This window comes from Rhodanobacter sp. FDAARGOS 1247 (assembly GCF_016889805.1).
GTDB lineage: Bacteria > Pseudomonadota > Gammaproteobacteria > Xanthomonadales > Rhodanobacteraceae > Rhodanobacter.
Map to the genome: position 1 here is coordinate 1,362,356 of NZ_CP069535.1, position 899,844 is coordinate 2,262,199.

The window sequence follows — 899,844 nt, forward strand, 5'->3', positions numbered from 1 at the left end:
GCGCACGCTGATCGAATCGAGCTTCGGCCGAGCCCTGGTGCCGGATTACTTCGAACGCACCAAGCCGCTTCGCATCTACGTCAGCGAGAACTACCGCGCCGCGATGATCCTCACCGAAGAGGACGGCTTGCCGTACCTGGACAAGTTCGCCGTGCTCGATGACGCCCAGGGCGAAGGCCTGGGCCGGGCGGTGTGGCAGGTGATGCGCGAGGAAAATCCGCGCTTGTTCTGGCGTTCGCGCCACGGCAACCAGGTCAACATCTTCTACTACGCCGAGTCGGACGGCTGCATCAAGCAGCCGCGCTGGAAGGTGTTCTGGTACGGCATCGAGGACCTCGACACGATTTTCCGCTGCGTGGCGCATTGCGCGCAGCGCCAGCCGACACTGGTGGACTGAGCAAGACCAACTCCCTCCCCTGCATGCAGGGGAGGGCTGGGGTGGGGTCGCTCTTGATCTTGCTGTGAAGATCAAAAGCCTCACCCCCTCCCGACCTCCCCCTGCCATGCAGGGGGAGGAGAAAGAAGCATCGCAGGAGTGGATCGGTGACACACGACAAGAAAACCATTGGCATCGTCGGCGCGCGGGGCCACACCGGCACCGAGCTGATCCGCCTGATCGCGGCGCACCCGGCGCTGGAGCTGAGCTTTGTCTCCTCGCGCGAGCTGGACGGCCAGCGCGTCGACGCCCACGTGCCCGAGTATCGCGGCGAACTGCGTTACAGCGCGCCGGCACACGAGGACCTGCCGAAGCTCGGTGCCGACGTGGTGATCCTGGCCCTGCCCAACGGCAAGGCGGCGGCCTGCGTGGAGGCGTTCGACCAGGCTGGTGTCGATCCGATCATCCTCGACCTCTCCGCCGACTATCGCTTCGACAAGCGCTGGTATTACGGCCTGCCCGAACTCGCCCGCGACCAGTGGCGGGGCGAGCGGCGCATCAGCAACCCCGGTTGCTACGCCACCGCGATGCAGCTTTCCATCGCGCCACTGAAGGATCTGCTGGCAGCCCCGCCGGTATGCTTCGGCGTGTCCGGCTACTCCGGCGCGGGCACCACGCCGTCGGACAAGAACGATCCGGAAAAGCTGCGCGACAACCTGATGCCGTATGCACTTACCGGCCACATGCACGAGAAGGAGGCTTCCTTTCAGCTCGGCGTGCCGGTCGAATTCATGCCGCACGTGGCGCCGCACTTCCGCGGCCTCACCGTCACCAGCAATCTGTACCTCAGCCGTCAGCTGAAGCGCGAGGAAGTGCTGCAGCGCTTTCATGCTGCCTACGCGGGCGAGAGGCTGGTCACCGTCCTGGACGATGCGCCGTGGGTCAGCCGCATCGCCCACCAGCACCACGCCGAGATCGGCGGCTTCGCGATGTCGACCGACGGCAAGCGGGTAGTCGTGGTGGCCACGCTGGACAACCTGCTGAAAGGCGCCGCCACGCAAGCCATGCAGAACATCAACCGCGCGATCGGTGTGGACGAATACACCGCGATACCGGTGGGGAGGAGTGAGTGGAGAGGAGCCAAGAAGTGAGGAGTGAGAAATAGCTCGCATCTCCCCCCGCCTCGCTCCCATCCTGCTCTTGCTCTTCTCTCACTTCTCACTCCTCTCAACTCACTCCTCTCAACTCGCTACTGCCTCCCCATGACCCAGCCCCTCTGGCAAAAATCCAATATCCGCATCGACGCGAAGATCATGAAGTTCCTCGCTGGCGACGACGTGATCCTCGACCGCGAGTTCTTCCTGCACGACATCACCGCCAGCAAGGCGCACGTCGAAGGCCTGGCCAACATCGGCGTGGTCAGCGCCGACGAGGCCGCGGCGCTGAAGTGCGAGCTGGATGCGCTGGCTGCGGATTTCAGCGGCGGCGCCTTCGTGCTGGACGAGCGTTACGAAGACGGCCATTCGGCGATCGAGGCACGCCTCACCGAGCGCCTGGGCGACGCCGGTCGCCGCGTGCACACCGGCCGCAGCCGCAACGACCAGATCCTGGTCGCCACGCGGCTGTGGCTGAAGGACAAGCTGGTCGCGCTGGAAAACCATTGCCGCGCCATCGCTGAGGTCTGCCTCGATCGCGCCGCGCAACCGGCCGTGCCGTTGCCGGGTTACACCCACCTGCAGCGCGCGGTGGTGTCGTCCACCGCGATGTGGTTTGCCGGCTTCGCCGAAGGCTTCATCGACAATGCCCTGCGCGCCCGGCAGACACTGGCGCTGATCGATGCCAACCCGCTGGGTACCGCCGCGGGTTACGGCGTGAACCTGAAGCTCGACCGTGAACACACCACGCAGGCGCTGGGCTTCGCCCGCATGCAGGTCAGCCCGATCTACACCCAGTTGTCGCGCGGCAAGTTCGAGATGGCGGTGCTGGAGGCGATCGGCGGCGCGCTGCTCGATCTGCGCCGGCTGGCCTGGGACCTGTCGCTGTTCACCACCGCCGAATTCAACTTCGTGCAGCTGCCGTCCGAGTACACCACCGGCAGCTCGATCATGCCGAACAAGCGCAACCCCGACGTGATCGAGCTGCTGCGCGCCAGCTACGCCAGCGTGGCTGCCGCGCGCACCGAGATCGAGCAGCTGCTGTCGCTGCCCTCCGGCTACCAGCGCGACCTGCAGTTCTCCAAGGGTTCGATTTTCCACGGCGTGCGCCACGGCCTGATGGCGCTGGAACTGGTGCCTGACTTGCTGGCGCGATTCGCCTGGAACGAAGCGGCCATGCGCGCGGCGATCGAACCGGCGATGTACGCCACCGACGTGGCGATCGAGCAGGCCGCCGCCGGCGTGCCGTTCCGCGACGCGTATCGCGCCGCGGCGGAGTCGGCTGTATCAGCCGGCGAAGGACGTACACCGGAAAGCAGCCTGGCGCAGCGCGTGTCACCTGGTGCGGCCGCCGATCTTCGGCTGGACGAACTGGCCGCGCGACTCGCCGCGATTGCGCGCGTGGCAGACTGAGGCGACACTCGATCCATGTCACGTCAGCACCCATCCAACAACTTCGACGCGGTGCGGTTGGTGGCTGCATCCACGGTGCTCTGTGCGCATCAGGCCGCATTGAGCGGGCGTCCGGAACCTCAGCCGTTTGGACTGCTGACGCTGGGCACCATGGGCGTCCTCGTGTTTTTCGCGGTCAGTGGCTACCTGGTGGCGCAAAGCTGGGACCGGGACCCGCATGTCCTGCGTTTCGCCGCCAAGCGTTTCCTGAGGGTATGGCCGGGGTTGGCCGTGGTCACGGTCGTCGCGGCACTGGTGCTGGGACCTTTGGTCACGCAGACCCCTCTGGGTGACTACTTTCGCTCACCGGTCACCTGGGACTATTTTTCCCAGCTGTATTTTGGCATTCGCCTGTTCTTGCCTGGAGTATTCGAGCACGTATCGTTTCCGGGGGTGAATGGCTCGCTGTGGACCATTCCGATCGAAGTGCGCTGGTACGGCATTCTCATGCTGGCCGGACTGTGCGGTCTGCTGCGTCCCCGTTTTCGCTACCTGCTGCTGTTGCTGATCATCGGATATGCGGCTTACATCTTCTTGGTCTTCGACGTCCAGCACAATCCCCAGGCACGGTTCCTTCGGCCGGATTTTGGCTGCGAGTACGGCAGTTACTTCTGCTACGGCGTGCTGCTCTACCACTTCCGCGACATTTGGCGCAAACGCGGCCCGTGGATGACTGGCGCGCTCGTGGTGGCTGCCGCCGGAGCGGTGGCGCTGGACCACGGCTATACCGCGCTGTTCCTGCTTTTACCCTGGCTGGTCATCCGCCTTGGCACATTTTCCACCCCGGTGATACGCCGTTTCGGCCGTTTTGGAGACTTCTCCTACGGCATCTACATCTACGCGTACATGCTGCAGCAGCTGACCTTGTCGCTGATGGGCATCCATCACCCGTACTGGTTGGGTCTGCTGGTGTCGGCCGTCTGTGTCATGGTTTGCGCGGTGCTTTCATGGCACTTCGTCGAACGGCCGGCACTGGATCTCAAGCGCTATCTGCCCGGTGCGCTGCGCCCGGCAGGTGAAGAGACCAAGCCGGATGCAACGCCATCGTTGCAGGGCATCCCGGGTACAGGTGCTTCGGTTATTGCATTGCCTGCCTCCGGCGATCGCGCGCCATGAAGACGTCGCGGGAAATCACCAGTCAGTCTCTGCCGCCGTGGCGCCGCGCCGTGCTGAAGGTGGGCAGCAACCTGCTTGCCGCCGATGGTGGCGGCCTCACGCCGCGCTACGCCGAAGCGCTGGCGGGTTTCATCGCGGCCAGTCATGCCGATCGCCGTGAAGTGGTGCTGGTGTCTTCCGGTGCGGTGGCGGCGGGACGGGCGTTGTTGCGGCAGCATGCGAGCGAAAGCGACGGGTTGGTCGCGCGGCAGGCGCTGGCGGCGCTGGGGCAGGCGCCGATGATCGCGCTGTGGCAGTCGTTGTCCGCGCGGCCGGTGGCGCAGGTGCTGCTGACCCATGACGACCTGCGCAACCGCCGTCGTTACCTCAACGCACGCGCCACGCTGCGCGAGCTGCTGCAGCTTGGCGTGCTGCCGGTGATCAACGAGAACGATACCGTGTCGGTGGACGAGCTGAAGCTTGGCGACAACGACAACCTCGCCGCGATCGTGGCGGCGCTGGTCGACGCCGATCTGTTGCTGATCGCCTCCGACGTCGATGCGCTGTACAGCGCCGACCCGCGCCGCGACCCGGCCGCCACGCCGATCACGCATGTGGCCGCGCTGACGCCGCAGATCCTGGCGATGGCCGGCGACAGCGGCAGCGTGGCCGGCACCGGCGGCATGCGCACGAAACTGGAAGCCGCGACCAAGGCTGCGGCCGCTGGCATTGCCACCGTGCTGTTCAGCGGTCGCGAGGCGGCCACCGTGCAGGCGCTGCGCGACGGCCAGCTGCGCGGCACCCTGATCGCCGCGTCGTCGAGCCGGATGCAGGCACGCAAATACTGGTTGCGCCATGCCTCGGCGGCCAGCGGACGGGTTCGCGTCCACGCGGGCGCGGCGCGCGCACTGGCCGGCGGTCGCGTCTCGCTGTTGCCCGGCGGCGTGCTGGATGCGCAGGGCGAGTTCCATCGCGGCGACCTGGTCGAGATCGTCGATGCCGACGGCCGCGCCATCGCACGCGGCATCAGCCAGTACGGCGCCGCCGAGGTGCGTCGACTGGCCGGCCGGCACAGCCGCGAGATCGACGGGGTGCTCGGCTACAGCTACGGCGACGAAGTGGTGCATCGCGACGACCTCATCACCATGGACAGCCCGGTCGCGCCGGGCCAGGAGATCAGCGCATGAGCACGATCAGGGAGCAGGCGCTGGCCTGTCGCGATGCCGCCCAGGTCGTCGCCGCGCTGGGCAGTGATGCGAAGCGGGCCCTGCTGCGCGACATGGCCGACGCACTGGAAGCGCGCTCCGCCGACGTGCTGCGGGCCAATGCGTGCGACATGCAGGCTGCCGCCGACAAGGGCGTGCAGGGCGCGATGCTCGATCGCCTGCGGCTGGACGAGACGCGGGTGGCCGGCATCGCCAGCGCACTGCGCGAGGTGGCCGAGCTGCCCGATCCGGTCGGCGTGACGACCCGCCGCGAGACGCGGCCGAACGGCCTGTCGATCGAGCGCGTACGCATCCCGCTCGGCGTGATCGCGATGATCTACGAGGCGCGCCCCAACGTCACCGCCGACGCCGCTGCGCTGTGCCTGATGGCGGGCAACGCGGTGATCCTGCGCGGTGGTTCCGAGGCGATCCATTCCAACACCGCGATCGCCGGCGCGTTGAAGTCCGCCCTGGAAGCGCACGGCGTGCCTGCTGCCGCCCTGACCCTGGTCGAGGATCTGCGTCGCGAGACGATGGTGGAATTGCTGCAGCTGGTCGACATCGTCGACCTCGCGATTCCGCGCGGCGGCGAAGGCCTGATCCGCTTCGTGGCCGAGCACGCGCGCGTGCCGGTGATCAAGCACTACAAGGGCGTCTGCCATCTGTACGTGGATCGCGCCGCCGATCCCGAGCTCGCCTTGAACCTGCTGATCGACGGCAAGACCTCACGTCCCGGCGTGTGCAACGCGCTGGAAACCTTGCTGGTTCATCGGGATGTCGCCGCCAGCTTCCTGCCGCGCGCGGCGCAGGCCTTGCGCCAACGGGGCGTGGAACTGCGCGGCGACGACGCCAGTCGCGCCCTGCTACCCGACATCCAGCCCGCGACTGACGACGACTACGCCGCCGAATTCCTCGACCTGATCCTCGCCGTGCGCGTGGTCGACGATCTCGATGCAGCGATCGCCCACATCCGTCGCTACGGCTCCGACCACACCGAAGTCATCGCCACCGCCGATGAAGCCGTCGCGCAACGCTTCGTGCAGGCGATCCGCTCTGCCGTGGTGATGGTCAACGCCTCCTCCCGCTTCAGCGACGGTGGCGAACTGGGCCTCGGCGCCGAGATCGGCATTTCCACCACCCGCCTGCATGCCTACGGCCCGATGGGCGCCGAGGCGCTCACGGTGGAGCGCTTCGTGGTGCGCGGGGAAGGGCAGGTGCGCCATCCGCAGAGCCGGGTATAGAGCTATTCGCCCTTCAGGGCCCGACACGCCGGGGGGTGGCTTCCGCCAGCACGACACTGAAGAGTTGCTGCGCGTCGGTCCATTCCGCGACCGGTGTCCAGCCGCCGGCGCGCAACAGGACGCGGACGTCGCGCGTGCCGTACTTGATGCTGTTCTCGGTATGGATCGTTTCCCCTGCACGCATGCGGAACAGGTGGTCCGCGACTTCGAAGCCCAGGTCGCGCGTTGCCAGCAGATGCATCTCGATGCGCGCCTCGTCGTCATTCCAGATCGCGCGATGGCGAAACGCGCCGACCGGAATCGTTCCGCTCAGCTCGCGGTTGATCCGGTCGAGCAGATTCAGGTTGAACTGCGCCGTCACGCCGGCGGCATCGTCATACGCGGGAACGAGGACCTGCGGGTCCTTTATCCGATCCACGCCGATCAGCAGCTGCGCGGCATCTCCGAGCGTGGTGGCCATTGTCCGCAGCAGATCCACCGCCTCGGGAGCCACGAAGTTGCCGATGGTCGAGCCGGGGAAGAATCCCAGCCGCGGCGAGTGTCCCAGCCGGGGAAGCTGCATCGGCTTGGTGAAGTCGCCGACGACGGGATGTATCGGCAGGCCCGGGAACGAGCGCGAGAGTACCTGCAGGGATTCGTGGAGAAATTCCCCGGAGACGTCGATCGGTACATACGCTTCCGGCTCGATGGCCGAGAGCAGCAAGGGCGTCTTCGTCGAAGAACCCGAACCGAATTCGATCACCACCCGGCCACGGCCCACCCTTTCGGCAATGTCCTTCGCGTGCCGTTCCAGGATGGAATGTTCCGTCCGCGTCGGGTGGTACTCCGGCAACGTCGTGATGGCTTCGAAAAGCTCGGAGCCCCGATGGTCGTAGAGCCATCGCGCCGGCACGACTTTCTGCCGGGCGGACAGGCCGGCGAGCACTTCGGCGAGAAAGGCCGGGTCGGCCTTGGTGGCCGTGTTCAATGCCGGATCGCGTGTGGCGCAAACAAGATTCATGTCAGTCTCAAGGTCGACGCTGGTCGACCGTCGGTAGTCAGCGAGGAGGCGGATGTCTTTCCTGCCCGGGTGATGAAGCGCAAAAAAAGCGGGCTATGGCAGCCATCCGAGCCTGCGGAAACGCCAGTAGAGCCACACACAAATCGAGCCCATGACGCCCAGGACGACGAGATAGCCCCAGCCGGTGTGCGTCCCGGGCAGGTTGGCGAAATTCATCCCGTAGACGCCCGCGATCGCGGTGGGAACGCCGAGAATGCCCGCCCAGGCGGCGAGCTGCCGGGTGATGGCCGACTGCCGTTGCTGCTCGAGCAGGCTGCTGGCTTCCAGCGCCGTGCGGATGACATCGATGAGCCCCGTCGTCATGGCCTCGATGCGCACGAGGTTGTCCAGGACATCCCGGAAATACGGCTTGGAGGCGCTGGAAATACAAGGCACGTCGAGCGTCGACAGCTTGTTGCATACCTCCATCATCCGGGTGATGGCATGCTGGAAGTGGATCGCCTCGCGCCTGAGCTGGAAAATGCGCGCGATCTCCGTACTGCCGAGCGAGTCGCACAGAAGCCGCTTTTCCATAAGCAGGATTTCGTCGGCGATCATCTGCACCACGGGGAAGTAGTCGTCCACGATGAGATCGAGCACCTCGTGCACCACGAACTCCGGCTCCTTCACGTTGCGCTGCGTGATCCGGTGAATGCCTTCCCGCAGCTGGTGGCCGAACGTGCTTTCCATCCGGCAGACCGTGATGACCCGCTGTTCGGCCAGGAAAATGCCCACGTCGGCATACTGGATTTCGCTGGCGCCCAGCTCGGCCGCCTTCGCGATGATGAAGACGTGATCCGCGTACAGGTCGAGCTTGGCGACCTGCGCGTCGCTCATCGAATCCTCGACGGCGAGCTCATGCAGGCCGAACACGCGCTGGAGCGCCGCGATTTCCTCGCCGCACGCATCGACCACGTCGATCCAGGCAAAAGCGCGCCCGGGCAGGCAAGGCGCCGTGCCATCCCACGGACTCCAGGCTGGCGCGTCCTGCCCGCCATGAATAGACGCGACGATGCTCATGCTCGATGTTCCTTCAGGCCCATGTGCCTCCTTCGGTTACGTGCGATCCGAAAGTCCGGAACGGGACGAACGCGCACCGAAGCGCCGGCTAGGCCTTCGCCTCCGCACGGCGAGGCAGTACCCAGTCCGGCCTCACGAAATGGCAGGTATAGCCGTGCGGGATCCGCTCGAGGTAGTCCTGATGCTCGGGCTCCGCTTCCCAGAAATCGCCGGCCGGCGCGATTTCGGTCACCACCTTTCCGGGCCACAGGCCCGAAGCCTCGACGTCGGCGATCGTGTCCAAGGCGACAGCCTTCTGTTCGTCGCTGGTGAAAAAAATGGCCGAGCGATAGCTGCTGCCGCGGTCGTTTCCCTGGCGGTCGAGCGTGGTCGGATCGTGGATCTGGAAAAAGAACTCGAGCAGGCGGCGGTAGGTGGTCTGCGCAGGATCGAAGTTGATCTCGATGGCCTCGGCGTGGCTGCCGTGGTGGCGATAGGTGGCGTGCGGCACGTTGCCACCGGTGTAGCCGACGCGGGTCGACACGACCCCGGGGAGCTTGCGGATCAGGTCCTGCATGCCCCAGAAGCAGCCGCCGGCGAGTACAGCGCGTTCGGTAGTCACTGGATGTCCTCCACTTGATCGAGATAGGCGCCATAGCCTTGTGCTTCCATCTCGGCACGGGGCACGAAACGCAGCGAGGCCGAATTGATGCAGTAGCGCAAGCCGCCCCTGTCGCGCGGACCGTCCGGAAAGACATGGCCGAGATGGCTGTCGCCGTGCGCCGAACGCACTTCGGTCCGGATCATGCCGTAGGTGGTATCGCGCAGTTCGTTGACGTGTGCGGGTTCGATCGGCTTGGTGAAGCTCGGCCAGCCGCAGCCGGACTCGAACTTGTCGGACGACGCGAACAGCGGCTCGCCGGACACCACGTCCACGTAGATGCCTGGTTCCTTGTTGTCGAGATACGCGCCGGTTCCCGGGCGCTCCGTCGCGCTCTCCTGGGTGACACGGAATTGCTCGGGCGTCAGCTTGGCGATCGCCTCGGGGTTCTTGTGGTAGTCCATCAGTCCTCCTTCGATCCTGGCTGGATCATCATCGAGTTCACCAGATAATTCGTTTCGTCAGCACTGTTCGTTACGTTGTCGGGTCGACGACCGGGACGATTGCGGCCTGTCTGTCAGACCCGTTCAAGCAAGGTCACCGTTCCCTGTCCGCCGTCGGCACAGACGCTGACGATGGCGCGCGAACCCACGGGATGCGACCACAGTTCCTTCACCGCCTGGCTCAGGTCGCGTGCACCGGTCGCCCCGAACGGATGGCCGATCGCGACCGACCCGCCATTGGGATTCACGCGCTCCCACGGAAAGGTCCCGAACTCGGCCTGCACGCCGGTCTTGGTGCGCACCCAGTCGGGTCGCTCGATCGCCGCGACGTTCGCCAGCACCTGGGCCGCGAACGCCTCGTGGATTTCCCACAGGTCGATGTCCGCATAGCGCAGACCATTGCGCGCAAGCAGCCGCGGGATCGCGTAGGACGGCGCCATCAGCAGGCCTTCCGTATGGTGGTCGACCGCCGCCACTTCGTAGTCGACCAGGCGCAAATGCGGGGTGCCGTCCGGCAGCCGAGCGAGTCCTGCCTCGTTCGCGATCCAGCAGCCGGCGGCGCCGTCGGTGATCGGCGAGGAGTTGCCGGCAGTCAGGCTGCCCTGGCCGCTCGTCCGGTCGAACGCGGGTTTGAGCGCCGCGAGCTTTTCGGCCGAGGTATCGGCGCGCGGATTCGAATCGCGTTCGAGTTCCGGGAGCTTGATGACCAGGTCGTCGAAGAAGCCGCTGTTCCAGCCCGCCACCGCACGCTGATGGCTCAGCAACGCCCAGTCGTCCTGCGCCTGGCGGCTGATCTGCCACGCCTTGGCGGTCTCCTCCATGTGGTCACCCATGGTGCGCCCGGTAATGCGGTTGGCCCAGCCCTTGGTCGGCAGCACATAGTCCTGCGGTGTCAGCGCCTGCAGGGCGGCCAGCGCCGCGGAGGGATCGCTGCCGAACAGGTCGGTCAGGCGTTTCGATGCTTCGGCCGTCAGTGCGATCGGCGGGCGGCTCATGACTTCGCCGCCACCGACCATGGCCAGGTCGATGCCCCCGCCGAGCATCCCTGCCGCCGCGAACGCGGCGGTCATGCTGGTCGAGCAGGCCAGCACGACGGAGAAGGCGGGGACGTTGGGATTGAGTCCCGCATCGAGCCAGATTTCCCGCGCGATGTTGCTCCAGCCGAGGTTCGGGATCACCGACCCCCAAACGACCAGGTCCGGCTCGGCGCGCGCCGCCATCGCTTTCACGACCGGCACCGACAGGCTGATCGCGTCGTAATTGGCGAGCGCACCGCCGCCACGCCCGAAGGGCGTGCGGAGTCCGGCGGCGACGAAAACGGGTTGCGGGAAATGCTGCATGGGGAATTCCTGATGGTCGAATTTCGCGGGTTTCAGGCTACCCGTTCGACATGGTGATTCATTGTCGTTTTCTCCAGTGCCTCGACGGGCTGGCCGTGCGCGAATTCTTCGGCGCGCGGAGAGAAACGGATTGCAGGTAGGTGATGATCGATCGGCGTACGTCGGGATCGTCCAGTTCGATATACATCTTGCTGCCGGGCGCCATGTTCTGCGTGCCGCTCAGCCACTGGTCGAGTCTGGCCGGTGTCCAGATGCCGCCGAGTTTCTTCAAGGCGGGCGAGTAGTCGTATCCCTGGACGCTGGCCACCGCCCTTCCGACGACGTTGCGGTGGCGCGGGCCGATGCGATCCGTATCCACCGAGTGGCATCCACCACAGGTGTTCAGGTAGAGCGTCTGCCCGGCGGCAACATCATCCGGCGCTTTTCCAGCCCAGGCGGCCATGCTCAGCAAGCCGGCAAACAGCAGGCTGCCCGATCGGATCGATGTGCGAAACAGCGATACCCTCATGTCCCGACTGCTCAACCGAATACGTAAGCCGTCGCCGGAATCGGCGTCCCCGCCGCGTTGTTGAGCGTGGTCCAATGGATGGCCTCGTCGGCGGAAATCGACGCGAACAATTTCGCGAGTTTGGGATCCTTGAGCGCCCTGATCTGGCCGATATACGCACTGGCGGCGCCGCGCTCGAGCATGGTCGCCAGCGCGACGACATCGGCCTCGTACTTGAGCGAACCAAGCTTGAGCTCGGCGATGTACTGGGTGTCCGTCCTTGGCTCGACGGGCTTGCCGCCGGCCGTTGCGACGAGTTTCGCCAACGAATCGCGATGCGCCTGATGGTGCCCCATGAAGACGAGCGCGAGCTTGAGCGTTGCAGGCGAAAGCAGTCCGCTCTTGCCCGCGAGGCGGTAGGCGGCGATGCCTTCGTGTTCGAGGGCAAGCGCGGTCTGGATGATGCCGACGTCGTTCGGACGAATCGTCGTGGTCGACATCGCTCTGCCGGCGAACAGGCTCGCGGCACCGACGCTGAGTGTCGCAACGCCCGCTCGCGCGAGGAACTTCCGCCGATCACCCTTTGGCTCATTCATGGCCTTTCTCCTCATCGAGTCTCTGACATGGGAACCTGCCGTGGGCGGCGCTCATCGGAGCGCGTGCGTGCTGGCGAAGAACACCCACAGTGTGGTTGGCATGATGGCCTGTTGCCAGCGACCTTCGGTGTCTCGCACGCAACTTTGGACGAGGGCGCACGGTCATTGGACGAAGCCGCACGCGCGTGCGATCGCGTCGGGTTGCCTGGCGGCCGACGCCACGCGAGACTACCCATGTCGAATATCTTCGCCTGCCTGCTCGATGACTTTCAGGTCTGCGCCATATATGCGCAGCACTTCGTTTCGAGCGCGCTCCCTTCGGTTCCTGCATCGCGGATACAACGGTCGCTCCTTGAGGCTGGTTGCCGAGGGAGACGTCCGTCTTGATGGTGCGGTATCGCGCTTGGGGGCATCCTCTTTCCGAACGCGGCGGAAGGCTATTCGGTCAGCCTCATGTGGGTGTCGAGCTGTCCGGTTTCCGAATCAGACGTCAGGTTTTCCACCCCTCAACGTTTCCATCAAAGAGACAAATGACCGAGGAGGCATCCAATGAAAGCGATCGTGGTGGTGGACCAGGCGGCGGGAACGGCCGGGATGAAACTGGTGGATCGGCCCGAGCCGCAGGCAGCGATCAACGACGTCGTCGTCGAGATCCATGCATCGGGTTTCGTCGGGACCGAGTTGACCTGGCCCTCGACCTGGACCGATCGCCGCGACCATGACCGGACGCCATCGATCCCCGGCCACGAGCTGGCCGGCGTGGTCACCGCCCTCGGCTATGGCACGACGGGTCTGTCGGTGGGACAACGGGTGTTCGGCCTCGCGGACTGGTATCGCGACGGCACCCTGGCGGAGTACGTGGCCATGGAGGCGCGCAACCTCGCACCGCTGCCGGGCGACGTCGATTTCTCGGTGGGCGCGAGCCTGCCGATCTCGGGCCTGACCGCGTGGCAGGGACTGTTCGAGCACGGTCGCCTTCGGGCAGGGCAGAGCGTCATCGCGCACGGCGCGGCCGGTGCGGTCGGGTCGATGGTGACGCAGCTCGCACGAGAGGCCGGCGCCTACGTCATCGGCACCGGACGCGCGGCCGACCGTCAGAAGGCGCTCGACTTCGGCGCGAACGAATTCGTCGACCTCGAAAACGACACCCTGGAAGACATCGGCGGGGTCGATCTGGTGTTCGATGTCATCGGCGGCGACATCCAGAAACGGTCCGCACGCCTGATCCGGGCCGGAGGGGTGCTGGTGACCGTCGTCGGGCCGCCCGAAGCACGCCCGGCCGATGGTCTGGCAGTCGACTTCGTGGTCGAGTCCGATCGTGTCCAGCTTGGTGAGATCGTCCAGCGGGTGCGAGACGGGCGGTTGCGGACGAACATCGGCAAAATCTCAACCCTCGACAACGCCGTTGCGACCTTCAACGCGACCGAGCGGCTCCATGGGAAGACGATCATCCGCGTCCGCCCGTGAGAACTCGGCCTCCATGTCGAAGGAGACATCTGCGGCGAGGGTGTGGTTGTACGCCTTGGAGCACCCTCTTCCCTGGCGCGGCAAGGGCGCCGCGTCGTGCCCTGGTTGGCGGCAGCCCGATGGAACTCGATGAAACCCACGACATGATGGCACTCCCATGAGAAGCTCCGATTTCGACCAATTGTTCAGGCGGGACTCGACCGCGTCGGCATCGTCCTGCCCACCAGCGGCGCTGGCGGAACGGATCCTCGATTCCATGGACGTCCGCGCCGAGGCGTTCGCGATATGCCGGATCGCCCGGGATGCGGCACTCGTCATTCCGGCCATTTCCGACCTGAAGATCATGTACGTGCTCAAGGGCACGTTGCATCTGCGCGTCGACGGCAACGAGCCGCTGGTGTCGCCGGCCGGCAGTGTCGTCCTGCTGCCCAAGAACCTGGCGCGTACGCTGACGGGCCAGGAAACCGTCAACCGGACGTACAACGCCCAGGACGTCATCCACATGGGGATACACAACCTCATGTACGTCGACGCGTTCGAGGGCGATGAACACGATATCCGCGTATTGTGCGGGCGGATCCAGATCGGCTTTGCGAACGATTTCGACGCGTTCGACGGCCTGGTGCAGCCGATAAGCGCCAGACCCGAGAACGATGCGTTTGTCCGAAGCGCATTTGAAACCATGCTCGACGAAAGCCGGTTCCGCACGGCCGGCTCCCAGACTCTCGCCAACACCCTGATGAAGGCCTGTCTGGTCGAACTGCTGCGCCACGATCTCGATCAATTGCACAACCCCGGCGGTTCGCCGTCGATCCTGCTGAAGCCCGGCGTGGGCCGGTCGGTCATCGCCATCCTCTCGCAGCCGTCGGCGATGCATACCGTGGCCTCGTTGGCCAAAGCTGCCTGCATGAGCCGGTCCGCCTTCGCGAAGGCCTTCGTGGAAACCACGGGCGCGACACCGATCGAATTCGTGGCGCGTGCGCGCCTGGCCAAGGCGCGTGACCTGATTGCAGCGACCGAGACTTCCATTGCATCGATCGCGACGGCCGTGGGTTTCGCCAGCCGCAGCCATTTCAGTTCGCGATTCCGCCAGCGCTACGGCGAGGATCCGACGGCGTATCGCAGGCGAGCCCGGCAAGAAGCGGACCCGACTTCCGGCGGCTCTTCGACAACGCTCGTTGGCGACTATCCAGCATGACTTCCCCAGGCCAATCGAGGTCGTTTGCATGACCAGACATCCAGTGATCATCGAAGATACGGGGCTCGGACTGTTCCAGGTGGAAGTGCGCGCCCAGGGAACGTCGTTTCTTTCCGACGAACCGATCGCTTCGGGCGGCCTGGCTTCCGGCCCGGGGCCGTTCGATCTGCTCAGTGCCGCGCTCGGCGCATGCACGGTCATGACCGTGAAGCTCTATGCCCGGCGCAAGTCGATCGCCGTGTCCCACGTGCAGGTCGTGATCACGCACCAGCGCGATCCCGGATCGCGACGCGACGTGTTCGAACGCTCGATTTTCATCGATGCAGCGGTCACCGAAGACGAGATGAAACAGTTGCTCGCCGCGGCGGACCGCTGCCCGGTGAGCCGGACATTGGGCGCAGGCGCGGACATCGTCTCGACCCATAGTCAGACGGCCATCGCCACCGGTCGACGCGCCGGGGACGAGACTTACATGCGCGCCATGGAACAGGCCTGCGACGAAGTCGCCACCGTCTGACCCATGCTCGTCGTTCATCATCTCAGCCATTCGAGATCCCAGCGCATCCTCTGGCTTCTGGAAGAACTGGATGTGCCCTACGAGATCAGGTTATACGAGCGCGAAGGCAGGAGTCATCTGGCTCCGGAGGCATTGAAGGCGATCCATCCACTGGGGAAGTCCCCGGTGATCACCGACGACGGCCGCACCGTGGCCGAGTCGGGCGCGATCGTCGATTACATCGTCCGCCGCCACGGCGAAGGCAGGCTCGCGCCGTCGCCGGACAGCTGGCTCTACGACCAGTATGTGCAGTGGCTCCACTACGCCGAAGCGTCGGCAGCACTACCCTTGATCATGAAGGGACTGGTCTCGCACTTGGGCAACATGTGGCGCCCGCTCAAGCAGCACGTCGACATCGAGCTGGACACTCATTTGCGCTACATCGACCAGAGCCTGGAGGAGCGCGACTACCTCGTGGGAAACGCGTTCTCCGCGGCGGACGTGCAGATGAGCTTCATCGGTGAACTGGCGGCGATCCGGACCGACACGAGCCGGTTCCCGAATCTCGAAGCATGGGTCCGCCGATTCCAGCGCCGGCCGGCGTACCAGGCCGCCATCCGGCGCGGAGGCCCGTATGACCTTGGAAGCGGATGATCGACATGCAGCGCCTCCGTTTCCCCTGAACAGCAACTCATGCCGCCATGGCCGACAACCGGGCGTTCCGGCCTTTCGCCTTGATGTTTTCCAACACTCTCGCCGCCGGCTTCAAAGGGATGGAACCCGCGATACATGGCCCGTCGCCACCTGCAACGGAAGAATCAGGTTCGGGCCACTCACGACCATGCCAATCGGAAGCAACCATGAAACAGCCTATTGATGAAAACCTCGATGAAACCTTCATTGCGCGCCAGCGCGGGCGGCTGCTCAAACTGCGGGCGCAGCTCATTGCCGGTGGAGACGCAGCCGGTGCCGAGGAAGACACCTTGCAGATGGCCGCCGGTGACGAGCCCCAGGATGCCGTTGACGATGGCAACCGCCTCGAACAGCAGGCCAATGACGAGGCGCTGTTGGCGCACGACCTGGATCGGATCGCGGCCGTCGACCGCGCGCTGGAGAAAATGCGGGAGCATACGTATGGCCTGTCTGACGGCAATGGAGAACCCATCGGTCGTGCGCATCTGGAAGCCGTTCCCGAGGCGATCTTCACCGTGGATGAGCTCAATGCAAAGGCGCGCCAAAGGTGAAGGGCCGACATGAGCATTCCGGGGTGACTCCGGCTGCCGTTGCCGAGGCGGCAGACATGCTGCTCGTCGCTGGCGAACGCCCGAGCCCCGACCGTGTACGGGCGTTGGTCGGCACGGGCTCGCATGACGTCATCGCCGGATTTCTGGACGTCTGGTGGGAGGACCTGGGGCGGCGCATCATCGCCCCAGCGGCCGATCCCTGGACGCCACCGCCGGAGGTCCAGCAAATCGCCGCGATGCTTTGGATACGGGCCACAGCGCACGCACGCGCCATGCTGGCTACTTCCCATGAGGAAGAACGCGAACGTTTGCTCGAAACGATTGCCCGGCTCGAAGCGAGGTTGCAGGATGCGTCTTCCGGCAACTAGCGATGAACCATCCGTCGAGACCTGCAGCATGGCCAGGAAACGCGTGGCAGTGACAGCCGATATAGCCGATCCGATCATTCGGCTCCACAAAGGGCCGGAGGTGATTTTCGATGAAGATTTCTCGGATCACCTCGAAGGCATGCCTCCGCATCAGCGCAAGAAGTGGCTCGCAGACCGATCGGTTTTGCTGCTGGATGAATACGACGATGGCGCGTTTGATACCAACGGTGAACTCGATCCCTGGGAGCCCGACTAGGGAGATGTGCCAGTGCGCCCAAACGCACGACGCAGCGCGTCACCAAAATGCCTGTTTGATCCGAACAACATAGCTGTCCGCTGAAAGTAGCCTGCGCGGGTGTCCGGCCATGCAGAAAGCCGCAGCGCTCACAGTCCGCGGAAGATTTGCGTCCCTGGCATGACGAGGCCGCCATCGCTCGGGAGTCACCCTTGCCTCACTCTCGATAACGAGCCCTGATCGCCCGGCCCCATGTCCGCTTCGGGTGGAAAGCGAGCATGGGCGATGAATGTGTCAGATCGGTCAGCCTTGACTCCACGCCCGCACTGCCTCCGCAAACGCCAGGCAATCCGCAAACCGGTTGTACAGCGGCGCGGGGGAGATGCGGATGACGTCGGGTTCGCGCCAGTCGCCGATGATGCCGTTGGCCATCAGGTATTCGAACAGGGCGCGGCCGCGCTCGCGGCCGCCGATCACGCGGATCGACAGTTGGGCGCCGCGGCGGGCGGGAGCGGCGGGCGTCACCACCTGCAGCACGTTACCGAGCCGGGTCTGCACCAGCCATTCGAGATAACCGGTGAGCTGCAGGGATTTCTCGCGCAGCATGCCGATGCCGGCGCGGCGGAAGATCTGCAGCGACACGCGCAGCGGGGCCAGCGCGAGGATCGGCGGGTTGGAGAGCTGCCAGCCATCGGCGCCGGCGGTGGGCTGGAACTCGGGGCCCATCTGGAAACGAGTGGTCTTGTCGTGACCCCACCAGCCGGCGAAGCGCGGCAGCACGGCGGTGGCGTGGCGTTCATGCACGAAGGCGCCGCCGACGGCGCCGGGGCCGCTGTTGAGATATTTGTAACTGCACCAGATCGCGAAGTCGGCGCCGCTGTCGTGCAACTGCAGCGGCAGGTTGCCGACGGCGTGGGCGAGGTCGAAGCCGACGACGCAACCATGCTTGTGCCCCAGTGCAGTGATCACCTCGATGTCGAACGCCTGGCCGGTGCGGTATTGCACGCCGGGCAGCATCACCAGGGCGATGCGCGAGCCGTGTTCGGCCAGCGCGCGTTCGATCGCGGCGAGCGAGGTGGTGCCGTTGGCTTCGTCGGGCTGCAGCTCGATCAGCGCGGTGGCCGGGTCGAAGCCGTGGAAGCGGATCTGCGATTCCACCGCGTAACGGTCGGTGGGAAACGCGCCGCCCTCGATCAGGATCGCCGGGCGCGCGGCGGTGGGGCGGTAGAAGCTGACCATCATCAGGTGCAGGTTCACGCCCAGGGTGTTCATCGCCACCACTTCGACGGGTAGCGCGCCGACCACGGCAGCGAGGTCGTCGCGCACGAACTCGTGGTAGTCCATCCACGGCAGGCGGCCCTTGAAGTGGCCTTCGACACCGAGTTCGCCCCAGTAGTCCAGTTCCGCGTTGACCGCTTCGCGCACCGCGCGCGGCTGCAGGCCCAGCGAGTTGCCGCAGAAGTACACGCTTTCGTGGCCTTCGTGCGGCGGGATCAGGAACTCGTCGCGGAACGCGCGCAGAGGATCGGCGGCGTCGCGGGCGTTGGCCCAGTCGTGGGTGGCTTCGAACGTGACGGACATCGGGATTCTCTTGGAGTCGGAGCCTCCGGCTGCTTTCAGGGGAGGTCGGGTGAGGCGAGGAGCCAGAGCGACCCCACCCCAACCCTCCCCTGCGTTGCAGGGGAGGGAGCGGTACGAGTTACTTCAATTGCGCGGCGAGGGCGGCGCAGCCCTTGTCGAAATCGGCTTTCCAGGCGGCGCCGGCCTGGGTTTCGCTGGGGCGCATGCAGCGCAGCTGGATGGCGTGGCCGTTCTTGAACCAGTAGTGCTCGGTGTAGCTGAAGGCGGTGCCGTTTTCCTGCGCGGTGTAGATGTTGCTGTTGGGACCGGGCGGCGTGTCGGCGACCTTGTAACCGGGCAGCGCCATCGCCTTGGCGGTGGCTTCGCTGCGGTACTGGTTGAAGCTGTTGACGTCGGTGACCTGCTTCACCGTGACGGTGACGCGGGCGAGGCTGATCTTGCCGGTGGGCGAGGGGTCGGGCACCTGGAACACGTGGGCTTCGGGGTCGCCCTGGGTTTCCATGATGCCCAGCCAGCTGTCGGGCGTGCTGAAGGTGACGGTGCCGTCGGCCATGCTGACGTCGGTGGCGTGCACGCCCGTGGCAAGCAGGGTGGCGGCGAACGCGATGGCGAGGGTGGTGCTGCGCAGGAGGTTCATGCGGATGCCTTCGAAAGGGAATCGGGAGCGAAGCGATGGAGAGGCAGGCCCAGCCATTCCAGCGCGGTGCCGTGGAACAGCCGCGCGCGGTCGGTGTCGTCCAGGCCCAGCGCCTCGATGCCGCTGCCGGGTTCCTGCTCCCCCAGCGGGAAAGGATAGTCGGTGCCCAGCATCACCTGGTGTGCACCGGTCACATCCAGCAGATAGCGCAGCGCCTGATCGTCGTGCACGCAGGAGTCGAAATAGAAACGTTTGAGGTATTCGCGGGGGTTGCGCGGATTGTCGGTGGCGACCAGGTCCGGGCGCATCTTGAAGCCGTGCTCGATGCGGCCGATGGTCGAAGGGAAACTGCCGCCGCCGTGGGCCAGCATCACGCGCAGTTTCGGCAGGCGTTCCAGCACGCCGCCGAAGGCCAGGCAGCAGGCGGCGCGCGATTGCTCGGCCGGCATGCCGACCAGCCACGGCATCCAGTATTTCGGCATGCTGGCCATGCCCATCATGTCCCACGGATGCACCAGGATCGCCGCGCCGAGGTCGGCGGCGGCCTCGAAGAAGGGGAACAGCTCGGGCGCGTCCAGGTTCCAGTCGCCACAGTGCGAGCCGATCTGCACGCCCTGCAGGCCCAGCTCGTCGATGCAGCGCTCCAGTTCGCGGATGGCCAGGTCCGGGGCCTGCAGCGGCACCGTGCCGATGCCGGCGTAATGGCGCGGGTAGTCGCGGCACAGCCCGGCCATGTGGTTGTTCAGATGGCGATGCAGTTCCAGCGCCTGGTGGCCCGGTGCCCAGTACGAAAACAGCACCGGCACGGTGGAGATCACCTGCACGTCGACGCCGAAGCGGGCGTAGTCGTCGATGCGGGTCTGCGGGTCGAAGGCCGAATCCCACACTTCGCGGAAGAAGCGGCTGTCCTTGTAGATGCGGTGTCGCCCGTCGGTATGGGTCATCACCGGAAAGCGGTCGTCGCCGTACTTGGCGGCCAGGTTCGGCCAGTCGCGGGGCAGGATGTGCGCGTGGGTATCGATCTTGAGCATCCGCGCAGTGTAAAACCTCCGCGCCGCGGCGTCGCGCCGCAGTGCGGAGGCGTGCGGCGGGATGGTTTACGGAGCCGGCACGCTGTCGGAGCGGCTGCGGTTCATCACGTGGGCCAGGGTGTTGATGTTGTCCACCAGGCGGTCGCTGATCCGCGCCAGCAGGTCGGCGGCGACGCGGTCGTCGCTTTCCCGTACCGAACCGACCAGGGCGCGCTGCATGGCGCGCAGGTCGGGCAGGGCATCGGCCGCACGCTGTTCGCGCAGTGCGCTGGCGAGAATTTGCAGGCTTCCGGCCGCCTGTTCGACGAAGCGGCCCAGGGCCGCCTGGTCCAGGGGGGGGAGATCGTCGAGGGTGGCCTCCAGCGTCATCGCGGTGCGCGCCAGCCGGTTGCCGTTGGCGAACAGCGCGCGAGCCAGTGCCAGCAGTTCGGGCGGCGTGGCCGGTTCGGTGCGCATGCGGTCGATCGAGGCCTGCGCGTTGGTGCGGGCGGTGCGCGCCGCGGTGCGCGTGTCGCGATGGGCGGCAGTCTGCGCGGGTTGCGCCAACGCGTGCAGGTAGCTGGCATAGGCATCCAGCATCACCGCCAGCGCAGCACGGGCGCGACCGCGCTCCCAGGTCGGCCACGCCACGTAGGCGAGCAAGGCCATGCCGCAACCCAGGGCAGTGTTGATCACCCGGTCCGACACCGCCAGGCCGGGATTGACTCCCTCGAACGACAGCAGGATCACCACGGTGCCGGTCAGCGTCGCCACCGCGATGCCGTAGTGGGCGCCGGCGAGATAGCGGAAGGCCATGCACAGCACCGCCATCAGGGCCAGGTGCGCCCACGGTTCGTCGGGCGTGATGTGCAGCAGCACCGTGGTCAGCACCAGGCCCAGCACGGTGCCGAGCACGCGCAGCAGGCCGAAATTGAAGGTGGCGGCGAAGTCGGGCCGCAGCACGATCGCCGCGGTCATCGGCAGCCAGTAGCCGTGCGGCAGCTGCAGCAGGCGCGAGACCCACAAGGCGACGCTGAGGCAGACCGCCATGCGCACGGCATGCCGGAACGCCACCGAACGCGGGGTGAGGCTGGCGCGCAAGGTGGCCAGGGCGGAGCTGCTGCGCAGGGCCTTCGGCAGGCGGGTTTCCGCCGCGCTGGCACGCAGCTCGCCGCGGCTGCCGGCCCAGTCGGCGTTGCGCACGGCGGCGGCCAGCTGGCCGGCCAGCGCATGGATGTGTGCGGCCAGTCCGTCGAGCGTGCCGCCGCCGTCGAGCAGCGCGTGCTCGCTGGCGCGCAAGGTCTGCAGCGCACGAGCGGCCTGCTCGGGCGACTCGCCCTGTTCCAGCGCGCTGGCAATGGCCGCCAGCACCCGCGCGGCGTCGTCGCGGAACAGGCCGTGGATCGCCGGGTTGGCATGCAACTCGATCATCGCGGTGAGTTCCAGCCGGATCCGCTCGGCCAGTTCCAGCAGCACGCCGAAGGCCTCCATCGCCCGGCCATGCGCGCGGTGGCGACCCAGCAGGGTCTGCTGCAGCGTGGTCATCGCCTCGGTCAGCGCCGGCACCTCGGCATCGTCGTGGTTCTGTTGCCGGGCCAGCGCGGCAAGTCCGCTGTAGACATTGGCCAGTGCCAGACGCTCCGGCCAGTAGCGCTGCAGCGGCCATGCGGCCAGCGAAAACGAGGTCAGCAGCAGGCCACCGGCGAAGATCAGGGCGGCGCCGCCAAAGGCGTGCTCCAGCGAGGTCGGCGTGGAGGCGGTGATCACCAGCAGGATCATGCTGGTCATGCCGACCCGCGCGGTATCGGTGCCGAACACCACCAGCAACCCGCCAAAAAAGCCGCAGGCGGCCGTGGCGATCAGGATGGGCAGCAGCTGGCCACCGATCAGGAAGCCGACCAGCGCGGCGAGCCCGGCCGCCAGCGACGCCAGCAGCAGCTGGCGCATGCGCTGGCGATACGGCCCCGGCTGGTCGGAGAACATCGTGTCCAGCGCACCGGCGGCCACGCCCAGGCCGATCTGCGGATAGCCGGTGGCCATGCCCACGGCCAGCGGCAGCACCACCGCCGCGGTATTGCGCACCACCACCCGCCACGGCACGTCCGGCCGCTTGATGACGGTCAGGCTTTCGATCGCGTGGGCGCGTAGCGAATAACCGCTGGAGGGCATGGATATCGGGTCGCGGTGACGTCGGAAGGTTGATTCTGCACTACGCGGGCGCAGGTCGTGGCGGGCAGCCGCTCAGTCGTCCGTGCCGGCGTCCGCTGGCATGCCGTCTTCGTCGAAGGCGCCCAGCCGCTCGCTGACGCGTGGATCGTTGCGGTAGCGCTTGCGCAGTGTCTTGAGCTCGTGCGGCAATGCGTTGCAGCGCAGCTCGTCCATCCGGCGATTGACCTCGACATCGCGCGCGGAGCCATCACCGCCGAACTCGCCTGCGAAATGCAGGCAGCTTTCGCTGCGTTCGATGAACTTCGTCACCGGCCGGGGCCAGTCCGCGTCGCCCGCACTGGCGGGCAACGCGGAAACCGCCTGGATGACCAGCGCGGCGAACAGCAGGGCAAGCCTGCTGCCTGGCCCGCGCCGGTTCGTCGGCATCAGGGGATTCAGGCGCGCCCGGCGAACTCGCCGGTGAGCGTGTTCACCCACACCTTCTCGTCGTTGCTGATGTACTCCGGCACCTGCACTTCGATGCCGGTGTTGAGCTTCGCCGGCTTGTTGCGCTTGGTGGCGCTGGAGCCCTTCATTTCCGGGGCCGTGTCGACCACGGTCAGCACGATGCTGGTGGGCACCTGCAGGCCGACCGGCGAGTCGTCGATCACCTGCACGTAATAGCCTTCGGTGTCCTCGACGATGTAGCCGGCGTTGTCGCCGACCAGTTCGGGCGAGAGCAGGTACTGGGTGTAATCCTCCGCATCCATGAAGACGAACGCGTCGCCATCCATGTACGAGAAGTTTGCCGCGCGGCGAACCAGGTCCATCTCGCGCAACTCGTCATCGGCACGCAGGCTGAGATCGAACTTGCGTGCGCCGGGGATCGAATACAGGGTGAAGCGGAAGGTGACGTTGCCGCCACGCGCGCTGGGCGAGCTGCGCTCGATGTCACGCACCTGGTAGACGGTGCCGTCGTGCTCGACCACGTTGCCTTTCTTGACGTCGGAAGCTTTCATAAGTCAGGAGTGAGTTCAGAGGAGTGAGAAGTGAGAGAAGAGCAAAGGCGTGTGGTGAAGCGGCATGAGGCGAGTTCTCTCTCACTCCTCTCCACTCACTCCTCGCTTATTTGGGTTGCAGCCGCACCGCGCCATCCAGCCGGATCGTCTCGCCATTGATATAGCGATTGCCCAGGATGAAGGCGACGGTGCTGGCGTATTCGTTGGGCTGGCCCAGGCGCGACGGGAACGGGATCGAGGCGGACAGCGACTGCCGCACGGACTCGGGCATGCCGTCGACCATCGGGGTCCAGAAGATGCCCGGGGCGATGGTCGCCACGCGGATGCCGAAGCGGGCCAGTTCGCGCGCCATCGGCAGGGTCATGCCGACCACGCCGCCTTTAGATGCCGAGTAGGCGGCCTGGCCGATCTGGCCTTCGTAGGCGGCGACGGAAGCGGTGTTGATGATCACGCCGCGCTCGCCGTCCTCGCCCGCCTCGTTGTTCTGCATCAGCGCGGCGCCGGCTTTGGCCACGTTGAAGCTGCCGACCAGATTCACCATCACGGTGCCGGAGAAGGTGGCCAGCGGCATCGCGCCTTCCTTGCCCAGCACGCGCCCCGCGCCCAGGATGCCGGCGCAGTTGATCACCACGTTGAGCCCGCCCATCGCGTGGTGCGCGGCGGCGACGTTGGTGGCCACGCCGTCCTCGGAGGTGACGTCGGTGCGGAAGAAGCAGGCGGCGTCACCCAGTTCCTTCGCGGCGGCGTGGCCCTTGTCCTCGTTGACGTCGAACAGCGCGACCTGGCCGCCGTGGGCGACGAAATGCTGCGCTACCGCATGGCCGAGGCCGGAAGCCCCGCCGGTGATGATTGCCTTGACCTGATCGAGCTGCATGGGAAATCCTTGCTACCAGTGCCGAAAAACCGCCATGGTAGCCGACCGGCGCCTGCGACTGCAGGCTGAACATCAAAGCCTGTCGCGACAGGGGATTCACGCGGCGTTGGGGTGACTCCGGCCATGTTGGCGTCGAACCGCCAGGCAGGTCTTTCCGTAGTCGTCACGACGGTTCTTTCCAACCAACGCAAGGGCGCAACCATGAACATGAAAAAGCTGCTGAGTCTTTCTGTGGCATGTGGCGTGGGGCTGATGCTGGCCAGCGGCTCCGTGCTGGCACAGGATCACGGCCGGGGTCACGGCCATGGCCACGATCGCGACCGACATGGCTACAACGATCGCGACCGACATGGCTACAACGACCATCGCGGCCATGATCACGGTCATTACTCGAACTGGCGCGACCGCGGCCGCCACGAAGGCTGGTACCGACGCGGTGGCTACCTGCCGGTGGAATACCGCACCCGTTACGTGGTGACCGACTGGCGTCACGACCGTCTGCGTCCGCCGCCCCGCGGCTACCACTGGGTGCGCAGCGACAACGGTGACTTCCTGCTGGTGGCGATCGCCACCGGAGCGATTGTTGATTTGCTGCTCAACCAGTAAGCCGGTTCGTTCGTGATGCATGAAGGCGTGCCCGCTATCGCGGGCACGCCTTTTTTTATGGCGGTACCGCTCCTAAGCGCTTCGGCCCTGGTCTTCCAGCAGCGAATGCAATGGCGCCGACGGAAGCCGGGGAAACGGCGTGACGGCGATGGGCGGATTCGCCGCAGGCTGCAGCTCCTTCTGCCATACGCCCACATCCCACCATTGCCCCAGCTTGTAACCGCACTGGCGCCACACGCCGGCGGCAGTGAAACCCATCGACTCGTGCATCGCCACGCTGGCCGTGCCGGGCAGGGTGATCACGCCGACGGCCTGGGTGATGCCCTGCAGGCGCATCACGTCCAGCAGCACGCCATAGAGCTTGCGGGCGATGCCGCGGCGGTGTGCGTCGGCGCGCACGTAGATCGAGGTCTCGGCGATCCAGTCGTAGGCGGCGCGTTCGCGGAAGCGGCCGGCGTAGGCGTAAGCCAGTACGTCGCCGGCTTCTTCCCAGACCAGCCACGGGTAGTGCTTGAGGCGTGCACGAAGGCGTTCGCGCATGGCGTCCACGCCGGGCAGTTCGGTTTCGAAGGTGGCCACGCCGTCGCTGATCGACGGCGCGTAGATCGCGTGGATGGTGGCGGCGTCGTCGTCGTGGGCGGTGCGGATCATGAGATTGGCGCCTTCAGCAGTTCTCGTATTTCCAGTGGCGTTTCTTGCCTTCGGCCAGCCACTCCAGCGTGGTGGCGAGGCGTTTCTGGCGGGTGGCGTCGGTCTTCGCCTCGGTTATCCACTCGACGTATTCGCGCTGCGCGCCGGGGCCGAAGCCTTCGTACGTCTTGCGGGCCGCCGCGTGCTTCTTTTGCGCAAGCAGGGTGGCCAGGTCCTCCGGCAGGGTTGGCGCGGGTTTCGCAGCGGCCTTCGGGCGTGACTTCTTCACGCCCGCTTCGTTCAACGCCATCGCCTTTTTCAAGAAGGTGGCGAGCTGCCTGTCCGTGGGCAGATCCTTCAGCGAAGCGAGCTTGCCGAACTGCCCCATGCCGTCCTCGTCGCTGCCACCGGTGACTTCCTTCGACAGCCAGAAACCGAAGCTGCAGTGCTGCTTGAACGCGGCCATCATGCACATCGGTGCGGCCTTGTAACTGAAGAACGGCATGCCCCACTTGATGCCTTCCTCCACCTCCGGACAGGCGGTGTGCACGCGCTCGCGCAGGTGTTCGAGGATCGGCCGGGCGAACTCGGCGGACTTCGCGAAATAGGCATCGATGCGCGGATCATGGTTCGCCATGGCTCACCTCACAGGTCGCGGATGAAGAAGCGGTCGCAACTGAAATGCCCGGTGCCGCCCATCGGGGCGCACAACGCGGTGAAGCCGCTGCGCTTGTACAGCGCCTGCGCCGCGTCCATGCCGGTCAGCGTTTCCAGGTAGCAACGGCGAAAGCCGTGCGCGCGGGCCGCGTCGAGGCAGCGCTGCATCATCGCCGTGCCGGCGCCGATGCCGCGCGCGGCGGGCAGGAAGTACATCTTGCGCAGCTCGCACACGTCCGGCTCCGCGTTCTGCAAGGGCGCGACGCCACCGCCGCCGATCACCGTGCCGTCGCGCTCGACCACGAAATAGCTGCTGCGCGGTTGTGCGTAGGACTGGTACATCGTGTCCACCTCGGCGTCGTGGATCGCGAAGCCGGGGCCGTCGGCGCCGAACTCGGGCATCACGGCGCGGATGATCGCGGCCATGGCTGCGTTGTCGCTGGATTCGATGGGGCGGATCAGGAACGTGTCGGTCATGGGGTGGCTGCGGGAGTCAGATAGGGGAGGCCGGCCTTCATCACGAAGACCGGGTGTTGCAGGGCGTCGATCTGCGTACTCGGATCGCCGCGGAACGCGGCAAGGTCGGCCGCCAGGCCGGGCGCGATGCGACCGAAGCGCTGCGACTGGCGCAGGATCTTCGCCGCCACGTTGGTGGCCGCGTGCAGTGCCTGGACCGGAGTCATGCCGTCGGCCACCATCGCCGCCGGCTCGCGCCAGTTGTCGCCGTGGCGGAACACGCCGACGTCGCTGCCGTTGCCGATCGTGACCCCCAGTTTCAAGGCGGTGCGGAAGGCGTGTTCGGCTTCGCGCATGCGCTCTGTCGGTTCACTCTTGCCGGGCACGTAATGCTGGAAATATTCGGCGGTGGCCTCGACCGCGGTGAGCGTGGGCTCGTAGGCGGTGCCATGTTGCTTCATCAGCTTGAAGGTGGCCTCGCTGGCGCCGTAGCCGTGTTCCACGCTGTCCACGCCGGCTTCCACCGCCATGCGCACGCCGGCGTCGCTGGCCGCGTGCACGGCCACCGGGCGGCCGATCTGGTGCGCGGTGTCGATCAGCGCCTTCAGTTCGGCGGGAGTGAAGGTGGGTGCGGTGGCGCCGTCCGGGCCGACGCGGTAGTCGCCGTAGATCTTGATCCAGTCGGCGCCGCGCGCGGCCTGTTCGCGCACGGCCGCCATCGCCTGGTCGACGCCGCTGACTTCCTGCGCGCCGCCGGGCAGGGTGATGTCCGGACGGAAGCCACGCGGGCCGGGACCGTAGCTGGCGGTGGCGACGATCGCGCGGGTGGCCACGAACAATCGCGGGCCGGGGATCAGGCCTTCCTCGATCGCGCGCTTCACCGAGACATCGGCAAAGCCGGCGCCTTCGGTGCCCAGGTCGCGCAGCGTGGTGAAGCCGGCGAGCAAGGTGTCGCGCGCGTGTCTTGCCGCCAGCAGCGTGCGGTAGTCCTGCGGCTCGGTCAGCACCTGGTCGTTCCACAGCGTCTCGTTGTACGGATGCAGGAACAGATGCGAGTGCAGGTCGATCAGCCCGGGCGTGAGCGTGGCGCCGGGCAGTTCGACGCGGCGGGCGTCGGTGGGCGCGTCGATCGACTTGGACGGGCCGACCGCGGCGATGATGCCGTCATGCACCAGCACGGCCCAGCCTGCATGCGCGGCATCGCCGTCGGCGGTCCAGACACGTTCGGGCAGCAGCAACCAGTCGCCCTTCGGCGTGGCGGCACCGGCGGACAGGCTGCAAAACAGGATCAGCAGTGCCGCCGCCGTTCGCCACCAGGTCATCAGGCTCGTGCGCATCGCTTCATCTCGTCGACCGAAAGCCGATGATAGTGATCGCGATAGGGATTTCGCGAGTGGCTCAGGTCACGGCCGTCCGTGCGCGGGTGACCCGGCTGGCGGTTTCCTTGTGCAGCTGTGCGGCGAGCCAGGCGCCGGTGGCGACCAGCAGGTCGAGGTCGATGCCGGTTTCCAGCCCTAAGCCGTGCAGCATGTAGACCACGTCCTCGCTGGCCACGTTGCCGGTGGCGCCCTTCGCGTACGGGCAGCCGCCGGTGCCGGAAACGGCGCTGTCGACCACGCGCACGCCTTCTTCCAGGCAGGCCAGGATGTTCGCCAGCGCCTGACCGTAGGTGTCGTGGAAATGGACGGCCAGCGCCGCCATCGGCACCTCCTGCGCCACCGCGTGCAGCATCGCGCGCGCCTTGGCCGGCGTGCCCACGCCGATGGTGTCGCCCAGCGAGATTTCATGGCAGCCCAGTTCGTGCAGGCGACGCGCCACGCGTACCACGTCGCTGACCGGCACCTCGCCCTGGTACGGGCAGCCGAGCACGGTGGAGACGTAGCCGCGCACCTGCACGCCGTCGGCGCGTGCCTGTTCCATCACAGGGATGAAACGTTCGATGGATTCGTCGATCGAGGCGTTGATGTTCTTGCGGTTGAACGCTTCGGAGGCAGCGGTGAACACGGCGATCTCGGTGGCGCCGACTTCGCGCGCACGCGCGTAGCCCTGCAGGTTCGGCACCAGCACCGGATAGCTCACGCCCGGCAGCTTGCGGATGCGGGTGAACACCTCGGCGGCGTCGGCCAGTTGCGGCACCCATTTAGGGCTGACGAAACTGGTCGCCTCGATGGTCTTGAGGCCAGTGGCAGAGAGCCGGTCGATCAGCGCGATCTTCACCTCGGCCGGCAGCAGGGTCTTCTCGTTCTGCAGGCCGTCGCGGGCGCCGACTTCGACGATGCGGACGTGGTTGGAGGTGTTCATGAAAAAGCTCCGGAGGACATCATTTCCCTTCTCCCCCTGGGAGAAGGTGCCCCGAAGGGGCGGATGAGGGTGCGGGGCCGAAATGGACTCTCTGACCTGCCCGAACCCTCACCCCAACCCCTCTCCCATTGGGAGAGGGGCTTAAAAAGCTCACTCGGCGAAGCGCACCAGCACGGCATCCGCCTCGACAAACTCGCCTTGCATGGCGTTGATGCTTTCGATGGTGCCGGCGCGCGGCGCCTTCAAGGCCAGTTCCATCTTCATCGCTTCCATCACCAGCAGTTCCTGGCCCTGTTCGACCACCTCGCCGGCCTTGGCCTTCACCAGCACGATGCGGCCCGGCATGGGCGCGATGATCTGGTTGCCGCCGGCGGCGTCGGTCGCTTCCCACGCGAAGGCGGCGGTGCGGCTGAAGCTGTAGCGCTGGCCATCGGCGTCGTGCAGCAGCACGTGGGCGGCATCGACGTGCAACGGCACGCGTTGCGACTCGTCGTCGAAGCGGGCGCTGAGGCAGTCGTCCAGCAGGCGTGCGCCGCGCACTTCGCAGGCGGCTTCGCCGCGGCGCAGCTGGTAGTCGCCGGCGTGGCCGTGGGCTTCGATGTCGTAGCGTTGTTCGCGCCAGGTCAGTGCGACGATGCGCTTGCCGGCGTGACCGATGCGCCAGGCGTCGGCGCGGGCCCAGGGCGAATGGGGATCGGACGCAGCGCCGCGGATGCTGGCCTCGTCGTGGAGCAGGGCGGCAGTGGCGGCGGCGAACAGCACGGTGTCGCCCGGCACCACGTCGCCGACCAGGAACTCTTCGAGATGGCGATCGAGATAACCGGTGTCGATGCGGCCTTCGATCACGGCGGGATGGCGCACCAGCCGTTCGAGGAAACCGATGTTGGATTTCGGGCCGATGATCTCGCTGGCGGCCAGCGCCTCGCGCATGCGCTGCAGCGCCTTCGGGCGATCCTCGTCCCACACGATCAGCTTGGCGATCATCGGATCGTAGAAGATCGTCACCGTGTCGCCTTCGATCACGCCGCCGTCGAGGCGCACGTGCTGCGAAGGACTCGGCAGGCGCAGCGTCTGCAGCTTGCCGGAGCCGGGCAGGAAGTTCTGGTCCGGGTCTTCCGCGTAGAGGCGTACCTCGATCGCGTGGCCGCGCGAAACCACGTCTTGCTGGGCCAGCGGCAGCGGTTCGCCATCGGCGATGCGCAACTGCCACTCCACCAGGTCCACGCCGTGGGTCAGCTCGGTGACCGGGTGCTCGACCTGCAGGCGGGTGTTCATTTCCATGAAGTGGAAATCGCCGGCAGGGCCGACGATGAACTCCACCGTGCCGGCGCCCACGTAGTTCACCGCGCGCGCGGCGGCCACGGCGGCCTCGCCCATGGCGGCGCGCTTTTCCGGGGTGAGGAAGGGCGAGGGCGTTTCCTCCAGCACCTTCTGGTAGCGGCGCTGCGCGGAGCATTCGCGCTCGCCCAGGTGGATGATGTTGCCGTGGCGGTCGCCAAAGATCTGGAATTCGATGTGGCGCGGATGCTCCACGTAGCGCTCCAGCAGCATCGAGGCGTCGCCGAAGGCGGCCTGCGCCACGCGCTGGGCGGTGGCAAGCGCCTCGGGGAATTCGGCGTCCGAGCGCACGATCTGCATGCCCTTGCCACCGCCGCCGGCCGAGGGCTTGATGATCAGCGGGTAACCAACCTGGTGCGCCTGTTCGGCGAGAAAGGCATTGTCCTGCTGGTCGCCGCTGTAGCCGGGCACCAGCGGCACGGCATGTTTGGCCATCAGCTGCTTGGCGGCGGCTTTCGAACCCATCGCGTCGATGCTTTCGGGATCGGGGCCGATGAACACGATGCCGGCGTCCTTGCAGGCGCGCGAGAACGCGGTGTTCTCCGACAGGAAGCCGTAGCCGGGGTGGATCGCCTGCGCGCCGCTCTTTTTCGCGGCGTCGAGGATCGCGTCGATGCGCAGGTAGGAATCAGCCGGCAACGGACCGCCGATCGGCCAGGCCTCGTCGGCCAGCCGCACGTGCTGCGCGTCCTTGTCCGCCTCCGAATACACCGCGACGGTGTGGATGCCCAGCCGCCGGCAGGTGCGGATCACGCGGCAGGCGATCTCGCCACGGTTGGCGATCAGTACGCGTTCGAACATGTGGACTCCTTGGCTGGGGCAAAGCCCCGGAAACTTAGCAGATGCGCGGTGCGGCAAGGGCGCTATTCGCCTTCCCAGTAGTCGTGCGCGTCGCCGGGCACGCCGATGTGGCGGAAAGCCCGGGGCTCGCCGGCGACGAAGGCGCCGAACTTGCCCGAGTCGGGGTATTCGCATATCTCCAGCGGTTCCATCGTGCTCACCGCCAGGTAGCGCAGCTCGGTGGTGCCGGTGTTGATGATCTGGTGCGCGGTTTCCGGTCCGCCCGGCGGGCAGGCCACCACGTCACCCGCGCGCAGCGGGTAGCGCGCGTCGCCGTGGCGCAGTTCACCGCTGCCCTCGAGGATGAAGAACATCTCCTCGTCGTTGCGGTGGCTGTGGAACGGGCAGGCGCGCTTGCCGGGCGCCACCACGGTGAGCCGGTAACCCAACTTCCGGGCGCCGATGTGGCGGGCGATTTCGCCCTTGCGCAAGTCGTAGCGCGTGGCGATGTCGCCCTGCAGCGCGACGGCCTGGACGACGACTTCATCGATGTTGAGCACGGGTCTGGTCATGTGGATTCCTGGCGGGGCGTCGGCGAGTCAGCCGATGGTCCAAGCCGGTGCGCGCTTGTCGAGGAAGGCGCCGAGTCCGTGCTGGCCTTCGGGCGAGACGCGCAGGCGGGCGATCAGCGCGGCGTTTTCGGTATCGATGCGTTCGGCTTCGGCCGGATCGGCGCCGCCGATGCGCAGGGCCAGCCGCTTGGCCTCGCGCTGGGCCAGCGGACCAGCCTTGGCCAGGAAATGCAGCTGGCGTTCGATCGCCTCGTCCAGTTCGCTGCCGGTCGACACCGCATGCAGCAGGCCGATCCGGTGCGCCTCGGCGGCGTCGAAGACCTCGCCGCTGACGAACAGCCGGCGTGCCTCGCGCAGGCCGATCGCGGCGATCACGTAGGGCGAGATCACCGCCGGCACCAGGCCCAGCTTCACTTCGGACAGCGCGAACTTGGCGGTGTCCACGCCGATCGCGATGTCGCAGCAGGCGACCAGGCCCACGCCGCCGCCATACGCGGCGCCGTTGACCCGCGCGATGGTCGGCTTGGACAGGAACTGCAGGTTGCGCATCAGCCGCGCCAGGCGCAGCGAATCTTCGCGGTTTTCCTGTTCGCTGGCGCCGGCCATGCCGCGCATCCAGTTCAGGTCGGCGCCGGCGGAGAAGCAGCTGCCGTTGCCGGTCAGCACCACCGCGCGCACGGCCGGATCGGCATCGGCCTGGGCCAGCGCCTCGGTTAGCGCGGCGATCAGGGCGTCGTCGAACGCGTTGTGGATCTGCGGGCGGTTCAGCGTGAGCCAGGCGACCGCGCCGCGGCGTTCGCTGAGGATGGAATCGGTCATCAGGTCGTCCCCGCAAATAACGCGATGATAAACGTTGTCGCAGGGGTGGCCCGGGGTGCTGCAGCCATATCGACAAAAGGACTACAATGCGAATTGTTCTTATTTGAGATTTTCGCCCGTGCGTCTGTCCGAATTGCCCAAGGGTGCCCCCGCCGTGGTCGACCGCGTGCACGATGCGCATGCGGCCGATCCGATCGCGCAGCGCTTGCGCGACCTTGGCTTTGTCGACGGCGAGCCGGTGCGGGTGGTGGCGGTGGGGCCGATGGGCGGCGATCCGGTGCTGATCCAGATCGGCTTCACCCGCTTCGCGCTGCGCAAGGCCGAGGCCAGCCGGGTCAGCGTGCGCAGCGAGGCGGCGGCATGAGCGCGTCGACCCTGCGCATTGCCCTGGTCGGCAATCCCAACTGCGGCAAGACGGCCTTGTTCAACCTGCTCACCGGTGGCCGGCAGAAGGTGGCGAACTATGCCGGCGTCACCGTGGAGCGCAAGGAAGGCCGCTTCGCCGCGCCGTCCGGCCGGGTGCTGCAGATCCTGGATCTGCCGGGCACCTACAGCCTGGACGCGAACAGCCCGGACGAAATGATCACCCGCGATGTCTGCGCCGGCAATTATCCGGGCGAGGCGGTGCCGGACCTGATCGTCTGCGTGGCCGACGCCACCAACCTGCGCCTGCACCTGCGCTTCGTGCTGGAGGTGAAGCGCCTCGGCCGGCCGGTGGTGCTGGCGCTGAACATGATGGACACCGCCCGCCAGCGCGGCATCGTGATCGACGTGCCCGAATTGCAGCGTCGGCTGGGCCTGCCAGTGGTCGAAACGGTCGCGGTGAAGCGCGGCGGCGCGCAGGCGCTGATCGAGCGTGTCGATGGCGAGGTTCCCGCGGCCGCGCCGGTGCAGCCCGATGACGCGGCCAGCCGCGCCGACCTGCATGCGCAGGTGCGCGAACTGCTGGCGGCCACGGTGACCATGCCGCGCGCTACCGCCGCGATCGACGACACGCTGGACCGCTGGGCGCTGCATCCGGTGTTCGGCCTGGCGATCCTCGCGGTGGTGATGTTCCTGGTGTTCCAGGCGGTGTACTCGATCGGCAAGCCGATGACCGACGCGATCGCCGACGGCTTCGACTGGATGGGCGGACACGCCGCCACCCTGATGCCGGCCGGGCCGCTGCAAAGCCTGGTCACCGACGGCCTGTTCGGCGGCCTGGGCACGGTGCTGGGTTTCCTGCCAGAAATCCTGGTGCTGTTCCTGTTCATCATCGTGCTGGAGGAGTCGGGCTACCTGCCGCGGGCCGCGTTCCTGCTGGATCGGCTGATGCTGTCGGTGGGGCTGACCGGACGCTCGTTCATCCCGCTGCTATCCAGCTTCGCCTGCGCGATCCCCGGCATCATGGGCACGCGCAGCATCACCGATCCGCGCGACCGGCTCACCACCATCCTGATCGCGCCGTTGATGACGTGTTCGGCGCGGCTGCCGGTGTATGCGCTGCTGATCGGCGCGTTCATCCCGATCCGCTACGTGTTCGGCGTGTTCAACCTGCAGGGCGTGGTGCTGTTCGCGTTGTACCTGGCCGGCATCCTTGGCGCGATGCTGGTCGGCTGGGTGATGAAGCACATCCGCCGCGACAAGAGCGAGCACGCGCTGATGATGGAGCTGCCCTCGTACCGCGTGCCCAAGCTGCGCGACGTGGCGATCGGCCTGTACGAGCGCGGCATGATCTTCCTGAAGCGGCTGACCGGCGTGATCCTTGGCCTGACCGTGCTGATGTGGTTCCTGTCGACCTTCCCCGGTGCGCCCGAAGGCGCCACCCGGCCGGCGATCGAATACAGCTTCGCCGGTTACATCGGGCGCGGCCTGCAGTACATCTTCGCGCCGATCGGCTTCAACTGGCAGATCAGCCTGGCGCTGATCCCGGCGTTCGCCGCCCGCGAGACGGCGGTGGCGGCGCTGGCCACGGTCTATCTGGTCGGCGGCGAAGCGGCCGGCGGGCTGGGTCATGCGCTGGCCGGGCAGATCTCGCTGGCCAGCGCGCTGTCGCTGCTGGTGTGGTTCGCGTACGCGCCGCAATGCATGTCCACGCTGGCGATCATCAAGCGCGAGACCGATTCCTGGCGCAACGTGGCGATCTCGTTCGGCTACATGTTCGTGATGGCCTACGCCGCGTCGTTCATCGTCTACCAGGTGGCGAGGGTGCTCGCATGAGCACGAGTTTGCTGCTGCAGTACATGGTGATCGGCCTGGCCGTGCTGGCCAGTGTGTGGATCGTGCTGCGCAAGCTGGCCCGGAAGACGACCAACCGCTGGATGGCCGCCGCGTCGATCCACTTCAGCCAGCCCGGCCGCAGCGCCCTGGCACGGGCGTTCGGCCGCCGCCTGCAGCCAACCGAAGCCACCGGCGATTGCAGCGATGGTTGTAGCACCTGCGGCGCCTGCGGGCCGAAACCGCCGGCCGCGGCGCGTCCCGGCGAGCCGATGCCGCTGGAGTTTCGTCCGCGGCAGTGACGCGTTTGGCGTCTTGCTCCCTCCCCTGCGAGCAGGGGAAGGTCGGGGTGGGGTCGCTCTTCGCCAAAGTCAAAAGCGCCCCCCTCCCAACCTCCCCCTGCGCGCAGGGGGAGGAGCCAACACTCGGGACCGGGCACGAAAAAGCCGGCTTGCGCCGGCTTCTCGTGCAACGTGGATCGCGCCCCGGCTTACGCCAGTTCGCGGATCTTCGCGTTGAGGCGGCTCTTGTGGCGGGCGGCCTTGTTCTTGTGGATCAGGCCGCGGGCGGCGTAGCGATCCATCACCGGCTGGGCGGCGGTGAAGGCGGCAACGGCGGCTGCCTTGTCCTTGGCCTCGATGGCCTTGACGACCTTCTTCAGGGCGGTGCGGACCATGGAACGTGCGCTGATGTTGCGCAGGCGGCGCTGTTCGGACTGGCGCGCGCGCTTCTTCGCGGACTTGATGTTGGCCAAGGTAGAACTCCGGAATGCAGGGTTGAGGTTGGAAAAAGACGCCAATTATGCGGGCGATTCGCCGATGCGTCAATCATTTACGCCGCCGGAATGGGCCGGCGGGGGCGTGTCGCCATCGGGGTGTCGCCATTCTGCCATATCCGGGCTGTCATCCGGCCCGCACGGGCTGTCAGACTGTGCGCCCTGCGCGATCGGCGCCCCAGGCAGAAACCAGGCACTCATGAAGTCACCCAGCATGCTCCGCGGACTGCTCTCGTTCAGCAGCATGACGATGATTTCGCGGGTACTGGGCCTGATGCGCGACATCTCGATGAGCCACGTGTTCGGCGCCACGGTCGCCACCGACGCGTTCGTGGTGGCGTTCCGCATCCCCAACTTCATGCGCCGGCTGTTCGCCGAAGGGTCGTTCTCCACCGCCTTCGTGCCGGTCTTCACCGAGGTGAAGGAAACCGGCAGTCACGATGACCTGAAGCGACTGATGGCGACCGTGGCCGGCACCCTGGGCGGCGTGCTGCTGGTGGTGACGGCGCTGGGGCTGATCTTCGCGCCGCAGCTTGCCACCGCCTTCATCCCCGGCGCGCTGGACCAGCCGCACAAGTTCGACCTGACCACCGAGCTGGTGCGCTGGATGTTCCCGTTCCTGCTGTTCGTGTCGCTGACCGCACTGGCCGGCGGTGCGCTGAACAGCTTCCATCGCTTCGCGATGCCGGCGCTGGCGCCGGTCATCCTCAATGTCTGCATGATCGTGGCGGCGCTGTGGATCGCGCCGCACCTGCATGTGCCGATCCTGGCGATGGGCTGGGCGGTGCTGCTGGCCGGCGTGCTGCAGTTGCTGTTCCTGCTGCCGGCCCTGCGCCAGCTGGACCTGCTGGTGCTGCCGCGCTGGGGCTGGCGCCATCCGCAGGTCAGGAAAATCATGCGGCTGATGGTGCCCACGCTGTTCGGCTCGTCGGTGGCCCAGATCAACCTGCTGCTGGACACCATCGTGGTGTCGCTGCTGGTGACCGGGTCGCAGACCTGGCTGTGGCAGTCGACGCGCTTCCTCGAACTGCCGCTGGGCGTGTTCGGCGTCGCGCTGGGCACGGTGATCCTGCCGTCGCTGTCGCGTCACCACGTGGGCACCGATCGGGCCGGATTTTCGAAGGCGCTGGACTGGGGGCTGCGCATCACGCTGCTGATCGCGGTGCCGGCGGCGATCGCGCTGGCGCTGCTGGCCGAACCGCTGGTGGCCACGCTGTTCCAGAACGGCCAGTACACCGCCTTCGACACCCGCATGACCGCCGCCGCCGTGCTGGCGCTCAGCTGCGGTCTGCCGGCCTATGCGCTGGTCAAGGTGGTGCTGCCGGCGTTCTATGCGCGCCAGGACACCCGCACGCCGGTGAAGGCGGGCGTGGCCTCGCTGGTGATCAACATGATCTTCAACGGCTTGCTGATCGCGTTGTTCTTCGAGCTGTGGGCACCGGCATCGGTGAAGCAGGGCAGCTGGCTGGACGGCATCGCCCAGGTGCCCGGCCTGCACGTGGGCCTGGCGCTGGCCAGTGCGCTGGCCAGCTACGTGAACTTCATGCTGCTGTGGCGCTGGCTCAAGCGCGCCGGCGTGTACCAGCGGCAGCCCGGCTGGGCGCGGCACTGGCTGCGGTTGGGCTCGTCCTGCCTGGCGATGGCTGCCGTGCTGCTGCTGGGCCGCTGGCTGTGGCCGGAATGGGTGCACGGCGTTTCGGTGGCCACCCGGCTGTGGCGCCTGGCCGTGCTGGTGGTCGCGGGGGCGGGCACTTATGTCGCGGTGCTGTTTGCCGGCGGCTTCCGCCTGCGCGATCTGCGCGGGGCGTGAGCCGCGCCTGCGCGATTATCGGCGGGCGTCCGGCCGTTATACTCAGGCGATGATGAAACTTTCCAGGGATGTCGCGGGCCCTTGCCTGACGCCGCGCGGCAGTGTGATGGTGGTCGGCGCATTCGATGGCCTGCACCGTGGCCACCAGGCCTTGCTGGCGCAGGTGCGCGAACGTGCCCAGGCGCTTGGCTGCAGCCCCGTGGTGGTGAGCTTCGAGCCGCTGCCCCGGGCGTTCTTCTCGCCCGAACCGGTGCCGCGGCTGTCCAGCGTGCGCGAAAAACTGCGCGGCTTTGCCGCCGCCGGCCTGGAACAGGCCCTGCTGCTGCGCTTCAACCGGGCGCTGACCGCGATGTCGGCCGAGGATTTCGTGCGGCGGGTGCTGGTCGAGCGCCTGGCTGCGCGCGAGGTCTGGGTGGGTGGCGACTTCCGCTTCGGCCACAAGCGCGGCGGCGACGTGGCCTTGCTGGAGCGCATGGGCGCCGAACTGGGCTTCAGCGCCTGCACCATGCCGGTGATCCAACTGGAGGGCGAACGGGTTTCGGCCAGCCGCGTGCGCGCCCTGCTGGCCGCGGGCGATTTCACCGGCGCCGAGCCACTGCTGGGCCGTCCGTTCGTGATCGACGGCAAGGTCGAATACGGCAACCAGCTTGGCCGCACGCTGGGCTATCCCACCGCCAACATCCACCTGCAACAGCGGGTCAGCCCGATCCAGGGCATCTTCGCGGTGCGCGTGGGTCTGGGCGAGAGCGAGTGCAGCTGGCCCGGCGTGGCCAGCCTCGGCGTGCGCCCCACGGTGAACCAGGTCAGCCAGCCGCTGCTGGAAGTGCACCTGTTCGACTTCGACGGCGACCTGTACGGCCAGCGCATGGCGGTGGAGTTCGTGGCCAAACTGCGCGACGAGCAGAAGTTCGACGGGCTGGAACCGCTGAAGGCGCAGATGGCGCTGGACTCACGGCGGGCGCGCGAGCTGCTGGGCATGAACCCGCGGCTGGTCGATGCGTGAGACGGCTTCCGGCAGGCGCAGGTATCGTTTAACTTTGAACTCTTTGTCCGCGCTGGCGGACGGCAACGCTTCCATTACGGCACCCAGGCAATGACCCACGATTACAAGAGCACGATCAACCTGCCGCAGACGGACTTTCCGATGCGCGGCGATTTGCCGAAACGCGAGCCGGGCTGGCTGGCGGAGTGGGAGCGGGTGGGGCGCTATGCGCAGATCCAGCAGAAGACCGCGCACCGCGACAGCGTGTTCGTGCTGCATGACGGCCCGCCGTACGCGAACGGCCCGATCCACATCGGCCATGCGGTGAACAAGATCCTCAAGGACATCGTGGTCAAGTCCAAGCTGCTGGCCGGCCAGCGCGCGCCTTACGTGCCGGGCTGGGACTGCCACGGCCTGCCGATCGAGATCGCGGTGGAGAAGAAGTTCGGCAAGCCGGGCGACAAGCTCGACGCGGCGGCGTTCCGGCAGAAGTGCCGCGAATACGCCGCCGAGCAGGTCGACACCCAGCGCAACGACTTCAAGCGCCTGGGCGTGCTGGGCGACTGGGACCACCCGTACCGCTCGATGGATTTTCGCTTCGAGGCCGACATGCTGCGCGCGCTGGCGCGGATCGTTTCCAACGGCCACGTGCTGCGCGGCGCCAAGCCGGTGTACTGGTGCTTCGACTGCGCCTCGGCGCTGGCCGAGGCGGAGATCGAATACGCCGACAAGGTCTCGCCCGCCGTCGACGTCGCCTATGACGCGCTGGATGCGAAGGCGCTGGCGAAGAAGTTCGGCGTGGATGCGGGCGACGCCATCGTGGCCATCCCGATCTGGACCACCACGCCGTGGACGCTGCCGGAAAGCCAGGCGGTGTCGCTGGGCGCCGGGCTGGAATACGCGCTGATCGAGGGCCCGCAACGCGATGGCCGGCGCGTGCTGCTGGTGGTCGCCAGTGCGCTGGCCGACAAGGCCGCGCAGCGCTACAACATCTCCCTTCCCCCGCAGGCGGGGGAAGGTGCCCGAAGGGCGGATGGGGGCGCTCTTCATGTACTGGGCCATGCCGAAGGCAAGGCGCTGGAAGGCTTCAAGCTGCAACACCCGTTCTACCCGCGCGAAGTGCCGGTGATCCTGGGCGACCACGTGTCGGCCGACGACGGCACCGGCGCCGTGCACACCTCGCCCGATCACGGCGTGGAGGATTTCGTGGTGGCCCGCGAGTACGGCATCGGCCTGCTCAACTACATCGAACCGCGCGGCACCTATCGCATCGACACACCGCAAGCGGACAGCCTCGCGCTGGGCGGCATGCACATCTGGAAGGCCAACGAGGCGCTGGTCGACCTGCTGCGCCAGCGTGGCGTGTTGCTGGCGTTCTCGAAGATCGAGCACAGCTACCCGCACTGCTGGCGGCACAAGACGCCGGTGATCTACCGCACCACGCCGCAGTGGTTCATCTCGATGGAGCAGCAGGACCTGCGCCAGACGGCGCTCACCTCGATCAAGTCCGTGCGCTGGGTGCCGGGCTGGGGCGAGGAGCGCATCGCCGGCATGGTCGCCGGGCGGCCGGACTGGTGCATCTCGCGCCAGCGCACCTGGGGCGTGCCGATCGCGCTGTTCGTGCACAAGGCGACGCAGGAAGCGCATCCGCATTCGGTCGAATTGCTGGAGCAGGTCGCGCAGAAGGTGGAGCAGGGCGGCATCGATGCCTGGTTCACCCTGGATGCGGCCGAGCTGCTTGGCGACGACGCGCAGGATTACGAGAAAGTCACCGACGTGCTCGATGTCTGGTTCGACTCCGGCGTCACCCACTACACCGTGATCGACCAGCGTCCCGAACTGCAGCAGGGCGCGGCCACGCATTACAAGGTGATGTACCTGGAAGGTTCCGACCAGCATCGCGGCTGGTTCCAGTCGTCGCTGCTGACCTCGGCGGCGATCCACGGCCGCGCGCCCTACAACGAAGTGCTGACCCATGGCTTCGCGGTCGACGCGAACGGCCGCAAGATGTCCAAGTCGCTGGGCAACGTGGTGGCACCGCAGAAGGTGATGGACACGCTGGGCGCCGACGTGCTGCGCCTGTGGGTGGCCTCGGCCGATTACCGCAACGAGATGACCGTCTCCGACGAGATCCTGAAGCGCGTGTCGGACAGCTACCGGCGCATCCGCAACACCGCGCGTTTCCTGCTCGGCAACCTCGACGGTTTCGATCCGGCCACGCACCTGCTGCCGGTGGCGGACAGCCTGCTGCTCGACCAGTGGGCCGTGCAGCAGGCGCATGACGTGCAGCAGGCGGTGACCGCCGCGTACGAGCGCAACGACTATCCAGACGTCATCGCGCGCATCCAGAACTTCTGCACCAACGAACTGGGCGCGCTGTACCTGGACATCACCAAGGACCGGCTCTACACCATGCCCACCGACAGCCGCGGTCGGCGCAGCGCGCAAGGCGCGATGTACCGCATCGCCGAGGCGCTGGTGCGCTGGCTGGCACCGGTGCTGAGCTTCACCGCCGAGGAAATCTGGCAGCAGTTGCCGGGCGAGCGCGGTGACAGCGTGCTGTTCGAAACCTGGTACGACGGCCTGAGCGCGGCCCAGGCTTCGCCGGAACAGCGGCGCTGGTGGACCGACCTGCTTGCGATCCGCGATGCGTCCTCGCGCGTGCTCGAAGGCATGCGCAAGGCCGAGCGGATCGGCGCGGCGCTGGAGGCGAAGCTGGTGGTCCACGCCGACGGGGCGCTTTCGACCCGCTACGCCGAGGCCGCCGACGAGCTGCGCTTCTTCTTCATCACCTCCGACTTCACCCTGGCCCCGCTCGCCCCGCGTGCGGACGACGCGGTGAAGGTGGAGCTGGATGGCGCCGAAGCCTGGGTTTCCGCCAGCGTCAGCGGCGCAGCCAAATGCGTACGCTGCTGGCACCGCCGCGACGACGTGGGTAGCCACGCCGCGCATCCCGAATTGTGCGACCGCTGCATCAGCAACATCGAAGGGCCGGGCGAGGATCGCCGCTGGTTCTGATTTGCGCTGTGCCCCCTCCCCTGCGCAGCAGGGGAGGGCCGGGGTGGGGTCGCTCTTGATCTGAATCTCGCAAGATCAAAAGCACCCCCTTCCAACCTCCCCCTGCGTTGCAGGGGGAGGAGCCATTCCCAATCGAGTTTCCGTTCATGATCAGCCAACGCAACGCACTTCCCTGGCTCTGGCTCTCCGCGCTTGTCATCGCGCTCGACCAGCTCAGCAAATGGTGGGCGCTGCACGCGCTGCAGCCGATGGGCGTGCCGCACCCGGTGATTCCCGGTTTCCTCAACTGGACGCTGGCCTTCAACAAGGGCGCCGCCTTCAGCTTCCTGGCCAGCGGTGCGGGCTGGCAGCGCTGGTTCTTCGTGGCGCTGGCGCTGGTGATCAGCGCGGTGCTGGTGACCTGGCTGGCGCGCACGCCGCGCCGCGACTGGCGCACCAGCCTGCCGCTGGCGCTGATCGTGGGCGGTGCGATCGGCAACCTGATCGACCGGCTGCATGCCGCGCAGGTCACCGACTTCATCCACGTGTACTTCCGCCAGTGGGATTACCCGGTGTTCAACCTGGCCGATTGCGGCATCACGGTCGGCGCGGTGATGCTGGTCGTGTTCGGCCTGTTCGCCGGCAAGCCGGCGGACGGCGTGCGATAATTCGCCGCTGCAGCCTTTCGCATCTGCGAAGCGCACTCCTCCATCTCCCCATGCTGCGCAGGGGGAGGGACAAGGTCACGAGTTCCCATGGATATCCTGCTTGCCAACCCCCGCGGCTTCTGCGCCGGCGTCGATCGCGCCATTGCCATCGTCGAGCGCGCGCTGGAATCGTACGGTGCGCCGATCTATGTCCGGCATGAAGTGGTGCACAACCGTTACGTGGTCGACAAGCTGCATGCCGACGGCGCGGTGTTCGTCGAGGAGCTGCACGAAGTGCCCGATGGCGCCACGGTGATCTTCAGCGCGCACGGCGTGTCGCAGGCGGTGCGCGAGGAGGCCGATCAGCGGCACCTGAAAGTGTTCGACGCCACCTGTCCGCTGGTCACCAAGGTGCACATGGAAGTGGCGCGGCTGGGTCGCATCGGTCGCAGCGTGGTGCTGATCGGCCACGCCGGGCATCCGGAAGTGGAAGGGACGATGGGGCAGTGGAATCCGGCCAACAGCGGCGAGATCCTGCTGGTCGAGTCGCTGGAAGACGTCGCCACGCTGGCGCCCGCGTTCCCACAGCTGTTGTCCTACGTCACCCAGACCACGCTGTCGGTGGACGACACCAAGGCGATCATCGAAGCCCTGCGGCTGAAGTTTCCCGACATCGAAGGGCCGCGCAAGGACGACATCTGCTACGCCACGCAGAACCGCCAGGACGCCGTGCGTCGGCTGGCCGACGCGGTCGACCTGATGCTGGTGGTCGGCTCGGTCAACAGCTCCAACTCCAACCGCTTGCGCGAGCTGGCCGAGAAGCAGGGCGTTCGTTCGTTCCTGATCGACGGCGCCGAACACATCGAGCGCAGCTGGCTGGATGGCGTGAGCCGCATCGGCCTCACCGCCGGCGCCTCCGCGCCAGAGAAGCTGGTGCGCGACGTGATTGCCCGCCTGCAGTCGTGGGGCGCCGGCGCGGTGCGCGAGCTGGACGGCGAACCGGAAAACATCACCTTCGCCCTGCCCAAGGAACTGCGCGTGGTCGGCGACAACAGCTCCAGCCTCTGACTGGCGGCGCGTGCGGCCCGTAGGGCGCTCACCGCCTGCCGCTTGCGCCACCCCGCCGCGACAACGTAAAATCCGCGGCTCTTTGCCGGAATAGCTCAGTTGGTAGAGCGGCGCATTCGTAATGCGTAGGTCGCAGGTTCGACTCCTGTTTCCGGCACCAGAACTCCAAAGGCCCGCGCAAGCGGGCCTTTGCTTTTCCGGAGCGGGCCCCGCCGCCCGTGATCCCCGTCACCCTTTCCGGCGCGCCGGCGGCCGCTTGTCGGCCAATCCCTACCGCTGGTCGGCTGGGGGCTGGCTGGCGCGGGCGGCATGGGTACAGTGCGCTCAGGGGTATCAGGGAGAATTCCATGCAAGTCTTGTCGTGTCAGCGAGCCGTCTCGCTGGTCGCATCGCCCGGGTCGGCGCGCCGCACACAGCGCGGCTTCACGCTGGTCGAGCTGATGATCACGCTCACCATCGCCGTGGTGCTGCTGATGATCGCGGTGCCGAGCTTCAAGAATCTGACCTTGTCGAACAAGCTCACCACGAGCGCCAACGACATCGTCCACGCAATCAGCGTGGCGCGCATGGAGGCGATCAAGCGCAACTCCAGCACGCAGCTTTGCAGCGATTCGTCCAGCGCGAACTCGAGCACTGACCTGGGCAAGGCATGTGGCACTGAGACCGGCGCGGTGTGGGCAATGAGTGGTACCGGGGTCAGCCAGGTACTGGCGGGTGCTCCGGGCCTGGTCGCGCCGCTTCAGCTGAAGGGCAACGCGACGGCTTTGAGCTTCACCGCGCAAGGGCTGGCGCGCAAGGTCGGCACCACCACCCTCTATGAAGGCACCGTGGCGGATATCTGCACCAGCCAGATGACCAGCAGCAATCATCGGGTGATCACGATGACGGCCGGTTCGATTCTCGCCACCACCACTACCTCGGGAACTTGCCCCTAGTGATGAACATGACGACTGATTTCATGCCCAACCGTCCGGCGCGGAAGTCCGCGGCCGGCAAGCGCTCCCTGCAATCCGGTGTCGGCCTGATCGAGGTGCTGGTCGCCGTGCTGGTGCTCTCCATCGCCTTCCTCGGCATCGCCGCCCTGCAGGCGATGTCGCTGTCCACCAACAACAGCGCCATGGCGCGCTCCATGGCGACGATCTCCAGCTATTCGATCCTCGATGCCATGCGGGCGGACATGGCGGCAGCTCAAAGTGGCAGCTACAACCGCACCGGTACGTCAGCGGTGAAGGCCAGTGCCTGTCCCGCAGGGACGGGTTCGCTGGCCAACTACCAGATCAGCCAGTGGTGCGGTCAGCTGGGCAAGGCCTTGGGCACGGCTGACACGACCAAGGGCGACATCAGTTGCACTGCGGTGGACAAGAGCGCGAACTGCACCGTCACCATCAGTTTCGACGACAGCCGCGCCGGAGTCGGTGGCAGCAACGTGCAGCAAGTCATCACCAGGGCCATGCTATGAGCCGCAACCCCATGTTCAAACGCGACTACGGCCGGTCCCTTCGATCGTCACAGGGTTTCACCCTGATCGAACTGATGGTGGCCATGCTGCTGGGCCTGATCGTGATCGGCGGCGTGGTCAGCGTGTTCATCGCCAACCAGCGCACCTATCGCACCAATCAGGCGCTCGGTGACGTGCAGGATGGTTCGCGCACGGCGTTCGAGATGATGGCGCGCGACATCCGCGATGCCGGGCTCAACGGCTGCAACAACAATGGTCGCGTGGCCAATGTTCTCAACGCTCGTCCTGGTGGTACTGCAACGGCGCAATGGTGGGCGAACTGGGACAACGCGCTGATCGGTTACGACCACAGCCAGACCGACGCAGCCGTGGCCAACGGCACGGCGGAGAAGGCGAGGGTGAACGGCACCGATTCGCTGATGCTGCTAAGGGCGGAAGGCTCCGGCGTCACCGTGAAGCTCAATACCGAACCGGCGGCCACGTTCACCATCAACGAATCCAGTTCGGATTTGCAGGCGGGTGACGTGATCATGGTGTGCGACCCGGATCATGCCGCCTTGGTGCAGATCACTTCCCTGGCCAGCGGCACCATCACCCACGCTGCCAGCGGATCGCCGGGCAACTGCAACACCGACTTGAGCTTCCCCACGGTGTGCTCCAGCACCAGCAGCTATGTGTTCACTCCCAACGCGCAGATCAGCAAGCTGGCTGCAGTCGACTGGTATGTCGGCGTGAATCCGTTGGGTGGCAGTTCCTTGTACCGCATCGGACTGGAGAACGTTGCCGGCGTCCCCACCCCGAAAGCCCAGGAAATGGTTCGTGACGTCACCGGCATGACGCTCGCTTATCACCAGTCCGGCAACGCCACTTTCGTCCCCGCTTCCACGGCCGGCATCAACTGGGCCCTGGTCGACGCCGTGCGGGTAACCCTCACCCTGGAAAGCGTCGACAAGAAATCCGGTACCGACGCCAAGCCGATCTCGCGAACCTTCACCGCCACCACCACCGTACGCAACCGGGTGATCTGACATGAAACCTGCCCGTTTTTCCGGCCTTTCTGTTTCTGCCCGGCACCAGCACGGCGTGGCCCTGGTGGTGGCACTGCTGCTGCTGATCGTGATCACCCTGGTCGGCCTGGCCGCGGTGCGCGGCACGATCATGCAGCAGCGCATGGCGTCCAACCAGTTCGATCGGCAGATCGCCTTCCAGAGCGCGGAGGCAGCGATGCGTGCCGCGCAGGCATTGGTAGCTACCAATCCGGGCGACATTGCGCGCAACTGCCAGGCCGGTGGCGTGTATTGCCAGGGCAACCCGTTCGATGATCCGAACCTGGATCAGACCAAGATCATCACCGTCCCTTCGGGTACGGCCGCCGGCCAGTTCGCCAAGAGCAGCCTGGCGGTCAGCCAGCCGCAATACGTGATCGAGAACATGGGCAACTGGTACGACCCCAGTACCAGCACCGGGTACGGGCAGAGCGCCAATGCGCACAACTATGGCGCCCAGGGAACGTCCACCACCTCGGTGTACTACCGCGTGACCGCGCGCAGCGGCAATCCCGCGACGGTTGGTGATCGTGCCGTGGTGACCTTGCAGTCCATGATCAAGCGGGGCTGACCTGCCGTTTCACCTTGACCCGGCGCATGGGCCTTTCCATGACGCATCCTTCGAGAGCGCTATCGTCATGAACACATCCTTCCGTCCACGCAGCAAGTCCGCCGGCTTTTTCAGCCGCCTGCTGTATACCGGCCTGTCGATCTGGATGCTGGGTGCGGTGTATACGCCGGCCCTGGCGGCCGTCACCGTGGACCAGTCACCACTGATCATCCAGCGCTCGCTGCCACCGAACGTCACGCTGATGCTGGACGATTCGGGGTCGATGGATTGGGACTTCATGCCGGACTGGGATTATCTGGATACGAATCTCGATCCTCTGCGCAACGCGGCGAAGAACGGCGTCTATTACAACCCCGACATCACCTACGCACCGCCTCTCAAGGCGGATGGTACGTCCTATCCGAATTCCCCAAGTCTGACTGGGGCCTACAAGGACGGTTTTCGCGATACCAGCACGACTGACGTGACGCAGTATGCCAGTCCGTCTGTGAGCAACAGCTATTTCAAGTATTACACGCAGTTCACCTTCACCAGTACCAGTACCTATACGACGAGCACGCTGGGCTGTGATGACGGCGACTCTCTGCGGACTTCGACTCCCAATAAGGGAAAGTGCGAGCACTACAGCAGGAGGAATGGTTACAGCTACTACAACCCTTACTATGTCTGCAACCAAGGGGACAGCGGGCCGGATAGCAGCAACGTCTGCACGACCACGACCTATAGCTACAAGTACTACTTTACCTACACCACTGGTGCGAGCGATACGAAACATTATGTGGGTGCGTCGGGAGACTGTGCTGTGTTGCCCACGGCCAGCAAGGCCGTCTGCGATGATTCTGCGACGGTACAGCAGAATGTGGCCAATTGGTTCTCTTATTACCGCACTCGCATGCTGATGGCCAAGAGCGGCCTGATGAGCGCGTTCTCGACCATGGACACCACCTTCCGCGTCGGCTTTGGTTCCATCAATGGCAATAACAATGACGGCTTGCCGTCCGATTCTGCTACGTACAACTCCAGGGAAATCGCGCAGGTTGCTCCTTTCGGCAACGATTATTCCGCCAAACAGAAGAACAAGTTCTGGAGCTGGTTGAACGACATCAGTCCGGGCAGCGGCACGCCCCTGCGCCTTTCGCTGGATGCCGTGGGCCAATACTACCAATCAGCCCAGCCCTGGAAGGGTATGGAGTCCGATCCCGACTATACGACTGCCGCTGCCAGTGCACAGCTTGCATGTCGTCAGTCGTATACCATTCTGACAACCGACGGTTTCTGGAATGGTGGCACTCCGAGTGGCATTGGCGATACGGATGGAACTGATGGCCCTACCGTTACTGGTCCAAATGACCAGACCCTGACTTATGCGTCGGTATTGCCGTTTGCTGATGGAATCGGGACGACTGCGGTCGACACTCAGCCCGCTACCTGCGATGACTACAGGTACGTTCTGACACCACCCGATGGGAGCCACTCGAAGTACTACTGCTATCGTGCCAGCAGAGGCAGCGAGACAACCCCTGTATGTGGTAGCCGTGGTTACTCGCTCAGTAGCGACCGTGGTACCTGCAGCAAGACCACTACCACCGGCAAGCACTACGCCGACACACTTGCCGATGTGGCGATGAAATACTGGAAGGCCGATCTACAACCGGATATCTCCAACGAAGTGCCGACCAATGCCGAGGACAAGGCGTTCTGGCAACACATGGCGACCTTCACGCTGGGACTGGGTTTCTCGCCGGTGGACAGCAAAGATACTGACGGAACCAGCGACGACACGGCTCTGGACATTCCGCGCATAGCTGCATGGGCCAATGGTGACGCCACCAAGGCCATCACTGACTTCTCATGGCCCCAGCCGTCCAGTGACAGCCTGAACAACATCGCCGACCTGGCTCACGCGGCGGTCAACGGCCACGGCGGTTTCTACTCGGCCAAGAGCCCGGAAGAATTTGCCAACGGCCTGAAGGACGCGCTGAAGCGTGCCTCGGAGCGCGTGGGCACCGGCGCCAGCCTGGCGGCGAATTCCACCCAGTTGCAGACCGGTACGGTCGCCTACCAGGCCAACTACTGGACGGCCAAATGGAAGGGTGACCTGAAGGCGCTGGCGGTGAGCTCGGACGGCACCATCGCGGGTACGCCGGACTGGAACGCCGCCACCAAGTTGCCGGCAACTTCCAGCCGGAACATCAAGACCTACAACCCGACCGCGGCCGCAGGTAGCCAGTTCGTGGCTTTCGAGGTCGCCTCGGATGGCACGCTGCCTGCGCTTTCCACGGCGCAGAACACCGCGCTGAGCGCGGTGGCTGGTACGGCGACCAACGAGAGCAACCTGATCAACTATCTGCGAGGCGACTCGGCGAACGAGCAGACCAACGGCGGCAGCTACCGCAACCGGGACAGCGCCATCGGCGACATCGTCAATTCGCAGCCGGTCTACGTGGGTGCCCCCAATCCCAACCAGTTCTACACGGAGTCATTTACCGGTTCGAACGTGTTCTCGACCTATGCGAGCAACAACGCCAGCCGCGCGGGCGCAATCTATGTGGCGTCGAATGACGGCATGCTGCATTCATTCAATGCGAGCACGGGCGCGGAGAATTTCGCCTACCTGCCCGGCGCGGTGATCACTTCCGGCGTCAGCGCCTTGGCCAGCGTCGATTACGGTGGTTCGGTGGCGCATGGCTTCTTCAACGATGGCGAGTTGACCGTAGGCGATGCCTATATCGGCAGCACGCCGGGCTGGAAGACCGTGCTGGTGGGTACCACCGGTCGCGGCGTGGCCAAGACGGTCTATGCGCTGGATGTCACCGACCCGGCCGACGTGAAGTTCCTGTGGGAGCGTTCGGCAGCCGATGGCAAGACCGACAGCAACTACATTGGCCAGATGACCGGCAAGCCGGTGATCGCGCAGAGCGCCAACGGCACTTGGGCGGTATTGATCGGCAACGGCTACAACAGTGCTGCGGGAAAATCGGCGCTGCTGCAGTTCGATCTGGCTGACGGCACCTTGCACGTGCACGCCACCACCGATACCAGTGGCCTCGCCGCTCCGGCTGTATGGATGGATCCCTCCGGCAATGGCGTCAGCACGGTGGCCTACGCGGGCGACGCCAACGGCAACCTGTGGTCGTTCGCGATCAATACCAGCGCCGGCACCAGCAGCACCGCCACGCCTACCAGCGCTGGCGTCAAGCTGTTCACCGCGGTGGATGACGATGGCAATGCCCAGCCGATCACCGGCGGCATGCTGGCAGGCAAGGACCCGGCCACCGGCAACACCTGGGTGTTCTTCGGCACGGGTCGATACCTGACCACGACTGACCTGGCCGATACCAGTACGCAGAGCTGGTACGGACTGATCGTACAGTCGGGCACCGACGGTCTGGCGGTCACCTCCGACATGACCCGTGCGGACGATCTGGCGAAGCGCAGCATCACCGCCGAGGTCGATGATGGGCGCACCGAGACGACACTTGCCCAGGCTACGGCCGCCGGCACGTCGATCGAAGGGAAGTCTGGCTGGTACATGGACCTGACTTCGCCGGTCAACGGCGCCGAGGGCGAACGCATGGTCACGCCCAACCAGTTCCAGGGCAACCTGTTGCTGGGTACCACGCGCATCCCGAAGGCCAGCGATCCCTGCAACCCGTCCGGCCAGGGCTGGATCATGTCGATCGATCCTTTCACCGGCACCAATCCGGATGGTCCGTTCTTCGATGCCAATAACGACGGCAAGGTGGATTCGTCCGACTCGATCAACGGCACGCCAGTGGCGGGCATCGGCTACAGTTCGCTGCCGAACAACCCGATCTTTGTCGGCAGCACCATGTTGGTCAGTTTCGACAACGGCACCACCAGCAGCAAGAAGACGTCGAGCTCGACCGGACAAATCCAGCGCGTCTCCTGGCGAGAGCTGATCGCCCAGTAAAGGACTGAATGATGAAATCGCTCTCGAATCAAGGCAGTTGTTTCTCGAACCTCGGGTCGCCGACGACCCGGGGTCACGGTGGATCGCGTCGCATTGGCGGCTTCACCCTGATGGAGCTGATGATCACGGTGGTGATCATCGCGATCCTCGCGGCGATCGCGTGGCCGATCTACAGCAAGTACGTGGTCAAGACCAGGCGGGTGGCTGCGGAGGGTTGCCTGTCGGAGTACGCGAACTACATGGAGCGGTATTACACCACCCACCTGCGCTACAACAACGATGGTGCTACGCCCCCGGTTGCCAACACCAAGGATCTGGCCAGTCTGAGTTGTGCCGGCAATTCGCAGACCGGTCGCTTCTATACCTACGACCTGCCGGCGACATCACTGACTGTGTCTGCTTACGTACTGACGGCTACGCCGCAGGGCGTGCAGGCCACAGGCGACACGAAATGCGGCAAGCTGTCGCTGGATCAGACCGGTGCGCGCAGTGCCGACGGCACCGACCCGGGCTCATGCTGGTGACGAGGAACGCGACGCGCGCATGACGGTGCGTTGCACGGTTAGATAGCGCTTCGACCACCGGCCTTCCGCTGCAACAGCGGAGGGCCGGTTTCTTTATGGGCTGTCGCCAGCCGCTTTCCTCGAGCTGCCAAGCCGGACACGAACCGTCGCGATGCGGAGGCGGTGGACGGTGGTCCGCCCTGCGGGGTGTCGTGGGTTTGCGTGAATCCGGCATTGTTCGCCATGCGAGCGCGGCGGGATGTGTTGCGCTGGCGCCGTGGCAATGCTTTGATCGACGGTCATGAGCCAGACTGATACCCATCGCGCCATCGATACCGTGTGGCGAAGCGAATCCGCGCGGTTGATCGCGGGGCTGACCCGCATGTTGCGTGACGTGGGGCTGGCCGAGGAGCTGGCGCAGGATGCCCTGGTGACGGCGCTGGAGCAGTGGCCGCGCAGCGGTGTGCCGGAAAACCCCGGCGCCTGGCTGATGACCACGGCCAAACACCGCGCGATCGACCGACTGCGTCGCAGCAAGCTGCTGGAGCGCAAGCATGCGCAGCTGGTGCATGAGCTGGAGCATGAGCAGGAGCACGCCCACGCGGCGGCGGAGGCGGCGCTGGATGATCCGTTCGGCGACGACCTGCTGCGGCTGATCTTCGTCGCCTGCCATCCGCTGCTGTCGATGGAGGCCCGCGTGGCGCTGACCCTGCGCCTGCTCGGCGGCCTCAGCACCGAGGAAATCGCGCGCGCCTTCCTGATTCCCGAGCCCACCATCGCGCAGCGCATCGTGCGGGCCAAGCGCAGCCTGGCCAAGGCCGAGGTGGCCTACGAGGTACCAAGGGGCGACGAGCTGCACGAACGCCTTTCCGCCGTGCTCGGGGTGATCTACCTGATCTTCAACGAAGGCTATTCGGCCACTACCGGCGATGACTGGATGCGACCTGCGTTGTGCGATGACGCGCTGCGGCTGGGGCGCGTGCTGACCGGTCTGATGCCGCGCGAAGCCGAGGTGCACGGGTTGCTCGCACTGATGGAAATCCAGGCCTCGCGTTCCGCCGCCCGCGTGGATGCGCAGGGCGAACCGATCCTGCTGCTGGAACAGGACCGCAACCTGTGGGATCACCTGCGTATCCGCCGGGGACTGGCTGCGCTGGAGCAGGCGGGCAGGCTGGGTGGCGCCGAGGGTCCGTATGCGCTGCAGGCGGCGATTGCCGCGTGTCACGCGCGCGCCTCGACCAGCGAGCAGACGGACTGGGATGGCATCGCCGGCCTGTACGCGACGCTGGCCGAAGTGGCGCCTTCGCCCATCGTCGAGCTCAACCGGGCGGTGGCGGTGGGCATGGCGGCGGGCGCCGCCGCCGGGTTGGCGCTGGCGGATGGGCTGGTCGACGAGCCGAGCCTGCAGAAGTACCACCTGCTGCAGGCCGTGCGCGGCGACCTGCTCGAACGGCTCGGCCGTCGTGGCGAGGCGAAGGAGGCGTTCGAACAGGCGGCCGCGCTGACCATGAACCGGCGCGAACGCGAGTTGATGCTCGGTCGCGCCCGCCTCTGCGCAGGCGACCCGCCACCGGCGTGAGCCGGCGACACCGCCCATCCTGCCGCGCGCCTGCACGCCGTGATGGATTCCTGCCGGCGGCCGTGCTGAAGTAGGCCGGAAGGGGAGTCCTCGTCCACGCGTACGGGACACTGGCGGACGAATGAACAATCAGGAACAGGCCCGCGCCGAACTCAGGGAACGCTTCTACCGGAGCGTGGCGGAAACCCTCGCGCTGTTGCATGCCAAGCCCGATCGCGATCGCGAAGGAGTCATGCAGACCATCGCCGGCATCCTGGCGTCGACCATGGATCTGCCGCTGGTCTGGATTGGCCGGCGCGAGTCGGCCAGCGATGCGGTCCAGGTGCTGACCGCGGCCGGCCCGGCGGCGGCTTACGCGACGGCGCTCAAGCTCAGCGCGGATGCCTCCCACCCTGGTGGCCGTGGCCCGGTGGGCATCGTGTTGCGGCAGGAGCAGGCTCGCGCCACCTCGGTCGATGCGCCGGAGTTCCGGCCGTGGCGCGAGGCGGCACAACCCTGGGGTTTCGGCTCCTGCATCGCGGCTGCGGCGAGGACGCGCGATCATGGCCAACTGGTGCTGGTGGCCTATTCCGGTGACGGTGGCCCGAGCCTGAGCGCGGAACTGCTCGACTGGGAGCAACGGCTGGTCGATGAACTGGCCCGCTTCTGGGACCATCACATGCTGCTCCAGCGCAGCCTGCGGATGAGCCGCTACCGCGATGCGCAGCGCACGATCCAGCGCGCGCTGCTGGAACAGCCCGATCCCGAGGCGGTCTACCGCACGCTGGCGCAGGCACTGGCCGGGATCGCCGGCGCGGCCGCGGTCGACGTGTTCGCCGCCGATGGCGAGGACGGCCTGTTGCGCCGGGTGGCCCTGGTCGGCCCGCTCGCCGAGGTCATGCTGGCCTTGCCGCTGCCGCCGCTGCGCATGGACGCCGGCGCGGTGCCGGCACCCACGCTGGCCTTCATGCAGGGCGCGCCGGTGATCCGGCGGCTGGGCGCGTCGCCGGCCGATGCCGATGTCTGCGGCGACTTGCCCGCGCACGCAGGGGCGCTGGGTTGCTGGCCGCTGTTTTCCGCGCCGAACGACACTGCCGCGATGCGGGTGCCGGCCGGCGTATTTGCCGTGGCCACCGTCGAGCCGGATGCGTTCGACGACGAGATGTGCCGCCTGCTGGACGAGATCGCCGACGCCGCCGGGCTGGCCCTGAAGCAGCATGCCCAGCGCGACGCCCTGCTGCAGGAGCAGCAGCGGCAGACCTACCTGGCCCTGCATGACGACCTCACCGGGCTGCCCAACCGGCGCGCGCTGGATCAATACCTCGACAAGGTGCTGGCGCAGGCGCGCCGGCACTCCCGCCAGGTCGCCGTGGGCCTGCTCGACCTGGACGACCTGAAGCCGATCAACGATCTTTGCGGCCACGCGGTGGGCGATCGCATCCTGATCGAGGTGGCGAGCCGTTTTCAGCAGGTGTTGCGCGCCAACGATTACGTGGCGCGCCTGGGCGGCGACGAGTTCGTGCTGGTGTTCGGCGATCTGGAGGACGAGTCCGACCTGGACGAGCTGCTCGGGCGCGTCGACGCTGTACTGCGCCGGGCGATACGTATCGACGATGCGGTGTTTTCGGTCGCTGCCAGCCTGGGCATCGCGATGTATTCCAGCCAGACGATCGCCACCGGCGAACAATTGCTGCGGCGCGCCGACCAGGCGATGTACCAGGTCAAGGCGCGCAAGCGCAGCCGTTCGCGCTGGTGGGGCATGGCCTTGCCCGAAGGCCAGCGGGATCACACGGTCGAGCTCGACGTGGTCGCCACCCCTTATGGCGATCATGCCGGCGACCTGCTGCAGGCCTGCCGGGAAATCTGGGAGCGCCAGCTGCCGGCGGTGGTGGAGCAGTTCCACGCCGGGTTGCGCCTGCACGAAGGCATTGCCCGGCTGCTCGACGTGCTGCCGGCGGCCGACCTGGAAACCTTGAAGCTCCGCATCCTGCAGCACCTGCAGTTCCTGTTGCGGCCGGACCTGGATGTGGACACCCATCGCAAGCGGGCCAGCCGGACCGGCCTGTTCCACGCCGGTTGCGGACTGGAGGAGGTGTGGTTGCTGGAGGCGATCGAGCAGTTGCGCGACATCCTGGCGATGCAGCTGGGCGGCAGCGGCCCGAACGATCGCCGCGCACTGGCGATCCTGTTGCAGCGTCTTGGCATGGAGCGCCAATGGCAGCTGGAGAGCATGCGCGAGCTGCAGCGTCGCCGGGTCGCCCTGCTGGCCCGGGTGAATGCGCTGGCGTGGTCGGCCGAAGGCTATCTCGAACTGATCCAGGGCGTGGTCGATGCGCTGGTGTCGCATCGGGAAATCGCCGCCTGCGCGGTGGGCCGCCCCGACGCGTCGGGCGAGTTGACTTACGAGGCGGTGGCCGGTGTCGCCTTCGCCGAATACCTGCATGCACTGGGCACCGGCAAGGCCATGCCGATTCGGGTGCAGGCCGGCAGCCCGGACGGCGAGGGGCCGAGCGGGCGGGCCTGGCGCAGCGCGACCATCCAGCGCTGCACGCACTATGGCAGCGATCCGTCGATGCTCGGCTGGCGCGACATCGCGCTGAGCCTGGGCGTGGTTTCCAACGTGGCGATTCCGCTGTCGCCGGTGCCGGCGACGCCGGCCGTGCTGCTTACCCTGTACAGCCCGTATGCCGGCGGTTTCCAGGGCGAGGATCAACAAGCCTTCGTCGGCCAGATCAAGAGCGTGCTCGATCTTGCGCTGGCCCGCCTGGCGCCGCCGCGGCAGGGCACCGAGCTGCTGCCGTTCTTCGTGCGCGAGCGCTGGCGTGCGCTGGTCGCGACCGACGCGCTGCAGATGCACTACCAGCCGCTGATCCGCCTGGCCGACGGCTCGGTCGGCGAGTTCGAGGCGCTGGCGCGCCTGCGCGACGACGACGGCGAGCTGCTGTCGCCGGCGCGCTTTCTTCCCGCGCTGGGCGCCGACGATCTGCTGGCGCTGTTCGGCCAGGGCGTGCGGCAGGCGCTGGCCTGCCGCGAGGCGCTGCTGCAGGCCGGCCACCCGCTGGACATGTCGGTGAATGTGCCCGCGGCGGCGCTGGAGGACGTGCGCTACGCCGGGATGCTGTCCGGCCTGCTGGCCGGCAGCGGCTGCCCGCCGCCGTCACTGCTGCTGGAAATACTCGAGTCGCCGATCGGCACCGAACACGACGTGGTGTTGCATGGCCCCGGCATGCAGTCGCTGCGGGCGCTGGGCATACGCCTGGTCGAGGACGATCTGGGCGCCGGCTACAGTTCGCTGATCCGCCTGCGCCAGTGGCCGTTCGACCGCATCAAGATCGATCAGGCCATCGTGCTGCAGGCGCGACAGGACCCGCTGGGCACCTTGCGCTTCATCCGCCAGCTGATCCGCATCGGGCACGACCTGCAACTGGAGGTGGTGGTCGAGGGGCTGGAGTCCGCCGAGCTGTTCGAGGCCGCCGCCATCCTGGGCGCGGACTTCGGCCAGGGTTATGCGCTGGCGCGTCCGATGCCGGCCGATGCGCTGGCGAGCTGGCTGGTCGGCCATCGGCATCCGCCGCGCCGGGGTGGGCCGCGAACCGGGCTCGGTGCGCTGGCCGGCGAGTTGCGCTGGGAAGAACAGTTCGTGGCGCTGCCGCCGGAGCCGGCGTTCTGGGCAAGGCATGCCGGGGGCGACTGCGATCCGGGCGAGTACCTGCACGGCGCGAACCTGGGCGCGGCGCTGAACGCGAGTCATCAGGCGATGCACGAGGCAGCCCTGGCCGGTCCGCTGGACCCGGTCTATCGCCGTCGACGCGAGGCTTTCCTCGCCCTGCTGGTCGAACACGTGCTGGATCGGGAAGCCGGCTGAGCGGGGCTTGCGCCGGCGCGCGTCATTCCGCTTGGGCGCGCTTGTTGCGGACGCGCTTCCTGCTGCCGGTGACGCGCGCGTTTTCCGGCGCTCTGATCGCTCCGGCGTCTTTCATCTGCTCCATCCACGACAAGGCGTCGAGGTAGGCCAGGAAGTGCTGGAGATAGCCGGGCGAGAGTTCGCGCATCAGGGTGAGCGAGCGATGCACCAGGCTGCCGGAATTGAGCGGGCCGGCGTTGGCCGGCACCTGCTCCAGCGATTGCCGCAGCTGGCCGCGGGCACGCACGCGCGTCCACAGGTTCCTGAATTCGCCCAGTGACTCCAGCACGGGCAGGGCCGTTAGCGCCGGCACGTTGCCGGTGGCGGCGGAGTCGGCGCGAACCGCGGCGATTTCCTCGACCAGCCGGCCCAGCGCGCCAGGCCTGGATGGCTGGGCGAATGCCGTGGCGCCGTCGGGTGCGCCTGTCGAGTGCTCGACTTCGTTCGCATAGGCATCGACCAGGCTGGCCAGCCGTTCGTCCAGCATGCGGCGCGCCGTGCCCTGCTGATTTGCCGCGTGCCGCTCCAGCGCGTCGATGAGCTGGAAGCGGACGGGGTCCAGCCGATCGGCCTGCCGCTCGCGCCACGCGTCGAGCATCGCCCGGGTTCGCGAGCAGGTATCAGTCACGGGGCGTGGCCGGCTGCTTCGGGATCGGCGACATCTCCACGCGCCGATTGCGCGCGCGTCCGTCCTCGTCGACATTCGGACTCACCGGCTGCTGCGCGCCGAACGCGGCGGCAAACACCGCGGAAGCGGGCAGGCCATCGGCGATCAGGGCGCGCGTCACGGTCAGGGCACGCTGAGCGGACAGCTCCCAGTTGTCGGCGAACTGGCGATTGCCGCCGCTGATCGGCCGGTCGTCGGTGAAGCCGCTGACCATCAGGATTTCATGGCGCGAAGCGAGATACGCGGCGAGCGGCGCGGCCAGGCTTTTCAGCAGTTCGCGGCCCGCGGGTTGCAGCTGGTCGGAGTTCAGCGCGAACAGCACGCTGCCGCGGATGCCGATGCGTCCGTTGACCAGGGTGACCCGACCGGCGGCCAGCGGCACGGCCAGCGCCTGCTCCAGCGTGATGCGGCGCTGCGCCTCGATCTGGCGCTGGCGCACTTCCTCCTGCAACTTGCTGGACAGCTGCAGCTGCATGCCGATCACGCCCACCAGGATCAGCACGAACACGCCGAGCAACACCGACATCAGGTCGCCGAAGGCGGCCCAGATCGGCGCGCCCGTTTCCTCGACGCCATCGGTCTCCCCGCTCATGCGGTTTCGGCTCCGGCGCTGGCGGCAAGCTGCTGCATCTCGCCGATGATCTGCTTCTGCGACAGCATGCTGAGGTCGATGACTTCCCTGGCCTGCGCCACGTAATAGGCCAGCTGTTCGTCACTGCGCGCCAGCGACTTGTCCAGCGCCGCCTGGATGCCGAGCAGGCGATCCAACAGCATGTCGTTGGCGGTGCCGAAGCTGTGCACCGCACCGGCGAACATTTCGCCCAGGCTGGCCACCTCGGTCGCACTGCTGCTGACCTGGGCGGCCACCGCGCCGAGCTTGCCAGTTTCGTTTTCCACGTGCTCGGTGAAGCGGCCGCTGACCCGTTCCAGCAGGTCCGCCGAGGTGGCCACCAGTGCATCGACGGCGGTCCGCTGTTCGGTGGAAGCGTGGTTCACGGCGTCGAGCAAGGTGTCCAGCGTGGCCAGCAGGCGGCTGCGTTCCTCCAGCATGGCGTTGTCGCGGACCATGCTGTCGGACAGCTTCTGGCGCAGCTCGGCGACCACTTCGGCCGCGGCGCGAGGCGCCTCGGAGGCCGCCTGCACCAGCCGGGAAATCTCGGCGATGGTGTCGCTGGCGTGGGCGCGGGTCTGCGCCGAGATGTCCTGCGCGGTGCTGGCCAGGGTGTCGCAGATCTGCTGCTGGCGGCTGGCGGTCTGCTCGCCTGCAAGCTCCCATTGCCGGCCCAGGGCGGCGGTCATCGCCGCGAGCTGCTCGGCCCACTGCGCCAGGCGTGCGCTGTCCCGCTGTTCCAGGGCCGTCTGCAGGTCGGCGTGCGACTGCTGCACGATGCGCACCAGCGACGTCGCGTGTTCCTCGAAGCTCGCAGCCGCACCGCTGATGGCCTGCTGGTTGCGTGCGACCAGGTTCTCGTTGGTGGCCTGCTGCGTCGACAGCGCCGTGCTCCACGCTGCCGCCGTGCTGTCCGCGGTGGCGTCCAGTCGCGCAGAGACGCTTTCGACCAGGCTGGCCGAGCGCTGCTCGAAGGTCTCGGCGAAGCGCTCCAGCGTGCGATGCAGCTCCGCGTTCAGCGCTCCGTTTGACTGGCGCTGCGCGTCCAGCGCATCGCGCCAGCGTTCCGCCAGCTCTTGGGTGCTCGCAGCGAGCCCGCTCGACACGCCGTCCAGCTGCTGCTGCACGGCCCGGCTCACGCTGTCGTGCAGCGCGGCCGTTTCGCGCGCCAGGCCCGCCATCGTGGCTTCCATCGCCGGCTGCAGCGCGGCGCCGACGGCCCTCGCGTTCGCCGCCACGCTGTCCTGCATGGCGGCCTCGATGGCAAGGGCCAGGCGCGCGTGCGTCGCCTCGGCGGCGGCGTTGAAGCTTTGCTGGCTGGCCAGTTGGCGCTCGCTGGCGGCAAGTCCCTGTTGCTCGATGGCCGTCATCATCGCCTGCAGGCGATCGACCAGCGCCGGCATCAGTTCGGTCTGTTGCTGCAGCAACTGGAACGAGGCTTCGCGCTGGTGGCTCTGCGAATGGACACGCAGGGTCGTGGCGATCTTCGTGTCCAGCGCTTGCACCGCCTGCAGGCGTTCGCGCCGGCACAGCGCGGAAAGCAGGCCCAGCATCGCCGAACTCGCCACGCCCGCGATCGAGGTGCCGAACGCGAAACCCAGGCCCTTGACCGGCGCGGCCAGCGACTCGCGGATGGCCTGCAGGTCGGTGGCGCTTTCCAGCGCCATGCCGGTGCCGCGCAGCGTCGCCATCATGCCCAGCAAGGTGCCCAGCATGCCCAGCAACACCAGCAGGCCCACCAGGTACGGCGTCAGCACCGGCACCGGCAGGGCCACGCGGCCACCCTCGATGCGCAGGCGCGTGGCGTTGCGCAGGCTCGGGTGCAGCTCCGCGAGCCAGTCAGCCAGGTGGTCCGGCGTGGCGGACAGCCCGCTGACGGCGTGCGTCAGGGTCGAGCTGGCCTGCCGATAACGATGCAATTCCAGGGCGCCGGCCAGGTAGCACGCGGCAATCAGCGCCGCGACCGCAGCGCCCGCCGGATTGGAACCGAGATAGCCGGCGCCGATCCAGCAGACCACGGCGAGGCCTGCGCAGAACACGGCGAGGTGGAGAAAATTTCTGAACATGACTTCCCGGTTAGCAGGTGCGAAGGGCTGCAAGCAGACCTTCGACGGGTTGAAAACGAACATCCAGTTCGGCGAGCAGCACGCTCTGCCGGTCCTGGCGAAAGACCTCCAGCCAGGCGCCAGGCGAGGTCGGGGTGGCCTGCGCCGAGGCAGCCTGGTGCAGGCGCTCGAAGTGTTCCCCGAGCAGGGCAGGCACGTGGGCCAGCAGCGACTGCTCGCGCGGGCTCAGCGCCGCTTCCATGGCGGCGTCCACGGCCGCCAGTCGCGCCATCGCGACCGACTTCCCGGCCAGCGTGTCGCGCAGGCGGCCGCGCAGCTCGCCGGTGGCAGCCTGCATCGACCGCTGCAGGGACAGATGGCGCTGACGGAACATCGGGTAGTCGACGGCTTCCGATGCATCGGCTTCCCCCGCCTCGCCGCCGGCGCGCCGCGGCGGGCCGGCCGGCACGCGGTCGCCGACGATGGTGCCGGCCAGCGAGCGGCGTATCCGGGTGCATTCGCGCTCCTCGCTGCCTGAGTCGTGTGCGCCGGAGTCGGTCGCGGCAGGCTTCCCGTCGAGCGCGGTGGACAGGGCAATCGCGTGGCTCCAGTCCAGCCACCGGCCCAGGTGGTCGGCGAGCGATGGCGGGGAGGGCGGAACGTCGGCGTCCACCAGGTTCGCCAGCAGGCGAATGAACGTCGGGCCATGGATCGGGGGCCGTTGAGGAGCTTGCACCATGCGTTTCGCTTGAGAAAACCGCCAGTTTACATGCTGCCGGGGCCGCGGCTGTCGCCGCGATCCGTGCTGCGGTGATGGGCCCGGTGGATGTCTCGTGCGCAAGCGAAAGAAGCCATCGCTGCAGATGGCTTCAGATGAATCAGGAGGTGGCGGGCGAGGCGGGGACCGTTGTGCGACACCTGCCGTATGAAGTGCCCGTTGCTACGCGCACGCTGCGCTTTTTATGGCACCCACTTTCGAGGTGCCCAAACGACGAAACCGGCCACGGGGCCGGTTTCCTGTAACGATGGTGGGCGATGCAAGGATCGAACTTGCGACACCTGCCGTGTGAAGGCAGTGCTCTACCGCTGAGCTAATCGCCCGCCGAGAACGCGCAATTTTAGGGATAGTCGCGGGGCGGGTCAATGCCTTTTGCAGCGACGGCCGTCGCGACGGTCACGGGGCCTTGGGGTGGCCTTGCTAGACTTGCGCCCCTGTCTTCCGCCCAGGCGCGCCGCCGTGCTTCTTTTCAGCCCCCATTTCGATCACATCCTCCACGCGCTGCAGCAGTTCGAGCTGACGCCGTGGAAGATGGTCGGTTTCGCCGGCACCCTGCTGTTCACCAGCCGCTGGTTCGTGCAGCTCTACTACACGCGCAAGTACAAGCGCGTGGTGATGCCGCTGGCGTTCTGGTGGCTTTCGGTATGCGGCAGCGTGCTGCTGCTGACGTACTTCACCCTGGGCAAGAACGACTCGGTGGGCATCATCTCGAATTTCTTCCCGGTCTTCGTGTCGGTCTACAACCTCATCGTGCACCTGCGCCACCGCAAGCACAGCATGACCGGCGACGCGACCGCGTAGATCACTCCGGGTCGTAGTCGAGGTTGGAGGCGAGCCAGCGCTCGGCCTCGGCCAGTGTCCAGCCCTTGCGCTTCGCGTAATCCTCGACCTGCTCCTTGCCGAGCCGGCCGACCACGAAGTACTGGCTGTCCGGGTGCGAGTAGTACCAGCCGGAGACTGCGGCGGCCGGATACATCGAGAAGCCTTCGGTGAGTTCGATGCCGGTGTTCCTGGTGACGTCTAGCAGCTTGAACAGCGTGGTTTTCTCGGTGTGGTCGGGGCAGGCGGGATAGCCGGGCGCGGGGCGGATGCCGCGGTATTTCTCGGCGATCAGCGCGTCGTTGTCGAGTGCTTCGTCCGCCACGAAACCCCAGAATTCCTTGCGCACGCGCTCGTGCATGTGCTCGGCGAACGCCTCGGCGAGGCGGTCGGCCAGGGCCTTGAGGATGATCGAGGAATAGTCGTCGTAGTCGGCCAGGAAGCGGTTGAGGTGTTCCTCGATGCCGATGCCGGCGGTGACCGCGAAGCCGCCGATCCAGTCGGGCTTGCCGAATTCCTTCGGGGCGATGAAGTCGGCGAGGCAGAGGTTGGGGCGCTCGCGGGGTTTGTCGGCCTGCTGGCGCAGGCTGTGGAGGGTGGCCAGGGGCGTGCCCCCATCCGCCCTTCGGGCACCTTCCCCCGCTTGCGGGGGAAGGGAAGTCGAGGTGTGCCCCGCTTGCGGGGGAAGGGAGGTCGGGGCATACACCTCGACGTCGTCGCCGACGTTGGCGGCGGGCCACAGGCCGATCACGGCGCGGGCGGTCAGCCATTGCTCGGCGATGATCTTGTCCAGCATGGCTTGGGCGTCGCGGAACAGTTCGCTGGCCTGGGGGCCGACGATGTCGTCGGTGAGGATGGCCGGGTAGTGGCCGGCCAGTTCCCAGGCCTGGAAGAACGGGGTCCAGTCGATGTACTGGCGGATCACCGACAGGTCGTAGTCGTCGAAGACGGTGATGCCGGGTTTGGCCGGCTGCGGCGGATCGTAGTTGGCCCAGTCGCAACGGAAGCGCTGTGCGCGGGCTTTTTCCAGCGACACCAGTTTCTTGCCGGGGCCGCGGTTGCGATGGCGTTCGCGCACGTCGGCGTAGTCGGCGCGCACCTTGGCCAGGAAGTCGTCGACCAGTTCCTTGCTGACCAGCGACTGCGCCACGCCGACCGCGCGCGAGGCATCCTTCACCCATACCGTGCCGGCCTTGTAGTGCGGTTCGATCTTCAGCGCGGTGTGTGCGCGCGAGGTGGTGGCGCCGCCGATCAGCAGGGGGATGTGGAAGTCCCGCCGCTGCATCTCGCGGGCGACCTGGCTCATCTCCTCCAGCGAGGGCGTGATCAGGCCGGACAGGCCGATCATGTCGGCGTGCTCGGCGATCGCGGTTTCGAGGATCTTCTGCGCGGGCACCATCACGCCCAGGTCGATCACCTCGAAGTTGTTGCAGCGGAGCACCACGCCGACGATGTTCTTGCCGATGTCGTGCACGTCGCCCTTGACCGTGGCCATCACGATCTTGCCGTTGTTCTTGCCGGTGTCGCCGGTGCGTTCCTTTTCGGCCTCGATGTAGGGCAGCAGATAGGCCACCGCCTTCTTCATCACGCGGGCGGATTTCACCACCTGGGGCAGGAACATCTTGCCGGCGCCGAACAGGTCGCCGACTACGTTCATGCCGTCCATCAGCGGGCCCTCGATCACGTCGAGCGGGCGCGTGGACAGCTGGCGCGCCTCCTCGGTGTCCTCGACCACGTACTGGTCGATGCCGTGCACCAGGGCGTGGCTGAGCCGGGCGCGCACATCGTTCTCGCGCCAGGCCAGCGTCTCGACCTCGGCGGCGCCGCGCTTGCCCTTGTAGTTGTCGGCGATCTCCAGCAGGCGCTCGGTGGCATCCTCGCGGCGGTTCAGCACCACATCCTCGACGCGCTCGCGCAGCGGCGGATCGATGTCGTCCATGATGGTCAGCGCGCCGGCGTTGACGATGCCCATGTCCATGCCGGCCCGGATCGCGTGGTACAGGAACACCGAGTGGATCGCCTCGCGCACGATGTTGTTGCCGCGGAACGAGAACGACACGTTGGAGACGCCACCGGACACGTGGCAGTCGGGGAAGCGCTTCTTCAGCTCGCGGGTGGCCTCGATGAAATCCACCGCGTAGTTGTTGTGTTCCTCGATGCCGGTGGCGATGGCGAAGATGTTGGGGTCGAAGATGATGTCTTCGGGCGGGAAATCGAGTTCCCTGGTGAGCAGCTCGTGGGCGCGCGAACAGATCTCCACCTTGCGCTCGATGGTGTCGGCCTGGCCCTGTTCGTCGAACGCCATCACCACCGCGGCGGCGCCGTACTGGCGCACCTTGCGCGCCTGTTCGAGGAACGCCGCCTCGCCTTCCTTCATCGAGATCGAGTTGACGATGCCCTTGCCCTGCAGGCAGCGCAGGCCGGCCTCGATCACCGTCCACTTCGACGAGTCGATCATGAACGGCACGCGGGCGATGTCGGGCTCCGACGAGATCAGGTTGACGAAGCGGGTCATCGCCGCTTCCGAATCAATCAGGCCCTCGTCCATGTTGATGTCGATCACCTGGGCGCCGTTGGCGACCTGCTGGCGGGCGACTTCGACGGCCTCGTCGTAGCGGTCTTCCTTGATCAGTTTCTTGAACTGCGCCGAGCCGGTGACGTTGGTGCGCTCGCCCACGTTGATGAACAGCAGGTCGGGGGTGACGACCAGCGGTTCGAGGCCGGAGAGGCGGGTGTGGCGGATACTCATGTGCGACGACACCATGCTGTTGCTCCCTCCCCTGCGTGCAGGGGAGGGTTGGGGAGGGGTAAGGCTTTTGATCTGGTTTTTGAGACGGAAGTCAAAAGCGTGACCCCCACCCAACCTCCCCCTGCAAGCAGGGGGAGGAGCGACGGTGCGTTCATGCGGCCTCCGCGTCACGCGCAGGCAACGTCCTTGGCGCGCAATCGCGCACAGCTTCGGCGATCGCCTTGATGTGCGCCGGCGTCGTCCCGCAACAGCCACCGACCAGGTTCAGCAAACCATCGCGGGCGAAGCTGCCGATCACGCCGGCCATGTGTTCGGGTGTTTCGTCGTATTCGCCGAAGGCATTGGGCAGGCCGGCATTCGGGTGCGTGCTGACGTAGCTTTCGGCGAGGTTGGCCAGGGTCTGCACATGCGGGCGCAGGTCCTCGGCGCCCAGTGCGCAGTTGAAGCCCACCGACAGCGGGCGCGCATGGCGCACCGAGTAGTAGAACGCTTCCGCAGTCTGACCCGAGAGCGTGCGACCGGAGCGGTCGGTGATGGTGCCGGAGATCATCACCGGCAGGCGCGCCCCGCGCTGGTGGAACAGTTCGGCGAGGGCGAACAGCGCGGCTTTCGCATTCAGCGTGTCGAAGATCGTCTCGACCATGATCACGTCGGCGCCGCCGTCGATCAGGCCATTGGCGGACTCGGTGTAGTTCGCCGCCAGTTCCTCGAAGGTGACGTTGCGGAAGCCGGGATCGTTGACGTCGGGCGACAGCGAGGCGGTGCGGCTGGTCGGGCCGAGTACGCCGATCACGAAGCGCGGCTTGTCCGGGGTCTTCGCGGTCATCGCATCGCAGGCGGCGCGGGCCAGCTTGGCGCCTTCGAGATTCAATTCGCGCGCCAGGTGCTGCAGGTGATAGTCGGCCTGGCTGATCCGGGTGGAGTTGAAGGTGTTGGTTTCGATCAGGTCGGCGCCGGCTTCGAGATAAGCGTCGTGCACGCCGCGGATGATGTCCGGCCGGGTCAGCGTGAGCAGGTCGTTGTTGCCCTTGAGGTCGCAACTGCCGGCGTGGTCGTGCGCGTGGCCATCGTGTCCGTGTTCGAAGCGTTCGCCGCGGAAGCCGCTTTCGTCCAGCTCGTGTGCCTGCAGCATGGTGCCCATGCCGCCGTCGAGGATCAGGATGCGCTGGCGCAGTGCGTGCTCCAGCAAGGCGACGCGTTCGGGGTGGAGCCAGGGGAGGGTGCTCATCGAACTTCCTTGCAGGTTCAGGCCGGCTTGCGCGCCAGCAGGCTGATCACTTCGAAATGCGGCGCCTTGCGCTCGCGGCTGAGCCGGTTGCAGCTCAGCACGTCGAGCCTGGCGGCCCGGGCGTAGCCGTCCAGTTGATCGCTGCTGAAGCCGAGGTTGCGATGGTCGAACGGTTCGACCGCCTTGCCGTGGTCGTGCTTGCCCAGGGTGACGGCGAGCAGGCGGCCGCCCGGGCGCAGCAGGCGCGCGGCTTCCGCCACCGCCTTGGCGGGGTGTTCGGCATAGGTCAGCGCGTGCAGCATCAGCACCAGGTCGAAGCGCTGGTCGCCCAGCTCCAGCGCGTGCATGTCGCCCTGGATCACGCGCACGTTGGTGAAGGCCTGCAGGCGTTTCGCGGCGGCCTCGACCACGCGCTCGCTGGAATCCACGCAGACGATGGAGTGCGCGTGGGGCGCCAGCAATTCCGCGGTGATGCCGTCGCCGGAGGCGATGTCCAGCACGTCGCCGGTGCCCAGCAATTGCAGCAGCGAGCGGGCCAGGGTTTCCCAGGTGCGGCCGGGCGAGTAGTGGCGCTCCATGTCGCCGGCCACGGTGTCGGCCCAGCCTTCCTCGCGGGCTCGGTTGGCCAGCACGCCGGGCAGCCGGGCGGCATCCTCGCGCAGCAGGGCGTCGTCGATGCTGGCGCGCAGCGAGGCGAGCAGGTCATGCTGCGCCCCGTCGCCTTCGTTGTTGGCGCGGTAATAGGCGGAGACGCCGGCGCGACGATCGCGCACCAGCCCGGCTTCCTTCAGCTTGGCCAGGTGGGTCGATACGCGCGGCTGGGCCAGGTGCAGCACGGCAGCCAGTTCGGCCACGGTGAGTTCCTCGTGTTCAAGCAGGGCCAGCAGGCGGACCCGGGTGGGGTCGGCCAGCAGGCGCAGCACGCTCGAAGCGGTCGCCAGATCCATAATCATCCCTGTATCGCGATACAAAGATGTGTAGGCTAGGCCCCGTTGAGGCAAGCGTCAAGCGCCCACGCGCCAAGTGGTTGCCGCGTCGCGCGCCCCGCCACCGGCCATCCCGGCTAAAATGTCCGGCTTTCCCCGTTGCCGGAGCTTTCCCATGGATTTCAGCTTTACCGAAGACCAGTTGTCGATCCAGTCGATCGCCCGTGATTTTGCGCAGAAGCGCATCGCACCGGTGGCCGCCGAGCTCGACGCGAAGGGCGAGTTTCCGCTGGAGAACATCCGCGAGATGGGTCAGCTCGGCCTGATGGGCATCGAGGTGCCCGAGGAGTACGGCGGCGCCGGCATGGACCCGGTGGCCTACGTGCTGGCGATGATCGAGATCGCCGCGGCCGACGCGGCCACCGCGACCATCATGTCGGTGAACAACTCGCTGTTCTGCAACGGCATCCTCAAGCACGGCAACGAGGAGCAGAAGCAGAAGTACGTGCGCGCGATCGCCACCGGCGAGGCGATCGGCGCCTACGCGCTGACCGAGCCGCAGTCCGGTTCGGACGCCTCGGCGATGCACACGCGCGCCGCGAAGAACGCCAACGGCGACTGGGTGATCAACGGCAAGAAGAGCTGGATCACCTCCGGCCCGGTGGCGCGTTACATCGTGCTGTTCGCGATCAGCACGCCCGGCATCGGCGCCAAGGGCGTGTCGGCCTTCATCGTCGACACGCAGCTGCCGGGTTTCCACGCCGGCAAGAGCGAGCCCAAGCTCGGCATCCGCGCCTCGGCCACCTGCGAGATCGAATTCACCGATTACGTGTTGCCCAAGGAGAACCTGCTCGGCGAGGAGGGCAAGGGCTTCTCGATGGCGATGGGCGTACTCGACGCCGGCCGCATCGGCATCGCCTCGCAGGCGGTGGGCATCTGCCGTGCGGCGTATGAGGCCACCTTGCAGTGGTCGCGCGACCGCAAGGCTTTCGGCGCGCCGATCGGCACGTTCCAGATGACCCAGTCCAAGATCGCCGACATGAAGTGCAAGCTCGACGCGGCCACGCTGCTGACCCTGCGCGCGGCCTGGGCCAAGGGCGAGGCGGAGAAGAACGGCGGACGCTTCGGCACCGAGGCCGCGGTGGCCAAGCTGGTCGCCTCGGAGGCGGCGATGTGGATCAGCCACCAGGCGGTGCAGATCCATGGCGGCATGGGTTACTCGAAGGAGATGCCGCTGGAGCGCTACTTCCGCGATGCGAAGATCACCGAGATCTACGAAGGCACCAGCGAGATCCAGCGGATGGTGATCGCGCGGGCGGAGACGGGCCTGCGCTGAGCCTGGCCCTCGCCCCAGCACGCCGCCGCCGGCGGCGTTCGCTGGAACGCTCAACCGCGATGCGAAGATCACCGAGATCTACGAAGGTACCAGCGAAATCCAGCGGATGGTGATCGCGCGGGCGGAGACGGGCCTGCGCTGAGCCTGGCCCTCGCCCCAGCACGCCGCCGGCGGCGGCGTTCGCTGGAACGCTCAACCGCGATGCGAAGATCACCGAGATCTACGAGGGCACCAGCGAGATCCAGCGGATGGTGATCACGGGTCGAGCGAAACCACGCAATCGATGCCCGCCCGAGCCATCTTCACATAGGGACAGATGCGTTCGGTGTTGCGCACCAGCTCCTCGGCAATCGCCCGATCGACGTTCGGCAGGCAGATACGAATGTTCGCGGCAAGCATGAACAGGCCATCGACGGGGTCCCTGCCGAAGGTGACTTGGGCGACGATTTCGGCGTCCGGAATCGCCACGTTTGCCCGCGTGGCGAGCAGGCTCAATGCGCCATGGAAGCAGGCGGCGAAACCGGCTGCGAACAATTGCTCCGGGTTGGCGCCGCCGCCTGGTCCGCCCAGTTCCGCGGGCATCCGCAGCCGCACGTCGAGGTTTCCGTCGTCGGAGCGAGCCACGCCCGATGCACGACCGTGCCGGGATTCACCGCCGTTGACTCGTACGGTCGCCGTGTACAGCGGAAGGAAATCCTGCCCGTAATGCTTGTCGAGCAGGGAAACAGATGGTGGTCGCAGTTTGGTCATGGCTGGACTCGTAGTGCTTCGGTGAATGAAAGCATGGGTCTGCTTCGGCAAGGGCGCCCTCTTCGGCATGGATCGCAGCCTGCACGCCGGGGTCCGCCTCCATGCGACGGGCAAAACGCATCAGGCGGTTCAGGCCATACAAACCGATATCCTTGCCGGCGGCCCAGCGCAGCAGCACGAGCAGATAAGGATCGGCGACCGAGCAGGTCCCCGCCAGCCAGTCGTGGCCGGCCAGCTGCGCGTCAATCTGCTCGAGGCAAGTGCGTATCTGCTGACGGGCGTTGACCGCCATCACGTCGGCTAGGCTTTCCTGCCGGAGAAAAAGCGGTGCCGCGAAGAGCGGCGTGAACGCCTCGCGCACATCGGAGTCGAGGAAGCCCAGCCAGCGCATGACTTCGGCACGCCCGCGCGGCGTACCATCACCAAGCAACCCCGCTTCCGGATGGATATCGGCAAGGTAGCCGAGCATTGCGACGTTTCCGGTCAACCTGAAGTCGCCGTGTTCCAGCATGGGCAAAGTGTCCGCGGCATCGCGGGCCAGGCATGCCGGCGACTTCATGCCGTGCTGGCTCATCCTCACGGTCTGGTAGGGTGAGCCGATCCATTCGAGCACGATGTGCGCGGCCAGCGAACAGTCCCCTGGCAGGTAGTGGAGTTTCACCTCGCCACTCCGCGGCGGGCGAATGCCGAGCGACCGAACCAGGTCTGGAAGTCCTGCGCGCCCAACCGCGCGTCGGCGCCCGGCAGCAAGGTATCCGGCTCCAGCACCGCGCCGAAGTAGGGGGCCTTCGGGTCCGCGACGACCTTGCGCGGATCTCCGGTGGCCTTGAGGAAACGCTGGACCAGTTCCGCCAGTGGGGCCTTCTCGGGCCCGGCGATTTCCACCGTGCCGTTGACTGCCGCGCCGAGCGCGTAATCGGTGACGGCATCGGCGACGTCGTCCGAGGCGATCGGCTGCATCAGCCCGCTCGAGAGATGGATATCCTGCTTCTGGCCACCATCGCCGGCGATGCCGTCGAGGAACTCGAAGAACTGGGTGGAGTGGACGATGGTGTACGGAATGCCGGCGGCACGTATCAGTTTCTCCTGGGCCATTTTGGCGCGGATGTAGCCGCTCGCCGCAAAAGCCGGACGACCGGTGCCCACGACCGACAGGGCCAGGTGATGCTTCACGCCGGCCTTCTTCTCCGCGGCGGCGAGATTGCGTCCTGACCTCTCGAAGAAGTCCAGCACGGCCTGATCCTCGAACGAGGGCGAGTTGGCCAGGTCGATCACGATGTCGGCGCCGGTCATGGCCTCGTCCAGGCCTTCGCCGGTGAGGGTGTTGACGCCCATGGATGGCGCGGCGGCAAGCACTTCGTGGCCGTGCTGGCGCAGGCGGTCGACGACCTTGCTGCCTATGAGCCCGGTGCCGCCGATGACGACGATTTTCATGAGGGATCTCCTGCTCTGGATGGGTGCGTGGCACGTCGTGAGTTCATGCTAGGCATGGCCATCGGCGCCGGGTAGGCCCGTTGGCGTGCTCGCGGTGTTGCCCGTGACGCACCAATCGATGTCGTCGCAGGTGGGGCGGTGGTGTCAGACGATGTCCGCCACGGATGCCTTCATCGCTTCGCCCCTGATCGCGGACGGGATCGGAATCAGGCCGGTCGCGCACTCCAGGTCCAGCGCGCGCACCGCCGTGGTCATGTGGTCGATGAAGACGCGAATCCGCACCGGCAGTTGCTGCCGGCTCAGGTAACACAGGTAATGCCCCCGATCGTCGGGCGCGTATTGCGCCAGGCACGCCACCAGACGGCGGGCCCGCAGGTGTTCGCTGATCTGGTAACCCGCCATCTGCGCGACGCCCTGGCCGTCGAGTACGGCCTGCAGGACCAACTCTTCGTCGTTGAACGTGCAGGTGGATGACGGCAGGAATTTCTGGATCCGGCCGCCGACCTTGAACTCCCATTCGAAGATCCTTCCCGACGCCATGCGGAAGTTGATGCAGGCGTGTCCGGCCAGATCCTCCACGTGGCGTGGCGACCCGTGCTCGCGCAGATACGCTGGCGACGCACAGACCAGCATCGGCATCGGGATCAGCTGCTTCGCGATGACCTGGCTGTCTTCCATGCGCCCGTCGCGAAAGGCCACGTCCACCCGGTCCGCGCTGAAATCCAGCGTGCGATCATCGAGCAACAGCTCGATGGCGATCTCCGGATAACGCGCGCGAAAGCCGTTGAGCAGAGGCGCCACGATGCGGTGCCCGAAGCCCACCGTCGCACTGATCCGCAGCTGCCCGCGCGGCGGCCCTTCGCGCAGGTCGCGCATGTCCTCCAGCGCCTGGACGATCCGTTCCACGCCCGGATGGCAGTTTTGGTAGAACAGTTCCCCCTCGCGGGTCAGCGACGTGCTGCGGGTGGTGCGCAGGAACAGCCGCGTGCCCAGCTGGGCCTCAAGCTTCTGCACGCTGCGGCTGACTGCCGAGCGATTGATGCCGAGGCGGTCGCCGGCGCGGGCGAAACTGCCCTCGGTGGCTACCGCGATGAACGCCACGACGCCGGCGTAACTTGCGGAAAAACTTGCGGCGAGAGCGTCGCTGCTCTCGCAATGGGGGCGCTCGGGGTTGTCGATGGTCATCTGTCGGGTAACGGAAGTGGCGGCTTCGCGTGTCATGGCGAAGCGATGCGAACGCCGGCGTCAGCCGGCCCATGCCTGATAGACGTTTCAGCAACGACGTTTGTGACACCGGGGCGCATTGGTGCGTGCAGGGCAACACGGTGGGCACGGCGGCGCGTCTACCGGAGGTGCCATGTCAAACCTACGCTGTGGCCCGTCACGCCATTGAGCGCGTTCGGGTACCTCAGCCGCTCTGAGGCATGGCCACACGCCTACGGAGGATTCCCACCATGACCCAGCGAATCGACTATCAGAAGCAGGCGCCCGAGCTCTTCAACAAGCTCGCCGCCCTCAACATGGCGATAAACAAATCCAGCATCGAGGAGACCATCAACCACCTCGTCGAGATCCGCGCGTCGCAGATGAACGGATGCACCTTCTGCCTGGACATGCACATCAAGCAGGCCACGATCGGTGGCGAGCGTCCGCTGCGCATCCATCACCTGGCGGCATGGCGCGAATCCACGCTGTTCTCCCCCCGCGAGCGTGCCGCACTGGCGTGGACCGAGGCGCTGACCCGGTTGCCGCCGCACGGCGTTTCCGACGAGGTCTACGAGCAAGTGCGCAACGAGTTCTCGGAGAAGGAAATCACCGACCTCACCTACGCGGTGATGGCGATCAACGCCTGGAACCGCATCAACATCGCCTTCCGGGCCACCCCCGGTACGGCCGACAAGGCGTACGGACTGGACAAGGCCGGGCTCGCCTGAATCCTGACGGCGCGGCTACGCCGCGCCCGCCGCTTCTTCGACGCCCGGCCCTCGTGGCGCGGGCTATCCATGAGGAAATACCCATGCGCAAGTTCACCACCTTCGGACTGCTGCTCCTGCTCGCCTGCGGTACGGCCGGCGCCCAGACGGCCGGGAAGGTTGCTCCCGCATCCACCCCGCCGATGGCCAAGGTCAGCGAGTTGATGACCAAGGCCCTCAAGGATTATCCCGGCAAGGAGGCCATGATGATCACCGTCGTCTATCCGCCGGGCTCCGTCGATCCGGTTCATCGCCACCATGCCCATGCGTTCGTCTACGTGCTCGAAGGCTCCATCGTGATGGGCCTGAATGGCGGCAAGACCGTCACGCTGGGGCCTGGACAGACCTTCTACGAAGGGCCGGACGACGTGCATACGGTTGGTCGCAACGCCAGCAAGACCAAACCGGCCAAGTTCCTGGTGTTCCTGTTGAAGGACCGGGATGCCCCGGTGTTGATCCCGGTTCACTGAGTTTCCCGCTTCACCGCTTCCGGCCCGTCACCGCGGAGATGGCCTGTTCCGGGCGCTCTTCGTGGTGGCGGGCCGGACAGCGGCCTGCGGCGCAGGCATGGGTGCGTCGTGGCCAGGCCGGTCGGCGTAGACTGTCGTGACCACACCGGCACAAACGGCTTCCCATGGATGCTGCCACCGCCACTTTCCACGATCTGCGCCCGAAACTGCAACGCATCGCCTGCCGCATGCTCGGCTCCGCATCCGAGTCCGAGGACATCGTGCAGGACGTCTGGCTGCGCTGGCACGAGGTCGACAGGGAAAGCATCCACAACGCCGAGGCGTGGCTGGTGGCGACCACCACCCGGGTGTCGATCGATCGCCTGCGCTCGACCAGGGCTCGGCGAGAGTTGTACGTAGGCATCTGGCCGCCCGAGCCGATGCTCGCCGAGTGGCCCGCCACGCCCGAGGACATCGAGGAGCTCTCCAGCGAGGTCTCCATCGCCTTCCATACCGTGCTCGAATGCCTGGCCCCGGAAGTTCGCGCCACCTTTCTGCTGCGCGAAGTTTTTGACGTGGACTACGGTGAGGTCGCGGAGATGATCGGCAAGAGCGAAGCCGCCTGTCGCCAGATCGTGCACCGGGCCAAGACGCAGTTGCGCCAGAAGCGACCGCTACGCACGGTATCCAGCGAAGCCTGCCAGAAGCTGACGCGGCGGTTCACCGAGGCCCTCGCACAAGGCGACTTTGCCGGGTGAGGTGGATACCGGTCGGCATCTGCAGAACCATGGACGGTGGCGGTCATGTCGCGAGCTCCACCAAGTCGATGGTCGGTGCCTGCATCTTGCCCATCGTCTTCGCCGCCAGTCGGCGTTGCAAAGTGGGTTCGAGCGTCATGCAACAACTGTCGTTTGATGCCTGGCGGTCATGAAAAACCCCGGCAGTTGCCTGCCGGGGTTGGTTGAGCTCTGGTCGGCTCGGATCACACGCCGCGGCGGGGATCCGAATCGAACGATTGCATGCCATTGCCGCTGCGCACGGCGGCTGGGGTGTCGCCGTCCAGCTTGTCGCCGAGCAGGCGGCGCACCACCACGTAGAACACCGGGATCAGCAAGACGCCGAGGAAGGTGGCGAACAGCATGCCGCCGATCACGCCGGTGCCGATCGCATGGCGTGCATTGGCGCCGGCGCCGCTGGAGATGAACAGCGGGAACACGCCCAGGATGAAGGCCAGCGAGGTCATCAGGATCGGCCGCAGGCGCAGGCGGGCCGCGTCGACGGTGGCCTCGCGCAGGGTGCGTCCGGCTTTCTGCTCGGCCACCGCGAACTCCACGATCAGGATCGCGTTCTTGGCCGCCAGGCCGATCACCGTGATCAGGCCGATCTTGAAGTAGATGTCGTCGGGCAGTCCGCGCAGCAGCGAGAACACCACCGCGCCGAGCAGGCCCAGCGGCACCACCAGCATCACCGACACCGGGATCGACCAGCTTTCGTACAACGCCGCCAGGGCCAGGAACACGATCACGATCGACAGCAGCATCAGCAGGGTGGCCGCGTTGCCGGACAGGATTTCCTGGTAGGACTGGCCGGTCCAGTCGAAGCCGAAGCCCTTGGGCAGATCGTTGTTGACGATCCGCTCCATCTCGCTCATGGCTTCGCCCGAGGCGTGTCCGGGCGCCGGGGAGCCGACGATCTCCACCGCCGAATAGCCGTTGTAGCGGGTCAGCGAGGGCGAAGACACCTGCCACTGGCTGCGCACCACGGTGGACAGCGGGATCATCTCCGGCGCGGCGCCGGCGGCACCCAGGGTGCTGGGGGTGAAGATGTGCTGCAGTGCCTCCGGACCCATGCGATAGGGCGCGTCGGCCTGCATGATCACCCGCTTGATGCGGCCGCCATAGGTGAAGTCGTTGACGTAGACCGGCGCCAGCATCAGGCCGATCGCGTTGTAGATGTCACCGACCTGCAGGCCCATCGATTGCGCCTGCACGCGGTCCACGTCCAGGTGCAGCTGTGGCGAGTCTTCCAGTGCATTGGGGCGCACGCCGACCAGCGACTTGTCCTGGCTGGCCTTGCCCAGCAGCATGTTGCGGGCCTGGGTCAGCGCCTCGCGACCGGCGCCGCCGCGGTCCTGCAGGTACATGTCGAAACCGCCGAACTGGCCCAGTCCCTGCACCGTCGGAATGTTGGCCACGAAGATCCGCGCGTCGTGGATCTGCTGCATGGAGCCATTGGCACGCTGGATGAACTCGGCCGCCGTGTCGTCGCGCTTGGCCCAGTCCTTGAGCTTGATGAAGGCCATGCCGGCGTTCTCGCCCGAACCGATGAAGCTGAAGCCGGTGACCTGCAGCACGCCTTCGACGGCCGGGTCCTTGTTCAGGATCTCGCGCATCTGCGTCATCACCGCCGAGGTGCGCTGCTTGGTGGCGCCCGGTGGCAGCTGGATCACCGACAGCGCGTAGCCCTGGTCCTCCTCGGGCAGAAAGCTGCCGGGCAGGCGCGTGTACAGGAAGCCGCCCAGCACGGCCAGCAGCACGAACACCAGCATCCAGCGTGGCGCGTGGCGCACGGCGCCGCCGATGTGGCCGGTATAGGTGTGCGTGGTCCAGTCGAACAGCTCGTTGAACTTGCGGAAGACGAGGTTCTTCTTCTTGTGGTGCTCCGGCTGCAGGAAGCTGGCGCACAGCGCCGGCGTGAACGACAGCGCCAGGAAGGCCGAGAAGCCCATCGACACCGCGATGGTCAGCGCGAACTGCTTGTAGATGATGCCCGAGGCGCCCGGCTGCAGCGACGAGGGCACGAACACGGCAGCCAGCACCACGGTGATCGCCACCACCGCGCCGGTGATCTGGCCCATCGCCTTGCGCGTCGCGTCCTTCGGCGACAGACCTTCCTCGGTCATGATGCGCTCGACGTTCTCGATCACCACGATCGCGTCGTCGACCACGATGCCGATCGCCAGCACCATGCCGAACAGGGTCAGCTGGTTGATGCTGAAGCCGAGCACCAGCATGCCCAGGAAGGTGCCCAGCAGGGCCACCGGGATCACCAGGGTCGGGATGATGGTGGCGCGGATGTTCTGCAGGAACAGCAGCATCACCAGGAACACCAGGATGATCGCCTCGATCAGCGTATGCACCACCTCGTTGATCGAGATGGTGACGAAGGCGGTGCTGTCGTACGGGCTGAACCAGGTCACGCCCTGCGGGAAGCTCGGCGCCAGCTCGTCCATCTTGCCGCGCACCGCGGTGGCCACGTTGAGCGCATTGGCGCCGGGCAGCAGCTGGATCGCGAACGCACCGATCGGCTTGCCCTGGTACTGCGTGTCGAAACCGTAGCCGCCGGGACCGAAGCTGATCCGCGCCACGTCGCCCAGCTTGACGGTGGTGCCGTCGGGATCGGCACGCAGGATGATGTCGGCGAACTGTTCGGGCGTAGTGAAGCGCCCCTCGGTGGACACCGTGGCAGTGAAGCCGTGGCCGGGCAGGGCCGGGTCCGCGCCCAGCGAACCGGCCGCGAACTGCACGTTCTGCGCCTTGATCGCCGCCAGCACCTGGGTGGCCGACAGGCTGTAACCGTGCAGCTTGTCGGGGTTCAGCCAGATCCGCATGGCGTATTCGGAACCGAACTGCTGGGTGCTGCCGACGCCGGGCACGCGCGAGATCTGGTCGAGCACCTGCGAACCGACGATGTCGTTGAGACGGTCGCGGTCGATGTTCTTGTTGTCCGAGGTCAGCGCGACGACCATCAGGAAGCCGGCGTTGGCCTTGGCCACCACCACGCCCTGCTGGGTCACTTCGGACGGCAGTCGCGGCGTGGCCAGCGCCACCTTGTTCTGTACCTGCACCTGGGCGATGTCCGGGTCGGTGCCGGACTCGAAGGTCAGCGTGATGCTGGCGCGGCCGCTGGCGCTGGACGAGGAGTTGAAGTACAGCAGGTGGTCGATGCCGGTCAGTTGCTGCTCGATCACCTGGGTGACGGTTTTCTCGGTGGTTTCGGCGCTGGCGCCGGGGTAGGTCGCGCTGACCGTCACCGAGGGCGGCGCGATCGTCGGATATGACTCCACGCCCAGGTTGAGGATGGCCAGCACGCCACCCAGGGAAATCAGGATCGCCACCACCCAGGCGAAGATCGGGCGGTCAATGAAGAAACTCGGCATCGTCCGGCTCCGTTACTTGCCGCTGTGCGCGGCTGGCGGCTGGCTCGATGACGAGCTGGCGGGTTTCCACGGGCTGGCCTTGGCCGGCGCACCGGCCTTCACGTTCTGGATGCCCGACACCACCACCTGGTCGCCGGCGGCGAGGCCGTCGTTGATGACCCACTTGCCGTCGACCATGTCGGCGGTGCTGACGTCCTTGCGCACGACCTTGCCGTCGGCACCGACGGTCATCACGTAGGCGCCCACGGTGTCGCGTTGCACGGCCTGTTGCGGCACCAGGAACACCTTGTGCTGCTGGCCGAGGTTCGCTTTCAGCGTCACGTACATGCCGGGCAGCAGGCTGCGTTTCGGGTTGGCCACCTTGGCACGCAGGTTGACCGAACCGGTGGACGGGTTGACCGTGGTGTCGGAGAAATCCAGCACGCCCGGCTCGGAATAGTCGCTGCCGTCAGGCAGGGTGATCTGCACGCTGGCCTTGTTCGGATCGGCCAGGGTGACGTTGCCGCTGCTCTGCGCGCGGCGCATCTGTTCCAGCGAGTCGACGCCCATGGTGAAGTTCACGTACAGCGGGTCCATCTGGTCGACGGTGGTGAGCAGGGTGGCCTCGCCGTTGCCGACCAGGGCGCCTTCGGTGACCTGCTGCTGGCCGGCGCGACCATCGATCGGCGAGGTCACGTTGGCGTAGCCCAGGTTGATGCGGGCGGTCTCGACGTTGGCGCGGGCTGCCTGCACCGCGGCGGCGGCGCTGCGTTCGGCGGCCAGCGCATTGTCCAGGTCGGACTTCGACACATAGCCCTTCGGCGCCAGCTCGCGCACCCGCTGCGCGGTGACCTTGTTGTTGGTCCAGGTGGCCTGGGCCTGGGCCAGCGACGCCTGGGCCGCGCTCAACGAGGCCTTCAGCGGCGCCGGGTCGATCTGGAACAGCAGCTGTCCCTGCTTGACGTTGGTGCCTTCCTCATAGGTGCGCTTGAGCAGCACGCCGGCCACGCGGGCGCGGACATCGGCACTGCGATAGGCGGACAGGCGCCCGACCAGATCGCGGGTCAGTGGCGAGGTCTGCGGCTGGACCTTGATCACGCCCACGTCGGGGGGCGGCATCTGCGGCGGACCCTGTTCCTTGCCCTTGCCACAGGCGGTCAACGCCAGCAGGCCCAGGCACAACAATGGCGTGCGCAACAACGAGGAATTCATGGAAGCTCCAGAACTGGCTTGTACGGGGAGGGGGTGCCGACGCGCTCTGCGATGTCGTCAGAAACGGAATACCGCATCTTGCGTCACATGTCCTGTGTCAAAGGTTGCGGACGTGTCGGCCCGCATTTCAAACCCGCCGACACGGCGAGAAGCGCCATGCGAAGCGCTTTGCCTACAAGACTATACCGGCGAGTTTACATTTTATCCGGGTCGCGAATCCAGTCATTGACAGTCGTTTCAAACCGTGGACAGCGCCAGCGCTGTTCCGCGCGGCGTCCATTCAAGAACGAGGACGGTCTGCGGCAGCGGCTGCGACGTGGCGAGCGACAGGTGCATCGCGTGCATCGACAGGTGCGTTGCACCGGCGTGCCGCGCCAGCTGTACCAGGGCTGACGACGAGCCCCGAACATGCGCCGCAGCATGGTCGGGCGGGCGCTGCGTGGGTGGATTCGCCCGGGTGCGCGGCGTATCCTTTCAAGGCTTTTTACCCGTGTTACCCACCATCGTCTCCACTGAACAGTAGATGCCATGAATGCGACCCATGCGGCGAACGATCCTTCCCTTCCGTCAGTAGTGCTTGCAGAGCTGAAAATGGGCGGTTTCTCGCCCGAGCGCCTCGGTGAGGCGCAGGTTTTCTGCGAGGCTTTCTTTGCACGAGTGGGGGGCGGCGACGCGCATCTGCACACGCCCGTTCAATGGGCCGCACTGGTCGGCAGCCTGCTGGAGTTCATGCAGCAGCGGCAACGCGGCAGCGCCAGCGTGCGCGTGCTCAATCCCGTGGACGCGAATTCGGGCCGCAGCATGTTGCAGATCGTCACCGACGACATGCCGTTCCTGGTCGACACGGTCAGCATGATCGTGTCGGCGAAGTTGCAGATCCACGCCGTGATCCATCCCGTGCTGAAGGTGACCCGCGATGCCTCGGGCAAGCTGCTGTCGCTGGGCGACGCGGCCGGCGAGGGCGAGTCGCTGATGCATTTCGAGATCGACCGGGTCGCCGATGCCGCCGAACAGGAGCAGCTGACCGCCCACGTCGAGGCCGCCCTGGATGACGTGCGCGCCGCGGTCAGCGACTGGTCGGCGATGCGCGACAAGGCGCTGGCGATCGCCAACGAGCTGCCGCAGCGCAAGCTGCCGATCGATGCCGCCTCGGTGCAGGAGGCCAGCGAGTTCATGAACTGGATCGCGGCCGACAACTTCACCTTCCTGGGTTACCGCGAATACGAAGTGGCCGACGCCGAAGGCGATCGCGTGCTGCGTGCCATCGATGCGTCCGGCCTGGGCATCCTGCGCGCCAACGAGCGCTCGATGGCGCCCCGCTCGCTGCGCACGCTGGCGGCCAGTGAGTTGCCGCAGTCCGGTTCCACCGATGCGATCATCCTGACCAAGACCAATGCCCGTTCGCACGTGCATCGCGCCGGCTACATGGATTACATCGGCGTGCTGCAGTTTGGTGCCGACGGTCGCGCCGTGGCCGAGCAGCGCTTCCTGGGCCTGTTCTCCTCCAATGCCTACATGGCCCGCCCGCAGGACGTGCCACTGGTGCGGCACAAGGTCGAGGCGGTGCTGGCGCGTTCGGGCCTCAAGCGCGATTCGTACTCGGGCAAGTCGCTGCGCCACATCCTCGAAACGCTGCCGCGCGAGGAACTGCTGCAGGGCACCGAGGACGAGCTGTTCGCCACTGCGATGGGCATCCTGGAGCTGCGCCAGCGCGCGCATACGCGCCTGTTCATGCGTCGCGACCGCTACGGCCGCTTCTTCACCTGCATGGTGTTCGTGCCGCGTGACCGCTTCAACACTTCGGTGCGCGAACGCATCGAGGCGCTGCTGGGTTCGGCGCTGCACGCCGAGCAGATCGATTCGTCGGTGCTGATGGGCGAGGCTGCCCTGGCGCGCCTGCACATCGTGCTGCGGCCGAAGATCGGCGACCAGCCGAACTACGATCTCGCCGAGCTGGAAAACGGCGTCGCCGGGATCGTGCGCAACTGGCACGACGAGGTGCGCGATGCGCTGGTGGCCCAGCGCGGCGAACACGAGGGCGTGGTGCTGGCCAACCGCTACGCGCGCTCGCTGCCCGCCGGTTACGTCGAGGACGTGAGCCCGGCCGTGGCCGCAGCGGACGTGCACCAGCTGTCCCTGCTGCAGGGCGACAACGCGTTGCGCATGTCGTTCTACCACCCGCCCGAGGAACCCGAGACGCTGCGCTTCAAGGTCTACCGCTCCGGTGGCGACATCGCGCTTTCCGAAGTGCTGCCGCAGCTGGAGAACCTTGGCCTGCGCGTGTTGACCGAGCACGTCTACGACATCACCGGGGAGGCTTCGCTGTCGATCCAGGACTTCGAAGTGCAGCCGGTCGGCAAGCTCACCTTCGGGGTGGAGCAGGTCGGTGTGCTGTTCGAGGAAGCCTTCGAGCAGATCTGGCGCGGCCACGCCGAGAACGACGGTTTCAACCGGCTGGTGCTGGGCGCCAAGCTGAGCTGGCGACAGGTGGCGATGCTGCGCGGCTACTGCAAGTACCTGTTGCAGACGGGCGCCACGTTCTCGCAGTCGTACATGGAGGAAACCCTCAACCGCTATCCGGCGATCGCCGGCCTGCTGGTCGAGCTGTTCCTGGCCAAGTTCGATCCGCGCCGCGAGGCGCTGAGCGCCGACGAACTGAAGGCCGCCGGTGCGACACTGGCCGCCGAGATGCACGCGCTGATTCCGGCCAACGTGCAGACCGCCCAGCCGGGCCTGATCGACGGCCTGGGCGCGGTGCTGTCGAAGCCGCGCGCCGACCAGGTGGCGATGGTGGAAAGCGCCATCCACGTGCTGCTGGAGAACGTCGCTAGCCTCGACGAAGACCGCATCCTGCGCAGCTTCGTCAACCTGATCCGTGCCACCTTGCGCACTAGCTTCTTCCAGCAATGGGAGGGCGCTTACCGCGACTACATCAGCTACAAGATTGATTCGCACAAGGTGCCCGAGCTGCCCAAGCCCGTGCCTTATCGCGAGATCTGGGTGTGCGCGCCGCGCGTCGAGGGCATCCACCTGCGCTTCGGCGCGGTGGCCCGCGGCGGCCTGCGCTGGTCGGATCGTCGCGAGGATTTCCGCACCGAGGTGCTGGGCCTGGTCAAGGCGCAGATGGTGAAGAACACGGTGATCGTGCCGGTCGGTTCCAAGGGCGGCTTCTTCGTCAAGAAGGCACCGGTGGGCGGCGACCGCGACGCGCAGCTGGCCGAGGGCATTGCCTGCTACAAGCTGTTCATCAACGGCCTGCTCGACATCACCGACAACCTGATCGAAGGCAAGGTGGTCAATCCGCATGACGTGGTGCGCCACGACGCGGACGACCCCTACCTGGTGGTGGCCGCCGACAAGGGCACGGCGACCTTCTCCGACATCGCCAACGCGATCTCGATCGAGCACGACTACTGGCTGGGCGACGCGTTCGCCTCCGGCGGTTCGCACGGTTACGACCACAAGGGCATGGGCATCACCGCCAAGGGCGCGTGGGAATCGGTCAAGCGCCACTTCCGCTCGCTCGGCCGCGACAGCCAGACGCAGGACTTCACCTGCGTCGGCATCGGCGACATGTCCGGCGACGTGTTCGGCAACGGCATGCTGCTGTCCGAGCACATCCGCCTGCTGGCCGCGTTCGACCATCGCCACGTGTTCCTCGACCCGAACCCGGACGCGGCGCGCACCTTCGTCGAGCGCCAGCGCCTGTTCAAGGTGCCGCGCTCGAGCTGGGACGACTACGACAAGTCGCTGATCTCCGCCGGTGGCGGCGTGTATCCGCGCAGCGCCAAGTCGATCCCGATCTCGCCCGAAGTGCGCACGGCGCTGGGCCTGAAGCCCGACGTCGAGCAGATGGCGCCCAGCGACCTGCTCAGCGCGATCCTGAAGGCGCCGGTCGACCTGCTGTGGAACGGCGGCATCGGCACCTACGTGAAGTCATCCGCCGAGACGCATGCCGACGTGGGCGATCGCGCCAACAACGCGCTGCGCGTCAACGGTGGCGACCTGCGCTGCAGGATCGTGGGCGAGGGCGGCAACCTCGGCTTCACCCAGAAGGGCCGCATCGAGGCGGCACAGAAGGGCGTGCTGCTGAACACCGACTTCATCGACAACTCGGCCGGCGTGGACACCTCCGACCACGAGGTGAACATCAAGATCCTGCTGAACGATGCGGTGCAGCGTGGCGAACTGAGCTTCGATGCGCGCAACACCCAGCTCGCCGCGATGACCGACGAGGTGGGCGAGCTGGTGCTGTGGGACAACTACCGGCAGAACCAGGCGATCACCCTGATGGAACACCAGTCGGTGGGCCGCATCGGTTCGATGGCGCACTTCATCCGCACGCTGGAAGCCGAAGGCACGCTGGATCGCCAGGTCGAGAACCTGCCCTCCGAAGCCGAGCTGACCGAGCGCAAGAGCCGCGGCATCGGCATGACCCGGCCGGAACTGGCGGTCCTGCTGTCGTACGACAAGCTGCGCCTGTTCCAGCAGCTGCTCGACTCCGACGTGCCGGAAGATCCGTACCTGTCCAAGGAGCTGGTGCGCTACTTCCCGCTGCCGCTGCACGACAAGTATGCCGAGCACATGCAGCGCCACCGCCTGAAGCGCGAGATCATCGCCACCTCGGTGACCAACTCGACGATCAACCGCATGGGCGCCACCTTCATGATGCGCATGCAGGAAGACACCGGCCAGGGTCCGGCGGCCATCGCCAAGGCATACACCGCCGCGCGCGAGATTCTCGACGCGCGCGCGTTGTGGGCGCAGATCGAGGCGCTCGACACCAAGGTGGCCGAAGACACCCAGATCGACGCGATCAAGCAGATCTGGTCGCTGCTGCGGCACATGACGCGCTGGCTGCTCAACCGCCCGGGTGGTTCGCTGGACATCGCGGCCAACGTGGAGCGCTACCAGGCGGTGGTGTCGAACCTGCGCAATGCCTTGCCGCAGGTGCTGACGCCGACCGGCCAGGGTGACTTCGCCTGCAATCGCGAAAAATGGGAAGGCCTGGGCCTGCCCGCCGACCTGGCGCTGCGCCTGGCCCGCATGCCGGTGCTGCGTGCCGCGCTGGACATGGTCGAGGTGGCCCAGCAGAGCGGCCAGCCGGTGGACAAGGTGGCCGGCGTGTTCTACGAGCTGGGTCAGGCGCTGGATCTGGAGTGGTTGCGCGACCAGATCGAGGCCTTGCCGGTGGAAGGTCACTGGCATGCCCAGGCGCGTGGCTCGCTGCTGGACGAACTCAACCACCAGCACCGGGCGCTGGCCTTGCAGGTGTTGAACCTCAGCGGCGCCAGCAAGGACGTTTCGCCGGTGCAGGCATGGCTGCAGCGCGACGACGCCACCCTGAAGTACACCCGCAGCATGCTGGCGGAAATCCTCACCCAGAACGCGGACTACCCGATCGCCTCGGTGGCGGTGCGGCGGTTGGCGCAGCTGGCGCAGGTGCCGGTTTGAGCTGCCCGCACTGAGGGTTCGGCGCGGCGTGGACCCCACCCCTTCCCTCCCCTGCCAGCAGGGGAGGGTGTCCCGGCACGATCCAGCTTCGCCTCTGTTTGGCTTTGCCCCCCCTGCTTGCCCCAAAGGGACTTCCTTCGGTCGCAGGGGGAGGTTGGGAGGGGGTGCTCTTTGCGGAGAGTCACGAACTAGCCGCTCTGTCGTACTCTTGGGCTCTTTCCGCCACCTCGGGGTTTTCATGCGCCTAGCTTTCGTTGCCAGTGATGCCGGCGTCGCGCAGCAGGCGCGGCGCAAGCTGGTGGAGCGTTATGGCGACGTGCCGCCGGAACAGGCCGAGCTGATCGTGGCGCTGGGTGGCGACGGTTTCATGCTGCGCACGCTGCATGACTGGCGCGAACTTGAAGTGCCGGTGTACGGCATGAAGCTGGGTCGGGTCGGTTTCCTGATGAACAAGCACAAGCTCGATGGCCTGCCCGAGCGGATCGCCCGTGCCCACACGGCGTCGCTGTTCCCGCTGCAGATGCAGGTCACCGACGGCGCCGGCAACGAACACGCGGCGCTTGCTTTCAATGAAGTCTCGCTGCTGCGCCAGAGCAATCAGGCGGCACACCTGGAAGTGCAGCTCAACGACATCGTCAAGCTGCCGAACCTGATCTGCGACGGCATCATGGTGGCCACGCCGGCCGGTTCCACCGCCTACAACCTCTCGGCGCACGGCCCGATCCTGCCGCTGGATGCCAACGTGCTGGCGCTCACCCCGATCAGTCCGTTCCGCCCGCGTCGCTGGCGCGGCGCTATCCTTCCTCACCGCACCGCGGTCGTTCTGCGCGTGCTCGATCCGGGCAAGCGACCCGTCAGCGCCACCGCGGACTTCCACGAAGTGCGCGACGTGCGCACCGTTTCCATCCGCCAGTCGGGTGACCAGGGCGTACGACTGCTGTTCGACCCGGAACACAACCTGGAACAACGCATCCTCGATGAGCAGTTTGCGGCGGAGTGAAGCTCTTGCTCCACCCCCAACCAGCCCACCTTTGCTAGATTCAATGCCATCTTCTGACCAGCTGCGGAACGCATGATCACTCCCCCCGCCGATGCGCACGACCCGGCCGCCGTTGGCGACAACCGGCTCGTCGTGGCCATTTCCTCGCGCGCGCTGTTCGACCTCGGCGACAGCCATGCGCTGTTCGAGCGTGATGGCCTGGACGCCTATCGCGCATTCCAGATCGATCACGAGAACGAGATCCTGCAGCCCGGCGTGGCGTTTCCGCTGGTGCAGAAGCTGCTCGGCCTCAACAAGCTTGCCGGCGACGTGCCGCCGGTCGAGGTGATCCTGCTGTCGCGCAACTCCGGCGACACCGGTTTGCGCATCTTCAACGCGATCCAGCACTACGGCCTGGAAATCAGCCGTGCCGCGTTCACCAGTGGCGCGCCCACCTCCGATTACATCGCGCCGTTCAAGGCCGATCTGTTCCTTTCCGCCAACGCCGAAGACGTCGGCCGCGCGCTCGCCGCCGGGGTGGCTGCGGCCACGATCCTGCCCAGCACCGCGCCGCCGCGCGCCAGCGAACAACTGCGCATCGCGTTCGATGGCGATGCCGTGCTGTTCGGCGACGAGGGCGAGCGGGTGTCACGCGAGGAAGGGCTGGAAGCCTTCCATCGCAGCGAGACCGAACACGCCGCCGAGCCGCTGTCGGTGGGCCCGTTCCGCGGTTTCCTCACCGCGCTGCATCGCCTGCAGGTCGCGTTTCCGGCCGAGAACTCGCCGATCCGCACCGCCCTGGTCACCGCGCGCTCCGCGCCCGCGCACAAGCGGGTGATCCTCACACTGCGGCGCTGGGGTGTGCGCATCGACGAGGCGCTGTTCCTCGGCGGCCGCGACAAGGGGCCGTTCCTCGATGCATTCGGCGCCGACATCTTCTTCGACGACTCGCCGGCCAACGTGGAATCCGCGCGCCGACATGTGGCGACGGGACACGTACCGCACGGCGTGAGCAATCGCTGATCGGGTTCGGTACGGAAAGGCTTCCGTCGGCACGAAGCGTCTCGTTTCAATGAACGTAATTGATCGCGATGGCCGGCGTGATCGTGGTCGTCGTGCGATGGCCGGTAATCACCCGCGTGCCGAACAGCACGCCCAGGTTGGCGCTCCAGCTGTACTCGATCGCCGGCGCAAAGCCGAACGCTTCGCTGGTCCCCGAGTGTCGATGGATGCGCGCATCGCCGTAGCCGGGCAGCATCACGCCGTTCACGCTGCTGCCGTGACTGCGGCGATAGGTGACGTCCAGTGCCAACACCCAGCGTTGGCTCAGGCTGTATTCCCAGGCGGCGTTGACGAAGAACGAGTTGCCAGGCCGGGCATTGCCGCGAAAGCCCTGGGCCGTGCCATAGACGCTTGCGTCCTCGACGTGTGCATGGCCGGAAACGGACTGCGCAATGTTGAGACGCATGCGCAGGATGCGGCCGTTCGCAAGCCAGAAGTAAGTTTGCGTGTTGAGCTGCAAGGTCGTGGTATCGGCTCCGCTGCCGAGGCCATCGCCAGGCCGGTCGCCCAGCCGGTCATGCTTTCCGCTCGGCAGCGTCTGTTGCAATTGCAGCGAGATCGTCGGCAGGGAACTGCCTTCGTGGAATTCGGTGAGCCGGTATTGCGCCTGTACGCTCACGTCGCCCATTCGGACGCCCGAACTGTCGCCCGGGCCATCCAGCCGGGTGTAGCCCAGCACGGGAACCAGGCCCACCGTCAGCCGATCGGTGAGCCCATAGAGCATGTACGTCAGCGAGCCGAAACCATCCGAGTGGGGCGAGGACACGTCGTAGACATAGGGCTCGATCAGGTAATGGCCACGCGGCAACGTCGCGGCCGAGTTCGCCAGCATCGGACCGGTCCACCACGCGTCGTCCAGCGACTGTCGCGCAGGGGGCGAGGGCTGGGCTTCGGAGAGCGCCGCCGGATTTGCCGCGGCCTGGCCCCACGCGGCCGGCGACAGCATGATGCCGACGAGCATGCGGGACAGGGTGAAACATCGTCGTCGCGGCGATGGGGTTCTTGCCGACTTCATCTTCAAGGTGCTCCGCTCTGCTGGTCGGGCCGTACGATCCGTTGTCTGTCTCGTCACCGCCATCCGTTTCTTGCTCAGATCCGCTGCCAGCCTTCGAATCCGGTCAGCATCGCCGCGGCAATCAGCAGGCCGCCCACGCAGCGGTTCGCCAGCATGCCGGCTGCCGGCCGGCCTTGCAGCCACCGTCGTGCCCGGTCGGCCATCACGGTCACGCCGCCGTAGATGAAGAACTGGTTGATCGCGATGATCAGCCACATCAGCGTCGCCTGCAGCCAGATCAGGCCGTATTCGGGCCGCAGGAACTGCGGGAACACGGCGAGCATGAACAGGTAAGCCTTGGGGTTGAGCAGGCTGGTCAGCACGCCCTGGCGAAACGTCGCTGCGCGCGAACGCAGCGGGACGTCCGTGTGCAGGCCGAGGGAGGCCTCGCTGCGCAGCAGCGAGATGCCGATCCAGGCGATGTACAGCGCACCGGCCAGCAGCAGCGCGTTGAACGCGCCCGGAACCAGCTTGATCAGCACGCTGATGCCCAGCGCCGTCATCAGCACATGGCAGACCCCGCCGGCGATGATGCCGGCCACCGCGGCGAAACCGCGGCTGCGCCCGCCGGCCAGGGTGCTGCCCATGACGAAGGCCATGTCCAGGCCCGGCAACACGATGATGCCGAAGACCAGGGCGAAGAACAGCCACAGTTGTTCGTAGTGGTTCATGGCGCGCTCCCCGCGTTCGCATCGGGCAACCAGCGCAGGCGCGAGCGCGGGGTCGGGTCCATCACCACGCGTTCCGGCGTGCCGCTCAGCAGGCCGCTGGCGGCGAGCGACTGTTCAGCGGCCGCCAGCCGTGGCATCAGTTGCTTGTCCAGCGTGGCGTTGTCGCGGACCACGCCCAGCCACACCAGGAACGGCCCGTCGCTGCGTATCGGCAGCTGCGGAAAGTTGTTCGGCACGTCCAGCGACACCAGCACGCCGGCCGGGTGCACGCCGTCGACACGGTAGGCGTCGAACGCCGCCTCGGCCTGTTTCGCGAAGGCTTCCTCGCTGCCTTTCTTCACCGCGAAGATCTGCGCGACCACGACACCCTGCGCGCCGCGTTCTTCGGTCACCGGGTCCACCGCGGGCAGCACGCTGACGCCCTGATCCGCATGCAGCGGGCGCAACAGCATCACGTTGTCGCTGTCCGGCAGGATCGCGTTGACCTTGACGCGATGTTCCTTCCACAGCGGGCCGTAGTAGAACGCGGCGTTGACGATCGGCCGCGCGTTGATGTCGTGGAAGCCACGCAGCCAGGTGAAGCGGTTCGGATGCCCGCGCTCGGCGAACTGACCGAACACCATCGCGCCGAGTTGCTCGAACGCTTCCGGGAAGTACGCATCGAAGTACTTGACGAAGTGCGCCAGCTCGCCGTCGCTGGTGACGTAACGACGGAACTCGACGACCTGGTAATCCTGCAGATGCTGCACGCTTTCCATCGTGGGGGCCTCGTTCGTGGCGTGTGCCGACAGGGCGGTACCGAGCGCGATGGCCGCGACGGTGCCGGACAACAGTCGTTGGACGTGGTTCATGGGGATTCCTGGCTGTGCGCCGAGTCGCGCGAGACCTACGCTAAGGCACATACAGGGCAATAATCGCCCTGATTTGCCGTTACCATGGCGGCCATGGCCAAACCCACCACCCGCGTGCTGGCGGTGCTCGACCTGCTGCAGAGCCACGGCCGCATGAGCGGGCCGGAACTGGCGCGCCGGGTCGGCGTCGACGTGCGCACGCTGCGGCGCTACATCGTGGCGCTGGAAGACCTCGGCATCCCGCTCACCACCGAGCGCGGCCGCGCCGGTGCCTACATGCTGGTCGCCGGCTTCAAGTTGCCGCCGATGATGTTCACCAACGACGAGGCGGTGGCGCTGTCGGTCGGCCTGGTGGCGGCGCGGGGGCTGGGCCTGGCCGAAGCGTCACCGGCGGTGGAAAGCGTGCAGGCCAAGCTGGCGCGGGTGATGCCCGACAAGTTGAAGCGCCACGCGAATGCGATTGCAGACACGGTGAAGGTGGACTTGTTGCCGGCCTCGGGCACGCCGGGCAGCAACGCGGCGCTGATCGCGCTGGCGGGTGCGGCGCAGGCGCAGCGGCGCGTGCGGATGCATTACGAATCGGCCGCGGGCGTGCGCACCGAGCGCGAGTTCGATCCCTACGGCCTGGCCTGGCGGGCCGGTGCCTGGTACGCGCTGGGCATGTGCCACCTGCGTCATGGCCTGCGTTCGTTCCGGCTCGATCGCGTGGGCGAGGTGAGCCTGCTCGAACCGTCGTTCCGGCGACCGCCGGGTTTCGATGCGCTGGATCAGCTGCTGCAATCCATCGGCGCGATCGCTTACGCCCACCCGATCGAGGTGTTGCTGCACACGGACCTGCAGACGGCGCGCCGGGTGTTCTCGCTTGCCTTCGGCGTGCTTGAGCCGGTCGAAGGCGGCGTGCTCCTGCGCACCAGCGCCGATGATCTCGACTGGTTCGCCCGCCAGCTGGCCGGGCTGGCGTTCGACTTCGAGATCCGCACGCCCGCGAAGCTCCGTGTCGAACTGGCCCGTTGCGCGGCACGGCTGCAGCGTCTGGCCACGACAGCTGCCGGTTGAGCTGCAGCGACCCTCACACCACCCGCGTGCGCTTCCACCAGCGCGTGACCTTGTCCTCGCGCACGAAGGTGAACAGGCCCGCGCCCAGGATGATCGCGATGCCGATCGCCATCGGCCAGTCCAGCGCGTCGTGGAACAGCACGTAGCCCAGCAGCACCGCCCACAGCATCTGGCTGTACTGGGTCGGCGCGACATGGTTGGCCGGCGCGCGCTGGGTGGCCAGCATCAGCAGCACCGAGGCCAGCGCGGCGAGCAGGCCGTAGCCGAGCAGGAACAGCCACTGCACCAGCCCGGGCCAGCGGAAGTCGGCCAGCATCATCAGCCCGGCGAACAGCAGCGAGCCGATCATGCCGGCGCCGTACAGGGTGATGCGTTTCTCGTGGGGGCCGGCCATGCGCAGCGCGATCATCGAGATCGCGCCCGAAAGCCCGCAGATGATCGCGGCCAGGTGGCCGATGCCGAGCACCCGGAAGCCCGGTCGCAGCACCACCAGCACGCCGATGAAGCCGGCCACCACCGCCGACCAGCGGCGCCAGCCCACGTGCTCCTTCAGCACCAGCACCGACAGGATGGTGACGAAGATCGGCAGCAGGAAGATCAGCGCGAACGCCTCGGCCATCGGCAGCGCGGTGAACGCGACCACGGCGGAAATGCTGCCGATCGCGCTGGCCACCGCGCGCACCAGCCACAGGCCCTGGCGCTGCGCCCGCACCACGTCGCGCCAGCGATCGCCGCGACCCTTGATGAAGGGCAGGGCGGTCAGCCCCAGCACCGCGCCGAAGAACACCGCCTCGTAGGGCGGCAGCGAGCCGCGCAGCAGCTTCACGAAGGCATCGCTGAGGGCGAACGCGGCGAAGGCCATGAAGCCGAGCAAGACGCCTTTGAACATGGGATTCCGGAGCGGCGGGGTGACCGGCGGGAATTGTACGCGCCGCAAGCCCGCTTTCGGCCTGCGGGGCAGGTCCGCCCGCGCTACAATGCCCGCTTTACGTGCCCTTGCCGGAGCTTCCATGGCTGTCAGTCTGAATCCGCTCGATCTGTACGATGTCCGCTCGCTGCTCACCGACGAGGAGCGCATGGTGCAGGACTCCGTCGGCCGTTTCGTCGACGAGCGCGTGTTGCCGATCATCGGCGACTGCTTCGACCAGGGCCGCTTCCCGAAGGAGCTGATCCCCGAGATCGCCGGCCTCGGCCTGCTCGGCGCCACCATCCCCGAGGAATACGGCGGCGCCGGCATGAACGGCGTCAGCTACGGCCTGATCTGCCAGGAGCTGGAGCGCGGCGATTCGGGCCTGCGCAGCTTCGCCTCGGTGCAGAGCTCGCTGTGCATGTACCCGATCTTCGCCTACGGCAGCGAGGAGCAGAAGAAGCACTACCTGCCGCAGATGTCGGCCGGCGAGGTGATCGGCTGCTTCGGCCTGACCGAACCGCACGGCGGCTCCGACCCGGCCAACATGAAGACCAACGCCAGGAAGGACGGCGGCGACTGGGTCATCAACGGCGCCAAGATGTGGATCACCAACGGCAACCTGGCGCATATCGCGATCGTGTGGGCGCAGACGGACGACGGCATCCAGGGCTTCGTGGTGCCGACCGACACGGCCGGCTTCAAGGCGCAGGAAATCCACAAGAAGATGAGCCTGCGCGCCTCGGTCACCAGCGCGCTGTTCTTCGACAACGTGCGCGTGCCGGACAGCGCGCGCCTGCCCAACGTGAAAGGCCTGAAGGGCCCGCTGGGCTGCCTGACCCAGGCGCGCTACGGCATCACCTGGGGCCCGATCGGCGCGGCGCAGGCCTGCCTCAAGGAAGTGCTCGACTACACGGCCGAGCGCATCCTGTTCGGCAAGCCGCTGGCCTCCAACCAGGCGGTGCAGCTGAAGATGGCCGACATGGCCAGGCGCATCACCACCGCCCAGCTGCTGTCGCTGCAGCTCGGTCGCCTGAAGGACGCGGGCAAGATGCAGCCGACCCAGGTCTCGCTGGCGAAGTGGAACAACTGCCGCATGGCCATCGACATCGCGCGCCAGTGCCGCGACATCCTCGGCGGCGCCGGCATCACCACCGAGCACGGCGCGATCCGCCATGCGCTGAACCTGGAATCGGTGATCACCTATGAAGGCACCGAGACCGTGCACGAGCTGGTGGTCGGCCGCGAACTGACCGGCATCAACGCGTTCTGAAAGGGGTTTGCCGCGCATGGATTTCGATTCGCTGCGCATCGACACCGAACGCCTGATCCTGCGTCCGCCGCGGGCAGAGGATTTCGACGCCTATGCCGTCAACATGGCCGATGCCGAAGCGGCCCGCTTCATCGGCGGGCAGCAGGCGCGTGCGGCCGCGTGGCGAGGTTTCCTGTCGCTGGCTGGTGCATGGATGATCCAGGGTTTCTCGATGTTTTCGGTGATCGAGAAAAGCAGCGGCCAGTGGATCGGCCGGCTCGGCCCCTGGCATCCGGAAGGCTGGCCCGGCACCGAGGTGGGCTGGGGCCTGGCCCGCAGCGCCTGGGGCAAGGGCTACGCGCTGGAAGGCTGCACCGCCGCGATTGACTGGACCTTCGACCAGCTTGGCTGGGACGAGATGATCCATTCCATCCACCCCGACAACCACGCCTCGCAGGCGCTGGCGCAGCGGCTGGGTTCGACCTGCCGCGGCCCCGGCAAGCTGCCCGCGCCGTATGAGGATTCGCCCACCGACATCTGGGCGCAGACGCGCGAGCAGTGGCGCCGGCGTCGCCGATGAGCCACCTGTCGCCCGCGCTGTACGCCACCCTGGCCGAGATCGCGCCGGACCTGCACGTGCAGTGCGTCGATCCGTGGTGCGTGATCGGCAGCACCGCGGCGCTGCTGCTGGGCGCGCAGACCAGCGCGGCGGATGTGGATGTGTTGACCTCGCGGGCGGACGCGGAGCGTCTGATGGCGCACTGGGCAGCGCGCCGCGAGTCCGCGTTTGCGCCGCCCGACGACGATCGCTTCCGCTCGCATTTCGCCCGTTTCCGTTTTCCCGGCGCGCCGGTCGATGTGATGGGCGCGCTTGAACTCCATGTCGACGAATACTGGCAACCCGTGCTGCCGGGAAAGCTGGTGCTGGCCGGCGTGAATGGCCTGGCCGTGCCGGTGCCGTCGGTCGACGACCAGATCCGGCTGCTTGAAAGCTTCGGTCGCGAAAAAGATGCGCCCCGCGTTGCCGCCTTGCGCGCCCTGGCCGCCCCGGCCTTCAGCGTGCCGGTCGTATCCCTCCATTGATGCCGCGTTGCGGCTGCCTGTCCACCCACACGAATTCGCCATGACCGCCATTCCGTTTGCCATCAGCGCTCGCCACAAGGGTTTCAACCGTGCCGAGGTCGTCGACCAGAACTTCACCGAGTTCGTGCAGCTGTGGAACGGCGAGGTGCGCGCCGCGCCGCGCGATGACGCCGCCGTGCTGCCGGGCAGTGCGCTGGACGCGCGCGGTTTCCGCGAGCTGCTGGAGTCCCAATTGATCTCGCGTCACCTCGACCTGATGGCGCGCGTGCTGCGGGTGCAGAACAAGGTGTTCTACACGATCGGTTCGTCCGGCCACGAAGGCAATGCAATGGTGGCGCGGCTGACCCGCCACACCGATCCGGCCTTCCTGCATTACCGCTCCGGCGGCTTCATGGCCGAGCGCTTCCGCAAGATTCCGGGCATGGATCCGGTGATGGATTCGGCGCTCAGCTTCGCCGCCAGCAAGGACGACCCGGCCTCCGGCGGCCGTCACAAGGTATGGGGCAGCAAGCCGTTGTGGGTGCTGCCGCAGACCTCGACGATCGCCTCGCACCTGCCCAAGGCGCTGGGCACCGCGGTGGCGATCGAGCAGGCGCGGCGGATCGGCCATCAGCTGCCGATTCCCGACGACAGCATCACGATCTGCTCGTTCGGCGACGCCTCCAGCAACCACGCCACTGCGCAGACCGCATTCAACACCGCGGCGTGGACGGCCTACCAGAAGCTGCCCGCGCCGGTGCTGTTCGTGTGCGAGGACAACGGCATCGGCATCTCGGTGAAGACGCCGTCGGGCTGGGTCGCCAACAACTACCAGCATCGCGCCAACCTCGACTATTTCTTCGCCGACGGCCTCGACGTGGCCGAAGGCTACGCCCAGGTACAGCGCGCGGTGGAGCATTGCCGCACGACGCGCCGGCCGACCTTCCTGCACCTGAAGACCACCCGCGTGATGGGTCACGCCGGCACCGATTTCGAGATCGAGTGGCGCAGCATCGAGGAGCTGTTTGCGGTCGAATGCTCCGACCCGCTGCTGCGCTCGGCCGGCATCGCGCTGGAATCCGGCCTGTATTCGAAGGACGCACTGCTGAACCTGTACGAGGCCACCCGCAAGCGTTGCTTCGCTGCCGCCGAGGATGCGGACTCGCGTCATCGGCTGACCTCGCTGGACGACGTGATGGCCCCGTTGGCGCCATACACGCCGGCCGCGGTGAAGGCCGAGGCCACGCGCGCCGACTATGCCGACAAGCGCCTGGCGGTGTTCGGCGGCGAGGCGAAGCTGCCGGAGAAACTGCCGCCACGGCACCTGGCGATCCAGATCGGCCAGGCCCTGCACGACCTGCTGGCGAAGTATCCCGAAGCGCTGTTGTTTGGCGAGGACGTGGCGCAGAAGGGTGGCGTCTACACGGTCACCAAGGGCCTCAACAAGACCTTCAAGGGCAGCCGCGTGTTCAACACGCTGCTGGACGAAACCATGATCCTGGGCCTGGCCCAGGGCTACGCCAACATGGGCATGCTGCCCATGCCGGAGATCCAGTACCTGGCGTACTTCCACAACGCCTGCGACCAGATCCGCGGCGAGGCGGCCTCGCTGCAGTTCTTCTCCAACAACCAGTACCGCAACCCGATGGTGATGCGCGTGGCCTCGCTGGGTTACCAGAAGGGTTTCGGCGGCCACTTCCACAACGACAACTCGATCACCGCGCTGCGCGACATCCCCGGCCTGGTGGTCGGTTGCCCCAGCCGCGGCGACGACGCGGCGATGATGCTGCGCACGCTGATGGCGCTGGCGAAAGTTGATGGTCGCGTCTGCGCCTTCCTCGAACCGATCGCGCTGTACATGACCAAGGACCTTTACGAAGCCGGCGACGGCCAGTGGCAGTTCGACTATCCCGCGCCCGATCAGGCGATGACGCTGGGCGAGGGCCGCGTATACAACGAGGCCGCGAACGATCTGGTGGTGTTCACCTTCGGCAACGGCGTGCCGATGGCGTTGCGCGCCGCGCGCACGATCGAAGCGGAACTCAAGTGGCAGGTGCGCGTGGTCGACCTGCGCTGGCTGGCGCCGCTCAACGATGCCTTCATCGCGGCGCAGGCGAAGAGCGCCAAACGCATCCTGGTGCTGGATGAAGGCCGCAAGAGCGCGGGCGTGGGCGAGGGCGTGATCACCGCGATCGTCGAAGGCGGCTGCGGCGCCACGCCACTGCATCGCGTGGTCGGCGCCGATACGTTCACGCCGCTGGCCGGTGCGGCGCTGCTGGTGTTGCCGGGCGAGGCCGACGTGGTGGCCGCGGCGAAGGAGCTGGCGGCAAGGTCCTGACGAACGGCGCGGCGGGTTGGCCTACTTGTCAGATTCGCGCCGTTCCACGATATGCAGGCGCCGGCCCGGAGACGGGTTGGCGCCGCGCAGCTCGCCATCGTCCTGGCGATACATGCAGACCCGGTTGCGTCCCTTGAGCTTGGCGTCATACATCGCCTGATCGGCACGTTCGACCAGCGATTCCACGTCGTCGTCGTGGTGGCGGATGGTGACGCCGATGCTGATGCTGAGCAGCGCCTCGGCATTCACCGGAATTTCCAGGCGATGGACGCGGCGGCACAGGCGGGTCGCCACGTGGATGGCCTGTTCCGGCCGGGTGTTGTCGAGCAGGGCGACGAATTCCTCGCCACCGTAGCGGCCGAACAGGTCGCCGGGCCGCAGCTCGGCGGTCAGCGCATTGGCCACCGCGACCAGGGCGCGGTCACCGGTGTTGTGGCCCTGGCGGTCATTCAGCAGCTTGAAATGATCGAGGTCCAGGAACAGCAGGGCCATCGGTTGCGTCGTGCCGGCCGACAACAGCGTGTTGACCCGTTCGGTCCAGCCGCGGCGGTTGAGCACGTTGGTCAGCGCGTCGCGGTCGGCCAGCACGCGCACCACGTCGCGGTCGTGGCGCAGGCGCAGCGCACGGTCGGCCAGTCCCAGCGACAACACCACCGCCTCGAACGCGCCGCCGGCCACGCTGGCGTCATTGAGCCAGTCCAGTTGCGGCAGGGCGCCGTTGACCTGGGCGCTGCTCAGTGCGGTGAGCAGCAGCAGCGGCGTCCACCCGACCAGGAAGAACCACGCCTGCCGCGAACCGCGGGCGGCCGCCACGATGGCGGCTATCAGCAACAGCGCCGCGCCGATCATCAGCAGGGGGTTCAGCAGGATCTGCGCCACGTGCACCAGCAGCGGGACCTGGCTGCTGCGCATCAGCACCAGCTGGATCATGCCCACCGCCAGTGCGGTGATCGGCACCCGCAGCAAGGGCGCGTAACGCTGCAGCTCGCAGAATCGCGTCATGAACAGCGAGGCGAATGCCACCGACAGCGCGACCGCGGCAGAGCCGACCATCACCGCCATGCCCGACAGCCACTCCCATTCCAGCGGATGGAACACGAAGCCGGTCTGGATGCCCTGGATCAGGCAGTAGCAGAGGATGTAGCCGGCGTACCAGGCATAGGTGACGTCGCGCAGCATGCCGGCAAAGCACAGGGCCATCAGCACCATCGCCAGCATCACCGCGAAGCAGGCGCTGGCGAACACCAGCCATCGCGCGTCCTGCTGCACGTAGTCGCGCATGGGCTCGATCTGGAAGCGCACCGGGGCCACCAGGGTTGCCGAGGGCTCGAAGCGCAGCAGGATCGGCGTGGACGCCGCCATGCCGGCGGGAGCCTGCCATGCCAGCCGGCCATGACCGTGGAAGGGCGCACTGAAGTCGTCCAGCGCCAGCGTCGTCGGCGCACTCCCCGCGAACACGGTGACATTGGCCAGGGTAGGCGGATAGATCGTCAGTACGCGACCGCTGTTGTCCCAGGGCGGTTGCGGCGCGATGACCACCCAGCTGCCGGCACCGTCATGGGGAAAGCGCTGCAGCAGCGAGGGATCGAAACTCTTCAGCGCACCCTCGTGGTATTCCGCCATCACCGCGGCCGGCGTGTCGCCGGCGCGCACCTGGCGCCAGGCGCCATTCAACGGCGTGGCGGCGTGGGCGACCCCCAGGGTGAGCCAGAACAGGGCCGACAGCAGGGCGCGCCATGCAAGTGGCGGACGCCGTGGTGTCAGAAGTGTGAGCAGCCTCTCCATCTGCCTCTCTCCGCCCTGCCGAATTCCTGCGGGATTGCACGTGCTGGATCGTGTTGCCGGAAACATGGGCGAATGGGCACCGGCGCATCCCATGCGCCGGCTGACGGGGCCCCGACCCGCCGTGCAGCATGCCCCCGGCGGGTTGACTATCCAACCTGCCGACCTTTGAGGCCAGTGTCAAGCATGCCCCGTGCCAGCGAATCGACGGCCAGCGCAAACCTCGGCCTGGCGGGGCCGGGGGCGCCCTGGCCCGATGGCACCCAGTACGACACGGGCGCTGGGGCGGGTCCAGTCCGGCCCCTGGGCGTCAGCGATGTGGCGCCATCAGCCCGGTCGGCGCGCGCCCAGCAGCACCAGCACTTCCTGCGCGCTGCGGATGCGCTCGCTGGCGCCGGGCAGGTCGAGGACCACCTTCAGCTTGTCCTGGCCGTCCAGCTTGTACACGCGGGGCAGTTGCTGGATCAGCTTGATGATCGCCATCGGGTCGATCTCGGGTTTCTCGCGGAAGGTGATGCGACCGCCGTTGGTACCGAAATCCAGCTTGCGGATACCCAGCGGAGTGGCCATCAGCTTCAGGCTGGCCACCGCGAACAATTGCTTGGTGGCATCGGGCAGCAGGCCGAAGCGGTCGATCATCTCCACCTGCAGGTCGCGCAGGTCGTCCTCGCTGCGGGCGCTGGCGATGCGCTTGTACAGGGTCAGGCGGTGATGCACGTCGCCCAGGTAATCGTCGGGGATCAGCGCAGGCAGGTGCAGCTCGACTTCGGTCTCGTGCTCGGAGCTCAGGTCGAAATCCGGCACCTTGCCGGACTTCAGCGCGCGTACCGCCCGATCGAGCAGCTCGGTGTAGAGGCCGAAGCCGATCTCCTGGATCTGGCCGGACTGCTCGTCGCCGAGCAGTTCGCCGGCGCCGCGGATTTCCAGGTCGTGGGTGGCCAGGGTGAAACCGGCGCCGAGTTCCTCCAGCGAGGCGAGTGCTTCCAGCCGCTTCTGCGCATCGGCGGTGATCGACTTGCGGTCGGGCACCACCAGGTACGCATATGCGCGGTGATGCGAGCGACCCACGCGACCGCGCAGCTGATGCAGCTGGGCCAGGCCGAAGTGGTCGGCGCGGTTGATGATGATGGTGTTGGCGCTGGGGATGTCGATGCCGGTTTCGATGATCGTGGTGCACACCAGCACGTTGAAGCGCTGGCGGTGGAAATCCGCCATCACGCCTTCCAGTTCGCGCTCGGGCATCTGGCCGTGGGCGATGCGGATGCGCGCCTCGGGCACCAGTTCCTCCAGTTCGCGCACGATCCGCTCGATGCTCTGCACCTCGTTGTGCAGGAAGTACACCTGGCCGCCGCGCGACAGCTCGCGCTGCAGCGCCTCGCGGATCGTCGCCGGGTCCCACGCCGAGATGAAGGTGCGCACGGCGCTGCGATGCGCCGGTGGCGTGGCGATCAATGAAAGATCGCGCAGGCCGGCCATCGCCATGTTCAAGGTGCGTGGGATCGGCGTGGCGGTCATCGTCAGCAGGTCGACCTCGGCACGCAGCTTCTTCAGCTGCTCCTTCTGGCGCACGCCGAAACGCTGTTCTTCGTCGACGATCACCAGGCCCAGGTTCTTGAACCGAATGTCCGGCTGCAGCAGCTTGTGGGTGCCCACGATCACGTCGATCTGGCCGTCGGCGAGGCGCTTCAGCGCCTCGTTCACTTCCTTGGTCGACTTGAAGCGCGACAGCACGTCGACCCGCACCGGCCAGTCGGCGAAGCGGTCGGCGAAGTTGCGATAGTGCTGCTGGGCGAGCAGGGTGGTCGGCACCAGCACGGCGACCTGCTTGCCCGCGGTGGCGGTGGCGAACGCGGCGCGCAGGGCGACCTCGGTCTTGCCGAAACCCACGTCGCCGCAGATCACCCGGTCCATCGCGCGGGGCGCGGCCAGATCCTCCAGCACCGCCTCGATCGCGGTTTCCTGGTCGGGGGTTTCCTCGAACGGAAAGGTGCTGCCGAACTGTTCGACCATCTGCCGGTCGATCGGCATCGACTCGCCGCCACGGGCCTGGCGCTGGGCGTAGATCGCCAGCAGTTCGGCGGCCACGTCGCGCACTTTTTCCGCGGCCTTCCGGCGCGCGCGTTCCCACGCATCGCCGCCCAGCGAATGCAGCGGCGCCAGTTCCGGCGCGGTGCCGGAGTAGCGGCTGACCAGGCCCAGCTGTGCGACGGGCACATAGAGCTTGTCGCCCTTGGCGTATTCGACGGTGAGGAACTCGCCATCCATGCCGCCCACGTCCATCGAGGCCAGGCCCTGGTAGCGGCCCACGCCGTGATCCACGTGCACGATCGGTGCGCCGATGGTGAGCTCGGTGAGGTCGCGGATGATGCTTTCCGGATCGCGCGCGGTGCCACGGCGGCGCTTGCGGTCGCGCTCGCTGCGCACCCGCTCGCCGTAGAGTTCGCGCTCGGTGAGCACGGCGAGCGCGGGCCTGGTCAGCGCAAAGCCCTGTTCCAGCGGCGCGATGGTGATCGCGAACTTGACTCCCTCCCCTGCTTGCAGGGGAGGGTTGGGGAGGAGAAAAGCGCCCCAGCCCTCGATGACTTCGGGCTTCAATCCCGCTGCTGCCAGCGTCTCGATCAGCGCCTCGCGTCGCCCCGCCGAATCCGCGGCGATCAGCACGCGGCCTGGATAGCTGGACAGGAAATGCCGCAGCGACGTGCCGGGTTCCTCACCCTTGCGATTGAGCGGCAGCTCCGGCGCCGGCTGGGTGCCGGTGTCGACGGCGTGCTCGTGGCTGGCTTCGACCACTTCCACCCGCAGCCGCCTGTTGAGCTGTTCGCGCAGTTTCTCCGGCGGCAGGTAGAGCTCGGCCGGCGGCAGCACCGGGCGCTCGATGTCGTGCGCGCGCTGGTCGTAGCGTTCGGCGGTCTGCGTCCAGAACTGCTCGGCCGCTTCGCCGGCGCCTTCGCCCAGCACGAACAGCGCGTCGTCGGCGAGGTAGTCGAACAGCGTGGCGGTTTGTTTGAAGAATAAAGGCAGGTAGTACTCGATGCCGCCGGGCGTGACGCCTTCCTTCATGTCCTGGTACAGCGGGCAGCGACGCACGTCGATCGGGAAGCGTTCGCGCAGGTTGCCCCGGAATTCCTTCGCCGCTTCGTCGGTCAGCGGAAATTCGCGCGCCGGCAGCAGCTCGACCTTGTCCACCTGCTGCTGCGAGCGCTGGGTTTCCGGATCGAAGCTGCGGATCGAATCCACCTCATCGTCGAACAGCTCGATGCGATACGGCTCGGCCGTGCCCATCGGGAAAACGTCGAGCAGGGCGCCGCGCACGGCGAAGTCACCGGGCTCGGCCACCTGGGGCACGTGACGGTAACCGGAGGCCTCAAGTCGGCGCTGTTCGGCGGCCAGGTCGAACTTCTGGCCCCTGGACAGCACCAGCCCGGAACCGGTGATGTGTGAGCGCGGCGCGATCCGCTGCATCAGCGTGGCGATCGGCACCACCAGCACGCCGCGCTTCACGCCGGGCAACTGGTACAAGGTGGCGATGCGCTGCGAGACGATCTCCGGATGCGGGCTGAACACGTCGTAGGGCAGTGTTTCCCAGTCCGGGAAATGCAGCACCGGCAGGCCGCCGGCGAAGATCTTCAGCTCCGATTCGAGCGCCTGGGCGCGCTGGGTGTCGCGGGTCACCGCCACCAGCAGGCCTTCGTGCGAACGCGCCGCTTCGGCAATCAGCAGCGCCCGGCCGGAGCCGTGGGGCGGCGTCCAGTAGCGGCGTTGCTTCGGGGTGGTCGGCAGGGGCGGGTGTTTGATCGGGCTGGTCATGGGGACGCGTGTGCAGGGCGCCGCCAGAAGTGCCGCGCCGGGGAAAGCGGGCAAGTGTAACGCGATGTGTCCGAGCGTCCGTGGAGCGGCGCTGATGTCTTGCTCCCTCCCATGCAAGCAGGGGAGGGCCGGTGGGGTAGAGCCTTTCAGAGCTTCAGGGTGATCTGCGCCGTGCCCGGTTCGTCCGGCATCATCCGCTGGGTGAAGCCCAGCTCCCGGCACAGTTGCAGCATCGGCCGGTTCTCCAGCAGCACGTAGCCCCACAGCTCGGCGAGGCCGCGGCGGCGGCAGTCGTCGACCAGCCGCTGCATCAGCAGGGCGCCCAGGCCACGGCGGCTCCAGTCCTGCTCCACCAGCACCGAGAACTCGGCGCTGTCGGTGGCCTCGTCGACATAGATCCGGCCCACGCCACGCATCTCGGCCGGTTGCTCGGACTCGTCCATCAGCACGCAGGCGGTTTCGAGCGCGGGGTCGATGCGGCACAGGCGCTGGGCCATCGGTGCGGGCAGCTCGGACATCGCATGCAGGAAGCGGCGGCGGATGTCTTCCGGCGACAGTCGGGTGAAGCAGCGCTGCATCGCGGCCACGTCGCCGGCCTCGATCGGGCGCAGTACCAGCTCCCGTCCATCCTGGGTATGCACCTGCTCGCCCCGTGGGGACGGCGCCACGCGGGGACGGGCGAAGCGTTCGCTGCTGCGCGGCGGCAGTGCGGCGTAGCGGGTGGGGGCGGCGAAGTCGATGGCAGGGATCATGGCAGCTCCATACTTTTGCGTATTGTGTGCACCGCAGCATGAATTTGCAATGACGGGCGCTGCGGTGGGCTGTCACATGGCTCCGCGCCATGGCATCGACCGGCCTGCGGATGGTGCAGCACGGGAGATACAGACAGAAACGCCGTGGCCCCGCACAATGCGGGTCGGAATTCCCCGGAGCGATGGCATGGCCCGCAAACCCGTCCGCGGCCTCACGGCGGCCCAGCTGCAAGCGCTCTGCGGCCAGTGGCCGGGGGTCACCCGTGATACCAAATGGGGTGTCGACATGGTGTTCAGCGTGGGTGGCAAGATGTTTGCGGTGATGCCGTCCGATGGCAGCGGGGGCGGGCGGCTGTCGTTCAAGGTGGGCGACGATCGTTTCCTCGCGCTCACCGATCAACCCGGCATCATTCCGGCGCCGTACCTGGCGCGGGCGCACTGGATATCGATCACCGAACCGCAGCGCTTCGCCACCGCCGAGCTGGCGGCGTACATCCTCGACGCGTACACCCTGGTCCGCGCGAAACTCACCAAAAAATTGCAGGCGGAGCTGGGGCCGCTGCCGACACTCAAGGCGGAAAAGGCATGAAACAGCATCTGGGCGCCCTGGCGCTGCTGGTCGCCGATTACGACGAAGCAATTGCCTGGTACACCCGCGCGCTGGGCTTCGAGCTGATCGAGGACACCGACATGGGCGGCGGCAAGCGCTGGGTATTGCTGGCGCCGCCGGGCTCGCACGAAACGCGCCTGCTGCTGGCGAAAGCGAACGGCGACGAACAGGTCTCGCGCATCGGCAACCAGACCGGTGGCCGCGTCTTCCTGCTGCTGCACACCGACGACTTCCAGCGCGACTGGCAGCGCATGCGCGCCCAAGGCGTGCACTTCCGCGAGGAGCCGCGGCACGAGAGCTACGGCACGGTGGCGGTGTTCGAGGATCTGTACGGCAACGGCTGGGATCTGCTGCAGCTGGCATGATCATGCTGCCGGCAGGCAGGGAGTGGCGGCGCGGGTTTCCATCGGAGGGAAGGGGATGAGGTCTTGGGTGTTCTGGCCGGCGATCATCGCCGCATGCTTCGTGTCGATCAGCCTGAGCCAGGCCGAGCCGCACAACGTGGCCCAGGTGGCGGGCGCAGCCCTGGCCTGGATCGTTACCGTGAGCCTCGGCTGGACACGCTGGGTCGGCAGGCCCGCGACATGGCTTGGACAACTGGCTGCCGCGGCCGGGGCGATCATCCTGGTCGCGCTCATCCATGACTGGCTGCCCAGGACCGACGTGTTCGTGATCTACCGGAGGAACTGCCCACCCCGGATGGGTTCGTTCTGGCCACTGTGCTTCGCCTGGGTCGGCGGGGCCGGACTGAAGACGTTTGCCCTGTGGGGCAGGCGGCTGCCCCTGAGGGGCACGGGAACCGCGCCGAGGTTGCGCGCCGTGGCGTGGTGGTCGCTGATGATCGCCTGGACGCTTGCCTGTGCCCTGGTGTTTGTACGCAACATCAATGCGGTGGCGCTCGGCGTGTCATTGCGCGGTGCTGCGGAGGTGCTGGGAATACTGTTGGGCGCGGGCGGCATTCTTGCCGGCCTCCTGTGGCTTTCGACGCGCTCCGAAAGCAAGGCGCGAAGGAAAGCCCTGGCCGACTACCAAGCGATCGGCGCGGCGACGCGAGCGGCACTGCTGACCTTGATCGACAGCCACGCCCGCCGGGGCACGTTCCGGCTGCTGTATCGCATCGCCAGCGAAAAGGGCGATGCTCATTCGCTTGCCCGCGTAGGTGGCGAACCCCTGGCGGGGCCAGACGAGATGTGGCCCCTCGACGACGAGGGACAGCTCGGCAAATTCCTGCTCCAGTTGCCGCTTGCGGGCGTGGCGCACCCGGCCTGGAACGACCGATGGTTGACGATTTATCTGGGGCAGCACGAGTTGCTCGTCAGAAGTTACCCCGGTGCGGTGGACCTGGTTGTCACCGCTGCTCCCGACGGCGTGACGAAACTCGCCGCCCGGGCACTGGAACCGCTGGCCATGCCGATCATGGAATCCCTCGGTGACGACGATGAGCGGGAGCACGGCGCGCTGGATGGCGCATGGTTGCTGGAGACCGTTCCGGGGCTCGGGAAAAGGCTGTCCGCGCTGACCGCACAGCCGCTGCGCGTGCTGTCGATGCTGCTGGACGGGGACGACGCCATAGCCGACTTCGCGGTGGAAAACACCATCCTAGTGGGCGGCGAGCCCGAGTTGATCCAGGGGCCACACGAACCGCATTGCGAACTTTGCCAGGCGCCGATGCGGTTTCTTCTGCAGTTCTGCGACGTCACGGACAACGACGAGCTCGGTGACTGCGGCGTCGGCTACGTCTATGGCTGCGATGCCCACCCGGAGCATTGCCGGGCGTTCGTGGATTGCTACTGAGAAAGCCGCGGTGCCGATGGCGACAGCAGCGCTACCAGATCAGGTCGTCCGGCACTTCGAACTGCTTGTAATACTCGTCGTCGGTGTCGTTGCCGGCCGTCGTCTCCGTGCGGCCGTGGTCGAGCACGATCATCGCCGCGTCGCGTTCGCGGACCTTGTCGGCGGCCACGCGGGGCAGCAATTCGTAGCCCTCGCCGTGGCGCACGATCACCAGCGTGCCGGCGGCCAGCTGCGCGCGCAGCGGTTCGTTCACCAGCACGTCCCTGATCCGGTCGCCGTCGGTGAAGCGGTAGGCGATCTCGCCTTCGCGTTTCACCTTGTGCGCCTCGACGATCTGGCGCACCTGGGCGCGTGCCTCGTTGAGGCGCAGCTGCGCATTGCGCTCGGCGGCGATGGCCCGGTCGCGCTCGGCCTTTTCCGCCTGCAGGCGCTGCGCCTCGAGCTGTTCGGCGCTGGCGGCTGCGGGCGCCTTGCCCTTGTGCTTCTTTGCCTGTTCGCGCACGACCTGCGCGGCCTTGGCCTTGTTGACCAGGCCGGCCTTGAGCAGTTGTTCCTGCAGCGGATTGCGCATGTTCGGGAGATCCCGGCTGTGCTGGGCCGGCCATTGTAGACCGCGCGGACTGCCGCGCGGCCTGGCCGGATTCGGCGGCTGGCCGCGGACGGCGCCGGAGCCTGCTCGTCGCCACGCCATCCGGCGCCTCGCCGCGCGTCCCGGATGCACGTTGGCGGACGGCCGTTGCCGACGGTCGGAAGGGAGGCTTTACAGCGCGATATCCGGTGTGCATACTGTGTATATGAAGTATACACAGATCGACCCCGAACTGCTTCTGTCGACCAGCGACAGCACGCCGATGTACCAGCAGATCGTCAACCAGATCACCACCAAGGTGATGGCCGGCGACTGGCCGGCGGGCCAGCCGTTGCCGTCGATCCGCGAGTTGGCCAGCGCCAGCCGGGTCAGCGTGATCACGGTCAAGCGCGCCTACGCGGAACTGGGTCAGGCCGGGGTGATCGTGACGCGGCACGGCATGGGTTCGTTCGTGGCCGAGTCGCCGAACCTTTCCAACAGCCTGTTGCACGCCGAGTTCACCCAGCACTTCGAGGCCATGCTGGCCTGCGCGCGACGGCTGGGCCTGTCGGCCGAAGACATCCGCCAATTGCTTGACGACGAACAGGCCGACTGGCCTGCCGAACCCACCAGGGGATCAACACCATGAGCACCGCCTTCGCCCTGTCCGGGGTGACCAAACGCTACGAAAACTTTGCGCTGCGGGACATCGACCTCAGCATGCCCGAGGGGCAGGTGATGGGGCTGGTGGGCGTCAATGGCGCCGGCAAGACCACCTTGCTGCGCATCCTCGGCGGCCTTGCGCTGGCCGACGCGGGCACGGTTGAAGTGCTTGGCCACGACATGCCGACGCAGCAGGTGGCCGCGAAGGCGGACCTGGGATTCGCCACGGAAGACATGCGCCTGTTCAGGACCCGCACGCTGCGCTGGCACATGGATTTCGTGCGTTCGATCTATCCGGGCTGGGACGAGGTCTACGCGGCCGAGTTGCTGCGCCGTTTCGACCTGCGCGCGGAGCAGAGGCTGGCCGGCTTCTCGCACGGGCAGCGGGTCAAGGCGCTGCTGATGCTCAATTTCGCCCGCCGACCAAAACTGCTGCTGCTCGACGAGCCCACCACGGGCCTGGACCCGGTCGCCCGCGACGAGGTGCTGGAAGCGCTTGCCGACGTATTGCGCGACGAGGCGCGCAGCGTGCTGTTCTCCTCGCACAACACCAAGGACATCGAGCAGATGGCCGACACCATCACCTTCGTTCACAACGGCACGCTGCTCGCCTCGCGGGACAAGGAATCCTTCCTCGACGACTGGCGCCGTGTCATCTGCCACGGGTCGTGGGTGCCGGACAAGGCCGCGTGGCCGGAGATCGCCGCGGTGCGCCAGAACGGATCGATCGTGGAACTGAAGGTGCGCCAGTTCAGCGAGGGCCTGCTGCAGCGCATGCAGACGCAAGGCGCGGACATCCGCAGCGCCGATCCGATGAATCTCGAAGACATCTTCGTTACCACCGTACGCGCTGGAGGTGCGGCATGAATCGTTCCCGACTCAACTGGCCGGTGATCAGGCTGCTGGTGGCGAAGGACTGGCAACTGTTCCAGAAGCAGCTGGCTGCGTGCGTGCTCGGCGGCATCGTGGCGTTGTGCCTGATCGGCATGGCCACCGGCTGGAGTTTCTACCTGGGCTCGCTGCTGCTGATCATCATGCTGGTGTGCACCTCGTGCTTCTCGATTTCGAATTCGTTGCTGGTCGAGCGCAAGGAGCACACGCTGGCCTTCGTGATGAGCCTGCCGGTGACGCCGCTGGATTACTACCTGTCGAAGCTGGTCGGCAACCTGGTCACCTTCCTCGTGCCGTTCCTGGCGATGCTGGCCGGAACCGTGCTGGTGATCCTGTACACGCCGCTGCCGGACGGGTTGGTCGTGCTGTCCTTGCTGATCTTCGGACACGTGTTGCTGGCTTATGCCGTGTCCCTGAGCGTGGCCATGGCGGTGGAGTCCGAGGGCTGGAACATCTTCGCGATGATCGGCAGCATGCTGCTGATCAATCCCCTGATCATGCTGTTGGGGCAGATCCCGGCGATCAATGATCACGTCAAGGCCGACACGATTTATTTCGCTCCCGTCGCGGTGGCGATCCTGCTGGCCCAGGCGACGCTGAGCGTGGTTGTGCTGGCGGCAACCGGCTGGGTGCACTGCCGGAAGAAATCCTTCTACTGAGCTGATCCACCGTTCCCGCTGAGCGCAGCCCGCGCAGCGGGCGGAGTCGAAGCGCCTTCGCGTCCCTGGCCTTCCTGGAATCCGGCCAGGGAAAAGGCGGGGCGCAGGGCAAGAACCCACTCGTCAGTCCGACAGATCCGTTCGGGGGTTTCGCCATGCACGACACCGTGCGTTTTCACTACATGGACAACCTGCGCGCGCTGGCGATGCTGGCCGGGGTGGTCTTCCACGCCGCGCTGGCCTACAGCCCGCTGCTGCACCCGTATTTCCCCACGGCCGATCGCGCGCAGTCGCCGGCCGTCGACCTGGTCATCTGGTTGCTGCACCTGTTCCGCATGCCGCTGTTCTTCGTGGTCGCCGGCTTCTTCGCCGCGATGCTGCTGAACAAGCGCGGGATGGGTGGCCTGATTCTCAATCGGCTCAGGCGCATCGGGTTGCCGCTGGTGATCTTCTGCCCGCTGGTGATCGCCGCGATGAGCTACAGCACGCTGCAAGCCGCGGCGTACGTGCAGAACCCGTCGCCGGTCCTGCTGATGATCCGGCAGTTCTCGCAGATGGCGAACCCGCCAGCGCCGCCACCGGGCACCGGGCATCTGTGGTTCCTCTACTACCTGCTGTTCTTCTACGTGCTGACCTGGGTGGCCCGAAGCCTGGAGCTGGGCAAGCCGGGCAACTTCGTGCGCGGCTTGAATCCCGCGTGGCAACTGCTGCTGTTTCCGGTGCTGCTGGTGCCGGCGCTGGCTTCGGTGAGCGCGCCGCATCCGGCACCGGAAAGCCTGTTTCCCCAGTTCTGGGCATTCGGCTTCTACGGGCCGTTCTTCGTTTTCGGCTACCTGCTGTCTGGCCACGAAGCTTTGATCGACCGGTTCCGTCGTTTCGCGCCGTGGCTGCTGCTGGCCAGCGTCGCGCTTTACGGTGCGTTCCTGTATCTGCTCAAGCGCCACGTGCCCACCGCCGCGGATCCGTCCGCCAGCGTGCCCATCGCGGTGATCGAGGCGTGCATCAGCGTCTGGATGACCTGCGTGTGCCTGGTCGCCGGCCGCTCACTGCTGAACCGCAGCAACCGCCTGTTGCGCTACCTGTCCGACGCATCGTACTGGGTCTACATCGTCCATCTGCCGATCCTGTTCGTGATCCAGTATCGGCTGATGGACATGGCGTGGGGGTGGGGTGCGAAGTTCGCGATCTCCGTCGTTGCGACCTTCGCGATCTGCCTGCTCAGCTACCACCTGCTGGTGCGCAAGACCGTGGTCGGCCGACTGCTCGGTGCCCGACTGCCGGTGGCGGGAAGGGCCGCGGGGGCGTGATTGGCGTCGACGCCGTTCGGGCGCAACCGGTCAATCCGCGTTGTCCGGCTCGAAGAAGCTCCAGCGTATGTCGGTGAATTCCGCCTTCATCGCGGCCTCGACGGTGTTGATCGCGGCGATCAGTTCGGGGTTGCCGGCGGTGGGCTGCATCCGCGCCTTCACCGCGACCATCACGTCGGGGCCCATCTGCAGGGTGATCAGGTTCAGCACGTCGGCGACTTCGGGGCGGTTTTTCAGGAAGCCCATCAGCTCGTCGCGACGGCGGGGTTCCACGCCCTGGCCGATCAGCAGGGCCTTCACCTCGATCGCCACCAGCACCGCCACCACGATCAGCAGCAGGCCGATCGCGATGGTGCCGGCGGCGTCGAACATCAGGTTGCCGGTGAGCATGGTGGCGCCGACGGCGACGGCGGCCAGGCACAGGCCGACCAAGGCGGCCAAGTCCTCGCCGAAGATCACCAGCAGTTCGCTGGAACGGGTCTGGCGGAACCATGTCCACAGGTCCTGCCCGCCGCGGGCCTTGTTCACTTCCTCAAGGCAGCCGCGCATCGAGATGCCTTCGACGACGATGCCGAACACCAGCACGCCCAGCGCCAGCCACGGCCACTTCAGCGGTTCCGGATGGGTGAGCTTGTGCACGCCCTCGTAGATCGAGAACATGCCGCCCACGCTGAACAGCAGGATCGCGACCAGGAACGACCAGAAATACAGGGCGCGGCCCCAGCCCAGCGGGAATTCGTCCGACGGCGGTCGTTTGGTCTGGCGGATGCCGAGCAGCAGCAGGCCCTGGTTGCCGCAGTCGGCCAGCGAGTGCACGGCTTCGGCCATCATCGCGCCGGAACCAGTGACGATGGCGGCGACGAGCTTGGCCACGAAGATGGCGAAGTTGGCACCCAGTGCGAGCAGGATGGCCTTGATCGGGTTGGCGTGGCCGGAAGACATGCAGCTTCAATCCATGGAATGAGGCTGCCCAGTTTACCGGTGGCGCAGAATTTTGCGCAGGGAGATCAGTGGATGCCCACGCCCACGCCCAGGCCGAAGCGGATGTTGTTGCGGCCCTTGTTCATTTCCTCGGCGGTCCACACGTGCGAGTGCATCACGCTGACCAGCGGGAACACGTAATCCGCTTCGCCGACCTTGCCGGCACGACTGCCGTCGAGCTTGCCGTCGACCGTCATCATCGCGCCGGCGGGATAGTCCAGCGGCTCCACGTAGCCCGGTATCACCGCGACGAAGCGGCCACTGCCGCTGTCGTTCGCCTTCGGCCGCTGCGAGGAGTCGAGCGGGTAGGCCAGCAGCTCGATCTCGCTGTGGTCGGCGAACACCTTGACCTGCACGATGCGGCCCCCCCAGACCACCTCGTTGCCGCTGAACTTCTCGGGCGTCTGGGCCACTTCGAACGGCGCGGCGGTGACGGTGCCGGCGCTGGTCTTGTAGATCGGTGCCGGCGCGCAGGCGGCCAGCATCAGCAGGGCGGCGGGCATGGCGAGGCGGGTCAGCAGGGAAGCAGGACGGATGCGCATGGACGTGCTCCTGGAGGAAGCCGGATGGGTGGATGCACCGAGCTTAGCGGCGGCCCGGCGGCCGCGGTAGTCGCGAGGCGGGCAGCGGGCTGGGGACGTTCAGCTGGCTGCCGGCTTCGTCCAGCAGCCAGTCGAGTTTCACTTCGGCCGGACGCTCCTGCGACAGCAGGCTGGCCAGCACGCGCAGCGGTTCGCGCAAGCTGTCGTCGAGGTTCCACGGCGCGTTGAGGATGACCATGCCCGAGCCGTTGAGGCGCAGCGGCGAATCGTCCGGGTGCACCAGCAATTCGGCGCGCAGGATGCGCTTGACGCCGCTGTGCTGCAGCTTGCGCAGGAACGGCTGCACCTGGCTGCGCAGCTTGATCGGATACCACACCGCATACACGCCGGTGGGCCAGCGCAGCAGGGCGGTCTTCAACGCCTGCTCGATCAGCTTGTATTCGGCTTCCTGCGCCTCGTAGGGCGGATCGATCAGCACCAGGCCGCGCTTCTCCTTCGGCGGCAGCAGCGCCTTCAGCGCCTCGTAGCCGTCGCGCTGGTGCACGTGCACCTGGGGATTGCCGCGGAACAGGTCGCGCAGCTTGGACGCTTCCTCGGTGTGCAGTTCGCACAACTGGGCGCTGTCGTCCGGGCGCAGCAGGCGGGCGACCTGCAGCGGCGAACCGGGGTACTGCTTCAGTCCCTGCTCGTTGCCCTCGCCACCCAGGATGCTGGCCCGCCAGCGCTGCAGCAGCGCCGGCACCTTCTCGGCCGGATGCAGGCGGGAGATGCCGTCCTTGTGCTCGCCGGTCTTCTTCGCCTCGAAACCGTCCAGCGGATAGTTGCCGCTGCCGGCGTGGGTGTCGATGTAGCAGAACGGCGCGGGCTTGGCCTGCATCGCCTCGATCAGGGCGAGCAGCACGGTGTGTTTCAGGACATCGGCGAAATTGCCGGCGTGATAGGCGTGGCGGTAATTCATGGCGGTCACGGCGGGCGGGGTGGCCGAGTATAGAGCGCCCGGCGCGATGTTCCCCGTGATCGACGGGCAGCCCGGGCGGAGCCTGCTCCAGAGTTGAGCTCGTCCGCAGCAGTCCGTAAGCTGCCGTGATGAGTTTTCCCCGGCGCCAGCTGTCGCATTCCCGGCCCTGCCTTGCACTGGCCTGGCTGGCCTGGCTGCTCCTGCTGGCCAGCCCGCTGCAGGCTGCACCGATGGCCATGGCTGCCGGTGTTGCGCATGGTGGCCATGCGGCGATGGCGCAGCATGGCGAGCTTGCCGCCGATGCCGGGATGGCGGACGACTGCTGTGCGGCGCAACCGCTTCCGGCGGGTGATGTCGCGCAGCACGCCTGTCACTGCGCCGCATGGTGCGGCAGCGCCCTGCCGGCATGGGCGCTGCCGATGCCCGATCGCGTCGCCATGCAGACGCCGCGGGCGACGCCGCGAAGCTCGTTCATGCCACACGGCGTGCACATGCGATTGCTGCGGCCACCCGCCGCCTGACTTTCCTGCGTGTCCCCGACCCCGGTGACGACTCGAGCTGTCGAGGCGAGCGTGCCGGGCAACCGTGACCGGCGTCGCGCGTCGACGTCGTGCTGGAGAGTTCCATGAAACCTCTTTCTTCCCGCCCCGATCTGTCGCGGCGGCGTTTCGTGCAGGGCGTCGCGCTGGGCAGCGTGGCTGCCGGCGCGGGACTGCTGCGGCCTTCCGACGCCTGGGCGCTGAACAGTCCCGGGCAACCGGTGGTGTTGAGCGGCACCGACTTCGCGCTGGACATCGTCGAGCGCAGCGTCAACTTCACCGGCGCGGCGCGGCCGGCGATCACCGTCAACGGCGGCGTGCCCGGTCCCCTGCTGCGCATGCGCGAAGGCAGCACGGTGAGCCTGCGCGTGAGCAACCGCCTGCGCGTGCCCACCTCGATCCACTGGCACGGCATCGTGCTGCCGTTCCGGATGGATGGCGTGCCCGGCCTCAGTTTCGACGGCATCGCGCCGGGCGAAACTTTCCTCTACCGCTTCCAGCTCCGTCAGAGCGGCACCTACTGGTATCACTCGCACTCGGGTTTCCAGGAACAGAACGCGCTGTACGGCCCGCTGGTGATCGAGCCGGCCGGCCCCGAGCGCCATCCGATCGACCGCGACTACGTGGTGATGCTCAACGACTGGACCGACGAGGACCCCGAGCGCATCTACGCCAGGCTCAAGAAGCAGAGCGACTACTACAACTTCGCCCAGCCGACCGCGGCGGATTTTTTCCGCGACATGCGCGAGAAGGGATTGTCCCGCGCGCTGTCGATGCGCCGGATGTGGAACGAGATGCGCATGAACCCGACCGACCTCGGCGACGTCTCCGGTCACACCTACACCTACCTGATGAACGGAGCGGCCCCCGCGCAGAACTGGACCGGCCTGTTCCGGCCAGGCGAGAAGCTGCGCCTGCGCTTCATCAACGGCTCGGCGTCCACGTTCTTCGACGTGCGCATACCCGGACTGAAGATGACCGTGATCGCCGCCGACGGGCAGGACGTCGAACCGGTGCCGGTCGACGAGTTCCGCATCGCGGTGGCCGAAACCTATGACGTGATTGTCGAGCCGCAGGAGGAGCGCGCATACACGGTGTTTGCCCAGTCGATCGATCGCGGCGGTTACGCGCGCGGAACGCTGGCGCCGCGTGCAGGGATGACGGCGGAGGTGCCGCCGGTGGACCGGCGCGTGTGGCTGGACATGCGCGACATGATGGGCGCCATGCCGCACGCCGGGCACGACGGTGGCCATGCCGCGATGCCCGGCATGGATCATGGCCGCATGGATCACGGCAGCATGGCCGCCGCACCGGCCGTGCACCACGCTCGCAGCGAATACGGTCCCGGCGTGGACATGCGCGTCGACACGCCGCGCAGCAACCTCGACGACCCGGGCGTCGGCCTGCGCGACAACGGTCGCCGCGTGTTGACCTATGCGTATCTGCACACGGTCGGCGGTCCGCTCGACGCGCGCGAGCCAGGCCGCGAGATCGAGCTTCACCTGACCGGCAACATGGAGCGCTTCATGTGGTCGTTCGACGGCATCCAGTACCCCGACGCCACGCCCATCCATTTCAACACCGGCGAGCGCCTGCGCATCGTGCTGGTCAACGACACCATGATGAACCACCCGATCCACCTGCACGGCATGTGGAGCGAGCTGGAAAATCCGGATGGCCGGTTCCAGGTGCGCAAGCACACGGTCAACGTGCAGCCGGCGCAGCGGATCAGCTACGCGGTGACCGCCGACGCGCCGGGCCGCTGGGCCTGGCACTGCCATCTGCTGTACCACATGGAGGCGGGGATGATGCGCGAGGTGGTGGTGTCATGACCATCCATCGTCGCGAACACTGGCTCATTCCATCGCGCTCGGCATGGCTGATCGCGCTGTTGCTGGCGCTGCCGCCGGCGGTCGAGGCGCAGAGCGCACCCGCTGCGTCGAGCAGCACGGCGCCCATGGCCATGCCGGCGATGCCCGGGATGGATCACGGCGAGATGCCGGGGATGGATCACCCTGCGGCGCCCATCGCTCCGACGGCACCCGACATGCCGGCGCTGGAGCCGCCGCCGACGTCGGGCATGCCCATGGCGCCGATGCAGGGCGGCCGCCCGCCTGCGGACGCACGCAGCGGCGATTACTCCGACGGCATCGCCGCCAGCCCGATGCACGCGATGCCCGTGCACGGACGCGCAGCGTCCGGCCTGCTGCGGATCGATCAGCTGGAGGCCTTCCATGGCGACGAAGACAACGGCCAGCGCTGGGATATCCGGGGCTGGTACGGCAACGACAGCGACAAGCTGTGGCTGCGCAGCGAAGGCGTACGCAGCGGCGGCAAGCTCGAGGACGGCGAACTGGAGCTGCTCTGGAACCACGCCACCAGCAGCTACTGGAGCCGCCAGCTGGGTGTCCGCCACGATATCGGCAACGGTCCGGCACGCAGTTGGATCGCCGTTGGCGTGCAGGGGCTCGCGCCGTACTGGTTCGAGCTGGAGGCGACCGCTTACGCCGGGGCCGGCGGACGGACAGCCGCGCGCCTGCGCGTGGACTACGAGTTGCTGTTGACCCAGCGGCTGGTGCTGCAGCCGGAGCTGGAGGTGAACCTGTACGGCCGGCGCGATCCGCAGCGCCGCTTGGGTGAGGGCGTATCCGACATCCAGTTCGGCCTGCGTTTGCGCTACGAGATCCGGCGGGAGTTTGCGCCCTATGTCGGAGTGGACTGGACACGTCGGGTCGGCGCGACCGCCGATTATGCACGGGACGATCAGCGGGCGGTGCGGGAGCGGCAATGGCTGGCCGGGGTACGGTTCTGGTTCTGAGATCGCGTATCGTCAGGGTGAGTCGACCCTTGTGGGCCGGTTGACGTATAACGGCATGGCACGCGTGGCGTGCCCTCGACGAACCCAACGGCAGGCGAGCTTGCAACTGATGCGACGGAGACGGACCTCACCGGGGTGGAGCCAACGCTGCGTGCTGCTGCTGGTGGCCGCGCTGCTGTCGCTGTTCGGCCTGTCCGCGTCGGCCCAGCAGTATTCGCTGACCACCTACGACCGCAAGTCGGGCCTGGAAAGCCAGGCGATCAACGTGTTGCTGCAGGACCAGCGCGGCTTCGTCTGGGCCGGCACCGAGATGGGCCTGTACCGCTTCGACGGCGGCAGCTTCGAGCGCATGGGTGCGGCGCAGGGCTTTGCCCGGGGCGAGTACGTCACCGCGATGGTGCAGAACCCGCGCATCGGCCAGCTGTGGGTGGCCACCCAGTCCGGCCTGCGCGTCGGCGACGGCCTGCACTTCAGCAAGGTGGAGCCGGCGGGACAACCGCTGGTGGTCGACGTGGGCCGGCAGATGGTCGCGCTGGATGACGGACGGCTGCTGCTGGTGAAGAACGACCGGCTGATGGTGCTTTCCGGCGGACATGGCGGGCAGGGCTGGCAGCTGCGGCCGATGTTCGACGAGGCGCAACTCGCCGCCGTGCCGCAGCTGCGCCGGATCACCGTGATCCACGCCACGCCCGGTCGCCTGTGGATCGGCTGCGATGGCTCGCTGTGCAGCGTCGATGACGCGGGCAAGGTGACGGTGCACGGAGAGGCCGAGGGCGTGCCTCGCGACAGCTGGACCGGCCTGCTGCTGGACAGCCACGGCAGCCTGTGGCTGCGCGGGGTGCATCACCTGCGCGAGCTGCCGGCCGGCGCCACCCGCTTCGTTCCGCGCGACCTGCCGGCAGGCGACATGGGCGTGGTGAGCGACAACGAAATCCTGGTGGAGGATGCGCAAGGCCGCGTGCTGACGCCGACCAATCGCGGCCTGGCGCGCTGGGAGGGCGCGGGCTGGACCTTGATGGACAGTACCAACGGCCTGCCCGACATCGAGATCACCGCCTTGCTGTTCGACAGCCATGGCACGCTGTGGCTGGGAACCTACGGTCGCGGCATCTCGCGCTGGAACGGTTACGGACTGGTCCAGGGCTGGGGCCGCGGGCAGGGTTTCGAGAGCGTGCCGAACTGGTCGATCCTGCGCTTCGATGCGCAGCACATCTGGTTCGCCAATGAGCTCGGCGGCAGCGTGCTGGCCGACGGCCAGACTCGCCTGCAGCCGTGGCCGATCCGCTTCGATCCGGCGCCGCGACAGATCCTCAGCCTTGCCCGCGCCAACGACGGCGCGATCTGGGCCGGCCTGTACGACCGCCGCGTGCTGCGCTACGACCCGGCCAGCCAGCGCACCACGCTGGCGGCCGAACTGCCCGCGTTCGTGAAGTTCCTGCATTTCGATCGGCAGGGTCGGCTGTGGATAGCCACCGTCAACGGCATCTACCGCATCGATCACGTCGACGCGCCTGCCGTGCGCATTCCGGCGACGCAGACCACCGACCAGCAGTGCTCGGACATCGCCGAGACCGCTGACGGAACCTTGTGGTTTGCCTGCAACGCCGGACTGCTACGCTTTGCCGGCGGGCAGTGGACGCGCATGGACACCGGCAGCACGAGCATCGCCTCGGGCTTCAGCGCGGTGGCGGTGGGCACCGATGGCAGCCTGTGGCTGGGCGCGAACGAGCCCGGGTTGTTCCACGCCGCGGTGAGCGGCAACCGGCTGTCGCTCACGCGCATCGTCGACACCTGGCTGGACAACACGCTGGTGTACTTCGTGCGCCGCGACCATCGGGGCTGGATCTGGGTGGGCGGCAGCGGCGGCGTGGATGTGTACGACGGCGCACGCTGGACCCACTTGTCGCAAGCCGATGGCCTGCTGTGGGACGAGACCAGCCAGAACGGATTCTTCGAGGATCGCGATGGCTCGATCTGGATCGCCACGGCGATCGGCGCCAGCCACATCCTGCAGCCGCAGGCCATGCTGGCCTATCAGCCCGGCAAGGTCCTGATCACCTCGGTGATGCAGGGATCGGCGCCGGTGAAGTCCGGTGACAGCATCCGTCTCGGCGGCCGGCACGCCGCGTTGACCGTGCATTACGCGCTGCTGGGGAAATCCTCGGGCGGACAGCCGCGCTACCGGTATCGACTGCAGGATTCGGAGTGGATCGAAACCGGCGCGAACGTGATCAATCTCGCCGGCCTGCCGTCCGGCGACTACCGCCTCGAGATCGAGGCGATCGACGACGACCACCGGACCGTCTCGCCGCCGGCCCAATTCGATTTCGGCGTGCCGCCGCCGTGGTGGCTGAGCTGGTGGGTCGGCCTGCTGGCGGTCTCGCTGCTGGCCTTGCTGATGGCGCTCAGCTGGCGCTGGCGTTCGCGCCGCCTGCGTCGGCACAACCGCCGACTGGAAGCGATGGTCGCCGATCGCACCGTCGAGCTCACCGAGGAGAAGCGTGAGCTGGAACGGGCCCGGGCCGAGCTGTACCACCAGGCCACCCATGACAGCCTCACCGGCATGCACAACCGGCGGGCGATTCTCGACCAGCTGGCGGCGCTGCTGGAACCGGGCCAGCGTCCGCTGCCCGGGCTCGCCGTGGGGCTGATCGATGCGGATCACTTCAAGCGCATCAACGATACCCTGGGCCACCAGGCCGGCGACGCCGCGTTGCTGGCGATCGCCCGTCACCTGCAGCTGCACGTGCGCGACGGCGACCGGTTGGGACGCTACGGTGGCGAGGAGATCCTGCTGCTGTTGCCCGGCATCGATCGCCCGCATGCCGAGCAGCGCATGCGCGACATCCAGACGGCGGTGAGCGCGGTGCCGCACCACTGGAACGGGCATGCGTTTGCGGTGACGCTCAGCATCGGCATGGTCTGGATCGGTGCCGAGGCGACTTCGGTCGAGGACCTGATCCGGCGCGCCGATGCGGCGCTGTACCAGGCCAAGAGCGGCGGTCGCGATCGCGTCGTGGTCGAGGCAGCGGGCGCCGACTGACGGTCAGTCGATGATGTTGTGGCTTTCGGTGGTGCCCAACAGCTCGGCCTGTTCCGGCATGCGCCGGCGCCGATGCAGCAGCGGGTGCATGAACACCGCAGCCAGGATCACCGCCACGCCCGCGTAAAACCACTGATCCAGCTCGTGCTGCTCGCCCAGCAGCACGATCGCCAGCACGATCGCGTAGACCGGTTCCAGGTTGGTCACCATCTGCGTGCCGAACGCGCTCATGTGGCGCAGCGCCACCAGCGCCAGCGCGAACGGCAGCAGGGTGCAGCCGAACGACAGCGCCAGCAACAGCAGCGCGTCGTGCGGGCCCGGCAGCACGAAGGCGGCCCCGACGTGCGGCAGCAGGGGCGCCAGCAGGGCGAGGAACACGGTGCCGGTGCCCAGCTCGATGAAGGTCACCGTGAGCGGATCGCCGTGTTCGACCAGGCGCTTGTTGAGCGAACCGAAGAACGCCACGAACAGCGCCGACAGCACGCCCACCGCGATGCCCAGACGCATGTCGTGGGGCACGCCGCCCACCACCATCACCACGCCCGGCACCACCGCCACGCCGATCAGCAGTTCGCGGGCGTCGAACCTGCGCCGGGCGACCCATGGCTCGATGAAGGCCAGGAACACCGGACCCAGCGCGATGCAGGTGGCGCCGACCGAGGCGTTCGACAGCTTGATCGCCGCGTAGAAACTGAGCCAGTGCAGCGACACCAGCACGCCGATGCCGGCATACGCCCAGATCAGCCGCGCAGGCATCGCACGCAAGCCGCGCCAGACCCGCGGCACCAGCAGCAGCGCCAGCGTGACCAGGGCCATCCGCCACAACACCAGCGGCAGGGCCGGCAAGGTGATCAGCTTGCCCAGGATCGCGGTGAAGCCCCACAGCAACACGCAGAAATGAATCTGCAGACGGGCCTGGTTGACGGCTTGCATGGGTATTCGCAGGGAAGGGCGGTGCGACATTCTAGCGTCCGCATCGGGGCAGGCGGATTCTTACAAGGCGTGTGCAATGGCCGGTTTGGCCGGGCCTGTCGCTGCATCGTGGTTTGAGTTTGCCTGCGGCTGTGGCAGATTGCCCGGACTGTCCTGCGCCGGGGAATCGCATGTCACGTAACCGTTGTGCCTGGATGGCGCTGTTGCTGCTGGGAGTGCTGCAGCTTCTCGCCGGATGCTCGAAGAAGCAGGAAGTCTCGCCGGCACCGATCAGCGGGGAAAGGTCGAAGGCCGGCGCGATGCTGGCCTACGAACATGTGCTGCGGATCAGGTTGCCCGGCGCCGAGATCGCCGGTCGCCTGGCGGCGGCCCGGCAGGCCTGTGAGACGGCCCGCTTCGGCGCCTGCAATGTGTTGCGCATCGAGCAGGCCGAACACGATGCCGAACTTGTCGTGCGGATCGTTCCGGACGGCGTCGAGCCGATGGCGAAGCTGGCCGCACAGGGCGGCGCGGTCGGATTCCGGCAGACCACGGCGGAGGATCTCGCTGATGCCGTCAACGACAACCAGCGTCAGCGCGAACTGCTCGAGAAGCATGGACAGCACCTGGCGGAACTGGCGGCACGCAAGGACATCGCCGTTGCCGATCTGATTGCGCTCAGCCACGAGCAGGCTTCGGTGGAGAGCCAGCTGCAATCGCTGCAGGCGGTGGCCGCCAACCAGCAACGCCGGCTGGATACCAATCGGCTCGAACTGCATTTCCGCGATGCCGGCACCTACTCGCGCAGCGGTCGTATGGGCGATGGTTTTTCCAGCCTGCTCGACGAAGCCACCGAGGGCGTGACCGATGCCCTGGGCTTGCTGGGCTATGGCCTGCCATTCCTGCTGCTGGCCTTCCCGCTGGCGCTGCTGTGGCGTCGGTTGTGGCGACGGTTTACCCGCCGCGGATCAACGCAGGAGCGTTGACGAGGCGTCGCCTGACCATTGGCGCCGGGCCGACGCAGCGCTTACTTCTTGGCCGCCGACTTGCCCGCCGGCATCATCTTGCCCGAGCTGCGCAACTGCTGCAGCACGGTGCGGCAGGTGTTCTCGCCGTCGTCGTCATGGCTGGGCGCGACCAGGGCGAGCAGGGCGGCGGCCGGCGCCGCGACCACGCTCAACGCCACCGCGCCGGCGCCGCGGGCGATCAGCGGGCCGGGATGCACGCCGACGTTGGGGTTCTTCAGCGTGCCGTTGACGTACAGCGGCGAGCGCAGCGAGAACACGCGGAAGCCCTTGGTGTGGGGCGTCAGGTCCAGGTCGAGTTTCTCGCTGGCCAGGTTCACCGTGCCGGTCACGTTGATCACCGCGTCGTCGGTGTCGAACACGAACAGGCGCATGTCGAACAGTCCGTCGCTGGCAGCCATGTCGGTGGCGGCGCAGTTGATCTCCACGGTCTTGTCGCCGAACAGCTTGCCGATGACTATGTTGCCCACGTTGAGGCCGGCGGTTTCCAGCAGGGTCTTGCTGATCGCGCCGTCGTTCATCAGCAGCTTCAGTTCGCCGTCCGCGCTGCCGAGCAGGGCGGCGATGGAATTGCCCTGGGCGCTGAGGTCGGCGTCGCCGTTGATCTCGCCGAAGCTGGTGTGCATCGGCTCGAAGGTGGGGAACAACTGCTTGAGCTTGAGGTGGCGCGCGTTGAGTTTCAGCAGGCCGCGCATCGGCGTGCGGCTGCCGTCCAGCGTGATGTTGCTGCGCACCTTGCCGCCGGCCACGCCGAAGCTGAGCGGGTCCAGGTAGAGCGCGCCGTTGTTCATCACCAGGTGGGTGGCCAGCGAGTCGATCGGCAGCGCCTCGCCATGCACGATGCGCTCGCTGCTGAAGCTCACGTCGGCGTCCATCGCCTGCCAGCGTTCGGTGCGGAACGGTGCGACCGGCAGCAGTTTGTCGGCCGGCTGGGCGGGGCGATCATCGGCGGGCGCGGCCTTCGAGCTGCCGCCGATCAGCGGCGCGAGGTCGGCGAACTGCAGCAGCTTCGAATGCAGCTTGCCGGTGAGTTTGGGGCGCTTGCCGCCGGTGACGAACAACAGGTCGCCGGACAGGTCGCTGCCGCCGACCCGGCCGCGGAAATCCTGGTAGTGATAGCGGCTGCCGTTGCGGCGCAGCTCGGCGCTGAGATGGCCTTCGGTCGCGTACGGCGGGGTGTCCGGCAGGGTGACGCCGGTGAGCGGATACAGCTTGGCCATGCTGGAGCCGGAGAACCACAGCTGCACGTCCAGCGCGCCCAGGTGCAGCGGATCGGTCAGGGTGCCGACCAGCGCGATGTGCGTGTCGCCCAGGTTCACGTCGGCCTGCAGGGGGAACGGCCGACGGGCGTCCTGCAGGGCGAGCATGGCGCCGGTCTTGCCGTGGCCCTTCAGCGGATTGCCCTGGTAGCTGCCCTCGGCGGTCCAGCCGAACTGGTAGGTGATCGCATTGTCCGGCCGATGCTGCCTGTCGGCGGCTGCGTTGTTTGCGCTGTCCGGCAAAGCCTTGTTCGTGCTCTCGGGCAAAGCCTTGCCCACGGCCTTGCTGGCCTGCTCGCGGGCGTCGGCGGTCTGCTGCGCCACGATCTGGTCGTAGGGAATCGCTCCCTGCAGCGGTTCGATGGTGGCCTTGAGCCGGGTGCGGCTCGGCGCGTCGTCAAGGCTCAGCTGGCCCCGGTCGAAGCCGACCATGCCCACGTCCAGCGTCCAGCTCGACGGTGGCTCGTTCCGGGGGAAACTGAAATCCCAGCTGGCGCGGCCCTGCTTGTCGCGCTCCAGGTCCACGCTGGGCTGCACCAGTTGCAGCGACGGCACCTCGATGCGATGGGCGATCAGCGGCAGCGGCGAAAGCCGGAAGCGCAGCGCCTGCAGTCGGGCGAACTGCGGTTGCTGCGCCCACGGGGGATTGGCGATGCTGATGTCGCGTGCGGTGAACTCGGGCCACGGCAGCAGCGAGGCCAGCCAGCTGCCATTGCGGTCGCGCCGCCAGTCGACGGTAAGGTCGCCGTTGATCGCGAATGGCCGTCCGATCGCCTTGCTCACCTTGTCGCTGATGAACGGGCGCATCCGGTTCCAGTCGAAGGTGGCGATCACCACGACCAGGATCAGCAGCACCGCCAGCATGACTCCCACGATCCATGCGAGGACTTTGCGGCTGCGCTTCATGCTGGTCTCCTGTCACGGGGTCGCGAAGTCCATGCATAGCCCCCCGCGTGACAAGATTTCGTGGTGAAGTCCCTGCTGGCGTCAGCGGGGATTCATCCCCGCAGCGGCCGCGGGTGCGCCCGCCCGGCTTCAGTGCACCGGTTTGGCGTCGCGCACCGGCGCGCTGAGGCTGCACAGGCCGACCTTGCCGACCGGCTCGGGATAGAACGCGTTGTGGCCGTGGCGGCTGGCGTCGATCAGGGCGGCGAAGCTGGCGCTGTCGGTGCGCAGCACCTCGATCGCCGGACGCTCCTGCGCCGGCATGTCGGCGGCCAGGCGCACCGACTCGATGCGGGTGCGGCGGGCGGGATCGGCATAGAAGCCCATCGGCTCGGGTCCGCGCGGCAGGCCGGACAGCAGGGGCATGCCTTCCAGCACGCGGCCGGCGACGGCGAGGTTGTGATCCAGTTTCCGCGCCTGGCCGATCACCGCGTACAGCGAGCTGCCGCTGCCGCTGTCCGGCGCCACGTCGCGCGCCACGCCGACCGTGCCATAGCAGTGCGCCACCCACTCCTGGCCGCTGGCCGGATCGCGGCCCACCGGGAAGCCCCCGCTGAAACCGACTTCGGGTGCGTAGACGTCGCCATCCGGCAGTGGCGTCCACGGCTGCTTCGCAGCGATCGCGCGGCTGAACTCCGGCGGCAGGGTCTTGCTGGCCTTGCCCAGCGAACGGATCTTGTCCTTGTCGCCGTTCTCGTCGTCGTTCGGATCGCCCCACTGGGTGACGAAGTTGTCCTGCACGCGGATGATCGCCAGCCCGTCGAAGTAGTGCTGGCGCACCAGGGTGCGAATGTTCGCCGCATGCAGCGGGGTGAAATCCTGGGCCAGCTCGATCACCACGCGCCCCGTCGGCAGCTGCATCACCAGCAGGTTCTGCGGATCGGGCCTGCGCCATTCGGCGGGCGCGGATTTCGCCAGGATTTCCTTCGTCGTCGGCGTGGGCTTGCCCTGCTCGGCAGCGAGGGCCGGCAACGCGGTCAGACTGCTGGCCAGCGCGAGACCGGCGATGAGATGGCGACGACGCATGGCATTCCCCTTGGGTGACCGATAGGCGAGGGCTGCAACTTAGCAGAGTGCCGCGGCCAGTTGATCGCAGGCATGACTTCAGGCCCATGTACTAGTGTCAAGTTAATACTATGATTCACCTCAGTCTAAGCGGCAGTGCGGGTGAGCGGGATGGACGACAGCGTCAGCCAGTTGAAGAAGTTCCAGAAGGAGCTTTCCAGCGGCACCGTGTCGCTGGTGCTGCTGGCGGTGTTGGGGCAGTCGCGCCAGCCGATGTACGGCTACCAGATCGCCAAGCGGCTGGAAGAGGTGGGCGAGGGCGTGCTGGCCGGCAAGCAGAGCGCGCTGTATCCGGTGTTGCGCAATCTCGAAGCCGCCGGCCTGCTGGGCAGCGAAGTCGAGCCGTCCGTCAGCGGGCCGCCGCGCCGCTATTACCGCATCACCAAGCCGGGGCGCGAAGTCCTGCGCGAGTGGATCGCCGCGTGGAACGCCACCCGCGATTCCGTCGATAACGTCTTGCAAGGAGGGGTGTCATGAACGCGCCACGCAGCATCGCCGAGTATCTTGAACAACTGCGCGCCGCCCTGCGTGGCGCGGACCCCGCCCTGATCCAGGATGCGTTGTACGACGCCGAGGAACACCTGCGTTCGGAACTGGCCGAGCAGCCCGAACGCGGCGAAGCGGCGATGCTGGAGCACGTGGTGGGCAGCTACGGCGCGCCGGACGAGGTGGCCGAGATCTATCGTGATCAGGAAATCCGCATCCAGCGCGCACTGCGCCCGCCGCCGCTGCCGAAGCGGCGTTCGCTGGCGGGGCGCTTCTTCGGCGTGGCGGCCGATCCGCGCACCTACGGCGCGCTGTTCTACATGCTGCTGTCGCTGGCCACGGGCATCTTCTACTTCACCTGGGCCGTCACCGGACTGTCGCTGTCGGCAGGTCTGTCGGTGCTGATCATCGGCCTGCCGTTCATCGTGCTGTTCTTCGGCAGCGTGCGCGTGCTGTCGCTGGTCGAGGGGCGCATCGTGGAGGCGATGCTGGGCATGCGCATGCCGCGGCGGCCGGTGTATCCCACCCAGGGCATGAGTCTGATGCGGCGCATCGGTCGCATGTTCACCGACGTGCACACCTGGACCACACTCTGCTACATGTGGCTGATGCTGCCGCTGGGTATCGTGTACTTCACGCTCGCGGTGACCTTGCTCAGCGTATCCGTCGCCTTCATCGGCGCGCCATTGGCGATGATGTTCCACAACGACTGGATGACCGGGCTGTACGTGAACCACCAGGTTCTGGTGGACTGGGGCTTCGGCGCGCACGCGCCGGGTTGGGGCGACGCGATCGCGATGTGCGTGATCGGCATCGTGCTGCTGTTCGCCACCCTGCATCTGGCGCGCGGCCTGGGCCGGCTGCACGGCTACATCGCCAAGCACATGCTGGTGCCGCGCACGGCCGACTGAACGCGCGAACTTCGCTCAGACCAGTTGCAGGTCGCGCGGCCGTGCCTGCGGGAAGACGCTCTGCAACTGCTTGTTCGACAGCTCCCAGGTTCGCGCCAGCAAGCCTCCCAGGACGTCGCGGTAGTTGTTGAGCACCGGGTAGTCGCGGTTCTGCAGCAGGCCGGCGGCGTTCACCACCGCCTGTTCGCCGGCGATGCGGCCGCCGTTGACCTTGCCGCCCAGCACCCAGTGCACGGTGCCGTGGCCATGGTCGGTGCCCTTGTCGCCATTCTCGCGGAAGGTGCGGCCGAACTCGGACAGCACCACCACGGTGGTGTTGTTCCATTCGTCGCCCAGCGCCTCGGCATAGGCGGCCAGGCCTTCGCCCAGGTTGCGCAGGTTGTTGGCCAGGCCGCCGCTGACGCTGCCCTGGTTGACGTGGGTGTCCCAGCCGCCGACGTCGACGAAACCCAGGCGGTACTGGTCGCGCATCAGGGTGGCGATGCGCCGTGTCTCGCTGGCGAAACTGCGGGCGCTGGGCGCGCCGCCGCTGGCCTTGACCATCTCGTTGCGCAAGTCCTCGGAGATCGATGCCGGCAGCGCGAGCCCGTCGGCGGTGGCGGCGGCCAGCGGCGTGCCCTTGTACATGTCGCCGAGGATCGCCGACTGCCGCGCATTGAAGCGGGCCTTCGGATCGGCCTTCATCGAGATGTTGGGGATGTCCTTGCCGGCGCCCTGGAAACTCAGCGGCAGGTTTTTGGTGAAGGCGATCGCGGGCACGCCGCTGAGCTGGCCGGACAATCGCGCCAGGAAGCCCGAACGGAAACTGCCCCGGTGCGCGGTGGGCTGGCCCGATTCGATATTGTTCTGGGTCTCGAAGTGGCTGCGCGACAGGTCGTCGGTGCCGGCGAACGGCACGAAGGCGAGCTGCTTGCGCTGCCACAGCGGCAGCAGCGATTCGCGCAAGACCGGATTCAGTCCCCACTGCGCATCCAGCGCGATCGCGCTGGCGGGATTGGCAGGATCGGGCCTGGCGATCGCCAGGGTGGGGCGTGATTCGTAATAGAAATCGCTGGCGTACGGCACCAGCAGGTTGTTGCAGTCGTAGCCGCCGCGCAGGAACACCAGCAGGAAGCGCGGCGAGCTGGCTGGCGCGGCGAACAGGCTGCCGCTGAAGGACAGGGCGGGCAGGGCCGCCGCGGCGGAGGCGGCGGCCAGCAGGAATTGGCGACGGTTCATCATGGCTTTGCGGAAACCTCAGCGGTAATTGAAATCCGGCGACGACAGCAGGTAGGTATTCCATTCCGCTGCCGAAGTCGCCTTGCCCAGGGCCGTCCGGGTGGCTTGCGACAGGCGCGGTTCGACCACGGCGCGGTAGAGCGGCGAGTCCAGCGCGGGCACGGCCGGGCGTGCCCGCGGCGTGGCCTGGTTCCGCTCGTCGGTGTCGGTCATGAACAGCTTGTTGCGGCCACTGCCGATCGCGCGGGCCACTTCGAATCGGGTCGCCATCTGGCCCGAGCCCGACCAGCTGGCGCTGTCCAGCGGCCAGCCGTCGGGCGTGACCCGGCCGAACACCGGCTCGCCCATCTGGTTGAGCCAGTTGACCAGCGGCTGCGCGTTGCTGATCGGCTGGCCGTCGTAGGCAAGCTTCATCGCGGAAACCAGGAAACGGGTGGGGTCCTTGAACTTCTTCGCCTCGCCGCCGGTCAGCTCCGGCGAATCGAACATCGTGCGCAGTACCGCGGCGATGTCGCCGTCGCTGCGCTGGAAGGTTTTCGCCATCGCTTCGATCAGGGCCGGTGGCGGCTGGTCGGCCACGAAATACTCGGCCAGCTGGCGCGAGACGAAACGGGCGCAGGCCGGCTGCCGGGTGATCAGGTCCACCGCCTGCTCGATCTCGCGATAGCCGCTGCCGTGGAGGCGCTGGCCGAGCAGGGTCTTGTCGCTGAAGTCGTGCCGGTCCGGATTGAACACGAACAGGCCGTCGCGCACGAAGCCCGGCCGTGTGCGGCCGAAGCGACCGGTGCGGGCTCGCCTGGCCGGCTTGGGCGACGCGATGCCCGCGCCGGTAAGGATCAGCGCCAGCTGCTGCACGTCCTGCTGGGTGTAGCCGGAGCCGACGCCCAGGGCGTGCAGCTCCATCAGTTCGCGGGCGTAGTTCTCGTTAGTCTTGCCCTTCACGTTCTTCGCGTTGTCGAGGTATTCCAGCATCGCCGGGCTTTTCAGCGTGGCCAGCAGCAGGTCACGGAACTTGCCCAATGCATGGGGCCGGATCGCGTGTTCCTCATAGTCGGCCGCGAACAGGCGCACGCGGCCCTTGGCGCCGTACACGCTGAAGTGGTTGAGCCAGAACCATACGACCTGCTCCTTCAACGGGTTGCTGCCGTAGATTGCACGCAGCAGTTCGGCCTGTTGCGCCTGCTGGGCCAGTTCGCGAGCCTGTTTTTGCAGGTTCTTCTTCGCGGCGACCTTGGCGTCGCCCTCAGGCATCGACTTCAGCTGGCGCCGCGCTTCGGCGGCCTGGGCCAGCAGTTCCTGCGGCGGCGTGCTGATTGCGGGGTAGCTGGCGATCAGGTTGGCGATGGCCGGCGGCAGCCTGTCGTTGCGGCCGGCCAGCTGGACATCGAGCCAGCGCCGGCGGCCGAGCTGGCGGTAGCTGGCCAGGCTGGCCGAGTCGATGCCGAAAGTTGCCCGCTGCAGCCATTGCACGTCGGACGGAGCCAGCGGTCGGCCCGCGGAGTCCGGCGCATGCGCCGAGGCGGCGACAGACAGCAGCAAGGCCGCGGTGAACGGGAGCAGGCGGCGATGGAGCCTGCCGTGCCGAGCTTCAAACCGGGCGGTAGAGGGTTGCATGGCGGAACCTTGGCTGGGAGGCGCTGTGCGTCGCGGCACCACACAAGGCTTCAACGCCGTGTCCGCCCAACGGATGACATGGGCGTGGTTCCCGCCGTTCAGAACTCGTCCACGAACTCGATGCCGGCAGCCGCTTCGCCGGCCGCCTCCTCGGCGCGGGCGCGCACGTCGTCCGCGACGTCGTCGTCGGGCGTGTCCACTTCGATGCGGTAGACGTGGCCCTCGCTGTCGCTCACCGAGTCGCTGGAGCTGGAGTCGTCGCGCATCCCGGAGACCAGGTCGTCGATTTCCTCGACGTGCTCTATGCGATCGAGGCCGTGCAGGGTCGCGATGACGGCATCGGCGTCGGCGCGGCTGCCGATCAGGCGGAAGCGGACCATGGGCATGGGATTCTCCTCGGGGCGGCGATGGAAGCTGGCGGCGATGCTGGCATCGGCAGCGCATGCAGAAAGTGATGCCGCATCCGGATCGGCGGGTCGGGCGGGATACCATGGACGCTGCCCACGTTTGCCCGGACCTCCGCATGACCAAGACCTACGACCGCGCCTATTTCGACAAGTGGTACCGCGATCCGCGACATTCCGTGGCGTCGGCGGCCGAACTGCGGCGCAAGGTGGCGATGGTGGTGGCGCAGGCCGAGTATTACCTGGGGCGTCCGATCCGCAACGTGCTCGACGTGGGCTGCGGCGAGGCGACCTGGCGCGCGCCGCTGCGCGCGTTGCGGCCGGGGATCACCTACCGCGGCCTGGACGCCAGCGAGTACGTGGTGGCGCGCTACGGCCGCAGCCGCAACATCGGCCTGGCCCGCTTCGGCCAGTTGGAATACCTGCGCTTCGACGAGCGTTTCGACCTGGTCGTGTGCACCGACGTGCTGCATTACCTGAAGCCGGCGGAAATCCGCGCCGGCCTGCAAGGCATCGGCGAGATGCTCGAGGGCGTGGCCTTCCTCGAAGTGTTCACCAGTCGCGACGACGTGGCCGGCGACCACCAGGGTTTCGTCTCGCGCGCGCCGGCCTGGTACTTGCGCGAGTTCGGCGAAGTCGGCCTGCTGCCATGCGGCTCGCACTGCTATCTGGGGCCGCGGCTGGAACGGCACATCGCGGCGCTGGAGCGGGCGCAGTTGGCGGGGTGACTAGCGAAGAACGGGGTTCTTTCCTCACTCCACCGTCTTGTCCCTGTACCGGCACAAGTCGCGGATCACGCAGTGCGGGCAATCGGGCTTGCGCGCCTTGCACACGTAGCGGCCATGCAGGATCAGCCAGTGATGGGCGTCCTGCTTGAACTCGGCCGGCACCACTTTCTCCAGCTTGTCCTCGACCGCGCGCACGTCCTTGCCCGGCGCCAGGCCGGTCCGGTTGGAGACGCGGAAGATGTGCGTGTCCACCGCGATGGTCGGCACGCCGAAGGCGGTGTTGAGCACTACGTTGGCGGTCTTGCGGCCCACGCCGGGCAGCGCTTCCAGCGCCTCGCGGGTGCGCGGCACCTCGCCGTCATGCTGCTCGATCAGCAGGCGGCACAGCGCGATCACGTTCTTCGCCTTGGCGTTGAACAGGCCGATGGTGCTGATGTAGCGCTTCAGCCCTTCCTCGCCCAGGGCCAGGATGGCCTGCGGCGTGTTCGCCACGGGGTAGAGTTTGCGGGTGGCCTTGTTGACGCCGACGTCGGTGGCCTGCGCCGACAGCACCACCGCCACCAACAGTTCGAACGGCGTGGTGTACGCCAGTTCGGTGGTGGGATGCGGGTCCAGTTCGCGCAGCCGCGAGAACAGCTCGATCACCTCGGCGCGCTTCACGGTTTCGACTCCTGCTGCTTCGCCCTGGCGCGGGCCAGCGCGGCCTGCACCGGGTTGACCGGTCCGGCCGCCGCTTCCACGGCAAGCTTGCGCGCCGCCAGTTCGGCCTCGCGTTCGGCGCGCTGGCGTTCGAGGCGCGATTCACGGCGCTGGAAGTGTTCGCGCGCCGCATCGGCATGGGCGACATCGATCTGCGCGGGCGGCATCGGTTCGAGCACGATGCAGTCGACCGGGCAGGCCGGCACGCACAGTTCGCAACCGGTGCAGTCGTCCGCCACCACGGTGTGCATCAGCTTCGAGGCGCCGATGATGGCGTCGACCGGGCAAGCCTGGATGCATTTGGTGCAGCCGATGCAGTCGGCCTCGACGATGCGCGCCAGCATGCGCGGATGTTCGATGCCGCAGTCGGGATCGAGTGGCAGTGCGGGGCGATCGAGCAGGGTGGCCAGTTTTTCGATGCCGGCGGTACCGCCTGGCGGGCACCGGTTGATCGGCGCCTGGTTGCGGGCGATCGCCTCCGCATACGGCCGGCAGCCGTGATAGCCGCATTGCTCGCATTGGGTCTGCGGCAGCACGGCGTCGATGCGGTCGGCGAGAAGGGTGACGGGATCACTCATGCGCGATGGCGGGGCGGGCGATAATCGGCGCCCATTGTCCCGCAATTGCCGCCGGTTGGAGTGTTGCCATGAAATCGTCGTTTCTCGCCTCGTTGTTGCTTACCGCCGTGCTGGGTGCCGGTGGTGCGATCGTGCTGACCCATGCCACCCCCGCGCAGGCGTCGTCGTCCGAAGTCCCGGGCGACACGGTGACCGTGTTCGTCGATGCCACCCTGGGTTTCCGCAAGAAGCACATGGCGAACCAGCTCACCAAGTCGCACGCCGACTACGCCGCGCGTGGCTACCGCTACGTGGACATGGCGCCGTACAACGAGAACGGCGACCTGGTCGGATTCTTCGTGACTTACACGAAGCAGTAGTGCGTCGCGGGCGGGATGGCCCGCGGCGAAAGCCGGGGGCCATCCCGCTTCGCCTGACCGATTCAGCGGACGGTGGCGCCGGGCTTCGCGCCCTGGTCGGCGTCGAGCAGGAACAGGTCGCTGCCGCCGTCACCGGCGGACAGGATCATCCCTTCGGACAGCCCGAAGCGCATCTTGCGCGGCGCCAGGTTGGCGATGAACACCACGTTGCGGCCGACCAGCTTTTCCGGCTCGGCGTAGGCCGCGCGGATGCCGGAGAAGATCTGCCGCGTGCCCAGCGGGCCGGCGTCCAGTTCGAAGCGCAGCAGCTTGTCCGAGCCCTCGACGAATTCGCACGCGCTGACCTTGCCGATGCGCAGGTCGAGCCTGGCGAAGTCGTCGATGCCGATGATGCCGGCGTCCGCGTTCTGCGGCGCCGGATTCGATGCGGCAGACTTGGTGTCTTCGGTCATGGGTTTCTTCTTCGGGGTTTTGGGGGCTTCGGCAGGGGCGCCGAGTGAATCCTTCGACGATTCGATCATCGCCTCGATGAGCCTGGGATCGATGCGGCCCATCAGCGTCTCGAATGTCTCGATGGTGTGATTGTGCAGGCTGCTGCGGGCGTCGTCGAAGTCGACGATGGGTGCGGCCAGGAATTTCTCGGCAGCACCGACCGTGGCCGGCAGGATCGGCTTCAGCATGCCGGCCAGCAGCCGGAACGCGCCCAGTGCAAACGAACAGACATGGTGCAGTGCTTCGCGCCGGGTTTCATCCTTGGCCATCGCCCATGGCGCCTTGGCGGCGATGTGGCCGTTGACGATGTCGGCCATCAGCACGAAGCGGCGGGTGACTTCGGCGAATTCGCCGCTGTCGTAGAGTTCGGCGACGCCGTCGTAGTGCTCCAGCAGGCTGTTCCACAGGGCCGCTTCCTCGGCGCCGAACTGCGTGGCCAGGCGGCCGTCGAAGAACTTGTGGACGAAGCCGGCGGTGCGGCTGGCGATATTCACCCACTTGCCGACCAGGTGCGAATTGACCCGCTCTTCGAAGGCCTTCAGGTCGAGGTCCACGTCGACCGGCGTCTCGTTGAGCATACTGGCGAAGTAGTAGCGCAGGAACTCCGGATGCAGGCCCGAATCGAGATAGGTGCGCGCCTGGATGAAGGTGCCGCGCGACTTGGACATCTTCGCGCCGTTCACCGTCAGGTAGCCGTTCACGTGCAGCGCCGTGGGCGTGCGGAAGTTCGCGCCGTGCAGCATCGCGGGCCAGAACAGGCCGTGGAAGTTGATGATGTCCTTGCCGATGAAGTGATGCATTTCGGCGTTGCTGTCGGCGGCGAGGAAGTCGTCGAACTGCAGGTCGGTCCGGTCGCACAGCGCCTTGAAGCTGGCCAGGTAGCCGACCGGCGCATCCAGCCACACGTAGAAGAACTTGCCCGGCGCGTCGGGGATCGGAAAACCGAAATACGGCGCGTCGCGCGAGATGTCCCAGTCCTTCAGGCCGCCGTCCAGCCATTCGCGCAGCTTCGCGGCCACGCCGCTGTTGGCCACCGGCTTGCCACCGGTGAACGCGCCGGCGAACCAGTCGCGCAGCAGGCCCTCGAACTTGCCCAGCTCGAAGAAGTAGTGCTCCGAGTCGCGCAGCACCGGGGTGGCGCCGGACATCACCGAATAGGGATTGATCAGGTCGGTCGGTGCGTAGGTGGCGCCGCAGTTCTCGCAGTTGTCGCCGTACTGGTCGGGTGTCTTGCAGACCGGGCAGGTGCCCTTGATGTAGCGGTCCGGCAGGAACATCTGCTTTTCCGGGTCGAACAGCTGCTGGATGCTGCGCCTGGCGATGCTGCCGGCGTCGCGCAGGCGCGTGTAGATCAGCGTCGCCAGTTCGCGGTTCTCGTCCGAATGGGTGGTGTGGTAGTGGTCGAACGCCACGCCGAAGGCGGCGAAGTCCGCCTCGTGGCCCTGGCGGATGCCTTCGATGTAGTTCTCCGGCGTCATGCCGGCCTTTTCTGCCGCCAGCATGATCGGCGTGCCGTGGGCGTCGTCGGCGCAGACATAGGCCACTTCGTTGCCGCTCATTCGCTGCGCGCGCACCCAGATGTCGGCCTGGATGTAGCCCAGCAGATGGCCCATGTGCAGCGGGCCATTGGCATAGGGCAGGGCGTTGGTGACGAGCAGGCGACGACTCATGGTGGGCGGGCACTCCGGGATGACTGCGCATTATGCCATGCAGGTCCATCCCGATCGTGCGCCGACGCACGGGTCGCGGCGGGCCCGCCGTGCTCAGGGCGATGCCGGCGCGCGCCATCCGGTCGCCGGGACACGCATCGGCTGGTTTGCATGTTTTATCCTGTTTTTATACATTTGTGCCCGTTTTGAACGCACTGGAAACCATCAGCGTGCCGAGAGAGTCCCTGCAGGCCGGGCAGCAGCGTCTGCCCGGCGCCATCCGCGCCACGCGCCTGATCTTCCTGGTGTCCGGTATCGGCATGGCCAGCTGGGCGCCGATGGTGCCCTACGTGAAGGCGCGGCTGGGGCTGGACGACGCGGCTCTGGGCCTGGTGCTGCTGGCTTTCGGTGGTGGCTCGATGCTGTCGATGCCGCTGGTCGGCGTGCTGACCCATCGTTACGGCAACCGCCGGGTGATCAGCGTGGCCGGGTTGCTGCTGTGCGTGGCGATTCCCGTGCTCGCGATCGTGCCGGATGTGCTGACGCTGGCCGTGACGCTGCTGTACTTCGGCGCGATGCTTGGCGCGGTGGATGTGGCGATGAATGCGCATGCGGTCGAGGTGGAGCGGCGCGACGGCCGCGCGTTGATGTCGGGCTTTCATGGGCTTTTCAGCGTCGGCGGTCTGGTCGGCGCCGCGCTGATGAGCGCCTTGCTGGCGCTCGGCCTGCCGCTGCTGGTCGGTGCCCTGGCGATCGCGCTGTTGTTGATGCTGATCGTGCTCGGCCAACGCCGCAGCCTGCTTGTCCGCGTGGGCGATGTGGCCAGGCAGACGGTGAAGTTCCGGCTGCCGCGCGGACTGGTGCTGCTGCTTGGCGTGTTGTGCTTCGTCAGTTTCCTGGCCGAGGGCGCCATGCTCGACTGGAGCGCGGTGCTGCTGCGTGACTTCCACGGCTTCTCCGCGGCGTCCGCCGGCATCGGCTACGCGTGTTTCTCGGTGGCCATGGCCGGCGGCCGGCTGGTGGGGGACCGGGCCATCGTGCGGCTGGGGACGGTGTGGACGGTGCGCGTCGGCGCCGGTGTGGCGGCGTTCGGGTTTCTTCTGGCTTCGATGGCGAACTGGCCGCCGGCTTCGTTGACCGGCTTCGTGCTGATCGGCCTGGGCGCCTCCAATATCGTGCCGCTGATGTTCAGTGCGGCGGGTCGCCTGCCGGGCCAGCCGCCGGCGATTTCGATCGCCACGGTGACTGCGCTGGGTTACGCCGGCCTGCTCAGCGGCCCGGCCTTGATCGGCTTCATGGCCCATGCCAGCAGTTTGCCGGCCGCGCTGGCCGTGGTCGCCGGCATGTTGCTGCTGGTCGCCGCTTCGGCGCGGATCGTGCGGCGTTGAATGACAGCTACGCGAGAATGACGACATGAGCGAGCGCACGACCCGACGTGCCGTGCCGGACACGGTGATCTTCGATCTCGGCGGCGTCCTGATCGACTGGAACCCGCGTTATCTCTATCGCCACCTGTTCGATGACGAATCATCGATGGAGCAATTCCTGGCCGAGGTTTGCGATGGTCAGTGGAACGAACAGCAGGATGCAGGGCGCAGCTGGGACGAAGCCATCCGGCTGCGCAGTGCGGAGTTTCCCGAACATGCGGCCCTGATCGCCGCCTACCGCACGCGCTGGGACGAGATGCTGCGAGGCCCGATGCACGACAGCGTGGCGATTCTCGAGGAACTGCGCGCGCGTGGCGTGCGCCTGTACGCCTTGACCAACTGGTCGCAGGAGACCTTTCCGCTGGCCTTCGAACGCTACCCGTTCCTGCGGGCATTCGAGGGCATCGTGGTGTCCGGGCAGGAGCGGATGATCAAGCCCGATCCGGCGATCTTCCAGCTGCTGCTGAACCGTTACGGGATCGATCCGGGCCGTGCCGTGTATGTCGACGATGCCCCGCGCAATGTGGATGCGGCGGCGAAACTCGGCATGCATGCGCTGCAGTTCCGTGATGCCGCGGTGCTGCGTGGGGAACTGCTCGCGCTGGGACTGCTCGATGGCACAGCACCGGAGGTGCGCCAGCATGGCTAAGGTGAATCCCGGCGAGATGCTGCCGCAGGAACGCCAGCAATGGATACTCGATCGACTGCGCCAGCGCGGTCGCGTGGTGGCAGTGGAGTTGGCGACGGAATTCGCGGTGTCCGAGGATTCGGTCAGGCGCGACCTGCGCGAGCTGGCGGCGCTGGGTCTGTGCAAGCGCGTCTACGGTGGTGCGTTGCCCATTTCCGCCACCGTCGCGCCGCTCAAGCAGCGACGACAGGAACACGCCGGCCGCAAGCTGGCGCTCGCCCGCAAGGCGGTTGCCCTGGTGCGGCAGGGACAGGTGCTGCTGATCGACGCCGGTTCGACCAACGCGGCGATTGCCGCCGCGCTGCCGCCGGACCTGGGGTTGACCGTGGTGACCAACGCACCGGATATCGCGCAGATCCTGCTCGAGCGTGAAGGCTTCGAGATCCTGCTGATCGGCGGTCGGGTCGATGCACGGATCGGTGCCGCCGTCGGCGCGCAGGCGGTGCAGGAAGTTCAGCGCGTGCGCGCCGACCTGTGCTTTCCGGGCGCCTGCGCGATAGATGCGAGCGGTGGACTGTGGGGTTTCGACAGCGAGGAAACGTTGCTGAAGCGGGCGATGGTCGAGGCCAGTGGCGAGGTCGTCGTCGTCGCCACCAGTGACAAGCTCGGCACGGTGGCGACGCATCGGGTGGCAGCCATCGACGAAGTGCAGCATCTGGTGGTCGAACACGAGGTCGGTCGTGCGCTGCGTGCCAGCTTCACTGCCCGTGGCCTGACCGTGCATCGGGCCGACGCGCCCCCGTGAAGCAGGCTTGCTCGCGCAAAAGGAAAAGCCTCATGCCAGGACCGCTGGCATGAGGCTTGACGCAGGGCGGAGCGATTGAACTGCGTCAGTTCTGGCGTTCCCAGGTCTGGGTGCGGCCGACCCAGGAAAAGCCGATGTAACCGCGCACGTTGAGCTTCTGCCCGCCGTCGAGCATCGACAACTTCACCTTGTAGACCTTGCCGGATTTCGGGTCGAGGATCTTGCCGCCATCCCAGACGTCGTCGTTGCGGTGCACGCCCCACATGATGTTCATGCCTTCGACCGGCTTGTCCTTGCGTTCGCCGTCGCACTTGCGGCACATCGCCACGGCGCCGTCGCGGGCGATGTCTTCCGGGCTGCGGTTGAGCAGCTTGACGATGTGCGCCTGCAGTTCGCCGTTGTTGTCGGTGATCTCGACGATCGACTTGGCCTGGCCGGATTCGTCGTCGATGGTCTTCCAGGTACCGACCGGTGTGTCATTGGCTGCCATTACAGTACCGGCGCCAAACAGCAGGCTGGCGGCGATGACCCAACGAAATGCGTGCTTCATGGTGTTCCTCCCGTACGAAAGCGTATGGATGGAGACTGGCGAGGATGGGGAAGGCCGTCAAGTTGCATTGCGCAAATGCTTGCGGCGCCCCGCGGCGCGCCAGCCACGGCCGGTTCGCGCTGATCTGGGTCAGCCGACCGATGCCGGCGGGCTGGCATAATGGCGGCCCCGCATTCCCCCGAGCAGACATGACACAGGCGAACGAAGCCCTGGTCCGCCAGATCCTTGGCGGCCTTATCGATACCCACACCGGCGCGTCGCTGGGCGAAGCCGTGCGCGCGGTGGGCGTGGACGGCGGCAAGGTCTCGGTTGACCTGCAACTGGGCTATCCGGCGGCCGGCGCCATCGACGTCATCGTCAGCCGGGTGCGCCAGGCGCTGGAGGCCGATCCGGCGATCGAATCGGCCACCGTGTCGGTCACCAGCCGCGTCCACGTGCACAAGGTGCAAGGCACGCTGGGGCCGCTGCCGAACGTGAAGAACATCATCGTGGTCGCCTCGGGCAAGGGCGGAGTGGGCAAGTCGACGGTATCGGCCAACCTGGCGCTGGCGCTGCAGGCCGAGGGCGCCAGGGTCGGCGTGATGGACGCGGACATCTACGGCCCGAGCCAGCCGACCATGCTCGGCGTGCACGGCAAGCCGGCCTCGCCCGACGGCAAGAGCATCCTGCCGATGCAGGCGCATGGCATGCCGGTGATGTCGATCGGCTTCCTGGTGGAAGAGGACACGCCGATGATCTGGCGTGGTCCGATGGTCACCCAGGCGATGATGCAACTGCTCACCGATACGCGCTGGGAGCAGCTCGACTACCTGATCGTCGACCTGCCGCCGGGCACCGGCGACATCCAGCTCACGCTGTCGCAGAAGGTGCCGGTGGCCGGCGCGGTGATCGTCACCACGCCGCAGGACATCGCCCTGCTCGACGCGCGCAAGGCGCTCAAGATGTTCGAGAAGGTCGAGGTGCCGGTGCTCGGCGTGGTGGAGAACATGGCCACCCACGTCTGCTCGCATTGCGGCCACGAGGAAAATATCTTCGGCGAAGGCGGCGGCGAGCGCATGGCCAGCCAGTACGGCGCGGCCTATCTCGGTTCGCTGCCGCTGGACATCCGCATCCGCGAGCAGGCCGACAGCGGCAATCCCACGGTGGCGGCCATGCCCGATTCCGACCTCGCCATGCGCTATCGCGAAATCGCCCGCAACGCGGCGGGCCGCTTGTCGCGCCAGCCGCGCAACAAGTCGCTGGGTCTGGGCAAGATCGTGGTGCAGGGCGCACCCGCCGCATGAGGGTGGCGGCGCAGGTGTTGTGTCTTTCCGGCAGCCTGCGCCGCGTGTCGTCGAACACGGCGGCGCTTGAAGCGGCGTATCGATTGGCGCCATCGACGCTGGGGCTGCTGCTCTACAAGGGGCTCGGCGAACTGCCGCTGTTCAATCCCGATGCGGAGACCGATCCGCTGCCGTCCGCGGTCGCCGAATTGCGCGAAGCGGTGGACTCGGCCGATGCCTTGCTGATCGCCTGTCCCGAGTACGCCCACGGCGTGCCCGGTGCGTTCAAGAACCTGCTGGACTGGCTGGTCGGCAGCCCGGACTTCCCCGGCAAGCCGGTGTTGCTGCTGAACACTGCGGCGCGTGGTTCGTATCACGCGCAGGAGGCGCTGGCCGAGATCCTCACCACCATGTCCGCGCAACTGCTGGCGGCCCAGCCGGTGATGGTGGCCTTGCCTGGCGCCGGCTGCTCGGTGACGCAGGTGCTGGAAAGTGCCGATCGCTGCGCCGAATTGCAGGTGGCGCTGCGGCTGTTGGTGGAAGCGTTGGCGGCGCATTGACGGGCCTCGGCTGGCGCCGCGATGCCCTGACCGTGTATTTTTGCCGACTGCGCCCCGGCCGTTCCGGGCTGCCAAGCCAACCAGCGGAGACAGCGTGAGCATCAAACCCGACAAGTGGATCCGCCGCATGGCCGAGAGTCACGGCATGATCGAGCCGTTCGAGCCGGGCCAGGTGAAGCTGCGCGACGGCAGCAAGCTGATTTCCTACGGCACGTCGAGCTACGGCTACGACGTGCGCTGCGCCCGCGAGTTCAAGATCTTCACCAACATCAACTCCACCATCGTCGACCCGAAGTCGTTCGATCCGACCAGCTTCGTCGACGTCGAGGCGGACGTGTGCATCATCCCGCCGAATTCGTTCGCGCTGGCGCGCACGGTGGAATACTTCCGCATCCCGCGCAAGGTGCTGACGATCTGCCTGGGCAAGAGCACGTATGCGCGCTGCGGCATCATCGTCAACGTGACGCCGCTGGAGCCGGAGTGGGAGGGCCACGTGACGCTGGAGTTCTCCAACACCACGCCGCTGCCCGCAAAAATCTACGCCAACGAAGGCGTGGCGCAGATGCTGTTCCTCGAATCCGACGAGGAATGCGAAACCAGCTACAAGGACCGCGGCGGCAAGTACCAGGGCCAGCAGGGCGTGACCTTGCCGCGTACCTGAATGCCGTGACCGGACGGGCCCCCTGGGCACGTCAGTCGTCGCAGTCCGCGCTACACTTCCATCGATCCCGTCGTTCGATGGCTTCCATGTCCGATTGCTTCCAGGAGACCCGCATGATCCGTTTTTCCACGATGCTTAAGCGAGCCGCGGCCGCGCTCATGCTGGGCGGCGTGCTGGTGCTCGCCGGTTGCCACTCCGGCAGCACCAAAAGCGACGTCAGCACCGCTTCGATGAATGGGCAGTTCGACGCCACCATCGAGTCCTACAAGGATGGCCAGTTCCTGCTGGATGGCGCCGTGCTATCCGCACTCGACATGGGCAGCCACTTTGCCTATCTGAAGGATCAGGGGAAGCTGCCAAAAACCGTTCTGCTGCTGCCCAGCGACGATGCGAAGATCCGCAAGCGGCACCTGGAATACATGGCGCGGATGCAGATGGACTACGGCTTCACCGTGTTCTACGACAACAAGGGCACGCTGACCAAGATCAATCCGGTCGATACCAAGGCTCGTGAGCTGGAAGACCATCATGCACCGTCGGCTCTGCCCGACGAGCAGAAAGGCAAGTCGGCCAGCAGCGGCGGCTTCGATCCGGAGAATCAGCACTGATCGCATGCTGGTCGCCCGTGGTGGACGCGCAGTTGCATTGACGACGGCGAAGTTCGATCTGCGGCATGAACTCCATGAAGAAGGGCCGCAGCGCGCTGCGGCCCTTTCTTTTGACAGGCCGGGTCAGTTGGCGAGTGCGCCCTGCAGCGCGGCAATCAGCTGCTCGCGTTGCGCGGACGCGTAGGCCATCGCGCTGCCGTTTCCCCACACCGGCCCCGGCCAGGCGGCGTCACCATCGCGACGCCCGACCACGTGCACATGCAGTTGCCGCACGATATTGCCCAGGGCGCCCAGGTTGAGCTTGTCGAACGGTGCCACGGCACGAAGCGCAGCGCCAGCGCGGCCCACCTCCTGCCACAGCAGGGTCTGCTCGTGGCTGCCGAGGTCGCTGACCTCGACCAGGCCGGTTCGACGCGGCACCAGGATCAGCCACGGATAGCGCGCGTCATTCATCAGCAAAACGTCGCACAAGGACAGTGAGGCCACCGGGCAGGTATCGGCTGCCAGTCGCGGGTCGAGGATGAAGCCCGCCTCGCTCATGCTGCGCCGGCCAGATGCTGGTCGAAGAAGGCCAGCGTGCGCTGCAGTGCGAGCCGGGCGCTGGCCTCGTGGTAGCTCGGGCTGCCATCGCGGTTGAACGCGTGATCGGCGGGATAGGTGAAGGTGTCCATTTGCGGCAACGCCTCGCGATGTTTCGCCACCGCTTCGGGCGTGATGCTGTGGTCTTTCTCGCCGAAGTGGAACATCACCGGCGCCTTCGGTGTTTCGTGCAGGAACGGCAGGTTGCGCGCGCCGTAATAGCTCACGGACGGCAGCCCCAGACGCAGTGCGGCGAGCAGCGCGACGGTGCCGCCCCAGCAATAGCCGACCGTGCCGATCCTGCCGGCCGAGCTGATCGATTCGGCGGCGCTGGCCACGTCCTCGAGCGCGCGCTCGAGCCCCAGTTCCGCCACCAGCTGTTTGCCGCGATTCGCGCCGACCATGTCATAGGGCAATTCCACGCCGCTTTCCAGCCGGTCGAAGAACGCGGGTGCGATCGCGGTATAGCCGTGGTCGGCGAAGCGGTCGGCAAGGTCACGGATGTGCGCGGTGACGCCGAAGATTTCCTGGATCACCACGATGCCGCCCTTCGGCGTGCCCGCCGGTTGGGCCAGGTAGGCGCCGATGCACTGCGTGCCGGAGGTGGGGATGTTGATGGACTGGCCCATGGTGCGGCTCCTGCGGGGGAGTGACGATTCTAGGCATTGTGGCGAGCAGGGAACAGGGAACAGGGAACAACAGCGAACGCGAACGCGGCGATGCTCTGGCCGTTCCCCGTTCCCCGTTCCCCGTTCCCCGTTCCCCGTTCCCCATTCCCCATTCCCCATTCCCCATTCCCCATTCCCCATTCCCCATTCCCCATTCCCCATTCCCCATTCCCCATTCCCCCGTTCCCGTATAATCGCCTGTTACCCCACAGCTTTTCACGGTAACCCGGCCATGTCCCAGGCTTCGCACAAGATCGGTTTCGTCAGCCTCGGCTGCCCCAAGGCGCTGGTCGATTCCGAGCGCATCCTTACCCAGTTGAAGGTCGAGGGTTACCAGATCGTGCCCAGCTACAACGAGGCCGACGCGGTGGTGGTGAATACCTGCGGCTTCATCGACGCGGCGGTGCAGGAGTCGCTGGATTCGATCGGCACGGCGCTCAACGAGAACGGCAAGGTCATCGTCACCGGTTGCCTGGGCAAGCGCGAGGCGCTGATCCGCGAGGCGTATCCGGACGTGCTGTCGGTCAGCGGCCCGCAGGACTACGCCAGTGTGATGACGGCGGTGCACAAGGCGCTGCCGCCGGTGCGCAACAAGTTCATCGACATCGTGCCGGACACGGGCGTGAAGCTGACCCCGAAGCACTATGCCTACCTGAAGATTTCCGAAGGCTGCAATCACCGCTGCAGCTTCTGCATCATTCCCTCGATGCGCGGCAACCTGGTCTCGCGCCCGGTCGACGAGGTGCTGCTGGAGGCCGAGCGCCTGGTCAAGGGCGGCGTGAAGGAGTTGCTGGTGATCTCGCAGGACACCAGCGCCTACGGCGTGGACCTGAAATACGCCGAGCGCGAGTGGCGCGGCAAGGCGTATCGCACGCGCATGACCGAGCTGTGCGAAGGCCTGTCGGAACTTGGCGTGTGGGCACGCCTGCACTACGTCTATCCGTATCCGCACGTGGACGAGGTGATGCCGCTGATGGCAGCCGGCAAGCTGCTGCCATACCTGGACATCCCGTTCCAGCACGCCAGCCCACGCATCCTGAAACTGATGAAGCGCCCGGGCAACATCGACCGGACGCTGGAGCGCATCCAGAACTGGCGCAGGCAGGTACCGGACCTGACCATCCGCAGCACCTTCATCGTCGGCTTCCCCGGCGAGACCGAGGCGGAGTTCGGGGAATTGCTGGATTTCCTGCGCGAGGCAGAGCTCGATCGCGTGGGGGCGTTCGCCTATTCGCCGGTCGATGGCGCGAAGGCGAACGAGCTGCCCGACCCGGTCTCCGAGGAGCTGAAGGAAGACCGGCTGGAACAGTTCATGGCGGTGCAGGCGGAAATCTCCGCCGCGAAACTGCAGCGCAAGATCGGCCGCACGATCAAGGTGCTGGTCGACGAGGCCGGCGCCGGTGGTGCGGTGGCGCGTTCGGCCGCCGATGCGCCGGAGATCGACGGCAGCGTGCTGATCGCCGACGGCCAGGGGCTGCGTCCGGGCCAGTTCGTCGAGGTGGTGGTGGAGTCGGCCAGCGAGCACGACCTGCACGCACGGCTGGCCCATCCGCAGCTCAAGGTCGTCTAGTACCCGCCATGCGCTACGTCGCGCCGGCCCGCGACTGCGTCGATCCGGCGGTGTTCGCGCGGATGCCACTGGCGGCCTGGCGCGAATGGGCCGATCTGCTCGAAGGCGCGCGCTGGCCAACGATCGACGCGTTGAACCGACACTGGCCGCACGACAGCCGCCCGCGATTCGTGGCGCAAACCCCCGCCTTGCTGGACGACGGCCTGCATTACGAACAGCGCATCGCCGAGCGTGGCCAGATCGCCACCCGTGAAGGCAACTGGCACGACCTTCTCAACGCGCTGGTCTGGCTTCGTCATGCCGGCCTGAAACAGGCGCTCAACGATCGCCAGGTTGTCGAGATCGCACGGATGGGGCCCAAGCGTCGTTCGCGCGCCCAATATGCGTTGACCCACTTCGACGAGGGCGGCGTCATGGTCGGCACCAGCGATCGCTCGCTGCTGGAGCTGTGGGATGCCCATGACTGGCACGGCCTGTTCTGGCGCAGGCGGCAGGCCTGGCTGGACGGAACGATCCGGTTGGAGCTGTTCGGTCATGCCCTGCTGGAGCTGGCGTTGAACCCGGGCAAGCTGCTGGTGGCCAAGGCGCTGGTGTTTCATGCCGACGCCGGGAGCGATCTGGCGGCGCCGTGCGCCACGGCCATCCGCTCTGGTCAGCTGTTGAATGATCCGCTCGAACTGCGGCCGCTGCCATTGTCCGGACTGCCGGGCTGGGGTGAGCACAACGCCGATGAGGCCTTCCACCTGACCACGCCCTGCTATCAGCCGCGTCGCGCGGGGCGCAATTATCCGCCGCCCTTCGTGGCGGGCCAGGCCTGAGCCCACGCCTTGCCCCGCCGGCCGATCACGACTATATACAGTGCATCGGGACACGGCTCGGGGAGTGCACGGCATTGGCCATCGCAAGCGCTTGGTGGGGCCATCGGCGGGGCAGACGCTGGTTCATGTCACTGGTCGTGGCGCTGTGCATGGCGCTGTTCGGCATCGGCCCTGCGGCGGCGGCGAAGGTGCCTGCTCCCGCGGAGACACCGATCCGTTTCGGCATCCTGCCGATCGGCAGCGCCGCCGAGTCCCTCGAGCAATGGCGTCCCCTGCTGGATGACGTCAGCAGGCGACTGCACCGCGAGGTGGTCACGGTCTCGGTGGGCAGTTATGCCAGCCTGTCCAGTGCGATCGCCGGACAGCGGGTCGACGTCGCGTTCCTGTCCGGCCGGCTGGCCGTCGAGGCGGTGACCCGGCAGAACATGCAGGTGTTCGCGCAGTTCCAGCGCAGCGACGGTGCGCGAGGCAACGTGGCCACCCTGGTGGTGCGCGACGACAGCCCGATCCGCAACCTCGACGACCTGCTTGCCACGCCCGGTCAGGGCTGGCGTTACGCCCGCAGCGAGCACCTGTCGGTGACCGGCTACATCGCGCCCGAGGCCTATGTCTTCGCGCCGAAGGGACTCAACTCGGACACCTTTTTCGCCAGCGTGCGGGTGGGCGATCACCAGAGCAACTTGCTGGCCGTGGTCAACCGCGAGGCGGACGTGACCAGCAGCAACAACCCCGACATGGATCTGTTTCGCCGCAACTTTCCCCGCGAAGCGGCCCAGCTCAGGGTGATCTGGCGTTCGCAGCTGATTCCCTCCGGCGTGCTGGTGATCCGCGACGGCATGTCCCGGCGGTTGCGCCAGAAACTGACCGCGATCCTGCTCGACTACGGCAAGTCGCGCGGCGAGGCGGGCGAGCGGGAGCGCGCCGCGCTGGCGCGCATTCCGGATCTCGGCGGCTTCGTGGCGGTGGACAGTCGTGTGCTGACGCCGTTTGTCGACATGCAGTACACGCTGTTGCGGCAACAGGCCAGCCACGGTCAATGGGTCAGCCCGCAAGCCCTGCAGAATCGACTGGCGAAGATCGAGCAGGAACATCGGCAGGCCTTGCGGCTGCTGTCGCCGCATGGGGATGCAGACGGCAAATAGGCAGGCGGGCCATCCGGATTGCCGTTCAGGCTCCGTCGTCGGCGTAACTCACGGCGACGATCGCGAACTCCGTGGGGCCACCGGGAAGCTCCGCCACGAATTCGTCCTCGACGCGCCGTTTCAGCACCGCCCGCGCCAGCGGCGAATCAATGCTGATGAAGCCACGCCGTGCATCGGTCTCGTCCGGGCCGACGATGCGGTAGCGGACGATCTCGCCGGTGTCGGTGTTCTCAAGCTCGATGTGCGCGCCAAAGAACACCGCGCGGCGATCGGCCGGTGCGCCTTCGGCCACCTTCAGCGCGGGAATGCGCTTGCTGAGATAGCGCGCCCGGCGATCGATTTCGCCGAGCTGCTTCTTGCGATAGGTGTACTCGGCATTCTCCGAGCGGTCACCCTCGGCCGCCGCCGCGGCCAGCGCCTTGACCACCTCCGGACGGCGCACGTGCCACAGATGATCGAGTTCGGCCTTGAGCTGCTCGAAGCCCTCGCGGGTGATGATCGCGGTGGAGCCGGGTGAGGGTGGTCGCCAGCGGCTCACGCAGCAACGCGCCTCAACGCTTGCCGCCGAAAATGCCGCCCAGCACGCCGCGCAGGATCTGCCGGCCGAGCTGGCTGCCCGCGGTGCGCACCATCTGCTTGCCCATCGTCTCGATCATGCCCTGGCGGCGCTTGGTGCCGAACAGGGCGTCGTGCACCGCGCCGCCCCAGCCGCTTTCCGCTTCCTTCGCGGCGCCCTTGGCCGGCGCATCGGCCGCCACGGTGGCGGCATCGGCGGCCTTTTCCTCGGCGCGCCTGGCCAGCATCTCGGCGGCCGATTCGCGATTGACGGCAGTGTCGTATTTCGCGCCCACCGGCGAGCGCTGGCGGATGGTGCCGCGCTCGGCGTCGGTGATCGCGCCGATGCGGCAGCACGGCGTGGTCACCAGCACCTGTTCCACCGGCGTCGGCACGCCGCCATTGGCCAGAGTGGAAGCCAGCGCCTCGCCCACGGCCAGCTTGGTGATGGCCTCGGTGACGTCGAGCTTCGGGTTGACGACGAAGGTTTCCGCCGCCGCCTTGACCGCCTTCTGGTCGCGCGGGGTGAACGCGCGCAGGGCGTGCTGGATGCGGTTGCCGAGCTGGCCCAGGATCACGCCGGGCACATCGTCGGGATTCTGCGAGCAGAAGTACACGCCCACGCCCTTGGAGCGGATCAGCCGCACCACCTGTTCGACCCGTTGCAGCAACGCCGGCGAGGCGTCGTCGAACAACAGATGTGCCTCGTCGAAGAAGAACACCATCTTCGGCTGGTCGAGGTCGCCCACTTCGGGCAGCTGCTCGAACAGCTCGGACAGCAGCCACAGCAGGAAGGTGGAGTACAGCCGCGGCTTCATGATCAGCTGGTCGGCGGCCAGCACGTTGATGATGCCGCGGCCGCTCATGTCCTGGCGCATCAGGTCGGCCAGTTCCAGCGCCGGTTCGCCGAAGAACTGGTCGGCGCCGTCGCTTTCGAGTTTCAGCAGCGCGCGCTGGATCGCCGCGATGCTCTGCGTGCTGATCAGGCCGTACTGGGTGGACAGCGCCTTGGCGTTCTCGGCGGCGTAGGTGAGCAGGGCGCGCAGGTCGGCCAGGTCCAGCAGCAGCCAGCCCTGGTCGTCGGCGGCCTTGAACACCACTTCGAGCACGCCTTCCTGGGTGTCGTTCAATTCCAGCACGCGGCCGAGCAGGGTGGGGCCCATCTCGCTGACGGTGGCGCGCACCGGATGGCCGAGTTTGCCGTAGATGTCCCAGAACACCACCGGGTTCGCCTGCGCTTTCCAGTCGGTGAGCTTGAGCCTGGCCAGCCGCGCCTTGAGCTTGTCGCCCGGCTCACCGGCGGCCATCGCCAGGCCGGCCAGGTCACCCTTGGCGTCGGCCAGGAAACACGGCACGCCGAGGCGCGAGAAGCCCTCGGCCAGCACCATCAGCGAGACGGATTTTCCGGTGCCGGTGGCGCCGGCGATCATGCCGTGGCGGTTGCCGTAGTGCGGGTCCAGGTTGACGCTGGTGCTGTCGTTGCGGCCGATCAGGATCTCGGTCATGGCGTTCCATCCGGTGGTGTTTGCGTGATTGTAGCCAGAGCGTCGCGTGGCGGCGTGCGTTGAGTCGAGTCCCCGCGCCCGCTATGGTGGGCGTTTTCCGGGGGTGATGTTTCTGATGTTGTCGTGTTCGGTGATGCGTTCCATCCGCCTGGCGTCGATCGCCGTGGCGGCCAGTCTTCTTGGTGCCTGTGCCAGCGGCCCGGCGAAACCTTCGGCCCAGGTCGGTGCGCTGTACGGCGAACTCGACGTCGCCAGCAAGGGATACGAAACCGCCTTGCAGCAATCGCGCGAGGGCGACCTGCAGGCCTCGCAGGCGACCCTGACCCGGTCGCTGGATCGCCTGAAGGATGCATCGGCGCGCTGCGGGAATACGGCAGGCTGTGATCCGCAGCGCTTCTTCTCGACCTTTGATCACCTGCTGCGCCTGAAAGACGGTGATTTCGGCGGCGCGCAGGACCTGGACAGCGACGTCGATCCCGCGCAGGCGGCGCAGGCCATTGCCGGCAAGACCGGCGCGGCCAGCCTGCCGCAGGCCCAGCGCAGCGTGACCTTGCTGCATGGCCAGAAGCTTTCGCAGCTGATCGCGATGAACGGCCCGGTCAAGGCCGCGCTGGAGATGTGGCTGACCCAGTGGCGACCGCAATTGATGGACGCGTACGTCAACTATCAATACATGCGCTACCAGATGTGGCCAGCCTACGAGAAGGCGGACCTGCCCGAGGCGCTGCTGTTCGGCATCATGGCCAAGGAATCCGGCGGCAAGGTCCACGCGGTCTCGCGTTCGGGTGCGGCAGGCCCGTTGCAGTTCATGTACGCCACCGGCATGCGCTTCGGCCTGGTCAGCGACGACGGCTTCGACACCCGCTTCGATCCGGCGGCCTCGGCGCGTGCCAATGCCGAGTACATGAACGAGCAGCTGCGGATCTTCAACGACAACCTCGAACTGACCATCGCCGCCTACAACGGCGGCGAAGGCCGCATCCGGCGGCTGGTCGGCGACGACACCTCGGTGAGTTTCTACGATCCGCGGATCTACAACGACCTGTCGCAGGAGACCCGCGATTACGTGCCCGCGGTGCTGGCCGCGGCCTGGCTGTTCCAGCATCCGGACAGCTACAACCTGCGCTTCCCCCGGCTCGACGTCGTGCCCGGCACGATCACCCTGAAGCGGCCTGCGTCGCTGTCGGAGCTGACCGTCTGCCTCGGTTCGGCGGGTGGCATGAGCGACGGCTGGTTCCGCACGCTGCGCAACCTCAATCCCCGGCTCGATCCTCAGGTGAGCCAGCCGGCCGGCACCGTGTTGCAGTTGCCGAAAGTCCTGGAGCAGGCCTACGCCTCGCGTTGCGTCGAAGGTCCGTGGCCGATCCTGGCCAGCGACCTGCACAAGGCGGTCATCCCGGTGGTCGCCACACCGGTAGCGAAGGCGCCGGCGAAGAGCCGGGGCACGAAGAACTATCGGGTGCGCCGCGGCGATACGCTGATCAGCATCGTGCGCAAGCTGCAGTGTTCGAGCGTGCAGGAGATTGCCGAGATGAATGGCATCCGCCACCAGCATCTGCGCATCGGTCAGCAGCTGAAGTTGCCGGTCTGTCGCTGAGGGGTTGTGATTTTTTCAACCTCGAAGCCCGGCAAGGGATGGCCGGACGCGGATCGGGCACGCAAGTGCCTGATTCGCGTGAGCGAGTCCGGGCGTGTACCGGACTCGCGATAGAAGAAAACCACAGGATCGTGGTTTTCTTCACAGGCATTGAGCGGCGCGACCGGCAGCCGTTCAGGCGACGGCGGTCTGCTGCATCCAGCTGTCGACCGTGTTGCCCTGGCTCTGCGCTTCCTTCAGTTCGCGCAGCAGCTGCATCAGCTGGCGGTACTGCGGCTGCAGGCTCGCGTGGGGCGAGTTCTTGGTCTCGTGGTAGGCCACGGCCAGCCACAGCGCGATGCCGCGCATCGCCACTTCGGCATTGCCCGAACGGGCGCGCTCGTAGCCGGCTTCGGTGCCCTGGCCCCAGGGCAGGTAGCGCGCTTCGGGGGCGGTGCCGTGCAGGTGCGGGAAATCGCTGCGTGACGCCTGGCCGATTTCGCGCAGGGTGAGGGTGCTGAGGCGCTCATGGCTGCGCTTGGGCAGCGCCCGGACAATGCGTTCGATGTCGCGGAATTGGCGGCCAAGCTGGCGCGCGCGCATCATCACAAGGAATGGCGTCAATATTTGCATGAGATCCCCTCGGCGCTTGAATTCAACCGTGCCCCCTGCGCACGACTCCGACGCGGAGTGTAGCGGGTCAAACCGGTCAATTGCGCGCAGGACGTCACATACTGACGTGTCGCGTCAGGTCGGCCGGCCGCGCCGGCGACTTTCCGGCGGGGTCGACCCTCCGCCAGCGGGGCTGCTTCAGCCCGGGCGGTGACCCAGCCGCTGGCCCACCTGCACGGCCTGCTGCGGCGCGAGCGGATCCAGCTCGGCCATGCCTTCGGGCAACAGCATGATCACGGTGGAACCCATGTTGAAGCGCGCCATCTCGGCGAAACGCTCCAGGGTGATGTTCTGGCCGGCGAAGGACTTGCGCCTGATCGACGAGGCGTAGGGCGGAATCACCAGGCCGTCCCACACGGTGGCCACCGACGAGACCAGGATCGCGCCCACCATCACCACCACGAACGGCCCGTGCTCGCCATCGAAGTGGCAGACCAGCCGCTCGTTGCGGGCGAACAGGCGGGGGATTGCGGCCACCGCGAACGGCGCCACGCTGAAGATCCGGCCAGGCACATGCACGGTTTCGCGCAGCGTGCCCTGCAGCGGCATGTGCACCCGGTGGTAGTCGCGGGGCGACAGGTAGACGGTGACGAAGCGGCCGTTGTGGAAGGGGGCTGCCGCGGCCTCGTCGCCGCCGAGCAGTTCGGCGGCGGTGTATTCCTGCCCCTTGGCCTGGAAGATGCGCCCCTCGACGATGGCGCCGGACTGGCTGATGCGGCCGTCGGCAGGCGAGACCAGGGCGGCCGGATCGGCGTCGGCACGGCGTGCGTCCGGGCGCAGCTTGCGGGTGAAGAACGCATTGAAGTGCTGGTAGGCCAGCGGGTCGGGCTGCGCCGCCTCGGCCATGTTCACCTGGTAATTGCGCACGATGGTGGTGATCAGCCAGTTCTTCCACGGCGCGAAGGTCCAGCGCGTGGCCCAGTAGACCAGGCGCGACAGGAAGCGGTGGGGCAGGGCGTACTGAAGGAATACTTTGAAAGTCATCCGCCCAGTATAGAGGGATACCGGCGCCGTTCACCCCGGGCGCAGGTTTGCAGGTGGAACGACCGGCCACTCGTGGTGATGCCCCTCGACTCCGCTGCGCCACGCCCGGGGCGAACGGTTGAGGTTACTGCCGAACCGAGGGCCAGCCGGCCCCGCTCCTGGCCGTATAATGCCCGGCCCCTCGCCGCACCCATGGATCGCCGTGACCGCCGAACTTGCCACCATCATCGACTTCATCCGTTATGGCGCCAGTCGCTTTTCGGCCGCCGGGCTGACCTTCGGCCACAGCCACGACAACCCGATCGACGAGGCCACCCACCTGGTGCTGGCCAGCCTGCACCTGCCGCCGGACATCCCGCCTGCCTACGGCGCGGGTCGGCTCACGGCCGAGGAGCGGGCGAACGTGCTGGCGCTGATCGAGCGTCGCGTGGGCGAGCGCCTGCCGGTGGCCTACCTGGTCGGCGAAACCTGGTTCGCCGGGCTGAAGTTCAAGAGCGACCGCCGCGCCCTGGTGCCGCGTTCGCCGATCGCCGAACTGATCGAGTCGGGCTTCGCGCCATGGCTGGACGAGCGCCACATCGAGCGGGCCCTGGACCTGTGCACCGGCTCGGGCTGCATCGGCATCGCGATGGCCGAGTACAACCCTGAGTGGCAGGTCGACATCGTCGACATCAGCGACGAGGCGCTGTCGCTGGCGCGCGAGAACATCGTGTTCCAGCACGTCGAGGGCCGGGTCGAGGCGATCCGCTCCGACCTGTTCGCCGGCGTGGCGGGGCGCCAATACGACCTGATCGTGTCCAATCCGCCTTATGTCACCGAGGATGAGTACGCCGCGCTGCCGGGCGAATACGCGCACGAGCCGAAGCTGGGCCTCACCTCCGGCATCGACGGCCTGGACCTGTGCCTGCGCATGCTGGACGAGGCGGCCGACTACCTCACCGAGGACGGCCTGCTGATCGTCGAGGTGGGCGAGAGCGAGCACGCGCTGGCCGCGCTGCTGCCCGAAGTGCCGTTCATCTGGATCGAGTTCAAGGTCGGCCAGATGGGCGTGTTCGCGCTGGAGCGGCGCGATCTCGTCGAGCATGCCGATGCCATCAAGGCCGCGGCTGCCGCGCGCCGCCCGGGCTGAACGATGGAGCTGGTCACCGCGCGACTGCGGATCGACGCGCTGCGACCAGCCGACGCGCAAGCCCTGTTTGCCTGCCGCGCCGATCCGCGGGTGGCGCTCTATCAGGGCTGGTGCCCGGCCGATCTCGCCGCGGCCGGCGAGTTCATCGCGGCGCAGCCGGCGTCGCCTGCGCATGGCTGGTTCCAGCGCGCGATCCGCTTGCGCGAAGACGGCGCCCTGGTCGGCGACCTGGGTGTGTGCCTGCCCGAGGATCCGCGGGATTCGGTCGAGTTCGGCGTCAGCCTTGCCCCGGCCTGCCAGGGGCTGGGCTACGCCAGCGAGGCCGTGCGGGCGCTGCTGGCCTTCGTCTTCGGCGAACTTGGCCGCCATCGCGTCCATGCCTCGGTCGATCCGCGCAATCTGGCCAGCATGGCCATGCTGCGGGCGCTGGGCATGCGCCAGGAGGCGCATCATCGCGAAAGCCTCTGGTTCAGGGGCGAATGGGTCGATGACGTGATTTTCGCCATGCTCGACCACGAGTGGCGCGCGCGGCAGGCAGGCGAGGCCCATCACGGTTAAGCTGTGCCGGTTTCCCTGTGGACGTCCAAACCCCGTGTCCAGCAACGCGTTCGGCAAACTGTTAACCGTCACCACCTTCGGCGAGAGCCACGGGCCGGCGATCGGCTGCGTGATCGACGGCTGCCCGCCGGGGCTGGCGATCGGCGCTGACGAATTCCGCACCGACCTCGATCGCCGCGCCACCGGCCGCAGCCGCTACACCTCGCAGCGGCACGAGGCGGACGAGGTGGAGATTCTTTCCGGCGTGTACCAGGGCAAGACCACCGGCACGCCGATCGCGCTGCTGATTCGCAACACCGACCAGCGCAGCAAGGACTACGGCGAGATCGAACAGACCTTCCGCCCCGGCCATGCCGACTACACCTACTGGCAAAAATACGGCATCCGCGACCCGCGCGGCGGCGGGCGTTCATCTGCACGCGAAACCACCATGCGGGTGGCCGCCGCGGTGATCGCCAAGAAGTGGCTGGCCGAGCGTCATGGCGTGCGCGTGCGCGGCCACCTGGCGCAGATCGGCGAGATCCGGCCCGCCGCTTTCGACTGGGATGCGGTGGAGCAGAACCCGTTCTTCTGGCCGGATGCGGCCCAGGTGCCGGCGCTGGAGGACTACATCAACGCGCTGCGCAAGTCCGGCGATTCGGTGGGTGCCCGCGTCAACGTGGTCGCCGATGGCGTGCCGCCGGGCTGGGGCGAACCGATCTACGGCAAGCTCGACGGCGACCTGGCCAGTGCGCTGATGTCGATCAACGCGGTCAAGGGCGTGGAGATCGGCGACGGTTTCGCCGCCGTCGCCCAGCGCGGCAGCGAGCATCGCGACGAGATGCATTTGGACGGCTTTACGTCCAATCATGCCGGCGGTATTCTCGGTGGCATCAGCAGCGGTCAGCCGGTCACCGCCTCGATCGTGCTGAAACCCACCTCCAGCATCCTGATTCCCGGCCACAGCCTGAACCTGGCCGGCGAACCGGTGGACGTGGTCACCAAGGGGCGACACGATCCCTGCGTCGGCATCCGCGCCACGCCCATCGCCGAGGCGATGATGGCGCTGGTGCTGATGGACCACGCGTTGCGCCACCGGGCGCAATGCGGCGACGTGGGTGCGGTCGCGCCGCGCATCGCCTGACCTTCAACCGCAGCATCCGGAATCACGCCGATGACCGACAAGCCGCGCGTCTGGGTTTCCCGGCCCACCTTTCCGGGGGTCATTGCCCGGCTGGAGCCGCATTTCCAGGTGACCGTCGAGGCGGAGGAGCGCAAGTTCAGCCAGTCGGAACTTGCGGCTCGGCTGGCCGGCCAGGACGCGGTGATCGTCGGACTCAAGGATCGCATCGGCGCGGCGGAGATCGGCGCGGCGGAGCGCCTGCGCATCGTGGCCAACTTGGGCGTGGGCTACGACAACATCGACCTGGACGCGATGAGCGCCGCCGGCATCGCGGTGTCGAACACCGCCGACGTGCTCAACGAAAGCGTGGCCGACTACACCTGGGCCCTGTTGCTCGGTGCCGCGCGCCGGATGGGCGCCGCCGAGCGCTGGCTGCGCGCCGGACACTGGCAGGCCACCGAATTCAAGGCCTGGCTTGGCAGCGACGTGCGCGGGCGCACGCTGGGCATCCTGGGCATGGGTCGCATCGGGCAGGCGATCGCGCGGCGCGCACTCGGGTTCGGCATGCCGGTGATCTACCACAACCGCACGCCCCTGCCCGAGGCGGACGAGCGGGGCTGCAACGCGCGTCATGTCGACAAGCAGCAACTGCTGCGTGAATCCGACTTCCTGGTGCTGGCGCTGCCGCTGACCACGCAGACCCGCCATGCCGTGGGCGCCGCCGAACTGGCGCAGATGAAGCCGACCGCGATGCTGATCAATATCGCCCGCGGCGGCATCGTCGACGACGCGGCGCTGGCCACGGCGTTGCGCGAACGCCGCCTGGCCGGTGCGGCGCTGGATGTTTTCGAGGGCGAGCCGAAGGTTCATCCGGGCCTGCTCACGCTCGACAACGTGGTGCTCAGCCCGCATATCGCCAGCGCCACCACCGAAACCCGCCGCGCGATGACCTCGGTGGCGGTGGACAATGTGCTGGCGATGTTCGGCCACGGTCCGCAGGCCGGGCGTCCGCCCAATATCCTCAACCCGAACGTGCTGTGAGCGGCACGGTCTTCCTATTCCGAGAGCAAGCCACCCCATGAGTCAGAAGAGCAGTTACAAGGTCGCCATGGTCGGCGCCACCGGTGCGGTCGGCGAGACCGTGCTGGCGATCCTCGCCGAGCGCGATTTCCCGGTCAGCGAGCTGGTGCCGCTGGCCAGCGAGCGTTCGGCTGGCGGCAAGGTCAGCTTCGCGGGCCGGGACATCACCGTGCAGTTGCTGGACACCTATGATTTCGAAGGCGTCGACATCGCGTTCTTCTCCGCGGGCGGCTCGGTCAGCCGCGAACACGCGCCGCGGGCGGCGGCAGCCGGTGCGGTGGTGATCGACAACACCTCCGAGTTCCGCTACCAGGACGACATCCCGCTGGTGATCAGCGAGGTCAACCCGCATGCGATCGCCCAGTACACCAGTCGCGGCATCATCGCCAACCCGAACTGCTCGACCATGCAGATGCTGGTGGCGCTGGCGCCGATCCATCGGGCGGCGCAGATCGAGCGGATCAACGTGGCCACCTACCAGTCGGTTTCCGGCGCCGGCCGCAGCGGGATGGAGGAGCTGGGGCGGGAAACCGCGGCCCTGCTGAACTTCCAAAGCGTGGAGCCGGGCAAGAAATTCCCGGCCCAGATCGCGTTCAATGTCATCCCGCAGATCGACGACTTCCAGCCCAACGGCTACACCAAGGAGGAAATGAAGCTGGTGTGGGAGACCCGCAAGATCCTGGAGGACGAGTCGATCCAGGTGAATCCGACCGCGGTGCGGGTACCGGTGTTCTATGGCCATTCCGAGGCCGTGCACATCGAGACCAGCGAAAAGATCACCGCCGAGCAGGCCCGCGAACTGCTGCGCCAGGCGCCGGGTGTGGTGCTGGTGGACGAGCGCAAGCCGGGTGGCTATCCGACCCCGGTGGGCGAGGCGGCCGGCGCGGACGGGGTCTTCGTGGGACGGGTGCGCGAAGACATCTCGCACGACCGCGGGCTGGACCTGTGGATCGTGTCGGACAATATCCGCAAGGGCGCGGCGCTCAATGCGGTGCAGATCGCCGAGTTGTTGATCGAGGACTATCTCTGAAATGCGTTTGATCCAGGTATTTGCATTGGCTTGTTTTGTGTCGGCAGGGGCAGCCTGGGCGACAGCCCCGGTGCAGGTGCAGCCGGGGGCCACTGCGGCCGCCCGGGACGGGGCCAGCGCGCAGCGGAAGGTGGCGCGCAGCGAGGCCGAGGTCAAGCGCCTGAAACGCGACGTGCAGCGGCGGGAATCGGACAGCAAACGGGCTGGCGAGCGCCTGCAGGAGCAGGACAAGACGATCGCCGAGCTGCAGAAGCAACTGCAGGAATTGCAATCCGGCCAGTCCGGCGGGCAGCATTGAAAGGCGATGCCGGGGTGAGAACACACCGCAGCAATGTATCGCAAGTATTCGTCGCGCCTATTGTTGATTGGCCTTCATGTAACTAAAGTGGCACCTCGATTGGGGTCGTGGTCGTCAATCGCGGCAACGCCAACCTAGAGAGTTGCGTCAGGATCGTTCGGGGGAACACGCATGAATCGTTCGTTGAAATTGTCGGTGCTGATCGCGCTGGCGCTGGGCACCAGCCAGGTGATGGCCATGGATCTGGGTCAGATCCAGGTCAAGTCGGCGCTGGGCCAACCGCTGCTGGCCGAGATCCCGCTGCATTCGGACAATCCGGCGGAGCTGCAGAATCTCAGTGTCCAGCTGGCTTCCAGCGAGGAATTCGCACGCGCCGGCATCGTGGGTGGACGCACCTCGATCCCGTTGCACTTCAGCGTGGCCAACGCCGGCGGCGCCCATCCGGTGATCCGCATCACCAGCAGCACGCCGGTGGATGACCCCTTCCTCGACCTGCTGCTTGAGGTGAACGGCAAGGCGGGCAAGAGCGTGCGCGAGTACGCGATCCTGCTCGACCCGCCGAATGCCGCCGCGAAGGCCCCGGTGGCGGCGACTCCCGCGCCCGTCCGCCCTGCGTCGCACCCGAAGGCAGCTGCCGCACCCGTCGCCGCAGCGCCGAAGGCGACCGCGCCGGCCCCCGTGGCAAGGCCGGCCGCACCGGTGGCCGGCAACGGCCAGCTCGGTCCGGTCGAACGCGGCCAGACCCTGTCCGGCATCGCGCGCAACGTGGCTCCGTCCGGGGTCGACGTGCAGCAGATGATGCTGGCGCTCAAGCAGGCCAACCCTGACGCGTTCTACCGCGACAACATCAATGCATTGAAGAGTGGCGTGGTGCTGCGCGTGCCGACCTCGGCCGAGGCGCAGGCGATGTCCATCGCCGCCGCTGCCGCCGAAGTCCGTCGCCAGAACAGCGACTGGCGCGCCGGCGTGCCGGGCAAGCCCACCATCGTGGCCGATGCCGCCACCAGCGGGTCGACTTCCAGTGCCTCCAGCGGCGCTGCCGGCAACGGCGACCGGCTCGCACTGGTGCCGGCCAGGCAGGGCAGTGGTGCCGGAACCCAGGGCGCGGGCTCGAGCGACAAGTCCACCGCCAGCCTCCGCCAGGATCTGCTGCGGAGCCAGGAAAGCTTGGCCAGCCTGCAGCAGCAGAGTTCGGACCTGAAGACCCGGCTGAAGGACCTCAGCGACATCAACAGCAAGAACGAACGACTGCTGTCGCTGAAGGACAACGAGATCGCCGAGCTGCAGGCCAAGCTGGCCGCCGCGAGGAAGAGCGCCGGCATGCCGGCGGTTGCCGCCAGTGCGGCCAGGGTGACGGCTGCCCCGGCACCCGCCATGCCCGCGCCGGTTGCGAAGACCGAGCTTGAAGCGGCCCATGCCAGCACGGCCATGACGCCGGCTGCAGCAAACACGCCCGCGCTGGCATCCACCGCGCCCAGTGCCCCGGTTTCCTCCGCCACCACGGTGACCACGCCGCTGGCGGACTCGGCTGCAGTCAAGCCGGTCGAACCGGTCAAGCCGGCAGTGACCAAGCCGGTCGCGCCGGCTCCCGCTCCGGTCGAGGAGCAGCCGTGGTACATGCAGACCTGGGCGTGGGCTGCCGGTGCGGGCGCGATCGTGCTGCTGATCCTGCTGGCGATGCTGGGCCGTCGACGCAAGCCGGCTGCCGCGGCAGCCAAGTCTTCCACGTCACTGGCCGACCGTTTCGGATCCGTGCCCGGCGCTGCCGACCAGGATCTGCTGGGCGACGACGTCGACCAGGAAGAGTTGCTCGACCAGTTGGCCGAGCATCCGGATGACATCGGCCTGCACCTGGAGCTGGTCACGCTGTATTACTCGCGCCGCGACGTCGATCATTTCGAGGCCGCCGCCGAGGCGATGCACGCCCACATCACCGACCCGCAGCAGGACGAGTGGCAGGACGTGCTGCACATGGGCGAGGACCTGGTGCCCGGTCATCCGCTGTTCGACCACCACGAAGCGTCCGCCGCGCACGACGATGCCGACGCCCATGGCGAGTTCAACATCGATGACTATGCCGATGCGAGCGACGCGCCCACGGTGGTGTCCTCGATGCCGCCGCTGCCCGGCGCCGGCCCGAAGAAGGTCAGCGAGTACAACTTCAACTTCGATCTGACCCATCCCGCCGCAGCGCCGCCGGCGCGCCCGGAAGCGGCGGCGGAAGACGTCACGGTGGTGGCGCCCCGCACTCCCGCGGCACCGGCGGAGCCGGCATCGGACTGGAATTTCGAGGAGGCCGAGCGTGCCCCGGCGAGCCACGACGATGGCCAGGATCTCGGCGAATTCAACGACGATCCGGTGGACACCAAGCTCGACCTGGCGCGTGCCTATGTCGACATGGGCGACGCCGAGGGCGCCCGCGCCATGCTGGGCGAGGTGATGAAGGAAGGCAGCCAGATGCAGCGTGACGTGGCCAAGCGGCTGCTGGACAGCCTGCACTGAGTTTCCTGCTTCGCTTGTGTGGCATCGGGCCGGCCTAGCCGGCCCGATGCCGTTTTGGCCTGCTAATCTTCGACGTTTCCCCCTCAGGTTCTGCACGATCCATGCGTATCGCTCTGGGTATCGAGTACGACGGCACCGACTTCTGCGGCTGGCAGCGGCTGAAGCAGGATGTCAGCGTGCAGGGCGCGCTGGAGCGGGCGCTGTCGACGGTGGCCGCGCATCCGGTCGAGGTCAGCTGCGCCGGTCGCACCGATGCGGGCGTGCATGGCCGCTGCCAGGTCGTGCATTTCGATACCGACGCCAGCCGCGACATGCGTGGCTGGGTGCTGGGCAGCTGCTCCAACCTGCCGAACAGCGTGGCCGTGCTGTGGGCGCAGCCGGTGCCGGACAGTTTCCACGCGCGTTACGCCGCACGCAGCCGGCGCTACCGCTATCACCTGCTGAACCGGCCGGTGCGTGCGGCGCTGGATGCGCGCTATGTCACCTGGGAGCGCCTGCCGCTGGACGCCGGGCGCATGCACGTTGCCGCCCAGGCCCTGCTGGGCGAGCATGATTTCAGCGCATTCCGCGCCTTGTCCTGCCAGGCGGCGCACCCGCGGCGAAGCGTGCTGGCGGTGAGCGTGCGGCGCGAGGGCGAGCAGCTGTTCGTGGAGATCGAGGCGAATGCCTTCCTGCATCACATGGTGCGCAACATCGTCGGCTCGCTGCTGCCGATCGGCCGTGGCGAACAGCCGATCGAGTGGATGGGTGAACTGCTGGCCGGTCGTGACCGCCAGGTGGCCGGCCCCACCGCACCGGCTTCGGGCTTGACCTTCATCGGTCCACGCTACGAGCGCCACTGGCATCTGCCGGAAGAGGTCAGCCAGCCATGACCCGGATCAAGTGCTGCGGCATGACCCGGGTCGACGACGCCGTGCTCGCCGCACGGCTGGGCGCCGATGCGATCGGGCTGGTGTTCACCGCGCGCAGCCGACGCCAGGTTGGCCTGCGCCAGGCCCGCGACATCGTCGAGTCGCTGCCGCCTTTCGTGGCGACCGTGGCCTTGTTCATGGACGACGAGGCGAGCCTGGTGGAACGGGTGCTGGAGCAGGTGCGGCCCGCGCTGCTGCAGTTCCACGGCGAGGAAACCGACCCCTGGTGCGCGCAGTTTGGCCATCCATTCCTGAAGGCGCTGGCGATGGGCGAGGGCGCTGCCGGTCTGTCGCGCCGGCACGACTACCCGCATGCCGCCGGCCTGCTGCTGGATGGCCATGCCCGTGGCGAGGCCGGTGGCAGCGGCAAGACGTTCGACTGGTCGCTGTTGGCGGAAGTGCGCGAGAAGCCGCTGATCGTTGCTGGCGGGCTGGAGTCGGGCAACGTGGCGGACGCCGTGCGCATGGCGCGACCGTGGGCGGTGGACGTGGCCAGTGGCGTGGAATCCGCGCCCGGCATCAAGGACCCGGCGCGGCTGGAAGCCTTCGTTCGCGCGGTGCGCGCGGTCGACGCGGAGTAGAGGGCCAGTCGCGGAGATCGCGGCGGGCCTGCCGGCTCAGCCGCCGGCCAGCTCCTGGCGCAGCCACTGGGCCAGTGCGACGGCGCGACGATCGCCGGAGCGCTGCGGCGTGGCCAGGATCCAGTGGCCCGTGGTGGGCTGGAATCCCCACGGCGCCAGCAGGCGCCCGGTCGCCAGGTCGTCGGCCACCAACGGCGCCGGCGCGATCGCCACGCCCAGCCCGGCGATGGCCGCTTCCAGCAGATGGTAGAGGTGCGGAAAACCCGCGCCGCCGGGCGGGCGCGAGGGCGGCAGATCCATGCCACGCAGCCAGTCTGGCCAGGCCTGCGGACGCGAAGTGGTGTGCAATACCGGCTCGTCGAGCAGGCAGCCGGGCAGCTGCCCCTGCAGTCGCGGCCAGCCGCCGTAGCGCGGGCTGACCACCGGGCCGATCCGTTCCGGCGCCAGCGTGTCGACCTGCCAGCCCGCGGGCCAGGGCGGCGCCGACAACAGCAGCAGGGCGTCCAGCCTGCCCGGTTCCGCGGTCGGCGATGACTCCTGTGCCGACAGATGCAGGCGCAACCCGGGCAGGTCGTGCGCCAGCCGATCCAGCCGCGGGATCAGCCAGCGCGCCAGCAGGCTGCTGGCGCAACCGAGCACGAACGGCGCCTGCGCGTTGTGCTCGCGCAGGGCGGCCCAGCTGTCGCGCAATTGCTCGAAGGCGAGGCCGGCCCCGGCGTGCAGTTGTTCGCCCGCAGCGGTCAGCACCAGTCCACGGCCCTGGCGTGAAAACAGCGGTCGGCCCAGCGCTTCGTCGAGCAGGCGCAGTTGCCGGCTGACCGCGCCATGGGTGACGTGCAGTTCCGCCGCGGCCCGGCCCACGCTGTGCAGTCGCGCCACCGCCTCGAAGGCGCGCAAGGCATTCAACGGTGGCAGTTCGCGCCCTGACATGATTGAGTTTTCCTGAGGTATGGAGGCGATCTTATCGCTTTTCCGCGCGGTCACGACTGCGATAATCTGCAGGACATTCCCGATCCGATGAGCGGGGATCTTCAGTTTTTCGCACAGGAATCCCGCCATGCCCCCGATCCAGGACTATCACCGCTGGCCCGACGAGCACGGTCGCTTCGGCGACTACGGTGGCAGCTATGTCGCCGAGACGCTGATGGCGCCGCTGGCCGAGCTGGCCGAGGCCTACGAGCGCCTGCGCCAGGATGCGGGCTTCCTCGCCGAACTGGACCGCGACCTGCAGCACTACGTGGGGCGGCCCAGTCCGGTCTATCACGCCCAGCGGCTGTCGCAGCATGTCGGGGGAGCACGCATCCTGCTCAAGCGCGAGGACCTGAACCACACCGGCGCGCACAAGATCAACAACACCGTCGGCCAGGCGCTGGTGGCCCGGCACATGGGCAAGCGGCGGATCATCGCCGAGACCGGGGCCGGCCAGCATGGCGTGGCCAGCGCCACCGTGGCCGCGCGCCTGGGCATGCAGTGCGTGGTCTACATGGGCGCGGTGGACATCGAGCGGCAGAAGATCAACGTCTACCGGATGAAGCTGCTGGGCGCCGAGGTGGTGCCGGTGACGTCCGGTTCGAAGACGCTGAAGGATGCGCTGAACGAGGCGATGCGCGACTGGGTCACCAACGTGGCCGACACTTTCTACATCATCGGCACGGTGGCTGGCCCGCATCCGTACCCGAAGATGGTGCGCGACTTCAACGCCATCGTGGGGCGCGAGGCGCGGGCCCAGGTGCTGGCGCAGTACGGCCGCCTGCCCGACGTGCTCACCGCCTGCGTGGGCGGCGGCTCGAATGCGATCGGCCTGTTCCACGCCTTCCTCAACGACGCCGGCGTGCGCATCGTCGGCGCCGAGGCGGCAGGCGAGGGCATCGCCACCGGTCACCACGCCGCTTCGCTGGCTGCGGGTCGCCCCGGCGTGCTGCATGGCAACCGCACCTATGTGCTGTGCGACGACAACGGCCAGATCACCGAGACGCATTCGATCTCGGCCGGACTCGACTATCCGGGCGTTGGCCCGGAGCACGCGTTCCTGAAGGACGCCGGGCGCGCCGAGTATGTCGGCGTGACGGACGACGAAGCGATGGAGGCATTCCACCTGCTGGCCCGCACCGAAGGCATCCTGGCCGCGCTGGAATCCAGCCATGCGGTCGCCCAGGCGATGAAGCTGGCGCGCGAGCTGCCGAAGGACGGCATCGTGCTGTGCAACCTCTCCGGTCGTGGCGACAAGGACGTGCACACGATCGCCGCGCGCGAAGGAGTCGAGGTATGAGCCGCATCGATCGCCGCTTCGCCAAACTCAAGGCCGCCGGCCGCACCGGGCTGATCCCGTTCGTCACCGCCGGTGATCCCGTGCCCGGGCACATGGTTGCCCTGATGCATGCGCTGGTCGATGCCGGCGCCGACCTGATCGAACTGGGCGTGCCGTTTTCCGATCCGATGGCCGACGGTCCGGTGATCCAGCACGCCAGCGAGCGGGCGATCGCCCAAGGGGTCGGACTGAAGGAAGTGCTGGGCTGGGTCGGCGAGTTTCGCCGCCGCGATGCCGACACGCCGATCGTGCTGATGGGCTATCTGAATCCGGTCGAGATCCATGGCTACGCGCGCTTCGCGCAGGAGGCCGTGGCGGCCGGCGTCGATGGCGTGCTGCTGGTCGATTGCCCACTGGAGGAATCGGCCGTGCTGCAGCCGCTGCGCGATGCCGGGTTGCAGCAGATCCTGCTTGCCGCGCCCACCACCGCACCCTCGCGTATGGCGCAGCTGTGCGGTTCGGCCGAGGGTTTCCTGTACTATGTCTCGTTCGCCGGCATCACCGGTGCGGCACACTTGAGCACCGGCGATATCGCCGCACGCGTGGCGGACATCCGCACCCGGGCGAAGGCGCCGGTGGCGGTGGGCTTCGGCATCCGCGATGCGGCAAGCGCGAAGGCGATTGCCGGTTTCGCCGATGCGGTGGTGATCGGCAGTGCGCTGGTCGAGCGGTTGTCGGGTGCCACCGACGCGGCGGAAATCACCGCCCGTGCGCAAGGTTTCCTGCAGCCGATCCGTGCGGCGCTGGATGCACACTGAAACGGTCGCCTGGCCGTTTCGGGTCAGGAACGTTTGAGGTGTTGCGATGAATTGGCTGCAGAAGATCATGAACCCGCGGACCCGTCCGCAGGGAACCAACGGCGGCAAGGGTTCGGTGCCCGAGGGTGTGTGGGAGAAGTGCGGTGGTTGCGGCACCGTGCTGTACAAGCCGGAACTGGAGCGCAACCTGATGGTGTGCCCCAAGTGCGGCCATCACCATTACATCAGCGCGCGGATGCGGCTGGACGCGCTGCTCGACGACGGCTCGGCGCAGGAACTGTGGGCCAGCCTCGAGCCCACCGATCCGCTGAAATTCCGCGACTCCAAGAAGTACCGCGACCGCATCACCTCGACCCAGAAAAAGACCGGCGAGAAGGATGCGATGGTCGCCATGAGCGGCAAGCTCAAGGGCCGGCCGCTGATGGCGGTGGCCTTCGAGTTCGCCTACATGGGTGGCTCGATGGGTTCGGTGGTCGGCGAAAAATTCGCCCGCGCCGCCGAGCGCGCGCTGGCCGACAAGAGCGCCCTGGTGTGCTTCTCCGCCACCGGCGGCGCGCGCATGCAGGAAGCGCTGTTCTCGCTGATGCAGATGGCCAAGACCTCGGCGGCGCTGGCGCGCCTGCGCGATGCCGGCGTGCCCTACATCAGCGTGCTGACCAACCCGACCACCGGCGGCGTCTCCGCCAGCCTGGCGATGCTCGGCGACATCAACATCGGCGAGCCGAAGGCGCTGATCGGTTTCGCCGGTCCGCGGGTGATCGAGCAGACCGTGCGCGAGACCCTGCCGGAAGGTTTCCAGCGTTCGGAGTTCCTGCTCGACCACGGCGCGATCGACATGATCGTCGACCGCCGCGAGATGCGCGACAAGCTGGCCGACCTGCTCGGCATCCTGACCCGGGCCGATCGCGCGGCCTGAGTCGAGGCATTCGATTGCTCATGAGCGATGCCGCCTGCGGGCGGCATCGTCGTATCCGCCGCAGGGTTTTCCACAGCGGCTGTGGAAGTGTTGCGGCAAACCCTGTGGACAAGCGCGATTCCCCACTTGCCGATCAGTGACTTGCTACGCGCTGGTCACGAACTGTCCAGATCGCGGTGACCGGTTTCGCGCGTTCGCCGCATGCGTGCGGCGCCAAGTTTTCCACAGCTGGTGTGGGTGTCTTCTGTACAAGCCTGTGGACAAGCGTCGTTCGCCTTTTGCCGGCAGACACTTGGCTCACTTTGTCGATTTCTTGAGCGGTCGCGCGAAGTTCTCCACAGCGATTGTGGAGCGTGCCGGGTAAAGCCTGTGGACAAGTAGGCTATCTGTCTGAGCGCAAAGGAACTCGCTACGGCGTGCGCAAAGCCTGCGCAGCGAGCTGGCTCAGATCGTCATCGACCACGGCCGGATCGATGCGTCGTTTGTCCCGGTGATGGGCGCCACGCAGATGCGGTGTGCCTGCGCGACGCCGTGGCTCTCGGGTGGACTAGGTTTCGCTGACAATCCCGATGCGCATGACCATGTCCGTGCCGGTTTGCCGCAGCATCGCGGCGTGGCGTTGCGACGGCATGGCGGACGCATGACGTGGCGCTTACACTGAAGCCTGTTTTCTTCCGCTGGAGACCGACGATGAAACGCATCCTGCTTGCCCTGGCGCTGACGGGACTGACCGCCACCGCGATCGCCGCCGATGCTCCCGGCCTGCCCACCACGGCCGCGCCAGCCGGTGCCGAGGTCTACATCATCTCGCCCAGCGATGGCGCCACCGTGGGTCAGGAAGTCACCGTGCGTTTCGGCCTGAAGGGCATGGGCGTGGCACCGGCCGGCATCGGCAAGGAGCACACCGGCCACCACCATCTGCTGGTCGACGTGAAGGATCTGCCCGCCGCGGGCCAGCCGATCCCGGCCGACGCGAACCACATCCACTTCGGTGGCGGCCAGACCCAGACTACGCTGAAGCTCGCGCCGGGAACGCATACGCTGCAACTGGAGCTGGGCGACCAGCATCACGTGCCGTTCGAGCCGGCGCTGGTGTCGAAAAGGATCACGGTTCACGTGAAATGACCGGTTCTGCCCTCATCGTTCCGTTCGGAGGCCGCCATGAAACAACTTTTGTTCGTTTTCGCCTTGAGTGCGCCGTGCCTTTCGATGGCTGCGGGTGTTCCGGCACAGACGCCCCCGGCGCAATCCGGGGTCGTCGCCCAGCCGGCCAAGTCGCCCAGCCACCGGCCCTTGATCGACGTGAAATTCGTGCTGGTACGAGCCCCGCCGGAAGAGAACGACGCTCCGCAGCTTGATTTCGGCAACGGCAAACCCGCCATCGTGCCCTTGCCGTCGTCACGCTGGGACACCGTACCTCTAGGTGCGGATCCCACCAATCCCAATGCTTACTGGTGCCGCAACTGGGGGTGCCGCTCGCATTGAATGCATGGGTGTGGCAGCCGACGCCATCAGGCGTTGTGGTCGTTCACGATAGCCGCAGGATGAATCATGTACGGGTCCTGGCCGCGGACGACGGGTAGCGTGAAAGCGGCCATCGGCTTGTCCGCATTGATCGGCTAAAATCTGTCGTTCCGCGCCTTCCGAAGATATCCATGACCGTACGCACCCGCTTCGCCCCCAGCCCCACCGGTTTCCTGCACATCGGCGGTGCGCGCACTGCGCTGTATTGCTGGCTCGAATCGCGCCGTCGCGGCGGTGAATTCATCCTGCGCATCGAGGATACCGATCGCGAGCGGTCCACCGACGAGGCGGTGCAGGCGATTCTCGACGCCATGCACTGGCTGGATCTGGACGCCGACGAGGGCCCGTTCTACCAGACCCGGCGGCTGCAGCGTTACAAGGAAGTTGCCGACCAACTGCTCGCCGCCGGTCACGCCTACTACGCTTACGAGAGCAAGGCCGAGATCGAGGCGATGCGCGAGGCCGCGATGGCGGCGGGCGAGAAGCCCCGCTACAACGGTCACTATCGCGACCGCAACGAGCCTTTCCGAGAAGATCCCAACCGGGTGATCCGCTTCCGCAATCCGCACGAGGGTTCGGTGGTGTTCGAGGACAAGGTGAAGGGCCGCATCGAGTGGGCCAACACCGAGCTGGACGACCTGGTGATCTTTCGCTCCGACGGCTGGCCGACCTACAACTTCGCCGTGGTGGTCGACGACATCGACATGGGCATCACCGAGGTGATCCGCGGCGACGACCACGTCAACAACACGCCCCGCCAGATCAACATCTACAAGGCGCTGGGCGCGCCGGTGCCGGAGTTCGCGCACCTGCCGATGATCCTGGACAAGGAAGGCAAGAAGCTGTCCAAGCGCACCAGCGCGGTCAGCGTGATGGACTATCGCGCCGACGGCTTCCTGCCGCACGCGATCCTCAACTACCTGGTGCGGCTGGGCTGGTCGCATGGCGACCAGGAAATCTTCTCGCGCGAGGAGATGATTGCGCTGTTCGACATCGGCGACTGCAACAAGGCCGCCTCGCGTTTCGACACCGAGAAACTGGCCTGGCTCAACCAGCATTATCTGAAGACCGACCAGCCGCAGTCGCTGGCAGCCGAGTTCGAATGGCACCTGCAGCGTGCCGGCATCGATTTCGGCCAGGGTCCCGCGCCGGTCGACGTCATCGTGGCCTTGCGCGATCGGGTGCACACGCTGAAGGAAATGACCGAGCGCGCGGCGATCTGGTATGGCCCGATCACCGAGTGGGACGACAAGGCCGTCGCCAAGCACCTGAAGAACGACAGCGCGCCGGCCGTGCTGGAAGCGGCGAAGTCGCTGCTGGCCGGATGCGAATGGCAGCCCGGGTCGATCCATCAGGTGATCGAGCAGGTGGCGGCGCAGCTGGAACTGGGCATGGGCAAGATCGCCCAGCCGTTGCGGGTGGCGATCACCGGCACCCAGGTATCGCCGTCGATCGATCAGACCCTGTATCTGGCGGGCCGCGCCGAGGCACTCAGGCGCATCGACGCCGCCATCGCAATGGCCCGCGGCTGATGCGGCTTCCGTCGATGGCGCACTGAGCGCGGCATGGACGAATGGCTGGCCAGGGCCACCCAGGGCGTCGATCCCGACGCACCGGGCGCGTTCTGGCACGTCTTCTTCAACCTGTTGAATATGCTGCCGTGGGCAGCCATGTTCTGGTGGAACCTGCTGTTTGTCGCAGTGGGAGCCTTGCTGGGCTGGTGGCGCGGGCGCTTGCTGGAAAGCATCGTCTGGGCCTGGGTGCTGGGGCCGATCGGCTGGATCGTGATCCTGCGCAAGCCCTGCCGGCTGCCACCGGCCAAGCCACCACCGCTGCCACAGAACCGCCGTCCGGTACCGCGCAGGTAGCGGTGTATGATCCCCACGAGGTGACATCTTGAGCCACGACGCCGCCAGCAACCCGCATCCGCGCCACGCGCATCAACACGACGACGCGAAGGGTTTCGTGCGCGCCGTGGAGCATGCCAGCGAGGAGCGCGGCCTGCGCCTCACCCCGCTGCGCAAGGAAGTGCTGGAGCTGATCGCCGCCGCGCACAAGCCGGTGAAGGCCTACGACCTGCTCGACCAGTTGCGCGAGAAGCACGGCAATGCGGCGCCGCCCACCGTCTATCGCGCGCTCGACTTCCTGCTCGAGAACGGCTTCATCCACAAGCTGGAATCGATCAACGCCTTCGTTTCCTGCCATCACCCGGCCGAGGCGCACCAGGTGCCGTTCCTGATCTGCGACGTCTGCTCCAGCGCCCAGGAAGTCTGCGACGAGCGCGTCGCGGAACTGATCGAGGCGCAGGCGAAGGCGCTGGGCTTCCGGCCGCAGGCGCAGACCCTGGAAGTGCACGGCACCTGCCGGAACTGCCGCAAGGGCTGAGGTGCTTCCGCGGGGCTGGCGAATCGAAGTGTTATAAAGTAACATGTGGTCACCGGACATGGAGTCGCCCCGTCGGGCGGCGCCGGGTCAATCGATGAATCCCGAGCAGTCGAACAAATCCCGCTGGTGGCACCTGGCCGATCGCGTTGGCGCGATGGCTTCGTTCCTGTGCGCGATCCACTGTGCCTTGCTGCCGTTCGTGCTGGCCCTGCTGCCGCTGATCGGCCTGGAATTCCTGGCTGACCATCGTTTCGAGCGCATCTTCGTGTTGTGCGCCTGCGTGCTGGCATCGCTGGTGCTGGTGCGCGGTTTTCGTCGGCACCGGCGCAGCCTGCCGCTGCGCCTGGCCGTGCCGGGACTGTCGCTGCTGCTGCTCGGCATCGCCTTCATCGACCTGGGCTCGCCGATTCTGCACAGCGTGCTGGTGACTTGCGGCGGCATGCTGCTGGCGGCGGCGCACTTTGCCAACCTGCGGCTGGACAGCCATCGTGATGGCGTCCACGTGCACGGTCCGCAGTGCGCGCATTGAGCCGCGGTGATTGTGTAACGGCCATGCCGATTCCTAGCATGCGCGCATGAACACGCCGCACCATCACCATCAGCCTCACGGCTGCGACCATGCCGCGGGGCAGGCGCATGCCGGCGCCCACGAGCACGTGGCGGGTGGAAGCAGCCGCAAGTTGCTGCTGGCGCTGGTTCTGACCGGCATCATGATGATCGTCGAGGTGGTCGGCGGCCTGTGGTCCGGTTCGCTGGCCTTGCTGGCCGATGCGGCACACATGATGGTCGACACGCTGGCCCTGTTGCTGGCCGTGGTCGGTGCGTGGATGGCCACCCGCCCGGCCGATGCCAGGCGCAGCTACGGTTATGGCCGGATGGAAGTGCTGGCGGGTTTCGTCAATGCGCTGAGCCAGTTCGTGCTGGTGGCGTGGATCGCGTGGGAGGCGGTGATGCGCCTGCGCCATCCGGGCCTGATCCTTTCCGGTGTGATGCTGGTGGTCGCCGTCGCCGGTCTGCTGGTCAATGCGCTGGTGCTGCGCACCCTGCACGGGCATGCGCATGACGACGTCAACCTCGCCGGCGCCAGCCTGCATGTGCTTGGCGACCTGCTGGGTTCGCTGGCGGCGGTGCTGGCGGCGCTGGCGATCCGCTGGTTCGGCTGGCTGTGGGCCGATCCGCTGCTGTCGCTGCTGGTCTCGCTGCTGATCCTGAACAGTGCGTGGCGCTTGCTGCGGAAGTCCGCGCACATCCTGCTGGAAGGCGTGCCCGACGGCCTGGACACGACCGAAATGGAAAGCTCGCTGCGCACGGCGGCGCCGGGCATCCGCGACATCCATCACCTGCACGTGTGGCAGCTTGCCTCGGGGTCACGCATGGCGACCGTGCATGCCGAACTGGACGAGCAGGCGGACGACGCCCTGGTGCTGCAGTCGATCAAGCGCCTGCTGCTGGAGCGTTTCGAGGTCCGCCACGTGACCGTGCAGATCGATCCCGGGGCGTGTCCCGACCCGTCCGGGGACTGTGCGGGACATGCTCATCGCTGACTATCCCGTCATGCCGGGACGCTGCTATGATGGCAGGCCGTTCATCCAATAAATCAAGGAGTTCCCATGGGTAAGGGCGATCGCAAGACCCGTCGCGGCAAGACCTACCGCGGCAGCTACGGCAATACCCGTGCACACGGCGCGCTGCCGGCCGTGGTCGGTGCCAAGCCGACCGTGACCAAGCCGGCTGCGGCCAAGAAGGCGGCGCCGAAGAAGAAGTCGGCCTGAGCCAGCTTCGCCCGGCATTGCTGCAAGAAAACCCCCGCCCCGGCGGGGGTTTTTGCATTTGGGGAATCGGGAATCGGGAATCGGTGTGAGACCGGCTGCTGGCTGAACCGCCAGGGCAGGGGTTCGACGAGGGTTTGCCGCATGGCCACCTGCCATGTATGATGCGCTCCACTGTGTTAACGCGTTAGTACATTATGAAGCGTCGATCGCTCGATCCCGAATCCCCGCCCGGCTCCGCCGAGCAGAGTCTCTGCGAGGCCTTGCTGTCCCTGCGCAACAGCGAGGAGATGGGCGCCTTTCTCAGCGACCTGTGCACGCCGGCGGAACTTGAAGTGCTGGTCGATCGCTGGCGGGTAGTGCCGTACCTGCTCGAAGGCGTGCCGTATCGCGAGATCCACGAGCGCACCGCGGTCAGCATCACCACCATCGGCCGGGTCGCGCGCTACCTCAACCAGGGCAGCGGCGGCTACCTGGCCGCGGCGGCCCGGGCGGCAAGGAAGCAGGCCCAGGCGGCAAGGAAGAAGGCATGAAGCCGCGCGATCGCCTGCGCATCGCGATGCAGAAATCCGGCCGGCTGACCGAACCGGCGTTGGACCTGCTGACCCGTTGCGGACTGACCTTCCGGCAAAGCCGCGACAAGCTGTTCTGCTTCGGCGAAGGCGAGCCGGTGGATCTGCTGCTGGTGCGCGATGACGATATCCCGGGGCTGATCGCCCAGGGCGTGTGCGACCTGGGCATCGTCGGGCGCAACGTGCTGGGCGAGTTCCAGCTCACCGCCGGGCGTGACGGCGAGCCGCTCGACGAATTGCGGCCGCTCGGTTTCGGCCGCTGCCGCCTGTCGATCGCGGTACCCCAGGACATGGCTTACGGGGAGCCGAAGGATCTGGCCGGCACCCGCATCGCCACCTCGTACCCCGGTCTGCTCGGCGAATGGCTGCGCAGCCGCGGCATTGTTGCGGGCGTGGTGACCCTGGCCGGTTCGGTCGAGATCGCCCCCAAGCTGGGCACCGCCGACGCGATCTGCGACTTGGTGCAGAGCGGCGGCACCCTGGTGGCGAACCAGTTGCGCGAAACCGACGTGCTGCTGGAAAGCGAAGCGGTGCTGGCCGGCCCGCTGACCCTGCCGGTGGACGAACGCGGCGACATGCTGGAGCTGCTGCTGAAGCGGCTGGACGGCGTGATCCAGGTGCGCGAATCGCGCCTGTTGCTGCTGCAGACCTCGCGCCACACGTTGGACGCGGTGACCCGGCTGTTGCCCGGTGGCCCGCAGCCGACCCTGCTGCCGGTGGCGGGCCAGCCCGACCAGCTGATGCTGCAGGCGCTGTGCGCCGGCGAGGTGAGCTGGCGGCAACTGGAAGAAATCAAGAAGGCCGGCGCGCGCGAGATGTTCGTGTTGCCGGTGGAGAAAATGCTGGCATGAAGAGCAGATTCGCATGAAGCGTCTGGACTGGAACGCACTGGATGAAGCCTCCCGTGGCGAGGCGCTGGCGCGACCGGCGCAGTCGCGGGCGGAAGCCTTGCGTCACGGCGTCGGGCAGATCATCGCTGCCGTGCGCGCGCGTGGCGATGCCGCGTTGCGCGAGTTCAGCGCGCAATACGATCGCTGCGCGCTGGAAGCGATCGCCGTGGACGAGGCTGAGTTCGCCGTCGCCGAGGCCGTGCTCGATCCCGCGTTGAAGGCGGCGATTCGCGAGGCGGCCGAACGCATCGAGCTGTTCCATCGCGCCAGCGCACTCCAGCCGGTGGCCGTCGACACCGCGCCGGGCGTGCGGGTGGAACGGATACTGCGCCCGGTCGGCCGGGTCGGCCTGTACGTACCGGCCGGCAGCGCGCCGTTGCCGTCGACCGCGCTGATGCTGGGCGTGCCGGCGCAGATCGCCGGCTGTCGCGAGGTGGTGCTGTGTTCGCCGGCACGCCCCGATGGCCGTTGCGACGAGGCGGTGCTGTACGCGGCCCGGCTCACCGGCGTGCACAAGGTATTCAAGCTCGGCGGCGCCCAGGCGATCGCTGCGATGGCCTACGGTACCGACAGCGTGCCCCGGTGCGACAAGCTGTTCGGGCCGGGCAATGCGTGGGTGACGGAGGCGAAGTTGCAGGTGTCGACCGATCCCGACGGCGCGGCGATCGACATGCCGGCCGGTCCGTCCGAGGTGCTGGTGATTGCCGACGCGGCGGCCAACCCGGCGTTCGTCGCCGCCGACCTGTTGTCGCAGGCTGAGCACGGGCCGGATTCGCAGGTGATCCTGCTCAGCCCGTCCACCGATCTGCTGGCCAGGGCGGCGGCGGAAGTCGAGCGGCAATGCGCCGACTTGCCGCGCGCCGACATCGCACGACAGGCGCTGGCGCAGAGCCGGCTGGTCCTGGTCGAATCGCTGGCGCAGGCGGTCGAGGTCAGCAACCGCTACGCTCCCGAACACCTGATCCTGCAGGTCGCCGAGCCGCGCACGCTGCTCGAGCGCATCGACAGCGCCGGCTCGATCTTCCTCGGCCAGTGGACGCCCGAGTCCGTCGGCGATTACTGCAGCGGCAGCAATCACGTGCTGCCCACGTACGGCCACGCGCGCAGCTACAGCGGCGTATCGGTGGCCAGTTTCCAGAAGCAGATCAGCGTGCAGGAAGTGTCTGCCGACGGCCTGCGCCAGATCGGCCCGTGCACCGCGACGCTGGCGGCGGCCGAGCAACTGGAGGCGCACCGCCGCGCCGTGACCCTGCGACTGGAGGCCCTGGCATGAGCGTGCTCGAGCTGGCCCGGCCGGAGATCCGCGCGATGCAGCCGTATTCCTCGGCGCGCATGGAGGCCAGTGGCGGACAGGTTTTCCTCAACGCGAATGAATCGGCCTGGCCGCCGCCGGGCGACGATGGCCTGGGCTGCAATCGCTACCCGGAACCGCAGCCGGCGGCGCTGGTCGCGACCCTGGCCGCGCTGTACGGCGTGCGCCACGAGCAACTGCTGGTCGGCCGCGGCAGCGACGAAGCCATCGACCTGCTGATTCGCGGGTTCTGCCGCGCGGGCGAGGACGCGATCCTGATCCAGCCGCCCACCTTCGGCATGTACGGCGTCTGCGCTCGCATCCAGAACGCGGCAGTGATCGAGGTGGCGCTGGCGGATGACTTCACGCTGGACGTGGATGCGGTGCTCGCTGCCGTCACGCCCGCGGTGAAGCTGGTTTTCGTCTGCACGCCGAACAATCCCAGTGGCCAGTGCGTGCCACGCGAAGATGTCGAGCGTCTGCTGCAGCAGCTCGACGGGCGCGCCTTGCTGGTGGTGGACGAGGCGTACATCGAATTTGCCTTCGAGCGCAGCGTGGCCGATCTCATCGATCGTTACGAAGGCCTCGCCGTGCTGCGCACCTTGTCCAAGGCCTGGGCGCTGGCCGGTGCACGCATCGGCTGCCTGCTGGCCAATCCCGAAGTGATCGCGCTGCTGCGCCGGATCATGCCGCCATACCCGCTGCCGCTGCCGTGCGTGGCCGCCGCGATGGCTGCGCTTTCCGAAGCGGGGCAGGCGCAGGCGCGCGAACACCTGGCCGTGCTGCGCAACGAACACGAACGGGTACGCGGCACGCTGGCCGCGCTGCCCTGCGTGCGCGACGTGCTGCCGTCACAGGCGAACTTCCTCGCCGTGCGCTTCGACGACGCCGGCGCGATCTACCAGCGCCTGCTAGCCGCCGGTGTGGTGGTGCGCGACGTGCGGCGCTATCCGAAGCTGGGTGACGCCTTGCGCATCACCATCGGCACGCCAACCGAGAACGATCAGATGCTTGCTGTTCTGAAGAGTCCGGCCAGGGAAGACCGGGGTTTTGCCGGGGGATCGGCATGAAGCAGACAAAGCTCCTCTTCGTCGACCGCGACGGCTGCCTGATCGAGGAGCCGGCCGACGAGCAGATCGACAGCTACGCGAAGCTGGCCTTGCTGCCGGGCGTGATCGCCGCGCTGCAGCGTTTCGTGGCGGCCGGCTATGAATTGGTGATGATCACCAACCAGGACGGCTTGGGTACCGACAGTTTCCCCGAAGCCGATTTCAACGGGCCGCATGACTTGCTGTTGGGCATCCTCGCCTCGCAAGGCATCCGCTTCCGCGAGGTGCTGATCGACCGCAGTTTCCCGCATGAGGGTCTCGACACGCGCAAGCCCGGCATCGGCCTGGCACGCCATTACCTGGCCGATGACAGCTGGAGCCGGGCCGCCTCGGCGATGGTCGGCGATCGCGAGACCGACCTGCAGTTCGCCGCCAATCTCGGTGTGCGCGGCTGTCGCGTCGGTTCGCGCGGAGTGAGCTGGGAAGCGCTGGCCCACGAACTGCTCGACGCGCCGCGTACCGCCACGGTGGTGCGCAACACGAAGGAAACCCGCATCACGGTCAGCGTGGATCTCGATCGCGTGGCCGAACCGAAGGCACATACCGGCCTGGGCTTCTTCGACCACATGCTGGAACAGATCGGCAAGCACGGCGGCTTCGCGCTGCAGCTGGCCTGCGCTGGCGACACCCACATCGACGAACATCACACCATCGAGGACTGCGCACTGGCGCTGGGCCAGGCGCTGAAACAGGCGCTGGGCGACAAGCGCGGCATCGGCCGTTACGGCTTCACCTTGCCGATGGACGAGGCGCAAGCCAGCGCGGCGCTGGATCTGTCCGGCCGTCCCTATTTCGTGTTTGATGGCAGTTTCCCCCGCGAGCGCGTGGGCGAGGTGCCGACCGAACTGGTGCCGCATTTCTTCCGCTCGCTGTGCGAAGCGCTGGGCGCAAACCTGCACCTGAGCGTGCGCGGCGACAACGCGCATCACATGGTCGAGGCCTGCTTCAAGGTGGTGGCGCGCAGCTTGCGCCAGGCGCTGCGGCGCGAAGGCAGCGAGCTGCCCAGCACCAAGGGTGCGCTGTAATGAGCGTGGTGCTGGTCGATGCGGGCGGCACCAATATCGGCTCGGTGCGCTATGCGTTGCAGCGGCTCGGCGTGGACGCCGCGCTGACTTCCGACGCGACAACGATCCGCGCCGCCGACAAGGTGATCCTGCCCGGCGTCGGCGCGGCTGGCCCCGGCATGGCGCGGTTGCGCGAGCTGGGCCTGGTCGAGGTTTTGCGCGGGTTGACCCAGCCGGTGCTCGGCGTGTGCCTGGGCATGCAGTTGCTGTGCACGCATTCGGAGGAGGGCGATACCGCATGCCTCGGCGTGATTCCCGCGCCGGTTCGCCGCTTCGTCGAAGCGCCCGGCCTGCGCGTGCCGCACATGGGCTGGAACGCGTTGTCGATCCTGCGGAAACATCCGCTGCTGGCCGGGCTCGACGACGGCGAGCAGGCCTACTTCGTGCACAGCTACGCCGTGCCGACGGGCGACTGGACGCTGGCCGACAGCGATTACGGCGAGCCGTTCTCCGCGGTGATCGCCCGCGACAATTTCCACGGCATGCAATTCCACCCCGAGCGCTCCGCCGCCGTCGGCGCGAGGCTCCTGCAGAATTTCCTCGACCTATGAGTTTCGACATCATCCCCGCCATCGACCTGCGCGGTGGCCAGGTGGTGCGCCTGAAGCAGGGCGACTACGCGCAGCAGACGACTTACGCGGCCGATCCGCGCGAGCTGGCAAAGCGCTACGCGCAGGCCGGCGCAGCATGGCTGCACCTGGTCGACCTGGACGGCGCGCGCTCGGGCCGGCTCGACAATCTCGCGGTGATCTCGTCGATCGCTGCCGACGGCATGGCGATCCAGGCCGGCGGCGGCGTGCGCGAGGAGGCCGATCTGCAGCGACTGTTCGATGCCGGCGTGCAGCGCGTGGTGCTGGGCAGCGTGGCGATCCGCGATCCCGAACGCGTCGCCGGATGGCTGGCCAAGTACGGCGCGGAACGCCTGACCCTCGCGCTGGACACGCGCCATGTCGACGGACGCTGGGCGCTGCCCAGCGCGGGCTGGACCGAAGTCGAGGCGCGCACGCTGGACGAACTGGCGCCGTGGTATGCCGCCCGCGGTGCGCGCCACCTGCTGTGCACCGACATCGACCGCGACGGCATGCTGGCCGGCTTCAACCTCGATCTCTATCGCCATCTTGCCGAGGCCGTTCCGTCGCTGGCGGTGCAGGCTTCCGGCGGCGTGCGTTCGCTGGACGACATCCGCGCGGCGCGCGAAGCTGGTGCGTGCGGCGTGATTCTCGGCCGCGCGCTGCTGGAAGGACGCTTCACGGTCGAGGAAGCACTCGCATGCTGAGCCGCCGCATCATCCCCTGCCTCGACGTGCGCGATGGCCAGGTGGTCAAGGGCGTGCGCTTCCGCGATCACGTGGTGATGGGCGAGATCGTCGATCTCGCGCTGCGCTATCGCGACGAGGGCGCCGACGAACTGGTGTTCTACGACATCACCGCCAGTCCCGAAGGGCGCAGCGTGGATCGCGGCTGGGTGGAGAAGGTCGCCCGCGTGATCGACATTCCGTTCTGCGTCGCCGGCGGCATCCGCTCGGTCGACGAGGCTCGCGCCGTGCTGCACGCGGGCGCCGACAAGATCTCGGTGAATTCGCCCGCGCTGGAACGCCCCCAACTGATTGACGAACTGGCCGCGGCGTTCGGCGTGCAGTGCGTGGTGGTCGGCATCGACTCGCTGCGCGACGCCGATGGTGAATGGCGTGTGCGCCAGTACACCGGTGACCCCACGAAAACCCAGGCGCTGGCACGCCGCACGCTGGACTGGATGGTCGAGGCACAGCAGCGCGGTGCGGGCGAGATCGTGCTGAACTGCATGGGCAGCGACGGCGTGCGCGCGGGCTACGATCTCGAACAACTTTCCGTCGCTCGGGCAATCTGCCACGTGCCGCTGATCGCCTCCGGTGGCGCCGGTGCGCCGGAACATTTTCGCGATGCCTTCGTTGATGCCGACGTCGACGGCGCGCTGGCCGCCAGCGTGTTCCACTCCGGCGCCATCGCGATCCCCGCACTCAAGCACTACCTGCACGAATGTGGCGTAGTGGTGCGCCTGTGAGGAAGCAATGATGAGCGACAATACCGATACCCGCCGCCTCGACTGGGCCAAGGGCGATGGCCTGTTGCCGGCAATCGTGCAGCACTGGCTCACCGGCGAAGTGCTGATGCTGGGCTACATGACGGCCGCGGCGCTGGCCGAAACGCAGCGCAGCGGCCACGTCACTTTTTACAGCCGCAGCAAGCAGCGGCTGTGGACCAAGGGCGAAAGCTCGGGTCACGTGCTCGTGCTGAAATCGCTCCGCATCGACTGCGACGCCGACACCTTGCTGATCTTGGCCGATCCGCATGGCCCCACCTGCCACACCGGCACCTCCAGCTGCTTTGGCGACCGCGCCGACGTGCGCCCGCCGCTGGGCTTTCTCGCCGAACTCGATGCACTGGTGGCGCAGCGGCACGCCGAGCGTCCCGATGGCAGCTACACCACCAGGCTGTTCGACGGTGGCATTCGCCGCATCGCGCAGAAGGTGGGTGAGGAGGGTGTCGAGACGGCGCTGGCGGCCGTGGCGCAGGGAGATGACGAGTTGCTGGGCGAAGCGGCGGACCTGCTGTTTCACCTCATCGTGGCGTTGCGGGCACGGGGGTTGTCATTGGCGGATGCAGTGAACGTGCTGGCTGACCGGCACCGTGACGGGTAGGGATGCGGACGCATCGTCGTGTTGCCGTTCTCAATCGGCCAACCGCGCAACCACCAGGTCCAGCAGCGCCCTCAGCCGCGCCAGCCGGCGCATGTCGCGGTGATAGCCGATCCAGGTTTCGCGCGCCGGTGGCTCTTCGCCCAGGTCGATGCGCCGCAAACTGTCGAGCGCATCGCCCAATGGACGCGGCAGGACCGCAACGCCCGAACCCTGCATGCACATCCTTGCCTGCACGGCGCGCGCGTTGCTGCGAAACGCCACGCGGGCATTCGGGAGCACGCGCTGCAACCAGGCGACGTCGGGCATGTTGCCGAAGGCGCTGTCCATGGTGATCAGCCCGGCACCTTCACCATCGCCGGCGCGGGGCGGGGGATAATCGGCAGCCATGTACACGCCGTACGGCATGTGCAGCAGCTTGCGCGAGACGATGTCGGGTTCGTCGAAGGGCCTGATGCGGAACGCCAGGTCGGCTTCGCGGCGTGACAGGCTGAGGAAACGCGTGTCGGTCAGCAGTTCGACGGTGACGTGCGGATAGGCCCGAGCGAATTCCGCGATGACCGGTGTCAGCACGTGTTCGGCGAACCAGTCCGAGGCGGTGATCCGCAGCAGGCCGTCGAGCTGCCGTTCCTGGCCGGCCAGCTGGCGCTGGAACGCGAGTGCTTCGTCCTCGATGCGTTCGGCGTGGTTGAGTACCGCCGCTCCCTCGTCGGTGAGCACGAAACCCTCCGAGGTGCGCTGGAACAGCTTGTGCCCCACGGCGTTTTCCAGCGCCTGCAACCGGCGGCCCATGGTGGGCTGGGTTTGTCCCAGCTTGCGCGCGGCGGCACCGAGCGTGCCCTCGCGTGCGATGGCCAGGAAGACACGCAGATCGCTCCATTCCATCGCGGCACCTCGTTGGAAAGCCAGGTCGGCAGCCATGCAATTATGCATGAATAAAATGCAAAATATTGGATTTTCAAACGAAATTGACGGGCGTAGCGTGGAGACCACTTCCTCCCACGCCGAGTACGCCATGACTATCGCTTCCTCCATGCAAGCCGCCGTTCTTGAAAACCACGGCGCCCCATTCCGCCTGACCAGCATCGCCCGCCCCGTGCCGCAGGCGGGCCAGGTGCTGGTGTGCATCATGGCCAGTGGCGTCAATCCGCTGGACCTGAAGATCCGCAGCGGTGCCGCCGAACACGCCCGTCATCCGCTGCCGGCGATCCTGGGCATCGACATGGCCGGCGTCGTCGTCGCGCTGGGTGCGGGCGTCACCGGCTTTCGGGTGGGTGACGAGGTCTATGGCATGACGGGTGGTGTCGGTGGCGTGCAGGGTTCGCTGGCCGAATATGCCGCCGTGGATGCCAGCCTGCTGGCGCTCAAGCCCGCGCACTTCAGCATGCGCGAGGCGGCCTCGCTGCCGCTGGTCTTCATCACCGCGTGGGAAGGTCTGGTGGATCGTGCCCACGTAGGCGCCGGCCAGACCGTGCTGGTGCAAGGCGGCGCGGGCGGCGTGGGCAGCATGGCGATCCAGATTGCCCGTGCTTTCGGCGCGACCGTTTTCGCCACGGACACCGCGGCGCGCGGCAGCATCAGCCAGCAACTGGGCGCGACACCGATCGACCACGAGCAGATGCCGGTCGAAGAACAGATAGCCGTCCATACGGCCGGTCGCGGTTTCGACGTGGTGTATGACACCGCCGGCGGCGCGAGCCTGGATGCGTCGTTCAGGGCCGTGGCGCGTTTCGGTCACGTGGTCAGCTCGCTGGGTTGGGGTACGCACGCGCTGGCGCCCCTCTCGTTCCGGGCCGCCACCTATTCCGGCGTGTTCACCTTGCTGCCCCTGCTGACCGGCGAAGGCAAGCCGCATCACGGCGAGATCCTGCGCGAAGCCACGCGCCTGGCCGAGGCAGGGATGATCAGGCCGCTGCTGGACGCGCGCCAGTTCGAGCTGGCCACGGTCGGTGAAGCCCATGCCTTGATCGAGCAGCGACAGGCGCGCGGCAAGGTGGTGGTCAGCATCCAGGGATGAAGCATCGCGGCGGATGGCCTGGCCGGAACGCCTGACTATCCGTCGCGCCGGTGCTTGTCAGTTGTTTCGATGAGATCGTGAAGCGCAGATGTCGTCGATGCGGGGCTGGCGCACCCCGCGATCGTCAGAGAAACATGCCGCCCGAAGCCTCCACGCGCTGCGCGTTGATCCAGCCGCTGCCCGGGGCGAGCAGTGCCGCCACGGCACCGCCGATGTCGTCGGGCAAGCCGGCGCGGCCCAGCGCCGTGTTGCCGGCGATCAAGGTGTTGAGTGCCGCATTGTCACGCACCGCGCCGCCGCCGAAATCGGTTTCGATCGCACCCGGGGCCAGCGTATTGACCCGGATGCCGCGTGCGCCCAGTTCCTTGGCCAGGTAACGGGTGAGCACCTCCACGCCGCCTTTCATGCTGGCGTAGGCCGCGTAGCCGGGCAGCGCGAAGCGGGTCAGGCCGGAGGAGACGTTGATGATGCGGCCGCCATCGGCGATCAGCGGCAGCAAGGCCTGGGTCAGGAAGAAGGGGCCCTTCAGATGGACGGCCATCATCGTGTCGAACTGCTCCGGCGTGGTGTCGGCGATGGGGGCGACCAGGCCCATGCCGGCGTTGTTGAGCAGGAAGTCGAAGTGCTCGCGTTGCCAGTGATCGGCGAGGACCTTGCGTACCGCGCCGGCGAACCCGGGAAACCCGCTCGCGTCCGACACATCCAGCTGCAGGCTTGCCGCGCGGCGACCGAGCGCCTCGATCTCGGCCACGACCGAGCGCGCGTCGTCGATGCCGCTGCGGAAGGTAATGATCACGTCCGTGCCCTGGCGGGCCAGGGCGATGGCGGCGTTGCGACCGAGGCCGCGGCTGCCGCCGGTGATCAGGGCGATGGGAGTCGGGATAGTCATGGCAGGTCCTTGGTGTTGGCCGGAACGGTCCGGCGTGGTTGGTTGGGTGCCAGACTATTGGTAGTCATGTTCGCAATAAATAACCAGTATATGATTTGAATGTTCATATCCGGATAACAATGCGCATGCACGACATCGAGGCCATGAAAATCTTCGTCCGCGTGGCCGAGCGCGGCAGCTTCACCCAGGCTGCTGCCGACCTGGGTTTGCCCAAGGCCAGCGCATCGAATGCCGTACAGCGGCTGGAGTCGCTGCTGGGAACGCGCCTGCTGCATCGAACCACGCGCCGGGTCGAGCCGAGCCAGGACGGCCTGGCATTCCTGGAGCGCTGCCGCGACGCGCTGGACGCGTTCGATGAACTGCAGTCGATGTTCCGCGACGACGACCGCCAGCTGCGTGGGCGGCTGCGCGTGGACATGCCGACCACCGCGGCCCGCGCCTTCGTGCTGCCGCGCCTGCCGGAGTTTCTGGCCGCGCATCCCGGCATCGAGCTGGAGCTGAGCTGCGCGGACCGACGCGTCGACCTGGTTCGCGAAGGTTTCGATTGCGTGCTGCGGGTAGGCGTTCTGGAGGATGTCGACAACCTGGTGGCGCGGCCGCTGGGCAGTTACGACATCGGCACATTCGCCAGTCCCGCCTACCTGGCGGCGCATGGCGAGCCGCGCACTCCGGCCGAGCTGGACGGCCATCGGATGGTGCATTACGCGCAGAACTTCGGCGGCACTCCCGACGGCTTCGAGTACGTCGACGAAGCGGGTTTGCACGTGCTGCCGCTTGCCGGTGCAGTCACCGTCAACAACACCGACAGCTACCAGGCCGCGTGCGTGGCCGGCTTGGGCCTGATCCAGGCGCCGGTGGCGGGCATGCGGCATCTGGTCGATGCCGGGCTGGTGAAGGAATTACTGGTGGACCATCGCGCCGAACCGATGCCGGTGAGTTTGCTGTATGCCAGTCGCCGGCACTTGCCACGGCGCGTGCGCGTGTTCATGGATTGGCTGGCCGAATGCGGGGAGTGGAACGCGGGATCGTGAGCCAGGGCGCGGGTGAGTTCCAGTCCTCACGGGAATGCGCAGTGGACGCCGCGGGCTGATGCGATGCTTTCGCCGGGCTTGAGCTTGGCGAGCCAGGCGTCGTGCATGCCCTTGCTCCACCATTGCCAGTGATCGTCCACGTAGCGCGCGCCGCTGGCGGAAACGGCGATGTGCAAATGGTGGGTCCGGCCGTCGAAGGTGAGTGTCGCGGTATCGGTGTCGGGATAGACGGCTTGCACGGTGCGTCCGTCATCGCAGGCATAAGCCATCGGCTTGGCCGTAGTGGACACGGGCGCCGCGACGGGCGTGAACGGGCTCAACGCGTAAGTGGACGGTTGGCCACCGGCGCCGCACAGGCGGCCGGTGAACGCGGTGGAAATCCGCTGCTGGTCGAGCGCGAGCGTGAGCCGCGCCGGTGCTTCGCAATGGCCGTTGTCGTAGACGTCGCCCGACACCCAGCGCATGTCGCTGGTGACGACCGCGCCCGGCGCGAGCGCGATCGGGGAATGCGAGGCGGCATCCGGCCCGGTCGGAGTTTGCGCCACGATGTTCAGCGTCTGCCCGCCTGAATCCGCGAAGCTCGGTAGCGGGCGCGCAGGGATCGTGCAGGCGGCCGCGCCGGTATTGCGCAGGACCAGCATCGTGCCCGAATGCGACATGCCGTTGAAACGCCCGCCAGCGGAATCGAGGGTGAGGGCGAGTTGCGAGGGCGCACAGGCAATGATCCGCGCATTGGCCGCCCCTGGCGGGGCCGCGTCGGCCCGGGTGGCGTCGGTCTGCGGCGGCTGCGAAGTACAGGCCATCAGCGTCAGCGCCAGGGCGGCGATCGGGAACGTACGCAACATCGCCCAGGCCGGAGCGGCTCCCGGCAGACGACGGCCTGCCGCGGCAGGAATCCTGTTTGCAGTGGGTCTTTTCATTGCCGGGTTCCCTGGAAGACGGTCGACGACGTTAACACCCGGATCGCGAAGCTCTTGTCAGAGCCTGGCGATCACCGCGTTACTTCCGGCACTCAAAGGACGATCTCGCAGCATCGACACTGCCGGGAGGACGCCGCAAGGCGGGGTGATGGATCGCGGGGGTTTCACATGACGGACGAAAACCGGCTGGCCCGCTGTGCGGGGCTGGTCTATCTGGTGGTGGTCGTGACCGGCTTCTTCAGCCTGGGCTATGTGCCGGGCAGGCTTGCTGCGCCAGGCGATCCGCCGGCCATGCTGGCCAATATCGTGGCGCACGAAACCTTGTTCCGCGCGGGCATCGTCTCCTTCATGATCGAACAGGTGGCCTTCCTGCTGCTGCCGCTGTTGCTGTTTCGCCTGCTTCATCGCGTTCACCAGCGCGCGGCCGTCGCGATGGTCGCGCTGGCGATCACGGCCGTGCCGATCGCCCTGATCGGGGTGATGCATCGACTCGATGCACTGTGGCTGTTGACCGATGGCCATGGCTTGCCGATGGAGACGATGACGCCGCTGGCATTGCTTGCCCTGAAGTCGTATGGCCACGCCATTTTCGTGGCCAGCCTGTTCTGGGGGCTGTGGCTGTTGCCGTTCGGCTATCTCGTGTTCACCAGCGGCATGCTGCCACGCCTGGCTGGCTTGCTGCTGATGCTGGGCGGTATCGGCTACCTGGTGGACGTGTTTGCCGACTTGTTGCTGCCGGGATATGCAGACACGGCGTTTTCCAACTACGTCCACCTGCCGGCAGCCCTGGGCGAGATCGGCACCTGCCTGTGGCTGCTGCTGATGGGCGTGCGGGCAGGTGATGCACAAGCTCAACCGAGGAGTGCGACATGAGCGCCACATCCCTGGTCGACATCAAGTTGCACGTGCGCTTCAAGCTGTCGGCGCTGTGGACGGCGCTGATGTTCTGCTACATCTACGGCGACTACTTCGGCCTCTACGTGCCGGGCAAGTTGCAGGGCATGCTGGGCGGAAAAGGGCCGGTCGGTCCGGTGAGCGAGGCGACCCTGGTCGGCACCGCCCTGCTGCTGGCCGTGCCGGGGCTGATGGTGTTCCTGTCGCTGCTGCTGCTGCCCCGGCTGTGCCGCTGGCTGAACATCGGGCTGGGCCTGTTCTATACCGCGATCATGCTGCTGACGATGCCGGGCGCGTGGTGGTTCTACATCGTGCTGGGCGTGATCGAGGTGGCGTTGTCGCTGCTGATCGCTGCCATGGCGTGGCGCTGGCCGCGGAGCTGACGCGGCGGGCTAGGGCGTCGGGCGGCTGCCGGCCGCCGTCGGTGCCGCGGGTTCGAACGGTACCGCCGGCCCGGGCGTGATGCCCTTGCGCCACCGCGCCAGCTGGTCGCGGATGCCGCTGCCGATATCGATCTGCGGTTCGGATGGGGTGAGGTTGTCCTGTTTTTCCCACGCGGCGATATCGTTGCGGGCCCGGGTGAATGCATCGGCGAAGTTGTCGCTGTGGTTCAGCGCATCGACCAGCCAGGCCTTGCCGAAATAGGTGATGTCCGAATCGCTGCCGCAGCCGAACGAGCTGCGATCGCTGCGCGCGGCGGTGAGCACCATCGTGCCGGGGCCGCGCAGTGGCGGCAGGAAGCCGCCGGAATAGCAGGCGTTGATCACCACGACCTTCCATTTGAACGGATGCAGGGCGAGGATGCCGGCGAGGTCGGTGGCGCCGATCGGGTCCAGCGGCAGCGGGTCCATGTCGATCAGCAACTCATGATCCTCGCTGCCGTGGCTGGTCACGTAGAGCAGCAGGATGTCGTCGGGCTGCATCGCCTTGCCCAGTCCGTCGAGCGCCATTTCCAGATTGCTCCAGCTGGCCAGCGGACGGGTGGACAAGGTGGCCGGGTTGTTCTCCAGCACCAGGCTGTGCGTGGCGGGGCCGAAGCGCCGGGTGAACAGCCGGGCGGCGTATTCGGCTTCGTTGCGGAACACGTCCTCGCCGCCGTCGCCGGCGAAGGTCAGCAGGTACAGGTTCGGCCTGCCGGGCGTGCGCGGGCCGAGTTCGGCCAGCGCCTGGCGCATCATCCGTGGTTGCGCGTAGAGCACCTGCTCCGGTGTCGGCGCCTGGTCGGGCCAGCGCTCGCCATCGTCGACCGTCATGTCCGGGTCCGCCATGTCCTGCGGCAGGATGGCCGAAGTGGCGGCTGCGGGAGTGGCGGCTGCATGCGGCGAGACGGCGGGCCGGCCTGACCACCACGCGTTCAGCAGCACGCCGGCGGCGAGTGCGAGCAGAATGGTCAGGGCGTTGCGCATGGCGGACGTGCGTGCCCGGTCAGACGGCGATCGTGCCGAAATCGCGATGGACCGGGTGGCGCGGCGTGGCCGGCAATGCCTGCGGTTCGCGCACCAGCCATGCGGTCTGGAAACCTGCCTCGCGGGCGGCGTCGAGTTCCTCGACGATGTCGGACAGGAACAGCAGGTGCTGCGGCTGTTCGCCGACCGCCTCGGCGATGCGCCGGTACGACCCGGCTTCGCGCTTCGGTCCGGTTTCGGTATCGAAGTAGCCGGCGAACAGCGGGCCCAGGTCACCTGCCTCGCTGTACCTGAAGAACAGCTGTTGCGCGGGCACCGAGCCGGAGGAGTAGACGTACAGGCGCAGGCCGTCGGCGCGCCACTGGCGCAGGCGGGCGGCGACTTCCGGGTACATGTGGGCGCGGTAGTCGCCGGCCTCGTAGCCGTCCTTCCAGATCATGCCCTGCAGCGCCTTCAGCGCGGTGGACTTGCGGTCCTGGTCGATCCAGCCCAGCAGCAATTCGATGATGTCCTGGCGACTGGCCTCGATCAGCCCGGCTTCGCGGGCCGCCTCGTGCAGCCAGTGCTGCACTTCGGGCCGGTCGCCGTGGGTTTCGACGAAAGCCGGCAGGCGTTTGCGCGCGTACGGGAACAGCACGTCGCGGACGAAGTCGATCGAGCTGGTGGTGCCCTCGATGTCGGTGACGATGGCGCGGATTTCGGTCATGGATTCGGGATTCGGGATACGCGGGAGCGGGGCGTCGTCTGCGTGCGGGCTGGTTACTGCTTCGCCTGCATGCGGGGGAAGCCGGCGGCGATGTCGTCGCCGGTGAAGTTCGCCACCCAGCCTTCCTTGTTGGTGAACAGCCGGATTGCCACGAAGTACGGCGACTCGCTCATGTCGAACCAGTGGCGGGTGCCGTCGGGCACGCCGATCAGATCGCCCTGTTCGCACAGGATGTCGTAGACCTTGCCGTCGACGTGCAGGGTGAACTGGCCGGAGCCGGCCACGAAAAACCGCACTTCGTCCTCGCTGTGGGTGTGTTCGCTGAGGAATTTCTGGCGCAGCGTGGCGCGGTCGGGGTGGTCGGGGGTGAGGCTGATCACGTCGACCGCCTGGTAGCCCTTCTCGCCCATCAGGCGGTCGATGTCGCCGCGGTAGGCGGCGATCACCTCGTCCTGGCTGGCGCCGGGCACGATCGGCTGGGTGGCGGCCCACTGTTCGAAGCGCACGCCGATCCTGCCCAGTTCGGCGGCGATGGCGGCATGGTCGTCCAGCACCGCCAGCGGGGATTGCGGGTGGCTTTCGTCGAAGATGCGCAGTCGGCTCATGATGCCCTCAGCTGTTTCAGGTCCAGTTCGCAGGCCAGCAGGAACTCCAGCGCTTCCAGGTGGCGCCGGGTTTCGGCCATGTCGCGGCCCCAGGTGTAGATGCCGTGGCCGTCGATCAGGTAGGCATGCAGGGGCTTGCCCGCATCGAGCCAGGCATCGACCCGGACGACCAGTTCGGGCATGTGCTGGGTGTTGGGGAACACCGGGATTTCCAGCACGCTGTCATGGCTGTGATAGCCGCTGATGGCCTTCTGCAGCTCCCAGCCCTGCAGGCGGATCACGCCGTCATCGGCGTACAGGCGCGAGGCGACGCTCTGCGTGCGCGAATGCGTGTGCAGCACGGCCTGCATCTGCGGCCAGCGCCGGTAGATCTGGGTATGCAGCGCCGTTTCCGCACTGGGACGCGCATCGGTGCCCACGGCGTCGCCGGCCAGGTCGATCAGCATGATGTCGGCGCGACCGAGCCGGCCCTTGTGCTTGCCCGACACCGTGATCGCCGCGTGTGCTTCATCGACGCGCATCGAGAAATTGCTGCTGGTCGCGGGCGTCCAGCCGAGCTCCGACAGTTCGCGCGCGGCTTCGACGATGGCGTCGGCACGCTGCTCGAACAGGCTGGCAGGTATCGTGGCCGGAAGTGTCTGGATCATGCGTTTTGGACGTCCAAATGGAGGCCGACTATACCACGCGGCCATTCTCGCCCTGGCTGTAATGAGAGCCATTCTCGCAAGTCAGGAAAAATTTGCCCGCGGCGCGTAACATCGGCGCGAGTCCGGGGCAGGGTGCGCCGGATAGTTACGACGGAGGCTTGCCCATGTCGAAAGAACAAGATATCGAATCGCGTCGCCGATTCCTCAAGGTTGCCGCCGGAACCGCCGCTGCGGCCGTGGTTGTCGGCGGCCTGCCGCGCCTTGCGCGTGCGGCCGACCTGCCGCCGGTGACCGAGGCGGACCCGACCGCCAAGGCGCTGGGCTATGTCGAGGATGCCAGCAAGTCGACGAACGCGAAGTACAAGGCCGGTGACGACTGCGCCAATTGCCAGTTCTATACCGGTGGCGCGACCGGCCGTGGTCCGTGCCAGCTGTTCCCGGGCAAGTCGGTGAATGCCAAGGGCTGGTGTGTGTCGCACACGCCGAAGAAGGCCTGATCGCGCACATCAGCGGTCGCATCATCGCTCATGAAAAAAAGCCGGCTCTCGCCGGCTTTTTTCATGAGCGCCCGCATGGAGCGAAAGCGCGAAGCGGATTCCGGACAAAAGTGCGGCTCGGACACGTCAGGCTGAGGAGCTACCCACCTGACAAGCCGAGCCGCGATCCGGGGCCCACTGCCAAGTGATCAACCCGCGGACTGGCGATGATACTCCCGACTTCGCCGAATGGGCGGCCAGCCCCTCGATTTCTCTTGAAAAGTTATCGTTAAATAAAGCAAAAACAGTGAGTTGCCGCTCAACTTCTCAGAAAATTTGTGAGACAGGCCTCGTGAAAGCCAATTTTCCTGTAGTCGTCATTTCGACGCAATTGATCGAAATTTGGCGACATTTGGCGCCAATCGCCGACGTCAGCTCTCCGTGCCGGCCGCCGCTGCCGCCAGCCGCAAGGCGCTGTGCCGGCGGCTGTACAGGAAGTAGATGGCGAAGCCGAGCAGGGTCCAGATCCCCAGGATGGCCCAGTTGAACCAGTCCAGGCTGAACAGCAGGGCGAAGCAGCTGGCCACGCCGGCCAGGCAGGTGAACCAGACCCACGGCACGCGGAACGTGCGCGGCAGATCGGGCAAGGTGTGACGCAGGATCAGCACGCCGGCGCACACCGCGGAGAAGGCGATCAGCGTACCCATCGAGGTGAGGTTGGCCAGCAGGTCCAGCGGGAACACCGCGGCGAGCAGGGCGATCATGGCGCCGGTGATCAGGGTGTTGATGTGCGGCGTGCGGTAGCGCGGATGCACCTTGGCGAACACCTTCGGCAACATGCCGTCGCGGGCCATGATCATGAAGATGCGCGGCTGCGCGATGATCATCACCAGGATCACCGAGGACAGGCCGATCATCGCGCCGATCTCCACCACCAGACGCAGCCAGCCCAGCTGCGGGATGGCGGCCACTGCGGTGACCACCGGCTCGGAGGTATCGAGCAGGGAGTAGGGCACCAGTCCGGTCAACACCGCGGCCATGGCCAGGTACAACACGGTGCAGATCACCAGCGAGACCAGGATGCCGAAGGGCAGGTCGCGCTGCGGATTCTTGCATTCCTGGGCCGCGGTCGAGGTTGCCTCGAAACCGATATAGGCGAAGAACACCATGGCTGCGCCGCGCATGATGCCGGACCAGCCGTACTTGCCGTCGCCCTGCGGTTCCGGAATGAACGGATGCCAGTTCTCCGGGTTCACGTAGCGGTAGCCGGCCACCACGACGATGACGATCAGGCCCACCTTGACCAGCACCATCAGCGCGTTGAGGCCCGACGACTCGCGGATGCCGATGTAGCACAGCCAGGTGAGCGCCATCACGATGGCGACCGCGGGCAGGTTGAACAGGTGGCCGGTGACCACCAGGCGCCCGTCGGTGAACGCCAGCGGCGCCTCGGTGAGCGCCACCGGCAGGTGCAGGCCCATGTGATCGAGCAGGCTGGTGAAATAGCCGGTCCAGCTGGCCGCCACGGCCGAGGCGGAGATGCCGTACTCGGCCACCATGTTCCAGCCGATGAACCACGCAGCCAGCTCGCCCAGCGAAGCGTAGGCATACGAATAGGAGCTGCCGGAGATCGGGATCACCGTGGCGAATTCGGCGTAGCACAGCGCGCTGAAGCCGCTGCAGATCGCCGCGATGATGAAGGAGATCAGCACCGCCGGACCGGCATGTTCCGCCGCCGCCGTGCCGGTGACCACGAAGATGCCGGTGCCGATGACGGCGCCGATGCCCAGCGCGGTGATGCCCCACGGACCGAGGGTGCGGCGCAGTCCCGGGCCGTGACCGTGGTCGTCATTGCTGAAATCGGTCTTGCGGGCGAGCAACTGCTTGAGCATGGGATTCGTCTTCGAAGGCGGACATCAGGCTCCGTCGACGGAACCCCTCAAACGCAGCGGCCGGCGTGGTGGGCGCCGGCCGCCGGGTGTCACTGCGCGCTCTGGCGCAATTTGCTGTTGCGGTAGCCGTAGAAGGCGTAGACCAGGAAGCCGATGACGATCCAGCCCACCAGCAGCGGCCAGCGCACCTGGAAGGCCTGCCAGAACAGGAACAGGCAGGCGAAGGCGCCCAGCGGGCAGACCAGCCACGGCAGCGGCACGCGGAACGCGCGCGGCAGTTCCGGACGGGTACGACGCAGCACCAGCACGCCGATGCACACGGTGGCGAAGGCGAGCAGGGTGCCCATCGACACCAGGTCGCCGAGCACGTCCACCGGGAACAGGCCGGCCAGGAGGCAGGCGATCACACCCACCAGGATGGTGCCGATATACGGGGTGCGGTGCTTCGAATGCAGCTTGCCCAGCGCCTTGGGCAGCAGTCCGTCGCGCGACATCGAATAGAAGATGCGCGGCTGGCCCATCAGCATCACCAGGATCACCGAGCTCAGGCCGGCCAGTGCGGCGAACACCACCAGGACCTTCAGCGAGCCCAGCAGGTAGCTGGAGGCGGAGCCGGGGGCGACATTGCCGAGCACATAGTTGATCGCGGTAGCGACCGGCTCGGGCGTGTTGAGCATGCGGAACGGCGTGGTGCCGGTCATGACCGCGGCCATAGCGATGTACAGCACGGTGCAGATCAACAACGAGCCGAGGATGCCGATCGGCATGTCGCGCTGGGGGTTCTTCGCTTCGCCGGCGGCGGTGGAAACCGCGTCGAAGCCGATGTAGGCAAAGAACACCAAGGTGGCGCCGCGATAGATGCCGCTCCAGCCGAACTTCGAGCCGCCCTCGTTCGCCGGGATGAAGGGATGCCACAGATCGGCATTGATGTAGTTGAACATCACGATCAGGAACAGCACGATCACGGTGACCTTGATCGCCACGATGATCGCGTTGACCGTGGCCGACTGGGTGATGCCCATGTAGCACAGCCAGCTGATCGCGCCGACGATGAGGATCGCCGGAAGGTTGATCAGCGCACCGGTGAAGACCAGCTTGTGACCGCCTTCGGCGAAGGTCAGCGGCGCCGACGAGAGCGCTGCGGGCAGGGTGAAGTTCACGCCCGTCATCGAGCTGAGCATTCGCAGCATCTCGCCGAAATAACCCGACCAGGCGACCGCCACGGTCGATGCAGCGAACAGGTATTCGAGCACCAGCGCCCAGCCGATGAACCAGGCCACCACTTCGCCGAGGGTCGCGTAGGAGTAGGAGTAGGCACTGCCGGACACCGGCAGCATCGCGGCGAACTCCGCGTAGCACATGCCGGCCAGACCGCAGGCAAACGCTGCGATCAGAAAGCTGAAAATGAGTGCGGGGCCGGCGAACTGCGCCGCCGCCGTGCCGGTGATGGCGAAGATGCCGGCGCCGATCACCGCGCCGATACCGAGCATCACCAGATGCCGAGCCGTCAGTACGCGCTTGAGAGTGACTTCGCCCTCGGCGCCGCCTTCGACGGGTTCGCCAGCGTCCACGTGAGGCATTGCCTCGATCGTGTGAGTGGCAAATAGACCTTTTATCATCAACTTCCCCTCAGGTGATTTTGCCCGCGTCCGCTCTGCGGCGGATGGATGAAACGGGTGGGCAATGGCGGGCCAACATAGCCCATGCGGCAAAGGTTGTACAAGCTCCACTCATGTTGCGGCGAAACATGCCGCGACCGGCTTTCAGGCAGTCGTTCGACTCATCGCGGGACATCCATGCAGCAACCGATCATCATCATGTTCGAAGCTTTCCAGCGCTACCGTGACCAATGGCAGGGGGAGTCCACGGTCGTCGCGCAGTTCGAAAGTTTTCTGCATGCGCACGCGCATGGATTCGAGCGGAGCAACGTCGCCGGCCACTTCACCGGCTCGGCCTGGCTGGTCAGCGGCGACGGCAGGCGCGTGTTGCTGATGCATCACCGCAAGCTGGATCGCTGGTTGCAGCCGGGCGGTCATGCCGATGGCGACACGGATCTTGCCCGGGTCGCCCTGCGCGAGGCGGAAGAGGAAACCGGCCTGACCGGCCTTCGCGTCGAAGGCGACATCTTCGACATTGATCGACATCGCATCCCCGCTCGCGCGAACGAGTCCGAGCACTGGCACTACGACGTGCGCTACGTGGTGCGGGCGGGAGCGGACGAGTCGTTCGTGGTCAATGCCGAGTCGCATGCGCTGGCCTGGCGACCGGTGGGCGAGGTGGCGAACGATGAGACACTCGATGCGTCGTTGCGACGAATGGCGCGCAAGTGGCTGGCAACGGGCTGACCGGCCTTACGCGTATTTCTCCGGTGCGGGATGGACGTGGCCGCATTCGCTGCAGGTGCGCGCGTCGATCGAGCGATAGAAGCGTTCGAACACCGGCGGAAAATCGCTCTCGATGCTGTCGAGGGTGAAATACTCCTCGTACAGCTTGTGGTTGCACTGTTCGCAGAACCACATCAGGCCATCCTTCTCGCCCGCGATGCGGCGGCGTTCGATCACCAGGCCGATCGAGCCGGCGGCACGGTTTGGCGAGTGCGGCACGCGTGGCGGCAGGTAGAACATTTCGCCGGCGCGTAGCGGGATGTCGCGGGCCACGCCGTCGTCCTGCACCTTCAGCGTGATCTCGCCTTCGAGCTGGTAGAAGAACTCGGGGCCTTCGTCGTAGTGATAGTCGGTGCGCGCGTTGGGCCCGCCCACGATCATGATGATGAAGTCGCCGTCGACGATGCACTTGTTGCCCACCGGCGGCTTGAGCAGGTGACGGTGCTCGTCGATCCAGCGCTGCAGGTTGATGGGCGGGGTCAGGGCCATGGCGTTTCTCGCTTGCGATGCGTGCATCTTAGCGCCGTCATGCGGTTCACACCTCGAGCGTGGCCAGGTCGCCCTTCTCCTCCAGCCACGACTTGCGATCGCCGGCGCGTTTCTTGGCCAGCAACATGTCCATCAGTTTCGACGTGCCGTCGTCGTCGCCGATGGTCAGCTGCACCAGCCGGCGCGTGTCCGGATGGATGGTCGATTCGCGCAACTGCGGCGGATTCATCTCGCCCAGGCCCTTGAAGCGGGTGGTGCTGACCGCGCCCTTCATCTTCTCGCGCTCGATCCGCTGCAGCATCGCTTCCTTCTCGCCCTCGTCGAGGCAGTAGAACACCTGCTTGCCCACGTCGACGCGGAACAGCGGCGGCATCGCCACGAACACGTGGCCTTCGCTGACCAGCCTCGGGAAGTGCCGCAGGAACAGCGCCGAAAGCAGGGTGGCGATGTGCAGGCCATCGGAGTCCGCATCGGCCAGGATCACCACCTTGCCGTAGCGCAGGCCGGACAGGTCATCCTTGCCCGGATCGCAGCCGATCGCCACGGCGAGGTTGTGCACTTCCTCGGACGCCAGCACCGAGGTCGATTCGACTTCCCAGGTGTTGAGGATCTTGCCGCGCAGCGGCAGGATCGCCTGGAACTCCTTGTCGCGCGCCTGCTTGGCGCTGCCGCCGGCCGAGTCGCCCTCGACCAGGAACAGCTCGGTGCGGGTGAGATCGGTGGCGGTGCAGTCGGCCAGCTTGCCGGGCAGTTGCGGGCCCTGGGTGATCTTCTTGCGCACGATCTGCTTGGCGGCTTTCAGTCGTGCGCTGGCGCGCTCGATCGCCAGCTGGGCGATGCGTTCGCCGGTGCCCACGTTCTGGTTCAGCCACAGGCTGAAGGCGTCGTGGATGACGTTCTCGATCATCCCGGCGGCCTGGCGCGAGGACAGCCGCTCCTTGGTCTGGCCGGCGAACTGCGGGTCCTGCAGGCGGGCGGACAGCACGAAGGCGATGCGCTCCCACACGTCTTCCGGCGCCAGCTTCACGCCGCGCGGCAGCAGGTTGCGGATGTCGCAGAACTCGCGGATCGCGGTGGTCAGGCCGGTGCGCAGGCCATTGACGTGGGTGCCGCCCTGGGCAGTGGGAATCAGGTTGACGTAGCTTTCCTGCACCAGCTCGCCTTCGGGCAGCCAGGCCAGGGCGACTTCCATGCCTTCGGCATCGCGCGCCATCTGGTGCACGAACAAGTCGTTGGGCAGGGCTTCATTGCCTTCGAGCTCGCCGCGCAGGTAGTCGCGCAGGCCGTCCTCGTAATGCCACTCGATGACCTCGCCGCTGGCTTCGTCGGTGAGCTTCATGTTGAGGCCGGCGCACAGCACGGCCTTGGCCCGCAACAGGTGCTTGAGCTTGCCCAGCGACACCTTGGGCGAGTCGAAGTATTTCGCCTCGGGCCAGAAGTGCAGGGTGGTGCCAGTACGCTTCTTGCCGACCGTGCCGATCACTTCCAGCGGGCTGACCTTGTCGCCGTGCTCGAACGCCATCGCGTACTCGGAACCGTCGCGCCGGATGGTGACTTCCACCCGATCGGACAACGCGTTGACCACCGACACGCCCACGCCGTGCAGGCCGCCGGAAAAGCTGTAGTTCTTGCCGCTGAACTTACCGCCCGCGTGCAGCCGGGTCATGATCAGCTCGACGCCCGACACGCCCTCCTCGGGATGGATGTCCACCGGCATGCCGCGGCCGTCGTCGCTTACCGACACCGAGCCATCGGCGTGCAGCACCACCTCGATCGCACTGGCGTGGCCGGCCAGCGCCTCGTCCACCGAGTTGTCCACCACCTCCTGCACCAGGTGGTTTGGCCGGGTCGTGTCGGTATACATGCCCGGTCGGCGTTTCACCGGGTCCAGGCCGGACAGGACTTCGATGTCGGCGGCGTTGTAGCGACTGCTCATGCGTGTGTTTCGATGGAGAAAAGACGGCAAAGCATGGGGTGCGCAGGTGGCGACGGTCAAGCCGCGCAGACTCGGCCCGGCGGCATGGAAGGCATCAGGACCGCCCCGCTGGCGGTGCCAGGCCGAACAATGTCCAGATCCGCGCATCGAGTTCGCGAGCCAGCCGTTCGACGTCGTCGCCGGGCAGCCGCTCGTGAATCTGCCGCGCCAGCGCCGCCGCCTCGGCGGACTCATGGCGGGCCGGATCGGGCAGCGGAAACTGTTCCACGTACTGGGTGATGAAGCGTCGGCGGCCAGCGTAGAGCTTGTTGTTGAAGCGGTGGTCGTAGAACGCCTCGATGAAGCCCGAGTTGGCCACGGCCAGCGCAAGCCACAGCAGATCCTCCTCGTGCTGGCGCTCGCAATGCAGCCAGTAGCACTCGCCGTTGACCACGCCGCCTTCCGTATCCATCCAGAACACGGGCTTTTCCGAGATGTCCGGAAAGACCAGTTTCGGGGCGCTCCATGCAGCCGGGTCCTGCGGAACCCACAGTTCGTACCAGCGACGCCCGGCTGCAATGAGGTAGCTGCGTGCCTCCAGCGTGTCGCGATGACGTTCCAGATAGGCGCGCGCGTTCGGGCAAAGACCAAGGTCGGCAGCTTCGCGTCGGCCGTTCACGACCACATGGGGATACAGGATTTCCCGGCGCCGCGATGGTGCCGGCGACATGTCGGCCTTGAACCGGCGCGCGGCGTGGCGCGTGATCAGGGGGCGCAGCAGTTCCGGCCGCCCATCGGGCAGGCCATCCCAGTCATCGCGGATGAAGACCTTGTCGGCGGTGGATTTTACGCCCACGCGGATCTTGCCGATATGGCGGAACGTGGCCCAGGTGTGTGCGGCGACCGTGGCCAGCCAGTGCTCGCCAGCCACGCTGGCCAGGCGCCAGACACCCTCCGTCGTATCGCCATGATCGAGCACGCCATGTCGGACGCGGAAGCGGCGACCGTCGGCGAGGCCCGCCACCTCGTCATCGCCGGCCGCCAGCGCGGACAGCGCATCCGCGGCTTCGGTCGTGGCGGGCTCGCGCGTTTCGTAGAGCGAGGAAAAGCCGATCGCGGCATCGGCAGTACCGTGCGGATTTGCGCCGCGCGCCAGCAGGACGGCCGGCAATACCGCGGCGCCGAACGGCTTGCTGTCGCCCATGTCCCATACCTGCGTTAAACGGAAGCGCGACAACAGCTCGCGCCGCACCGCCTGGCCAGAGCGGGTGCTCATGAAGCGGTTGGAGGTGATCACGCCCGCCACGCCGTCCTCGCTGAGTACCCGCGAGATGCCCAGCAGAAACGGGTAATACAGATCCACCCGGCCGGTCAGGCCGAACTGTCGCGCCAGTTGTTGCGCCTGTTGCGCGCCCATGATCTGCGTGCGCACGTAGGGCGGGTTGGCGATGACCAGGTCGAAACGCTTTGTCGTCGTGTTGTCGGACGGGCGGCTGACCACGTCGAGAAAGTCGGCTTGCTCAAGCAGGATGTCCACGTCGGGATGATCGCGACGAAGGCGCTCGTTCGCCCGCGCCAGCGCTGCCTGGTCGATGTCGTGGCCGCGCACCTGCAGCCGTTTGTGCAGCGTTGGCGGCAGTGCCGTGAGCAAGGCGTCGAGCAGGGCGCCGTCTCCCGCAGCCGGGTCAAGCACGCGTATGCTTCCGCGCCGGGGGAGCGTGGCGATGCGCAGCATCTGTCGCGCGACAAAGTCGGCGAGGGACGCCGGCGTGTAGGTGGCGCCCGCGGATTTGCGGGTTTCCACAGCGGCGTAGCGCGGGCGTTGCATGAGCTGCTCGTCAGCCTCGTCCATATTGCGCGTGTCCATCGGCAATGCCTGTGTGTCGTGATGCGCCGTGGCGCGCAAGTCTGCCTGCGACGTCCCGGTTCGCCGTGCGCGGCGTCACACAAGGATGACGCATGTCACGCCGGCAGGCATGAGTGCCCGTTATCCTCTGGCCTCGATGGAGATTTGTCGACCGGGGATCAGGGAAGATGACGGGACTGCAGGGCGCATGGATCGAGCTGGAACGCTGGGCTGCTCGCCGCGTTTCTGCGGTAAGGGGTGATGCCATCCTGATCGCGGCGCGCAGCTTCTGCCTCAGGGAGGCATTGACGCAATCGGCTCATCAGGCTGCCGAACAGATCGAACACGACTTTCATGATCTGGATGTCGCCGCGATCGCCCGGGAGATCGCCCGCTTGCTGGCCGAATGCCTGGCGATCATGGTCGCAACCACCGGCATCGGCGCGCTGCTCGGTGGCGTCGCGGGATTTTTCGGCGGTTTCGGAGCCGGCGCCGCACCGGGTGCGGTGGCGGGTGCGGCGCTGGGCGCGGAAGCCGGCGAATGGATACTCGCCGTGCTGGGCCTGAAGGCGTTGGCCGAATTCGTCGTGGAAGGCCTGCCAGCCATCGGGCGCACCTATTGGAGCGGTATTCGCGAAGCGTGGCTGGCCGCTGCTCCGCCACCGTTGCCCCAGGGGCAACCGCACATCAATGCCTTCGCCATCCGGCATGCGGCCAGCCTGCTTGCCCGCGGTCACGTGGCAATGTTCGTCCTGTTGTTGATGGCGATTGTCGCTTACGTCAGCAAGGGGCGCGGCAGCATGCGGGAACTCGCCGAAAAGGCCAGCAATGGTCGTTTGGGGCGCAAGTTCGGCGAATGGTTGTTGCGAAATGAGTCGAAGCTCAGGGCAGACCCGCGGTTGCGGCCTGTCCGTCAGGAGTCGACGACAGCAAGGCCTGCGAGAGAGCAATCGTCCGATGATTTCGCGCGCGTTCGGCGAAACGCTCCACCAAGGAATACAAGAGAGGCGCCAAAGCCGGAAACAAGGACGGAGAAAAGCGTATGGGACATGCCTCCCGGGGAGCGCGGAATCGCGATTGAATCCCGATTGGCGAAATCCGAATACAGTCCGGCCAATGGCTGGTATCGCGTGGGCGCTGAGCGGGGAGGCTACTTTCCGCTGGTGGACTTTCAGCAAGGAGATACGCTGGTCAGCCTGAAAACGGTGGACACCACAGGTGCCTCATGGCTGGGACGGCTGGAAAGCCACATCGATGATCTCGCCACCAACGGTGCCACGGTTGACGGCCAACCGGCGAACATGGTGCTCGATCTGCGGGTTCAGCCCGGCGGTGCGCAAGCGGCATCCGGGCTTATCGATTACGGTCAGCGCCAAGGCGTCACGGTCATAGTCAAGGAATTCAATTGATGAACAAAAACGCTGAGCAAGTCGAGCTGATCTTTGCGATGGATTCGCTCGCTGCCGACGATGCAGCCAACCGACTCATCGGTGCCCTGCATCTGCGAGACAAGTCGGTCACGCTTTACGAAGAGCCGATGCCAGCCCAGGCTGCCATCGGCAGGATTGCGATGGAGGGAAAGCCGTCCTTCAAGATCGGGGCGGACGCTGTATCGATTCACTTTTCGACCATGCGTGCGTTTCAACTGCAGTCAGTGACGGTCAGCATGGGTGAACCTTGCCCGCTTGCCGCCTGGCAGGAAGTCGTGGGCTCCTTGCTTGGCTGCGAAGGGTTTGTTCAGGCGTGCCTCGTAAACAGTGACTATTCGTTCTGGCAGAACGCGGCAGATCCGCTTCAGTATCAGGTTGCAGGCAGGAGTATGGCGGGCTTGCCGATGATTTCGAACGGATTGCCTGCGCCGCTGCAAAAGCTGGTCGTCGATACGTCCGGCAACCCTGGACGAAGAAGCCTCAAAGGCGGTTACGTCGAAATGGTCGGTCATGTCATGTGGTTTGGTCCCCGTTTCTGGGCACTCAGGGGTACGTTTCGACGGGACAAATTGCTCGCGTGCTCCGACTTTCGAACCAGCGAGATGCGTCATGGCGTACTGCGTATGGTTGCCGCGGAAACGCCTTTCAATGACGAAAGCAGCGGGCCAACCCAGGATCGTTTGCGAAAATTGTTGTTCGAGTGATGCCGGATACCGATTTGGCGTTGCGGGAGGCAGGCATCCGATGGAATGCGTGATCGCTTTGCACAAGGGCGTGGATCGTCTTCTCTTCGGAATGTCCGCGTCGCAAGTCAGGGCCCTGCTGCATGCCAGGTTCAACTCGTTCAAGCGCAGCCCGGATGCCGCGCATCCCATTGACCACTTCGTCGAAGTGGGATTGTTCGCCCATTACGACAGGGCCGGACATCTCGAGGCGATCGAACTTGCCTCGCCGGCAGCGGCTGGACTCTACGGCATCAACTTGTTGGGCATGGGTTTCGACGAGGCCGTGAAGTACCTGAAGTCCAGGGACCCTCAGCTGCAGCATGAGGTCGACGGCGCGATCTCCCTGGCGCTGGGGCTAGGCCTTTACGCGCCGCATGCGGAAGGCGACCCGAAAGCCCCGGCGGAAAGCGTGCTCGTGGTTGCGCGAGGCTACTACGACTGAGTGGTTGCCACGGTCGTCACGACCTCACCGATACCCTTGCGCCTGCAGCGAGAACAGGTGCGCGTAATGCCCGTCCTCGGCCATCAGCTGCTCGTGGTTGCCGCGTTCGATGATGCGGCCGTCCTGGATCACGATGATCTGGTCGGCCATGCGCACGGTGGAGAAGCGGTGCGAGATCAGGATCGCGATGCGGTTGCCTGCGAGTTCGCGGAAGTGTTCGAAGATGGTGGCTTCGGCTTGCGCGTCCATCGCGGCGGTGGGTTCGTCCAGCACCAGGATGTCGGCGCGTGAGCGCATGAAGGCGCGGGCCAGGGCGATCTTCTGCCACTGGCCGCCGGAAAGTTCCCGCCCGTCGTTGAACCACTTGCCGAGCTGCGTATCGAAGCCGGCCGGCAGGCTGTCGATGAAATCGCTGGCCATGCCCTTGTCGCTGGCCTCGCGCCAGCGCACCTCGTCGTCGAAGTGGGTGACGTCGCCGGCGCCGACGTTCTCGCCCACGCGCATCTGGTAGCGCGCGAAGTCCTGGAAGATCACCCCGATGCGCTGCAGCAGCACGCCCTCGTCCCACTCGCGCAGGTCGGTGCCGTCGAGCAGGATGCGGCCGCGGTCGGGCGTGTACAGGCGCGTGAGCAGCTTGATCAGGGTGGTCTTGCCCGAGCCGTTCTGGCCGACCAGGGCCAGCGATTCGCCGGGGCGGATGTGCAGGTCGATGTCGCGCAGCGCCGGCTCGCCGGCGCCGGGGTAGGTGAAGCTGACCTGCTCGAAGCGGATGCCGTCCTCGGGCTTCGCGCCGCGCTGCGCCATGCCGGCCGCCGGCGGCACCGGGGTTTCCAGGTATTCGTACAACGTGGAGAGGTAGAGGTTGTCCTCGTACATGCCGCCGATCGCCGACAGCATCGCCGACACCGCCGACTGGCCTTGGCGGAACAGTGCCAGGTACATCGTCATCTGGCCCAGGGTGATGCGCGCCATCACCGTGCTGGCGGCGATCCACGCATAGGCGCCGTACAGCGCCAGCGTGCCCAGCAGGCCCAGCACGAAACCCCAGCTGTCGCGGCGCACGGCGAGGTCGCGATCGGCGCGGTACAGGGTGTGGAAGATGTCGCGATAGCGTTGCAGCAGCAGCGGGCCCAGGCCGAACAGCTTCACTTCCTTGGCGTGGTCCTCGCGCGCCAGCACGGTTTCCAGATACAGCTGCATGCGCGTTTCCGGCGAGCGCCAGCGGAACAGCCGGAACGCGTCGCCGGAGAATTTCGTCTCGGCGAAGAACGAGGGCAGGCCGGCCAGCAGCAGCACCGCCACCGCCCACGGCGAGAACTGGAACAGCAGGCTGCCGTAGCTGAGCAGCGAGATCGCGTTCTGGCCCAGCCCGAACGTGCGCGTCACCAGCGACAGCGGCCGGCTCGATGCCTCGCGTCGGGCGCGGGTGAGTTTGTCGTAGAACTCCGAGTCCTCGAAGTGCGCCAGCTCCAGGGTCAGCGCCTTCTCCAGGATCATTACGTTGACGCGCTGGCCCAGCTGCGCCCGCAGCAGCGACTGGCACAGCGACAAACCGCGCTGCGCGCCGGCCAGCGCCGCCACCAGCAGGCCTTCCAGCGCCACCCATTCGAAGACCGGGCGCAGCGGTGCGTGGCCGTCTGCGATCCAGAGGCGACTGGCGGTCACCACCGCATCGACGATGTGCGCACCGACCCAGGCGATGCCGGCCGGCAGCAGGCCGGCGATCAGGGTGAGCGCGGCCAGCGCGATGGTCAGCGCGTGGCTGGTGCTCCACACCAGCTCCAGCGCGCGACCGCTGTAGCGGAACACGCCCAGGAAGCTGCGGGCGAGTTCCTTCGGTGGAGCAGGAGGGGCGGCATGAGGCGGCACGTGGGGAGGATATCGGAAGCGCGCGATGACGCGCGAAGCTTCCGAGATGGGGGCCGTGCCGCCTCATGCAACCCGAGGCGGGAAGACATCGGCAATGCAGCGCCAGATCGCTTCAGTGCAGCTGGACTTCCACCAGATGTTGCGGAGTCTGGTAGAGCTCGGGAAACAGCTGCCGCAGGTGGGCGACCTTGGGCGCATCGTTGAACACGATGTACGGGTTGTTCGGATGCAGGTCGTAATAGTGCTGGTGGTAAGCCTCGGCCGGATAGAAGGCCTTGAGCGGCACCACCCGGGTGACGATCGGTGCGCCGAACGCGTTGATGGAGGTCAGCTGGGCGATGTAGCCGGTGGCGATCTTCCGCTGCTCGTCGTTGGCGTAGAACACCACCGAGCGATACTGCGCCCCGCTGTCGGGGCCTTGCCGATTGAGCTCGGTGGGGTTGAGCGCGACGGAGAAGAACACCTGCAGCAACTGGCCGTAGCTGACCCGGGATGGATCGAATTCCACCTTCACCGATTCGGCGTGGCCGGTGTCGCCGTTGCCGACCTCTTCGTAGTGCGCGGTATCGGCGTCGCCACCGGAATAGCCGGCGGTGACCCGCTGCACGCCCTTGATGCGTTCGAACACCGCCTCGATGCCCCAGAAGCAGCCGCCGGCGAACACGGCGACTTCGTTGTGCGCGGTCGAATGGGCGGCATCGACGGCGGGAGCGGGCAGTCGTGCCAGCTCGCCGGCAACCGCCGTGGGCTGGCAGGCGGCGAGGCCGGTAAGCAGGATGGCGCCGAGAAGCGGGAACAGGCGAAACGCACGATGGCGGAACATGGGCAACCTCGCGGACGAAAGGCATGCACAGGCACGGCATGCATGGAGGGGTACGCACAACGGACGGCAACGGATGCCTGTCGTTTCTGCGCGCTCACCTGGTGATTCGCCCACCGCTCATCCGCGGTTACATGCAGGCGCGCGGCGCGCTGGCTACCATGGGCGTCGACCTGACCGGAGAGCGGCGTGCCTGAAGCCATCGACCTGAACGCCTATCTGCACCGCGTGGGCTGGACCGGACCGATTGCGGTCGACCTGGCCACGCTGGGCGGGCTGGCCATCGCGCACGTGGCCTCGATTCCGTTCGCCAATCTCGACCCGCTGATGGGCCGGCCGGTGGAGCTGGGCCTGGCGGCGCTGCAGCGCAAGCTGGTGGACGAAGGCCGCGGCGGCTACTGCTTCGAGCAGAACCTGCTGTTCGAGGCCGTGCTGCGCGAAATCGGCTTCGAGGTCAGCGGCCTGATCGCCCGCGTGCTGTGGGGGCATCCGGAAGACTTGGAAACCCCGCAGACCCACATGCTGCTGCACGTCGTGCTGGCTGGCGAGAGCTGGCTGGTCGACGTGGGCTTCGGTGGCCACGTGCTCACCGGCGCGCTGCGCCTGCTTCCTGATGTCGAGCAGGCCACCGGCCACGAGCCGTTCCGCCTGCTGCAGCACGACGCCGAGTGGCGCATGCAGTCGCTGTCCCGTGGCGAGTGGCGAACGTTGTACCGCTTCGACCTGCACCCGGTGCCGATGGTCGATTACGTGGTGGCCAACCACTACGTGTCGACGCATGCCGCTTCGCGCTTCGTGGGCAACCTGCTGCTCGGGCGCACCACGGCGGAGCGGCGGCTGGGCCTGCTCAATTACGACTACACCGAGCGTCGCATCGGCCAGGAACCGGTGCGCCGCCGCCTGCATGACGTGGCCGAGTTGCGCGCGGTGATGGAAGGTGAATTCCTGCTGCGGCTTCCCGTCGACGCGGACTTCGATCGCCGGCTGGACGAACTGCCGCGCGGCTGATTCAACCGGGGCGGCGGGCCTGCGGGCGGCCGTCGTCGTAGCCTTCCGGGTCGGCCAGCACGTGGATCTCCACGTCGTCGATGGTGGCCACCTGGCCTGCGTGGATCTTGCAGGTCTTGCGCAGCTCGACCTTGCCGTCCACCGATACCGCGCCGGTGGCCACGATCGCCTTGCCGGCGCCGCCGCTGTCGCACAGGCCGACCAGCTTCAACAGCATGTTGAGCTCGACGTAGTCGCCTTCCAGTTCGAATTCGATGGTTTGCATGGGTTTGCCGTGGATGGATGATCCGCGCTCAGGCGGGAGGGTGGGCGGGCTCGAACGCGCTGTCGGGCAGCGCCAGGAACGCGAACCAGGGACGATCGTGTTCTTCGCCGAAGGTGGCGGCATCGTCGAGCATGCCCAGCAGGATGTCGTAGTCGGCGCCGGCCGCTTCGCGCAATTCGTCGACGTGCTCGAACAGCAGCACGTAGCCCCACGACGGCATCCAGCCCAGGTCGCGCAGGCAGTCGGCCAGTGCGTCCCAGTTGTAGCCGAAGCTGGCGGGCAGCTGCAGCGACACGGCCAGCCGGCGCAGCAGTTCGTCCTTGTCGCGACAGCCGGCCAGGTCGGTGCGGCACACGCACAGGTCGTCGCGGGTGGCGGCGCGATCGAGCCGGTCGATGTCGTCGGCGCCGACGAAGTACACCCCGCTCTGGCTGGGCCGGGTCAGGTCCAGGTCGAAACGCTGCGCACTCATCGCGCCACCTCGAAGCGGCGGAAGCTGCGGTAGTGGTCGTCGGTGTAGTACCACTCCGCCGGCGGCGTGCCGCCGGTGACGATGCGGCGCGCACCGCGGGTGCGTGCGCCCGGTGTCTCCACCGTGTATTCGTGGTAATAGCCGCGCGGCTGTTTCGGCAGCAGGCCTTCGTAATTGCCGAACACGGCGCCGTCCTGGCTGTGCTCGAACGGACCGCCGCGGTTGATCCGCTGCACCATCTCGCGCGCCTGCGCCGGCAGCGAGGCGTCGCCCGAGGTGTCGCCCGCCTCGGCGCCTTGCGGCGCGCGCGTGGCAGCCTCGCCGCCCGCATGGGTCGGGGTGGGTGCGATCGTGCGCGGCGTGCCGGCGTGGCGGTTCCACATCGTCACTGCAAGAATGACGATCGCCAGCAGGAGCAATGGTTTGAGTCGGCGCATGGGCTCGCGGAGCAGCAGAAGGCGCGGCGAGCTTAGCAGGCGCCGGAGCGTCGGCGGACTAGCCGGCTTCCTTCATCGCAGGAAATTACGCACACTCGGGCTTCCCTGGACGCAGCCTTCGCGCCGTCCGCCCGAATCCTGGAGTCTGGATGAGCACTTCCCCCGACCACGCCACGGGCCGTTTGCCGCGGCAGATTGGCTACATCATCGGCAACGAAGGCTGCGAGCGCTTCTCGTTCTACGGGATGCGCAACATCCTCACGCCGTTCCTGATCACCACCTTGCTGCTGTACATGCCCGAGGGGCAGCGCATCCTGGCGGCGAAGGACATCTTCCACACCTTCGTGATCGGCGTGTACTTCTTCCCGTTGCTGGGCGGCTGGCTCAGCGACCGCTTCTTCGGCAAGTACAACACCGTGCTGTGGATGAGCCTGGTCTACTGCGCGGGCCACGCCTGCCTGGCGATCTTCGAGCACAACCGGCTGGGCTTCTTCACCGGGCTGGCGCTGATCGCGCTGGGCGCGGGCGGCATCAAGCCGCTGGTGGCGTCGTTCGTGGGCGACCAGTTCGACCAGTCGAACAAGCACCTGGCGAAGATGGTGTTCGACGCGTTCTACTGGATCATCAACTTCGGCTCGTTCTTCGCGTCCTTGCTGATGCCGCTGTTCCTGCGCCACTACGGTGCGGCGGTCGCGTTCGGCATTCCCGGTGGCCTGATGTTCATCGCCACCGTGGTGTTCTGGCTGGGCCGCAGGCAGTACGTGATGGTGCCGCCGGGGCCGCCCGACCGGGACGCATTCTCGCGGGTGGTCCGCACCGCCTTGCTGGCGCAGCGGCCCGGCCAGGCGCGGCCCGGCTTGTGGGTCGCGGCGGTGGCCGTGGCTCTGGCGCTGGCTTCGTTCGCGCTGGTGCCGTCGCTGGGTTTCGTGATCTGCGCATGCATCGCGCTGGTGCTGCTGATCGGCGGCGTGGGCGGCGGCGCGTGGCTGCAGATGGATCGCGCGCGCGGCCTGCATCCGGATCACGCCGTCGATGGCGCACGCAACGTGCTGCGGGTGCTGGTGATCTTCGCGCTGACCACGCCGTTCTTCTCGCTGTTCGACCAGAAAGCCTCGACCTGGGTGGTGCAGGGTGGCGAGATGACCATGCCTTCATGGTTCGTGCCCGCGCAAATGCAGGCGCTGAATCCGCTGCTGGTGATGCTGCTGATCCCGTTCAACAACTTCGTGCTGTATCCGCTGTTGCGCCGGCTCGGCTACGAGCCCACCGCGCTGCGCCGGATGACGGCGGGCATCGCCTTCAGCGGCCTGGCCTGGATCGTGGTGGGCGGGTTGCAGATGGTGATCGACGGCGGTGATCCGCTCTCCATCGTGTGGCAGGTGCTGCCGTATGCGCTGCTGACCTTCGGCGAGGTGCTGGTGTCGGCGACCGGGCTGGAGTTTGCCTACAGCCAGGCGCCTACCTCGATGAAGGGCGTGGTGATGAGCTTCTGGAACCTCACCACCACAGTCGGCAACCTGTGGGTGCTGCTGGCCAACGCGGCGGTGCGCAACGACACGGTAACCGGGTCGATCGCCACCAGCGGGCTCAGCATCACCGCCTTCCAGATGTTCTTCTTCGCGGCGTTCGCGCTGCTCGCCGCGCTGGCGTTCGGCCTGTATGCGCGGCGTTACCGCGAGGTGGATTACTACCGGCCGGCCTGACCTGCGGATTACGCCGCGGCATCGACGCGCTTTTGCAGCGCCATCGCGGCGGCCGGGTTGCGGTGCTTGGCGGCGCTGATGAAGAACACGAACACGTCGCGCGGCGAGGCCTTTTTCTGCAACGCCGCGACGTGCGGCAGTTCGGCGACGTCATTGCCGGCGGCCCAGTCGCGTGCATGCCCGGCCCAGCGATCCAGCTCGGCCGGAGCGTAACCGGCGGGGTGGTCGTCTTCGCTGCGCATCAGCCGGGCGTAGCTGAAATCGCCGGTGAGGTCGGCCAGCGACGGGTACTTCGGCGAATCGGTGAACACGGTAGGGATGCGGTGGCTGCGCGCCAGTTCCACGTACGCGGCGTCGAGGAAGCTGGGGTGGCGCACTTCCAGCACGTGGCGCAGCGGCTGGCCGTCCAGTTCGCGGGGCAGGGTATCGAGGAAGGCGTCCAGGTCGTCGGCGTCGAACGGCCGCGACGGCGACAACTGCCACAGGATCGGCCCCAGCCGGTCGCCCATTTCCGCCAGGCCGCCATGGATGAAACCGCTGGCGCCCCTGGTCGCGTCGGCCAGGCGCCGGCTTTCCACCACGTAGCGCGGCGCCTTCAGCGAGAACACGAAACCTTCCGGCGTTTCCTTCGCCCACTTCGCGTAGGTGGCGGGCTTCTGCGCGCCGTAGAAGGTGCCGTTGATCTCGATCGCGCGCAGCTGGCGGCTGGCGTATTCCAGCTCGCGCCGCTGCACCAGCTTCGGCGGATAGAAGTTGTCGCGCCACGGCGCGTAGGTCCAGCCGCCGATGCCCACGCGGACGGTCGGGCCGTGCTGGGGCCGGGTGGCAAACAGGTCGTTCATGGTGATGTCTCCGGCAGCGGTTGGCGCAGGGTTTCGGCGACCACGATGCACACCACCAGCCACGCCGCGCCCGCGGCATAACCGGCCATCACGTCGCTGAAGTAATGCACCTGCAACAGGATGCGGCTGATCCCGATCATCCCGATCAGCAGCACGGCGGCGGCGATGATGGCGCGGTGGAAACGCGGCGTCAGCCGCAACAGCACATAGGCCAGCATGCCGTAGAACACCATCGCGCCGAACGCGTGGCCGCTGGGGAAGCTCCAGCCCGGCTCGACGATGAAGCCGTGGTCATGCAGCGGCCGCACCCGCTGGAACAGCGCCTTGAGCCCGCCGTTGATCGGCAGGATGCCGAACAGCGCGATGATCCACGCGCCAGCCAGTCGCCGATGTCTGCGCCACAGCAAGAACACGGCGATCACGGCGGACAGCGGCGCCACCCACAGCAGGTCGCCCAGGTGGGTGAGCATGGCGATCGCGCGCAGTACCGGCGTCGGCAACTGCGCGCGCAGTTGTTCGGCCAGCCCGGTGTCGAAACCCGGCAGCCTGCCGCCTTGCTGCGCGTTGACCGCGAAGGCAATGGCGGTGAAGGCCAGGGCCAGCACCAGCGCCAGCAGCAGGCCGACGTGCCGGCGCAGCACCACCGCCGGCTCGCCCCGATGGCGTGCGCGGTGCTGCCAGCGCGCGTTGTGCTGCCAGGCCAGGTCGCCGGCCAGCAGGGCCAGCAGCAACAGCAGCGCCCACAGCAGCAGCGCGTGCGCCGCGATCCATTCCGGCATGGCGTCCATCGTATGTGCGTTTCCGTGTCCGCTTTCGATCGCCCATGATCGGCGGTCGCCGGCGCGGCGTCGAGCCGGGCGGACCCGACATGACTTCCAGCGCTGGCCTTGCGCCGGATTTGCCGCGATAGTTGGGCGATCACCACCGGCGGAGTCTTCGATGTCCCAGCGACCCCTTTCCCTGCGTCTGGCGCTTTGCTGCGCGCTGCTCGTTTCCGCCACGGCTGCCTCGGCGCAGTCGCCCGCCGCGCAGTCGCCGCCGCCGGTATCCACCGGCGACCGCGCGCGGCCGATGCTGCCGGCGCAGTTGCAGGATTTCGGCGCCTACGTGGACAGCGCGCGCAAGACCTTCGACGTGCCCGGCATCGCGGTGGCCATCGTCAAGGACGGCAAGGTGGTGATGGAACAGGGCTTCGGCCTGCGCCAAATCGGCAAGCCGGACAAGGTCGACGCGCGCACGCTGTTCGCGATCGCTTCCAACACCAAGGCGTTCACCGCCGCCGCGCTGCAGCAGCTGGCCGACGCGGGCAAGTTGAAGATGGACGACCGGGTGATCGACCACCTGCCGTGGTTCCGCATGTCCGATGCCTACGTGACGCACGAAATGCGCATCCGCGACCTGCTGGCGCATCGCAGCGGATTGAGCCTGGGCGCCGGCGACCTGTTGTACTGGCCGCCGACTTCGTACTCGACCAAGGAAGTCGTGCAGCGACTGGCCCACGTGCCGATCAAGAACGGCTTCCGCAGCGGCTATGCCTACGACAACATCCTGTTCGCGGTAGCGACCCTGGTGATCGAGCAGGCCTCCGGCCAGAGCTACGCCGACTACGTGCGCGAACACCTGTTCCAGCCGGTCGGCATGGACGAGTCGCTGGTCGACATGACCTACCTGAAGCCGGGCATGGACGTGGCGATGGGGCATGCCAAGGCCGACTTCAAGGATATGCAGCCGGTGCCGCCGATGGCGTGGCTCAACGATCCGGGCGCCGGCGGCATCTATTCCAGCGTGCACGACCTGGCCAAGTGGATGAACGTGCAGCTGGCCGGCGGCGTGTTGCCGGGTACCGGCAGCGACGGCAAGCCGCAGCGCCTGTTCTCCGACAAGGCGCACCAGGAAATGTGGAGCATGCTCACCCCGATCCGGGTGGGCAAGCCGTCGGTTCCCGCCATGGCGGCGCTGACGCCGAACTTCTCCGGTTACGGTGAAAGCTGGTTCCTGTCCGACTACCGGGGCCAGAAACTGGTCTGGCACACCGGCGGCTGGCCGGGCATGGTGTCGCGGGTGACCCTGGTGCCGGGACAGAACCTGGGCGTGGTGGTGCTGACCAATGCCGAGTCCGGCGCCGCGTTCAACGCCGTGACTTATCGGGTGCTGGATGCGTATCTGAATCCGGACCAGAAGACCGACTGGGTGGCCGTGTACGACAGTGCGGTGAAGAAATCCGAGGCGAAGGCCGACGACAGCCTGGCCAAGCATGAGGCGGCGCGCGACCGGCACAGCAAGCCGTCGCTGGCGCTGGCGAAGTACGCCGGCACCTATCGTGATCAGTGGTATGGCGACGTCATCGTCAGTCGCGAAAACGGCAAGCTGCGACTGCGCTTCTCCAAGACCGCGCAACTGGTCGGCACCATGACGCCGTGGCAGCACGACACCTTCACCGTGCGCTGGGACGATCGCACGCTGAACGCCGACGCCTTCGTCAATTTCGACCTGGATGTGGACGGCCATATCACCGAAATGCGCATGCAGCCGATCTCGCCGCTGACCGATTTCAGCTTCGACTTCCAGGACCTGCGCATGGTGCCGGTCGACGCGAAGCCGGACGCCGACTGACGATGCTCTGCGGCCGGGGCAATCGCGCCCCGGCTGATGCTTGCCAACCCCGGGGGACGTGGAGATGCGTGATTTGCGTGTTGCGGCGATCGTGTTGGGCTGCGGCCTGTTCGCCAGCGTGGCGGTGGCGCGCACCGAGGCGCCGGTGGCGCACAGCCCGTTCCATGTCGAATTGGGTCAAGCCTTGACCCAGCCAACATCGGGACGGTTGCTGTTGTTTGCGGTGGACGCCAAGGCTGCCACGGCAGCGGCCAAGGACGGCAAGGTCGAGCAAGTCGACGCCAGCCCGTTCGGTGCCACCCAGGCATCGGTGGCCGCGCGCGAGGTCAGCCGGCTGGTGCCGGGGCAGGGCGTGGACATCGACGCGGACGCACTGGCCTTTCCGGCCGGCTGGTCGCAGCTGCCACCGGGCGACTATCTGGTCCAGGCCGTGCTGGACGTGAACCACGACTACAACTACGGCGGACGTGGCGCGGGCGACCTGGTCAGCGACGTGGTGCGCATGCATCTTCCGGCCAGCACCACGCCGACCCTGCAACTGGCCCGCGCGCTGCCGGCGGACGCGCCGTGGACGCTGTCGCCGTCCACGCCCGAAGAAGTACGCAAGGCGTTGCCCGACGCGCGCAGCCATTCCCGCCCGATCGATTTCATCAGCCCTGCGTTGAGCGCGTTCTGGGGGCGGCCGATCCACATGCGCGGCTGGGTGGTGCTGCCGCCCGGCTACGACACGAACGCGGCGTCGGGTTATCCGGTGGTCTACAGCACGCACGGTTTCGGCGGCAATGCCGATCGTTTCACCGGCAGCATCGCCCGCGTGTGGCAGAGCATGAGCAGCGGACAGATGCCGCCGATGATCTGGGTGTTCCTGGACGAGTCCAGCGCCACCGGCACCCACGAGTTTGCCGACTCGGTCAACAACGGCCCGTGGGGCCAGGCGCTGACCACCGAGCTGATTCCGCAGCTGGAGTCCCGCTACCGGATGGACGGCAAGGCGAACGGCCGTTTCCTCAACGGCCACTCCTCCGGTGGCTGGGCCACCTTGTGGCTGCAGACCCGCTACCCGAAGGTGTTCGGCGGCACCTGGTCGACCTCGCCGGACTCCAGCGACTTCCATGACTTCACCGGCGTGGATCTGTACGCGCCCCATGCCAACGTCTATCGCCGCGCTGACGGCACGGCGTATCCGCTGGTGCGCGACAAGGGCAAGGTGCTGGCCAGCTTCGAGGACTTCGCCAGGCTCGAACGCGTGCTGGGCGAATACGGCGGCCAGATGGCCTCGTTCGACTGGGTGTTCTCCCCGCGCGGAGCGGATGGCCGGCCGATGCCGATGTTCGATCGCGACACCGGCGCGGTCGATCCGGCGGTGGTCGCCTACTGGCGCGACCACTACGACATCGCTCACCTTGTCCAGCTCAACTGGCCGCAGCTGAAGGCCGATCTCGATGGCAAGATCCATCTCTACGTGGGCACCGCCGACACGTTCTACCTCGACGGCGCCGCGCACCGCCTGAAGGCGGTGCTGGACGGTTTGCACGCCAGCTCGGATTTCCATTTCCTGCCTGAGCGCACCCACTTCGACCTGTACGTCGTGGGCAAGGACCGCATGGGACTGCTCAAGCAGATCAGCTGGGAAATGTATGCGATCGCACGACCGGATTCGAAACTGAAACCCGTCGCCGCACCCTGACCGGTGCCGTTGCAGCAGTGAGTGCAGGCCGGCCAAGCGCCGGCCTGCGGCTACCAGGCGCCGGGCGTCAACCCGGTGCGGGCTGCCACGGATCGTAGCTGCCGAAATACCACAGATGGCCTTCCGGATCGTGGCAGCTGTAGCCGGCGCCGCCGTAGTCCATTTCGGCGTAGTCGTCGACGATCACCGCGCCGGCGGCCCTGGCCTGCAGGTAGTGCGCCTTGCAGTCGGTCACGATCACGCAGGCGCACTGGGTCTCGCGACCGCCGATCTCGTCCGGTTGGGCGATGTGCCGGCCGAACGCGTTGTCGCGTACCTCGCCGAGCATGACCATGCCGTTGCCGTAGGTGAGCTGGGCGTGCTCCACGCCGCCCTGGTCGTTTTCGTACACGGCGTTTTTCGTGAAGCCGAACGCCTTGCACAGCCAGTCGATGGCCGCGTGCGCGTCGCGATAGCGCAGGCAGGGAATGATGGTGCTGCCCGAAACAGGGGTCGAGATCATGCTGCTGACTCCGTTGCGAAGAGTGCGCTCAGGCTAGCGCGATCGAACAGTCCGCGCTTCCGTCGGCTGTCGTTCCCCGTTCCGTTCGGGCTGGGCGTAGTGCCGCAGGCGCGAAGTCGAAGCGGCCAGCCGCTCACCCCTGGCCGTCGATGCTCTCGTCCAGCGGCGGCAGCGTGCGGACCAGCATGCTTTGCGGACTGCTCATCGGCAGTTTCTCGCTGCGCAGGCGCTCGAGGATCTCGAACAGCAGATCGCTTTTCACGCCGCCGACCTCGCGCGGGCTGCCCACGTAGGCCACGCAGTTGAAGGTCATCGCGCCGGCGGTGACGTTTTCCAGCTGCACGTACGGCGCCGGCGTGGCCAGCGTGCCGTGGTGGGCGCGCAGGATACCCAGCACCAGTTCGCGCACCTTGCCCGCATTGGTGTCCAGCGGCATCGGCAGCTTGATCTGCACGCGGCCCAGGGCGTTGGCCTGGGTGACGTTGCGCACGTTCTGGGTGATCAGCTGCGAGTTCGGCACGATCACGGTGGAGCGGTCCCACATCTGGATTTCGGTGGCGCGCACGTTGATGCGGCGGATGTCGCCCTCGACGTCGCTGGACAGGCTGACCCAGTCGCCAACCTTCACCGGCCGCTCGACCAGCAGGATCAGGCCGGAGATGAAGTTCTGCACGATCGCCTGCAGGCCGAAGCCGATGCCCACCGACAGCGCGCTGACGATCCACGCAATGCTCTTGAGGTCCACCTGCAGCGCGGCCAGGGTCAGCACCACCACCAGCAGCCCGCCGAGATAGCCGAGCAGGGTGATGATGGATTCCTGCATGCCCCGATCCATCGCGGACTTGGGCAGCAACTGTTCGCGCAGCCAGCGCTTGAGCACGCGCAGCACCAGCACGCCGGCCAGCAGCACCAGCACGGCGGTGATGATGCTGGCCGGGTTGATCGGCAGCTCGCCCAGCTTCAGGTTGCCCAGGGTCTGCCGGGCGCTCACCAGCAGATCGCCCGGGCCGGCGCCGAACGGGGTGAGCACGGTGGCCAGCGCCACCAGCACCAGGCCCACGCGCACGATGCCCACCAGCAGCACGTTGGCCTGTTCCAGCTTGTGCGACGGCAGGGTCAGGCTGGCCTGCAACCGCTGGCCGCCCCGCCCGCGTGGCGACAGCAAGGTGTTGATCAGGTCGGTCAGCAAATGGACCAGCAGGTAGGTGGTGGCGAAGATCAGGCCGACCCAGAGCATCTGCCTGGCCAGGAAGAAGGCCATCGCGATGAAGCCGGTGGCCACGCACAGCCAGCTGACCACCACGCCGAGCGAGGCCGCCGCAACCAGCAGGCTGACCCACACGGGTCGCTGCACGGGCTCGCCGCCGTCCCGGGCCAGTTCGCTGCGGCTGCGGCGCAGGCGCCACAACGCCGCGCCGATCAGCCCGCTGATGACCAGGGCGAACAGTCCGCGGGTGGCAACGGTGGCGGGCAGGCTGGTGCCGATCGTGCGGGTGGTGCGCTCGACCATCCCGGCCAACAGCGCTGCGGCGGCAAGCAGCCACGGAAACGGCTGCAGCCATTGCGCGGTGAGGTCCGACAGCGCGGGCAAACGCCAGGAAGGACGCCGTACCGACAGCAGGGCGCGACCCAGCCCGGTGATGAAGGCGGCCAGGCAGACCAGCCGCACCAGGGACGTCATCAGATTTTGCGTGTCGTCGTCGAGAACGTCGTTCCAGTTCAGTCCCGTGTAGGCCAGTTGGGCGGCGAGCCCGGTCGTCAGCACGGCAGTCAGCGCCACCGCGGTGGCCATCGCGCTGCGCCGCAGGTGTCCGTCCGGCACATGGCGGGCGGCCAGCGCCAGCAGCAGGCGCTCCAGCAGCCAGCGGCCGCCGGCCAGCAGCAGCACGGCCGCGGCCAGGCACCACAGCAGCGGCTGCCGGTTCGGCGGTTGCCAGGCATCGTTGACTGCCGCGGTGAAACGCGAGCCCAGGCGCTTCAGGCGCACCAGGTCATCGGGAAAGGTGCGCACGGGGCCGGCCCAGAACGCACGGCTGAATGGCGTGGGCGTGCGCGAGGCCAGCCGCGCCTGGAACTGGTCGTTGCGCAGGCCAGTGATCTGCGCGGCCAGTTGCATCGCGTTCTGGTTGAGCAGTTGCGACTGCTTGATCTGCGCGTCGAGGTCGGCCTGCGCCTTGTCCAGCTTCCGGCGTTGCGCCGCCACTTCCGGCGCTTCGGCCGGTGCTCCCTTCGCCGGCGCCGGACCCAGCACGGCCAGTTGGGCCTGCAAGGCGGTCATCTGCGGCGCGAGACTGGCGGTGAGCTGGCGCGACTGATCCTGCACGGCCAGCGCGGTGCTGCGCAGGTCGGCCAGCGGCGCATCGGGTGTGGAGTTCTTCAGTGCAAGCTTCACTTCGTCGAGCTGGCTGCCCAGCTGGTCCAGCGCCTGTGCCGGCGACACCGCCGCGGTATCGGCTGCGGCACTGTCCTGCGCATGCAGGGTGGCGGCACCGAAGATCAGCAGGAGGGAGAAGGCGAGGCGAGGCAGTCTGGACATCCGCGCATGATCGGAGCGCGTCCGCGGGTGGTCAATCGCGGCGTGCCGGCAAGCGCTCGCCGGCGTGGCTGGCGTTCAGATTGGGCCTGCGTCGACCAGCTTCGATATTGCCCGCCCGTGAGCATGCCGCCGACTTGCCGCACAATACACGCCCGTCAACATCCGGGTTCTCCATGATTTTCCGCTGGTTCGAGTCCCTCATCGACGCGTTCAAGGAACCCGTCGACGGCATGCCGCCGCAGTCGGTGTGGCGCTTCTACGCGTTCTACCTGCGCCAGGTGTGGCCGGTGTTCGCCGTGGCGATCGTGCTGGGTTTCGTGGTGGCGATCATCGAGGTGTCGCTGTTCGGCTTCATCGGCAGCATCGTGGACATGGCCAGGGGCGCGCCGCCGGCGGATTTCTTCCGGCAGCACGGCAACGAACTGCTGTGGATGGGTTTCGTGGCGCTGATCGCGCGGCCGCTGGCGATCGGTACGCACGACCTGCTGGTGAACCAGGCCATCGTGCCCAGCCTGACCAACCGCATCCGCTGGCAGAACCATCGCTACGTGATCCGCCAGAGCCTGGGCTTCTTCCAGAACGATTTCGCCGGCCGCATCGCCAACCGCATCATGCAGACCGGCGGTGCGCTGCGCGAATCGGCGGTGCAGATCGTCGATGCGATCTGGTACGTCAGCATCTACACCGGCAGCGCCATCGTGCTGTTCGCCCAGGCGGATTTCTGGCTGGCCGCGCCGCTGTTCGCCTGGGTGTTCGCCTACGTGGGCCTGCTGGCGTTCTTCGTGCCGCGGCTGAAGCAGCGCTCGTGGAAGGCCTCGGAGGCGCGCTCGAAACTGATGGGCCGGATCGTGGACGGCTACAGCAACGTGCTCACGCTGAAGCTGTTCGCGCATACGCGCCGCGAGGAAGCCTACGTGGCCGAGGCGATGATGGATCAGACCGACAAGCTGCGCCGGATGACCCGCATCACCACCGCGCTGGACGCCAGCATCACCACCCTCAACGGCTTCCTGATCGTGGGCACCTCGGCGCTGGCGTTGTGGCTGTGGAGCGAGGGTCGGGTGACGGTGGGCGCGATCGCGCTGTCGACCGGGCTGGTGATCCGCATCAACAACATGTCCGGCTGGATCATGTGGGTGGTCAACGGCATCTTCGAGGATGTGGGCACGGTGCAGGACGGCATCACCACCATCGCCCAGCCGCGCGCGGTGCAGGATCGCGACGACGCGGTGCCGCTGGCGGTGACCGACGGCGCGGTGCGCTTCGAGCAGATCCATTTCCACTACGGCAAGCAGGGCGGGGTGATCGCTGGACTCGACCTGGCCGTGCGCGCGGGCGAGAAGATCGGCGTGGTCGGGCCGTCCGGCGCGGGCAAGTCCACCCTGGTCAACGTGCTGCTGCGGCTGTACGACCTCGAGGCCGGGCGCATCCTGATCGACGGCCAGGACATCGCCCGCGTCACCCAGGAAAGCCTGCGTTCGCAGATCGGCGTGGTCACCCAGGACACCTCGCTGCTGCATCGCTCGATCCGCGACAACCTGTTGTATGGACGTCCGGACGCCAGCGAGGCGCAGGTTGCCGAAGCGGTACGCAAGGCCCGCGCCGACGAGTTCATTCCCGCCTTGAGCGATGGCGGAGGCCGCCGCGGCTACGACGCCCTGGTCGGCGAGCGCGGCGTGAAGCTTTCGGGCGGCCAGCGCCAGCGCATCGCGATCGCCCGCGTGCTGCTGAAGGATGCGCCGATCCTGGTGCTGGACGAGGCCACCAGCGCACTCGACTCCGAGGCGGAAGCGGCGATCCAGGAAAGTCTCGACCTGCTGATGCAGGGCAAGACGGTGATCGCCATCGCCCATCGCCTGTCCACCATCGCCCGGATGGACCGACTGGTGGTGCTGGACAAGGGACAGGTCGTCGAGACCGGCACGCACGCCGAACTGATCGCGCGCGAGGGTTTGTACGCGCGGCTGTGGAAACGGCAGACCGGCGGCTTCGTGGCGGCGGAGGATGCGCCGGCCTAGTTGGCGGTTGCGGCGGGCGTGAGTTGCGGGCTCAACATGTTCCGCTGCTGCAGCAAGCGGGTTTGCCCGCCGTCGCCGCGCTTTCCAGTACCTCGGCCGCGGCCGCCAGTGCACGCGCCGCGGCGGCGCCCTTGCGTTCGCTGTAGCGGCTGACCAGGTAGTCGCTGCGCCCGCGCACCAGCAGGGTGAACTTGAACAGCTCCTCCATCACGTCCACCACGCGGTCGTAGAACGGTGACGGCTTCATGCGGCCGTCGGCGTCGAACTCCTGCCAGGCCTTGGCCACCGAGGACTGGTTGGGGATGGTCACCATGCGCATCCAGCGGCCCAGCACGCGCAGCGCATTGACCACGTTGAACGACTGCGAGCCGCCGCTGACCTGCATCACCGCGAGCGTGCGCCCCTGCGTGGGCCGCACGCTGCCGTCTTCCAGCGGCAGCCAGTCGATCTGGTTCTTGAACACACCGGTGATCGTGCCGTGCCGCTCGGGGCTGACCCATACCTGGCCTTCGGACCACAGCGACAGCGCGCGCAATTCCTGCACCTTGGGATGGCTGGCCGGCACGCTGTCCAGCATTGGCAATTCGTGCGGGTCGAACACCCGCGTCTCGGCGCCGAACTGGCGCAGGATGCGCTCGGCTTCCAGCGCCAGCTTGCGGCTGAACGATTGCGGGCGCAGCGAGCCGTACAGGATCAGGATGCGCGGCGGGTGGTCGGCGTCGGCCGGCAAGGCCAGCTTGGCCAGGCTGGGCGTGTCCAGCGCTTCGGCGGCGATATGGGGCAGATCCTGGATCGGCACGGTGCGGTTCCTGTTGCCTTGGTTTGATGATTCTATCATTATGGAAATATGGAAACCAATCCGGAATCGCCGCCATGCATCCGTGTCGCGTCCTGTTCATCTGCACCGGCAACTCGGCCCGCAGCATCCTTTCCGAGGCCACCCTCAATCACCTGGGCAAGGGTCGCTTCGCGGCGTTCAGCGCCGGCAGCCGGCCGACCGGGCGCGTCCATCCCCGGGCGATCGAAGAACTGAAGGCCCATGGCATCGCCACCGAAGGGCTCGCCAGCAAGTCGTGGGACCGCTTCACCGAGGCGGGCGCGCCGCCGTTGGACATCGTGATCACGGTTTGCGACAACGCCGCGAACGAGAGCTGCCCGGTGCTGTTCGGCGACTTCGTGCAGAGCCATTGGGGCCTGCCCGATCCGGCCGCGGCCCAGGGTGCGGACGCCGCGGCGGCGTTCCGGCATGCCCGCGCGCTGATCGTGCGGCGGATCACGGCGTTGCTGCAGCTGCCGGTGGAAACGATGGGGCGCGAGGAGCTGAAACAGGCGCTTGACCGCATCGGCAGCAGCATCGGCGAAGAAGCAGACGCATGAATCAGGCAATCGCGACCCGCGCGGTTCCCTCGGACGGCGCCCGCATCGGCTTCTTCGAGCGCTGGCTCACGCTATGGGTCTTGCTGTGCATCGTCGCCGGCACGCTGCTGGGCCAGCTGCTGCCCGGCGGCTTTGCGGCGCTGGGCGGCATGCAGGTGGCCCGGGTGAACCTGCCGGTCGCGGGGCTGATCTGGCTGATGATCATCCCGATGCTGCTGAAGATCGACTTCGGCGCGCTGGGCGGCGTGCGCCGGCAGTGGAAGGGCATCGGCGTCACGCTGTTCGTCAACTGGGCGGTAAAACCCTTTTCGATGGCGCTGCTGGGCTGGATCTTCATCCGCCACCTGTTCGCCGGCCAGTTGCCGGCGGCGCAGCTCGACTCCTATATCGCCGGCCTGATCCTGCTGGCCGCCGCGCCGTGCACGGCGATGGTGTTCGTGTGGAGCAACCTGTGCCGTGGCGAGCCGACGTTCACGCTGAGCCAGGTGGCGCTGAACGACGCCATCATGGTGGTGGCGTTCGCGCCGATCGTGGCGCTGCTGCTGGGCATCTCCTCGATCACGGTGCCGTGGAATACGTTGCTGTTGTCGGTGCTGCTGTACATCGTGGTGCCGGTGGCACTCAGCATGCTGCTGCGGCGTCGGCTGCTGGCGCACGGCGGCGAGACGCGGTTGCAGCAGCTGCTGCAGCGGCTGGGCCCGGTGTCGCTGGGTGCGCTGCTGGCCACCCTGGTGCTGCTGTTCGGTTTCCAGGGCCGGCAGATCCTCGCGCAGCCAGCGATCATCGCGCTGCTGGCGGTGCCGATCCTGATCCAGGTGTATTTCAACGCCGGCCTGGCGTACTGGCTCAATCGCCGCTTCGGCGTGCCGCATTGCGTGGCCGGTCCCTCGGCGCTGATCGGCGCCAGCAACTTCTTCGAGCTGGCCGTGGCCACCGCGGTGGGCCTGTTCGGCGTGCATTCCGGCGCGGCGTTGGCGACCGTGGTGGGCGTGCTGATCGAGGTGCCGGTGATGCTGTCGGTGGTGCGCATCGTCAATCGCAGCAAACGCTGGTATGAATCGGCATAGACAGCTGGAGCAGCACCATGCAGAACAAGCAGGCCATCACCATCCTCGCCGCGCTCGCCCAGGAGTCGCGCCTCGCGGTCTACCGACTGCTGATCGAGCACGCGCCGGAGGGACTGGCGGCCAGCGCGATCGCGGAAAAGCTGGGCCTGCCCAACGCCACGCTGTCCTTCCATCTCAAGGAGCTGTCGCATGCCGGCCTGGTGAGCAGCCGGCAGAGCGGGCGCTACATTTATTACGCGCCGGTGATCGAGGTGATGAACGACCTGATCGGCTATCTCACGGATCACTGCTGCAGCCAGTCCGGCGGCAGCTGCGCGCCGGCCAAGCGCGTCGCCGGCGGCGGCAAGCGGCGGCCGGCTTCGGCTTGATGCAGGGGGCGATCGATGACCTGGCAACGCTCCGGCGTACTCAACCCGGGATGGCGGCCGGGTCCATCCAGAACGCTTCCCACACATGGCCGTCCGGATCGGCCAGGTCGCGGCCGTACATGAAGCCGTGTTCCTGCACGGGATTGATGTCGGCCGTGCCGCCGTTCGCCGCGGCCGTGTCGTTCATGGCATCGACTGCGGCACGGTCATCGAGGGAGAGCGCCAGCATCACCTCGCTGGCGCCGGCGTCCGGTATCGGCCGCTCGGTGAAGGTGCGCCACTTGGCGTGGGTGAGCAGCATGACGTGGATGGTCTCGCTCCACACCATGCACGCGGCGGTGTCGTCGGTGAAGTGGGGGTTGTTGACGAAGCCGATGGCGGCATAGAAGTCCATCGACTTCCTGAGGTCGGCGACCGGCAGGTTCACGAAGATCATCTTGGGCATGGGGGTTTTCCGGTGGTGGCGGCGGGGAGCGACGGTGCTCTTCATCCGGACGACGATCGGCGCGCGGCGATTTCGACACGGCGGGGAAGCCTGCTGTCGCCGCCGTGGCTGCGTTCAACGATCGCGGAGGTCCGGCGTCGCCACGCCCAGTGAACGGCAATGGCGTTCGTACTCCGCCCATTGGCTGCTGGCCGATGCACGTCCGGTCACCACGCCGCCGGGGCCGAGGAACTCGACCGTGCCCATCACGATCACCAGCGCCAGCATCGGCTCGTCGCCGACGATTTTCCACCAGTCGGTGTTGCCCGGCGGTTCGTAGACGTAATCGCCGGGACCGATCAGCTCGCCGGTGCACAGCTTGCGGGTGCCGCTGAGGTTGTAGGCGTGGATCTCGCCGGTGTGGCGATGCAGCGGCATCACCGTGCCCGGTTCCATGCGCAGCAGTTCGACGAAGCCGCGGTCGTCGGCGAAGAAGCGCAGCGGGCTGGACGACTTGCCGGGGCTGGAGGAGGGCACCCAGTGCCGCGCGGCGGCGGTGCTGAAGCGGGCGGGCAGGTAGTCGTGCAGGCGGGTGGATGGCGTGGTCATGGGCGTGGCTCAGGCGGCGATGGCGGAAAGGTAGATGTCGAACGAGGCATCCACCGCTGCGCGGCCGCCGCCGATGATGTTGCGGCCCCAGGTGAAGCCGTAGACGTCCTCGAACGCGTAGCCGGCCAGGCGCGTCTGCATGCCGCGCACGGCCTCGGGCGGCATCGGCGTGAAGTTCGGATAGCTGTGCATGAACGAGACGTGGCGGCGGTTGCTCACCACGTGCGGCGCGTCGCCGGAGAACAGCGCGCCGCCGGGCCGCGGTCCGTCCTTCCAGTGCAGCACCGTGCTGCCGGGGAAATGGCCGCCGCTGCGGATCAGCGTCACCGCATCGGACAGGCGGTACGCGTCGCCGCGCCAGAACTGCACGTTGGGCGAGGGCCGGCGTACCCAGTCACGGTCCGCCTCGTGCAGCAGGATCGGCACGTTGCCGAGCGCCTCGCTCCACTCCAGCATCGAGGCGTAGAAATGCGGATGCGAGATCGCGATCAGGTCCACCCCGCCGCGCGCCTGCAACGCGGCGACGGCTTCGTCGGTAACCAGGCTCAGCGATTCCCACAGGATGTTGCCCGCGTCGGTGGGCAGGTACAGCGCGCGCTGGTTGATCGCGAAATCCGGCGCCAGGCCGATGCCGAGCACGCCGGCTTCGTCCTGCATGCGCAGTGTGTGGGTGGCTTTCAGCGCCTGGTGGGTCGTCCACGTCTGGCCGTGCGCGCCGACGTACTGGCGCTCGTCCTCGCAGACGGCGCAATGCCCAGGAGTGTTCGGGTATTGGGTGCCGCAGGTTTCGCAGATGGCTTTCGTCATGGTCTGGTCTCGCTTGGGGCGGGCGGTGCCCGTACGGTGCAGACTCTAGGCATAATCTGGACCCTTGGTTGATCCATTCGTGAGAGATTCGATGGAACCAGTTTTCCCGTTCCCGGTGCTGCTGCCGCGCGGCGCCGGCTCGCTTACACAGGCGCTGCACCAGCAGTTGCGCGCGGCGATCCTCGATGGCCGCCTGCCGCCGCACGCTGCGCTGCCCGCCACGCGCAAGGTGGCCGAGGCGCTGGGCGTGGCGCGCAATACGGTGGTCGCCGCCTACGACCTGCTGATCGCCGAGGGCTATGTGGTGCCGCGCCAGGGCGCCCGGCCGCAGGTCGCCGAATTCGCGCGGCGCCGGTCGAGGCCAGCGCGCGCCGGCGTGGACGAATCGCGTCTTGCGCCGGCGTGGCGCACGCCGTTCCTGCAGCCGTCGCCCGCGCGCAGCCTGCCCGAGCGCAATTTTCGCCTGGGCATTCCGGATCACCGGCATTTCCCGCACGAGGTCTGGCGTCGGCTGATGGCGCAGACGCTGCGCAGGAGCGCGCGCGAACCGTTCGCCTATGCGCCGTCGCAAGGCATCCCCGCCTTGCGCGAGGCGATCGCGCAGCACGTGGCGTTCGCCCGCGCGGTGGCCTGCAGCGCCGACGACGTGATCGTCACCTCCGGCGCGCAGCAGGCGTTCGACCTGATCGCCCGCCTGCTGGTCACGCCGGGGCAGACGAAGGTGGCGGTGGAGGAGCCGGGTTACCCGCCGGTGCGCGCCGCGTTCGCCGCAGCCGGCGCTCAGCTGGTGCCGTTGCCGGTGGATGACGAAGGCCTGTGCGTCGAGCGCCTGCCCGAGGACGTGCGCATCATCAGCGTCACCCCGTCGCACCAGTCGCCCACCGGCGTGGCGATGTCGCTGCGCCGTCGCGCGGCCTTGCTCGACTTCGCGCGCCGCCATCACGCCGTCATCGTCGAAGACGACTACGACGGCGAGTTCCGTTTCGGCGGCCGCCCGCTGGATGCCCTGCAGACGCTGGATCGCGACGCCCTGGTGTTCTACGTCGGCACCTTCTCCAAGAGCATGTTCCCCTCGCTGCGCAAGGGCTTCGTGGTGGCGCCGGCGTGGGCGCGCAGCGGGCTGGTCACGGTCAAACACTGCGTCGACTCGCATTGCGACGGCATCACCCAGGCCGCGCTGGCCGCCTTCATCCGCGACGGCCATCTGGCGCGGCATGTGCGCCACATGCGGCCGATCTACGCCGCGCGGCGCGAGGCTTTGCTCGACGGTCTGCAGCGCGGGCTCGGTGAATGGCTGCAGCCGATCCCGTCCGAAGCCGGTCTGCATCTGGCCGCGCGCCTGCGCGACTCGGCGCGGGCGTCGAAGCTCATGCCAGTGGTGTTGCGTGCCGCCGCCGGGGCGGAAGCCACCGCCGACTACGCGATGACACGCGATGTCGAGCCGGCGGTGACCTTCGGCTACGGCGTGATCGACGCGGCGGATATTTCGGCGGCGCTGGCCGGCCTGCGCCGGTCGTTGCGAAAACTCTAGGGGGTCACGCGGTCACGCCCGGATCGGCGTGGCGCCAGCGTCGTCGTCATGCGGACGCCGCGGTCCTTCATCCTCCGGCGAAGGGCTGTGCTGCGCGGGCGGCATGGCAGGATCGGGAAGGTCCGGAGCCTGCCCGCCGCGACTGAGTTCGCCGCGCCAGCGCGGCAACGCGTCGGGATAGTGGGCCTGGATGAAGGCGATCAGGCCTTCGCGCACCAGGCAGCGAAGGTCCCAGCCACGACCGGAATCCGAGGTGCTGACCAGGGCGCGCAGCTGCGTCAGTTCCTCGCGCAGCGGCGCCAGCGGTGTGCGGTAGTTGATATGGACCATGCCGATCAGCTACGCGCTCTGCCGGGTTCAGTTGAGGTAGGGCCCCGCGCGTCTTTTCTTCCTGGCCAGCAGGCGGTTACGCATCTCGTGCGGGTCGGCATCGCTGTTTGGATCGACGATCAGGTTGGCTGCCAGCGTGAGGTCGAGCAGCCGGTCTTGCGTCATGGGCGCCAAGGCGCCCGTCGTCTTACAGCCTTGGCCTGGGCGGTGCACATTCGATACCGCTCAGTCCGGCCGAGGCGACCAGCTCATCGATGAGAGCCTTGCCCGCGTCATTGACATAGATGCGGGACTTCGCTGTCGCGGGGTCTTTGAAAACGGCCGCCTCGACCGGCACGTTCGTGGTGTCAAACACTTCCAGCCGTATGTGTCCGAGGTCGTTTCGCGCCGAACGCTCGAGATCCACGCACGGCACCAGGTGGGTGACGTTGTAGAAATATCGCGTACCGGGTTCTGCTTCGTTATAGAACTCACGCGGGTCGAGGCCGGTTTCGGTGCGGAGCTCCAGCAGCTGCCCGAATCTTGAGAGGAACGGGCCAAGTACCGCGTAGGCGCGACCGTTCAATACGAGAGCACCTGGCACCATGACACTGACGTCGGCAGGCGGGCGTTTATGTTTTTTGCGCGAGCTATCGGCAAAGCCGACGTGGGGCACCCTTTTCCAGTTGAGCGGCTCGCCGTTGACATCAAACAAGTAGGCGCGCATGTCACTCTTATCGAGCGGAACCGTCATCGCGTAATCGTTGATGGAAGCGCAACGCAATTCCCAGATTTTCATCAAAATATCCATGTCAAAGTGGGAGCAGGCCTGACAATATATCCGCCCTGAGAGATTTCAACGTCGCGCGGCATTGATGGGTATCTCCTGGCTCTACGTCCCGTAGTTTGTCGTACACCGCAAAATGGTATTCAGGATGGTGATGCGGATCGTGGCGTGGTGCGTTGGGATAGTCGGGCAGCTTGTTGGCGAAGCGGGGCAGGAAGACCCCATTGTCGGCATCGTTGATGCCAATGCCGCAGCCGAAGAGCCGTATGCGCGAAAGATCTGCTGCCGAATCGCGCCAAGCGACAATGTGATGAGCACACACGTCCACTTGGCGCGGCTGTTTGGTTCCGTGGACGATGTTCCGGGACAAGGTTCGCCGATGGTTGTAGCCCCGATCTTCGGCATTGGCACTTAACACCTCCGCCGAAGTCGGCAGTGTCATGCCGTTGAGGTAACGCACGCGCGCCTTTTCCTTCCTGGTCAGCAGGCGGTTGCGCATCTCGTACGGGTTGGCACCGCTTTTTGGATCGACGATCAGGTTGGCTGCCAGCGTGAGGTCGAGCAGCCGGTCTTGCGTCATGGGTGCCAATGCACCCGTCGCCGGGAGATCGCTCGGTTTCTTCGTCATGGCCTGTCCTTGGCTGTTCGTGAATGCGTGATTGTTCCTGGCGTGGTGCCAGTATGCCACGGCAGAGGACGCCAGCGTCCTCATGCAATAGGGGGCGGGCAATACAACATGACTGACAGGCTCTGTGCCGTCGTCTTACAGCCTTGGCCTGGGAGGAGCACATTCGATTCCGGTCAGTCCAGCCGAGGCAACCAGCTCATCGATGAGAGCCTTGCCGGCGTCATTTACATAGATGCGGGACTTCGCTGTCGCGGGGTCTTTGAAAACGGTCGCCTCTATCGGCACGTTCGTGGTGTCGAACACTTCCAGCCGTATGTGTCCGAGGTCGTTTCGCGCCGAATGCTCGAGATCCACGCACGGGAGCAGGTGGGTGACATTGTAGAAATACCGCGTACCGGGTTCCGCTTCGTTATAGAACTCACGCGGGTCGAGGCCGGTTTCGGTCTTAAGCTCCAGCAGTTGCCCGAATCTCGAGAGGAACGGGCCAAGTACATCGTAGGCATGTGCGTTCAACACGAGCGCACCCGGCACCATGGCACTGACGTCGGCGGGCGGGCGTTTAAGCTTTTTGCGCGAGTGGTCTTCAAGGCCGATGCGCGGCACCTTGTCCCAGTGCAGTGGCTGGCCGGTGATGCGAAACAACTTGGCGTGTATGTCGGCGTTGTCGAGTGCAACCACGATCGCATGATCGTTGACGGGGGTGTAACGCAATTCTCAGATCGTCATTTGGTAGTGTCCACGTCAGAGCGGAAGCAGGCCGGACAAGATATCCGTCTTCAGCGATTTCAACGTGGCGCGGCATGTCCGGGCATCATTTGGCTCATCGTCCTGCAGTCTGTCGTATACGGCCAAATGGTATTCCCTGTGGTGGTGCGGGTTGTGGCGTGGCGCGTCGGGATCGCCGGGCAGCTTGTGGTCGAAGCGGGGCAGGAAACCCCCATCGTCGACATCGTTGATGCCAATGCCGCAATCGACAAGCAAGTCGCGAGAAGGCTTCGCTGCTGAAGCATGCAACGCGACAATATGATGCGCGCACGCGTCCGCCGGCCGCGCCTGCTTCGTTCCTCGGACGATGTTCCGGGACAAGGTTCGTCGGTGGTTATAACTCCGGTCTTCGGCGTTGGCGCGAAGCACCTTCGCCGAAGTCGGCAACGTCATGCCATTGAGGTGCCGCAGGCGTGCCTTTTCTTCCCTGGTCAGCGGGCGGTTGCGCATCTCGTACGGGTTGGCACCGCTGTTTGGATCGACGATCAGGTTGGCTGCCAGCGTAAGGTCGAACAGCCGGTCTTGCGTGATGCGGCGGACATCTCGGTGGCGCTGGCCGGCCTGCGCCGGTCGTTGCGAACACTGTAGGGCGTCACGCGGTCACGCCCGGATCGGCGTGGCGCCAGCGTCGTCGTCATGCGGACGCCGTGGTCCTTCATCCTCGGGCGAAGGGCTGTGCTGCGCGGGCGGCACGGCAGGATCGGGAAGGTCCGGAGCCTGCCCGCCGCGACTGAGTTCGCCGCGCCAGCGCGGCAATGCGTCGGGATAGTGGGCCTGGATGAAGGCGATCAGGCCTTCGCGCACCAGGCAGCGAAGGTCCCAGCCACGGCCGGAATCCGAGGTGCTGACCAGGGCGCGCAGCTGCATGGCGTGTTCGTCGGTGTCGGTCACCTGCAGGATGCAGACGCGGCGATCCCACAGTTCCGACTGGTCGCACAGCCGCGTCAGCTCCTCGCGCAGCGGCGCCAGCGGCGTGCGGTAGTCGAGCTTGAGATACACCGTGCCGATCAGTTGCGCGCTCTGCCGGGTCCAGTTCTGGAACGGGTTTTCGATGAACCAGTTCAGCGGCACCACCAGCCGTCGTTCGTCCCAGATGCGCACCACCACGTAGGTGCCGGTGATCTCCTCGATGCGGCCCCATTCGCCTTCGATGATCACCACGTCGTCGAGCCGGATCGGCTGGGTCAGGGCAATCTGCAGGCCGGCGATCAGGTTGCTCAGCACGGGTTTGGCGGCCAGTCCGATCGCCAGGCCCGCCACGCCGGCCGAGGCGAGCAGGCTGGTGCCGAGCTGGCGCACGCCGGGAATGGTCATCAGGATGATCGCGGCGCCCAGGATGATCACGATGACGTCGGCGGTGCGCCCGAGTACGCGCACCTGGGTCACCACGCGGCGCGCACGCAGGTTGTCGGCCACGTCCATCGGATGGTTGCGGATCGCGGCGTCCTCGAACGCGCCGATGCAGCGCACCACCAGCCACGTACACGCGCCCAGCAACGCGATCAGCGAGAGATGCTGCAGCAGGGTGAACAGCGGCGAGACGCTGGCGGGCCAGGTGCGCAGGCAGATCGCCAGCGCCAGCAGTGGCAGCACCCACTCCATCGGACCGCTGGCGCGGCGCAGGAGATCCGAAAGCACTGGTTGCCGCGCCGCCACGCGGTCCAGCGCGGCGTAGGCCGCGACGCGCACGAGCAGGGCAAGCATCAGGCCGGCCACCAGCGCCAGGCCAAGGCGTGCCCACGGATCAGCGGCCAAGGTCGAGAGGAAATCGCTCAGCATGATGTCCAGCCTGCCGCTTTCGATGTGGAAGAAATGTCGGCTGGCGGACGGGCGTGGGCGCATGCGCGCGAAGAAGGGCACCCTTCGGTGCCCTTCGTTCGTTGCCGAATCGCAAGTCGGTCAGCTGGCACGATCAGCTGGCGTGGAACGCCTGCTTGATGTCGCGCATCTGGTCATGGCCGTTGCGCACCGAGGTGTAGACATCGGCGATCACCGACAGCGTATGGGGCGAGATCTCATCGTCCTTCATCGCGTCCTCGAATTTCGACTTGATGTGATCCTCGCCGCGTTCGACCTCGTCGACCACGGCCTTGTTGTCGGCCTTGGTGAGGCTGGTGCGCAGGTTGACGAACATCCGGTGCGCCGAGGCCAGCACGGTGCCGTCGTCCTCGGGTTTGCCGCCCAGCGAGCGCACGCAGTTCTGCAGGGCCGACGCCGCGGTGCGGCGCTCGCCGGAGCGCGCGCGGAACAGCGAGACCAGCGGTTCGCTTTTCGCATCCTTGGCCGCTTCGGCGTAACCGTCGGCGCTGTCCAGGGTGGTTTCGATCAGGCTGTTGAGGGTCTTGATGTCGTGTTCGTTGTTCATGAGTTCTCCTTGCGGATTCCGATGTGGACCGTGGTGGCAGGGGAATCGCCGTGGACAAGTACACGGGAGGGCAGGTGACGGAAGCGCCACGGCTTTGTTCAGACCCGTGGCTTGCGTTCATCTTGATGGCGCGTTGTTGCGCGGGTGGGCGCGCGTTGGAGAAGGGCGCGCATCGACTGCTTGACTCTTGACCTTGATCAATGGTCTAGACTTGTCCGCATGGATACCCAAGCTCCCTCCCTGACCATCGGTGCCGTCGCCAGGCGCGTCGGCGTGGCGATCGACACGATCCGTTATTACGAGCGCGAAGGCCTGCTGCCCGAACCCGAACGGCGCGCTTCCGGCTATCGCAGTTACGGCGAGGCCACGGTGGCGCAGCTGCGCTTCATCCGCCGTGCCAAGGATCTCGGCTTCACGCTGGAGGAGATCCGCGAATTGCTGGCGCTGTCGGCGGATCGCCAGCGCGGGGTGAAGGCGGTGAAGCGGCGGGCGGAAAAGCGGCTGGCGGCCATCGAGCAGCGCATCGCCGAACTGCAGCGCGTGCGCGATGGACTGGCGCAACTGGTGGCCTCGTGCCCCGGACACGGCAAGCCGGAGCAGTGTCCGATCCTGCGCGCGCTGAGCGACGACAAGGTGGCGGCATGAACGCGCAGGCGTGCTGGCACGACAGCGATAACACGCCTTCGACGGCGACCGACCCGGTCTGCGGCATGACGGTTGATCCGGGCACGTCGAGGCATCAGTCCGTGCACGACGGGCAGACCTTCCATTTCTGCTGCGGTGGCTGCAAGGCGAAGTTCGAGGCGGAGCCGGCGCGCTATCTGGTCGCGACTGCCACGCACGAGCATGACCACGCCGCGCACGGTGATGCGCATGGCGCACACCTGGTGAAGGACCCGGTCTGCGGCATGAGCGTGGACCCGCACACCGCGCAGCACCGCGCCGAACACGACGGTCATCCGTACCACTTCTGCTCCGCGCGCTGCCGCGAGAAGTTCGTGGCCGATCCGGCCGCGTACCTGGGCGAACGCCAGCCCGCGCCGGCCGCGCCAGCCGGCACGGTCTACACCTGCCCGATGCATCCGGAAGTGCAGCAGGTCGGCCCCGGCCATTGCTCGAAATGCGGCATGGCGCTGGAGCCGATGATGCCCTCGCTGGACGAGGACGATGGCGGCGAACTGCGGGCGATGACGCGGCGTTTCTGGTGGCTGGTGGCGCTGACCTTGCCGGTGTTTGCGCTGGCGATGGGGCCGCATCTGTTCGGCTGGCATCTGCCCGCGCCGTGGGATGGCGTGGCCGCGTGGGGCGAGGCGGTGCTGGCCAGCGTGGTGGTGCTGTGGGGCGGCGCGCCGTTCTTCGTGCGCGGCTGGCGCTCGCTGAAGCCGTGGTCGCCGAACATGTACACGCTGATCGCGCTGGGTACCGGCGTGGCGTGGTTGTACAGCGCGGTGGCGTTCGCGCTGCTGGGAATCTTCCCCGACGGCTTCCGCGACATGCATGGCCGCGTCGCGGTGTACTTCGAATCGGCGGCGGTGATCGTTACCCTGGTCACGCTGGGCGATTTCCTGGAACTGCGCGCGCGGCGGCGCACCGGGGCGGCGCTCAAGGCGTTGCTGGGGCTGGCGCCGAAGACCGCGCGGCGGATCGCCGCCGATGGCAGCGAGGCCGATGTGCCGCTGGAGCAAGTGCAGGCCGGCGACGTGCTGCGCGTTCGCCCCGGCGAGAAGGTGCCGGTCGATGGTGTGGTGATCGACGGCCAGAGCCACGTCGACGAATCGATGCTCACCGGCGAACCGATGCCGGTGGTCAAGGCGAAGGATGATGCGGTCACCGGCGGCACCGTGAACCAGGATGGCGTGCTGACCATGCGCGCGCAGAAAGTCGGCGGCGAAACCCTGCTGGCGCAGATCGTGGCGCTGGTGGCGGCCGCCCAGCGCAGCCGCGCGCCGTTGCAGCGCGTGGCCGACAAGGTCGCCGCGTGGTTCGTGCCGGCGGTGGTCGTGGCGGCCGTGCTGGCCTTCGCCGTGTGGGCGATGACGGGGCCGGAACCGCGCCTGGCGCATGCGCTGATCGCCGCGGTGTCGGTGCTGATCATCGCCTGTCCGTGCGCGCTGGGCCTGGCCACGCCGATCTCGATCATGGTCGCCAGCGGGCGTGGCGCGCAGCACGGCGTGCTGTTCAAGGACGCCGGCGCGATCGAATCCCTGCGCGACATCGACACCCTGGTGGTGGACAAGACCGGCACGCTGACCGAGGGCAAGCCGGCACTGACCGAACTGGTGGTCCTCGGCAACCAGCCACGCGAACACTTGCTGGCGTTGGCCGCCGCGCTGGAGCGGCCGAGCGAGCATCCGCTGGCCCGCGCGATCGCCACTGCCGCCGATGCCGAAGGTGTGGCGGTACTGGCGGCCACGGAATTCCGCTCGCTGACCGGCATGGGCGTCAGCGCGATGGTGGATGGCAGCACGGTGGCGCTGGGCAATGCCAGGCTGATGGCCGAGTCGCGTGCCGCCATCAGCGACGCTGCCAACGCTCGCGCGGGGCAACTGCGTCAACACGGCGCCACGGTAATGTTCCTCGCCGTCGACGGCACCCTCGCCGCGCTGCTGGCGGTGGCCGACCGCATCAAGCCTGACACCCCCGCGGCCATCCAGGCACTGCACGCGGCCGGCCTGCGCATCGTGATGCTCACCGGCGACAACGCCACCACCGCGCAGTCGGTGGCGCGCACGCTGGGCATCGATGAGGTGCATGCGGACGTCTCGCCGGCCGACAAGGCCGCCGTGGTGAACCGGCTCAAGGCCGAAGGCCGCCGCGTGGCGATGGCCGGCGACGGCATCAACGACGCGCTGGCGCTGGCCGCTTCCGATGTCGGCATCGCGATGGGCGGCGGCACCGACGTGGCGATGGAGAGCGCTTCGGTGACCCTGGTGAGGGGTGAGCTGGGCGCGATCGTGCGGGCGCGCAAGCTGTCGCAGGCCACCGTGGGCAACATCCACCAGAACCTGTTCTTCGCCTTCGTTTACAACGCGGTGGGCGTGCCGCTGGCTGCCGGCGTGCTGTATCCGTGGTTGGGTATCACGCTGTCGCCGATGATCGCGGCGCTGGCGATGAGCCTCAGCTCGGTGTCGGTGGTCAGCAATGCCTTGCGGCTGCGGCGCGCACCGCTGTGAGGCCTGCGTCGTGACGATTGTCACCGGCGATGCTTGACGGTGGCGACTGTGGCCGGTGGCGTGTCCGTTCGATCATGCTCCCGCACCACGGTGGTGCCGGAGAGCATCCATGAACGTCATACCCGAAACCCGCGGCACGCTCGACAGATACCTGCCCCTGCTGCTCGGCCTGATGGCTGCGCTGTTTGTGGGCAGGGCGCTGAGGAAGACCTTGTGGAGCGCGTTCGCCCTGTACATGGCCTTGCACTACAGCGGCATTCGTCCGTTTGGCTGAGCGTTGCCCTAGACTTCGTGCCTACCGTTCGCGCACCGGCGCGGACGCAGCCACTCCCCAGCACAAAGTCACCGCATGAGCCGCACACTCGCCGAATGGCTGGCGTACCAGGAACGCGTCAACGTCCACAGCATCGAGCTGGGCCTCGAACGGGTCCGCGAGGTGTGGCAGCGGATGGGCGCACCGGCGCCGGCGCGACAGGTGATCACCGTCGCCGGCACCAATGGCAAGGGTTCCACGGTGGCCTTGCTGGAGGCGATGCTTCGCGCCGCGGGCCGCCGCGTGGGGGCATTCACCTCGCCACACCTGCTTGCTTACAACGAGCGCGTGCGCATCGACGGGGCGGATGCCGATGATGCGGTGCTGATCGCCTCGTTCGAGCGCATCGAGGCGGCGCGGGGCAGCATCCCGCTGACCTATTTCGAGTTCGGCACGCTGGCCGCGCTGGACCTGTTCGCGCGGGCCGGGCTCGACGTGGCCGTGCTGGAAGTGGGGCTGGGCGGACGGCTGGATGCGGTCAACATCATCGACGCCGACGCGGCGATCATCACCACGATCGACCTGGACCACATGGACTGGCTCGGCCCGGATCGCGACAGCATCGGCCGCGAGAAGGCCGGCATCGCGCGGGCCGGGCGCCCGGCGATCGTGGGCGAGCTGGACCCGCCAGCGGGTCTGCTCGCCGCACTGGAAGCCTGCGGCGCCCGGGTCGAGCGGGCCGGCATCGATTTCAGCGTCGAGCGCCATGCGGACGGCTGGCGCTGGCGCCACCGCGACGGCAGTGCGATGGAACTGCCCGATCCGGCCCTATCCGCACCGGTGCAGTACGCGAACGCGGCGGCGGCGATTGCCGCGCTGCACGCGCTGGGCGACGAGAGGCTGACGCCCAGCGCGTTCTTTGCCGCGATCAGCGTGGGCCTGCACGAGGTGCGGGTGCCGGCGCGACTGCAGCTGATCAGCGGCGAGGTTCCGATCATGGTGGATGTCGGGCACAACCCGCAGGCCGCCCGCGCCCTGGCCGAATGGCTGGACGCGCGACCGTCGAGCACAGTGCGTGCCGTCTACGGCGCGCTCGCCGACAAGGATGCCGCGGGGGTGATCGCGGCGCTCGGCGACCGTGTCGATCACTGGCACCTGGCCGGACTGGACCAGGACAGTGCGCGCGGCATGAGCGTCGACGCGCTGGGCACCATCCTGCGACAGACCCTGCCGCAGGCCTCGTGCACGACGCACCCCAACGTGGCGGCGGCGTTGCAGGCGGCGCGTGCCGCCGCGAAAGCGGGCGACTGCATTCTCGCGTTCGGCTCGTTTTTCGTGGCCACTGCGGTGCTGGCTGAACACGCGGCCATGGCGGGCGGCGTCGACGCCGGATGACCGTTGCCCGCGGCAGGTATAATCGCCGTGTTGTGCACTGCCTTTGCCGTCCTGGAGCGATAACTTGAAAACACGCCTGCTGGGAGCCGCCGTCCTGATTGCCTTGGCGGTTCTGTTCGTGCCGATGTTCTTTTCCAGTACGCCGCCAGCCCCCGGTGGCGACCAAGCCGTCAACCTGGCGATTCCGCCGGCACCCGATCGCGACCTGCAGACCCGCACCATGAGCCTTGCGCCCGACGCCGCCAGTGCCTCGGGCACGGTGGCGCCACCGGCCGAAACCGTCACGCCCGGATCGGGTGACCGGCTGGCCACGGTGAACATCGGCTCCAGCCGTCCGCGCGACGTGGAGACCGATCCGCAGGCCGGTCAGGCGCCGCCGCCGACCACGGTGACCATCGGCTCGGGCGCGTCGCCCAGCCAGCCGGTGATTCCGCAGCGGGACAAGCCGACGGCGACGACCCCGCCGGTGGCGAGCAAGCCGCCCGCTTCCGTCGAACCGGCCAAGCCGGTGGCGGTCAGCCCGAAGCCCGCGCCGACACCTGTCGCGGTCGGTCGTGGCAACTACACGCTCAACCTCAGTGCCTATGCCAGCGCCGCCGGCGCGGCCAGCCTCGAACGTCGCGTGCGCGCCCTGGGCTATCCGGTCAGCGGCCAGACGATCACCCAGGCGGGCAAGCCGCGCACCCTGGTCACCGCCGGCCCGTTCGAAACGCGTGCCGCGGCCGAGGCGGCCCGGCTGAAGATCACCCAGTCGATTCCCGGCGTGCCGGCGCGGCTGGAACAGGACGCCAGCCGCGACAGCGCGCCGGCCAGCGCACCCGTGGCCCACGAGTCCGCCAGGGCCGGTGGCTGGGCGGTCCAGCTGGCGGCGATCAGCGCCCAGGCCGACGCGATCGCGCTGCGCGACAAGCTGCGCGCGAACGGTTTCGACAGCTTCGTCGATTCGGTGCAGGCCAGCGGCAAGCAGTTGTGGCGCGTGCGGGCCGGCCCGCAGACCCAGCGCAGCGACGCGCAGCGCGTGCACGACCAGATCAAGGCGAAGCTGGGCATCGACGGCAACGTCGTCCCGGTGCCCTGAGTTCAGCGGCAAGCTGGCGAACCCATGAACTGGACCGACTACATCATCCTTGGCGTGCTGGCCCTGTCCGTCCTGGTCGGGCTGTGGCGCGGGCTGGTTTCCGAGGTGCTGGCGCTGGTGATCTGGATCGCCGCGTTCTGGGTGGCGTGGAGCTTCGGCCCGGCGGTGGCCCGACATTTCGAGCACGTGATCGAGCTGCCCTCGGCGCGGATCATCGTGGGTTACGGCCTGTGCTTCGTCGCCGTGCTGATTCTGGGTGCGCTGCTGCGCTTCGTGATCAGCCGGTTGGTCGAAAGCACCGGCCTGTCCGGTACCGACCGTCTGCTCGGCATGCTGTTCGGCCTGGTGCGGGGCGTGCTGCTGGTGACCCTGCTGGTATTCCTGATCGGCTTCACCGCGTTCACCCGCGATCCATGGTGGCAGCAGTCCGTGCTGCTGCCCCAGTTCCAGCACGTGGCCGCATGGCTGGGCCAGCAGGTGCCGCCCGGCGTGCGCGATTACATCCACCCGCCGGCCGTGCTCGATCGCCTGTCCGGCTTGCCCGCGACCCTGCCTGCCTCCATATCCGGCGCGTCACCCGCGCCAGCGGCGACCTCCATCCATCCGGCATCGCCGGCCGCAGCCAGCTCGGCTGCGCCGCCCCGGAATTTCTGAACACATCTCCCGAAGCAGGCAACAATCATGTGCGGAATCATCGGCATTGTCGGTACCACCGAAGTGGCATCGGCGCTTTATGACGGACTGACGGTGCTGCAGCACCGCGGCCAGGACGCCGCCGGCATCGCCACCGTGGACGGCTCGCGGCTGCGCCTGCACAAGGGCAACGGCCTGGTCCGCGACGTGTTCGGCCAGAGCGCGATGGCGGGCCTGCGCGGGCGCATCGGCATCGGTCACTGCCGTTACCCCACCGCCGGCTCCGAAGGTTCGGCCGAGGCGCAGCCGTTCTACGTGAATTCGCCCTACGGCATCGCGTTTGCCCACAACGGCAACCTGGTCAACACCGACGCACTGCGCCGCGAGATGTTCGAGGGCGATCGCCGCCACATCAACACCGAATCCGACTCCGAGGTGCTGCTGAACGTGCTGGCGCACGAGCTGCAGATCCAGGACCGCATGGCGTTGACCCCGGACCACATCTTCAAGGCGGTGGCCGGCGTGCATGCGCGGGCCCGCGGCGGCTATGCCTGCATCGCGCTGCTGCTGGGCTACGGCCTGATCGCGTTCCGCGACCCCAACGGCATCCGCCCGCTGGTGCTGGGCGAGCGGATCACCGGCGAAGGCCGTGAATACGCGGTGGCCTCGGAGTCGGTGGCGCTGGACATCCTGGGCTTCAAGCGCATCCGCGACGTGGCGCCGGGCGAGGCGGTGATCATCACCGACGACGGCCAGTTGCACAGTCGCCGCTGCGCCGAGGGCGCGACGCATACGCCGTGCATCTTCGAATACGTGTACCTGGCGCGGCCCGACTCGATGATCGAGGACGTCTCGGTGTACAAGGCGCGCCTGCGCATGGGCGAGAAGCTGGCCGAGAAGATCCTGCGCCTGCGCCCGGACCACGGCATCGACGCGGTGATCCCGATTCCCGACACCGCGCGCACCGCGGCCAGCGCGCTGGCCGGCGCGCTGGGCGTGCCGTTCCGCGAGGGCTTCGTCAAGAACCGCTACATCGGCCGCACCTTCATCATGCCGGGGCAGGGCGAGCGGGTGAAATCGGTGCGCCGCAAGCTCAACGCGATCGACCTGGAGTTCCGCAAGAAGAACGTACTGCTGGTGGACGACTCGATCGTGCGCGGCACCACCTCGAAGCAGATCATCCAGATGGCCCGCGACGCCGGCGCCAAAAACGTCTACTTCGCCTCCGCCGCGCCGCCGGTGCGTTACCCGAACGTCTACGGCATCGACATGCCGTCCACCTCGGAGCTGGTCGCCGCCGGGCATACCGAGCAGGAAGTGGAGCACGTGCTGGGCGCCGACTGGCTGATCTACCAGGACCTGAAGGACCTGATCTGGGCGGTGCAGGACGGCAACGAGAACCTGCAGCAGTTCGACACCTCCTGCTTCTCGGGCGAGTACATCACCGGACTCGACCAGCGTTACCTGGAGCAGATCGAAATGCTGCGCTCGGACGACGCCAAGGCGGCACGGCGCGTCGTCTGAATCCGTGCCTCGTGACTGATCTCCATGCTGCTGCCAGGCGCTGCCTCGACGCCACCGACCCGGCCGAGAAGCTGCGCCTGACCCACGAGACCTGGCAGGCCTTTCTCGCCGGCGAGTTGCGCGCCGATCCCGACTCGCCGCCACCCGAGCCGATCGGCGCGCCCGGCCGCCCGGCGAAGCCGCGACTGGTCAATGCGCGCCAGGTGCCGCAGCGCGGGCTGGGCAGCGCCGAGGGGCGGGCCGCGCTGGTGCATGCGGTGGCGCACATCGAGTTCAACGCGATCAACCTGGCCTGGGACGCGGTCTACCGGTATCGCGACAAGCCGGCCGACTATTACCGCGACTGGGCCAGTTGCGCCCACGACGAGGCCCGGCACTTCGCCATGCTGTCGGCACGGCTGGCCGAGCTGGGCCATGCCTACGGCGACTTCGACGCGCACGACGGCCTGTGGGCGATGGCCGAGAAGACCGCCGCGCACGACACCGCCCGGATGGCGCTGGTGCCCCGCGTGCTGGAGGCGCGCGGACTGGATGTCACGCCGGGCATGATCGAGCGCCTGCGCAAGCTGGGCGACCAGCGCACGGTGGCGATCCTCGAGGTGATCCTGCGCGAGGAAGTGGCCCACGTCGCCGCCGGCACCCGCTGGTACCGGCACTGCTGCGAGCGCGACGGCGTCGATCCGATCGACACCTTCTTCGTCCTGCTGCGCGACTACATGGGCGCGACCCTGCGCGGCCCGTTCAACCGGCCGGCGCGACTGGAGGCGGGCTTCCTGGAAGAGGAACTGGACCGCCTGGCGGCGCTGTCGCCGATGCCGGGCTGAGCGGGCCGGCGGCGAGGCCAAATAGAAAAACCAGCCTGGGGCCGGCGGCGAGACCAAATAAAAAAGCCGGCCTGAGGCCGGCTTTTTCATCGAATTTTGGTCGGGGTGACAGGATTCGAACCTGCGACTTCTACGTCCCGAACGTAGCGCTCTACCAGGCTGAGCTACACCCCGTGGGAAGCCGCGTATCTTAATCGCGGATCGGGAGCTTGGCAACAGGTTTGCGCGATCGGCCTGGCGACGATGCTGGGGAAGGCTGCCGGCGTTCTGTTAATCTTGACGGCTGCCGTCGCGCGCCTTCGCGCGGCGGAATGTCCACCCCGTCAGTAGAGGATTCCATGGCGCTTACCCCGGCCCGCACCATGCCCGGCGTGCTCGAGCTGCTGCCGCTCGACCAGATCGCATTCCAGCGCATGCTCGACGTGATCCGCCGCAACTACGAGCGTTTCGGTTTCCTGGCCATCGAAACGCCGGTCATCGAGTTCTCCGACGTGCTGCTGACCAAGACCGGCGGCGAGACCGAGCGCCAGGTCTATTTCGTGCAGTCCACCGGCGCGCTCAACGCGGCCGGCAAGGTCGACGAAGGCATGCCGGAACTGGCGCTGCGCTTCGACCTCACCGTGCCGTTGGCGCGTTACGTGGCCGAGCACGAGCGTGACCTGAGCTTCCCGTTCCGTCGCTACCAGATGCAGAAGGTGTACCGCGGCGAGCGCGCCCAGCGCGGTCGCTTCCGCGAGTTCTACCAGTGCGACATCGACGTGATCGGCAAGGACTCGCTGTCGGTGCGCTACGACGCCGAGATTCCCGCGGTGATCCACAGCGTGTTCCGCGAGCTGGACATCGGTCCGTTCACCATCCACATGAACAACCGCAAGCTGATGCGTGGCTACTTCGAAAGCCTGGGCGTGCTCGACGCCGAGCAGCAGATGCTGGTGCTGCGCGAGGTGGACAAGCTGGACAAGCGCGGCGCCGACTACGTGCGCGACACGCTGACCGGCGCAGCCTTCGGCCTCGACCCCGAGGTGACGGCGAAGATCCTCGCCTTCGTGCAGGTGCGCTCCACCTCGCTGCAGGACGCGCTGGACAAGCTCGATGCGCTGGGCCCTGGCCCGGAGGCGATGGAGCAGGGCCGCGCCGAGCTGAAGGAGGTGCTGAACCTGATCCACGCGTTCGGCGTGCCCGAAAGCGCGTACGCGCTGAACCTGTCGATCGCCCGCGGCCTCGACTATTACACCGGCACGGTCTACGAAACGACATTGAACGACCACCCGCAGATCGGCTCGATCTGTTCCGGCGGTCGCTACGAGAACCTGGCCGGCCAGTACACCAAGTCGCACCTGCCCGGCGTGGGCATCTCGATCGGCCTGACCCGGCTGTACTGGCAGCTGCGCGACGCCGGCCTGATCGACACGGCCAAAAGCACGGTCGACGTGCTGGTGACCCAGATGGACGAGGCGCAGCTGCCCGCCTACCTGGCGCTGGCCGGCGAACTGCGCGGCGCCGGCATCGCCACCGAGGTGGTGCTGGAAGGCGGCAAGCTGGGCAAGCAGTTCAAGTACGCCGACCGCGCCGGCATCCGCTTCGTGATCGTGCTGGGCGAGGACGAAATCGCCAAGGGCATGGTCACGGTCAAGGACCTGCGCCGCGAGGACCAGTTCGAAGTGGCGCGCAGCGAGCTGATCAAGACGCTGCGCGTGGAGCTGGAGCAGGCCGCGGCGATGGGTTGATGGTGTTGCGGGTTGACGCAAAGCATCATCTTCCACAGCCGTCATTCCCGCGAAAGCGGGAATCCACCTTGGTGTTGCGACAAAGTCAAAATGGATTCCCGCTTTCGCGGGAATGAAGGCGAGAAAACGAACTTCACGGAGACATGGATGACTCCCAGGCAACCGGCCGTCTACATCATGGCCAGCGGCGAACGCGGCACGCTCTACATCGGCGTGACGGGAAACCTCAGGCTGCGTGTGTGGGAACACCGGGACGGTGTGGTTGAAGGTTTCACCAGGCGTTACGGCGTGAAGCAGCTGGGGTGGTTTGAGTTCCATCCCGACTTTCCGTCGGCGATCACGCGCGAGACGCAGCTCAAGCGGTGGAATCGCGCGTGGAAGCTGGAGTTGGTTGAAGCAGGCAATCCGCAGTGGCGGGATCTCTGGGAAGATTTGCTGTAGCACGGGCGCTCATCGTTATGAGTGTCCGGTAACGGAAAGTATGGATTTCCGCCTTCGCGGGAATGACGCAACAGATGCGGAGCATTTTTCAGTGAGCAAAACGATTCTTCTCGACGGCAGCAGCCTGACGCGTGCGCAGCTGGTGGCGGTGGCGCGGCAGGGGGCCTCGGTGGCGCTGGATCAGGCGCAGCTCGCACGCGTGCAGCGCGCCGCGGATTTCCTCGCCGAAAAGGTCAGCTGCGGGGAGCCGACCTACGGCGTCACCACCGGCTTCGGCAGCAACGCCGACAAGCTGCTGGGCGCGCACCGCGTGCGCGACGAGCTGCCGGCCAGCCACGCCGGCGCGCCCGAGGGCACGCTGATGGAGGAACTGCAGCACAACCTGATCATCACCCACGCGGTATGCGTGGGTAAGCCCTTTGGCGAGGACGTGGTGCGGGCGATGTTGCTGATCCGCATCAACACCTTGATGCGCGGGCATTCGGGCATCCGCGTCAGCACGCTCGAAGCGTTGACCGCGATGCTCAATGCCGGCGTGGTGCCGGTGGTGCCGGAGAAGGGTTCGGTGGGCGCCAGCGGCGACCTGGCGCCGTTGTCGCATCTGGCGATCGTGCTGCTGGGCGGCGGCGAGGCGTTCCATCGCGGCGAGCGGATGAGCGGTGGCGAGGCGCTGAAGCGCGCCGGACTCCAGCCGATCCGCCTGTCGTTCAAGGAAGGCCTGGCGCTGAACAACGGCACCGCGCAGATGCTGGCCACCGGCGCGCTGGCGCTGGACACGCTGGAGGCCTTGCTGGACACGGCCGACGTGGCGGCGGCGATGACCCTCGACGCGTTCGCCGGCCGCAGCGGCGCGCTGCGCCCGGAAGTGCACGCCTTGCGCCCGCATCCGGGCCAGGTGGACGTGGCGGCGCGCGTGCGCGAGCGGCTGGCCGGCTCGACCCTGCTCGACATTCCGTATCACCTGGTGCCGCGCTTCAAGTCGTGGACCGCCGAGGCGTGGAGCGAACCGGACGACCAGGCGCTCAGCTTCGACATCGGCTGGGATTGGGTGCCGGCCAACCAGCGCCACGGTCGCGAGGCGTTCTACAGCCGCTTCCTGCCGTTCAAGGGCGGCAAGAAGCACCAGCCGCAGGATGCCTACAGCCTGCGCTGCATGCCGCAGGTGCATGGCGCGGTGCGCGATGCGTGGGCGCAGGCGTGCCGGGTGTTCGACATCGAACTGAACGCGGTCACCGACAATCCGCTGATCTTCCCCGACAGCGACGACGCGCAGTTCATCGAGGAGCAGGTGATCTCGGCCGGCCATTTCCACGGCATGCCGCTGGCGCTGGCGATGAGCTACGTGAAGGCGGCGATCCCGGTGCTGGCGTCGATCTCCGAGCGCCGGCTCAACAAGCTGGTCGACCCGGCCACGAATGATGGTTTGCCGGCCTTTCTCACCGGCAACGAGGATGGCACCGATTCCGGTTTCATGATCGTGCAGTACACCGCGGCGGCGCTGGTCAACGACCTGGCCACCCGGGCGCATCCGGCCAGCGTGTATTCGGTGCCGACCAGCGCGAATGCCGAGGATCACGTCTCGATGGGCGCCAACGAGGCGCGCCACGTGCTGGAGATGATGGAGGACCTCGGCCACGTGCTGGCGCTGGAGCTGTACACCGCGGCGCAGGCGCTGGACTACCGCCAGGAGATGCTCAACGCGGCCCGCCGGCTGGCCACGCGCGGTGGCTGGCAGGCGCTGGCGGCGAAGATCGCCAACGCGCCGCGCGAAGACCAGCCGCACCACCCGCAGTTCGTCGCCGAGGTGCAGCAACTGGCCGCGGCACTGGCCGGCGCGGGCGACTTCCACGCCGGCGTCAGCGTGCGCGAAGCCCACGCGGTGCTGCGCGGGCAGATCGGTTTCATGCATCGCGACCGCGCGATGGACGGCGACATCCGCGCGGTCTGCGCACTCGTGCGGGATGGCGCGTTTCGCGCCGGCCACTGATTCGACTTTCCAGGGAATACATCTCATGAGCCTGATCCAGACCCCGGTGTCCTACGGCGAACTGATCGACAAGATCACCATCCTCGAAATCAAGTCGCGCCGCATCGCCGACGAGGCGAAACTGGCCAACGTGCGCAACGAGCTGGACCTGCTCAACGCCACCTGGGCCAACGATGCAGCCTCGCAAACCGACATCTCGGACGAGCGCGCCCGCCTGCTGGCGGTGAACGAGCTGCTGTGGGACATCGAGGACCAGATCCGCCTGAAGGAGCGCGCCCAGGCGTTCGACCAGGAGTTCATCGAACTGGCCCGCGCGGTGTATTTCCGCAACGACGAGCGGGCCGCGTTCAAGCGCGAGATCAACCTCAAGCTCGGCTCGCAGCTGGTCGAGGAAAAGTCGTACCAGGATTACCGCGCGGTCTGAGTCGCCGGCGTTTCAGCCGAGGCCGAGTTCCCGTGCCGCGGCCTCGTAGCGTTCGACCACGTCGCCGACGCTGATCAGGTCCATCACGCCGGGCTTCTCGATCTTGCTGCCCCAGGGAAGATCGCCGCCCGGCTTGCCCAGGTACTTGCGCGCCGCCTCGTCGTATTTGTTCACGCACCAGCGGCGATCGGAGTACGGCCCGGAGCGATCCGGATTGCTCGCGGCATGCAGGCCCAGCACCTTCGTGCCCACCGCGTTGGCCATGTGCATCGGGCCGGAGTCGGGAGTCAGCAGCAGCTGCGCCCGGCCCAGCATGGCCAGCAGCTTCTTCAGCGTGTCCTTGCCGGTGAGGTCGAGCGGCTGGCGCTGGCAGGCCGCCAGCACCGCATCGGCCATCGCCCGTTCGCCGGCGGAAGGCCCGCCGATCAGCGCCACGCGCCAGCCCCGCGTGGCGGCATGATCCATGACCGCCGCGTAGCGTTCCGGCCGCCAGTTGCGCAGCGCATGGCTGGAGGTGGGACTGACCAGCAGGGTGGGCACGTCGCCGGGCAGCTGTTCGGCGGCCCATGCATGCGCCTCGTCCGGAATCGGGATATCCCAGCGCACCCGGGTCTGCTTCAGGCCGAGCGGCTCGCAAAAGCTGCCGATCGCATCAAGCACGTGTTCGCCACTGCGCGCCGGGATGCGTTCGTTGATGACCAGCCCGTGCAGATCCTTCGAACGCGCGCGGTCATAGCCGACGCGGCGATCGGCGCTGATGCCCAGGCTCAGCAGGTTCGAGCGCATCGCCACCTGCATCTGCAGCAGGGCATCGAAGCGCTGTCCGCGCAGCGCCGCGTGCACCGCACGCATGCCGGCCCAGCCGGCGGCCTTGTCGAAGGTGACGAACTCCACGCCGGGCAGGTCGCCGACCAGCTTGCGTTCGAGCTTGCCCACGATCCACGTCAGCGACGTGTCCGGCCATGCCTGCTGCAGGGTGCGCAGCAGCGGCACCACGTGGGTGACGTCGCCGATGGCGGAGGTGCGCAGCAGGCAGATCGAGGCGGGTGTCGGGTTCGGGGTCATGGGGCCTGGGTTAGAATCGTGGGCATTCACCGGGCATGATGATGCAGGAACGAACCCACAACGATGCCGAAGGCGCGATTCTGTTCGACGCGACGGTGTCGTCACAAGTCGGGCATGAATGGTTCGCCGCGGATTACTGGGGCGAACGCGGTGCGTTGCGGACGCAGTCGGGTGGCCGCGGCGGCGTCGCGATCATCACCACGCCGATCGGCGAATGCGTGCTGCGGCATTATCGCCGCGGTGGCCTGGTGGCGGCACTGATGGGTGATCGCTATCTGTGGACGGGCGCCGTGCGCAGCCGTCCGTTTGCGGAATTCCGCCTGCTGGCCGAGATCGCCCGGCTGGAGTTGCCCGGCCCGGTCGTGGTGGCCGCGCGCTATCGCCGGCATGGCCTGTTCTACAGCGCCGACCTGATCACCCGCCGCATCGCCGACGCGCAGACCCTGGCCGAATGCCTGGCAAGCGGGCGGATGGACGGCGAACTGGCCGAAGAGGTCGGTGCGCTGGTGGCACGCTTTCACCGCGTCGGCGTCTGGCACGCCGATCTCAATGCGCACAATGTGCTGGTGACGCCGGAGCAGCTGTACCTGATCGACTTCGATCGCGGACGCATGCGCATTCCCGCCGAAAGCTGGCGAAAAGCCAACCTGCAACGCCTGCGCCGCTCGCTGCTCAAGCTTGGCGCTGCCGCCGCGGGCGAAGCGGCGTTCGAGGAAACCCTGTGGCAACCCCTGCTGTACCGCTATGGGCGTACGCTCAATCCATGAACTGGCATCTGAACTTTCTCGGCGTCGGCGCGGCGCACGCGGCGGAGCTCGGCTCCTCCGCGGCGGTGCTCGAGCGCGATGGCGTGCCGCTGCTGCTGGTCGATTGCGGCCCCGATACGCTGGACCGCTACATGGCGACCTACGACGCGCTGCCGTCGGCCATCTTCATCACGCACACCCACATGGACCATGTCGCCGGACTGGAGCGGCTGTTCATCAAGCTGTGGTTCGACGGGCACCTGCGCGGTACCACCCGCGTCTTCCTGCATGCCGGCCTGATGCCCTGGTTGCAGGCGCGCGTGGCGGACTACCCCGGCGTGCTGGCCGAAGGGGGCGTGAACTTCTGGGAAGCGTTCCGGCTGATCCCGTGCACGCGCGGCTTCTGGCTGGACGGCTTGTGGTTCGACGTGTTCGCCACCCGCCACCACGTGCCGGGAACCTCGTACGGACTCGCCCTGGACGGCTGCTTCGCCTATACCGGCGACACCCGGCCGATCCCCGAGGTGCTGGCGCGCCATGCCGGGGGCACGGGGCTGATCGCCCACGACTGCAGTCTGGTCGGCAACCCCTCGCACACCGGCATCGACGACATCGAACGCGAATACCCCGCAGCGCTGCGTCGGCAGATGATCCTCTATCACTACGGCAGCGCTGCCGATGGTGAAGCGCTGGCCGCCCGTGGTTATCGTGTGGCTGCCACGGGCGAGCGTGTTGCGCTGGCGCCACCTTCTGCGCCTCGCGCTGATGCTGGCTGAGCGACCTGGTCGCTTGCCTGTATCCGAGCCTGCGGCTATCCTTCCGCTTCTTTGTCGGGCAACGCATGCTTGGCAGAGGCGGTTTCACCCATGCGGAGAGGTGTCCGAGTGGTTGAAGGAGCACGCCTGGAAAGTGTGTATAGGGTAAAACCTATCGCGGGTTCGAATCCCGCTCTCTCCGCCAGTGAGTGAAACCGTACGACGCAGGCTGAGGTTCGACAAATTCGTCTGGAACGAATTTGGACAACCGCAGGCTGGCCCCTCGCGGAGCGAGGGGTGAGGTCCAGGATGGTCCGAGCAATCCCGCTCTCTCCGCCGGAATTCGAGTAGTGCGACAGCCTTGACGGGCTGGCGCAACAGCAAAACAACCAAGCGATATCGCTTGACGTCCATGGTGGCCCCGTCGGTCCCCCCGCGACGATAGTTCGCAAACTCCGCCAGGTCCGGAAGGAAGCAACGGTAGCGAATGATTCGGGTGCCGGGGTGTGGCTGGCGGGGCCGCCGCCATTTCGGGCGTGCCGTTACTGACTTGGCCGCCCCGACTTGGCACAATCGGTCTTTGCCCCAACGTTGGTAGCCATGTCCTATCAAGTACTCGCCCGCAAGTGGCGTCCGCGCAAGTTCGCCGAACTGGTCGGGCAGGAACACGTGGTGCGTGCGCTGACCAACGCGCTTGATACCGGCCGCATGCACCACGCCTACCTGTTCACCGGCACCCGCGGCGTCGGCAAGACCACCATCGCGCGCATCTTCGCCAAGTCGCTGAATTGCGAGCGCGGCCAGTCGGCTGATCCCTGCGGCGAGTGCTCGGTGTGCGTGGCGGTGGACGAGGGGCGCTTCGTCGACCTGCTGGAGATCGATGCGGCCAGCAACACCGGCGTGGACGACGTGCGCGAGGTGATCGAGAACGCCCAGTACGCACCGTCGCGCGGCCGCTTCAAGGTGTACCTGGTCGACGAGGTGCACATGCTGTCGAAGAACGCGTTCAACGCGTTGCTGAAGACGCTGGAAGAACCACCGCCGCACGTGAAGTTCCTGCTTGCCACCACCGACCCGCAGAAGCTGCCGGTGACGGTGCTGTCGCGCTGCCTGAAGTTCAACCTGAAGCGGCTGCTGCCGGAACAGATCTCCGGCCAGATGCGACACATCCTGGGCGCCGAGAACATCAGCTACGACGACAGCGCGATCGGCGAGCTGGCACGCGCCGCCGACGGTTCGCTGCGCGATGGCCTGTCGTTGCTGGATCAGGCGATCGCCTACGGCGGCGGTGCGTTGCATGCCGACGACGTGCGCACGATGCTGGGCAGCGTGGCGCGGGGGCAGGTACTGGGCGTGCTCGATGCGCTGGCCGCCGGCGACGGCGAGCGGCTGCTGGCCGAGTGCCGGCAGATCGCGTCGTATTCGCCGGATTTCGGCGGCGTGCTGGACGATATCGCCAGCGTGCTGCACCGCCTGCAGCTGATCCAGCTGATTCCCGGCTATCGCCCCGACGAAGCCAGCGAGGACGACGGCGAGCTGTCGTCGCTGGCCGAACGGATCACGCCCGAAGACGTGCAGCTGTACTACCAGATCGCCACCTCGGGCCGGCGTGATCTCGCATTGGCACCGGATGCGCGCACCGGTTTCGAGATGGCCCTGCTGCGCATGCTGGCGTTCCGTCCCGGCGACGGCGCGCCGTCGGCGCGCGTCGAGCGACCGGCGAGCAATCAAGCTGCCGCACCGCGTCCGCCCGCGCCCGCGCCCGCGCGTGCTTCCGCGGCGCCGGCACGTGCAGTGGAAGTTTCGGCTCCTCCGATGGCCGCTGCGCCAGCGCCAGCGCCCGCGCCGGCTGTTCCCGTGACGCGCGACGCCGATGGCCTGCCCGATTGGGAATCGCTGATCGAGCGCGCCGGCCTGCGTGGCCCGTTCAGCGTGCTGGCGCAGAACGCCATCCTGCGTGAACGCGACGGCCAGACCCTGGTGCTGGCCCTGCAACCGGCGCACATGAGCATGGCGGTCGAGCCGATGGTCAGCCAGATGGAGGAGCGCATCGGCAACGCGCTGGGCGAGCGCATCAAGCTGCGTTTCGTGAGCCAGAACCAGGCCGCCGCCGCGCAGACCCCCGCGGCTCGCGCCGCGCAGGCACGCAGCAGCGCACAGGCCGCTGCCGAGCAGGCGATCGAGGACGATCCGCTGGTGCAGACGCTGAAGCGCGATTTCGGCGCACGCGTGGTGCCGCAATCCATCAAGCCCTTTGACAACGAATCCGGAGCCAGGTGATGAGAGGACAGATCGGTCAGCTGATGCAGCAGGCCCAGCGCATGCAGGAAGACATGAAGCGCGCGCAGGAGGAAATCGCCAAACTGGAAGTCACCGGCAGCGCCGGCGGCGGCCTGGTCAGCGTGGTGATGACCGGCGCCCACGAAGTCCGCCGCGTGCAGATCGACCGGCAGACCTTCGCCGACGATCCCGAAATGGCCGAAGACCTGGTCGCCGCCGCGATCAACGACGCGGTGAACAAGGTGGCCCAGGTCAGCAAGGACCGGCTCGGCGGCGTCACCGCCGGCATGAACCTGCCGGCTGGCTTCAAGATGCCGTTTTGAGGCTGGGAATGGGGAATCGGGAATGGGGAATCGGAACGTCAAGAGCATGAAACGCCTCGCTCCGCTTCTGCCATTCCCGATTTCCGATTCCCCATTCCCGGATATTGCATGAGCGGCTCCCCACTTCTCGCCGAACTGATCGAAGCGCTTCGCTGCCTGCCCGGGGTAGGCGGCAAGAGCGCGCAGCGGATGGCCTTCCATCTGCTGGAGCGTGAGCGCGATCGCGGCCTGAAACTCGCGGCGGTGATGGAGCAGGCGATGCAGCGCATCGGTCATTGCGAGCGTTGCCGAAATTTCAGCGAAGAGCCGTTGTGCGCGCTATGCGCCAGCGCCACTCGTGACCGCCAGGTACTGTGCGTGGTGGAGTCGCCGACCGATCTGGCGGCGATCGAGCAGGCCACCGGTTTTCGCGGCCAGTATTTCGTGCTGATGGGTCGCCTGTCGCCGCTCGATGGCCTGGGGCCGGAAGAGCTGGGCCTGCTGCAGCTGAGCCAGCGCCTGGGCGAGGGCGAGGTCGAGGAACTGATCATCGCCACCAACCCCACCGTGGAAGGCGAGGCCACGGCGCATTACCTGGCCCAGCTGGCGCGCGCCGGCGGCGTGCGGCCGACCCGGCTGGCGCATGGCGTGCCGCTGGGCGGCGAACTGGAATACGTCGACCGCAGCACGCTGGCACACGCCTTCGGCGGCCGCCAGCTGCTGGACTGAAGCCTTGATCCGAGGGAGCCCGACATGAGCGACACGATTTTCAGCAAGATCATCCGGCGCGAGATACCGGCGGACATCGTCTACGAGGATGACGAGGTGCTGGCCTTCCGCGACCTCAATCCGCAGGCTGCGGTGCACGTGCTGTTCATTCCGAAGAAGCCGCTGGCCACGCTCAACGATGCGGTGGCGGGCGATGCGGAACTGCTCGGCAAGCTGCTGCTGGCGGCGGCGAGCTACGCCAAGTCGGAGGGTTTTGCCGAGCAGGGCTATCGCACCGTGATCAATTGCAACGAGGATGGCGGCCAGACCGTTTTCCACCTGCACGTGCATCTGCTCGCCGGCCGCCGGCTGCACTGGCCGCCGGGCTGAGATGGGAGCAAAAAAACGCCGGCTGCGAGCCGGCGTTTTTCTGGATGCTTATTTCTTCGGCGGCGGGGGCGGGCGCACCACGATCACCCGGCGCGGATAGAAACCGCCGTACGGATAACCGCCCCAATACGGACCGAAGCCGGGACCCCAGAACGGGTCATAGAAGCCCGGCGGATAGTTCACCACCACCGGCCGCTTCGGCCACAGGTAGACCACGTCGGCCTCCACCCGCGGGTAGGCGTAGTCGAACTCGCCGACCTTCTGCGACACCGTGCCGTGCAGGGTGCCGGTGACGGTCAGCTCGCGGCCGCGAACGAACACTTCCGGATCGTAGAAGCCATTGCGGCAGGCCACGAAGCGGCCGAGATTCTCGCCGTTGCTGCCGGCCGTGGGGCGCGCCTGGCTGTCGAGCGGACGGGACAGCAGGTAGAAGCAGGTCTGCTGGGGACCCGGCTCGGTCTTGATGATTTCGCCGCCCCAGCGCACGTGCGTGCCGCCGGCGCCGCCTTGCTGTGCGCTTGCGGTGGACACGTCGGCATAGGTGCCTTCCAGCGGTTTCGGAATCGTCGCGCAGCCTGCCAGCAAGGCCAGGGCTGCGGCGAGCGTCAATGGGCGGTACAGGGACATGGGGATATCTCCAAACGGGGGCAGCGATGACGGCCGTCGATTCGACGGCTATTTGACCACGCGGGCGATACGGAAATCCCGTACCGACCGGATGAAGCGGCGCAATGGTTCAGTTGGCGGTTCGGCATGGGCGTAGCGCAACTCAAGATAACTCCTCATCAGCTCGGCCAGTTCCTCGCGTCGATCAGGCAATGCATCGGCAGCGCGGCGCAGGTAATCCTGCGGGCCTTCGCCGCGCCGGCGCACGATGCCCTTGCGCGCCAGCTTGCGTTCCAGCTCGCGCATGGCCCCGCGCAACGGGTCACGCGGCTGTCGCCGGCGCAGGGCCCAGACCAGGCCGATCGCGACAAACAGCGTGTTGCTGATCGCCAGCAGCCAGCCCAGTGTCGCGGTATCGACATCGCGAATGCCGAACGGCTGCAACAGGCCGCGCTGGCGCAAGGCGTCGAACCCGATAACGCCCTGATCCCACCAGCGGTTGACAATGTCCCAGCGGTTGCGCAAACCCTGCAGCCAGTCGGTGCGGTACCAGGCCAACTGGTCGCCGGCCGCGGCGGCTGCACCTTGCGACACGCGTTCCGGGCGCACGGCGGCGGTGGGGTCGACGCGCACCCAGCCGCGACCGGGCAGCCACACTTCGCTCCAGGCGTGGGCGTCGGAGTTGCGCACCAGCAGGTAATTGGCGGCCTTGTTCCAGTATCCGCCCTGATAGCCGGTGACCACCCGGGCTGGAATGCCGGCGGCCCGCATCAGCACGGTGAAGGACGAGGCGTAGTGTTCGCAGAAACCTTCGCGGGTGCCGAACAGGAAGTCGTCCATGGCGTTGCGCCCCAGCGGTGCCGGAGCCAGCGTGTAGCGAAAGCCGCCGTCGTGGAACAGCGCGAGCGCGGCGCGCACGATGGCGCCGTCGTCGCCGCCGTGACTCTGTCGCCACTCCCGTCCCAGCGCCAGCGCCCGCGGGTTGAATCCGTCGGGCAATTGCAGCCAGCGACGCCGATGTGGGCCCAGCTTCGGTTCCAGTCGATAACGCGTGGCCGAACCCAGGCTGTAGCGGAGCGTGTCGTTGACCGGCTTGTCGGCGACCACCACCCGGTCGGCCCGCATGCGGGCACCATCCGGCGGGTCGATCGGCACGTCCAGGGTGGGCAGCACGTTCTGGTGGCTGGCGACGAGGCTGACGTGATAGCTCGTGGCGCCGGCGACTTCCAGCTTCGACGGCGCCAGCGCGGCGAGGTCGCGGAACGTCCAGGTGAAGCCGTCGTAGCGGGCCATGACGTAGGCGCGGAAATAGCGCTGGGCGCGGGCCGGCGGATCGCCATCGAAAGTCACCCGCATGGCTGGGCTGTCGTCCATCATCAGCTCGGCAAACTTGCCCGGCGACATGCTGTCGGCCAGGCCGGTGCTGGCCTGGTCGGGCGTGGGTGCGCCCCACAGCGGCGAGTCGAGTCGGGGAACCAGCAGGAAGGCCAGCAGCGCCAGCGGCAATGCCGCGCCGATCAACCCCAGGCCGGGCAGCAGCGAGCGCGGCAGGCTGTCCGTCGCCTGTGCGGGTTCCAGTGCCCGCAAGGTCGCCAGCGCAGGCAGCAGGCCGAGAGCGACGGCGACGGTGGCGACCATGCCCTGACCCGACAACAGCGCCGCCATCAGGGCGAAGCAGGCGAAGCTGATGCCGACCCGGGCGTCGCGGATGGTCTCGGTCTCCAGCAGCTTCAGCACCAGCAGGCCCACCGCCAGCGCGGTGCCGGGTTCCCGGCCGAAAACATTGCCGTACTGCAGGACCACCGCCAGTGTCAGCAAGGCCAGCATCGGTAGCTTCAGCCAGCGCGGCACGCGACCGGCGCGTTGTCGTCGTTGCCACCAGCGCCAGCCGAGCACCACGGCCAGCACCGCCACGAGCCACCACGGCATGTGCAGGGCATGCAGGCCGAGCACCATTGCCAGGGTCAGGCTGAGCAGGTCGAAGGCGCGGGCGTCGACGGGATGGACGGGCGTGGCGGCACGCAGGCGGCTCATGGCAATTGCGCCAGCGCGTTCATGCAGCGCGCGTAGTGCAGCGGCCCGTTGCTGCTGGCGATCTCGTCGCCAGGCAGCCACAGGCTGTAGCTGCAGCGCTGCGCCTCTGCCTCGTCCACCCAGCGGGCGAGGCGGGCGATGCGCGCCTCGTTCTCCATGCCGCCAAGCTGGCGCCAGTCGAGCTGCCATTGCGGGCGGCTTTGCGGCTGCTCGAAATCCTTGACCAGCAGATTTTCGTGGCGCGCACTGCTTTTCCAGGCGATGTGGCGGCGCGGGTCGCCGACCCGGTAGTCACGCAAGGCGGCCAGTTCGTCGCCACGGTACAGCCGCATGTGGCGGGCATCACCCGCCGGGGCGCGGGGCGGCGGGCCGGCATCCTCCGCGCGCGGCCACACCAGCACGGCCTGCTCCGGTCGCAGCCAGCTCCATGCGCGGAACATGCCCAGCGGCCAGCTGCTCCATACCCGCATGCGCGGCATCGCCTGCCAGCCACGCTTTTCGGTGGCCAGGGAAAGTTGCACCGCGGTGCCGCTGCGACCATCGAGCGCAAAGGCGATGGTGCCGTCGGCGAGCTCCACGCGAATCGACTGGCGCGGACGGGCGGAGTCGAATTCCAGGGTGAGCGTGAGCGGGTCGCCGGCCACCGCGTGGCCGGGGCTGACATGTGCCAGGCGCAGGCCGTCGAGGTTGCGGAATGCCACCAGCATGCTCGCCGCACTGGCGGCGCCGAGCAGACAGGTCAGCAGCAGGGCGGCGTTGTTGCTGTAGTTCAGCGCGCCGGCGAGCATCACCAGCAGCAGCACGGAGAAGCCCAGGCCGAAACCGGTCGGCACGATGTAGATGCGGCGCCGGTGCAGTTCGATCGGCAGGCTTTCCGGGCGGCGATAGCGGGTGAGTGCGGGCAGCCGGCCTTCGGCCCAGCGTTGCAGGCGTTGCATCACGCTGCGCATCAATCCACCGCGACCTCGGCCAGCAACTGCCGCGCCAGCGTGTCGCCATGGGCGCCACGTGCCGGCAGCAGGCGGTGGGCGGCCAGCGGGACGAACAGCGCCTGCAGGTCTTCCGGCAGCACATGGTTGCGATGGTGGAGCAGGGCCCATGCCCGTGCCGCGCCCAGCAGGGCGAGGCCGGCGCGTGGCGACAGCCCCACCCGAATGTCGGCATGGCGGCGGCTGGCGCTCAGCAGGGCCTGCAGATAGTCGAGCAGGGCATTGCTGGCGGTGATCGACTGCGACTGCCGATGCAGCTCGATCAGCGCCGCCGCATCCAGCTTCGGGCGCAACTGCGCCAGCAGGTCGCGCCGGTCGCTGCCGCCGAGCAGGGCCCGTTCGGCGGCAGCGTCGGGGTAGTCCAGCGACAAGCGCAGCATGAAGCGGTCGAGCTGGGAGTCGGGCAACGGGAAGGTGCCGTTCAGATCCAGCGGGTTCTGCGTGGCAACCACGAAGAACGGCTGCGCCAGCGCGTGGGTCTGGCCGTCCACGGTGACCTGGCCTTCGGCCATCGCCTCCAGCAGGGCGCTTTGCGTTTTCGGACTGGCGCGGTTGATCTCGTCGGCCAGCAGCAGGCCGGTGAAAATCGGGCCGGGGTGGAAGCGGAACTGCGCCGTCTCGCGTTCGTAGACGCTGACCCCGAGGATGTCCGAAGGCAGCAGGTCGCTGGTGAACTGCACGCGCTGGAAGTCCAGCGCGAAGGTGGCGGCCAGTGCGTGCGCCAGGGTGGTCTTGCCCACGCCGGGCACGTCTTCCAGCAGCAGGTGGCCGCCGGCGATCAGGCAGGCGAAGGCCAGTTTCACCTGCCGCGGCTTGCCGAGCAGCACCAGGTTGACCTGGGCCATCGCGGCATCCAGTCGTTGCTGCAGGGATTCTTCGTGGGGCTGGGTCATGGCGGACATCGTGGCAGGGTTCTTCGCTGGCGTGACGGGTGCCAGTGTAGCCGCCCCGCAGGGATGTTCCGGGCCGGCCTCAGGGCAGGGCGACGCCGGCTTCGCGCAGCAGGCGCGCCAGTGCGATCAGGGGCAGGCCGATCAGTGCGCTGGGGTCGTGGTTGTCGATGGTTTCGAACAGGCTGATGCCGAGGCCTTCGCACTTGAAGCTGCCGGCACAATCCAGGGGTTGTTCGCGTTCCACGTAACGAAGGATTTCGTCGGCCTGCAGCGGGCGGAAGCGCACGCGGGTCAGGTCGACATGGGTGTGCTGCCGATGCTGGCGGGTGTCGATCACGCACAGCGCGGTATGGAACACCACCTCGCGCCCCGAGCTGGCGGCGAGCTGCGCGCAGGCATTCTGCGGGCTGCCCGGCTTGTCCAGCAGCCGGTCGTCCAGCGCGGCTACCTGGTCCGAACCGATCACCAGCGAGTCCGGATGGAGCGCAGCCACGGCCTCGGCCTTGGCGATGGCCAGGCGCAAGGCGCGTGCCCCGGGCGCTTCGCCGGGCTGTGCCACCTCGTCGGTTCCCGGCGCGGCCTGTTCGAACTGCGGCAGCAGCCGGCGCAGCAGTTCGGCGCGGTAGCGTGAGGTCGAGGCCAATACGATGCGGGGTGAGGGGCCGGCCTGGATCATGGGTCCGATTCGCGCCGGATATGCTCGCGCATGGCGCTGTCGAGATCGGTCTGCGCCTGGTCGAGTGCCTTCAGCAGCGGTTGCAGGCGGCTGCGTGTATCGCGCATCGAGGTGGCGGCCTCATCCAGTTCCTGCTGGCTGGCATGCGGCGAGCGATCCCTGATCCACAGGCGCTGCTGCAGCAGGGCGCGCAGGCCGGCGTCGACCGCATGTCGGGCCTCCTGCTCGCTGGCGGCGGGCAGGTCCGGGTTCAGCGACATCACCGCATGCGCCTGTTGCAGGCCGGCGCGGCAGGTCTTCAGGTCGGCTTCCAGGCGATCGGCCAGGTCGAGCAGGTTGTTCAGGCTGCTGCCGCGCAAATTCTGGCGCCGTCGCAGCAGCAGCGCGCTGGCGGCAAGGCCGACCAGCAGCACCAGCAGCGCGACGAGGCCCAGGGTGAGGTAGGAGTTCAAGGGCAGCGGCTCGGGCGACAGGGAGAGCAAGTCTGCCGCATCGGGGGCAAATCAGGCAAAATGCGCCGCCGGCCACCCATTTCGGGGGTCCGGGCGCCGCACCAGTTGACTTCAGGCGGTCTGGAACCTAACATTTCGCGATTATGTCCGTGACACTGCCAGAGTCCGTGGACGCTTGGCGCATGGTCTCGGCGCGGCGTTCGTTCGAGGGAACGCTTCCTGTGGCGTCCATGCCACGCCTGTGCGAGGCGTTGGCCGATACCGTTGGATCGGTGCATTTCGAGCTGGATTTCGGGCGCGACGAGCTGGGCATCAGCTATGTCGACGTCCGCGCCACCGGATCGCTGAGCGTGACATGCCAGCGCACGCTGGAGCCGTTCGACTTGCCGGTGACGGTGGACACGCGGCTCGGCCTGATCAGACAGGAGCGCGAAGAGGCGGGATTGCCGCCCGATTGCGAGCCGCTGCTGGTGGCCGAGGATGGCCGGTTGAATCCGGTGGATGTGATAGAAGACGAATTGTTGTTGGCGCTGCCGCTGATTCCGATCAATCCGGACAGCAGCCTGCCCGACGAAGCGATCAGCCAGGAACCGGAGACCTCCGGCGAAGGGCAGTCGGAAAATCCGTTCGCGGTGTTGCGCGAACTGAAGAAGTAAACGCCGACCCGAGTCATCGGGTCATCAAGTCACAGATCATCAAGTTTCCGTTGGAGAACTACCATGGCAGTTGCCAAGAGCCGCCGTACCCCGTCCACCCGCGGCATGCGCCGCTCGCACGATTCGCTGAAGACCGTGCAGCTGTCGACCGATCCGACCAGTGGCGAGGTGCATCTGCGCCATCACGTCACCAAGGATGGTTACTACCGCGGCAAGAAGGTGATCGAGACCAAGGGTGCGGTGTCGGTCGAGGATTGATCTGCTTCGGGAGCCCCTCGGGGTTTCCGGACCTGATCGGCAAAACGGCGCGGTGACGCGCCGTTTTGCGTTGTTGGACAGCCGGATGCCGGGCGCGGCGGTTGCACTGGTGCCGCCCAAGGCGTTCAATCCCAAGTTTACGTTGATGGACAGCTGAATGGCCCAGATCTACTCCCGCATCATTGCCACCGGCAGCGCGCTGCCGGAGCGCGTGGTAACCAACGCCGACCTGGAAAAGATCGTCGAGACGAGTGACGAGTGGATCCGCAGCCGCACCGGCATCCGCCAGCGTCATATTGCTGCCGACGGCGAGACCACCGGCGACCTGGCCTTCCGTGCCGCGCAGCAGGCGCTGGAGGCAGCCGGCGTCAAGGCGTCCGAGCTTGACCTGATCATCTTGGGCACCACCACGCCGGACATCATCTTCCCGTCCACCGCCTGCCTGGTGCAGCATCGCCTGGGCGCCAACGGCTGCGCCGCGTTCGACGTCAATGCCGCGTGCTCGGGCTTCGTCTACGCGCTGGGCATCGCCGACAAGTTCATCAAGAGCGGACAGTCGAAGAAGGTCCTGGTGATCGGCGCGGAAACGCTGACCCGCATGGTCGACTGGACCGAGCGCGAGACCTGCGTGCTGTTCGGCGACGGCGCCGGCGCGGTGGTGCTGGAGGCGTCGAGCGAGCCGGGCATCCATGCCACCTGCCTGCATGCCGATGGCGGCCACAAGGAGCTGCTGTACAACCCGGTGGGCGTCTCCGTCGGTTTCAGGGACGAGCCCAACCACGGCGTGCGCATCCGCATGGCCGGTCGCGAAGTGTTCAAGGTCGCGGTGAAGACGCTGGACTCGCTGGTCGAGGAAACCCTCGCCGCCGCCGGCATGAACGAGTCGCAGATCGACTGGCTGATTCCGCACCAGGCCAACCTGCGCATCATCGAGGCGACCGCCAAGCGCCTCAACATGTCGATGGAGCGCGTCATCGTCACGGTCGACAAGCACGCGAACACGTCGTCGGGCTCGGTGCCGCTGGCGCTGGATTACGCCGTGCGCTCGGGCAAGGTACAGCGTGGCCAGAACCTGCTTCTGGAAGCCTTCGGCGGCGGTTTCACCTGGGCGTCCGCGCTGCTGCGCTACTGATACGGCAAGCGTTTCCATGCCGGTCACGATGCCGCCCTCGGGCGGCATCGCATTTTGCGATGCCGGCGGATTCGCGAAATACAGCTGCGTATGGCGGCCCATGCATGGCACCATGTTCGCTTTCGTCGACGGGATTCGCCCATCCATGAGTTCAACCGCTTCCTCGCTCGCTTTCGTCTTTCCCGGCCAGGGTTCGCAGTCGGTCGGCATGCTGGCCGAACTGGCCGCCGCACACGGTGAAGTCCGGGCCGCCTTCGACGAAGCTTCGCAAGGCGCCGGTATCGATCTGTGGAGCCTGAGCGCCCAGGGTCCGGAAGATCAGCTCAACCGTACCGAGAACACCCAGCCCGCGCTGCTCGCGGCCAGCGTCGCGGTGTGGCGGGTGTGGCAGAAGTTGGGCGGCGCGCAGCCGGCCCGCCTGTCCGGTCACAGCCTGGGCGAGTACAGCGCGCTGGTCTGCGCCGGAGCGATCTCCCTGCATGACGCGGCCGCGCTGGTGGCCGAACGCGGCCGGCTGATGCAGGCCGCGGTACCGGCGGGCGTCGGCGCGATGGCGGCGATCCTCGGCGGCGACGACGCGCAGATCGCGGCGGTGTGCGACGAGGTGGCGCAGGGCCAGGTGGTGGCGCCGGCGAATTTCAATTCGCCCGGCCAGCTGGTGATCGCCGGCAACGCCGAGGCGGTCGATCGCACGCTGGCGCGACTGGCCGAGCTGGGCGTGAAGAAGGCGATCAAGCTGGCGGTGTCGGTGCCGTCGCATTGCGCACTGATGCGCGGAGCGGCCGACAAGCTGGGCGAGCGGATGGCGACGGTCGACTGGAAGCTGCCCTCGGTGCCGGTCATCCAGAATGCCGAGGCGTGCAGCTACGGCAGCATCGAGGAGATTCGCGGGGCGTTGCAGCGCCAGCTGTACATGCCCGTGCGCTGGACCGAATGCGTGCAGGCGCTGGCCGCCGGTGGCGCCACGCGCGTCGCCGAATGCGGCCCGGGCAAGGTGCTGGCCGGCCTGATCAAGCGCATCGACAAGAGCATCGAGGCGCGCGCGATCGGCGCGCCGGCGGATCTCGATGCCGCACTCGCCGAGTGGGCCTGACGGCCCCTCGATCATCGAATTTCCGAAGGAACGTTGTTCATGAGCAAACCACTGCAAGGTGAAATCGCGCTGGTCACCGGCGCCAGTCGCGGCATCGGCGCGGCGATCGCGGACGAACTGGCGGCGATGGGCGCCACCGTCATCGGCACGGCCACCAGCGACGGCGGTGCCACCGCCATCGGCGAGCGCATGGCCGCCCATGGCGGTCACGGCCGCAAGCTGGACGTCACCGACGGCGCGGCCGTCGAGGGCCTGGTCGAGGCGATCGCGAAGGAGTTCGGCACGGTCTCGATCCTGGTCAACAACGCGGGCATCACCCGCGACCAGTTGTTGATGCGCATGAAGGAAGAGGACTGGCAGGCGATCATCGACACCAACCTCACCTCGGTCTATCGCACCTCGAAGGCGGTGATGCGCGGCATGATGAAGGCGAAGAAGGGTCGCATCATCTCGATCGCCTCGGTGATCGGCCTCACCGGCAATCCGGGCCAGGCCAATTATGCGGCGGCCAAGGCGGGCATCATCGCGTTCTCCAAGTCGCTGGCCCGCGAGATCGGCAGCCGCGGCATCACCGTCAACGTGGTGGCGCCGGGCTTCATCGATACCGACATGACCCGGGCACTGCCCGAGGACGCCAAACAGGCGATGCTGGGGCAGATCGCGCTGGGGCGGCTGGGCGAGGCGAAGGACATCGCCAGCGCGGTGGGCTTCCTGGCCTCGCCGGCGGCCGCCTACATCACCGGAGAAACACTGCACGTCAACGGCGGCATGTACATGCCGTAGCGTGGGTTGACGCAGTTGTCGCCAGCAGCTTCGTTTTAGGCGACAATTGCGCTTTCGTGCCGGTCAGCGGGGGTCTGACCCCCGTGATGCCGGCCCATCGTGGCAGCCTTGCGGTTTAGCCACTACAATGCGCCGGCCTTTTGCAGGCTTTGAGCCGGCACAGACAAATCAATTACTCCTTGAGAGGTATGGGCAACATGAGCACCATCGAAGAGCGCGTCAAGAAAATCGTCATCGAGCAGTTGGGCGTGAAGGAAGATGAAGTCACGGCGAACGCTTCGTTCGTTGACGACCTGGGCGCAGATTCGCTGGACACGGTGGAACTGGTGATGGCACTCGAAGAAGAATTCGAGACCGAGATTCCGGATGAAGATGCCGAGAAGATCACCACCGTGCAGCAGGCCGTCGATTACATCAAGGCCCACTCCAAGGATTGATCGGCAGTGAATTGACCGCCGTTGAGCGGATGGGCTCGCCTGGTGCGGGCCGGTTCGTTCACACGGCGGTACCGAAGGCTGCGCCATCTTGGCGCAGTTTTCGTTTCTGCATTTTGTAACGTCCGATCCCGTATGGTCGCCGGGGAGTCCGGCGGCCCGGATGAATCGCGGATCGGACGAGTCATGGCTTTACCTGCGCTGTCGGCAGCGGCAGATCCGCGCAATCACGTAAGGAAATCAGCATGAGCAAGCGACGTGTGGTAGTGACCGGCATGGGCATCATCTCGCCGGTCGGCAACGACATCGCCAGCGCCTGGGATCGCGTCGTCCAGGGCGTCAGCGGGATCGGCCCGGTCACGCATTTCGACACCTCCGCTTATTCCACGCGCATTGCCGGCCAGGTCAGCGGCTTCGATCCGGCTGACTGGATGGCGGCGAAAGACGTCAAGAAGATGGACCCGTTCATCCACTATGGCGTGGCTGCCGGCACCCAGGCCTTGCGCGACTCCGGGCTGGAAGTGACCGAGGCGAATGCGCCGCGCATCGGCGTGGCGGTGGGCGCCGGCATCGGCGGCCTGTACACGATCGAGGCGACCGCACTGGAGCTGGCCGCCAAGGGCCCGCGCCGCGTCTCGCCGTTCTACGTGCCCAGCTCGATCATCAACATGGTCTCGGGCCAGCTGTCGATCATGTTCGGCCTGAAAGGCCCGAACATCGCCTGCGTGACGGCGTGCACCACCGGCACCCACAACATCGGCCTGGCCGCGCGGATGATCCAGTACGGCGATGCCGACGCGATGATCGCCGGCGGCGCCGAGTTCGCCACCACCGGTACCGCGATGGCCGGCTTCTGCTCGGCCAAGGCCATGTCCACCCGCAACGACGAGCCGACCAGGGCCAGCCGTCCGTGGGACAAGGACCGCGACGGCTTCGTGCTGTCCGACGGTTCCGGCGTGCTGATGCTGGAAGAGTACGAACACGCCAAGGCCCGCGGTGCCCGCATCTACGCCGAGCTGGTCGGTTTCGGCATGAGTGGCGACGCGTACCACATGACCGCACCCAGCGAGGGCGGCGAAGGCGCGGCGCGCTGCATGCAGACGGCGCTGGACGATGCACGCCTGAACCCGGCCGAGGTGCAGTACGTCAATGCGCATGGCACGTCCACGCCGCTGGGCGACCTGGGCGAGGTGATGGCGGCGAAGAAGGTGTTCGGCGACCACGCCCACAAGCTGGCGATGAGCTCGACCAAGTCGACCACCGGCCACCTGCTGGGTGCGGCCGGCGGCGTCGAGGCGATCTTCACCATCCTGGCGCTGCGCGACCAGGTGCTGCCGCCAACGATCAACCTGGACAATCCCGGCGAAGGTTGCGATCTCGACTTCGTGCCGAACACCGCGCGCGAGGCGAAGTTCGACGTGGCGATCTCCAACTCGTTCGGCTTTGGCGGCACCAACGGCACGCTGGCCTTCCGTCGCGTCTGACGCGCCACGCGTGACCTGCCATCGCCGCATCCTGGCCGGCCGGCGCGACCTGCTCGCGCCGGCCGCTTCATTTCCCGCGCGCTATCCCTGCCTGCTGGAAAGCGTGGTGCATGGCACCGCGCAGTCGCGCTACGACATCCTGTTCGGATTTCCCGAAGACTCGCTGAGCCTGCACGCGGACGGGAGCCTGCGCGACCACGACGGACGGCAGCGGGAAGGGCGCTTCCTCGACGCGCTGGATGAGGCTTGGCGCGCCGCCCGCCTGCCGCCCGCGGACGACGACCTGCCGTTCCATGGCGGCTGGGTGCTGCTGCTGGCCTATGAACTGGCCGGCGAAATCGAGCCGGGGCTGCGCCTGCGCCCACCCGCCGAGCTACCCCTGGCGCTGGCGCTGCGCTGCCCGGCGGCGGTGATCGTCGACCATGCACGTGACTGCACGATCCTGGTCGCCGAGGCGGGGCGGGAGGATCTTCTCGACCGGCTCGAAGCGGATCTTGGCGCGGAATCCTCGATTCCGCTGCTGGCCGGGCCGTGCGGTTGGGACGAGGACGCGCCGGAACATTTCCTCGATGGCGTGGCGCGTATCCACGAGCATCTCCATGCCGGCGACATCTTCCAGGTGAACCTGTCGCGCGCGTGGCGCGCCCGTTATGTGCCGGCGCCCACCGCGGCCTCGCTCTACGCGGTATTGCGCCGTGCCAACCCGGCGCCGTTTGCTGGCCTGCTGCAGCAGCCTGGCTGGGCGGTGGTCAGCTCGTCGCCGGAACGGCTGGTCGAAGTGCGCGGCGGCGTGGCGCAGACCCGGCCGATCGCCGGCACCCGCCCGCGCGTGCCCGGTGACGACGATGCGGCGCGCATCCGCGAGCTCAGCGCGCATCCGAAGGAGCGCGCCGAACACGTGATGCTGATCGACCTGGAGCGCAACGACCTGGGTCGGGTCTGCGTGCCGGGCACGGTCGCGGTCGACGAGCTGATGGTGGTGGAGAGTTACGCCCACGTTCACCACATCGTCTCCAATGTACGCGGGCGACTGCGCAGCGAGGTGACGCCCGGCGAGGTGATTGCCGCCACTTTCCCGGGCGGCACCATCACCGGTTGTCCCAAGGTGCGCTGCATGGAAATCATCGCGGCGCTGGAAGACGCGCCACGCGGCGCCTATACCGGCGCGCTGGGTTATCTCGATCGCAACGGTGAGCTCGACTTGAACATCCTGATCCGCACGCTGACCCTGCTGGGCAACGAAGTGAGCCTGCGCGCCGGCGCCGGCATCGTGGCCGATTCGGTGGCGGCCAGCGAGCTGGCGGAAACCCGTGCCAAGGCGCGCGGGCTGCTGCGCGCGCTGGGAGTGCCGGACTGATGCCTGCGCGCATCCTGGTCGACGGCGAAGCGGCGCAGCAGGTTTCGGTGCTGGATCGTGGCCTGGCCTACGGTGACGGCTTGTTCGAAAGCATTCGCCTGGTCGGCGGCGTCGCGCCCCTGTGGTCGCGTCACATGCAACGACTGGCCGATGGCTGCGCGCGCCTGCGGATTCCCGCGGCCGACCCGCAGCAACTTTGGCGCGAGGCGTTGCAGGTCAGCGCCGGCATGCCGCAGTCGGTGGTCCGCATCACGCTCAGCCGCGGCCAGGGTGAGCGCGGCTACGCGCTGCCGGTCCACGTGCAACCCACCCGCGTGGTGGCTGCATTCGCACCACCGCAAGTGGATCGGGACGTGTATGCGGAAGGCGTGCGCATGCGCGTCTGCGCCATCCGCCTGGCGGAACAGCCCCTGCTGGCCGGCATCAAGCATCTGAACCGGCTGGAGCAGGTCATGGCGCGGGCCGAGTGGGATGATCCGGCGATCGCCGAAGGCGTCCTGCTGGATAGCCACGAGCGGGTGATTTCGGCGACCATGGCCAATCTGTTTGCGGTGATCGATGGTCAGTTGCTGACGCCATCGCTGGACCGTTGCGGCGTGGCCGGGGTGGCGCGAGCCGAGGTGCTGGCGTGCTGTCCCGCGGCGCGAGTGGGTGACATGACGCTGGCGATGCTGCACGCGGCGGACGAGTTGTTCCTCAGTTCGAGCGTGCGCGGCATCGCGCCGGTGCGTTCGCTCGATGGGCGCGACCATCGGCCCGGTGCACTCACGCGCCGGTTGCAGCAGCATTGGCAGGATCTGGGTTTCACGATGGAGCAGGCTGGATGAGTGACAAACGGGTGCGCGGCCGCGCATGGCTCAAGCTGCTGGTGCTCCTGTTGCTGGCGGCGGCCGGCGCCGTGTTCTATCTCGGCAACGCCTATACGCGGTTCAATTCGACGCCGCTGACCGTGGCGGCCGGCGGTGGCAGCATCGAGGTGGCCCGGGGCAGCAGCTTCAGGGACATCGTCGCCGACCTGCGCCGGCAGGGCCTGAGCACGGCCAACCCGCTGTACTGGCGGGCGCTGGCGGCGCAGATGCGGGTGGCCGGCAAGCTGCATGCCGGCGAGTACGCGCTCGAGCCGGGCATCACGCCGCGCCAGCTGCTGGCCAACATGGCGGCAGGTCGGGTGCTGCAGCGCAATTTCACCATCGTCGACGGCTGGACCTTTGCCGAGCTGCGCCAGGCGCTGGCCAGGGCGGAGAAGCTGCAGCACGACAGCGCCAACCTGGATGACGCCGCCGTGATGCAGAAGATCGGTGCGGGCGGCGAGGCGCCGGAAGGGCGTTTCCTGCCCGAGACCTATGCCTATGTGAAGGGCGACAGCGATCTGGACATCCTGCGCCGTGCGCACGCCGCGATGGTGAAGACGCTGGATGAATTGTGGCCGGGCCGCGCGCCGGACCTGCCGCTGGCCACGCCGTACGAGGCGCTGATCCTGGCCTCGATCGTGGAAAAGGAAACCGGCCTTCCCGTCGAGCGGGCGCAGATCGCCGGGGTGTTCGTGCGGCGGCTGCAGAACCACATGCTGCTGCAGACCGACCCCAGCGTGATCTACGGCATGGGTGCGAACTACGCCGGCAATATCCGCAAGAGCGACCTGACCACCGACACGCCGTTCAACACCTATACCCGGGCCGGCTTGCCGCCGACGCCGATCGCCTTGCCCGGCAGGCCCGCGCTGGTCGCGGCCCTGCATCCGGCCGCCGGCGATGCGCTGTATTTCGTGGCGCGTGGCGATGGCGGCCATGTGTTTGCGCGCTCGCTGGAAGAACACAATCGCAATGTCGACTGTTACCAGCGGAAGCGTTGCCGATGATCGCGCGAGGGAAGTTCATCAGCCTCGAAGGCGGCGAGGGCGCGGGCAAGAGCACCTTGCTGGCCGGCCTGCGCGAACACATCGAACGAAACGGCGTGTCGCTGGTGCAGACGCGCGAGCCCGGTGGAACCACCGTGGGCGAGGCCGTGCGTGCCATCGTGCTCGATCCGGCCCAGCGCGGCATGGCCGCGGAAACCGAACTGCTGCTGATGTTCGCCGCGCGTGCGCAACTAGTGCGCGAGGTGATCGAGCCGGCCCTGGCGGCGGGGCGCTGGGTGCTGTGTGACCGCTACGCCGATGCCAGCCATGCCTACCAGGGTGGCGGTCGCGGCCAGCCGACCGAACGCATCGCGGAGCTGGAACGCTGGGCCTGCATGGGCGTGCAGCCGGACCTGACCCTGCTGCTCGACCTGCCGGTGGCCACCGGGCGGGCGCGCGCCGCCGGACGCGGCGACGCCGACCGCATCGAGGTCGAGGCGGATGCCTTTTTCGAGCGCGTGCGTGCCCGTTATCGCGAGCGTGCCGCGGCCGAACCCGAACGGTTCCGGACGCTCGACGCCGGTCAGTCGCCGGCCCAGGTGCTGGCTGCCGCCACGATGGCAGTGGAAGACCTGCTGGCCGGGGCGCAGGCATGAGCGTGCTGCCCTGGCAGGTTCCGCACTGGGCGCGGCTGCAGGCGAGTCGCCAGCGCGGGGCACTGGCGCACGCCCTGCTGGTCTGCGGCGCCGCCGGCCTGGGCAAGCGCGCGTTCGTCCAGCATTTCATGCAGGGGCTGCTGTGCAGTGAGCCGGTGGACGGCGAGCCCTGCGGCCATTGCCGCAGCTGCCTGCTGATCGCCGCCGGTTCCCATCCGGACCTGGTCACCTTGAGTTTCGGGCTGCGCAAGGATGGCGTGCAGCGCAGCGAGATCGTGGTCGACCAGATCCGCGATCTGTCCGCGCGGCTGGCGATGAACAGCCAGTTCGGCGGCTGGCAGGTGGCGGTCATCGACCCTGCCGACGCGATGAACGCGGCTGCCGCCAATGCGCTGCTGAAGACGCTGGAGGAGCCGGCCGCGCAGACCATGCTGATACTGCTGGCCGATGCGCCCTGGCGCCTGCCGCAGACGATTCGCAGTCGCTGCCAGCGGGTCGAATTCCAGCTTCCGGCCGAAGCCGATGCGCTGGCCTGGCTGCAGGACGAAGGCGTGCGCCATCCGGCGGAGGCGCTGGCGGCGGCTGCCGGCAATCCCGGCCTGGCCCGGGCCTGGGCCGGCGAGGGCGCGCTGGAGCGCCGGCAGGAAGTGCGCAAGGACCTGGCGGCGCTGGCCGCCGGCCGAGGACAGCCCATCGAGGTCGTCAAGCGCTGGCTGGACAACGAGCCGGCGCAGCGGCTGTGGTTCGCCGCCCAGGCCACCGCGGACGAGATCCGCGCGCGTTCATCAGCCAGTGCCGCTCCGTTGGCCAGCGCCATGGACGTCGAGGCGCTGGCGCACTGGTATGACGCGGTCAATCGTACCCGCGAGGCCTTGCGCGGGCCGCTCCGTGGCGACCTGTTGCTGCTCGAACTCCTCGCGCAGTGGCGATGACCCCGGCTGGCGGCATCTCGCTGACGTCGGCGGCGATGGATGGCCTGCCAGAGTTTTCCGGGCAGACCCGGTTGCTGGTGGTCGCGCCGCATCCGGATGACGAAACCATCGCCACCGGCCTGCTGATCCAGCGGGTGCGTGCGGCAGGCGGCGAGGTGCGCATCCTGCTGCTCACGGCCGGCGACAACAATCCCTGGCCGCAGCGCTGGCTGGAGCGGCGCATCCGCATCGGCGCCGACGATCGCAGGCGCTGGGGCCAGCGCCGTCGTGGCGAGATGTTGCAGGCGCTGCAGCAGCTTGGCCTGGCTGATTCGAGCCTGCAGTCGCTGGGCTGGCCGGACATGGGACTGACCGAGCTGCTGTTGCAGTCGCCCGAGGCCTCCGTGGCGACGCTGGCGGCGGCCATCGATGCGTTTCGCCCCAGCCTGGTGCTGGCGCCGGCGCTGTCCGACCATCATCCGGATCATGGCTCGGCGCACGTGCTGGTGCGCCTGGCCCTGGCCGGGCAGGCCGACCCGGCGCCCTTGCTGGGCTACCTGGTGCACGGGGAGCGTGGCGACGAGTCCTTCGAAGTGGCCGGCAGCACCTTGCAGCTCGCCCGCAAGCTCGCTGCGCTGGAGGCGCATCGCAGCCAGATGGCACTCAGCGGCACGCGCATGCGGCATCTGGCCGGCCGACCGGAGTGCTGGGCCTGGCCAGCCCCGCCACTGGCGGCCTTGCCCTGGCGGCCGCCAGCCTGGTTGAACCCGTGGCTGCGGCTCAGCGTGGTCAGTGCCGCGGGGGTGGAACGCTGGCGCTGGGCACAGGCGCCGCTGCAACGCGACGGTGCCGGAAGCTGGCGCCTGTTGCCCTCCGCCGTGGCGCGGCAGGCGCCGGTCTTCGCGCGCCTGACCCTGGCCTTGCCCACGCCGTGGATTTTCGATCACTGGGGCTGGTGCGAACTTTCCTGAGCGGCTGCCCGTGCAGGACGGCTCTTGCGCGCCCCGGTTGACCGGGCTAGCTTGAGGCAGGGGGAAGATGACGGTGGCCTGGCCCGTCATCACGTCCGGTCACGCAATCCGGTGACGGCAATTCCAGTGGTTCCAGCAGCTGCCTGGAAGGGCAGACGTCATCGCAGCCGGTCCATCCGGCGGACATCCGAATGCACATATCGGAGCAGGACTCGACGCAGGTGGCAGCCGATGCTGCGTCAGGCGAGAGTTTCCATGCCGCGTTGTCCGAGATCGGGCAGCTGCTGGTGCGTGCGCTGGAGCCGGCAGTCCTGTACGAGGCGGTGATCGAGGTCCTGCAGCGCCGGATCGGCGCGCGGCTGGTGATGGTGGGCGAACTGGACCACCGCAGCGGCTGGCTGCAGCGCATCGCGCCCGCCGACGTGGCTGCCGGGATGGCCGACATCTACCCCGAACGCATCCCGTTTTCGGCGGCGCAGCCCGCGTTCTGGCGCGGCGAGCCGCAACTTGAAGCCGACATCCGCCACAGCGAGGCCCTGCAGATGTTCCGGCCCGCCTACGCAAGGCACGAGGTGGGTGCCGCGCTGGCCGTGCCGGTGCTGAAGTTTGGCGAAGTCTGCGCAGCGCTGATGATACGGGCCGCGCACGCCGACTATTTCTCGCCGCGGATGATCGAGCTGCTGCAGCAGGCGGCGATCAGCATCGGGTTTGGTCTCGAAGCGCACGAGCAGCGCACGCGCCTGCTGCTTTCGGTGCAGGACGAGGCGCGCCAGCGGCGTGCGCTGCGCCTGCTCAGCGAGATGATCAAGCTGGTCACCCACAGCGAGAGCGAGCCGTCGCTGTTGTCCGGCGCCTGTCGCGTGCTGCGTGCCACCGGTGGTTACAGCGCTGCCTGGATCGGCCTGCTCGAAACCGGTGATCCGGGTCGTCTGTTGCAGCAGGCGCACGAAGGACTGGACGCCGGCCTGCTGCAGGACCTCCAGTCGAGCCCGCTCGATCGGACGCCTGCGGGCGCCATGGTGGCCAGGGCGCTTGCACTGGGTCAGCCCCAGTCGAGCCATCCGGGCATGGCGCAGTCCGGATTTGCAGACGTGCAGTCGCTGCTGGCCTTGCCGCTGCGGGTGGCCGGGGCGATTGCCGGTTGCCTGGTCGTCGGCGCGGCCACGGTGGATGCCTTCGGCGACATCGAGATCCAGGCCTTCGCCGAGATGGCGGTGGAGCTGGGGCTGGGTATCCAGGTGCAGCGCGCCCAGGCGGCCCGGCTGGCGGCGGAACAGGAACTGCGCTTCAGCCTGCAGTATTTCCGCACGGTGCTGTCCAACCAGCACGCCGGCATCCTGGTGGTGTCCGAGGACGACCGCGTGGGCTTTGCCAACGAGGCCTTCTGCACCCTGTTCGGCCTGCCCGAATCGCCTGCCGAGCTGGAGGGCAGGGCGGCGGACTGGCTCTACGCACGACTGCTTTCAACGTATGCCGATCCGGCATCCGCCGAACGGCGAATCGGCCAGATCCTGCAGCAGGACCTGCCCGTCAAGGGCGATGAAGTGACCATGGGCGACGGGCGCATCTTCCTGCGCGACTTCACCCCGGTGCGGGTCGGCGAGGTTGCCAGTGGACGCCTCTGGCATCACCGCGACATCACCCGGCAGAAGATGCACGAGGCACGCGTCGAGCGGCTGGCCTTCTACGACGTGGTGACCGGTTTGCCGAACCGTCGCCTGCTGTTCGAGCTGCTGGAACAGGCTCGTACCCGCGCCAGCACGCAAGGCAGCCTGCTGGCCGTGGGCGTGCTGGACCTGGATCGCTTCAAGAGCGTCAACGACACGATCGGCCATGGTGGCGGCGACCATGTGCTGGCGGAGGCCTCGGCGCGGGTCGTGGGCATGTTGCGCGAGGCGGACGTGCTGGCCCGCTTCGGCGGCGACGAGTTCGCCCTGGTCATCCCGGGGCTGGACAGCCGCGAGCAGCTCGACGTGATCAGCCGCTGCATCCTCCAGGTCCTGCGCGCGCCGTTCAACCTGATGGGCGAGCAACTGTACCTGTCGGCCAGCATCGGCTGGACCCTGTTCCCGCTGGACGAATCGGATGCCGAGGGCCTGGTGCGGCATGCCGACCTGGCGATGTACCAGGCCAAGGACGAGGGCAAGGATCGCGGCATGTTGTACGAGCCGGCGATGGAGCTCGAGCAGGTCCGCCTGCAGGCGATGCGCGAGCGGATCGCGCAGGCCCTGCAGCAGGGTCAGCTGCTGCTGCTGTTCCAGCCGATCGTCTACATCGACGGCCTGCCGGGCTTGCACGGCGTGGCCGGCATGGAAGCCCTGCTGCGACTGAGCGACAGCGATCCGCTGGTCGAGCCGGGCAATTTCATGCACGTGCTGGACGACCCGCAACTGGCCCGCCCGATCGGCCGCTACGTGCTGGAAGAGGCGCTGCGCTGCTGCCAGTCGTGGATCCGCGCGGGCGTTTCGATCCCGGTGTCGGTCAACATCAGTACCCGCCACCTGCTGCATCCGGCCTTCTTCACCGACATCGACGCCGTGCTGGAGAACTATCCTGACGTGATGGACGTGGGCTTCGGCATCGAGGTGACCGAGACCGGACCGAGCATGGACCACACCCGCGCCAAGGAAGTGATCGAGGAATGCCGCCGCCGCGGCATCCGCGTGGGCCTGGACGACTTCGGCACCGGCAGCGCCTCGCTGAGCCACATCCAGAAGCTCGACATCGAACACATCAAGCTGGACCAGAGCTTCGTGCGCGACATCATCAGCGACGACCGGAACATGGCGATCGCCGCGGGGGTGATCACCACGGCGCGCATGCTGGCCAAGGCGGTGATCGCCGAGGGCGTGGAAACGTCCGACCAGGGCGACCTGCTGGCCTCGCTCGGCTGCCATCAGTTGCAGGGCTTCTGGATATCCCGGCCGATGCCGGCCGCGCAGGTGCCGGGCTGGGTCGCCGGCTGGGTTCCGCCGGGTTCCTGGGGCAGCCTGGTGAACGAGCGCCAGTCGCTGCTGGCGAGCCAGCAGGGCATTGCGTGACGACGCCCGGTGGTATGCGTCGCTGACAGCCTCTAAGATCCGTCCCATCGACCGGGCGTGTCACATGTCCGGCAGGAGCCAAGCATGAAACCCATGGGCGCCCGGCAGGGCATCATCTCGCTGAAAATCAAGGATGCGGCGTCGCTGTACAACGCGTACATGCCCTTCCTCAAGCACGGCGGCCTGTTTGCGGCCACCGCGCAGTCCTATTCGCTGGGCGACGAGGTGGTCCTGCTGGTGACCCTGGCGGAGGAAACCGAGCGCATCTCGGTGGTCGGCAAGGTGGTCTGGGTCAGTCCGGTCGGCGCCCAGGGCAATCGGACTGCCGGCATCGGCATCCACTTCAACGAGTCGGGCGATGCGGAAGCCGCCCGCAGCCGGATCGAGAACATCCTGGCCGGCACCCTCAACTCCGAGCGCCCCACGCACACGATGTGATGCGTGGGCTTCGCCGCGTCCGTATTTCGTGACGGGGATGTGTGGTGCGGTTAGTCGGCACGCAATCAGCCGTCAAGGCTTGTTGTACCCCCTCGCACTGATACAATGGCGGGATTCGCGAATTCTTTTCGCGAGACGTCGGACGTCCATGGCAGCAACGCCTGCGGACGGGGCTGGAAAGCCCGGGGCCCCAGCGGCCTGCCGAATCGAAATCGCCGGACCGTGAGTTGCCCGATCACACCCACGGTCACTGATGCGCCCAGCGGCGCGGAGGTAAGTTGCATCGTGCTTGCCGAATACTGGCCTGTCCTGTTGTTCATCGGCGTCGCTGCCGGCCTTGGCGTGGTGCTGCTGGCCATTGGCCTGCTGGCAGGCCCGCGTCGTCCCGAGGCGGAGAAGCTGGCGCCGTACGAGTGCGGCTTCGAGGCGTTCGAGGACGCCCGCATGCGCTTCGACGTGCGCTACTACCTGCTTGCCATCCTGTTCATCATCTTCGATCTGGAAATCGCCTTCCTGTTTCCGTGGGCGGTGGTCTTCCAGCAGCTCGGCGTGATCGCGCTGATCGAGATGGGCCTGTTCCTGCTGTTGCTGGTCATCGGTTTCGCCTACGTGTGGAAGAAGGGAGCACTCGAATGGGAGTGATGGATTCCGTCAGCCGGGTGATGCACAACCCGGAGCCGTTGAACCTGGTCGACGACATCCTGCTGCCCGCCGGCGACAATCCGGTGGTGCAGCGTGGCTTCGCCACCACCAGCATCGACGCGCTGATGAACTGGGCACGCACCGGCTCGATGTGGCCGATGACGTTCGGCCTGGCCTGCTGCGCGGTGGAGATGATGCATGCCGGCATGTCGCGACTGGACCTGGACCGCTACGGCGTGATCTTCCGTCCCAGCCCGCGCCAGTCCGACGTGATGATCGTGGCCGGCACCCTGGTCAACAAGATGGCCCCGGCGCTGCGCAAGGTCTACGACCAGATGCCCGAGCCGAAGTGGGTGATCTCGATGGGCAGCTGCGCCAACGGCGGCGGCTATTACCACTACTCCTATTCCGTGGTGCGTGGTTGCGACCGCATCGTGCCGGTGGACATCTACGTGCCAGGCTGCCCGCCCACGGCCGAAGCGCTGATCCACGGCATCCTGCAGTTGCAGAAGAAGATCCGCCGCACCAGCACCATCGCGCGCTCTTGAGCGGCACATCCGAAGGCGCAGCCATGACCGATACCCCCAAGACCTCGCTGGCCACCCAGCTGATCGCGCGATTCGGCGACACGCTGAGCATCAGCACGGTTCGCAATGAAACCGTCGCCGAACTCGCAGCGGCCGATCTGATCGCCGTGGCCACCGCGCTGCGCGACGAGCCGGCGTTCCGCTTCAGCGAACTGATCGACCTGTGCGGCATCGACTATCTAGGCTACGGCCAGACCGAGTGGGATACCGATACCGTCTCCGGCACCGGCTTTTCCCGCGGCGTGGAAGGCGAAGCCCAGGGTCGCTTCGACTGGGCCGGACGTCCCCGCGGCGGAAGCCAGCCGCGCCGGTTTGCCGCGGTGATCCAGTTGCTCTCGCTCGAACACAACCGGCGCCTGCGACTGCGCGTGTTCTGCGCCGACGACAGCCTGCCGGTGGTGCCTTCGCTGACCCTGGTGTGGCCGGGCGTGAACTGGTTCGAGCGCGAGGCGTTCGACCTGTACGGCATCATCTTCGATGGCCATCCCGACCTGCGCCGCATCCTCACCGACTATGGCTTCGTCGGCCATCCGTTCCGCAAGGACTTCCCGCTGATCGGCAACGTCGAAGTGCGCTACGACCCGCTGCAGAAGCGGGTGATCTACGAGCCGGTGTCGATCGAACCGCGCGTGCTGGTTCCACGCACCATTCGCGACGATGCCGACCTGATGCAGGCCAAGGCCGAAGCCGCCGATCACTGGCGGGAGAATTGAGCATGCAAGAGATCCGCAACTACACGATGAATTTCGGCCCGCAGCATCCGGCCGCCCATGGCGTGCTGCGCCTGATCATGGAGATGGACGGCGAGACCATCGTCCGCGCCGATCCCCACGTGGGCCTGCTGCATCGCGGTACCGAGAAGCTGGCCGAGTCCAAGCCTTTCAACCAGTCGATCGGCTACATGGACCGGCTCGACTACGTGTCGATGATGTGCAACGAGCACGCCTACGTGCGCTCGATCGAGACCCTGCTGGGGATCGCGGCGCCGGAACGTGCGCAGTACATCCGCACCATGTTCGACGAGATCACCCGCATCCTGAACCACCTGATGTGGATCGGCTCGAACGCGCTCGACCTGGGCGCGATGGCGGTGATCCTGTACGCGTTCCGCGAACGCGAGGAACTGATGGACGTCTACGAGGCGGTGTCGGGCGCGCGCATGCACGCCACGTACTACCGCCCCGGCGGCGTCTACCGCGACCTGCCCGAGCAGATGTCGAAGTACCGCGAGTCGCCGTGGCACAAGGGCGCCGACCTGAAGCGCATCAACAGCTGGCGCGAAGGTTCGATGCTCGACTACCTCGAGGCGTTCACCGCCGACTTCCCGTCCAAGGTGGACGAGTACGAGGAACTGCTCACCACCAACCGCATCTGGAAGCAGCGCACCGTCGGCATCGGCGTGATCAGCCCGGAACTGGCCCAGCAATGGGGCATGACCGGCGCGATGCTGCGCGGCTCGGGCGTCGAGTGGGACCTGCGCAAGAAGCAGCCGTACGCGAAGTACGCCGAGATGGACTTCGACATCCCGGTCGGCGTCAACGGCGACTGCTACGACCGTTACCTGGTGCGCGTGGAAGAGATGCGCCAGTCGAACCGGATCATCCGGCAGTGCGTGCAGTGGCTGAAGGCCAACCCCGGCCCAGTGATGGTGAAGAACTTCAAGGTCGCCCCGCCGTCGCGGGTCGAGATGAAGGAGGACATGGAAGCCATGATCCATCACTTCAAGCTGTTCACCGAAGGCTATTGCGTGCCGGCCGGCGAAACCTATTGCGCGGTCGAGGCGCCCAAGGGCGAGTTCGGCTGCTACCTGGTTTCCGACGGCGCCAACAAGCCGTTCCGCGTGCACCTACGCGCACCGGGCTTCGCCCACCTGTCATCCATGGACACCATCGTGCGCGGCCACATGCTCGCCGACGTGGTGGCCATGATCGGTACCTATGACCTCGTGTTCGGCGAAGTGGATCGCTGAGCCGGCACGACGGAGAAACCCATGAAAGCCACCGGACATTTCGAGCAGGTCAGGAACGTCGACCCGTTCGCCGTACTCACCGAACACACCCGCCGGCACATCGATGCCTGGGCGGCCAAGTTCCCGCCGGACCGCAAGCGCTCGGCGCTGATCCAGGCGCTGTTTGGCGCGCAGGAGCAGAACCATGGCTACCTCACCGACGAGCTGATCACCGCGGTGGCCAAGTATCTCGAGCTGCCGGCGATCTGGGCGTACGAGGTGGCCAGCTTCTACTCGATGCTGGAAACCAGGCCGGTCGGCCGCAACAACGTGGCGATCTGCACCAACATCTCGTGCTGGCTCAACGGCGCGGAAGACCTGCTGCGCCACTGCGAGACCAAGCTCGGCATCAAGGCGGGCGAAAGCACGCCCGATGGCCGGATCTATCTGAAACTGGAAGAAGAATGCATCGCGGCGTGCGTGTACGCGCCGGCGATGACGGTGAACGGTCATTACCATGAGCGCCTGACCGTCGAGAAGATCGACGCGATCCTCGATGGCCTGAGCATGGATGGCCCTGCGCACGGCCACGACGCCGAGGGGAACCACTGATGGCTGTCGGACCCGCACCCCAGGACCACCAGGTCGTCTACACCACGCTGCATTTCGACAAGCCGTGGTCGATGGAAAGCTACGAGAAGGTCGATGGCTACAAGGCGTGGAAGAAGATCCTCGCCGAGAAGCCCGATCCGGCCTCGCTGGTCGACGAGATCAAGAAGAGCAGCCTGCGCGGCCGTGGCGGCGCGGGCTTCCCGACCGGCCTGAAGTGGTCCTTCATGCCCAAGGGCGACATGCAGAAGTACATCCTGTGCAACTCGGACGAGTCCGAGCCGGGCACGGCGAAGGACCGCGACATCCTGCGCTACAACCCGCATGCGGTGATCGAGGGCCTGGCCATCGCCTGCTATTGCACCGGTTCCACCGTGGCCTACAACTACCTGCGCGGCGAATTCCATCACGAGCCCTACGAGCACATCGAGGAGGCGCTGAAGGAAGCCTACGCCACCGGCCTGCTCGGCAAGAACGTGCAGGGCAGTGGCATCGACGTGGACATCTACAACGCGCTCGGCGCGGGCGCCTACATCTGCGGCGAAGAAACCGCGCTGATGGAATCGCTGGAAGGCAAGAAGGGCCAGCCGCGCTTCAAGCCGCCGTTCCCGGCCGGTTTCGGCCTGTATGGCAAGCCGACCACGATCAACAACACCGAGACCTACGCCTCGGTGCCGGCGATCCTGCGCAACGGCGCCGACTGGTTCCTCAATATCGGCAAGCCGAACAATGGCGGCCCGAAGATCTTTTCCGTCTCCGGCCACGTCAACAACCCCGGCAATTTCGAGATCCGCCTGGGCACGCCGTTCTCCGAGCTGCTGGCGATGGCCGGCGGCGTGCGCAACGGCCACAAGCTCAAGGCGGTGATCCCCGGCGGCTCGTCGATGAAGGTGCTGCCGGCCGAGATCATGCTCGACAGCACGATGGACTACGACTGTCTGCAGAAGGCCGGTTCGGGCCTGGGTTCCGGCGCGGTGATCGTGATGGACGAGACCACCTGCATGGTCAGGGTCTGCCACCGCATCTCGCGTTTCTACAAGGCCGAGTCGTGTGGCCAGTGCACGCCGTGCCGCGAGGGCACCGGCTGGATGCACCGGGTGCTGACCCGCATCGTCGAGGGCAGGGGCACCGAGGAAGACCTGCATCGGCTGAAGGCGATCGCCGGCCAGATCGAGGGCCACACCATCTGCGCATTCGGCGAAGCCGCCGCGTGGCCGGTGCAGGGCTTCCTGGCCCGCTTCTGGGATGAATTCGAATACTTCGTGCAGCACGGTCGCTCGATGGTCGAGGACAAGCTTGCACAAGCCAACTCTGGAGTTGCTGCATGAGTGCGCAGCTGACCGGCACCGCGCCGGACCTGATCAACATCGAGGTCGACGGCAAGCCGACACAGATCCGCAAGGGCGCGATGATCATCGAGGCGGCCGACGCGATCGGCGTTTCGATCCCGCGTTTCTGCTATCACCGCAAGCTGCCGATCGCCGCCAATTGCCGCATGTGCCTGGTCGACGTGGAGATGGGCGGCAAGCTGATGCCCAAGCCGCAGCCGGCGTGCGCCACCCCGGTGGCCGAAGGCATGAAGGTGATGACGCGCTCGGACAAGGCGCTGAAATTCCAGAAAGACGTGATGGAATTCCTGCTGATCAACCATCCGCTGGACTGCCCGGTCTGCGACCAGGGCGGCGAGTGCGAATTGCAGGACGTGGCGCTGGGCTATGGCCGCAGCGTGTCGCGCTACACCGAGCGCAAGCGCGCCGTGGCCGACGAGAACATCGGGCCGCTGGTCGCCACCGAGATGACCCGCTGCATTCACTGCACCCGCTGCGTGCGTTTCACCAGCGAGATTGCCGGTACGTACGAGCTGGGCGGCATGAATCGCAGCGAAGACCTGCAGATCGGCACCTATATCGGCAAGACGATCGAGACCGAACTGTCCGGCAACATCATCGATGTCTGCCCGGTTGGCGCGCTGACCAACAAGCCGTTCCAGTTCAAGGCGCGTGCCTGGGAGCTGGTCGCCAAGCCGTCCGTCGGCTACCACGATGCGCTGGGTTCCAACCTGTGGCTGCACGTGCGCCGTGGCGAGGTGCTGCGCACCGTGCCGCGCGACAACGAGGCGGTCAACGAATGCTGGTTGTCTGATCGTGATCGCTACAGCCACCAGGGCATGTATGCCGGCGACCGCATCGGCAAGCCGGAGATCAAGCGCAACGGCCAGTGGCAGGTGGTTGGCTGGGAAGAGGCGCTGGAATTTGCCGGCGAGGCACTGAAGAAGGCGCCGGGCAGCGAGCTGGGCATGCTGGTTCATCCGGCCAGCTCGAACGAGGAAGGCGATCTGCTGATGCGGCTGGCCCGCGGCCTGGGCAGCGCCCACGTCGATCATCGCCTGCGTCAGCTCGATTTCGCCGACAACGCCGTGGCGCGCCCGTTCGGCTTGCCGGTGGCGGAAGTTGGCCAGATCCGCGCAGCGTTGCTGGTCGGTTCGGACCTGCGCCACGAGATGCCGCTGCTGAACCACCGCGTGCACCAGGCGAGCAAGAAGGGCGCCAGGATCTACGCGATCAACCCGGCGCGTTTCGATTTCAATTACAAGCTGGCCGGTGAGGCGATCGTTGCCCCGTCAGCCCTGGTCGACGCCCTGCTGACGCTGGCCAGGGCGGCAGTCGCCGCGGGCGCTTCGGCGCCGGCGGCGCTGGCCGACGCCATTGCTGCGGCAGCGGGCGATGACGCCGGCAACGACACGATCGCGGCGCTGAAGTCGGGCCCGGCGGTGGTGATCCTGGGTGAAGCGGCAGTAACCCATCCGCAGGCGTCCTGGTTGCGTGCCATCGCCCGTTTCATTGCCGACGCCACGGGTGCCGGCTACGACGAGTTGCCGGTGGGCGCCAATGCAGTGGGCCTGGCCCAGCTCGGCGTGGTGCCGGGCAATGGCGGGCTGGACGCGCAGGCGATGCTGGCGCAGCCGCGCAAGAGCTATGTGTTGTACGGCGTCGAGCCGCCGCACGATTTCGCCGATGGCGCGGCGGCCCTGAACGCCTTGCGCGCGGCCGAGCAGGTGGTGGCGTTCAGCGCCTACGCCAGCCCGGCGCTGCGCGAGGTGGCCGACGTGATCCTGCCGATCGCCTTGCTGCCGGAAAGCGAGGCCACCCTGGTCAACGTCGACGGCCTGGCCCAGGGTGTGGCTGCCGGCGCGAAGGCACCGGGAGAGGCCCGGCCGGGCTGGAAGGTGCTGCGTGCGCTGGGCGGCGCGCTGCAACTGGCCGGCTTCGAATTCGACGATCTTGCCGGTCTGCGCGAAGGTATCGCCGGACGGGTGGTTTCCGGACGCCAGGGTCTGGCGGCGCGCGCCACGACGAGCGGCCTGAGCCGTCTGGCGACCTGGCCGATCTACCGCATGGATGCCGTGCTGCGTCGTGCCACGGCGCTGAATGCGCATCCGCTCAATCGTGCCCCGGCGGCGCGCATGAATGCCGCCGAGGCGACCCGCCAGGGCCTTGCCGCTGGCGACACCGTACGTGTGGCCGAGGCCTCGTTGCCGCTGGTGATCGATGCCGCCGTGCCCGATGGCGCGGTCTGGATCGAGGCTGCGCATGACCTCACCGCCACGCTGCCGCCGTATGGCGCGTCCATCACCCTGAGCAAGGCTTAAGCAGATGCTTGATCAACTCATCCATCAGCTCGTCGTGCCGATCCTGTACATCCTGGCGATCGTGTTGCCGCTGGTGCTCGCGGTGGCGATGTTCGTCTACTGGGAGCGCAAGGTTCTCGGCTGGATGCACGTGCGCATGGGACCGAACAAGATCGGCCCGTTCGGCGTGCTGCAGGCCTTCGCCGACGTGGTGAAACTGCTGATCAAGGAAGTGATCCTGCCGACCAAGGCGAACCGCTTCCTCTACTACATGGCGCCGATGATCGCGCTGGTGCCCGCGCTGGCGGTGTGGGCGGTGGTGCCGTTCAGCAGCTCGATGGTGCTGTCCAACGCGAACGCCGGCGTGCTGTACCTGCTGGCGATGACCTCGATGGGCGTGTACGGCATCATCATCGCCGGCTGGGCGTCCAACTCACGCTATGCGCTGCTCGGCGCGATGCGTTCGGCCGCGCAGGTGATCTCCTATGAGCTGGCGATGGGCCTGTGCCTGGTCTGCGTGCTGGTGCTGGCCGGTTCGCTGAACCTCACCGAGATCGTCAACGCGCAGGCCGGCAGCAAGGGCATCCTCGACTGGTTCTGGCTGCCGCTGCTGCCGGTGTTCGTGATCTATTTCATCTCCGGCGTGGCCGAGACCAATCGCGCCCCGTTCGACGTGGCCGAGGGCGAGTCGGAGATCGTGGCTGGCTTCCACGTGGAGTACTCCGGCTCGGCGTTCGCGCTGTTCTTCCTGGCCGAATACGCCAGCATGATCCTGGTCAGCTTCCTCGCCGCGATCCTGTTCATGGGCGGCTGGCTGTCGCCGTTCCCGGCCTCGTGGGGTTTCATCGGGCAGGGCGGGTTCCCGTGGCTGCTGCTCAAGGCCTTCCTGTTCTCCTTCATGTTCCTGTGGTTCCGCGCCACCTTCCCGCGCTATCGCTATGACCAGATCATGCGGCTGGGCTGGAAGGTGTTCATTCCCATCGCCATCGCGTGGGTTTTCGTGGCGGGCCTGATGAAGTACTACGGCCTGGTCAGCATCGGCACGGGGGCCTGAGGATCCAATGAATCGCATTTCCGCCTATTTCAAGAGCCTGCTGCTGATCGAGCTGCTGCAGGGCATGGCGCTGACCATGCGCTACATGTTCAAGCCCAAGTACACGATGCGCTACCCGATGGAGCACATCCCCAAGTCGAACCGCTTCCGCGGCCTGCACGCGCTGCGCCGCTACGCGAACGGCGAGGAGCGCTGCATTGCCTGCAAGCTGTGCGAGGCGGTGTGCCCGGCGCTGGCGATCACGATCGACTCGGCGCCCCGCGAGAGCGACGGCCAGCGTCGCACCACCCGCTACGAGATCGACCTGTTCAAGTGCATCTTCTGCGGCTTCTGCGAGGAAAGCTGCCCGGTGGACTCGATCGTCGAGACCTCGATCCACGAGTACCACTTCGAGAACCGCGGCGAGAACGTGGTGGACAAGCAGAAGCTGCTTGCCATCGGCGACCGCTTCGAACAGCAGATCGCCGCCGACCGCGCACAAGACGCGGCGTACCGCTGAGGCCCCCGATGAATCCCCAACTGCTTCAACTCATCTGCTTCTACGCCTTCGGCTTCGTCACCGTGGCCGCCGCGCTGTCGGTGATCACGCTGAAGAATTCGGTGCACGCGGTGCTGGCGCTGGTGCTGACCTTCTTCAGCGCCGCCTGCCTGTGGCTGCTGCTGGAGGCCGAGTTCCTTGCCCTGGCGCTGATCGTGGTCTACGTCGGCGCCGTGATGGTGCTGTTCCTGTTCGTGGTGATGATGCTCGACATCGACCAGGAGAAAATGCGCGAGGGCTTCGTGAAGTTCCTGCCGATCGGCCTGTTCGTGGCCGCGATCATGCTGGCGGAAATGCTGGGCCTGATCGGCGTGCGCGCGATGCAGGCGCACGTGATGGGCGCCGATCCGGCGGTGGCCGCCGGCGTGTCCAACACCGCCTGGCTGGGCCGCGCGCTGTACACGAGCTTCCTGCTGCCGTTCGAGATTGCGGCGCTGATCCTCACCGTGGGTATCATGGCCGCCGTGGCGCTGACTCTGCGCGAGCGTCGCGACGCCCGCTACGAGTCGGCCAGCCAGCAGGTCAGGGCGGACCCGAACCGTCGCGTGCGCATCGTGAAGATGGCCGCTGTCCGTCCCGACGAATCGACCGAATCACAGGAGCCGCAGCCATGATCACGCTTGCGCACTACATCGTGCTGGGCGCGGTGCTGTTCTGCATCGCCGTCGCCGGCCTGTTCATCAACCGCAAGAACGTGATCGTGCTGCTGATGTCGATCGAGTTGATGCTGCTTGCCGTGAACATGAACTTCGTGGCGTTCTCGCGCTTCCTCGGCGACGTGTCGGGGCAGGTGTTCGTGTTCTTCATCCTCACCGTGGCCGCGGCAGAAGCTGCCATCGGCCTGGCGATCCTGGTGCTGCTGTTCCGTACGCGCAGCACGATCAATATCGCCGACATCGACAGCATGAAGGGTTGATCCGATGCAGCTTTCAACATCCATCCTGCTGACGATTGCGCTGGCGCCGCTGGTCGGCTGCCTGCTGGCCGGCTTCTTCGCCCGCTTCATCGGCCGCGCCGGTTCGCACAGCGTGACCATCCTGGGTCTGCTGGTGTCCTGCGCGCTGTCGTTCTACGTCCTGTACCAGCTCACCCTGGGCGGCGCGGCCGAGTACAACCAGAACCTCTACACCTGGTTCCAGATCGGTCCGTTCAATGCCAGCGTCGGCTTCATGGTCGACCGCCTTACCGCGATGATGCTGGTGGTGGTGAGCTTCGTGTCGCTGCTGGTGCATGTCTACACCATCGGCTACATGCGCGACGATCCGGGCTATACCCGCTTCTTCAGCTACATCTCGCTGTTCACCTTCTCGATGTTCATGCTGGTCATGAGCAACAACTTCATGCAGCTGTTCTTCGGCTGGGAAGCGGTGGGCCTGGTGTCGTACCTGCTGATCGGCTTCTGGTACAAGCGGCCGACCGCGATCTTCGCCAACCTCAAGGCGTTCCTGGTCAACCGCGTGGGCGATTTCGGCTTCCTGCTGGGCATCGCCGCGGTGCTGTATTTCCTGGGCACGCTGGATTACGCCACCGCGTTCAACGCGGCGCCGGGGCTGGTCGGCAAGACCCTGCAGATCACCGCGCACACGCAGTGGGATGCGGCCACGGTGATCTGCATCTGCCTGTTCGTCGGCGCGATGGGCAAGTCGGCCCAGGTGCCGCTGCACGTGTGGCTGCCCGACTCGATGGAGGGCCCGACCCCGATCTCCGCGCTGATCCATGCGGCGACCATGGTCACCGCCGGCATCTTCATGGTGGCGCGCATGTCGCCGCTGTTCGAGCTGTCGTCGACGGCGCTGAGCTTCGTGCTGGTGATGGGCGCGACCACGGCGCTGTTCACCGGCTTGATCGGCATCGTGCAGAACGACATCAAGCGGGTGATCGCGTATTCCACGCTGTCGCAGCTGGGCTACATGACGGTGGCGCTGGGCGTGTCGATGTATTCGGGCGCGGTGTTCCACCTGATGACCCACGCGTTCTTCAAGGCGCTGCTGTTCCTGGGCGCCGGCTCGGTGATCATCGCGATGCACCACGAGCAGGACATGCGCTACATGGGCGGCCTGCGCAAGTACATGCCAATCACCTGGATCACCATGTGGATCGGTTCGCTGGCGCTGGTGGCGATTCCGTTCACCTCGGGCTTCTACTCCAAGGACGCGATCATCGAGGCGGTCGGCGAGTCGCATCGCTGGGGCGCGCATTACGCCTACTTCTGCGTGATGGCCGGTGCACTGGTGACGGGGCTGTACACGTTCCGCCAGATGTACCTGACCTTCCACGGCAAGGAGCGCTTCACCGTGGCCGACCATCACGGTCATGGCCACGACGGGCATGACGATCATGGCCATCACGAGCCGGGCGTGCTGGCGCATGCGCCGAAGGAGTCGCCGTGGGTGGTGACCCTGCCGCTGGTGCTGCTGGCCATTCCGTCGCTGCTGGTGGGCTTCTTCACGGTCGGCCCGATGCTGTTCGGCAACTGGTTCGGCAACGCGATCCACGTGGAAGAGGCCAACAACGTGCTGGCCGAACTCGGTCACGAGTTCCACGGTGCGGCGGCGATGGCCCTGCATGGCTTCACCCAGCTGCCGTTCCTGCTGGTGGTGATCGCGTTCGTGACGTGCACCTACATCTACCTGTTCAATCCCGCGCTGGCCGGCCGGATCAAGTCCGCGCTGAAGCCGCTGTGGACGGTGCTTGACCGCAAGTACTGGGTCGACAACGTGTACTTCGCGCTGTTCGCCCGCGGTGGCGTGATGCTGGGCCGGGTGTTCTGGAAGGCCGGCGAGACGGCGGTGATCGATGGCGCGATGGTCAATGGTTCGGTGGGCCTGGTGCACCGTATCGCTGCCACGGCGCGCCGGCTGCAGTCGGGTTACCTCTATCACTACGCGTTCGCGATGATTCTCGGCCTGATCCTGCTGCTTGGCGGGTACTGGTTCATCGGCTCCGTGCCGGTCGGGCAATAAGGGAAACAGATCCATGTTCAATCATTTGCTCAGCCTGTTGATCTGGCTTCCCGTCATCGGCGCCATCCCTGTGCTGCTTGCCGGCTCGGCCCGTCCGAACCTGGCCCGCTGGCTGTCGCTGCTGGTGGCGGTGCTGACCTTCGTGGTCAGCCTGTTCCTGCTGGTGCAGTACGACCCTGCCGGCAATGCCATGCAGCTGGTCGAAAGCCATCTGTGGATCGCCTCGTGGGGCGTCCATTACGGACTGGCGGTCGACGGCATCTCGGTGGCGCTGATCGTGATGACCACCTTCGTCGGCATCCTGGTGATCGTGGGCGCCTGGGAAGTCATCCAGGACAAGCCGCACCAGTACATGGCAGCGATGCTGATGCTGGAAGGCCTGCTGATCGGCGTGTTCTGCGCCACCGACGCGCTGCTGTTCTATGCGCTGTTCGAGGCCATCCTGATCCCGATGTTCATCCTGATCGGCATCTGGGGCGGTCCGCGCCGCGTGTACGCCACGCTGAAGTTCTTCATCTACACGTTCTTCGGCTCGGTCTTCATGCTGATCGCGCTGCTGTACCTGTACCAGAAGGCGCACACGTTCGACCTGGCCACGCTGGCGGCGTTGCCGCTGACGTTCAAGGAGCAGGCCTGGATCTTCTTCGCGTTCCTGATCGCGTTCGCGATCAAGGTGCCGATGGTGCCGGTGCACACCTGGCTGCCGGACGCCCACGTCGAGGCGCCGACCGGCGGCTCGGTGGTGCTGGCGGCGGTGATGCTGAAGGTCGGCACGTACGGCATGCTGCGCTTCATCCTGCCGATCGTACCGGACGCGGGCGCGCATTTCGCGTGGATCATCATCGTGCTGAGCCTGGTCGCGGTGGTCTACATCGGCTATGTCGCGCTGGTGCAGGAAGACATGAAGAAGCTGGTGGCGTATTCGTCCGTGGCGCACATGGGCTTCGTCACGCTGGGCATCTTCATCGCGTTCGCGCTGGTGCGCCAGCAGGGCAACACCGACATGGCGCTGCTCGGCATGCAGGGCGCGATGATCCAGATGATTTCGCACGGCTTCGTCTCCGGCGCGATGTTCACCTGCATCGGCGTGATGTATGACCGCCTGCATACCCGGGCGATCAAGGATTACGGCGGCGTGATCAACGTGATGCCGTGGTTCGGCTTCTTCTACGTGCTGTTTGCCATGGCCAACTGCGGCCTGCCGGGCACCAGCGGTTTCGTCGGCGAGTTCATGGTGATCCTGGCCAGCTTCAGCGCCAATCCGTGGATCGCGCTGTTTGCCGCCTTCACCCTGATCATCGGCGCGGGCTACACGCTGTGGCTGGTCAAGCGCGTGCTGTGGGGCGAGATCACCAACCCGCACGTGGCCGAGATGAAGGAAATCAACGGCCGCGAAACCTTCGTGCTGGCGTCCTTCGCCGCCGCCGTGCTGGCGCTGGGCATCTGGCCGCAGCCGCTGGTCCACCTGATGGATGGCTCGGTGGCGCAGCTGGTGCAGCAACTCGCCATTCACAAGATTTGATCGGGACCGAACATGCCAACACTGAATGACATCCTGATCCTGCTGCCGGAGTTCTACCTGGTCGCAGCGGCGTGCCTGCTGTTGCTGCTGGACGCCTTCATGAAGCCCGCGCAGCGCCCGCTGCTGCACTGGCTGTCGATCGCCGTGCTGCTGGTGGCGATCTACCTGGTGATCGCCGGCCAACCCACGGAAGCGAGAAGCGCCTTCGGCGGCATGTTCCTGCGCGACGATGTGGCCGAGATACTCAAGGTGTTCGCGCTGGCCACCACCGCGCTGGTCTTCGTCTACGCCCGCCCGTACCTGATCGACCGCAAGCTGCTGGGCGGCGAGTTCTACACGCTGATGCTTTTCGCGGTGATCGGCATCATGCTGCTGGTTTCGGCCGGCAACCTGGTCACGATCTATCTGGGACTGGAGCTGCTGTCGCTGTCGTCCTACGCGCTGGTAGCGCTGAACCGTGATGCGAAACTGCCGCCGGAGGCGGCGATCAAGTACTTCGTGTTGGGCGCACTGGCCTCGGGCATGCTGTTGTACGGCATGTCGATGGTCTACGGCGCTTCCGGCATGGGCGGCACGCCGACGCTGGACCTGGCCCAGCTGCACAACGTGATGAGCTACACCACGGCACCGACGCTGCTGCTGTTCGGCCTGATCTTCATGATCGTCGGCATCGGCTTCAAGCTGGGTGCGGCGCCGTTCCACATGTGGATTCCGGACGTCTACCAGGGCGCGCCCACGCCGGTCACCACCTTCATCGCCTCGGGTTCGAAGCTGGCCGCATTCGGCATGGCCTGGCGCCTGCTCGATGGCGGCATGGGCGACCTGTCGCAGCACTGGCAGCTGATGCTGGCGGTGCTGGCGGTGTTGTCGCTGGCGATCGGCAATCTGGTCGCCATCGTGCAGACCAACCTCAAGCGCATGCTGGCGTATTCGACCATCTCGCACATGGGCTACCTGCTGCTGGGCCTGGCGGCTGCCGGCCCGGAAGGCTATGCGGCGGCGATGTTCTACGCGATCTGCTATGCGCTGATGGGCGTGGCCGCGTTCGGCGTGATGCTGGCGATGAGCCGGGCAGGGTTCGAGTGCGAGGAAATCGCCGACCTGAAGGGCCTCAACCAGAAGTCGCCGTGGATGGCCTTCCTGATGCTGCTGGCGATGTTCTCGCTGGCCGGCGTGCCGCCGCTGTTCGGCTTCTGGGCCAAGGTGCTGGTGCTGGAAGCGGCGATCCACGCGGACATGCTGTGGCTGGCGATCGTCGGCATCGTGTTCGCGATCATCGGCCTCTACTACTACCTGCACGTGGTCAAGGTGATGTACTTCGACAAGCCGGCCGAAGGCAGCCAGTTGCAGGCGCAGGCGGACAAGCCGCTGCGCGTGGTGCTGTCGATCAATGCGCTGTCGTTGCTGGCGCTGGGCCTGTACTGGGGCCCGCTGCTGGGATGGTGCCGTCGCGCATTCGGTCTCTGAATCGTCGATGGATGCCGTTGCCGAACGATTGAGGCTTGCAAGAAACCGGCCACCCCGGTAAACTCTTCGGACTCTGATGCGGGGTGGAGCAGTCTGGCAGCTCGTCGGGCTCATAACCCGAAGGTCGCAGGTTCGAATCCTGCCCCCGCTACCAGATCTTTCTTGATGCAAGAAAGCCTCCTCGTGAGGCTTTTTTGTTGGGCGCACGGATGCGTCGTGCCTGGCGGCTCCGGCTGTCGAGCGCACCGGAAAGAGCTGCACGAGGAGGACATCGGCGTGATAAGGAAATGGGCCGTTGGAGCCCATTTTTTGTTTCTGCCGTTCTGACGGCAGTGAGTCGGGAAGACGATCATGGATACACAGGCACTGGCACAACGCTTCACCGAGGTACTGGCCGATCTGGGCCTGGAATGCCTTGGCGTGGAGTTCAATCCGTCGCATGGGCAGAGTACCCTTCGCGTCTACCTGGACCTGCTGGACAAGACGACCGGCGACGGCGAACGCCGCGAGGTGGGTATCGAGGATTGCGAATCCGCCAGCCGTGAATTGTCCGCCATGCTCGACGTGGAAGATCCGATTCCGGGCCACTACGTGCTGGAGGTTTCCTCGCCGGGTCTGGATCGTCCGCTGTTCACCGCGGAACAGTTTGCGCGGGTCGACGGACAGGAAGTGAAGTTGCTGCTGAAGGCGCCGCTGGAAGGGCGTCGCCGCTTGCGCGGCAAGCTGGTTTCGGTGGAAGGCGAGCACATCGTGCTGGAAGCCGAAGGCAAGACATTCGAATTCGATCACGCGCTGGTGGAAAGTGCGCGTGTGGTGCCGGACTGGGTGGCGCTCGGTTATGCGCCGCAGCCCAAGCGCGGCGGCAAGAAGCCGGCCGGTTGAGGCCAGTCGGAAACAAATTGAGAGTGCGGCCATGGACGGCCGCTTTTTGATCCTGGCGTTCAGGGATGAACGCAAAAGTTAACCTTCGGGTGCCGTCGGCATCTATGGAGCAGCTGCAATGAGCAAAGAACTTTTGCTGGTCGTCGACGCGGTCGCCAATGAAAAGGGCGTGCCGGAAGAAGTGATTTTCGAGGCGATGGAGGCCGCGCTGGCCTCGGCCGCGAAGAAGCGCTATCCCGACGAGGAGCCTGATGTTCGGGTGTCGATCAATCACGACACCGGCGAGTACGAGACCTTTCGTCGCTGGGAAGTGATTGCCGACGATGGCGAGATGGAATCGCCGTCCTACCAGCTGCGCCTGATGGATGCGCTGGACGAGCGCGCCGATGCCCAGGTGGGTGAATACATCGAGCAGCAGGTCGAGAACGCCGAATTCGGCCGCATCGCGGCGCAGGCCGCCAAGCAGGTGATCGTGCAGCGCGTGCGCGAGGCCGAGCGCCAGCAGGTGGTCGATGCCTTCGCCGATCGCGTCGGCGAGCTGGTCACCGGCATCGTCAAGCGCGTCGAGCGCGGCAACATCTACCTCGACCTGGGCAGCAACGCCGAGGCGTTCATCCCGCGCGACAAGACGATTCCCCGTGAATCGGCCCGCGTCGGCGATCGCGTGCGCGGCTACCTTTACGAAGTGAAGTCCGAAGCCCGCGGCCCGCAGCTGTTCGTGTCGCGCGCGGCACCGGAATTCATGATCGAGCTGTTCAAGCTGGAAGTGCCGGAAGTCGGCCAGGGCCTGGTGGAGATCAAGGGCTGCGCCCGCGATCCGGGTGACCGCGCCAAGATCGCCGTGCTGGCCCACGACAGCCGCACCGATCCGATCGGCGCCTGCATCGGCATGCGCGGTTCGCGCGTGCAGGCGGTGTCGAACGACCTCAACGGCGAGCGCGTCGACATCATCCTGTGGCACGAGAACCAGGCGCAGTTCGTCATCAACGCGATGGCGCCGGCCGAAGTGCAGTCCATCATCATGGACGAGGAAAAGCACTCGATGGACATCGCGGTGGCCGAGGACAAGCTGTCCCAGGCGATCGGCCGTGGCGGCCAGAACGTGCGCCTGGCCAGCAAGCTGACCGGCTGGCAGCTCAACGTGATGACCCAGGACCAGGTCACCGCCAAGAGCGAATCCGAGCAGGAGGCTGCACGCACCCTGTTCATGGACAAGCTCGAAGTCGACCAGGAGATCGCGGTCATCCTGGTGCAGGAAGGTTTTTCCAGCATCGAGGAAATCGCCTACGTGCCCAGCGCCGAGCTGCTGGCGGTCGAGGGCTTCGACGAGGACATCGTCGAGGAACTGCGCGCCCGCGCCCGCGATGCGCTGCTGACCGAGGCACTGGCGGTGGAGGAGGGCGTGGAAGAGCATCAGCCTTCCGACGAGCTGCTGGCGCTCGACGGCATGGACGAGGCCACCGCTTATGCGCTGGCCGCGCGTGAAGTGGCCACGGTCGACGACCTGGCCGACCTGGCGGTGGATGACCTGATCGATATCGAAGGCATGGACGAGGATCGCGCGGCAGCGCTGATCATGGCTGCCCGGGCACCCATGATTGCGCGACTGGAGAAAGGCGGCTAACCGCGGACGGCAACACCCCGGATGGGTGTGCCGCGAAAGGCTTCTCGCAAGCCTTTCACCACGGATGGAGGTGGCGGTGGCGACAATGCCGCACAGACGATAAGCGCGGGAACGGCGGAGCAAAGAACACGATGTCGGACGTCACGATCAAACAACTCGCCCAGGTACTGGGCATGCCGGTCGACAAGCTGCTGACGCAGCTTGGCGAGGCGGGCATGAAATTCTCCGACCAGGAGCAGGTCATCAGCAGCACCGAGAAGGTGAAGCTGCTTGGCTTCCTGCGCCGCACGCATGGCAAGAGCGAGGCGGTGGCCGAGGTCGACGACAGCGCTCCTCGCCAGATCACCCTCAAGCGACGCACGGTCGGCGAGCTCAAGGTCGCCACGCCCGGCGGGCGCGGCGCCGCCGCCACGGCCAAGACGGTCAACGTCGAAGTGCGCGCCAAGCGCACCTACGTCAAGCGCAGCGTGATCGCCGAGGAAGCCAGCGCCGAGCCCGAGCGCGAGGATGCCGTGCGCAAGCTGCAGGAATCGCAGCAGCAGCGCGAGCAGGAAGAGCGCGAGCGCATCGAGGCCGAACAGCGTCGCCAGGCGGAAGCGCAGCAGCGCGCCCTGGACGACCAGCAGCGCAAGGCCGAACAGGAGCAGCGCGAGGCGGAAGCCGCTGCTCCCGAGGTCGAGCCTGTCACGTCCGGGAAGGTCGAGGCGGCAGCCGAGCCGGAAGTCGTCCCCGAGGCGCCGTCCGCGGTGGCTGCGGCCGACGATGCATCGGCCGTGCAGCGCATCGATCAGCGCGAGCTGGGCATGATCCTGCCGCGTATCCACGAGCCGCGCAAACGCGAAAAACTGGTCAAGCCTGCCGCGGCCCCTGCCGCGCCGGCCGCTGCCGCGGCAACGCCAGCGCGTGCCGCGACGGCAGCAACGCCGGCGACGGCGGGCAGCGATGCCGCCCGCGGCAAGCCCAAGCATTCGCGCGAGCGCGCCGAGCTGCCGGGCAACAAGGAAGATCGCGAGGCGGGCAAGCGTTTTGCCGGTGGCCAGATGCATCTGAGCGAAGCCGATCGTGCCCGCCGTTCTTCCTCCAGCGGCAAGCGCGGCAAGCCTGGCCGCAGCGGCGGCCGCGAGATGTCGCGCAGCAGCGCGCCGAGCGGTCCGCACGGGTTCTCGCGTCCCACCGCACCGGTGGTGCGCGAAGTGGTCATCAGTGACAGCAACGTCGTCGCCGACCTGGCCCAGAAGATGGCCGTCAAGGGTTCCGAGGTGGTCAAGGCGCTGTTCAAGATGGGCGTGATGGCGACCATCAACCAGACCGTCGACCACGACACCGCCGTGCTGGTGGTCGAGGAACTCGGCCACACGCCGGTTGCCGACAACCAGAACAACGCCGAGGAAACGCTGGCGGCGCACACCCAGAACGTCGAGCTGGAAGGCGAGAAGATCACGCGCCCGCCGGTGGTCACGATCATGGGCCACGTCGACCACGGCAAGACCTCGCTGCTCGATTACATCCGTCGCACCAAGGTCGCCTCCGGCGAAGCCGGCGGCATCACCCAGCACATCGGCGCGTACCACGTGGAAACGTCGAAGGGCGTGATCACCTTCCTGGACACCCCCGGCCACGCGGCGTTCACCTCGATGCGTGCCCGTGGCGCGCAGTCGACCGACATCGTGATCCTGGTGGTGGCGGCCGATGACGGCGTGATGCCGCAGACCGTGGAAGCGGTGAAGCATGCGCGCGCCGCCAAGGTGCCGCTGATCGTCGCGGTCAACAAGATGGACAAGGACGGCGCCAACCCCGACAACGTCAAGCAGGGCCTGGTGCAGTACGAAGTGGTGCCGGAAGACTGGGGCGGCGACGTCCAGTTCATCCCGGTATCGGCCAAGACCGGTGCCGGCGTCGAGGACCTGCTCGATGCGATCTCGGTGCAGGCCGAGGTGATGGAATTGAAGGCCGTTGCCGATGGCCGCGCCTCCGGCGTGGTGATCGAGTCCAGCCTGGACCGCGGTCGTGGTCCGGTGGCCACCGTGCTGGTGCAGCAGGGCACGTTGCGCAAGGGCGACTTCGTGGTCTGCGGCGTCGAATACGGCCGCATGCGCGCGCTGATCGACGAAACCGGCAAGCAGGTGACCGAAGCCGGTCCGTCGATTCCGGTGCAGGTGCTGGGTCTGTCCGGCGTGCCGGAGACCGGTGACGACTTCGTCGCCGTCGAGGACGAGCGGCTGGCCCGCGAGGTCGCCGAGGAGCGCCAGCAGAAGCGCCGCGAGACGCGCATGGTCAGCAAGAGCAACCGGCTCGAGGACATCATCGCCAAGATGGGCCAGGGCGTCGAGCAGCAGACGCTCAACATCCTGGTCAAGGGCGACGTGCAGGGCTCGGTCGAGGCCTTGCGCGAGTCGCTGACCCAGATCGGCAACGATCGGGTGCGGGTCAACGTGGTGGCCTCCGGCGTGGGCGGCATCACCGAGTCCGACGCCACCCTGGCGGCCGCGTCCAAGGCATTGATCATTGGCTTCAACGTCCGTGCCGACGCGTCGGCGCGCAAGGTGATCGAGACCAGCGGCCTGGACGTGCGCTACTTCTCGATCATCTACGACGTGATCGACCAGGTGACCCAGGCAGCCACCGGCCTGCTCGGCATGGAAGTGCGCGAGGACATCATCGGCACCGCCGAAGTCCGCGACGTGTTCCGCAGCTCCAAGTTCGGCGCCGTGGCCGGTTGCATGGTCACCGAAGGCACGGTCAAGCGCAGCAAGCCGATCCGCGTGCTGCGCGACAACGTGGTGATCTTCGAGGGCGAGCTGGAATCGCTGCGCCGCTTCAAGGAACTGGTCGACGAAGTGCGCAACGGCATGGAGTGCGGCATCGCCGTCAAGCAGTACAACGACGTCAAGCCGGGCGACCAGATCGAGTGCTTCGAGCGCACCGAGGTGGCACGCACGCTTTGACCTTGAGCCCCTCTCCCCTCGGGAGAGGGCTGGGGTGAGGGTCCACGACCTGCGTGAAGTTTCATACAGAGTCGTGAACCCTCATCCGCCCCTCGCGGGGTACCTTCTCCCAAGGGGAGAAGGGATATCGTCCTTCGGAGTTTTCTTATGCCCTCCCGCGACTTCAAACGTACTGACCGCATCGGCGCCGAATTGCGTCGCGAGCTGGGCTTGCTGGTGCACGCGGCCGTGCGCGATCACGGCTTGCCGTCGGTCAGCGTGTCGGACGTGGAGATCACCCGCGACCTGGACTGGGCGACGGTATGGGTCACCGCGATGCTGCCCGAGCAGGGTCTGCCCGCGGTGAAGGCGCTCAATGCCATCAGCCATGAGATCCGTCATTCGCTGGCACACAGCGGCATGCGCATGCGCCGGGTGCCGGAGCTGAAGTTCAAGTACGACGATTCGGTCGACAAGGGCGAGCGGATCGAGTCGCTGCTGCGCGAGCAGGCCCGCACCATCGCGCCGCCGGACAGCGACGCCGAGGACTGAGCGGTTGCAAGGATCGTCGCTGAATCCATGAGTCGCCAGTCCCGCATCCAGTTCCGTGACCTGCACGGGATCGTCCTGCTCGACAAGCCGCTGGGCCTGAGCTCCAACCAGGCGCTGCAGGCCGTGCGTCGCCTGCTGCGTGCGTCCAAGGGCGGCCACACCGGCGCGCTTGATCCGCTGGCCACCGGACTGTTGCCGCTGTGTTTCGGCGAGGCCACCAAGCTGGCCGGGAGCCTGCTCGGCGCGCGCAAGGCGTATCTGGCCGAATGCCGGCTGGGCATCACCACCGATACGGCTGACAGCGAAGGCGAGATCGTTCGCCAGTTGCCGGTGCCACCGCTCGACGCTGCGGCGATCGAGACGGCGCTGGCCAGGCTTCGCGGCCGCATCCTGCAGGTGCCGCCGATGTATTCGGCGCTGAAGCACGATGGCGAGCGGCTTTACGCCAAGGCGCGCCGGGGCGAGGTGGTCGACGTGCCCGCGCGCGAAGTGGACGTGCACCGGCTGGAATTGCTCGAGCGTGACGGGGAAACCCTGCGCCTGCTGGTGGAATGCGGTTCGGGCACCTATGTCCGCTCGCTGGCGGTCGATCTGGGCGAGGATCTCGGCTGCGGCGCCCACCTGACCGCATTGCGGCGGATCTGGGTCGAGCCGTTCCGCGAGCCGCAGATGGTGACCCTGGCGCAGCTCGAGCAGGCCGCGGAGCAGGGTGACGAAGCGCTGCTGGCATGGCTGCTGCCGGTATCGGCGGGCCTGTCGGATCTGCCGGTCCTGCACCTGGACGAGGCGCAGAGCATGGCGATTTCACGTGGTCAGCAGATCAGCCTGCCGGGGTTGCCGGAAGCCGGCGGCTGCGCGGCCTACGCCAGCGACGGTGCGCTGCTGGCGCTGCTGGAAAGCGATGCGGAAGGACGTGCCCGCGTCATTCGCGGCTTCAACCTGCCGCCGGACTGACCGATTTGCCCGCAAAACGCCTTGCGCACTTGTTGTAACAGCACTCCCATCAGTAGAATAGACAAGTTATTTCAACGCTTTCACTCAACTAGGCGAAGCTTGCGCTTGCGTCATCGCCGATGATGCAAGCGCAAGCTTCGCATCGCCTTATCAAGGAAACGTACTCCATGTCCCTTACCGCAGAACAGACCGGCAAGATCATCGCTGATTTCGGCCGCGTGCCGAACGACACCGGTTCGACCGAAGTCCAGGTGGCGCTGTTGTCCGCCCGCATCGACCACCTCACCGGCCACTTCAAGGAACACAAGCAGGATCACCACTCCCGCCGTGGCCTGCTGAAGCTGGTCAATCAGCGCAAGCGCCTGCTCAGCTATCTGAAGGATCGCGATCTTGCGCGCTATCAGACCCTGATCGAACGCCTCGGCCTTCGCCGGTAATTTCGTGCGTTCATCCGTGAACGCAAAGATCAAGAGGCGCCCATCCGTGGGCGCACTTCTCAATCAGATCAGGAATTAAGCACGTGGCAAAAGTAACCAAGTCATTCCAGTACGGTAATCACGAAGTCACACTGGAGACGGGCGAAATTGCCCGCCAGGCGTCCGGTGCGGTCATGGCCAGCATGGGCGGCACCGTGGTGCTGGTCACCGCTGTCGCCGCGACCAAGCAGAAGGAAGGCCAGGATTTCTTCCCGCTCACCGTCGACTACGTCGAGAAGTTCTACTCCGCCGGCCGCATCCCCGGCGGCTTCTTCAAGCGCGAAGGCCGTCCGACCGAGAAGGAGACGCTGACCTCGCGCCTGATCGATCGCCCGGTGCGCCCGCTGTTCCCGGAAGACTTCAAGAACGAAGTGCAGGTCATCGCCCAGGTCGTCTCGCTGAACCCGGAGGTGGACGGTGACATCGTGGCCCTGCTCGGCGCCTCCGCCGCGCTGAGCCTGGCCGGCATCCCGTTCAAGGGCCCGATCGGCGCCGCCCGCGTCGGTTATGCCAACGGCAAGTACCTGCTGAACCCGTCGCAGACCGAACTGAAGACCTCCCAGCTGGACCTGGTCGTCGCCGGTACCGCCGGCGCCGTGCTGATGGTGGAATCCGAAGCGCAGCTGCTGTCCGAGGACGTGATGCTCGGCGCGGTGATGTTCGGTCACCAGCAGATGCAGACCGCGATCCGCGCGATCGCCGAACTGGCCACCGAGGCCGGCAAGCCGTCGTGGGACTGGAAGGCTCCGGCCCGCAACGAGTCGCTGGTGGCTGCCGTCAAGGGCGCGGTCGGCGAGCAGCTGACCGCCGCGTTCCAGGTGCGCGACAAGCTGGAGCGTCGCGACGCGATCTCCGCGATCAAGTCCGACGTACTGGCCGGCCTCAAGGCGCAGGCCGAAGAGAACGGCTGGTCCACCGCCGCGCTGGCCAAGGAATTCGAGGAACTCGAATACCACACCATGCGCGACAGCGTGCTGAAGACCAAGGTGCGTATCGACGGCCGCCAGCTGGACGACGTGCGTGCGATCACCGCCCGCGTCGGCGTGCTGCCCCGCACCCACGGTTCGGCGCTGTTCACCCGCGGCGAGACCCAAGCGCTGGTCGTCATCACGCTGGGCACCACGCGTGATGCGCAGATCATCGACGCGCCCGGCGGCGAGTCGAAGGACCCGTTCCTGTTCCACTACAACTTCCCTCCGTTCTCGGTGGGTGAAGCCGGTCGTTTCGGCGCGCCGAAGCGTCGCGAGATCGGCCACGGCCGCCTCGCCAAGCGTGGCGTGCAGGCGGTCAAGCCGAGCATCGAGGAATTCCCGTACGTGGTGCGCGTGGTCTCGGAAATCACCGAGTCCAACGGTTCCTCGTCGATGGCCTCGGTGTGCGGTTCCTCGCTGGCGATGATGGATGCCGGCGTGCCGCTGAAGGCGCCGGTCGCCGGCATCGCCATGGGCCTGGTCAAGGAAGGCAACGACTTCGTCGTGCTGTCCGACATCCTGGGCGACGAGGATCACCTCGGCGACATGGACTTCAAGGTGGCCGGCAGTGCCGAAGGCATCTCCGCGCTGCAGATGGACATCAAGATCGACGGCATCACCGAAGAGATCATGAAGGTGGCGCTGGCCCAGGCCAAGCAGGGTCGCCTGCACATCCTCGGCGAAATGGGCAAGGCGCTGACCACCGCCCGCACCGAGATGAGCGAGTTCGCCCCGCGCCTGATCACCATCAAGATCCACCCGGACAAGATCCGCGAAGTGATCGGCAAGGGCGGCGCCACGATCCGCTCGATCACCGAAGAGACCGGCACCACGATCGACATCAGCGACGACGGCACCATCATCGTCGGCTCGGTCAATCGCGAGGCGGGCGAAGCGGCGAAGAAGCGCATCGAGCAGATCACCTCCGACGTCGAGCCGGGCCGCATCTACGAGGGCAAGGTCGCCAAGCTGATGGACTTCGGCGCGTTCGTGACGATCATGCCGGGCAAGGATGGTCTGGTCCACGTGTCGCAGATCTCCGACGAGCGCGTGGAGAAGGTCTCCGACAAGCTGAAGGAAGGCGACATCGTCAAGGTCAAGGTGCTGGAAGTCGACAAGCAGGGCCGCATCCGCCTGTCGATGAAGGCCGTGACGGAAGACGAGCACGCGGCAAGCGTCTGAGTTTTCGCTTCGTCAGCAGCAACATGAAGAAGGCCCGGCTCACGCCGGGCCTTCTTCGTTGCGGGCCGATGATCCGCTGTCATGACCTTTTGCTAGGATGGCGAGAACCGTTGACGAGGACGCACCGATGGCCGATCCGGCGAATGATTTCATGAAGGACTATCAGGCGCTGGCGCAGCAGTCATGGGATTCCTGGACGCGGCAATTCCAGCAGCCATCCGCGGCCAACCCGTTTGCGCCCCCACCGTCGCAGGCGACGGGCACCGATACGCTGGAACGCACCCTGTCCGGCCTGAAAGGCTATTTCGACTGGATGCAGAATGCTGCCAGCGGAGGCGTGACTCAGCGGCCATCCACTGACTGGCAGCAGCAATTGCAACAGATGTTCGGGACCGGCAACCCGCCCTTTGCGCAGGCCTTCGGTGGCATCGACAGTGCCGGTGCCGAGAGCTTTGCGCGGCAGTGGCAGTCCTGGTCGCAGGCGGCCCAACGCATGGGCCTGGGCGACATGCCGGGTGCGCATGGTCCGACGCCGGCATTCGGCCTCAATCGCGAACAGCAGATGCAGCAGCAGGAACTGGGCATGGCCTTGCTGGCGTCCTTGCAGGCGTCCGCCAGATACCAGGAGCTGATCCAGAAGGCCAACACGCAAGGCATGCAGCGCCTGCAGGAAAAGCTGGCCGCACACGCCGCGCCGGGACGCCAGGTCGATTCATTGAAAGGCCTGTACGACTTGTGGGTGGACGCTTCCGAGGAGGCCTACGCCGACATCGCGCTTTCCGTGGAATTCCGCGACGCTTATGGCGAAATGGTCAACACGCAGATGCGCGTGCGCCAGTTGCAGCAGCGACAGACCGAGCAGATGTGCCAGCAGCTCGGCGTGCCGACTCGCGGCGAGGTGTCGAGCCTGGGCCAGCGATTGCAGGCCTTGCGCCGCGAGTTCCGTGCCAGCCAGGCCGGTGCTTCCGGCGGTCATGCCGACGAGCTCGTCGCCTTGCGCCGCGAAGTGGCTGCGTTGAAGCGTCAGCTGGGCGATCGCCCGGCGACGAAGCCCGCGGCGGGAAAGACGGCTGCGGCGAAACCGTCGGCCGCCGCGAAGAAATCTGCAGCGACGAAGAAGCCAGCGGCAAAGGGCACGCGCAAGCCTGCCACCACGTCCACGGCCAGCGCGCGCAAGCGCAAGTAAGGGAGCGTTGTCATGCAGAGTCCATTGCACATCGATCCGACCAAGGCATTGGCCGACATGTCGGCGTTCCAGCGCAAGCTGGCGGCCGGCATGGCCAACCTGCGCCACATGCGCGAACCCGAATACGCGAACACGCCGCGCGAGCTGGTCTACAGCGAGGACAAGCTCAAGGTCTGGCATTTCACCGGCCACGGCAAGGCCACCTCGAAGACACCACTGCTGATCGTCTACGCACTGGTCAACACGGTGTGGATGACCGACCTGCAGGCTGACCGCTCGATGGTGCGCAACCTGCTGGAGCAGGGCGAGGACGTCTACCTGATCGACTGGGGCTACCCCGACGGCGCCGACCGCTGGCTGACCCTGGACGACTACATCAACGGCTACCTCGATCGTTGCGTCGACGCGGTGCGTGCGCACCACGATCTGGACGCGATCAACCTGCTCGGCATCTGCCAGGGCGGCGCGTTTTCGCTGTGCTACACCGCGCTGCACCCGGACAAGGTGAAGAACCTGATCACCATGGTCACCCCGGTGGACTTCCACACGCCGGACAACATGCTGTCCAGCTGGTGCCGCAGCATGGACGTGGACCTGTTCGTCGACACCATGGGCAACATCCCTGCGGGCCTGATGAACTACGTCTACCTCACCCTGAAGCCGGTGCGGCTGAACCAGCAGAAGTACATCGGCATGGTCGACATCCTCGACAACCCGACCGAGCTGGAGAACTTCCTGCGCATGGAACGCTGGATCTTCGATTCGCCGGACCAGGCCGGGGAAGCATTCCGCCAGTTCATCAAGGATTTCTACCAGGGCAACAAGCTGGTCAGGGGCACGCTGGAGATCGGCGGCAAGCCGGTCGATCTCGGCATGGTGACGCAGCCGGTGCTGAACATCTTCGCCGAGCAGGATCACCTGGTGCCACCGGATGCCTCGCGTGCATTGGGCAGGCATGTCGGCACCACCGACTACACCCAGCTCGCCTTCAAGGGTGGCCACATCGGCATCTACGTTTCCGGCCGTGCCCAGCGCGAGGTGCCGCCGGCGATCCACCACTGGCTGGCGGAACGCTCGCGCTGAATTCAGTACGATAGAGATGGAGGCAGTTTGCCGTTCGTCGCGGGATGGCATGCAGCACCGATCTCATGGGCGATGGCCAGTTCCGCGTTGAGGAGCGATTGCTGTCTTCGCAGGAATCACAAAACCAAGGAACTGGCACAGCTGCCCATCACTCCGCCATCGTCATTCCTGCGAAGGCAGGAACCGCATTTCCGTACGAGGCATCGCCATCGACGGGCGACCCATGGTCGGGCACGCCGGCGGCCATGCTTCGGCACCATTCGGCTGCCAGACATAGAACTCGCCGGAGCGCGGCCCCTTGGTATCGCGCGCGAACAGCAGGGATTTTCCGCTCGGCGAAAATGCCGCACCGATCTCGCTGCCATTGACGTTCACCGCCGGGCCGAGGCTGCGGCGCTCGCTCCAGCCATCCTCCTGGCGCTCGCTCTGGTACAGACCGCCATCGGCCATCACGATCAGCCGCCGGCCGTCCGGTGAAGGCAGCGGTTCGTACTCATCGCCCGGCGTATTGATCGCCTTGCCCAGGTTCTCCACCTGCCAGTGGCCCGAGCTGTCTTCGCGGGCACGCCAGATGTCGGTCTTGCCAAAACCGCCCGGGCGATCGGAACCGAAATACAACCAGCCGTCTGGCGCCGGGCGCGGGAACCACTCCTGCCCGCGCGAATTGACCGGCGGTGGCAATCGTCGAGGCTCGCCCCAGCCACCCCCATCGCGGCGGTCGACCTCCCAGATGTCGAGGTCCTGGTGTTTCTGGCCGTCCGTCGAACGAGTGGAGATGAAGTACAGGTGCTTCCCGTCCGAGCTGATGAAGGGATCGGCCTCCACGCCGTCGCCTGCGAAGCTGGCATCGGCAGGCGTGCCCCAGCCGTCGGCGTTGCAGTGGCTGACCATGATTCGCCAGCCGCGGAAACTCGGCGAGCTGCGCACGAAATAGAAGTCGCCATGTCCCGGATCGAAGGCGCCGTGCGACTCGAACAACTCCGACGAGATGCGTGGTAGCGCCCACGGTGCGGTGGCCGGTGCCGCGTCCGCACACAGGATCGTGCTCGCGCCGATCAGGCCAAGGGCGAGCGAAAGATGCCAGCCGGCTGCGCGCTTCGGGTGGCGATTGCCGTTCGTCATGCGCGTACTCCCTCGTGTCGTCGGGACGACTATAAGACGGCGGCGGATCGGCCGGGCCCGCCCGGGCGCATGCTACGCTTTCCTTTTCCTTGCATGCGGTCCGAGAGCAATGACGATTTCGCCGACGCCAACCCGCGAACACGATTCCATCCGTGCCGTGCAGTGGCAGGGCGATCATTTGCGCCTGCTCGATCAGCGCCTGCTGCCGGCCGAAGAGCACTGGATCGATTGCCGCGATGCGGAGCAGGTCACCCAGGCGATCCGCGATCTGGTGGTGCGCGGAGCGCCGGCCATCGGCATTGCTGCGGCCTGGGGCGTGGCGATGGCTGCGCAGCAGGGCGCGACGCTGGAGCCGGTATTGGCAACCCTGCGTGCCGCCCGCCCCACGGCGGTGAACCTGATGTGGGCACTGGATCGGATGAAGAAGCGCATCGCCGCCGGTGCCGATGCCGACGCACTGGTGCGCGAGGCACAGGCGATCCAGGATGAAGACCTGGCCGCCAATCGGCACATGGGCGAGCTGGGGGCATCGCTGATCACGGCCGGTTCGGGGGTGTTGACACATTGCAACACCGGCTCGCTGGCCACCGCCGGTTACGGCACGGCGCTGGGCGTGATTCGCGCCGGCGTCGCGGCGGGGCGGATCGCGCGGGTCTATGCCGGCGAAACCCGGCCATGGCAGCAAGGTGCCAGGTTGACCATGTGGGAACTGATGCGCGACGGCGTCCCGGCCCAGCTGATCGCCGATTCCGCCGCGGCCCACCTGATGAAATCCGGTGCGGTGCAATGGGTGATCGTGGGTGCCGACCGGATCGCCGCCAACGGCGACACCGCGAACAAGATCGGTACCTACCAGCTGGCCATCGCCGCGAAATACCACGGCGTGAAGTTCATGGTGGTGGCGCCGTCCTCCACGGTCGACATGGCCACGGGCACGGGCGAGGAAATCGAGATCGAACTGCGTGATGCGGCCGAGTTGCTGAGCACCGCCGGCCGCCGCACGGTGGTCGAGGGCGCACAGGCGTGGAACCCGGTATTCGATGTGGCGCCCGCCGAACTCATCGATGCGATCGTCACCGAGCGCGGCGTGATCGAGCGGCCGAACAGCCTCGCCATGCAGGCGATGTTCGGCTGAAAAGTGCCTGGCCGGGTACTTTCCGGGAGGCCTCTGGCCACCTTCGGCCGGACCCGCGTGGCCGCTTGCGCGCACCTGTCGCAGCGGCTTCGGCGGCCTTGCTGCTGATCAATATGTGAGCAGTCTGCGGAGCGCTTTGCACAAGCTGTGAAGCTCCACTGCAAGCTATTGATTTTAAAAGACTAAATCCTGTCGTTTTGAGGCCGCTTGTGCTAAAATCGACGGGTTGATTTCGGGTCGCTTGCGCATGCGCCGGAGGCGCGGCACCAGCGTCCTTTTTTTGTCATCAAGGAAGCCGATTCATGGCAGAACTCGCCAAAGAAATCATTCGCGTCAACATCGAAGACGAGATGCGCCAGAGCTACCTCGATTACGCCATGAGCGTGATCGTGGGGCGCGCTCTTCCCGATGTGCGCGATGGTCTGAAACCCGTGCATCGCCGCGTGCTGTTCGCGATGAGCGAGCTGGGCAACGTGTGGAACAAGCCGTACAAGAAATCGGCGCGCGTGGTCGGTGACGTAATCGGTAAATACCATCCGCACGGCGACCAGTCGGTCTACGACGCGATCGTGCGCATGGCGCAACCGTTCTCGCTGCGCTACATGCTGGTCGACGGCCAGGGCAACTTCGGCTCGGTCGACGGCGACAACGCCGCGGCGATGCGATACACCGAAGTGCGCATGTCGCGGCTCACCCACGAGCTGCTGGCCGACATCGACAAGGACACCGTCGACTTCGGGCCGAACTACGACGAGAGCGAGCACGAGCCGCTGGTGCTGCCGTCGCGCGTGCCGACCCTGCTGGTGAACGGTTCGGCCGGCATCGCGGTCGGCATGGCCACCAACATCCCGCCGCACAATCTCAACGAAGTCATTGCCGCGACGATCGCGCTGATCGATGAGCCGGCGCTGTCGATCGACCAGCTGATGCATTACGTGCCGGGTCCGGACTTTCCGACCAGCGGCATCATCAACGGCTCGTCCGGCATCATCGAGGCCTACCGCACCGGCCGCGGCCGCATCCTGGTGCGGGCCAGGGCGGAGATCGAAACCGAGGCCAACGGCCGCGAGACGATCATCATCCACGAGCTGCCCTACCAGGTGAACAAGGCGCGGCTGATCGAGAAGATCGCCGAGCTGGTCAAGGAAAAGAAGCTCGAAGGCATCAGCGAGCTGCGCGACGAGTCCGACAAGGACGGCATGCGCGTCGTCATCGAGATCCGCAAGGACGCGATGGGTGACGTGGTGCTGAACAACCTGTTCCAGCAGACCCAGCTGCAGGTCACCTTCGGCATCAACATGGTGGCCCTGCTGGACGGCCAGCCGAAGCTGCTGAACCTCAAGGACATCCTCGAGGCGTTCATCCGCCACCGTCGCGAAGTGGTCACCCGCCGCACCATTTTCGAGCTGCGCAAGGCACGCGCCCGCGCGCACATCCTCGAAGGCCTTACCGTGGCGCTGGCCAACATCGACGAGATGATCGAACTGATCAAGACCTCGTCGTCGCCGGCCGAAGCACGCGAGCGCATGCTGGCACGCAAGTGGCAGCCGGGCATGGTCGGCGCCTTGCTCTCCGCCGCCGGCGCCGATGCGTCGCGACCGGAGGACATGGACCCGCGCGAAGGCCTGAAGGCCGACGGTTACCAGCTGTCCGAGATCCAGGCCCAGGAAATCCTGGCGATGCGCCTGCATCGCCTGACCGGGCTGGAGCAGGAAAAGCTTTCCGACGAGTACCGTCAGATCCTCGAGGCGATCCGCGCCCTGATCGAGATCCTGGAAAACCCCGATCGCCTGCTCGAGGTGATCCGCGAGGAACTCGAGGCGATCAAGGCCGAGTTCGGCGATGCCCGTCGCACCGAGATCCAGCATTCGCAGGAAGATCTCAACGTGCTCGACCTGATCGCGCCGGAAGACGTCGTGGTCACGCTGTCGCATACCGGCTACATCAAGCGCCAGCCGGCCAGCACCTACCGCGCGCAGAAGCGCGGCGGCAAGGGGCGTTCGGCTTCCGCGCTGAAGGACGAGGATTTCGTCGAGCAGCTGTGGGTGGTCAACACGCACGACACCTTGCTGGCCTTCACCAGCACCGGTCGGGTCTATTGGCAGAAGGTCTACCAGATTCCCGAGTCGGGCCCGGGTGCGCGCGGCAAGCCGATCATCAACCTGCTGCCGCTGGGCGAGGGCGAGAAGGTGCAGGCAGTGCTGCCGATCCGCGAGTATGCGGAAGATCGTTTCGTGTTCTTCGCCACCAGGCACGGCACGGTGAAGAAGACTCCGCTGTCCGAGTTCGCCTTCCAGCTGCAGAAGGGCAAGCTGGCGATCAAGCTGCATGACGACGACGCCCTGGTCAACGTGGAACTGACCGACGGCAACAGCGACATCCTGCTGTTCGCCTCCAACGGCAAGGTCAATCGTTTCGACGAGAACACCGTGCGCTCGATGGGCCGCACCGCTTCCGGCGTGCGTGGCATGAAGCTGGTCGGCGGCGCCGAGGTGGTGTCGCTGATCGTGGCGGCCGAAGGCGACATCCTCACCGCCACCGCGCGCGGCTACGGCAAGCGCACCGAACTGGCCGAGTTCACCAAGAAGGGCCGCGGCACCCAGGGCGTGATCGGCATCCAGTGCTCCGAGCGCAACGGTGCGCTGGTGGGCGCGGTGCAGGTCACCGAGGCGCACGAGTTGATGCTGATCTCCGACCAGGGCACGCTGGTGCGTACCCGCGTGGCGGAAGTTTCGCAGCTCGGTCGCAATACCCAGGGCGTCACCCTGATCAAGCTGCCGGCCGACGAAACCCTGGTCAGCGTGATGCGGCTGGATGCGGAAGAGGACAACGGCGAGGATGCCGAAGTCGTCGGCGCAGACGTGCCCGGTGGTGGCGACGATGCGGCGACCGAGCCGGCGGCCGGCGAAGAGTAGGCCGCCCTCCTGGCGAAACGAAAAACCCCGGCATCGCCGGGGTTTTTTTTGAATCCGTGGCGGGCGTGGCGGATTCAGCGCAGGCTGTCGACCGCCGCCAGCATCGCCTCGGCGCTGGAAACGCGCAGTTCACCGGGTGCCTCCACCTGCACCAGGCGCGCCACCCCATCCTCTGCATACAGCGCAAAACGACGCGTGCGCAGGCCCATGCCGAAGGCGCTGCCGTCCAGCTCCAGCCCCAGGGCGCGGGTGAAACTGGCGTTGCCGTCGGCGAGCATCAACAGGCCGGCCGGAACCTGCTGCGAGGCGGCCCAGGCCTGCATCACGTAGCCGTCGTTCACCGCCAGGCACATCACGTCGATGCCACGCTGCCGGAACTCGGCGAAATGCGCCGAGTAGCCAGGCAGGTGCCGGTTCGAGCAGGTCGGGGTGAACGCGCCGGGTACGCCGAACAGCAGCACCTTGCGTCCGGCGAACAGGGCGGCGGTCTGCGCTGGCTGGATGTCGCCGTCGATGCACTGGACGGCAGTGTCGGGAATCGTGTCGCCGGGCTGGATGCTCATGCGGGTCTCGGGTCGGGGAGGGTATCGCGCCATGCTAAACGTGCGGCGGCGGGCTGTCGCCTTGAATCGTTCGCGGCCGCACCTATTTTCTGTTCCAGGCGGTAATCGACCGCAAGCCAATGCAAGGAGACAAACAATGAATCTGGGTCGTCATGGCATCTGGAACGCGGGCAACGGCCTGCCCGAAGAGATCCGTCAGGCGTTCGACCGCTTCCTGCAACCGGAAGACGGCGATGCCTCCAACGTGGTCACCAGCCAGTGGGCGCCGCGTGTCGACATTCGCGAGGACGAGCAGCGCTTCGTGATCCTGGCCGACATCCCCGGCGTGGACCCGGCACAGATCGAGGTGAGCATGGACAAGGGCATCCTCACCATCAAGGGCGAGCGTGATGCCGTTGCCGCGGAAAAGGACGGCAAGTTCACCCGGGTCGAACGTGCGCGTGGCGCCTTCCATCGCCGCTTCGCCCTGCCGGACAGCGCCGATGCCGAGGGCGTGACGGCGACAGGCAAGTTCGGCGTGCTGGAGATCGTGATACCGAAGAAGGCGCAGGCGACGCCGCGGCGCATTACCATCAACGTGAACCACTGAGGATCGGGTGGCTGATCCCGCGGCGGCGTCGACCCGCCGCGGGTTTTGCGTGAGTCGGGGAGCGGTGAGTGGAATTCAAAGACTATTACGAGATCCTGGGTGTGAAACCCGATGCCAGCGAGGCCGAGATCAAGTCGGCCTATCGCAAGCTCGCGCGCAAGTACCACCCGGACAAGAACAAGGAAGCCGGCGCCGAAGAGAAGTTCAAGGCGGTCAATGAAGCCAACGAGGTACTCAAGGACGCCGAGAAGCGGCGTTCCTACGACCAGTTGCGCGCCGGCGGCTACCGCCAGGGCGAGCAGTTCAGGCCGCCGCCCGGCTGGCAGGGCCAGCACGGCTTCGGTGGCGGTGACGATAGTGACTTCAGCGACTTCTTCGAGAGCCTGTTCGGGCGCGGCGGTGCCGCAGGCGGTGCCCATCGCGGCCAGCAGCGCCCGCGTCGCGGCCAGGATGTGCAGGCCTCGGTGCAGATCGACCTGCAGACGGCGTTCGATGGCGGTCGCACGCGGCTGGCGATGCACGATCCGGCCGGCGGAGAGCGCGTGCTGGAAGTGAAGATTCCGGCGGGCATCCAGCCCGGCCAGGTGATCCGCCTGTCCGGCCAGGGCCAGTCCGGCATGGCTGGTGGTCCGAACGGCGACCTGCTGCTGGAGGTGGGCATCCGTGACGACGCGCGTTTCCGCCTGGACGGCCGCAACGTGGTGCACGTGCTGCCGATCACGCCGTGGGAGGCGGCACTGGGCGCGGCCGTGCCGGTGCCGACCCTGGCCGGAACGGTCGACCTGCGCATCCCGGCGGGTTCGCAATCGGGGCGCAAGCTGCGGCTGAAGGGCCGTGGCATGCCGGGTGCTCATCCCGGCGACCAGCTGGTGGAGCTGTCCATCCGCACGCCACCGGCGGACACCGACGAGCAGCGTGCCGCCTACGATGCGCTGCAGGCGGCGTTCGGCGACTTCACCCCGCGGTAACGTTTGACAGGTGCGCAGACAGAAAAACGGCGCCCCGAGGGCGCCGTTTCTCGTTGTTTCCGGTGGTTGTTCAGCCCGGCAGGAATTCTTCCAAGGCCTTGACCAGCTCTTCCTCGCGGATCGGCTTGGTCACATAGGCCTTGGCACCCTGGCGCATGCCCCAGACCTTGTCGGTTTCCTGATCCTTGGTGGTGACCAGGATGATCGGGATGTGTGCCGTGTCGGCGTTCTTGCTGATCGTGCGGGTCGCCTGGAAGCCGTTGAGGTTGGGCATGACCACGTCCATCAGGATCAGGTCCGGCTTTTCGGCCTTGGCCACTTCCACGCCGGCGGCACCGTCTTCGGCGGAAAGGGTTTCATGCCCGAGTTTTTCGACGATGCGCTTGATGCCAAGCAGCTGTGAAGGGGAGTCGTCGACGATCAGGATGCGTGCCATAGAAAAATAATCCCCTGCGAGTTTCGTTGATTCTAAGCCGTGGTGATGGTACTTCCAAGCGCAGTTTCTTCAAACCGTGCTGTCGATGCGCACCAGGGTACGTCCGAAGGATTCGCCTGCGAGCATACGCGCAAACACGCCCGGCAGCTCGTCCAGCCGTGCTTCGAGGGTGACGATGCGTTCCAGCTGCCGGGGTTTCCAGTCGCTGGCCAGATGCTGCCAGACGCTGTCGCGCAGGTCGCGGGCGGTGCCCGCCGAGGCGATCCCGAGCAGGCTGGCGCCGCGGATGATGAACGGCATGACGGTGCTGTCGAAGGCGATGCCGCCGGCGTTGCCGCAGATCGCCACGTTGCCGTACGGGCTGATCAGGGGCAACAGGCCGCCCAGCATCGCGCCGCCGACGTTGTCCAGCGCGCCGCCGAAGCGGGCGGAGTCCATCGGCTTGCCGCTGAAGGCGAGCTGGTGGCGATCGACGCATTCGCGGGCACCGAGCGCACGCAGCGCATCGAAGTGTTCCGCCTTGCCGCTGATGGCGTGCACTTCGTAGCCGGCACGGCTGAAGATATCGATCGCCAACTGGCCCACGCCGCCGCTGGCACCGGTCACCGCGATCGGGCCCAGGGCCGGCGTCTGCCGATTGTCCTGCATGCGCAGCAGCGCGAGCGCCGCGGTGAAACCGGCGGTGCCGATGATCATGCTTTCGCGCAGGCTCAGCCCGGCAGGCAGCGGAATCGTCCAGCGCGCGTCGAGCCGGGCGTATTCGCCATAACCGCCGTCGCGTGTCTCGGACAGGCCGCTGCCGGTGCACAACACGGCGTCGCCCTCCCTGAACGCGGGGTCGGTGGAGGCCACCACCCGACCGGCCACGTCGATCCCGCCGTTCAGGGGGTAGCTGCGCAGGATGCGACCCCTGCCGGTGCCGGCCAGGGCGTCCTTGTAGTTCACCGACGAGTAGGCGACCTTGATCAGGACTTCGCCCGGGGACAGCGCGTCGGGGGTCATGTGCTCGATGCCGGCACGATGGCCGGCGTCGTCGTGGTGGATGCGGAAAGCGCGGAAACTGTTCATGGCGGTGTCCCCGGTCAGGCGTCGACGCTGCGGGTGTCGATCCACTTCGGCACGTAGCTGCCCTGGTAAGCGGCCATCCAGTCGAACAGCTCCGCCATGCTGTCGCCGAACCAGATGCCATCGCGCTGTTCGGCCCGCACGAAGTTTTCCTGGACCATGTGCTGCATCATCTGGCGCAGGTCGCGATAGTAGCCGCGCACGTCGAGGAAGGCGCAGGGATAGCGATGCAGGCCGAGCTGGGCCCAGGTCAGCATCTCGAACATCTCGTCCATGGTGCCGAAGCCCCCGGGCAGGGCGACGAAGGCATCGGACAACTCGTACATGCGCGTCTTGCGCTGATGCATGGTCTCGACCACCACCAGCTCGCTCAGGCCCGGGTGCGCCACTTCCAGCTCCACCAGCTGGCGCGGAATCACCCCGATCACCTTGCCGCCACCGGCGAGCACGGCATCGGCCACCACGCCCATCAGGCCGACCTTGCCGCCGCCATAGACCAGCGCGATGCCGCGCCGCGCCATTTCCGTGCCGAAGGCATGGGCCTGTTCGGCGTATTCGGGATGGCGGCCGGAGCTGGAGCCGCAGTAGACGCAGAGGGCGGTGGGTTGGGTCATGTAGAGGGACTCGTCTTCTTTCTCGTCATTCCGGCGCTGAAGGTTCCGGAAATTCAAACGACGCAGCCCGCCCATGTCGCCACGAGCGGGCCGCTTTGTCGTCGTGCCGGGCGATCAATTGCCCTTGTGGATGGCGCGCTTGTCGACCGACAGGGCGGCTTCGTGCACGGCTTCGGACAAGGTCGGATGCGCGTGGACGATGCGCGCCAGATCCTCGGACGAACCCTTGAACTCCATCGCCACCACGCACTCGGCGATCAGCTCGGAGACGCCCGGGCCGACCATGTGCACGCCCAGGATGCGGTCGGTTTCGGCGTGGGCGATCATCTTCACCTGGCCGATGGCCTCGTTCATCGCCACGGCGCGGCCGATGGCGGCGAACGGGAAGCTGCCGACCTTGTACGGCACGCCGGCGTCCTTCAGTTCCTTCTCGGTCTTGCCGGCCCAGGCCACTTCCGGCTCGGTGTAGATCACGAACGGGATGGTGTCGTAGTTGACGTGGCCGGCCTTGCCGGCGATCCACTCGGCCACCGCCACGCCTTCCTCGGAACCCTTGTGCGCCAGCATCGGGCCGCGCACCGCGTCGCCGATCGCCCACACGCCGTCCACGCCGGTGTGGCAGTGTTCGTCGACAAGAATGCGGCCGCGCTCATCCAGTTTCACGCCGGCGTCGTCGGCCAGCAGGTTCTGCGTGTAGGCGCGGCGGCCGACGGCCACCAGCAGCTTGTCGACGATAAGCTGCTGCTCGCCGCTCTTGTCGGTGTAGGTGAGATGCACGCCGTCCTTCTTCACCTCGGCCTTGTTGAGCTTGGCGTCGAGCTTGATGTCCAGGCCCTGCTTGGCGAACTCCTTGGCGGCAACCTTGGCGATGTCGGCGTCGGCCACCGAAAGGAAATCGGGCAGCGCTTCGATGATGGTCACTTCCGCGCCCATGCGGCGCCACACGCTGCCCAGCTCCAGGCCGATCACGCCTGCGCCGATCACGCCCAGGCGCTTCGGCACCTCGGTGAAGTCCAGCGCACCGGCGTTGTCGACGATCGCCTTGCCGTCGAACTTGGCGAACGGCAGCTCGATCGGAATGGAACCGGAGGCCAGGATCACGTTGGTCGCGCTGATCGTCTGCTTGCTGCCGTCGGCGGCCGTGATCTCGACCGAGTTGCCCTTCAACAGCTTGCCGGTACCGAAGAACGGGGTGACCTTGTTCGCCTTGAACAGCTGGGCGATGCCACCGGTGAACTGCTTGACGATCTTGTCCTTGCGGCCGATGAACGTGCCCATGTCGACCTTGGCATCGCCCACGCTGATGCCGTGCACCGGCAGGTTGTGCGCGATGTTCCAGAACTGGCGCGAGGAGTCGAGCAGCGCCTTGGACGGGATGCAGCCCACGTTGAGGCAGGTGCCGCCCAGGGCGGGCTTGCCGTCCTTGCCGGTGAACGCGTCGACGCAGGCCGTCTTCAGGCCCAGCTGCGCGGCGCGGATCGCGGCCACGTAGCCGGCCGGGCCGGCGCCAATGACGATGACATCGAATTTTTCGCTCATTTTATTCACTCAGGGGAATAGGGAATCGGGAATCGGGAATCGTTGGAGCAGGGCGGGCTTCGCTTTGACGATTCCCGATTCTCCATTCCCGATTCCCGGCCTTGGATCGCATCGCGATCAAAGGCCCAGCAACATCCTTTGCGGATTCTCCAGCTGGTTCTTGATGTCGACCAGGAACAGCACCGCGTCCTTGCCGTCGATGATGCGGTGGTCGTAGGACAGCGCGATGTACATCATCGGGGCGGCGATGATCTGGCCGTTCTCGACGATGGCGCGCTCCTTGATCGTGTGCATGCCCAGGATCGCGCTCTGCGGCGGGTTGACGATCGGGGTGGACAGCAGCGAGCCGAAGGTGCCGCCATTGGTGATGGTGAACGTGCCGCCCTGCAGGTCGTCCAGCGACAGCTTGTTGGCGCGCGCCTTGGTGGCGTAGTCGGCGATGCCCTTTTCGACGTCGGCGAAGCTCATGTCCTGCACGTCGCGCAGCACCGGCGTGACCAGGCCCTTGTCGGTGGACACCGCGATCGAGATGTCCTGGTAGCCGTGATAGATCACGTCGTTGCCGTCGACCGAGGCGTTGACGAACGGGTAGCGCTTCAGCGCCTCGGCGGCGGCCTTGACGAAGAAGCTCATGAAGCCGAGCTTGATGCCGTGTTCCTTCTGGAACGCCTCGCCCAGCGTCTTGCGCATCTTCGTCACTTCGCTCAGGTTCACCTCGTTGAACGAGGTGAGCATGGCGATCGAGTTCTTCGACTGCATCAGGCGCTCGGCGATGCGCGCGCGCATGCGGGTCATCGGCACGCGTTCTTCCGGACGCGAACCCGGAGTCGGCTTCGCCGCCGGCGCGGCGGGAGCCGCGGCAGGACGCGAGCCGGCGTTGACCACGTCTTCCTTGATGATGCGGCCGTCGCGGCCGGTGCCGGCGATGGCGGAGGTGTCGACCTTGTTCTCGGTGGCGACGCGCTGCGCGGCGGGCGAAAGCTCGGCGGCGGCCTTCGACGAGGCGGGGGCGGGTGCCGCGGCGGCGGGCGCCGGAGCGGCAGCAGCCGGAGCGGCGGCAGCCGGAGCGGCGGCAGCCGGAGCCGGAGCGGCGGCAGCGGCACCTTCCTCGATGATCGCGATGATCTGCTCGCTGTTCACCGTGTCGCCGATGTCGTGGCGGATTTCCTTCAGCACGCCGTCAACCGGCGAGGGCACTTCCAGCACCACCTTGTCGGTTTCGAGGTCGACCAGGTTCTCGTCGCGCTTCACCGCGTCGCCGGCTTTCTTGTGCCAGGTGGCAATGGTGGCGTCGGAGACCGACTCGGGCAGGACGGGGACTTTGAGTTCGATGGACATGTGAATCCTTGAGTTAGTGCGCTCATCCATGATCGCGAAGATCAAGAAGCGGCCATCCTGGCCGCACTGTTCGGAAAAGCCGCTTATTCTGCAGAGTGATCGGTGCCGACCGGCGCGACCAGCGCCTGTTCGACGAGTGCCGCCTGTTCGGCGACGTGGGTGTTGTGGTGGCCAGCCGCCGGTGCCGGCGAACGGGCGCGACCGGCGTACGACAGGCTGTGCTTGACGCCGGTGCAGGCCTGCAGGTGATGGCGGATCTGGAACCACGCGCCCTGGTTCATCGGCTCTTCCTGGCACCAGATCACTTCCTTGGCGGAAGGGTACTTGTCCAGTTCGGTGGTGACCTCGACGCGCGGGAACGGATACAGCTGCTCGACGCGCACGATCGCCACGTCCTTCAGTCCGCGCTTCTCGGCTTCTTCCAGCAGGTCGTAGTAGACCTTGCCCGAGCACAGCACCACGCGCTTGACCTTCTTCGCGGCCAGCTCGCGATGCTCGCCGATCACCAGCTGGAAGCTGCCGTTGGCCAGCTCGTCCAGGGTGGACACCGCCAGCTTGTGGCGCAACAGCGATTTCGGCGTCATCACGATCAGCGGCTTGCGCACCGGGCGCAGCATCTGCCGGCGGATCATGTGGAAATCCTGCGCCGGCGTGGTCGGCACGCAGACCTGCATGTTGTCGAACGCGCACAGCTGCAGGAAGCGTTCCAGACGCGCGGAGGAATGTTCCGGGCCCTGGCCTTCATAGCCGTGCGGCAGGAACAGCGCCAGGCCGCACAGGCGGTTCCACTTCGCTTCGCCGGAGCTGATGAACTGGTCGATCACCACCTGGGCGCCGTTGGCGAAATCGCCGAACTGGCCTTCCCAGATGTTCAGCGTGTCCGGGTCGGTGGTGGAGTGGCCGTACTCGAACGCCATCACCGCTTCTTCGCTGAGCAGCGAGTCGATCACCTCGACGTCGGCGCTGGCGCGCACGTTGGCCAGCGGCATGTAGGTGTGGCCGTCCTTCTGGTCATGCAGCACCGCATGGCGGTGGAAGAAGGTGCCGCGGCCGGAATCCTGGCCGACCAGGCGCATGTCGTAGCCGGCATCGACCAGGGTGGCGTAGGCGAGATTTTCGGCGAAGCCCCAGTCGGCCGGCTGCTCGCCGGCGGCCATCTTGCGGCGGTCGTCGTAGATCTTCGCCACGCGCGCCTGCAGGGTGAGGTCGGCGGGCAGGGTGAGGATCTTGCTGGAGAGCTCCTGCAGCTTCTGCCGGGGCACGCCGGTGTCGACCGGGGTCGACAGCTTGCCGCCGATGAACTTCGCCCAGTCGACGTGGCCGTCGCGCACCGGCGACGGGTCGAGGTCGGTCATCGGCGCGCCCGCTTCCAGCCGTGCGCGATAGGCTTCGAACTGCTTCTGAGCTTCGCCGTCGGCCAGCACGCCCTGATTGACCAGCTGCTGCTGGTAAAGGTCGCGCGTGGTCGGGCGCTTGCGGATGATCTGGTACATCACCGGCTGCGTCGCGGCCGGTTCATCGGCCTCGTTGTGGCCGTGGCGACGGTAGCAGACCAGGTCGATCACCACGTCGCGGCGGAACTGCTTGCGGAAATCGTAGGCGATCCGGGTCACCAGGATCACCGCTTCGGGGTCGTCGCCGTTCACGTGCAGCACCGGCGCGTTGACCATCTTGGCCAGGTCGGTGCAGTACATGGTGGAGCGCGCGTCCTGCGGATTGGAGGTGGTGAAGCCGACCTGGTTGTTGATCACGATGTGCAGGCTGCCGCCGATGCGGAAACCGCGGGCCTGCGACATGTTCAGCAGTTCCATGTTCACGCCCTGGCCGGCGAACGCGGCGTCGCCGTGGATCAGCACGGCCATCGACTGCGTGTGCGCGGTGTCGCGGCGGCGGGTCTGGCGTGCGTGCACCGAACCGGTCACCACCGGGTTGACGATCTCCAGGTGCGACGGGTTGAACGCCAGCGCCACGTGCACGCCGCCCTTGGGCGTCTTGACGTCGGCGGAGAAGCCCATGTGGTACTTCACGTCGCCCGAGTGGGCCGGATCGTCGGGGTGGTCGAACTTGCCCTCGAACTCGTCGAACAGGGTCTTCGGCGGCTTGCCGAGGATGTTGACCAGCACGTTGAGGCGGCCGCGATGGGCCATGCCGATGACCAGTTCCTTGATGCCGTTGTCGCCGGCTTCGCGCACCACGTCGTCGAGCATCGGGATCAGGCTGTCGCCGCCTTCCAGCGAGAAGCGCTTCTGGCCCACGTACTTGGTGTGGAGGTAGCGCTCCAGGCCCTCGGCGGCGGTGAGGCCATCCAGCACGCGCTGCTGGCCGGCCTTGTCCAGGCCGCTCTGGCCGGCAGCCTGTTCCAGCCGGCTGTAGATCCAGTTGCGCTGCTCGTGGTTGCTGATGTGCATGAACTCGGCGCCGATCGTGCTGGCGTAGGTCTTCTGCAGGCGGGCCAGCAGGTCGCGCAGCTTCAGGCGCAGGCCGCCGCCGGCGTAGTTGCCGGTGTCGAATTCGGTGTCGAGGTCGGCATCGGACAGGCCGTGGAAGGCCAGGCCCAGGTCGGGTGCCGTCATCTTCTCGGTCAGGCCGAGCGGATCGAGGTCGGCGGCAAGATGGCCGCGCGAGCGGTAGGCGGTGAGCAGGCGCAGCACGCCGGCCTGCTTGCGTGCGTGTTCATCGCTGACCGGCGCGGCCGTGGCGCCGTTGTGGCGCTGCTTCTGCGCCGCTTCGATGCGGGCGATGGCCGCGGTGTGGGAGACGTCGCCGGACTCGCGACCCTTGAACGATGAGAAATACGTGGCCCATTCGGCGGGAACCGACGAGGCGTCGGCCAGCCAGGCGTCATACAGCGATTCGACGTAATCGGCGTTGCCGCCTGCGAGTTGGGAAGATTCGAAGAACTCGCTGATCAGGTTTGTAGTCACGTCACCACCGGCAGGAAGGGATGCTTGAGCTCATCCGTGTCACGTTGAAGTCGCGGTTACCGGTCGGTTTTCAAGCCCGACAGGCCGCTGATACGGATGACTGGGGAGAATCCCCATGATTATAGCCTTTGGGTGCTGCGACGCGGCAAGCTGCGAACGGCCTGGAACGGCCCGTGCGGGGGCTTCTCAGACCAAGGTCGTAGCCCGGTTCCGGCGCGGCCAGCGGTTTCATGCGGTTTGCGTCGCGTCGCGGCTGGCCAGGCAGGGCGATCCCAGGCCAGCTGCGGTTCAGTCCGTCTGGCCCAGTCCGATTGAGTCAGTCCGATTGAGCCAGTCCGCTCAGATATTCAGCGACTGCAGCTCGCTGGCCCGTTCGGCACGCTCCCACACTTCGTCGAAGTGCTGCTGCAGCGGCGCCTGGCTGGCGCGGTCGTGGCGGGCGGCGCGGCCCTGGGGGCGCGCGGCCTCGGGCAGGAACAGATAGCCGCCGGCGTCGTTGAGCAGATAGGCCGCGAGGTAGGCCAGGTCGACCTCATCGACCGGCGTGCGGATCTGGATCGCGCTGGGCAGGCGTTGCGCCAGGGCGATCAGTCGATGGTCACCGCGCAGCGCGGCGGCCGGATCGTGCAGCAGGATGCGGATCTGCGCCCCGCGGCCGGAGATCGCGATGCGTCGCAGCTCGGCCAGTTCGTCCGGGCTGGCGTAGGCATCGCTGCCCAGCAGGGGCAGGTGGATGTCCAGCCGATGGCGGGCATCGGCCAGCAGTTGCAGGCGCGCCGCCGCGGTCTCGCCGCGCGTGCCGGCAGCGAGCGTGCCGATGTCGGGCAGTGCTGCCGGCACGTGGTCCGCTGCGGGCAGGGCCAGGCGCATCGCCTGATGGGGCAGGCCGGCGTCCTCGAAGGTCTCGCCGAAAGCCGCGAAGCCTTCACGCTCGTAGAAACCCTGGGCGCTGACCTGGGCATCCAGCTTCACCTCCGGCCAGCCCTGGCTGCGGGCCCGGGAAATCATCTCGCGCAGCAGCGCCTGGCCGACGCCGCGACCGCGCCAGTCGCGCAGCACGGCCATGCGCCCGATCTTGTGCTGCGGGGTGAGCCGGCCGCAGCCGATCGGCTGGCCATGCTCGTCGCGCGCCAGCAGGTGCCAGCAGTCCACATCGAGTCCGTCGCGCTCGCGCTGCTCGGGCACGCCCTGTTCGTGGATGAACACGGTTTCGCGCAGGTCGAGCAGGGCGGCTTGCTGGTCGGGGTTCGACCAGTCGGCGATCTCGATGTGGAAGTCCTGCAGTTTCATCGGTGCGTGCTCAGCGACGTTGGCGGGATTTGCGCACGATCAGGTGACCATCGTTGACCAGCGCCAGCAGCAGCTTGCGTTCGGCGGCGCTGATCTTCCTGGCGGGGGTATGGCTGCGCTGCTCGCACAATGTCTGCGCCAGCGCCGGCGTGGCCGGGTAGGCGGCGCCGCTGACATACAGCGTGCAGGTCGACTTGTCGCGGTGCCAGGCCAGCCGCGACCACGGGTGACGCAGCAGTTGCGCGCCGCCTTCGAGTTGCTTGAGGAAGGCCTCGACGCTCAATGGCTTGTCCAGCGGCGCCGGGATCTGCGCGTTGCGGTAGCGCGTGATGAAACGGCCGAACCAGTCGTGCAGCAGGTCGTCGCGCAGGGCCGCGGCGAACGGCAGCGTGCTCTTCAGGCGCTCCAGCGCGGCGCGGTCGATCTCGCCGGTGGCCCTGGCCGGTTTCAGGTCCGGGTCGGCGTAGCGCAGCTCGTCCGGCAACTGTTCGGCGATGTAGTCGGCCAGGTCGCCGGTCAGCTCCGCCTGCGACGGCGCGCGCATGCCCACCGAAAATGTCATGCACGGACCGCCGAATGCCACGCCGTCGTGCGGCACGCCCGGCGGCAGGTACAGGATGTCGCCGGCGTCGAGCAGCCATTCGTGGGTCGGTTCGAACTGCGCCAGCTGCTTCAGTTCCACGTCGGGGCGGAAGGCCTTCGGTGCCAGCGGATCATCGCTGATCGCCCAGTGGCGCTGGCCCAGGCCCTGGATCAGGAACACGTCGTACTGGTCGACGTGCGCGCCGACGCCGCCGCCGGGCTCGGCGTAGGACACCATCACGTCGTCCATCCGCCAGCTGGGCAGGAAGCTGAAGTGCTGCAGCAGGCCGGCCACGTCCGCGTCCCACTTGTCGACATCCTGCACCAGCAACGTCCAGTTGCTGTCGGGAGTATTCGCGAAATCCGCCTCGCCGAGCGGACCGGGATGGACGTGCCATTGGTCGCGCTTTTCGTCATGCACGATCAACCGGGCCAAGGCGGCAGGCTCGCAGGCCAGGCCGGCCAGATCGTCCGGCTGCAGCGGCGGCTGGAAATCGGGAAACGCCTGGCGGATCAGCAGCGGACGCTTCTGCCAGTAGTCGCGGAGGAAGCGGGCGGGCGACATGCCCAGTGGCTGCCGGGCCGAGCCGCGGACTTCGATGGGGAAAACGGTGGGCTTGGTCATGCCGCCATTGTAGCCGCGGGCGAGGGTGGATCAGCGCAGGGCCTGGGCCACGCCATGCAGTCCCAGTCCCAGCACGGCGGTCGCCGCCAGCAGGGTCGCCGCCCGTGGCGGCAGACGCCGGGTGAGCACGGCGCCCAGCGGCGCGGCGGCGACGCCGCCCACGATCAGCCCGAGCACCGCGACGCCATGGCTGGCGCCGACATGCCACAGGAAGCTGACGCTGGCCGCGGCGCTGACCGCGCACTTGGCCAGGTGCACCGTGCCGATCACCATGCGCGGGGTGGCGCCCCGGGCGACCAGGGCGGTCACCGTGATCGCGCTCCAGCCGCCGCCGGCGACGGCGTCGGCAAAGCCTGCGACCAGGCCCAGCGGCCGCGTCGCCGACGGGATGCGGTCATCGTGCTCGCCCGGTGCTCGCCTGCCGCGCAGCAACAGGCACAGGCCCATGCCGAGCAGGTACGGCGTCAGCGCCATCCGCATCCATGCTGCCGGCACGTGGCTGAGCACCAGCGCGCCGATCACCGCGCCAGCCACGCCCGGTAGCGCCAGGGCCCAGAACAGCCTTCGTCGCACGTTGCCCGCAGCCAGATGGCTGAGGCCGGAGGCGCCACAGGTGAAGGTCTCCGCGTAATGCACGCTGGCGCTGGCCACCACGGGCGGCAGGCCGAGGCCCAGCAGCATGCTTGCCGCCGTGATGCCGTAGGCCATGCCCAGGGCGCCGTCGATCAGCTGGGCCAGCGCGCCCACGGCGGCAAAGGTGATGAATTCGGAGAATGCTGGCATGTGTCCGGGGCGCCTGGCGGTTCGGCGAAGTATTGGCGGCGGCCGTCGGGCGCGGAAATAAGCCGTCGGCATATGTACATGGCAAGGCATCCTTTCACGGTTATGCAATGTGGCAATACTTTGGATGTCCAGACGTATGGACGTCCAAACGAGATTGTCGTGAATTCAGTCGTCGCCAGAAACATTGCCGATGCCGAGCTGCCCGCGGACAGGCTTGACCTGCTGGCCAGGGGCCTGGACGGACTGGGCGCGGCCCAGCTGTACTGGGTGGCCGCCTGGGCGGCCGCGCAGGCGGGACAGCTCCAGCGCCACGGCGCGGCGGCGCCCGTCCCGGCGACGCAGGCGGGCGAGCGGCTGACCATCCTCTACGGCAGCCAGACCGGCAACGCCCGCCGCATCGCCACCGCGCTGGCCAGTCGCAGCGAGGCGCTGGGCCTGCCGGTGCGACTGCTGCGCGCCGACGCCTACCCGCAGCGCGAACTGGCGCAGGAGCGTCACCTGCTGGTGGTGGTCAGCACCCAGGGCGACGGCGAGCCGCCGGATGATACGCGTGGCCTGTTCGAGTTCATCACCGGCAAGCGGGCGCCGAAATTGCCGGTGCTGCAGTTCGCCGTGCTGGGGCTGGGCGACTCCAGCTATCCGCAGTTCTGCACGATCGGGCGTCAGCTGGACGAACGGCTGGCGGCGCTGGGCGCCAGCCGCCTGCATCCCTTCGGCGAAGCCGACCTGGAGTTCGAACTGGTCGCCGAACCCTGGTCGGAACAGGTGGTGGAGCGCGCCCGTGATGTGCTCAAGCAGGTCACGGCACCCGGGCGGGTGACGCCGTTGCATGTGGTGCCGCCAGCCAGCGCGCATTCCCGCGAACAACCGTTCAGCGCGGTGGTGCTGGCCAACCAGCGCATCGTCAGCCGGGACAGCACCCGCGACATCCGCCATCTGGAGCTGTCGCTGGAAGGTTCCGGCCTGCGCTACCAGCCGGGTGATGCGCTGGGCGTGTGGCCGCGCAATCCGCCGGCGCTGGCGGCGCAATGGCTCGACCTCCTGCAGCTCGATGGCGCGGGCGAAGTGAGCTGGAAGCATCGCCGTCAGCCGTTGCGGCAATGGCTGGAGCGCGATTGCGAACTCACCCGCCTGCATCGCGGCTTCATCACGGCGCTGGCCGCGGCCGGCGGGCACGCCGAACTGGCCGGGCTGCTGCAGCCGGAAAACGCGGCCCGGCTGGCCGCGGTGCTGGCCGACGACCAGCCCATCGACCTGCTGCGCCGCCATCCCGCGACCTGGCAACCCGAAGCCCTGCTGGCGGCGTTGCGGCCGCTGGCGCCGCGGCTGTACTCGATCGCCTCCAGCCCGGCGGCCGTGGGCGAGGAGGTGCACCTGACCGTGGCCGTGGTCGATTACGAAGCCGATGGCCATGCCCACTGGGGCGCAGCCTCCAGCCTGCTGGCCGCCAGCGGCGAGGACGCCCGGCTGGAGGTCTTCATCGAGCCGAACGAGCGCTTCCGGCTGCCGGCCGACGACGCGCGCGACATCATCATGATCGGCCCCGGTACCGGCGTGGCCCCGTTCCGCGCCTTCGTGCAGGAACGCCGCGAGCGCGGGGGCAGTGGCCGCAACTGGCTGTTCTTCGGCAACCGTCATTTTGCCAGCGACTTCCTCTATCAGGTCGAATGGCAGCAGGCGTTGACGGATGGCGCGCTGCACCGGCTCGACCTGGCGTTCTCGCGGGATGACGCTCTTTCTGAAAGTCCGCACAAGAATGTACGGGGTGTTGCGAGGGATTCGCAAAAAACTTACGTGCAGGATCGTCTGCGCCAGCGTGGCGCCGATCTGTACGCCTGGCTCGATGGCGGCGCACATCTCTATGTCTGTGGCGACGCGAAACACATGGCGCGCGACGTGCACGCCGCCCTGATCGAGGTGGCCGTGGCCCACGGCGGTCATTCCGCCGAATCCGCCGAGGCCTGGCTGGGCGAGCTGCTGCAGCAGGGCCGCTACGCCCGTGACGTCTATTAGTTGATGCGCTCGCCCCTGGAAGCTTGAGCCAGGAAACGGCCGGCCATGGCCGCACCCTTCAGATAAAGAATGTTCCGATGCTTTCCCATCTCGAAAAAATCAAGGCTGAAAGCCGCTTCCTGCGGGGCGGCATCGCCGAGGGCCTGGCCGATCCGGTCACCGGCGCGATCAGCGACGACGACACCAAGCTGCTGAAATTCCACGGCAGCTATCAGCAGGACGACCGCGACCTGCGCGAGGAGCGTCGCCGGCAGAAGCTGGAGCCGGCCTACGCCTTCATGCTGCGTGCGCGCCTGCCCAGCGGCGTGGTGACGCCGGCGCAGTGGCTGGTGTTCGATCGCATCGCCCGCGAATACGCCAGCGGCTCGCTGCGCATCACCACGCGGCAGACCTTCCAGTGGCACGGCATCATCAAGCGCCAGCTGAAGCCGACCATCGCCGCGATCCACGCGGCGCTGGCCAGCACCATCGCCGCCTGCGGCGACGTGGTGCGCAACGTGGTCAGCACGGCCAACCCGGTCGAGTCCGCCGCGCACGCCGAGGCGTACGCCTGGGCCACGCGGCTGTCCGCCGAGCTGGCGCCGAAGACGCGGGCGTATCACGAGATCTGGCTGGACGGCGAGCAGCTGGCAGGCGCGCCGGAGGTCGAGCCGCTGTACGGCGCGACCTATCTGCCGCGCAAATTCAAGATCGGCCTGGCGATCCCGCCGCTCAACGACATCGACGTGTTCGCCCAGGATCTGGGCCTGATCGCGATCATCGAGCAGGGCGTGTTGCGCGGCTTCAACATCGCCATCGGCGGCGGCATGGGCGCCACCCACGGCGACGCCAGCACCTATCCGCGGCTGGCCAGCGTGATCGGCTTCGTCGCGCCGGAGCAGTTGTTCGAGGTCGCCGAGACGGTGATCGGCGTGCAGCGTGACTGGGGCGACCGCGCCGAGCGCAAGCATGCGCGACTGAAATACACGCTGGACCGGCACGGCCTGGACACGTTCACGGCGGAACTGGCATCGCGGCTGGGCTATGCGCTGGCTCCGCCGCGCGAGCACCGCTTCGAGCACAACGGCGACCGCTATGGCTGGGTCGAGGGACACGATGGCCGCTGGCATCTCACCTTGCACATCGAGTCCGGCCGGCTTGCCGACACCGGCGACCGGCGCTGGCTCAGCGGCCTGCGCGAACTGGCGAAGGTGCACGCGGGCGACTTCCGCCTGACCTGCAACCAGAACGTGATCATCGCCAACGTGCCGGCCGCCGAGCGTTCGCGCATCGATGCGATCGTGCACGCGCATGGCCTTGGCGAATACCGGGCGCAGGGCGGCATCCGCCGTCATGCGATCGCCTGCGTGGCCTTGCCCACCTGCGGCCTGGCGATGGCCGAAAGCGAACGCTACCTGCCGGCGCTGCTGCCGAAGCTGGAATTGCTGCTGGCCCGCCACGGCCTGGCTGACGCGCCGATCCTGCTGCGCCTGTCCGGCTGCCCCAACGGTTGCTCGCGCCCGTACCTGGGCGAGATCGCCCTGGTCGGGCGCGGGCCGGGTCGCTACGACCTGCGGCTGGCTGCCGACTTCAGCGGCCAGCGCCTGAACCAGGTGTATCGGGAGAACATCGACGAGGCGACGATCCTCGACGCGCTTGATCCGCTGTTTGCGCGCTACGCGAATGAACGCGGCGAGGGCGAGGGTTTCGGCGATTTCCTGCTGCGCGCCGGCATCGTGGCGGCGGTGAAGCCACGGCATATTCCGCTGGCGGTGCTGTCATGAGCGCGGTGCTGGCCGCGGCCGTCTCGCCCGAACCGCAGGCATTGGCGGAACTGAATGCGCGGTTCGCCACGCTCGACGCCGAGCAGCGCGTGGCGTGGGTGTTCGAACACATTCCGGGCGAACACGTGCTGTCGTCCAGCTTCGGCGCACAGGCGGCGGTGTCGCTGCACCTGCTGACCCGCCAGCGCGCCCGCCTGCCGGTGGTGCTGATCGACACCGGCTACCTGTTTCCCGAAACCTACCGCTTCGTCGACGAGTTGACCGAACGGCTCGCGCTGAACCTCAAGGTCTATCGCGCGCCGCTCAGCCCGGCCTGGATGGAGGCACGCCACGGACGGCTGTGGGAGCAGGGCGTGCCCGGGCTGGACCAGTACAACCGCTTGCGCAAGGTCGAGCCGATGCAGCGGGCGCTGGCCGAACTGGGCGCGACCGGCTGGTTTGCCGGCCTGCGCCGGGGACAGTCGCGCAGCCGCCAGGCGATCGACTTCGTCGAGCATCGTCAGGGCCGCTGGAAGTTCCACCCGCTGGCGGACTGGAGCGACCGCGACATCGGCCAGTACCTGGCGCGCCACCAGCTGCCCTACCACCCGTTGTGGCAGCGCGGCTACGTCTCCATAGGCGACACCCACACCAGCCATCGCTGGGAGCCCGGCATGGACGCCGAGGACACCCGCTTCTTCGGACTCAAGCGCGAATGCGGACTGCACGGCATCGGGTAAGCCAGCCGACGTCGCCTTGCACCGGTCCGTCCGGCGCGGGCCGGTCGACCATCGCCGAGGCGCATGGCGACTTCATCGGGATCCAGTTCGCCACCGCGCTGGAGTTGCTGTCTTGCGCGGCGGGCACCGGCCGCCGGCCAGGCTCAGGCGGCTAGCGCGGCCTGCCGGCGCTCCCGCCAGTGCGGCACCCCGGTCCATTCGCCGGCGGCGGTGTCGCCGGCCAGCACCCGCGCCACGTCGCGGCGGTCGAGATGCGGCGCGAACTGCGTGACGAACTCCAGCACGTACTCGCGCAGCACGCTCTCGCGACGCAGCACGATCCAGGTCGTGCATTGCGGAAACAGGTGATCGGCCGGCAGCACGGCCAGGTCGGTGTCGGCCGGCAGCATCGCCATCTCGGCCAGCACGCCGATGCCGAGCCCGGTGCGCACGTAGGTCTTGATCAGGTCGGCATCGCCGGCGGTCATCGCGACATGCGGCTGCAGCTGGCGCGCCTCGAACGCGCGGCGCAGCGAGGAGTCGGCCTTGACGGAAGAGTCGTAGCTGACCAGCGGGAGTTTCGCCAGGGCGTCCAGCGAAGGCGGCTGGCCGCTGGTGGCCAGCGGATGCTCCCGCGGCGCAAGGATCACCCGATGCCAGCGATAGGCCGGCAGCGCGATGCCGCTGCCGGGCGGCGCGCCGGCCGTGCTGATCACCGCCAGATCGACCCGGCCTGCTTCCAGTTGCGCCAGCACCTCGCTGTCGCGGCCCGGCTGCAGGTGCACGCTGACTCGCGGATAGCTCTGGCTGAGCATTCCGATCGCGGCGGGCAGGGCGAAGCGGGCCTGGGTGTGGGTGGTGGCGATGCGCAGCTCGCCGTGCGCCTCGTTGCGCAGGTTGGCGGCGATCGAGCGGATGTTGGCCGCTTCGGCCAGGATCGTGCGCGCCCGCTCCAGCACCTGCCGGCCGGCATGGGTCACCGTGTCCAGGCTCTTGCCCTTGCGCACGAACAGCTGGAAACCCAGCTCGTCCTCAAGCTGCCGCAGCTGCTTGCTCAGGCCGGGCTGGGTGGCGTGCACGCGTTCCGCGGCCAGAGTGATGTTCAGGCCGGAGTCGGCGATGGCTACCAGGTAGCGCAGTTGGGTCAGGGTCATGGCGAAGTTCTCGTGTACGGTCGGGATCGTGGAGGCGAGGCGCGAACGAAACACGGATACATCGCGTGGCAGCCGGCGTGGTCAGGGTGGGCACAAGGCCGCGGGCCGCCACCGGGGGCAGGGCTTCAGGGGATGCGTGGCCTGGACGTGATTTCATGATCAGACGTCTATACGTCCATTTGATGGATTGGTCAAGTTTTCGGCAACATGCCGTGGCGGCATATGCGCGGTGGCGCAAATCATTTGTCGCCGCCGCTGGCGCGCGGATAGCGTGGTCGCATCGCCATACCTGCACCGGACGCATCGCATGAAGTTGTATCCCCTGTTCGCCGATCTGTCCCGCCGCGCCGTGCTGGTGGTCGGTGGTGGCCCGGTGGCCGAACGCAAGGTGGCGGCGCTGCTCGGCGCGCAGGCGCAGGTCACGGTGAACGCGCCCACGCTGACGCCGCAGCTGCGGCGGTGGGTGGCCGATGGCCGCGTGGCCCACCGCCACGAATCGTTCCGCGAAAGCTGGCTGGATCGGGTCTGGCTGGTGGTGGCGGCGACCTCGGACGTCGAGCTGAACCGCCTGATCGCGACCTTTGCCGAGCTGCGGCGGATCTTCGTCAACGTGGTGGACGACGCAGCCCTGTCGAGTTTTCACGTGCCGGCCGTGGTCGACCGGTCGCCGCTGACCATCGCCATCTCCAGCGGCGGCGAGGCGCCGATGCTGGCCCGACTGGTGCGCGAGCGGCTGGAGGGCTTGCTGGATCACTCGCTGGGCGCGCTGGCCACGCTGGCGGCCGGCCTGCGCAAGCGCATCCGGGCACGGCATCCGGACATGGCTGCGCGCCGGCGCTTCTACGAGAACCTGTTCACCGGTCCGGTGGCGGGCCTGCTGCGGCAGGGCCGGCCGGAAGCCGCCCGCCAGGCGATGGAAGCGACGCTGCTGGCGCTGCCGGAGGCGCCGACCGGTTCGGTGGTGCTGGTGGGCGCCGGTCCCGGCGATCCGGGCCTGCTGACCTTGCGGGCGCTGCGCGCGCTGAACGAGGCGGACGTGATCCTGCACGACCGGCTGGTCAGCGCCGAGGTGCTGGAACTGGCCCGGCGCGACGCCGAACGGATCGAGGTCGGCAAGCAGGCAGGCCGTCATCACACCAGCCAGGAAGCCATCCACGACCTGCTGCTGCGGCACGCGCGGGCGGGGCGGCGGGTGGTGCGGCTGAAGGGCGGCGATCCCTTCGTGTTCGGTCGCGGCGGCGAGGAGCTGGAATTCCTGCGCGCTCACGCCATTCCCTGTGAAGTCGTGCCCGGCATCACCGCCGCCGTGGCCTGCGCGGCTTACGCGGGCGTGCCGCTGACCCACCGCCATCACGCGCAGTCGGTGCGCCTGGTCACCGCGCATGGCCAGTCGCCGGACCAGTCGCCGGACTGGGCGCTGCTGGCCCAGGAACGGCAGACCTTGGCGGTGTACATGGGCGTGGCCGAACTGGGCGCGCTGCAGGCGGGCCTGCTCGCCCACGGCCGGGCGCCGACCACGCCGTTCGCGCTGATCGAGAATGGCTCGCGCCCGGAGCAGCGCGTGGTCACCGGCACCCTGGCCAACCTGGTCGAGCGTGCGACGTTCCATGCGGTGCGCTCGCCGGCCTTGCTGATCGTGGGCGAAGTGGCTGCGCTGGCGCCTTCGCTGGCCTGGTTCGGCCAGCCGCCACTGGGAGCCACGGTGCATGCCCTCCGCACGCAGGAGCGCGCGCCGGCGGCACCCGACGTGCTGGCCGCGCTGCATCGCGCCGGATGAACATTTTTGCCGCGACGGGCGCATGATGCCCGTCGACTTTCCTGCCTTTAGGAGTCTTGCCATGATCCACAACAGCATCCTCGACACCATCGGCAACACGCCGATCGTCCGCCTCCACCGACTGGCGCCAAAACACGTCGAACTCTATGTGAAGGTGGAGGCCTTCAATCCGGCCGGTTCGGTCAAGGATCGACTGGCGCTGGCGATCATCCTGGACGCCGAACAGCGCGGCGTGCTGAAGCCGGGGCAGACCGTGGTCGAGGCCACTTCGGGCAACACCGGCGTGGCACTCGCCGCGATCTGCGCGGCCCGTGGCTATCCGTTCGTGGCGGTGATGGCCGAGACGTTCTCGATCGAGCGGCGCAAGCTGATTCGTGCCTACGGCGGCAAGGTCGTGCTGACGCCTGCGGCTGCACGGGGCACCGGCATGGTCGACAAGGCGCTGGAGCTGGCACGGAAGCATGGCTGGTTCTTCACCAACCAGTTCGAGAACCCGGCCAACCCGGCCTACCACCGGCAGACCACGGCGCCGGAAATCCTGCGTGACTTCGCCGGGCGCCGGCTGGATTACTTCGTCAGCGGCTGGGGTACCGGAGGCACGCTGACCGGCGTGGGCGAGGTGCTGAAAGTGGCGCGACCGAACGTGCAGGTGGTCGCCACCGAGCCGACCGTGGCTGCCCTGCTGTCAGGCAAGGAATGGCAGCCGCACAAGATCCAGGGCTGGACCCCGGACTTCGTGCCGGCGGTGCTGAATCCGAAGGTGGTGGATCGCATCGTGCTGATCGACGACGTGCTGGCCCGTGATACTTCGCGTGCACTGGCCCAGCGCGAAGGCATCTTTGCCGGCATTTCCTCGGGTGCCACGCTGGCCGCTGCGCTGGAAGTGGCGAAGGATGCGCCGGAAGGTTCGGTGCTGCTGGCGATGCTGCCCGATACCGGCGAACGCTATCTGTCGACCTTCCTGTTCGAAGGCGTCAACGAGGGTTCGGACGAGTTCGAGTGATCGGCGGCCGAATCACCCGGGCAGCAGGTTCCATGGCGCGGTGATGCCGCGTGCGGGGCTGGCCGGCGGTGACGTCGTATCCAGTGGTAACCATGGCGACTAACATGGAGGTTCGTCGCGCGCCCGCTACCCGTGCTGCGCGACGCCCCTCGTGTCCCCCATGGAGAAACCGGATGAAGCTGTATTACATGCCTGGCGCCTGCTCGCTCTCGCCGCACATCGTGGCGCTGGAAGCCGGCCTGCCATTGCAGCTGGTCAGGGTCGACGGCAAGACCAAGCGTACCGAGAGCGGCGACGACTTCCTGCAGGTCAACCCGAAAGGCTACGTGCCCACACTGCAGCTGGACGGCGGCGAAGTGCTGACCGAAGGTCCGGCGATCGTGCAGTATCTGGCCGACCAGAACCCGGCCAGCGGGCTGGCGCCGGCCAACGGCACGCTGCCGCGCTACCACCTGCAGGAGATGCTCGGCTACATCAACTCCGAGCTGCACAAGACCTACAGCCCGCTGTTCAACCCGGCCACGCCGGAGCCGACGCGGCAGGAACGCAAGGAGTATCTGCGCAAACGTTACGCAACGCTCGATGCCCTGCTGGCGAAGCAGGAGTGGCTGCTGGGCGGGCAATTCACCGCCGCCGACGCCTATCTGTTCACCGTCACCAACTGGGCGAAGCACGTGGACCTGGACCTGTCGGAATTCAGGTCGCTGACCGCGTTCCAGCAACGCGTGGCGGCGCGGCCGATGGTGCAGGCGGCGATGGAGGCCGAGGGTCTGCTCAAGAAGTCGGCGTAACCGGACAACATCCGCAAGGGCCGGCGCCGCGAGGTGCCGGCCTTTTGCATGCGGCAGGTGTCCATGCGCGACGAATCCGGCAATCGCCGGGCGCTTGCCGGCGGGTAGCGCCAATTGCCGGCGATGGCTTGTGCTACCGCACGGCGCAACCGTAAAATGGTCCGCTTTCGTATAAGGTAATCATCGACTTAGGCGATCACGCCGGTTGATCTGGGGGCGACGGCGGGCCGCGCAGGCGGCTCGCATTGGCTTTGCATATCAGTTGGTTAGGGTCGTTTGACGAGGGTGGCAAGGCGAGAGTGGCGGAATTGGTAGACGCACCAGATTTAGGTTCTGGCGGTTAACCCCGTGGGGGTTCGAGTCCCCCCTTTCGCACCATGCCCCGTTGATTTCCCTTGATTTCCGGGCGACACAGCCGCCATGGCGCCGGTGCGGGCCCACAACATTCAGGTAGTACCAGGAGACGTCATGCAGGTTTCGGTTGAGAACATCGGCTCGCTCGAGCGCAAGCTCACGGTGAAATTTCCGGCGGAGCGGTTTGAGACGCAGGTCAGCGCACGCATCGCGGAAATGGGTCGCACGGTTCGCCTGAAGGGCTTCCGTCCGGGCAAGGTGCCCACCACGGTGATCAAGCAGCGTTTCGGCGACCAGGTTCGCGGCGAGGTTCTGTCCGACCTGATCGGCAGCACGCTGCGTGAAGCCGTGCAGCAGGAAAAGCTGCAGCCGATCGCGAACCCGTCGATCGACACCACGGGCAAGCCGGAAAACGGCGAGATCGCCTACACCGCCACCTTCGAGATCATGCCGGAGTTCCCCCAGGTCGACGTGGCCGCGCTCGAGATCAAGCGCCCCGTGGCCGAGGTCAGCGACGCGGACATCGACAAGATGCTGGAGACGCTGCGCCAGCAGCGTCGCAGCTTCGACGAAGTCGAGCGCGCCTCGGCCGATGGCGACTTCGTGATGTTCGAGTATTCCGCCAGCGCGGACGACTACCGTTTCCCCGCCGAAGGCCAGGAACGCGCCGGCAGCGTGCTCGGTTCGGGCACCCTGTTCAAGGCGCTGGACGAAGCGCTGACCGGCCGCAAGAGCGGTGAAAGCTTCGAGACCGACGTGCTGTTCCCGGAGGATTTCCGCAACGATCAGCTGGCCGGGAAGAATGCGAAGGTCAGCTTCAACATCATCAAGGTGCAGGAACCGAAGCTGCCCGAGATCGACGCCGAATTCGCCAAGCTGTTCGGCATTGCCGACGGCGATCTGGAAACCTTCCGCAAGGAAGTGCGGGCCAACCTGGAGCGCGAACTGAAGGCCGCGTTGATGGGCCGCCTGAAATCCGAAGTGGCCGAGAAGCTGGCGGTGACCCACGCCGAGCTGGATGTGCCGAAGCTGATGGTGCAGTCCGAGGCGCGCAACATGGCCGCCGGCAGCGTGCCCCAGGGCCAGCAGCCGCCGCCGCAGCTGATCGAGGCCGCCATGCCGGTGGCTCGCCAGCGGGTGATCGCCGGTCTGCTGATGGGCGAAATCGCCCGCAAGCAGGAGATCAAGATCGATCGCAAGCGCGTGGCCGAGCAGCTGGCCGCGATTGCCTCGACCTATGAAGAACCGGAAAAGGTCATTGAACTGTACAACGGCGACCCCCAGTTGATGTCCGGGCTGCAGAATCGCGTGATGGAAGATCAGGTGGCGGAGTGGGTGGCGGAACACGCCACGACCACCCAGCTGGATCTCACGTTCGACGAGGTGATGCGTCCAGTCAGCGCCTGAGCAACCAGGCTGGAAAACCGGCCCGGGCAACCACCCGGGCTCATCAACGGAGAGCTGCAGACATGGCCATGGATACTATCCAGAACCTCAATTTGGTCCCGATGGTCGTCGAGCAGACCGCTCGCGGCGAGCGCTCCTACGACATCTATTCGCGCCTGCTGAAAGAGCGCGTGATCTTCCTGGTGGGCGAGGTCAACGACCAGGTCGCGAACCTGATCGTGGCGCAGATGCTGTTCCTGGAGTCGGAAAATCCGGACAAGGACATCAATTTCTACATCAACAGCCCGGGCGGTGCCGTCACCGCCGGTCTGGCGATCTACGACACCATGCAGTTCATCAAGCCGAACGTCAGCACGATGTGCATCGGCCAGGCCTGCAGCATGGGCTCGTTCCTGCTGATGGCCGGCGCCAAGGGCAAGCGTTTCGCGCTGCCGAACTCGCGCATCATGATCCATCAGCCCTCCGGCGGCGCGCAGGGCCAGGCCACCGACATCGAGATCCAGGCCCGCGAGATCCTTTACATCCGCGAGCGCCTGAACAAGTTGTACGTCGAACACACCGGCCAGCCGCTCGAGAAGATCGAGCTGGACATGGAGCGCGATCGCTTCATGAACGCGGTGGACGCGAAGGCGTATGGCCTGATCGACGAGGTGCTCGACAAGCGCGCTGGCGAAACGGTGAAATCGGCCTGAGTTCCGGTTTCCACACCACGGTCACGAGAGGGGCTCCGCGTCTGCAGGCAGACGCGGAGCCCTGTGTTATTCTCGCGGCGCATCCAGATTTACCAGCGGGACCGAGAGTATGAGTGACGACCGTCAGGGGCGATCCAGCGACAGCGGCAAGATTCTCTATTGCTCTTTCTGTGGCAAGAGCCAGCATGAAGTGCGCAAGCTGATCGCGGGCCCGTCCGTGTTCATCTGCGACGAATGCGTCGAGCTCTGCAACGACATCATCCGCGAGGAACTGGAAGAGAAGGCCGCTTCGGGCCGGACCCAGTTGCCGAAGCCGCGCGAGATCCGCGAATCGCTGGATCAGTACGTGGTCGGCCAGAGCCGCGCCAAGAAGGCGCTCGCCGTCGCGGTGTACAACCATTACAAGCGGATCGAGTCGCGCCAGAAGAGCGACGACATCGAACTGGGCAAGTCCAACATCCTGCTGATCGGGCCGACCGGTTCGGGCAAGACGCTGCTGGCCGAAACGCTGGCGCGCCTGCTCAACGTGCCGTTCACGATCGCCGACGCGACCACGCTGACCGAAGCCGGCTACGTGGGCGAGGATGTCGAGAACATCATCCAGAAGCTGTTGCAGAAGTGCGACTACGACGTCGAGAAGGCGCAGTCGGGCATCGTCTACATCGACGAGATCGACAAGATTTCGCGCAAGAGCGAGAACCCGTCGATCACCCGCGACGTTTCCGGCGAAGGCGTGCAGCAGGCATTGCTGAAGCTGATCGAGGGCACCCTGGCCTCGGTGCCGCCGCAGGGCGGTCGCAAGCATCCGCAGCAGGAATTCCTGCAGGTCGACACCAAGAACATCCTGTTCATCTGCGGTGGCGCGTTCTCCGGCCTGGACAAGGTCATCCAGCAGCGCTCCGAGACCACCGGCATCGGTTTTTCCGCCGAAGTGCGCTCCAAGGAGCGCACCGAGAACCTCGGCAAGGTGCTGGCCGAAGTCGAGCCGGCCGATCTGGTGCGCTTCGGCCTGATTCCGGAGTTCGTCGGACGCCTGCCCGTGGTGGCCACGCTGGACGAGCTGGACGAAGCGGCGCTGGTGAAGATCCTCACCGAGCCGAAGAACGCGGTGACCAAGCAGTTCAGGAAGCTGTTCGAGATGGAAGAGGTGGAGCTCGAGTTCCGCCCCGAAGCATTGCAGGCCATTGCCCGCAAGGCGCTCAAGCGCAAGACCGGCGCCCGCGGCCTGCGCACCATCCTGGAGCAGGTGTTGCTGGACACGATGTACGAGCTGCCCTCGCTGGAACACGTCAGCAAGGTGGTGGTGGACGACGCCGTGATCGAAGGGCAGGCCGAGCCTTACCTGATCTACCGCGGCAACCTGCAGCAGCGCGTGGCGGGCGAGGGCGGCGACGCCGCCTGATTCTTCGCGCCCCTGCATCGACGACGGCTCCGGTGGATCTTCCCGGAGCCGTTTCTTTTTCGGCCGACCGCCGACCTTGACTCGGTTGGCCGTCGCCTCCACTTGACGAGTTGGGATGCCCGGCGCAGTGTCGGGTTGAACGCACAATCGACCGAGGGACCCCTCTTTCATGGCCAAGAACGCCCCCCTTCCTGCTGCGCTGGACGCTCTGCCGGTATTGCCGTTGCGTGATGTCGTGGTTTACCCGCACATGGTGATCCCGCTGTTTGTCGGTCGCGACAAATCCATGCGTGCGCTGGAGCGCGCCATGGAGGGCGAGCGGCAGATCCTGCTGGTTGCGCAGAAGAGCCCGGACATCGACGATCCGGAAATTTCCGACCTGCACCAGATCGGTACGCTGGCCGGCGTGCTGCAACTGCTGAAGCTGCCCGATGGCACGGTGAAGGTGCTGGTCGAAGGCCAGTCGCGCGTGTCGGTCGAGGACTTCAAGGAACGGGACGGCATGCTGACCGCGCGTTCGCGCGTGATCGAGCCGGTCTACAACGCGAAGGAGCGCGAGCTCGACGTGGTTTCGCGCACGCTGATCTCGCTGTTCGAGCAACTGGTCAAGCAAAGCCGCAAGCTGCCGCCGGAAGTGCTGGCCAGCCTGTCCGGCGTCGACGATCCCTCGCGGGTCGCCGATTCCATCGCCGCGCATCTGTCCGTGCGCATGGCGGACAAGCAGAAGGTGCTGGAGACCGCGGACGTCGGTCAGCGGCTGGAGCTGCTGATCGGCCTGGTCGACGGCGAGATGGACCTGCAGCAGGTGGAGAAGCGCATCCGCGGCCGCGTGAAGTCGCAGATGGAGAAGAGCCAGCGCGAGTATTACCTCAACGAGCAGATGAAGGCGATCCAGAAGGAGCTGGGCGACAGCGAGGATGGCCCCAACGAAGTCGAGGAGCTGCAGAAGAAGATCGAGGGCTCGGGCATGCCCAAGCCGGTGCTGGCCAAGGCGCGGCAGGAGTTCAACAAGCTCAAGCAGATGTCGCCGATGTCGGCCGAGGCCACCGTGGTGCGCAACTACCTCGACTGGCTGGTCGGCGTGCCGTGGAAGAAGCGCAGCAAGGTGCGCAAGGACCTGCAGCTGGCCCAGGAAGTGCTGGATGCCGATCACTTCGGCCTGGAGAAGGTCAAGGAACGGATCCTCGAGTATCTCGCCGTGCAGCAGCGCGTGTCGGTCATGAAGGGGCCGATCCTGTGCCTGGTCGGACCGCCGGGCGTGGGCAAGACGTCGCTGGGCCAGTCGATCGCCAAGGCCACCAACCGGAAGTTCGTCCGCATGAGCCTGGGCGGCGTGCGTGACGAGGCCGAGATCCGCGGGCACCGGCGCACCTATATCGGCTCGATGCCCGGCCGCATCGTGCAGAACATCAACAAGGTCGGCGCGAAGAACCCGCTGTTCGTGCTGGACGAGATCGACAAGATGTCGATGGATTTCCGTGGCGATCCGTCCTCGGCGCTGCTTGAGGTGCTCGACCCGGAACAGAACCACGCGTTCAACGACCACTATCTCGAAGTGGACCTGGACCTGTCCGAGGTGATGTGGATCGCCACCGCCAATTCGCTGAACATTCCCGGCCCATTGCTCGATCGCATGGAGGTCATTCGCATCCCCGGCTATACCGAGGACGAGAAGCTCGGCATCGCGCAGAAGTACCTGCTGGCCAAGCAGTTGAAGGCGAACGGCCTGAAGCCCGAGGAACTCAGCGTCACCGAGGAAGCGCTGCGCGACATCGTGCGCTACTACACGCGCGAGTCGGGCGTGCGCAACCTGGAGCGCGAGGTTTCCAAGATCTGCCGCAAGGTGGTCAAGGAACTGACGCTGGGGCAGGTCAGGAAAACCAAGGCCAAGCCAGCGGCCAGGACCGCCAAGGGCAAGGCGAAGGCTGCTCCGGACAAGGTCAAGGTGACATCGGAAAACCTCGACCACTACCTGGGCGTGCGCCGGTTCGATTTCGGTCGCAAGGAATTGCAGAACGAAGTGGGGCTGGTCACCGGCCTGGCCTGGACCCAGGTCGGTGGCGAGCTGCTCAGCATCGAAGCCTCGGTGGTGGCGGGCAAGGGCCGGCTGGTGCACACCGGCCAGCTCGGCGACGTCATGAAGGAGTCGATCCAGGCCGCCTTGTCCGTGGTGCGCGCCCGCGCCGACCAGCTCGGCATCGACCCGGAGTTCCACCAGAAGCTCGACGTGCACATCCATGTGCCGGAAGGCGCCACGCCGAAGGACGGTCCCAGTGCGGGCATCGCGATGTGCACGGCGCTGGTGTCGGTGTTGACCCGGGTGCCGGTGCGCTCTGAAGTCGCGATGACCGGCGAAATCACCTTGCGTGGCCGGGTGCTGCCGATCGGCGGGCTGAAGGAGAAGCTGCTCGCGGCGCACCGTGGCGGCATCACCACGGTGATCATCCCCGAGGACAACAAGAAGGATCTTGCCGACATGCCGGCCAACATCACCTCGTCCATGCAGATCCATCCGGTGCGCTGGATCGACGAGGTGCTGGACATCGCGCTGGAGCGCCCGTTGCAGCCAAGCACGGCAAAGGCTGATGCTCCCGCAGCCGTTTCCGGCGATTCGACGGAAGCCCATTCGCTGACGCATTAGGTTTCTGCGTCGGCCAGATGGAGGAACGCCACGCTCGCGCGTGGCGTTCTTTTGCGTGTTCGCCACCGTTCGGCGAAGTTCGCCCTAGTCGTTCGGTACTTGTTTTGCAAGCAGATCGACAACGGCCAGATCTGGCGAAAACGTTGCTGTGGCTTGTGTTGCGCCTTCCTGCAACGCACTGGTATAAAGGCGCTACCGCAGTCCCGGCGTTGTTCATCAGCGCAGCGATGCGGGGTTGCGTCATGGCATCCTGCGAGCCAACCATCCATGCCGGCGCTGTCGGGTTCTCTGGAACGACCGCGCCGACGAAATCCGAACGAGGGAGTTTTCTCAATGAATAAAACCGATCTGATCAATGCCATTGCCGAGAAGGCCGAGTTGACCAAGGCCGACGCTGGCCGCGCTCTGGAAGCCTTTTTCGAGACCGTGCAAAAGTCGTTGAAGAAGGGTGAGGACGTTTCGGTTGTCGGCTTTGGCACGTTCACCGTGCGCAAGCGCGCTGCCCGCACCGGCCGCAACCCGCGGACCAACGAAGCGATCAAGATCAAGGCGTCGAAAGTGCCCGCGTTCAAGGCTGGCAAGACGTTGAAGGATGCCCTAAACTAAGCGGCTGACGCTTGGTTTCGGGTGCTTAGCTCAGCGGTAGAGCGTCGCCCTTACAAGGCGGTGGTCGTAGGTTCGATCCCTACAGCACCCACCAGAAAAAATGCGGAGTGGTAGTTCAGTTGGTTAGAATGCTGGCCTGTCACGCCGGAGGTCGCGGGTTCGAGTCCCGTCCACTCCGCCACAGTTCGCAAGGGCGCCCGTGTGGCGCCCTTGTCATTTGAGCGGTTCGTTCGCGTCCGGCAACACCGGGCGGCGCGGGCCGGTTTGCTGACCTGAGCCATGCGCGTCATGCGCTTTCACCATCTTGCGGGAAGATTTCGATGCTGCAGGCAATGCGTAACAAGATGCATGGATGGCCGTCCATCATCCTTCTGGGGGTTTGCGTCTTTGCGATGTCGCTGTTCGGCATGGAGAGTTACTTCATATCGCACGACGAAGCCTACGTGGCCAAGGTCGGCAAGCACGAGATCGACCAGCGCGCGTTCCAGGACCGCGTGAACCAGGTGCGTCAGCAGCAGGTCGCCCAGCAGGGCGAGCAATTCGATTCCAGCTCGTTCGAGAAGCCCGAGACCAAGTTGCGCATCCTCGACGGCATGGTCGACGAACAGCTGTTGCAGCAGGCCAATGAGGATTGGGGGCTGCGGGTATCCGACCTGGCGATGCGCGACTACATCGCTTCCATTCCCGCGTTCCAGGTCAACGGCAAGTTCGACGGAACCAGCTATCAGGCCTGGCTGACCAGCCAGTACAAGACGCCGGAAATGTTCGAGCGGGAAATTCGTTCGTCGCTGGCGATCCAGTTGCTGCCCTCGGCGATCAACGCCAGCACCATCGTCAGCGATGCCCGCCTCGACCAGTTCCTGAAACTGCAGGCCCAGCGACGTGACCTGCGTTACTTCGTGTTGCAGCGCCCGACGCTGGAAAACAGCACGGTGAGCGACGCCGAGATCGAGGCCTGGTACAGGTCGCATCAGGCCGATTACATGAAGCCCGAGACGGTCTCGGTGAAGTACATCGAAGTGGTCGGTGCCGACCTGCCTCTGATCGCCGAGCCCAGCGATGAGGATCTGCGCAAGCGCTATGCCAGCGAGAAGCAGCGTTTCGTGCAGCCGGAACAGCGCCTGGTTTCCCATATCCTGATCAACGTGCCGGCCAACGCCACGCCGGAGCAGCAGAAGGAAGCGCTGGCCAAGGCCGACAAGATCGCCGCGGAGGCGACCCCCGCCGATTTTGCCAAGCTGGCCCAGCAGGATTCGCAGGACCTGGGTTCGCGCCGTCTGGGTGGCGATCTGGGCTGGCTCGAGAAGGGCGTCACCAACGAAGCCTTCGATTCGGCGTTGTTCGCATTGCAGAAGGGGCAGATTTCCAAGCCGGTGCTGTCGACCGACGGTTACCACATCATCTGGTTGCGCGATGTGCGCAGCGGCCAGTCGAAGCCGTTCGAGGAAGTGCGCGACCAGCTGGTCAAGGAAGCGACGGCGGCCGATCGCGACCGCAACTACAACGATGTCGCGGGCAAGATGTCCGACAACACCTACCAGAATCCCTCTTCGCTGGAGCCTGCCTCGGTGGCGCTGAAGCTGCCGATCAAGACCACGGCGCTGTTTTCGCGCCAGGGCGGCGAAGGCGTGACGGCGAATCCGAAGGTGATCGCTGCGGCCTTCAGTGACGACGTGCTGGTGCAGGGAAACAATTCGGCCCTGATCGATCTGGGCAACAACCATTCCCTGGTGTTGCATGTCGACCAGCACGTTGCGGCTGCGGCCAAGCCGCTGGCCGAAGTGCGCGCCGACGTGCAGCAGAAGATTCTCGATGAGCGCATGGCTGCCGTCGAGAAGAAGCAGGCCGACGAGGCCCTGGCGCGCCTGCACAAGGGCGAGGCGATGGATGCGGTGGCCAAGTCGCTTGGCGCGACCGTCACGACGGTGAGTGAGGCGGTTCGGCATGCCCAGGTGCCCGCGCCCCTGCTGACCCGGGCCTTCCTGATGCCGCATCCGGTGGACAACAAGCCGCAGTTTGCCGCGGTCGACATGCTGGATGGCAACTATGCCCTGCTGGCGGTGGACAAGGTGCAGGACGGCGATCTGACCAAGCTGCTGCCGGAGCAGCGCGAGTCGCTGCGCCAGCAGATGGCGCAGGCTTATGGTTACGAGGCTGCCCGCGAACTGATCGACCACCTCAAGGCGAAAACCGAGATCAAGATCAACAAGCAGAGGCTGTAGGCACCGGCGGTCCTGCATCGCTTGAAAGAAAAGGACGACCTCGGTCGTCCTTTTCTTGTTCCGGCCGAGTCGGTCCCTGCCCGGGCAGGCCGGTCCGCGATGGCGTCAGTTCGGTGCGCTGATCTGCAGTGTCTGACCGGGCTTCAGCGAGTGCTTGCCGAGATGGTTCCAGCGCTTGAGCTGATCCACGCTGACCGCGTAGGTGCGGGCGATCTGCCACAGGCTGTCGCCGCGCTTGACGGTATGTATCCGGCGCTTGCTTTCGTCGCTGGTGGAGCTGGTCGCCGGGGTATCGGCTGCCGTCGCCTGCAGCAGGCCGTTGTCGTCGTTGCTGTCGGCAAGCTCAGGCAGGGCGTCGTTGAACCGGCGGGCGTGTGCCGCGGGCATCATGAGATAGGAGGCGGCTGCGGTGTCGATCGTGTTGCTGCCAAACGCCCCGTTCAGTCGCTTCAGTGCGTCCAGCGTCATGCCGGCGCGATCGGCGGCCTGCGCCATCGACATCGCGTGCGGCACATCGGCCTGTACCAGATGCTGCTCGCCGGGCAAGGTCGGCAAGCTGACGTTGAAACGGTCCGGCTCGCGCACGACACAGGCGATCGCCAGCAATTTGGTCAGGTGTTCGCGGGTCACCTTGCGCACGGGCAGCGTGGGAATGGTCGGCTGGTCGGGTGGCGCGCCATGCAGCCTGATGGCCTTGCGGATGGCGAACTCGCCCGCGTTGTACGCATAGTCGACCGTTCGCCAGTCACCGAACTGCTTGTGATACTGCTCCAGCAGTTTCATCACGGCATTGGCCGAGGCCGGCACGTCGAGGCGGCCGTCGTAGTGGCGGTCCACGCGCAGCCCCAGTGATCCGGCGGTGACCGGCATCAGCTGCCACATGCCGGCGGGCCGGTGCTTGCGCGCGGCGATCGGCCGGAAATGGCTTTCCACCCATGGCAGCAACACGAACTCGCCGGCCACGTCATAGTCTTCGGCGACTTTCTGCACGTAGACCAGGCGTGGCAACACCGCTTGCAACTGGCTCTCGAATTGTTTCGGGTGGCGCGTGTATCGCCTGGCCCATCCCAGCACGGCCGGGTCGGCGTCGCAGCCCGGCATCGCAAAACTCCCGCGCAGTCGCGTCCAGACATCGGTGCCTGCCGTCTGTGCAGCGGGTGATTCGATGTCCGGTACCGGTGCCACTGGTGCAGGCACGGGGGAGGGGATTTCGACGGGACCGGCAGCTGGCCGCAATGGTGCGTTGGCACATGCCGCCAACAGTGCGCAGAGGGCCGCCGGCAGGATTCGGATGGCCAGCTTCATGCGCGAAAATCGTCCTTGGCGCGACGCAGGGCGGCGAAACGCGCCACGCGATCTTCGCCGCTGCCTTGCTGCCGTGCCCAGTCAACGACACCGGCGGTGTCGACGCGCAGAAAGGGGTTGCAGGCCAGTTCGTTGCGAAGCGGAACCGGCAGGGTGGGACGGGAGCTTTCGCGCAGACTGGCCACGTCCCGCAGTCGCCTGGCCAGGTCCGCGTTGGCGGGCTCGACGGTCGACGCGAATCGCCCGTTCGCCGCGGTGTATTCGTGCCCGGCACAGACCAGCGTGTCGGCGGGCAGTTGCGCCAGGCGATCCAGCGAGGCAAGCATCTGCGCCGGCGTGCCTTCGAACAGGCGGCCGCAGCCCATGCTGAACAGGGTGTCGCCGCAAAACAGCAGGCCGGCTCCCACGAAGGCGATATGGCTGAGGGTATGCCCCGGAACCGCGATGACGTCGAAATGGATGGATGGCGCGGCCAGTTCGATGCGATCGCCATCGACCGCCGGCTGGAAAGGCTGCCCGATATCCGGGTGGACCGGGGCGTGGACAGGCACCTCGTGACGTGCACGCAGGGCGGACATCCCGCCGATGTGGTCGGGGTGATGATGGGTGAGCAAGATGGCGCGCAGCCGCAGCCCTCGCGTCCTCAGCGCCTGTTCCACGACGGCTGCGTCGCCCGGGTCGACGACGACGGCGTTCCCGTCGTCGTCATGCAACAGCCAGATGTAGTTGTCGGCCAGGGCCGGTAACGGAAGGAGATGCACGAAGGGGATCCGCTGCGTTGGGAAAGCCCCCAGGGCGCGGGGACTTGCTGTGGAACGACAGACGCGGCCATCCCGGGCGCGCTTGAGGCGGTCGACTATAAATTGACGCTACGGCGAACTCGTTAGGCTGGCGTTAAATGCCCGGTCGACCGTTCAGCTGTGTGCGGCAGTTCCGCTCGATGAGTGACCTGCTGAGTCATGGCAGCAACCGTTACACTGTGAAGAGCAATAGATGCCGGACCGGTTTGCATGCAGCATCGCGATGACGAGGTCTACTCCAGCCCACCCATGCTTCGTTTGCTGGACGAGCAAAGCCAGGCACTGAAGCCCGGGCTGCGGCGTTGTGTCGGCACGCATGGCCTGCTGCTGGATGCATCCCCACGGTATCCCCGACCGGCCTTGCCGTTGCTGGGTTGCTGGACCTCGCTGGCTGTGAGCGACGGTGGCTACGACGGTGATCTGCGTGCCAGGGCGGACGAACCGCTGCCTTTCGTCGACGATGCATTCGAGCTGGTGCTGGTGCGGCAGGCGCTGGAACTGGCATCGCATCCCGCCGCGTTGCTCGATGAACTCATTCGGGTGCTGGCGCCCGGCGGCACGCTGGCGTTGACCGGCGTGCATCCGCTGGGTTGCTGGTCGGCATGGCTGCATTGGCGCGCCCGCGGCAGGTCGCTGGCGCTGCAAATGCCGTGGCGCCTGCGCCACCGCCTTGAGCGCGAAGGTCTGCTGGTCGAGCGGGTGCTGCGGATCGGCAGCGTCTGGCCGGGCGCCGCCGTGGCGCGGCGCAGCCCTGCCAGCGTGTTCGGCGGAGGTTACCTGCTGCTGGCGCGAAAGCATCGGCGAGCGGTCACGCTGCTGCGCTCGCGCCCGCAACAGGTGCGGGTGCCGGCCAGCGGCCAGCTTTCCCCGGCGGCGCGCCGTGGCGCGTCGCTCCAGATTTTTTCAGGAACTGCAAAAGACGATGAGTGAAGTGGAAGCCTTTACCGATGGTGCTTGTCTGGGCAACCCCGGACCCGGCGGCTGGGCCGCCCTGCTGCGTGCCAAGGGCAGCGAGCGCATGGTCGCCGGCGGCGAGCCGGCCACCACCAACAACCGGATGGAATTGATGGCGGCGATTGGCGCGCTGGAGACCCTGACCCGGCCCTGCCAGGTCGTCCTGACCACCGATTCCCGTTACGTGATGCAGGGCATCGAACAATGGATGCCGAAGTGGCGTGCCAATGGCTGGCGCACCGCGGACAGGAAGCCGGTGAAGAACCAGGACCTGTGGCAACGCCTGTCCGATGCCGTCGGCGCCCATCAGGTGCGCTGGAAATGGGTGAAGGGCCACAACGGCCACGCCGAGAACGAACGGGTCGACCAGGCCGCGCGCGAGCAGGCCGAGTCGATGAAGGGCCGCGCATGAGGCAGATCGTCCTCGACACCGAAACGACCGGCCTCGAAGTCCGCCAGGGACACCGGCTGGTGGAAATCGCCTGTGTGGAAATGGTCGAGCGCCGGCTCACCGGTCGGCACTACCAGACCTACCTCAACCCGGACCGGGCCATCGACGAAGGCGCCCGCCTGGTCACCGGCATCGAGGACGAATTCCTGCTCGACAAGCCGCGTTTCCCCGAAGTGGTGGAGGAGTTCCTGGCCTTCATCGATGGCGCCGAACTGATCATCCACAACGCCAGTTTCGACATCGGCTTTCTCGATGCCGAGCTTGCCCGGCTGGACAACGGCGTCGGCAGGATCGGCGACCGCTGCACGGTGCTGGATACGCTGGCGATGGCCCGCGAGCGCTACCCCGGCCAGCGCAACAGCCTCGATGCGTTGTGCAAGCGCCTGGGCGTCGACAACTCCCGCCGCGACCTCCACGGCGGCCTGATCGACGCCCAGTTGCTGGCCGACGTCTATCTGGCGATGACGTCCGGGCAGGTGGCGTTCGACCTGGGTTTCGAAGGCGCCGCCGAGCAGCATGACGTGATGGTTGTGGCGCCGGTGGTGCTGCATGCGCGGCCACGGGTCCTGCACGCATCGCCGGAAGAACTGGTCCTGCACGAGCAGAGGCTGGATGCGCTGGACAAGAGTGCGGGTGGGGTGAGTGTTTGGCGGACGGTTTGATTGTCGAGCTTGATGGATTGGCTCTCGCGTTGCCGTTGTTGCTAACGCCTGCAGAGAATGGAATGCGGCGAGGCACTGGTGGGATTGTTCGGCCCATCCTTGGGCCGAACCCCTTCGCGCTGCGCGCTACGGGGCCAGCCTGCGGCTGTCCAACAAGCTCCTGGCAAATTTGTCGACGACGAAGGCAGGATGCCGTAGTCGAACATCGGCGTAGCCGATGGCCCGCAGGGCGAGGCGCAGGATGCGCCGAGTAACCCGGTGGGTTCTCACCCAGCCGTCACCATCAGAAAAGCAAAACGCCCCACGAGGGGGCGTTTTGCTTTTCTGGCGGAGAGGGTGGGATTCGAACCCACGGTACGCTTACACGTACGCCTGATTTCGAGTCAGGTACATTCGACCACTCTGCCACCTCTCCGGTGCGTTGCATGGTGGCTCATGCGAGCCGGGAATCATACGCGAGCGAACTTGCCGTGACAACAACCTTGTCTTCCGGCATGCTGCTACGGCTCGCCTCCATTGAATACCCATGATCGAATTCGGACACGGAACGCACGTCGGCCTGCGTCGTACGCGCAATGAAGACACTTATTACGCCGATGCGTCGCTGGGCCTGTTCCTGGTGGCCGATGGCATGGGTGGGCATCAGCACGGTGAAGTGGCTTCGGCGCTGGTGCGTGATCAGGTCGTGCAGCAGGTCAGGGAGGGAAGCAGCCTGCTGGAGGCTGTGCGTGGCGCGGCCGGGAGCCTGCTCGAGTGCGCCCGCGACAGCTTCGACATCCTGCCCATGGGCACCACCATTGCCGCACTTCGTGTGGAGGGCGACAGCCACGAAGTGGCCTGGGTCGGCGACAGCCGGATCTACCAGTGGAAGCAGGGCTTGCGGCAGGTCAGCCATGATCATTCCCTGGTTCAGGCGCTGGTCGAGGCGGGACAGCTGGACCCGGCGCAGGCGGCGGAACATCCGCAGCGCAACGTGCTCACCCAGGCGCTGGGTGTCACTGCCATGGAACAGCTGCACATCGGCATGGCGCGGGGCAAGCTTGAACCCGGCATGAGCTTCCTGCTGTGCAGTGACGGCCTGACCGAGGGCGTCAGCGACACCACCATCGCACAGAAGATGGCCCGCGCCGACCTCTCGGCGCAGGAGTGCGTCGACCAGCTGCTGCTGTGCGCCCTGGACAGTGGCGGCGACGACAACGTCACGATCCTGATCGTGCGTTCGCGCTGAAGCGCGGACCGGTTGCTGCATAAAAAAGGGGCCGCTTTCGCGGCCCTCACTATTTCAGCGAGTAAAAATTTGATCGGAACCTGTACGCGTTACACCTCACTAATGCCGAGAAGCCCCAGCATCCGGGGAGCTTTCAACAGTGGTGCGCAATCACGGTCTGCGTAATTTATTGCGATTTATTGCACGCTTGACACACTCCCTCAGATTGGTCGATGCTCAACAATAAGCTGCGCCGTGTAGCGGTCGGGGGCTAGCATGAAGCTATTAAATGCGTCGAGCGAGGCGGAACCTTTGGCGGCGCCTAAAATGCATCGTTCCACACTTGCAGCACCAAGCTTTCGCTATAAAAATGACGATCGCAAACCCCAGCTCAGATGGCGCTTCTATACCGTTCTCTGCAGTTAATTTCGAAAGGACTTGGAATGATGACCTGCGAACTGGCGACAAAAAAGTTTTCATTTACAGATACGCAAAAAGAAAAGCCAAGAAGGCTGTTTAGAGCGAAAACCGCTGCTTTATGCGCAGCTATTGTCGTCTCGGTCGGCGTCAGCAATTTCATTGCATTGCCCGCCAGAGCGGTAGCCGCAGCCAACGGATCCAGTAATAACTGCACCGCCGACAGCGATGGTTCCAGCGACTGCAGTGGTAGTGGTAGTGGTAGTGGTAGTGGCGGTGGTGGCAGTGGTACCCAAACGACCGACTATCCACCGGTGACTGTTACAGCTACCGAACCTGACGAAGTTACAGTTACCGCACCTGACGAACCCAACTGGAATTTCAACAATATCTTCGGCAGCGAAGAGTCGACAGGTCTTATTTCTCCTCCGGTGATAGGCCCTCAAGGGGGTGGCGGATTGCACACGCCAATGAGCGACAAGCCAACCGCCAAAAAGAAGCAAAATAGAAATCCCTGCCCGAACGCGGCGGGCGACCCCATCATGGTCAACGCAGGTAACAAGGCAATATCGGTTGCCGATTTTGCCGAGCCGGGCGAGATGGGGCTCAGGTTCGAGCGGTATTACAACTCGAAATTTGAAAGTATCAATGGCAACGTTAATAGCAGTATAGGTGCGTGGACTACCAACATTGATTTTACGTTATTCAATGTGAAATGCGTTTCAAACGCCGGTTCTTCCGGGCCCGCCAACCTATGTGCTCCGGTTAGGCTATACCGCCCGGATGGATCCTATCTCGATTTTAGCCTCGTACATCCCATCTATTCAAATCCTAGTGGAGCCCCATTTCAGATGGTTGGCCCTTTCACGCCCGTGGGGACGGCTACGCTTAATTATAATACCAATGGCACCTATACTCTTCATGACGAGGATGCCAAGGTTTTTACCTACAGTTCAAATGGTTTGCTGCTGTCAATAATGGATCCGTCGAATGTGGGATGGATAATTACCCATCCTGATTCGAACACTACTATTGTTACTCATACAAATGGGCAGTCGATAAAAATCTCGCTGATTAGTGGGACAAATACGCTTGGATCGTCTCGGCAGGTTAACGTTACGGATCCTTCCGGTAACGTGTACAAATTTAGCTCGACGTACTCCATCGGGTCGGCCATTCTAACTCAAACGAGTCATATTGGAACGATTGATTCGGTTACGATGCCAGGCCTTCCGGGCACCACAATCAGCTACAAATACCTGCCGGCAACATACTCCCCAATAATTACCGACTCGCTGCTTAGTGAAGTTGATTACAATGGCGTACCGCATGATGTGACGACGTACGACAGTAGTGGCAACGCCAACATGACAAGTATGGCGGATGGAAGCCAAAAGATTTCCATAGTATATAGTTCAAATAGCACTGGTCGAGTTGCTACGTTGACCAATGCGCTGAACCATAGCCTTGTCTATCAGTACGACAACAGTGGCTTGCTCCTATCCATCAAGGGTAACGCGTCTGCAAACTGCGACGCTTCGTATGCGAGCAATACCTACGACGCCAAAGGAAATATGGCGTCGTCAACAGACAACAACGGCAATATTACGGTCTACTCTTATGATGCCAATGGTCTTTTGCTAAAGACCGTTGAGGCCTTCGGGACGGCGTCTGCGCGTACTACAGATTATGTATGGGATCCGACGCCTGGTACCAATCGCCTTCTATCAATCAAGGTCGAGGGTTATGTTGAGAAGTCATACGCTTATAACGCGCAGAACCGGATGGCTTCGGTTAAAGTTACAGATTTGACTGGAATTGGAAATACGCCTCCTCAAGTCACCACGTATTCCTATGTGCTGAGTCCCAACCACATGGTGACATCTATGGTAGTCACCAACCCTTCACTCAGCAACGGCAACACGGTGACCAGTAGCTATAACGCTCAAGGCTTCCTTACCACGACGACAAATGGCTTGGGGCAGTCGACAACTTACGGTGCTTTTACCGCGCTTGGACGCCCTGGAACCATCACCAATGCAAATGGTGACATCACCTATTATGTGTATGACACACTCGGTCGATTGGTCACCAAATCTCATGCGCATTCGGGTGTGACAAATACCGGCCACGTCAGCTACGACGCAATTTCCGGACGGCCTTCGTTGATTGTTAATTACGATAATGAGCAAACGAGGAACGTCTACGATGTCGACTTTAAATTAGTCTCGTCGACATGGACTGGCCCCAGTGGCGCCAGTATTAAAACGGCATACACATATGACGCTCTGGGCGATGTCACGAGCGCAACGCGTACATTAATAGGCAGCAACACACCTGCGATCGGCGAGTACCGCGATTACGACCAGCTTGGTCGCGAGATTGCCGTACGTGGAAACCATGGCCAGAAAGTCAAGACCACCTATGACTTGGATGGCAATATTTCCCTTAGAGTGGATGCGTTGAATAGAAGTACGTCGACTCAGTACGACAGTCTGAACCGTCCAGTGGCGGTTACCGATGCAAATGGAGGGGTCACCAAGTACCAATATGATCTTGGTGGTCACGTTATTCGGGTCACTGATCCCCGTAACCTCGTCACGTCATATGCATATGACGGTTTCGGCCAACGTTGGACCGTAGCCAGCCCAGATACTGGCGCCACTCACTACGCATATGACGTCTACGGCCGGCTGTCTTCGATCACAAGAAACAGTGGAGCAATCGTCACGTACGCCTATGACGTTCTAAATCGCGTCATCTCTGAAAGTGCCGGTGGCCAGACTCATGCATTCACCTATGATTCGTGCGCCAACGGCGAGGGGCGCTTGTGCGGCTTTTCCGATGGTTCTACGAGCTACACTTTTACCTACGGAGTCGAGGGTTGGATGAGCGGCAGGAGTGCCACTAGTTGGTTGGGCACAAGCATCGACGGTTATGCCTACGACGGCATGGGGCGGCTGATCCAGCAGATTAATGGCCCTTACGTCACTACGTACACCTGGACTGACGACCAGGTAAGCAAAGTCAATTTCCAGTACGGCGGGCGTAGTGTCGACGTTGCAAGCAATATCACCTATGACGCCTCGCGACACCCGACTAGCTGGACGTATGGCAACGGGATGCAACGCACTCAGACCTATGATAGCGACGGACGCATCACGGGGCTTTCGTCGTTGGCTGGAGCGGCAGTCCAACAAAAACAGACGTACGCTTGGGACGATGTGAACCGGATCACCAGCATCACGAACAACGCCTACACTTCCGTGTCGCAGAATTTCGGTTATGACAAACTTGACCGGATGACTTCGCAGTCCGGTCCGGCGGCCTTGGCTCTGACCTACGACGCGAATGGCAACCGCACGCAGCAAAATGGGCTGACGAACGAATCAGTCGCCGTCAGCCCAGCCAGCAACCGCATCAACCAGCGTGGCGGACACGCGTACACGTACGATGCCGATGGTAATCGTGCCTCGGACGTCTACGGAAGCTCGGTACTCACTTACGGCTACGACGCTTTCAACCGATTGAATACTGCGTCCCGAAGTGCCGCGGTGAGCTATTGCGAGACCACACGCAATTGCCCTGTGTATCCGGCTGGTACAACGACCTATGTGGTGAACGCGATTGGCCAGCGGATACAGAAGAGCAACCCACAAGAAACCGCGCTCTATGCCTATGACCAAGATGGTCGGCTATCGGGGGAGCTGTCTTCGGTTAATGGCTACAACTACTACATTTATCTTAACGGTCAGCCGATCGCACTGATCCATAATCCGGTGTGGACGAGCAACGTTGATACGCTGTATTACTTGCACGATGATCAGTCGGGACGTCCCGAGGTCATCACGGATGGCGCAGCGCAAAAGGTATGGCAGGCGCTGAACTACGGGTTTGACCGGTCGATTCTGCTGGGGGGTGTCTCCGGCGTGGACATCGGTTTCCCTGGACAGATTTACGATGCTGAAACCGGTAACTGGAACAATGGGTTCAGAGACTATGACTCGAGTGATGGGCGTTACTTGGAGTCAGATCCGACCGGATTGACTGGCGGGTTAAATACATATGCTTACGTCGGCGGTAATCCCTTGGGCTATACCGATCCCTATGGGCTCGATTGGCAACTATCGTGGACTATTTCAAGTGGATCAGTAGCCGTTCCGGGCGCCGGCGCAAGTGCGAACGCGGCTGTGGGTGTCAACTTTCCGTCATTTAATCCTTCAACTTGGTCCCTATATGGAACAACGCAAGGGGCTGGCGGTGTTGGTGGAGGAGTTTTTGCAGGCTTTGGAGAAGGCCTCAACATCAGTCATGGTGACGCACCAGTCACGGGTACGAGTTCTTCGAATTATGCAGAGATAAATGCCGGATGGGAGATTGCTGGCGGCTTAAGTACTGCATGGGATAACTGCGGTAAAACAACGGGCGTACAGGGTGCTGTAGGAGTGTGGTCTGGCGGCGGCTGGGGCGTTGGTGGATTTATTGGCAAAGCTTGGTCTGCGACTTATGCATTGCCGAGCTTTGGAAATTGGTGATTAGGGTCGGAAATTATTTCTCATGAATATGAGTAATTCCCTTAGAGGAGTGAGGTTCAAGAGAAAGTTAATTTGGCTTTGGTTTCCGGCAGGTGCTCTTTTTTTCTTCTCGTTCGTGTATTTACATACACAAATTATTGGATCGGTACCTAGCTGGCTGATTGCATTATTGAATATTGCGTGGGGGGCGATTTATGTTGTGTTGCGGATATGGGCCTCGAGAATTAGATGTATAAGGTGTGGCTGCGTGGCTGTCCTTCCGTATTGGCCGGCAAGAACGAAGTGCAAAAATTGCGGGGCTCAATACATGAATACTGACTAACAACGGCCTTGGCTGGCCGTCATGTGCTGTGCTGCAAATCGGATGAGGATTGCAGAGGGTTGCACTGAAAATTCGATATGGCGATCGATCACTTGCAACGAGTTATTCAGTTGGGCTGCATGGCATCGTGTTTTTCCAACGTCTCTCACTTTGAGTGGCGCTGTTGTTCGGATTGGGGCAAGAATAAGGGCCGCTTGTGCGGCCCTTATTTCTATGGATGAGCGGATGCTTAAAAACGATATGTACCCGTCAAGCTAACCACATCGCCGTGGTCATCAAACGTGCCGTCCATCGTACCGGCACCGAGCAAGTCGGGATTGGTCAGATGAACCCGCGTCTTGCCGACGAACTGGTGCTGATAGCCCAGGTCGAAAGCGAAGTTCTTGCTGGCTTGGTAGCCCACACCAAGGCCGAGCAGGCGTCGGGCGCCGTCTGGAATGCGCGGGTCGCGGCTGATGATGTTGCTCGGGGTCTGGTCGTAACCGACGCCGGCGCGCAGCGTCCACTGGTCGTTGACTTTGTAGTCACCGCCGATCGCATACAGCCAGCTATCCTTGTATGCCTGCGGCAGGTTGACGATCGATTCGCCGCCGGATTTGAGTTCCAGATTCTCGAAACTGGACCAGTTCGTCCACTTCGCTGTTGCCGCGATGCTGAAGCGGTCATTGACCACATGTAGCCAGTCGAGGCTGGCGAAGGCAGGGGTGTCAAGCTTGGCACTGGCGGAGCCGCCTGCAGGATCCAGCGTCGGGCCGCCAAACAACGGCGCAAGACCAAGCAGGCTGATGCCGGTCGCGCTGCCGTAAAGGTTATAGGTACCAGTCAGCGTCTGCTTCACCTTGGAGTGGTAGCTGAAGCCGATACTGTCCTGAGCGGTTGGCTTCCACTCCATGCCAGCAAAATAACCGAAGGCAAATTTCTTCTTCACGTTGACATTGAGCTGCACGTCCGCGCTTTGCGGCACAAATGGAAAGCCGGAGAGTTTGGACGCCGCACCTGCTGCGTCAATCATGGAATTGAGCTGCGCCTTGGTACGTTGGCCGAGCACGCCCACGCCGATCGAGAACTCGTCGTTGATTTTGAAGCCAGCCGAAAAGCTCACGGCAATCGACTGGAGACTGGTCTTGGTACCGAAATAACGGCCCTGCCATGTCGGGTTATATTCGCTGACGAGACCGTACGGGACGGTGATGCTGCCACCCAGGGTAACGTTGTCGCTGACCGGCGCGGCAAAAGCCATGTTCGGAAATGGAATGAACTTGCCGAACCCATTCGGATTGTTTCCGGTGGTCGGATTGCCTTGCATGTCCTTGAACTCGCCTTCAAATTTGGCGCTGGGACGAATGCCGGTGCCGGTCACCTGAATCACCGGACCATTAAAGAACGCCATGGCGGCCGGATTGTTGTAGACCGCCGTCGGATCGTTCGCGAACAGCGAGCCGCCCGCATTGGCGCGCGCCCAGCCAGCGGCGTTGTCGGTGGGCAGCTGGAAGGAACCGGCCTGCGCGCCCAGCGGCATGGCGAGTGCACCGGCAACGGCCAGGGCGAGGCTGGCCTTGGTGCCGAGACGGGAGAGGTTTTGCAAGGTTTGACGGTCCACGTGGGTTCTCCTGTGACAAAAAGGTCCGGGATGGGGTGCATCCGCGGCGATGGTTTCTGGTTTTGTGTGGTGACGATGGGGCAGCACGTATCGGGAAGGTGGCACGGTATCGCTTGGTCAGGACGCAGGCCTCCCGTCCTGAATCCAGAGAGTGGATGGGGGAATGCCCTGGCGCCGTGAATCCGTATCGGCGGCCGGCGGTGTCGTGCGGGTGGCTTCGGCGGTCACCTGATCCTGTTGCAACACCTGTTCGATCAATTTGACTTGCTCCGTGTTTCCAGACGGGGCGGTGAGAATGGGGGACACCAGCGAGATCAGGCGCGCCAGCAATTCGGTGTCGTTGATGGCCTCGCCCTTGCTGATGCTGGCGATCAGTTGCTGCATGTCTTCCCCGGCCAGCATGCCGGACAGGGCCTTGAGGGCGAAATGCAGGCGCAGTCCGAGCTCGCCCCGGGGCAGCGAGGGCAGGGCGCGCGCGAACGCCTCGAAGAAACGTCCGGAAATCGATCGGTAATGCTGTTGCAGAAAATCCTGGATGAACGGCGAGGGGTCGCTGTAGACCCGACCCAGCAGGCGCATGAAGGCCGGCCCCGAGGCGCTGCCGTGGCTGAGCCGGAAAGCCGGCACGAACAGCATGGCCAGCACGGCACGGGCGTCCAGCCCCTCCGGTCGCTGGCGCTCGCACGCACTCAGCAATTGCAGCCGCTCGCGGTTGAGTCGATCCAGTCGTTGCGACAACAGCTCCTGGACCAGCGCCTCCTTGCTGCCGAAGTGGTAGTTCACCGCGGCCAGGTTCGCGCCAGCCCTGGCGGTGATGTGGCGCAGCGACATCGCTTCGTAGCCGCCCTCGATGAACAGCCACTCGGTGGCCTCAAGCAGCCGCTTGCGGGTGTCACTGGGATTGGTTCGCTGCGTCGGACTCAAGAAGCTTGCCCCGTGATGGCCCAGCCAGGTAGCTGACACCTGCTTCAAATCAAGGATTGAAACACGTGTATGGAAGCTACCGGTGGGCCGCAGGGCGGGCAAGCTGCAGTGCACGATGACAAAGAGACGGCTGCGGGAAGAGGGCGCTGAGGCAGGCGATCCCTGCGGGCCATGCACGGGCTTGATCCGGCGTAGCAAATCGGGAGCGCCAGACAGCAAAAGGGCCGGATGAATCCGACCCTTTTGCTGCACTGCATGGCAAATCACGTCAGCGGCTGGCCGACATCGTCCTCAGTCTGCCTTCTTCTTGGCCAGGCGCAGCCAGGTGTCGACGACCGTGTCCGGATTCAGCGACAACGATTCGATGCCCTGTTCCATCAGCCATTCGGCCAGGTCCGGGTGGTCGGACGGGCCCTGACCGCAGATGCCGATGTACTTGCCCTTGGCCCGCGCGGTCTTGATCGCCATCGCCAGCAGCTTCTTCACCGCCGGGTCGCGTTCGTCGAACAGGCTGGCGACGATGGACGAATCGCGGTCCAGGCCCAGGGTTAGCTGGGTGAGGTCGTTGGAGCCGATCGAGAAGCCGTCGAAAATGTCGAGGAACTCGTCGGCGAGCAGGGCGTTGGACGGCACTTCGCACATCATGATCACTTTCAGATCGTGCTCGCCCTGCTTGAGGCCGTTCTTCGCCAGCACGTCGATGACCTTGCGGCCTTCGCCGAGCGTGCGCACGAACGGGATCATCACCCACACGTTGGCAAGGCCCATCACTTCGCGCACGCGTTTGACCGCCTTGCACTCCAGTCCGAACGCCTCGGAGAAGCTCGGGTCGACGTAGCGGCTGGCGCCACGGAAGCCGATCATCGGATTCTCTTCGTGCGGCTCGTAGCGTGAGCCGCCGAGCAGGCCGGCGTATTCGTTCGACTTGAAGTCCGACAGTCGCACGATCACCGGCTTCGGATAGACCGAGGCGGCGATGGTGGCGATGCCCTCGGCCAGGCGGTCGACGTAGAACTCGACCGGACCGGCATAACCGGCGATGCGCTCGTCGATCTTCGCTTTGGTCTCGGCGTCCTGCTTGGCGTATTCCAGCAGCGCCTTCGGATGCACGCCGATGTGGCTGGCGATGATCATTTCCAGGCGGGCCAGGCCAATGCCGGCGTTCGGCAACTGGCCGAAGTCGAACGCGCGCTCGGGGTTGGCCACGTTCATCATGATCTTCAGCGGCGCCTCGGGCATGTCGCCCAGGTCGGCGGTGATCCGCTCGAACTTCAGGATGCCTTCGTAGATCGTGCCGGTGTCGCCTTCGGCGCAGGACACGGTGACGTCGGCGCCATCGGGGATCAACTCCAGCGCATTGCCGGTGCCGACCACGGCGGGCACGCCCAGCTCGCGGGCGATGATCGCCGCGTGGCAGGTACGGCCGCCGCGGTTGGTCACGATGGCCGAGGCGCGCTTCATCACCGGCTCCCAGTCGGGGTCGGTCATGTCGGCGATCAGCACGTCGCCAGCCTGCACCTTGTTCATGTCGGACAGCGAACGGATCACCCGCGCCTTGCCCGCGCCGATCTTCTGGCCGATCGAGCGGCCTTCGGCCAGCACCTTGCCCTTCTCGCTGAGATGGAAGCGCTCGAGCTGGGTGGCGTGCGAACGGGACTTCACCGTCTCCGGGCGTGCCTGCACGATGTAGATCTTGCCGGTGTGGCCGTCCTTCGCCCACTCGATGTCCATCGGCCGGTCGTAATGCTTCTCGATGATCAGCGACTGGCGGGCCAGCTCCTGCACGTCCTCGTCGCTGATGCAGAACTTGTTGCGCAGGTCGGTCGGCGTGTCTTCGGTCTTGACCCGTTCGCCCGGGGCGCTGGAGTAGACCATGCGCAACTGCTTCGCACCGAGGTTGCGACGCAGCACCGCCGGCTTGCCTTCGCGCAGCGTGGGCTTGAACACGTAGAACTCGTCGGGATTGACTGCGCCCTGCACGACCATCTCGCCGAGGCCATACGAACCCGTGACGAACACCACGTCGCGGAAACCGGACTCGGTGTCCAGCGTGAACAACACGCCGGAGGCACCCACGTCCGAGCGCACCATCAGCTGCACACCGGCAGAGAGGAACACGTCCTCGTGCTTGAAGCCCTGGTGCACCCGATAGGCGATCGCGCGATCGTTGTACAGCGAGGCGAAGACTTCCTTCACCTTGTGCAGCACGTCGTCGATGCCGACCACGTTGAGGAAGGTTTCCTGCTGGCCGGCGAACGAGGCGTCGGGCAGATCCTCGGCAGTGGCCGATGAGCGTACGGCAACAGCAATATCGTCGGCGCCGGCATCCTTGCACAGCTTGATGTAGGCCGCGCGGATCGCCTGTTCGAGCTCGGCGGGCAGGGCGGTGTCGACGATCCAGCCGCGGATTTCCCTGCCCGCCGCGACCAGGGTGTCGACGTCGTCGACGTCGAGCGACGCGAGCCGTTCCTGGATGCGCTTGGCCAGGCCGCTCTTTTCCAGGTACTGCTGGAACGCGTCGGCGGTGGTGGCGAAACCACCCGGCACGGAGACACCCAGTTTGGCCAGGTTGCCGATCATCTCGCCCAGCGAGGCGTTCTTGCCGCCAACCTTGCCCAGGTCAGTCATGCGCAGTTGGTCGAGCCAAAGCACCAGATCGTTCAAGGGTGTCTCCTTCTGAGGAAGCGTTGCAAAGAGTGGAATGGACGCGACATGCAGGCCCGAAGCGGGTTGCAAAGAACTGGTATTGTCCGCTGCGGATGGTGCGCAGCACAAGAAGACCATTGCGCGCAGATGCCATTCCAACCCGATACCAGTCAGCTGGCGGTAGATTTTGGCGGCCGGGTCGGCGACTGCGATCGGGCCGATGCCGTGCCGATTCGCCGGGTTGCCGACGCGTCAGAATGCACGCCACAACCTGCTAAGGTGCGGCCAGACGCCATCCGCCATCTGCCATCAGGGCCACGCATGCATCGAACCGTATTCTTCATTTCGGACTCCACCGGGATTACCGCGGAGACCATCGGCAACAGCATCCTGGCGCAGTTCGAAGGCGTGCAGTTCGACAAGCACCGCTTGCCCTTCACCGACAACGCGCACAAGGCGGAGGCTGCCGCGCTGCGCATCAAGACCAATTATGCGCAGACCGGCCAGCGCCCGATCGTGGTCAACACCATGGCCGAACGCGCCCTGTGCGAGATCGTCGCCGCCAGCGGTGCGCTGATGCTGGACGTGTTTGCACCGTTCATCGGCCCGCTCGAGGAAGAGTTGTCCACCAAGCGCTCGGGTGCGGTCAACCGGTCGCATGGCATGGTCGATTTCGACAAGTACGAGGCGCGCATCAACGCGACCAACTACGCGCTGTCGCACGACGACGGCATCGACGTGAACTATGCCGAGGCGGACCTGATCCTGGTCGGCGTGTCGCGCTCGGGCAAGACGCCGACCTGTCTCTACATGGCCTTGCATTACGGGGTCAGCGCCGCCAACTATCCGCTGACCGACGACGACCTCGAGAAGCTCGAATTGCCGGCGCGTCTGCGTCCGTACAAGGATCGGCTGTATGGCCTCACCATCGATCCGGTGCGCCTGGCGCAGATCCGCGAACAGCGCCGAGCCGGCAGCCGCTACGCCACCTTGCAGCAATGCCGCTGGGAGCTGGAGCAGGCCGATCGCCTGATGCGCCAGGCCGGCATTCCCAGCCTCAACACCACCCATGTGTCGATCGAGGAGATCGCCAGCAAGATCTTCGATCGCTTCGGCATCGAGCGAACCATGTTCTGAAAACCCTGGCCCGCCCACTGGAGTTCGTACATCCCCGATGAGTGCCGTACTGGACAACCGCCGCAGCCTGCTACCGGGACGATTCGAGTTCCTGATGGGGCTGTACGCCGAGAATTACCATCGCCTGACGCGACTGTTCCAGCCACAGCAGCTGGCGCCGGGGCGTTACGTGTCGAACGTGGACGACGGTCTCGACGTCCACCTGTCCGTGCAGGAGCGTCATCCGTACACCCTGGAACTGGAGCTCACCTACGATTTCGTCGACATCGATACCGGCAGGCGTGCGCCGTCGGCACAGTTGCGCATGTATACCGACGCGCATGTGGCCGAGGCGCTGCATTGCCATCCCGGGCGGCACCTGTGGCAGGTGCTGGGTCCGTTTCCGCCGGCGCATTCGGTGTTTCAGCACCGCTTGCGGATGAACGGATTCCTGTCGCGCTGGCTGGAATACCTCGTCGAACAAGGCCATTCCGTCGGCACGCTGGAGCCGCAGCCGGAGTCGAGCGAGGGCAGTCGGAAATAGGGCTTCATAAACGTGTGCCGCTTCCCGGTTCCTGCACACACGGAGCAGTGCGCAAAATCACCACGCAGCAAAAAGCCCGCGCAAGGCGGGCTTCTTGTTTGAATAGTGGCGGAGTGGACGGGACTCGAACCCGCGACCTCCGGCGTGACAGGCCAGCATTCTAACCAACTGAACTACCACTCCGCATTGTGTTGCTTCTTCCAGCTGTGCGAGCCAACTTGGCGTCCCCACGGGGATTCGAACCCCGGTGTCCACCGTGAAAGGGTGGTGTCCTAGGCCTCTAGACGATGGGGACAATTCAAGTTGGTGGAGCCAGGCGGGATCGAACCGCCGACCTCCTGCATGCCATGCAGGCGCTCTCCCAGCTGAGCTATGGCCCCGCCGCTGGAAGCCGAGAAGAATAGGTGCGCTCCGGAATTCCGTCAAGCTTTTTTTCACACTTTCGATCACGAAGTGCCGGCGTGTCGACGACGCACTCGTGCGCGCAGGCGAGTGCCGCCTTTCCTTCGTTTAAGCTGGAGCGATCCCTCGGGTTCCAGAGAGTTGATGAATGCACGAAATCGGCTTCATTCGTGATCTTGCCATCGTGATGATCGTGGCGGGCGCCACCACGATCGTGTTCCAGCGGATGCGGCAACCGGTGCTGCTGGGCTACATCCTGGCTGGCGTGCTGATCGGGCCGCATACGCCGGGCGTGCTGGTGGGCGATGCGCGCGCCATCGACGACATTTCCAATCTCGGCGTGGTCCTGCTGATGTTCACCCTGGGCCTGGAATTCAGCGTGCGCAAGTTGCGCGAGGTCGGCATCGGCGTGCTGGCCGTGGCGGTCGCGGAAGTGGGGCTGATGTTGTGGATCGGCTATGGCATCGGCGGTCTGTTCGGCTGGTCCGGCACGGACGCGTTGTTTCTCGGTGCGATCATTTCGTTGTCCTCGACGATGGTGGCCACCCGCACGCTGGCCGAGTCGGGGCAGCGCCAGCAGAAGTTCGCGCAACTGGTGACGGGCCTGCTGGTGGCCGAGGACATGCTGACCATCGTGATGCTGACCCTGCTCACGGCGGTGGCGATCGGTGGCTCGGTGCAGGCCGACACGGCGCTGGCCCTGGTGGGCCATCTGGGCCTGTTCGTGATCGTGGGGATGATCCTGGGCCTGCTGCTGCTGCCTCGCCTGGTGGATTACGTGGCGAGCTTCGATCGCGACGAGACCTTGCTGGTCAGCGTGCTCGGCATCTGCTTCGGCGCCAGCCTGTTCGCGGTGTGGATGGGCTTCAGTGTCGCGCTGGGTGCCTTCCTGGCCGGCGCGGTGGTGGCCGAGTCGCGCAGCGTGGGGCGGGTGCTGCATCTGGTGGAGCCGTTGCGCGACATGTTCGCGGCGCTGTTCTTCGTGGCGATCGGCTTGAAGATCGATCCCTCGATGCTGCTGCAGTACGCCTTGCCGGCCCTGCTCATCGCGGCCGTGGTGATCGTCGGCAAGACCCTGGCCTGCAGCCTGGGCATCTTCATCGTGGGCCACGATCCGCGCACGGCGCTGCGCTCGGGCCTGGGCATGGCGCAGATCGGCGAATTCTCGTTCGTCATCGCCACGCTCGGTCTGTCGCTGGGCGTGGTCAGCGATTTCATCTATCCGATCGCGGTGGCCGTGTCGGTGCTGTGCATGGCCGCGTCGCCGTACCTGAACCGGTCCGCGGAGAGCCTGGCCAATGGCTTGCGGCGGGTGACGCCGCGCTCGCTGATCCTGCTGGCCAGCAGCTACAACGGCTGGCTGGAGAACCTCAAGCCAGTCAACGAGAACGCGGCCATCGCGGCCATCTTCCGGCGCCTGCTCTGGCACATCGGCATCAACGTATTGCTGGTGGTGGCGTTGTTCATCGTCGGCGCCTACGTCAATGCGCACAACTGGAGCTGGTTCTCGATGCTCGGCATCGATCGGGAACTGCGCCACACCCTGATATGGGCCTGCGCGCTGTTCCTGTCGCTGCCCATGCTGATCGCCGTGTACCGCAAGGCGGAGGCGCTGGGCATGGTGCTGGCGGAAATCGGCATCCGCGAGCGGTTTGCGGGTTCGTACACGCAGGCGATCCGCAACGTGCTGGCGCGGGTCATTCCGCTGGTCACCCTGCTGGCGCTGGCGCTGCTGGTCAGCGGGCTCAGTTCGGCGATCCTGCCGCCGCGCGGGATCGCCTTGTCGCTGGTGGTGCTGGTGGTGGTGGTGGCGGTGGTGCTGTGGCGAGGTCTGGTGAGAATGCATGCGCGGCTGCAGGCCGCCCTGAAGGAAACCCTCGAAAAGCCCGGCCCGTGAGGGCGCGGCAGCTTCCCGCCGGGCCTGGCGAGGGTCCCCGAGCGGGGTGCCGTAATGAACCTTTATCGCGAATGACGGTCTGATCGCCCGATCGTTGCCAAGATCTGACAAGCACCGCACAATGCGAGGCCTGCCTCCATCGGGGGGGCCCGGCCGGCAGTGTCGGCACATCCATACATGAGGGAGTTACGAATGAAGCACTTTCTGCGTCCCACGCTGACGGCGGCCGCGATGGCCGTTGCGCTGGGCATGACGGCCTCCGTTGCCGCCCAGACGACTGGCGCTGCCGGCACCGTCGACAAGGCCAAGGCCAGCTACGTTGTGGGTTGGGAAATTGCTTCCCAGGTTCCGCCGATCATGCGCGACGAACTGGATCCGACCGCCGTGGCCAACGCGGTGAAGGCGGCGCTGTCCGGCCAGAAGCCGACCATGAGCGATACCGAAGCCAAGCAGGTGCACGACGCCTTCATGGCCAAGATCCAGGCCAAGTACCAGGCCGAGATGACCAAGCTGGCGGCCAAGAACAAGGCCGAGGGCGACGCCTTCCTGGCCAAGAACAAGAGCGCGCCGGGCGTGAAGACGACCGCGTCGGGCCTGCAGTACCAGGTGATCAGCCAGGGCACGGGCGCCCGCCCGGGTCCGAACGACACGGTCGAGATCAACTACACCGGCACCTTCGTCAACGGCCAGGTGTTCGATGCGTCCGCCAAGCATCCGGGTGGTGGCGCAGCCAAGATTCCGCTGGCTGGCGTGATCCCGGGCTTCCGCGAGGGCCTGCAGCTGATGCAGGTCGGCGGTCATTACAAGCTGTTCATCCCGTCCTCGCTGGCTTACGGCGCCGAGCCGCAGCCGCCGATGCCGCCGAACGCCACGCTGATCTTCGACGTGACCCTGGTCAAGACGGGTCCGACGCCGGCAGGCGCCGCTCCGGGCGGCAAGTAAGCATCACCAAGCAGTTGCCGGAGGCGACTCCGGCGCAAGTTTCACGAAGGGGCGCGAAGCGATTCGCGCCCCTTCGCGTTTGCGGGAATCGCGGTGACCGGATCGAAGCGGTCGCGGCGGCGGTTAGAATGGACGTCCAACTTTTGCGGGAATCGTCACCACGATGATGAATGTCACTATCTTCGGTACCGGCTATGTCGGCCTGGTCACCGGTGCCTGCCTGGCGGAAATGGGCAACAAGGTGGTTTGCGTGGATATCGATGCGGGCAAGGTCGAGCGCCTGAAGCACGGCGAGATCCCGATCTTCGAACCCGGACTCGAGGCGATCGTCCGCCGCAACCATGCCGGCGGCCGGCTCGATTTCACCACCGACGCGGCGCCGGCGATCGCGCATGCCGAATTGATCTTCATTGCCGTGGGCACGCCGCCGGACGAGGATGGCAGCGCCGACCTGCAATACGTGCAGGCCGTGGCCCGCACCATCGGCCGCCACCTGGATCACTACGCCGTGGTGGTGAACAAGTCGACCGTGCCGGTCGGCACCGCCGATCGGGTGCGCGAGGCGGTGGCTGGTGAATTGAAGGCGCGCAACGCGACGGTGGAATTCGACGTGGTCTCCAACCCGGAGTTCCTCAAGGAAGGCGCTGCGGTGGAAGACTGCCTGCGCCCGGACCGCATCGTGGTGGGCACGTCCAGTGCACGGGCGGTGGCGGTGTTGCGCAAGCTGTACGCGCCGTTCAATCGCAACCACGATCGCATGGTGGTGATGGACGAGCGTTCGGCCGAGCTGACCAAGTACGCCGCCAACGCGATGCTGGCCACCAAGATCAGTTTCATGAACGAGATCGCGAACATCGCCGAGCGGGTGGGCGCCGACGTGGAACTGGTGCGCCAGGGCATCGGTTCGGACCCGCGCATCGGTTACAGCTTCATCTACCCGGGCGCCGGCTACGGCGGTTCGTGTTTTCCCAAGGACGTGCAGGCGCTGGAGCGCACCGCCCATGCCTACGGCTATGACGCCCGGCTGCTGGGCGCGGTCGAGGCGGTCAACCGGCAGCAGAAGGGCAAGCTGTTCGAGCTGATCTCGCGCCACTTCGACGGCCAGTTGGCCGGTCGCACGATCGCGCTGTGGGGCCTGGCGTTCAAGCCCAACACCGACGACATGCGCGAGGCTTCCAGCCGGCGGCTGATGGAGCTGCTGTGGGAAGCGGGTGCCAGCGTACGTGCGTTCGATCCGGAAGCGCGCGCGGAAACGCAGCGCCTGTATGGCGATCGCGCGGACCTGGTGTTGTGCGATGACGCCATGGAAGCCGTGCAGGGTGCCGACGTGCTGGCCGTGGTCACCGAGTGGAAGGCATTCCGCAGCCCGGACTTCGCCGCCGTCCGCGGGGCGCTGGCCGAACCGGCGATCTTCGACGGCCGCAATCTGTACGATCCGGCGGTGGTGGAAGAGGCCGGGCTGGCCTACTACGGCATCGGGCGCGGGCGCAGCCTGCAGTCATCGCCATGAACGACCAGCGCGCGATGTTCGAGCAGCGGCTGGACGAGATGGAGGTCAAGCTGACCTTCATCGACGAAGCCGTCCAGGCATTGACCACGGCGGACGCCGACCAGTCGCAGCGGATCGCTGCGCTGGAGCGCGCGTTGCGCGATCTGCGCGGCGAAATGGCATCGATGCGGGTCGCCCAGGGCAGCGACGCGCACGACGAACCACCGCCGCCGCATTACTGACCGAAAACTTGTATCCAACGATCACGGAATAACCGCATGGCCGATTCCCTGCGCGATCAGCTGCTCAAGAGCGGCATCGTCAAACAGGTTCAACCCGAACGCCCCCGCGAGCCGAAGCGGGCGCCGTCGCCCGGCAAGCCGGCGCGCCACGGCGGCAAGCCCGGTGGCAAGCCTGGCGCCAAGCCCGGTGCCAAGCCGCAGCCTGCGGCCGGCCGCAGCCAGCAGGACATCGACCTGGCCAGGGCTTATGCGTTGCGCGCGCAAACCGAGACGCGGGAGCGCAAGCAGATCGAGCAGGAGGCGGCCGAACAGGCCCGGCTGCGCCGCGAGCGCAAGCAGAAGATCCAGCAGTTGCTGGATGGCAAGGTGCTGAACAAGGCCGATGCCGACCAGCCGCGCAATTTCGAGTACGGCGGCAAGATCCGCCGGGTGCATGTGGATGCCCCGCAGCTTGCCGCGCTGAATGCCGGCGAGCTGGGCGTGGTCCAGCACGGTGGTCGTTATCTGCTGGTGGCGCGCGAGATTGCCGAGCAGGTCCGCGCCATCGACGCGCACCAGCTGGCCTTGCTGGTCGACCCGGCGGCGTCCGGCATCGGTGACGATGGCGTACCGGACGACCTGATGTGGTGATGGCGGCATGAGCTCATGACAGAGAGCCCGGCACGCCGGGCTCTCTGCTGAACGTGACGCGGTATCTCAGGTTCAGTGGCTGGGGGAAGCCGGCAGCTCGAAGCCGCCTTGCGCCAGCGTCGGATCGTCCCAGCCTTTCTTCGGCTTGAAGCGGTCGCCATGGCGCTGCGCCAGCTCCTCTAGCCTTGCCTTGAGCTTGTCGGCGCCTTCGCTGCGCGTGTACTGGATCGGGCCGCCCCGGAACGGCGCGAAGCCGGTGCCGAAGATCACGCCGGCATCCAGCAGGTCGGCATCATCCACCACGCCATCGGCAAGGCAGGCGATCGCCTCGTTGACCATCGGCAGGATCATCCGGTCGGCCAGGTCGGGTGGGGTCACGTAATCCTGGGGTACTTCGGGTTTCTGCGGCTTGCCGTCCTGCCAGACATACAGGCCCTGGCCATCCTTCTTGCCGCGCTTGCCGGCCTCCAGCTTGTCGTCCAGCCCCGGTGGCAACTCCAGCCCGAGGAACGGGGCCAGTTCGCGGCCGACCGATGCGCAGACGTCCAGGCCGACGGTGTCGGCCAGTTCGATCGGCCCCATCGGCATGCCGAACTTCTTCGCCACGCGGTCCAGCACCGGGCCGGGCACGCCTTCGCTGTACAGGCGCAGCGCTTCCAGCAGGTAGGGCATCAGGATGCGGTTGACCAGGAACCCCGGCGTGCCCTTGACCGCCACCGGCAACTTGCCGATGGCCTTGCAGAATGCCAGCGCGCGTTTCTCGATCAGCGGATCGAGCCGATCATGCCGCACCACTTCCACCAGCGGCATCTGCGCCACCGGATTGAAGAAGTGCAGGCCCAGGAAGCGCTGCGGCGCGGCCAGGTTCTTGCGCAGCTCGTCCAGCGGGATGCTGGAGGTGTTGCTGGCGAGAATCTCGTCCGCCTGGAACTGGGGCTCGATGGTGGCGTACAACGCCTCCTTGGCCTCGGCGTTCTCGTAGATCGCCTCGATGGCCAGGTCGGCCGCCGCCACGCCGCTGCCGTCGACATCGGCGCGCAGGCGCTGCATCGCCGCCTCGACCTTGTCGGCGGACTTCAGCTTCTTCTCGTACAGGGTGCGGGCACGATCCAGCGCCGGCTGGATGAACTTCATCTCGCGATCCTGCAGGGTCACCTCGAAGCCCTTGAAGGCAGCCCAGGCGGCAATGTCGCCGCCCATCACGCCGGCACCGACCACGTGCACGTGCCTGATCTGCGCGTCGGCGCCGGCGCCCTGGCCCTTCAGGCGTTCCTGCAGGAAGAAGATCCGGATCAGGTTCTGCGCCGTCGGTGTGGTCGCCAGCTTCGCCACCGAGCGTGCCTCGAGTTTCAGCCGCTGGCTGATGCCGGAACCGCCACGCTTCCACACCTCGATCATCGCGAACGGCGCGGGGTAGTGCTCCTTGCGCACCTTGGCCGCGGTCTGCTTCAGCACGATCGGCGCCAGGATCTGCCGGGCCAGCCAGGTATTGGTGGCCCAGGCCCTGGCGCGGCGGGCGAACGGCCGAGTCGCGGGGCGGCGCAGCAGCAGGCGCGCCTCGCTCAGCAGCTCGTCCGGGCGTGCCAGCCGGTCGACCACGCCCAGGCCCAGGGCGCGCTTTGCCGACAGGGCCTTGCCGGTCAGCATCACCGGCAGCGCCTCGGTGGCGCCGATCAGGCGCGGCAGGCGCGCGGTGCCGCCCCAGCCCGGGTGGATGCCCAGCATCACTTCGGGCAGGGCGATCCGCGTTTTCTCGTCGTCGACGGCGATGCGCTGGCGGCAGGCCAGGATCAGCTCGGTGCCGCCGCCCATGCAGGCACCGTGCACGGCAGCCACGGTGGGACAGGGCAGGCGGGCCAGCGCCTCGTAGACGCGCTGGCCGTGCTCGATGTTCTCCAGCACCGTGTCGTGTTTCGCGTACTCGACGAATTCCTTGATGTCGGCGCCCACGGCAAACCCCGAGGCCTTGGCCGAGTGGATCACCACACCGGCCGGCTTCTCGATGGCCAGGCGCTCGACGATCTGCTCCAGTTCGTCCAGCACCGCGCGGGAAATCGCGTTGACGCTGCTGTTGGCGCGATCCAGGGTCAGCGTGACGATGCCATCCTCGCTTTCGCTGGTCTTCCAGTGGTTGAAGCGCAGTCCTTCGAACATGGGTCGATACGGTGTGGTGGAGGAGGCCTGAACCATACCGTCCCGACGCCATGATTGCGAGATGTGACACATCTGCTTGACCGTGCGCCGGTGCCGGTGTGAAATCGGCCATCATCCGTTGGCACCGAGGTTGCTACGGGCTACGGCGGTGCAGGTCACGGGACGACCGGCGAATGGGCAGGGACAGGGATGATCCGACGCACTCCGGTCAACGTGGCAACCAGCGGGCTCGTTCCCATCATTCATCCAGGCAGTCGCGGGTTGGCTGACTCCATGGCTTCACCGCCGCCGCACGGGGACGCAATGAATTCGACAATCGCCTCCGTTCCCGTGCAAGCCGGCAACGAGATCTTCGAACGCATCCTGGCCGCACCCAGCGGCCTGGTGGTGCTGGACAGCCAGGACGTGCACGCCCTGATCGATCAGTTTCGCGCGATCGCGCGGCATACCGGCCAGGCCGTCTACCTGTGGCAGCCCGATACCGGACTGGGCAGCCTGCGCGACGCCCACGTGCGCGTGCCGGATTGCCAGCGGCTGGGCAATGCGCTGCGTTACATGCAGCAGAGCATGCATTTCGGCGTGTACTTCCTGCTCGGACTCGAGCTACCGCTGTCGGCGATGGACGGCACCCTGCTGCGCCAGCTGGCGCGCGCGCCCAAGGGGCATCTGCGCCGGGTGGTCCTGATCGACGCGCCCGCCGCGCTGACCGAGCACCTGGGCGACCTGGCGACGCACATCGGCAGCCAGGATAGCCAGCCCCGGCGCCTGCGCCTGCGTGACGGCCGCTGGCTGGTCTGAGGCGAGGACACGATGAACTCCGGCATCCTGGTGGTCGCAGCGCAGCGCGAACTGCGGCGCAACCTGTTCGACGCACTCGACCAGGCGGGTTACCCGCAGATCTACAGTGCGCGCGATGTCCCGCACGCGGCGATCCTGCTCGAGGGGCGGCCGCCGTTGCCGCCCCTGCAGTTGCTGGTGATCGTGCTGGCCGGCGACGCGCAGCAGGCACGCCATGCCTGCGAACAACTGCGACACCTGCCCGGTGCGGCCGAAACGCCGTTGATCGTGGTGCTGGCGGACGAGGCGACCTTCGGGCCGGCGGACCTTCCGCCCGGCATCGCCGACTGGCTTTCCGCCTGGAACATCTCCGACGAACTCATTCCCCGCTGGCGGCGTTCGCTGGCGCCGGAAGGCATGCGTGCGCGAGTGCTGCCGCCTGTGCCCGAAGCGATGGTCGAGCCCGATGGCTACCGTTTCACCTTCGAGGAAGGCGAAGGCGAATGGCTGATCGTCGACGCGCAGAGCGGCCGCCTGCTTGAAGTCAGTCCCACCGTGGGCAGGCACAGCCGCATCCACGTCGACCAGTGGCAGGGCCTGCCGCTGGCCCAGGTGTTGCGCTTCGAAGGCATCGCGATCAGCCAGGTGCTGACCGAGGCCAACCGCAACTGGTACCCGTGCCAGCGCAAGTCGGCGCAAGGCGCGGACACCGGCCAGGCCAGCGTGCGGCGCATCCGGCATGCCGGGCGTGACGCGCTGGCGCTGATGTTCCGCAGCGATCGCGCCGACCTCCGGGCCGAGGCGGCGCTGTCATTGCTGTCGCGCATTTTTGCCTCGACCAGCGGCGTCGACGCCCAGAGCGCTGCCGGACGCCTGCTGTTCGACGAGCTGGGACTGGACTACCTGGCTGTCTGGTCGGCCCGGCACGAAGGGGCGGAAGCGCCCAACCAGATGCTGCAGTTGTGGAGCGGCGAGGATGTGGCCTGGCCGCCGGCGCAATTGCAGAGTTCGCTGCAACTGGTGCTGGCCGGCAAGTCGATCCTGTACCGCACCGATGCCAAGCGCCTGGCGCCGATCGACCCGCTGCTGCAACAGCTCGAACTGGCCGGCTTCGCCGGGCTGCCGCTGTACGACGAAAGGCATACCGTGCTGGGCGCGATGCTCGCGGGCACGCGCCGCGGCTTCGGCGAGATGAGCATCATCGAACCGGTGTTGCGCTGCGCGGTCGCGCGCTTCGCCCAGATGCTGGAGCTGGGCCGCACCCGCGAGCAGGGCCGCGCCGAAGGCCTCGTCGACGCCCTGACCGGGCTGCCCAACCGCCTGCTGTTCAACGATCGACTGGAAACGATCATCCGCGAGGCCACCCGCAACGGCGAATGCTTCGCCGTGCTGTTCGTCGACCTCGACCGCTTCAAGGCGATCAACGACACCTACGGCCACGCGGCCGGCGACCAGGTATTGCGCACGGTCACCCAGCGCCTGTGCGGCAGCATCCGCGCCTCCGATACGGTGGCGCGCTACGCCGGCGACGAGTTCACCATCGTGCTGCGGCACATCGTCAAGAACGACGACGTGATGCGGGTGGCCGAGAAGATCGTGCAGGTGATGGAGACGCCGCTGTACCTGGAGGACGGCACCGAGCTGCAAGTGACCGCGTCGATGGGGCTGAGCTTCTTCCCGGACGACGCCGGCGACGCGGCGACCCTGCTCAAGCACGCGGACGAGGCGATGTACGCGGCCAAGCACCAGGGTCGCAACACCTTCCAGATCTACGAGATCAGCCCGGAATATGCCCAGCAGCATGGCATGGCGCTGAAGACCCGCCTGCGCCACGCCGAGGGCAATGGCGAACTGCGCGTGGTCTACCAGCCGCAGGTCAATACCGAGACCGAGGACATCGTGGGGATGGAAGCGCTGGTGCGCTGGGAACATCCCGAACTGGGCATGATCAGCCCGGCGGTGTTCATCCCGCTGGCCGAGGAGACCGGCCTGATCGTCTCGATCGGCGAATGGGTGATGCGCACGGCCTGCCGCCAGGCGAAAGAGTGGGAGCAGCGTTACGGCCTGCGCCTGCGCCTGGGGGTGAACCTGTCGGCGGTGCAGTTGATGGAGCCGCACCTGCTGGACACGGTCGCGGCCGTGCTGCGCGATACCGGGCTGGACCCGACCCTGCTGGAAATGGAAGTCACCGAAAGCATCAGCATCAAGGAGGCGCCCAACCTGGTCGAGAACCTCAACGCGCTGCACCGGCTGGGCTGCCATATCGCGATCGACGATTTCGGCACCGGCGCCGCGTCGCTGGATTACCTGCGCCGGCTGCCCGCCGACCGCATCAAGATCGACCAGAGCTTCGTGCGCAACATCGGGGTGGACCCGGATGACGAGGCGATCGTGCGGGCCACCATCGAGATGGCGCATCGGCTGAACCGGGCAGTGGTGGCCGAGGGCGTGGAGATCGAGCAGCACCTGCAGTTCCTGCGCACGAACGGCTGCGACGAGCTGCAGGGTTACCTGTTCTGCCGCCCGCTGCCGCCGATCAGCTTCGACAAGCTGCTGGCCGAGCGGCAGCGCCTGCTGGAAGGGCGCGCGGCCGAGCTGGCTTGAGTGGACTGCCAGCGCCCCCATTACTGACCGATACCCGTCACGGGTCGGGGTGGCGCATCCGGCATGACAACCAGCCAACGGGCTGTGCGTTAAGGTGGGGCCTGCTACTTCATGTTCCAGGTGAACTAGGGCGCCGGGCCGTGGTCTGAGCGCCGCGTTCAGTTCAAAACAAGCTCCCGCAGCGGATGACGGCATTGACGACGGATACGGCCCGGATGGGCGAAAACGAACTGGATCGCGCGCTGGTCGAGCGTGTCCAGCAGGGAGACAGGCGGGCCTTCGACCTGCTGGTGCGCAAGTACCAGCACAAGGTGATCGGGCTGGTCTCGCGCTACGTGCGAAGCCATGCCGAATGCGAGGACATCGCCCAGGAGTCCTTCATCCGCGCCTGGCGGGCCATCGGCTCGTTCCGGGGCGACAGCGCCTTCTACACCTGGCTGTACAAGATCGCGGTGAACACCGCCAAGAATCACCTGGTGGCGATGGGACGTCGGCCGCCTTCGGGCGACATCGACGCCGACGACGCCGAGTTCATGGCCGGCGCCGAGCGCATGCACGACAGCGCCACGCCCGAGCGCGAGCTGATGCGCCAGGAAATTGAACAATCCGTGTTTTCCACTGTCCAAGCGTTGCCCGAAGAACTGCGGACCGCCATCACGCTGCGCGAAGTGGATGGTCTCAGCTACGATGAAATCGCCGAAGCAATGGGCTGCCCGATCGGTACGGTGCGTTCGCGCATCTTTCGGGCACGCGAGGCGATCGACGAAAAACTGCGGCCACTTTTGTCGGACCGCGAGGATCAGACATGAATCAGGCAGGCATGAATCAGGACACCCGGGAAAGTCTTTCCGCGGGCATCGATGGCGAGTTGTCGAAGGAGCAGCTGCGGTTCCTGCTGCGCCGTCTCGACCACGATGCCTCCCTGCAGGCCGCCTGGTCTCCCTACCACGTGGCGCGCGACAGCCTGCGCCGGGAATTCCCGGCCGTGGCCAGCGCCGACTTTGCCGACCGCGTGATGCGCGCGATCGAGCAGGAAGCGGCCGCGGTCACCGCGACTCCCTCCCGGCGCCATCACTGGTTGCGCTGGTCCGCGGGTGGCGCGATCGCCGCCAGCGTGGCCGCCGCCGCGTTGATGGTCGGCCAGCCGCGCTCGAGCAGTGAGCTGGAACAGGTCACCGCCTCGGCCAATACCAGTCAGACCAGCACCGTCACCAGCCTGGCCGCGGCTGCCAAGCCGACCGCGCCCGCGGCCGTGCCGCCGTGGCTCAGCGGCAATTCGGCTGGCTTGCTCAGCCAGCAGGCCTCGGCCACGCTGGGCTCGCCGTTCGGGCAGAGCCCGTCGAACTATGCACGGCGGCTGTCGGGCTACCCGTCGATGCCGCGTTACCGCACGCTGGAAAACAACGACGGCAGCTACCTGTTGCTGCTCGATCCGGAGCAGCAGCGGATCTCCGCGCCGGACGACGCGTCGCGCAGGGCATCCGCCGTCGCGCAATAGCTCGGGTCCGCGTGTCGTTCCCGCGGCCCGTTTTCGATGCACGCCACCACCCGGGTTCCGCAAGGGCCGGCCGCTGCCGTGCGCGGAATGGCCTGCGGAATGCGCGGGCCTCGGCAGCTTGCCGGGAATCATTTCGGAACCATCCAGTCCATTTCAGGCCGGTCCGGCTTGAGTCAACCTGAGGAGGAGCCATGAATCATTCCATCCTGCGCAGCCTGGCGTGCTGCGCCTTGCTGGGCGTCGCCAGTGTCGGCGTGGTGCAGGCGCAGGCACCGGGCGGCGCGGCGGCCTTGCCGGATTTCACCGGCATCGTGCAGAAGAACGCGCCGGCCGTCGTCCACGTGGAAGCGAAGTACACCGGCGAACAACCCGACAGCTATGGCGCGCGCGGTCCGCGGATGATGCCCGGCCAGGGCGGGCCCGATGATCCGCAAGCCGAGATCCTGCGCCGCTTCTTCGGCATGCCGATGATGCCCTCGCCGCAGCAGCAGAAGCACACCTCGCTGGGTTCGGGCTTCATCATTTCCCATGACGGCTACATCCTCACCAACAACCACGTGGTCGATCACGCGGACAAGGTCACCGTGCGCCTGCAGGACCGGCGCACGCTGACCGCGAAAGTGATCGGCACCGACCCGACCTACGACATCGCCCTGCTCAAGGTCGATGCCGGTGGCGACCTGCCGGCGGTGGAACTGGGCGATTCGCGCAGCCTGAAGCCGGGCCAGTGGGTGCTGGCGATCGGTTCGCCGTTCGGCTTCGACTATACGGTGACCCAGGGCATCGTCAGCGCCGTGGGGCGCAACCTGGGCCAGCGTGACCAGCCGTATACCTCGTTCATCCAGACCGACGTGCCGATCAACCGGGGCAATTCCGGCGGTCCGCTGTTCGATCTGCAGGGCCGCGTGGTGGGCGTCAACTCGCAGATCTATTCCAACACCGGTGACTATCTCGGCGTGTCGTTCTCGATTCCCATCGATGTGGCGATGAGCGCCGTGCAGCAGCTCAAGTCCAAGGGTTACGTCTCGCGCGGCATGCTGGGCGTGACCATGCAGCCGGTCAATGACGACATCATCAAGGCGTTCAAGCTCGACAATGGCGCGGGTGCCGCGGTGGTCGACGTCAGCCCGGACAGTGGCGCGGCCAAGGCAGGCATCCAGCCTGGCGACATCATCCTGAGCTACAACGGCCAGCCACTGCAGCAGGCCTCGGACCTGCCGCCGCTGGTCGGCATGACCAAGCCGGGCAGCAAGGTGCCGGTGGAAATCCTGCGCAACGGCAAGAAGCAGACGCTCGACGTGACCATCAGCGAGGCCAAGCGTGATCGCAACGCGGTCAACAACCTGGCTTCGGCGCCGTCGTCCAGCCAGGCCGGTTCGGCCGCGCTGGGTCTGACCGTGCAGTCGATCGACAGCGACACGCGTAGCCAGCTGGGCCTGAAGGCGGGGCAGGGCGTGGTGATCGACGACATCACCGGCCCCGTGGCGGCGCAGGCCGGCCTGCGTGCCGGCGACGTGATCACCATGGTCAACCAGCAGAAGGTCGGCAGCGTGGCCGAGTTCGAGGCCGCCACGAAGAGCGTGAAGGCGGGCAGCACGGTGCTGTTGCTGGTGCGCCGGGGCGAGCAGAGCAACTTCGTGGGGCTCACGGTGCCGGCGGATCGCTGATGTGCCGCTGGCCGGCCCGCGGCGCACGGGCCGGCCAGCATCGAGCGGCGCCATCCCGTGGCGGGATGGCGCCGCTTGCCCGATCGCCTGATGGCGGCGATCCCATGCGATAATGCCGGGTTAGCGTTGCCTCGCGGCAGCGCCGCCACGCCGTCGCGTGGTGCCCAGCCCCAGCTCGACCACAGGCCGCCAGCGCTCCATGGAATTGATCCGCAACTTCTCCATCATTGCCCATATCGATCACGGCAAGTCCACCCTGGCCGATCGCATCATCCAGATCTGTGGCGGCCTGGCCGACCGCGAGATGGAAGCGCAGGTGCTGGACAACAATCCGATCGAGCGCGAGCGCGGCATCACGATCAAGGCGCAGTCGGTGTCGCTGCCGTACAAGGCGCGCGACGGCAAGACCTATCAGCTGAATTTCATCGACACCCCCGGGCACGTGGACTTCTCCTACGAGGTCAGCCGTTCGCTGGCGGCGTGCGAAGGCGCGCTGCTGGTGGTGGACGCCGCCCAGGGTGTCGAGGCGCAGTCGGTGGCCAATTGCTACACCGCGGTGGAGATGGGCCTGGAAGTGGTGCCGGTGCTGAACAAGATCGACCTGCCGACCGCCGACGTCGAAAAAGTGAAGCTGGAGATCGAGGCGGTGATCGGCGTGGACGCCACCGATGCGGTGGCGATCAGCGCCAAGACCGGGCTGAACGTGGTCGAGGTGCTGGAGGCGATCGTCGCCCGCATCCCGCCGCCGCAGCCGCGCGACACCGACAGGCTGCAGGCGCTGATCATCGACTCCTGGTTCGACAACTACCTGGGCGTGGTGTCGCTGGTGCGCGTGATGCAGGGCGAGATCAAGTCCGGCGACAAGCTGCTGGTGATGTCCACCGGGCGCACCCACGAAGTGGGCGACGTCGGCGTGTTCACCCCCAAGCGCAAGAAGCTGGACAAGCTCGGCGCGGGCGAGGTGGGTTGGATCAACGCCTCGATCAAGGACGTGCACGGCGCGCCGGTCGGCGACACGCTGACCCATGCCGGCAAGCCGGCCGACAAGGCGCTGCCCGGCTTCCAGCACATGCAGCCGCGGGTGTTCGCCGGCCTGTTCCCGGTGTCGTCGGACGACTATCCGGCGATGCGTGAGGCGCTGGACAAGCTGCGCCTCAACGATGCCGCGCTGTTCTTCGAGCCGGAGTCGTCCGAGGCGATGGGCTTCGGCTTCCGCTGCGGTTTCCTCGGCATGCTGCACATGGAGATCGTGCAGGAGCGGCTGGAGCGCGAATACGACCTCGACCTGATCACCACCGCGCCCACCGTGGTCTACGAGATCCTGAAAAGCGACGGCACCACCATGTTGCTGGACAACCCGGCCAAACTGCCGACCAACACCAGCCTGGTGGCGGAGATCCGCGAGCCGATCATCATCGCCAACATCCTCACGCCGCCGGACTACATCGGCAACGTGATCACCTTGTGCGAGGAAAAGCGGGGCGTGCAGCGCTCGATCCAGTACCTGGCCAGCCAGGTGCAGATCAGCTACGAGATGCCGCTGGCCGAGGTGGTGATGGACTTCTTCGACCGCCTGAAATCCGTCTCGCGCGGCTACGCCTCGATGGACTACCACTTCGATCGCTTCGAGGCCGGCCCGTTCGTGCGCACCGACGTGCTGATCAACGGCGATCGCGTCGACGCGCTGAGCCTGATCGTGCATCGCAGCCATGCCGACCGCCGCGGCCGCGACCTGGTCGAGCGGATGAAGGACCTGATCCCGCGCCAGCAGTTCGACGTGGCCATCCAGGCCGCGATCGGCGCGCAGATCATCGCCCGTTCCACCGTCAAGGCGTTGCGCAAGAACGTCCTGGCCAAGTGCTACGGTGGCGACGTCAGCCGCAAGAAGAAGTTGCTGGAGAAGCAGAAGGAAGGCAAGAAGCGCATGAAACAGGTGGGCCGGGTGGAAATCCCCCAGGAAGCCTTCCTCGCCGTACTCAGAGTGGACAAATGATTTCGGCCGGGAATCGGGAATTCCCGGCTCCATAGGAGCCCCACATGGATTTTGATTTTTCGGCGATTCTGCTTGGCCTGACCGTGCTGTTCGGCGTGGTCTGGGGGCTGGACCGCCTGTTCCTGTACAAGAAGCGCAAGGCGCATCTGGACGCGGCGGGCGAGGAGTACCACGAGCCGGCGGTGGTGGACTGGTCGCGCTCGCTGTTCCCGGTGGTGCTGGTGGTGCTGGTGCTGCGCTCGTTCGTGGCCGAGCCGTTCCGGATTCCGTCCGGCTCGATGATGCCGACCCTGGACGTGGGCGACTTCATCCTGGTCAACAAGTTCGCCTACGGCCTGCGCATGCCGGCGTTCAACGACAAGTTCGTGAGCCTGGGCGAGCCGAAGCGGGGCGACGTGGTGGTGTTCCGCTTTCCGGGCTACCTGTGCCGGGATGGCGGCAAGCTGGTGCGCAGCGGTGACATGAGCTGCGCCGATCCGCATGCCAAGGTGCCGTCGCAGAACTGGATCAAGCGCGTCATCGGCCTGCCCGGCGACAGCATCGAGGTGCATGGCGACGAGCTGCTGGTGAACGGCCAGCGCGTCACGGCGGACGAGATCGGCCCCTACGTGGGCAATCCCCAGCGCACCGTCGACGAGACCATGCTGAACATGGGCGCCACGGTGTGGACCGAACACCTGGGCAAGCTCAACCACATGATCGCGCGCATGCCCGCCTACAACACACCCAATTCCATCCCCAACGACCGCGTGCCATCCAAGGTGCCGGCCGGCTGCTACCTGGTGATGGGCGACAACCGCAACGACAGCCTGGACAGCCGCTGGTGGGGCTGCATGCCGGAGCAGAACCTGGCCGGCAAGGCGTTCCTGATCTGGATGAGCTGGAAGGGCTGGGGCACCGGCGGGGTGGATTTCTCGCGGATCGGCACGGTCATCCATTGATGCGACCGGCCGGCGCAGTCCGGCCGGCCAAAGCGTGACCGGATCGAAGCCCTGCACACGCCATCGTCACCGGCACGCGAATCTGCAGGCATAATCGGCACGCCGGCGCGGGGCGACCGGACTTCCATCCAGCTCATCACCATCCATTGCAAGGCAAGCCGTTCGAAGCGGCGTAGCGAGGGGACTATGAAATCGAAGCAGACCGGCGTCACCCTGATCGGATTCCTGTTCATTCTGGCCGTGTTCGGTTTCCTGGCCTACATGGCGATGAAACTGGTGCCGTCGTATTCCGAGTACGGTGGCGTGGTCAAGGCGATGGAGCAGGTCGCCAGCGAAGGAACCAACGGCAAGTCGCTGGACGAGATCCGTCGCGACCTGCTGCGCAAGATGGATTTCCAGTACGTCGACGATGCCGTGGTGCGCCCGGAAGACATCACCATCAAGAAGGACGCCGGTGGCGCCAGCCAGCTGCGGGTCGCCTACGACAAGGAGATCCCGTTCATGTACAACATCTCCTTCCTGCTGCACTTCGACAAGAGCCTTGCGCTGCAGGGCAATGTGGGCGAGTAACTTTTGGAACTGAACTACCGTTTCCGTGATCCGGCGCTGGCGCGGCTGGCGCTGACCCACCGCAGCATCGGCAAACCGAACAACGAGCGGCTGGAATTTCTCGGCGATGCGCTGCTCGGCGCGATCATCGCCGAGATGCTGTACGAGGCGCACCCCAAGGCCAGCGAGGGCGAGCTGTCGCGTCTTCGCGCCCAGCTGGTCAATGGCCAGGCGCTGGCCGTGGTGGCCCGTGAGCTGGAGCTGGGCGAAGGCCTGCAACTGGGCCCGGGCGAGCTGAAGAGCGGTGGTTTCCGCCGCGAATCGATCCTCGCCGATGCGTTCGAGGCGACCATCGCCGCGGTCTACCTCGATGGCGGTTTCGACGCCTGCCGCGACGCCGTGCGTGGCCTGTTCGCCGAACGCATCGCCGCGCTGCGGCGTTCATCGAAAGACGCCAAGACGCGGCTGCAGGAATGGCTGCAGGCCAAGGGCCTGCCGTTGCCGCACTACGAGCTGGTGGCCAGCCACGGCGAGGACCACGCCAAGACCTTCGACGTCAGCTGCGCGATCACCGAGCCGATGGCCTTCGTCGCCGAAGCGCATGGCGGCAATCGCCGCGCCGCCGAACAGGACGCGGCCGAACTGGTGCTGAGCCAGTTGCTGGAGCAGCAGCGCTCCTCCTGAATCCGACGCTTCCGCGGTGCCGGGAACCGGGCACCGCCAGAGTGACCGCCCGGCCTGCGCCAGTCGCCACGTGCCGGTGGCGGCGAAGCACTACACTTGCCATCCGACTCGCCGAGTACCTCAGTCATGAAACTCCCACTGGACCCCACCGACGGCAGCCTGCCGCACGACGACTTCCGCTGCGGCACGGTGGCGCTGGCCGGACGTCCCAACGTGGGCAAGTCGACCCTGCTCAACGCAATGATCGGCTTTCGCCTGTCGATCATCAGCCCGCGCCCGCAGACCACCCGCCATCGCATCCTGGGCATCAACACCAGCGAGGCCGGGCAGATCATGTACGTCGACACGCCGGGCCTGCATCGCGGCGCCAAGCGGGCGATGAACCGCAGCCTCAACCGCGCCGCGCGCTCGGCGATCAGCGACGTCGACCTGGTGGTGCAGGTGATCGAGGCCGGCCGCTTCACCGACGAGGACGAGGCGCTCTACGCCGCGCTGGTCGAGCAGTCCTCGCCGCGCCTGCTGGTGATCAACAAGGTCGACCTCAACAAGGACAAGACGGTGATGCTGCCGTTCGTGTCCGAACTGGTGGCCACCCACAGCTACGACGAGATCCACTACATCAGTGCGCTGAAGAAGCAGGGGCTGAAGGAACTGGAGCAGGCGATCCTCAAGCGCCTGCCGGTGCAGCCACCGGTGTTCGGCGAAGACGAAATCACCGACCGCAGCGAACGCTTCCTGGCCGCCGAAATGGTCCGCGAGCAGCTGATGCTGCGGCTGGACCAGGAGCTGCCCTACGCCACCACGGTGGAGATCGAGCAATTCAGCGACCGTCCCGACGGCATCGCCGAGATCCACGCCATCATCTGGGTCGAGCGCGATGGCCAGAAGGCGATCGTGATCGGCAACGGCGGCGTCCAGCTCAAGGCGATCGGCAGCGCGGCCCGCCGCCACATGGAGCGCATGTTCGAGCGCAAGGTGTTCCTCAAGCTGTGGGTGAAGGTGCGCGAGGGCTGGGTCGATGACGAGAACATGCTGAAGAAATTCGGGTATACCGACTAGGGCGAGGAGTGAGAAACGAGGAGTGAGAAGTGAGAGAAAGCGGGAAGCGAGTGGCAGTTGCTGCCTCTCTCACTTCTCACTTCTCTCCTCTCACTCCTGATTTTCCCATGCGCATCGAACAGCAACCCGCTTACGTCCTGCATGCGCGGCCTTACCGCGAGACGTCGCTGTTGCTGGAGTGCCTGAGCCGCGAGCATGGCCGGCTGGGCGTGGTGGCGCGCGGGGTGCGCGGCGAGCGTGCGCGGTTGCGCCGGGCCCAGCTGGAACCGTTCCAGGCGTTGCGCATGGATCTGCTGCTGCGGGGCGAGATGGCCACGCTGACGGCGGTCGAGACGGTGGGCACGCCGACGCGGCTGGGCGGCGATGCCGGGCTGGCCGGGCTGTATCTCAACGAACTGGTGGTGCGCCTCACCGGGCGGCAGGACCCTTCGCCGCCGCTGTTCGACGCCTATGCGCTGACCCTGCAGCGACTGGCCGCCGAGCCGTCGCTGGCGTGGATATTGCGCCGGTTCGAGCGCGACCTGCTGGAAGCGACCGGCTACGGCCTGCAGCTGGCGCACGATGCGGATACGGGTGAGTTTCTGGAGCCCCAGGCGAGCTATCGCTACGAGGTCGAGCAGGGCGCCGTGCGGTGCGCAGCCAGCAGCCCGCACGCCATCCTCGGCCGCGACCTGCTGGCCCTGGAACAGGACCGCATGCCCGACGCCGCCGGCCTCAAGGCATTGCGCGACATGATCCGCCGGGTGATCCGCTTCCATCTGGGTGGCGCCGAATTGCGCGCCTGGCGGGTGCTGGCGATGGCGGTGTCGCGAAACCGGCCGGATTCCGCCGCGCCTCCTGCCGAACGGCTCGACTAGCCGAGCGCCTGCAGGGTCGCCAGCAAGGTGCGGCGGAAGCGGGTCAGCGCGGCTGCACTGACGCCCCGGCGCGGCAGCTGTTGCTGCAGCAGCATGGTCTGCCGGGACAGGGCACTGGCACCGCAGAATCCGCACGAAGAGCGCAATCGATGCAGGCGATCGCTGAAGTTGTCGCGGTCGAGGCTCAGCGCGTCCAGTTCCCGCGACAGCAGCGCCAGCTCGTCGCGCAGCAGCAGGCGCAGGGCGTGCATGGTGGTGGCGTCGCCGGTGGTGCTCAGCGCAGCCTGGTCGTCCAGCACGCTGGCGCTGCGGTCGTCCATCGGCATCAGCGCCAGCACCTGGCGCAGTTCGGTCAGCCCGCAGGGTTTCAGCAGCACCTCGCTGAAACCGGCGTCCAGCAGCGACTGGCGATCACCGGGCGCCAGCTCGGCGCTGGTGGCCACCGCGATGCTGTCGGCCGAGCGTGCCTGCACGTCGTCGCGCAGCGTCTGCAGGATCTGCAGTGCGCCGGCGCCGGGCATGCGGCAGTCCAGCAGCAGCAGGTCGAACGACTCGGCAGCGGCCCGCGCCAGCGCTGCCTGGCCATCCATGCAGGCTTCCGCATCGGCGCCCATCGAGGCCAGTCCATCGCAGAGGAAGCGGCAACTGCCGGGATCGTCATCGGCCACCAGCACGCGCGGACGGGGCAGCGGGCGGGACAGATTGACGGGTTCGCAAACGGTGTCGGCAAGGCGGCTGGGCATGACGAATTCCATATCGTTCATCTTGATTTGGCAGAATGGCCCGACATGCGTCCGACTTCAAGCCATCTGCTGATCTGTTGCTGCCTGCTGCTGGGACTCGGCTGGGCCTTGCCTGCGCAGGCCGACGTGCTGCTGAGCGCGAAGTCGATCACCGCCCCGGGCATCCACCTGCAGGCAGTGACGCTGCGCATCGGCGAGGACGCCGACGGCGGCCTGCATCTGCAGCTGGACGCGGCCCAGGCCGACATTCCCGCGATGGGCTGGCGCCGGCTGGGCCTGAGCGTGGACGGCAACCTGCAACGCGACGTCCGCCTGCGCTGGACGCTGGACGGCAAGCTGCGCCTGGCCGGCGCCCCCGGCGGGGCGCTCGGCGACGCACAGTTCAACGTGCAGCTCAGCGAGGCGGCCAACACCTTGCTGGTCGACATCCAGCAGGGCAAGGCGAATGCCAGCGCATGGCTGCCGCTGGACCAGCCCACCCATGCCCAGATCAGCGTGGACAACCTGCCCACCGGCTGGTTGCAGGGTCTGCTCGGCACGGTGTGGTCGGGGCAGACCACCGCCGGTCGCCTCAAGGCGGAGCTGGCGCTGGACCTGCGCGGCCAGGGCCTGCAGTCGTCCGGCCAGTTCACCCTCACCGACACGGGTTTCGACACCCCCGCCGGCACGCTGGCCGGGCAGGGGCTCAATGGCAGCGGCCGCTTCAGCCTGGACACCACCAACGGTCCGGCCAGCATCGATCTGGACGCCAGCCTGCGCGGCGGCGAGCTGCTGCTGGGACCGCTCTATGCGAAGCTGCCGGATCATCCGGTGCAGTTGGGTCTGCACGCGGACGCCCAGCGCGGCGGGTTCGAACTGAGCCGGTTGCGGGTGAACGATGCCGATGCGCTGCAGCTCGACGGCGCGCTGGCCTTCGACGCCAGGGGCGAGTTGAAGAGCTTGTGGCTGGATCGCCTGCACGCGAATTTCCCGGCCGCCTACCAGCGTTATGGCCAGGCCTGGCTCGGCACGCTGGGCCTGCGTGACATGCGCATCGACGGGCAGCTGAATGCCAGCCTCGATCTGCGGGCGGACGGCCCGCAGGCGTTTGCCTTCAGCACCGACGGCATCAGCCTTGCCGATGCGGATGGCCGCCTGGCGGTCGATGGCCTGCAGGGCGGGTTGGACTGGGCGCGCGATGGCGAACGCCCGGCCACCACGCTGGCCTGGCGCAGCCTGCAGTTCTACCAGGTGGCCAACGGCGCCGCCCGTTCGCGCTGGCAGAGCAGCGGCGGCACGCTCGCCCTGCAGCAACCGCTGCAGATCCCGGTGTTCCACGGGCAGTGGCAGATCGGCCAGCTGGACTGGCGTCCGGCCGCGGCGCAGGGCCAGCGTCTGGCCGCGTCGATGACGGTGACCGGCGTCGACATGGCCGCCTTCAGCCAGGCGATGGGCTGGCCGGCGTTCCCCGGCACGCTGGCCGGCGCGATTCCCTCGCTGCGCTGGGTCGACGACCGTTTCGAGCTGGGGGGCGGCCTGTCGGCCAGCCTGTTCGGCGGCTTCGTCGACGTCACCCGCCTGTCGTTGCAGCAACCGTTCGGCACCACGCCCGTACTGACCGGCGACATCGCGCTGAAGCAACTGGACCTGGCCGCGATCACCAGCGTGTTCGACTTCGGCAGCATCACCGGCCCGCTGGATGGCTCGATCAACGACCTGCGCCTGGTCAACTGGAGCCCGGTGGCCTTCAACGCCAGCCTGCTGGCCGGCGAAGGCGGCCGGATCAGCCAGCGTGCGGTGAACAACCTCACCTCCGTCGGCGGCGGTGGCATCGCCGCCGGCCTGCAGGGGGCCATGCTGAAACTGTTCAAGACCTTCGGCTACAAGCGCATCGGCCTCAATTGCACGTTGCAGGGCACGGTCTGCCGGATGAGCGGGCTGGAAGCCAACGACGGCGGCTACACTATCGTCGAAGGCAGCGGCCTGCCGCGGCTGCAGGTGATCGGCCACCAGACCCAGGTCGACTGGCCAACCCTGGTGCAGCGGCTGCACGACGCGGTCCACGGGGAAACCCCGCAAATCCGCTGAGCGACGTGCTCCGCCGCCTCATCCATCCATCTCACTGCGGGAGTTCCCCATGCGCAAGCGCCTCTACGTCATCCTGACCGCCCTGGCCGTGACGCTGGTCGGCTGCGTCACGATCAACGTCTACTTCCCCGAAGCGGCCGCGCAGAAGGCCGCCGACCAGTTCATCGGCAACGTGCTGGACCAAGCGGCGCCCGCGGCGCCCGCGCCGAAGACGCCCAAGCCCGCAGCCGATGGCGCCCAGCCGTCGGCGATGCTGCTGGACCTGCTGATCCCGGCCGCGCAGGCCGCGGACGTGCCCGACATCCGCATCCAGACCAGCGCCACCGAGGCGATCCGCGCCCGCATGCATGCGCGCTTCCAGGGCACCCTGGGTTCGCTGCTCGACAGCGGCGCGGTGGGCTTCACCCGCGACGGCATGGTCGCCATGCGCGATGCCGCCAAGGTGCCGCTGAGCGCCCGCGCCCAGGCCAACGCCACGGTGGCCGACGAGAACCGCGACCGCGCCGCGCTGTACCGCGAAATCGCCAACGCCAACAATCACCCGGAGTGGGAGTCGCAGATCCGCGCCACCTTCGCCAGAAGCTGGATCGAGAAGGCGCGTGCCGGCTGGTATTACCAGGACGCTGCCGGCGCCTGGCAGAAAAAATGATTCGGGCAGGGCGCCGCGGGGCGTGAGGCTGGCCGATCTGGGATAATCGCCGGTCAGCCATCAGCCATGCGATCCCATGTCCCGATCCAACTCCGTTTCGCCCAAACCTTTCGAAGCCCAGATCACCGACCTCGGCCATGACGGCCGGGGCGTGGCGCGGATCGACGGCAAGACGGTCTTCGTCAGTGGCGGCCTGCTTGGCGAAACGGTGATCGCGAAGCTGCGCAAGCGTCATCGGCATTTCGACGAAGCCGAAGTGGTCGAGGTGATCACCGCCTCGCCACACCGGGTCGAGCCGCGCTGCCAGCACTTCGCGCTGTGCAGCGGCTGTTCGCTGCAGCACCTCGATGCGTCCTCGCAGATCGCCGCCAAGCAGCGCGTGCTGGCCGAGAATTTCGAGCGCATCGGCAAGGTCACGCCGCAGTCGTGGCTGCCGCCGCTGACCGCCGAGCCCTGGGCCTATCGGCGCAAGGGCCGGTTGTCGGTGCGCAACGTGGCCAAGAAGGGCAGCGTGCTGGTCGGCTTCCGCGAAGAGCAGAACCCGCGCTTCGTGACCCCGATCCAGCGCTGCGAAGTGATGCATCCGTCGCTGGGGCCCAAGGTGGGGCTGCTGCCCGAACTGCTGGGCACGATGGACGCCGTCGACACCATCGCGCAGATCGAGTTCGCCGCTGGCGACGACCTGATGGCGCTGGTGTTCCGTCACCTGCAGCCGCTCAGCGAGCGCGATCAGGCGGCGCTCACCGCCTTCGGCCAGCAGCACGGCTTTGCGATCTACCTGCAGCCCGGCGGCGTCAGCAGCGTGCATCCGCTGTGGCCGGAAAATCCGCGGCTGGCCTTCCGCATCGCCAGCGACGATCCGCGTTTCGCCGACGTGGAGCTGGAATTCCAGCCGCTGGATTTCGTGCAGGTCAACGCCGGCATGAACCAGCTGATGATGGCCCGCGCGATGGAGCTGCTCGATCCGCAGCCGACTGATCGCGTGCTCGACCTGTTCTGTGGCCTGGGCAATTTCACTCTGCCGATCGCGCGCCGGGTGGCCGAGGTGGTGGGCGTGGAAGGCGAGCACGGCCTGGTCGAACGCGCCGCGCAGAACGCCGCGCGCAACGGCATCGACAACGCGAAGTTCCACGTGGCCAACCTGTTCGAAGACCAGCGCCACGCCGACTGGGCGAAGCAGCCGTGGGACAAGCTGCTGCTCGATCCGCCCCGCGCTGGCGCCGACAAGGTGCTGGAGTACCTGCCGCACAAGCAGACAAATCGCATCGTCTACGTCTCCTGCCATCCCGCTTCGCTGGCGCGCGATGCGGGCATCCTTGTCAACCAGCACGGTTTCCGGCTGACCTCGGCCGGCGTGATGGACATGTTCCCGCATACCGCGCATGTGGAATCCATCGCCTTGTTTGAGCGGTCTTCCTGACCGCGAAAGTCAAACGGGCGGCCATCCATGGCCGCACTCCTCAATAAAAGCCGTTTCATTGCAGGCGTTGTCGCTGGTTGAAATACGGATTCCATGGCTATCGAGATCGAACGCAAATTCATGTTGGCCAACGACAGCTGGCGCGAAGGCATCGAGCGCAGCGAGCCGATGGCCCAAGGCTATCTGGTCGGGGCGCAGGCGCTGCGCGAGGGTCATGCCCGCGCCTCGGTGCGTGCCCGCCTCGCTGGCGACACGGCCTGGCTCAACATCAAGGCGGCCACGCCCGGCATCGCGCGGGCCGAGTTCGAGTACCCGATACCGATGGACGATGCGCGCGCGCTGCTGGCCAGCCTGTGCGACGGCGTGCTGGAGAAGGTTCGCCACCATGTCCGCGTCGATGGCGTACTGTTCGAGATCGATGAATTCCATGGCGACAACGAGGGCCTGGTCGTGGCCGAAGTCGAGCTGCCCGCGGTCGATGCACCGTTCCCGCGGCCGTCGTGGCTGGGGCGCGAGGTCAGCGCGCTGACGCGCTACTACAACGTCAACCTGATCGCGCACCCGTACCGGCAATGGTCGCCGGCCGAGCGCGCTGCCGAGGATGCTGCATGTTGATGATCGGCGTGGCCGCGCTGGAACTGGCCGAACACGAAAAGCCCTGGTTGCGCGCGCCGTGCGTCGCCGGCGTGCTGCTGTTTGCGCGCAACTACCAGTCGCGCGAACAGCTGATCGCCTTGTGCGAATCGATCCGCGAAATCGGTGGCGATCACCTGCTGATCGCGGTCGACCAGGAAGGCGGCCCGGTGCAGCGCTTCCGCGACGGATTCACCCGCCTGCCGCCGCTGGCGGCGATCGGCGCGGTGTACGAACAGGATGCCGACGAGGCGATCCGGCTGGCCGAGGAACACGCCTGGGTGATGGCCAGCGAGCTGCGCGCCAGCGGCGTGGACTTCAGCTTCGCGCCGGTGGTCGACCTGGCCCGCGGCAACGCGGCGATCGGCCTGCGTGCGTTCCACGCCGATCCGGCGATTGCCGGCGAACTGGGCCAGGCCTACGTGCGCGGCATGCATCTGGGCGGCATGGCGGCGGTGCTCAAGCATTTCCCGGGGCACGGTTCGGTCACCGGCGACACCCACAAGGTGGCGGCGATCGATCCGCGCAGCCTGGATCAGATCCGCCACGACGACCTGCGCCCGTTCGCCGAATGCATCGAGGCGCGCGTCGAGGCGGTGATGATGGCCCACGTCACCTACCCGGAAGTGGACAGCCAGCCGGCCGGCTATTCGAAAACCTGGATCGGGCAGATCCTGCGCGGCGAATTGAGTTTCGCCGGCGCGGTGATCAGCGACGACATCAGCATGGCCGCCGCCGGTGCGGCCGGCAGCGTCGGCGAGCGGGTGAGGGCGCACCTCGATGCCGGCTGCGACCTGGTGCTGGCCTGCTTCCCCGACGTGGTCGATGAGGCGATCGCCGCGATGCCCGTACACACCGACGCCATGCCCTCGACACTGGCCGCCCTGCGCGGCGCCATCGGGCCGACCTGGGCCGGCCTCACCGACAATCCGCAGCGCGACCGCTTCGTGGCGCGCATCACGGCACTCCATGCCGATCAAGGAACCGCATGAACACTCCCACTCCCGCCCTGGCCGACGCGCTGGCCAACGCCGACCTCCTGTTCGCCGGTGAGGCACTCGCGCCGGTGATCACCGACATGGGCCGTCGCATCGACGCCGCGCTGGACGGCGAGCGCGCGGTGTTCCTCACCGTGATGAACGGCGCGCTGATCTTCGCCGGCCAGCTGGCGCTGGCGATCCGCACCGACGTGGAATTCGATTACGTGCACGCCACCCGTTACCGCGGCGCCACCTCGGGCAAGGAACTGCACTGGCTGCGCGAGCCGATGGTGTCGCTGCAAGGCCGCGTGGTGCTGCTGGTCGACGACATCCTCGACGAAGGCCACACGCTGAAGGAAGTGCGCGACGACTGCTACCGGCGCGGCGCGAAGAAGGTCTACATCGCCAGCCTCTGCACCAAGCGCCACAACCGCCTGGTCGAAGGCATCAGCTCCGACTTCAACGGCGTCGAACTGCCCGACCGCTACGTGTTCGGCTACGGCATGGACTACTACGAACAAGGCCGCAACCTGCCGGGCATCTACGCGCTGAAAGAGGGGAACGGGGAATAGGGAACAGGGAACAAAGGCGCGACGCGCCCGCTCCTGTTCTTGTCTGCCGTTCTCTGTTCCCCGTTCCCCGTTCCCCGTTCCCCGTTCCCACCGGCCCCGCCCATGACTCTGACCCCCACCCCCATCCACCTCGCCGTCATCGGCGGCAGCGGCCTGTACAACTTCGCCGGCCTGGAAAACGCCACGCGTCATAGCGTGGACACGCCCTACGGCCCGGCCTCCGGCGACGTGGTGATTGGCGACTTCGCCGGCCGGCGCATCGCCTTCCTGGCCCGTCACGGCGAGAGCCACACGCTGCCGCCGCACCGGGTGAATTACCGGGCGAACCTGTGGGCGCTGCACAGCCTCGGCGCGCGTCGGGTGATCGGGGTGAACGCGGTCGGCGGTATTCGCGGCGACATGGGGCCGCGGGTGATCGTGGTGCCCGACCAGATCATCGACTACACCCACGGCCGCAGCACCAGCTACTGCGACGTCGAAGGCGCCGAGGTGAAGCACATCGACTTCAGCGAGCCGTACACCGAATCGCTGCGCCTGCAATTGCTGGCGGCGGCGCGCGCGGCCAATGTCGAGGTGATCGGCGGCGGCTGCTACGGCGCCACCCAGGGTCCGCGGCTGGAAACCCGCGCCGAGATCGCCCGCATGAAGCGCGACGGCTGCGACCTGGTCGGCATGACCGGCATGCCCGAGGCGGCGCTGGCGCGCGAACTGGAACTGGAATACGCCTGCCTGGCGCTGGTGGCGAACTTCGCCGCCGGTTGCGGCGACGAAGCGGAAATCAGCATCGAGGAAATCTTCGCCCACCTCGCCGCGGCCACCGCCGAGGTGCCGCGCATCCTGGAAAAAATGCTGCAGGCCTGAATTTGCCGGCGGAGTTTGTGCACCGGCAGGACATATTCGTATTGCAATGGGCCTTCACATCTTGCTATTTTCCTCGCGGTCAGGGCGGCGAACCGGGGGGATGAGTCGCGCGCAACCTGGCGTACTCACTCCATGTATCCAGAGGTTCTCGCAATGAGTTTCGGTACGGTCAAATGGTTCAACGATGCCAAGGGGTTCGGGTTCATCGCACCCGAGGATGGCAGTGCGGATGTGTTCGTCCATTTTTCGGCGATCAATACCAAGGGCTTCCGCAGCCTGCAGGAAGGTCAGCGCGTTCAGTTCGAAGTGACCCAGGGCCCCAAGGGTGCCCAGGCGTCGGCGGTTGAAGCTGCCTGATCTGTCCGGTAAACGTTGCATGGCAAGAATGAAACCCCGCATCCTGTGCGGGGTTTTTGCTTTGGTGAGCCGGAGAAAGTCATGACCGATCGCAGGCGTTTCCTCAAGGGCTCCCTGCTGGGAGTTTCCGCGTCGATGCTGGGATGGGGCGGCAAGCTCGCGGCCGGGCCGATGCCGCACGGTACCGCCGATGCCAGCCATGCAGCGAAAGCGTCCGCCGCACGCGTCGTCTCGACCTGGGACTTCGGCGTCGCCGCGAACCAGGCTGCGTGGGCCATCCTCGGCAAGGGCGGCCATGCACTGGACGCGGTGGAAGCCGGCGCGCAGGTGCCGGAGTCCGACCTCAGGAATCACAGCGTGGGCAAGGGCGGCTATCCCGATCGCGACGGCCACGTCACGCTGGACGCCAGCATCATGGATGCCGACGGCAGCTGTGGCGCAGTCGCCGCGCTCGAACACATCGAGCATCCCATCTCCGTGGCGCGACGGGTGATGGAACGCACGCCGCACGTGCTGCTGGTGGGCGAGGGCGCGCTGCAGTTCGCGCTGGAGCAGGGCTTCAGGAAACAGGACCTGCTCACCCCGGAGGCCGAACAGGCCTGGCATGAATGGCTGAAGACGGCGAAGTACCAGCCCTCGATCAACAGCGAAGTGCACGACTACGGCCGCACCGGCCTGCCCGGCGGCGCCCACAACCACGACACCATCGGCATGCTGGCGATCGACGCGCACGGTCGCATGTCCGGCGCCTGCACCACCAGCGGCATGGCCTGGAAAATGCGCGGCCGCGTGGGCGACAGCCCGATCATCGGCGCCGGCCTGTACGTCGACGGCGAAGTCGGCGGCGCCACTTCCACCGGCGTGGGTGAGGAAGTGATCCGCAACGCCGGCAGCTTCCTCGTCGTCGAACTGATGCGCCAGGGCCGCTCGCCCCACGAGGCCTGCAAGGAAGCGGTGATGCGCATCGTCAAGAAGCGCCGCGAGGCATCGAGGACCCTGCAGGTCGGCTTCCTGGCGATGAACCGCAACGGTGAAGTCGGCGCCTACGCGATCCAGCACGGCTTCACCTACGCCGTGTGCGATGCGCAGAAGCAGGACGCGCTGATTCCGTCGCAAAGCGTCTACACCACGAGCTACTCGTGATGCCGGCGACTCATGATGCTTGAAATCGCCGCCAACTCGGTCGCCTCCGCACTCGCCGCGCAGGACGGCGGAGCAGGGCGGGTCGAACTGTGCAGCGCGCTGGAACTGGGCGGCCTCACCCCGTCGCACGCACAGATCGCGCTGGCCCGCGAGCACCTGCGCATCCCGCTGTACGTGCTGATCCGCCCGCGCGCCGGAGACTTCCTCTACAGCGACCTCGAAGCCGAGACGATGCAGCGCGACGTCGAAGCCTGCGTGGCGCTCGGTTGCGACGGCGTGGTGCTCGGCATGCTCGACGCCGACGGCCAGGTGGACATGCCCCGCTGCCGCAGCCTGATCACCGCCGCCGGCACGCTGGGCACCACCTTCCACCGCGCCTTCGACCTCAGCCGCGACCCTTCGCGCGCGCTGGAAGACATCATCACCCTCGGCTGCGAACGCGTGCTGACTTCCGGCGCCCAACCCAGCGCCGTCGAAGGCGCCGCCCTGATCCGAACCCTGGTCATCCAGGCGAACGGCCGTCTCGCCGTGATGCCCGGCGCCGGCATCACCGCCCACAACATCGCCGCCCTGGCCGCTGCCACTGGCGCCCGTGAATTCCACGCCTCGGCGAAACACCAGCTGCCCTCGGGCATGCAGCATCGACCACCACGGCTGGCCGACATGCAAGGCGGCGAACTGCGCAGCGATGTTGAGCAGGTACGCGCACTAGCGCTGGCTCTTGCTCCTCCCCCTGCTTCGCAGGGGGAGGTCGGGAGGGGGTAAAGCTCTTGATCTCACCCCAAGAGCGACCCCACCCCAACCCTCCCCTGCTTGCAGGGGAGGGAGCATATCCGGCGACACGAACGCACTCCCCGCAGCCAGCCCCCAACCCGTTCCCCCTGAGCGTGGCCGCGCAGCGGCGGAGTCGAAGGGCCGCCACAAGGCTTCGACTTCACACCTTCGGCGCCACCCTCAGCCCGAGCAAAATCCTGATAGCCCCCGCACTGCACTCCCTACGGCAGCGCACGGCCGCCCCACTTGGTTAAGATGCCGGTTTATGCATTTGCCAGCAGGAGCCGTCGCGTGATCATCAAGCCCAAAGTCCGTGGATTCATCTGTGTCACCGCCCACCCGGTCGGCTGCGAACGCAACGTGCTCGACCAGATCGCGATCACCGAAGCCGCCGGCCACAGCAAGGGCATCGGTCCCAAGCGCGTGCTGGTGATCGGCGCCTCCACCGGCTACGGCCTGGCCTCGCGCATCACCGCTGCCTTCGGCTACGGCGCCGCCACGCTGGGCGTGTTCTTCGAGAAGCCCAGCAGCGAAGACAAGACCGGCACCGCGGGCTGGTACAACTCCGCCGCCTTCGACAAGGCCGCCAAGCAGGCCGGCCTGTACAGCAAGTCGATCAACGGCGACGCGTTCGCCCACGAAACCCGCGCCAAGGCCATCGAGATCATCAAGAACGAGATGGGCGGCCCGATCGACCTGGTCGTCTACTCGCTGGCCTCGCCCGTGCGCAAGATGCCGGATACCGGCGAAGTCGTGCGCTCGGCGCTGAAGACCATCGGCGAGCCGTTCCACAACACCTCGGTCGACACCAACAAGGACATGGTGATCGAAGCCACCGTCGAACCGGCCACCGAGCAGGAGATCAAGGACACCGTCACCGTCATGGGCGGCGAGGACTGGGCGCTGTGGATCGACGCGCTGAGCGCCGCCGGCGTGCTCGCCGACCACGCCAAGACCATCGCCTACAGCTACATCGGCACCGAGATCACCTGGCCGATGTACTGGCACGGCACCCTGGGCCAGGCCAAGCAGCACCTCGACAACACGGCGAAGCAACTGCGCAGCCGCCACCCCGGCCTCGAAGCCTACGTGGGCGTGATGAAGTCCGTCGTCACCCAGGCCAGCGCCGCCATTCCGGTGATCCCGCTATACGTGTCCATCGCCTTCAAGATCATGAAGGAGCAGGGCATCCACGAAAACCCGATCGAACAAGCCAACCGCCTGTTCCACGACCGCCTCTACCGCGCCGACGGCGCCGCCCCCGCCACCGACGACGAAGGCCGCGTGCGCCTGGACGACTGGGAGCTGCGCGATGAAGTGCAGGACGCCTGCAAGACCCTCTGGCCCACCGTCACCACCGAAAACCTGCGCGAGATCACCGACTACGCGGGGTACAAGCATGAGTTCTTGAAGTTGTTCGGGTTTGATCGGGATGACGTGAACTATGACGCAGAGGTGGAGGCGGATCGGCGGTTTGATTGTTTGGAGGGGTGAGGAGGTGGGGAGTGTTCATCTCTTTTTTGAGATGAACTGGCTGCATCACACGGGCATACTTCCAACGGCTCCCGGCTAGGGAGCCGTTTTGCCGGGGGCAGTATGAAATTCTGGTTGGGCGTTACTGATAACCGATGGTATGAATTCGTCTGCCGTCAAGCGTTTGATGAAGTCAACTTCTGGCAGCCCTCGGCGCGTGCGCCGTTTACCAATCTTCCTCCAGGTACTCCATTCTTCTTCAAGTTGAAACGCCCGAACAACCACATTGTTGGCGGAGGGTTTTTCTCGCACTTCACGACGCTGCCGCTCTCCCAGGCGTGGGATTTTTTTGGTGAAGAGAACGGGGCTTCTTCGTTTCGCCACTTCGCCGAACTGATCGCATCCAATGCGCATGTAGCAGCAAGTCCGGAACGTCAGATAGGATGCACGGTCGTTTCGAACGTTTTCTATTTGCCAAGGGAAGCGTGGATTCCCGTCGAAGGCTTGTTCCCCAAACCCATAATGGTTGGTAAACAATACGACTCGTCCGAGGAGTTGGGTGCTGCCCTTTGGCAACGGATTCAGTCAGTTTTGCCCTTGGCTGCGTCTGCACAACAGGTTGGGGAGGATGCGCCGCGTTACGGTACTGAATTTCTTCAGAGAGCGAGGCTTGGCCAAGGAGCGTTCAGGACGCTTGTGCTGGATGCATATGAACGTCGCTGCGCATTGACGGGCGAATCTACACTGCCCGTGTTGGAGGCTGCGCATATCCGACCGTATGCCGATCAAGGGCGGCATTTGATCTCCAACGGACTACTTTTGCGCTCGGATTTTCACAAGCTGTTTGACCTTGGCTTGGTCACGGTCCAACCGGACTATCGCATTCGTATCAGCTCAAGGATTCGCGACCAATACTTCAATGGCAAGGCGTACTACCGTCTGGACGGGCAGGAACTTGCTCGGCTGCCAGAGCGGCCCATTGACCAGCCGGATCCGGAGGCTTTGCGTTGGCACAACGAGAACAGGTTCATGCCATGAGTATTTTGAATGACGCTTCACTGAGGCAGTCCGTGTTGGATTTCAGATCCGCTCGTGATTGGGAGCAATTCCATACTCTGCGAACGCTCTCTACTGCATTGGCAGTAGAAGCTGCTGAACTCGCGGAGATTACCCAGTGGACTCCAGATTCTGATCTGGCCAAGCGAGCAATCGAAGCCCGCGACAAGATCGAGGAGGAGGTTGCCGACCTCTGCATTCTTTTGACCTATCTTATCCACGATATGGCGATCGATGTGGAGGACGTTGTTCGACGAAAACTGGCGATAAATGGCGCGAAATACCCGGTAGATCGCTTCAAGGGCTCATCTCGCAAATACAACGAATGACAACCAAAGGTGACAACCAAAGGTGACAACCAAAGGGAATAATTGAGCCCAACCCTCGTTTTCTACCACGGCCTTTCTCAAGGCTGCAGTCCCGCTTAACGCATACGATAGGTAGCGTAAAACATGCTAGGTCTTGACTTGCCACCGTCGCTGCTGGCTTTATGGGAAAGCCTCGTCGGCTTCCTAAACTCCACATTTATTAGCGCATTCTTATCAGCGCTTGCTGGTGCCGGATTCGGCGCATGGGGAGCTCAGAGAATTACCGAGCGATCTGCTCGCGCTAAAGATTTGCTCGAAGCGCTTAGACAGGCAAATGCAATTGTTGTCTTAGCCTCAACTATTGCCAATCAGGCGCTTTCGTTAAAGAAGCAGCATGTAAAACCCCTGTCAGATAGATACTTTAGTGATCGCGAAATTGCAAAGGTAACAAACGATAACCTGCTTAACGGCGCTCCGGCGCAGACTGTTACCTTACAAGCGGAGCTCAGGAAGATGACTCCGCTGACACTTCCAATCGAAGCGTTGAAGAGTCTCACGTTCTCTGCGCAACTTATGCCGGGCAGGGCACTCGCATTGGTCTCTATGATTGAACAGTCGGCCGCAGAGCTTACGCGCGCAGTTGAGGCCAGATCGGAGATGATCGACAATTTTCACGACGCTAACCTGCCTCCCCACATTTTCTGCCAAGATTACTATGGCCTCGAACGCAAGGACGGTAATGTAAATGCTATGTATCACGACACAATGATTGCTGTTGCTCAATACACTAATGACATAGCTTTTTTCTCTGCGGAATTGGCAGAAGAGTTGCAAGCGCATGGGGCCCGCGTGAGGGAAAAACTGCTTAAGCTACGGAGTGATGTACCGAAAGCAAGCACAGTGGACTTTTCTGGACCAATCGCATCAGGGTTGCTGCCTGCAAGAGAGGACTATGTCTCTTGGCTTTCTGGGTTTGGGTCGCGGCATTAGCGGTAAAAAGTTGTCAGGTTCACTTACATCCGCTTGAACGTTTGATATAGCGTCGAGGGTCAGCAACTGGGTTGGTGGACACCTATGTCATGTACCGGTTCTTGCCTCTGAAGACACCTTACACTTACTCAAGTCGAAGCCGCTTAGCGGCGCGGTTCAACTCAGGCATCAGGTGCTGATGGAAGCTTCAATGGCAACCGAGATATCGATCCGGCTAGCGAAAGTCGGAGATGAAGATGCGCCGGCCCTGGTGGGGCAGGCGACCTTTCTTGAAACGTTCTCCGGCGTGCTGGATGGTACCGCCATCGTCGAGCACTGCCGCGCGGCCCACTCTTCTGCCCAGTACCGGCAGTGGCTCGAGGATCCGCGTTACACGGTCTGGGTGGCGGAGGTCATTCCTGGCAACGCCCCCGTGGGTTATCTGGTTCTCGCCCCACCCGACCTTCCTCTGGCCGATCCATCTCGCGACCTCGAGCTGAAACGCATCTACCTGCTTGGTCGCTACCACGGAGGCGGGACCGGCAAGCGTTTGCTTGCGCAGGCCGTGGAGCAGGCTCGCTCCATGGGCGCGGCTCGCCTTCTGCTTGGCGTCTATGCGGGTAATGACGCTGCCATCGGGTTCTATCGCCGCCAGGGCTTTGGCAACCTCACGGAACGCAAATTCAATGTGGGTGGACGAGTCTACGATGACCACGTGTTGAGCCTGTCGCTCAGCACCTGACAGTTCTTTCGGGCCGAAGCCGCTTCGCAGCTCCGAAACAATGGTCAGAGTGCACTTGAATCGCGCGAAGTTAGTAGAAAGCCGGCTCCGAACTCGCGTTCCGCCGATTTCCTTATGGGACGAGTGTGTATGAAATTTTATGGCGTAATGGGCGGCATTCTCTTTCTCGACCTGTTGTTTTTTTGGGTGCTGACCAGATTTTATGTGCCAATGCCCGGGACCCACGCGATGGTGGTCATGAGAAGGGCGTTCTTTTCCCCAATTTTTGTCGTTAGTGTGTTGCAACTAATAAAACTCATTTTGAATGTCTCGAAAGGGTATGTTGTCTCAATTCGAGGCATCAGGTTCGTCAAGTCAGTGGCTGCTGAAGAGCCATTCGGATTTGTCTTCGGTCTACTTTTGGAGCTGGGCATATGGAGCCTTTTGGGCATCGTGATGCTCAACGTGCTTATGCGTACATAAGGGCGTGACAGGGATCGGAACGGAAAGGACGGGTCGGATTCACGTGCGGCCGTTGAAGTTGCAGTAGACCGTCGAAGCAGTCGCGCCGCTTAAGGTCCAACGATAGGCCCGGGAATCCCGGTACCGGTCAAATCCATCGAGAACTTCCATGACCGACCGCCAAGCCACCTGCCGCTGCGGAAACCTCGTCGTCCACGCGCGCGGCGAGCCGGTCCGCGTCTCCATCTGCCATTGCCTGGCCTGCCAGAAGCGCACGGGCAGCGCGTTCGGGGTGCAGGCGCGGTTTCCGCTGGATGCGGTGACGATTGAGGGGCCGAGCAGGGAGTACGCCCAGGCCGGCGACAGCGGCAGCGTCGCCCGGTTCCGGTTTTGCGGCAACTGCGGCGCCACCGTGTGCTGGGAGGCCGATGGGGTGCCGGGATTTGTCACCGTGGCGGTCGGCGCCTTTGCCGATCCACATTTTCCCCAGCCGCAGGTGTCGGTGTACGAGGAGCGTCAGCACGCCTGGCTGCGTCTGCCGGAGGACATGGAGCATTTCGATTGAGGCGTGCGTGGATGGTCGACGGCGTTCGCCTCCTTGTCGGCCCGGCGGGGTTGATCGTGGAATCATCATGGCACTGACATCGATGATAGGCGCCCATCGCGTCTGCATAATCAAGGAAGGTTCACATGTTCAGGGCGATCGCGCCGCAATGGCTGACCAACGATCTTGGCATCGAAGTATCGAGCAGGGATCGCGACACCATGCAGTACAGGGATGGTGACCACATGTTGCTCCTGCATTGCGACACCATTGCGGACGGAGACGGACGTTTCGGAGCCGCCATTCTCTTGCCGCACGATGTCCGCTGGCAGCCACCGTTCGAAGATGAGCGGATCGACAGCTTCGTCCGGACGAAGATTGCAAGGAATCTGCTGGATGCCTGGGGCGCGGTCGACTATTGGGTGACCATCGAGAGCTGATCTCATGACCTTCCCATGGAGCTGGCGCCCGCTTCGGTCTGCTCCACTCGCGAAACCCGCTGTCATCGGCCCCGATTGTATTCGCCCGCCATTGGGTCTAGCGTTCCGCGTCGCAGTGCCTTTGTTCGGGGGAGCAAATGATGAGCGCCATCACGTCCGGATACTTTCCCGCGCGACCGCGTGTGGATCGGCAAGGGTTTCTCCTGTTCACCGCCTTGATCTGGCTGGGTGTCGTTTCCGGCTTCGGCACCGACAGCTTCCGCCACCTGCGCAAGTTCGGGCTGGACTATCCCTGGATCGTCCACGTTCACGCGGTCGCCTTCGTGGGCTATCTGGTGCTGTTCACCACGCAGGTGGCACTGATCCGCAACGACCGGCCGGACATCCACCGCAAGCTCGGCATGGCTGGCGCGGCTCTCGCGGCGGTGATGCTGGTGCTGGGCCCTGCTGCGGCGATCGTCGTCCACAGCATCCGCTACGCGGCCACCGGCGATACGCCGGAATTCCTGGCCGTCCAGCTGACCGACATGCTGGGCTTCGCCGGGTTGACGGGAGCAGGGCTGCTGCTGCGCAAGACCTCATCGGCACACAAGCGCCTGATGCTGATGGGGCTGATCTACATCAGCGACGCCGGTTTCGGGCGTTTCCTCAACGGCTTCGCCGCCGCACCCCTCGGCGACGGTCTGGTGGGCACGGCGGTTGCGGTGTATCTGGGCAGCGACCTGCTGATGCTGGGCCTGGGCGCCTACGACTTGCTGACGCGTGGCCGCCTGCATCCGGCGTACATCGCGGGTCTGGCCTGGGTGCTGCTGCTGCAGGTCACCGCGCTGACCCTGCTGCCCAACGCCGCCTGGAAAGCGCTGTCGCTGCACCTGATCGGTCATTGAGTATTCGAGTCCGGGCCTGGTGTTTGCCTTGAGTGCCAGCCATGCCTGATGCTGCGGCAGATGCAGCGTGGGCTGCCGGGGGATTTCGATGATCGGCCATGTCGCGGAGGCCGCAGGCCTCGATCCGCCGGCAGCGCGCATGTTGCCCCGGCGGCATGTGGTCGCGGTGGTGGCAGGCCTGGTGGCGGTCACCCAGGTGCCGGAGACGGCGCCGGTAAAGCGTGCGTGGATTGAAACCCGGATCAGGTTGCACTTTCCCGAGCCAGTCGAAAAAGACGATGTCAGGGGCAATGCGTGGAGCGTCGTTTCTGACCGGGGCGTTGAATCGGAAAGCAGCGCAGACCAGATCCGACCTTGGAGGAAAGGCGATGTGTGAGCACGAGCAGGACGGGGAAGACGACCGCAAGTTTGGCATGGCTCTCGATGACGACGGCAACATCGTTTTCGTCGGAAGGCCGGACTGGGCGACCAAGGCCAAGGCGATCAAGGTCAACCAGAATGCAAAGAAGGGGCCGGTGGAAGACCGCCGCCACATGTTGCACTGGGACGAGCAACTCAAGCCGATCCTTGCCTCCGTCATGAGTGCGATGTTCAAGGAGTACGGCAAGACCGGAGCGAAGCTGAAAGATGCGCTGCTCAAACCGCTCAAGGGGCGCTTGCAGCGCGTTACCGGCGACGAGACGGCGATTGCCGAGCGCGTGGCCAAGGAGATCAATGGCGCGGTGATCAACCTGGTGCCCGATCGCGCCGACATCAACAAGGCGATCGAGATCGTGCGCGAGCGTGTGCGCAAGCTCATTCGCAAACTTACGGACGACGCCGAGCTCACCACCAAAGTGGGCAAGGCCATGCGCCAGCCTTCGCCCAACGACGCGATCATGGACGTCTATCTCGACGAGGCGTCGCAAGAATTGCTGGGCGGAACCAGCAGCGACACGGCGATCAAGTCGCAGATCCAGGACATCTGCTTCCAGATTGTCGGCCTGGTGCAGGCCTGCCGCGCTCCATGCGATTTCGTGATGATGCTGCAGCAGGTTTCCGACTCGGTCACCTTCGACCTGTCGCAGAAGGCGCAGCGCGAGCAGACCCAGCGTACGCTGGCGTGGCTGCGGAAGATGGAGTCCAACGTGCGCGATCCCGCGGACAAACGCTACGAGGCGATGCTGACCTTGCTGGACTGATCCGGGAAGCTTCGAGAAAACGCGACAGAGCGTTTTCCGACGGGTCTGCCCGATCGGCTTCCCGTACTGTTCCAGCACCGACAGGTCTCGGGACGGATCGCTTCCGACATGCCCGCATCATCAAGGACGGCTCACATGTTCAGGGCAACCGCACCGCAATGCTTGACCAACGATCTTGGCGTCGAGGTATCCCGGAAGGATCGTTTCACCATGGAGTATCGGGATGGCGATCATGTCCTGTCGTTGTACTGTGATCCGATTGCATCGGGGGACGGACGCTCCGGGGCAGCCATTCTTCTGCCGCACGATGCCCACTGGCAGCCACCGTTCGAACAGGAGCGGATCGACAGCTTCGCTAGGGCAAGGATTGAAAAGGACCTGCTGGATGCCTGGGGTGCCGTCGATTACCGGGTATCCATCGAGAGCTGACCCCACGCCAAGTGGAGGCGTGGGTCATGCCCGTCCCGGGCACGGTGTCACCGTCTTGCAGGGCAAGGAAGTCGAGGGGCAGGCCGCATTTCATTCAGCCGCTGCGCTCCAGTAGCCGGTGGCCCGGATCCACTCCTTCGGCACCTGCCGGTGTTCGTCCAGCCACTGGCGGATGGCGCGTGCGCGGCGGGACTCGGTGGCGATCCAGTAGAAGCTGTCTCCGGCCGGAATGGCCATCTGTTGCAGTGCCTGCTCCAGCAGCTGGCTGCTCGCGCCGGGGCGACCGTTGCGTTCCAGCCAGCGGACATTCGGCGAGGCCAGCGGTTGGCGATCGGCGGCTTCGGGGATTTCGATCAGTGCGTGGACGCGCGCCGACGCGGGCATCTCTTCCAGCCATCGGCCGATCGCGGGGAGCGCGGTTTCGTCACCGATCAATACGTAGTGCTCGAAGTCATCGGCGACCACGAACGAACCGCGAGGGCCGCCCGCGCCGAGCTGCTGACCCGCGACCGCTTGTTCCGCCCAGGCGGAGGCGGGGCCGTCGCCATGCAGCACGAAGTCGACGGTCAGTTCGTTGCGCGCGGCGTCGAACCGGCGCGGGGTGTAGTCGCGCATTGGCGAGTATTCGCGGCCGGGCGGATAGCTGGGGCCATTGGGACCCATGACCGGCGGCACGATGTCGCCCTGGCTGTTGGGGAAGAACAGTTTCACGTGGTCGTCGGGCGCGGCGCTGACGAAGCCGCGCAGTTCGTCGCCGCCGAACGTCACGCGCTGCATGTGCGGGCTCAGTCGCTGCACCCGGGTCACCTGCAGCATGCGTTTGACCAGGTCGTGTCGCAACTTGCGATGGGTATGGGATGACATCGTGGCTGTCTCCGTGGCATCGGTTGGGCGCTGGCGATGGCTGACGCGGGGAGGGGGCATCAGCCGGGTCGTTGGCCGGGTACCAGGCGAGCGCCCGCGGCATCTCGTGACGGGTCGATGGATTGTCGCGGCGCGAGTGACCCGGCGCCGAGCCCGATCACTCGCGGCGAGCGCCGGCGGCGATTTCGCGGGCCGCCCGCTCGAGCACGTCCGCGACTCGCTGCGCTTCGGCCTTGTCCCACTCGCTGCGCATCAGCAGCGCGTGCTTCAGGGCGTGCATGGCCTTGCGCACCGCCATGGGCGCCGACATTTTTGCCGCCATGCGGGCACTGTGGCGGGTGCGTTCGGTCATCGCCTCGACCGCTTCGCGGTTCTCGTCGAGGAATTCGCGGCCGGCTTCGGTGATGGAGTAGAGCTTGCGATTGCCCTGTTCGAGCGCGACTTCCGCGTGGCCCATGTCCTCGAGCATGTTGAGGGTGGGATAGACGGCGCCGGGACTGGGCGTGTAGTGACCGTGGAACATGTCCTCGATCATGCGGATCATTTCGTAGCCGTGGCGCGGCTGTTGCTCGATCAGCGCCAGCAGCAACAGCTTCAGGTCGCCATGGCCGAACATGCGGCCACCGCCGCCGCCACGTCGCCCGCCGCCGCGCAGGCCTTCCCAGCCGCCGGGGAAATCCGCGTCGTGGCGTCCGCCGAAGCCGCCACGGCCTGCATGCCATTCGTGCGCATGTTCCCCGTGTGCGACCCCGCATGGATCGAAATGATGATGGTGGTGATGACGCTCCCGCAGGGCGTCCAGCAGTCGATGATGCAGGCGCATGGGCAGATTCCGATATATCGAAAGAGTGTCTTACGATACATCTTTAGATATATCTAAATCAATACTTGAGCAAGCGTGCTGGCGGAACCCGGCCATCGACCGGGTCGGATCAGGTACGCGCGTTACATGTCGGGGCGAATGACCAGGCGGCCTGCGGCCAATCCTCAATAGCTCTTGCCGCGCGCCGACACCGGCCAGACCACCTCGACCTTGCCGTGGCGTACGCCGACGTACCAGTCGTGCAGGTTGCAGGTCGGGTCGCAATGACCGGGAACGAGCCTCAGCTTGTCGTTGATGCGCAGGACATTGTTCACGTCCGCGATCACGCCGTGTTCGTCCGAGGCGCCGAGGTAGCGCACGTCGTCGCGGCCGTGGATGACGGGCAGGCCGCTGTCCAGCGACATCGACTTGAGGCCGGCATCGCACACGGCCTGGCCGGGCTTGGCGTGGCTCATCACCGAAGTCAGGACGAACAGCGCGTTCTCCCATTCGCCCTGGTCGATGCGCCTGCCGTCCTCGTCGCGGATGCGTCCGTAGTCCGCGTCCATGAAGGCGTAGCTGCCGCACTGGAGTTCGTTGTAGACGCCCGATCCGGACTCGAAAGGATACGACCCCGTGCCGCCGCCGGTAACGAGTCGCGGGGGCAACCCGGCCGCCTTCAGGCCATCGACGATGATCCTCACCATGGCGATGGCCTCGTCGAGCCTGGCCTTGCGGTCCGCGTAGTTTTCCAGATGCTGCATGGCGCCCTGGTAGGCCTGGATGCCGCCGAAAGCCAGGGCCGGCGCTGCGTCGATGGCCCTGGCGATCGCGATCGCCTCGCCAGTGGTGGCCACCCCGCAGCGGCCTGCGCCGCAGTCGATTTCGACCAGGCATTCGAGAGTGCTGCCGTGTGTTTGCGCGGCGGCGGAAAGCTCGGCCACGTTGGCTTCGTCGTCGACGCAGACGATGATGCGTGCGCCGTGATGCGGCAGGCGGGCGAGCCGATCGATCTTGGCCGGGTCGCGCACCTGGTTCGACACCAGGATGTCGCGAATGCCGCCACGGGCGAAGGCCTCGGCTTCGGACACCTTCTGGCAGCACACGCCCACCGCGCCACCCAGGCGTTCCTGCAGCTTCTGCACGTCGACCGACTTGTGCATCTTGCCGTGGCTGCGGTGGTGCATGCCGTGCGCTTTCGCGTAGTCGCCCATCTTCACGATGTTGCGCTCCAGCGCGTCGAGATCGAGCACCAGGCAAGGCGTCTGGATGTCCGCCTCGTCCATGCCGGGCAGGGCGGGGATGTCATAACCGACATCGCCATGGCTGGAATCTGTCCTCGCGTGCACGTGGCTCTCCGCAGCTTTCGGTTGGTGGTGGGGATGGTCATGCGTCCGCAATGACGATCGACTCGGCCGGCACATGTCGTCCCCGTTCGCGCTGAGCGTAGCCCGCGCGGCGGACGGAGTCGAAGCGCCGCCAGGCAGGGATCTCAGCCCGGCAGGATGTCCCGGATCCTGCGCCGCAACACGTCCAGTGAAAACGGTTTGGTCAACACGTGCATGTCCGGTTCGAGGTTGCCGTTGCCGACGATGGAATTCTCGGCGTAGCCGGTCATGAACAGGATCTTCAGTTGCGGGCGGGTGCTGCGTGCGGTGTCGGCCATCTGGCGACCGTTCATGGCGCCGGGCAGGCCCACGTCGGTGATCAGCAGGTCGATCGCGGTGCCGGTCTGCAGGATGCGCAGGCCGGCGCTGCCGTCGCCGGCCTGCAGGACGGTGTAGCCGGCGTCGGCCAGGACTTCGCAGACCAGTTCGCGGATCGAGGGTTCGTCCTCGACCACCAGGATCGTCTCGCTTTGCGGCGGCGCTTCGGCCAGGCGCGCCGGTTGCGTGGTTTCGGGGTCGACGGCGGGCTCGTGATGGCGGGGCAGGTAGATGCACAGGGTGGAGCCGGTGCCCGGTTCGGAATAGATGCGCACCTGGCCGCCCGACTGGCGGGCGAAGCCGTAGACCATCGACAGGCCCAGGCCGGTGCCCTGGCCGATCGCCTTGGTGGTGAAGAACGGGTCGAAGGCGCGGGCGATGACCTCGGGGGTCATGCCGCTGCCGTTGTCGGTGACGCTGAGCGAGACGTACTGGCCCGGTTCGAGTTCGCAGGCCGTCGCCGCGTATTCGTCCAGCGAGCGGTTGGCCGTCTCGATGGTGAGGCAGCCGCCGTCCGGCATCGCGTCGCGCGCATTGATGCACAGGTTGAGCAGGGCGCTTTCCAGCTGCGGCGGATCGACCAGGCTGGGCCACAGGCCGCCGGCGCCGACCACTTCCAGCTGGATCGCCGGGCCGATGGTGCGGCGGATCAGCTCTTCCATGCCGGCCACCAGCCGGTTGATGTCGGTGGAGCGCGGATCGAGGGTCTGCTGGCGGGAAAAGGCCAGCAGGCGCTGGGTCAGCGAGGCGGCGCGGCGCACTGCCGTTTCGCTGAGGGCCAGGTAGCGCGGCACGTCCTCGATCTTGCCTTGGTCAAGCTTTGCCCGCGCCGCTTCCATCGCGCCCATGATGCCGCCGAGCAGGTTGTTGAAGTCGTGCGCCAGGCCGCCGGTGAGCTTGCCCACGGCTTCCATCTTCTGCGACTGGCGCAAGGCGGCCTCGGTGCGCGCCAGCGATTCGGCGGCTTCCTTGTCGGCGGTGATGTCGCGCGCGCTGCAGTAGACCTTGTCGTCCTCGGGAATGGCCACCCACGACAGCCAGCGGTAGCCGCCATCGGCGTGGCGGTAGCGATTCTCGAAGCACAGTGCCGGTTCGCCCAGTTCGATGGCGCGGGCGAACGCCAGCCGATTGCGGGTCAGGTCGTCGGGATGCAGGAAGTCGAAGAACGGGGTGCGCGCTATGGTCTCTTCCGGCCAGCCCAGCACCGATTGCCAGGCGGGGTTGGACAGCTCGAAGATGCCCTCGGCGTTGAGTACGCCCATGAGGTCGGTGCTCAGCTGCCAGGTGCGCGCGCGACCGTGCATGCGTCGGGCGACCTGCAGCTCCAGGTCGGCATTGAGCGCAAGCAGGCGTGCCTCGCTGGAACGCAGCGCGTTTTCCGCAAGAGCGCGTTCGGTGACGTCGGTGCCTTCGACGAAGATGCCGGTGACTTCGCCCAGCGCATTCCTGATCGGCTGGTAGACGAAGTCCAGGTAGCGCTGGCTGATCGGCGCACCGGGGGCCGGCTGCATCGCGAACGGCGTCGCCGCTGCCACGTAGGGCTCGCCACTGTCGTAGACCGTATCGAGCAGGCCCACAAAACCCTGCGCGGCCGCGTCGGGCAGGGCCTCGGCCACCGAACGGCCGAGCACGTTGCGCTCGCCGATCAGGCGGACGTAGCTGGGGTTGGTCAGCTCGAAAATGTGTTCGGGTCCGCGCAGCAAGGCCATGAACGATGGCGCCTGCTCGAACAGTTCGGCCAGGCGCTGGCGCTCCTCCACTGCGCGGCGGGACACCAGCACCTGCTCGGTGGTCTCGGTGCATACCACCAGCACGCCGCCCACGCCGCCGGGCGCGGACTCGTCGTCGATGGGGCTGTAGCTGTAGGTCCAGTAGGTGTCCTCGTCGCGACCGTTGCGCTGCAGGACCAGATGCTGGTTCTCGTGCCAGGTAGCGCTGCCGCCGGCCATCACCTGGCTGACCTGGGCGCCGATGTCCGCCCAGATCTCCGGCCAGACCTGGCGGCCGGGCAGGCCAAGCGAGCAGGGATGGCGCTCGACGGTAAGCGTCTGCGCGTAGGCGTCGTTGTAGAACCAGATCGCCTCGCTGCCCCAGAACATGCCCATCTGGTGGCGCGAATTGAGCATCAGCCGGATGGCGGTACGCAGTGCCTGGGGCCACAGTTCCGGTTTGCCCAGCGGATGCGATGCCCAGTCGTGGGCACGCATCAACGCACCCATTTCGTCGCCGCCCGCCAGAAATGAAGCATCCGCCATGAAGTCAGGCCATCCGGGTCAGAAAAGCTGCTGCAGGTCGCAGCCGTTGCGGCAGGCTACCATCGCTGCGGCATGGCCGTGAATGCAATGGGGTTGAGTGGCCCAGGGCTGGTGGGTACTTCACGACACAAAAAACCGGCGCGTCGTCACGCGCCGGGACCGGGCCATCTCGACGCTAGGCATCAGTCGCGCGATTTGGCCACCACGCTGCCGTCATCCGGATCGACCAGCAGATCGACGTCGTGGCCGTGCGAGGTTTCCGCATCGACGCTCCACAGGCCGTGTTCGTATTCCACGTCGTGGATCTTCTGGTAGCCGGCGGCGGCCAGCTTGGCGCTGATTTCGTCCTTGTCCAGCTTCGAGGGCGCGTCATCGACATAGACTTTGCCGTTGACCGGCCCCACCGCCAGCTTCACCCACTGCTTGTTGCCGCCGCGGGCCTTGCCGTGCCACACGCCATCCTTGAATTTCAGCCCCTTCACTTCCTTGTAGCCGGCGTCGGCGACCGCGGTCTTGATCGCGTCCTCGCTCAACGCGCCGCTGGGTGGCTGCGTGGTCCAGGTGGAAACCGTGGTGGTGGTCTGGGTGGTCGTGGTCGCCGACTGGCTGGTGGCGGGCATTTCCTGCGCGAAGGCCGCACCGCAAACCGACAATCCGATCAACAGGGGAAGCAGGCGCTTGATCATGGTGAACTCCTTGGGCTGTTGAGTACGAACGGTGTCGTCGGCGCAGTGGGCGGGGGCAAGACGTGCACGTCAGGTACCGATTCGCCGGCCGACTCGACGCGCACGATGGAAGCACCGCGGTCAGGACGGTGGCGTGAAAAGTGACGTGATTTCCGGGTCAATGCAGGTTGCGGTTCACCTTGGGGTTATCCCGCATGCCGCGCCGCCTGCTGCGCCATGCACGACGGCATGGCGCAGCAGGCGCCGCGATCGACTCAGCCTTCGCCCATGCCCTCGGCCGGTTCCGCTGCGCTGCCGGCGCGCACCTTGTCCTCGATCTGCTGGCCGACCGCGGCGTCCACGCTTTTCCAGTACGCAAAGGCGCGTTCCAGCACCGGGCTGCGCACGCCGCCGAGCAGGCTGCCGGCGACCTGGTCGACGAACTGGGCACGCTGGGCATCATTCCAGACCTCGCGCACCAGGGTTCCCGCCTGGCCGAAGTCGTCGTCCTGCGCGTGCAGGGTGTACGCGCTGCGCACCATGTCGCCGTCGGCTTCCCAGCCGTTATCGACCGGGCCGGTGTCGTCCGACCACGGGCGGCCGCCGCTGTTCGGTGCGTGCACCGGTGCGTTGCCGCTGTGGTGGTAAGCCATCTGGCCGTCGAACATGTACGTGTTCACCGGCACCTTGGGCTGGTTCACCGGCAACTGGTGGAAGTTGGTGCCGATGCGGTTGCGTTGGGCGTCGGCATAGGCGAACGCGCGACCCAGCAGCATCTTGTCCGGCGACAGGCCGATGCCCGGCACGGTGTTGCCCGGCGAGAACGCGGCCTGCTCGATCTGCGCGAAGAAGTTCTCCGGGTTGCGCTTCAAGGTCATCGTGCCGACCTTGATCAGCGGGTAGTCCTTGTGCGGCCAGACCTTGGTCAGGTCGAACGGATTGAAGCGATAATTTTTCGCTTCCGCATACGGCATCACCTGCACCGACAGATCCCACACCGGGAACTCGCCGCGTTTGATCGCGTTGAACAGGTCGGCGCGGTGGAAGTCCGCGTTCTCGCCCGCCATCGCCGCGGCTTCGGCGTTGTTGAAGAAGGCCATGCCCTGGCGGGTGTGGAAGTGGTACTTCACCCAGAACTTCTCGCCGGCGGCATTGATCCACATGTAGGTGTGCGAGCCGTAGCCATTCATGTGCCGCCAGGTGCGCGGCAGGCCGCGCTCGCCCATCACGTAGGTGACCTGGTGAGCGGTTTCCGGATTGGACGTCCAGAAGTCCCATTGCATGTGGTTGTCGCGCAGGCCGGAGTCGGGCAGGCGCTTCTGGCTGCGGATGAAGTGCGGGAACTTGATCGGGTCGCGCAGGAAGAAGATCGGCGTGTTGTTGCCGACCAGGTCGTAGTTGCCTTCGTCGGTGTAGAACTTCAGCGAGAAGCCACGCACGTCGCGCCAGGTATCCGGGCTGCCCGATTCGCCGGCCACGGTGGAGAAACGCGCCAGCATGTCGGTCTTCGCGCCCTTCCGGAACAGCGCGGCCTTCGTGTAGCGGGACACATCCTCGCTGATTTCGAGTACGCCGAACGCGCCGGCGCCCTTGGCGTGCGGCTGGCGCTCGGGCACCTTCTCGCGGTTGAAGTGCGCCATCTGTTCGAGGAAGTGCACGTCGTGCAGCAGGATCGGGCCGTTCGGGCCGATGGTCAGCGAATTGCGGTCGCTGATGGCGGGCGCGCCGAAGCCGGTGGTGGAGCCGCCGCCGGGCTTGTTCGGGTCATGGGACATGGGGATTGCCTCCTTCGATGATGGCCAGCCGGGGTAACCCGATCGAGTCTGCCCTCATGCACCCAAACAAACCATTCGGTTTTTCCGATCGGGACGATAGGCAGTATCATCCCGGTCCGCGACCCGGCACCGGCTTTCACGGCCGCTGGCCGGATGGATGGAGAAGATGGGCGATCAGGAATATCGTGTAGGGCTGGTCGCCTGATTCTCCTGTTCCCCCACGATTCCCCAACCCAAGGAAATGCCATGACCACCAAAGCCTACGGCGCCCATGCTGCCGACAAGCCGTTGCAGTCCCTGGACATCGAGCGCCGCGCGCCCGGTCCGCAGGACGTGCAGATCGAGATCGCCTACTGCGGCGTCTGCCATTCCGACCTGCATACCGTGCGCTCGGAGTGGGGCGGCACGCTCTATCCCTGCGTGCCCGGTCACGAGATCGTCGGCCACGTCAGCGCCGTGGGCCATGAAGTCACTGGTTTCAAGCTCGGCGACATCGTGGGCGTGGGCTGCCTGGTCGGCAGCTGCCAGCATTGCGCGGCCTGCGACGAGGGGCTGGAGCAGTATTGCGAGAACGGTTTCGTCGGCACCTACAACGGCCCCACGCCGGACGCCCCGGGACACACCCTGGGCGGCTATTCGCAGCGCATCGTGGTGGACAGGAAGTTCGTGCTGAAGATCCGTCATCCGGAAGAGCAGCTGGCGGCGGTCGCGCCGCTGCTGTGCGCCGGCATCACCACCTATTCGCCCCTGCGGCACTGGAAGGTCGGTCCCGGCAGCAAGGTCGGCGTGGTCGGCATCGGCGGGCTGGGCCACATGGGCGTGAAGCTCGCCCACGCGATGGGCGCGCACGTGGTGGCGTTCACCACTTCGGACAGCAAGCGCCAGGCGGCGCTGGACCTGGGCGCGAACGAGGTGGTGGTGTCGCGCAATGCCGACGAGATGAAGGCGCACGCCAACAGCTTCGACTTCATCCTCAACACCGTGGCCGCCAGCCATTCGCTGGATGCCTTCACCAGCTTGCTCAAACGCGACGGCACCATGGTGCTGGTCGGCGTGCCGGAGCATCCGCATCCGTCACCGAACATCGCCAACCTGATCTTCAAGCGCCGCGCGATCGCCGGCTCGCTGATCGGCGGCATCGCCGAAACCCAGGAGATGCTGGATTTCTGCGCCGACAAGGGCATCGTCTCCGACATCGAGATGATCCGCGCCCAGCAGATCGACGAGGCCTACGACCGCATGGTCAAGGGCGACGTGAAATACCGCTTCGTGATCGACAACAGCTCGCTGGCCGGCTGATCCGCACTGCTCCCTCCCCTGCGAGCAGGGGAGGGCCGGGGTGGGGTCGCTCTTGCCACCAGGAGGAAGGTCTTCTCTCGAAAGGCTTCCGGCATCCCATCCGGGGATCCGGGTTCCGCCTGCGGGTTACGATGCAAGTTTTTCCGGACATCCCCTGGCGTTGTAGCATCCGCTTTCCGTCCGTGACTACGTCACAAGGAAAGACATGCCCATCGTTTTCCTGTTGTCGATTGCCCTGCAGGCGGCCTGTGCCATTCATGTGGTACGTAGCGGCCGTCCGTTGTACTGGATCTGGTTGATCCTGGTCGGCTCCTATCTTGGCGTGCTCATCTACGCGCTGGTCGCGATCCTTCCGGACTGGCGGCACGATCCTCGCGGCCGCAACGTGGCCAGCAAGACGCTCAAGATCATTGATCCGCAGCGGCGGCGACGTGAGCTGGAACGCCAGCTCGAACTCAGCAACACGGTGGACAACCGGCGCCATCTTGCCGAGGAAAGTCTGGCGCTGGGTGACTATGCCAATGCGCAGGAACTCTTTCAGAGCCTGCTTACGGGAATGTACGTCACCGAACCATACTTCATGCTCGGGCTTGCTCAGGCACAGTTCGGCAACGGCAACTATGCCGATACACGCCAGACCCTGGAGGCGCTGATCGAGGCCAATCCTGGTTTCAAATCCCCGGAAGGACACCTGCTTTATGCACGCTGCCTGGAAGAACTGGGCCAAACCGAGGCGGCGCTCGACGAGTACCGCGTCCTTGCCGACAGTTATCCAGGCGAAGAGGGTCGTTTCCGTTATGGTCGTCTGCTTGCAAGAAGCCAGCGCCGTGGCGAGGCACGCGAAGTTCTGCAAACCCAGATTCGCCGCGCCAGATTGATGCCTGGTTACTATCGGCGCAAGGAACAGTCCTGGCTGAAAGCGGCCAAGATGGAGCTGGCCCAGCTGGGCGACGCCTGATCGGCGTTCTGCCTTCGGCAACGCTCCCCCGGCGGCAGCCTGACCTTGCGGGACTGCCTGTCCAGCACGGCTGCCGCCGCTGCGGGCTCAACCTGTCCCCCGCGCCCGAATCGAATCATTGCGCTTAACCGCGCCAGTTCGCATGCCGCTCCCAGAACGCCACCGCCTGCCGATACGCCGCGCGGTCCAGCGGCACGCCCGAGCCGCCTTCCTCCACGCCCAGCGCATTGCGCAGCATGGTGATCGGCACCATCGGAATCTCTTCCGGTTCGGCGGTGTAGAGGCAGCCCACCACGCCCCAGTCCGCGTCGATCGGCGCGCCTTCCTTCGCCAGCTGCTCGCGGCTGTAGAGGATCGGCAGCAGATAGTTCGCGACCGGCGGATCGATGCCTTCGAACCAGCGCACCAGCACCGGCAGTTCGTCGGTGCTGCGCGCCTCGTAGGCCGAACGCAGCAGGTGGCGATTGGCCTCGGTGATCGGCGTGGCGGTGCAGCGTGTGGACGTCCAGTTGCGGTGCACGTGCAGCTTGCAGAACGGGGCGTAGCCGTCGAGTACGTGCAGCGGTGCTTCGGTGTTGAGGCGCCGCTCGAACGCCTCGGCGCTGCAATCCTGGATCGCGCTGGGTCGCTGGTCGCGCGGGAACAGGCGGGTGCGCGCGAATCGCGTCAGGACGATGGACATGGGGTGTTCCGGCCAGCCCGTTCAGACGCGGCCGGTCACCGGGATCAGCGCACCGGTGATCGCGGAGGACTGTTCCGACAGCAGGAACACGATCACGTCGGCGAGTTGCTCCGGCCTGACCCAGCGGGAAAAGTCGGCCTTGGGCATGTCGGCGCGATTGGGAGGCGTGTCGATGATGCTGGGCAGCAGCGCGTTGACGGTGATGTCGCGTTCCTTCAGCTCCTCGGCCAGCGCTTCGGTGAAGCGCATCACGCCGGACTTGGAGGCGGTGTAGGCGCCGACGCCGGCGCCGGCCTTCACGGCGGACGCCGCGCCGATGTTGATGATGCGGCCACCGGCCTGCAGGTGTTCCAGCGCGGCCTGGCTTGCCGCCACGGCGGTGCGCAGATTGACCCGATACAGCAGGTCCCAGGTATCCACGCTGCCGTCGGCGACGTTTTCGTAGCGGAAGGTGCCCGCGATATTGACCAGCGCGTCGAGGCCGCCGAGCGCATCGGCCGCCGCGGCCAACGCCTGTTTCGCCGACTGCGGATCAGCCAGGTCGACGCCACCGAGGCAGGTTGCCTGGGCAATGCCGCCGGCCGGCGGATCGGCCCGATCGATGGCCACCACCTTGGCACCCGCGTCGAGCGCCGCGCGCACCGCCGCCAGGCCGAGTGTGCCGAAACCGCCGGTGATGGCGATGCGTCGCTGCTTCAATTGCATGGTGCTCTCCAGGAATGCCCACCCGACAGGATAGCCGCCCCGCCAGAAGCCTGAAAGCGGCGCGGCACCGAGGCATGCATGCCTTGCGTCAGGCCACGAACTGCAACCGCGCCAGCTCCGCATACAACCCGCCTTCGGCCAGCAGGCTTTCGTGCGTGCCTTGCGCCACGATGCGGCCACCGTCGAGCACCACGATGCGGTCGGCGCGTTGCACGGTGGCCAGGCGATGTGCGATCACCAGGGTGGTGCGGCCTTTCTCCAGACGCTCCAGCGCCTGCTGGATGGCCGCTTCGGATTGCGCGTCCAGCGCCGAGGTGGCCTCGTCGAGCAGCAGCAGCGGCGCATCGCGCAGGATCGCGCGGGCGATCGCGATGCGCTGGCGCTGGCCGCCGGAGAGGCGTACGCCGCGTTCGCCCATCTCGGCCTGGTAGCCGTCCTTGAGCGCGCTGATGAAGTCGTGCGCCTCGGCGGCGCGGGCGGCCTCGTGCACTTCCTCGTCGCTGGCGCCGTCACGGCCGAAGCGGATGTTGTCGGCGGCGCTGCCGCTGAAGATCACGGTCTCCTGCGGCACCAGCGCGATCGCGCCGCGCAGGTCGTCCAGCGTCACCGCGCGCAGGTCGACGCCGTCGAGGCTGATGCGGCCGGACTGCGGATCGTAGAAACGCAGCAGCAGCGAGAACACCGTGCTCTTGCCGGCGCCGGAGGGGCCGACCAGGGCGACGGTCTCGCCGGGGCGCACGTCCAGGGTGAAGTCGTGCAGCGCGGCGGTGTCGGGGCGGGTCGGGTAGTGGAAGCTGACCTGCTCGAAACGCAGCGCGCCGCTGACCGGCCGGGGCAGGGCCAGCGGTTGCGCGGGCGCCACGATTTCGGGACGCTCGTCGAGCAGTTCGCCCAGCCGTTCCATCGCGCCGGCCGCACGCAGCACGTCGCCCCACACCTCGGACAGGCCGGCGACCGAGCCCGCGGCGAATACCGCGTACAGCACGAACTGGCCCAGCACGCCGGCATCCAGCGTGCCGGCCAGCACGTGGCGCGCGCCGGCCCACAGCACCAGGGTGATCGCGCCGAACACCAGCACGATCACCGCCATGGTCAGCAGTGCGCGCATGCCGATGCGCCGGCGCGCGGTGGCCAGCGCGCGCAGGATCGCGTTGCTGTAGCGGGTGCTTTCGATGTTCTCGCGGGCGTACGCCTTCACCGCGGTGGAGGCGTTCAGCGTTTCGTTGGCGATCGCCGCGGCATCGGCGAGGCGGTCCTGGCTGGCGCGCGAGAGCTTCTGCACGCGGCGGCCGAACACGAGGATCGGCAGCATCACCGCGGGAATCACCAGCGCGGTGAGGCCGGCCAGCGACGGCGCGGTCCATACCATCATGGCGCTGGCGCCGACCAGCATCACCACGCTGCGCAGCGCCACCGATACGCCCGAGCCGATCAGCGCCTGCACCACCTCGGTGTCGGCGCTGAGCCGCGACAGCAGTTCGCCGACGCGGCTGCGCTCGAAGAAACCCACGTCGAGCCGGATCACCTGCGCGTACAGCGTCTGCCGCAGCGAGGCCAGCGCCCGCTCGCTGAGCAGGGTGATGCAGAAATAGCGGGCGGCGGTGGCGAAGGCGAGCACCAGCGCCACGCCGAACAGCGCGATGAAGGTCTCGTTGATGACTGCGTTGCTGGAGTGGCCGAAACCCTGGTCGATGATGTGGCGGAACGCCAGCGGCAGCACCAGCGACGCGCCCGAGGACAGGCCGAGGAACAGCAGCCAGCCCAGCGCCAGCACCCGATGGGGTTTCAGGAACGGCCACAGTCCGCGCAGGGCACCGATGCGACGGGAAGGGCGGGGCGTATCGGTGGTGGCGTCGCTCATGGGTACTCGCAGATGGGGGCGGGAATGACGCGGGCAATGCCATTCAAGGTGGGGCGTGGCACGGTCGATTCAATCGTCGTGCTGCCGATTGCCCGGACCGTTGCCGGCTGCGACAGTCAATCCAGGCGTTTCGCGCTGCTGCGGCCGCGGCTGATGTCGCTGATGCGCAGGCAGGCCTCGGCGACGTGGCTGTCCGGCAGGCGCAATTCCAGTTCGACGCCGTCGGCGCCGAACGACTCGTGTTCTACCTCGGCCTGCAACTCCTTCAGGCGCGCCTTGAGCAGGGCGAGTTCGGCGAAGTCGCAACGCAGGGCCAGCCGTGCCATCGCCACGATCGGGGCGCGCTCGGCGCGGCGCAGGCATTCGGCGGCGGTGCCGCCATAGGCCCGCACCAGCCCGCCGGCGCCGAGCTTGATGCCGCCGTACCAGCGCGCCACCACCACGACCACGCCATCCATCTGCTGGCCCTCGATCGCCTGCAGGATCGGCCGGCCGGCGGTGCCGCCGGGCTCGCCGTCGTCGTTGAAGCGATAGTCCTGGCCGATGCGGTAAGCCCAGCAGTTGTGCGTGGCGGCGGGGTCGGCGACTTCGCGCAGGAAGTCCAGCGCCTGCCCCGGCGTCGTCACCGGGGCGGCGTTGGCGAGGAAACGGCTTTTGCGGATTTCTTCCTGATGAGCGCAGCGCTGGACCAGGGTCGACAGCGGCTCGCTCATGGTTCCTGCAGTTGCGCCTGCAGCTCGGCTGGCAAGGGCCACTGCGGATGCGCCTGGCGGAATGCGCGCAGCCGCTGCAGCGCCTCGTCATGCTGACCTTGCGCGAACAGTTGGCGGATCTTGTCCAGTTCCTGCGCCGGCGTATCGCCGGGCCGGGCGGCGGTGGCCTGGTCGCTGGCTGCAGCGCTGGGTGCAACCGGTTGCGCCGACTTGTCGAGCGTGCCGCTGGCTGCCGCATTGGCGGACGCTTCCTGCAGCGGTGCGGGCGGCGGCGGTGCCGGTGGTGCGGGCGGTGCGTACTGCACCTGCGGCGCGGGTGCGGCCACTTCGGCGAGCGGTAGGGGCGCAGCCATCGGTTTGGCCGCGGCCGCGCGTCGGGCCGACTGGAGTCGAGCCGACTGGACCGCGCTGTCCTGCTTCATCTTCTTCGCCGCGGACGCCTGCAGCGCGGCGCGCTGATCGGCGAGTCGGGGTGCCGGCGGTGCGGCGGGCGCGACCGTGCCCGCCAGCGGCGCGGTCGCTTCCTGCCTGGCCATGTCGGAGACGGTGGGCGCGGTCGCCTCCCGGGCGGCGACCGGTGCCGACGGCGGCAGGCTGGATTCGCGCAGTTGCCAGGCCAGGCCGGCCACCAGCACCAGGCTGGCGGCGCTACCCAGGGCGATCAGCCACGGTGGTGCGCGCCGGCGCCGCGAGGTGCCGTCGATCGAAGGAATCGCCTTTGCCGTGACGGCCGAAACCGGCTTCGGATGAACCCAGTCGCCGGGCTCGCGGGGACCCTTGCGCCGCTCGGTAACGGTGGGGTCGCCGGATGGGGCGAGGGCCGCGGCGGCCGCACGCAACACCGCCGCATCCAGCGCGGGCGAAGGCTCGCTGCGCGGCAGCTCGCGATACAGCGCGGCCAGCTCGGCTTCGCCGGGCAGCGGCTCGTCGGCTGAGGGCGGATCGTTCGGGGGCAGGGGCGTGGTCATTCGGACAGCACTTCGCGTAATCGATTCATGGCATAGCGCAGGCGCGACTTCACCGTTTCGCGCCCGGCACCGGTGACCACGGCAATTTCCTCCAGGCTCAGCTCCTGCTCCAGCCGCAGCAGCACGGCGGTGCGCTGTTCGTCCGGCAACTGCTCGATCGCCAGCTGCAGGTTGCGTCGGCGTTCGAAGGCGGACAGCGCGTGGTCGGGCTGCTCGCGTTCGGGCGTGGCCAGGTTGGCCAGTGCCAGTTCGGCTTCGTCGCCATCGGCCATCGGGCGCTGGCGGCGGGTGCCGTCGATCATCAGGTTGTGGGCGATCTGCAGCAGCCAGGTACTGAACTTCGCCTGCGGCTGGTAGCGCTCGCGGGCGCCGATCACCCGGCTCCAGGTTTCCTGGAACAGCTCGTCGGTGCGATGCGGATCGCGCACGCTGCGCAGCAGGAAGCGGTACAGCATGCCGCGATGGCGCGCATACAGCGCCTCGAACGCGGCGAGGTCGCCACGGGCGTAGGCCAGCATCAGCAGGGCATCGGGATCGACCGCGGCATCCATGGAGTGCGAGGGTAAGGCAAATCGCCGGGGAGCGGGGAGATCGTGATGTTTCCCCCGAAAAGCGTCACCCCCTCCCAACCTTCCCCTGCATGCAGGGGGAGGAGAAAGGGCTGGTGGTGCCGCGCTCATCCTGTCCGACAGATTTCGACGGCGCGGCAAGGCTGCCCCCTCCCCTGCACGCAGGGGAGGGTTGGGGTGGGGTGCTCTTGCCGGTTCCAGTCCCGCTGCGCGGTGGTGGCCGGGGAAGGGCAGCGGGGAGAGCCTGCCCATGACCGCCACCGCCGCAGCGGGGCCGGAAACCTCAGCGCGCCGCGGTGTCGCTGGCGCCGTCATGACCGCGCGTGACCAGCCCGTTGGCCAGTTTCACCAGTTGCACGAAGCCGGCGCGGTAGCCGTCGGCATCGTCGCCGCGGGCGTCGTTGGCCAGTTTCGCGATCTGGGTGTAGCCGTAGCCGTCCAGGTATTTGCCGCCGCGCAGGGCGTCGGCGAAGGCGGCCACCGCGGCGGCGTAGCGCAGGCGTTCGCTGGCCTGTGCCTCGGCGTGCGCGGCGATCGGCTGTTCGATCAGCTTGCTGTCCGCTTGCCCCGGCAATTTGTAGCGCAGGCGCAGGAAGGCCAGTTCGTTGCCGCTTTCATCCGTGGCCACGTGTTTGCCGTAGCGCAGCGGATCGATGCGCGCGGCGTTCGAGCCTTTCGGGGTGATCTCGTAGATCGCGGTGACGTTGGCGCCTGCACCGATCTCGCCGGCGTCGACCTTGTCGTTGTTGAAGTCCTCGCGCTTGAGCATGCGCTTCTCGTAGCCGATCAGGCGATATTCCTGCACCTGCGCGGGATTGAACTCGACCTGGATCTTCACGTCCCTGGCGATCGTCAGCAAGGTGGCGGACATCTCGTCGACCAGCACGCGACGGCCTTCCTGCAGGCTGTCGATGTAGTGGTGGCTGCCGTTGCCCACATCGGCCAGCATCACCGCCATCGCATCGTTGTAGTTGCCTTCGCCGAAGCCCAGCGTGGTCAGCGCCACGCCGCTCTTGCGGTGGTCCTCGATGGTGGTCTTCAGCGCTTCCTGGTTCACCGTGCCCACGTTGAAATCGCCGTCGGTGGCCAGGATCACCCGGTTCACGCCGCCCTTGATGAAGCCCTGTTCGGCCTGCGCATAGGCCAGCTCGATGCCGGCGCCGCCGTTGGTGGAGCCGCCCGCCGACAGCCGGTCGATCGCCGCGTCGATGGTGGCGTGCTGGTCGCCCGCGGTGGAGGGCAGCACCACGCCGGCGTAGCCCGCATAGCTGACGATGGCCACGCGGTCCTGCCTGCGCAGCTGGCGCACCAGCTGTTTCAGCGAGGCCTGCAGCAGCGGCAGCTTGTCCGCCTCGTCCATCGAGCCGGAGGTGTCGATTAGGAACACCAGGTTCGAGGCGGGGATCTGCGCGGCCTGCACGCGGTAGCCCTGGATGCCGACCAGCAGCAGTTGCCGCTTCGCGTTCCATGGCGCGGGCGCCAGCTCGGTGGTGACGCTGAACGGCTGCTCGCGACTCGCCGGCGGTGTGTAGCCGTAGTCGAAGTAGTTGATGAATTCCTCCGCCCGCACCGCGTCGGCCGGCGGCAACTGCCCCGCACTCAGCATGCGGCGCACGTTGGTGTACGAGCCGGTGTCGACGTCGATGCTGAAGGTGGACACCGGCTGCTCCCTGACCAGCTGCACCGGGTTGGTGTCGCGATGGGTGTAGTTCTCGGTGTTGATGTCGCCCGGCAGTGGCTGCATCAAGGTCGGCGACGGCATGTAGGCCATGCGTTTCGCGCTTTGCGCGTTGTAGGACATCGCGGCAACCTCGGCCAGCGCCGGTGGCGCCGGTGGTGCCACGGGCATGGGGACAACCTGGCCGGCGGCGGATGAAGAGCGATCGGCGGGACTGTCGCTCGGACTGTTGCCTTGGAGCTTGGCTTGCGCCGTAGCCTGGGGGCTGATTGGCGCGGGCTCTGCCACTGGTTCCACCACCGGCCCGGCCGGTGGCGTGGGTGCGCTGTCGTTCTTGCGCGCGGGGGTGTCGTTGGCGGGCCGCGACACGCTGCAACCGGTGAGTATCACCAGCAAGGCCAGCAGCAGGCTGTGCAACAGGGCTTTCAGTTTCATCGGGCGGTTCTCCTCTCCAGGTGGTGAAAGGTGAAACGCCGTGAACGGGGAAACGGGGTCAAACCGGGTGCGGCGCGGTAGCATGGCGCCCCTGCGCGCCATCCACCGGACCGACATGATCAACAACGACGTACTGCGTTCCATCCGCTACATGCTCGACCTCAGCGACGGCAAGGTGGTCGAGCTGATCCACCTGGCCGATGCCGATGCCCCGGTCACGAAGGAAGACGTGCAGGGCTTCCTGAAGAAGGACAACGAGCCGGGTTATCTGGAATGCGGCAACCAGACACTGGCGCTGTTCCTGGACGGCCTGGTGTTCCACCGCCGCGGCAAGGACGACAGCCGCCCGGCGCGGCCGCCGGAGAAGCGCGTCACCAACAACGTGGTGTTGAAGAAGTTGCGCGTGGCCTTCGAGCTGAAGGACGTCGACATGCACGACATCCTCGAAGCCGCCGGCCTGCCGATCTCCAAGCCCGAACTCAGCGCGCTGTTCCGCCAGAGCGACCACAAGAACTTCAAGCTGTGCGGCGACCAACTGCTGCGGAACTTCCTGAAGGGGCTGACCATGCGGGTGCGCGGCAACGGCTGAGCGGGAACCCGTTCGGTGTCCTGCTCACCGATTACAGCGACACTGCCGGATAGTGTTCGACATAGGACTCGCCGTTGCAGCCGTAATAGGTCACCTGCCGTTCGAGCAGGTCGACCTCATAGCGCACCACGCCCGCGTTCCAGCTGGCCAGCAGGAAGTCCGGAAAGCTGCTTTCCCCGGCCTGGTCGGTGCGCAGCGCGCGGACCAGCGCGGGCTGATCGAAGCCGGGCACATCAGCCATGCCGGACACCAGCGGCGTGCCTTGTTGCAGCACCGCGCCGCGCTCGGTCAGGTACAGACTCTGGCAGGCGGGCAGCTGCCACACATTCCGTGTCACGCCCGCGCGCCTCAGCGTTTCGGCGAGGTACGGAAAGCCGCCCACGCGGGGACGAACGGCCATGGCTTGCGCTTGCGCGGCTTGAAGGTGGGCCATCGCCTCACTCATGGGGTTTCTCCTGGTTCGTGCATGGAAGGTTGAGGTCAGGGTGTCGACGCGTGCTGCCTAATCGACAGGTGCCGCGCTGAACGGGTGGGCATCGGCAAGTTTCTGCAGAAGCCTGCGCAGCTCGCTCCGCTCGCTGACGGCCAGGACGGAGAAGAAGTGGTTGTCGTTGCCGTTGGCGATGTCGGTGAGCGCAGGCAGCAGGCGCTTTCCGGACCGGGTCAGTGCCAGCAACTGCGCGCGGCTGTCCTGCGGGCTCGGGGTGCGCAGCAACAAGTTCTTGGTCAGCAGCTTGTCCAGCACCTTGGAAACGGCGCCGCGGGTCATGCCCATCGCGTCGGCGAGCGACGCGGCGGTGATGTCGGGATGCATTTCGACATGGTTGAGTGCGACCCATTCGGCGACGGAGAGCTGCCGTTCCTGCAGGGCGCTGGCGAAAGAGCCGGACACCTGGTTGGAGACCAGTCGCAGCCAGTAACCCAGGTGGGCATGCAGCGGATTGGGCGGGACTTGTTGCTTCGATGCGTTCGGCACGTCCGGTTCACCAGAAAGGTTCCATGGAACGCATATTGTTTCCATGGAACCTTTATGTCAAGTGCCACGCCCGGGCGCCGGTTGCCTCAGGACGCCATCGTCTCGTCGGTTGTCACCGTGGCCTTGCGCTCCTGCTTGCCCCAGCCCACCGACGGGCCCTTGATGGCCGTCCAGACGGAACGCACCACCACGTAGTACATCAGCTGGCGGTAGCCGAAGCGTTGCAGCACCAGCCACCACAGAAGGCTCCACTTTTCCTTCTTCTCCATCGCGAAGGCGAGTGCGCAGGCGGCCAGGTCGATGGCCATGAAGGCGGCGTAGAACACCAGCATGCGGAGCAGGTTGGTGTCGTCGAACTGGCCGCGGTGTTGCAGGTAGTCCAGGCCGGTGCTGACGATCTGCCAGACCAGCACCAGGTCGACCAGCGGCGAGACCACCGAGAACAGGATCTGGAACAGCCACACCTGCGGCAATGCAATGGTGCCCAGCGAACCGTAGCGGGGATTGAAGGTGGCGTTGCGGTGCTTCCACAGGCATTGCAAGGTGCCGTAAGCCCAGCGGAAGCGTTGGCGGGCGAGGCCGCGGGCGCTGTCGGGGGCCTCGGTCCAGGCAATCGCCTCGGCATCGAACAGGGTCTTGAAGCCGGCCTTCTGCACGGCGATGGTCAGGTCCTGGTCTTCGGCCAGCGTGTCGGCGGGGAAGCCGCCGAGCTGTTCCAGGGCTTCGCGGCGCCATGCACCCACCGCGCCAGGCACCACGGTGATCGCGCCCAGCGCGGCCAGCGCGCGGCGCTCGAGATTTTGCGCGGTGATGTATTCCAGCGCCTGCCACAAGGTGATCAGGTTGATCCGGTTGCCGACCTTGGCGTTGCCGGCGACGGCGCCGACCTTGGGATCGGCGAACCAGCGCACCAGGCGCGGGATGGTGTCCGGCTCGAACTGGGTGTCGGCGTCAAGCGCCACCACCACCGCGCCGTGGGCTTCGCGCAAGGCGGTGTTGACGGCATGCGCCTTGCCGCCGTTGGGGATGGTGAGCAGGCGCACCCGCGGCTCGTCGGCGTAGTGCTGGCGCACCACGGCCGAGGTGGCATCGACCGAACCGTCGTCGACCACGATAACTTCGAGGTTCGCGTAGCGGCTCTTGAGGATCTGGCGGATCGAGCTGGCGATCACCTTTTCCTCGTTGTAGGCAGGAATCAGCACCGAGACCAGGGGCGGCTGTTCGCCCAGCACGGGTGCCACGCGCCGCTTCTCGCGGGCGCGGTTGAGCAGGGCCAGGCCGCCCAGCAGGATCAGTCGCGCCACGCCCAGCGCGATCGCCGTGGTCAGCAGCCAGCGGATGAAGTGGCCGAAGAAGCCCAGCGCCAGGAACACCACGCGGTCGGTCCATTGCGACAGCGAGCCGGGCGCGATCGGCGGCATGGTCTGCGCGCGGGTGAGTCCGGCCAGCTCCGATACGGTGACGAACTGGTAGCCCTGCGCCCGCAGGCTGTCGATGATTCGTGGCAACGCGGCGATCGTCTGCGAGCGCTCGCCGCCGCCGTCGTGCAGCAGCACCACCTGGCCTTTGCGCTCCACGTTTTTGGTGTTGATGGCGTTCAGCACGTTGTCGACGATGGCGTCGACGCCGGGGCGCTGCCAGTCTTCGGCGTCCACGTGCAGGCCGACCGACAGGTAGCCCATCTTCTGCGCGATCTCGATCGGCACCAGTTCGTCGGCGGTGGTCGGTTCGGCGTCGCCGAAATAGGGCGCGCGGAACAGCCGCATCGAGTGGCCGGTCAGCGCCTCGAACAGCCGCTGGGTCGCGTTGAGTTCCAGCGAGACGATGCCTGGCGGACTGTCACCCAGATTGGGGTGGGTGAAGGTGTGGTTGCCCACGTCATGGCCTTCGGCGACTTCGCGTTGCACCAGTTTCGGCGACATCTCGGCGTTCTCGCCGATGATGAAGAAGGTGGCCGGAACGTGCTTCGCCTTGAGGATGTCGAGGATCTGCGGCGTCCATTCGGGGTCGGGGCCGTCGTCGAAGGTCAGCGCGATCTTGTGCGGCAGGGTGCCCGCACGCTGGATCACGTAGGAGCTGGGCAGGGCGGTGTAGCTTTCGTCATCGATGCTGGCGTCGTCCTTGTCCACCTCGATGCTGCGTGCGCCGGCGGAAGGCTGCGAGGCGATTTCCAGCACCTCGCCCTGGCCTTCGATGTCGATGTCCTCACCGGCGCCGATGGTGCGCAACGGGTCGGGCGCGGACGCGCCATACGGACGGCCAAACACCGACCACACCGACGGATCTTCCGAGCCCAGCCGCCACAGGGCGTAGCCGTAGGGCTTGTACTCGTCGGCGGCGTGGATCTGGTTGTACGCGGTGACGCCGTCGAGGAACCAGACCTGGTGGGTGCTGCCGTCGTCCTCGTCGTAGGAAAAATGCGGATTCTGCGTGTCAGGGTCGAAGGCGATGTCGGCCTGGGCGTCGCTGGCGCGGTCCAACGCGTCCTGGAAGGTCAGCGCCTCGGCATTGTTGCCGTGCGACCAGTCGTAGCCATAGCTGCCGATCGCCACGATGGTCTGCTCCGGGTCCAGCTCCTTCATGCGCTTTTCGAGTGTCTGCTCGAACCATTGCTGGCCGGCGATGCTGCCCGGCGTCTTGCCGGCCCAGTGTTCGTCGTAGGCCATCAGCACCACGAAGTCGACGATGTCCGCGTAGCCGGCATAGTCCCAGCTGGCGTCGTCGAACGGCACCGACAGCACGATGCCCCAGCCATGCGGGTCGAACGCGTCGTTGAGTTCGCCGAGGAAGGCTTTCAGGTCGGGTTGCGCGGACTCGGGAAGGTCCTCGAAGTCGATCGTCACGCCCTGGAAGTGGTTGGCCGCCACGAACGCCACGATCTCCCCGATGCGCGCCTGCCGCCGCGCCGGATCGGCCAGCAGGCGCGCCAGGCCGGGGCCGTCCCAGTTCGCGTCCACCGCGTTCTGCAGCAGGGGCAGGATCGGCGTGGAGGGCTTCTGCTTGCGGATCAGGTTGATCGCCTTCGCATCGACGCTGGTGTGCAGCGCCATGTCCTTGCCGCTCAGGCTCATCCACGACGGAATCACCCAGTCCAGCTGGGGCAGGCTGCGCTTCAGCGAGGAATAGCTGCTGTCGTCCCAGTTGACGTAGAAGCCGATCGCCAGCGGCCGGCCGGCCGGCTTGTCCAGCGAAGGCGGCGGCACGTGGCTGGCGGCCGCCTTGCTCGCATGCGTTTTCGGGGCGTGCAACAGCTTCTGCCGCGCACGCACTTCGGCGGCCAGCTTCGCGGCGGGCTTCAGCAGTTCCGGGGCAGCCGCCTTCACGGTGGCCAGGGCATGTCGCGTGCGGGCGTGTTCGCCGATGTGCAGGCCGTCCATGGTCGGGCCCACGAACAGGCTGATCGCGCAGGCCACCACGAACAGGGTGCTGACCACCCCGGCCAGCAGGGCCAGCCGCGAGACATGGCTGGCGCGCCGGCCGGAGGGGTCGAAGAAGATCGGTTTCTTTTGCATGCCAGGGCCGGATCGACAAATACCGCAAGGCGCCAATCCGGTCGGGCCCCGACACGGATCGGGAGCGCGGATGTCGCGAGTGCGCAGTATCGCCGATCCATCATGCGCCGCATCGCATCGGGGCCCGGGTCAGTCAGCCAGTGTTGCCCTCGCGCCGAGTAGTCGTGGACACGGCCGTGCCATCAGCTGATCACGGCGCCGGGCACCGGCCGGCGGAAGTCCTCGGGGCGCAGATCCTGGGTCAACCGGAACACGCCTTCGCGCACCTTGCGCGGCAGCACCACGTCGAGCACGGTGGTCTGGTGTGGCCCGAGGATGGCGAACAGGTCGTCGCGCCGGTCGCTTTGCGCCAGCGCGTGATGGACCAGGCCGGCCAGGTCCACCGGTTGCACGCTGGCGCCGTACGGACGATGGCTGGCGACGGCGGGGCGCAGGGTCTTGCGGCTGTTGCGCGGGTCGGCCACGCGGGCGTCGCCGGCGAGCAGGCTGTAGTCGAGGAACAGCGAGATCGTGGTGCGCTGTTTCGAATTGGCCTGGCGATCGAGCAGGAAGCCTTCCGGTAGCAGGTCGGCGCTGGCCGGCACGCCGGCGGTGAGCAGGAAGCCGGCGCCGGTCAGTGGTTCGCCGGCCTCGTCGGTGAGCCGCACGATCAGCAGGCTGCGCGGGTCGTGGATGTGCACGCGCGGCGCGAACGGGCCGGCCGGTTCCAGCTCCACCTTGTCGGCGTCGCGGGCGGCGTTCTCGCGGTCGAACGCGTCGCACAGCGTTTCGTAGTCATCCGCGCTGCGCACCTGCAGGCAGCGCAGGATCGCCGCCACGGTGTCGGGCGCCGCGGCGGCCATGATGCCCAGGCGGTCGCCGGAGTGCGCGGTGCCGGCGATCAGCTTGAACGCGCAGCGCGGGCCGCGGCTGAGGTTGAGCGCCAGCGTGTCGATGTCGCCATCGCGGCTGCCTTGCGGCGACAGCACGGCGTGGTGGGCGTTGAGGTTGGCCGCGGCGATGCGCACCACGCCGTCGGAGCCGTCTTCGCCGGTGTAGCTGTTGAGGTGGTCGTACAGCGTGCGGTCGGGGCGGTCGCCGGTCAGCACGAACGCGAACTGGCCGCGTTTCACCGGATCGTCGCCGTGGATGTAGTCGAGGTTGAGCGACAGCGACTGCGCGCTGCCCAGCTCCAGCCAGTCGAGTATCCGCTGGCCCGGCTCCACCCCGTCGAACCACGACTTGAGCCGGCCCAGCAGGCTCTTGCCCAGTTGCGCCAGGGCGGAACCGAAGTTCGCCGGCGCCAGCATCACCAGGTGGCTGAGCCGGATCGTGCTGTGCGTGGCGGGCCGGTCGCGCTGGGCGCGCAGCCACTCGCGGATCACCGGGCCGCCGGTCGAGTGCGTGATGCAGGCGAAGCTGGCGTCGAGCAGGTGCAGGTCGCGCAAGGCGTGGTCGAAACCGCGCACCAGGTCGGCCACGGTCACCGCGTCGTCGAAACTCACGTACTCGGAAAGCCAGATGTCGGCGAAGCTCAGCGCGACGCCGGCCGCGACCGCGTGCCGCTGCAACTGTTGCGGCAACTGGCCATAGGTGGAGGTGTCGGTGACGCTCCAGCCGTGCACGAAGACGAGGGTGGTCATGCGCAGACTCCGATGCGTTGATCCATGCCGGGCGGATTCCCCGTCGCCATGCCTCCGGCATGGCCTGCGATCGCGTCGGCGCGGGGCACCGGCATAATGACATCAGCACCCGCCATCATCCACCGACCTGTCCGGAATCACCGATCCATGACCATGAACGCGTTGCTGATCCTGATCGTGCTGGCCAGCGTCCTGGCATGGCTGCGCTGGCGGCGCAGCAGCCGGGTGCTGTTCGGCCTGGCCGTGCTGCTGTTGCTGGCGACCGGCTGCGGGCCGCTGCCGAGCTGGCTGCTGGCGCATCTGCAAGCGGAAGTCGTGGCCGACGTGCCGATCGTCTGGGGCCAGCGCAACGCGATCGTGTTGCTGGGCGCCGGCACGGTGCGCGCAGGCGATGCAGGTTCGGTCGAGGCCAGCCTGTTTGCCTACGGCAGGATCAGCAAGGCGGCGATGCTGTACCGCGCCTGCCGGCAGGCGCCACGCGAGTGCAAGGTCGAGGTCAGCGGCGGCGATGCGCGTGGACTGGGCCAGCCGGAGGCGGCGATCTATGCGCTGGACCTGCAGCGGCTCGGCGTCGATCCCGCCGACCTGCTGCTGGAACCGCGCAGCATGAACACCTGGCAGAACGCCCAGTTCAGCGGCCCGTTGCTGAAGGCGTATGGCGCCGATCGCGTGTTGCTGGTTTCGTCCGGCTTCCACCTGCGTCGGGGCATGCTGTACTTCAACCACTTCGGCATCCATGCCACGCCGGTACGTGCCGACTACGTCAGCGGCGTCGCCTCATGGAAGCCCTTGTCGTACAACTTCGCGATGGCCGACATGGCGCTGCACGAATACGCCGGCATAGCACGTTACCGCTGGTACAACGCGATGGGCTGGAACGTGGAGGCGACCAGGCCCGGCGCGTTGTAGGAGCGCGCTGCTACGCAGACTCGCGCATCACCATCAGGCGGAGTTCGGTCATGTCCTCGATCGCGTAGCGGATGCCTTCGCGGCCCAGGCCGGAAAGCTTGATGCCGCCGTACGGCATGTTGTCCACCCGGAAGCTGGGGATGTCGTTGACCACCACGCCACCCTGTTCCAGTTCGTTCCACGCGCGCATCGCGTGGTCCAGGCTGTCGGTGAAGATGCCGGCCTGCATGCCGTAGTCGGAGTCGTTGACCATCGCGATCGCCTCGTCGAATTTCCGGTACGGGACGAGCAGGGCGAACGGGCCGAACGCTTCCTGGCGACTGGCCTTGGCATCGCTCGGTACGCCTTCCATCAGGGTGGCGTCGAGCATGTTGCCGTTGCGCTTGCCGCCGCAGAGGATTTTTCCGCCGGTCCGTTTCGCCTCCATGATCCAGCCGTGCAGGCGCTCGGCAGCAGCCTCGTCGATCATCGGGCCGAGGAACACGTTCTTGTCCTTCGGGTCGCCGGCCTTGAGTTTCCTGGTGGCGGCGACCAGCTTGCGCTTCAGCGCATCGTAGATGTCGGCGTGGGCGTAGATGCGCTGCACGCCGATGCAGCTCTGGCCGGACTGGTAGAACGCGCCGAACACCAGGCGCTCGACCACCTTGTCCAGCTTCGGGCCCTGGTCGGCGTCGACGATGCACGCGGCATTGCCGCCCAGTTCCAGCACCACCTTCTTGCGCCCGGCGCGGGCCTTGAGGTCCCAGCCGATCTGGCCGCCGGTGAACGAGAGCAGCTTGAAGCGTTCGTCCTCGACCAGCGGCGCGGCGTGCGCGCCATCCAGGGTCAGGATCGAGAACGCGCCCTTCGGCAAGTCGGTCTCGGCCAGCACCTCGCCGATGATCAGCGCGCCGATCGGGGTCTTCTCCGCCGGCTTGAGCACGAACGGACAGCCGGCGGCGATCGCCGGCGCTACCTTGTGCGCCACCAGGTTGAGCGGGAAGTTGAACGGCGTGATGAACGACACCGGCCCCAGCGGCACCCGCCTGGTGTAGCCGTGATAGCCGTCCAGACGGCTGGCCAGTTCCAGGTTGATGGTCTCGCCGTTGATCCGCACGGCTTCCTCGGCGGCGATCCGGAACGTCTCGATCAGCCGGGTGACTTCGCCGGCGGCATCCCTGATCGGCTTGCCCGCCTCGATGCACAGGGCCTCGGCCAGTTCGTCGCGGCGTTCGCTGAAGCGCGCGACGCAGTGCTGCAACACCGCCTGCCGCGCCCACGGCTTGAACTCGCGCATCGGTCTGGCCGCCTTCACCGCGGCCGCGATCGCCTTCTCGATGGCCTTCGCATCCGGCACCGCGACGCGAGTGGCCAGCTTGCCGCTGTACTTGTCGCGCACGTCCAGCATCGTCTTCGATGTCTGCGGCCGGTTGGCGAGGTAGTAGGGGTAGGTCTTGTTCAACATGGCGTTGGCCTGCGCTGGCGATCCGTCAAGCATAGGACGTCGCGGTGTTCAGAGGCTGTGAGGCGGCCTGCGTGGATGCGCCATGTCGCGGCATCGGCAGCACCATGTCCGTGGCCGGATGCTATGCTCCCGCACCACGGGCATGCCGGATTGATGATCGTTGATCATGCGGTTCGTTGAGCGCGTGGTTCGAACGTGGGCACGTGGATGCCTGGTGGATACATGTCATGGAGGACCGATGATTATTTCGTTGAACAAGCGATCGATGCGGACGATTGTCCCGTTTCTGATCTTGATGGCGGCGCCGGCCATCGGCATGGCCACGGCGTCATGCACGGATAACCTGCATGTAGTCACGGTGAGCGATGGCGCGCGCTTTTTCACGGTGACGTCCACTCGTGCCGGGCTAAGCGTGAAACAGGCGTTCGACGATGTGCGGAAGATCGCCACCGCCGACGGCTACGTGATCGCCACCGAGCCGGACTACGGCAGCCCGAATCCCAGCATGGGGATCGGCAAGCCGCCGTCTCCCGTTCCGACGCTGATCCAGGTTCAGCAACCCTCCGGGATTTCATTCACCTCGATTGTGTCCCCCGGCAACGAGAGCAAAGGCGTGCCGGAGCGGCTGTGCGCGATGGTCGGCAAGTTCGAGGCCGGTCGGCCCGCCTTGCCGGATCAGGTCGAACCTGCCCGGACGGCGGCGGAAACTCTGGAGCAGTCGCGTACCACGATTCCGGTGACCAGGCCTGTCGTGAATATCCTCAAGCCGAACGTGCCGTTTGATCTGGCTGCCGCCAAGGCCGCGCTGGAGCCGGGGCACTCGATCATCAGGGGACAAGTGTGCGGGAGCTGGCGGGGCAATCTCGTACTGGGAAGCCAGCCGGTGCTGCTGTATCCAGCGACGCCCTACCTGCAGCAGATCCTGGCGCTCGGCAAGAAGGCAAAGCCCGGCAGGGACCAGGTGCTGACGGACCCGGACCTGGTCGTCGCCCGGATGGAAGCCAAGCCCAACGAGAACGGCGAGTTCCAGTTCTCCCGGATGAAACTTGGCAGGTATTACCTGGTAACCAGCATTTCGGCGGTGCTCGGTGGCTCTCGCGACGTCTATGCCGGACATGTGGATACGGACTACGGTTCGGGAAACGTGTACACCAGCCAGAACTTCAGTTACGGGTCGGATGCCGGAATCGAGCGGATCGTGGATGTGAAAAAGGATGGCGATACCGTCAAGGTCACCATGCAACCGCACATCAGCCCGTTCAATCATTCCGGGTTGGGCGGATCGATTCTCGGCTGCAGCAAGTTCGGCATGAAGGTGTCCCACGGCATGTAGTGGCGCGGTCGCCAGGCGCCATCCCGGCATGGCCGCTGAACAGCAGGGAGGGATTCGAGTGACGGCCGAACGATCCCGTCCTCGCCTGCCTGTCCTCGCCTGCCTGTCCTTGCTAGGTCGAGCCAGATCGTCCCGATCAGGGCATGCGCCGCTGCGCCGCTGCGCTGCTCAGTCCTCACGCACCCGTAGCCCCAGCTCCCCATCCGCCAGTCGCGCGCGCAGCGGGGTGCCGGGCGCGACATTCTTCGCCGAGCGCAGCACGTTGCCGTCGGCGTCGAACACGATCGCGTAGCCGCGTTCCAGCGTGGCCAGCGGGCTGATCGCGTGCAGGGCGTGGCCGGCGTGGCGCAGGGCGGTTTGCCGTCGTTCGAGGATTTGCGCGATGGCGCCGCGCAGGCGCTGATCGTGTTCGGCGATGCGCCGTGCCAGCAGCGGCAGCCGGGCGCCGGGATGTCGTGCCAGCAGTCGGGCCTGCAATCGTTCCAGCCGGGTGCCGCGTTGCTGGCCCTGTTCGCGCAGCACCACCAGCAGGCGGTGGCGCAGGTGGTGCAGGCGTTCCCGGTCGCGCGCCAGGCGCGCTTGCGGGCGCTGGGCCTGCAGCCGCGCGAACAGGTGATCGACGCGTTGCGAATGTGCCTGCAGCCGGCGTTGCTGCAGGGTGGCCAGGCGCTGCCGCAGCTGCCGCAGGTGGCGGCCGACCGCCACCGCGTCGGGCACCAGCAATTCGGCGGCTGCCGAGGGCGTGGGTGCGCGCAGGTCGGCGACGAAGTCGGCGATGCTGAAATCGATCTCGTGGCCCACGGCGCTCACCACCGGCACCGCGCTGGCGTGGATCGCCCGCGCCACCGCCTCGTCGTTGAACGCCCACAGGTCTTCCAGCGAGCCGCCGCCGCGGGTCAGCAGCAGCACGTCGTGGCGTGCGCCGTTTGATGCCTTGCGCAGCATGTTGACGATCGCCGGCGGCGCCTCGCGACCCTGTACCGGCACCGGCAGGATCTCCACATCGGCCAGCGGCCAGCGCCGCGCCAGCACGCTGAGCACGTCGCGGATCGCCGCGCCGGTGGCCGAGGTGATCACGCCGATGCGTCGCGCGTAGGCGGGCAGGGCGCGCTTGCGTGCCGGGTCGAACAGACCCTCGGCGTCGAGCCGTGCCTTCAGTTGCTCGAACTCGCGCTGCAACGCGCCTTCGCCGGCCGGCTCCATGTATTCGGCGACCAGCTGGAACTCGCCGCGCGGCTCGTACAGGCCGACCCTGGCGCGCAGCAGCACCTGCATGCCGTCGACCGGACGGAAGCGCAGGGCGCCGGCCTTCATCTTGAACATCGCGCAGCGTACCTGGGCGCCGCTGTCTTTCAGGGTGAAGTACAGGTGCCCGGACGCAGGCTTGGCCACGTTGGACAGTTCACCCTCGATCCACACCTGCGGCAGGGCATCGCCCAGCAGGTCGCGCACCAGCCGGTTGAGCGAGCTGGGGGTGAGGATGTGGCGTGTTTCGGTGCGGTCGTACGGCGCTGACATAAGGGCGCGAGCCTAGCACGACGCACGGTATCAAGTTGTTGGAAAACATCTGCTTGACGCGGTAAGCGCAGGAACAGCATCAAGACTGCCCGCCGCTTCAGTCGTCGTCGCCCGCATCGCGCAGTTCGCGCCAGCGGCGCTTGCGTACGCGCCAGCTGCGGATGCCCAGGTTCAAGGCGAACCAGACCGCGATGACGCCGAGCGGCCAGCCGATCCAGGCCGGCCACAGGAAGGCCACCACCGCCAACGCCAGCAGCACCCCCGCGCCGATCATCAGCGGGCTGCTGCTGGTGTCGCCCAGCACGCGGCGGTTGGTCAGCGCCGCGCCGACACTGTTGGCGATGCGCAAGGCGCCCGCTGCCGCGCGACCCGAGCTGCCGCCGCCGTGGCGTACCCGTGGCCGTCGCGCCTCGCTGCTGCACACCCGTTCGCTCTCGCCGTTGCCGCCACGGCGCCGGCGCGAGGCCAGCACGATCTCGGTGGCGTTGCCCAGGTCCTTTTCGTATTGCGCGGCCAGCTGGCCGGCGAAGCCGTCATCCTCCACCGCCACGTCGATCTCGTGGTTGCCCAGCCAGCTGGCGATGTTGAGGTTGGACGAACCGACCCGGGCCCACTGGCCATCGGCCACCGCGGTCTTGGCGTGCAGCATCGAACCGTTCCACTCGAACACCCGGATGCCGGCCTTCAGCAACGGCCGGTAACCCGAGCGCGACATGCCCGCCACCACCGGGATGTCGCTGCTGCCGGGTACCAGCAGGCGCACGTCCACGCCATCGCGGGCGGCGGCGATCAGCGCCTGCACGTAGGGGGCGACGCCCACGAAATAGGCGTCGGTCAGCCACAACGTCTTGCGCGCCATCGAGGCGATCAGCTGGTCCAGCCGGTACATGCCGGCGGTGGACGGCTGGGTGGCGATCACCCGCAGCGACACCTCGCCGACCGGGCTTTCCGCCACCGGCGCCGCCGGCAGCGGGCGCAGCGCGGCGCCGGTCTCGCCCCAGCTTTGCGCAAAGGCGGCCTCCAGCTCGGCCACGGCCGGCCCCTGCAGGGCCATGCCGGTGTCGCGCCACGGCGGCACGTTGCGCCGCTCGTCACCCAACCACTTCGCGCTGATGCACACGCCGGACAGGAAACCCTGGACGCCGTCCACCACCAGCAGCTTGCGATGGTCGCGACTGATCCAGCCCAGTGGCTGGCCCAGCCGGGGCGGATTGAACACGCGCACTTCGCCACCGGCCGCGTGCAGCGGCGCCCAGAACGAACGGCGCGACTGGCCCAGGCAGCCGACCCAGTCGGTGACCACGGCGACGAACACGCCGGAGCGGGCGCGCTCGACCAGGGCGTCGCGGAACGCGCGGCCGACCTCGTCGTCGCGCACGATGTAGTTTTCCAGCAGCACCCGATGTTGCGCGCCGCGGATCGCCGCCAGCCAGGCGTCGTAATGGGCGGCCGCATCGATCAGCAGCTGCGCCGCATTGCCGCTGAGCAGGGGCGCGCCGGCCGCACGGCTCAAGGCCTGTTCGGCCAGCAGGCGGCTCGGGGTGGAGGGGATCAGGGGTGTGGGCATGGGCCGAGTGTAGGCGATGGCCTGTCGACGCGGCGCCTTCATCGGCCTTCTGGCATCATCGCGCGCATGCCGATCGAGCAACGCTACGCCGACACCGATGCCTGCGCACGCTACCTGATGGACGTGCTGGGGCCGGACCTGCGCATCGCTGCACCGCTGGGCCTGGGCAAGCCGCACGAACTGCTCAATGCGATCTACCGGGCGATCAGCGCCGACGCCACGCGCTCGATGCGTTTGTATACCGCGCTGTCGCTGACCCGGCCGCAGGCATCGCCGGGGCTGGAGCAGCGCTTCCTGCAACCGTTCCTGGAACGCCACTTCGGCGCCGATGCGGTCGATCCGCAGTACGCGCTGGACCAGGCGCGCGACGCGTTGCCGGCCAACGTCGAGGTGCACGAGTTCTACCTGCAGTCGGGCGCGATGCTGCATTCGGGCAGCGCGCAACGCAGCTACATCAGCCAGAACTACACCCACGTCGCGCGCGACCTGGTGGTGCAGGACATCAACCTGCTGGTGCAGCTGGTGGCCCGTCGCGAGGGACCCGACGGGGTGCACTACAGCCTGTCGTGCAACCCGGACCTGACCCTGGATTTCCTGCGGCTGACCCAGCTGGCCGGCAAGCCGCGGCCGATGTGCGTGGCGGTGGTGCATCCGGACCTGCCGTACCTCGGCGGGGACGCCGAGGTGGCCGAAACCTATTTCGACGTGGAGCTGCGGCCACCGCATTCGCCGCCGCTGTTCGCGCTGCCCCGCGCGCCGGTGGGCCTGGCCGAGTATGCGCTGGGCCTGCATGCCAGCGCGCTGGTGAAGGATGGCGGCTGCCTGCAGATCGGCATCGGCGCACTGTCCGATGCGCTGGTGAAGGCCTTGCTGCTGCGCCAGCAGAACAACATCCAGTGGCGTCGCGCCTTGGTGGCGCTGGACCCGGCCGGCGTCACCCACGCACTGGCCGGCTGGCAGGGCGGGCTGGCCCCGTTCGAGGCCGGCCTGTACGGCGCCAGCGAGATGGTGATGGACGGCTTCATGCACCTGCAGCGGGGCGGCATCCTCAAGCGGCGCAGCTGGGACAACCTGGCGCTGGAACGCGCCGCGGCGGCGGGCCGGCTCAGTCCGGAAACGCCGGGCGGGCACTACCTGCGCGGCGCGTTCTTCCTGGGCTCGCGCGAGTTGTATGCCTGGCTCGACGCCACCGAGGCGGCCGACCCGGACGCGATCGACATGTGCGCGGTGTCCAACGTCAACCAGCTCTACGGCACGCACCAGTCGCTGGCCATGCTGCAGCGGCGCGGCGCCCGCTTCTTCAACACCTGCATGATGGCCACCGCGCTGGGCGCGGTGGTTTCGGACACGCTGGAGGATGGCGGCGTGGTCAGCGGGGTCGGCGGCCAGTACAACTTCGTGGCGATGGCGCACGAACTGCCCGATGCGCGCTCGGTGCTGCTGCTGCGCGCCACCCGCAGCAGCAAGGGCGGCATCGAGAGCAACATCCGCTGGAGCTACGGCCAGACCACCATCCCGCGCCACCTGCGCGACATCATCATCACCGAGTACGGCATTGCCGACCTGCGTGGCAAGAGCGATAGCGAGTGCATCGAGGCGATGCTGGCGATCACCGACGCGCGTTTCCTCGACGCGCTGTGCGCCGAGGCCAAGGCGCACGGCAAGCTGGCCGCGGACTTCGTGATACCCGACAGCTGGCGTCTGCATCGCCCGCTCCACCTGCGCAAGACGCTGGCGCCGTTCCGGCAGCACGGCGTGCTGCCCGAGTTTCCGTTCGGCAGCGATTTCAGCGAAGTCGAGCAACGCCTGTTGCCGGCGCTGGAGTGGCTGAAACACGCTGGCGCCAGCTGGCGCGGCAAGCTCGGCCTGCTGCTGGCCGCGTGTCGACCGGGCGAAGTGGCGCCGGGTGAGGCCGAGGCCCTGGCGCGGATGGGCCTGGTCGATCCGCTTACGCTGGCCGATCGCCTGCAGCGTCGCCTGTTGCAGGTGGCCCTGCGTCGGCTGGTGCCGACCGATCGGCCGACGCCTCCGCCGGTGGATCAACCGGCAACTCAGCGGGCGTCGGGTCCGTAGCCGGCTCGTCCAGCAGTGGCAGGACCGCCGGGCTGTCCAGGTCGTCGAACTGCTGGTGGTTGACCGCCCAGAAGAACAGCCGCACGGCCACGACCACGATCACCAGGGTCACCGGAATCAGCACCAGCAAAATGTTCATGCGGGCAACTCGCGTGCGCCGGTGGCCGGGTCGGCGCGGTCATCGGCCGTGGCCTCCGGCCGTCCCACGCGCAGCGCGTTCAGCACCACCACCAGCGAGCTGAGCGACATGCCGATGCCGGCCAGCCACGGCGGCACCATGCCGAACGCGGCGAACGGCACCGCGCAGAGGTTGTAGGCCAGCGCCCAGCGGCGGCTCTGCGCGGTGACCTGCTGCAGCTGACGGGCGATCGCGCGCGCGTCGATGAGTCCGTTCAGACGTCCATCCATCAGCAGCAGGTCGGCATGGGCCTGGGCCAGTTCGGTGCCGGAGGCCAGCGCCGCGGAGACGTCGGCACCGGCCAGCAGCGGCGCGTCGTTGCTGCCGTCGCCCACTGCCAGCGTGGTGTGGCCCTCGGCATGAGCTGCCTGCAGGCGTTCGAGCTTGTCGGCCGGCGACTGCCGGGCGTGCCAGTCGGCGATGCCCAGGCGGGCGGCCATCGTGGCCACGCGGCTGCTCGCGTCGCCGCTGGCCATGCTGGTGGTGATGCCGTCCCCGCGCAGCCGTTCGAGCACGTGTTGCGCATCGGTGCGCGGTTGTTCGTCGAGATGGAAGGCCGCGATGACGCCGTCCGCGTCGGTCAGCAGCAAGGCATCCGCGACACCGGCGGGAGCCGGCTGGCCGCTGGGCGCCAGCGCGTAGTCGGCGCGTCCCAGCCACAGTGCGCGACCGGCCACCTCGCCCGAAATGCCGGCGCCGGCCACCACCTGCACCGATTGCGCCTGCAGCGGCAAGGCCTGTTGGCGCGCGGTATCGGCCAGGGCGCGGGCCAGCGGATGCGAGCTTTCATGCGCCAGCGCGGCGGCCAGCTGCAGCACCCGCTCGACGCTGTCGCCGCGCAGGGGTTCGACCGCGCGGTGCTGCAGTTGCGGCACGGTCAGCGTGCCGGTCTTGTCGAACAGCGCGTAGTCGACCTCGGCCAGCCGGCCCAGCGCATCGCCGCTGGTCACCAGCACGCCGCGCCCGGCCAGCACGCCGAGCGCCCGGGTCAGCGTGGTCGGGCGGGTCAACGCGAAGGCGCAGGGGCAGGCGACTACCAGTACCGCCACCGCCGCCTCGAACGCACGCGCCGGATCGACCAGCAGCCAGCCGAGGGCGGTGAGCGCGGTCAGGCCCAGCACCCGCGCCACGAAGCGGCCGACCACGCGATCGCTGGCCGCGATCGTCGAGCGCGCCTGCCGCGCACGGGTGGCCAGTTCGCCCAGTCGCGCCACTGTGGTGGTGTCGCCACTGTGCTCCACGAGCAATTCGGCGGGGCCGGACAACAGCACGCTGCCGGCAATCAGGGGTTCGCCGCGCACGCGCCGCACCGGTCGCGATTCGCCCGACAGCAGCGCTTCGTCCAGCTCGACGTGGGCGCTCTGCAACACGCCGTCGGCGGGCACGCGAGTGCCTTCGGCGATGTGCACGCGGTCGCCGGGCAGCAGGGTCATCGCAGGCACGGTTTCCAGCTCGCCGTCGGCACGGCGGCGCTGCGCCAGCAAGGGTGCGCCGTCGATCGCCGCGTCACCCATCGCGCCGCTGCGATGGCGCGAGCGCAGTTCCAGGTAGCGTCCGCCCAGCAGCAGGAACACGAACATGGTCACCGAATCGAAATAGATCTCGCCGCTGCCGCGCAACGTGTTGAACATGCTGGCCAGGAACACCAGGGCCACCGCCAGCGCCACCGGCAGGTTGATGCCGAGCCGGCGTTCGCGCAGTTCCTGCGCCGCGCCGCGGAAGAACGGCAGCGCCGAATAGAACACCACCGGCACGCTGGTCAGCAGGCCGAGCCAGCGGAACAGGTTGCGCGTGCTGAAGTCGACGAAATCGACCACGCCGATGTAGATGACGAAGGCGTACGTCATCACCTGCATCGAGCACATGCCGGCCACCAGCAGGCGCTTCAGCGCATCGTGCTGCTCCTGCGAGCGGAGGTCGTCGATGCTGGCGTGCTGCAGCGGCTGCGCCGGGCAGCCGGCCGCGGCGAAATTCGCCAGCAGGGTGGGCAGCGGCGTGCGGCCGGCATCCAGCACCACGCGCACCCTGCGCGCCGGGCGATCGATGGCGACGCGTTTTACGCCGGGCAGCGAGCGGATCAGCTGTTCCAGCCGCAAAACCTGCCGCGCATCCGTCATGGATTCGACCGACAGGGCGACCTCGCTGCTGCCGTCGCGACGGAGGCGCAGCACCTGCGCGGCGAGTTGCGGATGGGCCCACGCCGCGTAGCTGTTCATCGCGGCGGGTCGGTGGCTGGTGGCGGCGGCGCGGCGCTATGCGCGCTGACCGGTACGCCGAACACGGTGTGCGAGGTGTCCAGCGGCGTGTCGGCGTAGCGGGTGCCCACCACGATCAGCCACACGCAACCGGCGATCGATGCCACGAAGACGAACGCTCCCAGCCACACGATCGGTTGTCGATACCACGCCGATCCGCGGGCCGATCCGTGCCGGGCGGCGGGGTCATTGCCGTTGTTCATCGACCGGGTGCGACAGCTGGTAGACGTAGGCGGCGACCACGCGGATCTGGTCGTCGGACAGGCGCGGGCTCCATGCCGGCATGTGGCCCTGGCGTCCTTCGCCGATGGTCTTCTCGATGTCGGCCACGCTGCCGCCATGCAGCCACACCTGGTCGGTGAGGTTGGGTGCACCCAGCGCCGGGTTGCCCTTGCCATCGGCGCCATGGCAGGCCGCGCAAGTGGCGAACATCGGCTGGCCGGCGGCGGCCTTCGCCGCGTCGTGCGGTGCGCCGGACAGGCTCAGCACGTACTGCGCCAGGTTCTTGACGTTGTCCGCGCCCAGGCTGGCCCACGGCGGCATCACGCCGCTGCGGCCGTCGTGGATCGAGGTGGCGATGTCGCTGCCGCTGCCACCGTACAGCCAGTCGCCGTCGGCGAGGTTCGGCGCGCCCAGCGCCACGTTGCCCTTCGCGCTGCGCTGGTGGCAGGCGGCGCAGTTGTCCTCGAACAGCACCTTGCCCATGGCCAGCGCATTCGGGTCGCCGGCCAGCTTTTCCACCGGATACAGGCGGAAGCGCTCCATCAGCGGCGCCAGTTTGGCGTCATTGGCGGCCACTTCCTGTTGCAACTGGCCGTGGGAGGTCCAGCCCAGCGAACCCTCGTGGTTGCCGAAGCCCGGATACAGGTAAAGGTAGAGAAAGGCGAGCGCGAACATGCTGCCGGAAAATACGATCCACCAGCGCGGCAACGCTTTCAGCCCTTCCAGGATGGTGCCGTGCGCCCACACGTGTCCGGTGGTGCCATCGGGGCGGGTGGGAATCTTCGCCCGCGGCGCCCACAGGAACAGCGCGAAGGTGATGCCCATGTTGAGCACCACCAGGAACATCACCCACAACGACCAGCCATTGCTCATGGATGATTCTCCCCGTTACGGACATCGGTTTCCGGCTCATCTTCCATCGGCAGGTGAGCCATGCGGTTGAAGGTCGGCTTGTGGTACTTGCGCCAGGCCCAGATCCAGATGCCGATGAAACTGACCATCATCAGCGCGATGAGCACTCCGGTGATGTGACCCCAGATCGGATTGATGGTCACGGCGTGCCTCCATCGCTGGCCGCGGCATTGGCCGCCGCGGTCGATGCGGGTTCGTTGCGGATGCCCAGCCCCTGCAGGTAGGCGATCAGCGCGTCCAGTTCGGTCTTGCCTTCCACGGCGGCAGGGGCGCCGGCGATCTCGGCATCGGAATACGGATCACCCAGCCGGCGCAAGGCGCGCATGCGTGCCTGCACGTCGGCGGCATCGATCTTGTTGTGCGCCAGCCACGGATAGGCGGGCATGTTCGACTGCGGCACGACCTGGCGCGGGTTCATCAGATGCATGCGCTGCCAGTCGTCGGAATACTTGCCGCCCACCCGCGCCAGATCCGGGCCGGTGCGCTTGGAGCCCCACTGGAACGGGCGGTCATAGACCGATTCGGCCGCGATGGAGTAATGGCCATAGCGCTCGGTCTCGAAACGCAGGGCGCGGATCATCTGCGAATGGCACAGATAGCAGCCCTCCCGCACGTAGACGTCCTTGCCGATCAGCCGCAGCGGGTCGTATGGCTTCACGCCCGGCGGCGCCTTCACCGAATGCGCTTCCATGAACAGCGGGGTGATCTCGGCCAGACCGCCCAGCGAGACCATGATCGCGATCAGCACGCCGAGCAGGCCGACGTGTTTTTCAATTGCTTCGAAATGCTTGTAGGCCATGTCGATATCTTCCTCAGCCGGCCGCGGGCAATGGCGCGGGCACCTGATGCGGCACCGGCTCGGGGATGGGTACGGGAATCGGCTTGATCAGCCGTGCACGGGCGTCGGCGGCGGTGTGCCAGAGGTTCCACGCCATCACCCACATGCCCGACAGGATGCACACGCCGCCCAGCCAGCGGATGACGTACATCGGCTTGATCGCGATCAGGCTGTCCAGGAAACCGTAGGTGAGCGCGCCATCCGGGTTGGTGGCGCGCCACATCAGCGCCTCGGTGACGCCGGCTGTCCACATCGAGCCGACGTACAGCAGGGTGCCGATGATGTGCAGCCAGAAATGGAGTTCCATGCTCTTGCGCGAATGCATCTCCGGGCGGCCCAGCGCACGGGGCGCCATCGCGTACAGCGAGCCGATGGTGATCATCGCCACCCAGCCCAGCGAACCCGAATGCACGTGGGCGATGGTCCAGTCGGTGTAGTGCGACAGCGAGTTCACCGACTTGATCGCCATCATCGAGCCTTCGAACGTGGCGGCGCCGTAGAACACCAGCGACATCACCATGAACTTGGCTGCCGGATCGGTTTTCAGCTTGTGCCACGAACCGTTGAAAGTGAGCAGGCCATTGGCTGCCGAACCCAGGCTGGGCATCAGCAGCACCAGCGAGAACGCCATGCCCACCGACTGCACCCAGTCGGGCAGGGCGGTGTACATCAGGTGATGCGCGCCGGCCCACATGTAGACCGAGATCAGCGCCCAGAAATTGACGATCGAGAAGCGGTAGCTCCACAGCGGCTGCTGCGCCTGCCGCGGCACGAAGTAGTACATCATTCCCAGGAAGCCGGCGGTGAGGAAGAACGCCACCGCATTGTGGCCGTACCACCACTGCACCATCGCATCGACCACGCCGGAGTAGATCGAATACGACTTCGTCAGCGAGACCGGGATGACCAGGTTGTTGATGATGTGCAGCAGGCCCACGGCGATGATGAAGGCGCCGTAGTACCAGTTCGCCACGTAGATGTGCTTGATGCGCCGGCGCGCCAGCGAGCCGAAGAACACCACGCCGAAACTTACCCAGACCACCGCGATCAGGATGTCGATGAACCATTCCGGCTCGGCGTATTCCTTGCTCTGGGTCAGCCCCAGCGGCATGGTGGTCATCGCCAGCACGCAGACCAGTTGCCAGCCCCAGAAGGTGAACCCGGCCAGCTTGGTGAACGCCAGGCGGGCATGGCCGGTGCGCTGCACCACGTAGTAGCAGGTACCCATCAGCGCCGAGCCGCCGAAGGCGAAGATCACGCCGAAGGTGTGGTCGGGCCGGATGCGGCTGAAGGTCAGCCACGGGATCTCGAAGTTCAGCGCCGGCCACATCAGTTCGGCGGCGGCGTAGACGCCGACGGACATGCCGGTGATGCCCCATACGGCGGCGGCCAGCAGGAACTGGCGCACGACCCTGTCGTTGTAATACTCGGTGTTCGGCATGGGGTTTCCCGGCTGGATAACTGCGCAATTTTAGAAGAAGCATGAGGCGCCGTATTGACCCCGATCAAGCCGCTGCGGCAATTCGTCCATGGGACGAGCCTGCAAAAAAGTCCGGGAGTCGGTTCGTGCTGGTTCAGCCTGCGCCGATTTGCCACGGAAGGGCAACCCCGATCGGGTATTCTTGCCGACATCGCCGCGAACCATCGCGACCTGTTATCCGGTTGAATCCATGAGTGAGATGGCTGTACAGAAAGCGCACCCGGCCGAGCCGGCGCAACGCCGGCCCAGCGTGGCCGTGCATGTGGGCAAGGTGAAGGTGGGCGGCGGTGCGCCGATCGTGGTGCAGTCGATGACCAACACCGACACCGAAGATCCGGCCAGCACCGCGAAACAGATCGCCGAGCTCGCCCGCGCCGGCTCCGAGATGGTGCGCATCACGGTCAACACGCCGGCCGCGGCCGCCGCGGTGCCGCGCATCGCCGAGCGGCTGGCGATGATGGGCGTGGACGTGCCGATCGTGGGCGACTTCCACTACAACGGCCACCTGCTGCTGGAGCGCGAGCCGGCCTGCGCCGAGGCGCTGGCCAAGTACCGGATCAATCCCGGCAACGTGGGCTTCGGCAAGAAGCACGAAAGCCAGTTCGCCTCGATCATCGAAAAGGCGCTGCGCTACGACAAGCCGGTGCGCATCGGCGCCAACTGGGGCTCGCTGGACCAGGGCATGGTCGCCGCGCTGATGGACGAGAACGCGAAGCGCGCCGATCCGTGGGATGCCTCGCACGTGGCGCGCGAGGCGCTGATTCGTTCGGCGCTGGACTCGGCGGCGCTGGCCGAGAAGCTTGGCCTGGCGCGCGACCGCATCATCCTGTCGTGCAAGGTCTCCGGCGTGCAGGAGCTGATCGCGGTGTATCGCGATCTGGCCATCCGCTGCGATTACGCGCTGCACCTTGGCCTGACCGAGGCCGGCATGGGTTCCAAGGGCATCACTGCCTCGGCCGCGGCGCTGGCCGTGCTGCTGCAGGAAGGCATCGGCGACACCATCCGCATCTCGCTCACGCCCGAACCCGGCGCCTCGCGCACCGGCGAGGTGATCGTGGCGCAGGAGCTGCTGCAGACCATGGGCCTGCGCTCGTTCACCCCGCTGGTCACCGCCTGCCCGGGTTGCGGCCGCACCACCAGCGAGTTCTTCCAGGAGCTGGCCAAGACCGTGCAGGAACACGTGCGCGAGCAGATGCCGCTGTGGCGGGTGAAGTACGACGGCGTGGAAAACCTCACCCTGGCGGTGATGGGCTGCATCGTCAACGGCCCGGGCGAATCCAAGCACGCCAACATCGGCATCTCGCTGCCAGGCAACGGCGAGGCGCCGGCGGCGCCGGTGTTCATCGACGGCGAGAAGGCGATGACCTTGCGTGGCGACAATATCGCCAACGAATTCGTGGGCATCCTCGACGACTACGTGGCGCGCAAGTACACCGCCCGGGCCGGTTGATCGCGGCTGGAGCGGGTTGGCCGGTCAATCGTCCGTGTGGCTTGCCATGCAGGGCTGGAGCAGTTCGGGCGTCAGATCCGCCCAGCTGCCGATCCGTCCGGGCAACCGGCCCAGTCGCGCCACTTGTTGCAGGTAGGTCGTGCGGGGAATCTCGACGGCGCCCAGGCCCAGCGTATGCGGGTTGCTGACCTGGGTGTCGAGCAGGGGAAAGCCCATCGCGTGAAGCAGCCGAGCGAGGGCGACCAGCGCCAGCTTCGAGCCGCCGCTTTTGGCGCTGAACATCGACTCGCCGCAGAACAGCCGGCCGATCGCCACGCCGTAGATGCCGCCGACCAGGTGCTCGCCGTCCCACACTTCAATGCTGTGCGCATGGCCCAGCCGATGCAGTTGCACATAGGCGTCGATCATCGCCGGCACCAGCCAGGTGCCCGAGTCGTCGCGGCGCGGCTGTGCGCAGGCGCGGATCACCTGTTCGAACGCGTGGTCGACGGTGAGGCGCCAGTGCCGTCCGCGGAGTTGCCGCCGCAGGCTGCGGTTGAGGTGGACGCTGGCGGTGTCGAAGGTGCAGCGCGGGTCGGGCGACCACCACAGGATCGGCTCGCCCTCGCTGAACCACGGAAAGATGCCCTGGCTGTACGCGGCCAGCAGGCGCTCCGGACCCAGGTCGCCGCCGAAGGCCAACAGGCCGTTGGGTTCGGTCAGCGCCTCGCCGGGGTCGGGAAAGCGGTCCCATTGGTGGGCGTCCAGCAGGGGCAGGCGGATCATCGGGGTGCCGCCTCGCGCCGGGCATAGGGACTGTGCGCGGCCAGTTCGGCCGCGTAATCATCGACCGCCGCAGCCTCGTCGGCGAGCGCGTTCGCCACGGCGGCGCGAAAGTCCCGGTTGACCAGGTAATGGCGGGAATGCGTTCGCGCGGGCAGGAATCCCCGCGCCAGTTTGTGTTCGCCTTGCGCGCCCGGTTCGAAACGCTGCAGGCCCTGCGCGATGGCGTAGTCGATGCCGCGGTAGTAGCACAGCTCGAAATGCAGCCCCGGCACGTCCACGCTGGCGCCCCAGTAGCGGCCGTACAGCACGTTGCCGCCCTGGACGAACAGCGCCATCGCCACGATGTGGCCGTCGTCGCGTGCCAGCGCCAGCTGGATCGCCGGCCCCAGTTCGCCCAGCCGAGCGAAGAATGCAGAGGTCAGCGCAGCGTGGTTGCCCTTCATGTCGAACGTCGCCTCGTACAGCTGGTGAACGCGCGACCATTCCTCATCGCCCAGGCTGTCGCCGGAGCGCCATTCCACGGCCAGCCCGCTGAGCGCGACCTGGCGGCGTTCGTGCACGATGTTCTTGCGCTTCTTGTGGTTCAGCGCGGCCAGGAACTCGGCGAAATCGCGATAGCCCCGGTTGTGCCAGTGGAACTGCACGTCCGAACGCGCCAGCCAGTCTGCCCCGAACGCGGCCAGCTCCTGCGCGGGCAGGAAGTTGGCGTGGAGTGATGACAGGCCCAGCCGCTCGGCTTCGTGCCGCATCGCCTGGACCAGTTCGAGCTGCAGTGCAGGCGCACGTTCGTCGCAACCGGCGAGCAAGCGCGGTCCGGGCACCGGCGAGTAGGGCACGCCGTTGAGCAGCTTGGGGTAATACTGGCCGCCGGCGCGCTCCCACGCGCTGGCCCAGCTCCAGTCGAACACGAACTCGCCGTGCGAGTTGCCCTTCAGGTACAGCGGCGCGGCCGCGACCAGCCGTTCGCCTTCGTGCAGGCTGAGGTGGTGCGCCTGCCAGCCCCAGTCGGGGCGAATGCAGCCGCTGCTTTCCAGAGCCTGCAGGAAAGCGTGCGACACGAACGGATTCGGTTCCGGAAGCAGTGCGTCCCACGCCGCGGCAGGCAGCTCGGCGATCGCGGCGTGGAAGCGGATGTCGTGCATGGGGTGGGTGTGGGTACCTTGATGCCGGGGATTCGGGAATACGGGGATATGGGTGCGATGCCAGGCCGCTCTTTTGGCGTCATTCCCGCGAAAGCGGGAATCCATGTGGCTGTTTCGCCAAGACAGAATGGATTCCCGCTTTCGCGGGAATGACGGCTGTTCAGAAGAGTGCGCTGAACGCGATGCTCTTGCGATTCCCGATTCCCGATTCCCGGCCCTCAGACCACCGGCGTCTGCTGGTCGAGCCAGCGCTCGGCGTCCAGCGCGGCCATGCAGCCGAAGCCGGCCGAGGTCACGGCCTGGCGGTACACGTGGTCGGCCACGTCGCCGGCGGCGAACACGCCCGGGACCGATGTCATCGTGGCCATGCCGCCTTGGCCGCTGTGGATACTGATGTAGCCGTCGTGCATGTCGAGCTGGCCTTCGAAGATGCCGGTGTTCGGCGTGTGGCCGATCGCCACGAAGAAGCCGGTGGCCTCGATGTCGCGGGTGACGCCGGAGTTGACGTCCTTCACGCGCACGCCGGTGACGCCGCTGTCGTCGCCCAGCACCTCGTCGATGGTGTGGTTCCAGACCAGCTCGATCTTGCCGGCGGCGGCCTTCTCGAACAGCTTGTCCTGCATGATCTTCTCGGCGCGCAGCTTGTCGCGGCGATGCACCAGGTAGACCTTGCGGCCGATGTTGGCCAGGTACAGCGCTTCCTCGACCGCGGTGTTGCCGCCGCCGATCACCACCACGTCCTGGTCGCGGAAGAAGAAGCCGTCGCAGGTGGCGCAGGCGGACACCCCCTTGCCCTTGAACTTCTCTTCGCTGGCGATGCCCAGGTACTTGGCGGTGGCGCCGGTGGTGACGATCAGCGCGTCACAGGTGTATTCGCCCGAGTCGCCCTTGAGCCGGAAGGGCTTCTGCTTCAGGTCGACCGTGTGGATGTGGTCGAAGATCATCTCGGTGTGGAAGCGCTCGGCGTGCTCGGCCATGCGCTGCATCAGTGCCGGGCCCTGCAGGCCCTCGACATCACCCGGCCAGTTGTCCACGTCGGTGGTGGTCATCAGCTGGCCACCCTGCTGCAGGCCGGTGATCATGGTCGGCTTCAGGTTGGCGCGCGCCGCATACACCGCTGCGGTGTAGCCGGCGGGGCCGGAGCCGAGGATCAGCAGGCGGCTGTGCTTGGGGGTGCTCATGGTTATAATCCTTGGGTTTGCTGGTGACTTGAGTGGCTATTCGCTCCAGCCCAAGCGGCGGTTTCATCGCCATGCGCGGGCTGACGACGACAAAGCGCACGAACCCCGGAAGGATGGGGAATACGCAGCACCGATTCAAGGTGCCGGCAGATCAACGACACCACCGCGGCGGTTGCGCGATGGATTTACAACGTGCTCCCACAGGATTCTTTCTCCATGCGTATCGGTATCCCCTCCGAAACCAAGACCCTTGAAGGTCGTGTTGCCCTCGTTCCCGCCGCCGCCGCCGACCTGGTGCGTCGTGGCCATGAAGTGTTCATCCAGTCCGGCGCCGGACTGAAGAGCGGCTTTGCCGACGAGGCCTATGTCAAGGAAGGCATCAAGATCGTGCCGGACGCCGCGGCCCTGTATGAAGCGGGCGAGCTGATCGTCAAGGTGAAGGAGCCGATCGCCGGCGACCTGGCCCTGCTGAAGAAGCATCACCTGCTGTTCTGCTACCTGCACCTGGCCGCCGAACCGGCGCTGACCAAAAGCCTGCTCGACATCGGCCTGACCGGCGTGGCGTTCGAGTCGGTGGAAGAGAACGGCGGCCTGCCGCTGCTGCTGCCGATGTCGGTGATCGCCGGCCGCATCGCCACGCAGATCGGCACCACGTTGCTGCATCGTCCGCAGGGTGGCAAGGGCAAGCTGCTGGGCGGCATGGCCTCGACCTCGCGCGGCAAGGTGGTGGTGCTGGGCGGTGGTGCCGCAGGCAAGGCCGCGGCCTCGCTGGCGGCGGCTGCCGGTGCGCGCGTGGTGGTGTTCGACAAGCGCCAGGATCGCCTGGCCGAAATGATGGAACTGGCCCCCAACGTCACCGCGCTGTACGCCTACGAGTCGTCGGTGGCCGAGGAAGTGCGCGATGCCGACATCGTGGTCGGTGCCGTGCTGGTGCCCAGCGCCAAGGCGCCGCGGGTGGTCACCGAAGAAATGGTCAAGACGATGGAGCCGGGCAGCGTGCTGGTGGACATCGCGATCGACCAGGGCGGCTGCTTCGAGACCTCCAGGCCGACCACCTGGAAGGAGCCGACCTACGACGTGCATGGCGTCACCCACTTCTGCGTGACCAACATGCCCGGCGCCGTGCCGCAGACCTCGTCGCTGGCGATCTCCGCCGCGATCCTGCCTTATGTGCAGCGCCTGGCCGCTGGCAATGAGTGGCGCGAGTTCGAGCCGCTGAAGGTCGGCATCAACGTCGACGGCGGCAAGCTGGTGCATCCGGCGCTGCAAGGTATGCTCTGACCCTTGGCAGTCAGGAAGGGGGCACCCAAGGTGGCGCGAAGCGCAAACGTGAAGCAAAAACCGAGGGAAGGCCTCAGCGAGGAGCTGAAGCGCCGGCTGCGTGAAGCCGGCGCCCTGCTGCTGCTGCCGCTGGCGGTATACCTGCTGGTATGCCTGTTCAGCTACAACCCGCATGACCCCAGCTGGACCAATGCGGGCCAGCTGGAGCATGCGCACAATTTCGGCGGCACCGTCGGCGCGTACATCGCCGACCTGCTGCGCTGGATCTTCGGCCTGGTGGCCTACTGCTTCCCGCTGCTGCTGCTGTTGCTGGGCGTGCAGGTACTGCGCCAGCGCGCCGACGAACGGGTGGTGCATCCGTGGGAACCGGCGCTGCGGCTGATCGGCTTCGTGTTCTTTTTCATCACCGGGCCGGCGCTGCTCTATCTGAATTTCCATGACGAACCGGTGCTGCCCCAGGGCGTGGGCGGCATCATCGGCGTGTGGGTCGGCGATGCGCTGCTCAGCGCGTTCGGCGACAAGGGCGCGCCGCTGCTGTTGCTGGCGCTGTTCCTGATCGCCGTGACCCTGGCCACCGGGCTGTCCTGGTTCCGCGTGATGGACTGGACCGGGCAGGGCGTGCTGAGGCTGGCCGGCTGGCTGCGCGGCAAGCTGCGCGAGGCGCCGCAGGCGATGGCCGCGCGGCAGGCGCGCACCGAACGCGAAGTGGTGAAGAAGGCCGACGCGGTGCGCCAGGCCAGGCGCGAGCCGGTGCGCATCGAGGCGCCCCCCGCGCCGGTGACGCGCAGCGAACGGGCCCGGCTGGAAACGCAGATCCCGCTGTTCGTCGGCGCCGCCACGCCGGGCGAGTTGCCGCCGCTGTCGCTGCTGGACGAGGCGCCGCCCCAAGGGCCAGGTTATTCCGAGGAAACCCTCGAGGTGCTCTCGCGCCAGGTCGAGTTCAAGCTGAAGGACTTCCGGATCGACGTGAAGGTGGTCGGCGCCTATCCCGGCCCGGTGATCACCCGTTTCGAGATGGAGCCGGCGCCCGGCATCCGCGGCTCGCAGGTGTCGAGCCTGGACAAGGACATCGCCCGCGGGCTGTCCGTGGTCAGCGTGCGCGTGGTCGACGTGATCCCCGGCAAGAACGTGATCGGCCTGGAGATCCCCAACACGCACAAGCAGATCGTCTACCTCTCCGAGATCCTGCGTTCGGACAAGTACGACCAGCTGAAGTCGCCGCTGGCACTGGCGCTGGGCAAGGACATCGGCGGGAAACCCATCGTGGTCGACCTGGGCAAGATGCCGCATCTGCTGGTGGCCGGCACCACCGGTTCCGGCAAGTCGGTGGCGGTCAACGCGATGGTGCTGAGCCTGCTGTACAAGGCCAGCCCCAAGGACGTGCGGATGATCATGATCGACCCGAAGATGCTGGAGCTCTCGGTGTACGAGGGCATCCCGCACCTGCTGGCGCCGGTGGTCACCGACATGAAGGAAGCGGCCAACGCGTTGCGCTGGTGCGTGGCCGAGATGGAACGCCGCTACAAGCTGATGGCCGCCGTGGGCGTGCGCAACCTAGCCGGCTTCAACAAGAAGGTGAAGGACGCCGAGAACGCCGGCCAGCCGCTGCTGGACCCCTTGTTCCGGCCCAACCCGGAAATGCCGAACCTGGCGGCCGAGCCGCTGGAGCCGCTGCCGTACATCGTGATCATCATCGACGAGTTCGCCGACATGATGATGATCGTCGGCAAGAAGGTGGAGGAGCTGATCGCCCGCCTGGCGCAGAAGGCGCGCGCCGCCGGTGTGCACCTGATCCTGGCCACCCAGCGTCCGTCGGTGGACGTGATCACCGGCCTGATCAAGGCCAACATCCCCACCCGCATCGCGTTCCAGGTGTCGAGCAAGATCGACTCGCGCACCATCCTCGACCAGTCCGGCGCCGAAGCGCTGCTCGGTCACGGCGACATGCTCTACCTGCCGCCGGGCACCGCCACGCCCGAGCGCGTGCACGGCGCCTTCGTCGACGACCACGAGGTGCATGGCGTGGTCAACTGGTTGCGCTCGCAGGGCGCGCCGAACTACATCGAGGGCGTGCTGGAAGAAGTGCAGGCCACCAGCGACGGCAAGTTCATCAACGACTCCGGCCTGCCGCAGGAAGGCGAGGAAGGCGGCGATGCCGACACCCAGCTGTACGACAAGGCGGTGGCCGTGGTCACGCAGACGCGGCGCGCCTCGATCTCCGGCGTGCAGCGGCATCTGCGCATCGGCTACAACCGGGCCGCGCGACTGGTCGAGCAGATGGAGCAGGACGGCGTGGTCAGTGCGCCGCAGCACAATGGCAACCGCGAAGTGCTGGCGCCGCCACCGCCGAAGAACTGACGTAGGGCGGGCATCGCCCGCCGGTTTCTGCTTTCTTTTTCGACGCGGCAAAAGCGGCGGGCAGTGCCCGCCCTACGGATCGGTTAAGCCGGGACTGTCCACAATTCATTCCATCGCCATTCTCGGGGAATCCGATGAAACGCTTCATGCTCGTCCTGTCCGCTGCCGCGTTGTTGCTGAGTGCCGCGGCGCAGGCCGCCACCGGCCCGGCGCGGGCACGGCTGGATGCCTTTGCCACCGGCCTGCATTCGCTGACCGGCAATTTCAGCCAGACCCTGACCGACATCAACGGCAGCGCCAGCAAGAACAGCTCTGGCACGCTGGCCTTGCAGGCGCCGCGGCAGTTCCGCTGGGACACGGTCAAGCCGTACCAGCAGACCATCGTCGCCGATGGCAGCCGGGTATGGCTGTACGACCCGGAGCTGGAGCAGGTGACCGTGCGCATCCAGAGCAGCGAGGAGTCGCACAGCCCGCTCACCGTGCTGACCGACCTCAAGCAGATGGACAAGGACTTCAAGGTCGTCGAGCAGGGCGAGCATGATGGCCTGGTCTGGCTGCGGCTCAGCTCCACCGCGAAGGACCCGCAGTTCGACTACGCCGATCTCGGCTTCGACGCCAATGGCCTGGCCCGCATGACGTTCCGCGACCAGCTCGGTTCCACCACCGACATCCGCTTTTCCAACTGGCAGCGCAACGCACCGATCCCCCCGGCCACCTTCAACTTCGTGCCGCCGAAGGGCGCCGACGTGATCGGCGACCTGCCGGTGATCACCACCCAGCCGCTGAAAGACTGATCCGCCGATGCCCGTCCTGCGCCAGTTGCCGGGTTGGGCCTGGGTGGGCGGCGGCGTGCTGGCCTTCATTGCCGGCATCGTCAATGCGGCCGGCTACCTCGGCTTCCGCCACCAGGCGATCACCAACCTGACCGGATCGACGACCCTGCTGGGCGCATCGCTGGGCACCGCCGATGGACCCGAAATCGTGCACTGGGGATTGTCGGTCGCGGCCTTCGTTTTCGGTGCCGTGCTCAGCGGGATCATCGTGCAGCAGCACACGCTCAAGCTCGGCCGGCGCTACGGACTGGCGCTGGTACTGGAGTCGCTGCTGCTGTTTGCCGCCGTGCCCCTGATGACCCGCGGCAATCCGGCGGGAATCTACCTGGCATCGATCGCCATCGGCCTGCAGAACGGCATGGCCAGCACGTATAGCGGCATGGTGTTCCGTACCACCCACGTGTCGGGCATGTTCACCGACCTGGGCATCTACATCGGGCAACGCCTGCGCGGCCTGCAGGTCGATACCTTGCGCATCCGCGTCTGCGTGCTGGTGGTCACCGCCTTCACCCTCGGCGGCGCGGCCGGCGCGCTGCTGTTCAAGCTGATGCAGGAGCGCACCTTGCTGGTGCCGGCGGCGCTGACCGGCCTGTGCGGCCTGGGCTACAGCATCTACCGCCAGTACCGGATCAGCATGGAACGGCGCGCCGGCGTCGGCTGATCGAGGCCGGCTTTCAACTGGGCAGTTGCTAATCCTGGTCCGCTTTCAGTCGGGTGGTCGCTGATCCTGGCCAGCTTTCAGCTGGCCAGGGCGCAGCAGTTGCGGCCGTTGCGCTTGGCCTGGTACAGCGCCTTGTCGGTGCGCGACAACCACGATTCGAAGGCTTCATGCGGCTGCCGCTGGGCGATGCCGATGCTGGCCGTCACCATCACCGGCGAGCCGTCGTGGACCAGGATCATGCCGGCCAGTTCGACGCGGATGCGTTCGATGATCTCGTGCGCCTGCTGCAGGTGGGTATCGGGCAGGCACAGCACGAATTCCTCGCCGCCGTAGCGTCCGATCAGGTCGGTGTGTCGGCAATGCCGCCTGATCACCTCGACCGCCTGGCAGATCACCGTGTCGCCGGCCTGGTGACCGTGCGTGTCGTTGATCAGCTTGAAGCGATCCAGGTCGAACAGGGCCATGCAGGCGACGCCGTCGGGTGATTTCTCGCTGAGCGTGCGCACCAGTTCCAGGAAGCGCCGGCGGTTGAAGACGCCGGTCAGCCCGTCGGTGCTGGCCAGTTCGTCGAGTCGTCGATTGGCGGCCAGCAGCGCCTGCGTATGTTCGTCGATCTCGCGCTGCAGCCGGCGCGCCTGATGCCGCAGGTAGAGCGTGCGCAGGTGCACCAGCAGCACGATCAGCCCCAAAAGCAGGATGGCGGCGGCGATCCGGGTACGCGTGGTCTCGTACCAGTACGGGCTGACCAGCACCGTCAGTTGCGTTTCGGCCGTTCGTGGCTGCAGGCCCTGGGTGGTCGCCACCAGGCGCAGTCGGTAACTGCCGTGGGGCAGGTTGGTGTAGTTGGCGCTGGGCGCGCTGCCCTTGGGGATGTCGGTCCAGCTCTGGTCGAAACCTTCCAGGCGGTAGCGATACGTCGTCTCCATCGCGGCCTGGTAGTCGAGCAGGGCGAAGTTCAGGCGCAGGTTGTGGGTGTCGCCGTCGAGCCGAATGCTGCCGCCATCGCCGGGCAGCTTGCCGAACGGCACCAGCACACCGTTGACCTCGGCGCGGGTGATCGCCAGCGGAGCCAGCGCGCTGGCCGGCGGCTGCCAGTGCGGGCGGATCACGGTGAGTCCGGCCTGGCCGCCGAACAGCAGTTCGCCGGTGGGTGCGCGGGCGGCGGCGATGCTGACGTAGCTGGCGATGTGCAGGCCGTCGCGGGCGCCGAGGTTGGCCACCGCCAGGGTCTGGCTGTCGACCCGCGCCACGCCGTTGGAAAGACTGGCCCAGATCTGTCCGCCGTCATCGGCCAGCACGGTGTTGACGTTGTCGCTGGACAGGCCATCGCCGGTGCCGATGGTCCGCGCGCTCCAGGTGCCGTCGTCCTGCTGGTGCAGCACGCTGAGTCCGCCCAGCGTGCTGGCCCACACGCGTCCGTCCGCAGCGGACATCAGCGAGCTGATGTAGTCCTGCGGCAGGCTGGTGGGGTCGCCGCGACGGTGCAGCAGATTGGTGAAGCTGGTGGGCAGGCTGTTGCCGCGGGCGATGCTGATGCCGCGACTGGTGGCGTACCACCACTCGCTGCCCGTGCGCACGATCTCGCGCACCGTGTTGCTGGCCAGGCTGGCCGGATCGCCGGCATGGTGGCCGAGATGTTCCAGCGCATGCGTGCGCGGGTCGTAGCGATAGATGCCGTCGTAGGTGCCGATCACCACCTTCTCGCCGTCCGGCTTCAGGCCCAGTACGGGCTTGTCGTGCAGCTCCGGCACGATCGAGTTCTCGATCGCCAGCGTATCGGGATCAATCCTCGCCAGGCCTTGCGTGCCGACCAGGATCGAGCCGTCGGCAGCCTCGGTGATGCTGTGCACGCCGCGCTGGAGCTGGCTGCCAGCCAGGCGCAGGTGATTCATGCGGCCGGCTTTCAGGTCGATGATGTCGATGTGCCCGGCGCCGAGCCCCAGCCAGATGCGGCCGCGGCTGTCGACGAAGATCGCGCGCACGTTGGAGGTGCTCAGCGCGTTCGGGTCCAGCGGCGAGGGCAGCAGCGAGAACGCGGTATGGATGCCCCGGTGCGTACGCGCCACGCCCAGGTCGGTGGCGGCCCACAGGTTGCCGGCACGATCGAGCAGCAGCGACCGCACCGAGTCGCCCGGCAGCGATGAATGCACTGCCGGATCGTGGGCGATCGCGTGGGTGGCGGGATTGCCGGGCGTGTATTCGATGACGCCGTTGCCGTCGGTGGCGATCCACACCTTGTCGTCGGCCACCTCCAGCATGTCGCGCACGGTGGGGTGGCGTGCACCGTTGGCGTAGCCGCTGAATCCGGGCACGCCGTGCCAGTGGCCGTCAGCGTCGCGCCAGGCTGCGCCGGCCTGCACGCTGCCCACCCACAATCGCCCGGCGCGATCCTGCAGGATGCTCCATATCTGGTCGCCCAGCACGGTGCCGGCGTCCTGGTCGGTGGAGGCCTCGCGAACGAAGGTGTCGCTACCGGCACGGCGCACGAACAGGCCGTTGTTGTTGCCCAGCCAGACGTTGCCGTCGCGATCCTGCAGCACGCTGAAATTGCGCGCCGCCGTCGCCTTGCCGGTGTCGACGCGGCGAATGGCGCCGCTGGCCAGGTCCAGGTGGTCAAGCCCGCCCTCGGTGGCGACCCAGACGCCACCGGCGCGATCGCTGCTGATCGCGTAGACCTTGTGATCGGACAGCCCCTGCGGACCGACCGGATACACCTTGAAGCTGTTGTCGCTGGGGTCGAACCGGACCAGGCCGCCCGCGTTGGTGCCGATCAGCAGGCCGCCGTCGGGCAACGCGTACAGCGAACGCACATAGTTGTCGGGCAGGCCGGGGCTGTTGTTGCTGCGGGTGCCCAGCACCTCGATGCGGTACCCGTCGTAGCGGACCAGCCCGCCGATGGTGCCGATCCAGATCAGTCCGCTGCGATCCTGCACCACGGCCGTGGTGGTGGAGTGCGGAATGCCTTCGGCGATGTCCAGCGTGCTGAACCATGGCGCATCGAACGGCGACCAGGGGTCGGTGCCGCTGGCCCGGGCCGGGGCGAATGCCATCAACAGGCACAGCAGCAGCCCGGCCAGGCTTGCCGCGACGCGCCACTGGCTGGCCAATCGCATCACGGATCAAACAGATTGCATGGCAGGCAGGCGCCGCTTGCGCCGACCCGCCAGATTGCCCGTTCGCACGACGCCCCTGTACCCGACTTCATCCCGCCCCCCGGCTCGTCCGTGCGGACACGAGCCGCAAGGTGCCGCCATTCTAGCGGTATTTTGCGAGGTTCCCGGCATCGGGGCGGTGGCGGGGCGATGCCTTATCATGACCCGATGCCACGTCCCCATCCCCCCGCCAGCCCCGGCCTGTTCGCCGAACCCGACGCGCTCAAGCCGCTGGCCGAGCGCATGCGCCCCACCAGCATCGACGAAATCGTGGGCCAGCAGCGCCTGGTCGGCCCGGACAAGGCGCTGCGCCGCGCGCTGGAGGCCGGCAAGATCCACTCGATGGTGCTGTGGGGGCCGCCCGGCTGCGGCAAGACCACGCTGGCGCTGCTGGTGGCGCGCTACGCCGATGCGGATTTCCGCGCGATCTCGGCCGTGCTCTCGGGCCTGCCGGACGTGCGCAAGGCGCTGGCCGAGGCCGAGGTGAACTTCGCCCAGGGGCGGCGCACCGTGCTGTTCGTCGACGAGGTGCACCGCTTCAACAAGACCCAGCAGGATGCGTTCCTGCCGCACATCGAACGCGGCGTGATCATCTTCATCGGCGCCACCACCGAGAATCCCTCGTTCGAACTGAACTCCGCGCTGCTGTCGCGCTGCCGCGTGCACGTGCTGGAGCCGGTCTCCACCGCCGACATCATCGCCGCGCTGAAACGCGCGCTGGCCGACAGCGAGCGCGGCCTCGGCGAGCTGCAGTTGCAGGTGTCCGACACCTCGCTGGAGTCGATCGCCCAGGCCGCCGACGGCGACGTGCGCCGCGCGCTGACCCTGCTGGAAATCGCCGCCGAGCTCGCCCACGAGCGCACCATCGACGAAGCCACGCTGAGCCAGGTGCTGGCCGACCGCACCCGCCGCTTCGACAAGCAGGGCGAGCAGTTCTACGACCAGATCTCGGCGCTGCACAAATCCGTGCGCTCGTCCGACCCCGACGCCGCCGTGTACTGGCTGTGCCGCATGCTCGACGGTGGCGTCGACCCGCTGTACCTCGCGCGCCGGATGACCCGCATGGCGGTCGAAGACGTGGGCCTGGCCGAACCGCGGGCCTGGCGCATGGCGCTGGACGCGTGGGATACCTACGAACGCCTGGGCAGCCCCGAAGGCGAGCTGGGCCTGGCCCAGCTGGCGATCTGGCTGGCCATCTCGCCCAAGAGCAACGCGGCCTACATGGCCTACAACAAGGCTCGCGACGCGGTGCGCCAGGGTGGCACGCTGGAAGTGCCAATGCACCTCCGCAACGCGCCGACGAAACTGATGAAGGGCATGGGTTACGGCAAGGGCTACCAGTACGACCACGACGCCGAAGGCGGCATCGCACTGGACCAGCAATGCCTGCCCGACGAGCTGGTCGGCAGCGTGTTCTACGAACCGGTCGAACGTGGCCTGGAACTGCAACTGCGCGAAAAACTGCTGGCCCTGCGCGCCGCCCGCGAAAAAGCCCGCGGCGGCTGATTCCGCTGCTGCACGCTCCCTTGCCGTTGCCGCGATGCCCGGCATAGATTCGACCCGTCAACCGGGGAGGGGTGAACCATGCGCGTACTCGTGGCGGGTCTGATCGGTGGCATCGTGATCTTCGTATGGGGCGTGCTGGCGCACATGGCGCTGGGGCTGGGCAACGTCGGCATCCAGTTGCCGGCCAACGAGAACGTGGTGTTGAACAGCCTGCACGAAGGGCTGGGCAACCAGCCCGGCGTCTACATCCTGCCGTCGCTGGACCCGAAGCAGATGGGCGACGAGGCGGTGATCAAGGCCTACTCGGCCAAGGCCGCAACCTCGCCGTATGCGTGGGTGGTCTACCTGCCGCAAGGCGACGACATGATGCAGATGGGCCCGCAAATCGGACGGCAATGGGCATCCGACACGCTCGCCGCGCTGGCGCTGGCCTGCATCCTCGGACTGGCCGGACTGGGCTTTCGCCGGCGCATCGGCGTGGCGGCCACCGCCGCCGTGTTCGCCTGGCTGAGCACGATGCTGCCGTACTGGAACTGGTACCGCTTCCCGCTCGACTTCACCCTGGCCGCCCTGGTCGAACAACTCGTCGGCTGGCTGCTCGCCGGCGCCGCGATGGCCTGGTGGCTGGGCCGCAGCGAACGCAAGCTGGCCAGCTAAAAAGCCGCCTGCATCTCAGTCGCGGAGCCGGTATTCCCCCTCCCCTGCGTGCAGCAGGGGAGGGCCGGGGAGGGGTGAAGCCCCCACGAAATCAAGCAGCCGCCCAACGCACGCTTGAGGCCCCAAGCCAAAAACCTGAGCTCCGCACCCGCGCAAAACCCCCACGCCAACCCGCGCTACATTGCAGCCACCACCACCCCCCAGCGATAATTCCCGGTTCAAGCCTTCACCCGGACTTCGCTCATGCTGGATCCCTCCCTGCTGCGTTCGCGCCTCGCCGAAACCGCCGCACGCCTCGCCGAAACCCGTGGCTACACACTGGACGTCACCGCGGTCGAGGCGCTGGAGAACAGCCGCAAGCAGCTGGCGATGGAAACGCAGGAACTGCAGAACCTGCGCAACACCCGCTCCAAGGCGATCGGCCAGGCAAAAAGCAAGGGCGAAGATGTGGCGCCGCTGATGGCGGAAGTCGCCGGCATCGGCGACAAGCTCAAGGCCAACGAACAGGCGCTGGCCGAGGTGCAGGCGAAACTCGCCGACATCGCGCTGGGCATCCCGAACATCCCGCATGAGTCGGTGCCGATCGGCAAGGACGAACACGGCAACGTCGAAACCAGCCGCTGGGGCACGCCGCGCACGTTCGACTTCGCGGTGAAAGACCACGTCGAGCTGGGCGAAACCCATGGCTGGCTCGACGGCGATGCCGGTGCCAAGTTGTCCGGCGCGCGCTTCACCGTGCTGCGCGGCCAGCTGGCGCACCTGCACCGCGCGCTCGGTCAGTTCATGCTCGATCTGCACACCGGCGAGCACGGCTACCTCGAATGCAACGTGCCGGTGATCGTCAACGCCGACAGCATGCAGGGCACCGGCCAGCTGCCGAAGTTCGAGGAAGACCTGTTCGCCACCGAAGTGGGCGAGACCAGGCGCTACCTGATCCCCACCGCCGAAGTCTCGCTGACCAACCTGGTGCGCGACACCATCCAGGACGCCGACGCGCTGCCGCTGCGGATGACCGCGCACACCCTGTGCTTCCGTGCCGAGGCCGGCAGCTACGGCCGCGACACCCGCGGCATGATCCGCCAGCACCAGTTCGAAAAAGTCGAGATGGTGCACATCGCCCGCGCCGACCAGTCGCACGCGCAGCTCGAAGAGATGGTCGGCCACGCCGAAACCGTGCTGCAGAAACTCGGCCTGCCGTACCGCAAGATGCTGTTGTGCAGCGGCGACATGGGCTTCACCGCGGTCAAGACCTACGACCTCGAAGTGTGGCTGCCCAGCCAGCAGACCTACCGCGAAATCTCCAGCTGCTCCAACTGCGAAGACTTCCAGGCCCGCCGCTTGCAGGCCCGCGTGCGCAACGCGGAAACCGGCAAGCCCGAACTCGTGCACACCTTGAACGGCTCCGGCCTCGCCATCGGCCGCACCCTGATCGCCGTGATGGAAAACAACCAGAACGCCGACGGCTCGATCACCGTGCCCGAAGTGCTGCGCCCGTACATGGCCGGGCTGGATCGCATCGCGTGAACACCGTGGTCGCATCGGCTGGCAAGTGGGACAAGGTCGAGTTCTACACCAGCTACTTCCTGATGCTGGTGCTGCTCTCGGTCCTCGGCATGCGCCTCGGTTTCGATGGCGTATGGCAGATGCCGAAGATCGACCTGGCACTGTCGATCATCGCGCTGCTGCTGGTCATCGGCAGCTTCTGGTTCGCCCGCCACAACCGCCGCCTGCGCCTGTGCATCATCGCCTTCGCCAGCGCCACCCAACTGGTGCCGATGGTCATTCGCGAACCGGTGCTGCTGTTCCCGCTGCTGGGGGCGCTGATTCCGGTGGCGATCCTGGTGGGGTGCTTGATGGCGCTGTCGAAAAAGGGCCGTAGCGGTGGTCCGCCGCTGGGTTCCTGATAAGCTTGCACGCTTGCCGGCAGAGCAACCTGCTGGTGACAGATTTATGGAGAGATGGCCGAGCGGTTTAAGACAGCAGTCTTGACGCGGAGGCAGGAAGCCGAAGCGAACAGCGGCAAAGCCGCTGGCCCCGAAGGGGTGGAGGGCAGGATGCCCGTAGCAAAACTGCCGTAGTGGCGCGCAACGCGCGCCTCGTCAGTACAACGAGTTCTGGAGAGATGGCCGAGTGGTTTAAGGCAGCAGTCTTGACGCGGAGGCAGGAAGCCGAAGCGGACAGCGGCGGAGCTGCTGGCCCCGAAGGGGGGGAGGGCAGGATGCCCGGAACAAAACTGCCGTAGTGGCGCGCGGAGCGCGCCTTGCGCAGGACAACGAGTTCTGGAGAGATGGCCGAGTGGTTTAAGGCAGCAGTCTTGACGCGGAGGCAGGAAGCCGAAGCGAACAGCGGCGCAGCCGCTGGCCCCGAAGGGGTGGAGGGCAGGATGCCCGGAACAAAACTGCCGTAGTGGCGCGCAACGCGCGCCTTGCAGCAGACAACAAGTTTATGGAGAGATGGCCGAGTGGTTTAAGGCAGCAGTCTTGAAAACTGCCGTAGGTGCAAGCCTACCGTGGGTTCGAATCCCACTCTCTCCGCCAGTTATCCAATAGGTAGTGGCTCCGGCCAAGCAGTTCCGGAACTACCCTACTAAAAGACCTACTACGCCTGATGTGCTGGGCTGTGTGGGCGAGAAGGCCACCCTTGAGGCGGCCTTTTGCTTCATGGCCCACGGGCCATTTGGTCTTGAAGCTTCTTCGCTTCGCGTAGCCTTTCGGCGTGGGGCGCTGTCCTTTGCAAGACCCGCTGCGTTGCCTCGGGATTGAGCCAGCGCGGACCTGCGACGTCGCGGGTGTGCCCGACCCTCAACAAAAGTGCTTCGTACTGTTTTTGAGTCACGCTGGCAGTGCCGTAGTAGATTTTCGCGGCTTCGGCGACAAGCTCCTCAAACGGGCTGGAGTGTCCGCCCACCGAATAGATATCCTCCCGTTCCAGCTTGTCGATTTCTAGGACAGCTTCGCTTTGGCTGTCTCCGTAGCAGCCCGCACCCTTCGCATAATTAGCAATAACGGACTTGTTCCGTTCCATCGCATCACGGAAAGCGTGGTCTTGGTACAACTCGCGCAGGTTGACGATCACGCTACCGGCGGGCGGCTTGATGGAGAAAATGACGCCCTGATAGCCCTGTCCCTCAGGGGGTACGCCGCCTTTGAAGCCTTTGGCGATTTCGAGGTCCGTTGTCCACGAGGAAATTTTCTCGGGCAGGCGGTTTTCGCCCAACAAATCCCATACGCCACCCTTCACAAGCGCAATCTGTCTATGGCACACCAAGACGCTTTCGCGGAACTGCGAAGGCAGGTTCTGACAAGCTGCTTTTAACTCCGCCCCGCGGCGTCGATTCTGCTTCGCGCCACCACCGCGCTGCCAATCGCTTACGGCTTGAAGCAGGGGAAGATCAAATGTAAATCCATGAGCTGCATTCATGTACGACCTACCTGAGAACGTTGCCCCGCGTATCGGCGAAGGCTGCAAATTAGAACTCGGCACCCATGAGGGTGCCGAGCTGCTACGACTATCGAACCATCCGCTTGTCGGGTGGATCAGACTCGCGGCGTTGCCGCCACGTCTGCGAACTCCGACTCCAGACCACGTCGTCAGGCGTCAGCTTGCGGAACTCCTCAAGGATTCCCTTGTTGATTGCCCAGTTTCGCTGGCGGTTCTTGTAGACGTGATGTTCGCCGAAGGTCATGCGGATGCCGCGCGCAGCAGAGGACTGCACCAAGCGGTTCTGCCGCCGGTACTGATCAAGCATCCACCGCGCCACGGCCTTCTCATCTTCCGAAGGGGTCATATATCACCTCCGATGACCTGTAAGAGGTGTCCTCGCTCAAGAGAGACGGGAGGGCGCACCGAGGGCGCCTCCCGGGTGCTGCGCTTAGCCCGGAAGGCTGCGCCAATGCTGACAGACGTACTCCAGACGGCCCCTACGGACCCGGGTATACGCGCACACATGCACCGCCTTGGCGTGGGACATAAGTCCTCCTGCAAGCCGGGTTTGTGAGGGCGATATCGGAATTCCGGGTCCCAGGGGGTATACTCCCTGTGTTGTACGGGCCGCGGAATCGGCAGAGGGACACCCTCAACTGCCATGCCGTGATGCCGGTACGGAGATTCGGAACGCCGTTGTGGGCACCCTTGCCGGGGTGTTTCCAACTCCGAACCAGCCGCACCAGCGTTTCTGCCTACCTAGCGCCTCAACTCAAGCCTGTTTCGCGACGGGGAACTTGAGTTGGGGCGTTGCTTTGTCTTGGCCACCCACGGCGGTAGTCAGCGGGCGGCCACGGTCTAATGTCATGACGGTTCCTCCGCGGCGTCCGCCGCCCCCGCTTCCTCGGCCATCGTTTCCCTGTAGTTGTTGATGATGAACTCGATCATCTTCACCACGGAGATCCACTGACGGTCCGTCATGCCCTTCGGCAAGATGATCGCCCCGTCCTTCCCGGCAATCGGGATCGGAATGCTGATCATCGAGTCGTCATACGGCTTCTGGTGATGTTTCGGCGTGCCATGGACGGGTTCCTGCTGGGCAAGCGCGGCCGGGGGCGTGATGCTAGGCTTCGCTTTGCGCTTTGCAGTCGGGGAAACCGTCGGCGCCTTGACGTGCGGGCTGACTTGAATCCCCGCGTCCCGAGTGGCAGCCAAAAAGAAGCTGATGCACTTGCTCAGCGTTGAGCCCGAGATTTCGTACTCGCGGAATTTGTCGGTCATCTGCTGGGTCGTGGCCGACTTCAGATTGAACGTGCCGTCAGTCACCGCGGAGTAGCTTTGCTCGATCATCGTCTTGAGCATGGCCTTAGCCACGGCCTCATCGGCAGCAAGATACTTATCGAGTCGCTCAGTGCGCGCGCCGTCGTTGTCGATCAGCTTGAACCACTTCAGGGCCGCGATGAGCGCCGCCTGCTCCGACCCGGATCGCTTCCGAAGCAATCCCAGACTACGGTCGATCACGTCCGGGAGCACCTCGTGGGAACGCAGCTCCCCGATGAGCGTCTCGAAGCTCTTGTAGGAGGTGTAAGGGGGCTTGATTGCCTTGTCGTTCACGAGCGCCTCCGCAGGTGCGGGTGGATTTTGGCGCAGAGTATACCTTTCTGATGTGGCGTGCAACGCCTGTTTCGTAATTTGGTCTAGACCAACTTATGCTGAAATTAATTGTAATTACTACATCATAACTATTTGATTCATAAAGATAGCATAGACTTATGCACAGGTTGATGCATTGTTTTGTCTCAAATATTGAGTCTTGAACTACGTCAGGAAAATGCTTCTTCAAGCTCCTGCTTGCTGATCCTTTCCCCGGAAGTGGTGGTTTCGTTGTCTATGCCGCGTTTCATGCGAGGCTATATGCGATGCCAGTATGCGCTCTGCTACGTCCCTGCAACTCGTATGCGTTACGGAAATGCGTGCCGCGGCGCTTCGCCCAGCAGTGACCGCGGCGCGAGTCGCCAACCCAAGGAGGTCTGGATGTGCCCGGTCACGAGGCTGCCAGCGAATCAGGCCGTAGGCCCTGCTTCTCGCGCATTTCAGCCTTGATTCGGCAGACGATCCACCCGGAGGCGACGTGCTGCCAGCGGAGCGAGAAACGGGACGGAGGAAATTAAGTCGCCCTGACTCTCCGCTGTTCCCCTTGTCTCTGTTGACCCGCTGGGGCAAGGACGTGATAACCCCACTCGTCGCCGCTTCCGGAATTTGACACTTGCACAAAGTGTAACTACATTCCGTAACCACACATCAAGAAGCCAACGGACATGGACTTCGAGTGGGACGACGCCAAGGCGGCACTCAATCTGCGCAAGCACGGCATCGCGTTCGAGGATGCTGCGTACGTTTTTCTCGATCCTGGACGAATCGACATGGTCGATGATCGTGACGACTACGGCGAGGAGCGTTGGCTGAGTATCGGTTGGGTGAGTCCGGTGTTGTTGGTGGTGGCCCATACCGAGCGCGGCATCCACGGCGAAGTCATCCGCATCATCTCGGCCCGCAAGGCCAATGCCCAGGAACGAGCCTTCTATCATGAAGCACAAACTTGATCCCAAGCGCCCGACACAACCGACCACCGCGCAGCGCAAGCGTCTGCAGGCCGTGGCGGACAAGCCCGATGTCGATATCGATTACAGCGACATTCCCGCCCTGTCGCCGGAATTCTGGGCAACGCATCGCCCCGTGCGCAGCGAGCCCAAGGCGCAGGTGACCTTGCGCATTGACCGGGAAGTGCTGGACTACTTCAAGAGCGGCGGCACGGGCTACCAGACGCGGATCAACGATGTGCTGCGCAGCTTCGTGGCGGCGCACAGTGACGCGCACCGCTGATCCATTTCGAACTTGAAAGCGTTATCGGCGGCATGTTCAGGGGAGCATCCTGCATGACCGTCCGGGAAATCACGAACAAATGGGCGAACGACGTCGCGGGCGTGACCCATGCGCGTGACCCATGTGGATGAGATCGAGTTTGATCCCGAGAAACGGTACGGAGGAAATCAAGCCTCCCTGCCTCTCCCCCCGTTCCCCTTGTTCCCTGTTGAGCCCCGCCAGCGTGGCCTTCTTTTTGAGAAGTTCATCCCGCACCGGCGTGTACGCACTCGCGGACTCGGCCAACTCACTGCCTGCCACGCAGTCGATCCGGGCCTTCGCGGAGACTGGCGATCTGGCCTCATGCGTCACCGCGGTGCGGTGACGAGTTCACCCGGCGGCAAGGTTGTCGCCACAAAAGTGATCCCGCGCACGTACTGCCAATGGCGGCCTTTTTCGGCGCCAGGGGGCGGAGTAGTTTGCGTCGAGGGGGAGTGCAGGGGGCCATCCGGAGGGAGACAACATGCATATCCATGCAGGGATCAACGTGGTTCTTTTGCGCGCCATTCGCGCGGCGCTTGCCGCCGCGGCGCTGGTCGCGTGCTCGGTGCAGGCGCAGGATGCAGGCGCGTCGGACAGTGGACAGGCCCAGGCTGGCCAGGCGACCGCGGTACAGGGAAGCAACCATGCGGCGAAGGCCAAGTCGACCACCACCCTGCAGGAAGTGGTGGTGACCGGCACGCACCGGGCCGGCCTGTCGCCGACCTCCTCGATTTCGCCGATCGACGCGTTCAGCGGCAGCCAGATCGCGAAGCAGTCGTCGGCTGACCTTACCGACGCGCTGACCAATGTCGTGCCGTCGCTGACCACCCAGCGCTTTCCCATCGCCGACGGCACGTCGTTCGTGCGACCGGTATCGCTGCGCAACCTGTCGCCCGACCAGACCCTGGTTCTGGTCGACGGCGTGCGCTTCCATCGTTCGGCGCTGGTCAACCTGCAGATCGACCCGCTCGGTACTTTCAACCAGGGCGCGCAGGCGGTCGATTTCTCGGTGTTTCCGTCCAACGCGATCGAGCGCGTCGAGGTGCTGCGCGATGGCGCTTCGGTGCTGTACGGATCGGATGCGATCGCCGGCGTGGTCAACGTCATCCTCAAGAAGTCTTCCTCGGGCGTGACGGTCAGCGCGCAGACGGGCCAGTATGGCAAGGGCGATGGCAACCTGCGGCGCTACGACGCCGATGCGGGATTCCCGCTCGGCGCCGATGGCTTCGTGCACGTGAGTGCCGAGCGCGAAACCACCGACCCCACCTCGCGCGGGATGCCGCAAGCGGACGCGGCGGCGGTCGCGGCCGTGGTCGGTGCGGACCAGGTGCCGTACGACGGCTTCGGCCAGCGCTGGGGCGACCCACAGACCAAGACCAACAAGCTGTTCGTCAACGCCGGCCTGCCGCTGGCCGGCGACGCGCAGCTCTACGCCACGGGCAGCTTCATGGGCAAGAAGGTCCTGTCCAGCTTCTTCTATCGCAACCCGGTCTTGCCGGCCCAGGACGGCATCAGCGGCCGCTCCACCCTGGTCAGCTACGCCGATGGCACGCTGAACCCGGCGAACGCGCCCCAGTCGCTGGTGGACAGCATCGTGGCCGGTGGTGGCGACCCGGCGAACTACCTGACGGCCAACGCGGCGAGCCCGAGTGGCTGGGTGCTGCTGAACCCGATCTACACGCAGTTCCCGGGCGGCTACAGCCCGCTGTTCGGTGCGGACATCAGCGATCACCAGCTGGTCGGCGGCGTGCGCGGCGGCGGGCAGGGCAACCTGCAGTGGGATCTGCACTACCGCACCGGCAGCAACGAGGTCGACTACCAGCTGAAGGGTTCGATCAACCCGAGCCTGGGCAGCCTGTCGCCCACCAACTTCCACCCCGGCAAGCTGACCCAGCGCGAGCAGGGCGCCGGTGCGGATTTCGTCCGTTCGTTCGACGACTCGCCGCTCACGCTCGCCTTCGGCGCGAACTGGCGCCAGGAGACCTACATCATCCACCAGGGCGATGCCGGGTCGATCGAGGTGGGGCCGACCGCGTCGGTGTTCGGGGTGGGCTCGGATGCCTTCCAGGGCTTCCCGGCCAACGCGGCCGGACGCTTCACGCAGAACAGCGAGGCCGCCTACGTCGACGCCGAGACGAACTTCACCGACCAGTGGTCGGGCGCGGCGGCCGTGCGCTACGAGCGCGCGGACAACTACGGCTCCAAGATCGTGTACAAGCTTTCCAGCCGTTACGCGTTCACCGACGCGTTCGCGCTGCGCGGTACGTACAACACCGGCTTCCGTACACCGACCCCGGGCCAGGCGAACACGCTGAATGTCACCACCACGGCGAACGCCCAGGGCGGCCTGATTCCCAGTGGCACCTATCCGGTCGACAACCCGGTGGCGCGCGCGCTCGGTTCCAGGCCGCTGAAGACCGAAACCTCCAGGAGCCTGTCCGTCGGCGCCGTGTGGACGCCGCTCGACAACGTCACGACGACGCTGGACTACTACCGGATCAGGATCGACGACCGCATCGGCCTGGTCAGCAACAGCGTGACCCAGGCCACCGTCGACCAGCTCGCCGCCGGCGGCTATCCGAACGCGCAGCTGCTGCTCGGCAGCGATGCCAGCTATTTCGGCAATGCGTTCGGGTCCGACATCCGCGGCATCGACTTCGTGGTCGATACGCGGCATCAGCTGGGCAATGGCCGGCTCAACATCGACTTCCGCTACAACCAGAACAAGCAGAACGTGGTCAAGGTGCAGCCGGACACGCTCAACGATGATTTCGTGTACGACCTCGAACACCAGGTGCCCAGGAGCCGGTCGGTGCTCAGCTTCGACTACAACCTGCACCGGTTCGACGCCATCGCGCGGGTCAACCGTTACGGCAGCTGGAGCACGACGGTCGGCCTGTTCGGCAGCAACAACCCGCCGGACGACGTGAATCACTACAGCGGCAAGACGCTGCTCGATCTGGAGGCCAGCTACAAGTTCAACGACACCTTCACGGTGACCATCGGTGGCAACAACGTCTTCGACACCTACCCCGGCAAGGAGCAGAACGCCACGCTGCAGTTCCTTGGCGTCAAGTACGCGCTCACCTCGCCGTTCGGCTTCAACGGCGCGTTCTGGTACGCGCGCGTGACGGCCAGCTTCTGACCGGTCGTCGCCATGCTGGCCATCTCCCCGGGTGTGCCCGGGGAGATGGCCGCTTCAGGGGCGGGCCATCCACGGCGCGAGTGGCTTGAGAACGAAGGGGAAGAAACCCGTGACAGGACCACGCCGGACACTGCAGACTTGGCACATCCGAAAGGATCGGACATCCACAATTACCGGCCCGTCCACCATGTCACGCATGGCGGGTGCCACGCCATCGACCCTGTCCCGACACCATGAATCGTCTTGCCGCTGTCTTGCGCTGGTTGCCGGTTTTCATCCTGCTCGATCTCTACGTCAACCTGGTGCCGCGGGTGGCGGGTTTCGCGCTGCCGGTCTGGCTGACCTACGTGGCGGGCTTCTTCCTGCTGGCGTACGTGCTTTGCCGCTTCGGGCTGGGCATCACCAGGATGCAGACGGTGGGGCTGGGCCGTTCACCGGGCTGGCTGTCCTCGCTGGGACTGGGCTTTGCCATCGGCTTTGGAGTCTGGGCGCTGAAGAACCTGCTGTACTTCGGCATGGGCAAGTTCGACGTGGTGGGCTGGCGTGACTGGAGTTTCGTCCTGCCGATGCTGGGCCAGGCGCTGGTCGGGATGTTGCTGGCCTCGGCGATCAACGACCTGATGATCCGTGGCTATGGGCTGGCGTTCTGCCGCCGCTTCAACCTGATGGCTTGGTACCTGCTGATCACCACCGCGGTGTATGCGCTGGACGACAGCTGGAACGAGGGCATCGACCCCATCAACCTGCTGTTCTCTGCCGTTCTCGGCGTGTCCCTGGCGTATACCGTGCTCAGGACGGGCGCGATCTGGATGAGCATCGGCATCCATTGGGGCGGCAACATGTGTTATCGCGTCATGGCCGGTTTCGACGGGCAGGGCGTGGTTCGCCTTGAGCACGTGATCGAAGGTGCGCGCTTCGAATATGCGGGCCTGGCCGTTACCGCCTTGATGTTTCCGCTGCTGGTGCTGGTGCTGCGGTGGTTCGTGGATCAAAAGAGTCCGGTGCCGAATTCCGCAGCCGACTGAAGCGGATTCTTCCAGCAGTCCCATCGGGAACCATCGATCACTTCGAAACGAGGCGCGGACGAATGCAATGTCCGCGCTCGCATCGTCCATCCCGGTCGTCTTGCACTCCACCCGACCACACGATAATCTCCAAACCCCTTCCACCAACCGAGCCTGGAGGTCGCTGACCATGATTGTTCATTCCACGATTTCCGCCGGGTTGGCGCTGCGCTGATACACGCGCCCCGGATCGCCGTTCGTCGGCCGATCCACCTTTCTTCCTGATACGCGTCGAACCCGGCGTTCCGTTCAACCACCTGCATGGGTGGTTGCTGCGTTCTGTCTTTATCCGGGGTTCCACGCATGTATTCCCAGACTTTTACGCTGTTCCAGCTCGGCTGGCGGTTGAGCTATTCGCACGATCTGACCCTGCAGGATTTCGAGGCCGGTTATCCGGCCCGGGTCGTGGGAGTGCATCGCAACGCGTTGTCGGTGCTGTCTGCACGTGGTGCGGCCAGCGTCACCCTGTCGGCGGCGGTCGAACCCGCGATCACGGTGGGCGACTGGCTGCTGCTTGAAATGGAGGCGCCGCGAGTGTTGCGGTTACTCGAGCGGCAATCCCTGATCGCCCGCATCGCGGCAGGTTCGGAGCATCGGCTGCAGGCGATCGCCGCCAACCTCGACACGCTCTTCATCGTCACCTCGTGCAACGACGACTTCAACCTGTCGCGGCTGGAGCGCTACCTGGCGGTCGCTTTCGAGGCGGGCGTCGAACCGGTCATCGTGTTGACCAAGGCGGATCTGTGCGATGGTGTCGGAAGCTACCTCGACGCGGTGCGCACGATCGCACCCGCCGTCGCCAGCGTGCCGATCGACGCGACCTCGGCGGCTTGTGCCGAACCGCTGGCAGGCTGGCTGGGCGGTGGGCAGACGGTGGCCTTTGTCGGTTCGTCCGGCGTCGGCAAGTCGACGCTGGCCAATACCCTCATGGGCGGCGCGGCCCAGGCCACCGGAGGGATTCGCGAGGACGATGCCCGCGGCCGTCACACCACCACGGCGCGCGAGATGTTTGCGTTGCCGTCGGGCGCGTGGGTCATCGACACGCCGGGCATGCGCGAGCTGCGTGTCGGCGCTGTCGAAACGGGCATGAATGCCGCGTTCGATGACATCGAACGGCTCGCTGCGCAGTGCCGCTTTCACGACTGCCGCCACCAGGGCGACCGTGGATGCGCGGTGGAGCATGCCGTCGCCGCCGGCACGCTGGACGGCCGCCGGCTCGCGAACTACCGCAAGCTGCAGCGCGAGGCCGCCCAGGCGGCGCGTTCGACGAAGGAACGTCGCGAGCACGATCGCCACTACGGCGTGTTGAACCGCAATGCGCAACGGCTGCAGCGCGAGAAGAAGGGACGCGACTACTGAGCGTGCGGGGCGAGGCTTTGTCCGAGCCCCTCATGTACGCGCAGGATGGAAACGGGGAACACGTGCCGGGGAGGGCACCTGCTGGAGCATGGTCATTTCCGCGATGTTCGACGGCCAGCTTGCCGGTGGCATCGGCATTTCCGGCGGCACGGCTGCGCAGGATCATGAAGCGGCTGAAGCGGCTGAAGCGGCGCTCAGGGCGCTGGGGTTGCCGGCCTGAGCCGTCTGCGGCATGGGCTGCGCCAGCGAAATACCGACGCCTTGCAGGTACGCGTGCAGAGCGTCGATGCCGTCGCCCGCGATGAAGGCTCCGACATAGCTGTCCGGACGCACCAGCACCCAGCTGTTCGGCGCTAGCCCGTACGCGTCGTGGAAATGGCCGTGGGTGTCGACCACGTCGCCGCGGTTGCCGAACACATGAGTGCGCAGGTGCGGATGCGGCGCGATGCGGTCGCGGTCGGCGTCCTGGCCCAGCAGTGTCCAGTGCGGCCCCTGCAGCAGGTCGAAGACGCGGGAGGGCAGGCCCGTGGCGTGGCGGATCGGTGCGTCGGGCGCGCGATCTCCCGGCTGCAGGCGATGCGATCCCGACGTTGATTCCAGGCTCAGTGACGAGGCGCGATAGCCGAGATCGAGCTGGCGCACTTCGCGGCCGCGACGGCTGTCGCCGCGTTTGGCGGCATCGAGCAACTGGGTCGAGAGTCCGAGCACGCTTTCGGCGACGGGGCGACGTTCTTCCTCGTAACTGTCGAGCAGGATGTCCGGCGCGCCAGCCAGGACCGCGGCCAGTTTCCAGCCGAGGTTGTACGCGTCCTGCACGCTGGTGTTCAGGCCCTGGCCGCCGGTGGGCGGATGGATGTGGGCGGCATCGCCGACCAGGAAGATACGGTCGATGCGATAGCGGTCCGCGAGCCGTGCGTTCATGTGATAGGCGGACGCCCAGGCCACCGCGCTGACCTGGATGTCGGTGCGTCCGGTGCGCTCGGCCACCATGGCAGCGATGCCGGCAGCGGAGAGGTCGATGTCGCCTTCGAGCGGGATCGGCGCCTGGATCTGGAACAGCTCGGTACCCGCGAGCGAACAAATGGCAATCTGCTGCTGCATGTCGGATTCGTTGAAACGATGCCACGCATCCCGTTCCAGGCCATGCAGGGTGACGTCGGCCACCATGGCGCGCACGCCGAGCGTCTTGCCGGGAAAGCCGATGTCCAGCGCCTGACGCACGAAGCTGCGCCCGCCATCGGCGCCGACCAGGTAGCGGGCACACACGCTTTCGGGCCCATGCAGGCCGTCGAGCGTAGCCGTCACGCCGTGCGCGTCCTGCTCCACAGCCACCAGCTCGCAGCCGAATTCCACCCGGTGGCCGAGTTCGGCGAGGCGCTCGCGCATGATCCGCTCTGTCAGGAATTGCGGCAGCATCCACGGCAGGGCGTGCGGTTCGGCCGGCGTGGCTTCGATCTCCCCGCCCAGGGTGGTATCGCTGTGGCTGCCGTCCGCGTGGTGTTCGCGCAGCAGCGGATAGGGACCACCGCTGGCGTGGATGCGGTCGACGATGCCAAGATCCTCGAAGACTTCAAGAGTCCTGGGCTGGAGACCCTTGCCGCGTGAACCGTGGAACGGGGCATTCTTCTTCTCGATCAGGCGAAAGCCGACGCCTCGGCGCGCGAGATCGATGGCCAGGCTCAAGCCTGCGGCGCCGGCGCCGCAGATCAATACATCGGTGTTCGACGTGTTCATCGTGAATCCCATATATGTGCAAAATGCACATTTGTAGAGAATCGTATGGCTTCCAAAAAAAATGTGCAAGTTACACATATATCGCCCCGCACGCGTGCGCTGCACATGGCGCTGATCAGCGTGGTCAGCGTGTTGAACAGGCCGGACGTGGACGAACGCCTGGTGCACGAAGCCGGCATCGCGCTGGATCGCGCGCTGTTTCCGTTGCTGGTGATGATCGAGAGGCTGGGGTCGATCGGCATCGTCGACCTGGCCGGTCGGGCCGGGCGCGACTACACCACGGTGAGCCGCCAGGTCGCCCGGCTGGAAACCCTGGGGCTGGTGCAGCGGCGGGCAAGTGAAACCGATGCGCGCGTGCGGGCCGTCACCGTAACGCCGAAGGGCAAGTCGATGACCGATGCCCTGGACGCCGCGCGCGAGCGCATGGCGCGCAAGCTCTTCGCCGAGTGGAGCGACGCGGAGGTCGACACGCTGGTGAGCCTTCTGCAGCGGTTTGCCACGGATATCGAGGCGCAGGCGTCCGGGAAGGGGCGGGCATGACTGGCAAGCAGAGCGGAACCGACAAGCACTTCCGATGACCGCGTCGTGCCCGGTGCTTGATCCGGTCGATCACCCCACCCATTGCACCCGGTTCTTCCCGCTTCCCTTGGCCACATACAAGGCCTCGTCCGCGGCATTCAGGAATTTTTCGCTGTTGGCGTAACGGGCCGTCGCCGTCGAGGCGAGTCCGGCGCTGATGGTCACCACGTCCAGGGCGCTGCGCGCGTGGCGGATCTGCATCGCTTCCACCCGCCGGCGCAATCGTTCGAGGATGTCCTCCGACGCGGCGGGCGCGTAGCCGACCAGCAGGGCCACGAATTCCTCGCCGCCGTAACGGGCGACCATCACGTCCGGTTGCAGGCTCGCCTCGCGATGCAATGCGTGCGCCACGGCGACCAGGCAGTCGTCGCCGGCGAGGTGGCCGTAGGTGTCGTTGAACGCCTTGAAGCTGTCGATGTCGATCATCGCCACGCTGAGCGCGCGCCCCGTTTTCAGGGCGTCTTCCCATTCACGCCTCATCAGCCGATAGAAACCGCGGCGATTGGGCAGGGCGGTGAGGTCGTCGCGCACGACGGCCTGCTGCAGGCCGCGCTTTAGTTTGCGCAGGTCGTCCTCGAAGGCCAGGTGTTGTCCGAGCACGATGGCGTTGCGCGCCGCGTAGGACGCGATGGCGAGGATCAGCGTGCTCGTGGCGAGCACGGGGTTCTTGTCCAGTTGGGCGAACGCCAGGCAGCACAAGGCCAGGCTCATCACGAACGGGCTGACGCTTTCGGCAAGGTGGCGAATCCGGCGGCTGGGTCGATAGCTGCGCAACCAGACCTTCCGCCGCCGGCCCAGCAGAAAACCCAGCACCACGAAGGGCAGGCCGAGCAGCAGCTCGGGCAGGTAGGACTCGCTGTGGAGGATGAAACGGTTGTGGATGCCGGGCACGATCAGTTCGAGCCAGGCGAAAACGCTCAGCACGAAAAAGAAGCGCCGCTCGTCGGAGCGCTTGGTGGAAACCAGGCGCAGCGTGGCGAACACCGCCACGAACAGGCCCATCGCATCGAACATCCACATCACGAACGTCGCTGGCGGCGGTGTCGGCGATGGTGCGTTCAGCACATGGTGCAGGGTGAAATAGAACAGTGCCGCGATGGCGCACGCCAGCACCGCATCGACGACGCCCGCCCAGCGATACAGCGTGGCGACCGGGTTGTAGGCCGCGGCGATGGTCAGCAGCAGGCTGCTCAGACAGAAGTAGAAGGTCGGGTCGAAGGCGACCAGGGTGCCCAGCGGATTGGACAGCGAATCGGTGAACAGCAGGCCGAACGCGCCGAGCTGCGCGACCAGCGCCAGCAACAGCAGGCTCCACAGCGGACGATTGTGCGGAACGCTCAGGCGAAGCCGCCGCCAGGCTTGCGCCACCGTCAGCATCAGCATCGCCAGCACGGCGGCGTAGCTCCAGGAAAGTAGGTGCGCCGGCGCCCACGCGATCACGCCCAGCTGCGCCAGCAGCAGCGGCACATAGATGCGGGACATTCCGGCGTACATTTTCATCTCGCGATGTCCCGGCGCTGAGGGAGTGGCACGTCGACGCCGACAGGCGTTCCCGGCGCTCTTGCCAAGCCTGCCATAAAGCGTCGCCTCGCACAGGCAGTGGCGTCTCAACGCGCGCCGCGCAAAGCTGCCTGCGAAGCCGAGTCTGTCCGGGCAAGGCCGGCAGGGCTGACCAATGGGCCATTCGCGTGACCGACCCGCGCCCTACCATCGCCGGATCGTCGTTTGCTCAGGGAAGAACAGGATGAAGATGTGGATCGTGATGTGCGCTGCGTTGCTGGTCACCTTGTGCGGTTGTTCCCGACATGCCGGTGCCCCGGCCGTGGCGGCCAGGCAGATCACCGACCCAGCCCCGTTCCTGCGCGCAGGTGATTGCTTCGCGCGTTGGCCGAGTTACGACGCGTGGGTGGACCAGGTCAAGGCGCGGAATGCATGGTGGAATCCCAAGGTGCTGTTGCTGAAGCAGCAGTTTCCCCGCGCGGATTTCGAGCGCGCCCAGCAACAACTGGAATGCAGTTCGATCGCCTACGAGAGCGACGGCCTGAGCATCTCCGGCTGGATGCTGGTTCCCAAGGGCAAGCCGGACCGCAAGCTTCCCGTGCTGATCTACAACCGCGGCGGCAACGGCAGTTTCGGTGCGGTCACTTTTCCCATGCTGATGCGCAATGCATTCCCCTATGCCGAGCGCGGTTTCCTGGTGCTGGTCAGCCAGTATCGCGGCGTTCCGGAGGACGATCCGAAACGGTCGGGCACCGATCAGTTCGGCGGCGACGATGTCCGTGACGTGAGCCGCCTCATCGAGCTGGCCAAGCGCCTGCCGAACGCCGACCCGCACAACATCTTCATGCTCGGGGTCAGCCGCGGCGGGATGGAGAGTTTCATGGCAGCGCGGCGGAGCCACGACATCAAGGCCATGGCGGTCATCTCCGGCGTGTCCGATCTTCAAACCGAGCTGAAATTCCGTCCCGAGATGGAGCAGGTCTACCTGGCGCGCATCCCCGGTTACCGCACCGACAAGCAGCGTCTGCTGGCCGAGCGCTCGGTGATGGCGTGGGCGGAGGACCTGCCGAAGGACATGCCGGTGCTGCTGCTGCACGGTGACAAGGACGAACGGGTCAGCGTCGCCAACGGAATACGCCTGCATCAGCGGCTTGATCAACTGCAACACCCGAACCGGCTGATCGTCTACCCCGGCGACGACCATTTCCTCAGCCGGCACAGGGACGAGGCCATCGATGCGGTGGTTGGCTGGTTTCGTGCGGCCATGACCGCTACCCCCGACGCAGCGGTTTCCGCAGCGGTATCCGCGAAACGTTGAAACATTCCGCGTCCTCGCGAGAGAGCGCCTGCCGGCACGCCGGCAGGCGCTCTGCGGATTAGTTGGACGCCGCCGTTGCCGGCGCATTCGCTGGCTGGTCGGTCGTCCACAGCTTCGCCTCCACCGGCCCACCCAGCATCTGCTGCCGCACCAGCGGAATCGGCGGGCCGCCGTAGCTCAGGAACTGGTCATGGAACGCCTTCAGCGCGTTCGGGCCGGGATGGGCGGCGATCCAGTCCCGGCGCAGCTGCATGATCATCAGCTTGCCCAGGGTGTAGTTGAGGTAGGCCGGATCGTAGGTGCCGCGGGCGGCCTGCTGGCGGGCGTTGCCCGGGTCCTGGAAGGCCTGCTCGCGGAACATCTGCTCGGACTGGGCGATGCTCATGCCGCCGGTGTGCAGGCCGATGGCGGAGAGGAAGCGCACGTCGCGGAGCAGGGCATTGGTGAGCTGGCCGACGTGGGTTTCCGGCGTGCCGCCACCGACGCCGGCATCGAACATCATCTCCTCGGCGTAATGCGCCCAGCCTTCGGCGAAGGCATAACCCACGAACAGCTGGCCGAACTTCCAGTGCGCGCGGTTGGCATGCAGGAACTGCAGGAAGTGGCCGGGCCAGACTTCGTGGGCGGAGACGAACAGCAGCGAGGCCTTGCCCGGCACATAGGCGGCCTGGTCGGCCTTGCTCCAGGTCGGGTCCGGCGGGGCGATGTAATAGACCGAGGGCAGGTTGTTCTCGTACGGGCCGGGGATTTCGATATAGGCGAAGTTCCAGCGGTTGAACGGCGGCGCCTCCTCGGCCCTGGCCTGCTCGGTGCCGGGAATCGTCGCCAGGTCCTTGTCGACGATGAACTGGCGCAGGCTGGCAAGCTGGGCGCGGGCGCCTTCGACGGCGCCGCCGGTGGGTTTGTCGGCGCTTTCCTTCGCCACGCAATCGGTGAGCGACTTGCCCGGCGCGAACTGCGCACAGGCGCTCTTCAGCGCGGCGAGGTTGCGAGCGAGGTCGGATTCACCGATCGCCTTGAGCTGCTCCAGCGGCAGGTCGACCCGCTCGGTGGCATGGAGCATCTTCGAGAATTTTTCCGCGCCCAGGGCGAAATCCTGGGTGGCGTGCGGCTTCTGCGACTTCAGCCAGTCGGCCAGGTCCTGCGAGGCCTTGATCGCGGCGGCGTTGCTGGCCCTGAAGCGTGCCTGCAGCGCGTCGTCCTTCACCTCGGCGAAGATGCCGGGCACGTCGGTCTTGAAGAAGCTGGCGAAGCCGGCGAACGAATTGACGCCCACGTCGATGTACGACGCCGGCAGCGGCAGCCTGAGGTTGGCCTTGATCTGGGCCAGCGCCCTGGGCAGCGCCTCCTGGTAGGTGACGAAGGCGGCCATGCGCTGGGCCAGCGGCGCATACGGCCGGGTCAGGTACATGCTGGGCGACAGGTCGCCGGTGTAGAAGGTCGGGTTCTTGTACGGCGCGCCGGAATCTTCGAGCCAGAACAGCTGGCCGTCGAGCACCGCCAGCACGTAGTCGCGCTGGAAGCGGCCCTGGGCATCGAGCTGGTCGTCGGGGAACGCGGCGAACTTGTCGCGTTGCGCGTGCAGCCAGGCGGCGTTGGCCTGCAATCCTTCCGCACTGAAGTCGGGCAGCTTGCCGTCGAACTCGTGCTTGCCCGCGCCGGCGGCAAACACCGGGTAGTGCTCGAAATAGCCGGTGAGGAAAGTGTCGACGGCCGAGGCCAGCGCAGCCTGTCCGTCGGGACGGGCGGCATGCACGCTGGAAGCGGCGGGCGGTGACGCGGCCTGGTCCGTTGACGACGAGGTGCCGGACGAGCAGCCGGCGAGCAGGGTGGCGGCAACGACGGCAGACAGCGTGAGTACGCGCAATGGACGCATGATCGACTTCCCCGGTGTGATCGCAAGCGCCGAGCCTAGGCGCTCCGTTGTCCGGGTGCAATCGTCCGCCGTCACGCGCCAGACGATCAGCCGGCGATGGCCGTCTTCACCGCTGGCGTCGCCACGTCCATTGCGGCTGCCGGCCTGCCCAGCAGGTAGCCCTGACCCAGCGGGCATCCCATCTCGGCCAGGGCGTTGCACTGCTCGATGGTTTCGATGCCCTCGGCGATGACCTGGATGTCCATCGAACGGGCCAGCGCAATGACCGCGGCGATGATGCAGGCGCTGCCGCGGGTGGCCGGCTTGCCCAGCCCGTTCACGAAGGTGCGGTCGACCTTCAGCATGCGCAACGGCAGGCGCTGCAGGTATTGCAGCGAGGAATAGCCGGTGCCGAAATCATCCAGCGCCGCGCCCACGCCCGCGGCGCGCAGCCGCAGCAGCATCGCCTGCACGTGGTCGGGGTCTTCCAACAGGACGTCCTCGGTGACTTCCGCGATCACCCGCGAGGCGGGCAGCTTCACGCTGGCCAGCAGGTCGAGCAGGCGCCGGTCGAAATCGTCCGAGCCGAGATGCGCAGCCGACACGTTGAAGGTGAGGAAGGCATCGGCGGGGCCGTGCTGGGCGAACGTGCGGAAGCTGCGCTCGAACATCTGCCAGTCGATCGCCTCCAGCAACCGGCAGCTGTGCGCGACCTTGAGGAAGTCGGCCGGCTCGACCAGGCCGCGGCCGGGCCGGTGCCAGCGGATCAGTGCTTCGTAGCCGGCGATGCCGTTGTCGTGCAGCCGGCGGATCGGCTGGAACCAGGGTTCGAAGCGGTGCTCGCGCAACGCTTCGCGCAGGTCGGTTTCCAGTGCCAGCCGCTCCACGACCTCGCCGGCCATCGCCGGCTCGAACATCGCGATGCGCGGAATGTCGATGGACGCGGCGCGATGAAGGGCGATGTCCGCGTCGCGCAGTACGTGTTCGAGCGTGCGGTAGCCGGCGTCGCACAGCAGCACGCCGAGGCGGGCGGACAGGTGCAGCTCGCGGCCGGCCACGGCGATCGGCTGTCCGATGCAGTCGATCATCCGATGGGCGATGCGCATGGCCTGGCGTGTGCCGGCCATCTGCGGGATCAGCACGGCAAATTCGTCACCGGCCAGGCGGGCGACCAGGCCGGGCCGGTTGCCCAGGCATTCGGTGAGGCGCGTGGCGACCTGTTGCAGTACCTCATCGCCGGTGAAATGGCCGAGACCCTCGTTGATGCCGGCGAAGCGATCCAGGTTCAACTGCAGCAGCACGGCGGGGCTGGTCGGATCGCGCTGCATCGCGTGGAGCAATCGTTCGATGTGCTCATGCAGGCAGCGCGGATTGGCCAAGCCGGTGAGGGCGTCGTGGGTCTGCTCGTGGACAAGCTGCTGCTGCACCCGCGCACGCTCGCCGACTTCCTTGTGCAGGGCACGGCTGCGTTGCGCCACGCGGTCCTGCAGCGCCCGGTTGGCCTCGGCCAGCGTCCGCGTTTGCCGTTGTTCGTCGAGGTTCTGTTCGGCCTCGCGATGCCGCTCGATCACGCAGCGGATATGGGTGGCCACGAACTCCAGCAGCACCAGGTCTTCGTTGGAGTAGCTGCTGTCCGGCTGCCGGCTGCGCACCATCACGGCACCGTGGATTTCGCCCTGGTGCAGCATCGGCACGCCCATCCACTGGGCGTCATCGAGTTCCACCACCAGCGGCCCGGAGACCTGCTTGCCCAGTTGTGCCGGCGTGCCCAGCAGCGCCTTGCCATCGTGGAGCAGATACCACAGCGGCGAGCCGCCGATCGACGCCAGCGACACCTCATGGCCGGATGCCGCCAGCGGCGGCAGGCTGCGCGGGTCGGAGGTATAGACGAAGCGGAGCAGTTCGCGCTGCGGCTGGTGATCCACCACGCAGAAATGTTCGGCGCGGAGCAGGGAGCCCAGCACCGCGTGGATCTCGCGCAGGATGGCGCGGATGTCGCGGCCGCAACCGGCCAGGTCGGCGATGGTGAACAGGGCGCGGTGCAGCCGCTCGGAATACTCCAGCGGAGGCGGCGCGCTGTGCTGCTCGATCCAGCCCAGCAGGATGCCCAGTCGACGCCCCGCCAGTTGCAGCAGGGGCTCCAGTTCGGTGATCAGGGCGGTGGCGTCGGCGCCACCGTGCAGGTTGAGCAGGAGCAGGATCGGCCGCGGTCGCTCGCACAGTCGGAAGGCCAGTGCGCCGATGGCCGGCACGCGTTGCGGAATGCCCGATGCGGCCACGCCACGCAGCCAGCCCGCGGGTCCGCCGCGGGCATGATCGAAGCCGCTGCCCAGTTCCCACAGCACGCGGGCGCTGGCGCATTCGGCATAGGCTTCGGCCAGCTCGACAATCATGGCGGCGATGTCCACCGGCCGCGTGGCGGTATCGAGCTGATCCAGCCAGCGTGCCTGCGGCGATTCATTTGCCAGGGTGCAGTTCATCGGACTTTCCATGGTCTGAGAAACACGCTTGAACTCGATGGCGGTCGCGGCGGCGGCAATGTCGTCGCGACGTGAAAAAACGCCGCGTCCCGGCGCGCCGTACGGCCGCCTGCCGCTCCCGGCCGGTCTGGCCCGCATGCCACGGGCACGCGTCATTTCATCTCGCACTGTCATTTCATGTCGCCGGCAAGGTCAGAAACTGCTCAGTTGCGACAGTTGCCCTGGCGCCTGGGTCAGCTCATCGGGCGGTCTCGCGCGGAACCATTCATTCGCCCTGCGCGGGGAGATGGCACGGTATTCAGGTGGCGATCCGCTCCTTCGGATGTTTGCCGATTTCGTCTGGACGTCCACATGAAGACGCCATGGATGCCGCTGTCGCGCGCCAGGATCGATCCGGCGCGTGGCAGAAGAGGGCGAAGGCCTGCTTCGCCGTCAGGGTTCGTGCCGACGCATCGCCCGGGATGCGTCGCCGGCCGGATGGACAGAGTCGGTGCACAGCGCACCGCATCCGGCCGGGGACGCAGACTTGAACGACCGGGATTCCCCGAGGTGCGCAACGCCATCGCGCATCGCCACAGCGGATTCCCACATCTGCATTCTAGGCAGGGCGATATCGATGCACGCGACGTTTCATTCGCGCGCTCGCGACGTTTCGTCTCCAGCTGGCGGCTTTACCTGTCGACCCACTGGACACGTTCCGGCGCCGATGGCATCCATGGCGACGGTGAGGAGGACTTCGCAGGAAGACCGTCTCGCGTGATGGACGCCGTCGCCGTCGGCAGGCATCGCCGCACGACGACGGCGCCCATGCGAAGCGCGCTGGCATGGTCTGTGCGTGGCTTCAAGACTTCCCGCAGGGGAGGACTCGACCTCAGGAGGAGTTCGATGGATACGCCCGTTCCAGCGAAGGGCCGGCAAGCCACGCTGCCATGCAGGACCTTCAGCACCGCACTGATCGAGCCGCGCCTGCGCTCGCGGGCGTACGCGCGCTGGATCGCCCCGCTGGCCGAGGTGCAGCCCGGTGACGACGAACCGATGGATGCCTCGGTCGTCGTGTTCGAGCTGGGCTCGCTGCGGGTGGCGCAGTCGAGCGCGAGCCCGGCAAGGTACCGGCGCGATGCCGCGCTGATCGCCCGCAGTCCGCTGAGCCAGTGCGTGCTGCTGCGCCTGCTGCTGAGCGGTTCGGCGCGGGGCAGCTTCGGCAAGCGCGGCACGGTCGAGTTGCGCATGGGCGACATCTACCTGAACGACCTGGCGCAGCCAGCCGAACTGTGGGAAGCCGGTTGCGCGCACCTCAACCTGCTGCTCAGGCACAAGGCGATCGACCAGGCGCACTCGCCACTGCACGGCCGGGTGCTGCGCAAGGACCACCTGCCGTGCCGGATGCTGACCCAGCACCTGCTGCATCTGCTGGGGACGCTGCCCGGGATCGAGACCAGTCACGCCGGCAAGGCCGCCAGCGCGACCCTGGCGGTGGTGCGCGGCTGCCTGCGCGCCGAATCGCGCCAGCGCGACCGCCCGCAATGGGCGGAGACGCTGCACGTGCGCATCCGCGAACACATCGAGGCCCAGCTGGGCGACCACGAACTGAGCGCGGCCGTGCTGCAGCGTCGGTTCCACGTGTCACGGGCGCAGCTGTACCGGATGTTCGCCGACAGCGGTGGCGTGCAGCATTACATCCGCGACCGGCGGGTGGAGGCGGTGCACCGGGATCTTCGCGAGCAGCCGGAACGGAACATCTCCGATCTCGCCTTCAGCCACGGCTTCTCCAGCGAGCGGCAGTTCCAGCGCGCCTTCCGCGCCCGCTATGGCCGGACGGCCAGCGAGGTGCGCGAACGCCTGCAGCTGTTCTGAGCAGTCCGCTGCCCGCCGACGGGCACGACCTGCTTCAGCGCCGCCGGACTTTGCCCAGCGCCAGGCCGATCGCCGCCAGCAGCTCGGCCGCGCCGAACGGCTTGCGCAGGAACACTCCGCGATCGGGAATGTCGTGCACGTGGACTTCGGTGTCGGCGGTGATCACCACGATGGCCACCTCGTCGTTGTGCCTGATCGCCTCGTGGCAGATGTCGATGCCGGAGACGCTGCCGGCGAGAATCACGTCGGCGACGACCACGTCGACGTGCGCCTGCCGAAGGTGGCTCATCGCGCCGGCAGAACCCAGTGCGCGGATGCTCTGCAGGCCATCGGCGGCCGACAGCAACAGGTCGATGGATTCCAGCACCATGTTGTCGTCGTCGACGATGAGGACGGTCTTGTTCGTATCCACGCGGTGCTACCCCCGTTTGCTGCCGGCAGGGCCCAGCATAGGCCGACTCCGCTTGCCGTGGGTGGATTGTCCTGGCGGGCCGAGGGTCACCCGGCTGCTTCGCCGGCGTCGCCGCGGCGGAGCAGCCAGGCCAGCAGCGGCGGCGTGACCATCGCGGTGAGCAGGGACATCGCCACGATGACGGCGTAGATGCGGTCGCTGAACACGCCCGCGGCCAGGCCCAGGCTGGCGATCACCACACCCACCTCGCCGCGCGGCACCATGCCGAAGCCGATGATGGTGGCGCTGCGCCGGCCCAGCGACAGCGAGCCAAGGAAACCGCCCAGCAACTTCGACACGATCGCGATCGCGGTGGCGACCAGCAGCATCAGCAGCGCATCCACGCTGGCCAGTTCGGCCAGGTTGACCTTGGCGCCGGTGACCACGAAGAAGAACGGCGTGAGGAAGGACAGCAGCGGCAGGGTCTGGTGCTCCAGTTCCTTCCGCTGGCGGGTTTCCGAGGCGATCATGCCGGCCAGGAACGCGCCGATGATCGCGGCCAGGCCGAAGCGCGTGGACAGCCATGCCAGGCCCAGGCAGATCGCCAGCACCACGCTCAATGCCGAGTGCGGACTGATCGGCACCTCCAGCCAGCCCGAGCGACGCCGCATCACCTGCGAGCCACCCCAGCCGATGATCGCCACGAACCCGATCGCGCCGGCCAGGGTCAGCAGCAGCGAATGCAGGTCCAGCGAGCCGCCGCCCTGCAGCGAGGACACCACGCCGAGCAGCAGCATGGCCAGGATGTCGTCGATCACCGCTGCGCCCAGGATCACCCGGCTCTCGATGCGCTGGAGCACGCCCAGTTGCTGCAGCACCCGCGCCGTGATGCCGGCCGAAGTGGCGACGAAGGCGGCTGCCACGAACATCGACTTGATCCATTCGAAACCTTCGCCATGCGCCCACAGCGCGCCGGCCACGAAGGGAATGATCACGCCGAGCACGCCGACCAGCAGGGCGCTCTTGCCGACCTTTTTCAGATCATCCAGCCGTGTTTCCAGGCCTACCGAAAACAGCAGCAGCACCACGCCGATCTCGGCCAGCACGTCCAGCGGCGTGCCGGGCAGGATCTGCTCCGGGCTCAGCCAGCCCAGCAGCGACGGTCCGATCACGCAGCCGGCGGCGATCTCGCCGACCACGCCGGGCAGCTTTATCCGCTGGGCGATTTCCGCGCCGATCTGCGCGGCGACGAAGATGACGAACAGGGTCAGCAGGATGTCGGCGGCGTGGTGCATGGATCGTCTTTTCCGTCGGGCAAGCGCTCAATGGTACAGGGCCACCGCCGGCGATGTTTTGCACGACGCGCGCTTCGATCAGCCGAACACGAACCGGGTCAGCCACAGGTGCAGGGCGATGCTGGCGGCGTAGCCCAGCGCGATCGCCCAGCTCCAGCGCAGGTGGCTCATGAAGGTGTACTGGCCGCGCGCGGCGCCCATCAGCGCCACGCCGGCCGCCGAGCCGACCGACAGCAGGCTGCCGCCCACACCGGCGGTCAGCGTGATCAGCAACCATTGCGAGGCGTCCATCGGCGGATTCATCTTGATCACTGCGAACATGATCGGGATGTTGTCGACCACCGACGAGAGCACGCCCATCGCGGCGTTCGCCGTGGTCGGTCCGAGGTTGCCATAGAGCCGGGTCGAGGCCAGTTCCAGATAGCCCAGCGCAGCCAGCCCCCCGACGCAGGCGAACACGCCGTAGAAGAACAGCAGCGTGTCCCACTCGGCGTTGGCGATGATGCGGAAGATCGAATAGCCCTGTTCTTCGGCGCCGTGCGCCAGCGCGTAGCGGCGCTGGCGATAGTCGATGCGGCTGGCCAGCAGGTTCAGCAGGGCCAGGCCGGTGAGCATGCCGTAGGCGGCGGGCATGCCCAGCCACTGGCGGCCGACCACGGTGATCGCGATGGTCAACGCGAACGTGAGGCAGATGCTGATGCCGCCATGCTTGATCCGGCTGTGACTTTCGGTGCTCGCCGGCCGGCCTTTCGGCAGCGCGACAAACATGATCAGCGCCGGCACCAGCCAGTTCACCACGGCCGGGAAGAACAGCCGGAAGAAGTCGAAAAATTGTGCCTTGTTGGCCTGCCACACCATCAGCGTGGTGATGTCGCCGAACGCGCTCCAGGCGCCGCCGGCATTCGCCGCCACCACCAGGTTGATCATCGCCAGCGTGATGAAACGCGTGTTGCCGGCGCCCACGGCCAGAATCACCGCCGACATCACCAGCGCGGTGGTCAGGTTGTCCAGCACCGGCGAGATCAGGAAGGCGAGCAGGCCGGTGATCCAGAACAGGCTGCGATAGCTGAAGCCGTAGCGGATCAGCTGCGAGCGCAAGGCCTCAAACACGCCGCGCTCGCCCATCGCGGTCACGTAGGTCATCGCCACGACCAGGAAGAAGAAGATCTCCGCGTACTCGAGGAACATCGCCTCGAACGCTTCGCGAGTGAGGCTGGCGTCGGTGCCGGTGCCGCCGTTCTGCCAGGCGATCATGCCCCAGATCAGCGCAGCGGCCAGCATCACCGGCTTGGACTTGGCGATGTGGATGCGCTCTTCGAGGATCACCGCCATGTAGGCCAGCACGAACAGCGCCAGCGCCACCCAGCCGATCGGGTGCGCCACCAGGTGGAAGTTCACCCCGGCGCCGGTTTCGGCCGCCATCAGCGGCGTGCTGGCGGACAGGAGCGCCAGGGCGGCAAACCATCGCATGGAAGATCCTTGGGGCAAGAGCGTGACGTCGGTTGGCAGGAAGGGTAGCAGCCGCTGGCCGGGGCCGGCACAACCCGTCGAGGTCAGTCCGAAGGCGCGGCGAGGTCGGGCCGCCGCTCCGGGCGCAGCCGGCTGAACACCCGGCTTGCTCCCGCGGTGACCAGGGCCAGCAGCAGCACGGTCCAGCGGAACGCCATCACGTAGTTTTCGTGCGCGTGTCCGGTGAGCATGAATTCCATCAGCAGCGTGGCCAGCGCAATGCCGAAACTCATCGCCAGGTACTGCACGGTGGAGGCCATCGAGGAGGCCATCGACGCGTGTCGGATGTCCAGGTCGACATAGATCAGCGTGTTCATCGTGGTGTACTGCAGGCCGGCGAATGCGCCGTAAGCGAAGGTCAGCACGGCGATCAGCCACACCGGCGTGGCGGGGCCGAGCAGCGCGAACGTCGCCAGCAGGGCCGCCACGATCAGCGTGTTGCCGATCAGCAGGCGACGATAGCCGTAGTGCACCAGCGCCCGATTGACCGCCCACTTCGCCATGATCGAACCCAGTGCCTGCGGCACCATCATCAGGCCAGCCGCCAGTGGTGACCAGCCGCAGCCGACCTGCAGGAACAACACCAGCAGCAGGAACATGCCCGAAATGCCCAGCCGGGTGAACAGCCCGCCGGCGAGCGCCACCGACACGCTGCGCACGCGCAGCAGGGCCAGATCGGCCACCGGATGCTCGGTGCGCCGGCTGTGCCACAGATAGATCGAGCCCAGCAGCAGGGCGGCCAGCGTGCACAGGCCCATGCGCGACCACGGCACCGGGGTCGAGCCGGCCAGCTCGGAGGCGGTCAGCAGCAACGCCGAGGCCGCGCCGAACAGCAGGAAGCCGACCAGGTCGAAGCGGTTGGCGTGATCGAGCCGGTACTCCGGCATGTCGCGCCGGTTCATCCACACGCCGGCGATCGCCACCGGCACGTTGATCAGGAAGATCAGCCGCCACGAGGTGAACTCCACCAGCGCGCCGCCCAGCAGCGGACCGAGCACCGAGCCGAGCAGGCCGAAGGTGGCCACCGTGCTCATCGCCCGCACGAACTCGCCCCGGTCGATGCTGCGCACCAGCACATAACGCCCCACCGGCATCAGCGAGGCGCCACCCACGCCTTGCAGCACGCGGGCGGCCACCAGCTGCGGCAGCGTTTGCGCGATACCGCACAGCAAGGAGCCCAGGCCGAACACGACGATCGCCGCACCAAACACGCGGCGGGTGCCGAAGCGGTCGCACAGCCACGGGCTGGCGGGAATCAGGATGGCCAGGGTCAGCACATAGCTGGTCAGCGCCGTGCGCATGCCCAGCGGCGTGACCTTGAGTGCCTCGGCCATCGCCGGCACCGCGGTGTTGACCACGGTGGAATCGAGCGCCTGCATGAAGAAGGCTGCGGCAACCAGCCACAGCAGGCCACGGTAGCGTTCGCGCGAGGTCGGCTCGTCGGCCTCGACGGCGCCGGCCAGGGGATCGGGCGCGGAAAGCGCTGCAACGTCAGGGACCACGGGGCTTCGAACAGGCATGGCCGGCCATGATAGCGGCCACGGCGGCTTGATTTCTGCTGCCACTCTCATCACAGTGAACCTTGTTTCATCTGCCGGTCATGCCCATACAGGTATCACGGCCTTATCAACCACACGCGCCGGGGCGGCTTCGTTCCGGCGTGTGCTTTTGCGCGGCAGGAGCCGCGAGCATCAGGAAAAGCCATGAGCAAGCCACCGATCACTGTTTCCCGCATCGACATGGAACGCATCGAAGCGCTGCTGGAGCGTCTGCCGACGGCGGAAGCCGACAAGCTGGACGCGCTGCGCGCGGAGCTGGATCGTGCCGAGGTGGTCGAGCCGTCGGCGATGCCCGACCACGTCGTGACGATGAACTCGACCGTCACCTTCGAGGACGAAAGCAACGGCGAGCAGCTGACCCTGACCCTGGTCTACCCCGCGTCGGCCGGCACGGCCGGCACCGTGTCGATCCTGGCTCCCGTGGGCAGCGCCCTGCTTGGACTGGCGCGCGACCAGCAGATCGACTGGCCCACCCCGGACGGCCGCAAGCGTCGCCTGAAAGTGCTGGAGATCACCTACCAGCCCGAGGCCGCGGGACACTTCCACCGCTGAGGCCGCATCGCGTGCCGGTGTCGTTAAACTGCGGGGTGATCCGAAGGAGACCCGCATGACCGAACGCCCGGTTCCCGCCGACATCGTTGCCCGCAGCGTCGCGCTGCGGGCGCAGATCGAGCAGGCCAACTACCGCTACCACGTGCTCGACGACGCGGACATCACCGACGCCGAGTACGACCGCCGGATGCGCGAACTGGAAGCGCTGGAGGCGGAATGGCCCGAGCTGGCCACCGCCGATTCGCCGACCCGCAAGGTGGGCGCGCGGGCCAGCGGCGGCTTTGCCGAGGTGCGGCATGCCTTGCCGATGCTTTCGCTGGGCAATGCGTTCGAGCAGGAAGGCGAGAACGAGCGCGAGCGTTTCCGCGAGATCGCCGACTTCGAACGACGCATCGAGCACACGCTCGAACGCAGGACTCCGGTGTTCTCGGTGGAGCCGAAGCTCGACGGCCTGGCGATCAGCCTGCGCTACGAGGACGGCGTGTTCGTGCAGGGCGCCACCCGCGGCGACGGCGAGACCGGCGAGGATGTCACCGCGAACCTGCGCACCGTGCGTGCGATCCCGCTGAAGCTGCGCGGTTCCGGCTGGCCGGCCGTGCTGGAAGTGCGCGGCGAAGTGATCATGCTGCGCAAGGATTTCGAGGTGTTCAACGAATACGCCCGCAAGCACGACGAAAAGCCGCTGGCCAATCCGCGCAACGGCGCGGCCGGTTCGCTGCGCCAGCTCGATCCGGCGATCACCGCGAAGCGGCGCCTCAGCTTCTTCGCCTACGCGATCGGCGTGGTCGAGGGCGGCGAATTGCCGCCGACCCATTCGGCCACCCTGCAGCAACTGCGCGAGTGGGGCTTTCCGGTCTCGCCGGAAGTGGATGTGGCGCGCGGCTTCGATGGCCTGATCGCCTATTTCCGCCGCATCGGCGCGAAGCGCGACAGCCTGCCGTACGACATCGACGGCGTGGTCTACAAGCTGGACGACTATGCCGGCCAGCGCGAGATGGGCTTCCTCTCGCGCGCACCGCGCTGGGCCATCGCGCACAAGTTTCCGGCGCAGGAACAGACCACCCGCCTGCTCGACATCGAGATCCAGATCGGCCGCACCGGCGCCGCCACCCCGCGCGCGCGGATGGAGCCGGTGCAGGTGGGCGGCGTCACCGTGACCTACGCCACCCTGCACAACGCCGACCAGGTGGCACGCCTGGATGCCCGCGTGGGCGACACCGTGATCGTGCGCCGCGCCGGCGACGTGATTCCCGAAGTGGTGCGCGTGGTGGAGGACCTGCGGCCGCAAGGCACGCAGCCCTGGACCATGCCCACGCGCTGCCCGATCTGCGATTCCGCGCTGATCCGCGAGGAGGGCGCGGCGGCCTGGCGCTGTTCCGGCGGACTGATCTGCGCCGCGCAACGCAAGGAGGCGCTGATCCATTTCGCCTCGCGTCGCGCGATGGACATCGAAGGCCTGGGCGAGCGCTTTGCCGAGGCGCTGGTGGAGCTCGACCTGGTGCACACGCCAGCCGACCTGTACGGCATGGGCGTGGACGATTTCGTCGACATGAAACGGCGCATCGACGAGCGCAAGCCTGCCCCAGCGGAAGCTGGGGGCACCACCCCGGAAACGGTGAAGGCCGGCAAGGTGGCGACGAAGTGGGCGGAGAACCTGGTCGCCGGCATCGAGGCCAGCAAGCACACCACGCTGGCCCGCTTCCTCTACGCGCTGGGCATCATGCACATCGGCGAAAGCACGGCCAAGACCCTGGCCGCGTGGCTGGGTCGGCTCGATTTCGTGCGCAGCACGCCGGCACCGCTGCTGCGCGTACTGCCGGACATCGGCGAAGAAGTGGCCCGGTCGATCGCCGGCTTCTTCGCGCAGGACGGCAACCAACAGGTGGTCGACCAGTTGCTGGCCGCCGGCATCAGCTTCAGCGACGAAGCCGCGCCATCGCCGCTGCTGCGCGAGCGGTTGAATCTTGGTGTGTTGCTGGACATGGCGAAGATCAGCAAGCTCGGCCCCAAGAGCAGCAAGCTGCTCGCCGAACACTTTCCCACCTTGCAGAAACTGCAGGCGGGCGGGGCGGCGCACTGGATCACCGCCGGCGTGCCCCAGGTGGCGGCGAGCGGGCTGGAAGCCTTCCTGGCCGATCCGGCGGCCCATGCCGAACTGCAGGGCGCCGAGGCGGCGATGCAGCGTCTGCTGGAGGCGATGCCCGCCGCCGCCGAAGTGACCCAGGCACCGCTGGCCGGGCAGACCTTCGTGCTCACCGGCAGCCTGGCGTCGCTCAGTCGCGATCAGGCGAAGGACCGGCTCGAAGCGCTCGGTGCCAAGGTGTCCGGTTCGGTGTCGAAGAAGACCAGCGTGGTCGTCGCCGGCGAGGAAGCGGGCTCCAAACTAGACAAGGCGAAGGAGCTGGGCGTGTCGGTGTGGGACGAAGTGCAGTTGCTTGCCCTGCTCGACGAGCACGAGCGCGCCTGATGACGATGTCCCCACGCGCCACGCTGGAACTGCGCGCACGGCTGTACACCTTGTTGCGCGCGTTCTTCGCCGAGCGCAACGTGCTGGAGGTGGAAACCCCGATGCTGTCCGCCGCGGGCAATACCGACCCCAACATCGAGAGCTTCGGCAGCATCTTCAGCGGTCATGTCGATGCGGGCGCGCGCGAGCGCTGGCTGCGCACGTCGCCGGAGTATCCATTGAAGCGCTTGCTGGCCGCGGGCATCGGCGATTGCTACGAGCTGGGCCGGGTGTTCCGCAATGGCGAGGCGGGTGGTCGGCACAATCCCGAGTTCACCATGCTGGAGTGGTATCGGGGCGGCTGGGATCACCGGCGGCTGATGAGCGAGACGATCGCGCTGGTGGAAGCGGCGCTGGCGATGCGCGGTCGGCGTGCCGAGGTGGTGGTGACCAGTTACCGGCAGCTGTTCCTCGACGGCCTGGGCATCGATCCCGTCCACGCCTCGATCGACGAACTGCGCGCGCCGCTGGCGGAATTCGGCATCGGCCCGGAGGGGCTGGGGCATGACGACTGGCTCGACTTGCTGATCACCCACAAGCTGCAACCGATGTTTCCCCGCGATCGCATCACGGTGATCCACGATTACCCGGCGAGCCAGTGCGCGCTGGCGAAGATCCGCCCGGGCGAGCCGCCGCTGGCCGAGCGCTTCGAGCTCTACCTAGGCCGCTACGAACTGGCCAACGGCTATCACGAACTGAACGATGCGGCCGAACAGCGCGCGCGTTTCGAGCGCGACAACACCGTGCGTCGCGAACGCGGCCTGCGCGAGATTCCGCTGGATGAAAACCTGCTGGGCGTGCTGGATGCGATGCCTGACTGCGCCGGCGTGGCTTTGGGCGTGGAACGGCTGCTGATGTGCCTGGCCGACACGGACGCGATCGCCGACGTGCTGGCGTTTCCGTTTGCCCGGGCGTGAAGCAGGGCGCGCGACCTTGCTGGCCGCGCGCCGTGCCGCTCAGGCGGCGTCGCCCTTGATCGCCGGCTGCTCCGCTCGGTCGCTCCACAGGTAGCGATAGATCACGCCGCCGACGATGCCGCCGATGATCGGCATGACCCAGAAGAACCACAGTTGATCCAGCGCCCAGCCGCCCTGGAAAACCGCCACGCCGGTCGAACGCGCCGGGTTCACCGAGGTGTTGGTGACCGGGATGCTGATCAGGTGGATCAGGGTCAGCGCCAGGCCGATCGCGATGCCGGCGAAACCCACCGGCGCACTCTTGTGCGTGGCGCCCATGATGATGAAGATGAAGAAGCCGGTCATCACCATCTCGCACAGCGCCGCGGCGCCCATCGAATAGCCGCCCGGCGAATGCGCGCCGTAGCCGTTGGAGGCGAAGCCGCTTGCGGCGGCGTCGAAGCCGGGCTTGCCTGAGGCGATCGTGTACAGCACCAGCCCGGCGAGCAGCCCGCCGAGCACCTGCGCGACGATGTACGGAATCACGTCTTTCAGCGGGAAGCGACCGCCGGCGGCAAGACCGCAGGTGACCGCCGGATTGATGTGGCAGCCGGAAATGTGGCCAATCGCGTAGCACATGGTCAGCAGGGTGAGGCCGAACGCGAATGCCACCCCGGCAAAACCGATACCCAGTTGCGGAAAGCCGGCAGCCAGCACGGCGCTGCCGCATCCACCCAGAACCAGCCAGAACGTGCCGAAGAACTCGGCAGCCAGACGCTTGCTCATGTTCATCACGTTTACTCCTGCTGCAAGGGAAAGGAGATGGCCGGCGCGCCCATGTGGATGTCGTGGCAGCTCGCGGGCGCACCAGCTCAAGCATATTCGCGCACCGTCCGCCGTGCCGTTTCCGTCGCCGTCCCTGGCGACGGAACGGGTCAGTCAGGGCGTGTCGAAGCGCATCGCCACGGCGCGGCGTTCGAGCAATCCGACCGCCGGCTGATCCTGCAAGCGCAGGTCGTGCAGTTCGTACGGTGCGCCGATGCCCTGCAGGCTGTGCGGGTCGTAGTGCAGGGTCAGCTGGCCCTTGCCGGCCGGCAGCCAGTTGGCCGACTGGGCGAACGCCGCCGGCACCATCCGGCCGTCGGCACCGCGCCCGTACAGCACTGCCGAGACGGCATAGCGGCTGGCCGAGACGGCATCGACGCCCAGGCTGATGTCGAGGCCGCGATCGGCGGCGACCGCAGTGCTGGCCAGGCCGCTGAGGCGGGCATCGGGCTGGGCGGCGGCGAACACCGTGGTGGTGTCGCGACGGATCTCGTGCCCGGCGCTGTCGGTGCCTTGCGTGAAGCTGTGCACCTCCCACAGGCCCGGCGTGGTCGGGATGCTGTGCGGACGGACATCGACGGTGAAGCTGCCATCGGCCTGGCGACGGAAGCTGAGCGGCGTGGTGCTGCCATCGGGTGCGCGCAACAGGCCGCCCACCGAGCTCAGCGGCAAGGCGCGATCGGCGTCACGCAGGACCACCCGCACCTTGACCGCCTCGCCCAGCAGCAGGTCGTCACGGTTGCCCTGGGCGGTGACGGCGAACGGGCTCTGCGGCTCGAACACATGCACCACGTAGCGGCCGCGGGCGGAGGCGACCTGCAAGGTGGCCACGCCGCTGCCCAGCTCGGGCTTCAGCCGCATCACCATCGAGGCCGCCGGGACGTCCATGCCGGCGGCGTGCAGCTGGGCGGTGTCGGCGACCTGGCTGCTGGCCGCCGCGGCGCTCAGCGATTGCCGGCCCAGTTGCAGCCGCACGCTGGCCGGGTCCAGCTTGCCGACCGCCTGGTCGCCCGGACTCAGGCGGATGATCGCGCCCGGTGCGGTCAGCGGCAGCTTCAGGCCCTGCTGGAGTTCCGTGGCCGACACGTCGCGCCAGTATTCGCGGCTGCTGCGCGAAAACGCTTGCGGCACCGCCTGCAGCGTCGCGTCCTGCGCCAGCGGCCAGCTCACGCTGACCGGCCGGCGCTCGACATGCATGCGCGTCGCGGCGGCGGATGTGGCAGTCAAGCGGGTGCCGGCGCTGCGTGCCTGCAGGCTGGGCGGAACCATGTCATCAGCTTGCGCCGGCAGCAGCGCGTGGGTGCCGGCCATGGCCGGCGCGGCGGCGAAGATCACCAGCAATGCGCTTGCGAGTATCCCTTTCTTCATGGTGATCATCCCCTGATGTCGTTGGCGAGAATGGACGGCAGGCCGAAGCAGGCGCGCCGGCTCTGGTTGTGGTTCAGCACGGAGCCACCTGTGCGCTGGGTGTCGCGGAACCACACGGTGCCGGCCGCCGACGCGCTGGAACATTCGATGAAGCCGTCCGAGCAACTGCTCAACCAGTTCTGGGTGATCTCCAGCCCCACGCTCTGCGTGTAGCCGCCGCAGTAGGCCTGGCTGCTGAACAGACCCGACGCCACGTCCGTGCCCACCACGTCGCGGAACGGCACCGGCAGACCCGGCCGGCCGGACGTGCCCAGCAGGTATTGCTGGTTGTAGGTGGCCATCCAGCCGGTCTGCTGCTGGCGCACGGCGTCGGTCTTGTAGCCGAGCAGCCAGCCCAGCGCCGACTCGAACACGTTGCCGGCCATCACCGCATTGGCCAGCGGCGTGCCGGCGCTTGAGGGCGCGATCGCGTCGACCTTGACGATGCGGCTGATGATCGCGGGGTAACGCGCGTCCCAGGTCGGGTTGGACAGGATCCAGCGCATCACGTTGCCGCCGTTGGAGTGGGTGATCACCACCAGCCGATCGATGTGGCGGTTCTGGATGAAGCTGGTGAGCTGGGTGGCCAGGCAGCCGGCGGCGCGGTCGTCCCACATGTACTGGTTGAAGTCGCAGTTGACCACCAGCAGGTTGCTGCGGTCGGTCAGGCCGTTGCGCACGCCTTCGACCATGTCGGACTGCCAGTAGTCGTTGTATGCATCGGTCTGGTTGCCGGTGCCGTGGACCAGGGCCACGCCGGTGGTGGCTGCCTGCGCCGTGGCGCAGCTCAGGGCCAGTGCCAACATCAAGGTTGTACGTCGCACGTTGATCTCTCCCCATCAAGGCGGCGGAATGCCGCGGCGGAGCCGACCGGGTGCAGCCACAGGTACGCCAAACCCCCTGTGTTGCAGGCAGGCCGACTACAGGTGATGTCCAGGACATCGTCAGGACGTGTCGCCAGATCCCCCCAGACCGTGCGGCACGGTATGGACTCTAGCAGCGCCATACGTGCGCGTCTTGACGCAAGTGCACAACTGCCGCAGCGCCGGTGTGCGCTAAGGTTGCGCGCTTTACGCTTGGGGATGCCTGCGTGGTCGAGATGCCTGCCGTTGCCGCCTTGCCCGATCGCGACCGCCTCGACCGGCGCGACGTGAAGACCCTGCTGCTGGCCGCCCTGGGCGGTGCGCTGGAGTTCTACGACTTCGTGGTGTTCGTGTTCTTCGCGATCCCGCTGAGCCAGTTGTTCTTTCCCCACGACACGGCGCCGTGGCTGGCCCAGTTGCAGGTGTTCGGCATCTTTGCCGCGGGTTATCTGGCGCGGCCGCTGGGCGGCATCGTGATGGCGCATTACGGCGACAAGCTGGGGCGCAAGCGCATGTTCACGCTCAGCGTGTTCCTGATGGCGGTGCCCACGCTGGGCATCGGCCTGCTGCCGACCCATGCGCAGATCGGCATGCTGGCGCCACTGCTGTTGCTGCTGCTGCGCGTGGTGCAAGGCATCGCGGTGGGCGGCGAGGTGCCGGGAGCCTGGGTTTTCGTGGCCGAGCACGTGCCTGCGCGACGGGTGGGCTTCGCCTGCGCCAGCCTCACCTCGGGCCTGACCGTCGGCATCCTGATCGGCTCGTTGGTGGCGGCGACGATCAACAGCCGGCTGACGCCCGCGGCGGTGCTGGACTGGGGCTGGCGCCTGCCGTTCCTGGTCGGCGGCGTATTCGGCTTCTGCGCGGTGTGGCTGCGCCGCTGGCTCAGCGAGACGCCGGTATTCCAGGCGATGCATGCGCGCAGGGAACTGGCCAGCGGCCTGCCGCTGCGGCTCGTGTTCGAACGACATCTGCCCAGTGTGTTGCTGTCGATGCTGGTGACGTGGATGCTTACCGCGGCGATCCTGGTGATCATCCTGATGACGCCGTCGATCGTGCAGTCGGCTTTTCATGTCGCCCCGGCGCGAGCGTTCCTGGGCAACAACCTGGCCTCGTTCGCGCTGGCGCTGGGCTGTCTCGGATACGGCTGGCTGGCCGACCGGATCGGTTACGCGCGGACGCTGCTGCTCGGCGCGATCGGCCTGCTGCTGTGCAGCTATGCGCTCTACCTCGACCTGCAGGCCGGCGCCGGGCATTTTCTCGCGCTCTACGCGTTGACCGGACTGGCGGTTGGCGTGGTGGGTGTCGTTCCCGCGCTGATGGTGGCGGCGTTTCCGCCGGCGGTGCGCTTTTCCGGCCTGTCGTTCTCGTACAACATCGCCTATGCGCTGTTCGGCGGCATCACCCCGCCGCTGATCGGCTGGCTGGTGAAGCAGTTCGGCGTGCTGGCGCCGGCGCACTACGTGGCGTTTGCCGCGCTCATCGGGGTCGCCGTCGCGCTGCGCCTGCGGGGACGCGACGTGGCTGACGGCTAGAACTCCAGCTCCTGCGCCGCACACAGATAGTCGACCAGCGGCGCGACGCGCTTGAACGCGGCCACGGTCCACGGCAGCAGTTCGTCGGAGCAGGCCAGCTCTTCGCCAAGCGGCATGGTGGCGACGAAGTCCTTGCGCTTGAGATCGTCGATCAGCTCGTGCGTGGGGTCGTAGCCGCGCGGCGGGCGAACCAGCGATTCGCCGCCCAGTTGCAGGTGTTCGCGGAATGCCTTGCTCTGCGTGGCACGTTTCCATGCCGCCGGGTTGTCGACCAGGAATTCGCGGATGTGCTTCAACGCGTCCGGTTCCGGATGCCACAGGCCGCCGCCGGCGAAACAGTCGCCCGGCTCGATGTGCAGGTAGAAGCCCGGCGCCTGGATCTCGTGGCGTCGTTCATGGGTGAAGCGCGAGCCCTGCCACGATTTGTACGGCAGCTTGTTGTTCGAGTAGCGGGTGTCGCGGTAGATGCGGTAGAGCGAGCCGCCGCTCTTGCGCGGATCGGCGCGGTAGTGGCTGCTGATCTTCGCCAGCGGCGCCTGCAGGTCGGTGATCAGTTGCAGGAACGGCTCGCGCACGTGGCGCTCGTAGTCATCCTTGTGCGCGTGGAACCATTCGCGGTTGTTGTTGTTTCCAAGCGAGCGCAGGAAACGGAATGTGGCGGGGGTGAAATAGCTTCTGGACATGGGGATTCGTCGAGAGGGAACAGGGCGGGCACTGCCCGCCATCGTGCTGCGGTCAAGGTGTGCGTCTCAGGTATCGCCGAGGCTGTCGGCCAGCTGTTCGCCCCAGGCCTGCAACTGGTCGAGCAGACCCAGCTTGTCCTGCGCCTGCGGATCGCCGCGCAGCTCGGCGATGCGGGCGAAGTAGTCGTCCAGGGTCAGTCCGGTCAGCGGCGTGTGCCGGGTCAGTCGGGCCTGGCGGAAGCGCTCCCAGCGGAGGCGCTCGTCGGCATCCAGCGTTTCCGGCCAGTTGCGTGCGCGGTAGCGAAACAGCAGTTCCGGGTAACGCGCGTCGCGAAAAGGAAACGGACGGCTGCCCAGTTCCTCCGGCGGCGTGGCGCGCACCTGGGCGAGCAGGCGCTTGTCCGCATCGGGCAGGAAGCCGCCGCCGTACAGCGCCAGCTCGGGATCTTCGGGTGGCGGCAGTTCGGCCGCGCGCTGGAACACCCGGCGCAGCTTTTCGGGCAGGCCGGCGGCGGCGTGCAGCATGTCGCGATGGGCCTGGCAGCGGGGAAGATCCAGTTGCAGCCGCGCCAGGTCCACGCCCTGCAGCACGGACAATGGCGCCAGCGCCGGCGCGTGGTTCGCGCGCACGGTGCGCAGCGGAATCCGCTCGACGCCCTCGGGCAGGTCGGCGCGCGGGGTGAAGATGCGGTCGGCGATCTCGTCCTCGTCCAGCGCCAGCCACGCGGCCGGATCGGTCGCCAGGTCGTACACGATCACCTCGCCGGCACGGCCGGGGTGGGCGGCCAGCGGCGCGACCACGGTGAGGCAGTGACGGCTGGCCGGATAGCGCGAGGACACGTGCACCAGCGGCGTCATGTTCACCACGTCGAGCAGTTCGAACACCTTCTGCTTGCGCCGCAGCGCGTAGTGCCAGTCCCACAGTCGCGGCTGGCGCACCCGGATCAGCCGGGCCAGGTCGATCAGCGCGTAGACGTCGGACAGCGCGTCATGGGCACGTTCCTGGTTCAGTCCGTTGGCGCGCGCCAGGTGCTCCAGTTTGAAGCTGGGCGAACCGTCCTCCCGCGTTGGCCACACGATGCCCTCGGGGCGCAGCGCCTGGCACATGCGCACCAGGTCGATCAGGTCCCAGCGCGAATTGCCGTTCTCCCACTCGCGGCCGTACGGCTCGTGGAAGTTGCGGTAGAGCATCTGGCGGGTGAACTCGTCGTCGAAACGCAGCGAGTTGTAGCCCACGCCACAGGTGCCCGGCCGGGCCAGTTCCTCATGCACGCGAGCCGCGAAGTCGGCCTCGTTGACGCCGTCCAGTTCGGCCTGTTGCGGCGTGATGCCGGTGATCATGCAGGCGTCGGGGTGCGGCGGCATCTCTCGTGGCGGCTTGCCATAGAACATCACCGGGTCGCCGATGATCTCCAGCGCCATGCTGGTGCGGATGCCGGCGAACTGCAGCGGCCGGTCCCGGCGCGGGTCGGCGCCGGAGGTTTCGTAGTCATGCCAGAAGAAGGTCTGCATCCGGCGATGATCGCATGGCGCCGTGCCTTGCCGGCATGGCGGGGTCGGCAAGGCTGATAAACTCCCCCGCACAAGGAGAACCCATGAGCCAAGCCCACGAAGAAAACCTGATCTGGATCGATCTGGAGATGACCGGCCTCGACACCGACAACGACTCGATTCTGGAGATCGCCACGGTGGTTACCGACAAGGAACTGAACGTGCTGGCCGACGGGCCGGTGTTCGCGATCCGCCACGAGATCGATCAGCTGGAATCGATGGACAGCTGGAATACCAACCAGCACCACAAGTCCGGCCTGTGGCGGCAGGTGCTGATCTCGGAAACCGACCATGCGATGGCCGAGCAGGCCACCGTGGAATTCCTGCGCGCCTGGGTGCCGCCGGGCAAGTCGCCGATGTGCGGCAACTCGATCTGCCAGGATCGCCGTTTCATGCACCGGCAGATGCCGCGGCTGGAGCGCTACTTCCATTACCGCAACCTGGACGTGTCCACGCTGAAGGAACTGGCGCGGCGCTGGGCGCCGGAGATCGCCAAGGGCGTGGGCAAGGAGTCGGCGCATACGGCGCTGTCCGACATCCGCGACTCCATCGCCGAACTGCGCCATTACCGCCGTTTCATGGGCGAGCTGGGCGGCAAGGTCGGTGCCTGAGTGGCGCACCGCTGGTTGCATCTGACGAGGCCATGAGCATGTCGAACGACTTGTTTGCCACGGTGCTGGACTGTGCCGGACGTCCGCTGCGGCTGGATCGCGCCCGGGTGGTCGGCATCCTCAACGTCACCCCCGATTCGTTCTCCGACGGCGGCCTGCATGACAGCGTGGAGGCTGCCGTGGCGCATGGCGTGCACATGGCGGAGGAGGGCGCCGACATGCTGGACGTCGGCGGCCAGTCGACCCGGCCGGGCGCAGCCGAGGTTTCGCTGGAAGAGGAACTGCAACGCGTGGTGCCGGTCGTCGAACAGCTGGTGGCGCGCACCTCGCTGCCGATCGCCGTCGACACCTCGCGGCCCGAGGTGATGCGTGCCGCGGTCGCCGCCGGCGCCGGCATGATCAACGACGTCTACGCGCTGCGCCGCGATGGCGCAATGGACGCGGTTGCCGAACTGGGCGTGCCGGTGTGCCTGATGCACATGCAGGGCGAGCCGCGCAGCATGCAGGACGAGCCGCATTACGACGACGTGGTCGGCGAGGTGCATCGCTTCCTCACCGACCGGCTGTTCGCCTGCGAGCTGGCCGGCATCGATCGCCGCAAGGTGCTGGTCGATCCCGGCTTCGGCTTCGGCAAGACGCTGGAGCACAACCTGGCCCTGCTGTCGGCGCTGGAACAGTTCGCCAGCCTGGGCAGTGGCGTCTACGCCGGCTTGTCGCGCAAGTCGATGATCGGCACGCTGACCGGTCGCAGCGTGCCGGGCGAGCGCCAGGCGGGCTCCGTGGCGGCCGCGCTGATCGCCGTTCAGCGCGGAGCACGCATGGTTCGCGTACATGACGTGGCGGCGACCGTGGACGCGCTGGCGGTATGGCGGGGCGTGCATGCGGTGGACGCCGTGCCCCGGCGCAGTGCGCCGCCGGCGGCGCCGCGCTGGCCCGACGACGATTGAATGACGCGCCGGCGAGCCGGCTGCGTTCCCGCAAGACACCCGAGATCCCCACAACGATGAATCAACGCAAATACTTCGGCACCGATGGCATTCGTGGCCTGGTCGGACAATGGCCGATCAGCGCCGACTTCATGCTGCAGCTGGGCCGCGCCGTCGGCAGCGTGCTGGCGCGTGAGCGGAAGGATCGTCCCAAGGTGCTGATCGGCAAGGACACCCGCATCTCGGGCTACATGTTCGAATCGGCGCTGGAAGCCGGACTGGTGGCGGCTGGTGCCGACGTGGGCCTGCTCGGCCCGATGCCGACGCCGGCGGTGGCCTACCTGACCCGCTCGATGCGTGCCCAGGCCGGCATCGTGATCAGCGCCTCGCACAACCCGCACCACGACAACGGCATCAAGTTCTTTTCGGCCAATGGCGAGAAGCTGTCCGACGAAGTCGAGCTGGCGATCGAGCAGGAAGTCGATGCGGCGTTCGTCACGGTGGCCTCCGAACGGCTCGGCAAGGCCCGCCGCATCGACGACGCGGTGTCCCGCTACGCCGAATACTGCAAGACCACGGTGGCGGAGGACTTCAGCCTGCACGGGCTGAAGCTGGTGCTCGACTGCGCCCATGGCGCGACCTACCAGGTGGCGCCCAAGGTGTTCGCCGAACTGGGCGCCGAGGTGATCGCCATCGGCGACAAGCCGGACGGCTTCAACATCAATCGTGATGTCGGTTCGACCCATCCGCAGGCCTTGCAGCAGGCGGTGCTGGCTCATGGCGCCGATCTCGGCATCGCCTTCGATGGCGACGGCGACCGGGTGCAGCTGGTCGACCGCCACGGCGCACTCGCCGATGGCGACGACATCCTCTACGTGCTGGCGCGCAGCTGGCACGCGCATGGTGCGCTGAACGGCCCGGTGGTCGGCACCCTGATGAGCAACTACGGCCTGCAGCTGGCGCTGGCAGAACTCGACGTGCCGCTGATTCGGGCCAACGTCGGCGATCGCTACGTGATGCAGCAGTTGCGCCAGCACGAAGGCGTGCTTGGCGGCGAGACCTCGGGCCACATCCTGTGCCTGGATCGGGCCACCACCGGCGACGGCATCGTCGCCGCGCTGGCCGTGCTGGAGGCGCTGGCGCGTTCGGGCGAGGACTTCGCCGTGGCGCGGCAGGGGCTGCAGAAAATGCCCCAGGTGATGCTGAACGTGCGCGCCGTGGGCGCCCGTCGTTCGCTCGCCAGCGACGAGGTCAAGCAGGCTCTGGCCGAAGTGGAGCGGGTGCTGCAGGGTCGCGGTCGCGTAGTGCTGCGCGCCTCGGGCACCGAGCCGCTGGTGCGGGTCACCGTGGAAGGCGCCGACGCAGCGGAAGTGCAACAGCTGGCAGAGAAGCTCGCGGCAACGGTAAAATCCGCAGCCGAACGCTCGTGAACCTGTAGCAGCACCGGGTCGCCATGGATTGGCCCGACGTGCCCCGCCCCTGCGGTGGCGGATCATCCGACCGCACGCCCAACCTGGTGACTACAGCCATGAAGAATGTTCCAACCCTCGACATCCGCCGTTACGACACGGAGCGCGATGCCTTCGTCGCCGAGCTCGGCGCGGCCTATCGCGAATTCGGTTTCTGCTGCATCAGCGGCCACGGCATTCCGCGCGAACTGATCGACGGCTCGTACGACGTGTTCCAGCGCTTCTTCGCGCTGCCCACCGAAACCAAGATGAAGTACCACCTCGCCGGCAGCGGCGGCGCGCGCGGCTACACGCCGTTCAAGGTGGAGACGGCCAAGGACAGCCAGTACGCCGACCTCAAGGAGTTCTGGCATGTCGGCCGCGAGATTCCGCGCGACTCGAAATTCGCCGACGTGATGCCGCCCAACGTGTGGCCCAGCGAAGTGCCGGACTTCAAGCAATACGGCTATGGCCTGTACGAGGCGCTGGACCAGCTGGGCACGCGCGTGCTGCGTGCGCTGGCCCTGCACATCGGCGAGGCGGAAAACTTCTTCGAGGACAAGACTGACGTCGGCAACTCGATCCTGCGGCCGATCCACTATCCACCGATCACCCAGGACAACATTCCCAACGTGCGCGCCGGTGCGCACGAGGACATCAACTTCATCACCCTGCTGGTCGGCGCCAGCGCCGAGGGCCTGGAAGTGCTGAGCCACGGCGAGTGGCTGCCGATCACCACCGAGGGCGACGCGATCGTGGTGAACATCGGCGACATGCTGCAGCGCCTGAGCAACCACGTGTATCCGTCGACCTCGCACCGGGTGGTCAACCCGCAGAACGAGAATGCGCGCAAGCCGCGCTACTCGGTGCCGTTCTTCCTGCACCCGAACCCGGACGTGGTGCTGGACCCGCTGGACTCCTGCATTACGCCGGACAACCCGCGCCGCTACGACACCTCCATCACCTCGCACGAATACCTGCTGCAGCGGCTGCGCGAAATCAAGCTGATCTGATCAGCTTGTTTCCTCCCGCGCGAACGCGGGCTCCCGGTTTCCTTCCCCCGCCCGCGGGGGAAGGTGGCCGCAGGCCGGATGGGGGTGCTGCTCCTCACGCCATCCAGAAGAACACTGCCGTCATCCGCTTGGCCGCCAGCTCCTGCCCCCAGTACGCACTCGCGCTGTGGATCAGGTTGGCCTTGTAGACCAGCAGCCGGTTGCAGCGGTGATCCACCCGAACGTCCTCGACAAAGGCGTTCGGCTGGACGAAGCGATTGCCCAGGGCCTCGGCCAGATTCCGATGCGGCGGCATCACGATGTTCCCGCCCAGCTGGCCCCCGGACATGCGCTGACGAAAGAAGCTCGTGCCGCAGTGTGCCGGTACGTCGGGATTCAGATAGAGCACCGCCGCGTAGCGGCACAGATTCGTCGAGTCGGTGTGCGGCTTGACCGAGCCCTCGACCGAGCCGACCACCTGCACGCAGTTGTGGTTGAGCCGCAGGCCGGCCTCGGTCTGCTCGACCCAGAGTTTCTTCGCTCCGGTCAGCTCGCATACCCGCTTGTCCAGCGCGGCCAGTTCGTCGTCCAGCAAGGCGGGAATCGCCCGCATTCCCGGCCATACCTCGCCGGTGTACGGATAGCCCATTTCCCAATCGGTCTTGGCCAGGCAGCGTGCGCGCACCTCGTCGGCATTCGGCAGCACGTCGTCGACCACCCAGTAATCGCGGCCTTCGACGGGCTTGCGGTAGGGCAACGGTCGCATCTGGGTGGGAAACAGTGACATGGTGAGAAGCCGGTGGCGAGCGTGGGTTCAACAATAAGGGACGGCGCGGAGCGTGCCTGCGTACCGGTCTACACCTGGGTATTCCGGTAACGCTTCGACTCCCGTGCCGAGAGCCACATGGCCAGTCGGTCCGGCATCAGCTGGACGACCCGCTTGATCGTCCGGTTGACCCGACCGGGGATGTACACGGCATCACCGCGCTCGACGGCGGCGATGCCCTGGCGCACCACTTCCCCCGCGGTGAGCCACATGAAGCCGGGCAGCTTGTTCATCTTGTCGCGAGTGCCGGTGACGTCGTGGAATTCGGACCAGGTGAAGCCGGGGCACAAGGCGCTGACGTGCACGCCGGCGGCCTGGTTCTCCAGGCAAAGCGATTGCGAGAACTTGATCAGATAGGCCTTGCTGGCCGCGTACAAGGTGTGTCCCGCCGGACCCGGAACATGGCCGGCCAGGGAGGCGACGTTGATGATGCGGCCGTGGCCGCGCTCGCGCATGCCGGGCAGCACCCGCCAGGCCAGTTCGGTGGGCGCGGTCATCAGCACCTGAAGAAAGTCGGCATGGGTCTTCCAGTCGTTGGCAACGAAGGTGCCCGGCACGCCGTAGCCGGCATTGTTGATCAGCCAGTCCACCTGCAGGCCGCGTTGTTCCAGCGCTTCGCACAACCGCTGCGGCGCCGATGGATCGGCAAGGTCGAAGGGCAGCACGGTGATGTCGACGGCGTGGGCTGCGCGCAGTTCGACGGCGAGGACTTCCATCCGTTCGGTGCGGCGGGCGGTGAGCACCAGGTCGTGCCCCAGGGCCGCGAGCTGGCGGGCGAACTCGGCGCCAATGCCGGAAGAAGCGCCGGTGATCAGGCTGAGCGGGCGACGGGTCATCGTGCGTGGTTCCTGCGGATGGATCTTCATTCTTGACTGCACGGGTCGGGCGACGCCAGTGGCAGGTGTGTTTGCCGTTCCTCCGACCCCTCGGTAAGCTTGCGGTTTGATCGCAGCAGAAGCAGACCATGCGCAAGAAATTCGTCGCCGGCAACTGGAAGATGCACGGCAGTCGCTCGATGGCCAAGGCTCTCGTGGCGGACATCGCCGCCGACATGCCGGGCGATATCGATGTCGCCGTGTTTCCGCCGTTCCCGTACGTGGCCGAGCTGGCCACGCAGCAGGCCGACTCCGGCTTGCGGGTGGGTGCGCAGGACGTCAGCGCACACGAGGGGCAGGGCGCGTATACCGGCGAAGTGTCGGCCGCGATGCTGGCCGACATCGGCGCGCGATGGGTACTGGTCGGCCATTCGGAACGTCGCCAGTACCACCATGAAAGCGACGAGCTGGTGGCGCAGAAATTTGCCGCGGCCCGTGCCGGCGGCCTGACCCCGATCCTCTGTGTGGGTGAAACACTGGAACAGCGCGAAGCAGGCGAGACCGAGGCGGTGATCGCACGCCAGCTGCATGCGGTGCTCGCGATCAATGGCGTGGCCAGTTTCGACACCGCGGTCATCGCCTATGAACCGGTCTGGGCGATCGGCACCGGCCGGACCGCGAGCCCGGAGCAGGCGCAGCAGGTGCACGCCTTCATCCGTAGCCAACTGGAAAAAGAAGATGTTATGATTGCCCGTCTGACCCGACTGCTTTACGGCGGCAGCGTCAAGGCGGCCAACGCCGCTGAATTGTTCGCGCAGGCGGACGTGGATGGGGGTCTGATCGGTGGGGCCTCCCTGACTGCATCCGACTTCCTTGGAATCTGCGCCGCGGCGCATCAGGCGTCACAGGCTCAATAGAAACCTTATGTTCGTCATTTTCAGCGTGTTCTACATTCTGATCGCAGCGGCGATGATCGTGCTGATCCTGCTGCAGAACGGAGCGGGCGCCGACGCCGGTTCCGGTTTCGGCGGCGGTGCCTCGGCCACGGTTTTCGGCGCGCGCGGTTCGTCCACGTTCCTGACCCGTGCCACGGGCGTGCTTGCAGGCCTGTTCTTCCTGCTCAGCCTGGCCATGGGCGTGTATCTGAATGACAACGGCGCACCCAAGGCCAAGGCACAGGATCTTGGCGTGATGTCGTCGCTGTCCGAGCAGCCGGCAGCCACCAACGCGGCCCCGGCCAAGCCTGCCGCGGGCTCGGAAGTTCCGGCAGCCGTACCTGCTTCAACCAGCAACGCCGTACCGGCAGCTCCGCCGGCGGCAACCCCCGCTCCGACCCAGGGTCAGGGCGAGGTGCCGGCAGCCACCGAGCCGCCGGTCAAGCACTAAGCAACACACCTGCCCAGGTGGCGGAACTGGTAGACGCACTACCTTGAGGTGGTAGCGACGCAAGTCGTAGGGGTTCGAGTCCCCTCTTGGGCACCAATTGAATGGTTTCGACAAACCTGTCGAAACGGCAAACGGAAAAGCCGCCCTTTGGGCGGCTTTTCCGTTTGCGTGCGCACTTCACCAGTCGATGGTGCAATTCGAAGAAGCTGCTGCGGCGTTTTGCGCACACTCATCGTGGGCGTCGGCTGACATCATCTGGCGCGTCGCCATGTCACATTCCTTTCCAGTCGGGCACGGCATTCGCTGGCCGGTCAGCGGCACGTTTTCGGGCCTCACTGGAAGGGGAGTGATTGTGATGGTGACGATCCTGCTGAAGCCATTGGCAAACGGGGGCTGGAGCATCTGCCGCCATCACATCACCTTGTTCAGCGATCTGCAGCTGGGCGCTGCGATCAAGCTTGCACGCGAAATGGCACGGGACGAGTTTCAGCGCCTTGGCCGGGAAATTCGCGTAGAGATGCCCGGACCGATCTCCACCCTCGTCCTGGCGAGTTACACCCATGGCGCGGCTACGCTCGCGCAGGGGACCACCGGTCAGGGCCGGGGCGTGCTGGCCGCCTGAGCCTGTTGACGGATTCGGACACGCCGACTGCAACGCGCGGAGGGGGAGCGCGCGGCTGGACTGGCCGGGCGCAAGGATCGCGCCGGCGGTTCATGGGCCATGAGGCCACTTGCATTGGCGTACCATGCAGCCTAATTTCAAGCAGCCCTACCAAGGAGGGAGTCAAGTGATCAATGTGGTCCTGGTGGACGATCACGAGCTGGTGCGCACCGGCTTTCGAATGATCCTGCAACAGCAGTCGGACATCCACGTTGCCGGCGAGGCGGGCACCGCCGAGGAAGGGCTGCGGCTGATCCGCACCCTGAGTCCGGACATCGCCCTGGTCGACGTGCACATGCCGGGCATGAGCGGGATCGAGCTCACCGAACGCGTGTGCCGGTCGAAACTGTCCACGCATATCGTGATCGTGACCGTCGTGGACGATGCGCGTTTTCCCAAGCGCCTGCTTGACGCCGGGGCGCTGGGCTACCTGACGAAGGGATGCAGTGCGGACGAACTGGTTTCGGCGGTACGCCAGGTTGCCGGCGGCAGACGCTATCTCGCCCCCGCCGTTGCCCAGCAACTGGCCCTGGCCACCCTTGATGGCAGCGCTTCGCCCTTCGATACGCTGTCCAGCCGCGAGCTGGAGGTGGCGATGATGCTGGTTCGGGGCAAGCCGCTGACGATGATCGGCGAGCAGCTCAATTTGAGTCCCAAGACCGTTTCCACCTACAAGCAGCGACTGATGGAAAAGCTCCACGTGGACCACGTGCTGAGCCTCGCCCATCTGATGACGGTGCATGGCTTGATCGATACGCCGAATCACCACGTAGGCAACTGAGGCCCCCGGCAACGGAAGCCCCGATGCGAGGAAAAAAAACCGGACTTTCGTCCGGTTTTTTTATTGCTGCAATCAGCCTTGCGCGTCGCTCTTGTCGTGCGGGACTGGCGCAGGTTCTTCCCTGTCTTCGATGGCCTTGTCCGTCACCGTGACGTGACGGGGAGGCATGCCCAGCAGGTCACCTTGCTTGGGCATCGGAAGGGGAGCGGACACAGCCTCGGTGGCGGTCGCCGGCCCGGTCTGCTCCGCCGCCACCGGTGATGCGGGCGTGCTGGATGCCGCCGCCGGCTTGGGGTTGGTCGAATCAGTGTTCGGGAAACCGGAGGCCACTGGCGCAGCCGACGTGGGCTTCTCGACCGGAGTCGCCGTCATCGTGGGGGCAGGAGCTGTCACCGCCGCAACCGCAACCTCGGCGGTGGTTTCCTCGGCAGGCTGTGCCGCCGGTGCGAGGATGGCGTCACTTGAAGCACCCGCGTGCGTGGACGGCTGGCTGACGGCTGGCGTCACCGCTGGTGCTTCAACAGCCACGAACCTTGCTTCGGGCGAAGCTTCGGTGTCAACGGTTCCCGTCAACGTCTTTTCCTGGTCAGGCTTGGCTGCCAGCGTGCTGGATGGGGCCGTTGCGGGCCTGGTTTCGGCCACTTCAACCTTGACGGCATGCTGATCGGTACCGCTGTTTGCCGGAGCCGGTTCGTCCTGGAGCGGAATCGGCGGCAGCGCGGGCAGGTTGAAGGCAGTTACTGCGCTGATCACAGCCGCAGGTGTCTCCAGCTTCGAATGGCCTTCTGTCACACCAGACACAGGGCTTTCATGGGTCGGGCGAGCCGGTGCCTTGGCCTGACCCGCGGCGCCAGTCCCGACGTTGGCGGCATCCGTGGACACGCGTTCGGCAACGCCTGCCTGAGTCGCGACGGGCGTGGGCGCCAGGGCGCTTTCTTCGCGGTCCTCGTCGTCCAGCGCCTCGGCCTGCTCGCTGCTGATATCGGTTCCATTGGCACCGGCTTCATCATGACGACGGCGACGACGGCCACCGCGCCGACCGCGCCGACGCCGCGACTGGGCACCTTCGGTATCCGCCGCGCCTTCTTCGGACGAGGGCACTGCTGCCTCGGCAACGGGCGTCACCAGCAACTCGGCTTCCTTGGCCACCTCGTCCATCGGGGCCGCAACAGGACGCTGGTTTTCCACGACGCGCGGCTGGCGCTCAACCTTCGGCTGCTGTTGCGGATTGGGCTTGCGCTCGGCACGGGGCGGAGCGTTCTCGGCCGGCCCCTTGGGCTGGCGTTCCGCCCTGACAGACTGGGTTTGGGCCTGCGGTGCCGGTCGTGACTGGGATTCGTTGTTGCGCTGGCGATTGCTGCGCGCCTGCTGCTGAGCTGCCGACTTCGGCGAGCCTTGCGGCGGTGTCGTTTCGCGTCGTGGCTGGCGGGCCGGCGTGGCATTGGCGCCGTTGCCGTTGCGGTTGCCGCGTTCGTCGCGACGACTGCGGTTGCCGCTCTCGTTGCCGCTGTCGCTGCGCGCCGGAGCAGGGGAGGTCGCCGCCGGCGCCTCCGGACCGCGGAACCAGCCCAGCAAACGGGCAATGACGCCGCCGGCGGGCGCACTGCGCGTTGCCGTGGGTTCTGCCGGGCCGCGACGGGGCGCGGTCGGCCGGCTGGGCGCCGGGGCGGCCGCGACTTCCTCGCGCACCGGGGCAGGGCTTGCCGGAAGCACGCCGCTGACTGCCGGCTGCTCACCGCTGCCAAGGGCCTGGCCCATCTTCGGCAATTCGGCGGTTTCCACCACGGTCAGCATTTCGTAACTGGGCTTGCTGTGCTCGCCCATGTCCGCTTCGCGGATGCGCTGGATCTCGATGTGCGGGGTCTGCAGCTTTTCGTCGGCGATGATCATCACGTGCACCTTGTGGCGCAGTTCGATCTCCACCACGCTGGCACGCTTCTCGTTGAGCAGGAAGTTGACCACGCTGGAAGGCGCCTGCACCAGCACCTGGCCGGTGTTGTCCTTCATCGCGTGTTCTTCGATCAGGCGCAGGGTCGACAGCGACAGCGATTCCACGCCGCGGATATGGCCGTGGCCTTCGCAACGCGGACACGTGATCTGGGTCGCTTCGCCGAGGCTGGGGCGCAGGCGCTGGCGTGACATCTCGAGCAGGCCGAAGCGGGAGATGCGGCCGATCTGCACGCGGGCACGGTCAAGCTTCAGCGCTTCCTTCAGGCGGTCTTCCACCTCGCGCTGGTGGCGCGGGCTGTCCATGTCGATGAAGTCGATCACGATCAGGCCGCCGGCGTCGCGGATGCGCGCCTGGCGGGCGATTTCCACCGCGGCCTCGCAGTTCGTGTTGAACGCGGTTTCCTCGATGTCGCTGCCCTTGGTCGCCTTCGACGAATTCACGTCGATCGCGGTCAGCGCCTCGGTCTGGTCGATCACGATCGAGCCGCCCGACGGCAGGCGCACCTGGCGGTCGAACGCGCTCTCGATCTGGGTTTCGATCTGGTAACGGGTGAACAGCGGGGTGTCGTCGCGGTAGAGCTTGAGCTTGCGCAGGGCGTTCGGCATCACCTGCTGCATGAAGTCGCGAGCGTCGTTGTAGAGCGACTCGTCGTCGATCAGGATCTCGCCGATGTCGCTGCGCAGGTAGTCGCGCAGGGCACGGATGAACAGCTTCGATTCCTGGTAGATCAGGAACGGCGCCTTCTGCTTGCCGGCCGCCTCGGAGATCGATTTCCACAGCTGCAACAGGTAATCGAGATCCCACTGCAGCTCTTCGGCATCGCGACCCAGGCCGGCGGTGCGCACGATCAGGCCGACATCGTCCGGCACGGTGACGTGGTCCAGCGCTTCCTTCAGGGCCTGCCGGTCTTCACCCTCGATCCGGCGGGACACGCCGCCGGCCTTCGGGTTGTTCGGCATCAGCACCATGTAGCGGCCGGCCAGGCTGATGAAGGTGGTCAGGGCGGCGCCCTTGTTGCCACGCTCTTCCTTTTCCACCTGCACGACGACTTCCTGACCTTCCTTGATCAGTTCGCGGATGTTCGCCTTGTGCGGGTCCAGGCCGTTGGTGAAGTATTCGCGGGAGATTTCCTTGAGCGGCAGGAAACCGTGGCGTTCGGCGCCATATTCAACGAAGCAGGCTTCCAGCGAAGCCTCGACACGGGTGATTCGACCCTTGTAAATATTGGACTTTTTCTGTTCCCGCGAAGGGATTTCGATGTCCAGGTCGTACAGGTTCTGGCCATCGACAATGGCCACGCGCAACTCTTCACGCTGAGTCGCGTTGATCAACATACGTTTCATGGTGGTAATCCTCGGCTTGGCCGCGCGTCGCGTGCCGCGGTGGCGCCACAGTGGCGGCCTGCCGGGGATCGCGCCGCTGCAGTTAAGCGGCAAAAAAAACGGCACCGTTTCCGGCGTCGGGATGATTCGGTCAGCTGCGCCTGCCGCCCCGATGCCGCAATGGCATCGGACAAACGACGGCCCAACCGTTACGATGAAAGGGAGTCGCGACCGGCCGCCAGAAGGCAACCGGGGCAATCCTCGCCGACGTTACGGGCGGGCACTCGACCCGATCCAGACTTCGATGGGCAGAATGTAGCGCCCGCCGAGTATCCTATTTCAGCAGGTTTTTTTCAATGCAGACGGCAACTTCCCATGACGCACCTCACGGTGTACGTCAAGTCGAGATCGGTCCCGAACGGGACGGTCAACGCATCGACAACGCGCTGGTGACCCTGCTCAAGGGCGTCCCCAAGAGCATGATCTATCGGCTTTTGCGTACGGGTCAGGTGCGCGTCAACGGCAAGCGGGCCAAGCCCGATACCCGTCTCGCAGAGGGTGATACGCTGCGCATCCCGCCGGTTCGAGTGGCCGAGAGGCCGGAAGGACATGCCCCCGCCGGAGGGCTGGTTGCCGCGGTCGCCGATGCGGTGATCTTCGAGGACAAGCATTTCCTGGTGATCGACAAGCCCTCGGGCGTGGCCAGTCACGGTGGCAGCGGGGTCAGCCACGGCGCCATCGAACTGCTTCGCGCGGCCAGGCCGCAGGAGCATCTGGAACTGGTTCATCGGCTGGATCGCGATACCAGCGGTGTGCTGGTCTTCGCCCGGACTCGCGCCGGGCTGACCGGTCTGCAGGCGGCGATCCGCGCCGGCGAAGTCACCAAGCAGTACCTGTGCCTGATGCTCGGCCATCCGTCCAAGGCAAAGTTCGACGTGAACGCGCCGCTGTTGAAGTCGGTGCTGCAGGGTGGTGAACGCATGGTGCGGGTGGCCGACAGCGGCAAACCGTCGCTGACGTTCTTCCGCGAGATGGAGCAGTACCCCAGCGCGCGCCTGATGCAGGCCACCCTGGGCACCGGCCGCACGCACCAGATCCGGGTGCATGCGGCACATGTCGGCCACCCGCTGGCCGGTGATCCGAAGTACGGCGACCGCGAAATGAACAAGCGCTACCGCGAGATGGGGCTGGAACGGCTGTTCCTGCACGCCTCGCACATGAGTTTCGACCTGGATGGACGGGCCTACAGCTTTTCCGCGCCGCTGCCCGATGACCTGAAAAACTTTCTCGACGTCCTTGCCGTCAAGGGCAAGCGGCTGGTCTATACCCGCGACAAGTCGCGCACCGACTACTGATCAGCGCGCCAGCAGCGCCTCGACCCGCGCGGCACAGATGAAATCGTTGAGGGACAGCCCGCCCACGTCATGGGTCGACCACAGGATCCGGCAATGGCCGTAGCCCGCCTCCAGATCCGGGTGATGGTCTTCATGGTTGGCCATGTAGCCGACCGCGTTGATGAAACCCAGGGTGTGGTGAAAATCCTTGAACGTGAAGTCCTTCACGATGGCCCGGCCGTCGTCGGCCAGGCTCCAGCCGGGCAGTTGTAGCAGCAGGTCGGCGATCTCGGGCGCCTGCAGTGCGTGTTCCTTGCCCTTGCGGGGCTGGCAATGTCTGGTCGAGAGCTCGTTGGCGTTCATGCAGTCTCCATCGGTGTTCGGAATAGCGGAGGCGAAGCGTCGAAGTTGTGCGCGCAAAAGTCAAAGCGCGCATGAAACCTGAAACAGGACTAAAATGGTGCTGTTTCGTCGGCACCGTTTGGCCGGCATCGACATGGGCGGTTCTGGAGCAGGCATGATTGATATTTCCGAGCGTGCGCAGCAGCACTTTCTGCGCCTTCTCTCACAACAGGGCATCGAAGGGCTGGGCATCCGCCTGCGGGTGACTTCGCCGGGTACGCCCGCGGCAAACTGCGAGCTGGAGTTCTGCGAGCCCATCGACCTGGCGGGTGGGGAATGGACGATCGAGTGCGCCGGTTTCGATTTTCATGTGGATGGCGAAAGCGCCAGCTGGCTTGATGGCGCCAGCATCGACTTCGAGCCGAATGCGACTGGTGGCCAGCTCAATATCCGGGCACCGAAGATCAAGGGTGACATCCCAGGCGCGGAGGCGGGACTGATCGAGCGTGTGCGCTACGTGCTGGAGGCCGAGATCAATCCCAAGCTCGCGTCGCACGGTGGCCGGGTCAGCCTGCTGGAGATCGACGCCAATGGCGTGGTGCTGCTCCAGTTCGGTGGTGGCTGCCATGGCTGCGGGATGGTCGACGTGACCCTGAAGCAGGGGGTCGAAAAGACCCTGCGCGAGCGGGTGCCGGAAATCACCGCGGTACGTGACGCTACCGATCACGCCGGCGGCGAGAAGCCCTATTACAGCAAGGCCGAGGGCAAATCCGCGATTGCCTGAACCGGTCGGTGTGTCATGACGGAAAAGGCCCGCTTGCGCGGGCCTTTTTCGGACTGGAGAGGGAATCGACTTACTTGTCGCCGCCGATGTGGCCCTGCAGGGTGTCGAGCTTGCTCGGCAGTCCCGAAAAATACGCGGACACGTCTTCGATGTCCTGGTCGGAAAGCGTGGCAACCATGCCCTTCATGATCGGGTTGTCGCGATCGCCATTCTTGTATTCGTGCAGCACGCGCTGGAGATACAGGTTGTACTGTCCTGCCAGGCGAGGGTACTGGGGGTCGATCGAGTTGCCATCGGTACCGTGGCAGGCGAAGCAGGTTGCAGCCTTCTGCTTTCCGTTCTCGGCATTGCCATTGGCCAGCAACTGGGTGGACGCGAACGCCAGCACGGCGCCGACGGAAAGCAGGGTAAGCACACGGTTCATGCGTGAAATCCTTGGCGACTACTTGGCGAGACTGGAAAGATAGGCGGCGATGTTCCGGATGTCCGCATCGGACAGGCTCTGGGCCTGCGCATCCATGGTGGGATGCTTGCGGTCGCCAGCCTTGTAACCATTCAGCGCGTTGACGATGTACTGCTCGTTCTGGCCGGCGATCTTCGGCACCGGATACTGCGGATAGGCATTGGTGTAACCGGGCACGCCATGGCAGCCGGCGCAGGTATAAACCAGCTTGCGGCCGGCGGCCTTGTCGCCTTCGGCGTGGGCGCTCGCGGTGGCGAACAGGGCAGAGGCCACAACCAGGCCCAGCAAATGCAATCGAGTCATCGAGGTCTTTCCCACGAGTGCGACGGATACGGGATCTTGCAAGCCACCAAGTATAGACGTTGCGTTAACGACCTAACAACACTCCGCTTGACGATGGTCAAGGATTGCACGGCTCGCATGCGGTACATCGGCCGGGCATTGGTGTTGCGTGCCCCGTCCCCATATACTTGGCGTGTCAGATCGTTTTCCCCGGGGGTGTCCTGGCTTCGACGGGGGTAGTGAGATGACTTGGTGCATGCCGAGGGGGCAGCTTTCCTCGTTAATCCAGCAGCAAACTCATAGTTGCCAACGACGACAACTACGCTCTCGCCGCTTAAGGCGTAAGCCCCGAACCCACTTGTGCTCATGCTCGTCGGTGTAGGGTCATTATCATGAGATCGCCGAACGCTGCCGCCTGGCGGTTCTAGGCTAAATCAATCAGGCTGGTTCCGCGGTGCGTTTTGCCCACCGTACTTGTCGCGGAACGAGATCGAACGGCGAGCTAAGCATGTAGATCCGGGCATTTAACGCCTTCGGACGCGGGTTCGACTCCCGCCACCTCCACCAACAAGAAAACCCCCGAGCGATCGGGGGTTTTTTCTTTGGTGCCTTGCCGAAGTTTCAGGCTGCGCGGTTGTGCGATCGCATAGTGCGCTGCTTTTCGATTTGCCAGTCGCGCTGCTTCTCGGTATCGCGCTTGTCGTGTTCCTGCTTGCCGCGGGCCAGGCCGATCTCGACCTTCACCTTGTTGCCTTTCCAGTACATCGCAGTCGGCACCAGGGTGTAGCCCTTGCGTTCGACGGCGCCGACCAGTTGATCGATCTCCTTGCGATGAAGGAGCAATTTGCGCGTGCGCCGGTCCTCGGCGATGACATGGGTGGAGGCACTGATCAGCGGGGGGATCGAGGTGCCGACCAGGAATATCTCGTTCTTCAGCACCACCGCATAGCTGTCGCCGAAATTGATGCGGCCCGCACGCAGTGCCTTCAGTTCCCAGCCCTGCAATGCGACGCCAGCTTCGAAGCGCTGATCGATGTGGTACTCGAAGCGGGCGCGCTTGTTCAGCGCGATGGTCCCGCCGCCCTTGTTGTCCTTGTCCTTGCTCTTGGCCATGTCCGCTAAACTTCGGGCCTCTGGGCGGCCGCATTGCCCGTCGTTCCCATCGGAGCGACGCTTTGTTGAGATTGCGTCCAGGCAGGACGCTCACTTGATCTTTCGCATTCACGGATGAATGCACAAGCCGAAGAGGTTGTCGTGATCGAAATCCGCCGCAGCGCGCTGGTGAAATATTCGCCAGCGCAGATGTTCGACCTGGTCAATGAAGTCGAAGCATACCCAAAGCGCTTCTCCTGGTGTGCCGGTGCAGAAATTCTGGAGCGCTCGGAGCATGTGCTGGTGGCGCGACTCGATCTCAAGTTCGCGGGGTTCCAGCAGAGCTTCACCACGCGAAACACGGTCGACCCGCCACGGCGTCTGCAGATGGATCTGGTAAATGGGCCGTTTCGCAGCCTCGAAGGCGTATGGGACTTCATCGCGCTGGGCGAGGCGGGATGCAAGGTCGCATTTGCGCTGGATTTCGATTACGCCGGCCGGCTCGGCGGCAGTGCCCTGAAGCTCGGTTTCCAGGGGCTGGCCGGGCGCATGGTGGATGACTTTTGTCGGGAGGCAGGGCGCGTTTATGGGTGAGGCCACGATCCGGGTCGAAGTCATTTGCGCGGGGCCGGAGCGTGCCCTGCGGCGCCGGATCGATCTTGCCCAAGGTGCCACGGTGGCTCAGGCCATTGCCGCTTCGGGGATGGCCGAGGCACTCCCCGGGGGCACGATCAGTTCCGAACGCCTCGGCCTGTTTTCCCGCAAGGTGGCGCCGGATCACGTACTGCGTGACGGCGACAGGGTCGAAATATATCGCCCCTTGCTGCTCGATCCGATGGAGGCACGTCGGCGACGCGCCCGTTGAGCCATGTGCAGCCAGGCCGTCGGCTGATCAGTGGCCGTCGTTGCTGCCCTGTCCGAAACCGCCGTTGTCCTTCTTGTCATCCGGCGAGGTGTTCTTGTCACCTTGGGTTTCGTTGGCCGGATAGCCGGCGTTGTATTTCTTGCTGTCCTTGACCAGTTGCTGGGCGTCCTGCGCAAAGAAGTCGCCTTCGGTGCGCACCAGGGTGTCGTTGTTGAAGGTCAGCGTGAACGTGCGCACCTTCATCGGGGCGCCACGACGCGAAAACGTCGAAACGTAGTCCCACCGGCTCTGGTCGAACGGGCTGTTTACCGACGGTGTTCCCATCAACACCAGCACCTGATGCTTGGTCATTCCCGGCTTGAGCTGATCCACCGTTTTCTTGTCCAGCAGATTGCCTTGCTGCACGTCGGGCTTGTAGACGATGTGGCAGCCGGCGACAGAGAGCGCCAGCATGGTGAAAACCAGCAGGGTAATCAGCTTTTGCATGCGTGTTGCGTCCGGATCGTGAAGGTGTCGGATGATACACTACCGGCTCGAAAAGGCCGTGTGCGAGGGTGGGGCATGGAACAGGAAACCAGAGAGCTGCGCAGGGTGGGCCTCAAGGTCACGCATCCGCGCATGCGCATCCTGCAGATTTTCGACGAAGAAGGCGTGCAGCATCTCAGTGCCGAGGACGTCTACAAGAAACTGCTTGCCCACCAGGAAGACATCGGACTGGCCACCGTTTACCGGGTGCTGACCCAGTTCGAGGCGGCCGGCATCATCGTCAAGCACAATTTTGAAGGTGGCCAGGCGGTCTACGAACTTGACCGCGGCAAGCACCACGATCACATGATTGATGTGGACAGCGGAAAGGTCATCGAGTTCGTCAGCGAGGAGATCGAACGTCTCCAGCATGAAATTGCGGCCAAGCACGGCTACGTGATCGAGGATCACAACCTGGTCCTCTATGTAAGGCCCAAGCACCGTCCCCGCAAAGGCTGAGCAGTTGCCACGGCGCCCACCGCCGGCGCCATTCCCCCGAAAAGGCAACATTCCCCCGAAAGGGCAAACGGCAGGCATAAAAAAGCCGCGAGGAGGACTCCTGTCCGCCCGCGGCTGCTCCTCTACCTGTCGATCGGCAAGCGAATGGCTCGCTGTTGCCTCATGACTCTCGCCAGGTAGCGGCGAAACGGCATCCTGCCGTTTTTTCAGAGCCGCCGTCCCCACGGCTGCCCTGATCCGTCATCTTGCGATGACGGCTCCCCCACATCGATGGATTGATCGTAACGAGAGCTTCACTTTTGCGGTATCAGAAAAATTCCTAGGTCACTCGCTGCTCTTCCATCGCGCCTGTGCTGCTTCGCAGCAAGATGCGAAGGTGGACTCCGGTCGCGGCAGGACGCAGCCGGAACTGTCCACCCAGCGACGTGACGCGGTCACGCATGCCTTGCAATCCACGACCGCCACGCGGCAGTCGGCTGGGCAGGCCCGCGCCATCGTCACGGACGTCCAGCAGGGCCACGGCGATGCCCTGGCGTTCGCCGATGCGCAGGCGCAGCCGGAATTCGCTGGCCCTGGCGTGCTTGACGGCATTGGTGGCGCTCTCCTGCACCAGCCGGTAAATGGCGGTGCGGGTATCGTCGTCCAGCAGGCGCGGGTCGCCATGCAACTGGGTGTGATACGTCATCCCGGCGGCATTCAGCAGATCGCGAATCGGTCCCTCGTCGAGCGCGCGCAGCAACCCGAACTCGTCCAGCACGGCCGGGCGCAGGTCGTCGAGCAGCCGATGCAGGGCTCGCCGCATGTGCGCGAGGATGGTGTTGATCGAGGTACTGATGTCCTCCATCCCGGCCTGGTGCAGGCGTGCCTGGGCCAGCTTCACGTGGGTCTGGATCGCGGTGATGTTCTGGCCGAGCTCGTCGTGCAGTTCGGCGGCCAGATGGCGGCGCTGGTTTTCGTCGGCCTGCAGGTTGCCGCGCGCGGCGTCCCGCAATTGGTGGGCCAGCTGGTCGAGGCGGCGGTTGACGGCGCCAAGGTAGACGTTCTGCTCGGCCACCCGTGCGCTGCTGCGGCGCAGGGCGTCCGTGGCCGAACCGAGCATCAGTGCGCCGGTGCCTGCCACGGCCAGGAACAGGTAGGCCGCGGCCGTCGTGGGCGCGTGGCCCAGGTGCTGATCCACCAGGGTCATGCCCAGGCTGGTGGTCAGCATGGCCAGGCTGGCCCCTCGCCAGCCGTGACGGAAAGCGAAGAACAGTACCGGCGCCAGCGAAAGTACCCGGGCGAACTGTGGTTGCGGCGCGGCCTGTTCCGACAGCACCAGCAGGATGGTCATCGACGGCAGCATGACCAGCAGGCCATCCATGACCAGGCTGGCCAGGGCGCGCTGCTCGATTCGCGTGCGCAGGACCATGATCATCAACGGCACGATCAGGAGGATGCCCAGATACTGGCTGAGCAACTCCTCGCCAAGCATGCGGGCCAGCAATTCGGGGGAGCTCGGGGTGCTGACCATCGCCAGCAGCGCGGCGTCGACGGCGGTCGTCGCGGAAACCACCAGAACCACCGACAGCATCAGTCGGGTCACTTCCTGCGGGCTTTGCAGGCTGGCATGCAGGTTGAACCGGCGCAGCAGCCACAGGCCGCCGGCCATCACCAGCGGCTCCGGCAACTCGCCGATGGCCAAACCCAGCCAACCCAGCGGCATGCCATGGGCGAGTGCGATACCGGTGGTCGCGGCCAGCTCGGCGCCCAGCAGCCAGCCCCAATAGCGCACCGGGGTCAGCAGCAGGGTGCCGAAACGCAGGCCGTAAGGCAGCATCCAGTAGGGTTGGACGGTCGACCACAGCAGCAGCCAGAGCAGCAGATAGCCCGCGGCGATGATGGGCCCGGAGTCGGGCAGGTGCAGGAGTTTCGATCGCATGGACGAATGTTACATGCGCGCCCGTTGCGGATGTTCAGGGGAGCGAGCGGCCGGGAATGTACAGATGGGCTCCCGCTCTGTGTAAAGTAGGCGGATGTACAGCATCGTTCTGGTTGATGACCATGCCATCGTTCGCGAGGGCTTCAAGCGGCTGATCGAGATGGAGTCCGATCTCGATGTGGTGGCCGAATGCCGCAGCGCCGACGATGCCGTCGAAGCCGTGGGGCATTGGCGTCCCGATCTGGTGGCCCTGGACCTGTCCCTGCCGGATGGCAGCGGCCTGCCGCTGATCGAGCATCTTCGCAGCGTGCATCCGCAGGCCCGCATCGTGGTGCTGAGCATGCATGACGGCGAGCCCTATGTATCCGAAGCGCTTCGTCGCGGCGCCAGTGGTTACGTCACCAAGGGTGTCGCTCCCGAAGAACTGGTGGCGGGCCTGCGCGCGGTGATGCAGGGCGAGTGCTTCCTGAGCTCGGACCTGCGCCAGCGTCGGGCGGAGCGGCCGAATGAGGCGCTGGACCCGGTCAACCGGCTCACCACCCGGGAGCGCGAAGTGTTCCTGCTGCTGGCTGGCGGCCTGACCCCGAAGCAGGTGGCGGCGGAGCTGGGCATCGGCCAGAAGACCGTCTACATCCACCGGGCCAGCCTGATGGGCAAGCTGGGGGCGGGGTCGGAACTCGATCTCTACCGCATGGCCAGCGAACGAGGGTTGCTGTCACCGGCGGGCTGACGGGTCACTCGCGCCGGCATCAGCTCAGTCCGTCTGTGCGCGGTCCAGCATCTGCCTGGCGTGGGCCCTGGTTTCCCGGGTGATCTCCAGACCACCCAGCATGCGCGCCAGCTCGTCGCGGCGGCCGGCGGCATCGAGCTTCTCGATACGGGTGCGGGTGGAGTCGTCATCGCTGTGCTTGCTGACCCGCAGATGGGCGTGCCCCTGCGCGGCAACCTGCGGCAGATGGGTGACACACAGAACCTGTCGCTGCGCACCCAACGCCCGGAGTTTCTGCCCGACCACCTCGGCGATCGCCCCACCGATGCCGGTATCGACCTCGTCGAAGATCATGCTGCCGACCGTGTCCTTGCCCAGCGTGGCGACTTCGATGGCCAGGCTGATGCGGGCCAGTTCGCCACCGGAGGCGACCTTGCGCAGTGCGCGCGGTGGTTGACCGGGATTGGCACTGACCAGGAACTCGCAGCGTTCGCGACCCTGCGGGTCGGGCTCGCCGGCGGCAGCGGGTTCCAGTTCGACCTGCAACTGGCCGCCGGCCATGCCCAGTTCGTTCATCAGGGCGCTGACTTCCTCACCGAGCCGACTGGCAGCCAGCGAGCGGGCCTCGCTCAGCCTGGCGGCGGCGTCGGCATGGGCCAGCTCCAGCCGCCGGCTTTGCGTGGCCAGCGCTTCAAGCGCATCGCCGGCGCCTTCCAGTTCATCGTGTTCGGCGCGCAGGGCGGCCAGCTTGTCATGCAGTTCCGCAGCCGGCAGCCGGTGCCGCCGCGACAGTTCGTGCAGCCGGGCCAGGTGGTTGTCCACTTCGCTGAAACGTTCCGGATCAAGGTCGACGTCCTGCGCGTATCGTCCCAGACCATCGGCCGCCTCAGCCAGCTGGATGCCGGCGTTGTCCAGCAGATCGAGCAGGGGGGCGAGCTTGTCGTCGAGTGCGGCAAGCTTGGACAGCTCCGCGTGGGTGCGACCCAGCGCGCGGCGCAGCGCGAATTCGCTGTCGCCATCGAGCAGTTCCAGCACGCTGGTGCTGCCTTCAGCCAGCCGTCCGGCATTGGCCAGCCGCTTGTGACTCGATTCCAGCTCGGCCAGTTCGGCGGGCGGCAGGGACCATTTTTCTAGCGATTCGATTTCGTGGCGAAGCAGTTCGAGGCGCTGGTCCCGGTCGTCGCCGCCGCTGAGCTTGCGCATGCGCGCCGCGAGCTCGCGCCACTGCATGGCGCTTTCGCGCACCTGCACCAGCAGGTCGTCATGGCCGGCATAAGCGTCGAGCAGGGCCAGCTGATGAGGACGGGACAGCAGTGCCTGATGCTCGTGCTGGCCATGGATCTCGACCAGCAGGGCGGCCAGTTCGCCGAGCTGGCGCGCGTTGGCCGGGCGGCCGTTGATCCAGGCCCGGGAACTGCCCTCGGCACGGATCACCCGGCGCAACTGGCAGCCACCATCCTCGTCCAGTTCCTCGCGGGACAGCCACGCCCGCGCCTCGGCCAGATCGGTGAGGTCGAACTCGGCAGCCAGTTCGGCGCGGTCGCTGCCGGCGCGGACCATGCCGCTGTCGGCGCGGGCCCCGGCCAGCAGCATCAGGGCGTCGACCAGCAATGACTTGCCGGCACCGGTTTCGCCGCTGACCACGGTCAGGCCGGGGCCGAAGGACACTTCGGCGGCTTCCACAACGGCAAAATGGCGGACGTAGAGCGAAGTAAGCATGGCTGGCTTGATCGGGGAGTGACGGGATTGTAGCGGGAGCCGCCGAGCTGCTGGATACGTTTCACTTGCAAGGCGCGCGCGCAGACCTTATTTCTGTGTGGTCTCACGGACTGCAACACTCAGCATGACGAACCGGCACGGCCACGACCTCGATGCACGCGCGCGCAACCTGTTGCGCACGCTGATTGCGCAATACCTGATCGACGGCGAGCCGGTCGGCTCTCGCACGCTGTCGCGTTCGTCCGGCCTGGATGTCAGTGCTGCCACCATCCGCAACATCATGGCGGATCTGGAAGACGCCGGCCTGGTCGCTTCGCCGCACACCTCGGCAGGGAGGGTGCCGACGCCGCGCGGGCTGCGCCTGTTCGTCGACAGCCTGATCGAACTGCAGCCGCTGCCGCAGGCCGAGATGGCCCGCCTGCAGCGCGAATTGCCGCCGGGGCCGACCACCACGCGCGACCTGCTGGGCAATGTTTCCACCTTGCTGTCGGCGATGACCCGGTTTGCCGGTGTGGTCACCGTGCCGCGCCAGGCCGATTTCCCGCTGCGGCATATCGATTTCGTGTCGTTGCCGGACGCGCGGGTGCTGGTGATCCTGGTATTCAGCGACAACCAGGTGCAGAACCGCATCGTGCAACTGGCCAAGCCGCTGGATGCCAGCGAGCTCGAGCGCGCGGCCAATTACCTCAATACGCACTTTGCCGGTTTCCGGATCCACGACATCCGTGCCCACCTGCTGGCCGAGGTGCGCAAGGCCGGCAGTGAATTGAACCGGTTGCTGGCCAGTACGGTCGAGCTGGCCACCGCCTCGTTCGGCCCCGACGGTCCGACCGGGCCGGACATGCTGGTCAGTGGCCAGACCAATCTGATGGGTTATGCCGAGCTGGCCGACATGCAGCGCATGCGCGAGCTGTTCGAGGCATTCCAGCAAAAGAACGAACTGCTGCAGCTGATGGAAGTCTGCGCCCGGGCCCCCGGGATGCGCCTGTTCATCGGTGAGGAATCGGGCTTTACCGCGCTCGATGGTTGCAGCGTGGTGACCGCCAGCTATGGCGCGCAGGGTCGGGTGCTGGGCGCGGTGGGCGTCATCGGGCCGACCCGGATGGCCTACGAGCGGGTGATCCCGGTGGTGCAGGCCACCGCCGGATTGCTCAGCGACGCCTTGAATCGGGCGGCCACGACCCTATAACCGCTGCGGGAGACGGGGTTTCTCGCAAGAATCATGGGCGGTCGGCATTCGTGCCGGCCATGACAACCGTTTGGAGTGAACATGCAGAACAACGATCCGCATTCGTCGGGCGACACGCCAGCCGAGGACCATACCGCCGACGCGGCCAATCCCGAGCTGGAGGCCCTGCAGGCACGTGTGGCCGAGCTGGAGGCCAGCAACGCCGAGCTGCGCGAGACCGTCTTGCGCGAGCACGCCGAGCTCGACAACCAGCGTCGCCGGCTGCACCGCGACCTGGAGCAGGCTCGCCGTTTCGCCAACGAGAAACTGCTCGGCGAGTTGCTGCCGGTGTACGACGGACTGGAAAGTGGCCTGGCAGTCGAGGCGGCCGACGTCGCCTCGATGCGCGAAGGCCTTGGCCTGACCCTGAAGGCCCTGCTGAAGGTCGCCGAGAACCATGGCATGTCGCAGATCGATCCGCTGGGTCAGCCGCTCGACCCGGAACGGCACCACGCCGTGAGCATGGTCGACGCTGCCGGCCAGGCGCCGGGCACGGTGGTCAATGTGCTGCAGAAGGGTTACGTACTGAATGACCGCTTGTTGCGTCCCGCCCTGGTGGCGGTGGCCAGGGACTGAATGGTCACCACGCTGGCGCCCGCCTGAATGGCGCGCCGGCGGGAACGCTGGAACACGTCTTCGGGGCATTGCCGGCATTGAATCGCCAGAGCAGACCCCCATCTGAAAACCATCGCGGCCGCGGGGGCCGCAAAGAAAATCTGGAGAGATTGAACATGGGCAAGATCATCGGCATCGACCTGGGCACCACCAACTCCTGCGTGTCCGTGATGGACGGCACGACGACCAAGGTCATCGAGAACTCGGAAGGCGATCGCACCACGCCGTCCATCGTCGCCTTCAACAAGGACGGCGAAGTGCTGGTGGGCGCCTCGGCCAAGCGCCAGGGCGTGACCAACCCGAAGAACACCTTCTACGCGGTGAAGCGCCTGATCGGCCGCAAGTTCACCGACGCCGAAGTGCAAAAGGACCTGCACATCGTGCCCTACGGCATCGTGGCGCACGACAACGGTGACGCCTGGGTGCAGACCTCCGACGGCAAGAAGATGGCGCCGCAGGAGATCGCCGCCAAGGTGCTGATGAAGATGAAGAAGACCGCCGAGGACTATCTCGGCGAGACGATCACCGAGGCGGTGATCACCGTCCCGGCATACTTCAACGACAGCCAGCGCCAGGCGACCAAGGACGCCGGCAAGATCGCCGGCCTCGACGTCAAGCGCATCATCAACGAGCCGACCGCGGCTGCCCTGGCTTACGGCCTCGACAAGAAGGGCGGTGATCGCAAGATCGCGGTGTACGACCTGGGCGGCGGCACCTTCGACGTATCGATCATCGAGATCGCCGAAGTCGACGGCGAGAAGCAGTTCGAGGTACTGGCCACCAACGGCGACACCTTCCTGGGTGGCGAAGACTTCGACATGCGCGTCATCGACTATCTGGTCGAGGAATTCCAGAAGGAGCAGGGCATCGACCTGCGCAAGGACCCGCTGGCCCTGCAGCGCCTGAAGGACGCCGCCGAACGCGCCAAGATCGAGCTGTCCTCGAACCACCAGACCGACGTGAACCTGCCGTACGTGACGGCCGACGCCTCGGGCCCGAAGCACCTCAACATCAAGCTGACCCGGGCCAAGCTCGAGGCGCTGGTCGAGGATCTGGTCAAGCGCACCATCGAGCCGTGCCGCACCGCGTTGAATGATGCCGGCCTGCGCGTGTCCGACATCGACGACGTGATCCTGGTCGGCGGTCAGACCCGCATGCCCAAGGTGCAGGAAGCGGTGAAGGACTTCTTCGGCAAGGAACCGCGCAAGGACGTCAATCCGGACGAGGCCGTCGCCGTGGGCGCGGCGATCCAGGGCGGCGTGCTGGGTGGTTCGGTCAAGGACGTGCTGCTGCTCGACGTCACCCCGCTGTCGCTGGGCATCGAGACGATGGGCGGCGTGATGACCAAGCTGATCGAGAAGAACACCACGGTGCCGACCAAGGCCTCGCAGACGTTCTCGACTGCCGACGACAACCAGACCGCGGTGACCGTGCACGTGCTGCAGGGCGAGCGCGAGCGTGCCAGCGCGAACAAGTCGCTGGGCAAGTTCGACCTGCAGGGCATCGATCCGGCGCCGCGTGGCATGCCGCAGATCGAGGTTACCTTCGACATCGACGCGAACGGCATCCTGCACGTGTCGGCCAAGGACAAGAAGACCGGCAAGGAACAGAAGATCGAGATCAAGGCCGGCTCGGGCCTGTCCGAGGAAGAGATCGCCCGGATGGTCGCCGACGCCGAGGCGAACAAGGAAGAGGACAAGAAGTTCCATGAACTGGTGGCCACCCGCAACAAGGCCGACCAGCTTGTCCACGCCACCCGCAGCGCGCTGAAGGAGCACGGCGACAAGGTGCCGGCTGATCAGCTGAGCAGTATCGAGGGTGCGTTGTCCGACCTGGAGAAGGTCAAGGACGGCGACGACAAGGCGGCGATCGAATCCAAGGTCGAGAAGCTGGAACAGGTGGCGCAGGCGCTGTACGCGGCGGCGCAGGGTGGCGCCCAGGCTGACGCCGGTGCACAGTCGGCACCGGGCGGCGGTTCGGCCCAGCCCGATGACGTGGTGGATGCCGAGTTCACCGAAGTGAAAGACGACAAGTAATCTTCGGCATCGTCATCGGCGTTGCCGATGGGCCAGCCCGCGCCGGGAATTCTCCGGGCGTGGGCTGTTTGCTGAATGCGGGACAGGGGCGCGACAGGCAGTGTGGATGCATCAATGAGCAAACGTGATTACTACGAAGTGCTGGGCGTGGAGCGCAGCGTCAGCGAAGTCGAGCTGAAGAAATCCTTTCGCCGACTGGCGATGAAATACCACCCGGATCGCTGCCCGGACGATCCCGCGGCGCAGGACAAGTTCAAGGAGGCCAAGGAGGCCTACGAGGTGCTGTCCGACACCCAGAAACGCGCAATGTACGACCAGCACGGTCATGCCGCGTTCGAGCACGGCATGGGCGGCCGAGGCGGCGCGGGTTTCGGCGACGTGGGCGACATCTTCGGCGACATCTTCGGCGACATCTTCGGTCGTGCCGGCGGCGGGCGCGGGCGTCCGCGTCGCGGTGCCGACCTGCGCTACATCATGGAACTGGACCTGGAAGAGGCCGTGTTCGGCGTCAGCCGGCAAATCGAGATACCCAGCCAGGTCAACTGCCACCACTGCAACGGCAGCGGCTCGGAAGATGGCAAGGTCAGCAAGTGCAAGACCTGCCACGGCCACGGCCAGGTGCGCATGCAGAACGGCATTTTCTCGATCCAGCAGGCGTGCCCGCATTGCGGTGGCAGCGGCCAGACCATCGAGAAACCCTGCAAGAAATGCCATGGCGAAGGCCGCATCGAGGAGACCCGCACGCTATCGGTGCAGATTCCCGAGGGCGTCGACAACGGCGATCGCATCCGCCTGACCGGGCAGGGCGAGGCCGGCCCGTCCGGTACACCGGCCGGCGATCTGTACGTGGAAGTGCAGGTGCGCGAACACGCGATTTTCCAGCGCGAGGGCAACGACCTTTATTGCGAGCTGCCGATCCGCTTCTCGCAGGCGGCCCTGGGCGCCGAACTTCCCGTGCCGACCCTGGATGGCGAGGTGCCGATCAGCATCCCGTCGGAAACCCAGACCGGAACGCAATTCCGCCTGCGCGGTCGCGGCGTCAAGTCGGTGCGCAGCAGCCGGCATGGCGACCTGATCTGCCGGGTCGTGGTGGAGACGCCGGTGCGCCTGACCAAGCAGCAGCGCGAGTTGCTGGAATCGCTGGAGGCCACCTTCGACGGCAGCGAGGCCAGCAAGCACACGCCGCGCGCCAACGGTTGGGTCGACGGCGTGAAGAAATTCTGGTCGAAAGTCACCGCGTGATCCTGGCTGGCCGCGGGCTAGCATCCAACAATCGAGCCACTGGAGTGCGTCGCTGATGACCCGACCCGTCCGTCTTGCCATCAACGGCGCCTCCGGCCGCATGGGTCGTGCCCTGCTGGATCTTGTCGGCAAGGATCCCCGCTTCGCGCTCGTCCACGCAGTGGTGGCCCCGGGTTCTCCGCACGATGGCCAGCTGGTGGCGCCGCTCACCGACAGCGTCCTGCGCCATGCGCACGACTGGGCGCAGGCGCCGGCGATCGATGCGGTCATCGACTTCAGCAGCCCGGCGGCCCTGTCATCGGCGCTCGAGCACTGCCTGACGCGCGGTATCGCGCTGGTCAGCGGCACCACCGGCCTCGACGCCGCGCTGGAAGCACGCCTCGCCGATGCCGGCCAGCACATTGCCCTCCTGCGCGCGGCCAATTTCAGCCTGGGCGTGGCGGTGCTGACGCGACTGCTGCGCGAAGCCGCTGCCGCGTTGCCGTTGTGGGACCTGGAAATCGTCGAAGCACATCATGGCCGCAAGCAGGATGCCCCGTCGGGCACCGCCCTGGCGCTCGGCCACGCCGCCGCCGCCGCGCGCCGGACCACGCTGGAGGCGACGGCGGTGTACAGCCGCGAGGGCCAGACCGGTGCACGGGGCGAGGGCAGCATCGGCTTTGCCGTGGTGCGCGGCGGCGATATCGTCGGTGAGCATTCCGCGATGCTGATCGGGCAGGGCGAGCGGCTGGAACTGGTTCACCGTGCCACCGATCGTTCGATCTTTGCGCGCGGTGCCTTGCAGGCGGCGCACTGGCTGGTCGGCCGTAGCGCCGGGCACTGGCAGCTCGAGGATGTCATCGCGACGCAGCGGTGAGTCGTGTCGGCGGCCGGATCGGCTGGTGACAGCTCAGTGATAGGCGCTGATCAGGCCGAAGCAGGCGGCGACCAGCAGAAACGCGACGGCGACGATCGACAGCAGGCCGAGCAGCATGCCCTTGCCGGTGCGTGGCTTGCTGCCGTTGAGCAGGACGACCCCCCACACGACGATAGCCAGCGGCGGAAGCAGGAAGCCGCCCAGGATCGCGCCGAAGCTGTCGGTCATCAGTATCAGCGTCATCAACAGCACTTCGCCAACGATCATGACCAGCCAGGCCAGGCCGACCCCGGCCGCCAGCGAGCCGCCGGAAGTGTCCGGTTCGTGGGGCATGGGTGGGGGCGTTGATGGCGCGGAGGTCGGCGGTTCCAGACGCATCTCACTCATGGGGTGTTTCCTCGATGGCGCGGCCCTGTTCGATCTCGCGGCGCAACTTCGTCAACGTGGCAGCCTTGTCGTCGCGATAGAACAGGTTGAAAGTATCGAACGGAATGATCTTTCCATCGGGCTGGGCGATGTGCACGCAGGATTTCTTCACCGCGCGCAGGTCGAAGCCGTGGGCGTCGATGAACTGCATGATCAGCACGCGGAACACGTTGCGGTAGCCGAGGTCGGACGGCGCCTGCACCTGCGGCAGGCAGCACAGCAGGTCGGCCAGCGAGCAGGCCTGCGATTCGGGTGAATGGTTGGTGGCGAACAGCTCGAACACGTGGGCGCGCAGTTCCTCGTCACGCTCCACCACGATCGTGTTGCGGCCCTTGCTGACCAGGGTTTCCGGCGAGACGAAGCGGGTCAGCGGCACGACCTGGCCACCCATCTTCAGTGCATAGGCCATCGCCAGGCAGTCCGGGTTGCATGGCACCGGAATCAGGTCGTCGGGCTGGAACAGCGGACTTTGTTCGAGGATGCGCCGGCGCACTTCGCTCAGGGTCAGCCGGTTGTGTTCGGGATCGTAGCCTTCCAGACGGCCGGCGGCCTGGATCGGCTGGAACGTTACGCCGCGCACGCACGGCTGGGTCAGCGCGAAGTCGATGATCTCGCCCAGCTCGCCATCGTTGAGGCCCTTCTTCACGGTGACGACAAGCGTGGTCGAAATGTCGTGCCGGTTCAGGTGCTCCAGCGCCTTCAGCCGCACGTCGCGCAGCTTCGCGCCGCGCAACTCCTTGTGCACCTCGTCCCGCAGGGAATCGAACTGCAGGTACAGCTCGAAGCCGGGCTGGTATTCGGCCAGCCGCGCGGCGAACTCCGGTTCCTTCGCGATGCGCAGGCCGTTGGTGTTGACCATCAGATGCCGGATCGGACGCGCCCTGGCGGCATCGAGGATCGCGAAGAAATCCGGATGCAGGGTCGGTTCGCCGCCGGATATCTGCACCACGTCGGGCTCGCCCTCGTTGGCCACCACCGCATCGAGCATGCGTTCCACCGTGGCCAGACCGCGGAAGCCGGGGCGGTGCGGGCCGCTGTCGGCGTAGCAGATCGGGCAGCGCAGGTTGCAGTGGTCGGTGATCTCGACCAGGGTCAGGCAGGAGTGCTGCATGTGCTCCGGGCACAGGCCGCAGTCGTACGGGCAGCCGTAGTGCTGGGGCGTGTTGAAGCGCTGCGGTAGCTCCGGCGGCTTGATGTACAGCTCGCGGCACTGGCGGTAGTACGCCGCGTCGTCGGCGATCAGCACGCGCTCGCGGCCGTGGTGCGGACACCATTTTTCCAGGTAGACGCGTTCATCCTTGATCAGGATCTTCGCCTCGACCCGGCGCAGGCAGGTCGTGCAGATCGACACCGCGCTGTCGTAGAAGAGATATGGCCTTACCTTGGCTCCCATGCACCGCTTCCCCTGGCGAACAACGCCCGCAGGATACGTGGAATGTCGCGGGCGTAGTAAACCAGCCCGGCCACGCACAGCCATTGCAGCCCGGACAGCCCCCCGGGATAGGTGTAGAACACCGGCTTGATGAACTCGACCAGCAGGCGGAACAGCAGGTAGCCGATCATGAAGGCACGGAAGCGGTCACCCGGCCGGGTCAGAGCCTCTCGACGCCAGTGCAGCAGCACGTACTGGACCAGCAGGAAGGCGATCTCGTAGAGCTGGGTGGGATGGCGTGGCAGGCCATCACCGAAGTCCACGCCCCACGGCAACGCAGTCGGTAAGCCATACGTGTGGTCGCCGAGGCCAGCCAGGAAGCAGCCGATCCGGCCGATGCACATGCCCAGGGTCAGCGGCAGCACGAAGGCGTCACCGGTGGAGTTGTCGACTCCAGCGATGTTCTTGGCCAGCTCCACGCCGACAAGGCCGCCGAGCAGGGCGCCGATGATCGACTTGCCTTCCAGCAGGTGGTGCAACTCGGGGAAGTCGGCGAACGCGGTCAGCGGGTCGTCCAGCCAGAACGACAGCTTGGCGCCCAGCGCGGCGCCGACGATCGCACCCACCGCCACCCAGACCATGTGGTCCTCATGCCGGAATGCCGTGGGCGCCAGTCGACGCCGCGTCCACAGGAAGGTGCGAAAGCCGATCGCGTAAGCCAGTGCCTCGAACATCGTGTGCAGCGCGACGGGCGACATGGCAGGGCGAACTCAGTCGCGATGCGAGGCGTTGCGATCCCGGCCCGCGCCGAGCTTCCTGTCCAGGCTGCCGAAGATCTTCTTGAAGGTGCGCGAGAACTTGCCACGCCTGGTCTTGCGCAGTTTCTCCTCCTCGCTGGTCAGCCACGCGACCTGGATCACGCGTCGTTCGCCTTCATAGGGCAGGTGCCCGTGGAAGGAGTTGTCGCAGCGCTTGAAGACGGCGAACTCGCCATAGAGCGGCGTCAGCTCCGGAGCGATCACGCTGTCGATGTCATCGATGCGATGCAGGAAGCGCAGGCAGCCTTCGCTGGTGTCGGGCCACTGGGGGTTGAGGTAGATCAGCGCGGTGGCGATCTTGGACCGGCTGTCGGTATGGATGGTGCCGTGGCGCTTGTTGAGCAGCCGGCACAAGGTGACCAGCGTGGGATAACGCCCGAGATCATCGATGCCCAGGCGCCGGCCGATGGCGCTGGCGAAGTCCGGTGCGGTCATGTCCCGGATCAGGGCGTTGACGCTCGGTCCGCAGTCGGCCGGGTCGTAAGGGAAAAAGCCGGCGCTGGCGTATTTGGGGAAATCGCGGTCCAGGTCGCTGCGCACTTCGTCCGGCAACTGGCCGTGCGCCACCATGAACGGAAAGGGATCGTGCTGCACCGTGGTATCCGGGCGATCGAGACGAGCGGGATCGAGCAGGACGGCAGCACTCATGGGACATCATTCTCCGGCAAAATGTGGCCTAGTGTAGCGCTGGCCGACTGACTGGAAAGCTCCGGGCATGAGCGCAATGCCTGTCCTGCGAGGTGGACAGAAACGGCGTCGCCACTTATCATTTCCACCCGCCCAGATCCTTTCCCTCACAAGCTCCACAAGCCAGCAATCGTGCGGCTTGCGGACTTTGCTGCATCAAAAAGGCGGTTATCGTATGCCTATTCCTGCCCTGCTGGCCCTCGAAGACGGCAGCGTGTTCCATGGCCACGCTGTCGGAGCAACCGGCGAAACCGTTGGCGAAGTGGTTTTCAACACCGCCATGACCGGTTACCAGGAGATCCTCACCGATCCCTCGTACTCCCGCCAGATCGTCACGCTGACCTATCCCCACATCGGCAATACCGGCATCAATGCCGAAGACGTGGAATCCACCGCGGTGCACGCCGCCGGCCTGATCGTGCGCGACGTGCCGCGCCGGGCCAGCAGCTGGCGCAGCACCGAAAGCCTGCCCGATTACCTGAAGCGCCATGGCACGGTCGCCATCGCCGGCATCGATACCCGCCGGCTGACCCGCATCCTGCGCGACAAGGGCGCGCTGGCCGGTTGCATCATGGCGGGCGAGCAGGTCGACGCCGATGCAGCGCTGGCCAGGGCGCGCGCATTCCCCGGCCTGAACGGCATGGATCTGGCCAAGGTGGTCAGCACCGCCAAGGCGTATGTGTGGAATCAGGGCGTGTACGACCTCGATCGCGCTGCGTTCAACCAGCCAGCGGCGCGCTTCAAGGTGGTCGCTTACGACTTTGGCAGCAAGCTCAACATCCTGCGCCTGCTCGCCGAACAGGGCTGCGAGGTCACCGTGGTGCCGGCGCAGACGCCTGCCGCCGAGGTGCTGGCGATGAAGCCCGATGGCGTGTTCCTGTCCAACGGCCCCGGCGATCCGGCGGCCTGCGATTACGCCATCGTGGCAACCCGCGCCTTGCTCGATGCAAAGATCCCGCTGTTCGGCATCTGCCTCGGTCATCAGCTGATGGGCCTGGCGCTGGGCGGCAGGACGGTGAAGATGAAGTTCGGGCACCACGGTGCCAACCACCCGGTCAAGGATCACGACGACGGCCGCGTGCTGATCACCTCGCAGAACCACGGTTTCGCGGTCGATCCGGCCACGCTGCCGGCCAATGTGCGGGTCACCCATACCTCGCTGTTCGACGGTTCGCTGCAGGGCTTCGCGCTGACCGACCGTCCCGCGTTCTGCTTCCAGGGTCATCCCGAAGCGAGTCCCGGGCCGCTCGATGTCGGCTATCTGTTCCAACGTTTCGCCACCCTGATGCAGGAGGCCCGCACGCATGCCTAAGCGCACCGATATCAAGAGCGTCCTCATCATCGGTGCCGGTCCGATCGTGATCGGCCAGGCCTGCGAGTTCGACTATTCCGGCGCGCAGGCATGCAAGGCGCTGAAGGAAGAGGGCTACCGGGTGATCCTGGTGAACTCCAATCCCGCCACGATCATGACCGACCCGGAAACCGCCGACGCGGTCTACATCGAACCGATCAACTGGCAGACGGTGGAGCGCATCATCGCCAAGGAGCGCCCGGATGCGGTGCTGCCCACGATGGGCGGGCAGACCGGCCTGAACTGCGCGCTCGACCTGGCCGACAACGGCGTGCTGGAGAAGTACAACGTCGAACTGATCGGTGCGAAGCGCGAAGCGATCCGCATGGCCGAGGACCGCGAGCTGTTCCGCGTGGCCATGGCGGAGATCGGGCTGGAATGCCCGAAGGCCGAGATCGCGCGCACCTTCGAGCAGGCGCTGGAAACCCAGGCCAAGGTCGGTTTCCCCACCGTGATCCGGCCCAGCTTCACCTTGGGCGGCTCCGGCGGCGGCATCGCGTACAACCGCGAGGAGTTCGAGGAAATCGTCAAGCGCGGCCTGGAGCTTTCGCCGACCAGCGAAGTGCTGGTCGAGGAATCCGTGCTGGGCTGGAAGGAATTCGAGATGGAAGTGGTCCGCGACACCGCGGACAACTGCATCATCGTCTGCTCGATCGAGAACCTGGACCCGATGGGCGTGCACACCGGCGACTCGATCACCGTGGCACCGGCGCAGACGCTCACCGACAAGGAATACCAGCGCCTGCGCGACGCCTCGATCGCCGTGCTGCGCAAGATCGGCGTGGACACCGGCGGTTCCAACGTGCAGTTCGGCATCAATGCCGAGGACGGCCGCGTGGTGGTCATCGAGATGAACCCGCGGGTGTCGCGATCGTCCGCGCTGGCGTCGAAAGCCACCGGCTTTCCGATCGCCAAGGTCGCCGCGAAGCTCGCCATCGGCTACACCCTGGACGAGTTGAAGAACGACATCACCGGCGGCCTGACCCCGGCCTCGTTCGAGCCGTCGATCGACTACGTGGTCACCAAGATCCCGCGTTTCGCCTTCGAGAAATTCCCGGCCGCCGACGCGCGCCTGACCACCCAGATGAAGTCGGTGGGCGAGGTGATGGCGATCGGCCGCAGCTTCCACGAATCGCTGCAGAAGGCCTTGCGCGGACTGGAGATCGGCAAGACCGGCCTCAATCCGACCGGCCTCGACATCGGTACCGAGGACGGCCTGGCCGTGCTCAAGCGCGAGCTGCGCGAGCCGCGCCCCGACCGCGTATTCCATCTGGCCGACGCGTTCCGTGCCGGCCTGTCGCTGGAGGAAGTGTTCAACCTCAGCCGGGTCGACCCGTGGTTCCTCGCCGCGTTCGAGGACATCGTGCTGACCGAAGCCGAAGTCATTGCGCAGGGCATCACCGCACTCGATGAACCGCGTCTGCGCGAGCTCAAGCGGCTGGGCTTTGCCGATGCACGCATCGCCGAACTGCTGAACACCGACGAAGCCGCCGTGCGCCACCTGCGCCATACGCTGGGCGTGCGCCCGGTCTACAAGCGGGTGGATTCCTGCGCGGCCGAGTTCGCCACCAGCACCGCGTACATGTATTCCACCTACGAGGAAGAATGCGAAGCCGAGCCGACCAGCCGCGACAAGATCATCGTGCTGGGCGGCGGCCCGAACCGGATCGGGCAGGGCATCGAGTTCGACTACTGCTGCGTGCATGCCTCGCTGGCGCTGCGCGAGGATGGCTATGAAACCATCATGGTCAACTGCAACCCGGAAACCGTGTCGACCGACTACGACACGTCCGACCGGTTGTACTTCGAGCCGCTGACGCTGGAAGACGTGCTGGAAATCGTCCATGTCGAGAAGCCGAAGGGCGTGATCGTGCAGTACGGCGGGCAGACCCCGCTGAAACTGGCGCGTGCGCTGGAAGCCGCTGGCGTGCCGATCATCGGCACCAGCCCGGATTCGATCGACCTGGCCGAGGATCGCGAGCGCTTCCAGCAGATGATCGAGAAGATCGGCCTGAAGCAGCCGCCGAACCGCACCGCCCGCAACGCCGACGAAGCGTTGGCGCTGGCCCGCGAGATCGGCTATCCGCTGGTGGTGCGTCCCAGTTACGTGCTCGGCGGTCGCGCCATGGAAGTGGTGCACGACGACGCCGACCTGTCGCGCTACATCCGCGACGCGGTGAAGGTGTCGAACGATTCGCCGGTGCTGCTGGACCGCTTCCTCGACCATGCGGTGGAAGTCGACGTGGACGTGATCGCGGACGCCGAGGGCACCGTGCTGATCGGCGGCATCATGGAGCACATCGAGGAGGCCGGCGTGCATTCGGGCGACTCGTCCTGCTCGCTGCCGCCGTACTCGCTGAGTACCGAGATCCAGGACGAAATGCGCCGCCAGGTCAGCGCGATGGCGAAGGAGCTCAAGGTCATCGGCCTGATGAACACCCAGTTCGCGATCCAGGGCGACACGGTCTACATCCTGGAAGTGAACCCGCGTGCCTCGCGCACCGTGCCCTTCGTGTCCAAGGCCACCGGCGTGCCGCTGGCCAAGGTCGCCGCGCGGGTGATGGCGGGTCGTTCGCTGGTGAGCCTCGGCGCCACGCGCGAGGTGATTCCGTCGTACTACTCGGTGAAGGAGGCGATCTTCCCGTTCCTGAAATTCCAGAACGTGGATCCGATCCTGGGTCCGGAGATGCGCTCCACCGGCGAGGTCATGGGCGTGGGGCGCAGCTTTGGTGCCGCGTTCGCCCGTGGCCATGAGGCGGCGGGAATCCGGACGCTTACCGTGGGCAAGGCGTTTCTGTCGGTGCGCGACAGCGACAAGGATCGCCTGCTGACCGTGGCGAAGGAAATCATCGGGCGCGGTTTCACCCTGGTGGCGACGTCGGGTACGGCCAGCTACCTGGCCGAGCATGGCGTGGCCTGCGAACGGGTCAACAAGGTGCTCGAAGGGCGGCCGCACATCGTCGACCTGATCAAGAACGGCGAGATCGCGTACATCGTCAACACTACCGAGGGCAAGCAGGCGATCGCCGACTCGTTCTCGATCCGGCGCGAGGCCCTGCAGCATCGCGTCACCTATTCCACGACCGTGGCAGGCGCCCGTGCGCTGGTCCATTCGCTTGATTTCCACAGCGATGGCGAGGTGCACAGCCTGCAGGAACTGCACAAGGAGCTCGGCGCATGAGTCGTCCCCCCATCACCAAGAGCGGTTCGGAACGTCTGCGTGGCGAACTTGACCGGCTGAAGTCGGTCGATCGCCCGCGCATCATCGCGGCGATTGCCGAGGCCCGCGCGCATGGCGATCTGAAGGAAAACGCCGAGTATCACGCGGCGCGCGAGCTGCAGAGCTTCACCGAGGGGCGCATCGCCCAGCTGGAAGCCCTGTTGTCGAACGCCGAAGTGATCGACGTGGCGAAGTTGAACCCCGGCAAGCGGGTCGTCTTCGGCGCGATCGTGGATCTCGAGGACGAAGACAGCGGCGTGGCGGTGACCTACCAGATCGTGGGTGACCTGGAAGCCGACATCAAGCAGAGCCTGATTGCCGTGTCATCGCCGATCGCGCGGGCATTGATCGGCAAGCATGAAGGCGACAGCTTCGAATTCACCGCGCCGAACGGCGTCAAGCATTACGAAATCACCGGCGTGCGGTACGAATAGCCGGCGGGCGGCCTCGGTGGACACGATCTGCCGAAGCCGCCACGCTGTTTGCAGACACGAAAAAGGCCGCTTGCGCGGCCTTCTTCGTGTCGCCTTGCGCGATGACTCAGCGCTGACGAGCCTTGAAACGGGGGTTGCTCTTGCAGATCACGAACACCTTGCCGCGACGGCGAACAACCTTGCAGTCGCGATGCCGCGCCTTGGCGGACTTCAAAGAGTTAAGCACCTTCACGGCCAGCTCCTGACACAAAAGAATAAAGTAAGCTGGCAATTGTAACCAGTTGAAAGCCTTGTTACAAGCCCGGGGCAATGACCATTTCCGTGACCGTGGCCAGGAACTGCTGCAGCACGGGCGAGGTGTCGTCGACGCGGGAAGCCAGGGCCAGCAACAGGTAGGCATCGGCGTCTTCCAGCGGCACATAACTGACGCCTGCCAGCCGCACGGCCCGCATGCTGGCCGGGACCAGGGCCAGCCCCAGGCCGCCGGCAACCAGGGCCAGCAAGCCGTTGACCTGCTGGGCGTGCTGGATGATCGTGGGCTGGAAACCTGCCCGGGTGGCCAGTTTCACCAGCCGATCGTAGAGCGTGGCGACCAGTTGGCGCGGCTGCGAGACGAACGCATCGCCGGCGACTTCGGCCAGATGCAGGCTGCTGCGCCCGGCCAGCGGATGTCCGGTGGGGAGCGCCAGCAGGAGCGGTTCACGGTCGATCACGTTCAGTCGCAGGCTGCGTGCCGTCTGGGGATTGGTCGGTTCATCCCGCACGAAGCCGACGTCGATCTGGCCGGCAAGCAGGGCGGCAAATTGCGGTTCGGTATACATCTCGCTCAACTGCAGCGCGACCTTGGGGGCGATCTGGCCGTAACGGAGCAGGGTCTGGGGCAGGGCGGGATGGAACGAGACAGACACGCTATAGGCCAGTCGCAACTGGCCGCTGTAGCCGGCCGCAGCGGCGGTGACCTGGCTGCGTGCCTCATCGGCCTTGGCGAGAATCTGTCGAGCCTGTTCGAGGAACACGCGGCCCGGTTCGGTCAGGGCCACATGGCGCTTGTTGCGCTCGAGCAGGCGCACATCGAGATCCTCCTCGAGGGCGCGGATCTGCTGGGATAGCGGCGGTTGGGACAGGTGCAGGCGCAAGGCAGCCCGGGTGAAGCTCAGCTCCTCGGCGACGGCGACGAAATAGCGCAACTGGCGAAGATCGAACATATAGAGATATCGAATTAATGATGCGCTAAATATATATTAGATACTTTATTGAGGCGATCATAAAATGACGACGTCCCGCCACCTCCCCTCCCCCCGGTGGCGGTGACCCTCGCCCCGCAGCGATGCTAAATACGACGTCTGGTTCAACTCCCCCCCTGAACCCACGTTGATGCGTCTCCCCTGCGGGGCGCTTTCTTTTTCCGGCTTGCACGACACCGCTGTCATCCGACAGCGGTGTCGTCGCCATGGGCGGTCGCATGACTCCGGGCCCCGAGCGCCCCGGAATCCTCACTCCACGCTGGCGGTGGTCGGCCTGACAGGATTCGGCGCGCCGAAAACCCCGCCGTGCGGATGGGCAAGACTAGATCCTGCTGGCGAGTCGAGTGCCCTGGTCGATGGCCCGTTTCGCATCGAGTTCCGCCGCCACGTCGGCGCCGCCGATCACGTGTACCGTGATGCCGGCAGCGATGAGTTCATCGGCAAGTCGACGGTTGGGCTCCTGGCCGGCGCATATCACCACGTTGTCGACGGGCAGGATCTGTGCCTTGCCATCGACCGTGACGTGCAAGCCCTGGTCGTCGAAACGTTCATAACCGACCTTGCCGAGCATGCTGACCTGCTTTGCCTTCAGCGTTGCACGATGCACCCAGCCGGTGGTCTTGTTGAGTCGCGCGCCAGGGCGGCCCTCGCTGCGCTGGAGCAGCCACACTTGCCGCGCTGGCGGCTCCGGCTGCGGCGCCTGCAGGCCGCTGCGCTGCCTGAGTTCCATGTCCACGCCCCATTCCCGGGTCCACCGAGCCACGTCCGTGGTGGGCGAGGGCAGGTGTTCGACCAGGAATTCGGCCACGTCGAAACCGATGCCGCCGGCACCGATGATGGCCACCCGCGCACCGACCGGCTGGTGCCGGGCCAGCACGTCGAGATAACCCAGCACGCGCGGATCATCACTGCCGGGAAAACTCACCTGGCGCGGCGTGATGCCGGTGGCGATGACCACCTCGTCATAGCCGCCTTCGCGCAACGTCGTGGCATCCGCCGACTGGCCGAGTCGTACCTCGACCCCGACGTCCTGCAGCCGGTGGCGGAAATAGCGCAAGGTCTCGTGGAACTCTTCCTTGCCCGGAATCTGCTTGGCGACGTTGAACTGGCCACCGATTTCCCTGGCCTGGTCGATCAGGGTCACCGCATGCCCCCGTTCGCCCAGGGTGCTGGCGCAGGCCATCCCGGCGGGACCGGCACCGATCACGGCGATGCGCTTGCGGATGTTCGCCGGCTCGATCTTCAGTTCGGTCTCGTGGCAGGCGCGCGGGTTGACCAGGCAGCTGGCGCGCCGGTTCTGGAACACGTGGTCGAGGCAGGCCTGGTTGCAGGCGATGCAGGTGTTGATGCGTTCACTGCGCCCGGCCCTGGCCTTGTTCGCCCAGGCCGGATCGGCCAGCAGCGGCCGCGCCATCGACACCATGTCGGCTTCGCCGCCGGCCAGGATGTGTTCGGCCACGTCGGGCATGTTGATCCGGTTGGTGGCGACCAGCGGGATCGCTACCTCACCCTTCAGCTTTTGCGTGACCCAGGCGAAGCCGGCGCGCGGCACGCTGGTGACGATGGTGGGAATGCGTGCCTCATGCCAGCCGATGCCGGTGTTGATGATGCTGGCGCCGGCCGCCTCGATGCCCCTGGCCAGCGTGGCGATTTCACCCCAGTCCTGGCCGCCCTCGACCAGGTCGAGCATCGACAGCCGATAGATGATGATGAAATCCCGGCCCACCGCTTCGCGCGTGCGGCGCACGATCTCGATCGGAAAGCGCATGCGCCGGTCGGCGTCGCCACCCCAGCGGTCGTGGCGCCGGTTGGTGCGCGCGGCGATGAATTCGTTGATCAGATAGCCCTCGGAGCCCATCACCTCGACACCGTCGTAGCCGGCGTCGCGGGCGAGTTTCGCGCAATGCACGAAATCGTCGATGGTGCGCTCCACGCCGCGGGCGGACAGCGCGCGCGGCGTGAACGGGGTGATCGGCGACTTGATCCTCGATGGCGCCACCGACAACGGGTGATAGCCGTAGCGCCCCGCGTGCAGGATCTGCATGCAGATGTGCCCGCCCTCGGCGTGGACGGCGTCCGTGAGCTTGCGATGGCGGGGCTTGTGCCAGGGCATCGTCAGGCGGCCGCCGAACGGTTTCAGCCAGCCTTCGATGCTGGGCGAAATGCCGCCGGTGACCATCAGCCCCACGCCGCCGCGGGCGCGCTCGGCGAAATACGCGGCCAGCTTGTCGTAATCGCTGGCCTTGTCCTCCAGCCCGGTGTGCATCGAGCCCATCAGGATGCGGTTGGGCAGGGTGACGTGGCCCAGATCGAGCGGGGCAAACAGGTTGGGGTAGTTCATGCGATCCACGGCCGACTCAAACGATCGTATGAATGTGCCGGTGTTCGCTATCCGAAAGCAAGCACCGTCTGCGGACGGAGCCGGTACTCAGGCCAGCAGTTGCTGCACCAGTGCGATGTAGCGGCGCATGGCCTCGTCTTGCGGAACACCGCTCAATTGCGCCCAGGCCTCGTGTTTGGCCGTGCCGACAAAGTCGAAGAAACCGGGCTGGGTGCGCTTCAAATCGCCTTCCGAGCCCTGCTTGTACAGGGCATACAGCTTCAGCAAGGTGTCGTTGTCGGGGCGCATTCCCAGTCGCTGGATGTCTGCGGCAGCCTGTTCGAACTCGCGGCGAAGATCAGTCATAAGGCAGTTCGACAACGCAGACAGGCAAGGTGGGATCGGCTAGATAGCACGCGTCCGGGAGCGGGTCAACGCGTTAAACTGCGCGCTTTGCCGTTCAGCCAGGATCACGCCATGAGCCATGCCCCAGCCCCCGTACTCACCATCGACGGACCGTCGGGATCGGGCAAGGGCACCATCAGCGCGCTGGTGGCCGAGCGGCTGGGCTGGCGCCTGCTGGACTCGGGGGCGCTGTATCGCGCCGTGGGTTACGCCGCAGGGATGGCCGGGCTCGACCTTTCGGACGTGGAGGCGGTGACCCGCTGCGCGCAGGGGACGAAGATCCAGTTCCGGGCTGCGGCCGATGGCGGCGAGACCCGGGTGATCGTCAACGGCCACGATGCCACCGACGAATTGCGTACCGAAACCGCCGGTGCGGCTGCTTCGGCGATCGCCTCGATGCCCTCGGTGCGTGAAGCGCTGGTGGCGCTGCAACTGGGCTTCCGCAGGCTGCCGGGCCTGGTGGCGGACGGGCGCGACATGGGCACGGTGATCTTCCCCGATGCCCAGTACAAGGTTTTCCTCACCGCGAGCGCCGTGGAACGGGCGAAAAGGCGCTATAAGCAGTTGAAGGAAAAGGGACTCAGCGTTACACTTGCTGGCCTTCAGCGCGAAATTGAGGCGCGTGACAGTCGCGATGCTTCGCGTGCCGTGGCGCCGCTCAAGCCTGCCGCTGATGCCTTGCTGGTGGATACCACCGGCATGGGCATCGACGAGGTCGTTGCGAAAGTATTTGCCGTCGTGCAGCCCTAACGGGTTGCGCGGCGGCTTTTGTGCCCCTGCCAAGGCAGGGGGTTTTGGCCAACGGTGATGACGGTCGGTTCCCCGGGAACCCCTCATGCACCCTCAACCGGTGGATCGGAAGTTCGCGCACCAACCATTCCAGCGCAATGAACCACGATCCTTTCCCACTATGGAATCAACATGACTGAAAGTTTTGCCGAACTGTTTGAACAGAGCCAGCAGGCCATCTCCAAGCTGAAGCCCGGCGCCATCGTCACCGGCATCGTTGTGGAAATCCGCAATGACGTCGTCGTGATCAACGCTGGCCTGAAGAGCGAAGGCATCGTCCCCATCGAGCAGTTCAAGAGCGAAGAGGGCGTGCTGGAGGTGCAGGTAGGCGACGAGGTGAAGGTAGCCCTCGAAGCTTTGGAAGACGGTTTCGGCGAGACCAAGCTGTCGCGCGAGAAAGCCAAGCGCTCGATGGTGTGGGACGACCTGGAGCAGGCGTTCGACAAGGAAGAGACCATCAAGGGCATGATCTCGGGCAAGGTCAAGGGCGGTTTCACCGTCGACATCAAGGACGTTCGCGCGTTCCTGCCCGGTTCGCTGGTCGACGTGCGCCCGGTGCGCGAGCCGACCTACCTCGAGGGCAAGGAACTCGAGTTCAAGATCATCAAGCTCGACCGCAAGCGCAACAACGTGGTGGTCAGCCGCCGTGCCGTCGTCGAGACCGAGTTCTCCGCCGAGCGCGAACAGCTGCTTGAGCGCCTGACCGAGGGTGCCGTCGTCAAGGGTGTGGTGAAGAACCTCACCGACTACGGCGCGTTCGTGGACCTGGGCGGCATCGACGGCCTGCTGCACATCACCGACATGGCGTGGAAGCGCGTGCGTCATCCGTCCGAAGTGGTCAACGTCGGCGACGAGCTGGACGTGCGCGTGCTGAAGTACGACAAGGAGCGCAACCGCGTTTCGCTGGGCCTGAAGCAACTGGGCGACGACCCGTGGGTCGCCATCGCCCGCCGTTACCCGGTCGGCAGCCGCCTGTTCGGCAAGGTCTCCAACGTCACCGATTACGGCTGCTTCGTCGAGATCGAGCCGGGCGTGGAAGGCCTGGTGCACGTGTCCGAGATGGACTGGACCAACAAGAACGTCAACCCGGCCAAGGTGGTTCAGGTCGGTGACGAGACCGAAGTCACCGTGCTGGACGTGGACGAGGAGCGTCGCCGCATCTCGCTGGGCATCAAGCAGACCCGCTCGAACCCGTGGGAAGCCTTCGCAGCGATGCACAAGAAGGGCGACAAGGTGTCCGGCCAGATCAAGTCGATCACCGACTTCGGCGTGTTCATCGGCCTGGACGGCGGCATCGACGGCCTGGTGCACCTGTCCGACATCTCCTGGCAGATGTCCGGCGAAGATCTGGTCCGCAACTTCAAGAAGGGCGACGAGATCGAGGCCGTGGTGCTGGCGGTGGATCCGGAGCGCGAGCGCATCTCGCTCGGCATCAAGCAGATGGAGCAGGACCCGTTCGGCCAGTTCATGGCGGCGAATCCGCGCGGCACCATCGTCAACGGCACCGTCAAGGAAGTCGATGCGAAGGGTGCGGTGATCGATCTGGGCGAGGGCGTCGAGGGTTACCTGCGCGCCAACGACATCGCCAAGGAGCGCATCGACGATGCCACACTGCATCTGAAGGTGGGTGACAAGGTCGAGGCCAAGTTCACCGGCATGGATCGCAAGGGTCGCCAGCTGGCGCTCTCGATTCGCGCCAAGGACGAGGAAGACGCACCGGATACGTCGGTCGACTATTCGTCTGCCGCCAGCGGCACGACCAAGCTTGGTGCGCTGCTCAAGGAGCAGTTCAACAAGGCTGACTGATCGCGTTGCACACGTCTGACACGGGGCGGCTTCTGCCGCCCCGTTGTTTCACGTCACGGACATTGGGGCCCATGACTAAATCCGAATTGATCGAGGCGCTGGCCAGGCGTCAGACCCACCTTGCGTTTGCCGATGTCGAGATGGCCGTCAAGAGCGTCATCGAACAGATGAGCCATGCCCTGGCTCATGGCGAGCGTATCGAGGTGCGTGGTTTCGGCAGCTTCGCGCTGCATTACCGACCACCACGCATGGGGCGCAACCCCAAGACCGGCGAAGCCGTGGCACTGCCCGGCAAGCACGTTCCGCACTTCAAGCCCGGCAAGGAGCTGCGTGAACGGGTCAACCAGGATCTCGAGACAGGCACGGCCTGATCGGAAGGTCATGCAACAGACATGGAAAGAAGGCAGGCGACGCGAGTCGGCCTGCTTTTTTTTTTTCCTTTCCCGCGGGCAGGCGCACGCGCATGAATCATCGCCGCACGGAATCCCGGCGGCGCCTGTGCCAGTCAGCATCAATCGGGTAAAGTCGCCCCATGCGACTGCTCGCCATCATTCTCTTGCTGATCTTCATCGCCGCCGGCATCGTCTTCGGTGCGCTCAACGCCGACCTCGTCGGCTATGACCTGGGCTTTGCCCAGCTCCGGCTGCCCAAGGGTGCAGCCCTGCTTGGTGCGGTCGTGATCGGATGGCTGCTCGGTGGACTGACCGCCTGGCTGGGCGTGAGCATGCGGCAGGGGCGCCAGCAGCGTCGGCAGTTGCGCGCGGACAAGAAGTCGCCGGTCAAGCCATGAATGTCGTGCTCGTGCTGGTTTCCCTGGTGCCGATCGCTTTCGTGCTGGGCTGGTGGACTTCGCGCCAGTTTGGCGCACGCCGCTCCGGCGCCGAAGTCAGCGCGCTGTCGTCGGACTACTTCCGTGGCCTGAACTACCTGCTCAACGAGGAGCAGGACAAGGCGATCGAGGTGTTCCTCAAGCTGGCCGAATACAACCGCGATACGGTCGAGACGCATCTGGCCCTGGGCAACCTGTTCCGCCGTCGTGGCGAGGTCGATCGGGCGATCCGCCTGCACCAGCACCTGGTTTCGCGCCCCGGGCTCACCGATGCGATGAAGACGGTGGCGCTGCTGGAACTGGGCGAAGACTACATGCGGGCGGGCCTGCTCGATCGCGCCGAGGCGCTGTTCTGCGACCTGGTGGCGATGAACGCGCACGCGCCCTCCGCACTGCGGCACCTGATTGCCATCTACCAGCACGAGCGCGACTGGCACAAGGCGATCGAACATGCGCGCCGCCTCGAGGTGATGACCGGCGAGGACGAGGCGCCGATGATCGCCCAGTTCTATTGCGAGCTGGCCGATCGCTCGCGCCAGCACGGGGCGAGAGCCGAAGCACGCGACTACCTCAGGCAGGCCTTCGAATGCCAGCCGGGTTGTGTGCGGGCATTCATGCTGACCGGAAGGTTGCTGTCCGAGGATGGCCAGCACGCCGACGCCGTGACGGCGTATGAGTCGGCGATCCAGACCGACATCGCCTTCACTCCGGAAATCCTGCCGCCGCTGCTCAACAGTTACGCCAGGTCGCAGCAGATGGAACGTGCGGAAAGTTTCTTGCGCGAAATGATCGGGCGCTACCACGGTGTTTCGCCGGTGCTGGCGCTGGCCCATCTCTACAAGGAGCGCGACGGCGAGCGCGCGGCGATCGATTTCCTCACCACCCAACTGCGCCAGAGGCCCTCGGTGCGTGGCCTGATGGCGCTGATCGACGCCACCATGGACAAGATCGAGGGAGAGGCACGCGAGAACTTCCTGATCCTGCGCGACCTTACCCGCAAGCTGCTTGAAGGGCAGGCGATGTACCGCTGCAGCCGATGCGGTTTCGGCGCCAAGGCCCATCACTGGCAGTGTCCCAGCTGCAAGAGCTGGAGCACGATCAGGCCCATCCATGGTGTAGCCAGCGAGTGAACAGCGGATGTCCGTGACCATCGGATGGTTGTCGTGCAGTTTTCTGATCACCGTGCTCGTGGTGCGGGCTTCGATCAGCTATGCCCGCCGACGCGGCATGCTGGACCTGCCCGGGCAGCGTCGGTCCCATAGCGTGGCCACGCCGCGCGGCGGTGGGATCGGCGTGGTCGTGGCCATGCTCGTGTGTCTTCCGGGCGTGTTGTGCGCGCCGCCGGCGGGTTGGCCGCTCAGCGTGACGGCGGGGTTGCTCGCCGGATTCCTGCTCGTCGCCGTGGCCGGATGGTGGGACGACCATCGTTCGCTGCCGGTATTGCCACGGCTGTTCGCCCAGTTGCTTGGCACCGGCCTGTTTTCGGCAGGCTTGCTGGCCACCGGTACGCCGGCGTGGTGGTTGCCCCTGCTGCTGGTTGGCGGCGTCTGGAGCATCAACCTGCACAATTTCATGGACGGCATCGATGGTTTGCTGGCGCAACAGGCGATCTTCGTCGGCGCGGGACTGACCCTGTTGGCATGGCAGGCAGCGCAGCCCGCCCTGGCGCTGGCGACGGCGGTGATGGCGGTGTCACTGGCGGGATTCTGGTGGTTCAATCGCCCGCCCGCGAAGATCTTCATGGGCGACGTGGGCAGCGGCAGCATCGGCCTGCTGATCTTCGCCTTTACCGCCATGCTGTGGCGCGTCGAGCCGGCACTGCTCTGGCCCGCGCTGATCCTGTCCTCGGCATTCGCGGTGGACGCCAGCCTGACCCTGTTGACGCGCATGTGGCGGGGACGGCGCTGGTACACTGCCCACCGCGAACATCTCTACCAGTGGACGGTACGCCGCGGTGCCAGCCACGCCCGGGCCGATCTGGCCTACCTGGGCTGGAACCTGCTTGTCGCCGCACCCATGGCCTGGTTGGCCTGGAGTCATCTGCGCGTGGCGCTGCCGATTACCATGGCGGTTTATGCAGTGGCGTCGGCCGGGTGGCTGGCGCTGAAACGTCGTTGTCTGCGGCGCAACTTGAACAGGACACCTCATGTCGCTGCGTAAGCTTGTCGGCTTCATCCATCCCCGCATCGCCGTCGTTCTGCACGACTTGATGATGGCCGCGCTTGCGTGGTGGATTGCCAAGCTGTTCCGCTATGCCTTGAAGCCCGATGAAGTGGTCAGCTTCCAGTTGCTGGAATTTCCCATCGTGCTGCTGGTCCAGGGTCTGATTTTCCGCTGGACCGGGCTGTACAGGAGCGTATGGCGCTTCGCCAGCCTGCCTGATCTCTGGAACATCGTGCGCGCGGCGCTGGCGGGCACGATCTCCATCGGCGTGACGCTGTTCCTCTACGAGCGGCTGGAGGGTGTGCCGCGCTCCGTGCTGGTGCTCTATCCGCTGCTGTTGTCGATACTGCTTGGCGTACCCCGACTGGCTTATCGCTACTGGAAGGACAGCCGCAACGACCTGCTGCAGAACCAGAGCGTCAAGCGGGTGCTGATCGTGGGGGCGGATCGCGCCGGCGAGGTGCTTTCGCGCGACCTCCATCGCGACAGGCGCTACGCGGTGGTCGGTTTTGTCGACGACAAGTCCAGCCTGCGTGGCGCCAGCATCAACGGACATCCGATCCTGGGGCGACTGGAGCAGTTGCCCGAGGTGGCGCGCGAGGCGGCGGTCGACATGCTGCTGATCGCGCTGCCGGGTGCTTCCACGATCGAGATGCGCCGGGTGGTCGCGTTGTGCGATGCCACCGACCTGCCATATCGCACGGTGCCCCGGCTGGAGGACGTGGTCGCCGGTCGGGCCCAGTTCAACCAGATCAAGGAAGTGGCGATCGAGGACCTGCTTGGCCGCGACGCGGTCGAACTGGACTGGACGGCCATTCGCGAGACGCTCAGCGGCCGTCGCGTGCTGATCACCGGTGGCGGTGGCTCGATCGGTTCGGAACTGTGCCGACAGGTGGCGCGGCTGGGGGCGCAGTCGCTGACCGTGGTGGAGCAGAGCGAGTACAACCTGTACCGGATTGGCCAGGAGCTGCGCGCCGAGTTCCCCGAGCTGATCTTCGACGGCATCCTGGCCCGCTGTGGCGACCGGGTGGCCATGCGCAAGGCCTTTGCCGACCTGCAGCCCCAGGTGGTGTTCCACGCCGCAGCGTACAAGCACGTGCCGATGTTGCAGGGGCAGCTTCGCGCAGGCTTCAACAACAACGTGCTGGGAACCTGCGTGGTGGCCGATGCCGCATGCGAGACGGGCGTCGAGTGCTTCGTGCTGATCTCCACCGACAAGGCGGTCAACCCGACCAGCGTCATGGGCGCATGCAAGCGCGTGGCCGAAATCTATTGCCAGAACCTCAATGCGCAGACCGACACCCGTTTCATGACGGTGCGCTTCGGCAACGTGCTGGACTCGGCCGGATCGGTGGTGCCGCTGTTCCGGCGGCAGATCCGGGCAGGTGGCCCGGTTACCGTGACCCACCCTGAGGTATCGCGCTATTTCATGACGATTCCCGAGGCCTGCCAGTTGATCCTGCAGACCGCGAGCATCGGCACGGGCGGCGAGATCTATGCGCTGGACATGGGCGAGCCGGTGAAGATCCGCGACCTCGCCGAGCAGATGATCCGGCTGGCCGGCAAGAAGCCCGGCAGCGAGATCCCGATCGTGTACACGGGGTTGCGTTCGGGCGAGAAGCTGTTCGAGGAATTGTTCCATCCGCTGGAAAACTACTGCGCCACCACCCACGCCAAGATCTTCCTGGCCCAGCACCGTGAAGTGTCGTGGGAGCTGCTGCAATCCCTGCTGAAGAAGGCCGCTGAAGCGGTGAATGCCTTCGATGAGGAAGAACTTCGACGCTGCGTGTCCAGCCTGCTGCCGTCGTTCCGCTGGAGCGAGTCGGCGCAGCCGGACAACGTGGTGTCCATCCGTCGTGCCAATCCGGAGATCAATGAGTGAGCAAGCCCCTGCGCAAAGTGGTGTTCCCCGTCGCCGGCCTCGGCACGCGCTTTCTGCCGGCGACCAAGGTCGTCGCCAAGGAAATGCTGCCGGTCCTGGACAAGCCTCTGATCCAGTACGCCGTCGACGAGGCCGTGGATGCGGGTGCGGACACGCTGATTTTCGTCACCAATCGCTACAAGCACGCGATCGCCGACTACTTCGACAAGGCCTACGAGCTGGAGTCGAAATTGCAGGAGAAGGGCAAGGACGAGTTGCTGGCACTGGTGCAGGGCACCCTGCCGCGCAACGTCCGGGCGATTTTCGTGACGCAGCCCGAAGCGCTGGGCCTGGGCCATGCCGTGCTGTGCGCCAAACCCGTTGTCGGTGACGAACCGTTCGGCGTGGTGTTGCCCGATGACCTGATCTGGAACAGCCCCGGCAAGGGCGCGCTGCGGCAGATGGCCGAACTGGCCGACGCGCAGCAGGCCGGCGTGATCGCGGTCGAGGAAGTGCCGCACGACGAGACGGACAAGTACGGTATCGTCGACGCGACCCCGATCGATGAACGCAGCGCGCTGATCCGCAGCATGGTCGAGAAGCCCAAGCCGGCCGATGCCCCGTCGAACCTGGCCGTGGTCGGTCGCTACGTGCTGCCTGGCCGGATCTTCCAGTTGCTGGAGCAGACCACGCCGGGGGCGGGTGGCGAGATCCAGCTCACCGACGCGATCGATGCCTTGCTCAGGGAGCAGGGCAAGGTGCTGGCGCATCGTTTCGAAGGCATCCGCTTCGACTGCGGCAACAAGGCCGGGCTGGTCCGCGCCACCATGCACATGGCGATGCAGGATCCGAAGCTCGCACCGACGGTCCGCGCGTTCCTCGAACAGCTTTGAGCGGTAGCGCGCCCGCGCCTGTCAGGTCAGCAGCGCGGGCATGGGCCACGGCGTCGGCATGAATCAGGTTTCCTTCCCTTCGTACTACCGCGCCACGGCGACGCCTTACCCGGCATACGCCGCGTTGCAGGGCAGCGGACGCGCCCGGGTGGCGATCGTCGGTGGCGGTTTTGCCGGACTGAACACGGCACTGGGGCTGGCCGAGCGTGGTGTCGGCGAGGTGGTGCTGCTGGAGCGCGAACAGATCGGTTTCGGCGCCTCCGGCCGCAACGGCGGTTTCGTGTTTGCCGGCTATTCGCTGGGTGAGCAATCGCTGCTCGATCAGCTGGGCGAGCAGCGCGCGCAGGCCATTTTCAGGCTCACCACCGAAGCGGTGCAGCGCATTCGCCGGCGCATCGCCGATTACGCCATTCCCTGCGATGCCGTCGACGAGGGCGTGATCTGGGCCAACTGGTTCCGCGATCCCGCCGTGTTGCGCCAGCGCCAGCAGTTGCTGGCCGGGCACTACGGCGTGCAATGGCAATGGCTGGCCGAGGCGGAACTGCGCCAGCGTATCCACAGCGAGCGTTATCACGACGGCCTGTACGAGCGTGACGCGCTGCACCTGCATCCGCTCAACTATGCGATCGGGCTTGCCGCGGCAGCGTCCGGAAAAGGCGTGCGCATCCACGAGAACAGCGGTGTCCGCAGCCTCGAACGCGAAGGCCTGCAATGGCGTTTGCGCACCGCGCAGGGCGACCTGCTGGTCGACCAGGTGGTGCTGGCCTGCGGCGGTTACCTGGCGGGCCTGCAGAAGCCGATCGACCGGGCGATCCTGCCGATCGCCACCTACGTGATGGTCACCGAACCGCTGGGGCCACGGATGGACGACTGCCTGGCCACCCGCGCCGCGGTCTACGACAGCCGCTTTGCATTCGATTACTACCGCGCGCTGCCGGACACCCGGTTGCTGTGGGGTGGTCGCATCTCGATCCGCAACCGCTCGCCCCAGGCGGTGCAGCGGCTGCTGACAAGAGACCTGCTGCGGGTGTTTCCCCAATTGCACGGCGTGAAAATCGATTACGCGTGGTCGGGCCTGATGAGCTATGCGCGCCACCAGATGCCGCAAATCGGCGGCAGTGACAACGGGCTCTGGTGGGCACAGGCGTTTGGCGGCCATGGCCTGGCGCCGGCCTGCGCGGCCGGCGAACTGCTGGCGGCGGCGATCGCCGATGGCGACCAGGGCTGGAAACAGTTTGCCGACTACGGCCTGGGCAGCACGCACCGGCCGTTCGGTTATCTTGGTGCGCAGGCGACCTACTGGTGGCAGCAGGGCCGCGACTGGTTGAAGACGAGGCTGGAAGGATGAGCGAAGCAGGGCAGGGTGAAATCAGCTGGGCCGATTTCGAGAAGGTGCGGATCGTCGCCGGTACGGTGACACGGGTGGAAGCGTTCCCCGAGGCGCGCAAGCCGGCCTGGAAAGTGTGGGTGGATTTCGGCGCGTACGGCGAGAAGAAGACCAGCGCGCAGATCGCCGCGCTGTACAGCGCCGAGCAACTCGTGGGCCGGCAGATCGTCGGCGTGATCAACTTTCCCGAAAAGCAGATCGGCCCGTTTCGTTCGCAGTTCCTGCTGACCGGGTTTCACACCGACGACGGGGTGGTGTTGACCGCCGTCGAGCGGCCGGTGCCGAACGGTACGCGCCTGGCCTGAGTCGTCAGCGGTCCAGCCAGACCTCCAGCCCCTGCGCATTCAGCTCGATGTCCATGCCCAGCAGTTGGCGCAAGGTGCTGCGCCCGAAGTTCCAGCCGTGCGCTTCGGCGCGGGTGGCGTAGAGCTCGGTGAGCGACTCCATCAACACGGCGTGTCGGTCGGGTTGGCCGTGCGCGGCGCGGGCCAGCGCGACCATCGCGTCGATCTGCGTGTGCAGGTCGGTGGCCAGCCGTTCCACCGCTTCCACCCGGCCGTAGTGGGTGAGGTACATCGCCTCGGGCCGCAGCGCGATCAAGCGTTCGATCGAGGCATGCAGCGCTTCCGGGTCGAACTGCACCGGCGAGGTGGTGGGCAGGATGAACGGGCCCTGCGCCGTGTCGAAATCGCGATACGACAGGCCGAACACGTCGCCGGTGAAACAGACGTTGGCACGCTCGTCGTAGACGGTGAGGTGGTGCTTCGCATGGCCCGGGGTATCGATGCACGACAGCGGCCGCCCGACCAGGTCCACCACGTGCCCGTCCGCCGCCTCGATCACCCGCTCGGCCGGAATGGGCCGCAGCCGGCCGTAGGTCTGTTCCATCACCGCCTCGCCGTAGACGGCGCTGGCGCCGGCCCACAACACCGACGGGTCGATCATGTGGCGTGCCCCGCGCGGATGCACCACCAGCTTCGCGTTTGGCAGCTGCGCGATCAGCTCGCCGGCGCCGCCGGCATGGTCCAGATGCACGTGGGTGAGGATCAGCCAGTCGACATCGGCCGGCGTGATGCCGGCGTGGCCCAGTGCATCCAGCATGCGCGGCACCGCGAAGTTGGTGCCGCAGTCGATGAACGCGCCGCGGCCGTTCTCGACGACCAGGTAGGCCGCGTCGAACTGTGGCCGCACGAAGCCGGTATCGATGGTGTGGATGCCGTGTGCTGCCATGCCTGCCTCGCGATCGGTGGATTCCGCGAGGGTAGCAAGTTGCCGGGGCCACGGCACGGCCGCCCGGGTTGATTCCGGTGAATCCGGCCAGCAGGCAAACTGCGGTAGGCTAGCTGCCAATGAGGGGATCGGGGGACTCCGTCAATGCGCTGCCTGCTCGTGGTTGCGTCACTGCTGCTGGGAAATGCATGGCCGCTGCTGGCGGCGGAGGTCACCGTCCACCTCGACGATGGCCGCGGCCATGCGGTGAGCGACGCGGTGGTCATGCTGATCCCGGATGCGGCTCCGGCTGTGGCATCGGCGCCACCGGCACCGGCCACCCACGTCGTCGACCAGCGGGACGAGACCTTCGTTCCCTACGTGCAACTGCTCCGCCCCGGCGACGAGGTGGTGTTCCGCAACAGCGACAGCACCCGCCATCACGTCTATTCGTTCGCCGCGATCAGGACTTTCGAATTCGTGCTGCGGCCGGGGGAAAGCTCGCCGGCCCTGGTGATGGACAAGAGCGGCATCGCCGCGGTGGGCTGCAACATCCACGACCACATGATCACCTATCTGTTCGTATCCGCGGTGCCGGCGATCGCGCTGTCCGGTGGTGACGGCAACGCCACCATCGGTCATCTGGCGCCGGGTCGCTACACCGCGCACGTCTGGCACCCGCAGCTGCATCCCGGTCATCCGCAACCGAGCCAAAGCGTGACCATCGGGGGTGATGCCGACATCGGGCATCTGGATTTCACGCTGTCGCTGATGCCCGATCCGCGCATGTTCATGGATCGCGAGCACCTGGACTACTGAGCCGACCATGCGCACCATGGGTTTCCGCCTTCGCCTCGCGCTGTTCTTCGTCGCCACCCTGGTGACGGTGCAACTGCTGACCGCCGGCCTCGTCTACGAGGTGACCCGGCGCGCCCTGGTGACCGAAGGCGAGCGCCAGCTGACCGCCAACGCGCAGGCATTCGTGGCGCAGATGGACGACATCTCGGCGCGGATCGGCGGCAATGTCGAAGTGCTGTCGCTCGATTACGCGCTGCGCTCGGCCATCGCCGAACGCGATCGTGGCACCGTGTTGTCGGTGCTGCGCAACCACGGCCGGCGGGTGGGCGCCTCGCGCATGCTGCTGATCGGCCTGGACGGAACGGTCGAGGCCGATACCGCCGCCACCACGAGTACGCCGCAGCGCTTTCCGTTTCCCGACCTGATCGATGACGCCTATGACCGGCGCACCGCCGCGGTGGTCGCGCTGGACGGCAAGGCGTCGTGGATGGTGGTGGTGCCGATCTACGCGCCGCAGCCGGTGGGCCTGGTGGTGGTCAACGTGCCGCTGGATGACGTGCTGCTGGCGCACATGCAGCGGCTTTCCGCCTTGCCCCGCGACATCGAGCTGGCCACGCAGACCGCCCCGGATCGCTGGGACGTGGTGGCACGGGGCGATCGCCACACCGGGCTGGTCGACAGCCTCGCCAGCGCACATCGCGGGCTGCCGTGGAAACCGCTGCTGACCGAGGTCGGCGGCAAGGAATACATGGTGCTGGCGCAGCGCCTGAAGCAGCCGAAGCAGGGCGCGCCGGTGGTGGCGGTGCTGGGCTATTCGCTGGACGACGCGCTGAGTCCGTTCCGCTCGATCGCGATCGCGTGGGCGACCCTGCTGGCGTTGGGCCTGGGCGTGGGCCTGCTCGGCGCATGGGTCACCGCGCGCAGCGTGTCGCGCCCGGTCGAGGCGCTGGCCGCCGCGGTGCGACGCATCGGGGCGGGTGATTACCGCACCCCCGCCAGCACCCGGCGACATGACGAAATCGGCCAGTTGGCCGGCGCCTTCGACGCCATGACCGAAGCGGTGCGCCAGCGCGAGCTGCGTATCCGCCACCAGGCCATGCACGACAGCGTCACCGACCTGCCCAACCGGCTGGCCGCCGAAGCCAGCATCGACGAAAGCCTGGCAAGCCATGCGGGCGAGGGCGCCCTGCTGATGGTCGGCCTGACGCGGGCGCCCGAAATCATCAAGACGATGGGACACGCCCTGTGCGACCGGCTGATGCGCGACGCCAGCGAACGCATCCGCCGGGTCGCGATGGATGCCTTCCTCGCCCGCACCAGCGACACGCAGTTCATGCTGTGGCTGCCGCGGGCCGGGCAGGACGCCGCGATCGCGGCCGGGCTGCGCGTGCTCGACGCGCTCAACGAGCCGTACCAGGAAACCGACGTCAGCATCGACCGGCTGCCGTCCGTGGGCATCGCGATGGCGCCGGCCGATGGCCGGCAAGCCGACATGCTGTTGCGCCATGCCGAGGTCGCCCAGTTCGCCGCCGCCGGGTCGGCCAGCGCGCTGAGTTTCTATGATGCGACCACCGACCCGCATCGGCCCGAACGGCTGTCGCTGATGGGCGACCTGCGCGAGGCGCTCGATCGCGACGGCCTGCTGCTGCACTACCAACCCAAGTTCGACCTCGCCAGCCAGCGCACCGACGGTGCCGAGGCGCTGCTGCGCTGGAGCCATCCGCGACGCGGCTGGGTGGCGCCGGACACGTTCATCGGCATGGCCGAGGACACCGGCAACATCCATCGTGTCAGCCGCTGGGTGCTGGCCAGCGCGCTGGCGCAGGTTCAGCGCTGGATCGAACGTGGCCTGGCGCTGCACATCGCGGTGAATCTGTCGACCCGCGACCTGGAGGATGCCGAGTTGCCGGCGTGGATCGCCGCGCTGCTGTCGATCCATCGGGTGCCGGCATCCTGCCTGACCGTGGAAGTGACCGAGCGGGCCGTGATCGGCGAACCGGACACGGCGATCCGCATCCTGCGTGGGCTCGCCGAGCAGGGCATCGGCATCGCGATCGACGATTTCGGCGTGGGCCAGGCGACCTTCGCCTACCTGCGCCACCTGCCGGTCAGCGAACTGAAGATCGACCAGATGTTCGTCCGGCACCTGGCCACCGATGCGAACGACCGGATCATCGTGCGTTCCATCGTCGAGCTGAGTCATCAGCTGGGCTATCGCGTCACCGCCGAAGGCGTGGAGGACCAGGGCGCGCTGGATTACCTGGCCGCGGTCGGCTGCGATCATGCGCAGGGCTTCTTCATCGCCCGGCCGATGCCGGCCGAGGCTTTCGCGACCTTCGTCGGCGGGCAGGCCGGGCTGGCCGCCGCGGGGCCGCGCCGATGATGCGCCGGGCCTGCCTGTGCTGCCTGCTGGTCCTGTACGTGCCGGCAGGTCTCGCCCAGGAGTTCAAGTTGCATGCATGGCTGGACGGGCGCCTGGTCGCCGCGCCCGGCGAAACCAGCTGGATCCGCGGCGGCCTGGGCAAGACGCGTTTCGGCGGTGGCGGCGTCGATGCCCGCTTCGGCGGTGCGGGCGTGGTCGGCACCGCCCAGTTCACGCCCGCGCTGATGGCGCTGGCCTCCGTCCAGTGGCAGGACACCGACTACGCCACGCTGGACACGATCGAAGCCTACCTGCGCTACCGCCCGGTGTCGCTGTCGCGCTGGCGCTGGTCAGTGCAGGCCGGCGCTTTCCTGCCGCCGATCTCGCTGGAGAACAATGCGATCGGCTGGACCAGCTCGTGGACGCTCACGCCCTCGGCGATCAACAGCTGGGTCGGTGAGGAACTGCGCGCGACGGGCGCGGAGGGCCGGCTCGAATGGCGTGGCGACGACGCCAGCTGGGAACTGCGCAGCGCGCTGTTCCAGCGCAACGATCCGGCCGGCAACCTGCTGGCCGTGCGTGGCTGGTCGCTCAGCGACCTCACCTACGGGCTGGGCAGCCGCCCGCACGAGCCCGACGCGGTGGTGCGCCGAAACGGCGGCCAGCCGCCGGGACGCTACGATCCGTTCCAGAACATCGGCCATCGCAGCGGCTGGTACGCGAACCTGGACTGGCGCACGTCTGCCGGCGACAGGCTGAGCCTGATGCGTTACGACAACCGCGCCGATCCGGCCGCGCACAGCGACAGCGGCGTATTCGCCTGGCACACCTGGTTCTGGAGCCTGGGCGCCTCGGCCGACACCGGCCCGATCCGCTGGATCGCCCAGGCGATGGACGGCGCCACCGTGATCGAGCCGGTGGACGGATTGCAGTTCGAAACGCGCTTCCGCTCGGCCTTCCTGCTGGCGGGATGGAACCGAGGGGCGTGGCGCCCGGCATTGCGCATCGAGCACTTCAGCACCCGCGAACTCGCCGCCGCCGTGGGCACCGGCCAGGGCGAGCACGGCAACGCCGTCACCGCGGCGCTCAACTGGCGCCCGCGCGACTGGCTGCGATTGAGCGCCGAGGTGCTGCGCATCGACAGCGTGCGCACGCAGCGCGTCGACGCGGGGCTGGCGCCGGGGTCAGCGGTCACCCAGGTGCAGCTGGGCGTGCGGCTGATCTATTGAACAGTTTCCGCGAGATGTTCGCCCGGCATGCGGGAACCTCCTGCGCACGATTGCATCCGATCCCTGACGATCCACTTCATCCATGCCATGCCACGAGGGGAGAACGACATGTTGCTCTATGCAGTCCTGATTTTTGCGGTGGCCGCCATCGGCGGCCTGGTGCTGGCTTCCAGCGTGCTGCGCGGCAAGCTGGCGCCGTGGGCAATCTCGGCATTGCACGCCTTGCTGGGCGCCAGCGGCCTGGTGCTGCTGATCCTGGTCGTGCTGCAGGGCGCGGCGCCGGGACGGCTCACTGCGGCGCTGGCCTTGCTGGTGCTGGCGGCGCTGGGCGGCTTCTTCCTCGCTTCGTTCCACATGCGCAAACAGGTGGCGCCCAAAGCCGTGGTGCTCGTGCATGCCGGCGTCGCGGTGGTCGGCTTCCTGACCCTGCTCAGCCTGCTGCTGGGCTGAGCGGCCATGCGCCATCCGCTGCACCCCGCACTGGTCCATTTCCCGATCGCCTGCTGGTCGCTGGCCACGGCGGCGGATCTGGCCAGCCTGGTCTGGGGTGAGCCGGCGTGGCATCTTGCCGGCGTGTTGCTGGTGGCGGGGATCGGCTTCGCGATACCCGCCATGCTGGCCGGTTTCCTGGAGCTGGCGAAAGTCGCCGCGGACCACCCGGCGATCCGCGACCTCCACCGGCACATGATCGCGGTGATGAGCGCACTGTCCTGCTATGCGGCCAGCCTGTTCCTGCGCCTGCAGGGCGCCCGGCTGACCGAACCGGGCGTGCCGGCGATCGCGCTGAGCGTGCTGGGTTTCGTCGCGCTGGGCGTTGCCGGCTGGCTCGGCGGCAAGCTGGTGTATGGACACCGGCTCGGCGTCACTCCACCGTCGGCGTAGTGGCCCGCTTTGCCTTCACCGGTCGGGGGACGCGCCACAGATACCACGCCGCAGCCGTGCGATGCGGGCTCCACGCCTGGCCGATCAGCGCCATCGCCTTCGGCGTCGGCGCCGCGTCGAGCGACTTCAGCAGCCGGTAGCCTTCGCGCACGCCGAAATCGTCAGCCGGCAGGATATCGGGCCGGGCCAGGCTGTAGATCAGGAACATCTCCACCGTCCACCGACCGATACCCTTCAGCGCGCTCAGGCGGGCGATGAGCTCGTCGTCGGCGAGCGACTGCGCGGTGGCGAGGTCGGGCACCAAGCCTTCCAGCGTGGCTGCGACGATGCCCCGGATCGTCTCGATCTTGCGCGCCGAGAAACCACAGGCGCGCATCGCGTCGAAGCTGGCGTCGAGCAGTTGCCGCGGCGACGGAAACGCCGACCGTGGATGCAGGGCGAGCAGACGGGCGACGATCGCATCACCGGCCTTGACGTGCAGTTGCTGGTAGGCGACCGCGCGCACCAGCGCCTCGTACGGCTCGCGGGCGGGTTTCGGCTCGTGTCCGCAAGGACCGAGTTGCGCCACCAGCTGCGCCCAGTCGGCGTCGATTGATGCGAGATGTTTCGATGCATCGACGGATGCCGGCTTGCGGCCTTTCATCGGGCGAACTCCCTGGCTAGCCGGCGCGGCGAAACGTGAGGTTGATGCGGCATTCGCCCAGCGCTTCGTGATGGTTCGGCTTCAGTGGCAGCACGCCGTGATGGCGCAACCGCGCCGGGCCGCCCCACACGACCACGTCGCCATGAGCCAGCGGCACCCGCATCGCGGGATCGCTGCGTTGTTCGCCACCGAACAGGAACACGGCGGGAATGCCCAGCGACACGGAAACGATCGGCTGGCCGAAGTCGCGCTCGTCGCGATCCTGGTGCAGGCTCAGCCGGGTGCCCGGCTCGTAGCGGTTGATCAGGCAGGCATCCGGCGCGAAACCGGCAAAGCCGGCCTGGGCGGCCGCGCTGGCGGCGAGCTGGCGGAACACGTCGGGCAGCGGCGGCCAGCACTTGCCGCTGTCCGGATCGACCGGATCGTAGCGATAGCCGCGCCGGTCGCTGACCCAGCCCAGCGATCCGGCATTGGTCATCGCCACCGACATGCGCAAGCCGCCGGGGGTGATCAGGTGGCGGAACGGCGCCTGCGCCACGACCGCATCGATCGCCTGCAGCAGCGGCGCCTCGTCGCCCAGCGCAAAGCCGCGCAACACCACCGCGCCTGCGCACAAGGACTCGTCGCGCCGCGGCGCCTGAATGCCGGCGAACAGGTCGGTGGTGATCATGTGGCGTCGTGGAAGATGATGCCCAGCGTGTGGCGATGGCCGCTGCGCAGGCGGCTGACCCCGTGACGCAGGTTCACCCGGTAGCTGCCCCGCGTGCCCTGTACCGGGCGCTGGTGCACGGCGAACACCACCGCGTCGCCCTGGCGCAGCGGCACCACGTCGGCGCGCGACTGCATGCGCGGGCGCTGCTCGGTCAGCACGAATTCGCCGCCGCTGAAATCCCGTCCCGGCTCGGACAGCAGGATCGCCACCTGCAACGGGAACACGTGCTCGCCGTAGAGATCCTGGTGCAGGCAGTTGTAGTCACCGGCGCCGTACTGCAACAGCAGCGGCGTGGGCCGCCGCTGGCCGGCGCCGTGGCAGCGCGCGAGAAACGCCGCGTGGGAGTCGGGATAGCGCACGTCGATTCCCATCGCCGCATTCCAGCGATTGGCGACCGGCGCCAGTCGCGGATAGATCGCGCCGCGCAGGCTGGCCACGGTGTCCGGCAGCGGGTAGGCAAAATACTGGTACTCGCCGCGCCCGAAACCGTGCCGCCCCATCACGACACAGCTGCGGAAGATCGCCTCGTCGGCGTAGAGATCGGCGAGGTCACGGCACTCCCGCGGCGACAGCAGGGCTTCGAGCATCGCAAAGCCCTGCGCGTCGAGGTCGTCCGCGACGTCGGCCCAGTCGAAAACCTGCAGTCGCGCAGCGGCGTCATTCGTCATCGCGTCGGGCATCGCGTTCATGCCTTGGCCTCGCGGGCGAGCAGGGCGCGCTTGCGTTCCACGCCCCAGCGATAGCCGGACAGGCCGCCGTCGTTGCGCACCACGCGATGGCAGGGGATCGCCACCGCCAGCATGTTCGCCGCGCAGGCGCCGGCCACCGCCCGCACCGCCTTGGGCGAACCGATGCGCTGGGCGATCTCGCTGTAACTGACGGTCGCGCCGGCCGGAATGTCGCGCAGCGCCCGCCAGACCCGCTGCTGGAACGCGGTGCCGCGCACGTCCAGTGGCAGGTCGAGGCCGAGCGCCGGCGCCTCGACGAAACCGACCACCGTCGCCACCAGCTGCTCGAAGGCGCGATCGCCACCGATCAGGTTCGCCCTGGGGAAGCGGTCCTGCAGGTCGCGGGCCAGGGTGTCCGGGTCGTCGCCGAACAGGATCGCGCAGACCCCGCGCTGGCTCTGCGCGACCAGGATGGCGCCCAGCGAACACTCGCCGATCGCGAAGCGGATGTCGTGGTCGACGCCGCCGGCGCGGTAGCTGGACGGCGTCATGCCGAGCAGCTGGTTCGAGCTTTCGTAGAAACGGCTGCTGGCGTTGTAGCCGGCGTCGAAGATCGCCTCGGTCACGCTGCTGCCGCGACCGAGTTCGCTGCGCACCCTGCTGGCGCGGTGTGCCGCGGCATATTGCTTCGGGGTCACCCCGGCGATGGCCTTGAAGATGCGGTGGAAATGGAACGGGCTCAGGCCGGTCGGTTTCGCCAGTTGCTCCAGCGTGGGCGCGGTCTCCGCGTTCTCGATCAGGCGGCAGGCCGCGGTGACCATGGCTGCGTGCTGCTCCTGCAGCGACAACTGGTCCGGCTTGCAGCGCTTGCACGGGCGAAAGCCGGCACGCTCCGCCGCCGCGGCCGAATCGTGGAACGCCACGTTCTCGGGCCGGGCCGGGCGGGCTGCGCAGGAAGGACGGCAGTACACGCCGGTGGTCCTGACCGAATAGAAGAAGCTGCCGTCGGCGCCCGCATCGCGCGCCTGCAGCGCGGCCCAGCGGGGGTCGCTCAGGGTGGCGGCGGCCTGTTCGGCGATTTTGTCGGCGGTTTTCATGGGTGTGCTCCCGAAGATTATCTCGTGCAGCCAATCTACGGGGCGGTGGCCGTGGCGGCACTCCGGGTCTTGCGGTCGAATTCGTGCCGTTCATCGTGATGGGCATGCAAGACACTGGCGCCTGCATGGGAGATATCAAGTGCCGATGGCTGCGCGTGTGCGGGAAGTCGCGATTTACCGGCAGCGCGATCGCGTATACCTTCACCGGGCGCCGCCGTGGCAGATCGCCAGCGGCGCCACTGTTCATCGCCAGAGGCCTGCGCATGACGAAACAGAGGACGCGACCGGGCAGGGATGTCCCGCCAACCACGGCGTTCCCGAGACGATGCGCGTGTGTAGCCGTTCTGATCGTGTCGCTATGGGCCGGCGGCGCGGCCGCGGCAACGCAGACGCTCGCCAGCGGCTGGCGCTTCCGCCTCGATCCGCATTCGCCCGCCACGCAGACCCACCCGGAAGCGGCGGGCTGGCGCGCTGCTCGTGTGCCGGGCAGCGTGCAGACCGACCTGCTGGCGGCGGGCGTGATCGCCGATCCGTTCCAGCGCGACAACGAGGCGGCGTTGCAGTGGATCGGCCTGGCCGACTGGCAGTACCGGTTGCCACTGGCGATCGATGCGGCGACCTTGCGGCATGGCCACGTCGATCTGGTCTTCGACGGCCTGGACACGTTCGCCGACGTCTCGCTCAACGGCCAGCCGCTGCTGGCCGCGGACAACATGTTCCGGCGCTGGCGCGTGCCGGTGAAGGACGTGCTGCACGCGGGCAGCAATACGCTGCAGGTCACGTTGCATTCGCCGATCGCCCGGATGCAGCCCTGGCTGCTGAAACAGCCCCACGCCTTGCCGGGCGAATTCGATTCCGCGTTCGGCGACGAGCCGAAAGGCCGGCAGACATCCAACTACGTGCGCAAGGCGAACTACCAGTACGGCTGGGACTGGGGTCCACGCTACGTCACCGAGGGCATCTGGCAGCCGGTGCACCTGGAAAGCTGGGACGAACCGCGGCTGGCGGATTTCCATATCGCCCAGCAGCACGTCGATGCGCAGGTCGCGCAATTGCTGGCGCAGTTCGATCTTCGTGCCGACCATGCCGGCAAGGCCGGGCTGCGGGTGACGTGGACGGCGCCGGACGGCAGCCAGCGCAGCACGACCCTGGAGACCTCGCTGACTGTCGGCGACAACCATGTCGAGCTGCCGTTGCGCATCGAACATCCGCAGCGCTGGTGGCCGGTCGGCTACGGCGAGCCGAACCTGTATCGCTTCCATGCCGAAGTGGTGGTGGCCGGCAAGGTCATCGCCAGCGCCGAGCGCGATACCGGGCTGCGCAGCGTGGAGCTGCGGCGGCAGCGCGATCGCTGGGGTCGCAGCTTCGCCTTCGTGATCAATGGCGTGCCGATCTTCGCCAAGGGCGCCAACCTGATCCCGCTGGACAGCTTCCCCGAACGCGTCACCGGGGCGCGCCTGCAACAGACCCTGCAGTCCGCCCGCGACGCCAACATGAACATGCTGCGCGTGTGGGGCGGTGGCTATTACCAGAGCGATGCGTTCTACGCGCTGGCGGACCGGCTCGGCCTGATGATCTGGCAGGACTTCATGTTCGGCGGCGCGATCCCGCCGTACGACGCGGCGTTCCGCGAGAACACGAGGATCGAGGCCACCGAACAGGTCATCCGCCTGCGCGATCACCCGAGCATCGTGCTGTGGTGCGGCAACAACGAGGTGCAGACCGGTTGGGAGTCCTGGCCCGACCGCAAGAAGTTCGCCGAGGCCATCGGACCGGCCGAGCGGGCGCGCGTCGAGCAAGGCATGCGCACCCTGTTCGGTGAAACCCTGCGCGACGTGGTGCAGCGCCATGCGCCGGACGTGCCGTACTGGGCCAGCTCGCCGAGCACGGATTTCGACGGGCCGGCCAACGTGCCGGACGACGGCGACATGCACGTGTGGGATGTCTGGGCGGGCTCCGCCCCGATCGAGGACTACCTGAAGACCACGCCGCGATTCCAGTCCGAATACGGCCTGCAATCGTTCCCTGCGCTGGCCACCCTGCGCAGCTTCGCCGCCCCGTCCGACCTGTCGCCGGAGTCGCCGGTGATGCGCGCGCACCAGAAATTCGACGGCGGCAACGGCAACCGGCGCCTGCTGTTCTACATCCGCAAGTATTACGGCGAGCCGAAGGATTTCGCGTCCTTCGTCTACCTCAGCCAGGTGATGCAGGCCGAGGGCATCGAGCTGGCCGCCGACCATCTGCGCAGCGCGCGGCCGCAAAGCATGGGTTCGCTGTACTGGCAGCTCAACGACGTGTGGCCCGGCGCCTCGTGGTCCAGCGTCGACTATTTCGGACGCTGGAAGGCGCTGCAGTTCCACGCCCGCCGTTTCTACGCGCCGTTGCGGGTGGTGCCGATCCGTCGCGGCGGACGTACCGAGGTGTTCCTGGTGTCCGACCGCACCGCGCCGCTGGACGCCCGGCTGCGCCTGCGCGTGATGGACATGGATGGGCAGCTGCTGCACGAGCGCCTCGACCAGGTGCATGTGCCTGCGCTGGCCAGTACCCGCCTCGCCGAGTTGGCCGATGCGGCGCTGCTGCAAGGTGCCGATCCGCATCGCAGCTTCGCCGTGTTCGAGCTGATCGTGCAGGGCAGGGCGGTGTCGCGACATCTGCTGTATTTCGATCGCGCGTCGACCCTGCAATTGCCGCCCCCGGAGTTGCAGGCGGAGCTCCGCGACAGCGGCCATGGCGTGGTATTGAAGCTGCACGCGAAACATCTGGCGCGCGCCGTATGGATCGACTTCGGCGACCTGGATGCCCGGGTATCGGACAACGCCCTCGACCTGCTGCCCGGCGAAAGCATCGAGCTGCAGGTCAGCAGCCCGGACGGTCTCGCCTCGTTGCAAGCGGCGTTGCAGGTGCGCTCACTGGTCGAGGCCACCGTGGGTCAAGGCGTGGCCCGCGACGGAGGCTGCGGCGTTTCTCCGGGGAAATGCGTTAATCCCGCGCAAGCCGGGATTCGTGTAAGGCTTGCGAAACCGCAACCTGGATTTCCACCTTCGCGGGAATGACGGGCAAGCGGGTCATTCGAGGGCCTTCATCGAATCATGAATACATCTCGCCGTTCCCTGTTGAAGTTGATGGCCGGCGCTGCCGGTGGCGCCATGCTCGGCGGCATCCCGCTGGTACACGCCGCATCGCGCTTTCCCAGCCATCGCCCGCCCCCGGGCAAGCGCAAGTTCACCAGCGCAGCCGTCGAAGCGCTGATCGCCCGCACCCGGGCGAAGATCGGCGATCCCGAACTCGCCTGGCTGTTCGAGAACTGCTACCCGAACACGCTGGATACCACGGTGCAGCTGGGCAGCCTGGGTGGCAAGCCCGATACCTTCATCGTCACCGGCGACATCGATGCGATGTGGCTGCGCGATTCCTCGGCGCAGGTGTGGCCGTACGTGTCGCTGGCTGCGCACGACGAAGCGCTGCGCCGGCTGTTCCGCGGCCTGATCCACCGCCACGCGCGGTGCATCTCGATCGACCCGTACGCCAACGCGTTCCTGCCCGATCCGCGGGCGAATGCGCCACTGTCGTGGGCGCAGCAGGACCTTACCGACATGCGCCCGGGCGTGGCCGAGCGCAAATGGGAGATCGATTCGCTGTGCTATCCGATCCGCCTGGCGCATGCGTACTGGCAGGCTACCGGCGATCGCCAGCCGTTCGACGACGACTGGCGCACCGCGATGCATGCCGTGCTGGCGACGTTCCGCCAACAGCAGCGCAGGCACGGCCCCGGTCCGTACCATTTCCAGCGGCCATCGGCCAACCCGACCGATACCCAGTTCCTCGGCGGCTACGGCCAGCCGACCCGTGCGGTCGGGCTGATCCATGCGATGTTCCGGCCATCGGACGACGCCTGCGTGTATCCGCTGTTCATCCCCGGCAACCTGTTCGCGGTGAGTTCGCTGCGCCAACTGGCGCAGCTGTCCATCGCGCTGCACGACGACCGCGCCTTTGCCGGCGAATGCACCGCGCTGGCCGATGAGGTGGAACAGGCGCTGCAGAAGTTCGGCGTGATGCGCGATGGGCAAGGCAACGAGATCTGGGCGTACGAAGTCGACGGCTACGGCAACCAGCTGTTCATGGACGATGCCAATGCACCGGGGCTGTCGAGCCTGGCCTACCTCGGCTGCTGCCCCGGCGACGACGCGCGCTACCGGCGCAGTCGCGCACTGGCCTGGAGCCCGCGCAATCCGTATTTTTTCCAGGGCCGCGCGGCGCAGGGCATCGGCGGTCCGCACCAGGGCTTGCGCATGATCTGGCCGATGTCGATCATCATGCGGGGCCTGAGCAGCGACGACGACGGCGAGATCCGCCAGTGCCTGCGCTGGCTGAAAACCACCCACGCCGGCACCGGCTTCATGCACGAGGCCTTCGATCAGGATGATCCGGCACATTTCACCCGCGCGTGGTTCGCCTGGGCCAACACCCTGTTCGGCGAACTGATCGTGCAAGTGGCGGCGCAGCGACCCGAATTGCTGCGGCACGCATGAACCCCGAACACGCAACGGAGAACGCATCATGGTGACACGCAGACGTTTCCTGCAGGGCGCAGCCGCCCTGGGCCTGCTCGGCAGCCGGCTCGAACCGCTGGCGGCGTTCGCGGCACCGCGCAACGGCCAGGCGATGTCGCCCGCGCCCGAGCCCGACGGTTTCGCCCGCCACGTGAATGTCTTCATCGGCACCGGCGGCCACGGCCACGTCTATCCCGGCGCCACCTTGCCGTTCGGCATGGTGCAGTTGAGCCCGGACACCAACGACGCCGGCTGGGATGCCTGCTCGGGCTACCACCAGGGCGACGGTTCGATCATGGGTTTCTCGCACACGCACCTGAGCGGCACCGGCGCCAGCGACATGCTCGACGTGCTGGTGATGCCGGCACAGGGACCGGTGCTGCTGCAACCGGGCGGGCGTGGATTGCCGGACCTGAACTACCGTTCGCGCCACGACGGCGCCGATGTCGGCGAGCGTATTTCGCCCGATGCGATGGCGCAGCCCGGCCCGGGCTACCGCTCGACGTACGATCAGGAACAGGCGCAGCCGGGCTACTACCGGGTGCACCTGAAGAACCACGACGTCCTCGCCGAGCTCACGGCGACCCTGCGCACCGGACTGCATCGCTACACCTTCCACGGCGACGGCAGCGGCCACCTGCTGGTCGATCTCGCGCACGGCTACCACGACGATGCCGCGGTACCGAGCAAGGTCAGCGATGCGCGGCTGAAGCTGGTCGGCAACGACACCCTGGTCGGCGAGCGCCGCGTGCATCAGTGGGCCGGCGGCCGGCACATCTATTTCGCGATGAAGCTGTCGCGCCCGATCACGCAGGCCACGTTGTACAACGAAGATGCCGCCCTGCCGGCCGGCGCCGGCGAAACGCAGGGTCGACACCTGAAGGCGGCGCTGCACTTCGACAACATCGCCAGCGCGCCGCTGCTGGTCAAGGTCGGCATCTCCGGCGTCGACGTGGCCGGCGCGCTGCGCAACCTCGACGCGGAAGTGCCCGGCTGGGACTTCGAACAGGTCCGCAGGACAGCGGCTGCAACGTGGGAGCGCGAGCTGGGCCGCATCCGCATCGACACGGTGTCCGAAGACACGCGCAGCATCTTCTACACCTCGCTGTACCACACCATGCTGGCGCCAACCCTGTTCAGCGATGTCGATGGCCGCTACCGGGGCATGGACCTGGCTGTGCACCAGCTGCCGCCGGGCGCGAACAACTACAGCACCTATTCGCTGTGGGACACCTACCGGGCGCAGCATCCGCTGCTGACGCTGTACCAGCCCGATCGCGTGCCCGACCTGGTCAACGGCCTGGTGCGGATGGCCGGCGAAAGCCCTGACGGCCCGCCGGTGTGGCCGCTGCAGGGCGTGGAAACCGGTTGCATGATCGGCTACCACTCCGCCGCGGTGGTGGCCGAGGCGCATGCGAAAGGCTTCACCGGCATCGACTACGCCGCGGCCTGGCCGCTGTTTCGCCGGCGAGCGATGGACGACGACTACCGCGGCCTGCCGTACTACCGCAAGCTCGGCTACATCCCCAGTGACAAGGAAGGCGAGGCGGTCAGCAAGACGCTCGAATACGCCTACGACGACTGGGCCGTGGCCCGGCTGGCCGATGCCGCCGGCGCGCATGACGAAGCCACCCGGCTGCGCGAACGCTCGCGCAACTACCGGCACGTGTTCGACCGCCAGTCGGGTTTCGTGCGGCCACGCGCGAAGGATGGCCACTGGCTGGAACCGTTCGATCCGCGCGGCATGGGCCACTCGAGGAAATGGCGTGACTTCACCGAATCGAACGCGTGGCAGGCGACCTTCCTCAACCAGCACGACCTGTACGAATACATGAAACTGTTCGGCGGCGAGCAGGCGTTCGAACGCAAGCTGGATGAACTGTTCAACACCAGTTCGGCGCTGCCGGCCGATGCGCCGCCGGACATCGCCGGCATGGTCGGCCAGTACGCGCACGGCAATGAACCCAGCCATCACGTGGCCTACCTGTACGCGTACACCGGTGCGCACCACAAGACCCAGGCACGCGTGCGCAAGCTGCTGGAAAGCATGTACGAGGCGCAGCCCGACGGCCTCGCCGGCAACGAGGACTGCGGCCAGACCAGCGCCTGGTACGTGCTCGGCGCGCTGGGTCTGTACGCGGTCGATCCGGTCAGCGCCAACTACGTGTTCGGCAGCCCGCTGGTCGATCGCGCGGAGATCGAGCTGGCCGACCGGCGCAGGCTGATGGTGCTGGCCCCGGGCAACGGACCGGACAGTCCGTACATCCAGTCGGTCAGCTGGAACGGCCAGCCATGGAGCCGCAGCTGGATCAGCCACGCCGAGCTGGCCGCTGGCGGCACGCTGGAATTCCGGATGGGCAGTACGCCGAACCCGGAGTTCGGCGCGGCGCCGGCGGACCGGCCGCCGTCATTCGGCGAGGCCGCCGGCAGGAAGGCCTGACGACGACGGCGAGGGCTCACCAGTCCGTGGGGCGGTAATCCTTGAGGAACTGCCCCCACACGTGCTCGCCGGTGTTGATGCCGTGGATGATCGGATCGACGATGCGGGCGGCGCCGTCGACGATGTCCAGCGGTGGATGGAAGCGTTCCTCCGCCACCTTCCTCGCGGCCAGCTCGGCCGGGTCCTCGTCGGTCACCCAGCCGGTGTCCACGCTGTTCATGTGAATGCCGTCGTTGTGGTAATCCGTCGCCGAGGTGCGCGTCATCATGTTGAGCGCGGCCTTGGCCATGTTGGTGTGCGGGTGCCGGGTGGTCTTGAAGTTGCGGTAGAACTGGCCTTCCATCGCCGACACGTTGACGATGTGCTTGTCGCGATCGGCCGTGCGCAGCATCAGCGGCTTCAATCGCGCGTTGATGATGAACGGGGCGATCGCGTTCACCAGCTGCACCTCCAGCAACTCCACCGACGGCACCTCGGCCATCAGCAGGCGCCATGAATTGCGCTGGCGCAGGTCGACCTGCTGCAGGTCCTGGTCGAGCCGGCCTTCGGGGAACAGGTGACTCTGCGCCAGCAGTTCCTCCGGCAGCAGCGCCACCTGCGACAGCTCGGCGGCGCGGGTCAGGCCGGGAACGGACGAATCGTGGCGGGCCGGCGCATCGCCTTGCGGCAGGATGTTCGAGCTGCGCAAGCCCTCGTAGTGGCCGACCAGCTGGCGCACATGCTCGGGCATGTCGTGCAGCGCCGCGGTCTCGCCTTCCATCATGTGGGCGTAGAAGTCCGGCGGTCGGCGCACGGTCTGGCAGGCGTTGTTGATGATGAAGTCCAGCCGCGGGCGGGTGGCCACCAGTTCCTGGCAGAACGCTTCCACGCTGGGCGTGTGGCGCAGGTCCAGGCCGTAGACCTGCAGCCGTTGACCCCATTCGGCGAAGTCCGGTTCAGCCGCGTAGCGCGCCGCCGAGTCGCGCGGGAAGCGCGTGGTGACGATCAACTCGGCGCCGGCGCGCAGCAGTTTCAGGCCGGCCTGGTAGCCGATCTTCACCCGGCCACCGGTGAGCAGGGCCACGCGTCCGCTGAGGTCGGCCAGTTCGTCGCGCTTGGCGTAGTTGAACGCGGCGCAGTCGGGGCACATCTGGTCGTAGAAGAAGTGCAGGGTGGAATACTTCTTCTTGCAGACGTAGCAGTGCCGGGGTTCGATGGCTTCGCGCGGCTGCGCGGCATCGGCTTGCGGCGGGATGTCGTGTGGCTGGAATCCCTGGGGCGGGAACAGGTTGGCCGTGGTGAACACGGGGCGGCGGCGCAGCGTGCGGATGCCGGTCTGGTTGAGTACCGATTCCTCCGCCTCGACCTTGCTGGCGTAGCGGGCCTTTTCAGCCGCCTTCAGCTTGATCCGGCGCGCCACCGGGTCGGGGTGATAGACCTGCGCCACGGCCTGGTGCAGGCGCTGGCGATCGTCGGCCGGCAGCCGGTCCAGCAGCTCGCGGTCCGCCGCCACCGACTCCAGCAGTTCAGCCGCGGCGCGCAGACGCTCCAGCAGGCAGGCATCGGCGTCTTCGGGCGGGGAGGCGGGGGGCATGTTCAAGGCGGTCATTCGTCGTCGGTCATCGGCAAGAAGGGGCGGACACCCGGGATGGCATGCCGCAACCGCCTATTTTGCCCGTTTTTCCGCGCCAACCGGGAAAATCCGGCCGGCCGCGGCGCGCGATGCCCCCTGAACCGCCCCGCACGGACTTCCAGCGATGCGATCCAGCGCACACTTTGTTGGCGCGGTCGATGCAAGAGTGAAACCGTAGTTGTCCAGGCTGGACGGCAGGTATCCGGGTGACGGGGCGCTGGCAGAGTCGAGAGCCGTGGTCGCCCAAGCAGGCAGGGTTGTTTTGTGAGTTTGTCGATTTCTGCAAGTGCGCCAGTGCAAGAGGCCGCCATGGCCGATCCGTCCGCCGTATTGCCCACCATCAAGAGCGTGCTCGACAGCTTGCCGACCGCGCATCGCGCCCTGCCGATCGGGCGCCGGATCATCGGCCAGGGCTGTCACGGGGCCGTCCGCAGCGACGAAGCCACGCCGCGCATCCGCTTCGTCTACTTCACCGCCGGCGCCGACCATGATCGTCACGCCGCCTACCATCGCCACCTGATCACCGCCGAAATCCTGCTCGACCGCGTACTGGCTGCCCACGCCGCCGGGCTGCGCTCGATGGCGCCGTCGCTGGATTACGCCGCCGAGGCGCGGGCCACGGTGCCGCCACCGGCAGGCCTGTTTCATCGCGCCACGCTGGAACATCGGCGCTGGTATCGTGCCGACGGCAGCGTCCGCGCGCTGCCGCTGACCCAGGAGGCACTGTCCCTGCGGATGGCGGCCACCGACGAATTGTCCATGCGGGAAGCCAGGGCCCGCACCGCGCAGCGTTCGCACGCGCTGCCGGCCCGCGACCAGGCCTGGCTGGTTGCCCGTCGCGCCATCCCGCTGGGCCAGCGTCCGCTGAACCAGCCGGAGTGCCGCAGGCTGGCCGCTGCCCTCGACGGGATCTGGCAGGCATCCACAGGCAACTCGCACGTGGAACGGGCCAACCGGCGGATCGCCCTGAGCGTGGTGGCCGTGCTGGGCAATCTGCTGGACGAATACGCGGCCTCGCCCTTCCAGTGCGCCCCCTTGAGCGAGGCGTTCAACACCAGCCACCTGGCCCATCTGCGCCAGACCATCGCGGACTCGCGCCAGACCGAGTCGGCGTCGGACAGCTTGCTGGCCGGTCCGAAGGCCTGGTTTGCCGCCAAGGCCGTCCGCATGCGCGCCGAACACCAGCTCGGCCTGTCGATGTCGCCAGCGGCGTCCGCCAGCATCCGCCTGTCCGGCCGTGCCGTGGTGACCATGATCGGCGGTCGCCTTTACACCTTCATCGACGGTCGGCGATCGGGCTCGCGCCGGTTGCCGCCCCTGCTGGCGGCTGACGCGCTGTCGGCCTGAGCTGATTCCCCGCGGCGGCGACCGAGCGGACGCCCCGGCGGCTGTCGGCGCCGAACGGGGTACGGATTCCCAGCAAAGGCGTACCATGCGGCGCTAAGGATGGCGGCTGCAGGGAGGTGCTCGTCATGTCCGATTCCCGACCTCTGGCCAGCGACGGTTCCACCGACGCGCTGTTCGTCGTGGTGTACGCGCGGCTCAAGGCGATGGCCGCCCGACAGTTGTCGAATCGTCGCCAGGCCACCCTGGACACCACCGAACTGGTGCACGAGCTGTACCTGCGCATGGGCCAGCGCGAGGCGTTGCATTTCGACCATCCCGCCCAGTTCTTTGCCTACGCCGCGCGCGCCATGCGCCACCTGCTGATCAACCGCGCCCGCGATCGCCTGCGCCTGTGCGCGGGCGGGCAGTGGCTGCGGGTCACCCTTGACGACCAGGATCTGAAACTGGCGCTCGACACCGCTGAGCAGACGCTGGCGCTGGACGCCGCGCTGGACGCGCTGGAACAGTCCGACGCCCGTGCCGCCCAGGTGGTGGAACTGCGTTACTTCGCCGGGCTCAGTCTGGAACAGGTCGCCGACACGCTCGGCGTGGCCCGGCGCACCATCGACCGCGACTGGCGCTTTGCCCGCGCATTCATCAAGGCCCGCATGGGTTGAGGGTGTCGGGCGCAGCATGCCGTCGGGGTGGCGGCGGAGCGCGACCGGGGGCGAGGTCGCAAACGGGGCATGTTCGGGGTTAACCGTGGCAAGGCATACCGTGGGGAGTTCGTCGTGGAACCCGCAACGACAATGCGCGACGTGTTCGAAGCGGCACTCGGGCTGCCCGCGGCGGAGCGTGCGCGTCTGCTGGACGAGCGCTGCCCCGATCCGCTCCGGCGCGCGGAGATCGAACGCCTGCTCGCCGCCGACGCCACCGAAGGCGAGCTGCTGTCGACCGGCGATGCCGCCTGTGCCGCGCGGGCCATCGGCGATACCAGCGTCGCCCAGGCGCTGCCGGCCGGCAGCCGCATCGGTCCGTTCGAGCTGGTCGAGGTACTGGGCGAGGGCGGTTCGTCGACGGTGTTCCGGGCCTTTCGCCAGGTCGATGGCGTGCGCCAGGAAGTGGCGATCAAGCTGCTGGCGCGCGGCCTCTACACCGCCGATGCGCAGCGCCAGTTCCGCCGCGAGCGCGAGGCGCTGGCGCGCCTGCGCCATCCCGGCATCGCCCGCCTGATCGAGGGCGGCATCACCGAGGCCGGTCTGGCCTATATCGCGCTGGAGCTGGTCGACGGCGTGCCGATCACCCGCTACGCCAGCCAGCACCGGCTGGACCTGCGCCAGCGGCTGGTGCTGTTCCTGATGGTCTGCCGTGCGGTGGAGACGGCGCATCGGGCACTGATCGTGCACCGTGACCTGAAGCCGTCCAACGTGCTGGTCACCGCCGACGGCCACGTCAAGCTGCTCGACTTTGGCATCGCCATGCTGCTCGACGAGGACGCCGCCGAGCAGATCCATACCCAGCATCGCGCCTTGACGCCTGCCTACGCGGCGCCCGAACAGTTCGCCCAGGAGCCGGTCACCGCGGCGACCGACGTGTATGCGCTGGGCGTATTGCTGGACGAACTGATCACCGGGCAACGGCGCGCCAGCGTGGATGCAGGCACCCCGTCGTCACGGCTCAGCCAAGACACCGTCACCACGGCTTACGGCACCGTGCCGGCCAGCGTGTCGAGGCTGCGGCACAAGCTGCGCGGCGATCTCGACAACATCGTGCTGAAGGCCATCGCCACCGAGGCGGAGCGTCGTTACGCCTCGGCCGGCGCGCTGGCCGAGGACATCGAGCGCCACCTGGACCGCCAGCCGGTGCTGGCCCATCCGCCGTCGCGCTGGTATCGCACCAGCAAGTTCGTGGCCCGCCATCGCGGTGGCGTGGTGCTCACCGCGTTGTTCGTGGCGGCCGTGCTCACCTCGCTGTCGATTGCCCTGTGGCAGGCGCAGGTGGCCCGCCAGCAGGCCGCACGCGCGAACATGGTGCGGGATTTCGTCGAGAGCCTGTTCGCGCCGGTGCGCTACGGTGCCGCCACATCGGAACAACCGAGCCTGGACGAACTGCTGGCCCATGGCGTCGCAAAACTCGACAACGCGCCATCGATGGATGACGGCAGCCGCGTGGACCTGCTGGCGATGTTCTCGCGCCTGTACGAGGACCTCGGCGATGTCGCGCAGGCGCGCCAGCTGGCGAACCGGGCCGTCGCCTTGTCGGAACGGACGCTGGCGCCGTCCGCCATCGAATCGATCCGCGCGCTGACCGCCCGGGGCTACGCCGCAGTGCGCATGGAGGACTATGCCGACGGCGGCACCGACCTGCGGCTTGCCCACCAGCGCATGCTGGCACAGGGCATCCGCGGCGAAGCACTGATCGACCTGCTCGGTCCGCTGGGCGCGGTCGAGAACAGCGAAGGCCATGGCGAAGCCGCGCTGGATCTCGCCCGCGAGGCACTGGCCGAACGGATCGCCAGCTGGGGGCCGGACGATCCGCGGGTCGGCATCGGCTACAACGACGTCGCCTCCGCGCTGGAAGGCCTGGAGCGCTACGACGAGGCGATCCCGATGTGGCGGAAAACGTGGCAGTTTGAGCTCGCGCATTTCGGCCCGTCCAGCAATCAGACGACGCTGGCGCTGGCCGGCCTGGCCTCGTCCACCTATCGCGCCGGCCACTGGACGCAGGCACATGCACTGTTCGCGCAGGCCCTGGCGATGTACGCCCGCAACGGCAACGCGCCCCAGCTCACCCAGGTGTATGCCGCGCAGAAAGCATGCGTGCTGGAGGGGCTGCGCGCCGATCACGCCAGCGCGCAGGCGCGTTGCGGGCAGGCGCAGGCCTGGTCGGCCAGCGGCTTCGGCGCGGATACCGCCCTGCATGGCGACTCGCTGGAGGCCACGGCCTTCGGCGAGGTGGAGGCGGGTGATCTCGTTGCGGCGCGCAAGCTGTTCGACGCGGCCCGCAAGCTGTACGGCAACGATCCGGCCAACCGCATGCGGATCGGCCGCGTGGACAGCGAACTGGCCGGCATCGCCCTGCTCGAAGGCCAGCCTGCCGTGGCGCGCAAGCTGCTGCCGGAAGCCATCGTCGGCCTGCGCACGCGCAAGTACCGGATGCCACCGCTGATCGCCGAGGCGCGCCTGCTGCTGGCCTGCGCCCAGACCCCCGCCACGCCGTGTCCAGCCGACCTGCAGGCGACGGTCGAGCGCGACCTTGCCGCAGTGGCGCCCCGCAACGACCCACAACTGCTGTGGGTACACACGCTGCTGGCGCAGGTCGAGCTGGCGCACGACCAGGCCGGCGAGGCAAAGGCCCGGCTGACGGCGGCGATTCCCCGTGCCGCCGGCGAGTTGCCACCGGTGCATCCGCGTCGACTCGCGGCGCAGCTGTGGCTTGCCGTGGCCACGGCAAGCAGTGGCGACTGCACCGATGCCGAAGCGCAGGCCCGCGCCGCCAGCGCGACCATCCAGGCCGGCGCTCTCGCTGCACATCCCGAGCTGGCCATTGCCAGCACGCTGCTGCGCCATCCCCTGGCTTCCTGCGGCCTGTTGCTGAACTGACCGGCGCTTCAACGTCCCACTGATCGCCCCGGCTGGCCTGCGTGGACCGGGCGGTGGGCGCATGTCGCAACTTGTCGCCCTTCGGTGTTCTCCGTCTTGCCACGACCACGCGGTCGGGCGGGGCAGGGGCTGCATCAACGACAAGCCAAGGGGGCACACCGTCATGTTCCATCAGCGCACTTTCGTATCCGTCGCAGCGGGGCTGGTCCTGCTGGCGACGGTCGTCGGCACACCGGCGCAGGATCGCCGTCACCAGCCATCACCGGCTGCCAACACGCTGGTCACCGCCAACCCTTCGGGCTGGCTGCAGACCAGCACGCCCAGCGGCAGCATCGACACCGCCAATCCGTTCTTCCAGAGCTTTGGCCCCAACGGCCGCTCTTGCGATTCCTGCCATCGACAGGCCCAGGGCTGGTCGATCACCCCGGACGAACTGCGCCAGCGCTTTGCCAGCACCAACGGCAACGATCCGATCTTCCGCCTGGTCGACGGCGCCGTGTCGCCACGGGCCGATGTGTCCAGCCTCTACGCGCGGCGCATCGCCTACTCCATGCTGCTCAAGCGGGGCCTGATCCGCGTGGGCATGCCGATGCCGGCGAATGCCGAGTTTCGCCTGACCCGCGTCGATGACCCCTACGGTTACGCCAGCGCGAGCGACCTGTCGCTGTTTCGGCGCCCGCTGCCGTCGACCAACCTGATCTGGCTTACCGCGGTCATGTGGGACGGGCGTGAGACCGTCGCGCCATTCAAGCCGCCGATGGATGCCGGCATCAATCACGAGGACATCATCGAGAGCCTGGCTTCGCAGGCGCGCGACGCCATCCTCGGTCACGAACAGGCCGCGGTCGCCCCCGACGCGAGCGTGATCGACCGGATCGTGGACTTCGAACTGCACCTGTTCACCGCCCAGCTGGTCGACCAGGACGCCGGCAAGCTCAACGCCGAGGACGGCATGGGTGGCGCCAGCATCCTGGCGCAGCAGCGCTTCTGGATCGGCATCAACGACACCCTGGGCGGCGATCCCACCGGCGATGCCTTCGACGAGAAGGCGATGCGCCTGTTCGACGAGTGGAACGTCCCCGGCGCGCAGTTCAGCCACGATCGCGGCGAGCGTGCGCGGGCCGCCATCGCCCGCGGCGAGCAGCTCTTCAACACGTTGCCGATCGCGATCAGCGGCGTGGCCGGGCTCAACGACGTGACCGGCCTGCCCGTCATCCACGGCAGCTGCAGCAGCTGCCACAACGCGCCGAACATCGGCAACCACTCGGTGGCGCTGCCGGTGGACATCGGCATTGCCGACGCAAGCCGACGCACGCCGGACATGCCGCTGTACACGCTGACCAACAACGCCACGGGCAGGAGCGTGCAGACCACCGACCCCGGCCTGGCATTGCGTACCGGCAAGTGGGCCGACATCGGCAAGTTCAAGGGACCGATCCTGCGCGGGCTCGCCGCCCGCGCGCCGTACTTCCACAACGGCTCGGCGGCGACGCTGATGGACGTGGTCGACTTCTACGACACCCGCTTCAATGTACACATGAGCGGGCAGCAGAAAGGCGACCTGGTGGCGTTCCTGTCGGCGCTTTGAACGGCCTTGCCCGGGCCTGCTATCCCGGGGTGGCCGGGCAACGGGCCATGTGCAGCAGCACGCCGGCCAGGCTCTTCAGGTCCTGCGCGTTGTGTGCCGCCACCCGTCGCAGGTTCCGGGCAGAGCCGCCGCGCAGATAGGTGAGCCAGGCCGCCGGCGCCTCGGCGCCGGGCAGGTCGTCCTCGCGCACCACGCCCAGCAACTGGCGTTCGGCCGTGGCCAGGCGGCAGTTGGGCCACTGCCGCTTCCAGTGCCGTCGCACCGGATGCAGCAGGTCCAGATGAGCCAGGCCGGCCAGCGGATTGGGCAGGCGCGCCAGGCGATAGCGGGTGGCCAGCAGCGGCGCGTCGTAGCACTTGCCGTTGTAGCTGACGAGCACGGTGTCCCCGCTCAGCCACTCGGCGAACGTGTGCAGCATGGCGGTTTCGGCGGCCATCGTGGTGAGGGTGAGCTGGCGGATGCGGAAGCGGCCATCGAGCCAGTCGGCGGCGCCGATCATGAAGGCGCGGGTGCCGGTGCCGCCAGCCAGGCCGGTGGTTTCGGTATCGAAGTGCAGCAGGCGGTAGTGATGGACCGGCGCCATCCGGGCAAAGCCGGTTTCGACGATCGCCGGCGGATCGAGCCAGTCGACCAGGACTTCGGTGTAGCGCAGGCCCGGCGCGATCTCGATGCCGGGCACCTCGCGGTCGCTGGACGCGATCGTGGCGGGATTGCGCTTCATTTGCGCGTGACGCTGGAGCAGACGGCGCAGCTCGGGCGAGAGGGCGCGATCGGCTGTCGCAAGGCCTGCAACAGGGGAGGGAGGCGGCCGTTGCGCGGCCGCCGTCGAAGCCACAGAACCCGTCTGGCTGGCTGGCAAGTCCACGTTCGGCGCACGGGTACCGACCTTGCCGGCCTCCGCCCGCAGCTTGCGCATCCGCGCGGCCAGCGCGCTCACAGCGCCACCAGCAAGGCCAGTACGCGCAGCGCCAGCGCCTTCACCGTGCTGGCTGCCTCTTCGTCCGCGGCCAATACCGGGCCGACACAGGCGGGGCAGCCGGCGCGGCAGTCGCAGCGTTCGATCAGGCTGATCGATTGCGCCACCAGATCCTCGCGACGCTGGAACAGCGGCTCGCTCTGGCCGATGCCGCCGGGGAAGGCGTCGTACAGGTAGACGGTGGGCGTGAACGGCGCACCTGGCGCCAGCATGGCGGGCTGGCCGTCGTTGCCGCGGATCTGGCCGCGGCCACTGAGGTCGGCGCTGACGAACCACGCGCCATCGCCCGAGCCCACGGACTTCTGCAGGTCGCGCGCCTCAGCCATCACCGCCACGGTGGCCACGATGTGCAGCGCATAAGCCGCGCCGAGGAAGCCGTCCAGCGCCTGCTGGCGCTGTTCGAACGCAGCATCCAGCACCGCCTGCGGCAGTTGCCACCACACCGCGGTGGTGTGCAGTTCCTGGTCGGGCAGGTTGACCGGGCCGTAGCCGATGTTCTCGTGCGAGTAGAAGCGGATCTTCTTGTAGCCCGGCACGCGGCGCACCACGTGCACCTCGCCGTGATGCGCCTGGCCGCAGCCCGCGTGCGAGCTGTCGAAGCAGTCCAGCACTTTCAATTTGGTGTAGTCGATGGCGTCGGTGTAGTAGTCGACCTGGGTGCGCGTGACATACGCCTTGCGGCCTTCCCAGTCCAGCTTCTCGACCTGGTAGGGCAGCGACTGGATCATGTGGATGGCGCCTTCGTACAGCGTCACCGCGGCGGCGGAGTAGTCGACCTCGGCGATGATGGTCTGGCGACCGTCGGTGCGATCGACCACCACGAAATTGCCGTCGGCGACCGAGCGCAGCGAGACCGCGATGGCCGGGTAACTGTCGGCAATCCATTCCCAGCGATCGCCCTCGCGATGCAGCACGCCTTCCTCGCCCAGCAAGTCCAGCCACGGCGTGGTCACTTCAGTGCCGAACATCTCGTCACCGACGAACGGCAACTCGAACGCGGCGCAGCGGATGTGGTCGAGCAGGATCAGCGGCTGATCCGGCTGGATGCGGGCATGCTCGGGCGTGGCGTCCTGGAAGAATTCCGGATGCCGCACCAGGTACTGGTCCAGCGGATCGGAGCTGGCCACCAGCACGCCCAGCGCGGATTGCTGGCGCCGGCCGGCGCGGCCGAAGCGCTGCCAGGTGGCGGCGACCGAGCCGGGGTAGCCGTTCAGCACCACCACGTCGAGGCTGCCGATATCCACGCCCAGCTCCAGCGCGGACGTGCTCACGATGCCGTCGATGCTGCCCGCGCGCATTTCGCGTTCCGCCGCGCGGCGTTCCTTCGGCAGGTAGCCGCCGCGATACGCGCGGATGCGTGGCGGCTTGCGCGGGTCATGGTCGAACACGTCCTTGAGGTATTTGGTGAGCACCTCGACCATGCTGCGCGACTGGGCGAACACCAGCGTCTTCATGCCCGACTTGATCGCCAGCCGCGCGATGCGGTTGGTCTGCGAACGGGCCGAGGCGCGCAGGCCGAGGTCGGGATTGACCACCGGCGGATTCCACAACAACACATGCTTGTCGCCGGTGGGCGCGCCGCTTTCGGTGATCGCGGTGACCGCGTCTTCGATCAGCGCCTCGGCGTGCTCCTGCGGATTGCCGATGGTGGCCGAGCACAGGATGAATTGCGGGGTGGCGCCGTAGAACGCGCAGACGCGTTTCAGCCGGCGGATCACGTTGGCTACGTGCGAGCCGAACACGCCACGGTAGGTGTGCACCTCGTCGATCACCACGTAGCGCAGGTTCTCGAAAAACTGCGCCCACTTGGTGTGGTGCGGCAGGATCGCCTGGTGCAGCATGTCCGGGTTGCTGACCACGATGTCGCCATGCAGGCGGATCGCCTGCCGCGCATCGCCGGGCGTATCGCCATCGAAGGTGAAGGCTTTCACGCCCAGCTCGCCGGCGTTGTTCAACTCCAGCAGTTCGGCCACCTGGTCCTGCGCCAACGCCTTGGTCGGGAACAGGTACAGCGCCTTGGCCTTGTCCTGCATCGCCGCGCTGATCACCGGCAGCGTGTAGCACAGTGACTTGCCCGAGGCGGTGGGCGTGACGATGGCGACGTGCGCGCCGGACTGCGTGGCCTTCCACGCCTCGGCCTGATGGCTGTAGAGCTGCTCGATGCCCCGCGTGCGCAGGGCTTGCGCCACGGCCGGCGGAAGATCCGCGGGCAACGGCGCGAAGCTGCCCTCGCGACCGGGCACCACGAAGGCGCCGGTGATCCGCGCCGCGTAGCGCTTCGACAGGCGCTGGGCCAGCGTGCGGCCATCGCCGGGGTCGCGCAGTACCAGGTCATCGGTGGCGTAACGGTCGGGCAAGGCGCTCATGGTCGGCATCCGCGAAAGTCTTCGCGGATTAGGCCGGCGTGGTGTCTCACCGGGTGAGATGGGCGTTCCGCGAGCGTGCACGAATGACGCTCTTCCTGCCTGCTCAGCGCGACAGTCTGTCCAGGGCCACCTTCATCGCGTGCGCACCAGCATCCATCGCTGCCTCGATCGCGCCACCGATATCGTCGGGCAGGAAATCCGCCAGCCAGACGACACGAGTGGCGCCCGGTTCGGCCACCACCTGGGCGGAGGCGTTGTAGTGCGTGGCACCCACGCCTTCGGCCGACCACACCAGTCGACGGCTGCACTCGCCCAGGGTGATGATCGGCTCGCGCACGCACTGGCCATTGGCAAAGGTGACCCGCCGCGCACCGGGTTCGAGACAGGTGTCGATGACGAAGCCGGGCACCAGGCGCGTATGCAGCGCACCGATGTCGCGGATCGCATCCCATGCATCGTCGGGATGGGCTGTGGTGATGATGTCCTTGCGTACGGTTGCCAAGGGGTTCTCCTCGTTGGACTGGATGATGCCGTCCGGCTGCAGTCAGTCACGCAGAGCTGCCGCAATAAGCCTCGATGCGGTAGCCGTCAGGGTCGCTCACGAACGCGGCGTAATAATTCGCGCTGTAATCCGTCCGAAGCGCAGGTCCCCCGTTGTCGCGCCCGCCATGAGCGAGCGCAGCGGCATGGAAGGCATCAACGCTGGTGCGGCTGGGAGCCAGCAGGCAGATGTGCAACCCCGAGGCGTCGTTGGCCGGAACCGGTGCCTCGCTGCGCAGCACCCAGAACGCCACCGAAGTCGCGCCGTAGCCGAGCGAGGTTGCATCCGCACTGAGACAGCGATAGCCCAGCGGCTGCAATGCGGCGTCGTAGAAGGCCCTGGCACGCGTGATGTCACGGACGCCGATGGACAAGTGGTCGATCATGGGTGACTCCGATGATGGTCGGTGGCAGCATCATCGACGTGACTGCAACTGGCGGCTTGGGAAAAATTGCTGTTCGACGGAAAGGCCTGTTCCCCGGTGACGATAGAGGCAACAACATTGGCCAGCGGCAATGGCTGGAGCGTGCAGGAGGTGATCTGCAGCGCCGGGCCGCGCGATCGTGCGTTCGAGGAGCGCCATGAGACGGTCTCCGTCGCGGCGGTCCTCGCCGGGACCTTCCTGTATCGCAGCGGTCAGGGTGATACTCTGCTGGCGCCCGGGTCGTTGCTGCTCGGCAACCATGGCCAGTGTTTTGAATGCGGACACGAACACGGCACCGGCGATCACTGTCTGTCCTTCCATTTCACCCCGGCCTGCTGGGAAAACCTGGTAGCCGCCATGCCCGGCGTACGTAAGGCCACATTCGGCCACTCGCATGTGCCGCCTGCGGCGTCGCTGACGCGGCTCCTGGCCCGACTGGAATCTGCCCGACAGGAAGCTGTCCGACAGGGAAATGCCGCCGCGCTGGAGGAAATCGCCATCGATCTGGCGGGCATCGCGCTGCATGTGGATGCCGGGCTGCGCCCACGATCGGGCCGCCTTGGCCGTCACGACGCCCAGCGCGTATCGGATGCCGTACGCCGTATCGAAGCCAGTGCGCAACTGGCTGACGACAGCCTGACGCTGGGCGAGCTTTCCCGCGAAGCCGGTCTCAGTCCCTGGCATTTCCTTCGGGTGTTCCGCCGCGTGGTGGGCATGACCCCGCATCAATACGTGTTGCGCACACGCATGCACCGCGCTGCCGTGCAGTTGCGCGACTCCACCACATCCATTTCGGGCATTGCCTTCGAGGCCGGATTCAGCGATCTGTCCACATTCAATCACCGCTTCCGCGCCGTGATGGGCATGAACCCGGGTTCGTATCGCGCCCGGCCGAAATGCTGAGCTGACCTGGTGGGCCAGCCACGATCGTTCCGTGGCGGGCGTTGTCATCCTGTTCGTCAGATGTGTTGACCTATGACCTCTGGCCCTTCGGCAAGCGCGCCTTGCCGTCGTAGGCTTGCGCAGCCATCCGGCAAGTGACATCCGTCCTTCAACCGATGGCAGCAGACGACGAGTGAAACCCGGCTTGCACCCGACAGTCCGTCGCGTGCCGGACAGGTAATGCGCGGACGTCCAGAACTCCCCCACGAGCGGGCTGCCTGATTTCTGGCGGCGTTCGTGCCCCAAGGCTCTAATCAAGCATCAGGAAAAATCCCATGAACAACAGCAATGCCCTTTCGAACAAGCATTCGCAGCGTCGCTCATCTTTCGCACGCAGCCTGGTCATTTCCGCCGCCGTCGCCCTGTGCGGTGCGGCAGGATCGCTGGCGGTCCATGCACAGTCCACGGCCGGCACCGTTTTCGGCGTCGCACCGGCGGGCGACAGCATCGTGGTTCATAGCGACGCCAATGGTCTGCAGCGTCGGGTTCACGCCGATTCCAAGGGCCGCTACAAGGTCAAGATGGTTCCGACCGGTGTCTACGTCGTGACACTCGAAGAGAACGGACAAGCCGTGGTCAAGCACACCAATGTGACCGTTCGTGCCGGCGGCGGCATCAAGGTCGATTTCGATTGCGCCAAGGGCGAATGCGGCAAGCCCGCAGACAAGTCCTGATGCACCGTCCGGGGTAAATGCCGATGGTCTCGTCCGCGTGCTTCGATCGTGATGCGTGCGGCCGGCCATGCGGTCATTCCCGGCAAGTCCGGCGTCGGAAGACGCCGGATTTGCGTTGCGGAACATTCCACCCCAAAGGTGAGCGCGTGACCTTCCGGCACGCTAGAGCAGGCTTTCCAGCGGCAGCAGCTTGAGCATCTTTACCTCGACCCGGCGGCTGGCGGTAACGCCGGGGTCGTGGTCGTAGGTCACCGGCTTGCCGTGTTCGGTGGCCTGCCATTGGATGGCACCGTGCGCCGATCCGTCGGCTTTCAGCGACACCCTGTAGGCGTACTCGGGCAAGGTGGCGGTGTCGAAGAACTCGGTCACCGCGGCGGCCAGCGGCGGGCAGTCGACGATGATGCCCATCTCGGTGTTGAGCAGTTTCGAGCGCGCGTCCATGTTCATCGAGCCGATGAACACCTTGTGCCGATCCACCACGATGGCCTTGGCGTGCAGGCTGACGCCGGACGAGGTGCCGCCGGAGGTGGCCGCTTGCGACGCGCCCGTGGCCGGTTGCAGTTCGAACAGTTGCACGCCGCTTTCCAGCAGCGAGCGGCGATAGCGCGAGTAGCCCGAGTACACGATCGGCTCGTCGTTGGAGGCGAGCGAATTGGTCAGTACCTTGACCGTCACGCCGCGCCTGGCCAGCGCGTCCAGATACGCCGAGCCACGCTCGCCGGGAATGAAGTAGGGCGAGATCAGCAGCAGTTCGTGCTGCGTGGCATCGGTCATCGCCTTGATGTCCGGACCGATGCGCAACTGCGGCTGGTCGGGCCCGGCCTCGATCTTGGACGGCTGGTCGGCCACCAGCGTGGCCGGCCCCCAGAACCAGCTGCCCGGACGATCGGCGGATGCGCCATGGGGCAGGGCGTCCAGCGTCGCCTGCGCATAGTCCGATTGCGCGAACACGCGCGCATCGTGGGCCAGCTCCACCCGCAGCTTCGCCAGGTCGAAATGGTCGGCGTGCTTGCCGTGGAACGCCTTCACCGGATAGGCCGCGTCGCAGTTCCAGTACTCGTCGAACGCGTGCGAGGCCTGGTTCACCACCGGTCCGATCGCGATCAGGTCGAGGTCGCGGAAGTTGGTGTTCTCGCCCGCATCGAAGTACGCATTACCGATATTGCGTCCGCCCACGATCGCCACGTTGCCATCGGCGATGAACGACTTGTTGTGCATGCGGCGGTTGAGCCGGTGCGTATCAAGCAGGAACTGGGTGGCCCTGGACAGCAGCGATGGACTCTTCGTGGCAAACGGGTTGAACAGGCGCACCTCGATGTCCGGATGGGTGTCCAGCGCGTCGAACAGGTCGATCGCCTGGCTGGCGTTGATGTCGTCCACCAGCAGGCGCACGCGCACGCCGCGATCGGCCGCGGCCAGCAGCCGCTGCGCCATCAGCCGTCCGGTCGCGTCGTTGTCGAAGATGTAGTACTGCAGGTCAAGCGAGTGCTGCGCATGGTCGGCCAGCGCCACGCGGCTCATCAGTGCATTGGTGCTGCGCATCAGCAGACGAAAACCGGATTGCTCCTGGTGCTTGTCCGCCTCGGCGTGCACGTAGCGCGCCGCCGGCGTGCTCACGGTGGGCGGCAACGCCTTCGACACCGGCTTGACCACCGGCGCCGGCGGCGAGCAGGCCGCCAGCGCCAGGCCGAGCAAGGCCGATCCGACCGCCTTGATGAGATACCGCATGTGCACCTGCCTTTGCGCTACGCGCCGACCCCGGCTTCGCAGCCGTCGTTCGTGACCGTCGGCGTACTGTGCGAAGCGGGCCGTGAATTCCACGCGACTGGCGCGTTGCGCTGCTGCTGGTCATTTGGATCAGCAGGCAAGAGGGCGTACGGAACGACACGGCTACCCGCGTCGTTCCGTACGTTCCCCGAGGCGCTTACAGGTCGAAGCCGAAGCCGGCGCCGGCGCTGGACTCACCGCGACTGAAGCTGGCACCCAGCGAGAACGAGCCGTGGTCGCCGACACGCTTGCCATAGCCGATCGATACCGCGCCCTGGCCTCCTTGCGCGCCCATGCCGATCGCGATGCGTCCATTCGGGCCACTGCCATTGGATGCGTTGACCGCCATCTGGGTCATCGCGGTGCCCATCGCGCCGACCTGGCTGATGCGCTTGTCGGTCTGCGCAAAACGCCTGCCGACCTGCTGCTGATACTGGGTGAAACTGTCGTTCCAGGTCGCGAACCTGCTGTCGGTGTACGACTTCGAGGAGTTCAGCGTCTGGGCAGCGGTGGCGGCATCGCCGGCATCCATCTGCCGCTTGTTCACCGCGTCCATCGGGTCGGCGCCGTCGGTCACGTTCTTCACCTGGGTGCCATCCGTCCCGCCCAGCGTCGCCGTCGCCTTGCCGGCGTCGTCGTACTCCACCGCCAGCGCGCTGCCACTGCCCGTGCCGTCCAGTCCCGGTTCCCCCTGCGGACCGGCGGGCCCCTGTGGCCCCTGTGGCCCCTGCGGACCGGCGGGCCCCTGCGAACCGGAGCCGACCTCGATGTTGTCGATCTGGTCGTGCAGGCCGGTGAGCTGCGTGTCCACCGCCGCGAACGCCGAGGCCACATCGCTGAAGCTGCTGCCCTGAACGACGAAGGTCGGTGCAGTGAACACGCCATCGGTGAACGAGGCGCCGCCGCCGAACCAGTCCACGACCGAACGCATCTGCCGCACGTTGACCGCATCGGTGTCCGCGGTGCCATCGCCCATGTTGGTGATTTGCTGCTCATAGCCGGCGCTGCCGACCGAAATGGTGCGCTCGCGATCAGCCACTGCGCCGTAGCCGATGGCGGTGCTTTGCGCGGCATTGGCCGTGGCGTTGATGCCGATCGCGGCGCTGGCCGTGGCATTTGCGTTGTTGACCAATCCGAAGGCGACGCTGTTTTCGCCGACCGCGTTGTTGAAGCGACCGAATGCGCTGGCGTAGTCGCCGGCGGTATTCATGTCGCCGAAGGCCATGCCCGACGTGCCGCTGACAACGTTGTTGATACCGAATGCCTGGGCGTACATGCCGGTAGCCATGTTGTTGTTGCCAACGGCCGAACTGAAGTCCGCCGAAGCGGTATTCCTGGTGCCCAATGCGCTGCTCTGGCTGCCACTGGCGGCATCGTTCACGCCCACCGCCATCGCATCCGTGCCGGTCGCGCCGTCATTGTTGTAATTGCCGGCGCTGCTGTCGGTAGAGTTGACGCTGAAGAAATGCACCGGCGTGCCGTCGCCGCTGAGACCGGCAATGGCTGTGTTCAGCTGTCCCAGATTGACCGCGTCGGTCGCCTCGGTGCCGGCGGCGACGTGGATGATCTGGTGTTCCACGCCGATCTGGCCCACGCTGACCGCGTAGTCGCGATCGGCGACGGCCTGGTAACCGATGGCGGTGCTGCCGATGTTCCGTGCCTCGGACCCGAAGCCGAACGCGCTGGCGTAATCGGCGCCGGCGATATTGCCATTGCCGAACGCGCTGCTGTAGTCACCATCCGCACGCACGCCCGCACCCACCGCGACGGCACTTTCCCCGACGGCGATCGCGCCCCGGCTGTAGGCGTCGCTGGTGCCATCGCCATCGGTGTCGACGTCGGGCGTGGGCGTGCCTTCGGCGACGAAGAACGTCGACAAGGCCAGGCTGCCCCGGCCGGTGGCCGTGCCGTGCGAGCCCAGCGCCGTGCTGCTTGCGCCCATGGCCGTATTGGCCTGGCCCATCGCCACGCTCTTGTCGCCGCGCGCCCACACCGCGCCGCCCACGGCGACCGACCATGCTCCCCCGGCAACGGCGCCCTCGGTGCTGGCCACACAGTCGACGGTGGGACAGCCCGGGTTGCCGGCGGCGTCCAGATCCAGATCCATTTCGCCATTGCCATTGAGGTCAAGCCAGCTCGATACCGACAGGCTGCCAACACCGAAGGCGGTGCCGCCATAACCGAAAGCCGTGCTGTCCGCAGACCACGTGGTATTGCGATAACCGATCGCGCTGCTACGCGGGGCACCGGCGTTGTTGCCATATCCGAATGCACCGCTGGACGCGCCGCCGGCGAAGTTGCCGTTGCCGAACGCGCTGCTGTCGGCGCCGTAGGCCTTGTTGTTGTAACCGTAGCCGTTGGCCCTGTCCCCCTGGACTTCGTTGACGATGCCGAAGGCGTTGGCGTTGGTGCCCTCGACATTGCTGTTGAGGCCGAAGACGTTGTTGCCGAGCCCTTCGACATGGTTGCCGCCGCCGAAGGCATAGTTGCTGGAACCGAAGACCGCATTGCCGAAGCCAAAGGCGCTGCTGTTCGGTTCCACGCTGTTGCTGACGCCATAGGCAAGGGCGCCGACACCGGCGACGTTGTGGCTGCCGATGGCCATGCTGTTCTGTCCCTCGGCGCTGTTGTCCACGCCGATGGCGACGCTGTAATTTCCCTTCGCCGCCACGCCGGCGCCCAGCGCGACCGCGCTGGTACCGGTGGTGTAGGCCGTTTCGCTGGACGACTCGTTGATGCCGTCCTGGTCCAGGTCCAGATCGATGTCTTCGGCGCCATTGTTGTTGGCGTCGTACCACCCCGCCAGGGCCGTGCTGCCAGTGCCCACCGTGGTGGCGCGGAAGCCCAGCGCGCTGCTGGCATTGGCCGTGGCCAAGTTTCGATAGCCCAGGGCGCTGCCATATTCGCCCTTGGCCCGGTTGTTGAAGCCGAACGCGCTGCTGTCCAGCGCGGTGGCCTGGTTGAAACCGCCGAACGCACTGCTCCATTGCCCCGGGGCGAAATTCCCCACGCCAAAGGCGCTGCCTTCGTATCCGGACGCCACGTTGTAACTGCCGAACGTGCTGCTATCGATCCCGCTGGCCACGTTCGAATGGCCGAAGGCACTCGTGGCGGAGGCGCAGGTTGCGTTGTCGGTGCCGCCTTCGTTGCCCTGGTCGGTCGAGGCTCCGGTCGGATTGCCGGCAGTGTCGACACAGGCCGGATCGGCGGCGAAGGCAGGAGTGGACAGCGCTGCCAACAGGGCCAGCGACAGGATGGAAGCCGCCGGCAGGCGGCGATGTGCAATGTGGCGGTGCATGGTTTTCCCCTCTGGTGTCCCGGCGGACTGCCGGCATGATTGATCTATGCGAAACTCCGCCTCGAAAGCGGACACGCTTGGGGAAAAAACACCATGCAGGCGACATCACAGCAGCCCGAGGTCACTGTGTTGCTCACCCGTGCCCGCGCGGGGGATAGCGCTGCGTTGGGCCAGGCCTACTCGGCGGTCTACGACGAACTCAAGCGCGCGGCGCGGTCGCAGCTTCGGCGCATGCGCGACGACTTCCAGACCACCGCGCTGGTGCACGAGGCCTACCTCAAGCTGGGCGGCGCGCAGATGGCGGCGGTGGACCGCAACCACCTGCTGGCGCTGTCCGCACGGGCGATGCGGCAGGTGCTGGTGGACAACGCACGCGCGCGCAAGGCGGACAAGCGCGGCGGCGGACTGGACGCCCTGACCCTGAGCGCCGCCCTGGGCAAGGGCGAGCAGGCCGCGGTCGAGGTGCTGGCGCTGGACGAGCTGCTGTCGTCCCTGTCCAGGCTCGACGAACGCGCCGCACAAATCGTCGAATTGCGTTACTTCGGCGGCTATTCCGAGGTCGAGGTTGCGGCGATGCTGGACATCAGCGACCGCACCCTGCGCCGCGACTGGCGCCGGGCGCGCGCCTTCCTGCTGGCGGAGATACAGGCGTGAGCGAGACGCAGCGGCGCCAGCGTGCGCTGGCCATCTTCGATGAAGTGGCTGACCTTGCCGGGGCAGGGCGCGAGGCCCGCCTGTCCGAATTGTGCGGCGACGACGAGGCCCTGCGGATGCAGGTGCTGGCATTGCTCCATGCCGATGCCGCGACAGGCGAACCTTTCGGCGGCGACGTGGCGGCGTGGGGCCATGCGCTTGCCCATGACGCCGGCGACCCGCAGCACGACCCGGCCATCGGGCGCAGCATCGGCGCCTGGCGCATCGTCGAGGTGATCGGCCACGGCGGCATGGGCGCGGTGTATGCCGTGCAGCGCGACGACGGCGCCTATGCGCAGCAGGCTGCGCTCAAGCTGATCCGCGCCAGCGCCGATTCGGCAGTGGCGCGCGAACGCTTCCTGCGCGAGCGCCAGATCCTGGCCGGTCTGCGGCATTCGAACATCGCCACCTTGCTGGACGGCGGCATCAGCGCGGGGGGCGAACCGTACTTCGTGATGGAGCGCATCGACGGCGCGCCGATCAACCGCTGGTGCGACGCGCGCCACCTTGGCTTGCGCGAACGCGTGGTGCTGTTCCTGCAGGTCCTCGATGCGGTGGGTTATGCGCACCGCAACCTCGTCGTGCATCGCGACCTGAAGCCATCCAACCTGCTGGTGGATGCCGACGGAAGGGTCAAGTTGCTGGATTTCGGCATCGCCAAGCAGCTCGAAGGCGCCGACGCGACCGCGACCCTCGACCGCGCGCTCACCTTCGAATACGCCTCGCCCGAACAGCTGCATGACGCGCCGATCACCACGGTCACCGACCTGTGGCAGCTGGGCGTGGTGCTGCATCGCCTGCTGGCCGGCACGCACCCGTTCGGGCTGACCCGCGATACCCCGGTGGCCAGCCAGTTGCGCCAACTGGCGCGTGAGCCCGAACCGCTCACGCGGGCGGCAGCGAATGCTTCCGCCGAACAGGCGGCGTTGCGCGGCGGGCTTACTCCCAGCTCGTTGTCGCGTGCGCTGCGCGGCAGCCTGGCCGACATCGTGCAGGCCTGCCTGCGCCGTGATCCGGAAGCCCGTTACGCCTCGGCCGATGCCTTGGGGAGCGACCTCCGGGCCTGGCTGGACAACCGCCCGATCGCCGCCGTGCGCTTGTCCCGCGGCGAACGCGCGAGGCTGTGGCTGCGCCGCAATCGCCTGCTGGCCGCGTCGATCGCGGCGGTGGCCCTTGCCCTGATCGCCGGAAGCGGCGTCGCCTTGTGGCAGGCCAACGAAGCGCGCGCGCAGGCACAGCTTGCCGAACAACAGGCCGCGCGGGCGAACGGCGCGATGGAGTTCCTGGAAGAGGCGCTCACCGGGGCGACGCCACAGCACATGCTCGACAGCAAGTTCTCGCTGAAGGATCTGCTTGCCTATGCACGCAAGCTGCTGGACGAGGAAAGGAATCTCGATCCGCAAGTGCGCAAGGCGGTGCAGCGCAGCCTGGCCATCCTGTATGCCACGAGCGGCGACTACGCGGATTCGGAGGCGATGTACACGCCAGGCATGCAGGACGTGCAGCCGTACAACCGCAAGGACGCACTGGATCTGGCCGTCCACTTCAGCAACTACGCGGGCGTGCTGGCAGCGGTGGGCAGGCCGAAGGAAGCGGTGACCGCGGCGGATCATGCGCTGCAACTGCGCAAGCGTTACGCACCAGACGACACTTTTCAGCAGGCAGCATCGCAGAAGAATCTGGCTGATGTGCAGGGCATGGTCGGTGATTTGGCCGCATCCGCCAGCAATTACGAACAAAGCCTGACGCTGCTGACCGGGCTGGCTGCGCCGGACGAGCAGGCCCGCAGCACCACGATCGGCGCCTACACCGGCTTGTGCAAGGTGCTGATCATGCAGAATCTGCACCTGCGCGCACTGCAGTTTGCGCGCCAGGGTCTGGCCTATGCCACGAAGCAGGGTGATCCCTCGCTGGATCAGGATCGGGTCAACCTGCTGCTTGATAAATCCATCGCGCAACGGGCACTCGGTCAGTTTGACGGCGTCGAAGCCGACATGCGCCAGGCCATCGCGATCAACGAAAAGCTGGTTGGTGCGGACAGTCCGGAAGTCGGAACGAATTATTGGCAACTGGGTGAGGCATTGAATGACCTGGGGCAGCATGCCGATGCGCTGGACGCCTTTTCCCACTCGGAAACCATTCTGACCAGCAGCAAGCCGGTGCCGGGACAACTGGCGACTGTGTACAAGGGCATGGGCATTGCCTGGCAGAAACAGGGCGACAAGGCGAAAGCCGCCAATTTTTATCAGCGCGCCTTGGCCAGCCTGGGCAAGGCCGACACACCACGCCTGCAGAAGATGCGGCAAGACATCCAGGCGTTGCTGGCTGGCGTGCAAGGCGTTCCGCTTTAGGATCGCTCAAGAACTGGCGAAACGCCTGGCGATATGACGGTGCGTGATGCCAGCGACTTCAGCGTGCACGCTGGAATACCTGGAATGACAGGTCGCGATTCCACGGCAACCATGCCGTGATCCATGGGCTGTTGATGATGAAGGCCTGGCCTTCGGCGTAGCTGTCGCCGAGCGGGCCTGTCCACAGCATGCAATTGCCGCCGCTGGCCTCGACCGTAAAGGCGTAATCGCCGGACAACATCAACCGTGGCTGTTCGAACTCGACCATGCGCATGCTCTGCATGCCGTTGGCCGATGCCCACGAATCCAGCGCATAGCCGGGGACGTCCTGCGACATCAGTACCCGGCCGGACGGCAGGCCGTTGCGCAGGCTCTGGATCGTCACGCGGACCACGATGACCTCCGGCGCCGACGTGCAATTGAGCGGCAGCATCATGTGGGTCACGACACCGGTCTCGTGCAGGTGGAAGCCCTGGGCGAATTTCTGTTCCGCGATCCCCAGCCGTCCGATGGGGAAGCCACTGGCATTGGCGTCCTGCGCCACTTGCTCGGCCGCCAGCTCCGGCGGCGTTTGCGACAGGGCGGGTCCAGCGGCAGTGACAAGCAACAGGATGGCGAGTGAATGGCAGTATTTGCGCATCGGTTTCTCCGTGTTCGAAATGAAGGATCGTGGCTGGCTTCTTCCTGTCTAACGGGAAATCGTCCCGAAAGCGGACACGGCACAGCCATGTCGAGGCGATGCGCAAGGACATGGCGCGGCCATGCGCCTGGCCGATCCGTCGCGCCTGATCGACCCGCTGCAGTAGCCAGCGCCGCCGCGTGTCCGCGGCAGGACTTGCGAGCCGTCGTGCGGACCGATCGGGGCAACCCGCTGGTGACAGTGGGCCGGCCACGCCGGAAGGCGCGGGTCCGCTGTGCGGGATGATCCGTTGTGCCGGGGCGCCGACGATGCCGTGGCTGTAGCGGCGGGCGGAAGTGCCTTGCTTCGTAAGTGAGGCGCGTGTTCCAGGCGCGGCGTCGGCCCCTGTCTAGCCCCAGCTCGACGCCGGTATGGCACCGGGGGCGAACATGCCGTGCGGCCCGAAGTGGAACATGCGCGAGCGGTCGCGTGCGTAGTCGAGGCCCTTGTCTGCCAGCACGGACCGGTTCAGGTCTTCATACCATCGCTGCACCGTCGTGGCGTCGGTCAACAGCAGGATTCTCCAATCCGGGAACGCGACCGTGATCGGCTCGTCGCCGTGCCAGGCGAACTGCGCCTCCGCGCCATGCTGCACCATGTCGGTGCCGATCAGCTGGTTCAGCGAGACGCGGATGCGTTCGAACTCCATGTTCGTGAGCAGCGGGGTGAAGTTCTTGACGCCGTGGAGCTGGCCTTCGTGGCGCCGGTTGTCGGTCTCGTTGCCGCGGACGATCACGTCCTTGAGGTCGTAGTCGCCGTGGATGTAGACCCAGCCCTTGCCGGCATGGTTCAACTGCAGGCAGCCGTAGTGCCGGGAGGCGGGATCAACGTCGACGCGCCAGCGCCACTCGGCCGAACAGGCAGCGACGCGGCCCACGCCCCAGGCGGTCCAGCTTTCCGGACGCTGTGGATCCCCCATGGCCGGCATGTCGGCCGCCAGGTAATGCATGCCGTCGTGCCAGGCGTCCGTCGCCTTCTGCAACTTGGCCGGCTTGTACGCCCCCGGATGCATGCCCGGATGCACCACCAGTCCGGCGATGACGTACTCCTGCCTCACCATGCGGCCACCGACCGAACGCACGACGGCCGGCGGGTTGAGGTCGGCGGTCTTGGCCTTGATCAGGGCTGGCTTGGGGTAGTAGCCGGGCACGCAGACGTAGCGCAGCGAATCCTCGTTGGTGTGGCGCACCAGCAGGATGACGTTGCGATCCCGCGCCACCATCAGGAACTTCCGCAGGTCAGTGCCCCGCATGCCGATGCCGATACCCATGTCCGCCGCTCCTGTGCCGTATGGATGTCCAAAAGTGTACGTATTTCGAGACGTCGTGGTTCCGGCAATGCCGGGGCAGGTCGATGCTTGCTGGCGCCCTTATCCGGAGCCGCCTGGCACCCGCTGCACGCGCTTGCGGTAGGCGTGCACGTTGTCGCCGCGGATGCGCGAGTCGCGCGTGCCCTTCACCTCGTCGATCTTCTGTTCCGAGCCGGTCACCGGTTTGGCCACCACAGCCGTCTCGTGTTCGAAGTCGTGTGACTTGTCGGTATTGCGGTAATACCGGTACAGGGTCCAGTACAGGCCCGCTGCCCCGGCCGGCCCCAATGTCAGCAGCCACAGTCCACTGTCGTCGCTCATGACGAATGTCCCAGGATGAAGAGTGCGATGGCTTCGAGAAAGGTGCCGACGGTGAGCGCGGCCGTGAGCAGCTTCCACTGCTGCACCGGTACGCTGCCCATGGTTTCGCCGGTGCGGCCGTTCACCGCGATGTAGTGCAGCATGCCGCCGTTGGGGCCTGGCTGGTGATAAGAGTACAGCCACACCGGCAGGTACATCGACACCCAGCGCGTGCCATGCACGCTGAGCTGTTCCTGTTCCCAGCGCACGCCGCGATCGTAGCGGGCCACGGACATTTCGACCTGGGCGCGGGCGATCGACAGCAGCTCGTCTTCCAGCTGCGGGCGCAGCTTTTCCACGTCCAGGTCGCGCTTTTCCGAGGTGATGCCGGTCAGGTAGGACGCGTTCCACTTCACCGCGTTCTTGGTGTCGAACGGCAGGATCGTGTTGATGATGTTGTTGGTGTTGATGCGCGTGTCCAGGTTGCCGCGCCGGGCGGAGGATTCCAGCGGCAAGTCGTCCACGGTGAAGTCCACGTGCCGGTCCAGCCTGTAGACATCGGCGTCGTAGTAGGTCTTCTTGTCGCTGGTGTATTCGCGCGTCTTGATCTCGCCCTGGCCGGCGACGCTGGCGCTGACGTTGCCGTCCACGATCATGTAGGGCAGGTAGACGGCGACGACGTTCTCCGGGGTGAACTCTTCCTTGAACGCCTTCAGCGCGAACAGCCGCCGCTTGTCGACGAACTGGCGGATGCGCGCGACCGCGTCGTCCTTCCTGATGTGGAAGGGCAGCACCGCATCGGGCACTGCGCCATTCGACACCTGCTCGTTGACGCCGAACACGTGGCGGCACCAGTGGCATCGCGCGGTCATCGCGTTGGCGGTATTGACCGTGACCTCGGCGCCACAACCGGGACACTTGAAGGTCATCAGGCTGGCCGTGTCGGCCTTGATGTCCTGCGCGCCCGAAGCGATCACCGTGCCCTGCAACTGATCGATGCCCTCGCCCAGGCCGAAGGCCTCCTCGACGCCCTCGCCATGCCATTCGTGACGGCAGTACATGCAGATCAGCAGGTCGGTGCCGGGCCGTTGCCGGATCTCGGTCGAACCGCATTTCGGGCAACGGTTGAGGCCGTCCTTGAGCTCGTCGGCGGCCGTGTCGATGGCGGTCGGGTCCGGCGCCTGCAACTCGTCGCGGATCGGTGGGGGCAGGGTGGCCGGATCGATCGGAAAGCTGCCGTGTGGCGGCGGCACATCCTGCGGCGAGCCGGGGCCGGTGGGCGGCGGCCCCGGTGGCAGCGGGGGAATGGTGGTGTTCATGGTGTGAGCGCCGTTCGCCGCTTACAGGCCGAGGGCCTTGGCCTTTGCCGCGTCGTAATCGGCCTGGGAGATCAGGCCGAGGTCGAGCATCTCCTTGGCCTTCTTCAGCTTGGCGATCGGGTCGTCGGCCGCCGGTGCGGCTGGCGCCACCGGCTGCTGCAAACCACCGATGCCACCCATCATGCCCGACGCCATGCCGATGCCCATCATGCCCGCCGCGCCGCCGTTCTCGCCGGCCGCCTGCATGCCGGCGGCGACGCTGGCCTGCAAGTTGGAATTGCCGCGGGCGCCGGAAAGCGCGTCGGCGCGCTGCACCGTCTTCAGCAGTTCGCGGGTGTTCGCGTCGTACTCGATGGAGACGATGGCGGTCTTGACGATGGCCAGGCCGCGATCGGACTTCCACTGGTAGGCGCTTTCCACCGCATCGGACAGGCTCTTGGCGAAGCCCAGCGAATCCTGCTGCAGCTTGGTGATGCGGTGTTCCTTGTTGCCGTCGTTCGAATACAGGCTGAAAGCCGGGGCGAGCGAACCCACCACCTCGTTGAAGAGCTGGCTGGCCGCGGCGTTGTCGATGTCGGTGAAATCGAACACCTTGCCCGGCTGCAGATACGAGGCCGGCACGAAGTTCTTCACGAACAGGATCGGGTCGACGATCTTCAGCGTGTACGAGCCGCGCGTCACCGCGCCGACCTGGGTGTTGAGGAAGGCGTCGTCCCAGTAGATCTCCGACTGCGTGCCGAAGCGATTGTCCGGCAGCTCCTTCAGCGAGACGAAGAACGCCGCCTGCTGCGAACCCGGCTGGCCGCCGAACTTGAAGCGCTCCCAGCTCTGCTTGACCAGTGCATCGACGAAGCCGCCGCCAGTGAAGATCGAGGTCGAGTTGAGGTCGTCCGATTTCCACTCGTAGCCGCCCGGCTCGGCGGCGAAGCCGGTGATCTTGCCGTCCTGGAACAGCAGCAGGCCGTAGCCCTCGGGAACGACGATCTTCGAACCGTTGGTGATGATGTTCGACGAGCCGTGCGTGTTCGAACCGCGCCCGGCATTGCTGCCCTGAGGCACCGCCGCAAACAGCGCCGCCGTCGACGGCAGGCCGTCCGGAATCGTGTAGAAATCCTTCCACTGATCGGCCAGCGTGCCGCCGATCGATCCCGCCACTGCCTGAAAGAGACCCATGACTTTTCCCCTTGGATTCGTGGCCGGGCAAGACACCCGCCATGCCCGTCGAACTATACCCCGCAAGGAGGGGCACGCGAACCGTCAGACGCGAGGCCGGTTTGCCGGCCGTCCCGATTTTTTTGCGCTATCCTCGACCGGATTCCGGGGGGAATGGATGACCATGGAACGCGGGCCGATCGTTGCCACCATCATCTGCGATGCCGTCACGACGGCAGCAGGACAGATGCTGGAGTGCCATCACGTGCTTGTCGACCGCGACAGGCCTGCCCTGCGAATCCGTACGCCATCGCTGGCCGTTTCGCTGGCATCTAGGCCGCGGATCTTGCAGCTTCATCACCTTTCATTTCGATCCCCTCGCACGGGGCGTGAACGAACACGGCGATTGCAGGTGACAGGTGCGCCGATTCCAGGTTCCGTGCCGCGTAGTGCTGCGGGAACGGGAAGGCATTCGCCTTTACGCAAGTGACAGAAGCATCCGACTCGGGCCCGGTTTCTCCGGTTCCTCTTTCGATCGACCACCAAGGGAGCTGATGGGCATGCCTTCACAACCGGTTATCGACACACTGCTTGCTGCTTATGGCTGGACGGGCAAACCTGCCGCCCACATCGTCAACATGCCCGGCTACCCTTTGGCCGACATCGCCAACAAGACCACCCTTTGGCACAACTTGAACGCCAATCTGTGGCGTTATGCGCGAGCCAACAACTGGGTCTGGATAGATACGGCCGGAAACAACGGCTCGACCTCGCATAGCGGGCCCATCGCCCCGGGCAAGCCCCCGGCGATACCCGGAGCCGGCACCGGCGGCATACCGTTGCTGGACGGTACGAACCTGGCGAAGTCCTGCAATTGCGGAATCTTCAACACCGTGGCGCGGCAGCTCGCCTGGCATATCCTGGGATTCAAGGACAACGAGGTGTTGAACGCCTCCACTGACAAGACCTTCGTCACGCTTCCCGGATCATCCACGTTCGACGCGGCCTGGACGGGCAATGTCCGCACGGTGACGCAGGACTTCGCCGCGATCCAGGCACTGAAATTCACCAATCACTCCTTCAGCAAGGGGCCCGATGGCAATTTCACCGACGCCACCTGCAACGTCCCCAGCTTCGCCAACAAGACCGACATCATGTGGTTCGACCTCAAGCGGGCCAAGAGCACGCTGCTGGTCGACAACTCCGGCCAAGCCGGCTGGCTGGTGGTTGACACGGTCTATAGCCATCATGGTCAACTGCCGGCCGGAGGTCCGCCTTACTACCTGATTGCCTCCGCGCAGCTGAAGGCAAAGAAAGGATTGTTCCCGCTGGGAGGCCCCGGACTGACACAGGCGGCGATCAACGCCGTGCCCGACCAATGCGCCACCTGCGTCGCATGGCCGAACTGGTGGCTGCTGAGCGCCAACGATCTCCCCGTCGAATTCAAGAACTGGGCGCGCTACTTCCTGCCGATACCGGGATACAGCTCGGGGTATTAGGGGCGACATCGTTGACAATGTTGCCCGCCTTGCGGTGCCATTGCAGGGCGTGGGCAAGGGGCTGGCGAGGCCGCACGCGAAGTGGAGATCGAGCCCCTTTGTTCACATGCGATAGGTCCGTGCTCCGTCGGTAATCAGGGGAAATGGATGACCATGGAGCATTGGTCGATCACCGCCGCCGTGACCTGTGCTGTGGCTACCGGACACGGTGAAGCGCCAGGCGAAAGACGGCGGCAACCACGCCTCGCTGGAAAGGAGTGAGGCGATCAAGGAAAGAAATTCATTTGCTTTTGTACGTAACCCGCGCGCTGCCGGGTGAGGGGTGTGATTACTAGAGAGCTGATGCAGTAACAAACCTTACAGTGACACAAACAGGGGAAAACCAATGCAATTGATACGATGGAGTTTGGCAATGTTGTTGCTGGCTGGCCTGACCGGCTGCCAGTCGTCGTTGATGGTGAAGTCGGGAGGGGCGGAACCCAAGCCCGAGCCGGGCAAGGCTTTGGTAGTGTTCATGCGGCCGTCATCGCTTGGGGGCGCGATCCAGTCGTCGGTGTATGACACGCAGGAGAAGGGGGACAAGTTCATCGGCATCGTGTCGAGCAAGACCAAGATCGCGTACCAGGCCGATCCCGGCGACCACCTGTTCATGGTGATCGCGGAGAACGCGGACTTCATGGTCGCGCATCTGGATGCCGGCAAGACCTACTACACGCTGGTCAGCCCGCGCATGGGTGTATGGAAGGCGCGCTTCTCGCTGCTGCCGATCCACAACCAGGCGGGTGCGAAGTACAGCACGCAGTCGTCCGACTTCCGCGAATGGATGGCCAAAACCGCCTGGGTCAGTGTCACGCCCGCCGCCGAAGCGTGGTATCGCGACCATGCGGCGGACATCACCGAAAAGAAGCTCGACTACATGCGCCGATGGAACACGGCCGATGCCGAGCAGCGGGCCGAGCTGACGTTGCCGGCCTCGGACGGTATCTGAATCCAGCGGCTTCGCTGATTCGGAAAGGCAAGGGAACGGCGCCGTATCACTACGGCGCCGTTCCTGTTTTCAGGACGTGGCACGGCCCGCTCGCACTACTCGGTGGCGTGGCCGGATCCGTCCGCTCATGGTCCGGCGCGGTGCTCGTTGACGGTCGGCCGGCTGCCTAAAGTGACGACTTCCCAACGAAGGAGTCGCCCCATGTCCGATACCCCCGCCTTGCTGGTCATCGATGTGCAGCAGTCGTTCCTGCAGGCGCCGTACTGGCGCGAGGACGATGTGCCGGTGTTCCGCGAGAAGTTGTTGAAACTGATCGACGCGGCGACCGCGCGCGGATGGCCAGTCGTGCGCATCCTGCACGAGGAGAGCGCCGGCCATTTCGCCCCGGCATCGGGGCTGGTGACGCCGATGGCGTGGGTGCCGGACGCGCACGACGTGGTGTTTCGCAAGCAGGTGCACAACGCGTTTACCGGCACCAGCCTGGAGGCGTGGCTGCGCGAGCGCGGCATCGGGTGGGTGATCGTCAGCGGCATCCGCACCGAGCAGTGTTGCGAGACCACCGCGCGGGTGGCCTCGGATCTCGGCTTTGCGGTGGACTATGTGACCGAGGCGACGCTGACGTTTCCGATGATCCACGCCGGCAGCGGGAGCCACTACGATGCGCAGGACATCAAGCAGCGCACGGAACTGGTTCTGGATGGACGCTTTGCCCGCATCCGCACCGTCGATGACGTCCTCGCCGATCACTGAGGTGTGCTTCGTGCTGCCGCCGGCGCTGATCCTGCTGGATCTCGCCGGCGCGGCTGACGCGTTCCGCATCGCCGCCTCGATGGGTTTGCCGGTGCGCCTGCGCCTGCTGGCACCGATCGCGGAAGGCGAAGCTGCCACGACGGCGCTGGGTGTGGGACTCGCCGGCATCGAGCCGCTGCCGGCGCAATTGGATGATCACGCGATGATCGTGGTGTGCGGCGCCACCGGCAGTGGTGAGCAGGTGTTGTCCTCGCCCGCCAGCAAGGCCCTGGTCGTGTGGCTGCAGCGGCATGGCGGCCAAGGCCGGCGGCTCGCCTGCGTATGCTCGGGCGCGTTGCTGGCCGCCGCCGCGGGGTTGCTGGACGGCCGCCGCTGCACCACGCATCACAGCCTGCTCGACACGCTGCGCGAACTCGCGCCGACGGCCGAGGTGCTGGACAGCCGCGTGTTCGTCGAGGATGGCGAGGTGTACACCAGCGCCGGCATCACCGCGGGCATCGACCTGGCGCTGCATCTCATCGCCGGCCTGGGCTCGTCGCGGCTGGCTGCCGCGGTGGCACGCGAAATGGCCGTCTACGTGCGGCGTGCGTCGGGCGATCCCGCGCTGTCGCCGTGGCTGGAAGGGCGCAACCACATGAACACGGCGATCCACCACGTGCAGGACGCGCTGGCCAGAGCGCCGGCCCAGGAATGGCCGCTGGCGCGGCTGGCCGACATCGGCCACCTGAGCGTGCGCAGCCTGACGCGCCATTTCCGCGAAGCCAGCGGCATGTCGATCAACACCTACCACGCCCGCCTGCGCCTCGCACTCGCCCGTCAGGCGCTGGCCACCGGGGACAGCGTGGAACGCGCCGCCGAACGCGCCGGGCTGGGTTCGGCACGCCAGCTGCGCCGGCTGTGGTCGACCCACGCGAGCGACAGCCCGGCGTCGGCGCGACGGCGGCGCTGAGGGCGCCTGCGGTTTTCCGCTGACCCGCCTTGGCTGGAAACGGAAACGGAAACGGCGCCGTATCGCTACGGCGCCGTTCGTTTTTCGGTCAGACGATTACAGCGCTTCGAAAATCCCTGCCGCGCCCATGCCGGTGCCGATGCACATCGTCACCATGCCGTACTTCTGCTTGCGCCGACGCATGCCGTGTACCAGCGTGGCGATGCGCACCGCGCCGGTGGCGCCGAGCGGATGACCGAGCGCGATCGCGCCGCCCAGCGGGTTGACCTTGCTGGGGTCCAGCTTGAGGTCGCCCATCACGGCCAGCGCCTGGGCGGCAAACGCTTCGTTGAGCTCGATCCAGTCGAGCTGATCCTGGCTGATGCCGGTTTGCGCGAGCGCCTTCGGGATCGCTTCCTTGGGGCCGATGCCCATGACTTCGGGCGGGACGCCGGCGACGGAGAAACCGACGAAGCGGGCCAGCGGCTGCAGGCTGTATTCCTTGATGGCCTTTTCGCTGGCGAGCATCACGGCGCCGGCGCCGTCGGACATCTGGCTGGAGTTGCCGGCGGTGACGGTGCCGCCGAACTGGCCGTTGCGGAACACGGTCTTCAGCTTGCCCAGCACTTCCATCGTGGTGCCGGCGCGCGGGCCTTCGTCGGCGCTGATGGTGCGGCTGTCGGTGACGATCTGGCGGGTGGCGAGGTTGGGGTAGTGGTCGTCCAGCGCGAAGGGGCTGATCTCGTCGTCGAATTCGCCGGCGGCCTGGGCGGCCAGGGCGCGGCGGTGGCTTTCGACCGCGAACGCATCCTGCTGCTCGCGGCTGACCTTCCACTGCTTGGCCACGTTTTCGGCGGTGATGCCCATGCCGTAGGCGATGCCGATGTTCTCGTCCTGGAAGATCGCGGGGTTCATCGCGATCTTGTGGCCCATCATCGGCACCATGCTCATGCTTTCGGTGCCGCCGGCAAGCATCAGGTCGTCCAGGCCCAGGCGGATGCGGTCGGCGGCCATCGCCACGGCCTGCAGGCCGGAGGAACAGAAGCGGTTGATGGTGACGCCGGGCACCGTGTGGGGCAGGCCAGCCAGCAGCACGCCGATGCGTGCCACGTTCATGCCTTGCTCGGCCTCGGGCATGGCGCAGCCGATGATGGCGTCGCCGATGCGGTGCGGGTCGATGCCCGGGTACTGCGCCATCACGCTGCGGATCACGTGGGCGAGCATGTCGTCCGGGCGGGTGTGGCGGAATACGCCGCGCGGCGCCTTGCCGACCGGGGTACGGGTGGCGGCGACGATGTAGGCGTCTTGCACTTGCTTGGTCATTTTATTCTCCGTTGCCCTTCGCGCGGTGCGCGGGTTTGGGCGAAGTGGGTCGTAACTGTGGGGGACAACCATCCCCACCCCGGCCCTCCCCTTGAAGGGGAGGGAGATGGGGCATGCATCAGTTCCTGAGCGGCTTGCCGGTGGACATGGTGTGGGCGATGCGGGCCTGGGTCTTTTCGGTCTTGGCCAGCTCCACGAAGTGCTTGCGCTCCAGCGCCAGCAGCCATTCCTCGTCGACGGTCGAGCCGCGTTCGATCACGCCGCCGCACAAGGTGTCGGCGATGCGCGTGGCGATGTCGATGTCGTGCGGCGAGGCGAAGTAACCGGCCTGCAGGTTGGCCAGCGAGGCCTTGAACGTGGCGGTGCCGACATCACCGGCGACCGGGATGGCGTTGGCAGGCAGGGGCGGGCGGTAGCCGGATTCGGCCAGCGCGTTGGCCACCTGCTTGGCCACATAGAGCAGCTCGTAGGCGTTGAACACGACCACGTCGCTGTCGCGCAGCAGGCCCAGGTTCTTCGCCTCGAACGCGCTGGCGGAGACCTTGGCCATCGCCACCGTCTCGAACACCTTCTTCAGCTCCTCGAACGGATCGGCCGGGTTGGCCTTCGCGGCGCGGATCGCCAGTTCATGCAGGCCGCCACCGGCGGGCAGCAGGCCGACGCCGGCCTCGACCAGGCCGATGTAGCTTTCGAGTGCTGCAACCGTCCGGGCGGAATGCATCTGGAATTCGCAGCCACCACCGAAGGCCATGCCGCGCACGGCGGACACCACCGGCACCAGGGCGTGCTTGATCGCCATGCTGGTGCGCTGGAAGTTGGCGACCATGTGCTCGAAGTCGTCGAACTTGCCATCCTTCAGCAGGCCCAGCGCACCCTTCAGGTCCGCGCCGGCGGAGAACGGTTCGCCGGTCTGCCAGATCACCACGGCCTTGAGCTTTTCCTCGGCCAGCTTGATCGCGTGCTGGATGCCGTCGAGCACGTGGTCGTTGACGGTGTTCATCTTGGTCTTGAACGAGATGATGCCGATGCCGTCGTCGCCCAGCGTCCACAGGCGCACGCCGTCGTTCTCCCACACGGTGCTGCCGGTGTCGAACTTCTCGCCCAGGATCGGATCGGGGAACAGCTGGCGCTGGTACACCGGGTGCTGCGAACGCGGCTTGTCGGCGTTGGCGCTGGCCGAGTACGAACCGTCCTTGCCGTGCACGCCCTTGCGACCGTCGGTGACCCAGGCGGGCAGGGGCGCGTTGCTCATCGCCTTGCCGGCCTTGATGTCTTCGTTGATCCATTCGGCGATCTGCTGCCAGCCGGCGGCCTGCCAGGTTTCGAACGGGCCGAGCTTCCAGCCGTAGCCCCAGCGGATGGCGAAGTCGACGTCGCGGGCGGTGTCGGCGATGTCGGCCAGGTGGTAGGCGCTGTAGTGGAACAGGTCGCGGAAGCTGGCCCACAGGAACTGCGCCTGCGGGTCGCTGGAGGCGCGCAGCTTACTGAACTTCTCGGCCGGGTCCTTGATGGCCAGGATCGCGGCGACTTCGTCGGAAGGCTTCTGTTCGGACGGGCGGAAGTCCTGCTTCTCAACATCCAGCACGACAATGTCCTTGCCGACCTTCTTGTAGAAGCCGCCGCCGGTCTTCTGGCCCAGCGCGCCCTTGTCGATCAGGCCCTGCAGCCACACCGGCGCCTTGAAATACTGGTGCCACGGATCGTCGGGCAGGGTGTCGGCCATGGTCTTGATGACGTGGGCCATGGTGTCCAGGCCGACCACGTCCGCGGTGCGGTAGGTGGCGCTCTTGGGGCGACCCAGCGCCGGGCCGGTCAGCGCGTCGACGGTGTCGAAGCCGAGCTTGAACTGGTCGGTGTGGTACATCGCCGACAGCATCGAGAACACGCCGATGCGGTTGCCGATGAAGTTCGGGGTGTCCTTGGCGATCACCACGCCCTTGCCGACGGTGGTGACCAGGAAGGCCTCGAGGCCGTCCAGCACGTTCTTGTCGGTGAGCCTGGTCGGGATCAGCTCGACCAGGTGCATGTAGCGCGGCGGGTTGAAGAAGTGCACGCCGCAGAAGCGATGGCGCATTTCCTCGGGCAGCGCCTCGGCCAGCGTGTTGATCGACAGGCCGGAGGTGTTGGAGGCGATGATCGCGGTCTTGGACAGGTGGCCGGCGATCTTCTTGTAGAGGTCGAGCTTCCAGTCCATCCGCTCGGCGATCGCCTCGATCACCAGGTCGACGTCCTTCAGATGGTCGAGATCGTCGTCGTAGTTGGCCGGGATGATCGAGGCGGCCAGCGCCTTGTCGGCCAGCGGGGCGGGTGACAGCTTGGCCAGGTTGGCGATCGCCTTCAGCGCGATGCTGCTCTTGGGGCCTTCTTTCGCGGGCAGGTCGAACAACACGGTTTCAACGCCGGCATTGGTCAGGTGCGCGGCGATCTGCGCGCCCATGACACCGGCGCCCAGCACGGCGGCCTTGCGGATGCGCAAGCCGGGGGTGGGGGAGGATGCAGCAGTCATTGGCTTCTCCAAACGTGCAAGAGGTGGGACAGGTGAATTCAGGGGTGGCTGAGACCGGCCACGGCGAAGCGGATCAGGTGCAGGGCGGTCTGTTCGCGATGGGCGTTCTCGCTGACATCGCTTTTGCGCTGGATCATGCCGAAGCCGGACATCGCGTGGGTCAGCGCGCCGGTCACCAGATCGATGCGCCAGTACAGCTCCTGCTTGCTCAACTGGGGCAACAGGCGGGCGAACTCGGCGGTGAACTGGCGCATGACATGGCCGTAGTTGGCGGACAGGAACTGGCGCAGGGTGTCGTCGTGTTCGGCGAAGGCGCGGGCCAGCACGCGCATGAACAGGGCGCCGCTGTCGTCGTGGGAAAGGTCGAGCGCCGGGCGGATGAAGGCTTCGAGCACGTCTTCCAGGGTGGTCTCGGGCGCGCCGGCGACCTGCGCCAGTGCGGCCAGTCGGCTTTCGTTCAGCGCGTCGAGGCGGCGACGGAACACCTCCTCCACCAGCTTTTCCTTCGAACCGAAGTGGTAATTGACGGCGGCCAGGTTCACCCCGGCATTGGTGGTCAGCTGGCGCAGCGAGGCGCCTTCGAAACCGCGCTGGGCAAACAGCAGCTCGGCGGCGCCCAGGATGCGGTCCTTGGTTGAAACGGAGCTGTTCACGGAAGGACCATCCAGCAGCCTGAGGCCGGTTCAAACGATCGTTTGAGCATACGCGGACAGCTCCGCAGCCGTCAAACGATCGTTTGTTGCAAACCCGCCGCGACTTGCGTATGGGTTAGAATCTGTCACAATTTCGTGAGCTAAATCCTCAATCTCTGACAGATTTGGCCTCAGCCGGCCTCGACTGGCGACCATCCCTTTCCCAATCATCCGTTTTTTCCGGAGCAGACCCGTATGGCGCTGGAGCGCACTCTTTCCATCATCAAGCCCGACGCCGTTGCCAAGAACGTCATCGGCCAGATCTACGCACGCTTCGAACAGGCCGGCCTGAAGATCGTCGCCGCCAAGATGAAGCAGCTGTCGCGCCAGGAAGCCGAAGGCTTCTACGCCGTGCACAGCGAGCGCCCGTTCTTCAAGGCGCTGGTCGATTTCATGATCTCCGGCCCGGTGATGATTTCCGCGCTGGAAGGCGAGAACGCCGTGCTGGCCCACCGTGACCTGATGGGCGCGACCAATCCGAAGGAAGCCGCGCCGGGCACGATCCGCGCCGACTTCGCCGAGTCGATCGACGCCAACGCCGTGCATGGTTCCGACGCCGTCGACACCGCCAAGGTGGAGATTGCTTATTTCTTCGCCGCCACCGAAGTTTGCCCGAGGTAAGTCTTGAATCAGGTTGCGACCACTGCTGCGACCCCCAAGGTCAACCTGCTCGATTTCGATCGGCAGGGCCTGCGCGATTTCTTCGTGCAGATCGGCGAGAAGCCGTACCGCGCCGAGCAGGTGATGAAGTGGATCTACCACGACCTGGAAGACAACTTCGAGAACATGACCGACGTGGGCAAGGCGCTGCGCGCCAAGCTCACCGAGGTCTGCTACATCGGTGCACCGAAGACCCTGCTGGACAAGGTCGCCACTGACGGCACGCACAAGTGGCTGCTGGGCATGGACTCGGGCAATGCGATCGAGACGGTCTACATTCCCGAGCCGACCCGCGGCACCTTGTGCGTTTCTTCGCAGATCGGTTGCGCGCTGAACTGCCAGTTCTGCTCGACCGGGGCGCAGGGCTTCAATCGCAACCTGTCGACCGCCGAGATCATCGGCCAGGTCTGGGTCGCGGCGAAGTACCTGGGCAACGTGACCCACCAGAACCGTCGCATCACCAACGTGGTGATGATGGGCATGGGCGAGCCGCTGGCCAATTTCGAGAACGTGCTCAAGGCGATGAAGCTGATGCGCGACGACCTGGGCTTCGGCCTGGCCGCCAAGCGCGTCACCTTGTCGACCGCCGGCATGGTGCCGCTGATCGACCAGCTGTCCGACGCCATCGACGTGTCGCTGGCCGTCTCGCTGCATGCGGCCAACGATGATCTGCGCACCGAGCTGATGCCGATCAACAAGCGTTATCCGCTCGCCGAGCTGCTGGCTGCCTGCCAGCGCTGGGTTGCGCGCAAGCCGCGCACGTCGATTACCTTCGAATACACCTTGATGAAGGGCATCAACGACCAGCCCGAGCATGTGCGGCAGCTGATCAAGCTGATGCGCAAGCTGCCCACGTGCAAGGTCAACCTGATTCCGTTCAACCCCTTCCCGGGCACCCAGTTCAAGCGTTCGGATGCGAACGACATCCACCAATTCCAGACCCAGTTGCTCAATGCCGGCATTTTGACCATGCTGCGGAGGACCCGCGGCGACGACATCGACGCCGCCTGCGGCCAACTGGCCGGCCAGGTCGCCGATCGCACCCGGCGCAGCGCCGACATCAAGAAGCGACAGGAAGAGGGGACATCGCATGCGGTTTGAGCGGGTAGTGCTGTTCAGCCTTTGGCTGCCATTGGCAGGTTGCGTCACCACGCACAGCGACAGCAGCTCGCTGGGCAAGAGCATGCCGCAGAGCAGCCAGAGTGATCAGGCTCAGGAAGCCGCCCGCATCCATACCGAACTGGCCCAGCGTTACCTCAATTCGGGCGACCTGCAGACGGCCCTGGAAAAAGTGACCAAGGCGCTGCAGTTCGATCCCCGCTACGCGCCGGCCCACACCGTGATCGCCGTCATCTACGAGCGCATCAACAGGCTGCCCGAGGCCGAGGAGCATTACCGCAAGGCGGTTGCACTGGAGCCGAACAAGGGGGCGCCCAACAACAACCTGGGTGTATTCCTCTGCCATACCGGCAAGATCGCCGAGGCGGACCAGTATTTCCGCAAGGCGATAGCCGACCCGTTCTACCAGACTCCGGACGTGGCCTTGACCAATGCCGGTGTCTGCCAGTTTCGCGCCCACGACATTGCGGGGGGGGAAGCGAGTTTTCGTGACGCCATCGCAAGAAATCCGGGTAATGCAGAGGCACTCTTCCAGCTTGCAAATACGCTTTACCTGAACAAGGATGCGTTTCGCGCCAGGGCGTTCCTCCAGCGGTTCGATGCGCTGGGCCAACCCACGGCCGCGTCACTCAAACTGGGGCACGACATCGAAACACGTCTGGGCAATAAGGAAGGCGCCCTCACTTACAGCAAGCGACTGCTGAGCCAGTTCCCGGATTCGGAGCAGGCGCAGGCGCTGAATTCAACGACCCGCCAATGACCTCCATGCAATCCCAGCCGACCGGGCAGAGCTCCGACAAGCCCGAATTGTTCGGTATCAATTTGCCCAACATGGATGTGTCCCCGACAGACCCCCACGCGGTAAGTTTCGGCAGTCGCCTGCATGGGGCGCGTGAAGCCCGCGGGCTGGACCTGGAAGCCTGTGCCCATACGCTGAAGTTGCCCGCCCGCATACTGCGCCAGCTCGAGCGCGACCAGCACGAGGGCATTGATTCCAAGGTCTACTTGGCCAGCTATATCGGCAAATATGGTCGCTACCTGGGTATCAACGAGGCATCGATCCAGGTGGAACTGGATCGCATCCGGCAGGTCGAGACACCTTTGGTAGCCACGGGCGGCATCTCGCATTCGCGCTTCCTGCTGGATCGTTACGCCACGGCCGCCACCTACGTCGTGCTTACCGCGGTGATCGTGGTGCCGATGATCTGGCTGGGCGTGCGCGGCACGCTGGATCGGGATCTCACCCATCTCGCCCCGCTTGACGCAGCACCGGTAGCGCAGATCGAGGCGCCCGCCGTCGAGGCCGCCAGGACTGACGGGCAGACGCCCGTCAACAGCTTGCCGCCGGTGCAGCAGGTCGCGCCGCCGGCGCAGGATCAGCCGCTGCTCGCCTCCATGGCGCCATTTCCCAGCCTGGAAAACAGCAGCCTGACGCCTGCACGACCGACACCACCCGTGGTCGAAACCGGCGTGGGTGACCATAGCCTCAGCATGACGCTTACTTCGGCGAGCTGGGTGGAAGTGGTGCAGGCGGACGGCACGCGACTGGAATACGGCTTGCTTCCTGCCGGAACCAGCAAGACCTACCACAGCAGCCAGGCGCTGGACGTGCGCATCGGCAACGCCAACGGTGCACAGGTGGTGATCGACGGCGCCACGGTCGGCCTCGATGATTTCCGCCGGGCCAACGTGGCCCGTTTCCGCGTGCGAATGCAGGACGGCAAGGCTTCCGCAGCCAGCCTCTGATCGCCATTCCGGGCCGCTTCGGGCGCGCCATTTCGGTTATGCTTGCCCACTGACGTCCACTCGGTCTCGAGTGGACGTGACCGGCTTTTCCCTTGATTTATCGCACTGGCCTCTGCACGCGTCCGCGGGCGCGCGGCCTTTTGAATGGTGATTGCATGGCATTTGAAGAATACGACAAGTACGAACAGAGCGAGCTGGTTCAGAAGTGGCTGCGCGAGAATGGTGTGTCGATCATCGTCGGCATCGCGATCGGTCTGGTCGGCATCTTCGGATGGCAGCAGTGGCGCAAGCACCAGGCTGGCAACGAGGCCGAGGCCTCCCAGCTCTATCAGCAGGTGCAGATCGCGCAGGCCTCGGGCAAGACCGATGCCGCCGCGCAACTGACCGATCAGCTGATGAAGGATTACGGGAAGTCGCCATTTGCCGTGTTCGCCGTCAGTGATCGTGCGAAACAGCAAGTCGAGGCCAAGCAGTTTGACAAGGCCGAGGCCTCGCTGGAATGGGCCGAGAGCCATGCCACCGAACCGGTACTGAAGTCGCTCACGCAGTTGCGCAAGGCCCAGGTGGAAATGGCCAGCGACAACGGCAAGGCGGCCCTGGCCACCCTCGACAAGATTCCGGCGGACAGCTATCAGGGACTGGCGCAGGAACTCCGCGGTGATGTGCTGGTCAAGCTTGGACGCCCGGACGAAGCCCGCAAGGCCTATCAGGCTGCCATGTCGGCACTGGGCGAGGAGGCGCCGCAACGCGGCGCGCTGCAGATGAAAATCGATGATCTGGCTGTGGCCGGGAAGCAGGGTGCATGAAAAGATTTCTGTTGATCACGCTGGCTTCGCTGGCAACCCTCGCCGGTTGCCATTCCTTCAAGAAGGAAAACGTCCAGCCGCCGACGCCGCTGGCCAAGGATTTCAAGTCGACGGTGCAGGTCACCCGCCTGTGGAAGACCACAGTCGGTGACGGCGCCCAGGTGAGCGGCGTGCGTTTGCGCCCGGCGGTGGTCGACGGCGTCCTGTATGCCGACAGCACCGACGGAAAAATCGCCGCCATCGACGCCACCAGCGGCAAGACGCTGTGGACGAAGAGCTCGCGCACGCACGGCTGGTTTGGCTGGGGTGACAAGAAGCGCAAGGATGCCCAGTACGCGGGCGGCCCTGCGGTCAGCGGCGACCTGCTCGCGGTCGGCACGCTGGATGGTCACGTTTACGCCATGAGCGCCAAAGACGGCAACCCGCGCTGGGAAGTCGAAGTCAGCGGCGAAGTGATGGCGTCGCCGGTGATCGTGGGCGACATGGTGATGGTGCGCACCGGTGACGGTCGCATTTATGCGCTGGACGCCGCGGACGGCCATCGTCGCTGGGTCTACGACCAGAGCACGGTGCCGCTGCTGAGTCTGCGTGGCAACGGCACGATGCTGGTGGCCAACGGCGTGCTGTTCTTCGGCAGCGACGACGGCAAGCTGGTGGCCCTGCGTCAGGACAATGGTTCGAAGTTGTGGGAGCAGCGGCTGTCCAGCGGCGAAGGCCGCACCGAGATCGACAAGCTGAATGACGCCGACGGCTCGATCCTGCTGGACGGCAGCACGCTCTATGGCGCCGCCTACCACGGCAACCTGACCGCCATCGACGGCCCCAGCGGTCGCCCCTTGTGGTCGCACCCGTTCTCCACCTTCGATTCGCTGGCCAGCAATGCCGGCGCGATCTTCGGTGTCGACGACCAGTCCCAGGTGTGGGCGTTCGATCGCAGCACCGGCACCGACATGTGGAAGAACGCCTCGCTGAAATATCGCTGGGTCACCGGCCCCGCCGTGCAGGGCAACTATGTTGTCGTGGGCGACCTGGAAGGCTACGTGCACTGGTTGCAGAGCGGCGATGGCGCCCTGGCCGCCCGTGAGCGGCTGTCGAAGAAGGCGATCCGTGCCCAGCCGCTGGTGGTGGGCGACATCGTTTACGTCGAGGACGTCGAGGGCCACATCGGCGCCTACCGTCTGTCCTCACCCTGATCGCTGGAACGAAGTACTTATCATGTTGCCCGTCGTCGCACTGGTTGGTCGTCCGAATGTCGGTAAATCGACCCTGTTCAATGTGCTGACGCGCAGCCGTGACGCCCTCGTGGCCGACATGCCGGGCGTCACCCGCGATCGCCACTACGGCGTCTGCCGCAGCGGTGAGCGGCCGTTCGTGGTGGTTGATACCGGCGGCCTGTCCGGCGTCGAGGAAACCATGGACGTGCTCACCGCCAGGCAGGTGCGCCTGGCGATCGAGGAAGCGAACGTGCTGGTCTTCGTGGTGGACGCCCGCGACGGCCTGCTGCCGCAGGATTACGTGATCCTGGGCGAGCTGCGTCGCAGCGGCAAGCCGATCGTGGCGGTGGTCAACAAGACCGACGGCCTCGATGAGCAAGCCGTGCTGGCCGAGTTTTCCGCGTTCGGCATCGGCACCACGCTGCCGTTGTCGGCGGCGCACAATCGCGGCACCGATGACCTGATCCGCGTCCTGCTGCCGATCATTCCCGCCGAGGAAGAGGGCAGCGTCGAGGCCGACGGCGAGGATGGCACCATCCGCGTCGCCATCGTGGGGCGCCCGAATGCTGGCAAGTCGACCCTGATCAATCGCCTGCTCGGCGAAGAGCGGTTGATCGTCTCCAACGTCGCCGGTACCACCCGCGATCCGATCCGGGTGCCGCTGGAGCGCGACGGCAAGCGTTATACGCTGATCGACACGGCCGGTATCCGGCGCAAGGCGCGGGTCGAGGAAGCCGTCGAGAAATTCAGCGTGATCAAGACGCTGCAGTCGATCGCCGCGGCCCAGGTCGTGGTGGTGATGATCGATGCCCGGGAAAACCTCGCCGACCAGGACCTCACCCTGATCGGTTACGCGATGGACGAGGGCAGGGCGCTGGTCATCGCGATCAACAAGTGGGACGACATGGACCCGTACCAGCGCGACGAATGCCGCCGCGCGCTGGATCGTCGCCTGGTATTCGCCGACTGGGCCAAGCAGGTGCAGATCTCCGCACTGCATGGTTCGGGCCTGCGCGAACTGATGCGCGCCGTGGTGCGTGCGCACGCGTCGGCCACCAAGGTGCTGGTGTCGTCCGATCTGACCAAGACGCTGGAAAAGGCCTACGAGAGCTACCAGCCGCCGCTGGTCAACGGCCATGCGCCGAAGCTGCGTTTCGCGCATCCGGGCGGCACCAATCCGCCCACCATCGTGATCCACGGCACCCGCACCAAGCACATCGCACCGGCATACCAGCGCTACCTGGAAAACTTCTTCCGCAAGCGCTACAAGCTCGAGGGCACGCCGATCCGCATCGCGTTCCGCGAGGGCGAAAACCCGTATGCCGGGCGCAAGAAGGTGCTGACCAAGGAACAGCAGCACAAGGCCCGCCGCCGCAAGAGCGAGCTGATCAGCCGCACGCGCTGAACAGGCTTCAGTCGAGGTCCCGCGGTATCCATCCGTATACCGCGGCGTCGCGCGCCCGGCCTTCAACCCACAGCCGTTGCCGGGCGATCGCCTCGAATTTTGCGCCGAGACTTCTGGCGACGGCGTGGCTGGCCAGGTTGTCGGGCAGGATCACGATCTCGATGCGGACCAGCCCGAGTTGCGAGAAGCCGAAGCGGGCCACCCGCCGCGCCGCTGCAACGGCGACACCGCGCCGCTGGCAGGATTCACGCACCCAGTAACCCAGGTTGGCGCTGCGATGCAGCCGGTTGTGCTGGTTGAGGCCAGCGGCACCCAGCAATCGCCCGGAACCGGCTTCGAAGACCGGAAACGCGAAATGATCCCCGCTGGCCCAGCCTGTCTGGCAGTGTGCGATCCAGGTCAGGGCATCGCTCAGGTCGTAGTCCGCGCGACACCACGGCAGCCAGGGCCCGACGCTGGCCACGGATTCGCGGGCAGCTTCCACCAGCGCCGGCGCATCTTCCTCCCTCCATATCCGCAGGTGCAGGCGATCGTCGCTCAATCCGGTGATGTCCATGCGCGGCCCGTGTTTGTGTGCATGTGATCCAGCCCCGATAATGCACGACTCCCCAGCCAGGTGACATCCATGAGCGCACGCATACTCGACGGCAAACGCATCGCGCAGGAATTGCTCGAGCGCGTGGGGAAGCGCGTGGCCGAGCGCGTCCGGCAGGGGCTCGCCGCGCCAGGCCTGGCAGTGGTCCTGGTCGGCGCCGACGCCGCCTCGTCGGTCTACGTGCGCAACAAGCGCAAGGCCTGTCACCAGGTCGGCTTTCGTTCCTTCGACCATGACTTGCCGGCGGACACGACCCAGCAGGAGCTGTTCGCACTGATCGACAGGCTCAACGCTGATCCGGATGTGCACGGCATCCTGGTGCAGTCACCATTGCCGGATCACATCGACGAAGACGCGCTGGTCGACCGCATCGATCCGGACAAGGACGTGGACGGTTTCCAGGCGATCAACGTGGGGCGCCTGGCCTTGCGTCGCTTCGGTCTGCGTCCATGCACGCCGAAAGGCGTGATGACCCTGCTCGGCCACACCGATCGCCCGGTGCGCGGACAGCACGCGGTGGTGATCGGCGTTTCCAACCATGTCGGCCGACCGCTGGCGCTCGAGCTGATGATCGCCGGTTGCACCACCACCTCTTGCCACCGTTTCACGCGCGACCTGGAAGGCTTTGTGCGCCAGGCCGACATCGTGATCGTCGCGGTCGGCAAGCCCGGGCTGGTCAAGGGCGACTGGATCAAGCCCGGCGCCGTGGTCATTGATGTCGGCATCAACCGGCTGGACGATGGACGGCTGGTCGGCGACGTGGAGTTCGCCCCGGCGGCCGAACGCGCCAGCTGGATCACGCCGGTTCCAGGCGGTGTCGGACCGATGACCGTGGCCACGCTGATGGAGAACACGCTGGAAGCCGCCGAGGCTCGTTTGCAGGCTGCGGCAGCGGGCTGAGCCGGTCCGGCAGGCCGGCATTCAGGCCTGCATCTGGCAGGCAACACGTCGGGGCGCGTATAATTCCCTCTTTGCAGCGGGGCTTTTTCATGCGCATTCTCGCCGAGGCACTGACCTACGACGACGTCTACCTTGTTCCGGGCCACTCCATCGTGCTGCCGCGCGACGTGAACACCTCGACGCGGTTTACCCGCGACCTGCGCCTGAACATCCCCATCGTGTCCGCTGCCATGGACACCGTCACCGAAGCCCGACTCGCCATCACCATGGCCCAGAACGGCGGCATCGGCATCATCCACAAGAACATGACCGCCGAGCAGCAGGCCGCCGAAGTGCGCCTGGTCAAGAAGTTCGAAGCCGGCGTGATCCGCAGCCCGATCACCGTCACCCCGGAAACCTCGATTCGCGAAGTGCTGCGACTGACCCGCGCGCACAACATCTCCGGCGTGCCGGTGGTGGATGGTGCGCAGCTGGTCGGCATCGTCACCAGCCGCGACCTGCGCTTCGAGCGCAAGCTGGACGACCCGGTGCGCAACATCATGACGCGCCAGGACAAGCTGGTCACCGTCCGCGAGGGCGCCGGCCAGGACGATGTGCTGCTGTTGCTGCACAAGCACCGCATCGAGAAAGTGCTGGTGGTCAACGAGGCATTTCAGTTGCGTGGCCTGATCACCGTCAAGGACATCCAGAAGGCGCGCGACAATCCGCATTCCGCCAAGGACCGGCAGGAAGCGTTGCTGGTCGGCGCGGCGGTCGGCGTTTCGGGCGACACCGAGCAGCGCGTGGCTGCCCTGGTCGATGCCGGCGTCGACGTGCTGGTGGTCGACACGGCACATGGCCATTCGCAGGGCGTGATCGATCGCGTGGGCTGGGTCAAGAAGAACTATCCGCAAGTGCAGGTGATTGCCGGCAACATCGTCACCGGCGAAGCGGCCCGCGCGCTGCTCGACGTGGGCGTCGATGCGGTCAAGGTCGGCGTGGGTCCCGGCTCGATCTGCACCACCCGCGTGGTCGCCGGCGTGGGCGTGCCGCAGATCACCGCGATCGACATGGTCGCCACCGCGCTGAAGGACGAGATCCCGCTGATCGCCGATGGCGGCATCCGCTACTCCGGCGACATTCCCAAGGCGCTGGCGGCCGGCGCCTCCAGCGTGATGCTGGGCTCGATGTTCGCCGGCACCGAGGAATCACCGGGCGAGGTCGAACTGTTCCAGGGCCGCTCGTACAAGAGCTACCGCGGGATGGGTTCGATCGGCGCGATGCAGCTGGGCTCGAAGGATCGCTACTTCCAGGACGAGGCCGACGCCGACAAGCTGGTGCCCGAAGGCATCGAGGGTCGCGTGCCGTATCGCGGCCCTCTGCGCAACATCATCCATCAGCTGATCGGTGGCCTGCGTGCCTCGATGGGTTATCTGGGCGCGGCCACCGTCGAGGACGTGCGGCACAAGGCGCAGTTCGTGAAGGTCACCTCGGCCGGCGTCACCGAAGCGCATCCGCACGACATCCAGATCACCAAGGAAGCGCCGAACTACCGGCTGAATTCCTGATTTGAAACCCATCCGGAGGTTGGACTCTGTCCAATTCTCCAGCCCCTGGCGGACGTCATCCCCGCTTTCGCGGGAATGACGCCGGCTAATTACGGACGTTTTCAAGGCCCGGGCCGATGCACAACATCCACTCCGACAAGATCCTCATCCTCGACTTCGGCGCGCAATACACGCAGCTGATCGCGCGGCGTGTGCGCGAGCTGGGCGTGTACTGCGAGATCTGGGCCTGGGATCATGATCCGGCCGAAATCGTCGGCTTCGGCGCCAAGGGCATCATCCTGTCCGGCGGGCCGGAGTCCACCACGCTCGAAGGCGCGCCCAAGGCGCCGCAACAGGTGTTCGATTCGGGTCTGCCGATCCTAGGCATCTGCTACGGCATGCAGACCCTGGCGGCCCAGCTCGGCGGTGCGACCGAGGCGGCCGATGCCCGCGAATTCGGCCACGCCACGGTGGACATCACCGCCGCCAGCCGCCTGTTCGATGGCCTCAGCGATCATGCGGACAGTCACAAGCTCGACGTGTGGATGAGCCACGGCGACCACGTGTCGAAGGCACCGCCGGGTTTCGTCGTCACCGGCAGCACCGATCGCATCCCGGTCGCGGTGATGGAAGACGAGGACAAGCGCTGGTACGGCGTGCAGTTCCACCCCGAAGTGACCCACACGAAGCAGGGCGGGGCGCTGCTGAAGCGTTTCATCACCGAGATCTGCGGCTGCGCCACGTTGTGGACCGCCGCCAACATCATCGACGACCAGATCGCCCGTGTGCGCGAACAGGTCGGCAACGACCACGTACTGCTGGGCCTGTCCGGCGGCGTCGATTCCTCCGTGGTGGCCGCGCTGTTGCACAAGGCGATCGGTGAACAGCTGACCTGCGTGTTCGTCGACACCGGGCTGCTGCGCTGGCAGGAAGGCGACCAGGTGATGGCCACCATGGCCGAGAACATGGGCGTCAAGGTCATTCGGGTCAACGCCGCCGATCGCTATTTCAAGGCGCTCGAAGGCGTCGCCGATCCGGAAGCCAAGCGCAAGATCATCGGCGGCCTGTTCGTGGAAATCTTCGACGAGGAGTCCACCAAGCTCACTGCCGGCGGCAGCGGCGAGGTGAAGTGGCTGGCCCAGGGCACCATCTATCCCGACGTGATCGAATCGGCCGGCAGCAAGACCGGCAAGGCTCACGTCATCAAGAGTCACCACAACGTCGGCGGCCTGCCGGCGCACATGAAGCTGAAGCTGGTCGAGCCGCTGCGCGAACTGTTCAAGGACGAGGTGCGCCAGATCGGCGTGGAACTCGGCTTGCCCCGCGCGATGGTCTATCGCCATCCGTTCCCCGGGCCGGGCCTGGGCGTGCGCATCCTGGGCGAAGTGAAACGCGAATACGCCGAGCTGCTGGCCCAGGCCGACGCGATCTTCATCGACGAGCTGCGCAAGGCTGACCTGTACGACAGGACCAGCCAGGCGTTTGCGGTCTTCCTGCCGGTCAAGTCGGTGGGCGTGGTCGGCGACGCGCGCGCCTACGAGTGGGTGATCGCGCTGCGTGCGGTGGAAACCATCGACTTCATGACCGCCCACTGGGCACACCTGCCGTACGAGTTTCTCGGCAAGGTTTCAAATAGAATTATCAATGAGTTGCGCGGTGTTTCTCGCGTAGTTTACGACATAAGCGGCAAGCCGCCTGCCACGATCGAGTGGGAATAGTAAAATCAGCTACTTGCATGCGGGGAGAACGGCCGGCAACTTGCCGGCTTTCTCATGTAAATCATGCAACAATTTGAAATGACTGACGAAATTTCTTCAAGTTCCAGTGAATTCTCAGCTGCCGACGTGCAGTACATGCGGCGAGCACTGCAGCTGGCAGCGCACGCCCGCGATGCCGAGAATGAAGTGCCCGTGGGGGCCGTACTGGTGCAGGGAGGCGAGATCGCCGGCCTGGGCTGGAATCGCAACATCACCCTGCACGACCCGACCGCCCATGCCGAAATCATGGCCATGCGGGCGGCGGGCGAGAAGCTGGCCAACCACCGGCTGTCCGGCGCCACCCTCTACGTCACGCTGGAGCCATGTTCGATGTGCGCCATGGCCATGATCCACGCGCGACTGGGCAGGGTGGTCTACGCGGCCGCTGATCCCAAGACCGGCGCGGCGGGCAGCGTATTCGACACCCTGGTCGACGCGCGCCACAACCATCGGATCGAGGTGGCCGGTGGCCTGCTGGGTGAGGAGTCGGCCGGGATGCTGCGGGAGTTCTTCCGCGCCCGCCGCTGAGCTCAGCCGCCGTCGTACTGGATATCGGCCGTGGCCAGGCCCGTGTTGCCGGGATCGGGCACGTTCCTGCCCACCAATTGCAGGCGCAACCCCCATGGTGCCGCGAAATCCAGCACCATGTGCCCGGCCAGGGGACCCGAGACCACGCGATGCGGCGCGCTGCGGACGGCCACGCCCTGGTTTCGCAACCATTCGTTGGCGTGCGCCACATCGTCCGTAGCCAATTGCAGGGTCGCCGACGGCGTGTCCGATGCGGGAGAAGGGGAGTTGCCCCGGTCGACGAAGAGCTCGACCACCGAGCCTTCGTCACAGGAAAGCAGGAGGGACTCCGTTGCGGGTTCACTGGCCGTGGCTTCGCCCCCGATCAGCTGGCAATCGAGCACGTCGCGGAAGAATGTCGCCGCCTGCGTCATGTCAGGCACGCCGACCCTGACATAGCCGCCGTCATACGACGTGGCTGCGCGAGCTCCCGACGGCGCGATCGCGCCAAGCATCAGGACGACGTACAACAATGCAAATATTTTCTTGCCCATGATCCGACGGCCGAAGATCTGTTCGGCCAGCTACATGGGTTCGCGTGACGGCAGGCGAAACCCCGGTTTGACGACCGCTGTGTTTCCGGGCGCGAACACCACCGCAACTTCGGCGTCGTTTCCAGACAGGAACGGAATGATCGCCCGAACCGGCTTGATACATGGCGCGGCAAGACCAATCCTGCGTCTGGACTACCAGGCCGGCACGAATCGGCCCGGCCACCGCCATTTCCAGGAGCCACTCGAATGAAGCGCTACATCAATCATCTGCTGCAGGGCCCGCGCAGCCGGTTTGGAAATCTCCAGCCCGCCCGCCAAGACGCGGGGCTGCGAACGATCGCTACCAAAGCCAGCCTGCGGGCCGAAGATGGCTATGACTGGCTGCGGCAAATCAAGTCAACACAGAAGGGCTGTCCGAACCTGCTTTAGGAAGAGGCGGTTCCGAGGCACGGTTGCCGGGTCGTCACGGTCGCGCCACCTATTTGTAATTTCGCATAATGTATATTATGTCAAATTATGAATGAGGCAAACCATGACTCCCAAGCGATCCGGCAAGCGCTGCTGGTACATCTCCCCCGAGGGTTTTCGCGAACTGCGCCGCAGCTGTCCGTTGAGCCGTCAGGCCTGCGCAGCCTATCTTGGCGTGTCACCGAATACGGTGAGGTGCTGGGAAATCGGTCGAAGCCGCATGCCCTGGTCGGCCGTGCGTCTGTTGAGGCTATTGCGTTGCGGGGATCTCGGCGCGTTGTCCGATGAGTGGGCCGGCTGGACGATCAACCGGCTTGGCCTGCACGCTCCGGCGGGCAAGACCTATCGGGAACGCGACATGCGCCAATGGTGGCTGACCTGCGAACAGGCACGACTGTTCCGCGAAGCGTACGAGCGCAGGGAAATCTGAAGCCCCCTCTTCCCGGATATTTTTGCCGCCGGTCCTTGATATGCGTGCCGGGACTGCCATTTCTATCTGCATCGCGACCACGACAGGAGGCGCCGCATGTCCCGTTACACCAGAAGTCCCGAGGCGTTGTCGCAACTGAGTCCCGAGCAGTATCGGGTCACCCAGGAAAGTGGCACCGAACGCCCCGGTACGGGCGAATACCTGCACAACAAGGAGCCCGGCATCTACGTGGATGTCGTTTCGGGCGAACCGCTGTTTGCTTCGTCGGACAAGTTCGAGTCGGGTTGCGGCTGGCCGAGCTTCACCAAGCCGATCGAGGCGGCCCACGTGAACGAGTTGCGTGACAGCAGCCACGGCATGATCCGCACCGAGGTGCGCTCGACCCATGGCGACAGCCATCTCGGCCACGTCTTTCCGGACGGCCCGAAGGATCGTGGCGGCCTGCGCTATTGCATCAACTCGGCCTCGCTGCGTTTCGTCCCTCGTGGCGAGATGGAGGCGCAGGGTTACGGCGCGTACCTGGATCAGGTGGAGGATGTGCGATGACGACCGAGCGTGCGGTGCTTGCCGGAGGCTGCTTCTGGGGCATGCAGGACCTGATTCGCCAGCAGGATGGCGTGCTCTCCACCCGGGTCGGCTACAGCGGCGGCGACGTGCCGAACGCGACTTACCGCAATCACGGCAGCCATGCCGAGGCCATCGAGATCGTGTTTGATCCATCGCGGATCAGCTATCGCAGGCTGCTGGAATTCTTCTTCCAGATCCACGACCCGTCCACGGCCAACCGCCAGGGCAATGACCGTGGCACGTCCTATCGTTCGGCGATCTTCTACACCTCCGATGCGCAGAAGGAGGTCGCCGAAGACACCATTGCGGACGTCGACGCCTCCGGCCTGTGGCCGGGCAAGGTGGTGACCGAAGTGGCGCCGGCGGGTGATTTCTGGGAGGCCGAACCGGAGCACCAGGATTATCTGGAACGTTACCCGCAGGGTTATACCTGTCACTTCATCCGCCCCGACTGGAAACTGCCGAGGCGTGACGCGCAAGCCTGAAACGCCTCAGCGGCCGAAGATGATTTCCTTGCCTTCGTGGTCGCGATCCCAGCCGCGCAGCTGGTCGCGGATGTGCGCGATGCCCTGACGTCCGAGCGCGTTGCGCTCCTCGTCGAGCACATGGCCGTCCAGCAACTCGGCCAGCCGCTGCGCGGTGGGCAGCATGGCGTCCCATGCGTCCAGCGCCGGCAGCGGCGCCGGCAGGGTCATGAAGAAGCTGACGCCCGGTGTGCGCAGGTCTTCCAGCCGGGCGAGGTCGAAGTTGCCGGGCTTGAGCATGTTGGCGACGCTGAAGATCGGTCCCAACTCGCGTTTGCCGTCGACCAGGCGGTGATAGATGCCCATGTCGCCGAATTCCAAGCCGGCTTTTTCGGCCGCCACCACGAGGTCCGGGCCGTGGAAACGTTCGCCTTCGCGGGCCACCACGAATAGCGTGATGATGCGTTCCACCGGCAGCTGCGGCGGCCGCCGCCCCAGATCGGAACGCTGGGGAGCCGCCGCGGCCGGTGCGGGTGTCGATGGAGTTTCCACCACCGGTGCTTCCGCCGGCAGGTCGGTGTTCTGCGCCACCGGATCGCTGGAGCTGGGCGCGCGCAAGGCATCGATGATCGAGGCCACGTGATCCGCCAGCTTCGGTGGCTGCCTGGTCCTGGGGGTTTTCGACGCAGCTGCGCCAGGTTCCCTGCCCCGGTCGCCCGACAGCGTGGCGCCGAGGCGCTCCAGCTCCTCGCGCAAGCCCACCTCCAGCTCGCCTTGCTGCGGCCTGGCATCGCCGCGGAAGACATCGTCAGCGACCGGCTCGATATCCGATTCGCCGAAGGTCGGTTCGCGTCGCTCGCCAGCATGCGGGCCGGGCACGACGCGGCGTTTGCCCTGCTCCTTCCTGGGCTGGCCGAACAGCCACAGCAGCGCCAGCACGATGAGGCCGACGATCAGCATCGGAATGCCGACGGCGGGATTCCAGGCAAGGGCAAGCACGGGTTGCAACGTCATCATGGGTTCCTCAGGCAGCGCCTGCCAGTTTAGCCGCTTCGGCCAGATCCACCTGCACCAGTCGCGAAACGCCCGGCTCGCGCATGGTCACGCCGCACAGCTGGGTAGCCGCTTCCATGGTCGCCTTGTTGTGGCTGATGAAGATGAACTGCACCTGCTCGCTCATCTCGCGCACCAGGCTGGAGAAGCGGCCCACGTTGGCCTCGTCCAGCGGTGCGTCGACCTCGTCGAGCAGGCAGAACGGCGCCGGGTTGAGACCGAAGATCGCGAACACCAGCGACACCGCGGTCAGCGCCTTTTCGCCGCCGGACAGCAGCGAGATGTTGGATGGACGCTTGCCCGGCGGGCGCGCCATGATCGTCACGCCGGTGTTGAGCAGGTCGTCGCCGGTGAGTTCCAGGTAGGCATGGCCGCCGCCGAACAGGCGCGGGAACAGTTCCTGCACGCCGGCGTTGACCTTGTCGAAGGTTTCCTTGAAACGCTGGCGCGTTTCGCGGTCGATCTTCTTGATCGCGCCTTCCAGCGTCTCCATCGCATCGACCAGGTCGGTGAGCTGGTTGTCCAGGTAGGTCTTGCGCTCGCTCTGTTCGGCGTGTTCCTGGATGGCGGCGAGGTTCACCGGTTCAAGCCGGGCGATCTTCTGGCCGAGATCACTCAGCTGCGAACGCCACTGATCCGCATCGATGTCGGGCGCGAGTTCGGCCAGCAGCGTTTCCAGTTCCAGACCTGACCCGGCGATCGCTTCGGCCAGCTGATCGGCGCGCAGTTGCAAGGCCTGCGCCGCAAGCCGCTTCTGCGACAGCCCTTCGCGCAGCGTGGCCAGGCCCTGCTCCGCCAGGTGACGCTGCTGCTCCAGCTTGCGGAACTCGATGTCGCAGTCCTCCAGCGCGCGACGCGCCTCGACCAGCTGCTTGTCGACCAGCAGGCGCTGGTCCAGGTACGCCTGTCGCTCCGACTCGAGTTCGGCGATCGGATCGGAACCTGCGGCGAGCTGCTCGGTGATTTCGTTGCGGCGCATCTCGATCTGGCGCAGTTGGGTGTCCATGCGGGCCAGCGTCTGTTCCAGCGAGCTCAGCGAGGAACGCTTCGACTCCAGCGCGAGCGCCAGCGAATGCGACTGCTCGGCGGCTTCGCGTGCATTCATGCGCGCTTCCTCGCGCGCCTCGAGCAGGCCGCGGCGCTCGTTCTCCAGCTCGCGGCGCTGATCTTCGAGGTCGCCCATCAGGCCGACCGATTCATCCAGTCGGGCGCGTGCCTCGCGGGTCTGGCCCTGCAATTCATCGATCTGCCGATTCAGGTCTGCCAGTTCGCCCTTGACCTTCTCGGCGCGGGCGCGGGCGGTTTCCAGCTTGCCGCGGTGGCTCTGCAACTGGCCGGCCAGTTCGGACTGCCGGCGATGCGCGTTGTACAGCTCGCGCTGGGCGTCGTCGCGCGCGCGTTCGGTCTCGAATTTGCTGGTGCGCAGCGTATCGAGCCGCTCGCTGGCTTCTTCCAGCTGCGCTTCCAGCGCGGCGATCTGCTCGGCCAGCGTGCGCAGCTCGCGCTCGCGCGCCAGCACGCCGACCTGGCTGCCCTGCGCCCGGCGCACGCGCGCCCAGCCCGGACCCAGCCACTCGCCCGCCGGCGTGATCACCGACTGGTACGGCGCCAGCGAGGACAGCGAGACGACCCGTTGATGCGCTTCGTCCAGCGATGCCGCGGTGAGCACGTGACCAAGGATCGCCATCGCCGCCGCCGGTCCGCGCACGTGCGCCGCGAGGGTGCCGGCGGTGTTGACGCCACCTTCGCTGGCGTCGAGCAAGGCCATGTCGGCGTTCTCGATCGAGGAAAATTCGCTGGCCAGCGTGTGCGCCTGGTCAACCAGCACGCTGTCCAGAAAGCCGCTCAACGCCGTTTCCACCGCGGTTTCCCAACCGGCTTCCACCTGCAGCGATTCGCCCAGGCGACGCGAGTGATCCAGGCCCAGCTTCGCCAGCCATCCACTGGCCGCGCCTTCGTCCTGTCCCAGCGCGGCGTGCTGCAAGGCCTCCAGCGACGCGTGCCGGCCGCGGGCGGCCTGCAACTGCTGGCGCGCCTCGTTGAGGGTCGACTGCACCTGGCGTTCGTCCTCCAGCACCTTTTCGTGGCCGGATTTGTGCTGGTCGAGCAGGCTGCCGAGCGTCTCCACGCGTTCGCGCTGGGTCTCGTGCTCATGGGTCAACTGCTCGCCGGCGGCGTCCAGCGCCGCCACGTCGGTGGCCTTCTGCTCGGTTTCCAGCACTTCGCGACGGCGCGCCAGGTCGACCGCCTGGCGATCCAGGTAGCTGAGCCTGGTTCGTTCCACTTCCGCAGCGCGGTTCGATTCCCCTGCGTTGCGCGTGTGGCTGTCCCAGCGTTGTTGCCAGTCGGCCAGCCTGGTTTCGGTATTGCGCTGGGCCTCGCCGGTGTCGTCCTGCAACTGCTGCAGCGCTTCGAGTTTCGGCTCGCCTTCGGCCAGGGCCAGGCGCAGCGCCTCGACCTGTTCGCGATCGGTGGCGATGTGCGCGGCCAGTTCGGCATGTTCGCGCTCGGCGTCGCCGTGGGCGCGCTGCAGGCGTTCGGCGGTTTCCTTGTTGTAACGCACCTGCTGTTCGACCCGGGCAATCTCGGCGCCGACCTTGTAGACGTCAGCCTGCACCGCATTCAGGTGCTCGCTGGCGTCGGTGTGGCGTTCGCGCACGCTTTCCAGCTGGGCCTCGATCTGGCGCTGGCCGGCGAGCTGCTTTTCGATCTCGATCTCGGCGGCGGACAGCCCCGCGCCCTCGCCTTCGTGCTGGGACTTCAGGCCTCGATATTCCAGCGCACGCAGTTCGGCGTCCTTGCGCGTCTGTTCTTCCTTCAGCGCCTTCCAGCGCTCGGCGGCGCGGGCCTGGCGGTTGAGGTGTTCGAGCTGCTTGTCCACTTCGTCGCGCACGTCGCGCACGCGGTCGAGGTTCTCGCGGGTGGCCTTGATCCGGCTTTCGGTTTCCTTGCGGCGCTCCTTGTACTTGGAGATGCCGGCGGCCTCTTCCAGATGCGTGCGCAGTTCTTCCGGATGCGCCTCGATGATCTGGCTGATCATGCCCTGCTCGATGATCGAGTAGCTGCGCGGGCCGAGGCCGGTGCCGAGGAACAGGTCGGTGATGTCGCGGCGGCGGCAGCGCGCGCCGTTGAGATAGTACGAGGACTGGCCGTCGCGGGTGACCTGGCGCTTCACCGAGATCTCGGCGTACTGGCCGTACTCGCCCTGCACCGAACCGTCGGCGTTGTCGAAGATCAGCTCGACCGTGGCCTGCCCCACCGGCTTGCGCGTGTTGGAGCCGGAGAAGATCACGTCAGTCAGCGAGTCGCCGCGCAGGCGGCTGGCCGCGCTCTCGCCCATCACCCAGCGAATCGCGTCGATGATGTTGGATTTGCCGCAACCGTTGGGGCCGACCACGCCGATCATGTTGCTGGGCAGGTGCAGGGTGGTCGGGTCCACGAAGGACTTGAAACCGGCGAGTTTGATGGTGCTCAGGCGCATGCGGTCTTCAACGGGTCAGCGGTAAGGCCCGTGCAGCCGGGCGACAGGGCACTGTGCCAAACGCAGGGCAACGCTGCAATGCGTTTCTGCATGAAGCATCAGTTGAACAATTCACTGTAACTTACTGTTCCTGAATTATTTGTTCTTTGCATCAATCGACAAGGCATGGATGCCGTTGTCCATCAGGCCGTCCAGCGCCGCATAAACCATGCGATGCCGCCGAATCGGCAGCAGTCCGGCGAATGCGGGACTGACGATGCGCACATGGAAGTGACCCTTGCCCTCCCCCGCGTGGCCGGCATGCAGGTGGCCTTCGTCGACGACTTCCAGCTCGGTCGGTGCCAGCGCCGCACTCAGGCGCTGGCGGATCTGCTCGAGCATCGCTTCGCTCACGCCGGCAACGCCTTGCGGAACGGCTTGATCTGCACGTCGGCGTAGACGCCGGCCGCCACATACGGATCGGCATCGGCCCAGGCGCGGGCCTCGGCCATCGACGGGAACTGGGCCAGGATCATGCTGCCGGTGAAACCGGCCGGGCCCGGGTCCTCGGACTCGATCGCCGGGAACGCGCCCGCGACGAACAGCCGACCGGCATCCTGCAGTTCGAGCAAGCGCGCCATGTGTGCGGGTCGCGCACCCTGACGCCTGGACAGGGTATCGGGATGGTCTTTGGCGATGATGGCATACCACATGGTAGGGCTCGTGGAATAAGAAGAATTGCCCTATTTTAATCGAAACTAGTGCCTGCACCGAACCGATATCTGCAGCGTCCGTGCGATGGCCATCAGGGGAGAATCGAACGATGAGACAAACAGCGGCAATCCCTGCATCGAATCATCCGTATCGCCGATGCGGTAATCGGAATTCGGGGGCGTTCGCAGGTTCGACGGCATTTCCCGGGGAATCGGCTTGAACGCAATCGGCAATCCTCGCGAGCGCCTGGACGAATGCGAGTCGTTGCGTGGCATCGCCATTGTCCTGGTCTTTTTCTATCACTTTCTCGGCTCCTTGCGCGGCTACATGCCGAACCCCCAGGCCAGCTACGCCACGGCACTGTTTTTCGGGGGCAGTATCGGGGTGGACCTGTTTTTTGTATTGAGCGGCTTCCTGCTTTCGCTGCCCTACATCCGCGGCAGTCCGATGGTGCTCAGGCAGTTCTTCGGCAATCGTGCGTTGCGCATTCTCCCCATGTACTACCTCATGGTGCTGGCAGGCGCTGCCTGGAAGGGAGATTGGCGCGCCGCGACGCACGCAGCCCTGTTCCAGAACATCAGCCTGGACACCCTGCTTCCGTTCGGCCTGGTCTGGTGGAGTCTTGCGATCGAAGTCCAGTTCTATCTCGTGCTGCCGCTCGCGGTCTGGCTGGCTCGCCTGAAACAGGGAAGGTACCTGCTTGCAGCCGTGTTGCTCGGCTTGTGCTTCTGCTATTGGAAACTCGCAACGCCGGCGGCGTCCGAGTTCTGGGCTGCCCAGCGCAGCACCCTGTTGGGCCGCTGGCCACAATTTGCCATCGGCATTGCGGCCGCCTGGGCACACCATTGCTACGGTCCCATGCTGCGAAGCTTGAGCGTGCGGAAGCGTCGATGGCTCGGCACGTGTGTCGCGCTTGCCGCCCTCGCCATGATCGATGTCCTGGCAGCCCATGGCCTGCGCCAGTTTGGCATGCTGCAGTTCGGGTATTGGTACGCGAATTACCTGTATGTGTCGACTCTGTGGGCCGTGTTCCTGGTGGCCCTGATCGATCTACTTCCCGCATTCCGCAAAGTCGTGGTCAACCCCGTGCTGCACCGTATCGGCTTGTGGTCGTATTCGATCTATCTCGTGCACGCCGTATTCATCGTCTTCGCCGTCGTAAAGCTGGACATCCAGCCGTCCGACGAGCTGCTGAGCCATCACTTGTCCAATCTGATGCTGTTCATCTACATGGCCGGCGCCACTTTGCTTGTCTCCGCAGCAACCTATCAACTGATTGAAAGGCCATTTCTGAGGCTGAAGCACAGCAGGTTCCTGTTGATCGGCAAGGTTCGCGAAGACGTCATGTAATCCGGTGCACCCGTGGCCACGAAAGCGCTCGGTGCCATCGCGCCGGTGCGCCCATTGCGCCTCAGCCCGCTTGAACCTCGGGCCGCATGTACGGGAACAGCAGCACGTCGCGGATCGAGGCCGAGCCGGTCAGCAGCATCACCAGCCGGTCGATGCCGATGCCGAGGCCGCCGGTGGGCGGCAGGCCCACTTCGAGCGCGCGGATGTAGTCGGCGTCGAAGTGCATCGCCTCGTCGTCGCCGGCGTCCTTGGCGTCGACCTGGGCCTGGAAGCGCGCGGCCTGGTCTTCCGGGTCGTTCAACTCGGAAAAGCCATTCGCGATCTCCTTGCCGTTGATGAACAGCTCGAAGCGATCGGTGATGCCCTTATCGGTATCGCTTTCGCGCGCCAGCGGCGACACCTCGACCGGATGGTCGGTGATGAAAGTGGGCTGGATCAGGGTGTGTTCGACGGTGTGCTCGAAGATTTCCAGCAGCAGCTTGCCCCAGCCATAACCGGCCTTGACCTGTGCGCCGAGACGCTTCGCGTGCGCCGCCATCGCCTCGCGATCGCGCAGTTCTTCGCGCCTGATCTCCGGGTTGTGTTCCAGCACCGCGTCTTCCATGCGCCAGCGGCGGAATGCCGGGCCCACGTTGATCGCCGCCCCGTCCCATTCCAGCTGCGTGGTGCCTAGCACGGCCTGGGCGGTATCGCGGATCACGCTCTCGGTGAGGTCCATGATCTCATGGTAGGTGGCGTAGGCCTGGTACAACTCCAGCATGGTGAACTCGGGGTTGTGCCGGGTCGACACGCCCTCGTTGCGGAAGTTGCGGTTGATCTCGTAGACGCGGTCGAAGCCGCCGACCACGAGGCGCTTCAGGTACAGTTCGGGCGCCACGCGCAGGTACAGCTCCAGATCCAGCGCGTTGTGGTGGGTGGTGAACGGCTTGGCCGTGGCGCCACCGGGGATCATGTGCATCATCGGCGTCTCCACTTCCATGAAGCGGCGCGTGGGCGCCTCCAGCCACTGGCGCATGTGGCCGATGATCCGCGAGCGCAGCATGAAGGTGCGCCGCGCCTCCTCGGTGACGATCAGGTCGACGTAACGCTGGCGGTAGCGCTGCTCCACGTCGGCCATGCCGTGGTGCTTGTCCGGCAGCGGGCGCAGGCTCTTGGTCAGCAGGCGCAGCTGGTCCACGCGCACCGAAAGCTCGCCGGTCCTGGTGCGCATCAGCACGCCTTCGGCGCCCACGATGTCGCCCATGTCCCAGCTCTTGAACGCCTCGTAGGTGTCGCCCAGAGTGCCCTGGTGGATGAACAGCTGGATGCGCCCGCTGAAATCCTGCAGCTGCACGAAACTGACCTTGCCCTGCACGCGCTTGAGCACGATGCGCCCGGCCATCTTCACCCGGCGTGCGGCTGCCTCGACGGCTTCGGCCGTGTGCACGTCCCTGTCGGCGAACTCGGCCTGCAGGTCGCCGGCGAAGCTGTCGATCTTGAAGTCGTTCGGAAACGCGATGCCCTGCTCGCGCAAGGCATGCAACTTCTCGCGGCGCTCGGCAATCAGCCGGTTCTCGTCGATGATCGGGGTGTCGGTCGTTTCGCTCATGGGAACTCTGTTGCTCCGGGTGTCCGCAACGCGGGGCGCACACCAGATGGTCTGGGGGTTGGGTCGCAAGATGACGCGTCGAGGTTTCCCTCGGGAACCTGGCTCGTCAATCGTCCTTGCCGAATACTTTCTTGGCCGCGTGTCTGGTTGCATCCCAGCCTTCGCGCGCGCCGTGGCCGATGGCGATTCCCGCCTTCTTCGCACCATGGCCGATGCCGACACCGGCGTCCTTCGCACCATGCCCGATCTTCTTGGCGACGTGTTTGGTCGCATGACCCACATCGCGGGCGCCATCGGCGACGCCGTGGCCGACAGCTTTGGCATCCTGCTTGATGCCCTGGCCGGCGCCGCCCTGCTGTGATTGCGCGGCTGCGCCGAACGCAGCCAGTGCGGCACAGGCGATCGCGATGCTGCAGATCTTCTTGCTGTTCATGCGGCTACCTCGTCAGTAAGCGGAAGGCGTCAGGTCTCACGCATCGATACGCTTGGAGCCGGCTTCGAGACCGGACTTCAGGCTGGCCTCGATGAATTCGTCAAGGTCGCCATCCAGCACCTTCTGCGTGTCGGTGCGCTCGATGCCGGTGCGCAGGTCCTTGATCCGGCTCTGGTCCAGCACGTAGTTGCGGATCTGGCTGCCCCAGCCGATGTCGGACTTGGTCGCTTCCAGTGCGTCCTTCTCGGCATTGCGCTTCTGGATCTCCAGCTCGTAGAGCTTTGCAGCCAGCATCTTCATCGCGGTGTCGCGGTTCTGGTGCTGGCTGCGGCCGGTCTGGCAGGCCACCACGGTATTGGTCGGAATGTGGGTGATGCGCACCGCCGACTCGGTCTTGTTGACGTGCTGGCCACCGGCGCCCGATGAACGGTACACGTCGGTCTTGAGGTCGGCCGGGTTGATGTCGATCTCGATGTCGTCGTCCACTTCCGGCGAGACGAACACCGAGGTGAAACTGGTGTGCCGGCGATTGTCCGAGTCGAACGGGCTCTTGCGCACCAGCCGGTGCACGCCGATCTCGGTCTTCAGCCAGCCGTAGGCGTAGTCGCCTTCCACCCGGAACGTGGCGGACTTGATCCCGGCCACGTCGCCGCCGCTGACTTCCATCAGCTCGGTCTTCCAGCCGCGGTTCTCGCACCAGCGCAGGTACATGCGCAGCAGCATCTCGGCCCAGTCCTGCGCCTCGGTGCCGCCGGCGCCGGCCTGGATGTCGACGAAGGCGTTGGTCGAGTCCATCTTGCCGGAGAACATGCGCTGGAATTCCAGCTTGTTGACCTCGGCGTCGACCTTGGCCAGGTCGTCGATCACCGACTGCGCGGTGTCGTCGTCGCTGTCGGCGATGGCCATCTCCAGCAGCTCACCGGCATCGGTGAGGCTGGCCGTCATGCGGTCGATGCCGTTGACGATGGTATCCAGTCGGGCGCGCTCGCGGCCCAGTTCCTGCGCACGCGCCGGGTCGTCCCAGACGGTGGGACTTTCCAGTTCGCGGGTTACTTCTTCCAGGCGTTCGCTCTTGGTGGCGTAGTCAAAGATACCCCCGAAGCGACTCGACACGGTCGCGAAGGTCGGCAATCTGGGCCTGGATGGGATTGGTCTCGATCATGGTCGGAAATCGCAGGAAAACAGCCCCCGATATTAGCAGAGCGTGCGCCGTTGCACGCGGTTGCTGGCTACACTTGAGAGCTCCCGGACATGAAGGAAGATGGGCAATGAAGAAATGGACGTTTCTACCCGCATTCGTCTGCAGCCTGGCCGGCCTCGGCTGCCCGCTGGCCACGCAGGCATCGGGCCCGGGAACGCCCTCTTCCCCATCGGGTTCGGATGCTGCCACGCTGGCCATCGTGGAAAAGGCACTGAACCAGGCCGACGTGCCGGCCCTGGCCCGCATGTACCAGGCCTCGAACGATCCCGTCAGTCGCGTCCTTGCCGCCATGGCGCTGGAACGCATCCACTTCAACCTGGAGAAGTCCAGCGAGGATGCACGTGTCTGCGAACGCAGCCTGATCGACAGCAAGCCTGAGGTCGCCTTCTTCTGCGCGAAATTTGCCAACGGCAACCTGCGGCTGTCCCAGGGCTCGGCCAAGGCCGATGCGGCCGAGCTGGAGATCATCCGCCGGTTCCAGGACAAGGTGGCTCCGGCCAGACTCGAGCAGATGCGGAGCTACCTGGCCAGCCAGGCCGGCACGCCACAACTTGAGCTGGTCATGCCGTCGCACAGCTTCAGCATTCCGGTTCATCGCAGCCTGGCGCAAGGCAACCTGCCAGCCGTGGAAGTTGAAAGCGAAGGCCAGAAGACATGGCTGCTGGTCGATACGGGCAGTTCGGCGCTGACCCTGGACGAAGACAGCGCACGCAAGCTCGGCGTCGCCATGCTTGATCGAAACGGCAAGGTGGGCGGGTTTCTGTCGCACGACATCCCCGTCCGCTACGGCACCCTGGCCAGGCTCGGCATCGGCGAGCTCACCCTGCTGAACGTTCCGGTGACCGTAGTGCCGGGGAATCACCGGCTGCTCGGCATGGACATCCTGCGGCGACTGGGCGCGTTTCGCCTCACCGAGAGCTCGCTGGTGGTTGGCGACAGCACCGATGGCGACGGCGCCTGCAGGGAACCGATGCTGGTATCCAGCGACCTCTGGGGCAACCAGCTGCGCGTGGTCACCGCCCTGTCGATCGATGGGCAACTGCGCACGGCCCTGATCGACAGCGGCACCAGCCATTACCTCGCCGCCGACCAGCATGCCCTCGACGAGCTGCACAGCAGCCCGGGGCGGCGGCTCAGGGTCCGCGACATGGGCGCGCACCAACACGCCGCGCGCATCAGCCGGGCCACCGCCGATGTCGACATCTCCGGGCAGCCATTCACCGTCACCTTCGATGTATTCAAGCAGGCCAGCCTGCCCTGGCATTACCTCCTCGGCGGCGGCGCCCTGCGCTACATGGACTTCCGTTTCGACTTCAATACCCGGCATACCTGCCTGCTGATCCATCCCGACCGGCATTGACCGTTCAGCTCGCCAGCGCCTGCTGATGCACTCCCCTGACCGCCCGCCCCGACGGATCGGCTGCGCTGGCGAAGGCCGGGTCCCAGGCCAGCGCCGCGGGTGACGAGCAGGCGATCGACTTGCCGCCGGGCACGGTCGCCGCGCAGGCCTCGCCGGGGAAATGCTGTTCGAAGATGCGGCGGTAAAAATAGGCTTCCTTGGTCGCCGGCGTGTTGAACGGGTAGCGCGCCGCCGCCGCGGCAAACTCGCGATCGGTCACCGCCTGCTCCGCGTGCGCCTTCAGCCCGTCGATCCAGCCGTAACCCACGCCGTCGCTGAACTGTTCCTTCTGCCGCCACAGGATCGAATCCGGCAGCGCGCCGTCGAACGCTTCACGCAGTACCGCTTTCTCGATGCGCCCCTGCCCGGCCATCTTGTGCTTCGCGTCCAGGCCCATCGCCACGTCGATGAATTCCAGGTCGAGGAACGGTACGCGCGCCTCCACGCCCCAGGCCATCATCGCCTTGTTCGCGCGCAGGCAGTCGTAGCTGTGTAGCGCGTCGAGCTTGCGCACGGTTTCCTCGTGGAAGGCCTCGGCCGACGGCGCCTTGTGGAAGTACAGGTAGCCGCCGAAAATCTCGTCCGAGCCCTCGCCCGAGAGCACCATCTTCACGCCCATCGCCTTGATCCGCCGCGCCAGCAAGTACATCGGCGTGGCGGCGCGGATGGTGGTGACGTCGTAGGTTTCGATGTGGCGGATCACCTCGGGCAAGGCGTCAAGCCCTTCCCAGAACGTGTAGACGAAGCCGTGGTGCACAGTGCCCAGCGCATCGGCGGCGACCTGCGCCGCGGCCAGGTCGGGCGAGCCGTCCAGCCCGATCGCGAACGAATGCAGGCGCGGCCACCATGCCTCGCTGCGATCGTCGTCCTCGACCCGTTCGCGGGCGAACCGGGCGGCACAGGCGGCGACCAGCGAGGAATCCAGTCCGCCCGACAGCAGCACGCCATACGGCACGTCGGTCATCAGCTGGCGATGCACGGCCTGCTCGAACGCCTTGCGCAAGGCCGGTGCCGCCACGTCATGGCCGCGCGTGGCGGCGTAGTCGCGCCATGGCCTGGCGTAGTAGCTGCGCAATTCGCCGCTGGCGCTGTCGTAGACATGACCCGGCGGGAACGGCGCCACATCGGCGCACACGCCGACCAGCGCCTTCATCTCCGAGGCCACGCACAGGCGGCCTTGCGCATCGTGGCCCCAGTACAACGGGCAGACGCCGATCGGGTCGCGGGCGATCAGGTAGCGCTGCGCCTCGCCGTCCCACAGGGCGAACGCGAAGATGCCGTTGAGCCTGCCCACGAAGTCGCCGCCCTGCTCGCGGTACAGCGCGTTGATCACCTCGCAATCCGAGCCGGTGGTGAAGTCGTAGCTGCTGGCAGCACGCAGCTCGCGGTGGTTGTAGATCTCGCCATTCACCGCCAGCGCCAGCGCGCCGTCGCGCGATCGCAGCGGCTGCGCGCCGCTGGCCGGGTCCACGATGGCCAGCCGCTCGTGTACCAGGATCACCCCGGCATCGACGAACACCCCACTCCAGTCCGGCCCGCGATGGCGCTGGCGCTGCGACAGTTCCAGCGCCTGCCGGCGCAACGCAGCGAGGTCATCGCCCGGCTGCAGGTCGAACATTCCGAAGATCGAACACATGATTGCGGCCTCTCGGTTGGTAAACAAACCAAAACAAAAAGGCCCGCACTGGGCGGGCCTTTTGCGTACTTTCATGGAGACTTGCAGCTACGCGCGGGCCCGCCAACGGTTGGCGTTATTGTTCGCGCGATTATTGGTGTTGCCGGCCAGCACGAAGCCGCGCGCGGAAGCCGCGGTGGGGTTCAAGCTGCTGGTGGCGAAGGAATGCATGGCTCAACTTGAACAGATCATCCGACGCTTGGCAAGTGCTGGCACAGCAGTGACGCCAGCGGCCGCTTGCCGCTACATTGCCGCCAATGAGCCCTGACGCAACACGGATGTCTGCCCGCTCCCGCACCGACCCGGCACCGATGCCCGCGGGAGGGCGGCCACTGCGCTGGTGGATTCCGCTGCTGGCCTGGTTGCTGCGCGGTTTCTATTTCGGCCGCATCCGCATCGTCGGTGCCCATCGGCAACCCGTGCCGCGACGCGGCGGTCGACTGATCGTCAGCAGCCATCGCAACGGGGCGATCGACGGCTACACCGTGCTGCGGGCGTTTCCCGGGGTGCAGGGGCTGGTCTCGATCCAGTTGCTGCGGCATCCGCTGCTGCGCTGGATGTTCGATGGCATCGCGGTGGTGCGCGACAAGGACCGCGAGCGCTACGGCATACATCGCGCCGCGTTCGCCCATCCCGTCGACGCCGGCTGCGCCCAATTGCGTGCGGGTGGCGATCTGGCGATCTTTCCCGAAGGCAGCAGCGAATGGGGCTGGCGACCGCTGCCTTACCAGCGCGGCGCGGCGCGCATCGCGCGCACCTTGCTGGATGAGGGTGTGGCACTGGAGGTGGTGCCGCTGGGCCTGCACTACCAGGCGCCGGACCGCTTCCGTTCGCGCGTCGAGGCGCTGGTCGGCGTACCGGTGACCTTGCCTGCACGCGACGCCGATGAATCCGATCGCGACTGGGAACGGCGCATTCATCAAGCGATCGCGACCGCACTCGACGCGGTCTCGGTGAATTGTCCGAACCCGGAGGTGTTTGCGGCGACGGAAGCCTGGGCGACGGTGCGGGCCGCAGCGGGCGAATCCTATGCGCTGGCGTTCATCGATGCCCAGCAGCACCCGCAGACACAGCCGCCACGACCACGCACCCGTTCATGGCCATGGGACTGGCTGGTGGTGGCGGCCTTCATGCTGTTGGCGGCGCCGGTGCTGCTGGCCGGCCGGTTCGCGGGTAGCAAGGCGGATGCGCGCAATACGGTGAGTTTTTTCCGCATCGTGGGCGGGCTGCTGGTGGCGATGGTCTGGCTGCCCTGTCTGCTGTTGATGACCGGGTTCTGGCCATGGCCGCTGCTGGCGCTGTGGTCGCTGGCCGCGCTCGGCTGGTGGCGCTGGCCACATGTGATGCATCGGGGGAATCCATGAACATGCCACGCAGCGCGCGCTGGATCGGCCATGCCTTCGCCGCCGAGCTGTTGCTGATCCTGGTGCTCGGCAGCGTCGGTGCCTGGCGGCTGGACGACGGCGACCTGCACGCCGCCAGCGTGCTTGGCGGCATCGCCTGGCTGCTGTTGCTGGCCGCCAGCCTGGCCGCGCCCGGCGGTGGCTGGGCGAACTGGAAAGGCACGCTGCAGTTCGTCGCCTGCTGGCTGATCTTTCCGCTGTTCAAGGCGATCCGCGAGGTGTTCATCCGGCACACCGCCGACGCGACGCTGCTCGCGCTGGATCGTGATCTGTGGGGTGGCCGCAGCCTGCCGGAACACCTGCTGGGCTGGGAACGGCCGTGGTTGTCGGAGCTGCTCAGCAGCGGCTACTTCCTGTTCTATTTCGTGGTGCTGCTGCCCGCGATGGTGTTCAGCGTGCGGCGCAACAGCCCCGAGGCGAAAGCGTTCTTCCTCGGCCTGACCCTGATGTATCTGGTCGGCTTTGCCGGCTACCTGCTGGTGCCGGCCGGCGGGCCGTACATGGCGTTTCCCGAAGTGTTCCCCTATCCCGTGCACGGCGGCGCGATGACGGCCCTGCTGGCCGGCGTGGTCAAGGCCGGCATCACCGGCATGGACGTGTTCCCCAGCCTGCACAGCGGCATCGGCGTGTACGTGCTGGGCTTCTTCGCGCTGGGTGGCTATCGGCGCATCGCGCTGCTGCTGGCGCCGATCATCCTGGCGCTGGTGGTGGCCACGTTGTACCTGCGCTATCACTACGGCATCGACGTGCTGTGCGGGATCGCCCTCGCCGCCGCGGTGCTCGCCTTCATCCAGCGTTACCGCAAGGAAACCCTCGCATGACCCAGCTCTTCGCGTTCACCGATCCGCAGGCCGCCGAGCATGCCGTCAGCGGCGGCAAGGGCGCCAACCTGGCCCGCGCCGCGCAGCACCTGCCGGTGCCGCCCGGCATCGTGGTCGGCAGCGAGGTCTATCGCGAGTTCGTGGCGCCGTTGCACGAGGCGATCCGTCACGTGCTGGACGACGCCGCGCTCGACCACGCCGCGCGCAGCGAGCGCATCCAGGCCCTGCTGCTGGCGCAGCCGTTGCCGTCGTCACTGCGCGGCGAGCTGGCCGCCAAGCTGGAAGCACTCGATCTGGCCGATGCGCCGGTGGCGGTGCGTTCCTCCGGCACGCTGGAAGACCTGCCCGGCGCTGCGTTCGCCGGCCAGCACGACACCTTGCTCGGCATTCGCGGCGTCGATGCCGTGCTCGACGCGATCCGCCGCTGCTACGCCTCGCTGTGGAATGCCCATGTGCTGCCGTATCGCGAACGGATGGGGCTGAACCACCTGGATGCGGCGATGGCCGTGGTGGTGCAGAAGATGGTGCTGGTGGACGAGCGCGAAGCCGCCGGCGTGGCGTTCTCGATCGACCCGGTGCGCGGGGCGCTGGACCAGGTGCTGATCAACGCCGCGTTCGGCCTCGGCGAAACCGTGGTCGGCGGCGAGGAACCGGTCGACGAATACCGCCTCAAGCGCAGCGACATGAGCGAGGTCGAGGTGGTGATCGCCGAGAAGCCGCGGGCGCTGGTCACCGATGCCGCGGGCGGTACCCGCCACACGATGTTGTCGGCCGAACAGGCGCACGCCCCTGCCCTCGCCGAGGCACAACGCCGCGCCGTGGCGCAGCTGGCGCTGGCCGCCGAGCAGCACTTCGGCTTCCCGCAGGACATCGAATGGGCGTGGCAGGACGGCACGCTGTACCTGCTGCAGTCGCGCGCGGTGACGCGCATCCCGGCGCGCTGGACCCGCGACGAATCGGCCGAGCGCTTTCCCAACCCGGTCACCCCGCTGACCTGGGACCTGTGCGAAGCCGGCTTCCATGCCTCGCTCAACCACAGTTTCAAGCTGATGGGCCTGCCGCCGTTCGGCGACAAGTGGTTCGCGATGCGCGACTACTACATCTACGGCAACCAGAACGCGGTCGAACTCTACAGCGGCCGCACGCCGGCGAAGATGCTCAAGGACGTGGAAAGCATCCGCGCCGCGCTGCCGCAGATCGCGGCGCAGTTCGCCTGGGTGCAGGAGCTGCCGGTGCGCTGGATGCGCGACCTGGACACTTACCTGCTCGGCATCGGCGCCCTGATGCGCGAGTCGCTGGACGGTCGTCCGCTGAACGAGCTGTGGGACTACGTGCTGCGCATCAATGCGCTGGGCGCCAGCTACTTCCTGCCCAACATCGCGATCTCGCTGACCCAGCGCACGCTGTACGTGGCCCTGCAGCAGATGCTGCGACTGACGTTGCCGGCCGACCAGGCGCAGCGGGTGTTCGACCAGTTGCTGGCGGTCACCGACACCAAGACCGGCCAGGTCAACGCCGAACTGTGGTCGCTGTCGCGACTGCTTCGCATGGATGCCGCCCTGCATGCGCGACTGCGCAGCGGCCCCAGCGTCGAACTGCTGGAAGAACTGCCGCAGCACCCTGCCTTCCACGCCGAGTTCCAGCGCTTTCTGGCCCGTCACGGCCATCGCGAGCTGGATTTCGACGCCTACCACCCGACCTGGGTCGAGGCGCCGCAGATCGTGCTGGACCAGCTGAAGATGCTGGTCGACCGGCCTGACGAGGACCGCGCCGCCGCCGAGCTGGCACAGAAAGCCGCCCAGGCGGCCATGGAGCACAGCGTGCTCAGCCACGCGCCGGAGGAACTGCGCTACCTGGTGCACGAGGTGATCCGGCTGGCCCGCACGTATACCGCACTGGACGACCTGGAGCATTACCAGACCACCCGCCTGCACCTGCCGTTCCGCCGCGGCCTGAAGGCGATCGGCGCACAGCTGGTCGAACGCGGCGTGCTGGCCGATCCGATGGACGTCTATTTCGTGCCGCTGGCCGTGCTCGACGGCGCGCTGCACAGCGGCGAGCTGGTCCCGATCACGGAAGCCGCCGCCCGCCACAAGACCGGTTACCTGGCGGCTTGCGCACGCACGCCGGACTGGATTTTCGGCGAGGCGGAACCGGTCGAGGTCGACGGCAGCCACGTGCTCAAGGGCCTGGGCGGCAGCCCCGGCATCGTCGAGGGCGAGGTATTCGTGGTGCGCAGCCCGGAGGACTTCCCGCACTTCCCCAAGGACGCGATCCTGGTGGCCCGCACTACCAACCCGGCGTGGACGCCACTGTTCTACCAGGCGCGCGGAGTGATCACCGAAAGCGGCGGCCCGCTGTCGCACGGCGCGGTGACCGCGCGCGAACTGGGCCTGCCGGCGGTGATGAGCGTGCGCCACGTGATGCGTCTGCTGGTCAATGGCCAGCGCGTGCGCATCGACGGCCGCCACGGCACCGTCGAGGTTCTCAGTCCGCCGTAATCCAGCGCGTGGCTTCCTCGACCTCGGCACCGTGGAACAGGCGGAACTGGGCCGGGATCGCGAAGCTGAAAGCCGTGGCGGTACCGCGCAGCCACGGCACATCGGTGACCAGCGCCACGCGATCCCAGCCGCTGAAATGGCGCATGCCGAGCTTGGCATCGTCCCACATCGCGCCGGCGTCGAAGCCGGTGAAATCGTCGGCGGTGACGTACAGCAGGCGCAGCTTGCGGTTCAGCGCAAACGCCGCCTCCACATCCGGCACGATGATGCTTTCGTAATCCGCCGACGTAACCTGTCCATGGACGCGGAAGCCCAGCGTGCCGGGCGGCAGTCCTTCGATCTGTGCGATCACGGGCGTTCTCCCTCGATGACGTCGGGAACAGTCTGATCCGCGCCACGTGAAAACCGCGCAAGAGACGCCCGCTCATGGGCGCAGGAACTTCAGGCCGGCTCGATATGCCGCAGCAGCAGGCGCGGGCTTTCGCGACCCTGCCAGTCGTTGATGACCAGCTCGTAGGCCGCGCGCAGCCGCGGCGGCGGTGGCTGGCCGTGGTAAGCGTTGAACATCACTGCGTCGTGCACGGCACCATCGCGCGGGTCTCGCAACTGCAGGCGCAGATGGCATTCACCCATCACCTTCCAGCTGGCGCAATCGAACAGGTTGTCGAACAGCGGTTCGGGGAACGCCTGGCCCCACGGGCCGGCAGCGCGCAACTGCCGGGCCAATGCCAGCGTGGCGGCACCGGGCGGCAGCTCGCCGTCGGTGTGCAGCACCGCCTGCAGGCGTTCGGGTTCGATCAGTTCGCGTGCGACAGCATCGAAGGCAGCGGCGAAGCGCGGATAGTCCGCCGCTTTCAGGCTGAGCCCGGCGGCCATCGCGTGGCCACCGAAGCGCTCGATCAGGCCAGGCTGGCGCGCATCGATGACGGCCAGCGCATCGCGGACATGGAAGCCGGGGATCGAGCGTGCCGAACCCCGCAAGTGCTCGACGTCGTCCTCGCTGGCCGGGGCGAAGGCGATCACCGGGCGGTGCAGCCGTTCCTTCAGCTTCGAGGCCACCAGGCCCACCACGCCCGCGTGCCAGGACGGCTCGAACAGGGCCACTCCGATGGCGTCGATGTCGGAAAGACCCGCCACCATCTGTTCCGCCTCGGCCACCATCGACGCCTGCAGGTCGCGGCGTTCGCGATTGATCGCATCGAGTTGCGCGGCGCAGTGACGCGCGCGCGCCAGGTCATCGGTGAGCAGGCATTCCACGCCCAGCCGCATGTCTTCCAGCCGCCCCGCGGCGTTCAGGCGCGGCCCCACGGCGAAGCCCAGATCGCTGGCGCACAGCGTCGCCAGGCTGCGCTTGCCGACCTCGACCAGGGCGCCGATGCCGGCGCAGGCGCGACCGCTGCGCATGCGCTGCAGTCCGGCTTCGACCAGCACGCGATTGTTGAAATCCAGCGGCACCAGGTCGGCCACCGTGCCCAGCGCGACCAGGTCGAGCAGGCTGGACAGGTCCGGCTCGGCACTCGTGAAGGCGCCCTGCTCCCGCAACACGGCGCGCAGGCTCAGCAGCAGGTAGAACATCACGCCGACGCCGGCCAGCATCTTGCTGGGGAACGGGTCGCCGGCCAGATTCGGATTGACCATCGCGTCGCAGTCCGGCAACTGCTCGCCGGGCAGGTGGTGGTCGGTGACGATGACGCGGATGCCGCGCGCCTTCGCCGCGGCCACGCCGGCCACGCTGGCGACTCCGTTGTCGACGGTGACGATCAACCGGGGCGTCGGCTGCAGCGAGGCCACGAAGGCGGCGCTCAAGCCGTAGCCGTGGGTGAAGCGATTCGGAATCGCGTAGTCGACCCGCTGCGCGCCGAGCAGGCGCAAACCGCGCACGGCCACGGCGGTGCCGGTGGCGCCGTCGCAGTCGTAGTCGCCGGCGACCAGGATCGACCAGTCGTCGCGGATCGCCTCGGCCAGCAAGGCCACCGCCTGATCCATCCCGCCCAGCAACTGCGGCGCCAGCATGCGCGCCAGCCGGTGCTCGACCTGGGCCGGTTGCAGCACGCCGCGCGCGGCGTAGACCTGCTGCAACACCGGATGCACCGACTCCGGCCAGCCGGCGGGGACGCCGCGACTTTCGCGGCGACGCAGCTTCAGGACGCTCAACGCCCGCCCCGGCGCCACACGCGCAGGCGATGCCATGGCTTGCGCTGCCAGCGTTCGCCGCTGGCGAAATGCAGCAGCACTGGTTGCCGCGCCAGCAAGGGCTGCACCGCCGGCCACCAGCGTGCGGCGATCTCGTGGGCCGGCAGGTCCTGCAGGTCGACCAGCCAGCCCTCGCGGGCGCTGGCGATAACGTCGACGCTGCGTGCCTGCTGCGCGATGCCGGCGTGCGCGGCCAGCGCGCGCAGCAACACGTCGTCGCTGATCACGCCGACGAGCTCACTGCCGATCCTGGTCGGCAGGCGACCGCCGCCCCACAGCCACAGGCTGTTCACCGGCGACAGCCCGCGCGCCTGCCGTTGCGCATTCAGCGGATGCTGGTGCAGCAGCACCTGGATGTCGTTGAGCAGGACGCGCCAGCGACGCCCTTCCGGTCCTTGCGGCAGATGCTGGGCGAGGTCTTCGCCCAGCGCCTGGGCGGGCGCGGCGAACTCGGGCAGCGCCATGTCCGCGGGCAGCCGCAGATGCCAGTGGTCCGGCGAGGAAACCTCCAACTGCATGCCGGCCTCGTCGAATACCGGCCGCAGGCTTTCGGCCAGCGTCCGGGCTGCGTCGATATCCAGTTGCAGGCGACCGCAGGCCAGCAGGCGCACGCCGTTCATGTCCGGCTGCACCCAGGCCGGATCGGCCGAAAGCCACAGGCCGTCGCCCGCATCGCCGGCCAGGAACTGGCGGGTGATCGCCGCGGCGGGAAGATTCGCGCCGATGTTCGTGAAGTGGTCGGCCAAGCCGCCAAGATAACCATCGCCGCCGCCGGCAAGACGGTCGGCCCGGGCCAGCCATTCGCGCAGCGGGTGGCCTGGGCCGAAGTGCGCCAGCGCGGGCAGCCACAATTGCAGCGAAGGGATGGCGGTCGACATCGGCTACGCCTCCAGTTGTTCCATCAGCGTCAGCCATTCGCCTTCCAGTGCTTCCTTCTCGCCGCGCAACTCGGCCTGGCGCTGGCCCAGTCGCATCATCTCCTGGGTCGGGCCGTTGTAGGTGGCCGGATCGGCGAGCTGCGCCTCCAGCGCGGCCAGCTCGCCATCGATGGCGGCGGTGCGCGTCTCGATCTTCTTCACCCGCTGGCGCGCGGCCTTTTCGTCGTCGCGCTGGGCGGCGGCCTGGCGACGGCGTTCCTCCGGCGAAACCTCGACCACCTTGACCACCACGGGCTTGGCCGCGCCGGCCTTCGCCGCTTTCTTGCTGGCCGAACCGCGATTTTTCAGCCAGCGGGCGTAGTCGTCGAGGTCGCCGTCGAACGGTTCCACCACGCTGTCGGCCACGCGCCAGAAACTGTCGCAGACCAGGCCCAGCAGGTGGCGGTCGTGCGATACCAGCACCAGGGCGCCGTCGAAATCGGCCAGCGCGTCGGCCAGCGCCTCGCGCATGTCCAGGTCGAGATGGTTGGTCGGCTCGTCCAGCAGCAGCAGGTTCGGCTTGTCCCAGGCGATCAGCGCCAGTGCCAGGCGCGCCCGTTCGCCGCCGGAGAAACCGTCGACGGATTCGAAGGCGCGATCGCCGGCAAAATTCCAGTTGCCGAGGAAGTCGCGCATCACCTGCGTCGCCACCCCCGGCGCCTTGTCCATCAGGTGATCGAGCGCGCTGGCGCCTTCGCGCAGGCTTTCCACCGTGTGCTGGGCGAAGTAGCCGATGTTCAGGTCCTTGTGCACCTTGCGCTCGCCGCCGAACGGTTCCAGTTCGCCCACCAGGGTTTTCACCAGGGTGGATTTGCCGGCGCCGTTGGGGCCAAGCAGGCCGATCCGCTCACCGGCCTCGATGGAGAAACGCACGTCGGCCAGCACGATGTTGGCGACTTCGTCGTTGCCCTCGCGGCTGGACGGATCGGCTGCGTAGCCCGCGGTGATGTCTTCCAGTTGCAGCATCGAATCCGGCAGGCGGCCAGGCACCGGGAAGCTGAAGCTGAAGGGTCGCTCGGCGCGCACCGCCTCGGTGCCGGCCAGCTTCTCCAGCCGCTTCATCCGCGACTGCGCCTGCTTGGCCTTGCTGGCCTTGGCCTTGAAGCGGTCGACGAAGGACTGCAGGTGCGCCCGCTCGGCCTGCTCGCGTTCGTGCGAGATCTGCTGCTGGCGCAACTGCTCGGCGCGCAGGCGCTCGAACGCGCTGTAGTTGCCGGTGTACAGCTTGGCCTTGCCGTCGTTGAGGTGCAGCGTGTGGGTGATCACGCCGTCGAGGAACTCGCGGTCATGCGAGATGATCAGCAAGGTGCCCTGGTAGCGGCGCAGCCATTCCTCCAGCCAGAGCACGGCGTCGAGGTCGAGATGGTTGGTCGGCTCGTCCAGCAGCAGCAGGTCGGACGGGCACATCAGCGCCCGCGCCAGGTTCAAACGCCCACGCCAGCCACCGGAGAATTCCTGCACCGCGCGCTCGTGGGTTTCCGGGGGAAAGCCCAGCCCGTGCAACAGCCGTCCGGCGCGGGCGCGGCCGTCGTAGCCGTTCAGTTCCTCGATGCGGTGGTGCGCCTTGGCCATCGCGTCCATGTCGCCGCGTTCGCCGGCCTCCGCCTCGGCGTTGATCGCCGCGGCCAGTTCCTCGTCGCCGCCCAGCACGTAATCGATCGCCGCATCCGGCAGCGCCGGGGTTTCCTGCGCCACCGAGGCCAGCCGCAGCTTGCCCGACATCTCCAGCTCGCCGGCGTCGCCTTCCAGCTTGCCCTGCAGCGCGGCGAACAGGCTGGACTTGCCGCAGCCGTTGCGGCCGATCACGCCCAGGCGCCAGCCACTCTGGATCACCAGGTCGATGTCGGAAAGCAGCAGACGGCTGCCACGGCGCAAGGCGAAATGTCGGAAGGAAATCATGAAAAACCCGGGCTGAAACGGACGGGTCGTCGCCCGCAGCCGCCCATGATAGCGGCGATCAGGCTATTCTCGACCAGTCGCCGGGCCTGGCCGAATGCCGAACCCATCGCAATCGCCCGTGTCCGGCATGGCGTAGCATGGGCGCTTCTGCTACAACGACGCCGCATACAGCCTTGCAGGGAGAGGGGGAGCCAATGATCAAGTTCACCAGTATTTTGCCGATCGTCGTCTTGGCGGCAGGCGCTGCCTTTGCCGCACCGCAGACTGCGGCCGCCGCGCAGCACAAGCATGGCGACAGCCTGCTGGTGCATCGCGTGCAGCAGGAAAAGGGCATGAACCTGCCCCGCCGCGGCCTCAGCATGAGCCAGGTCGAGAAGACCTGGGGCGCACCGCAGCGCAAGCTGTCCCCGCGCGGTGGCGACACCGCCAAGCACCCGCAGATCAATCGCTGGGAATACGCGAACTTCATCGTGTACTTCGAACACAGCCACGTGATCCATTCGGTGCTGAACACGCCGGCGGGCAACAATACCAATCCGTCCGCGGTCAACTGATCCGGCTTCATGAAGGCGCGGCCCGCAGCGATGCGGGCCGCGTTTTTGTGTGCGCGTGTCCGCCGCGTCGTACACTTTGCGGTCGCGCGCCAAACCCGGCGTGCCCAGCGTGCACACGAGATCACCCCGCATGACCGACCACAACCTGCGCCTGCCCGCGGAATGGGAACCGCAATCCGCCGTCCTGATCGCCTGGCCGCACGCGGACACCGACTGGGCCGAACGACTGGCCTCGGTGGAAACCACCTACGTGGCGCTGGCCGCCGCGGTGACGCGCTTCCAGTCGCTGATCATCGTGGTCGCCGATGAAGACTTGCGCGTCCACGTGGAAGGCCTGCTCGCCGACGCCGGCGTGGACTTGTCGAAGCTGCGCTGCATCACCCTGCCCTACGACGACACCTGGCTGCGCGACTCCGGCCCGATCACGCTGAAGGGCGGTGCCCGGGGCTTCCAGCTCACCGACTTCCGCTTCACCGGCTGGGGCGGCAAGTTCGGCGCCGAACAGGACGATGCCCTGGTCGCCGGCCTGGTCGCCGCGGGCGTGTTCGGCCACGCCGCGCACAAGCGCATCGACTGGGCGCTGGAAGGTGGCGGCATCGAGAGCGACGGCGTGGGCAGCATCCTCACCACCTGGCGCTGCCTGGTGCAGCGCCACCCGGAACAGTCGCGCGAGGAAATGAGCGCCATCCTGCGCGACGGCCTGCACGCCGATCGCGTGCTGTGGCTGGACTACGGCTACCTCGAAGGCGACGACACCGACGCCCACATCGACACCCTGGCCCGCTTCGCGCCGGACGACCGGATCGTGTTCCAGGCCTGCGACGACGCCAGCGATCCGCACCACGAGGAGCTGCAGCGCATGGCCGGCGAACTGGCCGCGCTGCGCACCGTCGATGGCCGTCCATATCGACTGCACCCGCTGCCGTGGCCGCGGCCCATCCTTGATAAAAGCGGCATCGATGAGGGACGCCGCCTCGCCGCGTCCTACGCGAACTACCTGATCGTCAACGGCGCCGTGCTGGTGCCGGCCTACGACGACCCGGCCGACGCCGAGGCCGCCCGCATCATCGGCGCGGCGCATCCGGGCCGCGAGATCGTGCAGGTGCCGTGCCGGCCGCTGATCTGGCAGAACGGCAGCCTGCACTGCATCACCATGCAGCTGCCGGCCGGGCTGGCCTGAGCCGCATCGGCTAAACTGCAGGGTCTGTTTCGCCTGGCGCCATGCCGAGGATAGCCCCGATGACCCGCAAGACCCTGAAGGTCGCCCTGCTGCAGGAAACCGACCGCGGCAGCCGCGACGCCAATCTCGATGCGATCGAAGCCGGCCTGCGCGAAGCCGCGGCCGCCGGCGCCGAACTGGTGCTGCTGCAGGAACTGCACAACGGGCCGTACTTCTGCCAGCACGAGTCGGTCGAGGTGTTCGACCAGGCCGAGACGATTCCCGGCCCCGGCACCGAGCGCATCGGCAAGCTGGCCGAAGAACTCCAGCTGGTGGTGGTCGCCTCGCTGTTCGAGAAGCGGGCGACCGGGCTGTACCACAACACCGCCGTCGTCTTCGATCGCTCGGCGGCGATCGCGGGCAAGTATCGCAAGATGCACATCCCCGACGACCCCGCCTTTTACGAGAAGTTCTACTTCACCCCGGGCGACCTCGGCTTCGAGCCGATCGACACCTCGGTCGGCCGGCTCGGCGTGCTGGTGTGCTGGGACCAGTGGTATCCGGAAGCGGCGCGCCTGATGGCGCTGGCCGGCGCCGAACTGCTGCTCTACCCCACCGCGATCGGCTGGGACCCGAACGACGAACAGGCCGAGAAGGATCGCCAGCGCGACGCCTGGATCACCGTGCAGCGCGGTCACGCGGTGGCCAACGGCCTGCCCCTGCTGTCGTGCAACCGCACCGGCTACGAAGCGGACCCGACGGCGACAGGCGCGGGCATCCAGTTCTGGGGGTCGAGCTTTGTCGCCGGTCCGCAGGGCGAATACCTGGCCCAGGCTGGTACGGAAGGCCGCGAACTGCTGCTGGCCGAGGTGGACCTGGCGCGCAGCGAGCATGTGCGGCGGATCTGGCCGTTCCTGCGCGATCGCCGCATCGATGCCTACGCCGACCTGCTCAGGCGCTACCGCGACTGAAACCGGACGGGCACGCTGCTGCTTGTTCCGCATGGCCTTCGTCCCCATGCTTGGACTTTCCCTTCAGACCGGCCTGCTGATCGCATGAGTGTCCCCGAAACCGAAGTCACCACGTCGCCCGCCGCGCTCGACAGCCAGCCGATCGAACGGGTGCAACGCGACGGCGTGGAGTACGTGGTGCTGGGCACCGCGCACGTATCGCGCAGCAGCATGGAAGCGGTCGAGGCCCTGCTCGATCACGAGCACTTCGATGCGGTGGCGGTGGAACTCTGCGACAGCCGCGCGCAAAGCATGCGCGATCCCGAAGCGTTCAAGCAGATGGACCTGTTCAAGGTGATCCGCCAGGGCAAGGCCGGCATGGTCGCCGCCAGCTTGGTGCTGTCGACGTTCCAGAAGCGCCTCGCCGACCAGTCCGGCATCCAGCCTGGCGCCGAAATGAAGGCGGCGATGGATGGCGCCGAACGACGCAACCTGCCGTTGTGGACGATCGACCGCGAGGTCGGCACCACGCTGAAGCGGGCCTGGCGCAGCGTGGGTTTCTGGCAGCGCTTCGGCCTGCTCGGCGGCCTGCTGGCCAGCGTGTTCGATCGCGAGGAGATCGCCCAGGGCGACATCGAGAAGCTGAAGCAGGAAGACCTGCTCGAAAGCGCGTTCAGCGAATTCGCCACCGGCTCCAAGCCGCTCTACGACAGCCTGATCGGCGAACGCGATGCGTTCATGGCTGCACGCCTGCGCCAGGAAGCGGCAAGCTCGGCCGGCCCGGAGAACCGCCGCGTGCTGGTGGTGATCGGCGCAGGTCACCTGAAGGGCATGTGCACCCTGCTGCGCGATCAGCAGGACGATCCCGCGGCCAGGGTTGCCGAGCTGGCCGCGTTGCCGCCCAAGGCGCGCTGGCCGAAATGGCTTGCGGTGGGCCTGGTGCTGTTGGTGTTCGCCGCCATCGCCTGGGCCTTCCATCAGAACGCGGCACTGGGCGCGCAGGCGCTGCGTGACTGGGTGCTGTTCACCGGCGGCTTCGCCGCATTGGGCGCACTGGCAGCCGGCGGTCATCCGGTCAGCATCCTGGCCGCCTTCATCGCCGCACCGATCAAGCCGTTCCGTCCCGGCATCCCCGCCGGCGGCATCAGCGCGATGGCCGAAGCCTGGGTGCGTCGCCCCCGGGTGGTCGACTTCGACACCTTGCGCGACGACATCGTGCACTGGAGCGGCTGGTGGAAGAACCGCGTGGCACGCACCCTGCTGAACTTCTTCCTGGTCAGCGTGGGCACGATCATCGGCGAGTACAGCGCCGGCATCCACATCTTCAAGAGCCTGTTCTGACTCGCGATAGAAGAAAACCACAGGAAGCGGTTTTCTTCACAGGCTCTGACGCGCCGCGCGTAACAGGCCTGCGCCGGGCGCATGCTACGATGCGCGCCGCCTGCAGCCGTGCTGCAGCACGCTGCGACATCCCGCCCGGATGGCGAAACTGGTAGACGCAAGGGACTTAAAATCCCTCACCCTCACGGGTATCCCGGTTCGATCCCGGGTCCGGGCACCACACACTCCCTCCACGCCCGATCTTTTCCGCGGCTGCCACGCGCACAAAAAAAGTGCGGCGGACAAAGCCGCCGCACCTTCATGACAGACGCTGGGTAACCCGTGGCAATCAGGCCGCGGCATCCTTCAGCTTCTTGAGCGGACGGATCTTGACCTTGACCGATGCCGGCTTGGCCGCGAACCACTGCTCTTCCTTGGTGAACGGGTTGATGCCCTTGCGCTTCGGCTTGGCCGGCACGCTCACCGCGGTGATCTTCAGCAGGCCCGGCAGCTGGAACGAGCCGGCGCCCTTCTTGTGCACGGAACCGGCAACCGCGCCTTCCAGCGCTGCGAGCACGGCACGGACGTCCTTGGCGACCACGCCGCTGGCTTCCACGATATGCGCCACCAGGCTGGACTTGTTCAGCGCTTCCTTGATCGGCTTCGGAGCAGCCGGTGCGGCTTTCGCCTTCGGTGCCGGCTTGCTCTTGGCTGCTGCTTTCTGTGCCTTTGCCATGGATTTCCCCTCGTCTAGGTGTGATGGATGGATGCATTGCCTCACGGCCCGCTGAATGTAGGGGAATTTAAGGGTTCCGCCAACGGGTCTCGCAGGAAAATCATCGATTCCTGCAGGAAAAGTGCATGCCGTCGCCCGCGAAGGTCATTTTCCGGTCGTCATGGCGTACGCTACGCGCCATGAATCCGCCGACCGAGGCGGATCGGGGGAATCGGATGGCGGTGGTGGATCACCCCGGCTTTGGCTATTTCACTGCCGCACTGCTGGCGATGGCCGCCCTGGCTTATGGCGCTGCCGTGCAGTTCCTGGTGATCGGCGCGCGCCAGCGGCACGACCGCACCCACCTCGCGTTTGCCGTGCTGGCGACCTGCCTTGCCACGCTGGCACTGGGCAACGCACTGATGAATGCGGCCGACTCGGTGGCGCCCGCCATTCGCGGCCTGCGCATGGTCACTGGCGCGGCGATCCTCGCGATGCCGGCGCTGATGGTCTTCGTCGGCTGCTACACCGGCAGGCCGGCGAAACGCCCCGTCCTGGGTGCCGTCTGTTTCGCCGCGCTGGGCATGTTCGCGTTCAACCTGATCCAGCCGTACACGGCGTTCGACACGACGCTGCGCGAAGGCACGCCGCTGGTGCTGCCATGGGGAGAGTCGCTGTTCACTCTGGACGGCACGCGTTCGTTCGGCGGCGATGCCTTTCGCTGGGCCAGCTACGTCATCTTCCTGTGGGCGCTGTACCGTGCATGGCGACAGTACCGGGAAGGCCAGCGCCTGCGCGGCGCCTTGCTGGGCCTGTGCCTGCTGATCCAGTTTGTCGCGCTGTTGTGGGGCGCCATCGTGGTCAGCACGCTGGGCAAGCCCTACCCTTCGCTGGATGCGTTCGCCTTTCTTTCCTTCGTGCTGCTGATGGGCGTTTCCCTGGCTGGCCAGATGCACGCGCACACCCTGCAGCTCGAACGCACGGCCAGGGAGTTGCGTGCCGAGGCGGACATTCGCCGCGAGACCGAACTCGACCTGCGCCACGCTGCCTACCACGATGCGTTGACCGGGCTGCCCAACCGGTTGCGCGCGCTGTACACCCTGGCCGACCTGATCGCCGATGCCACACAATCGCATCAGCACGGCGCCGTGCTGATGATCGACCTCGACAACTTCAAGACCATCAACGACTCGCTGGGGCATCACGTGGGCGATCGCGTGCTGGAAAGCATTGCCGACAGCCTGCTCTCCGTGGCGCCTGCCGCGTCCACCGTGGCCCGCCTCGGTGGCGACGAATTCGTGGTGCTGCTGGGACCCGCCAGCACCAGCGCCGACGATGCCGCGGCCCGGGCGATGGATGTCGCCGCAGGGATGCTGCAGCGACTCGCCGCGCCACTGGCGATCGACAATCGCGTGCTCGGCGTGGGCGCCAGCATCGGCGTGGCGTTGTTCCCCGAGCACGGCCAGGGCGCAGCTGACGTGGTTCGCTGCGCGGACATCGCTCTGTATCGCGCCAAGTCCACCGGGCGCAATGCGGCGCGTCTGTTCCTGCCGCACATGCAACGCGATGCCGATGAACGACTGGAGCTGGAACGCGGCCTGCGCACGGCACTGGAACAGCAGGACTTCTCGCTGCACTTCCAGCCCCAGGTGGACATGCACGGTGCGCTGGTGGGCGCCGAGGCGCTGCTGCGCTGGAACCACGCCCGTCTGGGGCAGGTTTCGCCAGCCATCTTCATTCCGATCGCCGAGGAAACCGGCCTGATCCACGCCATCGGTACGTGGGCGATCGAATGCGCCTGCCGGCACATCCGCCAGTGGCGCGAGCAGGACATCGATTTCGGTGGGCGCATCTCCATCAACATCAGCCCATGGCAAATTGCCCACCCGCAGTTCGTGTCGAACCTCGCCGAGCAGGTGGCCGCGGCGGGCATCGAGCCTTCCACGCTTACCCTGGAGCTGACCGAGAGCGCCCTGCTCGGTGACTTCGACGCGGCCCTGCGCACCTTGCAGCAGCTTTCCGCGATCGGCTTCCGCCTGGCGCTCGACGACTTCGGCACCGGCTATTCCTCGCTCGCCTATCTGCAGCAACTGCCCCTGGACGAGTTGAAGATCGATCGCTCCTTCATCGGCGCGCTGCAGGCAACCATTGCCGATCCGCTGGCCAGCTTCGTGATCGACGTAGGCCGTCGCCTCGGCATGACCACGATTGCCGAAGGCGTGGAAACGGCCGAACAGGAAGCCGTGTTGCGCGAACTGGGCTGTGACCTGATGCAGGGCTACTTCATCTGCAGACCGCTGGCGGCGGACGACTTCCGGCAATGGGTCGGTCAACGAGCCGCCGCACCTGCTGTCGATGCCGTCCCCGCCGGCGCCTGACTCCGGCTGCGACGCGAACACGCATGGCCAGCGACGTGGCCAACAAAAAACCCGCCAGCGGCGGGTTTCAGGGCTGCATGGCAGCCAATCGGGCAATGGAGGCCTAGGTCGGAATCGAACCGGCGTACGCGGATTTGCAGTCCGCTGCATGACCACTCTGCCACCAGGCCATTGCTTCGATAAACGCGACCGGAATGATCGCAGCTTGTCCCGAAAAAACAAAACCCCGGAAAGCCGAGGTTCTGCGTTGAAACTGGAGCGGGAAACGAGACTCGAACTCGCGACCCCGACCTTGGCAAGGTCGTGCTCTACCAACTGAGCTATTCCCGCATCGGAGCCGTGAATCATACCAGAATGAACTCGCTTGTGAATAGCCTTGAGGGCAAATTCGGCAAGGGATTTCATCCGGCCCGAAAACGACGAGGCCCCGAACACGTCGGGGCCTCATCTTCGAACTGGAGCGGGAAACGAGACTCGAACTCGCGACCCCGACCTTGGCAAGGTCGTGCTCTACCAACTGAGCTATTCCCGCATTGGAGCCGCGCATTCTAATACGTGATGGCGGATCGTCAAGCCCGGATTTGCAACAACGCGAACCGCCTGCTCAGGACCCGGCCTTGTCGACCGGCGACGGCTCCTGCATGTCGCTGCTGAGCAGCGGCCACGCGGCGCGCAGATAGGTCAGTCCGGACCAGATCGTCAGCACGCCGGCAATCACCAGCAGCGCTTCGCCGATGTGATAGAGCCGCAACGCCTCGGCGGCCTTCTCGTGCTGCACGATCAGCACCACCAGCGCGACCATCTGCATCACCGTTTTCAACTTGCCGATGAAGGCGACCTTCACCGTGGCGCGCATGCCGATGCCGGCCATCCATTCGCGCAGCGCCGAAACGCTGATTTCGCGCCCCACGATCACCGCTGCCGTCACCGCCATCACGATGCCCGGCCAGCCGCCGCGGTGTGCTTCCACCAGCAGGAACAGGGTCACCGCCACCATCAGCTTGTCGGCCACCGGGTCGAGGAACGCGCCGAAGGCCGAGGTGAGTTTCATGCGCCTGGCCAGATAGCCGTCCAGCCAGTCGGTGATCGCAGCCAGCACGAACACGATCGCCGCGGTGATGTTGTGCCCGGGGAACGGCAGGTAGAACACCGCCACCATCACCGGCAGCAAGGCAACACGGAACAGGGTCAGCCAGGTCGGCAGGTTGATGCGCATGATTCTTTCCAGTGGTTTGCGCCAGTTTCGCACGCCGATGCGCTACTGCCGAGTGAAAGGGTTTGCCGATGTTCAGCCATGCAGGCTGGCGTAGATCCGTTCGGCGAGGCCGCGGTCGATGCCCTTCACCTGCATCAGTTCCTCGACGCCGGCGCCCTCGACCCCCTGCATGCCGCCGAACGCCTTCAGCAGCGCCGAGCGGCGGCGGGCGCCCACGCCCGGCACGTCTTCGAGCACGCTGCGCTCGCGGGCCTTCTCGCGGCGCTTGCGGTGGCCGCTGATGGCGAAGCGGTGAGCTTCGTCGCGCACCGCGGCAACCAGATGCAACGCGGGCGACGACGAGCCCGGGTGCAGCTCGCGTCCCGGGCTTCCCGCTTCGATCCGCGCCAGCACCAGGGTTTCCTCGCCGGCGCGCCGCCCCGGCCCCTTGGCCACGCCGACCACCTCGATGCCGATGACGCCAAGCTCCTTCAGCACGTCCAGCGCCTGCGCCACCTGCCCGCCTCCGCCGTCGATCAGCAGCACGTCGGGGCGCGCGCCCTCGCCGTCGGCCACCTTGCGGAAGCGCCGGGTCAATGCCTGATGCATCGCCGCGTAGTCGTCGCCGGGCGTGATGCCGGCGATGTTGAAACGGCGGTAGTGCGACTTTTCCGGACCTTCGGGGCCGAACACCACGCACGAGGCAACGGTGAGTTCGCCCATCGTGTGGCTGATGTCGAAGCATTCGATGCGGCGTGGCGGCGCCTCCAGCCCGAGCAGCTTCTGCAGGTCGTCGAAGCGCGTGCCCAGGGTCTGCCGGCTGGCCAGTCGCGCGGTCAGCGAGGCCTGCGCGTTGCGCTCGGCCATCTGCAGGAACTGCGCGCGGTCGCCCCGCACGCTGGACTTCAGCTCCACCGCGCGACCGGCATGCTGGCTCAGCAACTCGGCCAGGATCGCGCGATCCGCCAGCGCCTCGCCAAGGATCAGTTCCCGCGGCACCGGCCGGTCGAGGTAATACTGCGCGATGAACTGCGTCAGCACGTCGGCCGGCTCGGCATCCAGCGGCAACCGCGGGAAGAATTCGCGCGTGCCCAGGCTGATGCCGTTGCGGAAGAACAGCACGCTGACGCAGGCCATGCCCGCCTCGATGCGGCAGGCAATCACGTCCATGTCGGCACTGGCGCCCTGCACGTGGTGCTGCGCCTGCAGCTGGCGCAGCGCGGCGACCTGGTCGCGCAGCTTCGCCGCGCGCTCGAACTGCAGCGCCTTGCTGGCCTGCTCCATCGCCTCGGCCAGCTCGTCGATCACCGCGTTGCTGCGTCCCTCCAGGAACATCTCGGCGTGGCGCACGTCGTTGCGGTAATCCTCCACGCTGATCAGGCCCACGCACGGCGCGCTGCAGCGGCCGATCTGGTACTGCAGGCAGGGGCGCGTGCGGTTGCGGAAATAGCTGTCCTCGCACTGGCGCACCTTGAACAGCTTCTGCATCAGGCTGAGGCTCTCGCGCACCGCGTAAGTGCTGGGATACGGCCCGAAGTAGCGTCCCGGCAGGTTTTTCGCACCGCGATGGAAGGCCAGCCGCGGATAGTCCTCGCCGCTGGACAGGTAGATGTACGGATAACTCTTGTCGTCGCGCAGCAGGATGTTGTAACGCGGCTTCAGCGACTTGATCAGCTGCGATTCCAGCAGCAGCGCCTCGCCCTCGGTACGCGTCACGGTGATCTCGACGCGGGCGATCTGCGCCACCATTGCCGCGATGCGCGGTTCCATCCGTGGCTTCAGGAAGTAGCTGCTGACGCGTTTCCTGAGGTTGCCGGCCTTGCCCACGTAAAGCAGCTCACCCGCTGCATCGAAGTGGCGATAGACACCGGGGGCGGAAGTGAGCGTACGGACGAAGGCCTTGCCGTCGAAGGGGGGCGGTTGCGCGGGCTGCATGGGACGATTCTAGAGGGCGGCCCGATCGATATGGTGGCTTAGTGCTGCGTGCGCAACCACTGCTCGGCGCGCTCCAGGTCGGCCTGGGTATCGATGCCGGGCGGGAACGGTTCGGGGGTCAGTCGCACCGCGATCGCGTGGCCGTGTTCCAGTACGCGCAATTGTTCCAGCGACTCGGCCTGCTCCAGTGGCGTGCGCGACAGGCGCGTGTAGCGGTCCAGGAAACCGGCGCGATAGGCGTAGATGCCGATGTGCCGCAGGAACGGCAGGCCCGACGGCAAGCTGTGTCGATCACCGGCGAACGCATCGCGCGCCCACGGTATCGGCGCACGACTGAAGTACAGCGCGTGTCCGTTCGCCGCACGAACCAGCTTCACCACGTTCGGATCGAACAGTTCCTCGGCGTCGATGATCGGCGTGGCCAGCGTGGCCATCGGCGCGTCGTCGCCGGCCAGCGCCTGCGCCACCGCGCGAATGCCCGCGGCCGGGGCGAACGGCTCGTCACCCTGCAGGTTCACCACGATGCTGTCCGCGCTCCAGCCGTAATGCAGCGCGCATTCGGCCAGCCGGTCACTGCCCGAGGCGTGGTCCGCGCGGGTCATGCAGATATCGATGCCGGCCTGCCCGGCCAGCGCATCGGCGATCCGCGCATCGTCCACCGCCACCACGATCTGGGCGGCGCCGGCCTGCAAGGCGCGTTGTGCCACGCGCACCACCATCGGAATGCCGTCGATCTCGCGCAGCGGCTTGCCCGGCAGGCGGGTCGAGCCGTAACGGGCGGGAATCGCCACGATGAAGGGAGGTACGACGTTCGACATGGATAAAACCTTCAGCAGCCCGGACCAATGCCACCAAGATACAGCCTGCGCGGCGGCTCAGTCCGCATCGCGCAGGTCGAAACCGCAACCGTTGGACAGCGTCACGAAGCCCGGGAACGAAGTGGCGACATGGCTGCAGTCATTGATCCGCACCGGTGCGTCGGCGACCAGCCCGGCCACCGCGAAGCTCATCGCGATGCGGTGGTCGAGATGGCTGTCCACCGCGCCACCGGCCAGCCGGCCGCCGTGGATGATCGCGCCATCGGGCGTTTCCTCGATGCGCGCGCCGAGCGCCCGCAGGCCCGCGGCCATGGTCGCGATGCGATCGGATTCCTTCACCCGCAGCTCGGCGGCGCCCCGGATCACTGTACGACCGGAAGCCACCGCCGCCGCGATGAACAAGGCGGGGAACTCGTCGATCATGTCCGGCACGATCGACTCCGGCAGCTCGACACCGTGCAACGCGGCGTGGCGCACCACGAGGTCGCCGACGGGCTCGCCGCCGGCTTCGCGCTCGTGTTCGACGGTGATGTCCGCCCCCATCAGCCGCAGCGCCTGCAGCAGGCCGGTGCGACGCGGGTTGAGCCCCACGCCGGGCAGGCGCAACGCCGAACCGGGCACGATGCTGGCAGCGACCAGGAAGAACGCGGCCGAGGAAAAGTCCGCCGGCACGTCGACATCCCGGGCGCGCAGCACGTGTCCGCCTTCGAGTCTCGCCTGGCCCGGCGCAAACACGATCGGCCAGCCGAACGCCGCCAGCATGCGTTCGGTGTAGTCGCGGGTCGGGTGCGGTTCGATGATTTCCGTTTCGCCCGTGGCATACAGCCCGGCCAGCAGCAGGGCCGACTTCACCTGGGCGCTGGCCACCGGCAGCTCGTAGCGGATACCGCGCAGCGGCTGCCCACCATGGACGTCCAATGGTGGCAGGCCATCATGGCTATCGATGCGTGCGCCCATCAGCGCCAGCGGATCGGTCACCCGGCGCATCGGTCGTTTCGACAGGGACGCATCGCCGACCAGCGTGCTGTCGAACGCCTGCCCCGCCAGCAGGCCGGCGAGCAGGCGCATGCCGGTGCCGGCGTTGCCGCAATCCAGCGGCAGCGTGGTGCCGCGCAGACCGTGCAGGCCCACGCCGTGCACCACGCGCTCGCCGGCCGACGGCGTCTCGATGTGCACGCCCAGTTGCGCCAGCACGGCGGCGGTGGCCCGGGTGTCCTCGCCTTCGAGGAAGCCATGAATATGCGAGGTGCCCTCGGCGATGGCCGCCAGCATCAGCGCACGATGGGACACCGACTTGTCGCCGGGCACGGTGACGCTGCCTTGCAACGCGCCGCCCGGCCGGCTGCTCCAGTCGAGCCGGCCGCTCAAGGCAGCGCCACCGGATACGAACCCAGCACGCGCACGGTGGCCGCCGAGGCGCCGATGTCCTGCACCGCGGCCTGCAGCGAGCCTTCATCGATATGCCCTGAAACGTCGATGAAGAATGCGTACTGCCACTTGCCGGTATGCGCCGGCCGCGACTCGATCCGGTTCAGGCTGACGCCGTGTTTCGCGAACGGGCTGAGCACGTCGTACAGCGCGCCGGGCTTGTCGTTGACCGTGATCAGCAGCGAGGTGCGGTCATTGCCCGAGGGCGGGAACAGCGACCGGCCGATCACCAGGAAGCGCGTGGTGTTGTCGGCGCGATCCTCGATGCCCTTCGCCACGGTCTTGAGGCCGTAGACCTTGCCCGCGGTCTCGCCCGCGATCGCCGCCGCATCGTCGGCATGACGGGCCAGCCGCGCCGCTTCGGCATTGCTGCCCACCGCGATGCACTCCACCTCGGGCAGGTTGAGGCGCAGCCAAGTCTTGCACTGCTGCAGCGACTGGGCATGGGCGTAGACGCGCCTGACGTCCTCCGGCTTCCCGGTGAGCGAATGCAGGCACTGGTGCACGCGCAGCTCGACCTCGCCGCAGATCGTGGCTTCGGAGGTGAGGAACATGTCCAGCGTCACCTGGATCATGCCCTGCCCCGAATTCTCCACCGGCACCACGCCGAAATCGGCATGCCCGGCGGCGACCTCCTGGAACACTTCCTCGATGCTGCCCAGCGGCAAGCCGTAGGCCGCGTGACCGAAATGCTTGCGCACCGCCTGTTCGCTGAAGGTGCCTTCCGGCCCCAGGAAGCCGATCTTCAGCGGGTCTTCCTGGGCCAGGCAGGACGACATGATCTCGCGGAACAGGCGCACCATCTCGGTATCGGAGAGCGGGCCGTCGTTGCGGTCCACCACCATGCGCAGGACATGCGCCTCGCGCTCGGGTCGGTAATAGTCGATCGCGGAAAGACCTTCGCCCTTCACCTTGGCCACCGTGCGCGCATGGTTGGCGCGCTCGGAGATCAGCTGCTGGATCTGCCGGTCGATGCTGTCGATGCGCTCGCGCATCTCGCCCAGCGGGGTTTTTGAATCGGTCATGATGCGATCACTGTCTGAATGAATGGACGTCCGGATGATGGACGTCCAAATGGAGAAGCTGCATCCTGCCTGAAAAACGCCGTCTGCGCCTGCTCAACCGTGCCGGCGGGCAAAATCGCCCATGAATTCGACCAGGGTCTCGACGGCCGCCAGCGGCACCGCGTTGTACAGCGAGGCGCGCATGCCGCCCAGCGCCTTGTGTCCCTTCAGCGCCAGCAGGCCGGCGGCGTCCGACTCCTGCAGGAACGCGGCATCCAGCGCCGTGTCATGCAGGTCGAAGCGGACGTTCATGCGCGAACGGGCGGCGGGATCGACCGGGTTGCGGTAATAGCCGTCCGAACCGTCGATGGCGCCGTACAGCAAGCCGGCCTTGGCCCGATTCAGGTCGGCCATCGCGGCGACGCCGCCCTGCTCCAGCAGCCACTGGAAGGTCAGTCCGGCCAGGTACCAGCCCCAGGTGTTCGGCGTGTTGAGCATGGAGTCGGCGGCGGCGTGCTCGGCGTAGCGGAAGATCCGCGCCATCGGCCGGCCCGCGCGCTGCAGCAGGTCGCGGCGGATGATCATCACCACCAGGCCGGACGGCCCGATGTTCTTCTGCGCGCCGGCGTAGATCAGCCCGAAACGGCTGACGTCGAGCGATTCGGACAGGATGTTCGAGGACAGGTCGGCCACCAGCGGCACCGCCTCGCCGACATCGGGGACGTCATGGAATTCGACGCCGTGGATCGTCTCGTTCGGCGTGTAATGCACATAGGCGGCGCGCGGATCGAGCTGCCAGCTGTCGCGCGGCGGCAGCCTGAGATAGTCGTCCGCGGCGCTGCTGGCCGCCACATTCACCCGCACGTACGCACCGGCTTCGCTGGCGGCCTTGGCGCTCCAGTGTCCGCTGACGATGTAGTCGGCGCCGTCGTCCGGGCCGGCCAGGTTCATCGGGATCTGCGCGAAGTGCTGGGTCGCGCCGCCTTGCAGGAACAGCACGGCGTAATCGGCCGGGATCTGCATCAAGCTGCGCAGGTCGGCTTCGGCCTGGGCCGCCATCGAGATGAAGCGCTTGCCGCGGTGCGACTGCTCCATCACCGAGGCGCCACTGCCGTTCCAGTCCAGCAGTTCGCGCTGTGCGCGTTCGAGTACCGCCGGGGGCAAGGCCGCCGGACCGGCGCTGAAGTTCCAGACTCTGCTCACGTGCGCCTGCATCCCGTTGGAAGTGTGTCCGGCATTATGCCGCGGCGCAGCATGGCGCGGTCAACTGCCACGACGCAGGCAGGCTCAGAACCGGATCAGCAGGACCAGGGCGATGCCGAGAGCCAGCACGGCGGCGGTGACGATCAGCCACCAGACCTCGCTGGTCGGGCCCGCCGATTCTTCCGGCAGCGGCTGCGGCCACGATTCGGCCATCACGATCTCCGGCTCCGGCTCCATGCCCGGACCGTCGATCACGAAGCGATGCATGGCCACGCCGATCTGGTCGCCGGGCAGCAAGGCCAGTTTCTGCACGGCCGTGCCATTGACCCGCAGCGGATGACGCTCGCAGGCACGCAGGTTTTCCAGCCACAACTGGCCGCTTTCCCAGAAAATACGCAGCACCACCACGTCGCCTTGTGGCAACTCCAGCGGGCAATGGCCTGGCGAGCCGAGTTCCAGCCCGCCTTCCAGCGACAGCACCCGGCCAGACAACGGGCCCGCGACGGCGCGCAAGGCCACCGTGCAACGCCCCTGCCCGGAAACCTGCGGCGAGGCGCGCCCCGCGGGGTCTTCGTCGGAACGCAGCAGCATGCGGCAGTCGCCGACGCTGATCACGTCGCCCGCGCGCAACAGGGCCTGCTCACGCACCGGACGCGCGTTGACATGGATGCGATCCGCCGACGGCAGCACCTGCAACACCCAGCCGCGGCGATCCTGATGAATCCGCAGATGTTCGGGCGCCGCCTGGCCGGAGGCCAGCACGAGGTCGTTGTGGGCAGCGCTGCCGATCCGCAACAGCGCCTGCGTCCAGTGAAAGTCTTCACGGGCCGCATTGGGAAATTCGATACGCATGGATGAACCGGTCAAAGGACCGCGAAACTCTATCATGTGACCCCGTGCCATCAAGGCAACGCTGACCAAGTGTCACCACCGTCACCCACCCTCTCTGTCCGCAGACCACAGGACCGTCGGCGAAGGCAGACTGGCCGTCTGTCGAGGCGACGGACCGAAGGTATGCGGACAGAGAGGGTGGGCCTCAACCTTTGAATCTGAAATGAGGGGGTGATGACTGGCAGGCCCGCAGGCGGTGCCGCGCGGCTTGACAAGACGGCCAGTCTTGCCGGCGCCACGCAACACCACCTGCAGGCCTGCCAGTCATCATGACGGCGGCGATACTTGATCAGCGTTGCCTTAAGATGCGCCTGCAGACGCCACCCCATCCCCGGAATCCCCATGCCCAAGATCGACATCCGCCGCCCCCACCAGCTTTCGATCGCCGAAGCCCGTTCCGTGGTCGAGCAGGTCGCCGCGCGCATGCACGAAAAGTTCGGCATGGAAGGCCGCTGGCAGGACGACACCCTGCTGTTCTCGCGCCCCGGCGTCACCGGCTCCATCGCGGTAGCCGGCGATGCGATCCAGGTCAAGGCGGAGCTGGGCCTGATGCTGGCCCCACTCAAGGGCATGGTCGAGCAGGAAATCCGGCGCAAGCTGGACGAGCATTTCAGCTGATCCGCCCCGGCGTTCCGCCTGCTTGATGATTCTTTAACCAGGCGCCCTTTCGTGGCATAATCGTCGGCTTACGCGGCCATGACGGCTGCGCGTGAACCCCGGAACACATGGCCAAAGACGACGTCATCGAAATGGAAGGCACGGTCCAGGAGACCCTGCCCAACACCATGTTTCGCGTACAACTCGAGAATGGGCACGTCATCACCGCCCACATCTCCGGTCGCATGCGCAAGCACTACATCCGCATTCTCACGGGCGACAAGGTCAAGATCGAGATGACCCCGTACGACCTGAGCAAGGGACGCATCACCTACCGCATGAAGTAAAGCGGTCGTGCCGCAGCCTTGCTGCAGCGAACGCGTGATGAGGTGCCAGACATGACAAAGGCGGCGCAATGCGCCGCCTTTGCTTTGCCTTGCATCCGGGCTTGCGGCCCGGTTACTCGACCACCGCCGGCACCTGCTCGGCCGCCTGGCAATCGACCTTCAGCTCGCCGTCGGCCACGCTCAGCCGCACCACGCCGCCGTCGGCCAACTTGCCGAACAGCAGTTCGTCGGCCAGTGCACGCTTCACCTTCTCCTGGATCACCCGCGCCATCGGGCGTGCGCCCATCTGCGGATCGAAACCGTGCTCGGCCAGCCAGCGGCGGGCGTCGGCGTCCACGTCCAGGCTGACCCGCTTCTCGGTCAGCTGGGTCTCCAGTTCGATCAGGAACTTGTCGACCACGCGCAGGATGTGCTCGAAATCCAGCGCGCCGAACTGGATGATCGCGTCCAGCCGGTTGCGGAACTCCGGCGTGAAGATGCGGCGGATCACTTCCATCGCGTCCGATTCGTGCTTCTGCTCGACGAAGCCCATGCTGCGCCGTGCCGCGATCGCCGCGCCGGCGTTGGTGGTCATCACCACCACCACGTTCTTGAAGTTCGCCTCGCGGCCGTTGGTGTCGGTCAGCACGCCGCGGTCCATCACCTGCAACAGGATGTTGAACACGTCCGGGTGCGCCTTCTCGATCTCGTCCAGCAGCAGCACCGCATGCGGATGCTTGGTCACCGCCTCGGTCAGCAAGCCGCCCTGGTCGAAACCGACGTAGCCCGGAGGCGCGCCCACCAACCGCGACACCGAATGGCCTTCCATGTATTCGGACATGTCGAAGCGGATCATCTCGATGCCGAGCTGCATCGCCAACTGCTTGGTCACCTCGGTCTTGCCCACGCCGGTGGGGCCGGCCAGCAGGAAGCAGCCGATCGGCTTGGACGGATCGGCCAGGCCCGAACGGGCCATCTTGATCGATGCGGACAGCGCCTCGATCGCCTGGTCCTGGCCGAACACGACCATCTTCAGATTGCGCTCGAGGTTGCGCAGCACGTCGCGGTCGGAGGCGGACACCTGCTTGGCCGGAATGCGCGCCATCTTGGCCACGATGTACTCGACCTCGCTGACGTCCACCGTGCCGGTGCGCTGCTCCTCGGGCAGCAGCCGCTGGCGTGCGCCGGCCTCGTCGATCACGTCGATCGCCTTGTCCGGCAGCAGCCGGTCGGGGATGTGCTTGACCGAAAGGTCCACCGCGGCCTTCAGCGCCTCGTTGGTATAAGCGACGTGGTGGTGTTCCTCGAAGCGCGAGCGCAGGCCCTTGAGGATCTCGATGCTGTCGGCCACGGTGGGCTCTACCACGTCGATCTTCTGGAAGCGGCGGGCCAGCGCGCGGTCCTTCTCGAACACGCCGCGGTATTCCTGGAACGTGGTCGAACCGATGCAGCGCAGTTCGCCGGAAGCCAGCATCGGCTTGATCAGGTTCGACGCGTCCATGGTGCCGCCCGACGCCGAACCGGCGCCGATGATGGTGTGGATCTCGTCGATGAACAGGATCGCGCCCGGCTGCTTCTTCAGCTGCGCGATCACGCCCTTCAGGCGCTTCTCGAAATCGCCGCGGTACTTGGTGCCGGCCACCAGCGCGCCCAGGTCCAGCGACCAGATGGTGGCGTCTTCCAGCACCTCGGGCACTTCGCCGTCGACGATGCGCTTGGCCAGGCCCTCGGCCAGCGCGGTCTTGCCTACGCCGGCCTCGCCCACGTACAGCGGGTTGTTCTTGCGCCGGCGGCACAGCACCTGGATGGTGCGCTCGATCTCGTCGGTGCGGCCGATCAGCGGGTCGATCTTGCCTTCCAGCGCCAGCTCGTTGAGGTTGCTGGCGAACTCCTGCAGCGGATTGCCCTTCGGCTCGCCGCCCTCCTCGCCCTCGCGCTCGCCGCCGGCCACGCCGGCGGCCGGCTCGTCGCCGATCTTGGCGATGCCGTGCGAGATGTAGTTGACCACGTCGAGCCGGGTGATCTCCTGCTGGTGCATGAAATACACCGCGTGCGAATCCTTTTCGCCGAAGATCGCCACCAGCACGTTCGCGCCGGTGACCTCCTTCCGCCCGGAGGATTGCACGTGGTAAACCGCCCGTTGCAGCACGCGCTGGAAGCCCAGCGTGGGTTGCGTGTCGCGCTCGTCGCCCGCCGGCAGCACCGGCACCGTTTCACCGATGATGCGCTCCAGGTCGGCCGACAGGCGCGGCAGGTCCACGCCGCAGGCGCGCAGGGCGCCGAGCGCGGACTGGTTTTCGGTGAGGGCGAGCAACAGGTGCTCGACCGTCATGAACTCGTGGCGTTGTTCGCGGGCCTGCTTGTAGCAATGGCCGATGGTGACTTCCAGATCCTTGCTGAACATTCGGATCGTCTCCGCTTTGCAGTGGGAGCGGCCTTCAACGCCGCAATGAGCACGAAATGGGGTCGCTCAGAGCTTTTCCATAGTGCACAACAACGGGTGCTGATGGGAGCGTGAATATTCGTTGACGTGGGTAACCTTGGTTTCCGCCACCTCGCGGGTGAAGACGCCGCAGACGCCACGCCCGCGGGTATGCACGTGCAGCATCACCTGCACCGCCTGTTCCTGGTCGAGGTTGAAAAAGCTGCGCAGCACCTCGACCACGAAATCCATCGGAGTGAAATCGTCGTTCAGCAGCAGCACCTGGAACAGAGGGGGCCGCGCCACCTCGGGTTTCGCGGTTTCCAGCGCCAGGCCGCGGCCGCTGTCGTGCTCATGTTCGGGTTCGTGGGCCATGTTGGTCAGGGTCGTTTCTCTGGTTCGAAGTATACGCCGCGGCGGATGCGTCCCTGCCGCAACGGTGCGTCAGCAGAGGTGATGGCACAATGGGCACTTTTCCACCCCGGTATTGCCTGTCCATGGCCGATTCCTCCCCCAACTCCGATATCTGGCGTCCGCACGTCACCGTGGCCTGCGTGGTGGCCAGGGGCGAACGCTATCTGATGGTGGAGGAAGAAGTGGCCGGGCGACTGGTCTACAACCAGCCGGCCGGCCACCTGGACGACCACGAAAGCCTCGCCCAGGCCGCCCTGCGCGAAACCCTGGAGGAAACCGGCTGGACGGTGGAACTGCAGCACCTGATCGGCGTGCACCAGTGGCGCAGCACCGAGCATGGCGACGCGGTGGTCCGTTTCAGCTTCGCCGCTCGCGCGATCAGCCATGATCCCAACCGCCCGCTGGACAGCGACATCCGCCGCGCGCTGTGGCTGACCCGCGAGGAGATCGCCGCGCTGGGCGAGCGCCTGCGCAGCCCGATGATCCTGCAAAGTATCGACCTGTGGCTGGGCGGCCAGCGGCTGCCGCTGGAGACCCTGAGCCACCTGCCCGAAGGCGAGCCGTCGTGAAGGTGATGCTGGGCATTTCCGGCGGCGTCGACTCGTCGGTGGCCGGCTTGCTGCTGCAGCAGGCCGGCCACGAGGTCGAGGGCCTGTTCATGCAGAACTGGGAAGAGGACGAGCGCTCCGGCCCGTGCACCACCGACGCCGACCGCAAGGACGCCGTGGCGGTGTGCGGGCGCCTGGGCATTCCGTTCCACGCGCGCAACTTCGCCGGCGAATACTGGGATGGCGTGTTCGAGCATTTCCTGGCCGAGTATCGCGCCGGGCGCACGCCGAACCCCGACGTGCTGTGCAATCGCGAGATCAAGTTCAAGACCTTTCTCGACGAAGCGCACGCGCTGGGCGCCGAGAAGATCGCCACCGGGCATTACGCCCGCGTCGACTGCGTGGATGGGCGTTACCGCCTGTTGCGTGCGGTGGACACGGCCAAGGACCAGAGCTACTTCCTGCATGCGCTGGGCCAGCAGCAACTGGCTGCCACGCTGTTCCCGCTGGGCGAGCTGCAGAAGCCTCGCGTGCGCGAACTGGCCCGCGAGGCCCACCTGCCCACCCACGCCAAGAAGGACTCCACCGGCATCTGCTTCATCGGCGAGCGCGACTTCCGCGGTTTCCTGTCGCAATACATACCGGCCCGCCCCGGCGAGATGCGCAGCCCGGACGGCGAGCTGATCGGCGAGCACGACGGGGTGATGTATTACACCCTGGGCCAGCGCAACGGGCTGGGCATCGGCGGCCGCCATGGCGCCGCCAGCGAGCCCTGGTACGTGGTCGGCAAGGACGTGGCGGCGAACGTGCTGTATGTCGCCCAGGGCGGCGAGAACCGCTGGCTGCATTCGCGGCGATTGCGCTCGGAAGCACCCACCTGGGTCGATGGCCGCGCGCCCGCGGACGAGTTCCGCTGCACCGCCCGCACCCGTTATCGGCAGGACGACCAGGCCTGCACGGTCAGCGTGACCGCCAGCGGCCTGGACATCCGCTTCGACGACGCCCAGCGCGCCGTCACCCCCGGACAGTCGGTCGTCCTCTACGATGGCGAGGTCTGCCTCGGCGGCGCGGTGATCGCCGCCACCGACGCAGCCTACGGCGGCCTGCTGCCGGCTTTCGCCTCCCCTTCCCCTGCAAGAGTGGCTCCAACCCGTGCTTGAAACTTTTTCCATGACCGAAGAGCGTGTGCTTGCCTTGGCCGGCCTGTTCCAGGCCTGCGCGCTGGCCCAGCAACTGGCCAATGACGGGCGTTGCGACGAAGGCGCGATGGAAGCCAGCGTGGCCAGCGTGTTCCGCATCGACGCGCCTTCCGTGGTCGCCGTGTACGGCGACGCCGCGAACGTGCGGCTCGGCCTGCGCACGCTGATCGCGCAGCTCGACGAAACCGGCCGCGACATGGCGGTGACGCGCATGACCGTCACCGTGATGCGGCTGGAGCGCAGCCTGGCCGCACGTCCGGACCTGCTGGAGAAACTGCAGCAGGGCATCATCGCCGCGCAGCGGCAGGTCGAGCACTTCGGCCAGGATTCCAGCCAGGTCAACAGCCGGCTGGCCGAGCTGTACGCCTCCACCCTGTCGATCCTCAACCCGCGGGTGATGGTCAGCGGCAACCCGCAACAACTGCAGTTGCCCAGCGTGGTGGAAAAGGTTCGCACCAACCTGCTCGCCGCAGTGCGTTCGGCGGTGCTGTGGCGGCAACTGGGCGGACGCCAGTGGCAGCTGCTGCTGTACCGGCGCCAGTGCAGCATGCTGGCGCGCGGCCTGCTGACCGGCTCCACGCTGGATCGGCGCTGACCGCGGGTTTTCGCTTGGCGGAAAAGCAAACGGCGGGCAAGGCCCGCCGTTTTCCTTCCCTGGGTGGAACTCCCTTGCGATAACCCTTGCGTCTGTCGCCGTCCGGATGGCCGCAGTATGCCGCGGCCGTGTGACAGTTTTAGAACCGCACCTCGCCGAATACGCCGATCTCGTTGGTCTTCACGTTCTGCACGTGCAGCGGTGCCGGCGTACCCACCGACTTGTCCGCCTTCTCGTGCTTCCACACGCCAGCGAGCTTGAAGCCCTTGGTCACCTGGAACTCGACGCCGGCGTTGTAGTAGACATCCTTGTTGGCGCTGTCCAGGGTCTTGCTGAGCTTGGCATTGTCGTAACGGGCGAACAGGTTGACGCCATCGGCGATCGCCACGCTGCCCCACAGCGAGTAGCCGTCGGCCTTGTCCGTCGCCGTGGTCAGCACGTTGTTCCAGTTCCTGGCGGTGAAATACTCGGCGCCCAGACGGAACGCGTCACTGGCGTAGGCCACCATCAGGTCGCCGCGCTGGGCGGTGTTCTGCGCGTCGGTCAACTGGGTTTCCTGACCGCGGTGGCCACTGTAGCCACCAACGGCCACGACCATGTTCTCGAACGGCACGAAGCCCACACGTCCCTCGACGTCCACGCCCTTGCTGCGGCCCGGGTTCTTGTAGCCGTTGCCGTTGACCACGGACACCGCGTAGTTGAGCGACTTGCCGGCACCGATGTCGCCGCCCAGGTGCAGGCCCCAGTCCGCCGAGTTGCCGTACTTCAGGCGGTCGGTCGTGGTGGGTTCCACGTAGCGGAAGCCGTAGTAGTTCTCGACGAACGGAATCCACGGCATGTCGGCCGAACCGATGCGGAACACGGCGGCCTGGTCGAACTTGCCCTGCACATACGCCTTCTTGACGAACAGGTTGGTTTCGCCATCGCTGCTGACGTAGTTGAAGTCGGTGGTCAGGTTCATCGACCAGATGTCGTTGAACTTGTGGTCGACGCCGAGGTAGAAGCGCTTCACGTCGATGCCGAGGCCGGACGCATTGGTCTTGCCGGTATCGCTGTTCTTCTGATCGATGCTGGTGACATCGAAATACATTCTGCCGGACAGCGTGGTGTTGTTGACCGCCTTTTCCAGCGCCGCGAACTTCTTGTCGCTGGCGGCCGTCACGTTGGTCGCCTTCTCCACCGCCTGGCCGGTGCTGACATTGATCTCGGATTGCGCGTCGGTGCGCTGTTCCAGTTCGTCCACCTTGGCCTGCAACGCGCTCAACTGGGCCTTGAGGAGTTCGATTTCGCTGCTGCTGGCGGCCGTGGTCGTGTGCTGCGGCGCCGCGGCGGCCGTGAAGCTGCTGACGCCCAGGCCAGCGGCGATCGCTACCGCAATCAATTTGGAACGCATGTCATTACTCCGAAAGTTGATGGGAAAATCTCGATCGCCCCCTCGATCCGATGGCCGGCCAGCGATTCGTTAACAAGTTTGCCCAGCGATTTTTACTGTTGAATGCCGCTTTCATGACACCACCATGACAGCTGCACCACGCTCCGCTGTCTCATGTCGCGCAGCACGACTGATATGCTTCGCCGATGGAAATTCCCAACAACAGCGCCGCGCCACGCATGGCCGACCGGTTCCGCGGCTTTCTGCCGGTGGTGGTCGACGTGGAAACCGGCGGTTTCGACGCCGAACATGACGCACTGCTCGAAATCGCCGCCGTGCCCCTGTGCATGGACGCAGACGGCTTCCTGCAACGGCAGGCTACGGTATCCACGCACGTCGAGCCCTTCCCCGGCGCCAACCTCGATCCGCGTTCGCTGGAGATCACCGGCATCGATCCGACCAATCCGCTGCGCGGTGCACTGGCCGAGCGGCAGGCACTGGATCACATCTTCCATGTGGTGCGCGAAGCGGTCCGCGAGGCCGGCTGCCAGCGGGCGATCCTGGTGGGCCACAACGCCGCGTTCGACCTGGGCTTCCTCAACCAGGCCGTGAAACGCTGCGGACACAAGCGCAATCCGTTCCACCCGTTCAGCTGCTTCGACACGGTCAGCCTGGGCGGGCTTGCCTATGGCCAGACCGTGCTGAGCAAGGCCGTGCTCGCCGCCGGTCATCCATTCGACAGCCGCGAAGCCCATTCCGCCGTCTACGACACCGAACGCACCGCCGACCTGTTCTGCAGCGTGGTCAATCGCTGGCGCCAGCTGGAGCTGTTCGAGCAGGCGCACGTCGGGCTGGGCGGGGGCTGAGGCGGGAACGGGGAACGGGGAACGGGGAACGGGGAACGGTAGAGCATCGCAGCTTTCGCTCTCGTTCCCTGTTCCCTGTTCCCCGTTCCCCCGCCCCATGTCATCTGCCTGAAACATTCATTTCATCCAATGGCAACACGAAGAGCCTGAAATGGCGGGGTCGCATCCGACCCCACTCGATAGGAGCTACCGTGTTGACCATCCGCAACTTACCTGTCCGATTCGCTGCCGTCGCCACGCTGGCCGTGGCCTCGACTTTCGGCGCAGCCGCCGCGCAGGCCACCGACATCACCGGCGCCGGCTCCAGCTTCGTCTACCCGGTCATGTCCAAGTGGTCGGCCGCTTATGCCGGGAAGACCGGCAACCGCCTCAACTACCAGTCGGTGGGCTCCGGTGCCGGCATCGCGCAGATCAAGGAAGGCACCATCGACTTCGGCGCTTCCGACGCCCCGATGAAGGCGGAAGACCTGCAGAAGTACGGCCTGGGCCAGTTCCCGATCGTGGTCGGCGGCATCGTGCCGGTGGTCAACATCGCCGGCGTGCAGGCCGACCAGGTCAAGCTGGACGGCGCCACCCTGGCCGACATCTTCCTTGGCAGGATCACCCACTGGAACGATCCGAAGATCGCCGCGCTGAACGCGGGCCTGGCCCTGCCCGCCGGCAAGATCACCGTGGTGCATCGTTCGGACGGTTCGGGCACCTCGTTCAATTTCACCAACTACCTGTCCAAGGTCAGCAATGAATGGGCGACCAAGGTGAAGTTCGGCACGGCGGTTGAATGGCCGGCCGGCGTGGGCGGCAAGGGCAATGAAGGCGTGTCGCAGTACGTGCGCCAGATCAAGGGCTCGATCGGCTACGTCGAATACGCCTACGCGGTGAAGAACAAGCTCGCCTGGGTCGACCTGCAGAATGCCAGCGGCAACTTCATGAAGCCGAGCGCCGGAGCCTTCGCTGCTGCCGCCGCCACGGCCGACTGGACCAGCGCCAAGGACTTCAACCTGATCATGACCAATGCACCGGGCGAACAGGCGTGGCCGATCACTGCCACCACCTGGATGATCATGTACAAGTCGCCGAAGAACGCCGGCAACAGCAAGGTCGCCTTCGACTTCTTCAAGTACGCCCTGGAGCATGGCCAGCCGGCAGCCAGCGAACTCGACTACGTGCCGCTGCCGACCGCGCTGGTCAGCAAGATCGAGGCGTATTGGGCTTCCGAATTCAAGCATTGATGGTTTGATCGAAGCCGTTCTCCTCCGGATCGAGTCCGGGGGAGAACGGTGCGGTGAGGTTCACGAGTTCATTCACAGAGTCCCGCATGACCACTGCCTCCACCACCGACATCCTCGAACAGCGCAGCCGCCGCGACGCCCGTCACGAGCGGCTGTTTCGCTGGCTGCTGAAGGGCTGCGCGCTGATCGTGCTGGCGGCCCTGCTCGGCGCCGCCGGCGCCACGCTGTGGGGTGGCCGCGAGGCGTTCGCCACGTTTGGCTGGCACTTCCTGGTCAGCTCGGAATGGGACCCGGGCAACGACGTCTACGGTGCGCTGGTGCCGGTCTACGGCACCCTCGCCACCTCGTTCATCGCGTTGCTGATCGCCGTGCCGATCAGCTTCGGCATCGCCGTCTATCTGTCCGAAGTCGCGCCGACCTGGCTGCGTACGCCGATCGCCTCGGCGATCGAACTTCTGGCCGGCATCCCCTCGATCATCTACGGCATGTGGGGGCTTTTCATCTTCGCCCCGTTCTTCGCCGAACACATCAAGCCGTGGCTGACCAACAACCTCGGCAACAAGCCCGAAGACGGCCAGCTGTCGTGGGTGGCCGAACACGTACCCTTCGTGGGCAAGCTGTTCGGCAGCGACTATCCGTTCGGCGCCAGCATCCTGGTGGCCGGCATCGTGCTGGCGATCATGATCATCCCGTTCATCTCCTCGGTGATGCGCGAGGTGTTCCAGACCGTGCCGACCCGGCTGAAGGAGTCGGCCTATGCGCTGGGCTCCAGCACCTGGGAGGTGTCGTGGGACATCGTGCTGCCATACACCCGCTCGGCGGTGATCGGCGGCATCTTCCTCGGCCTCGGCCGCGCGCTGGGCGAAACCATGGCGGTGACCTTCGTGCTCGGCAACGCGGTGCACCTGTCGGCGTCGCTGCTCGATCCGGGTACCTCGATCGCCTCGACCATCGCCAACCAGTTCAGTGAAGCGGCGGGCCTGCAGAAGTCTTCGCTGATGGCGCTGGCCTTCCTGCTGTTCGTGGTCACCTTCATCGTGCTGCTGATCGCGCGGCTGATGTTGCGACGGCTGGCCAGCAAGGAGGGGCGCTGATGAACACCTTGTACCTGCGCCGCCGCATCGCCAACGCGCTGGCGATGGTGCTGAGCCTGCTGGCCACCCTGGTCGGCCTGGCCTTCCTGGCATGGATCCTGTGGGAAACCCTGCGCCAGGGCATCAGCGCGCTGGATCTGAAACTGTTCACGAAGATCACCGCCTATGGCGAGGACGGCGGCTTGGCCAACGCGATGGTCGGCAGCCTGGTGATCAATTTCATCGGCATCGCGATCGCCACCCCGATCGGCGTGCTGGCCGGCACCTGGCTGGCCGAGTACGCGAACCGCACCAAGCTGGGCGAGTCGATCCGATTCCTCAACGACATCCTGCTGTCCGCGCCGTCGATCGTGATGGGCCTGTTCGTCTACACCATCATCGTGCTGCCCAGCACCGCCCTCACCCACGGTTCGACCACGTTCTCCGGTTTCGCCGGCGGCGTGGCGCTGGCGCTGATCGCGCTCCCGGTCATCGTGCGCACCACCGACGAGATGCTGCGGCTGGTGCCCTCCACCCTGCGCGAGGCAGCGCTGTCGCTGGGCGTGCCGCAGTGGAAGCTGACCCTGCAGATCCTGATCCGCGCCGCCCGTTCGGGCATCATCACCGGCGTGCTGCTGGCGCTGGCACGGATCAGCGGCGAGACTGCGCCGCTGCTGTTCACCGCGTTCGGCAACAACTACATGGCCGTCAATCCGCTGGAGAAGATGTCCAGCCTGCCGCAGATCATCTACCAGTACGCCAACGACCCGGGCGACGCGATGCATGCCCTGGCCTGGGCCGGCGCGTTCGTGATCACCATGTTCGTGCTGCTGCTGAGCCTGGCCTCGCGCCTGATCCTTTCCCGCACCAAGGTGTCCCATGACTGATTCCGCCCTCGCCACGAACCCGGCGCCGGTGGCGCCCGCAGCGGCGGCGGCGCCCAAGATCACCGTGCGCGACCTGCACTTTTACTACAACGGCTTCCATGCGCTGAAAGGCATCAACATGGATATCCCGGAAAAGCAGGTCACCGCGATCATCGGCCCGTCCGGCTGTGGCAAGTCCACCCTGCTGCGCATCTTCAACCGCATCTACGCGATCTATCCGAAGCTGGAGGCCAAGGGCGAGATCCTGCTGGACGGCGACAACATCCTCGACCCGCGCTATTCGATGAACCGCCTGCGCAGCAAGGTCGGCATGGTGTTCCAGAAGCCGGTGCCGTTCCCGATGACGATCTTCGAGAACGTGGCCTACGGCATCCGCCACCACGAGAAACTGTCGCGCAAGGACATGGAAGGCCGGGTCGAACAGGCCCTGCGCAACGCGGCACTGTGGGACGAGGTGAAGGACAAGCTCAAGCAGAACGCGCTCGGCCTCTCCGGCGGCCAGCAGCAGCGCCTGTGCATCGCCCGCGCGATCGCGCTGAAGCCCGAGGTGCTGTTGCTGGACGAACCCACCTCGGCGCTGGACCCGATCGCCACCGGCCGTATCGAACAACTGGTGGAAGAACTGAAAAGCCAGTTCACCATCGTCATCGTCACCCACAACATGCAGCAGGCCGCGCGCGTTTCCGACCAGACCGCCTTCATGTACCTGGGCGAGCTGATCGAGTTCGACCGCACCGAGAAGATCTTCACCAAGCCGGGCAAGAAGCAGACCGAGGATTACATCACCGGGCGGTTTGGCTGAGAGCCCGGGACCCTTTGCGGCGTCATTCCCGCGAAAGCGGGAATCCACCTTGACCCGACTCTTTCGCACGAAAGCAAAATGGATTTCCCACTTTCGCGGGAATGACGGCTCAGAAAGCTGATTGAACACTTCGAGGCAACCATGAACACCGGCACCGACCACATCATCAAGAGTTACGACAGCGAGCTGACCCGGCTCACCGGCGAGATCGTGCGCATGGGCGAGCTGTCGGTGAGCCAGCTGGAAGCAGCCATCGACGTGCTGGAACGCCGCGACGAGCGCGCCGCCCAGCGGGTGGTCGGCAACGACGAGGCGATCGACCAGCTGGAGCACGAGATCGGTCACGACGTGGTGCGCCTGCTGGCGCTGCGGGCACCGATGGCCGGCGACCTGCGCAACGTGTATGCCGCGCTGCGGATTGCGTCGGACATCGAGCGCATCGGCGATTACGCGGCCAACGTGGCGAAGCGCTCGATTCCGCTGTCGATGGTGGCGCCGGTCGCCCCGGTCCACGGCCTGAACCACCTGGCCAGGCTGGCCGCCGAGGAAGTACGCGAGGTGCTGGCCGCCTACCGCGACCGCGACGTCGAACGCGCCTACCAGGTGTGGAAGAACGACGTGGTGCTGGACGAGGCCTATACCGGCTACTTCCGCCAGTTGCTAACCTACATGATGGAAGACCCGCGCAACATCACGCCGTGCACCCATCTGCTGTTCATGGCCAAGAACATCGAGCGCATCGGCGACCACGCCACCAACATCGCCGAGAACATCTGGTTCCAGGTCACCGGCGAACCGCTGGACAAGCAGCGCAGCAAGCGCGATCTCACCTCGAGCCCGGAGATCACCAAGCTCGGCGAGTAGGCGTTTGCCTGCTCCTGCTAGCTCGCGGTGAGCTTGAGGCCGACGATGCCGACCAGGATCAGCGCGACGCACAGCAGCCGCGGCAGCGTGGCCGGATCGCCGAACAGCACGATGCCCAGCGCCACCGCGCCGACCGCGCCGATGCCGGTCCAGATCGCATACGCCGTGCCGATCGGCAGCATTTTCACCGCCATCGCCAGCAACATGATGCTGACCGCCATGGCCGCCAGCGTGCCGATCGTGGGCCACAGCCGGGTAAAACCTTCGGTGTACTTGAGGCCGATGGCCCAGACCACTTCGAACAGGCCGGCCAGCAGCAGATAGATCCACGCCATGTGGTGTTCCTCTGTGTGTGGCAGGGCCGTCCCCGCGATGGAAAAGTGCACAGGGTCGTCCCTGCTCACGCTACCGCTACGGCAGCCCGCGCGTCTCGCGTCGACGCTTGATGCCGCGCACGATGCCGTAGCTGCCGATCAGCAACCAGGCCACCTGCATGATGAACGCCGACAGGTTGAAGCTACCGAAGCCCAACGACAGCATCACGCCGATCGCACCCAGCACATTCATCAGCTGGTAGACCAGTCCGCTGCCCTGCAGCTTGCGCTCCTGCAGCAGGAAAAACGCCAGCAGCACCAGCGCCACGCCGAGGTAACCGGCCCAGTCGTACCAGAAGAAACTCATCGCTTCGCGCTCCGCTGACGCAACGCCTCGAACAGCACCACGCCGGTGGCGACGGAGACGTTGAGGCTTTCCATCGTGCCCGGCATCGGGATCTTCGCCACGAAATCGCACAACTCGCGGGTCAGCCGGCGGATGCCCTCGCCTTCGCTGCCCAGCACCAGCGCCACCGGCCCCTTGAAGTCGACGCCGTAGATGGTGGTGTCGGTATCGCCGGCCAGGCCGGTGATCCACACGCCCGCGTCCTTCAGTTCACGCAGCGTGCGCGCCAGGTTGGTCACCGCGATCAGCGGCACCCGGTCGGCACCGCCGGCCGAAGCGCGGCGCACCACCGGTGTCAGCCCGACCGCGCGATCCTTCGGCACGATCACCGCGGTGACCTTGGCGGCCGCCGCACTGCGCAGGCAGGCACCGAGGTTGTGCGGATCGGTGACGCCGTCCAGCACCAGCACCAGGGCATCGCTGCCGTCGCGTTCCAGCAGGCCGGCCAGGTCGTTCTCGTGCGCCGCGGGCGCGGCTTCATAACGTGCCGCCACGCCCTGGTGGCGCGCTTCGCCGGCATGCTTGTCCAGCTCGTCGCGCGGCCGGTGCAGCACCGGGATGTTCAACTTCTTCGCGCGTTCGGCCAGCTCCAGCACGCGGGCGTTGCGCTGGCCATTCTCGACCAGCACTTCGCGCACCCGCTCGGCATCGTTGCTCAGCGCACCTTCGACCGGGTTGATCCCGACGATCCAGCTCTCACTCATGACTTGCCTTTCGGTTTGGGACGACGCCGCGAAGCCTTCTTCGCGGTGGGCGCGGCGGCCGGAGCGTGGCCACGCTTGGGCGAAGCCTCCTTGCGCGGACCACGGGAGGAGGACGCATCAGCCTTGCGGGCCGGACGCTGCGCGCCGCGTGCCGTTGACGACGAACGCGGCGGCGGATTATCGCTCACCGCCGCCTTGCGCGGAGCCGGTGTTGGCGCAGGCGCGGCAACTTCAACTTCCTTGCGCCCGAACGCGCGGCCGATCGCCTTGGCCGCGCGGCCGAACACGCCTGGTGCCTTGGCGGTTGCCGCGGCTTTCTTCGGCAGCGAATAGCGCTCGCCGCTGGCCGCATAGTCGTACGCCTTGCCACTGCCGGTCGGCGGCGTCGCCGGGGTACGCGGTGAGACCAGCCGGAAGTCGATCTTGCGGTCCTCCAGGCTGGCGCGCAGCACCTGGATGCGCACGTGGTCGCCCAGGCGGAACTGTGCGCCGGTGCGCTCGCCCTTGAGCAATTTGCGGGTGGCGTCGAAGTGGTAGTAGTCGTTGGCGAGCTGGCTGATGTGGACCAGGCCGGACACCTTCGACTCGTCCAGTTCCACGAACAGGCCGAACGAGGTGACGCCGGTGACCACGCCGTCGAACTCGCTGCCGATGTGCTTTTCCATCCACGCGCATTTGAAGCGCTCGTCGACGTCGCGCTCGGCTTCCTCGGCGCGGCGTTCGCGCTGCGAGCAGTGGATCGCCATCGCCGCCATGTCGCTGGGGCTGTAGGTGTAGTCGGCCGGCTTGCGACCGGTCAGCGCATAGCGGATCGCCCGATGCACCAGCAAGTCCGGATAGCGGCGGATCGGCGAGGTGAAGTGCGCGTAGGCGGTGAGCGCCAGGCCGAAGTGGCCGCGGTTGTCGGGCTGGTACGCGGCCATGCTCTGCGAGCGCAGCAGCACGTTCTGGATCAGTTCGCGCTCGGGGCGGTCGTGCACCATGCGCAGGATCTCGGCGAAGTCCGCCGGGGTCACCTCGTCGACCGGCGGCATGCGCAGCTTGAACTCGCGCAGGAACTGCTGCAGGTCTTCGTACTTCTCGGCCGGCGGCGGCTCGTGGGCGCGGAACAGCGCGGGGACTTTCTTCTTCTCGAGGAACAGCGCCGCCTGCACGTTGGCGGCGATCATGCATTCCTCGATCAGCTTGTGCGCGTCGTTGCGCTCGGTGGCGCCCATCGACTCGACGCTGCCGCTCTGGTCGAGGCGGAACTTCACTTCCGGCGTCTCGAAGTCGATCGCGCCGCGCCGCTTGCGCTGGCCGGCCATCGCCTTGTACAGCGCGTGCAGGTTTTCCAGCTGCGGCAGCACGTCGGCCACTTCGTAGCGGGCGTCCTTGTCGCGCAGGCCGACCGCCTGCCACACCTTGTCGTAGGTGAGCCGGGCGTGCGACAGCATCACCGCGTCGTAGAACTTCGACTTGGTGACATTGCCCTCTGCATCGACCAGCATGTCGCAGACCATGCACAGCCGTTCGACGTTCGGGTTCAGCGAGCAGATGCCGTTGGACAGCGTCTCCGGCAGCATCGGCACCACGAAGCCCGGGAAGTAGGTCGAGGTGCTGCGTTCGTAGGCCTCGCGATCCAGCGCGTTGCCGACCTGCACGTAGTGCGACACGTCGGCGATCGCCACGATCAGCCGCCAGCCACCGCCACGCTTCGGCTCGGCATACACGGCGTCGTCGAAGTCGCGTGCGTCGGCGCCGTCGATGGTCACCAGCGGCAGCTTGCGGATGTCGGTGCGGCCTTCGCGCTCGGCGGCGGTCACCACCGCTTCCACCTGGGCCGCGTCGCGCAGCACTTCGGCCGGCCATTCGTGCGGCAGGTCGTGGCTGGCGATTGCCATCTCCACCACCAGCGATGGCTGCAGGCGTTCGCCCAGCACGGCGCGGATTTCGCCCACCGGACCACGCTGGGCGGTGGGCGGCGCGGTGATCTCGACCACCACGATCTGGCCCGACTTCGCGCCCTGCTCCGTGCCTGGCTTGATCATCACGTCATGATTGAGGCGGCGGTCGTCGGGCGTCACCAGGGTCACGCCGTCATCGATCACCACCCGGCCGACCAGTCGCGGCGAACGCCGCTCCAGCACTTCGGCGATCGCGCCCTGCTTGCGGCCGCGGCGGTCGATGCCGACCACGCTGGCCAGCACGCGGTCGCCATGCATCACCGCGCGCATCTGCTGCGGCGACAGGTACAGGTCTTCGCCGCCCTCGTCCGGGCGCAGGAAGCCATAGCCTTCGGCATTGGCCAGCACGCGGCCGGCGATCAGGTCCAGCTTCTGGGTCGGCGCGTAGCCGCCACGGCGGCCAAGCAGCATCTGGCCATCGCGCACCATCGCGCCGAGGCGCTTGCGCAGGGCTTCGAGATCGGTTTCTTCGTGGATGCCGAGCGCTTCGGCAATGCGCGCTTCGGTCAACAGCTCGCCGCGCTCTTCAAGCAGGGCGAGGATCGCCTCGCGGCTGGGGATCGGGCGCGCATAACGCTGCGCCTCGCGATCGGCATGGGGATCACGCACGGCGCCTGCGGCGGCCCGGGTGCGCTTGTCCGGCGTGGCTGCAGCGCGCGGTGTCCGCTTGGCGGATTTCTTCGCGGGATGCGAGTCCTGGGGATGGCCGGACTTGGGGGGAGTTTTTCTGGTCACTCAGTATCCTTGTGATGTTTGCGCCGCGGAGAATGCCACGTCGCGAGAGATGGTTGTGAAAAAGTGTTGACAAGCCGTCGGCAGATGCCTAAATTACGCGGCTCACGCAGCTCGCTGAGCAACGTGACACCTGCCCAGGTGGCGGAATTGGTAGACGCACTAGCTTCAGGTGCTAGCGGGGGCAACTCCGTGGAGGTTCGAGTCCTCTCCTGGGCACCAATTGTAAACGAAGGCCGCCTAACAAGGCGGCCTTCGTCTTTTCCGGGTTTGATTGAAGTCAGGAAGGCCGATGGCACTCAAGCAGTCGGCGGCCCCTTCAACTCGACCATGTTTCCCTGCGGGTCGTACAGATAGATCGACGGACCCTCGCCCTGCGCGCCGTAACGCGAGCCCAGTTCGCCGACGCGCACGCCGTGCGACTTCAGGTGGGCCAGGATCGCCGCCTCGTCGTAATCCTCCACGCGCAGGCACAGGTGATCCATGTTGTGGCCTTGCGCGCCCGGCGCGGCGCCGCCGTGGCGACCCAGCTTGCCGTCGATGGCGACCAGGTCGATCAGCGAACGGCCGGCGCGCAGTTGCACCAGGCCGATCTCGTCCTGCCGACGCTCCTCGCGGCAGCCAAGCACGTCGCAGTAGAAACGCTGCATGGCGTCGCTGTCGATGACACGCAACACCACATGGTCGATGTCGGCGATCCGAATCATGCGCACTCCCGATCGATGAGGCAGTCGAGCATAACCCAGGGTGGTCCGGCAGCTCCCTGAACCGGGCGCCGGCGGGCCGCGACAGCCCTCGTTCCCCCTGTATAATCGCCGCGGTAAACGCATGGTGGGAGAAGCGGCCCGTCCCTCGCAGGACACGGCCGCTGCCGAAGACGCAACGCCCGTAATCGCTCAGGCCCCCATACCACCATGCGTGAACACTCTGGAGAGAGCGGCTGAAGCCGCCGCCGAAGGGGCACGAGACGCCGCCGCGTTTCCAAACTCTCAGGCAAAAGGACAGAGGGGCGCCCCGCGTGCGGCACGACACGCCAGTCTTCGGATGCCCAGCCATGAGCCACAACCCCACTTCCCTGCGTGACCTCGAAAACCACGGCGCCTTCATCGAACGCCACATCGGCCCGGATGACGCCGAGATCGCGCAGATGCTGCGCGTGGTCGGCCACGATTCGCTGGAGTCGATGACCGACGCCATCGTGCCCGCCTCGATCAAGTCCGCCGCACCGCTGGCCTTGCCCACGGCGATCACCGAAGAAGAAGCGCTGGCCAAGATCCGCGCGATCGCCGATCACAACCAGGTGTTCCGCAGCTTCATCGGCCAGGGCTATTACGGCACGCTGACGCCCAACGTCATCCTGCGCAACATCCTGGAAAACCCGGCCTGGTACACCGCCTACACGCCTTACCAGGCGGAGATCTCGCAGGGTCGCATGGAGGCGCTGATCAACTTCCAGACGATGTGCGCCGACCTCACCGGCATGGAGATCGCCAACGCCTCGCTGCTGGACGAAGCCACCGCCGCGGCCGAGGCGATGACCCTGGCCAAGCGCTCGAGCAAGAACAAGGGCAACGCCATCGTGGTGTTCGGCGATGCCCACCCGCAGACCATCGAGGTGATGCGCACCCGCGCCGAGCCGCTGGGCCTGACGATCACCCTGGCCGATTCCGCCGAGGCCTGGGATGCCGCGATCGCCGCGGACGACTACTTCGCGGCGCTGATCCAGTACCCGGCCAGCAGCGGCTGGCTGCTGGACTGGAGCGAGGAAGTGGCGAAGATCCATGCCAAGGGCGCGCTGGCGATCTTCGCCACCGACCTGCTGGCGCTGACCCTGTTGAAGTCGCCGGGCGAAATGGGCGCCGACATCGTGATCGGCAACACCCAGCGCTTCGGCGTGCCGTTCGGATTCGGCGGTCCGCATGCCGCCTTCATGGCCTGCCGCGACGCGTACAAGCGCTCGATGCCGGGCCGCCTGATCGGCGTCTCCATCGATGCCGAGGGCAACAAGGCCTATCGCCTCACCTTGCAGACGCGCGAACAGCACATCCGCCGCGAGAAGGCCACCAGCAACATCTGCACCGCCCAGGTGCTGCTTGCCGTGATGGCCTCGATGTACGCCGTCTACCACGGTCCCAAGGGCCTCGCCCGCATCGCTTCCCGTGTGGCGCGGCTCACCGCGATCCTCAAGGCCGGCCTGCAGCAGCTCGGCTTCACCGCCAGCCACCACGACAGCGCGTTCGACACGATCAGCCTGAAGACCGGCGATCGCACCGACGCCATCGCCGCCCGCGCGGTGGCGCTGGGCGCCAACCTGCGCAAGGCCTGGGGCGAGTACCTGTGCATCTCGCTGGACGAGACCACCACCCGCGCCGACATCGAACTGCTGTGGCGCATCTTCGGTGGCGATGACGCGCAGTTGCCCGGCATCGACGAACTGGACGCCAGCGCGCCGTCGCTGATCCCGCAGGCACTGCAGCGCACCTCGCCGTTCCTCACCCACCCGGTGTTCAACACGCATCACAGCGAGCACGAACTGCTGCGCTACCTGCGCGCGCTGGCCGACAAGGACCTGGCGATGGATCGCACGATGATCCCGCTGGGCTCGTGCACGATGAAGCTCAACGCCACCGCCGAGATGATCCCGGTCACCTGGCCGGAATTCGCCAACATCCATCCGTTCGCACCCGCCGCGCAGACCCAGGGTTACCAGGAACTGATCGCCGGGCTGGAAGCGCAACTGGTGGAGATCACCGGCTACGACGCGGTGAGCCTGCAGCCGAACTCCGGCGCCCAGGGCGAATACGCGGGCCTGCTGGCGATTCGTGCGTATCACCAGTCGCGCGGCGAAGGCCATCGCGACATCTGCCTGATCCCCGAATCCGCCCACGGCACCAACCCGGCGTCCGCCCACCTGTGCGGCATGAAGGTGGTGGTCACCAAGTGCGACGCGAACGGCAACGTGGACCTGGAAGACATCCGCGCGCAGGCCGCGAAGCACTCGGCCAACCTCGCCGCGATCATGCTGACCTACCCGTCCACCCACGGCGTGTTCGAGGAAGACGTGGTCGCCATCTGCGACATCGTCCACCAGCACGGCGGACAGGTGTACACCGACGGCGCCAACATGAACGCGCTGGTCGGCGTGGCCAAGCCCGGCAAGTGGGGCTCGGACGTCAGCCACCTCAACCTGCACAAGACCTTCTGCATCCCGCACGGCGGCGGCGGCCCGGGCGTGGGCCCGTGCGCGGTGCGTTCGCACCTGGCGCCGTTCCTGCCGGGCGCGCTGGGCAACGACGGCGCGCGCACCGAGGGCACCGGCAACGGCGCGATGGTCAGCGCCGCCACGTTCGGCAGCGCGTCGATCCTGCCGATCAGCTGGATGTACATCACCATGATGGGCCAGCAGGGCCTGCGCAAGGCCACCCAGATGGCCCTGCTCAATGCCAACTACGTGGCGAAACGGCTGGCGCCGCACTACCCCACCCTGTACACCGGCCGCAACGGCCTGGTCGCGCATGAATGCATCCTCGACCTGCGCCCGCTGAAGGACGCGACGGGCATCGGCGCCGAGGACGTGGCCAAGCGGCTGATCGACTTCGGCTTCCACGCGCCCACGCTGAGCTTCCCGGTCTCCGGCACGCTGATGGTGGAACCGACCGAAAGCGAATCGCGGGTCGAGCTCGACCGCTTCATCGACGCGATGATCCAGATCCGCGACGAGATCCGCGCCGTCGAGGAAGGCAAGCTGGACCGCGAGGACAACCCGCTCACCAACGCGCCGCACACCGCCACCATGGTCAGCGCCAGCGAGTGGACCCACGCCTACCCGCGCGAACTGGCCGCCTTCCCGCTGGCCAGCCTGAAGCTGCAGAAATACTGGCCGCCGGTGGCCCGCGTCGACAACGTCTACGGCGACAAGAACATCATGTGTTCGTGCATCCCGGTGGATGCGTACCGGGAAGACGTCGAAGCGTAACCATCGGTCGATCGTCCGATGCGAAGGCCCCGCCACGGCGGGGCCTTTTTTATGGTGGAAAACCCCGGCTAGAACCCGCGCAGGTCGTCCACCGGCAGCGCCAGCTTCGCGCCGGTGATGCGTTCCAGGGTGCGACCCAGCACCTCGACGTTGTTGTCGAAGCTGCCATGCCCCGCGTCGATGGCGACCTCCGGGTGCAGGCAGGTGGGCACCTTGTCCACATCGATGACTTCGGTGCGCTTGCCCAGGCCGGTCTGCTTCGCCACTTGGCGCCAGTTGCCCAGCGCCTCGGCCGTGCTGGACGAACCGTCCCAGCCCTTGTACCCGGCGTCCATCACGTTCGCCAGGCCGAGGATCGGCGTGCGCACATCCAGCTCCAGGGCGTTGGACACCAGGTACAGCAGCGACTTGCGATAGATCGCCGCGGTGTTGTCGTCACGCTCGTTGCGGTCGGACAGGATGCCCAGGTAAAGCCGCTGCATCAGGGCATCGTGTGGCGCGTAGTGGCGGTTGGCGAACTGCACGGTGCAGGCCGGCGCGTACAGGTGGATGGATGCGGTCTGCGCCTCCAGCCCGCGCGCGGCCAGCAGGTCGACCAGGTAGCCATGGAAGATCGAACCGGCGGAGTGGCCGACCAGGTGGATCTCCAGCTGGTCGCCCCAGGTCTTGGCCAGGTTCTGCAGCGCCGTCACCAGCAGGTCGCCGCCCCGCGTGGGCAGGCTGGCGGCTTCGGCGTTTTCCTTCATCTCGCTCCAGATCGGCCGCGCCAGCGGACGGCCGACGGTGCGCTCGACGAGGATGTCGGTGGCGTCGCTGATCTTCTCGCGAATGCCGCCGGCCCGCGGCGGCTCGCGCCGGAACTTGTCGGCGAAGATGTCGCCGATCGATTCGAGCATGCCGGTCTTCCAGATCACGAACAGCGGATAGCAGCCGTTGCCGATGAAGTAGCGCCCCATCGCCCGCGCGCGTTCGATCGCCGCGGCCTCGCTGTTGAGTCCGCCGTGGGCATAGATCACCAGCCGCTTGGTCGTCGCCTTCTGCTGGCGGAACCACTGGTCCGGCAGCGTGCAGGCCTGGAACAGCAGCGAGCGACTCATCTCGTCCTGGGTGAGGTAGCGCGTCACCCGGCCGTCGTTGCCCAGCACCACGCTGTGCTCGTAGGCGGTGGCCTCGTCCCACCACAGGCTGCGGTTGGTGCCGACACGGCTGCTGCCACCCTTGCTGCCCGCCGCGAGCTGGCCCAGCACCACGCCCGACACGCCCATCGCGGCCACCCATGCGTCCATGCCGTTGGCCAGCCAGTCGGCGTAGGTCAGCACGGCGAAACCGCCGCAGCCCCAGCTCTTGCCCCAGGAGTTCTGCACCACGAAGCCGTCGGTGTTGAAACCGACCAGGGCGAAGGCGTGGCCGTCGTCGTGCGAGGGTTTGCCGTCGAACGCGATCACCGGCAGGCTGTCGTGCCCGGCCAGCTTCCGGCGCACGGTCGGCACGTCCTGCCAGCCCTGGTGCGTGTTGGCCGACACGTAGATCGCGCCCACTTCGTGGATCGCCGCCTGCAGGTCGCTGATCGTCTTCAGCTCGATCCGGTAATACACGCCCAGCGTGTTGGCGGTGGCGCGGGTGGCGTAACCGAACTTCGGCGGCTGCGTGTCCTCCTGCCGATACGGCCAGTCGACCTCCATGCAGACGCCGTGGTGATACCAGCCCTTCAGCGCGCCACGGCAGCTCGAACCGTCGTAGTTCTCGCCCGCGTATTCGTCGTAGCGGCGGGCGAAGTTGTAGAACATGCGCGGGCTGACCGAAGCCAGTCGACCCGGCATCCCGCTCTTGCGCCAGCGCAGGTAGTTGACCACGCAGGCCAGGCCGAAACCGGTGCACGCGCCTTCCTGCCCTTGGTCGAGGATCAGGCCGGCCCCGGTATAGGCCGGCAGGAACTCGTTGATCTGCGCATCGGTGGGGTAACGATCCGGCAGGCTGGCCGGCGGCGGCTGGTAGGCGCGATCGCGCAGGTCGACCGGGTCCTTGCTGGCGTCGAGTTTCGCCGCGCCCGTCGCCGCCGCTGCGACGGCCTTGCGAGCCGCGCCGGCCTTGCGAGTCGCACCCACGCCGCGAACGGCCACCGGCCAGACCGACGCGGCCAGCTGGAACACGTTGCGGAAGCTTGCCAGTCCGTAGCTGCCGCCGTTGACCAGCTTGCGTGCCGCCGCGTAGTTGTTCGCCGCCAGCGCCGTGCGCATCCTGTCCGCCGCGTGCGCCAGGAACAGCGCCAGCAGCACGGCCGCCACCTCGGGCGCGTTGGCCAGGTCCGGAAAGGCTTCGATGTCGACGCCGATCAGGGCCGCGTAGGTGTGGTAGTTCGCCCGCCCCGTCAGCTGCACGAAGCCGCGGCCCCGATAGCGCGCGCCGTCGCCGGGCTGGTCGTTGCCCAGCGACTTGCGTCCGTCGTAGGCACTGAACGCGGGCAGCCCCGGCGTGGTGTTGAAGTGCGAGGGAAACTCGGCGATCGGCACGAAGCCTTCGCTCTCGGCGCGGATAGTGCCCAGCGCGGCGCAGATCATCATGCGGTCGCGCAGCCCTGCCGCGCCCAGCGCTGCCGCCACGTAAGGCAGGTAGCGCACGATGTTGGACTTCTTGGTGGCCGGGAACAGCCGCTGCACCGCGTCCACCGTCAGCGGTACCGCCATCGGTTGTGGTTGCATCATGCCGAGCAGGCCCTGGCAGCACGGCCCGATCACCGCATCGGCGACCATCCCGATGCCGGCCTGCCATCGCCGCGCCGCCGCGTCGACCTGCTCGTCGAAAATGTCGCCCGTCGCCAATCCCGGAAAGTCGCGCGCGTCGTCGCCGAGTACCCCGGCCAGGCGCTTGCGCAGCGTGGCGACATCGTTCCCGGAATTCCCCTTGACCAGCAGCAGTGTTGCCATGACGTATCTCCCCTCGTCCGTGGTGAAGGCTACGAAACACGGCGGCAGCATACGCTCGGTTCGGGGGCGGCACATGGCCCGCGGCGCCGGGAAAAACCGGCCACGGCAACGCGCACGAAGCGTGCCAGCGAACGCGATCTGCCGGCGTCGATCGCCGGTCCGACAGGCCTGGCGCCGGTCAGCTTGCCGCCACGATGCAGTCCCGGCCCTGCTGCTTGGCCCGGTACAGCCGCTTGTCGACGCTGTCGAGGAAGCCGCGCAGCTCGTCGGCGTGCGCGGGAATGCAGGTGGCCGCGCCGACGCTGATGGTCAGCACCGGGCCGACCGCGGACTGCGCATGGGGAATCTGCTCGGCCAGGATCAGGTCGCGGCAGCGCGCGGCCAGCTTGTGCGACGCCGCCTCGTCGGTTTCCGGCAGCAGCAGCACGAATTCCTCGCCGCCGAAACGCGCCAGCAGGTCGCGTGCGCGGGTCGCGGCGGAAGCCAGCAGCCAGGCGACGCGCTTCAGGCAGGCGTCGCCTTCGAGGTGGCCGTAGCAGTCGTTGTACTGCTTGAAGTAGTCGATATCGATCATCAGCAACGACAGCGGCTGGCGGTTGCGCCACGCGTTGCTCCATTCCAGTTCCATCAGCGCATCGAAGCGGCGCCGGTTGGCCACGCCGGTGAGGCCGTCGCGGAAGGACAGTTCCTCCAGTTCCTTCTGCAGGCTCGCCAGTTTCTGTTCGGTCTGCTTGCGTTCGCTGATGTCGAACATGAAGCCGATCAGCGAATCGACCGAACCGTCCGCCCGGCGCACCACGTGCACCACGTCGCGAATCCACACGTAGTGGCCGTCGCGGGTCAGCGCCCGGTAGTCGGCTTCATGATCGACACCGGCCTGCGATTGCGCCACGCAGAAATTCAGCACCCACTCGCGATCCTGCGGATGCATGCGGCTGGCCCAGTCGCCCACCGTCTGCCAGCTCGCCGGCGTCCAGCCCAGCAGCGCCTCGATCTGCGGTCCGATATAGGCGAACTGCTTGCTGTCCCAGTCGATCTTCCAGGGAATGGCCTTGGTGGACTCCAGCAGTGTGCGGTAGACGGTGCTGTCGGGTTCCAGCTTTTCGAAATCGGCCATCGCTCTCGGACTCAAGCATGAAGACGGGTCGCCGCAGCTGCGCGGCGATCGCGCCAGCCGGCGCGCAGACGCAAGGTACATCGTCCGCCGGGCGTATCGCCAATCGCACCAGGCGGCGCCCGCTGGTGCAAGCGGGCGCCGTCACGGGCAAGCGGATCAGCCGCCGTTCTTCGCCAGCCAGGCGTCGATCGCGGGCAGCCGTTCCTTGCGCACCATCTGCCGGTACTGGATGTTCGCGATCACCGTCTCCGCCGCGCGGCGCGAGCCCTTGGCGATGTGTGCGTCGGCATAGGCGTTGATCTTGTCGATCATCGCCGGATCATTGGAGCTGGCGCCGATGCCCGGGTAGTAGCGGCTGCTGGAGGTGGAGTCAACCAGCTTGTCGATCTGCGCCCGGTGCGCCATCGCGAATTCCCAAGCCATGTCGGGGTGCTCGTAGCCCACCGCACGGATCATGCCGGCGCTGTTGGTGGCGCCCGGTTCGTCGGTCAACGCCAGCTCCAGCGCGCGTTTGGCCAGCGCCTTGTCCTTGCTGATCGAAAGCAGCGCATACAGGCGATCCTTGATCAGCGGCGTGGTCTCGGCCTTGGCCTTCGCATGCAGCTGGTCCCAGCCCGCCGCGTCGGCGTTGCGTGCCACCACCGCATAGATGGTCTTGCGCAGGGCCGCCGGCACGGCCTTCGGATCGGTGTCCTGCGCGGCGTAGCGACGCTGCACTTCACTGATCACGTCGGCATCGCCGAGGTCGGCCAGCACGCCGATCAGCTGGGTGCGCAGGATCGTGGTGGGGTCGCCCTCGTCGGCCTTCGCCTCCCAGCCCACGCGGGCAAACACCGGCTTCAGCTGCTTGATCGCGAACGCATCAAGACGCGCCTGACGCGCGTCGTCGCCGCGGTAATAGCCGTGCAGGCCGGAGAAGCTGCCGGCGATGTTGCCCCAGATCTGCGGGTCGGCATCGGCCGGGGTGACCTGGGCCAGGTCGAGGTAGCTGGACGCCGGCTGCAGGCCGGCCATGCCCAGCGCCCAGCTGTCGCCCATCAGGCCCATCTGGTCGATCGGCGCCAGCTTGGCGAACTGGCCCTTGATCGCGGCGAATTCCGCCGGCGTGTACAGCGTGCGGTAGTAGCCGCTCTGCCCCGCGTTCACCAGCACCGGGCCGCAGCCGGCCACGTCCAGCGTGGCCTTGCCGTCCACCACGGTGCGGGCGACCTCGCTGCCGCCGATGCTCTGCGCGATCACCGGCACGTGCCACTTCAGCGGCGTCTTGTTCGGGCGATCCTTGGTGAACTCGCCCTGGCTCAGGGTCAGCGTGGTCTTGCCGTTGCTGCACGCGGACGACGCCACGCGGATCAGCGGAATGCCCGGCTGCAGGGTGAAGTCGTGCGCAATCTGGGTGACCGGCTTGCCGGCCGCGCCCTGCACCGCCTTCCACAGGTCGTCCGACACCGTGTTGCCGTAGGCGTGGGCCTTGATGTAGTTGCGCACGCCGGCGCGCCAGGCATCGGGGCCGACATAGGCTTCCAGCATGTTGATCACCGCCTCGCCCTTGGCGTAGGTGATCGCGTCGAACGCCTGGCTGGCCTGCTCCACCGTCTCCACGTGCTGCACCACCGGGTGCGTGGTGGCGACCGCGTCGCGCGACATCGCGCCCTCGCGCGTGCCCACCGCATCCAGGTGCGTATGCCACTCCGGGTGCAGCTTCTCGGTGGTGCGCGCGGCCATCCACGAGGCAAAGCCTTCGTTGAGCCACAGGTCGTCCCACCAGCGCATCGTCACCAGGTCGCCGAACCACTGGTGCGCCATTTCGTGGGCGGCGGTGTTGAACACCGCTTGCTTGTCCGACTGAGTCGAGAAGCTCGGGTCCAGCAGCAAGGCGTATTCGAAGGTGTAGATCGCGCCCCAGTTCTCCATCGCCGAGAAGAACTGGCTGCTGCCCGGCGAGGCGATGTTGTCCAGCTTGGGCAGCGGATACTTCACGCCGAAATAGTCGTTGTATTCCTTCAGCACGGCCGCGCCGGACTGCAGGGTGAAGCCGGCCTGTGCCTTCTTGCCCTTCTGCGTGATCACGCCGATCTCGGTGCCGTCGGCCATGGTGGTGGCGCGCTCGAACTCGCCCAGGCCGAAGAACAGCAGGTAGGTCGACATCTTCGGCGACGGCTGGAACGTCACGCGACTCATGCCGTTGCCCAGGTCCTTGGTCGAGGCGACGGGCATGTTGCTCACCGCCATCTCGTCGCTGGGCACGGTCACGGCGAGGTTGAAGGTGGCCTTGTAGGCCGGCTCGTCCCAGGACGGGATGAAGCGGCGGGCGTCGGAGTTCTCGAACTGGGTGTACAGCGCGCGCTTCTTGCCCGCCGTGGTGTCGTAGTCGATCGCGAACAGGCCGTTGGCCTGGGTGCCGATCTTGCCGGTGTAGCTCATCGCCAGCTGGTAGGTCCCGGCAGGCAGCGGCTGGGCGAAGGTGAACGTCGCCGTCTGCGCCTTCGCATCCACCGTCACCTTGGGCGCGGCGATGGCGATCTTCAGCCTGGTCGGGGTCAGGCGCACCGACGAGAACGTCATGTCGATCGCGTTGAGCGTGATGCTGTGGGTCGGCTGCAGCACGTCGACGGTCACCGTCACCTGGCCGTCGAAGCTCAGCTTGTCCGCATGCGGCGTCACCGCCACGTCGTAGTGGCTGGGCCGCACCGTGCGCGGCAGCTGGGTGGTGGCCAGGTCGGCCGCGGACATCGCCGCCGGCGTGGCCGCCATGGCCGTCATCGAAACGCCAGCGAGCGCCAGGGCGATCGCGGAAACCAGCAAGGTGCTGCGCATGAGTATCTTCCGTGTCAGGGTGGGCGAAGTGCGGAATGCCGCGGGCCGACGGAAACCCGGCGCCGAGGCGGTCATTCCCGCGATGGTGGCGCGCATGCCCCGGCGCCGGAAAGCGCCGGAAGTCATGGGCGAGCCTGGTCGACCTTCGCGGGCCAGCGCCCGGTTCAGCGCGCCCGCGCCAACGCCCGGCCCAGGTGCAGGCTGCGGTTGCGGCAGATGTCGAAGCCCTGCACCGTCATCCGCCGCCCGTCGACAAAGTCCACGCGGAAGTCGCGGCGGCAGCCGCCTTCGCGCTGCACCGCCAGCGTGGTCACGCTGTTCGCCTGCAAGGAGCGGTAGCCGACGGCCAGCGGCTCCCAGCGCATGCCGTCCATCGTGGCGGACACCGCCGTCACGTTGCTTGCCGAATCGTTGACCACGTCGACGTAGTGGACCGAGGCGGCCTGCGCCATCGACAACACGCCGCCAGACAACAGCAGAACCAGAAGTGCACGCATCAGTCATACCTCGCGGAGTCATTCGGGGGAACCGGCCGGCGTCTTCGCGGCGCCGCCGGGCGATCGGGCAGATCCTTCGTGACGCGCGCGAAACACCTGCAAGCCGCGCCACACATGGATCATGGATGCGACTGGAGCGCGCGGGGTTGCGCGTGACTGATGGCACGGGTTCGTCGCGGGCACCGCCAGAACCGGCCTGTCGCGGCGCTGAACCGCAACGTTTGCGATGACCCGCCACGCCGTCAACGCGTGGCGCCGAACGGCGTTCTCCTTCCGGCATGCCGCCGTTCGTCCGGCACGACATGGCAGTACCCCACCGCCGGGCTCACACACTGAAGGACACCGTCATGAACCACGCTTCGATGATCCGCCTCGGTCTGCTCAGCCTGATCGCCTGCACCGCGTTCGCCAGCGCCAGCGCGATGGCCACCGACACCACCGTCCCCGGTCACCCCCGCGTCAACGAGGTCAACCAGCGCATCGACAACCAGCAGGCGCGCACCGCCAAAGGCGTCGCCAACGGCACCATCACGCCGCAGCAGGCAGCCAACGACCAGCGCCGCGCCGCCAACATCGCCCAGCGCGAAAGCGCCGCCGAAGCGAAGCACAACGGCCACCTGACCAAAGGCGAAACCCGCCGCCTCAACCGCGCGGAAAACCGCAACAGCCGCGCGATTCATCGCCAGCGTCATTGATCGGTGGCGCAGGAGAGGTCTCGATGCCGGGGCCTTTTCCTATTGCTTTGGCGCAACCATGACGGCATTTCGCCGCCGTCAGAAGCTTCTGCCCCGATGCAGTTGGCGCAGCCTCAGCCGGGCGCCGCGTCCACCGGCAAGACCAGGCCGCGCTTGAGCGTGTCCAGCGCCACGCGGGTACGAAAGCGTTTCACATTGGCGTTGGCGGCGACCAGCCGTTGCATCAGCGCATCGTAGTCGTCGACATCGCGCGCGGTCACCACCAGCACGTAGTCGCCATCGCCGGTCACGTACCACGCCTGCTGGATCGCCGGCTCCGCCGCGATCCACTGGCGCAGGCTGGCCAGCAGCTCGGGCCGTTCGCGCTCGACCTCGAGATCGGCGATCACGGTGAGCCGCCGGTCCACGCTGCGCGGATCGATCAGCGCCACCTCCGCCACGATCACGCCCTCCTCCCGTAGCCTCGCCATGCGACGCTGCACGGCCGACGCCGACAGGCCGATGTCGGCGCCGATCATCTCGGCGGAGCGTCGCGCATCGCGCTGCACGATCGCGAGGATCCGGCGATCGAATTTGTCCAGTTCGGCAGGCATCGGGCGAAAACACCTCGTGGTGCGGGAAGAAAACCCGTTTCGCGGGCGAACAACGCCACTTCGCCGCGCCGCGGAAACCTAGCATAGGTCGTCGCCTCCCACGTCATTGCGAGCCCTCGCCCATGCCCACGCACACCCGCATCGAACACGTCCTCGACGCCTCGCACCACATCGATCCGGTGTTCCTGGATTCGCCCACGCTCACCAACGTCGCCTTCGACGCGGCGCTGCACTGCCAGCTGGTCGCCAAGGACGAAACCGCCAACCCGATCGGCTCGTTCAAGGGCCGCGGCACCGAGCTGTTCGCCGCGCTGGCGCTGCCGCCGGGCGAACCGGTGGTCTGCGCGTCCGCCGGCAATTTCGGCCAGGGCCTGGCGCGTGCAGCGATCCGGCGCGGCCACACCTGCACCGTGTTCGCCGCGGAAACCGCCAACCCGGTGAAGCTGGACGCGATGCGCCGGCTGGGCGCCGAGGTGCGGCTGGCCGGCATCGATTTCGACGCGGCCAAGGACGCCGCTCGCCACCATGCCGCCGCCGGCCTGCGCTTCGTCGAGGACGGCAGCGAGGCCGAGCTGGCCGAAGGCGCCGGCACGCTCGCACTCGAACTCGCCGCGTCGACGTCGTTCGACGCCATCGTGGTGCAACTGGGCAACGGCGCACTGCTGGCCGGCGTCGGCACCGCGATCCGGCACGTGGCGCCGCACGCGGAAATCATCGCGGTGGTGGCGGCCGGCGCGCCGGCGATGAAGCTGTCGATCGACGCCGGCCACGTCGTCGAGACCGCCCGCACCGACACCATCGCCGACGGCATCGCGGTGCGCGTGCCGATTGCCGCCACGCTGACGCACCTTCGTACGTGCTGCGACGACGTGGTCGCCGTGTCCGAGGCGCGGATCTTCGAGGCGATGCGTCTCATCCACCACCACCTCGGCATTGCAGTGGAACCATCCGGCGCGGTCGGCGTGGCGGCCATCCTCGACGACCCGGAGCGCTTCGCCGGCCGCCGCGTGGCGACGATCCTCTGCGGCGGCAACCTGTCGCCAGCGATGCGCGAGCGCCTGCTGGCGGCGTGAGCACACCCTTCTCCCGGAGCACGCACACCGATGAAACTCCTCTACCAGACGCACTCGCCCTACGCCCGCAAGGTGCTCGTCGCCGCCCACGAACTCGGCCTGCAGCACCGGCTCGAGGTGATGCATCACGACACCAGCCCCACCCGCCGCAACGACGAAGTGTTTGGGCTCAACCCGCTCGGCAAGGTGCCCGTGTTGATCGTCGACGACGACCTGGCGCTGTTCGACTCCAGCGTGATCTGCGAATACCTCGACGGCCTGCACAGCGGTGCGAAACTGATCCCGACCGAGCACGGCGGCCGCTACCGCGCCCTGCGCCGGCAGGCACTCGCGCTGGGCATGGCCGACGCCGGCATCGCCGCGCGCTGGGAGTCCGAGCGCCGTCCCGAAGCCTCACGCTGGCCGCCTATGCTGCAAGGCCAGCTTGAAAAGATCGCCGCCGCCTGCGATTTCCTCGAGCAGGAAATCGGCGAGGCAACAGTCACGGAAACCGTCCCCGACATCGGCGACATCGCGCTGGCCACCACGTTGAGCTGGATCGCCTTCCGCAACGTCTACCCCTTCGCGGCAGGACGTCCCCGCTTGTCATCCTGGTACAACCGCTTCAGCGCGCGGCCGTCGATGCAGGCCACCACGCTCGTGGGCGACACCTGCGACTGAGCGCGCCGCTCGCTTCACTCCCTCCCTCAACGGATATCCCCATGAGCTCCCTCTGGACCGAGCTGCTGATCCTGCACGGCCACATCGCCGACCCGCGCCTGCTGCGCAGACTGGCGTCGCCCGAATCATCCACGCCGCCAACGATCGTGACGCACACGGCCAGGCCGTCGACACGCTGGTGGTGGCGGCTCTGCCTCGGCGTCGGCGATGGAATTCTCCGCCGGCAGTGAACCACCGACCTGGATCGATGCACCGGTTGGCTGCCGACGAGTGGCGCGACGCCGACATCCACACCACAACGAACCCATTCAAGGAAAAGCCCCGAATCCGGGGGCTCTTCCTCGCATCAGCCAAACCGCTACGCCTCCGGCGGTGGCTGCATCTTCACCAATACATCCTCGAACTCGGCGATGGTCGTCTCCAGCGCATCGTGCAATTTGCTCTGCTGGTCCATCAGGTTCGCAATCCGGTCCGCCTGCTTCAGCTTCGACAACTCGCCGTCGTACAACAGCCAGGCTGCGGTCAGCGCCTCCACATTGTTCTTGGAGTAATGCCGCATCTCCTTCAACTGCGCCAGCGTGTCGCCAATGTGGTCGATCGGTGTCTTGACGTGTTCGTCGGACATGGTGTTCTCCCGCTGCGGTTGATCCGGTCGCGGGCACCGTAGATCGGCGGATGCGAAGTTCAGGTCAACACGCTGCGGCAGGGAAAGCGTCGACGCCCCTTCGAACATGCCAACCAATGGCTGGAGCGGATCTCCTCGCTAAAGCACCATGAAAAAGCCCCGCGATGCGGGGCTTTTCTCAACGACATTCGCGATCAGGCGAACGGATCATCAAGGCTGATGGTGTCGTCGCGATCCGCGCCGGTGGCGACCAGAGCCAGCTTGCAACCCGACAGTTCCTCGACCGCACGCAGGTACGCACGCGCCGCCGGCGGCAGCTTGTTCCATTCGCGGATGCCGGCGGTGGATTCCTGCCAGCCGGGGAATTCCAGGTAGACCGGCTTGCACTCGTCCCAGCCGTCGGCGTCGAGCGGGGCCAGTTCGCGGCGCTTGCCCCGGTATTCGTAGGCGATGCAGACCTTGATGGTTTCCAGACCGTCGAGCACGTCGAGCTTGGTGATGGCCAGGCCGTTGATGCCGTTGATCTGGGTGGCGCGCTTGAGCGCGACCAGGTCGATCCAGCCGCAGCGGCGCGGACGGCCGGTGCTGGCGCCGAATTCGTTGCCGACCTTGCGCAGGCGCTCGCCCATTTCGTCGTGCAGCTCGGTGGGGAACGGGCCGCTGCCGACGCGGGTGGCGTAGGCCTTGCAGATGCCCAGCACGTAGTCGATGTCGCGCGCGCCCACGCCGGTGCCGGCCAGCGCGCCGCCGATGGTGGTGTTGGACGAGGTGACGTAGGGATAGGTGCCGTGGTCGATGTCCAGCAGCGCGCCCTGGGCGCCCTCGTACAGGATGTTGCCGCCTTCGGCGCGCACGTCATGCAGGATGGTGGCGACGTCGTCGACCAGCGGACGGATGTATTCGCCCCAGGCCAGCGCGTCGTCGAGAACCTTCTGGTAGTCGACCGGCTCGACCTTCAGCCACTGGGTGAGGATGAAGTTGTGGTAGTCGACCGCGGTCTTGATCAGCGCCGGCAGCTCGTGCGGGTACATCAGGTCGGCCACGCGCACGCTGCGGCGGGCGACCTTGTCCTCGTACGCCGGGCCGATGCCGCGGCCGGTGGTACCGATGGCCTTGCCGCCGGCAGCGATCTCGCGCGCTTTGTCCACCGCGATGTGGTACGGCATGATCAGCGGCGTGGCCGGGCTGATCTTGAGGCGCGAGCGCACTTCGACGCCGTTGGCCTCGAGCTCGGCGATCTCGCTGATCAACGCCTCGGGGGACAGCACCACGCCGTTGCCGATCAGGCACAGCGCGTCGTCGCGCAGGATGCCCGAGGGGATCAGGTGCAGCACGGTCTTCTTGCCCTTGATCACCAGCGTGTGGCCGGCGTTGTGGCCGCCCTGGAAGCGCGCCACCGCACTGACCCGCTCGGTCAGCAGGTCGACGATCTTGCCCTTGCCTTCGTCGCCCCACTGGGCTCCGAGGATGACTACTGACTTGCCCATTGCATTACTCCGGGAGGTTTCGATCAGGTTTTGCGCCGCCGGGATGGGGCTGCGCGTATCAGTGAAAAATCTGCAGCAGCACCAGTCCGGCCACCATCGCGCCGGCGCCGATCAGACGCAAGCGGCGCGGCGGCAGTTTCAGCGCCTCGCGCATCATTGCCTGCCAGCCGCGCGGCGCCGCGAACAGCATGAGTCCCTCGATCACCAGCACCAGGCACAACGCGGCACTCAGCTGGCGCATCGGCCGCGACTCAGCGCTTGGAGCTGGATTGTTCGAAGTAGCGCAGGAACTCGTCGTCGGGCTTCAGGATCATCACGCCCTTGCCGTCCTCGAACGAACTGCGATACGCCGACAGGCTGCGGTAGAAGTTGAAGAACTCCGGGTCCTGGTTGTAGGCCTGCGCGTAGATGGTGGCCGCCTGGGCGTCGCCCTCGCCGCGGACCTTGGCCGCATCGCGCTGGGCGTCGGCACGCAGCACCTGGCCCTGGCGGTCGGCGTCGGCCTGGATCGTCTCGGCCGATTCCTGGCCGGTGAAGCGCAGCTCGTTGGCCAACTGCAGGCGCTCGGCGCGCATGCGCTTGTACACCGATTCGCTGACCTCGTTGGGCAGGTCGATGCGCTTGATGCGCACGTCGACCACGGCGATGCCGAGGTTCTTGCGCGCCGACGCGTCGGTCTGCGCGCGCACGCGCTCGGTGATGTCCTTGCGGCCACCGGAGATCAGGTCGGGCAAGGTGCGGGCGTTGAACTCGAAGCGCAGCGCGTCCTTCACGATCGGAGTCAGCCGCTGCGCGGCCTGCAGCTGGTCGCCGCCGGTGGCGCGGTAGTAGGCGGCGTTGTCGGCGACGCGCCACTTCACGTAGAAGTCGACGTTGACGCTCTTCTTCTCGGAGGTGAAGTAGCGCTCCGGCGGCGCGTCCAGCGACAGGATGCGCTTGTCGAAATTCATCACCTGCTGGATCACCGGCAGCTTGAAATGCAGGCCGGGCTGGTAGTCGGTGCGCACGATGCGACCGAACTGCAGCAACAGGGCGCTGTGCCCTTCGCTGACCACGAACATGCTGTTGATGCCCAGCAGGGCGACCAGCACGGCGAGGACGATGGAGCCGATCTTCATCATGGCTGTGCTCCCTTGCTGGCCGCATCGCTGCTGGCGGGCGCGACCACCGTGCCCACCACCGCCGATTCGGGCGAGGTGGTCGTTGCGCTGCCCTGCAGCGTCGGCAGGTTGATGATGTTGCGACCGCCGGAGCCGTCGATCACCTTCGGGTTCTTCGCCATCACCTGTTCCATCGTTTCCAGCCACAGCCGCTTGCGGGTCACTTCCGGCGCGGCCTTGTATTCCTTCAGCAGCAGGTCGAAGCGGGCCGCGTCACCCTGGGCGCGGGCGATGCGTTCGGCCTTGTAGCCGGCCGCTTCGGCCGCGATGCGGGCGGCGTCGCCGCGGGCCACCGGCACCACCTTGCTGGCGTAGGCCAGGGCGCCGTTCTCGATGCTCTGCTTGTCTTCGCGGGCGTTGTTGACGTCGTCGAAGGCGTCCTTCACCTCGTTCGGCGGCGCCACGTTCTGGAAGCTGACCTCGGTGACGCGCAGGCCGGAGTCGTAGCCGTCCAGCGTTTTCTGCAGCGCCTGCTGCGCCTGGGCGACCAGGCTGGCACCGGCGGCGGACAGGATCTGGTCCATGTCGCTGCCGCCGATCACCGAACGCACGGCGGCCTCGGCCGCAGCGCTGATGGTGCCGTCGGGGTCGTTCAGCGAGAACAGGTATTTGCGCGAGTCGTCCACCTGGTACTGCACGGTGAAGTCGATCGTGATGATGTTCTCGTCGCGGGTCAGCATGGCCACCTTGTCGGTGACCGAGCGGATGCGGGTGGCCTCGACCTTGTTCACCGACTCGATCGGCTGCGGCAGCTTCAGGTGGAAGCCCGGTGCTAGGGTGCGCGAATACTGGCCGAACCGCAGCACCACGCCCTGCTGGCGCGCGCCGATGATGGTGTAGCTGCTGAACAGCAGGCCGACCACCAGCAGCACCACGATGCCGGTGAGGATGCTGCCCGGTCCCTGCCCCATCTTGCCGACGCGGTTCCTGGCCTTGTTCAGCAGGTCATCCACCGGCGACTTGCCGCCCTGGCGGTTTCTGTTCCACGGATCTTTTTGCCCGTTGTTGCCGGGTTCATTCCATGCCACGAGTCAGTCTCCTTTGGGGACGTCCGGGGGCCGGCAACCACGGTCGAAACACGTGTTGCACCGGGTTGCATTGAGATTCAGCCGAGGCTGTCGAAAGTCCTGTGCGAGCCGCCTTTCGCGACCGCGCAAACATCGGGGATTCTATCAGAGCGCGCCCGTCGCCGCGCGCCGGGAACGGCGTCATTCCGCCACGGCCAGCAGTTCCTGCAGCAGTTTCGCCTCGGCCGGATCGCCGCCGCCAAGCGGGGCGATGACACTGCGCGGGGCGTCGATGTGCAGCTGCCAGCCATGTTCGTCGATCGACTCGCCGCTGATGGCTCCCGCCGCCTTGAGCCGGGCATGCAGGCGCCCGGCCGACAGCGGCAGGTGCAGCGGCGAACGCACCCGCTCGCCGCCCAGCAGCTCGCCCAGCGCCTGGCGCAGCAGGTCGAGGCCGACGCCGGTGGCGGCGGACAGCCAGACCCGCACCGGCTTGCCGCTGGCGTCGCGTTCGATCCGCGGCTCGGCGCCGGCCAGGTCGATCTTGTTCATCACCCGCAGTTGCGGCACGTCGCCCGCGTCGATTTCCTCCAGCACGTTGTCGACCACCCGATGCAGCCGCTCACGCTCCTCGTCGGCGGCATCGCTGACGTGCAGCAGCAGGTCGGCATCGCGGGCCTCGGCCAGGGTGGCGCGGAAGGCGGCGACCAGGTCATGCGGCAGTTCGCGGATGAAGCCCACCGTGTCCGCGATCACCGCCGGACCGCAGCTGAGATCCTCCAGCTTGCGCACGGTGGGATCGAGGGTGGCGAACAGCAGGTCGGCGGCGAACACGTCACCGGTGGTCAGCGCGTTGAACAGGGTCGACTTGCCGGCGTTGGTGTAACCGACCAGGGCCACCCGCGGCACCGTGTTGCGCATGCGCGCACGGCGCTGCTGGCCGCGCTGGACCTGGACCTTTTCCAGGCGTTTGGTGAGCTGCTTGACCCGCTCGCCGAGCAGGCGGCGGTCGGTTTCCAGCTGGGTTTCGCCGGGGCCGCGGTTGCCGATGGCGCCGCCGCGCTGGGCGTCCAGATGGGTCCAGCCACGCACCAGCCGGGTGGCCAGGTGCTTGAGCTGGGCCAGTTCCACTTCCAGCTTGCCCTCGTGCGAACGGGCGCGCTGAGCAAAGATGTCGAGGATCAGCCCGGCGCGGTCGACCACGCGCACGCCGAGGTGCTTTTCGAGGTTGCGTTCCTGCACCGGGGTCAGCAGGTGATCGACCAGCACCAGGTCGGCGTTCAGCGCACGCGCCGCCTCGGCGACCTCGTTGGCCTTGCCGCTGCCGATGTAGTAACGGGGGTTGGGATCTTCGACGCGGGCGCTGATCACGGCGAGCACCTCGGCGCCGGCGGACTTCACCAGTTCGGCGAACTCCTCCGCACGGCGTGCCGTGTCGCCCTCGCCACGCGAATGCGGCAGGACGAGGACGGCACGATCGCCTTTCTTTTGACGGTCAAACACGAGTGGGCGTGATCCTTCGGGAGCAAACCTTCTTCATGCGGGCTGACCGCCGCTGTATCAAGCGTCGGCGTCGGCGCCGCCCGAGGCATCTGCCGGATGGTCGTGGCCATCGTGGCCGTCATGACCATTGCCGATGCGCACATTGCGACTGGGCACCACGGTGGAGATGGCGTGCTTGTAGACCATCTGGCTGACCTGGTTGCGCAGCAGCACCACGAACTGGTCGAACGACTCGACGGTCCCCTGCAGCTTGATGCCATTGACCAAGTAGATGGCCACCGGCACCCGTTCGCGCCGCAAAGCATTCAAAAATGGATCCTGCAACGATTGCCCCTTGGACATTTCTTGTTCTCCCCTTGCACCAAACAGACCGGAGAAAAAACGCCAGTGGCGCCCCGGCCCAACATGACTCGATGTTAACTGCTTTCAAATGCTTGATGAAAGAAGATTTTTGCGCCCCGCAAGTGCGTGGCGTCACATTGGCGGCACGGGCTCTCCCGGGGGATCGACAAACAGCTGCACCGCGCCGGCAACGCGCCTCGCCATGCCGGCCTGATCGGGCTCGAACAGGCGTGCGCCATGATCGCTGCGCAGCCAGGTGATCTGGCGCTTGGCCAGCTGGCGGGTGGCGAAGATGGCCCGGTCGCGGAACTGCGCGGCATCGCTGCGGCCATCCAGGTGCTCCCATGCCTGTCGATAGCCGACGGCGCGGATCGCCGGCAGGTCGGCATCGAGATCGCCCCGGGCACGCAACGCGCGCACCTCGTCGAGGAAGCCTTCGGCCAGCATGGCGTCGAACCGCTGCGCGATGCGCCGGTGCAGCAGTTGCCGGTCGGCTGGCAGCAGCGCGATCTTCAATACCCGCCACGGGAATACCGCGCCCGCCCCGCCCCGCTGCAACTCGGACAATGGACGGCCGGTCAGCTCGAACACTTCCAGCGCACGCTGCAGGCGCTGGGTGTCGTTGCTGTCGATGCGGCTTGCTGCGACCGGATCGACCTGGGCCAGCCGGGCATGCAGCGCCGGCCAGCCAGACTGCGCCGCCTCGGCGCCCAGTCGCGCCCGCGTGGCCGGATCGGCCTCGGGCAGGTCGGACAGGCCGAACTGCAACGCGCGGAAATACAACCCGGTGCCGCCGACCAGCAGGGGCACCCGGCCCCGCGCGCTGATCCGTTCCATCACCGGCACCGCATCGGCACAAAAATCCGCGGCCGAGTACGGCTGCGCAGGATCACGGATGTCGACCAGCGCGTGGGGATAACGTGCCAGCGTCGCCGGATCGGGCTTGGCCGTACCGATATCCATGCCGCGGTAGACCAGGGCCGAATCGACACTGACCAGGTCCAGCGGGAAACGCTCGCTCAATTCGCACGCCAGGGCGGTCTTGCCCGAGGCGGTGGGGCCCATCAGGAAGATGGCGAGGGGACGGTGATCGACGGGCATGGCGCTAGTTTAGAGGCTGCCGCAACGCAAAAGGCCCGCGTCGACGACGCGGGCCCGGTACTTGCGCGAACCAGCGCGTTACTTCGCCGGCACGCCCATTTCCTTCAGCAGGTTGTCGGCGTGGTCGAGGTGATGCATCACCCACAGCATGTAGCGCACGTCGACCTGGATCGAGCGGTTGAGCTCGGGATTGAACAGCCAGTCACCGCTCACCGATTCCCAGTTGCCGTCGAACGCGAGGCCGACCAGCCGGCCGTTCGCGTCCATCGCCGGCGAACCGGAGTTGCCGCCGGTGATGTCCAGGTCGGCCAGGAAGTTCACCGGCAGCGTGCCCAGCTTCGGCGACGCATAGCTGTCGAACGCCTTGGCCTTGATCGCCGCCAGCTCGGCCTTCGGCGCATCGAACGGTTCGGCGCCGGTGTACTTCTCGACGATGCCCTGGGCAGTGGTGAACGGCGCGTAGCTGACGCCATCACGGGGCGCCACGCCCTGCACGTTGCCGAAGGTGACGCGCAGCGAGCTGTTCGCATCCGGGTAGACCGGCAGCTTCTGCGAATCCTTCCAGGCGATCATCGCCTGCATGTAGCGCGGGCGCAGTTTGCTCATCTCGCCGTCGCGGGCGTCGCCTTCGTCTTCCAGCGCCTTCAGCTGCGGCTGCACCGCGCGGGCGAGCCTGAGCATGCTGTCGCTGCTGGCATCGATCGCCTTGCTGTCGGCAGTGAACCACTTCATGCGCTCGTCGACGTTGCCGAGCTTGCTGCCGGCATACAGCGCGGCAACTTTCTGCCTGAGCTGGACTTCGGTCTTCGCGCCATCCAGCCAGGCGTCGAGCGCGGGCAGACGCTGCGCCTGCGGCAAGGCCACGTAGCGCGCGAGGCCGTAGACCATGAACTGCTGGTCGACGCCCGGATCGAAGCGGCGATCCATCTGCTTCAGGCCGCCTTCGATGCGCACCCAGTCGCGCTGCTGGTAACCGGCATCGCGTTCGAGGTCGACCTTCGGCCGCTCCTTCGCCAGATGAGTCAGGCGCACCGCCGTGCTGAACATCGACGCGCGGGTCACCAGACCGATGGCCAGGTCGCGATCGCGAGTGGCCTGATTGGCGGCGATCTGCTGGCGCAGCTTGCCGATGTCCGCCGCCAGCGCGGCGTTTTCCGCGCCGCCCTGCTGCTTCAGCCAGGTTTCCAGTGCCGCTTCCTGGGTACGCTTGACCTCGACTGCGTCGGCACGACGCAGGCCTTCGAGCTGGCCGCCGAAATTCTTCAGGTAGTTGTTGAGGCCAGCGACCATGCTGGCGTATTTCACCGCCACCTTCGGGTCAGCCTTGCCGGCGGTGTTGATGATGTTCAGCGTGTCCTGGTAGATCTTGATCTGGGTCGGGTAACGCCAGTCGATCGCGTCCTGCACTTCGTCGGCAAGGCGATAGCGATTGGTGCGCCCCGGGTAGCCGACCACCATCACGTAGTCGCCTGCTTCCACGCCCTGCGGGTTCACCTTGAGCACGTGCTTCGGGTGATACGGCACGTTGTCCTTCGAGAAAGTGGCCGACTTGCCGTCCTTCGAGACGTAGGCGCGCAGGTAGCCGAAGTCGCCGGTGTGGCGCGGCCATATCCAGTTGTCGACGTCGCCGCCGAACTTGCCGATGGAATCCGGCGGCGCGTAGACCAGGCGCACGTCCTTGATCTCCATCTGCCTGATCAACTGGTAGCTGTAGCCGCCGTGGAAGGTGTAGACGTCGCAGCGGTAGCCTTCGCTCTCGCAGGCCTTGACCTGTTCCTTGATCGCCAGCTCGATCGCCTTGTAGCGCTCGGCGCCGCTCATGCCGTCCGTGAGTTTGGCGGTGATCGCCTTGGTGACGTCGCGGATTTCCTCGGTGACGAAGATCCGCGAGGTGGGGCCGGCGGAGAGTTCTTCGGCTTGCGTCTTCGCCAGGAAACCCTTCTCGATCAGATTGTTCTCCGGCGTGGAGTTCAGCTGCAGCGCGCCGTAGACGCAGTGATGGTTGCTCACCACCAAGCCTTCGGGCGAGACGAACGAAGCGGTGCAGCCGCCCAGGCTCACGATCGCGCCCATCGGGTAGGCGGTCAGGTCGGTCAGGCTGGCCGGGTCCAGCTTCAGCCCATGCTGTTTCAGGGTGGCGGCGATTTTCGGCAACTGGGCGGGCTGCCACATGCCTTCGACGGCATGGGCGGTACCGGCGAGACCGGCGGTCAGCGCGGCAGCAAGCAGGACACGACGCATGGAGCACTCCTTGGGAAAACGGGAAAGTGGGCCGAATCGCATTTTCTTGCGATCTGGCCGACCTTTATGCCGCAAACCCATCGTTCATCGGTAGTGACTTTCGGCAGGGTGGGACCGCCTGCCACAGCCGGTCCCTTGGTGCCGCCATCTTCGGCGCCGGCTTCGATCAATCTATAATTGCCGCTTCCCTGCCCGCCGCGCGGGCCAACCGATGGATTCCCCATGTCGCAGACGATGAAAGCCCTGGTCAAGCGCAAGCCCGAACAGGGCATCTGGATGGAAGAGGTGCCGATGCCCGTGGTCGGCCCGAACGAAGTGCTGATCAAGATCGAGAAAACCGCGATCTGCGGCACCGACCTGCACATCTACAAGTGGGACGAGTGGAGCCAGCGCACAATCAAGCCGGGCCTCACCATCGGCCACGAGTTCGTGGGGCGCATCGTGGAGATCGGCCCGGGCGTGACCGGCTACAAGATCGGCGACCGCGTCTCCGCCGAAGGCCACATCGTCTGCGGCCACTGCCGCAACTGCCGCGCCGGCCGCCAGCACCTGTGCCCGAACACCATCGGCATCGGCGTGAACCGCAACGGCGCGTTCGCCGAGTACATGACCATGCCGGCCTCGAACCTGTGGCCGATCCCGGACCAGATCCCGTCCGAGCTGGCCGCGTTCTTCGACCCGTATGGCAACGCGGCGCACTGCGCGCTGGAATTCGACATGATCGGCGAGGACGTGCTGATCACCGGTGCCGGCCCGATCGGCATCATCGCCGCCGGCATCGCCAAGCACATCGGCGCGCGCAACGTGGTGGTCACCGACGTCAACGACTACCGCCTGAAGCTGGCCGCCGACATGGGCGCCACCCGCGTGGTCAACGTCACCAACCAGTCGCTCAAGGACGTGATGAAGGACCTGCACATGGAGGGCTTCGACGTGGGCCTGGAAATGAGCGGCAACCCGCGCGCGTTCAACGACATGCTTGAATGCATGTACCACGGCGGCAAGGTCGCCATGCTCGGCATCATGCCGCGCGGCGCCGGCATCGACTGGGACAAGGTGATCTTCAAGGGCCTCACCCTGCAAGGCATCTATGGCCGGCGCATGTACGAGACCTGGTACAAGATGACCCAGATGGTGCTGACCGGCTTCCCGCTGCAGAAGGTGCTGACCCACCAGATCCACATCGACGACTTCCAGAAGGGCTTCGACCTGATGGACGCCGGCACCTGCGGCAAGGTCGTCTGTTCCTGGCATTGAGCCACGAGGCGGCAGCCGCTCGTCAGCTCCCGGATTGACCGCTCGCGACCGGCCGCAAGGTCGCGAACGGTGTCCCCGCGTTAAGCGCGGTCGCTGTAGATTCGTCATCAGCCCACCTGCACCCCATGCAGGGCGGGTTGAATCAACCATTCAGCGTTTCCAGGGAGTCGGTATGTCCGGGTCGAGCTTGTCGCGGCTGCGCGTCTCCTTGCGTGCAGCCTGGGGTTCCGCACGAACGCGTGCCCGGCAGTTGGGTCAATCGTCCCGCGCCCGCCGTATCGCCGGCATCCTCGCGTCCGTGCTGCTGGTCTACGCCCTGCTCGGCTTCCTTGCCGCTCCGCCACTGCTGCGCAACTACCTGCAGAACCACTCCGCGGAGATGCTGGGGCGGCCGCTGAGTCTCGGGCAGGTGCGCTTCAATCCGTTCACGCTGAACCTGCGGGTCGGCCAGCTGCACCTGCCCGAGGCGGACGGCCAGACGCCCTTCGTCGACATCGACCAGCTCACGCTCAACGCCTCGTGGAGCTCGCTGTTCCGGCTGGCCCCGGTGCTGGACGAACTGCGACTCGATCAGCCGCGGATCGCCATCACGCGAGGCAAGGACCAGCGGTTCAACTTCAGCGACCTGGTCGAGCGCTTCATCGCGAAGCCGGCACCGCCGGACAGCAAGCCGGCGCGTTTCTCGCTCTCCAACATCAGCGTCCACGGCGGCGACATCCGCTTCGACGACCGCCTGCTGGGCGCACGGCACCGCATCGAGAAGCTCGAACTGGGCATCCCGTTCCTGGCCAACCTGCCCAGCTCCACCGACATCTTCGTGCAGCCGCTGCTGGCCATGACGGTGGACGGCAGCCCGCTGCGCATCGACGGCCAGACCAAGCCGTTCGCCAGCAACCGCGAGTCGACCATCGGCTTTCAGCTCGACCGGCTCGACCTGCCGCGCTACCTGGGCTACGTACCGGCGGCGATGCCGGTGACGATTCCCAAGGGCCTGCTCAGTGGCAGGCTGTCACTGCACTTCGTGCAGACGCAGCCGACGCCGCAGCTGCAGCTCACCGGCAACCTGCAACTGGATGATTTCGCGCTCGACAGCAGCCGCGGCGAGCCCATCGCCAGGTTGGGACACGGCAACATCGAACTGACCGACGTGCAACCGCTGGCCTCGCGCTACCACCTCGGCGCGATGCAGCTGGAACGCGCCGCGTTGTTCTACACCCAGCGTGCCGGCGGCCATAGCAACTTCGACACGCTGATGCCGCCCGCGGCCAGGAACGATGACAGCAAGATCGATGACAAGGCGCCGCCGACCGACCTGCGCATCAGCGCGCTCACGCTGCAGGACAGCGCACTCACCTACGCCGACGCCAGCCAGGCCAAGCTGCAGCTGACCCAGCTGCACGGCAGCCTGCTCGGCCTGAGCACACTCGCCGGGCCGTCCGCCAAACTCGACCTGGCCAGCCAGCTCGCCGGCGGCAGTCTCAGCGCGCGTGGCGATGTCGACCTCGCCGCCAGCCACTATGCCGGTGCACTCGAACTGAAACAGGTGTCGCTCGTGCCGCTGCAGGCGCTGGCCGCATCCGCCACGGCGGCGCGCATCGCGAAAGGCAAGCTCGACGCCAGCGGCCAGCTGCGACTGGACTGGGGCAAGGCATTCAACCTGCATATCGAACCGGCCCAACTCGGCATCAGCGACTTCGCGCTGGAGCCGCAGGCCAGGGGGCTGGCTGCACCGGTGGCGTGGCGCCAACTGGATGCCGGCATCACCCGGCTCGATCTGGCCACCCGCAACGCACAACTGGGCAAGGTCACGGCGAACGGTCTGCAGGTCGACGCCGTGCGCGAACGCGACGACCGGATCAACCTGACCAGCCTGTTTGCCGACAAGCACCCCGTACCTGCCAGCGGTGACGAAGGTCCGGCCTGGCGCTGGAGCATCGCCCATCTTGGCGTCGAACAGGGTTCACTGCGCCTCACCGATCGCAGCATCGCTGGTGCCAGGCCGACATCGCTGCTCATCGAGGCACTCAACGGCAATGTCGAAGCGCTCAGCGACAAGCTCGACCAGCCACGCCGGGTCAAGCTGGAAGGCCGTATCGGCAAGGGCAGCTTCGCCACCACCGGCACGCTGCAGCCACTGCCCGCGGTCGCCGACCTGCAGCTGACCACCAAACGACTGGACATCGCCGGTTTCGTGCCTTACGCCAGCGTGCCACTGAACGTGGATGTCACCAGCGCCCGTGTCAGCAGCGACGGCAAGCTGCATTACGACGGCCGCCGGTCCGAGCCGCGCTTCGACTACGCGGGCGACGCCGCGTTCGAGCGCGTGCGCATGCAGGACAAGGTCACCGGCGACGACTTCATGCGCTGGCGTTCGCTGCGCGGCTCGCGCATCGACCTGCGCTACGGCAGCGGCACGCCGCGCGTGCATCTGGGCGCGCTGGTGCTGGACGCGTTCTACGCGCGCGTCATCGTCAACAGCAACGGACGCCTGAACCTGTCCGACGTGATCGCCAACGGCGAACAGGCGCCGGTATCGGTGACCCGCGCCGCGAACACCACGCCGGCGGCGCCGCAACCGGTGTCCAGCGCATCCACGGCGCCCGCCGCCGACATCCGCATCGGCGAGGTCACCCTGGCCAATGGCCAGCTCAACTACACCGACAACTTCATCAAGCCGAACTACACCGCCAACCTCACCAGCCTCAGCGGCAGGATCGGCGCGTTCGGCACCACCGCCGGCGAGCCGCCCGCCGAACTCGTGGCGCAGGCGAAACTGGACGATGCCTCGCCGGTGGACATCAGCGGCAGCATCAACCCGCTGCTGCCGGTGGCCTTCCTCGACATCAAGGGCAAGGCGACCGACGTCGAGCTGACCCGGCTCAGCGCCTACTCCGGCAAGTACACCGGCTACCCCATCAGCAAGGGCCGGCTGACCGCCGACGTGCACTACCTGCTGGACCAGGGCAAGCTCAATGCAGACAACCACCTCTTCATCACCCAGCTGACCTTCGGCGAGCGCTCGAACAGCCCCGGCGTGTCGCACCTGCCGGTGAAGCTGGCGGTGGCCCTGCTGAAGGATACCGAGGGCAACATCGACGTGAACGTGCCGGTGTCCGGCTCGCTGGACGATCCGCAGTTCAGCCTCGGCGGCATGATCATGCGCGCGTTCGGCAACCTCATCGCCAAGGCCGCCACCGCGCCGTTCCGCCTGCTCGCCTCCGCGTTCGGCGGTGGCCACGAGGATCTCGGCCATGTCGAGTTCGCCCCTGGCTCGGCGGTGCTGGATGGCCCCGCCAAGGACCGCCTCGGACAGATCGTGCAGATGCTCAACCGCAAGCCCGCGCTCACCCTGGACATCAGCGGCCGGGTGGATCCGTCGCTGGACGAAGCCGGCTTGCGCAAGGTCACCGTGGATGACCAGATCCGCCGCGAGAAGCTGGCCAAGGAATCAGGCGACAAGATCGCCGCGGACGCCTCGGCAGCGACGCTGGCCGAGGTGACGGTGACACCGGATGAACACGAGCGCTATCTGCGGCGCGCTTACCGGCACGCCGACTTCGAGAAACCCAAGAACGTCCTCGGCCTCAGCAAGTCGCTGGAGCCGGAGGAGATGCGCAGCCTGCTGGAAACCCACGTGAACACGGACGCCGCCGCGATGCGCGCGCTGGCCGAGCGCCGCGCCGCCGCCGTGCAGGAGTGGCTGCATGGCAAGCTGGACGACAAGCGGATCGCGATCAAGCCGCCCAGGCTCGACGCCTCGGGCATCAATGACAAGGGCAAGAGCACGCGCGCGGATTTCGGCCTGCACTGATCGCCCGCGCAGCACGACCGCATGCGCAGCGATCGACTGGCGTCCTACAATGGCGCTTTGTCCAACGCCCGGAATTCCCCATGAGCTACTCAGCCAAGGCGCGCTACGCCAGCGAACTCGACGCCATCCGCGAACAAGGCCTGTTCAAGGCCGAGCGCATCATCACCTCGCCGCAATCCGCCGAGATCGAGCTGGAAGGCGGCCGCAGGGTGCTGAACTTCTGCGCCAACAACTACCTGGGACTGGCCGACCATCCCGAGGTGATCCAGGCCGCCAAGGACGCGCTGGACACGCACGGCTTCGGCATGGCCAGCGTGCGTTTCATCTGCGGCACGCAGGACCTGCACAAGCAGCTGGAAGCGAAGATCGCCGCGTTCTTCGGCACCGAGGACACCATCCTCTACGCCGCCTGCTTCGACGCCAACGGCGGCCTGTTCGAGCCGCTGCTGGGCGAGGAAGACGCGGTGATCTCCGATGCGCTCAACCATGCCTCGATCATCGACGGCATCCGCCTGTGCAAGGCCAAGCGCTTCCGCTACGCCAACAGCGACATGGCCGACCTGGAGAAGCAACTGCAGGCGGCCGACGCGGCCGGCGCGCGCACCAAGCTGATCACCACCGACGGCTCGTTCTCGATGGACGGCTTCATCGCCAAGCTCGACCAGATCACCGCACTGGCAGCGAAGTACAACGCCATGGTGCACATCGACGAATGCCATTGCACCGGCTTCCTCGGCGACACCGGCCGCGGCGCGGCCGAGGTCAACGGCGTGATGGACAGGATCGACATCTTCACCGGCACCCTGGGCAAGGCGCTGGGTGGCGCTCTGGGCGGCTTCACCACCGGCCGCAAGGAAGTGATCGAGCTGCTGCGCCAGCGCTCGCGTCCCTACCTGTTTTCCAACTCGCTGCCGCCGCACGTGGTCGCCGCCGCGATCAAGGTATTCGACATGCTGGCCAGCGCCGGCGACCTGCGCGAGCAGCTCAAGGAGAACACCCGCTACTTCCGCGAGCAGATGACCGCGGCGGGCTTCGACATCAAGCCCGGCGTGCACCCGATCGTGCCGGTGATGATCTACGACGCACCGAAGGCCCAGGCGATGGCCACGGCCTTGCTGGAGGAAGGCATCTACGTCACCGGTTTTTTCTACCCTGTTGTGCCGCAGGGCCAGGCGCGCATCCGCACGCAGATGAGCGCGGCGCATACCCGCGAGCACCTCGACCGGGCGATTGCCGCGTTCACCAGGGTGGGACGAAAGCTGGGCGTGATCGCCGGCTGATCGCTTCCGGCGCAGGCCGCGGGCGGCCCTATGACTTCGTGACGAGGGCTCGCACTTCGTCTTGGTCGAGTCGCCGCCACTGGCCTTTCGCCAACTCGCCCAGGGCAAGTGGGCCAATCGCCACCCGGATCAGTCTCAGGACGTCGAAACCCAGGGCAGCCAGCAACCGGCGGATATGCCGGTTGCGTCCTTCGTCCAGCACCACTTCCAGCCACGCATTCTTGTCGCCCAGGCGCAGAAGCGCGGCCTTGCGCGCCTTCAGCCGATCACCCGCATCGTCGACGCCGGCCAGCATCGCCTGCAGCACGGAGGCGTCGGGTTGACCGGCCACCTGCACGTGGTAGGTCTTCTCCAGATGCGTCGCCGGGTCGGTGATGCCCGCGGCCCAGGTCGTGTCGTTGCTCAGCAGCAGCAAGCCTTCGCTGGCCTTGTCCAGACGACCGACCGGCCCCAGCCACGGCAAACCGGCTGCGGCCAGGGCGGTATAGACCGTCGCCCTGCCATGTTCGTCGGCCGCACTGACCACGATGCCGCGCGGTTTGTTGAAAGCCACGTAGACGCTTTCACTTCGCTGCACCGGCTGGCCATCGACCGCCAGACGATGCCGGTCGATCAGGGTGGGCTGATAGGGATCGCGAACCACGTGGCCATCCACGCTGACCCGACCGGCGCGAATCCACTGCTCGGCCTGGCTGCGCGAACAGGCACCCAGTTTGGACAGCACACGAGCCAGACCATGCCGCGGCGACTGCGCGGATGGAGTCGCTGCGGATGCACGACGGAAAGAAGGGGGACGGGGCATCGCGCTAGCGTATAAGGCTGCGCCGTGGTGCGCCAACCCGACTCGCGCCCGTTCGGGGCCGGCAGGCAAAAAAAACCCGGCCGAAGCCGGGTTTTTCCTTGCTGATTTACCGCGGTTCGATTACTGCTGAACCTGCAGTTCCGTACGACGGTTCTGCGCGCGACCCGCATCGGTCTCGTTGTCACCGATCGGGTTGCTTTCGCCGTGACCGATCGGGCCTTCCAGACGGCTGGCATCGATGCCGTGGCTGGTCAGGTAGTTGTAGACGATCGAGGCGCGACGCTCGGACAGGCTCTGGTTGTACTCGTCGGTACCCTTCGAGTCGGTGTAACCGGCCACCGTCACCTTGACCTGCGGGTAACGCTGCAGGGTATCGACGGCCTGGTTCAGCACCGCGATGGAGTCAGCGCTCGGCTCGGCCAGCGACTTGGAGATGTCCGTCTCACCCTTCTTCGGGCGGTCGAACTTGAAGTTAACGCCACGCAGGTCGATCACGACCTTCTGCGCGCAACCATCAGGGCCGACAATCGTGCCGGCGGCGGTGGCCGGGCACTTGTCTTCGCAGTCGTTCACGCCATCGCTGTCGCTGTCCATCGTCGAGCAGTCAGCCGGGGGCGGAGTGGCGGCGACCGGAGCAGCCGGAGCGGCAGCCGGGGCGCCGAAGCGCGAAACGATGCTGAAGCCCAGGAACCAGTCACCGTAGCCGTCCATGGTCGGCTGGCTGTCGTTGTCCCAGTCATAACGGTAGCCGGCTTCCACGCGGAAGTCGGAGCTGTCGTCGATGGTCTTGGACAGACCGCCGCCCAGCTCGGCAGCCGGGGACCAGCCACTGCCATGCACGCCGTGATGGTTGCTGCCCATCACGCCAGCCAGCAGGTACGGACGCCAGGCGTTCCAGTCGCCCGCGTAGAAGCGCACAGCGGCGCCCACGCTGTTGTTGGACCAGCTGCCGCCACCGTCAGCGTCACGCTTGGTGCGATCGACGAAGATGTCGATCGAGGTGTTCGACGAAATGAAACGACCAACGCCCAGACCGTAGTAGATCTGACGGCTGTTGGTGTTGCGGTCGGTATCGTTGTAGTAACCGCCGACCGTGGGGGCGATGTACCAGCGACCGTCGTAGGACGGCGAGGTCATCGAGCTGGCGGTGTCGGCCGGAGCGGCTGCGTCCTGAGCATGAACGGCACCTACGCCGCCCAGGGCCAGCGCGATCAGAAAATACAAGCCCTTACGTTTCATCAGGTGTCTCCTCAATTATTAGAATTTCGCGTCCGTTCAACCCTGACCGGAAGTCCCGCATCAGACTGAACTACGTCACTCAGAGCTTTTAAAGCCCCTGCTTGGCGTTTATGCGACAAGCGGCGGGGATTGTAGCAAAAGCGTTAAGCCGTGATCGAATTAACACTATTCAGAACAACTACCGGTGAGGTTTCATTCAGGAAAGTCGGATTTGAACGGAATATGGCATTGGCTGGAACATGGAAACGCAGGGACGAAGAAATGCCCATCCCGGCGCCCGACCCTGCGTTAATTTTCCACTCACGTCGTCTTTACAACGTGAAGAGCTCCAGGAAGTGATGCAGAGGCATCGCATCCAGCTGCGCGGGGTCCCGGGTTGCCGCCATGATGGCCTTGACCTTGTGGGCGGGCATGTGGCCCTGCATCGCGGCTTCGAACTTCTGCAGAAGCACCGGTATGCCCTCGGCGCGACGCTTGCGATGACCGATGGGGTAATCGATCGAAACCTTTTCCGTGCTGCTGCCGTCCTTGAAGAACACCTGGACCGAATTGCCGATATAACGCCTGGCCGGATCGAAGTAGTCCCGGGTGAATTGGGGGTTTTCGACGACTGTCATCTTCTCGCGCAACGCATCGATGCGCGGATCGGCGGCGACGTCGTCGTTGTAATCACTGGCCACCAGTCGACCGTGGATCAGCGGCACCGCCACCATGTACTGGATGCAATGATCGCGATCGGCGTAATTCGCCAGCGGACCGGTCTTGTCGATGATGCGACAACCGGCTTCCTGGGTCTCGATGGCGATCCTTTCAATCTGGTCGATCCGACCCGCCACCTGCGAATGCAGCTGCATGGCGCACTCCACCGCTGTCTGCGCGTGGAATTCGGCCGGATAGCTGATCTTGAACAGCACGTTTTCCATCACGTAGCTGCCGAACGGACGCTCGAACTCGAACGGTTTTCCGCCAAATGCCACGTCGTAGAAGCCCCAGGTCTTCGCCGACAGCGCCGACGGATAGCCCGCCACGCCGCGGTAGACCGCATTGATGGCGTGGGTCACCGCGCGACGGCACGCGTCACCGGCAGCCCAGCTCTTGCGCGGACCCGTGTTCGGCGCATGGCGATAGGTACGCAGCGCGCCGTTGTCGATCCAGCTGTGCGACAAGGCCGTTGTGACTTGCTCCCTGCTCCCGCCAAGCATGGCGGTGGCCACGGCGGTCGACGCCAGCCGCACCAGAATCACGTGGTCCAGGCCAACCTGGTTGAAACTGTTCAGCAGCGCGTAGCAGCCCTGGATCTCATGGGCCTTGATCGCGTAACCCAAGACATCGCGCACGGTCAGTGGCCGTCCGCCTTCACGCTCGGCCTTGCGGCTCAGGTAGTCCGCCACGGCGAGGATCGCGCCGAGATTGTCCGAAGGATGCCCCCACTCCGCCGCCAGCCAGGTGTCATTGAAATCCAGCCAGCGGATCTGCGTGCCGATCGCAAACGCCGCCTGTGCCGGGTCAAGCTCATGGTGGGTCCCCGGGACGCGCGCACCACCCGGCAAGATGGCGCCCGGCACCAACGGCCCGAGATGCTTCACGCACTCGGGGAACTTCATCGCCATCATCGCCGTGGCCAGCGAGTCCAGCAGCATGTAGCGCGCGGTGTCGTACGCTTCGGCAGAGTCGATCTTGTAGTCGACGACATAGTTGGCGACGTCGACCATCGGCTGGTCGGGATCTGGGCGCTTGGCGGAGCGGATGTCGTGCGTACTCATGAGTGCTTGGTCTCCTGACGGCAGGAAAGCCGTCATTGCTCGGGATGAACCATCCTTGTCGCTTGACGCCTATCTTGTCAGAAGCCACCTGAGCATGTGGTGGCACCGAAGGGGAAACTGCCCCGCTCTGCGCGGAATCACCCTGCGGGCGCGCGCACCCAGCCTTCCATCAGCACGCGCGCGCTTCGGCTCATGATCGCCTTGGTGACGGTCCATGCACCATCAACCAGCGTTGCCTCCGCACCCACGCGCAAGGTGCCCGACGGATGACCAAAGCGCACGGCCTGTCGCTCACCACCGCCTGCCGCAATGTTCACCAGCGTGCCCGGAATGGCCGCGGCGGTACCGATAGCCACCGCCGCCGTACCCATCATGGCGTGGTGCAGCTTGCCCATCGACATCGCGCGCACGAGCAGGTCGATGTCATCCGCCTTGACGGGCTTGCCGCTCGATGCGACGTAGTCGGCCGGCCTGGCGACAAATGCGACCTTGGGCGTGTGCTGCCGCGTGGCGATCTCGTCGAGTGACTTGATCAGCCCCATGCGCAGCGCGCCATGTGCGCGAATGGCCTCGAACATCGCCAGAGCCGTGGCGTCGCCATTGACGGCCTCCTGCAGCTCCGTGCCGGTGTAGCCGATCGCGTCGGCCTGCACAAAAATCGTGGGAATGCCGGCGTTGATCATGGTCGCCTTGAGCGTACCGACACCCGGCACTTCCAGGTCGTCCACGAGATGACCGGTGGGAAACATGGCCCCGCCAGCGCCGTCTTCCTCAGCTGCCGGATCCAGAAATTCCAACTGCACTTCGGCGGCAGGGAACGTCACGCCGTCCAGCTCGAAGTCGCCGGTTTCCTGCACCGCGCCGTCGGTCATCGGCACATGGGCGATGATGGTCTTGCCGATGTTGGCCTGCCAGATGCGCACGGTGGCGATGCCGTCGCGCGGAACGCGCGCGGGATCCACCAGGCCGCCCGCGATGGCGAACGGACCGACCGCCGCCGAGAGGTTGCCACAGTTGCCGCTCCAGTCGACGAAGGCCTTGTCGATCGCCACCTGGCCGAACAGGTAATCCACGTCGTGATCCGGCCGGGTGCTGCTGGAGACGATCACCGCCTTGCTGGTGCTGGAGGTGGCGCCGCCCATGCCGTCGATCTGCTTGCCGTAGGGATCGGGGCTGCCGATCACGCGCTGCAGCAGCGCATCGCGCGCGGCGCCCGGTACCTGCGCGGTCTCGGGCAGGTCCTGCAAGCGGAAGAACACGCCCTTGCTGGTGCCGCCGCGCAGGTAGGTGGCGGGAATGCGGAGCTGGGGGAGCTGTGCCATGTATCTGTGATCCTGTGGTGACTGTGCCGCGCCGGCAAATCATGCAGGCGCAACCGCCAACCGCATGGCGATGCCTCGTGGCATCACCCGCGGAACAACGCGCGGTCAGGCCGCCTGCGAAGCCTCGATGAAGTCCTGCGCGAAGCGTTGCAGCACACCGCCCGCTTCGTAGATCAGCACTTCCTCGGCGGTGTCCAGGCGGCAGATCACCGGCACCTCGACGCGTTCACCATGCTTGCGGTGGATGACCAGAACCAGCTCCGCCAAGGGGCTGCGTACGCCGACGACGTCAAAGGTTTCGGTGCCATCGATGCCCAGCGTCTTGCGATTGGTGCCCGGCTGGAACTCCAGTGGCAGCACTCCCATGCCGATCAGGTTGGTGCGATGGATCCGCTCGAAGCCTTCAGCCGCGATCGCCTCCACGCCCGCCAGGCGCACGCCCTTCGCCGCCCAGTCACGCGACGAGCCCTGACCGTAGTCGGCGCCGGCGATGATGATCAGCGGCTGCTTGCGCTCCATGTAGGTTTCGATCGCCTCCCACATGCGCATGACCTCGCCTTCCGGCTCCACGCGGGCCAGCGAACCCTTCTTCACTTCGCCATCGAACACCGCCATTTCATTCATCAGCGTGGGATTGGCGAAAGTGGCGCGCTGCGCGGTCAGGTGGTCGCCGCGATGGGTCGCGTACGAATTGAAGTCCTCTTCCGGCAGGCCCATCCTTGCGAGGTATTCGCCCGCAGCGCTGTTACGCATGATCGCGTTCGACGGCGACAGGTGATCGGTGGTGATGTTGTCGCCAAGCACCGCCAGCGGACGCATGCCAGTGAGCGTGCGCTCACCCGCAAGGGCGCCCTCCCAGTACGGCGGGCAACGGATGTAGGTGCTCTGCGGGCGCCAGTCGTACAACGGCGCGGCGCGGGTGCCGGCGTGGCCGGTGCGCGCGAACATCGGCTCGTAGACCTTGCGGAACTGCTCCGGCTTCACGCTGGAGGAGACGATCGCGTCGATCTCTTCATCCGTGGGCCAGATGTCTTTCAGCGTCACCGGCTGGCCGTTGGCGTCCAGACCGAGCACGTCCTTCTCTATATCGAAACGGATGGTGCCGGCGATGGCGTACGCGACCACCAGCGGCGGCGAAGCCAGGAAGGCCTGCTTGGCATACGGGTGGATGCGACCATCGAAGTTGCGGTTGCCCGACAGCACGGCAGTCGCGTAAAGATCGCGATCGATGATCTCCTGCTGGATCGCCGGATCGAGCACGCCGGACATGCCGTTGCAGGTGGTGCACGCGAACGCGACGATGCCGAAGCCGAGCTTCTCCAGCTCGGGCAGCAGGTTCGCTTCTTCCAGGTACAACTGCACCGCCTTGGAACCCGGTGCCAGCGAGCTCTTCACCCAGGGCTTGCGCGTGAGTCCGCGCGCATTGGCGTTGCGCGCCAGCAGCGCAGCCGCGATCACGTTGCGCGGGTTGCTGGTGTTGGTGCAGCTGGTGATGGCGGCAATGATCACCGCGCCATCGGGCATCTGGCCCGGTTGTTCTTCCCACTCGGCAGCGATGCCGCGCGCGGCGAGATCCGATGTCGGCAGGCGCTTGTGCGGGTTGGACGGGCCAGCCATGTTGCGCACCACGGAGGACAGGTCGAACGTCAGCGTGCGCTCGTACTGGGCATGCAGCAGCGTGTCGGCCCACAGGCCCGCAGCCCTGGCGTAGGTTTCCACCAGCCGGACCTGCTCGTCGCTGCGGCCGGTGAGGCGCAGGTAGTCGAGGGTCTGCCCGTCGATGAAGAACATCGCCGCGGTGGCACCGTACTCGGGTGCCATGTTGGAGATCGTCGCGCGATCGCCCAGGGTAAGGCTGGCGGCGCCTTCACCGCGGAATTCCAGGTACGCGCCGACCACCTTCTGCTTGCGCAGGAATTCGGTGAGCTCAAGCACGATGTCGGTGGCGGTAATGCCGGGCCGGCGCTTGCCGGTGAGCTCCACGCCCACGATGTCGGGCAGGCGCATCCACGAGGCGCGGCCAAGCATCACGCTCTCGGCTTCCAGGCCGCCGACGCCGACGGCGATCACGCCCAGCGCGTCCACGTGCGGCGTGTGGCTGTCGGTGCCCACGCAGGTGTCCGGATAAGCCACACCGTCCTGTACCTGCACCACCGGCGACATCTTCTCCAGGTTGATCTGGTGCATGATGCCATTGCCTGGCGGAATCACGTCGACGTTTTCGAACGCCTGCTTGGTCCAGTCGATGAAGTGGAAGCGGTCTTCGTTGCGGCGATCCTCGATCGCGCGGTTCTTCGTGAACGCGTTCGGGTCGAAGCCGCCGCACTCCACCGCCAGCGAGTGATCGACGATCAACTGCACCGGCACCACCGGATTCACCTTGGCCGGGTCGCCGCCGCGTTCGGCAATCGCGTCGCGCAGACCGGCCAGGTCCACCAGCGCCGTCTGGCCAAGGATGTCATGGCACACCACACGCGCCGGGAACCACGGAAAATCACGCTCGCGCTTGCGCTCGATGATCTGCTTCAGCGATTCGACGAGAATCGCCGGATCGCAACGACGCACCAGGTTCTCGGCGAACACGCGCGAGGTATAGGGCAGCGCGTCATAGGCGCCCGGCTGGATCGCCTCCACGGCGGCGCGCGCATCGAAATAGTCCAGCGACGTGCCGGAAAGGGATTGGCGATAGACAGTATTCATGAATGCTGGGGAACCCTGGAGATAAATACCCGGTTGAACGCAGGTCGATGCGTTGTCTGCGCTCCCGCCCGACAACGGCTGTTCATGGCAAACCGGTCATGGGGGCAAAGCGGGAGAACTAGATCATTGGACGACAGATTGTAGCGGGAGCAGGCATTTTCCTTAAGAGCTTGGCTTGACTGGTGTGCGCGACGGCATCGACAATGCTCGGACACCTTCCCAAAAGGGAGTAGTTCCCGCGGCAGGCGTTGTCCCGCCCGGTGCGACGATCGTCAACACGAGCGAGGTCTCGCTCCGGTCGTCCAGCAGTTGCCTGCGAACGAGACTTTTGCGGTGGTCACGGGCCGCGCGCGTCCGTGGCCACTGCATTGTCCGACGCGCAAGGAAACCTCGATGGATTTCGCTGCTCCCGATTTTCTCTCCGGCCTGCTGGCCATCATCCTGCTCGACCTCGTGCTGGCCGGCGACAATGCCATCGTCATTGCGATGGCCGCCAGCCGGTTGCCGAAGGAGCTGCAGAAGAAGGCGATTTTCTGGGGCACGTTCGGCGCCATCGCGATCCGCTTCGTACTGACCGCCGTGGTCGTCTATCTGCTGAAGCTTCCCGGGCTGATGCTGGTTGGCGGTCTGCTGTTGCTGCCGATCGCCTGGAAACTGCTGAACCACGGTGACGACCAGGGCCCGGACATCAAGTCGGGCAACACGTTCTGGGCTGCGCTGCGCACGATCATCGTCGCCGACGCGCTGATGGGTCTGGACAACGTGCTGGCCATTGCCGGCGCCTCCAAGGGCCACCTGCTGCTGGTCATCCTGGGGCTCCTGATCAGCGTGCCGCTGGTGGTCTGGGGCTCGACGATGATCCTGAAACTGATCGATCGCTACCCGATCATCATGTACATCGGCGCCGCAGCCATCGCGATCACCGCCGGCCGCATGATCACCCACGACCACCTGCTGAGCAGCTGGTTCGAGGCGCACGCATGGGTGAAGTACGGCGTCGATGCGCTGGCCGTGATCGGCATCTGCGGCGGAGGCTGGCTGGTGCACAGGCGCAGGGAACAGGCCAGGTTGGCCAACCACTGAATCGAGGCCCCACCCGGAGCGGACTGAACCGATCCCGTTCCGGGGACACTGGTCGACACGGCGAACCCGGGGCCCCGCCCCGATTCGCCGTCACGGGTTCAGCGCTTGTCGATCGCCACGTAGGCCTGGTCTTCCGGGCCGGTGTAGTTTGCGCTGGGGCGGATGATCTTGCCGTCCTGGCGCTGCTCGATCACGTGGGCGCTCCAGCCGGAAGTACGCGAGATCACGAACAGCGGGGTGAACATCGCGGTGGGCACGCCCATCATGTGGTACGCGCTGGCCGAGAACCAGTCGAGGTTGGGGAACATCTTCTTGACCTCGCCCATCACCTTCTCGATCCGCTCGGACACCTCGAACAGGGTCGGGTTGCCGCCGTCGGTGCACAGCTTGCGCGAGACTTCCTTGATGATCTCGTTGCGCGGATCGGAGACGGTGTAAACCGGGTGACCGAAGCCGATGATGATTTCCTTCTTCTCGACGCGGGCGCGGATGTCGGCCTCGGCATCGTTCGCGTTGCGATAGCGCGCGATGATCTCCATCGCCACCTCGTTGGCGCCGCCGTGCTTCGGACCGCGCAGCGCGCCGATCGCGCCGGTGATCGCCGAATACATGTCCGAACCGGTACCGGCGATGACGCGGGCGGCAAAGGTGGAGGCGTTGAACTCGTGCTCGGCGTACAGCACCAGTGACTTGTCCAGCGCCTGCGCATGCAGGTCGCTGGGCTTCCTGCCATGCAGCACATGCAGGAAGTGCGCGGCGATCGAGTCGTCGTCGGTCTCGGTCTCGACGCGCTTGCCGTTGTGGCTGAAGTGGTACCAGTACAGCAGCATCGAACCGAAGCTGGCCATCAGGCGGTCGGCGATGTCGCGTGCGCCGGTGACGTTGTGGTCGTCCTTCTCCGGCAGCACGGTGCCCAGCACCGAACAACCGGTGCGCAGCACGTCCATCGGATGGGTCGAGGCCGGCAGCAGCTCCATCGCGGCCTTCACCGGCGCAGGCAAGCCGCGCAGGCGCTTCAGTTTGGCCTTGTAGTTCTGCAGTTCGGTCCAGGTCGGCAGCACGCCGTGCACCAGCAGGTAGGCCACTTCCTCGAAGCAGCCCTTGGCCGCCAGGTCATGGATGTCGTAGCCGCGGTAATGCAGGTCATTGCCGCTGCGGCCGACCGTGCACAGCGCGGTGTTGCCGGCGGCGACGCCGGACAGGGCGACGGATTTCTTGGCCTTGGGCAGGACTTGTTCGCTCATCGGGTTCTCCAGGGTGCGTTTTTTTGCTTGGCGTATGCGTTTGCGCAGGGATCAGCCCTGCTTCGAAAACAGCGCGTCGAGCTTGTCCTCATAGGCGTGGTAACCGAGGAAGTCGTACAGCTCCTCGCGCGTCTGCAAGGTGTCGATGATGTTCTTCTGGGTGCCTTCGCGGCGCACGGTTTCATAGAAGTTGAGCGCCGCCTTGTTCATCGCGCGATAGGCACCGCAGCAGTACAGCGCGATGTCCACGCCGGCGTCGCGCAGTTCGTCGGTGGTGAAGAACGGGGTGGAACCGAACTCGGTGAGGTTGGCCAGGATCGGCACCTTCACCGCGGCCTTGAACTTGCGGTAATCCGCCAGCGTCTTCATCGCCTCGGGGAAGATCATGTCGGCACCGGCCTCGACGTAGGCCACCGCGCGCTCGATCGCCGCGTCGATGCCTTCCACGGCCGCCGCGTCGGTGCGCGCCATGATCACGAAGCCCGCATCGGTGCGCGCATCCACCGCCGCCTTCACCCGGTCGACCATCTCGTCCTTCGGCACCACTTCCTTGCCGGGACGATGGCCACAACGCTTCTGGCCGACCTGATCCTCCATGTGCACCGCAGCCACGCCCACGCGCTCGAACGAGCGGATCGTGCGGGCGATATTGAACGCCCCGCCCCAGCCGGTATCGATGTCGACCAGCAGCGGCAGGCCGGTGGCGTCGACGATGCGGCGCGCGTCGGTAAGCACATCTTCCATGGTGCTGATGCCGAGGTCCGGCATGCCCAGCGAATTGGCGGCCACGCCGCCGCCGGACAGGTACAGCGCCTTGTAGCCGACGCGCCTGGCCATCAGGCCGGCGTAGGCGGTGATCGCGCCCATCACCTGAAGTGGCTGTTCGGCGGCAACGGCCGAACGGAAACGTGTACCGGGGGATGCGGGCTGAGTCATGTCGCCTCCGTCAAAACGGGCATTTTAGCCCACCGGGGCGTCCCGCCGGGATTGGACCTTCCGACACCCCTGCCATCGCCTCGAACGGAGGCTGGCGCCGGGCCAGCGGCGAGCCGCAATTTCCTGCGTGACGAATCCGCCGCCGCCCCGTACATTCAACCCATGAGCACATCGACTCCTCTCGCGAAACGCATCCTGTGGGGCCTGGTGATCGGCGTGGTGGCCGCCGTGGCCACCCTGGGCATCGGCCAACTGCATCCGCCCACCCTGGCCTTGATGCAGAAGGTCTCCGGTGCGGTGTTCGACCCGTTCGGGCAGATCTTCCTGCGCTTGCTGTTCTTCGTGGTGATCCCGCTGGTGTTCAGCTCGCTGGCCTCCGGCGTGGCCCAACTGGGCCGACTGGACCGGCTGGGGCCGCTGGCCGGGCGCACTTTTGCGCTGTTCTTCGCCAACATGCTGATCGCCGTGGCGATCGGCCTGGTGATGATGAACACGGTACAGCCCGGCCATCATCTGGACGAGCAGGCGCGCACCCAGCTGATGCAGGAATACGGCAGCAGCGCGCAGAAGACGATCGACACCAAGGCCGCCCAGCCCAGCATGAGTTTCAGCACGCTGGTGGAGATGTTCATGCCGCGCAACCTGGTCGGCGCGGTGGCCGGCCCCAGCCGCAATGCGCTGGGCGACGTACTGCCGCTGATCCTGTTCGCGATCCTGGTCGGCGCGGCGGCCACCCAGTTGCGCGAGAAGGAGCGCAAGCGGGTGCAGGTGGCGCTGGACACCATCACCGACCTGATGACGAAAATCGTGGGCTTCGCCCTGCAACTGGCGCCCTTCGCGGTACCGGCGATGATCTACAGCGTGATCGTCAAGGTCGGCGTGGACGTGCTGCTGGCGCTGTCGGTGTTCGTGGTCGGCTGCAGCGTCGCGCTGGCGCTGCACCTGTTCGGCACGATGTCGCTGTGGTTGCGTTTCCTGGCCAGGCGTTCGCCGCTGGCGTACTTCCGGCAGATCCGCGCCCTGCTGATCACCGCGTTCTCGACCAGTTCCAGCAACGCCTGCCTGCCCGCCTCGCTGGCGGTGGCGCATGACGAGCTGAAGCTCAACCCCAGCACCGCCGGCTTCGTGCTGCCACTGGGCGCGACCATGAACATGAGCGGCACCGCCCTGTTCGAGGGCTGTGTGGTGCTGTTCGTGGCGCAGGCGTTCGGCGTGGAACTCAGCCTGAGCCATCAGGCCATCCTGATGCTGCTGTCGGTGCTGAGCGCGGTGGCCGTCGCCGGCATACCGGGCGGCTCGCTGCCGATGATCGCCGGCCTGCTGGCGACGTTCGGCATCCCGCCGGAAGGCATCGGCATCGTCATCGGGGTGGACCGCATCCTGGACATGATGCGCACCACGGTCAACGTGGGCAGCGACATCGTCACCGCCACGGTGGTGGACCAGCAACTGCGCGGGCGACTGGTCGCGCCCTGAGCGCCCCCCCGGCATGGCCGAAGTGCGGGCTTGAAGCAGGCCCGTCCGGCCACAGATCGGGACAGGACACCTGATAGCTCAGGCCAATCGTTGCGATGCCGATAATCAATTAGATTTATCGTGTCCACCCTCGTAGCATCGTCCCCACTGTTCAACCACCACGGGAAAACCAAGATGTCCCTGATCAATACCGAAGTGAAACCGTTCAAGGCCGACGCACTGAAGGCCGGCAAATTCGTCCAGATCTCCGACGCCGACCTGAAGGGCAAGTGGTCCGTGGTGTTCTTCTACCCGGCCGACTTCACCTTCGTCTGCCCGACCGAGCTCGAGGACCTGGCCGACAACTACGCCGAGTTCCAGAAGCTGGGCGTGGAGATCTACTCGGTCTCGACCGACACCCATTTCGCGCACAAGGCTTGGCACGACACCTCGGACGCCGTGAAGAAGATCAACTACACCATGGTCGGCGATCCGACCGGCACGATCAGCCGCAACTTCGAGGTGATGATCGAGGAAGCCGGTCTGGCCGATCGCGGCACCTTCGTGATCGACCCGGCGGGCAAGATCCAGATCGTCGAGATCAATGCCGGTGGCATCGGCCGCGACGCGTCCGAACTGCTGCGCAAGGTCAAGGCTGCCCAGTACGTCGCCGCCCACCCGAACGAGGTCTGCCCGGCCAAGTGGAAGGAAGGCGAGAAGACCCTGGCGCCGTCGCTGGACCTGGTCGGCAAGATCTGAGTCACCGCTGCATCGGAACCGGGCGCCACGGCGCCCGGTTCCAACCCGCCTGGATGCTTGTGTCAGCGGCTTGCGCCCGGCACCGCTCCCCGCCCTGCCGCCCTCCCCTCCGGCGCAGGCTGCTGTCACAAGCCTCTTCCCTCCCCACGATCCCCACGCATCCATCACTGGAGTGGTAACCATGCTCGACGAAACCCTCAAGACCCAGTTGCAGGCCTATCTGGAAAAGCTGGTGCAGCCGATCGAGCTGGTCGCCGCGCTGGACGACAGCGCCAAGTCGCAGGAACTGGACGAACTGCTGCAGCAGATTGCCGCGCTATCGGACAAGATCAGCCTGCGCCGCGACGACAGCGAGGCGCGCAAGCCGTCGTTCGCGATCAACCGCGTCGGCACCGACATCGGCGTGCGTTTCGCCGGCCTGCCGATGGGTCATGAATTCACCTCGCTGGTGCTGGCCCTGCTGCAGGTCGGCGGCCATCCGTCCAAGGCGGCCGCCGATACGATCGAGCAGGTGCGCAACCTCGATGGCGACTTCAAGTTCGAAACCTATTTTTCGCTGTCCTGCCAGAACTGCCCCGACGTGGTGCAGGCGCTGAACCTGATGAGCGTGCTCAACCCGCGCATCCGGCACGTGGCGATCGACGGCGCGCTGTACCAGGACGAGGTGGAAAAGCGCCAGGTGATGTCGGTGCCCACCGTGTTCCTCAACGGCGAAGTGTTCGACCAGGGCCGCATGAGCCTGGAGCAGATCGTGGCCAGGCTCGACACCGGCTCCAGCGCCCGCGAAGCGGAGAAGATCAAGGCCAGGGACGCGTTCGACGTGCTCGTGGTCGGCGGCGGCCCGGCCGGCGCGGCGGCGGCGATCTATGCCGCGCGCAAGGGCATCCGCACCGGCGTGGCGGCCGAGCGCTTCGGCGGCCAGGTGCTGGACACCATGGCGATCGAGAACTTCATCTCGGTGCCCTATACCGAAGGCCCGAAGCTCGCCGCCGCGCTGGAGCAACACGTGCACGAATACGACGTGGACGTGATGAACCTGCAGCGCGCCGAGAAGCTGGTGCCAGCCAGCGACGCCACCGGTGGCCTGGTTGAAATCGAACTGGCCAACGGCGCCACGCTGAAGGCGAAGACGGTGATCCTCTCGACCGGCGCCCGCTGGCGGCAGATGGGCGTGCCCGGCGAAGACGAATACCGCAACAAGGGCGTGGCCTACTGCCCGCATTGCGACGGTCCGCTGTTCAAGGGCAAGCGCGTGGCGGTGATCGGCGGCGGCAACTCCGGCGTCGAGGCGGCGATCGACCTGGCCGGCATCGTGGCCCACGTCACCCTGATCGAATTCGACGGCAAACTGCGCGCCGACGAAGTCCTGCAGCGCAAGCTGCGCAGCCTGCCCAACGTCGACATCATCGTCAGCGCGCTGAGCACCGAGGTGCTGGGCGATGGCCAGCGGGTCAGCGCACTGGTCTATCGGGACCGTGCCAGCGAGCAGATGCACACGCTGGAACTGGAAGGCATCTTCGTGCAGATCGGCCTGCTGCCGAACACCGAATGGCTGAAGGGCACGCTGGAACTGTCCCCGCGCGGCGAGATCGTGATCGACGAACGCGGCCAGACCTCCCTGCCCGGCGTGTTCGCCGCCGGCGACGCCACCACAGTGCCGTACAAGCAGATCGTGATCGCGATGGGTGCCGGCTCCACGGCAGCGCTGAGCGCCTTTGATCACCTGATCCGCAGCCCGCTGGTGGTCACGGAAGACCGCAAGGAAGCGGTCGCCGCCTGATCGAATTGAACGGATCGAAGTGAACGGGATGACTCGCGGTCCCGCTCACCGCTTCGCCGGGCGGGCCGTGGCCCGGCGTCAGCTGCCTTGATCGGGCCCGTGTTCCAGCGCCCGGCGAATGTCCTCCAGCGCCCCCGGATCATCCAGCGTGGACAGATCGCCCGGATCGCGCTGCTCCGCCAACGCCTGCAACGAGCGGCGCAGCAGTTTGCCGGAACGGGTCTTCGGCAAGGCATTCACCACATAGATGCGTGACGGCCTTGCCACGCCGCCAAGCTGGTCGACCACGCGCTGCTGCATGGCCTTCGCCACCGCGGCGGCACCATCACCGGCATCCCGTTTCAACGTGGCGAACACGATCGGCACCTGCCCCTTCAGCTCGTCCCTCACGCCGACCACGGCCGCCTCGGCCACCGCCGGATGGCTGGCCACCGACTCCTCGATCTCGCGAGTGCCCAGGCGATGGCCGGCCACGTTGATCACGTCGTCGGTGCGGCCAAGCACGAAGGTGTAGCCGTCCTCATCGCGCACCGCCCAGTCCAGCGAGCTGTACAGCAGCTCCTTGAAGTGGCTGAAATAGCTGTACACGTAGCGGTCGTCGTCACGCCAGATGGTGCTGAGGCAGCCTGGCGGCAACGGCAGCTGCAGCACCAGCACGCCCTTGGTGCCGTGGGGTACTTCCGCGCCGGTGTTCTCGTCGATCACCTTCATCCGGTAGCCCGGCGCCGGCAGGCCGGGCGAGCCGAATTTCACCGTCTTCAGATCCAGCCCGGGCATCAGGGTGATCGCCGGCCAGCCGGTTTCGGTCTGCCAGTAGTTGTCGATCACCGGCACGCCCAGCGCGCCGGTGATCCACTGTGCGGTCGGCTCGTCCAGCGGCTCGCCGGCGAGGAACAGCCACTTCAGTGTCGACAGGTCGTGCTTCTTCAGCCAGCTCTCGTCCTGCTTCTTCAGCACGCGGATCGCGGTGGGCGAGGAGAACATGGTGCGCACCTTGTAGCGCTCGCACAGCTGCCACCAGATGCCTGCATCGGGCCGCGTCGGCAGGCCCTCGTACAACAAGCTGGTGGCGCCGCCGATCAACGGGCCATAGACGTTGTAGGAATGACCCACCGCCCAGCCCACGTCGGAGGTGGAGAACATCACCTGTCCCGGCGCGATGTCGAACACGCAGCGGATCGACAAGGCCATCGCCACCGCATAACCGCCCACGTCACGCTGCACGCCCTTGGGCTTGCCGGTGGTGCCCGAGGTATACAGCAGGTAGCTCGGCTCGTTCGATTCCAGCCAGGCCACCGGCACCTCGGCATCCGCGTGCTGCACTCGCAGGCTGGCGTAGTCCAGATCGCGCCCGGCCACCCGGGTCATCTGCGGATCCAGCCCGCGGTCGATGATCAGCACATGCGGCGGCGGTGCCGACGCCTCGTTCAGCGCCGCATCGACCAGCGGCTTGTACGGGATCACCTTGCCCGCGCGCATGCCGGCGTCGGCGGCAACCAGCAGCTTCGGTTGCGCGTCGTCGATGCGCAGCGCCAGGTTGTGCGCCGCAAAGCCGCCGAACACCACCGAATGGATCGCGCCGATCCGCGCGCAGGCCAGCATCGCGAACACCGCCTCGGCGATGTTCGGCAGGTAGATCACCACCCGATCGCCCTTGCCCACGTCCAGCGACTGCAGCACCGCGGCAAACGTGTTCACCTCGCGATGCAGCTGGCGATAGGTGAACTCGCGGGTGGCCTCGGTCTCGCTGGAAATCGCCACCAGCGCCAGCTGCTCCGCGCGCTCGGCCAGGTGGCGATCGACCGCGTTGTAGCAGAGGTTGGTCGTGCCGCCCACGAACCAGCGCCGGAACGGCGGGTTCGACTGATCGAGGATCTGCCGCAGCGGCGTCTCCCAGTGAATCAGCCGCGCCTGCTCGGCCCAGAACGACTCCGGCTCGTCGACCGACTGCCGGTAGAACTCCTCGTAGCGCATGGGCGGACTCCAGGGTTTCGTTGCCGCCAGCCTAGACCAGCCCGGCAGCCGCATCATCGCGACAATGGTCGTAGCTGAGCATGGCCTTTCGCCGCGCTTGACCCTCACGTAACGTGAGGCCCCAGTGTGCACGGCGCACACCGAAGGAGAAGGCAAGCCATGTTGTTGACCGTGGGCGAACTCGCCAGGCGCTGCGGACTGACCGTCCGTACGCTGCACCATTACGACACCATCGGCCTGCTGACCCCGTCGGTGCGCTCCGCTGCCGGCTATCGACACTACGACCGGGCGAACATCGAACGCCTGCACCGTATCCAGGCCCTGCGTCAGTTGGGCCTGTCGCTGGCCGACATCGGCAAAGCCCTGTCCGGACCGCTGCAGCCATTGGCCGAGGTGGTCGACCGGCAGATCACGCAGATCGACCGCGAGCTCGCCGAAGGCACCCGCCTGCGCGAGCGCCTGGTGCATCTGCGCGCGCAGCTGGCGCACGGACAGTCCCCCGACCTGGCCGACTGGCTGGACACGCTGGAGCTGATGACGATGTACGAGAAGTATTTCTCACCCGAGGAACTGAAGACCCTGCCGCTGCACACCGACCCGGACGTGCTGACCGACTGGAGCGCCCTGGTCAGCGCCGTGCAATCGGCGATGGACCGCGGCGCCACGCCGGACGATCCCGACGCGCAGATCCTGGCGCAACAGTGGATGACGATGGTCGGCCGCGGCACCGGCGGCAATCCCGCCTTCCTGATGCGCCTGCATGCGATGAACGAGAACGAGCCCGGCCTGCGCGAACGCAGCGGCATCACCCGCGAGCTGGAGCAGTTCGTGGAGCAGTCGATGGTCGCGGGGCGGCTGGCGATCTTCGAGCGCTACCTCACGCCGCACGACATGCCGCGCATGCGCGAGCTTTACGGCCGGCAGATGTACGCGTGGCCGCCACTGATCGCCGAACTGCGCCAGGCGATCGCCGACCATCTGCCTGCCGACGATCCGCATGCGCGACAGCTGGCGACGCGCTGGATGGCATTGTTCCGCGCCTACGCCGGCGATGATCCGGCGACGCACGCCCGCATCCGCGAGGCCTACGCCAGGGAACCGGACCTGCGCAGCGGCAGCGCGGTGGACGACACGCTGCTGGACTACGTGCGGCAGGCATTGAAAGGCCCGGCGCGCTCGTCGCACTGACCGGCGCGCACAAAAAAGGGTGGCCGATCGGCCACCCTTTCCGGTTCCCTGCGGGAGCCGACTTGTTACTTCGCGAACAGATGCTCGACGCCGGCGCGCTCCTCGCGCAGTTCCTTGTCGGTGGCATCCATGCGGGCGCGCGAGAAGTCGCTGACCGGCAGGTCCTGCACGATCGTGTACTTGCCGTCCTTCACCGTCACCGGGTAGCCGTAGATAACGCCCGGGGCGATGCCGTAGGAACCGTCGGACGGAATGCCCATCGAAACCCAGTCGCCCTCGGCCGTGCCCAGTGCCCACGAGCGCATGTGGTCGATCGCGGCCGACGCGGCGGAGGCCGCGGACGAGGCGCCGCGCGCCTTGATGATCGCCGCGCCGCGCTGCTGCACGGTCGGGATGAAGTCGCTCTCGTACCAGGCCTGGTCGATCAGGCTCAGCGCCGGCTTGCCGTCGACGGTGGTCTGCGACAGGTCCGGATACTGGGTGGAGCTGTGGTTGCCCCAGATCGTCATCTTCTTGACGTCGGTGTTGTGCTTGCCGGTCTTCTCGGCCAGCTGCGCCTTGGCGCGGTTGTGGTCCAGGCGGACCATCGCGGTGAAGCACTTCGGGTCCAGGTCCGGCGCGTTCTGCTGGGCGATCAGCGCATTGGTGTTGGCCGGGTTGCCGACCACCAGCACCTTCACGTCGCGCCTGGCGTGGTCATTGATCGCCTTGCCCTGCGGACCGAAGATCGCACCGTTCGCTTCCAGCAGATCCTTGCGCTCCATGCCCGGGCCGCGCGGACGGGCGCCGACCAGCAGCGCATAGTCGACGTCCTTGAAGGCGACGTTGGCATCGTCGGTGGCGACCACGCCGGCCAGGGTCGGGAAGGCGCAATCGTTCAATTCCATCACCACGCCCTGCAGCGACGGCAAGGCCGGGGTGATTTCCAGCAGGTGCAGGATCACCGGCTGGTCCGGGCCCAGCATGTCGCCGGCGGCGATACGGAACAGCAAGGCATAACCGATCTGGCCGGCAGCGCCGGTAACGGCAACGCGAACGGGGGCTTTCATCATTTGATCTCCGGGAAGGGGGAATCGGCAAAGGAAAATCGGAAGAGCGGAGCGGGCCGATGCCCGACTCCCCATTCCCGATTCACGGGTTCAATTCAGCTCGGCGAAAAACTCGGCAATGCGTTGCAGGCCCGGCTGCAATTGTGCAGCCGGACAGGTGTACGAGATGCGCATCGCACGCGGCTCGCCAAAGGCGGAACCGGGCACGCAGGCGACGCCCTTGGCCTCCAGCAGCGCGGCGCAGAATTCCACGTCGTTGTTGATCGCCACGCCGTGGTGGCTCTTGCCGAAGGCCACCGAAACGTCGGGAAATGCGTAGAACGCACCCTGCGGCCGCGGGCAGACCACGCCGGGAATCGCGCTGAGCGCGGCAAACACGGTGTCGCGACGGCCAGCGAATTCCTCGCACTTGGCCTGCGGGACATCCTGCGGTCCGCTCAGCGCCGCCACGGCTGCGGCGGTGATCACTTCCGGCAGGCTGGTGATGTGGTTGGAGTTCAACGTGGTGACGGCCTTCGCCACCGCTTCCGGCGCCGCGATCAGGCCCACGCGCCAGCCCGGCATGCCGTAGGTCTTGGACACCGAATCGACGAAGATCACCCGTTCCTTCAGCTCGGGCTTGGCGAACACGAAGTTGTGGTAGCCGATGCCGTCGAACACCATCGAGTTGTAGATGTCGTCGGTGATCACCCAGGTATCCGGGTGCCTCGCCAGCACCTCGGCCAGCGCCGCGATCTCCGCGCCGGTGTAGACCATGCCGGTGGGGTTGGACGGATTGTTGAACAGGAACACCTTGGGCTTGCGCACCAGCGCGGCGTCGAGCTGGGCCGGAGTGAGCTTGTAGTTCTGCTCCGATCCGCAATGCATCACGTTGACCTTTGCGCCCACGATGTCGGCGATGTCGCGGTACGTGGTCCAGTACGGCGCGGCGAAACAGATCTCATCGCCCTCGTCCAGCAGCGCCTCGGCCAGGTTGTACAGCACGTGCTTGGCGCCGATGCCGATCGACAGGTTCGTGCGCCCATAGCCGGAAAAACCCAGTGCTTCGATGTGCTTCAGGAATGCATCCAGCAGCGCGTCGGCGCCGCGGTTGCTGCCGTACTGGCCGGAGTCATGCGACAGCGACTCGCGTGCGGCGGCATAAACGTGTTCGCCCGGCAGGAAGTTCGGTACGCCGATGGAGAAGCTGATGATGTCGCGGCCGGCAGCCTTGAGCTGTTTCGCCTTCTCGGCAATCACCATGATCGCGCTGGGTTTGGCGCGGCCGACACGCTGGGCGAGCTGGGGCATGGGTCTCTCACGCTGGGGGAGGAAGCAAAGGCGGTGATTTTATCACGCCATCCGGACCCGGCGCTGGTCGTGCACGCCATGTCCACGAGAACCGGGCATGATGGCCACGCCCGCGCGACGGGCGGCTCACTCAACACGGAGGAGATCCACATGCACTGGCTTTGGGTATTCGTGATTGGACTGATCGTCGGCCTGGTGGCCAAGCTGCTGATGCCGGGCAAGGACCCGGGCGGCTTCATCATCACCGCCATCATCGGCATTGCCGGCTCGCTGCTCGCCACCTGGGTCGGCCAGAACGTGTTTGGCTGGTACCAGGAGGGGCAATCGGCCGGTTTCATCGCTTCGGTGATCGGTGCGATCGTGTTGCTGCTGATCTACCACTTGCTCAAGCGCAAGTCCGCCTGAGCAGCGATCCCGGCGGAGCGCCGCTCTGCCGGGATGTTTCCGATCAGGCTCACCTGATCGTGCCGGGTTTCATCAGGCCTGCTCGTCAGGCTCGTCAGGCCTGCGCCAGCCCGCCCAGCAGCTTGCCGGCCAGACCTTCAAGCATGCCCAGATCGAAGCCGCTGCCCTGCCCCGCATCCGGCACCTGGCCATCCGGCGTCATGTGATCGACCGCGTGTGGCAGCACGTGCGACAACCCGCTGAGTACCACGCCCGGATCGACCCCGAGCTTGCTGGCAGCCTCCTGCACCAGCGAACCCATGCCACCGTTCTGCAGCGCCTGACCGAGCTGATCCCCCGAGACCGGCTGGTTGGCGCCGGTGCCCACCCATGACTGCACCGCGCCGCCGAGCCCGTGCTGCTGCAACATGCTGATCAGGCCCTGCACGCCGCCGGCGCGCTGCAGCAGATCACCCGCCACCGAGATCATCGAGCCGGCACCGCCGCCCTGCTGCTGTCCCTGACCGCCAAGCAAATCGTCGAGGAATGACATGGTCGTTCTCCTTGATGAATGAACAAGCGTGAAGCCAGTCGATCATAGGCTGATGAAACCGGCGCGACCATGACCTTCGACCCAAAAAAATCGCCGGCGTCAGCCGGCGATTTCCTGCGAATCCTGATGATGGATTCAGCCGCGCTGGTCGAGCACCGCGTTCCATTCCTTGACGCGATCCGACTGCGCCGCCAGCAGGGCATCGACGTCGCCGTCCACGGTGACCTTCTCGATCGTGTCGCCCTGGCTGATCGCGTTGACCACGTTCATGTCGGCGGCATCGACCACTTCGCCGAACACGCTGTGCTTGCCGTCCAGCCACGGGGTCGGGCCATGGGTGATGAAGAACTGGCTGCCGTTGGTGCGCGGACCGGCGTTGGCCATCGACAGCACGCCCGGCTTGTCGTGCTTCAGCGAGGCGTTGAACTCGTCCTCGAACTTGTAGCCCGGACCGCCGCGACCGCTGCCCTCGGGGCAACCGCCCTGGATCATGAAGTCGGCGATCACGCGATGGAACGACAGGCCGTCGTAGTAGCCACGCTTTGCCAGGTTGACGAAGTTGGCCACCGTGACCGGCGCCTTGTCTTCATGCAGGCGCAGGTGGATCGGGCCGCGGTTGGTGGTGAAGGTGACATTGATGGTCATGGCAAATCCTTGGGTTCAAGAGCTGCACCGTGCCACGGCACGGATATCGGGGTCGTGAAGGATAACCCAGCCCGGGTGGTGGATCAGCCATGGCCGACCGTCGATGCTCAGGGCAGGCCCAGTTTGCCGCGGTCGAGCACACCGACGCCACGCGGCCGGGCCGCGGGCGCCGGCGCATCGACCGGCCATGACTTGCCCTCGTACAGGTGCCCCCACAACCGATCCAGCGCCACGTAGCCGTAGGGCAGCAGCGGCACGTGGCGCTCGCCGAAACCTGGCAGGGCGAGGAACGCATCGAAGTGCTGCGCATGCGGCACCTTCCAGTAGATCGGCCGGCGCCCTTCGTCGCGCAGCCATTCCACGTACGGCTCGGAACTGAAAACCGTGGGCAGCAAGCCGTCGCTGGCGCCGTGCAGCACCCACAGCGGCAGGTCCGCCCGCGGCAGGCGAGCGGCGGTTTCGGCCACCGAAGCGTGCAGCGCCTGCGCCTCGTGGTCTTCGCCGGTCCACAGCGCGCGCAGGCATTCGCTGCCGATCAGGGTCGGATCGGCCGATACATTGACGCCGCCGTAAAGCCCGATGCCGTTGCCCGGGGGAATGCCCGAACCCTCGGCCCACCATGCTGCCCGCGTCGCGGCGTCCGCCACGCCCGGCGCGCCACCGGCACCGATCGCCGCGTAGTGAAATCCGCAAGGCATGTCGCCCGCGCCGCGCCGCAGGTAGGACGATGCGTAGCCCGCCGCGATCACCCGCCACAGGTCGAACGCCGTGGTGCTGGCCGCCGTGTCCATCGCCTCGTCGGTCCAGCCACGCGCATGCAGATAGTCCCGCACCTGCGCGGACTGCTGCGCCAGCGTGTTGCCACTGAGCTTGCCTTGGGCCCGCAGGCTGGCGCAGCGGATCGGCCATGCCGGCAACGCCACGCCGCGTGGCCCGCGCGCCATCGGTACGCCGGCAAACTGTTCCGCGCTCAGGGCGCAGGGCAGCCAGATCGCCGCCTCGGTGGCGTAGTCATACAACGCGCGACCGCGATCCTTCACGTGCACATTCGGTTCCAGCGCGACCACGCCGGCGAAGAATCCGTCGTGATCCAGCCCGGCCGCCTGCAATACCGCACCGCCGCCATTGGAGATGCCGGTGGCGATGATCTTCGTGTTCTGCGGCGTAAACGGCGCCTCTTCCGGATACGCCCGATCGAGCATGGCCAGGCCGAACTGCGCGGCCTGGATCACGTGCCTGCCCCAGGCCGCCTCCGGGTTGTCGCCCGAATGCATGTGCTTGATCGCGATGCCGGTGACCGGCGGCCCCGGCATCGGCTGGAATTCCAGCGCGGCGTCGCCCTTTTTCGCGCGACGCCCGTCCAGCGCCACGCCGCTGTGATCGGCGAAATCGAAGTAGCCCGTGCCGGTGCCCTTGTCGGTATATGCCACCGCGCAGCCGTGCGGCAGGCCCCACGCGCCGGCCAGCGAAATCGCGCCGTAGATGCCGCGCGAGCCCGAGGAAGCCGTCACCACCAGGCAGCGTTTCTGCTTGTCGAAGTTGTCCGGCAACTGCAGCAATACGCGATGCGGCGCGCGTGCGCCGGGAATCCGGGCAAACGCCGAGTATTCGCGCCCGGGCACGTCGGGCACCGCGCCGTAGACCGTGCCGTAGCCACCCAGCGGACCCAGGTCGGCGATGCCCTTCCAGCTGGTCTGGATCGCGCGTCGCCGCAGTTCTTCCGCGCCGGGGTCGAGTGGATCGGTGAAGGGCAGCGGCGCAGCGGCCAGGCCGGCAAGGCCCAGCCCCGCACTCAGCAGATCATCGCGACCGCGATGTTCGGTCACCCGCACTTCCCCGTAGTCGACCTCTGGCATGGCAGCTTCCTTCCCCGTGGCATGGCTGGCACAAGCGGACAGCATGACGGATAAGGGCATGAAGCAGAACAGCCAGGGCAGGCGACGGGCGGAATTTTTCATTCCCGCACCATAGCAAGCACAGGGCGCCTGGCCATCGTACGAAAGTCCATCGCCGCCACGGCGGCAAACTCGACGCGGCCGCGGCGGCCAGCTAACTTCAGCGTCATGACCAGCCTGCTGATTGCCGACGACCATCCCCTGTTTCGCGCCGCGCTGCGGCTGGCCGCGAACGATAGCCTGCCCGGCTGCGAGATCCGGGAGGCGGCTGACCTTGCCGGAGCGCTGCAGCTGCTGTCTGGCGCACCGGATATCGACCTGGTCCTGCTCGACCTGCACATGCCCGGCAGCCAGGGCCTGTCCGGCCTGGCCGCCTTGCGCGGCCAGCACCCCGGTGTGGCCGTGCTGGTGGTCTCCGCCCACGACGAGCCGCGCATCGTGCGCCGCGTGCTCGATCACGGCGCCGCCGGCTTCATCCCCAAGAGCGCCAGTCCTGTCGAAATCGGCGAGGCGATCCGCAGCGTGCTCGATTGCGGCACCTGGCTGCCGCCCGATCTCGCCGAGGCCGTCGCCACCCTGCCCGCCGATCCCGCCGACACCGACCTCGCCAGCCGCCTGGCCCGCCTCACCGAACAGCAATCGCGCGTGCTGGCCCTGCTGGCCGAAGGCCTGCTCAACAAGCAGATCGCCGACCGGCTGGCGATCCAGGAGCGCACGGTGAAGGCGCACGTCACCGCGATTTTCGAGAAGCTGAAGGTGCGCAACCGGACCCAGGCGGGGATGCTGCTGAAGTCGCTGGAACTGGGCGAACCGGCGCGAATTGCGTAACTGAAAATTTGCTCGCAAGCTCACCTATTGCGCTCAACTCCTACAGGAGAAGTTGATGGGCTTTGTCATTTTGCTCGCGGCTGGCCTTTTGTGGTGGTGGCTGGCACGCGACAAATCGCTGCCAGAAGGGAAACACCCATACCCAACATCCAGTAGTAGGCCGCCCAATTTACAAGTGGGGCAAGCTTCGTCAATTATCGAAACTTCCGTATCCTTGACAGATCAGGTTGCACCGACTCCACCACTTCAAGCCGACGAAATCACCCGATGTAACGTCGTCGCACCGGAAAATCGTTGTGCGGTTTGCCGGACAGCCCGTCCCCCACAATTCGCCACTTGTCGACTAGTGGTCTGTAAGCAATGTATCGAACTGATTAAAGGAAACATGCCGATAAATATTTCGGCTATCGACTCGATCATCAACGAGACCAACGGAATTCCTTTCATGGATTGGGGCTTCATGGAAGCCGTGATCAACGAGAACGAATCAGTAGGTCGCATAACCACCAAGGTGAAACATGCCGGCCTCGTACCATCAAACCTAGCACCACGGACGTGGCTTAAATTCATGCGCGCCTACCATCTCGGCTTGATCTCCTGTGCAGATCGCGTCACTTATCCCGAGGAGCCGGGATGGCACGAACTCGCGAAAAAAATACGCATGCAGGACAACCGTAGGTGCAATATTTGTCGATCCACCGGCGTACTGCATGTTCATCACATTATTCCACTATCGAATTACGGCATGAACGATCCGAGAAATTTGGTGACCCTATGTTACGAGTGCCATCGCTCTCAACACCCACATGTGTTGTTCAGCCTAGATTAGTTTTGAGGAATACTATTCGAAGCTTCTCCAACCATGCAGCCTCGCCAGTTACTGGCTTTTCTTAAATCTCGCACGCCGCATCCGTAATACAAAAGCACACATCAATCGCACGTCACCTCTGTACTACCCCGGTCGCCACCCGCTGCAACATCTGCCGCAGTGCCAGCGGCTTCAACGGCTTGTACAGCACGCCGATCCCCGCATCGAGCAGCCGTTGCCGCAGTTCGCCGTCCCGATCCGCGGTGAGCATCACCGTCGGCACGTCGGCATGCCGCTCGCACAGGCGCTGCCAGACGTCCAGGCCGGTGTGCCCGCCATCCAGATGGAAATCGAGGATGTGCAGGTCCGGTCGCCACGGCGCGGCCAGTGCCTGTTCCGCATTGCGGGCCGGGTGAACCTGCCAGCCCCAACTGCTCAGCAGGCTGCCCAGCGCGGCCAGCGCGGCCGGTTCGTTGTCCAGCAGCAGCGCGCGACCCGTCGGCAGCGACTGCGCCACGCCGGCAGCCATCGGCAGGCGAGCGGCAGCCCGCGCCAGTGGCACGGCGAGATGGAAGACGCTGCCGTGACCAGGCCAGGAACGCAGCCCCAGCGGATGACCGAGCAGCTCGGCCATGCGTTGCGCGATGGAGAGACCCAGTCCGAGCCCCTGCCCGCCCGCGGCGCTGCCACGGCGAAATTCCTGGAAGATCAGTTCCTGCTCCGCCACGGCGATGCCCGGGCCGGTGTCCCACACCTCCACGCGCAGGTGGTCACCGGCTCGACGCACGCCGAGCAGCACGCGACCGTGCTCCGCATAGCGCAAGGCATTCGACAGGAAGTTCTGCAACACCCGGCGCAGCAGCTGTGGATCGGAATGCACCCACGCGCGTGTGCCGACCACGTCCAGCCGCACGCCGCGGTCGAGCGCGATGGCACTGAACTCGGCAGCCAGCGGATCGAGCACTTCGGCCAGCGCAAACGCGCGCGGCTGCGGATGCAGGCGACCGCCCTCCAGCCGGGCCACGTCGAGCAGGCCGGTGAGCAGGCCTTCGGTGGCGCTGAGCGCACCGTTGAGATGCTGCGCGATGGCGACATCGCCGCCGCGCTCGGTCAGTGAGTGCGCGAACAGCTGCGCGGCGTGCAGGGGCTGCATCAGGTCGTGGCTGACCGCGGCCAGGAAACGACTCTTCGAGGCATTCGCCGCCTGCGCTTCGGCCGAGGCTGCGGCCAGCTCGCGGGTGCGTTCCTCCACCCGCAGTTCGAGTGTTTCGTTGACCCGCTTCAGCGCCGCCTCGGCCTGGCGGAAGGCGGTGACGTCGGTGAAGGTGGCCACGAAGCCGCCGCCGGGCATCGGGTTGCCGCGAATCTCGACGATGGTGCCGTCGGGAAAACGCCGCTCGGACAAATGCCGCGTGCCGGTGCGCATGTGCGCCAGCCGGCGCTGCACGCGCGCTTCGACTTCACCCGGACCCAGCATGCCGGCGTCGATGTTGTGGCGGGTCAGCTCGGCCACCGGCCGCCCCACCTGCAGCATCCCCGGCGGATAGTCGAACAGGCACGCATACGGCGTGTTCCACGCCACCAGGTGCAGTTCCGCATCGACCACGCAGATGCCCTGGCTCATGTTCTCCAGCGCCGCCTCCAGCACGCGCTGGTTGAAGCGCAGGTCCTGCGCCGCCTCGCCCACGATGGCGACCACCGTGTCCAGGTCGTCGCGACCCTGCCGATGCACCACTTCCAGCAGCAGGCGCGCGGATGCCGCGCCGATCACCGCGGCCAGTTCGTGCTCGACCTGGGCCACCCGCGCACTGCCGGCGGAACCGGCCGCCGGCGCGCTGGCAAACAGCAGCGCGACCCGCTCCGGCGGCAGGAAGCGCGCCGCCAGCGCCCGCAGTTCGACCAGGCCCACGTCGCCCACGCTGACGGCGTGCGCGGAACGGCCGTAACGGGAGCCGGCCAGCGCCAGCATCACCACGATGTTGACCAGCAGGCTGACCACCACCGCGCGCCCCAGCCGGTTCCAGTTGCCCAGCCCCAGCAGGCCATCCGGCGCCAGCCAGTGCAGGCCGAACGGACCGCTGTGCAACCACGCCGGCGCGGCCGGCAACAGGGCCGGCAGCACGGCATACATCCACACCAGGGTGCCCGCGGCCAGCCCGGCCATCACCGCGCGCGGTCCGAGCTGCGGCCGATACACCGCCGCCAGCAGCGCCGGTGTCAGCCCGGCCAGCGCGGAGAACGAGATCGCGCCGATGTCGGCCAGCGCCTCGTTGCGTGCCAGCAACCGGCTATACGCCCAGGCCAGCAGGATCACCAGCAGGATCGCGACGCGCCGATGGTTCAGCAGCTCGCCGCGCAGGTCGCCATGCTCGTCGCGGCCCCAGCCGGAACGCACTCGCAGCGGCGCGATGAAATGATTGACCACCATCAGGCTCAGCGTCAGCGTGGCGATCACCACCATGCTGGTCGCGGCGCTCAGGCCGCCGAGAAACGCGATCAGCGCCAGCCCGTGTTCGCCACGGGCCAGCGGCAGCGCCAGCACGTACATGTCCGACGACACCCCGCTCGCGCCCAGCCATGCATCGCCCAGCCGCGCCAGCGGCAGGATCGGCAGCGAGATCAGCAGCAGGTACAGCGGGAACAGCCAGCGCGCGGTGCGCAGCTGGCCATCGTCGCGGCATTCCACGATGCCCGCGTAGAACTGGTGCGGCATGGTGAACATCGCCAGCGCGCCGAGCAGGATCAAGGCGGGGAACCCGCCACTGTCGGGCGCCTGCGGCACGTTCACCGGCAAGCCGGGCGGCAACGCCGCGAACAGCAGCGTGCCCAGCGCCAGCATCGCGCCGAGCTTGAACAGCGACTCGAACGCCATCGCCAGCACCAGCCCGCGGTTGTGCGCCATGGTCGACGCCCGACGGGTGCCGAACAGCATCGCGAACAGCGCCATCAGCAGCGCCACGTACAACGCACTGTCCTGCCACGGATCGGATTCGGCCAGCTGGCCCTGACTGAGGATGCCGTAACTCATCGCCACCGCCTTCAGCTGCAGCGCGATGTACGGCACGATCCCGATCACCACCACCGCCGTGACCAGCGCCGCCAGCCCCGAATGCCGTCCCAGCCGCACCGCGATCAGGTCGGCCAGCGACCCGGCGTTGTACTCGCGCACCAGTTGCACCAGCCGGCCGAGGAATTTCAGCGCGAACAAATACATCAGGATCGCCCCGACGAACGTGGGCGGCAGCCACCAGCCCGAACGGCTGGCCTGGGTCACGGTGCCGTAGAACGTCCACGAGGTGCAGTGAATCGCCAGCGACAGCGCATACACGATCGCCCAGCGCTTCTCGAAAATGTGCGGGCGGCGTTCGCCGAGCAACGCCACGCCGAACAGCAGGCCCAGCCAGCACAAGGCGGCGATGGCGATGACGCTGGCGCTCAGCATGCGAAGCACATCCGTGGGGGCGACTTCCGTCGCGATGTTCGCGTCGCAGCTGGATGCTTTGGAGCGAAAAGCTTTCGTCCTCCTTCGGAGGGCGAGTTACTTCTCTTTTGCTTGTCCAAAAGAGAAGTAACCAAGAGAAAACGACCCCCCGCTTGGCGCTTGTTGGGCATCCTGCCCAACAAGTGCGTGAGCCGGGGCCGGGCTTTTCGAACGGGCATCCTGCCCGTGCGAAAAGGCGTTGCCATCCCTGGCAACGCCCGCTGCGCGGCCTGTCGACCCCGGCTCACCGCCGCACAAGGGACCCCGGTAAAGCAGCGGGCCATCGTGGCCCGCACTCGGTGATGAAGCTGAAGAGCAAAAGAAGAAGCAAAAGCCAAAAGCCGAGCGAAAGCTCCGAGTCGCCGCGGCTTTGCTCTTGATCCGGCTCTTCTGAAAAGTACGCGCAGGATGCGCGTCGCTCTGCCCGGGGCCCCTCTGCAGCGGCGAGGCGGGGCCGACAGGCCGCGTAGCGGGAGCCGACAGGGATGTCGGCTCCTTTTCGCCAGGGCAGGCGACGGCATGGATGCCGAAGTGGAGGCAACGCAGGATGCGGTTGCCCGATGCCCTGTCGAAAAGCCCGGCCCCGGCTCGCGGACTTTCCGGGCATGGCGAGGGCATGGATGCCCGAGTTGAGGCAACGCAGGAGCGGTTGCCCGACGCCCGGAAAGCGCGGAAGCGGGGTGGCCTTCTCTTGGGTTACTTTCTCTTGGCCACTCAAGAGAAAGTGACTCGCCCTCCGAAGGAGGACGAAAGCTCTTCGCTCTGAAGCTTCTGGCTTCGAATAAAGCAAGAGCATCGCGCACAGGGTGCGCTCCTACAGTAACGTCGAGGCCATCGGCGTGCGGGGCCATCAATGGCCGGCGGGCAACCCCAACGCCCGTGCCGCGTTCACCAGCCAGCGCAACTGCACGCCGTGGCGTGTGTCGTAGTCGGCTCCGGAATAACCCCACCAGTCCCAGCATGCTTGCGGATTCAAGGGCGCGAAACTTGCGCGGGTCTGAGGATATAGCACTGCCACGTCGTAGACGTCGGCCCAGCGGTTGAAGCCGGCGTCCTCGACGAAAGCCTTGCCCACCGCATCGGCGTTCTGCTTGCAACCGTGGAACGCCACCACCACGCCGCAGGACTTGCCGGCGAGACAGGCGGGCGGCAGGTAGACGTAGCCGGTATCGGCCAGGAACGCGTCGGTTCCGTCGGGACGCAGCGCGTCCTGGTCGAAGTTGCGCAACTCGCCCTTGGCCGTGGTCGCAGCATGCGCCGGCTGGCCGAACATCTGCGCGAAGATTTCGCCCGCCGCGTCGAAGCCGCAGTGGCCGAGGTAAGGCGTCACCGACTTGTCGCAATCGTCGCCGGTGCCCGCCACCGGCAGGTTGTGCGCGAACGCGCGCTGGCCATCGTCATGCACCTGCATGCCCCCGAGGCCCGGCGTGCCATCGCGCAGTTGTTCATAGAAATGGGCGCCGGCTTCGGCCACGGCCGGTGCCACCAGGGCGTCGTCCCTGCCGTGCAGCAGGTAGACGCGAGCATGCGCCAGATCCTTCAGCGCGCCGATTTCGCCGGCGGCCGAACGCTTGCCGGCGCTGGCCACCAGTGCGGCGACATCCGGTGCGGGCACGCCCTTCATGCAACTGCCCAGCGCCACCTCCAGCTTGCCGCCGGCGCAGCCGTACGGTCCGCCGGCGACCATCGCCGCGTTCGGGAACAGCTCCGGATAGGCCAGTTGCGCCTGGGTAGCCATGTAGGCACCGGAGGAAAGACCGACCACTGCGGTGCGTGCCGGGTCGATCTTCAGCTTCGGCAAACTGGCGTCGGGGCCTTTGGCGCAGGCACTGCCGGCGCTGGCCAGCAAGGCCAGCCACAGCACGCGGGTTGTCCAGCGGGTAGTCATCGGTCGCTCCATGGGCTCGATTCGAGGTGCTGCGGGGCGGGCACCACCCGCCCCGCGGGACGGCCTCGTCAGAAGTTATAGCGCACGTTGGCGTACCAGTTGCGCGGCATGCCGTAGTAAGCGGTGCGGATGTTGCCCACGCTGGAGAACTCCTGTCCGTCGGTCTTGTAAACCTTGTCGCCCAGGTTGCGCACGCCGGTGCGGAACTGCCAGTGGCCGTCGGCCGAGTCATAGATGCCGAACAGGCCGGTGACCGAGTACGCCTTCTGGCTCAAGGCGTCGTAGTTGTCCACGCTCAGCCAGGTCTCGCTGCGGTACGACCAATCGGCGCCGATGGTGATGGCGCTGCCGCTGCCCAGATTGAACACATGGGTGGCCGCGACGCGCGAGGTCCAGGTCGGCGAGAACGGCACGTGGTCATGCAGACTGGGGTTGTACAGCGGGTCGCTGGGGTCCAGGCGATGGTCGACGAACTTGGCGTAGCGGGCGTCCAGATAGCCGACCTGGGCCGACAGCCGGGTGCCGTCGTCGAACACGGCGGCGCCCTCGAACTCGAAGCCGTCCATCTTCAGCTTGGCCGCGTTGATCACCGGGAAGGCGAACGTCGGCGTGATCGAGCCGGGGTTCTGCACTTCGGACACGCGGGCCTGGAAGTCGGTGTAGTCACTGTGGAACGCGGCCAGGTTGGCCTGCAGCTTGTTGTCGGCCGAGCGCCATTTCAGGCCCAGTTCGTAGGTCCACACGTACTCGGGGTTGTACTCGGCGGTGCGCGTTTCCGCGGCGGAGTTGGCGCGGCCGTTGAAGCCGCCGGACTTGAAACCGCGGCTGGCGGAAACATAACCCATGGTCTGCGGGTTGAACTGCTTTTGCAGGCTGATCGTGGGCGTCCACGCGTTCCAGCGCTTGTCGCCGGTGAAGGCCACGGTCTCGTTGATCGCGGTGAACGGCTGGCCCCAGAACGTGCTGGTGGTGCGGTCGTAGTCCTTGTGGTCGCTGCTGTAACGCACGCCGGCGGCCAGCGTCCAGCTGGGCACGAACTGCCAGTTCACGTGGGCGAAGCCGGCGTACGTCGTGGTGGTGAGGTCGTCGTCGATGGTGCGCAGGAAGGTGATCGGGGTGCCGGCCAGCGCGAACAGGTCATCGGCGTACGCTTCCTGGTGCGACGGCACGGTCTCGCGCAGGTAATACAAGCCGTAGACCGCCTGCAGGTTGCTGCCGTTGTCGTACTGCAACTGCAGTTCCTGGCTGGCCTGCTTCTGGTGGAAGTCGACCAGCACGTCGCCCAGCTCGAACTGCGAGGCGTCGATGTCGATGTAGGAATTACTGTCGAGCTTGCGGAATGCGCTGATGCTCTTGAGGTTCCACTGCTCGGACAGCTTCCAGTCGAGGCTGAGCGCAGCGCCCTTGTGTTCAAGCTGCTGCCCCTTGTCCGGGCTGAACGAGGTGCGCGTCTTGAAGTCGTACTTCTGGTCGGGATCGGGCTTGAGCAGCACCACGGTGCCGAAGGCCAGGTCGGTCCGGGTCAGCGACGAGACCGGCTGGCCCAGGGTGAGCCCGGTGTCCTGCTTGGTGTAGTCGAGGCTCAATACCGCATCGAAGTTTTCCGACGGGTGATAGCGCAGCTTGCCGCGCACGGACTTGGTGTCCTCGTCGTTGTACTTGTGGCCGGTGGAGGGGTCGGTGACGTAGCCGTCGGTCTGCGTGACGCCGCCGGCAATCGAGGCCGACCACGCGCCGCCGAGCGGGCCGCCGAGGTAGAACTTGCCTTCGCGCCGGCCATAGTTGCCGAAGCCGGCCTCGACCGAACCTTCGGTGCTGTCGCCGGGGTTCTTCGTCACCACCTTGACCGCGCCGCCGGTGGAGTTCTTGCCGTACAGCGTGCCCTGGGGACCGCGCAGCACCTCGACGCGCTCGACGTCGAACAGGTTGATCAGCCCGCCCTGGATGCGCGAGTAGTAGACGTCGTCGACGTACATGCCCACGCCCGGGTCGAAGGTCTGCAGCGCGTCGGGCTGGCCGATGCCGCGGATGAAGATGTTCACCGCCGAGGACGAACCGCGGCCCTGCACGATGTTCATGTTCGGCACCGCGCCCTGCAGGCCGTCGATGCTGTTCGCCTGCAGGTCCTTCATGTCCTCGCCACTGAACGCGGTGATCGCCACCGGCACCTTTTCCAGCGACTCGTCGCGGCGCCGCGCGCTGACCGTCACTTCCTGCAGCTGCTTGGCGTCGGCCTGCTTCGCTGCCGTGGTTTTCGCGCCGGCATCCTCGTTCGCCTGCTGCGCCTGCAGTGGCGCCACCAGGGCCAGGCCCAGAACCAGACCGATCGCCGAACTCAGATGCGTGCGTTTCATGACGTCCCCTTGCTAGTGAATGCATCGCTCGCGCGAATGCTGATGAGGGGAGCTTAGGTGGGCCTTGCCGCAGCAACACTTGTACCTTCGTACAGTGCCCGCACGGCCAGCGCTTCGGGATACTCGGCGCCTGTCGTTAGGGCTGAAACGGGGAGATTCACGGATGGCGTTCCTGATCGTGCTGGCCGCGCTGTGCTTCCTGATGTTCGCGGCGTACCGCGGCTACAGCGTGATCCTGTTCGCGCCGATCGCTGCGCTGGGTGCGGTGCTGCTGACCGATCCGTCGCTGGTCGCGCCGATGTTCACCGGCCTGTTCATGGACAGGATGGTCGGCTTCCTCAAGCTGTATTTCCCGGTGTTCATGCTGGGTGCGGTGTTCGGCAAGCTGATCGAACTGTCCGGATTTTCCAAATCGATCGTGGCTGCGACCATCGGCCTGGTCGGGCGCAGCCGCGCGATGCTCTCGATCGTGCTGGTCTGCGCGCTGCTGACCTACGGTGGCGTGTCGCTGTTCGTGGTGGTGTTCGCGGTATACCCGTTTGCGGCGGAACTGTTCCGCCAGTCGGACATCCCCAAGCGGCTGATCCCCGGCACTATCGCGTTGGGCGCGTTCACCTTCACCATGGATTCGCTGCCGGGCACGCCGCAGATCCAGAACATCATTCCCACCTCGTTTTTCGGCACCAACACCTGGGCCGCGCCGTGGCTGGGAACGATCGGCGGCGTGTTCATCCTGATCGTGGGCCTGGGCTATCTGGACTGGCGTCGACGCAAGGCCGCCGCGGCCGGCGAAGGCTACGGCGACAACCTGCTCAACGAACCGGAGCCGTTCGAGGCTGCGCGGTTGCCGCATCCGCTGATCGCCCTGCTGCCGCTGGTGCTGGTCGGCGTGTGCAACAAGCTGTTCACCGACCTGATTCCGCGCGTGTATGGCGAAACCCAGTCGTTCCTGCCCAGCGTGGTCGGCAACGCGAAGCCGGTGGTGCAGGACGTGTCCAAGGTCGCCGCGATCTGGGCGGTCGAAGGCGCCCTGCTGGTCGGCGTTGCGTGCGTGCTGGTGTTCGCCTGGCGCGCGGTGCTGGGGCGGCTGGCCGCGGGCAGCCAGGCGGCGGTTGGCGGCGCCTTGCTGGCCTCGATGAACACGGCATCCGAATACGGCTTCGGCGCGGTGATCGCCGCCCTGCCCGGCTTCAAGCTGGTGGCCGATGCGCTGCACACGATCCCGAACCCGCTGGTCAACGAGGCGGTCACCGTCACCGCGCTGGCCGGCATCACCGGTTCGGCCTCCGGCGGCATGAGCATCGCGCTGGGGGCGATGGCCGATACCTTCATCGCCAACGCGAACGCCGCCGGCATCCCGATGGAAGTGTTGCACCGGGTCGCCGCGATGGCCTCCGGCGGCATGGACACGCTGCCCCACAACGGCGCAGTGATCACCCTGCTGGCGGTGACCGGACTGACCCATCGGCAGGCCTACAGGGACATCTTCGCGATCACCGTGATCAAGACGCTGGCGGTGCTGGTGGTGATCGCGGCGTACTACTTCATGGGCGTGGTCTAGACCACCACCCGAACGACGTCGCCTCCCCCGACCGGCGTTGCCGGTTGCCGACGCCGACCGATCCGGGGCTGCCTGCATGTGGGGTGGCTCCTTCCGTTCCGCGCGAGCGGGACTGTCGTGAAGCAAAGGGAGACATGAGCGATGTCGATCAAGACGTATGGACTGGGTCTGCTGGCCGTGCTGCTGTTCCTGCCCGCGCTGTCTGCGCGGGCCACCTGCCATGACACCGTGGTGCTGGTACACGGCAATACCGGCAGCCCCGCCGATTTCCAGAACACCTACGACCGGCTGCGCCAGCAGGGCTGGAGCGACGCGCAGATCGTTGCGCCCGCCTGGGGCAACGCCTACTGCGCCGCCTGCAACGACCACAGCGGCAGCGAGGAGACCCCGGTCAGGAACGCGATCAGCAGCGCCATCGCCGGCTCGTGCAGCGGGCATATCGACGTGATCGGCCATTCGATGGGCGTGACCCTGGCGATGCGCGAGATCGACAGGCTCGGCGTGTCCGGCAAGGTCGACGTGTTCATCGGCATCGCCGGCGCGGTGCACGGGCTGTGGTCGTGCGGCATGTATCCATGGAACGTGGCCACCGCCACCTGCGGCTCGTATGGCCTGTCCGTGGGCAGCCCGCTGCTGCAAGGCATCGCAGGGCACCGCTTCGGCTCGCACATGTACTCGATGAAATCGTGGGGCGACGAGATCAACTGCTACGGCAGTTGCCTCGTCTACGGCGTGCATACCTCGACGATCCCCGGCGAGGATTACAGCTTCGACTATCCCTACGGCCACTATCAGCTGCTGTGGCTGACCGCCGCCGACCAGGTGAGTCTGCTGGAGTGAGGCGCCGGCGGGTGGCCGGCCACGGCCACCCGCCCGCAACGGCGGACCATCGCGCCCCTGAATGCCCCCTTCAACGAATGCGGGCAAGTTGTCGCATAAATCCGTATAATCGACGGGTTAACCCTCTGATAACCCACGTGGTGGCTCCAAGCGCCACCCGAGTCGATCCCATGTCCATCGAAAATCTGCGCAATATCGCCATCGTCGCCCACGTCGACCACGGCAAGACCACCCTCGTCGATTGCCTGCTCAAACAGTCCGGCACGCTCAACGAGCGCACCGTGCTGGCCGAGCGCGTGATGGACTCGAACGACCAGGAAAAGGAGCGCGGCATCACCATCCTGGCGAAGAACACCGCCATCACCTGGCAGGGCAACCGCATCAACATCGTCGACACGCCGGGACATGCGGACTTCGGCGGCGAGGTGGAGCGCGTGCTGTCGATGGTCGACTCGGTGCTGATCCTGGTCGACGCGATGGATGGCCCGATGCCGCAGACCCGCTTCGTGACGCAGAAGGCGTTCGCGATGGGCTTCAAGCCGATCGTGGTGATCAACAAGGTCGACCGTCCCGGTTCGCGCCCCGAGTGGGTGGTGGAACAGGTCTGGGACCTGTTCGATCGGCTGGGCGCCACGCCGGAGCAGATGGACTTTCCGATCGTCTACGCCTCGGCCCTCAACGGCTATGCCAGCCTCGACGAGAACGTGCGCGAAGGCGACATGACCCCGCTGTACGAAGCGATCATGCAGCACGTCAGCAAGCCGGACGTGGACCCGGAAGGCGCGTTCCAGATGCGCATCAGCCAGCTCGACTACAGCAGCTTCGTGGGCGTGATCGGCATCGGCCGCATCCAGCGCGGCACCCTGAAGAAGGGCATGCCGGTCAGCGTGGTCGACCGCCACGGCAAGAAGCGCCAGGGCAAGGTGATGCAGGTGCTGGGCTTCCTGGGCCTGGAGCGGATCGAGCAGGACAGCGCCGAGGCCGGTGACATCGTGGCCATCTCGGGCATCGCCGAGCTGACCATCTCCGACACCGTCTGCGCGCTGGACACCCCCGAAGCGCTGCCCGCGCTGACCGTCGACGAGCCGACCATCTCGATGACCTTCCAGGTCAACAACTCGCCGTTCGCCGGCAACAAGGACCTCTCCGGCGGCAAGTTCCTGACCAGCCGCCAGCTGCGCGACCGCCTGGAACGCGAGCAGGTGCACAACGTGGCGCTGAAGGTCGAGGAAGGCTCCGACGCCGACAAGTTCCTGGTCTCCGGCCGCGGCGAACTGCACCTGTCGGTGCTGATCGAGAACATGCGTCGCGAAGGCTATGAGCTGGCCGTGTCGCGCCCGGAAGTCATCATCAAGGAAATCGACGGCCAGAAGATGGAGCCGATCGAACAGCTGGTGGTCGACGTGGAAGAGATCCACCAGGGCGCCGTGATGGAACGCCTTGGCGTGCGCAAGGGCCAGCTGAAGAACATGGAGCCGGACGGCAAGGGTCGCGTGCGCCTGGATTACGAGATCCCGGCGCGCGGCCTGATCGGCTTCCAGAACCAGTTCAAGACCCTGACCCAGGGCTCGGGCCTGCTGTTCCACGTGTTCGACCATTACGGTCCGAAGGAAGACGGCCAGATCGCCAAGCGCCTCAACGGCGTGATGATCGCCAATGCCGGCGGCACCACTCCCGCCTACTCGCTGGGACCACTGCAGGATCGCGGCAAGCTGTTCGCCGCCGAAGGCGACAACGTGTACGAAGGCCAGCTGGTCGGCATCCACGCCAAGGACAACGACCTCACCGTCAACGTGATCAAGCCGAAGCCCCTGACCAACATGCGCGCCTCCGGCAAGGACGACGCGATCCAGCTGACCCCGGCGATCAAGTTCACCCTGGAACAGGCACTGGACTTCATCGACGACGACGAGCTGGTCGAGATCACCCCGAAGGAAATCCGCCTGCGCAAGAAGCACCTCACCGAGAACGACCGCAAGCGCGCTTCGCGCGGTTGAGTTGCCGGGTGACCGAGTGAACGGAAGGCCGCCGCAAGGCGGCCTTCTGCATTCGTGCCCGCCGGAACCAGTACCTCAGGCCTTGCTGCCGCGCACCCGCAAACCGGGCCGTTGCCGCGCCAGCTTGCGCAGCAATTCGGCGAATGCCTGCAGGTCGTCGTGCCAGGGCGAGGCGTCGCGCCAGTACAGGGCGATCTCGCGGCCGCTCGCGGGGCCTTTCAAGGTCGCCAGCGCGATGTTCGGCATCGAGGCCAATCGTTCGCGGGCCAGCGCCGGCACCAGCGCATAACCACCACGCAGGCTGACCAGGGCGGCCAGGCTTTCCAGGCTGACGTCCTGCACGTGACCGTGCTCGCCGCCTTCGCAATGCAGCCCGTCGGCGTGGCTCTCGGCCATCAGCGTGGCCTCGGCCGGGTCGAGCTGGGTCATCGCGATGTCCTGCTGCCCGGCCAGCGGGTGGTCGGCGCGCAGCATCAGTTCCCACGGTTCGAAGAACAGCGGGCGTGATGCGATGCCGCTGACCGTCGTGGTCGGCGGCGCCAGCACCGCATCGAGTTCGCCTTCGCTCAGGCGGCGCAGCAGGCCGCGCGGCTTGCCTTCGGAGATGCCCAGCCGCGCACCGGGAAAATGCTGCGGGAACGGCGCGATCAGGTGCGGCAGCAGGTACGGCCCCAGCGAGGCCGGCACGCCCAGCCTCAGCTCGCCGCCGAAGGCGACTTCGCCGGCGCGGGCGACCTGCTGCAGGTGCTCGGCCGCAGCCAGCACCGCGTCGATCTGCTGCAGCAGCCGCTGGCCGCCGGCGGTCGGCACGATCTTCCGCCCGCCGCGCTCGAACAGCGGCGCACCCAGCGCCTGCTCCACCTTCTGCACCTGGTGCGACAACCCGGACGGACTGATGTGCATCGCCCGCGCCGCGCTGTTGAAACTGCCGTGGCGATGCACCGCCTGCACCAGCGCGAGGTCGCGCAGCGAGACGGCCGCCAGGCCCATCGAAATCATCGAATGCTGCATGTCATCAAAGGCGTTTGCTTGCGGTGATCATCGAGGCCATCCTGTGCGGTGAAGTGCGGCCACGCGCCGTTCGCGCAGTGTACTTGGCGGCATGAGCCAAAAGGCGTCAGACCGGCCATGTCATCCCGTCCAGGTCGCTTGTCCGGTTCGCGGAGATGCGGGGTTTGCGCGATAATTGCGTTTTTTACCGGACTGCTGGACCCCACGCGCCGTCCGGCGTCGTTCAGTCATCCCAGCCGCAGGATTCAGCCAGGAGCTTCCCCATGAAAGATACCTTTTCCGCACGCGACATCCTCGAGGTCAACGGCAAGCAGTACGCCTTTGCCAGCCTGGCCAAGCTCGGCCAGCGCTTCGACCTGAAGCGGCTGCCGTACTCGATGAAGATCCTGCTGGAAAACCTGCTGCGCCACGAGGATGGCGTGGACGTGACCTCGAAGGAAATCGAAGCGGTCGCCAACTGGGACGCGAAAAAGGAGCCGGATACCGAAATCTCCTTCATGCCGGCGCGCGTGCTGCTGCAGGACTTCACCGGCGTGCCGTGCGTGGTCGACTTGGCGGCGATGCGCGACGCGATGAAGGCGCTGGGCGGCGACCCGACCCTGATCAACCCGCTGTCGCCGGCCGAGCTGGTCATCGACCACTCGGTGCAGGTCGACGTGTTCGGCAGCGAGGACGCGCTGGAAAAGAACGTCGCGATCGAATTCGAGCGCAACCAGGCCCGCTACAGCTTCCTGCGCTGGGGCCAGAAAGCGCTGGCCGACTTCAAGGTGGTGCCGCCACGCACCGGCATCGTGCACCAGGTGAACCTGGAGCACCTGGCCCGCGTGGTGATGGCCAATGAAGTCGACGGCCAGCAGTGGGCCTACCCGGACACCGTGTTCGGCACCGACTCGCACACCACCATGGTCAACGGCCTGGGTGTGCTGGGCTGGGGCGTGGGCGGCATTGAGGCCGAAGCCGCGATGCTGGGCCAGCCCTCCTCCATGCTGATTCCGCAGGTGGTCGGCTTCAAGCTGTCCGGTCGCCTGCCCGAAGGCGCCACCGCCACCGATCTGGTGCTGACCGTGACGCAGATGCTGCGCAAGCAGGGCGTGGTCGGCAAGTTCGTCGAGTTCTTCGGCCCGGGCCTGCAGCACCTGGCACTGGCTGATCGCGCCACCATCGGCAACATGGCGCCGGAATACGGCGCCACCTGCGGCATCTTCCCGGTCGACGCGGAATCGCTGCGCTACCTGCGCCTGTCCGGCCGCAGCGACGAGCAGGTCGCGTTGGTCGAGGCCTACGCCAAGGCCCAGGGCCTGTGGCACGACGAGAACAGCCCGCACGCCGAATTCACCGTCACGCTGGAGCTGGACCTGGCCGACGTCAAGCCGTCGATGGCCGGCCCGAAGCGCCCGCAGGATCGCGTGTTGCTGTCCGACGTCAAGCAGAACTACAACGCCAACCTGGGCGCCACCACCCTCCATCGCACGCCGAAGAATGGCGCCGCGGAGGACTTCGCCAACGAAGGCGGTGCCACCGCCATCGGCAACCCGAGCAACGCGATCACCGACGGTCTGGTGCGGGTCGAGATGAACGGCGAAAGCTTCAAGGTCGGTGACGGTTCGGTGGTGATCGCCGCGATCACCTCGTGCACCAATACCTCCAACCCGGCCGTGATGCTGGCTGCCGGCCTGGTCGCCAAGAAGGCCGCCGCGCGTGGCCTTAAGGCCAAGCCGTGGGTGAAGACCTCGCTGGCACCCGGCTCCAAGGTCGTCACCGACTATCTGGAAAAGACCGGCCTGCTGACCGAGCTGGAAAAGACCGGCTTCTACCTGGTCGGCTACGGCTGCACGACGTGCATCGGCAACTCCGGCCCGCTGCCGCAGGAAATCAGCAAGGCGATCAGCACCGGCGACCTCACCGTGGGCGCCGTGATCTCCGGCAACCGCAACTTCGAAGGCCGCGTGCACGCCGAAGTGAAAATGAACTACCTGGCCTCGCCGCCGCTGGTGGTCGCCTACGCGCTGGCCGGCTCGCTCGACATCAACCTCACCACCGAACCGCTGGGCCAGGGTTCGGATGGCAAGGACGTGTTCCTCAAGGACGTGTGGCCGAGCAACCAGGAAATCAGCGATCTGCTGGCCAGCGCGGTCACCTCGGACATGTTCAAGAAGAACTACGCCGACGTGTTCAAGGGCGACGAGCGCTGGAGCGCGATCGCTTCGCCGGACGGTGCGCTGTACGCGTGGGACGAAGCGTCCACCTACATCAAGAACCCGCCCTACTTCGACGGCATGACCATGGAAGTGGGCAAGGTCGAGGACATCCACGCCGCGCGTTGCCTGGGCCTGTTCGCCGACTCGATCACCACCGACCACATCTCGCCGGCCGGTTCGATCAAGAAGGATTCGCCTGCCGGCCGCTTCCTGATCTCGCGTGGCGTGCAGCCGATCGACTTCAACTCCTACGGCTCGCGTCGCGGCAACGACGACGTGATGGTGCGCGGCACGTTTGCCAACATCCGCATCAAGAACCAGATGCTGGATGGCGTCGAAGGCGGCTTCACCCGCCATGTCCCCAGCGGCGAACAGCTGGCGATCTACGACGCGGCGATGAAGTACAAGGAAGCGGGCACTCCGCTGGTGGTCATCGCCGGCAAGGAATACGGCACCGGTTCATCGCGTGACTGGGCGGCCAAGGGCACCTTGCTGCTGGGCGTGAAGGCCGTGATCACCGAAAGCTTCGAGCGCATCCACCGCTCCAACCTGGTCGGCATGGGCGTGCTGCCGCTGCAGTTCAAGGATGGCGAAAGCGCCAAGTCGCTGGGCCTGACCGGCAACGAAAGTTTCGACATCACCGGTCTGGACAACGGCAATGCCCGCGAGGCCACGGTAGTGGCTACCGCCGCCGACGGCAGCAAGAAGCAGTTCAGCGTGCACGTGATGCTGCTGACCCCGAAGGAGCGTGACTTCTTCCGTCACGGCGGCATCCTGCAGTACGTGCTGCGTCAGCTGGCGGGCAAGAAGGCCGCCTGAGTCCAGGCGTGACTTTCTGCAACAGCAAGACCGCCCCGGATACCGGGGCGGTCTTGCATCAGCTCACCGAAAGATCTCAGAGCGCATGCTTCCAGCTTGCCGTGTAGCAACGCCATTCGCCCTCTTCCTGGCGCCATGCCGATTCGACCTGGTACAGGCCCATCTGGTCCGGCAGCAACTTGCCGCCACTGGTCAGGGTGACCGTGAACGTGGCCACCATGCGCTCGCCACGCCGCTCGATCGAGACCGGCCCCATGGTCACGCCGATGTGCTCCCCGCGCAGCGCCAGCAGGCGAACCATCGACGTCAGGCTGCGCCGGTCCAGTGCACCGTCATTGCCTTCGAAGTCCTCGCTGATCGGCTCGCCGAGATCGCTGGCGGAACCCGCCTCCGCCGCATGGGCGACGGCCGCAATCGCCGCCCTCACCCGCGCCTCGTCGGAGTCGTGTCGACAGGCCACCAGGGTCAGCGCGAACACCACGCAGGCAAGCCATCGGCAAAGCATGTTTTTCGTCATCATCATCGGGCTACTCGTTGCAGTGCGGCTTGCCGCTGTACGCGGGCGTATGCTCAAATCACCTGACGCATGATCCATGATGGATGCAAAGCCGATCCTGATTCCATCATCTGATCCGTCGTCCTCGACCAACAGGGAATTCCAAGCATGAGCAATGAGCGTCCGTGGCTGGAGCAGTATCCAGCCGGCGTGTCCGGGCAGATCGACGTCAGTCAGTACGCTTCGGTTCCTGCGGTGCTGGAAGAGGCCTTCGCCGCCTTCAGCGATCGCCCGGCGTTCGCCAGCTTCGGCCGCCAGCTCAGCTATGGCCAGATCGATGCGATGAGTCGCCAGTTCGCCGGTTACCTCACCGGCGTGCTCAAGCTGGGCAAGGGCGATCGCATCGCCATCATGATGCCCAACGTGCTGCAGTATCCGATCGCCCTGTTCGGCGCCTTGCGCGCGGGCCTGATCGTGGTCAACACCAATCCGATGTACACCGCCCGGGAACTGAAACACCAGCTGGTGGACTCCGGCGCGAAGGCCATCCTGGTGCTGGACAACTTCGCCCACACCCTGCAGCAGGTGGTGGCGGAAACCGGCGTGCAGCATGTCATCACCACCGGCATCGGCGACCTGCTCGGCTTCCCCAAGGGTGCGCTGATCAACTTCGTGCTGAAGCACGTGAAGAAGATGGTGCCGGCCTACGATCTGCCGCAGGCCGTGCGCTTCCGCGATGCCCTGGCTCGCGGCGCGGCGCACCCGTTGCAGAGCGTCACGCTGGAGCACGGCGACATCGCGTTCCTGCAGTACACCGGCGGGACCACCGGCGTGGCCAAGGGTGCCATGCTGACCCACGGCAACATGATCGCGAACATGCTGCAGGCCAGCGAATGGATCGGCGGCAGCGCCAAGCCCGGCGAAGAGGTGATCATCACCGCACTGCCGCTGTATCACATCTTCTCGCTGACCGCGAACGGCCTAGTCTTCATGCGCCTTGGCGGATTGAACTGGCTGATCACCAATCCGCGTGACATGCCGGGATTCGTGAAGGAACTTCGCAAGTCCGGTTTCACCGCGTTGACCGGCGTCAACACGCTGTTCAATGGCCTGCTCAACACGCCCGGCTTCGCCGAGCTGGATTTCTCGAAGCTGCACCTCACCCTCGGCGGCGGCATGGCCGTGCAACGTGCCGTGGCCGAACGCTGGAAGAAGACCACCGGCTGCACCCTGGCCGAGGCTTATGGCCTGACCGAGACCTCGCCGGCGGTCTGCATCAACCCGCTGGACCTGAAGCAATACAACGGCTCGATCGGCCTGCCCGTGCCGTCGACCGATGTCGCCATCTGGTCCGAGGAAGGCCAGCCGCTGCCCGCCGGCGAAGTCGGTGAACTGATGGTGCGCGGTCCGCAGGTGATGAAGGGCTACTGGCAGCGCCCGGAAGAGACGGCCAACGTGCTTGGTGCGGATGGCTGGCTGCACACCGGCGACATCGCCAGGATGGACGAGCACGGCTACTTCTACATCGTCGACCGCAAGAAGGACATGATCCTGGTGTCCGGCTTCAACGTGTACCCGAACGAGGTCGAGGACGTGGTGATGGAGCACCCGGGCGTGCTCGAGGTCGCCGCCGTCGGGGTTCCCGATGAACATTCGGGCGAAGTGGTGAAACTGTTCGTGGTGCGCAAGGACCCGCAATTGACCGAGGAAGCGCTCAAGCAGTTCTGCCACGACCGCCTCACCGGCTACAAGCGGCCGCGCCAGATCGAATTCCGCACCGAATTGCCCAAGAGCAACGTGGGCAAGATTCTCCGCCGCGAATTGCGCGACGAGAAGAAACCCGCCGCCTGATTCCTGCTTCGCGAACAGAAACGCCCGCCTGGATCAGGCGGGCGTTGTCGTTTGCGCCATGTGTGGGATGCGGCGCGGCTCAGCCGTCCTTCCAGTATTCGAGGATGTCGGCGTAGCCGCCCAGCAGGTTCCACAGCGGGACCTGCTTGTCCTCGGGAATGCGGCTGTAGGAAAAACCGATGTGATGGTCGGAAATGCGGGCGACCGCAGCCTCCAGGTGAATGTGCAGGTTGTGACCGAAGATCATGTCGAGCACCCAGCTCTGGCCCACGTCTCCCGACCACCCAAGCGGGCGCCGCAGCAAGGCGCCGGTCGCCGATATGTCCACCAGTTCGGTCGGGTGCGACTCGCCATGACGACTCATCAGCACCGTCGTCTCGATCTGCATGCGCGCCGGACGCAACTGCTCCGGTCCGCCCTGTCCATTCTTGTCGGTCACCATCAACTCCACCATCCGTTTGTGCTTGCGCCTGCTGTTGCTCTTGTTTTCCGCAAACGCTGTTTCACCTTCTTCCTGAAATCGTCTTGTCGCTTCCTGTGGGACGATGCAACCGCCCAGCGATTGCACCAGTCGAGCTGTTGGAAAGCAACCAACGTGCCAGTCCATCCCCCGGTTGATCCAACCACCGCCGGCAGCCCTGGTGCACGGGGAAAAACGGCGCAGACCGGCGAGCCAACGCCACCGCACGGCGTTCTTCCGCTGCACCGCGCCCGGGCATCCCCGGTCGCGCCTTCCGCCACCTGCCGGCGAGGGCATCAGCCCTGACGCAAGCTGACCGCAAGTCGACGCATTAGGTCACATGGCGCCCTCGCCTTCCCGTACAACCCACTTCGAAGGCACAATCCGGATATTGTGCCTGCCTGCGGCCGTGATGCGAAGCTGCCACCTTGCAGTCCGGCCTTCCTCGTTCCATCAGTCATGTCTGCCTGCGCTGGACTTGAAGCCGGCCAGCCGCTACTCTTGGCCCACGCATGGCACCACGGAAACTGCTCGCCGAGCGACAGCGGCGCACCTTGGCTTCCATTCGATGGCTTTCGACCCGACCGGTGAACTGGCGCGATGTGATTCCGCCGTCATCGGCTAGGCGCACCTGCCGTGGCTGACAACCCGCAGTTGGCGCGATTGGTCGCTGGCGACCTGCCTGACCGAACCACGAACGCGTGGCTTCATCATGCCCGTCGTGACGAGTGCGTACGCCACGCCTCGATTTGTATGATTTTGACGAACGCAGCACCCGGGAATGCCGCCTTACCGCCGTGTTCCGAGTACGGACATCCGCATGCCGTGACGGCATGTGAATGACTCCGATCCCGTAGAACGCACTGCCAGCCGCCGAAAGCGGCCCCATGACATGCATTGATGAGCACTGAGCCCGTCGTCGAGCCGCAGAGTCCGGTACCTGCAACGCAGGACGCCTTCGCGTCGGTGCCGCAGCAGCAGGAAATGCCGCTGGCCATCGTGCGCGGCGAACCGATGCTGCAGATGCCGCAGGATCTGTACATCCCGCCGGATGCACTGGAAGTCATCCTGGAGTCGTTCGAGGGTCCGCTGGACCTGCTGCTGTACCTGATCCGCCGGCAGAACCTGGACATCCTGGACATCCCGGTTGCCGAGATCACCCGGCAGTACATGAGTTACATCGAGCTGATGCGCGATGTCATGCGGCTGGAACTGGCCGCCGAATACCTGCTGATGGCCGCGATCCTGGCCGAGATCAAGTCGCGGCTGCTGCTGCCGCGACCGCCGACCGAGGAAGGGCTGGAAGAGGACCCCCGTGCCGAACTGGTACGACGATTGCAGGAGTACGAACGATTCAAGCGGGCCGCCGAGGACATCGAGGCGCTGCCGCGGCAGGAACGCGACAGCGTGGTGGTCCACGCCGACGTGGGTGAGCGCAACGTCATCAAGTTGCCGCCGCCACTGGAGCTGACCGAGCTGTTGCTGGCACTGAAGGACGTGATGCACCGGGCCGAACTGTTCGGGCACCACGCGATCAAGCGCGAGGCGCTCAGCGTGCGCCAGCGCATGGGCGAATTGCTGAGCCGGCTCGACGACAGCAGCTTCCACCGCTTCGAGAGCCTGTTCGACATCAGCGAGGGACGGCTCGGCATCGTGGTGACCTTCCTGGCGATGCTGGAGCTGGCCAAGGAGATGCTGGTCGAGATCGTCCAGGAGGAACCGCTGGCGCCGATCTACGTGAAGGCGAAAGCGAGCCACATCGAGGAAGCCGCCGAATTGCCGCTGGATGCGGCACAAGATGGCGAACCGGCCGTGATCGAGGCATCCGGCGAATGAACGACACCCTTTGAACGACAGTGACCGAAACGGCATCCGACCCAAGGTTATGCAGATCGAGCAACTCAAATCCATCATCGAGGCCGCCCTGCTGGCCTCCACCCAGCCAATGACCGTGCAGCAGTTGGGCGACCTGTTCGTCGAGGCCGACGAGGTCACGCGCGAGCTGATCGCCCGGGCGCTGGAGTCGCTGGCCGGGGACTGTGACGGCCGCGGCGTCGAGCTGAAGGAAGTGGCGTCGGGGTTCCGCTACCAGGTGCGCCAGGACGTGCATCCGTGGATCTCGCGGATGTGGACCGAGCGACCCAGCCGCTATTCACGTGCGCTGCTGGAAACGCTGGCGCTGATCGCCTACCGCCAGCCGATCACCCGGCCCGAGATCGAGCAGATCCGTGGCGTGGTGGTGTCCTCCAACATCATCAAGACGATGGAGGAGCGCGAGTGGATTCGCGTGGTCGGCTACCGCGACGTGCCCGGCAAGCCGGCGCTGTTCGGCACCACCCGCGCCTTTCTCGACTACTTCAACCTGAAATCGCTGGACCAGTTGCCGCCGCTGTCGGAAATTCGCGACATGGAAGACCCGCAGATGCGCTTCGAGCCTGAACCCCTGCCCGCCCGCGTCGCACGCGACCTGCCGATCGACCCGGACGAGGAAATGCCGGACGACAGCAGCCCGGACAACGACGGCGCGATCGACGACGAACACGAACACCCGGTATCCGCCGACGTCGCGGATACCGATCACAGCGACACCACGGCCGACGCCGATGCGCCGACCACGACACCCGAGGCCGTCGAGCCTGGCCCCGAATCGGGCCCACTTGCCGACCAACCGATTGCCACTGCCGACGAGGCAGCGAACCCCGCCGCGGATGCCGACACCGGCTCCGCCAGCCAAGATACCGAGGAGTACCGCGCATGACTGCGCCGCAAAAATCCGTTTTGTCCCTGAAGCGCGAACCGCGCATCGACACCGACGCACCCGCGCTGGAAGAGCGCCTGCACAAGGTGCTGGCGAACGCCGGCCTGGGCTCGCGCCGCATGCTGGAGCAACGCATCCAGTCCGGCGAAGTCGAGCTCAACGGCGCCCCCGCCGAGATCGGCATGAGCGTGAAGGCCGGTGACCGCGTGGTCATGGACGGCAAGCAGTTCGTCGTGGCCACCGACAGCCGCGACGACGCCGAGGTGCTGATCTACCACAAGCCCGAAGGCGTGCTGACCACCCGCGACGATCCCGACGGCCGCCCCAACGTGTTCGAACAGCTGCCGCGCCTGAAGGGTGCGCGCTGGGTCGCCGTGGGCCGCCTCGACATCAACACCACCGGCCTGCTGCTGCTGACCACCGACGGCGAACTGGCCAACGGCCTGATGCATCCCAAGAGCGGCCTCGAGCGCGAATACCTGTGCCGCGTGCATGGCGAAGTGCCCGACGAGATCATCGAGCGGCTGAAGGCCGGCGTGGAGCTGGAAGACGGTCCCGCCCGCTTCGACGAGATCGCGGTGATCAGCCGCGGCGGCAGCCACAGCTGGTTCCGCGTGGTGATCCGCGAAGGCCGCAACCGCGAAGTGCGCCGGCTGTGGGACTCGCAGGGTTTCCTGGTCAGCCGCCTGAAGCGCATCCGCTACGGCAAGATCGAACTGCCGCGCAACCTGCGCCGTGGCGAGTGCGAAGCGCTGGACGCCGAAAGCGTCAAGCAGCTGCGCCAGACCACCGGCCTGGGTGCGGCGCAGCCGGTGCTCACGCTGAGTCCGGTGCTGCACCAGCGTCGCGCCAGCCGCAGCGTCACCGAATATCGTCCCGAACGTGGCGCCGGCACGGCCTGGACCGGCGGCCAGGACGAAGCACGCGAGCTGCGCGCCTACGACCGCATCCGCGAGGAACCGGTCCGCGGCCGCAAGCCGCCGCGGCGTGACGGCCGGGAAGTGAACGGCAACGTGGCGCGCCCCGAACGTGGCGCGGGCGGTGGCGCCCGAGGCGGCAAGAGTCGCCGTGTGGCGCCAGGCCAGGAACTGCCCTCGGTGCGCACCTGGTTCGCCGGCGAAAGCCGCGACGGTGGTGCCGGTCGTCCCGGCGCACCGCGCGGCAATGCCGGCGCCCCGGGCAATCGTCGCCCGGCCGGTGGCAAGCCGTTCGGCGCACGTTCCGCGGGCGAAGGTCGCAGCGCAGGCGCCGCCGGTCCGTACAGCGGTTTTGGCGGGGAATCACGGGGCAACAGCGCAGGAGGCAACCGCGCTCCGGGCAATCGTGGTCCGCGTCCGCAGGGACAAGGACAGGGGCAGGCCCAGGGCAACCGTTCGCATGGCAACCAGGCACGTCCGCAAGGACAGGGCGGCAATCGCCCCCAGGGTTCCGGTCGACCGCAGGGTCAGGGCGGCAACCGTCCGCACGGCGGCGCGCGGCCCGCGGGCTCCGGCGGTGGACGTCCGCCAGGCCGCGGCGGCAACCGTTCGGGCAATCGCTGAGGCCTGACCGATGGTGCGGATCTATCACAACAGCCGCTGTTCGAAATCGCGCGCCACGCTGGCGCTGCTGCAGGAACGCGGCGCCGACGTCGAGGTGGTCAACTACCTCGACACGCCGCCGACGGCCGCCGAGCTTTCGACCCTGCTGCAGCAACTGGGGATGACGCCACGCCAGTTGCTGCGCCAGGGCGAGGACGATTACCAGGCCCTGGGCCTGGACAATCCCTCGCTCGACGACCAGGCCCTGATCGCCGCGATGGTCGCGCATCCGAAACTGATCGAGCGGCCGATCGTGGTCGCCGACGGCAAGGCGGCGCTTGGCCGTCCGCCCGAGGCCGTGCTGGCGATACTCTGAAGCCGTCGCCGACCCATCGACAGAAGCCGCCTTCGGGGCGGCTTTTTGTTGTCCGGCGAACGACGATGCGGCGCGTCGGTCAACCCGGGTCGAGCGAGAACGCGTCGGCATCCATCCATGCCGGAAAGCGTTCGCGATGGGCCAGCAGCGGTGCCGGGTCCAGCGTGATCGTCACCACCTGTTCCTGTGCGCCCAGTTCCACCAGCGGTTCGCCGACCGGATCGAGTATCGCGCTGTCGCCGGCATACGGGATCTCGTTGCCGTCCACGCCGACCCGGTTCACGCCGACCACGTAGCTGAGGTTCTCGATCGCGCGGGCGCGCAGCAAGGTGCGCCACGGCTGCCGGCGCGGTGACGGCCAGTTCGCCACGAACACGGCCAGGTCGTAGTCCATGCCGCCAGTGGCGGTCGCCAGCCGGCGGTTGCGCAGCCACACCGGGAAACGCAGGTCGTAGCAGACCTGGGGCAGGATGCGCCAACCCTTCAGCTCCACGATCAGCCGCTCGTTGCCACCGCCGTAGCGGGTGTGTTCGCCGGCCATGCGGAACAGGTGGCGCTTGTCGTACTGCTGGAAGCTGCCGTCCGGCTGCATCCACAACAGGCGGTTGTAGACCACGCCATCCTCGCGGATCGCCAGGCTGCCGCAGATCACCGCGCCGACCTCGATCGCCAGCGCGCGCAGCCAGGCCACGCCCTCGCCGTCCATGGTGTCGGCGCTGGCCTGGATGTCGTTGCTGAAACCGGACAGGAAGGTCTCCGGCAGCACGATCAGGTCGCTGCCTCTGGCCTGGCGTACCAGCGCACCGTAATAGTCGCGATTGGCCGGCGCGTCGTGCCAGCGGGTGGCGCCCTGCACCAGCGAAACCCGCAGTGGTTGCATGCTCATAGCTTGCACAGGCGTTCCGCCGCCGCTTCCATGGTGGCGTCGCTCTTGGCAAAACACAGGCGCAGCAATCGCGTTCCCGGCGCCTGTTCGTAGAACGGCGTCAGCGGGATCGCCGCCACCCCGCCCTGCTCGACCAGCCAGCGGCTGAAGCTGAGGTCGTCCTCGTCGCGGATCGCCGAGTAGTCGACCAGCTGGAAATAGCCGCCCGGCACGTCGAGCAGCTTGAATCGCGAAGGCGCCAGCAGTGCACGGAAACGGTCGCGCTTGGCCTGATAGAACGCCGGCAATTCCAGGTAGTGCTGCGGCGTGCTGGCCATGAATTCGGCGAACGCCACCTGCGCCGGATGGAAGGTGCAGAAGGTGAGGTATTGATGCACCTTGCGGAACTCGGCGCTCAGCGCGGCCGGCGCCACCGCGTAGCCGACCTTCCAGCCGGTGCAGTGATAGGTCTTGCCGAAGGAGGACACCACGAAGCTGCGCCCGGCCAGTTCCGGATGGCGCAGCACGCTTTCGTGCTGGGCGCCGTCGTAGACGATGTGCTCGTAGACCTCGTCGGACAGCACCACGATCTTCGTGTCGCGCACGATCGCCGCCAGTTCGTCCAGATCCGCCGCAGACAACACCGCACCGGACGGGTTGTGCGGCGTGTTGATCATGATCATGCGCGTCTTCGGCGTCACCGCCTCGCGCACGCGCTGCCAGTCGATCGAGAACGCCGGCACGGTCAGCGGGATGTGCACCGCACGCGCGCCCTGCAGGTCGATCGCCGGCTCGTAGCAGTCGTAGGCCGGGTCGAACACGATCACTTCCTCGCCCGCGCGCACCGTGGCGGCGATCGCCGCGAAGATCGCCTCGGTGGCGCCGGAGGTCACCGTGATGTCGGTATCGACGTTGAGCTTGCGGCCATACAGGCGTTCGGTCTTCAGCGCGATCTGCTCGCGCAGCGCCGCGGTGCCGTGCATCGGCGCGTACTGGTTGCGGCCGTCGTTCATCGCGTGATTCAGCGCGTCGCGCAATGCCTGCGGCGGCTCGAAGTCGGGAAAACCCTGGCCCAGGTTCACCGCCTTGTGCTCCAGCGCGAGCTGGCTCATCACGCTGAAGATGGTGGTGCCGACTTTCGGAAGCTTGGTTTCGATCATTGTCATTCGGCCGTATGGATGTCCATAAAGGTTCAAGCGTAGCGCATCAGGACTTCGGCAGCGCATCCAGCGGGCGCTGCTTGCACTGCTCGTGCTTGAGCAGGGTGGTGACCGGCAGGCGCTCGGCCAGGAAATCCACCAGCGCCCGCACGCCGGGCAGCATGCCGCGCCGGCTGGGGTAGACGAAATGCATGGTGCCCTCGGGCATGCTCCAGTCCGGCAGCACCACTTCGAGATCGCCCGCCGTGATCGCCGGCGCGCAGACGAACTCCGGCAGCAACGCCACGCCCATGCCGCGGCGGGCGGCTTCCAGCAACACGGCGAAATCGCCGGTGATCAGGCGTGCATGCACCTCCACGTTGACCTGGGCGCCGCCCGCGTCGGTCAGCTCCCACGTCTGCGCGCCCTCGTGCTCGCGCATCGACAACGCCGGCAGCCTGGCCAGTTCGTCCGGGGAGGTCGGTCGCCCCTGCGCCTTCAGCAGTGCCGGACTGGCCACCAGCTTGGTGCGGGAGTTGCCAAAGCTGCGCACCACCAGGTTCGCATCGGTATCCAGCTTGTTGCGCACGCGGATCGCCAGGTCGTAGCCCTCGCCGATCACGTCGACCCGGCGATCGCTGGAAAGCAGGCGCACCTGCATCTTCGGATACTGCGCCAGGAAGTCGGGCAGCAGGTAGGCCAGCACCGTCTGGGTCAGGGACACCGGGCAACTGAGGCGCACCACGCCACGCGGCTCGGCGCGCAACTCGTCCACTGCATCCTGCGCGGCCTGCGCCTCTTCCAGCACGGCGCGGCAATGCGCGTAGAAGCGCTCGCCCACCTCGGTCACCACGAAGCGCCGGGTGGTCCGCTGCAACAGGCGCACGCCGAGCCGCTCCTCCAGCTGGGCGACCCGCTTGCTGAGACGCGACTTCGGCACACCCAGGGCGCGGCCGGCGGCGGAGAAACCGGCGTGCTCCACCACGGCGGCAAAGAAGTAAAGGTCGTTGAGGTCCTGCAGGGCACCGCTCAATACGGTCATCGTCGTTTCCATTTGGGGACGATTGATCAGAAAGGACACATCCACCGTCAGATTGTTCTGAATATATCCGCTTTGCATCGACGGTCAATCAAGTCGCGGCGGTTTGCGCGCGGTGGAAAAAACGGGCCGGGGCAGACACACTGGAGCTTCGCCCACCCGTCATCGGACCCCACCCATGATCCGTTCGCTACGCTTTTCACTGCTGGCCCTGCTGGTGCTGGCACCGGTGGCTTCGGCCGCCGACCTGCTGGTCAGCAACGTCAACGGCTACACCCTCGACAGCCATGGCAAGCTGCAGCATTTCCAGGCCTTGCTGGTGGACCAGGGCAAGGTCGTCGCCACCGGCACCAGCGCCGACCTGATCAAGCGCGCCGGTGGCGCGAAGGTCGTCGACGGCCACGGCAAGACCCTGCTGCCGGGGCTGATCGACGCTCACGGCCACGTGCTCGAACTCGGCTACGCCCGCAACAGCGTGGATCTCAGCACCACGAAATCGCTGGACGAAGCGCTGGCGAAAGTGAAGGCGTACGCGGCGGCCCATCCCGACGCGACCTGGATACGCGGCGGCGGCTGGAACCAGGAAATCTGGAAGCTGGGGCGTTTCCCCACCGCGCAAGAGCTCGACGCCGTGGTGTCCGACCGACCGGTATGGCTGAGCCGCATCGATGGCCACGCCGCATGGGCTAACTCGGCGGCGATCAAGCTGGCCGGCGTCGGCAAGACCACTCGGGACCCCAGCGGCGGACGCATCGAGCGCGACGCCCACGGCAACCCGTCCGGCGTCTTCGTCGATGGCGCCGTGGACCTGGTCAACGCCGTGGTGCCGGCATTGACGCAGCAGGACCGGATCGAGGCGCTGGACACCGCGCTGGCCGAGATGGCCAGCGTCGGGCTTACCGGGGTCAGCGATGCAGGCATCGATCTGGAGAACTACCAGCTGTATCGGCAGTACGCCGACGCGCACAAGCTCACCGCGCGCATCTACGCGATGATCCGCGACACCGGCGAGGCTTTCGACGCGATCAGCAAGGACGGCCCGCTGATCGGCTACGGCAACGACTTCCTCACCGTGCGCTCGGTCAAGCTGTTCGCCGACGGCGCACTGGGCAGCCGCGGCGCGGCGATGCTGAAGCCCTACTCCGACGATCCGCACAACAGCGGCCTGCTGTTCCTGCCGCCGGCGGTGATGACTTCGAAGATCGAGAAGGCCTTCGGCAAGGGCTACCAGGTCGGCATCCATGCCATCGGCGACCACGCCAACCGCGAGGTGCTGGACAGCTTCGCCGCCGCCTACAAGACCCATCCGGATGCGGTCGCCCTGCGCAACCGCGTCGAACATGCGCAGATCGTTTCGCTGCAGGACATCCCGCGCTTCGTGAGCCTGCACCTGATCGCCTCGATGCAGCCCACCCATGCCACCTCGGACATGAACATGGCCGAGGACCGGATCGGCCACGAGCGCATCAAGGGTGCCTATGCCTGGCAGCGTTTCCTCAAGCAGGGCACGGTGATCGCCGCCGGCTCGGACTTCCCCGTGGAATCGCCCGATCCGTTCTACGGGTTGTATTCGGCGGTGACCCGCGAGGACCATCAGGGTCAGCCCCCGGGTGGCTGGTACCCGCAGCAGGACCTGAGCCTGACCGAGGCCCTGCGTGCTTTCACCTTGGACGCGGCCTACGCCGAGCATGCCGAGAAGACCCTGGGCACGCTGGAACCGGGCAAGTGGGCCGACTTCATCCTGATCGATCACGACGTGATGAAGGATCCTTCCAGCAAGATCTGGAACACGAAGGTCTTGCAGACCTGGGTCGGCGGCAAGCAGGTCTACGTCGCCAGGGACTGACCACCGGCCCGCAAGGGCCGGCATCCATGCCGGCCCTTGCCGTGCTGGCGCTCAGATCGTCGAGGTCTTGCCGCCATCCATCGGGATGATGGCGCCGGTGACATAACTGGCCCGCGCCGAGGCGAGGAAAACCGCGACATCGGCAATCTCGGCGGGCTCGGCCATGCGCCCCAGTGGAATGCCGGCCAGCTGACTTGCCAGCAGCGCCTCGCGCGCTTGCCCGCTGGCCCGCACCGCGGCGTCCAGTCCTTCGTCGACGCGGCCGGTACGGGTTATCCCCGGATTGATCGCATTCACCCGCACGCCCCTGCCGGCGTAGGCATTGGCATAGCCCACGGTGGCCAGCATCAGGGCGGCGTTCGCCGAACCGCCGCCGATGTGCTGCGGATTGGCCTGGCGACCGCCCTGCCCGATCACGTTGACGATGCTTCCCGTGCCACGCGCCGCCATCGCACGAATCACCGGATCGATCGCGTGCATGTAGCTGAGGTACTTCGCCTGCATTGCCGCGAGCACGGCGGTCGCGTCCAGTTCGTCCGGCGGCGTGCGCCGGGCGGCGCCCGCGCAATTGACCAGCACGTCGATGGGCCCGTGGTCGTTGACGATGCGTTCCATCACCAGTTGCGCCGCCACGCTGTCCTTGAGATCTGCCGGGTCCACATCCATGGCCAGGCCCAGCGACGCCAGTTGCTCCTGCGCGACACGCAGATTGGCCGGATCGCGGGAAACGCCGATCACGCTGGCGCCTTCGCGGGCGAAGGCGATCGCACAAGCCAGTCCGATGCCCTTGCTCGCGCCGGTGATGACGACGATGCGACCAGCCAGTTCAAGATCCACGTTCACCTCCGGATTGACGCCAGGTATTGAAGCATGAAGCCGGCGCAGCGCGGGCCAACGGCGCAACCGTCTCCGCCGGATGGACCTGATGCCCCTGCACGGACGATCCGGTGCCCCCCCCTGCCATCAGTCATGTTGCCAATTTGCATCCAGCCTATTGACGGTTCAAAACTCGGTGTTATAGTTCACTACAACACCACCCAACGAGGTCACTAAGGAGGCCCGTCATGAAAGCGCACAACCTGATCGCCAGCGCCGCCGCCGTCCTGCTCACCGTCGCGAGCCTGAGCGTCGTCAACTACAACGTCGACAGCCAGCCGGCCGCAGCTGCCCAGCAGGGCGCCGCCCGCGTCACCAACCTGGCACCGGTCCAGGTTCGCCCCAGCGCAGCGGAAATGCGCAGCGCGGCCCTGCTGCCCGGGAACGACACCGCCACCATCGCCACGATGTCGGTGCTGGGCAACCTGGGCGAGTCCGACGGCGCCGGGCAATTCAGCCTGCTCGGGTCGCAACTGGCCATGCCCTACTATTCGTTTGGCAACAAATTCGGTCGCATCAGCAAGGAATAAGACATGACCATTACCTGGAACGACAGCGTCCCGATCTATCGCCAACTGCACCAGCGTGTCGTGGCGATGATCCTGGACGGCGCCTTGAACGAGGGCGACCCGCTGCCGTCGGTACGCCAGGTGGCAGCGGAATATCAGATCAATCCGCTGACGGTATCCAAGGCATACCAGGAACTGGTCGACGAACAACTGGTTGAGAAACGGAGGGGCTTGGGCATGTTCGTCATTGAAGGCGCTCGCGAGGCGCTGCTGAAATCGGAACGCGAGCGCTTCCTGCGCGAAGAGTGGCCGGCGCTGTTTGCACGGCTGCAGCGGATGGGGCTGGATCTCAAGACTCTGCTGCGCGAAGCCGCCACGGACAAGGAGGAAGGATCATGAGCGCGGTAATCACGGCCAACGGCCTGACCAAGCGGTACAAGTCGGCGCTGGCGCTGGACAACACCAGCTTCCAGATCGAGCCCGGCCGCATTGTGGGCCTGATCGGTCCCAACGGTGCCGGCAAGACCACCGCGCTGAAGGCCATCCTGGGATTGACCGACTTCAGCGGCGAGTTGAACGTGCTGGGTTTCGACCCGCGCAAGCAGCGCGACAAGCTGATGGGCGAAGTCTGCTTCATCGCCGACGTGGCCGTGCTGCCGCGCTGGATCAAGGTGAGCCAGGCGATCGACTTCGTCGCCAACGTGCATCCGCGCTTCGACCGCAAGAAGTGCGAGGCCTTTCTGGCCCGCACCAAGCTGCAGCCCGACCAGCGCGTGCGGCAGATGTCCAAGGGCATGATCGTGCAGCTGCACCTGGCCCTGGTGATGGCGATCGACGCCCGCCTGCTGATCCTGGACGAACCGACCCTGGGCCTGGACATCCTCTACCGCAAGCAGTTCTACCAGAACCTGCTGGAAGACTACTTCGACGAGAACAAGACGATCATCGTCACCACCCACCAGGTCGAGGAAGTCGAACACATCCTCACCGACCTGATGTTCATCCGCGACGGCAGGATCGTGCTGGATGCGGACATGGACGCGGTGGGCGAACGCTTCATCGAGGTGATGGTGGGCGCCGACAAGGCCGATGCGGCCCGGGCATTGAAGCCCATCGACGAACGCCAGGTCTTCGGCAAGAGCATTTTTCTGTTTGACGGCGCGAACCGCGCGGTGCTGGAACAGCTGGGCGAAACCCGCCGGCCGTCCATCAGCGACCTGTTCGTCGCCACCATGAAGGGAACCTACGCATGAAAACCTTCTACTGGCTGGTAAAGCGCGAATTCTGGGAACACCGGGGCGGCTTCTTCTGGGCGCCGATCATCACCGGCGGCATCTTCCTGCTGCTGAACATCATGGGCATCATCACCGCCGAGGTGCTCGGCGCCCGCCAGGGCATCAGCTTCGGCGCCAGCGGCGGTCTGCGTAAGGTCATCGAGGGCATGGACGCCGGCGACATGAGCAAGGTCGGGTTCGCCCTGGACATCGCGATGTACTCGGCAATGGGATTGCTGATCGTGGTGCTCGGCTTCGTGGTGTTCTTCTACTGCCTCGGCGCGCTGTACGACGATCGCCGCGACCGCAGCATCCTGTTCTGGAAATCGCTGCCGATCTCCGACGCCAGCACCGTGTTGTCCAAGGTCGTCAGCGCCACCGTCGTCGCGCCCATCGTGGCCGTGATCGTGGGCATCATCGTGGGCATGCTGCAACTGCTGATCGTGGCGATCACGCTGTCCTTCCACGGCGTCAACGTGTGGCAGCTGCTGGTACTGGCGCACCCGTTCAAGGTCATGTTCAACCTGATCGGCTACATCCCGCTGTATGTGTTGTGGGCTGCGCCCGCGGTGGGCTGGTTGCTGATCTGTTCGGCCTGGGCACGCAGCAAGCCGTTCCTGTGGGCGGTGGCACTGCCGGTCGGCGCCGGTCTGCTGGTGAGCTGGTTCGGCATCATGGGCCTGTTCAACCTGCCGGCCACCTGGTTCTGGAAGAACATCGTGCAGCGCGCCCTGTTCAGCGTGTTCCCCGGCACCGGCAGCATCTTCAGCGCGGACAGCGACAACATGGTCAGCCACGTCACCGGCAACGGCAGCGACGTCCTGGACCTGGTCAACACCTGGCACCTGGCAGCCTCGCCGAACCTGTGGATCGGTGTGGTGATCGGCGCCGCCCTGCTGGCCGGTGCGACCTGGTTCCGCCGCTGGCGCGACGACAGCTGACCCATCCGAACGAATCACAAGGGAGAACACACGATGAAAAGCCATCTCTTCGCCAGCGGCATCCTCGCATCGGCCCTGCTGCTGCCACTGGCCGCCTGCAGCCACTCGGACCAGGATGCCCCGGCAGCAAAGCAAGCCAGCACCCAGACCTCGTCCTCGTCGATCGCCGCCAAGGTCCGTGAGGGCATCGAGCAGGCCAAGCAGGAACTGGCCACCAAGGACATCAGCATCGGCGACGTCCACTTCAACACGGAACCGGGCGTCCATCGCGACTCCTCCCTGCCCAAGGCGGCGATCACCCCGCAAGGCAACCTGGTGATCGCGGGCAAGCCGGTCGATGCCACGCCGGAGCAGCACGTCATGCTGGTCGACTACCGACAGCAGGTCCTCGGCATCGCCGAGGCCGGCATGGACATCGGTGCACAGGGCGCGGACATCGGCGTCACGGCGGCGAAGCAGGCCATCTGGGGTGCGCTCAGCGGCAAGGACGACAAGGAGATCGAGGCGAGCATCAAGCCGCAGACCGACAAGATCCAGGCCGCCGCCATGGCCCTGTGCAAGCGGCTGCCGGACCTGTTGGCCTCGCAGCAGAAGCTCGCCGCGGCGATGCCGGCGTTCAGGCCCTACGCCACGATGACGCAAAAGGACATCGACGACTGCGGCAAGGAGATGACTGACAAGGATGGCAAGAAGGGCTTTGCCGTGTTCTCCGACTGAGCGGCTCAGGCTCCGCCAGCCGCCCCGGCGACTGGCGGAACTGCTACCCGACGATCACAAGTCTTCTCTTGAACCGAACAACGGACCTGTCATGAAAGATCTCGCCCGCCCGCTCCTTCTCGCCGCACTGGCATGCACGCTCGCTGCCTGCAATACGCCCGACACCGTCATGGCCAATGGTGCGATCACTCTTGATGGATACCAGGTGAACCTGCGCGTCATCGGCGCGTCGAAAGCCACGATCGATGCCGACGGCACGTTCACCGTCGACGGCAAGCCTGTCGTCACCACGCCCGCCGAACGCAGCCTGCTGGCCCAGTACAACCAGAGCGTGCGCTCGGTGCATGAAACCGGCCTGGCCATGGGCAAGGCCGGCGTCCGCATGGCGGCCAAAGCGGTCGTGGCCAGCACGTCCTCCGCGCCGGGCAATGCGGGTGAGACAGCCGAGGCGGGAGCCGGGCAAATGCAGCAGCTGAGCCTCGACATCTGCAAGGCGCAGGCTTCGATCAAGACCGCGCAGGATCAGCTGGCCACGCAACTGGCGTCCTTCAAGCCCTACGCTTCGATCGTCAGCTCATCCGACGTGGCCGATTGCGAGAGCGACGCCAAGGACTGACGACGGACCATCCGGCACGCGTGCCGGACGGGACCCTTCCCGCGCGGATACCGCCTGTATCCACCCCTTCCGCTCCACCGTTCATTCCACGAAGTCGTCCCGACTGCGTCGGCCTCCCGCACCCCGAGGAACCACCATGCGCCTCCTGCCCTGCCTCCTGTTTGCACTGACTCTCGCCGCACCGCTGGCGCAAGCCTCGCCATCCCCCGCCAGCAATGCCACGGCACGGACCGGGACCGTTCTGCTGGTCGGTGACAGCCTGAGCTCGGCGCACCGCATCCCGGCCGAGGCAGGCTGGGTGAACCTGCTGCAGCAACGCGTCGACCACGCCACGACGACCCCGCCTTCGATCGTCAACGCCAGCCGCGGCGGCAAGACCATGGATGACGCGCTGAAGGAACTGCCCGCACTGATCACCGCTCACCATCCGCGGCTGATCATCCTCGAGCTGGGCGCCAACGACGCCATCCTCGGCGCCAACCGGCAAACCCTGGAACAGCACATGACCCAGCTGATCGACCTGGCCCAGGCCTCGGGAGCGAAGGTCGCCGTACTGGGTTTCGAGATCCCGCCCAAGCTCGACAAGGATCACTGCGCAGACACCCTGCGGCAGGTCTATGCCCGGGTTGCCAAGGATCAGCACGTCACGCTGCTGCCGTCCCTGATGGCCGGCATTTCGGACAAGCCCACCCTGCTGCTGGATGACGGCGTGCATCCGACCGCGGTCGCCCAGTTGCGCATGCTCGACAACGCATGGCCCACGCTGCGTCCGCTGCTGATCAACTGAAGGTAACGAAACTGTCGACGGAAGTGGCCCGCATGGTGCGGGCCACTTCTTTCCAGGCTGCAGACAGGTTATTTGCCTTCGCCGTGAATGCCGCCGCGGGTCAGCGTCAGCGGATCAAGCAGCTTCTTCAATTCGCTCTTCGACAAGCCGGTGGTTTCCAGCGCCACCTCCATGATCGGCCGGTGCTGCTTGTACGCCAGCTTGGCGGTGGCCGCACCCTTCTCGTAACCGATCACCGGGTTCAATGCGGTGACCAGGATCGGGTTCATTGCCAGCGCCTGGTCGACCCGCGCCTTGTTGACCTTGAACCCGGCGATCGCCTTGTCGGCCAGCAGCACGCTGACGTTGGCCAGTATCCCGATCGACTGCAGCAGGTTGTGCGCGATCAGCGGCAGCATCACGTTGAGCTGGAAGTTGCCGGACTGGCCGGCGATGGTGATCGAGGCGTCGTTGCCGATCACCTGGGCGGCGACCATCGCCACCGCCTCGGGAATCACTGGGTTGACCTTGCCCGGCATGATCGACGAACCCGGTTGCAGCGCCGGCAGCTCGATCTCGCCCAGGCCAGCCAGCGGGCCCGAGTTCATCCAGCGCAGGTCGTTGGCGATCTTCATCAGCGCCACCGCCAGCGTCTTCAGCGCGCCGGACAGCTCCACCGCTGCGTCTTGCGCGGCCATGCCCTCGAAATAATTTTCCGCCGACTCGAACTTCACGCCGGTCAGCTTCTTCAGTTGCAGCGCCATCGCCGGACCGAACTTCGGGTCGGCGTTGATGCCGGTGCCCACCGCCGTGCCACCCTGCGGCAAGCGGCGCATGCGCTTCAGGGCATCCTCGATGCGTTCGATCGCCGAGCCGATCTGTGCAGCCCAGCCCGACAGCTCCTGGCCAAAGGTGATCGGCATCGCGTCCATCAGGTGGGTGCGGCCGGTCTTGGGCGTGTTCTTCAGCTCGCGGGCGCGCTGGTCGATCGCCTTCTTCAGATGCTTCAGCGCGGGCAGCAACTGCTCGCTGGTGGTCAGCGTGGCGCTGACGTGGATCGCGGTGGGGATCACGTCGTTCGAGCTTTGCCCGTAATTGACGTGGTCGTTCGGATGCACCTTCGCGCCCGCCGCCACCGCCAGGTGCGCGATCACCTCGTTCGCGTTCATGTTGGTGCTGGTGCCCGAGCCGGTCTGGAAGACGTCGATCGGAAACTGCGCGTCATGCTGGCCTTCCGCCACCGCCATCGACGCCTTGCGGATCGCCGCGGCCTGGTTCTTCTTCAAATGCCCCATCGCGACGTTGACCTCGGCCGCGGCCGCCTTGATCAGGCCCAGGGCGCGGATGAACGGGCGCGGCAGGTGCAGGCCGGAAATCGGGAAGTTGTCGATCGCGCGCTGGGTCTGCGCGCCGTACAGTGCGTCGGCGGGGACTTTCAGCTCGCCCATGCTGTCGTGTTCGATGCGGAAATTGCTCATGGGGAAATCCTTCGGGGTGGGACCGTGGCATCGCCTGGACCGTTCGGCGCTACGCTCAGGGTGAACGGGGACGGTCACGTCCGCTCACTATAAGCCGCCGGGCACGGACACGCCGTCAATGTAAAATGGCGGTTTCCCCTCGCCGGAACGCCCCGATGTCCAACCACGCCCTCACCGCCCTGTCGCCGCTGGATGGCCGCTATGCCAGCAAGGTCGAAGCGCTGCGCCCGATCTTCAGCGAATTCGGCCTGATGCACCGCCGCGTGCAGGTGGAGATCGAATGGCTGCTGGCGCTGGCCGCCGAACCGAAGATCGTCGAGCTGCCGTCTTTCGACGCAGCCCAGGTCGCCACCCTGAAGGCCATCGCGGAAAACTTCAGCGAAGCCGACGGCGAGCGGATCAAGGCGATCGAGGCGACCACCAACCACGACGTCAAGGCGGTCGAGTACTTCATCAAGGAAAAGATCGGCGCCGACGCCAGCCTGGCGCAGGCGAAGGAATTCGTGCACTTCGCCTGCACCAGCGAGGACATCAACAACCTGTCCTACGCGCTGATGCTGCGCGACGCCCGCAGCGACGTGCTGCTGCCGCAGCTCGACGCCGTGATCGGCAAGCTGCGCGAGATGGCCCACGACAACGCGAACCTGCCGCTGCTCTCGCGCACCCACGGCCAGACCGCCTCGCCCAGCACGCTGGGCAAGGAAATCGCCAACGTGGTGGCGCGGCTGGAGCGCCAGCGTCGGCAGCTGGTGGCGGTCGAAGTCTCCGGCAAGATCAACGGTGCCGTGGGCAACTACAACGCCCACGTCATCACCTACCCGGAAGTGGACTGGCGGGCGTTCTCGCAGCGCTTCGTCGAAAGCCTGGGCCTCGACTACAACGCCTACACCACCCAGATCGAGCCGCATGACAACGTGGCCGAATACTGCGACGCGGTGCGCCGCGCCAACATCATCCTGATCGACCTGGCCCGCGACATCTGGGGCTACATCTCGCTGGGTTACTTCAAGCAGACGCTGAAGGCCGGCGAAGTCGGTTCCTCCACCATGCCGCACAAGGTCAACCCGATCGACTTCGAAAACGCCGAAGGCAACTTCGGCCTCGCCAACGCGCTGCTCGGCCACTTCGCCGAAAAGCTGCCGATCAGCCGCTGGCAGCGCGACCTCACCGACTCCACCGTGCTGCGGGCGCTGGGCACCGCATTCGGCCACGGCCTGGTGGCGCTGGAGTCATTGAAGAAGGGGCTGGGCAAGCTCAACGTCAACGCCGAGCGCATCGGCGCCGACCTCGACGCCAGCTGGGAAGTGCTGGCCGAAGCCGTGCAGACCGTGATGCGCCGCTACGGCCTGCCGCAGCCTTACGAACAGCTCAAGGCGCTGACCCGTGGCCACGGCATCACCAGGGACTCGATGCGCGAATTCATCGCCGGCCTGGATCTTCCGTCCGAGGCGAAACAGCGGCTGCTGGAACTGACGCCCGGCAGTTACATCGGCGTGGCCGACGGACTGGCAAAGACCATCTGAGGGCGAGGCCACAACGTCGGCCGTAGCGGTCGGGGCGAACCTTCGGGTTCGCCCTGCACCGCCAGCCTGGTGACTTCATCAGGGTCGCGGGTTTCGGATTCCACAAAGAGAACAGCCACCCGGGTTTCCCTAGGTGGCTGTTTTATTGGTGGGCCGTCACAGATTCGAACTGTGGACCAATTGATTAAGAGTCAACTGCTCTACCAACTGAGCTAACGGCCCATGAACTGATTGTATCCGCATGGACGGATTTGAAACTGGGGTGGATGATGGGATTCGAACCCACGACAACCGGAATCACAATCCGGGACTCTAACCAGCTGAGCTACATCCACCATCGTTTGATACTGGTGCGCCAGACAGGACTCGAACCTGCAACCGTCGGCTTAGAAGGCCGATGCTCTATCCGGTTGAGCTACAGGCGCCGTCCTGTCGGCAGAACGTGTCGCTGGTCGGGGCAGAGGGATTCGAACCCCCGACTTTTGCGTCCCAAACGCAACGCTCTACCAGACTGAGCTATACCCCGCTTTCGAATCTCCGGTCATGTCGCCACCGAAGCCTTGAAATGTTACGGGTGACGCCTCGCCCAGTCAATCGTATCGAAGCACACCTTGGTATTTCCTCACCACCATTTCCAACGCGGACCTTGCAGGCTCCTGGTTGAAAACAGGACGGATGCAGACACCCTGTCCCGGAATAAAAATGGTGCGCCCGGAGAGATTCGAACTCCCGACCACCTAGTTCGTAGCCAGGTACTCTATCCAACTGAGCTACGGGCGCACTGTAAAACTTTTCAGCCGAGCCGGCGGTTGTCTGGGGAACAAGCCGGCGAAGCCAGAAGCGGAATTATTCAGACTCCGACCTCTTGCGTCAACCCTTTTCGCAAAATTTCTTCATCAAATTTGTCGCCGATGGTCCGGCCATGAAAAAGGCGACCATCGGTCGCCCTTTCCCTGTTGCCCGAATAGCCGTCCAAACGACGATCAGCCATTCCACCTGTCGCGGCTCTGCGGCGCCGGATCACCGACCTTGCCAACGGCCGAGCCGGTGTCGCCCTTCGGCGGCGGCGGTGGCGGCGTACTGCCGGTGGAGGCGCTCTTCGTCCAGTCCGCCGGCGGTCCGGGAACACGCCCGGCCATGATGTCGTCGATCTGGTGTGCGTCGATCGTCTCGTACTGCAGCAGGGCGTCGGCCATCATGTGCAGCTTGTCCAGGTTCGCCGTCAGCAGTTCCGTGCTGCGCGCATAGGCGCGATCGAGGATGCCCCGCACCACGCCGTCGATCTTGCTCGCGGTTTCGTTGGAGATGCTCTTGTGCTGGGTCACCGAGCGGCCGAGGAAGACCTCGTCCTCGTCCTCGCCGTAGGTGATCGGGCCAAGTTCATCCGACAGGCCCCACTTGGTGGCCATGTTGCGCGCCATCTTGGTGGCCCGCTCGATGTCGTTCGAGGCGCCGGTAGTGACCTTGTCGGCGCCGAAGATCAGCTCCTCGGCCACGCGGCCGCCATACAGCGAACACAACTGCGACTGGATCGCCACCCGGTTGATGCTGTACTTGTCGCCTTCGGGCAGGTACATGGTGACGCCAAGCGCGCGCCCACGCGGAATGATGGTGACCTTGTAGACCGGGTCGTGCTCGGGCACCAGACGGCCGACGATGGCATGACCTGCCTCGTGATAGGCGGTGAGTTTCTTCTCGTCCTCGCTCATCGCCATCGAGCGACGCTCGGTACCCATCAGGATCTTGTCCCGCGCCTTGTCGAGGTGGCTCATGCGCACTTCACGCGCGTTCTCGCGCGCGGCGAACAAGGCGGCCTCGTTGACCAGGTTGGCCAGATCGGCACCGGAGAAACCGGGGGTGCCGCGGGCGATCGTCATGGCGTTGACGTCGCTGGCGGTCGGCACCTTGCGCATGTGCACCTTGAGGATCTGCTCGCGACCGCGCACGTCGGGCAGCCCCACGACGACCTGGCGGTCGAAGCGGCCCGGACGCAACAGGGCCGGGTCGAGCACGTCGGGACGGTTGGTCGCCGCGATCACGATGATGCCTTCACTGCCCTCGAAGCCGTCCATCTCGACCAGCAAGGCGTTCAGGGTCTGCTCGCGCTCGTCGTGCCCACCACCGAGGCCGGCGCCGCGATGACGGCCGACCGCGTCGATTTCGTCGATGAAGATGATGCAGGGCGCATGCTTCTTGGCCTGCTCGAACATGTCGCGCACGCGGCTGGCGCCGACGCCAACGAACATCTCGACGAAGTCCGAACCGGAAATCGAGAAGAACGGCACCTTGGCCTCGCCCGCGATGGCCTTCGCCAGCAGGGTCTTGCCGGTGCCGGGAGGACCGACCATCAGCACGCCGCGGGGAATCTTGCCGCCGAGCTTCTGGAACTTGGACGGATCGCGCAGGAACTCGACCAGTTCGCCGACCTCCTCCTTGGCTTCGTCACAACCGGCCACGTCGCCGAAGTTGACCTTGATCTGGTCCTCGCCCTGCAGCTTCGCGCGCGAACGACCGAAACTCATCGCGCCGCGGCCGCCACCGCCGGACTGCATCTGGCGCATGAACCAGATGAACACGCCCACGATCAGCAGCACCGGCAGCCAGCTCACCAGCAGGCCGATCAGCGAGAAACCTTCGGACGGGTCCTGACGGACTTCGACGCCCTTGTCCTGCATCTGCTTGACCACCTGGCTGGTGGAAAAGCCCAGGATCGGGGCGACGGTGCGGAACGCGCTGCCATCCTTCAGCTTGCCGCTGATCGTGGCGGGCTGGTCGGCGCCGATCGTGGCGTTGGCCACGTTGCCGTTGTCCACGCTTTGCACGAACGCGCTGTAGGCCATGTCCGTGGAAGCGGCGCCACGCGGGTTGAAGTTCTGGAACACGGTGAACAGCACCACCGCGATGATTACCCAGAGCAACACATTTTTCGCTGTTTCATTCATGCACGGTTCTCGCCCGGTGACGCCGCGGCGGGCTTGCGGCCCGTCGCCAGCGCATATACCTCACGCGAACGTGCGCGGGAGGCCTTAGGTTTACGCATCGTCACGCGGCTGAAGTCCGCGCGCAAGCTGCGCAAGTAATCGTCAAAGCCGACACCCTGGAACAACTTGATCAGGAACGATCCGCCCGGCTTCAGCCATTCCCGGCTGAAGTCGAGCGCCAGTTCGCACAACGCCATCGCGCGGATCTGGTCGGCCAGGGCCACTCCACTCATATTGGGGGCCATGTCGCACAGTACAAGATCGACCTTGAGGCCATCCAGGCGCGACTCCAGCTCCTTCAACACGCTTTCCTCGCGGAAGTCGCCCTGCAGGAAGTCCACCCCGGCGATGCTTTGCATCGGCAGGATGTCCAGGGCGAAAACCTTGCCGCTGTCCCCCAGCCGGTTGCGCACCAGCTGGGACCAGCTGCCCGGCGCCGCACCGAGGTCGACCACGTTGATGCCCGGCTTGAGCAGCCGGTCGCGTTCGAGCAGCTCCTCCAGCTTGTAGACGGCACGCGAGCGCAGGCCTTCGGCCTGGGCCTTTTTCACGTATTCGTCGTTGAAATGTTCGCGCAGCCATACTGCACTGCTTTTGCTGCGGGCCATGTCGTGCAATCGTCGATTGGGGAACGGGATACCCGCATGATACCCTTTGCCGTTCATCAACCGTGAATCGAGTCCCACCGCATGGCCCTCTCCTCCTCGCAGATCCGTTACCTGCGCAGCCTCGCCCATGACCTGAGCGCGGTCGTCCTGCTGGGCAACAAGGGCGCCACGGAAGCCGTGGTGAAGGAACTGAACCAGGCGCTGGACATCCACGAACTGGTCAAGATCAAGCTGTCCGGCGGCGACAAGGAAGAGCGCCAGGCGCAGATCGACGTGCTCACCGGCGGCACCGGCGCCGAGCAGATCCAGCAGATCGGCCATGTCGTGGTGCTGTTCCGCCGCAATGTCGACGAACCGAAGATCGCCCTGCCACGCTGATGGATCTGTCGCTGGAACGCCCCGAAGGCTATCTGTACGTGCGCCGGGTGGCCGCGCACGGCATCACCCTGATTGATCGCGAACTCACCTCCAGCTTCCTGCTGGCACCGGACAGGGCGATCGAGAACTGGCCTGTCACGGCTCCCGAAACGCTCGATGCCGGCCATGTCGAAGCCTTGCTGGCGCTGAACCCCGAGCTGGTCGTGCTGGGTACCGGCGCGCGCCAGGCCTTCCCGGCGGCCGCGTTCATGGCAGGCTTCCTGCGCAAGAACATCGGCATCGAGGTGATGGACAACGCCGCCGCGGCGCGCACCTACAACCTGCTGGCCGACGAAGGCCGCCGGGTGGTCGCCGCCTTCATCCTGCCGCCAGGCTGATCGCCGCTGCTCCCGGGCCGCGGCCCGGGCGTGACCGGCCGCATCAACGCTGCGGCAGATAGCCCAGCGGATCGACTGGATTGCCGTCCTTGCGGATCTGGAATTCCAGCTCGTTGCGGGTGGTGCCGGTCGAGCCCATCTCGGCGATCTGCTGCCCCCTGCTCACCTGCTGCCCTTCCTTGACCAGCCGCTTGCGGTTGTGGCCATACGCCGACAGGAAGCTGTCGCTGTGCTTGATGATCACCAGTTCGCCATAGCCGACCAAGCCGTTGCCGCTGTAGACCACCACGCCATCGGCGGCCGCCCGGATCGGATCGCCGGACTTGCCCGCGATCTCGATGCCGGGAATCGCATCGGCGCTGTTGAAGCGACCCACCAGGTTGCCCTCGGCTGGCCAGTGCCACTGCACCCCGCTGACCACCCGCGAAACTCCCGCCGCCGGTGTGGCCGGTGGCGGCATGGCGGCCGGTGCCACCGGTGCAACGCCGGCCACCGGCACCACACTGGGCGCCGCCGCAGCAACCGCGGGCTTGACCGGCTTTGTCTCCGTGGCCACCGGCGAAACTGCCGGGGCAGCAGGCGAATGCGCGGACGCCGATACCCCGCCGGCCGACGCCGTGGCGGGCGATGCCGGCGTCGGCACGGACTCGAACACCGGCGCGGCGGCGACGCTCGAACCTGCCGCCTGCACGGGCGCGGCAACGCTCGATGGTGCCACCGCACGCTTGCCCGGCGGCGCCAGCGTCAGGCGCTGCCCCGGCCAGATCGTGTACGGCTCGGCAATCCCGTTCCACTGGGCCAGGTCACGGAAGTCCACGCCCTTGCGGAACGCGATCGAATAAAGCGTGTCGCCATGCTGCACCTGGTAGCTGCCACCGGGTATCGGCGTACGCGCGGGAGCTGGCGACGGGGTGACCACGGCGGCGTGGCGATAAGTCGTTCCGGCCGCCGGTTCCACCACGACCGAGCTGCGCATGGTGCCGCAGGCAGCAAGCAGCGAGGCTGCGACCAGCAACGCCGGCCATTGAAGATATCGATCCATGGGCATCAGCATACCGAGGCAGACAGTGATTTTCATGCGACGTCACCGTGGCGGGAGGCCGCCAGGCTCGCCCGGCTTGGAAAATTCACCACTTCAGCGCAGGACGAACCACCACACCAGCAGCAACGCCAGCGCCAGCAAGGCCGTCCAGCCGATCCACTCGACGTATTTGTGCAGGATGCGCTCGGCGCGTTCGCCGAACAGGCGGATCAACAGGGCAAGCAGCCACACGCGCTTGCCGCGGCCGAGCCCGATGCAGGCCAGGAACGGCAGGATCGGCACGCCGATGATGCCGCAGGCCCAGGTGACGAACTTCATCGGCACCACCGGCTGCAGCGCGGCCAGGATCAGCACGCCGAACATGCCCCAGTGATGCTCGACCATCTGCTTGCTCAGCACCGCCACGCCCTGTTCGATCGGCGTCAGCAGATGCAGCGCATCCAGCGCGGGCCGCAGCGCGTGGAAGGCCCAGTGGCCCAGCACGTAGCCGACCAGGGCGCCCAGCAGTGAAAACAGCAGGCTGATGTTGGCGAAAAAGAACGCCTTGTGCCGCTTGCCCAGCATCATCGGCGCCAGCATCACTTCCGGCGGGATCGGGAAGATGAACGCCTCGACGAAACTGAGCCCGGACAGGTAGTACAACGCTCTGCGATCGCGCGCCCAGCTCAGTGCACGCGCGTACAGCCCGGCAAACAGGCGCATCAGCCGATACCGCCAAGCAGGGGCACGAAGCTGACCGGGCCGAGTTCTTCCTGGATGAAGTCGCCCTGCCCGTCGCCACGCATGCGGATCAGCGTTTGCCGGCTGGGTGAGCCCACCGGCGCCACCAGCACGCCGGTCGGGCTGAGCTGATCGAGGATGCGGGTGGGAATGGTGTCGCCGGCGGCGGTGAGGATGATCGCATCGAACGGTGCCTCGTCGGGCCAGCCCAGCTTGCCGTCGTCGTGGCGCGAGCGCAGGTTGGTCAGGCCCAGTTGGCGGAAGCGGCGGCGGGCCTGGCGCAACAGTGCCTCGATCCGCTCCACCGTGAACAGCTGCGGCACCAGCGCGGCCAGCACCGCGGCCTGGTAGCCCGAGCCGGTGCCGATCTCCAGCACTTTCTGCGGCATGCCCTGCTTCGCGTCGAAATGCTCGAGCAGGGCTTCGGTCATGCGCGCCACCACCCACGGTTGCGAGATGGTCTGGCCATGGCCGATCGGCAACGCATCATTCTCGTAGGCGCGCGAATGCAGCGCCTGATCGATGAAGTGATGGCGCGGCAGGTTACGGATCACTTCGATCACCCGCGCATCGCGAATGCCGCTGTCCTTGAGCATCGCGGCCAGCCGGTCGCGGGCGCGCTGCGACGTCATGCCCTCGCCCTTCAGATCTGCCGCCGGCAGTGGATAGACCGTCATGGCTCAGGCCACCTCGTTCGTGGGATTGCGGCCGTCGGCCATCGCGTTGCTCATCTCGTCGCTGAGCGGCTGCATCCAGCTGCTGACTTTCTCCAGTGCCTGGAACCGGGTCAGATCGACGTGGATCGGCGTCACCGAGACGAAACCCCGCCGCACGGCGTTGAAGTCGGTGCCGGGGCCGGCGTCATCGGCCTCGCCGGCCGGGCCGATCCACCAGATCGGCCGACCCCGCGGATCGGTCTGCGCGATGCAGGGGGCCGCGCGATGGCGACGCCCGAGCCGGGTGACTTCGAAACCCTGGATGTCGGCCCAGGGAAGGTCGGGCACGTTGACGTTGAGAATGGTGTCGGCGGGCAGCGGATCGACCAGCAGGCGGTTCATCAGCAGCAGCACCGCTTTCGCGGCCGAGTCGTAGTGCACGCCCTTGTGGTCGTGGCTGACCAGCGACACGGCGATCGCCGGCAGCCCCAGGAAGCGTCCTTCCATTGCCGCCGAGACGGTGCCGGAATAGATCACGTCGTCACCGAGGTTGGCCGAGTTGTTGATGCCCGACACGACCATGTCCGGCTCTTCATCGAGCAGGCCGGCCAGCGCCAGGTGCACGCAATCGGTGGGCGTGCCGGCCACCCGGTAGTAGCCGTTGGCCATCGGCAACACCCGCAAGGGTGCGTCCAGGGTCAGCGAATTGCTTGCACCTGACCGGTCCCGGTCGGGCGCGACCACGGTCACGTCCGCCACTTCGCCGAGACGCTCGGCCAGCACGCGGATGCCCGGGGCATCCACGCCATCGTCGTTACTTACCAGAACTCGCATGATGCTCCGTGGAAAGCGACACGCAGGTGCTCATTACCATCCTGCGGCAGCGCACTGCTGAAGCCTCGAAGTCTACCGGAGCGCGCCCCCGGTTTCACGCCGTTCCCCAGTGCTTTCGCCATTCGCCCGGCCGCGCCGTATTGGTTAGCATGGCCCGATGAAGCGCCGTCCGCCCGCTCCGATCACCGATGCCGACAGCCAGCTGTTTCGCGAGGCGATCGGCGAGGTGCGCGTGCTCGACCCGGTGGCTGCACCGCCGGCTGCGGCGCGGCCGGCGCCGTACCCGCACATGCTGGAGGCCGACGAAGCGGCCGTGCCGGGCGAGCTGCTGGACATGGCGTTCGACCCGGCCGTGCTCGAAGTCGGCGAAGAGCTGGCCTACCTGCGAGACGGCTATCCGCCGAAGCTGCTGCGCCAGCTCAAGCGTGGCCAGTTCAGCGTGCAGGACGACCTCGACCTGCACCAGATGAACGCCGCCGCCGCACAGACCAGCATCGTGGCCTTCCTCGCCGAAGCGAAGCAACACGGGCTGCGCTGCGTACGCATCGTGCATGGCAAGGGCTTGCGCTCGAAGTCCGCCGGGCCGGTACTGAAGGGACTCACCGATCGCATGCTGCGCCGGCGCGACGACGTGATCGCGTTCGCCTCGGCGCGGCCAGCGTTGGGCGGCACCGGCGCGGTCGTCGTGCTGCTCAAGGGCTGACCCCGGCAGCACCATCCGCTACACGATCGTGGCCAACTCGCGCACGACCACCGTGGCATAGGCGCCCGCGGGCAATTCGAACGACAGCTCCAGCGCATCGTCGGCCAGCCAATGCCAGCGCAAGTCCTTCGGCAGCAGACGCAACGGCCGGCGCTCCTGGTCCATCCGTGCCGCCACCAGACCCGCCACGAGGTCACTGTCCTGCGCGGCGATCCCGCGTTCCAGCTCACCCACTTCATTTTCGGAGGGCGGCTCGCCCTGCCCCCACAACGGGCCGGAGGGATGGATGTCGGCGCGGGCCAGGCGCTCGGCCAGCTCGGGCGTGAACGGCTCGGGCCCGAACCAGGAACGCGAGCCGGCCAGCGACCAGATCTCGCCCTGCAGCGGCGTATCCCAGGCGTTGCGCTCGACCCGCGCCGCCAGGACGTTGTTGAAGATCTGCGAGCGGGCCGCCGACAGCAGCATCGAGCGCTTGTCGCGGTCGACGCGGCGCCCGCCGAACATCGCGCGGGCCTGGGCGACGTTGCCGCCTTCCCGGCCGAAGCGCTGTTCGCCGAAGTAGTTCGGCACGCCCCGGGCGGCGATCTGCGCGAGCACGGCCTCGGCGGCAGCGCGGTCGCCCGCGGCCTCGCGCAACACCAGCACGAAGCGGTTGCCGCGCAGCGCACCGCGCTTGAGCTTGCGCGAATGGCGGGTGGCGGCCAGCACCTTCACCTCGGCATGGGGAAAGGCCGACCAGTCCGGATCGGGCTTGCCGGCCAGTTGCACCGAAAAGGTCTGGCGGGTCACCGCGTGGCGATCCTTCAGTCCGGCAAAACCCACCGCCAGCGGGGGCACGCCGGCGAATTTCGCCAGTTCGCGGGCGACCCAGTCGGTATTCGCACCGCGCTTTTCCACCCACAGCAGGGCGTGCTCGCCGGCGCCGTCGGCGTCATGGCCCAGCACTTCCTCGACCTGGAAATCCTCGGCGCTGACGCGCATCCGGGCAGTCAGCGGAGGGTGGCCAAAGGCTTGGGGAAGTTCAGACATGGGGGTTCCCGGCAACGATGATTCGCAATGGCGTGCAGCGGCGGGCGCGCCCGGCCCGGACTAGACCAGAAAGATCGTGGCCAGTCCAAGGAAGATGAAAAAGCCGCCGCTGTCGGTCATCGCGGTGATCAGCACGCTGGAACCCAGCGCCGGATCGCGCCCGAATTTCGTCATCAGCACGGGAATGCCGACACCGGCAAACGCCGCCAGCAGCAGGTTCAGCGTCATCGCCGCCGTCATCACCAGGCCCAGCGAGAGGCTGTCGTACAGCAACCACGCCACCAGGCCGATCACCCCGCCCCAGATCAGGCCGTTGACCAGCGACACGGTCAGTTCCTTGCGCCACAGGCGCTTGGCGCTCTCGGCGGTGATCTGGTTCAGCGCCAGCGCGCGCACGATCATGGTGATGGTCTGGTTGCCGGAATTGCCGCCGATGCCGGCCACGATCGGCATCAGCGCGGCCAGCGCCACCAGCCGCTCGATCGAGCCCTCGAACAGGCCGATCACCCGCGAGGCGATGAAGGCGGTGACCAAATTGATCGCCAGCCACGACCAGCGGTTCTTCAGCGAGGCCCACACCGAGGCGAAGATGTCTTCCTCCTCGCGCAGGCCGCCGCGGCTGAGTGCCTCGCTTTCGCTCTCCTCGCGGATCACGTCGACCATCGCGTCGATGGTGATGCGGCCGATCAGGTGGCCGCGGTCGTCGACCACCGGCGCGGTCACCAGGTCGTAGCGTTCGAACGCCTGGGCTACGTCGTAGGCGTCATCGGCCGGGTGGAAGGTGTTGACGTCCGGCGCCATCACCTCGCTGACCATCTTCTCCGGCGGATTCACCAGCAACCAGTGCAGCGGCAGCACGCCGGTCAGCAGGTTGTCCTGGTTGATCACGAACAGCTTGTCGGTCTGCGCCGGCAGTTCGTCCCAGCGGCGCAGGTAGCGCAGCACCACTTCCAGGCTGACGTCCTCGCGGATGGTGACCATCTCGAAGTCCATCAGCGCGCCGAGCTGGTCGTCCTCCCACGACAGCGCCGACTGCACCTGCTCGCGCTGTTGCGCATCTAGGCCGGCCATCAGCTCCGGCAGCATCGCCGTGGGCAGGTCCTCGACCAGGTCGGCCAGTTCGTCGGCGTCCAGCGTTTCGGCCGCGGCGAGGATCTCGTGCCGGTCCATGTCCGCGATCAGCGACTCGCGCACCGCGTCGGACACTTCCAGCAGGATCTCGCCGTCGCGATCGGCCTTGACCAGCTGCCAGACCGCGAGGCGGTCGTCCAGCGGCAGCGATTCGAGGATGAAGGCGATATCGGCCGGATGCAGCGCATCCAGTTGCAGGCGCAACTCGGCCTGCAGCTCTTCGGTCAGCGGAACATCGTCGTCCTGCCGGTGAAGCACGCCCTGAATGGCTTCAAGCTGGTCATGCAGGCGACCGACCGCACTGCGGGTCTCGATCTCGCTCACGCGCGCTCCAGCAGGACGCAGGCCTGGGCCGCGATCCCTTCGCCACGGCCGCAAAAGCCGAGTTTCTCGGTGGTGGTTGCCTTCACGCTGATGCAGCCGACCCCGCAGTCCAGGTCGACCGCCAGGTTCTCGCGCATCGCCTGCGCGTGCGGGGTGACCTTGGGTGCCTCGCCGATCACCGTGATGTCGGCGTTGCCCAGCCGGTAGCCATGCTGGGCCATCAGCATCGCCGCATGCCGCAGGAACTGGCGGCTGTCGGCGTCGCGCCAGCGTTCGTCGGTGGGCGGAAAATGCCGGCCGATGTCGCCCAGCGCCAGCGCGCCGAAGATCGCGTCGCACAGCGCATGGATCACCACGTCGCCATCGGAATGCGCCACCACGCCCCGTCGATGCGCGATGCGCACGCCGCCGAGGACGACATGGTCGCCTTCGCCAAAGGCGTGGACATCGAAACCTGTACCGATGCGCATCATGCAGTCCTTGAAAGCAGGAATTCGGCCAGCGCGAAGTCCGCTGCCGTGGTCACCTTGATGTTGTCCTCGGCGCCTTCGACCAGCAGCGGTGCGAAGCCGGCCTGTTCCATCGCCATCGCCTCGTCGCTGACATTCACGCCGCGCCGCGCCGCGTCACCCAGCGCCGCCGACAGTTGAGCACGACGGAACATCTGTGGCGTGAAGGCGCGCCAGCGCAGGTCGCGTGCTTCGGTGAATTCGCTGCACCCGTCGGCATTGGCCCGCTTCAGCGTGTCGCGCAGCGGCGCGCCCAGCAGGCCGCCGTCCCTGGCACTGGCCAGTTCGATCAGCCTGTCGATATCCGCCGTGCGTACACACGGCCGCGCGGCGTCGTGCACCAAGACGAAATCATCGGCGGCCACCGATGCGGGCAAGGCCTGCAGCCCGGCCAGCACCGAATCGCTGCGCTCCGCTCCGCCGATCGCGGCCAGCACCGGCTTGCCGTGCAGCGTTTCCATGCCCGACCAGTGCGCATCCGTGGCGGCCAGCGTCACCAGCAGGCCGGCGATGCGCGGATGCGCGGCGAGCCGCTCCAGGGTGTGCTCGATCAACGGACGTCCGGCCAGCGGCAGGTACTGCTTGGGGCAGTCACCGCCGACCCGGGTACCGCGCCCTGCGGCCGGCACCACGCACCACAGCCGAGCCGCGCTCATGGCGATCCGGCGGGTTGGGCGACCGGCGGTGGCGTACTGCTGCCAGCGCCGGCAGGCGGCTCGACCACCTGGTAGAACACTTCGCCCGGCTTGATCAGGCCCAGTTCGGTGCGCGCCCGCGCCTCGACCGCCTGGTCGCCGTGCTTGAGATCCTGCACGTCGGCACCGACCGCCTGGTTGCGCTGCAGCAGCTTTGCGTTGTCGTCCGTCTGCTTTTTCACCGCCACGCGCAAGGTGTCCACCTCGCGCATGCTGCCGTTGCCGGTCCACAGCTTCAGCTGCAGACCGATCAGCAGCAGGATCAGGATGACGGCGATCCAGCGCAGCATGGGAGCGGGCTGCCCGCTCAGCCCGGCAGGCGGCTGAGGTTGGGGAAGGCGTCGCGCCCGGCGTAGCGTGCCGCCGAACCCAGCGCTTCCTCGATGCGCAGCAACTGGTTGTACTTGGCCACGCGGTCGCTGCGGCACAGCGAGCCGGTCTTGATCTGGGTGGCCGTGGTGGCCACTGCGATGTCGGCGATGGTGGTGTCCTCGGTCTCGCCGGAGCGGTGCGAGATCACCGCCGAATACTTCGCCGCGTCGGCCATCGCGATCGCTTCCAGCGTTTCGGACAGCGTGCCGATCTGGTTCACCTTGATCAGGATCGAGTTGGCGATCTTCTTCTCGATGCCTTCGCGGAAGATCGTCGGATTGGTCACGAACAGGTCGTCGCCGACCACCTGCACGCGATCACCGATGGTGTCGGTGAGCAGCTTCCAGCCGTCCCAGTCGCCTTCGGCCATGCCGTCCTCGATGGTGACGATCGGGTACTGCTTGGCCCAGCCAGCCAGCAGGTCGACGAACTGGGCCGGGCTGTACTGCTTGCCTTCGCCGGCCAGGTCGTACTTGCCGTCCTTGTAGAACTCCGAGCTGGCGGCATCCAGGCCGAGCAGGATCTCGCTGCCGACCTTGTAGCCGGTCTTGTGGATCGCCTCGAGGATGGTATCGAGCGCCTCGATGTTGGAACGCAGGTTCGGCGCGAAGCCGCCCTCGTCGCCCACCGCCGTGTTGAGGCCCTTGCCCTTCAGCACGCTCTTCAGCGCATGGAAGATCTCCGCACCGGCGCGCAGCGCCTCGGCGAAGCTCGGCATGCCCACCGGCAGCACCATGAACTCCTGCACGTCGATGTTGTTGTCCGCATGCTCGCCGCCGTTGATGATGTTCATCATCGGCACCGGCAACGCGCCGGGCTTGCCGCCAGCCTGATTGAAGCTGGACAGGTACTTCCACAGCGGCTCGCCGCGCGAGGCAGCCACCGCGTGCGCCGCTGCCATCGAAACGCCGAGCAGCGCGTTCGCACCGAGCTTGCCCTTGTTCGGGGTGCCGTCCAGCGCGATCAACTTCGCATCCAGACCTTTCTGGTTGGCCGCATCGAAGCCCTTCAGCGTGTCGGCAATCGTGCCGTTGACGTTGGCCACCGCGTTCTTCACGCCCTTGCCGCCGTAGCGCGACTTGTCACCGTCGCGCAGCTCGACCGCCTCGCGCGAACCGGTGGAGGCGCCGCTGGGCACGGCCGCACGGCCGAAGCTGCCGTCGGCCAGGGTGACTTCGGCTTCCAGCGTGGGATTGCCGCGCGAGTCGAGGATTTCACGGGCGTGGATGCGGGTGATCTGGGTGCTCATGCGGTTTCCGTAAGCTGATGGTGAAAGAGTTGGAACGGGCGCATCGCTGCGCCCGGTGTTTCAGGAAACATCCTGCTCCAGGAAGCGATGCCGCTTGGTCACGGCATCCAGCTCCAGCAGCGTTTCCAGCAGCGCTTCCATCTTGCCCAGCGGCCAGGCATTCGGCCCATCGGACAGCGCCTTGCTGGGATCGGGATGGGTCTCGGCGAACAGGCCGGCCACGCCCACGGCCACCGCCGCGCGCGCCAGCACCGGCACGAACTCGCGCTGGCCGCCCGAACTGGCGCCCTGTCCGCCCGGCAACTGCACCGAATGGGTCGCGTCGAACACCACCGGGCAGCCGGTCTCGCGCATCACGCTGAGCGAGCGCATGTCCGACACCAGGTTGTTGTAGCCGAAGCTGGCGCCGCGCTCGCACACCATGATGTCGTCGTTGCCCACGGCCTTGGCCTTGGCCACCACGTGCTTCATGTCCCACGGCGCCAGGAACTGGCCCTTCTTGATGTTCACCGGCTTGCCGGCGCGCGCCACCTTCTGGATGAAGTCGGTCTGCCGGCACAGGAAGGCCGGCGTCTGCAGCACGTCGACCACCGAGGCCACCTCGTCCATCGGCGTGTATTCGTGCACGTCGGTGAGCAGCGGCACGCCGATCTGGCGCTTCACCTCGGCCAGGATGCGCAGGCCTTCTTCCAGGCCCGGGCCACGGAAGCTGTCGCCCGACGACCGGTTCGCCTTGTCGAAGCTGGACTTGAAGATGAAGTGGACGCCCAGCCGGCCGGTGATCTCCTTCAGCGTGCCGGCGGTGTCCAGCTGCAACTGTTCGGATTCGACCACGCAGGGGCCGGCGATCAGGAACAGCCGCTGGTCCAGGCCTACCTCGACGCCACAAAGCTTCATGCCACGGACTCCTGCGCCAGTTTGTCGCCTGCATGGACGGCCTTGAACTCGCGCGCGGCGTGCACGAAGCCGCTGAACAGCGGATGGCCATCGCGCGGGGTCGAGGTGAACTCCGGATGCGCCTGGCAGCCGAGGAACCACGGATGCTGCTGTTGCGGCAGCTCGACGATCTCCACCAGCAGGTCATCCATCGACTTGCCGGAGATCACCAGGCCCAGGTCCTCGAACGACTGGCGATAGCGATTGTTGAATTCGTAGCGATGGCGATGCCGCTCGCGCACCACATCCTGGCCGTACATCTCGCGCGCCAGCGTGCCCGCCTTCAGGCGGCATTCCTGCGCGCCCAGGCGCATGGTGCCACCGAGGTCGGAACGGTCGCTGCGCTGCTCCACCTCGCCGGTGGCGGTGGTCCATTCGGTGATCAGTGCAATCACCGGATTGGCGGTATTGCGATCGTTCTCGCTGGAGTCGGCATCAGCCAGGCCGGCGACATGCCGGGCGAAGTCCACCACCGCCGCATGCATGCCGTAGCAGATGCCGAAATACGGCACGCCATGCTCGCGGGCGTACTTCGCGGCCAGCACCTTGCCCTCGAAACCGCGCTTGCCGAAACCGCCGGGCACCAGGATCGCATCGACCTTGCCCAGCACGCTGGCGGCGCCATCGGCCTCGATCTGCTCGGAGTCGATCCAGTCCAGGTTCACCCGCGTCTGCTGCTTGATGCCGCCATGACGCAGCGCCTCGCCCAGCGACTTGTAGGCGTCCTTGTGCTCGACGTACTTGCCCACGATGGCGACGGTGATCTCGTCCTTCGGATGCTCCACCGCGTCCACCGTGCGCTGCCATTCGGACAGGTCGGCCGGCTTGGCGTCCAGGTTCAGGCGCTTGACCACGATGTCGTCCAGCCCCTGCTCATGCAGGTACAGCGGCTGCTTGTAGATGATGTCCACGTCGGCGGCGCTGATCACCGCCTGCTCCGGCACGTTGGTGAACAGCGCGATCTTGCGGCGCTCGCCTTCGGGCAGCGGCTGCTCGCAGCGACACAGCAGGATGTCCGGCTGGATGCCGATCGAGCGCAGTTCCTTCACCGAGTGCTGGGTGGGCTTGGTCTTGATCTCGCCGGCAGCCTTGATGAACGGCACCAGGGTCAGGTGCATGAACACCACCTTCTCCGGACCGTGCTCGATGCGCAGCTGGCGGATCGCCTCCAGGAACGGCAGCGACTCGATGTCGCCCACGGTGCCGCCGATCTCCACCAGCGCCACGTCGAAGCCGCGGGTGGCCTCGTGGATGCAGTGCTTGATCTCGTCGGTGATGTGCGGGATCACCTGCACGGTGGCGCCCAGATAGTCGCCGCGGCGCTCCTTGCGGATCACGCTCTCGTAGATCTTGCCGGTGGTGATCGAGTTCTTGCCGGTGAGGCGGGTGCGCAGGAAGCGCTCGTAGTGGCCAAGGTCGAGGTCGGTCTCGGCGCCGTCATCGGTGACATACACCTCACCGTGCTGGAACGGACTCATCGTGCCCGGATCCACATTGATGTAGGGATCGAGCTTCATCATGGTGACCGAGAGGCCGCGGGCTTCGAGGATGGAAGCGAGCGACGCCGCAGCAATGCCCTTGCCAAGCGAGGACACCACACCGCCGGTGACGAAAATCAGGGGGGTCATGGAAAGCAGCCGTGCGGAAATTAGGCATTTTAGCTGCAGAAGCGTTTCACTGCGAGATGGCAGATGAATTTTCCTCGCGATCAGTTCATTTACGCGCCCCCGGGGAGCGTGAAACAGCCGCGGGCGGCCTGCTAGCATGACCGGATGAACAGCCCCGTCCCCGCCCGTCTTGCCGCCTTGCGCGCGGCCATGCAGCAGCATGGCGTTGCCGCCGTGCTGGTTCCCAGCGCCGATCCCCACCTGTCCGAATACCTCCCCGCGCACTGGTCCGCCCGGGAATGGCTGTCCGGCTTCACCGGCTCGGCCGGCACCCTGATCGTGAGCCGCGACGAGGCCGGGCTGTGGACCGACTCGCGCTATTTCTCCCAGGCCGAGCAGCAGCTGGCAGGCAGCGGCATCCGCCTGATGAAACTGCGCGTGCCGCATACCCCCGAACACCTGGCGTGGTTGCAGCAGCACCTGCACCAGGGTGACGTGCTGGCCGTGGCCGGCGACAGCGTGTCGGTCACCACGCGCCAGCAGATCGAACGGCATCTGGCCGGCACCGGCGCCAGCCTGCGCACCGACCTGGACCTGCCCGGTGCGATCTGGCCGGATCGACCCGCGCTGCCGCAGGCGGCGGTGGTCGAACACGACCCCGTTTACGCGTGCATTGCGCGCGCGGACAAGTTCAGCCGACTGCGCAAGGCGATGCACAAGCTCGGCGCCACCCATCACCTGCTGTCCAGCCTCGACGACATCGCCTGGCTGACCAACCTGCGTGGCAGCGACGTCGAGTGCAATCCGGTGTTCCTGGCCCACCTGCTGGTTCAGGCCGATCAGCGAGCCACGCTGTTCGTCGGACGCGCCAAGCTCACCGATGCTCTGGTCGCGCGGCTGGCCGCCGACGGCATCGCCATCGCCGACTACGCCTCGGTCACCTCCGTGCTGAACGAGCTGGGGGCGAACGAGCGCCTGCTGCTGGACAGCAGTCGGGTGGTCGACACCATCGCGGCGGCGATCGCGCCAGCGGTGACCCGGATCGAGGCGGCCAACCCCAGCACCGCCTTCAAGGCCGTGAAGAGCGCCGCCGAACTCGAACATGTCCGCGACGTGATGCGCCGCGACGGCGCCGCCCTGGTGCGCGGATTCCGCCGACTGGAGCAGCGCCTGGCCGCGGGCATGGCGGTCACCGAACTGGACGTGGACACGGTGCTGCGCGAGGAGCGCTCGGCCCAGCCGGGCTGGGTGGGCGAGAGCTTCGCCACCATCGCCGGCTACCAGGCCAACGGCGCGCTGCCGCATTACCGCGCCACGCCCGAAGCGCACAGCACGCTGCAGGCGAAGGGCCTGCTGCTGATCGATTCGGGCGGCCAGTATCTCGGCGGCACCACCGACATCACCCGCGTGCTGGCCTTGGGCGAGACCACCGCCGAGCAACGCCGCGATGCGACCCTGGTGATGAAGGGCATGATCAACCTGTCGCGGGCGCGCTTCCCGAAAGGCGCCAGCGGCCCGCAGCTGGATGCCCTGGCGCGGGCGCCGCTGTGGGCGGCCGGGATGGATTACGGCCACGGCACCGGTCACGGCGTGGGCTACTTCCTCAACGTGCACGAAGGCCCGCACGGCATCCGCGCGCCGGTGCCCGGCGGGGCGCTGGTGGCGCTGGAGCCTGGCATGATCAGCTCGATCGAGCCGGGCCTGTACAAGCCAGGCCGGCACGGCATCCGCCATGAGAACCTGGCAGTGGTGGTCGAGGCCGAGCAGACCGAGTTCGGCGAGTTCCTCGCCTTCGAGACGCTGACCATGTGCCCGTTCGACCGCCGCGCACTGGAGCCGGGCCTGCTCAATCCGGAAGAACGCGCCTGGCTGGACGACTATCACGCCAGCGTGCGCGCCGCGCTCAGTCCGCTGCTGGAAGAAGCGGATCTGGAGTGGCTGAACCGCCACTGCGCAGCGCTGTAGGTCCTGCTCGAAACGCCGGCGGGCGGTGCCTGCGGGAGTGCCGCAGGCACCGCTCAGCGAAAGTGCGTCGCGTCGACCTCGGCCGCTGCGGGCTGCATGAAGTATTCGTGCAGGTACTTCTCGCCCTCGTCGCAGAACGCCGTCACCACGGTCTTCAGTTCGGGGAAGTTCTGCCGGATCCGCTTGGCGGCCAGCAGGTACGCTCCCGAACTCGGCCCGCAGAACAGGCCGTGGGTTCGTGCCAGCCGCTTCATCTCGGCTACCGCGTCGGCGCTGGACACGCTGAGCACCTCGTTCACCAGGCTCGCGTGGCGCTGGAAGATGCCCGGCACGAAGCCGTCGGAAATGCCCTCGATGGTGTGCGTGGCGATCTCGCCGCACAGGATCGTGCACGACTCGGACGGCTCCATCGCGAACAGCCGCACGTCCGGATTGACCGCGCGGAACGCCTGGCCCACGCCGATCAGGGTGCCGCCGGTGCCGACGCCCAGCACCAGCGCATCGGGCAACCGGCCACTCGGCAATTGGGCCAGGATCTCCGGCCCCAGCACCACCCGGTTTTCCTCGACGTTCCATTCCGACTCGAACTGGGCCGGGGCGAAGTAGCCCGGCTGTTGGCCCAGTTCGCGCGCCCGCTTCAGCGCCTCGTTGACGTGGAAGTTGCCGCAGAACAGCACCTCGGCCCCGAATGCCCGCGAAATCGCCACCCGTTCGCTGGACAGCCCCTCGGGCATCACCACCAGCATGCGATAGCCCTTCACCGCCGCCACCATCGACAGCGCATTGCCGGTGTTGCCGCTGGTCGCCTCGACGATGGTGTCGCCGGGCTTGAGCAGGCCCTCCTGCTCGGCGCGCTCGATCATGTATTTCGCAATGCGCGCCTTGATCGAGCCGGAAGGATTGAGGAATTCGAGCTTGGCGTAGACGCCCTCGATCTCCAGCAGCGGCGTGTCGCCCACCGCGTCGAGAATGTTGGCAGATACTCCGGCGCAACGCGTGGCCATGTCAGGCGGCTCCATGCTGGTGCGACATCACGTCCAGCGCCAGCGTGGAGTGCGCGTACGCCCCGCCGGCACGCATCTCGGCAGCCACCCAGATCGCCTCCATGATCTGCGCCTCGCTGGCGCCCTGCTTCAACGCCTCGGCGGTGTGTCCCCTGATGCAGTAGGGACACTGGGTGACATGCGCCACCGCCACCGCGATCAGCTGCTTGGTGACATTCGGCAAGGCGCCATCGGCGAAGACTGCCGCGCTGAAAGCCTTGAAGGCCTGCAGCGGCGCAGGCGCCAGCTCGCGCCGCTTGCGCGCGGTTTCCGCCGTGGCAGGCGGATACATCGATACGTCCATTTCATCCTCCTCGATGATCCGGAATGGGGTTGCTCGGCCTCGTCGTCGACGGGTATCAATGCGGCGGGGGCGCGGCACCCTGCACCCAGCCCGGCGGGTCGCTGGCGGGGAAGCTCTGTGCCAGTTCCTCGTCGATGCGTCGCTCGCGGGCTCGCACTTCGGCATCGCGATCACGGCCAAACCGCGCCGCAATCAGGGGAGCGCCAGCCTGGCGCGGAGTCGGCCGGTGGCGAAGTGGCATGCAATCGTGGCTGACCATGTCTGTCCACCTCCCGATGGTTTTCATGCACTGTCGCGCACACGGTGCACGGGCGCACTGATACAGATCAACCGGTTCGGAGCGCTGCCTGCGCGGAATCGCGCGCAGGCGCGACGGATCAGCTGCGCTTGGGCGGCACCAGCTTCAGCCGCGCGGGCACGGGCGGCTGGTTCGGGCACAACAGATGGCGCACCTCATCCGGTTGCAGCGGACGGGAATACAGGTAGCCCTGCCCCTCGACGCAGCCACTGCGCAACAGGAAGTCGTGCTGTGCCTCGGTCTCGATGCCCTCGGCGATGGTCACCAGGCCAAGGCTCTTGGACATCACCAGCATCGCTTCGGTGATTGCCGCGTCGTTGGCGTCGCCGGGCAGACCGGTGACGAAGGAGCGGTCGATCTTCAGATAGGCCACCGCCGGCAGCTTCAGGTAAGCCATCGACGAGTAGCCGGTGCCGAAATCGTCGATCGCCACCTCGATCCCCAGCGCATGCAGGGTCTGCATGGTGCGTTCGATGTCGTCGCCCAGGCGCAACATCGCGCTCTCGGTGATCTCCAGCAGCAGGCGGCTTGCCGACAGCTGCCTCGACTGCAACGCTCGGTTGACCCCGTCGACAAAGGCGGGGTGGCCGAACCAGCGGGCCGAGATGTTCACCGCCACCCGGATCGGCGGCACCCCGGCCAGGTCCCATGCCTGGATCTGGGCGCAGGTGGTCTGCATCACCCACTCGTCGATGCGCCGGATCAGGCCCAGCCCTTCGGCGACCGGAATGAACTCACCCGGCAGTATTTCGCCGCGCTCCGGATGCTGCCAGCGCAGCAGGGCCTCCACCGCCACGATGCGTCCACTGCGCAGTTCCACGCTGGGCTGGAACACCAGGTGAAATTCATTGCGGGCCAGCGCCTGGCGCAACTCGGTGGCCAGTTGCAGGCGCCGACGCGTGTCGGCGTGCATCATCGGCGTATAGAAGCGGCAGGCGTTGCGCTCTTCCGCCTTGGCCGCATACATCGCCGCATCGGCGTTGGTGATCAGCGCCGCCGCGTTGGCGCCGTCCAGCGGATAGCCGGCCACGCCGATGCTGGCGCTGAGCACGATCTCGTAATCGTCGATCAGCAGGGGTTCGGACAGGCTGACCAGCAGGCGGTTGACGATGGTGCGGGCATCCTCGCGCAGGATCAGCCGCGGGATCAGCACGGTGAACTCGTCGCCACCGATGCGGCCAGCCACGTCGCCATCGGAAAGCTGCCGGCGAATCCGCTCGGCCACCTTGACCAGCAGCCGGTCGCCAATCGCGTGGCTGTAGCTGTCGTTGACGATCTTGAATGCATCCAGGTCGATGAACAGCACCACCACCGCCAGCCGCTCGCGTTCGGCCACCGCGATCGCCTCGCTGCAATGGCGCTCGAATTCGGCCCGGTTGACCAGGCCGGTCAGCGGGTCATGCCGCGCCATGTGTTCCAGCCGCTGCTGGCTGGCCTTGGCCTCGTGGATGTCGGTGCACACGGCCACGTAATATTGCGGCTGCCCTTCCCCGTCACGGATGGCGCTGATGCTGAGGTGTTCGGGATAGCTGCTGCCGTCGTTGCGGTTGCTGAGCACCTCCCCGCTCCAGTTCCGCCCGGCCGCCACGCTGTCCCAGATCGACTGCGGCAGCGGCTTGCCATCGGGCAGGCGGCGATGCTCGTCCAGGCGGCGGCCGATCAGCGCCTGGCTGGAAAATCCGGTCAGCCCCACATGGGCTTCGTTGGTGGAAAGCACCCGTCGTTCCGCATCGGCGATGATCACGCCCTCGGCGATGCCCGCCAGCGCCTCTGCCGCGATGCGTCGCTCCTGCTCCATTTTCAGGCGCTCGGAGATGTCGCGAATGATCGCCTGGCGCACCGGCTGGCTGCCCCAGTTGGCCAGGCTGGTCTGCAACTCCACCGGGCGCGTGCTGCCCTGCTCGCCCAGCAGCAGGTTGCTGGCTGCCCGCCCGGCCTGCTGCCCGGCCATCGACTGCACGAACAGGTGCACGAAACGGTCACCGACCAGTTCGCCGGCGCTGCGCCCGGTCCAGCTGGCGGTGGTGCGGTTCACGTCCAGGATGCGCCCGCTGGATTCGTCGATCATCACGATCGCATCGGCGGCGCTGTCGAACAGCAGCCGATAGCGCTCTTCGCTGCCGCGCACGCTGGCGAGAATCCGCCGCGCCATGTCCAGCCAGAGCAGCGCGGCGATGAGTCCGGCGCCGAATACGCCCCAGAACAGCACCTGGCCCATCCAGACCGCGCCATCGGCGATCTTGCGCGAGAACAGCGTGCTGCGCGGCTCGATGTAACTGTTGATCGCGTGGATGCGCGCGCGCTGACGGGCGATCTCCGCCTGTCCCGGCGTGCCGCTCGCGTAACCGGCGGCCAGCGCGTCGGCGATCGTGTTCAGGTCGTGAATCGAGGTATCGGTGGAACGCCAGGCGTCCAGCGCGTCGCGCATGTAGGGCGCACCGGAAAAATGATGCAGCATGAAGATGACGCCGGGGATCGCGATGGTGACGGTATTGCTGCGGCGCAGGGCGCCGGCCACTTCCTCGTAGTCATAGCTGCCGGACAGGATCTGGTCGCGGGCCGAGCGATCGGCCATCAGCAGACCATAATTCTCGCGGTAGTTGGCCAGGTCGGCCGGATCGCCGGAGATCGCGTAGCTCTCCAGCGCAATCACGCTCTGCTTCTGCGCCTTCGACCAGATGCTCTCGCCGTTGAGAAAACCGGCGAGAGCCACCTGCAGCTGCAGTGCGCCCCAGGTCAGTGCCAGGATCAGCACCAGCATGCCCACGAGCCCGTACACCAACGGCATCAAGCGTCGTGACAACGGTCGTTGCAAGCTGAGTCGCGAACTTCGCATGGCGTCCCTAGGTTCGTGATCGACACATCACGTTCTGGCTAGACACTGCCCGGAACCTGGTTCCCTCAGGCTGCGGCTTCGTTCAGTACATCCAGAACACGATGCGGTTTGACGCAGCGATCAGCAAGAATCCGCATGCTGGTGTAGCTGCGCTTGATGCATTCGCCGACGTGGCTCACTTCATCAGCGGAAGGTTCCGTTCCCAGCAGTGTACAGACTATCTCCAGCGCCTCCCACGGATGGGTGTCGTCATAGGCCGCATGCAACTGCAACCAGCGCAGCGATCCGGCCCGGCTCTTCTCCGGGAAGCGCTCGACATAACGGCTGCTGTCGAAGAGCAGTTGCGACCATTCGCCGGTGGCTCCTTCCACCGCATAGTTGGTGGCGGCGATGCCCGCGGCCAGTGTATCCCTGCGGCTGACGTCCTCGCACCAGTTGGCCAGCGTCTCGGTGCCGTGCGGGGCCACCCCGTGCAGCACTTCCTCGCGGGCAATACCCGCGCCCTCGGCCCAATTGAGCCAGTATTCGGCGTGGTTCTGCTCGACGCGGATGTTGCGTACCAGCCAGCGTCGCGCCAGGTTGTCGCCGGCGCTGCGGCCGAACTGGGTCTTCAGCAGGCTTTGCGCCATGTACGCCGGGAACCGTTCGATGACCGGCCAGATGCCGACCATGAAGTTGGTGGTCCCGGCCTTGCCCAGGCTGCCATTGATCATGGATTCCCACAGCGGGTGCTCGATCACGCTGCGCTTGGTGCTTTCGCAATCGGCCACCATGTCCTGGGCCCACTGGGGGTAGCTGGTCAGCTCGGTCTGCGGGCCGGTCAGTTTGAATTCGTTGTGCATTGCGTTCTCCTCGGTTTGGGCGGTTCATGAGTCACTGTCATTCGACCGACCCGGAATCCCGACGCCGGCCGTTTCCCCGGCATGCCGCTGGGCACCACCGGAAAATCTGCATCCGCCACTCGCCGAAGGCACTGCCAGCTTCGGCAGCGGCTTTCCTGCGCCGCTGATCACGGCGGGAAAACTGCCTTCGTGAAGGCAGGCCAGAGGCCTACGATGCCGCAATCCTGCGGGACTTGTACTTTCGACCGTCACGCCATGCGACTGAACCGGTCGTGAGACGCGCGCACGGCAGCGTCGGCGCCCCAGGCGCGGCATCGCGAGAACCGGGCGACAGGAGGAGGATGCAGAAGACCGCCGATGGCGGGCAGCATCGTGTTTCGGAATGAACGGGGCCGGCACCGCGGGCGCAGGCCATCCCGGTCGGCCTGCCGTCAGGCAGCGGCAAGCACCAGGGCACGCGAAAAAGTCGAATGGAAAGCGCGGGCGCTCAGGGCACGCGCATCTCCGCCTCGACCTGCCCGATGAAATGGCCCATCCGGATGGAGGCGGTGCTGGTCAGGAAAATGCCTTCGTAATACGCCAGCAGCACGTCCAGCCGCTCCTGGTTCAGTTCGCTCGAGGCCCGGTACTCGGGCCCGGGCGGCCGGGTGATCGTCTCCACCATGTCGCCGAGCAACTCGCGCATGTCCTCGCGGAACAGATCCAGCCCCTCCGCCCAGCCGGTGTCCGGCTGGTTCAGCACCAGGCTGGCCGCCCGGACAAAGGCCTGCCGGCCCGCGATCTCGTCGACGATGCTGTCGATGTTGTTCACGCTGCGGGGCAACGAGACGCAGTCGGCAAACTCCAGCACCAGATGCCGACGCAGGCCCCTGTTGCCGGTGATCATCGTCGGCAGCTTGCCATCGAGCTGCAGATGGCATGGACAGGTGTGGCAGGCATTGTCGACGCCGCCGCTGCGGTCCACGTAGGCCTGCCACACCGCGCCCTTGCTTTCGACCAGCACCGGGGCACTCAACCGCTCGGTCTTCCTGACGATCTCGAACAAGGCAAGGATGCGCGCCACCGAGTGATAGCGGCGCTCGCCGTAATTCCTGAGCTTCTCTTCCATCGACCGCGAAGGCTGGCGTCGGGTGTGGTTGCCGCCCGAATCGATATGGATGCGGCTCTTGCCCACCCGGGTGCGGGCGGTAATCGTGTTCAGGCGGCTGCGAAAGAAACTCGCGTTCTGCCGGTAATCGCTGGAGTTGGGCATGTTCGTATCCTCGGCCGGAAGAGCGTGGCGACAAGGCATCGAAACGAACGTCTCCACGATCAGGTGGACTATAGCCACGACACGAGGCGCCGGAACGCCCATTTGCAGGGCGGGCGCAAGGCCGGATCGAAATTGGGCCGTGTCCTGCGCGGACGCCGGTCACGCGCCTACATGACGGTCTGGACAAACCCCACAATCGCCCCGTTGCCGTTGCCCGTATCGACCGGGCGGCCCACGGTGAAGGCTGCCTCGGCGGTGGCCGGGCGCATCTGCGCGGCAAGGCTGTGCCGCCGGAACGGGGCGCGGCTCACGCGCCCCGCCCTGATCAACCGGCGTAATCGACCACCAGGGCCACGCGGCGGTTGCTTGTGCCCGCGTCGCGCGATGCACCCTTCTCCACCTGGCGGTTGCTCGCCTCGCCATAACTGACCGCGCGAACCTGGCCGGCGGCCATGCCTTCACTGGAAACCAGGTAGTCACGCACGGCGTCCGCGCGCTTCTGGCCCAGCCGCTGGTTATAGGCCCGCGAACCGGCCGGATCGGTGAAGCCTTCCACCGTCACCACCGCACCGGAGTGGTGCGCCTGCATCACCTGGGCGAAGTCCTTCAGCATGGCCTTGTCCTGTTCGTTCAAGTCGGCCTTGTTGAAATCGAAATGGGCCACCGTGTCCACGCGCAGGCGTCCCTGCATTTCCGTCAGGGTGGCATCGTATTTGGAGAATCGCTGCTGCATGTCGGCAGTGAGCGCGTCCAGTTGCTGCTGCATCTGGGCATCGGTGCTTTGCAGCTTGCCGATGGCGGCGTCGAAGTCGGTGCGCTTGACGTAGCCGCTGCAGCCGGCAAGGGATGTGACTGCCACCAGGGCGAGAGCGAGACAGGCGCCTCGGGAAGATCGATTCAACATGGGGAGTTCTCCTCTTCATATCGGAATGCTGCGGCGGTGATGCACGAAGCCTCGCCACAACCTGTCCGATCCTGCCCCAGCGAAGCTGCACAGTCTGCGAACCCGACGACGTATTTTGCCCGCGCGAATTAATGCCGAGTTCAGTTGCAGTCCCGATCGCCAGCAGATGCGGGTTCGCTCCGCGAGCGATGCGATTCGATCAGCGGCATCCGGGAGCTCCGTCGACTCCGTCGAACCAGGCTTTGCACAGACGGCCCGGTAGTGGTCAACTCCACGCGGTACGGCGGCGCCAACGAACCCGGGGGATCGCAAACAGATGCATGCAACCATCTTGAACAAGCTGCGCCGATCGGCGCCATCCGCCCTGTTGCCGCGAGGCCTGCTGGCCGCCACGCTGATGCTGACGACCCTGCTGGCCACCGCCCGCAGCGCACCGCCGGAGCTGGCCGACTGGCAGCGCCAGGCCCAGGCAATCACGATCACCCGCGACGACTGGGGCATTGCCCACGTGCACGGCAGGACTGATGCCGACGCCGTTTTCGGCATGGCCTACGCCCAAGCCGAAGACGACTTCAACCGGGTCGAGACGAATTACCTGAACTCGCTGGGCTGGCTCGCCGAAGCCGAGGGCGAGTCGGCGATCTGGAGCGACCTGCGCCAGCAGTTGTTCATCGATCCCGTCGAACTCAAGGCCCAATACGCAAAGAGTCCGGCCTGGCTGCAGGCCCTGATGGACAGCTGGGCGGCTGGCCTCAACTACTACCTGGCCACCCATCCCGACGTGCATCCGCGGGTGATCCGTCAGTTCGAGCCGTGGATGGCGCTGAGCTTCAGCGAAGGCAGCATCGGCGGCGACATCGAGCGTGTCTCGCTCGACCGGCTCGCCGCGTTCTACGGCAAGGCCGAAACGAAACTGGCCAGCGTGCAGACGCCGTCGAGCTGGGTCGAGCCGACCGGCTCAAACGGCTTCGCGATCGCGCCCAAGCTCACCGTGGACGGCCACGCGCTGTTGTGGATCAACCCGCACACCTCGTTCTTCTTCCGCTCCGAACTGCAGATGTCCAGCGACGAGGGGCTGGACGCCTACGGCGCGGTGACGTGGGGGCAGTTCTTCATCTACCAGGGTTTCAATCCGCACATCGGCTGGATGCATACCTCCACCGGCGCCGACGTCGTCGACGAATTCGCCGAGACCATCGTGCACAAGGGCGATCAGCTGTTCTACCGCTACGGCAAGGAACTGCGTCCGCTCACCTCGCGCACGATCAGGCTGCGCTATCGGGCGAAGGACGGCTCGCTGGCCAGCCGCAGCTTCACCGCCCGCTTCACCCATCACGGCCCGATCGTGCGCGCAGCCGACGGCAAGTGGATCGCCATCGCGCTGATGAACAAGCCGATGGAGGCGCTCGAACAGAGCTGGCTGCGCACCAAGGCCAGCGACTACGCCAGCTACCGCAAGGTGGCCGAGCTCAAGGCGAACTCCTCGAACAACACGATCTTCGCCGACGACAAGGGCGAGATCGCGTACATGCATCCGCAATTCATCCCCAGGCGCGACAACCGCTTCGACTACACCCAGCCGGTCGACGGCAGCGACCCGGCCACCGACTGGCAGGGCCTGCACACGCTGGACGAGGCGCCGCACCTGCTCGATCCGCGGAACGGCTGGATCATGAACACCAACAACTGGCCCTACTCCGCCGCGGGCAAGTTCAGCCCGCAGCAGAAGGATTACCCGCGCTACATGGATACCTTCGGCGAAAACCCACGCGGCATCCACGCCACCCGCGTGCTCGATCGGGTACGCGACTTCAGCAAGGCCTCGCTGATCACCGCGGCGTTCGACTCCTATCTGCCCGCCTTCGCGCAACTGATCCCGGTGCTGGTGTCCGACTACGACAGGCTGCCCGACAACGATCCGCTGAAACCCCGCCTGGCCGGCCAGATCGCCCTGCTTCGGGGCTGGGACTATCGCTGGGGCATCGCCTCGATGCCGACTTCGCTGGCAGTGTTCTGGGGTGACACGCTGTGGGATCGCGTGCATGCCCAGGCCGAGTCGGAAGACCAGTCAGTGTATGACTTCATGGCCGGCGACGCGGGCCCGAAGGCGCGCCTCGACGCGCTGGTCGCCGCCTCCGACCGGCTGGAACACGACTTCGGCAGTTGGGGCGTGCCGTGGGGCGAGATCAACCGCTTCCAGCGCAACGACGGCGCCATCGTGCAGAGTTTCGACGACGGCAAGCCGAGCATCCCGGTGCCGTTCGTCTCCTCGCGCTGGGGTTCGCTGGCCTCGTTCGGCGCGCATCGCTGGCCCGGCACCAAGCGTTACTACGGCACCAGCGGCAACAGCTTCGTAGCGGTGGTCGAGTTCGGCCCCAAGGTCAGCGCCCGTGCGATCACGGCCGGCGGCGAAAGCGGCCATCCCGCCTCGAAGCACTTCAACGACGAGGCCGAGCGCTACACCACCGGCAACCTGCGCACCGTGTACTTCTGGCCCGAGCAGTTGCAGGGGCACACCGAGCGGGTCTATCACCCAGGGGAATGACGGAGCGCGACGGGCCGCCTTCACGGCAGCCCGAATGGCTTTTTTTACAGGCTGGCCGCGATGCGACCCACCTCGGCCAGCACGCGGGCGCCCACGTCGGCATCCGGCGATGTGGGTGCGTAATAGGCGGTGACCAGCACGGGCGCGCGCTGCGGTGGCCACAGGATCGCCACGTCATTGCTCTCGCCCTGCGTGCCGCTGCCGGTCTTGTCGCCCGCCTGCCAGCCCGATGGCAGGCCGCCGCGCAACTTGTGCAAACCCGTGGTGCACGCGCGCAGCCAGCCGGTCAGGCGTGCGCGTGACGCGGCAGAAAGCGCATCACCGAGCAGCAGGGCGCGCAGGTCGCCCAGCATCGCCTGCGGCGTCGTGGTGTCGCGCAGCTCGCCCGGACCGCCGACGTTGAGCTCGGGCTCGGTGCGATCGAGCCGGGTCAGCGGATCACCCAGCGTGCGCGCGAACGCGGTCACCGCCGCAGGACCGCCGAGGCTTGCCAGCAGCAGGTTGGCGGCGGTGTTGTCGCTCACCGTGATCGCGGCCTGGCAGAGCTCGCCGACCGTCATGCCCGGCGCGCCCACGTGGCGCGACGTTTCCGGCGCCCATGCCAGCAGCACGTCCTTGCCGAAAATGATGCGTCGATCCAGCTGCTCGCGCCCCTGATCCACCCGCGCCAGCACCGCAGCCACTGCCAGCAGCTTGAAGGTGCTGCACATCAGGAAGCGCTCGTCGATGCGGCGCCCGGCGTGGTGCCCGCTGCCGGTATCCAGCATCGCCACGCCCAGTCGCCCGCCGTGTTTTCGCTCCAGCGCCGCCAGGCGTGCCGCGATGGCATCCACCGCAGGTGACGCCGCCGGCATCGCGAATGCCACGCGATGCAGCGGCAGCGCCGCCGCACCCAGCAGGATGCCCTGCAACAGGTTTCGACGATTCATCGGATCTCCTCGTGATGGGACGCCAGCGGTCCGGTACGCCAGAGGCTAGTCAGCCAGGCAGGCACCCGGCGGCCTTCGGGGAGGCGAAATCCTGACAGGTCTCAGGCCCGCGCCGGAATCTTCAGGCCGCGCTGCACGGCCGGCCGCGCCAGGCCGCGTTCGAGCCAGGCCGAGACATTCCCGAAGCTGTCGAACGCCACCAGTTCGCGCGCCTCGTAGAAGGTCACCAGGTTGTTCACCCAGCCCAGCGTGGCGATGTCGGCGATGGTGTAGTCGTTGCCCATGATCCAGTCGCGACCATCCAGCTGCGCGTCGAGCACGCCGAGCAAGCGCTTCGATTCGTCGACGTAGCGCTGCAACGGACGCTTGTCCTCGTAGCTCTTGCCGGCGAACTTGTTGAAGAAGCCGACCTGGCCGAACATCGGGCCGATCGACGCCATCTGGAAGAACACCCACTGGATCGTTTCCCAGCGCCGCGCCGCATCGGCCGGGATGAACTGGCCGGTCTTGTCCGCCAGGTACAGCAGGATCGCGCCCGATTCGAACAGCGCCAGCGGTTCGCCGCCGGGGCCGTCCGGGTCGATGATCGCGGGAATCTTGCCGTTCGGGTTCAGCGCGAGGAATTCCGCCGTGTGGCTCTCGTTGTTCATGATGTCGACCAGGTGCGGCTCGTACGGCAGCCCGGTTTCCTCCAGCATGATCGACGCCTTCACCCCGTTCGGCGTGTTGAGCGAGTACAGCTGGATGCGCTCGGGATGGGCGGCCGGCCACCGCGCCGTGATCGGAAAGTCGACAAGCTTGCTCACGTGACACTCCTGCATGCTGGGGGGAACGCTTGAACGTGGGTACGTCAGGCGAACGCTTCAAGCCGCGCAAAGGCTGCGCCCGACACTGCCCCGCGTTATCCGGGTGACTTCCCGGCGCGCCGCATGCAGCGCTGCCAGCGCTCGTCGACGCGTTTGGCGAACCAGGCGGTGGTGAGCTTGCGGGTGATCTTCGGGCTCTTCAAGGTGATGCCCGGCAGCTGCGCGCGCGGCAGCGGCTGGTGTTCGATGCCCTCGGCCAGCGCATACACGCGGGCGTAAAGTTTGCTGTCCACGAAGTCCTGACGCTCGCCGTGCGCCAGAGCCCGATGGATCGCCGAGTCGCTCATGTCCAGCCGCGAAGACAGGGTCCGCACCGCCAGTTCCGTCGCTCCCGGGCGATCGCCGAAACCGGCATCCGGCGACAGCAGGTCGCCGTCCAGCGCCAGCGGGATGCCCGAGGCGACGCTCACTGCATGCTGGAACGCGGCGTTGCGGCTGGCGTACCAGCCGGCGTTGAAATCGGCGAAGCGGTAGAGCGGCGCGGGATAATCCGCCGGATATCCCAGCAGGTGCGCGATGCCGAAATACAGGCCGCCGCGCCGGCTGAACACCTCGTCGCGGATCGAGCCTTTGATCGGATACGGATAGTCCCGGGCATGCGCCTCGGCGAACGCGATGCTCACCTGCATCGGGCCGGCCGTATGCACGGGATTGAGCTCGCCGAACAGCCGCCTGCCGAGCGGCACCATGCTGATGAAGTCCTGGAAGATCCCGCTCAACTGCTTCTCGGTGCGCGCCGCCGACAGCCGCTCGCTGTAACGCCGGCCATCGGGCGACTTCAGCCACAGCGCCGCATCCACCAGGAACCCGGGGATGTGCTTCGCCGCGGCGCGACGGTCGATTTCCTGGCGCGCGATCCGGCCCAGTCCGGGCACCACCGGGTCCACCTTGAACCCCGACTCCTGTTCGGTCACCGCCAGTACCGCGCACAGGTTGGTCGCGCTCGGCGCGAGCTGCCGGGCGGAAAACGCCACCTGGATGTCGGTGGCCCAGCCGGCGCGATCGTCGACACTGGCGGGGATCAGCCGCAGCAGGTCGCTGCGCACCTGTGCCGGGCTGCGCGCGTTCTGCACGGGCTGCGAAGCGCAGCCGACCAGCAGCAACGCCAACAGCCAGGCCGGCACTCGCCACGGCGAGGAGAACGCGGAGTCGATCGCGATGAGCTTCATCCGGCCATGCTAACGCGCCGATGCCTCGCGTCGACCACCGTCCTGGCGTCGCTCACTGGCTTCCGGTTCAGATCAGCGGAAAGATCCAGTGCAGGGTTCCGTAGACCAGCACTTCGGCCAGCACGAACACGGAAAAGCCCAGCACAAATTTCCCCGCGGGCTTTTCGTGCCACATCTTGTACGCGTCATCGTCAAGCTTCGCCGCCCGGGCGGCGGTGACTTCATCCGTTCCAGCGTGATCCATGTGCCTGCTCCCCGTGTCCGTGACCCTGCCCGCCGCAAGGCGGACGCGCTACAGTCCATCGCCATCATCGTCGGCGCTTCCCGGGACGGCAAGCCCGCCCTGCAGGCCGCCTGTTTTTCCGTACCGCCAGCACCCATATCTGCGCCATGACTCCGCTTCAGCAATTCATCGACGACCATCCGCGCCTGTTCGTGCTGACCGGCGCCGGCTGCAGCACGGATTCGGGCATCCCCGACTATCGCGACCGCGACGGCCAGTGGAAACGCCCGCCGCCGGTGAACTACGCCGCCTTCATGCATGAGCCGGCCACGCGCCAGCGCTACTGGGCGCGCAGCCTGGTCGGCTGGCGGCGTTTCGGCCGTGCGCTGCCGAACGCCACCCACCGTGCGCTGGTTTCGCTGGAGCGGCGCGGCCAGGTCGAGCTGCTGGTGACGCAGAACGTGGATCGCCTGCACCAGCACGCCGGCAGCGAGCGCGTGCTGGACCTGCACGGACGCCTCGACGAAGTGCGCTGCATGGGTTGCGAGGCACGGCTGGGCCGCCACGCGTTCCAGCAGATGCTGGGGGAGTGCAACCCGGCATGGCTGTCACTGGATGCCGGCGATGCGCCGGACGGCGACGCCGACCTGGAAGGCCATGACTTCGCGCAGTTCGAGGTTCCGCCCTGCCCGCATTGCGGCGGCATCCTGAAACCCGACGTGGTGTTCTTCGGTGAGGCAGTACCCCGCGAACGGGTGGAGGCCGCCGCGCGCGCCTGGCAGGCGGCGGACGCCGTGCTGGTGGTGGGATCGTCGCTGATGGTCTATTCGGGCTACCGCTTCGTCGATGCCGCCGCGCGCGCCGGCAAGCCGATCGCCGCCGTCACGCTCGGCCGCACGCGCGCCGATGCGCTGCTGAGCCTGAAGGTCGACGCGCCCTGCGACACCTCACTGGCCTTCCTGCATCAGCCCTGACATCAGCTGGTGTGGTCGAGAATGATCTTCCAGCCGTCCGCGGTCTTTTCCCACAGCAGCGAGAACACGCCATCGTCCTGGGCAACCTCGCCGTGGGCAGCGCGATCGAGGTGGAAGCGGCCGGTGACCACGGCATAACGCACCTCGCCATCGCGCCCGGGCAACAGGCGCAGGTCGAGATCGGAGAAGGCGAGCTTGCCCATCTGGGCCTTGCCGGCGTAATGCTTGCGGTAGCTCTCCAGGATCGCGCGGTAGCCCTTGCGCACGCTGCTGCCCACGAAGGTCGTGTCGGGGGCGTCCTTGTAGCCGTGCATGAACCCGTCGACGTCGCCGTGGTTCCAGGCCGCCTGCTGCCGGTTCAGCACCTGCCGGATGGCGGCGGCGTCCGCGTCGGGGGTGGCTGCACGAAGCGGGCTGGCGATGCACAGCGCCACCACCATCGGCAGCGCGATCAGAAGCCTTCCTGCGTTCACGATGACGCCTCCCCGATGGACGGCTGAAAGGTGTGCGGGCTCAATGGGCAGCCAGCTTCTCGATGCGCCGATCCGGCACCAGCCAGAGCAGCGCCGCCAGGGCGTAGAAGAGCTGCGCCGCCCAGGGCCGCCAGAACGTCAGCGCGATGCCGCCAAGATAGAGCAGCGGCGAGATCTTGCCCTTCCAGTCGTAGCCGATGGCCCCGCGCAACGCCGAGTCCGGACCCGCCACCGCGATCAGCACCTGCTCCAGTATCCAGTAGGCCACCGCGGCCATCAGCAGGACGAAGCCGTAAACGGCGGTCGGCGCCTGGGCCAGGTGGTTTTCGCCCATCCATGCCGTGGTGAACGGGAACAGCGACAGCCAGAACAGCAGGTGCAGGTTCGCCCACAGCACCGTGCCCGATACCCGATGGGTGATCGCCAGCATGTGATGATGGTTGTTCCAGTAGATGCCGACGTAGACGAAGCTCAGCACGTAGCTGAGCAACACCGGCGCCAGCGGACCAAGCGCCGCCAGCGTGGTTTCATGCGGCACCTTCAGCTCCAGCACCATGATGGTGATGATGATGGCGATGACGCCGTCACTGAATGCTTCCAGCCTGCCCTTGCCCACCTGTTGTCTCCCGATCAGGCCCCATCGCCGGCCGACGCGCAGTGTGCCTCAGCCAGCGTCCGGATACATCCGGCACGCGCCGGTTCCGTGGCCTAGGCGCCCGGTCCGCAGTCGATGCAGTGCAGCGGCGGCGCGGCGCCCATGCCCAGCGCGGTGAGCAGCTCGCGCAACGCGGTGCGCAGGCCCTCCTCGATCGTGGGATGGTAGAACGGCATCTGCAGCACGCCGGCCACCGTCATGCGCGCCTGGATCGCCCAGGCCAGCAGGTGGGCGATGTGCTCGTTCTGCGGGCCGATCATCTCGGCGCCCAGCAGCAGGCCGCTGCCCTGCTCGCCATACACGCGCAGCAGGCCGTGGTTGACCAGCATCACCCGCGAACGCCCCTGGTCCTCGAAGGACACCTCGCCCACCGCGAAATCGACGCCGTCGGCAAGCAGTTGCGCATGCCGTCGCCCGGCGTAGGCGATCTGCGGATCGGAAAACACCACGCCCAGCGGGGTGCGCCGGGTGTGCCGGTAGACCGCCGGATACCGCGCGGCCTGCTCGCCGGCCAGGTGGCCCTCGTCAGCCGCTTCGTGCAGCAACACCCGATCGGCGTCGGCATCACCGGCGATGAAGACATGGCTGTCGCCGGCCCGGGTGGTCTGCGGATCGAACACCGGCAAACCCCTGGCATCGAGCTCGAGCCCGGAGTGCTCGAGCGCCAGCATCTCGACATTGGGCGTGCGCCCGGTGGCGGCCAGCAGGTAATCGAAGCGCTCGCTGGTCGCCGCGCTGCCCGGGTCGGTGAAGTGCACGACCACCGCCTCGCCGTCCCGCTCGACGCGCACGTCAGCGGCATCCAGGCTGAGCGGCAGTTCCGCCGCGATCAGCCGCCTGGCCTCGGCGCGCACCACCGGATCGCTGATCGCGCCAATCCGTCCGTCACGACCGAACAGGTGCACGCGGACCCCCAGCCGATGCAGGGCCTGGCCCAGCTCCAGGCCGATCACGCCGGCACCAAACACGGCCACCGAGCCGGGCAGGTCCTGCCAGTCGAACACGTCGTCGCTGATGATCAGTCGGTCGCCTGCCGCCCGCAGCACCGCGGGAATTGCCGGCCGCGAACCGGTGGCGATGATGATGCGCCCGGCACGGACCCGCTCGACCGGGGGCACGCTGCCGTCCATCGCTGGCGACAGCTTCAGCGTATGCGGGTCCTCGAATTCGGCGTGCGCGCGCAGCACGTGGGCAGGGTCGAAGCCCGCCACCGCATCGAGCACGAAGCCCACGAAGCGGTCGCGTTCGTCACGCACCCGCTTCATCACCGCGCGGCCATCGACCCTGCCCGCGTCGCTGGCGATACCGAACGCGGGCAACACTGCCAGCCGGTGCCGCGCCTCGGCCGCGGCGATCAGCAGCTTCGAGGGCATGCAGCCGACCCGGGCGCAGGTGGTGCCGAACGGGCCGCCTTCGATCAGGGCGATGCGGTCGGTGCGCTTGCGTGCCTGGCGATAGGCGGACATGCCCGCGGTGCCGGACCCGATGATGGCGATGTCGACCTCGCGCGTGCTCATGCCGTCACCGCCCGTCGTGCGCCTGCAGGTTCCGGCCACGGCCGGCCATGCGGATGAGTTGCCATCGAAGTGTCGATCATGGAACCACCTTTCATCACTGCGCGGGAATGTGCCGGTCATCGCGGGTGTCGGTGACCGCGCTTCAGGCTACTGCAAAACGGCCGGGACCTGGCTCGCAGACAACGCGATATCGAATCGACGGGGCGATGAACCCATCGGACACACCGGCTGTCGATTTCCGCCCCGCCCGTTCGTTGCTGCCATGAGGGCTACTCCTCCAGCCAGGAAAACCGCCATGTCCAACACTGTCCGCCTGCATCGGGTACTGCGCGCGCCGGCCGAGCGCGTCTATCGCGCCTTCCTCGATGCCGAGGCCCAGGTCAAATGGTTGCCGCCGAACGGCTTCACCGCCAGGGTGCATCATCTGGATGCCCGCGTCGGCGGCAGTTACAAGATGTCCTTCACCAACTTCTCGACCGGCCACAGCCACGTCTTCGGCGGCACCTATGTCGAGCTCACTCCGTTCGAGCGCATCCGCTACACCGACCAGTTCGACGATCCCAACCTGCCCGGTGAAATCACGGTGACCATCACCTTGAAGACCGTGTCCTGCGGCACCGAACTGCACGTGGTGCAGGAAGGCCTGCCCGAAGTGATTCCGCTGGAGCAGTGCTACGTCGGCTGGCAGGAATCGCTGGCACAGCTCGGCCGGCTGGTGGAGGTGGACATTCCGGACTGATTGCCGACACCTGCCGTGCTAGTCCCACGGCACCGATTCGGCCAGCAGATCGCGCAATTGCGCCTCGTCCATGTCCAGCAGCTGCTGCTCCGCCAGGCGAAGGTTTTCCGCGGCCATGACGGTCTTGCGAACCGTCAGGTCGCCGGCGTGGGAGAACACCAGCAGCATGTTGCCGTAGGACGCATCCAGCACCGCGGCTTGCCATGGATTGCCGTTGGTATCGTCGAAACTGCGCATGAAGCCTGTTCCCGGCAAAGGTCGGGCCAGTATATCGACGCTGCAACGGAAGCCGCGCACGTGTCGATATCCCGGGCACCGGTTCGTCGCTGAAGTGAAGGTGGCCTTGTCGGCCCCCATTCCCGCAAGGAGACAACCATGTCCTGGATCGATGGTTTCGTGATCGCCGTTCCCCACGCCAACCGCGCGCAGTTCATCGAGCACGCCCGCACGTTCGACAGCATCTTTCTGGAATTCGGCGCCACCCGGGTGATGGAGTGCTGGGGCGAGGACGTGCCCGATGGCAAGCTCACCGATTTCCGCCGCGCCGTGCAGGCACAGGCCGATGAAGCGGTGGTGTTTTCGTGGGTCGAATGGCCCGACAAGGCCACCCATGATGCCGGCATGGAAAAGTTCATGCAGGACCCACGCATGGAAGCGGCCAGCGCCTGCCCCTTCGATGGCAAGCGCATGATCTTCGGCGGCTTCGTGCCGGTGGTCAGCCTGCCGGGCTGACTGCCGGCGGGAACCATCCGCGTTTGCCGGATGATCTCGGGAGCCATCGCGCCGCCGGTGGCTCCCGACCCCATGCGCGTGGCGCCTGCGCCCTGCCTTCACCCACAGGCACGGTGATTCTGATAGCTTGCGACGGGACGCACGATGGTGATGACGCCTTTCTGCGCACACCACCGGACCCGACGACCACCGCAGGCAGATGATCCCGACGCTTCCTCCACTCGCCGACGTGCTCGACCTGATGCCCGATGCCGTATGCGTGGTCGACACCGAGGGACATCTGTTGTTCGTCAACGCGAGCTTCAAGCGCATCTTCGGCTACGCCCCCGAGGAAGTGCTGGGCCGGCGCATCTTCGAGCTGGTTCACCCCGACGATCGCGCCGCCACCGCGGCGCAGGCCGAGCAGGTCATGGCGGGCCAGCTGCAACTGCATTTCCGCAACCGCTACGTGCACAAGGACGGCCACAGCGTCGACATCCAGTGGTCGGCGCGCTGGCTGCCGCAGCATGGCGTGCGCATCGGCGTCGGCCGCGAGGTAACCGAACTGCGCCGCCTTGAGCGCGAACTGGAGCACCGCGCCAACCACGACTCGCTGACCGGACTGGCCAACCGCGACCGCCTGCGCATCGAATTGCAGTCCGCCATCGATCACGCCAGGCAGACCGGTCACGGCGTGGCGGTGCTGTACCTGGATCTCGACGGGTTCAAGGACGTCAACGATCGCGGCGGCCATGATGCCGGCGATCATCTGCTGCGCGAGGTGGCCGCGCGCCTGCAACAGGGCGTTCGGCAAGGCGACCTGGTGGCCCGGGTCGGTGGCGACGAGTTTGTCGCCGTGCTGCCCGGCTGCCGCGACGCACGGACCGCCCGGGCGGTAGCCGAAACCTTGCGCGCCCGCCTCACCATTCCCTTCAGCCTGCCCGACGGGCTGTTCCGGCTGGACGCCAGCATCGGCATCGCCTGCTTTCCCGACGATGGAGCCAACGCGAAAGCCCTGCTGGCCCAGGCCGACCGTGCGATGTACGCCGTCAAGCACCAGCAGTCGTCACGCGAAAGCGGCCTCGGCGAGAACCAGGAAAGCCGCGCGGACGACGACTGATCATCGCGACCACCGCAGTCGTGCAGCGGACCGTGCGTCGACGTCGGGCTGAGCGGATTACCGGGCGAGCCGCGAGGGGATTAGCATGATGCGCCGGCCGCAGCCCGCGGCAAGGGGAAAATCATGAAGATTCAGCTTTCGCTCGCCCGGGTACTTTCCTGCATGGCGCTGGTGGCGATGTCGCTGCCGGCGCAGGCTGCGGACCCAGCCGCGGCTGCCGCCAAGGCCTCGGCCACCACGACCTGGGTGTATCCGCTGGTCCCGAAATTCGGTGGCGTGCATCCGCGCCCGGATGCCGATGCCCAGCCGGACCCCAAGGCCGACTACAAGATTCTTGTCGACGTGATTTCCACCGGAACCGACAAGAGCAAACCGTATCCATCGCTGGAGCGCCTGGCGCGCCTGGTGAACCTGCTGGCCCACTCCGGGGTGCCGCCGGAACGCATGCACATCGTGGCGGTGCTCGATCAACGCGCGGGCGCCGCGGGCCTGACCGATGCCGCCTCGCGCAAATACCTGAAGAAGGGCAATCCGAACCTGGAAATCCTCCATGCGCTGAAGAAGGCCGGCGTCAAGCTGCTCGTCTGCAGCCAGGCCCTGGCCGAACACGGCGTCCAGGACAACGAGCTCGATCCGGCCGTCACCGTCACGCTGTCGGCGCTCACCGCGCCCGTCGTGTATCAGCAACAGGGCTACCACTACATGCAGTTGTAGGCAGCGTCGGCAGGGACATGGCGAGCGCGGCACGGCGTGCCCTGCCCTTCAATCCAGTGGCCACGGCAGCTGGTCGCGCACCCGTTCGGTGAGGGCCGGTTCGGGCTCCGCCTCGGCGGCGCGTCGCTGCTCGACGGGTTCGCCGCGGCGCCACCATGACTCCACCTCGCGATGCTCGGCAGGCTCGGCCGGTTGTCCCAGACGCGGCAGGAACAGGCCGACGCCGAGCGGGTCGGCCAGTTTCAGCAAGTCCTCGACGGGTTCGTCCCAGGCATGCGTGGCCAGCGCAAACGTGCCCCAGTGCACCGGCATCAGCACGCCGCCGCCAAGCAGGCGGTGAGCGGCCAGCGCGTTGGCGGGCCCCAGGTGGATATCGCCCCAGGAAGGATGGAACGCGCCCACTTCGAGCATCACCAGATCGAACGGGCCCAGCCGGTCGCGGATCGCTTCGTATTCGGTGGTGAGCCCGGTGTCGCCGCTGAAGAACACCCGATGCCGGTCGCCGGCCATGACCATCGACGACCACAATGTCTGGTTGCGATCCTTCAGGCCGCGGCCGGAAAAATGCTGCGACGGCGCTGCCGTGATGGTGAGCCCGGTGCCCGGCACGCGATGGCTTTGCCACCAGACCAGCTCGGTGATGCGCGACGGTGCGATGCCCCAGCTTTCGAGATGGGCGCCGACCCCGAGCGAGGTGACGAACGGAACCTTCGATTTCGCCAGCGCCCGGATTGTCGGATAGTCCAGGTGGTCGTAGTGGTCGTGCGAAATCACCACGGCGTCGATCGGGGGCAGATCACGCAAGCCGATCGGCACCGGCTGGAAGCGCCTGGGCCCCAGCAGGGTGAAGGGCGAGGCCCGCTGTCCCCACACTGGATCGGTGAGCACCCGAAAGCCGTCGATCTCCAGCAATACGGTGGAGTGGCCCAGCCAGGTGGCCCGCAAGCCGCTGGCCGGCTTTCTCGCCCAGCCGCTGCGCGGGTCCTGCGCAGGCAGTGGCGCAGGTGGCGTGCGGTTCTCGTCGCCGCAGAAGAAATCCCGCAGCGTGGGCCGCGGCGCATCCGGATCGCGCAGTCCCGGCAGGACCGGATGGATGTTGCGCAGACGTTCGCCGTCCCACAGCGGCAGATCGTGCAGCCGTTCCAGCCGCTCGCCCTGCGGCGGCTTGCCAAAGGACTTCATGCGGCGTGCTCCGTCATCGCAGCCCTCCACGGTGGGGCGTCAACAAGCCGTCGTGACGAGCACGTTCCTGCCGCCGCACCGCTCAGAACGCCGGATGCGCCGGCCCGCTTTCCATGTGAAAGACCTGCCAGGTCTGCCGACCCCAGTCGGTGGCGATTTTCCTGGCCTTGATGTAGCAGCCCTGCTTCCTGACCCAGGTCGCCGGATCGGTGCCGGCCTGGGCCTGGACCACGGCGCCGACGCGGGCAACGCCGAAGTCCCATTTCAGCACCGCTTCGTCATTGACCGCCTTGGCCAGCGGATCACCACGCTTCCAGCCGCTCGGCTTCTCGTGCGCCTGGATCGATTGCACGACGACACTCTCGAAGTCGGCCTTCGGCACCCAGTTGAGCACGATGAAGGTGGTGCGGGCCGTCTTCATGCCGGCCAGCGGATCCTCCACCGGCTTGCCCTGGACGATGCGGCTGGCCGCAAATGTGGTGACGAATCGCGGGCAGCTACACTGGGTGCAGGCACCGGCGCCGGGATGCCTGTTGAAGCGATGGCCGCAGCCGCAGAGGTCGGCGACGTTGCGGTTGTCCGCCGTCGTCTTCATCTTCTGGTTCATCAGGCCATGCTCGGCCCGCTGCCAGTTTTCGCCGGCCTCCCGGGTCTTGCCCGAGTTCAGCCATTCGAAGTACGCCTCGCGCTCGGTGCGCTCGCGATCCTTGGAGAACGTGGCCAGGTGCTTCTTGGAGAAATTCTTGTCGAAGCGGATCGTGTAGCGCTCGCCATCCCAGTCGCTGAGCACCCACTCCTCGTCTGCCGTGGCCACGCGGCTCAATCGCTCCAGGCCGGTGGTCGATTCGATGTACTTCTCATAGGACAGCAGGTCCGCCGCCGTCCAGGTATCCGAATGCTCGTGCACCTTGCGCTCCCCGGTTCACTCCGAACCACGCTGTCAGGTGCGCAAGCATCGCGCGCGGCACAGCCGGCTGCAATGGGCTTTCGGCGGGACCTCGCGTGAGCCGGGGCCGCGTTGCCGTGCACCGCGATGCAGTCGACTCCCCGGCGGTCAGTGCGCGCGGCGGTCACTGCACGCTGGTCGCCGCGGGCGCGGGCGCCGTGGCCGGCGGCGCGGCCGCCGCCTGACCGGTGCCCGCGCACGCGACGGGTGCCGCAGACTGGTTGCCGATCACCATGGTGCAGGTCCAGCTGATGGTGCGGCTGGAGTTGTCAGCGGCGGGTTCCACCGGAAGCAGGACCAGCACGGGGTCGGGCTTGGTGCCGGTGTTTCGCGTGGTCAGCGTGATCCGGCCGCCGTCCCCCAGTTCGATTTTGTCGACGTATTCGCCGGGCGGGCCGGCGTTGTAGGCGAGGTCGCTCCGGGTGACATGAGCCAGGCCGCCCTTTGTCGTCGCCGCCTCCATGACCACCAGCTTGGGGGCATCGGTGGACTTCATGGCCTCCTCGATATGGTCGCGGGCGACCCGGTCGTGCCACGCGGGGATGGCGAACGCCGCCACCACGACCAGGATCGCCAGGACGACCAGGATCGTGACCAGGGAAATGCCTCTGCTCGTCTGCATGGGGTTGCTCCCGTCCATCTCGTCACTGCCGGTGCCACGCCGGCGTCGACGCCAAAGATGCTGGCAAGGGCGTGTGCGCTCCATGAAGATGGTGTTGCGACGGCCCGATCCCGGTGTCGATCCGTCCGCACCTCGTTCGTCGCAACAAGGAAGCATCCCGCCCCCTAAGCCAGGAGAATCCCATGCTCGCCAAGAACACCATCTGCGTCTGGTACGACAGCGCCGCCCTGGAAGCCGCCACGTTCTATGCCAGGACCTTCCCGGACAGCTCGGTAGGGGCGATCCATCACGCACCGGGCGATTACCCCGCCGGCAAGCAGGGCGATGTGCTGATGGTCGACTTCACGGTCATGGGCATCCCCTGCGTGGGCCTGAATGGCGGGCCGGGCATGCTGCACAACGAGTCCTTTTCGTTCCAGGTGGCCACCGACGACCAGGCTGAAACCGATCGCCTGTGGAACGCGATCATCGACAACGGGGGCCAGGCCAGCGCCTGCGGCTGGTGCAAGGACAAGTGGGGCGTGTCCTGGCAGATCAGCCCCCGCATGCTGATCGACGCCGTCACCCATCCCGACCCCGCCGTTGCCAGGCGCGCGTTCGAGGCAATGATGAAGATGGGCAAGATCGACATCGCCGCGATCGAAGCCGCCGTGCGCGGCTGACCATTACAACGGTCACCACCAATGCACAACGGAGGCAAGGCGGCCTCTGTGAGCATCATCCCTTTTTCCGCCAACCACCCGTGACGCACGCGGCGTCATGCATGACCAGGAGCTCCACCATGAATCCGACCATCACCGCCTTTGAATCGTCGCCTGATCGCGGCCGGGGACTGGCCCGCGACATGCGCGTCCGCTGGGCGCTGGAAGAAGTCGGCCAGGCCTACGAAGTGCGGCTGGTCTCGTTCGCGGCGATGAAACGGCCCGCGCATCTGGGGCTGCACCCGTTCGGGCAGATCCCCACCTATGAAGAAGGCGAGCTCGCCCTGTTCGAGTCGGGCGCCATCGTGTTTCACCTCGCGCAGACGCGCCCGGGCCTGCTGCCGGACGAGGCGAATGCCCGCGCACGCGCGATCACCTGGATGTTCGCCGCACTGAACACGGTGGAGCCGCCGCTGGTCGAGTTCAGCATGGCCAAGGTATTCGAATGCAACAAGCCCTGGTACGAGCAACGCCAGCCGATGCTCGAGGAGCGGGCGCGCAAGACACTGGGCCTGCTGTCCAGCCGTCTTGGCGAAGCCGACTGGCTCGACGGCGCGTTCAGCGCGGGCGACCTGATGATGGTCGGCGTGCTGTTCCGGGCGAAGCCCACGGGAATACTGGACGACTACCCGAATCTCGCCGCCTACGTGGCCCGCGCCGAAGCACGGCCTGCGTTCAGGCAGGCGTTTGCAGCGCAGTTGGCCGTGTTCGAGAACAGCCGCGCGGCGGGCTGACCGTCATTCGTCCGGGCTCCCCGCGCAACACGCAGTGGGGCCGTGGATCGCCGGCGTTGCGCAGGATGAAGCAGCATTGGGAAGCGCTCGGGCTACCGCTGCCCCGTCAGGCACTGGCCGGTTCGATCCGCGGGTTTCGTTTCGGCGACGACATGGCGAATTTTTCCCCGACCGCCAGGCAGGCCTCGGCGAGCCGTGCCCCGGCCCGCTTGAGGGCCGCCTCGGACACCCCGGCGTAGCTCAGCACCAGGGTCACGTGATCGGGCGGGGTTCGATGGAAGCACTCGGCGGAACGGATGTGCACGCCGCGCGCCAGCGCCTCAGCCAGCAATGCCGCGGTGGCATGGCGTGGCAACCGGGGCAAGTGCACGAAAAGCGATCCTCCCGCCACCGCGTCGGTCACCATCATCGCGTCGCCCAGACGTGCATGCAGGGCCGCGCACAGCGCCCGATGGCGGGGCGCGAGGCGGTGGGCGATGCGCCGCAGATCGCGCAGGTACTGGCCGCTGTTGATGCACGCCGCAAGCACGTGCTGCTGCATCGATACGCTGCCGCGATCGGCCAGCCACTTGACCGCCAGGAACCGTTCGCGCAGCTGGCGTGGCACCAGCATGTAGCCCAGCTGCAAGGCGGGAAACATCGAGCGGGCGAAACTGCTGACGTGGATGACCCGGCCATGCCGGTCCAGCGACCACAACGACGGAGCCGTGCGCACGCCGAAGCGGTGTTCGCAGTCGAAATCGTCCTCGACCAGCACGGCGTCGTGGGCACAGGCCCAATGCAGCAGTGCCCGGCGTCGATCCTCGGGCATGACCACGCCGGTCGGGAACTGGAATGACGGCGACACGTTGACCAGTCGCACGCCATCCAGCGCCGTGGCATGGCGGTCGATGTCCATGCCTTGCGGGCTGACGGGACACGGCACGATCCGCGCGCCCATCGCCTCGAAGGTGTGGCGCACGCTCCAGTGACAGGGCTCCTCCACGCCGACACCATCGCCTTCGTCAAGCAGGACGCGGGCGATCAGATCGCGCGCCTGCTGGGCGCCGCTGACGATCAGGATGTCGTCCGGGTCGACCTCGATCGCCCGCTCGACACCCAAATAGCTGGCCACCGCCTTGCGCAATTCGATGGCGCCCTGCAGTTCAGGGAAGTCGGGTGTGTCGCGACGACGCAGCAGCGCCACCAGGTTCTGTTTCCACGCCTTGAGGCTGCGCGGATCGGACTTCACGCGCGGCTGCGCCAGATCGACCAGCCCTCCTTCGATCACGCCCGTGTCAAGCGCCGGCGGATTCCTCTCGGGCGTGGCTGGCAGCACGGCGCGCCGGGCCAGGCGGGACAGCCGGGGCTCTCTCGGCGCCGCGACCAACTCGTCGAGCGGCGTGCCGCCGGCGGATGCGTCGATGCGACGCGCGCTCACGTAAGTGCCGCTACCCGAGCGTGACTCCAGGTAGCCCTCGCTCTCCAGCTGGTCATAAGCCATCAGGACTACCGTGCGGGAAACCCCCAGGGAGACGGTCATCGAGCGGGTGCCGGGCAGGCACGCGCCTGCCTGGAAACGGCCGGCATCGATATCGCGCCGGATCGACTCGGCGATCCGGACATACATCGGCTTGTCGTCTTGCCGCCTGTTCGCCATCCATGCTCCCGGGGCGGCTTGAAGTGGTTACATCGAAAAAGCGGGCGACCGGTCATTTACGCCCCCGTCGGCCCTGCAGATCATCATGCCATGGCCACTGACCGGGGAAGCATCACGATGAAGTTGTTCAAGTTGTCCGCACGCAAGCTGGCGGTGTTGATCGGTTGCGTAGCGTGCTCGGGGCTGGCGAATGCCAGGGCTACGGACGATCACTCGACCGACCCGGCCTACGCCAGGTACTACCAGCAGGCGGTGAACTGGGGCGGCTGCCCGCCCTCGTTGTTCACCGATGGAAGCACGATCCAGTGTGCCCTGATCACCGTGCCGATCGACTGGGCCGATCCGAGCCAGGGCGACATCACCATCGGCATTTCCAGGCCGCTGCATTCACCGCCTGGCGCACGCCTGCTGCTGGTCAACGCCGGCGGCCCGGACAACTCCAGCGCTTCGCAGGCGGAGATGCTCGAGCAGTTGCAGCCGCAAGTCCAGGCCAATCACCTGGTGGTCGGCGTCGACCTGCGCGGCATCACCGATGGCCTGGGCACCCGGGTGAGCTGCGACTACGCACCGCGCAGCGGCGCCGAGAATTTCATGGACGGCGACAGCCGCAATCCCACGGCCGCCAGCGTGCAGGCACAGCAGGACTGGTGGTATCGTTCGATCAGCGCCTGCCTGCAACAGCACGCCGCCTTCCTCAAGAGCATCAACACGCCCAACCACGCGCGCGACCTGAACCTGGTGCGTGCCGTGCTGGGCTTCCCCCGCGCCGACCTGCTCGGCGTATCCAGCGGCAGCAGCCTGATGGCGTATGCCAACCGCCTGTTTCCCGATCGCTTCGAGCGCGTGGTGCTCGACAGCAACATGAACTGGCTGCACCTGGACTGGCAGCGGCAGGACCTGAAGCGGATGTCGATGGATCAGCTGAATGTGCAGCAGGCATTCATTCCCTTCGTGGCGCGGCACGACGACCAGTTCCACATGGGCACGACGCCGCAGCAGGTGATGACCACCTTCCAGCGGATCTACCAGGCCGCCTCGCAACACCGCATGGGCAGCGTGACGCCGGACCAGGCGCTGGCTTCGCTGGATGGCACCGGCATGTGGGTGTTCTGGGATCTGCTGGTGTCGCCGTCGCTGAGCGCGATGTCGCAGGCGCTGGATGGCGATCCGGCCCACATCGCCGCCGCCGAACAGATGGGCGCGATGACCTCGGTCGACCTGCGCAGCCAGCCCGGCTTCAACCCGATGGCCGATGTCTTGCAATGCAACGACTCCGGCTCCACCGATACGCGCAGCATCGCCCGCAAGATCGCGGACGTCCGCACCAACTGGGCGATCGGCGCCTCCACCCTGATCGACAAGTGCCGGCACTGGCCGTGGCAGCAGGCGCTCGACCGCCAGCTGGAGTCGCGCACCAGGGTGCATGCCCTGATGGTGCAGAACGAGTTCGATCCGTCCACGCCCTACTCCGAGGCGCTCAAGGACCGCCTGCTGGATGACCCCGCCGCGCGGATGGTGCTGGTCAACAACGCCACCACCCACGGCGTGATGTTCGACGACAACGCCTGCACCACCAACGCGGAATTCGCCTATCTGAACTCCGGCGACATGCCCGCCCGCGACGTGGTCTGCCAGGCCAGGCCGATGCATTCCTTCGCCATGCAGGACGCCACGACCTACGAATACGGCTACCCCGCCGCGGGCTGGTGGCTGCCGCCCCCGCCGAACACGCATCAGGCGAACTGGCTGCTGGTGCCCTGAGAGGTTGCGACTTCACAGCCTCGAAGCCGGAGACGGCAAGACAATGGATGGGGAGGGCATGGATGCCCGGGTCGAGGCAACGCAGGAGCCGTTGCCCACCCCCGAATCGAGGCGAGGCAGACACCGTTGTTCATCGCCCACCTGAAAACTGCCCCGGTGATCCGCCGTGGCGGGATCGGGCGAAAGTTTCCGGGGATGCAGGCACGACGACTGCCAAACGTTCCCCGGCCTCAGAAGTCCGACCTGGCGAACCGCGCGACCCCCTGGTTCATGCCCGGCGGGTCGAGCGTGCTGAGGTCGAGTTCGATCGGCGTGCCGATCCAGTGCGCCAGCGTCGTGTGGTCGGCCAGGTCGTCATCGGTGAGCGGATGGACCAGCGCGGTCAGGCCGGAGGCTTCGATCAGCTTGAGGATGGCCGGCAGCGCTTCTCCGGTGTAGTGGATCTCGAACTGCGGGATCGGATGCGGGCCGGCCTTGCCGTCCTTGAGCTGCCCGACGAAGAGCAGCCGGGGGATCGCACCCGAGTCCATGCGATCGATCAGGTCACGCCGCATGGCCTCGGCCGCGGCACGCGTTGCGGGCGTGCAGTAGATGTGCGCGTGCCAGGGCGCTTCGTGTTCGCTCATGTCGATCCTCCGCTCGCCGGCCTCATGCATCCGCCATCAACTTGCCGGCCTTGGCCCAGCCGTCGCGCGGCACTTCGCTGATCAGAATATCCACGCTTTCCGGCGGACAGGCCAGCGTCTCGGCGGTGGCGCGGGTCACTTCGCGCACGAAGGCGCGCTTCTGTTCCACGGTGCGGCCGGGAAGCATTTCGAGATGCAAGGTGGGCATGGTGTTCTCCGATGAGGGCCCCGGATCGAGGCGGTCGCCATGGTGCGCCCTGCTTGCAACTTGATAAACATGCCATGATTTGACCAATTTCAAACCTGCAGGTTGTCAATCATGAACAAGCTGGCCGGCATGGAAATGTTCGTCCGGGTGGTGGAAAGCGGCAGCTTCACTGCCGCCGCGGAGCTCAGCCGGGTCTCGCCCACCATGGTCGCCAAGCACGTGCGCGCCATCGAGGATCGACTGGGCGCACGCCTGCTCCACCGCACCACCCGCCGGCAACAGCTCTCCGACGTGGGCCGGCTCTACTACGAGCGCTGCAAGCTGGCGCTGGCCGACGTGGAACTGGCCGAGGCCAGCGCGTCGGAATTGCAATCCAGCCCGCGCGGCCGCCTGCGGCTGGTGTCGCCGGTGAGTTTCGGCAGCCACAGCCTGGTGCCGGCGCTGAGCGAATACATGGCGCGCTACCCCGAAGTCGGCGTCGAACTGACGCTGGACAATGGTCGTCCCAGCCTCGTCGACGAAGGCTTCGAGCTGGGCATCCACATCGGCGACATCAACGAGCCCGGCCTGGTCGCCCGCCCGCTGCAGCCCTACCGTCGACGCCTGGCCGCGGCACCGGCCTACCTGGCGCGACATGGCCAGCTCGATCATCCGCAGCAACTGGCTGCGCACGAATGCCTGGGCCTGTCGTACTGGCGACGGCACGACCTCTGGCGACTGGTCGGGCCCGGCGGAGCCACCTGCAACGTCGCCGTGCGGGGCCGCTTCACGGCGAACCAGGGCGATGCCCTGCGCATCGCCGCGCTGAACGGCATCGGCATCGTGCTCCAGCCCGAGGCGGTGCTGGCCGATGACCTGGCCTCCGGGCGTCTGTTGCCGGTGTTGCCCGAGTGGTCGCTGGCACCCTCGCCGATGTACCTGATCTATCCGCAGAACCTGCATCCCACCGCCAAGCTGCGCACCGTCATCGACTTCCTGATCGAGCGCTTCGGCCCGTCGCCGAAGCAATGACGGGATGCCTGCGCAGTCTGCTGCATCCGTTCCCTTGCATCGCGTGCAGCTCCGTTCGTCTGGTCCCCTGAACCGCGGAACACGTTTTCAGTCAGGAGATGCCAGCGACGATTCGCATCGACTCGGGCCTCTGGCCACTTGTTCGCCGGCGTCTTCAACGCTTCGCGTACGGCGCCACCTGGCTGCGCAGGATTTTCCATTCCGCTGCGGTCAGCGGCAGCTCCGGGTATCGGCGGCTGTAGTAGTCGGCAAGGTCGCCGCTGAACGGCCAGTCCGAAGCAGGCAGGAAATGGCGCAGCCCGATGCGCCGGATCAGCGCCACCAGCGCCTGCTTGTCGGCGGGGCTGCTGTCGTCCCTCCACACGTCGGCAAGATCGAACCAGACGTGCCTGAATTTTCCGGGATGCCTGGCGAATGCATCGGCAAACGCGCCCAGCGCGGACAGCGTGGCCTGGTCCAGCCCGCCCCAACCTCCCGCGTGGGCGATCTGCACCGGGGTGTCGCCGGCTGCGGGGAGTACGTCCGCCAGGAACCGCTGCACGTCGCGTGCGCCGTAATCCATGCTTGCGGGGCGCAGATGGATCATGATCGCCAGCCGGGCGTCGGCCGCCGCGTGGAACACCGCCTTCAGCGCCGCCACGTCGCGGTCGCGTCGAAGGTTCACCCCGGACGCCGTGAGGTGGAGTTTGATGCCGGTCACGGCGGGGTTGCCGCGCCAGCGCATGATTTCCGGCAGCGCGTCGGGCCTGAGTGGATCGATGGCCACGAACGCGCGCAGGCGACCACCGGATTCGCGCGCGAGATTCACGGTCCAGTCGTTGGCGGCGCGCAGCAGCGCCGCGGCGTCGGCGCGTTGCGGCACCATCATCGGGCTCTCGGCCAGGTAACCCGTCGACATCACCAGCGCGCGACGGACACCGGCACGATCCATCGCCTTCAGCAAGTCGTCAGGCGTCAACGGCGCGGTGATCGCCGGATCGCAGCCGCCATAACGCTCGACGCTCTTGCAGTAGCCAGGCAGAAAGTCGCGGATCGCCGGCGAGTTCACGTGCACATGGTGATCGACGCGCACCGGTACCAGGCGATCTCGCGCCGGCAGCGCGCTGCATGCGGCCAACGCCAGGACCAACGACGCCACGCAAGGCCGCATCAGCACCCGCGTGACTGCAGACCTTCCGACAGGAAAATGCACGTCGCCTCCCGACCTCCGCCGTTCGTTGGACCATGTCGCCCGCGCGACATGCGTTGCGTTCGATGCTGCCCATCATCAAACGCCGTGTCCGTGTCTGCAATCGCGACCCGCTCGGCGCCGGCCGATCCGCCGGATCACAGCCGCTGGTCGACGCGAACGCCTTCACTGCTGCTGCGGCAGGGGCGCGGCATCAGGTTCCCAGCGCAGCAGGTCGCCCGGCTGGCAGTCCAGCGCCTGGCACAGCGCGTCCAGGGTGGCCAGGCGAACAGCCTTGGCCCGTCCGTTCTTCAACACTGCCAGGTTCGCGGGGGTGATGCCGATGCGTTCGGCCAGCGTGCCGACGGCCATCTTGCGCCGGGCCAGCATGACGTCGATGTCCACCACGATGGCCATCAGATCACCTCGTCCAGTTCGGACTGCAGATGCCTGGCCTGGGAATCCAGCGCCACCGCCTGCTTGAGCAGCATCCGCAGCACCAGCACGATCAGCGCCACGCCGCCGATCACCAGCGAGGCGCCGCAGACCATCGCCACCAGGCCGGGAGCGATTTCGTCGCCCGGCGTGGTCCGGTTGCTGTGCGCGGCCACCACCGCGATGCCGAAGGTCAGCACCGAGGCCGCCGCGATCGCGCCGATCACGATGTCGACGTAACGGAATGCCGCCAGCGAAAACACCGTGCCGCGGCGGACCATGGTCAGCAGCCGCCAGATGCACACCGCGGTCACCTGCATCGTCAACACGCCCAGGATCACGATCACCACCAGCGGAATCCGCACGTCCGCCCGCGCCGATTCCAGGTCCTGCCACAACAGCGGTGCGATCACTCCCTGCACCACCAGCGAACCCGCCAGGGCGATCGCGATCACGACCCGCAACGCCAGCACCGCAAGATTCCCCATCGCCGCTCTCCCCTATCGTATGGAGATTACAATATATCTCAAAACGATAGATTTGCAATGTCAATCAGCGTATCGACCGGAGCCGCGCCCCGACCCGCCTCAGCGCTGCGCACCCCCGAGCTCTGCTGCACCGGCTTCCGCCGGCACCAGCTTCGCCAGCGCCCGGGCGATATCCGCCTGCCGGAACGGCTTGGCCAGACGAGGGAGCCCCACGGTGTCACCCGCCGGTCCGCTGTAGCCCGTGATCAACAGCACCGGCAACTGCGGTTGCCAGCCGTGCAGGCGGCGCGCCATTTCGGCACCATCCATGCGCGGCATCTTGTAGTCGGTCACCACCACATCCACCTGCAGGCCGTTCTGGATCTTGTCCAGCGCCTCGGCGCCGCCGCCCGCTTCCACCACCCGATGGCCCAGCTCGCGCAGGATCATGGCGATGCCGTCGCGCACGAGTTGCTCGTCGTCGACCAGCAGGATGTCCAGCGCCCGGGTGGCGGGCCGTGGTCGATCCAACTGCACGTCACTGCGCGAAGCCGTTGCCGTGGCGGCGGACGCCGCAGGCAGCCACAACTCGACGCGCGTGCCCTCGCCCGGCGTGCTGGTGATCGCGAAGTGGCCGCCGAGCTGGGCGGCCAGGCCGTGCACCATGGACAGGCCCAGCCCGGTGCCGCGGCCGGTTTCCTTGGTCGAGAAGAACGGCTCCACCGCCCGCGCCAGCGTTTCGCGATCCATGCCGGTGCCGGTATCGATCACGCTCACCCGCACGTAGTCGCGGACGGCAAGCCTGGCCATGTCGGCGGCGGGGGCCACCACGTCGGCGACGATGGTCAGCACGCCACCGGCGGGCATCGCGTCGCGCGCGTTGACGCACAGGTTCAGCAGCGCCAGCTCCAGCTGGTTGGGATCGGCCAGCGCCTTCGGCAGGCCGGGCGCGCTGTCGATGCGCAGCTCGATGGCGACGCCGATCGAACTCCTGATCAGGTCACGCATGCCGGCCAGCAGCGCCACCATGTCCACCGCCTGGGTCTGCAGGCTCTGGCGCCGGGCGAAGCCCAGCAGCCGCTGCACCAGCGTCTTGGCGCGCTCGGCCGATTGCAGGGCGCCGTCGATCAGGCGAGCGGCGCGGGCGTCGGCATCGCCGTACCGTCGTTGCAGCAGGTCCAGCGCGCCGGTGATCGGCATCAGCAGGTTGTTGAAGTCGTGGGCCACGCCGCCGGTGAGCTGGCCGATCGTCTCCAGCTTCTGGGCCTCGTGCAGCTTGGCCAGCGCGTCCTGGCGGGCCGCGGTTTCCTCGCGCACGCGCTGCTCCAGCGTACTCGTAAGATCGCGCAGCGACTGCTCGGTGGCGCGCTGTTCGGTCACGTCGATGTTTACGCCGACCCATTCGACGATGCTGCCGTCGCGATGAAAAGTGGGGATGGCGCGCGTGCTGAATATCCGCCACTGGCCGTTCGCCACGCGCAGGCGATACTCGAACTGGAACACGCGCCGCTCCTCCACCGCGGCCCGCCACGCCGCGAGCGTGGGCTCGACGTCGCGCGGGTCCAGCACGCGGGTCCAGCCCGGTCCCTGGTACTCCTCCTGGCGCTGACCGGTCAGCGCCGCCCAGGCCGGTTGCTCGCCCTGCATTTGGCCGCGCGCGTTGCTGGTCCACAGCACGCCCTGCACGGCCTCCACCGCCGCCCGGAACCGCTGCTCGCTGTCGTACAGGGCATCCAGCCGGGCACGGGCGTCGTATTGCCGGCGGCGTCCGCGCAAGGCGGACTGGGCCAGGCTGACCAGCGTGGTGGGATGGAACGGACGCTCCAGGAAGGTCACGTTGCCCAGCACGGTCAGCAACCGGTTGGCGGCGGGGTTGCGTTCGATGCCGCCGCGGCTGGTCAGCAGGATGAACGGAAAATCGGACCACTGTGGCTGCGCCGCGAGCCAGTTCGCCATCGCATGCAGGTCGGCCTGCAACAGATGTTCCTCGGTCACGATCGCCAGGCCGGCGCCGGCCTCCATCCCGCGCACGAGTTCATCCAGCGATGGACACACGTGCGAACCCAGCCGCGCTTCGGCAAGGATCGCCGCCGCCACGTGCGCGTCGCGCCCCCGGGGCGCGAGGATCAGGCCGCGTTCGGAGAAGGCAGGAATCACGTCCGATCCGGGAACAATCGGCTTTCCGCATCGACCCCGGAAATCGTCGGCACGCCGCGCAACACGCCCTGGAACTGGGTCAACGGCTCGCCCAACTGGAAGCCGCGGGTACCGATGCGGTATTCGCGAATGGTGTCCTCGTGGGCGCTAGCGCGTTTCTTCACCACCGAAATCGCCCGGCGCACCCTTCCGGCCGCCTCGAAGTAGCGCAGCAGCACCACGGTGTCGGCCAGGTACGTCACGTCCACGGGGGCCTTCATGTCGCCCACCAGACCGTGCTGGGCGACCGTAAGGAACGTCGTCACGGCACGCCGGTTGAGGAACTGCAGCAACTCGTGGATGTGCAGCACCAGCGCCTGCTCTTCGGGCATGGCGGCCTGGTAGCCGTTGAGGCTGTCGACCACCACGGTGCGCACGCCCCCCACCTCCACGTGCTGGCGCACTTGCGCGGAGAACTCGCCGGGTGTCATCTGCGCCGCGTCCACCTGTTCGATGATCAGCTGGCCCTCATCGACCATGCGGCGCAGGTCCATGCCGACACCCAGCGCCCGCTGGTACAGCAGCCCCAACTCCTCGTCGAACACGAACAACCCCGCCCGCTCGCCGCGCTCGACCGCGCCGGCGATGAAGGTCAGCGTCAGCAGCGACTTGCCGGTGCCGGCCGGGCCCAGCACCAGCACACTGGAGCCGCGTTCGATGCCACCACCCAGCAAGGCATCGAGTTCGGGCGATGCGCTGGCCAGCTTGTCCCGCGCATAGATGTCGCTGTCGCGGTGGCCGGCGACCAGACGCGGGAACACCGTCACGCCGCCCTTGCGGATCACGAAGTCGTGGTAACCGCCCCGAAATTGCCGGGCGCGATATTTCAGCACGCGAAGACGACGGCGCTCGGCACCGTAGTCGGGCGACAGCTCCTCCAGCCGGATCACCCCGTGGGCGATGCTGTGCACGGTCCGATCGGTCAGTTCGCTGCTGAGATCGTCGAGCATCAACACGGTCGCGTCGTTGCGGGCGAAGTAGTGCTTCAGCGTCAGGATCTGGCGCCGGTAGCGCAACGAACTCTGTGCCAGCAGGCGGATCTCCGACAGGCTGTCGAGCACCATGCGGTCCGGCACCACGCGCTCGTAGGCTTCGAAAATCCGCCCGGTCGTCTCGCCCAGTTCCAGGTCGGACGAATACAGCAGGCTCTGCTGCTGCGCTTCGTCCAGCAGGTTTTCCGGCGGCACCAACTCGAAAATCTCCACGCCGTCCAGCGACCAGCCGTGCGACGCCGCGGTGGCGCGCAACTCGGCCTCGGTCTCGGACATCGTCACGTACAGCACGCGCTCTCCGGCGTCGCGACCCGCCAGCAGGAACTGCAGGCCGATCGTGGTCTTGCCCGTGCCCGGGCTGCCTTCCAGCAGGAACAGCCGGCCCTTAGCAAAGCCGCCTTCCAGCACATCGTCGAGCCCGGCGATCCCCAGCAGGGCGTGGTCAGTCAGATGTTCGTCCAAGCTCTACTTCCTCCGGCATGAATACGCGGGCCATCTCTAGCACAGCGCGCATCGCAACGACGCGAACGCGGGCCATGCCCTCGCCCGGCAAGCGCGCCCCACAGTCGAGGTTCATCCCGGCCCTGCCGGCGTGAAGCCCATTTCACATCGGGGTCGTTCTGGCAGCCGGTCGGTCTGCCCCAGGCCGCACCGTCACTCCGCAAGCGGTCGAAGCAGGTCGCGACTGGGGTCAGGGCAATCTCGACGAAGCGGGAGTCCGGGGATGTTCCCGGTCGCCCCTGCCACTGCTCGCGGACTAATCTTCGCGTCGCCCTGCGCCCTCGCGATCACGCTCGTAGTGGTGCGCCAGCGGAAACGGCGGCAACCAGCTTTCGCGCCGGATGAGCCAGTTTTCGTAGGTCGGCATCAGCTGGTCCGGCGCATCCAGCGAGCCCAGGTGTACTTCGATCTCGTCGCCGGAGCAGGCGAACACCGACGATCCGCAACGTGGGCAGAAGTGCCGCCTGGCATAATCGTGCGTCTCGCCTTCGATCGTCACCGCTTCCCTGGGAAAGATCGCCGCCGCGAAGAACAATGCGCCGTGATGCTTGCGGCAGTCGAGACAATGGCAGATGCCCACCCGGTGGGGTTCGCCCGATGCCTGCAGGCGGACATCGCCGCAAAGACAGCCGCCGGTGAATGTCGTCATGGTCGGTCTCCTTCGTGATGGGTGTCGGGGCAATCGTAGCGAGCGGCTACAAGCCAGTGCCACCGGTCAGTCCGAGACTACCCGGCACTTGCGCCATGCGCTCGGGGCACCGTCCAGGTGATCCCCACACGGCAAAACGGGCGCCCCAGGGCGCCCGTTTCGTTGTCGCGTGATGCCTTACGCCGCCTTGGGGAAATCCAGCGTGGTGTCGTTGATGCGGTTGACCATGTTGGTGAACAGGATCGTACTCACCACCAGCGGGATCTCGACCAGCTGGCGATCGTCGAACCCGGCCGCCTTCAGCGCATCGACGGCGACGACGTCCAGCGTGCCACGCTGCTGCACCAGTTGCAGTGCGAACTTCACCAGCGCATCGATGCGCGCGTCTTCGGCATAGGCACCGGTGCGCAGTTCGCGGGTCTGCTCCGCCGTATAGCCGGCCATCTTGCCGGTCATGGTGTGGGCGGCCACGCAATAGTCACAGCCGGTGGCTTCGCTTACCGCAAGGTTGATCGCTTCCTGCTCGCGCCGGGACAGCGAGCTCTTCGCGAGCGTGGCGCCGGTGTCGAGCACGTGGGCCAGCACGGCCGGCGCATTGCTGCCGATGGTGGCGTAGAGATTCGGCACCTTGCCGATGGTGCGCTTGACGATGCCGAACAGCTCGGCGGCTTCCTGGCCGGCCTGGTCCGGGGCGACTGTATGCAAACGGGTCATGGGGTAACTCCTGTGGAAGAAAGAGGCGGCGTTGCCTTGGGCATCTGCCGGTGGAGACAATGATGGGCGTCGCGTCCGTGTCATCGTGTTGCGCGCGTCTCGATCCTGGTTTCATTCGTCTTGAGGTACCGATGGACAGTTTGAGCACCCTGGTGAGCTCGATGGGCCTGCACGGACGGGTGGACCTGCTGTGCCGTTTCGCCGGCGCATGGTCGGTGCCGCACCCGGAGACGCCACAGGGCCAGGTGCCCTACCACGTGGTGCTGGCCGGCGAAGCCGTGCTGGAAGTGGGCCGCCAGCGACGGCCGTTCGTGGCTGGCGACCTGGTGCTGTTTCCGCGCGGTTCCGCCCACACCATGCGCCACGCGGACGGCGCCACCCTGGCGTTTGCCGAAGTACGCCGCCCGCTGGGCCGCCTCGTCGAACTGGCCAGCGACGCGCCGCACAGCGAGTTCGACATGCTCTGCGGCACCTTCGAGCTGGGTCGCCACCACGCCCTGCTGCTGCGGGTGCTGCCCGAGGTGGTGCATCTGCACACCAGGGGCCGCGACGACTACGCCGGCCTGCACGCATTGCTGCACACCATGCGTCACGAGAGCCTGCAGGCCTCGCCCGGCGGCGACGCGGTGATCGCGCACCTGTCCGCCGCGCTGTTCACCCTGGTGGTGCGCACGCTGATGGATCAGGGCGACCTGCAACAAGGCCTGCTCGCCCTGCTGATGGATGCCCGCGTGGGTCCCGCGCTGGCCGCCGTGATCGCCGCCCCCGCCGAGCCGTGGACACTGGAACGGCTGGCCGAGGTCAGCCGCATGTCACGGGCCAGCTTCGCGCGACACTTCACCCAACTGTCGCCGGCCACGCCGATGGACGTGGTCACCGCCTTGCGCATGGACCTCGCCGCGCGCCTGCTGCGCGAAACCCCGCGCTCCATCGAGCAGATCGGCGAAGCCTGCGGCTACATCTCGCGCGCCGCCTTCGGTCAGGCCTTCAAGCGCGTGCACGGCACCAGCCCCGCCGCATTCCGTCGCCAGGCCGAGTAACCGCAGAAGGAAGCCAGGGACGATTCAAAAGCCGCCACCGCGCGCGACGATCATCGGTCACGTGATCGCAGCGCCTGCAGGGTCTTCAGCAACTTCAGATCCGACAGCCGCCAGACCGGCATCACCTGGCTGACCTGGCGGCCCTCATGTCCACGCTGCAGCTGACGATGCGCGAGCCGACGGTCTTCCCGCCGGCACAAGCCGTCGTTCGAAGTCATCTACATCGGCGGCATCGTGGCAGGCGTTCCGTCCGACCAGGTGGCGACGCCGACCAGCATGACCGACAGCGGCGGCAGTTTGGCGGCCTCGGCCTGATGGTCCGGCGCGTAGAACCAGTAGTTGCCGCCGAAGACGGGGGAGCCGGAGGCGTTGGCGCCCCAGTCGGCGCCATCCCTGGCGGGAATGTAGAACATCACGTGCGCCATGTCGTGGCCACCGTCGTCGGAAAGATAGGACGACTTCGACATCATGTAGCACATGGCGCCCGCTCCCAGCGGCGGGATCTTGCCGGTGCGAAGATCTGTCTGGATGCGGTCGGCGACCTCGGCATCGGAGCGACCGGCAAGTGTCATCGCCGTGCGAAGCCTGGCGATCGGCGTCACGCTGCGCGCAGCTTGCGGGTTGTCACAACCAGCAGCGCGGATCTTCGGATTCCATCGCTCGGGCCAGTCCGTGGCGCCACTGAAACCCCGGGCGACCCAGCAGACGAATCCGTTGGTACCGGTGACGGCGGTTTCATACCCCTTGGGAGTCAGGACCAGGACCGTTGCGCTCCCGGAAATGGAAGCGGGCGCAGCACTCCTGGCCAGCGCGATCTCCTGCTCGCGATCCATCAGGTAGGCCTTGACGGGAGCCATCCGCGGATAGGACTCGGCCGCCTGCGCCACGGCGCCGATCAGGGCGAGACCGACCAGGGCGGCGCAAGCCATTCCCCTGGCGGCAAGCCTGCCGATGACGCCGGTCTTCGACGGCCTCCGGACGATCCGGAGAAAACCGCCCTCATTGCTGCCAGACATCCCCGCGATCGTCGTGATGAACATGGTGTTGTCCTCTGGTGGGCGCCGGCTGCGCGGCTCGATTCAAGACTGCTGCGCGGCCTTCCCTTCCAGCCGCTCACGGGAACGACGAAGGGGATCAACCGAAATCGACATCGAGCCGAAAATTGTCGCCATCCCCGCGGGTTCTCGATTGCACTCGCGAAAGAGTGACGAGGGGAACAAGCAATTGTCTCCGTTTGGTCGCCGCCTACGCTCCCTGCTCAGCAAAAACAAAGGGCCCAGAGTGCACCTTCTTGAGGCGAGGATTCGACTTTGCCTTCCGGCATCCGCGCCCCGGACCTACATGACGTTCGCCACGTCCCGCCGGCATCAGCCCAGGTACACCTCCACGTAGTGTCCAGCCACCACGCTCTCGGCGAATGCGCAGCGGATCACCGCGGCGTCCAGTATCTCGTGACCTTGATCCACACGCCGGCATAGGTCCTGGTGCCGAACTGCAGGCGGAACTTGCCGTGCGTGACAACCTGGTTGCCGTTGGTCACGGGCCCTTCCCGGTCGATACGCTTGGCCTTGGCGCCGAGGGTATAGAGGTAATCCTTGGTCTTCCTGGCCTCGGTATCGGAGACCGTGTCGAGATCCCACTTGGCGATCAGGCTTTCCACCTCCGCCGCATCCTTGCCCACGGCATCCATCGGGTGGCTGCTCGCGATCGTTCGCGTCTGCGAGGCCGCTGCCGTCAACAAACCGGCTGCCGTCTGCTGGACGACAGGCAGATTGATCAGCCACGTCCCGATGGATGTAGTTCACACCACCGCTGCGGTAATCGCCGCGAAGGTGTCGTAGATCGCGGCGTCCGGATGGTTAGCCGGCGCGGCGGGTTCCAGCGCGGATATCGCGGCGCCATCCTGGCCGAAGATGGCGAAGATCAGGCCGCCGGTGGGGTCGCCATGAGATTCGACGACCAGGCCGCTGTCGGTGTCGGCGCGCGACGACGCAGCGCACACGCCCGCATGACCGGTCTTGCGACTCTGGTCGAACACCGCGTCGGCGAAGCCACGCGCGGCACTGTAATCCTGGGACCTGCTGGCCGCGGAGACGAGCATATCGATCGGTGCCCAGTCGACGATGCCGTAGCGAGTCTTCGCCTCGCCGCTGGAACGCAGCCGCTGGAACAGTGGTTCCAGCGCGGACAACCGCAGGTCGGCGAACAACAACGGCTGCTTCAGGCGAAACAGATGGAAGCGCTGCTTTCCGGGTGCCAGCCCGCCGGCCTTCTGCTGCTGCATGAAATCGCGGGTCTTGTCAGGTGCTCCGGGCATCCACAAGGCCGGCGCCGGCGCGCCACCCAACCTGGAAGCCGCAGGCGCCTGCAACGCGTAGTGCGCGGTCTCGCGCAGCACGCCGGCTACCGTGCCCACGTACAGTGCACCCTGCCCATGACGCCCATCCAGTCGCGGCCCACTGAAGCGATTGTTGCCGTTGCTGGAGCTGCCCGGCGGGATACTGCCCGCCTGCGTTATCGTCAGCGTGCCGTTGACCACGCGCAGCACCAGCTGACCGGGGGCCAGCTTCATTGTCGGAAGCCAGCCACGTTGCAACGCGTCCGTGGCGATGTCGTAGAAGCGGTCGTAGGATTCCGGATTCTGGATCTTGCCGCTGACGATCAACTGGCGACGCGGCTGGTGGTGGCTCTGGTAAGTCGGCACGGTATTCTCCGAAGTGACGTGACGAACAAGGACAATGCGCGCGACCCAAGCCTGGACGGCCAGGTCGCGCGAGCATGGGTTGAAGCCGATTCCCTCCCTTCCTTTTCTCCCACTGGGTCTTCCACAGGCTGTACGCCACCTTCGCGTCTTGCTGCCCCCTGCTGCTCCAGTTCCTGTACCTACGCAGCCGCAGCAACGATGTTGTCCGACAGATTATTGAACTGTGCCACGGACATTCGAGGCTTCATCATGTTGAAGGCATTCAGCGGGCGAAGAGGATCCAGATAGACAATCTTGCCGGACGCCGAGACCCCGATGACCAGCACGAAATGGCCGGCATTTCGCATGGGAATGATTCGTACAGCTCCGATGTGCCCGGAAACGACCAGGGGACCGTACGCTCGCAGGGCATTTTCCCACCCAAGAGCACTGGCGGGTTTAGCCAGGTTTACAAGGCCATAAGCCGCCGCATGATCGTCCGGATCGAATGCAATCTTGAACCATTCATCGATGTGAGCTTGTACCGCCTGATCGTGGGCGGTCCGCGCCGCGCCATAAGTCGCGCGCCACGTTGTTCCATCGAATGCCGGAGCAACAGTGACCACAGCCCCATACTTCGTGCCATGCCTGTTCCTCATGAGTGCTTCCAGGCAGTAAAGCCCGCAATTCAGATTCAAACCCTGGAAGTGCATGTCCAACACGCCATTTACCCGATAGGTCATGTCTGACTCCTTGGTTGGCAAGAACAGTGGCAGAGTCCATTTTTCCGCAATCCGCAGGACGGGGGCGGGTCAGCTTACTCAATGGCCAGAGGTGAATTTGGCCCTGTTGCGAACTCCGCTTTGCGCGTTCGGCGGAAAGAACATGAAGTCGATGTTTCGCTGAAACACGCTCTCGAACCCCTTGTATGGCAGGGCATGCGTACGCCATACAGCGTCCACGACCGCTTGTCGCCCCTTGGCGTCAAAAGGACAGCCTGCGTCGGCACTCGCACTTATCACGGTACCGCCGGGCAACTGCACTATGTGAACCCTGCATGCAGCATTCGGCAATCCGTCAGGCGCCACCCAGTTATCCCTCACCACCGCCTGAATAGCCATTGCATACCGTCTCGTCAGAGCATCCATTCCTGCGGTGTGCGAACTGTGCCCGGCCGCTGCGGCCTGATCCATCTTCTTGAACAGCGCATCCAGCCGGGCCTGCTGGCATTCCTTCTCGGTCATCTGCGGAGCGCATTTCGCCGTGCGCTCCGAAACACCGACTTGCTGACACGCTGCAGTCAGCGAAAGGCCGCTCAGGGCAAGCCAAATCAGTGCAAGCAATCGCCGTTTTTTCATATCCCCCCCCCGGACCAGCCAGGATCGTCATGGTGAAAGCGAAACCGTAGACAAGGATGCAGGTTCACCACCGACGGATGGAAGTGCACTCGATCTCCGATACCGCCCGAGAACCCATGGTCAAAGCCAATGGCTGTACTTGTTTCCATCCTTGCCACCCTCGATTGAGGCGCTTGCAAGTCGACCTGCCCCGTTATTCCCGCTCGCGCGCTACTGCGTCGGGGGCGACGTTGCACTCGTCGGGCTGCCCGTGTGGCGATGCTTTTTCTGCGTGTAGAGCCTGGCGTCGGCCGCTTCCAGCAGGGATGCTGCCAGGTCGCCATCCTCCGGCGCGGTGGCGACGCCGATGGTGACCTCCGGGTACGCCGCTTCGCGCGCCGCTCCCTCGCGCACGAGCTGGCTGATGCGCGCGGCGATTTCCAGCGCAACGGCATGGCTCGTGTTCGGCAGGACCGCGATGAATTCATCGCCGCCGTGCCGTCCCAGATGATCGTGCTCGCGCAACAGCCCGCGCATGGTGGTGGCCACCCAGGTCAGCGCGCGATCGCCCGTGCTATGCCCGTAGTGATCGTTGATGAACTTGAAGCGATCAAGGTCCATCGCCAGCACGCTCAGCGGTTGCTGTCGTAGCCGATGCAGGTCGAGCTCGGCGTCCAGCCGCGAAAGAATGCCGCGACGATTGAGCACGCCGGTAAGAGGGTCCTTGATCACCTCGGTCTGCAGGTGACCCTGGGTGGCCTCCCAATTGGCCGTCATCCGGTTGAAGCACTCGGCCAGCACGGCCAGTTCGTCGCGGCCGTCGACGTCCACGCGCACACCGGATTGGCCCTCCTCGATATGCCGGGCGGCCTGGGTCAAGGCCTGCAGGGGCCGCAGCAGAGAGCGCAGGAAGATCACGATCAGCACTCCGGCCGCCGCCAGGGTGATCAGCCAGCTCCACATCAGCCAGTGCAACTGACGGGTGCGCTGGGCCGCGGCATGCTCGTAGCGCGCCTTGAGCAAGCCGGACAGGCTGGCCCGGGCATTCGACACGTCCTGTATGGCGCGCTCCAGCTCGGTGCGCGTGCTCGCGCTGGCCGTCGCCCCGCTCACGTGCTGGGCGTGCACGTGTTCGACCAGGCGGCGAATCGATGGACGTGCCTGCACCCAGGCCTTCTGCGCATCGTCGATGACCTGCTTCGGCACGTCCTTGCCGTCCGTGCCCAGCTGGATGCTCGAAAAGCTGTTGTCCACGCTCTGGGTCAGTCCGGCGAAGTCGGGCACCGAGTCGTGCGACTCGGCCAGCAACTCATCCACCAGCGCCTGCTGCAGGTAGTGCTCCAGCGTGGTCAACGGGAGCAGCCCGTGTACCGACTCCTCGACCGAATCGCGGAAGGCCATCTCCTGTTCGTTCAACACCATCATGCTGACGGCACTGAGCACGGCAAGTGGCAGCAACAGCAGCACGATGATGGCCATCATCCGCTGGCGCACCGACAGCCTGCGCAGCAGCGCCTCGGGGCTTCGTCCCATCGGGATACACCTCCTTCGTTGCTTGACCTGCAGGCTGCGCGCCGGGCCTGAGCTGCGATGCAGGGGCCATCGTACAGCAGGCGAACGAAAGGCCGGCAAGAAGGAAACCCGCTTCATCCATCGGAGTAGAGCCCAATGAACCTGGCCTCCACTTCCGGGTTTGATCAGTCAGCTCCCCTTTGATTCCGCATCCCCTTAGATCAGATCGGGCCGCGGATACCTCACCAGCTTATCGTCACGCCTTCCCTTGCACCGTGTCCCGTGCGCTTGTCCAGTTCGACGTTTGCCGCTTCGGCCCTGCGCATGATCATCCTCCCTTGCGCCTGCAGGGATGCATCGAGGTCACCGCAGGAAACGTCGCGTTGATGCTCTCGCATCAGCGCAACCAGCTCGCGGGCCGCGTCGCGGGCTATCTGCGCGTGCTCTCCCTCGTGGTGGCGCAATGCCCGATCGAGCGCACGCCACTTGGCCGTCATGGCGGCAGACGTACCGGCAGGCGGCGTCCATGCCGGCAAGGTGGTCGTAATGGTCAGCACCACCTTCGGATCGACCAGATTGCAGCGTCCTTCGACGGGCTGCGTGTCGAAACTCCACTTCAGCTGCGGCGAGGTGTAGCCCCAGTAACGGCCATCCTTATTCTGGTAACCCCTCGCGTTCATCTGCGCAACCAGTTCGGATTCGCTTCGACCCTCGATCACGTAGTAACGGACATCCTCCTGGATGACCGGGGCCGGGATGATTGGCGGTGGCAGTGGCGGTGTGACGAACATGGGCGTGCTTCCACGGTATCGGGGTTCCGTGCTCCAAGCACATAACGTTCCAGACGCCTGCGGCCGCGCCCCACGGTCGCGCCGGCACTGTCCGCGGACAGAAACACCGTCCGCGCGGACAGGGGTCCGAGGTCAGCGGGGACCGGGCCGACCGTTCACCAGCAGCCCTGGACGAAAAGCGTCGGGAACAATCCGAATGGCTCGCTGGCCGATCAGGAGTTGTCCCGAACACCGTTTCCGTCGGCGCCCATGCGTGATCCGTACGGGGCCGTCGTCATGGCATGACGGATCAGCCCATCGGCGAAGTGACCCTGGCGATGCGCTGTCCTTCCATGTTCACTGCGACATGCCCCGTCCGGGCGCCTGCGACAGGATTCGCTCCAAACGAAAAGGTCAGGTGCTCTTCCGGCAAGTCAAACGATGGCGACCCTTTTTTGCGGGCTGGCTTCCCGCACCGCAGCGGCGGCCTTGCGGATGACGTCGATGACGACGGCCGGCTGGGAAAGCATCGGCACGTGGCTGCTTGCCACCTCGGTGACAGTTGCTCCCATGCGCCCGGAAACCCAGCGCTGCAGATCGGGATGCACGGTGTGGTCCTGCGTCGCCAGAACGTACCAGCTCGGCTTCGACCTCCACGCAATGTCGTCGGCGCCGAGCTTCTGTTGATGGAACAGGTCGAAGACAGGCGGATAGTGGGTCGCCCACACGAGCTTCTGGTCTTCGTCCGAGAGGTCTCCGGCGAAGAACTCGGTGCCGTTCGGCAGCATCCAGGCGCGACCGTCCGCAACCTCGACACGGGAAAAAATGTCCGACGGAAACTTGTCCAGTTGATCCTGCACGGTCTCGCCGGCGTCCGGAGCGACCGCGGCGATATAGACCAAGCCGACCACCCGCTCATCGACGCCCGCGGCCGTGATGGTGGCTCCGCCATAGGAATGACCGACGAGCAGGACCGGGCTGCCGACGCGGTTGAGCGTCCGCTTCACTGTCGCCACATCTTCCTCGAACGAATCCAGGCCATATTGCACGGAGATCACCTGGTGCCCATCAGCCTGCAAGGCCGGGATCACCTTGCTGAAACACGAGCCGTCCGCCCAGATACCGTGACAGAAAACGATGGTGGGTTGCTTCGACATGCTGCACCTCCGAAAGATGGCCGTCGTGAAACGTGTGGCTTTCACGCCCACCGGCGGCAGCGTTTGAACTCAGGGCCGAGCCGTAGCATCCACGCTTGAAAGACGGCCGTATTTGCCGATCTTGCGCAATCGAAGGCCGTTCTTGCTCAGACGGTGCAATCAGGAGTGCGTCTTGGGTGAATTGCGCCGCAGCGCCCGGAACTGGCACGGGGTCAGCCCGGTGTGCTTCCGGAAGGTGCGATTGAAGTTTCCCTGCGACCCGAACCCCGCCTCCAGTGCAATCTCGACCAACGGCAGGCGACCTTCGGCGAGCCTGGCTTTCGCGTCCTGGATGCGGCGCTGCGTGATGTATCGGTGCGGCGAGAGGCCCGTGGCCTCCTGGAAAAGCCGAGAAAAGTGAAACGGGCTGAGACAGGCTTCGGCGGCCAGCTCGCTCAAGCTGATCGCCTCCGCGAAGCGGGACTCCACGAGGTCGATCACCTTCTTCAGCTTGTGACCCGGAAGACCCGGCAGGAGGGGCACGGGGCGCGAACAGATGTTCGAGTACCTGGCTATGAGATGCGCCGCGAGCATGCAACTCGCGCCTTCGGCAAACAGCAGGTCCGTCGACTCGGGCGGCCGGGAACCCATGTCGCGAAAGGCGGCGGCAACCTCGTACAGAAGCGTGTCCGACATTCCGGCCGACCGCACCAGTTCCACTCGCGCCGGATCGATATCGTAATCACCCAGCGCGCTGGAGTCGGTCACCGAGGGCGCGAGAAAAATGAGGAGGGACTCGACGGGCGAAGTGATCTCGACCTCCGTCTCTTCCAGGCCGATGGGCTGGAGGGTCGCTATCCCCGGACGCACCGCCACCGGCCGGAACGTGCCGTCCCTCCAGCGGGCAAGTGCGCTACCGCCAAGAGCCACACTGACCGTGGTGCAGGTGCAGGTGACGGGGCGAAGGAAACCGGGGTTCAGAAGCCGGTGCTCGATCCGCATGGTCGGCCACTCCAGGGGAGCATGAAGCTGCGTGCTTCCCTCGTACCTGTGGATGTGAACCGGAAAGGCCATGCTCGCGATGCCTTCGGATGGATCGGCGACATCCGGGCATGTTAGGACTTTCCCCGATCCCGCTCAAAGGAAACGGAAGGCATCCGCGCCAACGGATTGAGAGGCGCCGTCACACCGACACAACTTCAGACCACTAAGATGCCCCGGGTCATCCGGACGCAAGGACACATGCACATGATGAAGCTGGCAACCGCGGCCTTTCTTGTGGCCTTGCTGACAGGCGCCGCCCATGCGCAGACCAATGCCGGCGAGCAGAAAGCCGACCCCGAACTTCCCTTCACCATCACCAGGGTGGCGAGCTTCGACCTGCCATGGCGCATCGCCTTCCTGCCCGATGGCCGCATGCTGGTGACCGAAAAGGTCGGCCGCGTCCAGCTGGTCACCCCGCAGGGCGCCAAGACCGAACTCGAAGGCGTCCCGCCCAGCTGGTTCCAGGGCCAGAACGGCATGCTGGGCGTGTTCCTCTCGCCCCATTACGCCAAAGACCACAACGTCTATCTCACTTATGTCGCACCGGGCGACTACGGCGGCGGCCTCGCACTGGGCCGCGGCCGGCTCGTGCTGGACGGCAAGCAGCCCCGGCTGGACGACTTCCAGGTGTTGTGGCGCCAGATGCCCACCGGCAAGGGCGGCCAGGCCGGCGCGGCGGTGGCGTTCTCACCGGATGGCAAGTACCTCTTCCTCACCGTGGGCGACCGCCAGCGCTTCATGCCCGCGCAGGACCCCGATCAGCCGGTGGGCAAGATCCTGCGGCTGACGCTGGACGGCAAGCCCGCGCCGGGCAATCCGTGGGCGGGCAAGGTCGGTGCGCGCACCATTGCACTGATCGATCCGGCAACCGACACCGAGAAAGCCAGGAGCGCGCCGGTGGTCAGCACCTATACGTTCCCCGGGCCCAACCTGACGCCCGCCGAAACCTGGAGCGTCGGCCACCGCACGCCTTACGGCCTCGCCTTCGGCCCCGATGGTCGACTGTGGGAACTCGAGCATGGCCCACGCGGCGGCGACGAACTGAATCTGATCAAGCGCGGCAAGAACTACGGCTGGCCGCTGGTCTCCTACGGCATCAACTACAACGGCGTGCCGATCCCCGCCCCCGACACGCGGCCCGACCTGGTCAAGCCGGTGATCTATTGGGTGCCGGTGATCGCGCCGGGCAACCTCATGTTCTACAAGGGCCGCCTGTTTCCGCACTGGCAAGGCAGCGCCTTGCTCAGCGGGCTGGTCAGCGAAGGCATCATTCGCGTCACGTTCGACGGCAAGGGTGGCGCCACCGCCGCCCAGCGCTGGACGATCGGCAAACGCATCCGCGATATCGAAGAGGCGCCGGACGGCTCGCTCTGGATGCTGGAAGACGCCAGCCCCGGCGGCCTGTACCACCTCACGCCGAAATGATTCGCCGAATCAGCCGAGCCCGTTTTCCGTAACCGGCGCAGCGCGGTGTTGCCGAGCGCGGTGAGCCCCGGCGCAGCCAAGCGCCGCGGCGCCAGCCGCATCCCGTTGCTCACCGTGCCGGCAACTGCGCATCGAGGAAGGCATAGATATCGGCGAACTGCGCGGCCTCGGCACCCAGCGAGGTCTGCATGCCGTGGCCGCCATTGGCATCGGTGCGGATCCACACCGGCCGTCCGCTGGTGTCGGCGCTGCGCAGGCGCGCGGCGAACTTGCCGGTCTGCCAGGTGGACACGCGGTTGTCGTTGAGGCCCACGGCCAGCAGCACCGCCGGGTAGGCCGTGTGCGGCGTGATCTGCTGGTAAGGGTCCATCGCCAGCATCCAGGGGAAGTCCGAGGCCTTGCGCGGGTCGCCCATCTCGCCGATCTGGTTGGCGCCGTTGCGCGCATGCAGCAGGCGGATCGGGTTGAGCTCGCCCACCAGGCATACGGCCGCGCCGAACTTGTCCGGGTCACGCACCAGCGCACCGCCGACCACCAGGCCGCCCGCGCTGCCGGAGAGCAGCGCGGTGCGTTGCGGACGGCTGTAGCCCAGCTCGCTCAGGCGTTGCACGGCGGCGACGAAGTCTTCCACGCCCTTGTGCTTGTTCGGCCCCTTGCCGGCCTGGTGCCAGGCCTCGCCCTTTTCGCCGCCGCCGCGTATGTGCACGTAAGCAAAGACGTTGCCCCGCTTGACCCATGCCAGCCGGACGGGTTTGAACGAAGGCAGCACGGAGATGCCGTAGCTGCCGTAGGCGAACACGATGGCCCGATGCGAACCGTCCAGCGTGGCGTCCTTGCGATGCAGGATGGTGAGCGGCACGTGGGTGCCATCCGCACTGACCAGCTCGGTCTCGGTGGCCTCGACCATGCTGTAGTCGACGGGGCTGCCTTCGTCCTGGCCCAGGCCGTGCAGGGTGGCGGCCGCGGGGTCGTAGCGCCAGGACTTCGGCGGCGTGGTCCAGCCGCGCAGTTCCAGCAGGAAACCGTCCTGGCCAGGGTCGGCGCGGAACAGCGAGGCCACGCCGGGCAACGGCATCGGCACGGCGTCCACCTTGCCGCTGCGGTAGTCGACGCGGCGGATCTCGTCGATGCCGTTCCGCGAGACCTTCACGTACAGCGCGTCACGGGCCGGTGCGACCTGCTGGACGTCGTACAGGCTGGTGCCGGCCACCATGTCGTCGCCCTGCAGCGGCAGGACGGAACGAGCCTGCCCGATCGACGCGCCCGGGCGTGACAAGTCCAGCGCCAGCACGTTTCCAAGGGAGCGCGCATGAGTGGAGACGAGGTACAGCGTATCGCCGCGGATGGCCGCGGACTGCACATGGTCGTCCAGGTCGGCGATGCAGTGCCAGGCCGCGCCAGGCTTCACCGCCTCGGCTTGCGGCGCCACGCAGTAGCGCTGGTCGGCCTGCGCGCCCAGCGACTCGCCCAGCGCCCAGCGCGAACCGGCGGGAAATTCGATCACCGGGAAGCTGCGCGAGGGCATCGCGAACGACGGATTGGCGCCTTCGCCCTGGCCGGCGCGCAGCAGGATCGGGTCCTGCGACGAGGGCGTACCCAGCCGGTGCAGGCGTGCGCGCATGTCCTGCACCGGGTCGCCACCGGTACGCTGCGCAGGCGGCGCCATCTGGGTGTACTCGAAGCCGCTGCCGTCGGGCAGCCACTCGGCACCGAACTCGCCCCACACCGGCTCCACCGCATCGCCGGTGGGCTTGCCGGTCTTCACGTCCAGCACTTCGAGGCGGGTGACCTCGCTGCCGCCGTGGTCGACGTTCACCGCCACCTTGCTGCCATCGGGCGATGGCGTGTACAGCGTGATCGAGGCGTGGCCGCCGTCGCCCTGGAGGGTCGCCGGTTCCAGCAGCACGCGCTCGGTGCCATCCGCGTCACGCACCATCAGCGTGCCGCTGCCCTTCGCGTCCTGGCGGATGAAGAACAGCCTGCCGCCGGCACGGCGTTGGCGGCGATGCATGACGGTGGCGCCATCGGTGCTGGCCAGCGCCTGCTGCCAGTTCTTCAGGGTAGGCAAGGCGTCCAGCTTGCCCCGCGTGTACTCGCCCTGGGCGACCAGCCAGCGCTGGAACTCGGCGTTGTCATCGCCCTCCATCCAGCGGTAGGGATCGTGCACGGTGTGGCCAAACAGGTGCTCGACCACGTCGGCCGTACGCGCCGGTGGCGGAGCGCCAGCTTGAGCGGCGAAGGCAGACAGGGTGACCGGTGCGAGCAGGCAGGCGGCAGTCGACAAGGCCAGCGAAGCGGGCCAGCGGAGCAGTCGGGGCATGAGGATGTCCTCGTCCAAAGGAATCACGCAGCACGCATCCTCGCGCAACGGGAAGCCCCGGGGTACCCGCCATCCGTCATGCCGTGCGTGGGGTGTGAACGCCGTCGCAAGCACGCGCTCCTGTGGCACGGGAAACCCGGGCAAAACCGGCTTTCTGCAATTCGTCCCGAAGAAAGCGTTCCGCCCCCGAGGTTTGGATTGCCTCCCTGCTGGTCTATGCTTGCACCCGGCGTCGCAAGCCGCCTCCGGGTCCGCGGGAAGGGTTCAACCCACTTGTCGATGGCGTGCCACCATCAACCTTTGTGCAGCCGGGATTGCGGACCTTCGGCATTCATTGCATGGAGGTTGTCATGAAGAACCTGCCCGCCCGTCCGCACCTGGACCATCTGAAGAAACAGGCCAAGCAGCTGCTGGAGGATGTCCGCCACGGCGCACCCGATGCGCTCGAACGCGTCCGCCTTGCCCTGCCCGCCGCCGCCCGGCTCGATCACCCCGCCATCGCCGCGATGGAGCTGCGCCTGCACGACGCGCAGTCCTGCATCGCGCGCGAATACGGTTTCGGCTCGTGGTCGCAGTTGAAGGACTACGTCGCGCTGCAGGCCGCTTCGGTCGACGCGGCCACGCGAAAGCGCCAGTGGATGCATTGGGCCTTCGGCCACGGCTACCAGACGGCCAGGCCGGCCTTGGCCGAGCGCCTGCTGCGCGAACATCCGCAGCTGCTGGCCGGCGAGCCCGTACTGGCCTGCGCCATCGGCGACGTCGCCACGGTACGGGCCGCCCTCGCCGCCGACCCCGCCTGGGCCACGACGGCCCGCGCCGACAACGGCATGCCGCCGCTGGCCTGCGCCACCTTCTCCGGAATGATCGCGCTGCCCGCGTACGCGTCAGGCATTCGCGCCTGCGTGGATCTGCTGCTCGCCGCAGGTGCGAATCCGGATGCGCGATGGACCGATCCGCAGCTGCCGCAAGATCCGCTCAGCGTCCTGTACGGCGCCGCCGGTCGCAACCACGACGCCGCGCTGACGCAGCGACTGCTGCGGGCCGGCGCCGATCCCAACGACAACGAATCGCTCTACCACGCCACCGAGACCGCCGACAGCACGATCGTCCGCCTGCTGCTCGACGCCGGCGCCCGCGTGACCGGCTGCAATGCGCTGTTCCGCGCGCTCGACCACGAGCATCCCGACACGCTGCGCCTGCTGCTCGCCCACGGTGGCGACCCGAACGAACCTGGCCCCGGCGGCAACCCCCTGCTGCACGCCATCCGCCGCCGTCGCTCGCCGGCGACCATCGGCCTGCTGCTCGACGCCGGCGCCGATCCCTCGGCCAGCAACGGACACGGAGTCTCCGCCTATCGCCTCGCCTGCTGCCTCGGCCTCACCGAAGTGGCTGGGCAACTGGCGCAGGCCGGCGCCGTGCCCGACGACCAACCGCATGATGCCTTCCTCGGCGCCTGCGCGCGAGGCGATCGTGCCACCGTGCAGGCGATGCTGGCCGACGAGCCGGGCCTCATCGGCAAACTGCCGCCCGTCGCATTGCGTCTGCTGCCGGAAATGGCGTCCGCCAACGGCGAGGAAGCCGTGCGCGTGATGGTCGAGGCGGGCTGGCCGATCACGGCGCGCGGCGGCGACATCGACGGCAGCGCGCTCAACTGGGCGGTGTTCCGCGGCAACGCCTCGCTTGCCCGCTTCCTGCTCGCCCACGGTGCGCGCTACGACGAGCGCCACGGCTTCAACGACAACGTCTACGGCACGCTCAGCTTCGCCTCCCAGGCCGAAACCACGCCTGGCGGCGACTGGCTGGCCTGCGCGAACGCCCTGATCGACGCCGGCTCGCCACTGCCCGAAGAGCGCTACGCATTTCCGGAAGAGATCGCCGCGTACTTCGACGATTTGCGCTCAGGCACGCACTGAGAGGTCGCGAGTTTTTCGAGCTCGAAACCCGACCTGAGCGAAGGCATGGCGAGAGCATGGTGACGGCATGGCGAGGGCATGGATGCCCGAGTTGAGGCAACGCAGGAGCAGTTGCCCGATGCCCGGGTGAAGGCATCAACTGGACTTGCCTGGCCACACCCCCCTTGATTCGCCTGGCCTTTCACCTGGCTTCTCTCGCCGGCGTCAGCCAGCGCCTTCGGGCTCGACATTCCACGACCGCGCCATGAAACGTCCCTGCCCGCCCGACAGCACATGCATCGCCAGCTGCAGATTCCGAGCCTGGGCCTCGACCGACTTGAGCTGCGCGAAGTAGCGCAGGATCTCCTTCCGGCGGCTGGGCGCCAGCGCGTCCCAGGTCTTTGCGGCTGCAGGCTGCGCGGCCAGCGCCTCGGCAAACCATGCCGGCACGGGATGTGCGGGACCGGCCTGATAGCTCTCGTCAAAAGCCACGTCCACCTCGACGAGATCGCCCACGACAGTTGCCGAGGCCTCACGCACCTGGCCATGCAGATACAGATAAAAGTCGCCGTCACCCATGGGCATCATGTTGATGCGCCACGGCGTTTCCGGCTGGCCATTCACCTGCACCCGAACCGGCAGCGGCTTGCGCCAGCCCGCCTTCAAACGGCTCGCCTGCGCTGCACTGACCCGCACGTACGGATTGATCCCGTTGATCTCGATTGTCGCCTGAAATTTCAAGCTGCTCATGCTGCCGCACCACCGGGTTGAAGTTCCACGTCGTTCAAGCAGGCCCCTCCCTCCAGGAAAAATACGTGCAACGAGCAAGCGCCATTCCGGTCAGGTTGAGGTGCCCACGCTTCCTGCACTCGTGCCGGTCACGAGTGCCTCCGAACAGCTCAGCGAGGTCGCCGCCGACCGCCTCATGTCCGCGCCGCGCACGCGCTGCAGGTGTGACTGCCCCCAGATCCGGGCGTTCTCCACCAGCGGCAGGACCGTGCGGCCGTAATCGCTCAGGCGATACTGCACCGGCGCGGGTACGGGCGCCGTCGCCAGGCGTTCGACCAGTCCGTCGGCTTCCAGCTCCCGCAGTTGCTCGGTCAACACCTTGTGCGAGATCGGCGTGACCCGGCGCAGCAGTGCGGAAAAGTGATGGGTCTCGCGGGCGAGCCAATACAGGATGGTGAGCTTCCATTTGCCGCCGACCGCCACGAAGGCCGCGTGCAGCGGACACTCGGCAAGCGGATGGGACTTCGCCAACAGATACGCACCTTGACGTGCCGTCTTGTCGCTGGACATGGGTGCCTCTAGCGTCAGCCAACCGATAGTGCTGGAGGATGCCATGCCAAGCCATGCTCGTGTGTTCCTGTTCTGGGTAGTCAGCACGGGGCTGTCCGGTCTGCCGTTCGCCCATGTTTCCGCACAGCCGGCGCAGGTTGCCACACACGCGGTAGCGCCCGCGCGCGATGGCCAGCACGATTTCGATTTCGAGATTGGCACCTGGAAGACAAAGCTGAAGCGGCTCGTGCATCCGTTGTCGGGGTCGGACGAATGGGCGCATTACGAAGGCATCACCATCGTGCGCAAGGTCTGGGATGGACGCGCCAACCTGGTCGAGTTGACGGCCGACGGTCTGGCCGGCCATTTCGAAGGCCTGAACCTGCGCCTCTACAACCCGCAGTCGCGGCAATGGAGCCTCAACTTCGCCAGCAGCCGAGGCGGGACGCTGGGACAACCGACGATCGGCCAATTCATCGATGGTCGCGGCGAGTTCTACGACCAGGAAGAATTCGACGGACGCGCCGTCTTCGTGCAGTTCGTGATCACCCGGCCCGACGCCAACACCATCCACTTCGAGCAGGCGTTCTCGGACGACGGCGGCAAGACCTGGGAGGTCAACTGGGTGGCGACGGACACGCGGGTGAGTAGCCCACGGTCCATGTAGTGGTCCACGGAAAGACGGCGTCGTGGCGCGCGAACGAGAGTGGGGGCGCCGGAACGATGCCAGAGGGGACAACAGGTGACTGCCGGCGTGAGGGAAGTTGCGACATAGAGGTTGGCTGACGTAAGGGCGGATGAGGCCGACATCCAACCGCAAGCGATGCGAGAGCGATCAGGAAACCGAGTAGCGCGGCTCAGAGAAAGTCGCCCTCAACCTTTGGAAAATCAATTTAATTAGCCACGTCCCCTTTCCCGCCGTTATGAACCTAACCCCTTATTTCCCAGTTGGAAACCACAGGATAATGAATCTGGCCCCTTATCTCGTCACGAAATGGTGTTCATGGTCGATGTCAGCACATGCCAACCTTCTGCATCGTGACGAAGCACAGCCGTATGCGAGGACGCGCACAACGGGCCGCAATAGAATCCGTACATCACTTCGTAGTTGCCGTCCTGCCTGCGCATGGGAAGCCCCACGCCCATCTGCATCCATGGCTTTTCCCGCGCATCTCTCCGCGATGCTGTCAGTGCGCTTGCCGGAAAAAGTTCCACGCCCGTATCGGCAAGCTGACGAATGGAATCCTCGGACAGGTCAATGCTCCGGCTGCCATCTGGCCAGCTGAGCGATACGTAAAGCGGCATCGAGTTGGCTCGCAGGTAACCGTCTTTCGCCTGGACCTGGTAGCGAACCAGCGCAATCATCACTCCCTGCAGATCGGGAGCGGGACGCCGCACCGCATCCTCTTGCGCCACCCGTTCGTCACGTGCCTGTTTGAGTTTAGCGGCGGCGCTTCCCCGCGCGACGCACTGTCCCGAAACGGGATCCTGTGCGCATACCTCCCCCGTCGACTCGTCGAGGGTGATCTCCAACGTAGGCGTCACCGAGCCCTGGCCCCGGTCGAGCCGAAATTGCCACACGCCGCTCGCGGGATCGAAATTCACCGCACCGACCGCACCATCTCCCAGCTTCGGACGAAGCACGCCGAGCGAGACCTGTACGACCGACATGCCATCCAGCAAAGGTTTTGCCGGCGTATCAGCGTGGGCGTACTCCGTGGGGCCGAACTGCAGCAAGAGCAAACAAACCCAGACAAGGCATCGGATAATTTTTCGCATCAGTTCACTGCTCCGGGTTTCAGGTCGAAAAAAGGGGACGTGGCTGATTAAGTCAGGCGGTCGACCCGCCATGCCAGATGACGAGCAAATTTCAATTGGCCACGTCCCCTTCTATCTCCCAGCGCGTGCGCCGATCACTTCCTTGAATATTCGGATGCCCGCAAGTGAACCGGATCCCGGTTTCCGCTCGCCCGAGTCACGGCCACGTGATCAGGGACTTGAGGTCTTCCTTGATCTTGGTCACAGCCGCGGTTTCGGGCCGGCGTCCCCGGGCAGCCCAGTAGTATTGAAGGAAGGGATTGCTGATGGAAAGCTGGCCGTCCACGTTGCAATCGTCTCGACCACTGATGCGCTTCCCGGGCTTCGGGCTGACGATCGAGACCTTCGCCAGATCATTGTTGGTGTATATCGCGTACGGCTGGTCCGGCAGCAGGATGGGCTCGATCACGACGATGGTGAAATCGGTGATGACGGGCTCTTTCTTCGCCTTGATCTGGTCAGTCATCAACTTGACCATGGCCGGAAGTTCGGTCGTGGTCAGGATGGAATCGTTGCGAAGTCCACACCGGCAAACTGCGGTGACATGCCCTCGTGCCGCGTGCCCGAGTTTGCCGGACACACTCGTGAAGTAGTTCGCGAAAGCACCGCCCGGCTCCCACACGAATTGCTTGTTCACATAGCGGGCGGCCGTGGTGGCCTCCAGCTGGCCGAAGATCTCCCCACTGCTGTTCCACTTGTCGATCTTCTTCATGAGGGCAAGTTCGTTGATGCCGTTCCAGAACACGCTCCCGTTGACTGGAGTCGTGGCGTCGAACTGCTCCAGCAACTGCGCGTAGGCTTCCTTGGCATACTCCGACGGTTGCTTGCCGGACTTCTGAACCTCACGCGCCATATCCTCCTGATAACGCGCAGCGGGAGACCACGCCTTCCAGTCCTTCCCCTGTCGCGTCGCCCCGGCGGCGGCCATCTTTGCAATCGCCGCCCGACGCTGCACGGCCTGGATCAACTCCAGCTTGAACTGCGGTGTCCCGAACATCTTCTGGTACAGCGACGGGTCCTTCTTTATGCGTCGAAGCCACGCCAGATCGGACTCCAGCTCCTCCTGCGGGAACTTGTTCTGCAATTCGACGTACAACTCCAGGGGAATCTTGCCCCGGTATGAATTGGGTTGACTGAACAGCATGGGAGCTCCTGTCGGTGGATGGGATTGCGGAATGCCTGCATCGCGATCGAGCCGATCAACAACGGAAGTGGCCAATCAGGACGGCACGGCCGAGCCCGACCCGGAAGACGGTTCGTGAATCTGATGAGCCATGTCCCCCATGTCTCGCAGTCGAGCAGCAAAGCGGTTCAGTGAACCTGCCCAGCTTCCCCTGCCCCCTTCCCCTGACCGATCCCCGACTATCGTCCGCTGCATCTTGCCGTGATGCGGTGGTCTTGCCTAGGTGGGGTGGCGAGAACCGGCGCAGCGGCGGCCGGCTCCCTGGGGCTCACCGCCGCCCCTCACCGGGGAGCCTTCGACCATTCTCCAGCCGATCACCAGGAGAAAACGCCCAAGCGCGAAGGCCGCAGGCTTGCACGCAAGCCAACAACCCTGAAGCGCAAGGTTCGAAGCATTGGACCGCGAGGGTCATCCACCTCGCACGCAAGGTTCAAACCGTCGTGCGCAACGATTCGACGGAGCGGTCGGCGTTTCGGACGACCCGACGTCCCCCCAGTTTTGAGTAGCACCTCGGTTTGGAGTCCAATCCCCCATCTGAAGGAGATTGGACGTGAAGAAACGCTTTTCCGAAGAACAGATCATCGGCTTCCTTCGTGAGGCGGAGGCTGGCTTGCCGGTGAAGGCGCTGTGCCGGCAGCACGGCTTCAGCGAGGCCTCGTACTACCTGTGGCGCAGCAAGTTCGGCGGGATGAGTGTGCCCGACGCCAAACGGCTGAAAGAGCTGGAGACGGAGAACGGTCGGCTGAAGAAGCTGCTGGCCGAGCAGGTGCTTGAGAACGAGGTCATCAAGGACGCCCTGCGAAAAAAGTGGTGAGCGCACCGGCTCGGCGCGAGCTGGTGCGGCAGATGGCCGAGAAGGGATTGAGCGAGCGACGTGCGCTGGCGGTCGTCGTCATGAGCGCCAGCGCGTATCGCTATCCGACACGCCCGGATCGCAACGGGGACCTCCGGCAACGGATCGTGGCCCTGGCGCAGCGGTACAAGCGCTATGGCGTGGGGATGATCCATCTGAAGCTGCGGCAAGCGGGGCTGCTGGTGAACTACAAGCGGGTGGAACGGCTGTATCAGGAAGCGAAGCTGCAGGTGCGGCGGCGCAAGCGGAAGAAGGTGCCCGTTGCCGAGCGGCAACCGTTGGCTCGGCCGAAGGCAGCCAACGAGGTCTGGTCTATGGACTTCGTGTTTGATCGCACCGCTGAGGGACGCGTCATCAAGTGCCTGACGATGGTCGATGACGCCACCCACGAGGCGGTTGTCATCGAGGTCGAGCGGGCGATCTCCGGCCTGGGCGTGACGCGGGTGATGGATCGCCTGGCGCTCAGTCGTGGCTTGCCCAAGGTGATCCGCAGCGACAACGGCAAGGAGTTCTGCGGCAAGGCGATGGTGACCTGGGCCCACGAGCGTGGTGTGCAGCTGCGCCTGATCGAACCGGGCAAGCCAAACCAGAATGCGTACATCGAATCGTTCAACGGCCGGTTGCGCGACGAATGTCTCAACGAGCACTGGTTTCCCAGCCTGCTGCATGCACGCGCCGAGATCGAACGCTGGCGATGCGAGTACAACGAGGAGCGACCGAAGAAGGTGCTGGGCGGGCTGACACCTGCCGCCTATGCGAAGCAGTTACAGTGAACCCGGACTCTAAACCGTCCCGCTACTCAAAGCGGGGGGACGTCGGACCCACGCGGCACGGATGCGCCGGCACCGGACGTCACGTCTCGTCGGTGCACGGTTCCGGCACTACGCCCGGTGCCACCGTCATCACGTCCTGCCAGGCCGGGTTCTTCAGATAGCGCGCACGAACGTAGGGGCAGAACGGAATGATCCGGAAGCCCTGCCCGCGCGCGTCGGCAATCAGCCGATCGACCAGCGCCGACGCCGCGCCGGTGCCCTTCAGGCTCTCCGGGGACAAGGTGTGATCCGCGCTGATCAGCCCCGGCCCGCGATGCGTGAAAACCAGTTCGGCTTCGGCCTCGATACCGGTCACCGTTGCGACATAGCGGCCATGCCGGCCATGTTCTTCCCGGGTGATGTAAACGTCAGTCATGGCTCGACTCCTGGGCTCGAACTCGTGGGGATGGCAGCAGTGTGCCATGCGCACGCCGGTCGGCCACCGACGTGCCGCCGCCGGCGCGCCCAACGGGCCAGTCGAATTTTCCAGGGCCCAGGAAGTGAGCCTGATTTCAAAAACAGGGGTCAGAGTCGACTTTCTCTCGAGCAAGCTCCAAGAGAGTGCACTCTGACCCGTGTTTCTGGTGACATCAGGCAGCCACTACATGCGATTGGGCAAATTCAGCGGATTGAATTTAACCATTCTTCCACGGGAAGCGGTGACGGGCTGCTTCTCCTGAAGAACCAAAAAGCCTTTGGGGCCGACAACCTCAACCATCTCATTGCCGCCGTACCCTTCAAATTGCGCCCTTAGCACCCCATTGTTGGAGTATTTCTTGAGCACCTCCACCTTACCCGGCCTCGCCTTCACCTCGCCGTTATTCACGCCGCAAAAAGTGCCGTCGCCGTTGCTTATTACCCAGTGTCCATTCCAACCCGCAGCCCCGGTATTCTCGTTCCACATGTGAACGACATATCCGGCTTCGACATCGGGCAAGACGCTGGCGTCAGTGAAGGGCGTGCTGGCGGGCCATACTTCAATGCCATCCCCGAAAAGATCGTCAAGCGACGCCTTCCCGGTAGGCGCCGCATTCTGCATAAACCACCGAAAAGACACCACTCCCGATTTGAGTAGCCACCCAAGCACGCCGCGATAGCATGTCTCGGCGGCCCCGGTCACTGCAAAAGTGCTTCTCGCCGCATTCAGATTTCCGGCGATCGCTGGCGGCAAACCTGTCGGCGCACCGAGCTTCGCCGTGTCGGAAACATCCTGAGCGGTAGCGTTCGGCAAAATCGCAAACATGGCAATCGCATCGCAAATACTCTGTTCGCTTCTCATCCCCCAGGTATTCAGGCTCAGCGCCTTCCAGTTCGCATCAAGAGATGAAAGTGCGACCGCGACCTGCTGACCAACGAAGTTTTGCTTGGCCCAGAGATCGGAAAAGTAGACGCGTTGGCACAATAGCAATGCACGCAGCGCGTGCCGAGCATTTTTATTGGCATTGGTGTTCGGGTGAACCCCCTTGGTACTCCCCAAGGCCAACTGCTGCGAGATAGCGGCCCGCAGCGCAACCCCAACAATGGTGTTGATGTGATCCCCGATTTTCGGCACTGCCAATGGGAACTTCGTGTTCAGATAACCAATAGTGTCATTCCAGCGCGTCAACTGATCTTTGTTCATGAAAAATAGCCCCCGACAAGTTGGGCAGCAAAAAAGGGGCCAGGCTCATCGACCCAATCCCTTCACGATTCAAACTAGAACTGCTTCAACCAAAAAGAGGTGTCAGAGTCGACTTTCTACAATGACCGCTCCAAGAAAATGCACTCTGACCCCTGTTTTCATTTCCGCTTGTTTCCCAGTTTCCGGATAGGAATTCAGGAACCGTCTGCGACAGGGGCCTTATTCTTAGTTACCCGTTTGACAACCTCTGATCCGTAAATAACGGCTTTCTCAGGCGCAGAACCGAGATAGGTCTGCGCGGCGGTATTTGCCAAATTTTGCGCGATCGTGATCAACTGATCTACGCGTGCTTGATCTACATCTTTGATTTCCTCAGAGTGTTGAACAATCACGTGGGGCTTGAAGGCAGGGATGCCATTGATCAAAAGTTGGTATTGATAACCGGTAAAGGTGTTGTGCGTGGTGAAAATAATACCTGCGTCTTTTTCAATCTTCACATACGGATCAATTCGTACGCTGAATACAGCGCTACGTGCCTCATATTCAAGTTTCAGCTCATTTCTTGCCTGCTGGGCAGCGTCATCCCGAACTTTGCCGATATTTTCTCGAAAATCGGCCTTGAGATTTGCAATCTCAACCAGATGATCCTTCCTTCCTTCGGTCAGTCCATGCTCATAGCCGTCTTGGAACACCACGGACCGAATTTTTTTTTCATCCTCAAGACGAGAATGTTCTGCCTCATTTTTCTTGGCCAAAAATGCCGTCTCATTGAGGTGAATCTGCTTTTCGAGGTCACGAACACGAATTTCAAGATCAGCTGCAAGCCTCGATCGCCATTCAATTTTCCTCTTTAAAATGAGCCACATAATTCCAGCGCCAAACACGGCAGAAACGATGCTCGCAAAAATCCAGCTCATGATTTACCCTGTAGATGTAAAGAAATAAATTAAGGTTCAATTTTGCACTTCCGCTTCTGTTTTGCAAAAATGAACCTGTCCCCTTATTTTCAAAACAGGGTCAGAGCCGACTTTCTACAATGATCGCTTCAAGAAAGTGCACTCTGATCCCTGTTTTGTGTTTTTTGCTTTCTGCGAATTAGGTTGGCGCACGAAATTAATTAGCCACCTTTCCTTCAATCGCATCGTGCAAGCTCTCACTAGGGTCTTCAGGGCGAAGAAGTGGATCCGCACGATGTATATCTATCGCAACAAGTCTGTTCATGTAATCAAGAGATACCCTGAAACGGACACCTGCACCAATCGCCAGATCCTCAAGGAGAGATTCGTCGGCCACACTTGAAACATGAAAGAAATACTCGTCGTTGTCATGCGTCCTAATAAAGCCAAACTTTTTACTACTGTGATACCGAGCAAGATAGCCACGCTCCCAAAGATCAAGCTCCCCACTTTCATTTTCTCTATCATTGCGAGCATGAAACGCATCGCACGTGCCATTGATCCAGTCAAGGCAGGACTCGGCTCTTCGATGAGCGTCAGACGCGACAGGTAACTGATTTCGAACTTGAGCTGCGGATCTTCTAAGTCTGCCCAGTCTAGAGTACATTTTTTCATCAGGCTCGATAATTCTTTCGAAGTACTCCCTCAGCGACTCCAACGATTCAAGAGCCTTTAGCGGCTCTTGGTTACTAGCTGAAAAATCCGCCTTCCTACACCAAACCTGTATCTGAAGGTCTACGATTTTTGTTTGGACTCTTTCATGGTCAACGGACATACCGGCTAGCTGATTTAAGATCGCCTCCGCCTCATCGAAGCGAGCCAGATAAAGGCAACAACGAGCAAATTCGAGTTTTGGCTCCGGATTATCAGGCAGTAGCTCAACCACCCTCTCCAGTTCCTCCGAAGCACGTTTCGCGTCATGCAGGTCTCTCAACAAGAATCCCGCAAACATCATTCTTACGTTCGCTGCATTGGGTTCCGTCTCAATAGCCCGTTCGTAGCTATCATAGGCTTGGCTAGCGTTGCCAATAAGAGCATTAATCCAGCCTTCCACGCGATAGCACTCGTAGAAATCAGGAGAAAGAATTTTTGCCTTCTCGACTACTTGCAAAGCTTCTTCAAACTTACGTTCCTTAGAAAACGACAACGCATCCCGAAGATGCTTAGCAATCACCCAGTCGCTCCTACCACGCATGTGAATAGTGTAAGGCGACAAAGGGTTCTTCCTTGCCGCATTAATTTGCTCCTCGCTACCACTAATCAACTTATGCTTTAGCGAAAGAAGCTTCAGCTGGTAATCCTTAGAGGCGGGATAGAACTTTGTCAAATATGCCCTAGATAGTTGAGATAACTCATATCTACTTTCATAGGTGTTGCCCAAGTGGGAGCTTGTCATTATGAACATATTCGTGCGCATGAGCTCTTGGACTGCCTTGAGCAGCATTCCTTCTTCCATCTCGGTCAGATATGACAGTTCAGCAACCGTATAAGACCCGCCAAGTGCGAGCAGCGTCTTTACTACGTTCTTTGCCTCAGGGCTAATCTGCTCAAAAACATTAGCCAAGCAAAACTTCAAGAAGAGCTTTTCATCCGCAAGAACTTCTTCCGGACGTTTGCCAGCCTGCACCGCAGAAACAAACCATTTGATGTGCAGAGGATTATTTCGCATTCTGCGACAAAAGACCGCAAGTTTATCATTTGAAGTGCGCGTGAGTTTATTGGTATTTCTGATATCAGCGGTAGCCCGCAAGAGATGAACCGCCTCCTGGTCGGTTAGGCCTTCTAGCTTCACCGGATACTCGTACGCACCGAGACCGATGCGAGTGGTAATCAGAATTTTGCTGCCCAAAGGGAGATCATCGAGCACCTCCTTTAAATGATTATCGAGAACAGTTTCAAGATTGTCGATTATCAAGAGGATCTTGAACGTCCTCAGTAGTTCCTTCAGTTCCTCGATCGGATCGTCGACATCACCACTCAGAACGCCTACAGCTACCTCCATCATGCCCAGGGATGAGCTAATGGCGCCACTGATTCGTGATATTTCGTTCGTAGTGAGCTGCGTAGCTTTAGCTGTGACGAATATTATTGCTTCGAATGGGGCATCTTTTGAGTCCAGAATCTCGTATGCTGCCTTTAGAGCCAAAGACGTCTTCCCCAAACCACCTTCACCCACAACCGTTATCACGGGATAAACACCAAGGCAAGCTTTAACTAAGTTTGCTAGCGCGATCTTCCGCCCAATGAATCCCGTTTCATCGAAATCGGGGAGCGGCAGGTTATGCAGAATTTTGGTCGGCTCGTTATATGACGGGATCTTTAGCTTCAAAACCGACTCAGGTTGACTTGAAAGGTCTTGAAGGCTGGCCGCCAAGTCGGCCCAGTGTGGAGATTCCCTCACTAGTAAATTGGCAAGATCAAATGTCTCAGCCAAATCGTCATATTCGAGTGGCCTCGCATGCATGACCCGATTTCTCGTAGCAATGAGGCGCTCGAAATTACGATGCAGAAGCTTGAATTGCCCGGCTAAGCGCTCTGGAAACTCGTCGCAGTGCCTTCTCGCCAGCGAGTATAAATCACCAAAATCTGAAAAGTCGATAAGCTCGGAGTTATCTCGCGCACGGTCTATTTCAATTTCATCAAAGCCTGCGCGCGCGAGAATGACATTTAGAAGCTGGACGCCAAAGAAATCCGATGTCGATTTAGCGTTTGCGGCAAATGTCGTTAACGATCTCCTTAGATCGAGTTCTATAGAAGAAATAATTGCATAAAGCGTTAACCGAGAAAGACTGGCAGCCATGATTACCCCCTTTTCCCCGAATCCATAGGTACTGGCTCTTGACGTTCACTGGGAGCCCAACCTGTGAACATCATGAGCCCTTCTTAGCGCACAACACAACCTGAGGGAATAGCTACTTGGCGCAACGTCTTTAGCAACGCTTATCCATTTCGTCCCCGATTTTTGCGCCCAAAGAACCGTCTATCAACCCATCGGCAACTTCAACCCCATCTCCTTGGCACACTCCACCGCCACCTCATACCCCGCATCCGCATGCCGCATGACACCTGAGGCGGGATCATTCCACAACACCCGCGCAATCCTCTCATCCGCCTCGCGCGACCCATCGCAAACAATCACGACGCCGCTGTGCTGCGAATACCCCATCCCCACCCCGCCGCCATGATGCAGCGAAACCCAGGTCGCGCCACCTGCAACATTCAACATCGCATTGAGCAGCGGCCAGTCGGATACCGCGTCCGAGCCATCCTTCATCGCCTCGGTCTCGCGGTTCGGTGACGCCACCGAGCCCGAATCCAGATGATCGCGCCCGATCACCACCGGCGCCTTCAGCTCGCCGTTGCGCACCATCTCGTTGAACGCGAGGCCGAGCTTGTCGCGCAACCCCAGCCCAACCCAGCAGATACGCGCCGGCAGGCCCTGGAAGCTGATGCGCTCTTTCGCCATGTCCAGCCAGCGGTGCAGGTGTTCGTCGTCGGGGATGAGTTCCTTGACCTTCTGGTCGGTTTTGTAGATGTCTTCCGGGTCACCGGACAGCGCGACCCAGCGGAACGGGCCGACGCCGCGGCAAAACAGCGGGCGCACGTAGGCGGGGACGAAGCCAGGGAACGCGAACGCGTTTTCGCAGCCGACGTCCTGGGCCATCTGGCGGATGTTGTTGCCGTAGTCGAAGGTGGGAATGCCCTGGGCGTGGAACGCCAGCATCGCGTCGACGTGGGTCTTCATCGACAGCTTGGCGGCCTTGGCGGTGCCGGCGGGGTCGCTCTTGCGGCGTTCGAACCACTGCTCCACGGTCCAGCCCTGCGGCAGGTAGCCGTTGACGGGGTCGTGCGCGCTGGTCTGGTCGGTGACGGCGTCGGGGCGTACACCGCGCTTGACCAGCTCGGGCAGTATATCGGCGGCATTGCCAAGAAGGGCGATGGATTTCGCTTCGCCGGCGGCGGTGTATTTCGCGATGCGCGCCAGCGCGTCGTCGAGGTCGCTGGCCTGCTCGTCGACGTAGCGGGTCTTCAGGCGGAAGTCGATGCGGCTCTGCTGGCATTCGATGTTGAGGCTGCACGCACCGGCGAGCGACGCGGCTAGCGGCTGCGCCGCACCCATGCCGCCGAGGCCGGCGGTGAGTATCCAGCGCCCTTTCAGGTTGCCGCCGTAGTGCTGGCGGCCCATCTCGACGAAGGTTTCGTAGGTGCCCTGGATGATGCCCTGCGAGCCGATGTAGATCCACGAGCCGGCGGTCATCTGGCCGTACATCATCAGGCCCTTTTTATCGAGCTCGTTGAAGTGCTCCCAGGTGGCCCAGTGCGGCACCAGGTTGGAGTTCGCGATCAGCACGCGGGGCGCGTCAGCGTGCGTGCGGAACACGCCGACCGGCTTGCCGGACTGCACCAGCAGGGTCTCGTCGTCGTTCAGTTCGCGCAGCGACTTCAGGATCGCGTCGAAGCACTCCCAGTTGCGCGCGGCGCGGCCGATGCCGCCGTACACCACCAGTTCGGCCGGGTTCTCCGCCACCTCCGGATCGAGGTTGTTCTGCAGCATGCGGAACGGCGCCTCGCTGAGCCAGCTCTTGCAGGAAAGCTCGCTGCCGCGGGGCGCGCGGATGGTGCGGGTGGTGTCGATGCGGGTGGGTGCGTTCATCACGAAGGGCTCCGGTGAGTCAGACCACCGAGTATAGGTCAGCGGCCGGGTCGAACCGGGGGCCGGCTTACGGCGCCGCGGGCTTGCCGTCGATGCCGGTGTGCTTGCGCAGCGCCACCGCGGCGCGCATGCGCACGAGGATCTTCGCCATGTTCGGGTCCTTGCCGAAGCGCGCCTGCAGTTGCTGGACGGTCGCGTCCAGGCCGCCACGGGGCTGCTGTTCCTGGATGCCGGCGCGCAGCAGCAGCCCATACGGGTTCTGCGGCTGCTCGCGGATCAGCTGGTCGGCCACGGCCCAGCCCTTGTCCCAGTCATGCGCCATGTTCACCAGCATGTCGCCCAATTCGCCCAACGGGCGAGGGTCGCGTGGATCCATGGCCATCAGCGTGCGCAGGTCCTTTTCGGCATCAGCGTAATTGCCCAGCCATTCATAAGCGTGGACGCGCGCCTTGAGTGCGTTGCGACTTTCCGGCGAGCGTACCAACAGCTGGCTCATATCGGCGGCGGCCCATGCTGCTTCGTCGTAATCGACCAAGGCGTAAGCTCGGTTGATGCGTACCTTCTCGTCATCAGGGGTGAAACGCAGGGCTTCGGAGCCGAAGATCAGCGCCATGGTCTGGTTACGATAATCGGCGGACAGGTTACCGAGGCGGATCAGGTCGGTGCTGAGGATCAACTCGTCGACCGCTTGGGGATAGGCCGCCATCTCGGCCTCGTGCGTGCAGTCGCAGTTCCACACTTGGTAGAACGGACGGGACGACTGCAGTATCCGCATCATTGGATTGACCTTCGCATGCTGCCGCGCCACCGCTGCCAGCTGATCCATCGCCCTGATCGACCCGCCCCACTTCGGCTCGCGGGCCCACATCGCCATGTTGTAGATCTCGAAATCGTTCGGTACCGCGCTCAGCGCATCCCTCCACGCCGCATCCACGTAATCGTCGCCATAACTCAAGGCGCCGGCGTTCATCAGGCCCGCATACGCAGGGGCCATTTTCGGATTGAGCGCTATGGCGCGGCGAAGGTCGCTGTCCGCCTGAACCAGCAGGTTGTCCATGGCCTGGACGGCATCGTCGGGGGTGTCCTTCATGTACTTCCCGCCGCGCGCTTCCCCCGCCATGGACACGTAAGCAAGGCCGCTGGCGGCAAACGCGAATGCGCTATCGGGTGAGTCGCGCTTCCAGGCATCCAGGGTCGGGCGGATGTCGAACGAACCGTTTCTGAAGGCCTCTTCGTAGATGCGATCGAACTGGCCGCTGGCAGGATCGGCCTGCTGTGCCTGCAAGGCAGCGGACAGACGGCGATCCACTTCGGCAGACTTTCCATCCTGGATCAGCGCCTGCATCTGACCAAACGAAAGCAGCGGAGGCAGGCGGTAATGGCAATACGCGACCACCGCATCGCGCGACCAGTGGCTGTCCGGCGGATCGGGATAGGCCAGGCACCGCTGCAGCGGATCGGTGATCGCCTCGGCCTTCTTCAGCGCGGCGATGAACGCATAGCCCTGCTCGCGAGTGAACTTGTGCGCGGGCAGCGACGACGGGCGGTTGTGCGGCTTCGCCGCCTGCGCCTGCATCATCTGCCGGACCTGCGATTGCACCAGGTGCATGTTCCAGATCCACTCACCGAGGCCCAGCAGGACCAGGGCCGCTATCAGCAAACCGCGTTGCAGTGCAGTCATGCGGGCCTCCCCCAGCCCTGGCGACGCCAACGATCATACTGCGCCGGCCGCGCCTGTCGCGGCCTGAAGCGTCCACCCCCTGCCGTCCTGCACTGGCCGTGTGCCCGGACAAGGAGAATCCTGCGGCGGCGGGCGGTCCGCGGGGAGCAGGCTGATGACGTTGCGTGGGAGTGGGCGGGTGTTGCTGGCGTGCGCGATCGCCCCGGCCATCGCGCAGGCGGCGACGCCGGAGTGCGCGGTATGGCAGCGCGAGTTGTCGTTCGCGCAGAGCGTGCAGAAGCACGATGCGGCGGCGTTTGCCGGGCACGTGATGGCCGACGCGGTGTTCGATGCGAATACGCCGCAGCCGACGCGCGGTCGCGCCGCGATCCTGCAGCACTGGGCGCCGATGATCGAGGGCAGGACGGTGCGGCTGGACTGGTATCCGCAACAGGTCGTGGTGAGCGGCGATGGCACGCTCGCGTATTCCAGCGGTGCGTACCTGTTCGAGAACATGGCACCGGGCGCGAAGCGGCGCTACACGATCGGCCGGTTCGCGACGACGTGGCGGCGCGCGGCGGATGGCGTGTGGCGCGCCGCGTTCGATGGTGGTGATGAAGGCAGGCCGGCGAGCGCGGCGGACGCGGATGCATTCCGCGCCGGCCGCGTGGCGGCGTGCCCGCACGGCGACACTGCCGCGCTGCCCGTTATCCGGCATTGATGCTGCGGCATTGACGCATGCGGCATTGATGCATGCGGCCTTGATGCCTGCGCATCGAGGCGCGCGGTATTGATGTCCGAAAACGGCGAGTCTGGCCGGCGCGGCGGTGCTAGCCTCAAGGTCATGAGTCCAGCCCCTTCCCTGCCCGCGGCATCCATCTGCGAACAGGCCCGACGCAGCCGCGACGCGCGCTTCGACGGGCTGTTCTTCGTCGCGGTGAGCAGCACCGGCATCTATTGCCGCCCGGTCTGCCCGGCGCCTTCCGCGAAGCGCGAGAACGTGCGCTATTTCGCGAACGCGGCGGCGGCCGAGGTGGCCGGCTACCGGCCGTGCCTGCGCTGTCGTCCAGAGCTGGCGCCGGGCAGCGACGAAGGGCAGCGCGGCAACCGGGCGGTGGCCCACGCATTGAAGCTGATCGAGGCCGGCGCGCTGGCGGAGCAATCGCTGGACGCGCTGGCCACCCAGGTCGGCGTGGGTGCGCGGCAATTGCGCCGGCTGTTCGTCGAGCATGTCGGCGCGCCGCCGATCAGCGTGCACACGACGCGCCGGCTGCTGTTCGCGAAGCAGCTGCTGACGGAGACGGCGCTGCCGGTGACGGAAGTCGCGCTCGCGTCCGGCTTCCGCAGCCTGCGCCGGTTCAACGCCGCGTTCGCGCAGGCGAACCGGATCGCGCCGCGCGAATTGCGCCGGCATCCGCGCGCGATGGCAGGTGCGCCGCTGCGGTTGCGACTGGGCTACCGGCCACCGTATGCGTTCGATGCGCTGCTCGCGTTCCTGCGCACCCGCGCGTTGCCCGGCGTGGAACAGGTCGACGAGCACAGCTACGCACGCGTGTTCGGCCCCGCGAACACGCCGGGCTGGCTGCGCCTGCGCGCGTGGCCGGGTGGCGAACATGCGCTGCAACTGGAACTGCATTGCCCGCAGCCGACGCAGATCCTCGGCGTGGTGACGACGCTGCGCCGGATGTTCGACCTGGACGCGAACCCGCAGGCGATCACCGACACGTTCCGGGCCGACCCGATCCTGGGCCCGCTGCGCCGCCGCGAGCCGGGTCTGCGCCTGCCCGGCGGCTGGGACGGTTTCGAGATCGCGGTGCGGGCGATCCTGGGCCAGCAGATCAGCGTGGCGGCGGCGCGCACGCTGGCAAGCCGGATCGTGCAGCGCTGGGGCGAGCCGTTGCCGACGGCGCCGTGGCCCGGCCTGACCCGACTGTTTCCGACGCCGGCCGCGCTGGCCGCAGCGGATCTGCGCGAGGTCGGGCTGACCACCGCGCGCGCCGCGACGATCAGCGGCGTGGCGCAGGCCTTGCTGGATGGCCGCGTGGATTTTCGGGCGGGCCAATCGCTGGACGAGTTCGTGACGCGCTGGGTCGCGCTGCCGGGCATCGGCCCGTGGACGGCGCACTACATCGCGATGCGCGCGCTCGGCGATCCGGATGCGTTTCCTGCGGCCGACCTGATCCTGCGCCGCGAGGCGACGACATCCGCGACGCCGCTGGGCACGAAGGCACTGACCGAACTGGCGAACCGCTGGCGCCCGTGGCGCGCGTACGCCGTGATCCACCTTTGGCGCGGTGCCGCGGACACGCCACCACGCCCACGCAAGACGGAGACGATGGCATGACCGCAGGCCCCGACACGATCTGGTACGACGAGATGGACAGCCCGGTCGGCACGCTGCGCCTGGTGGCGGACCGGCATGGACTGCGGCAGATCTGGTTCGAGCGCGAACGGCACCCGAAGCAGGCGCACCCGGGCTGGGTACGCGCGGCGGCACCGCTGCAGTTCGCCCGGGTGCAACTGGAGGAATATTTCGCCGGCCAGCGTCAGCAGTTCGAGCTGCCGCTGCATCCGGTCGGCACGCCGTTCCAGTTGGAGGTGTGGCAGGAGCTGGGGCGGATTCCGTATGGCATCACGATCAGCTACGGCGAACTGGCCCGGCGCATCGACAAGCCGCTGGCGGTGCGGGCGGTGGGTGCCGCGAACGGACGCAACCCGTTGCCGATCGTGCTGCCCTGCCATCGCGTGATCGGCGCGGACGGCAGCCTCACCGGTTTCGGCGGCGGCCTGCCGACGAAGCGCTACCTGCTGAACCTGGAACAGCGCATCGCGCACGGCGACCTGTTCGGCTGAGAGGTTGTGAGTTTTTTCAACCTCTCAGGTCGGCCATGAGGGCCGAGCATGAAGCAGTCATGCAAGTGACTGTTTCATGTGAGCGAGTCCGGTCGTGTACCGGGCTCGCGATAGAAGAAAACCACAGGAAGTGGTTTTCTTCACAGGCTCCAGGCGGAGCCGCGCGGCTCAACCGCCCTGCGCGGAGGTCGGCAGCGCCTTCGGCACGACCCGGGGCAAGGGCTGCACGTTCTGCTGGTCGCGCTGGCGATCGAGCAGATCCTGTTGCGCGGCGCGGTCACGGTCGCGCTGCGCCTGCTGGGCCTTGTCCAGTTGCTCGAGTGCGCGCGGGTCATTCGCGGACGGACGCTTCGCGGTGTCCTGCACGGCATTGTGCAACTGCTGCTGCAGCTGGCTCTGCTGCAGGTCGTCGCGCGTCTTCTGCTGCTGCGCGGCCTGCTGGAACCGCACACTGGGCGACACCGGCCGGATCACCGGCTGCGCGGTGGACTGCCAGGCCGCCGCCGTGGCCAGCGGAACGAGCGCCACCAGGCCGGCCATCAGCAGGCGTGTCGTCCGGGAATAACGATCAAGACGTGTATTGGTCATGAGGGTGCGCGATCATGTGCAGTTGGTTTCAATGCATCGTAAGGTTGTCCGTATGAAAATCCTGTTTCGCCTGCTGCTCTGCTCCCTGGCAGCATTCAGCTTCGGTTGCGCCACGCAGCGCCCCGCAGCCACACCTGCCATCGCCGCCACGGCGGGCAAACCCGCGCCCGTGCTGCTGATTTCCATCGACGGCTATCGGCACGACTACATGCAGCGCGGGCTCAGCCCGACCCTGGCGATGCTCGCCCGCGGTGGCGTGCAGGCCGCTTCGATGCAGCCGGCGTTCCCGTCGCTGACGTTCCCGAACCACTACACCCTGGTCACCGGCCTGACCCCGGACCACCACGGCGTGGTCAACAACACGATGTTCGACCCGCAGCTGGGCAAGTTCTCGCTGAGCAGCCGCAAGGCGATCAGCGACGGTCGCTGGTGGGCCGAGGGCACGCCGATCTGGGAAACCGCCGACCAGCATGGGCTGCGCACGGCCACGATGTTCTGGCCTGGTTCGGAAGCGGACATCCACGGCCATCGTCCCGACCACTGGCTGGCCTACGACGGCGCGGTCACGCCGGCCCAGCGGGTCGACCAGGTGCTGGCGTGGCTGGACCTGCCCGTCGCCGAGCGGCCCAGCTTCCTCACCCTGTACTTCGACGGGGTCGATCACGCCGGCCACGTCTACGGCCCGGATACACCCCAGGTGAACGAGGCGCTGCGCGAAACCGACGCGGCGCTGGCGCAGCTGGTGAGCGGACTGAAGCAGCGTGGCCTGTTCGAGCGGATCAACCTGATCGTGGTGTCCGACCACGGCATGGCCACCGTGCCCGAAGCGAACAACGTGATGATCGACACGCTGATCCCGCTGGACCAGGTCCACGCGGTGAGCCTGGGCATCCTGGCCGGGTTCAATCCGAAGTCGGACAGCGCCGGGGACCGCGCCGCGTTCCGCCAGATCGAACAGACCCTGGAGCAGCCGCAGGCGCACATGCAGTGCTGGGACAAGACCCGCGTGCCCGCACGACTGGCCTACGGCCACAACGCACGCGTGCCGCAACTGCTGTGCCTGGCGAACGTGCACTGGCGCATCACCACCACCGACTACGCGGCCAAGCGCAAGGGCCGGGTGAGCCTGGGCGAGCACGGCTTCGACAACGCCGAACCGCTGATGCAGGCGATCTTCGTGGCCCACGGCCCCGCGTTCCGCGTCGGCGCGAAGGTGCCCGCGTTCCCGAACCTGGACGTCTATCCGCTGATGACCCATCTGCTGGGGATTCCCGCTGCGGCGAATGACGGCAGCTACGACGCGGTGAAGGACATGCTGAAACCCGCGTCCCGCTGAGCGTTTTTTCTCCCTCCCCTGCACGCAGGGGAGGGTTGGGGTGGGGTTCGCTCTTCCCGCCAGTCCCGCAACATCAAAAGCATCCTTCCCGGCTTCCCCTGCACGCAGGTGAAAGAACGAGGCAAGAGCAAAGCAGGCCCTACCCCATCGCGCCCTTGCTCATCGGCGTGGGCGGCGTCGCCACGTTGACCAGCGGGGCCAGGCGGAACAGCCACAGCGCGATCAGCAGCCCGGCCAGCACCAGCGCGCCGACGAACAGCGCCACGCCGTGCCAGCCGTGCGCGGCGTAGAACAGCCCGCCGCTGGCCCCGGCGATGCTGGAGCCCATGTAGTAGCAGAACAGGTAGACCGAGGCGGCCTGCGCCTTCGCCGCGCCGGCGCGGCGGCCGACCCAGCTGCTGACGATGGAGTGGCCGCCGAAGAAGCCGAACGTGATCGCGACGATGCCCAGCATCACCAGCAGCAGCGGCGTGGTCATGGTCAGCGCGACGCCCAGCAGCATCAGCGCGAACGCGGTCCACAACACCTTGCGCCGGCCCAGCTTGCCGGCCAGGTGTCCCATCCACGCCGAGCTGAAGGTGCCGATCAGGTAGATGCCGAAGATCAGCCCGACCACGGTCTGGCTGAGCTTGTACGGCGGCGCCAGCAGGCGGTAGCCGAGATAGTTGTAGACGGTGACGAACGCGCCGAGCAGCAGGAAGCCCTCGACGAACAGCCATGGCAGGCCGCGGTCCCGGAACATGCCGCCGAAGCGGGCCAGCAGGCTGCGCCAGCGCAGCGGCTGCCGCACGAAGTGCCGCGACGGCGGCAACACGCGCCAGAAGACCAGCGCGGCCAGCAGGCCGATCATGCCGACCGTCGCCACGCCGATGCGCCAGCCGAAGAAGTCCGCCAGCACGCCGGAGATCAGCCGCCCGCCCATGCCGCCCACCGCGCTGCCGCTGATGTACAGGCCCATGCCCAGGCCGACCGATTCCGGGTGCATCTCCTCGCTGACGTAGGTCATCGCCACGGCCGGCAAACCGCTCAGGGTCAGGCCGAGCAGGCTGCGCACGAGCAGCAGCGCGTTCCAGTCCGGCATCAGCGCGGTGACCAGCACCAGCACGGCCGAGGCCAGCAGCGAGGCCACCATGATCGACTTGCGTCCCCATGCATCGGACAAGCCGCCGGCAAACAGCATCGCGAACGCCAGCACGCCGGTGGTCAACGACAGCGACATCGCCGCACCGGCCTCGCTGACCCCGTAGTGGCGGCTGAACTCGGGCATCAGCGGCTGCACGCAGTACAGCAGTCCGAACGTGGCGAAGCCGGCGGCGAACAGGGCAAGGTTGGTGTGACGGAACGCGGGCGTGCCGTGGCGGATGTACGGAGCCGGCTCCGCCTGCTGGTTCATGGTGTCGGTCTTGCCTGGGGATGTGGGCATCGCGCAAGCATAAGCCGCTCAGGCGCTGCGATCACCGCGCAGCACACGCACGGCCTCGTCGTCACCTGCCGCACCGCGGCCGCTGACCCAGCCGAACAGCGCGATGCCGACGATGATCGCCAGCGCACCGAACAGCGCGTAGCCACGCGGCCACGCCTCGCCGAGGAACAGCACGCCGAGCAAGCTGGCGAACAGCAGCTCCGCGGCCTGCATCGCCTCCACCGCGGCCAGCGCGGTCGGTGCGCTGCGCACCATGTCGGTGGCGCGGAAGAACAGGATGGTGGCGATGGTGCCCGAGGACAGCGCCACGCCGCCGGCCAGCAGGGCCTCGCGCAGGCTCGGCGGGCCGACGGTGAACCAGGCGATCACCGCGAACAGCAGCCACAGTGGCCAGCTGCACAGCGTCATGCCGAACACGCGCTGCACCGCGTTCAACTGCGTCGGCCCCTGCTCCAGATGCAACAGCAGTTGCCGATTGCCCAGCGGATAGGCGAATGCGGAAAGCACCACCGCCCCGATCGCCAGCCAGTCGCCGGCATGCAGCCGGCCCTGAGCGTGGCCCCATTGCAGCGCGAACACGCCGGCCACGATCAGCGCGCCGATCGCCAGCGTGCGCCAGGCCAGCCGCGCCCGTTCGTCACGATAGATCAGCGGCGCCAGCAAGGGGCCGGCCAGCACAGTGGTCTGGAAGCTGCCGGCGATCAGCCACGACGGCCCGCTGCTGGCCGCCCAGGTCAACGGCACGCCGAACAGCACGAAACCCACGCCGCTCCACAGCAACCACGGCCGCGCATGCCGGCGCAATTCCCCCGGCAGTTCACCGAGCCCGCCCTGGAACGGCAGCACCACGGCCAGCATCGGCAAGGTCAGCAGGTAGCGCAGGATCACCGCCCATGCCCAATGCCCGCCACCGGCGACCAGACTGCGATTGAGCACGTAGGTGAGCGTGAAGAACAGCGCCGAGCACAGCGCCAGTCCCACCGCGAGCAAGGCATTCGAACGCATGCAGGCACGCCGACAGAAAAACGGAGTGTGGCAAATCGCGTCGGTCGTGCGTAGGGTCCGCGCTGCCGATCCCGGCGGCGCGGACATCGTGAGCGTCAGCGATAACGCCAGTAGCCGCCGACCCATACGCGGTGGGGACCCCAATGACCCGGAACCCAGACCCGCGCGTGGACGGGCTCCACTACCCTCACGTGGGCGACCGGACGGGGCGCGGCCACGATGCAGCCGGTGAGCGAGGCGCTGACCGCCAGCAGCACGCCGAGGGCAAGACAGGAGGTGATTCGACGCATGGGACACTCCATTCGTGGCAGGTGTCCGTCAGAACGCTGCTGTCGTCCACGCCGATGACGCCGGGGCGAGCAGTCGATGGCCGGCGTTCATCTTCCGCCGTGCTGCCTCAACGCGCCGCCAGCGCGCCCACCGCGGCGCGGTAACGTGCCGCGATGGCGGCCTCGTCGCGATGCCTGAAGTCGCGCACCTGCCAGCGGCCGCCGACCATCACGTCGCGCACCAGCGGCGTGTTGCCGGAGAACAGGAAGCTGTCGATCAGCGAACGCGTGTCGCGGGCGGCCAGCAGCGGCGAGGCGTCATCCAGCACGATCAGGTCGGCGCGGGCCCCGGCGCGCAGTTCGCCGACCGGCGCGCCGCTGGCCCGGGCACCGCCGACGAGGGCGGCCCGCCACAAGGTCTCGCCCACGCTGTCGCCCTGCCGGCGCGCCGCGATGTTGCGGTGGCGGGTGGCCAGGCGCTGGCCGTATTCCAGCCAGCGCAGCTCTTCCACCGGCGAGATCGAGATGTGCGAATCCGAACCGACGCCGAGCGTGCCGCCGGCGTCGAGGAAGTCGGCCAGCGGAAACAGGCCGTCGCCCAGGTTCGCCTCGGTGGTGGGACACAGGCCGGCGACGGCGCCGCTGTGCGCCAGCTGCACGGCTTCCGCCTCGGTCAGGTGGGTGGCGTGCACCAGGCACCAGCGTTCGTCGACGTCGGCATGTTCGAACAGCCACTCGACCGGACGGGCGCCGCGGGTGGCCAGGCAATCCTGCACTTCGCCGATCTGCTCGGCGATGTGGATGTGGATCGGACCGGTGCGGGCCAGCGGGCTGGCCAGCACCTCGGCGAGCGCCTGTTCCGGCACCGCGCGCAGCGAGTGCAGCGCGATGCCGACGCGCACCGCGTCGCCTTCATGCGCACGCAGGCTTTCCAGCAGGCGCAGATAGCCGTCCACCGAATGGCCGAAGCGGCGCTGCCGCGCGGTGAGCGCCCGGCCGTCGAAACCGCCGCTCATGTACAGCACCGGCAGCAGGGTCAGCCCGATGCCGGCCTCGCGCGCCGCCTCGATCAACGCCAGCGACATCGCCTCGGGCTGCGCGTACGGCGTGCCGTCCGGCTGGTGGTGCAGGTAGTGAAATTCGCAGACCCGGGTGTAGCCGGATTTCAGCATCTCGACGTAGAGCTGGCTGGCGATCGCCTTCAGCTGCTCCGGCGTGATCGCCGCGGCGAACGCGTACATCGTCTCGCGCCAGCTCCAGAAGCTGTCGTCGGCCTTGCTGCGACGTTCGGCCAGGCCGGCCATCGCCCGCTGGAACGCGTGCGAATGCAGGTTCGGCATGCCCGGCAACGCCCACGAGCCGATCGGGGCCTGCGGCCCGGCCGGTGCGTCGAGCAGCGCGCCGTCGGGCGACAGCCCGAACCGGCCATCAGCCAGCCAGCCGTCGCCACGCCAAAGCTGGCCGGCTTCGAAACCCGAGGGATTCGCCCACTCGCTCATCACGCTTGCTCCGCACCGAATGGTGCAGTGTAACCGGCGCCCCGCTCCGTCTTCACCCGAGCGCAAACCGACCGTGCACAGACCCATGAGCAAGAAAACCAGCGAAAACACCCCGAAACTGCTGTTGCGCCAGGCCCGGCTGGACGACGTGCCGCAACTGGCCGAGTTGACCGCGCGCATCTACACCGCCGAGTGGGGCCACTCGCCGGAGATGCTGCGCTCCCAGCAGACGCACTTTCCCGAAGGCCAGTTCGTGGTCGAGTACGAAGGCAAGGTGGTCGGCTACTGCGCCACCTTCCGCATCGACGAGGAAACCGCGCTGGCCCCGCATACCTGGTCGCAGATCACCGGCGGCGGCATGGGTTCGCGCCACAAGCCCGACGGCAACTGGCTGTACGGCATGGAAGTGGTGGTGCACCCGGACTATCGCGGCATGCGCATCGGCCAGCGGCTGTACCACGCGCGCAAGCGCCTGTGCACCGACCTGAAGCTGCGCGGCATCGTGTTCGGCGGGCGCATCCCCGGACTGGCCAGGAACCTCCAGCGCTACGGCAGCGCCGAGGCGTATGTGCAGGCGGTGGCGGAAGGCAAGCGCCGCGACCTCACCCTGAGCTTCCAGCTCAACAACGATTTCGAGGTGATCGGCCTGCTGCGGGCGTACGTACCGTCGGACCACGATTCGCTGGGCTATGCGGTGCACCTGGTTTGGCGCAACCCGCGCCTGCTAGACCAGCCGGACATGCCGCCGATCCCCTCGCCCCGGCGCCTGCCCGATTCGGTGCGGGTGGCTTCGGTGCAGTACCAGCAGCGCAGGATCACCTCGTTCGAGGAGTTCGCCACCCAGGTCGAATACTTCACCGACATTGCCGCCGACTACAACGCGGACTTCGTCACCTTCCCCGAGCTGATCACCCTGCAGCTGCTGTCGATCGAGAACACCGAGCTGTCGCCATTCGAGTCGATCCGCAAGCTGAGCCAGTACACGCCCCAGGTGAAGGAGCTGTTCAGCCGTCTGGCCGTCCATTACAACATCAACATCATCGCCGGCACGCACCCCACCGAACAGGCCAACGGCGACATCCACAACGTCTGCTACGTGTGCCTGCGCGACGGTTCGCTGCACGAGCGCGAGAAGCTGCATCCCACGCCCAGCGAGCGCAACGTGTGGAACATCTCCGGCGGCGACAGCGCCGCGACGATCCTCACCGACTGCGGCCCGATCGGCGTGATGATCTGCTACGACTCCGAATTCCCCGAGGTGGCCCGCCACCTGACCGACCAGGGCGCGCTGATCCTGTTCGTGCCGTTCTGCACCGACGTGCGCGAAGGTTACCTGCGCGTGCGCTACTGCTCGCAGGCGCGGGCGATCGAGAATCAGTGTTACGTGGTGCTGTCCGGCAACGTGGGCAACCTGCCCGGCGTCAACAACTTCGACATCCAGTATGGCCAGAGCTGCATTCTCACGCCCAGCGACTTCCCGTTCGCCCGCGACGGCATCGCAGCCGACTCCACGCCGAACATCGAGACCGTGCTGTTCGCCGACCTGCGCCTGGAAAGCCTGGCCCGCGCCCGCAATGCCGGCGCGGTGACCAACCTCAAGGACCGGCGCTTCGACCTGTACGAGACGCGCTGGCGCCCGCGCTGAGAGAACAGAGCGAGAGCAGGAGCGCACCCCCATCCGCCCTGCGGGCACCTTCCCCCGTTTTACGGGGGAAGCAAGCATGCCGCGTCGAGGCTCGTCGCTTCCTTCCCCCGCCTGCGGGGGAAGGTGCCCGCAGGGCGGATGGGGGGCGGTGCGACAGGCTCAAACCCATCGCCAGCCACCGCTCTGCGATAATCGCGATCATGTCCGAGCCTTCCAAACCCGTTTCAACCTCATCGAACCCGCGCCTGCGGGCGCTGCTCGGCCACGAGTTCTTCGCGCCGCATCACTGGAAACGCCGGCTGGTTCTGTGGTTCGGCGCGGTGCTGGTGGCGCTGGCGGCGATCCTGTTTGCCAAGGCCAGCGTGTGGTCGTACCAGCTGTTCCTGCGCATCCTCGACCACGGCGTCTGGATTCCGCTGATCCTCACCCCGATCGTGTTCGCCCTGCTCGCCCGGGTCACCGAGGGCAGCTTCCGCGCGACGCGGGGCAGCGGCATTCCCCAGGTGATCGGCACGTTGCACATCGAGGATGAAGGCTTTCGCGCGCGGATGCTGGCGCTGCCGATCGCCGCGGGCAAGATGGCGCTGACCCTGATCGCGCTGGCCGTGGGCGCGTCGATCGGCCGCGAGGGACCGACCGTGCACGTGGGTGCGGGCCTGTTCTACTCGCTGGGCCGGCGCTTCGGCTTCAATGATCCCAAGGCCGCTTCGCGCTTCATCCTGGCCGGTGGCGCGGCCGGCATCGCGGCGGCGTTCAACACGCCGCTGGCCGGCGTGGTGTTCGCGATCGAGGAGCTGGCCGGCACCTTCGAGCACCGCTTCAGCGGCCTGCTGCTGACCGCGGTGATCATCGGCGGCGTGGTCTCGCTGGGCATCATGGGCAACTACTCGTACTTCGGCGAGGTCGAGGCCAGCCTGCCACTGGGCCACGCCTGGCTGGCGGTGCTGCTGACCGGGGTGATCTGCGGCCTGCTGGGCGGCCTGTTCGCGCGCCTGATCCTGCTGAGCCAGCGCGGCCCGCTGGCCCGGGTCGGTCGCCTGCGCGCGCGCTGGCCGGTGGCGTTCGCGGCAGGCTGCGGGCTCACCCTCGCCGTGCTCGGCGTATGCACCCACAACAGCATCTACGGCACCGGCTACGACCAGGCGCGGGCGATCGTGCAGGGCGCCGCGAACATGCCCGACCAGGGCTTCGGCATCGCCAAGCTGCTGGCCAACGTGGTCTCGTACTGGGCCGGCATTCCCGGCGGCATCTTCTCGCCGGCGCTGGCGGTCGGCGCGGGCCTGGGCCAGAACATCGCGCACCTGTTGCCCGGCGTGCCCGCCGCCGCGGTGGTGCTGCTGGGCATGAGCGCCTACCTGGCCGGCGTTACCGGCGCGCCGCTGACCTCGGCGGTGATCGCGATGGAGCTGACCGACAACCAGGACATGGTGATCCCGATCATGGCCGCCTGCCTGCTGGCCCGCGCCGCCGCCTCGCTGTTCTGCCCCACGCCGGTCTACCGCGATTTCGCCGAGCGCATGGTGCAGGACTTCGAGCGGCAGCAGGCCAGCCAGCGCCAAAGCCAGGACGTGGTCTACGAGCTGGCCGACGATTCGCTCGACGAGACCGGCGACGCCGCGCCGGCCGCGGTGCGCACCACCGCGTTCGACGAGCCGGCCACGCCGGCCGACCCGCCGCCGCCTGCGCAACCCTGATTCCTCCGCCCTGCCCCTCCTGACCTTCGCCGGAACCCGATCGACATGAGCCATCCTCGCTGGGACACCTTGCTGATCAACGCAACGCTGGCCACGTTCGCGGGTGAGGCGCCGTACGGGCTGATCGAACACGGGGCGATCGCGATGCATCACGGCCGCATCGCCTGGCTCGGCCGGATGGACGAACTGCCCGGCGAACCCGCCACGCTGGCCGACACGCTCCGTTCGCTGGATGGCGCGCTGGTCACGCCGGGACTGATCGACTGCCATACCCATCTGGTCTTCGGCGGCGATCGCGCCCACGAGTTCGACCTGCGCCTCAACGGCGCCAGCTACGAGGAGATCGCCCGTGCCGGCGGCGGCATCGCCTCCAGCGTCACCGCCACCCGCGCCGCCAGCGAGGAACAGCTGCTGGCGCAATCGCTGCCGCGCGCCCGCGCCTTGCTGGCCGATGGCGTGACCACGCTGGAGATCAAGTCCGGCTACGGGCTGGATCTGGACAGCGAGCGACGCATGCTGCGCGTGGCGCGCCGGATCGGGCGCGAACTGGGCATCGGCGTGCGCACCAGCTTCCTGGGCCTGCACGCGCTGCCGCCGGAGTACAAGGATCGACGCGACGATTACGTGGCCCTGGCCTGCGACGAGATGCTGCCCGCGCTGGCCGCCGAGGGCCTGGTCGACGCGGTGGACGCGTTCTGCGAAGGCATCGGCTTCAGCCGCGAGGAAACCCGCCGAGTGTTCGAACGGGCGAAGCAGCTCGGCCTGCCGGTGAAGCTGCACGCCGAACAGCTTTCCGACCTGGACGGCGCCGCCCTGGTCGCCGAGTATGGCGGCCTGTCGGCCGATCACCTGGAACACCTCGGCGACAACGGCATCCGCGCGATGGCCGCGGCCGGCACCGTGGCGGTGCTGCTGCCGGGTGCGTTCTACGCGCTGCGCGAAACGAAACTGCCGCCGATCGAGCGGCTGCGCGAGCACGCCGTGCCGATCGCGATCGCCACCGACTGCAACCCCGGCACCTCGCCGCTGCTGTCGCTGCGTCTGGCCGCCGGCATGGCCTGTACGCTGTTCCGCCTGACGCCGGAAGAGGCGTTGCGAGGCGTCACGGTGCATGCGGCGCGTGCGCTGGGCCTGCACGATCGGGGCACGCTGGCGGTCGGCCAGCGCGCCGACCTGGCGGTATGGCAGGCGAAGCAGCCGGCGGAACTGTGCTACTGGATCGGCGGGCAGCTGCTGCGCGGGCTGTGGATCGGCGGCGAATCAGTGCCGGCGTAACGCCGCCTCGACGCGGGCGGTCAGCGCGTCGAAGAACGCCAGCGGCAACTGCGCCCGCACCGGCACCCGGAACCAGTCCGGGCGGGCGAAGCCGGCGCACTTCACCGCGTCCTTGTCGGTCATCAGCAGCGGCAGCTGGTCACCGAAGGCGAGATCGCCCGGGACAAACGCATGGTGGTCGGCAAACGCATGTCCGATCACCTCGATGCCCGCGTCGCGCAAGCTGTCGAAGAATCGCTGCGGGTTGCCGATCGCGGCGACGGCATGCACGCGCTGGCCACGGAAGGCCGCCAGCGGCTGCCGCCGCCCGTCGGCCAGGGCGACGACGTCGCCGCCGTGCAACTGCATCGGATATTCGCCGGGCTCGGCGGTGCCGCCATTGCATACGCGCAGGTCGACACGCTGCAGGCGGCTGACCGGCTCGCGCAAGGGACCGGCGGGCAGCAGGCGGCGATTGCCGAAACGGCGCACGCCGTCGATCACGCAGATCTCCACGTCGCGCGCCAGCCGGTAGTGCTGCAAGCCGTCATCGGCGAGCACCACGTCGCAGCCGGCATCCAGCAGCAACTGCGCCGCGGCGGGACGATCGCGCCCGACCGCCACCGGCACGCCGCTGGCGTGGATCAGGCAGGGTTCGTCGCCGACCCGGGCCGGGTCGGGCGCAGCGCCGAGCAGCAGCGGTTCGCGCTGGGTTCCGCCATGGCCGCGGCTGACCACGCCGGGACGATGGCCGCGCTCGCGCAGGGCTTCGACCACGGCGATCGTCAACGGCGTCTTGCCGGTGCCGCCCACGCTGAGGTTGCCGATCACCACCACCGGCGCGGCCAGTCGCACGCTGCGCAGCACGCCGCGCCGGAACAGCAGGCCGCGGGTGCGGGTGACGGCGCCGTACAGCAGCGCCAGCGGCGCCGTCCACCACGGCGACGGGGCGCCGCGATACCAGGCTGATTCGAGCGTGTCGATCAGCGCCACGGCCGCTCCTCAGTCGCCGGCCTGGTCGGCCGCATGGTCATGGAACTGCATGCGATGCAGCGCGGCGTACTGGCCGTCCAGCGCGATCAGCTCGGCATGCCTGCCCCGCTCGATGATGCGGCCCTGATCCATCACCGCGATCTGGTCGGCGCCTTCGACGGTGGACAGGCGGTGGGCGATCACCAGCGTGGTGCGGTCGCGCATCAGCCGCTGCAGGGCCTGCTGGATCAGCTGCTCGGATTCGGTGTCGAGCGCGCTGGTGGCTTCGTCCAGCACCAGGATCGGCGCGTTCTTGAGGATGGCGCGGGCGATCGCGATGCGCTGGCGCTGGCCGCCGGACAGCGTGTTGCCGCTCTGTCCGATGCGGGTGTGGATGCCGTCCGGCAGGCGCGCGATGAACTCCATCGCGTTGGCCGCCTCGGCCGCCGCGACGATGTCGGCCTCGCTGGCGCCGGCCAGTTCGCCGTAGGCGATGTTGTTGGCCACGGTGTCGTCGAACAGCACCACGCTCTGGCCGACCCAGGCGATCTGCCGGCGCAGCGAGGGCAGCGTGTATTCCTGGTAGTCCGCGTCATCGAGCACGATGCGCCCCGCACCCGGCTCGTAGAAGCGCGGCAGCAGGCTGACCAGGCTGCTCTTGCCGCTGCCCGAACGGCCGACCAAGGCAGTGACCGTGCCCGGCGCGCAGGCCAGGTCGACGCCACGCAAGGCTTCGTAATCGCTGTTCGGATAGGTCAGCCGCACGCCCTCGAAACTCAGGTCGCCGCGGGTGCGCGCCAGCGCGCGCGTGCCGTGGTCGACTTCGGGCGGCAGGTCCATGACCTCGAACAGGTCCTCCGCCGCCGACAGGCCGCGCTGGATGTTTGCCTGCACCTGGGTCAGCCGCTTCAGCGAGGGCATCATCGCGCCCATCGCGGTCAGCACCGCAATGAACACGCCCGAGGAGATGTGATCGATCACGCCCGGCCGGGTACCCAGAAAGACCAGTGCCGCCAGCGCGAACGCCGCGACGGTCTGGATCGCCGTGCTGGACATCGCGCTGGTCGCGGCAATCTTCAGGTTCAAACGGCGGGCCTGGTGGGTGACCTGGTCGAAGCGCGCGGCCTCGTGCTGCTGGCCACCGTAGATGCGCACTTCACGATGCGCACCAACCGATTCCTCCACCGTGCCGGTCACCGAACCCATCATGCCCTGGATGCGCCGGCTGATCAGCCGGTAGCGCCGGCTGACCACGGTGGCGATCAGCACGATCGGCGGAATCATCACCAGCAGGGTCAGCGTGAGGTAGGCGCTGTTGTGCAGCATCACGTAGAACATGCCGATCACGGTGACGCCTTCGGTCACCGCCACCTTCACCGCATCGGTCGAGGCCGAGGCCACCTGTTCGCTGGTGTAGGTGATGCGCGAGATCTGCTGGCCCGACGGTTCGCGGCCGAAGAAGGTCGCCGGCAGGCGCAGGTAGGAAGCGAACACGTCGTGCTGCATCGCCTGCACGATGTTGCGTCCGATGTAGGCAATGCCGTAATTGCTGACGAAGGTGCCCAGGCCACGGATGCCGAAGATCGCGATGATCCAGATCGGCATCCAGAAGATCAGGTACGGGTCCTTGTTGAGGAACAGGTCGTCGAACATCGGCCTGAGCAGGTTGGTGAACATCGCCAACCCGCCACCGTCCACCGCCATGCCGAGGATCGCCACCAGGCCCACCGCCCAGTAGCGCCGGGTGTAACCGAGCAGCCGCGCGTAGACGCGCCGGCTGTCGGCATCCCACACCCCGCCCTTGCGCTTGCTCACTGCGCCGCGCCCGGCTTGGTCGGCGTGGTGGCGATCGACAGCCGGGTGAAGCCGAGCTGGCCCAGCGCGTCCATCGCGGTGACCACGTTCTGGTTCGGCGTCATCGCATCGGCGCGGATCGTCACCGGGCGGTCGCGGTCGTCACCGGCGTTGCGCGCGATGGTCTGTTTCAGCGCCTCGATGCCCTCGCCCATCACCTCGTCGCTGCCCACGAAGAAACGGCCGTCGCGGTCGATCATGATGGTCAGCACCTGGGTGTTCAGGTCGCGATCCTGGGCGCTGGCCTGCGGCAGGGTCACCTGCATACGCGAGTGCTGGATGAAGGTGCTGGTGAGCACGAAGAACATCAGCAGGGTCAGCAGCACGTCGATCAACGGAATCACGTTGATCTCGAAGTCGTCGCCCCGGCGGTCGTTGCTGATACGCATCGGTGTGCGCTCAGCCTGCGCCTGGCGCGGTCGGCGCCGGCGTCCGGCGCGGTCGTGCCGCCGCGCTGGCCGCAGCCGTGGCGGCCGCCGGCGACAGGGTCAGCTCGTCCAGCAGGGCGGTGGCCTGCTTTTCCATCTCCACGCAGTAACCGGCCACGCGCGAACGGAAGTAGCGATGCAGCACATAGGCGGGAATCGCCACGGTCAGGCCCGACGCTGTACAGATCAGCGCCTCGCCGATGCCGCCGGCCATCTTCGCCGGATCGCCGATGCCGCCGGCCATCACCTCCATGAACATGCGGATCAGGCCGATCACCGTGCCGAACAGGCCCAGCAGCGGGCCGATCAGGGCGATCGTGCCCAGCGTGTTGAGGTAGCGCTCCATCCGGTGGATGACGTGCCGGCCGGTGTCCTCGATGCGTTCCTTGATGATCTCGCGCGGCTGCCGGCGCACGGTCAGCGCGGCGGCCAGCAATTCGCCCAGCGGCGAGCCGCTGGCCAGCGTGTCCAGGTGCTTGGGATCGAGTTGACCCGAGCGTGCCCACTGGCGCACTTCGTCGCCCAGGCCGGGCGGCAACACGGATTGCCGGCGCAGCGTCCAGCAACGTTCCAGCACGATCGCCAGGGCGATCGCCGAACAGATCAGGATGGGCACCATCGCCCAGCCGCCAGCCATCAGAATTTCCAGCACTTTTCGACCCCAACATGCGAGCTGACAGGAAGCGCGCATGATAGCAGTCTGGCCCGGCCGTACTGCGGCGGGTGTGGCATTCCTCACTCGCGCCAGTAACGCGGCTGCCGCTGGCGCCAGCCCGCTTCGCGCCGTGGCGGGGCATCGACCGGGAAATCCAGCGCGATGGCGCCCTGCACCGCGGTATTGAACACCGGCGCCCCGGCTGCCGCGTAGCGCGCCAGCACTTCGGGCTTCGGATGACCGAAGCGGTTGCGCCAGCCGGCCGACACGATCGCCACCGACGGCTGCACCGCGGCGATGAAGCCCGCTCCGGACGAGGTCTTGCTGCCATGGTGGGGCACCAGCAGCACGACGGGCGGCCCCGCTCCGAGACTCGCCGCCACCGAGGGCTCCACCGCGGAACTGATGTCGCCGCTGAGCAGCAACCGGCCGGAACGGTTCTCCACCAGCAGCACGCAGGAACTGTCGTTGTCGCGGTCAGCCGCACCCGCCGGCGGATTCAGCACGCGGAAGCGCACGCCATCCCAGGTCCACGCCTGGCCGGCCACGCATTGGCGCATCGGCAGGTGCATCCGCGCCGGTTCGCCTGCGTAGCGCGGCGCATCCGGAAACGCCTCGGCAACGACCCGGGCGCCGCCGGCGTGATCGTTGTCGCCGTGGCTGATCATCAGCAGGTCGAGCCGGCCCACGCCCAGCGCATGCAACGCGGGGAGCACCACCGCTTCGCCGAGGTCGAAGCCCGACGGATAGCGGGCGCCGGCGTCGTAGACCAGCACGTGGTCGTGCGTGCGCAGCAACACCGACAGGCCCTGCCCCACGTCGAGCACCCATGCCTGGAACGCGCCTTCCGGCGGCGTGGACAGCGGTGGCCGCAGCAAGGGCAGGAACAGCAGCAGGCCCAGCCAGCGCAGCGGTATCCCCCGCGGCATGAACAGCCACAGCGCGCCCAGCACCGCGAGCAGCAGCGCCCAGGGCTGTACGGTGGGCAGATACCAGTGCGCACCCGGCCAGGTCGCCATCTGCTCCAGCAGCCACCATTGCGCGTGGGCCATCCGCGCGGCCAGCCACAACACCGGTCCGGCCAGCGGCGGGCACAGGCCCAGCATCAGCATGCCGCCCAGCGCGCAAGGCACGATCACGAAGCTGACCAGCGGCACCGCGATCAGGTTCGACAAGGCGCCGACCAGCGAAGCCTGGCCGAAGAACCACATCGTCAGCGGCAGCAGGGCCACCGTCATCACCAGCTGCCCGGCGGTCAGCTCGTGCAGGAACGCGCGCAGGCCGCGCCCGCGCGATTGCAGGCACAGCATCAGGAAGCCCACGCCGATGAAGGACAGCCAGAATCCCGCCGCGAGCACCGCCAGCGGGTCGAACAGCAGGATCGCGATCATCGCCAGCGCCAGCGACTGGGCGCCGCCGCTGCCACGCCGGCTGCAACGCGCCAGCGTCACCACGGCGATCATCAGCAGGGTGCGCACCGTCGGCAGGCCGAAGCCGGCCAACGCGCTGTACATCGTCGCCACCAGCAAGGCCGCGGCCGCCTGGGCTTGCGGCCGCGGCAGGCGCAGACCCAGCCCCGGCCACAACGCATACGACAGCCACGCCAGCCACACGCCGAACACCGCGGCCACGCCGACATGGAAACCGGAAATCGCGATCAGGTGCGAGACCCCGTTGGCGCGCGCCACCGCCCAGTCCTGCGGCTGCAGGCCGCGGGTGTCGCCCACGGTGAATGCCTGCAGCAAGGCGGCATCGTGGTGGTCGCCGACCCGCGCGGCGATGCCGCGGGCGACCGCATCGCGGATCGCGTTGACACACCAGCGTCGCCCGCCGAGCGAGCGGTTGTCCGGGTCGTCCCGCACGTAGCCGGTGGCGACGATGCCGCGCTCCAGCGCGGAACGTTCGCTGTCGGCCGCACCCGGGTCCAGCAGGCCGCGGGGCCGCTTCAGTCGCAGCAGCAGATGCCAGCGCGAACATGGCTGCAGCGGTGGTGCATCCTGGTACCACGACACGCTGATCCGCCCATGCAGCGCGACGGGCTTTCCATCGACGCTGGCCTGCTCCACGCGCAGGCTGAAACGACTGGCATCGGGATGGCTCAGCGGCAGATCGGCGATGCTGCCGACCACGGCCAGGTCGACTCCTTCCAGTGCGCGCGGCAGCCTTGCATCCATCGCCGCCGCACCATGCCATGCCGCCCACGCCGCGCCGAACAGCAGGCAGGCCAGCCAGCGCCAGCGTGGCCAGCGCCAGGCGAGCAGGACGATCAGGGGCACCAGACACGGCAGCCACGCGCGCGGCGGCAGTCGCGGCAACCATTGCACCAGCAGGACCCCGAGCAGCAGGGCCAGCGCCGCGGTGATCGCCGTCAGTCGCCCCATGCCGCGCGCCCCGTTCCATCCTGGAAGAAGCCGAGACTAGCGCGGCGGAAGCGGCGGCGCAGATGAAATGCGTGTAGGTTTTCGCCGGGACGTCAGTCCCGTGGAGCTTCCTGCAGCCTGCCGTTGTGCAGCACCAGGGTGCGATCCATCTTCGCGGCCAGATGCGGATCGTGGGTGACCAGCACGAAGCTGGTGCCGATCTCCCGATTGAGCTCCAGCATCAATTCGTAAACCTGCGCCGCATTGGCCTCGTCGAGGTTGCCGGTGGGCTCGTCGCCCAGCACGCAGGCCGGCCGGGTCACCAGCGCCCGGGCCACGGCGCAGCGCTGGCGCTCGCCGCCGGACAACTCGGACGGCTTGTGATGCGTGCGTCCGCCGAGGCCGACCCGCTCCAGCAGCACCATCGCCTGCTTTTCCGCTTCGGCGATCGCGGTGCCGCGGATCAGCAGCGGCATGCATACGTTTTCCAGCGCGGTGAACTCGGGCAGCAAGTGGTGGAACTGGTAGATGAAACCCAGCGAGCGGTTGCGCACGCGGCCGCGCTCGGCGTCGGACAGTTTCGACAACACGCGGCCGTCCACTTCCACCTCGCCGGCGGTCAGCGTGTCGAGCCCGCCGATGATGTGCAGCAGCGTGCTCTTGCCCGAGCCGGACGCGCCGACGATCGCCATGGTCTGCCCGCGCTTCAGGCTGAAGCTGACGTCGCTCAGCACGTCGGTGCGCAGGCCGCCTTCGGCATAGGTCTTGGCCACGCCGGTGGCACGCAGCACGTTTTCGGTCTTCTCGGTCATGACGGTCTTATTCATAGCGCAGCGCCTGCGCCGGCTGCGTGCGCGAGGCGCGCCACGCGGGATAGAGGGTGGCCAGCAGCGAGAACGCGAAGGTCAGCAGCGCGGTCCAGCCCACGTCGTGCCAGTCGAGCCGGCTCGGCACCTCGCTGATGTAGTAGACGTCCGGCGACAGGAAGGTCACGTGGAAGGTGTGCTCGATCCACTTGATGATGCCGGGCAGCTTCCACGACAGCAGCGAACCGAAGCCCACGCCGAAGCCGATGCCCACGAAACCCACCAGCACGCCCTGCACCATGAACATGCCCATGATGCTGCGCGGGGTGGCGCCCAGCGTGCGCAGGATCGCGATGTCGGCCTGCTTGTCGGTGACCAGCATCATCAGCATCGAGATCAGGTTGATCACCGCCACCAGGATGATCAGCGACAGGATGATGAACATCACCATCTTTTCCATCGACAGCGCGGCGAACAGGTTCGCGTTGGTATCCATCCAGGTCTGCACTCGGTAGACCTGGCCCAACTGGTTGGCCAGTTCGGTGGCCACCGGACGCGCATTGAACAAGTCGTCCAGGCGCAGGCGGATGCCGGTCGGGCCGCTCAGTTCGCCGAGCTTCTCCGCATCGCTCATGTTGATCAGCGCCAGGCCGGAGTCGAACTGCTCCATGCCGACCTCGAACGTGCCGACCACGTGGAACGCGCGCATGCGCGGCATGCTGCCCATCGGCGTGGCGCGCAACTGGTTCACCGCCATGGTCACCCGATCTCCCACGCCCACGCCCAGCGTCATCGCCAGTTCGCGTCCCAACACGATGTTCCAACTGCCTGGAGTCAGCTCACTGAGCTTGCCTTCGAGCATGTGCTTGTCGATGTCGACGACCTTCGGCTCCTGCGCCGGCTCGATGCCGCGCACCAGCGCCGGGCCGGAACGGCGGGCCAGCAGCATCGCCTCGGTCTCCACGTATGGGGCCGCGCCCAGCACATGCGGGTTGGCCTCGGCGATCTGCAGCGCGCGCGGCCATTCCTGCACGCTCTCGCCCACGCCGGAAACCGTGGCGTGCGAGATCGCGCCGAGGATGCGCGAGCGCATCTGGTAGTCGAAGCCGTTCATCACCGACATCACCGTGATCAGCGCGATCACGCTGATCGCGATGCACACGATCGACACGGTGGAGATGAAGGAGATGAACTGGTTGCGCCGCTTGGCGCGGGTGTAGCGCAGGCCGATGAAAAGTTCGAGCGGTCGGAACATGGGCGGGTCGCTTGTGGGGAGTCGCAGGGCGGGCCGCCCGGTCGTCCATTATCAGGTATTCGCTCGGACCCTGCCGCGCGCCGGAAGTTGCGGTTCAGTCACAGGCGGGGCAAGGCGTAGGCAGCCTGGATCGTGGCCAGCCGCATGCGCAGCCGGCGACGGGTGTCCGCGTCGCTGTTGTCCGTGGCGATCAGCAGCATCTGCGTCCCGTGCCCGTCGGTGCGCAGGCGCAGCAGGATCATTTCGCCGAGCACCCGGAACGAACTCAGCGTGGCCGGCACGTCTTCGTGATCGTGCAGGCGCAAGGTCCATGCCTGGTCGGCACTCCAGCCCGCCGCCGCCACGGGACCGCTGGCCAGGCGTCGCAGCACGAGAGCCGTCGACAGCAACACGATCGCCGCCAGCAGCAGCTTCGACCACCACGGAATCATGCACAGCAGCGCGGCCAGCAGCGCGGCCCCGGCGACCAGGATCAGCGCCGCCCGCAGCAGCCGCGAAGGTCGGTATTCAAAGCCGATGGCGGGCGCGGATGTCATCGATGATCGCCTGCCAGTCCGCGCGCTCGGGGCGGGCATGGCCCATCACCCAGTCCCACAGGTCGGGGTCCTGCACGTCGAGCAGCTGGTCGAACGCCTGCCGCTGCGCTTCGTCCGCGCCGGCGAAGCACTCGTCCAGCCAGCCGCCGAACAGCGCGTCCAGCTCGCGCGTGCCGCGGCGGGCGCGCCAGCGCAGGCGCTTGATGCGGGCTTCATCCATCACGGGGCTCGGTCGTATCCATGAATGCGCAGTGTAACCGTTGCGCTGGAACGCGACAGGCCGCACGCGGCGGCCTGTCGTCGTGAATGACGCGCGGCGCGATCAGGCTGAACGCCGCTCCACCATCAGCTTCTTGATCTCGGCAATCGCCTTGGCCGGGTTGAGACCCTTGGGGCACGTCCGCGTGCAGTTCATGATGGTGTGGCAGCGGTACAGCTTGAACGGGTCTTCAAGGTCGTCCAGGCGCTCGCCGGTGGCTTCGTCACGACTGTCGACGATCCAGCGGTACGCCTGCAGCAGGATCGCCGGGCCAAGGTACTTGTCGCCGTTCCACCAGTAGCTCGGGCAGCTGGTCGAGCAGCAGGCGCACAGGATGCATTCGTACAGGCCGTCGAGCTTCTTGCGCTCTTCCGGCGACTGCAGGCGCTCGCGATCCGGCGCCGGGCTCTGCGTGCGCAGCCACGGCTTGATCGAGGCGAACTGGGCGTAGAAGTGGGTCAGGTCCGGGATCAGGTCCTTCACCACCGGCATGTGCGGCAGCGGGTAGATCTTCACGTCGCCCGCATCGCATTCGCCGATCGCCTTGGTGCAGGCCAGCGTGTTGGTGCCGTCGATGTTCATCGCGCACGAACCGCAGATGCCTTCGCGACAGGAGCGACGCAAGGTCAGCGTGGGATCGATCTCGTTCTTGATCTTCAGCAGCGCGTCCAGAACCATCGGACCGCAGGCGGCCAGGTCGACCTCGTAGGTATCGATGCGCGGGTTCTGCCCGTCATCCGGCGACCAGCGATAGATGCGGAAAGTGCGCGGCTTCTTCGCATCCTTGGCCGGGTAATGCTTGCCCGGCTGGATCTTCGAATTCTTCGGTAGCGAAAACTCTGCCATGTGCTGAACCCTTCGACTTTCTGCAGGAGGGCTTGCGCCCCGACCGTACAACCAATGATGTCCATGCCACGAGGCGGCCGCAGCCGCCTGGCGGCATCAGTAAACGCGTTTCGCCGGCGGCACGGCCTTGACCTCGTCGGTCATCGGATTCATGTGCACGGGGCGGGAATCGAACCGCGGCTTGCCGGTCTCGTCGACCCACGCCAGGGTGTGCTTCATCCAGTTGACGTCGTCGCGCTCGGGGAAGTCCTCGCGCGCATGGCCACCGCGGCTTTCCTCGCGCTGGGCGGCGCCGTACATCGTGGCGACCGCCTGATCCAGCAGGTTGGCCAGCTCCAGCGTCTCGATCAGGTCGGAGTTCCACACCAGCGAACGATCGCTGACGCGCACGTCCTTGAACGAGTCGCGCACGGCGGAGATCTTTTCGCAGCCTTCCTTCAGCGTCTTGCCGGTGCGGAACACCGCCGCGTCGCTCTGCATGGTGCGCTGCATCTCCAGCCGGATCTGCGCGGTCGGCTTGCTGCCGTTCGCGTTGCGCAGGCCGTCGAAACGCTCCAGCGCCTTGTCCAGCACGTTGGCCGGAAGATCCTTGTGCGCGGTTTCCGGCTTGATCAGCTCGGCGCAGCGATGCGCCACGGCGCGACCGAACACCACCAGGTCGAGCAGCGAATTGGAGCCCAGCCGGTTCGCGCCATGCACCGACACGCAGGCCGCTTCGCCGATCGCGAACAGGCCCGGCACCACCGCGTCGACATCGTCGCCGCGCTTCTGCACGACTTCGCCGTGATAGTTGGTCGGGATGCCGCCCATGTTGTAGTGCACGGTCGGGATGACCGGGATCGGCTCCTTGGTCACGTCCACACCGGCGAAGATGCGCGCCGATTCGGCAATGCCCGGCAGCCGCTCGTGGATGACCTCGGGGCCGAGGTGCATCAGGTTGATGAAGATGTGGTCCTTGTGCTCGCCGACACCGCGACCTTCGCGGATCTCCAGCGTCATCGCGCGGCTGACCACGTCGCGCGAGGCGAGGTCCTTCGCGCTGGGCGCATAGCGCTCCATGAAGCGCTCGCCCTCGGAGTTGGTGAGGTAACCGCCTTCGCCGCGCACGCCTTCGGTGATCAGGCAGCCTGCGCCGTAGATGCCGGTGGGATGGAACTGCACGAACTCCATGTCCTGCAGGGCGAGGCCCGCGCGCAGCACCATGCCGCCGCCGTCGCCGGTGCAGGTATGGGCCGAGGTGGCGCTGAAGTAGGCGCGACCGTAACCGCCGGTGGCCATCACCACGGCATGGCCGCGGAAGAAATGCAGGGTGCCCTCGTTCATGTCGAGCGCGAGCACGCCACGGCAGACGCCTTCCGCGTCGAAGATCAGGTCGATCGCGAAGTATTCGATGAAGAACGTGGCGTCATGCGCCAGCGCCTGCTGGTACAGCGTGTGCAGGATCGCGTGGCCGGTGCGGTCGGCCGCGGCGCAGGTGCGCTGCGCGGTGCCCTTGCCGTAATGCGTGGTCATGCCGCCGAACGGGCGCTGGTAGATCTTGCCCTCGTCGGTGCGCGAGAACGGCACGCCGTAGTGTTCCAGCTCGATGATCGAGGGGATCGCCTCGCGGCACATGTACTCGATCGCGTCCTGGTCACCGAGCCAGTCGGAACCCTTGACGGTGTCGTAGAAATGGAAGCGCCAGTCGTCCTCGCCCATGTTGCCCAGCGCGGCGGAGATGCCGCCCTGCGCCGCCACGGTGTGCGAGCGGGTCGGGAAGACCTTGGTGATGCAGGCGGCCTTGAGCCCCTTCTCGGCCAGGCCGAAGGTGGCGCGCAGACCCGCGCCGCCGGCGCCGACCACGATCACGTCATACAGGTGCTGCTGGATCTTGTAGCTTTCCATGAAACCTTTTCCTCGCGTCTTATGGGGTCAGCGCAATGCGCAGCACGGCCAGCACGCCAGCCAGCGCGCCCAGCACCGCGAGGAACCTGATCGCCACCATCAGGACCACTTCCTTCCAGCGGGTATGCACGTAATCCTCGATCACCACCTGCAGACCGAGCACGGCATGCCAGAACATGGTGAGCACGAAAGCGATCAGCAGCAGTGCATTCCACGGCTTGGCCACGGTGGCGCGGGCGGTGGCGTAATCGGCGTGCAGCAGGCACAGCACGGTGACCACGAACCAAAGGCCCAGCAGCACCAGCGCCACCGCGGTCACCCGCTGGGTCCACCAGTGCTCCACGCCGGACTGGGCGGAACCCAGGCCGCGAGCCGTCTTCAACGGGTTGCGCCGATCCTTCACGGCGACATCCTTCGCACTCATGCCGCACCCCCGGCCATCAACACGTACGCCCACACCACAACCGTCAGCACGATGCTGCCGATGACCGACAGCCAGCTGGAACGCACGAACTGGGGAATCGAATAACCCAGGCCGGCATCCTGCAGCAGGTGCCGGATGCCGTTGCAAAGATGATAGAAAAGCGACCAGCTCCAGCCCAGCATCAGGATCATGCCGACCGGACTGCCCAGCACACCCTTGAAGTGGTTGAAGCTTTCCTCACCAGTGGCCAGGTGCATCAGGCCGCAGACGACGAGCAGGCTGCCGACGGCCAGCGCGATGCCGGTGGCGCGGTGCGTGATGGAGGTCATCATCTGCACCTGCTTCTTGTAGATCTGCAGGTGCGGTGAGAGCGGTCGTTGCGTATCTGCCATGGCGGCTATCCTGTGTGGAATCGCTGATGTCCATGCCGCCTCTGTCCTGCCCCTTGCACGACGGCGACGAGCGCCGGCGCGAACGTTCAGAAGTCGATGCAGCGTCCGTTCTTTTCCCAGTCACCATAACGCGTGGGATCGGGAACCGCGCGCTCCGTGGAATCCTTTTCCGATGGCTTGCCCGCAGGCACGGCAGTCGTTTCCGCAGGAACGGAAGCAGGATGGGATTCGGCGGGAGTCGTGGTATTGGACATGGTTTTTGTAAGCCGCCAAAGGTTAATACTTGCGGCAGTGCAGTACAACCATGCAGGCTCGTGCCATGGCGTCCGCGCCCTTGTGTCTGCCGCCCTCCGTCCCCAACTCCGCCATTCCCATGAACCTGCCCCTGCCCGCCGAAACATTGCTGCTCGAAGGTGCCGACGCGCCCGCATTCGCGCACGCCCAGTTCAGCAGCGCCGTGAAATCGCTGGCGGTCGATCGGTGGCAATTCAGCGCCTGGCTCGATCCACGGGGACGCGTACTGGCGCTCTTTCACCTGGCGCGTCTCGCCGATGATCGCTACCTGCTGCTGTTGCGTGGCGGCAGCGCCGCGGTGATGGCCGAGGCGCTGCGCCGTTTCGTGTTCCGTTCGAAAGTGCGCATCACCGCATTGCCACCGCGACATCTCGCCAGCGGACCTGCGCTGGCGCAGGGATCGCTGGTGACCGAACCGGCCGGCGATGACGACGGCGATGTTTCGTTCGGTTGCGGCTCGCACAGTCTGCGCATCACCAGCGTCGGCGATGACGCCTGGCGATTGCCGCAATTGCGCGACGGCTGGCCGTGGTTGCCGGAATCGTGCCTGGGCGAACTGTTGCCGCCGGCAATCTCGCTGCAACGCCTGCAGGCCGTGGTGGTCGACAAGGGTTGCTATCCCGGCCAGGAGATCGTGGCGCGCCTGCATTTTCGTGGCGGCCACAAGCGACACCTGCATCGCGTCACATTGTCGCAAGCTGCAAATGCGGGCGACGTGCTGCGAAAGGAAGAGCGCGACATCGGGCGCGTGCTTGACGTGATTGCAAACGACAGGAAGTTCGAGGCACTCGCGATATTGAATGACGAACTTGTCGCCGAAGCGAACGACGGGAACACGCTGATCCTCGACGACGATGTCGCAATGACCCTGCTTTCGTCGTGGCCGTCGTGAACACAATAGTTCGTGATAACAACGAGATTCGCGATGGCACTTGTCAACCCATCGTGAGTGCCGGTTAAACTTCGGCACCCCGGCACTTGCCAGCGGCGATTTCCGCCACTAGGCTCCGCCGATCGAATATCGCGGCACCCGTAACACGGGGTGTCGATTGACGCGACGAACCGGATGAATTCCGAATCGGCGCGACCCGGCAGCCACATCGCCGGATGGAACAACGCCTCGCAGCCAACGAGTGCGTACAAGTCGCAGGCAATACGGCCCATAGCGCCGCGCAACGCCCGACCGAAACCAGTCCCCCGAACGGCCTGACCGTCGTTCGACCGCCACAATCCCGTGGCAAAGCGCCATGGCCACAAGTTTCGGCCATGACGACAGATCCAGGTGGAACGGCCTGCCCGCCCGTCCACCGCAACGGCACGTGAAGCTGCTTCTGCTTCGCGCGTACAGCACGCTGGAGGCAGAACATGAAACTTTCCATGCTGTTGTGGCTGACCACGTTGATGCCACAACCCGTCGCCGATCAGGCCTGTCTGGCCACCACGGTGTATCTCGAAGCACGCAGCGAGCCGATCAATGGCCAGCTGGCGGTCGCCGAAGTGGCACTGCGCCGTCGCGATCGCGGTCGCTGGGGCGACACCGTCTGCAAGGTGGTGACGGCACCGCACCAGTTCGCGACGACGACCACGCCGGGCTCGTTCGAGATCACCAACCTCGAAGCGTTCAACAAGGCATGGCAGATCGCCGGCATGTCGCTGCACAACTGGCAACTGCCCGTGGCAGAACGTCGCATGGTGGTTCCGCGCGCCGATCACTTCGCCACCACCGCCATCTCGCCCGCGTGGTCGCACAATCGCCCCAGCGTGACGATCGGCGAACACGCCTTCTACGCGGTGAATTGAACCGCAAATACATTTGCGGTCATCTATAGATGCACCAATCGACAAAAAAAGGCCCTCTTTCGAGGGCCTTTTTATTTGGACGTCCAGACGTCCAAATATCAAACTACGAGAACTGCATCAGCGCGCGTAGACGTGGTCGCCACGCACCTCGACATAGTCGCCATTGCGAACGCCGGGGTTCTCGCGCTGGGTGACCGTGGCGTACTGGCCATTGTCCAGTCGAACCACGACGCGCCAGGCGACATCGCTGCCGCTGTTGCGCTTGCCTACCTGGTTGCCGACCACGCCACCGGCGACCGCGCCGGCAACGGTGGCGGCCTTGCGACCGTCACCCTTGCCCACCTGGTTGCCCAGCACGCCACCGGCAACCGCGCCGATGATCGCTCCCAGCGTGCCGCCGTTGCCGCTGCTGCCATCCGTATAGACCTGCTGCACTTCCTGCACCACGCCGCAAGACTGGCAACGGACGTTGCGGTTGCCGTAGCTGCCTTGCTGCGACTGGTAGCCGCCGTTATAGCCGCCGTTGTTGCCGTAGGGCGTCGTGGCGCAGCCGGCCAGGGCCAGCCCGCCGGTCATTGCCGCAACGAGTGCCAACTTGCTGGTGAGTGCATTCATGGGTCAGTTCCTTGTTCCGGGGAGGGAGAGGGGTTTCAGTGGGCGTCCGACACGGCGGTGACACCTTCCTGCACCTGCACGCGGTCGCCCGGATCGTGATCCATGCGCACGGTACGGGTCACGCCGTTGTACTCGTAGCGCACGTCGTAGCCGACGACCTTGGTGGTGCTGTTGTTCACGGTCTCGCACTTACGCTCGACCGTCGAGGTCACCTGCCCATGCTGCTTGCTGGCCTGGATGCGGTTGCCGGCATAACCGCCACCGACGGCACCGGCCACGGTTGCCAGGGTCTTGCCCTTGCCGCCGCCCACCTGGTTGCCGACCAGCCCGCCCACCACCGCGCCGATCGCGGTGCCGGCAATGCGGTGCTCATCCTTCGGGGGAGCGGTGTGCGTTACGGTTTCGTCGTGACAGACCTGCTTGGGGTTGTTCACCGTGGAGCGCACCGGATCGACGCTGACGACCTTGGCATACTTCACGGCGGCGCCGCCGGCATCCGTGCTGCCGGCGTCGGCCGTACCGTTGGAGACGCCCGCGTCAGCGTTGCGATTGCAGGCGGAAATGCCGGTCGCCAGTACCGCTGCGATCGCGATATTGAGCACGTTGATCGTCAATCTGTTCATAACAACCTCTCCTCTGTTTTGTTTGTGGCTGGCTGCATTGCCGGGTGCGAGCGCAATAACATGCGAGTTCATTGAACCTTGCTCCAACTGAATCGGAGTTAGCTCGGTCCGGCTACATTATCTTCACGCCATCACGACATTTCTCTCGGCCACGACACGAAAATCGACCATGCGCAAGATCGCCGACAGCCACGTGCATCTCAATGACTCCGCTTTCCGGGACGACGGCGACCAAGTCATTGCACGGGCACTCGAGGCTGGCGTGGACACCATGGTCGTGCCGTCCGTGGATGCCGCCAGCTGGCCGGTCATCGGCGAGCTTTGCGGTCGTCATCCTGCATTGCATCCGGCGTGGGGTCTCCACCCGGTGTTCCTGTCGAATCATGTTCCCGCGAATGTGCAGGCGCTGTCTTCGCTGCTGAACGACAGCAGACCGGTGGCGGTCGGCGAGATCGGGCTGGACTTCCATCGCGAGGACCTGGACCCGGACATGCAGCGCGAGTACTTCCTGCGCCAATTGGAACTGGCACGCGAACACGAACTCCCGGTGATCGTGCACGCCCGCAACGCGCTGGAGGAAGTCATCCTCACCCTGAGGCGCCAAGGCGGGTTGCGTGGCGTGGTGCACAGCTTTTCCGGCAGCGAGCAGCAGGCCCGCCAACTGTGGGACATGGGTTTTCACCTGGGCATCGGCGGCCCGGTGACCTACGAACGCGCGCAGCGACTGCGCCGCATCGTGGCCGGAATGCCGCTCGAATTCCTGCTGCTGGAAAGCGACGCGCCGGACCAGCCGGACGCGTTCCACCGCGGTGAGCGCAACGAGCCGGCCCGGGTGGTCGAGGTCTTGCGCTGCGTGGCCAGCCTGCGCGGGGAATCGGAGCAGCATGTCGCCGACCTGACACGTGCCAACACCCGGCGCCTGTTCGGCATCTATTGACGGATACTTGCAGGCGTCGGCCACCTGCTGATATTTTACTTCACTGGTGAAATATGAATCAGTGAAATGGATCGGTTGAAGCAGTGCATCGCGATGATGGACGAGGGCATCGGACGGGTGAGCGGGATCATTCCGCAAATGCCTGCGGCCGAGGCACGCCTGTGCCGCCTGATGCTGATGCTTGGGCAGGACATCGAGGAGGAACTCGAGTCCGAGCTGAAGCCGAACAAGCTCAATCACAGCGAATTTCTCACCCTGATGATCCTGTACAGCCGCCCCGACGGGATCTCCACGCCCGGCGAGCTGTGCGATTACACCAACCAGGGCGCGACCAACATGACCCGCATCGGCAACGCGCTGGTCAAGCGTGGCCTGATCAGCCGCGGCGCCGGCGCCAGCGACCGGCGCAAGGTGGTGATCCGCATCACTGCGGCAGGTCGGCGGCTGGTGCAGAAAATGCTGCCGCCGATGTTTCCCCGCCTTGCCAACATGTTCGCCGGCTTCAGCGCCACCGACAAACGTCAACTTGACCGTCTGCTGCGCAAACTGGCCGGCAACCTCGACCAACTGGGCGAAAGCCGCCACCCATGAAGGAAACCCCGATGAAGCATGCCCCGCATTGCGGTCGCACCGTGCTTGTCGCCGCCATCGTGCTGATGCTGGCCGGCTGTGCCCGCGCCCCGGCCAAGCTGGACACACCCGCGCTGCGCGACGAGGCGCCCCTGGCCGGTCTGCAGACAGCCGTTCGCCCCGGCTGGCCCAGCGCCGAATGGTGGCGGCAGTACAACGATCCGCAACTGGACGACCTGATGGGCCGCGCGATGCAGCAGTCGCCGGACCTGGCGCTGGCACGCAGCCGCGTGGAGAACGCCGAGCAGTCGGCGAAGCTGGCGGCGGCCCAACTCGGCCTGTCGGTCAACGGCAGCGCGCAGGTGTCGCGCACGCGGATGAGCGACCACGGCCTGATTCCCAGCAAGTTCCTTGGCTTCAGCTGGTACAACCAGGCCGATCTCGGCGTGCAGCTGGAATACGATTTCGACTGGTGGGGCAAGAAGCGCGCCACCATGGAAGCTGCGCTGGACCAGGCGCGCGCCGCCCAGGCGCAGCGCAGCGCCGCCGCGCTGGCGATCCAGTACGCCGTGGCCGACACCTACTTTGGCTGGCAGGCCGACCAGGCGCGGTTGCAGCTGGCCGATCGCCTGCTGGCCACGCAACAGCAGTTCGCCCACATCGCCGATCTGCGCGTGAAACAGGGCGTGGACCTGCCCGACGAGGCACAGAAGGCGCGTGCGCAGCTGGCGGCGGTGCGCGAGATGCGGGTGGCACTGGACGGCTCGGCGAAGATCCGTCGCGTGGCGCTGGCTTCCCTGCTCGGCGTGGCGCCGGCCGAACTGCCGGAGTTGCACGCCAGCCCGCTGCCCGTGATCAACGGCGGCGTACCGGCGGATGCCAGCCTGGACCTGCTGGCCCGTCGCCCCGACATCGCGGCCAGCCGCTGGCAGGTCGAGGCGGCGCTGAAGCAGACCGATGCCGCCCGTGCCCAGTTCTTTCCCGACTTCAGCATCAAGGCGCTGGCCGGCCTGTCCAGCATCGACATGGGCAAGTTGCTCACCGCGGGCAGTCGCACCTTCGCGGTGACACCTGCGCTGCACCTGCCGATCTTCAACGGCGGCACGCTCGAGGCCAACTACGGCGTCAGCAAGGCCCAGCTCGATGCCGCCGTCGCCCAGTACGACAGCGCGGTGCTGACCGCCGCCCGCGAAGTGGCCACCCAGTCGCTGAGCGCCGAACAGGTCGCGGCCCGCCTGCGCGAACAACAGGCCCAGCTGGATGCCGACAAGGTCCTGCTGGCCAATGCGCAGGCGCGTGCCCGCCAGGGCGTGCGCGACCTGCGTGAAAGCCTTGGCGCCAAGGCGACCCTGCTGCAACAGCGCGATGCCGCCACCCAGTTGCAGGCACAGGCGCTGAGCACGGATCTCGCCCTGATCAAGGCGCTCGGCGGCGGTTATCGCAGCGCCGACGATGCCACCTCCCCTTCCTCTTCTGTCAATGCCGGAGCTTCCGACCATGAGCGCCACTGAATCCGAAACTGTCGACAGCAATGACAGCGGCATGGCCGCGAAGAATCCGGCCAAGCGCCGGCGCGCCCTGCTGATCGTCGCCGCGGTGTTCATCCTTGCCGGACTGATCTGGTTCCTGCTGTGGCTGTTCGTGTTTTCCACCCGCGTGAAGACCGACAACGCCTATGTCGGCGGCAACCAGGTGGCGATTTCAGCCCAGGTACCCGGCACCGTGGTGGCCATCCTCGCCGACGACACGCAGCGCGTGGAAGCCGGCCAGGTGCTGGTGAAGCTGGACGCCACCGACGCCGAGACGCGGCTGGAGCAGGCCCGCAGCGCGCTGGCCCAGGCCGTGCGCGGCGTGCGCCAGCAGACCAGTTCGGCCACCGGCGCGGACGCCCAGGTCGCCACGGCCAGGCTCGCACTGAAGAAGGCCCAGGCCGACCTGCAGCGCCGTCTGCCGCTGATCGCCGCCCAGGCCGAATCGCCGGAGATCGTGCAACATCTGCGCGACGGCGTGGAGCAGGCGCGGGCCGCGGTGGACGCCGCCGAGGCGCAGGCCGCCGCCGCGCACGCCGCGATCGAAGGCACCGACGTGGCGCAGAACCCGGTGGTGCTGCAGGCCCGCGCAAACTTCCGCGCCGCCTGGGTCGCCGCACAGCGCAACGCGATCTATGCGCCGGTCTCCGGCTACGTGGCCGAACGCAGCGTGCAACTGGGCAACAGCGTGCAGCCGGGCCAGCAGCTGATGACCGTGGTGCCGCTGCACGACCTGTGGATCGACGCGAATTTCAAGGAAAGCCAGCTGCGCCACATCCGTATCGGCCAGCCGGCGAAAGTGGTGTCGGACCTGTATGGCAGCGATGCCGAGTACCACGGCAAGGTGATCGGCCTGGGCGCCGGTACCGGCAGCGTGTTCTCGCTGCTGCCGGCGCAGAACGCCACCGGCAACTGGATCAAGGTGGTGCAGCGCGTGCCGGTACGCATCGCGCTGGACAACAAGGAGCTGGACAAGCACCCGCTGCGCATCGGCCTGTCCACCGACGTGACCGTCGACATCCACGATGACCAGGGCGGCGTGCTGGCCAGCACCGCGGCACAGCAGCCGGTGGCGCAGACCGACGTCTACGACCAGATGGCCAGCAAGGCCAATGCGGAAGCGGACCGGATCATCCGCGCCAACCTGCCCCATCTTGCCGCCGCCCACTGAGCCGGACCATGGCCACCACGCCAAACGACGCCACCTCCGACGCCGCCCCGCTGAAGCCTCTGCACGGCGGTCCGCTGGCGCTGCTCACCATCGCCGTCGCGTTCAGCACCTTCATGGAGGTGCTGGACATGACGATCGTCAACGTCGCGGTGCCGCACATCGCCGGCAGCCTCGGCGTGAGCCCCAGCGAAGGCACCTGGACGATCAGCTCGTACGCGCTGGCCAGCGCGATCATGCAGCCGCTGACCGGCTGGCTCGCGCGCCGCTTCGGCGAGGTGAAGACCTTCGTCGGCTCGGTGCTGATGTTCGTGGTGTTCTCGATGCTGTGCGGCCTGGCCACCAGCATGCCGATGCTGGTGATCGGCCGCCTGCTGCAGGGCGCCGGCTCCGGCCCGATGGTGGCGCTGTCGCTGACCCTGCTGCTGTCGAACTATCCGAAGGAGAAACAGGGCATCGCGCTGGCGCTGTGGGCGATGACCGTGGTGGTGGCGCCGATCTTCGGGCCGATCCTGGGCGGCTGGCTGACCGACAACTTCTCCTGGCCATGGATCTTCTACATCAACCTGCCGGTCGGATTGGCGGCGGCGGTGATCACCTGGGGCCTGCTGCGCAAGCGCGAGACGAAAACCTACAAGGCGCCGATCGACATGATCGGGCTGGTGTTGCTGGTGGTTGGGGTGGGCGCGCTGCAGTTCATGCTGGACAACGGCAACGACCACGACTGGTTCTCCTCGCCGATGATCCTGGTGCTGGGGCTCACCGCACTGATCTGCCTGACCTTCCTGATCGTGTGGGAGCTGCATGCGAAGCATCCGGTGGTCGACCTGTCGCTGTTCCGGCAACGCAACTTCACGGTTGGCGTGATCAGCTTGTCGCTGGGCATGTTCGCGTTCTTCGGCATCAACGTGGTGTTCCCGCTGTGGCTGCAGATCACCCTGGGCTACACCGCCACCTGGGCCGGCCTGGCCACCGCACCGGTCGGCGTGCTGGCGTTCCTGATCGCGCCGATCCTGGGCAAGAACATGCACAAGCTGGACCTGCGCGCGGTGGTGACGTTCGCGTTCCTGGTCTTCGCCGGTACCGCGTACTGGTTCTCCACCTTCGACAGCTCCGCTTCGTTCTCCACCCTGGTGATCCCGCGTTTCGTGATGGGCCTGGCGATCCCCTGCTTCTTCATCCCGCTGAACCAGGTCTACCTGTCCGGCCTGCCGGTGGACCAGATCGCCAGCGCCTCGGGCCTGTCCAATTTCTGCCGCACGATCGGTTCGAGCGTGTCCACCGCGATCATGGTGACGCTGTGGCAGCATCGCGGCGAGACCCACCATGCCACGTTGACGGAGTACGTCAGCCCCGGCCATCCGGCTGCAACCCAGTTTGTCGGACAACTGTCGCATACCGGGTTGTCGCATACGCAAAGCCTGGGTCTGATCGACCAGTTGCTGACGCGCGAGGCGCTCACGCTGGCGGTGAACGACGTGTTCTGGGCCTGCGCGATCCTGTTCGTGCTGCTGATTCCGGTGCTGTGGTTCGCCAAGCCGCCGTTCGGCAGCGCCGGCGGCGCGGTCGGCCACTGATTTGCTGCGGCCGGCGGCCGCAGCATGAAAACTCCCGTCCGACTGGTGCGGCGCAATATCTTCTGCTAGCGTTCGCCGCATGGCACAAACAAAGCGCACCATCAAGAAGTATCCGAACCGGCGTCTCTACGACACGGAAATCTCCAGCTACATCACGCTGGAGGAAGTCCGCCAGCTGGTGCTGGACAACGAGGACTTCGAGGTCCGTGACGCCAAGAGCGGCGAGGACCTGACCCGTTCGGTCCTGCTGCAGATCATCTCCGAGCACGAGGACAAGGGGCAGCCGATGCTGTCGCCGCAGTTGCTCAGCCAGATCATCCGCTTTTACGGCGATTCGCTGCAGGGCTTCATGGGGCCTTACCTGGAGCGCAGCCTGCAGGTGTTCCTCGACCAGCAGACGCAGTTCCGCAGCCAGCTCAACAGCCTGATGGGCCAGACTCCCTGGAACACGCTGAACGACCTGACCGAGCGCAACATGGCCGCGTTCCAGGCGATGCAGCGCGGGCTGATGGACACCGCCGCCCAGGTCATGCCGACGCCGCCCGGCGGCACCCGCGGCGGCAAGAAGTCCGGCTGATCCGGACCCGATCGACGGCGCGCATCGACGCGCCGTCCGTTTGTCAGCCCCACCTTTTCCGATTCGGCCGTTGCAGCACAGCACGTGCTGCCTTGCGGCATGATCCTCCCATGGATGCACCGCGATGAACCCAGCCACCCTTCCCCAACGCATTGCACTGGTCACCGGCGGCATCGGCGGCCTGGGTACGGAAATCTGTCGCCAGCTGGCCGGCGCGGGACGTCGGGTGATCGCGCTGGACCTTGCCTCGCGCGAAGAGCGCGTGGCCGCATTCCACGACGAAGTGAGCGAGTTCGACGGCGCCATTACCTTCGAGGCCGCTGACGTCAGCGACTTCGACAACTGCCGCGCGGTGATCGAACGCATCGAGCAGCAACACGGCAGCGTCGACATCGTGGTCAACGCTGCCGGCATCACCCGCGATGCCAGCCTGCGCAAGATGACCGCGCAGCAATGGCACGAGCTGATGCACGTGAACCTCGACGGCGTATTCAACTTGTGCCGTCACGTGGTCGACGGCATGACCGCCCGCGGCTTCGGCCGCATCGTCAACATCAGCTCGGTCAACGGCCAGACCGGGCAGTTCGGTCAGACCAACTACTCCGCCGCCAAGGCGGGCGTGCACGGCTTCACCATGGCGCTGGCACGCGAGACCGCACGCAAGGGTGTCACCGTCAACACCGTTTCGCCGGGCTATTGCGACACGCCGATGGTGGCCGCCGTCTCCGAAGAAATCCGCACGCAGATCATCGCCGGCATTCCGGTCGGCCGGCTTGGTTCGCCCGCCGACATCGCCCGTGCCGTGGCCTTCCTCGCCGCCGACGAAGCCGGCTACATCACCGGCGCCAACCTGCCGGTCAACGGCGGCTATTTCATGAGCTTCTGAAGGCGCCTCTGTCGGCAGCGCAGCTGCCGGATTGCCGACAGGTCAAAGCGTGTGCCGATCCGCTGCTTTTATGTATGATCGAAACACCACTTTGACATGGATTTCGGAGCACGGACGGATGACGCAAGAAGCCTTCCACGGCGCATTGGATACGCTTGCCAGGAACGCCGTTGCCAAGGCGGTCGAGCTCAACGTGCCTGTCCACTACTTCTCTTGAGCCGGCACGAGGAAATCCCATGCGTTCCATAAGCGAAAACGACCTATCCGTCATCATCCCCTTGTTGGCGGAAAAAATAAGTGCTCTAAAGCAAGAACTTGCCCATGGCGACGGCAGGGAAGACGACATGACGGACGCAGAATTCGACGCACATACGGATGCCTCCGACCTGCTGTCCTCATATATGGGGACGATGGACAACGTCGCCGAAGAATATGAGTCGGCACGCGCTGAAGGAATCATCCTCCCAAGCCTTGAAACCTTGACCCAGCGATTCTGCCAGCCCACGAATTGAGCCAGGGGTTAACGCTTGATCCTGCTGCGGCCGCGCATTCAGGCTGTTCCTTCACAACCGGCCGGATTCTGATTGACCTTCGCTCCACACCTGAAAGCCTCCTGTTCAGGTCAGTTCAAAAATGCACGGCCATTGACGACACCTGACATGACGCAATCTCCTCGCATCACCCTCATCGGCGGCGGCCTGGTCGGCGCGTTGCTGGCGCAGCAGCTGGCGCAACGCGGCTTTGCGGTCGAGGTATTCGAGAAGCGGCCCGATCCGCGGCTGGCCGGCTTTCTCGGTGGCCGCTCGATCAACCTGGCGCTGGCCGAGCGCGGCCTGCAGGCCTTGCGCAGCGCCGGGCTGGCCGACGACGTGCTGCAACGGGCGGTGATGATGCGCGGCCGCATGGTGCACGATCGCGACGGCCACAGCGCCCTGCAGCGCTACGGCGTGGACGACAGCGAGGTGATCTGGTCGGTCTCGCGCGGCGCCCTGAACATGCTGCTGCTGGATGCGGCCGAGGCGGCGGGGGTCACCTTTCATTTCGGCCAGAGCCTGGTCGCCGCCGATTTCGAGCGGCAGCGCATCCGGCTGGCGGACGCCGCGGGCGTGGAACGCGAGCAGACGGTGGGCCTGCTGATCGGTGCCGATGGCGCCGGCTCGGCCTTGCGCACGGCGATGAACGCCCATGCGCCGCTGGGCGAGCGGATCGAAGCATTGGGCCACGGTTACAAGGAGCTGGAAATTCCGCCCGCCGACGAGCTCGCGGCCACGCTGCAGCAACTCGGCGGTGGTCGCGACCAGTACGCGCTGGAGCCACATGCGCTGCACATCTGGCCGCGCGGCGGCTACATGTGCATCGCGCTGCCGAACACGGAAGGCAGTTTCACGGTCACCCTGTTCCTGCCCGCGCAAGGCGCGGCGCCGAGCTTCGCCAGCTTGCCCGGCTCGACCGCGGCGGCAGCGTTCTTCAGCGAACAGTTCCCCGGCCTGCTGTCGCTGATCCCGCGCTTCGCCGAAGACTTCGACCACAACCCGGTCGGCACGCTGTCCACCCTGTACCTCGACCGCTGGCATCTGGACGGCCGCGCGCTGCTGGTCGGCGATGCGGCACATGCCATCGTGCCGTTCCACGGCCAGGGCATGAACTGCGGCTTCGAGGACACCGTGGTGCTGGCGAACCTGCTGGCCGCGGCGCCTGGCGACAGCACCGAGGTGTTCGCCGAATTCCAGCGCGTGCGTCAACCCAACGCCGACGCGATCGCCGCGATGGCGCTGGAAAACTACGTGGAAATGCGCGACTCGGTGGCCGACCCGCACTACCTGGCCAAGCGCGAACTGGGCGCGCTGCTGGCCGCCCGCATCCCCGCCCATTACATGGCGCGCTACCGCATGGTCACCTTCACCCACCTGCCCTATGCCTATGCGCTGGAACGCGGCCGCGCCCAGGATCAATTGCTGGAACAACTGCTGCGCGAGAATCCGAACGTGGCGACGATCGATATCGACGCGGCGGCAGCATTGTTTGTCTCCACCCTGCCTCCGCTGCCGGCGCTGCGTCATGGATGAGGCCCTGCTCGAAGCATTCCGCTCGACCGCGTACCACGTGTGCATCGACACGGTGAACTGGGCCACGATCCGGGTCGACCTGCCCTTGCCCGCCGCATTGGCCGAGGTGGTCGGCGGCCGCTCGTGGGCCTTCATCACCGCCTGGAATCCACAGGCACGCCGCCGCGCACCGGCCGAGAACCTGGCCGCCCAGCACGCCTTGCTGGACGCCCTGCAGGCCCAGCCCGGCGCCATCGTGCTGCCGGCCATCGGGGTGGGCAGCAGCGGCTGGAGCGAGCCCAGCCTGTTCGCCATCGGCCCGGACCTGGCCATCCTCGATGCACTGGCGAGGGCGCACGGGCAGCTGGCCTATGTGCATGGCGAGGCCGCCGGCGCCGCCATGCTGCGCACCGTGGCCTGAAGCTTCAGCGGCAGTGCGCCGCATGGACAGCACCGGCGCCATTGCGGACAATCGCGGGAATGACTGCCGCCAGCACCGCCGTGCCCCTGCTCCAAGCGCGGGCCCTGAGTTTCCATCGCCAGGACGAACCGGTGTTCGCGCCGCTGGATTTTCAGCTGCACGCGGGCGAACTGGCCCTGGTCGAGGGCGACAATGGCAGCGGCAAGACCACCTTGCTGCGCATGCTGGCCGGCCTGCTCCACCGCGGCGAAGGCGAACTGCTCTGGCGCGGTGAGGCGCTGCAGCGCGACCAGTGCGCAGGCCAGATCCTGTTCTTGGGTCACCAGCTCGGCCTCAAGGCGGACCTGAGTCCCCGCGAAAACCTGCGCATCGCCGCGGGCCTGCATGGCACGCGCGAAGGCCTGGGCATGGCTTCCGTGCTGGCCGACGTCGGCCTGCGCGGTTACGAAGACGAGCCGGTGCGGCGCCTGTCGGCCGGCCAGAAGAAGCGCGCGGCGCTCGCCCGGCTGGTTCTGCTGCCGGCCACGCTGTGGCTGCTCGACGAGCCGTACGCGAACCTGGACCGCATCGGCATCGCCCTGGTGAACCATTTGCTGGAAAAGCACACCGACGCCGGCGGCGCGGCGATGGTCACCAGCCACGGCACGGTGAGCTTCCACGGCGGCGAGCCGCGACGGATCCGCATGCATGGCTGAGCATCCCGGCCTTGCCACCGCCTGCGCCGCGATGCTGCGGCGCGACCTCACCCTGGCCTGGCGCCGGCGCGGCGACATCGCGATGCCGGTGCTGTACGCGCTGATCGTGACCATGCTGTTCCCGTTCGCGCTGGGGCCGGAAGACACCTTGCTGCAACGGATCGCCGGCGGCGTGATCCTGGTCACCGTGCTGCTGGCGATGCTGCTGGCGCTGGATGCGATGTTCTCCAGCGACATCGAGGACGGTTCGCTGGAACAGCTGGTGCTGGCGCCGCAGCCGCTGGCGCTGATGCTGGGCATGAAAATCCTTGCGCACTGGATCACCACCGCGCTGCCGCTGATCGTGATTGCGCCGCTGATGGCCGCGATGCTGCACCTGCCCGGCGCGGTGATTCCCGTGCTGTTGCTGGCCCTGCTGCTGGCCACGCCGCTGCTGAGTCTGCTGGGCGCGGTGCTGGTGGCGCTGACGGCCGGCACCCGGCGCTCTGGTATGCTGCTGGCCCTGATGTTGCTGCCTTTGTGCGTACCGGCCGTGATCTTCGCCGCCGGCGCCGTGGCGGCTGCCCAACAGGGTTTGCCGTGGCTTGCACCGATCGCCTGGCTCGCTGCCTCGCTGGTGCTGGCCGTGGTGCTGGCGCCGCTGGCCTGCGCCGCCGCCCTCCGTATTGCCCTGGACGCATGACGATTCACCATGTCTAACTGGATTCCGCTCTGGTTGCACCGGCTGAGCTCGCCGCCAACCTTCTACCGCTTCGCCGGAACGCTGCAGCCATGGGCGATGACGCTGGCCCTGCTGCTGGGTGCGGTGGCCCTGTACGGCGGCCTGGTGCTGGCCCCGGCCGATTACCAGCAAGGCGATGCCTACCGGATCATCTTCATCCACGTGCCCAGCGCGTGGATGGGCATGTTCATTTACGCGGTGATGGGCGTGGCCGGTTTCATCGCGCTGGTCTGGCGAATCAAGCTGGCCGAGGTCGTGGCGATGCAATCGGCGCCGATCGGCGCGGCGTTCACCTTCATCACCCTGGTCACCGGTTCGCTGTGGGGCAAGCCGATGTGGGGCACCTGGTGGACCTGGGATGCGCGGCTCACTTCCGAGCTTGTGCTGCTGTTCCTGTTCCTGGGCGTGATCGGCCTGTACCACGCGTTCGAGGATCGCCGCCAGGGCGCTCGCGCCGCCGCCTTCCTCGCCATCATCGGCGTCATCAACGTGCCGATCGTGCATTTCTCGGTGAACTGGTGGAACACCTTGCACCAGGGCAGCACGGTCAACGTGTTCGGCAAATCCACCATGTCCTGGGACATGCTGTGGCCACTGCTGACGATGACCCTGGCCACCAAGTGCTACTACGCCGCCAGCCTGTTCCGCCGCGTGCGCACCGACCTGCTCGAGCTGGAAGGCGGCAAGGACTGGGTGCGCCAGATCGCCGAAAACGAGGCCGACCGATGAACGCCCTGCAGCATTTCCTGGCGATGGGCGGTTACGCCGCCTATGTGTGGCCGGCCTATGCGCTGTTCTTCCTCGTGCTGATCGCCGACACCATCGCGCCACGCCTGCGCCGTCACCGCGTGCTGCGGGAACTTCGCGCACGGCTGGCGCGTCAGAGCGTGCGCCAGGAACGCAAACCCCCTTCCACTCCAGCATCCCCCTGACCGGGGCGGTTTTCGACCATGCCCATGAACCCCACCCGCAAGCGCCGACTCACCATCGTGCTGTCGATCCTCGCCGCGGCCGTCGTCGCCGCCGTGCTGGTCGTGCTGGCGCTGCAGAACAACATGAACTACCTGCTGACGCCGAGCCAGGTGCAGTCGGGCGAGGCGGCCAGCTACAAGACCTTCCGCCTCGGCGGCATGGTCAAGGCCGGCTCGATCCAGCGCGCCAGCGACTCGCTCAAGGTCACCTTCACCGTGGTCGACGCCGGCGGCGCAATGCCGGTGGAGTACACCGGCATCCTGCCCGACCTGTTCCGCGACAACCAGTCGGTGATCGCCACCGGCCACATGGACAACGCCCGCTTCGTCGCCACCGAAGTGCTGGCCAAGCACGACGAGACCTACATGCCCAAGGAGCTGAAGGACGCCATGGCCAAGGCGCATGAAGGCAAGAAGGTCGAAGAAGGCGCTGCAGCTCAGGACGCCATGCAGGGAAACCCCAAGCCATGACCCCCGAACTCGGCCAACTCGCGCTGATCCTCGCCCTGCTGCTGGCGCTGGCGCAGAGCATCCTGCCGCTGGTCGGCGCGTGGCGCGGCAATCGTGCGCTGATGGCGGTGGCGCGCCCGGCGGCGGCCGGTCAGGCGGTGTTCGTGGCGATGGCGTTCGGCATCCTGGCCTGGGCGTTCCTGCGCTTCGACTTCTCGGTGCAGTACGTGGCCGACAACTCGAACCTGGCGCTGCCGTGGTATTACCGCATCGCCGCGGTGTGGGGTGCGCACGAAGGCTCGCTGCTGCTGTGGATACTGATCCTCAACGTGTGGACGATCGCCCTGGTGGCGCTGAGCCAGAAGCTGCCCGAGGTGTTCGCCTCGCGGGTGATCGCGGTGATGGGCCTGATCGCGGTGGGCTTCCTCGCCTTCATCATCTTCACGTCGAACCCGTTCGGACGGCTGTTGCCGATGCCGGGCGACGGCGCGGACCTGAACCCGGTGCTGCAGGACCCGGGCATGACCTTCCATCCGCCGATGCTGTACATGGGCTACGTCGGCTTCTCGGTGGCGTTCGCGTTCTCGATCGCCGCCCTGCTCGGCGGCGAGCTGGAACAGGCCTGGGTGCGCTGGGCGCGGCCGTGGACCAACATGGCCTGGGCCTTCCTCACCTGCGGCATCGTCGCCGGCAGCTGGTGGGCGTACGCCGAACTGGGCTGGGGCGGCTGGTGGTTCTGGGATCCGGTGGAGAACGCCAGCTTCATGCCGTGGCTGGTCGGCGCCGCGCTGATCCATGCACAGGCGGTCACCGAGAAGCGGGGTTCGCTGCGCGCGTGGACCATCCTGCTGTCGATCTTCGCATTCTCGCTCTCGCTGCTGGGCACCTTCCTGGTCCGCTCGGGCGTGCTCACCTCGGTGCATGCCTTTGCTTCGGACCCGCGCCGCGGCGTGTTCATCCTGGCCTTCCTCACCATCGTGGTCGGCGGCTCGCTGCTGCTGTACGCGCTGCGTGCACCGAAGGTGCTGGGCGGCAAGGCGTTCAACGTGGTGTCGCGAGAAACGGTGCTGCTGATCGGCAACCTGATGTTCGCCGTGGCGGCGGCCATGGTGCTGCTGGGCACGCTGTTCCCGCTGATCGGCGATGCGCTGAACCTGGGCCGGATCTCGGTGGGCCCGCCCTACTTCGGCTTCCTGTTTCCGCTGCTGATGGCGCCGGTGGTGCTGCTGATGCCGTTCGGCCCGTTCCTGCGCTGGGGCAAGGGCGATGCGCCGGTGCTGAAGGGGCTGCTGCTGCGGGTCGTCGTCGCCGCGCTGGCCTGCGCGATCGTCGCGGCCTTCCTGGTCGACGGCAACCTCAAGGCGATCGTCGGCGTCGCCGCCGGCGTGTGGGTGGTCGTCGGCGTGCTGCTTTATGCGATCAAGCGCTGGCGTGAGGCACCGCGTGGCCGGCGCTATCCGGGCGAGATGGCCGGCATGCTGCTGGCGCATCTGGGCGTGGGCATCTTCGTGATCGGCGTGCTGCTGTCCGAATCGCTCAGCGTGACCCGCGACGTGCGCATGGCGCCCGGCGAGACCCAGCACATTGGCAGCTACGATTTCCGCTTCGACGGCGTGCACCACACCGCCGGCCCGAACTGGACCGCCGACCAGGGCACGGTCACGGTCACCCGGGGCGACAAACAGATCGCGGTGATGCATCCGCAGAAACGCACCTACCCGCGTGGCCAGGTGCAGACCGAATCGGCCGTCGACGCCGGCGTCACCCGCGACCTCTACGTGGCGCTGGGCGAGCCGATGGACGCGAACAACCTCGAAGGCGCGTGGGCGCTGCGGCTCTACACCAAGCCGTTCATCCGCTGGATCTGGGGTGGCGGCCTGCTGATGATGCTGGGCGGCGTGGTCTGCGCCACCGACAAGCGCTTCCGCCTCAAGCGGGCGGCGAAGGCTGAAGGTGTCGTCGATGCCGGCGCCACGCTGCAGGTCGGGGAAAGCCGCGCATGAACCGCCTGCTTCCTTTCATCGGCTTCATGCTGTTGGTCGGCCTGTTCGGCTTCGGCATCTGGTGGAACACCCAGCACGACCCGAACGCGATCCCCACGCCGCTGCTGAACAAGCCGGCGCCGGAGTTCAACCTGCCCAAGCTGTACGAGCCGGCGCAGAAGGTCAGCAAGGCCGACCTGCTGGGCAAGCCCTACCTGCTCAACGTGTTCGCCAGCTGGTGCATCGAATGCGGCGTGGAGCACCCGGTGCTGAGCGCCGAGGCGCCGACCCTGGGCGTGCAGCTGGTCGGCTACAACTACAAGGACCCGCCGGCGGACGCGAAGAACTGGCTGGCCAAGCACGGCAATCCTTACGCCCTGCTGATCGCCGACGAACCGGGCAACACCGCGATCGACTTCGGCGTGTACGGCGCGCCGGAAAGCTTCCTGATCGATGCGAAGGGCGTGATCCGCTACAAGCACATCGGCCCGATCACGCCCGAGGTGATGGCGAAGGAACTGAAGCCGGCGATCGCGGCGATGCTGAAGGAGGCGCCGTGATGCGCCGGTTGCTGCGGGTGTTCCTCGTCGCTTCGCTGTTGCTGGGCGGCTTCGCTTACGCGCAGGCGATCGAGCCGATGCCGTTCAAGGATCACGCGCAGGAACTGCGCTTCCAGCACCTCACCCATCAGTTGCGCTGCCCGATGTGCCAGAACGAGACGCTGGCCGACTCCAACGCGCCGATCGCCCGCGACCTGCGCAACCAGATTTTCAGGATGATGCAGGAAGGCAAGAGCGACGACGAGATCAGGCAATACCTGGTCGCCCGCTACTCCGAGTTCGTGCTGTACGACCCGCCGCTGACCGTCGGCACTTCGCTGCTGTGGTTCGGCCCGCTGCTGATCCTGCTGGGCGGTGCCGGCGTGGTGCTGGTGCTGATCCGCCAGCGTAGTCGTGCCGCCCGCACCATGGATGAAACACCAACCGATTCCGGGGACGACTGGTGAAGATCGCTTTTGTCGTGATTGCTGCCGCGATGGTCGCGGCGGCACTGGCCTTGTTGCTGTTGCCGCTGCTGCGCCAGGGCCGTGAAGCCGGCCGCCCGCGCAGCGTGTTCGCGCTGGCCCTGCTGATCGCCCTGGTGTTGCCGCTGGGCACCGGCACGCTGTACCTGCTGGTGGGCACCCCCAACGCGTTGAACCCGGCCAGCAAGCAGGCACCGCCCGCGCTGACCATGGACCAGGCGCTGACCGAACTGCGCACCCATCTGCAACAACAGCCGGACGACCTGCAGGGCTGGATGCTGCTGGCCCAGACCAGCAGCATGCTGCGCCAGCCGGCGGATGCGCGCGACGCCTTCGGACACGCACTGAAACTGGACCCGAACAACGCCGAGGCGATGATCGGCTGGGCCGAAAATGATTCGATGACGCGGGCCGACCATCGCATCGAGGGTCGCGCGCGCGAACTTCTCGCGCAGGCGGTGAAGCTGCATCCGGACAGCCAGCGCGGCCTGTGGCTGCTCGGCATCAGCGATTTCCAGAACGGCGACTACCGCGACGCCGCCGCCACCTGGCGTTTGCTGCAACCGCAGCTGGAACCGGGCTCGAACGTGGCCAAATCCGTCGCCGAACAGATCGCCGTGGCCGATGCCCGCGCCGGCGGCGCACCGGCCGGCGCATCGTCGAGCGCCGCCACCAGCGCCCCGCAAGGCGCCGCGCTGCAGGTGCAGGTCGCGCTGGCGCCGGCGCTGAAGGGCAAGCTGGCCGCGGGCGACGTGCTGTTCGTCTACGCCCGCTCGCCGGACGGCCCGCCGATGCCGCTGGCGGTGGCGAAACTCGATCCCGCCAGCCTGCCCGCCACGGTCACGCTGACCGACGCGATGGCGATGACGCCGGCGTTCAAGCTGTCCTCGGTTGCGCAGGTCTTCGTTGGCGCGCGGATCAGCCACGGCGGCCAGCCCGAGGCCCGGCCCGGCGACCTGGAAGGCGACGCCGGGGTGGTCGCGGTGGACAGCACGACGCCGATCAAGATCAGCATCGACAAGGTGCATTGACCATGGGCGACGCGCGCCGTTACCTCGCCCTGTCCTCGCCCTTCCCGATGAAGCGCGGCGGCGAACTGCACGGCGCGCACGTCGCCTACGAAACCTGGGGCACGCTGAACGCGGCCCGCGACAATGCCGTGCTGGTGCTGACCGGCCTGTCGCCCAGCGCACACATGACCTCATGCGACGAGGACCCGACGCCCGGCTGGTGGCAGGACATGGCCGGCCCCGGCAAGGCGATCGACACCGGGCGCTGGTTCGTGATCTGCGTGAACTCGCTGGGCAGCGACAAGGGCTCCACCTGCCCCGCCTCGAACGATCCGGCCACCGGCGAAGCCTATCGGCTGAGCTTCCCCGAACTGGCGCTGGAAGACGTGGCCAACGCGGCGCACGCCGTGGTCGACAGCCTGGGCATCACGCAACTGGCCTGCCTGATCGGCTGCTCGATGGGCGGCATGAGCGCGCTGGCCTACATGCTGCTGCACCCGGGCAGCGTGCGCACCCACATCAGCGTGGACACCGCGCCCCAGGCGCAGCCGTTCGCGATCGCGATCCGCTCGCTGCAGCGCGAGGCGATCCGGCTCGATCCGCAGTTCAACGACGGCCGCTACGACATCCATGCCACGGAGGGCGGCAGTTATCCCGACCTGGGCATGAGCATCGCGCGCAAGCTCGGCGTGATCACTTATCGCTCGGCAATGGAGTGGAACGGCCGCTTCGCCCGCATCCGGCTCGATCCGGAGCAGCGCGAGGACGAACCGTTCGGCCGCGAGTTCCAGGTGGAGTCCTACCTCGAAGGCCACGCCCGGCGCTTCGTGCGCAACTTCGACCCGAACTGCTACCTGTACCTGTCGCGCGCCAGCGACTGGTTCGACATCGCCGAATACGGCCACGGCAGCGTGCACGAAGGACTCAAGCGCATCCACGTCGAACAGGCCATGGTGATCGGCGTCAGCACCGACATCCTGTTTCCGCTGCAGCAGCAGGAACAGATCGCCGAAGGCCTGCAAGCCGCTGGTGCCCGGGTCGAGTTCGTGGCGCTGGATTCGCCGCAAGGCCACGATGCGTTCCTGGTCGACATCGAAAACTACAGCCGCGCCATCGGCGGCTTCCTGAACCGGCTGGCGGCCGGCTGATCGCCGCGCTGCTAAGCTAGACAGCTCCCGCATTCCCCGAGAACGCCATGCTTACCCTGGATTTCCCCGGCAGCCGCACCCTGATCGACGCCATCGACGCTGCCGTGGCCAAGTCGACCACCCACGAGCTCACCGACAGCCTGCGCAACAGCCTGTGCAGGATGATCCGCGACAAGTCGGTGACCCTGCCGGAATGCGTGTTCGAGGCGAATGCCGAACACTACGCGCGGCGCGAACTGTACCGCAGCGAAGAGCACGGCTACTGCGTGGTCGCGATGACCTGGGGGCCGGGCCAGGGCACGCCGATCCACGACCACGACGGCATGTGGTGCGTCGAGGGCGTGTGGAACGGTGCGCTGGAGATCGTGCAGTACGAATTGCTGGAACACGACGACAAGCGCTACTGCTTCCAGCCGGTCGGTTCGATCCAGGCCGGCGCCGGCTCGGCCGGCAGCCTGATCCCGCCGCACGAATACCACAGCATCCGCAACCCCAGCGACGACGCGGTCACCGTCAGCCTGCACATCTATTCCGGCCCGATGGTCCGCTGTTCGGTGTTCCAGCCCCTGCCCGAGGACCGCTGGTACGGACGCGACGTGCGCCAGCTGGGACTCGACCGCGTGCACTGAACCCGGCATAATCCCCCACTCACACATGCCGGTGTGGCGGAATGGTAGACGCGGCGGACTCAAAATCCGCTTGTGGTGACACAGTGGAGGTTCGAGTCCTCTCACCGGTACCAGCTCTCGAAGAACCCCGCCTCGCGCGGGGTTTTTCATGCCTACAGCTCGCGCACCACGCGGAAGCCCACGCGGGCGCTGCGGGCGTCGCCGTTGGCGCCCTGGCGGTAGGCCGACTCGACCTGTTCGGGCGAACTGCCCCAGGAACCGCCGCGCAGCACGTGGGCGCGGCAGCCGGGGTTGACCCAGGCACTGCCGTCGGTGGGCGCACGCAGGTAGCTGTCGTGCCAGCAGTCGACCACCCATTCGGAAACGTTGCCGTCGATGTCGAACAGGCCGAACGGGTTGGCGGCGAAGCTCATCACCGGCGCCGGCCCCCAGTGGCCGTCGCGATAGCCGCGGAAGGCGTTGCTCCAGCGTCGGCCACTGCGTGAGCGGTCGGCGGAGCCGGTCAGGTTCTCCACCGGGTGCGACGGCACCCCGTCGCCCCACCAGTAACGTGTCTTCGTGCCACCGCGCAGCGCGTACTCGAACTCCGCTTCGCTGGGCAGTCGATAAGTCTTGCCGGTGCGCTGCTGCAGCCACGCCGCGTAAGCCGTGGCATCGGCCCAGGACACGTTCACCACCGGCAGGTTGTCGTCGGCCTTGCGACCGGCGTAGTCGTCTTCCCAGGTGGCGGTGCTGTCGTCGCGCAGGACGCCGCTGCGCTCGTCGTACACGCTGGCGCCACCCAGCCGGATCGAATCGGGCACGTAGCCGCTGGCACGCACGAACTCGCGGAACTGGACCACCGTCACCGCACTGCGCGCCATCGCGAAACCGGTGGCGATGGTCACCGCATGTTGCGGTTGCGACGAGGCGAGCCGATCGCTGTCGCCGGCCGGCGCACCCATCATGAAACTGCCGGTGGGAATCACCACCATGGTGGGCGCCTTGCCCTGCAGGTCGACATAATGGTCGGCAAAGGCCTGGCCGGGCTTGTAGCTGGCGTAGAGGCGCGCGTTGACCAGTTGCTCGTCGAGCGCTGGCAGCCCTGTCAGGTCCGGATCGATCGCGCGGACCTGCCCGGCCAGCTTGATGGCCAGGGTCACGTTGCCGGCATCCAGCGCGGTATGCGCCTGGGCAAGTATTCCGCGGGCACGCTGCTCGCGCATGTCGTCCACGCGCTGGTGCACGTCGCGCATCTGCTGGGTGCCGGGACGGATCTGCTGCGCCCTGGCCAGTTCGCCGTCGGCGCCGGCGAAATCGTTCTGCGCCACCGCCGCCAGCGCCCGGTCCAGCACGGCACGCTGCACCTGCAGGATGCCCTGCTCGGCCACGGCATTCTGCGGGTCCAGCTTCTGCACGTCGCGATACAGGTCCAGCGCGCTGCCACCGTCGGGGCGGTCGGCCTTGCCCTGTTGCAGCAGGCCCGCTGCCCGGGCCAGCATCGGGCGCACCTTCTCCAGCGTCTGCAGGCCGGTTTCCAGTTGCGCCACTTCGGCCTCGGCGTTGGGCAGCGTGCGCAAGGCGTCGAGCAGGTCATGCGCGGCGTCCACGTCACCCACCGCGATGTCCTGGTCGATCTCCGCCACCAGGCGCGCACGCACGTCGAACAGGCCCTGCACGGCGCGGCGGCTGTCGGGCTTCTGCTTCAACGCCTGCTCGAACAGGGCCGCAGCGCTGTCCTCGCCGCCGGCCAGTGCGCCCGCATGCAGCGCCCGGGTGGCCTTGTCGAGCAGGGCCACCACTTCGGGCGGGTCGGCGCTGAGCTGTTTGGGCAGGTCGGCCTTGGCGCTGTTGCGCGCGGCGATCACCGCGGCCGGCGCCAGGGTCAGCGGCGGCCCGGCGTTGAGTTCGCTGATCGCCGTTGCGCGCTCCGGCTGCAGGCCGCTGCCCGGCGCCGCGGTGCCCAGCGACATCGAACGTCGCGGCGCCTGGGTCGGATCGACGTGGAACAGGCGCGGAAAAAAGTGATAGGTCAGCGCAAACCCCAGCACGATCACCCCCAGCGCACCACCGAGAAAACGCTGACGCTGCAGGTTGGCGTTGTTCGGCATGGATGGGCGTCCTTGGGCGCGGCCTGTTATCGTGCGCTGCTCACCATAGGCACAAACCGCCGACAGGGCAATCCGCGCGAGTGACTGCGCCGCCTTCCAAGGAGTACCGATGTCATTGCCCGAAACCCCTGCCGCCGACTGGATCGACACGCTCGACGCGCTGCAGGCATGGCTGGCCACGATACCGGCAGACGCCGCCGTGGGCCTGGACACCGAGTTCATGCGGCGCAATACGTTCTATCCGCAGCTGGCCCTGCTGCAACTGGGCTGGAACGGTCGCTACGCCCTGGTCGACCCGCTGGCCTTCGACATCGGCCCGGCGTTGCAGCCGCTGCTGGGCGCCGGTCCGGCCGTCACCATCATGCACAGTGCCAGCGAGGATCTGGAAACCCTCTCGCCGTTGCTGCCCGATGGCCCGCACACACTGTTCGACACCCAGATCGCCGCCGCCTTTGTCGGCATGGGCCTGGGCATCAGCTATCGGGCGCTGGTGGCCGAACTGGCCGGCGACGAACTGGACAAGGGCGAGACCCGCTCGGATTGGCTGCAGCGTCCGTTGACTGCGTCGCAGCGCAGCTATGCCGCGCTGGACGTGGTCTATCTGAAAACCATCCACGAACAATTGAACGAACGCCTGCGCCAGCGCGGCCGCAGCGCGTGGCACGCCGAAGACTGTGCCCGCCTGAAGCAGCGCGCCAGCCATCGTGACGGCGACCCGCAACCGCAACGTGCGCTGCGTGGCGCTGCCGAATGGGCACCCGAACGCCAGGCCCTGCTGCGCCGCCTGCTGCTGTGGCGCGACCGCAGCGCGCGTCGACTCGACGTGCCGCGCCCCTGGCTGCTCGACGACAATCTCGCACTGAACCTGGCCGAGTTGCCGCCGACCCATCTGGCGGACCTGGAACAGCGCAGCCGCGGCCAGCGCGCCCTGCGCTCGGCGCAACGCAGCGAACTGTTCGAGCTGATTGCGCCCACCGTCAGCGCCGAGGAAATCGCGGCGACCGCAAAAATCCCGGCGCACCCGCAGGGCGCGGCGAAGAAGGCGCTGGGCGAGATGAAGCAGCTGGTCGACAGCCGCGCCGGCGAACTCGACCTGCCGCCCGGCCTGCTGTGCCCGCGCAAGGTGCTGGAGGAATACGTGGTCACCGCCGAATGGCCGGACTTCCTCGAAGGCTGGCGCCGCGAGGTGTTGCACGACGACCTGCCCGGGCTGCTGCCGGACTGAGCGTCGCACGTCCTGGTCCGCCGTTCGACCGGGACGCAGGCACGCAGCGCGAAGTCGAAAGGCTCACCCGTCTGCGCAAGCCCGTCCGGCACAGGGTCGATGGATCGCCGCGCTTCACCATCGGCCAGCCGGGGTCTTGGCGAAGCCCACCCACGCTGCTAATATTCGCGGCTTCCGTGGGGCGGTAGCTCAGCTGGGAGAGCGCCACGTTCGCATCGTGGAGGTCGTGGGTTCGATCCCCATCCGCTCCACCACGGATTCACAGAAAAGCCCGCGGCTTCCGCGGGCTTTTTTCTTGGGCGTTCGCCTCACAGGCTGACGAACCGGGGAATCGCGACCAGCACCACGCCGACGATGATCAGCCACGCGGTGCCGCTGACGAAATACGGAAACACCATCAGGGCGATGCCGCAGACCAGCGGCACGATCGCGCGCTGCTTTCTGCCGTAGACGAAGAAGCCCAGCCCGATCGAGCCGAACAGCAGACCCCACCACAGCGTCGAGGCGTTCAAGGCAGCTCCCCACCGTTCATCCCGTGCCGATGCATCGTACTCCGGCGACCCGTGTACTCAGCGAATGATCACTGGCAACGCGGCGACGCGCGCTGCGCGGTCGTCCAGCAGACGCGCGACCGCAGGATCGAGGGTGGCCATGAAGCGCTCGACGGCCAGCGTGTAATCCGAAGGCAGGCCCAGTTGGCGGTTGATCTCGCCATGGGCCAAGTCTTCTTCCAGCACGCTGGCGTGGCTGCCGAACGAGCGCGCCTTGTCGACGAAGGCGTGCGACTGCGCGCACGAATCGACCCGCCGGCTGGAGCACACGGCAAGGAACGGCGCGATGCGGCCGTGCAGGCGCTGCAGGGGCGACGCGGCGCGCCACTCGGCGGGATCGGCACCGAACGCCTCGTCGAACAATGGAAGATGGCGCGACTGCATGGTCTGCACCACGTCCAGGCTGCCGCCATCCAGGGAGATCGTGCCCAGCCAGGGTTGCGCACCCTGCGCCCGCACCAGCCCGGGTTCGGCGCTGATCAGGGCGACCAGGTGGGCGCCGGCAGAATGGCCCATCAGGATGAAGCGCTGCGCATCGCCGCCCCACTGCGGTGCCTGCCGTTGCGCGCTGGCCAGGGCGCGGGCCACGTCGGTGGCCTGCTGCAGCGGTGCGGTATCCGGGCGCATGCGGTAGTTCACCGAGATGACGATGAAGCCGCGCGGCAACCAGCGCGCGAGCTTGTTCGCCACCACGTTCGCCATCGCCTTGTCGCCGCGACGCCAGCCGCCGCCGTGCACCATCAGGATCACCGGTGCGCGCCGGGCATGCGGCGGTGCGTAGACGTCGAAGCGCTGGCGCGAGTCGCTGCCGTAGGCCACGTCGTGGATCACGCGGGTGCCTGCCGGAACCGCCACCGGGGCGGATGCACTGGCGTTGGCGCGTCGTTGCATCAGCGCATCGCGCAGGCTGCCGGCTGTGGCCGGCGGGCTGGCGCTGAGCAGGATCAGCGCCGCGGCGGCGATGGCAGGCATCCATCCGAAAGACAGTCGATACATCGCGCACTCCGCAGCAGGTCGATGACGAAACACTCCTGCAACGCGATGGAACGGAAACGGTGGACAAGCCGGCGGTGCGCGCGTCACCGGCCGGTGACAACCCCGCAGAGCCTCTCCAGCAACCCGGCCTGCATGTTGCGCACCGGTTCGCCGGCAGCCGGCAGCGGGCGCAGGTATTCGCCGTCGGCCTGCAACACGGAGGCGCCCACGTTGTCGGCCAGGCACAGCTCCAGTGTCTCGTGGATGCGCTGTTGCATCCGCTTGCCCTCGATCGGGAACGCCGTCTCCACGCGGCGATCGAGGTTGCGCTCCATCAGGTCCGCGCTGGAGAGATACAGTCGCGGCTCGCCGTCGTTGGCAAACCAGTACACGCGGCTGTGTTCGAGGAAGCGGCCGATGATCGAACGCACCCGGATGTTCTCCGACACGCCCTCGATGCCCGGCCGCAGGCTGCAGATGCCGCGCACGATCAGGTCGACCTGCACGCCGGCCATGCCAGCCTGGTACAGCGCACGGATGACGTTCGGTTCGGTCAGCGCGTTGAGCTTGAGGATGATCCGCGCCGGCCGGCCCGCCGCGGCGTGCGCCGCTTCACCGGCGATCATTTCCAGCAGCCGGGGCTTCAGCGTGAATGGCGCATGCAGCAGCTTCTTCATGTGCAGCACGGTGCCCATGCCGGTCAGTTCGCTGAACAGCTTGTGCACGTCCTCGCACAGCGCCTCGTCGGAGGTGAGCAGGCTGTAGTCGGTATACAGGCGCGCATTGCCGCTGTGGTAGTTGCCGGTGCCCAGGTGGGCATAGCGCACCAGCTCGCTGCCCTCGCGGCGCTGGATCAGCATCATCTTCGCATGCGTCTTGATGCCGACCACGCCGTAGATCACCATCGCGCCGGCTTGCTGCAGGCGCGAGGCCAGGCTCAGGTTCGACTCCTCGTCGAAGCGCGCGCGCAGCTCGACCACGGCAGTGACTTCCTTGCCCGAGCGGGCCGCGTCGACCAGCGCGTCGACGATTTCGGAATTCGCGTTGGTGCGGTACAGCGTCTGCTTGATCGTCAGCACCTGCGGGTCGGCCGAGGCCTGGCGCAGCAGGTCCACCACCGGCGCGAAGGATTCGTAAGGGTGCAGCAGCAGCACGTCCTGCTTGCCGATCACCTGGAACAGGTCGTCGGTGTGGCGCAATTCCTTCGGCAGCGCCGGCGTGAATGGCGGGTACTGCAGGCGCGGGTAGTTCACGTGGCTGGCGATGCGGAACAGCCGCGCCAGGTTCACCGGGCCATTCACCTCGTACAGCTCCGACTCGGTCAGGCCGAACTGCCTGAGCAGGTGCTCGGCCAGGTCCCTGGGACAGTTGTCGGCGACTTCCAGCCGCACCGCATCGCCGAAGCGGCGCGAATAGAGTTCGCCGCGCAAGGCCAGCGCCAGGTCCTCGACGTCCTCCGGGTCCAGCGTGAGGTCGGCGTTGCGGGTCAGCCGGAACTGGTAGCAGCCGAGCACGTCCATGCCGGGGAACAGCTCGTCCACGTGGGCATGGATGATCGAGGACAGCAGCACGTAGTTGTCGCCGCCCTCGCAGATCTCCGCCGGCATCTGGATCAGCCGCGGCAACACGCGCGGCGCCGGCACCACGGCCAGGCCGGAGTCGCGGCCGAACGCATCGACACCGTCCAGCCGCACGATGAAGTTGAGGCTCTTGTTGACCAGCAACGGGAACGGATGGGTCGGGTCCAGTCCGATCGGCGTCACCAGCGGCGCCACCTCCGCCCGGAAATGGCGACGCACCCACAGCTTCTGCTTCTGCGTCCACTGCTGGCGCCGCACGATGCGGATGCCCTGCGCGGCCAGCTCCGGCAGGATGCGCTCGTTGAGGATCGCGTACTGCCGTTCGATCTGCCGGTGCGCGATCTCGCTGATCATCAATAGCGCACGCTTCGGTGGAATGCCGTCCGGACCGATCAGCTCGTGATCCAGCGCCACCTGGCCCTTCAGCCCGGCCACCCGGATCTCGAAGAACTCGTCCATGTTGCGCGAGAAGATCAGCAGGAATTTCAGCCGTTCCAGCAGCGGCGTGCGCTCGTCCAGCGCCTGATCCAGCACGCGGATGTTGAACTGCAGCTGCGACAACTCGCGGTGGATGAACAGCCGGGGATCGCCGAGGTCCACCGCCGGCGCGATCGCCGTCGAGGCATCGTTGGCGGCCGGCGTCGCGGTGCCGGGCGGCGAGCTCTCGTGGATCAGGCGGCTGTTCATGGTGACACCGGCTTGGCTCATGCAGGAATACGTCGGGACATCGTAGCGCGGCAGGGGCAAGGCCCGGGTGACGACGGCCGCGACGGGTCATCCCCGGCTCAGTCTGCCGCACGCGCTTGACGGGAAGATGACAGCCACGCGGCACGGTACCCCCGGCACATGCGGGTTCGCCGCCACTGTCCTAAGGTAGGGCCTCCCCGCGTCGTACCCCACCCAGTCAAACACCGCCCATGCAGACCCGCGTCGAAAGCGCTCCGCTCTCCCCTTCCGCGATCCCCGCATCCACGACTGCCATCCCCGCCAGCGAACCCACCCAGTTCGCCGTGCTCGGCGGAATCAGCTTCGCGCACATGCTCAACGACATGATCCAGTCGCTGATCCTGGCGATCTATCCGTTGTTGAAGGGAAGCTTCCACCTGAGCTTCGCCCAGGTCGGCCTGATCACCCTGACCTTCCAGCTCACCGCCTCGCTGCTGCAGCCGCTGGTGGGCATGGTCACCGACAAGCGACCGATGCCTTACTCGCTGCCGGTCGGCATGGGCTTCACCCTGTGCGGCCTGCTGTTGCTGGCGGTCGCGCCGAATTTCCCCGTGCTGCTGCTGGCCGTGGCCCTGGTCGGCACCGGCTCGTCGGTGTTCCATCCGGAATCGTCGCGGGTGGCGCGGATGGCTTCCGGTGGTCGACATGGCCTGGCGCAGTCGCTGTTCCAGGTCGGCGGCAACACCGGCTCGTCGCTGGGTCCGCTGCTGGCGGCGTGGATCATCGTGCCGCACGGGCGTGGCAGCGTGGCTTGGTTCTCGCTGGCCGCCCTGCTGGCCATCGTGGTGCTGCTGCAGGTGGGGCGCTGGTACGGCCGCCATCACGTGGCGCGCAGCAAGTCGCCATCGCGGCACCTGGACGTGATCGCCCTGTCGCGCAACCAGATCATAGGCGCGCTGGCAATCCTGGGCCTGCTGATCTTCTCCAAGTATTTCTACCTGGCCAGCCTCAGCAGCTATTACACCTTCTACCTGATCCACAAGTTCGGCGTGTCGGTGCAGAGCGCCCAGGTGCACCTATTCGTGTTCCTGTTCGCCGTCGCCGCCGGTTCGCTGATCGGCGGACCGGTGGGCGACCGCGTGGGGCGCAAGTGGGTGATCTGGGTGTCGATCCTGGGCGTGGCCCCGTTCACCCTGTTGCTGCCCCACGCAAACCTGATGTGGACGGGTGTGCTCACGGTGGTGATCGGCCTGATCCTGGCCTCGGCGTTCTCGGCGATCCTGGTCTACGCGCAGGAGCTGATTCCCGGGCGCGTCGGCATGATCTCGGGACTGTTTTTCGGCTTCGCCTTCGGCATGGGCGGCATCGGCGCCGCGATACTCGGTGGCCTGGCCGACGCGCACGGCATCGAATATGTCTATGGCCTGTGCGCGTATCTGCCGCTGATGGGGCTGATCACGGTGTTTCTGCCGAATATCGAGAAGCGGGTTCGCGATTGATGCGCGCGCGGGGCGCTTTGGCTCAAAGCGGGAGAACTGAATTCAAGTGCAGAGCGGTCGATCGCCTTCGGCGACCGAGTCACTTTCTCTTTGAGTGGCCAAAGAGAAAGTAACCCAAGAGAAAGGCCACCCCGATGGCGCGCCCTCCGGGCATCCTGCCCTGCGGGTGCGCGGGCGGGCTACGGGGTTCGCCGACAGTCCATCCATGGACTGACGTCGAACTGGCCGGCATCCCTGCCGGCCACCCCTGCGGGGCCTTTCCTCCGCCCGCCCGCCGCGCCATAGGGGCCCCGGGTAGAGCAGCGCGCTCCCAGCGCGCACTCGATGATGAAGCTGAAAAGCAAAAGCAAAAAAGCCAGAGCAAAGCTCCGGGTTGCCGCAGCTCTGCTCTTGATCCGGCTTTTCTGAAAAGTACGCGCAGGATGCGCGTCGCTCTACCCGGGGCCCCTCTGCAGCGGCGAGGCGGGGTCGACAGGCCGCGTAGCGGGAGCCGACAGGGATGTCGGCTCCTTTTCGCCAGGGCAGGATGCCCTGTCGAAAAGCCCGACCCCGACTCGCGGACTTTCCGGGCAGGAAGCCCGGAAAGCGCGGAAGCGGGGTGGCCTCTCTTTGGGCCACGTTTCTCTGGCCACACAAAGAAAGGTGGCTCGGCTGCCGCAGGCAGACGAAAGCTTCTCGCTCTGATGCACAAGAACAGGCAAAAGCATCGCGCACAGGGTGCGCGCCGACACAACCGCTCAGCGCGCGCCGATCACCACCGGCTCAGGTTCCAGCTCCACGCCGAACCTGGCGTGCACGCCGTGCATCACCTGCTGCGCCAGCGCCCACAGTTGGGGGCCGGTGGCGTGGCCGTGGTTGACCAGCACCAGCGCGTGCCGGTTCGAGATGCCGGCATCGCCTTCGCGGAAACCCTTGAAGCCGGCGGCTTCGATCAGCCACGCGGCGGAGAGTTTGCAGCGGCCGTCGGCCTGCGGCCAGGCGGCCAGTTCGGGATGCTCGCGTTTCAGCGCATCGGCCAGCGCGGCGTCGACGATGGGGTTCTTGAAGAAGCTGCCGGCGTTGCCGATCACGGCCGGGTCGGGCAGCTTTCTCGTGCGCAGGTGCACGACGGCTTCGGCGACGTGGAAAGGTGCGGGCTTGTCGATGCCCATCCGCGCCAGCTGCTCGTCGATGCCCGCGTAGTCGGTGCGCAGTGCGCGGTGGCGGGGCAGCACGAAGCGCACGGCGGTGACGATGTAGCGACCTGGCTCGTGCTTGAACAGCGAGTCGCGATAGGCGAATGCGCAGGTGGCGTGGTCCAGCGTCACCACGCGGTGCTGGCGGGTATCCCACGCTTCCACGCTTTCGACGAATTCGGCCACTTCGCAGCCGTAGGCGCCGATGTTCTGGATCGGCGCGGCGCCCACGGTGCCGGGGATCAGGATCAGGTTTTCCAGGCCGGCGTAGCCCTGGCCCAGCGTCCAGCGCACGAAGTCGTCCCAGCGTTCGCCCGCGGCCACCGCGATGCGTGCGCTGTCGCCGTCGCTTTCCACCTGCACGCCGCGTGTTTCCATCGCCAGCACGGTGCCGTCGAAGTCGCCGGTGAACAGCATGTTGCTGCCCTCGCCCAGCACCAGCAGGCGGCCGTTGCGCACGGCAGGAAAGTCGAGCAGTTCGGGCAGTTTGCTGGCGTCGCGGATTTCCGCCAGCAACGTGGCGCGCGCATCGACGCGCAGCGTGTTGCGTGTCGCCAGCGAGGCATTTTCGATCAGCGTGTAACCACCCATGTCGGTGCGCTCAGACGGCATGGGCGGCCTCGCGCTGGCGACGGATTTCGTTGACGCATTCGCCGACCAGGTGCGGGCCGCGATAGACCAGGCCCGAGTAGACCTGCACCAGCGAGGCGCCGGCGTCGAGTTTTTCGGCGGCGTCGCTGCCTTCAAGGATGCCGCCCACGCCAATCAGCGCAATGCGTCCCTGCAGGCGCTTGTGCATGCCTGCCAGCACCGCGGTGGAACGCGCGAACAGCGGCTTGCCGGACAGGCCGCCCGCCTCGCCGCCGCGCGGGTCATCCGCCACCGACTCGTGATCGATCGTGGTGTTGCTGCAGATCACCCCGTCGATGCCGGTGCGCAGCAGCACCTCGGCAATGGCATCCAGCTCCGCTTCGGACAGATCCGGGGCGATCTTCAGCAGCATCGGCTTGCGCTTGCCGGCTTGCGAGCCCAGCCGCTCCTGCGCCGCCCGCAGCACGGAAATGAACTTGTACAGCGTGGCTTCCTGCTGCAGGTCGCGCAGTCCGGCTGTGTTCGGCGAGGAGATGTTCACCGTGACGTAGCTGGCGTGTTCGTAGACCTTGTGCAGGCAGGTCAGGTAATCGTTGACCGCCTTCTCGTTCGACGTGTCCTTGTTCTTGCCGATGTTGATGCCGAGCACGCCGTGGTAGCTGGACTGCTGCACGTTGCGCACCAGCGCATCGACGCCGCCATTGTTGAAGCCGAGCCGGTTGATGATCGCCTCGTGCCCTGGCAGGCGGAACATGCGGGGCTTGTCGTTGCCCGGCTGCGGCAGCGGCGTGACCGTGCCGACTTCGATGAAGCCGAAGCCCAGCGCATCGAGCGCGTCCAGGTATTCGGCGTTCTTGTCCAGGCCGGCCGCCAGGCCGACCGGGTTCGGAAAGGTGATGCCGAACACCGTGGTGGGCAGGTCCGCCGGCGGCTTGGCGATCCAGCGGGCGAAGCCGCTGCGCTGGGCCACGCCCAGCCCGTACAGGGTGAGGTGATGTGCCTTCTCGGCGTCGAGCTGGAACAGCAGCGGGCGCAGGATGTCGTACATGGATCAGACCGGTTGGCCCGCGAAGATGCGGGTGTCGTAATCGAAGCTTACCGTGCCGTCTTCGGCGCAGTTGTCGAACAGTTCGCGCAGCGCCTGCAGCATCGGTTCATGCTGCGGATGCCCCGCCTGCGGCGCATACGAGGACGACATCAGGCGCCCGCGCAGCGCGTCGAAATCCAGCCGCTGGCCGTGCCCGAAACTGGCGCTGCCGCGGTAGCCGGCACCGAACCAGCCGCGCATGTGAGCATCGTCGGCGTAACGCTCGGCCACGCTGGTGTAGTCGGTGCCGAAGCGCAGCAGCAAGGCCTCGTAGCCTTCGAGGAAGCGCGTGCCGGTGAGCCGGCGCGAATTCCACCAGATCGCCACCAGCCCTTGCGGGCGCAGGATGCGCGCGAACTCGCGCCGTGCCGCTGCCTCGTCGAACCAGTGGAATGCCTGCGCCACGGTGACCAGATCCACGCTGGCATCGGCCAGCTTGGTGGCGTCGGCGCGGCCGTCGACGGCATCGAAGCCGTCGTACCCGCGCAACCATTGTTCGGCGGCGGCACGCATCGGCGCATTCGGCTCCACCGCCGTCACACGGTAACCCGCATCGAGAAACATCTTCGAGGAGATGCCGGTGCCCGCACCCACGTCGGCCACGCGCCAGTGGCGGTCCACGCCCTGCTCGCGCTGCAGCCAGTCGAGCAGCGCCACGGGATAGTCGGGGCGATAGCGCACGTAGTCGTCGACGCGATCGCTGAAGCGCGTGGTGGACTGGAAGTCAGCCACTGAGCATCTGCCCGCCGTCGACGACCAGGGTCTGGCCGGTGATCCAGCCCGCGAACGGGGAAGCGAGGAACAGCGCCGCGTGGGCGATTTCCTCCGGCGTGCCGAAGCGGCCGAACGGAATCTTCGCCAGCGTGGCGCGGTACAACTCCGGCTGCTCCACCCGGCGCCGCTCCCACAGGCCATCGGCAAACGCGATCGAGCCGGGCGCGATCGCGTTGACGCGGATGCGCTCGCCGGCCAGCGCCAGCGCCTGCGAGGTGGTGTACTGGCTCAGCGCCGCCTTCACCGCGGCATAGGCCGCGCCGTTCGCACGCGGGCGGAAGGCCGCGATCGAACTGGTGTGCAGGATGCAGCCGCGAGCCGACGCCTTGAGATGCGGCAGCGCCGCGCGCGAGGCGCGCACCGCGGCCATCAGGTCGACGTTGAAGCCGGCCAGCCAGCTCTCGTCGCCCTCGTCGAAGCCGTAACCGCTGGCGTTGTTGACCAGCACGTCGATGCCGCCGAGCGCGTCGGCGGCATTCGCCACATAAGCTTCGATCGCCTTCGCATCGGCCAGGTCACAGCCTTGCGCGTGCGCGACCACGCCGTGGGCCGCGATGGCCTGGCGAGTTTCCTCGAGAGCTGTTGCGCCACGGGCGCAGATGGAGACCCCGGCGCCAGCGGCGGCAAAACCCAGCGCGATGCTGCGGCCGATGCCACGGCTGCCACCGGCCACGACGACGCGAAAGCCGCGGAAATCGAACGGAGCCGGCAGCGCCTTGTTCATGCGCCGTCAGTGCCAGCCGGCAAACGCGAAACCGAAGATCAGCACCGCCATCAGCAGGAAGATGCCCAGCACGCACAAGGCCAGCTGGACGTAGCCGAGCACCAGCCCGGCCACCGCCATGCCGTCACCTTCCATGCGGTTGTCGATCGGGCTGCGGCGGATCTCGCCGCGTGCCAGGTGACCGCAGACGATCGCCACCAGCGCACCGATGAACGGCAGCAAGATCCACGTCAGGATGCCGAACACCAGGCTCACCACCGCCAGCGAACTGGTCGTGTTGCCCGGTCGATAAGACGGTTGATAGCTCATCGTTCGCTCACTCGTGAGGGAGGTGGCACAACGCCTTCGCGCATCGGACGGCCACGGACGACGAACGCCCGTGGCCGACTTTCGTCACACCGTGAACTTGATGCCCTGCGCCAGCGGCAGCGCGTCGGAGTAGTTGATGGTGTTGGTCTGGCGGCGCATGTAGACCTTCCACGCATCCGAACCGGACTCGCGGCCGCCGCCGGTTTCCTTCTCGCCGCCGAACGCGCCGCCGATTTCCGCACCCGAGGTGCCGATGTTGACGTTGGCGATGCCGCAGTCCGAACCGGCCGCCGACAGGAACTGCTCGCCCGCGCGCAGGTTGTTGGTGAAGATCGACGAGGACAGGCCCTGCGGCACGTCGTTCTGCATGTCGATCGCTTCGTCCAGCGTCTTGAACGGCATCACGTAGAGGATCGGCGCGAACGTCTCGGTCTGCACCACGTCGTCGGAATTCTTCACGCCGGTGACGATGGTCGGCAGCACGAAGTTGCCCTTGCGGTCGGTCAGCGCCTTGCCGCCGGTGCGCACGGTGCCGCCGGCGGCCTTGGCGTTCTCCACGGCCTTCAGGTAGCCCTGCACCGCTTCCTGGCTGTTCAGCGGACCCATCAGCGTGGTGGCCAGGGTCGGGTCGCCGATCTTGCCCTCGACCTGCTGGTAGGCCTTGACCAGGGTGTCGAGCACGCCGTCGAAGATCGACTCGTGCACGAACAGGCGGCGCGTGGTGGTGCAGCGCTGGCCGGCGGTGCCGACGGCGCCGAACACGATGCCCGGGATCGCCAGCTTCAGGTCGGCGGTTTCATCGAGGATGATCGCGTTGTTGCCGCCCAGTTCCAGCAGTGAGCGGCCCATGCGCTGCGCCACGCGCTCGCCGACCATGCGGCCGACCTTGGTCGAGCCGGTGAAGCTGATCAGCGGGATGCGCTTGTCGTCGACGAAGGCCTGCGCCAGGTCGCTGCCGGCATCGTTGAACAGGAAGAACAGGTCGGGGAAGCCGGCGTCGTTCAGCGCCTCGTTGCAGATCTTCATCGTGGCGATCGCCGACAGCGGCGTCTTCGGCGACGGCTTCCAGATGCAGATGTCGCCGGCGATGGTGGCCAGCATCGCGTTCCACGCCCACACCGCGACCGGGAAGTTGAACGCGCTGATGATGCCGACCAGGCCCAGCGGATGGTACTGGTCGTACATGCGGTGGCCGGGACGCTCCGAATGCATGGTCGAGCCGTACATCATGCGGCTCTGGCCCACCGCGAAGTCGGCGATGTCGATCATCTCCTGCACTTCGCCGTCGCCCTCGGGCTTGATCTTGCCCATCTCCAGCGCAACCAGCGAACCGAGCGCGTCCTTGTGCTTGCGCAGCGCCTCACCGCACAGGCGCACCGCTTCGCCACGCTGCGGCGCGGGCGTGGTGCGCCACACCTTGAACGCGGCCTGGGCACGCTGGACGATCACCTCGTAATCGGCGGCGCTGGACGCATGCACGGTGCCGAGCACTTCGCCGGTGGCCGGGTTCACCGGCTGCAGCGCGCCGGCGTCGGTGGTCCTGGACCACTCGCCCTGGCCGAGGTAACTGCCGGACTGCTCGCCGTGGAGGCCGAGCGCGCTGAGGATTGCATGGGACATGGATGTCTCCTGGACATGCGGCGCCTGCCGGCACCGTGGATGAAATCGGTAATTCGCCATTCTAGCAGGGGCGACCGCCTTGCTCCCTCCCTCTGGCGGCAGGGGGAGCAGCAGAACCGCGCAATCCATGCGAAAATCCCGGCGCTGCCCTCGTAGCTCAGTTGGATAGAGCGGCCCCCTCCTAAGGGGCAGGTCGGACGTTCGAATCGTCTCGAGGGCACCATTTTCCGATCACGAAGGCCGGCATCGCCGGCCTTCGTGTTTTCCGGCTCAGGAGCTGCACGACAGCATCGAGCAGCCGGCCTTGTGCCGCGCCCAGTCCGGGCGCTTTTGCGCGAACGCCTCGCGGCCGGGCTGGTCGTCGTACGGGTGGCGCAACACGTCGAGCAGCTCGGTGATGCCGTCGAGGTCGCCCTGCTCGGCGCGGTCGATCGCCTGCTGCGCCAGGTAATTGCGCAGCACGTAACGGGGGTTGGCCAGACGCATCCGCTCGCGACGCTGTCCGGCCGGCAACGAATCGTCGGCCAGCCGCGCCGCGTAACGGCGCAGCCAGTCGTCGAGCGCCGGCTCGACCTCGCGACGTTTCGCCTCGTCGTAGAAAGCCTCGGCGAATGGCGCCAGCGTGGGCGCTCGCATGTCGAGGTCAGCCAGTGCGCGAAACCACAGCGTCATGTCGATCTCGGCCTGCTGCAGCAGGGACTGCAACGACTGCATCAGGGCCACGTCGTCATCGCGGCATTCGGCGAACCCGAGTTTCGCGGCGATATTCGCCCGATCGGCAGCGGCATGAGCGGCCGCGTAGCGATCCAGCCCCGCCTGCAGCGGCGCCACGTCGGCGAACAGCGGCGCCAGCGCGCCGGCCAGCCGGCTCAGGTTCCACCAGGCCACGTTCGGCTGCTGGCCGAAGCGGTAGTGGCGACGCTGCGCGTCGGTGGTGTTCGGCGTCCAGTCCGGATCATAGTTGTCGACCCAGCCGTAAGGGCCGTAGTCGATGGTGAGGCCCAGGATCGACATGTTGTCGGTGTTCATCACGCCGTGCACGAAACCCACCCGCATCCAGTGCGCGATCATCGCGGCGGTGCGCTCGCCGACCTGGGCAAACCACTCCGCATACAGCGCCTCGCCCTGCCCCTGCAGTTCGGGAAAATCACGCCGGATGGCGAAGTCGACCAGTTGCCGCAGCAACCCGATGTCGCCGCGCGACGCCGGCAGTTCGAAGTTGCCGAAGCGGAGGAACGAAGGCGCCGCGCGGCAGACGATGGCGCCCGGCTCGGTGGCCGCGTTGCCGTCGTAGAACATGTCGCGCAGCACCGGCTCGCCGGTGCCGACCAGGCTAAGCGCCCGCGTGGTGGGCACGCCCAGGTGATGCATCGCCTCGCTGCACAGGAACTCACGCACCGACGAGCGCAGCACCGCGCGGCCATCCGCGCCGCGCGAATACGGTGTCAGGCCCGCGCCTTTCAACTGCAACTCCCAGCGCTCGCCGGCGGCATTGATCACTTCGCCCAGCGAGATCGCCCGGCCATCGCCGAGCTGCCCGGCCCACTGGCCGAACTGGTGGCCACCGTAGTTCGCCGCATACGGCTGCATGCCGTCGAGCAGCGCGTTGCCGCCGAACAGTTGCGCGAACTCCGGCGCAGCGACCTCGGCTTCGCTGAAGCCCAGCGTGGCGGCCATCTCCGCCGAATGCGCCAGCAGCCGCGGCGCAGCCACGGGCGTGGGATCGATCCGCGAATACAGCGCGCCTTCGACCTGGCGCAGACCTGCGCCCTGCTGCGGATCACCGGGCAGGTCGCGGACGAAGGCGTTGTCGAAGCGCAGCTGGAACATGCTGATGGTGACCGCGGGAGGTGCTGCCTATATCCGGGCGACCGCCCCGCGATGCAAGGCGCTCGCCTGCAACCGGAGGAATCTAGCGCGCCACCGGCCCCTGCCTGGCCGACTTGCGATGCTGCGCCTTCAGCCGGTCGTAGACGGTCAGCACGGCCGTGCCGTAACCCCTGGCCAGGCTGGGTGTGCGGCTGTGGTAATAGCCCACGCCCATCACGCGATCGCGGGTGCGGCGCATGCCGTCACGGAGGATTTTTGCCCCGACGGTGATGTTGGTGCGCGGATCGAGCAGGGTCAGCGGGTCGCGCACCGCGTCGCGGTGCATCGGGTAATAGACCTGCATGATGCCCACGTCCTGCACCGCCGAACCGAACTGGCTGGCCGCGGCCATCTGTAGTTGCACGTGCTGGCGATCGCCCCGCACCAGATGGTCGTCGACGCGGAACAGCCACGGCGTTGGCGCCACCCGGCCGTCCGGATACAGCGACTTCGACTCCACCAGCGCCACGCTGTACAGCAACAGCGGGTCGATGCCGTAGGTCTTGCCCACCTGGGCCCACAGGCTGTGGCGCGAACGGATGTCCAGGTCGGGCTCGGCAATCGGCATCATCAGGTCCATCGTGCTGACTTCGCTGAGCAGGCGGTCGGCGGACGGCGCGGGAGGCGTCCGCTGTTCCGCGGCATACGGCGGAATCGCCGGAGCCGCCGCTGGAGCGGTCACCTCCCTGGGTGGCACGGCCGTGACCAGGGCTGGCGCTCCGGGCGCCGGTTGCGCCGTCGCGCGAGTCGTCGCATGCCCGGGATGGCGCCCACCGCCAAAGCCGATCGCTATCGCAAGACACGCCGCGGCCAGCAGCGCCGGTGCAAGATAGCGCGGCGCCGATGGCATGGAGGCGGTGACCAGGGCCGGCACGCGCGCCGCAAAGTGACGCCAGGCGGCGAACGCTGCCGTCCATCGTCCACGACGACCCGGCACTTCGCGTGGCGTCGATTCGCGGCGCCGACGCACCAGCGCATGCCGCGCCGGAACGGGCGTGGCAGGCCTGGCCCGGGGATCGGGGCGGCGCTGGGGTCCGCGGAAACGACTGGCCGTCGGCGCGCACGCGGTCGCCGCCGCGGCGCGCGCCACGGCGGGGCGAGGAGCTTCCGGCTTTTCGCCGGGCGCCAGGTGGGTCGCACCTGTCATCCGGCCGCTCGAACCATCCACGAATCCATCCTCACCATGCGACCGGGCAACGCCGCGTTCAGCGGTGGCCGGCGAAGGGAAACCTTCACCCAAGCAAGCCGCGTGCCCGGAATGCGTCGGACATCATCGCACGTCACCTGCGCGCCGCAGCCAGTCCGTGCCGGTGACCCGCCCGCAACGGCTATAGTCGGGCTCGTCCCCGAACCGGAAATCGCATGATCCCGTCCCCCGCCAACGAGCTGAACGCCGACGCCCTGCCCGGGGACGCGCCCTACCTGGCGGCCACCACGCGCTGGCTGGAACGGGCGGTGATCGGGCTGAACCTGTGTCCGTTCGCCCGCGCGCCCCACGTGCAGGGCAAGCTGCGCATGCGGGTGAGCCAGGCGCGCGACACCGACGCGCTGCTGGACGACCTCTGCGGCGAGCTGCAGTCGCTCAACGCGCTGACGCCGGAGGAATGCGAGACCGGCCTGCTGATCCATCCGTTTGTACTCGGCGATTTCCTCGACTACAACGACTTCCTCGACGTGGCCGACGCGGCCGTGCAGACGCTGGGACTGGAAGGCGAATGGCAGGTGGCCAGCTTCCATCCGCAGTACCAGTTCGCCGACAGCGAAGCGGACGACGTGGAGAACTTCAGCAACCGCTCACCCTTCCCCACCCTGCACCTGTTGCGCGAAGCCAGCGTCGAACGCGCGATGGAACAGATGAGCGACACCGACGCGATCTACCGCCGCAACCAGGAAACCCTGCGCCGGCTGGGTGCGGATGGCTGGCAGGCGTTGTGGGACGACAAGGCGGACTGATCGTCGCCTCAACATCCTGTTCATCGCGGCAGTGCCAAGCTGGCGCATGAATCTCTCCCGCGCACAGCCCGTCGACCGTTACGCCGAAAGCATCGACCCCGGCGTCCACTGCAATACCTGCGAAGCCGTGTGCTGTCGCCTCACCGTGGTGCTGATGCCCGACGACCACGTGCCCACGTGGCTGATCGATCGCGACGAACACGGCATGGAAACCCTGGCCAAGGGCGAGGATGGCTGGTGCGCGGCGGTCGATCCGAACACTTCGGGCTGCACCATCTACGACGAACGCCCGGGCATCTGCCGCAAGTTCGCGATGGGCAGCCCCAGCTGCCGCGACGAGCGGCACAAGTGGTTCGGCGCCACGATCCCCACCGCGGTGCACATGCTGTAGGTGCTAGGGCGCGAAGATCAGCGCGACCTCGTCGGCATCCAGCGCACGCCATTCGCCCAGCGGCAGCTCGCCCAACGCGAGCCTGCCCACCGAGATCCGCTGCAGGGTCTCGACATGGTTGCCGGTGGCGGCAAACATTCGCCGCACCTGGTGGTAGCGGCCCTCGGTGACGCTGAGCCGGGCATGGCGCGGGCCCAGCACTTCAAGGTTCGCCGGCGCCAGCGGCTCCTTCTCCGATTCCAGCATCAGGCTTCCGCTGGCGAACAGCGCGCCTTCGTCGCCGCGCAGATCCTGCGCCAGCGTCGCCTCGTAGACCTTGGTCACCTGCGCCTTGGGCGAAATGATCCGGTGCAGCAGCGCACCGTCGTCGGTGAACAGCAGCAGGCCGGAGGTATCCCGATCGAGCCGGCCCACGCTGGACAGCGCCGGCGAGCGCACGCTGTAGCGCGGCGGCAGCAGGTCGTAGACCACCCGTCCCGGGTCCTTGCGCGAGCAGGTGACGCCCAGCGGCTTGTTCAGCATCAGCACCAGGCCGGGCGGCGGATCGAGCGGCTCGTCGTCGACGCGGATGGTCTCGTACGGCACCACGTCGTCGGCGTACAGCACTTCGCCCTCGGCATCGGTGATGCGGCCGGAACGGAACAGCGCCGTGACGTCCTTGCGGCTGCCATAACCCAGGTTGGCGATCAGCTTGACCAGTTTCATCCCCGCACTCCCACCGCTTCGATCACCTTGAATCCTTCCTGCACGACCAGCGTGCGCACTTCATGAAAACGCGAGGCCAGCACGGCCTCGTAGGGCAGATGGCGATTGGCCACCAGCAACAGGCGGCCGTCCGGCTGCAGCGCCTCGGCCGCGCTGACGATGAACGCGCGGCCCAGCTCGGGCAGGTCGGCGCGGCCCTGGTGGAACGGCGGATTGCTGACGATGGCGTCGTAGCGCCGCGCCAGGCCGCGGGTGACGTCATGCCAGTACACCGCCACCGCGAGTTCCCTGCCGGCTGCGCGCTTCGCCCGGGCCAGGTTGAGTCGCGCCGGCTCCAGCGCGCGCGCCTCGGCCTCGTACAGGTCAACCGCCTGCACCCGCGGGCAGCGCGCGATGACCTGCGCGGAAAGATAACCGTAGCCGCCGCCGAGATCGGCCACGCTGCCGCGCAGATCCGCCGACAGATGCGCGGCCAGCAGCGCCGAGGCACGATCGACGCGATCCCAGGCGAACAGGCCGGGGCGGCTGATGTAGCCGTCCATGATTTCGCGGGGCGCATCCAGCGCCAGCCATTCCGCCAGCAAGGCGTGGTCCACCGTGTCGGCAGACGGCGTGCTCCAGAACACCCGGCACTTGTGCTTGGACTGGTGCTGCACGGCGCCGGCCAGCTTCGCCAGGTCCGCCTCGCCCGACTTCGCGCCCTCGGCATTCGGCATCGCCGCCAGCAGCACGCCGCCGGCCGCCACGTGCTGCAACGCGCGGGCGAACAGCGCGCGGGCTTCGTCGCGCTGGCGCGGCGGCAGCAGCAACACCAGCGAAAATTTCTCCCCGGCCGCCGGCTCGCCCACGCGCAGGCCGTTGCGCGCCAGTTCGTCGGCAAACGGCAGGAAGCCCTGCTCGCACAGCCACCCCGGCTGCGCCATCTCGCGCAGGCGCACGCCCGCGCGGGCGCGCAGGAACAGCACGCGACCGTCCGCCGGCAAGGACAACTCGCCGGACTCGAACGGCACGAACAGGGCCGCCAGCGCCGCATCCGGCGCGGCAGCGGAAACTCCGGCAACCGTCACGTCATCCCTCGACCATCAAAACGATGGCGGCATTGTACGTGGCGGCGCCTTGCGTCCGCGCCGATTGCCGACTCAACCGCCGCTGTGCGCGCTGACCGCATCCATCGCGCGGGCGGAATACACCAGGGCGGCGCCGGCGTTCATCGCCACCGCGACACCGAGTGCTTCGGCAATTTCCTCGCGACTGGCGCCATGCTTCAGCGCCTCGCCCACGTGCACCGTGATGCAGCCGTCGCAGCGGGTGGTCACCGCCACCGCCAGCGAGATCAGCTCGCGCGTCTTCGCATCCAGGTGACCGGTCTTTTCGCCGGCGGCGGACAGCGTCTGGTAGCCCTTCAGGGTATCCGGGCTCAGCTTGCCGATCTCGCCGATCCGGCCCAGCAGTTCCTTGCGGTATTGCAACCAATCCAGCATGGCGGTCACCTCGTTGTCGTGGCAGCCGGGCGATCTGCCCCGCCGCAGCGCGATCATGCGCCACGGCGCGGACAAACGCCCGTCAAACCCCTCAACCGGCTGCGGGTGTACGGCCCAGTCGGGCCACCCAGCGATACAGCGCCACGTTGACCGCGATGAAGGCGATCCCGCCGATCCAGATCGCCGCATTGGCGAAGCCGCCGCCGACCAGGGCCAGCGGCGCCTCCTTGCCGGAGAACACCACGATCGCGGCGATCACCACGCCGATGATGCTCTCGCCCACGATCATGCCCGAGGCCAGCAGCACGCCCAGCTGCTTGGTCGCCTCCGGGTCGCGCGCGCGGTCGGCGCGCTTGTCGAAATACCAGCCCACGATCGCGCCGACCACCACCATCAGCGTGGTCGAGGTCGGCAGGTAGATGCCCAGGCCCACCGCCAGCGGCGGCAGCGAGGCGGACTTACTGGCGCGTCCCAGCACCGCGTCGATGATGATCAGCACCACGCCGATCGCGCCGCCCAGGATGATCAGGCTCCAGTCGATGTTGCCCTGGATCACGCCCTGCGCCAGCGCGGAGATCAGTCCGGCCTGGGGCGCCGCCAGCGCGCGCGCCGGGTCGACGCCCGGCATGCCGGCGAAACCGTAGGCCTGGTTGACCAGGTCCAGCACCGGCGGGATCACCGCCGCGCCCACCAGCACGCCGGCGACCAGCGCCACCTGCTGCTTCCACGGCGTGGCGTCGACCAGCTGGCCAGTCTTCAGGTCCTGCAGGTTGTTGTTGGCGATGGTCGCCACCGAAAACACGATCGAGGTGGCGAACAGCGCGAACGCCACCAGCCCCTTGCCCGCGCTGGCCGGCAGTTGCGACTGCACGCCGGCGACCAGCAACAGCGCCGCCACGATCACCACCAGGATGCCCACGCCCGACAGCGGGCTGTTGGACGAGCCGATCAGGCCGGCCATGTAGCCGCACACCGCCGAAACCAGGAAACCCATCACCACCACGAACACCAGGCCGCCGACCAGCAGCAGGCCCAGGTGGTCGCCCAGGCCGGTATCGCCGGCGAAATCACCCAGCAGCCAGGCGATCGGCAGCAGGCACAGCAGGCTGACCAGGCCGACGATGCCGATCGGCATGTCCAACTCGGTACGTGGCAGGCTGGCGCCCTGGCCGGACTTGCGCGCCCGCGACGAGGCCATCGCCGCGGCGAGTCCGCCGATCACCGGCTTGACCAGCTTGGCCAGCGTCCAGATCGCCGCCACGCCGATCGTGCCGGCGCCGATGAAGCGCACCTTGCTGCTCCACGCCGCCTGCGCCACGTCCGCCGCGGCACCGGTGACGCCAACAAGCAACCCGGTGTAATGCGGCACCGCCCAGCCCCACGCGATCACCGCGCCGAACAACATGGCAAGGCCGACCCACAGCCCCACCAGGTGTCCGACCGCCAGCAGCGCGAAGGAAAGGTTGAAGTCGTAGCCGGTCGCCGAACCGCGATCGTCGAGGCGGAAATACTGCGCCACGTTGCTGCCGAACACGCGGGTGGCCACCACGATGGCGAACAGCGCCGAGACCACCGAGCCGCCCATCACGGCGAGCAGGCCGGCGCGGCTGCTCTCTTCCGTGGTGGATTCCGAATCGTCGCCGCCGCCCACCTTCAGCACCTCGGCGCAGGCCACGCCTTCCGGATACGGCAGGTCGGAATCGGTGACCAGCGCGCGGCGCAGCGGGATCGTGTACATCACGCCCAGGACGCCGCCGGTGGCGCAGATGCCGAAGGTGATCCAGAACGGGAAGCCGGTCCACCAGCCGACCATGACCAGGCCGGGCAGCACGAAGATGATCGCCGACAAGGTGCCTGCCGACGAGGCGATCGTCTGCACGATGTTGTTTTCCTGGATGGTCGAGTTCCTGAAGTTGCGCAGGATCGCCATCGAGATCACCGCCGCCGGAATCGAGGTGGCGAAGGTCAGGCCGGCCTTGAGGCCGAAGAACACGTTGGCCGCGGTGAACACCAGGGTGATCACGATGCCGATGATCAGGCCACGCACGGTCAACTCGGTGCGTGGCGCGCTGATGGAAGCTGGTTTTGCACTCACTGACGACTCTCCCCCGGATGGATGCTGCGGTGGAAGATAGCGTGGAATGGCCACGGGTGGTTACCGATGGCGCGAAACGGCGAGCCCGCAGGTGCCGCCCGCCTACAGCGTCAGGGCGCTCGCGAAGTGCCGCGGTTGTCCGGACAACGGATCGACGAACGCCAGCTCCTTCGCCAGCAATTTCAGCGGCCGAAGGTGATCGTCGGCGGCCGGCTCGGCCAGCGCCGGATACAGGGGATCGCCGCTGATCGGTGCCCCCAGCGCGGCCATGTGCAGGCGCAACTGGTGCTTCCTTCCGGTCCGCGGGAACAGCGCATAACGCCAGTCACCGGCGCCCTGTTCGATCACCTCGATGCGCGTCTCGCTGTTCGCCTCGCCTGCCGCCTCGCGCATCCGGAAGAACGGCTCGCCGGCAACGATGCGCGAGCGCCGCAGGTGCGGAAACACCAGCCCGGGCAAGGCCGGCGCCAGTGCCTCGTAACGCTTGTCGATGCGCCGCTCGCGGAACAGCGCCTGATACGCGGCGCGGCTGGCCGGGCTGGCCGAGAACAGCACCAGGCCCGCGGTGAGCCGGTCGATCCGGTGCAGCGGCACCAGCGCGGGGTTGCCCAGTCGCAGGACCAGCCGGCGCAGCAGGGTCTGTTCGACGAAGCCGCCGGCCGGCGTCACCGGCAGGAAGTGCGGCTTGTCGGCCACCACCAAATGTTCGTCCACATGCAGCACGGTTTCGCCGAACGGGATCACCGGCTCATCCGCCACCTCGCGGTAGTAGTGGATGCGCAGCCCCGCCCGGTACGGCGTCTGCGGCGTGATCGCGCCGCCCTGCCCATCCAGCACGCGTCCGCGTTCGATGCGGTCCAGCCATTGCGCGCGGCTGATCGCGGCGAAGTGCGCACACAGCGCGTCGAGCACGGTCGCCCAGTGGCCCGGCGGCAGGTGCACCGTGCTGGCGCGGGCGTCACGGGTGAAGCTGGGCGTGGGCGACTTCATGTGCGCACAGTGTAGGTGCTGCCCGGCGCGTACAATGGTCGGCTTGTTGTCTCCAGGTACGCCCATGGCACTGAACTCCACCATCTACAAAGTCGAACTGCAGGTCAGCGACATGGACCGGCATTACTACGCCACCCATGCGTTGACCCTGGCGCGGCATCCGTCGGAAACCGAAGAGCGCCTGATGGTGCGCCTGCTCGCGTTCGCGCTGTATGCCGAGGATCGCCTGGAATTCGGCAAGGGCATCAGCGACGAGGACGAACCGGCGCTGTGGCGCAAGGCGTATACCGACGAGATCGAGCTGTGGATCGAGGTCGGCCAGCCCGACGAGACGCGCATCCGCAAGGCCTGCGGTCGTTCGCGCCAGGTGGTGGTGATCAACTACGGCGGCAACGCGGCGGAGATCTGGTGGAACAAGAACGCCAGTGCGCTGGCCCGCAACAAGAACCTCACCGTGCTGGACATTCCCGTCGCCACGGTGGCCGAACTGGTGGCACTGCTGCAGCGTGGCATGCGCCTGCAGGCGCTGATCCAGGACGGCCAGTTGCAGTTGATGAACGATGCCGATGCGGTGGCCGTCGAGCCGTTCAAGCGCATGGTCGCCGCCGAACTGGTGAGCTGAGCGTCTGCCACAAAGCCGAAAAACGCCGGAATTCCCTCCCCTGCTCGGCAGGGGAGGGCTGGGGTGGGGTCCACGCCGCCACAAAGCTTGCGGACACGTAATACCCTGTCCCTTTCCATCCACCTTCCCGGAGTCACCCATGCGCTGGTTGCTGCCCCTGCTCACCGTGTTCGCCCTCGCCGCCTGCAGTACGCCACCTCCGGCGCACGCCAGCGGCAAGGTCGACAAGCTCACCATCATCGACACCCGGGTCGGCACCGGTGCCGAGGCCAAGCCCGGCATGGACGTGCTGGTGCAGTACACCGGCTGGCTCTACGACGACAGCGCCAAGGACAAGCACGGCGCCAAGTTCGACAGCTCGTACGACCACGGCGCGCCGTTCAACTTCCCGCTGGGCGCTGGCCGCGTGATCGACGGCTGGGACCAGGGCGTGGCCGGCATGAAGGTGGGCGGCAAGCGCACCCTGCTGATTCCCGCCGAGCTCGGCTACGGCGCGCGCGGCGCCGGTGGCGACATCCCGCCGAACGCCTCGCTGGTGTTCGACGTGGAACTGGTCGACGTCAGCACGCACTGACGCGCCCCCACAGGCGTAGGGCGGGCACTGCCCGCCAGCTTTTTGCTTGCGTCATGCGCGGAATGAAGAGCGGCGGGCAGTGCCCGCCCTACGCCGCGAAGCTCAGTCTTCCTGCGCCGCGGCCTCGCGCCCCTGCTGGCGGATGATCGCTTCCTCGCGCGCGTCGATGATCGACTGCATCACGCTGTCCACGTCGGCGATGGTCTCGTCGAACTCGAAGTGGCCGGTGAGTTCGCTGTCCGGGTGCAGTTCACCCAGTTCGTACAGCGCCCACATCTCCTCGCCATAGTGGGTGTCCAGCAGCTCCGGCGCGAAGCGCGACAGGCTGATGCTGATGTTGCCCACGTCGCGCCGCAGCATGGTGCGGGCGTTGTTGTTGCCCGAGGCGCTGACCGCCTGCGGCAGGTCGATGATCACCGGACCGTCCGGTCCCACCAGCACGTTGTATTCGGAAAGGTCGCCGTGGATCAGGCCCACGCACAGCATCCGCGCCACCTGCTGCATCAGGAAGCGGTGGTACTCGCGGGCGGTGTCGGCTGACAGTTCCACCTCGCCCAGCCGCGGCGCCGAGTAGCCCTCCGCGTCGGTGACCAACTCCATCACCAGCACGCCGCTGAAATAACCGTAGGGTTTGGGCACGCGCACGCCGGCGGCGGTGAGCTGGTAGAGCGCGTCGACCTCGGCATTCTTCCAGGCGGCCTCGGCCTCCTTGCGGCCGAATTTGGTGGCCTTGCCCATCG

816 protein-coding genes, 27 tRNA genes, 2 other RNA genes, 2 pseudogenes and 1 riboswitch (2 of these 848 only partly in view) are annotated in these 899,844 nt (G+C 66.5%); of the genes and pseudogenes, 455 read left to right on the forward strand and 392 right to left on the reverse strand.

Annotation, left to right across the window (positions count from 1 at the left end):
* From I6J77_RS06085 to I6J77_RS06110, 6 genes are all read left to right on the forward strand, one after another.
* A protein-coding gene (locus I6J77_RS06085; RefSeq protein WP_204110932.1) for an acetylglutamate kinase crosses the window boundary here: on the forward strand, nucleotides 1–397 show its end. It extends 920 nt beyond the left edge of the window; the window shows 397 of its 1,317 coding nt (coding positions 921–1,317); its start codon lies off the left edge, out of view; its stop codon occupies nucleotides 395–397.
* 146 nt (nucleotides 398–543) lie between these two features.
* Nucleotides 544–1,527 (forward strand): N-acetyl-gamma-glutamyl-phosphate reductase, encoded by a 984-nt coding sequence (gene argC / locus I6J77_RS06090; RefSeq protein ID WP_204110933.1) that lies wholly within the window; start codon nucleotides 544–546, stop codon nucleotides 1,525–1,527.
* 111 nt (nucleotides 1,528–1,638) lie between these two features.
* Nucleotides 1,639–2,943 carry an argininosuccinate lyase gene (locus tag I6J77_RS06095; RefSeq protein ID WP_204110934.1) on the forward strand — a complete coding sequence of 435 codons (1,305 nt, stop codon included), beginning with the start codon at nucleotides 1,639–1,641 and terminating at the stop codon, nucleotides 2,941–2,943.
* 15 nt (nucleotides 2,944–2,958) lie between these two features.
* Nucleotides 2,959–4,098: an acyltransferase gene (locus tag I6J77_RS06100; protein WP_204110935.1), complete on the forward strand. Its 1,140-nt coding sequence runs from the start codon at nucleotides 2,959–2,961 to the stop codon at nucleotides 4,096–4,098.
* The gene (gene proB, locus I6J77_RS06105; RefSeq protein ID WP_204110936.1) at nucleotides 4,095–5,264 is read left to right on the forward strand and encodes a glutamate 5-kinase; all 1,170 of its coding nucleotides are present in this window, start codon (nucleotides 4,095–4,097) and stop codon (nucleotides 5,262–5,264) included. Before I6J77_RS06100 ends, proB begins: the two co-directional genes overlap by 4 nt.
* Nucleotides 5,261–6,523, forward strand: coding sequence for a glutamate-5-semialdehyde dehydrogenase (locus tag I6J77_RS06110; RefSeq protein WP_204110937.1), 1,263 nt, complete (start codon nucleotides 5,261–5,263; stop codon nucleotides 6,521–6,523). Before proB ends, I6J77_RS06110 begins: the two co-directional genes overlap by 4 nt.
* Nucleotides 6,524–6,536: 13 nt before the next feature.
* Here the strand turns inward: I6J77_RS06110 and egtD are convergent, their stop codons facing one another.
* The 7 genes from egtD to I6J77_RS06145 all read right to left on the reverse strand — a co-directional run bounded on the left by egtD (nucleotide 6,537) and on the right by I6J77_RS06145 (nucleotide 12,088).
* Complete coding sequence (gene egtD, locus I6J77_RS06115) at nucleotides 6,537–7,523, reverse strand: L-histidine N(alpha)-methyltransferase (RefSeq protein WP_204110938.1); 987 nt, start codon at nucleotides 7,521–7,523, stop codon at nucleotides 6,537–6,539.
* 93 nt (nucleotides 7,524–7,616) lie between these two features.
* Nucleotides 7,617–8,582, reverse strand: coding sequence for a magnesium and cobalt transport protein CorA (locus I6J77_RS06120; RefSeq protein ID WP_204110939.1), 966 nt, complete (start codon nucleotides 8,580–8,582; stop codon nucleotides 7,617–7,619).
* Between the two features lie 88 nt (nucleotides 8,583–8,670).
* Nucleotides 8,671–9,183 carry a peptide-methionine (S)-S-oxide reductase MsrA gene (gene msrA, locus I6J77_RS06125; protein ID WP_204110940.1) on the reverse strand — a complete coding sequence of 171 codons (513 nt, stop codon included), beginning with the start codon at nucleotides 9,181–9,183 and terminating at the stop codon, nucleotides 8,671–8,673.
* Nucleotides 9,180–9,626 (reverse strand): peptide-methionine (R)-S-oxide reductase MsrB, encoded by a 447-nt coding sequence (gene msrB, locus I6J77_RS06130; protein WP_204110941.1) that lies wholly within the window; start codon nucleotides 9,624–9,626, stop codon nucleotides 9,180–9,182. The genes msrA (I6J77_RS06125) and msrB (I6J77_RS06130) overlap by 4 nt, the downstream gene beginning before the upstream one ends.
* Before the next feature lie 113 nt (nucleotides 9,627–9,739).
* A complete protein-coding gene (locus tag I6J77_RS06135) occupies nucleotides 9,740–11,005 on the reverse strand; it encodes a thiolase family protein (protein ID WP_204110942.1) in 1,266 nt (421 codons plus the stop codon).
* Between the two features lie 58 nt (nucleotides 11,006–11,063).
* Nucleotides 11,064–11,513, reverse strand: coding sequence for a cytochrome c family protein (locus tag I6J77_RS06140; RefSeq protein WP_204110943.1), 450 nt, complete (start codon nucleotides 11,511–11,513; stop codon nucleotides 11,064–11,066).
* 11 nt (nucleotides 11,514–11,524) lie between these two features.
* On the reverse strand, nucleotides 11,525–12,088 hold the full coding sequence (locus I6J77_RS06145; protein ID WP_204110944.1) for a ferritin-like domain-containing protein: 564 nt from the start codon (nucleotides 12,086–12,088) through the stop codon (nucleotides 11,525–11,527).
* 549 nt (nucleotides 12,089–12,637) lie between these two features.
* On the opposite strand from I6J77_RS06145, the gene I6J77_RS06150 reads away from it, so the two are divergent.
* The 7 genes from I6J77_RS06150 to I6J77_RS06180 all read left to right on the forward strand — a co-directional run bounded on the left by I6J77_RS06150 (nucleotide 12,638) and on the right by I6J77_RS06180 (nucleotide 17,117).
* Nucleotides 12,638–13,555: an NADP-dependent oxidoreductase gene (locus I6J77_RS06150; protein WP_204110945.1), complete on the forward strand. Its 918-nt coding sequence runs from the start codon at nucleotides 12,638–12,640 to the stop codon at nucleotides 13,553–13,555.
* A gap of 256 nt (nucleotides 13,556–13,811) precedes the next feature.
* Nucleotides 13,812–14,753, forward strand: a complete 942-nt coding sequence (locus I6J77_RS06155) for an AraC family transcriptional regulator (RefSeq protein ID WP_204110946.1) — start codon at nucleotides 13,812–13,814, stop codon at nucleotides 14,751–14,753.
* 28 nt (nucleotides 14,754–14,781) lie between these two features.
* The gene (locus I6J77_RS06160) at nucleotides 14,782–15,270 is read left to right on the forward strand and encodes an OsmC family protein (RefSeq protein WP_204110947.1); all 489 of its coding nucleotides are present in this window, start codon (nucleotides 14,782–14,784) and stop codon (nucleotides 15,268–15,270) included.
* Nucleotides 15,271–15,273: 3 nt separating this feature from the next.
* The gene (locus I6J77_RS06165) at nucleotides 15,274–15,903 is read left to right on the forward strand and encodes a glutathione S-transferase family protein (RefSeq protein ID WP_204110948.1); all 630 of its coding nucleotides are present in this window, start codon (nucleotides 15,274–15,276) and stop codon (nucleotides 15,901–15,903) included.
* Between the two features lie 206 nt (nucleotides 15,904–16,109).
* Nucleotides 16,110–16,493 (forward strand): TraR/DksA family transcriptional regulator, encoded by a 384-nt coding sequence (locus tag I6J77_RS06170; protein ID WP_204110949.1) that lies wholly within the window; start codon nucleotides 16,110–16,112, stop codon nucleotides 16,491–16,493.
* 56 nt (nucleotides 16,494–16,549) lie between these two features.
* Entirely contained in the window at nucleotides 16,550–16,861 is a 312-nt protein-coding gene (locus I6J77_RS06175; protein WP_204110950.1) for a DNA-binding protein, read from the forward strand.
* Nucleotides 16,862–16,889: 28 nt separating this feature from the next.
* Nucleotides 16,890–17,117 carry a hypothetical protein gene (locus I6J77_RS06180; RefSeq protein WP_204110951.1) on the forward strand — a complete coding sequence of 76 codons (228 nt, stop codon included), beginning with the start codon at nucleotides 16,890–16,892 and terminating at the stop codon, nucleotides 17,115–17,117.
* Nucleotides 17,118–17,399: 282 nt separating this feature from the next.
* Here the strand turns inward: I6J77_RS06180 and kynU are convergent, their stop codons facing one another.
* The 7 genes from kynU to I6J77_RS06215 form a co-directional block, all read right to left on the reverse strand.
* Nucleotides 17,400–18,677, reverse strand: coding sequence for a kynureninase (gene kynU / locus I6J77_RS06185; RefSeq protein WP_204110952.1), 1,278 nt, complete (start codon nucleotides 18,675–18,677; stop codon nucleotides 17,400–17,402).
* A 118-nt stretch (nucleotides 18,678–18,795) separates the two neighbouring features.
* A complete protein-coding gene (locus I6J77_RS06190; RefSeq protein WP_204110953.1) occupies nucleotides 18,796–19,314 on the reverse strand; it encodes a hypothetical protein in 519 nt (172 codons plus the stop codon).
* A complete protein-coding gene (locus I6J77_RS06195; RefSeq protein WP_056765598.1) occupies nucleotides 19,311–20,345 on the reverse strand; it encodes an amidohydrolase family protein in 1,035 nt (344 codons plus the stop codon). The genes I6J77_RS06190 and I6J77_RS06195 overlap by 4 nt, the downstream gene beginning before the upstream one ends.
* A 66-nt stretch (nucleotides 20,346–20,411) precedes the next feature.
* On the reverse strand, nucleotides 20,412–22,493 hold the full coding sequence (locus I6J77_RS06200) for an FUSC family protein (RefSeq protein WP_204110954.1): 2,082 nt from the start codon (nucleotides 22,491–22,493) through the stop codon (nucleotides 20,412–20,414).
* Nucleotides 22,494–22,565: 72 nt separating this feature from the next.
* Entirely contained in the window at nucleotides 22,566–22,919 is a 354-nt protein-coding gene (locus tag I6J77_RS06205; protein WP_204110955.1) for a hypothetical protein, read from the reverse strand.
* Between the two features lie 8 nt (nucleotides 22,920–22,927).
* Nucleotides 22,928–23,491: an elongation factor P-like protein YeiP gene (yeiP, locus tag I6J77_RS06210; RefSeq protein ID WP_204110956.1), complete on the reverse strand. Its 564-nt coding sequence runs from the start codon at nucleotides 23,489–23,491 to the stop codon at nucleotides 22,928–22,930.
* A 106-nt stretch (nucleotides 23,492–23,597) separates the two neighbouring features.
* The gene (locus I6J77_RS06215; protein WP_204110957.1) at nucleotides 23,598–24,365 is read right to left on the reverse strand and encodes an SDR family NAD(P)-dependent oxidoreductase; all 768 of its coding nucleotides are present in this window, start codon (nucleotides 24,363–24,365) and stop codon (nucleotides 23,598–23,600) included.
* A gap of 201 nt (nucleotides 24,366–24,566) precedes the next feature.
* Between I6J77_RS06215 and I6J77_RS06220 the strand changes: the two genes are divergently transcribed.
* A complete protein-coding gene (locus I6J77_RS06220) occupies nucleotides 24,567–24,971 on the forward strand; it encodes an RcnB family protein (protein WP_343230159.1) in 405 nt (134 codons plus the stop codon).
* Between the two features lie 72 nt (nucleotides 24,972–25,043).
* On the opposite strand, the gene I6J77_RS06225 is transcribed toward I6J77_RS06220, so the two are convergent.
* The 8 genes from I6J77_RS06225 to I6J77_RS06260 all read right to left on the reverse strand — a co-directional run bounded on the left by I6J77_RS06225 (nucleotide 25,044) and on the right by I6J77_RS06260 (nucleotide 32,524).
* A complete protein-coding gene (locus I6J77_RS06225; RefSeq protein ID WP_204110958.1) occupies nucleotides 25,044–25,622 on the reverse strand; it encodes a GNAT family N-acetyltransferase in 579 nt (192 codons plus the stop codon).
* A gap of 13 nt (nucleotides 25,623–25,635) precedes the next feature.
* A complete protein-coding gene (locus I6J77_RS06230) occupies nucleotides 25,636–26,238 on the reverse strand; it encodes a YdeI family protein (protein WP_204110959.1) in 603 nt (200 codons plus the stop codon).
* A gap of 8 nt (nucleotides 26,239–26,246) precedes the next feature.
* Nucleotides 26,247–26,735 carry a GNAT family N-acetyltransferase gene (locus I6J77_RS06235; protein WP_204110960.1) on the reverse strand — a complete coding sequence of 163 codons (489 nt, stop codon included), beginning with the start codon at nucleotides 26,733–26,735 and terminating at the stop codon, nucleotides 26,247–26,249.
* The gene (locus I6J77_RS06240) at nucleotides 26,732–28,051 is read right to left on the reverse strand and encodes an amidohydrolase family protein (RefSeq protein WP_204110961.1); all 1,320 of its coding nucleotides are present in this window, start codon (nucleotides 28,049–28,051) and stop codon (nucleotides 26,732–26,734) included. Before I6J77_RS06240 ends, I6J77_RS06235 begins: the two co-directional genes overlap by 4 nt.
* Nucleotides 28,052–28,112: 61 nt before the next feature.
* On the reverse strand, nucleotides 28,113–29,015 hold the full coding sequence (locus I6J77_RS06245; protein ID WP_204110962.1) for a hydroxymethylglutaryl-CoA lyase: 903 nt from the start codon (nucleotides 29,013–29,015) through the stop codon (nucleotides 28,113–28,115).
* Between the two features lie 150 nt (nucleotides 29,016–29,165).
* Complete coding sequence (locus I6J77_RS06250; protein WP_204110963.1) at nucleotides 29,166–31,154, reverse strand: acetyl/propionyl/methylcrotonyl-CoA carboxylase subunit alpha; 1,989 nt, start codon at nucleotides 31,152–31,154, stop codon at nucleotides 29,166–29,168.
* 62 nt (nucleotides 31,155–31,216) lie between these two features.
* Entirely contained in the window at nucleotides 31,217–31,705 is a 489-nt protein-coding gene (locus I6J77_RS06255; RefSeq protein ID WP_204110964.1) for a cupin domain-containing protein, read from the reverse strand.
* A 27-nt stretch (nucleotides 31,706–31,732) separates the two neighbouring features.
* Nucleotides 31,733–32,524, reverse strand: coding sequence for an enoyl-CoA hydratase/isomerase family protein (locus I6J77_RS06260; protein WP_204110965.1), 792 nt, complete (start codon nucleotides 32,522–32,524; stop codon nucleotides 31,733–31,735).
* 118 nt (nucleotides 32,525–32,642) lie between these two features.
* Here I6J77_RS06260 and I6J77_RS06265 point away from each other — a divergent pair, with 118 nt between their 5' ends.
* From I6J77_RS06265 to I6J77_RS06275, 3 genes are read left to right on the forward strand one after another with little or no spacing between them, the layout of a single operon-like run.
* Nucleotides 32,643–32,888 (forward strand): FeoA family protein, encoded by a 246-nt coding sequence (locus I6J77_RS06265; RefSeq protein ID WP_007804835.1) that lies wholly within the window; start codon nucleotides 32,643–32,645, stop codon nucleotides 32,886–32,888.
* On the forward strand, nucleotides 32,885–34,723 hold the full coding sequence (locus I6J77_RS06270; protein WP_056713905.1) for a ferrous iron transporter B: 1,839 nt from the start codon (nucleotides 32,885–32,887) through the stop codon (nucleotides 34,721–34,723). The genes I6J77_RS06265 and I6J77_RS06270 overlap by 4 nt, the downstream gene beginning before the upstream one ends.
* On the forward strand, nucleotides 34,720–35,022 hold the full coding sequence (locus tag I6J77_RS06275) for a DUF6587 family protein (protein WP_204110966.1): 303 nt from the start codon (nucleotides 34,720–34,722) through the stop codon (nucleotides 35,020–35,022). Before I6J77_RS06270 ends, I6J77_RS06275 begins: the two co-directional genes overlap by 4 nt.
* 188 nt (nucleotides 35,023–35,210) lie before the next feature.
* Here I6J77_RS06275 and rpsT read toward each other — a convergent pair whose 3' ends face one another.
* The gene (gene rpsT, locus I6J77_RS06280) at nucleotides 35,211–35,474 is read right to left on the reverse strand and encodes a 30S ribosomal protein S20 (protein WP_007804840.1); all 264 of its coding nucleotides are present in this window, start codon (nucleotides 35,472–35,474) and stop codon (nucleotides 35,211–35,213) included.
* Nucleotides 35,475–35,694: 220 nt separating this feature from the next.
* Between rpsT and murJ the strand changes: the two genes are divergently transcribed.
* From murJ to I6J77_RS06350, 14 genes are all read left to right on the forward strand, one after another.
* Nucleotides 35,695–37,305, forward strand: a complete 1,611-nt coding sequence (murJ, locus tag I6J77_RS06285; RefSeq protein ID WP_204110967.1) for a murein biosynthesis integral membrane protein MurJ — start codon at nucleotides 35,695–35,697, stop codon at nucleotides 37,303–37,305.
* A gap of 106 nt (nucleotides 37,306–37,411) precedes the next feature.
* Nucleotides 37,412–38,308, forward strand: coding sequence for a bifunctional riboflavin kinase/FAD synthetase (locus I6J77_RS06290; RefSeq protein WP_239309203.1), 897 nt, complete (start codon nucleotides 37,412–37,414; stop codon nucleotides 38,306–38,308).
* A 90-nt stretch (nucleotides 38,309–38,398) separates the two neighbouring features.
* Nucleotides 38,399–41,305, forward strand: coding sequence for an isoleucine--tRNA ligase (gene ileS, locus I6J77_RS06295; RefSeq protein WP_204110969.1), 2,907 nt, complete (start codon nucleotides 38,399–38,401; stop codon nucleotides 41,303–41,305).
* Between the two features lie 146 nt (nucleotides 41,306–41,451).
* Complete coding sequence (gene lspA / locus I6J77_RS06300; protein ID WP_204110970.1) at nucleotides 41,452–41,952, forward strand: signal peptidase II; 501 nt, start codon at nucleotides 41,452–41,454, stop codon at nucleotides 41,950–41,952.
* An 87-nt stretch (nucleotides 41,953–42,039) separates the two neighbouring features.
* The gene (ispH, locus tag I6J77_RS06305) at nucleotides 42,040–42,999 is read left to right on the forward strand and encodes a 4-hydroxy-3-methylbut-2-enyl diphosphate reductase (RefSeq protein ID WP_204110971.1); all 960 of its coding nucleotides are present in this window, start codon (nucleotides 42,040–42,042) and stop codon (nucleotides 42,997–42,999) included.
* An 84-nt stretch (nucleotides 43,000–43,083) separates the two neighbouring features.
* Nucleotides 43,084–43,159, forward strand: a tRNA-Thr gene (locus tag I6J77_RS06310).
* A gap of 187 nt (nucleotides 43,160–43,346) precedes the next feature.
* A complete protein-coding gene (locus I6J77_RS06315) occupies nucleotides 43,347–43,934 on the forward strand; it encodes a GspH/FimT family pseudopilin (protein ID WP_204110972.1) in 588 nt (195 codons plus the stop codon).
* A gap of 23 nt (nucleotides 43,935–43,957) precedes the next feature.
* Nucleotides 43,958–44,458 carry a type IV pilus modification protein PilV gene (pilV, locus tag I6J77_RS06320; RefSeq protein WP_204110973.1) on the forward strand — a complete coding sequence of 167 codons (501 nt, stop codon included), beginning with the start codon at nucleotides 43,958–43,960 and terminating at the stop codon, nucleotides 44,456–44,458.
* An 11-nt stretch (nucleotides 44,459–44,469) separates the two neighbouring features.
* Nucleotides 44,470–45,486: a prepilin-type N-terminal cleavage/methylation domain-containing protein gene (locus I6J77_RS06325; protein WP_204110974.1), complete on the forward strand. Its 1,017-nt coding sequence runs from the start codon at nucleotides 44,470–44,472 to the stop codon at nucleotides 45,484–45,486.
* A 1-nt stretch (nucleotide 45,487) separates the two neighbouring features.
* A complete protein-coding gene (locus tag I6J77_RS06330) occupies nucleotides 45,488–46,075 on the forward strand; it encodes a PilX N-terminal domain-containing pilus assembly protein (RefSeq protein WP_239309204.1) in 588 nt (195 codons plus the stop codon).
* Nucleotides 46,076–46,142: 67 nt separating this feature from the next.
* Nucleotides 46,143–50,009, forward strand: a complete 3,867-nt coding sequence (locus I6J77_RS06335; RefSeq protein WP_204110975.1) for a pilus assembly protein — start codon at nucleotides 46,143–46,145, stop codon at nucleotides 50,007–50,009.
* A gap of 110 nt (nucleotides 50,010–50,119) precedes the next feature.
* Nucleotides 50,120–50,533: a type IV pilin protein gene (locus tag I6J77_RS06340; RefSeq protein ID WP_239309205.1), complete on the forward strand. Its 414-nt coding sequence runs from the start codon at nucleotides 50,120–50,122 to the stop codon at nucleotides 50,531–50,533.
* 280 nt (nucleotides 50,534–50,813) lie between these two features.
* Nucleotides 50,814–52,091, forward strand: coding sequence for an RNA polymerase sigma factor (locus I6J77_RS06345; protein WP_204110977.1), 1,278 nt, complete (start codon nucleotides 50,814–50,816; stop codon nucleotides 52,089–52,091).
* Between the two features lie 121 nt (nucleotides 52,092–52,212).
* A complete protein-coding gene (locus I6J77_RS06350) occupies nucleotides 52,213–55,935 on the forward strand; it encodes an EAL domain-containing protein (RefSeq protein ID WP_204110978.1) in 3,723 nt (1,240 codons plus the stop codon).
* 22 nt (nucleotides 55,936–55,957) lie between these two features.
* Here the strand turns inward: I6J77_RS06350 and I6J77_RS06355 are convergent, their stop codons facing one another.
* The 5 genes from I6J77_RS06355 to I6J77_RS06375 all read right to left on the reverse strand — a co-directional run bounded on the left by I6J77_RS06355 (nucleotide 55,958) and on the right by I6J77_RS06375 (nucleotide 60,397).
* The gene (locus tag I6J77_RS06355; protein ID WP_239309206.1) at nucleotides 55,958–56,602 is read right to left on the reverse strand and encodes a DUF2894 domain-containing protein; all 645 of its coding nucleotides are present in this window, start codon (nucleotides 56,600–56,602) and stop codon (nucleotides 55,958–55,960) included.
* Nucleotides 56,595–57,233 (reverse strand): OmpA family protein, encoded by a 639-nt coding sequence (locus tag I6J77_RS06360; RefSeq protein ID WP_204110980.1) that lies wholly within the window; start codon nucleotides 57,231–57,233, stop codon nucleotides 56,595–56,597. Before I6J77_RS06360 ends, I6J77_RS06355 begins: the two co-directional genes overlap by 8 nt.
* On the reverse strand, nucleotides 57,230–59,317 hold the full coding sequence (locus I6J77_RS06365; protein WP_204110981.1) for a DUF802 domain-containing protein: 2,088 nt from the start codon (nucleotides 59,315–59,317) through the stop codon (nucleotides 57,230–57,232). Before I6J77_RS06365 ends, I6J77_RS06360 begins: the two co-directional genes overlap by 4 nt.
* A 10-nt stretch (nucleotides 59,318–59,327) precedes the next feature.
* The gene (locus tag I6J77_RS06370; RefSeq protein WP_204110982.1) at nucleotides 59,328–60,035 is read right to left on the reverse strand and encodes a DUF3348 domain-containing protein; all 708 of its coding nucleotides are present in this window, start codon (nucleotides 60,033–60,035) and stop codon (nucleotides 59,328–59,330) included.
* 287 nt (nucleotides 60,036–60,322) lie between these two features.
* Nucleotides 60,323–60,397 (reverse strand) — tRNA-Val (locus I6J77_RS06375).
* 136 nt (nucleotides 60,398–60,533) lie between these two features.
* Between I6J77_RS06375 and I6J77_RS06380 the strand changes: the two genes are divergently transcribed.
* Nucleotides 60,534–60,875 (forward strand): lipid-A-disaccharide synthase N-terminal domain-containing protein, encoded by a 342-nt coding sequence (locus I6J77_RS06380; protein ID WP_204110983.1) that lies wholly within the window; start codon nucleotides 60,534–60,536, stop codon nucleotides 60,873–60,875.
* A gap of 1 nt (nucleotide 60,876) precedes the next feature.
* On the opposite strand, the gene metH is transcribed toward I6J77_RS06380, so the two are convergent.
* From metH to I6J77_RS06395, 3 genes are all read right to left on the reverse strand, one after another.
* On the reverse strand, nucleotides 60,877–63,642 hold the full coding sequence (gene metH, locus I6J77_RS06385) for a methionine synthase (RefSeq protein ID WP_204110984.1): 2,766 nt from the start codon (nucleotides 63,640–63,642) through the stop codon (nucleotides 60,877–60,879).
* A 151-nt stretch (nucleotides 63,643–63,793) separates the two neighbouring features.
* The gene (locus tag I6J77_RS06390) at nucleotides 63,794–64,870 is read right to left on the reverse strand and encodes a homocysteine S-methyltransferase family protein (protein WP_204110985.1); all 1,077 of its coding nucleotides are present in this window, start codon (nucleotides 64,868–64,870) and stop codon (nucleotides 63,794–63,796) included.
* A gap of 17 nt (nucleotides 64,871–64,887) precedes the next feature.
* The gene (locus I6J77_RS06395) at nucleotides 64,888–65,817 is read right to left on the reverse strand and encodes a metalloregulator ArsR/SmtB family transcription factor (protein WP_204110986.1); all 930 of its coding nucleotides are present in this window, start codon (nucleotides 65,815–65,817) and stop codon (nucleotides 64,888–64,890) included.
* A gap of 154 nt (nucleotides 65,818–65,971) precedes the next feature.
* Here I6J77_RS06395 and I6J77_RS06400 point away from each other — a divergent pair, with 154 nt between their 5' ends.
* On the forward strand, nucleotides 65,972–67,132 hold the full coding sequence (locus tag I6J77_RS06400; RefSeq protein WP_056718663.1) for an acyl-CoA dehydrogenase family protein: 1,161 nt from the start codon (nucleotides 65,972–65,974) through the stop codon (nucleotides 67,130–67,132).
* Between the two features lie 76 nt (nucleotides 67,133–67,208).
* Nucleotides 67,209–67,274: a hypothetical protein gene (locus I6J77_RS17930; protein ID WP_369334537.1), complete on the forward strand. Its 66-nt coding sequence runs from the start codon at nucleotides 67,209–67,211 to the stop codon at nucleotides 67,272–67,274.
* A gap of 113 nt (nucleotides 67,275–67,387) precedes the next feature.
* Here I6J77_RS17930 and I6J77_RS06415 read toward each other — a convergent pair whose 3' ends face one another.
* The 4 genes from I6J77_RS06415 to I6J77_RS06430 all read right to left on the reverse strand — a co-directional run bounded on the left by I6J77_RS06415 (nucleotide 67,388) and on the right by I6J77_RS06430 (nucleotide 70,537).
* A complete protein-coding gene (locus tag I6J77_RS06415) occupies nucleotides 67,388–67,882 on the reverse strand; it encodes an Ohr family peroxiredoxin (protein ID WP_204110987.1) in 495 nt (164 codons plus the stop codon).
* Nucleotides 67,782–68,543, reverse strand: coding sequence for a glutathione S-transferase family protein (locus tag I6J77_RS06420; protein ID WP_204110988.1), 762 nt, complete (start codon nucleotides 68,541–68,543; stop codon nucleotides 67,782–67,784). Before I6J77_RS06420 ends, I6J77_RS06415 begins: the two co-directional genes overlap by 101 nt.
* The gene (locus tag I6J77_RS06425; RefSeq protein WP_204110989.1) at nucleotides 68,540–69,316 is read right to left on the reverse strand and encodes an SDR family oxidoreductase; all 777 of its coding nucleotides are present in this window, start codon (nucleotides 69,314–69,316) and stop codon (nucleotides 68,540–68,542) included. The genes I6J77_RS06420 and I6J77_RS06425 overlap by 4 nt, the downstream gene beginning before the upstream one ends.
* 144 nt (nucleotides 69,317–69,460) lie before the next feature.
* Nucleotides 69,461–70,537, reverse strand: a complete 1,077-nt coding sequence (locus I6J77_RS06430) for a LysR substrate-binding domain-containing protein (protein ID WP_343230160.1) — start codon at nucleotides 70,535–70,537, stop codon at nucleotides 69,461–69,463.
* A gap of 233 nt (nucleotides 70,538–70,770) precedes the next feature.
* Here I6J77_RS06430 and I6J77_RS06435 point away from each other — a divergent pair, with 233 nt between their 5' ends.
* The 3 genes from I6J77_RS06435 to I6J77_RS06445 all read left to right on the forward strand — a co-directional run bounded on the left by I6J77_RS06435 (nucleotide 70,771) and on the right by I6J77_RS06445 (nucleotide 72,496).
* On the forward strand, nucleotides 70,771–71,250 hold the full coding sequence (locus I6J77_RS06435; RefSeq protein WP_204110990.1) for a carboxymuconolactone decarboxylase family protein: 480 nt from the start codon (nucleotides 70,771–70,773) through the stop codon (nucleotides 71,248–71,250).
* A gap of 83 nt (nucleotides 71,251–71,333) precedes the next feature.
* Nucleotides 71,334–71,759, forward strand: coding sequence for a cupin domain-containing protein (locus I6J77_RS06440; RefSeq protein ID WP_204110991.1), 426 nt, complete (start codon nucleotides 71,334–71,336; stop codon nucleotides 71,757–71,759).
* A 164-nt stretch (nucleotides 71,760–71,923) separates the two neighbouring features.
* A complete protein-coding gene (locus I6J77_RS06445; RefSeq protein ID WP_204110992.1) occupies nucleotides 71,924–72,496 on the forward strand; it encodes a sigma-70 family RNA polymerase sigma factor in 573 nt (190 codons plus the stop codon).
* A gap of 224 nt (nucleotides 72,497–72,720) precedes the next feature.
* On the opposite strand, the gene I6J77_RS06450 is transcribed toward I6J77_RS06445, so the two are convergent.
* Entirely contained in the window at nucleotides 72,721–75,897 is a 3,177-nt protein-coding gene (locus tag I6J77_RS06450) for an efflux RND transporter permease subunit (protein ID WP_204110993.1), read from the reverse strand.
* 12 nt (nucleotides 75,898–75,909) lie between these two features.
* The gene (locus I6J77_RS06455) at nucleotides 75,910–77,088 is read right to left on the reverse strand and encodes an efflux RND transporter periplasmic adaptor subunit (RefSeq protein ID WP_204110994.1); all 1,179 of its coding nucleotides are present in this window, start codon (nucleotides 77,086–77,088) and stop codon (nucleotides 75,910–75,912) included.
* A gap of 528 nt (nucleotides 77,089–77,616) precedes the next feature.
* Here I6J77_RS06455 and I6J77_RS06460 point away from each other — a divergent pair.
* From I6J77_RS06460 to I6J77_RS06470, 3 genes are all read left to right on the forward strand, one after another.
* Nucleotides 77,617–82,542 carry an NAD-glutamate dehydrogenase domain-containing protein gene (locus I6J77_RS06460; RefSeq protein WP_204110995.1) on the forward strand — a complete coding sequence of 1,642 codons (4,926 nt, stop codon included), beginning with the start codon at nucleotides 77,617–77,619 and terminating at the stop codon, nucleotides 82,540–82,542.
* A 238-nt stretch (nucleotides 82,543–82,780) separates the two neighbouring features.
* Complete coding sequence (locus tag I6J77_RS06465) at nucleotides 82,781–83,542, forward strand: NAD kinase (RefSeq protein WP_007804890.1); 762 nt, start codon at nucleotides 82,781–82,783, stop codon at nucleotides 83,540–83,542.
* A gap of 72 nt (nucleotides 83,543–83,614) precedes the next feature.
* Complete coding sequence (locus tag I6J77_RS06470; protein WP_204110996.1) at nucleotides 83,615–84,544, forward strand: 5'-nucleotidase; 930 nt, start codon at nucleotides 83,615–83,617, stop codon at nucleotides 84,542–84,544.
* A gap of 46 nt (nucleotides 84,545–84,590) precedes the next feature.
* Here the strand turns inward: I6J77_RS06470 and I6J77_RS06475 are convergent, their stop codons facing one another.
* The 3 genes from I6J77_RS06475 to I6J77_RS06485 all read right to left on the reverse strand — a co-directional run bounded on the left by I6J77_RS06475 (nucleotide 84,591) and on the right by I6J77_RS06485 (nucleotide 87,159).
* On the reverse strand, nucleotides 84,591–85,544 hold the full coding sequence (locus I6J77_RS06475; protein ID WP_239309207.1) for a transporter: 954 nt from the start codon (nucleotides 85,542–85,544) through the stop codon (nucleotides 84,591–84,593).
* A 128-nt stretch (nucleotides 85,545–85,672) separates the two neighbouring features.
* Nucleotides 85,673–86,308 carry a LysE family translocator gene (locus tag I6J77_RS06480; protein ID WP_056765675.1) on the reverse strand — a complete coding sequence of 212 codons (636 nt, stop codon included), beginning with the start codon at nucleotides 86,306–86,308 and terminating at the stop codon, nucleotides 85,673–85,675.
* Nucleotides 86,305–87,159: an NIPSNAP family protein gene (locus I6J77_RS06485; RefSeq protein WP_204110997.1), complete on the reverse strand. Its 855-nt coding sequence runs from the start codon at nucleotides 87,157–87,159 to the stop codon at nucleotides 86,305–86,307. Before I6J77_RS06485 ends, I6J77_RS06480 begins: the two co-directional genes overlap by 4 nt.
* A 93-nt stretch (nucleotides 87,160–87,252) precedes the next feature.
* Between I6J77_RS06485 and I6J77_RS06490 the strand changes: the two genes are divergently transcribed.
* The gene (locus tag I6J77_RS06490) at nucleotides 87,253–88,215 is read left to right on the forward strand and encodes a YafY family protein (RefSeq protein ID WP_056766042.1); all 963 of its coding nucleotides are present in this window, start codon (nucleotides 87,253–87,255) and stop codon (nucleotides 88,213–88,215) included.
* Between the two features lie 13 nt (nucleotides 88,216–88,228).
* On the opposite strand, the gene I6J77_RS06495 is transcribed toward I6J77_RS06490, so the two are convergent.
* Nucleotides 88,229–89,104 carry a DMT family transporter gene (locus tag I6J77_RS06495; RefSeq protein ID WP_056765679.1) on the reverse strand — a complete coding sequence of 292 codons (876 nt, stop codon included), beginning with the start codon at nucleotides 89,102–89,104 and terminating at the stop codon, nucleotides 88,229–88,231.
* A 121-nt stretch (nucleotides 89,105–89,225) separates the two neighbouring features.
* Here I6J77_RS06495 and I6J77_RS06500 point away from each other — a divergent pair, with 121 nt between their 5' ends.
* The 4 genes from I6J77_RS06500 to I6J77_RS06515 are packed head-to-tail and all read left to right on the forward strand — an operon-like array spanning nucleotide 89,226 to nucleotide 93,774.
* Nucleotides 89,226–90,395: an acyl-CoA dehydrogenase family protein gene (locus I6J77_RS06500; RefSeq protein ID WP_056718674.1), complete on the forward strand. Its 1,170-nt coding sequence runs from the start codon at nucleotides 89,226–89,228 to the stop codon at nucleotides 90,393–90,395.
* A gap of 16 nt (nucleotides 90,396–90,411) precedes the next feature.
* The gene (locus I6J77_RS06505; protein ID WP_204110998.1) at nucleotides 90,412–90,954 is read left to right on the forward strand and encodes a GNAT family N-acetyltransferase; all 543 of its coding nucleotides are present in this window, start codon (nucleotides 90,412–90,414) and stop codon (nucleotides 90,952–90,954) included.
* Entirely contained in the window at nucleotides 90,951–91,457 is a 507-nt protein-coding gene (locus I6J77_RS06510; RefSeq protein WP_204110999.1) for a hypothetical protein, read from the forward strand. The genes I6J77_RS06505 and I6J77_RS06510 overlap by 4 nt, the downstream gene beginning before the upstream one ends.
* A gap of 40 nt (nucleotides 91,458–91,497) precedes the next feature.
* Complete coding sequence (locus tag I6J77_RS06515; RefSeq protein ID WP_204111000.1) at nucleotides 91,498–93,774, forward strand: thiamine pyrophosphate-dependent enzyme; 2,277 nt, start codon at nucleotides 91,498–91,500, stop codon at nucleotides 93,772–93,774.
* 21 nt (nucleotides 93,775–93,795) lie between these two features.
* Here the strand turns inward: I6J77_RS06515 and I6J77_RS06520 are convergent, their stop codons facing one another.
* The 3 genes from I6J77_RS06520 to I6J77_RS06530 all read right to left on the reverse strand — a co-directional run bounded on the left by I6J77_RS06520 (nucleotide 93,796) and on the right by I6J77_RS06530 (nucleotide 100,115).
* Entirely contained in the window at nucleotides 93,796–95,559 is a 1,764-nt protein-coding gene (locus I6J77_RS06520; RefSeq protein ID WP_204111001.1) for a diguanylate cyclase, read from the reverse strand.
* 324 nt (nucleotides 95,560–95,883) lie between these two features.
* Nucleotides 95,884–99,363: a transcription-repair coupling factor gene (gene mfd, locus I6J77_RS06525; protein WP_204111002.1), complete on the reverse strand. Its 3,480-nt coding sequence runs from the start codon at nucleotides 99,361–99,363 to the stop codon at nucleotides 95,884–95,886.
* Nucleotides 99,364–99,509: 146 nt separating this feature from the next.
* Nucleotides 99,510–100,115 carry a GNAT family N-acetyltransferase gene (locus I6J77_RS06530; RefSeq protein WP_204111003.1) on the reverse strand — a complete coding sequence of 202 codons (606 nt, stop codon included), beginning with the start codon at nucleotides 100,113–100,115 and terminating at the stop codon, nucleotides 99,510–99,512.
* Between the two features lie 187 nt (nucleotides 100,116–100,302).
* Here I6J77_RS06530 and I6J77_RS06535 point away from each other — a divergent pair, with 187 nt between their 5' ends.
* The 3 genes from I6J77_RS06535 (at nucleotide 100,303) to I6J77_RS06545 (ending at nucleotide 102,519) form a co-directional block, all read left to right on the forward strand.
* Nucleotides 100,303–100,704: an MmcQ/YjbR family DNA-binding protein gene (locus I6J77_RS06535; RefSeq protein ID WP_204111004.1), complete on the forward strand. Its 402-nt coding sequence runs from the start codon at nucleotides 100,303–100,305 to the stop codon at nucleotides 100,702–100,704.
* Nucleotides 100,701–101,090 carry a VOC family protein gene (locus tag I6J77_RS06540; RefSeq protein ID WP_204111005.1) on the forward strand — a complete coding sequence of 130 codons (390 nt, stop codon included), beginning with the start codon at nucleotides 100,701–100,703 and terminating at the stop codon, nucleotides 101,088–101,090. The genes I6J77_RS06535 and I6J77_RS06540 overlap by 4 nt, the downstream gene beginning before the upstream one ends.
* A 67-nt stretch (nucleotides 101,091–101,157) precedes the next feature.
* Nucleotides 101,158–102,519 (forward strand): hypothetical protein, encoded by a 1,362-nt coding sequence (locus I6J77_RS06545; RefSeq protein WP_204111006.1) that lies wholly within the window; start codon nucleotides 101,158–101,160, stop codon nucleotides 102,517–102,519.
* A 31-nt stretch (nucleotides 102,520–102,550) separates the two neighbouring features.
* Here the strand turns inward: I6J77_RS06545 and I6J77_RS06550 are convergent, their stop codons facing one another.
* The gene (locus I6J77_RS06550) at nucleotides 102,551–103,090 is read right to left on the reverse strand and encodes a DUF2058 domain-containing protein (protein WP_056765695.1); all 540 of its coding nucleotides are present in this window, start codon (nucleotides 103,088–103,090) and stop codon (nucleotides 102,551–102,553) included.
* Between the two features lie 223 nt (nucleotides 103,091–103,313).
* Between I6J77_RS06550 and I6J77_RS06555 the strand changes: the two genes are divergently transcribed.
* The 4 genes from I6J77_RS06555 to I6J77_RS06570 all read left to right on the forward strand — a co-directional run bounded on the left by I6J77_RS06555 (nucleotide 103,314) and on the right by I6J77_RS06570 (nucleotide 106,607).
* Nucleotides 103,314–103,736, forward strand: coding sequence for a GntR family transcriptional regulator (locus tag I6J77_RS06555; protein ID WP_204111007.1), 423 nt, complete (start codon nucleotides 103,314–103,316; stop codon nucleotides 103,734–103,736).
* Nucleotides 103,733–104,617: an ABC transporter ATP-binding protein gene (locus tag I6J77_RS06560; RefSeq protein ID WP_204111008.1), complete on the forward strand. Its 885-nt coding sequence runs from the start codon at nucleotides 103,733–103,735 to the stop codon at nucleotides 104,615–104,617. The genes I6J77_RS06555 and I6J77_RS06560 overlap by 4 nt, the downstream gene beginning before the upstream one ends.
* A complete protein-coding gene (locus I6J77_RS06565; protein ID WP_056718686.1) occupies nucleotides 104,614–105,300 on the forward strand; it encodes an ABC-2 transporter permease in 687 nt (228 codons plus the stop codon). The genes I6J77_RS06560 and I6J77_RS06565 overlap by 4 nt, the downstream gene beginning before the upstream one ends.
* Nucleotides 105,301–105,455: 155 nt before the next feature.
* Nucleotides 105,456–106,607 (forward strand): acyltransferase family protein, encoded by a 1,152-nt coding sequence (locus tag I6J77_RS06570; RefSeq protein ID WP_204111009.1) that lies wholly within the window; start codon nucleotides 105,456–105,458, stop codon nucleotides 106,605–106,607.
* 30 nt (nucleotides 106,608–106,637) lie between these two features.
* On the opposite strand, the gene I6J77_RS06575 is transcribed toward I6J77_RS06570, so the two are convergent.
* The 3 genes from I6J77_RS06575 to I6J77_RS06585 all read right to left on the reverse strand — a co-directional run bounded on the left by I6J77_RS06575 (nucleotide 106,638) and on the right by I6J77_RS06585 (nucleotide 109,088).
* Complete coding sequence (locus tag I6J77_RS06575; RefSeq protein ID WP_204111010.1) at nucleotides 106,638–107,549, reverse strand: cation diffusion facilitator family transporter; 912 nt, start codon at nucleotides 107,547–107,549, stop codon at nucleotides 106,638–106,640.
* A gap of 65 nt (nucleotides 107,550–107,614) precedes the next feature.
* Nucleotides 107,615–108,130 carry a Slp family lipoprotein gene (locus tag I6J77_RS06580; protein ID WP_204111011.1) on the reverse strand — a complete coding sequence of 172 codons (516 nt, stop codon included), beginning with the start codon at nucleotides 108,128–108,130 and terminating at the stop codon, nucleotides 107,615–107,617.
* 43 nt (nucleotides 108,131–108,173) lie between these two features.
* Nucleotides 108,174–109,088, reverse strand: coding sequence for a 23S rRNA (adenine(2030)-N(6))-methyltransferase RlmJ (locus tag I6J77_RS06585; protein WP_056766045.1), 915 nt, complete (start codon nucleotides 109,086–109,088; stop codon nucleotides 108,174–108,176).
* Nucleotides 109,089–109,216: 128 nt separating this feature from the next.
* Here I6J77_RS06585 and I6J77_RS06590 point away from each other — a divergent pair, with 128 nt between their 5' ends.
* The 4 genes from I6J77_RS06590 to I6J77_RS06605 all read left to right on the forward strand — a co-directional run bounded on the left by I6J77_RS06590 (nucleotide 109,217) and on the right by I6J77_RS06605 (nucleotide 115,488).
* Nucleotides 109,217–109,609, forward strand: a complete 393-nt coding sequence (locus tag I6J77_RS06590; protein ID WP_204111012.1) for a hypothetical protein — start codon at nucleotides 109,217–109,219, stop codon at nucleotides 109,607–109,609.
* Between the two features lie 104 nt (nucleotides 109,610–109,713).
* The gene (locus I6J77_RS06595; protein WP_204111013.1) at nucleotides 109,714–111,459 is read left to right on the forward strand and encodes a copper resistance system multicopper oxidase; all 1,746 of its coding nucleotides are present in this window, start codon (nucleotides 109,714–109,716) and stop codon (nucleotides 111,457–111,459) included.
* Nucleotides 111,456–112,445 carry a copper resistance protein B gene (locus I6J77_RS06600; protein ID WP_204111014.1) on the forward strand — a complete coding sequence of 330 codons (990 nt, stop codon included), beginning with the start codon at nucleotides 111,456–111,458 and terminating at the stop codon, nucleotides 112,443–112,445. The genes I6J77_RS06595 and I6J77_RS06600 overlap by 4 nt, the downstream gene beginning before the upstream one ends.
* Nucleotides 112,446–112,596: 151 nt before the next feature.
* Entirely contained in the window at nucleotides 112,597–115,488 is a 2,892-nt protein-coding gene (locus I6J77_RS06605; RefSeq protein WP_239309208.1) for a diguanylate cyclase, read from the forward strand.
* 3 nt (nucleotides 115,489–115,491) lie between these two features.
* On the opposite strand, the gene I6J77_RS06610 is transcribed toward I6J77_RS06605, so the two are convergent.
* Nucleotides 115,492–116,421 (reverse strand): DMT family transporter, encoded by a 930-nt coding sequence (locus tag I6J77_RS06610; RefSeq protein WP_204111015.1) that lies wholly within the window; start codon nucleotides 116,419–116,421, stop codon nucleotides 115,492–115,494.
* Nucleotides 116,422–116,591: 170 nt separating this feature from the next.
* On the opposite strand from I6J77_RS06610, the gene I6J77_RS06615 reads away from it, so the two are divergent.
* Nucleotides 116,592–117,386, forward strand: coding sequence for a DUF4349 domain-containing protein (locus I6J77_RS06615; protein ID WP_239309209.1), 795 nt, complete (start codon nucleotides 116,592–116,594; stop codon nucleotides 117,384–117,386).
* Nucleotides 117,387–117,427: 41 nt separating this feature from the next.
* Here I6J77_RS06615 and I6J77_RS06620 read toward each other — a convergent pair whose 3' ends face one another.
* Entirely contained in the window at nucleotides 117,428–119,590 is a 2,163-nt protein-coding gene (locus I6J77_RS06620) for an AsmA family protein (protein WP_204111016.1), read from the reverse strand.
* A gap of 129 nt (nucleotides 119,591–119,719) precedes the next feature.
* The gene (locus tag I6J77_RS06625) at nucleotides 119,720–120,655 is read right to left on the reverse strand and encodes a peptidylprolyl isomerase (protein WP_204111017.1); all 936 of its coding nucleotides are present in this window, start codon (nucleotides 120,653–120,655) and stop codon (nucleotides 119,720–119,722) included.
* 150 nt (nucleotides 120,656–120,805) lie between these two features.
* On the opposite strand from I6J77_RS06625, the gene I6J77_RS06630 reads away from it, so the two are divergent.
* Complete coding sequence (locus I6J77_RS06630; protein WP_056718696.1) at nucleotides 120,806–121,171, forward strand: PadR family transcriptional regulator; 366 nt, start codon at nucleotides 120,806–120,808, stop codon at nucleotides 121,169–121,171.
* Nucleotides 121,168–122,091, forward strand: coding sequence for a sensor domain-containing protein (locus I6J77_RS06635; protein WP_204111018.1), 924 nt, complete (start codon nucleotides 121,168–121,170; stop codon nucleotides 122,089–122,091). Before I6J77_RS06630 ends, I6J77_RS06635 begins: the two co-directional genes overlap by 4 nt.
* A gap of 15 nt (nucleotides 122,092–122,106) precedes the next feature.
* On the opposite strand, the gene I6J77_RS06640 is transcribed toward I6J77_RS06635, so the two are convergent.
* The 3 genes from I6J77_RS06640 to I6J77_RS06650 form a co-directional block, all read right to left on the reverse strand.
* Complete coding sequence (locus I6J77_RS06640) at nucleotides 122,107–123,309, reverse strand: DUF1501 domain-containing protein (RefSeq protein ID WP_204111019.1); 1,203 nt, start codon at nucleotides 123,307–123,309, stop codon at nucleotides 122,107–122,109.
* Between the two features lie 18 nt (nucleotides 123,310–123,327).
* On the reverse strand, nucleotides 123,328–124,923 hold the full coding sequence (locus I6J77_RS06645; protein WP_239309210.1) for a DUF1800 domain-containing protein: 1,596 nt from the start codon (nucleotides 124,921–124,923) through the stop codon (nucleotides 123,328–123,330).
* 98 nt (nucleotides 124,924–125,021) lie between these two features.
* Nucleotides 125,022–125,309 carry a hypothetical protein gene (locus tag I6J77_RS06650; protein ID WP_204111020.1) on the reverse strand — a complete coding sequence of 96 codons (288 nt, stop codon included), beginning with the start codon at nucleotides 125,307–125,309 and terminating at the stop codon, nucleotides 125,022–125,024.
* Nucleotides 125,310–125,446: 137 nt separating this feature from the next.
* On the opposite strand from I6J77_RS06650, the gene I6J77_RS06655 reads away from it, so the two are divergent.
* Entirely contained in the window at nucleotides 125,447–126,055 is a 609-nt protein-coding gene (locus I6J77_RS06655; protein WP_204111021.1) for a class I SAM-dependent methyltransferase, read from the forward strand.
* A 24-nt stretch (nucleotides 126,056–126,079) separates the two neighbouring features.
* On the opposite strand, the gene nth is transcribed toward I6J77_RS06655, so the two are convergent.
* Together nth and I6J77_RS06665 are read right to left on the reverse strand one after the other, a co-directional pair.
* Complete coding sequence (gene nth / locus I6J77_RS06660; protein ID WP_204111022.1) at nucleotides 126,080–126,715, reverse strand: endonuclease III; 636 nt, start codon at nucleotides 126,713–126,715, stop codon at nucleotides 126,080–126,082.
* Nucleotides 126,712–127,332, reverse strand: a complete 621-nt coding sequence (locus I6J77_RS06665; RefSeq protein ID WP_204111023.1) for an RnfABCDGE type electron transport complex subunit B — start codon at nucleotides 127,330–127,332, stop codon at nucleotides 126,712–126,714. The genes nth and I6J77_RS06665 overlap by 4 nt, the downstream gene beginning before the upstream one ends.
* Nucleotides 127,333–127,400: 68 nt before the next feature.
* On the opposite strand from I6J77_RS06665, the gene I6J77_RS06670 reads away from it, so the two are divergent.
* Entirely contained in the window at nucleotides 127,401–127,691 is a 291-nt protein-coding gene (locus I6J77_RS06670) for a hypothetical protein (RefSeq protein ID WP_204111024.1), read from the forward strand.
* Nucleotides 127,692–127,753: 62 nt separating this feature from the next.
* On the opposite strand, the gene metG is transcribed toward I6J77_RS06670, so the two are convergent.
* Complete coding sequence (gene metG, locus I6J77_RS06675) at nucleotides 127,754–129,853, reverse strand: methionine--tRNA ligase (protein WP_204111025.1); 2,100 nt, start codon at nucleotides 129,851–129,853, stop codon at nucleotides 127,754–127,756.
* Nucleotides 129,854–130,062: 209 nt separating this feature from the next.
* On the opposite strand from metG, the gene I6J77_RS06680 reads away from it, so the two are divergent.
* The 3 genes from I6J77_RS06680 to I6J77_RS06690 are packed head-to-tail and all read left to right on the forward strand — an operon-like array spanning nucleotide 130,063 to nucleotide 132,692.
* Nucleotides 130,063–131,220: an MFS transporter gene (locus I6J77_RS06680; RefSeq protein WP_239309211.1), complete on the forward strand. Its 1,158-nt coding sequence runs from the start codon at nucleotides 130,063–130,065 to the stop codon at nucleotides 131,218–131,220.
* A 25-nt stretch (nucleotides 131,221–131,245) separates the two neighbouring features.
* Nucleotides 131,246–131,908, forward strand: a complete 663-nt coding sequence (locus tag I6J77_RS06685) for an HAD family phosphatase (protein WP_204111026.1) — start codon at nucleotides 131,246–131,248, stop codon at nucleotides 131,906–131,908.
* Complete coding sequence (locus I6J77_RS06690) at nucleotides 131,901–132,692, forward strand: DeoR/GlpR family DNA-binding transcription regulator (RefSeq protein ID WP_204111027.1); 792 nt, start codon at nucleotides 131,901–131,903, stop codon at nucleotides 132,690–132,692. Before I6J77_RS06685 ends, I6J77_RS06690 begins: the two co-directional genes overlap by 8 nt.
* 85 nt (nucleotides 132,693–132,777) lie before the next feature.
* On the opposite strand, the gene I6J77_RS06695 is transcribed toward I6J77_RS06690, so the two are convergent.
* Nucleotides 132,778–133,242: a DUF2147 domain-containing protein gene (locus I6J77_RS06695; RefSeq protein ID WP_204111028.1), complete on the reverse strand. Its 465-nt coding sequence runs from the start codon at nucleotides 133,240–133,242 to the stop codon at nucleotides 132,778–132,780.
* A gap of 188 nt (nucleotides 133,243–133,430) precedes the next feature.
* Between I6J77_RS06695 and apbC the strand changes: the two genes are divergently transcribed.
* The 4 genes from apbC to I6J77_RS06715 all read left to right on the forward strand — a co-directional run bounded on the left by apbC (nucleotide 133,431) and on the right by I6J77_RS06715 (nucleotide 136,333).
* On the forward strand, nucleotides 133,431–134,525 hold the full coding sequence (gene apbC, locus I6J77_RS06700) for an iron-sulfur cluster carrier protein ApbC (RefSeq protein ID WP_204111029.1): 1,095 nt from the start codon (nucleotides 133,431–133,433) through the stop codon (nucleotides 134,523–134,525).
* The gene (locus I6J77_RS06705) at nucleotides 134,522–135,064 is read left to right on the forward strand and encodes an NADPH-dependent FMN reductase (protein ID WP_204111030.1); all 543 of its coding nucleotides are present in this window, start codon (nucleotides 134,522–134,524) and stop codon (nucleotides 135,062–135,064) included. The genes apbC and I6J77_RS06705 overlap by 4 nt, the downstream gene beginning before the upstream one ends.
* 94 nt (nucleotides 135,065–135,158) lie before the next feature.
* Nucleotides 135,159–135,725, forward strand: coding sequence for a dCTP deaminase (gene dcd / locus I6J77_RS06710; RefSeq protein WP_056718709.1), 567 nt, complete (start codon nucleotides 135,159–135,161; stop codon nucleotides 135,723–135,725).
* 113 nt (nucleotides 135,726–135,838) lie between these two features.
* Nucleotides 135,839–136,333 (forward strand): hypothetical protein, encoded by a 495-nt coding sequence (locus tag I6J77_RS06715; RefSeq protein WP_204111031.1) that lies wholly within the window; start codon nucleotides 135,839–135,841, stop codon nucleotides 136,331–136,333.
* Nucleotides 136,334–136,456: 123 nt separating this feature from the next.
* On the opposite strand, the gene I6J77_RS06720 is transcribed toward I6J77_RS06715, so the two are convergent.
* Both I6J77_RS06720 and I6J77_RS06725 read right to left on the reverse strand, forming a co-directional pair.
* Entirely contained in the window at nucleotides 136,457–136,873 is a 417-nt protein-coding gene (locus tag I6J77_RS06720; RefSeq protein ID WP_204111032.1) for an HIT domain-containing protein, read from the reverse strand.
* Nucleotides 136,870–137,541, reverse strand: a complete 672-nt coding sequence (locus I6J77_RS06725) for a dienelactone hydrolase family protein (RefSeq protein WP_204111033.1) — start codon at nucleotides 137,539–137,541, stop codon at nucleotides 136,870–136,872. The genes I6J77_RS06720 and I6J77_RS06725 overlap by 4 nt, the downstream gene beginning before the upstream one ends.
* A gap of 271 nt (nucleotides 137,542–137,812) precedes the next feature.
* Between I6J77_RS06725 and rimO the strand changes: the two genes are divergently transcribed.
* From rimO to I6J77_RS06740, 3 genes are all read left to right on the forward strand, one after another.
* Nucleotides 137,813–139,150, forward strand: coding sequence for a 30S ribosomal protein S12 methylthiotransferase RimO (rimO, locus tag I6J77_RS06730; protein ID WP_204111034.1), 1,338 nt, complete (start codon nucleotides 137,813–137,815; stop codon nucleotides 139,148–139,150).
* Nucleotides 139,151–139,158: 8 nt separating this feature from the next.
* A complete protein-coding gene (locus I6J77_RS06735) occupies nucleotides 139,159–139,968 on the forward strand; it encodes a DUF3025 domain-containing protein (protein WP_204111035.1) in 810 nt (269 codons plus the stop codon).
* A gap of 125 nt (nucleotides 139,969–140,093) precedes the next feature.
* Nucleotides 140,094–141,110: a phosphate/phosphite/phosphonate ABC transporter substrate-binding protein gene (locus I6J77_RS06740; RefSeq protein WP_204111036.1), complete on the forward strand. Its 1,017-nt coding sequence runs from the start codon at nucleotides 140,094–140,096 to the stop codon at nucleotides 141,108–141,110.
* A 25-nt stretch (nucleotides 141,111–141,135) separates the two neighbouring features.
* Here I6J77_RS06740 and greB read toward each other — a convergent pair whose 3' ends face one another.
* The gene (gene greB / locus I6J77_RS06745; protein ID WP_204111037.1) at nucleotides 141,136–141,648 is read right to left on the reverse strand and encodes a transcription elongation factor GreB; all 513 of its coding nucleotides are present in this window, start codon (nucleotides 141,646–141,648) and stop codon (nucleotides 141,136–141,138) included.
* Nucleotides 141,649–141,661: 13 nt separating this feature from the next.
* A complete protein-coding gene (locus I6J77_RS06750) occupies nucleotides 141,662–143,170 on the reverse strand; it encodes a helicase HerA-like domain-containing protein (RefSeq protein ID WP_204111038.1) in 1,509 nt (502 codons plus the stop codon).
* Nucleotides 143,171–143,285: 115 nt separating this feature from the next.
* On the opposite strand from I6J77_RS06750, the gene I6J77_RS06755 reads away from it, so the two are divergent.
* Nucleotides 143,286–144,767: a lytic transglycosylase domain-containing protein gene (locus tag I6J77_RS06755; RefSeq protein ID WP_204111039.1), complete on the forward strand. Its 1,482-nt coding sequence runs from the start codon at nucleotides 143,286–143,288 to the stop codon at nucleotides 144,765–144,767.
* 174 nt (nucleotides 144,768–144,941) lie between these two features.
* Here the strand turns inward: I6J77_RS06755 and I6J77_RS06760 are convergent, their stop codons facing one another.
* Complete coding sequence (locus I6J77_RS06760) at nucleotides 144,942–145,379, reverse strand: hypothetical protein (RefSeq protein ID WP_056718718.1); 438 nt, start codon at nucleotides 145,377–145,379, stop codon at nucleotides 144,942–144,944.
* A gap of 177 nt (nucleotides 145,380–145,556) precedes the next feature.
* On the reverse strand, nucleotides 145,557–146,402 hold the full coding sequence (gene asd / locus I6J77_RS06765) for an archaetidylserine decarboxylase (RefSeq protein WP_056765752.1): 846 nt from the start codon (nucleotides 146,400–146,402) through the stop codon (nucleotides 145,557–145,559).
* Nucleotides 146,403–146,604: 202 nt separating this feature from the next.
* Between asd and prmB the strand changes: the two genes are divergently transcribed.
* The 9 genes from prmB (at nucleotide 146,605) to I6J77_RS06810 (ending at nucleotide 155,593) form a co-directional block, all read left to right on the forward strand.
* Complete coding sequence (prmB, locus tag I6J77_RS06770) at nucleotides 146,605–147,531, forward strand: 50S ribosomal protein L3 N(5)-glutamine methyltransferase (protein WP_204111040.1); 927 nt, start codon at nucleotides 146,605–146,607, stop codon at nucleotides 147,529–147,531.
* 3 nt (nucleotides 147,532–147,534) lie between these two features.
* Nucleotides 147,535–148,089, forward strand: coding sequence for a GNAT family N-acetyltransferase (locus I6J77_RS06775; RefSeq protein ID WP_204111041.1), 555 nt, complete (start codon nucleotides 147,535–147,537; stop codon nucleotides 148,087–148,089).
* A gap of 34 nt (nucleotides 148,090–148,123) precedes the next feature.
* Nucleotides 148,124–149,212 carry a chorismate synthase gene (aroC, locus tag I6J77_RS06780; protein ID WP_204111042.1) on the forward strand — a complete coding sequence of 363 codons (1,089 nt, stop codon included), beginning with the start codon at nucleotides 148,124–148,126 and terminating at the stop codon, nucleotides 149,210–149,212.
* A gap of 30 nt (nucleotides 149,213–149,242) precedes the next feature.
* Nucleotides 149,243–150,232, forward strand: coding sequence for a D-glycerate dehydrogenase (locus tag I6J77_RS06785; protein WP_204111043.1), 990 nt, complete (start codon nucleotides 149,243–149,245; stop codon nucleotides 150,230–150,232).
* A gap of 37 nt (nucleotides 150,233–150,269) precedes the next feature.
* Nucleotides 150,270–151,301 (forward strand): aspartate-semialdehyde dehydrogenase, encoded by a 1,032-nt coding sequence (locus tag I6J77_RS06790; protein WP_204111044.1) that lies wholly within the window; start codon nucleotides 150,270–150,272, stop codon nucleotides 151,299–151,301.
* A 1-nt stretch (nucleotide 151,302) separates the two neighbouring features.
* Complete coding sequence (locus tag I6J77_RS06795) at nucleotides 151,303–151,599, forward strand: DUF3450 domain-containing protein (RefSeq protein ID WP_239309212.1); 297 nt, start codon at nucleotides 151,303–151,305, stop codon at nucleotides 151,597–151,599.
* 171 nt (nucleotides 151,600–151,770) lie between these two features.
* Nucleotides 151,771–154,101: a FimV/HubP family polar landmark protein gene (locus I6J77_RS06800; RefSeq protein WP_204111045.1), complete on the forward strand. Its 2,331-nt coding sequence runs from the start codon at nucleotides 151,771–151,773 to the stop codon at nucleotides 154,099–154,101.
* Nucleotides 154,102–154,202: 101 nt separating this feature from the next.
* Nucleotides 154,203–154,973 (forward strand): tRNA pseudouridine(38-40) synthase TruA, encoded by a 771-nt coding sequence (gene truA, locus I6J77_RS06805; RefSeq protein WP_204111046.1) that lies wholly within the window; start codon nucleotides 154,203–154,205, stop codon nucleotides 154,971–154,973.
* The gene (locus I6J77_RS06810; RefSeq protein WP_204111047.1) at nucleotides 154,970–155,593 is read left to right on the forward strand and encodes a phosphoribosylanthranilate isomerase; all 624 of its coding nucleotides are present in this window, start codon (nucleotides 154,970–154,972) and stop codon (nucleotides 155,591–155,593) included. The genes truA and I6J77_RS06810 overlap by 4 nt, the downstream gene beginning before the upstream one ends.
* 36 nt (nucleotides 155,594–155,629) lie before the next feature.
* Here I6J77_RS06810 and I6J77_RS06815 read toward each other — a convergent pair whose 3' ends face one another.
* Nucleotides 155,630–156,523 carry a LysR family transcriptional regulator gene (locus I6J77_RS06815; RefSeq protein WP_204111048.1) on the reverse strand — a complete coding sequence of 298 codons (894 nt, stop codon included), beginning with the start codon at nucleotides 156,521–156,523 and terminating at the stop codon, nucleotides 155,630–155,632.
* A 127-nt stretch (nucleotides 156,524–156,650) separates the two neighbouring features.
* On the opposite strand from I6J77_RS06815, the gene trpB reads away from it, so the two are divergent.
* The 20 genes from trpB to hisIE all read left to right on the forward strand — a co-directional run bounded on the left by trpB (nucleotide 156,651) and on the right by hisIE (nucleotide 172,856).
* The gene (gene trpB, locus I6J77_RS06820; protein ID WP_204111049.1) at nucleotides 156,651–157,862 is read left to right on the forward strand and encodes a tryptophan synthase subunit beta; all 1,212 of its coding nucleotides are present in this window, start codon (nucleotides 156,651–156,653) and stop codon (nucleotides 157,860–157,862) included.
* Nucleotides 157,859–158,659, forward strand: coding sequence for a tryptophan synthase subunit alpha (gene trpA, locus I6J77_RS06825; RefSeq protein ID WP_204111050.1), 801 nt, complete (start codon nucleotides 157,859–157,861; stop codon nucleotides 158,657–158,659). Before trpB ends, trpA begins: the two co-directional genes overlap by 4 nt.
* 46 nt (nucleotides 158,660–158,705) lie before the next feature.
* Entirely contained in the window at nucleotides 158,706–159,575 is an 870-nt protein-coding gene (gene accD / locus I6J77_RS06830) for an acetyl-CoA carboxylase, carboxyltransferase subunit beta (protein ID WP_204111051.1), read from the forward strand.
* 690 nt (nucleotides 159,576–160,265) lie between these two features.
* Nucleotides 160,266–160,700, forward strand: coding sequence for a DUF4399 domain-containing protein (locus tag I6J77_RS06835; protein WP_204111052.1), 435 nt, complete (start codon nucleotides 160,266–160,268; stop codon nucleotides 160,698–160,700).
* A 36-nt stretch (nucleotides 160,701–160,736) separates the two neighbouring features.
* Entirely contained in the window at nucleotides 160,737–161,060 is a 324-nt protein-coding gene (locus I6J77_RS06840; protein ID WP_204111053.1) for a hypothetical protein, read from the forward strand.
* Between the two features lie 170 nt (nucleotides 161,061–161,230).
* The gene (gene gltX / locus I6J77_RS06845; RefSeq protein ID WP_204111054.1) at nucleotides 161,231–162,631 is read left to right on the forward strand and encodes a glutamate--tRNA ligase; all 1,401 of its coding nucleotides are present in this window, start codon (nucleotides 161,231–161,233) and stop codon (nucleotides 162,629–162,631) included.
* A gap of 33 nt (nucleotides 162,632–162,664) precedes the next feature.
* Entirely contained in the window at nucleotides 162,665–162,967 is a 303-nt protein-coding gene (locus I6J77_RS06850) for a hypothetical protein (RefSeq protein WP_204111055.1), read from the forward strand.
* Between the two features lie 28 nt (nucleotides 162,968–162,995).
* On the forward strand, nucleotides 162,996–163,484 hold the full coding sequence (locus tag I6J77_RS06855) for a transcriptional repressor (protein ID WP_204111056.1): 489 nt from the start codon (nucleotides 162,996–162,998) through the stop codon (nucleotides 163,482–163,484).
* A gap of 94 nt (nucleotides 163,485–163,578) precedes the next feature.
* Nucleotides 163,579–164,013, forward strand: a complete 435-nt coding sequence (locus I6J77_RS06860; protein WP_204111421.1) for a MerC domain-containing protein — start codon at nucleotides 163,579–163,581, stop codon at nucleotides 164,011–164,013.
* A 46-nt stretch (nucleotides 164,014–164,059) separates the two neighbouring features.
* Nucleotides 164,060–165,028, forward strand: a complete 969-nt coding sequence (locus I6J77_RS06865; RefSeq protein ID WP_204111057.1) for a cation diffusion facilitator family transporter — start codon at nucleotides 164,060–164,062, stop codon at nucleotides 165,026–165,028.
* A gap of 66 nt (nucleotides 165,029–165,094) precedes the next feature.
* Nucleotides 165,095–165,256 (forward strand): 30S ribosomal protein THX, encoded by a 162-nt coding sequence (locus I6J77_RS06870; RefSeq protein WP_007805033.1) that lies wholly within the window; start codon nucleotides 165,095–165,097, stop codon nucleotides 165,254–165,256.
* Nucleotides 165,257–165,450: 194 nt separating this feature from the next.
* The gene (locus tag I6J77_RS06875) at nucleotides 165,451–165,786 is read left to right on the forward strand and encodes a YerC/YecD family TrpR-related protein (RefSeq protein ID WP_204111058.1); all 336 of its coding nucleotides are present in this window, start codon (nucleotides 165,451–165,453) and stop codon (nucleotides 165,784–165,786) included.
* Nucleotides 165,783–166,676 (forward strand): ATP phosphoribosyltransferase, encoded by an 894-nt coding sequence (hisG, locus tag I6J77_RS06880; RefSeq protein WP_204111059.1) that lies wholly within the window; start codon nucleotides 165,783–165,785, stop codon nucleotides 166,674–166,676. The genes I6J77_RS06875 and hisG overlap by 4 nt, the downstream gene beginning before the upstream one ends.
* Before the next feature lie 13 nt (nucleotides 166,677–166,689).
* Nucleotides 166,690–167,988, forward strand: coding sequence for a histidinol dehydrogenase (gene hisD, locus I6J77_RS06885; RefSeq protein ID WP_204111060.1), 1,299 nt, complete (start codon nucleotides 166,690–166,692; stop codon nucleotides 167,986–167,988).
* Nucleotides 167,985–169,076, forward strand: a complete 1,092-nt coding sequence (gene hisC / locus I6J77_RS06890) for a histidinol-phosphate transaminase (protein ID WP_204111061.1) — start codon at nucleotides 167,985–167,987, stop codon at nucleotides 169,074–169,076. The genes hisD and hisC overlap by 4 nt, the downstream gene beginning before the upstream one ends.
* Complete coding sequence (gene hisB, locus I6J77_RS06895) at nucleotides 169,073–170,140, forward strand: bifunctional histidinol-phosphatase/imidazoleglycerol-phosphate dehydratase HisB (RefSeq protein ID WP_204111062.1); 1,068 nt, start codon at nucleotides 169,073–169,075, stop codon at nucleotides 170,138–170,140. Before hisC ends, hisB begins: the two co-directional genes overlap by 4 nt.
* Nucleotides 170,140–170,730, forward strand: a complete 591-nt coding sequence (gene hisH, locus I6J77_RS06900) for an imidazole glycerol phosphate synthase subunit HisH (protein WP_204111063.1) — start codon at nucleotides 170,140–170,142, stop codon at nucleotides 170,728–170,730. The genes hisB and hisH overlap by 1 nt, the downstream gene beginning before the upstream one ends.
* Nucleotides 170,727–171,455, forward strand: coding sequence for a 1-(5-phosphoribosyl)-5-[(5-phosphoribosylamino)methylideneamino]imidazole-4-carboxamide isomerase (hisA, locus tag I6J77_RS06905; protein WP_204111064.1), 729 nt, complete (start codon nucleotides 170,727–170,729; stop codon nucleotides 171,453–171,455). Before hisH ends, hisA begins: the two co-directional genes overlap by 4 nt.
* Entirely contained in the window at nucleotides 171,449–172,219 is a 771-nt protein-coding gene (hisF, locus tag I6J77_RS06910; protein WP_204111065.1) for an imidazole glycerol phosphate synthase subunit HisF, read from the forward strand. The genes hisA and hisF overlap by 7 nt, the downstream gene beginning before the upstream one ends.
* 10 nt (nucleotides 172,220–172,229) lie before the next feature.
* Nucleotides 172,230–172,856: a bifunctional phosphoribosyl-AMP cyclohydrolase/phosphoribosyl-ATP diphosphatase HisIE gene (hisIE, locus tag I6J77_RS06915; RefSeq protein WP_204111066.1), complete on the forward strand. Its 627-nt coding sequence runs from the start codon at nucleotides 172,230–172,232 to the stop codon at nucleotides 172,854–172,856.
* Between the two features lie 30 nt (nucleotides 172,857–172,886).
* Here hisIE and I6J77_RS06920 read toward each other — a convergent pair whose 3' ends face one another.
* Nucleotides 172,887–173,870 (reverse strand): LysR family transcriptional regulator, encoded by a 984-nt coding sequence (locus tag I6J77_RS06920; RefSeq protein ID WP_239309213.1) that lies wholly within the window; start codon nucleotides 173,868–173,870, stop codon nucleotides 172,887–172,889.
* Between I6J77_RS06920 and I6J77_RS06925 the strand changes: the two genes are divergently transcribed.
* Complete coding sequence (locus I6J77_RS06925) at nucleotides 173,869–174,870, forward strand: zinc-dependent alcohol dehydrogenase family protein (RefSeq protein WP_204111067.1); 1,002 nt, start codon at nucleotides 173,869–173,871, stop codon at nucleotides 174,868–174,870. The two genes, I6J77_RS06920 and I6J77_RS06925, sit on opposite strands and share 2 nt — an antisense overlap.
* Before the next feature lie 124 nt (nucleotides 174,871–174,994).
* Here the strand turns inward: I6J77_RS06925 and I6J77_RS06930 are convergent, their stop codons facing one another.
* A complete protein-coding gene (locus tag I6J77_RS06930) occupies nucleotides 174,995–175,759 on the reverse strand; it encodes an SDR family NAD(P)-dependent oxidoreductase (protein ID WP_204111068.1) in 765 nt (254 codons plus the stop codon).
* 125 nt (nucleotides 175,760–175,884) lie between these two features.
* Between I6J77_RS06930 and I6J77_RS06935 the strand changes: the two genes are divergently transcribed.
* Entirely contained in the window at nucleotides 175,885–176,790 is a 906-nt protein-coding gene (locus I6J77_RS06935; RefSeq protein ID WP_204111069.1) for a LysR family transcriptional regulator, read from the forward strand.
* A gap of 26 nt (nucleotides 176,791–176,816) precedes the next feature.
* Here I6J77_RS06935 and I6J77_RS06940 read toward each other — a convergent pair whose 3' ends face one another.
* Nucleotides 176,817–177,635, reverse strand: a complete 819-nt coding sequence (locus I6J77_RS06940) for an MliC family protein (RefSeq protein ID WP_204111070.1) — start codon at nucleotides 177,633–177,635, stop codon at nucleotides 176,817–176,819.
* Between the two features lie 243 nt (nucleotides 177,636–177,878).
* Here I6J77_RS06940 and I6J77_RS06945 point away from each other — a divergent pair, with 243 nt between their 5' ends.
* On the forward strand, nucleotides 177,879–178,583 hold the full coding sequence (locus tag I6J77_RS06945) for a DUF4386 domain-containing protein (RefSeq protein ID WP_204111071.1): 705 nt from the start codon (nucleotides 177,879–177,881) through the stop codon (nucleotides 178,581–178,583).
* The gene (locus tag I6J77_RS06950) at nucleotides 178,580–178,987 is read left to right on the forward strand and encodes a DUF6326 family protein (RefSeq protein WP_204111072.1); all 408 of its coding nucleotides are present in this window, start codon (nucleotides 178,580–178,582) and stop codon (nucleotides 178,985–178,987) included. Before I6J77_RS06945 ends, I6J77_RS06950 begins: the two co-directional genes overlap by 4 nt.
* A gap of 9 nt (nucleotides 178,988–178,996) precedes the next feature.
* Here I6J77_RS06950 and I6J77_RS06955 read toward each other — a convergent pair whose 3' ends face one another.
* The 4 genes from I6J77_RS06955 to I6J77_RS06970 are packed head-to-tail and all read right to left on the reverse strand — an operon-like array spanning nucleotide 178,997 to nucleotide 181,968.
* Nucleotides 178,997–180,010, reverse strand: coding sequence for a C13 family peptidase (locus tag I6J77_RS06955; RefSeq protein ID WP_204111073.1), 1,014 nt, complete (start codon nucleotides 180,008–180,010; stop codon nucleotides 178,997–178,999).
* A gap of 19 nt (nucleotides 180,011–180,029) precedes the next feature.
* On the reverse strand, nucleotides 180,030–180,716 hold the full coding sequence (gene mtnC, locus I6J77_RS06960; RefSeq protein ID WP_204111074.1) for an acireductone synthase: 687 nt from the start codon (nucleotides 180,714–180,716) through the stop codon (nucleotides 180,030–180,032).
* Nucleotides 180,717–180,769: 53 nt separating this feature from the next.
* Nucleotides 180,770–181,321: an acireductone dioxygenase gene (locus tag I6J77_RS06965; protein ID WP_204111075.1), complete on the reverse strand. Its 552-nt coding sequence runs from the start codon at nucleotides 181,319–181,321 to the stop codon at nucleotides 180,770–180,772.
* Complete coding sequence (locus tag I6J77_RS06970) at nucleotides 181,318–181,968, reverse strand: methylthioribulose 1-phosphate dehydratase (protein WP_204111076.1); 651 nt, start codon at nucleotides 181,966–181,968, stop codon at nucleotides 181,318–181,320. The genes I6J77_RS06965 and I6J77_RS06970 overlap by 4 nt, the downstream gene beginning before the upstream one ends.
* 164 nt (nucleotides 181,969–182,132) lie before the next feature.
* Here I6J77_RS06970 and I6J77_RS06975 point away from each other — a divergent pair, with 164 nt between their 5' ends.
* Complete coding sequence (locus I6J77_RS06975; RefSeq protein WP_056718783.1) at nucleotides 182,133–182,465, forward strand: high-potential iron-sulfur protein; 333 nt, start codon at nucleotides 182,133–182,135, stop codon at nucleotides 182,463–182,465.
* 410 nt (nucleotides 182,466–182,875) lie between these two features.
* Here I6J77_RS06975 and I6J77_RS06980 read toward each other — a convergent pair whose 3' ends face one another.
* Together I6J77_RS06980 and I6J77_RS06985 are read right to left on the reverse strand one after the other, a co-directional pair.
* The gene (locus tag I6J77_RS06980; protein ID WP_204111077.1) at nucleotides 182,876–184,336 is read right to left on the reverse strand and encodes an amino acid permease; all 1,461 of its coding nucleotides are present in this window, start codon (nucleotides 184,334–184,336) and stop codon (nucleotides 182,876–182,878) included.
* A gap of 89 nt (nucleotides 184,337–184,425) precedes the next feature.
* Nucleotides 184,426–185,955: an amino acid permease gene (locus I6J77_RS06985; protein WP_204111078.1), complete on the reverse strand. Its 1,530-nt coding sequence runs from the start codon at nucleotides 185,953–185,955 to the stop codon at nucleotides 184,426–184,428.
* Nucleotides 185,956–186,132: 177 nt separating this feature from the next.
* On the opposite strand from I6J77_RS06985, the gene I6J77_RS06990 reads away from it, so the two are divergent.
* On the forward strand, nucleotides 186,133–186,681 hold the full coding sequence (locus I6J77_RS06990; protein WP_204111079.1) for an NUDIX hydrolase: 549 nt from the start codon (nucleotides 186,133–186,135) through the stop codon (nucleotides 186,679–186,681).
* A 6-nt stretch (nucleotides 186,682–186,687) separates the two neighbouring features.
* On the opposite strand, the gene I6J77_RS06995 is transcribed toward I6J77_RS06990, so the two are convergent.
* The 3 genes from I6J77_RS06995 to I6J77_RS07005 all read right to left on the reverse strand — a co-directional run bounded on the left by I6J77_RS06995 (nucleotide 186,688) and on the right by I6J77_RS07005 (nucleotide 190,991).
* Nucleotides 186,688–187,209, reverse strand: a complete 522-nt coding sequence (locus I6J77_RS06995) for a 3-hydroxyanthranilate 3,4-dioxygenase (RefSeq protein ID WP_204111080.1) — start codon at nucleotides 187,207–187,209, stop codon at nucleotides 186,688–186,690.
* Nucleotides 187,210–187,255: 46 nt separating this feature from the next.
* A complete protein-coding gene (gene parE / locus I6J77_RS07000) occupies nucleotides 187,256–189,145 on the reverse strand; it encodes a DNA topoisomerase IV subunit B (protein WP_204111081.1) in 1,890 nt (629 codons plus the stop codon).
* Between the two features lie 94 nt (nucleotides 189,146–189,239).
* The gene (locus I6J77_RS07005; protein WP_204111082.1) at nucleotides 189,240–190,991 is read right to left on the reverse strand and encodes a class I SAM-dependent DNA methyltransferase; all 1,752 of its coding nucleotides are present in this window, start codon (nucleotides 190,989–190,991) and stop codon (nucleotides 189,240–189,242) included.
* 167 nt (nucleotides 190,992–191,158) lie between these two features.
* Here I6J77_RS07005 and I6J77_RS07010 point away from each other — a divergent pair, with 167 nt between their 5' ends.
* The 3 genes from I6J77_RS07010 to I6J77_RS07020 are packed head-to-tail and all read left to right on the forward strand — an operon-like array spanning nucleotide 191,159 to nucleotide 193,567.
* The gene (locus tag I6J77_RS07010) at nucleotides 191,159–192,379 is read left to right on the forward strand and encodes a DUF6861 domain-containing protein (protein WP_204111083.1); all 1,221 of its coding nucleotides are present in this window, start codon (nucleotides 191,159–191,161) and stop codon (nucleotides 192,377–192,379) included.
* Entirely contained in the window at nucleotides 192,379–193,104 is a 726-nt protein-coding gene (locus I6J77_RS07015; RefSeq protein ID WP_204111084.1) for a hypothetical protein, read from the forward strand. Before I6J77_RS07010 ends, I6J77_RS07015 begins: the two co-directional genes overlap by 1 nt.
* Before the next feature lie 40 nt (nucleotides 193,105–193,144).
* Complete coding sequence (locus tag I6J77_RS07020; RefSeq protein WP_204111085.1) at nucleotides 193,145–193,567, forward strand: hypothetical protein; 423 nt, start codon at nucleotides 193,145–193,147, stop codon at nucleotides 193,565–193,567.
* Between the two features lie 24 nt (nucleotides 193,568–193,591).
* On the opposite strand, the gene I6J77_RS07025 is transcribed toward I6J77_RS07020, so the two are convergent.
* Together I6J77_RS07025 and msrA (I6J77_RS07030) are read right to left on the reverse strand one after the other, a co-directional pair.
* The gene (locus tag I6J77_RS07025) at nucleotides 193,592–195,436 is read right to left on the reverse strand and encodes an ABC transporter ATP-binding protein (RefSeq protein ID WP_239309214.1); all 1,845 of its coding nucleotides are present in this window, start codon (nucleotides 195,434–195,436) and stop codon (nucleotides 193,592–193,594) included.
* Between the two features lie 112 nt (nucleotides 195,437–195,548).
* The gene (gene msrA / locus I6J77_RS07030) at nucleotides 195,549–196,259 is read right to left on the reverse strand and encodes a peptide-methionine (S)-S-oxide reductase MsrA (RefSeq protein WP_204111086.1); all 711 of its coding nucleotides are present in this window, start codon (nucleotides 196,257–196,259) and stop codon (nucleotides 195,549–195,551) included.
* A gap of 186 nt (nucleotides 196,260–196,445) precedes the next feature.
* Here msrA (I6J77_RS07030) and I6J77_RS07035 point away from each other — a divergent pair, with 186 nt between their 5' ends.
* A complete protein-coding gene (locus tag I6J77_RS07035) occupies nucleotides 196,446–197,264 on the forward strand; it encodes an arylamine N-acetyltransferase (RefSeq protein WP_204111087.1) in 819 nt (272 codons plus the stop codon).
* Nucleotide 197,265: 1 nt separating this feature from the next.
* On the opposite strand, the gene I6J77_RS07040 is transcribed toward I6J77_RS07035, so the two are convergent.
* The 3 genes from I6J77_RS07040 to I6J77_RS07050 are packed head-to-tail and all read right to left on the reverse strand — an operon-like array spanning nucleotide 197,266 to nucleotide 198,438.
* Nucleotides 197,266–197,529, reverse strand: coding sequence for an RNA-binding S4 domain-containing protein (locus I6J77_RS07040; RefSeq protein WP_056718792.1), 264 nt, complete (start codon nucleotides 197,527–197,529; stop codon nucleotides 197,266–197,268).
* Between the two features lie 28 nt (nucleotides 197,530–197,557).
* Nucleotides 197,558–198,001, reverse strand: coding sequence for a barstar family protein (locus tag I6J77_RS07045; RefSeq protein ID WP_204111088.1), 444 nt, complete (start codon nucleotides 197,999–198,001; stop codon nucleotides 197,558–197,560).
* Entirely contained in the window at nucleotides 197,998–198,438 is a 441-nt protein-coding gene (locus I6J77_RS07050; protein ID WP_204111089.1) for a ribonuclease domain-containing protein, read from the reverse strand. The genes I6J77_RS07045 and I6J77_RS07050 overlap by 4 nt, the downstream gene beginning before the upstream one ends.
* Nucleotides 198,439–198,587: 149 nt before the next feature.
* Here I6J77_RS07050 and I6J77_RS07055 point away from each other — a divergent pair, with 149 nt between their 5' ends.
* Nucleotides 198,588–200,141, forward strand: coding sequence for an oligopeptide:H+ symporter (locus I6J77_RS07055; protein ID WP_204111090.1), 1,554 nt, complete (start codon nucleotides 198,588–198,590; stop codon nucleotides 200,139–200,141).
* A gap of 8 nt (nucleotides 200,142–200,149) precedes the next feature.
* On the opposite strand, the gene I6J77_RS07060 is transcribed toward I6J77_RS07055, so the two are convergent.
* Both I6J77_RS07060 and I6J77_RS07065 read right to left on the reverse strand, forming a co-directional pair.
* Nucleotides 200,150–200,983, reverse strand: coding sequence for a DUF72 domain-containing protein (locus I6J77_RS07060; RefSeq protein ID WP_204111091.1), 834 nt, complete (start codon nucleotides 200,981–200,983; stop codon nucleotides 200,150–200,152).
* Nucleotides 200,980–201,762 (reverse strand): phosphatase PAP2 family protein, encoded by a 783-nt coding sequence (locus I6J77_RS07065; protein ID WP_239309215.1) that lies wholly within the window; start codon nucleotides 201,760–201,762, stop codon nucleotides 200,980–200,982. The genes I6J77_RS07060 and I6J77_RS07065 overlap by 4 nt, the downstream gene beginning before the upstream one ends.
* A 160-nt stretch (nucleotides 201,763–201,922) precedes the next feature.
* Here I6J77_RS07065 and I6J77_RS07070 point away from each other — a divergent pair, with 160 nt between their 5' ends.
* Nucleotides 201,923–203,596, forward strand: coding sequence for a serine hydrolase (locus I6J77_RS07070; RefSeq protein ID WP_204111093.1), 1,674 nt, complete (start codon nucleotides 201,923–201,925; stop codon nucleotides 203,594–203,596).
* Between the two features lie 64 nt (nucleotides 203,597–203,660).
* Entirely contained in the window at nucleotides 203,661–205,283 is a 1,623-nt protein-coding gene (locus I6J77_RS07075) for an esterase family protein (protein WP_204111094.1), read from the forward strand.
* Nucleotides 205,284–205,350: 67 nt separating this feature from the next.
* Here I6J77_RS07075 and I6J77_RS07080 read toward each other — a convergent pair whose 3' ends face one another.
* Nucleotides 205,351–205,785 (reverse strand): VOC family protein, encoded by a 435-nt coding sequence (locus I6J77_RS07080; RefSeq protein ID WP_204111095.1) that lies wholly within the window; start codon nucleotides 205,783–205,785, stop codon nucleotides 205,351–205,353.
* Nucleotides 205,786–205,918: 133 nt separating this feature from the next.
* The gene (locus I6J77_RS07085; protein ID WP_204111096.1) at nucleotides 205,919–208,321 is read right to left on the reverse strand and encodes a DUF3772 domain-containing protein; all 2,403 of its coding nucleotides are present in this window, start codon (nucleotides 208,319–208,321) and stop codon (nucleotides 205,919–205,921) included.
* 176 nt (nucleotides 208,322–208,497) lie between these two features.
* On the opposite strand from I6J77_RS07085, the gene I6J77_RS07090 reads away from it, so the two are divergent.
* Nucleotides 208,498–210,339: an ABC transporter ATP-binding protein gene (locus I6J77_RS07090; protein ID WP_204111424.1), complete on the forward strand. Its 1,842-nt coding sequence runs from the start codon at nucleotides 208,498–208,500 to the stop codon at nucleotides 210,337–210,339.
* A gap of 31 nt (nucleotides 210,340–210,370) precedes the next feature.
* On the opposite strand, the gene arsH is transcribed toward I6J77_RS07090, so the two are convergent.
* Nucleotides 210,371–211,138, reverse strand: coding sequence for an arsenical resistance protein ArsH (gene arsH, locus I6J77_RS07095; RefSeq protein ID WP_204111097.1), 768 nt, complete (start codon nucleotides 211,136–211,138; stop codon nucleotides 210,371–210,373).
* Nucleotides 211,139–211,212: 74 nt separating this feature from the next.
* Here arsH and I6J77_RS07100 point away from each other — a divergent pair, with 74 nt between their 5' ends.
* Genes I6J77_RS07100 through I6J77_RS07110 form a run of 3 tightly spaced genes read left to right on the forward strand, consistent with a single transcriptional unit; the run spans nucleotide 211,213 to nucleotide 213,151 of the window.
* Nucleotides 211,213–211,716, forward strand: coding sequence for an arsenate reductase ArsC (locus I6J77_RS07100; protein WP_204111098.1), 504 nt, complete (start codon nucleotides 211,213–211,215; stop codon nucleotides 211,714–211,716).
* Complete coding sequence (gene arsB / locus I6J77_RS07105) at nucleotides 211,713–212,783, forward strand: ACR3 family arsenite efflux transporter (RefSeq protein WP_204111099.1); 1,071 nt, start codon at nucleotides 211,713–211,715, stop codon at nucleotides 212,781–212,783. The genes I6J77_RS07100 and arsB overlap by 4 nt, the downstream gene beginning before the upstream one ends.
* A 17-nt stretch (nucleotides 212,784–212,800) precedes the next feature.
* Nucleotides 212,801–213,151, forward strand: coding sequence for a helix-turn-helix transcriptional regulator (locus I6J77_RS07110; protein ID WP_204111100.1), 351 nt, complete (start codon nucleotides 212,801–212,803; stop codon nucleotides 213,149–213,151).
* A gap of 40 nt (nucleotides 213,152–213,191) precedes the next feature.
* Here I6J77_RS07110 and I6J77_RS07115 read toward each other — a convergent pair whose 3' ends face one another.
* The 3 genes from I6J77_RS07115 to I6J77_RS07125 form a co-directional block, all read right to left on the reverse strand.
* Nucleotides 213,192–213,596 (reverse strand): VOC family protein, encoded by a 405-nt coding sequence (locus tag I6J77_RS07115; protein WP_204111101.1) that lies wholly within the window; start codon nucleotides 213,594–213,596, stop codon nucleotides 213,192–213,194.
* 114 nt (nucleotides 213,597–213,710) lie between these two features.
* Complete coding sequence (locus I6J77_RS07120) at nucleotides 213,711–214,184, reverse strand: cupin domain-containing protein (protein WP_204111102.1); 474 nt, start codon at nucleotides 214,182–214,184, stop codon at nucleotides 213,711–213,713.
* 9 nt (nucleotides 214,185–214,193) lie between these two features.
* Nucleotides 214,194–214,991, reverse strand: coding sequence for an MBL fold metallo-hydrolase (locus tag I6J77_RS07125; protein ID WP_204111103.1), 798 nt, complete (start codon nucleotides 214,989–214,991; stop codon nucleotides 214,194–214,196).
* Between the two features lie 91 nt (nucleotides 214,992–215,082).
* Here I6J77_RS07125 and I6J77_RS07130 point away from each other — a divergent pair, with 91 nt between their 5' ends.
* Nucleotides 215,083–216,522 carry a PLP-dependent aminotransferase family protein gene (locus I6J77_RS07130; RefSeq protein WP_204111104.1) on the forward strand — a complete coding sequence of 480 codons (1,440 nt, stop codon included), beginning with the start codon at nucleotides 215,083–215,085 and terminating at the stop codon, nucleotides 216,520–216,522.
* Between the two features lie 12 nt (nucleotides 216,523–216,534).
* On the opposite strand, the gene I6J77_RS07135 is transcribed toward I6J77_RS07130, so the two are convergent.
* The 8 genes from I6J77_RS07135 to I6J77_RS07170 all read right to left on the reverse strand — a co-directional run bounded on the left by I6J77_RS07135 (nucleotide 216,535) and on the right by I6J77_RS07170 (nucleotide 221,376).
* Nucleotides 216,535–216,852: a hypothetical protein gene (locus tag I6J77_RS07135; protein WP_239309216.1), complete on the reverse strand. Its 318-nt coding sequence runs from the start codon at nucleotides 216,850–216,852 to the stop codon at nucleotides 216,535–216,537.
* A gap of 27 nt (nucleotides 216,853–216,879) precedes the next feature.
* The gene (locus tag I6J77_RS07140; RefSeq protein ID WP_204111536.1) at nucleotides 216,880–217,017 is read right to left on the reverse strand and encodes a hypothetical protein; all 138 of its coding nucleotides are present in this window, start codon (nucleotides 217,015–217,017) and stop codon (nucleotides 216,880–216,882) included.
* Nucleotides 217,018–217,039: 22 nt separating this feature from the next.
* Entirely contained in the window at nucleotides 217,040–217,630 is a 591-nt protein-coding gene (locus tag I6J77_RS07145) for a hypothetical protein (protein WP_204111105.1), read from the reverse strand.
* A 13-nt stretch (nucleotides 217,631–217,643) separates the two neighbouring features.
* Nucleotides 217,644–218,246, reverse strand: coding sequence for an AHH domain-containing protein (locus I6J77_RS07150; RefSeq protein WP_204111106.1), 603 nt, complete (start codon nucleotides 218,244–218,246; stop codon nucleotides 217,644–217,646).
* Between the two features lie 135 nt (nucleotides 218,247–218,381).
* Entirely contained in the window at nucleotides 218,382–218,957 is a 576-nt protein-coding gene (locus tag I6J77_RS07155; RefSeq protein ID WP_204111107.1) for a hypothetical protein, read from the reverse strand.
* Between the two features lie 30 nt (nucleotides 218,958–218,987).
* Nucleotides 218,988–219,461: an AHH domain-containing protein gene (locus I6J77_RS07160; RefSeq protein WP_204111108.1), complete on the reverse strand. Its 474-nt coding sequence runs from the start codon at nucleotides 219,459–219,461 to the stop codon at nucleotides 218,988–218,990.
* Between the two features lie 150 nt (nucleotides 219,462–219,611).
* Nucleotides 219,612–220,853 (reverse strand): mechanosensitive ion channel family protein, encoded by a 1,242-nt coding sequence (locus tag I6J77_RS07165; RefSeq protein WP_239309218.1) that lies wholly within the window; start codon nucleotides 220,851–220,853, stop codon nucleotides 219,612–219,614.
* 70 nt (nucleotides 220,854–220,923) lie between these two features.
* Nucleotides 220,924–221,376, reverse strand: coding sequence for a PA2169 family four-helix-bundle protein (locus I6J77_RS07170; protein ID WP_204111109.1), 453 nt, complete (start codon nucleotides 221,374–221,376; stop codon nucleotides 220,924–220,926).
* Between the two features lie 219 nt (nucleotides 221,377–221,595).
* Between I6J77_RS07170 and I6J77_RS07175 the strand changes: the two genes are divergently transcribed.
* The 8 genes from I6J77_RS07175 (at nucleotide 221,596) to I6J77_RS07210 (ending at nucleotide 230,256) form a co-directional block, all read left to right on the forward strand.
* Nucleotides 221,596–222,021 carry a heavy metal-responsive transcriptional regulator gene (locus I6J77_RS07175; RefSeq protein ID WP_204111110.1) on the forward strand — a complete coding sequence of 142 codons (426 nt, stop codon included), beginning with the start codon at nucleotides 221,596–221,598 and terminating at the stop codon, nucleotides 222,019–222,021.
* Entirely contained in the window at nucleotides 222,018–224,549 is a 2,532-nt protein-coding gene (locus I6J77_RS07180) for a heavy metal translocating P-type ATPase (RefSeq protein WP_204111111.1), read from the forward strand. The genes I6J77_RS07175 and I6J77_RS07180 overlap by 4 nt, the downstream gene beginning before the upstream one ends.
* Before the next feature lie 109 nt (nucleotides 224,550–224,658).
* Complete coding sequence (locus tag I6J77_RS07185) at nucleotides 224,659–224,823, forward strand: hypothetical protein (RefSeq protein WP_193385045.1); 165 nt, start codon at nucleotides 224,659–224,661, stop codon at nucleotides 224,821–224,823.
* A gap of 75 nt (nucleotides 224,824–224,898) precedes the next feature.
* On the forward strand, nucleotides 224,899–226,197 hold the full coding sequence (folC, locus tag I6J77_RS07190) for a bifunctional tetrahydrofolate synthase/dihydrofolate synthase (protein WP_204111112.1): 1,299 nt from the start codon (nucleotides 224,899–224,901) through the stop codon (nucleotides 226,195–226,197).
* 64 nt (nucleotides 226,198–226,261) lie between these two features.
* Complete coding sequence (locus I6J77_RS07195; RefSeq protein ID WP_204111113.1) at nucleotides 226,262–227,275, forward strand: SPOR domain-containing protein; 1,014 nt, start codon at nucleotides 226,262–226,264, stop codon at nucleotides 227,273–227,275.
* 24 nt (nucleotides 227,276–227,299) lie between these two features.
* Nucleotides 227,300–227,929, forward strand: a complete 630-nt coding sequence (locus I6J77_RS07200) for a CvpA family protein (protein ID WP_056765879.1) — start codon at nucleotides 227,300–227,302, stop codon at nucleotides 227,927–227,929.
* A 27-nt stretch (nucleotides 227,930–227,956) separates the two neighbouring features.
* Nucleotides 227,957–229,432, forward strand: coding sequence for an amidophosphoribosyltransferase (gene purF / locus I6J77_RS07205; protein WP_056765882.1), 1,476 nt, complete (start codon nucleotides 227,957–227,959; stop codon nucleotides 229,430–229,432).
* Between the two features lie 11 nt (nucleotides 229,433–229,443).
* A complete protein-coding gene (locus tag I6J77_RS07210; RefSeq protein ID WP_056718813.1) occupies nucleotides 229,444–230,256 on the forward strand; it encodes a ferritin-like domain-containing protein in 813 nt (270 codons plus the stop codon).
* 97 nt (nucleotides 230,257–230,353) lie between these two features.
* On the opposite strand, the gene I6J77_RS07215 is transcribed toward I6J77_RS07210, so the two are convergent.
* Nucleotides 230,354–230,430: transfer RNA gene (locus I6J77_RS07215), tRNA-Pro, on the reverse strand.
* 164 nt (nucleotides 230,431–230,594) lie between these two features.
* Between I6J77_RS07215 and hisS the strand changes: the two genes are divergently transcribed.
* The 4 genes from hisS (at nucleotide 230,595) to I6J77_RS07235 (ending at nucleotide 234,835) form a co-directional block, all read left to right on the forward strand.
* On the forward strand, nucleotides 230,595–231,983 hold the full coding sequence (gene hisS / locus I6J77_RS07220; protein WP_204111114.1) for a histidine--tRNA ligase: 1,389 nt from the start codon (nucleotides 230,595–230,597) through the stop codon (nucleotides 231,981–231,983).
* A gap of 90 nt (nucleotides 231,984–232,073) precedes the next feature.
* Nucleotides 232,074–232,424, forward strand: coding sequence for a GIY-YIG nuclease family protein (locus I6J77_RS07225; protein WP_239309220.1), 351 nt, complete (start codon nucleotides 232,074–232,076; stop codon nucleotides 232,422–232,424).
* A 40-nt stretch (nucleotides 232,425–232,464) separates the two neighbouring features.
* A complete protein-coding gene (gene hutH / locus I6J77_RS07230) occupies nucleotides 232,465–234,411 on the forward strand; it encodes a histidine ammonia-lyase (protein ID WP_204111115.1) in 1,947 nt (648 codons plus the stop codon).
* A 25-nt stretch (nucleotides 234,412–234,436) separates the two neighbouring features.
* Nucleotides 234,437–234,835, forward strand: a complete 399-nt coding sequence (locus tag I6J77_RS07235) for a DUF6165 family protein (RefSeq protein ID WP_056765890.1) — start codon at nucleotides 234,437–234,439, stop codon at nucleotides 234,833–234,835.
* 12 nt (nucleotides 234,836–234,847) lie between these two features.
* On the opposite strand, the gene I6J77_RS07240 is transcribed toward I6J77_RS07235, so the two are convergent.
* The gene (locus tag I6J77_RS07240; protein WP_204111116.1) at nucleotides 234,848–235,900 is read right to left on the reverse strand and encodes a glycosyltransferase family 9 protein; all 1,053 of its coding nucleotides are present in this window, start codon (nucleotides 235,898–235,900) and stop codon (nucleotides 234,848–234,850) included.
* Between the two features lie 35 nt (nucleotides 235,901–235,935).
* Between I6J77_RS07240 and I6J77_RS07245 the strand changes: the two genes are divergently transcribed.
* The 8 genes from I6J77_RS07245 to I6J77_RS07280 all read left to right on the forward strand — a co-directional run bounded on the left by I6J77_RS07245 (nucleotide 235,936) and on the right by I6J77_RS07280 (nucleotide 241,081).
* Nucleotides 235,936–236,667, forward strand: a complete 732-nt coding sequence (locus tag I6J77_RS07245; RefSeq protein WP_204111117.1) for a 3-deoxy-D-manno-octulosonic acid kinase — start codon at nucleotides 235,936–235,938, stop codon at nucleotides 236,665–236,667.
* A complete protein-coding gene (locus I6J77_RS07250) occupies nucleotides 236,664–237,422 on the forward strand; it encodes an MBL fold metallo-hydrolase (RefSeq protein ID WP_056718819.1) in 759 nt (252 codons plus the stop codon). Before I6J77_RS07245 ends, I6J77_RS07250 begins: the two co-directional genes overlap by 4 nt.
* A 94-nt stretch (nucleotides 237,423–237,516) precedes the next feature.
* Nucleotides 237,517–237,606: transfer RNA gene (locus tag I6J77_RS07255), tRNA-Ser, on the forward strand.
* A 217-nt stretch (nucleotides 237,607–237,823) separates the two neighbouring features.
* An RNA gene (ffs, locus tag I6J77_RS07260) (signal recognition particle sRNA small type) lies at nucleotides 237,824–237,920 on the forward strand.
* Between the two features lie 81 nt (nucleotides 237,921–238,001).
* Entirely contained in the window at nucleotides 238,002–239,681 is a 1,680-nt protein-coding gene (dnaX, locus tag I6J77_RS07265) for a DNA polymerase III subunit gamma/tau (protein WP_204111118.1), read from the forward strand.
* On the forward strand, nucleotides 239,681–240,004 hold the full coding sequence (locus tag I6J77_RS07270; protein WP_040672683.1) for a YbaB/EbfC family nucleoid-associated protein: 324 nt from the start codon (nucleotides 239,681–239,683) through the stop codon (nucleotides 240,002–240,004). The genes dnaX and I6J77_RS07270 overlap by 1 nt, the downstream gene beginning before the upstream one ends.
* 108 nt (nucleotides 240,005–240,112) lie before the next feature.
* On the forward strand, nucleotides 240,113–240,712 hold the full coding sequence (recR, locus tag I6J77_RS07275; RefSeq protein WP_007805160.1) for a recombination mediator RecR: 600 nt from the start codon (nucleotides 240,113–240,115) through the stop codon (nucleotides 240,710–240,712).
* Nucleotides 240,713–240,736: 24 nt separating this feature from the next.
* The gene (locus tag I6J77_RS07280; protein ID WP_056765901.1) at nucleotides 240,737–241,081 is read left to right on the forward strand and encodes a histidine triad nucleotide-binding protein; all 345 of its coding nucleotides are present in this window, start codon (nucleotides 240,737–240,739) and stop codon (nucleotides 241,079–241,081) included.
* Between the two features lie 48 nt (nucleotides 241,082–241,129).
* Here I6J77_RS07280 and I6J77_RS07285 read toward each other — a convergent pair whose 3' ends face one another.
* From I6J77_RS07285 to I6J77_RS07310, 6 genes are all read right to left on the reverse strand, one after another.
* Nucleotides 241,130–241,708 carry a Slp family lipoprotein gene (locus tag I6J77_RS07285; RefSeq protein WP_056718823.1) on the reverse strand — a complete coding sequence of 193 codons (579 nt, stop codon included), beginning with the start codon at nucleotides 241,706–241,708 and terminating at the stop codon, nucleotides 241,130–241,132.
* A gap of 48 nt (nucleotides 241,709–241,756) precedes the next feature.
* Complete coding sequence (locus tag I6J77_RS07290) at nucleotides 241,757–243,721, reverse strand: DUF3488 and transglutaminase-like domain-containing protein (RefSeq protein WP_204111119.1); 1,965 nt, start codon at nucleotides 243,719–243,721, stop codon at nucleotides 241,757–241,759.
* Nucleotides 243,718–244,671 carry a DUF58 domain-containing protein gene (locus I6J77_RS07295; protein ID WP_204111120.1) on the reverse strand — a complete coding sequence of 318 codons (954 nt, stop codon included), beginning with the start codon at nucleotides 244,669–244,671 and terminating at the stop codon, nucleotides 243,718–243,720. The genes I6J77_RS07290 and I6J77_RS07295 overlap by 4 nt, the downstream gene beginning before the upstream one ends.
* Nucleotides 244,671–245,612 (reverse strand): MoxR family ATPase, encoded by a 942-nt coding sequence (locus tag I6J77_RS07300; RefSeq protein WP_056765909.1) that lies wholly within the window; start codon nucleotides 245,610–245,612, stop codon nucleotides 244,671–244,673. Before I6J77_RS07300 ends, I6J77_RS07295 begins: the two co-directional genes overlap by 1 nt.
* Before the next feature lie 70 nt (nucleotides 245,613–245,682).
* Nucleotides 245,683–246,279: a nucleoside triphosphate pyrophosphatase gene (locus I6J77_RS07305; RefSeq protein ID WP_204111121.1), complete on the reverse strand. Its 597-nt coding sequence runs from the start codon at nucleotides 246,277–246,279 to the stop codon at nucleotides 245,683–245,685.
* Nucleotides 246,276–246,731 carry a hypothetical protein gene (locus I6J77_RS07310; RefSeq protein ID WP_204111122.1) on the reverse strand — a complete coding sequence of 152 codons (456 nt, stop codon included), beginning with the start codon at nucleotides 246,729–246,731 and terminating at the stop codon, nucleotides 246,276–246,278. Before I6J77_RS07310 ends, I6J77_RS07305 begins: the two co-directional genes overlap by 4 nt.
* Nucleotides 246,732–246,913: 182 nt before the next feature.
* Here I6J77_RS07310 and I6J77_RS07315 point away from each other — a divergent pair, with 182 nt between their 5' ends.
* The 39 genes from I6J77_RS07315 to I6J77_RS07505 all read left to right on the forward strand — a co-directional run bounded on the left by I6J77_RS07315 (nucleotide 246,914) and on the right by I6J77_RS07505 (nucleotide 288,574).
* Nucleotides 246,914–247,387, forward strand: coding sequence for a DUF177 domain-containing protein (locus I6J77_RS07315; protein WP_204111426.1), 474 nt, complete (start codon nucleotides 246,914–246,916; stop codon nucleotides 247,385–247,387).
* A gap of 63 nt (nucleotides 247,388–247,450) precedes the next feature.
* Entirely contained in the window at nucleotides 247,451–247,645 is a 195-nt protein-coding gene (gene rpmF, locus I6J77_RS07320) for a 50S ribosomal protein L32 (protein ID WP_007081784.1), read from the forward strand.
* 157 nt (nucleotides 247,646–247,802) lie between these two features.
* Nucleotides 247,803–248,777, forward strand: coding sequence for a beta-ketoacyl-ACP synthase III (locus tag I6J77_RS07325; RefSeq protein ID WP_056718829.1), 975 nt, complete (start codon nucleotides 247,803–247,805; stop codon nucleotides 248,775–248,777).
* Between the two features lie 145 nt (nucleotides 248,778–248,922).
* Entirely contained in the window at nucleotides 248,923–249,870 is a 948-nt protein-coding gene (gene fabD, locus I6J77_RS07330) for an ACP S-malonyltransferase (RefSeq protein ID WP_204111123.1), read from the forward strand.
* 39 nt (nucleotides 249,871–249,909) lie between these two features.
* Nucleotides 249,910–250,653 (forward strand): 3-oxoacyl-ACP reductase FabG, encoded by a 744-nt coding sequence (gene fabG / locus I6J77_RS07335; protein WP_204111124.1) that lies wholly within the window; start codon nucleotides 249,910–249,912, stop codon nucleotides 250,651–250,653.
* A 197-nt stretch (nucleotides 250,654–250,850) separates the two neighbouring features.
* Complete coding sequence (gene acpP, locus I6J77_RS07340; RefSeq protein ID WP_007805185.1) at nucleotides 250,851–251,090, forward strand: acyl carrier protein; 240 nt, start codon at nucleotides 250,851–250,853, stop codon at nucleotides 251,088–251,090.
* Between the two features lie 242 nt (nucleotides 251,091–251,332).
* Nucleotides 251,333–252,571: a beta-ketoacyl-ACP synthase II gene (fabF, locus tag I6J77_RS07345; protein WP_204111125.1), complete on the forward strand. Its 1,239-nt coding sequence runs from the start codon at nucleotides 251,333–251,335 to the stop codon at nucleotides 252,569–252,571.
* Nucleotides 252,572–252,581: 10 nt separating this feature from the next.
* Nucleotides 252,582–253,928: an aminodeoxychorismate synthase component I gene (locus I6J77_RS07350; protein WP_204111126.1), complete on the forward strand. Its 1,347-nt coding sequence runs from the start codon at nucleotides 252,582–252,584 to the stop codon at nucleotides 253,926–253,928.
* Entirely contained in the window at nucleotides 253,928–254,755 is an 828-nt protein-coding gene (pabC, locus tag I6J77_RS07355; RefSeq protein ID WP_204111127.1) for an aminodeoxychorismate lyase, read from the forward strand. Before I6J77_RS07350 ends, pabC begins: the two co-directional genes overlap by 1 nt.
* Nucleotides 254,752–255,786, forward strand: coding sequence for an endolytic transglycosylase MltG (mltG, locus tag I6J77_RS07360; RefSeq protein WP_204111128.1), 1,035 nt, complete (start codon nucleotides 254,752–254,754; stop codon nucleotides 255,784–255,786). Before pabC ends, mltG begins: the two co-directional genes overlap by 4 nt.
* Nucleotides 255,783–256,421 carry a dTMP kinase gene (gene tmk / locus I6J77_RS07365; protein ID WP_204111129.1) on the forward strand — a complete coding sequence of 213 codons (639 nt, stop codon included), beginning with the start codon at nucleotides 255,783–255,785 and terminating at the stop codon, nucleotides 256,419–256,421. Before mltG ends, tmk begins: the two co-directional genes overlap by 4 nt.
* Nucleotides 256,418–257,353: a DNA polymerase III subunit delta' gene (gene holB, locus I6J77_RS07370; RefSeq protein WP_204111130.1), complete on the forward strand. Its 936-nt coding sequence runs from the start codon at nucleotides 256,418–256,420 to the stop codon at nucleotides 257,351–257,353. The genes tmk and holB overlap by 4 nt, the downstream gene beginning before the upstream one ends.
* On the forward strand, nucleotides 257,350–258,303 hold the full coding sequence (locus tag I6J77_RS07375; RefSeq protein ID WP_204111131.1) for a PIG-L deacetylase family protein: 954 nt from the start codon (nucleotides 257,350–257,352) through the stop codon (nucleotides 258,301–258,303). Before holB ends, I6J77_RS07375 begins: the two co-directional genes overlap by 4 nt.
* 191 nt (nucleotides 258,304–258,494) lie before the next feature.
* Entirely contained in the window at nucleotides 258,495–261,344 is a 2,850-nt protein-coding gene (locus tag I6J77_RS07380; protein WP_204111132.1) for an EAL domain-containing protein, read from the forward strand.
* An 84-nt stretch (nucleotides 261,345–261,428) separates the two neighbouring features.
* A complete protein-coding gene (locus I6J77_RS07385; protein WP_007805201.1) occupies nucleotides 261,429–261,782 on the forward strand; it encodes a PilZ domain-containing protein in 354 nt (117 codons plus the stop codon).
* A 285-nt stretch (nucleotides 261,783–262,067) separates the two neighbouring features.
* Complete coding sequence (locus I6J77_RS07390; protein ID WP_007805203.1) at nucleotides 262,068–262,424, forward strand: NADH-quinone oxidoreductase subunit A; 357 nt, start codon at nucleotides 262,068–262,070, stop codon at nucleotides 262,422–262,424.
* Nucleotides 262,415–262,972, forward strand: a complete 558-nt coding sequence (locus I6J77_RS07395) for an NADH-quinone oxidoreductase subunit B family protein (RefSeq protein ID WP_007805204.1) — start codon at nucleotides 262,415–262,417, stop codon at nucleotides 262,970–262,972. The genes I6J77_RS07390 and I6J77_RS07395 overlap by 10 nt, the downstream gene beginning before the upstream one ends.
* 23 nt (nucleotides 262,973–262,995) lie before the next feature.
* Nucleotides 262,996–263,724, forward strand: coding sequence for an NADH-quinone oxidoreductase subunit C (locus I6J77_RS07400; protein WP_056718838.1), 729 nt, complete (start codon nucleotides 262,996–262,998; stop codon nucleotides 263,722–263,724).
* A gap of 2 nt (nucleotides 263,725–263,726) precedes the next feature.
* Nucleotides 263,727–264,980, forward strand: a complete 1,254-nt coding sequence (locus I6J77_RS07405) for an NADH-quinone oxidoreductase subunit D (RefSeq protein WP_056718839.1) — start codon at nucleotides 263,727–263,729, stop codon at nucleotides 264,978–264,980.
* 21 nt (nucleotides 264,981–265,001) lie between these two features.
* A complete protein-coding gene (gene nuoE, locus I6J77_RS07410) occupies nucleotides 265,002–265,571 on the forward strand; it encodes an NADH-quinone oxidoreductase subunit NuoE (RefSeq protein WP_007805207.1) in 570 nt (189 codons plus the stop codon).
* Nucleotides 265,571–266,896: an NADH-quinone oxidoreductase subunit NuoF gene (nuoF, locus tag I6J77_RS07415; protein WP_204111133.1), complete on the forward strand. Its 1,326-nt coding sequence runs from the start codon at nucleotides 265,571–265,573 to the stop codon at nucleotides 266,894–266,896. Before nuoE ends, nuoF begins: the two co-directional genes overlap by 1 nt.
* Entirely contained in the window at nucleotides 266,893–269,217 is a 2,325-nt protein-coding gene (gene nuoG, locus I6J77_RS07420) for an NADH-quinone oxidoreductase subunit NuoG (protein WP_204111134.1), read from the forward strand. Before nuoF ends, nuoG begins: the two co-directional genes overlap by 4 nt.
* A gap of 4 nt (nucleotides 269,218–269,221) precedes the next feature.
* Nucleotides 269,222–270,250, forward strand: coding sequence for an NADH-quinone oxidoreductase subunit NuoH (gene nuoH, locus I6J77_RS07425; RefSeq protein WP_007805210.1), 1,029 nt, complete (start codon nucleotides 269,222–269,224; stop codon nucleotides 270,248–270,250).
* A 7-nt stretch (nucleotides 270,251–270,257) separates the two neighbouring features.
* Nucleotides 270,258–270,749, forward strand: a complete 492-nt coding sequence (nuoI, locus tag I6J77_RS07430; protein WP_007805211.1) for an NADH-quinone oxidoreductase subunit NuoI — start codon at nucleotides 270,258–270,260, stop codon at nucleotides 270,747–270,749.
* An 8-nt stretch (nucleotides 270,750–270,757) separates the two neighbouring features.
* Nucleotides 270,758–271,402 (forward strand): NADH-quinone oxidoreductase subunit J, encoded by a 645-nt coding sequence (locus I6J77_RS07435; protein WP_204111135.1) that lies wholly within the window; start codon nucleotides 270,758–270,760, stop codon nucleotides 271,400–271,402.
* On the forward strand, nucleotides 271,399–271,704 hold the full coding sequence (gene nuoK / locus I6J77_RS07440) for an NADH-quinone oxidoreductase subunit NuoK (protein ID WP_007805214.1): 306 nt from the start codon (nucleotides 271,399–271,401) through the stop codon (nucleotides 271,702–271,704). Before I6J77_RS07435 ends, nuoK begins: the two co-directional genes overlap by 4 nt.
* Nucleotides 271,705–271,708: 4 nt before the next feature.
* The gene (gene nuoL, locus I6J77_RS07445) at nucleotides 271,709–273,751 is read left to right on the forward strand and encodes an NADH-quinone oxidoreductase subunit L (RefSeq protein WP_204111136.1); all 2,043 of its coding nucleotides are present in this window, start codon (nucleotides 271,709–271,711) and stop codon (nucleotides 273,749–273,751) included.
* A 13-nt stretch (nucleotides 273,752–273,764) separates the two neighbouring features.
* Nucleotides 273,765–275,273, forward strand: coding sequence for an NADH-quinone oxidoreductase subunit M (locus I6J77_RS07450; protein WP_204111137.1), 1,509 nt, complete (start codon nucleotides 273,765–273,767; stop codon nucleotides 275,271–275,273).
* Between the two features lie 12 nt (nucleotides 275,274–275,285).
* On the forward strand, nucleotides 275,286–276,740 hold the full coding sequence (nuoN, locus tag I6J77_RS07455) for an NADH-quinone oxidoreductase subunit NuoN (protein ID WP_204111138.1): 1,455 nt from the start codon (nucleotides 275,286–275,288) through the stop codon (nucleotides 276,738–276,740).
* 77 nt (nucleotides 276,741–276,817) lie between these two features.
* Nucleotides 276,818–276,894: transfer RNA gene (locus I6J77_RS07460), tRNA-Met, on the forward strand.
* A 197-nt stretch (nucleotides 276,895–277,091) separates the two neighbouring features.
* Nucleotides 277,092–277,622 (forward strand): ribosome maturation factor RimP, encoded by a 531-nt coding sequence (gene rimP / locus I6J77_RS07465; RefSeq protein WP_056718847.1) that lies wholly within the window; start codon nucleotides 277,092–277,094, stop codon nucleotides 277,620–277,622.
* 118 nt (nucleotides 277,623–277,740) lie between these two features.
* Complete coding sequence (gene nusA / locus I6J77_RS07470; RefSeq protein WP_007805223.1) at nucleotides 277,741–279,246, forward strand: transcription termination factor NusA; 1,506 nt, start codon at nucleotides 277,741–277,743, stop codon at nucleotides 279,244–279,246.
* 131 nt (nucleotides 279,247–279,377) lie between these two features.
* Nucleotides 279,378–282,191, forward strand: a complete 2,814-nt coding sequence (infB, locus tag I6J77_RS07475; protein WP_204111139.1) for a translation initiation factor IF-2 — start codon at nucleotides 279,378–279,380, stop codon at nucleotides 282,189–282,191.
* 147 nt (nucleotides 282,192–282,338) lie between these two features.
* On the forward strand, nucleotides 282,339–282,722 hold the full coding sequence (gene rbfA, locus I6J77_RS07480; protein ID WP_056765942.1) for a 30S ribosome-binding factor RbfA: 384 nt from the start codon (nucleotides 282,339–282,341) through the stop codon (nucleotides 282,720–282,722).
* A 27-nt stretch (nucleotides 282,723–282,749) separates the two neighbouring features.
* A complete protein-coding gene (gene truB, locus I6J77_RS07485; RefSeq protein WP_204111140.1) occupies nucleotides 282,750–283,676 on the forward strand; it encodes a tRNA pseudouridine(55) synthase TruB in 927 nt (308 codons plus the stop codon).
* A 167-nt stretch (nucleotides 283,677–283,843) separates the two neighbouring features.
* Nucleotides 283,844–284,113 carry a 30S ribosomal protein S15 gene (gene rpsO / locus I6J77_RS07490; RefSeq protein WP_007513234.1) on the forward strand — a complete coding sequence of 90 codons (270 nt, stop codon included), beginning with the start codon at nucleotides 283,844–283,846 and terminating at the stop codon, nucleotides 284,111–284,113.
* 83 nt (nucleotides 284,114–284,196) lie between these two features.
* Nucleotides 284,197–286,305 carry a polyribonucleotide nucleotidyltransferase gene (gene pnp, locus I6J77_RS07495; protein ID WP_204111141.1) on the forward strand — a complete coding sequence of 703 codons (2,109 nt, stop codon included), beginning with the start codon at nucleotides 284,197–284,199 and terminating at the stop codon, nucleotides 286,303–286,305.
* Nucleotides 286,306–286,402: 97 nt separating this feature from the next.
* On the forward strand, nucleotides 286,403–287,491 hold the full coding sequence (locus I6J77_RS07500; RefSeq protein ID WP_239309223.1) for a poly(R)-hydroxyalkanoic acid synthase subunit PhaE: 1,089 nt from the start codon (nucleotides 286,403–286,405) through the stop codon (nucleotides 287,489–287,491).
* 12 nt (nucleotides 287,492–287,503) lie between these two features.
* Entirely contained in the window at nucleotides 287,504–288,574 is a 1,071-nt protein-coding gene (locus tag I6J77_RS07505) for a class III poly(R)-hydroxyalkanoic acid synthase subunit PhaC (protein WP_204111142.1), read from the forward strand.
* A gap of 162 nt (nucleotides 288,575–288,736) precedes the next feature.
* Here I6J77_RS07505 and I6J77_RS07510 read toward each other — a convergent pair whose 3' ends face one another.
* The gene (locus tag I6J77_RS07510) at nucleotides 288,737–289,696 is read right to left on the reverse strand and encodes a PD40 domain-containing protein (RefSeq protein WP_204111143.1); all 960 of its coding nucleotides are present in this window, start codon (nucleotides 289,694–289,696) and stop codon (nucleotides 288,737–288,739) included.
* Nucleotides 289,697–289,805: 109 nt separating this feature from the next.
* Here I6J77_RS07510 and mtnA point away from each other — a divergent pair, with 109 nt between their 5' ends.
* A complete protein-coding gene (mtnA, locus tag I6J77_RS07515; protein WP_204111144.1) occupies nucleotides 289,806–290,831 on the forward strand; it encodes an S-methyl-5-thioribose-1-phosphate isomerase in 1,026 nt (341 codons plus the stop codon).
* A gap of 302 nt (nucleotides 290,832–291,133) precedes the next feature.
* Entirely contained in the window at nucleotides 291,134–293,746 is a 2,613-nt protein-coding gene (gene gyrA / locus I6J77_RS07520; protein WP_204111145.1) for a DNA gyrase subunit A, read from the forward strand.
* A gap of 74 nt (nucleotides 293,747–293,820) precedes the next feature.
* Here the strand turns inward: gyrA and I6J77_RS07525 are convergent, their stop codons facing one another.
* Nucleotides 293,821–294,309 carry a peroxiredoxin gene (locus tag I6J77_RS07525; RefSeq protein WP_056765949.1) on the reverse strand — a complete coding sequence of 163 codons (489 nt, stop codon included), beginning with the start codon at nucleotides 294,307–294,309 and terminating at the stop codon, nucleotides 293,821–293,823.
* A 136-nt stretch (nucleotides 294,310–294,445) separates the two neighbouring features.
* Here I6J77_RS07525 and I6J77_RS07530 point away from each other — a divergent pair, with 136 nt between their 5' ends.
* Together I6J77_RS07530 and I6J77_RS07535 are read left to right on the forward strand one after the other, a co-directional pair.
* A complete protein-coding gene (locus tag I6J77_RS07530; protein WP_056718857.1) occupies nucleotides 294,446–294,898 on the forward strand; it encodes an Hsp20/alpha crystallin family protein in 453 nt (150 codons plus the stop codon).
* Nucleotides 294,899–294,966: 68 nt separating this feature from the next.
* Nucleotides 294,967–295,866: a DnaJ C-terminal domain-containing protein gene (locus tag I6J77_RS07535; RefSeq protein WP_204111146.1), complete on the forward strand. Its 900-nt coding sequence runs from the start codon at nucleotides 294,967–294,969 to the stop codon at nucleotides 295,864–295,866.
* A gap of 70 nt (nucleotides 295,867–295,936) precedes the next feature.
* Here I6J77_RS07535 and pilH read toward each other — a convergent pair whose 3' ends face one another.
* From pilH to I6J77_RS07580, 9 genes are all read right to left on the reverse strand, one after another.
* Nucleotides 295,937–296,302 carry a twitching motility response regulator PilH gene (pilH, locus tag I6J77_RS07540; protein ID WP_056718859.1) on the reverse strand — a complete coding sequence of 122 codons (366 nt, stop codon included), beginning with the start codon at nucleotides 296,300–296,302 and terminating at the stop codon, nucleotides 295,937–295,939.
* A 69-nt stretch (nucleotides 296,303–296,371) separates the two neighbouring features.
* Nucleotides 296,372–297,370: a YhdH/YhfP family quinone oxidoreductase gene (locus I6J77_RS07545; protein WP_204111147.1), complete on the reverse strand. Its 999-nt coding sequence runs from the start codon at nucleotides 297,368–297,370 to the stop codon at nucleotides 296,372–296,374.
* Nucleotides 297,371–297,384: 14 nt separating this feature from the next.
* The gene (locus I6J77_RS07550; RefSeq protein WP_056765951.1) at nucleotides 297,385–297,981 is read right to left on the reverse strand and encodes a TIGR00730 family Rossman fold protein; all 597 of its coding nucleotides are present in this window, start codon (nucleotides 297,979–297,981) and stop codon (nucleotides 297,385–297,387) included.
* A gap of 114 nt (nucleotides 297,982–298,095) precedes the next feature.
* On the reverse strand, nucleotides 298,096–299,520 hold the full coding sequence (lpdA, locus tag I6J77_RS07555) for a dihydrolipoyl dehydrogenase (RefSeq protein ID WP_204111148.1): 1,425 nt from the start codon (nucleotides 299,518–299,520) through the stop codon (nucleotides 298,096–298,098).
* 117 nt (nucleotides 299,521–299,637) lie between these two features.
* Nucleotides 299,638–300,858, reverse strand: coding sequence for a 2-oxoglutarate dehydrogenase complex dihydrolipoyllysine-residue succinyltransferase (gene odhB, locus I6J77_RS07560; protein ID WP_204111149.1), 1,221 nt, complete (start codon nucleotides 300,856–300,858; stop codon nucleotides 299,638–299,640).
* An 83-nt stretch (nucleotides 300,859–300,941) separates the two neighbouring features.
* Complete coding sequence (locus I6J77_RS07565) at nucleotides 300,942–303,782, reverse strand: 2-oxoglutarate dehydrogenase E1 component (RefSeq protein WP_204111150.1); 2,841 nt, start codon at nucleotides 303,780–303,782, stop codon at nucleotides 300,942–300,944.
* A gap of 339 nt (nucleotides 303,783–304,121) precedes the next feature.
* Nucleotides 304,122–305,072, reverse strand: a complete 951-nt coding sequence (locus tag I6J77_RS07570) for a GNAT family N-acetyltransferase (RefSeq protein ID WP_204111151.1) — start codon at nucleotides 305,070–305,072, stop codon at nucleotides 304,122–304,124.
* Nucleotides 305,073–305,082: 10 nt separating this feature from the next.
* Complete coding sequence (locus tag I6J77_RS07575; protein ID WP_204111152.1) at nucleotides 305,083–306,279, reverse strand: cupin domain-containing protein; 1,197 nt, start codon at nucleotides 306,277–306,279, stop codon at nucleotides 305,083–305,085.
* A 30-nt stretch (nucleotides 306,280–306,309) separates the two neighbouring features.
* On the reverse strand, nucleotides 306,310–307,062 hold the full coding sequence (locus I6J77_RS07580) for a sulfite exporter TauE/SafE family protein (protein ID WP_204111153.1): 753 nt from the start codon (nucleotides 307,060–307,062) through the stop codon (nucleotides 306,310–306,312).
* 159 nt (nucleotides 307,063–307,221) lie between these two features.
* Here I6J77_RS07580 and I6J77_RS07585 point away from each other — a divergent pair, with 159 nt between their 5' ends.
* From I6J77_RS07585 to I6J77_RS07595, 3 genes are all read left to right on the forward strand, one after another.
* Nucleotides 307,222–309,075: an assimilatory sulfite reductase (NADPH) flavoprotein subunit gene (locus tag I6J77_RS07585; protein ID WP_204111154.1), complete on the forward strand. Its 1,854-nt coding sequence runs from the start codon at nucleotides 307,222–307,224 to the stop codon at nucleotides 309,073–309,075.
* 77 nt (nucleotides 309,076–309,152) lie between these two features.
* Nucleotides 309,153–310,838 (forward strand): assimilatory sulfite reductase (NADPH) hemoprotein subunit, encoded by a 1,686-nt coding sequence (gene cysI, locus I6J77_RS07590; protein ID WP_204111155.1) that lies wholly within the window; start codon nucleotides 309,153–309,155, stop codon nucleotides 310,836–310,838.
* Entirely contained in the window at nucleotides 310,835–311,557 is a 723-nt protein-coding gene (locus I6J77_RS07595) for a phosphoadenylyl-sulfate reductase (RefSeq protein ID WP_204111156.1), read from the forward strand. The genes cysI and I6J77_RS07595 overlap by 4 nt, the downstream gene beginning before the upstream one ends.
* 143 nt (nucleotides 311,558–311,700) lie before the next feature.
* Here the strand turns inward: I6J77_RS07595 and I6J77_RS07600 are convergent, their stop codons facing one another.
* The gene (locus I6J77_RS07600; protein WP_204111157.1) at nucleotides 311,701–312,690 is read right to left on the reverse strand and encodes a LysR substrate-binding domain-containing protein; all 990 of its coding nucleotides are present in this window, start codon (nucleotides 312,688–312,690) and stop codon (nucleotides 311,701–311,703) included.
* Nucleotides 312,691–312,997: 307 nt separating this feature from the next.
* Between I6J77_RS07600 and cysG the strand changes: the two genes are divergently transcribed.
* The 12 genes from cysG to I6J77_RS07660 all read left to right on the forward strand — a co-directional run bounded on the left by cysG (nucleotide 312,998) and on the right by I6J77_RS07660 (nucleotide 325,585).
* The gene (gene cysG / locus I6J77_RS07605) at nucleotides 312,998–314,467 is read left to right on the forward strand and encodes a siroheme synthase CysG (RefSeq protein ID WP_204111158.1); all 1,470 of its coding nucleotides are present in this window, start codon (nucleotides 312,998–313,000) and stop codon (nucleotides 314,465–314,467) included.
* Between the two features lie 61 nt (nucleotides 314,468–314,528).
* Entirely contained in the window at nucleotides 314,529–315,470 is a 942-nt protein-coding gene (gene cysK / locus I6J77_RS07610; protein ID WP_204111159.1) for a cysteine synthase A, read from the forward strand.
* 173 nt (nucleotides 315,471–315,643) lie between these two features.
* A complete protein-coding gene (gene gstA / locus I6J77_RS07615; protein WP_204111160.1) occupies nucleotides 315,644–316,261 on the forward strand; it encodes a glutathione transferase GstA in 618 nt (205 codons plus the stop codon).
* Between the two features lie 293 nt (nucleotides 316,262–316,554).
* Nucleotides 316,555–316,639: transfer RNA gene (locus I6J77_RS07620), tRNA-Leu, on the forward strand.
* Nucleotides 316,640–316,729: 90 nt separating this feature from the next.
* Nucleotides 316,730–318,022 (forward strand): trigger factor, encoded by a 1,293-nt coding sequence (gene tig, locus I6J77_RS07625; RefSeq protein ID WP_204111161.1) that lies wholly within the window; start codon nucleotides 316,730–316,732, stop codon nucleotides 318,020–318,022.
* Nucleotides 318,023–318,090: 68 nt separating this feature from the next.
* The gene (clpP, locus tag I6J77_RS07630; RefSeq protein ID WP_200950346.1) at nucleotides 318,091–318,714 is read left to right on the forward strand and encodes an ATP-dependent Clp endopeptidase proteolytic subunit ClpP; all 624 of its coding nucleotides are present in this window, start codon (nucleotides 318,091–318,093) and stop codon (nucleotides 318,712–318,714) included.
* A 109-nt stretch (nucleotides 318,715–318,823) separates the two neighbouring features.
* The gene (gene clpX, locus I6J77_RS07635) at nucleotides 318,824–320,116 is read left to right on the forward strand and encodes an ATP-dependent Clp protease ATP-binding subunit ClpX (protein WP_007805279.1); all 1,293 of its coding nucleotides are present in this window, start codon (nucleotides 318,824–318,826) and stop codon (nucleotides 320,114–320,116) included.
* A gap of 169 nt (nucleotides 320,117–320,285) precedes the next feature.
* On the forward strand, nucleotides 320,286–322,757 hold the full coding sequence (gene lon / locus I6J77_RS07640; RefSeq protein ID WP_204111162.1) for an endopeptidase La: 2,472 nt from the start codon (nucleotides 320,286–320,288) through the stop codon (nucleotides 322,755–322,757).
* Between the two features lie 333 nt (nucleotides 322,758–323,090).
* Entirely contained in the window at nucleotides 323,091–323,363 is a 273-nt protein-coding gene (locus I6J77_RS07645; protein ID WP_007511239.1) for an HU family DNA-binding protein, read from the forward strand.
* A gap of 19 nt (nucleotides 323,364–323,382) precedes the next feature.
* A tRNA-Val gene (locus tag I6J77_RS07650) sits at nucleotides 323,383–323,457 on the forward strand.
* Nucleotides 323,458–323,467: 10 nt separating this feature from the next.
* A tRNA-Asp gene (locus tag I6J77_RS07655) sits at nucleotides 323,468–323,544 on the forward strand.
* 139 nt (nucleotides 323,545–323,683) lie between these two features.
* Nucleotides 323,684–325,585, forward strand: a complete 1,902-nt coding sequence (locus tag I6J77_RS07660) for a SurA N-terminal domain-containing protein (RefSeq protein ID WP_204111163.1) — start codon at nucleotides 323,684–323,686, stop codon at nucleotides 325,583–325,585.
* Between the two features lie 105 nt (nucleotides 325,586–325,690).
* Here I6J77_RS07660 and I6J77_RS07665 read toward each other — a convergent pair whose 3' ends face one another.
* Together I6J77_RS07665 and gloB are read right to left on the reverse strand one after the other, a co-directional pair.
* Nucleotides 325,691–326,686, reverse strand: coding sequence for a transglycosylase SLT domain-containing protein (locus I6J77_RS07665; RefSeq protein WP_204111164.1), 996 nt, complete (start codon nucleotides 326,684–326,686; stop codon nucleotides 325,691–325,693).
* 200 nt (nucleotides 326,687–326,886) lie between these two features.
* Nucleotides 326,887–327,651 (reverse strand): hydroxyacylglutathione hydrolase, encoded by a 765-nt coding sequence (gene gloB, locus I6J77_RS07670; protein ID WP_204111165.1) that lies wholly within the window; start codon nucleotides 327,649–327,651, stop codon nucleotides 326,887–326,889.
* Nucleotides 327,652–327,900: 249 nt separating this feature from the next.
* Between gloB and I6J77_RS07675 the strand changes: the two genes are divergently transcribed.
* From I6J77_RS07675 to dnaQ, 3 genes are read left to right on the forward strand one after another with little or no spacing between them, the layout of a single operon-like run.
* Nucleotides 327,901–328,620 (forward strand): class I SAM-dependent methyltransferase, encoded by a 720-nt coding sequence (locus I6J77_RS07675; protein ID WP_204111166.1) that lies wholly within the window; start codon nucleotides 327,901–327,903, stop codon nucleotides 328,618–328,620.
* Nucleotides 328,613–329,056 (forward strand): ribonuclease HI, encoded by a 444-nt coding sequence (gene rnhA / locus I6J77_RS07680; RefSeq protein ID WP_204111167.1) that lies wholly within the window; start codon nucleotides 328,613–328,615, stop codon nucleotides 329,054–329,056. The genes I6J77_RS07675 and rnhA overlap by 8 nt, the downstream gene beginning before the upstream one ends.
* Entirely contained in the window at nucleotides 329,053–329,757 is a 705-nt protein-coding gene (dnaQ, locus tag I6J77_RS07685; protein ID WP_204111168.1) for a DNA polymerase III subunit epsilon, read from the forward strand. The genes rnhA and dnaQ overlap by 4 nt, the downstream gene beginning before the upstream one ends.
* 325 nt (nucleotides 329,758–330,082) lie before the next feature.
* On the opposite strand, the gene I6J77_RS07690 is transcribed toward dnaQ, so the two are convergent.
* Nucleotides 330,083–330,172 (reverse strand) — tRNA-Ser (locus tag I6J77_RS07690).
* Nucleotides 330,173–330,283: 111 nt separating this feature from the next.
* Between I6J77_RS07690 and I6J77_RS07695 the strand changes: the two genes are divergently transcribed.
* Both I6J77_RS07695 and I6J77_RS07700 read left to right on the forward strand, forming a co-directional pair.
* Nucleotides 330,284–330,985 (forward strand): PP2C family serine/threonine-protein phosphatase, encoded by a 702-nt coding sequence (locus I6J77_RS07695; RefSeq protein ID WP_204111169.1) that lies wholly within the window; start codon nucleotides 330,284–330,286, stop codon nucleotides 330,983–330,985.
* Nucleotides 330,986–331,410: 425 nt separating this feature from the next.
* On the forward strand, nucleotides 331,411–335,916 hold the full coding sequence (locus I6J77_RS07700) for an RHS repeat-associated core domain-containing protein (protein WP_204111170.1): 4,506 nt from the start codon (nucleotides 331,411–331,413) through the stop codon (nucleotides 335,914–335,916).
* Between the two features lie 551 nt (nucleotides 335,917–336,467).
* Here I6J77_RS07700 and I6J77_RS07705 read toward each other — a convergent pair.
* From I6J77_RS07705 to ppsA, 3 genes are all read right to left on the reverse strand, one after another.
* Entirely contained in the window at nucleotides 336,468–337,838 is a 1,371-nt protein-coding gene (locus I6J77_RS07705; RefSeq protein ID WP_204111171.1) for an outer membrane protein transport protein, read from the reverse strand.
* A gap of 117 nt (nucleotides 337,839–337,955) precedes the next feature.
* On the reverse strand, nucleotides 337,956–338,864 hold the full coding sequence (locus tag I6J77_RS07710) for a TetR/AcrR family transcriptional regulator (RefSeq protein WP_239309225.1): 909 nt from the start codon (nucleotides 338,862–338,864) through the stop codon (nucleotides 337,956–337,958).
* A 189-nt stretch (nucleotides 338,865–339,053) separates the two neighbouring features.
* The gene (gene ppsA / locus I6J77_RS07715; RefSeq protein ID WP_204111172.1) at nucleotides 339,054–341,426 is read right to left on the reverse strand and encodes a phosphoenolpyruvate synthase; all 2,373 of its coding nucleotides are present in this window, start codon (nucleotides 341,424–341,426) and stop codon (nucleotides 339,054–339,056) included.
* A gap of 303 nt (nucleotides 341,427–341,729) precedes the next feature.
* Between ppsA and I6J77_RS07720 the strand changes: the two genes are divergently transcribed.
* Both I6J77_RS07720 and I6J77_RS07725 read left to right on the forward strand, forming a co-directional pair.
* Nucleotides 341,730–342,545, forward strand: coding sequence for a pyruvate, water dikinase regulatory protein (locus I6J77_RS07720; protein WP_007805301.1), 816 nt, complete (start codon nucleotides 341,730–341,732; stop codon nucleotides 342,543–342,545).
* Nucleotides 342,546–342,582: 37 nt separating this feature from the next.
* Nucleotides 342,583–343,068 (forward strand): DUF1249 domain-containing protein, encoded by a 486-nt coding sequence (locus tag I6J77_RS07725; RefSeq protein WP_056718901.1) that lies wholly within the window; start codon nucleotides 342,583–342,585, stop codon nucleotides 343,066–343,068.
* A gap of 106 nt (nucleotides 343,069–343,174) precedes the next feature.
* Here I6J77_RS07725 and I6J77_RS07730 read toward each other — a convergent pair.
* The 3 genes from I6J77_RS07730 to I6J77_RS07740 form a co-directional block, all read right to left on the reverse strand.
* Nucleotides 343,175–343,251: transfer RNA gene (locus tag I6J77_RS07730), tRNA-Asp, on the reverse strand.
* A gap of 36 nt (nucleotides 343,252–343,287) precedes the next feature.
* Nucleotides 343,288–343,363 (reverse strand) — tRNA-Glu (locus I6J77_RS07735).
* A gap of 9 nt (nucleotides 343,364–343,372) precedes the next feature.
* A tRNA-Ala gene (locus I6J77_RS07740) sits at nucleotides 343,373–343,448 on the reverse strand.
* A gap of 170 nt (nucleotides 343,449–343,618) precedes the next feature.
* On the opposite strand from I6J77_RS07740, the gene I6J77_RS07745 reads away from it, so the two are divergent.
* The 5 genes from I6J77_RS07745 (at nucleotide 343,619) to I6J77_RS07765 (ending at nucleotide 348,670) form a co-directional block, all read left to right on the forward strand.
* On the forward strand, nucleotides 343,619–345,367 hold the full coding sequence (locus tag I6J77_RS07745; protein ID WP_056765990.1) for a cation:proton antiporter: 1,749 nt from the start codon (nucleotides 343,619–343,621) through the stop codon (nucleotides 345,365–345,367).
* Between the two features lie 192 nt (nucleotides 345,368–345,559).
* Nucleotides 345,560–346,309 (forward strand): FKBP-type peptidyl-prolyl cis-trans isomerase, encoded by a 750-nt coding sequence (locus tag I6J77_RS07750; RefSeq protein ID WP_204111173.1) that lies wholly within the window; start codon nucleotides 345,560–345,562, stop codon nucleotides 346,307–346,309.
* Between the two features lie 166 nt (nucleotides 346,310–346,475).
* Complete coding sequence (locus I6J77_RS07755) at nucleotides 346,476–347,819, forward strand: UDP-glucose/GDP-mannose dehydrogenase family protein (RefSeq protein ID WP_204111429.1); 1,344 nt, start codon at nucleotides 346,476–346,478, stop codon at nucleotides 347,817–347,819.
* The gene (locus I6J77_RS07760) at nucleotides 347,816–348,040 is read left to right on the forward strand and encodes a SlyX family protein (protein ID WP_007805312.1); all 225 of its coding nucleotides are present in this window, start codon (nucleotides 347,816–347,818) and stop codon (nucleotides 348,038–348,040) included. The genes I6J77_RS07755 and I6J77_RS07760 overlap by 4 nt, the downstream gene beginning before the upstream one ends.
* Before the next feature lie 36 nt (nucleotides 348,041–348,076).
* Nucleotides 348,077–348,670, forward strand: coding sequence for a DUF2058 domain-containing protein (locus I6J77_RS07765; protein ID WP_204111174.1), 594 nt, complete (start codon nucleotides 348,077–348,079; stop codon nucleotides 348,668–348,670).
* 72 nt (nucleotides 348,671–348,742) lie between these two features.
* Here I6J77_RS07765 and I6J77_RS07770 read toward each other — a convergent pair whose 3' ends face one another.
* Nucleotides 348,743–350,824, reverse strand: coding sequence for a 3-hydroxyacyl-CoA dehydrogenase NAD-binding domain-containing protein (locus tag I6J77_RS07770; protein ID WP_204111175.1), 2,082 nt, complete (start codon nucleotides 350,822–350,824; stop codon nucleotides 348,743–348,745).
* A 303-nt stretch (nucleotides 350,825–351,127) separates the two neighbouring features.
* Between I6J77_RS07770 and I6J77_RS07775 the strand changes: the two genes are divergently transcribed.
* From I6J77_RS07775 to recO, 11 genes are all read left to right on the forward strand, one after another.
* Nucleotides 351,128–351,622: a hypothetical protein gene (locus I6J77_RS07775; protein WP_056718912.1), complete on the forward strand. Its 495-nt coding sequence runs from the start codon at nucleotides 351,128–351,130 to the stop codon at nucleotides 351,620–351,622.
* Nucleotides 351,623–351,634: 12 nt separating this feature from the next.
* Nucleotides 351,635–354,205 (forward strand): bifunctional diguanylate cyclase/phosphodiesterase, encoded by a 2,571-nt coding sequence (locus tag I6J77_RS07780; protein ID WP_056718915.1) that lies wholly within the window; start codon nucleotides 351,635–351,637, stop codon nucleotides 354,203–354,205.
* A 215-nt stretch (nucleotides 354,206–354,420) separates the two neighbouring features.
* Nucleotides 354,421–355,014, forward strand: a complete 594-nt coding sequence (gene rpoE, locus I6J77_RS07785) for an RNA polymerase sigma factor RpoE (RefSeq protein WP_007805322.1) — start codon at nucleotides 354,421–354,423, stop codon at nucleotides 355,012–355,014.
* Nucleotides 355,011–355,703, forward strand: coding sequence for a sigma-E factor negative regulatory protein (locus tag I6J77_RS07790; RefSeq protein WP_204111176.1), 693 nt, complete (start codon nucleotides 355,011–355,013; stop codon nucleotides 355,701–355,703). Before rpoE ends, I6J77_RS07790 begins: the two co-directional genes overlap by 4 nt.
* A gap of 191 nt (nucleotides 355,704–355,894) precedes the next feature.
* Nucleotides 355,895–357,370 (forward strand): Do family serine endopeptidase, encoded by a 1,476-nt coding sequence (locus I6J77_RS07795; protein WP_204111177.1) that lies wholly within the window; start codon nucleotides 355,895–355,897, stop codon nucleotides 357,368–357,370.
* 199 nt (nucleotides 357,371–357,569) lie between these two features.
* Nucleotides 357,570–359,363, forward strand: coding sequence for a translation elongation factor 4 (lepA, locus tag I6J77_RS07800; RefSeq protein ID WP_204111178.1), 1,794 nt, complete (start codon nucleotides 357,570–357,572; stop codon nucleotides 359,361–359,363).
* Between the two features lie 44 nt (nucleotides 359,364–359,407).
* Nucleotides 359,408–360,304 carry a signal peptidase I gene (gene lepB, locus I6J77_RS07805; RefSeq protein WP_056718921.1) on the forward strand — a complete coding sequence of 299 codons (897 nt, stop codon included), beginning with the start codon at nucleotides 359,408–359,410 and terminating at the stop codon, nucleotides 360,302–360,304.
* Nucleotides 360,305–360,490: 186 nt separating this feature from the next.
* Nucleotides 360,491–360,874, forward strand: a complete 384-nt coding sequence (locus I6J77_RS07810) for a DUF4845 domain-containing protein (RefSeq protein WP_204111179.1) — start codon at nucleotides 360,491–360,493, stop codon at nucleotides 360,872–360,874.
* A 3-nt stretch (nucleotides 360,875–360,877) separates the two neighbouring features.
* Nucleotides 360,878–361,537 carry a ribonuclease III gene (gene rnc, locus I6J77_RS07815; protein WP_056718925.1) on the forward strand — a complete coding sequence of 220 codons (660 nt, stop codon included), beginning with the start codon at nucleotides 360,878–360,880 and terminating at the stop codon, nucleotides 361,535–361,537.
* Nucleotides 361,538–361,663: 126 nt separating this feature from the next.
* Complete coding sequence (gene era, locus I6J77_RS07820) at nucleotides 361,664–362,596, forward strand: GTPase Era (RefSeq protein WP_204111180.1); 933 nt, start codon at nucleotides 361,664–361,666, stop codon at nucleotides 362,594–362,596.
* 107 nt (nucleotides 362,597–362,703) lie between these two features.
* On the forward strand, nucleotides 362,704–363,453 hold the full coding sequence (recO, locus tag I6J77_RS07825) for a DNA repair protein RecO (protein WP_204111181.1): 750 nt from the start codon (nucleotides 362,704–362,706) through the stop codon (nucleotides 363,451–363,453).
* Here the strand turns inward: recO and I6J77_RS07830 are convergent.
* Entirely contained in the window at nucleotides 363,450–364,196 is a 747-nt protein-coding gene (locus I6J77_RS07830; protein WP_343230163.1) for a response regulator, read from the reverse strand. The two genes, recO and I6J77_RS07830, sit on opposite strands and share 4 nt — an antisense overlap.
* A gap of 45 nt (nucleotides 364,197–364,241) precedes the next feature.
* Between I6J77_RS07830 and I6J77_RS07835 the strand changes: the two genes are divergently transcribed.
* The 21 genes from I6J77_RS07835 (at nucleotide 364,242) to I6J77_RS07935 (ending at nucleotide 382,122) form a co-directional block, all read left to right on the forward strand.
* Complete coding sequence (locus I6J77_RS07835; protein WP_204111182.1) at nucleotides 364,242–366,263, forward strand: hypothetical protein; 2,022 nt, start codon at nucleotides 364,242–364,244, stop codon at nucleotides 366,261–366,263.
* Nucleotides 366,264–366,312: 49 nt separating this feature from the next.
* Nucleotides 366,313–366,912, forward strand: a complete 600-nt coding sequence (locus tag I6J77_RS07840) for a YdbL family protein (RefSeq protein ID WP_204111183.1) — start codon at nucleotides 366,313–366,315, stop codon at nucleotides 366,910–366,912.
* A 76-nt stretch (nucleotides 366,913–366,988) separates the two neighbouring features.
* Entirely contained in the window at nucleotides 366,989–368,332 is a 1,344-nt protein-coding gene (gene rlmD, locus I6J77_RS07845) for a 23S rRNA (uracil(1939)-C(5))-methyltransferase RlmD (RefSeq protein WP_204111184.1), read from the forward strand.
* A 93-nt stretch (nucleotides 368,333–368,425) separates the two neighbouring features.
* Nucleotides 368,426–368,947 carry a CYTH domain-containing protein gene (locus tag I6J77_RS07850; RefSeq protein WP_204111185.1) on the forward strand — a complete coding sequence of 174 codons (522 nt, stop codon included), beginning with the start codon at nucleotides 368,426–368,428 and terminating at the stop codon, nucleotides 368,945–368,947.
* The gene (gene nagZ, locus I6J77_RS07855) at nucleotides 368,941–369,957 is read left to right on the forward strand and encodes a beta-N-acetylhexosaminidase (protein WP_204111186.1); all 1,017 of its coding nucleotides are present in this window, start codon (nucleotides 368,941–368,943) and stop codon (nucleotides 369,955–369,957) included. Before I6J77_RS07850 ends, nagZ begins: the two co-directional genes overlap by 7 nt.
* Nucleotides 369,954–370,517: a hypoxanthine-guanine phosphoribosyltransferase gene (locus I6J77_RS07860; protein ID WP_204111187.1), complete on the forward strand. Its 564-nt coding sequence runs from the start codon at nucleotides 369,954–369,956 to the stop codon at nucleotides 370,515–370,517. The genes nagZ and I6J77_RS07860 overlap by 4 nt, the downstream gene beginning before the upstream one ends.
* 102 nt (nucleotides 370,518–370,619) lie before the next feature.
* Complete coding sequence (locus I6J77_RS07865) at nucleotides 370,620–371,378, forward strand: S-methyl-5'-thioinosine phosphorylase (protein ID WP_204111188.1); 759 nt, start codon at nucleotides 370,620–370,622, stop codon at nucleotides 371,376–371,378.
* A gap of 153 nt (nucleotides 371,379–371,531) precedes the next feature.
* Complete coding sequence (locus tag I6J77_RS07870) at nucleotides 371,532–371,735, forward strand: cold-shock protein (protein ID WP_007805352.1); 204 nt, start codon at nucleotides 371,532–371,534, stop codon at nucleotides 371,733–371,735.
* Between the two features lie 81 nt (nucleotides 371,736–371,816).
* Nucleotides 371,817–372,878 (forward strand): N(4)-(beta-N-acetylglucosaminyl)-L-asparaginase, encoded by a 1,062-nt coding sequence (locus I6J77_RS07875; protein WP_204111189.1) that lies wholly within the window; start codon nucleotides 371,817–371,819, stop codon nucleotides 372,876–372,878.
* A 12-nt stretch (nucleotides 372,879–372,890) separates the two neighbouring features.
* Nucleotides 372,891–373,643, forward strand: coding sequence for a copper homeostasis protein CutC (locus tag I6J77_RS07880; protein ID WP_204111190.1), 753 nt, complete (start codon nucleotides 372,891–372,893; stop codon nucleotides 373,641–373,643).
* A gap of 300 nt (nucleotides 373,644–373,943) precedes the next feature.
* Nucleotides 373,944–375,146: an enoyl-ACP reductase FabV gene (gene fabV, locus I6J77_RS07885; RefSeq protein WP_204111191.1), complete on the forward strand. Its 1,203-nt coding sequence runs from the start codon at nucleotides 373,944–373,946 to the stop codon at nucleotides 375,144–375,146.
* A 102-nt stretch (nucleotides 375,147–375,248) separates the two neighbouring features.
* On the forward strand, nucleotides 375,249–376,163 hold the full coding sequence (locus I6J77_RS07890; RefSeq protein WP_204111192.1) for an HNH endonuclease: 915 nt from the start codon (nucleotides 375,249–375,251) through the stop codon (nucleotides 376,161–376,163).
* A complete protein-coding gene (locus tag I6J77_RS07895; protein ID WP_204111193.1) occupies nucleotides 376,160–376,510 on the forward strand; it encodes a MazG-like family protein in 351 nt (116 codons plus the stop codon). The genes I6J77_RS07890 and I6J77_RS07895 overlap by 4 nt, the downstream gene beginning before the upstream one ends.
* A 123-nt stretch (nucleotides 376,511–376,633) precedes the next feature.
* The gene (locus I6J77_RS07900; RefSeq protein WP_204111194.1) at nucleotides 376,634–377,479 is read left to right on the forward strand and encodes a hypothetical protein; all 846 of its coding nucleotides are present in this window, start codon (nucleotides 376,634–376,636) and stop codon (nucleotides 377,477–377,479) included.
* Between the two features lie 190 nt (nucleotides 377,480–377,669).
* A complete protein-coding gene (locus I6J77_RS07905; protein ID WP_204111195.1) occupies nucleotides 377,670–378,200 on the forward strand; it encodes a GNAT family N-acetyltransferase in 531 nt (176 codons plus the stop codon).
* 129 nt (nucleotides 378,201–378,329) lie between these two features.
* Nucleotides 378,330–378,662 (forward strand): hypothetical protein, encoded by a 333-nt coding sequence (locus I6J77_RS07910; RefSeq protein ID WP_204111196.1) that lies wholly within the window; start codon nucleotides 378,330–378,332, stop codon nucleotides 378,660–378,662.
* 148 nt (nucleotides 378,663–378,810) lie between these two features.
* Nucleotides 378,811–379,206: a GFA family protein gene (locus I6J77_RS07915; RefSeq protein ID WP_204111197.1), complete on the forward strand. Its 396-nt coding sequence runs from the start codon at nucleotides 378,811–378,813 to the stop codon at nucleotides 379,204–379,206.
* A gap of 125 nt (nucleotides 379,207–379,331) precedes the next feature.
* Entirely contained in the window at nucleotides 379,332–379,625 is a 294-nt protein-coding gene (locus tag I6J77_RS07920) for a hypothetical protein (RefSeq protein ID WP_204111198.1), read from the forward strand.
* Nucleotides 379,626–379,765: 140 nt separating this feature from the next.
* Entirely contained in the window at nucleotides 379,766–380,512 is a 747-nt protein-coding gene (locus I6J77_RS07925) for a hypothetical protein (RefSeq protein WP_204111199.1), read from the forward strand.
* 278 nt (nucleotides 380,513–380,790) lie between these two features.
* Nucleotides 380,791–381,693: a hypothetical protein gene (locus I6J77_RS07930; RefSeq protein ID WP_204111200.1), complete on the forward strand. Its 903-nt coding sequence runs from the start codon at nucleotides 380,791–380,793 to the stop codon at nucleotides 381,691–381,693.
* A 135-nt stretch (nucleotides 381,694–381,828) separates the two neighbouring features.
* Nucleotides 381,829–382,122 (forward strand): hypothetical protein, encoded by a 294-nt coding sequence (locus I6J77_RS07935; protein WP_204111201.1) that lies wholly within the window; start codon nucleotides 381,829–381,831, stop codon nucleotides 382,120–382,122.
* Nucleotides 382,123–382,212: 90 nt separating this feature from the next.
* On the opposite strand, the gene I6J77_RS07940 is transcribed toward I6J77_RS07935, so the two are convergent.
* The 6 genes from I6J77_RS07940 to I6J77_RS07965 all read right to left on the reverse strand — a co-directional run bounded on the left by I6J77_RS07940 (nucleotide 382,213) and on the right by I6J77_RS07965 (nucleotide 390,189).
* Nucleotides 382,213–382,986, reverse strand: a complete 774-nt coding sequence (locus I6J77_RS07940) for a siderophore-interacting protein (protein ID WP_204111202.1) — start codon at nucleotides 382,984–382,986, stop codon at nucleotides 382,213–382,215.
* Nucleotides 382,987–383,143: 157 nt separating this feature from the next.
* A complete protein-coding gene (locus tag I6J77_RS07945) occupies nucleotides 383,144–383,809 on the reverse strand; it encodes a PadR family transcriptional regulator (protein ID WP_204111203.1) in 666 nt (221 codons plus the stop codon).
* 164 nt (nucleotides 383,810–383,973) lie between these two features.
* Entirely contained in the window at nucleotides 383,974–385,137 is a 1,164-nt protein-coding gene (bhcC, locus tag I6J77_RS07950; RefSeq protein ID WP_204111204.1) for a 3-hydroxy-D-aspartate aldolase BhcC, read from the reverse strand.
* Nucleotides 385,138–385,280: 143 nt separating this feature from the next.
* Complete coding sequence (locus I6J77_RS07955; protein ID WP_204111205.1) at nucleotides 385,281–387,749, reverse strand: hybrid sensor histidine kinase/response regulator; 2,469 nt, start codon at nucleotides 387,747–387,749, stop codon at nucleotides 385,281–385,283.
* Between the two features lie 182 nt (nucleotides 387,750–387,931).
* Nucleotides 387,932–388,435, reverse strand: a complete 504-nt coding sequence (locus I6J77_RS07960; RefSeq protein WP_204111206.1) for a PepSY domain-containing protein — start codon at nucleotides 388,433–388,435, stop codon at nucleotides 387,932–387,934.
* Between the two features lie 254 nt (nucleotides 388,436–388,689).
* Complete coding sequence (locus tag I6J77_RS07965) at nucleotides 388,690–390,189, reverse strand: catalase (protein WP_204111207.1); 1,500 nt, start codon at nucleotides 390,187–390,189, stop codon at nucleotides 388,690–388,692.
* Between the two features lie 246 nt (nucleotides 390,190–390,435).
* Between I6J77_RS07965 and I6J77_RS07970 the strand changes: the two genes are divergently transcribed.
* Together I6J77_RS07970 and I6J77_RS07975 are read left to right on the forward strand one after the other, a co-directional pair.
* Nucleotides 390,436–391,488: an NAD(P)-dependent alcohol dehydrogenase gene (locus I6J77_RS07970; RefSeq protein WP_204111208.1), complete on the forward strand. Its 1,053-nt coding sequence runs from the start codon at nucleotides 390,436–390,438 to the stop codon at nucleotides 391,486–391,488.
* 205 nt (nucleotides 391,489–391,693) lie between these two features.
* Nucleotides 391,694–392,446 (forward strand): tetratricopeptide repeat protein, encoded by a 753-nt coding sequence (locus tag I6J77_RS07975; RefSeq protein WP_204111209.1) that lies wholly within the window; start codon nucleotides 391,694–391,696, stop codon nucleotides 392,444–392,446.
* Between the two features lie 124 nt (nucleotides 392,447–392,570).
* On the opposite strand, the gene I6J77_RS07980 is transcribed toward I6J77_RS07975, so the two are convergent.
* The 7 genes from I6J77_RS07980 to I6J77_RS08010 form a co-directional block, all read right to left on the reverse strand.
* Nucleotides 392,571–393,128 (reverse strand): DUF3228 family protein, encoded by a 558-nt coding sequence (locus I6J77_RS07980; RefSeq protein WP_204111210.1) that lies wholly within the window; start codon nucleotides 393,126–393,128, stop codon nucleotides 392,571–392,573.
* 21 nt (nucleotides 393,129–393,149) lie between these two features.
* Nucleotides 393,150–393,833 carry an SDR family NAD(P)-dependent oxidoreductase gene (locus tag I6J77_RS07985; RefSeq protein WP_204111211.1) on the reverse strand — a complete coding sequence of 228 codons (684 nt, stop codon included), beginning with the start codon at nucleotides 393,831–393,833 and terminating at the stop codon, nucleotides 393,150–393,152.
* A gap of 88 nt (nucleotides 393,834–393,921) precedes the next feature.
* On the reverse strand, nucleotides 393,922–395,694 hold the full coding sequence (locus I6J77_RS07990; protein ID WP_204111212.1) for an ABC transporter transmembrane domain-containing protein: 1,773 nt from the start codon (nucleotides 395,692–395,694) through the stop codon (nucleotides 393,922–393,924).
* 116 nt (nucleotides 395,695–395,810) lie between these two features.
* Nucleotides 395,811–396,407, reverse strand: coding sequence for a YigZ family protein (locus tag I6J77_RS07995; RefSeq protein ID WP_204111213.1), 597 nt, complete (start codon nucleotides 396,405–396,407; stop codon nucleotides 395,811–395,813).
* The gene (locus tag I6J77_RS08000; protein WP_204111214.1) at nucleotides 396,404–397,375 is read right to left on the reverse strand and encodes a hypothetical protein; all 972 of its coding nucleotides are present in this window, start codon (nucleotides 397,373–397,375) and stop codon (nucleotides 396,404–396,406) included. The genes I6J77_RS07995 and I6J77_RS08000 overlap by 4 nt, the downstream gene beginning before the upstream one ends.
* Nucleotides 397,372–397,926 carry an RNA polymerase sigma factor gene (locus I6J77_RS08005; RefSeq protein ID WP_056718990.1) on the reverse strand — a complete coding sequence of 185 codons (555 nt, stop codon included), beginning with the start codon at nucleotides 397,924–397,926 and terminating at the stop codon, nucleotides 397,372–397,374. Before I6J77_RS08005 ends, I6J77_RS08000 begins: the two co-directional genes overlap by 4 nt.
* Nucleotides 397,927–398,227: 301 nt before the next feature.
* Nucleotides 398,228–400,057, reverse strand: a complete 1,830-nt coding sequence (locus tag I6J77_RS08010; protein ID WP_204111215.1) for a VWA domain-containing protein — start codon at nucleotides 400,055–400,057, stop codon at nucleotides 398,228–398,230.
* A 115-nt stretch (nucleotides 400,058–400,172) separates the two neighbouring features.
* Between I6J77_RS08010 and I6J77_RS08015 the strand changes: the two genes are divergently transcribed.
* On the forward strand, nucleotides 400,173–400,646 hold the full coding sequence (locus I6J77_RS08015) for a DUF1456 family protein (RefSeq protein WP_056718994.1): 474 nt from the start codon (nucleotides 400,173–400,175) through the stop codon (nucleotides 400,644–400,646).
* Between the two features lie 31 nt (nucleotides 400,647–400,677).
* Here I6J77_RS08015 and I6J77_RS08020 read toward each other — a convergent pair whose 3' ends face one another.
* The 4 genes from I6J77_RS08020 to I6J77_RS08035 form a co-directional block, all read right to left on the reverse strand.
* Nucleotides 400,678–401,091, reverse strand: a complete 414-nt coding sequence (locus I6J77_RS08020) for a DUF1398 domain-containing protein (RefSeq protein ID WP_204111216.1) — start codon at nucleotides 401,089–401,091, stop codon at nucleotides 400,678–400,680.
* A 57-nt stretch (nucleotides 401,092–401,148) separates the two neighbouring features.
* Entirely contained in the window at nucleotides 401,149–401,622 is a 474-nt protein-coding gene (locus tag I6J77_RS08025; RefSeq protein ID WP_204111217.1) for a MarR family winged helix-turn-helix transcriptional regulator, read from the reverse strand.
* Nucleotides 401,623–401,708: 86 nt separating this feature from the next.
* On the reverse strand, nucleotides 401,709–405,134 hold the full coding sequence (locus I6J77_RS08030) for a glycosyltransferase (RefSeq protein WP_204111218.1): 3,426 nt from the start codon (nucleotides 405,132–405,134) through the stop codon (nucleotides 401,709–401,711).
* 182 nt (nucleotides 405,135–405,316) lie between these two features.
* Nucleotides 405,317–406,756: a phospholipase gene (locus tag I6J77_RS08035; protein WP_204111219.1), complete on the reverse strand. Its 1,440-nt coding sequence runs from the start codon at nucleotides 406,754–406,756 to the stop codon at nucleotides 405,317–405,319.
* A gap of 153 nt (nucleotides 406,757–406,909) precedes the next feature.
* Here I6J77_RS08035 and I6J77_RS08040 point away from each other — a divergent pair, with 153 nt between their 5' ends.
* Nucleotides 406,910–407,665, forward strand: coding sequence for a YdcF family protein (locus I6J77_RS08040; RefSeq protein WP_239309271.1), 756 nt, complete (start codon nucleotides 406,910–406,912; stop codon nucleotides 407,663–407,665).
* A 10-nt stretch (nucleotides 407,666–407,675) separates the two neighbouring features.
* On the opposite strand, the gene I6J77_RS08045 is transcribed toward I6J77_RS08040, so the two are convergent.
* Nucleotides 407,676–409,109, reverse strand: a complete 1,434-nt coding sequence (locus I6J77_RS08045; RefSeq protein WP_204111221.1) for an aldehyde dehydrogenase family protein — start codon at nucleotides 409,107–409,109, stop codon at nucleotides 407,676–407,678.
* Between the two features lie 238 nt (nucleotides 409,110–409,347).
* Here I6J77_RS08045 and I6J77_RS08050 point away from each other — a divergent pair, with 238 nt between their 5' ends.
* A complete protein-coding gene (locus I6J77_RS08050; protein ID WP_204111222.1) occupies nucleotides 409,348–410,442 on the forward strand; it encodes a hypothetical protein in 1,095 nt (364 codons plus the stop codon).
* 168 nt (nucleotides 410,443–410,610) lie between these two features.
* Here I6J77_RS08050 and xseA read toward each other — a convergent pair whose 3' ends face one another.
* Together xseA and I6J77_RS08060 are read right to left on the reverse strand one after the other, a co-directional pair.
* Entirely contained in the window at nucleotides 410,611–411,960 is a 1,350-nt protein-coding gene (xseA, locus tag I6J77_RS08055) for an exodeoxyribonuclease VII large subunit (protein WP_204111223.1), read from the reverse strand.
* A 97-nt stretch (nucleotides 411,961–412,057) separates the two neighbouring features.
* Nucleotides 412,058–413,527, reverse strand: a complete 1,470-nt coding sequence (locus I6J77_RS08060; RefSeq protein ID WP_204111224.1) for a phosphatidylserine/phosphatidylglycerophosphate/cardiolipin synthase family protein — start codon at nucleotides 413,525–413,527, stop codon at nucleotides 412,058–412,060.
* Between the two features lie 66 nt (nucleotides 413,528–413,593).
* On the opposite strand from I6J77_RS08060, the gene I6J77_RS08065 reads away from it, so the two are divergent.
* On the forward strand, nucleotides 413,594–415,600 hold the full coding sequence (locus I6J77_RS08065) for an acetyl-CoA hydrolase/transferase C-terminal domain-containing protein (protein WP_204111225.1): 2,007 nt from the start codon (nucleotides 413,594–413,596) through the stop codon (nucleotides 415,598–415,600).
* Between the two features lie 64 nt (nucleotides 415,601–415,664).
* Here I6J77_RS08065 and ccoS read toward each other — a convergent pair.
* The 7 genes and pseudogenes from ccoS to ccoN form a co-directional block, all read right to left on the reverse strand.
* A pseudogene (ccoS, locus tag I6J77_RS17770) lies at nucleotides 415,665–415,739 on the reverse strand (cbb3-type cytochrome oxidase assembly protein CcoS); the annotation flags it as partial.
* Complete coding sequence (locus tag I6J77_RS08070) at nucleotides 415,736–417,994, reverse strand: cation-translocating P-type ATPase (RefSeq protein ID WP_204111226.1); 2,259 nt, start codon at nucleotides 417,992–417,994, stop codon at nucleotides 415,736–415,738. The pseudogene ccoS and the gene I6J77_RS08070, both read right to left, overlap by 4 nt.
* A complete protein-coding gene (locus I6J77_RS08075; protein WP_204111227.1) occupies nucleotides 417,991–418,236 on the reverse strand; it encodes a hypothetical protein in 246 nt (81 codons plus the stop codon). Before I6J77_RS08075 ends, I6J77_RS08070 begins: the two co-directional genes overlap by 4 nt.
* Nucleotides 418,220–419,128 carry a cytochrome-c oxidase, cbb3-type subunit III gene (ccoP, locus tag I6J77_RS08080; RefSeq protein ID WP_204111228.1) on the reverse strand — a complete coding sequence of 303 codons (909 nt, stop codon included), beginning with the start codon at nucleotides 419,126–419,128 and terminating at the stop codon, nucleotides 418,220–418,222. The genes I6J77_RS08075 and ccoP overlap by 17 nt, the downstream gene beginning before the upstream one ends.
* Complete coding sequence (locus I6J77_RS08085) at nucleotides 419,125–419,310, reverse strand: cbb3-type cytochrome c oxidase subunit 3 (RefSeq protein ID WP_239309228.1); 186 nt, start codon at nucleotides 419,308–419,310, stop codon at nucleotides 419,125–419,127. The genes ccoP and I6J77_RS08085 overlap by 4 nt, the downstream gene beginning before the upstream one ends.
* On the reverse strand, nucleotides 419,307–419,966 hold the full coding sequence (gene ccoO / locus I6J77_RS08090; RefSeq protein ID WP_204111229.1) for a cytochrome-c oxidase, cbb3-type subunit II: 660 nt from the start codon (nucleotides 419,964–419,966) through the stop codon (nucleotides 419,307–419,309). The genes I6J77_RS08085 and ccoO overlap by 4 nt, the downstream gene beginning before the upstream one ends.
* A 13-nt stretch (nucleotides 419,967–419,979) precedes the next feature.
* Nucleotides 419,980–421,446, reverse strand: a complete 1,467-nt coding sequence (gene ccoN / locus I6J77_RS08095; protein WP_204111230.1) for a cytochrome-c oxidase, cbb3-type subunit I — start codon at nucleotides 421,444–421,446, stop codon at nucleotides 419,980–419,982.
* Between the two features lie 229 nt (nucleotides 421,447–421,675).
* Here ccoN and ispG point away from each other — a divergent pair, with 229 nt between their 5' ends.
* Nucleotides 421,676–422,935, forward strand: a complete 1,260-nt coding sequence (ispG, locus tag I6J77_RS08100; protein ID WP_204111231.1) for a flavodoxin-dependent (E)-4-hydroxy-3-methylbut-2-enyl-diphosphate synthase — start codon at nucleotides 421,676–421,678, stop codon at nucleotides 422,933–422,935.
* Nucleotides 422,936–422,959: 24 nt separating this feature from the next.
* Here the strand turns inward: ispG and aat are convergent, their stop codons facing one another.
* From aat to trxB, 3 genes are all read right to left on the reverse strand, one after another.
* Entirely contained in the window at nucleotides 422,960–423,700 is a 741-nt protein-coding gene (gene aat, locus I6J77_RS08105) for a leucyl/phenylalanyl-tRNA--protein transferase (protein ID WP_204111232.1), read from the reverse strand.
* Entirely contained in the window at nucleotides 423,697–424,842 is a 1,146-nt protein-coding gene (locus I6J77_RS08110; protein ID WP_204111233.1) for a GNAT family N-acetyltransferase, read from the reverse strand. The genes aat and I6J77_RS08110 overlap by 4 nt, the downstream gene beginning before the upstream one ends.
* Before the next feature lie 218 nt (nucleotides 424,843–425,060).
* Nucleotides 425,061–426,023 (reverse strand): thioredoxin-disulfide reductase, encoded by a 963-nt coding sequence (gene trxB, locus I6J77_RS08115; RefSeq protein WP_204111234.1) that lies wholly within the window; start codon nucleotides 426,021–426,023, stop codon nucleotides 425,061–425,063.
* A gap of 216 nt (nucleotides 426,024–426,239) precedes the next feature.
* On the opposite strand from trxB, the gene ald reads away from it, so the two are divergent.
* From ald to I6J77_RS08135, 4 genes are all read left to right on the forward strand, one after another.
* Nucleotides 426,240–427,304, forward strand: a complete 1,065-nt coding sequence (gene ald, locus I6J77_RS08120; RefSeq protein WP_056719040.1) for an alanine dehydrogenase — start codon at nucleotides 426,240–426,242, stop codon at nucleotides 427,302–427,304.
* Nucleotides 427,305–427,334: 30 nt separating this feature from the next.
* Nucleotides 427,335–429,662 carry a DNA translocase FtsK gene (locus I6J77_RS08125; RefSeq protein WP_204111235.1) on the forward strand — a complete coding sequence of 776 codons (2,328 nt, stop codon included), beginning with the start codon at nucleotides 427,335–427,337 and terminating at the stop codon, nucleotides 429,660–429,662.
* Between the two features lie 134 nt (nucleotides 429,663–429,796).
* Nucleotides 429,797–430,456 (forward strand): outer membrane lipoprotein chaperone LolA, encoded by a 660-nt coding sequence (lolA, locus tag I6J77_RS08130; RefSeq protein WP_204111236.1) that lies wholly within the window; start codon nucleotides 429,797–429,799, stop codon nucleotides 430,454–430,456.
* Nucleotides 430,457–430,463: 7 nt separating this feature from the next.
* Nucleotides 430,464–431,156 carry a YoaK family protein gene (locus I6J77_RS08135; protein ID WP_056719047.1) on the forward strand — a complete coding sequence of 231 codons (693 nt, stop codon included), beginning with the start codon at nucleotides 430,464–430,466 and terminating at the stop codon, nucleotides 431,154–431,156.
* A 77-nt stretch (nucleotides 431,157–431,233) separates the two neighbouring features.
* On the opposite strand, the gene I6J77_RS08140 is transcribed toward I6J77_RS08135, so the two are convergent.
* Nucleotides 431,234–434,269, reverse strand: a complete 3,036-nt coding sequence (locus tag I6J77_RS08140; protein ID WP_204111237.1) for a ligand-binding sensor domain-containing diguanylate cyclase — start codon at nucleotides 434,267–434,269, stop codon at nucleotides 431,234–431,236.
* A 189-nt stretch (nucleotides 434,270–434,458) separates the two neighbouring features.
* Here I6J77_RS08140 and I6J77_RS08145 point away from each other — a divergent pair, with 189 nt between their 5' ends.
* The 5 genes from I6J77_RS08145 (at nucleotide 434,459) to I6J77_RS08165 (ending at nucleotide 439,008) form a co-directional block, all read left to right on the forward strand.
* Entirely contained in the window at nucleotides 434,459–435,814 is a 1,356-nt protein-coding gene (locus I6J77_RS08145) for a replication-associated recombination protein A (protein WP_304627171.1), read from the forward strand.
* A 78-nt stretch (nucleotides 435,815–435,892) separates the two neighbouring features.
* On the forward strand, nucleotides 435,893–436,471 hold the full coding sequence (locus I6J77_RS08150; protein WP_204111238.1) for a hypothetical protein: 579 nt from the start codon (nucleotides 435,893–435,895) through the stop codon (nucleotides 436,469–436,471).
* Between the two features lie 243 nt (nucleotides 436,472–436,714).
* On the forward strand, nucleotides 436,715–437,995 hold the full coding sequence (gene serS / locus I6J77_RS08155) for a serine--tRNA ligase (protein ID WP_204111239.1): 1,281 nt from the start codon (nucleotides 436,715–436,717) through the stop codon (nucleotides 437,993–437,995).
* Nucleotides 437,992–438,375 carry an LrgA gene (locus I6J77_RS08160; RefSeq protein WP_204111240.1) on the forward strand — a complete coding sequence of 128 codons (384 nt, stop codon included), beginning with the start codon at nucleotides 437,992–437,994 and terminating at the stop codon, nucleotides 438,373–438,375. Before serS ends, I6J77_RS08160 begins: the two co-directional genes overlap by 4 nt.
* 543 nt (nucleotides 438,376–438,918) lie before the next feature.
* Nucleotides 438,919–439,008 (forward strand) — tRNA-Ser (locus I6J77_RS08165).
* A gap of 121 nt (nucleotides 439,009–439,129) precedes the next feature.
* Here the strand turns inward: I6J77_RS08165 and I6J77_RS08170 are convergent.
* The 3 genes from I6J77_RS08170 to I6J77_RS08180 all read right to left on the reverse strand — a co-directional run bounded on the left by I6J77_RS08170 (nucleotide 439,130) and on the right by I6J77_RS08180 (nucleotide 441,508).
* The gene (locus I6J77_RS08170; protein ID WP_204111241.1) at nucleotides 439,130–439,891 is read right to left on the reverse strand and encodes a hypothetical protein; all 762 of its coding nucleotides are present in this window, start codon (nucleotides 439,889–439,891) and stop codon (nucleotides 439,130–439,132) included.
* 88 nt (nucleotides 439,892–439,979) lie between these two features.
* A complete protein-coding gene (locus I6J77_RS08175) occupies nucleotides 439,980–440,258 on the reverse strand; it encodes a hypothetical protein (protein WP_204111242.1) in 279 nt (92 codons plus the stop codon).
* 500 nt (nucleotides 440,259–440,758) lie between these two features.
* Nucleotides 440,759–441,508, reverse strand: coding sequence for a DUF5343 domain-containing protein (locus tag I6J77_RS08180; RefSeq protein ID WP_204111243.1), 750 nt, complete (start codon nucleotides 441,506–441,508; stop codon nucleotides 440,759–440,761).
* A gap of 704 nt (nucleotides 441,509–442,212) precedes the next feature.
* Here I6J77_RS08180 and I6J77_RS08185 point away from each other — a divergent pair.
* The 6 genes from I6J77_RS08185 (at nucleotide 442,213) to I6J77_RS17910 (ending at nucleotide 448,586) form a co-directional block, all read left to right on the forward strand.
* Nucleotides 442,213–442,497 carry a BrnT family toxin gene (locus I6J77_RS08185; RefSeq protein WP_204111244.1) on the forward strand — a complete coding sequence of 95 codons (285 nt, stop codon included), beginning with the start codon at nucleotides 442,213–442,215 and terminating at the stop codon, nucleotides 442,495–442,497.
* Entirely contained in the window at nucleotides 442,481–442,777 is a 297-nt protein-coding gene (locus I6J77_RS08190) for a BrnA antitoxin family protein (protein ID WP_204111245.1), read from the forward strand. The genes I6J77_RS08185 and I6J77_RS08190 overlap by 17 nt, the downstream gene beginning before the upstream one ends.
* 502 nt (nucleotides 442,778–443,279) lie before the next feature.
* Nucleotides 443,280–445,943, forward strand: a complete 2,664-nt coding sequence (locus I6J77_RS08195) for a TonB-dependent siderophore receptor (RefSeq protein ID WP_204111246.1) — start codon at nucleotides 443,280–443,282, stop codon at nucleotides 445,941–445,943.
* Between the two features lie 233 nt (nucleotides 445,944–446,176).
* Nucleotides 446,177–446,968 (forward strand): CPBP family intramembrane glutamic endopeptidase, encoded by a 792-nt coding sequence (locus I6J77_RS08200; RefSeq protein ID WP_239309229.1) that lies wholly within the window; start codon nucleotides 446,177–446,179, stop codon nucleotides 446,966–446,968.
* A gap of 342 nt (nucleotides 446,969–447,310) precedes the next feature.
* Nucleotides 447,311–448,366, forward strand: a complete 1,056-nt coding sequence (gene rsgA, locus I6J77_RS08205) for a ribosome small subunit-dependent GTPase A (protein ID WP_204111247.1) — start codon at nucleotides 447,311–447,313, stop codon at nucleotides 448,364–448,366.
* 88 nt (nucleotides 448,367–448,454) lie between these two features.
* Nucleotides 448,455–448,586 carry a heme-binding protein gene (locus I6J77_RS17910; RefSeq protein ID WP_343230164.1) on the forward strand — a complete coding sequence of 44 codons (132 nt, stop codon included), beginning with the start codon at nucleotides 448,455–448,457 and terminating at the stop codon, nucleotides 448,584–448,586.
* Here I6J77_RS17910 and I6J77_RS08215 read toward each other — a convergent pair.
* Nucleotides 448,529–450,100 carry an FAD-dependent oxidoreductase gene (locus I6J77_RS08215; RefSeq protein ID WP_204111249.1) on the reverse strand — a complete coding sequence of 524 codons (1,572 nt, stop codon included), beginning with the start codon at nucleotides 450,098–450,100 and terminating at the stop codon, nucleotides 448,529–448,531. The two genes, I6J77_RS17910 and I6J77_RS08215, sit on opposite strands and share 58 nt — an antisense overlap.
* Nucleotides 450,101–450,205: 105 nt before the next feature.
* On the opposite strand from I6J77_RS08215, the gene I6J77_RS08220 reads away from it, so the two are divergent.
* A complete protein-coding gene (locus I6J77_RS08220) occupies nucleotides 450,206–450,640 on the forward strand; it encodes a MarR family winged helix-turn-helix transcriptional regulator (RefSeq protein ID WP_239309231.1) in 435 nt (144 codons plus the stop codon).
* Between the two features lie 69 nt (nucleotides 450,641–450,709).
* Here I6J77_RS08220 and I6J77_RS08225 read toward each other — a convergent pair whose 3' ends face one another.
* Nucleotides 450,710–452,161 carry a diguanylate cyclase gene (locus I6J77_RS08225; protein WP_204111251.1) on the reverse strand — a complete coding sequence of 484 codons (1,452 nt, stop codon included), beginning with the start codon at nucleotides 452,159–452,161 and terminating at the stop codon, nucleotides 450,710–450,712.
* Nucleotides 452,162–452,423: 262 nt separating this feature from the next.
* Here I6J77_RS08225 and I6J77_RS08230 point away from each other — a divergent pair, with 262 nt between their 5' ends.
* Complete coding sequence (locus I6J77_RS08230; RefSeq protein WP_204111252.1) at nucleotides 452,424–453,497, forward strand: S9 family peptidase; 1,074 nt, start codon at nucleotides 452,424–452,426, stop codon at nucleotides 453,495–453,497.
* Between the two features lie 58 nt (nucleotides 453,498–453,555).
* Here the strand turns inward: I6J77_RS08230 and I6J77_RS08235 are convergent, their stop codons facing one another.
* Both I6J77_RS08235 and I6J77_RS08240 read right to left on the reverse strand, forming a co-directional pair.
* On the reverse strand, nucleotides 453,556–455,373 hold the full coding sequence (locus I6J77_RS08235; RefSeq protein ID WP_204111253.1) for a DUF885 domain-containing protein: 1,818 nt from the start codon (nucleotides 455,371–455,373) through the stop codon (nucleotides 453,556–453,558).
* Between the two features lie 86 nt (nucleotides 455,374–455,459).
* Nucleotides 455,460–457,832: a bifunctional diguanylate cyclase/phosphodiesterase gene (locus I6J77_RS08240; protein WP_204111254.1), complete on the reverse strand. Its 2,373-nt coding sequence runs from the start codon at nucleotides 457,830–457,832 to the stop codon at nucleotides 455,460–455,462.
* 885 nt (nucleotides 457,833–458,717) lie between these two features.
* Here I6J77_RS08240 and I6J77_RS08245 point away from each other — a divergent pair.
* The gene (locus tag I6J77_RS08245) at nucleotides 458,718–459,686 is read left to right on the forward strand and encodes a helix-turn-helix domain-containing protein (protein ID WP_204111255.1); all 969 of its coding nucleotides are present in this window, start codon (nucleotides 458,718–458,720) and stop codon (nucleotides 459,684–459,686) included.
* Nucleotides 459,687–459,720: 34 nt separating this feature from the next.
* Here the strand turns inward: I6J77_RS08245 and I6J77_RS08250 are convergent, their stop codons facing one another.
* The 4 genes from I6J77_RS08250 to I6J77_RS08265 form a co-directional block, all read right to left on the reverse strand.
* Nucleotides 459,721–460,098 carry a response regulator gene (locus tag I6J77_RS08250; RefSeq protein ID WP_056719070.1) on the reverse strand — a complete coding sequence of 126 codons (378 nt, stop codon included), beginning with the start codon at nucleotides 460,096–460,098 and terminating at the stop codon, nucleotides 459,721–459,723.
* Nucleotides 460,099–460,184: 86 nt separating this feature from the next.
* On the reverse strand, nucleotides 460,185–461,372 hold the full coding sequence (locus tag I6J77_RS08255) for a cation:proton antiporter (protein WP_204111256.1): 1,188 nt from the start codon (nucleotides 461,370–461,372) through the stop codon (nucleotides 460,185–460,187).
* Nucleotides 461,373–461,450: 78 nt separating this feature from the next.
* Nucleotides 461,451–462,842, reverse strand: a complete 1,392-nt coding sequence (nhaD, locus tag I6J77_RS08260) for a sodium:proton antiporter NhaD (RefSeq protein WP_204111257.1) — start codon at nucleotides 462,840–462,842, stop codon at nucleotides 461,451–461,453.
* Nucleotides 462,843–462,925: 83 nt separating this feature from the next.
* The gene (locus I6J77_RS08265; RefSeq protein WP_204111258.1) at nucleotides 462,926–464,383 is read right to left on the reverse strand and encodes an MFS transporter; all 1,458 of its coding nucleotides are present in this window, start codon (nucleotides 464,381–464,383) and stop codon (nucleotides 462,926–462,928) included.
* A 201-nt stretch (nucleotides 464,384–464,584) separates the two neighbouring features.
* Here I6J77_RS08265 and rnk point away from each other — a divergent pair, with 201 nt between their 5' ends.
* From rnk to epmA, 3 genes are read left to right on the forward strand one after another with little or no spacing between them, the layout of a single operon-like run.
* A complete protein-coding gene (gene rnk / locus I6J77_RS08270) occupies nucleotides 464,585–464,992 on the forward strand; it encodes a nucleoside diphosphate kinase regulator (RefSeq protein WP_007808798.1) in 408 nt (135 codons plus the stop codon).
* 55 nt (nucleotides 464,993–465,047) lie between these two features.
* Nucleotides 465,048–467,459 (forward strand): NAD-dependent DNA ligase LigA, encoded by a 2,412-nt coding sequence (ligA, locus tag I6J77_RS08275; RefSeq protein ID WP_204111259.1) that lies wholly within the window; start codon nucleotides 465,048–465,050, stop codon nucleotides 467,457–467,459.
* Nucleotides 467,459–468,415, forward strand: a complete 957-nt coding sequence (gene epmA, locus I6J77_RS08280) for an EF-P lysine aminoacylase EpmA (RefSeq protein WP_204111260.1) — start codon at nucleotides 467,459–467,461, stop codon at nucleotides 468,413–468,415. Before ligA ends, epmA begins: the two co-directional genes overlap by 1 nt.
* A 39-nt stretch (nucleotides 468,416–468,454) precedes the next feature.
* Here epmA and aqpZ read toward each other — a convergent pair whose 3' ends face one another.
* The 3 genes from aqpZ to I6J77_RS08295 form a co-directional block, all read right to left on the reverse strand.
* Nucleotides 468,455–469,186, reverse strand: coding sequence for an aquaporin Z (gene aqpZ, locus I6J77_RS08285; protein WP_204111261.1), 732 nt, complete (start codon nucleotides 469,184–469,186; stop codon nucleotides 468,455–468,457).
* A 147-nt stretch (nucleotides 469,187–469,333) separates the two neighbouring features.
* The gene (locus I6J77_RS08290; RefSeq protein WP_239309233.1) at nucleotides 469,334–470,587 is read right to left on the reverse strand and encodes a DUF4785 domain-containing protein; all 1,254 of its coding nucleotides are present in this window, start codon (nucleotides 470,585–470,587) and stop codon (nucleotides 469,334–469,336) included.
* 5 nt (nucleotides 470,588–470,592) lie between these two features.
* Nucleotides 470,593–471,432: a hypothetical protein gene (locus I6J77_RS08295; RefSeq protein WP_204111434.1), complete on the reverse strand. Its 840-nt coding sequence runs from the start codon at nucleotides 471,430–471,432 to the stop codon at nucleotides 470,593–470,595.
* A 293-nt stretch (nucleotides 471,433–471,725) separates the two neighbouring features.
* On the opposite strand from I6J77_RS08295, the gene I6J77_RS08300 reads away from it, so the two are divergent.
* Nucleotides 471,726–473,021 (forward strand): MFS transporter, encoded by a 1,296-nt coding sequence (locus I6J77_RS08300; RefSeq protein WP_204111435.1) that lies wholly within the window; start codon nucleotides 471,726–471,728, stop codon nucleotides 473,019–473,021.
* Here I6J77_RS08300 and I6J77_RS08305 read toward each other — a convergent pair.
* On the reverse strand, nucleotides 473,018–473,704 hold the full coding sequence (locus I6J77_RS08305; RefSeq protein ID WP_204111263.1) for a DUF2461 domain-containing protein: 687 nt from the start codon (nucleotides 473,702–473,704) through the stop codon (nucleotides 473,018–473,020). The two genes, I6J77_RS08300 and I6J77_RS08305, sit on opposite strands and share 4 nt — an antisense overlap.
* Nucleotides 473,705–473,770: 66 nt before the next feature.
* Nucleotides 473,771–475,216 carry an exodeoxyribonuclease I gene (gene sbcB, locus I6J77_RS08310; RefSeq protein ID WP_204111264.1) on the reverse strand — a complete coding sequence of 482 codons (1,446 nt, stop codon included), beginning with the start codon at nucleotides 475,214–475,216 and terminating at the stop codon, nucleotides 473,771–473,773.
* An 83-nt stretch (nucleotides 475,217–475,299) separates the two neighbouring features.
* Between sbcB and orn the strand changes: the two genes are divergently transcribed.
* The 4 genes from orn to I6J77_RS08330 all read left to right on the forward strand — a co-directional run bounded on the left by orn (nucleotide 475,300) and on the right by I6J77_RS08330 (nucleotide 479,253).
* The gene (orn, locus tag I6J77_RS08315; RefSeq protein ID WP_056719097.1) at nucleotides 475,300–475,866 is read left to right on the forward strand and encodes an oligoribonuclease; all 567 of its coding nucleotides are present in this window, start codon (nucleotides 475,300–475,302) and stop codon (nucleotides 475,864–475,866) included.
* Between the two features lie 32 nt (nucleotides 475,867–475,898).
* Nucleotides 475,899–476,813, forward strand: coding sequence for a dihydropteroate synthase (gene folP / locus I6J77_RS08320; protein WP_204111265.1), 915 nt, complete (start codon nucleotides 475,899–475,901; stop codon nucleotides 476,811–476,813).
* A gap of 56 nt (nucleotides 476,814–476,869) precedes the next feature.
* A complete protein-coding gene (glmM, locus tag I6J77_RS08325) occupies nucleotides 476,870–478,222 on the forward strand; it encodes a phosphoglucosamine mutase (protein WP_204111266.1) in 1,353 nt (450 codons plus the stop codon).
* A gap of 98 nt (nucleotides 478,223–478,320) precedes the next feature.
* Nucleotides 478,321–479,253, forward strand: coding sequence for an isopenicillin N synthase family oxygenase (locus tag I6J77_RS08330; protein ID WP_056719103.1), 933 nt, complete (start codon nucleotides 478,321–478,323; stop codon nucleotides 479,251–479,253).
* 94 nt (nucleotides 479,254–479,347) lie between these two features.
* Here the strand turns inward: I6J77_RS08330 and I6J77_RS08335 are convergent, their stop codons facing one another.
* Complete coding sequence (locus I6J77_RS08335; protein ID WP_204111267.1) at nucleotides 479,348–480,019, reverse strand: DUF6445 family protein; 672 nt, start codon at nucleotides 480,017–480,019, stop codon at nucleotides 479,348–479,350.
* Nucleotides 480,020–480,087: 68 nt separating this feature from the next.
* Nucleotides 480,088–480,894: an SDR family oxidoreductase gene (locus tag I6J77_RS08340; RefSeq protein WP_204111268.1), complete on the reverse strand. Its 807-nt coding sequence runs from the start codon at nucleotides 480,892–480,894 to the stop codon at nucleotides 480,088–480,090.
* Between the two features lie 128 nt (nucleotides 480,895–481,022).
* Between I6J77_RS08340 and tpiA the strand changes: the two genes are divergently transcribed.
* From tpiA to I6J77_RS08365, 5 genes are all read left to right on the forward strand, one after another.
* Entirely contained in the window at nucleotides 481,023–481,790 is a 768-nt protein-coding gene (tpiA, locus tag I6J77_RS08345) for a triose-phosphate isomerase (protein ID WP_204111269.1), read from the forward strand.
* A gap of 7 nt (nucleotides 481,791–481,797) precedes the next feature.
* On the forward strand, nucleotides 481,798–482,259 hold the full coding sequence (secG, locus tag I6J77_RS08350; RefSeq protein ID WP_056765143.1) for a preprotein translocase subunit SecG: 462 nt from the start codon (nucleotides 481,798–481,800) through the stop codon (nucleotides 482,257–482,259).
* Between the two features lie 11 nt (nucleotides 482,260–482,270).
* Nucleotides 482,271–482,355 (forward strand) — tRNA-Leu (locus I6J77_RS08355).
* 1 nt (nucleotide 482,356) lies between these two features.
* A complete protein-coding gene (locus I6J77_RS17780) occupies nucleotides 482,357–482,881 on the forward strand; it encodes a hypothetical protein (RefSeq protein WP_239309235.1) in 525 nt (174 codons plus the stop codon).
* 166 nt (nucleotides 482,882–483,047) lie between these two features.
* On the forward strand, nucleotides 483,048–483,701 hold the full coding sequence (locus I6J77_RS08365; protein ID WP_056718622.1) for a response regulator: 654 nt from the start codon (nucleotides 483,048–483,050) through the stop codon (nucleotides 483,699–483,701).
* Nucleotides 483,702–483,773: 72 nt separating this feature from the next.
* Here the strand turns inward: I6J77_RS08365 and I6J77_RS08370 are convergent, their stop codons facing one another.
* Entirely contained in the window at nucleotides 483,774–486,995 is a 3,222-nt protein-coding gene (locus I6J77_RS08370; RefSeq protein ID WP_204111270.1) for an Rne/Rng family ribonuclease, read from the reverse strand.
* A 428-nt stretch (nucleotides 486,996–487,423) separates the two neighbouring features.
* Here I6J77_RS08370 and I6J77_RS08375 point away from each other — a divergent pair, with 428 nt between their 5' ends.
* Nucleotides 487,424–488,329 (forward strand): RluA family pseudouridine synthase, encoded by a 906-nt coding sequence (locus tag I6J77_RS08375; RefSeq protein WP_056718620.1) that lies wholly within the window; start codon nucleotides 487,424–487,426, stop codon nucleotides 488,327–488,329.
* Here the strand turns inward: I6J77_RS08375 and I6J77_RS08380 are convergent, their stop codons facing one another.
* The gene (locus I6J77_RS08380) at nucleotides 488,330–488,671 is read right to left on the reverse strand and encodes a 4a-hydroxytetrahydrobiopterin dehydratase (RefSeq protein WP_204111271.1); all 342 of its coding nucleotides are present in this window, start codon (nucleotides 488,669–488,671) and stop codon (nucleotides 488,330–488,332) included.
* Nucleotides 488,672–488,825: 154 nt separating this feature from the next.
* Between I6J77_RS08380 and I6J77_RS08385 the strand changes: the two genes are divergently transcribed.
* Nucleotides 488,826–489,434 carry an NfuA family Fe-S biogenesis protein gene (locus tag I6J77_RS08385; RefSeq protein WP_040672788.1) on the forward strand — a complete coding sequence of 203 codons (609 nt, stop codon included), beginning with the start codon at nucleotides 488,826–488,828 and terminating at the stop codon, nucleotides 489,432–489,434.
* A gap of 70 nt (nucleotides 489,435–489,504) precedes the next feature.
* On the opposite strand, the gene I6J77_RS08390 is transcribed toward I6J77_RS08385, so the two are convergent.
* A complete protein-coding gene (locus I6J77_RS08390) occupies nucleotides 489,505–489,858 on the reverse strand; it encodes a cytochrome c (RefSeq protein ID WP_056718618.1) in 354 nt (117 codons plus the stop codon).
* 18 nt (nucleotides 489,859–489,876) lie between these two features.
* Entirely contained in the window at nucleotides 489,877–490,200 is a 324-nt protein-coding gene (locus I6J77_RS08395) for a cytochrome c (RefSeq protein ID WP_056718617.1), read from the reverse strand.
* Between the two features lie 191 nt (nucleotides 490,201–490,391).
* Between I6J77_RS08395 and ssrA the strand changes: the two genes are divergently transcribed.
* Nucleotides 490,392–490,746, forward strand: a transfer-messenger RNA (tmRNA) gene (ssrA, locus tag I6J77_RS08400).
* Between the two features lie 54 nt (nucleotides 490,747–490,800).
* On the opposite strand, the gene smpB is transcribed toward ssrA, so the two are convergent.
* Nucleotides 490,801–491,292, reverse strand: a complete 492-nt coding sequence (smpB, locus tag I6J77_RS08405; RefSeq protein WP_056718616.1) for an SsrA-binding protein SmpB — start codon at nucleotides 491,290–491,292, stop codon at nucleotides 490,801–490,803.
* A gap of 141 nt (nucleotides 491,293–491,433) precedes the next feature.
* On the opposite strand from smpB, the gene I6J77_RS08410 reads away from it, so the two are divergent.
* Nucleotides 491,434–491,865, forward strand: coding sequence for a type II toxin-antitoxin system RatA family toxin (locus tag I6J77_RS08410; RefSeq protein WP_204111437.1), 432 nt, complete (start codon nucleotides 491,434–491,436; stop codon nucleotides 491,863–491,865).
* Nucleotides 491,858–492,136 carry an RnfH family protein gene (locus tag I6J77_RS08415; RefSeq protein ID WP_204111272.1) on the forward strand — a complete coding sequence of 93 codons (279 nt, stop codon included), beginning with the start codon at nucleotides 491,858–491,860 and terminating at the stop codon, nucleotides 492,134–492,136. Before I6J77_RS08410 ends, I6J77_RS08415 begins: the two co-directional genes overlap by 8 nt.
* A gap of 27 nt (nucleotides 492,137–492,163) precedes the next feature.
* Here the strand turns inward: I6J77_RS08415 and I6J77_RS08420 are convergent, their stop codons facing one another.
* Nucleotides 492,164–492,622 carry an outer membrane protein assembly factor BamE gene (locus I6J77_RS08420; protein ID WP_204111273.1) on the reverse strand — a complete coding sequence of 153 codons (459 nt, stop codon included), beginning with the start codon at nucleotides 492,620–492,622 and terminating at the stop codon, nucleotides 492,164–492,166.
* A gap of 75 nt (nucleotides 492,623–492,697) precedes the next feature.
* Between I6J77_RS08420 and fur the strand changes: the two genes are divergently transcribed.
* Nucleotides 492,698–493,120 carry a ferric iron uptake transcriptional regulator gene (gene fur / locus I6J77_RS08425; RefSeq protein ID WP_056718613.1) on the forward strand — a complete coding sequence of 141 codons (423 nt, stop codon included), beginning with the start codon at nucleotides 492,698–492,700 and terminating at the stop codon, nucleotides 493,118–493,120.
* A 319-nt stretch (nucleotides 493,121–493,439) separates the two neighbouring features.
* Here the strand turns inward: fur and I6J77_RS08430 are convergent, their stop codons facing one another.
* On the reverse strand, nucleotides 493,440–495,038 hold the full coding sequence (locus I6J77_RS08430; protein WP_204111274.1) for an MASE1 domain-containing protein: 1,599 nt from the start codon (nucleotides 495,036–495,038) through the stop codon (nucleotides 493,440–493,442).
* 94 nt (nucleotides 495,039–495,132) lie between these two features.
* On the opposite strand from I6J77_RS08430, the gene I6J77_RS08435 reads away from it, so the two are divergent.
* Nucleotides 495,133–495,768: a response regulator transcription factor gene (locus tag I6J77_RS08435; RefSeq protein WP_007805399.1), complete on the forward strand. Its 636-nt coding sequence runs from the start codon at nucleotides 495,133–495,135 to the stop codon at nucleotides 495,766–495,768.
* A 24-nt stretch (nucleotides 495,769–495,792) separates the two neighbouring features.
* On the opposite strand, the gene recN is transcribed toward I6J77_RS08435, so the two are convergent.
* The gene (gene recN, locus I6J77_RS08440; RefSeq protein WP_204111275.1) at nucleotides 495,793–497,466 is read right to left on the reverse strand and encodes a DNA repair protein RecN; all 1,674 of its coding nucleotides are present in this window, start codon (nucleotides 497,464–497,466) and stop codon (nucleotides 495,793–495,795) included.
* Between the two features lie 124 nt (nucleotides 497,467–497,590).
* On the opposite strand from recN, the gene hrcA reads away from it, so the two are divergent.
* The 5 genes from hrcA (at nucleotide 497,591) to dapB (ending at nucleotide 503,443) form a co-directional block, all read left to right on the forward strand.
* On the forward strand, nucleotides 497,591–498,655 hold the full coding sequence (gene hrcA / locus I6J77_RS08445; protein WP_204111276.1) for a heat-inducible transcriptional repressor HrcA: 1,065 nt from the start codon (nucleotides 497,591–497,593) through the stop codon (nucleotides 498,653–498,655).
* An 81-nt stretch (nucleotides 498,656–498,736) separates the two neighbouring features.
* Nucleotides 498,737–499,270 carry a nucleotide exchange factor GrpE gene (gene grpE / locus I6J77_RS08450; protein WP_204111277.1) on the forward strand — a complete coding sequence of 178 codons (534 nt, stop codon included), beginning with the start codon at nucleotides 498,737–498,739 and terminating at the stop codon, nucleotides 499,268–499,270.
* 155 nt (nucleotides 499,271–499,425) lie between these two features.
* On the forward strand, nucleotides 499,426–501,345 hold the full coding sequence (gene dnaK / locus I6J77_RS08455; RefSeq protein ID WP_056718608.1) for a molecular chaperone DnaK: 1,920 nt from the start codon (nucleotides 499,426–499,428) through the stop codon (nucleotides 501,343–501,345).
* 114 nt (nucleotides 501,346–501,459) lie between these two features.
* Entirely contained in the window at nucleotides 501,460–502,587 is a 1,128-nt protein-coding gene (gene dnaJ, locus I6J77_RS08460; protein WP_204111278.1) for a molecular chaperone DnaJ, read from the forward strand.
* Nucleotides 502,588–502,642: 55 nt separating this feature from the next.
* Complete coding sequence (gene dapB / locus I6J77_RS08465; protein WP_204111279.1) at nucleotides 502,643–503,443, forward strand: 4-hydroxy-tetrahydrodipicolinate reductase; 801 nt, start codon at nucleotides 502,643–502,645, stop codon at nucleotides 503,441–503,443.
* A 33-nt stretch (nucleotides 503,444–503,476) separates the two neighbouring features.
* Here dapB and I6J77_RS08470 read toward each other — a convergent pair whose 3' ends face one another.
* From I6J77_RS08470 to I6J77_RS08485, 4 genes are read right to left on the reverse strand one after another with little or no spacing between them, the layout of a single operon-like run.
* The gene (locus I6J77_RS08470; protein ID WP_204111280.1) at nucleotides 503,477–503,830 is read right to left on the reverse strand and encodes a hypothetical protein; all 354 of its coding nucleotides are present in this window, start codon (nucleotides 503,828–503,830) and stop codon (nucleotides 503,477–503,479) included.
* Nucleotides 503,823–505,262 carry a radical SAM protein gene (locus I6J77_RS08475; RefSeq protein WP_204111281.1) on the reverse strand — a complete coding sequence of 480 codons (1,440 nt, stop codon included), beginning with the start codon at nucleotides 505,260–505,262 and terminating at the stop codon, nucleotides 503,823–503,825. Before I6J77_RS08475 ends, I6J77_RS08470 begins: the two co-directional genes overlap by 8 nt.
* Complete coding sequence (locus tag I6J77_RS08480; protein WP_204111282.1) at nucleotides 505,247–505,999, reverse strand: prolipoprotein diacylglyceryl transferase; 753 nt, start codon at nucleotides 505,997–505,999, stop codon at nucleotides 505,247–505,249. The genes I6J77_RS08475 and I6J77_RS08480 overlap by 16 nt, the downstream gene beginning before the upstream one ends.
* A gap of 12 nt (nucleotides 506,000–506,011) precedes the next feature.
* Entirely contained in the window at nucleotides 506,012–506,707 is a 696-nt protein-coding gene (locus tag I6J77_RS08485; RefSeq protein ID WP_056718602.1) for a 2OG-Fe(II) oxygenase, read from the reverse strand.
* A 214-nt stretch (nucleotides 506,708–506,921) separates the two neighbouring features.
* On the opposite strand from I6J77_RS08485, the gene carA reads away from it, so the two are divergent.
* The 3 genes from carA to greA are packed head-to-tail and all read left to right on the forward strand — an operon-like array spanning nucleotide 506,922 to nucleotide 511,751.
* Nucleotides 506,922–508,058, forward strand: coding sequence for a glutamine-hydrolyzing carbamoyl-phosphate synthase small subunit (gene carA / locus I6J77_RS08490; RefSeq protein ID WP_204111283.1), 1,137 nt, complete (start codon nucleotides 506,922–506,924; stop codon nucleotides 508,056–508,058).
* A complete protein-coding gene (gene carB, locus I6J77_RS08495) occupies nucleotides 508,051–511,278 on the forward strand; it encodes a carbamoyl-phosphate synthase large subunit (RefSeq protein ID WP_204111284.1) in 3,228 nt (1,075 codons plus the stop codon). Before carA ends, carB begins: the two co-directional genes overlap by 8 nt.
* Nucleotides 511,275–511,751 (forward strand): transcription elongation factor GreA, encoded by a 477-nt coding sequence (greA, locus tag I6J77_RS08500; RefSeq protein ID WP_056718599.1) that lies wholly within the window; start codon nucleotides 511,275–511,277, stop codon nucleotides 511,749–511,751. Before carB ends, greA begins: the two co-directional genes overlap by 4 nt.
* A gap of 106 nt (nucleotides 511,752–511,857) precedes the next feature.
* Here greA and ykgO read toward each other — a convergent pair whose 3' ends face one another.
* From ykgO to I6J77_RS08520, 4 genes are all read right to left on the reverse strand, one after another.
* Entirely contained in the window at nucleotides 511,858–511,983 is a 126-nt protein-coding gene (ykgO, locus tag I6J77_RS08505; RefSeq protein ID WP_007508267.1) for a type B 50S ribosomal protein L36, read from the reverse strand.
* Nucleotides 511,984–512,044: 61 nt separating this feature from the next.
* On the reverse strand, nucleotides 512,045–512,956 hold the full coding sequence (locus I6J77_RS08510; protein ID WP_056718598.1) for a LysR substrate-binding domain-containing protein: 912 nt from the start codon (nucleotides 512,954–512,956) through the stop codon (nucleotides 512,045–512,047).
* Nucleotides 512,957–513,317: 361 nt separating this feature from the next.
* Nucleotides 513,318–515,336, reverse strand: coding sequence for an NADPH-dependent 2,4-dienoyl-CoA reductase (locus I6J77_RS08515; protein ID WP_204111285.1), 2,019 nt, complete (start codon nucleotides 515,334–515,336; stop codon nucleotides 513,318–513,320).
* A gap of 87 nt (nucleotides 515,337–515,423) precedes the next feature.
* Nucleotides 515,424–515,681, reverse strand: coding sequence for an acyl-CoA-binding protein (locus I6J77_RS08520; RefSeq protein WP_007805431.1), 258 nt, complete (start codon nucleotides 515,679–515,681; stop codon nucleotides 515,424–515,426).
* 111 nt (nucleotides 515,682–515,792) lie between these two features.
* Here I6J77_RS08520 and cmk point away from each other — a divergent pair, with 111 nt between their 5' ends.
* The 10 genes from cmk to I6J77_RS08570 all read left to right on the forward strand — a co-directional run bounded on the left by cmk (nucleotide 515,793) and on the right by I6J77_RS08570 (nucleotide 525,753).
* A complete protein-coding gene (gene cmk / locus I6J77_RS08525; protein WP_204111286.1) occupies nucleotides 515,793–516,470 on the forward strand; it encodes a (d)CMP kinase in 678 nt (225 codons plus the stop codon).
* A 171-nt stretch (nucleotides 516,471–516,641) separates the two neighbouring features.
* Complete coding sequence (gene rpsA, locus I6J77_RS08530; protein ID WP_007805435.1) at nucleotides 516,642–518,315, forward strand: 30S ribosomal protein S1; 1,674 nt, start codon at nucleotides 516,642–516,644, stop codon at nucleotides 518,313–518,315.
* A gap of 71 nt (nucleotides 518,316–518,386) precedes the next feature.
* Nucleotides 518,387–518,686 carry an integration host factor subunit beta gene (locus I6J77_RS08535; protein ID WP_056765077.1) on the forward strand — a complete coding sequence of 100 codons (300 nt, stop codon included), beginning with the start codon at nucleotides 518,387–518,389 and terminating at the stop codon, nucleotides 518,684–518,686.
* A 161-nt stretch (nucleotides 518,687–518,847) separates the two neighbouring features.
* Complete coding sequence (locus I6J77_RS08540; RefSeq protein ID WP_204111287.1) at nucleotides 518,848–519,105, forward strand: lipopolysaccharide assembly protein LapA domain-containing protein; 258 nt, start codon at nucleotides 518,848–518,850, stop codon at nucleotides 519,103–519,105.
* Entirely contained in the window at nucleotides 519,102–520,274 is a 1,173-nt protein-coding gene (gene lapB / locus I6J77_RS08545; RefSeq protein WP_056718593.1) for a lipopolysaccharide assembly protein LapB, read from the forward strand. Before I6J77_RS08540 ends, lapB begins: the two co-directional genes overlap by 4 nt.
* A gap of 7 nt (nucleotides 520,275–520,281) precedes the next feature.
* Complete coding sequence (locus I6J77_RS08550; protein ID WP_204111288.1) at nucleotides 520,282–521,304, forward strand: glycosyltransferase family 4 protein; 1,023 nt, start codon at nucleotides 520,282–520,284, stop codon at nucleotides 521,302–521,304.
* Entirely contained in the window at nucleotides 521,291–523,189 is a 1,899-nt protein-coding gene (locus I6J77_RS08555; RefSeq protein WP_204111289.1) for a nucleoside-diphosphate sugar epimerase/dehydratase, read from the forward strand. Before I6J77_RS08550 ends, I6J77_RS08555 begins: the two co-directional genes overlap by 14 nt.
* Nucleotides 523,186–524,061 (forward strand): UTP--glucose-1-phosphate uridylyltransferase GalU, encoded by an 876-nt coding sequence (gene galU, locus I6J77_RS08560; protein WP_204111290.1) that lies wholly within the window; start codon nucleotides 523,186–523,188, stop codon nucleotides 524,059–524,061. The genes I6J77_RS08555 and galU overlap by 4 nt, the downstream gene beginning before the upstream one ends.
* A 58-nt stretch (nucleotides 524,062–524,119) precedes the next feature.
* Nucleotides 524,120–525,409 carry an FAD-binding oxidoreductase gene (locus I6J77_RS08565; protein WP_239309237.1) on the forward strand — a complete coding sequence of 430 codons (1,290 nt, stop codon included), beginning with the start codon at nucleotides 524,120–524,122 and terminating at the stop codon, nucleotides 525,407–525,409.
* Nucleotides 525,406–525,753, forward strand: coding sequence for a tRNA-binding protein (locus I6J77_RS08570; RefSeq protein WP_056718588.1), 348 nt, complete (start codon nucleotides 525,406–525,408; stop codon nucleotides 525,751–525,753). Before I6J77_RS08565 ends, I6J77_RS08570 begins: the two co-directional genes overlap by 4 nt.
* Before the next feature lie 4 nt (nucleotides 525,754–525,757).
* On the opposite strand, the gene I6J77_RS08575 is transcribed toward I6J77_RS08570, so the two are convergent.
* On the reverse strand, nucleotides 525,758–526,678 hold the full coding sequence (locus tag I6J77_RS08575; RefSeq protein ID WP_204111292.1) for an MBL fold metallo-hydrolase: 921 nt from the start codon (nucleotides 526,676–526,678) through the stop codon (nucleotides 525,758–525,760).
* 144 nt (nucleotides 526,679–526,822) lie between these two features.
* Between I6J77_RS08575 and I6J77_RS08580 the strand changes: the two genes are divergently transcribed.
* From I6J77_RS08580 to I6J77_RS08600, 5 genes are all read left to right on the forward strand, one after another.
* The gene (locus I6J77_RS08580) at nucleotides 526,823–527,476 is read left to right on the forward strand and encodes a methylamine utilization protein (protein ID WP_204111293.1); all 654 of its coding nucleotides are present in this window, start codon (nucleotides 526,823–526,825) and stop codon (nucleotides 527,474–527,476) included.
* Nucleotides 527,477–527,483: 7 nt separating this feature from the next.
* Nucleotides 527,484–529,838 (forward strand): bifunctional diguanylate cyclase/phosphodiesterase, encoded by a 2,355-nt coding sequence (locus I6J77_RS08585; RefSeq protein ID WP_204111294.1) that lies wholly within the window; start codon nucleotides 527,484–527,486, stop codon nucleotides 529,836–529,838.
* Complete coding sequence (locus tag I6J77_RS08590; protein ID WP_204111295.1) at nucleotides 529,835–531,046, forward strand: hypothetical protein; 1,212 nt, start codon at nucleotides 529,835–529,837, stop codon at nucleotides 531,044–531,046. The genes I6J77_RS08585 and I6J77_RS08590 overlap by 4 nt, the downstream gene beginning before the upstream one ends.
* Before the next feature lie 108 nt (nucleotides 531,047–531,154).
* A complete protein-coding gene (locus tag I6J77_RS08595) occupies nucleotides 531,155–531,496 on the forward strand; it encodes a hypothetical protein (protein WP_056718584.1) in 342 nt (113 codons plus the stop codon).
* Between the two features lie 6 nt (nucleotides 531,497–531,502).
* Complete coding sequence (locus tag I6J77_RS08600; RefSeq protein ID WP_204111297.1) at nucleotides 531,503–531,928, forward strand: DUF2231 domain-containing protein; 426 nt, start codon at nucleotides 531,503–531,505, stop codon at nucleotides 531,926–531,928.
* Here I6J77_RS08600 and I6J77_RS08605 read toward each other — a convergent pair.
* From I6J77_RS08605 to ada, 4 genes are read right to left on the reverse strand one after another with little or no spacing between them, the layout of a single operon-like run.
* Nucleotides 531,909–532,571, reverse strand: a complete 663-nt coding sequence (locus I6J77_RS08605) for a DNA-3-methyladenine glycosylase (protein WP_204111298.1) — start codon at nucleotides 532,569–532,571, stop codon at nucleotides 531,909–531,911. The genes I6J77_RS08600 and I6J77_RS08605 overlap by 20 nt on opposite strands.
* A 16-nt stretch (nucleotides 532,572–532,587) precedes the next feature.
* Nucleotides 532,588–533,241 carry a DNA oxidative demethylase AlkB gene (gene alkB, locus I6J77_RS08610; RefSeq protein ID WP_204111299.1) on the reverse strand — a complete coding sequence of 218 codons (654 nt, stop codon included), beginning with the start codon at nucleotides 533,239–533,241 and terminating at the stop codon, nucleotides 532,588–532,590.
* Nucleotides 533,238–533,972, reverse strand: coding sequence for a 2OG-Fe(II) oxygenase (locus tag I6J77_RS08615; RefSeq protein ID WP_204111300.1), 735 nt, complete (start codon nucleotides 533,970–533,972; stop codon nucleotides 533,238–533,240). Before I6J77_RS08615 ends, alkB begins: the two co-directional genes overlap by 4 nt.
* A complete protein-coding gene (gene ada / locus I6J77_RS08620; protein WP_204111301.1) occupies nucleotides 533,969–535,048 on the reverse strand; it encodes a bifunctional DNA-binding transcriptional regulator/O6-methylguanine-DNA methyltransferase Ada in 1,080 nt (359 codons plus the stop codon). Before ada ends, I6J77_RS08615 begins: the two co-directional genes overlap by 4 nt.
* A 350-nt stretch (nucleotides 535,049–535,398) precedes the next feature.
* On the opposite strand from ada, the pseudogene I6J77_RS08625 reads away from it, so the two are divergent.
* The 3 genes and pseudogenes from I6J77_RS08625 to I6J77_RS08635 form a co-directional block, all read left to right on the forward strand.
* Nucleotides 535,399–537,960: pseudogene (locus tag I6J77_RS08625) on the forward strand (glycoside hydrolase family 2 protein); the annotation flags it as partial.
* Nucleotides 537,961–538,137: 177 nt separating this feature from the next.
* Nucleotides 538,138–539,577 carry a glycoside hydrolase family 125 protein gene (locus tag I6J77_RS08630; protein WP_204111302.1) on the forward strand — a complete coding sequence of 480 codons (1,440 nt, stop codon included), beginning with the start codon at nucleotides 538,138–538,140 and terminating at the stop codon, nucleotides 539,575–539,577.
* A 28-nt stretch (nucleotides 539,578–539,605) separates the two neighbouring features.
* Nucleotides 539,606–542,038: a GH92 family glycosyl hydrolase gene (locus I6J77_RS08635; RefSeq protein ID WP_204111303.1), complete on the forward strand. Its 2,433-nt coding sequence runs from the start codon at nucleotides 539,606–539,608 to the stop codon at nucleotides 542,036–542,038.
* Nucleotides 542,039–542,054: 16 nt separating this feature from the next.
* Here the strand turns inward: I6J77_RS08635 and I6J77_RS08640 are convergent, their stop codons facing one another.
* Nucleotides 542,055–543,626 carry an SDR family NAD(P)-dependent oxidoreductase gene (locus I6J77_RS08640; protein ID WP_204111304.1) on the reverse strand — a complete coding sequence of 524 codons (1,572 nt, stop codon included), beginning with the start codon at nucleotides 543,624–543,626 and terminating at the stop codon, nucleotides 542,055–542,057.
* Between the two features lie 333 nt (nucleotides 543,627–543,959).
* On the opposite strand from I6J77_RS08640, the gene I6J77_RS08645 reads away from it, so the two are divergent.
* From I6J77_RS08645 to I6J77_RS08660, 4 genes are all read left to right on the forward strand, one after another.
* Nucleotides 543,960–544,997 (forward strand): hypothetical protein, encoded by a 1,038-nt coding sequence (locus I6J77_RS08645; RefSeq protein ID WP_204111305.1) that lies wholly within the window; start codon nucleotides 543,960–543,962, stop codon nucleotides 544,995–544,997.
* Between the two features lie 125 nt (nucleotides 544,998–545,122).
* The gene (locus I6J77_RS08650) at nucleotides 545,123–545,653 is read left to right on the forward strand and encodes an ECF-type sigma factor (protein ID WP_040672800.1); all 531 of its coding nucleotides are present in this window, start codon (nucleotides 545,123–545,125) and stop codon (nucleotides 545,651–545,653) included.
* A 114-nt stretch (nucleotides 545,654–545,767) separates the two neighbouring features.
* Entirely contained in the window at nucleotides 545,768–548,578 is a 2,811-nt protein-coding gene (locus I6J77_RS08655) for a serine/threonine-protein kinase (RefSeq protein ID WP_204111306.1), read from the forward strand.
* Nucleotides 548,579–548,741: 163 nt separating this feature from the next.
* Nucleotides 548,742–550,166: a hypothetical protein gene (locus I6J77_RS08660; protein ID WP_204111307.1), complete on the forward strand. Its 1,425-nt coding sequence runs from the start codon at nucleotides 548,742–548,744 to the stop codon at nucleotides 550,164–550,166.
* Between the two features lie 19 nt (nucleotides 550,167–550,185).
* On the opposite strand, the gene I6J77_RS08665 is transcribed toward I6J77_RS08660, so the two are convergent.
* The 4 genes from I6J77_RS08665 to I6J77_RS08680 form a co-directional block, all read right to left on the reverse strand.
* A complete protein-coding gene (locus I6J77_RS08665) occupies nucleotides 550,186–550,887 on the reverse strand; it encodes a ribonuclease H-like domain-containing protein (RefSeq protein WP_204111308.1) in 702 nt (233 codons plus the stop codon).
* A 212-nt stretch (nucleotides 550,888–551,099) separates the two neighbouring features.
* Nucleotides 551,100–553,508 carry a DEAD/DEAH box helicase gene (locus tag I6J77_RS08670; protein ID WP_204111309.1) on the reverse strand — a complete coding sequence of 803 codons (2,409 nt, stop codon included), beginning with the start codon at nucleotides 553,506–553,508 and terminating at the stop codon, nucleotides 551,100–551,102.
* A gap of 103 nt (nucleotides 553,509–553,611) precedes the next feature.
* Nucleotides 553,612–554,010 carry an SRPBCC family protein gene (locus I6J77_RS08675; protein ID WP_204111310.1) on the reverse strand — a complete coding sequence of 133 codons (399 nt, stop codon included), beginning with the start codon at nucleotides 554,008–554,010 and terminating at the stop codon, nucleotides 553,612–553,614.
* Nucleotides 554,011–554,056: 46 nt separating this feature from the next.
* Nucleotides 554,057–554,434 carry a VOC family protein gene (locus I6J77_RS08680; protein ID WP_204111311.1) on the reverse strand — a complete coding sequence of 126 codons (378 nt, stop codon included), beginning with the start codon at nucleotides 554,432–554,434 and terminating at the stop codon, nucleotides 554,057–554,059.
* Between the two features lie 66 nt (nucleotides 554,435–554,500).
* On the opposite strand from I6J77_RS08680, the gene I6J77_RS08685 reads away from it, so the two are divergent.
* A complete protein-coding gene (locus I6J77_RS08685; RefSeq protein ID WP_204111312.1) occupies nucleotides 554,501–555,376 on the forward strand; it encodes an AraC family transcriptional regulator in 876 nt (291 codons plus the stop codon).
* A gap of 314 nt (nucleotides 555,377–555,690) precedes the next feature.
* Complete coding sequence (locus I6J77_RS08690; RefSeq protein WP_204111313.1) at nucleotides 555,691–556,089, forward strand: carboxypeptidase-like regulatory domain-containing protein; 399 nt, start codon at nucleotides 555,691–555,693, stop codon at nucleotides 556,087–556,089.
* Between the two features lie 162 nt (nucleotides 556,090–556,251).
* Here I6J77_RS08690 and I6J77_RS08695 read toward each other — a convergent pair whose 3' ends face one another.
* Entirely contained in the window at nucleotides 556,252–557,817 is a 1,566-nt protein-coding gene (locus tag I6J77_RS08695; protein ID WP_204111314.1) for a phospholipase D family protein, read from the reverse strand.
* A gap of 196 nt (nucleotides 557,818–558,013) precedes the next feature.
* A complete protein-coding gene (locus tag I6J77_RS08700) occupies nucleotides 558,014–561,154 on the reverse strand; it encodes a YadA-like family protein (RefSeq protein WP_204111315.1) in 3,141 nt (1,046 codons plus the stop codon).
* 93 nt (nucleotides 561,155–561,247) lie between these two features.
* Between I6J77_RS08700 and I6J77_RS08705 the strand changes: the two genes are divergently transcribed.
* Nucleotides 561,248–561,808, forward strand: a complete 561-nt coding sequence (locus I6J77_RS08705; RefSeq protein ID WP_204111316.1) for an ECF-type sigma factor — start codon at nucleotides 561,248–561,250, stop codon at nucleotides 561,806–561,808.
* Complete coding sequence (locus I6J77_RS08710; RefSeq protein ID WP_204111317.1) at nucleotides 561,805–564,198, forward strand: serine/threonine-protein kinase; 2,394 nt, start codon at nucleotides 561,805–561,807, stop codon at nucleotides 564,196–564,198. Before I6J77_RS08705 ends, I6J77_RS08710 begins: the two co-directional genes overlap by 4 nt.
* Before the next feature lie 58 nt (nucleotides 564,199–564,256).
* On the opposite strand, the gene I6J77_RS08715 is transcribed toward I6J77_RS08710, so the two are convergent.
* The 5 genes from I6J77_RS08715 to I6J77_RS08735 all read right to left on the reverse strand — a co-directional run bounded on the left by I6J77_RS08715 (nucleotide 564,257) and on the right by I6J77_RS08735 (nucleotide 568,978).
* Nucleotides 564,257–564,838, reverse strand: a complete 582-nt coding sequence (locus I6J77_RS08715; RefSeq protein WP_204111318.1) for a hypothetical protein — start codon at nucleotides 564,836–564,838, stop codon at nucleotides 564,257–564,259.
* A 388-nt stretch (nucleotides 564,839–565,226) separates the two neighbouring features.
* A complete protein-coding gene (locus I6J77_RS08720; RefSeq protein WP_204111319.1) occupies nucleotides 565,227–566,147 on the reverse strand; it encodes a hypothetical protein in 921 nt (306 codons plus the stop codon).
* Between the two features lie 99 nt (nucleotides 566,148–566,246).
* A complete protein-coding gene (locus I6J77_RS08725; protein ID WP_007808840.1) occupies nucleotides 566,247–566,507 on the reverse strand; it encodes a hypothetical protein in 261 nt (86 codons plus the stop codon).
* Nucleotides 566,504–567,805, reverse strand: coding sequence for a TFIIB-type zinc ribbon-containing protein (locus I6J77_RS08730; protein ID WP_204111320.1), 1,302 nt, complete (start codon nucleotides 567,803–567,805; stop codon nucleotides 566,504–566,506). Before I6J77_RS08730 ends, I6J77_RS08725 begins: the two co-directional genes overlap by 4 nt.
* A gap of 21 nt (nucleotides 567,806–567,826) precedes the next feature.
* Nucleotides 567,827–568,978, reverse strand: a complete 1,152-nt coding sequence (locus I6J77_RS08735; RefSeq protein WP_007808844.1) for an SPFH domain-containing protein — start codon at nucleotides 568,976–568,978, stop codon at nucleotides 567,827–567,829.
* Nucleotides 568,979–569,517: 539 nt separating this feature from the next.
* On the opposite strand from I6J77_RS08735, the gene I6J77_RS08740 reads away from it, so the two are divergent.
* The 4 genes from I6J77_RS08740 to I6J77_RS08755 all read left to right on the forward strand — a co-directional run bounded on the left by I6J77_RS08740 (nucleotide 569,518) and on the right by I6J77_RS08755 (nucleotide 573,143).
* On the forward strand, nucleotides 569,518–570,456 hold the full coding sequence (locus I6J77_RS08740; protein WP_204111321.1) for a hypothetical protein: 939 nt from the start codon (nucleotides 569,518–569,520) through the stop codon (nucleotides 570,454–570,456).
* A gap of 412 nt (nucleotides 570,457–570,868) precedes the next feature.
* Nucleotides 570,869–571,444 carry a hypothetical protein gene (locus I6J77_RS08745; protein ID WP_204111322.1) on the forward strand — a complete coding sequence of 192 codons (576 nt, stop codon included), beginning with the start codon at nucleotides 570,869–570,871 and terminating at the stop codon, nucleotides 571,442–571,444.
* A gap of 201 nt (nucleotides 571,445–571,645) precedes the next feature.
* Nucleotides 571,646–572,194, forward strand: coding sequence for a cysteine hydrolase family protein (locus I6J77_RS08750; RefSeq protein ID WP_204111323.1), 549 nt, complete (start codon nucleotides 571,646–571,648; stop codon nucleotides 572,192–572,194).
* Complete coding sequence (locus I6J77_RS08755) at nucleotides 572,142–573,143, forward strand: GlxA family transcriptional regulator (protein WP_239309239.1); 1,002 nt, start codon at nucleotides 572,142–572,144, stop codon at nucleotides 573,141–573,143. Before I6J77_RS08750 ends, I6J77_RS08755 begins: the two co-directional genes overlap by 53 nt.
* 96 nt (nucleotides 573,144–573,239) lie before the next feature.
* On the opposite strand, the gene I6J77_RS08760 is transcribed toward I6J77_RS08755, so the two are convergent.
* From I6J77_RS08760 to I6J77_RS08770, 3 genes are all read right to left on the reverse strand, one after another.
* Nucleotides 573,240–574,445, reverse strand: coding sequence for an acetyl-CoA C-acyltransferase (locus tag I6J77_RS08760; protein ID WP_204111324.1), 1,206 nt, complete (start codon nucleotides 574,443–574,445; stop codon nucleotides 573,240–573,242).
* 118 nt (nucleotides 574,446–574,563) lie between these two features.
* Complete coding sequence (locus tag I6J77_RS08765) at nucleotides 574,564–576,951, reverse strand: 3-hydroxyacyl-CoA dehydrogenase/enoyl-CoA hydratase family protein (RefSeq protein ID WP_204111325.1); 2,388 nt, start codon at nucleotides 576,949–576,951, stop codon at nucleotides 574,564–574,566.
* Nucleotides 576,952–576,989: 38 nt separating this feature from the next.
* Entirely contained in the window at nucleotides 576,990–577,604 is a 615-nt protein-coding gene (locus I6J77_RS08770; protein WP_056718556.1) for a TetR/AcrR family transcriptional regulator, read from the reverse strand.
* A gap of 234 nt (nucleotides 577,605–577,838) precedes the next feature.
* Between I6J77_RS08770 and ndk the strand changes: the two genes are divergently transcribed.
* From ndk to der, 7 genes are all read left to right on the forward strand, one after another.
* Nucleotides 577,839–578,264 (forward strand): nucleoside-diphosphate kinase, encoded by a 426-nt coding sequence (ndk, locus tag I6J77_RS08775; protein ID WP_007808857.1) that lies wholly within the window; start codon nucleotides 577,839–577,841, stop codon nucleotides 578,262–578,264.
* Nucleotides 578,265–578,267: 3 nt separating this feature from the next.
* The gene (gene rlmN, locus I6J77_RS08780; protein ID WP_204111326.1) at nucleotides 578,268–579,404 is read left to right on the forward strand and encodes a 23S rRNA (adenine(2503)-C(2))-methyltransferase RlmN; all 1,137 of its coding nucleotides are present in this window, start codon (nucleotides 578,268–578,270) and stop codon (nucleotides 579,402–579,404) included.
* On the forward strand, nucleotides 579,394–580,182 hold the full coding sequence (pilW, locus tag I6J77_RS08785; RefSeq protein WP_204111327.1) for a type IV pilus biogenesis/stability protein PilW: 789 nt from the start codon (nucleotides 579,394–579,396) through the stop codon (nucleotides 580,180–580,182). Before rlmN ends, pilW begins: the two co-directional genes overlap by 11 nt.
* Nucleotides 580,179–581,168 carry a helix-turn-helix domain-containing protein gene (locus I6J77_RS08790; RefSeq protein WP_204111328.1) on the forward strand — a complete coding sequence of 330 codons (990 nt, stop codon included), beginning with the start codon at nucleotides 580,179–580,181 and terminating at the stop codon, nucleotides 581,166–581,168. Before pilW ends, I6J77_RS08790 begins: the two co-directional genes overlap by 4 nt.
* A gap of 155 nt (nucleotides 581,169–581,323) precedes the next feature.
* Complete coding sequence (locus I6J77_RS08795) at nucleotides 581,324–581,974, forward strand: tetratricopeptide repeat protein (protein WP_204111439.1); 651 nt, start codon at nucleotides 581,324–581,326, stop codon at nucleotides 581,972–581,974.
* Nucleotides 581,971–583,167 (forward strand): outer membrane protein assembly factor BamB, encoded by a 1,197-nt coding sequence (bamB, locus tag I6J77_RS08800; protein ID WP_056718550.1) that lies wholly within the window; start codon nucleotides 581,971–581,973, stop codon nucleotides 583,165–583,167. Before I6J77_RS08795 ends, bamB begins: the two co-directional genes overlap by 4 nt.
* 22 nt (nucleotides 583,168–583,189) lie before the next feature.
* Entirely contained in the window at nucleotides 583,190–584,593 is a 1,404-nt protein-coding gene (gene der / locus I6J77_RS08805) for a ribosome biogenesis GTPase Der (protein WP_204111329.1), read from the forward strand.
* 7 nt (nucleotides 584,594–584,600) lie between these two features.
* On the opposite strand, the gene I6J77_RS08810 is transcribed toward der, so the two are convergent.
* Nucleotides 584,601–585,149: a GNAT family N-acetyltransferase gene (locus tag I6J77_RS08810; RefSeq protein ID WP_204111330.1), complete on the reverse strand. Its 549-nt coding sequence runs from the start codon at nucleotides 585,147–585,149 to the stop codon at nucleotides 584,601–584,603.
* A gap of 69 nt (nucleotides 585,150–585,218) precedes the next feature.
* On the opposite strand from I6J77_RS08810, the gene folD reads away from it, so the two are divergent.
* The 4 genes from folD (at nucleotide 585,219) to tadA (ending at nucleotide 589,899) form a co-directional block, all read left to right on the forward strand.
* Nucleotides 585,219–586,088, forward strand: coding sequence for a bifunctional methylenetetrahydrofolate dehydrogenase/methenyltetrahydrofolate cyclohydrolase FolD (gene folD, locus I6J77_RS08815; protein WP_204111331.1), 870 nt, complete (start codon nucleotides 585,219–585,221; stop codon nucleotides 586,086–586,088).
* An 89-nt stretch (nucleotides 586,089–586,177) separates the two neighbouring features.
* On the forward strand, nucleotides 586,178–587,635 hold the full coding sequence (gene guaB / locus I6J77_RS08820; protein WP_056718546.1) for an IMP dehydrogenase: 1,458 nt from the start codon (nucleotides 586,178–586,180) through the stop codon (nucleotides 587,633–587,635).
* Nucleotides 587,636–587,751: 116 nt separating this feature from the next.
* A complete protein-coding gene (gene guaA, locus I6J77_RS08825; protein ID WP_204111332.1) occupies nucleotides 587,752–589,332 on the forward strand; it encodes a glutamine-hydrolyzing GMP synthase in 1,581 nt (526 codons plus the stop codon).
* A gap of 78 nt (nucleotides 589,333–589,410) precedes the next feature.
* On the forward strand, nucleotides 589,411–589,899 hold the full coding sequence (gene tadA, locus I6J77_RS08830) for a tRNA adenosine(34) deaminase TadA (protein WP_056764918.1): 489 nt from the start codon (nucleotides 589,411–589,413) through the stop codon (nucleotides 589,897–589,899).
* A gap of 2 nt (nucleotides 589,900–589,901) precedes the next feature.
* On the opposite strand, the gene I6J77_RS08835 is transcribed toward tadA, so the two are convergent.
* Nucleotides 589,902–590,432, reverse strand: a complete 531-nt coding sequence (locus I6J77_RS08835; protein ID WP_239309243.1) for a VOC family protein — start codon at nucleotides 590,430–590,432, stop codon at nucleotides 589,902–589,904.
* Between the two features lie 246 nt (nucleotides 590,433–590,678).
* Here I6J77_RS08835 and I6J77_RS08840 point away from each other — a divergent pair, with 246 nt between their 5' ends.
* From I6J77_RS08840 to msrA (I6J77_RS08855), 4 genes are all read left to right on the forward strand, one after another.
* Entirely contained in the window at nucleotides 590,679–590,861 is a 183-nt protein-coding gene (locus tag I6J77_RS08840) for a hypothetical protein (RefSeq protein WP_204111333.1), read from the forward strand.
* 103 nt (nucleotides 590,862–590,964) lie between these two features.
* Nucleotides 590,965–591,330 (forward strand): VC1465 family Xer recombination activation factor, encoded by a 366-nt coding sequence (locus tag I6J77_RS08845; protein WP_204111334.1) that lies wholly within the window; start codon nucleotides 590,965–590,967, stop codon nucleotides 591,328–591,330.
* Between the two features lie 96 nt (nucleotides 591,331–591,426).
* Complete coding sequence (gene msrB, locus I6J77_RS08850; RefSeq protein ID WP_204111335.1) at nucleotides 591,427–591,876, forward strand: peptide-methionine (R)-S-oxide reductase MsrB; 450 nt, start codon at nucleotides 591,427–591,429, stop codon at nucleotides 591,874–591,876.
* Nucleotides 591,873–592,382 carry a peptide-methionine (S)-S-oxide reductase MsrA gene (msrA, locus tag I6J77_RS08855; RefSeq protein ID WP_204111336.1) on the forward strand — a complete coding sequence of 170 codons (510 nt, stop codon included), beginning with the start codon at nucleotides 591,873–591,875 and terminating at the stop codon, nucleotides 592,380–592,382. The genes msrB (I6J77_RS08850) and msrA (I6J77_RS08855) overlap by 4 nt, the downstream gene beginning before the upstream one ends.
* Before the next feature lie 6 nt (nucleotides 592,383–592,388).
* Here msrA (I6J77_RS08855) and zipA read toward each other — a convergent pair whose 3' ends face one another.
* The 4 genes from zipA to I6J77_RS08875 form a co-directional block, all read right to left on the reverse strand.
* On the reverse strand, nucleotides 592,389–593,375 hold the full coding sequence (gene zipA / locus I6J77_RS08860; RefSeq protein ID WP_204111337.1) for a cell division protein ZipA: 987 nt from the start codon (nucleotides 593,373–593,375) through the stop codon (nucleotides 592,389–592,391).
* A gap of 10 nt (nucleotides 593,376–593,385) precedes the next feature.
* Complete coding sequence (smc, locus tag I6J77_RS08865; RefSeq protein WP_204111338.1) at nucleotides 593,386–596,895, reverse strand: chromosome segregation protein SMC; 3,510 nt, start codon at nucleotides 596,893–596,895, stop codon at nucleotides 593,386–593,388.
* A gap of 135 nt (nucleotides 596,896–597,030) precedes the next feature.
* A complete protein-coding gene (locus tag I6J77_RS08870; RefSeq protein ID WP_204111441.1) occupies nucleotides 597,031–597,276 on the reverse strand; it encodes a BolA family transcriptional regulator in 246 nt (81 codons plus the stop codon).
* Nucleotides 597,277–597,284: 8 nt separating this feature from the next.
* Nucleotides 597,285–597,587, reverse strand: a complete 303-nt coding sequence (locus I6J77_RS08875) for a YciI family protein (protein WP_204111339.1) — start codon at nucleotides 597,585–597,587, stop codon at nucleotides 597,285–597,287.
* A 217-nt stretch (nucleotides 597,588–597,804) separates the two neighbouring features.
* Here I6J77_RS08875 and I6J77_RS08880 point away from each other — a divergent pair, with 217 nt between their 5' ends.
* Entirely contained in the window at nucleotides 597,805–598,938 is a 1,134-nt protein-coding gene (locus tag I6J77_RS08880; RefSeq protein WP_204108718.1) for an acyltransferase, read from the forward strand.
* A 61-nt stretch (nucleotides 598,939–598,999) separates the two neighbouring features.
* Here I6J77_RS08880 and lysS read toward each other — a convergent pair whose 3' ends face one another.
* The 3 genes from lysS to prfB form a co-directional block, all read right to left on the reverse strand.
* Nucleotides 599,000–600,526, reverse strand: coding sequence for a lysine--tRNA ligase (gene lysS / locus I6J77_RS08885; protein ID WP_204108719.1), 1,527 nt, complete (start codon nucleotides 600,524–600,526; stop codon nucleotides 599,000–599,002).
* A gap of 106 nt (nucleotides 600,527–600,632) precedes the next feature.
* On the reverse strand, nucleotides 600,633–600,959 hold the full coding sequence (locus tag I6J77_RS08890) for a hypothetical protein (RefSeq protein ID WP_204108720.1): 327 nt from the start codon (nucleotides 600,957–600,959) through the stop codon (nucleotides 600,633–600,635).
* Nucleotides 600,960–600,995: 36 nt separating this feature from the next.
* A protein-coding gene (gene prfB, locus I6J77_RS08895; RefSeq protein ID WP_157582245.1) for a peptide chain release factor 2 occupies nucleotides 600,996–602,121 on the reverse strand; the annotation gives its coding sequence in 2 pieces (ribosomal slippage) (nucleotides 600,996–602,045 and nucleotides 602,047–602,121; 1,125 coding nt in all).
* A gap of 106 nt (nucleotides 602,122–602,227) precedes the next feature.
* On the opposite strand from prfB, the gene I6J77_RS08900 reads away from it, so the two are divergent.
* Complete coding sequence (locus I6J77_RS08900; RefSeq protein WP_204108721.1) at nucleotides 602,228–603,520, forward strand: aspartyl protease family protein; 1,293 nt, start codon at nucleotides 602,228–602,230, stop codon at nucleotides 603,518–603,520.
* A 4-nt stretch (nucleotides 603,521–603,524) separates the two neighbouring features.
* Here I6J77_RS08900 and asnB read toward each other — a convergent pair whose 3' ends face one another.
* Nucleotides 603,525–605,195, reverse strand: a complete 1,671-nt coding sequence (gene asnB, locus I6J77_RS08905) for an asparagine synthase B (protein ID WP_204108722.1) — start codon at nucleotides 605,193–605,195, stop codon at nucleotides 603,525–603,527.
* Between asnB and I6J77_RS08910 the strand changes: the two genes are divergently transcribed.
* Genes I6J77_RS08910 through I6J77_RS08925 form a run of 4 tightly spaced genes read left to right on the forward strand, consistent with a single transcriptional unit; the run spans nucleotide 605,194 to nucleotide 609,959 of the window.
* Nucleotides 605,194–605,502, forward strand: coding sequence for a hypothetical protein (locus I6J77_RS08910; protein ID WP_204108723.1), 309 nt, complete (start codon nucleotides 605,194–605,196; stop codon nucleotides 605,500–605,502). The genes asnB and I6J77_RS08910 overlap by 2 nt on opposite strands.
* 10 nt (nucleotides 605,503–605,512) lie before the next feature.
* Nucleotides 605,513–606,598 (forward strand): hypothetical protein, encoded by a 1,086-nt coding sequence (locus I6J77_RS08915; protein ID WP_204108724.1) that lies wholly within the window; start codon nucleotides 605,513–605,515, stop codon nucleotides 606,596–606,598.
* Nucleotides 606,595–607,458 carry a phosphatase PAP2 family protein gene (locus I6J77_RS08920; RefSeq protein WP_204108725.1) on the forward strand — a complete coding sequence of 288 codons (864 nt, stop codon included), beginning with the start codon at nucleotides 606,595–606,597 and terminating at the stop codon, nucleotides 607,456–607,458. The genes I6J77_RS08915 and I6J77_RS08920 overlap by 4 nt, the downstream gene beginning before the upstream one ends.
* Nucleotides 607,455–609,959, forward strand: a complete 2,505-nt coding sequence (locus tag I6J77_RS08925) for a PEP/pyruvate-binding domain-containing protein (RefSeq protein ID WP_204108726.1) — start codon at nucleotides 607,455–607,457, stop codon at nucleotides 609,957–609,959. Before I6J77_RS08920 ends, I6J77_RS08925 begins: the two co-directional genes overlap by 4 nt.
* Here the strand turns inward: I6J77_RS08925 and I6J77_RS08930 are convergent.
* The 4 genes from I6J77_RS08930 to I6J77_RS08945 all read right to left on the reverse strand — a co-directional run bounded on the left by I6J77_RS08930 (nucleotide 609,946) and on the right by I6J77_RS08945 (nucleotide 614,968).
* Nucleotides 609,946–610,311 carry an STAS/SEC14 domain-containing protein gene (locus tag I6J77_RS08930; protein ID WP_204108727.1) on the reverse strand — a complete coding sequence of 122 codons (366 nt, stop codon included), beginning with the start codon at nucleotides 610,309–610,311 and terminating at the stop codon, nucleotides 609,946–609,948. The genes I6J77_RS08925 and I6J77_RS08930 overlap by 14 nt on opposite strands.
* Nucleotides 610,312–610,400: 89 nt before the next feature.
* Nucleotides 610,401–612,149 (reverse strand): single-stranded-DNA-specific exonuclease RecJ, encoded by a 1,749-nt coding sequence (gene recJ / locus I6J77_RS08935; RefSeq protein WP_204108728.1) that lies wholly within the window; start codon nucleotides 612,147–612,149, stop codon nucleotides 610,401–610,403.
* A complete protein-coding gene (locus I6J77_RS08940; RefSeq protein WP_204108729.1) occupies nucleotides 612,110–613,030 on the reverse strand; it encodes a phosphoglycerate mutase in 921 nt (306 codons plus the stop codon). Before I6J77_RS08940 ends, recJ begins: the two co-directional genes overlap by 40 nt.
* A gap of 3 nt (nucleotides 613,031–613,033) precedes the next feature.
* On the reverse strand, nucleotides 613,034–614,968 hold the full coding sequence (locus tag I6J77_RS08945; protein WP_204108730.1) for an ABC-F family ATP-binding cassette domain-containing protein: 1,935 nt from the start codon (nucleotides 614,966–614,968) through the stop codon (nucleotides 613,034–613,036).
* A gap of 194 nt (nucleotides 614,969–615,162) precedes the next feature.
* On the opposite strand from I6J77_RS08945, the gene I6J77_RS08950 reads away from it, so the two are divergent.
* The 5 genes from I6J77_RS08950 (at nucleotide 615,163) to I6J77_RS08970 (ending at nucleotide 619,192) form a co-directional block, all read left to right on the forward strand.
* On the forward strand, nucleotides 615,163–615,522 hold the full coding sequence (locus I6J77_RS08950; RefSeq protein ID WP_007808930.1) for a hypothetical protein: 360 nt from the start codon (nucleotides 615,163–615,165) through the stop codon (nucleotides 615,520–615,522).
* A gap of 130 nt (nucleotides 615,523–615,652) precedes the next feature.
* A complete protein-coding gene (locus tag I6J77_RS08955) occupies nucleotides 615,653–616,702 on the forward strand; it encodes an agmatine/peptidylarginine deiminase (RefSeq protein WP_204108731.1) in 1,050 nt (349 codons plus the stop codon).
* Nucleotides 616,703–616,761: 59 nt separating this feature from the next.
* Complete coding sequence (locus tag I6J77_RS08960; protein ID WP_204108732.1) at nucleotides 616,762–617,652, forward strand: carbon-nitrogen hydrolase; 891 nt, start codon at nucleotides 616,762–616,764, stop codon at nucleotides 617,650–617,652.
* 84 nt (nucleotides 617,653–617,736) lie between these two features.
* Nucleotides 617,737–618,972, forward strand: coding sequence for a TraB/GumN family protein (locus I6J77_RS08965; RefSeq protein WP_204108733.1), 1,236 nt, complete (start codon nucleotides 617,737–617,739; stop codon nucleotides 618,970–618,972).
* 133 nt (nucleotides 618,973–619,105) lie between these two features.
* Nucleotides 619,106–619,192, forward strand: a tRNA-Leu gene (locus tag I6J77_RS08970).
* Between the two features lie 108 nt (nucleotides 619,193–619,300).
* Here the strand turns inward: I6J77_RS08970 and I6J77_RS08975 are convergent.
* Entirely contained in the window at nucleotides 619,301–619,687 is a 387-nt protein-coding gene (locus tag I6J77_RS08975) for an HU family DNA-binding protein (protein ID WP_007808937.1), read from the reverse strand.
* Between the two features lie 179 nt (nucleotides 619,688–619,866).
* Between I6J77_RS08975 and I6J77_RS08980 the strand changes: the two genes are divergently transcribed.
* Nucleotides 619,867–622,044, forward strand: a complete 2,178-nt coding sequence (locus I6J77_RS08980) for a bifunctional diguanylate cyclase/phosphodiesterase (RefSeq protein ID WP_239308889.1) — start codon at nucleotides 619,867–619,869, stop codon at nucleotides 622,042–622,044.
* Nucleotides 622,045–622,140: 96 nt separating this feature from the next.
* Here the strand turns inward: I6J77_RS08980 and I6J77_RS08985 are convergent.
* The 10 genes from I6J77_RS08985 to I6J77_RS09030 all read right to left on the reverse strand — a co-directional run bounded on the left by I6J77_RS08985 (nucleotide 622,141) and on the right by I6J77_RS09030 (nucleotide 630,479).
* A tRNA-Cys gene (locus I6J77_RS08985) sits at nucleotides 622,141–622,214 on the reverse strand.
* An 84-nt stretch (nucleotides 622,215–622,298) separates the two neighbouring features.
* Nucleotides 622,299–622,374: transfer RNA gene (locus I6J77_RS08990), tRNA-Gly, on the reverse strand.
* Between the two features lie 126 nt (nucleotides 622,375–622,500).
* Nucleotides 622,501–622,576, reverse strand: a tRNA-Gly gene (locus tag I6J77_RS08995).
* 72 nt (nucleotides 622,577–622,648) lie between these two features.
* The gene (gene pgsA, locus I6J77_RS09000) at nucleotides 622,649–623,260 is read right to left on the reverse strand and encodes a CDP-diacylglycerol--glycerol-3-phosphate 3-phosphatidyltransferase (RefSeq protein ID WP_007808940.1); all 612 of its coding nucleotides are present in this window, start codon (nucleotides 623,258–623,260) and stop codon (nucleotides 622,649–622,651) included.
* A gap of 72 nt (nucleotides 623,261–623,332) precedes the next feature.
* Nucleotides 623,333–625,174 carry an excinuclease ABC subunit UvrC gene (gene uvrC / locus I6J77_RS09005; protein ID WP_204108734.1) on the reverse strand — a complete coding sequence of 614 codons (1,842 nt, stop codon included), beginning with the start codon at nucleotides 625,172–625,174 and terminating at the stop codon, nucleotides 623,333–623,335.
* A gap of 38 nt (nucleotides 625,175–625,212) precedes the next feature.
* On the reverse strand, nucleotides 625,213–625,992 hold the full coding sequence (kdsB, locus tag I6J77_RS09010) for a 3-deoxy-manno-octulosonate cytidylyltransferase (RefSeq protein WP_204108735.1): 780 nt from the start codon (nucleotides 625,990–625,992) through the stop codon (nucleotides 625,213–625,215).
* Nucleotides 625,993–626,049: 57 nt separating this feature from the next.
* Nucleotides 626,050–627,360: a 3-phosphoshikimate 1-carboxyvinyltransferase gene (aroA, locus tag I6J77_RS09015; RefSeq protein WP_204108736.1), complete on the reverse strand. Its 1,311-nt coding sequence runs from the start codon at nucleotides 627,358–627,360 to the stop codon at nucleotides 626,050–626,052.
* On the reverse strand, nucleotides 627,357–628,445 hold the full coding sequence (gene pheA, locus I6J77_RS09020) for a prephenate dehydratase (protein ID WP_007808947.1): 1,089 nt from the start codon (nucleotides 628,443–628,445) through the stop codon (nucleotides 627,357–627,359). The genes aroA and pheA overlap by 4 nt, the downstream gene beginning before the upstream one ends.
* A 93-nt stretch (nucleotides 628,446–628,538) precedes the next feature.
* Nucleotides 628,539–629,627, reverse strand: coding sequence for a 3-phosphoserine/phosphohydroxythreonine transaminase (gene serC, locus I6J77_RS09025; protein ID WP_204108737.1), 1,089 nt, complete (start codon nucleotides 629,625–629,627; stop codon nucleotides 628,539–628,541).
* A gap of 84 nt (nucleotides 629,628–629,711) precedes the next feature.
* A complete protein-coding gene (locus I6J77_RS09030) occupies nucleotides 629,712–630,479 on the reverse strand; it encodes an FHA domain-containing protein (protein ID WP_056764879.1) in 768 nt (255 codons plus the stop codon).
* A gap of 381 nt (nucleotides 630,480–630,860) precedes the next feature.
* Here I6J77_RS09030 and I6J77_RS09035 point away from each other — a divergent pair, with 381 nt between their 5' ends.
* Nucleotides 630,861–631,136 (forward strand): polyhydroxyalkanoic acid system family protein, encoded by a 276-nt coding sequence (locus tag I6J77_RS09035; RefSeq protein WP_056717548.1) that lies wholly within the window; start codon nucleotides 630,861–630,863, stop codon nucleotides 631,134–631,136.
* Between the two features lie 107 nt (nucleotides 631,137–631,243).
* Nucleotides 631,244–631,462 (forward strand): translation initiation factor IF-1, encoded by a 219-nt coding sequence (infA, locus tag I6J77_RS09040; protein ID WP_204108738.1) that lies wholly within the window; start codon nucleotides 631,244–631,246, stop codon nucleotides 631,460–631,462.
* Between the two features lie 112 nt (nucleotides 631,463–631,574).
* Here the strand turns inward: infA and clpA are convergent, their stop codons facing one another.
* Together clpA and clpS are read right to left on the reverse strand one after the other, a co-directional pair.
* Nucleotides 631,575–633,845, reverse strand: a complete 2,271-nt coding sequence (gene clpA, locus I6J77_RS09045) for an ATP-dependent Clp protease ATP-binding subunit ClpA (RefSeq protein ID WP_204108739.1) — start codon at nucleotides 633,843–633,845, stop codon at nucleotides 631,575–631,577.
* 66 nt (nucleotides 633,846–633,911) lie between these two features.
* The gene (clpS, locus tag I6J77_RS09050; RefSeq protein ID WP_007808959.1) at nucleotides 633,912–634,238 is read right to left on the reverse strand and encodes an ATP-dependent Clp protease adapter ClpS; all 327 of its coding nucleotides are present in this window, start codon (nucleotides 634,236–634,238) and stop codon (nucleotides 633,912–633,914) included.
* Between the two features lie 122 nt (nucleotides 634,239–634,360).
* Here clpS and I6J77_RS09055 point away from each other — a divergent pair, with 122 nt between their 5' ends.
* The 3 genes from I6J77_RS09055 to hflD are packed head-to-tail and all read left to right on the forward strand — an operon-like array spanning nucleotide 634,361 to nucleotide 636,619.
* Nucleotides 634,361–634,846 carry an NUDIX hydrolase gene (locus I6J77_RS09055; RefSeq protein ID WP_204108740.1) on the forward strand — a complete coding sequence of 162 codons (486 nt, stop codon included), beginning with the start codon at nucleotides 634,361–634,363 and terminating at the stop codon, nucleotides 634,844–634,846.
* Complete coding sequence (mnmA, locus tag I6J77_RS09060; RefSeq protein WP_304627164.1) at nucleotides 634,843–635,985, forward strand: tRNA 2-thiouridine(34) synthase MnmA; 1,143 nt, start codon at nucleotides 634,843–634,845, stop codon at nucleotides 635,983–635,985. Before I6J77_RS09055 ends, mnmA begins: the two co-directional genes overlap by 4 nt.
* Before the next feature lie 10 nt (nucleotides 635,986–635,995).
* Nucleotides 635,996–636,619 (forward strand): high frequency lysogenization protein HflD, encoded by a 624-nt coding sequence (hflD, locus tag I6J77_RS09065; RefSeq protein WP_007808964.1) that lies wholly within the window; start codon nucleotides 635,996–635,998, stop codon nucleotides 636,617–636,619.
* Between the two features lie 139 nt (nucleotides 636,620–636,758).
* On the opposite strand, the gene I6J77_RS09070 is transcribed toward hflD, so the two are convergent.
* Nucleotides 636,759–638,012 (reverse strand): porin, encoded by a 1,254-nt coding sequence (locus tag I6J77_RS09070; protein WP_204108741.1) that lies wholly within the window; start codon nucleotides 638,010–638,012, stop codon nucleotides 636,759–636,761.
* Nucleotides 638,013–638,197: 185 nt separating this feature from the next.
* On the opposite strand from I6J77_RS09070, the gene rnt reads away from it, so the two are divergent.
* From rnt to phoU, 6 genes are all read left to right on the forward strand, one after another.
* The gene (gene rnt, locus I6J77_RS09075) at nucleotides 638,198–638,857 is read left to right on the forward strand and encodes a ribonuclease T (protein WP_204108742.1); all 660 of its coding nucleotides are present in this window, start codon (nucleotides 638,198–638,200) and stop codon (nucleotides 638,855–638,857) included.
* A gap of 194 nt (nucleotides 638,858–639,051) precedes the next feature.
* Nucleotides 639,052–640,086 (forward strand): phosphate ABC transporter substrate-binding protein PstS, encoded by a 1,035-nt coding sequence (pstS, locus tag I6J77_RS09080; protein WP_204111444.1) that lies wholly within the window; start codon nucleotides 639,052–639,054, stop codon nucleotides 640,084–640,086.
* Nucleotides 640,087–640,172: 86 nt separating this feature from the next.
* Nucleotides 640,173–641,180, forward strand: a complete 1,008-nt coding sequence (gene pstC / locus I6J77_RS09085; RefSeq protein WP_204108743.1) for a phosphate ABC transporter permease subunit PstC — start codon at nucleotides 640,173–640,175, stop codon at nucleotides 641,178–641,180.
* Nucleotides 641,180–642,046: a phosphate ABC transporter permease PstA gene (gene pstA / locus I6J77_RS09090; protein WP_204108744.1), complete on the forward strand. Its 867-nt coding sequence runs from the start codon at nucleotides 641,180–641,182 to the stop codon at nucleotides 642,044–642,046. Before pstC ends, pstA begins: the two co-directional genes overlap by 1 nt.
* Complete coding sequence (gene pstB, locus I6J77_RS09095) at nucleotides 642,039–642,848, forward strand: phosphate ABC transporter ATP-binding protein PstB (RefSeq protein ID WP_204108745.1); 810 nt, start codon at nucleotides 642,039–642,041, stop codon at nucleotides 642,846–642,848. Before pstA ends, pstB begins: the two co-directional genes overlap by 8 nt.
* Before the next feature lie 141 nt (nucleotides 642,849–642,989).
* Nucleotides 642,990–643,712, forward strand: coding sequence for a phosphate signaling complex protein PhoU (phoU, locus tag I6J77_RS09100; RefSeq protein WP_204108746.1), 723 nt, complete (start codon nucleotides 642,990–642,992; stop codon nucleotides 643,710–643,712).
* A gap of 17 nt (nucleotides 643,713–643,729) precedes the next feature.
* On the opposite strand, the gene sugE is transcribed toward phoU, so the two are convergent.
* The 4 genes from sugE to rnr form a co-directional block, all read right to left on the reverse strand.
* A complete protein-coding gene (gene sugE / locus I6J77_RS09105) occupies nucleotides 643,730–644,047 on the reverse strand; it encodes a quaternary ammonium compound efflux SMR transporter SugE (RefSeq protein ID WP_204108747.1) in 318 nt (105 codons plus the stop codon).
* 76 nt (nucleotides 644,048–644,123) lie between these two features.
* On the reverse strand, nucleotides 644,124–644,393 hold the full coding sequence (locus tag I6J77_RS09110; protein WP_204108748.1) for a hypothetical protein: 270 nt from the start codon (nucleotides 644,391–644,393) through the stop codon (nucleotides 644,124–644,126).
* Nucleotides 644,390–645,136 carry a 23S rRNA (guanosine(2251)-2'-O)-methyltransferase RlmB gene (gene rlmB, locus I6J77_RS09115; protein ID WP_056717562.1) on the reverse strand — a complete coding sequence of 249 codons (747 nt, stop codon included), beginning with the start codon at nucleotides 645,134–645,136 and terminating at the stop codon, nucleotides 644,390–644,392. Before rlmB ends, I6J77_RS09110 begins: the two co-directional genes overlap by 4 nt.
* The gene (gene rnr, locus I6J77_RS09120; protein WP_204111445.1) at nucleotides 645,133–647,691 is read right to left on the reverse strand and encodes a ribonuclease R; all 2,559 of its coding nucleotides are present in this window, start codon (nucleotides 647,689–647,691) and stop codon (nucleotides 645,133–645,135) included. Before rnr ends, rlmB begins: the two co-directional genes overlap by 4 nt.
* Before the next feature lie 258 nt (nucleotides 647,692–647,949).
* Between rnr and I6J77_RS09125 the strand changes: the two genes are divergently transcribed.
* Nucleotides 647,950–648,036: transfer RNA gene (locus tag I6J77_RS09125), tRNA-Leu, on the forward strand.
* Nucleotides 648,037–648,113: 77 nt separating this feature from the next.
* On the opposite strand, the gene I6J77_RS09130 is transcribed toward I6J77_RS09125, so the two are convergent.
* Nucleotides 648,114–648,521: a VOC family protein gene (locus tag I6J77_RS09130; RefSeq protein WP_204108749.1), complete on the reverse strand. Its 408-nt coding sequence runs from the start codon at nucleotides 648,519–648,521 to the stop codon at nucleotides 648,114–648,116.
* 210 nt (nucleotides 648,522–648,731) lie between these two features.
* Nucleotides 648,732–648,829, forward strand: a riboswitch (glycine riboswitch).
* A gap of 39 nt (nucleotides 648,830–648,868) precedes the next feature.
* Here I6J77_RS09130 and gcvP point away from each other — a divergent pair.
* Nucleotides 648,869–651,790, forward strand: a complete 2,922-nt coding sequence (gene gcvP / locus I6J77_RS09135) for an aminomethyl-transferring glycine dehydrogenase (protein ID WP_204108750.1) — start codon at nucleotides 648,869–648,871, stop codon at nucleotides 651,788–651,790.
* Between the two features lie 68 nt (nucleotides 651,791–651,858).
* Here the strand turns inward: gcvP and I6J77_RS09140 are convergent, their stop codons facing one another.
* From I6J77_RS09140 to I6J77_RS09155, 4 genes are all read right to left on the reverse strand, one after another.
* Nucleotides 651,859–654,714 carry a C1 family peptidase gene (locus I6J77_RS09140; RefSeq protein WP_204108751.1) on the reverse strand — a complete coding sequence of 952 codons (2,856 nt, stop codon included), beginning with the start codon at nucleotides 654,712–654,714 and terminating at the stop codon, nucleotides 651,859–651,861.
* A gap of 178 nt (nucleotides 654,715–654,892) precedes the next feature.
* Nucleotides 654,893–655,831, reverse strand: a complete 939-nt coding sequence (locus I6J77_RS09145) for a sensor domain-containing diguanylate cyclase (RefSeq protein WP_204108752.1) — start codon at nucleotides 655,829–655,831, stop codon at nucleotides 654,893–654,895.
* 156 nt (nucleotides 655,832–655,987) lie between these two features.
* Nucleotides 655,988–658,645 (reverse strand): M1 family metallopeptidase, encoded by a 2,658-nt coding sequence (locus I6J77_RS09150; RefSeq protein WP_204108753.1) that lies wholly within the window; start codon nucleotides 658,643–658,645, stop codon nucleotides 655,988–655,990.
* Nucleotides 658,646–658,809: 164 nt separating this feature from the next.
* Nucleotides 658,810–659,142: a hypothetical protein gene (locus I6J77_RS09155; protein WP_204108754.1), complete on the reverse strand. Its 333-nt coding sequence runs from the start codon at nucleotides 659,140–659,142 to the stop codon at nucleotides 658,810–658,812.
* A gap of 347 nt (nucleotides 659,143–659,489) precedes the next feature.
* Here I6J77_RS09155 and I6J77_RS09160 point away from each other — a divergent pair, with 347 nt between their 5' ends.
* Complete coding sequence (locus I6J77_RS09160) at nucleotides 659,490–659,837, forward strand: hypothetical protein (protein ID WP_204108755.1); 348 nt, start codon at nucleotides 659,490–659,492, stop codon at nucleotides 659,835–659,837.
* Between the two features lie 113 nt (nucleotides 659,838–659,950).
* Here I6J77_RS09160 and I6J77_RS09165 read toward each other — a convergent pair whose 3' ends face one another.
* Complete coding sequence (locus I6J77_RS09165; RefSeq protein WP_204108756.1) at nucleotides 659,951–660,430, reverse strand: Lrp/AsnC family transcriptional regulator; 480 nt, start codon at nucleotides 660,428–660,430, stop codon at nucleotides 659,951–659,953.
* 122 nt (nucleotides 660,431–660,552) lie between these two features.
* Here I6J77_RS09165 and I6J77_RS09170 point away from each other — a divergent pair, with 122 nt between their 5' ends.
* The 3 genes from I6J77_RS09170 to I6J77_RS09180 are packed head-to-tail and all read left to right on the forward strand — an operon-like array spanning nucleotide 660,553 to nucleotide 662,393.
* Nucleotides 660,553–661,503 (forward strand): threonine/serine dehydratase, encoded by a 951-nt coding sequence (locus I6J77_RS09170; protein ID WP_204108757.1) that lies wholly within the window; start codon nucleotides 660,553–660,555, stop codon nucleotides 661,501–661,503.
* Between the two features lie 30 nt (nucleotides 661,504–661,533).
* Nucleotides 661,534–662,163: a glutathione S-transferase family protein gene (locus I6J77_RS09175; protein WP_204108758.1), complete on the forward strand. Its 630-nt coding sequence runs from the start codon at nucleotides 661,534–661,536 to the stop codon at nucleotides 662,161–662,163.
* Nucleotides 662,164–662,204: 41 nt separating this feature from the next.
* Nucleotides 662,205–662,393: a hypothetical protein gene (locus tag I6J77_RS09180; protein ID WP_204108759.1), complete on the forward strand. Its 189-nt coding sequence runs from the start codon at nucleotides 662,205–662,207 to the stop codon at nucleotides 662,391–662,393.
* A 128-nt stretch (nucleotides 662,394–662,521) separates the two neighbouring features.
* On the opposite strand, the gene I6J77_RS09185 is transcribed toward I6J77_RS09180, so the two are convergent.
* From I6J77_RS09185 to I6J77_RS09225, 9 genes are all read right to left on the reverse strand, one after another.
* Nucleotides 662,522–662,788, reverse strand: a complete 267-nt coding sequence (locus I6J77_RS09185; protein WP_204108760.1) for a hypothetical protein — start codon at nucleotides 662,786–662,788, stop codon at nucleotides 662,522–662,524.
* Between the two features lie 194 nt (nucleotides 662,789–662,982).
* Entirely contained in the window at nucleotides 662,983–664,275 is a 1,293-nt protein-coding gene (locus tag I6J77_RS09190) for an adenylosuccinate synthase (RefSeq protein WP_056717581.1), read from the reverse strand.
* Nucleotides 664,276–664,333: 58 nt separating this feature from the next.
* Nucleotides 664,334–664,516 (reverse strand): DUF2065 domain-containing protein, encoded by a 183-nt coding sequence (locus I6J77_RS09195; RefSeq protein ID WP_056764817.1) that lies wholly within the window; start codon nucleotides 664,514–664,516, stop codon nucleotides 664,334–664,336.
* Between the two features lie 10 nt (nucleotides 664,517–664,526).
* Complete coding sequence (gene hflC / locus I6J77_RS09200) at nucleotides 664,527–665,393, reverse strand: protease modulator HflC (protein WP_204111446.1); 867 nt, start codon at nucleotides 665,391–665,393, stop codon at nucleotides 664,527–664,529.
* The gene (gene hflK, locus I6J77_RS09205) at nucleotides 665,393–666,463 is read right to left on the reverse strand and encodes an FtsH protease activity modulator HflK (protein ID WP_204108761.1); all 1,071 of its coding nucleotides are present in this window, start codon (nucleotides 666,461–666,463) and stop codon (nucleotides 665,393–665,395) included. Before hflK ends, hflC begins: the two co-directional genes overlap by 1 nt.
* A 180-nt stretch (nucleotides 666,464–666,643) precedes the next feature.
* Entirely contained in the window at nucleotides 666,644–667,945 is a 1,302-nt protein-coding gene (gene hflX, locus I6J77_RS09210) for a ribosome rescue GTPase HflX (protein WP_204108762.1), read from the reverse strand.
* A 57-nt stretch (nucleotides 667,946–668,002) separates the two neighbouring features.
* Nucleotides 668,003–668,287 carry an RNA chaperone Hfq gene (hfq, locus tag I6J77_RS09215; protein ID WP_007809007.1) on the reverse strand — a complete coding sequence of 95 codons (285 nt, stop codon included), beginning with the start codon at nucleotides 668,285–668,287 and terminating at the stop codon, nucleotides 668,003–668,005.
* A gap of 132 nt (nucleotides 668,288–668,419) precedes the next feature.
* Nucleotides 668,420–669,388 (reverse strand): tRNA (adenosine(37)-N6)-dimethylallyltransferase MiaA, encoded by a 969-nt coding sequence (miaA, locus tag I6J77_RS09220; protein WP_204108763.1) that lies wholly within the window; start codon nucleotides 669,386–669,388, stop codon nucleotides 668,420–668,422.
* 78 nt (nucleotides 669,389–669,466) lie between these two features.
* Nucleotides 669,467–671,629, reverse strand: coding sequence for a S46 family peptidase (locus tag I6J77_RS09225; protein ID WP_204108764.1), 2,163 nt, complete (start codon nucleotides 671,627–671,629; stop codon nucleotides 669,467–669,469).
* A 234-nt stretch (nucleotides 671,630–671,863) separates the two neighbouring features.
* Here I6J77_RS09225 and tdh point away from each other — a divergent pair, with 234 nt between their 5' ends.
* The 3 genes from tdh to kbl all read left to right on the forward strand — a co-directional run bounded on the left by tdh (nucleotide 671,864) and on the right by kbl (nucleotide 677,977).
* Complete coding sequence (gene tdh / locus I6J77_RS09230) at nucleotides 671,864–672,886, forward strand: L-threonine 3-dehydrogenase (RefSeq protein ID WP_056717611.1); 1,023 nt, start codon at nucleotides 671,864–671,866, stop codon at nucleotides 672,884–672,886.
* A 250-nt stretch (nucleotides 672,887–673,136) separates the two neighbouring features.
* Nucleotides 673,137–676,697: a DUF748 domain-containing protein gene (locus I6J77_RS09235; protein WP_343230138.1), complete on the forward strand. Its 3,561-nt coding sequence runs from the start codon at nucleotides 673,137–673,139 to the stop codon at nucleotides 676,695–676,697.
* 80 nt (nucleotides 676,698–676,777) lie between these two features.
* Entirely contained in the window at nucleotides 676,778–677,977 is a 1,200-nt protein-coding gene (gene kbl / locus I6J77_RS09240; RefSeq protein WP_204108765.1) for a glycine C-acetyltransferase, read from the forward strand.
* Between the two features lie 28 nt (nucleotides 677,978–678,005).
* On the opposite strand, the gene I6J77_RS09245 is transcribed toward kbl, so the two are convergent.
* From I6J77_RS09245 to acnD, 5 genes are all read right to left on the reverse strand, one after another.
* Nucleotides 678,006–678,779, reverse strand: coding sequence for a pseudouridine synthase (locus I6J77_RS09245; RefSeq protein ID WP_204108766.1), 774 nt, complete (start codon nucleotides 678,777–678,779; stop codon nucleotides 678,006–678,008).
* A gap of 120 nt (nucleotides 678,780–678,899) precedes the next feature.
* A complete protein-coding gene (locus I6J77_RS09250) occupies nucleotides 678,900–680,018 on the reverse strand; it encodes an OmpA family protein (RefSeq protein WP_056717591.1) in 1,119 nt (372 codons plus the stop codon).
* Nucleotides 680,019–680,329: 311 nt separating this feature from the next.
* Entirely contained in the window at nucleotides 680,330–681,781 is a 1,452-nt protein-coding gene (locus tag I6J77_RS09255; protein ID WP_056764799.1) for a bifunctional 2-methylcitrate dehydratase/aconitate hydratase, read from the reverse strand.
* Between the two features lie 137 nt (nucleotides 681,782–681,918).
* Nucleotides 681,919–683,103, reverse strand: coding sequence for a 2-methylaconitate cis-trans isomerase PrpF (prpF, locus tag I6J77_RS09260; RefSeq protein WP_204108767.1), 1,185 nt, complete (start codon nucleotides 683,101–683,103; stop codon nucleotides 681,919–681,921).
* A gap of 105 nt (nucleotides 683,104–683,208) precedes the next feature.
* Nucleotides 683,209–685,803 (reverse strand): Fe/S-dependent 2-methylisocitrate dehydratase AcnD, encoded by a 2,595-nt coding sequence (gene acnD / locus I6J77_RS09265; protein ID WP_204108768.1) that lies wholly within the window; start codon nucleotides 685,801–685,803, stop codon nucleotides 683,209–683,211.
* Nucleotides 685,804–686,196: 393 nt separating this feature from the next.
* On the opposite strand from acnD, the gene I6J77_RS09270 reads away from it, so the two are divergent.
* Nucleotides 686,197–686,886 carry a TerC family protein gene (locus tag I6J77_RS09270; RefSeq protein ID WP_056717595.1) on the forward strand — a complete coding sequence of 230 codons (690 nt, stop codon included), beginning with the start codon at nucleotides 686,197–686,199 and terminating at the stop codon, nucleotides 686,884–686,886.
* A 98-nt stretch (nucleotides 686,887–686,984) separates the two neighbouring features.
* Here the strand turns inward: I6J77_RS09270 and prpC are convergent, their stop codons facing one another.
* A complete protein-coding gene (gene prpC, locus I6J77_RS09275; RefSeq protein WP_007809023.1) occupies nucleotides 686,985–688,130 on the reverse strand; it encodes a 2-methylcitrate synthase in 1,146 nt (381 codons plus the stop codon).
* Nucleotides 688,131–688,181: 51 nt separating this feature from the next.
* Nucleotides 688,182–689,066 (reverse strand): methylisocitrate lyase, encoded by an 885-nt coding sequence (gene prpB / locus I6J77_RS09280; RefSeq protein ID WP_204108769.1) that lies wholly within the window; start codon nucleotides 689,064–689,066, stop codon nucleotides 688,182–688,184.
* A 162-nt stretch (nucleotides 689,067–689,228) separates the two neighbouring features.
* Between prpB and I6J77_RS09285 the strand changes: the two genes are divergently transcribed.
* The 3 genes from I6J77_RS09285 to ahpF all read left to right on the forward strand — a co-directional run bounded on the left by I6J77_RS09285 (nucleotide 689,229) and on the right by ahpF (nucleotide 693,060).
* Nucleotides 689,229–690,542 (forward strand): dicarboxylate/amino acid:cation symporter, encoded by a 1,314-nt coding sequence (locus I6J77_RS09285; RefSeq protein ID WP_204108770.1) that lies wholly within the window; start codon nucleotides 689,229–689,231, stop codon nucleotides 690,540–690,542.
* 174 nt (nucleotides 690,543–690,716) lie between these two features.
* Nucleotides 690,717–691,280: an alkyl hydroperoxide reductase subunit C gene (gene ahpC / locus I6J77_RS09290; RefSeq protein ID WP_056717598.1), complete on the forward strand. Its 564-nt coding sequence runs from the start codon at nucleotides 690,717–690,719 to the stop codon at nucleotides 691,278–691,280.
* 181 nt (nucleotides 691,281–691,461) lie between these two features.
* On the forward strand, nucleotides 691,462–693,060 hold the full coding sequence (ahpF, locus tag I6J77_RS09295; RefSeq protein ID WP_204108771.1) for an alkyl hydroperoxide reductase subunit F: 1,599 nt from the start codon (nucleotides 691,462–691,464) through the stop codon (nucleotides 693,058–693,060).
* Between the two features lie 78 nt (nucleotides 693,061–693,138).
* On the opposite strand, the gene prpE is transcribed toward ahpF, so the two are convergent.
* On the reverse strand, nucleotides 693,139–695,034 hold the full coding sequence (prpE, locus tag I6J77_RS09300) for a propionate--CoA ligase (RefSeq protein WP_204108772.1): 1,896 nt from the start codon (nucleotides 695,032–695,034) through the stop codon (nucleotides 693,139–693,141).
* 159 nt (nucleotides 695,035–695,193) lie between these two features.
* Here prpE and I6J77_RS09305 point away from each other — a divergent pair, with 159 nt between their 5' ends.
* Nucleotides 695,194–696,222, forward strand: a complete 1,029-nt coding sequence (locus I6J77_RS09305) for a MerR family transcriptional regulator (protein ID WP_204108773.1) — start codon at nucleotides 695,194–695,196, stop codon at nucleotides 696,220–696,222.
* A 65-nt stretch (nucleotides 696,223–696,287) separates the two neighbouring features.
* Here I6J77_RS09305 and I6J77_RS09310 read toward each other — a convergent pair whose 3' ends face one another.
* Nucleotides 696,288–697,271: a malate dehydrogenase gene (locus I6J77_RS09310; protein ID WP_204108774.1), complete on the reverse strand. Its 984-nt coding sequence runs from the start codon at nucleotides 697,269–697,271 to the stop codon at nucleotides 696,288–696,290.
* Nucleotides 697,272–697,361: 90 nt separating this feature from the next.
* Nucleotides 697,362–698,561, reverse strand: coding sequence for a pyridoxal phosphate-dependent aminotransferase (locus I6J77_RS09315; protein WP_204108775.1), 1,200 nt, complete (start codon nucleotides 698,559–698,561; stop codon nucleotides 697,362–697,364).
* Nucleotides 698,562–698,711: 150 nt separating this feature from the next.
* On the opposite strand from I6J77_RS09315, the gene I6J77_RS09320 reads away from it, so the two are divergent.
* Nucleotides 698,712–698,966 (forward strand): GlsB/YeaQ/YmgE family stress response membrane protein, encoded by a 255-nt coding sequence (locus I6J77_RS09320; protein ID WP_099652052.1) that lies wholly within the window; start codon nucleotides 698,712–698,714, stop codon nucleotides 698,964–698,966.
* A 94-nt stretch (nucleotides 698,967–699,060) separates the two neighbouring features.
* On the opposite strand, the gene I6J77_RS09325 is transcribed toward I6J77_RS09320, so the two are convergent.
* From I6J77_RS09325 to I6J77_RS09335, 3 genes are all read right to left on the reverse strand, one after another.
* Nucleotides 699,061–699,498, reverse strand: coding sequence for a YidB family protein (locus I6J77_RS09325; RefSeq protein WP_204108776.1), 438 nt, complete (start codon nucleotides 699,496–699,498; stop codon nucleotides 699,061–699,063).
* Between the two features lie 135 nt (nucleotides 699,499–699,633).
* On the reverse strand, nucleotides 699,634–700,143 hold the full coding sequence (locus I6J77_RS09330; protein ID WP_204108777.1) for a peptidylprolyl isomerase: 510 nt from the start codon (nucleotides 700,141–700,143) through the stop codon (nucleotides 699,634–699,636).
* 107 nt (nucleotides 700,144–700,250) lie between these two features.
* Nucleotides 700,251–701,999: a D-(-)-3-hydroxybutyrate oligomer hydrolase gene (locus I6J77_RS09335; RefSeq protein ID WP_239308894.1), complete on the reverse strand. Its 1,749-nt coding sequence runs from the start codon at nucleotides 701,997–701,999 to the stop codon at nucleotides 700,251–700,253.
* A 207-nt stretch (nucleotides 702,000–702,206) separates the two neighbouring features.
* On the opposite strand from I6J77_RS09335, the gene I6J77_RS09340 reads away from it, so the two are divergent.
* Nucleotides 702,207–702,866, forward strand: coding sequence for a response regulator transcription factor (locus I6J77_RS09340; RefSeq protein WP_204108778.1), 660 nt, complete (start codon nucleotides 702,207–702,209; stop codon nucleotides 702,864–702,866).
* Between the two features lie 55 nt (nucleotides 702,867–702,921).
* Nucleotides 702,922–703,695, forward strand: a complete 774-nt coding sequence (locus I6J77_RS09345) for an HNH endonuclease (RefSeq protein WP_204108779.1) — start codon at nucleotides 702,922–702,924, stop codon at nucleotides 703,693–703,695.
* Between the two features lie 112 nt (nucleotides 703,696–703,807).
* On the opposite strand, the gene I6J77_RS09350 is transcribed toward I6J77_RS09345, so the two are convergent.
* The 3 genes from I6J77_RS09350 to I6J77_RS09360 form a co-directional block, all read right to left on the reverse strand.
* Complete coding sequence (locus I6J77_RS09350; RefSeq protein WP_204108780.1) at nucleotides 703,808–707,116, reverse strand: PAS-domain containing protein; 3,309 nt, start codon at nucleotides 707,114–707,116, stop codon at nucleotides 703,808–703,810.
* 889 nt (nucleotides 707,117–708,005) lie between these two features.
* Nucleotides 708,006–709,043, reverse strand: a complete 1,038-nt coding sequence (locus I6J77_RS09355; protein WP_204108781.1) for a PHB depolymerase family esterase — start codon at nucleotides 709,041–709,043, stop codon at nucleotides 708,006–708,008.
* A 68-nt stretch (nucleotides 709,044–709,111) separates the two neighbouring features.
* The gene (locus I6J77_RS09360) at nucleotides 709,112–711,397 is read right to left on the reverse strand and encodes a TonB-dependent receptor (RefSeq protein ID WP_204108782.1); all 2,286 of its coding nucleotides are present in this window, start codon (nucleotides 711,395–711,397) and stop codon (nucleotides 709,112–709,114) included.
* 163 nt (nucleotides 711,398–711,560) lie between these two features.
* On the opposite strand from I6J77_RS09360, the gene I6J77_RS09365 reads away from it, so the two are divergent.
* From I6J77_RS09365 to typA, 3 genes are all read left to right on the forward strand, one after another.
* The gene (locus I6J77_RS09365; RefSeq protein WP_204108783.1) at nucleotides 711,561–712,958 is read left to right on the forward strand and encodes a GntP family permease; all 1,398 of its coding nucleotides are present in this window, start codon (nucleotides 711,561–711,563) and stop codon (nucleotides 712,956–712,958) included.
* A 141-nt stretch (nucleotides 712,959–713,099) separates the two neighbouring features.
* Entirely contained in the window at nucleotides 713,100–713,798 is a 699-nt protein-coding gene (locus I6J77_RS09370; protein WP_204108784.1) for a lipase, read from the forward strand.
* Nucleotides 713,799–713,968: 170 nt separating this feature from the next.
* Nucleotides 713,969–715,795, forward strand: a complete 1,827-nt coding sequence (typA, locus tag I6J77_RS09375) for a translational GTPase TypA (RefSeq protein ID WP_007809051.1) — start codon at nucleotides 713,969–713,971, stop codon at nucleotides 715,793–715,795.
* 75 nt (nucleotides 715,796–715,870) lie between these two features.
* Here the strand turns inward: typA and I6J77_RS09380 are convergent, their stop codons facing one another.
* Entirely contained in the window at nucleotides 715,871–716,806 is a 936-nt protein-coding gene (locus tag I6J77_RS09380; RefSeq protein ID WP_204108785.1) for a LysR family transcriptional regulator, read from the reverse strand.
* Nucleotides 716,807–717,069: 263 nt separating this feature from the next.
* Between I6J77_RS09380 and acnA the strand changes: the two genes are divergently transcribed.
* Entirely contained in the window at nucleotides 717,070–719,823 is a 2,754-nt protein-coding gene (gene acnA, locus I6J77_RS09385; RefSeq protein ID WP_204108786.1) for an aconitate hydratase AcnA, read from the forward strand.
* Between the two features lie 76 nt (nucleotides 719,824–719,899).
* Here acnA and I6J77_RS09390 read toward each other — a convergent pair whose 3' ends face one another.
* Nucleotides 719,900–720,328, reverse strand: coding sequence for a hypothetical protein (locus tag I6J77_RS09390; protein ID WP_204108787.1), 429 nt, complete (start codon nucleotides 720,326–720,328; stop codon nucleotides 719,900–719,902).
* A gap of 159 nt (nucleotides 720,329–720,487) precedes the next feature.
* Here I6J77_RS09390 and I6J77_RS09395 point away from each other — a divergent pair, with 159 nt between their 5' ends.
* Complete coding sequence (locus I6J77_RS09395; RefSeq protein WP_204108788.1) at nucleotides 720,488–722,170, forward strand: long-chain-fatty-acid--CoA ligase; 1,683 nt, start codon at nucleotides 720,488–720,490, stop codon at nucleotides 722,168–722,170.
* 79 nt (nucleotides 722,171–722,249) lie between these two features.
* On the opposite strand, the gene I6J77_RS09400 is transcribed toward I6J77_RS09395, so the two are convergent.
* Nucleotides 722,250–722,612: a PilZ domain-containing protein gene (locus I6J77_RS09400; protein ID WP_056718406.1), complete on the reverse strand. Its 363-nt coding sequence runs from the start codon at nucleotides 722,610–722,612 to the stop codon at nucleotides 722,250–722,252.
* 1,002 nt (nucleotides 722,613–723,614) lie between these two features.
* On the opposite strand from I6J77_RS09400, the gene I6J77_RS09405 reads away from it, so the two are divergent.
* From I6J77_RS09405 to arsC, 4 genes are read left to right on the forward strand one after another with little or no spacing between them, the layout of a single operon-like run.
* A complete protein-coding gene (locus I6J77_RS09405) occupies nucleotides 723,615–724,466 on the forward strand; it encodes a ScpA family protein (RefSeq protein ID WP_235577764.1) in 852 nt (283 codons plus the stop codon).
* Between the two features lie 49 nt (nucleotides 724,467–724,515).
* A complete protein-coding gene (gene scpB / locus I6J77_RS09410) occupies nucleotides 724,516–725,388 on the forward strand; it encodes an SMC-Scp complex subunit ScpB (protein ID WP_204108789.1) in 873 nt (290 codons plus the stop codon).
* The gene (locus I6J77_RS09415) at nucleotides 725,385–726,929 is read left to right on the forward strand and encodes a pseudouridine synthase (protein WP_204108790.1); all 1,545 of its coding nucleotides are present in this window, start codon (nucleotides 725,385–725,387) and stop codon (nucleotides 726,927–726,929) included. Before scpB ends, I6J77_RS09415 begins: the two co-directional genes overlap by 4 nt.
* A gap of 10 nt (nucleotides 726,930–726,939) precedes the next feature.
* Nucleotides 726,940–727,284, forward strand: a complete 345-nt coding sequence (gene arsC / locus I6J77_RS09420) for an arsenate reductase (glutaredoxin) (RefSeq protein WP_204108791.1) — start codon at nucleotides 726,940–726,942, stop codon at nucleotides 727,282–727,284.
* Nucleotides 727,285–727,363: 79 nt separating this feature from the next.
* Here arsC and I6J77_RS09425 read toward each other — a convergent pair whose 3' ends face one another.
* The 3 genes from I6J77_RS09425 to I6J77_RS09435 are packed head-to-tail and all read right to left on the reverse strand — an operon-like array spanning nucleotide 727,364 to nucleotide 730,330.
* A complete protein-coding gene (locus tag I6J77_RS09425; RefSeq protein WP_204108792.1) occupies nucleotides 727,364–728,164 on the reverse strand; it encodes an amidohydrolase in 801 nt (266 codons plus the stop codon).
* 2 nt (nucleotides 728,165–728,166) lie between these two features.
* Entirely contained in the window at nucleotides 728,167–729,309 is a 1,143-nt protein-coding gene (locus tag I6J77_RS09430; protein ID WP_304627165.1) for a pyridoxal phosphate-dependent aminotransferase, read from the reverse strand.
* Nucleotides 729,310–729,355: 46 nt separating this feature from the next.
* A complete protein-coding gene (locus tag I6J77_RS09435; protein WP_056718405.1) occupies nucleotides 729,356–730,330 on the reverse strand; it encodes a LysR substrate-binding domain-containing protein in 975 nt (324 codons plus the stop codon).
* A 175-nt stretch (nucleotides 730,331–730,505) separates the two neighbouring features.
* Here I6J77_RS09435 and I6J77_RS09440 point away from each other — a divergent pair, with 175 nt between their 5' ends.
* Nucleotides 730,506–732,173 carry an amidohydrolase gene (locus tag I6J77_RS09440; RefSeq protein ID WP_204108794.1) on the forward strand — a complete coding sequence of 556 codons (1,668 nt, stop codon included), beginning with the start codon at nucleotides 730,506–730,508 and terminating at the stop codon, nucleotides 732,171–732,173.
* A 51-nt stretch (nucleotides 732,174–732,224) separates the two neighbouring features.
* On the opposite strand, the gene I6J77_RS09445 is transcribed toward I6J77_RS09440, so the two are convergent.
* Nucleotides 732,225–733,076, reverse strand: a complete 852-nt coding sequence (locus I6J77_RS09445; RefSeq protein WP_239308897.1) for an SDR family NAD(P)-dependent oxidoreductase — start codon at nucleotides 733,074–733,076, stop codon at nucleotides 732,225–732,227.
* A 161-nt stretch (nucleotides 733,077–733,237) separates the two neighbouring features.
* Here I6J77_RS09445 and I6J77_RS09450 point away from each other — a divergent pair, with 161 nt between their 5' ends.
* The 7 genes from I6J77_RS09450 (at nucleotide 733,238) to I6J77_RS09480 (ending at nucleotide 737,893) form a co-directional block, all read left to right on the forward strand.
* A complete protein-coding gene (locus I6J77_RS09450) occupies nucleotides 733,238–733,579 on the forward strand; it encodes a hypothetical protein (RefSeq protein WP_056718385.1) in 342 nt (113 codons plus the stop codon).
* A 3-nt stretch (nucleotides 733,580–733,582) separates the two neighbouring features.
* Nucleotides 733,583–733,957 (forward strand): GntR family transcriptional regulator, encoded by a 375-nt coding sequence (locus tag I6J77_RS09455; RefSeq protein WP_007809080.1) that lies wholly within the window; start codon nucleotides 733,583–733,585, stop codon nucleotides 733,955–733,957.
* Nucleotides 733,954–734,811 carry an ABC transporter ATP-binding protein gene (locus I6J77_RS09460; protein WP_007809082.1) on the forward strand — a complete coding sequence of 286 codons (858 nt, stop codon included), beginning with the start codon at nucleotides 733,954–733,956 and terminating at the stop codon, nucleotides 734,809–734,811. Before I6J77_RS09455 ends, I6J77_RS09460 begins: the two co-directional genes overlap by 4 nt.
* Nucleotides 734,808–735,773, forward strand: a complete 966-nt coding sequence (locus I6J77_RS09465; protein WP_056764747.1) for a hypothetical protein — start codon at nucleotides 734,808–734,810, stop codon at nucleotides 735,771–735,773. The genes I6J77_RS09460 and I6J77_RS09465 overlap by 4 nt, the downstream gene beginning before the upstream one ends.
* A gap of 33 nt (nucleotides 735,774–735,806) precedes the next feature.
* Nucleotides 735,807–736,490 (forward strand): hypothetical protein, encoded by a 684-nt coding sequence (locus tag I6J77_RS09470; RefSeq protein ID WP_204108795.1) that lies wholly within the window; start codon nucleotides 735,807–735,809, stop codon nucleotides 736,488–736,490.
* Nucleotides 736,491–736,581: 91 nt separating this feature from the next.
* The gene (locus I6J77_RS09475) at nucleotides 736,582–737,106 is read left to right on the forward strand and encodes a hypothetical protein (RefSeq protein ID WP_204108796.1); all 525 of its coding nucleotides are present in this window, start codon (nucleotides 736,582–736,584) and stop codon (nucleotides 737,104–737,106) included.
* A 136-nt stretch (nucleotides 737,107–737,242) separates the two neighbouring features.
* Entirely contained in the window at nucleotides 737,243–737,893 is a 651-nt protein-coding gene (locus I6J77_RS09480; protein WP_204108797.1) for a GDSL-type esterase/lipase family protein, read from the forward strand.
* 68 nt (nucleotides 737,894–737,961) lie between these two features.
* On the opposite strand, the gene I6J77_RS09485 is transcribed toward I6J77_RS09480, so the two are convergent.
* Nucleotides 737,962–739,350: an aspartate ammonia-lyase gene (locus I6J77_RS09485; protein WP_204108798.1), complete on the reverse strand. Its 1,389-nt coding sequence runs from the start codon at nucleotides 739,348–739,350 to the stop codon at nucleotides 737,962–737,964.
* Between the two features lie 155 nt (nucleotides 739,351–739,505).
* Between I6J77_RS09485 and purB the strand changes: the two genes are divergently transcribed.
* A complete protein-coding gene (gene purB / locus I6J77_RS09490) occupies nucleotides 739,506–740,873 on the forward strand; it encodes an adenylosuccinate lyase (protein WP_204108799.1) in 1,368 nt (455 codons plus the stop codon).
* A 146-nt stretch (nucleotides 740,874–741,019) separates the two neighbouring features.
* Here purB and I6J77_RS09495 read toward each other — a convergent pair.
* The 8 genes from I6J77_RS09495 to rlmE all read right to left on the reverse strand — a co-directional run bounded on the left by I6J77_RS09495 (nucleotide 741,020) and on the right by rlmE (nucleotide 744,462).
* Nucleotides 741,020–741,095 (reverse strand) — tRNA-Lys (locus tag I6J77_RS09495).
* Nucleotides 741,096–741,131: 36 nt separating this feature from the next.
* Nucleotides 741,132–741,208, reverse strand: a tRNA-His gene (locus I6J77_RS09500).
* 13 nt (nucleotides 741,209–741,221) lie between these two features.
* Nucleotides 741,222–741,298 (reverse strand) — tRNA-Arg (locus tag I6J77_RS09505).
* A gap of 24 nt (nucleotides 741,299–741,322) precedes the next feature.
* A tRNA-Pro gene (locus I6J77_RS09510) sits at nucleotides 741,323–741,399 on the reverse strand.
* Between the two features lie 177 nt (nucleotides 741,400–741,576).
* Nucleotides 741,577–741,653: transfer RNA gene (locus I6J77_RS09515), tRNA-Arg, on the reverse strand.
* Between the two features lie 70 nt (nucleotides 741,654–741,723).
* Nucleotides 741,724–741,864, reverse strand: coding sequence for a hypothetical protein (locus I6J77_RS09520; protein ID WP_204108800.1), 141 nt, complete (start codon nucleotides 741,862–741,864; stop codon nucleotides 741,724–741,726).
* Entirely contained in the window at nucleotides 741,857–743,815 is a 1,959-nt protein-coding gene (gene ftsH, locus I6J77_RS09525) for an ATP-dependent zinc metalloprotease FtsH (protein WP_056718378.1), read from the reverse strand. Before ftsH ends, I6J77_RS09520 begins: the two co-directional genes overlap by 8 nt.
* Entirely contained in the window at nucleotides 743,812–744,462 is a 651-nt protein-coding gene (gene rlmE, locus I6J77_RS09530) for a 23S rRNA (uridine(2552)-2'-O)-methyltransferase RlmE (RefSeq protein ID WP_007809094.1), read from the reverse strand. The genes ftsH and rlmE overlap by 4 nt, the downstream gene beginning before the upstream one ends.
* Nucleotides 744,463–744,543: 81 nt before the next feature.
* Between rlmE and yhbY the strand changes: the two genes are divergently transcribed.
* Together yhbY and I6J77_RS09540 are read left to right on the forward strand one after the other, a co-directional pair.
* Nucleotides 744,544–744,840, forward strand: coding sequence for a ribosome assembly RNA-binding protein YhbY (yhbY, locus tag I6J77_RS09535; protein ID WP_056718376.1), 297 nt, complete (start codon nucleotides 744,544–744,546; stop codon nucleotides 744,838–744,840).
* On the forward strand, nucleotides 744,840–745,217 hold the full coding sequence (locus tag I6J77_RS09540) for an Mth938-like domain-containing protein (protein ID WP_204108801.1): 378 nt from the start codon (nucleotides 744,840–744,842) through the stop codon (nucleotides 745,215–745,217). Before yhbY ends, I6J77_RS09540 begins: the two co-directional genes overlap by 1 nt.
* A gap of 43 nt (nucleotides 745,218–745,260) precedes the next feature.
* Here the strand turns inward: I6J77_RS09540 and I6J77_RS09545 are convergent, their stop codons facing one another.
* The 4 genes from I6J77_RS09545 to surE all read right to left on the reverse strand — a co-directional run bounded on the left by I6J77_RS09545 (nucleotide 745,261) and on the right by surE (nucleotide 748,469).
* The gene (locus I6J77_RS09545; RefSeq protein WP_204111449.1) at nucleotides 745,261–746,271 is read right to left on the reverse strand and encodes a peptidoglycan DD-metalloendopeptidase family protein; all 1,011 of its coding nucleotides are present in this window, start codon (nucleotides 746,269–746,271) and stop codon (nucleotides 745,261–745,263) included.
* Between the two features lie 81 nt (nucleotides 746,272–746,352).
* Entirely contained in the window at nucleotides 746,353–746,961 is a 609-nt protein-coding gene (locus I6J77_RS09550) for a YqaA family protein (protein ID WP_007809099.1), read from the reverse strand.
* Nucleotides 746,961–747,656, reverse strand: coding sequence for a protein-L-isoaspartate(D-aspartate) O-methyltransferase (locus I6J77_RS09555; protein WP_056718373.1), 696 nt, complete (start codon nucleotides 747,654–747,656; stop codon nucleotides 746,961–746,963). The genes I6J77_RS09550 and I6J77_RS09555 overlap by 1 nt, the downstream gene beginning before the upstream one ends.
* 3 nt (nucleotides 747,657–747,659) lie before the next feature.
* Complete coding sequence (gene surE, locus I6J77_RS09560; RefSeq protein ID WP_204108802.1) at nucleotides 747,660–748,469, reverse strand: 5'/3'-nucleotidase SurE; 810 nt, start codon at nucleotides 748,467–748,469, stop codon at nucleotides 747,660–747,662.
* A gap of 157 nt (nucleotides 748,470–748,626) precedes the next feature.
* Between surE and I6J77_RS09565 the strand changes: the two genes are divergently transcribed.
* On the forward strand, nucleotides 748,627–749,172 hold the full coding sequence (locus I6J77_RS09565; RefSeq protein WP_204108803.1) for a Smr/MutS family protein: 546 nt from the start codon (nucleotides 748,627–748,629) through the stop codon (nucleotides 749,170–749,172).
* An 18-nt stretch (nucleotides 749,173–749,190) separates the two neighbouring features.
* On the opposite strand, the gene truD is transcribed toward I6J77_RS09565, so the two are convergent.
* The 8 genes from truD to I6J77_RS09605 are packed head-to-tail and all read right to left on the reverse strand — an operon-like array spanning nucleotide 749,191 to nucleotide 757,045.
* Nucleotides 749,191–750,201: a tRNA pseudouridine(13) synthase TruD gene (gene truD, locus I6J77_RS09570; RefSeq protein WP_204108804.1), complete on the reverse strand. Its 1,011-nt coding sequence runs from the start codon at nucleotides 750,199–750,201 to the stop codon at nucleotides 749,191–749,193.
* 60 nt (nucleotides 750,202–750,261) lie between these two features.
* Nucleotides 750,262–751,656 (reverse strand): magnesium transporter, encoded by a 1,395-nt coding sequence (gene mgtE / locus I6J77_RS09575; protein WP_056718369.1) that lies wholly within the window; start codon nucleotides 751,654–751,656, stop codon nucleotides 750,262–750,264.
* Complete coding sequence (ispF, locus tag I6J77_RS09580) at nucleotides 751,653–752,126, reverse strand: 2-C-methyl-D-erythritol 2,4-cyclodiphosphate synthase (RefSeq protein WP_056718403.1); 474 nt, start codon at nucleotides 752,124–752,126, stop codon at nucleotides 751,653–751,655. The genes mgtE and ispF overlap by 4 nt, the downstream gene beginning before the upstream one ends.
* Nucleotides 752,126–752,821 carry a 2-C-methyl-D-erythritol 4-phosphate cytidylyltransferase gene (gene ispD / locus I6J77_RS09585; RefSeq protein ID WP_204108805.1) on the reverse strand — a complete coding sequence of 232 codons (696 nt, stop codon included), beginning with the start codon at nucleotides 752,819–752,821 and terminating at the stop codon, nucleotides 752,126–752,128. The genes ispF and ispD overlap by 1 nt, the downstream gene beginning before the upstream one ends.
* Nucleotides 752,818–753,150, reverse strand: coding sequence for a cell division protein FtsB (gene ftsB, locus I6J77_RS09590; RefSeq protein ID WP_007809116.1), 333 nt, complete (start codon nucleotides 753,148–753,150; stop codon nucleotides 752,818–752,820). Before ftsB ends, ispD begins: the two co-directional genes overlap by 4 nt.
* Before the next feature lie 17 nt (nucleotides 753,151–753,167).
* Nucleotides 753,168–754,481, reverse strand: a complete 1,314-nt coding sequence (gene eno / locus I6J77_RS09595; RefSeq protein ID WP_204108806.1) for a phosphopyruvate hydratase — start codon at nucleotides 754,479–754,481, stop codon at nucleotides 753,168–753,170.
* A gap of 60 nt (nucleotides 754,482–754,541) precedes the next feature.
* Nucleotides 754,542–755,378, reverse strand: coding sequence for a 3-deoxy-8-phosphooctulonate synthase (kdsA, locus tag I6J77_RS09600; protein ID WP_007809120.1), 837 nt, complete (start codon nucleotides 755,376–755,378; stop codon nucleotides 754,542–754,544).
* Nucleotides 755,375–757,045, reverse strand: coding sequence for a CTP synthase (locus I6J77_RS09605; protein ID WP_056718366.1), 1,671 nt, complete (start codon nucleotides 757,043–757,045; stop codon nucleotides 755,375–755,377). The genes kdsA and I6J77_RS09605 overlap by 4 nt, the downstream gene beginning before the upstream one ends.
* A gap of 144 nt (nucleotides 757,046–757,189) precedes the next feature.
* Between I6J77_RS09605 and I6J77_RS09610 the strand changes: the two genes are divergently transcribed.
* Nucleotides 757,190–758,989: an aminopeptidase P family protein gene (locus I6J77_RS09610; RefSeq protein ID WP_204108807.1), complete on the forward strand. Its 1,800-nt coding sequence runs from the start codon at nucleotides 757,190–757,192 to the stop codon at nucleotides 758,987–758,989.
* Nucleotides 758,990–759,042: 53 nt separating this feature from the next.
* Here the strand turns inward: I6J77_RS09610 and I6J77_RS09615 are convergent, their stop codons facing one another.
* The 7 genes from I6J77_RS09615 to I6J77_RS09645 all read right to left on the reverse strand — a co-directional run bounded on the left by I6J77_RS09615 (nucleotide 759,043) and on the right by I6J77_RS09645 (nucleotide 766,468).
* Nucleotides 759,043–759,993 carry a PLP-dependent cysteine synthase family protein gene (locus tag I6J77_RS09615; RefSeq protein WP_204108808.1) on the reverse strand — a complete coding sequence of 317 codons (951 nt, stop codon included), beginning with the start codon at nucleotides 759,991–759,993 and terminating at the stop codon, nucleotides 759,043–759,045.
* Nucleotide 759,994: 1 nt separating this feature from the next.
* Entirely contained in the window at nucleotides 759,995–760,336 is a 342-nt protein-coding gene (locus tag I6J77_RS09620; protein WP_204108809.1) for a carboxymuconolactone decarboxylase family protein, read from the reverse strand.
* A gap of 55 nt (nucleotides 760,337–760,391) precedes the next feature.
* The gene (locus I6J77_RS09625; RefSeq protein WP_204111535.1) at nucleotides 760,392–760,577 is read right to left on the reverse strand and encodes a hypothetical protein; all 186 of its coding nucleotides are present in this window, start codon (nucleotides 760,575–760,577) and stop codon (nucleotides 760,392–760,394) included.
* A gap of 136 nt (nucleotides 760,578–760,713) precedes the next feature.
* Nucleotides 760,714–763,422, reverse strand: a complete 2,709-nt coding sequence (locus I6J77_RS09630) for a bifunctional diguanylate cyclase/phosphodiesterase (protein ID WP_204108810.1) — start codon at nucleotides 763,420–763,422, stop codon at nucleotides 760,714–760,716.
* Between the two features lie 113 nt (nucleotides 763,423–763,535).
* Nucleotides 763,536–764,312: a TenA family transcriptional regulator gene (locus I6J77_RS09635; protein WP_204108811.1), complete on the reverse strand. Its 777-nt coding sequence runs from the start codon at nucleotides 764,310–764,312 to the stop codon at nucleotides 763,536–763,538.
* A gap of 487 nt (nucleotides 764,313–764,799) precedes the next feature.
* Nucleotides 764,800–765,564 carry a hypothetical protein gene (locus I6J77_RS09640; RefSeq protein WP_204108812.1) on the reverse strand — a complete coding sequence of 255 codons (765 nt, stop codon included), beginning with the start codon at nucleotides 765,562–765,564 and terminating at the stop codon, nucleotides 764,800–764,802.
* 325 nt (nucleotides 765,565–765,889) lie between these two features.
* Nucleotides 765,890–766,468 carry an OmpA family protein gene (locus I6J77_RS09645; protein WP_204108813.1) on the reverse strand — a complete coding sequence of 193 codons (579 nt, stop codon included), beginning with the start codon at nucleotides 766,466–766,468 and terminating at the stop codon, nucleotides 765,890–765,892.
* A gap of 316 nt (nucleotides 766,469–766,784) precedes the next feature.
* Here I6J77_RS09645 and I6J77_RS09650 point away from each other — a divergent pair, with 316 nt between their 5' ends.
* Nucleotides 766,785–769,013 (forward strand): penicillin acylase family protein, encoded by a 2,229-nt coding sequence (locus I6J77_RS09650; RefSeq protein WP_204108814.1) that lies wholly within the window; start codon nucleotides 766,785–766,787, stop codon nucleotides 769,011–769,013.
* Between the two features lie 44 nt (nucleotides 769,014–769,057).
* Here I6J77_RS09650 and bla read toward each other — a convergent pair whose 3' ends face one another.
* From bla to I6J77_RS09670, 4 genes are all read right to left on the reverse strand, one after another.
* Nucleotides 769,058–769,942, reverse strand: coding sequence for a class A beta-lactamase (gene bla, locus I6J77_RS09655; RefSeq protein ID WP_204108815.1), 885 nt, complete (start codon nucleotides 769,940–769,942; stop codon nucleotides 769,058–769,060).
* 101 nt (nucleotides 769,943–770,043) lie between these two features.
* A complete protein-coding gene (locus I6J77_RS09660) occupies nucleotides 770,044–770,748 on the reverse strand; it encodes a glutathione S-transferase N-terminal domain-containing protein (RefSeq protein ID WP_056764704.1) in 705 nt (234 codons plus the stop codon).
* Nucleotides 770,749–770,843: 95 nt separating this feature from the next.
* Entirely contained in the window at nucleotides 770,844–771,977 is a 1,134-nt protein-coding gene (locus tag I6J77_RS09665) for a DUF1615 domain-containing protein (protein WP_239308899.1), read from the reverse strand.
* 67 nt (nucleotides 771,978–772,044) lie between these two features.
* A complete protein-coding gene (locus I6J77_RS09670) occupies nucleotides 772,045–772,221 on the reverse strand; it encodes a hypothetical protein (protein ID WP_157598883.1) in 177 nt (58 codons plus the stop codon).
* Nucleotides 772,222–772,367: 146 nt separating this feature from the next.
* On the opposite strand from I6J77_RS09670, the gene I6J77_RS09675 reads away from it, so the two are divergent.
* Complete coding sequence (locus tag I6J77_RS09675; RefSeq protein WP_204108816.1) at nucleotides 772,368–773,174, forward strand: NAD-dependent protein deacetylase; 807 nt, start codon at nucleotides 772,368–772,370, stop codon at nucleotides 773,172–773,174.
* Nucleotides 773,175–773,176: 2 nt separating this feature from the next.
* On the opposite strand, the gene I6J77_RS09680 is transcribed toward I6J77_RS09675, so the two are convergent.
* The 3 genes from I6J77_RS09680 to I6J77_RS09690 form a co-directional block, all read right to left on the reverse strand.
* The gene (locus I6J77_RS09680) at nucleotides 773,177–773,647 is read right to left on the reverse strand and encodes an SgcJ/EcaC family oxidoreductase (protein WP_239308901.1); all 471 of its coding nucleotides are present in this window, start codon (nucleotides 773,645–773,647) and stop codon (nucleotides 773,177–773,179) included.
* Nucleotides 773,648–773,687: 40 nt separating this feature from the next.
* Complete coding sequence (locus I6J77_RS09685; RefSeq protein ID WP_056718352.1) at nucleotides 773,688–774,263, reverse strand: TMEM175 family protein; 576 nt, start codon at nucleotides 774,261–774,263, stop codon at nucleotides 773,688–773,690.
* A 92-nt stretch (nucleotides 774,264–774,355) separates the two neighbouring features.
* Nucleotides 774,356–775,819 (reverse strand): dihydrolipoyl dehydrogenase, encoded by a 1,464-nt coding sequence (locus tag I6J77_RS09690; RefSeq protein ID WP_204108817.1) that lies wholly within the window; start codon nucleotides 775,817–775,819, stop codon nucleotides 774,356–774,358.
* Between the two features lie 295 nt (nucleotides 775,820–776,114).
* Here I6J77_RS09690 and I6J77_RS09695 point away from each other — a divergent pair, with 295 nt between their 5' ends.
* Entirely contained in the window at nucleotides 776,115–776,558 is a 444-nt protein-coding gene (locus tag I6J77_RS09695) for an SRPBCC family protein (protein ID WP_056764697.1), read from the forward strand.
* A gap of 18 nt (nucleotides 776,559–776,576) precedes the next feature.
* Here the strand turns inward: I6J77_RS09695 and I6J77_RS09700 are convergent, their stop codons facing one another.
* Complete coding sequence (locus I6J77_RS09700) at nucleotides 776,577–776,795, reverse strand: hypothetical protein (RefSeq protein ID WP_056718349.1); 219 nt, start codon at nucleotides 776,793–776,795, stop codon at nucleotides 776,577–776,579.
* A 138-nt stretch (nucleotides 776,796–776,933) separates the two neighbouring features.
* Between I6J77_RS09700 and I6J77_RS09705 the strand changes: the two genes are divergently transcribed.
* The 3 genes from I6J77_RS09705 to I6J77_RS09715 all read left to right on the forward strand — a co-directional run bounded on the left by I6J77_RS09705 (nucleotide 776,934) and on the right by I6J77_RS09715 (nucleotide 779,103).
* Nucleotides 776,934–777,290 carry a DUF1428 domain-containing protein gene (locus I6J77_RS09705; protein WP_056764695.1) on the forward strand — a complete coding sequence of 119 codons (357 nt, stop codon included), beginning with the start codon at nucleotides 776,934–776,936 and terminating at the stop codon, nucleotides 777,288–777,290.
* A gap of 199 nt (nucleotides 777,291–777,489) precedes the next feature.
* Nucleotides 777,490–778,389, forward strand: coding sequence for a sensor domain-containing diguanylate cyclase (locus I6J77_RS09710; protein ID WP_204108818.1), 900 nt, complete (start codon nucleotides 777,490–777,492; stop codon nucleotides 778,387–778,389).
* 123 nt (nucleotides 778,390–778,512) lie between these two features.
* Nucleotides 778,513–779,103 carry a DsrE family protein gene (locus I6J77_RS09715; protein ID WP_204108819.1) on the forward strand — a complete coding sequence of 197 codons (591 nt, stop codon included), beginning with the start codon at nucleotides 778,513–778,515 and terminating at the stop codon, nucleotides 779,101–779,103.
* A 48-nt stretch (nucleotides 779,104–779,151) separates the two neighbouring features.
* Here the strand turns inward: I6J77_RS09715 and I6J77_RS09720 are convergent, their stop codons facing one another.
* The 3 genes from I6J77_RS09720 to I6J77_RS09730 form a co-directional block, all read right to left on the reverse strand.
* Complete coding sequence (locus I6J77_RS09720) at nucleotides 779,152–780,285, reverse strand: MBL fold metallo-hydrolase (RefSeq protein WP_204108820.1); 1,134 nt, start codon at nucleotides 780,283–780,285, stop codon at nucleotides 779,152–779,154.
* Nucleotides 780,286–780,367: 82 nt separating this feature from the next.
* Entirely contained in the window at nucleotides 780,368–781,192 is an 825-nt protein-coding gene (locus I6J77_RS09725; RefSeq protein WP_056718342.1) for a hypothetical protein, read from the reverse strand.
* A 163-nt stretch (nucleotides 781,193–781,355) separates the two neighbouring features.
* Nucleotides 781,356–781,853: a hypothetical protein gene (locus tag I6J77_RS09730; protein WP_204108821.1), complete on the reverse strand. Its 498-nt coding sequence runs from the start codon at nucleotides 781,851–781,853 to the stop codon at nucleotides 781,356–781,358.
* Between the two features lie 182 nt (nucleotides 781,854–782,035).
* Between I6J77_RS09730 and I6J77_RS09735 the strand changes: the two genes are divergently transcribed.
* Both I6J77_RS09735 and I6J77_RS09740 read left to right on the forward strand, forming a co-directional pair.
* Entirely contained in the window at nucleotides 782,036–782,515 is a 480-nt protein-coding gene (locus I6J77_RS09735; RefSeq protein WP_204108822.1) for a VOC family protein, read from the forward strand.
* A gap of 119 nt (nucleotides 782,516–782,634) precedes the next feature.
* The gene (locus tag I6J77_RS09740; protein WP_204108823.1) at nucleotides 782,635–783,288 is read left to right on the forward strand and encodes a glutathione S-transferase family protein; all 654 of its coding nucleotides are present in this window, start codon (nucleotides 782,635–782,637) and stop codon (nucleotides 783,286–783,288) included.
* A gap of 106 nt (nucleotides 783,289–783,394) precedes the next feature.
* On the opposite strand, the gene I6J77_RS09745 is transcribed toward I6J77_RS09740, so the two are convergent.
* Nucleotides 783,395–784,927, reverse strand: a complete 1,533-nt coding sequence (locus tag I6J77_RS09745) for a PLP-dependent aminotransferase family protein (RefSeq protein ID WP_204108824.1) — start codon at nucleotides 784,925–784,927, stop codon at nucleotides 783,395–783,397.
* Nucleotides 784,928–785,044: 117 nt separating this feature from the next.
* Here I6J77_RS09745 and I6J77_RS09750 point away from each other — a divergent pair, with 117 nt between their 5' ends.
* Nucleotides 785,045–786,688: an alpha/beta fold hydrolase gene (locus I6J77_RS09750; protein WP_204108825.1), complete on the forward strand. Its 1,644-nt coding sequence runs from the start codon at nucleotides 785,045–785,047 to the stop codon at nucleotides 786,686–786,688.
* Between the two features lie 230 nt (nucleotides 786,689–786,918).
* Here the strand turns inward: I6J77_RS09750 and I6J77_RS09755 are convergent, their stop codons facing one another.
* Nucleotides 786,919–787,314, reverse strand: coding sequence for a DOPA 4,5-dioxygenase family protein (locus I6J77_RS09755; protein WP_204108826.1), 396 nt, complete (start codon nucleotides 787,312–787,314; stop codon nucleotides 786,919–786,921).
* 22 nt (nucleotides 787,315–787,336) lie between these two features.
* Nucleotides 787,337–787,522, reverse strand: coding sequence for a 4-oxalocrotonate tautomerase (locus I6J77_RS09760; RefSeq protein ID WP_007809182.1), 186 nt, complete (start codon nucleotides 787,520–787,522; stop codon nucleotides 787,337–787,339).
* 111 nt (nucleotides 787,523–787,633) lie between these two features.
* Between I6J77_RS09760 and I6J77_RS09765 the strand changes: the two genes are divergently transcribed.
* Nucleotides 787,634–788,533, forward strand: a complete 900-nt coding sequence (locus tag I6J77_RS09765; RefSeq protein WP_204108827.1) for a LysR family transcriptional regulator — start codon at nucleotides 787,634–787,636, stop codon at nucleotides 788,531–788,533.
* Nucleotides 788,534–788,687: 154 nt separating this feature from the next.
* Here I6J77_RS09765 and I6J77_RS09770 read toward each other — a convergent pair whose 3' ends face one another.
* The 7 genes from I6J77_RS09770 to I6J77_RS09800 form a co-directional block, all read right to left on the reverse strand.
* Nucleotides 788,688–789,671 carry an amidohydrolase family protein gene (locus tag I6J77_RS09770; RefSeq protein ID WP_239308903.1) on the reverse strand — a complete coding sequence of 328 codons (984 nt, stop codon included), beginning with the start codon at nucleotides 789,669–789,671 and terminating at the stop codon, nucleotides 788,688–788,690.
* 216 nt (nucleotides 789,672–789,887) lie between these two features.
* Nucleotides 789,888–790,118 (reverse strand): helix-turn-helix transcriptional regulator, encoded by a 231-nt coding sequence (locus I6J77_RS09775; RefSeq protein ID WP_056718331.1) that lies wholly within the window; start codon nucleotides 790,116–790,118, stop codon nucleotides 789,888–789,890.
* Entirely contained in the window at nucleotides 790,118–790,624 is a 507-nt protein-coding gene (locus tag I6J77_RS09780; RefSeq protein ID WP_056764665.1) for a DUF2975 domain-containing protein, read from the reverse strand. The genes I6J77_RS09775 and I6J77_RS09780 overlap by 1 nt, the downstream gene beginning before the upstream one ends.
* Nucleotides 790,625–790,723: 99 nt before the next feature.
* Complete coding sequence (locus I6J77_RS09785) at nucleotides 790,724–792,760, reverse strand: PAS domain-containing sensor histidine kinase (protein WP_204108828.1); 2,037 nt, start codon at nucleotides 792,758–792,760, stop codon at nucleotides 790,724–790,726.
* Nucleotides 792,757–794,253 carry an ATPase domain-containing protein gene (locus I6J77_RS09790; protein WP_204108829.1) on the reverse strand — a complete coding sequence of 499 codons (1,497 nt, stop codon included), beginning with the start codon at nucleotides 794,251–794,253 and terminating at the stop codon, nucleotides 792,757–792,759. Before I6J77_RS09790 ends, I6J77_RS09785 begins: the two co-directional genes overlap by 4 nt.
* A gap of 295 nt (nucleotides 794,254–794,548) precedes the next feature.
* A complete protein-coding gene (locus I6J77_RS09795) occupies nucleotides 794,549–794,941 on the reverse strand; it encodes a GFA family protein (RefSeq protein ID WP_204108830.1) in 393 nt (130 codons plus the stop codon).
* Nucleotides 794,942–795,118: 177 nt separating this feature from the next.
* Nucleotides 795,119–795,655, reverse strand: coding sequence for a carboxymuconolactone decarboxylase family protein (locus tag I6J77_RS09800; protein WP_204108831.1), 537 nt, complete (start codon nucleotides 795,653–795,655; stop codon nucleotides 795,119–795,121).
* A gap of 131 nt (nucleotides 795,656–795,786) precedes the next feature.
* Here I6J77_RS09800 and I6J77_RS09805 point away from each other — a divergent pair, with 131 nt between their 5' ends.
* Complete coding sequence (locus I6J77_RS09805) at nucleotides 795,787–796,695, forward strand: AraC family transcriptional regulator (protein WP_204108832.1); 909 nt, start codon at nucleotides 795,787–795,789, stop codon at nucleotides 796,693–796,695.
* Between the two features lie 218 nt (nucleotides 796,696–796,913).
* On the opposite strand, the gene I6J77_RS09810 is transcribed toward I6J77_RS09805, so the two are convergent.
* From I6J77_RS09810 to I6J77_RS09850, 9 genes are all read right to left on the reverse strand, one after another.
* On the reverse strand, nucleotides 796,914–797,735 hold the full coding sequence (locus I6J77_RS09810; RefSeq protein ID WP_204108833.1) for a hypothetical protein: 822 nt from the start codon (nucleotides 797,733–797,735) through the stop codon (nucleotides 796,914–796,916).
* Between the two features lie 389 nt (nucleotides 797,736–798,124).
* A complete protein-coding gene (locus I6J77_RS09815; protein WP_204108834.1) occupies nucleotides 798,125–798,385 on the reverse strand; it encodes a hypothetical protein in 261 nt (86 codons plus the stop codon).
* A 111-nt stretch (nucleotides 798,386–798,496) separates the two neighbouring features.
* A complete protein-coding gene (locus I6J77_RS09820) occupies nucleotides 798,497–799,399 on the reverse strand; it encodes a hypothetical protein (protein ID WP_204108835.1) in 903 nt (300 codons plus the stop codon).
* A gap of 179 nt (nucleotides 799,400–799,578) precedes the next feature.
* The gene (locus I6J77_RS09825; protein ID WP_204108836.1) at nucleotides 799,579–800,121 is read right to left on the reverse strand and encodes a papain-like cysteine protease family protein; all 543 of its coding nucleotides are present in this window, start codon (nucleotides 800,119–800,121) and stop codon (nucleotides 799,579–799,581) included.
* A 78-nt stretch (nucleotides 800,122–800,199) separates the two neighbouring features.
* Nucleotides 800,200–800,736: a cell envelope integrity TolA C-terminal domain-containing protein gene (locus tag I6J77_RS09830; protein WP_204108837.1), complete on the reverse strand. Its 537-nt coding sequence runs from the start codon at nucleotides 800,734–800,736 to the stop codon at nucleotides 800,200–800,202.
* Nucleotides 800,737–800,946: 210 nt separating this feature from the next.
* Nucleotides 800,947–802,248: a diguanylate cyclase gene (locus I6J77_RS09835; RefSeq protein ID WP_204108838.1), complete on the reverse strand. Its 1,302-nt coding sequence runs from the start codon at nucleotides 802,246–802,248 to the stop codon at nucleotides 800,947–800,949.
* 221 nt (nucleotides 802,249–802,469) lie between these two features.
* The gene (locus I6J77_RS09840; RefSeq protein ID WP_204108839.1) at nucleotides 802,470–803,018 is read right to left on the reverse strand and encodes a DUF922 domain-containing protein; all 549 of its coding nucleotides are present in this window, start codon (nucleotides 803,016–803,018) and stop codon (nucleotides 802,470–802,472) included.
* 413 nt (nucleotides 803,019–803,431) lie between these two features.
* Nucleotides 803,432–804,154, reverse strand: coding sequence for an alpha/beta fold hydrolase (locus I6J77_RS09845; RefSeq protein WP_204108840.1), 723 nt, complete (start codon nucleotides 804,152–804,154; stop codon nucleotides 803,432–803,434).
* 159 nt (nucleotides 804,155–804,313) lie between these two features.
* Entirely contained in the window at nucleotides 804,314–805,135 is an 822-nt protein-coding gene (locus I6J77_RS09850; protein ID WP_204108841.1) for a helix-turn-helix domain-containing protein, read from the reverse strand.
* Between the two features lie 246 nt (nucleotides 805,136–805,381).
* On the opposite strand from I6J77_RS09850, the gene I6J77_RS09855 reads away from it, so the two are divergent.
* On the forward strand, nucleotides 805,382–806,602 hold the full coding sequence (locus tag I6J77_RS09855) for a PQQ-dependent sugar dehydrogenase (RefSeq protein ID WP_204108842.1): 1,221 nt from the start codon (nucleotides 805,382–805,384) through the stop codon (nucleotides 806,600–806,602).
* Nucleotides 806,603–806,711: 109 nt separating this feature from the next.
* Here the strand turns inward: I6J77_RS09855 and I6J77_RS09860 are convergent, their stop codons facing one another.
* The gene (locus I6J77_RS09860) at nucleotides 806,712–808,922 is read right to left on the reverse strand and encodes a prolyl oligopeptidase family serine peptidase (RefSeq protein WP_204108843.1); all 2,211 of its coding nucleotides are present in this window, start codon (nucleotides 808,920–808,922) and stop codon (nucleotides 806,712–806,714) included.
* 350 nt (nucleotides 808,923–809,272) lie between these two features.
* Here I6J77_RS09860 and I6J77_RS09865 point away from each other — a divergent pair, with 350 nt between their 5' ends.
* Entirely contained in the window at nucleotides 809,273–810,835 is a 1,563-nt protein-coding gene (locus I6J77_RS09865) for an ankyrin repeat domain-containing protein (RefSeq protein WP_204108844.1), read from the forward strand.
* Between the two features lie 204 nt (nucleotides 810,836–811,039).
* Here I6J77_RS09865 and I6J77_RS09870 read toward each other — a convergent pair whose 3' ends face one another.
* Together I6J77_RS09870 and I6J77_RS09875 are read right to left on the reverse strand one after the other, a co-directional pair.
* Nucleotides 811,040–811,564: a YdeI/OmpD-associated family protein gene (locus tag I6J77_RS09870; protein ID WP_204108845.1), complete on the reverse strand. Its 525-nt coding sequence runs from the start codon at nucleotides 811,562–811,564 to the stop codon at nucleotides 811,040–811,042.
* 90 nt (nucleotides 811,565–811,654) lie between these two features.
* Nucleotides 811,655–812,113 (reverse strand): helix-turn-helix domain-containing protein, encoded by a 459-nt coding sequence (locus I6J77_RS09875; protein WP_204108846.1) that lies wholly within the window; start codon nucleotides 812,111–812,113, stop codon nucleotides 811,655–811,657.
* A gap of 61 nt (nucleotides 812,114–812,174) precedes the next feature.
* Between I6J77_RS09875 and I6J77_RS09880 the strand changes: the two genes are divergently transcribed.
* Nucleotides 812,175–812,759 (forward strand): hypothetical protein, encoded by a 585-nt coding sequence (locus I6J77_RS09880; protein WP_239308906.1) that lies wholly within the window; start codon nucleotides 812,175–812,177, stop codon nucleotides 812,757–812,759.
* Between the two features lie 320 nt (nucleotides 812,760–813,079).
* On the opposite strand, the gene I6J77_RS09885 is transcribed toward I6J77_RS09880, so the two are convergent.
* A complete protein-coding gene (locus tag I6J77_RS09885) occupies nucleotides 813,080–813,871 on the reverse strand; it encodes a hypothetical protein (protein WP_204108847.1) in 792 nt (263 codons plus the stop codon).
* A gap of 196 nt (nucleotides 813,872–814,067) precedes the next feature.
* Nucleotides 814,068–815,054, reverse strand: coding sequence for a hypothetical protein (locus I6J77_RS09890; protein WP_204108848.1), 987 nt, complete (start codon nucleotides 815,052–815,054; stop codon nucleotides 814,068–814,070).
* A gap of 589 nt (nucleotides 815,055–815,643) precedes the next feature.
* On the opposite strand from I6J77_RS09890, the gene I6J77_RS09895 reads away from it, so the two are divergent.
* Nucleotides 815,644–816,719, forward strand: a protein-coding gene (locus tag I6J77_RS09895; RefSeq protein ID WP_239308908.1) for an IS3 family transposase whose coding sequence is annotated in 2 segments (ribosomal slippage) — nucleotides 815,644–815,899 and nucleotides 815,899–816,719 — 1,077 coding nt in all. Because the reading frame shifts where the segments join, the coding sequence is not laid out codon by codon here.
* A gap of 79 nt (nucleotides 816,720–816,798) precedes the next feature.
* Here the strand turns inward: I6J77_RS09895 and I6J77_RS09900 are convergent.
* From I6J77_RS09900 to I6J77_RS09925, 6 genes are all read right to left on the reverse strand, one after another.
* A complete protein-coding gene (locus I6J77_RS09900; RefSeq protein WP_204108850.1) occupies nucleotides 816,799–817,134 on the reverse strand; it encodes a GNAT family N-acetyltransferase in 336 nt (111 codons plus the stop codon).
* A gap of 225 nt (nucleotides 817,135–817,359) precedes the next feature.
* The gene (locus tag I6J77_RS09905) at nucleotides 817,360–818,379 is read right to left on the reverse strand and encodes a hypothetical protein (RefSeq protein ID WP_204108851.1); all 1,020 of its coding nucleotides are present in this window, start codon (nucleotides 818,377–818,379) and stop codon (nucleotides 817,360–817,362) included.
* A gap of 194 nt (nucleotides 818,380–818,573) precedes the next feature.
* A complete protein-coding gene (locus I6J77_RS09910; protein WP_204108852.1) occupies nucleotides 818,574–819,296 on the reverse strand; it encodes a hypothetical protein in 723 nt (240 codons plus the stop codon).
* A gap of 196 nt (nucleotides 819,297–819,492) precedes the next feature.
* Nucleotides 819,493–822,135: a tetratricopeptide repeat protein gene (locus I6J77_RS09915; protein ID WP_204108853.1), complete on the reverse strand. Its 2,643-nt coding sequence runs from the start codon at nucleotides 822,133–822,135 to the stop codon at nucleotides 819,493–819,495.
* A gap of 183 nt (nucleotides 822,136–822,318) precedes the next feature.
* Nucleotides 822,319–823,989 carry a urocanate hydratase gene (hutU, locus tag I6J77_RS09920; protein WP_204108854.1) on the reverse strand — a complete coding sequence of 557 codons (1,671 nt, stop codon included), beginning with the start codon at nucleotides 823,987–823,989 and terminating at the stop codon, nucleotides 822,319–822,321.
* A 67-nt stretch (nucleotides 823,990–824,056) separates the two neighbouring features.
* On the reverse strand, nucleotides 824,057–825,670 hold the full coding sequence (locus tag I6J77_RS09925; protein WP_204108855.1) for a M48 family metallopeptidase: 1,614 nt from the start codon (nucleotides 825,668–825,670) through the stop codon (nucleotides 824,057–824,059).
* Between the two features lie 154 nt (nucleotides 825,671–825,824).
* Between I6J77_RS09925 and I6J77_RS09930 the strand changes: the two genes are divergently transcribed.
* From I6J77_RS09930 to I6J77_RS09940, 3 genes are all read left to right on the forward strand, one after another.
* Nucleotides 825,825–826,370 (forward strand): nuclear transport factor 2 family protein, encoded by a 546-nt coding sequence (locus I6J77_RS09930; protein ID WP_204108856.1) that lies wholly within the window; start codon nucleotides 825,825–825,827, stop codon nucleotides 826,368–826,370.
* 123 nt (nucleotides 826,371–826,493) lie between these two features.
* Nucleotides 826,494–827,993, forward strand: coding sequence for a DNA-3-methyladenine glycosylase 2 family protein (locus I6J77_RS09935; protein ID WP_204108857.1), 1,500 nt, complete (start codon nucleotides 826,494–826,496; stop codon nucleotides 827,991–827,993).
* The gene (locus I6J77_RS09940) at nucleotides 827,990–828,502 is read left to right on the forward strand and encodes a methylated-DNA--[protein]-cysteine S-methyltransferase (protein WP_204108858.1); all 513 of its coding nucleotides are present in this window, start codon (nucleotides 827,990–827,992) and stop codon (nucleotides 828,500–828,502) included. Before I6J77_RS09935 ends, I6J77_RS09940 begins: the two co-directional genes overlap by 4 nt.
* A gap of 168 nt (nucleotides 828,503–828,670) precedes the next feature.
* On the opposite strand, the gene I6J77_RS09945 is transcribed toward I6J77_RS09940, so the two are convergent.
* Nucleotides 828,671–829,090, reverse strand: a complete 420-nt coding sequence (locus I6J77_RS09945; RefSeq protein WP_239308909.1) for a hypothetical protein — start codon at nucleotides 829,088–829,090, stop codon at nucleotides 828,671–828,673.
* Between the two features lie 52 nt (nucleotides 829,091–829,142).
* Between I6J77_RS09945 and I6J77_RS09950 the strand changes: the two genes are divergently transcribed.
* Nucleotides 829,143–830,426, forward strand: coding sequence for an ectonucleotide pyrophosphatase/phosphodiesterase (locus I6J77_RS09950; protein ID WP_204108859.1), 1,284 nt, complete (start codon nucleotides 829,143–829,145; stop codon nucleotides 830,424–830,426).
* A gap of 139 nt (nucleotides 830,427–830,565) precedes the next feature.
* Here the strand turns inward: I6J77_RS09950 and I6J77_RS09955 are convergent, their stop codons facing one another.
* The 4 genes from I6J77_RS09955 to I6J77_RS09970 form a co-directional block, all read right to left on the reverse strand.
* The gene (locus tag I6J77_RS09955) at nucleotides 830,566–831,819 is read right to left on the reverse strand and encodes an MFS transporter (protein ID WP_204111454.1); all 1,254 of its coding nucleotides are present in this window, start codon (nucleotides 831,817–831,819) and stop codon (nucleotides 830,566–830,568) included.
* Between the two features lie 48 nt (nucleotides 831,820–831,867).
* The gene (locus tag I6J77_RS09960; protein WP_204108860.1) at nucleotides 831,868–832,854 is read right to left on the reverse strand and encodes a multidrug resistance efflux transporter family protein; all 987 of its coding nucleotides are present in this window, start codon (nucleotides 832,852–832,854) and stop codon (nucleotides 831,868–831,870) included.
* Between the two features lie 95 nt (nucleotides 832,855–832,949).
* Nucleotides 832,950–833,144: a hypothetical protein gene (locus tag I6J77_RS09965; RefSeq protein WP_204108861.1), complete on the reverse strand. Its 195-nt coding sequence runs from the start codon at nucleotides 833,142–833,144 to the stop codon at nucleotides 832,950–832,952.
* Nucleotides 833,145–833,251: 107 nt separating this feature from the next.
* Nucleotides 833,252–834,622 (reverse strand): formimidoylglutamate deiminase, encoded by a 1,371-nt coding sequence (locus I6J77_RS09970; protein ID WP_204108862.1) that lies wholly within the window; start codon nucleotides 834,620–834,622, stop codon nucleotides 833,252–833,254.
* An 85-nt stretch (nucleotides 834,623–834,707) separates the two neighbouring features.
* Here I6J77_RS09970 and I6J77_RS09975 point away from each other — a divergent pair, with 85 nt between their 5' ends.
* The 3 genes from I6J77_RS09975 to hutI all read left to right on the forward strand — a co-directional run bounded on the left by I6J77_RS09975 (nucleotide 834,708) and on the right by hutI (nucleotide 839,236).
* On the forward strand, nucleotides 834,708–836,267 hold the full coding sequence (locus I6J77_RS09975; protein WP_204108863.1) for a bifunctional GNAT family N-acetyltransferase/carbon-nitrogen hydrolase family protein: 1,560 nt from the start codon (nucleotides 834,708–834,710) through the stop codon (nucleotides 836,265–836,267).
* A gap of 200 nt (nucleotides 836,268–836,467) precedes the next feature.
* Nucleotides 836,468–837,961: a chloride channel protein gene (locus I6J77_RS09980; protein WP_204108864.1), complete on the forward strand. Its 1,494-nt coding sequence runs from the start codon at nucleotides 836,468–836,470 to the stop codon at nucleotides 837,959–837,961.
* Between the two features lie 45 nt (nucleotides 837,962–838,006).
* Nucleotides 838,007–839,236 carry an imidazolonepropionase gene (gene hutI, locus I6J77_RS09985; RefSeq protein WP_056718301.1) on the forward strand — a complete coding sequence of 410 codons (1,230 nt, stop codon included), beginning with the start codon at nucleotides 838,007–838,009 and terminating at the stop codon, nucleotides 839,234–839,236.
* Here the strand turns inward: hutI and lpxK are convergent.
* The 14 genes from lpxK to I6J77_RS17935 all read right to left on the reverse strand — a co-directional run bounded on the left by lpxK (nucleotide 839,222) and on the right by I6J77_RS17935 (nucleotide 852,317).
* Nucleotides 839,222–840,208 carry a tetraacyldisaccharide 4'-kinase gene (gene lpxK / locus I6J77_RS09990; protein ID WP_204108865.1) on the reverse strand — a complete coding sequence of 329 codons (987 nt, stop codon included), beginning with the start codon at nucleotides 840,206–840,208 and terminating at the stop codon, nucleotides 839,222–839,224. The two genes, hutI and lpxK, sit on opposite strands and share 15 nt — an antisense overlap.
* Before the next feature lie 9 nt (nucleotides 840,209–840,217).
* Nucleotides 840,218–842,002, reverse strand: a complete 1,785-nt coding sequence (gene msbA, locus I6J77_RS09995; RefSeq protein WP_204108866.1) for a lipid A export permease/ATP-binding protein MsbA — start codon at nucleotides 842,000–842,002, stop codon at nucleotides 840,218–840,220.
* Complete coding sequence (locus tag I6J77_RS10000; protein WP_007808031.1) at nucleotides 841,999–842,430, reverse strand: biopolymer transporter ExbD; 432 nt, start codon at nucleotides 842,428–842,430, stop codon at nucleotides 841,999–842,001. The genes msbA and I6J77_RS10000 overlap by 4 nt, the downstream gene beginning before the upstream one ends.
* Nucleotides 842,431–842,440: 10 nt before the next feature.
* A complete protein-coding gene (locus I6J77_RS10005) occupies nucleotides 842,441–843,106 on the reverse strand; it encodes a MotA/TolQ/ExbB proton channel family protein (RefSeq protein ID WP_007808032.1) in 666 nt (221 codons plus the stop codon).
* 98 nt (nucleotides 843,107–843,204) lie between these two features.
* Nucleotides 843,205–845,505 carry a DNA internalization-related competence protein ComEC/Rec2 gene (locus I6J77_RS10010; RefSeq protein WP_204108867.1) on the reverse strand — a complete coding sequence of 767 codons (2,301 nt, stop codon included), beginning with the start codon at nucleotides 845,503–845,505 and terminating at the stop codon, nucleotides 843,205–843,207.
* A gap of 92 nt (nucleotides 845,506–845,597) precedes the next feature.
* Complete coding sequence (lolD, locus tag I6J77_RS10015) at nucleotides 845,598–846,296, reverse strand: lipoprotein-releasing ABC transporter ATP-binding protein LolD (protein ID WP_056718297.1); 699 nt, start codon at nucleotides 846,294–846,296, stop codon at nucleotides 845,598–845,600.
* Nucleotides 846,297–846,303: 7 nt separating this feature from the next.
* Entirely contained in the window at nucleotides 846,304–847,545 is a 1,242-nt protein-coding gene (locus tag I6J77_RS10020; RefSeq protein ID WP_204108868.1) for a lipoprotein-releasing ABC transporter permease subunit, read from the reverse strand.
* A 98-nt stretch (nucleotides 847,546–847,643) separates the two neighbouring features.
* Complete coding sequence (locus tag I6J77_RS10025; RefSeq protein WP_204108869.1) at nucleotides 847,644–848,081, reverse strand: protein YgfX; 438 nt, start codon at nucleotides 848,079–848,081, stop codon at nucleotides 847,644–847,646.
* Nucleotides 848,053–848,301 carry a succinate dehydrogenase assembly factor 2 gene (locus I6J77_RS10030; protein WP_056718294.1) on the reverse strand — a complete coding sequence of 83 codons (249 nt, stop codon included), beginning with the start codon at nucleotides 848,299–848,301 and terminating at the stop codon, nucleotides 848,053–848,055. The genes I6J77_RS10025 and I6J77_RS10030 overlap by 29 nt, the downstream gene beginning before the upstream one ends.
* Before the next feature lie 102 nt (nucleotides 848,302–848,403).
* Nucleotides 848,404–849,186 carry a succinate dehydrogenase iron-sulfur subunit gene (locus I6J77_RS10035; protein WP_007808046.1) on the reverse strand — a complete coding sequence of 261 codons (783 nt, stop codon included), beginning with the start codon at nucleotides 849,184–849,186 and terminating at the stop codon, nucleotides 848,404–848,406.
* Between the two features lie 96 nt (nucleotides 849,187–849,282).
* A complete protein-coding gene (gene sdhA / locus I6J77_RS10040) occupies nucleotides 849,283–851,070 on the reverse strand; it encodes a succinate dehydrogenase flavoprotein subunit (RefSeq protein WP_056718292.1) in 1,788 nt (595 codons plus the stop codon).
* Nucleotides 851,071–851,089: 19 nt separating this feature from the next.
* Nucleotides 851,090–851,494: a succinate dehydrogenase, hydrophobic membrane anchor protein gene (gene sdhD, locus I6J77_RS10045; RefSeq protein WP_040673274.1), complete on the reverse strand. Its 405-nt coding sequence runs from the start codon at nucleotides 851,492–851,494 to the stop codon at nucleotides 851,090–851,092.
* Nucleotides 851,491–851,886: a succinate dehydrogenase, cytochrome b556 subunit gene (gene sdhC, locus I6J77_RS10050; RefSeq protein WP_204108870.1), complete on the reverse strand. Its 396-nt coding sequence runs from the start codon at nucleotides 851,884–851,886 to the stop codon at nucleotides 851,491–851,493. Before sdhC ends, sdhD begins: the two co-directional genes overlap by 4 nt.
* An 86-nt stretch (nucleotides 851,887–851,972) precedes the next feature.
* Nucleotides 851,973–852,317 carry a DUF1674 domain-containing protein gene (locus I6J77_RS17935; RefSeq protein WP_369334529.1) on the reverse strand — a complete coding sequence of 115 codons (345 nt, stop codon included), beginning with the start codon at nucleotides 852,315–852,317 and terminating at the stop codon, nucleotides 851,973–851,975.
* On the opposite strand from I6J77_RS17935, the gene I6J77_RS10060 reads away from it, so the two are divergent.
* Together I6J77_RS10060 and I6J77_RS10065 are read left to right on the forward strand one after the other, a co-directional pair.
* Complete coding sequence (locus tag I6J77_RS10060; protein WP_204108871.1) at nucleotides 852,260–853,072, forward strand: folate-binding protein YgfZ; 813 nt, start codon at nucleotides 852,260–852,262, stop codon at nucleotides 853,070–853,072. The genes I6J77_RS17935 and I6J77_RS10060 overlap by 58 nt on opposite strands.
* A 473-nt stretch (nucleotides 853,073–853,545) precedes the next feature.
* A complete protein-coding gene (locus I6J77_RS10065; RefSeq protein WP_056718289.1) occupies nucleotides 853,546–853,980 on the forward strand; it encodes a cell wall hydrolase in 435 nt (144 codons plus the stop codon).
* A gap of 117 nt (nucleotides 853,981–854,097) precedes the next feature.
* Here the strand turns inward: I6J77_RS10065 and I6J77_RS10070 are convergent, their stop codons facing one another.
* A complete protein-coding gene (locus I6J77_RS10070; protein ID WP_056718288.1) occupies nucleotides 854,098–854,595 on the reverse strand; it encodes a glycine zipper 2TM domain-containing protein in 498 nt (165 codons plus the stop codon).
* Between the two features lie 35 nt (nucleotides 854,596–854,630).
* Nucleotides 854,631–855,218: a glycine zipper 2TM domain-containing protein gene (locus I6J77_RS10075; RefSeq protein ID WP_204108872.1), complete on the reverse strand. Its 588-nt coding sequence runs from the start codon at nucleotides 855,216–855,218 to the stop codon at nucleotides 854,631–854,633.
* Between the two features lie 169 nt (nucleotides 855,219–855,387).
* Here I6J77_RS10075 and I6J77_RS10080 point away from each other — a divergent pair, with 169 nt between their 5' ends.
* The 22 genes from I6J77_RS10080 (at nucleotide 855,388) to I6J77_RS10185 (ending at nucleotide 873,671) form a co-directional block, all read left to right on the forward strand.
* Nucleotides 855,388–856,155: a TatD family hydrolase gene (locus I6J77_RS10080; RefSeq protein ID WP_204108873.1), complete on the forward strand. Its 768-nt coding sequence runs from the start codon at nucleotides 855,388–855,390 to the stop codon at nucleotides 856,153–856,155.
* Nucleotides 856,156–856,221: 66 nt separating this feature from the next.
* A complete protein-coding gene (locus tag I6J77_RS10085) occupies nucleotides 856,222–856,746 on the forward strand; it encodes a MarR family winged helix-turn-helix transcriptional regulator (RefSeq protein ID WP_204108874.1) in 525 nt (174 codons plus the stop codon).
* A gap of 11 nt (nucleotides 856,747–856,757) precedes the next feature.
* Nucleotides 856,758–858,236, forward strand: coding sequence for an efflux transporter outer membrane subunit (locus I6J77_RS10090; protein WP_204108875.1), 1,479 nt, complete (start codon nucleotides 856,758–856,760; stop codon nucleotides 858,234–858,236).
* Nucleotides 858,223–859,425 (forward strand): HlyD family efflux transporter periplasmic adaptor subunit, encoded by a 1,203-nt coding sequence (locus I6J77_RS10095; RefSeq protein WP_204108876.1) that lies wholly within the window; start codon nucleotides 858,223–858,225, stop codon nucleotides 859,423–859,425. Before I6J77_RS10090 ends, I6J77_RS10095 begins: the two co-directional genes overlap by 14 nt.
* Before the next feature lie 8 nt (nucleotides 859,426–859,433).
* Nucleotides 859,434–860,999, forward strand: a complete 1,566-nt coding sequence (locus I6J77_RS10100) for a DHA2 family efflux MFS transporter permease subunit (protein WP_204108877.1) — start codon at nucleotides 859,434–859,436, stop codon at nucleotides 860,997–860,999.
* 79 nt (nucleotides 861,000–861,078) lie between these two features.
* Nucleotides 861,079–861,576: a polyhydroxyalkanoate synthesis repressor PhaR gene (gene phaR, locus I6J77_RS10105; protein WP_204108878.1), complete on the forward strand. Its 498-nt coding sequence runs from the start codon at nucleotides 861,079–861,081 to the stop codon at nucleotides 861,574–861,576.
* 124 nt (nucleotides 861,577–861,700) lie between these two features.
* A complete protein-coding gene (phbB, locus tag I6J77_RS10110) occupies nucleotides 861,701–862,462 on the forward strand; it encodes an acetoacetyl-CoA reductase (protein ID WP_204108879.1) in 762 nt (253 codons plus the stop codon).
* Between the two features lie 236 nt (nucleotides 862,463–862,698).
* Entirely contained in the window at nucleotides 862,699–862,974 is a 276-nt protein-coding gene (locus tag I6J77_RS10115) for a hypothetical protein (RefSeq protein ID WP_204108880.1), read from the forward strand.
* 147 nt (nucleotides 862,975–863,121) lie between these two features.
* On the forward strand, nucleotides 863,122–864,528 hold the full coding sequence (locus I6J77_RS10120) for an NAD(P)/FAD-dependent oxidoreductase (protein WP_204108881.1): 1,407 nt from the start codon (nucleotides 863,122–863,124) through the stop codon (nucleotides 864,526–864,528).
* The gene (locus I6J77_RS10125) at nucleotides 864,521–864,928 is read left to right on the forward strand and encodes a DUF3293 domain-containing protein (RefSeq protein WP_204108882.1); all 408 of its coding nucleotides are present in this window, start codon (nucleotides 864,521–864,523) and stop codon (nucleotides 864,926–864,928) included. Before I6J77_RS10120 ends, I6J77_RS10125 begins: the two co-directional genes overlap by 8 nt.
* 59 nt (nucleotides 864,929–864,987) lie before the next feature.
* The gene (ccmA, locus tag I6J77_RS10130) at nucleotides 864,988–865,623 is read left to right on the forward strand and encodes a cytochrome c biogenesis heme-transporting ATPase CcmA (RefSeq protein ID WP_204108883.1); all 636 of its coding nucleotides are present in this window, start codon (nucleotides 864,988–864,990) and stop codon (nucleotides 865,621–865,623) included.
* Complete coding sequence (ccmB, locus tag I6J77_RS10135; RefSeq protein ID WP_204108884.1) at nucleotides 865,616–866,305, forward strand: heme exporter protein CcmB; 690 nt, start codon at nucleotides 865,616–865,618, stop codon at nucleotides 866,303–866,305. The genes ccmA and ccmB overlap by 8 nt, the downstream gene beginning before the upstream one ends.
* Nucleotides 866,306–866,314: 9 nt before the next feature.
* Nucleotides 866,315–867,073: a heme ABC transporter permease gene (locus tag I6J77_RS10140; protein ID WP_204108885.1), complete on the forward strand. Its 759-nt coding sequence runs from the start codon at nucleotides 866,315–866,317 to the stop codon at nucleotides 867,071–867,073.
* 5 nt (nucleotides 867,074–867,078) lie between these two features.
* Nucleotides 867,079–867,276: a heme exporter protein CcmD gene (gene ccmD / locus I6J77_RS10145; protein WP_204111455.1), complete on the forward strand. Its 198-nt coding sequence runs from the start codon at nucleotides 867,079–867,081 to the stop codon at nucleotides 867,274–867,276.
* 24 nt (nucleotides 867,277–867,300) lie between these two features.
* On the forward strand, nucleotides 867,301–867,786 hold the full coding sequence (ccmE, locus tag I6J77_RS10150) for a cytochrome c maturation protein CcmE (RefSeq protein ID WP_200946173.1): 486 nt from the start codon (nucleotides 867,301–867,303) through the stop codon (nucleotides 867,784–867,786).
* Complete coding sequence (locus tag I6J77_RS10155) at nucleotides 867,783–869,768, forward strand: heme lyase CcmF/NrfE family subunit (protein ID WP_204108886.1); 1,986 nt, start codon at nucleotides 867,783–867,785, stop codon at nucleotides 869,766–869,768. The genes ccmE and I6J77_RS10155 overlap by 4 nt, the downstream gene beginning before the upstream one ends.
* The gene (locus I6J77_RS10160; RefSeq protein WP_056714676.1) at nucleotides 869,765–870,307 is read left to right on the forward strand and encodes a DsbE family thiol:disulfide interchange protein; all 543 of its coding nucleotides are present in this window, start codon (nucleotides 869,765–869,767) and stop codon (nucleotides 870,305–870,307) included. Before I6J77_RS10155 ends, I6J77_RS10160 begins: the two co-directional genes overlap by 4 nt.
* Nucleotides 870,307–870,753 (forward strand): cytochrome c-type biogenesis protein, encoded by a 447-nt coding sequence (locus I6J77_RS10165; protein ID WP_056714679.1) that lies wholly within the window; start codon nucleotides 870,307–870,309, stop codon nucleotides 870,751–870,753. Before I6J77_RS10160 ends, I6J77_RS10165 begins: the two co-directional genes overlap by 1 nt.
* Nucleotides 870,750–871,802, forward strand: coding sequence for a hypothetical protein (locus I6J77_RS10170; RefSeq protein ID WP_204108887.1), 1,053 nt, complete (start codon nucleotides 870,750–870,752; stop codon nucleotides 871,800–871,802). The genes I6J77_RS10165 and I6J77_RS10170 overlap by 4 nt, the downstream gene beginning before the upstream one ends.
* 2 nt (nucleotides 871,803–871,804) lie before the next feature.
* Nucleotides 871,805–872,929, forward strand: coding sequence for a homoserine O-acetyltransferase (locus I6J77_RS10175; protein ID WP_056766174.1), 1,125 nt, complete (start codon nucleotides 871,805–871,807; stop codon nucleotides 872,927–872,929).
* Between the two features lie 47 nt (nucleotides 872,930–872,976).
* The gene (locus tag I6J77_RS10180; protein ID WP_056714687.1) at nucleotides 872,977–873,558 is read left to right on the forward strand and encodes a cysteine dioxygenase family protein; all 582 of its coding nucleotides are present in this window, start codon (nucleotides 872,977–872,979) and stop codon (nucleotides 873,556–873,558) included.
* A 27-nt stretch (nucleotides 873,559–873,585) separates the two neighbouring features.
* Nucleotides 873,586–873,671 (forward strand) — tRNA-Leu (locus I6J77_RS10185).
* A gap of 39 nt (nucleotides 873,672–873,710) precedes the next feature.
* Here the strand turns inward: I6J77_RS10185 and I6J77_RS10190 are convergent.
* Entirely contained in the window at nucleotides 873,711–875,648 is a 1,938-nt protein-coding gene (locus I6J77_RS10190) for a formylglycine-generating enzyme family protein (RefSeq protein ID WP_204108888.1), read from the reverse strand.
* Nucleotides 875,649–875,757: 109 nt separating this feature from the next.
* On the opposite strand from I6J77_RS10190, the gene rnd reads away from it, so the two are divergent.
* A complete protein-coding gene (gene rnd / locus I6J77_RS10195; protein WP_204108889.1) occupies nucleotides 875,758–876,873 on the forward strand; it encodes a ribonuclease D in 1,116 nt (371 codons plus the stop codon).
* Between the two features lie 178 nt (nucleotides 876,874–877,051).
* Nucleotides 877,052–877,127, forward strand: a tRNA-Ala gene (locus I6J77_RS10200).
* Nucleotides 877,128–877,181: 54 nt separating this feature from the next.
* Here the strand turns inward: I6J77_RS10200 and I6J77_RS10205 are convergent.
* The 3 genes from I6J77_RS10205 to ppk1 form a co-directional block, all read right to left on the reverse strand.
* Nucleotides 877,182–877,385, reverse strand: coding sequence for a hypothetical protein (locus tag I6J77_RS10205; RefSeq protein ID WP_204108890.1), 204 nt, complete (start codon nucleotides 877,383–877,385; stop codon nucleotides 877,182–877,184).
* A gap of 57 nt (nucleotides 877,386–877,442) precedes the next feature.
* Nucleotides 877,443–878,420, reverse strand: a complete 978-nt coding sequence (locus I6J77_RS10210) for an alpha/beta hydrolase (protein WP_239308912.1) — start codon at nucleotides 878,418–878,420, stop codon at nucleotides 877,443–877,445.
* 83 nt (nucleotides 878,421–878,503) lie between these two features.
* Nucleotides 878,504–880,666, reverse strand: coding sequence for a polyphosphate kinase 1 (gene ppk1, locus I6J77_RS10215; RefSeq protein WP_204111457.1), 2,163 nt, complete (start codon nucleotides 880,664–880,666; stop codon nucleotides 878,504–878,506).
* Between the two features lie 230 nt (nucleotides 880,667–880,896).
* Here ppk1 and I6J77_RS10220 point away from each other — a divergent pair, with 230 nt between their 5' ends.
* A complete protein-coding gene (locus I6J77_RS10220) occupies nucleotides 880,897–882,144 on the forward strand; it encodes an MFS transporter (RefSeq protein ID WP_204108891.1) in 1,248 nt (415 codons plus the stop codon).
* Between the two features lie 737 nt (nucleotides 882,145–882,881).
* Here I6J77_RS10220 and murB read toward each other — a convergent pair.
* From murB to I6J77_RS10250, 6 genes are all read right to left on the reverse strand, one after another.
* Nucleotides 882,882–883,910: a UDP-N-acetylmuramate dehydrogenase gene (murB, locus tag I6J77_RS10225; RefSeq protein ID WP_204111458.1), complete on the reverse strand. Its 1,029-nt coding sequence runs from the start codon at nucleotides 883,908–883,910 to the stop codon at nucleotides 882,882–882,884.
* A gap of 10 nt (nucleotides 883,911–883,920) precedes the next feature.
* Nucleotides 883,921–884,958 (reverse strand): quinone-dependent dihydroorotate dehydrogenase, encoded by a 1,038-nt coding sequence (locus I6J77_RS10230; protein ID WP_056766184.1) that lies wholly within the window; start codon nucleotides 884,956–884,958, stop codon nucleotides 883,921–883,923.
* A gap of 3 nt (nucleotides 884,959–884,961) precedes the next feature.
* Nucleotides 884,962–885,729: a class I SAM-dependent methyltransferase gene (locus tag I6J77_RS10235; protein WP_204108892.1), complete on the reverse strand. Its 768-nt coding sequence runs from the start codon at nucleotides 885,727–885,729 to the stop codon at nucleotides 884,962–884,964.
* Nucleotides 885,722–886,495, reverse strand: a complete 774-nt coding sequence (locus I6J77_RS10240) for an SDR family NAD(P)-dependent oxidoreductase (RefSeq protein WP_204108893.1) — start codon at nucleotides 886,493–886,495, stop codon at nucleotides 885,722–885,724. The genes I6J77_RS10235 and I6J77_RS10240 overlap by 8 nt, the downstream gene beginning before the upstream one ends.
* A 6-nt stretch (nucleotides 886,496–886,501) precedes the next feature.
* Nucleotides 886,502–886,804 carry a DUF4190 domain-containing protein gene (locus I6J77_RS10245; protein ID WP_056718182.1) on the reverse strand — a complete coding sequence of 101 codons (303 nt, stop codon included), beginning with the start codon at nucleotides 886,802–886,804 and terminating at the stop codon, nucleotides 886,502–886,504.
* 84 nt (nucleotides 886,805–886,888) lie between these two features.
* On the reverse strand, nucleotides 886,889–888,424 hold the full coding sequence (locus tag I6J77_RS10250) for an aldehyde dehydrogenase family protein (protein ID WP_204108894.1): 1,536 nt from the start codon (nucleotides 888,422–888,424) through the stop codon (nucleotides 886,889–886,891).
* A gap of 146 nt (nucleotides 888,425–888,570) precedes the next feature.
* Between I6J77_RS10250 and I6J77_RS10255 the strand changes: the two genes are divergently transcribed.
* Nucleotides 888,571–888,647 (forward strand) — tRNA-Arg (locus I6J77_RS10255).
* A 47-nt stretch (nucleotides 888,648–888,694) separates the two neighbouring features.
* Here the strand turns inward: I6J77_RS10255 and I6J77_RS10260 are convergent.
* Nucleotides 888,695–890,254 (reverse strand): YdiU family protein, encoded by a 1,560-nt coding sequence (locus I6J77_RS10260; RefSeq protein ID WP_204108895.1) that lies wholly within the window; start codon nucleotides 890,252–890,254, stop codon nucleotides 888,695–888,697.
* Nucleotides 890,255–890,336: 82 nt separating this feature from the next.
* The gene (locus I6J77_RS10265) at nucleotides 890,337–891,440 is read right to left on the reverse strand and encodes a lytic transglycosylase domain-containing protein (protein WP_239308914.1); all 1,104 of its coding nucleotides are present in this window, start codon (nucleotides 891,438–891,440) and stop codon (nucleotides 890,337–890,339) included.
* Between the two features lie 215 nt (nucleotides 891,441–891,655).
* On the opposite strand from I6J77_RS10265, the gene I6J77_RS10270 reads away from it, so the two are divergent.
* Together I6J77_RS10270 and I6J77_RS10275 are read left to right on the forward strand one after the other, a co-directional pair.
* Nucleotides 891,656–892,246 carry a DUF1415 domain-containing protein gene (locus I6J77_RS10270; protein WP_204108896.1) on the forward strand — a complete coding sequence of 197 codons (591 nt, stop codon included), beginning with the start codon at nucleotides 891,656–891,658 and terminating at the stop codon, nucleotides 892,244–892,246.
* 46 nt (nucleotides 892,247–892,292) lie between these two features.
* Nucleotides 892,293–892,637: a YkgJ family cysteine cluster protein gene (locus tag I6J77_RS10275; RefSeq protein WP_204108897.1), complete on the forward strand. Its 345-nt coding sequence runs from the start codon at nucleotides 892,293–892,295 to the stop codon at nucleotides 892,635–892,637.
* 3 nt (nucleotides 892,638–892,640) lie between these two features.
* On the opposite strand, the gene I6J77_RS10280 is transcribed toward I6J77_RS10275, so the two are convergent.
* The 5 genes from I6J77_RS10280 to I6J77_RS10300 form a co-directional block, all read right to left on the reverse strand.
* Nucleotides 892,641–893,342 carry a pseudouridine synthase gene (locus I6J77_RS10280; protein ID WP_204108898.1) on the reverse strand — a complete coding sequence of 234 codons (702 nt, stop codon included), beginning with the start codon at nucleotides 893,340–893,342 and terminating at the stop codon, nucleotides 892,641–892,643.
* Nucleotides 893,339–894,409, reverse strand: a complete 1,071-nt coding sequence (locus tag I6J77_RS10285; protein WP_204108899.1) for a class I SAM-dependent methyltransferase — start codon at nucleotides 894,407–894,409, stop codon at nucleotides 893,339–893,341. The genes I6J77_RS10280 and I6J77_RS10285 overlap by 4 nt, the downstream gene beginning before the upstream one ends.
* 72 nt (nucleotides 894,410–894,481) lie before the next feature.
* Nucleotides 894,482–894,823 (reverse strand): carboxymuconolactone decarboxylase family protein, encoded by a 342-nt coding sequence (locus tag I6J77_RS10290; RefSeq protein ID WP_204108900.1) that lies wholly within the window; start codon nucleotides 894,821–894,823, stop codon nucleotides 894,482–894,484.
* A 91-nt stretch (nucleotides 894,824–894,914) separates the two neighbouring features.
* On the reverse strand, nucleotides 894,915–896,918 hold the full coding sequence (locus I6J77_RS10295) for an OPT family oligopeptide transporter (protein ID WP_204108901.1): 2,004 nt from the start codon (nucleotides 896,916–896,918) through the stop codon (nucleotides 894,915–894,917).
* A 102-nt stretch (nucleotides 896,919–897,020) separates the two neighbouring features.
* The gene (locus tag I6J77_RS10300; RefSeq protein WP_204108902.1) at nucleotides 897,021–897,908 is read right to left on the reverse strand and encodes a pseudouridine synthase; all 888 of its coding nucleotides are present in this window, start codon (nucleotides 897,906–897,908) and stop codon (nucleotides 897,021–897,023) included.
* Between the two features lie 64 nt (nucleotides 897,909–897,972).
* Between I6J77_RS10300 and I6J77_RS10305 the strand changes: the two genes are divergently transcribed.
* Together I6J77_RS10305 and I6J77_RS10310 are read left to right on the forward strand one after the other, a co-directional pair.
* Nucleotides 897,973–898,530 carry a YaeQ family protein gene (locus tag I6J77_RS10305; protein WP_056718191.1) on the forward strand — a complete coding sequence of 186 codons (558 nt, stop codon included), beginning with the start codon at nucleotides 897,973–897,975 and terminating at the stop codon, nucleotides 898,528–898,530.
* A 139-nt stretch (nucleotides 898,531–898,669) separates the two neighbouring features.
* Nucleotides 898,670–899,104 (forward strand): FKBP-type peptidyl-prolyl cis-trans isomerase, encoded by a 435-nt coding sequence (locus tag I6J77_RS10310; protein WP_056718192.1) that lies wholly within the window; start codon nucleotides 898,670–898,672, stop codon nucleotides 899,102–899,104.
* 102 nt (nucleotides 899,105–899,206) lie between these two features.
* Here I6J77_RS10310 and I6J77_RS10315 read toward each other — a convergent pair whose 3' ends face one another.
* A protein-coding gene (locus I6J77_RS10315; protein ID WP_056718193.1) for a PA4780 family RIO1-like protein kinase crosses the window boundary here: on the reverse strand, nucleotides 899,207–899,844 show its 3' portion. Its footprint extends 220 nt past the window's final position; the window shows 638 of its 858 coding nt (coding positions 221–858); its start codon lies off the right edge, out of view; its stop codon occupies nucleotides 899,207–899,209.

What these genes read in the sequence shown, in the direction of transcription:
- I6J77_RS06095 (WP_204110934.1), top strand. Translation starts at nt 1,639, where the DNA reads ATGACCCAGCCCCTCTGGCAAAAATCCAATATCCGCATCGACGCGAAG.
- I6J77_RS06100 (WP_204110935.1), top strand. Translation starts at nt 2,959, where the DNA reads ATGTCACGTCAGCACCCATCCAACAACTTCGACGCGGTGCGGTTGGTG.
- proB (WP_204110936.1), top strand. Translation starts at nt 4,095, where the DNA reads ATGAAGACGTCGCGGGAAATCACCAGTCAGTCTCTGCCGCCGTGGCGC.
- I6J77_RS06110 (WP_204110937.1), top strand. Translation starts at nt 5,261, where the DNA reads ATGAGCACGATCAGGGAGCAGGCGCTGGCCTGTCGCGATGCCGCCCAG.
- egtD (WP_204110938.1), bottom strand. Translation starts at nt 7,523, where the DNA reads ATGAATCTTGTTTGCGCCACACGCGATCCGGCATTGAACACGGCCACC.
- I6J77_RS06120 (WP_204110939.1), bottom strand. Translation starts at nt 8,582, where the DNA reads ATGAGCATCGTCGCGTCTATTCATGGCGGGCAGGACGCGCCAGCCTGG.
- msrB (WP_204110941.1), bottom strand. Translation starts at nt 9,626, where the DNA reads ATGGACTACCACAAGAACCCCGAGGCGATCGCCAAGCTGACGCCCGAG.
- I6J77_RS06135 (WP_204110942.1), bottom strand. Translation starts at nt 11,005, where the DNA reads ATGCAGCATTTCCCGCAACCCGTTTTCGTCGCCGCCGGACTCCGCACG.
- I6J77_RS06140 (WP_204110943.1), bottom strand. Translation starts at nt 11,513, where the DNA reads ATGAGGGTATCGCTGTTTCGCACATCGATCCGATCGGGCAGCCTGCTG.
- I6J77_RS06145 (WP_204110944.1), bottom strand. Translation starts at nt 12,088, where the DNA reads ATGAATGAGCCAAAGGGTGATCGGCGGAAGTTCCTCGCGCGAGCGGGC.
- I6J77_RS06150 (WP_204110945.1), top strand. Translation starts at nt 12,638, where the DNA reads ATGAAAGCGATCGTGGTGGTGGACCAGGCGGCGGGAACGGCCGGGATG.
- I6J77_RS06155 (WP_204110946.1), top strand. Translation starts at nt 13,812, where the DNA reads ATGGACGTCCGCGCCGAGGCGTTCGCGATATGCCGGATCGCCCGGGAT.
- I6J77_RS06160 (WP_204110947.1), top strand. Translation starts at nt 14,782, where the DNA reads ATGACCAGACATCCAGTGATCATCGAAGATACGGGGCTCGGACTGTTC.
- I6J77_RS06165 (WP_204110948.1), top strand. Translation starts at nt 15,274, where the DNA reads ATGCTCGTCGTTCATCATCTCAGCCATTCGAGATCCCAGCGCATCCTC.
- I6J77_RS06170 (WP_204110949.1), top strand. Translation starts at nt 16,110, where the DNA reads ATGAAACAGCCTATTGATGAAAACCTCGATGAAACCTTCATTGCGCGC.
- I6J77_RS06175 (WP_204110950.1), top strand. Translation starts at nt 16,550, where the DNA reads ATGCTGCTCGTCGCTGGCGAACGCCCGAGCCCCGACCGTGTACGGGCG.
- I6J77_RS06180 (WP_204110951.1), top strand. Translation starts at nt 16,890, where the DNA reads ATGGCCAGGAAACGCGTGGCAGTGACAGCCGATATAGCCGATCCGATC.
- kynU (WP_204110952.1), bottom strand. Translation starts at nt 18,677, where the DNA reads ATGTCCGTCACGTTCGAAGCCACCCACGACTGGGCCAACGCCCGCGAC.
- I6J77_RS06190 (WP_204110953.1), bottom strand. Translation starts at nt 19,314, where the DNA reads ATGAACCTCCTGCGCAGCACCACCCTCGCCATCGCGTTCGCCGCCACC.
- I6J77_RS06195 (WP_056765598.1), bottom strand. Translation starts at nt 20,345, where the DNA reads ATGCTCAAGATCGATACCCACGCGCACATCCTGCCCCGCGACTGGCCG.
- I6J77_RS06200 (WP_204110954.1), bottom strand. Translation starts at nt 22,493, where the DNA reads ATGCCCTCCAGCGGTTATTCGCTACGCGCCCACGCGATCGAAAGCCTG.
- I6J77_RS06205 (WP_204110955.1), bottom strand. Translation starts at nt 22,919, where the DNA reads ATGCCGACGAACCGGCGCGGGCCAGGCAGCAGGCTTGCCCTGCTGTTC.
- yeiP (WP_204110956.1), bottom strand. Translation starts at nt 23,491, where the DNA reads ATGAAAGCTTCCGACGTCAAGAAAGGCAACGTGGTCGAGCACGACGGC.
- I6J77_RS06215 (WP_204110957.1), bottom strand. Translation starts at nt 24,365, where the DNA reads ATGCAGCTCGATCAGGTCAAGGCAATCATCACCGGCGGGGCTTCCGGC.
- I6J77_RS06220 (WP_343230159.1), top strand. Translation starts at nt 24,567, where the DNA reads ATGAACATGAAAAAGCTGCTGAGTCTTTCTGTGGCATGTGGCGTGGGG.
- I6J77_RS06225 (WP_204110958.1), bottom strand. Translation starts at nt 25,622, where the DNA reads ATGATCCGCACCGCCCACGACGACGACGCCGCCACCATCCACGCGATC.
- I6J77_RS06230 (WP_204110959.1), bottom strand. Translation starts at nt 26,238, where the DNA reads ATGGCGAACCATGATCCGCGCATCGATGCCTATTTCGCGAAGTCCGCC.
- I6J77_RS06235 (WP_204110960.1), bottom strand. Translation starts at nt 26,735, where the DNA reads ATGACCGACACGTTCCTGATCCGCCCCATCGAATCCAGCGACAACGCA.
- I6J77_RS06240 (WP_204110961.1), bottom strand. Translation starts at nt 28,051, where the DNA reads ATGCGCACGAGCCTGATGACCTGGTGGCGAACGGCGGCGGCACTGCTG.
- I6J77_RS06245 (WP_204110962.1), bottom strand. Translation starts at nt 29,015, where the DNA reads ATGAACACCTCCAACCACGTCCGCATCGTCGAAGTCGGCGCCCGCGAC.
- I6J77_RS06250 (WP_204110963.1), bottom strand. Translation starts at nt 31,154, where the DNA reads ATGTTCGAACGCGTACTGATCGCCAACCGTGGCGAGATCGCCTGCCGC.
- I6J77_RS06255 (WP_204110964.1), bottom strand. Translation starts at nt 31,705, where the DNA reads ATGACCAGACCCGTGCTCAACATCGATGAAGTCGTCGTCCAGGCCGTC.
- I6J77_RS06260 (WP_204110965.1), bottom strand. Translation starts at nt 32,524, where the DNA reads ATGACCGATTCCATCCTCAGCGAACGCCGCGGCGCGGTCGCCTGGCTC.
- I6J77_RS06270 (WP_056713905.1), top strand. Translation starts at nt 32,885, where the DNA reads ATGAGCGCGTCGACCCTGCGCATTGCCCTGGTCGGCAATCCCAACTGC.
- I6J77_RS06275 (WP_204110966.1), top strand. Translation starts at nt 34,720, where the DNA reads ATGAGCACGAGTTTGCTGCTGCAGTACATGGTGATCGGCCTGGCCGTG.
- murJ (WP_204110967.1), top strand. Translation starts at nt 35,695, where the DNA reads ATGAAGTCACCCAGCATGCTCCGCGGACTGCTCTCGTTCAGCAGCATG.
- I6J77_RS06290 (WP_239309203.1), top strand. Translation starts at nt 37,412, where the DNA reads ATGGTGGTCGGCGCATTCGATGGCCTGCACCGTGGCCACCAGGCCTTG.
- ileS (WP_204110969.1), top strand. Translation starts at nt 38,399, where the DNA reads ATGACCCACGATTACAAGAGCACGATCAACCTGCCGCAGACGGACTTT.
- lspA (WP_204110970.1), top strand. Translation starts at nt 41,452, where the DNA reads ATGATCAGCCAACGCAACGCACTTCCCTGGCTCTGGCTCTCCGCGCTT.
- ispH (WP_204110971.1), top strand. Translation starts at nt 42,040, where the DNA reads ATGGATATCCTGCTTGCCAACCCCCGCGGCTTCTGCGCCGGCGTCGAT.
- I6J77_RS06315 (WP_204110972.1), top strand. Translation starts at nt 43,347, where the DNA reads ATGCAAGTCTTGTCGTGTCAGCGAGCCGTCTCGCTGGTCGCATCGCCC.
- pilV (WP_204110973.1), top strand. Translation starts at nt 43,958, where the DNA reads ATGCCCAACCGTCCGGCGCGGAAGTCCGCGGCCGGCAAGCGCTCCCTG.
- I6J77_RS06325 (WP_204110974.1), top strand. Translation starts at nt 44,470, where the DNA reads ATGTTCAAACGCGACTACGGCCGGTCCCTTCGATCGTCACAGGGTTTC.
- I6J77_RS06330 (WP_239309204.1), top strand. Translation starts at nt 45,488, where the DNA reads ATGAAACCTGCCCGTTTTTCCGGCCTTTCTGTTTCTGCCCGGCACCAG.
- I6J77_RS06335 (WP_204110975.1), top strand. Translation starts at nt 46,143, where the DNA reads ATGAACACATCCTTCCGTCCACGCAGCAAGTCCGCCGGCTTTTTCAGC.
- I6J77_RS06340 (WP_239309205.1), top strand. Translation starts at nt 50,120, where the DNA reads ATGGAGCTGATGATCACGGTGGTGATCATCGCGATCCTCGCGGCGATC.
- I6J77_RS06345 (WP_204110977.1), top strand. Translation starts at nt 50,814, where the DNA reads ATGAGCCAGACTGATACCCATCGCGCCATCGATACCGTGTGGCGAAGC.
- I6J77_RS06350 (WP_204110978.1), top strand. Translation starts at nt 52,213, where the DNA reads ATGAACAATCAGGAACAGGCCCGCGCCGAACTCAGGGAACGCTTCTAC.
- I6J77_RS06360 (WP_204110980.1), bottom strand. Translation starts at nt 57,233, where the DNA reads ATGAGCGGGGAGACCGATGGCGTCGAGGAAACGGGCGCGCCGATCTGG.
- I6J77_RS06365 (WP_204110981.1), bottom strand. Translation starts at nt 59,317, where the DNA reads ATGTTCAGAAATTTTCTCCACCTCGCCGTGTTCTGCGCAGGCCTCGCC.
- I6J77_RS06370 (WP_204110982.1), bottom strand. Translation starts at nt 60,035, where the DNA reads ATGGTGCAAGCTCCTCAACGGCCCCCGATCCATGGCCCGACGTTCATT.
- metH (WP_204110984.1), bottom strand. Translation starts at nt 63,642, where the DNA reads ATGAGTATCCGCCACACCCGCCTCTCCGGCCTCGAACCGCTGGTCGTC.
- I6J77_RS06390 (WP_204110985.1), bottom strand. Translation starts at nt 64,870, where the DNA reads ATGAGCACCCTCCCCTGGCTCCACCCCGAACGCGTCGCCTTGCTGGAG.
- I6J77_RS06395 (WP_204110986.1), bottom strand. Translation starts at nt 65,817, where the DNA reads ATGGATCTGGCGACCGCTTCGAGCGTGCTGCGCCTGCTGGCCGACCCC.
- I6J77_RS06400 (WP_056718663.1), top strand. Translation starts at nt 65,972, where the DNA reads ATGGATTTCAGCTTTACCGAAGACCAGTTGTCGATCCAGTCGATCGCC.
- I6J77_RS06415 (WP_204110987.1), bottom strand. Translation starts at nt 67,882, where the DNA reads ATGACCAAACTGCGACCACCATCTGTTTCCCTGCTCGACAAGCATTAC.
- I6J77_RS06425 (WP_204110989.1), bottom strand. Translation starts at nt 69,316, where the DNA reads ATGAAAATCGTCGTCATCGGCGGCACCGGGCTCATAGGCAGCAAGGTC.
- I6J77_RS06430 (WP_343230160.1), bottom strand. Translation starts at nt 70,537, where the DNA reads ATGACACGCGAAGCCGCCACTTCCGTTACCCGACAGATGACCATCGAC.
- I6J77_RS06435 (WP_204110990.1), top strand. Translation starts at nt 70,771, where the DNA reads ATGACCCAGCGAATCGACTATCAGAAGCAGGCGCCCGAGCTCTTCAAC.
- I6J77_RS06440 (WP_204110991.1), top strand. Translation starts at nt 71,334, where the DNA reads ATGCGCAAGTTCACCACCTTCGGACTGCTGCTCCTGCTCGCCTGCGGT.
- I6J77_RS06445 (WP_204110992.1), top strand. Translation starts at nt 71,924, where the DNA reads ATGGATGCTGCCACCGCCACTTTCCACGATCTGCGCCCGAAACTGCAA.
- I6J77_RS06450 (WP_204110993.1), bottom strand. Translation starts at nt 75,897, where the DNA reads ATGCCGAGTTTCTTCATTGACCGCCCGATCTTCGCCTGGGTGGTGGCG.
- I6J77_RS06455 (WP_204110994.1), bottom strand. Translation starts at nt 77,088, where the DNA reads ATGAATTCCTCGTTGTTGCGCACGCCATTGTTGTGCCTGGGCCTGCTG.
- I6J77_RS06460 (WP_204110995.1), top strand. Translation starts at nt 77,617, where the DNA reads ATGAATGCGACCCATGCGGCGAACGATCCTTCCCTTCCGTCAGTAGTG.
- I6J77_RS06465 (WP_007804890.1), top strand. Translation starts at nt 82,781, where the DNA reads ATGCGCCTAGCTTTCGTTGCCAGTGATGCCGGCGTCGCGCAGCAGGCG.
- I6J77_RS06470 (WP_204110996.1), top strand. Translation starts at nt 83,615, where the DNA reads ATGATCACTCCCCCCGCCGATGCGCACGACCCGGCCGCCGTTGGCGAC.
- I6J77_RS06475 (WP_239309207.1), bottom strand. Translation starts at nt 85,544, where the DNA reads ATGCTCGTCGGCATCATGCTGTCGCCGGCCGCGTGGGGCCAGGCCGCG.
- I6J77_RS06480 (WP_056765675.1), bottom strand. Translation starts at nt 86,308, where the DNA reads ATGAACCACTACGAACAACTGTGGCTGTTCTTCGCCCTGGTCTTCGGC.
- I6J77_RS06485 (WP_204110997.1), bottom strand. Translation starts at nt 87,159, where the DNA reads ATGAACCACGTCCAACGACTGTTGTCCGGCACCGTCGCGGCCATCGCG.
- I6J77_RS06490 (WP_056766042.1), top strand. Translation starts at nt 87,253, where the DNA reads ATGGCCAAACCCACCACCCGCGTGCTGGCGGTGCTCGACCTGCTGCAG.
- I6J77_RS06495 (WP_056765679.1), bottom strand. Translation starts at nt 89,104, where the DNA reads ATGTTCAAAGGCGTCTTGCTCGGCTTCATGGCCTTCGCCGCGTTCGCC.
- I6J77_RS06500 (WP_056718674.1), top strand. Translation starts at nt 89,226, where the DNA reads ATGGCTGTCAGTCTGAATCCGCTCGATCTGTACGATGTCCGCTCGCTG.
- I6J77_RS06505 (WP_204110998.1), top strand. Translation starts at nt 90,412, where the DNA reads ATGGATTTCGATTCGCTGCGCATCGACACCGAACGCCTGATCCTGCGT.
- I6J77_RS06510 (WP_204110999.1), top strand. Translation starts at nt 90,951, where the DNA reads ATGAGCCACCTGTCGCCCGCGCTGTACGCCACCCTGGCCGAGATCGCG.
- I6J77_RS06515 (WP_204111000.1), top strand. Translation starts at nt 91,498, where the DNA reads ATGACCGCCATTCCGTTTGCCATCAGCGCTCGCCACAAGGGTTTCAAC.
- I6J77_RS06520 (WP_204111001.1), bottom strand. Translation starts at nt 95,559, where the DNA reads ATGGAGAGGCTGCTCACACTTCTGACACCACGGCGTCCGCCACTTGCA.
- mfd (WP_204111002.1), bottom strand. Translation starts at nt 99,363, where the DNA reads ATGACCAGCCCGATCAAACACCCGCCCCTGCCGACCACCCCGAAGCAA.
- I6J77_RS06530 (WP_204111003.1), bottom strand. Translation starts at nt 100,115, where the DNA reads ATGATCCCTGCCATCGACTTCGCCGCCCCCACCCGCTACGCCGCACTG.
- I6J77_RS06535 (WP_204111004.1), top strand. Translation starts at nt 100,303, where the DNA reads ATGGCCCGCAAACCCGTCCGCGGCCTCACGGCGGCCCAGCTGCAAGCG.
- I6J77_RS06540 (WP_204111005.1), top strand. Translation starts at nt 100,701, where the DNA reads ATGAAACAGCATCTGGGCGCCCTGGCGCTGCTGGTCGCCGATTACGAC.
- I6J77_RS06550 (WP_056765695.1), bottom strand. Translation starts at nt 103,090, where the DNA reads ATGCGCAATCCGCTGCAGGAACAACTGCTCAAGGCCGGCCTGGTCAAC.
- I6J77_RS06555 (WP_204111007.1), top strand. Translation starts at nt 103,314, where the DNA reads ATGAAGTATACACAGATCGACCCCGAACTGCTTCTGTCGACCAGCGAC.
- I6J77_RS06560 (WP_204111008.1), top strand. Translation starts at nt 103,733, where the DNA reads ATGAGCACCGCCTTCGCCCTGTCCGGGGTGACCAAACGCTACGAAAAC.
- I6J77_RS06565 (WP_056718686.1), top strand. Translation starts at nt 104,614, where the DNA reads ATGAATCGTTCCCGACTCAACTGGCCGGTGATCAGGCTGCTGGTGGCG.
- I6J77_RS06570 (WP_204111009.1), top strand. Translation starts at nt 105,456, where the DNA reads ATGCACGACACCGTGCGTTTTCACTACATGGACAACCTGCGCGCGCTG.
- I6J77_RS06575 (WP_204111010.1), bottom strand. Translation starts at nt 107,549, where the DNA reads ATGTCTTCCGGCCACGCCAACCCGATCAAGGCCATCCTGCTCGCACTG.
- I6J77_RS06580 (WP_204111011.1), bottom strand. Translation starts at nt 108,130, where the DNA reads ATGCGCATCCGTCCTGCTTCCCTGCTGACCCGCCTCGCCATGCCCGCC.
- I6J77_RS06585 (WP_056766045.1), bottom strand. Translation starts at nt 109,088, where the DNA reads ATGAATTACCGCCACGCCTATCACGCCGGCAATTTCGCCGATGTCCTG.
- I6J77_RS06590 (WP_204111012.1), top strand. Translation starts at nt 109,217, where the DNA reads ATGAGTTTTCCCCGGCGCCAGCTGTCGCATTCCCGGCCCTGCCTTGCA.
- I6J77_RS06595 (WP_204111013.1), top strand. Translation starts at nt 109,714, where the DNA reads ATGAAACCTCTTTCTTCCCGCCCCGATCTGTCGCGGCGGCGTTTCGTG.
- I6J77_RS06600 (WP_204111014.1), top strand. Translation starts at nt 111,456, where the DNA reads ATGACCATCCATCGTCGCGAACACTGGCTCATTCCATCGCGCTCGGCA.
- I6J77_RS06610 (WP_204111015.1), bottom strand. Translation starts at nt 116,421, where the DNA reads ATGCAAGCCGTCAACCAGGCCCGTCTGCAGATTCATTTCTGCGTGTTG.
- I6J77_RS06615 (WP_239309209.1), top strand. Translation starts at nt 116,592, where the DNA reads ATGTCACGTAACCGTTGTGCCTGGATGGCGCTGTTGCTGCTGGGAGTG.
- I6J77_RS06620 (WP_204111016.1), bottom strand. Translation starts at nt 119,590, where the DNA reads ATGAAGCGCAGCCGCAAAGTCCTCGCATGGATCGTGGGAGTCATGCTG.
- I6J77_RS06625 (WP_204111017.1), bottom strand. Translation starts at nt 120,655, where the DNA reads ATGCGTCGTCGCCATCTCATCGCCGGTCTCGCGCTGGCCAGCAGTCTG.
- I6J77_RS06630 (WP_056718696.1), top strand. Translation starts at nt 120,806, where the DNA reads ATGGACGACAGCGTCAGCCAGTTGAAGAAGTTCCAGAAGGAGCTTTCC.
- I6J77_RS06635 (WP_204111018.1), top strand. Translation starts at nt 121,168, where the DNA reads ATGAACGCGCCACGCAGCATCGCCGAGTATCTTGAACAACTGCGCGCC.
- I6J77_RS06640 (WP_204111019.1), bottom strand. Translation starts at nt 123,309, where the DNA reads ATGAACCGTCGCCAATTCCTGCTGGCCGCCGCCTCCGCCGCGGCGGCC.
- I6J77_RS06645 (WP_239309210.1), bottom strand. Translation starts at nt 124,923, where the DNA reads ATGCAACCCTCTACCGCCCGGTTTGAAGCTCGGCACGGCAGGCTCCAT.
- I6J77_RS06650 (WP_204111020.1), bottom strand. Translation starts at nt 125,309, where the DNA reads ATGCCCATGGTCCGCTTCCGCCTGATCGGCAGCCGCGCCGACGCCGAT.
- I6J77_RS06655 (WP_204111021.1), top strand. Translation starts at nt 125,447, where the DNA reads ATGACCAAGACCTACGACCGCGCCTATTTCGACAAGTGGTACCGCGAT.
- I6J77_RS06665 (WP_204111023.1), bottom strand. Translation starts at nt 127,332, where the DNA reads ATGAGTGATCCCGTCACCCTTCTCGCCGACCGCATCGACGCCGTGCTG.
- I6J77_RS06670 (WP_204111024.1), top strand. Translation starts at nt 127,401, where the DNA reads ATGAAATCGTCGTTTCTCGCCTCGTTGTTGCTTACCGCCGTGCTGGGT.
- metG (WP_204111025.1), bottom strand. Translation starts at nt 129,853, where the DNA reads ATGAGTCGTCGCCTGCTCGTCACCAACGCCCTGCCCTATGCCAATGGC.
- I6J77_RS06685 (WP_204111026.1), top strand. Translation starts at nt 131,246, where the DNA reads ATGAGCGAGCGCACGACCCGACGTGCCGTGCCGGACACGGTGATCTTC.
- I6J77_RS06690 (WP_204111027.1), top strand. Translation starts at nt 131,901, where the DNA reads ATGGCTAAGGTGAATCCCGGCGAGATGCTGCCGCAGGAACGCCAGCAA.
- I6J77_RS06695 (WP_204111028.1), bottom strand. Translation starts at nt 133,242, where the DNA reads ATGAAGCACGCATTTCGTTGGGTCATCGCCGCCAGCCTGCTGTTTGGC.
- apbC (WP_204111029.1), top strand. Translation starts at nt 133,431, where the DNA reads ATGACACAGGCGAACGAAGCCCTGGTCCGCCAGATCCTTGGCGGCCTT.
- I6J77_RS06705 (WP_204111030.1), top strand. Translation starts at nt 134,522, where the DNA reads ATGAGGGTGGCGGCGCAGGTGTTGTGTCTTTCCGGCAGCCTGCGCCGC.
- I6J77_RS06715 (WP_204111031.1), top strand. Translation starts at nt 135,839, where the DNA reads ATGATCCGTTTTTCCACGATGCTTAAGCGAGCCGCGGCCGCGCTCATG.
- I6J77_RS06720 (WP_204111032.1), bottom strand. Translation starts at nt 136,873, where the DNA reads ATGAGCGAGGCGGGCTTCATCCTCGACCCGCGACTGGCAGCCGATACC.
- I6J77_RS06725 (WP_204111033.1), bottom strand. Translation starts at nt 137,541, where the DNA reads ATGGGCCAGTCCATCAACATCCCCACCTCCGGCACGCAGTGCATCGGC.
- rimO (WP_204111034.1), top strand. Translation starts at nt 137,813, where the DNA reads ATGTCCCAGGCTTCGCACAAGATCGGTTTCGTCAGCCTCGGCTGCCCC.
- I6J77_RS06735 (WP_204111035.1), top strand. Translation starts at nt 139,159, where the DNA reads ATGCGCTACGTCGCGCCGGCCCGCGACTGCGTCGATCCGGCGGTGTTC.
- I6J77_RS06740 (WP_204111036.1), top strand. Translation starts at nt 140,094, where the DNA reads ATGTCACTGGTCGTGGCGCTGTGCATGGCGCTGTTCGGCATCGGCCCT.
- I6J77_RS06750 (WP_204111038.1), bottom strand. Translation starts at nt 143,170, where the DNA reads ATGACCGAGATCCTGATCGGCCGCAACGACAGCACCAGCGTCAACCTG.
- I6J77_RS06755 (WP_204111039.1), top strand. Translation starts at nt 143,286, where the DNA reads ATGTTGTCGTGTTCGGTGATGCGTTCCATCCGCCTGGCGTCGATCGCC.
- I6J77_RS06760 (WP_056718718.1), bottom strand. Translation starts at nt 145,379, where the DNA reads ATGCAAATATTGACGCCATTCCTTGTGATGATGCGCGCGCGCCAGCTT.
- asd (WP_056765752.1), bottom strand. Translation starts at nt 146,402, where the DNA reads ATGACTTTCAAAGTATTCCTTCAGTACGCCCTGCCCCACCGCTTCCTG.
- I6J77_RS06775 (WP_204111041.1), top strand. Translation starts at nt 147,535, where the DNA reads ATGGAGCTGGTCACCGCGCGACTGCGGATCGACGCGCTGCGACCAGCC.
- I6J77_RS06785 (WP_204111043.1), top strand. Translation starts at nt 149,243, where the DNA reads ATGACCGACAAGCCGCGCGTCTGGGTTTCCCGGCCCACCTTTCCGGGG.
- I6J77_RS06790 (WP_204111044.1), top strand. Translation starts at nt 150,270, where the DNA reads ATGAGTCAGAAGAGCAGTTACAAGGTCGCCATGGTCGGCGCCACCGGT.
- I6J77_RS06795 (WP_239309212.1), top strand. Translation starts at nt 151,303, where the DNA reads ATGCGTTTGATCCAGGTATTTGCATTGGCTTGTTTTGTGTCGGCAGGG.
- I6J77_RS06800 (WP_204111045.1), top strand. Translation starts at nt 151,771, where the DNA reads ATGAATCGTTCGTTGAAATTGTCGGTGCTGATCGCGCTGGCGCTGGGC.
- truA (WP_204111046.1), top strand. Translation starts at nt 154,203, where the DNA reads ATGCGTATCGCTCTGGGTATCGAGTACGACGGCACCGACTTCTGCGGC.
- I6J77_RS06810 (WP_204111047.1), top strand. Translation starts at nt 154,970, where the DNA reads ATGACCCGGATCAAGTGCTGCGGCATGACCCGGGTCGACGACGCCGTG.
- I6J77_RS06815 (WP_204111048.1), bottom strand. Translation starts at nt 156,523, where the DNA reads ATGTCAGGGCGCGAACTGCCACCGTTGAATGCCTTGCGCGCCTTCGAG.
- trpB (WP_204111049.1), top strand. Translation starts at nt 156,651, where the DNA reads ATGCCCCCGATCCAGGACTATCACCGCTGGCCCGACGAGCACGGTCGC.
- trpA (WP_204111050.1), top strand. Translation starts at nt 157,859, where the DNA reads ATGAGCCGCATCGATCGCCGCTTCGCCAAACTCAAGGCCGCCGGCCGC.
- accD (WP_204111051.1), top strand. Translation starts at nt 158,706, where the DNA reads ATGAATTGGCTGCAGAAGATCATGAACCCGCGGACCCGTCCGCAGGGA.
- I6J77_RS06835 (WP_204111052.1), top strand. Translation starts at nt 160,266, where the DNA reads ATGAAACGCATCCTGCTTGCCCTGGCGCTGACGGGACTGACCGCCACC.
- I6J77_RS06840 (WP_204111053.1), top strand. Translation starts at nt 160,737, where the DNA reads ATGAAACAACTTTTGTTCGTTTTCGCCTTGAGTGCGCCGTGCCTTTCG.
- gltX (WP_204111054.1), top strand. Translation starts at nt 161,231, where the DNA reads ATGACCGTACGCACCCGCTTCGCCCCCAGCCCCACCGGTTTCCTGCAC.
- I6J77_RS06850 (WP_204111055.1), top strand. Translation starts at nt 162,665, where the DNA reads ATGGACGAATGGCTGGCCAGGGCCACCCAGGGCGTCGATCCCGACGCA.
- I6J77_RS06860 (WP_204111421.1), top strand. Translation starts at nt 163,579, where the DNA reads ATGAATCCCGAGCAGTCGAACAAATCCCGCTGGTGGCACCTGGCCGAT.
- I6J77_RS06865 (WP_204111057.1), top strand. Translation starts at nt 164,060, where the DNA reads ATGAACACGCCGCACCATCACCATCAGCCTCACGGCTGCGACCATGCC.
- I6J77_RS06870 (WP_007805033.1), top strand. Translation starts at nt 165,095, where the DNA reads ATGGGTAAGGGCGATCGCAAGACCCGTCGCGGCAAGACCTACCGCGGC.
- I6J77_RS06875 (WP_204111058.1), top strand. Translation starts at nt 165,451, where the DNA reads ATGAAGCGTCGATCGCTCGATCCCGAATCCCCGCCCGGCTCCGCCGAG.
- hisG (WP_204111059.1), top strand. Translation starts at nt 165,783, where the DNA reads ATGAAGCCGCGCGATCGCCTGCGCATCGCGATGCAGAAATCCGGCCGG.
- hisD (WP_204111060.1), top strand. Translation starts at nt 166,690, where the DNA reads ATGAAGCGTCTGGACTGGAACGCACTGGATGAAGCCTCCCGTGGCGAG.
- hisC (WP_204111061.1), top strand. Translation starts at nt 167,985, where the DNA reads ATGAGCGTGCTCGAGCTGGCCCGGCCGGAGATCCGCGCGATGCAGCCG.
- hisB (WP_204111062.1), top strand. Translation starts at nt 169,073, where the DNA reads ATGAAGCAGACAAAGCTCCTCTTCGTCGACCGCGACGGCTGCCTGATC.
- hisH (WP_204111063.1), top strand. Translation starts at nt 170,140, where the DNA reads ATGAGCGTGGTGCTGGTCGATGCGGGCGGCACCAATATCGGCTCGGTG.
- hisA (WP_204111064.1), top strand. Translation starts at nt 170,727, where the DNA reads ATGAGTTTCGACATCATCCCCGCCATCGACCTGCGCGGTGGCCAGGTG.
- hisF (WP_204111065.1), top strand. Translation starts at nt 171,449, where the DNA reads ATGCTGAGCCGCCGCATCATCCCCTGCCTCGACGTGCGCGATGGCCAG.
- hisIE (WP_204111066.1), top strand. Translation starts at nt 172,230, where the DNA reads ATGAGCGACAATACCGATACCCGCCGCCTCGACTGGGCCAAGGGCGAT.
- I6J77_RS06925 (WP_204111067.1), top strand. Translation starts at nt 173,869, where the DNA reads ATGACTATCGCTTCCTCCATGCAAGCCGCCGTTCTTGAAAACCACGGC.
- I6J77_RS06920 (WP_239309213.1), bottom strand. Translation starts at nt 173,870, where the DNA reads ATGGCGTACTCGGCGTGGGAGGAAGTGGTCTCCACGCTACGCCCGTCA.
- I6J77_RS06930 (WP_204111068.1), bottom strand. Translation starts at nt 175,759, where the DNA reads ATGACTATCCCGACTCCCATCGCCCTGATCACCGGCGGCAGCCGCGGC.
- I6J77_RS06935 (WP_204111069.1), top strand. Translation starts at nt 175,885, where the DNA reads ATGCACGACATCGAGGCCATGAAAATCTTCGTCCGCGTGGCCGAGCGC.
- I6J77_RS06940 (WP_204111070.1), bottom strand. Translation starts at nt 177,635, where the DNA reads ATGTTGCGTACGTTCCCGATCGCCGCCCTGGCGCTGACGCTGATGGCC.
- I6J77_RS06945 (WP_204111071.1), top strand. Translation starts at nt 177,879, where the DNA reads ATGACGGACGAAAACCGGCTGGCCCGCTGTGCGGGGCTGGTCTATCTG.
- I6J77_RS06950 (WP_204111072.1), top strand. Translation starts at nt 178,580, where the DNA reads ATGAGCGCCACATCCCTGGTCGACATCAAGTTGCACGTGCGCTTCAAG.
- I6J77_RS06955 (WP_204111073.1), bottom strand. Translation starts at nt 180,010, where the DNA reads ATGCGCAACGCCCTGACCATTCTGCTCGCACTCGCCGCCGGCGTGCTG.
- mtnC (WP_204111074.1), bottom strand. Translation starts at nt 180,716, where the DNA reads ATGACCGAAATCCGCGCCATCGTCACCGACATCGAGGGCACCACCAGC.
- I6J77_RS06965 (WP_204111075.1), bottom strand. Translation starts at nt 181,321, where the DNA reads ATGAGCCGACTGCGCATCTTCGACGAAAGCCACCCGCAATCCCCGCTG.
- I6J77_RS06970 (WP_204111076.1), bottom strand. Translation starts at nt 181,968, where the DNA reads ATGATCCAGACACTTCCGGCCACGATACCTGCCAGCCTGTTCGAGCAG.
- I6J77_RS06975 (WP_056718783.1), top strand. Translation starts at nt 182,133, where the DNA reads ATGTCGAAAGAACAAGATATCGAATCGCGTCGCCGATTCCTCAAGGTT.
- I6J77_RS06980 (WP_204111077.1), bottom strand. Translation starts at nt 184,336, where the DNA reads ATGCTCAAGCAGTTGCTCGCCCGCAAGACCGATTTCAGCAATGACGAC.
- I6J77_RS06985 (WP_204111078.1), bottom strand. Translation starts at nt 185,955, where the DNA reads ATGATAAAAGGTCTATTTGCCACTCACACGATCGAGGCAATGCCTCAC.
- I6J77_RS06990 (WP_204111079.1), top strand. Translation starts at nt 186,133, where the DNA reads ATGCAGCAACCGATCATCATCATGTTCGAAGCTTTCCAGCGCTACCGT.
- I6J77_RS06995 (WP_204111080.1), bottom strand. Translation starts at nt 187,209, where the DNA reads ATGGCCCTGACCCCGCCCATCAACCTGCAGCGCTGGATCGACGAGCAC.
- parE (WP_204111081.1), bottom strand. Translation starts at nt 189,145, where the DNA reads ATGAGCAGTCGCTACAACGCCGCCGACATCGAAGTCCTGTCCGGCCTG.
- I6J77_RS07005 (WP_204111082.1), bottom strand. Translation starts at nt 190,991, where the DNA reads ATGGACACGCGCAATATGGACGAGGCTGACGAGCAGCTCATGCAACGC.
- I6J77_RS07010 (WP_204111083.1), top strand. Translation starts at nt 191,159, where the DNA reads ATGACGGGACTGCAGGGCGCATGGATCGAGCTGGAACGCTGGGCTGCT.
- I6J77_RS07015 (WP_204111084.1), top strand. Translation starts at nt 192,379, where the DNA reads ATGAACAAAAACGCTGAGCAAGTCGAGCTGATCTTTGCGATGGATTCG.
- I6J77_RS07020 (WP_204111085.1), top strand. Translation starts at nt 193,145, where the DNA reads ATGGAATGCGTGATCGCTTTGCACAAGGGCGTGGATCGTCTTCTCTTC.
- msrA (WP_204111086.1), bottom strand. Translation starts at nt 196,259, where the DNA reads ATGTTCCGCCATCGTGCGTTTCGCCTGTTCCCGCTTCTCGGCGCCATC.
- I6J77_RS07040 (WP_056718792.1), bottom strand. Translation starts at nt 197,529, where the DNA reads ATGCAAACCATCGAATTCGAACTGGAAGGCGACTACGTCGAGCTCAAC.
- I6J77_RS07045 (WP_204111088.1), bottom strand. Translation starts at nt 198,001, where the DNA reads ATGAGTGCGCAGCGTTTCGACCTGGACCTGACCCGGCCCAGCCAGAGC.
- I6J77_RS07050 (WP_204111089.1), bottom strand. Translation starts at nt 198,438, where the DNA reads ATGCGCCGACTCAAACCATTGCTCCTGCTGGCGATCGTCATTCTTGCA.
- I6J77_RS07055 (WP_204111090.1), top strand. Translation starts at nt 198,588, where the DNA reads ATGAGCACTTCCCCCGACCACGCCACGGGCCGTTTGCCGCGGCAGATT.
- I6J77_RS07060 (WP_204111091.1), bottom strand. Translation starts at nt 200,983, where the DNA reads ATGAACGACCTGTTTGCCACCCGGCCCCAGCACGGCCCGACCGTCCGC.
- I6J77_RS07065 (WP_239309215.1), bottom strand. Translation starts at nt 201,762, where the DNA reads ATGCCGGAATGGATCGCGGCGCACGCGCTGCTGCTGTGGGCGCTGCTG.
- I6J77_RS07070 (WP_204111093.1), top strand. Translation starts at nt 201,923, where the DNA reads ATGTCCCAGCGACCCCTTTCCCTGCGTCTGGCGCTTTGCTGCGCGCTG.
- I6J77_RS07075 (WP_204111094.1), top strand. Translation starts at nt 203,661, where the DNA reads ATGCGTGATTTGCGTGTTGCGGCGATCGTGTTGGGCTGCGGCCTGTTC.
- I6J77_RS07080 (WP_204111095.1), bottom strand. Translation starts at nt 205,785, where the DNA reads ATGATCTCGACCCCTGTTTCGGGCAGCACCATCATTCCCTGCCTGCGC.
- I6J77_RS07085 (WP_204111096.1), bottom strand. Translation starts at nt 208,321, where the DNA reads ATGTCCAGACTGCCTCGCCTCGCCTTCTCCCTCCTGCTGATCTTCGGT.
- I6J77_RS07100 (WP_204111098.1), top strand. Translation starts at nt 211,213, where the DNA reads ATGCATCCGTGTCGCGTCCTGTTCATCTGCACCGGCAACTCGGCCCGC.
- arsB (WP_204111099.1), top strand. Translation starts at nt 211,713, where the DNA reads ATGAATCAGGCAATCGCGACCCGCGCGGTTCCCTCGGACGGCGCCCGC.
- I6J77_RS07110 (WP_204111100.1), top strand. Translation starts at nt 212,801, where the DNA reads ATGCAGAACAAGCAGGCCATCACCATCCTCGCCGCGCTCGCCCAGGAG.
- I6J77_RS07115 (WP_204111101.1), bottom strand. Translation starts at nt 213,596, where the DNA reads ATGCCCAAGATGATCTTCGTGAACCTGCCGGTCGCCGACCTCAGGAAG.
- I6J77_RS07120 (WP_204111102.1), bottom strand. Translation starts at nt 214,184, where the DNA reads ATGACCACGCCATCCACCCGCCTGCACGACTACCTGCCCGCCCGCTTC.
- I6J77_RS07125 (WP_204111103.1), bottom strand. Translation starts at nt 214,991, where the DNA reads ATGACGAAAGCCATCTGCGAAACCTGCGGCACCCAATACCCGAACACT.
- I6J77_RS07130 (WP_204111104.1), top strand. Translation starts at nt 215,083, where the DNA reads ATGGAACCAGTTTTCCCGTTCCCGGTGCTGCTGCCGCGCGGCGCCGGC.
- I6J77_RS07135 (WP_239309216.1), bottom strand. Translation starts at nt 216,852, where the DNA reads ATGGTCCATATCAACTACCGCACACCGCTGGCGCCGCTGCGCGAGGAA.
- I6J77_RS07140 (WP_204111536.1), bottom strand. Translation starts at nt 217,017, where the DNA reads ATGACGCAAGACCGGCTGCTCGACCTCACGCTGGCAGCCAACCTGATC.
- I6J77_RS07145 (WP_204111105.1), bottom strand. Translation starts at nt 217,630, where the DNA reads ATGAAAATCTGGGAATTGCGTTGCGCTTCCATCAACGATTACGCGATG.
- I6J77_RS07150 (WP_204111106.1), bottom strand. Translation starts at nt 218,246, where the DNA reads ATGACGAAGAAACCGAGCGATCTCCCGGCGACGGGTGCATTGGCACCC.
- I6J77_RS07160 (WP_204111108.1), bottom strand. Translation starts at nt 219,461, where the DNA reads ATGCGCAACCGCCCGCTGACCAGGGAAGAAAAGGCACGCCTGCGGCAC.
- I6J77_RS07165 (WP_239309218.1), bottom strand. Translation starts at nt 220,853, where the DNA reads ATGCGCCCACGCCCGTCCGCCAGCCGACATTTCTTCCACATCGAAAGC.
- I6J77_RS07170 (WP_204111109.1), bottom strand. Translation starts at nt 221,376, where the DNA reads ATGAACAACGAACACGACATCAAGACCCTCAACAGCCTGATCGAAACC.
- I6J77_RS07175 (WP_204111110.1), top strand. Translation starts at nt 221,596, where the DNA reads ATGGATACCCAAGCTCCCTCCCTGACCATCGGTGCCGTCGCCAGGCGC.
- I6J77_RS07180 (WP_204111111.1), top strand. Translation starts at nt 222,018, where the DNA reads ATGAACGCGCAGGCGTGCTGGCACGACAGCGATAACACGCCTTCGACG.
- I6J77_RS07185 (WP_193385045.1), top strand. Translation starts at nt 224,659, where the DNA reads ATGAACGTCATACCCGAAACCCGCGGCACGCTCGACAGATACCTGCCC.
- folC (WP_204111112.1), top strand. Translation starts at nt 224,899, where the DNA reads ATGAGCCGCACACTCGCCGAATGGCTGGCGTACCAGGAACGCGTCAAC.
- I6J77_RS07200 (WP_056765879.1), top strand. Translation starts at nt 227,300, where the DNA reads ATGAACTGGACCGACTACATCATCCTTGGCGTGCTGGCCCTGTCCGTC.
- purF (WP_056765882.1), top strand. Translation starts at nt 227,957, where the DNA reads ATGTGCGGAATCATCGGCATTGTCGGTACCACCGAAGTGGCATCGGCG.
- hisS (WP_204111114.1), top strand. Translation starts at nt 230,595, where the DNA reads ATGGCGCTTACCCCGGCCCGCACCATGCCCGGCGTGCTCGAGCTGCTG.
- I6J77_RS07225 (WP_239309220.1), top strand. Translation starts at nt 232,074, where the DNA reads ATGGATTCCCGCTTTCGCGGGAATGAAGGCGAGAAAACGAACTTCACG.
- hutH (WP_204111115.1), top strand. Translation starts at nt 232,465, where the DNA reads ATGGATTTCCGCCTTCGCGGGAATGACGCAACAGATGCGGAGCATTTT.
- I6J77_RS07235 (WP_056765890.1), top strand. Translation starts at nt 234,437, where the DNA reads ATGAGCCTGATCCAGACCCCGGTGTCCTACGGCGAACTGATCGACAAG.
- I6J77_RS07240 (WP_204111116.1), bottom strand. Translation starts at nt 235,900, where the DNA reads ATGACCCCGAACCCGACACCCGCCTCGATCTGCCTGCTGCGCACCTCC.
- I6J77_RS07245 (WP_204111117.1), top strand. Translation starts at nt 235,936, where the DNA reads ATGATGATGCAGGAACGAACCCACAACGATGCCGAAGGCGCGATTCTG.
- I6J77_RS07250 (WP_056718819.1), top strand. Translation starts at nt 236,664, where the DNA reads ATGAACTGGCATCTGAACTTTCTCGGCGTCGGCGCGGCGCACGCGGCG.
- dnaX (WP_204111118.1), top strand. Translation starts at nt 238,002, where the DNA reads ATGTCCTATCAAGTACTCGCCCGCAAGTGGCGTCCGCGCAAGTTCGCC.
- I6J77_RS07270 (WP_040672683.1), top strand. Translation starts at nt 239,681, where the DNA reads ATGAGAGGACAGATCGGTCAGCTGATGCAGCAGGCCCAGCGCATGCAG.
- recR (WP_007805160.1), top strand. Translation starts at nt 240,113, where the DNA reads ATGAGCGGCTCCCCACTTCTCGCCGAACTGATCGAAGCGCTTCGCTGC.
- I6J77_RS07280 (WP_056765901.1), top strand. Translation starts at nt 240,737, where the DNA reads ATGAGCGACACGATTTTCAGCAAGATCATCCGGCGCGAGATACCGGCG.
- I6J77_RS07285 (WP_056718823.1), bottom strand. Translation starts at nt 241,708, where the DNA reads ATGTCCCTGTACCGCCCATTGACGCTCGCCGCAGCCCTGGCCTTGCTG.
- I6J77_RS07290 (WP_204111119.1), bottom strand. Translation starts at nt 243,721, where the DNA reads ATGAGCCGCCTGCGTGCCGCCACGCCCGTCCATCCCGTCGACGCCCGC.
- I6J77_RS07295 (WP_204111120.1), bottom strand. Translation starts at nt 244,671, where the DNA reads ATGCGCAGCGTGATGCAACGCCTGCAACGCTGGGCCGAAGGCCGGCTG.
- I6J77_RS07300 (WP_056765909.1), bottom strand. Translation starts at nt 245,612, where the DNA reads ATGTCCGCCATGACCCAGCCCCACGAAGAATCCCTGCAGCAACGACTG.
- I6J77_RS07305 (WP_204111121.1), bottom strand. Translation starts at nt 246,279, where the DNA reads ATGATCCAGGCCGGCCCCTCACCCCGCATCGTATTGGCCTCGACCTCA.
- I6J77_RS07315 (WP_204111426.1), top strand. Translation starts at nt 246,914, where the DNA reads ATGGTCTCGGCGCGGCGTTCGTTCGAGGGAACGCTTCCTGTGGCGTCC.
- rpmF (WP_007081784.1), top strand. Translation starts at nt 247,451, where the DNA reads ATGGCAGTTGCCAAGAGCCGCCGTACCCCGTCCACCCGCGGCATGCGC.
- I6J77_RS07325 (WP_056718829.1), top strand. Translation starts at nt 247,803, where the DNA reads ATGGCCCAGATCTACTCCCGCATCATTGCCACCGGCAGCGCGCTGCCG.
- fabD (WP_204111123.1), top strand. Translation starts at nt 248,923, where the DNA reads ATGAGTTCAACCGCTTCCTCGCTCGCTTTCGTCTTTCCCGGCCAGGGT.
- fabG (WP_204111124.1), top strand. Translation starts at nt 249,910, where the DNA reads ATGAGCAAACCACTGCAAGGTGAAATCGCGCTGGTCACCGGCGCCAGT.
- acpP (WP_007805185.1), top strand. Translation starts at nt 250,851, where the DNA reads ATGAGCACCATCGAAGAGCGCGTCAAGAAAATCGTCATCGAGCAGTTG.
- fabF (WP_204111125.1), top strand. Translation starts at nt 251,333, where the DNA reads ATGAGCAAGCGACGTGTGGTAGTGACCGGCATGGGCATCATCTCGCCG.
- pabC (WP_204111127.1), top strand. Translation starts at nt 253,928, where the DNA reads ATGCCTGCGCGCATCCTGGTCGACGGCGAAGCGGCGCAGCAGGTTTCG.
- mltG (WP_204111128.1), top strand. Translation starts at nt 254,752, where the DNA reads ATGAGTGACAAACGGGTGCGCGGCCGCGCATGGCTCAAGCTGCTGGTG.
- tmk (WP_204111129.1), top strand. Translation starts at nt 255,783, where the DNA reads ATGATCGCGCGAGGGAAGTTCATCAGCCTCGAAGGCGGCGAGGGCGCG.
- holB (WP_204111130.1), top strand. Translation starts at nt 256,418, where the DNA reads ATGAGCGTGCTGCCCTGGCAGGTTCCGCACTGGGCGCGGCTGCAGGCG.
- I6J77_RS07375 (WP_204111131.1), top strand. Translation starts at nt 257,350, where the DNA reads ATGACCCCGGCTGGCGGCATCTCGCTGACGTCGGCGGCGATGGATGGC.
- I6J77_RS07380 (WP_204111132.1), top strand. Translation starts at nt 258,495, where the DNA reads ATGCACATATCGGAGCAGGACTCGACGCAGGTGGCAGCCGATGCTGCG.
- I6J77_RS07385 (WP_007805201.1), top strand. Translation starts at nt 261,429, where the DNA reads ATGAAACCCATGGGCGCCCGGCAGGGCATCATCTCGCTGAAAATCAAG.
- I6J77_RS07395 (WP_007805204.1), top strand. Translation starts at nt 262,415, where the DNA reads ATGGGAGTGATGGATTCCGTCAGCCGGGTGATGCACAACCCGGAGCCG.
- I6J77_RS07400 (WP_056718838.1), top strand. Translation starts at nt 262,996, where the DNA reads ATGACCGATACCCCCAAGACCTCGCTGGCCACCCAGCTGATCGCGCGA.
- I6J77_RS07405 (WP_056718839.1), top strand. Translation starts at nt 263,727, where the DNA reads ATGCAAGAGATCCGCAACTACACGATGAATTTCGGCCCGCAGCATCCG.
- nuoE (WP_007805207.1), top strand. Translation starts at nt 265,002, where the DNA reads ATGAAAGCCACCGGACATTTCGAGCAGGTCAGGAACGTCGACCCGTTC.
- nuoF (WP_204111133.1), top strand. Translation starts at nt 265,571, where the DNA reads ATGGCTGTCGGACCCGCACCCCAGGACCACCAGGTCGTCTACACCACG.
- nuoG (WP_204111134.1), top strand. Translation starts at nt 266,893, where the DNA reads ATGAGTGCGCAGCTGACCGGCACCGCGCCGGACCTGATCAACATCGAG.
- nuoH (WP_007805210.1), top strand. Translation starts at nt 269,222, where the DNA reads ATGCTTGATCAACTCATCCATCAGCTCGTCGTGCCGATCCTGTACATC.
- nuoI (WP_007805211.1), top strand. Translation starts at nt 270,258, where the DNA reads ATGAATCGCATTTCCGCCTATTTCAAGAGCCTGCTGCTGATCGAGCTG.
- I6J77_RS07435 (WP_204111135.1), top strand. Translation starts at nt 270,758, where the DNA reads ATGAATCCCCAACTGCTTCAACTCATCTGCTTCTACGCCTTCGGCTTC.
- nuoK (WP_007805214.1), top strand. Translation starts at nt 271,399, where the DNA reads ATGATCACGCTTGCGCACTACATCGTGCTGGGCGCGGTGCTGTTCTGC.
- nuoL (WP_204111136.1), top strand. Translation starts at nt 271,709, where the DNA reads ATGCAGCTTTCAACATCCATCCTGCTGACGATTGCGCTGGCGCCGCTG.
- I6J77_RS07450 (WP_204111137.1), top strand. Translation starts at nt 273,765, where the DNA reads ATGTTCAATCATTTGCTCAGCCTGTTGATCTGGCTTCCCGTCATCGGC.
- nuoN (WP_204111138.1), top strand. Translation starts at nt 275,286, where the DNA reads ATGCCAACACTGAATGACATCCTGATCCTGCTGCCGGAGTTCTACCTG.
- rimP (WP_056718847.1), top strand. Translation starts at nt 277,092, where the DNA reads ATGGATACACAGGCACTGGCACAACGCTTCACCGAGGTACTGGCCGAT.
- nusA (WP_007805223.1), top strand. Translation starts at nt 277,741, where the DNA reads ATGAGCAAAGAACTTTTGCTGGTCGTCGACGCGGTCGCCAATGAAAAG.
- infB (WP_204111139.1), top strand. Translation starts at nt 279,378, where the DNA reads ATGTCGGACGTCACGATCAAACAACTCGCCCAGGTACTGGGCATGCCG.
- rbfA (WP_056765942.1), top strand. Translation starts at nt 282,339, where the DNA reads ATGCCCTCCCGCGACTTCAAACGTACTGACCGCATCGGCGCCGAATTG.
- truB (WP_204111140.1), top strand. Translation starts at nt 282,750, where the DNA reads ATGAGTCGCCAGTCCCGCATCCAGTTCCGTGACCTGCACGGGATCGTC.
- rpsO (WP_007513234.1), top strand. Translation starts at nt 283,844, where the DNA reads ATGTCCCTTACCGCAGAACAGACCGGCAAGATCATCGCTGATTTCGGC.
- I6J77_RS07500 (WP_239309223.1), top strand. Translation starts at nt 286,403, where the DNA reads ATGGCGAGAACCGTTGACGAGGACGCACCGATGGCCGATCCGGCGAAT.
- I6J77_RS07505 (WP_204111142.1), top strand. Translation starts at nt 287,504, where the DNA reads ATGCAGAGTCCATTGCACATCGATCCGACCAAGGCATTGGCCGACATG.
- I6J77_RS07510 (WP_204111143.1), bottom strand. Translation starts at nt 289,696, where the DNA reads ATGACGAACGGCAATCGCCACCCGAAGCGCGCAGCCGGCTGGCATCTT.
- mtnA (WP_204111144.1), top strand. Translation starts at nt 289,806, where the DNA reads ATGACGATTTCGCCGACGCCAACCCGCGAACACGATTCCATCCGTGCC.
- gyrA (WP_204111145.1), top strand. Translation starts at nt 291,134, where the DNA reads ATGGCAGAACTCGCCAAAGAAATCATTCGCGTCAACATCGAAGACGAG.
- I6J77_RS07525 (WP_056765949.1), bottom strand. Translation starts at nt 294,309, where the DNA reads ATGAGCATCCAGCCCGGCGACACGATTCCCGACACTGCCGTCCAGTGC.
- I6J77_RS07530 (WP_056718857.1), top strand. Translation starts at nt 294,446, where the DNA reads ATGAATCTGGGTCGTCATGGCATCTGGAACGCGGGCAACGGCCTGCCC.
- pilH (WP_056718859.1), bottom strand. Translation starts at nt 296,302, where the DNA reads ATGGCACGCATCCTGATCGTCGACGACTCCCCTTCACAGCTGCTTGGC.
- I6J77_RS07545 (WP_204111147.1), bottom strand. Translation starts at nt 297,370, where the DNA reads ATGAACAGTTTCCGCGCTTTCCGCATCCACCACGACGACGCCGGCCAT.
- I6J77_RS07550 (WP_056765951.1), bottom strand. Translation starts at nt 297,981, where the DNA reads ATGACCCAACCCACCGCCCTCTGCGTCTACTGCGGCTCCAGCTCCGGC.
- lpdA (WP_204111148.1), bottom strand. Translation starts at nt 299,520, where the DNA reads ATGAGCGAAAAATTCGATGTCATCGTCATTGGCGCCGGCCCGGCCGGC.
- odhB (WP_204111149.1), bottom strand. Translation starts at nt 300,858, where the DNA reads ATGTCCATCGAACTCAAAGTCCCCGTCCTGCCCGAGTCGGTCTCCGAC.
- I6J77_RS07570 (WP_204111151.1), bottom strand. Translation starts at nt 305,072, where the DNA reads ATGAAACTGCAGGACTTCCACATCGAGATCGCCGACTGGTCGAACCCC.
- I6J77_RS07575 (WP_204111152.1), bottom strand. Translation starts at nt 306,279, where the DNA reads ATGACCAAGCCCACCGTTTTCCCCATCGAAGTCCGCGGCTCGGCCCGG.
- I6J77_RS07580 (WP_204111153.1), bottom strand. Translation starts at nt 307,062, where the DNA reads ATGCCAGCATTCTCCGAATTCATCACCTTTGCCGCCGTGGGCGCGCTG.
- cysI (WP_204111155.1), top strand. Translation starts at nt 309,153, where the DNA reads ATGCTTTCCCATCTCGAAAAAATCAAGGCTGAAAGCCGCTTCCTGCGG.
- I6J77_RS07595 (WP_204111156.1), top strand. Translation starts at nt 310,835, where the DNA reads ATGAGCGCGGTGCTGGCCGCGGCCGTCTCGCCCGAACCGCAGGCATTG.
- I6J77_RS07600 (WP_204111157.1), bottom strand. Translation starts at nt 312,690, where the DNA reads ATGACCCTGACCCAACTGCGCTACCTGGTAGCCATCGCCGACTCCGGC.
- cysG (WP_204111158.1), top strand. Translation starts at nt 312,998, where the DNA reads ATGAAGTTGTATCCCCTGTTCGCCGATCTGTCCCGCCGCGCCGTGCTG.
- cysK (WP_204111159.1), top strand. Translation starts at nt 314,529, where the DNA reads ATGATCCACAACAGCATCCTCGACACCATCGGCAACACGCCGATCGTC.
- gstA (WP_204111160.1), top strand. Translation starts at nt 315,644, where the DNA reads ATGAAGCTGTATTACATGCCTGGCGCCTGCTCGCTCTCGCCGCACATC.
- tig (WP_204111161.1), top strand. Translation starts at nt 316,730, where the DNA reads ATGCAGGTTTCGGTTGAGAACATCGGCTCGCTCGAGCGCAAGCTCACG.
- clpP (WP_200950346.1), top strand. Translation starts at nt 318,091, where the DNA reads ATGGATACTATCCAGAACCTCAATTTGGTCCCGATGGTCGTCGAGCAG.
- clpX (WP_007805279.1), top strand. Translation starts at nt 318,824, where the DNA reads ATGAGTGACGACCGTCAGGGGCGATCCAGCGACAGCGGCAAGATTCTC.
- lon (WP_204111162.1), top strand. Translation starts at nt 320,286, where the DNA reads ATGGCCAAGAACGCCCCCCTTCCTGCTGCGCTGGACGCTCTGCCGGTA.
- I6J77_RS07645 (WP_007511239.1), top strand. Translation starts at nt 323,091, where the DNA reads ATGAATAAAACCGATCTGATCAATGCCATTGCCGAGAAGGCCGAGTTG.
- I6J77_RS07660 (WP_204111163.1), top strand. Translation starts at nt 323,684, where the DNA reads ATGCTGCAGGCAATGCGTAACAAGATGCATGGATGGCCGTCCATCATC.
- I6J77_RS07665 (WP_204111164.1), bottom strand. Translation starts at nt 326,686, where the DNA reads ATGCCGGGCTGCGACGCCGACCCGGCCGTGCTGGGATGGGCCAGGCGA.
- I6J77_RS07675 (WP_204111166.1), top strand. Translation starts at nt 327,901, where the DNA reads ATGCAGCATCGCGATGACGAGGTCTACTCCAGCCCACCCATGCTTCGT.
- rnhA (WP_204111167.1), top strand. Translation starts at nt 328,613, where the DNA reads ATGAGTGAAGTGGAAGCCTTTACCGATGGTGCTTGTCTGGGCAACCCC.
- dnaQ (WP_204111168.1), top strand. Translation starts at nt 329,053, where the DNA reads ATGAGGCAGATCGTCCTCGACACCGAAACGACCGGCCTCGAAGTCCGC.
- I6J77_RS07695 (WP_204111169.1), top strand. Translation starts at nt 330,284, where the DNA reads ATGATCGAATTCGGACACGGAACGCACGTCGGCCTGCGTCGTACGCGC.
- I6J77_RS07700 (WP_204111170.1), top strand. Translation starts at nt 331,411, where the DNA reads ATGACCTGCGAACTGGCGACAAAAAAGTTTTCATTTACAGATACGCAA.
- I6J77_RS07720 (WP_007805301.1), top strand. Translation starts at nt 341,730, where the DNA reads ATGCATCGAACCGTATTCTTCATTTCGGACTCCACCGGGATTACCGCG.
- I6J77_RS07725 (WP_056718901.1), top strand. Translation starts at nt 342,583, where the DNA reads ATGAGTGCCGTACTGGACAACCGCCGCAGCCTGCTACCGGGACGATTC.
- I6J77_RS07745 (WP_056765990.1), top strand. Translation starts at nt 343,619, where the DNA reads ATGCACGAAATCGGCTTCATTCGTGATCTTGCCATCGTGATGATCGTG.
- I6J77_RS07750 (WP_204111173.1), top strand. Translation starts at nt 345,560, where the DNA reads ATGAAGCACTTTCTGCGTCCCACGCTGACGGCGGCCGCGATGGCCGTT.
- I6J77_RS07755 (WP_204111429.1), top strand. Translation starts at nt 346,476, where the DNA reads ATGAATGTCACTATCTTCGGTACCGGCTATGTCGGCCTGGTCACCGGT.
- I6J77_RS07760 (WP_007805312.1), top strand. Translation starts at nt 347,816, where the DNA reads ATGAACGACCAGCGCGCGATGTTCGAGCAGCGGCTGGACGAGATGGAG.
- I6J77_RS07765 (WP_204111174.1), top strand. Translation starts at nt 348,077, where the DNA reads ATGGCCGATTCCCTGCGCGATCAGCTGCTCAAGAGCGGCATCGTCAAA.
- I6J77_RS07770 (WP_204111175.1), bottom strand. Translation starts at nt 350,824, where the DNA reads ATGTTCGAAGGACTGCGCTTCAACCACTGGAAGACCAGCGAAAGCGAG.
- I6J77_RS07775 (WP_056718912.1), top strand. Translation starts at nt 351,128, where the DNA reads ATGAATTCGACAATCGCCTCCGTTCCCGTGCAAGCCGGCAACGAGATC.
- I6J77_RS07780 (WP_056718915.1), top strand. Translation starts at nt 351,635, where the DNA reads ATGAACTCCGGCATCCTGGTGGTCGCAGCGCAGCGCGAACTGCGGCGC.
- rpoE (WP_007805322.1), top strand. Translation starts at nt 354,421, where the DNA reads ATGGGCGAAAACGAACTGGATCGCGCGCTGGTCGAGCGTGTCCAGCAG.
- I6J77_RS07790 (WP_204111176.1), top strand. Translation starts at nt 355,011, where the DNA reads ATGAATCAGGCAGGCATGAATCAGGACACCCGGGAAAGTCTTTCCGCG.
- I6J77_RS07795 (WP_204111177.1), top strand. Translation starts at nt 355,895, where the DNA reads ATGAATCATTCCATCCTGCGCAGCCTGGCGTGCTGCGCCTTGCTGGGC.
- lepA (WP_204111178.1), top strand. Translation starts at nt 357,570, where the DNA reads ATGGAATTGATCCGCAACTTCTCCATCATTGCCCATATCGATCACGGC.
- lepB (WP_056718921.1), top strand. Translation starts at nt 359,408, where the DNA reads ATGGATTTTGATTTTTCGGCGATTCTGCTTGGCCTGACCGTGCTGTTC.
- I6J77_RS07810 (WP_204111179.1), top strand. Translation starts at nt 360,491, where the DNA reads ATGAAATCGAAGCAGACCGGCGTCACCCTGATCGGATTCCTGTTCATT.
- era (WP_204111180.1), top strand. Translation starts at nt 361,664, where the DNA reads ATGAAACTCCCACTGGACCCCACCGACGGCAGCCTGCCGCACGACGAC.
- recO (WP_204111181.1), top strand. Translation starts at nt 362,704, where the DNA reads ATGCGCATCGAACAGCAACCCGCTTACGTCCTGCATGCGCGGCCTTAC.
- I6J77_RS07830 (WP_343230163.1), bottom strand. Translation starts at nt 364,196, where the DNA reads ATGCCCAGCCGCCTTGCCGACACCGTTTGCGAACCCGTCAATCTGTCC.
- I6J77_RS07835 (WP_204111182.1), top strand. Translation starts at nt 364,242, where the DNA reads ATGCGTCCGACTTCAAGCCATCTGCTGATCTGTTGCTGCCTGCTGCTG.
- I6J77_RS07840 (WP_204111183.1), top strand. Translation starts at nt 366,313, where the DNA reads ATGCGCAAGCGCCTCTACGTCATCCTGACCGCCCTGGCCGTGACGCTG.
- rlmD (WP_204111184.1), top strand. Translation starts at nt 366,989, where the DNA reads ATGTCCCGATCCAACTCCGTTTCGCCCAAACCTTTCGAAGCCCAGATC.
- I6J77_RS07850 (WP_204111185.1), top strand. Translation starts at nt 368,426, where the DNA reads ATGGCTATCGAGATCGAACGCAAATTCATGTTGGCCAACGACAGCTGG.
- nagZ (WP_204111186.1), top strand. Translation starts at nt 368,941, where the DNA reads ATGTTGATGATCGGCGTGGCCGCGCTGGAACTGGCCGAACACGAAAAG.
- I6J77_RS07860 (WP_204111187.1), top strand. Translation starts at nt 369,954, where the DNA reads ATGAACACTCCCACTCCCGCCCTGGCCGACGCGCTGGCCAACGCCGAC.
- I6J77_RS07865 (WP_204111188.1), top strand. Translation starts at nt 370,620, where the DNA reads ATGACTCTGACCCCCACCCCCATCCACCTCGCCGTCATCGGCGGCAGC.
- I6J77_RS07870 (WP_007805352.1), top strand. Translation starts at nt 371,532, where the DNA reads ATGAGTTTCGGTACGGTCAAATGGTTCAACGATGCCAAGGGGTTCGGG.
- I6J77_RS07875 (WP_204111189.1), top strand. Translation starts at nt 371,817, where the DNA reads ATGACCGATCGCAGGCGTTTCCTCAAGGGCTCCCTGCTGGGAGTTTCC.
- I6J77_RS07880 (WP_204111190.1), top strand. Translation starts at nt 372,891, where the DNA reads ATGATGCTTGAAATCGCCGCCAACTCGGTCGCCTCCGCACTCGCCGCG.
- I6J77_RS07890 (WP_204111192.1), top strand. Translation starts at nt 375,249, where the DNA reads ATGAAATTCTGGTTGGGCGTTACTGATAACCGATGGTATGAATTCGTC.
- I6J77_RS07895 (WP_204111193.1), top strand. Translation starts at nt 376,160, where the DNA reads ATGAGTATTTTGAATGACGCTTCACTGAGGCAGTCCGTGTTGGATTTC.
- I6J77_RS07900 (WP_204111194.1), top strand. Translation starts at nt 376,634, where the DNA reads ATGCTAGGTCTTGACTTGCCACCGTCGCTGCTGGCTTTATGGGAAAGC.
- I6J77_RS07905 (WP_204111195.1), top strand. Translation starts at nt 377,670, where the DNA reads ATGGCAACCGAGATATCGATCCGGCTAGCGAAAGTCGGAGATGAAGAT.
- I6J77_RS07910 (WP_204111196.1), top strand. Translation starts at nt 378,330, where the DNA reads ATGAAATTTTATGGCGTAATGGGCGGCATTCTCTTTCTCGACCTGTTG.
- I6J77_RS07915 (WP_204111197.1), top strand. Translation starts at nt 378,811, where the DNA reads ATGACCGACCGCCAAGCCACCTGCCGCTGCGGAAACCTCGTCGTCCAC.
- I6J77_RS07920 (WP_204111198.1), top strand. Translation starts at nt 379,332, where the DNA reads ATGTTCAGGGCGATCGCGCCGCAATGGCTGACCAACGATCTTGGCATC.
- I6J77_RS07925 (WP_204111199.1), top strand. Translation starts at nt 379,766, where the DNA reads ATGAGCGCCATCACGTCCGGATACTTTCCCGCGCGACCGCGTGTGGAT.
- I6J77_RS07930 (WP_204111200.1), top strand. Translation starts at nt 380,791, where the DNA reads ATGTCAGGGGCAATGCGTGGAGCGTCGTTTCTGACCGGGGCGTTGAAT.
- I6J77_RS07935 (WP_204111201.1), top strand. Translation starts at nt 381,829, where the DNA reads ATGTTCAGGGCAACCGCACCGCAATGCTTGACCAACGATCTTGGCGTC.
- I6J77_RS07940 (WP_204111202.1), bottom strand. Translation starts at nt 382,986, where the DNA reads ATGTCATCCCATACCCATCGCAAGTTGCGACACGACCTGGTCAAACGC.
- I6J77_RS07945 (WP_204111203.1), bottom strand. Translation starts at nt 383,809, where the DNA reads ATGCGCCTGCATCATCGACTGCTGGACGCCCTGCGGGAGCGTCATCAC.
- I6J77_RS07955 (WP_204111205.1), bottom strand. Translation starts at nt 387,749, where the DNA reads ATGGCGGATGCTTCATTTCTGGCGGGCGGCGACGAAATGGGTGCGTTG.
- I6J77_RS07960 (WP_204111206.1), bottom strand. Translation starts at nt 388,435, where the DNA reads ATGATCAAGCGCCTGCTTCCCCTGTTGATCGGATTGTCGGTTTGCGGT.
- I6J77_RS07965 (WP_204111207.1), bottom strand. Translation starts at nt 390,189, where the DNA reads ATGTCCCATGACCCGAACAAGCCCGGCGGCGGCTCCACCACCGGCTTC.
- I6J77_RS07970 (WP_204111208.1), top strand. Translation starts at nt 390,436, where the DNA reads ATGACCACCAAAGCCTACGGCGCCCATGCTGCCGACAAGCCGTTGCAG.
- I6J77_RS07975 (WP_204111209.1), top strand. Translation starts at nt 391,694, where the DNA reads ATGCCCATCGTTTTCCTGTTGTCGATTGCCCTGCAGGCGGCCTGTGCC.
- I6J77_RS07980 (WP_204111210.1), bottom strand. Translation starts at nt 393,128, where the DNA reads ATGTCCATCGTCCTGACGCGATTCGCGCGCACCCGCCTGTTCCCGCGC.
- I6J77_RS07985 (WP_204111211.1), bottom strand. Translation starts at nt 393,833, where the DNA reads ATGCAATTGAAGCAGCGACGCATCGCCATCACCGGCGGTTTCGGCACA.
- I6J77_RS07990 (WP_204111212.1), bottom strand. Translation starts at nt 395,694, where the DNA reads ATGAGCGACGCCACCACCGATACGCCCCGCCCTTCCCGTCGCATCGGT.
- I6J77_RS07995 (WP_204111213.1), bottom strand. Translation starts at nt 396,407, where the DNA reads ATGAGCGAGCCGCTGTCGACCCTGGTCCAGCGCTGCGCTCATCAGGAA.
- I6J77_RS08000 (WP_204111214.1), bottom strand. Translation starts at nt 397,375, where the DNA reads ATGACCACGCCCCTGCCCCCGAACGATCCGCCCTCAGCCGACGAGCCG.
- I6J77_RS08005 (WP_056718990.1), bottom strand. Translation starts at nt 397,926, where the DNA reads ATGGATGCCGCGGTCGATCCCGATGCCCTGCTGATGCTGGCCTACGCC.
- I6J77_RS08010 (WP_204111215.1), bottom strand. Translation starts at nt 400,057, where the DNA reads ATGAAACTGAAAGCCCTGTTGCACAGCCTGCTGCTGGCCTTGCTGGTG.
- I6J77_RS08015 (WP_056718994.1), top strand. Translation starts at nt 400,173, where the DNA reads ATGATCAACAACGACGTACTGCGTTCCATCCGCTACATGCTCGACCTC.
- I6J77_RS08020 (WP_204111216.1), bottom strand. Translation starts at nt 401,091, where the DNA reads ATGAGTGAGGCGATGGCCCACCTTCAAGCCGCGCAAGCGCAAGCCATG.
- I6J77_RS08030 (WP_204111218.1), bottom strand. Translation starts at nt 405,134, where the DNA reads ATGCAAAAGAAACCGATCTTCTTCGACCCCTCCGGCCGGCGCGCCAGC.
- I6J77_RS08035 (WP_204111219.1), bottom strand. Translation starts at nt 406,756, where the DNA reads ATGACCACCCTCGTCTTCGTGCACGGCTGGAGCGTCACCGACACCTCC.
- I6J77_RS08040 (WP_239309271.1), top strand. Translation starts at nt 406,910, where the DNA reads ATGAACGCGTTGCTGATCCTGATCGTGCTGGCCAGCGTCCTGGCATGG.
- I6J77_RS08045 (WP_204111221.1), bottom strand. Translation starts at nt 409,109, where the DNA reads ATGTTGAACAAGACCTACCCCTACTACCTCGCCAACCGGCCGCAGACA.
- I6J77_RS08050 (WP_204111222.1), top strand. Translation starts at nt 409,348, where the DNA reads ATGATTATTTCGTTGAACAAGCGATCGATGCGGACGATTGTCCCGTTT.
- xseA (WP_204111223.1), bottom strand. Translation starts at nt 411,960, where the DNA reads ATGTCAGCGCCGTACGACCGCACCGAAACACGCCACATCCTCACCCCC.
- I6J77_RS08060 (WP_204111224.1), bottom strand. Translation starts at nt 413,527, where the DNA reads ATGCCCACACCCCTGATCCCCTCCACCCCGAGCCGCCTGCTGGCCGAA.
- I6J77_RS08065 (WP_204111225.1), top strand. Translation starts at nt 413,594, where the DNA reads ATGCCGATCGAGCAACGCTACGCCGACACCGATGCCTGCGCACGCTAC.
- I6J77_RS08070 (WP_204111226.1), bottom strand. Translation starts at nt 417,994, where the DNA reads ATGAACAGCTACGCGGCGTGGGCCCATCCGCAACTCGCCGCGCAGGTG.
- I6J77_RS08075 (WP_204111227.1), bottom strand. Translation starts at nt 418,236, where the DNA reads ATGAACAACGGCAATGACCCCGCCGCCCGGCACGGATCGGCCCGCGGA.
- ccoP (WP_204111228.1), bottom strand. Translation starts at nt 419,128, where the DNA reads ATGAGCAATGGCTGGTCGTTGTGGGTGATGTTCCTGGTGGTGCTCAAC.
- ccoO (WP_204111229.1), bottom strand. Translation starts at nt 419,966, where the DNA reads ATGGCCTACAAGCATTTCGAAGCAATTGAAAAACACGTCGGCCTGCTC.
- ccoN (WP_204111230.1), bottom strand. Translation starts at nt 421,446, where the DNA reads ATGCCGAACACCGAGTATTACAACGACAGGGTCGTGCGCCAGTTCCTG.
- ispG (WP_204111231.1), top strand. Translation starts at nt 421,676, where the DNA reads ATGAGTGAGATGGCTGTACAGAAAGCGCACCCGGCCGAGCCGGCGCAA.
- aat (WP_204111232.1), bottom strand. Translation starts at nt 423,700, where the DNA reads ATGATCCGCCTGCCCCTGCTGGACGCCCACCAATGGGACCGCTTTCCC.
- I6J77_RS08110 (WP_204111233.1), bottom strand. Translation starts at nt 424,842, where the DNA reads ATGCACGACATCCGCTTCCACGCCGCGATCGCCGAGCTGCCTGCCGCG.
- trxB (WP_204111234.1), bottom strand. Translation starts at nt 426,023, where the DNA reads ATGAGCACCCCCAAGCACAGCCGCCTGCTGATCCTCGGCTCCGGCCCC.
- ald (WP_056719040.1), top strand. Translation starts at nt 426,240, where the DNA reads ATGCGTATCGGTATCCCCTCCGAAACCAAGACCCTTGAAGGTCGTGTT.
- lolA (WP_204111236.1), top strand. Translation starts at nt 429,797, where the DNA reads ATGAAACGCTTCATGCTCGTCCTGTCCGCTGCCGCGTTGTTGCTGAGT.
- I6J77_RS08135 (WP_056719047.1), top strand. Translation starts at nt 430,464, where the DNA reads ATGCCCGTCCTGCGCCAGTTGCCGGGTTGGGCCTGGGTGGGCGGCGGC.
- I6J77_RS08140 (WP_204111237.1), bottom strand. Translation starts at nt 434,269, where the DNA reads ATGCGATTGGCCAGCCAGTGGCGCGTCGCGGCAAGCCTGGCCGGGCTG.
- I6J77_RS08145 (WP_304627171.1), top strand. Translation starts at nt 434,459, where the DNA reads ATGCCTTATCATGACCCGATGCCACGTCCCCATCCCCCCGCCAGCCCC.
- I6J77_RS08150 (WP_204111238.1), top strand. Translation starts at nt 435,893, where the DNA reads ATGCGCGTACTCGTGGCGGGTCTGATCGGTGGCATCGTGATCTTCGTA.
- serS (WP_204111239.1), top strand. Translation starts at nt 436,715, where the DNA reads ATGCTGGATCCCTCCCTGCTGCGTTCGCGCCTCGCCGAAACCGCCGCA.
- I6J77_RS08170 (WP_204111241.1), bottom strand. Translation starts at nt 439,891, where the DNA reads ATGAATGCAGCTCATGGATTTACATTTGATCTTCCCCTGCTTCAAGCC.
- I6J77_RS08175 (WP_204111242.1), bottom strand. Translation starts at nt 440,258, where the DNA reads ATGACCCCTTCGGAAGATGAGAAGGCCGTGGCGCGGTGGATGCTTGAT.
- I6J77_RS08185 (WP_204111244.1), top strand. Translation starts at nt 442,213, where the DNA reads ATGGACTTCGAGTGGGACGACGCCAAGGCGGCACTCAATCTGCGCAAG.
- I6J77_RS08190 (WP_204111245.1), top strand. Translation starts at nt 442,481, where the DNA reads ATGAAGCACAAACTTGATCCCAAGCGCCCGACACAACCGACCACCGCG.
- I6J77_RS08195 (WP_204111246.1), top strand. Translation starts at nt 443,280, where the DNA reads ATGCATATCCATGCAGGGATCAACGTGGTTCTTTTGCGCGCCATTCGC.
- I6J77_RS08200 (WP_239309229.1), top strand. Translation starts at nt 446,177, where the DNA reads ATGAATCGTCTTGCCGCTGTCTTGCGCTGGTTGCCGGTTTTCATCCTG.
- rsgA (WP_204111247.1), top strand. Translation starts at nt 447,311, where the DNA reads ATGTATTCCCAGACTTTTACGCTGTTCCAGCTCGGCTGGCGGTTGAGC.
- I6J77_RS17910 (WP_343230164.1), top strand. Translation starts at nt 448,455, where the DNA reads ATGGTCATTTCCGCGATGTTCGACGGCCAGCTTGCCGGTGGCATCGGC.
- I6J77_RS08215 (WP_204111249.1), bottom strand. Translation starts at nt 450,100, where the DNA reads ATGAACACGTCGAACACCGATGTATTGATCTGCGGCGCCGGCGCCGCA.
- I6J77_RS08220 (WP_239309231.1), top strand. Translation starts at nt 450,206, where the DNA reads ATGGCGCTGATCAGCGTGGTCAGCGTGTTGAACAGGCCGGACGTGGAC.
- I6J77_RS08225 (WP_204111251.1), bottom strand. Translation starts at nt 452,161, where the DNA reads ATGTCCCGCATCTATGTGCCGCTGCTGCTGGCGCAGCTGGGCGTGATC.
- I6J77_RS08230 (WP_204111252.1), top strand. Translation starts at nt 452,424, where the DNA reads ATGAAGATGTGGATCGTGATGTGCGCTGCGTTGCTGGTCACCTTGTGC.
- I6J77_RS08235 (WP_204111253.1), bottom strand. Translation starts at nt 455,373, where the DNA reads ATGCGTCCATTGCGCGTACTCACGCTGTCTGCCGTCGTTGCCGCCACC.
- I6J77_RS08240 (WP_204111254.1), bottom strand. Translation starts at nt 457,832, where the DNA reads ATGAACTGCACCCTGGCAAATGAATCGCCGCAGGCACGCTGGCTGGAT.
- I6J77_RS08245 (WP_204111255.1), top strand. Translation starts at nt 458,718, where the DNA reads ATGGATACGCCCGTTCCAGCGAAGGGCCGGCAAGCCACGCTGCCATGC.
- I6J77_RS08255 (WP_204111256.1), bottom strand. Translation starts at nt 461,372, where the DNA reads ATGCACCACGCCGCCGACATCCTGCTGACCCTGTTCGTCATCTTCGTC.
- nhaD (WP_204111257.1), bottom strand. Translation starts at nt 462,842, where the DNA reads ATGCGATGGTTTGCCGCCCTGGCGCTCCTGTCCGCCAGCACGCCGCTG.
- rnk (WP_007808798.1), top strand. Translation starts at nt 464,585, where the DNA reads ATGAGCAAGCCACCGATCACTGTTTCCCGCATCGACATGGAACGCATC.
- ligA (WP_204111259.1), top strand. Translation starts at nt 465,048, where the DNA reads ATGACCGAACGCCCGGTTCCCGCCGACATCGTTGCCCGCAGCGTCGCG.
- epmA (WP_204111260.1), top strand. Translation starts at nt 467,459, where the DNA reads ATGACGATGTCCCCACGCGCCACGCTGGAACTGCGCGCACGGCTGTAC.
- aqpZ (WP_204111261.1), bottom strand. Translation starts at nt 469,186, where the DNA reads ATGAACATGAGCAAGCGTCTGGCTGCCGAGTTCTTCGGCACGTTCTGG.
- I6J77_RS08290 (WP_239309233.1), bottom strand. Translation starts at nt 470,587, where the DNA reads ATGAAGAAAGGGATACTCGCAAGCGCATTGCTGGTGATCTTCGCCGCC.
- I6J77_RS08295 (WP_204111434.1), bottom strand. Translation starts at nt 471,432, where the DNA reads ATGTTGGCACTGGCCCTGAGCTGCGCCACGGCGCAGGCAGCCACCACC.
- I6J77_RS08300 (WP_204111435.1), top strand. Translation starts at nt 471,726, where the DNA reads ATGCCTGCCGTTGCCGCCTTGCCCGATCGCGACCGCCTCGACCGGCGC.
- I6J77_RS08305 (WP_204111263.1), bottom strand. Translation starts at nt 473,704, where the DNA reads ATGTCCAGAAGCTATTTCACCCCCGCCACATTCCGTTTCCTGCGCTCG.
- sbcB (WP_204111264.1), bottom strand. Translation starts at nt 475,216, where the DNA reads ATGCAGACCTTCTTCTGGCATGACTACGAAACCTCCGGCGCCGACCCG.
- orn (WP_056719097.1), top strand. Translation starts at nt 475,300, where the DNA reads ATGAGCCAAGCCCACGAAGAAAACCTGATCTGGATCGATCTGGAGATG.
- folP (WP_204111265.1), top strand. Translation starts at nt 475,899, where the DNA reads ATGAGCATGTCGAACGACTTGTTTGCCACGGTGCTGGACTGTGCCGGA.
- glmM (WP_204111266.1), top strand. Translation starts at nt 476,870, where the DNA reads ATGAATCAACGCAAATACTTCGGCACCGATGGCATTCGTGGCCTGGTC.
- I6J77_RS08330 (WP_056719103.1), top strand. Translation starts at nt 478,321, where the DNA reads ATGAAGAATGTTCCAACCCTCGACATCCGCCGTTACGACACGGAGCGC.
- I6J77_RS08335 (WP_204111267.1), bottom strand. Translation starts at nt 480,019, where the DNA reads ATGTCACTGTTTCCCACCCAGATGCGACCGTTGCCCTACCGCAAGCCC.
- I6J77_RS08340 (WP_204111268.1), bottom strand. Translation starts at nt 480,894, where the DNA reads ATGACCCGTCGCCCGCTCAGCCTGATCACCGGCGCTTCTTCCGGCATT.
- tpiA (WP_204111269.1), top strand. Translation starts at nt 481,023, where the DNA reads ATGCGCAAGAAATTCGTCGCCGGCAACTGGAAGATGCACGGCAGTCGC.
- secG (WP_056765143.1), top strand. Translation starts at nt 481,798, where the DNA reads ATGTTCGTCATTTTCAGCGTGTTCTACATTCTGATCGCAGCGGCGATG.
- I6J77_RS08370 (WP_204111270.1), bottom strand. Translation starts at nt 486,995, where the DNA reads ATGAAACGTATGTTGATCAACGCGACTCAGCGTGAAGAGTTGCGCGTG.
- I6J77_RS08380 (WP_204111271.1), bottom strand. Translation starts at nt 488,671, where the DNA reads ATGAACGCCAACGAGCTCTCGACCAGACATTGCCAGCCCCGCAAGGGC.
- I6J77_RS08385 (WP_040672788.1), top strand. Translation starts at nt 488,826, where the DNA reads ATGATTGATATTTCCGAGCGTGCGCAGCAGCACTTTCTGCGCCTTCTC.
- I6J77_RS08390 (WP_056718618.1), bottom strand. Translation starts at nt 489,858, where the DNA reads ATGAACCGTGTGCTTACCCTGCTTTCCGTCGGCGCCGTGCTGGCGTTC.
- I6J77_RS08395 (WP_056718617.1), bottom strand. Translation starts at nt 490,200, where the DNA reads ATGACTCGATTGCATTTGCTGGGCCTGGTTGTGGCCTCTGCCCTGTTC.
- smpB (WP_056718616.1), bottom strand. Translation starts at nt 491,292, where the DNA reads ATGGCCAAGAGCAAGGACAAGGACAACAAGGGCGGCGGGACCATCGCG.
- I6J77_RS08415 (WP_204111272.1), top strand. Translation starts at nt 491,858, where the DNA reads ATGGGTGAGGCCACGATCCGGGTCGAAGTCATTTGCGCGGGGCCGGAG.
- I6J77_RS08420 (WP_204111273.1), bottom strand. Translation starts at nt 492,622, where the DNA reads ATGCAAAAGCTGATTACCCTGCTGGTTTTCACCATGCTGGCGCTCTCT.
- fur (WP_056718613.1), top strand. Translation starts at nt 492,698, where the DNA reads ATGGAACAGGAAACCAGAGAGCTGCGCAGGGTGGGCCTCAAGGTCACG.
- I6J77_RS08430 (WP_204111274.1), bottom strand. Translation starts at nt 495,038, where the DNA reads ATGCGATCGAAACTCCTGCACCTGCCCGACTCCGGGCCCATCATCGCC.
- I6J77_RS08435 (WP_007805399.1), top strand. Translation starts at nt 495,133, where the DNA reads ATGTACAGCATCGTTCTGGTTGATGACCATGCCATCGTTCGCGAGGGC.
- recN (WP_204111275.1), bottom strand. Translation starts at nt 497,466, where the DNA reads ATGCTTACTTCGCTCTACGTCCGCCATTTTGCCGTTGTGGAAGCCGCC.
- hrcA (WP_204111276.1), top strand. Translation starts at nt 497,591, where the DNA reads ATGACGAACCGGCACGGCCACGACCTCGATGCACGCGCGCGCAACCTG.
- grpE (WP_204111277.1), top strand. Translation starts at nt 498,737, where the DNA reads ATGCAGAACAACGATCCGCATTCGTCGGGCGACACGCCAGCCGAGGAC.
- dnaK (WP_056718608.1), top strand. Translation starts at nt 499,426, where the DNA reads ATGGGCAAGATCATCGGCATCGACCTGGGCACCACCAACTCCTGCGTG.
- dnaJ (WP_204111278.1), top strand. Translation starts at nt 501,460, where the DNA reads ATGAGCAAACGTGATTACTACGAAGTGCTGGGCGTGGAGCGCAGCGTC.
- dapB (WP_204111279.1), top strand. Translation starts at nt 502,643, where the DNA reads ATGACCCGACCCGTCCGTCTTGCCATCAACGGCGCCTCCGGCCGCATG.
- I6J77_RS08470 (WP_204111280.1), bottom strand. Translation starts at nt 503,830, where the DNA reads ATGAGTGAGATGCGTCTGGAACCGCCGACCTCCGCGCCATCAACGCCC.
- I6J77_RS08475 (WP_204111281.1), bottom strand. Translation starts at nt 505,262, where the DNA reads ATGGGAGCCAAGGTAAGGCCATATCTCTTCTACGACAGCGCGGTGTCG.
- I6J77_RS08480 (WP_204111282.1), bottom strand. Translation starts at nt 505,999, where the DNA reads ATGTCGCCCGTCGCGCTGCACACGATGTTCGAGGCACTGGCTTACGCG.
- I6J77_RS08485 (WP_056718602.1), bottom strand. Translation starts at nt 506,707, where the DNA reads ATGAGTGCTGCCGTCCTGCTCGATCCCGCTCGTCTCGATCGCCCGGAT.
- carA (WP_204111283.1), top strand. Translation starts at nt 506,922, where the DNA reads ATGCCTATTCCTGCCCTGCTGGCCCTCGAAGACGGCAGCGTGTTCCAT.
- carB (WP_204111284.1), top strand. Translation starts at nt 508,051, where the DNA reads ATGCCTAAGCGCACCGATATCAAGAGCGTCCTCATCATCGGTGCCGGT.
- greA (WP_056718599.1), top strand. Translation starts at nt 511,275, where the DNA reads ATGAGTCGTCCCCCCATCACCAAGAGCGGTTCGGAACGTCTGCGTGGC.
- I6J77_RS08510 (WP_056718598.1), bottom strand. Translation starts at nt 512,956, where the DNA reads ATGTTCGATCTTCGCCAGTTGCGCTATTTCGTCGCCGTCGCCGAGGAG.
- I6J77_RS08515 (WP_204111285.1), bottom strand. Translation starts at nt 515,336, where the DNA reads ATGAACTACCCCAACCTGTTTGCCCCGCTCGATCTGGGCCACGTCACC.
- I6J77_RS08520 (WP_007805431.1), bottom strand. Translation starts at nt 515,681, where the DNA reads ATGACTGATCTTCGCCGCGAGTTCGAACAGGCTGCCGCAGACATCCAG.
- cmk (WP_204111286.1), top strand. Translation starts at nt 515,793, where the DNA reads ATGAGCCATGCCCCAGCCCCCGTACTCACCATCGACGGACCGTCGGGA.
- rpsA (WP_007805435.1), top strand. Translation starts at nt 516,642, where the DNA reads ATGACTGAAAGTTTTGCCGAACTGTTTGAACAGAGCCAGCAGGCCATC.
- I6J77_RS08535 (WP_056765077.1), top strand. Translation starts at nt 518,387, where the DNA reads ATGACTAAATCCGAATTGATCGAGGCGCTGGCCAGGCGTCAGACCCAC.
- I6J77_RS08540 (WP_204111287.1), top strand. Translation starts at nt 518,848, where the DNA reads ATGCGACTGCTCGCCATCATTCTCTTGCTGATCTTCATCGCCGCCGGC.
- lapB (WP_056718593.1), top strand. Translation starts at nt 519,102, where the DNA reads ATGAATGTCGTGCTCGTGCTGGTTTCCCTGGTGCCGATCGCTTTCGTG.
- I6J77_RS08550 (WP_204111288.1), top strand. Translation starts at nt 520,282, where the DNA reads ATGTCCGTGACCATCGGATGGTTGTCGTGCAGTTTTCTGATCACCGTG.
- I6J77_RS08555 (WP_204111289.1), top strand. Translation starts at nt 521,291, where the DNA reads ATGTCGCTGCGTAAGCTTGTCGGCTTCATCCATCCCCGCATCGCCGTC.
- I6J77_RS08565 (WP_239309237.1), top strand. Translation starts at nt 524,120, where the DNA reads ATGAATCAGGTTTCCTTCCCTTCGTACTACCGCGCCACGGCGACGCCT.
- I6J77_RS08570 (WP_056718588.1), top strand. Translation starts at nt 525,406, where the DNA reads ATGAGCGAAGCAGGGCAGGGTGAAATCAGCTGGGCCGATTTCGAGAAG.
- I6J77_RS08575 (WP_204111292.1), bottom strand. Translation starts at nt 526,678, where the DNA reads ATGGCAGCACACGGCATCCACACCATCGATACCGGCTTCGTGCGGCCA.
- I6J77_RS08580 (WP_204111293.1), top strand. Translation starts at nt 526,823, where the DNA reads ATGCGCTGCCTGCTCGTGGTTGCGTCACTGCTGCTGGGAAATGCATGG.
- I6J77_RS08585 (WP_204111294.1), top strand. Translation starts at nt 527,484, where the DNA reads ATGCGCACCATGGGTTTCCGCCTTCGCCTCGCGCTGTTCTTCGTCGCC.
- I6J77_RS08590 (WP_204111295.1), top strand. Translation starts at nt 529,835, where the DNA reads ATGATGCGCCGGGCCTGCCTGTGCTGCCTGCTGGTCCTGTACGTGCCG.
- I6J77_RS08595 (WP_056718584.1), top strand. Translation starts at nt 531,155, where the DNA reads ATGTTGCTCTATGCAGTCCTGATTTTTGCGGTGGCCGCCATCGGCGGC.
- I6J77_RS08600 (WP_204111297.1), top strand. Translation starts at nt 531,503, where the DNA reads ATGCGCCATCCGCTGCACCCCGCACTGGTCCATTTCCCGATCGCCTGC.
- I6J77_RS08605 (WP_204111298.1), bottom strand. Translation starts at nt 532,571, where the DNA reads ATGAAAGGCCGCAAGCCGGCATCCGTCGATGCATCGAAACATCTCGCA.
- alkB (WP_204111299.1), bottom strand. Translation starts at nt 533,241, where the DNA reads ATGATCACCACCGACCTGTTCGCCGGCATTCAGGCGCCGCGGCGCGAC.
- I6J77_RS08615 (WP_204111300.1), bottom strand. Translation starts at nt 533,972, where the DNA reads ATGAACGCGATGCCCGACGCGATGACGAATGACGCCGCTGCGCGACTG.
- ada (WP_204111301.1), bottom strand. Translation starts at nt 535,048, where the DNA reads ATGAAAACCGCCGACAAAATCGCCGAACAGGCCGCCGCCACCCTGAGC.
- I6J77_RS08630 (WP_204111302.1), top strand. Translation starts at nt 538,138, where the DNA reads ATGAATACATCTCGCCGTTCCCTGTTGAAGTTGATGGCCGGCGCTGCC.
- I6J77_RS08635 (WP_204111303.1), top strand. Translation starts at nt 539,606, where the DNA reads ATGGTGACACGCAGACGTTTCCTGCAGGGCGCAGCCGCCCTGGGCCTG.
- I6J77_RS08640 (WP_204111304.1), bottom strand. Translation starts at nt 543,626, where the DNA reads ATGACCGCCTTGAACATGCCCCCCGCCTCCCCGCCCGAAGACGCCGAT.
- I6J77_RS08645 (WP_204111305.1), top strand. Translation starts at nt 543,960, where the DNA reads ATGGCCGATCCGTCCGCCGTATTGCCCACCATCAAGAGCGTGCTCGAC.
- I6J77_RS08650 (WP_040672800.1), top strand. Translation starts at nt 545,123, where the DNA reads ATGTCCGATTCCCGACCTCTGGCCAGCGACGGTTCCACCGACGCGCTG.
- I6J77_RS08660 (WP_204111307.1), top strand. Translation starts at nt 548,742, where the DNA reads ATGTTCCATCAGCGCACTTTCGTATCCGTCGCAGCGGGGCTGGTCCTG.
- I6J77_RS08665 (WP_204111308.1), bottom strand. Translation starts at nt 550,887, where the DNA reads ATGAAGCGCAATCCCGCCACGATCGCGTCCAGCGACCGCGAGGTGCCC.
- I6J77_RS08670 (WP_204111309.1), bottom strand. Translation starts at nt 553,508, where the DNA reads ATGAGCGCCTTGCCCGACCGTTACGCCACCGATGACCTGGTACTGCGC.
- I6J77_RS08680 (WP_204111311.1), bottom strand. Translation starts at nt 554,434, where the DNA reads ATGATCGACCACTTGTCCATCGGCGTCCGTGACATCACGCGTGCCAGG.
- I6J77_RS08690 (WP_204111313.1), top strand. Translation starts at nt 555,691, where the DNA reads ATGAACAACAGCAATGCCCTTTCGAACAAGCATTCGCAGCGTCGCTCA.
- I6J77_RS08695 (WP_204111314.1), bottom strand. Translation starts at nt 557,817, where the DNA reads ATGCGGTATCTCATCAAGGCGGTCGGATCGGCCTTGCTCGGCCTGGCG.
- I6J77_RS08700 (WP_204111315.1), bottom strand. Translation starts at nt 561,154, where the DNA reads ATGCACCGCCACATTGCACATCGCCGCCTGCCGGCGGCTTCCATCCTG.
- I6J77_RS08705 (WP_204111316.1), top strand. Translation starts at nt 561,248, where the DNA reads ATGCAGGCGACATCACAGCAGCCCGAGGTCACTGTGTTGCTCACCCGT.
- I6J77_RS08715 (WP_204111318.1), bottom strand. Translation starts at nt 564,838, where the DNA reads ATGCGCAAATACTGCCATTCACTCGCCATCCTGTTGCTTGTCACTGCC.
- I6J77_RS08720 (WP_204111319.1), bottom strand. Translation starts at nt 566,147, where the DNA reads ATGGGTATCGGCATCGGCATGCGGGGCACTGACCTGCGGAAGTTCCTG.
- I6J77_RS08725 (WP_007808840.1), bottom strand. Translation starts at nt 566,507, where the DNA reads ATGAGCGACGACAGTGGACTGTGGCTGCTGACATTGGGGCCGGCCGGG.
- I6J77_RS08730 (WP_204111320.1), bottom strand. Translation starts at nt 567,805, where the DNA reads ATGAACACCACCATTCCCCCGCTGCCACCGGGGCCGCCGCCCACCGGC.
- I6J77_RS08735 (WP_007808844.1), bottom strand. Translation starts at nt 568,978, where the DNA reads ATGGGTCTCTTTCAGGCAGTGGCGGGATCGATCGGCGGCACGCTGGCC.
- I6J77_RS08740 (WP_204111321.1), top strand. Translation starts at nt 569,518, where the DNA reads ATGCCTTCACAACCGGTTATCGACACACTGCTTGCTGCTTATGGCTGG.
- I6J77_RS08745 (WP_204111322.1), top strand. Translation starts at nt 570,869, where the DNA reads ATGTTGTTGCTGGCTGGCCTGACCGGCTGCCAGTCGTCGTTGATGGTG.
- I6J77_RS08750 (WP_204111323.1), top strand. Translation starts at nt 571,646, where the DNA reads ATGTCCGATACCCCCGCCTTGCTGGTCATCGATGTGCAGCAGTCGTTC.
- I6J77_RS08755 (WP_239309239.1), top strand. Translation starts at nt 572,142, where the DNA reads ATGGACGCTTTGCCCGCATCCGCACCGTCGATGACGTCCTCGCCGATC.
- I6J77_RS08760 (WP_204111324.1), bottom strand. Translation starts at nt 574,445, where the DNA reads ATGACCAAGCAAGTGCAAGACGCCTACATCGTCGCCGCCACCCGTACC.
- I6J77_RS08765 (WP_204111325.1), bottom strand. Translation starts at nt 576,951, where the DNA reads ATGACTGCTGCATCCTCCCCCACCCCCGGCTTGCGCATCCGCAAGGCC.
- ndk (WP_007808857.1), top strand. Translation starts at nt 577,839, where the DNA reads ATGGCGCTGGAGCGCACTCTTTCCATCATCAAGCCCGACGCCGTTGCC.
- pilW (WP_204111327.1), top strand. Translation starts at nt 579,394, where the DNA reads ATGCGGTTTGAGCGGGTAGTGCTGTTCAGCCTTTGGCTGCCATTGGCA.
- I6J77_RS08790 (WP_204111328.1), top strand. Translation starts at nt 580,179, where the DNA reads ATGACCTCCATGCAATCCCAGCCGACCGGGCAGAGCTCCGACAAGCCC.
- I6J77_RS08795 (WP_204111439.1), top strand. Translation starts at nt 581,324, where the DNA reads ATGGCATTTGAAGAATACGACAAGTACGAACAGAGCGAGCTGGTTCAG.
- bamB (WP_056718550.1), top strand. Translation starts at nt 581,971, where the DNA reads ATGAAAAGATTTCTGTTGATCACGCTGGCTTCGCTGGCAACCCTCGCC.
- der (WP_204111329.1), top strand. Translation starts at nt 583,190, where the DNA reads ATGTTGCCCGTCGTCGCACTGGTTGGTCGTCCGAATGTCGGTAAATCG.
- I6J77_RS08810 (WP_204111330.1), bottom strand. Translation starts at nt 585,149, where the DNA reads ATGGACATCACCGGATTGAGCGACGATCGCCTGCACCTGCGGATATGG.
- folD (WP_204111331.1), top strand. Translation starts at nt 585,219, where the DNA reads ATGAGCGCACGCATACTCGACGGCAAACGCATCGCGCAGGAATTGCTC.
- guaB (WP_056718546.1), top strand. Translation starts at nt 586,178, where the DNA reads ATGCGCATTCTCGCCGAGGCACTGACCTACGACGACGTCTACCTTGTT.
- guaA (WP_204111332.1), top strand. Translation starts at nt 587,752, where the DNA reads ATGCACAACATCCACTCCGACAAGATCCTCATCCTCGACTTCGGCGCG.
- tadA (WP_056764918.1), top strand. Translation starts at nt 589,411, where the DNA reads ATGACTGACGAAATTTCTTCAAGTTCCAGTGAATTCTCAGCTGCCGAC.
- I6J77_RS08835 (WP_239309243.1), bottom strand. Translation starts at nt 590,432, where the DNA reads ATGGGCAAGAAAATATTTGCATTGTTGTACGTCGTCCTGATGCTTGGC.
- I6J77_RS08840 (WP_204111333.1), top strand. Translation starts at nt 590,679, where the DNA reads ATGAAGCGCTACATCAATCATCTGCTGCAGGGCCCGCGCAGCCGGTTT.
- I6J77_RS08845 (WP_204111334.1), top strand. Translation starts at nt 590,965, where the DNA reads ATGACTCCCAAGCGATCCGGCAAGCGCTGCTGGTACATCTCCCCCGAG.
- msrB (WP_204111335.1), top strand. Translation starts at nt 591,427, where the DNA reads ATGTCCCGTTACACCAGAAGTCCCGAGGCGTTGTCGCAACTGAGTCCC.
- msrA (WP_204111336.1), top strand. Translation starts at nt 591,873, where the DNA reads ATGACGACCGAGCGTGCGGTGCTTGCCGGAGGCTGCTTCTGGGGCATG.
- zipA (WP_204111337.1), bottom strand. Translation starts at nt 593,375, where the DNA reads ATGACGTTGCAACCCGTGCTTGCCCTTGCCTGGAATCCCGCCGTCGGC.
- smc (WP_204111338.1), bottom strand. Translation starts at nt 596,895, where the DNA reads ATGCGCCTGAGCACCATCAAACTCGCCGGTTTCAAGTCCTTCGTGGAC.
- I6J77_RS08870 (WP_204111441.1), bottom strand. Translation starts at nt 597,276, where the DNA reads ATGCTCGAGCAGATCCGCCAGCGCCTGAGTGCGGCGCTGGCACCGACC.
- I6J77_RS08875 (WP_204111339.1), bottom strand. Translation starts at nt 597,587, where the DNA reads ATGTGGTATGCCATCATCGCCAAAGACCATCCCGATACCCTGTCCAGG.
- lysS (WP_204108719.1), bottom strand. Translation starts at nt 600,526, where the DNA reads ATGAGCGAAACGACCGACACCCCGATCATCGACGAGAACCGGCTGATT.
- I6J77_RS08890 (WP_204108720.1), bottom strand. Translation starts at nt 600,959, where the DNA reads ATGAACAGCAAGAAGATCTGCAGCATCGCGATCGCCTGTGCCGCACTG.
- I6J77_RS08900 (WP_204108721.1), top strand. Translation starts at nt 602,228, where the DNA reads ATGAAGAAATGGACGTTTCTACCCGCATTCGTCTGCAGCCTGGCCGGC.
- I6J77_RS08910 (WP_204108723.1), top strand. Translation starts at nt 605,194, where the DNA reads ATGATTGCGGCCTCTCGGTTGGTAAACAAACCAAAACAAAAAGGCCCG.
- asnB (WP_204108722.1), bottom strand. Translation starts at nt 605,195, where the DNA reads ATGTGTTCGATCTTCGGAATGTTCGACCTGCAGCCGGGCGATGACCTC.
- I6J77_RS08915 (WP_204108724.1), top strand. Translation starts at nt 605,513, where the DNA reads ATGTCTGCCCGCTCCCGCACCGACCCGGCACCGATGCCCGCGGGAGGG.
- I6J77_RS08920 (WP_204108725.1), top strand. Translation starts at nt 606,595, where the DNA reads ATGAACATGCCACGCAGCGCGCGCTGGATCGGCCATGCCTTCGCCGCC.
- I6J77_RS08925 (WP_204108726.1), top strand. Translation starts at nt 607,455, where the DNA reads ATGACCCAGCTCTTCGCGTTCACCGATCCGCAGGCCGCCGAGCATGCC.
- recJ (WP_204108728.1), bottom strand. Translation starts at nt 612,149, where the DNA reads ATGGCATCGCCTGCGCGTGTGGCGCCGGGGCGGGCGTTGAGCGTCCTG.
- I6J77_RS08940 (WP_204108729.1), bottom strand. Translation starts at nt 613,030, where the DNA reads ATGTCGACCGCCATCCCTTCGCTGCAATTGTGGCTGCCCGCGCTGGCG.
- I6J77_RS08945 (WP_204108730.1), bottom strand. Translation starts at nt 614,968, where the DNA reads ATGATTTCCTTCCGACATTTCGCCTTGCGCCGTGGCAGCCGTCTGCTG.
- I6J77_RS08950 (WP_007808930.1), top strand. Translation starts at nt 615,163, where the DNA reads ATGATCAAGTTCACCAGTATTTTGCCGATCGTCGTCTTGGCGGCAGGC.
- I6J77_RS08955 (WP_204108731.1), top strand. Translation starts at nt 615,653, where the DNA reads ATGACCGACCACAACCTGCGCCTGCCCGCGGAATGGGAACCGCAATCC.
- I6J77_RS08960 (WP_204108732.1), top strand. Translation starts at nt 616,762, where the DNA reads ATGACCCGCAAGACCCTGAAGGTCGCCCTGCTGCAGGAAACCGACCGC.
- I6J77_RS08965 (WP_204108733.1), top strand. Translation starts at nt 617,737, where the DNA reads ATGAGTGTCCCCGAAACCGAAGTCACCACGTCGCCCGCCGCGCTCGAC.
- I6J77_RS08975 (WP_007808937.1), bottom strand. Translation starts at nt 619,687, where the DNA reads ATGGCAAAGGCACAGAAAGCAGCAGCCAAGAGCAAGCCGGCACCGAAG.
- I6J77_RS08980 (WP_239308889.1), top strand. Translation starts at nt 619,867, where the DNA reads ATGAATCCGCCGACCGAGGCGGATCGGGGGAATCGGATGGCGGTGGTG.
- pgsA (WP_007808940.1), bottom strand. Translation starts at nt 623,260, where the DNA reads ATGCGCATCAACCTGCCGACCTGGCTGACCCTGTTCCGTGTTGCCTTG.
- uvrC (WP_204108734.1), bottom strand. Translation starts at nt 625,174, where the DNA reads ATGCAGCCCGCGCAACCGCCCCCCTTCGACGGCAAGGCCTTCGTCCGT.
- kdsB (WP_204108735.1), bottom strand. Translation starts at nt 625,992, where the DNA reads ATGTCGAACGTCGTACCTCCCTTCATCGTGGCGATTCCCGCCCGTTAC.
- pheA (WP_007808947.1), bottom strand. Translation starts at nt 628,445, where the DNA reads ATGACCGATTCAAAAACCCCGCTGGGCGAGATGCGCGAGCGCATCGAC.
- I6J77_RS09030 (WP_056764879.1), bottom strand. Translation starts at nt 630,479, where the DNA reads ATGCGTATCGAATTTCCCAATGCGGCCCGTGAAGACTTTCACTGGACG.
- I6J77_RS09035 (WP_056717548.1), top strand. Translation starts at nt 630,861, where the DNA reads ATGCCCAAGATCGACATCCGCCGCCCCCACCAGCTTTCGATCGCCGAA.
- infA (WP_204108738.1), top strand. Translation starts at nt 631,244, where the DNA reads ATGGCCAAAGACGACGTCATCGAAATGGAAGGCACGGTCCAGGAGACC.
- clpA (WP_204108739.1), bottom strand. Translation starts at nt 633,845, where the DNA reads ATGTTCAGCAAGGATCTGGAAGTCACCATCGGCCATTGCTACAAGCAG.
- clpS (WP_007808959.1), bottom strand. Translation starts at nt 634,238, where the DNA reads ATGGCCCACGAACCCGAACATGAGCACGACAGCGGCCGCGGCCTGGCG.
- I6J77_RS09055 (WP_204108740.1), top strand. Translation starts at nt 634,361, where the DNA reads ATGGCCGATTCCTCCCCCAACTCCGATATCTGGCGTCCGCACGTCACC.
- hflD (WP_007808964.1), top strand. Translation starts at nt 635,996, where the DNA reads ATGACCGAAGAGCGTGTGCTTGCCTTGGCCGGCCTGTTCCAGGCCTGC.
- I6J77_RS09070 (WP_204108741.1), bottom strand. Translation starts at nt 638,012, where the DNA reads ATGCGTTCCAAATTGATTGCGGTAGCGATCGCCGCTGGCCTGGGCGTC.
- rnt (WP_204108742.1), top strand. Translation starts at nt 638,198, where the DNA reads ATGGAAATTCCCAACAACAGCGCCGCGCCACGCATGGCCGACCGGTTC.
- pstC (WP_204108743.1), top strand. Translation starts at nt 640,173, where the DNA reads ATGACCACTGCCTCCACCACCGACATCCTCGAACAGCGCAGCCGCCGC.
- pstA (WP_204108744.1), top strand. Translation starts at nt 641,180, where the DNA reads ATGAACACCTTGTACCTGCGCCGCCGCATCGCCAACGCGCTGGCGATG.
- pstB (WP_204108745.1), top strand. Translation starts at nt 642,039, where the DNA reads ATGACTGATTCCGCCCTCGCCACGAACCCGGCGCCGGTGGCGCCCGCA.
- phoU (WP_204108746.1), top strand. Translation starts at nt 642,990, where the DNA reads ATGAACACCGGCACCGACCACATCATCAAGAGTTACGACAGCGAGCTG.
- sugE (WP_204108747.1), bottom strand. Translation starts at nt 644,047, where the DNA reads ATGGCGTGGATCTATCTGCTGCTGGCCGGCCTGTTCGAAGTGGTCTGG.
- I6J77_RS09110 (WP_204108748.1), bottom strand. Translation starts at nt 644,393, where the DNA reads ATGAGTTTCTTCTGGTACGACTGGGCCGGTTACCTCGGCGTGGCGCTG.
- rlmB (WP_056717562.1), bottom strand. Translation starts at nt 645,136, where the DNA reads ATGAGTGAGAGCTGGATCGTCGGGATCAACCCGGTCGAAGGTGCGCTG.
- I6J77_RS09130 (WP_204108749.1), bottom strand. Translation starts at nt 648,521, where the DNA reads ATGATTCGGATCGCCGACATCGACCATGTGGTGTTGCGTGTCATCGAC.
- gcvP (WP_204108750.1), top strand. Translation starts at nt 648,869, where the DNA reads ATGAGCCACAACCCCACTTCCCTGCGTGACCTCGAAAACCACGGCGCC.
- I6J77_RS09140 (WP_204108751.1), bottom strand. Translation starts at nt 654,714, where the DNA reads ATGGCAACACTGCTGCTGGTCAAGGGGAATTCCGGGAACGATGTCGCC.
- I6J77_RS09145 (WP_204108752.1), bottom strand. Translation starts at nt 655,831, where the DNA reads ATGGCCGATTTCGAAAAGCTGGAACCCGACAGCACCGTCTACCGCACA.
- I6J77_RS09150 (WP_204108753.1), bottom strand. Translation starts at nt 658,645, where the DNA reads ATGCGCAGCACCTTGCTGGTTTCCGCGATCGCCCTGGCGCTCGCTGGC.
- I6J77_RS09155 (WP_204108754.1), bottom strand. Translation starts at nt 659,142, where the DNA reads ATGCGTGCACTTCTGGTTCTGCTGTTGTCTGGCGGCGTGTTGTCGATG.
- I6J77_RS09160 (WP_204108755.1), top strand. Translation starts at nt 659,490, where the DNA reads ATGAACCACGCTTCGATGATCCGCCTCGGTCTGCTCAGCCTGATCGCC.
- I6J77_RS09165 (WP_204108756.1), bottom strand. Translation starts at nt 660,430, where the DNA reads ATGCCTGCCGAACTGGACAAATTCGATCGCCGGATCCTCGCGATCGTG.
- I6J77_RS09170 (WP_204108757.1), top strand. Translation starts at nt 660,553, where the DNA reads ATGCCCACGCACACCCGCATCGAACACGTCCTCGACGCCTCGCACCAC.
- I6J77_RS09175 (WP_204108758.1), top strand. Translation starts at nt 661,534, where the DNA reads ATGAAACTCCTCTACCAGACGCACTCGCCCTACGCCCGCAAGGTGCTC.
- I6J77_RS09180 (WP_204108759.1), top strand. Translation starts at nt 662,205, where the DNA reads ATGAGCTCCCTCTGGACCGAGCTGCTGATCCTGCACGGCCACATCGCC.
- I6J77_RS09185 (WP_204108760.1), bottom strand. Translation starts at nt 662,788, where the DNA reads ATGTCCGACGAACACGTCAAGACACCGATCGACCACATTGGCGACACG.
- I6J77_RS09190 (WP_056717581.1), bottom strand. Translation starts at nt 664,275, where the DNA reads ATGGGCAAGTCAGTAGTCATCCTCGGAGCCCAGTGGGGCGACGAAGGC.
- I6J77_RS09195 (WP_056764817.1), bottom strand. Translation starts at nt 664,516, where the DNA reads ATGCGCCAGCTGAGTGCCGCGTTGTGCCTGGTGCTGGTGATCGAGGGA.
- hflC (WP_204111446.1), bottom strand. Translation starts at nt 665,393, where the DNA reads ATGAAGATCGGCTCCATCGTCCTCGCCGTGCTGGTCGCCCTGCTGGGC.
- hfq (WP_007809007.1), bottom strand. Translation starts at nt 668,287, where the DNA reads ATGTCCAAGGGGCAATCGTTGCAGGATCCATTTTTGAATGCTTTGCGG.
- miaA (WP_204108763.1), bottom strand. Translation starts at nt 669,388, where the DNA reads ATGCCCGTCGATCACCGTCCCCTCGCCATCTTCCTGATGGGCCCCACC.
- I6J77_RS09225 (WP_204108764.1), bottom strand. Translation starts at nt 671,629, where the DNA reads ATGCGTCGTGTCCTGCTTGCTGCCGCGCTGACCGCCGGTCTCGCCGGT.
- tdh (WP_056717611.1), top strand. Translation starts at nt 671,864, where the DNA reads ATGAAAGCCCTGGTCAAGCGCAAGCCCGAACAGGGCATCTGGATGGAA.
- kbl (WP_204108765.1), top strand. Translation starts at nt 676,778, where the DNA reads ATGAGCTACTCAGCCAAGGCGCGCTACGCCAGCGAACTCGACGCCATC.
- I6J77_RS09245 (WP_204108766.1), bottom strand. Translation starts at nt 678,779, where the DNA reads ATGCCCCGTCCCCCTTCTTTCCGTCGTGCATCCGCAGCGACTCCATCC.
- I6J77_RS09250 (WP_056717591.1), bottom strand. Translation starts at nt 680,018, where the DNA reads ATGAAACGTAAGGGCTTGTATTTTCTGATCGCGCTGGCCCTGGGCGGC.
- I6J77_RS09255 (WP_056764799.1), bottom strand. Translation starts at nt 681,781, where the DNA reads ATGAGTACGCACGACATCCGCTCCGCCAAGCGCCCAGATCCCGACCAG.
- prpF (WP_204108767.1), bottom strand. Translation starts at nt 683,103, where the DNA reads ATGGCACAGCTCCCCCAGCTCCGCATTCCCGCCACCTACCTGCGCGGC.
- acnD (WP_204108768.1), bottom strand. Translation starts at nt 685,803, where the DNA reads ATGAATACTGTCTATCGCCAATCCCTTTCCGGCACGTCGCTGGACTAT.
- I6J77_RS09270 (WP_056717595.1), top strand. Translation starts at nt 686,197, where the DNA reads ATGGATTTCGCTGCTCCCGATTTTCTCTCCGGCCTGCTGGCCATCATC.
- prpC (WP_007809023.1), bottom strand. Translation starts at nt 688,130, where the DNA reads ATGAGCGAACAAGTCCTGCCCAAGGCCAAGAAATCCGTCGCCCTGTCC.
- prpB (WP_204108769.1), bottom strand. Translation starts at nt 689,066, where the DNA reads ATGACTCAGCCCGCATCCCCCGGTACACGTTTCCGTTCGGCCGTTGCC.
- I6J77_RS09285 (WP_204108770.1), top strand. Translation starts at nt 689,229, where the DNA reads ATGAGCACATCGACTCCTCTCGCGAAACGCATCCTGTGGGGCCTGGTG.
- ahpC (WP_056717598.1), top strand. Translation starts at nt 690,717, where the DNA reads ATGTCCCTGATCAATACCGAAGTGAAACCGTTCAAGGCCGACGCACTG.
- ahpF (WP_204108771.1), top strand. Translation starts at nt 691,462, where the DNA reads ATGCTCGACGAAACCCTCAAGACCCAGTTGCAGGCCTATCTGGAAAAG.
- prpE (WP_204108772.1), bottom strand. Translation starts at nt 695,034, where the DNA reads ATGCGCTACGAGGAGTTCTACCGGCAGTCGGTCGACGAGCCGGAGTCG.
- I6J77_RS09305 (WP_204108773.1), top strand. Translation starts at nt 695,194, where the DNA reads ATGTTGTTGACCGTGGGCGAACTCGCCAGGCGCTGCGGACTGACCGTC.
- I6J77_RS09310 (WP_204108774.1), bottom strand. Translation starts at nt 697,271, where the DNA reads ATGAAAGCCCCCGTTCGCGTTGCCGTTACCGGCGCTGCCGGCCAGATC.
- I6J77_RS09315 (WP_204108775.1), bottom strand. Translation starts at nt 698,561, where the DNA reads ATGCCCCAGCTCGCCCAGCGTGTCGGCCGCGCCAAACCCAGCGCGATC.
- I6J77_RS09320 (WP_099652052.1), top strand. Translation starts at nt 698,712, where the DNA reads ATGCACTGGCTTTGGGTATTCGTGATTGGACTGATCGTCGGCCTGGTG.
- I6J77_RS09325 (WP_204108776.1), bottom strand. Translation starts at nt 699,498, where the DNA reads ATGTCATTCCTCGACGATTTGCTTGGCGGTCAGGGACAGCAGCAGGGC.
- I6J77_RS09330 (WP_204108777.1), bottom strand. Translation starts at nt 700,143, where the DNA reads ATGACCATCAATGTCACCTTCACCACCAACCGCGGCCCGATCCACCTG.
- I6J77_RS09335 (WP_239308894.1), bottom strand. Translation starts at nt 701,999, where the DNA reads ATGCCAGAGGTCGACTACGGGGAAGTGCGGGTGACCGAACATCGCGGT.
- I6J77_RS09340 (WP_204108778.1), top strand. Translation starts at nt 702,207, where the DNA reads ATGACCAGCCTGCTGATTGCCGACGACCATCCCCTGTTTCGCGCCGCG.
- I6J77_RS09345 (WP_204108779.1), top strand. Translation starts at nt 702,922, where the DNA reads ATGGGCTTTGTCATTTTGCTCGCGGCTGGCCTTTTGTGGTGGTGGCTG.
- I6J77_RS09350 (WP_204108780.1), bottom strand. Translation starts at nt 707,116, where the DNA reads ATGCTGAGCGCCAGCGTCATCGCCATCGCCGCCTTGTGCTGGCTGGGC.
- I6J77_RS09355 (WP_204108781.1), bottom strand. Translation starts at nt 709,043, where the DNA reads ATGACTACCCGCTGGACAACCCGCGTGCTGTGGCTGGCCTTGCTGGCC.
- I6J77_RS09360 (WP_204108782.1), bottom strand. Translation starts at nt 711,397, where the DNA reads ATGAAACGCACGCATCTGAGTTCGGCGATCGGTCTGGTTCTGGGCCTG.
- I6J77_RS09365 (WP_204108783.1), top strand. Translation starts at nt 711,561, where the DNA reads ATGGCGTTCCTGATCGTGCTGGCCGCGCTGTGCTTCCTGATGTTCGCG.
- I6J77_RS09370 (WP_204108784.1), top strand. Translation starts at nt 713,100, where the DNA reads ATGTCGATCAAGACGTATGGACTGGGTCTGCTGGCCGTGCTGCTGTTC.
- typA (WP_007809051.1), top strand. Translation starts at nt 713,969, where the DNA reads ATGTCCATCGAAAATCTGCGCAATATCGCCATCGTCGCCCACGTCGAC.
- I6J77_RS09380 (WP_204108785.1), bottom strand. Translation starts at nt 716,806, where the DNA reads ATGCAGCATTCGATGATTTCGATGGGCCTGGCGGCCGTCTCGCTGCGC.
- acnA (WP_204108786.1), top strand. Translation starts at nt 717,070, where the DNA reads ATGAAAGATACCTTTTCCGCACGCGACATCCTCGAGGTCAACGGCAAG.
- I6J77_RS09390 (WP_204108787.1), bottom strand. Translation starts at nt 720,328, where the DNA reads ATGCTTTGCCGATGGCTTGCCTGCGTGGTGTTCGCGCTGACCCTGGTG.
- I6J77_RS09395 (WP_204108788.1), top strand. Translation starts at nt 720,488, where the DNA reads ATGAGCAATGAGCGTCCGTGGCTGGAGCAGTATCCAGCCGGCGTGTCC.
- I6J77_RS09400 (WP_056718406.1), bottom strand. Translation starts at nt 722,612, where the DNA reads ATGGTGACCGACAAGAATGGACAGGGCGGACCGGAGCAGTTGCGTCCG.
- I6J77_RS09405 (WP_235577764.1), top strand. Translation starts at nt 723,615, where the DNA reads ATGCCGCTGGCCATCGTGCGCGGCGAACCGATGCTGCAGATGCCGCAG.
- scpB (WP_204108789.1), top strand. Translation starts at nt 724,516, where the DNA reads ATGCAGATCGAGCAACTCAAATCCATCATCGAGGCCGCCCTGCTGGCC.
- I6J77_RS09415 (WP_204108790.1), top strand. Translation starts at nt 725,385, where the DNA reads ATGACTGCGCCGCAAAAATCCGTTTTGTCCCTGAAGCGCGAACCGCGC.
- arsC (WP_204108791.1), top strand. Translation starts at nt 726,940, where the DNA reads ATGGTGCGGATCTATCACAACAGCCGCTGTTCGAAATCGCGCGCCACG.
- I6J77_RS09425 (WP_204108792.1), bottom strand. Translation starts at nt 728,164, where the DNA reads ATGCAACCACTGCGGGTTTCGCTGGTGCAGGGCGCCACCCGCTGGCAC.
- I6J77_RS09430 (WP_304627165.1), bottom strand. Translation starts at nt 729,309, where the DNA reads ATGATCGAAACCAAGCTTCCGAAAGTCGGCACCACCATCTTCAGCGTG.
- I6J77_RS09435 (WP_056718405.1), bottom strand. Translation starts at nt 730,330, where the DNA reads ATGACCGTATTGAGCGGTGCCCTGCAGGACCTCAACGACCTTTACTTC.
- I6J77_RS09440 (WP_204108794.1), top strand. Translation starts at nt 730,506, where the DNA reads ATGATCCGTTCGCTACGCTTTTCACTGCTGGCCCTGCTGGTGCTGGCA.
- I6J77_RS09450 (WP_056718385.1), top strand. Translation starts at nt 733,238, where the DNA reads ATGAAAGCGCACAACCTGATCGCCAGCGCCGCCGCCGTCCTGCTCACC.
- I6J77_RS09455 (WP_007809080.1), top strand. Translation starts at nt 733,583, where the DNA reads ATGACCATTACCTGGAACGACAGCGTCCCGATCTATCGCCAACTGCAC.
- I6J77_RS09460 (WP_007809082.1), top strand. Translation starts at nt 733,954, where the DNA reads ATGAGCGCGGTAATCACGGCCAACGGCCTGACCAAGCGGTACAAGTCG.
- I6J77_RS09465 (WP_056764747.1), top strand. Translation starts at nt 734,808, where the DNA reads ATGAAAACCTTCTACTGGCTGGTAAAGCGCGAATTCTGGGAACACCGG.
- I6J77_RS09470 (WP_204108795.1), top strand. Translation starts at nt 735,807, where the DNA reads ATGAAAAGCCATCTCTTCGCCAGCGGCATCCTCGCATCGGCCCTGCTG.
- I6J77_RS09475 (WP_204108796.1), top strand. Translation starts at nt 736,582, where the DNA reads ATGAAAGATCTCGCCCGCCCGCTCCTTCTCGCCGCACTGGCATGCACG.
- I6J77_RS09480 (WP_204108797.1), top strand. Translation starts at nt 737,243, where the DNA reads ATGCGCCTCCTGCCCTGCCTCCTGTTTGCACTGACTCTCGCCGCACCG.
- I6J77_RS09485 (WP_204108798.1), bottom strand. Translation starts at nt 739,350, where the DNA reads ATGAGCAATTTCCGCATCGAACACGACAGCATGGGCGAGCTGAAAGTC.
- purB (WP_204108799.1), top strand. Translation starts at nt 739,506, where the DNA reads ATGTCCAACCACGCCCTCACCGCCCTGTCGCCGCTGGATGGCCGCTAT.
- I6J77_RS09520 (WP_204108800.1), bottom strand. Translation starts at nt 741,864, where the DNA reads ATGGCTGATCGTCGTTTGGACGGCTATTCGGGCAACAGGGAAAGGGCG.
- ftsH (WP_056718378.1), bottom strand. Translation starts at nt 743,815, where the DNA reads ATGAATGAAACAGCGAAAAATGTGTTGCTCTGGGTAATCATCGCGGTG.
- rlmE (WP_007809094.1), bottom strand. Translation starts at nt 744,462, where the DNA reads ATGGCCCGCAGCAAAAGCAGTGCAGTATGGCTGCGCGAACATTTCAAC.
- yhbY (WP_056718376.1), top strand. Translation starts at nt 744,544, where the DNA reads ATGGCCCTCTCCTCCTCGCAGATCCGTTACCTGCGCAGCCTCGCCCAT.
- I6J77_RS09540 (WP_204108801.1), top strand. Translation starts at nt 744,840, where the DNA reads ATGGATCTGTCGCTGGAACGCCCCGAAGGCTATCTGTACGTGCGCCGG.
- I6J77_RS09545 (WP_204111449.1), bottom strand. Translation starts at nt 746,271, where the DNA reads ATGCTGATGCCCATGGATCGATATCTTCAATGGCCGGCGTTGCTGGTC.
- I6J77_RS09550 (WP_007809099.1), bottom strand. Translation starts at nt 746,961, where the DNA reads ATGCGCCTGTTTGCCGGGCTGTACGCGCGTGCACTGAGCTGGGCGCGC.
- I6J77_RS09555 (WP_056718373.1), bottom strand. Translation starts at nt 747,656, where the DNA reads ATGACGGTCTATCCACTGCCGGCGGCAGATCTGAAGGGCGAGGGCATG.
- surE (WP_204108802.1), bottom strand. Translation starts at nt 748,469, where the DNA reads ATGCGAGTTCTGGTAAGTAACGACGATGGCGTGGATGCCCCGGGCATC.
- I6J77_RS09565 (WP_204108803.1), top strand. Translation starts at nt 748,627, where the DNA reads ATGAAGCGCCGTCCGCCCGCTCCGATCACCGATGCCGACAGCCAGCTG.
- truD (WP_204108804.1), bottom strand. Translation starts at nt 750,201, where the DNA reads ATGTCTGAACTTCCCCAAGCCTTTGGCCACCCTCCGCTGACTGCCCGG.
- ispF (WP_056718403.1), bottom strand. Translation starts at nt 752,126, where the DNA reads ATGCGCATCGGTACAGGTTTCGATGTCCACGCCTTTGGCGAAGGCGAC.
- ispD (WP_204108805.1), bottom strand. Translation starts at nt 752,821, where the DNA reads ATGAGCGCGGCTCGGCTGTGGTGCGTGGTGCCGGCCGCAGGGCGCGGT.
- ftsB (WP_007809116.1), bottom strand. Translation starts at nt 753,150, where the DNA reads ATGCTGCGCTGGATCGCCGTCATCCTGATCCTGCTGCTGATCGGTCTG.
- eno (WP_204108806.1), bottom strand. Translation starts at nt 754,481, where the DNA reads ATGAGCACCCAGATCACCCGCATCCACGCCCGTGAAATCCTCGACTCG.
- kdsA (WP_007809120.1), bottom strand. Translation starts at nt 755,378, where the DNA reads ATGAAGCTTTGTGGCGTCGAGGTAGGCCTGGACCAGCGGCTGTTCCTG.
- I6J77_RS09605 (WP_056718366.1), bottom strand. Translation starts at nt 757,045, where the DNA reads ATGACCCCCCTGATTTTCGTCACCGGCGGTGTGGTGTCCTCGCTTGGC.
- I6J77_RS09610 (WP_204108807.1), top strand. Translation starts at nt 757,190, where the DNA reads ATGAACAGCCCCGTCCCCGCCCGTCTTGCCGCCTTGCGCGCGGCCATG.
- I6J77_RS09615 (WP_204108808.1), bottom strand. Translation starts at nt 759,993, where the DNA reads ATGGCCACGCGTTGCGCCGGAGTATCTGCCAACATTCTCGACGCGGTG.
- I6J77_RS09620 (WP_204108809.1), bottom strand. Translation starts at nt 760,336, where the DNA reads ATGGACGTATCGATGTATCCGCCTGCCACGGCGGAAACCGCGCGCAAG.
- I6J77_RS09625 (WP_204111535.1), bottom strand. Translation starts at nt 760,577, where the DNA reads ATGCCACTTCGCCACCGGCCGACTCCGCGCCAGGCTGGCGCTCCCCTG.
- I6J77_RS09630 (WP_204108810.1), bottom strand. Translation starts at nt 763,422, where the DNA reads ATGCCGTTGGTGTACGGGCTCGTGGGCATGCTGGTGCTGATCCTGGCA.
- I6J77_RS09635 (WP_204108811.1), bottom strand. Translation starts at nt 764,312, where the DNA reads ATGCACAACGAATTCAAACTGACCGGCCCGCAGACCGAGCTGACCAGC.
- I6J77_RS09640 (WP_204108812.1), bottom strand. Translation starts at nt 765,564, where the DNA reads ATGCCCAACTCCAGCGATTACCGGCAGAACGCGAGTTTCTTTCGCAGC.
- I6J77_RS09645 (WP_204108813.1), bottom strand. Translation starts at nt 766,468, where the DNA reads ATGTTGAATCGATCTTCCCGAGGCGCCTGTCTCGCTCTCGCCCTGGTG.
- I6J77_RS09650 (WP_204108814.1), top strand. Translation starts at nt 766,785, where the DNA reads ATGCATGCAACCATCTTGAACAAGCTGCGCCGATCGGCGCCATCCGCC.
- bla (WP_204108815.1), bottom strand. Translation starts at nt 769,942, where the DNA reads ATGAATCGTCGAAACCTGTTGCAGGGCATCCTGCTGGGTGCGGCGGCG.
- I6J77_RS09665 (WP_239308899.1), bottom strand. Translation starts at nt 771,977, where the DNA reads ATGAAGCTCATCGCGATCGACTCCGCGTTCTCCTCGCCGTGGCGAGTG.
- I6J77_RS09670 (WP_157598883.1), bottom strand. Translation starts at nt 772,221, where the DNA reads ATGGATCACGCTGGAACGGATGAAGTCACCGCCGCCCGGGCGGCGAAG.
- I6J77_RS09675 (WP_204108816.1), top strand. Translation starts at nt 772,368, where the DNA reads ATGACTCCGCTTCAGCAATTCATCGACGACCATCCGCGCCTGTTCGTG.
- I6J77_RS09690 (WP_204108817.1), bottom strand. Translation starts at nt 775,819, where the DNA reads ATGAGCACGCGCGAGGTCGACATCGCCATCATCGGGTCCGGCACCGCG.
- I6J77_RS09695 (WP_056764697.1), top strand. Translation starts at nt 776,115, where the DNA reads ATGTCCAACACTGTCCGCCTGCATCGGGTACTGCGCGCGCCGGCCGAG.
- I6J77_RS09700 (WP_056718349.1), bottom strand. Translation starts at nt 776,795, where the DNA reads ATGCGCAGTTTCGACGATACCAACGGCAATCCATGGCAAGCCGCGGTG.
- I6J77_RS09705 (WP_056764695.1), top strand. Translation starts at nt 776,934, where the DNA reads ATGTCCTGGATCGATGGTTTCGTGATCGCCGTTCCCCACGCCAACCGC.
- I6J77_RS09710 (WP_204108818.1), top strand. Translation starts at nt 777,490, where the DNA reads ATGATCCCGACGCTTCCTCCACTCGCCGACGTGCTCGACCTGATGCCC.
- I6J77_RS09715 (WP_204108819.1), top strand. Translation starts at nt 778,513, where the DNA reads ATGAAGATTCAGCTTTCGCTCGCCCGGGTACTTTCCTGCATGGCGCTG.
- I6J77_RS09720 (WP_204108820.1), bottom strand. Translation starts at nt 780,285, where the DNA reads ATGAAGTCCTTTGGCAAGCCGCCGCAGGGCGAGCGGCTGGAACGGCTG.
- I6J77_RS09730 (WP_204108821.1), bottom strand. Translation starts at nt 781,853, where the DNA reads ATGCAGACGAGCAGAGGCATTTCCCTGGTCACGATCCTGGTCGTCCTG.
- I6J77_RS09735 (WP_204108822.1), top strand. Translation starts at nt 782,036, where the DNA reads ATGCTCGCCAAGAACACCATCTGCGTCTGGTACGACAGCGCCGCCCTG.
- I6J77_RS09740 (WP_204108823.1), top strand. Translation starts at nt 782,635, where the DNA reads ATGAATCCGACCATCACCGCCTTTGAATCGTCGCCTGATCGCGGCCGG.
- I6J77_RS09745 (WP_204108824.1), bottom strand. Translation starts at nt 784,927, where the DNA reads ATGGCGAACAGGCGGCAAGACGACAAGCCGATGTATGTCCGGATCGCC.
- I6J77_RS09750 (WP_204108825.1), top strand. Translation starts at nt 785,045, where the DNA reads ATGAAGTTGTTCAAGTTGTCCGCACGCAAGCTGGCGGTGTTGATCGGT.
- I6J77_RS09755 (WP_204108826.1), bottom strand. Translation starts at nt 787,314, where the DNA reads ATGAGCGAACACGAAGCGCCCTGGCACGCGCACATCTACTGCACGCCC.
- I6J77_RS09760 (WP_007809182.1), bottom strand. Translation starts at nt 787,522, where the DNA reads ATGCCCACCTTGCATCTCGAAATGCTTCCCGGCCGCACCGTGGAACAG.
- I6J77_RS09765 (WP_204108827.1), top strand. Translation starts at nt 787,634, where the DNA reads ATGAACAAGCTGGCCGGCATGGAAATGTTCGTCCGGGTGGTGGAAAGC.
- I6J77_RS09775 (WP_056718331.1), bottom strand. Translation starts at nt 790,118, where the DNA reads ATGGCCATCGTGGTGGACATCGACGTCATGCTGGCCCGGCGCAAGATG.
- I6J77_RS09780 (WP_056764665.1), bottom strand. Translation starts at nt 790,624, where the DNA reads ATGGGGAATCTTGCGGTGCTGGCGTTGCGGGTCGTGATCGCGATCGCC.
- I6J77_RS09795 (WP_204108830.1), bottom strand. Translation starts at nt 794,941, where the DNA reads ATGACGACATTCACCGGCGGCTGTCTTTGCGGCGATGTCCGCCTGCAG.
- I6J77_RS09800 (WP_204108831.1), bottom strand. Translation starts at nt 795,655, where the DNA reads ATGACCCGTTTGCATACAGTCGCCCCGGACCAGGCCGGCCAGGAAGCC.
- I6J77_RS09805 (WP_204108832.1), top strand. Translation starts at nt 795,787, where the DNA reads ATGGACAGTTTGAGCACCCTGGTGAGCTCGATGGGCCTGCACGGACGG.
- I6J77_RS09810 (WP_204108833.1), bottom strand. Translation starts at nt 797,735, where the DNA reads ATGTTCATCACGACGATCGCGGGGATGTCTGGCAGCAATGAGGGCGGT.
- I6J77_RS09815 (WP_204108834.1), bottom strand. Translation starts at nt 798,385, where the DNA reads ATGGATGCCGTGGGCAAGGATGCGGCGGAGGTGGAAAGCCTGATCGCC.
- I6J77_RS09825 (WP_204108836.1), bottom strand. Translation starts at nt 800,121, where the DNA reads ATGACCTATCGGGTAAATGGCGTGTTGGACATGCACTTCCAGGGTTTG.
- I6J77_RS09830 (WP_204108837.1), bottom strand. Translation starts at nt 800,736, where the DNA reads ATGAAAAAACGGCGATTGCTTGCACTGATTTGGCTTGCCCTGAGCGGC.
- I6J77_RS09835 (WP_204108838.1), bottom strand. Translation starts at nt 802,248, where the DNA reads ATGGGACGAAGCCCCGAGGCGCTGCTGCGCAGGCTGTCGGTGCGCCAG.
- I6J77_RS09840 (WP_204108839.1), bottom strand. Translation starts at nt 803,018, where the DNA reads ATGTTCGTCACACCGCCACTGCCACCGCCAATCATCCCGGCCCCGGTC.
- I6J77_RS09845 (WP_204108840.1), bottom strand. Translation starts at nt 804,154, where the DNA reads ATGTCGAAGCAACCCACCATCGTTTTCTGTCACGGTATCTGGGCGGAC.
- I6J77_RS09850 (WP_204108841.1), bottom strand. Translation starts at nt 805,135, where the DNA reads ATGCGGATCGAGCACCGGCTTCTGAACCCCGGTTTCCTTCGCCCCGTC.
- I6J77_RS09855 (WP_204108842.1), top strand. Translation starts at nt 805,382, where the DNA reads ATGATGAAGCTGGCAACCGCGGCCTTTCTTGTGGCCTTGCTGACAGGC.
- I6J77_RS09860 (WP_204108843.1), bottom strand. Translation starts at nt 808,922, where the DNA reads ATGCCCCGACTGCTCCGCTGGCCCGCTTCGCTGGCCTTGTCGACTGCC.
- I6J77_RS09865 (WP_204108844.1), top strand. Translation starts at nt 809,273, where the DNA reads ATGAAGAACCTGCCCGCCCGTCCGCACCTGGACCATCTGAAGAAACAG.
- I6J77_RS09870 (WP_204108845.1), bottom strand. Translation starts at nt 811,564, where the DNA reads ATGAGCAGCTTGAAATTTCAGGCGACAATCGAGATCAACGGGATCAAT.
- I6J77_RS09875 (WP_204108846.1), bottom strand. Translation starts at nt 812,113, where the DNA reads ATGTCCAGCGACAAGACGGCACGTCAAGGTGCGTATCTGTTGGCGAAG.
- I6J77_RS09885 (WP_204108847.1), bottom strand. Translation starts at nt 813,871, where the DNA reads ATGCGAAAAATTATCCGATGCCTTGTCTGGGTTTGTTTGCTCTTGCTG.
- I6J77_RS09890 (WP_204108848.1), bottom strand. Translation starts at nt 815,054, where the DNA reads ATGCTGTTCAGTCAACCCAATTCATACCGGGGCAAGATTCCCCTGGAG.
- I6J77_RS09900 (WP_204108850.1), bottom strand. Translation starts at nt 817,134, where the DNA reads ATGACTGACGTTTACATCACCCGGGAAGAACATGGCCGGCATGGCCGC.
- I6J77_RS09905 (WP_204108851.1), bottom strand. Translation starts at nt 818,379, where the DNA reads ATGAACAAAGATCAGTTGACGCGCTGGAATGACACTATTGGTTATCTG.
- I6J77_RS09910 (WP_204108852.1), bottom strand. Translation starts at nt 819,296, where the DNA reads ATGAGCTGGATTTTTGCGAGCATCGTTTCTGCCGTGTTTGGCGCTGGA.
- I6J77_RS09915 (WP_204108853.1), bottom strand. Translation starts at nt 822,135, where the DNA reads ATGGCTGCCAGTCTTTCTCGGTTAACGCTTTATGCAATTATTTCTTCT.
- hutU (WP_204108854.1), bottom strand. Translation starts at nt 823,989, where the DNA reads ATGAACGCACCCACCCGCATCGACACCACCCGCACCATCCGCGCGCCC.
- I6J77_RS09925 (WP_204108855.1), bottom strand. Translation starts at nt 825,670, where the DNA reads ATGACTGCACTGCAACGCGGTTTGCTGATAGCGGCCCTGGTCCTGCTG.
- I6J77_RS09930 (WP_204108856.1), top strand. Translation starts at nt 825,825, where the DNA reads ATGACGTTGCGTGGGAGTGGGCGGGTGTTGCTGGCGTGCGCGATCGCC.
- I6J77_RS09935 (WP_204108857.1), top strand. Translation starts at nt 826,494, where the DNA reads ATGAGTCCAGCCCCTTCCCTGCCCGCGGCATCCATCTGCGAACAGGCC.
- I6J77_RS09940 (WP_204108858.1), top strand. Translation starts at nt 827,990, where the DNA reads ATGACCGCAGGCCCCGACACGATCTGGTACGACGAGATGGACAGCCCG.
- I6J77_RS09945 (WP_239308909.1), bottom strand. Translation starts at nt 829,090, where the DNA reads ATGACCAATACACGTCTTGATCGTTATTCCCGGACGACACGCCTGCTG.
- I6J77_RS09950 (WP_204108859.1), top strand. Translation starts at nt 829,143, where the DNA reads ATGAAAATCCTGTTTCGCCTGCTGCTCTGCTCCCTGGCAGCATTCAGC.
- I6J77_RS09955 (WP_204111454.1), bottom strand. Translation starts at nt 831,819, where the DNA reads ATGAACCAGCAGGCGGAGCCGGCTCCGTACATCCGCCACGGCACGCCC.
- I6J77_RS09960 (WP_204108860.1), bottom strand. Translation starts at nt 832,854, where the DNA reads ATGCGTTCGAATGCCTTGCTCGCGGTGGGACTGGCGCTGTGCTCGGCG.
- I6J77_RS09965 (WP_204108861.1), bottom strand. Translation starts at nt 833,144, where the DNA reads ATGCGTCGAATCACCTCCTGTCTTGCCCTCGGCGTGCTGCTGGCGGTC.
- I6J77_RS09970 (WP_204108862.1), bottom strand. Translation starts at nt 834,622, where the DNA reads ATGAGCGAGTGGGCGAATCCCTCGGGTTTCGAAGCCGGCCAGCTTTGG.
- I6J77_RS09975 (WP_204108863.1), top strand. Translation starts at nt 834,708, where the DNA reads ATGAGCAAGAAAACCAGCGAAAACACCCCGAAACTGCTGTTGCGCCAG.
- I6J77_RS09980 (WP_204108864.1), top strand. Translation starts at nt 836,468, where the DNA reads ATGTCCGAGCCTTCCAAACCCGTTTCAACCTCATCGAACCCGCGCCTG.
- hutI (WP_056718301.1), top strand. Translation starts at nt 838,007, where the DNA reads ATGAGCCATCCTCGCTGGGACACCTTGCTGATCAACGCAACGCTGGCC.
- I6J77_RS10000 (WP_007808031.1), bottom strand. Translation starts at nt 842,430, where the DNA reads ATGCGTATCAGCAACGACCGCCGGGGCGACGACTTCGAGATCAACGTG.
- I6J77_RS10005 (WP_007808032.1), bottom strand. Translation starts at nt 843,106, where the DNA reads ATGGCTGGCGGCTGGGCGATGGTGCCCATCCTGATCTGTTCGGCGATC.
- I6J77_RS10010 (WP_204108867.1), bottom strand. Translation starts at nt 845,505, where the DNA reads ATGGGGCGACTGACGGCGATCACCGCGGCGCTGGCCCTGCTGCTCGGG.
- lolD (WP_056718297.1), bottom strand. Translation starts at nt 846,296, where the DNA reads ATGACCGAGAAGACCGAAAACGTGCTGCGTGCCACCGGCGTGGCCAAG.
- I6J77_RS10020 (WP_204108868.1), bottom strand. Translation starts at nt 847,545, where the DNA reads ATGTTCCGACCGCTCGAACTTTTCATCGGCCTGCGCTACACCCGCGCC.
- I6J77_RS10025 (WP_204108869.1), bottom strand. Translation starts at nt 848,081, where the DNA reads ATGACATCCGCGCCCGCCATCGGCTTTGAATACCGACCTTCGCGGCTG.
- I6J77_RS10030 (WP_056718294.1), bottom strand. Translation starts at nt 848,301, where the DNA reads ATGGATGAAGCCCGCATCAAGCGCCTGCGCTGGCGCGCCCGCCGCGGC.
- I6J77_RS10035 (WP_007808046.1), bottom strand. Translation starts at nt 849,186, where the DNA reads ATGGCAGAGTTTTCGCTACCGAAGAATTCGAAGATCCAGCCGGGCAAG.
- sdhA (WP_056718292.1), bottom strand. Translation starts at nt 851,070, where the DNA reads ATGGAAAGCTACAAGATCCAGCAGCACCTGTATGACGTGATCGTGGTC.
- sdhD (WP_040673274.1), bottom strand. Translation starts at nt 851,494, where the DNA reads ATGAGTGCGAAGGATGTCGCCGTGAAGGATCGGCGCAACCCGTTGAAG.
- sdhC (WP_204108870.1), bottom strand. Translation starts at nt 851,886, where the DNA reads ATGGCAGATACGCAACGACCGCTCTCACCGCACCTGCAGATCTACAAG.
- I6J77_RS10060 (WP_204108871.1), top strand. Translation starts at nt 852,260, where the DNA reads ATGAACCTGCCCCTGCCCGCCGAAACATTGCTGCTCGAAGGTGCCGAC.
- I6J77_RS17935 (WP_369334529.1), bottom strand. Translation starts at nt 852,317, where the DNA reads ATGCGGGCGCGTCGGCACCTTCGAGCAGCAATGTTTCGGCGGGCAGGG.
- I6J77_RS10065 (WP_056718289.1), top strand. Translation starts at nt 853,546, where the DNA reads ATGAAACTTTCCATGCTGTTGTGGCTGACCACGTTGATGCCACAACCC.
- I6J77_RS10070 (WP_056718288.1), bottom strand. Translation starts at nt 854,595, where the DNA reads ATGAATGCACTCACCAGCAAGTTGGCACTCGTTGCGGCAATGACCGGC.
- I6J77_RS10075 (WP_204108872.1), bottom strand. Translation starts at nt 855,218, where the DNA reads ATGAACAGATTGACGATCAACGTGCTCAATATCGCGATCGCAGCGGTA.
- I6J77_RS10080 (WP_204108873.1), top strand. Translation starts at nt 855,388, where the DNA reads ATGCGCAAGATCGCCGACAGCCACGTGCATCTCAATGACTCCGCTTTC.
- I6J77_RS10085 (WP_204108874.1), top strand. Translation starts at nt 856,222, where the DNA reads ATGGATCGGTTGAAGCAGTGCATCGCGATGATGGACGAGGGCATCGGA.
- I6J77_RS10090 (WP_204108875.1), top strand. Translation starts at nt 856,758, where the DNA reads ATGAAGCATGCCCCGCATTGCGGTCGCACCGTGCTTGTCGCCGCCATC.
- I6J77_RS10095 (WP_204108876.1), top strand. Translation starts at nt 858,223, where the DNA reads ATGAGCGCCACTGAATCCGAAACTGTCGACAGCAATGACAGCGGCATG.
- I6J77_RS10100 (WP_204108877.1), top strand. Translation starts at nt 859,434, where the DNA reads ATGGCCACCACGCCAAACGACGCCACCTCCGACGCCGCCCCGCTGAAG.
- phaR (WP_204108878.1), top strand. Translation starts at nt 861,079, where the DNA reads ATGGCACAAACAAAGCGCACCATCAAGAAGTATCCGAACCGGCGTCTC.
- phbB (WP_204108879.1), top strand. Translation starts at nt 861,701, where the DNA reads ATGAACCCAGCCACCCTTCCCCAACGCATTGCACTGGTCACCGGCGGC.
- I6J77_RS10115 (WP_204108880.1), top strand. Translation starts at nt 862,699, where the DNA reads ATGCGTTCCATAAGCGAAAACGACCTATCCGTCATCATCCCCTTGTTG.
- I6J77_RS10120 (WP_204108881.1), top strand. Translation starts at nt 863,122, where the DNA reads ATGACGCAATCTCCTCGCATCACCCTCATCGGCGGCGGCCTGGTCGGC.
- I6J77_RS10125 (WP_204108882.1), top strand. Translation starts at nt 864,521, where the DNA reads ATGGATGAGGCCCTGCTCGAAGCATTCCGCTCGACCGCGTACCACGTG.
- ccmA (WP_204108883.1), top strand. Translation starts at nt 864,988, where the DNA reads ATGACTGCCGCCAGCACCGCCGTGCCCCTGCTCCAAGCGCGGGCCCTG.
- ccmB (WP_204108884.1), top strand. Translation starts at nt 865,616, where the DNA reads ATGGCTGAGCATCCCGGCCTTGCCACCGCCTGCGCCGCGATGCTGCGG.
- I6J77_RS10140 (WP_204108885.1), top strand. Translation starts at nt 866,315, where the DNA reads ATGTCTAACTGGATTCCGCTCTGGTTGCACCGGCTGAGCTCGCCGCCA.
- ccmE (WP_200946173.1), top strand. Translation starts at nt 867,301, where the DNA reads ATGAACCCCACCCGCAAGCGCCGACTCACCATCGTGCTGTCGATCCTC.
- I6J77_RS10155 (WP_204108886.1), top strand. Translation starts at nt 867,783, where the DNA reads ATGACCCCCGAACTCGGCCAACTCGCGCTGATCCTCGCCCTGCTGCTG.
- I6J77_RS10160 (WP_056714676.1), top strand. Translation starts at nt 869,765, where the DNA reads ATGAACCGCCTGCTTCCTTTCATCGGCTTCATGCTGTTGGTCGGCCTG.
- I6J77_RS10165 (WP_056714679.1), top strand. Translation starts at nt 870,307, where the DNA reads ATGCGCCGGTTGCTGCGGGTGTTCCTCGTCGCTTCGCTGTTGCTGGGC.
- I6J77_RS10175 (WP_056766174.1), top strand. Translation starts at nt 871,805, where the DNA reads ATGGGCGACGCGCGCCGTTACCTCGCCCTGTCCTCGCCCTTCCCGATG.
- I6J77_RS10180 (WP_056714687.1), top strand. Translation starts at nt 872,977, where the DNA reads ATGCTTACCCTGGATTTCCCCGGCAGCCGCACCCTGATCGACGCCATC.
- I6J77_RS10190 (WP_204108888.1), bottom strand. Translation starts at nt 875,648, where the DNA reads ATGCCGAACAACGCCAACCTGCAGCGTCAGCGTTTTCTCGGTGGTGCG.
- rnd (WP_204108889.1), top strand. Translation starts at nt 875,758, where the DNA reads ATGTCATTGCCCGAAACCCCTGCCGCCGACTGGATCGACACGCTCGAC.
- I6J77_RS10210 (WP_239308912.1), bottom strand. Translation starts at nt 878,420, where the DNA reads ATGTATCGACTGTCTTTCGGATGGATGCCTGCCATCGCCGCCGCGGCG.
- ppk1 (WP_204111457.1), bottom strand. Translation starts at nt 880,666, where the DNA reads ATGAACAGCCGCCTGATCCACGAGAGCTCGCCGCCCGGCACCGCGACG.
- I6J77_RS10220 (WP_204108891.1), top strand. Translation starts at nt 880,897, where the DNA reads ATGCAGACCCGCGTCGAAAGCGCTCCGCTCTCCCCTTCCGCGATCCCC.
- murB (WP_204111458.1), bottom strand. Translation starts at nt 883,910, where the DNA reads ATGGGTGGTTACACGCTGATCGAAAATGCCTCGCTGGCGACACGCAAC.
- I6J77_RS10230 (WP_056766184.1), bottom strand. Translation starts at nt 884,958, where the DNA reads ATGTACGACATCCTGCGCCCGCTGCTGTTCCAGCTCGACGCCGAGAAG.
- I6J77_RS10240 (WP_204108893.1), bottom strand. Translation starts at nt 886,495, where the DNA reads ATGAACAAGGCGCTGCCGGCTCCGTTCGATTTCCGCGGCTTTCGCGTC.
- I6J77_RS10245 (WP_056718182.1), bottom strand. Translation starts at nt 886,804, where the DNA reads ATGAGCTATCAACCGTCTTATCGACCGGGCAACACGACCAGTTCGCTG.
- I6J77_RS10250 (WP_204108894.1), bottom strand. Translation starts at nt 888,424, where the DNA reads ATGTCCCATGCAATCCTCAGCGCGCTCGGCCTCCACGGCGAGCAGTCC.
- I6J77_RS10260 (WP_204108895.1), bottom strand. Translation starts at nt 890,254, where the DNA reads ATGTTCCAGCTGCGCTTCGACAACGCCTTCGTCCGCGACCTGCCCGGT.
- I6J77_RS10265 (WP_239308914.1), bottom strand. Translation starts at nt 891,440, where the DNA reads ATGACAGGTGCGACCCACCTGGCGCCCGGCGAAAAGCCGGAAGCTCCT.
- I6J77_RS10270 (WP_204108896.1), top strand. Translation starts at nt 891,656, where the DNA reads ATGATCCCGTCCCCCGCCAACGAGCTGAACGCCGACGCCCTGCCCGGG.
- I6J77_RS10275 (WP_204108897.1), top strand. Translation starts at nt 892,293, where the DNA reads ATGAATCTCTCCCGCGCACAGCCCGTCGACCGTTACGCCGAAAGCATC.
- I6J77_RS10280 (WP_204108898.1), bottom strand. Translation starts at nt 893,342, where the DNA reads ATGAAACTGGTCAAGCTGATCGCCAACCTGGGTTATGGCAGCCGCAAG.
- I6J77_RS10290 (WP_204108900.1), bottom strand. Translation starts at nt 894,823, where the DNA reads ATGCTGGATTGGTTGCAATACCGCAAGGAACTGCTGGGCCGGATCGGC.
- I6J77_RS10300 (WP_204108902.1), bottom strand. Translation starts at nt 897,908, where the DNA reads ATGAAGTCGCCCACGCCCAGCTTCACCCGTGACGCCCGCGCCAGCACG.
- I6J77_RS10305 (WP_056718191.1), top strand. Translation starts at nt 897,973, where the DNA reads ATGGCACTGAACTCCACCATCTACAAAGTCGAACTGCAGGTCAGCGAC.
- I6J77_RS10310 (WP_056718192.1), top strand. Translation starts at nt 898,670, where the DNA reads ATGCGCTGGTTGCTGCCCCTGCTCACCGTGTTCGCCCTCGCCGCCTGC.